Source organism: Arthrobacter sp. V1I9 (genome assembly GCF_030817075.1).
Classification (GTDB): domain Bacteria; phylum Actinomycetota; class Actinomycetes; order Actinomycetales; family Micrococcaceae; genus Arthrobacter.
The window spans coordinates 850719-1767959 of record NZ_JAUSYU010000001.1 but is presented as its reverse complement, the minus strand read 5'-3'; the positions used below and the strand labels follow the sequence as shown (position 1 = coordinate 1767959).

The following is a 917241-nucleotide window of genomic DNA, read 5'->3' as shown; positions in this document are numbered from 1 at the left end:
CCGGGCAGCAGGGCATGAAGGAAAGTTTCTCCTGACCCTGATCCAGCCGACCAACCAGCCTGCCCTTGCCGCGCTGGAGAACCGCGACATCCGGCGTCGGCTGTTTGAGGCGTCCGTGGCCCGCGGCAGCAGCGGCGGGAACCTGGACGTGCTCGAACTCGCCCGGTCCATGGCGGGCCTGCGCGCCGAAAAAGCTGCTTTGCTGGGCTTCGCCAACTACGCCGAACTCGTGGTGGACCTCCAGACCGCACCCGATTTCGAGTCGGTCCAGTCGATGCTGAACCGGATGGCGCCCGCCGCGGTCCGCAACGCGGACCTCGAGGCCGCGGCTCTAGCTGAGGCAGCCGGACACCCCTTGGAGGCCTGGGACTGGGCGTTCTACTCGGCCAAGGTCCGCCGCGAAAAGTACGACGTGGACGAGCAGGCCCTTCGGCCCTATTTCGAGTTGGACCGGGTCCTCACGGACGGAGTCTTCTTCGCTGCCACCTCGCTTTACGGCATCACCTTCCACGAGCGGGAGGACCTTTCCGGCTACCACCCGGATGTGCGTGTCTGGGAGGTCCGGAACGAGGACGGCACCGCCCTTGGCCTGTTCCTCGGCGACTACTACACCCGTGAGTCCAAGCGGGGCGGCGCCTGGATGAATTCCCTGGTGGAACAGTCGTCGCTGCTGGGGACCAAGCCCGTAGTCATCAACAACCTCAACATCTCCAAGCCGCCGGCAGGCGAACCTGCGCTCCTGACCCTGGATGAGCTGCGGACTACGTTCCACGAGTTCGGACATGCCCTGCATGGGCTGTTTTCCAACGTGACCTACCCGCGGTTTTCGGGCACGTCGGTCCCCCGGGACTTCGTAGAGTACCCGTCCCAGGTCAATGAGATGTGGATTATGTGGCCGGAGGTGCTGGCCAACTACGCGAAGCACCACGCCACCGGGGAGCCGCTCCCGCAGGACATCGTCGACAAACTGGATGCATCACGGCTCTGGGGCGAGGGGTTTGCCACCACGGAGTATTTGGGGGCGGCACTGCTGGACCTGGCTTGGCACGTCCTGGGGAGCACCGAGGTACCGGAGGACGCCGTTGCCTTCGAGGACAAGGCCCTGGCGGCTGCCGGCATTGCCCATGCCCTGATTCCGCCGCGCTACCGCACAGGATACTTCCAGCACGTCTTCGCCGGTGCCGGTTACGCGGCAGGCTACTACTCGTACATCTGGAGCGAGGTGCTGGACGCCGAAACAGTGGACTGGTTCACAGAGAACGGAGGCCTCAACCGGACCAACGGTGAACGCTTCCGCCGGGAGCTGCTGTCCCGGGGAAACAGCCGCGACCCCCTGGATTCCTTCAAGACCCTCCGAGGCCGCGAAGCAAAGCTTGAGCCGCTCCTGAAGCGCCGCGGCCTGGACTAACCCCACTCCCCACGACAACGGCGGCGAGTCACCAAAAAAGGTGACCCGCCGCCGTCGCAAGCAGGAGCGCGAACTACCAGCCGCGCTCGGCCAGGCGGTGCGGCTGCGGGATCTCGTCGACGTTGATGCCCACCATGGCTTCGCCGAGGCCGCGGGAGGCCTTGGCGATGACGTCGGGGTCATCAAAGAAGGTGGTCGCCTTCACGACGGCGGCCGCGCGCTGGGCGGGGTTGCCGGACTTGAAGATGCCGGAGCCGACGAACACGCCGTCAGCGCCGAGCTGCATCATCATGGCGGCGTCGGCCGGGGTGGCAATGCCGCCGGCGGTGAACAGCACCACGGGAAGCTTGCCGGCAGCGGCAACTTCCTTGACCAGTTCGTACGGCGCCTGCAGTTCCTTGGCCGCAACGTACAGCTCGTCCTCGGGCAGGGCGGCAAGCTTGGCAATCTCGGAGCGGATCTGGCGCATGTGCCCGGTGGCGTTGGAGACGTCGCCGGTGCCGGCCTCGCCCTTGGACCGGATCATCGCCGCGCCCTCGTTGATGCGGCGCAGCGCCTCACCGAGGTTTGTGGCGCCACAGACGAAGGGAACCTTGAAGTTCCACTTGTCGATGTGGTTGATGTAGTCGGCCGGGGTCAGGACCTCGGACTCGTCAATGTAGTCCACGCCCAGGGACTGCAGGACCTGGGCCTCAACGAAGTGGCCGATCCGGGCCTTGGCCATGACCGGCACGGACACGGCGTCGATGATCTTGTCGATCATGTCCGGATCGGACATGCGGGAGACGCCGCCCTGGGCGCGGATATCGGCCGGAACGCGTTCCAGCGCCATCACAGCAACGGCACCGGCGTCTTCGGCGATGCGGGCCTGTTCGACGTTGACGACGTCCATGATGACGCCGCCCTTGAGCATCTCAGCCATGCCCCGCTTTACGCGGTTGCTGCCCGTGACGCTGTTCGCGGACGAACCGGCCTCGCTGCTTACATCAGGTGTAGACACAAAAACCCCTATGGGTAGATAGATGACCTTCGCCGGGCGTGCAGGGCGGCACGGAGATGCCATCTGTACACACACCGGGTTGCCGGATCCATTGACCGGGCAGTCCTAATACTAGTCTCACCACACCCGGGCGGCTCAATTCGTCTTAATCAGCCGGGAAAGGTTCCGCAAGTGCCTGGCGCCGTACCGACACCACGCGCTGGACCACGGTGATGAAGCTGGCAAGGGCGAGCAGCACAAGCGTCACCAGCAACACCACCAGCGGCAGCCCGAGGCCGGTAAAGCCGGTGACCACCAGCACGGACACGAGGCGTTCTGCACGTTCTGCGATGCCGATGTTGGCCGTGAAACCCAGTGACTCCGCCTTGGCCCTGGCGTAGGAGACCACCATGCCAAGGACCAGGCAAACGGTGGCTGCCATGGCGATGGGAACATTCGCGCCGCCGGTGAAGAACCAGACGGCCAGACCGGCGAAGAGTGCACCGTCGGCGATCCGGTCCAGGGTGGAGTCGAGGAAGTTGCCCCAGCGGCTGCCCACCGCCTGCATCCTGGCCATGATGCCGTCCAGGACATCGGAGAAGATAAACGCGGTGATGAACAGCGTTCCCCACCAGAGCTGTCCCAGGGGGTAGAAAACGAGGGCGCCCACCACCACACCGGCGGTACCGATGATGGTCACCGCATCCGGTGAGACGCCGATCCGAAGGAGCCAGCGGGCGAGCGGGGTGAACAGTGCGGTGAAGAACCCGCGGGCGTGCCTATTCAGCATCCGTCTCCCCGGGCCAGGCGTCGGCGACCTGTTGGCGGACCTCGTCAAGGGTCTGCGTGATCGCCTTGGTCTGGGCGATGATGGGGAAGAAATTCCCGTCACCGCCCCAGCGCGGAACGATGTGCTGGTGCAGGTGCGCGGCGATGCCGGCGCCGCCCACTACACCCTGGTTCATGCCGAGGTTGAATCCGCCCGGGTTTGATACTTTCCGCAGGACCCGCATGGCCGTCTGGGTCAGCTCGGCAAACTCCACCGTCTCCTCGACGGTCAGGTCGGTGTAGTCGGGGATATGACGGTACGGGCAGACCAAAAGATGCCCCGGGTTGTACGGAAACAGGTTCAGCACCACGTAGCAGGTCTTCCCCCGGTAGACGATCAGCGCATCCTCGTCGGTCCGGCCTGGCCCGATGCAGAATGGGCAGTCGTTTTCGTTCTTGAACTGGTGCTGGCCGCCCTTGATGTAGGCCATGCGGTGCGGAGTCCACAGGCGCTGGAAGGCGTCCGGGACACCGGCGAGGTCAAAGTCGTCGGTAACGCCGGCATCCCCTGGATATCCTGTGCCTGTGTTCTCCTGCACGGTGCTGTTCCGTTCCGCTAGCTGGTCCGGTTACGGACGGCTTCCGTGATCCGCTTGACTGCCTCTGCCACGGGCACGCCGTTGTCCTGGCTTCCGTCACGGAAGCGGAACGATACGGCGTCTGCCTCGGCGTCATCGCCGCCTGCGATCAGCACAAACGGGATCTTGTCCTTGCTGGCGGTGCGGATCTTTTTGGGGAACCTGTCCGAGGAGGTGTCCACCTCAGCCCGGATGCCTGCTGCCTTAAGTTGGTCGACGACGTCGAACATGTACTCGTTGAACGTCTCCGCCACCGGGATGCCTACCACCTGGACGGGGGCGAGCCAGGCGGGGAAAGCGCCGGCGTAGTGCTCGGTGAGCACGCCCATGAACCGTTCGATCGAGCCGAACAGCGCACGGTGGATCATCACGGGACGCTGGCGGGTGCCGTCGGCAGCCTGGAATTCCAGTTCGAACCGCTCAGGCAGGTTGAAGTCCAGCTGGATGGTGGACATCTGCCAGGTGCGGCCCAGGGCGTCCTTTGCCTGCACGGAAATCTTGGGGCCGTAGAACGCGGCTCCGCCCGGATCCGGAACAAGCTCCAGCCCTGATTCCTGCGCCACTTCGGCGAGGGTCCTGGTGGCTTCGTCCCACGCGGCGTCGTCACCCACGTACTTTTCGGGATCCTTGGTGGAGAGCTCAAGATAGAAGTCGTTCAGCCCGTAGTCCTTGAGGAGGCCGAGGACGAAGTTCAACGTCTTGGTGAGTTCGTCCTTCATCTGCTCGCGGGTGCAGTAGATGTGGGCATCATCCTGTGTCATGCCGCGGACACGGGTGAGGCCGTGCACCACGCCGGACTTCTCGTATCGGTAGACCGAGCCGAATTCAAACAGGCGCAGGGGCAGCTCGCGATAGGAACGGCCGCGGGACCGGAAGATGAGGTTGTGCATGGGGCAGTTCATCGGCTTCAGGTAGTAATCCTGGGCCGGCTTGCGCACGGTGCCGTCCTCGTTGAGTTCCGCATCCACCTGCATGGGCGGGAACATGCCTTCCTTGTACCAGTCCAGGTGTCCGGAGACCTCGTACAGGTGGCCCTTGGTAATGTGCGGCGTGTAGACAAACTCGTAGCCCGCCTCGACGTGGCGCTGCCGCGAATAGTCCTCCATCTCCTTGCGGATGATGCCGCCCTTGGGGTGGAACACCGGCAGGCCGGAGCCGAGCTCGTCGGGGAAGGAGAACAGGTCCAGCTCAACGCCGAGCTTGCGGTGGTCACGCCGCTCCGCTTCAGCGAGACGTTCCTGGTAGGCCTTGAGTGCGTCCTTGGTGGGCCAGGCCGTACCGTAAATCCGCTGCAGCTGCTGGTTATTCTGGTTACCCAGCCAATAGGCGGAGGACGAACGGGTGAGGGCGAAGGCGTTCGAAATCAGCTTGGTGTTGGGCAGGTGCGGGCCGCGGCAGAGATCGCACCAGACGGTGGTTGCTTCCTTGCGCTCAACGTTGTCGTAAATGGTAATGTCACCGGCGCCCACTTCAACGTTGACGCCCTCACCGGCTTCGGCAGCCTCGTTTTTCCTGCCAAGGAGTTCGAGCTTGTAGGGCTCGTTCTTCATCGCTTCGCGGGCCTCGTCCTCGGAGACCACACGCCGGACGAACTTCTGGTTCTGGTTGACGATTTTGAGCATCATCTTTTCGAGGGTTTTGAGGTCCTCGGGGGTGAAGGGCTCGGCTACGTCAAAGTCGAAGTAGAAACCGTCGGTGATGTAAGGACCAATGCCCAGCTTGGCGTCGGGGCGCAGTTGCTGGACGGCCTGGGCCATCACGTGGGCGGTGGAGTGGCGGAGTACGTTCAGTCCGTCGGGGGAATCGATGGTGACGCCTTCGACGTTGGCGCCTTCCGGAAGTTCCTGGTCCAGGTCCTTCAGTTCGCCATTGACGCGGGCAACAACAACATCACGGCGCTCAAAGAAGAGTTCCGCACCGGTTGTCCCGGTAGCCACCTTGGTCTCTTCGCCATCAACGAGGAGGGTGATCTGCTGGGCATCTGACACGGGTGTCTCCTATTCAAAGTTAAGGCTTCATAGCTTGTGGCGTACGGGGACCACAGCCAGCCACCGTCAATGCTATCGGTTCAGCAAAGGGCCGACCAACGCGGCGCATGGCAGGCTCAACCGTTAAATCCCGTGATGGCCAGGCTCCTGCTGATTCCATCCAGTGGATGCGGGCCGTCAGGGGCACTGGTCTCCGAATCCGGGAAGGGCAGGGTTTCGGTGCGGCTGAGGTCCCAAGCCATGCTTGCGCTGAGGCTGATTCCCCGCGGGCCCGTCCTCCGGGTGGTGCCGCGGATCAACAGCAGCCGGGTTCCGAACAGGAGCAGGCCGGCATTCTCCTGGGCCTCATGGAAGAAGACCGAATCAATGCAGCCGGTGCCGTCGTCAATGCTGATGAACACCACCCTCCTGCCCCCGCGCATGGGGGGCGTCTGGGTGGCTACCCGCACTCCGGCCACCAGGACTTCCGTCCCGTTGCGCAGGCCCAGGAGCTTGTCCGCTGTGGTGACTCCCAGCCTGTCCAGCATGGGCCGGTGGCTGTCCATAAGGTGGCTGCTGACGTCCACAGCCATCAGGTCCAGCTCTGCCCGCACGTTTTCGATGAGGGTGGGTTCCGGGAGCCCCGGCTTGACGTTGCGCAGTTCCACATCGCCCAGGGGCAGGGAAAGCTGTCCTTCCAGGACCTCCACGCCCTTCCGCCCGCTGCCCGCACTTTGGAGCTGCTGCAGGTGCTGGACCAGGTCTGCCCGGTTGGCCACCCCACCGGCCTCACGGTGCAGGGAATCAAAAGCACCCAGCTGGGCCAAACGTTTGATGCTGGGCTTGCTTAACCGCGAGCGCGCGCGGAGGTCTGCAAGAGAGTCATACGGCTGGCCCGCCACGATTCTTTTCAGTTCCGTGGCGGACAGCCCGTAAATACCGTTCAGGCTGAGCCTGATTCCCAGCCTTCCCGCATCAGGCCCCTGCCGGACCCGTTCCACCCGGTACTCCCCCTTGCTGCGGTTGATATCAAGGGGAAGGATGGGGATGCCCAGCCTCCTGGCTTCCGCCACCAGCAGTCTTTTGGGGTACATGCCGGGATCGTGTTCCCAGAGGCCGGCCAGGAAGGCTTCGGGGTGATGAGTCTTCAGCCAGGCGGACTGGTAGGTGGGCACGGCGAAAGCGGCTCCGTGGGCTTTGCAGAAGCCGAAGCTGCCAAAGGCCTTCAGGGTCCCCCAGACGTTATCAACTACTTCCGGGGAATACCCTTTCTTCCGGGCTTCCCTGCGGAAGAACTCCTCAACACTCAGTTCCAGGACCTCGTTGCCCAGGGCACGGCGGAATTCATCGGCTTTGGCCAGGCCGCAGCCGGTCATCACGTTGAACGTTTTCAGGATCTGTTCATGGAAAACGGTCACCCCGTGGGTTTCCGCCAGGACGGGCTTCAGGTCCGGGTGGGGGTACACCTCGGGTGCGAAACCATGCCGGTGCTCCAGGAATGGCCGGACCATGTCCGATTTCATGGGCCCGGGCCGGAAAAGCGAAATATCGATGATGAGGTCGTTGAACTCCCGCGGCGCCATCTTGCCGATCAGTTCGCGCTGCCCGGGAGACTCAATCTGGAAGCAGCCCAGGGTGTGTGTGCTTCGGATGAGTTCAAAGGTGGCCTCATCATCCAGGGGTATGGCGTTGAGGTCGATGTGCCCGTTTTCTGCGATGTAATCCGGGCCGGACCCGTCCTGGCCGGGATCATGTTTCCCCGCAGCCACCACTTCCTCTTTGGACGAGTGGATGCGGATGACCTCCCGGACCGCAAACGCCATGGCGCTTTGCATCCTGACACCCAGGACGTCGAGCTTCAGCATGCCCATGGGATCCATATCGTGTTTATCGAACTGGCTCATGGGCAGCCCCAGGCCGCTGGGCTGGACCGGGGTGCGGTCCAGCAGGGTTGCGTCCCCCAGGATCACACCGCAGGGATGCATCGAGATATGGCGCGGCAACCGGTCAAGGCGTTCCGTCAGGTCCACCAGCAGGTCCAACTGCTGGTTGCCGTGGGTATCGCGCTGTTCCACCCGGCCCGCAAATTCCCTCAGTTCAGGCTTTTCCTGCAATGCCTCCCGGAATTTCCGGGCCGAAAACCGCCACAGCTGTTTCGCGATGTCCCCCACGTCGCCGTCATCCATGCCCAAAGCCATGCCGGCATCCCGGACTGCGCCTCTTGCCCGGTAGCCGTTCTGCATGCTCATCAGCGTGACCCGCTCGGCGCCGAAGCGCTCGAAGATCCGGCGGTAGACGTTATGCCTTTCGGCGCTTTCGACGTCGATGTCGATATCCGGCAGGGTGGCCCGGTCCCGGGAAAGGAAGCGCTCGAAGATCAGGTCATGCTGCAGTGGATTTACCTGGCTGACGTCGATCAGGTAGTTGACGAGGCTTGATGCACCAGATCCGCGGGCCGCCGCCCTTACCCCCATGTCCTGGATCATGCGTGAAACTTCGGCAACTGTAAGGAAGTAGGACGAAAAACCCAGGTTCTGGATGATTCCCAGTTCGTGCTCGAGCCGGTACCGCATTTCCTCTTCCCGGGTTCCCGAAATACCAGGGAACCGCCTCCCGATTCCCGCCTGGCAGCGCTGCACCAGTTCCAGATGCGGATCCTGGTTGATCCCGATGACTGAAGCTTCCGGCACCACAGGCTGTTTCCAGCCCATATCGGTGACGGGGTCCATCCTGCAGAGATCGGCGAGCGCCTCCGTTTGTGCCATCAGCTGTTTAAGGTCTGCTGTACCGTATCCGGCGGCGGAGATGATTTCCTTGCCCAGTTGCAGCATGTGGGCGGCGGATTTGAGCCAGCCCTGGCCATTGGGTTGGAGCATTGGCTCCTGGGCCAGCTCCGGCAGCGATTTGAGGGTCCGGGCTGAATCCAGGACGTCGGCGGTGGCGGCTCCGTCCTCCGCGCAGTACCTCACCGCGTTGCTGAAGATTGCCGGTATGTTGTGTTCTTCCGCGAGCTTGAGCATCCGGACGGCATGCGAGGTGCTCAGCGGGGCCCCCGGGGCGCTGAGCTGCGAAACGATCTCGGTGACCACTGTTCCGGCGGGCATGGCGTCGAGCCATTGCTTGAAGAGTGTCCGCGGGCGCAGGTACCGGCGGCCGCCCATGGCACGACCGACATCGGAGTCCGGCCCGATCAGGACCATCAGCACGGGTTTGAGGGTCCGGGGATCAAGGGTGCGGGAAGCAAGCTCCGCCCTGGTGACTGCCACCGGCACGGTTCCCCCGGATTTTCCCGAGGTGCGGGCATGGGCATCGGACACCAACCGGCACAGAGCACGGTACCCGGCCCCGTTGTTGTTGCCGCGGGCGAGCACCACCACACGGCCCGCCAGCTGGGTGCGGTGATCGCCGTCGTCGTCATAAACCGCCAGGTCCACCCCAACTATGGGATCAATACCCGCATCCATGCACGCCTTCAGGTGCTTGATGGTTCCGTACAGGCCGTCCCGGTCGGTGCAGGCGAGCGCGGTAGCGCCGTCGGCAGCGGCGGCCTGGGCCAGTTCCTCAGGCCAGGAAACGCCATAGTGGGCACTGAAGGCGGTGGAGACGTGGAGGTGCGTGAAGCTCATGCTGTCCGCGGGCGCAGGGCGTCATGGATCCGCAGGAGCCGCCAGCGGCCGCTCCGGACATGGCGGGTCAAGTCAAGGGTGAGTGGTTCTTCCTGGTCATTGAACGCGCCGGAACAAGCAGCCGATGGAAGCACCTGGACCCGCCAGATCTCATGGTCCACCAGTCCGGGACCGGTTCCCAGCGGTGCTCGGCTTTCCTCTGCCCACCACTGCCGGCGCTCGTACCATCGGACTGGCTCGGCGCAGACTGAATAGGGCCGCCCTGCCCATTGGAGGCTTATCGGCTGGCCTTCCGGGTTGCAGGCAACGTCCACGGATTCGCTGAACATCCCCATGGGCACCTCCCGGACAGAGCAAGAAATAAGGAAACATTCGAATATGTGTTCGAATACTTCAAGTCTAAGCCAGCGGCGGCACAAATCCTAGGCGGGGGTGGACGGACCGATCGGCAGGGAGCAGGATTGTGCCATGAGCACCCATGACGCACTCCTCAAGCAGGTCAGCATCAAAGCCCAGGACTCCACCCTCGTGGCCACTTTCGACATAGACGGCAACATCCCCGGTTCCGGTGCCTACGTGGTGGGGCTTGTGGCTGCCAGCCCGGACTACTCATCCCAGCGGCGCCTGGGCATTGAGTTCATGAACGGGGAGGCGATCGCCTTCTTCTCGTTCAACCATGAACAGAGCGCGGAGGAGAACTACGATCTTTCCGGGGTCACCCACTCGGGCAACACCATCACCGGCCATTTCCCGCTGGCAGCCATTAACGGGCTCGGCAAAGGGCACGTGATGACCGGCTTCAGCGAAGCGGACGGCCGGGATTTCCAGTCCGGCGTTCCGGTGGAGGAAAACCTGTAAACAGCTGGGCAGAAGAAGCTCAGCTGTTTTCTTTGTGGACCCGGAGCTCGAGTTCGATGAAACCTGAGATCATGGCCCGGTAGGTGGATTCAACGATGTCCGGGTCGATGTCTTTCTTAACAGCAGCCGAGCGGACGTGCTCGATTATCCGCTCCACACGGCCGGGGGCGCGGACCTCGGCATCGTCACCCTTGAGGGTTCCGGCGATCCTGATCAGCCGTTCACGGCGGGCAATGAGGGTGACAATCTGGTCATCCACCTCGTCAACGGCAACCCGGACGGCAGCGAGCTGTTCCTTGTCGGCCAGTGCGTCTCTATCGTTCCCTTGAATTGTTGCCATCCTCTGACAGTATCGAACCATGCAGCCCAGAGTCGACTTCATTTCACTAGGCGTCCGCAGCGTTCCGGCGTCCCGCTCCTTCTATGTGGAGGGCCTTGGCTGGCCGGTCCACCGCGAATTTCCTGGGGATGTGGTGTTCATCCAGGTGAACCACGGCCTGGTCCTGTCGCTGTGGGACGTCCGCCAGATGCAGGCCGATGCCGGCGTCAGCGAGCCCGGTCCGGTCCCCTGCATCACCCTCAGCCACAACCTCCCCAGTACCGGGGACGTTGACCGGGTCATGGAAGAGGCTGGCGCAGCGGGAGCAACCATAATCGCCGAGCCCATCACCCAGCCCTGGGGCGGCTACAGCGGGTACTTCGCAGACCCTGACGGCTTCCGCTGGGAGGTGGCCTACAACCCCACGTGGGGAGTGGACGACGCCGGATCTGTCAGCGTTTAGCCCCTCGGCCAGCTGGGCCGGCACTGCTTTGGCCGCGGCTTAAAAGAGGGCTTCGACCGGGCGGATCAGCTCGGGGCCGTTGTTGCGGACGTTGCCCACCTCTTTGCCCACTGATTCAACGTGCCAGTCCGACGCCACGTCCTTGACCCCGGACCGGACCAGGTCAACCAGCGCCGCAGCGTCGTCGGCGTGCGGGTCGAGCCACACCTGCATTGTGGCCTTGTCCATCGGCAGCGGCACCCGGTTATGCAGCGCGGTCAGCTTGCCGAAGACGGTTGATTCGCTGCCCGGCGGCGGAGTGTCAGTGGTCAGGATGGACGTGGAAAGCATCCAGCCGCCGGGCTCCCCTGCGGGCCAGGACGGATCCTTCCACCACTCATAGAGCCCGGCAAAAACCAGGCCGCGGCCCTCTCCCGGATGCACGTAGTAGGGCTGTTTCGCCTTCCGGGTCCCCTGCTTCCATTCGTAGTAGCCGTCCGCGGGCTTATCCGGTACTCCCAAGGCCCCGTCTTTCACGTCTTCAACAGTCAGACTTTGCCCTCGGAAAGTGTTGAAGTCGTGACTATCCGGTACCCGTCTTTGACGCTGCGGCCGTCTTTCGTGTCGCTGCGAGGCGGGCGAGCCGGCCGGGTGGACTATGGGCTTGGCAAAGGAGCCGCGCGATGAGGGTGCAAAGCATACGGTTGGAGGGCGAGGAGCCCACTTGGACTGTTCTGGGTGCTGATCTGCTGCCAGTCAGGGAGATCGAGTCGTACCTTGAGTTTTTGCGGCAGACGGACGCGTCCCCGAACACAGTGAAGGCCTATGCGCGAGGGTTGGTGTTGTGGTGGGAATTCCTCGAGCTTCGCGGCCGAAGCTGGGATGTGTTCGGTGTTGAGGATTTCACTGGGTTCCTCGGCTGGATGCGGTCGGGGCTCCCGCCGGGAGTTGCATTTCTGGCCGCCGCGCCGGCGCGGATCGCGGATGCAACGGCGGCCCAGAGGCTGCAGGCAGTTCGCTCGTTCTATGTATTTCATCAGTGGCGCGGCCTCGAGGGAATTCCGGCGCTGTTCCTGGGTCGGGAATCGAACTCGCCGTACTTGCCGTTTCTGACTCACATCAGACGCGGTTCTCGTGCGGCGTCGGTGTCGGTGAAGGTCCATCGGCGACGGCGGGCGGCACCAACCTTGACGCCCGCGCAGATCGAATCCATTAAGCACGCATGCGCGCACTGGGATCCCGGCACGAGGTCGTGGTCGGGATCGATCAGGGACCGATTGTTCTTCGCTTTGCTTGAGGAGACAGGCATGCGGCTGGGCGAGGCGCTCTCATTGCAGCACCGGGACTGGCATTCTGGCGGCGGCGAGAATCCATACATCGAGGTCGTCCCGCGCCCTCATCCCCACGGGGCGCGGGTGAAGGGCGGAAATTACCGCAAGCTCTACATTTCCGACGAGCTGGACCGCCTCTACGCCGAGTACGTCTGGCACCTCTGCGAGGCGGGCCTGGACCTGGTGGTGGAGGACATCGATGCGTCATACGTTTTCGTGAACGTCGCCGGCGGAGAGCGCTTCGCCCCGATCCGCCCAGAGACGATTTACAAGCTGATCACCCGGATAAACCGCGGACTTGGCGACCTCGTGCCAGCGCGTTGGTCCCCCCACTGGTTCCGTCACACGCATGCCACGGCCCTGCTTCTCTCTGGCCGACCGGTTCATGTTGTCAGTCGACGACTCGGTCACGCCGATGTCCAGACGACCCTGAACACCTACGCCTGGGTGACTGAGGACGAAGAGTTACGGGCACTGGCCGATTGGGCCGCCGTCACAAAACAATGGAGGGACGGGCATGCGGACATCTGACGCAGAAATGGTCGGGATCCTGAGTGCCAGCGGAGCGCCGGGCTTCAATGCAACACGGAACGAGGAACTGCTCAGCGCAGTCCCCGAGAGCCTTCGGCTGCTGCACTACACGCGGGACTCGATCCCGGCCGAGCATCTGAGCTCATTCGGTTTTTATCATGACAAGATCGGCAACATTCACCTCGACGGCCTGACCACGACCATGCAGAACGAGCTGATGTTCGCGATCTGGCGCATCGTCGAGCTCGGCGGCCGGGTGCCCTGCGCGCCGCTGGGATTACTCCTGAGGGAGCTCGCCGCGACATCGAAACGGCTGCAGCGGGCCGGCCAGCCCTTCGAGAGCGTCATGGACTACACGCCGGCCTCATGGCGCACCGAGCTGGCTACGACGTGGGTCCGGCGCACGAAGCAGCTGCCTAATCCGAACACCCTGCGCACGATCCTGTCGCCGCTGGATCGCATCAGCAAGCTGCTCTGGTTCGCCTACGACACGAGGCCATGGTGGCAACGAGAGATCTGGGACCTGACCATGGACCCGAGGATCCCCCGGCGCCCCCAAGAGATGCTCTCGCAGGTCGCGGTCCACTGGCACCGACTCCAACCCACATGGTTCCGGCAGGGCGCGATGTTCTACGTCAAGACGCAGCTCGAGGCGGGCCAGTTGACCTGGGCAAGCGTGCACAACCGCCACAACGCGCTCCTTCCCTTCGGAGAATTTGCTGCAGCCCGAAATCTGCCGGGTCCGCGACTCACGCCAAACCCCACCCGCCTGCGCCCACTAATGCTGGAGTTCCTGGGCGAAACCCGTCAGACGAAAACACGCCACGGGAAAAACACCGGCAAACCGCGCTCGATCGGGAGCGTCGCCCAAATTACCGCGGCAGTCCGGGGCCTCTACGCATTCATGAACGATTTCGGACCCGAGGCTGCGGCCGCGGTCGGTGATGAGCGGTGGACCGGTATTGGTCCTGAGTACCTGAGGTTCTGGCGGCCGGGAGACATCCCGCGCGTTCACAAGAACCGCTACGACGAACGGCACCTGTTTACCGACACAGTCATGTCGGCGCTGGCGTCACATGCCCACTTGCTCGGCGTCCCTCGCCCGCTCGGTGGATTAGGGGACGAGCAGGGGATGCGGATTCTGTTGCTGATGATGGCTACCGGGCGTCGGATCAACGAAATCTGCATGCTGGATCTGGATCCGATCATCCCGGTTGAAGGCCCCACACCTGACGGCGGGAACATCGCGAAGCTGCGCTACCAGCAGACGAAAATCGTGGATGCTCCGGACACGATCTTTGTCGACCAGGAAGTCACCGCCATCATTGCAGAGCAGCGCCGCTGGCTTACCGAACACTTCGAGGCCGGGGTGAGGCCGAAGTACTTGTTCGTGAAGGCTCAGGGCAATTTACGTGGACAGCACCCCTACAAAGACGGACGGTTCCGACAACAACTGCATCATCTCGTTGCCCTCGCCGGGTTGACTGAAGCCGACGGGACCCCGCTGGATCTGGGCAAGACGCACCGGTTCCGGCACACGAAAGCGACAGGCCTGATCAACGCAGGCGTGCCCCTGCACGTCGTTCAGCGCTACATGGGCCACCTAAGCCCTGAAATGACGATGCACTACGCGCAGACCCTGGACGCGACAGCGAAGGCCGAGTTCCTCCGCTACCGCAAGATCACGACGTCGGGCTCCGCATCAGCGATCGAGGGTGAGGACCTCTATGAGCTGATGGCGTTGGATTCACGCACCGACCGGGTACTGCCAAACGGCTGGTGCACGCTGCCGCCGGCCAAGAGCTGTGAAAAAGGCAACGCCTGCCTCACCTGCAACCTGTTCGTCACCGACGAGCGATTCCTTGGCGTCCACGAGGGCGAGGCCGTCGCTCTCGACCAACTCATCGACAACCGGCAGGCTGCGCACCAGCAACGCACAGGGCAACCAATGAGCGAAAACCACGTATGGCTCACCCTCCGGCGCCGCGAGCAGCTTGCACTCAGGACCATCGTTGAAACGCTTACTACACAAACGGATGATGCTCACGAGCCGATCCGCGGCGCAGGAGAGCAAACCCGCATCAGCGCAGACCGACGCGATCCGCAGGAGTCGCAATGAGCCGCGGCAACCCGGAACTACTCGCCCAGGCCGCGTCACGAAAACGCCAAGCAGCGCGGGACCGCGCTGACGCCGGCATACGCGCACTACTGAAAGCCGGCGCACCCATCACCTTTGAGGCGGTCGCGACGGCAGGCCACGTTTCCAAGGACTTTCTCTACCGCACGACTGATCTGCGTAACCGCATCCAAGACCTTCGCAGCCGCACTGCCGGCATGCGGGCGGCAGGGCCGCCCAGCGAGCCCGCCGCGGCAACCTCCACAAGCAACATCGTCCGCACACTCACCATCGCCCTCCGAGACGAACGGGCCCGGTATCGGGCCGAGATCTCCGAACTCAAGGCCGCTCTGGAAGCTGCCCATGGCGAACTGCTGCGGCTGCGGCGCCACCCTGGTTTGCACGATGCCGACTGACCAACGGATCCCACTTCCATCAACGCATGGGACGAAAGTTGCGGCCATGGGACAGGATCAGCGGCCGCAGCAGCGGGCATAATGGCCCTATGTGCGGCAGATACGTCATGAGCAGAGCTGTCGGTGATCTTCTCGCGGCTTTCGACGTCGAGGAATCCTACGTCGATGAACTCCAGCCTTCCTACAACGTGGCCCCAACAGACAGTGTCCCCCTGATTCTGGACCGGAGCACAGGAGACGGCGCACCAGTGACCAGAAAGTTAGTCACCGCCCGCTGGGGCCTTGTTCCTTCCTGGGCCAAGGACCCCAAAGGCGGTGCGAGACTCATCAACGCGAGAATGGAAACCATCACCGAGAAACCCTCCTTCAGGAAAGCCGCATCGGCGAGACGGGGCTTGCTCGCAGGCGACGGATACTTTGAGTGGGAAAAAACCCCTGAGGGCGGGAAGATCCCGACATACCTCTACGGGTCGGACAATCAGATTCTTGCCTTCGCCGCCCTCTTTGAGAACTGGCCCGATCCTTCCCTGCCCAACGACCACCCGGACAAATGGCTGCGGACTGCCACGGTCATCACCACTAATGCCTCCGATGCCCTCGGCCATATCCACGACCGCACGCCGCTGATCGTGCCTCCGGAGATGTATTCGGACTGGCTCGACCCGGACACGACCTCCGAGGCAGATGTCCGGGCCTTACTGGATTCCATGCCCGAACCGCACCTGGTCCCACGTGTTGTCAGCAACCGCGTCAACAACGTCCGAAATGACGGGCCAGAACTTATAGAACCGGCCGTCGTAGACAGCTGACAGTCCCTGCGGCACCTCGTTGCGACGGTCACCGTTCCATTTGGGAAACTCCACGCCTTAGGCTGTGGCTATCCGCATACTGCCGGGCCTGTCGGCGTGCGGAGCCTTCCTAGCCACGAAGCAGCGAAAGGTATCAGATGAACCCGGAAACCATCGTGCTACTTTTCCTAATACCTGTTATCGCAATCCCAGTTGTTGGCTATTTCATTCTTCGGGATTTTTTTAGAAAGAGGAAGTAGCCATATGGAATTAGGGGGGGCATGTACTTCGTACTCGGATGTGTAGTGACCCTTGTCGGCATACTCGGCGTGATCTTCCGGCGACCACTCGGGGGCTTGGCGGCGAGGATTTTCTCCGCAAGCGGCCTCGAGGTAGATGAGTCTCGCAAGCCAGCACTCGAGCGTGTCTATGGCCTCGGAGGTATTTTCATGGCGCTTGCCGGGATAGGGACCATCATATTTGCGCTAGTTTCAGGAGCTTAGAAGATCGTTTTTTAGATGGTTGTTTAAGTCCGCCCTGGACGAGCCGACTCACTTTCATCACAAGATGCATTAAAGAGGAGTACGCATGAAAAGTTTTGCCCCCAGTTATGGAGGAGTGGGACTTGATCCAGTACTCGTCGTGGTTTTTGCCGCCATCATGCTAGTAGTTCTTGGAATTACTGCGTTTGTGATCTTGCGACGACGCAAGAAGTGATGGATCGCAGCCAGTGTCCAGGCTAGCGCCGGCCTCGAAGACATTCAGAGCGGAACCTGGGTGCCAGCCAGGTGATGGGCTCTATCGTCCGCGGAGATCGGAGCGCTAAAGACGCGTCTTCCACAGTTCCAACCCCTGCAACCCCCGGGCAATCGACAGTCGACTACAGATAAGCAGGGACCGCGCAGCGGCGAGACTGGACAGCCTTCCGGAATGCCGGCTTTTCCAGTACTGACTCGCTCCGGGCGTTGATCATCCGCGAACCGATGCCCGGGTCCTTGGCCCAGGACGGGACCAAGCCCCAGCGCGCCACATGAAGCTGGCGCACCTGCCTGGGCTCCGGGCCCTCGTCAATCAAACGCTCCAGGACAATAGGCACATCGTCAGTCGGCGCAACGTTCCACGACGGCGGGATGCTCACCTCCTCCTCGAGCTCGGCGTCGAACTCCGCCAGCAGGTCCCCAACAGCACGTGCCATTACATAGCGTCCACACATTGCTCCAGCATGCCATCGGCGGCAGGAGCTGTCATCCAAGGACGCCAGGGGCGCGCTGTAGCTGGGAATATGCGGCTTCGCGCTACCGTTGACGGTAAGGAAACCCTGACCGACTCATAGGAGAAACTTATGGACTTCACTCCCGAAACCGGCACCATCACCATGTTTTCCACCACTTGGTGCGGCTACTGCAACCGGCTGAAGAAGCAGCTGGACTCGCAGGGCATCGGCTACACCGAGATCAACATCGAGGAAGTGGAAGGCACCGCCGAACTCGTGGAGCAGCTCAACGGCGGCAACCGCACGGTTCCCACCGTCCTCTTCCCGGACGGCACCGCGGCCACCAACCCGTCCGCTGCCGAGGTCAAGACCCGTCTCGCAGCCTAGCCGGCACACCGGACCAGAGGTTCGGAAACCCACGCGTCCGCCGTCGGAGGCGTGCAATACGGAGAACGGGACCAGCACTTCGGTGCTGGTCCCGTTCTGACAGCCGGGCAGTGGCCCCCTCTGCGGGTCAAGCCCCCAGGCTGCTGAAGGCAGCGGTGTTAAGCGTGGCATGGCCCGTATAGGTGGCAAGCAGCGCGTCCTCCACCGCGGCAACATCCACCCCGGGCACAAGATCGTTGACGGCTCCCGCAGTGGCCGGGTCCCACTCCAGTCCCAAGGCCGCGTAACTTTCTGTGAGGACCCTGCGGATGGGGGCGGAGTCCTCCACCACAATGACTGAGCTGAACAGCCAGCCGCCGGACACCACCCGCTGGGCTGTGCCCACCAGCTTCACCTGCGGACCGCCGGCGGGAGCCGAACCGTGCACGCTGTATTCCCCGGGGCAATACTCACCGGGTATTTCTCCCACGGCCGCCTGGACCCCTATGCTGCGCAGCGTTTCGGCAAACAGCTCCCCGAAGTACCCGAACCTGCTTTTGGATCCGGCGATGGCGTCAGCGTCCGGCTCGATGTGGTCCACCACGAGGGTTCCCTGGTGGTAAGCAGCCGCGCGCCCTCCCGCCCGCCGGATCAGCGGCTCAAAGCCGTTGTCGCGACAGGCTTGGGCCGCCGCGTCGAAGCCGGGCAGCCGCGTGTCCCGCTGGCCGAAGGCGACGGTGGGGGCAGGACGGTACAGCCGCAACGTGGGGCCGATGTCTCCCGCCCTTGCCTTGGCCAGGAGCTCAAGGCCAAATTCCAGGTCGCGAGCCGCGCCGAGCGACTCTTCCTGCCGCACCACCGTGAGCGTGTGGGATCCCGGTCCGGCGTGGTGCATGTTGCTAAGCTCCCCTATGGTCATCCTGCAATTCCTTGTTGTCGCCGCCGCGTTCGCAGTAATTGACGCCGTGTGGCTCAAGCTGATGAACCCGTTTTACCGGAGCCACATCGGCGATTTGCTGGCGGACAAGCCAAACCTATGGTACGCCGTCGCCTTCTACGTCATATACATCGCCGGGATTGTGTTCTTTGCCCTCCGTCCCGCGCTCGACGGCGGCAGCTGGCTTACGGCGCTGGGCTACGGTGCGGCGCTGGGCGCCTTTGCCTATGCCACCTATGACCTCACCAACGCGGCCACCCTGAAGGTGTGGCCGCTGCAGCTGATTGTGGTGGACATGCTGTGGGGCGCGGCGCTCACAGGGCTGTCCACCCTCGCGGGCTGGCTGGTCTTCCAGGGCCGGGGCTGAGCCGGTGCGGCGGAACTCAGGTCCTGCGCACGGTCAGGATCTGCTCTGCCCGGCCGAAGGGTCCCTGGAGGTCGTGCAGCACCGTTGAGGTAAGGCCGATGCCGTCCCGGCCGAAGGAGACGGCGTTGTCCAAGCCCAGCCACTCCCCCTCCGGGCGGCGGTACATGTGGATCTGCAGGTCCAGGTTGGGGAATGCATAGCTGTCCTTGCCCGGAGGGACCCGTGCGGCGATGCCATTGGCGGTGTCCACCAACCCCAGCAGCCGGGCGAGGTCGCCGCTGTCAGCGCGGTCCGTCAGGGGGTGGTCAGTGCGCAGCCACACCTTCCCGGCCCCGGGGCGGTGCCCTTCGGCTACACGCATCTCCAGGGAACGGATGTAGCCGCCCGGGCCATACTGACGCGCCGTCGTAGGGCTTGCATTCATCAGGTCCGGGAATGGTTATGTCTTCAACCGCGGCCACCTCGGAGGTATCGCTGGTGATCATCCGCCAGGCCGTGGCCCGGATGGCCGTACGGCCGCCGGCCACCAGCTCGGCCTGCAGCAGTTCGATGGTCCGCCCAGGCCGCAGCGTAGTGGTTTCGATATGGAATTCACCGCCGGGAATCAGTCCCAGGATCTCGTAGCTGAGGCGGGCCATCCGCATGCCGCTGCGCGGCTGGTGGCGCTCAAGGCTGTCGGCCATCAGCCCGGATGCCGGCGCCATGTGTTGCTCATGGACGTTCCAGGCGCCCTGGGCGTGGATGGTGGAACGGAAACGGCCATCGCCCAGGGATTGGTAATAGAAGTTTCCCTCGGCCAGTTCAGGCAGATCAGCGGTCAACGGCGGGCCTTCCAGGAGATTTCAGTGAATTGGCAATAACTCTATCGTTTTGCCCCGGGGCCGCCGGCCGGGGCTGCTTTCCGACGCGGCGAAATGTTGGAGCCTGGCGGCTGTCATCTGGGTAGACTCAGGAACTGGCCCTGTCAGCAACCCTCGGAAGAGGTGTTCCATTGCGCGTCATCAGTTACAACCTTCGCGAGCACAAAGCGAGCGGCGAACTCCTCGCTTTGGCACGGAATCACGATATTGATGCGCTTTGCCTCCAGGAGGTGGACTCCAGCGACCTCCCGGAGACCCTGGGCCCGCTTCACCTCGCGGACGCCACCAAGGCGAACCGGCTCGGGCTGGCCATCTATTACCGCACCAGCAGGTTCACGGCCTTGGATACGCAGTCCTTCGCACTGAAAAAGTCGATGCATGACAGGGTGCTGACGCCGGCGCACGAGCGGCTCATCGGTACCAGGGTGATGGACAACGAGACGCAGCACGAACTGGTGATCGGTTCCTTCCACGCCGCGCCCCTGACGGCCTCCAACTCCCTGCGGCGGAAGCAGATCCACGCGGCCCACGCCGAACTCCTGAGCATGGGCAAGGGCCTGATGACGCTGATGGTGGGCGACTTCAACTACCCGTTCTTCACCAAGAACCTGCACGTCCACATGAAGAATTCGGGATACGCACTGTCGCTGAGCAACCGGCGCACGTACACCCGCTACAAGGTCTTCAAGGGCCATTTCGACTTCGCCACGTCACTGGGGCTGGACATCACCAGCGTGGAGACCCTCCCGCGCGGCAATTCCGACCACCTGCCCATCCTGGTCACCGCCGAATACGGTCCGGACTACTGACCCGCGTCCGGACTACGCTCCGGCGGCCAGCCGCTCCCGCAAGGCCGGCCACGCCGCCGCGAAGCCTGGATGCAGTTCCTGGCGTTCCACGTCGGCCAGCGGAATCCACAACAGTTCGATGCTCTCCGGATCGCTGATCACGGGGTCAAACGGCTCCGTCGCCAGGACCACCACAGTGGTGTAGGACCAGTAACCCAGGTCCAGCACCGACGTGAAGAGCACGTCCACACTCTCCGCCGGAACGGCAGCCTCCTCATACGCCTCACGCAAAGCGCCCACGACGGCGTCCTCGCCTTCGTGGAGCGCCCCGCCAGGCAGTCCCCAGGTTCCGCCATTGTGGCTCCAGATGGCGCGGTGCTGCAGGAGCACACCCTTGGCGGGGTCATAGGCAAGCACCCCGGCCGCGCCGAACCTGCCCCAGTACCGGCCGCGTTCCCCTTCCACCCAGGCATCACCGGGATCGCGGGGACCCATGCGGACAGGCGGCGTGGAGGACTGTGTTGAAGCCGGTGAATGATCCATCGCTCCAGTCTGACAGGTGGAGCGGCGCATCACCCGGCGGCGCTAGTGCCCGTTGCCGCGTTCGACAGCGAAATCACCGCCGGGATACATGATGGTTTCGTGGCCATCGTCAAAGCGGACCAGGTAGGGCGGCGTTCCGCCCTGGCCCCGGACCTCGAGAATCACACCGTGCCGGTCCGTGGAACCAACCGTCCTGCCGTGAACAATGATGCGGTCTCCTTGTGCTGCCTCCATGGCTATCACCTCCAGCCCCAAGATTACGACTGTCCGCCATGCGGGAACAGACCCAGGGGAAAGGGCAACCGGCACCGGGCCCGCATGGCAGGATTTCCCCATGCCGCTGAATCTTCTCCTGCTCGCCGATACCCATGTGCCCAAGCGCGCCAAGGAACTCCCCGCACAGGTGTGGGCCGCCGTCGAAAGCGCCGATGTGGTGTTCCATGCCGGCGACTGGGTGACGGCAAACCTGCTGGACCAGCTTGAGCACCGCAGCCGCCGCCTCATAGGTGTCTACGGCAACAACGACGGCCCCGACCTGCGCGCCCGGCTGCCTGAAACGGCAACCGTGACGCTTGAGGACGTCCGCTTCGCCGTGGTGCACGAAACCGGCCAGGCGAAGGGCAGGGAAGCCCGGGCCGAGGCGCTTTATCCGGGCGCGGACGTGCTGGTCTTCGGGCACAGCCACATACCTTGGGACACCACCGCTCCGGGAGGTCTGCGGCTGCTAAATCCCGGCTCACCCACAGACCGGCGCCGGCAACCTGCCTGCACCTACATGACGGCGGTGGTGGATTCCGGCGCGGTCAGGGACGTCAGGCTCGTCACGGTCCAGCGGGACTAAACCGGACTGGACCCGCAACACAAACCCGGGTTGGCAGGGACCGGGCGAATTGCCTAGGCTGGAACGGTAAGCATGCTTAGTTTTTTCGTGTTCCACCCCTACGCAACAGGAGGACCACCATGACAGACCAGTACACCTTCCGCAATCCGGTCACCGCCTACGGGAAAATCTCGCCGCCCAAGCAGGACCAGCCCGAGCCGGGCCTGGATGCGGAGCTGGAGCCCAAGGCGGATCTCGGCGAGGACACCTACCGCGGAACCGGCCGGCTGGAGGGCAGGAAGGCCATCGTGACGGGCGCGGACTCCGGGATCGGCGCGGCCACGGCCATCGCCTTCGCCCGCGAGGGGGCCGACGTCGTCCTGTCCTACCTGCCCGAGGAGGAGGAGGATGCGGCCCGCATCGCCGGACTCATCGAGGCCGCCGGCCGCAAGGCCGTCAAGGTTCCCGGCGACCTTAAGGACCCGATTGTGTGCCGCGAGGTGGTTGACACCGCCGTGGCTGTTCTCGGTGGAGTGGACATCCTGGTCAACAATGCAGGCAAGCAGGTGGCCCAGGAGGAGCTGGCCGACATCACCGACGAGCAATTCGACCACACTCTGAAAACAAACGTCTACGCGATGTTTTGGCTGACGAAGGCTGCCCTCCCGCACATGCCGGCGGGGTCCACCATCATCAACACCACCTCCATCCAGGCGTACAACCCGTCCCCCACGCTGGTGGACTACGCCACCACCAAAGCCAGCATCAACAACTTCACCAAGGGACTGGCCCAGCAGCTCGCACCCAAGGGCATCCGTGTCAACGCCGTGGCACCGGGACCCATCTGGACGCCGCTGCAGGTCAGCAGCGGCCAGCCCAAGGAGGAACTGCCGGAGTTCGGCCAGTCCACTCCCCTAGGCCGCGCGGGCCAGCCAGCAGAGCTCGCCCCGGCGTATGTCTTCCTGGCATCACCGGAGTCAAGCTACGTCGTCGGCGAAACGCTGAACGTCAACGGCGGCAACCCCACGCCGTAGCCCAGGTCTTCCTGACACGCCCGACGGCGGTGCCTCTCGCGGGATGCGAGAGGCACCGCCGTCGGCCGTTAATTCCCAGCCCTTACCTGGCGTCCTGGTCCGCCAGCAGGTCATCGGTGGCGGCATCGGGCTGCCCATCGAAGAACTGGGCCAGGACGGTTTTGAAAACAGTTTCCCCGGGGGCCGCGCGCAGGAACAGCGTCATGGACGAGTGCAGCTTCCGCGCATCGATGCCGCCGAGGATGTCCTCCGCGGAGCGCCCGGCATGGTTCGTGATGGCCAGGGCGCAGTCGAACAACCGCGGACCCAGCACCGCGTGGTCCAGGTAGTCCCGGGCTTCAGCGAGGGATTTAAGGGCATACCGGCGTGACATGTCGCTGTGGCCCAGGCCGGCGATCTGGGGAAAAATAAACCACATCCAATGGCCGGACTTGCTGCCCATCTGCAGTTCTGCCAGCGCCTGGTCGTACGCTCCGCCGCTGTCCTGCGCGGCCACAAATCGTTCCAGGTCATAGGGTTCGTTCATGGGTGTCTCCTTGTGGTGGGGCTTCGGGGCTGGATTGCTGCTCGAGGAAGCCGGCGGCGCCGAGCAGCCGGGCATCCGGGTCGGTCCGCCAACGGGCAACGACAACATCTGCGCGTTGCCGGTCGCGCCCGCTTAGCCGTGCCAGGAACGGCGCCACGACGTCGGCCAGCAGGGGGTCTGTCAGCTCTGGGGTGCCGGCAGTCCGCAGGAAACCCTCGATGCGGGTCAGGTCCGAATGGCGCAGGAGTGACACTTTGGACTGCAGCAGGACAACGGCGGCCAGCCGGCGTTCGTACACTGCCCTGGCGCCGGGCCGGGGCAGCCCCCACAGGGCTGATGCCAGCTGCACCACGCCATCGTGGTCGAGGTCCTTGTACTTCCGCAGCGCGTCGCGGATGGTTCCCCTGACAGCGCCGACGGAGGAACCGTAGGAGGCCAGTAGACCGCCCAGCCGGCCCTCGACGTCGTCCGCCCGGTACCAGGCGCCCTCGTTCTGCAACGTGCGGTCAACGAATTCAGCGGCAGCCGCCACACGATCCATGCCGCTGCTCATGGGCGCCCTGCCGAGGCGTGCCGGATGCAGAACGGGGTCCACGGCCGTGCCTCCAGCCTGCCTTCGGCGATCGCGTCCCCGCAGACAGCGCAGGTCCCGTAGGTTCCCTCAGCGATTCTGGCCAAGGCTGCGTCCACCTGATCCAGCCCGGCACTGCTCTGCTTCAGCAGGGCGGAGGCCTGGGACAGCTCGAAGGCGATGGTGGAGCCTTCCGGATCGTGTTCGTCATCCACGTTCGAGTCCTGGCGCGCCGAGTTTGCGGAGGCGATGTCCGCGCGGAGCGCCGGAAGGAGGGCAATCTTCCGCTCCCGCTCCTCCTCGAGCAGGATCCGGAATCTTTCAAAGTCGGCCATGGCAAAAGCCTAGCGCGGGTGGTTCGGGTACCCGTTTCAGCCGCGCGTTGAAGGCTGGCGTGCCTTCATCGGTGATGCGATGGAGTTCCGCGCCGACTCAGGGATTGGCAAGGAACGGCGGGGCCTAAAGGTGCTGGCCAAACCAGGCGAGGGTGTCGTTCCACGCGGCCGTGGCCTGGGCTTCGTTGTAGCGGTCGCCGGTGTCGTTGTGGAAGGCGTGGTCCACGCCGGGGTAGACGGTGATCTGGTGGACAACGTCGGTTGCCGCGAGCGCATCCTTGAGCGCAGGCATGGCGGCGGTGATGCGTTTATCACGTTCAGCGTAGACTCCAAAAACTGCCGCTTTGATGCCCGGCACCTTGCCCAGGTCGGGGGCGGGGCCATAAAACGCCGCCGTGGCCTTCAGCCCGTCCAACTCCGTGGCCGCCTGCCAGGTGATGCCGCCGCCGAAGCAGTAGCCGGTCATGGCGATGCGCTGGCCGTCCACAAAGTCCTGGCCCCGGAGATACTCCACCGCTGCCTTGAAGTCGGCAATGTGACGCTGGGCGCCCGCCTGGATGAGGGCACCGGGAACAGCGTCACGGTCCAGGTTCGCAGTCCCGCCTTCTCGGCTCAGCAAATCAAGAGCCAGGGCAACGTACCCCTCTTTCGCAAAGCGCCGCGCCACGTCTTCGATATGGGCTGTCAGCCCTCGGTTCTCATGGCAGATCAGTACTGCAGGGCTGCGCCCCGCCCGCTCCGGCTTGGCCTGGTAGGCGCTGATAGGGGTTCCACCGGACGGAAACTGGATAGTCGCCGTCGTCATCCCTGATGCGCCCTCCGGAAGGGAAAGCGGGCTCTTGGCCGCAGGGACGGCACCTGCGGCCCCTGCGTCGGCCGTTCCGGTGGCCGACGATGTGGAAGGTTCCGGCGTGGGCATGGGGTCGGTGCTCGGCGGTACCTCGCTGGGAGTGCAGCCCACCAGCAACATCGCCGCCGCGGCTGTCGCCGTGCTGCCCGTAATGAAGGCAACCCGCCGGGTGAAGGTCCGCTGGCTCAGCGTACCGGCGCGGTAGTCGTCAAAAAACTCCTCAATCAAGTACTTTTCGTACTTTCCAAGCTGGGTCACGGTGCCTCCTCGGGGTGGGCATATCCTCCTCCGCGCGGCGCTTCCGGGCAAGCTTCCGGCCCCGCCTTCGAGTTCCTTTACTACTTTGTGACCAAAGCAACACAGCTTCCGTAGCAGGAAAGTATCTCGCGAGGTCAGCCGCGTGGTAAATCCAATTCAAGTCATTTGCGGAATGTGATAGAAGCACCTCGCATGTTACCCAAACGTGACAATGCACCCGAAGTCGGGTTAGGGTCTTCAGGTGTCCCTCCCAGACGGGACATTCCCCTCAGTATGCCGAGCCCTGCCACTGACCCGGGAACCCAACGCTTTCCAGCTGGCAGGGACGGGGGAACCACGTTTCCACCGGCCTCACGCGAGGCCTTGGGGTTAAGTCGAGAGCGACACCGTTCATTACGGAATTGCTCCCGGCCGGGTATCTCCAACCCGAACCCGACAGCTCACCCCGCAGGCATGGGAGAGGCGATCAACCGTGTCAAAAAATTCCACCACCGCCCGTCACCGCGCGACTCCGGCCCGCTCAATCGCACTCGAGGGTCTGGCTGTCTCAGCCAAGTCCCTTGGCCGCCCGGCGCTCGCCGTTGCAGCAGCATCCGGCATTGCCTTCGGTGTCGGCGCCCCGGCCCACGCAGGCGTAACCGGTCCGGACACCACCGAGACCACTAACACCCAGGCTTACGCAGCACCGGCTGCTGCAGTGGCTGCCCCCGCAGCAGCTGCAGGCAACGTGCACACCGTTGTTGCCGGCGATACCCTGGGCGCCATCTCGGCCGCCCACGGAGTAGCCCTGAACGATGTCCTGTCCGCCAATGGGCTGTCCATCTCCGCGATCATTTACCCCGGCGACCAGATCAAGGTCCCCGGCGCCGGTTCCGTTGCAGCCGCTCCGGCGGCTCCGGCAGCTGCGGCTCCGGCTCCGGCCGTGACTGCCGCCGCCCCCGCCAACACCGGAATGAACCTGTCCTACGCCTCCACGGCTCCTGCTCCGGCAGCACCCGCCCCGGCAGCTCCCGCGGCCACCGGCACCGGTACCGGCGCAGCCATCCTCGCGAACGCCTACGGCCAGGTGGGCGTCCAGCAGGACTGCACCGCCATGGTGGAGAAGGCTCTCCGTTCCGTGGGCAAGAGCGTTGGCGACCTGGCCCCGGGCCAGTTCTACCAGTACGGCACCACTGTGGGCACCCCGGCTCCCGGTGACCTGGTGATCACCGCCGGTCACGTTGGCGTCTTCGCCGGCAACGGCCAGGTTGTCAGCGGTGGCGTGGACGGCTTCAAGACCGAGGTCCACTCCATCAGCTGGCTCAGCGGCGCTTCCTTCGTCCGCGTAGCGTAGTAACACCACCCAAGCAGGGGCGGCAGACGGGATTGTTCCCGGCGGCCGCCCCTGTTTTGTTTCCGGCCGTCGTGAGCCGGTGCTCAGCTGCCGGGGGCGCTCAGGTCCCGCAGAAGGTCTGGTAGCTGCCGAAGTCCTCCGGCGCTCCCTCGGTGTAGCGTTCCAGCCCTGGCCGCTCAGTGAACGGGGCGCGGACCACTTCAAGGAGCCGGGTGAAGGGATCAAGGTCTCCGTCCGTTGCTGCGGCGAGCGCTTCCTCTACCAGATGGTTGCGTGGGATGTAGGCGGGATTGACCCTGTCCATCAGTTCCGCGTCCGGTTGCAGGGCACGCCACCGCGCAGCCCATGTGTCGAAGGCAGCCAGGTCAAGGACCATCCCGCGGGCTGGGCGGTCATTTCCCCTTGCCGCTTGGGAGAGGTTCCGGAAGAACGACGTGTAGTCGACCGGTCCGTCCTTCAACAGGGCCACCAGCCCATCCACCAGTTCCGAGGCTTCTTCAGCCTCCGCGCTCCCGGCAGGGGCTTCTGCCAATCCGAGTTTGGTTTTCATCCCGGCGAACCAGGCCTCGCTGTACTGGCGGCGGAACTTGCCGAGTGCTTCTACCGCGGGGGCCACGGCCTGTTCCTGGTCCTCGTTGAAGAGCGGCAGCATGGCTTCAGCCAGGCGGGCAAGGTTCCACTCGGCGATGACCGGCTGGTTGGCGTACGCGTAGCGTCCGCCCACGTCAATGGAGCTGTAGACCGCGGCAGGGTTGAACGCGTCCATAAAGGCGCAGGGCCCGTAATCGATGGTTTCCCCGGAGATGGTCATGTTGTCTGTGTTCATCACACCGTGGACGAATCCCACCAGCATCCAGTCCGCTACCAGTTTTGCCTGAGCGGCCACCACGCTTTCGAAGAGCGCCAGGTAGGGGTTCCCGGCGCGGGCGGCTTCCGGGTGGTGCCGGCTGATCGCGTGGTCCGCCAGGCGGCGCAGGAGGTCCATGTTTTCCGTGGCCCTTGCGTACTGGAAGCTGCCCACGCGCAGGTGGCTGCTGGCCACCCTTGTCAGTACCGCTCCCGGAAGCATGGTGTCCCTGCGCACCGGGCGGCCGGTGGCCACCACCGCAAGGGAACGCGTTGAGGGGATGCCGAGGGCGTGCATCGCCTCACTCACAAGGTACTCACGCAGCATGGGGCCGACGACGGCGCGCCCGTCCCCGGCGCGCGCGAAGGGCGTGCGGCCGGAACCTTTCAAGTGGACGTCCCGCAGCCGTCCATCCACGCCCGTCACCTCGCCGAGAAGGAGCGCGCGGCCGTCCCCGAGCAGGGGCGAGTAGCCGCCGAACTGGTGGCCCGCGTAGGCCTGGGCCACCGGCGTCGATCCCTCCGGAACGTGGTTCCCGAGCAGGAGCCGGACGCCCTCCGGTGACCGAAGGTATTCCGGATCGAGCCCCAGCTCCCCTGCCAGCCCTTCGTTAAGAACGAGCAGTTTCGGCTCGGGCGCTTCCTCTGCCTGCCAGGGAACAGCCAGCTCGGACAGCTCCCTGGCAAAACGCCCATCAAAGGTGACTGTTGATTCAGCAGCAGCTGTCATTTCTTGAGACTCTCCTCGTGGTTCGTTCTCCGGTTGATCAGCCACGTGACAAACCAGAGCACTACGCCGATGGCCATTAGCCCGCCGGCAATTTGGTACTGAATAACGTTACGGCCCACCCAGGGGCCGGCAAGGAAGGCACACAGCAGGGCGGCCACCACCGGCAACTGCCCCGGCGAGGTGAAGAACACCTTGCGGTTAGGGTCACGCTTGCGCCGCAGCAGCACACACGCGATGTTCACTACCGTGAAGACACACAGCAGCAGGAAGGCAGTGGTGCCGGAAAGGTTGGCCACGATGTTGCTTTCCGGATCGCTGGTTACGTACAGGATGAGTCCCAGTGCCAGGACGGTGGAGAAAACGATGCCGGCCCACGGTGTGCGGCGCACGGGCAGCACTTTCCCGAGGGCGCGCGGCAGGACATGTTGGCGCGCCATCCCGTAAATGAGGCGGCTGGCCATCAGCATGTTGATCAGCGCCGTGTTGGCTACGGCGAAGACGGCCAGGAACGGGAAGATTCTGTCAATCGGGAAATCGGGTGAGCCTTTGTGCACCACTTCCAGAAGAGCCGCGCCTTCGGCTTCCCGAATGTTTTCGAGCTCCGTGGGCGACAGCACGCTGACCACGGAGACGGCCACCAGCATGTACAGGAGCACGGCAATTCCCAGGCCGGTCAGCATGGTGCGCGGGAAAATCTTCTCCGGGTTCCTGGTTTCCTCCACCATGTTCACTGAGTCCTCGAAGCCCACCATGGCGAAGAACGCGATGGAGGTGGCGGCAGTTACCGCAAGGAACAGTCCCTTGTCCTGGGAGTCGTTGAAAACGAAGATTTCGCCGGGGTTTCCCGTGCCCTGTGACATCACAAAGAAGCCGACGCCGATCACAATGCACAGCGCAATCATTTCCACCAGGGTGAGGACAACATTGAACTTGACGCTCTCCCCCACGCCGCGCAGATTGATGATGGCCAGGAGCACCATAAATGCCATAGCGACGGCGGTGACGACGCCCTGCCCGGGAAGCCCCATCCATCCGTTGACTTCGAACCCCCCGAAGAGGTTTTGGGCCAGGACGTTGGCGGAGGTGGAGGCGCTGGTGATGCCTGAACAGACCACCGCGAAGGCCACCAGGAAGGTGACGAAGTGGATCCCGAACGCCTTGTGCGTATAAAGGGCGGCGCCGGCGGCCTGGGGATACTGTGTGACCAGTTCCAGGTAGGAGAAGGCGGTGAGCGTAGCCACCACGAAGGCCAGCAGGAACGGCAGCCACACGATGCCGCCGACTGTTCCGGCCATGGTCCCCGTGACCGCATAAACACCCGCGCCAAGGATGTCGCCCACGATAAAGAGCAGGAGGAGCTTGGGGCCAAGGACCCGTTTAAGTTCGGGTTCCGTTCCCTCTGGAGTAGCGTCGAAGACTTCTTCGGAAGTTTTGCTCATTGTCGACCTCCACAACACGTTGGGCGGGTGGGCCCGGGCTGCCTACCGGATAATTCACTCTCTACCTCATGGTTGGGTTTGGCAATAATCAGTCCCCGTGCCTCTCCCCGCTGGTCAGCACGCGGTTTTGGTGCGACCGCCGTCGTTTCGGAAAGGCAATGCGCTGCAGGTCGTGGGCCGCTATGACCTTTGCCCCCGCTGCACGTGCGCCGGCCTGCGCAGCCAACGGGGTGACGTCGTCGTACCTGGCCGAAAAGTGCGTCAGCACGAGCGTGTCCACATCACCGCCGCCAGCCAACTCCCCGGCCTGCCCGGCGGTAAGGTGCCGGTACTGGCTGGCGAGCCCGGCGTCGTCGTCGCTGAAGGTGGACTCGGCGACGAGGAGGTCGGCGCCGTCCGCCAGGTCCTCTGCCCCCGTACACGGGGCAGTGTCCATCACGAAGGCGAAGCGCTGTCCCCGCCGGGGAACGCTGACGTCGTGAACGTGGACGCCGGCCAGGGTGCCCTCGCGCTGCAGGCGTCCGACGTCGGCCCCGCTGATCCCCGCCGCTTCCAGGCGGTCCCGGAGCAGGCTGCGGCTGTCCGGTTCGACGAGCCGGTAGCCGTAGGTCTCGATGCGGTGCTTCAGTGGCCGGACTTCCAGCCCTTCTGCCACGGTTCCGCTGCTGCCGTGCGGATGAAGCTGCAGGTCTATCCCGGGCGAGCTGACGGACACCAGGGCACGGACCAGGTCCTCGCCGGACGCCGGGTAGTGCAGGTGGACGGGGTGGGCCACACCGTCCAGCGCCATGCGCGACAGCACGCCGGGCAGACCGAAGCAGTGGTCCCCGTGCACGTGGGTGAGGCAAATATGCGTGATCTGTGTTGCAGAAACGCCTGCGTGGATCATCTGGCGCTGCGTTCCCTCGCCGGGGTCAAAGAGGAGCCCCTGGCCGTCCCAGCGAAGCAGGTAGCCGTTGTGGTTGCGGGTCCGGGTGGGAACCTGCGAGGCGGTGCCGAGGATGACGAGTTCACGCATAGTTTTGGGGGACCAAAAAGCAGGCTCCGGAATTATCCGGGACCTGCTCTGTGGTTTGCTGTGATGGCTTAGCGCCGCTTGAGCATGCCCATAATTTTGCTGGCCATGCCGCTCGTACCGGGCCGGCCGCCTACGGCACCTGTGGTGGGCGTCCGCCCTGTGGCATTAAGTCCGGTGCCGCGGGCTGTTCCGCCAGTGCCGGACCTGCCTGCGAATCGTCCAGCGGCATTCCTGATCATGCTTCCCAAGTTCATGTGAAACTCCTTAAGTCTTGATCCTGCCAACCGATATTCATCAGCCTGCTTATTATTTTAGCGCAGTTTCGATTTCCGGCTAGGGCGGGGTAATCATCTTTTCGGGCCCGGTTACGGGCTTCAGCGCTCCAGGTCGTCGGGGTCGAACTCGCTGAGCGGCGAGCCGCCGAAGTTCTCCTGGTCGTCGCTGGCATCGGCTTCCCGGCCTGTGGGGTCTTCGCCGAAGTCGACGTCGGCAACCGCTTCGCCGAGAGTCGGGGTGCTCGCGGGCAATTCGTCACCGGCACCGTCGCGGGTCGCTTTCATGTCATCACGCAGTGTCTGGTCGCTAAGGAAATCCTCCTCCTCGCCGGAAACCTCTCCCTGAAGCAGCGGATCCTCCTGCCAGCGGTCCGGATTGTTCTCCGCGGCACCGGGGTAGCTGTCTGGCTCACCGCTGGTGACAGGATCCAGCTCAAGGGATGAAGCCGCGCCCGGGGTCTCGTCCAGGAGCACGTCATTCTCCTCGACAATTTCAAGATCGTCGTCAGGCAGGTTCTGTTCCGTCATGGTGATGCCTTTCTCGTCAGCGGCTTACGGGTAATAGTAAGCATACTGACGAACGGTGCCCTGTGTGAATCCGCTTTGAGGCCGCGACTTGGGGCGTTCCCGTCAATGCAGGAGCCACGATCCGTCCTGCGGCGGTTCGGCCTTCCGGCGGAGTTTGCGTATCAGGACAAGGAATGGCCAGGCAATCAACTGCAGCAGGCCGGCGGCCAACAGCAGGCCCACCACAAGAAACAGGACCGGCGAGTACAAAAGGAAAACACCAATTGCGGCTGCTATGTATCCCACGATCAGCGCCAATGCTGTTCCAGGATCCACTGAAACTCCTTTCAAATTTCGGGCGAATCTGCCGACGGGGATTGCCGGCAGACTGATGGCCGCGGCGGGACTTGGCAGAGTCACCGCGCGGAAGAGAGCGCCGTTGACGGCGGGAGTGCCTGAAGGAATTCGAGCGACCACGATGCAATCCTCCGGGAACGCTGGGGTAAATCCACACCCAGCCTGCGATGGCGGCCGCATACTTCTAAACGGTGATTTAAGCGTACTCTCCTGCCGGCAGGCGAGGAAGAAACAGTGCCAGGCCGGCCATCACCGTGACCTTTGGCGCCACCACTCGGGTCGGCTCAGCGCCAGCCTTGAAGGTGGCCATGCCGCACGAAACCAGGAAGTCCGGCAAGGACTCCTGCCATAGCTGCACGCCCCGCTGCGGGTGCTTGCCGCGGTTCATGCATCCGGGGGTCCTGGTCGGCGCTCACCTCTATCAGGGCGCGGAGGGGTGGCCTTGGGACCATTCCAAAGAAGAAGCCAAGGCAAGGTTCCAGGGCACTACCGCTGGGGCCAACCCGGTAGGAGACTTCAAATGCGGACACTTCAAACCGAAAGCCGCGATGTTTAGGGAGTGCGAAAGAGCCATGCTGAACACAAAGGCCATAGTCGCCGGCTATGACGGTTCGACGGAAGCTGCAGAAGCTGTGAGCTGGGCAGCCCGGCAGGCACGCCTTCGAGGCTTGGTGCTGCATGTGGTGCATTGTTCCATCTGGCCACTGCTGACCAGACACCTCGGTCCCGTTCCTGGCGTCTCAGACAGCGGACTGGAACGGTCAGCCGAGTCCGTCCTTGAGGATGGCCTTGTCCACGCCAACGCTGCCGCACCAGGGCTGGAGGTCGAGTGCACCTTGCTGCACGGCGTTCCAGCCCAGCAACTCGCAGGGCTCTCGGCCCGCCAGGAAATGGTTGTTGTGGGCAGCCGCGGGCTGGGCGGCTTCCTGGGCCTGCTCGTGGGTTCCGTCAGCCTGGAACTGGCGGCAACGGCGTCCTGCCCCGTCGCCGTCATCCGTTCTGACCTTCACCCCGGCGGGCCGGTTGTGGTGGCTGTCGATGAAGCAGGTTCACCGGCCGCGCTGGAGGATGCCTGCACCCTGGCGTCGGCATCCCAGGTGAGTCTCGCCGTCGTCCATGTACGGCACACGCCCCCCGGGTACCAGCGCTTCCGCGCCGGTATGGAGACGGAAGACGCCGCCGAGGAGGTCCTGCGCGTCGCCGTCCAGGCTGCACGCAACCTTGCCCCCGCCGTCGACATCGAGCAACTGCTTCTCGCAGACGCTTCTATCCCCCACGCCATCCTCAATGCTGCCCAGGGTGCCGGGATATTGGTTGTTGGCACCAAGGGCCAGGGGCTTGTCAGGGAAACTATCGGTTCAATCGCCCACGCCGTTCTTCACCACTCCCATGGTCCTGTGCTCGTCTCGCGGCGGCCGCACTGAACCCTGCTGCCGATCGGATGTTCCTGGCAGGGGTGACGAAGGCTTCATATCCCGCGCTCCTTCCCACCGGGAGACGTGCCGCAGCATATGCTGACCGGGTGACTCCTGCCCCGTCCCCCACCCCACTTGATGTAGTGGTCCACTCGGGGCCGGCCGACTGGTGGGTTATTCTCGCTGGCCTGGGTCCGTTGGCAGTCCTCGTCGCGGCTTTGCTGGCCTTTTACATCAACTGGCGCACGCTCAAGCAGCGCACCGCGGCTGACAAGACTGCCCTGGACCAGAAACGGGAAGCGGATGCCCAGGCGCTGCAGCAGAAGACTGAGGCGGACAGCCGTGCAGAGTGGTGGCGCCGGACCCAGTGGGCGCTGGACCGGGCGTTGAACGAGGATGAAGGTACGAAGGCGTTGGGGCTGGCGACCCTGGAAGTCCTGGCACGCAGCGACCTGGCACGTACGGAGGAACTTGAGTTGTTCGACATCGCCTGGAAAAACGTCTCGGGTGATGAGAGCGGAGATGAAAACGGGCAGGAAGACCGCCTGGACCAGGAGTTCGTGTTCGTGGACTCGGGTGGCAACATAGGCGAGAATGGAACGACGGATAAGGACAGGATCAAGGAGGTTGGACCATGAGCGCAGCGTCATCTGAACACCGCTTCGTCCATACTCCCCGGAACGGCACGCCCTCCAAACCCGTCCAACGGAAGACCACCCCGGCCGAGCACCGTGTCCAGGTGGCGGCCGCGAGGCTGCGCGTCACTCTTGATGAGCGCCTTGGACGCGAAACGCCGGCCAAGACCAAGGCGCTCGCCAAGGAACCCATCTAGGTCGCGCCGGTCAAGGCAATGGGGCCGCTACTCGGCGCGTGCTGGAACAGGTAAGTGGTGGCGGCAATAATTCTTGGGTGGAACCCCCACCGGCGGAACCGCTGGGACTACCGCGCCGTCGTCGAGCACGTGGCCGGGACCGGCAGGTTCCTGGCCCGCTGGAGCCTCGGCCACAACCGGAACCTCCTGACGGGAACCGAGGCCTGGCTCCTGCTGCAGGGCAGCAGCGACGCTGGCACCGGCCTGATCGGCCATGGAATGGTGATGTCCGAAGCGTTTGAGGCCGTACACCCCGAAGATCCTGACGCCACTGACTGGTACATCAGCGTCGCTTTTGACGCACTCCTCCCCCTTGGCGAGCAGATACGTCCTGACGTCCTCAGCGAGGCGGTCCCTGCAGTTGTGTGGCGCGACGCCATCTCCCGCTCAACCCTGCCCGTTCCACGTGCAGCGGACCCTGGCCTTCGCAGGTTGTGGCGGGACCACGGGCCGGCGGCGATGGGGCCTGTACAGCTGGTACCGGGAACTTACCCGCCGGACGCTGCGAGCACCATTGACGTGAATCGCTACGAGCAAAACCCGGACGCCCGCGGGGTGTGCCTGGCGTTCCACGGAACTGCGTGCGCTGCCTGCGGATTCTCCTTCGAGGCCGCGTACGGCGATATCGGCACGGGTTTCATCGACGTGCACCACGTAGTGCCGCCGGCAATGCTTGGGAATGGGTACCAGCTGGACCCTGTTACTGACCTCGTACCGCTGTGCCCCAACTGCCATGCGATGGTCCATCGCGGTGTGGGCACTGGCGCGCCGCGCACAGTCTCAGAACTCCGAACCATCATTTCCGCCGCCGGCCACATGCGGGGCGAGGTGGTGAGCGAACTGGCCCTCGAAGCCCAGGAGGATGCGCGGCGGATCCTCGAAGGACGGCAGGATTGAAAGGCTGCCAGCGCTAATTACTGCCCTGCCGGTGTGGTCCCGAACATCAGGGTCCGTCGCCGCACGTCGTAGTAGACCGTTGCCGAACGTTTCAAGAGGCCCTGAAGAACCTCTGCGTCCTCCGCGTCGAGCGTAAGCACTTCTTCCCAGGCCCCTTGGTCAAGGACCAACTGAAGGGTCCAGGTGCCTGGCTTTCCGGCGTCCCCGGCCACCCAGCTGAACTGGTAATGGTTTACTTGGCGGACTTGGATGCTGTCATCGGTTATGGGTTGTTTTGGTGTGGGGCTCATGGTCCCCTCCTGGATCTGTGGTGACTGGGCCTTTTGCATAAGCCAAGAACCAATGTAGACCCCGTGCCCATCTTGATCCAGACCCTGCCGGAGGGGTGGAAGGCAGGCCGCCCCCGGTTCCGCAGCCACCCGCATCAGAACTACGATTTTCAGAACATCGATCAGCACAGGTGGGCGAAGGCGCAGAGTGAGGACATGCGGTGACCGGAGTGACCAGGTACAGCGGACCGCACTGGCGTCGGGTGGTGGCCACTCTAGCCAACAGTGATGTCCGAAGGGCCTACGCACAGATTGTGCTCGGGGCAAAGCTCCCCGAGGTGCTTACCGGCATGCAGGATCAACGGCGAAACCGGGCGCTCGCTGCCCTGCTCGGGTCCGGGCTGGTTGAGCGGAATGCCGACGGCGAACTGGTTGCGCCTGAGTCGATCTTCCGGGACCTTCTGGCTCAGCAGCCCCGGCGGCAGGCGCAGACCGGGCCGGCCCGCTTCATGCGCCTGGGCAGGATCGAAAGGTATCCCGCCAACATGACTGAACGGCGGGAGCTCCTTGCCTGGATTATGAGCGAAGCGTTCCGTCCCGGCGAGGTCTTGACGGAAAAGCAGGTCAACGAACGGCTGCTCAGTTACACCGACGATGTGGTGCTGTTGCGCCGCTACCTGGTGGACTTCGGACTGTTGGAAAGGACTGCATCCGGGTCCTCATACTCCCGGCGTGAACGAATTTAGCGTCAGTCATTGTTTCACCGCAGGGGTCCGCATTCCACTGTAGGCTGCCCCCGCCCCGGCCAGGAAAATGAGGACGGCGAGGTAGACCGGGCCAAGGTGCCAGAGCGTGGCCAGACCCCAGGGGTAGTGTGCTGGGACGGCGACTGCAAGTCCGACCGCCGGGACGACAACGGCTGCGGCGAAGGCCCACCGTTCTCCCCGGCGCACCCCGAACCAGGACAGGCCCGCGATGGCCAGCCCTGTCGTAGCGATGAAGCCACTGAGCGCGATGTGCAGATGGCTGATGTAGTGATACAGCTGCGGGCTGAACGCCTCGACCTCCGCCCGCCCCTTGTCCACTTGTTCGGGACCGATGCCCAACTCCAGGAAGGCGCCCGTAAAGTTGAGCACCAGGAAGACGACGGCGTATGCCACGAAGGCCAGCCCGGCAAGCGTCATGAGAGCCGCTCCCGTCCGTAGATGAAATTGTTTCCCACGGGTAGTTCTAAAGGCAGGCATAGCCGGCGCCCCTCTCCTATTCGCGCAGGTACTCGATAAGAGTCCCCCGGTCGAGGGGCCTGTCAAGGGCAAGCAAGCGCCGGCCGGGGACACAGATCTCGACGAGTGGGACAAAGTCATCGGCATCAACCTCAACGGGCCGCAGGGACTGCGCATCAACTCCGTAGGCCCTGGCTACATACGGACGCCGCTCGTGGAGAGCAGCCGCAGCCCTGAGGTCCCTCAGGTCCTGGAGGGCAAGCACGCTCTCAACCGCCTGGGTACCTCTGCGGAAGTCTCCCACCTCGTCTGCTTCCTGCTGTCGGAGGACGCGTCCTTTATGACCGGAGGCTATTACCTGGTCGATGGAGGTTACACCGCCGTCTGACCGACTTCTTCGCCCTGCAGCCCGGCGAAACCGCAGCCCCTCTGGCGCCGGGACCCGTCATGACCCTGGGTCGGCGGGTATCCGGCGCATCCACCGCTTTTTTACTCTGGGCTTACGACGAGGCGCCCGAACTGGCGCGCTCAGTGGGCGCCGGCGACACTGCCAGTTGCCGCATACCCGGCCTCACTTCACGAGGATTGATGTGCATTACTTCGTCGGTACCTGGCATTCACCCTTGGGCCACCCAAAGGAATTTGCTGGAGCAAAAGCCCCGCAAGTTTCAATCAAAATGCTAACCTCAGCACTCACTTTGCACCCGTCGGGGTTATCCTCAAAGTGCTTATCCAGTTGCGGGGGCATCCGGGCGGGGGGCTAGGCGCACCCGCGGTGTGGTTGCCGCGGGCCAGTTCCAGAGTTTGCATTCACACCGGGGAAACCCGGCGGATTCAAAGGAAACGAGCATGGGCCGCCGACACGCAGCATCTGAGCCGAGCTATCCACGCTGGATCTGGATTGCTGCGGTGGCCATGGTGGCACTTCTCATTGTGGGCAGCGCATTCGTGCTGCGATCGCTAATCTTCCCCGCCGCCTCGGAGGAAGGTGAGACTTCAGCGGGAAATGGCACCACACCTCCAGCGGGTGGACCCTTGGCGCAGGACAGTCCCGCCGCCGTCGCCGGAGCCTCTCCCTGCATCTCCTTGAACATCCTTACTTCGCTGGAGAACGCCGAGATGGTCCGGGCTTTGGCGTCCAAGTACGCAGCGAAACCTCGCAGCGTGGCCGGCAAATGCGTGACGCCGGCGGTGACCGAGGAAAAATCGGGAGTCGCTGCCGGCAAGGTTGCTGCGCAGTTCCCGGGCATTCCGGCCGCCGACAAGCCCTCGATCTGGCTGCCGGACTCCTCCGCGTGGTTAGGAATCGCAGGGAAAGGTGCGGGCGCGATTGTCCCCCAGGAGGGAATCAGCCTCGCCAGGAGTGCGATCGTCGTGGCTATGCCGGAGACGATGACTAACGCCCTCGGCTGGGACAGCAAACCGCCGTCGTGGTCTGAGGTCTTCAAAATGACCGAGGAGCAGGACGTCTGGGAGCGGCTCGGCCATGGCGACTGGGGGAAATTTAGGTTCGGAAAGGCCAGTCCGCTGGTCGCTACGTCGGGCCTGATGGCCCTTGCTGCTTCCTACGGTGCCGCCGGGGGCAGCGTGGGCGGTTTGAACGACATGAACCTGGCCTTACCGTCACTGGTGGAGAAAGTGCGCGCCGTGGAACTGGGCACCAGCCATTACATGGCTACCCCCGAGCATTTTCTGTGGCACGCGAGGGAGGCTGACGACGCCGGGAAGGTCTCGGAATTCCTTTCCGCCGTGATCGTGGATGAAAAATCTGTCTGGGATTACAACCGAGGAGTAGTCAGTGAGGACGGAAAGGCGAAGCGTTCCGGTCCGGCGCCCCAGGAGCCCCTCAGTGCCATCTATCCCTCGGACGGCGTGTACGTGGCGGACAACCCGGCAGTAGTCCTTGACGGAGATTGGCTGGGGAGCCAGCAGCGTTTGGCGGCCCAGGATTTCCTCGCGTTCGCGGTGACGGAACAGGGCCAAGACGTTGTCAAGGCCTCCGGGTACCGAACCATCCAGGGCAAGCTGGATACCGGGGTGGCGGGGACCGGTCGGTACGCTGAGACGCTCCAGCCGCTGCCGCTGCCCAGGGCCGAGGTGCTTTCTACCGTGCAGGACAGCTTCCCTGAGGTCCGAAAGCGGGCCAGGGCCTTGTTCCTGCTGGATGTCTCAGAGTCGATGGTGCAGGAACCTGGAGTGACCAAGCTGCAACGGGCCAAGGATGCCTTTCTCAAGGCACTGAACCATTTCGTGGGTGAGGACGAGATAGGGCTGGCCGCTTTCTCCCAGGTGGGCGACGGCCCCTTGACGCCCGGCATCATAAGCCCGGTGGCCCCGTTCAAGACCAATAAAGAAGACCTCATGGCCAAGGTGAAGGAGCTCAAGGCCGTGGACGCTACGCCTCTTTTCGAAGCGGTGAGCCGCTTCGCGGGCGATCAAGCCAAGGAATACAAAGACAGCTTCATCAACACCATCGTGCTGTTGAGTGACGGTAAAAATGATACGACGCATCCGGGAGACCTAAGGGGTCTCTCCGAACAGTTGAGCCATCAGAACCACTCGGGCCCGGTGCTCGTCTTCACACTCGCGTACGGGCCCGACGCCGATGTCCCCACTTTGCTGGAGATCGCCAGGGCCAGCGGGGCGCACTACTACGACGCGACCGACCCGACCAGGCTTGAAGAGGTGCTCGGTGAACTGGTGACGAGTTTCTAGACCAGGCATTGCGGATGCCCAGTGGGTCAGTGCCGACGATTAGGGGCTCGCCTTATTTTCTTCGGGTCACCCCGGCTGTCGGCGAACCGGATAGTGCGAGCGCCCATCCCCCCGCGACTCCAATGGCAAGTAGTACGGTTACGAAGCCGATCGCCGGTGCGCTCGGCCACGTCAGGGCGTCTCCATACCTCAGCAGGGCAAGCCCCTGAAGAATGACGAACGCAACGGAGGTGAGGGCCACGGGGCGGACGGAGCGTCGGTCGCCGCTCAACTGGCCCTGCGCGGCCGCCCAGCCCAGACCGACCAGCCACGCTCCGATCGCCCTCCCTGTGAGCTCGGTCAGTGGCCATGGCCACCACGTTGACGCATCAATGGGTACCGCCAGGAGCGCCACGCCATATAACAGCAGTACCCCGGCGATTCCCGCCAGGAGCAGCCGGAGCGCAGGGGGTAGAATTGTCCGTCCCGCCGTTACGGACTTTGGGGCAGGAGGCCGCAACCGGATCTGCATCCAGCTGATGACGAGCATCGCCACGGGCACGATGGCATAGATTGCCAGCCACGCCCAGGTGGCTATTTGAGCGGTGGGGGCAGTGTCCGGCGACAGATGGAAGCGGTCGAGATGAAGCAGGGTAACTCCGAAGGTCAATGTTGTGAAGACGAACACGGGCCAGACTGCCAGCCTCGCTGATTCCCAGCTCGCCGAACGCGCGCCTGTCACTTCCAGGCCGGCACTCGACCAGTATGCCGCCCCGAGGAAGACCGCGGTCATGGGCGGGTTGACGGTCCACGCAAAGAATTCATCAGTCTGCAGCGGAAACACGAACAGCACGAGCCCGGCAAGAAACACGAGGAATGCAGCGACGTAGAGCAGCCACCGCATCGGCGGAATCAACGGTATGACCTCAGTTGGAGCGGACATCACCGGGCAGTTCCTCGGATGCGGCTGCCTTACCAAAGGCAGTGGGCGACGCAGGCAAGGGGTTCTCGGCCAGGTAGGTGTGCAGCATCGAGACGACGGTGGCGCCGTCCCCGACCGCGGTAGCCACTCTTTTGATCGATCCGGACCGCACATCGCCGATCGCGAAAACGCCGGGCATGCTGGTTTCCAGCGCCAATGGTGCCCTGCCGTGTTCAGCGGACCCGGCGTCACTGGCATGCCGGCCGGCGCCTGTGCGCAGAAACCCAGCTGGGTCACACTCCGTGGTGTCGGGCAGCCAGGAGGTCCGCGGCACCGAACCGATCAGCACGAACAAGCCGCCTGCTTCGATTTCCTCGCTTGGGGTTGCGTCGGAGGCTCCGGATGCGGCGACTTTAACGGCGGCAAGGAATCCGTCCTGGTCGCGGGCTCCCACGATCATGGTGCTATAACGGATCGCCACGTTCCGGGTGGCTTCAAGTTGGGAAATGAGGTACTCCGACATACTGGCAGACAGAGAGGGGCCGCGCACCAGCAAAGTCACCTTCTTCGCGTACTTCGCCAGGTGGAGAACCGCCTGTCCGGCCGAGTTGCCACCACCCACAACGCAGACGTGCTTTCCGGCCATCGACGGCGCCTCGGAGACTGTGGCTCCGTAGAAGACGCCCCTGCCGACCAGATTCTCCAGCTGAGGTATGCCGAGGCGACGGTAGTCCACGCCGGTGGCCACTACCACTGTGCGGCAGCGCACCACACTGCCATCGGAAATCGACACAGCGTACGAAGCAGCGTCCACGCGGAGCCCCTCCACCTTCCGCAGGAACAGGAAGTCCGTGCCCAAAGTCCAGGCTTGGTGAAATGAGCGATAGGCCAGGTGGGCGCCGCTCACACCGCGGGAGAAGCCCGGGTAGTTGCGGATCAACGAGCTGGTGCCGGCTTGGCCTCCCACAGCCTCTCCCTCCACCACCATGGTGGAGAGGCCCTCGGAGGAGGCATACACGGCGGCGGCGAGACCGGAAGGACCAGCTCCCACGACCACCACGTCGAAGATCTTGTCCCCCGGTGGAGGTCGTGTCACCCCCATCGCTTCGGCGATCTCGAGGTCGCTTGGGTTCTCAAGGACAATTGGTGGAGCGGTGAACTCCAGCACCATGACCGGCAGCACGGGGTCGCGCAGGTTCAAGCTGTCCAGCGTCCGTTCCGCCGTCTCGGACCCGACAGCGTGGAAGCCTACCGGGATGTGGTTTCGGCTCAAGGAGTCCCGCAGCGTATGGGTCCTTTCGTCGCCTACCTCCCCGATCAGCCGGACCGCCTCGAATCCCACCCCCTGGGCCAGGTGCCAGTCGTCGAGAGCGTCGGTAATTGCCCCGTGGAATTCTTCGTCGCGCACCCGTTCCGGGCGTATGATCAGCAATTCGGCGTACCCCTGCGCGATCGCCCGGAATACTGTGGGGGCGCTGGCGAAATCACCCCATGTCACCACAACACCACGCTTGGCGGCCGGGTGAAAGCCATAGGCACGCCGCAGGAAATCGAGTCCACCACGGTCAGCCGGTCCGTAGCACCCCAGTATGAGGGCGACCGGGCGGTTCCAGCGCCGGAGCCCCTCAAGCACAGCGCGCCCGTGGGTGTGGTCGGCGCAGACCACCACCTCGTAGTCGGCACCATAGCGCCGACGTAACTCATCTTCAAGAATGCGCCGGGAGGTCGTGTCCCTGGTGGCAATCAGCATGACCGGAACCGAGTGATCCATGGCCGCCGTCTTTCCGGTTCGATGGTTCGGTGGCGCTCACGATCTCGCGCTGGGACATCGGGGACAAGGTGTGTTCGTTGCCTGGGGACAGCTCACGAACCGCAAAGAACAGCTAATCTGGGGGCACCCCAAAGCGAAGGAGAGCACCATGGGCAAGGTGGTCATGTACAGCTCGGTGTCGGTGGACGGCTTCATCGCGGACGAGAACGATCAGCCCGGGCCCCTGTTCGATTGGTTGACGAGCGGTGATGTTCCGTTGGACGAAAGCGGCGAGTTGAAGGTGTCGCAGACGTCCTACGACTACACCCGGCCGTACTGGGACCAGATCGGGGCGACAATCGCCGGCCGCCACGTCTTCGACATGACGGACGGCTGGGACGGGAAGCCTCCGGGCGGGGTCGACCATGTGGTCGTCGTGACGCACCGGCCGAAGCCCGAAGGCTGGGACCCCGAGGCGCCGTTTCACTTCGTCGACGGCGTCGAGGCGGCCGTGACCAAGGCGCAGGAGCTCGCGGGTGACCGCATCGTCGAGGTCGCCGCCGGGGACGTCGGTGGCCAGGTACTTGCCGCGGGCCTGGTCAACGAGGTGCGCATGGACGTCGTACCCGTCGTGTTCGGGTCCGGCAAGCGCTACTTCGGGTCGGTCCAGGCGCAGCACCTGTTGGAGGATCCCGACGTGATGATTCAGGGCAGCCGGGTGCTTCACCTGCGCTATCAGGTGCGCCGCTGACCGGTCAGAGCGGGTCATTCCAACGGCACCGAGAGTCTGCCAGAATAGCTCCCGACGGTGGGCAAGCGGAATGACTTGAGCAAAACCCGAGCGATGGCAATGGAGGACTCCATGGAGGACCGTCTTATTCCGGGAATCAGCCTCGCCGCCACGCCCAGTGGAACAGGCTGCCTGGAGTGTCTCAGCGGTGATGGCCCGGGATGGTGGCTGCATCTTCGCCGCTGTGCCCAATGCGGCCACATAGGATGCTGCGATTCATCACCCTCACAGCATGCCAGTGCCCACTCGCGCACCGCCGGCCACCCCGTGATGAAGTCCTTTGAACCTAGGGAGGACTGGTTTTACGAGCAGACCACAAAAAAGTTCTTCCGCGGCCCGCGGCTTCCAGATCCCCAGTCCAGGCCACCGGAGCAGCCGTCACCGTCACCGGCCGACAAGGTGCCGGCAGACTGGCGGGAACACCTTCACCGGTAACCGCTGAGGCAGAACCAACCGCGCCACCGCTCGCTAGTGACCCGGGAGCACGCACTGGCTAAAATCAAGTTCAGCGCTCAATCGGCAGAGCGTGGCACCCGCCAGTCCGGTGGAGCCCCACGCGAGCAGAGAGGCCAGCCATGAAATTCAACCTTTCCGCTGATCATCAGCTCGACCCCTTTCCCCAGTACGAACGAATGCGGGAAACTGCCCCTGTCTATTTCGACGAACAATCCGGCAGTTGGCACGTCTTCCGGTACGACGAAGTTCAGCGGGCACTGTCCGAATATGCAACATTTTCATCGCACATGGGCGGGGACGATGCATCGGCCAGCGGCCAACTGTTTTCCTCGAGCCTGATCGCCACCGATCCTCCAAGGCACCGGCAGCTACGCTCCCTGGTCACCCAGGCGTTCACGCCCAAAGCCGTGGACGCGCTGGCTCCCCGCATAGCCGGGCTCACGGACGAGCTTCTGGAGGGGATCGCGGACCGCAACAGCGCAGACCTGATTAGGGAATTGGCGTACCCGTTGCCTGTCATAGTGATCTCCGAACTTATGGGAATCCCCGCGCAGGACCGTGAGCGTTTCAAGAGGTGGTCTGATGTCATTGTCAGCCAAACGCGGACCGGTACGGCCAGTGAGAATCACACTGCAGCGAACATGGAGATGGCGGAGTACTTCCTTGCCCTGATCGACGAACGCAGGGGTCGCCCGGGCCAGGACTTGATCAGCACCCTGCTGGCAGCGGAGATTGACGGCCAAAAACTGACGGTGCCCGAACTGCTCGGTTTTTGTGCTTTGTTGCTCGTCGCAGGCAACGAGACCACCACCAACCTGATCGGGAACGCCGTTTTGTGTCTGGCTGAATACCCCGGCACAATGGACCGCTTGGTCAGGGAGCCAGCCCTGATTCCCCAGGCGTTAGAAGAAGTGCTGCGCTTTCGGTCGCCGGTTCAGTCGATGTACCGGTTGACGGTCGCGGAGACCACCTTGGGGAACGAAGTGGTTCCTGCCGGCGCACCGATAGTGGCTTGGATCGGCTCCGCCAACCGCGACGAGCGGCAGTTCCAGCGGGCCGCCAAGTTCGATGTTGATCGAGCCCAGAACCGGCATCTGGCGTTCGGCCACGGTATTCACTTCTGCCTTGGTGCACCGCTGGCCCGGCTCGAAGCCAGGATCGTGCTGGAGGCCCTACTGTCCCGTTTGCCCGGGCTTTCCCTGGAACAGGGGGCGCACTTGGAAAGAATGGACAGCACCATCGTCTATGGGGTGAAGTCCCTCCCGGTGAGTTGGCAGCCGGCCTGACCGGCAAGACTTGCTGCGCCACGCCAGCCGGTAGCCACAGCTGGTCACGGCCCTGTTTATCGGGCGGGTGGTTAGGCTGGAGGGATGGCAACAGTTATTCTCGTGCGGCACGGCCGCACCACAGCAAATGCCGCTGGCCTGCTGGCGGGTCGGGGAGCCGGCGTCAGTTTGGACCAGATCGGGCGCGAGCAGGCGGCTTTGACCGGAGACCGACTCGCTGTGGTGCCCTTGGTTGGGGTGGTATCGAGCCCCCTCGAGCGTTGTCAGGAGACCGCCCAGCTCATCCTCGATCGCCAGGCTGGTAATCCTTCTGCACCGACTGATCCGGATCTCACCGAGTGCGATTACGGCCAGTGGCAGGGCCGCATGCTCAGTGATCTCTCAACCGAAGACCTGTGGGCAGCCGTGCAGTCGCAGCCGTCCGCCGTCATTTTTCCCGGAGGTGAATCCATGGCAGCGATGCAGACTCGGTCGGTAGCAGCAATCCGGCGCCACGATGCCGCTTTCGAAGCCGAGTACGGGCCAGGAGCCGTGTGGGTGGCGGTGAGTCACGGTGACATCATCAAATCAATCCTCGCCGACGCGCTCGGTATGCACCTCGACCTGTTCCAGCGGATCAACGTGGGGCCTGCCTCCGTATCGATCGTGCACTATCGTGCTGTTCGCCCGAGCGTCTACGCGATGAACACCGATGCGGGTGATCTCTCGTGGCTGTCGAACGGCCTTAACTCTGGCGATGCGCCGGTGGGTGGCGGCGCAGGGCAAACGGCGCAGTAGACCTTATGTGCCTAAAATACTGACATGCCCACACGAGTTCACGAGTTTGCCTGGCCTGACCGCGTTGTCATCGGAACCGTCGGCGTTCCGGGGGCGCGCACGTTCTACCTGCAGGTGCGTACAGGCAAGCAAATTGTGAGCATCGCCCTGGAGAAGCAGCAGTCGGCGCAGCTCGCCGAGAAGATTGACGAAATCCTTGATCAGCTCATCACCCTCGAAGGCAACCCCTTCAGCGTTCCCACGGGTACTCCCGTCGAACTCGTCGACAATGACCAGCTGGAGAGCGTCACGGAGCAGTTCCGTACCGGGGCCATGACCTTGGGTTGGGACCCGACGACGGCCCAGGTGGTCATAGAGGCCTACCCAATCACCGATGTTGATGCTGATGACAACGACGAATTGCTTGATGAGGACGGCGCTGAGCCGCCTGAAAAGTTGCTGGTGCGGATGCCGGTTGGCACCGCCCGCGCCTTCGCCAAGCGGACCCGGGAGGTGGTGGGTGCCGGGCGTCCCGCATGCCCGCTCTGCGGTTACCCCGTAGACGCCGACGGGCACGTCTGCACCGTGCCCGAGGTCTGATGGCGGCACCCGACCTGCTGACTGCCGAGCTGACGCTCACCGGGCGGATCACGACGGCGTCGAACGCCACCTTTCTGGGCAGCATCGGCGACACTACGGTCGTTTATAAACCGATAGCCGGGGAGAAACCCCTGTGGGACTTTCCCGACGGCTTCCTTGCCCACCGGGAGGTCGCCGCCTACCTGGTTTCTGAGGTCCTTGGCTGGAACGTGGTGCCACGCACCTGGCTTCGCGATGGTCCTTTAGGCAAAGGAATGGTGCAGCTGTGGCAGGAGACTGACCCCGCCCAGAACGCGGTGGATCTTGTTGCGGCGGACGACGTACCGGAGACCGGGTGGAAACACGTCCTCGAGGGTCAGGATGAGAAGGGGCGGATGGTCGCCCTCATACACGAGGACACGCCAGAGCTCAGACGTATGGCGGTGTTCGACGTCGTCGTCAATAACGCCGACCGCAAGGGCGATCACATCCTTGCCATGACGGACGGACACCGGCACGGCGTGGACCACGGGCTTACTTTTCACAGTAACCACAAGCTGCGCACGGTGCTGTGGGGGTGGCTGGGAGACGCTCTGACCGCCGAGGAAACTGACGGCATCGACCGTGTCAGCGAAGGTCTGCACGGAGAGCTGGGCCAAGACCTGGCAGGCCTGGTCAGCGCCAAAGAAATTGCCTCGCTCGCCGCCCGCTGCGCCCGATTGCGCTTGGCAGGGCGGTTTCCGGCTCCGAGCGGTGAGTTGTCAGCGGTGCCCTGGCCGCTGTTCTGAGGGAGTTACGACTACACGCTTCAAGGCATGTGCCGGTTTGATGGCCTGAACGATTAGTGCGTAGGACTCGGAGGGCGGGCAGGGACCGCAACCTCTTGGAAAGGTTCAATGTCCAAAATCAGGGGCATGTGGTCGCTGTACTGGAGCCAGTCCTCGGGCCGGCCGATCTCTAGGGACGCTCATCTGATACTCCCTGTTTCAAGCCTGCGGATTACGCCTAGGGCTGGCAGTCCCTGCTGTATGGCCCCTTATGCCCAGGCGCAGAACCGGACGCCACGCTGTGGTCCTCCTCAGAGTGGCATCAGCCTTGCCTTGTCTGGCTTCAGGTAGGGTGCCAGGAAACGAATCACTGGGGAATGATGAAACTGATCCAATGCGCGCTGCTCGCCGGACTCCTGGCAACGGTACTGTCTGGCTGCACGTACACAGATCCGGTCCAGGGACAAGAGACCGGGCCTATCGAAGATCCTTCGTCTTCCTCCACTACCCCGGCTGTGTCCGCCAGGATGCAGGGGTCATTCCAGCCCCTGGCCGCCGCTACCTCTGCACAGCCACCCTCGAGGTCAACGAGACCGGCGCAGTTCTGCAGCTCGAAGACATGGAGACCGAAACTGGCAAGGATCTGCGCGTCATGCTCAGTCCCGGAACTTTTGCCGCTGGCGCCGGAGGCGAGCTCGAACTGCCCTCGACGAGAATGATCGAGATTGGCCCGTTCCGAGCCGGCGCCATCCAGCGTTTCGTAATGGACGGGCCGATGTGGTCTGCCATGCAGGGACCGGTGCGGAGCGTGCTCATCTACGACTACTCCGCCAAGAACACACGCGGAGCCGCGGTCCTCAGCGACCAGAAGTGAAGGCTCAGGCTAGTGCCCCGGTGAAACCCGCTTCGGGGCGCCGTCCGTGGACGTTTGCCGCGGTCTGCGTCATGGCCCCGGCCTTGGCCGTGCTGGTGTTCAGCCTGGCGGATCCCATCATCCAACTGCTGCCTGGCATGTGGCCATCTATCTGCTGATCGGGGCTGCATCTTCGGACCCACAAGGAAGATCCCGTCAGTGCAGCAGTTCAATGGCATCTGGCCGGTCTTCAGCCTCGGACTGTTCCTCCTGCCGGTCATCCCGCTCATCCGGCTGGCCTACCCCGAGTACAGGGCCCTGCCGCTGCAGACCGGCGTAGAGTTGTTCCTGGCCGTAACCGCGGTTGTGGTGGCCTTCGTAACCCCTACCCCCGAGGGGGCGTGGGCGTCGCCATGGGTATACGCCGGCGGGGCCGCCACCGCCGGGCTGATGACCGCGTTCTGGGCCAGGGGCCTCCCCCGCCGCTCCCGGCGGACCCAGCTCACTGACGGTGCCGTCGTTTAGGTCCTGTCGAGCATCTTGTCGGCCTGCTCTCCGGTTGGCTCATTCAGCCAAGTTATTGCTTGGTCCCTGGAGGTGAAGTACTTGATCGGGAATCCTGCACGCACGAGGGACAAGCGAAGCATGGCGATCACTCGGTCGCGGGGAGAGTCGCCCAGCAGCGCCATGCGCGAAATATTGGCCGGGTCGGGAAAGAGTTTTCGAGCAGCCGCGGAGTGGGTCACGCCCTGTATTTCGACCAGCATCGGCAACCGGGCGCCCTGGCACAGCGTGGAGATGGCTGCCAGGGCGGCCCTGGCCACGTCAATGCCTATATAGGCCCCTCGCTTCCAGCGCAGGTAAAGAAGTCCCTCGGACACCTCCAGCGTGGCTTTGCCTTTGATGTCCACCTTGTTCACGCCGCTCCTTGTCTTCAAGCCTCTCTGACCAGTCTCGACCGTAACCGATAGACGTCATTCACAAGGGGAGGCCGTTTGGGAATGTCGCTGCCCGGCCAGATGGGTCTACGGCGTGGCGGCCAAAGAGTTTTCTTCACCGGATTCCTGCCGAGCCGGACGCGCCCACTTAGCCCGAACAGAGACAACCTGCCCTGCTTGGTAGAGTCATGCCGCGGCGCTAACGGGTGGCACTCCGCCAAATGCTAAGAACTGAAAGGTACACCCAGACGCTCTGCTCACTACCCATAACACCCAATCCACTGCTGGCCACGGGGCGCGCAGCAGTTTGGCCAGCAGTGGATTGGGGAGATAGCTAGATCTGAACGGTTGGCCCAATCGCCAACTAGGCCAGTTTTTCGCCAAACTACTTACGACGAAATCGCCAACTAGTCGTCAAACCACCAACTAGCCTCCGATCCCACAAGAAGTGTAGATTGCCAGGCCACTTGGTCCCGAGGACCATTCCCCTCCCCTGCGTTTAGGCGGGGCTATGGGCTCGGTCGAGTCTTCCCGTAGTCAAACTAGTTGGTTCTTTTTACACCAAGATTCTTCCCGAATAGTCCCTACTGGACCGCATGTGCCTCAGGCAGCGGCAGCCCGGGCAACAAAGCCACAATGCGGGCTGGTGTCCCGAACCTCTGCCTTGGTTGCTTGCTTACCGGATCTCAGAGCAAGCCAACCTTCTTTAGAGCAGGCAGTTCCTGTTCATCCATGACTGTGTGCCCGTTCTCAATGCTCTTGAGGCGAACCGTCCCGTTGGTCACTGCGTCCACGTGAAAAGTTGAGATGGTTCGGCACTGTGGACAATGCCGTACTACGACGAATGGCCGCATCAAGTGCCACTTGCCGTCGGGGTCGAGTATGTAAAGGCTGTCGGTTTCGATGTCATTTGACTGCACCTGATCCGTTTGGGATTTTACAACCCAATGGTCACCAATCATTTCCCGGTAGGACACCGTGGCCTCCCGGGCTAACGTGTCCCATGATGTTGCAGTCACGTGTCTCAACGGCATATCTGCCAGAAATCCCGCTGCCTGAGTCAGTGTCCGAAGGTCAGTTCATTGCCAACTTGGTCGCTTCGGCAAGATCTGCCGCCTCTACCCGCCGGTTGTGCGATTCATCATTTCTACGGGTGCTGAGCCGTACACGGGCCACCTCTACATCAGCCGTACGGAACATGCGGATGATGTCAGCGAGGCCGGCTTGGGTCGATGCTGCCGCAAAGTGCTTTGCAGTGGTTTCCTGAAGTACAGCCGCCCAATCCCCCATCCCGGGGCCGGATCCGCCCTCAAGTTTCCGGCGGATACCTTCTACCGCTTTCACTTCTTCCGGATGGCGAACGTAGGACCTTCCCTCATCGAAAAGCCTCGCCCAACACCGCCGAAGTACCAACCACGACGACACACAACTTTGATGAGCCGCTTCCCTGCAGGCCCTGCCAGATGACACTACGATTCGAGGTTGTGAACACCTTTACCCCCCTCACGAAGTTCGACGGTCCTGCCTCTCGTCCCGCTTGCCCTGATCGGCATCGGGGTCATCAGCGGCGCGGCCTTTGGACTCAAAGGCGGTCATAACATCAAGAGCGCCAACGAGGTGAGCGGAGGGCGGGGTATGGAGATTATGGGTCGGAACAGCGCTCGACCCCCAATCGGCTGACTGCCCGTGTGACACGCTGCTGGCTCGCGCCCAGGTGTTGCCTTGCGGGTCAATCACGCTTCCGCCGGTTGACTTCACTTACAGCACTTGATTACAGTTATTTCAGTTAGCTTCGTTTGTTTCAGTTGGAGGTCAATATGTCGGGGATCCTTCCCGCTGACATCCAAGCACTGCGTGACGCGCTGGACGCGTCGCCGGATGAGGTGACAGTGACGCTCAACCTGACGCGTCGGAGCGCAGAGAAGGTGCTGGAACTGCTCGAGGCCGAGCACTCGACCGGAGCCGTCGTGCTCCCCGCCAAGGACCTCTTCACCAGCACCGAGGCCGCGACCATGCTCAGCATGTCTCGACCCACCCTGATGAAACTCGTCGATGCGGGCACGGTGGAGCATGTCCGCGTCGGAAGCCATCGGCGTATTCCGATGCGTGCGATCGCGAAGTATCAGCGAGATCGCCAACTGGAGCACGAAGAGGCCGCTGCGGCACTTGAGGAGTTCCGCAGCAACATCTCGTTCGGCGATGCGCAATGAGCGCACGTTATGGCACGGATGACTGGTCCTGCGAAGATGAAACCGACGACTGGGTCGACGCAGATGAAGCCGATGACCGGGTCGGGGAATCGCGCGGAAGCTGCGTTCCCGACGAAGGGCATGTTGTGACCGGGGTTGTGGCGTACGTCCACCACGAGGAAATCGGCATCGATCTCGGCCTCGGTTTCGGGATGCATGGGCGCATCCCATTGGACGAGCTGCCCCCGAGATCGAGGGGAAGCCGCGCCAGGCCGTGTCCGTGGGTGACGAGATCGAGGCGCTCGTCGTCGACTCTCGGTACGGGATGGAGCCGATCCTCTCACAACCACCGGCACCCCTCATCAACGCACCCCTGGAAGGGGCGCTCGACACGGTCGACCGTCAGGGCTCCTACAGTCACACAAGTCTGATCCCAAAGCTCCGGACATTCAGAAATATGGAGAACGTATAGTGCTCAATGCGCTCGAGTACCAGCTCATCGACCCCGTCGAGTTCCTCCAGCCGAACCGACGGCTGTTCATCGACACCAACGTCTTCATGGACACAGACGCGCGCCGCGCTGGTGGGCTGAAGCGTCTCATCGAGCGCGGGCAGAGTGCGATCATCGCGAATGGAAACCCTGTCGTCGTACCGACCAAGGTCGTTGGCGAACTCACAAAGCAGAGCCGGATCCACCCCTCCGGGGAGACTATGGAGCGCGCCGAGGCGATCAAGAAGGCCGGTGCTGCGCTGACCTTCCTTGAAAGCGCGAGCAAAGCCGGGCTCGTGCGTAAGGACCTCGGTGATGACACCAACCCCTACGCTGACGACCTCTTTCTGAAGCTCTTCGAACGATTTGCCGGCACTTATGAGATGTGCCTGCTCACCCATGACATCACCATCAAGCTGCGGATTCGCCTCCTCGCGCACCGGCTCGCCAAGCGCCTTCTCGTCGGGGTCCTCACAAAAGATGGCGATCTCGAGGTCGAGTCCGACGAATCGCACTTCGAGCGCGGGTTCCGCAAGTACAAGCGCCACGCAACCTGCATCGCGGAGGGAAGCGGCAGCTTCAAGGACGAGTCCGAGGTCGCGGTGCTTAAGCCGCTTCTGGACGACTTTGGCAAGGCGTTCGGTTTAGAGGAGCCCGTTACCAACCTGGGCCCGAGGGCGGTGAAGTCGCCGTCATCGCCGGCACCGCGACGCTGGGCCGTTGCATCGACACCGACCAACTCGTTCTCTGCGCAGGCAAGGCTCAAGCCCAGCGACACGCCAATGGCCTTCTCTGCACTCCCGAAGCAGGGAGACCACGTCACGTGGGCATCCGCGGACCGGAGCGGCTCGCTCGTGCTGGGCGCGCTGCTTGGCGAAGGCGGCGAGGGGACCGTATACGAAGCCGATCTAAGCACAGTGGTCAAGATCTTCGATAAGGACCACCTCACGCGACACCGCAAAGAAAAGATCGAACTGCTTGTCAATCGAAACCTCCGCGCGAAGGGCCTCTGCATCCCCTCCGCGGTTGTCCGCAACGGTAACGGCGAGTTCGTTGGATACGTGATGCCGAAGGCCAGCGGGCGCGAGTTTCAACGTACGGTCTTCAACAAGCGAAAGTTCGAGCGCGAGTTTCCAAGCTGGAAGAAGGCCGACCTCGTTGACATCTGCATCTCGTTCCTGGAGAAGGTTCAGTACCTGCACTCCATGAACGTGATCCTCGGCGACATCAACCCCAAGAACCTCATGATTGATGAGAAGAAGAACGTCTTCATCATCGACGCAGATTCCTGGCAGTTGGAGGGCTACCCCTGCCCTGTCGGGACGCCGATGTTCACCTCACCCGCGATGCTCGGGAAGACCTATTCCGACGTTCTGCGGACGATGGAAGACGAGCTCTTCGCCGTCGCGACGATGCTGTTCATGATCATCATGACCGGACAGTTCCCATACATCCGAACGGGGACTGACGGCGACATGGTTCAACTGATCAAGGAGGGCAACTTCGCCTTCCAGTACGAGAACCGCAACAACAAGGACCAGCCGGACGGTGACTGGAAGTACATGTGGAGCCACATCCACAAGCCGGTGAAGGACCACTTCTGGCACACCTTCCATCGCGAAGGCAAGCACTACAAGAAGCGTCCAACTGCCGCAGAGTGGCTTGAAGCCTTCAAGGCGTACAAGAGCTATCTGGGCAACAAGCGTTTGAACTTCGACCCCATGTCGAACGATGTGTACCCGATCCGCAACAAGGCGTTCAAGCAGGACACCCCCATCCAGGACTGCCCCACCTGCGGACGTCAGAACGCAATCGCTGGCATCTGGATCGACGACACCCAGGAGCACTCTCTCCCACGGCAATGCAACAAGTGCCGTGATCAGCAGCCAGGCCGAGCCGCTGCCGCTCCAACGATCACTGTGCCATGCCGCGATTGCAGCCGGCCCTTCCCGAAAAGCCAGCTGAAGTACGGTCGGTGCCCTTCCTGCGCGCAGAAGCACGACGAACGGCGGGCTCGCGCCAACACCCTCGACCCTTCTCGTCTCTGTGTCCGGTGCCAGAAGCCCTTCATCACATACGGAAACGTTGAGTGGCACCAGCGGAACGGTCGATCGGTCCCCACAACTCACAGGGCTGGCTCCGGCGGGCGCTACCCCGCCGGCTGCGTTCCAACACTGCCACGCACGCCCCGGACCGGCCCCACTGCCTCCACTACCAAGCCAAGCGCACAAACCCAGGTGGGCTTCTGGGCACGCCTCCGCAAGTGGTTCACAGGCAACTAGCAACAACAGCTTCAACGAAAGGAAAGCACTATGGCGCGACTCAACATCGGGGCCGACGACCTCGTCGACAACCCGACCCCGCGCGTACCCGTCTCGCTCTGCCTCGATACCAGCAGCTCGATGAGCGGCCCGCCGATCCAGGAACTCGTCCGCGGCGTCAACCTCTTCTACGACGCGATCGACGAAGACGACGACGCTCATGACTCAGCCGAGATCAACATCGTCGAGTTCAACTCGTCCGCGGGCCTCGTCCATGACTTCGCGAGCATCGAGCGGCTGCGGCGGATCTCGGCCTTGACCGCGAGCGGCACCACCGCGATGGGGGCCGGTGTTAACCTCGCCCTGGACACGCTCGAGAACAGGAAAGCGGCCTACTCCGGCAGTGGCGTCCTCTACTACCAGCCGTGGCTGGTGCTCATGACCGACGGCGCGCCGACGGACAACATCGACTCCGCCGTCAGGCGAGTGGTCGACCTGGTCGAGGCCAAGAAACTCACGGTGTTTCCGATCGGCATCGGCGGCGGTGCCGACATGAAGACGCTCGCCCGGTTCAGCCCCAACCGTCCTCCCCTGCGCCTCGACGGCCTGAAGTTCAAGGAATTCTTCGAGTGGCTATCTCGGTCGGTCGCACGAGTCTCGCGGTCGACTCCCGGCGACACCGTCAAGCTCGACCTCGAAGGGCTCGCCGGCTGGGCGGAACTGTAGGTGTTCAAGGAATTCCATTACCAGGCCAGGGGGCACGGCCACCTGCGGGATGGCACGCCGGTCCAAGACCGGACGAATTACCTCTCTCGCGGCGGCGTCCAAGTCCTCTGCCTGGCCGACGGCGCAGGCTCTGCGACTCACTCTCAGTTCGGCGCCCAAGCGGTCGTCGATGAAGGATGCGTTGTACTCGTCGAACAGTTCGCGGAGTACGCGGCATCCAACGACGGCATCCAGGTGAAGGTGGATCTCCTTGGCCGACTTGCAGCCAAGGTGGCAGCCGTAGCGGAACGGCATAATGTATCGCCCGACGATCTCGCTTCGACGTTCCTTTGCGTGGCCGTATCCGGCGACAGGTTCCTCGGCGCCCATGTCGGCGACGGGGTCGTCGGGTACCTGAAGCATGGCGACCTGAGGGTCATCTCCGGCCCCGATAACGCCGAGTTCGCGAATCAGACGACGTTCGTCACCTCGGCACGTGCACTCGAATCCATGCGACTCTTCCGCGGATCGCTGGACGGCGTCAGCGGATTCATACTCATGAGTGATGGCTCAGGAGACAGCTTGTACGACCCGCGCACTGGCGAGCTAGCGGGCGCATGCTCCAAACTCATCGACGCCGTCGGCACGGCACCTGGTCGCCAGAGCAAGAACTCCGATTACAAGAAGCGACTGCGGCGGCTCGTGAATGTCACCATCCGGAATGCGACGAAGGACGACTGCTCAATCGGAATCCTCGGCCGGCAGGCCGCGCAGTGACGTCCAGCGCCGAAGAGGTTCTTTGAAGGGGTCGAAGGTGAGGCAACGGTGGACTTGGCCATCCTGCTCAGGTGTCGTCCTGGGCTGGCGCGTCTTCCTCGTGTCGCAGCTCTAGGGTGAGTTGATCGGCAGCGGCGAACTCGCGTACTCGGAGTTGAACTGTCCGCTTGCGTATGACGTCTTCCGACTTTGATGAGGCAAGCGTGCCGAATGGGTCTTGAACGGCTCTCACGAAGGGTGGGGCGTTTTCGAGATCGGCGCGAAGATTGCCGACGAGGTAGAGCCAGAAGTGACTTCTTAGTTCACCGCCGGCCGTTTTCCACTCGTTCCAACTCATGGCTTGTACTTGCGCGTCGACTCCGGACGACTTCAGTTCAATCATTCGATCGATTGAACCGCCTTGGATAGTTAGCATGTCGAAGCCGGGGTAGAGCTGGCTGATGCCTTGCTCAGCGAGCTGGTCAAACACTTCCTCGACTACGGTGGACTGTTCGATAGCGGTTGCGATCATCTCTGGCGAGCTGACGTCGACGATGAGCACGTCCGCATTCTCAGGGGGCGTTTCTCCTGGGAGTACGACGGTCTTCCGCCCGATGAATCGTCGCTCCTCAAATGCGAAGGTTATACGCATGCCAAGTCGGTCAAGTTCGTTCAGGTCGGTGCCGGCGGCTGCCCTGGGCGCGCCTGCAGCACCCCCCTGGGCGCCGTGGTCGTCACCTGCGGCTCCGGGTTACCCATTGGTTCCTGGGGTCTCGTGTTTGGGACCTGATCCTTGGATGCGGATGAGTTCTCCGTCTATCAGGAGGTCCTCGTAGCGGTGCAGCGGGATACGTGGAGCGGCACGGGTGGCTGCGGGAGGGGTTCGGTCTGCCTGCCCGGTGGCCGCTTCTGTTGACTCGCCGTCTGTCGTGCCGAGCTTGTTGCCTTCTGCGCGGTTTGCCAGCTGATCGACCTGATGAGCGTCACCTCCGAGATAGGCAAGGTCTTGCTGCACCTCCTCCAGCTTCTCCGCGGCGCCGGCCAGATCGAGTAGTTGCTGTCGCTGCGCGGGGTTCGCGTTGATGAATGACAAAAACGTCTCGACGGTGTTGACTTCCAAGGTCTCTGCAAGCGCCATAGCCAGGGTGTGAGCGTCCTCCGCTATCGGCGGCCATGCAGGGCCGGCCCACACGGCGAAACCTTGGAATCCTGATTTCTCGGAGCGCCGCACATGGTACGTCCGCTGGGGAATGTGACCGAGGTTCTGCCCTCGGAATGAACAGCTCAGATTCAGCGACTCCACGGGTTCCAGCTTCTCAGCGAATTCAGTCAAGGCCCGTTGGTCGGCCCTACTACGGTCGGCTCGATCGGCACTGAGGCGGGCGAGTAGCGGTGGGACCAGGTCTCGGAGTCCTTGGCGGAAAGTGCCGACGCCGGATTCTTCAAGGGCAGTCTCGCCCGGCATCACCGACCACTCCAACGCGCTCTCAAGGAGTGGGGTTCCGAAGAGCTCGCGGAGCGGACGAAGTGCTCCCGGCTCGGCCTCAAGAACGAACAACGGCACCTTGTCCTGCACACCGCTCCGTTCTCGGCTGCCAGACACCGACGCGTACACGACGTCTCGGGCGGCCAGGAACTCGTACCCGGCCGCAGTGCGCGCGGCAAGCGGGGTGTCAGCCAGTGGCGCCGCCCCGTTGTTTACAGCGCTGCCGACCAGGAGTTCGAACATCTGTCGGTAGATCGGCCGCAGTTCCGAGCGCAGCGCCTGGTCGGTGATGCCCGCCGGGTAGAGGTGCGAAATGCGTACGCAGAGATCGTGTGCATCCTCGACATTGAACGCGGCCGGAGTCAGCTCGCCGCGGACTTGCAGTTCGTCGAGGCAAGCGCGGAGTGTCGAGGCCGGCACCCCAGTCGGTTGTTTGAGGACAGGAAGGTAGTCGTCGGCGTCGCGCCCACTGCGGCCCAGACGACGAACGAGCTCCTCGGATCGACGCCAACTTTGGTTTGGACGCCGCGGGCCATGGCTCGTGGGGCAAATCGCGTGGTTACGAAGTCGGTAGAGCCATAGATCTGGGCCAGCATTGACGAGTTCTTCCGACGTTGCTCGCGGTGGAGCTGTGCGCGACGACGGCCATTTGCCGGCTCCGACGAATGCCAACTGGGCTTGGGTGTGGCGGGCGTAGGTGTTCCAGTTGCGAACGAGGTGGTCGAGCAGCTTCTCGGCCACATCGTTGTCCCTGCGGAGGGCGACCCTGGCGATCTCATCGAGCCGATCAAGATTGTGAACCTGGTAGAGATAGTGATCCGTCTGCTCCCACCGTGGATCGGACGAGAGTGCCCCGACGAGATCCGCTTGGTATTCGGACCAGACCTTGTCCAGGCCTGAGAATGCCCAACCACCAGGGAGACCGAGACCCTTCGTGTTTGTCCACCCGGTCCCGGTGTCGTCGACGTCGTGAAAGTGGATCAGTCTCAAACCGCGACTGACTCCGAGCCAAGCGAAAAAGTTGCGCCACCGATCATCGACGGTCGTCTCAAGTGCTTCGTCGGTGTCGTCATCGAGGTCGACTTCACCTTCGTCCGGATCGATTGCCGCTGGACTCGCGTCGTCTTCCTCGTTGACCCCGATGGTGGACGAGAACTCGGCGAACACGTCGGGCGATGCAAGGAATCGGACTTGCATGACCACGCCCGCAGCGGCCATCGCTTCAACGATCGGCTCCACAGAGTCATCGCCAACCCAGTCGCTTCCGAAGTACACCTGATGGGCCGGTGCCCAGGTCAGCTCCCCGGTGTCATCGGCACGACACGGAACATCAAGGCGGCTGACGTTGAAGAACGCCCGATCCGAACCGAGCCGCCCCATGGGAAGAGGCTGATCAGGTTTGGTCGTTTTTCCGGCCAACCGACATATCGTGGCGAGTGCTTCGATAGTGCGGTTTGACTCCCGCAACTCAGCATCGGCCCCTGCCGTGCGCGTGAGTCCTGGGAGGACGGCAGCGCGCATGACCTCCTCGAAGCGAAACTCTTTGACGTCAAAGAGTGCATCCCACGCCTTCATATGGCGCTCCAGGACCGGCCTCTGTTCGGTCCTGCCGAGCGTGCCCCAGCAGACCGCATGTGCGAGGAACTGTAACTTGCGAAGGGGAAGTTCCTCTGCGGAAGAGCGCGGCGGGTAAAACGCACTTTCACCTCCCAGAGCTATCCGCCTGACGGTGCCATCGTCGTTCTCGCCGACAGGGAAGACCGGTTCCAGCCGCGCGCTCTCCTCCAAGGCCTGGCGATCCGCCGCGTCCGATCGTTCCCAGAGGATCGCACAAAGATCAAGCACTGGGTCAACCTGATAACGAGCATCAAGGCTTGGTCTCAACGCTGTCCTCCCCGTGTCAAGATTGTGCGCAAGGGCACGTAGTGAGTCAATCGGGCTCAGCGCCACTGAGCCGTAAGCCGCACACACCCTGGCAAGCGCGCCTTCACAGAACTCCGGATCAGGGAATTGTCTGCCTTCAAGAACGCATTCCGGCTTGAGGAGGGCAGCGAAGGCGGGCCCTTCAGCGCCAAGAACGTGCGATGGAAAAACGGCCTCATTGAGGGCGAGTTCATTCGGTCCTGAGGGCAGGAAACGGACACCCGTCATTGCCCTGGCAATGGCGTCGGCCAGGAGTCCGCCTGCCGACCCGTAATCGCTTTCGCCTCGATCCAGAACGCGCAGGACGTAATGTGGGCCACCCTCGGTAAGGAGGTGAGGCATGAGCATCCGCACGAATGTCTCGGCTGCGCGACGTACGAGATACCCGTTGTAGTTCGACTCGGTGTCCGCGACTTGAATGTGCTGCCGTGAAAGGTCAGTCGTGAAGGCCCCGTTGACCAGCAGCGAGCAGGATGAAGGCTCCTGCGTAGGCAGGAAGACGTGAAACCTGCGGTCCTCCGGCCTGACCCGCGGGTCTGGGTCATCCCGGACCGCAACCGACACTTCGGTGACGTCCACGCCCTCCCATGCCGGCCCAGTCAAGCCATCGCGGTGGCCGCCGATTCGCACGTCACCGTCGTGAGCGATCCAGTAACTGTCACCCTTGCCTTCACGGTTGACCAAGTCGACCCTGAAAAGGCCCGACTCCGTCAGGCCGACACACCGCTCGACGCCAGAGGAAGTCACTCGGTGCCTCTCCAAGAGCCACTGACGGTCTGACTCCTTGGTGGAGGTCGCAACCTCAATGACCACTTCTTCAAGGTGCTTGAGGAAGAGCACACTGGTCATCGGCAGGTTCAATAATTGATGCGCGAGCGCTGCCTTTTGTTCGGAGCTAACCCGTTCGTGGAACGGGAATCGAAAAGCGCTGTGATAGCCGGCTGCACGCAGTTGGTCCCAGGTCTCGTGCCCCTCAGCGATCGCCCACGGGAAGCGCATCGCCGGCACCCCGCGGACCTTGCCGCGGTCAAACTCCTTCCAGAGCAGAGACACCTGCGCTTCCGCCTGCTCCCGCCCCAATCGGAAGCACACCGTCTCGGAATAGGCCTCAGGGCTGTCGGTGATTTCAAGGACCGATTTGAAGCCCAACCCCTTGTGACCAATGCTGGCACGCTTAGGGCCCCCGGACTGCGCCTTAGAACTGGCTCCCAAGCCGCACAATCCGCGAATATCGGCCTCTGTGAAGGGGCGCCCCGTATTGGCAACCCACAGCTCGCTGTCGGTGAGTCGAAACAAGACCCTGTCTTCTGTCCTCGCAACGCCCACCAGCGCGTCATCCGCATTCTGGAGGAGCTCATACACGAGACGCCCGCGATAGTCATGGGCGACCTGCGCCTCTTGGCTGACGTCCTCCAGGAGCCGGCCCTGTGACTCCCGGTACACAGCGAGGTTCTCACGGCAAATGCGCTCGAGGATGTCATCGGGCAGGGGCGTCGTCGCAGTCACGTACGTATTCCACCACAAGATTCCAAAAAAGAGTGGGTGGACTGGTCCCATTAATCGCACACGTATTGCGGACGTCCTCAGGTGCGACTGTGAGCGTAGATGCGTCTCGTGGTTTGGTTACTTTCGGGTGGTTGACGGAGCGCCCTGACATGCAGTTCATCTGTAAGCTTGCGGTGCACCGCAAGTCGCTTGCCGAGCTGTTATATAGGGAGCTTACCGGCTGGCGGGATTGTCACGGAGTGTGCTGTTTGAGGATCACCGGCGGCTCAATAAATGAACTCGTTCTGGCCGACCTCGCCGCGCCTCTGGGCTACTTTCATGGCCACTCGAACCGCCTTAACTCGGATGTAGTTGAACGTCCTCACGACTTCTCCCGGCGACACGTCTCTCCTCTCCAGGGACCATGCGACTAAGCCGTCGTACTCTTGGCGTCCCTCAATGTCCGCTGGTAGGGCACTGTCGGCCAGAGAAGCCATGTAGGCGTCGGCAAGGCCGTGGCAGTGCTCGCCTGTGTTGGGGTTCTGAATGAAGCCAGCTTCCATGGCCGCCGCCAGTTCCGCACTGTAAGACTCTGGGTTCATTTCTCAGGCGCCTTTTCCGGCGCATCAGCCATGTCTCGCTTCCGGGATTTAAACAACCCAGCAACTTTTCCGCTCGCTGCGCCAGTGGCTCCAGCCAGGGCACCGCCGAGGCCCTTGACCGCGGCGAGTGCCTGCGGCTCATCGGGGATCCCGTCGCCGTCGACGTCCACGGCACGGAACGGGCGGGACACCGCAGCAGCGGCACTCGCGACCCCCGATCCAACGGCGGAGGCACCCGTAGCGACTCCTTCTCCGACAGTGCTGGCCGTCCCGGTGATCCAGCTTCCTGTGGACTTCGCTGCCTCCTCCAGAGCTGCAAGTGCGCGGTTGGGCTCGGACTCCCGGTCGTCGGCTTCTGACGACTCGATCTGCAGGGCAAGGTGTGCCGGGAACTCCGCTGGAGCCTCAGGGAATGCTTTACGGGCGGATTCAACGACGTCTCGGCCAAATACAAAACGGCTCACACCTCCAGTGAGTGCACCCACTCCATATTCGATCGCCGTCTGCTGTTTTCCGTTCAGGGTTTCCCGCACTGTGTCCAGCTGACCCGTTTGGATGGTCCGGACGAGGCTTTGCGCGGCCCCGCTGGGCAGGGTATCTGCCAGGGTTGTCGCCCAGTGAGACCAGTCACCGCTGGCGGCCGCGAATTTGTGGCCCACACCCACTACACCTTCAGGGGAAGTTTCCGCCACGTCCTTGGCCATAGTGGCAATTTGTTCCTGACTCACCCGGTCGTTGGTCAGCCCGTAGACCAAGGCATGGGCCTGGTCCTGGTCCAGGGCCTTCCCGTGGATGTCGGCCAAGGCAAGCCCAAAAATTGCGGTGAGCTCGAACTGGAGCTGCTGATCACCGGCAGGGAGAAGCGCGGCCACACGGTGAGCACCCGTCTTCGCGACCCCCATGGCCATGTTCTTCGCGGCAACCTTGGCCGCCCTCCTTGGCCGTTACCTGCACAGTCTTCTTAGCCGCCTGTTTCCCAGCCGTCTTCAGACCGGTTGCCGCGACGCTGCCACCCGGAATAAACGAGATTCCCACCTCAGCCGCGATCGACCCGGCGGTAATCGCGGCCCCTGCAGCCGTGATCGACGTGCTGTAGTGACGTTCGAGTAACCTGATCACTTCCGCGGGTGTCGCCTCTGGACGCCGGCGACGAATCCGCATGACGTACTTGCGTGCGATCGAGTGACGCGCACTGACCGCCTTCGCGATGTCTGCGTTGGCTTCCTCATCATCCAACTGGGTCTCCAGCGTGACAGCTTCGCTTTCGGTCATTTACGTTGTCCCCCTCTAAACCACAGGCTCAACCGTGAGCCTTTCTATAAACGCAGCAATTCTGTTCGCGGCAGAGTACTTAAGCGCTCCTCTGCCGCACCGTCATCAGTGTCCCGCACGATGCGACCGCTCTCAGCGCGCCACGCGGCACCGCTCCAGCCACACCTGCTCCCACTGCAAGTCCGCCCGGTAGTTGATACCGCCCTCATATGGAGCGAAGCCTCTCGATGTGACGACGCTGTTCCTTGTCGTCTTGCTTGACGTGCACGCTGACGAGGACGCGGTCGCCATCCGGCTTGTAGTAAATGCGACCCATGTCCTCGCTACCAGCAACCCCGGTGGCAAGTTTCGAAACCTCGCGCCAGTCGCGCATGCCTTCCAAATCCTTGCCCACGACCTCCCCCATATCAATCTGCACCAGCGATCGCATCATAGACGCTGATGATTCGAGATTGGCCAATACTTCAACGCTGTCGAGGACAAAGGTCAGCCGCGAGAAGGCCACATCCAGAAATCCAGGAACACCACGACGAGGTGCTCGGGCCGTGGCGTTAGCTCTACGCCGCACTCGCTCCTGTTCGCCTAATTCTTGGAGTCGTTCTTGTAGGCCGACCACAGTTGCCTCGAGTGTCAAAATCCGTACGTCGCCTTGCTCAGCCTGATGACGGTAGCTTGCTAGGCTGCTACGAAGTTCGGAGTTTTCCGCGAATGCCAGTTCGAGAAGTTCTTCGGTCTCGGCCTGACGTTGCAAGAGTATTTTCGTTTCAAGAGCTTGCCGCGGATCACGGCTCAGCTGTCCAAGCTGATCTTGTAGTGCCTTTTGATGATCCAGGGCCCGGTCTAATTCGTCGGAGAGTTTTGACTCCCGACATGAGGCCGCAGTGAGCCGCTTACTTAGGAGCGAAGCTTCAGACTCAGAGGTGCTGAGACGCTCCCTGAGTTCGGCGGTCAGGTCGACCAATTGCTCGACCTGTGCTGCGAGATCCTCTAGCGGCGAGACTGTAGGTGCCGGAGCGGGCGCAGTTGTTGGCTCGGCTGAGGCAGGCGAAAAGAGGGCGGAGATCTGAGCCACGACCTCTTCGTGGCTGCCTTTGAACCTCAGCCGGGCAAACCAGTCGTAGAACTTCCCCTCATGTGTGGGACGATGGCTGACATCCCACCTCTGGACGGAAAGACCTGCGGCTTCGAGTGCGTCGACGACATCCGTTGCAAGTCGCTCAGGGGCGTTAAAGACAAGGTAATGACCAAAGCGGTTGGTCTCGACCTCCCACTCACCGTGGAAACCCGCGAAGTTCTGCTGCTCACCGACGTCGTTAAGCTGCGGCGCGTATGGGATAGAAGCTCCTGCGAAAAGGAACCTGCTGCAGTCCTCGACTTCCCAGGATGCTCCGGAAATGTCGACCACGTCGTTGGCAAACAACGGGTACACGGCGCCCTTGTAGACAATGCCGGCATATCCGTCGGGAGTTAACCGGACCGGTCGACGAACAAATTCGGCGACTACGGCCGCACCCTCTTGGACACATACAACGACTTGCTGAGAAGCCATTTCAGACTATCGAAGCGCATCTACAAGCGGGATCGCCCCACTTACGCTTACAGACGGCACAGGGCTTGTAGTAGAGGTGCTCGGTGAGTTGCTCATCAGTCGCTTGGTCCGGACCAGGGAGTCTCGAAAACGCATGAGGCCGATGCTGATAAAGCACGTCTCCAGGAACGAGCCTCGTATCCTGTTGATCGGCTACGTTGGCACGCGCGATAAGGCCGTCATTGGGTACGTAGGCCTCGGTGTCAGCAATATCGATTGGTCCCAGGTCATTGCTGCCGGGGAGTCCGATGCCAAACTCCAGATCGAAGTAGGACGCATGTGCTTCGTCGCCGCGCTGCTTGGACATAGCGCTAACTGACAAGATGAGGTTGTCGTCGACCTTTACGTCTAGTTCCAGCCGCTCGGTGAGAGGTGGTGCTGTCTTGTCCACAGCTATGGCTACCATGCCGAGCGATGTTCTCGGATCGCTGGCTTGGGGTTGATCAGCAAGCTCAGTTGGCGCCACTATGGAAAACTTTGCCCGACCGTCGGTGGGGTCGGTGCAGTACAAGTGGAAGCTGTCTTGACATACCTCGCCATTATTCGGCATGGCCGTTCCGGCCCTCAACAGTGGAAGGCGTGAACCACGTGCCATTTCCAGCTCAATGGGCTTTGCCAGCACCAGCCGCTGTGAGTCATGAGCAATGCGTGCCGCTCCCTGCGAAACAAGCGTTGCACTATTCTCAGGGACGAGCACCCGTTCAGGCCCGAACAGCTCGTGTAGTCGGCTCCGTATGCTTGGCATCGCGGCCATACCGCCGGCAACCAGGCAAAGTGAGACCTGAGCGGGTGCCATACCGACGCTGTCAAGGAGCGCTTCAATCTCCCTGATGCCTGATGTCACAAGAGGTCGTGTAATCGCTTCCAGCTCTTGCCGCGTCAGTGGGTACTCAAGCGTAGTTTCGGAGTCTGGGAAATAGCCGGGACGATAGAAAGTGACGCTCGGTCGCTCCGAGAGCGCAATCTTGTTCCGTTCGGCATCCTGCAACAGTCTCAGGCGTGCCTCCTTCGTGGGGTGATCCGATTTGGAGATCCCGTGCTTCGTAGAGAATCGCGCCACGACCTCGTCACGTATCACTTCATCGAATTTGTCACCTCCGACTGTGTCAGTTCCCCCGTTGCGGAGTTGCAGGATCCGCCCCGGCTCAATTCGGCAAAGTGTGAGGTCGAGGGTGCCGCCACCCCAGTCAACAACCAGTACGTTGCGTCGCATCAGGCCGCGGATTTCGCTGTCGGTGTCCGCTGCACCGCGGAGGTAGCCGTAGAGGGCTGCAAGTGGTTCGTGAACAAACTGAGCTATAGAGATTCCTGCATGGGCGAACGCTTCTCGAAGAGCCGCGCGTCTCGGTCCGTTCATGTTCACTGGAATTGTGACCACTGCACGGTCCAACTCGCCCAGCACTTGTCGCTGACGGCCTCGCCGTGATTCCGAACGGACATGGCGGATGACATCTGCAACAATCTCCACGGGGCTGCGGTCGACGCCCCCGACAGTCACTGATTCCTCGCCCAGGAGAAACTTTGGTGAGCGCACTGTGTTGCCATAGACGCCGAGACCGACTTCCTCAAGCGCGTGGCGCGCCTCTCGTCCAACGACGACTTCCTCGCCCTCGTATCGAACGACCGATGGGTGCGGCAGGCCTTCATCGTCCAAGACGTCAATCACACGGTCGCCAACGACCACAGACACGAGGCTGTTAGTCGTTCCGAAATCAAAACCTGCAATCATTGCACTCCCCCATCCAGTTCCTTCAGGCGCGTGACCTCACTACTAATTGCAGTGAGTGCCCTGTCAACGAACTCCTCGGCTACACCTGTGCTTCCATGGCGAAGGGCATGAAGCCCGTCCCCCAAAAGCTCAGACTGAGTAGAGAGCCGTCGAATGACCTGCGTTCTGAGAGCCTCATAGTCATCAACGTGGTGGCTCTTATCGACCACGCGGTTGCTTCGCTCTACCGAAAGCCGCAGCTCAAGTTCATTGGCTCTGGACGCCAGCTCCGCGGCATCTGCTCTTGCCTTCTCTAGATCTGCTGCCAGTCTCTTTCCCAACGCCTCGGCCGTTATGGCACGAAGCTCCTGCTCCCGTGCTTGTGAAATGGCCTTCTCCGTTTCCCTTTTCGAGTTACGGAGAACATGCTCGAAGTGCCGTGAGACCTGGCTCAGTGCTTCCGTGTTCCTTGCTGTCGCCAGAAGAGCAGCCGTCTTGTATGCACTTGGCAGGGCCGGAGCGTCCCAGACAGTGGCACTCATGTCCTCGATGAACTGCCGCGAAGTCCACCGATCGCGGAGGACGCGAAAAAGCTCCAGAGCGGATACCGCGTTGGAGCGAAGCCGCGCCCGGCCTGCGTCGCTGAATTCGGATTCCTCTTTCAGCCCCAAAGCGCTGAATGTTATGCGCTGGGCCGCACGATTGACCTCTTCAGCCGTTAGCATTTCCAGGGGCCGCTGTTCCGTCAAGCGCTCAATCCGTCCCTCGAAGAGTTTGTGGCTTGCGAAAGCCACGACAACCAGATCGAGAATCCGGCCACGCACAAGCGTTTCTGATCCCAGCTCAGCCAGTGATGACAATAAACTCGGCGGAACGGCAAATAACGTATCTCTCCCAGCTAATTGCCGAACAGTATCAATTTCTGCTTGCTCATCCTCTGGCCGTACCGACAGCTCGAATATATCCTTCCGGGACAAACTGAGCTTTCGTCCAGCTTCGCTATAGGCATATTCCATCAATGCGAGGATCGTTTTGGGCCGCTCCCGCTTGCTGCTGTTATCCGGGTTGGGCTTTTGCGGGCCCCTGGCCGCAGGCTCCCTGGGCAGGGGCGAGTCCGAGCCATCAGCCGAATGAACTCCAGCGGGTCCGTCGTCTGTTGTCACTTTTTCAGAACTCCTTGACGTTGAACTCGGGGTCGAAAATTTGTGTACCACTTCTCGCTCAGACGGCTGTGCCGAAGGCTTTCGGCGTGTCGCAGCGCTGCAGGGAGGTCTCCTAGAGCCAGCGCATGCTCAGCCGCCGCCAGATGGAGCTTAAGCGCGTCGTATGGTCGCTGTGAACCAATATTGGCAGCTAGCTCAGCCATGTCATCGGCTGCTGTGCCATCGAGTGGCAATGCAGACCACCTGAGCACTTGTTCGATTACCGAGTCGCTGAGCGCGACATCCAGGCTCGGGTGTGGCGACTGCGACAGCGCATCGGGCAACCAGCTTTCCCCTTTGAGGAGCGCCTGAAATCGTATGGACACTTCCGCAACGCGCTGGCTCTTGGTCTTCGTCATGGCGCGTTCGAACTGGTTGTAGTGGAAGGCAACGATGCCACATATAGCCTCTGCTGGAGGGCGATCGAAACTTCTCAAAATTCCGACGGCCTGATCGTATTTGCCCTCATAGCCGCTGCCCTCACCTGATCGCTCGGAACCCTCTGCTCCAGCAGCATCCTCGCGTGCCAGAACTCCGTAAAGGTAGTTTGCGAGACCGGATTGATACCGGGCTGCAGTGCGGTGTTGTTTGCAGCGCATGATGAAGTCGTCGATAGACCGGCGACTCAGCTCGCCCCCGTCGACCAAGCGCGCCAAGGCAGCATCAACCCCGTCAAGATCATCCATATCAGCCAGCGCGAACTCGAACTGGAAAGTCTCCACAACACCCAGATTCGAAAGTGTCACGTCCACAACACCGCTCCGCTGAGATGACAGAAATTCTGCAGCGTCTCCAACAAAAACTGTCTTGCCGTTGATACTCACAGCGTCAGCTGTGCGTATCACCCAATCATGCGCGGTGGTTTCGCTGGTGATGGTTAGGCGACTCCTGCCGCATTCCCGCCCGTTGAACACGAGAACAGGGCGTCGCACGGGGTGGCCCTCAAAAGTGTGTACGCGCAGATCACGGGCCGTTGAAAACTCCACCCCGCAGGTCGTGCACGGAAAGGTCACCTCTTTGGGCTCCGCAAATGGACTTGTACCTTCACCTGTGGGCTCATGAAATTCCATGTAGCCGGTGTGCCAAAAACCCACTATCTTCCGACCTGCCCAGTAAACAGTTGAGAAACAGTGGGCACAGGGCGGCGAAGGCCATGAACCCAATGCTTTTTCTCCGTATGGCGCCCGCGCAGATCCCCGGACCTACTCATGCTTTTCCTTTCGACGAACCCCCAACGCCGATCAGCCATAGCTGAGCAAGCCGTTTTCATTAGTTCGAGATCATATCCCTGCTGGGGGTGGCGCCGCATACGCAACGCTCCCATTACGCTTTAGGACTCAAATCTTTCCCCCTGTCCGAGTCGTGGTCATGCTGCACTATTCGTCTTCCCCAATTCCTGTTCTTCTCCCTGAGTGGTTGCTCACCTGCCACGTCACCCCTCCTGCGATCAAGGAACCTTCCAAATCGGACTCTTTGTGTGACTGTCCTGCCTCAAAGAGAGCCGACCAGTTGCGCATCAGAGGTTCCAAGAACTGGTCAATTACGGAATCTGGATCCGGGCAGCCTCCTGCAGCAGCGGATCAGAAATCATGACGGTGGCAGCGCCCGGCGCAATATCGAAGGCGATGTTGCCCCGCGCCTTGTCCCCGGGCAGAACCTCGCCCGAACCCAGCTGGTTATCTGCGAACAGGCTCATGTCTGCCTTACGGCCGTTGGCATCCTTCGCAGAGAAGTAGAGCGGGTTGGAGCTCGTCTTGCCGGATTCCGTTTCCCAGAGCACGTCCAGGAGCAGGTAGGTACCGTTCCTGGGTGGAGTAGAGAACGCGCCGGCGGTCACAGAGTCGGTGCGTACGGCGGACACGACAGTGATCCTGGCGACGTTGCCGTTGCGCATCTTCACGGTGAATGGAACGCCCACTGCAGGCGCCGCGGGAGCAGCAGGAGCGGACGGCGGCGGTGCCGCCGCGGGGGCGGCAGGAGCAGCGGCAGCCGGCGCAGTCGCTTCGACGGACGCAGTGGCGGAGGCGATCGGGCTGGAGTCCGCTGCCTGCTTGCTTCCGCCCGAGCAGGAGCCCATGAGAACGCCCACCAGCAGGACGCCTGCCGGAAGTACGAAGCGCTTCTTCTTGTAGAACGGCCGGGCTGCAGCTGCCTGGGCAGCCAGCGGGACAGGGACAAGGTTCTGGTTGGTCATGATGGTGCCTTTCAAGTGATGCGATTGGGTGATGGTGCGGAGTAGCAGTGGCTACTGTTTTTCCCATTTGCCGCAGCGGGTTGAGTTGAAGTCCAGCCCTGCTGAGAGGGTGACGACAGGCCGGCCGCCGCCGGGGATGTCGTTTTCGACGATGTCGCTGCCGTTGCTGCCGCTGCGGTAGATTCCCCAGTAGCAGGTGGATGCGACGGCAGCCGCTGCCCGGTAGGTGCCGGGTTCGATGTCGGAGCCCACGGTCCAGGTGCCGTCGCCGATGGTGTTGGCCGCCTTTGTCTTCTCGGCGCCGGTGACTGCCTCTTCGCGGACCTTCATGGCGGCTTCAGCAGTCTTGACGGCTGCGTCAGCCTTTCCGACCTCGGTCTCCCTTGCGGTGACCTTGGCTTCGCGGGCCGTAATGCCGTTCTGCAGGGTGTCGTACTTCGATTTCATCGACTCATAATTGGACTTGGCAGAGTCGCGATCGGACTCAACAGTTGCCTTCTCCCCCGCTAGCGCCCGATAGGCGTCGCTGGACTTAGGATCCGGCAGTGTGGTGCCGACGGCGGTCGCGCCTACCAGCAGGCCGACGACGGCGACGGCCGTGAAGACCCGGCGCGTCCGTCCGGGCTTGGCCTTCCCTCCGCCCGGCTGCGCCTCCGCCAGGACGTCTTTGCTGTGCGTTGCCGCCGGCTCGTTGGAATCGGTGTTCAACATGACTTGCTCCTCTGTTCTCGGATGGCTGCTGAGCGGCGGCGGGATACCAGTCCCCCAAATGCGCGGTTCCCCGCCGCCGTCGCAGCTCCGGAGGATTCCTTCGTAGCTGCAGAACGAAGCTACGACGGGCCAACCCAGCCGAGAGAAGAAACGCTGATAATCCCACTTATCAGCACATCCCTGGGAAGTGTGCCCCACGCAGTTAGGCTGAGGGTCGACGTCGTAAGGAGGCGGACATGAACGAAGCAGAAGCCCTGCGGATGACTCTCTCGGACGTTGCCGCCCTGGCGCAGGTCAAGCGCCCCGTTGTTTCGATGTGGCGCAAACGCAACGCCGGGACGGCCCACCCGTTTCCCGAGCCAGCCGCGCTCGACAACGGCCGGGAGCTCTTCGACGCCCACCGCATCGCCGCCTGGCTAAACGTGACCGGACGTGGCAACAATCCCGAGGCCGCCAACGACGTCGCAGCTTTCGCCAGGGTGCCGGTCAAAGCTTCCGGCGAAGCCCCGGGAAACACATTCAACGCCCTGACCGCCTTACTGACGCTCAAGGCCATGACCGGCAATGCCCTGGCGCAACTGACCCCGGACGAACTGCTGGACATGGCGGACGAGTGCGATCCAGACGACGCGTTCCTTTACTCGGAGCTGGAAGCCGCCGGGCCTTCGCTCGCTTCCACTGCGGCGTTTGCGGACCGGCTGGTCGACAGCGCCTACAACACGGGCGGGGCCTTCGAGCAGCTTCTGGCCGCGAGATTCCGGTCCGGGCTGCGGGAGCACTCGGATACGGCCCTCACCGAATCCGCCGTCGATCTGGTCGCCGCTGCTGCGGTCGAACTGTCGGCGACGCTGGGCGGAGACTCCGTGTTTGCCGATGCCACACGCGGCGGCAGCGACCTCCTGATGGGCGTCGTCCGCGCGGCCGGCGAGAGTGCGCCTGTCACGTTTCTAACACCAGACGACGACGGCGGGGCCGCCCGCCTCGTGCGCCGCCGCCTGCGCGTCCACGGCGTGGACGGCGGACAGATCCGCGTCGATCCCAGCGGCGAGTTCGCCGTCCATGGGCCTGTGGTGCACGTAGCGCAGTACCCGTCGCCCGGCGAACCCAGCATGGAAGAGGTCCAGATTCTCTCGGCGGTGGAACACCTTGTCCTGCAGATGGACGACCAACAGCGCGCCGTCATCATCGCGCCCGCCCGAGTCCTCTGCGACGCGCCACTGGGCACCTCGGCCAATGGCCTCCGTTCCGGGCTCCTGCGAACCGGCCGGGTGCGCGCCGTCGTGCGGCTGCCCCAGGGTCTGCTGCGTGCCAAGCCCCGCGAAACCCATGCTCTCTGGGTGCTGGGACCGTCCTTCGCCGAGGTGCCCATCGCCGAGCGCTGGACCATGGTGGCGGATCTGAGCACCCGGGCCCTCACAGAAGACGTCAAACAGGACCTGGTCAGCGATGTAGTCGCCTCAATGGGAAACCGCGCCACCGTCCGGGCCCACGCTTTCCGCTTCGCCCGGCTGGTCCAGACCCGGCTCCTGCTGGCCAGCCGGAAGTCCCTGGTAGCCGTGCCGTCCAACCATTCCGTTCCAAACGTCAGCGGCGCGGAGGCGGCCCTCCGGGTGGAGGAACTCGTGCGCCTACTGCGAGGCGGCAGTGCTGAACGATTCGCTGATGTGGCAGTACTGCCAAGCGTCCCGATCCTGAAGGGTCAGCCCGTCCCCATCGAGGAACTCATCGCCGGCGGCAACCTCACCTACATCAAAGGGAACCGGATCGAGGACGTGCATCTGACGGCTACAAACGGGACTCGCGTCCTCGGCCCCGACGAGCTACTCAACCTGCAGACCCCGCAGCGCCACCTTGACCTTTTGGACTTCGCCGCCAACAACCCGGCTGGCCGGCTCACCCAGCCCGGCGACGTCGTCTTTTGCACCAGCCCCCGGCCCGCCGCTCTTGTGGATCGAGAAGGCGGATCCGCCGTCGTATTTCCCGCACGAGTACTGCGGATCGACGCCGGCGATCCTGGCGGCCTGGTGCCCGACGTCGTAGCCGCGGACATCAACAAGCTCCCCGCCACAGACAAGTCCTGGCGCCAGTGGCACCTCCGCCGCGTACCGGACAACCAGCGTAAGAAACTGGCCGATTCGCTCGCCCGGCTGCAACACGACCAGCGGCAAGCCCGCGAACGCCTCGAACGGCTGGAGGAACTCGCTACCCTGATTACGGACGGCGTAGCGGGCGGAAGCCTCACCCTGACAGACCCCAGTACTAAGCTCGCCGAACCACAGACCGAAGGAACCCAGTAATGCCCCCTAAATTGAAGGTGGACCTTGCCCCGTCCACCATGAAGGAACTCAAGGACACCCTCTGGAAGGCCGCAGACAAACTGCGCGGCTCCATGGACGCCTCCCAGTACAAGGACGTGATCCTTGGCCTGGTGTTCCTGAAGTACGTCTCAGATGCATTCGAGGAACGCCGCGGGCAGATCCAGGCGGAGCTGGAAGCCGACGGGCTCAACGAAGAGCAGATCGCCCAGCTGATCGACGACGTCGACGAATACACCGGCCGTGGCGTGTTCTGGATCTCCGAGCGGGCGCGCTGGACCTACCTGGCCGAGAACGCCAAGGGCCTGCCCGCGATGGATGGTGAGCAGCCCAAGTCGATCGGCCAGCTAATCGACGAAGCCATGGACCTCATCATGGCCGACAACAAGTCGTTGGCCGCCACGCTCCCCCGCATCTACAACCGCGACAACGTCGACCAGCGCCGCCTCGGCGAACTCCTGGACCTGTTCAACTCCGCCCGCTTCACCGGACAGGGCGCCAGCAAGGCCCGCGACCTCCTCGGCGAGGTCTACGAATACTTCCTGGAAAAGTTCGCCAAGGCGGAAGGAAAGCGCGGCGGCGAGTTCTACACACCCGCCGGAGTGGTCCGCGTCCTCGTCGAAGTCCTCGAACCCCACCGCGGCCGCGTCTACGACCCCTGCTGCGGATCCGGCGGCATGTTCGTCCAGGCCGAAAAGTTCCTCGCGGCCCACAACATGGAGGGCTCGGACATCTCCGTCTACGGCCAGGAACTCAACGAGCGCACCTGGCGGATGGCCAAGATGAACCTTGCCATCCACGGCCTCAACGCCAACCTCGCTTCCCGCTGGGGCGACACCTTCGCCCGCGACCAGCACCCCGAGCTGACCGGGAACAACGGCGCGGACTTCATCATGGCCAACCCGCCGTTCAACATCAAGGACTGGGCTCGTTCCGAGTCCGACCCGCGCTGGAAGTACGGCGTCCCCCCTGCCGGCAACGCCAACTACGCCTGGATCCAGCACATCATCTCCAAACTGGCCCCGGGCGGCAGCGCCGGCGTGGTCATGGCCAACGGCTCAATGTCCTCCAATTCCGGTGGCGAAGGCGAAATCCGCGCCCAACTGGTCGAGGCTGACCTCGTCTCCTGCATGGTGGTCCTGCCAACCCAGCTCTTCCGCAGCACCGGCATCCCCGTATGCACTTGGTTCTTCACGAAGGACAAGACCGCAGGACCACGCGGTTCCGTGGACAGGACCGGCCAAGTACTCTTCATCGACGCCCGGAGCTTGGGCTATATGGTGGACCGGGCCGAGCGCGCCCTGTCCGACGAGGACATCGCCAAGATCGCCAACACGTACCACGCGTGGCGCGGCACCGCGTCGGCGGTTGAGGCAAGGCTGACATACGACGACGAGGCCGGCTTCTGCTATTCGGCGACCCTCGCGGAGATCAAGGCCGCCGACTATGTGCTCACGCCGGGCCGGTACGTGGGGGCGGCTGCGGTTGAGGATGACGGCGAGCCGATCGATGAGAAGATCACCCGGCTTTCAAAGGAGTTGCTTGAGCAGTTCGAAGAGTCTGAGCGGCTGGCAGCGGTTGTGCGCGAGCAGTTGAGAAGGGTTTTCTAATGGAACTGATCAGCCTCGCAAAGTTCGCAGAGATAAATCCCCAGGTGCAACTCACAAAAGGCCAAACTGCGTGGTTCGTGAGCATGGATGATGTGAGCCCAAGCAAAAGAGATGCCACCCCCTCGGAGACAAGAGCTTTCGGCGGCGGTGCAAGATTCATGTCCGGCGACACTCTTTTCGCGCGGATTACGCCGTGTCTCGAAAATGGAAAGATAGCGAGAGCTTTGCTTGCCCGCGATGGCGAAGTTGCGTCTGGTTCTACGGAGTTTGTGGTGCTCCGTGGACGGGAAGGGGTGTCTGATTCGTTGTTCGTGTATTACCTGATGCGACATCCAGACATACGGGAGATGGCAATTGGCCGTATGGAAGGCACGTCCGGCCGACAGCGCGTTCCGTCCGGTTTCTTCACTGATTGCCGCGTTCCCCTTTGGGGTATCGATGACCAACGGGCCATCGCCTCGGTCCTAGGTGCCCTCGACGACAAGATCGCCGCCAACACCCAAGTCATATCGAAGATCGATGACCTGTCGCACACAGTTTTTCGATCCATGGGAAGCATCGACAGCCGGATGATTCCGCTTTCAGGCACTGCTCAATTCGTGAACGGAAAAGCCTTCACCAAGGGGGCGAGCGGGCACGGTCGAGTGGTCATTCGCATCGCTGAACTGAACTCCGGAATCGGCGCTTCGACGGTCTACAACGACATTGACGTCGAAGCACAGCATGTTGCCCGCCCGGGTGACCTCTTGTTTGCCTGGTCCGGTTCATTGACGCTCCACAGATGGTTCCGGCCAGAGGCCATCGTCAATCAGCACATCTTCAAAGTGATCCCCAATGCTGGCTACCCATACTGGCTGGTGTACGAACTACTTCGACACAAATTGGACCAATTCAAAGCAATAGCTGCCGACAAGGCAACCACGATGGGCCACATTCAGCGGAAGCATCTGGACGAACCAGTGGCCGTTCCGGCCGAAGAAACCATTCGCCGACATGACGAATTGATGACGGCATTGTGGGAGAAAAGTCTGGCGGCCGAGGTCGAAAACCTCAAACTCGTCGAAACCCGCGATGTGCTCCTCCCTCAGCTGATGTCCGGCAACGTCCGCGTCAAAAACGCTGAGAAAGTCTTGGAGAACGCCGGCGTATAAATGCGCACGGCAGGTGTAATGGGCAGCGGGCAGCCGCACGAAGCCGGAGTAAGCAGAACAACAAGTCGATTTTGGGGGAATCATCGTGACAGCACCGACAGTAGCCTTTTCCGAAGCCGACTGGGAGGGCGCAGCAAAGGAGCGGCTCGGCGAGCTGGACTGGAAGCCGCTGGACGGCCAGGCCGTTGCGCCCGGCACCGGGGAACGCGAGTCCTGGTCGGAACTTCTGATCCGGCCACGCCTGCTTGCCGCCCTCCAGCGCCTCAACCCGGCGGTGCCCGCCCAGTATCTGCAGCAGGCTCTGGCGGAAATCTCATCGCCCAAGTCGAACGATGCGATGGCCGAGAACCACCGCATCCACAACTGCCTCGTCGACGGCTACCGGCTGACCTACATCGACTCGGACGGAAACGAAGCCAACCCGACCATCCGGCTTCTCAGCCAGTCACCCGACCAGAACGACTGGCTCGCCGTCAACCAGGTCACGCTCATCCAGGGTGACTACAAACGGCGCTTCGACGTGGTGCTCTACTGCAACGGCATGCCCGTCAGCATCATCGAACTCAAGAAGGCAGGCAGCGCGCACGCCGACCTCCCCGGCGCCCACGCACAGCTCCAGACCTACCTCCGTGAGTTCCCCATGGCGTTCCGCTTTTGCGTGTTCACCCTCGCCACCGACGGAATTCAGGCCAAGTACGGAACGCCGTTCACCCCCTTCAATCACTTCTCACCCTGGAACGTTGACGACGACGGCGCCCCCGTCCCCCAGGGTTATATGGTCGATGGCGACGCGGTCACCGCCCTTGACACCGCCCTGGACGGCCTCTACAACCAAGAACGCTTCCTGCAGCTCGTCCGGAACTTCACGGCCTTCGATCAGGGGTCGGGCGGTCTCGCCAAACGTATCGCCAAGCCGCACCAGTACTACGCCGTGACCAAGGCGGTGGCGAGCACCATCCAGGCGGTCGAAAGCAATGGCAAGGCCGGTGTTGTCTGGCACACCCAGGGTTCGGGGAAGTCCATGGAGATGGAACTGTACGCCAACATGGTGGCCCGCCAGCCGAAGCTGAAGAACCCCACCGTCGTGGTCATCACCGACCGGAACGAACTGGACGGCCAGCTGTTCGAAAGCTTCGGCCGCAGTCTGCTTCTCGCGGAGTCACCCAAGCAGATCAAGAAGCGCTCTGCGCTGCGCGACGAGTTGAGCAACCGGACAACGGGCGGCATCTACTTCACCACGCTGCAGAAGTTTGGCCGCAGCAAGTCCGAGAAGGAAGCCGGTGCCGACCACCCGCTGCTGTCCGACAGGCGCAACGTCATCGTAGTGGTGGATGAGGCGCACCGATCGCACTACGACGACCTGGACGGCTATGCCCGGCACCTCCGCGATGCGCTCCCCCACGCCACGCTGATCGCCTTCACAGGAACGCCGATCTCTTTTGATGACCGGAACACGCAAGAAGTCTTCGGCGATTACATCGACATCTACGACCTGTCCCGGGCAGTTGAGGATGGCGCAACCGTGCCCGTCTACTTCGAGCCGCGGCTGATCAAGGTGGGACTCTCCGAAGGCGTCACCGAGGAGGATCTCGACAAGTCAGCGGATGAACTAACGCTGGGGCTCGACGATACCGAACGCGCGCGCATTGAGGCGAGTGTCGCCGTCGTCAATGCTGTGTACGGTGCACCGCAACGGATCGCTGCGCTGGCGGAGGACCTAGTGGCGCACTGGGAGAACCGGGGCGAACGGATGCTCAAGTTCATTGAGGCCCCGGGCAAGGGGATGATCGTGGGCGGTACGAGGGAGATTTGCGCGAACCTGTACTCGGCCATTGTGGCACTGCGGCCCGAGTGGCATTCGGACGACCTGTCCAAGGGCAAGATCAAGGTGGTCTACTCCGGCGATGCTACTGATGTACCGCCGGTGTCTAATCATGTGCGTCGCGATTCGCTAAATGCCCAGGTGAAGGAGCGGCTCAAGGATGTCGATGACGAGCTGGAGTTGGTGATTGTCAAGGACATGATGCTCACCGGCTACGACTCTCCCCCGCTGCACACGCTGTATCTGGACCGGCCGCTCAAGGGAGCGCTGCTGATGCAGACGCTTGCCCGGGTCAACCGCACGTTCCGAGGAAAGGAGGACGGGCTGCTGGTGGCGTACGCGCCCCTGGCCGAGAACCTGTCCAAGGCGTTGACCGAGTACACCCAGTCTGACCAGGCGAATAAGCCGGTGGGCAAGAACATCGAGGAGGCTGTCGGACTGACGGTTTCGCTGGTGAAGACCTTGCGCTCTTTGCTGGCAGGTCATGACTGGAAATCCGCCCTGATGAAGGGAGGGCCGAAGGCCTTCCTGAACGCCGTGACCGGAGCTGTCAGTTACCTGAGGAACCCTGCCACACCCGGTAATCAGCCGGGCGACGGTGAGGAGCCTTTGGCCTCGAAGTACCGCAAGTTTTCTGGTCAGCTGTCCCGCGCGTGGGCGCTGTGCTCCGGCTCGGAGACCCTGGCCGAGCTGCGTCCCGAAATCCAGGTCTACGAGGAAATCCGGGTTTGGATGGCGAAGTACGACGCCGCCGACCGGCAGGCGAGCGGCGAACCAGTGCCAGAGGAAATCCAGCGGCTACTGGGACACCTCATTGCTTCCGCCACATCCTCTGGCGAAGTGCTGGACATTTACGATGCTGCCGGCATGCCCAAGCCGTCGCTGGATGACTTGACGCCGGAGTTCATTGCGAAGACGCAGAAGGCACGGAACCCGCAGCTGGCCATCGAGGCATTGCGGAAGCTTATTGCCGATGAATCTGCATCTTCCACACGGAACAACGTGATCCGGCAGCGAGCGTTCTCGGAACGGATCACCGAGTTGATGAAGAAGTACACCAACCAGCAGCTCACGTCCGCCGAGGTTATTGCCGAGCTGGTGGAGCTCGCAAGGGAAATTGCCGTCGAAGGCAACCGCGGTGCGCAGTTCACTCCCCCGCTCAACTCGGACGAGCTGGCCTTCTACGACGCCGTGGCTCAGAACGAATCAGCGGTGGAGGTCCAGGGTGAAGGCGTCCTGGCTGACATCGCCCGCGAGCTGGTTTCGGTGATGCGACGGGATGTGCGGACTGACTGGACCGTCCGCGACGACGTTCGGGCAAAGCTCCGGTCTTCGATCAAGCGACTTCTAGTGCGGTTTGGCTACCCGCCGGACAAACAGCCCGAGGCGATCAAGCTTGTCATGGAGCAGATGGAATCCATGGCGCCAAGGTTTGCCGAGGCGCGAATATGAATCGGCGCCGCCACAAAGCTTCGATTTTTCATTAGGAGATTGATTTGCAGTTATCACACGTCAAAATATCAAGATATCGAAGCATCTCCCGGGACGCGGCGTTCAAAATCGAAAACATGACGGTCTTGGTGGGGCCAAACAACCAGGGAAAATCAAATCTCCTGCATGGCATCAGCTTGGGGATGAAAGTCATCGATCAACTCGCCATTGGAGTGAATCCACCAAGGGCCAGCCCTCGGCGCAGTCCGATGCTCTTCCATCCGCGGAGAAGGGAGCTTGTAAATGACTTCGACTGGGAACGCGATTATCCTCTGAACCTCACAACGCGGAGCTACACGTCTATACGTTTTGAGTTTAGGCTTGATGCAAAGGAAGTGACGGACTTTCAACGAATCATCGGTTCCCGCGTCAACGGCACTCTGCCGGTAGAGATCAAGTTCTATCCTAACAAACCCCCTTCCTTGTCTATACCCAAGCCTGGCAAGGGAAGTAAGAGCTATGCTGCAAAATCACCTGAAATTGCAGACTTTATTAAGAAACGCATTAAGTTCATCTACGTCCCAGCCGTTCGTACGGTAGATCAAGCAATGCAAGTAATCAACCAACTCGCGTCGGAACGCATGAATTCGCTTGAGGAAGATCTTGAATATCAAGATCTTTTGCGGAAGATTGAAGACAAACGCAGCGAGCATTTCAGAGCACTTGAATCAAGCGTCTCCACCCGGTTGGGCAGCTATCTTTCAGGCTTTGAAGCGATAGAGATTGTGGGGGAACCTGTCAGCGATTTTGCCGCCGTACGCGACATTCTTATTGATGACGGAGCTCGAACGTCACTCCTGCAAAAAGGCGATGGCGTAAAGAGCATAGTTTCACTAGCGCTAATGCACGACGTAGCAGAACACACTAACAAGGACCGACAGGTTATCTTGGCCGTCGAGGAGCCCGAGGCGCACCTACATTCCGACGCAATCCATGAGATCCGAAAAGTACTTGCCCAAGTGGCGTCCAAACAACAGGTAATTCTCACTACTCATAGCCCTCTCCTTCTTAATCGCTCCCATGTGGCAAGTAACATCCTTGTCCAGGACAACCGGGCGCGCCCCACGAAAAGGCTAGAGGAGTTGCGTGATTGCCTAGGGGTGCGGCCCGGGGACAACTTGTCATCCGCGACAGTAAGCATCCTAGTGGAGGGACAGACGGATGAGAGGTTTCTGCGGAAGATCCTCTCAGAGAAGTCATCGCGCATTGAGGGAGCACTGATTGATGGCTCCATCAAGATCCGACCCTCCGGTGGGGGCAGCGGATTGACTGCTGCAGCCAAGCACTTGCTCATAGAGCCGACCACTATGTTTGCGCTGATCGACAACGACAATGACGGCAAAAACACGCTTAAAAAACTAGGCGATGACACATTGGTGCCCGTCGAGAACATATTCCTGGTGTCTCCCGGCGGCTTCTTCAATAAAGAGCTTGAAGATTTTTATTCCAAGGAAATACATCACAGGGTCATGAATCAGATGTTCGCCGCCGACGTCGCTTCATTTGAACCCTGGAACGATGAAAAAAAGTGGAGCAACCAGGTCAAACCCTTCCTGAGGACCATCGGAAAGCCCGACGACACTTACACCGTCGACACTGTCAAGATTCGTCTGGTAGAAGAAATTGAGCGGGTTGGTACGGAGGGACTCAATCCCCAGGCCAGTCCAATTCTTGACAGCTTGGTAGCCAGACTCGAAAAAGTCGTGATTTGAACGCCTATGCCGCGCCCTATCCCGCTCACTGTATTATGCTTTCGTTTTTCGCTCGCCGTTGGTTGATCGTTCCGACCTGCTAACAAGTAAAACCACGACGGCCCCCGCACGCAATGTGCGGGGGCCGTCAGGAATAGCGGCACTTGCTCCAGCTTGCCGCTTCGCTGAGTCTTGCAGACGGGGCTTTAGCAGCTGGTGGCGATGGTGAAGGCCTGACCTAGAAGTCCCAGTCCTCGTCTTCGGTGTTGACGGCCTTGCCGATCACGTACGAAGAGCCAGACCCGGAGAAGAAGTCGTGGTTCTCGTCCGCGTTCGGGGACAGCGCAGAAAGGATCGCCGGGTTCACGTCGGTGACGGAGGCCGGGAACATTGCTTCGTAGCCCAGGTTCATGAGCGCCTTGTTGGCGTTGTAGTGCAGGAACTTCTTGACGTCCTCGGCCAGGCCGACACCGTCGTAGAGGTCGTGCGTGTACTGGACTTCGTTTTCGTACAGCTCGAAGAGCAGTTCGAAGGTGTAGTCCTTGATCTCCTGCCGGCGCTCGGCAGAAACCGTTTCGAGGGCCCGCTGGAACTTGTAGCCGATGTAGTAGCCATGGACGGCTTCATCGCGAATGATCAGGCGGATCAGGTCAGCCGTGTTCGTCAGCTTGGCGCGGGAGGACCAGTACATGGGCAGGTAGAAGCCCGAGTAGAACAGGAAGCTCTCCAGCAGTGTGGAGGCCACCTTGCGCTTCAGGGGGTCGTCGCCCTGGTAGTAGTCCATCACGATCTGGGCCTTCTTCTGAAGGTTTTCATTCTCGGTGGACCAGCGGAACGCCTCGTCAATCTCCTTGGTGGAGGCCAGCGTGGAGAAGATGGAGGAATAGCTCTTGGCGTGCACGGACTCCATGAAGGCGATGTTCGTGTAGACGGCTTCCTCGTGCGGGGTGAGCGCGTCCGGAATCAGGGAGACTGCACCGACGGTGCCCTGGATGGTGTCCAGCAGGGTCAGGCCGGTGAACACACGCATGGTGAGTTGCTGCTCGTCATGGGTGAGCGTGTTCCAGGACTGGACGTCGTTGGACAGCGGCACCTTCTCCGGCAGCCAGAAGTTGTTGACGAGCCGGTTCCAGACCTCAACGTCCTTCTCGTCCTGGATGCGGTTCCAGTTGATCGCCTCAACATGGCTGAGAAGCTTTACTTTTTCGGTCATGACTCCGACTCACTTTCTGAAGAGAGACTTGGTTTGGCTGAGTCCTCGACGCAATACCTGCAGTCGGCTTTCTCGAGGCCTTTGTTGGTGTGATGTCTGGTGTGGGCGCTGCGCTGGCTGGAAGGCATTGGACGACCCTTCCGTACTGCTGACATTTTCGCACGCGTTTCCGCGCTGGCCTTCTTGCCGAAGTTGGGATTGCCGGCGCCCTTCTTTGCTTCCGAAAGGGCCTTGCGGGTCTCTTCGCTGACCGTGTGTCCGAATCCTGGATGCTCTGGACCGAACTTCCCATAGTTCGGGTTTTCAGCTCCCAGATACGTGCCCTTGCGTTCCCGGGACCACTTTTCGCGCTGCTCCACGGTGTGGTTCTTGCCGTAGAAGGAAGCCCCTGGCCCCGACGCTCGCTTGATCTTGCGACCCGTGGAACGGATACGAGCGGCTTCCCGCATGGCTTCTGTCCAGACAACACCCGTCGGGCCAAGGCCACCCTCGGAAAGGTTCAGGAGACGGTCGCCCTCCCGGCGCAGGTAGCTGATCCAGTCCATCTCGGCCTGCCCCAACTCGGGCAACCCTTCGATCCAGTCCAACTCGTCTGCAATGACTTCAGATTGGTCCTGTTTCCGAAGCCAGTCGTAGAAGGGAGTTTTGCGCCCTTCCGCGGCCACGCGAAGGTGCTGATGGAAACGACGACTAGCCGTCTTGGTGGTGATGCCGACATAGCGGTACTCGACCTCCCGCCGAAGCCGGATGCCGTAGACCAAGCCGCCCGTCGCCGTCGTCGTTTCCATCATTCATCCCCTAATGAATAGTAATCAACCGATTCGAGTTGTCATAGGGCACAAGAAACACAGCCCTCCACCTCCGTCCCTTCCAGCGCGAGCTGGCGGAGACGGATGTAGTAGATGGTCTTGATGCCCTTCTTCCAGGCATAAATCTGCGCCTTGTTGATGTCGCGCGTGGTGGCGGTGTCCTTGAAGAACAGCGTCAGGGACAGGCCTTGGTCCACGTGCTGGGTGGCGGCAGCGTAGGTGTCAATGACCTTCTCGTAACCGATCTCATACGCGTCCTGGTAGTACTCCAGGTTGTCGTTCGTCAGGTACGGAGCCGGGTAGTACACGCGGCCCAGCTTGCCTTCCTTGCGGATCTCGATCTTGGACGCCACCGGGTGGATCGAGGAGGTGGAGTTGTTGATGTAGGAGATCGAGCCGGTCGGCGGGACGGCCTGCAGGTTCTGGTTGTAGATGCCGTGCTCCATGACGGAAGCCTTCAGCGCCAGCCAATCAGCCTGCGTCGGAATGTGCACGTTCTTGAACAGCTCCGCCACCTTCTCGGTCTGCGGCACCCACTCCTGCTCCGTGTACTTGTTGAAGAACTCACCGGAGGCGTACTTGGACTTCTCGAAGCCGCCGAAGGTCTGGCCGGTTTCGATGGCCAGCAGGTTGGAGGCACGGACTGCGTGGTACACCACCGAATAGAAGTAGATGTTGGTGAAGTCCAGGCCCTCTTCGGAACCGTAGTGGACCCGCTCGCGGGCCAGGTAGCCGTGCAGGTTCATCTGGCCCAGCCCAATGGCGTGGCTCTGGTCGTTGCCCTTGGCGATGGACGGCACCGAGGTGATGTTGGACATGTCGGACACCGCCGAGAGCGAGCGGATGGCCGTCTCGATGGTCAGGCCGAAGTCCGGCGAGTCCATGGCCTTGGCGATGTTCAGCGAGCCCAGGTTGCAGGAGATGTCCTTGCCGGTGTCCGCATAGGACAGGTCATCGTTGTACGTGGTGGGCTGGGAAACCTGGAGGATTTCCGAGCACAGGTTGGACATGATGATCTTGCCGTCAATCGGGTTCTCCCGGTTCACGGTGTCCTCGAACATGATGTACGGGTAGCCGGATTCGAACTGGATCTCGGCGAGGGTCTGGAAGAACTCGCGGGCCTTGATCTTGGTCTTCTTGATCCGGGAGTCGTCCACCATCTCGTAGTACTTCTCGGTGACCGAGACGTCGGAGAATGGCATGCCGTAGACGCGTTCGACGTCGTACGGGGAGAACAGGTACATGTCCTCGTCACGCTTGGCCAGTTCGAAGGTGATGTCCGGGATGACGACGCCGAGCGAGAGGGTCTTGATGCGGATCTTCTCGTCGGCGTTCTCGCGCTTGGTGTCCAGGAAGCGGTAGATGTCCGGGTGGTGTGCGTGCAGGTACACGGCACCGGCGCCCTGGCGGGCACCGAGCTGGTTGGCGTAGGAGAAGCTGTCCTCGAGGAGCTTCATCACGGGGATAACGCCGGAGGACTGGTTCTCGATCTGCTTGATGGGCGCGCCCACCTCGCGGATGTTGGTCAGCGCGAACGCTACGCCGCCGCCGCGCTTGGACAGCTGCAGCGCCGAGTTGATGGAACGGCCTATCGACTCCATGTTGTCTTCGATGCGGAGCAGAAAGCAGGAGACCAGCTCGCCGCGCTGCTTCTTGCCGGCGTTCAGGAACGTGGGGGTGGCCGGCTGGAAGCGGCCCTCGATGATCTCGTCCACCATCTGCAGGGCAAGCTGCTCGTTGCCGCGGGCCAGGTGCAGGGCAACCATGCACACGCGGTCCTCGTAGCGCTCCAGGAAGCGCTTGCCGTCGAACGTCTTCAGCGTGTAGGACGTGTAGAACTTGAAGGCGCCCAGGAAGGTCTCGAAGCGGAACTTCTTTTTGTAGGCGCGGTTGAACAGGTCACGGATGAAGTTCATCGTGTACTGGTCCAGCGTCTCGCGCTCGTAGTAGTCGTTCTTGACCAGGTATTCGAGCTTCTCTTCCAGGTCGTGGAAGAACACGGTGTTGTTGTTCACGTGCTGCAGGAAGTACTGGTGCGCGGCCTCGCGGTCCGCCTCGAACTGGATTTCGCCGCTGGGGCCGTACAGGTTCAGCATGGCGTTCAGCTCGTGATAGCCCAGGCCCTTGTAGGCGGCGGGCATCTCAGGCTTCTGGGCCCTGGTTACTTCTGTGTCTGCGACAGTCGTGTCCAAAACGTGTCCAATCCATTGTTTACGCGGGTCACGTCTTCTGGCGTGCCCATTAATTCGAAGCGGTAGAGGTGCGGTACTCCGCACTTGGCGGCGATGATGTCCCCCGCCATGCAGTAGTTGTCCCCGAAGTTGGTGTTGCCGGCACCGATCACTCCGCGCAGGAGCTGCCTGTTCTGTGGAATGTTCAGGAACCGGATGACCTGCTTGGGGACAGAACCCTCTCCCCCGGTGCCGCCGTACGTGGGCACCACCAGCACGAACGGCCGGGTGGCGAGGAGGGGTGCATCCTTGGCGAGCAGCGGAATCCGGGCCACCTCGCGGCCGAGCTTGGAGACAAAGCGGGTGGTGTTCTCGGATGCCGAGGAAAAGTAGATGAGCCGGCTGCTGGTAACAACCGCTGGCGCCGGCGAGGAACCGTCCACGCGCTGAGCCGCGTGAAGTTCCTGCGGTGCCTGGGATTCCTGTGCTGTGTGGAATTCCTGGGCTGCTGGTGCTGCCGTGGGAGTCACCTCAGCTGGTTGATTATTGCCGGCAGGAAATGCAGTGACCCCTAGGCCACGGAGGAAACAGCGGAGAGCGCCAGTTCCTCGATCTTGTCCGGGCGGAAGCCTGACCAGTGGTCCTGGTCCGTGACCACAACGGGTGCCTGCATGTAGCCCAGTGCCTTCAGGCGCTCGAGTGCCTCGGCGTCCTGGGAGATGTCAACGCTCTGGTACGTGATGCCCTTTTTGTCGAGCGCCCGGTAGGTGGCGTTGCACTGAACACAAGCAGGCTTTGTGTAAACCGTTACGGTCATGGTCCTGTCCCCTTTGCTGAAAAATTGCTCGTCCGGGTTCCCGCCCAAGCTGTATGTAGATACTACATCTAGTGCAGACGCCTCTTTGGAACCCCAAGATGATGTATTACAAGTATGTCATTTAATGCACCTTTAATCCACAGGGAGGGGCCTTCAAAATGTCCGGAATCCCGCCGTTTTTACGGACGGAATCCACACCCTGTGGAGTACTTAGCCACATTTAACGCCCAGCGTGTCGTGGAAAAGACGGCGTGTCGGCCCTGGTGCCGGCAGGCTGAGTGGCACTGAAAAGGGGCTCCGAAGTGAGCTTCGAAACCCCTTGTGGTGACCAAGCCCACGGGTGCTGGACCCGGTTGGCGGGAAGGAACGATGCCCAGCTTGCGAGCATCATGAACGGGTTCGGTCAGCCGGTTGTCTCGCCCGGATGGGAGTCTTAAAATTCAGGCATAGCGCCAACTTCTACCCACTATCGTGGAGGGCGCACTGACTCGTCCTAGCCACAGGAGTGAGCACATGGCACCGCAGGACATGATGACGGTCAACGCTCGGCCCGGGCCTTTCGGTCTTGATCTCGGTCACGCGGCGGTGATCGTCGTCGACATGCAGAACGACTTTGGATCGCCGGGCGGCATGTTCGAACGGGCCGGCATCGATATCGCCCAGATCCGAGCGGTGGTCAGGCCAATAACCCGCGTCGTGGACGCAGCGCGCGAGGCGGGGGTCCCGATTGTTTACCTGAAGATGGGGTTCCGGCCCGATCTTTCCGACCTCGGCCCAGAGCATGCGACCAACCGCCAACGTCACCAGTTCATGGGCGTGGGTGAACCGGTTGTGGCACCGAACGGCTCCCCTAGTCGCGTGCTTATCCGCGACACGTGGAACACCGACATCGTTGATGAGTTGGCGCCAGCCCCGGGGGATCACATTATTTACAAGCACCGCTTCAGCGGCTTCTTCCAGACCGACCTGGAGGCACTCCTGCGGGGTCAAGCGGTCCGGGACCTCATCTTTACGGGCTGCACGACGAGCATCTGCGTCGAGTCGACGCTCCGGGATGCGATGTTCCGCGACTTCCGCTGCCTCTTGCTGGAAGACTGCACTGCCGAGCCTATCGGCGCGGCGGCCGGTCGCACCAACCACGAGGCATCGTTGCTCACCATCGAGACGCTCCTCGGCTGGGTGGCCACATCAACCGCGCTGCTCCACGGGCTTGCGGCCGCATCGGCCGACCTTCACCATGCCACTAGCGTCTAAGAGACGTTCCGCATTGCCTTTTTGAGGTCGTCAGGATGGCGTTGCCGTTATCCATCATGGAAAGCAGCCTGATATTTGCGCGGGATAGTGCACAACCCGCGCGCATATGTACACATATATACCATGTCTAGAGCTGGACCTCCCGGCGGTCCAGCACAATCTGCTGCACGTCCAGGTAGCCGGACTGGAACCCGGCGCGGGAATAGCACAGGTAGAACAGCCACATCCGCTGGAACACCGCGTCGAAGCCGAGTTCCCCCACCTCGCGGGACTGCTCCAGGAACCGTTCCTCCCACAGCCGCAGGGTGGCGGCGTAGTGGTCACCCATACCCATCCGTTCCCGGACCCGCAGCGACGTGTGCTGCTGCGTCACGCCCTCGATGGCACGGACGGACGGCAGGAACCCGCCCGGGAAGATGTACTTGTGGACCCACGTGTAGGCGTTCCGGGTGGCGAGCATTCGCCCGTGCGGCATGGTGATCGCCTGGATGGCCACCTTCCCGCCGGGCGCCAGCACGCGGTCAATGGTCTGGAAGTAGATGGGCCAGTACTCGTACCCAACGGCTTCGATCATCTCGACGGATACAACGGCGTCGTACTCCCCCTCCACAGCGCGGTAGTCCTGCAGAGCCACGGTCACCTGGTCCGTATAGCCGGCAGTTGCGATCCGCTGCTGTGCGAGCGCCTGCTGCTCACTGGAGAGGGTGACGCTGTAGACAGTGGCGCCGCGTGCCGCAGCCCGGAGTGCCAGCTCGCCCCAGCCGGTGCCGATTTCCAGGAGCCGGGTCCCGGCGCCGACGCCGGCCTTATCCAGTAACCGGTCGATCTTGGCCTGCTGCGCTTCGGCGAGGGCTTCCCAGCCAACAGCAGAAAGCGGTCCGGCTTTGAGCGGAAACAATGCGGACGAGTAGCTCATGCTGGAGTCAAGGAAGGTGGAAAACAGATCATTGGACAGGTCGTAGTGCCGCGAGATGTTGCTGCGGGTGTTCTGTTCAGCGTTCAGTTCCTGCCGCGGCGTGCGCGGCAGGTACCAGCCGCGCAACGCCTGCAGCGGCGCTGGAATCAATGTACCTACCGAGGCGGCAAAGACCTCCAGGACGCCCGCGAGATCGCTGGCCTCCCAGTCCCCGGCCATAAACGACTCGCCCAGCCCGATCAGTCCGTTGTCGCCGATCCGCGCTTCAAACGCCTCCGGCCGGACCATCATCATCACGGGGGCATCCGGGCCGCCGGCGCCCAGGACCGTACTGTCCGGGTACTCAACACGCAGGGGCAGCCGCTTTACTGCCCCCTTGAACAGCAGTCCCGCGGCCTTGCCAGCCACTGCCGCTTTAGCGCCCGACGGCGGCCGGGCAACTTCCGGCCAAACGTCCGGATCGATAATGGCGGGCGACGCCGGCGTGCCAGTTGCGCTCCAGGCTGCGGCGTAGTGCGCGGCGGCTTCTTGCAGCTCGCCTGCAGCTTTGTCTCTGGCCTTGTTCCTGACAGTCATCGCAGCTGCTTGGTTGTCGTCAATCATTGTCATTGAACTGCCTCCTGTGAGGGGTGGTGTGGCCTGGCGACGACGGGCAGCCGTCGGGCCCAAAGTTTGATGCCCTGTACCCGGATGAGTGCGGATACCAGGAGCGGTGCGGCCGGTACCGCCAGGGCCGCGGCCAGGATGTTTGGAAGCGTGGCCGGCCGGCGCGTGCCGTCCATGGCGGCCACGAACGGCCGGTGGCCTTCGCGGTCCAGCACGATGGAAACCCCGAGGCGCTCCCCCGGCGCGGGCACCTTCATGCGGTACTGCCCGTCCACTTCGTTGAAGGGTGAAACATAGAACGCCTTCGGGACTGCAGCCCGCCCGGCCGGATCCGTCCGGAGAAGGTAGCAGTGGCGCTCCCCGTAGGTGTTGTGCACTTCGGCCACCACGCACTCAAGCTCGCCGGCGGACCGGTAGCACCAGAAGAGGGTCAGCGGATTGAAAACGTAGCCCAATACCCTGGCGCTGGTCAGCATGTGGATGGGGCCGCCGTCGGGCTCTATCCCCTGGGCCCGCAGGTATCGTTCCACGTTGCTGCGGATGGTGGCGTCCGGATCGCCGAGGTGGTCGCCCGCGCGGAACACGGCCAGCGGCCGCAGCAGGAACGGAAGCCGCGGGAGCCTGTCGACGTCCACGAACCAGCTGTAGCTGCGGTACGTAAATGCGTTCTTCAACGGTGTGCGCCGCACGTGGGAAATTGACGTGCGGTAGATGGCCGCGCTCATGAAGGGTCCGTTGCGGAAAGAAGTTCCCGCTCCCCGCCGTTCGGGGACTCGAGCGGATCACCAGCTACGGCATGACGCCAGGAGCGGCCTAAAGATTCCGCCGCCCGAACGCCGGACAGTGCGCCGTCCTCATGGAAGCCCCAGCCCAGGTACGCTCCGGCGTAGGCGATGCGGCTGTCGCTGAGTCCTGCGATCGCCTGCTGCGCCTGCAGGGATTCAGGGGTGTACTGCGGGTGCTCATACACCATCCGCTCCAGCACGGCGTCGTCAGCAATCAGCTCCGACTCCCCCAGGCTCACCAGGTAAGGCCTGCCCCCAACGGAGTCCAGCCGCTGCAGCCGGCTGAGGTCGTAACTGACCAGCACCTTGTCCGGCCGGGCGTCACACGACGGCAGGCGGTAGTTCCACGACGCCTTCGCATTGCCGGCCGTAGGAAGGACCGCCGGATCCTGATGGAACACTGTGTGGTTTACCGAGTAAGGCATTCCGCCCAGCGCCTGCTTCTCAGCGGGCGTGGCATCTGCCAGTAACCCGAGTGCCTGGGCCGGGTGGGTGGCAATCACGACGGCGTCAAAGTCTTCCAGCCCGTGCTCAGTTGCGAGTTCCACGCCATCCGGCAGGCGGCGGATGGCAGTGACAGGGGTGCCGACCCGGATATCCGACAGGGTGGCTGCAAGTTTCTCCACGTAGCGGGCGGAACCGCCGGTGACGGTCCGCCACTGCGGGGAGCCCTTCACGCCCAGCATCCCGTGATGATCCAGGAAGGTGAAGAGGTAGCGTGCCGGATAGGCCAGCGCAGTGATGGGGTCGCAGGACCAGACGGCACTGACTACCGGGGTCATGAAATGCGAGATGAAGTACGGGCTGAAGTTTTCCCGTTCCAGGAACTTGCCGAGCGTCAGCTCAGGCGGGGCGGCGTCCGGGCTGGCCGCTGAAAAGGGTGCAGTGCTCAGGAGGGCCCGTGCCTTGCGGTAGAAGCGGGTGACCTCGAGCAGCATCAGCAGATAGCGGCCCCGCAGCAGGCTGGACGGGCGGGCAATAATTCCGCGGCCGCCTTCGCGCGCCCCTGCATACTCCAGCCCGCAGCCATCGCACCGGACGGACATGCTCATTTCCGAGTCCTGGGTCTCCACCCCCAGCTCGGTAAACAGCCGCAGCAGGGTGGGGTAGGTCCGCTCGTTGTGGACGATGAAGCCGGTATCGACGCCGATAGCCGTCCCGTCCGGTTGCGGAATGTGGTGCGTTTGGGCATGCCCGCCCAGCCGGGCGTCTGCCTCAAACAGGGTGACGTTATCCTGCCGGTTGAGGACGTAGGCTGCCGTTAGACCGGCCACGCCGCTGCCGACGACGGCAACCCGCCGTCTTTCGCCTCTGTTTACTGCTGGGTCAGGTGACAATTTATGCTCCTCTGCTGAACATTTGCCAAGGGTGGGTATACAGAGGGCAATTCGGGGCAGCAGTAGCAGCGGATGGGTCCCGGCCCGGCAGCCTCTTCGGTGCTGGACGGCTTCTTGAGCGCTGGGCGGCGGAGTACTGTGGGCAGGTGGTAAATCCGGTACACCTGAAGACCCTTCTGGAGGTCACGCGGCTGGGCTCATTCGCGGCCGCCGCGTCAACGCTGGGCTACACGGCCTCGGCAGTCTCGCAACAGATGTCTGCGCTGGAACGGGACACCGGCGTGGTCCTCTTCCAACGTTCCGCGCGCAGCGTGGTGCCTACGGAAGCCGCCGTCGTGATGACCCGGCACGCTGCCAAAGTGCTCACGGACATGGAGGCACTGATGGCCGCTGCCTCCAAAACCCAGGACACGGCCAACCAGGAACTTCGGCTGGGCATTTTTCCCAGCCTGGCAACCTATGTCCTGCCCCGGATCCTGAAAAACCCGGCATGGAAGAACCTGGGCATTGACCTGAAAGTATCCGTGGCGGAACCCGGCCAAACCATCCAGGGGCTGCGTACCGGCGGTGACCTGGACCTTGCCGTGGTTTTCCAGGTGGGTCAGACCGGGTTCGCGTGGCCGAACACCATCAACCGGCAGTGGATCGGGGACGACAACTTCCGGGTAGTCCTGCCGGCCGGCTGGGGTTTCCGGTCCGACGCGAAGGTGGCAGCGGACCATCTGTCCGAAATGCCGTGGATCATGCACCACCCCGGGACCAGCGATGCCATGGTTATCGAACGCCTCTTCGCGGGTTGCAACCTGCATCCCCGCGTGGTGGCCCACAGTGACGACTTCCACGCAAGCCTCGAGATGGCCGCGGCAGGGCTCGGCGCTGCGCTGGTTCCCGAACTGGCACTGCGGCACCGGCCCGAGGGCGTAGTGGTGCTCGACGTTCCCGAGATCCGGCTGGCCCGCAACGTATTCGCGCTGCTGATCAATGACAGGAAAACCGCCCGGGTTCAGCTGTTTGTTGACCTGCTGGCAGAAACTCTCGCCGGCATGCGCACCGCGGTGAATTAGGCCCGAACGCTGGAATGCACCGCAGTTCGGGTCTATGTTGAAAGTATGAACAAGGTAGCGAGCCAGCACTTTGGAGAGATCGAGCTCAACCACGGCAAGGATCACTCGATCGCCGCCAAGCATGAACTACGCGGCCATCCGCTGGAAATCGACCTGAACGTCACCGCCCATGACCACTTCGACGAGGCAGCCCTGCGCAAGGTGGACTACCGTTTGCGTTTCCTGCCCGAGCTTGTCGATGAGGTGCGGGACATGATCGCCGAGGAGCTGGAGCAGGAAGGAACCAGCCCCCAGGAGTACCTCCACTTCCACTGCAACGCCCTCAAGGACGAGCACCTGCAGAAGGTTTTCGGCGTAACGGAGCGCAGCCAGCTCACCAATGCGGTGTTCCTGAAGGCACTGAAGCTTGGCCATGTGGGGATCTACCCCGGCCAGCCTGAGCGCTACTTCGTCATGGACTTCACCCTGGGCGAGCATTTCACCGACGAAGTCCTGGTGGCGTCAGCCGACGAGGACGGCGTGGTGGACGACGAGATCGTCTGGTCCTGAACCGCTGATTAAATACTCGACGCCGGCCGGTCACCTCAGGTGACCGGCCGGCGTCGTAATTTATGCAGTTCTTACTCGGCGGTTGCCAGCAGGCTGGCGCGGACCGTTTTAGTGGCCTCCACCAGGTTCCGCAAGGACTCCTCGGTCTCGGTGTAGCCGCGGGTCTTCAGGCCGCAGTCCGGGTTCACCCAAAGCTGGCGGGTGGGCACGTGCTTGACGGCGGCGCTCAGGAGCTCGGTGACCTCCCCGGCGCCGGGAACGCGCGGCGAGTGGATGTCGTAAACGCCTGGGCCAACGCCGCGGCCGAAGCCGTGGGCCTCAAGGTCATGCACCACCTCCATGCGGGACCGCGCGGCCTCGATGGAGGTGACGTCTGCGTCCAGGCCGTCGATGGCGTCGATGATCACTCCGAACTCCGAGTAGCAGAGGTGGGTGTGGATCTGGGTGGCATCTGCCGCACCGGCGGTGGCCAGCCGGAATGAGTCCACGGACCACTTCAGGTAGTCGGCGTGCGCGGTCTTGCGGAGCGGCAGGAGTTCGCGCAGTGCGGGCTCGTCCACCTGGATGACCTTGATGCCGGCGGCTTCAAGGTCGGCGATTTCGTCGCGCAGCGCGAGGCCAACCTGGTTGGCGGTCTCGCCCAGCGGCTGGTCGTCGCGGACGAAGGACCACGCCAGGATGGTGACCGGACCGGTGAGCATACCCTTCATCGGCTTGCTGGTGAGGGACTGTGCGTACTTGGCCCACTCCACCGTGATGGGGGCGCTGCGGGCGACGTCGCCCCACAGGATGGACGGGCGGGTGCAGCGTGAGCCATAGGACTGGACCCAGCCATGGACTGTGACGTCGAAACCTTCGAGGTTCTCGGCGAAGTACTGCACCATGTCGTTGCGCTCGGGCTCGCCGTGCACCAGGACGTCGTAGCCGAGCTCTTCCTGCAGGTCCACAACGCGCTTGATCTCGTCCTTCATGAGCTTTTCGTACTGCTCGTTGGTGAGATCGCCCTTGTTGTTGCGGGCGCGGGCCGAACGGATCTCCGGGGTCTGCGGGAAGGAACCGATGGTGGTGGTGGGCAGCGGCGGAAGGTGCAGTGCTTCTTCCTGGGCGGCTTCGCGGACCGCGTATTCGGAGCGGCTGAAGTCAGCGGCAGTCAGGGCCCCGGTGCGGGCACGGACGTCTGAACGGCGTACACCTTCGGCGGTGGCGCGGGAGGCGATCACTGCGGTTGCTTCGTCGATGGCTGCTTTGGCCGAGGCCGGGTCGGCCAGGTAGGACGCGAGGGTCTTGACCTCAGCGGCCTTCTGGTCGGAGAAAGCCAGCCAGCTGCGGAGCTGGTCGGAGAGCTGCGTCTCCTCGGCGGCGTCGTGCGGGACGTGCTGGGTGGAGGTGGATGTGGAGACGGCGAGCCTGCCGGCTGCGGCCTTGAGTTCCTCCAGCTTTGCGGCGGACGCGGCGAGGTCGTTGCGCCAGATGTTGTGGCCGTCAACCACACCGGCAACCAGGGTCTTGTTGCCCAGGCCGGCGAGTGCCGCGGCGGAAGGAACTGCGCCCTTGAAGACGTCAATGTGCAGGGCGTCGATGTTGGTGGCTGCGAGCGTGCCGAGCTGGCCGTCCAGCGAGCCGTACGGAGTGGAAACCAGGATCTGCGGGCGGTTGGCTGCAGCGGTGAGGACCTCGTAGGCGCGGGCAACGGCTGCTTCGATTTCTGCGGAAGGGGTGTCCTGGTCCACCACCAGGCCGGGCTCGTCGAGCTGGACCCAGCTGGCGCCGGCGGCGGCAAGCTTCTCGAGCAGCTGGACGTAGACGGGCAGGATGTCCTCGAGGCGTGACAGCGGAGCGAAGCCTTCCGGGGCGCCGTCGGAAGCCTTGGACAGCAGCAGGTAGGTGACCGGGCCAACGATGTACGGGCGGGTCTCGATGCCGTTGGCCAGGGCGAAGGCGAACTCGTCAACCTTGGCCGTGGAGGCGAGGGTGAACTCGGTCTCCGGGCCGATCTCCGGCACCAGGTAGTGGTAGTTGGTATCGAACCACTTGGTCATTTCCAGCGGCTGCTGTTCCTTGGTGCCGCGGGCAAGCGTGAAGTAGCCGTCGACGTCGAGCTGTCCCTCTGCGTTGAGGAGCTTGCCGAAGCGGGCCGGGACTGCGCCGAGGTGCGCGGTGGTGTCCAGGACCTGGTCGTAGTAGGAGAAGGTGCCGGGCACGGCGGCGGCTTCGGCCAGGCCGAGTTCCTGCAGGCGCCTGGCGGTGGTCAGCTGGATGTCCTTGGCGGCGGCGTCCAGGGCGGCGGCGTCGATCTTGCCGGCCCAGTAGGCCTCGACGGCCTTCTTGAGCTCGCGGCGGCGGCCGATGCGGGGGTAGCCGAGGACTGAAGCTGACGGGAAGGGGGTGTTGTTTTTAGGCATGACAATTCCTAGGTGTGTGGGCCGTAGTGTCTACGGCGGTGAGGATGGAAGAGGTGTTCAGCTGGCGAGCTGGCGGCTGGCGGCCGTTGCCTGGCGGATGCCGGAACGGCTGCGCCGCGGAAGGGCCAGCTTGTCCAGCACCTCCAGCGCGCTTTGGTGCTCGTTGAAGGTGTAGATGTGGATGCCGGGGGCGCCGGCGTCCAGTGCTGCCCTGGCCAGGTCAACGGTGGCGCTGACGCCGATGTGGAGGCGTTCGAGGTCGGTGTCTGCCGCGGCGAGGCGCGCCATCAGTTCCGGAGCCGGTTCCACGCCTGCGAGTTGGCCCAGCCGGTTCAGGCGGCGGAGGCTGGTGAACGGCATAACGCCGGGGATGATGGGGATGGTGACCCCTGCACGGCGGGCCCTGGTGAGCAGGTCCGCGTACTGGTCGGTGTGGAAGAAGACCTGGGTGATGGCGAAATCGGCGCCGGAACGCTGCTTGGCCAGCAGCACCTCGACGTCGTGCTCCTCGCTGGGTGATTCCGGATGCCGGGTGGGATACGCCGCAACGCCCACCGCGATCTTTCCGGCGCACAGCAGTGCCGACCGGCGCTGCTCCACGCGGCGGATGAGTTCGATCAGGTCCTGGGCGTAGCGCAGCGAGCCTGCAGCAGGTTCACCGCCGTCCTGGGGAAGGTCACCGCGCAGAGCGAGGATGCCCCGCACGCCGGTATCCAGCAGCTCGCCGATGATCCCTGCCAGTTCCTGCGGGGTGTTGCCCACGCAGGTCAGGTGGGCCAACGGCCGGAGGGTGGTCTCCAGCAGGAGCCGGTTGATGAGTTCGACGGCGGTGTCCCGGTTGGAGCCGCTGGCACCATAGGTGACCGAGACGTAGTCCGGCTCGGTGCTTTCCAGTTCGCGGATGGTAGTCCACAGCGTTTCCGCGGCTTTCGGCGACCGTGGCGGGAACAGCTCGTAGGAGAGCGCCACCGGGGCGGCGTCGGAGAGGTTCGGATGTGTGTCAATAAGGCTGGGTGGCGACATTTGCGTCCTTGGCTTTGGGCCATTGAGGGCTGCCTGTCAGTTGTGACAGGACACCGGCAATGAATTTGAGTTTGGGGAACACGGAAGAACTCCACAAGGACGCAGCCGCGACTGTTACGCCTGGAATGAAGTTGTCCGTGAGCAAATGTCAGGCCCACATGGGGGCACCCACACCCTCCGCATCGGAGGATCGCTGACACGTTACCGCGGTAACTTGTATAGAACTCTAGGAGCGGCCGAAGAAGCATTCAAGTTCCCCGCCGAATTAAGACGCAGTCTTACGACTTGTTTCGTTGCTGCGCAGAACATTGTTCGCCCGGTTGAGTGGTCCTGCCCACTGTTTTGGCGTCAAAGCTCCGCGGGTGTACCCCTCCCCACCGGGCCTCCGCGGGTCTATCCTTTTTGACATGAGCGAGCTTCCAGCCAGTTACAAGGAGTTTCTCGCCGACAAAAGCGAGATGTTCATCAACACTGTTAAGCCTGTCCTTCAGCAATCAGCTGCGGACAAGCTGCACGGCGTCCGTGATGTTTACAACCCCGGCTCCACCGGCCACCAGGCCCACCTCGATGACAGCCTCCCCTACGGCGTGATCTTCGAGGACATCGACTGACAGGTCACGGGACCGGACGGGTTGCCTGCACGGTTGCGCCACTTCAGCCCCTCACCGCGCCCGAGAGGGCGAATGAGCTTCCGGCACCCCTGGCCACGATGACGTACAGGGCCAGGACCGGCAGTGAGTACAGGATGGAGAATGCGGCCAGCTGGCCGTAGGCAACTGCCCCGTGCTGTCCGAAGAAGCTGAAGATGGACACGGCAGCGGGCTGGTTGGCCTCGGACAGGAGCAGCACGAACGGGACAAAGAAGTTGCCCCAGGCCTGGATGAACACAAAGATGAACACCACGCCCAGGCCCTGGCGCATGAGCGGCAGGACGATGGTGCGCAGCGCGGTCATCCTTGACGCCCCGTCCACCCAGGCAGCCTCCTCGAGGGACAGCGGCACGCCGTCCATGAAGCTCTTGGTCATCCAGATGGCCATGGGCAGGGTGGTGGTGGCCATAAAGAAGATGGTGGCCGGCATCGAGTCCAGCAGGTTGAGCTGGACGAACAATCCGTACACCGGCACCATGATGGCCGTCACGGGTAGGCAGGTGCCGAAGAGGACGGCGTACATAAACGGGCTGTTGAACCGGGACCGGTAGCGGGACAGCGGGTAGGCCGCCAGCACTGCTGCAGCGAGGGTGACCGTGGCCGTGCCGGCGGAGAGCACCAGGCTGTTCCACAGTGGCTGGAACAGCAGCCCGGGCGACATGATGGCGGCAAAGTTTTCCAGGCTGGCCTGTGCCGGAACCCTCGTTTCGTGGCTTGCCTCGGCGTCCAAGGAGGCCAGGACCAGCCAGAACAGCGGCAGCACGAAGCAGGCGCCGAGCAGCAGCAGGGACACATCTGCGGGAGTGCTGCTGCGGGACCGCCCGCGGCTCCGGCCGCGGGTTTCGACGGAAGGCACAGCCCTGGACGCCTTTACGGGCGCGGTCATGGCTTCGCCTCCCGCAGCAGCCGGATGTAGACAGCACCAAAGACGCCTCCAATGAGGATCAGCACGGTAGCAACGGCAGTCCCGTAGCCGATGTCGCCAAACTTGAACGCCTCCTGGTAAGCCAGGATGGGCAGCGTGGTGCTGGCGTTGGCCGGGCCGCCGGCGGTCATCACCCAGATCAGGGTGAAGACAGCGAGGGTCTGCAGCGTAATCAGCATCAGGTTGGTGGCGATGCTCCCCCGGATCATGGGCAGCGTAATGAAGGCAAGCCGCTGCCAGCCCCCGGCACCGTCCATCTGGGCGGCTTCGGACACTTCCGTGGGAACATCGTTCAGCGCCGCACGGTATACCAGCATGGAGAAGGCAGTGCCGCGCCAGATGTTGGCCAGCACCACCGCTGCCATGGGCCAGGAATAGAGCCAGTCCGGCTGGTCCAGCCCCAGGCCGCCCAGCAGTTGGTTAAGCGTCCCGTCGCGGCTGAAGTAGGCATAGGCGGCAAAGGCAGCAACGATCTCGGGAAGCACCCAGGCTGCGACCACCGCTGTGCCAACCACGGCAGACACCGTCCGGCGCGCACGGCGCATGAGGACGGCAAGCGCCAGCCCCAGGAGGTTCTGCCCCACGACAGCAGAACCCAAAACAAACAGCACTGTCAGCCCCAGCGACAGGGGGAACACCTGATCCACCAGCAGCCGCTGGTAGTTCTCCAACCCGATCCATTGCGGGCTGCGCGCGTTGCGGCCTGTCAGGCCGGCGTTGGTGAAGGACGCGTGGAAAGCCCACAACACAGGACCCGCGAGGAAAACCACCAGGAGCAGGACGGAAGGCAGGACGGGCAGGTAGCGCAGCAGCCCGCGTCCCCCGGTTTGGGCCGGCACCGCTTACTTCCGGACGGTGTTGTCGCCACCTACGATATCCGTCACCGCTGCGTCGTAGTCCGCTGCTGCCTGTTCGGGCTCCCGGGCGCCGGTGATCACGGCCTCCGTTGCCTCCTGAACCGCGGCCGAAATTCGAGGATAATCGGACGTTGCCGGGCGGTAGCGGGTAACGGATACGAGTTCGGAGACGTCCTTCACGAACGGGTTTCCAGCCTGGTAGCCGGAATCGTCGGCGACATCGCTGCGGACGGCGATCTGCGAGCTGTCGAGCGTGAAGGCAAGGGAATTTTCCCGGTTCATCGCCGTGCTGAGGAAGCTGAACGCGAGGTCGGGCTCCTTTGTTCCGGCACCGATGGCCAGCGTCCAGCCGCCGGACATGCTCACGGCTCCCGGGGCGCGGCCGTCCTGCGTCGGGAACGGGGCAACACCCATCTCCTGCTCATAGCCGGGCCATTCATAGCTGCCGCCGTCCTGCCAGAACGACGGCGCGTAGGAGCCTTCCACGGTGGCGCCCAGCTTTCCCTTCGGGAACCATTCGCCGAACACCTTCTTCCAAACGTTCGCATCCAGTGCCTGGGCCGGCGTCACGGCGAGCCCCTCGTCGTAGAGCGTCTTGAGGAAGGCCAGGGAGTCCTTGAAGCCGGCGGATCCCACCACCCACTTTTTGGTTTCCTCGTCGTACAGCGTGGACCCGGTTCCGTACAGCAGTTCGTAGAAGCCCTGCATGACGGTTCCTTCACCGGTTCCCTTGCCCGCGTACATGTTGAACGGGACCACCGAGGGATCGTTCGCCTTGATCTTGCGTGCGGTGTCCAGGATGTCCTGCCAGCTGCGCGGCTGCCAGGGGACGCTGATCCCGGCGGCTTCGAGGACCTTCCGGTTGTACCAGATGGCCCGGGTGTCGGTGCCCAGCGGCACCGCGTAGGTCCCGCCGTCATCCGCCCGCCCTGCCGCCTTGGCGCCGTCGTCGAATTTGGACCAGTCCTCCCAGCCCTCGAGGTGGCTGTCCAGCTTGAGGAGGTAGCCGGCGTCGACGTCGGAGCGGACCTTGAAGGTGTCCTCGTAGAAGACGTCCGGCGCGGTGGAGGGCGATCTCAGCGCGAGGGCCAGCTTGGTGCCGTAGTCGTCGTCGTTGCCCTGGATGGGCTGCAGCTCCACCGCGACCCCCGGGTTTGCGGCCTCGAACTCCTGTTTGGCCGCCTGGAACATCGTCTCAAGGGCGGTGAAGGAATCGGTCTTCTGATAGACCACCTTCAACGTCTTCGATCCGTCCTCCGGAGCAGCCGGCGTGCAGGCCGTCAGGACGATCAGTGCGGAAGCGATCAGGGACATGGTCTTCAGGGCCGGCCGACGCATGGTGCTCCATTTCCATCAATGGCTGCGGTCCCCCGTTGTCAGCGGGCCCCAGCCGCGGCAATACGCAAATGCTAGATCGGTGCCCGGCGCCAGGCAAGGCCACCGTCTCAGCTCTCCAGCAGGAGCCTTTGGGCGCGGGGCGCGAGAGTGTGTTCCAGAACCAGGGAGGCTGCGCCGATAGCCCCCACATCCTCGCCCACGCCGGTCCCCACCACCTCGATGCGGTGGATCAGCCGGGTGTCGCTGTTGGCGTCGAGCAGCGCCGGGATCTTCTCGAGGTAGCGTTCGGCAAGGCGGCTCCAGAACGGTCCGCCGAACACCACCCGCTCAACGTCCAGCGTGTTGGTCACCACGGACGCTGCCCGCGCCACCAGCAGCGCAGACTTGTCGATGATGGCCAGCGCCTGTTCATTCCCCTCGTCGGCGAGGTCGCACAGCGCGGAGAAACTCTGCTGGATTTCAGCCCCGCTGTTGCCGGACCGGGAGCCGTCCAGGATCCCGGCGGCCTCGGCCTCGGCCACGAGCACCTGCGGGATGCAGGAAGACTTCACGCAGCCGCGGAGGCCGCAGTCGCAGGGCGGCCCGTCCGGATCCACCACGATATGCCCGATTTCGCCGGCGTTGCCCGAAGTGCCCCGGACCACCTCGTCGTTCAGCACGATTCCGCACCCGATGCCGGTGCCCATGTACATAAAGATGAAGCTGCCGGCTCCGCTGGGGCCGCCGGCCCAGGTTTCCGCCACCGCGGCGCTGGTGACGTCCTTGTCCATCAGGACCGAGTAGCCGGTGGCTTCTGAGAGCGCGTTGCGCAGTTCCACCCTGTCCCAGCCCGGAAGGAGCGGCGGGTCAACCACGGTGCCGTTGTCCACGTCGATGGGGCCGGGAGCCGCCACGCCAAGGCCTGCGATCCTGTCCGTGTCCACCCCGGAATCGGCCACGAGCTGGGCGATCTCGGCCGCGATAGTGGCAATGACGGCGGCGGGATCATTTCCGCCGGGCGTCTTGATCCGCGAGTGCTGTACCACCGCGCCCACCAGATCCAGGACCACGAAGGTGGTCACCGCGGGATCGAGGTGGACGCCGACGGCGAACATGCCACCGGGGTTGAGGCGGAGAATGGTGCGAGGTTTACCGGGGCCACTGCCCTCCTTGCCTGCCTCGACAATGAGGTTCTGGTCCAGGAGGCGGCGGGAGATGTTGGAGATGGTCTGCGGCGAAAGACCGACTATCTGGGCGAGCTCCACCCTGCTGAGCCCGCCGGCCGTCCTGCGGATGGCGTCGAGGATCACCGTGAGGTTGAAGTCCCCCATCCGGGGCAGGTTGGTGCCGCGTCGTGGTGAGGATTGGCGGATCTCAGTCACGGCGTCCCCTTCGTCTCCGGCACATAGTTACTGATGTCTGAATCGTACGTTACGCATGGGCGCAGACCCATAGAAACGGCCGACGGCGCGGCGCAGCGCCGCCCGGCCGTCCCCCGTTGGCCGTGCCTCCCGCCGGGCAGGGTCACCGCGGGCCGCGGCGGGTGCTGAGGGTCACAATGAATTTGGGGTTCTGGCCTTTCACAACGGTGGGGCCGACGTGCCGCTCAAGCGCCGGCAGATAGGCAAGGTGGCGGTTGTAGACGGTCCATAGGTCGCCGCCGGGCGCCAGGACCCGCCCGGCCGCTTCTATCAGCTTCAGGCCTGCTCCCGCATGGACGCCGGCGCCCACGTGGAAGGGCGGATTAAGGAGGATCAGGTCTGCGGTCCCGTCCGGCAGGGTGCCCATGGCGTCGTCCTGGAGAGTGCTGATCTGCTCAGACAGGCCGTTCGCTTGTGCAGTTGCGCGGGCGGATGCCACGGCGGCGGCTGACTGGTCCGTGGCGGTCACTGTTGAGCCTGGATACTGCCGCGCATACATAGCTGCAAGGATTCCGGTGCCGCAGCCCAGGTCGATGGCGTGCTGCACGGGCCGCATGGCCGGCAGGAATGTCAGCAGGAACCGGGTGCCGATGTCCAGCCTGGATCCGGCAAAGACGGCACCATGGGCTGCGACGTCCAGATCGATTTCGGCCAGGTGCTCAACGACGGGAAATGGTTCCGGGGCGCCGCTCCCCTGTGGGCCGGTGGCCACGATCACCCGTGACTTCTGGCGGGCGAGCTGCGGCGTGACGGATTTGAAGTGGCGCTCCAGAACCGCGTTCATGCCGAGGGACATGTGCTTGACCCGGCCGCCGGCCAGGAGCACCACGTCCGGGGAGGCGTACCGGGCCACTGCCGCCGCAATCTCGTCGAGCTCGGCCAAGGTCTTGGGCAGCTGCAGCAGTACCGTCCCCGCATCCTCCAGGAGTTCGAGTCCGAGGGGAAGCTGGACAAATGGCAGGCCACTTTCGGCTCTGCTTCCGAATGCCTCCGCGGCATTGAGGCGGAGCGCCTGCTCGCCCGTGATGAGGTCCTGGTGCACGCGCACGGTACCGGGGTTGAGGACTGCAAGGGAACCCAGGGTCAGCGCGCCGTAGCGGTCACCGATGACCGTCAGTCTGCTTCCGGCAGACACGTGGGCGGCCGCGGAATCAAGCAGCAGGCGGTCGGTGGCATCCCAGGCCTGCAGGTTGGGTGCTTCCACGTCCGGCCGCCGCCGAAGTCCCGCAAGAACGTCCTCGAGAGTCTGTGGTGCCACCTGGTCCCTGCCGCCCTGTCCTGTTTGCAACGTTTGTCCGACTCCCGCCGTCAGCCCCAATTTACCGTCCTCGCGGTGGGCCTGATCCCCGGCAGCTTCAGAATCGCCGCTACTGCGGCGCGGCCTGCCCGGTTGGCGCCGATGGTTGACGACGACGGTCCATAGCCCACCAGATGGACCCGCGGCTCGGCTGCCACCTGGGTTCCCTCCATCGCGATCCCTCCTCCCGGTCCCCGAAGGTGCAGCGGCGCGAGGTGCTCGAGTTCCGCCCGGAAGCCGGTGGCCCACAGGATGACGTCTGCTCCCAGGAGGCGCCCGTCAGCCAGCCGGACGCCGTCGGGCTCAATCGCCGTGAACATGGGCTGCCGGTTGAGGGCACCGCGTGCTGCCGCAGCACGGAGGGCAGGTGTCCAGATGAGCCCGGTCACGGACACCACGCTTTGCGGAGGCAGGCCCTGGCGCACCCGCTCCTCCACCATGGCCACGGCGTCGTGGCCGGCCCTGGCGTCAAAGTCGGCATCCCGCCACACCGGCTCCCGCCGGGTGAACCAGCTGGTGGAGGTGACCCGCGAAATTTCGTCCAGGAGCCCGACGGCGGAGATTCCGCCGCCAACCACGATGACATGCTTTCCCGCGAACTCCGCGGCAGAAACGTAGTCGGCCACATGGAGCTGGCGGCCCCGGAACGTCGACTGCCCGGGATAGATGGGCCAGAACGGCCGGGTCCAGGTGCCGGTGGCATTGATTACCGCCGCTGCGCTCCAGTCACCCACGGAGGTGCTGACCAGCAGCCTGCCGGCAGGGTCCGTGTCTTCGCGGCTGACCGACGCTACTTTGACGGGACGCTGGACGGACAGGCCCAGTTCCTCCTCATACGTACGGAAATAGCGCGTCAGGAACTCCGAGCTCGGTTCCCTGGGGTCTACGGCGGGCTGGGCGATGCCCGGGAGGTCGCTGATGCCGTTGACGGTTGCCATCCGGAGACTCTTCCACCGGTGCCGCCATGCACCGCCTGGACCTTCCTCGGCGTCGAGCACGGTGAAGTCCAGCCCCCGGCGCTGAAGGTGATAGGCGGCGGAAAGACCGGCCTGGCCCGCGCCAATGACCACTACGTCGGCGCGGGCAGAATTCACCCACCCATGATAGTCGTGCAGGGGCTGCCTACCTTAGTCTTGGCCCAAGGACACAGGGAGGACGCCATGACCACCAGCAAAGGGAACGCCGCACGACTCGCAAAGGCCATTGCCATCGTGCTGGGCACTGATGACATCCCACTCCGTCTGCGGGCATGGGACGGCTCAGAAGCCGGGCCGGAAGAAGCACCGCTGCTGGAGTTCCGTTCCCGGCGTGCCCTGCGGCGCATACTTTGGTCGCCAGGGCAGCTGGGCCTGAGCCGGGCGTACGTTTCCGGCGACATTAACGCGCCGGGGGATGTCTTTGCTGCCTTCACCGCCTTGAGCTCGGCCGGCAAGTTTGCAGAACCGGGGCCCTTCAAGCCGCTCACCGTAGCTGAGCTCTGGACGCTGGTCCGGACTGCCGTGAGGCTGGGAGCCATCGGCCCCAACCCTGCTCCTCCACCCGAAGAAGCGCAAATCGCCCGAAAGGGCAGGCTCCATTCCCGGCGACGGGATTCCGCCGCCATCTCGCACCATTACGACGTGGGCAACGACTTCTACGAAATGGTCCTGGGCCCGTCGCTGGTGTACTCCTGCGCCGTGTGGCCAGAAGAGGAGGACGGACTGGTTCCCGATGGCCACCGGCTTGCCCGCGGCCTGGAAGCCGCGCAGGAGGCAAAGCTGGACCTGGTGTGCCGCAAGCTGGGCCTCAAGCCCGGCATGCGTGTGCTGAACGTTGGCTGTGGCTGGGGAAGCTTCGCCCTGCACGCTGCCGGAAAGTACGGCGTCACGGTAGTTGGCGTCACTTTGTCGCAGGAGCAAGCCATCATGGCACGCAAACGCGCAGCCGACGCAGGACTTACCGAAAGTGTTGACATCCGGGTGCAGGACTACCGCGATATTCAGGATGGGTCCTTTGATGCCATCAGTTCCATCGGAATGTCGGAGCACGTGGGACGCGCGGAGATGCCCCGCTACACAGCGGCGTTGTTCAACCTGCTTCGCCCCGGCGGGCGACTGCTGAACCACGCCATTTCCTGGAATGCCGGCCCCACTGCGCCGGACCCTGATTCGTTCATTCCCCGGTACGTGTTTCCCGACGGCGAGATGATCAGCCTGGGCGAGATGTCCGCCGCCCTGGAATCCGCTGGCTTCGAGATCGTGGACGTGGAGGCTTTGCGCCGACACTACGCGCTCACTCTGCGGGCATGGGTGAGCCGGCTGGAGGAACATTGGGAGCAGGCGGCAAAGCTGACCAGCCCTGGACGGGCAAGGGTGTGGCGGCTGTATATGGCGTCCAGTGCCCTGGGCTTCGAGAACGGGCTGACAGGCGTCAACCAGGTTCTTGTCCAGCGGCCCGGCGGCGACCCGCCTCCGCTGCGCAGGACTCAGTGGCTATAGACCTGTCCCCGTAACTCTTGGGTAAGCAAAAAGGAACCGTCCCGAAGGATGGTTCCTTTTGCGTCCTCCTGCGGGGAGGATGACCGGTGGAGCTGAGGGGACTCGAACCCCTGACCCCCTGCATGCCATGCAGGTGCGCTACCAGCTGCGCCACAGCCCCGGACCTTGCTGCGGTGGGAGGATGTCCCGCCGAAGCAACCTGATCAGCTTAATGCACTTTCGTGCTGTGCGCCAATCGGCGCCTTCTGCCACGGCGGTGCGGTCACTATCGTCAAACCCGGTCGCCAGGCGCAGGGACAAAACAAAAATCCGCCGGAATCTGATGATTCCGGCGGATAGTCGGTGGAGCTGAGGGGACTCGAACCCCTGACCCCCTGCATGCCATGCAGGTGCGCTACCAGCTGCGCCACAGCCCCGAATTATTGCCGCTCGATGAGCTTTTCTTTCGGGTTTCCCCGAAGCAACTCAAATATCTTAGAACAGCAATTCCGAAAATTCCAAATCGGGCATATTCGGCTTGTTCCCGCGCAATTACTCCGTCTCGGTGGAGGCAGCAGCCTTCGCCGAGGCGTCGTCGCCCAGCTGGAGGTCCACGACGGGGCAGTCCTTCCACAAACGCTCCAATGCGTAGAAGACGCGGTCCTCTTCATGCTGGACGTGGATGACGATGTCCGAGTAGTCAAGCAGGACCCAACGGCCGCCGGAACGGCCCTCGCGCCGGATCGGGCGCAAATCCTGCTTCGCCAGTTCTTCTTCGATGCCGTCGACGATGGCGTTGACTTGCCGCTCGCTGGGGGCGGAGGCGATGAGGAAAACGTCTGCCAGGGCGAGGCGTTCGCTCACGTCCAGGGCCACAATGTCCTGGGCAATCTTGTCCGCAGCTGCCTTGGCGGCGGCGCGGGCTGTGTTGAGGGATGAATCTGACGCAGTCACGGGACTCCTTGTTGGGTTAAGAACGCTTTGTGGTGCCGGCAGTGCCGGTTAGCGGGACATTCCGCTGATGATCAGGAAAATGCCGGCGACAAGGGCCAGAATCCCGAAAGCCAGGACACAGAACTGGAGGATGCGGTTCCGCGTGGCACGGGCCAGCCCTGCCGTCGCAGCGTCCAGCGGATCCAGTCCGTGGGCCTGCCGGGCCGGGACCCGGGGCAGATCCTCGAATGCCTCCTCGGCGTGGTTCTCCGCCACCACAGCCGGTGCCAGGACAGCAGGCTTGGGACGTACGGCAGCCTTAGCCGCAGCCTCAGCCCGGGCGATCATTTGTGAACGGCCGGATCCGACGTCGGACGTGGCCGGCTGGCCACCGGCCGGGCGCCGCTTCCTGGTGCCGGACGACGGGACCTTTGTACCGGGACGGGTGCTGACCGGAACGTGGCTCGTTGCCGGCGGCTTCATGACCGGCCGGTCCACGCCCGGCACCTGGACGAATTCCAGAGGCGTGACCATTGCCAGGTTGCTGGCGGTGGAGGGTGCCGGCCGCTGCGCCGGAACGGGTGGTGGCTTCGGTCCCTGCTGCTGGGCTGCAGGTCCTGCGGCGGACGAAGGCTCGGTGGTTGGTGCAGGGACGCCGGTCTGCTCGGCCAGCTTCTGTTTGGCCATGGCCCGCCGGTTCATCACGGCCGCACGTTCCGCCAGGGCAATCTGCTCCGCCAGAATCTCCGGATCCACGGCTTCCGGATCAAGGGAAGCGATGTGCTGCATCTTCGCGATCTGGTTTTTGGCCTGTTCCGCGATCAGTGACCTTGCCGCCAACGCCTGTTCGACGGTCATTCCATCAGGCACGGCCGACGCCGGGGAAGGAGCCGCGCCGGGGGTAGGCACGTTGTTACGGGCAGGCACAGTACGCGGGGAAGGCGCTCCCTTTGCCTCCTGGGGATCCTGCTCCCCCGCCGCGCTCTTCCCGGGGGCCGGCAGGACGGGACCCCCTGCACGCGGGTCTGCGGCCCCGGCAGGAGCAACGATCGGGTTGGCCGCGGTCAGCGCCTGTTCCTTGAGCTGCTGCAGGCGAAGTTGGCGCCGTGTGGGGGGACCTCCGGCTGCCAGCTGGCCCTCTTTTTCTTCCAGTTCCTTGATGGTGCGCAGCGCCGCCCGGTCCCGTGCGCGGATCTGCGAGGAACGCTGGGTGTGTGTCGGTTCAGGAGCCGGCGCTGCAGTGCCCGGTGCAGGGCGGTCTGCGGCGGGCTTTTTCATGGCAGGCAAAAGCTGATCCGTGGCCGTGGGCACGGATGGCTGTTGCGCATCCCTGGCCTTCCGGAGTTCCCGGCGGCTGCGGATGGGGGGCTGTTCCTGACTCATAGAGAACTCATTCAGTGCTGGCTGGTTCGCTTGCTTCGGAGGTTGGAGCATTGGCAGCCGCCGGGGCGTCCAGGTACAGGCCGTACTTCGCGATGTACTGGACCACCCCGTCCGGCACGAGGTACCACACAGGGTTGTTCGCGGCCACCCGTGAACGGCAGTCCGTCGACGAGATGGCCATGGCGGGCACCTCAAGGAGGCTGACGTCCTTCCGGCCCATACCATCCAGTACGTGCCCCGGCCTGGTCACTCCTACGAAGTGGGCCAGTGACCACAACTCGTCGATGTCCTTCCACGACAGGATCTGCGCCAGTGCGTCGGCGCCGGTGATGAAGAAAAGATCCGCGTCCGGGCGCTGGGCCCGAAGGTCACGCAAGGTGTCGATGGTGTAGGTGGGCCCGGGACGGTCAACGTCCACCCTGCTGACCGTGAACCGCGGGTTGGAGGCCGTGGCGATGACAGTCATGAGGTAGCGGTGCTCGGGTTCGCTGACCTGTTTATGGGACTTCTGCCAGGGCTGGCCGGTGGGGACAAAAACCACTTCGTCCAGGTCGAACTCGGCCGCCACTTCGCTGGCTGCCACCAGGTGGCCATGGTGGATGGGGTCAAACGTCCCGCCCATGACGCCCAGGCGCAGCCTGCCGTTCGCTCCGTTGTGGTGAAGAACGCGGGAAATGTTAGTGGCCCTGCCCGTGATCGTGCTTGTTGGGGTGCTGGCGGTGCGGATCCGCGTGCTCCTCCGTGGCAGCGTGGCGCTTGCCAAGGTTCGAGTAGGACAGCGTGATGAACATCATCACCAGCAGGATGGCGAAGATGACCACTCCGAAGACCCACGGCTCAGCCCACAGCGGGGCGAGTTCGTGTTCTTCGCCTTCGGCGATGGTCGTGGCAATCTGCTGGAACAGCATTTTCTCCCCTTGGGTTCAAACGATTGTGGCAGCGGAAAGCTCCGCCGTTTCTGACTTCTGGTCTATGTTACCGCGTTGCTACCCGCGGACCTGGCCCTCGCCCTGCACGATCCACTTGGTGGTAGTGAGTTCAGTCAGGCCCATTGGACCCCGCGCGTGCAGCTTCTGGGTGGAGATTCCCACCTCCGCGCCCAGGCCAAGTTCCCCGCCGTCGGTGAACCTGGTGGAGGCGTTGACGATGACGGCGGCGGAATCCACTTCGGCAATGAACCGCTCGGCGTTGGAGAGGTCGTTGGTGAGGATCGCCTCGGTGTGCCCCGTTGACCAGGTGCGGATGTGCTTGACGGCCTCGTCCAGGCTGTCCACCATGGCAACAGCAAGGTCAAGGTCCATGTACTCGGTGCCCCAGTCCTCGTCGGTGGCCGGTTCCGACTGGATTGATGCGGGAAGGGCCGCGCGGACACGTTCGTCGGCGTGCAGCCGGACTCCGGCCTTGCTTAGGGCGGCGGCAACGGCGGGCAATACCGTTGAGGCGGAGTGGACCAGCAGGGTTTCCACGGTATTGCACACGCTGGGCCGCTGCGTCTTGGCATTGAGGAGGATCTCCACGGCCATGTCTTCATTGGCGGACTCGTCAATGAAGATATGCACGTTCCCCTCCCCCGTCTCAATGACCGGTACGGCGGAGTTGGTCACGACGGTCTGGATCAGCTCACGGCCGCCGCGGGGAATCAGTACGTCCACCCTGCCGCGGGCGCGCATCAGGACGTTGGCCCCGGCGCGGCCGTACTGGTCAACTGTCTGGACGGCGTCGGCGGGCAGGCCGACGGATTCGAGTGCCTCGCGCAACAGCCGCACCAAGACCTTGTTGGTGGCCTCCGCAGCACTTCCTCCACGCAGGATTACGGCGTTGCCGCTCTTGAGGGCCAGCCCGGCGATGTCCACGGTGACATTCGGGCGTGCCTCATAAATGGCAGCCACAACGCCCATGGGTACGTTGACCTGCCGTAGGCGCAAACCGTTGGGGAGGGTTTGTCCGCGGACCACATTGCCCACCGGATCGGGCAGGCCGGCGAGGTTCTCGAGTGCGGCCACGAGCCCTGCGATCCGGGCTTCAGTCAGTGTGAGCCGGTCCAGCATGGCGGCGGAGGTGCCGTTGGCTTTTCCTGCTGCCACGTCCTTCGCGTTTGCGGACAGGATGGCAGCGGTGCTCTCCTGCAGGGCGGCGCCTACGGCCCGGAGCGCGCGGTCCTTCCAGGCACGGTTCGCCATGGCCAGCCGGCGCGCGGCGTGGCGGGATCGGTCAGCGATGGCGTGGACTGCTGCTTCGACGTCCCCGGACGAAAGCTGAACCTCAGCCGAAACCGGAGACGCAGGGGACTCAACGGTCGGCGCGCCGGCAGGCGCAGCGGTATCTCCGGAGTTTTCGGCGGTCGTGTGGATCAGGGCCTCAGTCATGTTCCAAGTTTAGGCGAGCCCGGAGCTCAAACCAGCACGAGGTCATCCACATGAACAACTTCACGGTCATAGCCGCTCCCCAGCGCCTCGCCAAGGTCCCGGGTGGACCTGCCCAGCATCTGGGGCAGCTCGGCCGAAGAGTAGTTCACCAGTCCGCGGGCCACCACGGTGCCGTCGGCACTGGCGATCTCGACGGCGTCGCCCGCTTCAAAGTCACCGTGCACGGCGGAGATCCCGGCAGGCAGCAGCGAAGTGCGGTGGTGCCGCACAGCCTTCACGGCGCCGTCGTCCAGGACCAGGCGGCCCTGCACGGACGCCACGTGTGCCAGCCACAGCAGGCGGACGGGTTTGCGGGCTCCGTTGACGGTGAACCAGGTGCCCACGTCCTCACCGTTCAGCGCCGCAGCAGCGTTGGGCGTTGACGTGACCAGGGCGTGGATGCCCGAGCCGGCGGCCATGGTTGCTGCCTCCACCTTGGTCAGCATCCCGCCGGTTCCGACGCCGGCTTTGCCGGTCTTGCCGATGGACACGCCTTCCAGGTCTTGGGGGCCTTCAACGAGTGGGATCCTCTTTGCACCGAGCGACGGCGGTCCGTCGTACAGGGAGTCGACGTCGGACAGCAGCACCAGCGCGTCCGCCCGCACCAGGTGGGCCACCAGGGCGGCGAGGCGGTCGTTGTCGCCGAACCGGATTTCGTGGGTGGCTACGGTGTCGTTTTCATTCACCACCGGCACCACGCCAAGGTTGAGCAGCCGGTCCAGGGCGCGGAATGCATTGGTGTGCTGGCTCCGCCGCATCAGGTCATCGGCGGTGAGCAGGACCTGGCTCACGGTTACCCCGTGCGCGCCAAAGGCCTGGGTGTAGCGGGCCATCAGCAGGCCCTGCCCAACGCTCGCGGCAGCCTGCTGGGTGGCCAGGTCGCGCGGACGTTTAGCGAGGCCCAGTGGGGCGAGGCCGGCGGCGATGGCGCCGGAGGACACGAGGATGATCTCGGTTCCCGTATTCCGCTTGGCGGCCAGCGCGTCTGCCAGAGCCGTCAGTGACTCTTCCGAAATGCCGCCCTTGATGCTGGTCAGCGACGACGAACCCACTTTGACCACAACGCGGCCGGCGCTGGCGAGGACGCTCCTGTCCACGGACCGGGTAAGCGGTTCCGCAGCTGCAGGCCTAGAATTCATCGCCTGCGTCCAGCCCACTCTCCTTGAGGGGCTTGGCGACCCTGCGACTGCTGACGGACTCGGTCCAGATGCCGGCCTTGCGTTCTGCTTCCAGCTCCGCACGGGCGGCCGCCCTGGCGTCCTTGCGTTCCTGCTGCTCTTCGCGCTTCTGGCCGCGGGTGGGACGGTCACCGATATCGGCGAAGCGGATGTCCGTGCCGCGCGGCGAGGCAAGGAGTTCCGCGCCGGCCATCATGGTGGGCTCCCAGTCGAAGACGACACCGTCTTCCCCGCCGATGACCACGGTGTCGCCGGGCTTGGCGCCCTGCTTGAACAGCTCCGTCTCAACGCCCAGCTTGGCGAGGCGGTCAGCCAGGTAGCCGATGGCTTCCTCGTTGGTAAAGTCCGTCTGCTTGACCCAGCGCTCCGGCTTCTCGCCAAGGACGCGGAACAGCGGCTCGAGGCCCTTCTCCTCGCGGCGGATCTTGAAGCCGGATTCGTTGACCGCCCGGGGCCGCAGCACGGCCGGCTGGACCTTGGGCGGCGCGGCGGCCACAGCATCGCGGGCGGCCTTGACGATGCCAGCCATGGCGAAGCCGAGCTGACGCAGGCCCTCATGGCTGGTGGCGGACACCTCGAACACCTGGTAGCCGCGGGATTCAAGTTCCGGGCGCACGAACTCGGCCATATCCTTGCCGTCGGGCAGGTCCACCTTGTTCAACGCGACCAGGCGGGGGCGGTGGTTGAGCGGAACAACTTCGCCGTCCTGCCCCGCATAGCTCATGTCCACGGCGTACTTTTCCAGCTCCGCCTCGATGATGGCGAGGTCGGCGAGGGGGTCGCGGTCCGATTCGAGGGTGCCGCAGTCCAGGACGTGCACCAGCGCGGCGCAGCGCTCCACGTGGCGCAGGAAGTGGTGGCCCAGGCCCCTGCCCTCGCTGGCGCCTTCGATGAGGCCGGGAACGTCGGCAATGGTGAAACGGACGTCACCGGCCTGGACCACGCCAAGGTTGGGAACAAGGGTGGTGAAGGGGTAGTCGGCGATCTTGGGCCTGGCCGCGGACATGGCCGCGATGAGGCTGGACTTGCCAGCGGACGGGAAGCCCACCAGGGCGATGTCGGCGATCGACTTGAGCTCCAGCACGATGTCGCTGGATTCGCCTTCGATGCCGAGCAGTGCGAACCCGGGAGCCTTGCGTTTCTGCGACGACAGCGCGGCGTTGCCGAGGCCGCCGATGCCGCCTGCTGCGGCCACGTACTCGGCGCCTTCGCCGACGAGGTCCGCGAGGACTGTGCCGTCCTTGGATTTGACCACCGTGCCGTCCGGGACGGGGAGGATGAGCGTTTCACCGTTCTTGCCTCCGCGCCAGTCGCCCATGCCCGGGCCACCGTTGGTGGCGTGGCGGTGGGGAGCGTGGTGGTAGTCAAGGAGGGTGGTGGTCTGATGGTCCACGCGAAGGATCACGTCGCCGCCGTTGCCGCCGTTGCCGCCATCGGGACCGCCAAGCGGCTTGAACTTCTCGCGGTGGACGGAAACGCATCCGTGGCCGCCGGTACCGCCGGATACGTGCAGTACTACCCGGTCTACAAAGCTGGCCACGTGAATCTCCTCAGTGCTGTTTCCTGGACGCCGTGGGGCGCCAAGACGATTGTAATGCGGTTAAAAGAACAGTGGAGCGGACCATCTGGCCCGCTCCACCGCTTCAGAACTAGTTGTTACTCTGCAGCTGCAGCAGCAACGATGTTGACCACGCGACGACCGCGGCGGGTTCCGAATTCAACGGCTCCCGGGGTCAGTGCGAACAGGGTGTCGTCGCCGCCACGGCCAACGCCGGCGCCCGGGTGGAAGTGGGTGCCGCGCTGGCGGACGATGATCTCGCCTGCGGAAACAACCTGGCCGCCGAAGCGCTTTACGCCGAGGTACTGAGCGTTGGAATCACGACCGTTGCGAGTGGAGCTCGCGCCCTTTTTATGTGCCATTTGAAATGCCTGCCTCTAAATTCTGGGGATCTGCTGAAAAACCTGAACAGTAACGAAGGTTACTGGATACCAGTGATCTTGACCTTGGTCAGTTCCTGGCGGTGACCCTGGCGCTTCTTGTAGCCGGTCTTGTTCTTGAACTTCTGGATCACAATCTTCGGACCACGGAGGTCGTTCAGGATCTCAGCCGTAACAGTTACCTTGGCCAGGTCAGCAGCGGCGGTGGTGACCTTGTCACCATCAACCAGGAGCAGCGCGGGCAGCTGAATGGTGCTGCCAGCTCCACCGGCGACGCGGTTCAGGGTAACGAAGTCTCCAACGGAAACCTTCTCTTGCCGGCCGCCTGCGCGGACAATCGCGTACACCACTTGGGAACTCACTTCTCTCGACGTTTATTACAAAATTTGCGTGCGGAACCGGCCATGAAAGCCTGGTTTCTCGCTGTGCCTCAACGCCGTGGGGTCATAACCCAAGTGTTGGCGTAAGCACCGAAGATCCAGAATACGCTAATTTTGTCTCCGGCCGCAAATGAGGCTGGTCCCGGCCGATTGTCTGTGATAGTTACCACAGTTCAACTCCGGCGTCCGCACCATGCCCCACCATAGTACCGGCCAACCCGCTCGCGAGTGGTCAGGAGTGGAGGCGCGGCGCGTCGAAGAAGTCCACCTCCAGCCGGCAGGACTGCTTGAAGGCCGTGACCATGGCCAACCGGTCCGCGGCGGAGGCCTTGCGCCCCGCTTCATCCACTATTGCTACGGCCCTCCGGGTGGCAGCTGCGAAGTCTTCGTCGGCGTAGGTGCGCAGCCAGTTGGCATAAGGGTGCGCCGGAGGTTCGCCGGCGGCAACGAACTGGGCGTGCAGCGTTGCCCCCACCTCCGCGTAGAGCCAGAAGCAGGGCAGGACGGCCGCCGCCAGAACCGCGTAGCTGCCCGACGCCGATGCCGCGGTCAGGTGGTCCACGTAGGACTTGGTCACCGGGCCCAGCCGGGGCCGGACCTTCCGCGTGGCCAGCCACGAGCGGTGGAGCTCCGACTCGACCTCGAGGCACTGCCCTGCTGAGGCCGCCCAGAAGAGCTGTTCTGCCTCGGTGGGTGCAAGCGCACTCGCCCTGGCCAGTACGCGCGAATAGCCGTTGAGGTAGATGGCGTCCTGTGCAAGGTAATACGCAAACTTATGCTCCTCCAACCTGCCTGAAGCCAGGTTGCGGATGAAGTCCAAGGCATGGATGTCATCCAGGTACTGCTGCGCTTCGCCCCGGAGTTGTGCCGCGAAGCTCCCTTTGGAAGGCTGCGGCCGGAGGTGATGGAAGTGGTGCACGGGCCCGCTGCCCGTTCCCACCTCCAGCGCTTCGGATGCCTCAAGAGCGCCGGCGAGCCAGGGCTTGACCTCCCGGAGGGACGCTTCCCAGTTCCCCAGCCGCGCCTGGGCGGTTGCCATTGCGGACGAGAGCGAACAGCCGGTGCCGTGGCTGTTCCGGGTTTCCAGCCGCTCCCCCTGCACCACCACCACTTCATTGGAGAGCAGGCCGGTGGTGCTGACCAGCGCATCGGGGCACTCGTTGCCCTCCAGGTGGCCGCCCTTGACCAGCACTGTTGCGCCCGTGGCAGCGGCGAGGGCGCGGCCCTGTTCCACTGCCCCGGCCCAACTGTCCTGCAGATCCCCGCCAACGAGCATGGCGAGCTCCGCCAGGTTGGGGGTAATGAGGTGGGCAAGCGGCAGGAGCGCGCGCAGTGCCGCTTCCGCGGACTCCTGCAGGAGGCGGTCACCACTGGTGGCAACCATCACCGGGTCCAGGACCACGACGGCGGGACGCACCTTCCGGACCCACGCCCCCACCGCCTCGATCACCTCGGCGTTGCCCAGCATCCCGATTTTCACGGCATCTATGCCGATGTCGTCACTGATGGCATCCAGCTGCTCAACCAGGAACGCGGCAGGGGGCACGTGAACGGACCGGACACCGTGCGTGTTCTGGGCGGTGAGGGCAGTAATGGCAGCCATCCCGTAGCCTCCGAGCGCTGCGATGCTCTTCAGGTCGGCCTGGATGCCGGCGCCGCCGGAAGGATCGGAGCCGGCGATGGAGAGGACCCGTGGTATTTGCCGGCCTGGTGTTGTTGGTGCCGCAGTGAAGGTTGCCGGGGAGGCAGTGGGCATTACAAGAGTCGCAGACAAGAGACATCCCTTCGCCGGTGCTAACCGGACAGGTTCAACGGGTGTGGATCTCAGCCGGCTCTCTGCGCGGCACCCCGTGTCGTTTCCCCAGCCTAGCTTTTTTGCCAGGCGCAGTCCGAAGGTGACACATTGCGACCGGCACCTGCTCTTCGTTCCCTGCTTAGGCCGAGACTGCACTTCATCTACTGGAGTTAACGCAGGATGCCCGGCCGGCCACTGCTGTGGCTGACCGGGCATTCCGTACTGGTGGCTCCTAGAGCTCCGAGGCAGGCACCCCTACGCCCAGGATGATGGGCGCATCGGCCGGCTTTGCTGCCGGTTTTTCGGTGCCTGCGCTTCCTCCACTGGAGTCCGCGGTACCGGCCGGCGCCGGGGCCTTTGCCTCGTGCGTATGCCCTGTGCTGGCCGCCGCCACGCTTTCATGGTGCTGCACTGTGGTTTCGTTGGCAGCTCCCTGGGCACGGCTGGCACTGCGGTTGCGCCGCGGCCGGCGCTGCCGGGACTGCTCCAGAGTGTGGTCGGTGTAGTCCTTGGCGGGTGCTGCAGCAGCGGCTGAAGCAACCGGCACCTGTGCGGGCTGGACCGGTTCCCCGCGCTCCGCCGGCTTCTCCTCCGGTTCTGCCTGCTCGGGCTGCGCTTCCGCTCTCGCCGGCTGGCCGAGGTGGGCGAAGGCTTCAGCGAGCCGGTCCAGGGTCAGAGCCGGTTTCGGCTGCTGCTCTTCAGCGTGCTCAACGAAGGGCAACACCACCTTCTCACCGCCGAAGGTGAGCACGGCAGCCGGACGCGTATCGTCGTCGCGCCTTGCAGCGTCCACTGCAGGGGCTGGCTGCTCCGCAGCCGCCTGCCTGGCTGCCGCCACTTCGTCGTCGTGCAGGTGGGCTGCATGTGCTGCGGCGGCGATGTTGGCGAGGGCCAACCGGGTAGCCTCCGCCTTGGCGTGCCGCTCAGCGTCCGTGGGGTCGGGCTGGACCGTGTGGACGTGCACGGCAACTGCCGGGGCAATGTCCGGCTGCTGGCCGCCGCGGCCCCGCCGCCGTTTGCGGTCCGGACGTACGCCCGGCTGGCTGCTGTCGATGCGCGGGGCCTCGTTGCGGTGGCTTTCGCTGCGGGCTTCGGGACGGCTGTCTGACCGCTGGACGTGGTGCTCAGCCGCCACGATGTTGGCCCGCCGGTGCTCCACGGGGTCGTCGTGGGTGACAATGCCGCGGCCGGCGCACGTTTCGCACTGCTCGCCGAATACTTCCAGCAGCCCGGTGCCCATCCGCTTGCGCGTCATCTGCACCAGGCCGAGGGACGTCACTTCGGCAACCTGGTGTTTGGTGCGGTCGCGTCCCAGGCACTCCACCATGCGGCGGAGAACGAGGTCACGGTTGGATTCGAGGACCATGTCAATGAAGTCGATGACGATGATGCCGCCGATATCGCGCAGGCGGAGCTGGCGGACCACTTCTTCCGCAGCTTCAAGGTTGTTTTTGGTCACCGTCTCTTCGAGGTTGCCGCCGCTGCCGGTGAACTTGCCGGTGTTGACGTCCACCACGGTCATGGCTTCGGTGCGGTCGATCACCAGCGAACCGCCGGATGGCAGGAATACCTTCCGCTCCAGGGCCTTGTGGATCTGCTCGTCGATGCGCCAGGCAGCAAAGATGTCCTGGTCCTTTGTCCACTTCTCGAGGCGGCCCACCAGGTCCGGCGCCACATAGGTAACGTACGCCTCGATGGTGTCCCAGGCTTCCTCACCCGAGACGATCAGCTTGGAGAAGTCCTCGTTGAAGACGTCACGGACCACCTTGATGGTGAGGTCCGGTTCGCCGTAAAGCAGTTCCGGGGCGAGGATCTTCGTGGACTTCGACTGGCTCTCGATGCCTTCCCACTGGGCGCGCAGCCGGTTGATGTCGTGCGTCAGCTCTTCCTCGGAAGCGCCTTCGGCGGCGGTGCGGACGATGACGCCGGCCTGCTCGGGCAGGCGGTCCTTGAGGATGCGCTTGAGGCGGTTGCGTTCGACGTCGGGCAGCTTGCGGGAGATGCCGGTCATGGAGCCGCCGGGCACGAACACCAGGTAACGGCCGGGCAGGGAGATCTGGCTGGTCAGGCGGGCGCCCTTGTGTCCCACGGGGTCCTTGGTCACCTGGACCAGGACGGTATCGCCGGACTTGAGCGCGTTTTCGATGCGGCGCTGTTTACCCTCGACGTTCACGGCATCCCAGTTCACTTCGCCGGCGTACAGGACGGCGTTGCGGCCGCGTCCGATGTCCACGAAGGCGGCCTCCATGGACGGCAGCACGTTCTGGACCTTGCCCAGGTACACGTTGCCGATCAGCGAGTCCTGCTGGGTCTTTGACACGAAATGCTCGGCCAGGACGCCGTCTTCGAGGACGGCGATCTGGATTCTGTCGTCGCGCTGGCGCACGATCATCTGCCGGTCGACAGACTCGCGGCGGGCCAGGAACTCGGCCTCGGTGATGACGGTGCGGCGGCGGCCGGTGTCACGGGACTCGCGCCGGCGCTGCTTCTTCGCCTCCAGGCGGGTGGATCCCTTGACGCTGGTGACGCGGTTGCTGACGGCCGGTTCGCTCACGGCACGCGGGGCGCGGACGCGGGTGACGGTGTTGGGCGGATCGTCGTCTCCCCCGCCCGTCAGTTCGAGGTCCTGGTCGCCACGGCGGCGGCGGCGGCGACGGCGGGACGTTACACCGTCTTCGACCTGCCCGGCCGACTCTTCGTCGGCGTCGTCGGAAGCATCGCCGTCAGCATCTTCGCTGCCCTCGAGGCCGGCGCCGGCCTCACGCTCACCAATGCGGCTACGTCCGCGGCGGCCGCGGCCCCTGCGCTTGCGGCGGCCGTTGGCGTCCTCTGAATCGTCCTCATCGGCGTCGTCCTCCGGCGCCACTTCCACGGCTGCGGGAACCGGACGCACCACCGTGCTCAGGTCCGGCGCCTGGAACAGCACGGAGGTGGGGGAAGCGGGTTCCATGAACAGAGAGCCGAAGGGGCTGGAAGGCGCGGCCGGTGCCTGCTCCCCGGAAGCTGCTGCCTGCGGGGCTTCCGCCTTCGGCGCCGCCTCTGCAGCCGGGGCATCTGCTGTAGGAGCTTCTGCTGTGGGGGCTTCTGCTGTAGGAGCTTCTTCAGCAGCAGCCTCGACCGATGCCGGCTGGGTGGCTGCTGCGGGCACGGCAGCTGCCTCAACCGCTTCGGCCGCAACAGGAGCTGCCTGGAGATCTGCGGGTTCCGTTGCAGGCTCCGCTGCGGCGGCCGGTGCCGAGGTCTTCCGGGTGGCAACCCGACGGCGGCGGACCGGCTTCGTCTCGGCTGCCTCAACGGCGGGTTCTGCAGCGGGCTCGGCGGCCGGGAGATCGGGAGCGTCGGCACCTGCACTGGCATCAGCGCCGGCGCCGGCAGCGGCATCCAGGCCGGACACTGCTTCGGGCTCTGCATCTTCCGCGAAAGCCGGGAGGGGCACAGCGGTTTCAGCCTTCTTCCGGGCGCGGGTCCGCCGGACGGGAGCCTTGGCCTCCGGGGCGACGGCTTCCACTGCACCGGTTTCAGCAACACCGGTTACGGCAGCGCCGGCTGCGGAAGCCTCGACGTCGGCGGGGGTGCCTGCTGCGGTACCGGCTCCGGGAAGGCCTGCTTCGGGGATCAAGGCCTCAGCCTTGGGAGCGGCCTTACGGCGGGTCCTCGTGGCCTTCTTGGGGGCAGCGTCGGCCTCCGTGGCCGCTGCTTCGTCGTTAACGGCAGAAACTTGTTCATTATCCATATGTGGCAACACTCCTGCCCCTGACGTACCGCCACATCCGGCACCCATTGGGGCACATATTGTCAAAACCCGCAGGCGTTGACAGAAGTCAAGTGGATACCCCCAGGTTCGCACCGGCAGTGGGGTGCGGCAGCCCGTGGGGGCCGGCGGGATGTTCTGAAACCCGTTGTTCTACATGCCACAACCAGGTGCCGCTCAATGGAGTCGCGGGAGACTGCCTCGGTGAGACCGATGCCTGCCCTGCTCGTCATTGGCGGTCTTGGGAACAAGCCACCGGACCGGAGTCCGAATGTGGATCGGCTTCCAGCCATGTTCATTCTCTCATACCCGGGCTAAATCACGTCGGAGGCAGCGCGAAATCCATGGGTTCTTCCCCTCTTCTGGACGGTCCTTCCAGCCTCCGGCGTTACAATCAGGCAAGGAGCACCGGATGAAAAGGACGCCACACCAATGCCCAGCATCTCCCCCCTCAGCGGCACCCCGGCCCAGGAACGGAGCCTGAACCAGGACAGCGACCCGGCCGGCAGGACAGCAGGAACTCTCCCTGCGGTGACCCGGAACCGGCCCTTCGGCTGGCTGCTGGTGGTCACGGGGGTCATCGGCTGGCTCGCTTCGGGAACACTGGTCCTGGAGAAGCTCGCGGTGCTTCAGGACCCCAACCACACTACGGTGTGCGATGTGAACCCGTGGATCTCCTGCGGCCAGGTGATGCAGACCTGGCAGAGCTCGCTGTTTGGCTTCCCCAATATGTTTATCGGCATCGTGGCGTTCGGCGTCATCATCACGGTAGGCATGGCGCTGCTGGCGGGGGCAACCTTTGCGCGCTGGTTCTGGGCAGGGCTGCAGGCAGGCGTCACGCTGGGTTTCATCTTTGTGGTGTGGCTGTGGTCGCAGGCGCTCTACGACATCCACGTCCTCTGCCCGTTCTGCATGATCGTCTGGGCAGCCATGATTCCCCTCTTCGTCTGGGTGACCATCCGGAACATCACCGCCGGGGTGATTCCGGTGCCGGCGAACGCAGCCCGCATCCTGGGCGACTCCGGCTGGATCATCACAGCGCTGCTCTACGTGGCCGTCATCGCCAGCATCTTCTTTGCCTTCATCCAGGTTTTCGCCGGAACCTCGGGCTTCTAGGCTTCCACACACCCCGCGGGATGACAGATAAGGCCGATGTTCCCGAGGAACATCGGCCTTATCTGTCATCTGGGATCTGTCACCCGGACTGCTTAGTCCTGGAACCAGATCTTGATCTCGCGCTCGGCGGAGTCCGTGGAGTCGGATCCGTGCACCAGGTTCTGCTGCACCTTCAGGCCCCAATCGCGGCCGAAGTCGCCGCGGATGGTGCCGGGCGCTGCCGTGGTGGGGTCGGTGGTGCCGGCCAGGGAGCGGAAGCCTTCGATGACGCGGTGGCCTTCGAAGATTGCTGCCACCACGGGGCCGGAGAGCATGAAGTCGACCAGGGGCTCGTAGAAGGGCTTGCCCACGTGCTCCTCGTAGTGCTGCTCCAGCAGCTCCCTGGACGCGTCCACCTTCTTCAGCTCCGCCAGGGTATAGCCCTTCGCTTCGATCCGGGCCAGGATGGCGCCGGTGAGGTTGCGGGCGACGCCGTCGGGTTTGATCAGGACGAGGGTGCGCTCAGTAGTCACAACTGCTCCAATGCGTTGGTATGGGGTTTCGGGTCAAGTCTACGGGGACTTGTTTACGGGGACGGGGGCTGCTGGCCGGGGCCGGCGGCCTGGTCCGGATGGGCGGCCTCCCAGGCAGCCTGCTCGCGGGCACGCTCACCGGCTTCCCGGTCGAGGCGGATTCCGGTGCGGATCCCGTACCACCAGGCCAGTGCAAACAGGGCGCCCACCAGGAACATGGCGGGCTCGAAGATCCCGGTGAGGATGAGGACAAGCTGCAGGATCCACCCGAGCCCGATGCCCCAGGGTTTGGTGAGGAAGGCGCAGGCGACAATCATTACTACGCTCATGCCGATGCCGACGCCGAGGATCAGTGCCGGCGGGAAGTCACCACGGCGCAACCCGAACACCGCGAGGGTGGCGAAGAACATGACGAAGGCTTCCAGGAGCAACACAGTGGAAGCGAACATCACCTTGGTGGAGCGACGCTTCTTGGGCATCCCCGGCCGCCATTCGCGCTGGGCTTTGGTCAGCTTGGCCACTGCCTACGCCTCCGTCTTCCCGAGCAGGATCCGGGCTTCGGCCACCAGCGTGATCGAACCCGTCACCAGCACGCCGCCGGAAAGATCATCGTTTGCTTCGGCGCGCTCCACCGCCCACTCCAGGGCGTCGTCGAGCTTTTCCTCTATGTGGACGTTGTCCTCGCCGAAGCCGAGGTCGATGGCGAGCTCGGCAAGTTCGGCGGCGGGAACGGCACGCGGGGAATTGGACTGCGTGAAGCAGAATTCCTCGGCTACCTCCCCCAGGGATTCCTTGAGCTGGCGGAGGATCTCCTCGGCGTCCTTTTCCTTGAGGATTCCCACCACCGGGACAAGTTTGGTGAAGGTGAAGGCCTCCTGAAGGGCAGCCGCAGAGACTTTGATGCCGTCGGGGTTATGGGCGGCGTCCACCACGATGGTGGGTGCCGTGCGGACCACCTCAAGCCGGCCGGGGGACGTGACCTCAGCGAAGCCTTCCTGCAGCACGTCAAATCCGAGTTCCTTTTCGCCGCCAAAGAATGCCTCCAGGGCAGCTACCGCCACGGCTGCGTTCTGCGCCTGGTGGGCACCGTGAAGCGGCACCAACAGGTCCGGGTAGCGGCCCGCGATGCCCTGGATGGTGACCATCTGGCCGCCAACGGCCACGGTCCGGGACTCGACGCCGAACTCCACTCCCTCGAACTTGAAGGGCACGCCCACGTCCTTGGCCTTCTCCAGCAGGACCTGGGCCGCGTTCAGGGGCTGCGCGGCACTGATGAGGTAGCCGCCGGGCTTGATAATGCCGGCCTTTTCGTAGGCAATGTCTTCGGTGGTGTCACCCAGCAGGTCGGTGTGGTCGAGCGAAATGGGCGTGACCACGGAGACCTGCCCATCCCCCACGTTCGTGGCGTCCGTGATGCCGCCCAGGCCCACCTCGATGACCGCCACGTTAACCGGCTGGTCGGCGAAAATCGCAAAACCAAGGATGGTGAGGCATTCGAAGTACGTCAGCCGCGGTTGTCCGTCGGCCTCCAGCTCGGAGTCCACAATTTCCAGGTACGGCCGGATTTCGTCCCAAATCCGGACGAAGGTCTCATCCGGGACGGGATGCCCGTCAATGCTGATCCGTTCGGTGACTTTGGTCAGGTGCGGACTGGTGTACCGTCCGGTGCTCAGGCCGTGGGCCCGCAGGACCGATTCGATCATCCGGGCCGTGGAGGTCTTGCCGTTGGTCCCGGTGACGTGGATGATCGGGAACGCCTTGTTCGGCTCCCCCAGCACGTCCATCGCCCGGAACAGCGGGGCAAGCCGCGGCTCCATCTTGTTTTCCGGCGCCCGGCCCAGCAGCTCGGCATAGACGCTCTCTACGGAAAATTCGTCAGTCATGGATTACGCCTCTACTTTTTCGACGGCAACTGCCGGCTCTGCGATGTCCGCGGGTTCCGCCGTGAGGTTCACGGTGAGGGTTTCGCCCTTGACCAGGTCGGCGTTGGCAAGCAGGGCGTCGACGACGTTCTGCGGGGCAGTCACGGCGGTCCGGATCCGATCGCTGACATTCAGCCCGGCGTCCTTGCGCGCCTGCTGGATGGCGCGGACCATGTCGCGGGCCAGGCCTTCGGCCTCCAGCTCGGGTGTGACCTCGGTGTTGAGGACCACGAAGCCGCCCCCCGGAAGCACGGCGACGGAGGCGCTGCCGCCCTCGGACTCAGCCACCACTGTCTCAAGCGTGTACTCCTGGGGCTCCAGCTGGAGCCCTCCCGAAACAACGACGCCGTCGACACCATCGATTGTTTGGACTGACCAGTCACCGGACTTGGACCCCTTGATGGCCAGCTGCACGTTCTTGCCAAGGCGCGGGCCGGCAGCACGGGCGTTGACCACCAGTTTCTGCTGGATCCCGAACTCCTCCGGAGAGGCAGTGGCTGCGTCCAGCAGCCTGACTGAGCGGAGGTTGAGCTCGTCGGCCACGACGCCGGCGAATCCACCCAGCGCGTCGGCGCCGGGTGCCACTACGGTCAGTTCCTGCAGCGGCAGCCGGACGCGGAGATTGGCTGCCTTGCGGAGCGAGGAACCGGTGGAGCAGATCTGCTGGACCTTGTCCATGGCCTCAACCAGGCCCGGGTTGGCCGGGAACAGGCCGGCGTCCGGCCAGTCGGCCAGGTGCACCGAGCGGCCGCCGGTAAGGCCCCGCCAGATCTCCTCGGAGACCAGCGGCAGCAGGGACGCCGCCACGCGGGAGACAGTCTCCAGCGCGGTGAACAGGGCGTCGAAAGCGTCCTGGTCCTCGTCGAAGAACCGCTGGCGGCTCCGGCGGACGTACCAGTTGGTGAGCATGTCCAGGTAACTGCGCAGTTCGTCGCATGCGCCGGAGATGTCGTACGTGTCCAGCTGCACCGTCATGTTCCGGACCAGTTCGCCGGTGTTGGCCAACAGGTATTGGTCCAGCGTGTCGGCGTAGCCGTCATAACGGAGCTGAGCGTCATACCCTGCGCCGCCGGAAGCGGCGTTCGTGTACAACGTGAAGAAGCTGTAGACGTTCCACAGCGGCAGGATGACCTGGCGGACGCCGTCGCGGATTCCCTGCTCGGTGACCACCAGGTTGCCGCCCCGGAGGATGGGGCTGGACATCAGGAACCAGCGCATGGCGTCCGAGCCGTCGCGGTCCAGCACCTCGGAGACGTCCGGGTAGTTGCGCAGGCTCTTGGACATCTTCTGCCCGTCCGAGCCCAGCACGATGCCGTGGCTGATGACGTTGCGGAAGGCGGGCCGGTCGAACAGCGCCGTGGAGAGGATGTGCAGCATGTAGAACCAGCCGCGGGTCTGGCCGATGTACTCCACGATGAAGTCGGCGGGGTTGTGGGTATCGAACCAGGCTTCGTTCTGGAACGGGTAATGCACCTGGCCGTACGGCATGGAACCGGAGTCGAACCAGACGTCCAGCACGTCCTCCACGCGGCGCATCACCGACTGGCCCTCTTCCGGGGTGCGCGGATCATCCGGGTTGGGCCTGGTCAGTTCGTCGATGAACGGGCGGTGCAGGTCAACCTGGCCGTCCTTGTTCAGCGGCAGGCGGCCGAAGTCCGCCTCGATCTCGGCGAGGGAGCCGTAGACGTCCGTGCGCGGGTACTCGGGGTCGCTGGACTGCCACACGGGGATGGGGCTGCCCCAGTAGCGGTTGCGGCTGATGGACCAGTCGCGGGCATTGGCCAGCCACTTGCCGAACTGGCCGTCCTTGACGTTGCCGGGGATCCAGTTGATCTCCTGGTTCAGTTCGGACATCCGGTCCTTGAACTTGGTGACCTCCACGTACCAGGAGGACACAGCCCGGTAGATCAGCGGGTTGCGGCAGCGCCAGCAGTGCGGGTAGCTGTGCTCATAACTGGCCTGGCGGACCAGGCGGCCCTGGGCACGGAGTACCTGGGTGATGGGCTTGTTGGCTTCGAAGACCTGCAGGCCAACGATGTCGTGCAGGTCGCCGTGCTTGAAGAGCGGGAGGAACTTCGCGCCCTCGTCCACGGAGAGGATCACCGGGATGCCGGCCTCTTCGCAGACTTTCTGGTCATCCTCGCCGTAGGCGGGCGCCTGGTGGACGATGCCGGTTCCGTCGGTGGTGGTGACGTAATCGGCCACGAGGAACCGCCAGGCATTTTCCATGCCGTATTTTTCGTTGTCCGCGAAGTCATGCCACAGCGGCTGGTACGCGAGGCCTTCCAGCTCCGCGCCGGTGTGGGTTGACACGACGGCGGCCTGTGCCGAGTCGTAGTCGTTGTACCCCAGGTCCTTGGCGTAGCTGGCCAGCAGGTCCGCGGCGAGCAGGAAGCTGCCGTTCACGGGCGCGTCGGCGGAGGCGGCCTTGATGCCATTGGGCCCCGCCGGCAGCACGGCGTAGGTGATGGAGGGCCCGACGGCGAGCGCGGCGTTGGTGGGAAGGGTCCAGGGCGTGGTGGTCCAGGCGAGGGCCTGGACGCCGGCGAGCTGTCGCGAGAGTTCGGATTCGCCGGCGGTGATGGGGAAGGTCACCGTAACGGTCTGGTCCTGGCGGTTCTTGTAGACGTCGTCGTCCATGCGCAGCTCATGGTTGGACAGCGGCGTCTCGTCTTTCCAGCAGTACGGCAGCACACGGTAGCCGTTGTACGTCAGGCCCTTTTCGTGGAGCTGCTTGAACGCCCAGAGGACCGACTCCATGTACTCGACGTTGAGGGTCTTGTAGTCGTTGTCAAAGTCCACCCACCTGGCCTGGCGCGTCACGTAGTTCCGCCACTCGTCGGCGTATTTCATCACGGAGGCGCGGCAGGCGTCGTTGAACTTGTCGATGCCCATGGCTTCGATCTGGGTCTTGTCCGTCATGCCCAGCTGCTTCATGGCTTCCAGCTCGGCCGGCAGGCCGTGGGTGTCCCAGCCGAAGCGGCGCTCCACGCGCTTGCCGCGCTGGGTCTGGTAGCGGCCCACCAGGTCCTTGGCGTAGCCGGTCAGCAGGTGGCCGTAGTGCGGCAGGCCGTTGGCGAAGGGCGGGCCGTCATAGAAGACGAACTCGTTGCTGCCGGGTTCACCGCCGGGGGCGTCCGCGCTGCGCTGGTCAATGCTGGCCTGGAAGGTGCCATCCTGGTCCCAGTACTTGAGGATGCGCTCTTCGATTTCCGGGAACTTCACGGAAGCGGAGACACCTGCACCGCGAAGGGGCGTGCCACTGGTGGAGGCTGAGGCCTTGGGGTAATACGTCATTCTCGACATCCTGGGTTGAGCTTGGCGAACTGCCGGCTTGCGCCTGTCAGTTCCGTTCAGGATGCGAGGACGGTTGCCGTGTTGTCCGCCGGACCACACGCTCACCGCGGTACCACCTCACTTACCGGCGCTGCCAGTTCCCGGGGGAACAGGTGTGCTCCGGCCTCTCATTACTGCTGTGACGGGCTTACCCGTCCGGTTCTACTGACGCTCCCCGCCTGGCAGGCGGCTTGCGCGTTCTTCCGGAAGCTCACCGGTGATAGCCGGGTCGTAGCCGATTTCGAGTCTACTATTTCCACGGCCGGGCCACCAATAAGCGCCCGCAGTTGCACGGCGGTGGGCGGAACGGAAGGCAGTGGCGGCACGCCTGGTGCCGCCGTAGTCGCTACCCCTTGCGGATCAGCTTGTGGTTCGCGGCCTGCGCCACAGGCCGGATCACAATCTGGTCCAGGTTGACGTGGTGAGGTGCAGTCACGGCATAACGGACCACCTCCGCCACATCTTCCGCCGTGAGCGGCTTCTCCACCCCCTGGTACACCTTTTCCGCTGCCTGCCTGTCACCCAACCGGTTAAGCGCGAACTCCTCGGTATAAACGAGACCGGGCGCCACCTCAATGACCCGGAGATTGTTTTCCGCTTCCTCGAGCCGCAACGCCCCGGTCATGGCATGCTGGGCGAACTTGGCAGCGTTGTAGCCGCCTCCGCCCTCATAGGCGGTCAGGCCGGCCGTGGAGGTCAGGTTCAGCACTGTCCCTTCGCCGTGGGCGCGGAGCATCGGCAGGAATGCGCGGGTGAGCTTCATGGTGCCCAGGACGTTGACCCGGTACATCCACTCCCAGTCCTCCGTGCTTGCGGCGCCGATGGCGTCCGCTCCCCTGGCTCCGCCGGCGATGTTGACCAGGGTGTCTATGCCCCCGGCTTCGGTCACCCGGGCCAGCAGCCGGGACACGTCGTCGTCCTCGGAAATGTCAGCAGGAATAGCGACGGCGCCGGTCTCGGCTGCGAGGGCGGAAAGACGCTCCTCGCGGCGGGCCACGGCGAACACTGTCCACCCCTGGGCGGCAAGGGCACGGACCGTCGCCTCCCCGATTCCGCTGCTCGCGCCGGTCACCAAAGCTGCCTTGTTCTGCACGTCCGAAGTCATGGCACCACCCTAGCGGCAGCCGCGCGGGGCAGGCCCGGGGGCATGTCGTCCCATGACACCGGTGCCCGGGTGGCCGCCGGCGACGCTGCCGACCAGCGGACGGGCCCGTCCATGAAACAATTGGCAGATGGCTGAAGACACGCAGGGTACAGACACGCCCAATACCGCCCCCATCAACGTTCCGGACAAGCCGGCCCTCGAAGGCCTCGAAGCTGCCTTGACGCAGCGCTGGCTTGCCGAGGGGACCTACAAGTTCAACCGGGACACCACCCGGGAACAGGTCTACTCGATCGACACTCCCCCTCCCACCGCCTCCGGATCACTGCACGTGGGACACATGTTCTCCTACACGCAGACCGATGTGCTGGCGCGCTACCAGCGCATGACCGGCAAGAACGTGTTCTACCCCATGGGCTGGGACGACAACGGCCTGCCCACCGAACGCCGCGTGCAGAACTACTACGGCGTCCGCTGCGACCCCTCCATCCCCTACAACGCCGACTACCAGCCGCCGGCGCAGCCGGCGAAGAACCAGCGGGACTTCGACGTGGTCTCCCGCCGGAACTTCATCGAGCTGTGCGAGGAGCTTGCCGTCGAGGACGAGAAGGTCTTCGAGAACCTCTTCCAGACGCTTGGCCTGTCCGTGGACTGGGAGCTGACCTACCGCACCATCGACGACAACTCGCGGGCAGTCTCGCAGCGCGCGTTCCTGGCCAACCTCGCCGCGGGCGACGCCTATATGGCCGAAGCCCCCACCCTTTGGGACGTCACGTTCCGGACGGCGGTGGCCCAGGCCGAGCTGGAGGACCGCGAAGTGCCCGGCGCCTACTACCGCTACCCGTTCTTCACGGAGGACGGGGAGCGGATCTACATCGAAACCACCCGTCCCGAACTGCTGGCCGCCTGCGCCGCACTGGTGGCGAACCCCGACGACGAACGGTACCAGCCGCTGTTCGGCAAGAAGGTCACGTCCCCCGTCTTCGGCGTCGAGGTTGAGGTCAAGGCGCACCCGCTCGCCAAAGCCGATAAGGGCTCCGGCATCGCCATGGTGTGTACCTTCGGTGACCTGACTGACGTTACCTGGTGGCGCGAACTGCAGCTTCCTACCCGTGCCATCGTGGGCCGGGACGGCCGGATCATCAGCGAGGCCCCGGAGTGGATCACTACCGACATTGGCCGGGAGGCTTTCGCCGCGATCGCGGGTAAGACCGTCTTCAGCGCCAAGGAAGAGGTGGTGAAGCTCCTCACCGCCGCGGACCTGCTCGAGGGCGAGCCCAAGAAGATCATGCACCCCGTGAACTTCTACGAGAAGGGCGACAAGCCCCTTGAAGTTGTGACCTCACGCCAGTGGTACATCCGCAATGGCGGCCGGGACGAGGACCGCCGGGAGCGGCTCATCGCCCGCGGCCAGGAGATCGACTTCCACCCCGCCTTCATGCGCTCACGCTACGAGAACTGGATCTCCGGCCTGAACGGTGACTGGCTGGTGTCCCGCCAGCGCTTCTTCGGTGTGCCCATCCCCGTCTGGTACCCGCTGGATGCCGACGGCAACCCGGACTACGACTCCCCCATCGTGCCCTCCGACGACCAGTTGCCGGTGGACCCCGCTGCGGACGCCGCCCCGGGCTTCGACGAGGCCCAGCGTGATGTTCCCGGCGGCTTCACCGGCGACGCCGACATCCTGGACACCTGGGCCACGTCCTCCCTGACGCCCAAGATCGTGGGCGGCTGGAAGCGCGACGAGGACCTGTTCGACAAGGTGTTCCCGTTCGACGTCCGGCCGCAGGGCCACGACATCATCCGGACCTGGCTTTTCTCCTCGGTGGTCCGTGCGGACGCACTGGAGAACAGCGCGCCGTGGAAGCACGCCGCCATCTCCGGTTGGATCCTCGACCCGGACCGCAAAAAGATGTCCAAGTCCAAGGGCAACGTGGTGGTCCCCACCGACGTGCTGGAGGAATACGGCTCGGATGCTGTCCGCTACTGGGCCGCTTCGGCCAAGCTCGGCGCCGACACCGCGTACGAGATTGCGCAGATGAAGATCGGGCGGCGCCTGGCCATCAAGCTGCTGAACGCCTCGAAGTTTGTCCTGAACCTCGGCGCAACAGAGGCATCAGTGCTCTCCGGCGACCTTTCGGTGCTGAGCAACCCGCTGGACCGGGCCGTCCTCGCCCAGCTCGCGGAGGTGGTGGCCCAGTCCACCAAGGCGTTCGAGAACTACGATTACGCCCGCGCGCTGCAGATCACCGAAGGCTTCTTCTGGCAGTTCACGGACGACTACGTGGAACTTATCAAGGACCGGGCCTACGGCGCCGCGGGCGAGGCCGAGCAGGCCTCCGTGCTCGCAGCCCTGGCCACCACCCTGGACACCCTGCTCCGGCTGTTCGCGCCGTTCCTTCCCTTTGCCACCGAAGAGGTCTGGGGATGGTGGCGCAATGGTTCCGTCCACCGCGCCCAGTGGCCCGCACCGTTGGACGTCCCCGGCGGTGATACCACGATGCTCGCCACCGTCGGTGTTGCGCTCAGCGGTGTGCGCAAGGCGAAGTCCGAGGCAAAGGTCAAGCAGCGCACAGAGGTTCTCTCGGCAACCATCACCGCTTCGGAAGCACTCACCACGCAGCTGAAAGCGGGACTAGCCGACCTCAAGGCCGCCTCCAACGCCCGGGAAATCACCCTGCTGGTGGGCGACGGCGACCTGACCGTCAGTGAGGTGGCCCTGGCTGCCACCGAGGAGCCTGCCCAGGCCTGACCGGTTTACAGCCTGCCTGTTTCAGGGCAAAGGGGAAGCCCCATCAGCGTTTTGCCGTTGGTGGGGCTTCGACTTTTCGGCCATCCGGTGACGTCTCTGATGGTCTGGCAGAATCCTCAGATTTTCAGGTCTTCCTACCTCGTCACTGGTAGCCTGCTTCTAACTTTGCCGATGGCTGCGTTGAATGCATATCACTGAATCTTTGGTTTCTGCGTCCCTCTTCTTTCGAAGTGGGTAAAGACCATTCTTGTCCTGCCCCCAGGGATGCGCAAGAGCCCCGGCAGAACTACAAACAGGTAGTTCTGCCGGGGCTCTTCAGCGTGGTGCCCTGCCGGCGGGCAGGACCGCTCCTAGTCGAATTCGGGCCGCTCGGTGCGGCTGCGCTTGAGCTCGAAGAAGTGCGGGTAGGAGGCAAGCGCCGTGGTGGCGTCCCACAGTTTGCCGGCGTCTTCGCCGCGCGGGATGCGGGCAAGGACGGGCCCAAAGAACGCGGTTCCGTTGAAGGCCACCACAGGGGTTCCCACGTCCTGGCCTACCAGCGAGATGCCTTCCTCGTGGCTTGCGCGCAGTGCGGCGTCGAAGGCGTCGGTGGTGGCGGCTGCTGCCAGCTCGGCAGGAAGACCGCATTCCGCGAGTGCCTTGGTGATGACCACGGCGCGGTCCTTCTCGCCGCGCTCATGGATCAGCGAGCCCATGGCGTCATACAGCGCCTTGACTGCTTCCTGGCCGTGTTCCTGCTGCGCGGCGATGATCACACGGACCGGGCCCCACGCGTTGTCCATGGACTCGCGGTAGGCGGGCTCAAGGTCGCGGCCCTCATTCAGGACAGCGAGGCTCATCACGTGCCACACGGTTTCAATGTCGCGGACGCCCTCCACTTCGCCGATCCAGCGCGAAGTGATCCAGGCGAAGGGGCACAGCGGATCGAACCAGAAGTCCGCCTTGTTCCGTGCAGTTTCAGTATTGGCAGCAGCTTCAGTCATGGGACATCCTTCCGGGTGGCCGGCTGCGCAGACGGCAGCCAACGATGTGGTGGTACGGCGCGTGGGTCAGCAGATGGGCCCGGACGGGTCCCGGATCAGGCAGACTTCCGGCGCTTGGTGACGTGCGGGATCATGGTCGGCTCTGCGCCGTTCAGGACGACGTCCTCAGTGATAACCACACTGGCGACGTCTTCGCGGCTGGGGAGATCAAACATCACCGGGAGCAGCACTTCCTCCATGATGGCGCGCAAACCGCGGGCACCGGTGCCGCGTTCCAGTGCCTGCTCCGCGATTGCGTCCAGGGCGGTGTCGTCAAACACCAGCTCCACGCCGTCAATCTGGAACATCTTCTGGTACTGCTTCACCAGGGCGTTCTTGGGCGTGGAAAGAATCTGGATCAGGGCGTCGCGGTCCAGGTTGGACACAGTGGTGATCACGGGCAGCCGGCCGATGAATTCGGGAATAAGCCCGAACTTCAGCAGGTCCTCCGGCATCACTTCACCATAGGAGTCGATCTTCTTGCTGGCGTCGTTCAGGGGTGCGCCGAAGCCGATCCCCTTCCGGCCGGACCGCGAGCCGATGATTTCCTCGAGCCCGGCAAAGGCTCCGGCCACGATGAACAGAACGTTGGTGGTGTCGATCTGGATGAATTCCTGGTGCGGGTGCTTCCGGCCGCCCTGCGGAGGAACGGAGGCAACGGTGCCCTCCAGGATTTTCAGCAGCGCCTGCTGGACGCCCTCCCCGGAAACATCGCGGGTGATGGAGGGGTTTTCGCTCTTGCGGGAGATTTTGTCGATCTCGTCGATGTAGATGATGCCCTGCTCGGCCTTTTTGACGTCGTAGTCCGCGGCCTGGATGAGCTTCAGGAGGATGTTCTCGACGTCCTCACCCACATAGCCTGCCTCGGTCAGGGCGGTGGCGTCCGCTACCGCGAAAGGCACGTTCAGGCGGCGGGCGAGCGTCTGGGCCAGATAGGTCTTTCCGCAGCCGGTGGGTCCGATGAGGAGGATGTTGGACTTGGCGATCTCGACGTCGTCGTGGTGGCCGCCCTCGGCCAGGGACCCGGATTTCGGCGCGTGGCCGGCCTGGATCCGCTTGTAATGGTTGTAGACGGCGACGGCGAGGGAGCGTTTCGCCGGCTCCTGGCCGATGACGTATTCCTGCAGGAAGTCGAAGATTTCGCGCGGCTTGGGGAGCTCGAAGCTGCCAAGATCGGCAACCTCTGCAAGTTCCTCTTCGATGATTTCGTTGCAAAGCTCAATGCATTCATCACAGATGTAGACACCGGGCCCGGCAATGAGCTTGCGCACCTGCTTCTGGCTCTTTCCGCAGAAAGAGCACTTCAGCAGATCCGTGCTCTCGCCAATCCGAGCCATATGTGAACCCCTTAGTATCTTGCTGCCAGGCAGCCTTGCACCGTTGCTGGAATCTCCACCAGCCTGCTTGGACCGGTCGTGACAACATCCACTCTAGGTCACATTCGCTTCCGAGGGTGGAAGGAAAAGGCCGGTGGAGCCAAATGATTGGCGCCACCGGCGCTTTACTTTACCGCTACCTGGTGATGGCCTGCGGTTTGATCTTGCGTGAGTCCAGGACCTGGTCGATCAGGCCGTACACCTGGGCTTCTTCAGCGGTGAGGATCTTGTCGCGCTCAATGTCGTTGTTGACCTGCTCGGACGTCCGGCCGGAGTGGTGCGCCAGCGTGTCCTCGAGCCAGGAACGCATGCGCATGACCTCGGCGGCCTGGATCTCCAGGTCGGACGCCTGTCCGCCCTGGCCCCCGGACAGTGCCGGCTGGTGGATCAGGACACGCGCGTTGGGCAGGGCCAGGCGCTTGCCTGGGGTACCGGCCGCCAGCAGGACGGCAGCAGCACTGGCCGCCTGGCCCAGGCAGACAGTCTGGATCTCCGGGCGGATGTACTGCATGGTGTCGTAAATGGCCGTCATGGCCGTGAACGAACCGCCGGGCGAGTTGATGTAGAGGGTGATGTCCCGGTCCGGGTCCGTGGATTCCAGGACCAGCAGCTGCGCCATGATGTCGTCAGCGGAAGCGTCGTCAACCTGGACACCGAGGAAGATGATGCGGTCCTCGAAGAGCTTGGTGTACGGGTCCTGGCGCTTGAAGCCGTAAGGGGTGCGCTCCTCGAACTGGGGCAGGACGTAGCGGCTGGACGGAAGATTACCGGCGGACCACCCGAAGTTGTAGTTCATTTTTTGTTGCTCCTGATCTGAGTGTTCTTGTGCCGGTCTAGTTCTCGGAAGCTGATTCGCCCGAGGTGCCGTTCGAGTTCGACGTGCCGCCGCCGCCGGCAACAGAGCCCGCGTGCGCAGCGATCTTGTCGAAGAAACCGTACTCAAGCGCTTCAGTGGCAGTGAACCACTTGTCGCGGTCGTTGTCCTTGAGGATGGTGTCCACAGTCTGGCCGGTCTGCTCCGCCGTCAGTTCCGCCATGACCTTCTTCATGTGAAGGATAAGTTCGGCCTGGATCTTGATGTCCGAAGCCGTGCCGCCGATGCCGCCGGAGGGCTGGTGCATCAGGACGCGTGCGTTCGGCGTGGCGTACCGCTTGCCCTTCGTGCCGGAGGAAAGCAGGAACTGCCCCATGGACGCGGCAAGCCCGGTGGCAACGGTGACGACGTCGTTCGGGATGAACTGCATGGTGTCGTAGATCGCCATGCCTGCAGTGACGGAACCACCGGGAGAGTTGATGTAAAGGTAAATGTCCTTTTCCGGGTTCTCAGCAGAAAGGAGCAGGAGCTGCGAGCAGATGGCGTTGGCGTTCTCGTCACGCACCTCTGAGCCCAGCCAGATGATCCGCTCCTTGAGGAGGCGGTTGTAGATGTAGTTGTCCTGGGCTGCAGGATCGACAGTAGCCATCCGGGCGGCCTCTGCGTGCTGTGACATGTGTACTTACCTCTCACTGGTGACGGTGACATCACTGAAAATCTCTACTTGGACACTAACCGGTTTCACCGGCGTTTTGTTCGCGCACCGTGGACTGTTCGCTGACGGCGCACGATCGGTGCGCACCTTGCGGAACCGTGCCCTGGCTCAACGCAAACGGCCCCCGGATCCATGGATCCGGGGGCCGTTCAAATCGCCTGACGGCAAGGAACTGCGTTTACAGCAAGTACTAGGCCTTGGCCTCTGCCGTGTCTTCCTCAACAGCAACCTCGGGCGCTTCCGTTACTGCTTCTTCGGCGTCCACTGCGGCAGCTTCCTCTTCGCCGCCGGGGCTGACGAAGTCGGTGAGGTCAACAGTCTTGCCCTCGGTGTCGGTCACCGTGGCCTGGCCAAGGACAACAGCCAGTGCCTTGCGGCGGCGGACCTCGGAAACCATCATGGGGACCTGGCCGCTCTGATCAATGATCTGGGCGAACTGGTTGGGGTCCATGCCGTACTGGCTGGCGGTGGTGACGATGTAGTCGATCAGCTCGTTCTGGCTGACGTTGACTTCTTCCTTCTCCGCGATGGCGTCAAGGATGATTTCGTTCTGGAAGGCGCGGGCGGTGTTGGCCCGGACCTCTTCACGGTGCTCCTCGGTGTCGTGCTCGCCTTCACCGTGGCCGCTGCCCTCCTTGAAGTGGGCTTCAAGCTGCTCTTCGACCACTGAGTCCGGAACGGGAACCTCTACCAGCTCAACGAGCTTGTCCAGGACCTTGTCGCGGGCTTCGACGCCCTGCTCAACGATCTTGGAGTCGGCGGCCTGCTTGGCGAGGTCTTCGCGGAGCTCGGCAAGGGTGTCGAACTCGGAAGCGAGCTGGGCGAAGTCGTCGTTGGCCTCGGGGAGTTCGCGCTCCTTGACGGCCTTGACCACTACCTTGACCTGGGATGCTTCACCGGCGTGATCGCCGCCCACCAGGGTGGTGTTGAAGATGGCGTCTTCGTCGGCGCTGAGGCCGGTGACAGCTTCGTCGAGGCCCTCGAGCATGGTGCCGGCGCCTACCTGGTAGGACAGGCCTGCGGCGGAGTCGACCTCTTCGCCGTCGATGGTGGCGTTGATGTCGATGGTGAGGAAGTCGCCGTCGGCAGCGGGACGGTCCACGGACTTCAGCGTGCCGAAGCGGCCGCGCAGTTCGTCCAGGGCCTTGTCGACGTCTTCATCGGAGGACTGGGCTGCAGCAACCTCAACCTGGATGCCGGCGTAGTCCGGAAGTTCGATTTCGGGGCGGACGTCAACCTCGGCGTGGAACTTCAGCTCACCATCGGTGGAGGTGGGGTCCGGAACCTCGGTGATTTCCACCTCGGGACGGCTCAGGGGGCGGATGCCGGATTCCTGGACAGCGGACTGGTACCAGCCGTTGAGGCCTTCGTTGATGGCAGTCTCGAGGACGTAGCCGCGGCCGACGCGCTGGTCGATGAGCTTGGCCGGTACCTTGCCCTTACGGAAACCAGGGACCTGGATCTGCGAAGCAACGGTCTTGTAGGCCTCGTCGATGCTGGGCTTCAATTCCTCAAAGGGGACCTCAACATTGAGCTTGACCCGCGTGGGGGTGAGGTTCTCGACAGCGCTCTTCACGGTCTAAGTACTCCTGGGATTGTGGGATGGGTTTCTGCAAACGCAATGTTCCTGTCCGGTCCAAGTGGCCCGGGCCGCAGAGTCGGGGTGACAGGATTTGAACCTGCGACTTCCTGCTCCCAAAGCAGGCGCTCTAGCCAAGCTGAGCTACACCCCGTAAGTGCACAGGCAAGTCTACGGTGATACGCGCCGTCTTTGCACATTTGACACGTAGGCCATGAATTAGGTTTAGTTGTATCCGGCTTGAACAGCCAGCCCGAAGTTGCCAGCCTGCCGGTGCTTGACAGCGCTGCAGAAGGATCTTCTTTCGGGGACGTAGCTTAATGGTAAAGCCTCAGTCTTCCAAACTGATTACGCGGGTTCGATTCCCGTCGTCCCCTCTGCGGAACAACAAAAGGCCCCTCATTGAGGGGCCTTTTTGGTTTCCATCGTCTTTTGTCCCGCGCATACGGTGCCGTGTTGCTACGACTGCTGGCAGTACGGGCACCAGTAGAGCTTGCGCGCCACCAGTTCGGCCATCAGCACCTGCGTGCCGCAGACCCGGCAGGGCAGCCCGTTTCGTTTGTAGACAAAATGGGCGTTTTCCCTGGCCGGGAAGGTGCTGCTCTTGAGCGCGGCGTTCTCCGCCGCAGCCCTGGCCGTCCTGCCGTTCCCCGACCAGTACCTCGGCGTTGTGGTGATAATCCGGCCGTCCGCCACGCCGTCGTTCATAACGGAGACGACGTCGCGCCACACCTTGCGCGCCTCCGTCTCCGAAATATCGGTGCCCGGGAGCCACGGATCGAGCCGGCGCCGGAAAAGGACTTCCGCGCGATACACGTTTCCCACGCCGGCGATGACCTTCTGGTCCATGAGCAACGCGGCCACCGGCGTTTTGCGGGTTCGAAGGCCCGCGGCAAAGCGGCCGGCGTCCCCGCGGCGGTTGACCAGTGGATCGGGACCCAGCCGGGCCAGCACGGCGTCGGCTTCTGCACCGGTGATGGTTTCGCAAGTGGTTGCCCCGCGCAGGTCAGCCCAGCCATTGCTGCCGACGATCCGGACGCGCACAGCCCCCACCGGGGCAGGCGGACCGGTGTACCCGGCGGGCTCATCGCCGTCGCCGTCACCGAAGGTTTCCTGCTCCCCCACGCGGCGCGGGGCACCGATGCTGGAGGAGCCGGCAAACGTGCTGTCTCCGCCGAAGGTCCAGGCCCCGTAGAGGCCCAGGTGGACGTGCAGCACCAGCGAGTGGTCGAAGTGCAGGAACAGATGTTTTCCGTGGGCCTCTGCAACAACAAGGGTGTGCCCGTCCAGCAGCGCCGCTCCCCCGACGAACCGGCCCTGGGGGCTGGACACCGCGAGCCGCTGGCCGCTGAAAACGTCCCCGAACTGCCGGGCCAGGCGCCGGAGGGTATGGCCTTCCGGCACTACTCGATGACCTCGCCGGTAGTTTCATAGGCGGCGATTTTGCCGATCCGGCGGACGTGACGCTCATCGTTGCTGAAGGGTTCGGCCAGGAAGGCCTCGATCAGTTCCGTTGCTTCCTCCACGGTGTGCTGGCGGCCGCCGACGGCCACCACGTTGGCGTCGTTGTGCTCGCGGGCAAGGGTGGCGGTGGAGTGGTTCCATGCCAGGGCCGCCCGAACGCCCTTGACCTTGTTGGCCGCAATCTGCTCGCCGTTCCCTGAACCGCCCAGCACGATGCCGAGGGCGTGGACGCCGGCCTGCTGGTCAGCCACCACCGCGAGTGCGGCGTTAATGCAGAACGACGGGTAGTCATCCAGGGCGTCGTAAACCTTGGGACCGTGGTCCACCACGTCATAGCCCTTGGCCGTCAGATGGGAGACCAGGTGTGCGCTGAGTTCCATGCCTGCGTGGTCGGTGGCAATGTGGACCCGCGGGAAGGCAGGGGAAGAAGTCACAAGCAAAATCCGTTCGGTGTGGGCGCTGGCGGCCGGCACGGAGGGTGCAGGCCGGGGGCAACAACACCCATAAGAATACTAGGACTCAGGCGGGCCGGCCGCGGCTGGACCGCCCCCTTGTGCCCGTGCAGCCACCCTGGTGAGGACCTCGGCCAGCCGTGCAGCGGAATCCTGGCTTCCGCTGCTCACTGCCAGGCTTTGGCCGTCGGTCTTTTTCACGACGACGGCGGGGCCGCTGCTGACGAGCATGGCGGCAGTTCCGCTGTGGTGCCGGTAGCCCCACCCGCCATAGTCGGCAGCGCGGACCTCCGCAGCTCTTGCTGCCGAGATGGCGCCTGCCGGGACATCCATCACGGGGACGACGCCGGCCAGCAGGACTTTCAGGCCGCGCCGGTCCGCCTTGATCCTGGCACAGAGGAATGCCGCGCCGATGACGGCCAGGACCACCAGCAGCACTCCAAGCCAGGGCACGGCGATGGCGATCAGCGCGGACGGAAACAGCGAGGCTATGCCGATCATGACGAAAACCGAGCTGCGGGCATGGACCCAGAACCGTATGCTGTCCCGTGCCAGGTCGGGATCCAGTTCCCTGGCGATGGCAAGCTGGAGGGCCCTGTCGTCGTTGGGCGACCATTGCTGGTCCGCCTTGTACACAAAGCCCATAATCACGCCGAGGGACACGGCGGCTCCGCTTCCGAGCGCAAGCACGGTGAGGTCCACCCTGGACTCACGGGCGTCCGCCAGGCCGGACTGCCCAACGAGGCCGGCGGCGAGCGCGGTGGCGACGAAGAGGCACAGAAACAGTCCGGCACCCATCATGATCCGGCGCATGGGCACCGGCCTGCTGACCGGCAGGGCCTGGGAAAGGACCAGCCAGCCGGGGGCCACAATCATCAGGGCTCCCCCGGTGACGTAGGCGGCAAAGGGCGCGAAGGCGGCGCCGCCGTCGTCCGTCCACCGGATGGCGAGCGGCTCAGGAAGGTCAGGCCGAAGCAAAAAAGCGCAGACCACAAAAGCGGCCCCGACCACCACCGGAAAGCCCGCCACAAAACGCAGGGCCTTCGTGTCAACCGACTCCATGAACTTCCCCATGGTTTAACGCTACTCCCGCCGCCGGCCAGTGACTTTGCACCCCCCTCCCTACACACTGTGAGCTGCGCTACTTGTTCCGGTGTAAAGGAATGCAAGAATGATCAGTGCCGCCGCTGGGCATCGCCAGCCGGCCAACGCAATTATTCCGGAGGCCACACTTTGCCAGGTATGAATCTGACGCGCGCTGAAGCCCGCGAACGTGCCGCACTGATCACCGTCGAGTCCTACGATGTCAGCCTGGACCTGACCCGCGGCGGGAAGGTCTTCGGCAGCACCACCACGGTGAAGTTCAGCGCGAAGCCCGGATCCTCCACCTTTATTGATGCTGTCACTGCCGCCGTTCACAGCGTCACGCTCAACGGCCGCAGCCTTGATCCGGACACCGTGGCGGACGGCGTCAGGGTTCAGCTGCCGGAGCTCGCGGAGGACAACGAGCTCACCATCGTGGCGGACGCCCCCTACATGAATACCGGCGAAGGGCTGCACCGCTTCGTGGACCCGGTGGACAACGAGGTCTACCTCTATACGCAGTTCGAGGTTCCCGATTCACGCAGGATGTTCGCGGTGTTCGAGCAGCCGGACCTGAAGGCGGCCTTTACGTTCACCGTCACTGCGCCCTCGCACTGGGATGTCATCTCCAACTCCCCCACCCCGGTGCCCGTGGAAACCACGCCCGGAGACGACGGCGGTGCCCGCTCCGTTTGGTCCTTCTCCCCCACTCCGCGGCTGTCCTCCTACGTCACCGCCCTGATCGCCGGCCCCTACCAGTCCGTCCGCAGCGAAGTGAAGAGTTCCGAGGGCCGGGTCATTCCGCTCGGGGTCTTCGCCCGGAAGTCGCTGATGCAGTACCTGGACGCGGAGAACATCTTCGAGCTCACACGCCAGGGTTTTGAGTTCTTCGAGGCGCAGTTCGGCTGCCCCTACCCGTTCGAGAAATACGATCAGCTCTTTGTGCCCGAATTCAACGCCGGCGCCATGGAGAACGCCGGCGCCGTAACCATCCTCGAGGGTTACGTTTTCCGCAGCAAGGTCACCGGCGCGCAAATTGAACGCCGGGCCATCACTGTCCTCCACGAGCTCGCGCACATGTGGTTCGGGGACCTGGTGACCATGCGCTGGTGGAACGACCTGTGGCTCAACGAGTCCTTCGCCGAGTACATGTCCCACCTCGCCGCCGTGGAGGCAACGGACTTCACCAGCGCCTGGACCACCTTCGCGTCGGTGGAAAAGTCCTGGGCATACCGCCAGGACCAGCTGCCCACCACGCATCCGATTTTCGCGGAAATCAACGATCTCCAGGACGTGGAGGTGAACTTCGACGGCATCACCTACGCCAAGGGCGCCTCTGTCCTCCGCCAGCTGGTGGCGTGGGTGGGACCGGAGCAGTTCATGGCCGGGGTCCGGGAGTACTTCGCCAAGCATTCCTGGCAGAACACGGAACTGAGCGACCTCATGATGGAGCTGGAGAAGGCCAGCGGCCGCGACCTGGACGAATGGGGCCGGCAATGGCTGGAAACCGCCGGGGTCAACACCCTCAAGCCGGAACTGGAAGTGGGCAGCGACGGCCGGCTGGCTTCCTTCGCCATCGTGCAGTCCGCCGTCGAGGAGTGGCCTACCATCCGTCCGCACCGGCTGGCGGTGGGGTTCTACAACCTGAACGACGCCGGGAAGCTTGAGCGGGTGCACCGCGAGGAACTGGACGTCGACGGCGTCCGCACCGAGGTGCCGGCGCTGGCGGGGATGCCGCAGCCGGACCTGATCCTGGTGAACGACGACGACCTCGCCTACGCCAAGGTCCGGCTGGATGAGAAGTCGCTGGCCACCGCCACGGCCCACCTGAAGGATTTCAGCCAGAGCCTGCCGCGGACCCTGGTATGGAACTCCGCATGGGACGCCGCCCGCGATGGGGAGACGCCCGCCCGGCGGTATGTGGAACTGATCCTTGCCAACGTGGCTGCCGAGTCCGATTCCTCGGTGATCCTGGTCCAGCTCCGCCAGCTGGCCACCACCTTGGATTTCTACGTGGCCGAGGAGCACCGGGAAACGACGGCCGTGGCTGCAGCCGACCGGCTGTGGGAACTGGCCTCCGAGGTGCCGGGCGGCTCTGACGCCCAGCTGCAGTTCGTGAAGTCCTTCGCCTTGTTGGCGAGGAGCGAAGCCCAGTTGGACACAGTGGCGGGGCTTCTAAACGGTTCGCTGGTGCTGGACGGGCTGGCTGTTGACCAGGACCTGCGTTGGGAGCTGGTGACTTCGCTGGTGGTGGGCGGCCGGCTGGCGCAGGACGGCATCGATGCCGAGCTCGCCCGGGACCACACCTCCAGCGGACAGAACGCCGCTGCCCAGGCGAAGGCCGCCATTCCCACCCCCGAGGCGAAAGCGGCAGCCTGGGAATCGATGGTGGTGAAGGGCGAGCTCTCCAACGCCCTCCAGGGGTCGGCGGTCAAGGGTTTCATGCGCGTCCTGGACCGGTCCCTGCTGGAGCCGTACGCGGAGAAGTACTTCCAGGCTGTGCCTGCCATCGTGGAAACCCGAACGCACGCGCTTGCCCAGCAGATCGTCGTCGGGCTCTACCCGGCGTTGCTGACCACGCAGGCCACCGTTGACCGCACGGACGGTTTCCTGGCGGCACTCCCGCCGCAAAGCGCCGCCCTGCGGCGGATGATGCTGGAAAACCGCGACGGCGTTGCCCGGGCGTTGCGCGCACGTGCCGCTGACGCCACTCCCATCGAAGCAGGGACCGGGTTGTGACGCTCAGCGAGCACCGCTATGCGCTGACGGTTCAGTGGACCGGCAACCTGGGAGGAGGGACGTCGTCGTACCGCGGCTACTCGCGGGACCACGACATTCTCATTCCCGGGCTGCCGGTCCTCAAAGGCTCGGCCGATCCTACCTTCCATGGCGACCGCGGGCGCTACAACCCGGAGCAGCTGCTTTTGGCTGCCCTTGCGCAGTGCCACATGCTTTCCTTCCTGCACGTGGCGGTGAAGCACGGTGTGGTGGTAGCGGACTACCGCGACGAGGCCACCGGGCTGCTGAAGCTCAACCGGGACGGCAGCGGCCAGTTCGAACGTGTGACGCTGCGGCCCCAGGTGACGGTGGCGGACGAACAGCACGTGGCACTGGCTGCGCAGCTGCACCACGAAGCCAACCAGGTGTGCTTCATAGCCCGCAGCGTGAACTTCCCGGTGGAACACGTTCCGACGACCGTGGCTGCCTAGCGCTGTTGCTGCTGTCCCAGGTGCCGCGGCTGGTCAATTCGTTTCCTCTCCCAGCCTGGCGACCAGCCGCGCCTCCGTCTCCGGGGTCAACCCGGCTTTGCGGGGCCGATCCAGGCCGCGGCGGCGTTCGTCAGCCAGCGTGTCGGCCAGCGTTTCCTGCCACGGCCGGATCCGCAGGCCGGCCTTCACTGCGGCCTTTCTGCTCCTGGCCATAAACCCCTCATGCCCGGGCGGGAGCCACAGCGGCAGCGAATCCGGCCCCGCCCAGTAGCCGACGCCCTGGTCCGCAAGCCAGTCCTCGGCCGCGGGGACCACCTCGGCGTGATGATCTGCAGCCTCCCGGGACGCGCTGATGTACTCCCCGAACGGCACTTGGTCCCCCAGCGCATTCAGTGCCCCGGTAGTTCCCTGCTCTGCCGCCAGCAGGATCCACGCGGCCAGGTCCCGTACATCGATGACCTGGGTGGCGTGGCTGTCGATGGCGGGAACAATGGCGGGGCTGTTGTCCCTGGCAAAGCGGGCCGGCCAGTACCCGTAGCGGTCCGAGCCGTCCCCCGGCCCGCCGATCAGGCCGGCACGGCACAGGTGGGCCTTCATACCCGCGGTTTTGACGGTTACCTCCTCGATGGCGGCTTTGGATTCGCCGTAGTTTTCCGGCGTGGAAGGAGTACCCCATGCAAGCGCCGGGAGGAGGGCGGCGTCCTCGGTGGCTCCAGGAACCGATGCGTCGGAATAAACGGAGCAACTGGAGACGAAAGTCCAGTGGGCGGTGCGGTGTCCGAGGGCATCCAACGCCTCGCTTGCGGGCACCGGATCGCGGGCGACGTCGATGATCCCGTCCCACTCCCCCTCAACCCCGCCGTAGGCCTTCGGGCCCAGCGAGCGGTCGGCTTTCAGCCACGCGGCGCCCTCCGGCGGCTCAGCGGCGGAGCCACGGGCAAGGCAGGTGACCTCATGTCCGCCGGCGACGGCCTGATGGACGATTTCTGCGGACAGGAAGGCGGTTCCGCCAAGGACAAGAATGCGCATGCGACCACGCTACGGCGCTAGGGTTAAAGGAGAACAGAGCCTTCCGCGCCGGGCTTAACCAGCGCTCCGGCCCCCTATCCCGGCGCCGCCGGGGAACCCCCAGGAGTATTTTCCCCCTATGGTCAGCATGTTGTCGATCCTTCCTTCCGCCGCCACCGAGCCGGACGGCATCAGCATCACGGGCATCGTGATCAGCCTCGGCGTGGGCGTTACCATCTGGCTGGCTGCCACCTTTGTTATCTCCCGCATCACCGGCCGCGTGGCGGCCGGCAGCAACTTTTTCAAGCGGCCCACCTTCAAATGGGCGGCACCGGCCCTGCGCGCACTGGACCACGAACGGCGGGTCCAGCGCGCAGAGACCATCGGTTCGCTGCTGAACAGCATCGTCGGCGTATTGGTGGTGGTCATCACCAGCATGTACGTCCTGCAGAACCTGGACATCAACATCGCGCCGCTCCTCACCAGCGTGGGTATCTTGGGTGTGGCTATTGGTTTCGGTGCCCAGCAGCTGATCCGCGACTTCCTGGCCGGAATCTTTATTACCATTGAAGACCAGTACGGAATCGGCGATGTGATCGAAACCAGCGAGGTTGTTGGCGTGGTGGAGTCCATGGGCTTGCGCATCACGCGCGTACGGTCCGACGACGGCGCTATCTGGTACCTCCGCAACGGCGAGATCCTCCGCGTGGGCAACCGTTCGCAGGGCAACTACGTGCCGCTGCACGAGTCACCGGACGGAACCACAGACCAAGCCAGCGATCACGGCGCCGAAACCAAAAAGACTGACCAAAAGGCCGGAGACTAGCAATGACTATCCCCATCGACCCGCAGAAGCCCCGCCAGCTGATGCAGAACGATCCGTTCAGCCAGCCCGGCTACACCGACAACTTTTACGACGCGGTGGGCGGCCACGAGACCTTCGTCAAGCTGATCGACGTCTTCTACGACGGCGTGGCGACGGATCCGCTGCTGCGGCCGATGTACCCGGAAGAGGACCTGGAACCCGCTAAGCGCCGCTTCCTGATGTTCCTTGAGCAGTACTGGGGCGGACCCGCCACCTACGGGGAAGAGCGCGGCCATCCCCGGCTGCGCATGCGCCACATGCCCTTCACGGTGACGCCGGAGGCCAAGGACCGCTGGCTTTTCCACATGCGGACGGCTGTGGACGCGCTGGAACTCCCGCCCCTGTATGAGGGAACCCTCTGGGACTACATGGAGCGCGCAGCCCTCTCTATGGTGAACAGCCCGGCCGGTTAGCGGGTTGATGCCGTGGTGCGCGGCCGCCACAGCGGCCCGCCGTTAGAGAAGTCCGCTGCCCGTCCGCGCAAGGACGTGTCCGCGCGGACCACTGAGCCGGAACCAGCGGCCGGCACGGTACAGCTTCTGGTCGCCGGCCCCGAGGAAGCCCAGGGCCAGGGCTGCGAAGGCGGCGCCTGCCGGAAGGCCGGAGTCATCGAGTGCCCTGCCCCACACGGCAGCCCGGGCGTTGTTGACGATCAGCGCGCCGGGCTTGTCCGGCACAATTCCGGCCACCTCAGCGATGCCGGCATCTGCAGCCTCCCGCAGCGCTGCATCGCTTCGCGAACCCAGCAGCTCCCATCCGCTCCGGGGGGCGCCGACGCCGGTCCAGGACTCGGTGACGGTGGACGGCGGTACCGGCAGCTCGACGTCGTCTTCCCCCGCCCGTGCGAGCCGGTCCAGCACGGCGGCCAGCGGAACGGTGACGTCCGTCGCGGACGGCTCCGCGAGTGCCATGGTGCGCAGCCCCAGGATTGTGGGCGTTGATTCACCAAGCACCCGTGGCCGCAGCACGCAGACGTACGCAGCGAGAACGGAACCTGCAGCCTGAAGCCGGATGGCGCCGTCGTCAATTGTCTTGGCGCGCGTGGCGAAGGTTTTCAGGTCGGCGAGATCCTGCGGATCCGCGAAACGGAAGGACGAGGTGAGTAGATCAGACACACCAAGAACACTACCGGCTGCACCTTTGTTGAGCAGTGCCGGGGCGCCGTCTAAAGTCGAACCATGACTGAAGCCGACGCGGAAATCCTGGCGCTCCCCACCGAAGACCCCACCTCATCGCTCATCTCCCTTCTTGATCTTGGTGAGCTGGAGGGAGCCCGGACTGACGAGGACATCTTCCTGGGTCCGTCGCAGCAGCAGCCCCACCACCGCGTGTTCGGCGGCCAGGTGCTGGCGCAGTCATTGATTGCCTCCATCAGGACGGTGGACCCGGGCCGTTTTGTCCACTCAATGCACGGCTACTTCCTCCGCCCGGGTGACGCGAACAAGCCCATCACCTTCGGTGTGCAGCGCCTCCGCGACGGCCGGTCCTTTTCCGCCCGGCGCGTCCATGCCTACCAGGAAGGGGTGCCCATCCTGTCGATGATCGCCTCCTTCCAGGGCGAGGACGAAGGCGTGGAGCACGAGTCCGTGATGCCCAGCGGCATACCCCACCCCGAGTCGCTGCCCAGCACTGCGGACCTGCTGGGAAAGTTCGACCATCCGGTGGCGCGGCACTGGGCCTACGAGCGGCCCTTCGACATCCGGCACGTTGATCCACCGCTGTACGTATCGGCAAAGGGTGAACGGGAACCACGCAATGCCGTGTGGATGAAGACCTTCGGGCCCATGCCGGACAATCCCAACCTGCACCGCGCGGCCCTGGCGTACGCAAGCGACTACACCCTGCTGGAATCGATCCTGCGGCGCCACGGGCTGAGCTGGATCACTCCCGGGATGAATGTTGCCAGCCTGGACCACGCCATGTGGTGGCACCGCCCTGCCCGGGTGGACGAGTGGCTGCTGTACGCCCAGGAATCGCCGAGCGCCCAAGGCGCCCGGGGCCTTGCGACCGGCAAGATCTTCAACCAGGCAGGGCAGCACGTGGCCTCCGTGGCGCAGGAAGGCATGGTGCGGGTGCCCACCGACCTGAAGAACAAGGTGGTGGGTGCTTTCCAGTCGAAGGTGATGGGGCACCAGATCCGCAAGGCCGGGCGGGACTAACCTTCCGGGGGTCGCGTCCCCGTGACCTCGTCCAGGGGATGTATCCCGGGGGATGTGTTCCGGCCATGAACACCAACAGGCCGGCACCCATGGGGTACCGGCCTGTTGGTTGCCTGTCGCGGCTTACGCTGTTGCGTCCGTCGTGGCCGCGATGTTAGTCGCGGGTCAAGCGGCGGTGCGTAACGCGGTGCGGCTTGGCCGCATCCGGCCCCAGCCGCTCCACCTTGTTCTCCTCGTACGATTCGAAGTTGCCCTCGAACCAGTACCACTTGGACGGGTTTTCCTCGTCGCCTTCGTAAGCCAGGATGTGCGTGGCCACCCGGTCGAGGAACCAGCGGTCGTGCGAGACCACTACAGCGCAGCCGGGGAATTCCAGCAGCGCGTTCTCCAGGCTGCTGAGAGTTTCGACGTCGAGGTCGTTGGTGGGCTCATCGAGGAGCAGCAGGTTGCCGCCCTGCTTGAGGGTCAAGGCCAGGTTCAGGCGGTTGCGCTCACCACCGGAGAGCACACCGGCCTTTTTCTGCTGGTCCGGGCCCTTGAACCCGAAGGCCGCAACGTACGCCCGGGACGGCATCTCCACGTGGCCCACCTGGATGAAGTCCAGGCCATCCGAGACGACTTCCCACAGGGTCTTGTTGGGGTCGATGCCGCCGCGGCTCTGGTCCGCGTAGGAGATCTTGACGGAGTCGCCGATTTTCAGGTCGCCGCCGTCGAGCGGCTCCAGTCCAACGATGGTCTTGAACAGCGTGGTCTTGCCAACGCCGTTGGGGCCGATGACGCCCACGATGCCGTTGCGGGGCAGGCTGAAGGACAGTCCGTCGATCAGTGTCCGGTCTTCGAAGCCCTTCTGCAGGTTCTTGGCCTCCAGCACCAGGCCACCCAGGCGGGGTCCCGGCGGGATCTGGATCTCCTCGAAGTCAAGCTTGCGGGTGCGGTCTGCCTCTGCGGCCATCTCCTCATAGCGAGCGAGGCGGGCCTTGGACTTGGTTTGGCGGCCCTTGGCGTTGGAGCGGACCCACTCCAGTTCCTCGCTGAGGCGCTTGGCCTGCTTGGCGTCCTTCTTGCCCTGGATTTCCAGGCGCGCCCGCTTCTTCTCCAGGTAAGTGGAGTAGTTGCCCTCGTAGGGGTACAGGTGGCCGCGGTCCACTTCGGCGATCCACTCGGCGACGTGGTCCAGGAAGTAGCGGTCGTGGGTGACAGCCAGGACTGCGCCTGCGTAGCTGGAGAGGTGCTGTTCGAGCCACAGCACGCTCTCGGCGTCCAAGTGGTTGGTGGGCTCGTCCAGCAGCAGCAGGTCCGGCTTCTGCAGGAGCAGCTTGCACAGGGCAACGCGGCGGCGCTCACCACCGGAGAGGTTGGTCACGTCGGCGTCCGCCGGCGGGCAGCGGAGCGCGTCCATGGCCTGCTCCAACTGGGAATCCAGGTCCCAGGCGTCTGCAGCGTCAATGGCTTCCTGCAGGTGTCCCATTTCCTCGAGGAGGGTGTCGTAGTCAGCATCGGGGCTGGCCATTTCCTCGGAAATTTCGTTGAAGCGCTGGATCTTGCCGTAGATCTCGCCTACACCTTCCTGGACGTTGCCCAAGACGGTTTTGTCTTCATTCAGGGGTGGTTCCTGCAGGAGAATTCCTACGGTGTAGCCGGGGCTGAGCCGGGCCTCGCCGTTGGAGGGGGTATCCAGTCCGGCCATGATCTTCAGGATGGTGGACTTACCGGCACCGTTCGGGCCCACAACACCGATCTTGGCGCCGGGAAAGAAGGACATGCTTACGTCGTCAAGAATGAGTTTTTCGCCAACGGCCTTGCGGGCCTTGGTCATTGTGTAGATAAATTCCGCCATGGTTCCAAATCTAGTGGGTTGGCGGGCATAACTCACATTCGGTGCACCCGGGTCAGGAGCCTACAAAGCACTTGCCGCTGGCCAGTACCGGAAGGACCGTCACTGCTACGGCACCGTCGCGGACCTGGCCGATGACGCAGTCGCTGCCCTGGAGCACGGAGGCTTCGATGGCGTCGGCTTCCAGGCCGGTGGGGGTCCGGCTCTGGGAAACCTGCAATGCAGACGGTGCGATGCCCGCTCCGGTCAGGGCCTCTGCCACCTGCGCCGTGGCGGGCTTCGGGGATCCTGCCGCCAGTCGCCCCAAGGCGTTTGTTACGGTCTTCCTGACCGCTTCAGTGGCGGCAGCCGCCGGGCCAGCTGTCGATTGCCCTGGGGACGGATTCGCCAGCGGTCCTGCCGTAGCTGTTTCCGTTGTCACCGGCTTTGTCCCCGTGCCGATTGCGGTTGAGGCTGCAGTTGCCGGCCCGGTTGCCCCCGGTTGGACAACGGACGGCACCCCGCCCACGCATCCCGACAAAGCGGCTGCCAAGGCTCCGCCGGCGATTGCTGCCACCAGGCGGCGTGCAGCCCTGCCGGAAGCTGAAGGAGCGGCCGATGCTGCCCCGGCCGATTGGTTCTGCCGGTGGTCAGGGGTGGTCCGCATGGGTGTCATTCTGCCATGCGGACCGGCAGCGGCTTCACAACCTGGGCGGGCAGGGCGCAGCCGGGGGTGCCGCTGTCCTGCCCGCCCAGGAAACCAAGGGGGACGTTGATATTGGGGATACTAGACTCCGGATTCGGCGAGCTCCCCCGTTTCCAGGTCCAAAGCGACCAGGTCGCCGTTGCTGTCTTCGACGTAGGCTGCGGCTGGATCGCCATCGCCCGGCAGGTCTTCGTCGTTGTCCTCGGGCTCGTCGAAAGGTCCATTGGCACCGACACCAGGGTCTTCGGCGAAGCCGGGCTCCTGCTCCACGAGCGACAGAAGTGGTTTAGTGGAGGACCTGGTGAAGTTGGCAGTGCCCCATGTGAGGTCATGCCCCACGGCATCGGCATCGATGGTGTGTGAGTAGTAGACCCGGCCGTCCTTTTCCCAGCTGCGGATTTTCAGCTTGCCAACCACGATGACGGGCTGGCCTTTCCTGATGCTGCAGCCCATGCTTCCCGCCAGGTGCCGGTAGCCCTGGACCGAGAACCAGTTCGTATGGCCATCCACCCACTGGCCGTCCTTGTCACGTCGGCGGGAATTGGATCCGATGCGGAAGGAAGCGGTGGCCACTCCCCCTGTTGTGGTGGAACTCCTGATCTCGGTGGCAACGAAGCCGCGAATGGTTATGGTGTCGCTCATTTTTACGTCCTGTCTTCTAGTGATGCCCTAGCAGGCAAGACCAGCATCGCGCCCCCGGCAGGCCGCTGGGGAGGCGGCGCTTTCGCTATGTGCACAACCGGCACCTGGATGTGCCTGTGGAGGAAAAGCCGTTGCACGTTGGTGAAGGCCCCGGCACTTCAGGCAATGTAAACTTTTTGAGGCGCCGGAATTCAGGTCCGGAGCCATTGCCTCAGTAGCTCAGGGGATAGAGCAGCGGCCTTCTAATCCGCCGGTCGGGGGTTCGATTCCCTCCTGGGGCACTTGGAGAAGCGGCTTTGGTATGCGGGACGCAGGCCAAAGCCGCTTCCGGGCTTTCGGGCTAAGTTTCTAACGGACCTGATGAACTGCCGGGATGCACCTGATGTGACGGGACGCGCCGCCGGAGCTCCAGTGCGGATGACGCCCCAGCCGCCGGGGAGGAGAATCGCGACGGCGTACCAGGTCCACCCGACGCGCCACCAGATAAGACGCCGTCCCCAGGCGGCGCGGAAGCCTGCGCGGCCCTCGGTCAGGGCTATGGCGGTAACTGCCGCAGCAAGCGGGCCTATGGTCCTGCGAGTGCTGCCGGCGGACGCTAGGAATGCAGCCGGTGGGGTGCTTCCACGAGGGATCGGACCACGCTGCCGGCGGCCCCCAGCAGGGCGCCGTTTTCACCGGCGGCAGCAATGGTGATGTGCTCGGGCAGGAATTTTCCCGGCGCGTACCTGCTGAGGCTGTCCAGCAACGGCGGGCGCAACCACGGCTCCAGGACGGCGAAGTGTCCGCCGAGGACCACCGCCTTGATGTCCACCACCCGCGACGTGGACGCAACCGCCACGCCCAGGGACCGCCCGGCCCGCTGGACAGCCAGCAGCGAGGCAGGTTCCCCGTTTGTGAGCGCACTTGCTAAGGCGGACATGCTTTCCGATCTCGTTTGCCGCTTGCCTGCTACTCCCGCGGCAGAAAAGATGGCGTCCTGCCCGGCTATCGTCTCCAGGCAGCCGATTCCGCCGCAGGAGCAGGGGCTGCCGTCGGGGTCGACAACGATGTGGCCCACCTCCCCCGCATGGCCCTCGGGGCCGGTGAAGAGTTCCGACTTGATGACCAGTCCGCCACCGACGCCCACCTCGCCGGAAATGAAGAGGAAGTCTTTCCCGCCGGCGGGTCCGCGGGCCAGTTCCGCCAGGGCAGCCGCATTCGCTTCATTGAAGAGGGTGACACCCAACGGCAGGCCGGGGAGCAGACCGGTGACATCAAGCTTTACGTCCCGCCAGCCCAGGTTCGGGGCAGTGATGACAGTTGACCTGCCGTCATCCACGAGTCCGGGAACAGCGAGTCCTCCGCCCAGGATTTCCACGCCTTTCGCCGCGGCCGCCGTCCGCACCTCGGCGGCCAACGCGGAGAGGGCGGTCATCACCGGCGCACTTGCACTGTCCCGATTGTCCCGTTCAAGGATTTCCTGCACCACTACGGCCCCGGACAGATCAGTCACGCCGGCAGCAATGTAGTCGACGTTGATTTCCAAACCCATCACACCGCGCGCCGGATTCATTGCCAGGCCCACTCCCGGCCGGCCCCGCTCCCCCTGGGGGTTCAGGCCGAGTTCACGCAGAATGCCTGCGTCAAGGAGGTCCAGGACGATGCTCGATACCGACGCCTTGGTCAGCCCGGTGGCGGCGGCAATCTGCGCGCGGGTCAGGTGAAAACCAGCTGGAGACTGTGCCACCGTGCCCAGGACGAGGGCAAGGTTGCTCCTGCGCACATCCCCCATGCTGCCCGGCGTGCCGGCGTCGGACGGGGCAGGTGCGGCTGCCGTGTACGCCATGGCCGGTCTCCTTACAGTCGCTGCGGGACCTCTTCTTGATTTCCCTTGCTATTGACCCTAGCCTAATCAATCTTATATAGTTCAAGCAGTAAACTAAGTAGCCTGACCAAGGGCCAAACACTAGTGCAAGGACGCATCATGACTCTTTCCCCCACGCCTGCTGATAAGTTCACGTTCGGTCTTTGGACTGTTGGGTGGACCGGCGCTGACCCGTTCGGTGTTGCCACCCGTGCGGAGCTGGACCCGGTGGAGGCGGTGCACCGGCTGGCCGGGCTCGGCGCGTACGGCATCACGTTCCACGACAACGACCTGATTCCGTTTGACGCCACGGCCTCGGAGCGGGACCTGATCCTGAAGAACTTCAAGGCAGCCCTGGCCGAGACCGGCCTGAAGGTCCCGATGGTCACCACGAACCTGTTCAGCCACCCGGTATTCAAGGACGGCGGGTTTACCTCCAACGACCGGTCCATCCGCCGCTTCGCCTTGTCCAAGGTCCTGCGCAACATCGATTCGGCCGCCGAGTTCGGCGCCGAAACCTTTGTGATGTGGGGCGGACGCGAAGGCAGCGAATATGACGGCTCCAAGGACCTCGCCGCGGCCCTGGACCGGATGCGCGAGGGCGTGGACACCGCCGCCGCCTACATAAAGGACAAGGGCTACAACCTCCGCATCGCCCTCGAACCCAAGCCCAACGAACCCCGCGGCGACATCTTCCTCCCCACCGTCGGCCACGCCCTGGCGTTCATCGCCCAGCTCGAACACGGCGACATCGTGGGCCTGAACCCCGAAACCGGGCACGAGCAGATGGCCGGGCTGAACTTCACCCACGGCATCGCCCAGGCACTCTGGGCCGGGAAGCTCTTCCACATCGACCTCAACGGCCAGCGCGGCATCAAGTACGACCAGGACCTCGTCTTCGGCCACGGCGACCTCACCAGCGCCTTCTTCACCGTTGACCTGCTCGAAAACGGGTTCCCCAACGGCGGACCCCGCTACGAGGGCCCGCGCCACTTCGACTACAAGCCCTCCCGCACCGACGGCTACGACGGCGTCTGGGAATCAGCCAAAGCCAACATGGCCATGTACCTGCTGCTGAAGGAACGCGCCACCGCCTTCCGCGCCGACCCCCAGGTCCAGGAAGCCCTCGCCGCCTCCGGCGTCTTCGAACTCGGCGAAACCACCCTCGCCGCCGGCGAAACCGCCACCGACCTGCTGGCCGACACCACCGCCTTCGAAGCTTTCGACGCTAACAAGGCCGCCGAACGCTCCTTCGCGTTCATCCGCCTCAACCAGCTCGCCCTCGAACACCTCCTCAACGCCGGCTGACCATGGCGCTGGTAGCAGGCATCGACAGCTCTACCCAGTCCTGCAAAGTGGTGATCCGCGATGCGGACACCGGGGCACTGGTGCGCCACGGGCGGGCAAGCCACCCGGAGGGCAGCGAAGTCCACCCGGACCACTGGTGGACTGCCCTTCAGGAAGCAATACAACAGGCCGGCGGCCTGGATGACGTGGCAGCAGTATCCGTCGGGGGCCAGCAGCACGGCATGGTTTGCCTGGACGCTGACGGCCGGGTCATCAGGCCGGCTCTCCTGTGGAACGACACCCGCAGTTCCGGCGCCGCCCTGGAGCTGATCAGGACCGCGGGCGACGGCGATGCTGCTGCCGGTGCCCGCTATTGGGCCGGTGCCACGGGCACCGTCCCGGTGGCATCGCTGACCCTCACGAAGCTGCACTGGCTGGCAGCCAATGAGCCGGAGAACGCCGCGAAGGTGGCAGCCGTCTGCCTGCCGCACGACTGGCTGACGTGGCGGCTCCTGGGCAACGGCGAGGGCAGCGGCCTCGGAAGCCTCGAGGCCCTCACCACGGACCGTTCGGACGCGTCCGGAACGGGCTACTATTCGACGGCGGCCGGTACGTACCTGCCGGAGGTCCTGGCGGCATCGCTCGGGCACGTCCCGCTGTTGCCCGACGTACTGGGTCCGCTGGACGCCGCCGGGAAGACTCCCGCCGGTGCCCTGGTGGCCGCAGGCGCCGGGGACAACGCGGCAGCTGCGCTGGGGGTAGGTGCCGGCGTCGGTGATGTGGTGATGTCGCTGGGTACCTCCGGAACGGTCTTCGCTGTGTCCGGCACTCCTGCCGCCGATCCGTCCGGGCTGGTGGCGGGGTTCGCCGACGCCGCCGGGAATTACCTCCCGCTGGTATGCACCCTGAACGCGACCCGGGTTTTTGACGCCACCGCAGCACTGCTGGACGTCAGCCTGGCGGAGTTCAGCGAGCTGGCGCTGTCAGCCGAAAGCGGCGCCGGCGGTCTGACCCTGGTGCCGTACTTTGATGGCGAGCGCACGCCGAACCTGCCCGACGCCACGGGTTCCCTGCATGGCATCACCCGCGGGAACTACACGCCGGCTAACCTGGCGCGCGCCGCCGTCGAGGGCGTGGTGTGTTCCCTGGCGGATGGACTGGCAGCCCTTCAGGAGCAGGGAGTCGAGGCCAGGCGGATTATCCTGGTGGGCGGCGGAGCCCAGTCAAGGGCGGTACAAGAGGCAGCGGCCCAGCTGCTGGGAATAGAGGTGACCGTGCCTCATCCCGGCGAGTATGTGGCCGACGGCGCCGCCCGCCAGGCCGCCGCGGCACTCACCGGAACATTTCCGCAGTGGGCGCTCGACGCCGTCGGGATCCCCGCCGGGAAGGACGACGGCGGGGTGCTCGCCCGCTACCGCCGGTGTGCTTCGCTGTACGCCTAGGCGTACTTTAGACAGAAGGACCCGGACCGCTCCTGCGGTCCGGGTCCTGCCATGTGGGGCGCAGGCTCCTGGCAGCCATGTTGGGAAAGCGTGGCAGGAGCCCACGGTCTCGATCAGGTCAGGCGTACGGGAGGACGAGCTCCGCGTAGCGCTCCTTCACCGTGGCCAGGACGGTATTGCCGTCCGTGTCCCAGATCTCCTGATTGAAGATTTCGACCTCGATGTCGCCGGTGTACCCGGCGTCGCGCACCCAGGCGCCGATGGTGGCGAAGTCCACCACGCCATCGCCCATGTACCCGCGGGACAGCAGCGGATCAGCGGCGATGGGCATGTTGAAGTCGCACACCTGGTAGGAGGCGATGCGGTTTTCCCGGCCGGCACGTTCAATCTGCGCCTTCAGTTCGGGGTCCCACCAGACGTGGAAAGTATCGACGGCGACACCCACCGTGGATGCGTCGAACGGCGCTGCGAGGTCGAGGGCCTGCCCCAGGGTCGAAATCAGGGCTCGGTCTGCGGCGTACATCGGGTGCAGCGGCTCCAGGACCAGGCGGACGCCGTTTTCCGCGGCGAAGGGAACCAGGTCGGCGAGGCGGTCGGCGACGCGCCGGCGTGCGGCCACTACGTCCTTCTCCCCCGGCGCCAACCCGCCCACCACGAGGAACAATTCCGTCGTGCCAAGGGCCACAGCTTCCAGGATGGCGGCGCGGTTGTCAGCCAGCGCCGCAGCCTGCCCTTCGGCGTCGGCAGCGGTGAGGAACCCACCACGGCACAGGGAGGAGACCCGCAGGCCCGCATCCTTGATCAGGCGGGCTGCCTTGTCCAGGCCGGCTTCCTCCACCCTGTCACGCCAGGGCCCGATGGACGGAATACCGGCGTTGACGCAGCCCTCGACAACCTGGGCGAGGGTCCACTTCTTGGTGGTGGCGCTGTTGATCGCGAGGCGGGAGAAGTCGCTCATACCCCCACCCCGTTGATGCGCAGGTAGTCGGACATCCGAAAGGCGGCGAGTGCCGGGTCCCGGAGCAGTCCGGCCTGGTCTGCCAGTTCGAAGGTCTTGGCAAGGTGGCACACCGAGCGGCCGGAGTGCAGGCCGCCCACCATCTGGAAGCCCTGCTGCTTGCCGTTGAGCCAGGACATAAACGCGATCCCGGTCTTGTAGTAGAACGTGGGGGCGCTGAAGAGGTGCTTGCCCAGGTCCCGGGTGGAGTCCAGGATTTCCCGGGCCCTGGCCGCGTTGCCGGCATCGTAGTTCTGCAGGGCCACTGAAGCTGCCGGGTAGATGGCGGCGAAGATGCCCAGCAAAGCGTCGGAGTGGTGGCTGCCGTCGCCGTCGATCAGTTCGGGGTAATTGAAGTCGTCACCGGTGTAGAGGCGGACGCCTTCGGGCAGGGCAGCGCGGAGGGCAACCTCGTGGCTGGCGTCGAGCAGGGAGACCTTGACGCCGTCCACCTTGGCCGCGTTGTCCTTGATGAGCCCCAGGAACGTCTCGGTAGCCGTTGCGACGTCATCTGAACCCCAGTAGCCGGCGAGGGCGGGATCGAACATGGTGCCGAGCCAGTGCAGGATCACCGGCTGGTCCACTTCCTGCAGCAAGGTGGAGTACACCTTGAGGTAGTCCTCGGGGCCGCCGGCGACTTTGGCAAGCGCACGAGAGGCCATGATGATGACCTTGGGTCCGGCCTCGGTGATCACGGCAATCTGCTCGCGGTATGCCTCGAGGACGGCCTTGAGGCCGTCCTCACCGACGGGAAGGGAGTCGATGTCCAGCTGGTCAGTGCCCGCTCCGCAGGACACGAGGTCACGGACGGTCTTGCCGGCCGTGGCTGCGTTACCGGCGGAAACTACGGAGGCGGCTTCGACGCCGGTGCGCTTGATGAGCTGCTGCGTGGCGGCCCAGTCCAGGCCCATGCCGCGTTGCGCAGTATCCATGGCATCGGCCACGCCAAGGCCATAGGACCACAGCTCATGGCGGTAGGCCATGGTGGCTTCCCAGTCGAGCCTTGCAGGCGCACCGGGAGTGTTGTCTGCCAGGACCTCGGGGATGACGTGGGCTGCCGCGTAGGCGCGGCGGGCTGTCAGCGGGGCGGTGGGGCGGGCCCAGGAGGTAGCGCCCTGAAGCCGGTATTCCCTGGTGCCGCCGTCATGGGAGGGAAGGATAAGGGAGGTCATTAGAGCGTGATCTCCGGGATGTCGATGGTGCGGCGTTCGTCGTTGGACTGTAGGCCCAGCTCGGCAAGCTGGACGCCGCGGGCGGCGGACAGCAGGCCAAAGCGGTGCTCGCGGCCGGCAACGACGTCGCGGAGGAACTCTTCCCACTGCAGCTTGAAGCCGTTGTCCAGCTCAGCGTTGGCGGGCACTTCCTGCCACTGGTCGCGGAAGGACTCGGTGACGGGCAGGTCCGGGTTCCAGACCGGCTTGGGGGTGTGGGCCCGCTGCTGGGCAACGCACTTGTTCAGCCCGGCAACGGCGGAGCCGTGTGTGCCGTCGATCTGGAATTCCACCAGCTCGTCGCGGTAGACGCGGACGGCCCAGGAGGAGTTGATCTGCCCGATGACCTGCTCGCCGGCCGGGGTCTCGAGCTCGAAGATGCCGTAGGAGGCGTCGTCGGCCGTGGCCGCGTATTCCTTGCCTGCTTCGTCCCAGCGGGCGGGGATGTGGGTGGCGGTCTTGGCGTTGACGCTCTTGACCTTGCCGATGATGCCCTCAAGGACGTAGTTCCAGTGGCAGAACATGTCAGTGGTCATTCCACCGCCGTCTTCCTTGCGGTAGTTCCAGGACGGGCGCTGCGCAGCCTGGACGTCGCCTTCGAAAACCCAATAGCCGAATTCGCCGCGGATGGAGAGGATGCGGCCGAAGAAGCCTTCGTCCACCAGGCGGCGGAGCTTGACCAGGCCGGGCAGGTACAGCTTGTCGTGGACAACGCCCGCGGTCACGCCGGCTTCCTTTCCGATGCGGGCCAGCTCGATGGCTTCCTCGAGGGTCTCCGCCGTCGGCTTCTCCGTGAAGATGTGCTTGCCGGCGAGCATGGCCTTCTTGAGGGTGGCGGCGCGGAGGCTGGTCATGGAGGCGTCAAAGACAATGTCGACCGTGGGATCGTTGATTACGGCGTCAAGGTCGGTGCTCCACTCGGCCACCTTGTGCTTTTCGGCGAGTTCCCGGATCTTGGCTTCGTTGCGGCCCACCAGGATGGGCTCAACCTGGATGCGGGTGCCGTCCTCCAGGGTGAAGCCGCCGGCGTCCCGGATGGGAAGGATGGAGCGCAGCAGGTGCTGGCGGTAGCCCATCCGGCCGGTGATGCCATTCATGGCGATACGGATCGTTTTTGTTTCGAAGCCCATGTGTCCTCCACGGTGAGTGAGCAGTATTACTCAAGCTGTTTCGGGAAAGCGCATTCCCACTACGTCAATGATGCACCGGCCGCAGCAAGTTGGCAAGCGCTTTCCGAACGGAACCTATAACTGTCATAATGTGCTTACGCTTATTGACCCTACAAAGCTGACCAGGAGACGCTGTGGCTGCAAGTACCCTTACTGAGGTGGCGCGGCTTGCCGGCGTCTCGCCGGCTACAGCCTCCCGCGTCCTGAACGGCTCCGCCCGCAGGCCCGGCCAGGACATAGCGGACAGGGTCCGGCAGGCCGCCGACTCGCTGGGATACATCCCGAACGCCCAGGCCCAGGGCCTCGCAAAGTCCAGTTCGGGGCTGATCGGCCTGATCGTCCACGACATCGCGGACCCCTACTTCGCCGCTATCGCCCGCGGCGTACAGGAAGCCGCACGGGAGCAGCGCAGGATGGTCCTGCTGGCCACCACCGGCGGAGCTCCGGCAGAGGAAAAGGAAGCAGTCGCTGCATTCGCCGCCCGCCGGGCCGATTCAATCGTGATTGCCGGCTCACGCTCTGCCCAGCCGGAGAACCGGGAAGGCAACGCTGAGCTGGCCGCCGAACTGGACAGGTACTGCCGCAACGGCGGCCGGGTGGCGGTAGTGGGCCACCCCGTGGTGGGCGCGGAGGCGCCGGAGGGCTACTACGTGGTGGCCGTGCCGAACCAGGAACTGGCCGCAGCGCTGGCGGGCAGACTCGCTTCGCGCTGGGACGGTGACTTTGTGATCGTCGGCGGACCCGAGGGACTTTTCACTTCCGATGACCGGGTCCGCGGCTTCCAGGAGGGCCTCGCTGCCGCCGGGCGGGAACCTGCAGACATCCTTCGAACCACCTTCAACCGCGCCGGCGGCTACGCGGCCGGCCTTAAACTTGCCTGCCTGATCAAGGCACGCCAGGAGGAGGCGCCGGGAGGGCCCGGCGGCAGGAAGCTGTGCATCTTTGCCGTCAACGACGTGATGGCCATAGGTGCCGCCGCCGCACTGCGTTCAGAGGGGCTCCGCATTCCGCGCGATGCCATCATCGCCGGATTTGATGACATCGAAACGCTCCGTGACTTCCGCCCGGCGCTTTCCACGGTCCGCCTGCCGCTCGAAGAGATTGGGCGCGTCGCCACCCGCGCAACGGCTCCGGGAACTGCTTCCGCCGGGGAAGGACCGGACGGCGCAGAACCCAGCGTTTCAGGAATCAGCGGCGAAGATACGGAAAAGGCAGGGGTGGGCGGCGCGGGGCAGCATCCGATCACCGGCGAAGTTACGCTTCGGCGCAGCACCGAGACGGCTGCCTGATTGTGGCGCCCCGTCTGACCGCGGTCCCGTCCCGTACAGCCGGTCCCGGAGACCGGCCCGCGGTCCTGGTCCTCCCCGGAGGTGGTTACGCCCGGCAGGCCGACCATGAGGCGGAGCCTGTTGCCGAATGGCTCGCCGGCCTGGGCATTCACGCTTTTGTCCTGCGGTACCGGGTTGCGCCGGACCGGCACCCGGCGCCGCTCGAGGATGCAAAGCAGGCCATGCTCCACATCCGCAGCGGTGCGCACGGCCTTGCGGTTGACCACGGACGCGTGGGGGTACTGGGCTTCTCCGCAGGCGGACACCTTGCAGCGACGCTCTCCACCGCGGTGGCTACCGGCAGCCCTGACCTCGATGTCCCCCAGGCAGTCCCCGACCTCACCGTGCTGTGCTACCCGGTGGTGTCCTACACCTGGGAGGTGCACCAGGGCTCGGTGGACAACCTCCTGGGCGACGCGCCGCCGTCGGACAAATTGGCGGAACTGTCAGCGGAACAGCAGGCCACCGCCGAAACGCCGCCGGCATTCCTTTGGCACACCGCCGACGACGCCGCCGTACCGGTGAGCCACAGTCTGGGCTACGCAGGCGCACTGCTCAGGGCAGGCGTTTCCGCTGAGCTGCACGTCTTCCCCAACGGACGCTACGGGCTGGGCCTTGCCGACGGCGAGCCCGGGCCCGATCAGTGGAGCTCGCTGTGTGCAGCCTGGCTGGATCGTGCGGGCTGGACGCAACCCGCGCCGGGACCCTTCTGACCCTCACCATGGTTAACCGGGAAGCGCTGGAGGCGATTCGCGCCGGGCTGCGTGAACTGGCCGACCCGGCGCGTTCCGCCGGCGCCCAGGCCTACATGAAATCGGCCATGCCGTCCCTGGGCGCACGGGTGCCGGAGGTGCGGCAGTTGGCCGTGGCGGCGGTTGCCCGGTATCCGTTTGGGTCTGCTGGCCAACTGCGGGAAAGTGTGCTGGAACTGTGGCGCACCGCGGAGTTCCGCGAGGAGCGGTATGCGGCCATCGATCTCACCGGCGGCAAACTGGTAGCTTCAGACCTGAACATGCTCCCGGTTTATGAGGAGATCATCCGCCAGGGAGCCTGGTGGGACTTCGCTGACGGCGTTGCCGGGCGCATCTGCGCACTCCTCCAGGCACACCGAGCAGAAATGTCAGCAGTCATTCTGCGCTGGAGCAGTGACCCCGACTTTTGGGTCCGGCGGGCTTCGATCACCGCGCAGCTTAAGGCAAAAGCGGACACCGACACAGAGCTCCTGGGCCGCGTGATCGAGGCGAACCTTCCCGACTCAGAGTTCTTCATCAGGAAAGCGATCGGCTGGGCCCTGCGGGAGTACGCGAAGACAGCGCCGGACTGGGTGGCGGCTTTTGTTGCCGCACACGAGGACAGAATCAGCCCGCTGTCCCGCCGGGAGGCGCTGAAGAACCTGGCAAAATGACGGGCCGTTCCACCACCGGTTCAGGACTCTTCCGGAAAAGGCTCCTCGTGCGGGGATCCCAGAAAATCAGGTAGAGGCCGAACAGCAGGCCGGTAACGGCAGCGGCGACCCTTGCCAGCACCAGGGCCAGGCCAAGGTCAGCGGTCTGCAGGTACGGGAAAACCTCCAGCTGGTCGGAAATTGCGTAGATCATAAAGAACGGAACTACAAAGTAGAGTGCCTTGACCTGCCAGTCGTTCCGGATGCCGGTTACGGCAAACAACGGAATGAGCCACACCACATACCAGGACTGGATCATGGGTGCCAGCACCACAATCGCCGCGAATGCAAGCGTCAGTCGGCGGATCAGGCGGTCGTGCTCACCCCTGAAGATCAGCCAGGCGACGATGCCCACCGCCAGCAGCTTCCCGGCGTCGAACACCCAGCCGGCGAGGATCCAGCCGTCCAGCCCGAACGAGTTGGCCAGCGAGGCGACCACCAGTCCGATCAGCCCCACCGGCGCGTACCAGATGAAGATGCTGCCCGGGGCCGAGAGCCCGTTGATCCAGCCGAATCCGAAACCGTTAACCAGACTCATAAGAACCAGAAGCCCCAGGCTCAACGCTGCCGTCAGGGCCCAGTAGGAGAACTTGCGCAGCCAGCCTGCGTTCTTGCCGGCCCAGAGCAGCCCGATGAAGGGCAGGAAAACTATCGTGATGGGCTTGACGGCGATCGAGAGCGTGACCAGGACGATGCCCCGGACCACGCGGTGGGTCGCTGAGTAGTAGAGACCGGCAAGGGCCAGTCCAATCATGAGGGCATCGTTGTGGACGCTGGCGATGAAGTTGGTCAGGAAAAGGGGGTTGGCCGCCGTCAGCCACAAGGCGCGGTTTGGGTTGACCCCGTGCAGTTCGGCAAGTTTGGGTACATGAATCACGCAGAGGACCACCCCGGCAAGCGCCACCAGCCGGAACAGCATCACGCTGGCTTCAGGCTGGACGTTGGTGGCCCACACGATGAACTGTTCGATCCACAGGAACAACTGTCCGTACGGAACAGGGGCCTCGGTCCACATTTTGTCCGCGCCCAGCTGGAAGTAGTTGGATAACGCAGAAATGCCGTTCTCGTACGGGTTGAAGCCCTCCACCATCAGGCGGCCCTGGCCGATGTAGGCATAGACGTCGCGGCTGAACAGCGGCACGCTGAACATCATGGGCAGCCCCCAGGCGACCACAGCCATCAGCGTGGCCTTTCGGGCTTCTTCTCCCCAGATGCGGACACGCTGGCCCAGCCGGAGCCAGGCGCGGACCAGGAGCATCCCGCCGACGGCCAGCAGAACGATGGACAGGGCCACGCCCGCCGCTTCTGCCCGCATCCAGATGAACAGCGGCATCCGGCGGAGTTCCGAGACAGGGGCCAGCCAGCCCACTCCCAGGGAGCCAATCAGCATAAACATCGAGCCCGCGAATCCGGCCAGAAGCGGTGAGCGGGGATTGTCCACTTCAGCCCCCACCGCTGCAGCAGCGTCCGCGGACGCCAGTTCCCTGGCTGCAGGCACAGGCGCCGTCATCTCAGGATCGTCCAATCTCTTGGGTCTGCGCTCTTGGGTTTGCGCGGTTCTGCCCGGCGGGCTGCGTGGCCGGCCAGAGCGGTTACAACGACAGCAATTTGTCCCGCCGCGTACCCGAAATCCTAGCACCGGCAGGTAGCCGGGAGGTGTAACGGTAGGCTGGTCCGGTGCCTATATCTAACGAACGCATCGTCTGGATCGACTGTGAAATGACCGGTCTGGACATCAAGAATGACGCCTTGATCGAGGTGGCAGCCCTGGTGACGGACTCCGAACTGAACATCCTCGGAGACGGGGTGGACGTAGTGATAAAACCCGACGATGCCGCCCTGGCCCAAATGAACGACTTCGTCCGGGACATGCACACCAAGTCGGGGCTACTCAAGGAACTCCCTCACGGCATCACGATGGCCGAAGCAGAGGCAGCAGTCATGGAGTACATCGAGAAATGGGTGCCGGACCCCCGCAAGGCACCCCTGGGAGGCAACTCGGTGGGCACCGACCGTATGTTCCTTTCGCGCGACATGCCGTCCGTGGTGGAGCACCTGCATTACCGCGTGATTGACGTGAGCACCATCAAGGAGCTCTCCCGCCGCTGGTTCGCCAGGGCCTACTTCCAGTCGCCCGCCAAGAAGGGTGGCCACCGGGCCCTGGGAGACATCAAGGATTCCATCGATGAGCTCCGCTACTACCGCGAAGCCGTGTTTGTTCCGACGCCGGGCCCGGACAGCGCCACAGCCCAGCAAATCGCAAGGCGCATCGCCGCGGCCGGCGATGTGCAGCAGCCAAAAGAGTAATCTGCGCCACGTTTGCAGAAAATTTCGGTGAAATCAGCAAAAGTGGACGAAGCACCCCTCAAGAGCAGGTAAGCTATTTGAGTTGCCTTTCCAGAGAGCCGGTTCGCCGGTAATTTTGCAGGGCGCATGGTGGGCTTAGCTCAGTTGGCAGAGCGCCTGGTTGTGGTCCAGGAGGTCGCGGGTTCAACCCCCGTAGCTCACCCTCACAGGATGGTATTGACAGCCGTCCAGCAAGGAGGCCGCACCGGATTATCCGGTGCGGCCTCCTTTCTTTTGCACAAAGATAACGCCGAAGGACCGTGAGATGACTGTTCTGCCAATCACCATTTGGGGAGAGCCCGTCCTGCACCGCAGGGCAACCGAGGTGGAAGTGTTCGACGACGAATTGCGGACCCTTATCGCCGACATGTTCGAAACGAACGACGCAGCCAACGGCGTGGGCCTCGCGGCCCCGCAAGTGGGGGTTGGCAAGCGGATTTTTGTCTACAAGTACGCCAATGACGACGGCGCTCCCCCCACTGGCGTGCTGGTTAACCCGGTCCTCACCCTGTCGAAAATTTCCGGGGCTGTCCCCGACCCTGACGAGGAAGAGGAAGGCTGCCTGTCCTTCCCCAGCGGGCAGTACCCGCTGAAGCGCGCCGAATGGGCCCGGGTGGAGGGCTTTGACGGCTTCGGGCAGCCGGTGAAGTTCGAGGCGACGGGATGGTTCGCCCGCGTACTCCAGCATGAGTACGACCACCTTGACGGCAAGCTCTATGTCAACCGGCTGATGGACCGCTACGCGCGCAAGGCCATGAAGCAGGCTAAGAAAAACGGCTGGGGCGTTCCGGGGCTGACGTGGATGCCGGGTGTGGACCCGGATCCCTTCGGCCACTAAACCCGACGATGGCACGAGACTGGCTGCCTCATGCGGCAGCGACGCGAAGGTCAGTTGGCTGAGATGGTCCACTGGTCCGGGCAGGACCCAAGTACGCGTTTCATGGCGTCCTTCTCCGCCTCGGTGACCCATAGTCCATAGGCGGCCTTGACGGAGATTTGGCGGGCCACGTAGTGGCAGCGGATTGACTTGTTTTTGGGGAGCCAGGTAGCGGCATCGCCCGCGCCTTTCTGGCCATTGACCGGCCCATCCGCAGCAATGAGGTTCAGCGGATCGTTGGCAAGGCGCTGACGCTGGACCGCTGTGAGTGCCTGGGCACCTTTCTGCCACGCGTCCGCCAAGGGAACCACGTGGTCTATCTGGACCGCCCGGCTGCCCTCGGAGCCCCTGCGGAAGTCCATGAACTGTCCGAGGTAGGGCTCATGGAAGGAACCCGCAGCCACCCGGCACTTGGAGCCCTCGATAAAAACCACGCCGGTGAGGTCACGCCGCAGGATGTCGTTGCGGGTATCGCAGCCGTTGCGGTCGACGTCCTGCCAAGCCTGTCCGAAAGCCTCACGGTCGTAGTTATCCTTGGCAGCCCGTCCCTTCACGGCAATTCCGTCCAGCGCGGAGAGGGCAGTGCCTGAAGGCACCGGATGCACCGGCACAACGGGCTTCATCCACGCGGGATCGAAAACGGGAGCTTCCGTAGGCCCGGAGGCGGTGGGCTCTGCTACCGCAAACTGGCCGGCGGTAAAAAACCAAAACAGCGCACCCAGTGCGGAAACGGCAGCAACCGCCAGGATCCCCCACGCCTGCCGTGAACGACGGCGGGCGCGCCGGTACGCGGACCAGCTCACGGTCATGGTGTTCCTGGCCTTCCGGTAACGTCATGCACCAGAAGAGCCTAGGACAGCCGCCTGTCATTCCCGCCGATATCCACACTGTGGAGGGCGGGTCGAAGGTTGAACCGGGGAGCTATTGCTCCCGCATCACCCGCCGGAGGTCCTCCTCGGCGATGGCCAGGAGTCCCTCAAGCTGCCGCACCCGGTCTTGGGAGACGTCGCCCGTCTGGTAGCCCGCGCGGGCACCCTCAAGCAGCCGGACGGCTTCCTTGTGGTTGGCCTTTGCCACGTCCAAGGCGTGTTCCAGGGTGGTTTCGTGCTGGAGCGTCGAATCTTTATCCATGGCACAAGTGTGGTCCCGTTTCCCGGCTGATTCCAGCGAAATCAGCCGGGAAATCCGGAAGGGACCGGTGTTGGGGTCAGACCGAAATTGCGGCCAGGGCGGAAGCCGTTTCCTTGGCGGGGAAGGACGGCGGGTTCACGCCGGCCATTTCCTCCATAACGCGGACCACCTGGCAGCTGTAACCGAACTCGTTGTCGTACCAGACGTAAAGCACCAGGTTCTTCTCGTTGGAAATCGTTGCGAGGCCGTCAACGATTCCCGCACGGCGGGAGCCGACGAAGTCCGTGGAGACCACCTCGGGTGAGTCAATGTAGTCGATCTGCTTGCGCAGGTCCGAGTGCAGCGACATTTCCCGCAGGTACTCGTTGACCTCGTCCTTGGTGGTCCCGTTTTCCAGGCTCAGGTTCAGGATGGCCAGCGAAACGTCCGGGGTGGGGACGCGGATTGAGCTGCCGGTGAGCTTGCCCAGCAGTTCCGGCAGGGCCTTTGCCACGGCCTTGGCGGCACCGGTCTCGGTGATCACCATGTTGAGCGCTGCCGAACGGCCGCGACGGTCGCCCTTGTGGAAGTTGTCAATCAGGTTCTGGTCGTTCGTGAAGGAGTGGACCGTCTCGACGTGGCCGTGGACTACGCCGAACTTATCGTTGATGGCCTTCAGGACCGGGGTGATGGCGTTGGTGGTGCAGGAGGCCGCGGACACGATCTGGTCGGTGTCCTCAATGGTGCGGTGGTTGATGCCGTGGACGATGTTCTTCAGTTCGCCTTTGCCCGGCGCGGTCAGGAGCACCCGTGCCACGCCCTTGCTCTGCAGGTGCTGGGACAGGCCTTCCGCGTCGCGCCAGCGGCCGGTGTTGTCCACCACCAGGGCGTTGTTGATGCCATAGGCGGTGTAATCGATGGTGGCGGGGTTGTCCGAGTAGATGACCTGCACCTGGACACCGTTGGCGGTGATGGTGTTGGCAGCCTCATCGACGCGGATGGTGCCTTCGAACGAACCGTGCACGGAGTCACGGCGCAACAGGCTTGCGCGCTTGGACAGATCATTGTCCGAGCCCCGGCGCACCACGATGGCACGCAGCCGCAGGCCGTGGCCGCCGCCGGCCTTTTCAATCAGGAGGCGGGCCAGGAGCCGGCCGATGCGGCCAAAGCCGTACAGCACGACGTCGGTGCTGGTCCGGTCGTCGCCGCCGTGCTTGCCCACCACGTCTGCCAGTTCGGCGCGGAGGAATTCCTCCAGGGTGGCGTCGCCGCCCTCTTCCTTGAACTTCTGGTTCAGCCGGGCGATGTCGATCGCTGCCGCGCCGAGCTCCAGCCCCGCCAGGGTGTTCAGGAGCGGAGCGGTTTCCTCCAGCAGCAGTTCGTCCTTGCTCATCCTGCGCGCAAAACGGTGCGCCTTGAGGATGTTCATGGTGGACTTATTGATCAGGCTCCGGCCATGGATGCTGGTCACCACGTTGTTTTCGCGGTACAGCCGGCCGATCACCGGAATCATGGCCTCGGCAAGGGCCTCCCGGCCCATCCACGTATCAAGACAAGAATCTGACGTCTGGCTCACAGAAATACCTTCCTCGGTTCAGCCGCGTACGTCCTCGTACACGAATGTCGGCCACCTGATGATGTCCAGGGGCACCGGCACCTGCGGGATTTGGCCCCCAGGCGCCTGGATGTATGCAAAAGAAAACCGCCGGTTGCGAACGCAACTCCGGCGGAAGAACTCCTGCGTCCGCTATCCATTCTAAATTGGCAGACGGCCCCGGGGATGCCCGGGCTGCGTGAAATCACTCACACAGCAGATTCCCGCCGACCCGCCGGTATGGCCGTGTCAGTTGTGGATGGCGGAATAGAGGTTGAGGCTCGCGGAGAAAACCACCCACGAGAAGTAGGGCAGCACCAGCAGCCCGGCCCCTGTGTGAACCGGCCCGAACTCCAGGATGAGCAGCATCAAAACGGTTGCCAGGGTACAGATGACGGCGAAGGCAATCCACAGCGCAGCGGTGCCCAGAAGGGGGTACAGCGCAAAAAACGTAAACGGCCATGCCAGGTTGAGCAGCAGCTGCAAACCGTAGGTCCTTCGGGCCCGGCCAGCCAGCACGCCCTTGCGCCAGACCAGCCAAGCAGCCGCGCCGTTGCAGCCGTAAAGCGCGATCCACACACTCCGGAACATCCATCCTTCGGGCATCCACGGAGCTTGGGCGGACGTGGCAAACCAGCCGTTGGAATTGAGGATGATCGGGACGGAGGCAAGCATGCACACGGCATATGAAAGGGCAAGGAAACCAACAAGGGCAGCCACTTGCCTGCCCGGGGAAGGAATTCGCCTCGCGGCGTTTCCCGGGGCAGGTTGTCCATCAGTATCAGTGGGCACGGTCCAGCATCCCCAACCCAGCGTCCAAGGTCAAACCGGTTTAGTGGATGGGTTGACCGATACGCCGGGTTCTGTGCTCCCGCTCCGTTGCCAGTGCGGGAGTAGCGGCCATCCATCTACGAACGCCGTTGCCGGCGCCCTCCAGCGGCCTACCCGGACACTCGGGCGGGCAACCCTCAAACGTGTCCTGTCTGGCCTTGCTCCGGGTGGGGTTTACCTAGCCTTCCCGGTCACCCGGGAAGCTGGTGGTCTCTTACACCACCGTTTCACCCTTACCTGGTTCGTGCCGCTTTCAAAACGGCGCGATCCGGGCGGTCTGTTTTCTGTGGCACTGGCCTGCGGGTTACCCCGAGTGGGCGTTACCCACCACCCTGCCCTGCGGAGCCCGGACGTTCCTCGAGCCACTTGCGTGACGCGCGGCCGCCTGGTCAACCCATCCAGCTCCAGTCTACCGGCGCCCTGCGGCTTTCCCTCCGCCGGTAGGATCGGACGGTGCTGATTCTGCTTCCCCCTTCTGAAGGCAAGACGCCCGCGGTCCGTGGATCTGCCGTCGACTGGCCTTCCCTGAGTTTCCCGCAGCTGAACTCCTACCGGGCAAAGGTGCTGGACGCGCTGGGTACAGTGAGCGCCCACGAGGACGCCCTCGCGTTGCTGGGGGTCGGGGCATCGCTGAAGGACGACGTCGACCGGAACACCCGGCTCCATGCTGAACCTGCGGCTCCGGCGCACCGGATTTATTCAGGGGTGCTTTACGACGCTCTGGGCTACAAAACGCTTACCGCCGCACAGCGACGCAAGGCGGACGGGTCGGTACTCGTCATTTCCGCACTCTGGGGCGCCATCCGTTTCGGCGACAGCGTGCCGGCCTACCGGTTGTCCATGGGAACTGCACTGCCCGACGTCGGCCGCCTCGCCTCATTCTGGAAACCGCAGCTCTCCGAGGCGCTGGCGGAGTTCGTATCCGGGCAGCTGCTGGTGGACTGCCGGTCGAGCACCTATGCGGCAGCGTGGGCTCCCCCGGCTGAGCAAACCGTCAACGTCAATGTTTTTACGGAGGTCAACGGAGTCCGAAAGGTGGTCAGCCATTTCGCCAAGCACACCCGCGGTGAACTGGCGCGTCACCTCATGTCCCGGCGGGGCAAGGCTCCGGAGACGCCGTCGCAGCTCCTCAAGGCCAGCCGTGAAAAGTGGGAGGCCGAGCTAGTGGAGGGTTCAGCGCGGAAACCGCACGCGCTGAACATCATCCTGCCGGGCTAATTTCCCCGCCCCTCCCCCAACTGACTGGCAGTAAGTGTCGCTTTTGACCCTTCAAAACGGCACTGACTGCCAGCTACTTGGGTCAGGCCCACTCTTCGGAACGGACCAGGATGGCGCCGGAGTCAGGGCAGAAGACGATGTCGTCGGCGGGAGCTGCTTTGATCTCGGCGAGGTCACCGGGGCTCAGCTTCATTCCCGAGGCTTCGGACGTGCCGTGGAACAGTCGGGCCGCACCCACCCCGCGCTTGGCAAGGGTCTTTTCGTACACGGCCAGCATCCCGGCGTCGAGCGCGGCAGCGAACTCGGCGCGCTGGGTTCGGAGTCCACCGGCTTCGGCCTCAACTTCGGCCAGGGCTGCATCCAGCTCGGCGCGGATGCTGCCAAAGGATCCCTGGATGTCGTCCACGATTGCCTGCTGTTTTGCCTGCGTTGCCCGGAGCGAGTCGAGCCGCTCCAGAACCTCGAGCTCGACGTCCTCCAGGTCCGAGCGCCGCTTGTTCAGGGAAGCGATGTCCTTCTGCAATGCAACGAGGTCCTTGGACAGACCCGTCCCGCTGTTGAGCTTTGCCTCATCCCGTTCAATGCGCGATGCCACCTGCTCCACGTCCGCCTCGGCACGCTTCAGCTCGGCCTCGGCATCGTGCACCGCCACCTTCGCGGAGCCAAGCTCACCGTTCGCGACCGACAGGGCCGCTTCGAGGTCCTTGATCCGGGGATCGTTCTCCAGCGAGCGGCGGCGGTTGGCGAGGGACCTCAGCCGGGCGTCAAGCCCCTGCAGGTCAAGCAACTTCAACTGTTCCGCCGGTGCTGCCTTCGCCACTGTTACCTCCGCTTGATCCCTTCCGGCCGGGGCCGGGCACCTGGACGGCGCTTCCTCGACTCTAGCGCCTGGCCTGCTCCCCTGCCTCGCACGCCCGCCCGGGGCGCCCCGCACGCCAGGCTTAGCCCGGAGTCAGGATAAAATCCCAGGGGTCGCTGTTGGTGGTGCTGACCCGGATTTCGACGTCGTGGCCTTGGTCGGACAGGACGTTGCCCAGTGCTGCGGCAGCTGCCGGCAGCCACAGCCATTCGCTGGCGAAGTGCGATACGTCCACCAGGTAGGGCCGGCCGTTCAGGGACGCTTCCCGCGCCTCGGATGCCGGGTGGTGGCGCAGGTCGGCAGTGACGTAGACGTCCGCGTTGCTGGCCCGCACCTCGTTGAACAGCGTCTCCCCGGCGCCGCCGCAGACGGCAATCCTGCGCACCAGCCCGTCCTTGTCCCCGGAGACCCGCACTCCCCCCGCCACGGAGGGCAGGATGCCGAAGACCCGCGCTGCGAAATCCCCCAGGGTCATGGCATCTGCCAGGTCACCTACGCGCCCAATCCCCTCCTCAGGGAGCCCGTTGGCGGCCACCGTGAGCGGGGCGACGTCCTGCAGGCCCAAGGCGTCGGCGAGTACGTCGGATACACCCCCGACGGCGGAATCACCGTTGGTATGAACGGTCAAGAGGGCGGTGCCCGACTCAATCAGCCGATGGACGGCCCTGCCTTTGGGGGTGGTGGCCGCGACCGTGGTGACACCCTTCAGGAGCAGCGGATGATGGGTGATGAGGAGCTCCGCCCCCCACTCCACCGCCTCCTCGATGACCTCGAGGGTGGGGTCCACGGCAAACATCACACGGGTCACCGGAGCGGTGGGGTGCCCTGCCACCAGTCCGACCTCGTCCCAGTTCTCGGCCAGGGACTCAGGCCACAGTTCCTCCACAGCCAGGAGCAGCTCACCCAGGGTCGGAGCCTGGGGCCGGCCGTCCGCCGTCTCCTCCTCGGAGGGGGCATCGCCGTCGTGATTCTCCTGGCCGGTAACGTCAGTGTCCACAGGTTCCATAGTCTTAGTTTTACCCCATCCACGCCGCCCGGACCCCCGTTTGAAGCGGCGCCGCGAACCGGCGGGGAATCATCCCGCGCCGCGGACCATTGAAGAGGTCATGAAAACTTTTGTTTTAGGCGGAGGCTGCTTCTGGTGCCTTGACGCTGTCTACCAGAAAACCAAGGGCGTCACCGCAGTGGTGTCCGGCTACACCGGGGGCCACGATCCCCACCCGGACTACTACTCGGTCTGCAACGGCACCACCGGCCATGCCGAGGTGGTGGCGGTCACGTTCGACGAGGACGTGATCCCCGCGGAGGTCATCCTGGACATGTTCTTCGCCCTGCACGATCCCACAACGCTCAACCGGCAGGGGTACGACGTCGGCACGCAGTACCGCTCGTCCATGTTCTATGAGACGACCGAAGAGAAGATCCTGTTTGAGGAAGCCATCGACCGGAACCAGGCTCTGTGGGCGAATCCCATCGTTACCGAGGTCAGCCGGCTCCCCCGGTTCTACGTGGCGGAGGAATTCCACCAGAACTACTACGCCAAGCACCCCGAGCAGGGGTACTGCCAGGTGATAATCAACCCCAAGCTCGCCAAGGCCAGGAAATATTACTCTGCGTGGCTTAACGCTTAGCGGGCGTTACGCGGCCTCGTTAGGCTGACCTCAGTATTCACCCCTCAAAGATAGGCGTATGTACATGGCACGGATCTATGACGATGTAACCCAGTTGGTCGGCGGCACGCCGCTGGTGAAGCTCAACCGGCTCAGCGAGGGGCTGGATGCCACCGTCGCCGTCAAGCTTGAGTTCTACAACCCGGCCAACAGCGTCAAGGACCGCATCGGCGTGGCCATCGTGGACGCAGCGGAGAAGTCCGGCGCCCTGAAGCCCGGCGGAACCATCGTTGAAGGCACCTCCGGCAACACCGGCATCGCCCTGGCCATGGTGGGCGCTGCCCGCGGCTACAAGGTCATCCTGACCATGCCCGAGACCATGTCCACCGAGCGCCGGGTCATGCTGCGCGCTTTCGGCGCGGAGATCGTCCTCACGCCCGGCTCGGAGGGCATGCGCGGCGCCGTCGAAAAGGCCCAGGAAATTGTGGCCAACACCGAGAACTCCATCTGGGCCCAGCAGTTCGCCAACGAGGCCAACCCGGAGGTCCACCGCAACACCACGGCCGAGGAAATCTGGGCTGACACCGACGGCGCCGTAGACATCTTTGTCGCCGGCGTCGGCACCGGCGGTACCGTCACCGGCGTCGGACAGGTTTTGAAGGAACGTAAGCCCGGAGTCCAGATCGTGGCCGTGGAGCCCAAGGACTCCGCGATCCTCAACGGCGGCGCACCCGGCCCGCACAAGATCCAGGGCATCGGCGCGAACTTCGTCCCCGAAATCCTGGATACCAACGTCTACGACGAAGTCCTTGACGCCACCCTTGAAGACTCCGTCCGCGTTGCCCGCGAGCTCGGTGTCAAGGAAGGCATCCTGGGCGGCATCTCCTCCGGCGCCATCGTCTGGGGCGCCCTGGAGCTGGCAAAGCGCCCGGAGAACGCAGGCAAGCTGATCGTTGCCGTGGTCTGCGACTTCGGCGAGCGTTACATCTCGACGGTTCTCTATGACGATATCCGCGGCTGATTAAAACCGCCGTCCGCCCGTTTCCTGTAGAAAGAACTCTGTGGGCTTTATTGCAAGACTGAAGGAAGACCTCGACGCCGCCCGGTCCCACGACCCGGCGGCTCGAGGTTCTTTTGAGAACTTTTTCGCGTACTCCGGGCTGCATGCCATCTGGGTTCACCGCCTGACGCACCGCATGTGGCAAAACCCTGCCCTGCGGTTCCCTGCGCGGCTGCTTTCCCAGCTGGGCCGGTCCTGGACAGGCATCGAAATCCATCCGGGCGCCACCATCGGCCGCAGGTTTTTCATTGACCACGGCATGGGTGTGGTCATCGGTGAGACCGCCGAGATCGGGGAGGATGTGATGATCTATCACGGGGTCACGCTCGGCGGCCGCTCCCTTGCCAGAATCAAACGGCACCCCACCATCGGCGACCGCGTGACCATCGGCGCGGGTGCCAAAATCCTGGGGCCGATTACCATCGGCCGCGACAGTGCCGTGGGCGCCAACGCTGTGGTGGTTAAGGACGCCCCGCCGGAATCGATTGTTACCGGTGTTCCCGCCAAATGGCGCCACCGGGACGCACAGCGGGAAACCAAGCCCGCAGTGGACCCGGCTGAATACGACATCGAATACCGGATCTGACCCTCTAGGGGGTACAAACCGTACAAGCGGAAGGCCGGCAGTTCCAACTGGAACTGCCGGCCTTCCGCTTACCTGATGGTGGCTGCTAGTGGGTGTCCACTGCCTCGATCTCGGACTTGTCCTCTCCCCAGAGGGTGTGGAAGGTGCCCTCGGCGTCGACGCGGCCGTAGGTGTGGGCGCCGAAGAGGTCGCGCTGGCCCTGGATCAGGGCGGCAGCGACGCGCTTGCGGCGCAGACCATCGTAGTAGGCCAGCGAGGAGGAGAACACGGGCACCGGGATGCCCAGCTGGACAGCCGTAGCAACCACGCGGCGCCAGGCGGGAACGGCCTCCGCGATGGCCTTGGTGAAGGCCGGGGCGAACAGCAGGTTGGCGGGCTTCTCATCTGCGGCGTAGGCCTTGGTGATGTCCTTGAGCAGCTCGGCCCGGATGATGCAGCCGGCGCGCCACAGGGACGCGATCTCGTCCAGCTTCAGGTCCCAGCCGTATTCCTTGGCTGCGGACGTGAGCATGTCCAGGCCCTGGGCGTAGGAGACCAGCTTGGAGGCGTAGAGTGCCTGCCGGACGTCCTCAACGAAGGTCTCCGGGATTTCCACCGAAGCCTCGTTGCCGGCCAGGAGCTCCTGGCCGAGCTTGCGCTGGCCCGCCTGCGAGGAGAGAGCCCGTGCGAACACGGATTCTGCGATGCCGGAGACCGGGGAGCCCAGTTCCAGTGCGGAGATGACCGTCCAGCGGCCAGTGCCCTTCTGGCCGGCGGCGTCCACCACGACGTCCACGAACGGCTTGCCGGTCTTGGCGTCCACGTGGCCGAGGACCTCTGCGGAGATTTCGATCAGGAAGGAGGAGAGCTCGCCCTTGTTCCACTCGGAAAAGATGTTGGACTGCTCTGCCGGCTCGATGCCTGCACCGGAGCGCAGCAGGTCGAACGCCTCGCCGATAACCTGCATGTCGGCGTATTCAATGCCGTTGTGGACCATCTTGACGAAGTGGCCGGCGCCGTCAGTTCCCACCCAGGCGCAGCACGGTTCGCCGTCCACCTTTGCGGAGATCTTTTCCAGCAGCGGGCCGAGGGCCTCGTAGGACTCCTTGGAACCGCCGGGCATGATGGAGGGGCCGTTCAGGGCGCCCTCTTCCCCGCCGGAGACGCCGACGCCCACGAAGTGCAGGTCCTTCTTGGCCAGTGCGGCTTCGCGGCGGCGGGTGTCCTCGTAGTGGGAGTTGCCGGCGTCGATGATGATGTCGCCGGCTTCCAGCAGCGGTTCCAGTTGCTCAATGACAGAGTCAACTGGCTTGCCGGCCTTCACCATGATGAGGACGCGGCGGGGCTTTTCCAGGGAGTCCACCAGTTCCTGGAGGGTTTCGGTCCGGACAAAATCACCGTCCGTGCCGTGCTTTTCGAGCAGGGCGTCGGTCTTCTCCACGGACCTGTTGTGCAGTGCGACCGTGAAGCCGTTCCGCGCGAGGTTGCGGGCCAGGTTGGCACCCATGACCGCGAGGCCGGTGACACCGATGTGTGCAGACATCAAAACTCCAATTCATACTGTGCGTTGGATGTGCAGTGGCTCCCTTTGCGCGGAAGCACGGTTGCAGACCGAGGGTCTGAATAAAGCATATATATTCGGCGGGTCACGGGAAAGTAACGCCCACCTACTGGAACCTTTTGTGTCGCCGGCCGTCCAGGACGAAAGACCGGCGGAGCAAGGGCTCGCACTAGGCTTAGCTGCATGACCACCAGCCTGCACCACCGTGCCATCGAGAACCTGGGCACCCGCATTGTTGCAGGCAACCTCCCTGCCGGCCACGTGATGCTGGCGGAGCAGCTGGAGGATGAGCTGAAGGTGTCCCGGTCTGTCATCCGCGAGGCAGTCCGCGTGCTGCAGTCCCTCGGACTGGTGGAAACCACCAAGCGGGTGGGCATCAGGGTCCTGCCGCCCAGCCGCTGGAACCCCTTCGACCCGCAGGTCATCAGGTGGCGCCTGGCCAGCGACGCGCGTGGCGCCCAGCTGCGTTCTCTCGCGGAGCTGCGTGCCGCCGTCGAGCCCGCAGCTGCGGAACTCGCCGCCGAGAACGCCCCGGTGCCGCTGCGCCTGGAACTAGTGGATGTGGCCTACGCAATGCGCGACGCCGGACACAACGGCGAGGTGCCCCGCTTCCTTGAGCTGGACATCCAGTTCCATTCCCTGTTGCTCTCCGGTTCGGGCAACGAGATGTTCGCCAACCTGATGGGGCAGGTGGCCGAGACCCTTACTGGACGCACTGTCCACGGCCTGATGCCGGACCATCCGCACGAGGCCGCCCTGCAGTGGCACGTCGACGTTGCGGAGGCAATTGCCAGGGGTGACGCCCCCGCGGCGCGTCATGCCTCGGACCGGATCATGCGCCGGACCATGTCCCAGATGTCCGATACCTGGACGGAGCAGCCGCGCGTTTTTATTCCGGTGCGCCACTGAATTGAACGCCCCGCCAGGAGGTGCCGCCGGCCGGACCCTTTTCGATTGAGTCATCGGAGGCCTCCGCGCGCAGCAGCGACACGCGACGGGGACAACTTTCTTGTTTCCGGCAGTTCACGGTATATTCATTTCAGGCCCTCCACCGCGGCATCCCCCAATGGTCGCGGTGGAGGGTTTTCCAATGCCCGGATCCCCCTCGGACGCCCTGTCAAGCAGCGTCCGCGACTGCTTCGCGCAGGCGCCACCCGCCGCCCACACCGTCCCTTTCCAGCAGCATGGTGGTCAGCGCGGAGCCGCTATTGCCCCCGAGCCTCACTTGCACCTGCAGGACTTCGACGTCCACCCTGCTGTGGCCCTTCGGCATCCTCCGGTTGACTTCCCACCAGTTGACCCGCTCAAACCAGCGGACGGGCTCGGCCCCTACCGTCCATTCCCTGCCGTTGCTCACTACCGCCGACGGCATGCCATTGCTCCCCGTCCGCACCATCACGTGTTCCATGCCTGCAAACTACGGCAGGGCACCGACATTTCGGCCGGCGAAGACCGGGCAACGCAAAAACCCTGCCGCTTCCGCCTTCAGGCGGAAACAACAGGGTTTCCTTGTGGGTCCTACCGGGATCGAACCGATGACATCCACGGTGTAAACGTGGCGCTCTACCAGCTGAGCTAAAGACCCTAAACGGCTGAATCCGGCGCTTGAGCGTCGCAACCAACGAAAATAGACTCTACCGGACGCAGGCCGGGAAACGCGAATCGGCTCTGCCAGCGTGCCTGTGCAGCGTCCTGTCAGAGGGCTGGGAGCTCAGCGGCAAGCCAGCTCAGTGCTTCACTGACGCCCGCTTCGAGCTTTATCGTCGCTTTGTCATCGCCGCGCGTCTGCCCCCGGTTGATGATGATCACCGGCTTCCCGTCCCTGGCAGCGTGCCTGACGAAACGCAGCCCGCTCATCACCGTCAAAGAAGATCCCGCCACAACCAGCGCCCCGGCGTCGTCAACCATCCCGTACGCGCGTTCCACCCGCTCTTTGGGCACGTTCTCACCGAAATACACGAAGTCGGGCTTCAACGTTCCGCCGCACGCAGGGCAGACAGCCACCACAAAGCTGCTGATCAGCGCCTGGTCTTCAACCGTGGCATCTGCGTCCGGCGCCATTTCCACCAGGCCCGTTTCCGCTGCCCGGGGCAGGAACTCCGGGTTCAGCTCCTCCAGCACCCCCGCCAGCAGGCGCCTGGAATAAGTCCGGCGGCAGTCCAGGCACACCACCTGGTCATACCTGCCGTGCAGGTCAACAACGTTGACGCTCCCGGCATCCTCGTGCAGGCGGTCAACGTTCTGGGTGATCAAGCCGGTGAGATAGCCCCGCCGCTCAAGTTCCGCGGAAGCGTGATGGCCCTGGTTGGGATCTGCATGGCGGAGGTGGGACCAGCCGATGTGGTTCCGGGCCCAATAGCGCTGCCTGTTGGCGGCGTCCTTAGTGAACTCCTGGTACGTCATGGGAGTACGCGGAGGCGACCCGGGTCCGCGGTAGTCCGGGATACCCGAATCAGTACTCAGCCCAGCGCCCGTCAGCAGGGCGAAGCGGTTGCCGGCGAGGACGCCCCGAATCCGGAGCAGGATCTCAAGCTCGTCCGGGGAAGGCCGCGCCGCGGCCACCGGCGGCATGCTGGCGAAGCCTGTGAGGCCAACACCCGCCCGCCGCTGTTCCATGGGCGGTCAGACCTGCCCCAGGCCGGCCAAAGCCGCGCGGTATTCCTGGAGGTCCCGGGCCTGGCCGCGCGGGTTCACCACTGAATACCGGACAGTTCCGGCGGCATCGATGATGAATGTGCCACGCTTTGCCATGCCACTGTCCGCATCGAAGACGCCGTAGGCGGCAGCTACGGCACCGTGTGGCCAGAAGTCAGCCAGCAGGTCAAAGCCGTACCCTTCCTGGGCGCCGTACGCACGCAGGCTGAACTTGCTGTCAACAGACACAGCCAGGACCGTGGCATTGGCGTCCTCGAACATGGCCAGGTTGTCCCGAATCTCGCACAGCTCCCCGGTACAGATGCCGGAGAAAGCGAACGGATAGAAGACCAGGACCACATTCTGGCCGCGGAAGGATGACAGCCGGACCGGTTCGCCGAACTGGTTGGCGAGTTCAAAGTCAGGTGCCGGCCCGCCGACCGCGGGCACAGCTTGAGTGGCAGCGGCAAGCGCTGCCGTCACTTGTTTTTCCTGCTCACCAGACGGGCTGCGCTCCAGTCCTTGGAGACGCCTGCCGAGGTTGTTACGTGCAGGCCGGCCGTCGGTGCGGCCTCCTGGATGTCCGCCGGTGAGACGTACCCGGTCCTTCCGGACTTCGGAGTCAGGACCCAGACAACACCGGTTTCGCTGAGCGTGGTCAGCGAATCCATCAGGCTGTCCACCAGGTCGCCGTCGCCGTCGCGCCACCAGAGGATAACGGCGTCCGCCACCTCATGGTCGTCCTCATCCAGCAGCTCTGAACCCGTGAAGTCTTCAATGTCGTCACGCAAGTCGAAATCGACGTCGTCGTCGTAACCGAACTCCTGAATCAGATCCCCGTTCTTGAAACCCAATTTTTCCGCCACATTTACCGAAGTGGCGGCGTCGGCCTCGCTCACGTGTTCCTCCAATGCCTCGTACATGCAGTGCGCATAGTGATTTCCATTACTCCCAAGCCAACACCCTTTGTGCCTGCGCTTCAAGCTGACGCCCCCGGGATGGCGCATATTCTGCGTCACACCTGATGAGGCGAGCCCGCCGCGCAGCGGCTTTTCGTCACACAACCAGTATGACGGCGAAATACAGCAGAGCCGCCAAAGCCGCGGCTACGCATCGCGCTGACGTGAGAGTTAGAGTGGCAGGTGACAACTATGCCTGCGGGGCAACAACCCTGTAACTCCAATGCAGATGTAGGAATGCTAGGACCCTGCCCGGCACACATGACCGGGCTGTTGTAACCGATACGTCGCACACGGCGTATATACGCCGGGCGGTCACCCTGCCCGGCCTGAGTGCGCCATCAAATGCGCGCAAAGAGAGGTTGGACGTGGCTGCAGGAGAAGATACCTCCCATATCCTCAGCGGGTTGACTAACCAGCTGCCTGATCGTGATCCGGAAGAGACCGCCGAGTGGGTTGAGTCCCTGGATTCGTTGATCAGGGAACAGGGCACCGAGCGTGCCCAATACATCATGCGGAGCCTGCTGCAGCGTGCCGGTGCGCAGAGCGTCGGGGTGCCGATGGTGACCACCACCGATTACGTGAACACCATCCCGGTGGACCAGGAAGCTGCGTTCCCGGGCAACGAGGAGTTCGAGCGCCGGTACCGGGCGTACATGCGGTGGAACGCCGCGGTGATGGTGCACCGGTCCCAGCGGCCGAACATCGGCGTGGGCGGGCACATCTCCACCTATGCCGGGGCCGCGACGCTGTATGAGGTGGGTTTCAACCACTTCTTCCGCGGCAAGGACCACCCCGGGGGCGGGGACCAGGTCTTCTTCCAGGGCCACGCCTCCCCCGGCATGTACGCCCGGGCGTTCATGGAAGGCCGGCTCGGCGAGGAGGACCTGGACGGGTTCCGGCAGGAAAAGTCCCGGCAGGGCCACGCCCTGTCCTCCTACCCGCACCCGCGGCTGATGCCGGAGTTCTGGGAATTCCCCACCGTGTCCATGGGCATCGGGCCGATGAACGCGATCTACCAGGCCCAGTCCAACCGGTACCTGCACAACCGGGGCTTGAAGGACACCAGTGACCAGCAGGTCTGGGCGTTCCTGGGCGATGGGGAAATGGACGAGCCCGAATCCCGCGGCCTGCTCCAGCTCGCCGCGAACGAGAACCTGGACAACCTGAACTTCGTGATCAACTGCAACCTTCAGCGCCTGGACGGGCCGGTGCGCGGCAACGGCAAGATCATGCAGGAACTCGAGGCGTTCTTCCGTGGCGCGGGCTGGAACGTGATCAAGGTCGTCTGGGGCCGGGAATGGGATGACCTGCTCACCAGGGACACCGACGGGTCGCTGGTGAAGATCATGAACGAAACCCCCGACGGTGATTACCAGACCTACAAGGCCGAATCCGGCGGGTTCGTCCGCGAACACTTCTTCGGCAAAGACCCGGCGACGAAGGACCTCGTCGCGGACCTGACCGATGACCAGATCTGGAACCTCAAACGCGGCGGCCACGACTACCGCAAGGTCTACGCCGCGTACAAGGCAGCAACCGAATTCAAGGGCAAACCCACCGTTGTCCTCGCCAAAACCGTCAAGGGCTACGGACTCGGACCCCACTTCGAGGGCCGCAACGCGACCCACCAAATGAAGAAACTCACCCTCGACGACCTGAAGAAGTTCCGCGACCACCTGCGGATCCCCATCACGGACGAGCAGCTCGAAAAAGACCCGTACCAGCCCCCGTACTACCACCCCGGCACGGACGCCCCGGAAATCCAGTACATGATGGAACGCCGCGCCGCCCTGGGCGGTTCGGTCCCGGAACGCCGGTCCAAGCACGCCGAGATCACCTTGCCGGACGCCAAGTCCTACGAAGTGGCCAAGCGCGGCTCGGGCAAGCAGCAGGCCGCCACCACCATGGCCTTCGTGCGGTTGCTCAAGGACCTGATGCGGGACAAGGAGTTCGGCAAGCACATCGCCCCGATCATCCCGGATGAGGCGCGCACGTTCGGTATGGACGCGTTCTTCCCCACCGCGAAGATCTACAACCCCAAGGGCCAGAACTACCTCTCCGTGGACCGGGACCTCGTCCTGGCCTACAAGGAATCCCCCGCCGGCCAGCTGATCCACCCCGGCATCAACGAAGCCGGCGCCGTCGCAGCCTTCACCGCCGCCGGCACCGCCTACGCCACCCACGGCGTGCCCCTGGTCCCGGTCTACGTGTTCTACTCCATGTTCGGCTTCCAGCGCACCGGCGACGCCTTCTGGGCAGCAGCAGACCAGATGACCCGCGGCTTCATCATCGGCGCCACCGCAGGCCGGACCACCCTCACCGGCGAAGGCCTCCAGCACGCCGACGGCCACTCCCCGCTCCTGGCCTCGACCAACCCGGCAGTGGTCACCTACGACCCCGCCTACGGCTACGAAATGGGCCACATCATCCGCGACGGCCTCGAACGCATGTACGGGCCCGACTCGGAAGACCGGAACCTCATGTACTACCTCACGGTCTACAACGAGCCCATCACCCAGCCCGCCGAACCGGAGGAGCTGGACGTGGAGGGTGTCCTCAAGGGCATCTACCTGCTGGCCCCGGCAAAGATCGACGGTCCCCGGACCCAGATCCTGGCTTCCGGCGTGTCGGTGCCCTGGGCACTCGAGGCGCAGCAGCTCCTGGCCGACGACTGGGGCGTCTCCGCAGACGTCTGGTCCGTCACGTCCTGGAACGAACTGCGCCGCGACGGCATGGCTGCCGAGGAGGAAGCCTTCCTTAACCCCGGCCAGCCCGCGCGCGTCCCGTTCGTGACCCGGCAGCTCGAAGGGGCCACCGGCCCGGTTGTTGCCGTGTCGGACTACATGAAGGCCGTCCCGGACCAGATCCGCCAGTTCGTGCCGAACGAGTTCGCAACGCTCGGCGCCGACGGCTTTGGCTTCTCCGACACCCGTGCCGCAGCCCGCCGCTTCTTCAAGAACGACATCCACTCCATCGTGGTGCGTTCACTGGAGATGCTGGCCCGCCGCGGTGAGGTTGACGCGCAGGCACCGATGAAGGCGATCGACAAGTACCGGCTGCACAACGTCAATGCCGGTTCCACCGGCAACGCCGGAGGCGAGTCCTAGGACACGCACCTAACCTGCGGCGACCCCGCGAAGCGCGGACGACGGCGGCCCCCACCGAAAGGCGGGGGCCGCCGTCGTCCGTATTACGGCAGGGACCGGCTGTGACGCACAACCAACGGGATTGTAGCCTTTGCACAAATGGAGCTTGCCGGGCAGTGGCCGTATGCTCAAAGAATGCCAGCACCAGCCACCCCGTCCGCCAAGCGCAAACCGTCCACGCCGAAGGTCACGCCGGAGAAGTCCGAAACGCTCAAAAAGCTGCGGGCAAACGTGGGCCAGCTTTCCACCACCACCTTGCGGGAGTTGGAGAAATCCCTCCCCTGGTACGGCCGGCTCAGCTCGGATGAACGGTCCGCCCTAGGCATGGTGGCCCAGAACGGCATCGCCGCCTTTGTGACCTGGTACGAACGCCCAAGTTCCCCGTCCTGGATCCTTACCGACGTCTTCGGGACGGCCCCAACGGAACTGACCCGGTCCATCAGCCTCCAGAAAGCGCTGCAGCTGATCCGGATCGTGGTGGAGGTGGTGGAGGACCAGGTTCCGGTCATTGCTCCGGAAGCTGACCAGCCTTCCCTTCGTGAGGCCGTTCTACGCTATTCCCGTGAGGTAGCGTTCGCCGCGGCCGACGTTTATGCACGGGCGGCCGAATCCCGCGGCTCCTGGGACACCCGGCTGGAAGCGCTGATCGTGGATGCCATCCTTCGCGGCGAAAACACTGACGCCCTGCGCTCGAGGATCGCGGCCTTGGGCTGGAAGGCGCAGGAACGGTTCACCGTTATGGTGGGCAACTCCCCCTCCGAGCCGAGCGCCAGCTACGTCAGCGAGCTCCGGCGAATGGCAGGACGCTACGCGGAGGACGCCCTTGTGGGCATCCAGGGCGATCGCCTGATCCTGATCCTGGGCGGCGTTTCGGACCGGGAAACCGCCTACGTGAAGCTCAGTGACATGTTCGCGCCCGGCCCCGTGGTGTACGGGCCAGAAGCCGGATCCCTGCTGGAGGCCAGCGGCTCGGCCCAGTCCGCCTTCGCCGGCCTGACGGCAGCCCGGGCCTGGCCTTCCGCGCCCCGGCCGGTTGCCGCCGACGACCTGCTGCCGGAGCGGGTGATCTCAGGAGACGACGCCGCCCGCCGCTCGTTGGTCAAGAACATCTACCGCCCGCTCATGGCAGCGTCCAACGGGCTGGTGGAAACCCTTGGAACCTACCTGGAACTGGGCCATTCCCTTGAGGCAACAGCCCGCGAACTCTTTGTCCACGCCAACACCGTCAGGTACCGGCTGAAGCGTGTCTGCGACGTCACGGGCTGGGATCCGCTCCTCCCGAGGGAGGCGTTTGTCCTTCAGGCAGCGCTTGTGGTGGGCCGCCTTTCCGCCCCGCCCAAGGCTGCTGTTGAGCGTCACCCGGCACGGAACCAGCCCTAAGGCGTTGTAGACTTCCTACAACCTGACCCCGTGAGCTTGGTGCGGACAAACACCGCTGAATCACACAGTAATTTGGAAAGCTGGTTACGTGCTTGCAATAGTCTGCCCTGGACAGGGCTCACAAACCCCGGGTTTTCTGGCCCCCTGGCTGGAACTGCCCCCGGTGGCAGGCCAGCTGGCCTCCCTGAGCGACATCGCAGGCATCGACCTGATCGCCCATGGGACCACCTCGGACGAGGAAACCATCAAGGACACTGCCGTGGCGCAGCCCCTGATTGTTGCCGCCGGGCTGGTGGCCGCAGCTTCCCTCTTCGACGTCGAGCTCAGCTCCCTGCCGGTCATCCTGGCGGGCCATTCCGTCGGTGAAATAACCGCTTCGGCCCTTGCCGGCGTCCTGACGGAGCAGGAAGCCATGACCTTCGTCCGCGAGCGTGCCAACAGCATGGCATCCGCCGCGGCCGTCACCCCCACCGGCATGAGTGCCGTGGTGGGCGGGGACCCGGCAGAGGTGCTGGCAGCCATCGAAGCGGCCGGCGCCACCCCTGCGAACGTCAACGGCGCGGGCCAGACCGTGGCCGCGGGCACGTTCGACCAGCTGAAAGCCCTCGCCGAAAACCCGCCGGCGAAGGCGCGCGTCATCCCGCTGAAGGTGGCAGGCGCGTTCCACACCAGCCACATGTCACCTGCTGTCACCGCCCTCACGGCACTGGCGCCCGCGCTGAAGCCGCAGGCGCCGAAGGTACCCCTCCTGTCCAATTACGACGGCGGACCGGTCACCGATGGCGGGGCCGCCGTCGGCAGCCTGATCGCCCAGGTGTCACGCCCGGTCCGCTGGGACCTGTGCATGGAAAGCATGGTCGAGCGGGGTGTGACCGGCGTGATCGAGCTTGCTCCTGCCGGAACGCTCGCCGGGCTGGCCAAGCGCGGCATGCCCGGCGTCAAGACCGTTGCGGTCAAGACCCCCGATGATCTTTCCGCCGCCCTCGCGCTCTTCGCAGAACTGGAGGGCAACGCATGAGCGTTCCCACACTGAAACAGGCTCCCCTTCAGGAACACACCCGGATCCTCGGCCTCGGCGCCTACCGGCCGGACATCATCGTCACCAATGAGGATGTCTGCCAGTGGATCGATTCCTCCGATGAATGGATTCGGCAGCGGACCGGAATCGTGACGCGGCACCGTGCGGCCGCCGACGTCAGCGTCATCGATATGGCCGAGGGTGCTGCCCGTGAGGCCATGGAGAAGGCCGGAGTTGAAGCATCAGACCTCGGTGCCGTTATTGTTTCCACGGTCACCCACCCTTACGCCACGCCGTCTGCCGCCGCGAGCCTGGCAGACCGCCTCGGTGCCACCCCCGCACCTGCCTTTGACATCTCTGCAGCGTGCGCCGGCTACTGCTACGGCATTGCCCAGGGCGACGCACTCGTCCGTTCAGGCGCCGCGAAGTACGTCCTGGTGGTCGGCGCAGAGAAGCTGTCCGACGTTATCGACAACCGGGAACGCACTATCTCCTTCCTGCTCGGAGACGGAGCCGGCGCCGTCGTCATCGGCCCGTCCGAGACTCCCGGCATCGCACCCTCCGTGTGGGGATCCGACGGCAGCAAGTGGGACGCCATCGGGATGACCCGGTCCATGCTGGATGTCCGCGACCTGGGCATGGCTGCCCGGCAGTCAGACTCCACAGGTGACCTTGCCCTGCTCGAAGAAGCCCAGGAGCTCTACCCCACGCTGCGGCAGGACGGCCAGACCGTATTCCGGTGGGCAGTCTGGGAAATGGCAAAGGTGGCCCAGCAAGCACTGGAGGCCGCCGGCGTAGAAGCCGAGGACCTTGTGGCGTTTATCCCCCACCAGGCCAATATGCGCATCATCGACGAGATGGTGAAGAAGCTGAAGCTACCCGAGACGGTTACAGTGGCACGGGACATTGCCGACGCTGGAAACACCTCTGCGGCATCCATCCCCTTGGCCACACACCGGCTCCTGGCGGAGAAGCCGGAACTCAGTGGCGGGCTGGCCCTCCAGATCGGCTTCGGCGCCGGGCTGGTCTTCGGCGCGCAGGTAGTTGTCCTTCCCTAGGAACGCCCCCAACAGGCCGCAACCGCGTCCTGGACCATTTCCGGCAGCCCCTGCCGGCAATACAAGAAAAGGAGCCATCAATGGCTAGCAACGAAGAGATCCTGGCCGGCTTGGCTGAAATCGTCAACGAGGAAACCGGCCTGGCCCCGGAGGCCGTGGAGCTGGACAAGTCCTTCACCGAGGACCTGGACATCGACTCCATCTCCATGATGACCATCGTGGTCAACGCTGAAGAGAAGTTCGGCGTGCGCATCCCGGACGAAGAGGTCAAGAACCTCAAGACCGTCGGCGACGCCGTGAGCTTCATCGCCGGAGCACAGGCCTAGCCAAGGCTTTAGCCGTCTATCGGCTTGGCGGGCTGCCGGTTCGGATGACCGGACCGGCAGCCCGCCGCATTTTTCCGGCACCCTGCTCCCAGCGGAGCGGTGCCGACCATCAATACGCGGGACCCTCCGGTAAGCCGGAGCCGGAATCCCCACCGACGAAAGAGTGATCCCATGACACGCAAAGTAGTCATCACCGGTCTGGGTGCCACCACGCCCATCGGCGGCGATGTACCCACGATGTGGAACAACGCGCTCAAGGGGGTCTCCGGTGCCCGCACCCTGGAGGACGACTGGGTAGCGAAGTATGAACTTCCCGTCCACTTCGCCGCCCGCTGCAGCACGCCCGCCCTCGAGGTACTCAGCCGGGTTGAGGCCAAGCGGATGGACCCCTCGACCCAGTTCGGCGTTATCGCCGCCCGTGAGGCCTGGGCCGACTCCGGTATCACCGACTTCGACAAGGACCGGTTGGCTGTTGCGTTCGCCACCGGCATCGGCGGAGTCTGGACCCTGCTGGACGCCTGGGACACGCTGAAGGAAAAAGGCCCCCGCCGCGTCCTCCCCATGACCGTTCCCATGCTGATGCCCAACGGTGTTGCCGCCGCCGTCAGCCTGGACCTCGGCGCCCGCGCCGGAGCCCACACCCCGGTTTCCGCCTGCGCCTCCGGCACCGAAGCCCTGCACCTGGGCCTGGACCTGATCCGCTCAGGCAAGGCAGATGTGGTGATGTGCGGCGGCGCCGAAGCAGCCATCCACCCTATGCCGTTGGCCGCGTTCGCATCCATGCAGGCGCTGTCACGCCGCAATGACGACCCCCAGGCAGCCTCACGCCCCTATGACCTGGGCCGCGATGGCTTTGTGATGGGCGAGGGCGCAGGCGCCCTGGTCCTCGAAGCCGAAGAACACGCCCTGGCCCGTGGAGCCCGGATTTACGGTGAGCTCGCCGGCACCTCCGTTACGGCTGACGCATACCACATCACCGCTCCGGACCCTGCAGGCCTTGGCGCCACCCGCGCACTCAAGGCAGCCATGTTTGATGGCCGCATCCAGGCAGAGGACGTGGTGCATGTGAACGCCCACGCCACCTCGACTCCCGTCGGTGACAAGCCCGAGTACACCGCACTGCGCGCCGCACTCGGCAACCACATCGACAACGTTGCGGTCTCCGCCACCAAGTCGCAGATGGGCCACCTCCTCGGTGCATCCGGTGCCGTGGAGGCCGTGCTCACAGTGCTGGCCGTCTACGACCGGAAGGCCCCGGTCACGATCAACCTTGAGAACCAGGATCCGGAGATCCCGCTCGACGTCGTCACCTCCGCCCGCGACCTGCCCGCCGGCAACATCGTGGCCCTGAGCAACTCCTTCGGCTTCGGCGGACACAACGCCGTGGTGGCTGTGCGCAGCGTTTAGTTCCTCCCGGGGGTTGCCGCCCCTACGCAAACAGGAGGCCCCGCCGGTTGGCGGGGCCTCCTGTTGTGCTATGGGGATTGATTCCTGGTTTTACTGTCGGCCGATGTTTCCCCGTTGCCGAATTACGACCGCGGCGGGCGGGTATGGGCCCGTCAGCCCACCTGGTGCAGCCAGCGTACGGGAGCGCCCTCTGCAGCATGCCGGAAGGGCTCAAGCTCCTCATCCCAGGCCTCGCCAAGAGCCAGGGACAGCTCGTGGTACACGGCAGCGGGATCACCTGCGCCCGACTCATAGGCGTAACGGATCCGATCTTCAGAGACCATGATGTTGCCGTGGACGTCGGTGACGGCGTGGAAGATACCCAGTTCGGGCGTGTGCGACCAGCGGCCGCCGTCAACACCCTGGCTGGGTTCCTCGGTGACCTCATACCGGAGGTGGGCCCAGCCGCGGAGGGACGAGGCAAGCTGAGCGCCCGTTCCGGGCGCACCGGTCCAGGACAGCTCGGCCCGGAACATTCCGGGCGCAGCAGGCTGAGGGGTCCACTCAAGATCCGTCCGCTTATCCACGACGGAGCCAATGGCCCACTCAACGTGAGGGCACAAAGCAGTTGGGGCTGAGTGAACAAACAGCACACCTCGGGTCATTGCAACAGACATTCCATCCTCCATAGCTCTAGGTACGTCTTCCCCAACGACCTCTGCCTGGATGGAACTGCTGTGCCCTGCATACGGGGCTGCTCCCTGCCATATATTCAGTTGTTCAGATTGAGCAGTGTCCGGACTTGCTGGTCCGCACGAAGCAAAGGAGCTTCAAGCGGGACTTGAAAGTTGCCGGACGTGATTCTCATTGTGCCGTACACCGCGTAATTACGCCAGTGCGATTCGCGATTGGTACAAGCCCTGTGACGATCAGCCGTCAGGCCCTGGGATGCGCCTGCTGGTAGCTGTTTCGCAGCCGGTCCACAGAAACATGTGTGTAGATCTGGGTAGTGGCCAGGCTGCTGTGGCCCAGAATTTCCTGGACGGCACGCAGATCGGCGCCGCCATCCAGCAGGTGGGTGGCGGCCGAGTGCCGAAGGGCGTGCGGACCTGACGCCGAAGTATCACCCAGGGCCTCCAGGAGTTTGTTGACCAGCTCCCGGACCTGGCGCTGGTCCACCCGGCTGCCCCTGGACCCCAGAAAGAGGGCCGGGCCGCTGGCGTCCCGAACCAAGAGCGGCCGGCCGCGCCGCAGCCAGTCGTCCAGGGCCAGCGCCGCCGGCACGCCGTAGGGAACGGTGCGTTCCTTGTTTCCTTTGCCGACAACACGCAGGGTGCGGCGGTCCGGGTCCAGGTCGTCGATGTCCAGTCCTGCGAGCTCTCCAACGCGGACGCCTGTGGCATATAGCAGTTCGACGATGGCCCGGTTTCGGACCGGCAGCGGCTCACCGCCCGCGGCGGCTTCCTCCAGGGTGGTCAGCAGTCGCCTCAGCTGCTGCGACTGCAGGACTCCGGGCAGGGTGCGTTCCCGTTTCGGAGCCTTGAGCCGCAGCGACGGGTCGGAGTCGATGCGCTCTTCCCTGAGGGCCCACGCTGTGAATGCACGGGCGGTGGCCGCCCGGCGGGCAAGCGTGGAGCGGGCGACACCCGCCTGGCTCTGTGCTCCCAGCCACCGCCGAAGGGTTCCGAGCTCGAGGTCCTCCAACCGGGTGGCGCCTTCGGAAGCGGCGTGGGCCAGGAGGCTGCGCAGGTCCCCCAGGTACGCCCGCAGGGTGTGGGCGGACATGGCCCGCTCCCCCGACAGGTACTGGGAGAAGGCATCCGATGCCCGGCTCAGCTCCCGCGGCAATTCCTTGTTCTCCACCTTCCTACTGTCTCAGGTGTTGCCGGGGTTCAGGTGGCTGACACGGCACGCATTACGCACCGGTGCTTTCCTGCCTGCCATCGGTCATCAGGTTGCCTTGCCGCGTTTCCAGCCGCCTCTTTCGGACACGGCCAGCCCGAGCAGCCCGAGCCGCCCCAGGCCCGCGCGGACGGATTCCTGGCTCAGGCCGGCGACAGAGCACAGTTTCCCGACCGATGTGGTGGAGCGAAGGGGCAGTGCGTCCAGGAGGATCAGGTCTTCCAGCGTCAGCCCGTCCTGGACCTCCGTTCCTGCCTGGCGCTGATGTGGAAGCCCCGTTCCACTGGGCGCTGCAAGCTCCACAATTTCTGCTGCGTCTGTAACGCAGACAGCGCCGCCGTCCCGCAGAAGCCGGTGGCAGCCAGCCGAGTTTGCGCTGTGCACGGAACCGGGGACAGCCCCCACAGCCCGGCCAAGCGTTTCGGCGTGGTGGGCAGTGTTAAGCGCTCCGGACCGCCACCGTGCCTCGACCACGACAGTCACCGCAGACAGGGCCGCGATGAGCCTGTTCCGCTGGAGGAAGCGGTAGCGGGTAGGCGCCGACCCGGGCGGGACCTCCGCGATCACCGCGCCCTGGTTGCAGACGGCGCGGAGGAGGTCCTCATTGCCAGATGGGTAGAAGCGGTCCACTCCCCCGGCCATCACAGCTATGGTTGGCATTTCGCCCGACCCGCCCGCCAGCGCGGCACGGTGGGCATGGGCATCAATGCCATAGGCCCCGCCAGACACGACCGTGAGACCGCGCTGCGCCAGGGAATAGGCAATGTCGCCGGTCACCGAGGCGCCGTAGCTGGTGCTGTCGCGCGACCCGACCAGGGCGATGCATTTGTCCGCGCCGGGAAGGGGTTGTTCCTGCCCCCGCCACCAGAGACAGATCGGTTCCTGTATACCAAGGTCGGACAGCTGCCCTGGCCACAATTCGTCCGAGGGGATAAGCAACCTGCCGCCCAGCCGTGCCATGGTGGCCAGGTCCCGCTCCGGGGCCAGGTCCGGGATGCGGGGCTGCCACCGTTTTAATGCTGCCGCCATCCCGGCCCAACTAGTGGCGGAGCCGCTGTCCGCGAGCAGCGCGGTGATTTCCTGCTCCAGCTCAGGACCGGCCGCAGCCTGTCCGGTGGCTATCCGAAGGGCATCGACTGCGCCGCACACCTGCACGAGGGCCAGGCCTGCTGCGTCCTGGGGCTCCATGAGCCGGGCAAGCGCCGCACGGGAAAGTCTTTCGGTGTCCTCTGCCGTTCCCTTCATGCGGCCACCGCCGCTGCCTGCCGCAAACCCAGGGCCTGGCCAATGTCGTTTACGTCTGGTCTCTCCCGGTGACCCAGGTCCGCCAGGGTCCAGGCCAGACGCAGTACCCGGTCGTAGCCACGGGCAGTAAGGACACCACGCTCCAGTGAATGGTCCAGGATGCGGGTGGCGGCCGGCGGAAGCCGCAGCTCTCCGCGCAGCACACGCCCCGGCACCTGCGAGTTCGTTTCCAGGCCAAAGGGTGCCAACCGCTCAAGCTGCCGCCCGCGGGCATTCCGGACGCGGGCGGCAATTGAAGCGGTATCCTCTTCCGCACCTGCCTGGCCAAACTCGGCGAGTGACACCCTCTCCACCTGAAGCTGGATGTCCACCCGGTCCAGCAACGGCCCGGACATCCTCGCCAGATAGCGCCTGCGCATCACTGGCGTGCAGGTACAGTCCAGCCCTTTGCCGGACGCCTTGCCGCACGGGCAGGGGTTGGCTGCCAGGACAAGCTGGAACCGGGCCGGATAGGCAGCGGTCCCCGCGGAGCGGTGGATCACCAGCTCGCCGCTCTCCAGCGGTTGGCGCAGCGCATCCAGCACGCGGCGCTCATACTCCGGCGCCTCGTCAAAAGTATTGACGGCATACCCCGGAGGGCTCATAATCATGCGCGGAACTGAATATATGCATAGCCAACGAATTGCCATCTACGCCAGAATCAGCCGCGACCGGGTCGGTGCCGGTTTGGGCGTTGCTCGCCAGATTGAAGACTGCCTGAAGCTTGTTCAGCAACTTGGCGGAGAAGTGACGGCAACGTACGAAGACAATGACATTAGCGCCTATAGCGGCAAACACCGGCCGGGATATCAGGCCCTTCTAAAATCGATGCGCAACCGTGAAATAGATGCAGTCGTCGTGTGGCACGGTGATCGTCTCCATCGCTCAATGGGAGAACTAGAAGAGTACGGAGCAGTCTCTGAGAACATACCTACATATACCGTGCGCTCTGGCCCTATCGATTTCACCACTCCAACCGGAAGACTTATCGCACGCCAACTGGGTGCCGTAGCCAGTTACCACGTCGAGCACTCCATTGAGCAGCTGCAAGCCAAGAAGCTCCAGAGCGCCCGGGCTGGACTACCGTCGGGTGGCAATAGAGCATATGGCTGGAACCAGGACGGCATGACGCTCAATGAAGACGAAGCACCTGTGGTCAAGGAGATCGTTCAACGCTTCATAAACGGGGACTCGTGGCGGAGCATCGCAATGGACTTGAATGAGCGAGGTATCCCCACCGCCAAAGGCGATAAGTGGGCGGCGATCAACGTCAGCAATGTCGCCAAGTTGAAGCGGCATTACGGCATCCGTCAGCACAACGGTCAGGAATACAAGGCCGCTTGGACTCCCCTACTGAGCCATGAGATATGGGAAGACCTTCAGCTCGCCATCAAGAGGGGTCAGGCTGTATTCGGCAAACGAAGCTACGCACGAAAGCACCTGCTTACCGGCTTCATCTTCTGCGGTGTCTGTGGAAACAAGATGAGCATCATCAATGCCCAGAAACGAGACGGCAGCTACTCCCCGGCCTTCAACTGTCGGAAGAAAGACCACCGCGGACAGGAGGTTGGCTGCGGCAAGGTGAAGCGTAAGAAGGACCCAGTAGAGGATCTGGTCATCGACTGCATCATGTATCGGCTGGATACGCCCGAACTGAGCGAGCTGCTGGCAGGGGACGAATCAGCGACGCCTGCGTTGAAGCAGCTTATGCGTGACCACGAGCTTCAAACGCAACGCTTGCAGGAAATTCTGGCGCTCTATTCAACCGGCGACATGGACTTCAGCGAGTACAAGACTGCCAAAGCTAGCGCACAAGCACGTTTAGAGACGCTAGGACTCGAGCTAGAGCGACAGACAAGCAAGCGCGCCATCGCCAATATCCCGGCCGGCCAGACAGTGCGAGAAGCATGGGAGAAGTCAGACCTCATGTGGAAACGTCAGCTGGTCGACGCTCTCATCGAGAAGGTGCTCATTTACCCGAAGCAGCCGGGTGACGGGAAGGCCAAATATAAGCAGTGGATTTTCAATCCCGACCGCGTCGAGATCATTTGGAAAGCGTAGCTACCTGCCCCTGTAGCTCTTCAACCAGCTTCTCAAGACGTTCCACCCGTTGTTCGAGCGTCTCCTTCTTATCCAGCAGCTCATCGTGGTTGATGAAAAGTGAACCCGCTAGTATCTGCGCGCCGACTTCTTCGTGCCGGATCAGCGTTCGATAGCTAACGTTTTTTTGCTTACAGAACCGGTTGCGGCGCTCAGTCAAATTCAGACCATCTCCGCCTAGGCCCAGGGCGTTGCGCAATGTCTCCTTGTACTTGCTATCCGGCGGCAGCCTGACGAGACCACGGAAGATCAGCTTTATCAGTTGCTTCTGGTCGTCAACTTGAAAGAGCTCGATCATGCCAGCCGGTACGACGACATCTTCCGCTGACCCAAGAACGCCAGAGCCTTGGAAAAGGAGCCGCAGGGCTTCGGCCCACTCCTTCGTCTTTTGAATGTTCTCGTCACGGATACTGCGCTGCTCTTCTGAAATTTGCACTTCAACTCCTTAGGTGTCGGTAGTTGACACCTATCTTACATGCCAGATACTGTCATGTCACTGACACCCCCAATAAGTGTCACCCTCTCCGGAGGTTATCACTGGAGCTAGTGGAAGCGAGTAAGCCGTGAACATCAGTACAGCAGTAGCTCTCTCTTTATCCGGAGGACTTAGTGACGCGGAGGGCATGGCGATGCTCACCGGGGTCTTCGTTTTCCTTATCGTCATGTTCCTCCTCCTATTCGTGTTGACTTGGGCCATCGTGAGCCGCAACCGCAAGCAAGCGAAGCTCAACAGGGCGGTCTACGACTTCTATAGCCGGCAGTTCAAGGGTGCGAGCAACGACGTGAAGGCGTGGTGGAAGCGATGAACTTTTTCAATAGAGTGTCAGCCGTTACCGGCGATCAGGTGAACCAGGCGTTCAGTGATGCTATGGCTTACGTTGCCGGAGGGATCTGGACAATCATCAGCCCCTATGTGGCAGCAGGGATCATCCTTTGGCTACTGATTGTGGGAGCAAAGGCAATCTCAGGTCGCCGTCGTTAGCTAGTCGAAAAAGTCACGTTGTGTCAAAGTAAAAGTGGCATGACGTGGCTTTTTCTTTACCCAAATTCAATCCACCACTTGGGAGGGTTTGATGGGACTGATTAAGCCACAGTCCGAGTACGACAAAGAGCGCAAGATTTACATTGTGAGGTTTCCTGGTGAGCTACCAGTAGACGCAGTGCAAGCGATGTTCCGAGTCATTCACACCACGCTTCCTCTTGCTACGTTCGCCTTCATCACGGGACGCCCGAGTCTCGTCATTGAAGCGTGGGCACGCAATGGAAGCATTGAGTTCCGCTTGCTCGTTCCCTGGCAGTTTGCCGAACAGGTCACAAGCCAGATACGTCATCAGGTGCCCGGCAGCGTCATTGAAGATGACGTCTCACGGCCGCGCAAGGCCTGGACGCACGTTGAAGAGATCGCCCTGTCGGATAGCACGCGCACCTTGAACGTCAATGCCCCCGAGATCATCTCCAAGGACATACTGACCAACTTGGCGCACGCCCTTGGGGACGGGGAAGCTGCTCTTCTGCAATGGGTTATTGCGCCGGCTGCCCTTCAGCGAAAGCCATCAGCCGAGCACCCGGTTACTTCTACTAGGCATGGCATCTTGTCCGAGATGCTGGGCCAAACAGCAAGCCGCGAAGAAGTTGAGGATCGTCGTAAGAAACTCGACTACGAGTGCTATGAGGTGATTGCTCGTGTTGCAGCTCAAGCCAAGACTGACGCTAGAGCAAGGTTCCTTACTGACGGCATCTTCAAGGGTATGAAAACAGCTAACAGTCACAACGCATGGCTCGTAGCCAAGAAGCCCATAGGTGACCTCGACCTTCATCAGGACGCAGTGAACAACGCTTCGACGCCCTGGCGTTTGCCCTCCCTCCTCAACGTCCCGGAGTTGGCCGCGCTTGCCGGCTTCCCTCTTGGAACACCATCTATTCCAGGTCTCCCCCGTATGCAGGGCAGGCAGTTCTTCGCAACGGAAGAAATTGCACGAATCGGTCGAGTGCTTGGCACGAGCAACCACACCAGCCAGAAGGGCCGCCGAATCGCACAGGGTTACGGTGTCAGGGAGATCCTTCATGCTCATATCGGCGGCAAATCTGGAACTGGTAAATCGGTACTGCTCGCTAACTCTGCAGCTCAGGACATGGCTAAGGGCTACGGCGTAGTCATCATAGATGCGAGCAACAGCAACTCGTCAGAGACGCTGTTCAACCGGACACTCAACTACGTCCCATTTGAGCGGCTTGATGAAGTGGTCATATTGAACCCGAGCAATTCGGTTGATAACCCTGTCGGCTTCAATCCCCTCGATCAGGGCAACGCGCACATGCTTGTTGACCAAGTGTCCGCGCTGTTTCAACAGCTCTACCCCGACAGCAAAGGCGTCTGGACCCGAGAGCTCATTCACCACGGCCTCTACGCGCTGATTGAATACGGCAACGCCACGCTGATAGATCTTCTGCCTCTGATTCGGCCGCGGACGCCCGAAGAGATTACATGGGCTAGGTCAGTTGTGAACTCTGTGAAGGATCGGCAAATCAAGTTCTTTATGGAGGACTGGATGAACCTCAAAGAAGAAGAACGCCGCATGAGGTCGCAGCCTCTATATGACCGCCTCTGGCAACTGAATAGCCGTCCTGAGATTCACAACATACTTGGGCAGTCCCAGTCTGGCTTCAACATCAAGGATGTGCTGCTTGGCAACAAGATCCTCCTGGTGAACCTTGCCGGCCTGCCTGAAGACACAGCAGGCCTGCTCGGCACACTTCTTTTCCAAGCCCTTTGGACTGAAGATCAGAATCTCACCCCGGATAAGCACAACTTCGTCTACCTCGATGAGTTGCAGCAGATGACCAAGATCGACGTTGGTCTGGACGACATCCTGGCTCGCGGTCGAAAGCACAAGTTCACGCTGACCACGTCGACGCAGTTCATGGACGACAGCGACAAGATCGACAAGAACACGCGCTCGGCCATCCTCAACAACACCGGTACCAAGGTGCTGTTTGAAAGCACGGCTAAAGAGGCTCGTATGTGGCTCAACTCCATCGGTTCTTCTCACGTCACCGAGACTGACATCACCGCGCTCAAGAAGTACGACGCCATTGCCTGGATAGCCAACGAGCGAGGAACTGGTGATCCAGTAACCTTCACCGCCTTGGCGCCATTCCCGTCCACGGGCACCGCCGATAGGGCTGTTCATCTATCTGGCATCAAGCACGGTACGCCTATCGCCAAAGTCCACGAGGACATCGACGCTCGGCGTCGAGCTCGCGTTGATGAGACGAAGCGTCACCCTCATATGGGTAGGCGCAAGGTAGACCACGGCGAATAGAAGAAGCCCTGCCTCACGTTCGAGACAGGGCTTCTTCATGGTGAAACTAGTGAGCGTCTTGGTACGCCTTCAGGACATCACCACTGATACGGCCGCGAGGATTCACTTTGAGCCCCTCTTTTGCGGCCCATTCGCGGACGCGTGCCAGTTCTTCTTTGTTGCTCTTAGGAGCGGATGAACGCTCGCTACGCGGAAGGCGATTGGTTACCTTCGCAGCAGCGTCGATGTACTTAGCCAGGAAGTCTTGAAGTTCCTTGGCGTTGTTTTCACTCAAATCGATCTCGTACTGGTCGTCTCCCCAGCCAAACTTGTACGACTTTGCGTTTTCCGAACCGTCGAGGTCATCACGAACTATTGTGATCGTTTCTTTTGCCATGAATAGAAGACTACGCGCTAAAAAGACCTACAGCAACGCGGTAGGTCTTAGGTGGGTCTATAGTCATCTTTTGGCTTGGGAAAGCTCTGAGAGCTTCCTAGCAGGTAAATATGCTATGCCTTGCGGGACTTGATGTCTGCGAAACCTTCAAGGCCCATGTAGGTGAGTATCGGAGTGAGCACTGACCATACCTGCTCTTCAGTGAGTCCCCAGTTCCACATGTAGTTGCCGAACACTACAGTTGCGCCCACGATGGCGAGCAGAAACTTTCTACTAAGTAGTGATTTTGCGAACCGTTTGATTTCTTCCATATGCCTCCTTACTTGATGCCCAGTTCTGAAACCAAAACCGTAGCGGCATCCCTAATTGTTTGTAGTTTCTGTTCAGCCTCAGACGGCGCCGCGGCTGGCTTTACCGTTGTGAGCTGCTTTTTTAAGTCCTCGATCTGTTTGAGTAGACCTGGCTGCGCATTGTAAGCGAGACGCCACTTTTCTTTGAGCGCACGAAATTCAACGCCCTCGTTCCATTTATCCTGAGCACGACGAGCAACTGCGCCCGCTGTGGTCAATCCCATGCTAGCCATGTAATCTACTTCGGCGGCGTCGTTTTTACCTGTGTGGTTAGCCGTATAGTCGCCTCCAGCCACTTCTGAGTTCAGAATACGCATCAGATACTTAAGTTCTTCTGCTTCTCCCCTGCTGATCTTTGCCATATCACCTCCTTTTATGTGCTTTGTTGCATCGACTGCCTTGCCTCCCTTATACATTTCAAAATGGACATGAGGGCCAGTCGCTTGGCCGGTTGAACCAACCTCGCCGATGACTTCCCCTTGATTGACTCGCTTGCCGGCCGTTGCCGCCACGCTGCTCATGTGGCCCATGTAGTAGGAGTAGCCAGAGTCCCCGGTCATCTTGACGTAGTTGCCACCGAAGTAGCCGCCCTTTTTCCATCCACTGTTGACCGCAGTGATCACGCCGCCTTCAGGTGCCTTGATGTCAACACCTTCATCGGCGGCTAGGTCAGTACCCCAGTGCTCGTATTTATAGTCCTTGTTGATCCCATGGAATCCCTGGGTGATAACGAAGGAGTCGAGAGGCCACCGCATCACGCTGCCCCCACAGTCACATGGCCTCCGTGGGGCAGGGTCACTGACGCTGCAGCAGCATCTGCGTTCATGAGTCGCAGGCGCTCTTCTAGTACATTTACCTTTCCAGTGAGTGTGGCCACCTCCAGCTCCTTAGTGTGGAGCTGACGCGCATCTAAGCGCGCTTGATCCTGGGGCTTGTCGATCTTCTCGTTGAAGACCTTCCGCTCATCAGCCCATTGCTTTCGCTCCTCGCGTTGTTCAGCACGGAGCTGCGATACAGCCTCAGAGTGTCGCTTCTCTTGATCAGTGAGCGCACTATTCATCGTTTCGTAGAAGGTCTTCAAATGAGCATCGGCAATTGTGGCCGCTGAGCGCTTATTTTTACGACTATTGATTAGGAGGGCACCAGTCCATCCGATAAGGGCACTCCCTAGAGCAGTGATTATTGCTGGTAGGTGCTCAAGCCAAGCCATCAATCGTGCCCCAGTACGATCAACTCAGCTCCGGCTGCCAAGGTGTTGGACGTGTCGCTGGCGAGTTGAACGCTGGTTACCGTCAGCGCTGAACGGAAATCATAGTCACCAGTTCGCACATCTTGTGCAGACGAGACCTTTACGTTGGCGTGATTCCAGCTCGAACCACCAAAAGACTTCCCTTCAGCAAGAATGTCGAAGTTAACTACGTTGAACTGCGCGGCGACGCCTGAGATGCCCGAGGTGTTGGTCGTGAGGAAAGATGTCCCGCCCGATGCAGTTACCGCAATGGCTCTACCGTAATCCGAAGCCCCACTCCTGTTATTGACGCGGATATAGAAAACAGCAGACCCCGCACCAGCCTTCTCTGCCCTTGCAATGATGTGCAGGTACTTTTTCGGCGACGACAGAGTCACACTCATGCTGGTTCCTGCGGCACCCAATGTCGCACGACCCAGTTCTTCCCACCAGATGCCGGTGTTAGAGATATTTGCGGGCGTAAGGGCGCTCGGCGTCAGTGTGGCCAGAGAGCGCCTGTCAGTGATCTTGTTTGCGGCAATAGTGCTGACGAGAGCGTCCACTCGGACGGACCCGACGATGATGTATGGATTACTAGCACCGATCTTCGTCTGAATCGCTCCGACAGTTGGATCAACCGGACTAGCGTTCGGCGTTCCTTTGACGAACGTTGCCTTCACAACACCAGGACCGTCCAGATTAGCGGTGGTAGGAGCGCCTCCAGGAAGGCTAACGGCCATATCAACGTATACGACGATCAGATCTATTCGAGGGTTACTGGCATCTGCCGTATCGAGTGTGATGTCGAAGTCTGCGACCAAACTGAACTCACGAGCCGAGGCGGTCGCTCCTGATCCGTAAGGGATGAAGCCATTGCCTGGCTGCAATGTGACGGTTAGGCCAGTCTTTGGGACTAGCGTGAGCCCGTCGACGACGTTGCCGGTGAAGAGACGAGAAAGATGACGAGCGTACAACTCAGGTGAGACGAGTGAATTGCTGTAGTTGAGTAGTTTGAAATTGTCGTACATCTATGTGTGTTATTCCCCTATGAACCTCACTATATTAAATTAGCCGTGAATGTGCCAGAGGCTTGTGCGAAGAAATAGAACTTCAGCTTTGCTTCTGGAAAAGTTGAAATGTTGTAAATCCATTGTTGACGCCGGTTCACCACTGTGAGCCGCTGGAGACCGTAGTTATCGATATACGGCGGGGCGGCGCCTAAAGTGACCGAAACATAGAGCCGGTAGCAGAGGGCTCCACCAAATTGCATGTTGTCTGGAATGAATTCGATAAGGACAGCATTCTTCGCGAATGCACCTGGAACGATAAGGTCATATGCATCGGCCGAGTAAACACGAAAGTTGATCACGCTCGCACTACTACGTGTCTGTCGTGACTTGATCTCGCGGGTCAGCTGGTCAACCTCCTTCAAGAGTGCAACTGGCTTCTGCTCCGGTAGCTGATCCATGACCGACATCAGGCCGTCCCTGCCCCATCCGCCAAGAACTGAAGCTGCAGTCTTATCCAGGTGTTTGCCGGTACGTCACTGATGCGGATGCCCCATTTTGAGACCTTGGGTTCAAATACGGCACCGCGCAGGTCAAAGACGTAGTACGAAGGCGTACCAGGTTCGACGTAGTTGGGCTGTCCTACCCAGTTGGTGCCATCTGACGACGTCGAAAGCTCGACGATCATGTCGGCAAGAGGGGTGATGACATCGATGGAAGTTAGCGTCGCAATGAGGACTATCGGATCGGCTGTCGTCTTGAATACGTCGAATGTCTTCTCGACCCTGTAATAGCGCAGGTTGTTTCCCGACAGCACTTGATAGGAGCCCTTTTGCTCGTTGAGGAGCTGCTTCGCCTCTCGTAGCCGTGACTCCACGATGTTCTGGGGAAGGTTGTCGAAGTTAGTCACACCCATTAGATAGTCCTCGCGACAGTGAGAACGCCTAGACAAGTGCCCCGCGCACGAAGCTTGAGGTAGTAGGTGATGTTGCCGACGTAAGTGAAGTAGATCTTCCATTGGAGCTGGTAGGTACTAGTGAACGAAGCAACAACCGGAGCGTCGTAGTCAGTGGCCTGGACGTTGTCACCCGGCCATGCACCATAGACCCACGCCGTATAGAACGCATCGTAATCCACCATGTTCGCTTCAGCCGTGCCGTTGATCCTGAGATCACTCGCAGGAAAGGCGAAGGGAAGCTCCTGAGATCCGTCGCCCGTGAAGGTGACGATCAGTTCGCATTCACCGAAGCCACCAGCCATCGGATCAACATACGGAAGTGTTTCAGTGCGGTCCCAGGTAGTGGCGTTTTCCGAGGCATAGGCCAGGACTCCACTTGCGCCACTGGCTACTTGAGGAGCCTTGAACTCTTGACCGACGCGGCCAGCGGTTCGGATGCGCTTTTGAAAGACGCCGCCTATCAGTTGGCTTGAAGGGTTATCCAAAGTATTCCCCCGTCTTTTCGAAGTAGAGCGTCACCGCCTTTTGGAAGTGGTTTTCGTCAACGTGGGTCTCTTTGCGCTCGACTCGGTAATAGCCGGTCATGTCTTCTAGGAGCTTTCGGCCCGTCATCTTCACGGGAATGATGTCGCCGATTTCTAGGCGCACCGCCGGCATGTCAGCACCAGACAGGGTTACCTGCGGCATACGAAGTAGCTTCTTGACGCGATCTAAGCGGGCCTGAGCGTTTTCATCGAGTGTTGCCTGTACCGAGACCTCATTGAACTGCACAGGCAGCTCACGCAGCCCAAACTCGTTCTGAGCGGGTATATCTGACCTGGTAGTGGTCAGCTGATCCTTACCGAAGCCAGATCCGAGGCCAATGACTTGGTTGTAGAGGTTATTCGCTCCCCTATTGAGCGTCGCGCTGTCGAAAGTAGAGCGTCCGTTTTTGCGATCGAACTCCAGCCGGAAGTCCGTTCGCGGTGATCCGATCTGGGCATAGGTCATAGCTGTCTTGTCGTGAAGGATCTTGAAGTCGAACTTGCCGTCTACCAAGGTGGTGAGGCGCTGCATGTTGAGCTTGGTGCTTGAGGTGTACGTTTCAAACGACTTGTCCCGGAGTTTCCCGGTGACGTAGTAACCACTCGCGGGAATGATGATGCCGTAGTCCCCGTAAGTGGCCAGCTGGGCTTTGCGAATCAGGTCGTAGAAGATTTCGACGCTTTCTATACCCGTGTAGACCTGTGTTGGGCTCGGGTAGCGGTCTTTGAAGAAGTTCAGGTAGCCGGTTGCTTGAACGCTGATGGTGATCGCGTCTGTGGTGATGTTGATCGGCGCATAGTAGAGCTGCGTGCCGAACAGATACTCGCCGTTCTCCTTGATCTTGATCTCTGTCTGGCCCTCGCGGAAGTTGCTGACCGGATCGGCCCCGACCTTATCGATCATGTACGCCTCAAAGGCATCGAGATCCATGCTGAACTGTAGCGACTCTGCTTCGTTGCGCTCTTCTGTCCAGTAGAGATTCCTGACCAGATGCGTGATCTCACAGATGCGGAGGCCGCTCTTTGTCCACAGCTCCACGTCGTAGTGCGTTGACTTTGATGCATTGAATTGGGCTAGTTGCTCGGGAGTCATGACTAGATACCCATGATTCCTGGACGCCAGGACAGTTCTGCTGTTGATACGTCTGAGCCGGAACCGCTGTCGAAGACAATGACGTTGGCACCAGGGATAAGGCCCCACCACTGTGCATCCAACGGGACATACGAGAAGACACTGCCGCCGTTGAGCGTGACCGTGTGGCCTTGAGGGCTCATATCGATTTCGGTGACTGAATCCGCGGCAACCGCGTAGCCGGCCAAACTCCAGACCTGCCCCGTGGCCAGGTTGGTGAGCGTTGGATTAGTTGTCTTGCCCGTAATCGTGATGACCGGGTAGACGGTGATTGAACTGTCGTTTTGGATGGAAGCACTTGTCTGCCCAGCGGTGAAGTAGAAGCTCGAACCAAATTGAGGACTGGTAGTCGTGAACTGCATACCGCCAGAGATCGCCTTGTAGACGGTGGCACTCAGAGCGGTGCCGGCTGTGTCGTCATAGATAGTCGGATCATCTGCCTTCAACTCCAGCTTGAAGATGTGCTTGAAGTTCGATTGAGTCAGCGGCATCTTGAAGTCGCGGACTTGGGCGTTGAACACGTAGACATAGCCGTCGTCGTCTTCGATACGCACCACTATCGGTGTCGGATAGAGCGGAAGCGCGTTCTGGATCTCGCGGCGCTTCTGCTTAGCCTCAGCGATTGTTGCAGCGTAGATATGGCCGTTGAGTGTCAGGAACCTGGCGTCATAGAACTGAGCGCCCGTGTAGCTGCCGTGCTGTCCTGATCGTTGGCCATCACTCGTGCGGATGGCAGGAAGCTCAAGCCCCTCGATTGGCTCGCGTAGATAGGTGCGGTTGCTCTGGTCGTTTAGTAGGTAGTCATTTAGCCAAATCTTCATGATGCGAGCTCCAGGGCGAACCCGATTTCTTCAATAATTCTTCGCGGATTCTCCCCGCTGTAGTTGTTGATGATGACCTGCTCGATGACGGGTCCACCGCCACCAACAGCGGGCTGTTCTCTTGTCCGGTAGGCAGGGATTACTTGAGCGCCACGAGGCAAGATCACCTCTTCCGGACCGTGTTCCCCGACCCTGCTACGTCCCCCTGGTGCATAGGTCGTTCCCGTTGCATGCCCCCGGAGCTTCTTGATGACATCGGGATGGAGAGGACCAGTGCCGGCGCCCGCACCGTAGTCGTAGCTTCCGTACCTGCCCGTCACGTCGAAGCTGAACTTCTTACCATTCAGCCCGTTGACGACGTTGTTGATCCCTATCCAGTCGTTCTTTTGGTTTGCCACGGCTGATGAGGTCTTCTGGAAGTCCGCACGGAAGTCTGCTTCGGCCTTCTTCTTTGCCTCTAAGGCCTTGGCGCGTTCCTGGCGTTTAGCTTCGTTCTCGGCTTCCTTTTTCTCAAGTTCCTCGCTGGCTCGCTTGCTGTTGATCTTGGCCGTCTCAACGTTGAACTCGGCTTCCTTTAGATCGAGAGCAGAAGCGCTTCCACTACTGCGCAGTTGAGCAAGGCGCTCTTCCGCGCGCTCCACTGCAATGCGACTGCCCTCAGCTGCGAGGCGAGAGTCGGTCAGGGCTTGTTCGGCGCCCCGGAGATTGTCTGTCGCCACCTTCAAGTTGTAGTGGGCTCCAACAAGATCCTCTGTTGCCTTCTTGACGGTGCCTGAGCTCCCGACGATGGAGGCATAAGCGACGATAAGCCCGCCGATTGCTGAGGCCACTAGAACGTATGGATTGAGGCGCATGGCAGCATTCAGTGCGGTCGTGGCAACAGTCAGCGCTTTAGTTCCGAGTGCGACAGCTCCCACGGTGACGTTGTAGGCAACGAAAGCTACGGTCACACCAATCAGTACTGGCGCACCTCCACTGAAGGCTTGGAATAGCGAGCTGACAACGCGGATGCCACCTTCAATTGCTCCCATCGCTACACGGACAGCAGCAACGAGCGTGGTGCCGAGGAAGCGCGCGAAGTCACTCTTGAGGAATCCGATTACAGCAGGAACGAGATGATTGCCTATGGCATCGCCCAGGCTCATAACGCCCGGCTCGAGAAAGTCCCAGACTTGTCGGCCGACTCCAACTACTACGTCCTTCACTCGTTTGAAGGTCGGCTCAACATTGCCAGCCATGTATTTGGTAAGCGCCGTAAGCGATGGCAGTAGATCCATCCCGACATCGATGGCCACGGTTTCCAGTGAGCTCTTTAGACCGTCCAGTGCACCCTTGAATCCAGCGTTCTGAGCAGCGGCCATAGCCGTTGCTGCGCCCTGCTTATTGACTGCTTCTGAGAGCTTGTCGTAGCCGGCAACACCTTCTTTGATCATGACCAGGGCGGCACGAGATGAATCGGCACCGAAGATGTTCTCGATGTGCTGGGCCTTTTGCTCGTCAGTGAGGTTCTTGGTCCCCTTGGCGAGCTGATCGATCATGTCGCGTACGCCTACGAAATTGCCCTTGGCGTCATAAAAGTCCGCGTTCAAGTCAGCCATGGAGTTCCTGGCCCGATCAGTCGTCGGAATCAGGTTCATGAACATCGTCTTCAGCGATGTACCGGCGTCCGACCCTTTGATGCCGTTATTCGCCATGGCAGCAAGCAAGGTAGTGAGATCTTCTACAGGAACCTTGACTGAGGCCGCGCTGGCGCTAGACATCTGGAGTCCGTATGCCAAGTCTTGAACGTCGGCGCTTGAGGCATTGGCGGCTGCAGCGAGGAGGTCAGCAACCCTTGTGGCTTCCTTCCCGTTGAGGCTGAAGGCATTTAAGGCATTGGCTGCGATCTCAGCAGCAACGGCGGTGTCGAGTTGGCCAGCCTTTGCGAGTGATAGGACTCCCTTAGACGCTGAGAGTGTGTCGTTGACAGATAGCCCGGCTTTAGAGAGCTCCACCATTGCTGAAGCGGCGTCAGCTGCACTCACGCCAGGAAGCGACATGTCGTTTCCGAGAGCACGAGACGCAGCAGCGACGGCGTCCATCTCTTGGACGGTGGCGCTTGAGACCGAACGGAAGACGTTTAGCGACTGCTCGTAATCGGCAGCACTTGAGACGGCGAACGATCCGACAGCAAGACCAGCAGCTCCAACAGCAACCGCCGTCTTGGCGAGAACCGCGCCCATAGATCCGAGTGCGCTGCTGAATTTGTTGGCTTTGCCGCTACCGTGATCAAGTTCATCAGCCACGCCTCGAATAGGCTTTGAAGCCTTGTCCTCGGCAGTGATAACGATATTGATCTTATTGGCCACGCGGTATTGCTCAGTGACAGTTGTTTATATCTGTCTCTATATCTTCAATTTAACATGCAAAACGACTAGCTGCTATAGCTAGTCGTTCTATCCGCGCTGGGCTATTCATATCCCCAGTCATCATCCGGATTACTGCTTCCAGGTACTTGCTGGGCTTCACGCTCTGCGGTTGCCCGCCACTTGAGTTGCGCTAGGAAAACCGCTTCCCAAGGTTCTCTTTCGAAAGCTTCAACGCTAAGACCGAATCGTTCTCGGTACTCCAAGTCAAGGATTTCCTTCTGGATGTCTTCAGGTAGCGTTTGAAGCGATAGGCCGAGCTTGAAGTGATCCTCAAAGGCTTCCTCGTATCTAGCTAGCTCAGAATCGCTTTTAAACGGTCTGCACCTGTAGCGACAGAGACAACCTCGCGTTGCCAAGCCAGATTGAGGGCTTCGACAACGTCTGGCACATCAGCTCGCTCGACAGATACCTTGCTGGTCGTTCCGTCTTCGTTGGTGCTGATCACCAAGCCACCAGTAATAACTTCAAGACATGACTGCCTCATCAAATCCGCAGCGTCTTGCTCGGTCGAGTCGTCGGTTAGCTTGGCTTGCATTTCCTGGCGTACTGACTCGCTTACTCCTCGCACCATAAGGTAGCAATCATCCCAGCCCTCTGCGAAGCCTTTTAGGCTCAGTTTTCGATTCGCAACAATATTTAGTCCCATAAAATCCTTTCAAATAAATAGTGCCCTCATTTAAACATGGGGCACTATTTAGAGCAATGGATTTAGGCTGCGTAAGAGACAACGTCGTTGGTGACGGTCATCTCGATGTCTTTTCCAGCGTTGTTTTCGTCTGCCTCGAAGTAGAAGCTGATCTCCTGCGTCACGACATCGTCACGCCCGTCAGAGTCAGTTAGTTCCCGGAAGCGGACCTTAGTTCCGAGCCACTCAACCTTCGAGGTGCCGTTGGTCGCTACAACCTTGAGCGCATGGATCTTGTTGGTGAAGTAGCCATCCTCGTAATCGGTCTTGCGGTACTTGATCACCATTGAACCCTTGGCCTCAGCTGGTGCGCTGTCGAACTCTGGGTCATCGTTGACCTCACCAATCGAGTGATCGACCGTCGTGCCCTCTTCCATCTGAATGCTGATGCTCTTTGGCTTGATCTTGCCAGCAGTAAGGCCGGCTTCGTCGTCAGCAAGGAACACCTCAACCTGGCGACTGGTGAACTCTTTCTCGCCGATCTTGAAGGCAGGAGTCACACCGGTAGTGTCTTCATGCTTCCAGCCCTTGAGGACAGTACTAGCTTCGAGCCATGCACCTTTCTCGCTCACCTCAAGTGAGACTGTGAGGTTATCCATGTAGCAGGACTTGTAGAGACGAGTACTGACTGGTCGAACGTCCCAAACAGACAGTGTGCGGCGAGCAACAGTCTTGTCGCGGCTAAACACGTGTTTGAACTGAGCACCGGCTGCTGTCGTAGTGACTTTGCTGAACATTCCTGTACCGAGCCAGCCGATGCCGTCTTCCGTTACCTTGCCACCGAGAGGACCCTCAGAGTGCCAAAGATCAATGGCGCTGTCATTGATCTTGACGTCTGATCCCATTGCGCTCTCGTTCTCGAGGACGCCTGGAATCGGTTTGAGGCCCTTGTCGAGCCAGCGGAATGAATATTGCTTAGTTGCAACTGTTCCTGGCGCGCTCTCAGGACCGATTACGATCGCCTCGCGCCTCTTCTTGTATGAATTAAATGCTGTCATCACCTACCTCTGCTTCTTTCTGCTGCTTTGCTTTTGCGGCAGCTTCCAGCGCGTCATCGGCCTCAACAGTCACCCCCTCTATTGGAAGGAAATACTTTCTTTTGGGACTAACAACGGCTTCAGCTACTTCAATTGTTGACTTCTGTTCTTTCATTTGCTTTGCCATAACTTCAATGTATATCAATCGCGTTACTTGTTAAAGGCTAATCAGTGTCGAGCGAGTACTGAATAGAGAAGGTGACATGTCCTTCAGAAGTGAGGTCAGCATAATCGGCATCTGCGGCCGGACGTGGATTGATTCCGAATTCAATCCTGAGACTAGGGGCGACGCCATCAACGCCCTCATCTTGGCGGGCACCATCGACACCGTACTTCCGGATTGCGCCTACGACCGTTCGGTCATCGTACTGTCTCGTTTTCACGTCGCGCATCATCACTAAATCTCGGATCTTCTTATCTGTGAGATTAAGGGGATCGACCTTGTCGCCAGAGAAGTCATCGCGCTTGTTCAGAACTACTTTTACGGTGATCTCGTCCGTGACATCGTCCTCGTTCATTGCCGACTCGGTTACTTCAGAGGTTGTTTGCGTGACGATGAGACAGGGAAGGTTGAACGTAGGAATCGCTTCCGGATCACCGTCGTAGTAGATCTTGAACTTCTCACCAAAGGTGTCCTTCATGAGCTGCAGGATGCGGCTAGTAGTGCTCTCGGCCGACGCGGACATTAGAGCAGCCCCTTCTGATCCATCTGGGTAGTCAGATCAGAGACGATGTACTTCACGATTCGGGCTTCGCGGGCCTGGTCAACGCGCATCATCACGCGCTGCGGAACCCCGCGGCCATCCTGGTGGTAGTCGAAGTACTTGGCTTCATTCCAGAGCGACGTCGTGAGCTGCGTTGACTTGTGCTTGAAGCTCCTATTCATGAGGCCTGTGCGTATAAGCGGCGGACGTCCCGGCCAGCGGCGAGCTTTCCAGGCTGCATAGTTGTCGTTCAGTCTTAGCCACCTCCTACCGATGACACCACCGCGAGAAGCAAAGACTTCACCAGCGAAGAAGCGGGTGAGGTAGAGGCCGGTTGCTTCCATCGAGCGTGATAAGTCCATCTGCGAGCCCGTGAAAGAGCGGAACTTTTCAACCAGCTCCTTGTCGCCATGGATTCGGACACGGATCTCACTCATGGCTAAAAGGTCTGCCCTACGTAAAAGGATCGAGGCGCATCAGCATCTGGGTACCCCGTAACTGAGTTGGATGTCGAGAGCGATTGCCCGTTTTCGTCCGTAACCACCGCCGTTTTGTCACCGTATGCAGTGATTTTGGCCCTGGCGTCCTTGAGGCGAGTGCCATAGGCGCCGCTGCCATACGCATCCGCCAGCAGGAGTGCGGCCGCGAGCTCTAGTGTCAGGCTCTTGACGAGGGCCGGCACTGGATTGAACGGAACGGTATAGGCACCAGCTAATGCACTATTGATCTCGGTTTCGGCTGCCCGACGCCAATGGTCGATCGTCACGTCCTTTAAGTTGAAAGCATTCTCAAAGCCAGCCAGGTTACGAATCTCTGATACAGACACATAGTGGCCGAAGTCGTCACCGCGTACCGGTTCAGAGTCGGCCAGGTCAGTCTCATCGAGCGTTGTGGCGTTGTAGTACGTGAAGCGGTACCAAAAGTCGCTGTTGCCAGCTGAATCTGTGAAATAGGTGGACTGGTGATCAGCATTGATCGAGCGGGTGGCCAAGACCGTGAAGGCATCATCGGCGGGAACAGAACCGTTGCTGTTTGCAGCACGGTAGACATGGATCAAGTCTCCAAGTACAGCTGTGACGGGCTCATAGCGCGTGTGTGGCAGCTTGAGTGCTTGGGTTAGACCGATTGTCGTTGCATCAACGACGGAATCAATGACGGCCTTCTCAACGCCCTCACGCGATAATAGTCCGACGTAGATGGTTTGCCCAGGCGCATAACCCTCAGAGCTTTTGACTTCTAGGACTAGCGTTTCCGGCGCATAGTCAGCACTAAGCTCGGTTCGCTCTCTTAGATTTATTTCTCCGAATGATTCTATTTGAAGTGTTGTAGACATTGATTTTAGTTACCGCTTATTTGTTCTTAGTATCGTTGGATTAGCTTGATTGGTCAATAGCACCTCTTTATCAATAGCCACTAAAATGCCTGCTTGTGATTGATTGATAAGTAATGACCGTCTCGAATGACTCGTCATGGTTGTCGGCACTCCGAAGACAGAGGCATAGGCCAGCAACAGGATGTCAGTCGTCATTGCCTGCGAGGGCGACGCAACAGAGAGTTGATGCGCTTGGGCAATAGCGATAGCCGTCGTTGACTGCTGATGTATCGCGCTTTCGACGGTCAGCGAGCTGCTTCCGGAGAGCTCCACTGCGCTGGCTATCTGTCCGTGTTGGGCACTGGCAATAGTGAGGGCGGTATCGGCAACGGTCGTGACTGAACCGAGGACCATGCCCTGCATGCAGTTGGCGACAGTGAGGATGTGCTCCTGTTCCAGCATCTGCGAGGCAGCTTCATGAGAGAAATAGCTGTCAGCAACGCCAAGCTGTTGCGCCTGGCCTAGGTTGGCGGCATCAGCAATCTGGACATGAGCAGCTGAGGCAACTACCAAGCTTGAGGCGCTAGCCAGAGTGAGAACCGAAACCTGATGAGCGTGATTGCTACTCGCGACCTCCACGCTGTGCCGCTGAGTCAGCGTCGCCGTCAGTGCGCTGTGAAGGTGGGATGAGTTCTGTGGAGCCAGCGTGAACGCCTGAGTTAGATCGGCTGCAGCGCTCGAATGAAACTGCAAGGCGCTGGCCACGGTGAGGAGAGCGGCCTCCGTGAGAGTTGGACTGAAGGCATCTTGTGCGTGAGTGGAGCTATTGACCGCCAGGCTACTACTCTGCACCAGCGCAAGCGCGCCGGCTGACTGTGAGTGATTAGCATCAGAAGCGACGAGCGTCGTGCCACCCGCAGCAGGTGTATAGGTCACGTAGGCATCTATGGGACCAGCCAGAGCCGCCATTGCTCCTGCGGGGTTAGCCGGGCCATCAGAGTAGCTATCCGTATTAGATAGGGCTAGGCCCGCCGTGTTATCGCGATACGGGTGGGCGGCGATTGTGCCATCACCATTGTGAATCCATCCGATCCAGTACGTGCCCGCCGCTAATGGCTCGCCAGCAAAGTTTGCTGTGTAGGACTGCACGGTTGTCCCGGTGACTGTTCCTTCCACGCTGGTGGTCAGCAAGGCGCTAGGAGCACCGGCGACATCCGAATAGATGACGCCCTTCCAGTTCTTCGAACCCGCCGTTCCAGTGCGCCCACGAATCGTCATGGAGGTCAGAAGGGCTGCTTCAGAGAGAATGGCCTGCGACAGGATTTTACGATTGGCGTTATGAAGAGTATTTGATGCGCCGTTGGTCGTCTTACCGAACGTAGCCATCTAAGAATCCCCAGGCCAGGACGAAGAAGCCCACGTAAAGACCCAATCCGACGGCAACTTCAATATTGCGAAACGCCTTGGCTCTCATGGGCTTAGGTTGGATCACCAATCTCAACAGCCCAAGCTGGCACAGTTACGGTATTGCCACTGGTGAGTGCTTGGGATGTGCATGTAGTTACGTAGAGGAGGTTTGTTCCGTCGCACACAGCGATGTGCGTTGCTGTTCCTGAGCTATCTACGGGCACGTCAGCTTGCTGTCCGACAGTGACCTTTCGTCCACTGGTAGTACCGTTCGCCTTTGTGAAGTCGCCGCCGTCGATAACCACGTCAGCTAGCTTGTAGGTAGTGGTTGCTTCAGTCCGCGTCGTTGGCTGCGCACTACAAACGGTGAGAATAGTCCCCGTTGCAATAACGTCTAAAGCTGCGTCCATAATAGAGTCGTTCGCAAACTTAGGCATTGCCATCTCCAGAACCTATCGTGCTGTCCTGCACGTCTAGGGTTACATTATCGGTATTAGTCATAAAGTTTCTCCGCTTATTGGTAATCTATATTTTTCATTTAAACACCAACGCGCTCCATTTAAAAGGGAGGGCTGGAGGGCTGGTAGTGTGCACCGAGTGTGGGAGTTACTAACAGCTAAAGAGGGACCGTGGTGGGGTGAAGCCGCCATTGCCGGAGGCTTCCTCATCATCGGTGCCCTGATCAGCCTTATCACCGCGGCGATCGTCGAGGCCGTGAAGTCGCGGCGTGAACTGTCCCGTCGTTTTGATGCCGAGATCCGCGAAGCCGGTGCAGTCTTTCTTACTAACGCGGACGCCTACTGGGAAGCGGAGAAGGAGTACGCAAAGGTACTGGCCAGAAAGCCCGATTCCGTCGAGGCTGGCCGCCAAAATCTTGAGAAACTGTCAGAGTCTGGAGCCGTGCTTAATACTGCGCGCAACGCAGCATCCAAATCCCTTCAGCCACTCTCGTTTGTGGCCCCGGACCCCCTGATCCGTGCCGCCAGGAGGCACTACTTATGCATCCTCGCCACTAACATCGTCGAGGACTCCGAAGGTCACTCGAAAGAGTATTGGGCAACTCGACAACAGGTTGTGGACCAAGTCCGTCTGACCTTGAAGCTGCCCGCATCCAAGATAGGAAAGAAGCCTTGGCGTAAGAGGCTAGTGATCTGGTTGAAGTCTCATGGCCCAACACGCAAAGCACTCAAAGACATCACGAACGACACTGGCCTTTTGGTTGTTGGTAGCCTCTGCCTACTTCTCGCCGGCTACCTTCTGGGCCGTTGATCCAGCAGTGGGCTACACGGCCGAGCGTGAGAAGATCACTTCGTGCTCGCGACCCCGCCCCCTGTCATCATCAACATGCCCGATACTGGTGCGCCCTGGTGGGGCGTCCCACTCATGGCAGGCGTCTTCCTGCTCATCGGTGCCGTTATAGCGTTCCTCTCGACACGTGCCAGCGATAACCGAAAGGCAAAGCGGGACAAAGAAGAGCGCATCATGATCGACATGCGCACGGTGGGTCTGGAGTACCTTGAAGCCGCTACCCATCTGGCAGAGGTTGTGAAGGGCCAACAGACGGAGCACCGAGCCCTGGAGCCAAATGATTACCTGCAGGCGATCCATGACGCTCTGATTGACCTCCGAGAAAAGTGGCGAAAGTTTGAGTTGTTTGCTCGGGAAGACGCAATGAAGACTGGGCAAGGTCTCTTCAACTCTTGCCTGGTCTTGATGATTCCATTCGGGGAAGAGGAAGACATCGCCGCCAGCATCCGAGACTTCGAAAATGAGAAGCTGGCGTTTATTAATACACTGAGGGCAGCAAGCGGTGTGGGCATCATCAAGGTTCCAGAGATCGATCCTGCTACTGAGGAGGAGCTCCGAGAAGCCAAAGATTCTCTCCTGGATTTAATCGGTGATCGACTAGGCCGAACCTACGGTGATTCCGAACGGCCTTGATCAAACCATCGTGACGCGCTTGGCTATACTCACGGGATGGGGCACGGGAGGCCGAAATGTCAGTTGAACTAGGATTATTCGCCAAGCTGGGCAGTGGCATCATGAAGATCGTCAGCATCTTCCAATCCGAGAACCGTGCCGACCAGCGGTTGGATCGCGAAGACATACGAGAGCAGTGCTTGATAATTCAAGACAACGCCACCAAGTTCACTTCCCTTCGCTTCCACCACCACTTTGATGAGCTGGGCAACGACCTGGAGATGGGACGACTGTCAGGTCACGCGGACAACATCGAAAATGCACGGAAAGCGTTGCGTGGTAAAGCTAATCCAGACGTCGCAGACAAGGCATACAAGCTCTATGAAAGTTGCCTAAACGTACTTGTGGAACATGGGAAGCCAAACAGTGTGAGTCCTGGTGAGCTTCCATTCGAAGTCTTGCGGGGCATCCACGACTTGGAGGTAGCTTGGCACAAACAACTCAGAATCAAGATGGCGAAGCGTAGATAGCAAAAGAGCGCCCTCTCGGACGCTCTCGTTGTCTGTGTGACGTTCTAGCTTCTATTTGGTAGTAGCAGTCGTCTTTGTCTCAGAAGCCTTCTTAGCGGCCTCCTGTGCATCCTTCACGATTTTCGCTGCTTGAGCCTCTGCATCGGCGACGAGCTTTTCAGCTTTAGCCGTTGCTTCGGTTAGAGCAGTGTCAGTCAGTTCCTTAGCCTGAGCTTCAGCTGCCTTCACGATCTTGCCTGCCTCCGCAGTCGCTTCGTCCGTGATCGCCTTAGCCTGAGCTTCAGCTGCCTCGGTCTCTGCTTTGGCAGCTTTTTCTGCTGCTGCTTTGACTGCTGGATCTTCGAGTACTCCAATGCGGATCAATCGCTTGATAGTCGCCTTTGGAGCTTCGAGAGTATCCCCTGCCTTGTAAACGACGCCGTCCAGCTTGATCTCGCTCTTAGCTGTACCTTTTACTGTGTCTGCCATGGCTATACCTCCAGCACGGTTACGTTGAAAGTGTTGTTCGCAGTTGCAGCGGCAGCGAGGGTAACTGTGAGGGTTGTACCGCTCAATGCCACGTTGTCGACGAACTGATCCTGGTTACCTGCTGGCAGGATGCCCAGGATCTTGGCGCCGGCCTTCACTGTTGCCGTGCCGCTGTTTGCAGCGGCGTTTACAGTGACGGCGACGGTCCTGAGGTTGGTCGGAGCAATTGCTCCCTTCATGCGCTTGATGAGGCTGGTTCCACTAGCCATACGACTAAGCTCCCGTCGCGAACGCGTCCTTCAAGAGGTACCAAGCGTCGGCCATGATCATCTCGTAGTTGTAGTAGTCAGTGACCACGATTTCTGTGTGAGATGGGTTGTTGAACGATTCCTTCGTGACTTCGCGTGAGTCTTTAAGCTGGAACTTGTAACCGCCGTTGACGCTCTTGCGGCTTGGCTTGTCGGTTACAAAGCCGAACAGCACGTCGTCGCCCCAGATGTTCTGGATGTCGTCGTCGAGACCTTCTTCGCCGAAGTTAGCGCGAGCCTGACCGATGTAAATGTTCTTGATGCCGAACGGACCAAACAGTTGCTTGAGCTGTTCAAGGCTCACAGCACCGCCCTGGGCCCATTTGAGGCGATCCAAGATGTCTGGGTGGCTGATCAGTGAGAGGTAACCCTCGCGGCTCAAAGCCATGGTGTTGTACTTGATGAATTTGCTTGATGTCACTGCCGTACGGATGTCCTCAAATGGATTTGAGTTCTCGTAGTCAGACCAACGGCTTGTACCGGTAAGGGTGCGGTTGTTGGTGACGACGGCTGTGTCGGTTAGCTTGTCAGCAAGGGCTTTCTCGTCGATGAGGGCCATAACAGACAAGATGTTTTCAGTCTCGTCGGACTCAGGATTGAACGGATCGTCAGTGAGTTTGTAGTCCTCTTTGGTGACGTAACCCGATAGAGCGTGCTCTTCAAGCGGCTGAGCGTTCTTGTATGAACGAGTCTGCGAGATGCTTTTAGCCTTAGATAGGCCTGTACGCACAGAGTTAGCTGGAAGGTTGAGATTTTCCTTACCGAACTCTGGAATGAGGAACGTTGGTTTGGTGACTGGCACCACTGGGAATAGCTTCTCAGCGATGAAGTCTTCTTGATCGTTGAACCACGCGTTAGCGACATTGGTAAGCGCTTGATCCACGTAGGTTGATTGATTGGCCATATTCAGTTATGCCTTCCTTAGAACTTTTCGTTTAGTTTGATGTATTCGGCGATCGCGCCGGCTGAGCCTGCACGAACCAAGCGACCGATCACGCGGTGACCCGCGGTTGAAGTCACTACTGCCTCACCGCTGCCGTTGGTAGTGATGTAAGCGTCTTTGGCAGTGTTAGCTGCGATCTTCACCTTGAATGAGCCCGCGCCGTTGAGCAGAACAACATCTGCTGTGCGGCCGGCTACTGGAGCGTTGTCCAGGACACCGAGAATCGCGTCAGTAGCTGCTGTTGCAAGAACGACTTTGCCGTCTGCGTTTAGTTTGACGATGTGATACTGCTTGCCTGTCAGGTCTGCACCTGCGGTAGCGCTGTAGCGTTCACCTGGTTGGAATGCCATATTATTGCTCCTCCTTGAGCTGATCTTTTAGTGTTTCGTCGGCGTCGAGCACCTCCTTACGGGCGTCGGCATATGACTTTGATTTGCCCGCTGCGCGAGCATCAGCCAGTACTTTCTGGACTCGCTCATGCACAACCTGGGCAGCATCTGCCACGACATTTGCGCCGCCATCCCCGATTTCACCGCCAGTGACGAGCTTGTTCTCTGGAAGAGATTCGAGGAATGTCTCCAGGGTCTTGCGCTCGTCGCCGCGTGAGGCGAGAAGGATCTTGACTAGGTCAGCCTTCTGTCCGCTCTTGATCTGGCCGGCTGAGATACGAGCAGACGCAAAACCTTCGGCTTTCGTCTTCTCCAACTCCTGCTGTGCCTGGCGGCCAGCTGCTGCATCGGCACGTAATTGTTCGAGCTCTTCAGCTGTAATGCCTTTGAGCGCGCTTGCCTCTACCTTTGTTGGCTCCGGAACTTCGGGAGTTTCTGGCTCCTCCGGTGTTTCTGGCTCTTCGGGAGTTTCTGGTACTTCAGGCTCTTCCTCTGCCAGACCGAACGTCGTTAGCTCTTCAGCTGTGAGTTCGGCTTTGTGCTCTTCTAGGAATGACTTCTCATCATCCGTAAGATCAGCAACTTGCTTGGCGCGAATTTCTTCTAACGTCATGTGTTCTCCTTTACTTTTATCACTGTCGCCAGTGGCACTCGCCTTCACTTTCTTGTTGGGCAAACGCGATGCCGTGATTGGCTTCAGTTTCTTGAAAAGAGGAATGTTGGTGAGTGCAGCACCCGTGAGCACGTTGCTGACAAAGTTGTACTCTTGCTCAGGGTCTTCCCATGGGTAAGAGCGAGGGTTGAACTCAGGAGAGATGTATTTCCACTCACCGTCTTTGATTGCTTGTTCAGCAGCTGGAGTCCATTCAGGATCAGCGAGGAGCGCCGTGCCGTCTTCACTGGCGTAGAGCTTTGGCATCCATCCGGCTGCTTTGTCCCAGGAGTCATGACCGTAGTTCAGAGGGATCTTCGGATCTGCTTCTACTAGCCCAACGCCTTGGTCGGCGTTGAGGATGAACTGCTGGATGTCATCAGGAGTGATTTCGAACTCGCCGTGCCATGGAGTGTTCCAAGTACCCGTGCGAAGTAGCTCGATAGTCTTAGGCGCATTTCCTTGTGAATCAGCGCTAATTTTAACTAGGTTGTGAAATGCTTTTATTGCCATATGTCCTTAATGTCTTAAATGCCGCCTTATAAGTCAATAGGGAAAATGGCTAATAGTCGTAGATCAGTGAGCACCTACAGCGCGGGTGTCCAGCGGGCCTATCTAATTCCTTGCCGTTTCCCATCTGGAATAGATCATCAATGGGTATGGTCTTGCCGATGACTGGAGAGCAGATCTTGCATGCCCCGCTGAGGCCGTCCCAGGTCTTTGTCTTAGCGCCTGTCTGCTTGGCATAGTGCTTCAGGCCTGTTTGGTAGGCGTTGACGGGTTCTGTCTGTGCAATGAGTTCGGCGCGTATCGGGTTATCGATGACTTCCAGGATTCGAAGCCTGGCTTCGTGAACGTCCTCCCCTATGGCAATGCTCTTGGCTACCGCTTGGCGGATGAGGTCGCGGCTAGTATTCGTCACTTGAGAGACCAGCTGCGCGGTGTGCCAACGGGCGGCGTTCTGAATGGCTGTGTCGAGCGTGGCGTACCCGATGGCCGAGTAGCCGGCTGTGTATCCATAAAGGGCTTCACCAGCTACAGCACCCGTTGCTACTAGCTCAGTGATGATGTCGATGATGGCTGCCGTCAGGATAGTCTCTTCGATTTTCCAAACAGGATCATCGTTGTTGAGTACTGGCCCGTTGTCTGCCTTGATCGGCTCAGGTAAGCGGGACCAATCAACGTAGCCCTGTGCTCGGGTAGCGAGATCATGCAGATACTCCGCTGAGGCTGTTTCTAAGCGCGCTCCTAGTACGAGAAGCTGACGGAATGAGTCTGGGTCCGCCTTGTAGCTTTCCTGCCACTCCTCGGCCGCGTGAATGGCTACATGCAGATCTTCACGTGCTCTAAGCAGCTCGGTTCTTGTCGCCATACAGAAGCCTCGTTAATGATGCTGAGACTTTGCCGGCCATGGTCTTCAGCTTTCCAGGTTCGGTTGGGATTGGTGCTGCAGCGAGATCATCGTCATCGTCCTGATGGGGAGCTGATACATCGGCCGCTACTGCCGCTTTGGTTGCTGCTGCCTGAGTCTTCGTCCGCTGGGCCTTGTCCTCATCGCTAAGCTTCGGGAACTCGATTAGCTGACGTACGTGGTCTTCATCTGCCTCAGTAGGCGTGATGACTCCAGCCTTTACGAACTTCTCAACGGCGTCGGCTAGGGCTTTGACGTCCTTCTGGTTCACGTCGCCGTGCTTGATGGTCGGGTACTGATCAACGGTGAAGTTGAGATCCACCAGGGTCTTCACGACATAGCCAAGCGTGTCCGCTATGTAGTCGAGAACAGACTCGATGGATTGGTTGAGCAGGATGTGTTGGTCTTCACTGACAGAGCGTGCACCGCTGGCACCGCTTGAACCAAGCTCCAGGAACTGAGCCAGGACGTTCTTGGTGATCTGCCGATCGTGACGGTCGATACTTGGGCCGATGTCCTTGAGGCTATGGGATTGCATGTCCATGAAGTTGATGTCCCAGCCTTCTGGCTCCTCTATGAAGGACTGTTCGTTGGCACGGAGGTTTCGCACGGTGTTGCGTGCCGCTTCACGCTCTGGATCAGTAGCAGTCCGCGGGTACTTGATCTTTGGAACACCAAGAGAGTGCCGCTCGTGGCCCAGCGCGTCGATCTGATCGAACTTGTCCACGTAGAACCAGTGCTTGTAGGCGGTGCGGAGGATGCTGACACCCTCGTAGTTGTCGCCCTCTTGCTCATTGGTAAAGACGATTAGCTTGTCGAGCGGGATACCAACGCTCTTGCCATCCGACTTGCGGAACGTGATGCCTGGAGTATCTGGACCAGCCTGCCAAGACTCGAGCCCAGTCTGCTTACGGAAGCCCAGTTTGGTCAGCACCACGCGTTCGATGCCGTCGACGACTTCAACCTCGAACACCATCTCGAAGATGGCATAGCCCATCTCTAGGTAGGTGAGGATCTCCCCCAGGACTTTCTTCCACTTAAGTCGGCTGAATAGGTTCCAATGCACGAAGTCAGAGATCTCGACGTCCGAATCATCCTCGGTTGCAGGAGCAGCGAAGAACTTGGTTGCCTTGATCGGGTACTTGATCGCCTTGAGTGATGCCCCAACGCTCGCATCTGAGCGGCGCATCTGTTCCCAGACCTTCAATGCCTTACGGCCAACGAGATCGAAGTTGTATTCTTCACCAGTAATAACGCCAGAGAACTTGTGAGTTCCAGAGTCGCCCATTTCTGGGCCAAGTATTTGTTTCTTTTTCTTTGTAGAATTACTGGCCATCTACTTGCAATATAAACTAGAACTGAGTGTTTAACAATCCCGATGTAATGCCGCCACCAAAGGCATTTGTGGAACTATCCGGCGCTTCAAAAGGTCCAATAGCGTTGTTGTAAAAGCACATGATCAGAGCGTCGGCCTTGTCCGGTGACCGAAAGCCACGCTTCTTGTAGTCGTCCTTACTTTCAACAGCTCGACGCCCCTTAGAGTCCATCTTCCACTGGCGGCTGGATAGCTCCATGAGGAGATCGTCATCCATCTCGATGCTTATCGTTTCGATGATGCTTGCCAAGTAGAACCATGCCTCGCTGATGAGATTCGGATATTTGTCAGGATCAGAGGCCTTGGCTCCAAAGTTGATTGGCATAACCTTGTATCCGCGGCGGATCATCTCGTCGGTGACTCCCCCGCCAACACCTGTATCGTCCACTTTGATGAGCACGGTCTTGTCGTGGTCCACAAAGAGTTCGAGCTTGTCGCACACCTCCGTCGTCCTGAGTTTCGTGTAGGTCTTCATGCGGAGATCACGTAAGCCCTTACGCATCTTGAATATAGTGCGGTCGGTGCCCATGCGAGCAACGTCGACGCCGACTTCAACAGCTCCCTCATCGTCCACAGTGCGCTCCATCGCTCCCAGGATGGCCTGGCGACTCAGAATGGCGTTGTCACCTTGCGCAACTGGCTCCCCCAGCCAAACGTGAGCGTAGAGATCCAACGACGTGCGCTTGTCCGCTTCCATCTCCTCGCGAAGCTCAGCAGGGAAGAGACCGGCTCGCTCCAGGACGTCGTAGTTGACCTTTCTCACGTACGTACGGTCGCGCGCTGTCTTGCAGTAGCGGACGTAGACAGGGTCTAGCTCGTTCATGCGGTTGAAGGTGTAGATCAGCTGACTGCCTGGTTTACGAATAGTCGGCACCAACAGCTTCAGGCTCGACTCGCTAATGCTTTGGGCTTCTTCCACCCAGGCGATGTCGATGCCCTCCATAGACTTGATCTCTGTCGAGTTGTGGCGCAGACCTTTGAAGAGGAACTCAGTCCCGGTGATGGTGTTGCGAATCGACTTCTCGGTGATCTCGTAATCGGTAAAGCCGTACTCGTTGATGATGTCGGATAAGAGCTTGTGTACAGAGTCAGCGATGGTGTTCTGCAGCTCACGGGTACAAAGAATGCGTAGCTTTGACTGCCGGCCACGAAGAGCCAGGGCAAGACCGACGTGTCGAGACTTACCCGAGCCACGCCCACCGTAGAAGACGATGTTGCGCCAGGTCTCGTTGAAGAGCTCCTCGTATTCTTCGAGGAACTTAATCCGTACTTGGTTTGTCCCCACTACGGACGATCTCCACAAGCGCCTGCATCGGCTTACCGTCAGACGTGTGGTCTATCTCCTGACGCTCTTTCCAACCCCAGTTGTTCTTGAGGCTGAAGGCAGCTCCGGTGGCACTCTTGGTAAAGAGGGCATTCTCAGCCCACTCATGACAGCGCTCCTTGGCGGCCTCTACCGTGTCGATAAACTCGGGACGCTCAGCGTAGGACAACAGCGTGTCTCGTGTAATCCCGAGTGCCCTCGCCAGGCCAGAGACGGTGTAAGGCTTCTGTTCGGTCATCACCTTGCGCTGAGCAAAGATGGTTTCGCCACGTTCGTTGATGCCGGACTCCACTAAGCGAGACTCAAGGTGCGGATCGCAAGAATCAAAGTACGAGTCGACAGCTACTTGGAGCTCATCGACTGTTTTGAACTTAAGCGGTCTTCCGCCCTTGTTTTTTTCTTCTGGTGTGTCTGGTGTTTTCGGTTCTGCCATATGTGCCCTTATTTATGACACAAGACGTTCCAAATTAAAAGACGTCAAAGTAGCCTGCAGCGAGATACGCTCTTGTTCATGGCGATATGGAGAAGTAGAAAGCCTGGAGAGTTACTCCTCGACAGCGCGCGGCACGACCTGGAAGTTCAGAGTATGGAGCTGGACGCACAGCTGGAACAGACGCTGCGACAAGGTAGGGGCGTCTTCTTCATCATGATATTCGTGGGGCTGGCAGTCATACTGCTGAATCTCCCCACCTTCATTGGCTTGGGCCTGCCAACCATCTTGGATGATTACCGGCTGCTGTTCCTCGCAAGTTTCAGCAGCTTAGCTGGAATCGGTCTGATTGCTTTCGCCGTCTACTATCGCAAGTCCTACACCTCAGCAGCCTTCACTAACTACGAGATTGGGAAGAAGCGCATCGACGGCGAGATGCTGGGCCTCAGTGAGCTGCTGGCGTCTGCAAGAAACGATCACTCACACTTTGGCAGGTGGATGATCCAAAATCGTCGAAACCGCGATGGCGAAGGGGGCTTCCCGGATGACCCCGAAAGGTGATGTCGAAAAGAAAAAGCAGCCAAAGCAGCGGGCTTCGGAAGTAGATAAGCCTGCGGCTGGGACCATCGACAAGCCAAAGCCGGAACGCAATCACACGCTTCTCGCCCTTATCCTCACGGCAAGCGTAGGCATCACAGGATCTCTGGCCAATTTAGGCATGGCGTGGATAGGGCAGGAGACGACCACCGTGAACATTGTTTGTCACGAAGAGGTTAGGGAAGCCGTGAAACTCAGGCAGGAGACAGGCGTCACGCTACCTTACTCGGGCGAGGTTGAGGAAAAATGCCAGATCAACGATAAATTGAAGGTGCTGCCCTAGGCGCGTTAGAGACTATTTATCCCGAGTCCGAGCCGCTTCGATAGCGACAAACACCCTGTCTCGACTGCTCTTCCAAGCCTTCTCCACGTCTCGATCAGGAACGGGAATCCTGATGACAGGCGGCATACCGGCAGCAGGAATGGAAAGATCCTTCAGAGCGTCGTAGAACGCTCGTTGGCGCCCTCGGCCCTTGAGCCCAAAGTTGAACGTGTCCCTCAGGAAGGCCGTGTCAGCTCGTGGCGAGTACAGAGTGCAAAGCCGACGGTACTCTTCGATGTCGAAGCTGACTTGAACATCTTCAGGGTAGTGATCGAAGGTTGCGCTTCGATGAGAGGTGAAATGCTGAAGCTCGTCCACCTCGAACACAATTCCCGAGTCCTCATGAATGAGGTCAACTGGCAGCTTGGCCGGCCGCAATACCGCCTTCATTGCTTCGAGGTTGCCTTTCAAAGCCACAGCAATACTCGTGACTGGATCAAGCACCGAACTGGCGCTTACTCCCAGACCGTAAGGCCCGGCTGAATTCAGCCATGCAAACTTGCGCCCTGGCTTCAGGTACACACCGTCTTTGGCTGCCTCTACTGCTATACCGATCTCACACTCGCAAGACACCACGATCTCCTAAAGGTGTGCAGCTCGACTACACCTCAACCAGGAACTCCCAAAACCGCCGGACGAAGCGCTCGAAGCTAGTGTCCTCAGACATGTCGGAGTATTCGCCTGTCGCTCGACCAGCGATCTTAGGACTAGCAATGAGGGCTGTCGATGAGTAAAAGTTTTCCTCTTCCAACCGCCTGCAGAGGATCTCGTACCTGTCCAGGTAGCCAGCACCTACAAACTCCGCCATCGGGTCAAAGTGTGGAGCATTCATCTTGACAGGATCGCGAGATCCCTTTGGTCCGTAAGCATCCTCCACCAGAATGCACCAACCGAGATAGGGCATCTTGTGGGATGCACCGAAAACGCCCCTATTTACAGCAGTACGGATGTCGATCGAAGAGCCCATGGCTTCTTCGTTTCGGTTGTTGAAGTTGTTACCGAAGGACGGCCCAACGTGGCTCTTAAACTCAAGGACAGCCAGCAGCTCGCCCCGTCTAGTCAAGACAAGATCCCAGTCCTTAACAGGGCGAAGGTATCCGGGCAACGTGACGTACTTTTTCTGGGTGCCAGCAACGAGACCTTCGATCTTTGCCTCAGTAATCAGATCGGACATGATCTGCACAAAGCCGTCGAGGTTTTTCCCTGCCGTAGCACCAGCGCGTCCCCCTCGATCACCACCCTGGCCTTTGGCTTCAGCACGCCCTCTGGTTTCCCAATAAAGCTGAACCGCCTGTCGAGTGAGCTTGTCTATATCCCCAGTATTTAGATGCACCCACGCAGTCTGCTAGATGACGGCCTTTAAGTCACTTTCCGACACGTCATAAATCCGGGCCAATAAATCGACAGTGAGCTTCTCACCGGTTTCGCCAGCTTTGATCATGATTTCTTGATCGGCCGGCGAGATGGCGCTCCATTCGGGCATCCTGATGCGCTTGAGGTTCTGAGCTTGAAATCGTAGATAACCGCCGCCTATCTTGACCGAGTAAGCCTTCACGAAAAGGAGGGCGATTCCTGAGCGTAGAAGTGCCTGCAAAGCGCGCAGGTTCCACGCAGTTGAAGTGATGTAGTAAAGGTTGTGGTGCGGGTACAGCTTGCCCTCGTCATAGCCAATGGCGTCGCCGTTGCCCTTGATATCCGGAATAAGAAGCTTCGGTTCCCACGTCAAGGCCGGCGTGATGCGGTCGATGGTCTTGTACCACTTTGATGGGTTGCTCTTAGCGGTATGCCGCTTCATCAGCTGCTCGCGGTGCTCTTCGAGCAGCGCTGCCAGCTTGGGATGTTCGGCAAGATCAACGAGGGCTGCCTTGTCCCCGTCTGCCCAGGGATTGAGAACGCCCTTACCTGTCCAATTCACTTCGCCGTGACTAAGGTCTTTGTTGGTCGCGAGGGGCAGCAGCCGGCCTTCCTCAACATCAGTGGTCGCATAGTCGACGATGTATGCCTTGTCGGCTCCTGTCGCCACTCCAATGCCGACCCTGCAACCGACCTGTTCGATCGTCTTAAAGTGATTCTCCATGTGGTGAAGGACCTTGAGTTCATCACCGATGCCAAGCAGCCAGGGAGACTCACCCTTAGTCGCTCGATCGATCACCCGAACCGCGGCGTTCTCCAGTTGCTTCTTCTTGTCCTGCAGAGAAGCCTCTAGCTCCATCAGATATGCCCTACTGGCATCCTCAGCCTTAGCAACGACGGTAGGGCCTCGTTTGGCTCGCTCAATAACTGTGATCGACGTGTAGGCGCCCACGTTGATATCGAAGGCATCTACGCCATACATATCGACGTAGTACTGGAGGTGATAGTTCGCATCTACCAGGGCACGAAGAGCGCGACCGTAGTCATTACGAGTCCAGGCATCCGAGCAAATGAAGCTGAACTTGCCACCCTCAGCAAGCAGTCCGAGGGACTTTTCAATGAAGGGTACGTACAGATCTGCACGGCCAATCATCGTCTTGAAGGCCTGTCGATACTGGGCGAGCATCACCGGATCAACGAGTTCCTGGCGGACGTATGGCGGATTGCCGATGACGTAATCGAACCGATCCTCAAACTCTGACCACAGGAAGTCAGCCTGGACAATCCACGCCTCGGCTAGTTCATGCGCTTCACTCTGCACGAAGCCCTGGTCAATCAGTCGCTGCTCAAGCGATTCACGGAAACCTTTGAATGTCGCTTCGTCTAGCTCTACGGCACGGATCGATGACAGCAGATCGCGGTAGTCAGTCCCGCCATGCGCTCGCCATGCGATTAGGACGCGATCGACAGCTGAGGTCACAAAGCGGCCATCGCCGAATGAGGGCTCCAGGAGGCGTTGCTGGTGAAGCGGCTTATCCGTCGTGTAGCCGATCAGATCCAGCATGAAGTCGACGACTTGCTGCCGCGTTGGGACTGCACCTCGACTCTTCTCCTCGTGGCCATAGACCTGCTCGGTGAGGGTGCGTTCCGGCAGTCCTATCTCTGTATCGGGGAGCAAAGAAGTCATGAAGGAGTCACGCTTTCCGTCGAGTGAGCCAGGATGCACAAGAGAGTGCTCGCCCACGAAGGAAGTAGGGGGCAGGTGCCTAGTTTAGTCGCTCGCAAGCTAGGGCCACGGCGCGTCTTGTCTCGTATGTCCCGTGGGTGAACTCACGTTGTCATTGGTGCTCAGTAAGCTTGAAGGACTAACTATTGAGGGGGACACAGGGTGTCAGTTAAGTCAGACGATATCCAAGCCAAGATTTCAAACATCTTGGCTGAGCCGTGGGTCATCGAAGACGGGCGCGTCGTGCCGAAGACGGAAGACGTGAACCAGAAGAACGGCGGCAAGAGGCTGGAAGCCACTTATCTGTACGCAGATCTAGCCGACTCAACACTGCTCGCCAAGCGGTTCGTGCCAGAGTTCACGGCACGAGTGGTCCGAATGTACCTGCGCGGGGCAGTCGATGCGATCAGGCACAAGGGCGGTCACATCCGGAGTTTTGACGGCGACCGAGTCATGGGCATATTCATTGGCGATCGACGACGCAACAATGCCTTGGAAGCGGCTTTGCACATAAATTGGGCAGTTGATCAGGTGATCAATCCCCAGCTCACCGAGCGCCTCAAGACGTCAACTGCTTCTTGGCAAGTGAGCCACCGAGTCGGCATTGACGATGGGGAGACCCTGATAGTCCGAGGAGGAGCGCGGGACAATAGCGATCTTGTCTCTATAGGCAGGGCGCCAAACATCGCCGCAAAACTCAGCAGTATCCGGGGCGAAAGTGGCGCGATCACCGTAACCGATCGAGTTCACAGCTTCCTGTTAGACAAAAACAAAGTCCACGAAGGACGAGCCATGTGGGGCAGCTCGACATCAAGAACACTTGGCCCACATGCTGTGACCACCTATAGCTCCGCTTGGTGGCGGCGTCCGTGACCGTATCAGGCAAAAAACTGTTGGCTGCATCGTTGGGGAGCATCTATGTATCCGTCCGTTGAGAGCACTGTTAGCGAGATCTTGACGGCTACATGGGACATCACCAACGGCAGAGTCGTTCCGGAAACTGACGACATCGTCATGAAGAACGGTGGGCGACTGGTCGACGCGACGTACCTCTACGCCGATTTGGCCGGCTCCTCGAAGATGGCGCGCACCCTCGCTAAGGAAACCACGGCAAAGATAATCAGGGCATACATCAACACAGCTGCGAGGATTCTTCGAGAGTGCGATGGTGAAATCCGCAGCTTCGATGGTGATCGGGTCATGGCGATATTCATGGGCGAGGACAAGGAAACCAAGGCAGTCCGGGCAGCCCTCGCAATCAACTGGGCCGTCTATGAGGTCTTGCGTCCTAAGATCAAAGAAAACTGGAGCGATGGAGCAACGTTCTCGAACATCAGTCACGGCATCGGCATTGATACCGGTGAAGCCCTAATCGTGCGCGGCGGGGTCCGGGACAAGAATGACCTTATTTCCATTGGTGAAGCACCGAACCGCGCTGCAAAACTGAGTGAGCTGCGTGACGCCTACCAGCTGACGATTACTTCCGCCGTCTACGAAGCGATGGACAACGAAGTTGCGTTCACGGCTGACGGGAAGAAGCTATGGGTTCAGGCTTACAGCCGGAACGACAACGGCCACAATGAACGGGTATTTCGTTCTTCAGCTATTTGGGGTGTCTAAGTGTTCGGTCGCAAGAGTGATGAAGAGATTGCCCAAGAAGAACACGACAAGGCCATTGAGACAGCCTGGCGTATCCACGGCGCGCTAGGTGATTGGACTGGGAAGGTTGACGCAAAGGCTTCCTTTGCGTTCACGCTCGAATCAGCTGGAGTCGCAACTGCCGTGGCCCTAGCCGACGATGGACGGGTCTTCGATGGACTTGAAGGTCCAGTTCAGTCGATCCTCTACTTCGGCGGTCTTATCGGGCTGACCATTGCTGCTGCCTTCGCTGTGTGGGTAGTCATCCCAAGGCTGCGCTACTTCAAGGTCAAAAATGAATGGCCGAGTAATTTCATCTACTTCGGCCACCTGAAGTACTGGGACTTCGAGATGCTGCCGGGCGCCATAAAGAAGAAGGATCTCCTGCCCGTCCTGACTCATCAGATGGTGAAAATGAGCAAGATCTGTTGGCGGAAACACGTCGCCGTGGTGATCTCGATGTTCTTGGCCGCCTTAGGCGGTGCCGCCCTGTTCGTTTGCGCCTTCATGGTGCAGTTCGGGTGGACGCCCTGACTCCGCTCCCGGATTCGAACGTATGTTCTAATGGATGTCGTGATCAAGTCAGGCTCCCCCGAGGACATGGAACGCATGATTGCCCGCATGGACGCCGACAAGAGCAGGCCGATCGATGACCCGGCCCCGGTCAGGGACTTCCCCAGGCATGGAAAGCCCCTGGTCTACGTGAGCGGCATCTACGGTAAGGCTGTGGCGTACACGCACACGTACGGCCTGATCGAGTGGCTGGACTCTTCCGGCAAGTACCACATGGGATGGGCGCACTCCTCCAGCATCAAACGAGTGACGCCGGAGGAGTGGAAGGGCGGCAGTGGCCTGTAGCCAACTACCGCTTGAGGTCTCCCCAATGAACCAGGGCGATCGTTGTATCAAGGTCTTCCCCGGAGTTACCGGTCGCGGTCTTCTCGACATCGAGTTCAAGAGTTCTGGCAAAGATATGGTAATTGCCCGGTCGCTCCATAACCTCGATCTCTATCTCCCCCGCACCGTCGAGGAATCCCCTGAAGGTAGTGACCTTCGAGAGCTCAAAGCTTCCGCTTGCTTTTTCCAGCTTTGCGATCAATTCACCCAGATTTTCCAATTCCAGTTTCCTATTCTTCGGCTTTTATAACTACAGGCAAGACCTTACCGGATATAATCAAGAAATCAAGAGCTTCATCCCCAAAAGCGAAAAGCAATCTTCGATAGTGTTTTATTTTTTCTTTCATAGTCTATGGAAAAAAATAAAAAGAACCCCCAAGGTTGGAACGCATAGAAAGAGCAGCATCCTCGCAGTGATGCTGCTCTTGGGTTGATGGCTACCACCAGTCATCAGACTTGTAGATGGTGCCGTAGTTGTTCGTGCATAGTCCCCTGCACTGCCAGTACGCCTTAGCCGCTGCCCAAGTTGTGTAGCGGCCCTCCATGTAGCTGGTGAACCACGCATCTTGACAAGCGTGGTCGGTCAGCGAACAGGTCAGCTTGCTGCAAGGCAAGGCCTGTCCGAGCCCGCACGCACCCGACGTCGGATTGATCGCGGCAGGATCGTTAGAACTTTCCTTGAAGTAAATGAAGGCCTTAGCTTCTGCTTCAGTCTCTGCAAGTAGTGGTGCTGTGGCTTGTTCTGGAGCGCTCTGTGGCGCTTTAGCCGTCTGAACCGATACATGAGCCGTCTTTGATGGTTGAACGCGACTGACGGCTTCTATTGCTGTCGCGCTTGCTCTTTTGACGACACGAGCTGCATGTCCGCGTGGACTGACTGACGTACTTGGCTCTCCATGTTGATGTGGATGAAGTAGCCGGCGATTACTCCTACGATCAGCGTCAGCACTGTGTTGAGCAGCATCGCTAGTACGAAAGTTCCGAGCTCGAATGTCTTTGCTTCTTTGTGTTCTGTGTTTGGCTTCGTTGCCATGTTGGTGTTTCCTTTGCCCAAGTGGGCGCTATGTGTTTATGTTGGCTCGATGAGCCGCTACCGTTCAGGTAAGGGTGGGCATCACCTGAACGGAAGTGGATGATCGATGTCCTGCACAGCCACGCCAGCGCACCAGGGTAGTTTTAAATAAAAGAACCTTTCTAGAAGATTAGTTATTTTCCTGATACGCCTGCGAGGTTGTGCAGCCGAGTTTCCAATGTACTGCTCAATAGCCTTTACCCAAACACATCAGCGCTATTTCGCCCCTTAGCTTGTCGGGACTTGGAGCGGATTTCACGCTCTACTAAACTTGCTGTCCAGGTAAGGACCATCGAGACTTGTTCATGCCGCTTTGCTGTCCAGCCTTTATTCGCTGCACTTTTGGCATGTTTAGATATTAACCCAAATTGGTTGAATGTTCAATAGTTTTGGTGTAGTGGAATAAGCAACACTGAAGACGGTTGTGGTGCAGAGCGAGCTTCCATGAGTCGGTGGAGGCAGTCTTCCCACGAAATGTCGGTACCCGTCAGTAGGCTTGAAGGGTGACTTCAGATGATCCGCTGAGCGGGACCAACTCCATCGTCAACTCTGCCGCCTCGTTCGATCTCTCTAGCGTGTGGTCAACAATGGACGCATCGCCTCTCTTGGCGAAGCCCTTCATGTTTGACATGAGTGCCATCATGCCTGACTACACCAAGATGATGTCCCCAATGCTGGCAAGCATCTCGGAGACCGTGGCATCGGCGGTAAAAATGGCCTACCCCTCGGACCAGTTGGCCGGCATCCAAAAGATGATCATTGAGGCTTCCGGGGTGAACAACGTCGCGAAGATGTTCCTGGACTCACACGCGGAGATGGTGCGCGGGCTCTACCCTTCAGTCAACATCGCCGCTAGCTTTGCCCTGCAAGAACAGTTCCAGTTTCCTGTCACAGCACTCACCAAATCCCTGGCTGCAGCCATCGATACCTCCTACATCGACAGTGTCCTGGCAGACGCCATCAAGTTCCGCGCCGAAGTAGCTGAGCATGAGCTAGACGAGCTCACCGATGATTTCTTTGACAGTCACCCCGAACTGGCGGAATCCATTGAAGAGCTACCGGCCCTCTACAAGCTGTCTAAGGCCGACCGCACGGTTGTGATCTGGTTCATGCGCTTTGCAGTGATGATGGCCGTCACGTGCGTCGTCTTGAATATCAACACGGAGTATCCCGAGCTGGAAAAGATCATCGCCGCACTTGGTATCGGAGGAGGATGGGAAGCAGGTAAGAAGGCTGGCGAGTTCACCGGTAAGGCACTGGATAAGCTGCCTCAGGCCGAGGAGTCTTAGACCAAACCATCTATGGCTGACTGCGTCATAGCACCCAGAGCATCTGCGGCGCCGCCCGCCGTGCCAAGCGCTACGAGCTCCAGTGACTTGAAGAGAAGGTTCTTGATCCGTCCCTGCTTCGGCTCTGCGGCCGAGACTTCCTCTTCGAGGTCGGCGATAACCTGTTGGGCTTCCTCATGTTTCTCGTCGGGTACGCCAAGGATCGGCAACATCTGACGGAACGCAGTGGCAACCTTAGCTGCCTCGTTTAGCTGCTCAGTTGTCAGGGTGTTGCTCTGCACGGCTCCAGGACTGTTGAGAGCGAAGTTCATCGAGTGGGAGTCGCGAATATTGAAGTTGTTGTTCACGATCATTCCTTCGGGCTTCGGCGCTGAGCCGGCCGATTCTGTTAGTTCGACGATGTGTATGCCGCTGGCCGTGATCCTAGGAGACATGACCTTCCCGTTTATTGGAGTCCACGCCTGAATGTAGCCCTTGTCTTTCAACCACTTGGCTGTTCGAGTGATCTCATCGTCAGTGTAGGCAAGGCCTAGGTAACTGCCCTCAGGCTCGGCCTTGAAGGACGTGAAGTCTTTCGGCTCTTCCCCCGCGAGGTACTGATCGTAGAGCCAGTTGATAAGCGCGGGCTTCAGCGCGGAAGCCCGCTGGCGCGGATTACTCCGCACCCTCTTGTACTCCAAGGCGACATCGATACCCGCCTGCTCCAGCCTCACGTCAGGTATCTTCCCTGACGGCACCTCCGTATATATCCATCCATTAGCCAATAAGGCCTTTAGATCCCCGCGGAGTGCAGAGACATCGATCCCCCACTCATGCCCCTCGTTGTAGAGACCGGCAGTGGGAACGTCGAGCCGGCCCCACTCTTCGGACAACCGATAGATCTCGCCAAGGAGATGCAGCTGCCGGAGCTTCGAGGGAGACTTTGCTGCGGCTTCCAGATCGATCATGTAGTTGGAGATACCTAACGCTTAGGGCGGATGCTTACTTCGCTCTGAAGCCTACCTGTGGGGTACGACAGTAAGCCGCCCTATGAAGTCAGGCTGGAGCGTCCTTGTCGCTCGCCAAGAGAAGTGCAACTACGGCGAACAAGCCGATAAAAATGGCATCGACTACCTTGCCAGCAATGGCGAGATAAGCGGCGTACGACAACAGCGAGAAGACCAGTAGCCAGCACGCGAGGACGGATCGGCTCATCGGGACTCCCTCTCAAACGTAAGGAGGTGTTGGTGCTCAACGACATTGCCTATGATCCGCATGTCTTCGTCAGCGCCCTGAAGAGACAAGTGACCGTCTGACGTATAGCTAGAGCTCGGCGGATTGCGCCACCTAGCTTCGAAACCATGGCCCGCCCATTCAATGACGTAGATGTCGCGAGGTAGATCATCACCGTAAGGCGAGACGTATTCGAGTATGTCGCCGTCGAAGATATCCACCCCATCCATATCCTGGATCCCCGTGAAGAGCCGGCGCGCCAGGATTTCCAGATCATAGACGAACTCATCTGTTTCAACCTCGTCGAGGGTCACTACTTCATGAAGGATGGAGCCTGCTTCGTCGCGGTTTCTGTAGACGTAGTCGAACTTGATCGAGCCATTCATCGTGGTCGGCGTTCCGCTCATAAGGCCGCCACTAGTCAATTTGTGTTGCTGCTTCATATTGCAATTATTTACGCACAGAATGGCCAAACTTAAAAGACCGCATGTCAACGAGGTGTCATTTATTGGGGCTTTTTCGGAATTACCCGAAAGCGTAGACTTTTGCCATCACCTTCGTATTTCACGAGGGAGTACTTTAAATTCTGGTGGGAGATATGGAACCTAATGCCTCAGTACTTGATGAGACCCAACCGACAGTAGAGCCGAGCTTTCGTCCTCCAGCCAGCGAGCCAATCCCTGAATCCCAGCGGCCAGCTCGTCCCCCTCAGCCGAAGGCAAAAAGGCAAGTTCGGAAAATCTTCGCTACGGTCGGGATCTTCCTGGCTACTATCCTGGCTGCGAGTGAGCTCACTGCCGTTGCCCATATCTGGTTCACACCGGATCGCACTTCATACATGCGACTCGACGGCGAGCCGATCATCTACCAGTACGTCTCCCTAAACCACGTCAGCCGCTACATGGTCGCTGCAACCATTGCTCACGAAGACCAAGAGCTCGGTACACGAGCTGGTGGTTTCGATATAGAGGACTTCAAAGCAAGAGCAGAAGCGTACTTGGCCGGCGAGGAAGATCCGAGTGGTTCCACCATCCCGCAACAGCTCGTGAAAAACATCTTCCTCACGCCGGACGAGAATGCCGTCAGAAAAGGCGTTGAGGCTGTCCTAGCTACGCAGTTCGCCTACACGCTGTCAGATCAGAGAATTTTAGAGCTCTACCTAAACTACGCACAGTTCGGACCGAACCTTTATGGCGTATGTGCGGCCAGTTGGTACTACTTCAATACCCCGCCCTGGGCTATGACGCCAGAGCAAGCCGCCCTACTCATGGGCATAGTGCCCTTCCCAAGCCTGATACAACGAGGCCCAGAAGGCGGGGCTTATGTGGACAAAGCAACCTATCCAAAGACGTGGGACAACCTGAATGGCGCAGCTAACGTGTGGGTGCCAAAGCAGATAGAAGGCATGGGCGGATGGCAGGCTGCTGTAGCGACTATAGGAATTACTGACACGGCCGCGGATCATGCAGATAAGCGGAGCAACCAAGACGCTTGTTCAACGATGCCTCGGGCCGTAGCTGATCGGATAAAAGTAGATGGCGGAAGCTAAGTCAGATTGATGGTCCGGGAATCTCCGGACCATCAATTACCGTCGAGTTGCGAAGTGGGCCGCGACGTAAGCGTTGCCCTTTTCATTGATAGCAAAGCCCACGCCAAACTCATGCCAATTACCAAGCATGGCCCTTCGGTGACCGAGACTGTCTTCCCATATCTTGCACATCCTCTCGGCGGCGGACTCAACGTAGCACTCCATGAGGTTCTCGGCTACATACGGTGAAGAGTATCCCTCGTCGCGGGCGAGATCCCATGCCCAAGCTTGGTTACCTTCTGGCCCCTCATGCCCGTAGTAGCCATGGATCACCATGTGCTCAGTCTTCCGGGTGGCGGACCTGCACAGCTCGTCCTTGAGCGGGATGCGTTCGAGTCCCTGGGACTGACGAAAGTTGTTGATTGCACCAGGAAGATGCACGATCTGTTTCTTGATCGTGAGCACGTCTGCCGCTGCTTGCGCCTTGGTATAGATGAACGGTGGCGGGCCTGGCCACCGAATCTCCTTGGGCTTCACAGGCCTCGCTGCTGGCCTTTGCTTACCGATACCGAACATAGGCTAAGAATAGCAGTGGAAATAGAAAAGGGAGCTTAGTTGCTCCCTTGGTCTTTCAGTTCTTGGCGTTTGCCCCGTATGACATCAATAGATACGCCGCTATTCATATACCCGCTTGGATAATTGAGCATGGTTCGACAAGCTGCTTCTAGCTCATCCAGCAATCGCTCTTTGGCTGCTCGCTCAGACTCCGTAACAATCGGCTCAAGCATGTCGATTAATTCGATTGTACTTTTCCGCGATGTCATGAGCGAGAGTCTCTGGTACACCTCCGCACGAGCAAGCACGAAGTCCATATCGTCTTTACTCGTCATGTCGATGTTAAGCTCATGCTTCACTAGGACGTTAAGTAACTTCTCCCGTACCTTGTAATCACTCATCCCTGCTCTCCTTGTGACTTGAGTTCGGCTATGCGCTTATCTATAAACTCATCGACAAGATGTGTTCGGACAATAGCTCTAGGGCCAGAGGACACTGATAGCGCATCTTTGACCCTGAACAATACGGGTTTTAGCTCATCAATCCTCGCCAGATTGCACTGCTGGGTGATGAGGGCTTGAATACGTTCCTCAAAGACATCCAGCGCCTTGACTTGTCCCTCTTGGTTCATTGGGGTAGCCCCAACTGGCAACTGCATCCTGAAATATTTTTAGCTCTTTGCGTAGTTCGCTCTTCTCTATCTGGGCCATCACCCTCTCCCCCGTCCCCATCTCTGACAATATGCCTTCTGGTGAACGCGCTCTTCGTAGTAGCCAGCGAACATATCCCACTTGTGGCCTAGGAGTCGGCAGGAGAGACTCATGACTTTGCCTCAAGGGTGAAGCCTTTTGCGATAGCACGTTGACGCTGTTCGCCTCGTAGCTCGTTTTCGATGCGTATCGCAGCATTCTTCATGATTTTTTCGCTCATCGGGAATGACCGTCCGCGTAAATACTTCACATCTTCCCCAACTATCTCCGCCACCATTGCAGAGAGGGCGGCTTTCACCTTGTCCAAGTGGCCAGCCTTGAACTCTTGAGCGTGGCGGTTTAGCACCTCATCTATCGTGTCTGGTTGTGAGGTGTTAGCCCTCATGACCTAGCCCTCCGCTCTAACCTGACGAGCGTCGGAATCAAGACAACGAAGGCTCCGAGACATGCCCCCCTTATGAAACCCCAGGTGTCAGAGTCCATGGCGAATAACAGAAGTGACGCCAAGGCGATCTCCAGTAGAAACAGGAAGCAGAACTTTAACATAGCTAGAACTGCCCCACCGTCACATACTTGGCGTGAGCTGCTGCCCAATCACCGCCAAAGTTGACCTCGACGTACAGCTTCACTTGTGAGAGTTGCTCAGTAAGAGTTCCCTGGGTTCGACGTGCCAGGTGCCAAACAGGTTTGTCGCGTTGGAAGGTTCGCCAGCCTTGTGCGTCTAGAACCATGTCAGTGACGTAGCCGTAGTCAGCTTCAGCGATGCCGGCTGCTGCCATCTCGGCCGCGAACGTATATGGCTCTAATTGCTGGACGGGAGCTGGTGGAGGCGTCGGAGCTGGTTCAGTAACTATGGGTGCTGGCTCTACAACTACTGGTGGAGTGTCTTGAGGCTGCGGGCGATCTGAAGTTGATTCATGCGTCACGGCGCTCGGTTCGCGGGCCTGGATCTGGACCGCTTGGTTCTCTTCTGGCTTAGGTTGCTCCTGGTTCATGTAGATGATTACTCCTGCGCCAAGGACGGCGACTGTTACTGCTGATATGAGGAGAGGCTTACGCATGGTTGAACTCTCCTGCATCGTCTAACGCGATTGCTAGCTCTAGGAGCACGATAGCGAAGTTCTTACCAAGAATCGCCGCATCAGGATCGTCAAGACTGTCGCTCGTAAGTGAGAGCGTCTCCTGGTTTAGATTCACAATCGTGAAGTCGTAGTTGCGCAACTTCTCTCGTAGGTAGTCAGAGGTGTACAGAGGGACTGCACTGTCAGAACCATATTCTTCAAGTTCGTAAATGAAGTCGTCTTCATCGTTGTCCTCTTCGTAGAACGCTCGTCGTATGTATTCGCTCGGAAGCCCTACGTTGGCTTTGACCATCCAGTCGATTTCATACTTCCAGCTAGGGAAGCGTCTATACACTTCCTTACATAGCTCAAATAGTTCTGTATCAGGAGCGCTCATGAGCTCGCCCCTTCTTCACCAAGAACCTCTCGAATGTCTTCGAGTGTGATCCCTTCTTCAAACTGTTGTAGTGACTGTTTCTTCATGGCATTTATCCTGCTTAATTATCTGTTGGGATTATGCGCCATTTTGGTTGAATGTTCAATAGTTTTGATGGTGTGAAATAGACAACAGGCAGGACGTCCTGAGTTGGCTATGGGTGGTGTATCTCCTCGAATAGGATTGAAGCATGAAATCAAATAATGGGGGCGGACGTGCTGATACCGATGCAGCAGCTCAAGACCGAACGAATGAAGAGCTACTGAAACAGCTGGCTGACAAAACCTTCTGGGGGAACGTACTTGCCGGGGTTCTGGCGTCAATCGTATTTTTCCTGCTCACGCAAGCGTGGGAGGAGATGCAAGAGGTCTTCGTCCAAGTATCCGGAGGATTCACCTTCGTAACGGCGGGCATCCTAGTAGCCTTCCTAGCGTTGGTTGGAGTCAACATCTGGCAAACCTCTCGCCACACTCGGGACAAAAAAGCCATGGGCAACTTCGCGTTCATCATCTTGCAGCTCGTCTTTGCCGTTGTTGGCGTTTCCCTTGTCATCCTGATTCTTACCAAGTCGGTTCCCTCAGTAGCCGGGGGATAGCCACCCAACACCGTCAGCTGGAATAGCATTGCCTCATGAGTGAGACTTCCGAGGCGGAGAAGCAGTCCAAGCCCTGGCAGTGGCCTGGCGAGTGGATGCGCGATGAAAAGTTCTGGCGGGATGTCGGCAGCCGAACGATAGCCGGATTCATCGTTGTGATCCTGGGCTACTTCTCCGCCATCGGACTGGGGTACGTCCAACAGCCCAACTACCGACGACTTACCGTCGTCGCTATAGCTGTCGTCTTCGCGCTCATCATGATCGCGTATGGCATTAGAACTACGCTCAACCAAGACAAGAAGTTCATCTCGAACATAGTCAAGTTTGTGGGAGCTGGGGCAATATCTCTCGCGCTCGTAGGAGTAGCGGCATATATACCGTAGCGAAGACCATAGTCCCACCCTCCCCTACTACTTGAGGGGCGAGACCAGCTGTCATTGCCCTATAGCCCGTGGCTGGTCATCGTCTTGTGCTTCATCGAGTGCGACCAAGATAGCCAGGTTCTCTTCTACCTTTGAGGGATCAGCTTTGAGGGAGGGCGTCTTATCGTAGATAGCCATCTCACGAGTAGAGAGCGTTCGCGAGACAATAACAGGCTGCCCGTCTGGACCTGTGTACTTGAGGAATAGGAGAGCCCCAGCCTTTAGTGCAACGCTAGGTATGTCTGCTGTGGCGTTTATTAGCTCTACAGCACTGCTCACGTTCTTCTGATCGACGTCAGCCTGCTTGTCCTGAACATGGAGCCGTCCGTACTGCTCTGCCTCTAATGCGAACTCTTTAGCTTTAGCCAGGGACTCAGCCCTTACCTTCTGGCCTTTAGCGCCGTTCCAAGCAGCTAGAAATCGGGCAATGAAAGAACCACGCTCTACTTCGACGATGCGGGGCGTCTGGTAGCCAAGTTCACTGGCGATGCGCTGCGTTGCCTTGATAACCCTGAGAGCTGAAACAGCGTCGTCGGTGTCCAGGAAGAGGCTGATATCCATGTCAGGCATCGGAGTCTCGGGCTTGCGGGCGAAGCCTACCGCTTGCTGGATAGCGACGACTTCGGAATCACGTCGTATTTCCCATCGGCCAGTCTCCGCATTGAGAACAGCCCTGCCAAAACGCGAACGGAACCGACGTAAGTTCTTGTCGGTCTCATTGGCTGCGGGCTGGTCGTTTTCCTTCTCAGCCGTCCTGCGTTGCTTCAACAACGCCTCTGCTCGTCGTTGAGCAAAGGACTTGAGATGGCTGCCCTTCTTCTTGGCCTTGCCCACTGCCCCACTGATGCGCCGTTGAACCATGAGGCGATGCTAGCAGAGGGCACACTCCCCTACTCCCTACTACTTGAGGGATCGACCAGGACAAACCAATTACAAACTATTCTCTACTCCCTGCCAATGCTCACGTATCTTCATACGGCTTGCCAGTTGGGATCTGTTCCAACAAGGAGATCAATAGTTCAGCGCTCAGTAAGTCAGGTGAGTCAACATTTAGTCACGGTTCACCAAGCCTGTGAGGGCTGCACCAACAGTTTTGATTGAAAGCATGTGAGAGCGCTAGGAGTGTCTCTTACTCCGGCCTAGCTTTTTGGGCTCTAGGTTCAGCCATTACCGTACTTGGTCTCAGACTGTTTCTGGCGTAGCAGAGTTATTCAGCGCTCACAGCTACCTTCAAGCGTTATAGACGGAGAAGAGGGGGTTGTGCAGGTAACCTTTGATCCGACTAGTGCCCAAAGGTACGACACGGCTATACGCAACCTAATCCCTCATCACCGCCTATAACATAGACTGCGAACTATTTTATTGTAAAAGTATTTGCATAAGTAAACAACACTGCTAAAATAGAAGCAGATTAGGTTGCCAAGCAAGAGTCTCCATTATAGGGGGCTCTACTTTTTTCTTATACCCCCGGCTGACAATGATTAGGTTGCCAAACGGTTACTAGTCATTATGAAGATCATGTGATGCAAGTCAATCTTGACAAGTGATCTAGCGCACTTTTCCTGTGGAAAACCGCAGCGAAACAGTGGATAAGTACTATTCAAAAAGCGCCCCATGCTTCATAGTCATCCCCATGGATCTTCTAAAACTCACAAACAAGACCTACGTTGTTCCTGAACTAGGTGTCCCCTACTTCGAGCCAACCTTTGCAGAACGGCAAAAGCTCTTGAAAAAACACAAGTCTTTCTTCATCATAGGGAAGCCTGGTATCAAGCCACGTAGGAGCGCTTCGGCAGTAGACGCTCCTCCAACGCAAAAGCCCTAGACAACGTCCAGGGCTTTTTGTTTCTATAGGTTATCTACCCGACGTATTGCACTTCAGTCCATGTAGAGAACACCTCCCAGGCATCTCCGTAACTTGTCGGCTCTTCGCCGCCTTCGTGTACAGACACCGCGCGCACACTAAGGCCACGTTCTTCTAAAGCGTCAAAGATAGGCACTGGTGCGACCCATGGCGTATCAAAACTGAGGACTACCCTCGTATCGCTAGGAGCTACAGTGAGAACTGCGTGACTCGCGCCCCATTTCGTACCCCAGCGAGCGTTCTTCCACTCATACCAAGTGGCATACCCGTATTCTTGCTTATTCTTGAAGGCTACCTTGCCGATGTTGTAGACCTCGGGCTGCTTGTCTTCGAGAGTCGATGCGAATTCTTCCCGAGTTTTAGCATCTGGGTACCGGTCTCTGAACCATGGGAATGACGACGTATACCTGAAAGCTTCATCATCGTGCGCAGCCAATCCAAGGTCTGTACTACTGCCGCTCTCTATATTTAGGGCATCAGGCATGGGCACAATCCCTTTGAAATCAAACTCTGTATCGCCGACTTCGAAGCCGAGCTTCGTATCACTTATAAGGGTAGCTATGTTTTCTTTGCTGCCGGTTATCTCCACATGGTTAGTTGTCCAGTTTGGCATATTCAATTTTCTCCGTTATTAAGTTATAAGTAATTTTTCCTTGGTTAGCCCAAGGCCATCCCAAAGATGAAGCAGCCTACCCCGACTATCACTAACCGGCCTTCTGGCGTCTTAGGCCACGGCCTTGGGCGGTAGTAGGCCTCTGAACGTGGCCGAGAGCGTCCGTAAGAAGGATTTGTTTGTTCAGACGATAGCGAGTTCGATTCTTGAACTATCGCGCCACTGTGGCTGTCTACTGTGTGATAGCGGTAGGCCACTAGGCTTGTCTACGGGCCACATCAACGTAATACTCCAGAACGTCCCAGTTGATGCCTACTGATGCGTCATGGTGGTTCTTAGCGTCTTTCAGTATGTCCATTGCCTGATCATCACTCAGTTCGGGAGCAAGACCCTGAATGTCCTCGATCGACCAAATCGCAGCGATCTGAGTCGTAGGATCGTAATAACTCCCGATGATGTCCTTCGCCAGCACGGCCGCAGCCCCTTGTGCATCCGTCCACGGTTCATCGAGCGCCAATTGCGCTATCTCAAGAATTTTTTCTTCTAGTTGGTTTTGCGTCATATAGATACTCTCCTTTTATCTGTTGGTGACTGTCTATATTATGCGCTCCTTTAGTTGAATATTCAATAGTTTTCACCCCTGTTAAGTAGTAGTTTTTACTACTTAACATTGTCGGCAAATCCTTCTATATGCATCAGCTCAAACATGTGCTCATAAGCCCCTAGCTTACCGTGCATGTAGCCCTGAAGGTTCCGAAGCCCTATATCTGTCTCGGCAAGGAATAGCACGCTAGGAACGGTCTCAATCTCCCCAGGCTGCACACCATCGAATACAGCGACGTACTCGCGCAGCTTCTTTTCAATCTCTATGCGGCTTTCATTGTCGCGATCTACCTCTATCCAAAGAGATACGAGCTCACTTTTATCTGTCAGCTCCAGCTCTACAAAAAAGTCAGGGCGCACGGTGACGCCAGCGAGGCGCATGTGAGTATCAGGCTCACAGTAGTAGCCGCGTATCTTCACCTCTCCCCTGTCCTCACGCTCACACAGTTGAGCGAAGACATCGGCCACTCGTAATCGGTGCTCAGATATAGCGGTGAAACGAGGGCGGAACTTTCCACGCTTGCCAAGGTATTGCCAGCCAACCGCTCCGAGCTGGTAAACAGCCGGCCCTGAGCCCTTGTGATCTCCCTGCACCTGGCGACGCCCCATCCGGACGATGAACTTATCCCGCATTAGTTTCTTAGCTACGTTGTCCCATGAAGTTTTGCTCTTTATACCTGGGAAATGTAGCTGCCAAATATGACCAGTCGAAAGCTGGCCAAAGCGGTCAAGTGAGTGCAGAATATCGGCGTCGCGAGGACTTAGGCGCATGGTCGCAGTATAGAACAGGTTAGTCTCGCGCCAAAGCCCTGTGTTTCCGCTGGTGGGACAGCCATCTGGTATGTGTCCAGACCCGCACCACGCACATGTCCAAACACATAGCAGTATCAGCAGTGTTTTCCACAGCTAGCGTTGCTATTTCTACAACTCGAAGACTATTGAACATTTGGGGCTTTCGTTCATAATGAGCATTAGCAAACGGGCACTACCCACACCGCGCAGATTTACAACTCGGCGAATACAAACCTAATAGAAAGGAGTGGCATGGATAAACACATCTACCCACCACAAAAGAAGATCGGTAGCGAGCCGCTATCGGTAACCGTTCCAGTAGGAACCAAAGAGACGCTAAAGCTCTACAGGTTCTGGCTCCAAGAGAACGGCCTACCAGATGCCGCTAACGGCACCGTTCTTTTCGTCAACACAGTTCAGCATAACGACAAGTTTAGAGAGATCTTCTACGAGATCGAGAAAGGAAAAAGCCGTGGCAAACGATACCTCGACGGAATTAAGGCGACAAAAGCAAGTCAATCCGCACGCTAAGGCGCTTTCGGCTATCCGTGCACGTCGTGCGGCAGTGCAGAGCCGGCCATATGTTGCTAAACGGCGAGACTTCGCCCAGGAGCCCACATGGACCCCGGTGTAGAAGAACAGGGCATGCAGCCTTCGGTGATACCTCCAAAGATTGCTAAGGCACTTATTGCTATCCAGAAGGAGTTAGAACCGCTAGTCCGATCTGCGGAAAACGACGAGTACGGTAGCAGCTTTACACCTTTGGATGAAGTGGTGACAGCTGCCTACAAGCTCCTGGCCAAGCACAAGATTGGTGTCATTCAGCCGCTGACGACCCTCGATGGTCTGGCAGCGATTAGAACGATCCTCTTCTGCCAGGACGGCACAAGCTTCCAGGACGTGACGAAACTGGCCCTAGCAAAGATTGATCCTCAAAGTCACGCTTCAGCGATCACCTACACCCGTAGGTATGCCCTTATGGCTCATATAGGTCTCACATCTAAGAATGATGACGATGACGGCAATAGAGCCAGCGGAGTATTCCTGAAGCCGACAGACGAGCAGCTTGAGCAGATCAAGTCACTCTGCATGGCCATGAAATATCCGACTGATCGAATAGCGGCTGAGATCTGGAAGGTGAAAACTAGGGACCACGCGACGCTTACCATCATGAACCTCAACAAGATGATCTCTCATCGCGTCGCAGATATCGAAGCAGCAGACCGGGCACTGGAGATCGAACAAGGCCAACCAGGCGAACACATATCTGTTGTCACTGATGACGACATTAACCAAGATCCAGACAGTAAGAGCCTGGAGGGGCGCCTAGATGCACTGGGACTAGCCAACAAGGGATTCGTCAACAAGTTCATTTTCTCTGTCACAGGTAAGCCGTTCCTAAGGAACTGCGACGCCAAAGACAAAGCACTACTGAACACTGCGCTCAACAACGTTGATGCCGGCATCCGACAGCTACCAACTGAGTGGTATCCGAACAACAAGATCCCGGTAGGGCAGGGAAAGCCCTCATGATCCGCCCCCGATACCAGAGAGCACGCCATCGACATAGTCGTCGATCGCGTGAGCCGCCTGCACCCGCCCGCTATTCGCGCTCTTGCGAATCAGCTCCCAGTGGGCATTAGAGAAGCAGTGGTGGACTTTTGCTTCACTGCAGACCTCACACCAGAGGAGCGGAACCTAATCATCAAGCACAACGTCTGCATCCCCTATGAGCTCTTAGAGCTCGCTAAGTACAAGGAGGTGCATGGAACAAACATAATGGTGGAATTGCCACCAAGGAACACCAAGTAAATGGCACGCACAAGAATCACTCGTCAGGACTTCCTGGCGATCAAAGCCAGCTTCAAGAACGGGCTCTCAGCCAAAGAAGTTCAAGAGCTACACGGCCGCGGTGAATCAGTCGTTCGACGAATCAAGAACGCTCGATCATGGACCGCTTACCAGTCAGCAAACTGTGAGCGATACAACCATCGCAAAGCCGATGGGCTACTCGACACCAACCTCACTAAGGAACAAGCACAGGCGTATCTAGATATGCAGACGCAGCTTGAGACGGTGAAAGGCGAACGCGATACATACAAGGAGCGTGCAGCTCGCTTCGAGAAGCTCAACGCTACGCAGGCGGCAACCATTGCCAGCTATCAACGTGCTGATCTAGAACGAAGCATCAAACATGCCCGACGCAGCCTGAGAATCCTTGCCAAGTTCCGGAGGGCTAACTAGATGCCAGGCGCAAAGATCACCAAGATCAAGTTCTACTCGATCAACCGCGATGTAAAGGCTGCTGTGGCAGCTGACACGTACAACGCCGAAGAGATCGGTCGAAAGCACTATGTAAGCCGCGAAACTGTAAACGCAGTACGAAGGGCCGGCACCTGGCCTCAGTGGCTGCGGAATAAGGCAGAGGCTAACCGGAAAAGAGTTGAGAAGGCCAAGAAGTTGATCAATGTTCCAAGTGTCGCGACTGCTATCGAGCAGAATGGTGACGACGAAGAAGAAATGGTGACGATCGCCCGAGCACAGTTCAATCACTTCGTTGGTCTGGAAAGGCGCGTAAAGAAGCTCGAAGATTGGCGCAAGGACCATCAAACATGCCGTCCTGCGTCTCCTCAGATACTCGTGAAGGAGCCAGCGCCGAAGCGCCGCTTCTGGAGCCCACGCTAATGTCGGGAACGTCCGCAGGATCGAAGAAGGCAGTCGCAACGATCCTTGCTAAGAATCCCAACCACTTCCGCGACATCGGCCGCATAGGAGGCAGTCGGGGCACGGGCGGCGGATTTGGTGACGGCGAAGAAGGACGGGCTAGGGCCAGGTTAGCCGGGGCGAAGGGTGGGCGCATAAGTAAGCGTCGAAAGAAGTTCACTAATCAGGAGGGCAACCTCTGATGGCTGTTGACTACAGGGACACCCTGATCACCTACCTCAAGAGCGAGACTCTCGAGGACGCGGCTAAGAACCTAAACATCACAAAAGCGGCGCTGTTGGCACGCATGGGCGTGCTGCGTAAAGCAGGTGTCAAAGTCCCTCAAAAGGGCAAGAAGTCACTGACGGCACTCGACGTCGCCCAGCTCAACGCGATAATCAACAAGCACGCCAAGGAAGTATCAGCGGCCTAACGATCCCCAGGCACAGCACAGTGCCGGCACACGAAGACCCATGAGTCTATGTCGGGACCGAGCTTGTGAATCGCACATTTATATAGAGACCGCTTCAGGCAGTTTGAGCAGTAGTGCTCGTCGAGCCCCTGGCTCACCATGTAAGCGGCTACACCATCGCGGAGGAAGTCACCTCGTTCTATCGACGCCTTTGTAGGTCGACGACCTAGACGAGCGTTGATGATCTCCTGGATACGACGAACCGAACGTGAAGAACCAAGTTCTTCTTTTATCATCCAAGCTGCCTTGCGAGGCACCTGGCTAGCCAGCTCAATGATTCGTTCGTCTTCGTCGTACATTGTGTAGCTACTTAAGCAAAGTGCGCGCGTCGCGTAAAGACCGCACATCGTACAACCTAGCTTGTACGTCGCATTTTTCAGACCCGCTAACAGAGGTCAGAGAACGAAAAACTATGCCACAACATTTTTTGACGCAGCTCGCCACTCGACAGACGGATGTCTCCATGGCATACGAGGCTTATAAGAGCAATCAAAGTTCGATGTTGTCAACCGCGCAAGCTTTGCAAGGCAAAAGGACTTTTCCACAGCCGCCGTTCAAGCCCAGCACCAACCGATTCTGATTTGCGCAGAAGCGGACAAATAATCAGGTTCTTACAAACCGGTGCTGGGCTTGGGTTACGGCCCATCAATAACTAAATAGGAGAACGCATGAATGAGAGAGATCAAGTTTAGAGCTTGGGACAAGAGCAAGTCGGAGTGGCTTGGTGCTGATGCCTGGTTCGTCCGTTCACATGACTCCGTGCTCGTAGTTTGGCCGGAAGTAGCCAAGGGGATGCAAGTAAGCGTGCACATGGAGACTCTGGACAGCTCGCGGGTAGCGCTCATGGAATACACCGGCCGCAAGGACGAGAATGGCGTTGACGTCTATGACGGCGACATCATCACTCTTATCGACCTGGCTAGCGACTACACAGAGAAAGTCAGTCGTGAGAAGTTCGGTGCCTTCGTCGTGGAGTGGTCAGAGCATCTATCAGGTTGGTACCCAAAGTCTTTGAACGGCTACGAACCCGACGAAACTTGGTGGGACACCTGGGAAATCAAAGTAATTGGCAACATCTATGAGAACCCTGAGCTGCTAGAGGCAGCATCATGAACGTAGCTTCACCAGAACTATCGGAAGACTTGTATGCGCTCAGTAATTGGTGTCCAAGCGAGCGTTGCAATGGAATCCACTATGCGACGTCCCCACCGCCCTACTACCTTGGCTACTTACTGAGGAAGCTGCCATCGCTAAACGCGACTGGATACGTTCAATTAACAAAGACAAGGGACGCGTACCACGCCCTTTACACAATCAATGGCAAGGATCGCATATCAGAAGTCTTGGAGGTTACACCTGAAGACGCAGTGGCGAAGCTAGCCATCGAGCTATTCAAGCAGGGCATTCTCACGAGGGACGGTGATGAGTGAGCACTTCATATCAGTTCGCGATGAGTTCAGACTCGCTAGGAGCCGCGAAGCCGCTCTAAAGCGTGAACTAGGAGCCATGGACAGCTACATCGAGCTAGACGAGATACAGCTCGTCCACCGCTACGACGAGATCCACAGACTGGAACAACAGCCACTCTTAGACGAGCAGCGCCAGATGGTGGACTTCATCAGCCTCGCGCTACTGGACCGCATCGAACACAAAATAAGTCCCAGCTTCCGAGCTCAACTGGAGCAGGAGGCACAAGTAAGTAACCAAGAAATGGAGGCCTATGGGCGAACTGATCAATTTCAATACTAAGAAGCAAGAAGAAGGCCCATCCCTGTCTCTCGAGCTACGGCTCGAAGCTCGGAAGCTAGACGGCTACGCTGACCTGGGGCCGGTAGACCTCGTGGCTAAGACGGAGCACTACCTCGCACTGGAGCAAACCGACCTAACCGACATGCAGCGCAAGGATGTCCGAAGCATCCTGAACCACCTTCTAGGTGAGATGGAGATGCGCAGCGCCGAGTAGGTCAAACCAATGTCCTAGCGGCCGTTAGCATGTTCAACAGGAACCGAGAGTGCGGGGGACGTGTGGAAATCGGAAGCTGGGCCGACTGGGTATCAGGAGGGGCAACAGCTCTGGCTCTGTTCCTCGGGCTTGCGGGTCTCTTGAGGGAGCGGAAGAAAGATCGCGAACTAAGCGAAAAGATCGCGGAAGACGAGCACCAGCGGAAGAAGACGGAACTCGCCGCTCAGGCGTCAAAGGTTTCCAGCTGGTTCGACCAAAACAGCAGCAGTGTCATGGTCCGTAATGCCTCTGAGAGCGTCATCTATGACGTGTTCGTAGTCCTCGTCAATGGCCGCTTCCAGTCCGACGGAACTCCCCTTTTGGTAGACGAGGTAGGCGAGATGATTCGCCTCGTACCGCCTGGCCAAACTGCGTCGATACCCGTGCCGCTTCCAAACATGGCTTTGTCCCACTACTTGGTCTCCAGCGACCTGACGTTCCGGGACGCTCAAGGGCTCACGTGGTTTAGAAACAACTGGGGCAAGCTGGAGAAGAGAGACGAGGATGTCTTCCGCCATTACGACCTGGAGAAGCCCTACAAATATGCCGACCACTCCCTGCAGGTTTTCTAGATTGGGACTTGAAATTGGCTGGTGAGATAACTCAAGAAGCGATACTTCTGGCACTAGGCGGAGCCGGCCTTGGCGCAACGGGAGCCGTAGCAGCGCAAATAGTAGCTGCGGTCTTCACTGCTCGCCGCGAAAACAAGAAAGCCCTGGCTGAAGAAGCCCGCTGGAAGCTAGAGAACGACGCCAAGCGCCGCGACCGCAATCTCGACCACAAGATTGACCTCTTTGGCCGGTTCCTGTCTGTTGCCGAAAGCCTCTATCAGGACATGGCATGGGGAACCCAGATCACGGACGAGGAGTTTCACGCTTACCAGCCTCGAATGCAGGAACTCCGAGACAAGGCGGAAGAGATTGGTCTCATCGCCCCCGAGGTCTTCAGGCACACCCAAGCGACGCTTAGGAGCATCGGCAAGATGCTGGAGATCAAGACGCCTTTTCTCTGGTCGGCAAAGACCGGGAAACCATCCATCGAGCAGGCTGAGGAATGTGTAGCCGCATGGATACGTCTAACTCGTGGAGCCATCCGGTCATACATCAACTACGAGCCGGTTGATTGGGATGAGAAGGAACTCAAGGAGTTAGGGCTGCTCTAGGTAACGGATACGCCGCTGCCCCTACGAGAGTTCGGCCAGCAAAAGCCTCATTAATAGACGTAAGTATTGACTAAAAAGGTGCCCTCAATCAAAATGAGCGCCAGGAGGATGCTATTAGTAAACTAAGCGACCTACACCTGTACTTCGAGAAATTAGATTCAGAAGATCTCTTGCCAGTTCGGAAACGAATCATCAAGAAGAAAAAGAGCACATAACATACGGTGCTCGCCGTCCACACTTCACAGGTACTCTCCCAAGTTATCTCGTGGACATAGACCGCGCTGGTTCGGTTTTCCCAGCAGCACCGTGCTCCATCCAAGATCACAAGCCATTGCGCCCTTGGATGGGTAGACGAACCCATTCGCCTACTTCGCACCTTTCTCAAAACTCTGTCTACAAGGAATCTTCCTTGTTACAAGAAACGACAGCATCAGGGTGCGTCCACTCGCACAGTAGCCGCCCTGGTGCACCTTGTCTCACCTACAATCCGAGTAGTGTCCGATTGCCGGTGAGACTGGGTAGAGCACAACCCAATAAACCAATAAGGAGGTGATATGCCTGACAACGAACGCAATATACCCAGCGAAGCGGCGCAAAGACTAAGGGACAATTTGAAAGTCCGAGCGCGAGAACACGAAACAGATGCACCTGATGACTACCAGGTAGGCCTCGTGCTAAAGGCCTTGGCTGATCACACAGCAATAATGCAAGCCCTTCACTACCGCCCCGACCCCACAAGTCCGTGGGTCGAAGCTACCTCCATGGGCAGGTGGTTCCATGACACGGGTGATGTGTTGCTAGAGGCAGGTTCATGAGCGTCTCTTCTGAAAAGGGCGTCTCCCTAGAGAAGTCAGTAGCCAAGCTTCTACAGAAGAAGCTCGGAGCGCGAGTATCCAGAGACAAACGCAGCGGCGCCGGCTCTCATCACAAGACCGACATCAAAGATTACTTCCAAGACACTCCCCTAGACATCGAGTGCAAGAACCACAAGACGATCAAGATCAAAGAGTGGTTCCGACAGGCGCTATCCGGCGCAAGTTTCAGTCGCATTCCGACTGTCGTTTTCCAGGCTGACGATGAAGTCCTAGCCACCCTGCGTTTCAGCGACCTCGTGGACCTCATTGCCGAGACTCATCAGACGCGTGAAGAAGTGAAGCGGCTTTCTGCACCTATTACCGTTCCCAAGCCACTCAGTAACGAGATCGATCATCTAGTAGGGCGCACAACGGCTAGCGGGTCGTACAAGACCTGTCGCAACGGCCACATCATCAGCAACGGCCAGCTCAAGTGCCTGGCAAAGGGCTGTCAGTTCAGCGCCGGCTACAAGCCGAAGAAAGAGAAGAAGTAAGCCCTGATCGCGGGCTTGATCCTGTCCTCAACCGAGGCCAGGTAAAACCCACGATCTAAGGAAGTGGTAAGCGTGATTCACGCAATCCAGATCCCAGTAGACGAACAACGGCCCCTTTACAAAGTAGCAATCAACGGCCTGTCCTCCATGCAAGAAGCAGTTGGCGGTTACGTCCAGTTCATCGACCTGGGACCGCTGCACGCGTCGATGGTCATGAACGAGGAAGGTAAGCTCCAGAAGCTTCCGATCAACCGCCGGGCGACACTTATGTTCTGGCTGCTGTTCCCCAGCGTCCGGCACAACGACGTGATCGTTGGGGACGCCATCCTCGTCGGGCTCCCCGATAAGGATGGCAACACAACCGACGTTCCCCAAGAGGTTGTCGATCTCCTGTTTGGAGAGAAGCAACTGAAGGCGGAGTTCCAGACCTTCGACGACGACAACAAGTTCAACGGCAACCTGATGCGTTTTGACGACTACTTTGTGGCCGCCAACTATGCACTCGGCAAGGCCGAATCTTGGACAGCGGTTCAACGCTGCCGAGTCGTTCTGGCTGAGGACTAGAGCAATGACCGGGGAACGGCTTACAACGCCCCCTCACTGGCCTGATCTGCTCAAGACGGCACTGGAACTGCCTGGACAAGCTGGAAGCACGTACAACCGCTTCAGGCGCTTCTCGCTGGGTAACCAGGCTCTGCTCATGATGCAGGGGCTTACGGAGCCGGTGAACACCTACAAGGGCTGGCTCGCGCTGGACCGGCAGGTAAAGAAGGGCAGCAAGGCAAAGGTGATCTATGTGCCTATGTTCCGGAAGGAAACGACAGAGAAGGGCGAGGAAGAGAAGCGGCTATCCGGCTTCAAGCTGGTTCCGTCAATCTTCGGCGTCTCGGAAACTGAAGGCGAGGATTTACCCGAGTACCAGCCGCCTCATTGGAGCAAGGAGCTGGCGATGAGCAAGCTCTCTCTGATCCAAGTTCCCTACGAGTCGCTGGAAGGCAACTCACAGGGGTACTCGATTGCACGTACGTTCGCGATCAACCCGGTTGCGGTCTATCCGTTCAAGACAACACTTCACGAGTTCTCGCACATCGTGGCCGGGCATACCGTGCCTGACCAGATGGATGAGTACCGGACCCACCGCGGGCTCTTTGAGTTCGAAGCCGAGGGCTCCGCTTATCTGCTGATGAATGAGCTTGATTCAACCGATCAGTTCAACGCCTCAGAAAGCCGAAGCTACATCCAAACATGGTTGCAAGGTGAAGATCCACCTGAGTCATCCATCAAGCGGGTCTTTAGTACGGCGGACAAAATTCTCCGTGCTGGGCTAGACGAGCCGGAAGGAGATGAACCCGATGTCGAGAGGAATCTTGATACCAGCGGACAACTCCAGGCCGCTTGAGGTGCAGGAGTTTGCCGACTTGGAAGATGCGCTTGGCGGAACCGTTGAGCGCTTCCCTATCAGTCGGCCAGATGCCTCCCTCATCCAGTTGGAGAGCGCACCCTACCTTGATCTACCGACCAACCGGAGGGGAACTCTGATCCGATGGGTGCATGCCACCTTCACAAGAGGAAAGCATGTAACTGTTGGCGATGTTGTCCTTGCCGGCCGTCTGGATGACCAGGGAGCCTATGAGGACGTACCCGAATGGTTCGAGAAGGTACTGCTTGAAACCGAGCACTTCATGGTGCATGCGCAGTTCATTGAAGACATGCTATGGCGACAGCACGAGCGCGTCTTTGACGACTGGGAGCAGGCCTACACCTCGGTTCTGCTGCACGCCGAGAGGAATGCGTTCGTCAACCATGTGCGTGTCGTTCCTGCCTAGATCGTGGGATCAGCCTCACTCCCCTGCGGAGTGGGGCTTTTCTCTTTTGTGAGGGGATTCGACCCCGCTCTTCTCGAGGCACAAATGAAAAGACCCCGTCCAACTGCGATAAGAATCAAGCAGTTGGACGGGGTGTATGGGTGGTTAGTCGGCGGACGGTTTGAAACCATTCCTTCTTCCGCGGATGTTATCTGCGTTGGCCAGGACCTCGGCAGTAACGACTTTCTCGAAGTCAGCCTTGCTGACGATGATCTCTTCGCTGTTGCCATCCGGATGACGCAGCTCAAGCTCGACGACGTTCGTCACGCGCTTGAGGCCAACCAGTTCTTCAGCAGAAGCATCGAACAGCTTGCCAGCGCTACGGACGACGACAGTGATCACTTTGTCATCGGCCAAGATCTCGCCGCTGATATCAGAGGTACGAATCGACTTGTAGCCCATCTTGTTTCACCTCCTTCAAGGTGCAGGTACTAGCAATCACTGGATGCGATCACTACTGCCGCTTGATTATGAGGCAAGGCTATTTATTGTCAATAAGAGAATTGATATAATAGACCGTGAATGAAAGAGTTTGACCTAGTTAGCTTTCTGAAGAAATCCACTAAAGCCAGTGGTGTCAAACTTAGAGTCGACGTGAAAAAGGCGCCGGAACTCCGACGCCTTCTCAAGAAGCAATGATCACTCTTTTGCTTGGCCCTGGTTTGCGGCCTCAGCTTCTTCCATCCCTTCAAGGAACTTTTGCCGTTCCTTTTCATCCCGCGCGTCACCGTCGCGTGCAATGACGCTCAAGCCACGGGCGCCTTGGGTCCACTTCTTGTGGGTAACGGTCATCTCTCTTATGGAACTGGCCACATCATGGATTCCGTACTTGACCATCCGGCGTCGCAGCTTGTAGATGGACCAGTCAAGAATTGCTTCCGAGGTCAGCTTGTCTTTGTAAACATCTCTTGGACCCCAATACGTGACGGTTCCCTCGTGCCGTTCCGGAAGGTCGGAATCATATCTCTCGGTCGCTGAATCCCAGTGGGTGCGCCACTCCTGTCCAGGTGCCAACACCGGGATCACCTCTGGAAGCTCTACTACTTCTGCATCTTGTTGCGTCCTCGTGGGCAATGGATCGAGTTGTAGCTTCACGTCAAAAGCAGCGGTCTGTCCATAGTTTCGGATCACCAGGTCGATGAACTCAGGGCTGATGCTCTCTTCCATATATACGACGACGTAGGGCTGAGCCTTCTCCAGTTCAAGCTTCTTTGTCTGTATGCGAGCCTTTTTTGCCTCTCGCAGCTGCCAGGCCGCGACTAAGGCAGCCAAGATCGCGATTGCAAGGGTGGCAGCCGAAGAGACGGCTGAGATCCAGTCAGTGGCACTAGGGGCGTCGTCTTTTACTGCCTCAACAAGCTGCCGTGCAAGGTCAGCCCATTCATCCTCTGTCACTTGGCAGGCTCACCCACGTTAGAGCTCACTTCTTCTTCCCGAAAGACTTCTCTCCCTGAGACATGGCGCCAAATCACGTGATCCAGTCGCCGTGGTTGAGTGGGGTAAAGCTCAGCGACCTTCTTGATCAGTTCCGCCGCCTCCGAAGGAGTCAGCTTCCGACCCCTAAGGTCTACGTGTTCTTCGATGAATCGGATCACCATGCGGTCAGGCTTCACGGATTGGAAGCCGGCCAGGATGAGTAGGTAGTTGTAGGTAACCCCCGAGCGCTGGCTCGGCAGACGCAGCCAGGCCTTTTTTAGAGCTTCAAGGCTCTCGTCATTAGCGTACGCCGTATGAAGGTCTTCTCGCGTCCTGTAGCCGAGCTTGCAGTGCAACACTTCAGCGGCTTGGCGGATAACTTCCGCTTTCAGGGGAGCGTTCGCCTTGGAGTGAGCGGGCTTGCGGTTGTTGACTAGTTCTGCCCAGCCAGCGCTGCCTCCCGCCTCATTGAACGTGGCCAGCAGTTCCTCGGTGCCATCGCGGTCAGCGTCACCACCTTGAGCGCGCCGATATGCCCTGTACTCGTTGACCACGTTAATCACGGCCTGATAGTTCGAGCCGGTTGAGTAGATGGAGTCGATGATGCAAAGGGCCAAGCTGTGCGGGTAGCCGTCAGCGGTTATCCACCGAGATTCGTCACCGAAGATGTCGCGGCATACCCCTGTCAGCTGCTCCGCTTCCGCGGTGAAGTCAGTCGTCATTCCTGGACTCTAACAAGCTTTCATCGTCGAGCTGATCAGGACTCAGGTATGTGTACCAGCGCAACTCATCCACGGTGCTCGGGTTGACGGTAAAGCCGGTCTCCGGATCAAACGAACAGACCGGATCACTCCCCCGCCGGTCGATTGATGAGGCGCCGCCGTCAGCGGGACTAAGGTCATCGTGGCCCATCATTGCCTCTTTCCGCTGTCTCAAGCCAGAGTTCACTTATCACGACGCTGCTACTTCATCCACATCGCTCAAGGGAGTCTGGGAAAGTATTGATTTCTTCTCAAGCTCGGCCAGACCTTCTGTGTATTTGCTATACCCAGGTCCAAACGTAGCCACGAAGGCCGCAACCGAAAGAATGGGCAGCAGAGGCTTCGTGAGCTCCTTCAGGGACACCGCGAAGTTATCGAACCAACCAACTCCGAATACGTGGATGTAGTAGACGCATGCGATAAGGGCAAGCAGAGCAATGTACCCGCCAAGGAGAGATCGGGCCGTTTCGGTGGCTTTGGCAAATTTTTCGCTGTCAAGCTCTCGCACTCGGAAGGCCCACCATCCCAGAATGGAGGTCGCGGCGATGTGCGGGACAAAGAACGTGATGACAAGTGCTGCCCAACCACTTCCACTCGTCGCCGGAAATATGACCGACAGTGCGGTAGGAAGTGCCCATTCCCCACTCACGCGAAGTGCTACTGGCAGGGACACCACCAGAATGGCCAGATCTATAATCACTGGTGCGACGAGCGCCAGCAGCACCGTCCTTCGTGCAACTTGACGTTTCTTTGCGAGCTTCGGATCAGAGTCCTCAGCCTTTATCTCGCTCTTACTCTTTTCGAGTTCCCCGTCGACCTCCTGGAACGCCGCCAGAGAGGAACCAATAAGATCGCTGAGCCTGTCCGGAGAAAGATCTTTGGTGGTTTGCTCACCCTTTTCGTCGTGCCCAGCGTCTAAGTCGTGCCACGCAGCAAGTTGTTCCGCGATGGCTTTCCGTTGCAAGGTCAGAAGATCGACCCTGCGGAGCTTTTGGGCCTCCACCCGCTGTATCCTGAAGGCCCAAATCGCCGTTACCAGCGCAATGACAGGCCCCAAGGTGACAAGCAGGTTTGGAAGGAATTCAAAAAGGACACTAGAGCTATCCAACACTTCTCCCGGCCACTGTCGATTCTCGCTTCATGCTATGACTCTATGGGAGGGAAGCCATACACGGCGGGAACTACCTAACCGACGCGAAGACCGCTCACTGCCTAGCCAACGTTCCTTGTGTCCCGCCGTGGTATGCCCTAGATTTGACGCCTCGTCAAGGAACAGGACGCCCCGGTGGGCGCGGGAAGCGGCGCCCGGCCTCGGAAGGCCCGAGCCGCCGCCGATAATGGCTGCGGCTGTCGCCGAGTGGTGCGGGCTTTCGAAGGGCGGCCGCCGCAGCAGCTGGACCGAGGACGACGGCAGGCTGCACAGCGAGTGGATGGCAGTGACTTCCATGGCCTCGTGGTCCGCCAAGTCCGGCAACAGCCCGGGGAGGCGCTCCGCCAGCATTGTTTTGCCGGCGCCGGGAGGTCCCGTGAGGAGCAGGTGGTGCGCTCCGGCCGCTGCCACTTCCAGGGCCTGCCGGGCGTCACCCTGGCCGGAGACGTCCGCCATGTCCGGGTGCACGCCTGCTTCCTCCGGGACGTCGCAGGCATGTTCAGGGTCCTCCGGTTCGAAGTCCAGCGCGAGTTCCTGGGGGTCCGCCCCGGAATCAAGTGCCAGCCGGGCAAGGGTGCGGTATCCCCGGACGTTGGCACCAGGCACCAGGGCGGCCTCCGCCAGGTTCGCCTGCGCCACCACAATGTCCGGATACCCGGCCTGGACAGACGCCATAACGGCGGGAAGGATGCCGCGGACCGGGCGCAACCTGCCATCCAGTCCCAGCTCAGCGATGAAGACCGTATTGCCGGTGGGCTTGATGTCGTTCGCAGCGCGGAGCACGGCCATGGTAACCGCCAGATCGAAACCCGACCCGCGTTTGGGAAGGGAAGCAGGAATAAGGTTGGCAGTGATCTTCCGGCGGCTCAGCGGTATGCCGGAGTTCTTGGCGGCTGATCTGATGCGTTCCTTGGCCTCGTTCAAGGAAGCATCCGGCAATCCGAGGAGCACAAATGCCGGCAAGGTCTGGCCGATGTCAGCCTCGACTTCCACGATGTACCCGTTCAGGCCCACCAGGGCGATGGAGTAGGTTCTTCCCAAGGCCACTCACCCCACCCCCTTGAGGTGCTCCACCAGGGGTTCGCCGACGCCATCGTCCACTACTGCGATCACGTCCACCCGCCGCAGCGGCATCCGCAACTCCCGGTCACGGCACCACGCTGAGCCGAGCCGGTGCAGGCGGGCCAGTTTCTCCGGGCCAACAGCCTCGAAGGGGTGCCCGTAGTCGAGGGAACGGCGTGTCTTTACTTCGGCAATCACCAGGGCGTCGCCGTCAAGCGCCACGATGTCTATTTCGCCTTCGGTGCAGCGCCAGTTGCGCTCCACCACCAGCATGCCCAAGGACTCAAGATAGCCAACCGCGAGGTCCTCGCCGTGCCGGCCCAACAGGTCTTTTGATTTCATTTCTACCTCCGCAACCAGCCTGCGGCGGCGTGGTTGCGAAGGTAAGGGAGCTTATCCCGTATGTGTACTACGGCCCCTGTGCAGGAACAGTCAGCAGGACAGGGAGAGCCATCAGCGCAGGAAAAGCCGCGAGTTGAAGGGGGCTACTGGCCCAGGTCGACATCCTTGGGCAACGCCAGTTCCTCGTTGCGCGGGAGCTCTTCGACATTGACGTCCTTGAAGGTGAGGACACGGACGCTTTTGACGAACCGTGCGGAGCGGTACACGTCCCACACCCAGGCGTCCTGCAGGGTCAGGTCGAAGTAGACCTCGCCGTCGGCGCTGCGGGCCTGCAGGTCTACGTGGTTGGCAAGGTAGAAGCGCCGTTCGGTCTCGACAACGTAGCTGAACAGGCCGACGACGTCGCGGTATTCACGGTAGAGCTGCAGCTCCATGTCGGTCTCATAGTTTTCAAGGTCCTCAGCACTCATGATTCCATCTTGCACCATCTCCGGCGCCGCTGGCGTCCGCGCCCGGCCGGTGTCAGTCTTCGGTGCCGGCTTCGTCGCCGCTAACCGCACTGCCGGCCAGCAGTTCCCCGCCGAGCAGGCGCCAGCTGACGCGGTGGTAGGGCGTGGGCCCTGCCGCGCGGAGGACGTCCCGGTGCAGGACGGTGGCGTAGCCCTTGTTGATGTCCCACCCGAAGTCCGGGTACTCAGCGTGGATTTCGCGCATCATCCTGTCCCGCTCCACTTTGGCGATGACGCTGGCAGCGGCAACGCTCAGGCACTGCATGTCGGCTTTAATCTTGGTGTGCACTGGTGCGTCGCAACCGGCGTCAAGAACCGGCTCGTCAAACAATGACAGCTGGTCTGCGGGAGAAAGCCAGTTGTGGCTGCCGTCCAGAAGAACCAGGTCGGGGGTGACTCCTGCGGCGAGAATTTCCTGCCAGGCCCGGGTGCCTGCCAGGCGCAGGGCCGCGATGATCCCGATGGAATCAATTTCCTGCGCCGATGCGTGGCCTACGGCGGACGCCACGCTCCACCTGCGGACCAGTGGATCAAGCCGTTCCCGTTCGGCGGGGCTCAGGAGCTTGCTGTCCTTCACGCCGGCAAGCGGCCTCTGGCGCTCCAGGTCCACAACGGCGATGCCTACGCTCACGGGACCGGCAAGGGCGCCGCGTCCCACCTCGTCCACACCGGCCAGCAGCCGTGCACCCTGGGCTTTGAACGTGCGTTCGTGCCTCAAAGTGGGCGCCTTGGCAGGGCGTGCGGCCACCTTTGATGATCCAGCCCGTCCCTTAGCGGCGCCACCCGTTGCGGGATCCGTCGTCGCCGGCCTGGCCTTGGCGGTGCCGGCTTGAACTGCGGAGGACATGGTCAGGGGGCCGCCGGTACGTTTCGGAACACGTCCGGATAGTTGCCCAGGGCTGTGATGCGGTTCAGCGGCCAGGCGATGACCGCGGCTTTGCCTTCGAGGTCGTCGATATCTATGAAGCCGCCGTCGGAATCCATATGCGCCCTGGAGTCAGCTGAATGGTTCCTGTTATCGCCCATCACCCACACCTTGCCTTCGGGGACAGTCACATCGAAGTTGCGGACCTGCGGAACCTCAGCCGGGTTGATGTAGCTTTCGTCGATGGCGGTCCCGTTGACTGTAAGTTTACCGCCGGCATCACAGCAGACCACGTGGTCCCCTGGCAGACCGATGACCCTCTTGACCAGGTGCTGCTCGGAGTTGTCCGGCAGGAGGCCCACGAAGGTCAGGCCGTCCTGGACCCAGGTGAACGGTCCGTCGGCCCTTTCCTCCGCGGCCGGCAGCCAGCCCTTGGTGTCGCGGAAGACCACCACGTCACCACGGCTCAGCGAGAAGGGTTCAGGCACCAGGAGATTAACAAAGATCCGGTCATCAACGTCGAGCGTGTTGACCATGGACTCGGAGGGGATGAAGAACGCCCGGAACAGGAAGGTCTTGATGAGGAAGGAGAGCACCACCGCGATCACCACCACCGTGGCAATTTCCTTCAGCCAGGCAAGCACCTGGCTTCCGCCGTCCTTCTCGCTGGCCTTGGCGGCAGCACGGCTGCCGGCTTGTTTGGGAGCAGGTCCTTCCGGGCCCGTGGCGGCTGCCCCAGGTGCGGCTGCCTTGGGTGCGGCGTCGGCCCGGGAATCCGAAGCTCCGTCGGGACGCGGTTCGGGTGTCCGCGCATGGTTCTCGGGCATTTACTGTCCGTTCTCTGTTAAGGGGCCCGCCGCTGGCGGCCGAGGTACTTCAGCAAATCTATCAAGCGGCCAGATGATCTGGACGGGCCTGCCGATAACACGGTCCACGGGTACCATTCCCCCGCCGGGAGCACCGAGCAGGCTCCGGGAATCGGCCGACAGCGAGCGGTGGTCACCCAGCAGCCACAGCCGCCCGTCAGGCACTTCGGCACTGAACTTCCCGGTGCTGGGAGCATCTCCGGGAAAGATGTAGGGCTCATCCAGCGGCTGGCCGTTCACGGTGATCTTCCCGTCGGCATCACAGCAGACCACGGTGTCCCCTGGCAGGCCGATGATCCGTTTTACGTACGTGGTGTCGCTGCCGGTGAGGCCAAGCCATTGGGTGATCGCGGACGCGCCGTCCGCGAGCGGCCCCTTGCCGCTGTTAAGCGGCGCGAAGGTTCCCCGGCCGTCAAACACCACGATGTCGCCCCGCCGGACGGGTTCGGACCGAAAATCGGTGCGGGATACCAGGATGCGGTCCCCGCCCTCAAGGACCGGTTCCATGGACGCGGACGGAATGAAGTAGACGTCGAGCCACAGGGCGCGGACCAGCCCGCTGACGGCAATGGCCAGGACAAGGGCGAGGAACACAAAACGCCAGCCCGTTTTTCGGGGCTGGCGTTTTGTCTGGTCCATAAGTCCGTATCCTGGGCGCTGGTGCATGGCTCCGGCGCTGGCCGGATACGGCCGCGGCCCTGCCTTTGTAGGTCTGTTAAGGACTTACTTGGCGGTGCTGAAGTCGCGCTTTTCCTTGATCTTCGCAGCCTTACCGCGCAGTGCACGCATGTAGTAAAGCTTGGCGCGGCGCACGTCACCCTTGGTAACGAGCTCGATCTTGTCGATGATCGGGGAGTGTACCGGGAAGGTACGCTCCACGCCGACGCCGAAGGAGACCTTGCGGACCGTGAAGGTCTCGCGGATGCCGTCACCCTGGCGGCCCAGGACGAAGCCCTGGAATACCTGGACACGGGAGTTCTTGCCTTCGATGATGTTCACGTGAACCTTGAGGGTGTCACCCGCGCGGAACTCGGGAACATCGGTGCGCAGCGAAGCTGCATCTACGGAATCGAGAATATGCATGATTGCACTCCTGGTGAACGCCACAGGTCATTCACTTTGGGTCACGGCAGCCAAGCCCGGACGCTGGCAGCGCTACCGGAAATTACTGCCGAAAGGTAAGTGGTCCGTTCTCTTTCACTGATTGAAGAGGACGGTTGCCTTAGCTGTTGGTTGCGCTCCCCCTGTGGCAGGTGCGGACCCAGCAGACACAAGGACTAATTTTGCCACAGTCCGCCACGTACAGCCAATTTTGGTTCCTTCCGCGTCGCACCGGCGGCCGGGTCAGTCCGGCTGTTCCCCCGGCGCGTCCGGGCGGCGCAGCAGACGGCCGTCGACGACGTCGTACCCCAGGTCCTGCAGGGCGGTGCGGTCGGCACGCGGCAGCTTCCCGGCGTCGAACGTTTCGAGCAGGTCGGGGCGGCGCTCCGCCGTCCGTCGGTACTGTTCGCTGCGGCGCCACTGCGCAATTTTTCCGTGGTTGCCGCTGAGGAGCACGGCCGGCACTTCGCGTTCCCGCCAGACGGAAGGCTTAGTGTAGACGGGGTACTCCAGCAGCCCGTCGGAATGGGACTCCTCCACCAACGACTCGGGGTTGCCAACAACGCCCGGCAGGAGCCTGCCGATGGCCTCCACCATTGCCAGGACGGCCACTTCCCCGCCGTTCAGGACGTAGTCGCCCAAGCTGACGGGGCGGACGGTGAAGTGCTCGCGGGACCACTCGATGACGCGCTCGTCAATGCCCTCGTACCGCCCGCAGGCAAACGTCAGGTGTTCCTCCTCGGCCAGCTCGTAGGCAAGGGCCTGCGTAAACCGCTCCCCCGCCGGCGATGGAACGATCAGGACCGGCTTGCCCGCATTTTCCGGACGGTCCGTTGCGATCGAGGAGAGTGCCTGGGCCCACGGTTCAGGTTTCATCACCATGCCGGCGCCGCCGCCGTAGGGTGTGTCATCCACTGTGCGGTGCCTGTCCGTGGTGAAGGCGCGGAGGTCGTGGACACGAAGGTCCAGCAGCCCGTCCTGGCGTGCCTTGCCGATCAGCGACAGTTCCAGCGGCGCCAGGTACTCGGGAAAGATACTGACAACGTCGATCCGCATTTACGCTTTGCCTTCAGTTTCCGGCGCACCATCCTGGTCGGGCCCCGCTTCCTGGTCCGAGTTGACCTCGAACAGGCCGTCCGGCGGGGTGAGGAGGATGAACCCTTCCTCGATGTTGACCTCGGGGACGATCTGCTCAACGAAGGGAATAAGGATCTCTTCCCCATCCGGGGTGGTGACCATCAAAAGGTCCTGTACGGGCATGGTGTTCAGTGCGGTGACCTTGCCCACTGCGCGGGAACCGACGCGGGCCTCGAGTCCGACCAGTTCGTGTTCGTACCAGCCTTCGTCGTCGTCCTCGTCGAGCTCTTCGGTTTCGACGAAGAGTTTGGCTCCACGCAGGGTCTCCGCTTCATTGCGGGTCCCAATCTCGTCGAAGCCCAGCAGGAGGATGTCCTTGTTCCAGCGGGCGCTGCTCACGGTAAGCGGACCTGCGGACGCCGGTTCCACCACAAATTCGGTACCCGGCACAAACCGGTCCCCAGGCGCGTCCGTCAGGACCTGGACCGTAACTTCCCCGCGGATGCCGTGGGGTTTGCCGATTCGTGCCACCTGGAGCTGCATGTGTTCCTCTGTCTTGGATGTGGTTGGCGGTGTTCTGGTGAAAGCACTCCGGCCCCTCCACCGTTTGGTGGAGGGGCCGGAGCAAAAAACTGATGTTGCTGAGCGCTCAGCGGCGGCGGTCGGTGTCGACGACGTCGACCCTTACCGGTTCGCCGCCGGCCAGGGCTGCCACAACGGTGCGCAGTGCGCGTGCCGTGCGGCCCTGGCGGCCGATCACCCGTCCGAGGTCGTCCTGATGGACCCGCACCTCGAGGGTGTCCCCGCGGCGGTTGCTCTTGGAGCTGACCTTGACGTCATCCGGGGAATCGACGATCCCCCGGACCAGGTGTTCGAGCGCTTCTGCCAGCAATTTACTCAGCCTCGGTGGTCTCTGCTTCGGCCGGTGCCTCGGCTGCGTCAGACTTGGATGCCTTCTTGGTGATGGCTTCCGGGATGATCACAGAACCCTTTTCCGGGGCAACGAAGGCTTCCTTCGGAGCTTTGGTCTTCAGGGTGCCTTCCTGGCCCGGGAGGCCCTTGAACTTCTGCCAGTCACCGGTGATCTTCAGGATAGCGGCAACCTGCTCGGACGGCTGGGCGCCGACGGAGAGCCAGTACTGGGCACGCTCGGAGTCGACCTCGATGTATGAGGGCTCTTCGGTGGGGTGGTACTTGCCGATCTCCTCGATGGCGCGGCCGTCACGCTTGGTGCGTGAGTCTGCGACGACGATGCGGTAGTACGGTGCGCGCATTTTGCCAAAGCGCTTAAGGCGAATCTTTACGGCCACTTTTGTGGTCACTCCTGTTTCAGAAAGGGGGTGAACCCGGCGTTCTGCACCCGTGGGGCGGGCCGTACTTGCGGGCTCGAAGGACAGGATCCGGACGCGGAGAGAGGGGCCACGCAGATCGAGTACCTGTTTATTGTGCCAGATGAGCGTCCGGATTTCGACTTGGCACCCCGCCTGCCGTCACCGGGCAGGGAAGCCGACGGAGGTGTCAGGAGGACCAGACGTACAGGCCGGTGCGTTCTGCGTCGTCGATTCCGCCGGCCAGTTCCGCCAGCTGCTGCACATAGGTCCGTGCCTGGGCTGCTTCGAACGGCATGTCGTCCTGGGCTGCCCACTGCTCGGCTACGTCGTCGAGGACGTTGCCTTCCCCCTCGGTTTCATAGGAGAGCAGGTCCGCAAGGGCACGGACCATGGCGGGCGGGACAGCCAGCAGCGAATCGCTCGAAACGTCCACCATGGTCAGCTCATAGTCGGCCCCACCGGCGTGCACCGCTGTGCCGGCCAGGTCGCCGAGCTGCTCTACTTCGAAATCACTGATTCCCTGGATCCTGACAGCATCGCCGGCGGGCGCGCTTCCGCCCTGGTCCAGGATTCCGGCGCGCTTCAGCGCGCCTTCGTGGGTGGCCACAAAGATTTCGGTAAAGCCCATGGGAATTGCCCTCATTACGTCGACGGTGCGGCCTTCAGGAAAGCGGCGCCCGCCGCCCCGGCCGTTCGGCTTCAGCCTAGTACAAAGCCCGCGCCGGCCCAGGCGCGGCGGGCCCTGGGCAGGGGGCGCAAGCGTCAGCGGACGGCCACCCGGATCCTGTTGCGCCAGGGATCCTCGAACCGCAGTTCCGCGCCAGTGTGGTGGGCCGGCAGCCCTGCGACCTTCAGGCGGTCCGCGAGAGCCCCGACGTCGTCTCCGGACGGCACCTCGATGAGTACCTCGCCGAGGCCGAGTGTGTCCTTGCGGGGCCCGGCGCCACGGCTGTTCCAGACATTCATGGCCATGTGGTGGTGGTAGCCGCCGGCGGAGACAAACAATGCCTGCCCGTGCCAGCCCGCGGTCTTTTCAAACCCAAGGATTCCTACATAGAAGTCCCGTGCCGACTGGACGTCGCCCACCTGAAGATGGACGTGGCCCACTCCCGCCACGCTTCCACGCTGGCGCTCGAGGGATTCTTCGGTGAGGTGCTGTTCCAGGTAGCGCTGCGGCGGCAGGGCCAGGCTATCCATGACCACGTCCGTGCCGTTCCAGGACCAGTTGCTCCGCGGCCGGTCCCAGTACAGCTCGATGCCGTTACCCTCCGGGTCGTTGAAGTAGAAGGCCTCACTGACGAGGTGATCGGCGCTGCCCGTGAACGAGCGGGGCTCGAACTGTGCCGCGGTGGCGATGGTGGCTGCGAGGTCTGCCTGGTTGTCAAACAGCAGCGCCGTATGGAAGAGGCCGGCCTCTCCCCTGCCCGGGAGGTTCAGCCCGGGAGCGGGCGCAAGGTGGACCAGGGGCTTCTGCAGGCGGCCGAGGTAGATTCCGCCGTCCTGCTCGGCGACAACCTCAAGCCCAAGGGCCCGCTGGTAGTAATCGGTCATAACCTTCATGTCGCCGACCTTGAGCATCACGGCGCCCATGGTGAGGTCGGCGGGAAGAAGGTCCTGGCTTGCGGCTTCTGCAGTCATGTGGGAACTCCCGGTGCTGGGGCCCTTTGGGGTGGGGGCCTATGACTATTAAAATTACTTGAAGCTTCAATTTATTCCAAGTGCCGCAAAAGTTCCTCCCGATGCCGGCATCAACGAAGGACGCGGCCGCCCAGCACAACGTGTGCCAGCCCGCTGACCGTTTCCGGAACCTTCCGCGGATCCTCCCTGCACAGCACGACGTCGGCGCGGGCTCCCTCCTGCAGACCCTCGGCGCCCAGCCACTCCCGGGCGCCCCAGCAGGCGGCGTCGAGGGCAGCGGCCATGGGAAGCCCTGCGTGATGGAGGGCAAGGATTTCATCGGCGATCCTGCCGTGCCGTATGACGCTGCCGGCATCGGTACCGGCGTAGATCTGCACCCCCGCCGCGTACGCCTCCAGCACCCGCTCCGCCCGGCGCTCCCACAGCGCGCGCATGTGTGCGGCGTAGCGGGGAAACTTGGGCTCCGCCTGCGCGGCGATGTCCGGGAACGTGGCGATGTTGATGAGGGTGGGAACGATGGGTACGCCCTGCTCCACGAACCGCGGGAGGTGCCGCGGCAGGAGCCCGGTGGCGTGTTCGATGCAGTCGATACCCGCGTCCAGCATTTGGTCCAGGGTGTCTTCGGCAAAGCAATGCGCGGTGATCCGGGCGCCTTCGTCATGCACCGCCTGGACAGCGTCCCTAACGACGGCGGCGGGAAACGACGGCGCCAGGTCACCGGCGCCGCGGTCGATCCAGTCCCCCACAAGCTTGACCCAGCCGTCGCCGTCCCGGGCCTGCTTCCGGACGGCTTCCACCAGGCCGTCCGGTTCAACTTCCTCAGCGAAACCCCGTAAGTACCGGCCGGTCCTGGCTAGATGCCTGCCGGCCCGGATCAGCACCGGCGCGTCGCGGCTGTCCTGCAGGAAGCGGGTGTCAGCAGGGGAACCGGCGTCCCGGGCCAGCAGTGTGCCTGCGTTCAGGTCCGTCCGGGCCTGTTCCTCCGCCGTCGCAGGATCCACCGCGCCGCCGGGTCCCAGCCCGATGTGGCAGTGGGCATCAACGAAGCCCGGAAGCACCCAGCCGTCCAGGACCCGTCCGGGAACGTGCGGCGGCCGGGTGAAGGTCAACAGCCCGTCAACGGACCACAGTCCCCGCCGCACGGTGTCCGGCCCGGTGAGCACCGGGCCGCTGAATTCTATAATTTCCGCCATTTGGTCCCTCTTCCTCGCCAGTCAGGCTAGCACCGGCAATGTGACAAGCCGCTCCCGGACGGCTGTGGTAGCTTCGTTCCTGACCACACGGGTGCCCCTGCAGGGGCTGAGATCGGGCTAACGCAGCCTGCGACCGTTGAACCTGTCCGGGTAATGCCGGCGAAGGAAGTGAGTATTCCCTTGAGTACACCAAAAGCACAGCTGAGCCCTGCCCACATTCCGTCCGGTATGACGGCCGGCGGCCAGGACCAGCCACTTGTTACCCAGTCGCTGAAGTCCCATTCGCTGGCCTATATCCACGATGAAACCTCTGGTATCCGGGTGCCCGTCACTGAGATTTCCCTGGCGGACTCGCCAAACGGCGAGGCCAACGGCCCGTTTCGCACCTACCGGACGGCCGGCCCGGGAAGCGACCCCGTCCGTGGACTCAACCCCTTCCGCGCCGAGTGGATAGCAGCACGTGGAGACACGGAAACCTACGGCGGCAGGGGACGGAACCTGTTCGATGACGGCCGCTCGGCTGTCCGCCGCGGTGCCGCCAGCGTGGAGTGGAAGGGCACGCCGCCCGTGCCGAGCCGCGCCATCGAAGGCAGGACGGTGACGCAGATGCACTATGCACGGCAGGGCACCATCACGCCGGAAATGCGTTTCGTGGCGCTGCGGGAGAACTGCGATGTGGAACTGGTCCGCAGCGAACTGGCTGCCGGCCGCGCCATCATTCCCAACAACATCAACCACCCCGAGTCCGAACCCATGATCATCGGCAAGGCCTTCCTGGTGAAGATCAACGCCAACATCGGCAACTCGGCCGTCACCAGTTCCATCGCGGAAGAGGTGGACAAGCTGCAGTGGGCCACGCAGTGGGGCGCTGACACCGTCATGGACCTGTCCACCGGCGACGATATCCACACCACCAGGGAATGGATCATCCGCAACTCGCCGGTTCCGATCGGCACCGTCCCCATCTACCAGGCCCTTGAGAAGGTCAACGGCGAAGCGAACGCGCTGACCTGGGAAATATTCCGCGATACCGTCATAGAGCAGTGCGAACAAGGCGTGGACTACATGACCATCCACGCCGGAGTCCTGCTCCGGTACGTTCCCCTGACCGCCAACCGGGTGACCGGCATCGTGTCCCGCGGCGGGTCGATCATGGCAGGCTGGTGCCTGGCGCATCACCGCGAAAACTTCCTTTACACGCACTTCGACGAGCTTTGCCAAATCTTCGCCAGGTACGACGTCGCGTTTTCGTTGGGCGACGGCCTGCGACCCGGCGCGACGGCGGACGCCAACGATGCCGCGCAGTTCGCCGAACTGGACACCCTGGCCGAGCTGACGCAGCGCGCCTGGGAATACGACGTGCAGGTGATGGTGGAGGGCCCCGGCCACATACCGTTCCACCTGGTCCGGGAGAACGTCGAACGCCAGCAGGAGCTGTGCAAGGGGGCGCCCTTCTACACGTTGGGGCCGCTGGTTACCGACGTGGCGCCGGGGTACGACCACATCACGTCTGCCATCGGTGCCACGGAGATCGCCCGCTACGGCACCGCCATGTTGTGCTACGTCACCCCCAAGGAACATCTTGGCCTGCCCAACAAGGACGACGTCAAAACAGGGGTGATCACCTACAAGATTGCGGCGCACGCAGCAGACCTCGCCAAGGGCCACCCGGGTGCGCACGAACGCGATGACGCGCTGTCCAAGGCGCGGTTCGAGTTCCGCTGGCGGGACCAGTTCGCGTTGTCCCTCGATCCCGTGACGGCCGAGGCATTCCACGACGAGACCCTTCCTGCGGAACCCGCCAAAACCGCGCACTTCTGCTCCATGTGTGGTCCAAAGTTCTGCTCGATGAGGATCAGCCAGGATATCCGGGACGAATACGGTTCAGCGGAGTCCCAGGCGGCACTTGCAAAGCTGGCGTCCGGGATGCGGGACAAGAGCCAGGAATTCCTGGCCGCCGGCGGCAAGGTCTACCTGCCTGAGCCGCGCGTCTCCGCCGGACGCCCGGGCGTCTAAGAGGCCCGGGCTGACTGGACCCGGCTCACGTCGCTGATGAACGAGCGGATGATGCGGTCCCCTTCGCGGGAGTCCTGGGGCCGGTGTCCTCCCGCCGCCGTGCGGTGCAGGGCGCCGGTTTCCCGCAGGTACCCGGCAATTTCCTCGTAAAGCGGCTCCCATCCACCGGTCAGGACAAGGGTGGGAACGCCGGGAACAATGTGCAGCGGGGCTTCCCAGGAGGCGGCCTGGAGCCGGAGCCGCCTGGCGGAACGCTTCTCCTCCACCGTGGCCGGCTGTTGCAGGTCCGTGGCGTAGACCCTGCGGACAAACTCGCGCTGGAAATCCTGGTCACTCATTTGGTGCCGGACGTCGAACAGTGGCTGCATAAGACCGATGTGCGCCGCCGTGGCCGGCAGCTCGGCTGTCAGGGACAGGCAGGCCGGCTCCACCAGCGTCAAGGAAAAAACCAGGTCCGGACGTTCGACGGCTGCCATCATGGCTGAGATGGCTCCTTGGGCGTGCGCCACGATATGCCCTCCGGCAGCACCCCTGCCGTCGTCGGCAAGGGACCGCAACACAATGGCGGTGTCCTCCTTGAAGGAGGACTCTACGGGCTCCGCCACCGGATCGTAGCCGTGGCGGCGCAGGAACAGTGCGTCATAGGACAGTGCCATGCCGTGCTGGCGCGGCCAGGCCGCGGAGCCGAAGCTGCCGGCGCCGTGCACGAACACTACCCTCTGCTTGAACATGACCCAACCCTATTCCACGGCACCGACATCCCCGGGGACCGCCCCAACTGACTTGCAGTTCGTGCACCGAAAAGCGCGTTTCAAAGCGTTATGTGCCAGTCAGTTGGGACAGGGGTTACTGGCCGAGGAACTTGTCGAAACCCTTGGGCAGGTTCAGCTGCGAAGGATCGAAGTCGCCTGTTTGCTGGCCGAACGCAGCTCCGGTGGGCAGCGCCTTGGCTGCATTGGCACGGCGGGCCTCAGCATCCTTGCGCTCCTGGGCGGCCTTGGCGGGGTTGCCGGACTTGGCCTTTTTCTTGGGGGCGTTCTTGGCGTTCTTGCGCGCGCCGCCGCCGCCCGCTCCGGGCATCCCCGGCATACCAGGCATGCCCGGCATCCCGCCCTGGGCCATCTTCTTCATCATCTTCTGGGCCTGCGCGAAGCGCTCCAGGAGGCCGTTGACCTCGGAGACGTGCACGCCGGAACCGCGGGCGATGCGGGCCCGGCGGGAGCCGTTGATGATCTTGGGAGCCACACGCTCGTGCGGCGTCATGGACCGGACGATAGCCTCGACGCGGTCAATCTCGCGCTCGTCGAACTGCTCAAGCTGCTGGCGGATGTTCTGCGCGCCCGGCATCATCATGAGCATCTTCTTCATGGAGCCCATGTTGCGGATCTGCTGCATCTGCGCCAGGAAGTCGTCCAGGGTGAAGTCCTCCTGGTCGGCGAACTTCTTCGCCATCCGGGCGGCTTCATCCTTGTCCCAGGACTTCTCGGCCTGCTCAATGAGCGTGAGGACGTCACCCATGTCGAGGATGCGCGAGGCCATCCGGTCCGGGTGGAAGAGCTCGAAGTCGTCGAGGCCTTCACCGGTGGAAGCAAACATCACGGGCTTGCCGGTGACCGACGCAACCGAAAGCGCGGCACCGCCGCGGGCGTCGCCGTCGAGCTTGGACAGCACGATGCCAGTGAAGTTCACGCCCTCATCGAAGGCGTGCGCCGTGTTCACGGCGTCCTGGCCGATCATGGCGTCAAGGACGAACAGGACTTCGTTGGGCACGATGGCGCGGCGGATCTGGCGCGCCTGCTCCATCATGTCGGCGTCCACGCCAAGGCGTCCGGCGGTGTCGACAATAACGACGTCGTGCAGCTTTTGCCGGGCTTCCTCAACACCGGCGCGGGCCACCGCCACCGGATCACCGGCAGGGTGCTCAAGTTCGGATGACGTGGCTCCGGGGTGGGGCGCGAACACAGGCACCTTGGCCCGCTCACCAACCACCTGGAGTTGGGTGACGGCGTTGGGTCGCTGCAGGTCACAGGCCACCAGCATGGGACTGTGGCCCTGCGCTTTCAGCCACTTGGACAGCTTGCCGGCAAGGGTGGTCTTACCGGCACCCTGGAGGCCGGCAAGCATGATGATGGTGGGCCCGTTTTTGGCCAGGCGGATGCGGCGGGTCTCTCCGCCGAGGATCTCCACCAGTTCCTCATTGACGATCTTGACGATCTGCTGGCTGGGGTTCAGTGCACCGGAAACTTCGGCACCCAGGGCGCGCTCACGCACCCTGGCCGTGAATTCACGGACAACGGGGACGGCAACGTCCGCGTCCAGGAGGGCGCGGCGGATCTCGCGGACTGTGGCGTCAACATCCGCCTCAGTGAGGCGGCCCTTGCCGCGGAGATTCTTGAAGGTTGCTGTCAACCGGTCAGAGAGTGAATTGAACACGCGCCGTGCACTTCTTTCAGTGGATGATCAGGACTCGACTATCTAGGGTACCAAGTCGGGCCCGCAAGGTGGCATGCTGGCAAAATGACGAGCCAAACAACAGTAAAAACCCTGCTTATCCTCGGCGCTTCCGGCGACCTCACCGGCCGGCTGCTCCTGCCAGGGCTGGCGCGGCTTGTGGCCAAGGGCCGCGCGGCGGGGCTCCGGCTCGTCGGGGCAGGCTCCGATCCCTGGACCCCGGAACAGTGGCGGGAAAGGGTGGGTACGTCCTTTGCGGCATCCGCGGGGTCCGCTGGCCCGGACGGCGTTCGGGCACTGGAGGATTTGGAAAAGGAAACCGTCTACCACCAGCTGGACGTCACGGCGGACGGCGCGCTGGCATCACTGCTCGCCACCCTTGAGGGTCCCACCGCCGTCTACTTCGCACTGCCGCCCCGGATCAGCCAGCTCGCCTGCGAGGCCCTCCGGCCTGAGCAGGTTCCGCCCGGCACGCGGCTGGTCATGGAAAAGCCCTTCGGCTCCAGCGAGGAATCAGCCCGCTCGCTTAACCGGACCCTGGTGCGGCTGGTACCGGAGGACCATATCCACCGGGTTGACCACTTCCTGGGCAAGGCCACAGTGCTGAACATCCTGGGCCTGCGCTTTGCCAACAACTTCCTGGAGCCCGTCTGGAACCGCCAGCACGTGGAGAAAGTGGAGATCATTTTCGACGAGGACCTCGCCCTGGAGGGCCGCGCCCGCTACTACGACGGCGCCGGCGCACTCCGGGACATGATCCAGAGCCACCTGCTCCAGATTATGGCCCTGATGGCGATGGAGCCGCCGTCGACCATCAGCGAACGGGACCTGCGCGACGCCGTCTCCACGGTCCTGCGCGCCAGCAGCGTCGGTGCCCCCTACGCGGCTTCAACCAGGAGGGCGCGCTACACGTCCGGGACGGTGGCAGGGAAGGAAGTGCCTGACTACGCCAAGGAGGACGGCGTCGACGCGTCGCGGGGCACCGAAACCCTGGCGCAGATCCAGGTGGGGATCGATAACTGGCGCTGGAAGGGCGTTCCGTTCATCCTGCGCTCGGGCAAAGCCATGGGCGCCAAGCGCAAGGAGGCCGTGGTGACGTTCCGGCCGGTCCCCCACCTTCCCCAGGGTTTTACGGGCGTGGACGCGCCCAACCAGCTCCGGATCGGCTTTGGGCCGGACACCCTCCAGCTCGACGTCGACGTGAACGGCCCCGGTGAGATCCTCAGCCTCAGCCGGCTCACCCTTGAAGCGGAATTGAGCGCCTCGGAGCTCCTCCCCTATGGCGAAGTGCTGGAGGGCGTCCTGGCCGGAGACCCGCTGCTTTCGGTCCGTGGCGATACGGCAGAGGACTGCTGGCGGATCGTGGAACCGGTCCTGAAGGCATGGCAACAGGGCACGGTTCCGCTGGAGGAGTACGACGCCGGATCGTCAGGACCCGCGGAATGGTCCGGTACCGCGCGGGCTGAGTAGCGCGGGCAGCCACGCGGGCGGCCCAGCAGCGGTGGGTCGAAGTGGACAGGACGTCGCAGCCGACAGGCCAAACAGAAGAGCGGGCAGGAAACTTTTTGGTTTCCTGCCCGCTCTTCTGGGACTGAGTTTTCCGGGTAGCGTCCGCCTAGATGGCGGCGACTCCCCGTTCCCCGGTCCGGACCCGCACTGCCTCAAAGACATCCACGGTCCACACTTTGCCGTCCCCGGCCCGGCCGGTGTTCGAGCTGGCGATGATGACGTCCAGGATGTCATCGGCCTGCTCGTCGGTTGCCAGGACTTCCACCCGGATCTTCGGCAGGAGGTCCACGTTGTACTCGGCCCCGCGGTACACCTCGGTGTAGCCGCGCTGCCGGCCGTAGCCACTGGCCGCGCTGACCGTCAGGCCCTGTACGCCGTAGGACTCCAGCCCTTCCCGGATGGCTTCAAGCTTCTCCGGCCTAACGATTGCGGTGATCAGTTTCATGCCCCCACGCTTTCCTTGCCTGTTGCTGATGCGGTCTTCTGGCCTTCCGCCGTGGCTTCGGCGGCCTGAGCGGCCTCCGGCTGCGTTTTGCCCGTAATCATGTCGTGCAGCGGCTGGAAGCTTCCGCCGTGGCCGCCAACACCGAACTCGTAGGCGGTTTCGGCGTGCAGGCTGAGGTCCACACCCACCGTCTCCTGTTCCTGCGAGACCCGGAAGCCCATGGTCTTGTGGATGGCCAGGGCGATGATCGCGGTCAGGATTGCAGAGTAGGCAATGGCGATGCCGGCTGCCGCGAGCTGGGCCCACATCTGGGTCATGCCGCCGCCGTAGAAGAGGCCGCCGCCCACGCCGTCGGTGGGCAGTGCGATGAAGCCGAGGGCCACGGTGCCGATGATGCCGGAGACGAGGTGAACGCCGACGACGTCGAGGGAGTCATCGAATCCCCACCGGAACTTCAGGCCCACTGCCAGGGCGGACGCTACACCGGCTACCACGCCGAGGCCGAGGGCGCCGACGGGGCTGACGTTGGCGCAGGCCGGGGTGATGGCCACCAGGCCGGCAACCACACCGGATGCTGCACCCAGTGAAGTGGGGTGTCCGTCGCGGATACGTTCAGTGACAAGCCAGCCGAGCATTGCCGCGGCGGGTGCTGCGAGGGTGTTGACCCAGATGAGGCCGCCCTGTTCCGCGGTGGCGGCGGCGCCGCCGTTGAAGCCGAACCAGCCGAACCACAGCATGGCCGCGCCGAGCATCACGAACGGGATGTTGTGCGGGCGGTGGTTGGGATCCTTGCCGAAGCCCTTGCGGTTGCCGATGATGAGGACCAGCACCAGTGCGGCCACGCCTGCGTTGATGTGGACCACGGTGCCGCCGGCGAAGTCGATGGCCGGGCCAAGCGCCTGGCCAACAGCGCCTTCGGGACCGAAGAGGCCGCCGCCCCAGACCATGTAGGCCAGGGGGCAGTACACCAGGGTGACCCAGACGGGGACGAAGACGCTCCAGGCGCCGAACTTTGCCCTGTCCGCGATGGCACCGCTGATCAGTGCAACGGTGATGATGGCGAAGGTGGCAGCGTAGCCAACCTTGATCAGTCCGTCAGGAGTGTCGATGCCTTCGAGGCCGAAGGTGGCGAACGGATTGCCGACGATCTGCAGGAATCCTTCACCGGAGCTCATGGAGGCGCCCCAAAGGACCCAGACAACGCCCACCATGCCGATGGAGATGAAGCTCATCATCATCATGTTCAGTGCGGCCTTGGCGCGGGTCATGCCGCCGTAGAAAAATGCCAGACCCGGCGTCATGAGCAGCACGAGGGCTGCCGACACCATGATCCATACGTGACCTGGGGTAAGTTCCATGGTGCACGTCCTCTCTGGTCGAATAATGCGGAGTCCTCCGCCTGCCAACGCCTTTTTGCGTCCTGTAACGAGTTTGTCCGCGCCGTGTTTCACCCACTGAGGATTTGGATTTCCGGGCTGTTACAACAACCTCTAGGAAGTAAATGGTGCATATCGTGCTTGTTACGGTTGTGTTTCATCGTTTTCGCCGGACCCCGGCACTCCAGAATGCAAGGAATTGGGCACCATGACGGCAGCACCCCGCGGAAGCGGCGCCACTTCAAGGATCCTGGCCCGCTTCCGGCCGCAGCGGGACCGGCTTCCCCGCGACATCAAGGTGATGCTCGCCGCCGCGTTCCTCATTGCACTGGGATTCGGGCTTGTTGCGCCCGTATTGCCGCAGTTCGCCACGACCTTCGGAGTGGGCAATACGGAGGCGTCCGTTATTGTTGCCATCTTCGCGTTTATGCGGCTTGTGTTTGCCCCCGCGGGCGGAAGCATGATCGGCAAACTCGGAGAACGGCCCGTTTACGTGGCGGGGCTGCTGATCGTGGCCCTGTCCACGGCGGCCTGCGCGTTCGCCCGGGACTACTGGCAACTGCTGCTTTTCCGTGGGCTCGGCGGCGCCGGTTCGGTCATGTTCACCGTAGCCTCCATGGCGCTGGTGATTCGCTTGGCGCCGCCGGAGAGCCGCGGCAGGGTGTCCGGAGCCTACGCCTCGGCGTTCCTGATTGGAAATGTCTGCGGGCCGATTGTGGGCGGGCTGCTGGCAGGGTTCGGCCTCCGGATACCCTTCCTGGCGTATGCAGCAGCCCTGGTGGTGGCCGCCCTGGTGGTCCAGACCCAGCTGAGCCACGAGCGTCGCGGCTCCGCTGAGGCGCAGCAGCGCGACCCGGCGATGAAACTCGGAAAGGCCCTGGCGACGGGAGCGTACCGGGCTGCCCTGGTGTCGAGCTTCGCCAACGGGTGGGCCACCTTCGGGGTACGCATGGCCACGGTTCCCCTCTTTGCCGCGGCCGTCTTTGGTGCCGGACCGGAGGCGGCAGGGCTTGCGTTGGCGGTCTTCGCCGCAGGCAACGCTCTGGCGCTGACGTTCTCGGGCCGCCTGGCCGACAGCATGGGACGAAAGCCCATGATGATCTCGGGCCTGCTCGTTGCTGCTGCGTCCACGGCAGGGATCGGCTTCGCCGGCGAACTGGCCTGGTTCCTGGCAGCCTCGGCGCTGGCCGGGGTCGGCTCCGGATTATTCGGACCCGCCCAGCAGGCCGCCGTCGCCGATGTGATCGGCAACGGGCGCTCCGGCGGCAAGGTCCTGGCGGTCTACCAGATGACATCCGACGTCGGCGCCATCGCAGGGCCCGTGCTGGCCGGTGTGCTGGCTGACCGGCTGGGCTATGGCTGGGCGTTCGGAGTTACCGGCGGCATCATGCTGGTTGCCGCCTGCACCTGGTTCGGCACCCGCGAAACCCTTCGCGCCGCTAAGGGCCCGGGCACGGCGGACGGGCGCTAGTTCAGCAGGGCGTCCACAAACGCTTCAGCCTCGAACGGGGCCAGGTCGTCAGCACCCTCACCCAGTCCGATCAGCTTGACCGGAACGCCGAGGGTCTTTTGAATCGCGACGACGATGCCGCCCTTGGCCGTACCGTCCAGCTTCGTCAGGACGATACCCGTGATGTTGACCACCTCAGAGAACACCCGTGCCTGGCTCAGGCCGTTCTGGCCGGTGGTGGCATCCAGCACCAGGAGGACCTCGTCCACTTCGGCCAGCTTTTCCACCACTCGCTTGACCTTGCCCAGCTCGTCCATGAGCCCCACCTTGTTCTGGAGCCTGCCGGCGGTATCGATCATCACCACGTCGACTTCCTGGTCAATGCCCGCCTTTACAGCCTCGTAGGCCACTGAAGCCGGATCGGCGCCGTGGATGTCCGACTTCACCGTGGGAACGCCCACGCGCTGGCCCCAGGTCGCCAGCTGCTCGGCGGCCGCAGCCCGGAAGGTGTCCGCAGCGCCAAGGATGACGTCCTTGTCCTCCGCCACCAGCACGCGCGCGAGTTTGCCAACAGTAGTGGTTTTGCCGACGCCGTTTACGCCTACCACCATCATGACGGCGGGCCTGTCAGCGTGGCGCTGGACATTCAGCGAGCGGTCCATGGTGGGGTCGACGAGCTTGATGAGTTCCTCCCGGAGCAACAGTTTGACCTGCTCGGGAGTCCGGGTGCCCAGCACCTTCACGCGTTCGCGCAGCGCGTCCACGAGCTGCATGGTGGGTTCGGTTCCGAGGTCCGCCAGAAGGAGGGTTTCCTCAACTTCGTCCCAGACGTTCTCGTCGATCCTGTCACTGGAAAGCAGTGCCAGGAGTCCCTTGCCCATAACATTGTTGGAGCGGACCAGCCGTTCGCGAAGCCGGATAAGCCGGCCGGCCACGGGCATCGGCGTCTCCACCGAAATGACTTCCAGCCCCGCAGCATCATCCGGGACCGTCGCGGTGTCCAGGTCCGCCAGGTCCGCGCCATCGGGGTCACGAAGGCCGATGCCCGGGGCCGGCCTGTCCTCTACGGCTGTGCTGCCGCCCCGCGGCAGGACAGGATCGTTGGCGTCCCGGGTGCCGGGGTACTGGTTGATGTTCTTCCGCGTCTTGAGCAGGACCGGAATCAGCCCGCCAATAACCGCCAAGGCAGCAACAATGGACAAAATTATGGGGAGGATGTCATTCACTCCCCTAGCTTCTCATAACACGGCAGGCGTTACGGGCGGCGCTGGCGCAGCCCGCCCCTGCGCCCGGCTACACCTCGGCGCCCAGGCGTTGGCTGATCACGGTAGAGACGCCGTCGCCCCTCATGGTCACGCCATAGAGGGCGTCGGCTACTTCCATGGTCCGCTTCTGGTGGGTGATGACGATGAGCTGGCTGGACTCCCGGAGCTCCTCGAAGATAGAGATGAGCCGGCCCAGGTTCGTGTCATCGAGGGCAGCCTCCACTTCATCCATCACGTAGAACGGCGACGGGCGCGCCTTGAAAATGGCCACCAGCAGGGCCACGGCAGTCAGCGAGCGCTCACCGCCGGACAGGAGCGAAAGGCGTTTGATTTTCTTGCCGGCAGGGCGAGCCTCGACTTCGATGCCTGTGGTGAGCATGTCCGTCGGGTCGGTCAGCACCAGCCGTCCCTCACCGCCGGGAAACAGCCGGGCAAAGACCCTGACGAATTGTGCCTGCGTATCCTCGAACGCTTCGGTGAACACCCGCTGGACGCGGTCATCCACTTCCTTAATGATGTCCAGCAGGTCCTTCCGGCTTGCCTTGAGGTCCTCCAGCTGGGTGCTGAGGAACTGGTGGCGTTCCTCAAGCGCGGCGAATTCCTCCAGCGCCAGGGGGTTGACCCTGCCCAGGCTGGTGAGATCGCGTTCTGCCTTCCTGAGCCGCTTCTCCTGCTCCTCGCGAACATAGGGCTTCCCCGGGATGATCTCCGCGCCACTGGAGTCCACCGGGGCGCGCAGCGCCGCCCATTTGTCGCCGCTTTCTTCAGCAGGGACCGGAACAGGGACTGCCGGCCCGTATTCCGCCACCAGGGCATCGGGGGTAATGCCGAGTTCATCGATGGAGCGGCCCTCCATGGCTTCAATGCGGGCCAGTTGCTGCGTGCGGGCAAGCTCGTCGCGGTGGACGTTGTCCGTGAGTTCTGCGAGTTCCCGCGCCAGGACGTCAGTCGCGGTCCGGATGTGCAGCAGTTCCTTGTCGCGCTGTTCCCGGTTCTCTTCGGCGAGGTCGCGTTCGTGCCGTGCCATATCCACGGACACATCCATGTACCGCAGGGCCAGCTCAACAGCGGCCGCTACGGCGGCAGCCCTTTTCGCCTGCGCCCGGCGGCGGCGCGCGCGTTCCGCTGCTTCCTCGCGGGCGCGGCGCTCGGTGGCAGCGGCGCGTTCCAGCGACTCCACCCGGTTCCGGGTGGCGGCCAGCTGTTCTTCCGCGCTCCGCAGTGACAACCGGGCCTCCACCTCTGCGGCCCGGGCTGTCGAGGCAGCCTGGGCGAGGGCATCACGGTGTTCGGTGGAGGGCTCCTGCTCCAGCGGTGCCTCCTGGGCTGCGGCCAGCCGCGCAGCCATGGCGGCGAGCGCTTCCTGCTCCGCCACCACATGTGCTTCTGCCCTTGCGAGCGATGCTGCCAGCCTGTCGCTCTCCCCCACCGCGCTGCGGAGCACGGAGTTAAGGTGTCCCAGCCGTTCCGCCACCGCGGCGAGCCTGGCATCCGATTCATGCAGCCGGTCAAGGGCCGCGTCCGCCCGTTCCTGCGCCTCTGCCCGCCGGGCCTCTGCCCCGGCCAGGGCGAATCTGTTCCGCTCCAGCTCGGCGGTGACGGATGAAAGCTGGCCCTCGGCGTCGTCCACTGCAGCCTGGACCTCGAGGAGGGACGGCGCCTTCGCGGACCCGCCGGTGGCTGAAACCACGGTGAAAACGTCCCCGGCCCGGGTCACCGCGGTGGTGCCGGTGCGGGCGGCCACCAGCGCGGCGGCCGCCTCGACGTCAGGGACGACGGCGGTGGCGGCCAGCAGGCGCCGGACCGCCGTTGCTGCGCGTCCTGCGTCCTGCACCAGTTCCGCTGCCCAGCGCGCTCCGTCCGGCAGCGTTGCCGCCCCGCTGGACGGGGCACCGCCGGCTCCGGGCCCGGGGGCCGCACCTGCCAGTTCGAGCAGCAACGCCGCCCTCCCGGCGTCGTCATCCTTGAGAAGTTGAATCACGCCGGCTGCAGCCTCGTGGTCCCGTACGAGGACCGCTTCGGACGCTTCGCCCAGGGCGGCGGCGACGGCCGTTTCATAACCCTGTTCCACTGTCAGTTCGCCTGCGAGGGTTCCCAGTACCCCTGCCAGGCCGGCATCGAGGACGTGGCCTGCCCCGTCCTTCCTGTTGAGCCCGAGTTGAAGGGCGTCCCGGCGCGCTGCCAGTGCATCACGCTTCCGGATTCCTTCACTGACGGCGGCTGTAAGGCCGGAGATGTCCTGAAGCACTGCATCAAGTGCCGCGCTGGCAGCTTCATAGTCGGCGTCGAGGGATTCCTCCCCTTCTTCCACTCCTGCCACCTGGTTTTCGAGCGCGGTGAACTCGGACTGGGCGCGGGCCCGCCGTTCCGCCCCGGCAGCCTGGGATTCCCGGAGCCGGCCCAATTCAGCCTGCGCGGATTCGACGCGTGACCTCGCAGCAGCGACCTGTCCGGCCAGCCGCGCCAGTCCCTCACGCCGGTCAGCGGCTGCCCGCAGCACAGCCGTCAGCCGCTTGTCTTCGGCCAGGGCGGCGGCCTCTGCCTCTGCCTTCGTTGCGCTGGAGGACTCCAGGCCGCTGCGCTTATCCAGGATGTGGCGTTCGAGCTCGGCAAGTTCCCCGCGGACCCGCGCGGCCTGCCGCTCCAGCTGGTCGGGATCGCGGCCGGCTGCCGGAGGTTCCGTGGACCCAAGCAGGCGGCTGCGTTCCTGCGCCAGGGTTCCGAGGGAACGGAGCCGTTCACGCGCGGCTGTGAGCCGGTACCAGGTGTCCCTTGCCGCGTTCAGTTTCGGGGTTGCTTCCGCGGCCAACTGCTCCAGGGCAGCCTGCTGCCGGCGCCCGGTTTCCAGTTCCTGTTCGACGGCTATCCGCCGGGATTTCAGCGCGGCCTGGTCCGCGACGTCCTGCTCCAGTGCCTCCTGCAGTTGGACGAGGTCGTCTGCAAGAAGCCGTGCCCTGGCATCCCGGACGTCGAACTGCACGCGCTGTGCACGGCGGGCCACCTCGGCCTGTTTGCCCAGCGGGGTCAGCTGGCGCCTGATCTCCCCCGTGAGGTCGGTGAGGCGCTGCAGGTTGGCCTGCATGGCTTCGAGCTTGCGGACTGTCCGTTCCTTACGGCGCCGGTGCTTCAGGATTCCGGCGGCTTCCTCGATGAAGCCGCGGCGGTCCTCGGGGGTGGCGTGGAGGACCCTGTCCAGCTGCCCCTGGCCCACAATGACGTGCATCTCCCGGCCCAGTCCCGAGTCGGACAGCAGTTCCTGGATGTCCAGCAGCCGGCAGCCGGCACCGTTAATGGCGTATTCGGAACCGCCTGCACGGAAGAGTGTCCGGGAAATGGTGACTTCGCTGTATTCGATGGGCAGGGCACCGTCAGCGTTGTCTATGGTCAGCGAGACGTGTGCGCGCCCGAGTGGTGCCCTGCCGGACGTTCCGGCGAAGATGACGTCCTCCATCTTGCCGCCGCGCAGGGTTTTGGCGCCCTGTTCCCCCATGACCCAGGCCAGCGCGTCCACCACGTTGGACTTGCCGGAGCCGTTGGGGCCCACTACGGCGGTAACGCCGGGTTCGAAGTTGAAGGTGGTGGCGGACGCAAACGACTTGAACCCCCGGACGGTCAGGCTTTTGAGGTGCAAGGCTTTTGGATCTCCTGGATGGCTGGGACGGATGCTTCCCTGCACCAAATCTACTGCGTCGCGTGCCAAAGGCCCGGATTGAAGGCGGGGTTGCCCGGCCGGCAGGCCCTGCAAGGCCTGGGCCGCCGCGGATTGCCTACCAGCGCCCGTTCCGGGGACGGGGCTGGCACACAGGACAGGTATGCGAGGAACGGTTCATGAACTGTTCCCGGCGGATGGACGCGTGGATCCCCGCTGCGGCACACCGCCGGCACGGCTGGCCTTCCCTCCCGTAGGCGTTGAGGGACCGGTCGAAGTATCCTGAGGCACCGTTGACATTCACATACAGGGAATCGAAGCTGGTTCCGCCCGCGGCCAGCGCATCGAGCATAACCTCACGCGCGCTGCCCAATACCCTTTCCGCTTCGGCGCAGCGCAGGGTGTCAGTGGGCCGGGCGTAATGAAGGCGGGCGCGCCACAACGCCTCATCGGCGTAGATATTTCCGATGCCGGACACCAGGCCCTGGTCCAGCAGGGCACGCTTCAGTCCTGTTGTTGCGTTTGCGGAGGCGGCTATAGAAAAGGTCAAAGGAAAAGGCCGGATCCAGGGGGTCCCGTGCAATGTGCGCCGCCTCCTCAGCAATCAGCGGAAGGGGCGATTCGGCGAGGCCGCCCGGGCCGCCGTCGTCCGTTGGAACCATAGCGGTGACGAACAGGCCGCCAAAAACCCGCTGGTCCACGAACCGCAACTGCTCCGGCATGCCTTCGCGCGGGCTCAGCCGGATCCGTACCTTGAGGTGTTTCTCGTCCGGGACATTGCGGTCCTGCATCAGCAGCTGGCCGCTCATCCCCAGGTGCGCCATCAGCGCCACCTGCGGGCTACCGACCGGACCGGCTGCGGCAGGCGCGTCCGGGCCCCCGGGTGCATCAAGCAGTGGCATCCAGAGGAACTTGCCCCGCCGCACGACGTCGGCAACCGCTGCGCCTTCGAGGTTTCCGACGAAGTCTTCGGTTCCCAAGGCGTGACGGCGGATCGAACGCTGGTCGAGGACTTCCACACCTTCGATGGTCCTGCCGCGGACCCAGCTGACCAGGCCGCGGCGGACCACCTCAACCTCGGGAAGTTCAGGCACGTCGGCTACTTGGCAGCTACGGAACCGGCAGGCTTGCCCGCCGGCGAGGAACCGGCATCGCCGGTAAGGGTCCGCCAGGCGTCGGCAGCAGCTTCCTGCTCCGCTTCCTTTTTCGAGTGACCGGTGCCTTTGCCATAGGCCTTGCCGCCAATGTGGAGGGCAGCGGCAAAGACCCGTGCATGGTCAGGCCCGGAGCCCTCCACCGCGTAGTGGATGGTGCCGAGCTGCCGGCTGGCGGCGAGTTCCTGAATGCTGGTTTTCCAGTCGGTACCGGCACCCAAAGCGGCGGCATCCTTCAGCAGGGGCCCGATCAGGCGCATCACCAGCTGGCGGGCCGTCTCGATGTCGTTGGACACGTAAGTGGCACCGATGAGCGCCTCCATGGTGTCCGCCAGGATGGAGGCCTTGTTTTTGCCCTCCGTGAGCTTTTCGCCCTGCCCAAGGTAGATGTAGTCGCCAATGCCGAGGCTGCGTCCGATGCCCGCGAGGGCACGGGTGCTGACCACGGCGGAACGCCGCTTCGCAAGGTCGCCCTCGGGAAGGTCCGGGTTGTCCCGGTACAAAGCGTCCGTCACGGAGAACCCAAGGATGGAGTCGCCCAGGAATTCGAGCCGCTCATTCGTGGGGATGCCGCCGTTTTCGTAGGCGTAGGAACGGTGTGTGAGCGCAAGACGAAGCGTCCCGGCGTCAATAGAGACACCGAGACGCTTCAAAAGCTCTTCAGTTGAAGACATCATGTCAGCCGGAGGGGCCGATTAGACGTCCGCGACCTTGCGGCCCTTGTACTCAAGGAACAGCGCGGTGCCGGCCGAGTCGGTGACAACCTTTGCCTGGTGCGGCAGGCTGTAAGTAACCTGGCCGTTCTCCACGGTCTTCACCAGGTGGGGGGCGGTCGCCTTCCACTGCGAGCGGCGGGCGCGGGTATTCGAGCGAGACATTTTCCGCTTGGGAACAGCCACGGCTAACTCATTTCTCTCTAGACAAACACGTACAAATCAATTTTGCCGGTCAGGCTTAGCCATATCAGCTAGGGCAGCCCAGCGAGGATCCAAGACCTCGTGGTGGTGCCCCGGCTCGTCTTCCAGGCGAACTCCGCATTCGGAGCAAAGGCCCTGGCAGTCTTCCCGGCACACCGGCTGGAACGGCAGATTGGTGACAACCGCGTCCCGCAACACCGGTTCAAGATCGATTACATCGTGCTCGACTCGACGTTGCTCTTCATCATCTTCTTCGTCCGAAAGCTCGACGCCCTCATAGAAGAAAAGTTCCTGCACATTGACCTCAAGGTCATACGCAAGGGGATCCAGGCATCGCCCGCATTCACCGGTTACCCCGGCAAGTGCGGTTCCTGATACCAGAATTCCTTCGTGTACGGCCTCAAGCCTCAGATCCAGCTCGATATCCGAGCCTTCCTGAACACCAATGAGTGCCACACCGAGATCACTCGGTGCGGGTACATGTTCCGTCAGTGTCCGCATGCTTCCCGGACTGCGTCCGAGGTCCTTGACGTCGAACGCCAGGGGCGAACCAGCATCTCGTTTAATGAGAACTCCTGTTGAACATATGACCGACGTACCATCTTAGCCTGAAGAGCCACAGGGACTCAAACCAGGCAGCCGGCGGCGCCGAAGTACCGGACTAGCCTACCCTCTTGGCGGCTGTTCCTGCGCCGACTCGCCCGCGAGCATCCTCCGGTGCACGGACCTGGGAACGTATTCGGAGACATTGCCGCCCAGGCCCGCGACTTCCTTGATCAGGGTGGAGGACAGGTGAATGTAGTGGGCCTCAGCCGGCAGGAACACTGTTTCCACGCCGCTCAGCTGCCGGTTCATGGTGGCCATGGGAAGCTCGTAGTCGAAATCCGAAGACGACCGGAGGCCCTTGACTATTGCCGAGACGCCCCGCTGGCGGCAATACTCAGCGAGGAGTCCTTCCCCCACGGGTTCCACCACAATGCCCTTGAGCGAGGCCAGGGTTTCCCGCGCCATGTCCAGCCGCTCCTCCAAGGTGAACCTGTATTTCTTGGCCGGGTTGGTGGAGACCGCAACAATGACTTCGTCAAAGAGGCCCGCAGCCCTGGCAATAACCTCAAGATGACCATTGTGGATGGGGTCAAAGGATCCGGGGCAGACTGCTCTTCTCATGCTCCGAACCTACCCCACGAAATGGCCGGGATACCATGACTGGATGCATCCACGACGGGAAGTTTCCACCCCCACGGCTCCTGCCCCCTGGCAGCGGACCGCGCTTGGAGCCAACCTCCTGGGGCGCGACGGCGGGCTGGGAATCACGATCTTCGAAGAAATGACCACCCTGGCGGTCCAGACCGGCGCCATCAACCTGGGCCAGGGCTTTCCGGACGAGGATGGCCCGCTGGAAATACGCGAAGCGGCGCGCGCGGCCATCGCCTCCGGGGCGAACCAGTACGCGCCGGGCAAAGGCGTCCTGGAGCTGCGTGAAGCAGTGGCTGCACACCAGCAAAGGTTTTACGGGCTCTCCCCCGACCCGCAGACCGAGGTGATCGTCACTACCGGGGCCACCGAGGGCATCGCAGCCTCCCTGCTGGCGTTTACCGGACCCGGTGACGAGGTGCTGACCTTTGAACCGTTTTACGACTCCTACGGCGCAGTCATCGGCCTGTCCGGCGCCACACACGTGACGGCTCCCCTGCTGGCCCCGGACTTCATGCCGGACCTTGCCGCCCTGGAGTCGGCTTTCAACGAACGGACCCGGGTGGTGCTGCTGAACAACCCGCACAACCCCACCGGCGCCGTCTTTCCACGCACTGTGCTGCAGCGCGTCGTCGACCTGGCCCGGAAGCATGACTGCCTGATCGTCACCGACGAGGTGTACGAACACCTCACCTTCGGCGACCGCCACGTGCCCGTGGCATCCCTGCCGGGAGCCGGCGACCGGACCATCACCATTTCCTCGGCCGGAAAGACCTTCTCCCTGACCGGTTGGAAGATCGGCTGGCTCATCGGTCCGGAGGAACTCGTGTCCGCGGTGCGCACCGTCAAGCAGTTCCTCACCTACAGTTCGGGCACGCCGTTCCAGTCAGCGATTGCCGCAGGACTTGGGTTGCCCGATGCTTTCTACGACAATGTTGCCGCCACCCTGAAGCACAAACGGGACATCCTCAGCGAAGGCCTCCGCACCGCGGGCTTCGACGTTTTCACGCCGCAGGGAACCTACTTCATCAACGTGGACACTGCACCGCTGGGCATCCATGACTCGGTGGACCTGGCACGCCGGCTCCCTGCCATGGTTGGTGTTGCAGCCATACCGGTCCCTGTTTTCTGCCACCCGGAAGGGGCTGAAAGGACCCGCAGCCTCCTTCGGTTCGCGTTCTGTAAAAAGACCGAGGTACTGGAGGAAGCCGCCGCGCGGCTGGCTACCCTCAGCGGCCGGCTCTGATGCCGGCAGGCAGCGACGGGCGGGCGGAACGGTTCCTTCGCACCACCGGGCAGCACGCAACCATCGAACCGGACACCTTCACTGACGGCAGCTACGTACTCAGCATTGGCGGCGCGGAGCAGTCCCATGTGAACCTGGCACGGCCGGACGAGCTCTTTTACGAGTACCTGCGGCGGATCGGCCACCTGGTGGATCTGGCCGCCCCTGCAGGAACGCCCGTGGCGGCACTGCATCTGGGAGCAGGGGCTCTGACTCTTGCCCGCTATATCCAGGCGACCCGCCCGGGGTCGGTCCAGCACGCGGTGGAGCTGGAACGTGAACTGCTGGATTTCGTCCTGCGCCAGCTGCCCCTCCCGGAGGGGACGGACCTGCACACCATTATTGGGGATGCCCGCGGCGCCCTCGCTGAACTGGAACCTGGACTCCGGTTCGACGTCGTCATCCTGGACATCTTTTCCGGCCCGGAAGCGCCAGCACACCTTGCCTGCACCGAGTTTTACAACGAGGTGCGGGAACGGCTCACCCCGCGCGGGCTGCTGATCGTCAACGTGGGCGACGAGCCGGGACTCACCCTGGTCCGCAGCCAGGTGGCGGCGATGCGGCGGGCGATGGTGGACGTCGCCGCGTTTGCCGAAGCAGGAATGTTTGAAGGCCGCTACCCGGGCAACATTGTCCTCGCCGGCACCAAGAGACCCTGGCCTAAAGGCTGGTCCGCGGAATTAGTGTCACGCGGCCCGCATCCCGCTAAGGTCCTGGCCGGTGTGGACCTGGACGCGCTGGCGCCCTAGTCCTGATCGACGGCGTCTTTGTCGACCTCGTCCGGGTCGACCCTGTCTTTATCGACCTCATCCGGGTCGATGGCATCGGGCACAAACGGCTCTGCGAACCACAGCCGGGTCTCCCCGTATTTCTTCTCCGCAAACCGCGCCAGGCCACCGGGCCAGCCCGGTTCGGGTGAGCGGGACGACCGTTCCACCACCACCACAGCCGCCGGCGAAAGATGGGCGGAAAGTTTTTCGAGCATCGCCGACAACGCGGTCTCGTCCAGATGATAGGGCGGGTCCGCGAACACCAAATCCCAGGTTTCCGTGTCGGCGGCGCGCTCCAGGAAGGGCTCGACTTTTGAGCGGTGGACCGTCACGGTTTTGCGGCCCAGGACCCCATTGATGAGGTCGGCATTGCGCTGGCAGACGGCACTCGCCTTGGCATCGAACTCCACCAGGTCAACTGTCTGCGCGCCCCTGCTGCCGCTCTCCACACCCAGCGAGCCCGAGCCGGCATACAGGTCCAGCACCCGGGCCCCGCTGATGACGTCAAAGGCGTCCAGCCGCGAGAACAGCGCTTCCTTGACCCGGTCGGTGGTGGGCCTTGTCAGGGAACCCGGCACGGACTGCAGGGGCGTACCGCCCGCGGCTCCGGCAACGATCCGGCTCATCGGGCGCCCGCGCTTCGGCCACCGCACAACTTGGGTTCAACCGTGCTAACCGCGTTCAAGGAACGCCTCCTTTTCGGGATTGAGGTACTTGTCGATTGCTTCGGCCAGATCCGGGTGCCCGCCCAGCGAGGGGTCCTGCGCAACGATCTGCTGGGCATCGTCCCTGGCGCGGCTGATGATGGCTTCGTGTTCGAGCACGCGCAGCAGTTTCAAGGTGGAGCGCCCGCCGGACTGGGAGGCGCCCAGGATGTCGCCCTCGCGGCGCAGCTTGAGGTCCTCCTGGGAAAGTTCGAACCCGTCGGTGGTGGCCGCGACTGCGTCCAGTCTCCGCCGGCTGGGGTGCTCAGGTTCCAAGGCGGTGACCAGCAGGCAGGTCCCGGGCAGCCCGCCCCTGCCCACCCGGCCGCGCAGCTGGTGCAGCTGCGAGATGCCAAACCTGTCGGCGTCGAGGATGACCATAAGGGTGGCGTTGGGAACGTCGACGCCCACCTCAATCACGGTGGTGGAGACCAGCAGCTTGACGCTGTTTGCCGTAAAGCCCGCCATGGCCGCGGACTTCACCTCGGGCGGCTGGCGCCCATGCAGCGGTGCCAGTGGAACCCCCGCCAGGGCGGGTTCGTCCAGGAGTTGTTCGACGACGGCGGTCACTGACGCGAGTTCCCGTCCGCTTTCACCCTCGGCCCCCTCAGCCATATCGGCTTCCCCGGGGGTGAAGTCGCCGTCGTCGTCGGTCCCGATCTTTGGACAAACGACGTACACCTGGTGTCCGGCTTCGATTTCCTCGCGGGAACGGGCCCAGATGCGGCCGGCCCAGGCGGGATTTTCCGCAAGCCCCACCAGGTGCGTGCTGATGGGTGCCCGGCCCGCGGGAAGCTCGTCCAGAACCGACGTTTCGAGATCTCCGAACACCGTCATGGCAACGGTGCGCGGGATGGGCGTGGCGGTCATGACCAGCAGGTGGGGCGGTTTCCTGGCTTTGGCCCGGAGCGCATCCCGTTGCTCCACGCCGAAGCGGTGCTGCTCATCCACCACGATCAGGCCAAGATCGTAGAACGTGACGTTGCCGCTGAGCAGGGCATGGGTGCCGATGATGATCCCGGCCGTCCCGGAGGCTGCGTCGAGCAGAGCCTGCTTCCGTGCCGCAGTGGGCATTGAGCCTGTCAGCAGCGTGACCTGGACAGAGGCGTCGTCGAGCCCTCCCAGCAGGCCGTCCCTGGAGAGCGGCCCCAGTGCGCGGCGGATCGACTCGAAGTGCTGCGCCGCGAGGACCTCGGTGGGGGCCAGCAGCGCCGCCTGTCCCCCGGCGTCCACCACCTGCAGCATGGCCCGCAGCGCCACGACGGTCTTGCCGGACCCCACTTCGCCCTGCAGCAACCGGTTCATCGGGGAGTCGCGGGCCAGTTCCGCTTCGAAGGTCTTCCCGATGGCAGCCTGCCCGGCGGTGAGGGTGAAAGGAAGGTTTGCGTCAAAGGCGGCAAGCAGGCCGTCAGCGACAGGCCGGCGTGCAGTGGCTTCCTCCGCGGCCAGCTGCGCGCGGCGCCGGGCCAGCGCGGACTGCAGCACGAGCGCTTCGTGGTACCGCAGCCGGTCCCGTGCCCGCCGCCAGTCGTCAGGGGCTTCCGGAGCATGGATGAGCCGGTACGCCTGGGCGAGCGGCAGGAATCCCTCGCGTGCGGCGACGGAGTCCGGGACGGGATCGGGCAGGGCGTCAAGGTCCACGGTTTCAAGCAGTGTTGAAACGGCCTTCTGGATCTTCCAGCTGGGAAGCTTGGACGTCGCAGGGTAGACCGGAACGGGCATGGCCGCGAGCTTTTCCGGGTCCTGGCCGGCATCGCTGAACGGGTCTTCATCAAGGAGCTGGAAATCGGGGTTGGTGAGGCCCAGGGTTCCCTTGAAGCTGGTGACTTTTCCGGAGAACAGGGCCCGGCGTCCCGGCAGGAGTTCAGTTTTCGCTTTGTACCCGTTGAAGAAGCTGATTTTGAGGGTGCCCGGGACTTTGCCGCGGTAGTCTGTGCCGCCTACCAGTCGAAGCCCTTGCTGCCCGTCGTCGTCGGAAATCACGACGTCGGTGATGGTCCCGCGGCGTGCCTGCATGTTACGGGTGCTGCTGGACAGCACCCGGGCAATGAGGGTGACTTCCTCGTCGAGGGGGATGTCGCTGATGGGCGTCAGCTCGCCGCGGTTCATGTAGCGGCGCGGGAAGTAGTTCAACAGGCCGTCCACCGTGGTGATGCCCAGATGCTTTTCGATGACCGCCGCGGAACGTTTGCCAAGCCGCCGTTCCAGCGCAAGGTCCAGTTCAGCGCTCATGCCCACTGGAGTTCACTGCATCCGTGTGCGGTTCCTGCGGCAGGGCAAGTTCGCTGATACTGATCTGGACCGGCTCGCCGAGGGACCGGATGATGGCAACAGCCGGTTCAGGAGCAGGAACGTGGACGTGGACCCGCCAGCGGTAGTTCCCGTCGCTGTCGGGGCTGCTGCCCACCTGGCTCATAATGACCGACTCGCCGATCTCGTCAAGCTGCTGCCGGAGCGTTGCGGCGTTCAGCGGCGAGAGGTTGATGGTGCACATGACTTCGACGCCGTCGTCATCAGGCAAGGCTGTGTGGATATGGGGATCGGACACGTCATAACCGTGCAGCCCGTCAAGGAGCTCGCTTTGGAGTTCCTCGCCCAGGACAGCGGACCGGAGGCAGTCCAGGATCAGGAGCATTCCCACTCCGCCGGCATCCACCACGTGCGCGGACGTCAGTGCGTCCAACTGGTCCTCAGTACGGATGACGGCAGCAAGGGCAGCTTCGACGGCGGCATCAAGGGCAAGGCCCAGGGCGTGGTTGCTGTCATCGCCGTTCTGCCCCGCATCCACGGCCGCTGCGGCCCGCGCAGCAGCCTCCATGACTGAAAGCATCGTTCCGGGGACCGGATCGCTGAGCGCTGACCACGCCCGGATCTGGGCGCGGTTCAGGGCAGCTGCCAGCAGTGTGGAGGTCAGCCGGGTGTGACCTGTCAGGGGCTCAGCCGCGGCGCAGAGGAACACTGAGAACAGGGTGCCGGAGTTGCCCCTTGCCTCCTCCATGGCCGCCTGGCCGGCACTGGCCAGGACGGCGCCCACGTCCAGTTGTGCGGGCTGGTCCCCGGCCGCCGCAGCAGACTGGGCGGCGGCGCGGACGGTGAGGTAGAGGTTCGTGCCGGTGTCGCCATCAGCCACCGGGAAGATATTGATGGCATTGAGGCGGTCGCTGTGGTTTCCAAGGACGGTCTCAGCCTTGCCCAGCCACCTCTTCATCGCTTGCGCGTTGGCGGCAACCTTAGTGTGCAAAGTGATCCCATCCCCCGGTGTCCGCGGACCGGCCCGCTGTTGTGACGCTCGGGCTTTCGTTGCTTCCCAATGCTTGTATCGAGCCTATCGCAGTGAATCCGGCTGGTAGCTGAACGTGCGGTGGGAATGTGGCGAGCAATCCGTGGTCCTCTCCGCCGCCCAGCACCCACGACATCGGATCCGTTCCCAACAGCTCCGACGCGGGCCGCAGGACATCCGCCAGCGCCCGGAGCTGTGCCGCGTCCAGGTCCATGGTTACGCCGCTGGCGGTCGCCAGCCGTAACCCGTCCCGCAGCAGGCCGTCCGAAATGTCCAGCATGGCAGTGGCGCCGGCGCCCCGGGCAGCAGGGCCGGCAGCCAAAGGCGGCCGGGGCCTGCACTGCAGGTCAAGGAAGACGCGCTGTTCAGGGCGAAGGGCACCGATGGCTACCGTCGACTCAAGAAGGGCCAGGCCCGCGGCCGCATGTCCCACCGTTCCGGCAAGTGCCAGGACATCTCCTGATTGCGCGCCTGACCGGAGGACGGCGTGGTTGCCGTCGAGCGTACCCAGGACGGCAACCGTGACGGAGATTTCCCGCCCTTTGCCCAGGTCTCCTCCCGCCACCGAACACCGGGCGGCGCCGAGGTCCCTGATTCCCGCTGTCAGTCCGTCCGCCAGGTCTTCCACCCACTCAACAGGTGTCTCCGGAGTAAGGGTAAGGCTGACCACCATTGACGTGGCCGCGGCTCCCATCGCATTGATGTCGCTGAGATTCTGCGCCGCTGCTTTCCAGCCGACATCAAAACCGGTGGTCCGGTACCCGTTGGGCCATTCCAGCCGGAAATCCTGGTCCTGGACCTGCGTGTCAATGCTGATAACCGTTTTCCCGTCCGGGGCCGCCACCACGGCGGCATCATCGCCCGGACCAAGCAGGGTGGCCTGGGTATGGTTCCCCTTCAGGGAGAGGCGCGGGAATATCCGCCCCAGCAGTTCTGCCTCGGAGAGGGCGGCGACGGCGGGCGGCTGCTCTTGGACGGTCAAACGCTTTTCTGGCACGCCACTACGCTACAGCGGGCCCCTGACAATGGGTGCCTGCGGTGCCCGCGCCGCCGCCGGTCCCGTGTCCGGAACAACGGGGCTGCAACGATAGTCTTGGAGTATGCACCGCCCCCAGCTTTCCCTGCCCGCCCGCGCTGCCAGGATGGCGCTGACCGGGACCGTTGTTTCCCTCGCCTTGGCTGCCTGCTCCCCCGCCGTCGACGTCCCCGCGGCCCGGGATGCCGCTAATCCCGCTTGCGCCCCCATGATGGTTGCCCTGCCGGAAGCCATCGGTGACTCGGCGCTGCGCAAGACGAACAGCCAGGCCACCGCGGTCTGGGGTGATCCGTCCCTGGTGATCCTTCGCTGCGGAGTCAACGTGCCCGGCCCCACTACGGACCGCTGCGTGACCGTCAACGGGATCGACTGGGTAATCAAGGAAGGCAACCCCGTCTGGACGCTGACCACCTACGGCCGGGAGCCCGCCACCGAAATCCTGATGGATCCGGACAAGATCAGCTCTGCCACTGTCCTGGCCGATCTTGCCGTTGCCGCAGGTGAAATTCCGGCCACCAGGAACTGCGTGGGCCAGGAAGAGCTGCAGGACCTGCCCCAGAGCCGGTAGATTCCTGGCTCAAACACCCAGGAATCTAGCGGAGCCCGGTCTTGCGGTTCAGGGCCAGGTAGATGAGTTCGTCGATCAGCTCGGCGTAGTCCAGCCCTGAGGCGGCCCACATCTGCGGGTACATGCTTTTCGGCGTGAAGCCCGGCATGGTGTTGATCTCATTGATGATCAGCTGGCCGTCCGGCGTGTAGAAGAAATCCACCCGGCTTAGGCCCTCTGCCCCCACCGCATCAAAGGCGGCTGCGGAGAGCTCCCGCACCCTTGCAATCGCTTCCTCCGGGAGGTCCGCCGGGCAGCTGAGCGATGCGGCATCGTCCTCGACGTACTTTGCGTTGAAGTCGTAGAACTCGTGGGTGCCGCCGGCCACGGAGATCTCTCCCGGCATGGACGTCCTGGGGGCGTCGGTGCCCCGGCCTTCCAACACCGCGCATTCAATCTCCCGGCCGGTGATTCCCGCCTCAATCACCAGTTTGAGGTCGTGCCGCCGTGCTTCCTCGATGGCGGCGTCCAACTCCTCGAGTGAATCAACTTTCGAGATTCCCATGGACGATCCGGCCCGCGCAGGCTTCACAAAAACGGGGAAGCCAAGCCGGTCCACCTGCTTCCGCACGGATTCCGCATCCTTGCGCCATTGCCTGTCGGTCACCGGAATGTAAGGACCAACCTGAAGGCCCGCAGCCTCAAAAACCACTTTCATGAAGTGCTTGTCCATGCCCACTGCCGAGGCCAGTACGCCGGCTCCGACGTACCGGGTGTCGGAGAGTTCCAACAGCCCCTGGATGGTGCCGTCCTCGCCGAACGGTCCATGCAGCAGTGGGAACACCACGTCCACGGCACCGAGTTCCTGCGGGACCTCGTTCGGGGAGGCCACGATCAGCTGGTGTTCGCCGCCGATCTGGGCCAGCGTCACCGTTTGCTGCGACGGAACCACCTCGGGCAGCGAGGACGCTGCCAGGGACCACTGCGCAGTATCGGCGGCGGCCAGGACCCATTGCCCGGACTTGGCGATCCCGATCGGGATGACCTCGTACTTATCCTTGTTGATGGCGCCGAGGACGCCGGCCGCGGTCACGCAACTGACGGCATGCTCGCTGGAACGGCCGCCGAAGAGTACCGCCACCCGGGGCTTTGCCCCGCCGGCCGGCTCTGCTGCGGTGAGTTTGTCATGGGACATTGTCAGTAATCGCCTTCAGGTTTCAGTTCCCGGGCCAGCAGGACGGGCCCCAGTTGGTCAACGGACAGCTTGCCTGCCAGCACGGCCACGACGGCGGCCGTAATCGGCATGTCGACGCCCAGCTTTGCGGCCAGTTCGTGGACGGCCTGGCCGGACTTGATGCCTTCGGCGGTCTGGGTCATTTTCTGGCCCACTTCCTCCAGCGTGAGGCCCTGGCCCAGCAGCCGTCCGGCAGTGTGGTTCCGGGACAGGGGCGAGGAGCAGGTTGCCACCAGGTCGCCCAGGCCGGCCAGGCCGGCCATCGTTTTCGCGTCCCCGCCCAACGCAAGGGCAAGGCGCGACGTTTCAGCCAGTCCGCGGGTGATCACCGAGGCTTTGGTGTTGTCCCCCATCTGCCGGCCTTCGCAAATGCCCACCGCCAGGGCAATCACGTTCTTGACGATGCCGCCGATTTCCACCCCAACGATGTCTGAGGTGGTGTAGGGCCGGAAGTAGGGTGCAGTGCAGCTGCGGGCGATCCAGCCGGCAGCAGCCGAATCGGTGCAGGCCACGACGGAGGCCGTGGGTTCTTCACGGGCAATCTCCATGGCAAGGTTCGGCCCGGAGACGATGGCAATGCGCTCGGTGGGCAGGCCGAGTTCCTCGCTGATGACCTCGCTCATCCGCGCGTCGGTACTGAGTTCAAGGCCCTTCATTAGGGAAACCACCATGGCACCGGGTGCGACCAGGTCCTTCCACCCGCGCAACTGCGGCCGCAGGGACTGGGCCGGGACGGCCAGGACCACGAGATCGGCCCCTTCAAACACGTCGCGAACGTCCGTGGAGGCCGTGATGCTGTCCGGGAGGGCAATGTCCTTCAGGTACTGCGAGTTGCGGTGGAACGTGTTGATTTCCTCCACCACTTCACTCCGCCGGCCCCAGAGGCGGATGGCGCGCGGCTCTCCGGCCGCGGTGGCAGCATCGGCCAGGATCTTGGCGAACGTCGTCCCCCAGGAGCCCGCTCCGAGCACTGCAACGGACCGGGCCGAACCGGGGTGATTCCCCTCAGAGGTCACCGGCCGTCCGTTCCCCGGTTTTCTGCTGCCCGCGTTCTACGAAGCGGCCGTGCTTTGCCTGCTGCTGCTTTGCCGGATCCCAGCGCTCTGCCGGCGGCTGCTCATCCCGGAGTTCCGCCAGGAGCGTGGTGATGGCGTCCATGATGGCCTCAGTCGCCCCGGTCAGCGTGGCCTTGTCCAATGGCCGGCCGATGAAGGCACTGAGATCGACGGGTTCGCCCACCACCACCCTCGACTTCTTGCGGGGGAACAGGTGAAACCGCTTGCCGTAGCGCGGGAACACTTCGTGCGCACCCCAGTGGGCGATCGGGACCACGGGAATGCCGCCTTCAAGGGCCAGCCGTGCCGCGCCGGTGTGGCCCTTCATGGGCCACAGGTCCGGGTCGCGGGTGAGTGTGCCCTCAGGATAAATAATGATGGCGCCGCCTTCCGCAACAATCTCCTGGGCAACCTGCAGCGAACGGTTGGCACCCGCCGTCGAACGTTCCACCGGGACTTGCTTGGTTGCCCGCAGGACCCAGCCCAGAACGGGAACCTTGAAGAGTCCGGCCTTCGCCAGGAAGTGCGGCGCGCGCTTGTGGTTATAGAGGAGGTGGCCGATGATCAGTGGGTCAATCTCGGTGCAGTGGTTGGGCGCGGCGATGAAACCGCCGGCAGGCAGCTTCTCGGTGCCTTCCCACTTCTTGTCCATCATGAGGTTGAACAAGGGACGTACTATGGCGGCGACCACCGCGAGGGTGGCGCGGCTCTTGGCCGATTCCTTCACGTCGGTTCCGTTACTTCGCCGTGGTGATGTCGAAGTCGGCACCAAGTCCGGCGAGCTTTTCGGTGAAGCGCTCGTAGCCGCGGTTGATGATGTCGATTCCGGTCACGCGGGAGGGTTCCCGTGGCCGCCAGGGCTGCGATCAGGTGGCTGAAGCCGCCGCGGAGGTCCGGCACGTCGATGTCGGTTCCCTTGAGCTGGGTGGGCCCGGAGATGACGGCGGAGTGGAGGAAGTTGCGCTGGCCGAACCTGCAGGGCACGCTGCCCAGGCATTCACGGTGCACCTGGATGCTGGCACCCATCCGGATGAGGGCATCAGTGAAGCCAAACCGGTTTTCATAGACAGTCTCGTGGACGATCGAGACGCCTTCGGCCTGTGTCAGCGCCACCACCAGCGGCTGCTGCCAGTCGGTCATGAAGCCGGGGTGCACGTCTGTTTCCAAAACCAACGGGTTGAGCTTCCCGCCGCGGTGGTAGAAGCGGATGCCGTCCTCGCCGATGTCCATGCCGCCGCCCACCTTGCGGTAGGTGTTGAGGAAAGTCATCATGTCGCGCTGGGAGGCGCCTTCAACGAAGATGTCACCCTTTGTCACCAGGGCAGCGGAGGCCCACGACGCCCGACTCGTTGCGGTCCGAAAGCGCGCGGTGGTTGTAGCCGCCGAGGTCGCGGACGCCTTCGATGCGGATGGTGCGGTCGGTCTGGACGCTGATGATTGCGCCCATCTTCTGCAGCACGGCGATGAGGTCGATAATCTCCGGCTCCGTTGCAGCTCCGGACAGTTCCGTGATGCCCTCGGCGCGCGTGGCGCTCAACAGCACCTGCTCGGTGGCACCGACAGAAGGGTACGGCAGGGAGATCTTGGCACCGTGCAGGCCCTTGGGAGCGGAAATGTGGATGCCGCCGGGCCGCTTTTCCACCACGGCACCGAACTGGCGGAGCACATCAAGGTGGTAGTCGATGGGACGGTCGCCGATCTTGCAGCCGCCCAGGTCCGGAATGAACGCTTCGCCGATGGCGTGGATCAGCGGGCCGCAGAGCAGGATGGGAATCCGGGAGTCGCCGGCATGAGCGTCGATAGCGGTGCTGGGCGCAGTCTTGGCTGCTTTCGGGTCCAAAGTCAGGTCCCCGCTCACCGGATCCTTGACCACAGTAACGCCGTGCAGCTGCAGGAGGGAGGTGACGACCTCCACGTCCTTGAGCTCCGGCACATTCCGCAACACCGACGGTTCGTTGCCCAGCAACGCTGCCACCATTGCCTTAGGAACGAGGTTTTTCGCTCCCCTGACGGTGACGCGGCCCGTAAGCGGGACTCCGCCGCGGATTGTCAGAACACTACTCATATACCGGTTTCCTAACGATGACTAGCCCCCAAACCCTTGTAAAGGCTCCAACCAAGCATAGGAGGTCGCGTTACCGAACCGAAATACGCGGGCGACGACGGCACGGTGTGGCGCACCGCCGTCGCGCGTTCCGGAGGCAGGCAGGGCTGCCTAAGCCGGGTCAGGAAAGGCGGGCCGGCAGGGTTTTCGGCTTGAAGGCGGGACGCGTTGCTTCATAGGCAGTGATGTCCGCCTCGTGCTGGAGGGTCAGCCCAATGTCGTCCAGGCCCTCGAGCAGGCGCCACCGGGTGTAGTCGTCGATGTCGAAGGGTGCCACGATGTTGCCGCAGACCACTGTCTTGGACGCGAGGTCCACAGTGACCTCGGTCCCGGGGGCGTTCTCCAGTTCCTTCCAGATCAGTTCGATGTCATCCTGCGCAACTTCGGCGGCGAGCAGACCCTGCTTGCCGGAGTTGCCCCTGAAGATGTCGGCGAACCGGGAGGAGAGCACGGTCCTAAAGCCGTAATCCTTCAGCGCCCAGACGGCATGCTCGCGGGATGAGCCGGTGCCGAAATCCGGACCTGCCACCAGGACGGACCCGGAGCTGAATGGGGCCTGGTTCAGGATGAAGGCCGGGTCCTTGCGCCACGCCGAGAACAGGGCGTCCTCGAACCCCGTGCGGGTGATGCGCTTGAGGTAGACGGCCGGGATGATCTGGTCCGTGTCTACGTTGCTCTGGCGCAGCGGGACACCGATTCCGGTGTGGGTGGTGAACTTTTCCATGGCGTGTCCTAGGCTGCGTCGGTACGGATGGCGGCGGATTCAGGATCAGGATCAAGGTCCGACGGCGAACTGAGCGTGCCGCGGATGGCCGTCGCTGCGGCAACCACCGGGGACACCAGGTGGGTGCGGCCGCCCTTGCCCTGGCGCCCTTCGAAGTTGCGGTTGGAGGTGGACGCACAGCGCTCTCCCACGTCCAACTGGTCCGGGTTCATGCCCAGGCACATGGAGCAGCCGGCGAAGCGCCATTCCGCGCCGAAGTCCTTGAAGACCTTGTCCAGGCCCTCGGCCTCGGCTTCGAGCCGGACCCGCGCCGAACCGGGCACCACCAGCATCCGGATGTTCGGATCCTTCCGGCGGCCGCGGATGATGTCGGCAGCGGCGCGCAGGTCCTCCATGCGGGAGTTGGTGCAGGATCCGAGGAACACAGTGTCAACCCGGATGTCCTTCATGGGCGTGCCGGCCGCCAGTCCCATGTACTGCAGGGCGCGTTCGGCGGCGGCCTTGGCGTTTTCGTCGCCGAAGTCCTCCGGGGACGGCACGGATTCGGACAGCGAGACGCCCTGGCCGGGGTTGGTGCCCCAGGTGACGAACGGCTCCAGGGTGTCCGCGTCCAGGTCCACCTGTGCGTCGAAGGTGGCGTCGTCGTCAGTGCGCAGCGTGTTCCAGTATTCGACGGCGGCGTCCCAGTCAGCGCCTTCCGGCGCGTGTGGACGGCCCTTCATGTAGTTGTAGGTTGTGTCATCCGGGGCCACCATGCCGGCACGTGCGCCGGCTTCGATGGACATGTTGCAGATGGTCATCCGGGCATCCATTGACAGCGCGCGGATGGCCGACCCACGGTATTCCAGGACGTAGCCCTGGCCGCCGCCGGTGCCGATCTTGGCAATGACGGCAAGGATGATGTCCTTGGCCGTGACGCCGGGCCGCAGCGTGCCTTCGACGTTGATGGCCATCGTTTTGAACGGCTTCAGCGACAGCGTCTGGGTGGCCATAACGTGTTCCACCTCCGACGTCCCGATGCCCATGGCGAGTGCGCCGAAAGCTCCGTGGGTAGAGGTGTGCGAGTCACCGCAGACAACAGTCATGCCCGGCTGGGTGAGGCCCAGCTGCGGGCCCACCACGTGCACGATTCCCTGTTCGGCGTCGCCGAGGGAATGCAGCCGGACACCGAACTCGGCGCAGTTGTTGCGGAGGGTCTGGATCTGGGTGCGGCTGGTGAGATCGGCGATAGGCTTGTCGATGTCCAGCGTGGGGGTGTTGTGGTCCTCGGTGGCGATGGTCAGGTCCGGCCGGCGCAGCTTCCTGCCAGCAAGCCGGAGGCCCTCAAAAGCCTGCGGAGACGTGACCTCGTGGACAAGGTGGAGGTCGATGAAGAGAAGGTCGGGCTGGGCGTTGGCACCGTCGCCGTCGCCTTTGCGCACCACGTGCGCGTCCCAGACTTTCTCGGCCAATGTCTTTGCCATGGCCATCTCCCTTCACTGCTGTTTGGCTGATGAGTTCCACTGAACCAGTACGCGTTCGCACTGCGCCAGCCGAAAGATTTGCATCTCAGATAATGAGACGGCAATATCATTACATGGACAATTCTAGTGGAGTCGGCGTCATTGATAAAGCGGCCCATGTGCTTGATGCACTCGAGGCCGGCCCCACCACTTTGGCGCAGCTGGTGGCCGCAACCGGCCTTGCCCGGCCCACTGTCCACCGCCTTGCGCTGGCCCTCGTTCATCACCGCTTGGTAAGCCGCGACATCCAGGGCCGCTTCGTCCTGGGAAGCCGTCTGGTTGAACTGGCGTCGGCTGCAGGCGAGGACCGTTTGATCGCTTCCGCCGGCCCCGTGCTGATGCAGCTGCGCGATGCCACGGGCGAAAGTGCCCAGATCTTCCGCAGGCAGGGTGACTGGCGCGTCTGTGTTGCGTCCGCCGAACGCCCCATCGGGCTCCGCGACACGATCCCGGTCGGCACGCAGCTGTCCATGAAGGCAGGATCGGCTGCCCAGGTGCTGCTCGCGTGGGAGGACCACGACCGCCTGCTTGAAGGGCTGCAGTCGGCCCGCTTCACGCCTACGGTCCTGGCAGGCGTACGACGGCGGGGGTGGGGCCAGAGCCTCGGCGAACGTGAGCCGGGGGTCGCCTCAGTTTCCGCACCGGTGCGTGGACCTTCCGGGCGGGTCATAGCCGCTGTTTCGATTTCCGGGCCCATCGAGCGCCTCACCCGGCAGCCGGGCAGGCTCCACGCGGAAGTGGTCTGCAACGCGGGCCGGGTCCTCACCGAGGCCCTGCGGAAAAACAACGACTGACGTAAACCAGCGGCCGGACAGCCAGGGCCTGCACGGCGGGGGCTAGGATTTTCGCCATGGGCAGCTACGCAGTCTTTCTTCGCGGCATCAACGTGGGCGGCATCAACATCAAGATGGCCGATCTCCGGGAGGCGCTGCATGCTGCGGGCTTTTCCGCTGCCCGGACCCTCCTTGCCAGCGGAAACGTTGTGCTGGCCAGCAGCCTGGATGCTGCGGCGGTAAAACGGGCGTGCGAGAAGTGCCTCCGCGATGCGTTCGGTTACGACGCCTGGGTGGTGGTGCTGGAGGCAGCCCGGGTGTCCGAACTGGTGGCAGCCTGCCCCTACCCGGACGATGACAAAAGCACCCACACCTACATCACGGTTTCCTCGGACGAAGCGATGCTGGACGAACTCGAAGCTGCGGGAGCTGCGCTTGAGGGGGTGGAGCAGAAGAGGCTGGGACCCGAGGCACTGGCCTGGCTGGCGCCGGCGGGCGGAACACTGGACAGTCCTTTCAGCAGGATCTCCGCCAAACCCAGGTTCAAAGCCGCCACCACAACACGCAACCTGCGGACCCTGATCAAGGTTCGGGACGCCGCTGCGGATCTCGCTGCCGCCGCGGGTTAGCCGCTTCCGGCTTCCTGTTTCCGGCAGGGGCGGCGCCTACCCCGGCCCGGCCGTTTTCAGCGCGGCGTTAAACGCGGCAAGCCTGGTGATTTCGACCTCCACGGGTTCCACCACAAGTTCCTGGGCAACACCGGCCACCGCAGCATTAAGCCGTTTCCTCGCCCTCGCCGCCCTTGCATTTGCCGCGGCAGCGGCAATAAAACGGCCGGTAATGGCCAGGAAGATCCCCAGCACCACGCCGGCTGCGATCATCAGCGTTGGCACCGGCCAGCCCTCAACCCTTGGCACCTCCGGAACGGGCATCTGGAAATAGCCGAGGGCGGCCAGGACGCCGAGCCAGCCAAGGCCTCCCAGCACGGTGAGCAGGGCAAGCCATTGCACCACATTGAACAGACCCCACCACCAGGACCTGCGGTTCGCAGCAAGTTCCGTTCCGGCGATGGCCTGGTCAAGCGCGTCAGGAAGGCGTTCCCTGCCCTCCCGGGCCGCGCCCCGGATGGCGGCCCGCCAAGGGCCGGGAGCGCCCGCACTGGCATTATCGGCGAACTCCCGCACGGCCGCGTCCGTCCGGGCCCGCTCCGGCGCCCCCGCGGGCGGCAGTGAGGTTCGGTTCAGTTCAGACGGAGCAGCACTTCGCAGATTGAGCCGGCGCAACGGATCAGGCCGGAACCTGGAGAGCCACCTCGTCACTGGCCAGCCTGTGCGCTTCACGGACTCGAGCCGGTACGACTGGGCCACCGCCCGGACCACCGTGGGTACGTTGGCTGCCACGGCGAGCTCATCAGCAAGGCGTGCCTTTGCTGCCGGCCGGACAGCCGCGGCCTCTCCCCCGCCGGACACAGCGCCCAGTTCCGCGGAAGCCCGGGTGATGTCTGCAGCGAGCCGTTGCGACTGGGCTTTGCGCTTAACGGCTACGCTGCGGACAGCCTCCCGGACCTTGTCCACCCCTGACCCTGTCAGGGCGGAGGCCGCCAGCACCTGGACCTTGGCCAGTCCGTCCCTGGCAAGGATGGACCGCAACGAATCAAGGACGGGCTGCACGTCATGCTCCGGCAGCCGGTCCACCTGGTTGAGGACCACCAGCGTGACGGCACCGTGCGCGGCCAGGCGCGACAGGAAGTCATTATGCACGGCTGCGTCTGCGTACTTTTGGGGATCAAGAACCCAGACCAGGACGTCCACCAGGCCCACCATCCGCTGGACCACTGCCCGGTTGGATGCCCTGGTGGAATCGAAGTCCGGCAGGTCCAGCAGTATCAGGCCGGTTTCCTCGTCAGCGAACCCTTCCACGGCCGCTGCGTGGTGCCGGTTCCGGACCTCCAGCCAGTCAAGCAGGGGCTCACTGCCCTCGGCTCCCCACACCCCCGCCAAAGGTTCCGACGTTGTAGGGCGGCGGGCTGCCGCCGTCGCAATTTCAGCTCCGCTTACCGCGTTGAACAGGGAGGACTTGCCGCTGCCAGTGGCTCCAAAGAACCCCACCACGGTATGGTCAGCCGAAAGCGACCGCCGTGAACTGGCCCGCTCAAGGACGGTAAACACTTCCTGGAGGGACTCATCGGGAAGGACACCTTCGCCAAGCTCACGGGCATCATTGAGGGCGGAAAGCCGCCGGTCAAGCCGGGACGCATCGCGGGTATCGCTGTGGCGGCTCATGCGGTGTCCGCCAGCCGGACCAGTGCGTCCGCATGGGCGGTGAGCGTCTGCGGGCCGCTGTCATCGCGCTCCGGCAGCCGGGCCAGGAACTTTTGCTTCTCGTCCTGCAACAGGCGCTGGCAGCGGGCGTGAAGGTCCTCCCGCGCTTTTTCGGCCATCCGCCGGACCGCGTCCTCGCCGAAGACCGCTTCCAGCAGCCTCTGGCCCACGACGGCGGTTCCGCCCGCCACGCCGACCTCGAGTCCCGTCAGTCCTGCGGTCATCGAGAACACAACGATCATCAGGGCTGCACCCAGTCCGTTGATCCCAAAGGACAGCCAGCGTGCCTGTGTCCGCTTTCCCTGGCCTTCGGTGCGGATCAGCTCCATCAGCGCTTCCTGCCAGGCCCTGATTTCGGTGGCGGTCCGGTCCTCGAATCCGGGCGTAGTCCCGGAGAGGTCGTGCGTCCCCAGCAGTTGGCGCCCTGCGGGGTCAGTCCGCCAGCGTTGGTCGGTGTCCTCGGCGGCATTTGCAGCTTCATCGACGATGACGGCCTGCAGTCCGGTCTCGATGGCGGCCTCGACCCGCACGGCGGGGGCCGGCTCGCCGCGGAAGAAGGCGCCCAGCCGGTCGCGGAACCGGCCAACGTTCTGTTCCAGGAGCCGGAAAAACTCACCGGTGCCCACGAAGTCCTGCCAGCGTGCCAGCACCTCTCCCCGCAGCAGGGCGCCGTCCTTTGTAGCGTCGAGGATCCGGCCCGCAGCATCACGGTAGGCCGCTGCCGCAGCGGCTTCAAGGCTGTCCGCGGCGGCCTGCTGCTCCCTCACCGCCTGCGCCACGGCGGCAACACGGCCAGCCAACGCCCTGACCGTCCCGTTGAGTGTGCGCCGGGCGATCTCTGAACGGCCGGCGGCATCTGCGGCCAGCTCTTCGAGCCAGGTCCGCAGCGGGAGGACCGTTGCGGCCGGCAGCATGCCCAGCGGATCCAAAGGGGTCTCCGGGATGATAAACAGCTGTGCCGCGTCCAGGCCCTCACGGTCCAGCAGGCTGCGCAGGTCCTCGCTGACTTCCGTTTCAGCCCCTGGCGGTACCCGGTCCAGCACCACAGCCACCATGATGTCCCGTGAGGCTGCGTCCAGGAGCAGTTTCCAAGGGACGGCATCGGCGTAGCGGTTGGCAGTGGTGACGAAAATCCACAGATCGGCGGCTGCAAGGAGCTGTCCTGCCAGCTTGCGGTTGTCGTCCGAAATCGAGTCAACGTCGGGGGCGTCCAGGACGGCGATACCGGCGGGGACTGCGGGGTCGGCCACAAGGACGAGGGAAGACATTGCCCCCGCGTCCGGGATGGCACCGGCACGGCTGGCCGGTACCGGGCTGCTGGCGGCGTATCCCCGAATCCTGCTCAGGTTGGGCAGGACCCGCTGCCCTTCGAACCAGGCTGCCTCGGACGGGTGGTGCAGGAGGTTCGGCTGGCGGGTGGTGGGGCGGATAGCGCCCACCCGGGTGACGGGGTGGCCAACCAGGGCGTTGACTAGCGTGGACTTGCCCGCACCCGTGGAACCGCCGACGACGGCCAGGAGCGGGGCGTCAAGGCTGCGGTAGCGGGGAAGGATGTAGTCGTCGAGCTGGGCAACCGCACCGGCAGCGTCGCGCCGGGCCTGCTCCGCGTCCGGCAATGCCAGCGGCAGTGCAGCGCCGGCAAGATCTCCGCGCACCTCTTCCAGCAGCGTGACTGCCGCCAAAGCCGGCGGGGCAGTCTGCGCGTCGTGCGGGAGGTCTTGCTCGTTCGGGGAGGTCACAGCAACATCATGCCAGTTCATGCCCGCTGCCGGCGCCGTTCCGCAGGCTCCGGCAGCGGGCTCCGGCCTCCTTGGACCCGGTAATCCCCCGGTTAACGAAAAATGGCCCCGGGCGTTAGCCCGGGACCATTTCATTGGTGACCCCAGCGGGATTCGAACCCGCGTTACCGCCGTGAGAGGGCAGCGTACTAGGCCGCTATACGATGGGGCCCTGCACTTTTCCATACTTCAGACCGGCGCTTCCGCTGGTCAAGCTCAGTGATTGTTTCACACACCTCGCTGTGGTTTCAAATCGGCGGACCGGCTGGAACCTTCTGCTGCCAACCCCCCTAATGGGGCTTGAAACAGAGCTGGGATACCAGGACTCGAACCTAGAATGACGGTACCAGAAACCGTAGTGTTGCCAATTACACCATATCCCAATGATACTTTCGGGCCGGTTTTCAGGGCCTTTACCCTGCTCCGTGCGCCTCAGCACGAGAAATTACTTTACCCGAGACTTCCGGCTCGCACAAATCGGCGGCCCCCACCCCTCTGGGGGGAAGGACGCGGGCCGTCAGCTAAACGGCCCGCGCAGCTGCTTCCTACGCGATCAGCCCTTCGAGGGAAGATATCGAGTTGCCCTCGAACCCCTCCCCGCGGTCCCCCGCCCGGTTGAGCCAGACACCCAGGAGGCCGGCCGCCGTCGAGCCCTCGGCATCAAGGAGGCGGTTGTCTCCTACGTACATCGTGTCCGCCGGGTGGGTTCCCAAAAGCCGTACGCCTTCAAGGTAGATGGCGGGATCGGGTTTCGCCACGCCGAGGGTGTCCGTTCCGACCAGGCGCCGGATGCGCGCGAGTCCCGCGCCGTCCAGTTTGGCCCGCTGGTAGTCATGGACGTTGTTGCTGACGGCGCCGTAGGGGATGCCGGCCTTGTCCAGGAGGTCCAGCAGCGGCATCACGTCCGGAAAAGGCTTCACGTAGGCTGGCTGTTTTTCCATGTAGGCGCTGAGCCACTGGTGTGATTGCTCGCCGTCGGTAAGTTCAACCCCAAAGTGGCCCAAGGCCGCGCGGCCCCGCAGCAGGCGCTGTTCGTTGAACGTCAGTTCACCTGCCAGGTAGCGGTCGTAGTAGTGCGTGGTTTCGTGGGTGAAGATCCGCCCGAACCGCTCCCACCCGGCCTGGTCAAGGCCGGGCAGGAGGTGTTCGCTGACCTCCCGCAGGGCGGTGGTCATCGAGAATTCGAGGTCCACCAAGGTGTCATCGATGTCAAAGAGCACGCCACGGACAGAGCCGAAGGGCGTGTCCAGGACCGCGCCGCCTACCTGCATGGGAGTCGTCATCAGCCGCGGAATGAGCGGAGTCGGCGGAGGGAGGATCCCTTGCCCAGGATCACCATGGACTCGAACAGCGGCGGAGAGATCCGCCGGCCCGAAACGGCCGTGCGCACGGGTCCGAAAGCGAGGCGGGGTTTGATGCCAAGGTCCTCAACGAGGGCCTGTTTGAGCGCAGTCTGGATGTTGTCCGGCGTCCAGTCCTCGACACGTTCGAGCGCCGTAATGGCTGCCTCCAGTACTTCCGCCAGGTTTTCCGGCAGTCCCTTCCGGGCGTCGGCGGCAACGTCGATGGCGTCGTCAGCTTTGAAGAGGAACGCCAGCATTTCGGGCGCCTCGCCCAGCAGCGTGATGCGCTCCTGGACCAGTGGAGCGGCCTCGGTGAGGATCTCCTCTTCCCGGTCGGTCAGGATCTCCCCCACCAGGTCCGCTGCGCGCAGGTACGGAACCAGGCGTTCCCGGAATACCTCAGGCGGGAGCATCCGGACGTGCGTGCCGTTGATCGCTTCAGCCTTCTTGAGGTCGAAGCGTGCGGGGTTGCCCAGGACGTCATGGATGTCGAAGTGCTCCACCAGCTGTTCAACGGTGAAAATGTCTTCGTCGGCGCTCAGGGACCAGCCCAGGAGCGACAGGTAATTCAGCAGTCCTTCGGGGATGAAGCCGCGCTCCCGGTGCAGGAACAGGCTCGATTCCGGATCGCGCTTAGAGAGCTTCTTGTTGCCCTGGCCCATCACGTACGGCAGGTGGCCAAATTCCGGCATGTACTGTGCAACGCCGACGGCATACAGGGCGCGGTAGAGGGCAATCTGGCGCGGAGTGGAGCTGAGCAGGTCCTCACCGCGGAGGATATGGGTGATGCCCATCAGGGCGTCGTCCACCGGGTTCACCAGCGTGTACAGGGGGGCACCGTTCGCGCGGACCACTGCGAAGTCCGGGACCGACCCGGCACGGAAGGTGATCTCGCCGCGCACGAGGTCACTAAAGGTGATGTCCTCGTCGGGCATCCTCAGCCGCAGGACAGCGTCGCGGCCTTCTGCCTTGAACTGGGCGAGCTGCTCCTCCGTCAGGTGGCGGTCAAAGCCGTCATAGCCAAGCTTCGGATCACGTCCCGCGGCACGGTGGCGCGCTTCGATTTCCTCCGGCGTGGAGTACGACTCGTAGACAAAGCCACCCTCCCGGAGCCGGGCAATGACGTCCTGGTAGATTCCGCTCCGCTGCGACTGCCGGTACGGCTCATGCGGGCCGCCTACTTCCACGCCCTCGTCCCAGTCGATCCCCAGCCACTTCAGTGCGTCCAGCAGCTGGTGGTAGCTTTCCTCACTGTCCCGCGCCGAGTCCGTGTCCTCGATCCGGAACACCATGGTGCCCCTTGGTGTGGCGGGCGTAGGCCCAGTTGAACAGCGCCGTGCGGATCAGCCCGACGTGGGGAGTGCCCGTGGGCGAGGGGCAAAACCGGACCCGAACGGGCGTGTCCGCGGTAACGGGCGGGATGGAGGCAGCATTCGACGCAGAAGCAGTAGTCATAGTGGCTCCAACTTTACCGTCTGCGGCCGGCGTCCCGGCGGCGAAAGGTCAGCGGCGCACTATGGGGTTGGACAAGCGGCCGATGCCCTCGATTTCCACCTCGATGCGGTCACCCGGGTTCACCAGGCCAACGCCGGACGGCGTACCGGTCATGATGACGTCACCGGGCAGGAGGGTGAATGCCTGGGAGACAACGGACACAAGTTCCCGCACTCCCCTGATCATCTGGCTGGTGCTGCCGTCCTGCCGCAGCTCCCCGTTCAGCCGGGCCTGGATCTGCACGTCCTCCGGATCAAGCTCGGTCTCGATCCACGGGCCGAGGGGTGCCGAGGTGTCAAAGCCTTTGGCCCGGGTCCACTGCAGGTCGCTCTTCTGGACATCCCGCGCCGTGAGGTCGTTGCCGCAGGTGTAGCCGAAAATGACGTCGTCCACGCGTTCCTCGGGCACGTCCTTGCAGATGCGCCCGATCACCACGCACAGCTCAGCCTCGAAGGAGACTTCCTCGGAGAACTCCGGCAGCACCACGGGATCGTTGGGACCAACGACGGCGGTGTTGGGCTTCAGGAAGAGGAGCGGCTGGGCAGGAACCTCGTTGCCGAGTTCGTGCGCGTGCTCCACGAAGTTGCGGCCTACACCGATCACCTTGCTGCGGGGAATGATGGGGGCAAGCAGCCGGACGTCTTCCAGCTTGTGCCGCACGGAGGTGCGCTCCACCCCGTTGAAGAAGGGGTCCCCGTGGATGACAGTGATTTCCTCACTGCCCGTGTCACCTTCGACAACGCCGTAGAGGGGATCAGAATCGACGACAAACCTGGCAATACGCATGGCTCCTACCCTACCGTCTCGCCGGGGGCGCGCCCGTCCGGCTCACAGCCGGTCTGTTCCGCCCCGCAGGTAATGAAGCTGGGCGGCAACAGAAGTTTCAGCGGCGCGCCGGACGGAAGGGTCGACGTCGGCATAGACCGCGTCAGCGACGTCACCGGCCGTGGCATCCGGGCCCAGCCGGTCCAGCGCCGTGCGGATCTGCGCCAGCCGCCCGAGGCGATGCGTGCGGTAATCCCGGACGGCATCGGTCAGGGACGGCAGCACAGGACCGTGGGCGGGCAGGACGGCGGCCGGCCCCAGGGATTCCAGCCTGTCCAGGGAGCCAAGGTAGTCCCCAAGGGTCCCGTCCGGGTAGTCGAGCATCGTGGTGCCGCGGCCAAGGATGGTGTCCCCGGTCAGTACCGAACCCTGTGGACCGTCGCCGGGGAGGTGGAAGCACACCGAATCGGAGGTGTGGCCAGGCGTTGCCACCACCCTGGCCTCAAGACCCGCGGCGCCAAGTACCTCTCCGTCCTGCAGCGGGACGCCGCTTCCGTGGCAGTGGGCGGGATCGGCGGCACGGACAGGAGCACCGGTCAGGTGATACAGCCGGGCGGAACCGGCAGTGTGGTCCGCGTGCCGGTGCGTGATGAGGATGAGTTCAACAGGGCCGGCACCGGCAAGGGCCCGGAGGTGCTCCTCGTCCAGCGGTCCGGGGTCAACCACTACGGCGCCTGGGTGGCCGGCCGCCCGCAGCACATACGAGTTGGTCCCTTCCAGGCTCATGGGTCCCGGATTGGGGGCCAGGATGAACTGCGACAGGGCCGAGCTGCGCTGGAGGACGGGGCCGGAAGCTGAAGTCACTGTCCCATCTTTGCACCGGCAAATGCCGTTGCGGCTTTCCCTGCATCGGAATAGAACAGCCAGGGAACCGGGTTGAGCCCAATGACAACCCAATGATTCCCACCAGGAAGCCGGAACCAGACGCCATGAGCACAACCACGCTTGCAGATCTCCTCGCCGAAGCAGACGCCGCCGGCCACGACCATGCCGCGACGGAGAAAAACAGCGGACTCCAGCACATCCATAACCACGCGACGGGCAGCATCGTCTGGTTTCCCACGTGGAAGAAGTTCCGCGAGACCACCGACTGGAGCGATGTTGTGGACGGCCTGGCTGATGACTTCAGGTCAGGGGCAGCACCCGTGGAGGAATGGGCCAAAAATTCCTTGGCCGAAGATCTGGACATCCTGCTGAAGCGCGCCGCTGCCTCCAGCGACGCAAACTCCTTTGTCCAGGAGAACCTCACGCACCACCTGACCCGGACCTGGGCTGTGGGCGACGCCGTCGCAAGGGCAACAGGAAAGGATTTGCCAACCGGCAGCACTACGCCGGCCATATTTGCCGATTACCCCTACGACGTCTATGCCCAGGACGGCGGTGTCTTTGCCACAACGCTGTGGAACGACATCATTGATGCCCGCCGCAATCGTGCCCTGGCCGAAGAAGCTGAGCGGAAGGCATTGAAGCCGGTGTCCCGCAAGGCCCTCAAGAACGCCGCCCGGAAGGCCGCCCGGCGCTGATTGGCACCGGCCGGGGCTGACGGAATCCACGCACGACGGCGCCCGGCAGGAAAAACCTGCCGGGCGCCGTCGTAATTTTGCGGACCTGAAGCCGCCGCTAGGCGAGCCGGGTCAGCCAGCCATGCGTGTCGGGAACGGTGCCGGTCTGGATGCCGAGCAGCTTCTCGCGGATGGCCATGGTGGTCTCCCCCGCCTTGGCATCGTCGGAGCCGATGAACTCGGTGGCATCCTTAAGGACTCCGATCGGGGTGATGACGGCCGCCGTACCGCAGGCGAAGACCTCCGCGATCCCGCCGGAGGCAACGCCGTCACGCCACTCGTCCAGGGTGATCTTTCGCTCGCTGACTTCACGGCCCATGTCCTTGGCCACCTGGATGACGGACATCCGGGTGATGCCTTCGAGGATGGTACCGGTGAGCGCAGGCGTCACCAGCGAGCCGTCCTTCATCACAAAGAAGACGTTCATGCCGCCGAGTTCTTCAACCGCATTGTCGTTGAACTGGTCCAGGAAAAGGACCTGCTTGCAGCCGTTGGCTTCAGCCTCCTGCTGGGCAATCAGCGAAGCCGCGTAGTTGCCGCCGCATTTGGCATCGCCGGTTCCGCCGCGGCCGGCGCGGGCGTATTCCCGTGAGATCCAGATGGACACAGGCTTCAGTTCTCCGCCGAAGTAGTTGCCTGCCGGTGAGGCGATGACCCGGAAGGAAACCTCGCGGGCCGCGCGGACACCGAGGAATGCCTCGGTGGCAATCATGAACGGCCGGAGGTACAGCGCTTCGCCGTCGCCGGCCGGAACCCATTCCCTGTCGGCGGATACGAGTTCACGGATGGCTCCCAGGAAGTACTCCGGCGGCAGTTCGGGAAGGGCAAGCCGGCGGGCAGACTTGTTCAGGCGCGCGGCGTTGGCTTCGGGGCGGAAGGACCAAACGGATCCGTCGGCGTGGCGGTAGGCCTTGAGTCCTTCGAAGATCTCCTGGCCGTAGTGCAGCACCGCAGCCGACGGATCCAGGGCGATCGGCCCGTACGCTTCCACCCGGGCATTGTGCCAGCCGCCATTGCCGTCCGCGTCCACGCTGTAGTCGACGATGGCCGTGTGGTCGGTGAAGTGGTTGCCGAATCCCGGGTTGGCCAGGATTGCTGCACGCTCTTCAGCAGACTTCGGGTTGGCCGAGGGCTGCTGGCTGAATTCGACGCCATGGGCGGTCTGGGTCATGGTTCCTCCACGATCGGCCGCCTGCATTCAGCGTTGAACGGCGGGGCGGCATTTGGTGATTCGAGACAAGCTTACGCCCGATGCCGGAGGCCCTGGCGCGGGGTTAGAGGCCGGCGGCGATGGCGTCGCCTACGGCGCTGGTGGTGCGTGCACCGCCGTCGCGCTTCTCGACGTCGGCAACCACTGCCGCTTCGATCCTGCGGGCCGCGCGGGTGTAGCCGAGGTGGTCCAGCAGGAGCGCTGCCGACAGGATGGCGGCGGTGGGGTCGGCCTTGCCCTTGCCGGCGATGTCCGGAGCGGAGCCGTGGACGGGCTCGAACATGGACGGCGCGGTGCGGTCCATGTTGATGTTCCCGGAAGCTGCCAGTCCGATGCCGCCGGTGATGGCCGCGGCAAGGTCTGTGAGGATGTCGCCGAAGAGGTTGTCGGTGACGATCACATCGAAGCGTGAGGGGTCGGTGACCATAAAGATGGTCGCGGCGTCCACATGGAGGTAGTCGTGGGTGACCTCGGGGAACTCCTGCGCTACGGCCTCCACCGTGCGCTTCCAGAGGTGTCCCGCGTAGACCAGGACGTTGTGCTTGTGCACCAGGGTGACGTGCTTGCGCTCCCTGGCGCTGGCGCGGCGGAAGGCATCCCGGACAACGCGCTCAACACCGTGGGCGGTATTCAGCGAAACCTCTGTGGCCACCTCGTGGGGGGTTCCGGCACGAAGGGTGCCGCCGTTGCCGACGTAGGGACCCTCTGTGCCTTCACGGACCACGATGAAGTCAATGACGCCGGGGTTGGCCAGGGGGCTGCCCACGGTTCCGTAAAGCCGGGACGGCCGCAGGTTGACGTAGTGGTCCAGGCTGAAACGGAGCTTGAGCAGCATCTCGCGCTCAATGATGCCGGAAGGGATGCGGGTGTCGCCGGGGGCTGCACCGACAGCGCCGAACAGGATGGCGTCCCTGGTACGGAGATCTGCCAGGACATGGTCCGGCAGGGTTTCGCCCGTGGCCAGCCAGTGCTCCGCGCCGAGCTTGTAGTGCGTCTGCTTGAGCTCCACGCCCTCCGAGGCGACAGCTTTTTCCAGCACTTTGAGTGCTTCCGCAATGACCTCGGGGCCAATGCCGTCGCCGGGGATAACTGCAAGATTTATGGAGGATGCGCTCATGCTTTCAGGGTAGCCAAGTCATCCATATGCTGGTCAAGCCGTCTCAGTATTCGAACACTACTTCTGGCGGCAGGACGCGCAAAGCGCCGCGCACGTATCCGTGCACGGCGCATGCGCATGATCCAGTCAATTGCCCTTCATCGAGCTTTCAAAACATTCACCCGCGGTGCAGGCGCCGGAGGCTGCCACCGCCGGCCAGGGTCCGCCGTGCCGTTATCGCCGCGCCCGCCAGCAGCACTGCTGCCACGCCTCCAATCCAGGGGTCCGGTGCCGGCCCCGCTGATTCCGAAACTGCAGTCTGCACGTTAAAGCCCTCGTTCGGGGCAACAACAGCGCCTGCCCCGCCCCCGGCAGCCACCCCGCGTGGAGCGGCTGCGACGGGAACCACCGGCGTTACGGCAGGGGGAACCACAGCGGGAGGAACCACGGCTGGAGGAACCACTGCGGGCGGAACAACTGGAGGATTCACCGGCGGAACTACCGGCGGAACCTTCACCGGGACGCAGCCGTTGTTGTACGTGGCCTTGCCGTCATCAGTCCAGTTCTGGCCGTAGGGAACCACCTTCCCGTGGTTCGGCGGGATGATGTCCGCGCTGTGCTGGTGATGGTCACCGGCGTGTCCATTGAGGCCCCGCAGTGCGACGGTGATCACCACGTAGGGGTTTGATTCCGAACCGGTCGCGTGGCAAATGGTGATTTTCTTATCTTTGTCCTCATGGGGCTCTTTGTCCTCATGCGGCTCTTTGTCCTCATGAGGCGATCCACCCGGCTTGGCACAACCGGCATTCCACCAGTCCACCTTGTCCAGGTTCCGCCCGCCGGGCAGCGCCTTCCCGTCATTGGCCGGAATGATGTCCTCTTCGTGCTGGTGGCCGATATGGGCATTCAGCGCGTTGAGACTGATGGTGATTGGCACGTAAGGGTTCGTTTCCGAGCCCGTTGCATGGCAGATGGTGATCTTTTCGCCGCCGCCGCCGGACGATTCGTCCGTGGCAAACGCCGTTGCTGAAGCACCCGTGAGTGCGAGGCCCGTAACCCCCAGCACGGCAAGGATCCGTTTCATTTCCGTCTCCGTCCATAGTCTGCTTCAAACTGCGCAGACGCCAAGGAGAACACGACCGCCCCGCACTGACGGGTCAAAAAAGGCAAACAGACAGCATCGGGGCGACGGTTCTCCCAGATGCGAACTGTCAGTTTGCTAACAGGATCAGGCTAGGGATTTTGACATACGGATTCCCCAGTAGGACGTACTCACATCCGGAACACGGCACTACTTGGCCTCAGCAGGCTCCTCGTACTTGGGGAACACCGGCGAGGGAGCCGGCAGTTCGGTCCCCGCAGCAATCGGCGTTCCGATGGCGGAGAACTGGCGGGCCTCCCCCTCCGGCTGGCCGAGGGTGGCAAGGAGGGCCGCTGTTGCCGTCGGCATGACCGGCTGGGCGAGGATGGCCACGATCCGCAGGACTTCCAGGGTCACGTACAGCACGGTGTTCATGCGTTCGACGTCGGTCTTCCGCAGCACCCACGGCGCCTGCTCGGCGAAGTAGGCGTTGGTGTCACCCAGGACGCCCCAGACCGCTTCGAGGGCGCGGCTGAATTCCTGCTTCTCAAACGCTGCCCGCGCAGCTTCGAGGAGGCCGCCGGCCTGCGCCAGGATGGCGTTGTCTGCCACCGTGAACGCGCCGGGAGTTGGCACCTTGCCCCCGCAGTTCTTGGCCACCATGGACAGAGAGCGCTGTGCAAGGTTGCCGAAGTTGTTCGCGAGGTCGGCGTTCATGCGGCCGACGATGGCGTCGTGGTTGTAGCTGCCGTCCGCGCCGAAGGGCACTTCCCGGAGGAAGAAGAACCGCACCTGGTCCAGGCCGTACTGCTCCACGAAGTCGGCCGGGGCCACCACGTTGCCCAGCGACTTGGACATCTTGACGCCGTTGTTGTGCAGGAACCCGTGGATCATGACCCGCTTGGGCAGTTCCAGGCCGGCGCTCATCAGGAAGGCGGGCCAGTAGATAGCGTGGAACCGGGAGATGTCCTTGCCAATAACGTGGACATCGGCCGGCCAGAACGTCCGGAACTTTTCCGAGTCGATGTCGGGGTAGCCCACGCCGGTGAGGTAGTTGGTCAGGGCGTCCACCCAGACATACATCACATGCTTGTCATTGCCCGGGACCGGGACGCCCCAGTCGAAAGTGGTGCGGCTGATGGAGAGGTCCTCCAGGCCGCGCTTGACGAAGCTGATGACTTCGTTGAAACGGTACTGCGGAGCGCCGAACTCCGGCTGGGCCTCGTAGAGCGCCAGGAGCTTGTCCTGGTAGGCGGAAAGCCGGAAGAAGTAGCTCTCCTCCGCGGTCCAGGTCACCTCGGTGTCCGTTTCCTTGGAGTAGCGTACACCGTCGTCCTTGACCACGGTGTCGTCCTCGACGTAGAACGCCTCGTCCCGGACGGAGTACCAGCCCTCGTACTTGGACAGGTAGATGTCCCCGTTGGCTTCCATCTTTTTCCAGATGGCCTGGGACGCAGCGTAGTGGTCCTCGTCAGTGGTCCTGATGAAACGGTCGTACGAGATGCCCAGGGCCGAGTGTGCCGCCTTGAAGACCTCGACGTTCCGGTCCACCAGCTGCTTCGCCGTGATGCCTTCCTTTTCGGCGGTCTGGGCGATTTTCATCCCGTGCTCGTCCGTGCCGGTCAGGAACATCACGTCATACCCGTCAAGCCGCTTGAACCGCGCCATGGCGTCGGTGGCAATGTACTCGTAGGCGTGGCCGATGTGGGGCACGCCGTTGGGGTAGGTGATGGCCGTGGTGATGTAGAACGGCGTTTTGTGTGAAGCAGTCACGGGAGGACGATACCTTCGGTGCGGAGGGACAGGCTAGATCAGTTCGGTCAGCGAGTCGCTGAGCCGGACGAGTTCGTGGTCGTGCGAAGCCACCAGGACTGCGATGCCGTCCGACGTGGTGTCCTTCAGGATGCTGATGATGCGGTTCGCCGAGGCACGGTCCAGGCTCGCCGTCGGTTCATCCACCACCAGGACCCTGGTGCCCAGGATCAGGGCACGGGCGATGGCTACGCGCTGGCGTTCGCCGCCGGACAGCTGGGCCGGGCGGTGCCGCATGCGGCGGCCCAGGCCCACCAGGTCCAGCAGGTCCTTGGCCATGTCCCGGCGCTGGTCCACTTCCCCGTCCGGAACAGCCGGCAGGAGCACGTTCTCCAGTGCGCTCATTCCATCGATGAGGGCACCGCCCTGGTCCACGTAACCGATCAGGGCACGACGGCGGTCAGCGATTTCGTCGTCGCCCATGCTCTCCAGGGAATCACCTTCCCAAAAGACGCGCCCCGACGTCGGCAGGGTCAGCCCCGCGCCGACGGTCAGGATGCTGGTCTTGCCGGATCCGCTTCGGCCGGCGACGCAGTGCATCTCGCCCGCGTGCAGCGTGAGGTCGAAACCTTCCACCACGCTGACTGCCTCGGCGCCGCCCTTACCGCCGCCGTAGCGGATGGTGATGTCGCTCAGTTCCAGCGGGGTTTCGTGGTCAGCAGCCTTGACGATGGTGTTGGCGCGCGTCTGCAGGGGGACGTCGCCGGAGCCGCTCCTGCGGCTCCGCTGGACATTGGTCTGGTTTGTCATTGGACCACTTTCGTTGCAATCGGTATCCAGCAAAGTACAGCCACGAGGCCGGCCACGCCGGCCCACAGCGCGGCATAAGGGGCCAGCAGGAGCCCGATGCCCAGGGCGCCCAGCACGCCCAGCGGCAGTGCCACGCTTCCCACCAGCGCGTTCTCGAACAGCCGGACCTGGCGGAGCATGTCCGGGTTCCAGCCCATGGCTTCGAGGATGCCCAGGTACTGCCGCTTGGCGTTGAGCTCAAAGCGTCCGGTGACCAGGGTCAGGACCAGCCCCACGATCACGCCCGCGAGAGCCAGGAGGATGCTCGGCAGTGCCACGCTGGCAGCGGCGGGTCCGCTCAGGGCACTGGCGCCGGCCGCGCGGGGAATGTCGATCAGCAGCGCGATGAGTCCGCCCACCGCAGCGCCGAAGACGCCGACGGCAACGGCCAGGGCCAGGGTGTTGAACTTGTTGGTGCCCAGCTGGCGGCGGTTCGCGAAGGTCAGCGGTGAATCCACCGGAATGAGGCGCTCGTCATGCTGCGGTTCCTGGTCAATGACGTCGCGGTGGCGCAGTTGCTGTGCTGCGAAAAAGGCAGCACCGGCGTACAGGACCAGGACGGAAACGCAGACCAGGGCGGTGGTGAGGCTCCAGCTGACGAGGCTCAGAACGATGCCGGCCACGGTGAGCAATACAGCACCTACACCGAACTCTTCCAGCACCCAGCTGCGGATGCGGCGTTGGGTCCACCCCATCGCGCGCAGGGTCCCTGCTTCGCTCCGCCGTTTGCGGACGTAGCTCACGGTGGACGCGCCGGTGAGAAGGGCAGCTCCGCAAAGGGTCAGGAAGAGCAGCGTGATGTTCGTTCCGGAAAGCGAACCCGTCACGGCCTCGGCGGCGTTCTGCCTGACCCATGACTGCTGGACAGTACCAAGGTCGGATTCCTTGCCGGCGTCGTCCTTGGAGTAGCCGGGAACGAAGATGCTGGCATCCTCGCGGGCAGAGCCGGCCACGACAGTGGCTTCCAGTCCCATCCCGCGGATCTCGGTGGCCAGCTTTTCCACGTCCGGCTGGGCTTCCTTCCAGCTGCCGGATGCATCGGCCCGGACACGGACGGCGTCGATGACTGCTGCGTTTTCCTTGTAGCCGCGGGCAGCAGCCAGGCCGTAGTAATCGGTGATGGCACCGGCAGACTGGCTGGCAAGCCCCGTGGCGCTCAGGGACGGTTCGAGCGCTGTGGCCGGAACGTCCTTGCCCCCGGCGTCCTTGACCAGGGTGAAGGGGGCGGGGTCGTAGCCGCCCAATGGAAGCTTGTTCACGTCACCGGCGGCCTGTGCCACTGCGGAAGGATCAAACGTTCCGTAGACCATGGCAAGTGGTGCCGCCGCCTTCTGCTCCCCCGTCTCCAGGTTTTCACGGTAGGAGCGTTCGTCCACGGGCTCGCGCTGGGTCTGGTCGACCGGGGTCCCGTTGGCGCTCTTTTCCGGCAGCCGGTTGACGGTGACCCACTCGCCCGGTACGGCGGTCTTGCCGACAGCGCCGTTTGCCGCCGTCTCGCCGTCGGTGTATTTCGGGGCGGCCGCGAAGTCGGTGCTCCACTCCGCGGGGGTATACAGCCCCTGGTTGAAGTTGCCGGTGGCACCGAGAACCGACGAGTGGTCGGTGGAGCCAGGCCAGGAGAGAACGAAGGGGTCCTTCGAGACAAACGGGAGGTAATCCTGGTCCAATGACTGGGAGACAGTCCCGACGTCCTTGACCACCTTGCCGGCGTCGTCGATTTCCTCGATCTTGACGTTGTACTTCAGGTCCAGGGAGGTGCCTGAGCGCACGATGAGGGGAATGGCCTGGGAATCAGCCGTCAGCTGGCCGTTGCGCTTGGCCTGCTGGTACTGCGTCATCAGCGGTGCCCAGTATTTGAGCTTCACGCCCAGGAAGTCCGGGCCTTCTTCCAGCTCGTCCAGGCCAATGCCGTTCGTGAACAGGCCTTCGAAGTAGCGGCCGATGGCCCCGGCATCCCGAGCATCGGCAGGCGGCGCTTTTTCCAGCGGGGCCAGGAAGTCACCGGCAGAACCCAGGAGGGCGCGCTCGGCGGCGGGATCGACGGCGACCACGGATTCGGTGACCTCCGGCGCGAGGGGCAGCGACACGGACAGGTTAAAGAGGTTGTGTTCGGAACCGCCCGCCGGGGCGGCGAACTTGATGCCCGTTTCATCCTCAGGAGCGGCGATGCGGATGCTGCTCCCCCCGGCGGCCTGCTCCTCCACGAGCTTGGCCTTGCCCAGGGTGCCTTCGGCGGTGGACTTGAAGAGCGTCTGCTCTGCAACACCGTCAGAGCTCACGGCACTGGCGGTCAGGCGGTATTTTTTGGTCTCATCGCTGAGAACCGACTCGGCCTTGGGCCAGTCTGCCGGCGCCGTGGCACCCGCGGCCTGGTCCGCCGTCGCGGTGCCTGCAAGCCCGGCGTTGTAGCCGAGGTAGTCCATGGCGTCCAGCCGTGGCGCCTCAAGGTTCTGGGTTACCCGGGACACGAGGCTGATGGGCGCTGCCACCGAGGTTCCGGACAGTTTCCGGATGGCCTCGAGCTGTTCAAAGCTGATGCCGCCGGTGCCGTTGGCGATTTCCGGCTGCAGCAGCGCACCCGAGGGCGCCTTTGCCTGGACCAGGACATCGTAGAGTCCCCGCGAATTTTCATCCACCGTCCGGTTGAGCGCGGCCTGCGACTGGCTTTGGACGAGGACCGACAAGCACATGGCTGCGATCAAGATGGCCGCGGTCAACAGCAGCACTCTGCTTCTGATGAACCTCTGGACGGCGTTCATGGAACTCCCTGAAACCTGGATTGCGTGCGCACATTCGCGGCCGCGCGCGGCGGACGTGGACGATCACGGACGGATGTGCAAAAGGTATTGGCCGGCCTGCCGGCAGGGTCCTGAACCAGGACCCAGCCATTGTAAGCAGACCGGCCAATCATACGTGGCACCGCCGGGACGCGCCGAAGCGGGGGCGGCAGTACGGCGTTTCGGCGGACCGGAGGTTAGTCCTCCAGGTCCACTTCGCGGACCATCTCAGCGCCGATTCCGGCCTTGATGGCGTCCAGGACCTGCTGGGGCACGGAGCTGTCAATGGTCAGCAGCGCGAGCACCTGCCCGCCCTGGTCGTGGCGGGCTACCTGCATGCCGGCGATGTTGATGTTGTTCATGCCCAGGATGTGGCCGATGGTTCCGATCACGCCGGGACGGTCGGTGTAGGCAACCACCACTAGGTGCTCACTGATGGGGATTTCAACTTCGAAACCGTTGATGCCCACGAGCTTCTCGATCTGCTTGGGCCCGGTCAGGGTGCCGGCCACGGAAATCTGGCTGCCGTCGCTGAGGGCACCGCGGAGGGTCAGGACGTTGCGGTACGACTCTGTCTCCGGGGTGGTCATCAGGCGGACGTTGATGCCGCGTTGTTCGGCGATGACCGGGGCGTTGACGTAGGAGACCTGCTCGGTCACCACATCAGCGAAGACTCCCTTCAGTGCCGCCAGCTCCAGGACCTTGACGTCCAGGGACGAGATTTCGCCGGCCACCTCGACGTCAAGCTGGGTCAGCGAATCGTGGGTCAGCGCCGTGAAGATGCGGCCCAGCTTCTCGATCAGCGGAATGCCGGGGCGGACGTCGGGGGCAATGACGCCGCCGGCGACGTTGACGGCATCCGGCACGAGCTCACCGGCCAGGGCCAGTCGAACGGACCTGGCCACCGAAACGCCGGCCTTTTCCTGCGCTTCATCCGTGGAGGCGCCGAGGTGCGGGGTGACCACCACGTTGTCCAGCTTGAAAAACGGCAGGTCGGTGCTGGGCTCCTTGGCGAAGACGTCCACGCCCGCGCCGCCGATCTCGCCGTCCTGCAGGGCCGTGAACAGGGCTTCCTCGTCCACCAGGCCGCCGCGGGCCACGTTTACCACGTAGGCGGTCTTTTTCATCTTCTTGAAGGCATCCGCACCGAGCATGCCCAGGGTTTCCGGGGTTTTGGGCATGTGGATGGTGATGAAGTCGGACTGGGCCAGCAGCTCGTCCAGGGTCACCAGCTGCACACCGAGCTGGGCGGCACGGGCGGAGGTGATGTAGGGGTCGTACGCAAGGATCTTGGTGTCGAAGCCCTTCAGGCGGGCCGCGACGAGGGCACCGATCCGGCCCAGGCCGATGATGCCGATCTTCTTTTCGAACAGCTCGATGCCCGTGTACTTGGAGCGCTTCCACTCGCCGTCCTTGAGGGCTGCACTGGCCTGCGGGATGTGGCGGGCCAGGCTGAGGATGTGGCCCACGGTGAGCTCGGCCGCGGAGACGATGTTGGACGTGGGTGCGTTGACCACCATCACGCCGGCCTGGGTGGCGGCTTTAATGTCCACGTTGTCCAGGCCCACACCTGCACGGGCGATGACCTTGAGGTTTTTGGCTGCCGCGATCGCTTCAGCATCCACCTGGGTGGCTGAGCGGACCAGGATGGCGTCAACATCGCTGATGGCAGAGAGCAGCTGGGCACGGTCAGCGCCGTCGGTCTGGCGGATCTCGAAGTCCGGGCCGAGGGCCTCGACAGTTGCTGGGGAAAGTTCTTCGGCGAGCAGTACTACGGGTTTTGACACGGCTGATCCTCTGCGTTGCAGTCCTGGGGATGGAACAAGTCTAGGCCGACGGAAAGGCCGGGCTCACATTGTTAAGTGTGAACCCGGCCTCACTGCTGCCTTTTAGAGCGGCGCCTCGTCGGCGGCCTTAGCGGGCGGCAGAACCTTCAACGTAGTCCACGTCCTGCTGCTGCCAGGAGAACAGGGAACGCAGCTCGCGGCCAACAGCCTCGATGGGGTGCTGCTCAGCCTTGGCACGCAGTTCCTTGAACTCGGCGCCGCCGTTGTCCTGGTCTTCGATGAAGCGCTTGGCGAAGGCACCGGACTGGATGTCGGCGAGGACGGCCTTCATGTTTTCCTTCACCTCGGGGGTGATGACGCGCGGGCCGGAGACGTAGTCGCCGTATTCTGCGGTATCCGAAACGCTCCAGCGCTGCTTGGCGATGCCGCCTTCCCACATGAGGTCCACAATGAGCTTGAGCTCGTGGAGTACCTCGAAGTAGGCGATCTGCGGCTGGTAGCCGGCTTCGGTCAGGGTTTCGAAGCCGTACTGGACCAGCTGGGACACACCGCCGCAGAGCACTGACTGCTCACCGAACAGGTCGGTTTCGGTCTCTTCGGTGAAGGTGGTCTTGATGACGCCGGCGCGGGTGCCGCCGATTGCCTTGGCATAGGACTTGGCCAGGTCCCAGGCGGAGCCGGAAGCATCCTGCTCGACGGCGATGATGTCCGGGATGCCCCGGCCGGCTTCGAACTCGCGGCGCACGGTGTGGCCGGGTGCCTTCGGAGCGATCAGGATGACGTCAACGCCCTCCGGTGCCTGGATGTAGCCGAAGCGGATGTTGAAGCCGTGGGCGAAGGCCAGGGCCTTGCCGGGCTTCAGCTTGTCCTTGATGGAGTCGTTGTAGATCGAGCGCTGGTGCTGGTCCGGCGCAAGGATCATGATGACGTCAGCCCATTCGGCGGCGTCGGCGACGTTCTTGACGGTGAAGCCTGCGTCCTCGGCCTTGGCGGCGGACTTGGAGCCGTCCTTCAGCGCAATAACAACCTCGACGCCGGAATCGCGCAGGTTCAGCGCGTGGGCGTGGCCCTGGGAACCGTAGCCAACAATGGCAACCTTGCGGCCCTGGATGATCGACAGGTCGGCGTCGTCGTCGTAAAACATTTCAGTCACTTGCGTAACTCCTCTTGAGTGGATTTGCAGATAGGTGTTCGGTGGTGCGGTTACGGGCGTTGCGTAACGCAGGGGCGGGCCCCTTGGCGGGGTCCTATGCGGAACGCAGCGCCCTGTCACTCATGGAGCGGGATCCCCGTCCAACGGCCAGGGTGCCGGACTGCACGATTTCGCGGATACCGAAGGGCTCGAGCACGGAGAGCAGTGCGGTGAGCTTTTCGGGGTGGCCGGTGGCTTCAATGACGACGGAATCGGTGGAGACGTCTACCACTGAGGCGCGGAACAGGTCTGCAGCCTGGGTCACCTGCAGACGTGTTGCGGCATCCGCACGTACTTTGACCAGGATGTGGTCACGCTGTACGGAAGATTCGGGGGTCAGCTCAACGATCTTGATGACGTTAATCAGTTTGTTGAGCTGCTTGGTGACCTGCTCGATAAGGTCGCCGTCGGCGTCGACCACCACGGTCATCCGGGAAATGCCCGGGACTTCTGTGGGGCCGACGGCCAGTGAGTTGATGTTGAAGGCGCGGCGTGCAAAGAGGCTTGCGACGCGGGTCAGGACGCCCGGCTTGTCTTCAACCAGGACGGAAAGTGTGTGGCGGCTCATGGTCAGTCCTCTTCTTCCCATTCCGGGGTCATGTTGCGGGCAACCTGGATCTGGTCGTTGCTCACGCCGGCGGGCACCATCGGCCACACCATCGAGTTGGGGCTCACCACGAAGTCGATGACCACGGGGCGGTCATTGATCTCAAGTGCCTTCTGAATGGTGGCGTCGATGTCCTCGTCACGTTCGCAGCGGAACGACGCGCAGCCGTAGGCCTCCCCGAGCTTGACGAAGTCCGGGATGCGGACGGTGTCGTGGCCGGTGTTGAGGTCGGTGTTGGAGTAGCGGCCCTCATAGAAGAGGGTCTGCCACTGCCGTACCATTCCGAGCGAGGAGTTGTTGATGACGGCAACCTTGATGGGGATGTTGTTGATGGCGCAGGTGGCCAGTTCCTGGTTGGTCATCTGGAAGCAGCCGTCGCCGTCGATGGCCCAGACCACACGGTCCGGCTCGCCCACCTTGGCGCCCATGGCAGCCGGGACCGCATAGCCCATGGTGCCGGCACCGCCTGAGTTCAGCCAGGCGTGCGGGCGCTCGTACTTGATGAACTGTGCGGCCCACATCTGGTGCTGGCCGACGCCCGCAACGTAGATACCTTCGGGTCCGGTCAGCGCCCCGATGCGCTCAATGACCCTCTGCGGCGCAGTCAGCCCATCATCCGGCTCGGTCCAGCCCAACGGGTAGGTTTCCTTGAGGTTGTTCAGGAAAGCCCACCACGTTGTGAGGTCCGGAGCGCCCGACGCCTCGAACTGGGTGCGAACGGCTTCGGTGAGCTCCGGAATGATTTCCTTCACGGAGCCAACGATGGGGACATCGGCTGTGCGGTTCTTGGAGATCTCCGCGGGGTCGATGTCGGCGTGGATGACCTTCGCCATGGGCGCGAACGTCTTCAGCACGCCGGTAACGCGGTCGTCGAAGCGTGCGCCGAGGGTGATCAGGAGGTCGGACTGCTGCAGGGCAGTCACGGCGGAAACGGTACCGTGCATGCCGGGCATTCCCATATGCTGCGGGTGGGAGTCCGGGAAGGCACCCTTCGCCATCAGCGTGGTGACAACGGGAGCGCCGGTTGCTTCGGCCAGGGCCAGCAGCTCCGCGGAGGCGTGCGCCTTCACAACGCCGCCGCCCACGTACAGAACGGGCTTGCGGGCTGCGGCGATCAGCTTCGCGGCTTCGCGCACCTGCTTGTTGTGGCCGCGTGTAACCGGACGGTAGCCGGGCAGGTCAACCCGGGGCGGCCAGGAGAAGGTCATCTGGCCAACCTGGGCGTCCTTGGCTACGTCCACCAGGACAGGTCCCGGGCGGCCGGTGGAGGCGAGATGGAACGCCTCCGCCATGACGTGGGGAATGTCATTGGGGTCGGTCACCAGGAAGGAGTGCTTGGTGATGGGCATGGTGATGCCCACGATGTCAGCTTCCTGGAAAGCGTCGGTGCCGATCACACCGCTGGATACCTGGCCGGTGATGGCCACCAGCGGCACGGAGTCCATATGGGCATCCATAATGGCGGTAACGAGGTTGGTGGCGCCCGGGCCCGAGGTGGCGATACAAACTCCCACCCGCCCGGTGACCATGGCGTAGCCTTGCGCGGCGTGGCCGGCTCCCTGTTCGTGACGGACCAGGACGTGGTTCATGCTGGAGGCCATCAAGGGGTCATAGGTGGGCAGGATCGCGCCACCGGGCAAACCGAAAATATCGTCTACGCCGAGTTCTTCGAGCGAGCGGACAATAGCTTGCGAGCCGGTCATCACCGTTGGGGGTACAACGTTGTTCGGCCCAAGGACAGGAGAGACGGCAGCAAGGTCGGCGACGACGACGGCGTGGTCCGCCGTGCGGTCGGCGCGTTCCGGAGCCTTGGGGGCTCCAGCGGACTTCGTAGCCATCAGCGAGGGGCTGATCGGCGATCCTTTGCTCATCGGACTCTTCCTTGTGGATCATCTGTGGTTCATGGAAACTGCGGGAAATAAAAAAACCCCTCAGCCTGGCGGCTCTTCGAGGGGTTGCGCGTGACGGTTCGTTACCGGGGGGCTAATGTGCCACGCGCTGAATAAGGACGACGACGGTGCCGACAGTAACGAAAGTCATGCGTTCAGTTTTCCCTCTGGGCGAGATACGTGTCAACGAGGTGTTCCCCGATCTCACCATGTGGACATCGGTGTCCACGGTATGACCCTACCCCAGCCTTCCGGCGCAAGCGCCGTCAGCCCGGGGCCCCTCGGGTCAACCCTTTTGAGCCCTGCCGCCTCAGCGGGCAGGTCCGGGAGGAGGCCCGGGAGGAGGCCCGGGAGAACTCTTATCAGCCGCAGTAGGCACCCGTGCTGGCGCTGTGCACCAGCTTTGCGTACTTGGCCAAAACACCCTTGGTGTACCTGGCCGGGAGCGGTTCCCAGCCAATCTTGCGGGCTTCAAGTTCTGCTTCATCCACCAAGAGGTCGAAGCTGCGGGCTGCGATGTCCACCCGGATCCGGTCGCCGTCCTGGACGAAGGCGATGGGGCCGCCGTCGACCGCTTCCGGGGCAACGTGGCCGATGCACAGGCCGGTGGTGCCGCCGGAGAAGCGTCCGTCGGTGAGGAGCAGGACGTCCTTGCCGAGGCCTGCGCCCTTGATGGCGCCGGTGATGGCAAGCATCTCGCGCATGCCCGGGCCGCCCTTGGGGCCTTCGTAGCGGATCACCACAACGTCGCCGGCGTGAATCTGGCCGTTGTCCAGCGCGTCCAGGGCGCCTTGTTCGCGTTCGAAGACGCGAGCCGTGCCTTCAAAGACGTCGGCGTCGAAGCCGGCGCTCTTCACCACTGCGCCCTCAGGAGCCATGGAACCGTGCAGGATGGTGATGCCGCCGGTCTTGTGGATCGGGTTGTCCAGCGCGCGCAGGATTTTGCCGTCAACGTCCGGCGGGTTGATGGCGTCAAGGTTTTCGGCAACGGTCTTGCCGGTGACGGTGAGGCAGTCCCCATGCAGCAGGCCGGCGTCGAGCAGTGCCTTCATGATCACCGGCACACCGCCGATCTTGTCCACGTCGGTCATCACGTAACGGCCGAAGGGCTTGAGGTCGCCCAGGTGCGGGATCTTGTCGCCGATGCGGTTGAAGTCGTCAAGGGTCAGCTCAACCTCGGCCTCGCGGGCGATGGCCAGCAGGTGCAGGACGGCGTTGGTGGAGCCGCCGAAGGCCATGGTGACGGCGATGGCGTTCTCGAAGGCCTTTTTGGTCATGATGTCGCGGGCCGTGATGCCCAGCCGGAGCAGGTTGACCACTGCTTCGCCGGACTTGCGGGCGAATTCGTCACGACGGCGGTCTGCCGAAGGCGGGGCAGCGGAGCCGGGCAGGGACATGCCCAGGGCCTCGCCGATGCAGGCCATGGTATTGGCCGTGTACATGCCGCCGCAGGCGCCTTCTCCCGGGCAGATGGCCTTTTCGATGCGGGTCAGGTCTTCCATGCTCATCTTGCCGGCGGCGCACGCGCCGACTGCTTCGAAGGCGTCAATGAGCGTGACTTCCTTTTCGGAGCCGTCCTCAAGCTTCACCCAGCCGGGCATGATGGAGCCGGCGTAGAGGAAGACGCTGGACAGGTCCAGGCGGGCTGCCGCCATCAGCATGCCCGGGAGGGACTTGTCGCACCCGGCCAGCAGGACCGAACCGTCGATGCGCTCGGCCTGCATCACGGTTTCAACGGAGTCGGCAATGACTTCGCGCGAAACCAGCGAGAAGTGCATGCCTTCGTGGCCCATGGAGATGCCGTCCGAGACGGAGATGGTGCCGAACTGCATGGGGAAACCGCCTCCCGCGTGCACGCCTTCCTTGGCGCCCTGGGCCAGGCGGTTGAGGGAAAGGTTGCAGGGGGTGATTTCGTTCCATGAACTCGCGACGCCGACCTGGGGCTTGGCGAAGTCGTCGTCGCCCATGCCTACTGCGCGGAACATGCCGCGTGCGGGGGCGGCGTGGATGCCGTCAGTTACTACCCGGCTGCGGGGCTTGATGTCAGGCTTGTTGTCGGTCGCGTTCAGGGTGTCCTCACTCATAGGGGAAATTCTATGGCTCCCCGGCAGGGCTCAACGACAGGGCGGCGCCGGTTAAGCGGAATATCGGGGATATTTCGATCAGGTAGTGGACTGTCATCTCGAATAATGAGACCAGCAGGCCACCCCGGTCTGTACTGTGCTGTTAGTCACGCCTCATTTGCCTCACCTTCGAGGGGGAACCCGGCCCTGGTTTTTTCATCGGGGAATCCGCTCCCGGTTACCGCACCCCATTGGAAGTCCCGGCAGGTCAAAGAGCTAGACAGCGCTGTTGCGCCGACGTAGCGTCGGTGAAAGTGCACCTTGCCATCCGACTGAAGGACCTGCCATGGAATTTGTCTTCTTGATCATCCTGCTCGCTGTGCTGGCGGGCGTGGTGTGGTGGCGGCTGAACGCTAGAAAGTCCGCCGCCGCTTCCGGAGGCGCGGGACACACTGAAAGGCCCCACACCGACGGCGGCACACGCGCTGACGGTGCACTTTCGAGCGGCGGCGCAGCAGCGTCCGCCGAAGCTGCCGGCACCACTGGCATTCCCGGTGCCGCCGGATTCGGCGCCCCGGCCGAACCCGTGGCGCGCACGGCGGCAGAGGAGCCGGCTGAAACAACGTCGACGGCGGGACCCGCCCCGGCCACTCCCCAGGGCCACAGCGGGGCCGGCGCGACTGCTGTCGGCGCCCGTGCCGGTACGGACCGGGCAGAAGGTGCCGCCCAGGACGAAGGCAGTGTCCGGGATGAAGCTGAATGGGAAACCCAGTGGTCGGAGGCCTCGGGGCCTGCCCACGTCCACGAGGGAGCCGGCCGCCGGGAAGGTGCCGCGCCGGCGTCGCCCGCCCCTTCCCCCGAGCAAGCGCCGCCAACCGAACAAACACCGGTTCACCACCCGGAGTACACGGAACCCCACGCCCCCACCCTGCCGGGTGCAGAGACTGCGGCCGTTGAGGAGGCGGACGACGCCAGCGCCGGAGTTTCCTTCCCGGTTCCCGCTGCAAGCACGCCCCGCCCCCAGGAAGGCGGTCCGAATGCCGCCACTGCCGACATGCGCCTCCCCAGTGATGCCGCAGAAACAGAGACCCAGGACCGGGCGCATTCCTCGGCGTTGGTGGAAACGGGCGCGGACCACATCCAGGGCCCAGCCGGCGGCGGTGCCGCCGCGGTGCAGGAGCCATCGGTGCAGCAGCCAACAGGGCACCTCGCGGCGGAGGAACCTTATGGCGAGGGCTCGGCGTCGGCAGCGGCGGACGGCAGCGGGCCAGCGGACTACACCGTTAAGGGTGACGCCGGCGCCATGGTCTACTACGACGAGGGACACCCCGAATACGGGCAGGTCCGGGCTGAAGTGTGGTTTGAATCGGCCGCCCACGCCGAGGCTGCAGGATTCAGGGCGCCGAGGCGCAGGCGGATCTAGCAGTACTTCCCCCGGCCGATGTGGACGGTGTACCCAGCCGGCAGAGAAGCCAGCCTGCTTGTGGCCCATTTCACAAGCTGGTATGGGCGGATCCGGGACGCAGCGCGGGCGGTCTTGGCTGGTCACTAACAACCAAAACCCTGAGTTTGTGCTGGTTCTGCCCCCTTCCGGCCGAGCGGGGAGTGCCGGCGGGCGCCGATTTCACATGCACCGGAAGTTCGTGTAGAGTTTCATGTCGTTGCGGAGATCAACGGGGAAACAAAAAGCCCCAAACGATCGAAACAAAAGATGCACCTCTAGCTCAATTGGCAGAGCAATTGACTCTTAATCAATGGGTTCCGGGTTCAAGTCCCGGGGGGTGCACCACTGGGAAAAGAGCCCCTGGCTTGCGGAAACGCAAGCCAGGGGCTGTTTTGTTTTGTCCGCGAATTGTTCCGCCTAAGCCCCCGCATAAAAGAAAAGGCGTGACCTCAGCTTCAAAGAGAAGCTGGGATCACGCCTGTACGCGGTAGGCAGCGGCGGTAGAGGCCCCGACGCTATGGGGTCATGGATGGATTCTCCAGGAACTCTCCGGTTGCCTGCGATCCGAACTGGCTTGCCAGCTCCCGGACAACAGCTTTGAGTTCCTGGCGGAGGACATCGGGGTCGATGGTGGCGGCAGCAAGCACGGTGCGCTCCATTTCCACGGCAGCAGCAACAGCTTGCCGGCCCTGTTCCGTCAAAGACACCACGTGGCTTCTGCGGTCGGACGTGCTGCGGACCCTGACGATGTGGCCGTGGGACTCCAGCCGGCTGAGCGTTTTACCCATCGTCTGGGCCTGAACCCGCACGTACTGGGCAAGCTGTGCCTGCGTCATGGGGCCTTGTGCGTGGAGAACCTCGATGGCTATAACACCCGCATGGGTAAGGCCAATGGCCCCAAGTTTTTCATTCCATGAGTGTTCGACGAGGCGCGCAGCAGTGGACAAGAGGCGCCCTGTGGGCCATTGATCCATATCAGGCATAGCAGCAAGTATAGCCAAGTGTCGATTGGCACTGCTCCGGACTGCTTACTAGGGTGGTGTGTCCCGCCCGCAACAAGGAGAAAAACAATGGCTGACAGACTCGTAACCGGTGAAGAAGCGCCCCCATTCACACTCAGGGATTCAGCAGGCAAAGACACCAGCCTCGCACCGCGCCCGGGCCGCCACACGATTGTCTACTTCTACCCGGCAGCTGCAACACCGGGGTGCACCAAGGAGGCCTGCGATTTCCGGGACAACCTGGCGTCCCTGCAGTCGGCCGGATATGACGTCCTGGGGATCTCCCCCGACCCGGTGGAGAAACTTGCAAAATTTGCCGCCCAGGAAGCCCTCAGTTTCCCGTTGCTCTCGGACGAGGACCATGCCGTCGCGGAGGCTTACGGGGCCTGGGGTGAAAAGAAAAACTATGGCAAGACCTACCAGGGCCTGATCCGCTCCACCATTGTGGTTGATCCCGACGGCAAGGTGGCGATCGCCCAGTACAACGTCCGTGCCACTGGACACGTGGCGAAGCTGCGCCGGGACCTGAAGCTGGACGCCTGACGTGACCGGTGCTGACGCAGGTCCGGCCTGCGCGACGCTACAATAAAAACTGGCATCCGGCGTCGTGCGTTTACCAGCCCTGTTATTAGAGGTCTCGGACACGCTGCCATGCCAAGCGCGAGTGGTGAAATTGGCAGACACGCAGGATTTAGGTTCCTGTGCCTTCGGGCGTGGGGGTTCAAGTCCCCCCTTGCGCACACCAAGAGGTCCTCCGGCTCCGGCCGGGGGATCTCTTTTCTTTTTCCCGTGGGCGCACGCGCCGCCGGTGCCCAAAAAGCTGCAGGTTCGCGGCACGCACAAAACTCCTTGATGTTTGACCCATCCGTATTCGTACAACTCCCGAATACCCATTGAGACACCAGCCAAGGGCAGGTGCCCGCCAGCCAGACGCAAACAAGGCCCCGGACATCCGGTCCGCCGCCTGCGAAACGCTAAACACAAGGAGAACCGAAATGCAGACAATCAAGCGCACAACTTTCACGGTCGCAGGCGTCGCAGCTGCCGCTCTGCTGAGCCTCACGGCGTGTGGCGGCTCGGCCGGCACCTCAAGTTCCTCCGCCCCTGCCGCCGCACCTGCAGCTTCCAGCATGGCCCCTTCCCCGTCCGCCAGCGCCACTGCCGCCACCATGGATCCGGCCGCAAACCTCGTTGGCCCGGGCTGTGCTGGTTACGCCAAGCAGGTACCCACGGGTGCAGGCTCCGTTGAAGGCATGGCACTGGATCCGGTGGCCGTCGCTGCATCGAACAATCCCATCCTCACCACCCTGACTTCCGCCGTGTCCGGCAAGCTGAACCCGAAGGTGGACCTGGTGGACACCCTCAACGGCGGCGAGTTCACGGTCTTCGCACCGGTTGATGACGCCTTCGCAAAGATCGATGCCGCCACCCTCGAAACGCTGAAGACGGACGATGCCCTCCTCAGCAAGATCCTCACCTACCACGTGGTTCCCGGCCAGATCGCTCCTGACAAGATCGCCGGCAGCCACGCCACCGTCCAGGGCGGGTCCGTCACCGTCACCGGCAGCGGTGACGCCCTCAAGGTGGATGACGCCAAGGTGATCTGCGGCGGCGTCCAGACCAAGAACGCAACGGTTTACCTCATCGACTCGGTGCTGATGCCCAAGTAATTTCGTAAGCACGGGGCGGGCCCGGTCCCACAGGACCAGGCCCGCCCGCGTTCATGGCCGTTTCTGCGGGCGGCCCTGACGGGAACGGGAGTACGGGGTCAACTAGACTGGGTCCCGGCCCGCAGTCGGCGGCGCCGGCAAAATCCAGAGGTGATAAACGAGTGCCCAGCAGTCCATCGCGGCGGACGGTCATCACGACCGGAGCCGTCCTCCTGGCGATGAGCGTCACCTCCTGCACGGGTGTTCCTGCCCCTTCGCCGTCGTCCACCACGCCAACTCCGAGCGCCTCCGCCGAGCCCACGGCGACCTTCAACTTCGGCACCGCAGTGCAGCCGCTGGGCCTGGACCCGGCGCTGTCGAGCGACGTTGAGTCCCAGCGCATCACCCGGCAGATCCTGGAGGGGCTGGTGGGCGTGGACCAGACCACCGGTCAACCCACCCCGCTGCTGGCCACCGAGTGGAGCGAATCCAACGAGGGCCGTACCTACACGTTTAAGCTGCGCAGCGGCGTCACCTTCCAGGACGGAACGCCGTTCAACGCGGACGCAGTGTGCGCAAACTTCAACCGGTGGTTTGCCTTCTCCGCAGAACTGCGCCGGAAGGCCCCGGGCAGCTCGTTCAAGGGCGTGTTCAAGGCGCACTCGGACGAGGCGGCCCTGTCCATCTTCAAGAGCTGCACCGCGCCGACCGCCGACACCGTGCAGATCGACCTCACGCAGCGCTTCACAGCATTCCTACAGGCTCTGACCCTGCCTGCCTTCGCCATCGCCTCTCCCGCGGCACTGGCAGCAGGCAAGGCGGATGTGCTGGACCGGACCCGCGGTGGCCAGGCCTTGTCGGCGTACGGCGCCCACCCGGTGGGAACAGGTCCGTTCAGCCTGAAGTCCTGGGATGAAGGAAGCGTCACGCTGGTCAGCAATCCGTCCTACTGGGGGGACCGGGGGCAAATTGCCACCATCAACTTCGTGGCCTACAACCATCCCCAGGCGCGCCTCCAGGCACTGCTGGACGGCAAAATCGATGGCTACGACGCCGTGACGGTTGGGAACTTCGACCAACTCGTCAAGCGCGGCAAGCAGATCGTGCAGCGCGATCCGTTCTCGGTGATGTACTTAGGGATCAACCAGGAAATCCCGGTCCTGCAGAACCAAAAAGTCCGCCAGGCCATCGAGTTGGCGATTGACAAAGAAACGTTGATCCGCAAGTTCTTCATCGATAACACCGCTGCGGCCACGCAGTTTGTTCCGCCCAAGATCAGCGGGTTCAACAATGACGCCCCTGCCCTGGGCCATGATCCGGCAAAGGCCAAGGAGTACCTCAAGGAGGCCGGATACGCCGGCGAAGCGCTGAGGTTCTACTACCCGTTGAATGTCACCCGGCCGTACCTTCCCACACCTGAAAAGGTCTACGCCGAAATCAGCCGGCAGCTCACGGCGGCAGGGTTCAACATCCAGCCCGTGCCCGTTGACTGGTCCGATGGCTACCTCCAGAAGGTCCAGTCACCGGGCGACCATGCACTCCACCTGCTGGGCTGGAACGGCTCCTACTCCGACGCCGACAACTTTGTTGGACCCCTCTTCGGGGAAAAGAACGGCGAGTTCGGCTACCAGGATCCGCAGGTCTTTTCGAAGATCAGCCGCGCGCGCGGGCTGCCGGAGGGGGAGGAACGCGATGAGCAATATCACACCATTAATGCCCAAATCGCAGCATCCGTTCCCGCGGTGCCCATTGCCTTCCCGATCTCCGCGCTGGCCCTCTCGGACCGTGTGGTGAGTTATCCGGCGTCGCCTGTCTTAAATGAAGTTTTCACTAAAGTGCAACTGAAGCCTTGACGGGCCAGTCCAATTTCAGTAGTAGGGCTGCCCGGGGATATTCTGTGACAGCCAGAGCCGCTGCAATCGGAGACTGATCGTGACTTTCATTTCCAAGACCCCTCATGCCGACGTCGTCCTGATTGGCGGTGGCATCATGAGCGCCACGCTGGGGGCATTCATCAAGCAGCGTGGAGCCGAACTGGACCATTTCCATGTTCGAGCGGCTGGACGAGCCGGGGCTGGAAAGCTCGGGCCCATGGAACAACGCAGGAACCGGCCACGCCGCCCTCTGCGAACTCAACTACTCCCCCGCAGCCAAAGACGGCTCGGTGGACCCCACCAAGGCACTGCTCATTAACGAGCAGTTCCAGCTTTCCCGCCAATTCTGGTCCCACCTGGTGGACCAGTCCCTGATCGGCTCGCCCAAGGGCTTCATCAACACCGTGCCGCACATGAGCTTTGTGATCGGCGAGGCGAACACCAAGTTCCTCAAGACCCGCTACGAGGCGCTTAAGCCGCACGCCCTGTTCCGCAGCATGGAATACTCCGAGGACCACGGCCAGATCGGCAAGTGGGCTCCGCTGATCGTCAAGGGGCGTGACCCCAAGGAGCGGATCGCGGCCACCCGCGCTGCCGAGGGTACGGATGTGGACTTCGGGGCGCTGACCCGCGAGCTGACCACCTACCTCGGGAACAACGGCGTCGAAATCAACTACGGCCACGACGTCACGGGCATCTCCAGGGCGTCCGACGGCGGCTGGAACCTTTCGCTGAAGTACCCCAAGTCCGGGGAACACAGCAAAATCCACGCCAAGTTCGTCTTCGTGGGCGCCGGCGGCGGCGCGCTTCACCTGCTCCAGGCTTCCGGGATTCCGGAAAGCAAGGGCTACGGCGGGTTCCCCGTCTCCGGCCAGTTCTTCCGCTGCACCGACGAAACCCTGGCGGCGCAGCACAGTGCCAAGGTTTACGGACAGGCGTCCGTGGGAGCTCCCCCCATGTCCGTGCCGCACCTGGACACCCGGTACGTCAACGGCAAGCGTTCCCTGCTCTTCGGTCCCTACGCCGGATTCTCCACCAACTTCCTCAAGAGCGGCTCCTACCTGGACCTGCCGCTGTCCATCCGGCCCGGCAACATCATCCCCATGCTCGCCGTTGCCAAGGACAACATGGACCTCACGGCATACCTGGTGAAGGAAGTGGCGAAGAAGCACGCCGACAAGGTGGAAGCCCTGCGCGAGTACTACCCGGAGGCCAAAGCGGGCGACTGGGAACTGATCACCGCCGGCCAGCGTGTACAGATCATCAAGAAAGACCCGCAAAAGGGCGGCGTCCTTCAGTTCGGTACTGAAGTGATCGCCGGCCGTGACGGCTCCATCGGCGCACTCCTCGGTGCTTCCCCTGGCGCCTCCACCGCGGTGCCCATCATGATCGAACTGCTGCGGAAGGCTTTCCCGAAGAACTTCAAGGGCTGGCAGTCCAAGCTGAAGGAAATGATGCCCGGTTACGGCATCAAGCTCGATGACAACCCGGAACTTGCCGTGGAGCTCGAAAGGGCAACGGCCAGGTCCCTCCAGCTGGAGAGCGTTTCCGCCGGCCATTGACCCCTGCACGGGGTGAGTGGCCGGCTTCCGGCACACAACAGTTTCGCTAAAACCCCACAGGAGACCGATCAGATGTTCCGGCTGGCACAACTCTCACTTGCAAACCGGGCGCTGATCGCACTGATCACCGTATTCGCTTCCGTCTTCGGCGTGATCACCATGTCGTCGCTGAAGCAGGAGCTCATCCCGTCGATCGAGTTCCCCCAGATCACGGTGCTGACTGCAATGCCGGGCGCCTCCCCGGAGGTGGTGGACAAGCAGGTCAGCGGGCCGCTGGAGACTGCACTGAACGGCGTGGAGGGGCTGGAATCCACCTCCTCCACGTCGCGCAACGGCGTCTCGCAGATCACCATGGTCTTCACGTACGGGTCCAACCTGGACCGGGCCCGGAACCAGATTGACCGGGCCATCTCCAACGCCAAGCGTTCCCTGCCCGAGGACGTACAGCCGCAGGCCTTTGCCGGCAGCATCAACGACTTCCCCATCGTGTTCCTGGCGGTGTCCTCCGACAAATCGCTCAGCGAGCTGAACGCCGACCTCCAGCGGCTGAGCGTCCCACGGCTGCAGAAGATCGACGGCGTCCGGGGCGCGGACGTGACCGGCGGCGCCACCCAGCACATCGAAATCCTTCCCCGCCCCGAAGCCATGGCCTCCGCCGGAGCGACCATCGCCTCTATCCGCGACGCGCTGGGCAACAACGGCACCCTGGTTCCGGCGGGGACCCTTGAGGAGCAGGGCAAAACGCTGTCCCTGCAGATCGGCAGCCCGGTGGATTCGCTGGATGCCATCAAGGCGCTCCCCCTCGCCGGGGCAAAGGACGCCGCCACCGTCGGCACCGTGGCGGACGTGTCCCTCAAGGACGACGAACGCACCTCCATCACACGGACCAACGGCGAAGAAACGCTCGCCGTCTCCGTTACCAAAAAGCCCGAAGGCGACACTGTGGGCATCTCGCATGCCGTGCGGGACACACTGGACGAGCTTGAGGCCGAACTGGGATCGAACGCTAAGTTCACACCGGTGTTCGACCAGGCCCCCTTCATCGAAAAATCCATTAAGGACCTCACCACCGAGGGCCTGCTGGGGCTCGGCTTCGCCGTTGCGGTCATCCTGGTCTTCCTGATGTCTGCCCGCTCAACGCTGGTGACGGCCGTGTCGATCCCGCTCTCGCTCCTGATCACCTTCATCGGCCTGTCAGCCACCGGATACTCGCTGAACATCCTTACCCTCGGCGCCCTCACGATTGCCATCGGCCGGGTGGTTGACGACTCGATCGTGGTCATCGAAAACATCAAACGGCACCTCAGCTATGGGGAAGAAAAAGTCACCGCCATCCTGACAGCCATCAGGGAAGTGGCCGGCGCCATCACGGCGTCCACCCTCACCACCGTGGCGGTCTTCCTCCCCATCGCCTTCGTGGGCGAACTGGCCGGCGAGCTGTTCAGGCCCTTCGCCCTCACTGTCACCATGGCCCTGCTGGCCTCCCTGCTGGTCTCGCTCACCATTGTTCCCGTACTTGCGTACTGGTTCCTGCGCAATCCCGGTACCACGCCAGGCAGCGACGCCGCCCGCCAGAACGCAGCCGAGGCACGGGCCCAGGCCCTGGAAGCGGAACAGCGCAGCAGGCTGCAGCGCGGATACCTGCCCGTCCTCTCCAAAACCCAGAAACATCCGGTCATCACCTTGGTGGCTGCCGCGCTGGTCCTGGGCGCCACCGCCGCCATGACGCCGCTGCTGGCCACCAACCTGCTGGGCAATTCCGGCCAGAACAGCCTGACGGTCCGGCAGGTGCTCCCCGCCGGCACCAGCCTCGCGGACACGAGCGCCACGGCCATCCGCCTCGAGGAGGTCCTGCGCGGAATCGACGGCGTCCGTGACGTCCAGCTGACGTCCGGCAATGCCCAGGCCGGCTTTGCCGCGCTCACCTCCACCGGCTCGTCCAACTCCACGTTCACCGTGGTGACCGACGAAAAGGCGGACCAGGAACAGCTGCAGGAGACGGTGCGGAACGAACTGGCAAAGGTGCCCGATTCCGGGAAGGTTTCCGTGGGCACCCAGCAGGGCGGCTTCGGCACCTCGTCCACGGTGGACATCACCATCAAGGCCGCCACCACGGCCGACCTGCAGGCGGCAAGCGACACCATGGTGGAGGCCATGACCGGCGTTCCCGGCACCAGTGAAGTGGCCACTAACCTTGCGGCCAGCCAACCGGTGGTTCAGGTGAAGGTGGACAGGGCGAAAGCTGTGGCCGCCGGGCTCGACGAAGAACAGGTGGCCGGGGTCCTCGCTTCGACCATCAGCCCCATCCCCGCCGGAACCGTCCGGATCGACACCGACGATTTCCCGGTCCAGATCGGTCAGGGCACCAAATTCACCAGCATTGACGCCGTCCGCAGAATCCCCCTTCCCGCCGCCGGCAACCCGGTGACGCTGGGCAGCATCGCCTCGGTGGAACAGGTGGACGTGCCGGTATCCATTACCGCCAGCAACGGCCAGCGCACCGCACGTGTGTCCGTGACGCCGTCGGAATCCAACCTCGGCGCGGTCAACGCCGAGGTCCAAAAACGCCTTGAAGAGGTGCAGCTGCCCGGCCGGAGTCACCGCCGAACTCGGCGGTGCCACCACCCAGCAGCAGGAGTCATTCCAGCAGCTCGGCCTCGCGCTGCTGGCTGCCATCGCCATCGTTTACGTGATCATGGTGGCCACCTTCAAGTCCCTCATCCAGCCGCTGATCCTGCTGGTTTCGGTGCCGTTCGCGGCCACCGGCGCCGTGGTCCTGCTCCTGGTGACCGGTGTTCCGCTGGGACTGCCGTCGCTGATCGGCATGCTCATGCTGGTGGGAATCGTGGTTACCAACGCCATTGTGCTGATCGACCTCATCAACCAGTACCGGCAGCAGCGGGACGGGCGGCCGGGAATGAGCGTGGCAGATGCGATCACGCATGGCGCACGCCAGCGGCTCCGTCCCATCCTGATGACCGCCCTGGCCACCGTCTTTGCCCTGACCCCTATGGCGCTGGGCCTCACCGGCGGCGGCGGCTTCATCTCGCAGCCGCTGGCCGTGGTGGTAATCGGCGGGCTCATTTCGTCCACCGCCCTGACCCTGGTACTGGTGCCTGTGCTGTACCGCCTGGTGGAGGGCCGCCGCGAAAGGAAGGCGCTGCTCCGGGAACTGCAGGAACGCCCGGAGTTCGGCGCCGGCGCGGACGTGGACGACGAGTTCCGGGACTGGACCACCGGCATGGTTCCCAAAGTCAGCGGCCGCCGTGCCGCCCCCGGAAGCCCCGAGTAAACAAAGCGGAATATTTTCCCGCCGGCGGCGTTGTACCCGGCGATAGATGCAAATGCATCTAAATTGGCCTATACTGGAATCCAGGCCAGTAAGTCCAAGCAACGGAAAGGCACATCATGCAGATCGGTGTTTTCAGCGTCAGCGACATCACTCCGGACCCCACCACGGGCCGGATCCCCACCGAGAATGAGCGAATCAAGGCCTCGGTGGCCATCGCCAAAAAGGTCGAGGAAATCGGCATGGATGTCTATGCCCTGGGCGAGCACCACAACCGGCCCTTCTTCTCGTCCTCTCCCACCCACCACCCTCGCCTACATCGCCGCGCAGACCGAACGCATCACGCTGTCCACCGCCACCACCCTGATCACCACCAATGATCCGGTGAAGATTGCCGAAGACTTTGCGATGCTCCAGCACCTGGCCGACGGCCGGGTGGACCTGGTCCTCGGCCGCGGCAATACGGCTCCGGTCTACCCATGGTTTGGCAAGAACATCCAGGACGGCGTGGAGCTCGCGATCGAGAACTACAGCCTGCTGCGCAAGCTGTGGGACGAGGACACCGTGAACTGGTCCGGAAAATTCCGCACGCCGCTGCAGAACTTCACGTCCACGCCCCGTCCGCTCGACGGCGTCGCCCCCTTCGTGTGGCACGGTTCCATCCGCACCCCGCAGATCGCCGAAGTGGCCGCCTACTTCGGTGACGGCTTCTTCGCCAACAACATCTTCTGGCCGAAGGAGCACTACCAGCAGCTGATCAGCCTTTACCGTGAGCGCTACGAGCACTACGGCCACGGCAAGGCGGACCAGGCGATCGTGGGCCTGGGCGGCCAGTTCTTTATGCGGAAGAACTCCCAGGACGCCGTCAAGGAGTTCCGCCCCTACTTCGACAACGCTCCGGTATACGGGCACGGGCCGTCCCTTGAGGATTTCACCTCGCAGACGCCGCTGACCGTCGGCAGCCCGCAGGAAGTCATCGAGAAGACGCTGACGTTCCGGGAGTACTTCGGCGACTACCAGCGGCAGCTGTTCCTGATCGACCACGCGGGCCTGCCGCTGAAAACGGTGCTTGAGCAGCTGGACCTGTTCGGTGAAGAAGTCCTCCCCGTCCTGCGCAAGGAATACGCGGCCCGTAAGCCGGCCCACGTTCCTGAGCCGCCCACCCACGCCGGCCGGGTGGCTGCGCTGCTGGCAGCCCAGGACAACGAAAAGTCCGCTGCGGAGGCGTGATGGCAGGCAAGACGACCGAGTCACCGGTCCGACTGGCAGCGGAAACCTGGGAGTCGCTGTTCCGGGCCCAGAGTGGCTGTGATGCGCAAGCTGCAGTCCGGCCCGGCCTTCCGGAAGCTCGCGGTGAACGAGTATGACGTCCTGTTTACGCTCTCCCGCTGTCCCACCGGGTGGCTGCGGCTCAACGAGCTCAACGACAACGTCCTGCTGAGCCAGTCCAGCCTCAGCCGGCTGGTGGAGCGGCTGGAAAAACGCGGGCTCGTGGCCAGGATGCCCGCTCCGGAGGACGGCCGCGGCGTGCTCCTGCAGCTGACGGATACCGGCCGGGAACTGCAGAAGGAGATCGGGCGCGAGCATGTCCGCGACATCTCCACCCTGATCGGTCCGGCCCTGACTCCGGCCGAGCAGAAGGAGCTGCGAAGGCTCACCGAGAAGCTTCGAAGCTCGCTGGGGCCACGCCCGGTCCGCTAGGAAAAGCCTGCAGAGGCCGGCGCCGGAGCTTCCCGGCGCCGGCCGAGCCGCCTAGCCCAGTGCCAACAGCCGGGCAGGGTCCTCCACGGGCAGGGTGCCGTTCACAACGGCGGTGACCTGCAGCTGGTTGAGGATGAGGCTTCCGCCCACGGTGGAGAGGAAGGCCGTGTCAGCTGAGTCGCGGCCCGCCGTGATGCGCAGCATCGATTCCCGCGGGGCAAGGCCCGTGGGATCGATGACGTGCCAGGCTCCTTCCACGTAGGCCTCCGCTACGGCGTGGAAATCCATCGGGCTCAGCCCCGGGGCATAAACTGCGGCCAGCCGGGCCGGAATATCCTTGGACCTCAGCAGCGCGATGGCCAGGTGCGCAAAGTCCCGGCACACCCCACGGCGGCTGAGGAGGGTTTCCACCGCACCGTCGGTGCCCCGGGAGGAGCCGCTGAGGTAGCGCAGCTCCCCGTTCACCCAGTTCCGGACAGCGTGCAGCAAACCGCCACCCTGGACGCCCTCGAACTCCGCGTAGGCCGTGGGCAGGAGCCGGTCGGATTCTGCGTAGCGGCTGGGCCGGACGTAGCGGATCCGGTCGGCGAGCTCCGCTTCCTCGGGTTCCCCTTTCCCGCCCACCGTCGCGGAGTATTCCACCGTGACCTCTGCCGGCTCGGCGAACTCCATGTAGTGGAACCTGCCTCCGTGGTGGTCCGACACCTCGATCAGGGGTACCTGCACTCCCCCGGCTGTCACGGCCAGGGACTCCTCGAAGGAGGAGTAGCCGCTGTTCCGGGCTACAGCGATGGCCATGGCCACCTTGGTGTTGGCTACGGTCTTGAAGACCAGTCGTGCGGAAACACTGCGTTCCATGGCTCTCCGGGGGTGTCGGCGGTGGAAGAAAAGTCGCCACTCTGACCGGCGCAGGGTGGGGGCCGGGAACGGGACTAGTTGTTGATCTCCAGAGACATTAGCATCCGCTGGACGTTGGCGAATTCAGTGCCTTCCGTGGCATAGCGGGTTGCCTGGTCCAGGGTGTCGAACGCCTTCGCGGGAGCCACCTTTTCATCCCGGGCGAAGGCCTTCACGGCGACCACATCGCCAAAGGAATAATCGCCCTTCCCCGCCGGGCCACGGACGATGTTGCGCAGCTCGCACGCCCGCCCGTCGCCGCCGCCCACCACGTTGGTGAGGCCGTAGGAGCCAAAGTAGCGGTACCCCTGCACCACCCGGAAAACCACCCTCGGCGGTATCGTTCCTTCCCCGCCGGCGGCGGACAGTTCGACGGGAAGGCTGCTGATGACCGTATAGGGCCGCTTCGAGGCGCCAGCGCATGTGGCGGACGACGGCGGCAGTCCTGTCCGCAGCGCTGCGAGGAAAGTCCCATCCGGCTTTTTCACTTCGATTTTCAGCGCGCCGGGCAGGCTGCCTTCGTCCGGCGTGACGGACTGCGCGATCCAGTCCTCGGGAAGCTCGAAGCTGACGGTCCTGCCGGGATCCGAGAAAGTCTTCCACGCCGCCGCCGTGGCAACAGCCTCCGGCCCGGCGGTGGGCGTCGCGCCGCCGTCCGCCGTCGCCGTCGCTGATGCCATGGCGCCCGCTGATGCAGGAGCGGTGGTTCCCGCGGCTGACGGATCCGGCTGCGCTGTCCAGCCTGGCCCCCGGGGCTCTCCCGCGGAGCAGCCTGCAAGGAGGGTGCCTGCCACCAGCAGCACGCCGGACAGGACGGTCGGTGTCGCCTTGCCTCTCATGCAGCCAGCCTAGTGGGACGGCAGGGAGCCAGCGATGACCGGGAAGGCGTTTCCTCCCACCAAACGGCAGGCACCGGCGCGTGTCAACGCTGGGCGTGTTCTGCGGGTCCCGGGGACTAGGCTGGGGGCTATGGAAGAACATCGGGGCGCAGCCGAAGAAGACCGGACGGACATTTCCGCCGTCGACATCGCTGACTGGCGGTTGCGGACGTTTGCCCTGTATCACAACGTCCGCAAGCTTTCGCTCGAAAACCCGGCGGAAGCGCATTCCTACTGGCGCCATCAGCGCGACCTGATGTTCGTCACGCACCCGGCCTCGGCATTGACTGCGGCAGACAAGGCCCACTTTTCGGGGCTCAAAACGGCGGACTATGACCCCATCTACCGGTTCCATGTTCCGCTGACCCAGCAGGGCGCGGGCAGGCAAATCAGCGTAGAAACGGGTACCGACGGTGCCGTCCGCTTCGTCCGGCTGGGCACCTTTGACCTTCCGGAAGTAGGCCAGCTCGCGGTGTGGAAGCTGCAGGGGTACGGCGGCGGCATTTTTGTGCCGTTCCGGGACGCCACCGCCGGCCAGCCCGGCGGCAGCTACGGGGCTGGCCGATATCTGCTCGACACCATCAAGGGCGCGTTCCACGGCGTCCAAGGCACCGGTCCGGACGCCACGTTTGTCCTGGACTTCAACTTTGCCTACAACCCGTCGTGCGCCTACAACGAGGCCTGGGCCTGCCCGCTGCCGGGGCCGTCCAACCGGTTGGCCGTGGAGATCCCGGTGGGCGAGCTCTACTGACGGGACTGCTCAGCCCCGAGCGAGGCGCTGGGCGCCCAGGCCCCTGACCCGTCCGACGCCGTCAAGCACCGCCGCAGCAGCCGCTTCCAGGTCCGCTTGGGTCACCAATGCATCAAAACTGAACCGCACAGCAGTATGGGCCACTTCCGGGGAAATTCCCATTGAGGTGAGCACGGGCGACGGCACATCGGAACCCGCCGCGCAGGCTGAACCGCTGGAGCACACAACGCCCTGGCGTTCCAATTCAAGCAGAACCGATTCGCCGCTGGTTCCGGGGAAGCAGAAGGACGCCACGGAGGGCAGCCGCTCAACGGGATGCCCGGTGAGGATGGCCCCCGGAACACCGGCAAGTACAGCGTTGATAAAGGTGTCCCGCATGGCTGCGACCCGCCGTCGTTCCTCCAGCTGGCCGGCTTGGGCCAGGGTGAGCGCGGTGGCAAGGCCCACGGCTCCCGCCACGTTCTCTGTTCCTGATCTCCGGCCGCGTTCCTGCCCGCCACCATGAATCAGCGGCTCCACCCTGGTGCGGCCGCGGACGAACAACACTCCGCTGCCTTTGGGCGCCCCAAGTTTATGCCCCGAAATGCTCATCGCATCAACACCCAGAGCCCCGGTGTCCACCGGCAGCCAGCCGGCCGCCTGGACGGCATCGGTGTGGAACGGGATGCCCAGTCCCCGCGCCAGGCCGGCAAGTTCGGCGATGGGCTGCACCGTTCCCACCTCGTTGTTGGCGTACATGATGCTGGCCAGGGCGGTTTCCGGCCGAAGCACGGCCCGGAACGCATCCGGCCGTACGCGCCCCGTCCCGTCAACAGGAACCACATCAACCGCGAAACCGTGGAAGCGCTCCAGGTACCGGGCCGACTCCTCCACCGCGGGATGCTCGACGGCGCTGATCACCACCCGGTCCAGCTGCGGATCTGCTGCCTGCCGGGCCAGGGCGATTCCCTTGACGGCGAGGTTGTCCGCTTCCGTTCCGCCGGCAGTGAAGGTCACTTCTCCGGGCCGGCAACCCAGGACGGCTGCGACTGACCGCCGGGCGCCCGCGAGCGCATCAGCGGCAGCTTCGCCCAGGGTGTGGTGACTCGACGGGTTGCCGAACTCACCGGTGAGGTAAGGCCACATGGCATCGAGCACCTCACGGCGGACGGGGGTGGTGGCTGCTGCGTCAAGGAAGATCATGGGGAGTCACCTGACGGTCAGTTCAACGTCGAGCCCGAGGTCCAGGGCCGCCACCGTGTGGGTGAGAGCGCCCACGGAAATGACGTCGACTCCCGTGGCTGCGATTCCAGCCACCGTCCCGAGGTTCACATTTCCGCTGGCCTCCACCCGTGCCCGCCCGGCCACCAGAGCCACGCCGGCCCTCAACTCCTCGACCGTGAAGTTGTCCAGCATGATGGTGTCCACGCCAGCCGCAAGGACCGGCCCGATCTGGTCCAGGCGGTCCACCTCCACCTCGAAGTGGGTGGTGTGGCCCAGCTGTGCTTTGGCGGCGGCGAGAAGCCCGGTGAGCCGCGCGGGGTCGCCGCCCGTCATGACGGCGAGGTGGTTGTCCTTGGCCAGCACGGCGTCGGAGAGGCTGAACCGGTGGTTCGCGCCGCCGCCGCACCGCACGGCGAACCGCTCCAGAATCCGCAGCCCGGGCGTGGTCTTACGGGTATCGGTGATCCGGGCGGAGGTACCTTCGGCCAGCCGCACAAACCCTGCAGTCTTTGTGGCGATGGCGGACATCCGCTGCACCAGGTTGAGGGCAACGCGTTCTGCCAGCAGGACCGACCTGGCACGTCCGCTGACCCGTGCGAGATGCGTCCCGGCGTCGAACTTCTCCCCGTCCGCCAGCAGCAGCTCAACGTCGGTGTCAGGATCCACCAGCAGCATGGCATCCCGGAACACCGTGGCACCGCTGAGGACGCCCGGCACGCGTGCGTTAAGCACCGCGGTGGCCCGGGCTTCGGCCGGGATCAGCAACCCGGAGGTGATGTCACCTGCGGGGGCATCTTCAGCAAAGGCACGCTCGAGGATCTCCCGCACCGGCGCGGACGGCAGCGTCAGGTCCAGGCGCGGGACGCGGACGGTCGGTGGTTCACTCACTGGGTTCGCAGTCTTGGATAGTTCAGTCATGGACAAGGCTCGCTTTCGGGCGGGTTCGGAAAGTTTTTTCAAACTCGTCGGAGATGGCGGCAGCATCAGCAGGAGCGTCGCTCCGGTAGTGCGCACCCAGGGACTCGATGCGCTCCTGCGCTGCGGCCACCAGCAACCGCGCGGCAAGCAGCAGGTTGCGGTCCTCGTGCTCCCGGACGTCCCCACCGGTGGGAACACTCTCGGGACGGACGACGGCGGCCCACCGGTCAAGGGTTTCCCCCGCCTCGGAGAGCAGCACCCCATCACGAAGCACCCCGGCCTTGGCAGTCATCAGCCGCCGCAGACCATCCCGCGAGAACGGCTCCTCCCTACCCTCCTTACCACCGACGTTGGCCAGCAGACTCTCGGCGGGAACACCGGATTCAGGCTGCCCCGCGAAGAATCCATGAGGCAGTTCCGGAGGAACCGAGGGACCTGCGGGACTGCCTGCCAGGGAAGTCCTCAACAGCGCGGCGGCCGAAAACAAGTCCTTCGAGGAGGGAGTTGCTGGCCAAGCGGTTCGCTCCTTGGACGCCGGTGCAGGCGACTTCACCTGCTGCGTAGAGACCGGGCACCGTGGTTCGGCCGTGAAGATCGGTGGTGACGCCGCCCATCCAGTAATGCGCTGCCGGTGCGACCGGAACCAGTTCGCGCGTCCAGTCGATACCGGTGTCGAGCGTCCGCTGCGTGAGGGTGGGGAAACGCTTTGCCAGGAACCCTGGGCCCTTGATGGACTCAATCACTCGCGCATCGAGGTAGACGTGGCCGTTGGGGTCACCGAGCTTGGCAAGGTGCAGGGCAATGCTGCGGGACACGACGTCGCGCGGGGCGAGCTCCGCGTCCGGATGGTACGCCCGCATGAAGCGCTTCCCGTTGCCGTCGACGAGAATAGCTCCCTCACCACGGACGGCTTCAGAAATAAGCAACGGAGCCTGCGCAGTGCCTGGTGCCGTCGCCGGGCCTGATGGCGGGGCTACGACCAGGCAGGTGGGATGGAACTGGAAGAATTCCAGGTCAGTTGCCGCCGCTCCGGCGCGGACGGCGAGCGCAACGCCGTCGGCGGTGGCCACCGCGGGATTGGTGGTCTGGGCGAACAGCTGGCCCGCTCCTCCGGTTGCCAGCAGGACGGCGTCCCCCTGCACCATGGCCAAGTTGCCGTCCTGAAGGGACTCCACTCCGGTCACTCTGCCGTTTTGCTGGAGGAGGGATGTTGCGTGGGCAGAAGTCCGGACCGTCAGGATCCCATCGGCTTGCCGCTGAAGCACTGACTGGATCAGCGCCGCGGCGACCTTCGCTCCGGTAGCGTCGCCGCCGGCGTGGAGGATGCGGGGCGCTGAATGGGCTGCTTCCAGCCCTAAAGCCGGGCCGCCGTCGGCCGCTGCATCGAAGCGGACGCCGAAACGCCGCAGCCCTGCGATGTCCCGGCTCGCCTCGGTGCACATCAGCCGGACAGCGTCTTCATTGCAATGCCCCGCCCCGGCCCGGAGCGTATCCGCGATGTGGGCCGCCACGGTGTCACCGGGGGCAGGCCCGTCCAGCACCGCAGAAATCCCGCCCTGGGCGTACCAGGTGTTGCTTTCGCGAAGCCGGCCCTTGCTCAGGAGCACCACCTCAGCACCGGCATCCGCTGCCAGCAGGGCAGCATAGAGCCCCGCGATGCCACTGCCGACGACGATCAGCCGTGTCCGCGCCGCAGGGCTGTGGCGGGCGGGCGCCACACCGGGTCCTGGCGCTTGCCGGTCCTCAAGAGGGGCCGGGGTGGATGGCCTTGTCATGACGGCCTGGCCGCGAGCATACGCTCAAGGGCGGTCCGGGCGTGATCCTGCACCGAGTCCGCGACGGTGATCCGGTTGACGACGCGCCCGGCAACCAGTTCTTCGAGGACCCAGGCAAGGTAGCCGGGGTGGATGCGGTACATGGTGGAGCAGGGGCAGATGACGGGGTCCAGGCAGAAAATCGTGTGCTGGGGGTACTCTGCCGCGAGCCGGTTCACCATGTTGATTTCGGTGCCGATGGCGAAGGTGGTGGGCTCCGTGGCCGCGGCGATGGCCTTCTTGATGAAGTCGGTGGAACCGGCGGAATCGGCTGCGTCCACCACTTCCATGGGGCACTCGGGGTGGACAATCACCTGGACGCCGGGGAAGTCGGCCCGGGCCTTTTCAATCTGGGCTACGTTGAAGCGCTTGTGCACCGAGCAGAACCCGTGCCACAGGATGACCCTGGACTCGAGCAGGGCCTGTTCGTCGTTACCGCCCAGGTCCTTGCGCGGGTTCCACATGGGCATCTGCTCCAGGGGGATTCCCAGGGCTTTCGCGGTGTTACGGCCCAGGTGCTGGTCCGGGAAGAACAGCACCCGCTGGGCCCTCTGGAACGCCCACTCGAGGACGGTCTTGGCATTGGAGGAGGTGCAGACGATGCCGCCGCGCTCACCGCAGAATGCCTTCAGGGCTGCCGAGGAGTTCATGTAGGTGACGGGCATGACGGGAACCCGGCCGTCGGCGTCGGGCTCGGTGCCGTAGATCTCCTCAAGCTGTTCCCAGCATTCGGCCACGGAGTCCGCATCCGCCATGTCCGCCATGGAGCAGCCGGCGGCAAGGTTGGGCAGGATGACAGCCTGTTCCGGCGCGGAAAGGATGTCAGCGGTTTCGGCCATGAAGTGGACGCCACAGAACACGATGGCCTCCGCGTCCGGCCGGGTGAGGGCGGCGTTGGCCAGCTGGAAGGAATCACCCACGAAGTCGGCGTACTGGATCACCTCATCGCGCTGGTAGAAGTGCCCCAGGATGACGGCCCTGTCCCCCAGCACGGCCTTCGCTGCCAGGATCCTCTCACCCAGCTCCGCATCGCTGGCGAGCTTGTACTCCTCCGGCAGCTGCCCCTGGCGCGGGGTTGCCGGAGGTGCAACGTCGGCGCTGGAGGCGCCGGGGCCGTACGCGGGGATACCGGCGAGCGCCTCTGCGAGGTCGTAGTCCCACGGCCCCTTGGCCAGCGCGGGGCTGCACGTGCCGCCCTTTGCGGCCGCGCCTTTTGCGGCCTGTTCGCGTGTGATCAGCTGGATTGCTGTGTTGACGCTGCTCATGGTGTGCTCCTGTTGTCTGGGTCAAGGCCGGGCCGGCCGGTAAAGCGGTAGAGGCGGGGCGGGCGGTGTTTGCCGCCCTGGAGGTACTCGCCGGTTTCTTCGATGTCAGGGGTGGATTTGAGCTGCCGGCGGAAGTTGGCGGGGTCCAGTTGCCTGTCCAGTACGGCTTCGTAGACTTCCCGGACCTGGGCGAGAGTGAAGTACTCCCCCAGCAGGTGGTACGCCACGGAGCCGTAGGCCAGCTTGTTGCGCAGCCGCCAGAGCGCGTAGTCCACGATTGCGTTGTGGTCGAAGGCAAGTTCCCCCAGCCGGTCCGCCCGGAACCACCGGACGTTTTCCGACTCGTCCGCGAGCGCGGCTTCCGTGGGTTGAACCAGGGCCCAATAGACGATTGAGACCACCCGCTGGGTGGGTGAGCGGTGCAGCCCGCCAAAGGCATAAAGCTGCTCCAGGTAGCTGGGCGCAAGGCCCGTGGTTTCCACCAGGTTCCGCGACGCCGCATCCTGCAGGGATTCAGAGTGGCTGAGGGGGCCTCCCGGCAGTGCCCACAACCCTTTGTACGGCTCCCGGATCCGGCGGACCAGGGGCAGCCACAGCGTGGGCCGGCCCGAGCTTTCGCTGGGGCGCAGCGCGAAAATGACGGTGGAGATAGCGAGCGGGGGCGGCGCCGCTTGGCGCTCAGAGACGTTGGCAGAGCTCGAGTACACGTGCCACCGCCTTCCGGTTTGAAGGACACCTGCCGCGCCCCGCCAGTTATGGTCATCTTGACCAAAACTAATTCTACGGCCTAACGCCGTTCATTTAGCAAATGTTTCAGCTGGGCTCCGGCTCATCCAACGGCCCGGCTGTTGTGCGCCGACTACGCGCTGCAGGACGGGAGGCGGTAAATTCGATAGGTCCCACGAGGAGCCCAACCACACCCCAAGAAGGTTCAGCAGCAAAATGACGATGAAGTCCACCGCAGTGCACGCACAAGGCCATCTGGGCCACACCATGAAGCCGCGCCAGCTCACCATGATGGGCCTGGGCAGCGCCATTGGCGCCGGTCTGTTCCTGGGATCCGGGGCAGGCGTGCAGGCGGCCGGCCCCGCAGTGCTCATCTCCTACCTGGTGGCAGGCACGCTGATCATCCTGGTGATGTGGGCGCTGGGCGAGATGGCCGCCGCGAACCCGAACAGCGGCGCCTTCTCCGTGTATGCCGAGCGGGCCCTGGGAAAGACAGCCGGCGCCACCATCGGCTGGCTCTGGTGGCTGCAGCTGGTAGTGGTGATCGCCGCCGAGGCACTGGGAGCTGCCGGGCTGCTGTTTACGGTGTGGCCGGTGATTCCAGTGTGGGCGCTGGCACTGGTCTTTATGGTCGTCTTCACCGCCATCAACCTCACGGGCGTCCGGAACTTCGGTGAGTTCGAGTTCTGGTTCGCCATCCTCAAGGTTGCCGCGATCATCCTGTTCCTGGGAGTGGGCGCCGCCCTGCTGCTGGGGCTGCTGCCGGACGTGGCGTCCCCGGGCCTGGCCAACCTGACGGCAGATTTCGCCCCCGCCGGACTGGGCGGCATCGCCTCCGCCCTCTTTGTGGTGATCTTCGCTTTCGGCGGCACCGAGATCGTGTCCGTGGCGGCGGCAGAGACCGAAGATCCGGAGCACAGCGTGGGCAAGGCCATCAGAACCGTTGTCTGGCGCATCCTGGTTTTCTACATCGGCTCCGTTTTTGTGATCGCCACGGTTCTGCCGGCAACTTCGGAGAGCCTGGCGTCGCCGTTTGCCGGAGTTTTGGACACGGCCCGGATCCCCGGTGCCGCAACAGCCATCACCCTGGTGGCCGTCGTCGCGCTCCTTTCCGCGTTGAACGCCAACCTTTACGGGGCCTCCCGGATGGTCTATTCCCTCGCGGAGCGGGCCGAAGCACCGCGGTTCCTCACAGGGCTGAACCGCGCCAGCGTGCCCATGCTGGCCGTCGGGGTGTCAGTGGCGTTCGGTTTCGTCGCCACGGTCCTGGAACTGCTGTTCCCGGAGCGTATCCTTCCCGCCCTGTTCCAGCTGGTGGGTTCCACCTGCCTGGTGGTGTGGGGCAGCGCGCTGGTCTCGCAGCTGATCCTGCGGCGCCGGGCAGATCGGGAGGGCACGCCGCTGCCGCTGCGGATGAAGGGCTTCCCGGCCCTGACCATTGTGGGGCTCGTCCTGCTGGGCCTGATCTTCGCGGTGGGCTTCAGCGCCGAGAGCAGCCGCATCCAGCTCTTCAGCACCATCGGCCTGATCGCGGGGATTGCGGTGGCCTGCGCCGTGGCCGCCCGGTTCACCACCAGGACCCGGCAGGTAGAGTAGTCCCGATGTACGAGGTTCCGAAGCGCCCGGTCCGCCCGGGTGCCGTAGTTGATGAGGACTGACACCATGAGCGGCAGGCACACCGGCGAGCAGCACTTGCACACAGTAGAGGGATCAGATCCCCAGTTGTACGTGGGGGTGCATGATCCCGCCGTGGATGCCGGGCTCCGGCCCGTCCTCCTGCTGCACGGCTTCTCGTCCTCCAGCAAGCTCAACTGGGAAGACACCGGCTGGGTGGCGGCGCTGCTCGACGCCGGCCGGCGCGTCATCACGGTGGACCTGCCAGGACACGGCCGAAGCGGAGCACCTGAGGACCGGGATTCCTACTCCCCCAGCAGAATCCGGGCGGACCTGCTCCAGGTAGCGTTCGACGCCGGTGTGCGGCCCGTTCAGGACGGTGACCCCTCCAGCGGGCTGGACATAGTGGGTTACTCCCTTGGTTCCCGGCTCGCCTGGGAGTTCGGAGCCACGCAGCCGGAAATCGTGCACCGGTTGGTGCTGGGCGGGCCGAACGTCGCGGACCCGCTCGCGGCCTTCGACCTCGTCGCTGCCCAGGATTACCTCGCCGACGGGACCCCGATCGCTGACGAGTCCACTGCCAGGCTGCTGAAAATGGCGCTGCTGCTGCCCAGCAACAACATCTTTGCGCTCCTCTCCCTGGTCGAAGCGATTAAAGCCGAGCCCTACGACCCGGCCGAGGCCGTTCCCCATGTGCCGATGCTCCTGGTGGCCGGTGACAAGGACGAACGCGCGGCCAGCCTGCCGCAGCTGGCTGACCTGGCGGCTAAGGCCGGGGGGTCAGTTGAACAGGTGATGCTGTCGGGCCGGAACCACACCAACGCAATCACCAGCCGGGCCTTTAAACAGGCAGCCATCACTTTCCTCTCGGTCTAACAAATACCGGTCCCCCTGCCCGTTGTCTCCTGCCGCCCTTTTCCCGGCGGTAGGCTGAAGGAAGGGCTGGGTAGCCGGGAGGGAAACATGCTGACGCGCTTTGAAGACCGTACTGAGGCCGGTGAGCGGCTGGCCGCGGTACTCGCTCAGTTCCGTGCGCGGCCCGGCACGGTAGTCCTCGGCCTTGCCCGGGGCGGCATCCCGGTAGCGGCTTCGGCCGCCAAGGCCCTCTATCTCCCGCTGGGAGCTGTCCTGGTGCGAAAGCTCGGCATCCCGGGGCACCAGGAAACTGCGTACGGCGCCCTGGCATGGGCCCGCGGCCGAACGGTCCGCCTGCTCAACAAGCCGCTGATGGACCGGGTACTGGAGCACGGAGTGCGCCAGGAGCTGCTGGACGAGGTGGAGCACCGCGAACGCGCCGAACTGCTGCGCCGCGTCGATTTATATCCGGAAATAGACCACGACCTGTCCGGCAAGACTGTCCTGCTGGTCGACGACGGACTGGCCACCGGCGCCACCATGCGCGCCGCCGTCGAAGCCGTCCGCGAGGGTGGCGCGACAACGATAGTGGCCGCCGCCCCTGTCGGTTCCATCGAGGCGGAAGCCTCGGTGGAGCGGGTGTGCGACGCCGTTCTGTGCCTGCATCTGCCGGGAAAGTTCCGGGCCGTGGGCAGCTTCTACCGCCACTTTGAACAGCTTACGGACGATGACGCCATCAGTTTCCTGAAGCAGTAACAGCGTCCCCTGGTTTGATTGGTACCGCCTGCACGGCGACGGGCCCGGACCAGTGCGGTCCGGGCCCGTCGCCCTACTGCGGAGTTAACGAGGTCAGTGGTGGCTGACGCCCAGCGGACGGCCCTTGGTCTCCTTGGCCAGCAGCACACCGATGGCCGAGATGACGCAGAGGACCATGATGTAGATACCGATGGATCCGGCCCACTTGGTGGTCTGCAGCAGCGTTTCGGCGATGGTTGCCGCGAAGGCTCCGCCCAGGATGGCCCCGAACGCGTACCCGATGGAAATGCCGGAGTACCTGACATTGGCCGGGAACATCTCGGCGTACATGGCGGACATGGGCCCGTAGGACAGCCCGAGGCCGATGGTGAGGACAAACAGCGCCACACCGTAGAGCCAGATGTTCCTGGTGTCGATCAGGGCGAACATGGGAATCATCCAGGCGAAGATGATGGCGTAGCCGATGAGGAACGTCTTGACCCGGCCGATGCGGTCAGAGAGCCAGCCGCCCGCCAGGGTGAAGATCAGCCAGCCGAAGGACGCCAGGGTGGTAGCCAGCAGGACCTGGGGCGTGGGCATCTGCAGCGTCCTGGTGGCATAGGCGATGAAGAAGGCGATGAGCAGGTAGCCGGCAGCGTTGTTGCCGATGAAGATCAGGGTGGAGTACAGGACCGGCCTCTTGTGGTTGCGGACCAGCACTCCCAGCGGCGCCTTGCTTTCCTGCTTCCGCGCGGCCATCTCCTGGAAGACCGGGCTCTCAGCAACAGCACGCCGGATCAGGTAGCCCACCACGATGAGGACGATGGAGAGCAGGAACGGAACGCGCCAGCCCCAGGCCGCAAAGTCTTCCCTGGACATGCTGGTGTTTAGGAAGAAGAGGAGGCCGGTGGCAAGGATCATGCCGATCGGGACGCCGATCTGGGGGTAGGCGCCGAAGAGGCCGCGCTTATTCAGAGGTGCGTGTTCCACTGCCATCAGCGCTGCACCGCCCCACTCGCCTCCTGCCGAAAAGCCCTGGATGATGCGCAGGGTGATCAGGAGGATGGGCGCCCAGGCACCAATCTGTGCGTAGGTGGGCAGCATGCCAATGAGTGCGGTGGCTGCGCCCATCATCACCAGGGTGAAGACGAGCATTGCCTTGCGGCCCAGGCGGTCGCCGAGGTGGCCGGCCACCACTGCGCCCAGCGGGCGGAAGAGGAAGCTGATGCCGATCAGGGCAAACGAGAGGATTTGGGCGAGTCCGGGGTTGGACTCATTCAATGGCGCCAGGAACAGGGGTGACAGCAGCGTTGCGGTCAGCTGGGCAAAGATGAAGAAGTCGTACCATTCGATGGTGGTGCCGACCAGGGTGCCGGCGAGGACTTTGCGCTCCTCACGCCGGGTGCTGGGACCAGCGAGCGTATCCACCTTGGAAGGTGTGGTCATTGAAACTCCATTGTTTTATCGGCAGCTACGCCGCCGGGACGCCTTCAGGATTACCGACAGAACGGTCAGTTAGTTGAAAGAGTACTACGAAAGTGTGAGGCGGGACACGCCCCAACTGAATTTCGACTGCACCGTGTTTGGTTGCCCGCCACTGTGGCAGGTGGACTGGGACGCCCGTAAGTTCTATATTTGAACCGCCGTTTCTTAATGCGGACGCCGCGTCTCGGCGAATCCCTGCATACGAGCCGCGACACCGCTCCAAAGCGACCTAGGATGGACAGCATGAGCCCCACCGCCGCAGCCCCGGCCGGAGCAGCGCCGCCACAGGCTTCACCCTCCCAAACGCTTTCCCGCGGCATCCGCGCCCTTGAGATCCTGGCCGCGGCGCCCGGCCCCATAACCATCGCCGAGCTCGCCGATGCGATGGGGGTGCACCGTTCCGTGGCGTACCGCATCCTGCGCACCCTTGAGGACCACTCGCTCCTGGTCCGTGACGACGGGCGGCCGGGTCCAGCCCGGGCCCGGCCTCGCCGTGTTGGCCCGGAGCGTCTCGCGGAACCTCCAAAGTGCTGCCCTTCCCGAACTCACCCACCTGGCCAACACCCTGGACATGACGGCGTTCGTGGCTTTGTGGGACCACCACGACTGCATCACCCTGGTCACAGTGGAACCGCGGCACTCGGGCGCGACGGTGGCCCAGCATCCCGGCACCCGGCACCCCATCAATGCCGGTGCGCCCGGCATCGCCATCCAGTCTGCCCTCACTGAAGCTGAGTGGGACCGGCTGGAGACAGGCGTTCCCTACCGGCCCGAAGCGGCTGTTGCCAGGCGCGCCGGGTACTCCGCCAGCCATGACGAGGTCATAGCCGGGGTCTCCTCCCTGGCCGCACCCGTCCGTGTGCCGGGCGGCCGCCCTGCAGCACTCGCCGTCGTCTACATCCGGTCCGCCCACGACCCTTCAGTGGTGGGCGCGGCGCTCGCCGAAAGCGCTGCCAGGATTTGAACGGCAGCTGACCTGACTTTGCGCCGGTAGGCTGAGCCTCGTCAGCGGCGGACGCTGCGGCGTTGAAGCACGACGGCGGCCGCGGCTCCGAGGAGTGCCAGCGCGGAGGCCGCGCAGGCGGGAACAAGGAACGCCGCCGCGTAGCCATGGTCCTGTGCCAGCCGGCCGCCCAGGGACGAGCCGATCGCGGTGCCGGCCACAATGCCGCTGGCCAGTGCGGTCATCACCGTGCCCAGCCGCCCCTCCGGGGCCAGCACGCCTCCGACGGCGAAGACGGTTACCATCACCGGGCCCACGGGGACCCCAAGGATGAGCAGCACTGCCACCATCGCACCCAGTGACGACGGCACCAGCAGGAGCACGGCGAGTGCTGCCATCAGTACAGCGGACACCACCCAGCGCCAGGAAAGGCTGAAACGATGCGGCCAGTAGGCAACTGAGAGCGCCGCGGCAGCGGAGCTGAGCCCCATCACGGCATACAGCAGTCCGGCGAGTTCGGAGGTGGCGTAGCTGGCGGAGAATGAACTCAAAGCCGCCTGCGTTGAGCCGAAAAATGTGCCCATGCACACCATCGCAACTACTGGCAGGGCGACGGCGGCAGGCATCCTCACCCTGGAGCGGCGTTCTGCGGCCGGAACCGCGTGGCGTGCCGCCGGCACCGCGCGGTGGGTGCGATGCGCGGCAAAGGCGGGCACCAGCGTGATGGTCATGGCTGCCGCCAGCGCGAGCGGAAGCCAGGGCGCCAGGAGGCTGGCAAGGATTCCCACGAGCGCAGGCCCCAGCACAAAAGTCACTTCGTCCGCCGTGCTCTCGTACGAGAGCGCCGTGTCCAGGTCCCGCCTGTTATCCGGCGCCTTGCCCCGCGACGTCAGGGCCATCCACCGGACGCGGGCCAGCGGGCCTACCTGCGGACAGCTTGCCCCCGAGAGGAACGCGGCGGCCAACACGGCAGCGGGAAAACTTCCGGACGTTCCCATGGCAGAGGCTGCAAGGATCAACGCCACTACGGCTGCGGTATTAAGGACGGCCGCCCACAGCAGCATGGGACGTTGGCCCCGCCTGTCGGCCAGGGCTCCCAGGACCGGAGCGCCGAGGGCGGAGCCAATGCCCACCGCACCTGCCGCAGTGCCGCCCAGGGCATAAGAACCGCTGTTGGAAGTGACCAGGGTCAGGGTGCCTACCGTCAGCATGGCCAAGGGAAGCCGGGCAAAGAGACCCAGGGGAATGAAGCCGCGGCCGGCGAGATGGGGAAGCCTGGCGAAACGGCCGCCGGAAGCAGGCTGCATGGGAGCCTGTGTGGCAGGTTCCGGTGTGGCAGGTTCCGGTGTGGCAGGTTCCGGTGTGGCAGGTTCCTGTGTGGCGGGAAGGACGGCGTGCCCCGAAGCAGCAGGCTGGCCAGATGAAAAGGAAGTGGAGGATTTCAATTCCGGGCTCGTTCAGTCATGCGCATCGTCCCTCCTCCCGATGCGCGAAACCCGGTAACTGTCCAAGTATATCCGCGCTTACCCGCAACCTCAGACCGGGACGTCCAGGGCTTCGGCGATCCGCAGCGTGGATCCGTTCCTGGTCTTTAGTACCTGAAGCTGCGTTCCGATCCGTTGCTTCATTTCCCCCACATGGCTGACAAGCCCCACTACCCTGCCGCCGTCCCGCAGGCCCTCCAAGGCATCCATCACTTGTTCCAGGGATTGCTCGTCAAGGCTGCCGAACCCCTCATCCACAAAGAGCGTCTCGATTTCGACTCCGCCGGCCTCCTGCTGGACTACGTCTGCCAGCCCGAGCGCCAGGGAGAGCGACGCCATAAAGGATTCACCGCCGGACAAGGTGGACGTGTCCCGGCGATGCCCGGTCCATTGATCCACCACTTCCAGGCCCAGCCCGGACTTGGCACCGCGCGCCGCCTTCGCGTCAGTGTGTTGCAGGAGGTACCGGCCGTCGGTCATGGCAACCAGGCGTTCGGATGCGGCCAGAGCCACCTGCTCCAGCCGCGCCGCCAGCACGTAGCTGTTCAGGCTCATCCGGTAGGTGTTGTCTCCCCGGCCGGCCGCTGCGTCCGCCAGGCCGGCAAGCATGCGGGCCAGCTCCGCGGGCCCCCGCGCGGATCCGGCAAGCTCGTCATAGGCCGTACGGATGGAGGCCAGCGACTCGAGGCAGCGCTTGGCCATGCCTGCTGCCAGGTCCGCGTCACGGGCTTCCTTCAGGGCGGCCGCAGCCTCAGCCTGATGGACGGCGAGCTGCTGCTCATCAGGCACTTGACCGGCAGCCGCTTCCTCAAGGGCGAGCACGATGTCCGCTGATGCGAACAGTTCCGCCACCTTCGCCGCTTCATCGTGGGCGGACCGCATCTCGGATTCCAGGGCAGCAGCTTCACTGCCGGCCAGCAGGTGTTCGCGCGCCTCATCGGCGGTGGCGAACCCGGCTTCGGGCAACGCCTGCTCCAGCTGTTCCAAGGCCTCGGCAGCCTGCACCTTGGCAGAGCTCAGCTCAGCCTGGGCATCAACGGCTTTACCCAGCATCGCAGCCGCGTTTTCCAAGGCACGCAACCGGTGGGAAAGGCTGCGGTGGCCGGCCCTCAGTCCTGCCAAAGCCTGGTTGAGCGAGGACGACTGTTCGGCCACGTCCGCAAGGGAGGACACCACCTGGGCAAGCTCGGCCTCGGTGCCGGCACGTGAAGCTTGTGCAGCTGCAATGCCCGCCTCAAGCGTTTCAAGCCGCAACCGGGCTGCCGCGAGCTCCCCGACCGCCTGTTCGGCGTCGGCGGCCGCCCGGCGCGCCTCTTCTGCCGCGCTGGCGGCCTCCTCCTTGGCCATGTCCCCGCCTTGGCCGGCGAGGACGGCTACCAGCTGGTTTGACTCGGCCAGCTTGTGGCCGGCGGCTGAAAACCCGGCGTCAGCGGCTTCATACAGCTGGTGGGCCGCTTCCTCGTCCCGGGCAAGCCCCGGGCCGCCCCCATTCGCTACCGCCGGCAGGGGGTGGTCGGGGCTTCCGCACACCGGGCACTGTTCCCCGTCGACCAGCTGCGCCGCGAGCTCGGCGGCCGCGTTCGCCAGCCGTTGCTCCCTCACGTCAAGCCAGTGCCGTTTGGTCTCCAGCTGGTTCTCCCGGGCCGCGTCGTGTTCCAGTTTCACGGCATCACGGGCCGACACTGCCGCAGCATACCGCCGGACCACGTCCAGCAGCTCCTCGGCAGCCGTTGCTTCCTTTGCACGCAGGGCCGCCGCTCCGGCACGCACCTCCAGCGGACCCAGGCCGCCGATGAGGCGCGACCGTTCACTGAGGAGGCTCTCCACACGGCTGGCGAGCGCGGCACCGGCCCCGGTGAGGTCGTCCTGTTTGGCCAGCAGCTGCTGGTGCTTTGACCGGAGCCTCTTGAGACGGTCCTCATCAGGAAGCCTCGCTTCGACCACGGCCAGCAGGGACCGAATTCGGTTCAACTCGTCCGCTGCACCCGGAACTGCCGCAGGCCCGGCCAGGTCCAGCGCGTCATCTGCCGGGAAGGCCGAGGTCCAACTGGGCCAGTTCGGGGTCTTCACCGGCAGCGAGGCGAAGCAAGGTGAAAGCCGATTCCATCGCGGCAGCTGCGCGCCGGACTTTAACCGCTCCGGCATCGACACTCCGCAATTGTCCGGCGAGTACCTCTGCCTGGCGGTGCCGGCCAAGCTGGAGGGCAACCCCTTCCAGACGTGGCAGGGCTTCCTGCGCGGCGGCCTGCCTCGTGGCGGCTTCCTCCAGCCTGCGGTGCCGGTCCCGGCGTGCAGTCTCCGCTTCGACGCGGTTGGCACGTTCCCGGCTTGCCGCTTCCGCGGTTTTTGCCTCGTGGGCCAGCTCGCGCAGGCGCTCGGCGGCAGCATCCTTCAGCCAGTCGAGCCGTGCAGCAGGGTTCTCCCGGGACGGGCCATCGGCCTCACTAAGCTGCAGGGTTGCCGATTCCGACTCAGCCCGGGCCGCCAAAAGCTCCAGCTGGCCGGCAAGGACAGACACTTCTTCTTTCGCTGCCTGCGCCTGGCGGGACAGCTCCTGTTCAACTGCTTCGAACCGCTGGGTGCCAAAGAGTTTCTGCAAAAGCTCAAGCCGGTCGGTGGCCTTGGACCGCAGGAAGGCTGCAAAATCACCCTGCGGCAGCATCACCACCCGGGTAAATTGCTCACGGTCCATGCCCAGCAGGGCGAGTATTTCCGCGCCTGCCTCGTCATTGCGGGCCGACTTTTCAACCCACGCCCCGTCCACGCGTTCCCGCAGGAGAGTTTTCGCCTGCTGGGTGGTGAACCCGTTCCTTCCCCTGGCGCTGGGCTTTTCCCAGGCAGGCGAACGTGTGACCTCAAAGCGGCGGCCCTGGGCGGAGAACTCACAACTGACGGAGGGCTCCTGGCCCGGCTCGGCGTGGTCGCTGCGCAGGCGTTTGCCGTCCTGGCGTGCTCCTGGCACCGAGCCATACAGGGCGAAGCAGATGGCGTCCAGCACACTCGTTTTTCCTGCCCCGGTAGGGCCATTGAGCAGGAAAAGGCCGTGTGCGCTGAGCCGGTCGAAATCAATCTCCTCGGTGCCGGCAAAGGGACCGAATGCGGAGATGCGGAGGTGGTGAATTCTCATCGCGAGGCCTCCTGGAGGCGGACGTTTTCCAGCGCGCCCGCGAGCGCGGCCTTCTCTGCGTCGTCCGGGATGCGGCCGCGCACGTGCTCCAGGAAACCGCAGCATACGGCAAGGTCATCCGGTGCCTCGGCAAGCCTGCTGCTGTAAGTCGAAGCGGCGGTGGCAGGTCCGCCCTCGGGATCAAACCCGAGCACCAGGGTGTCAGGGAAGCGTGAACGAAGGCGGTCCATGGCCCGGGCAGGACGCTGGGCGTCAGTCAGTGTCACCTGGCAGTATGCGGTTTCAGCCCACGCGTGCTCGGGCGACTCAAGCAGTTCGTCCAGGGGACCCCGCAGCACGGCCAGGGTACGCGGGGCATCCCACAGGACTTCCTCGACACCGGTAACCCCATCGGCATCAATGTTTATCAGCCAGGCGCCCTTGTTGTGGGAGGCCTCGGAGAAGGAGTACGCAAGCGGGGAGCCCGAGTACCGGACTTGGGGCGAAAGGGACTGCCGCCCGTGCAGGTGGCCCAGGGCGGTGTAGCTGAAGCCGTCGAAGAGGTCCAGCGGGACGGCACCCACCCCGCCGATGCTGAGGTCCCGTTCACTGTCCGAGCTGATTCCCCCGCTGGCAAACGTATGGGCGAGAACCACCGAGTGGACTGTTGCCGACTCTGACCGGCGTTTGATGTCCTGCCGGATCAGGTCTGTTGCCGCGCGGGTGACCTCGAAGTGGCTGGCAGCCTGGACGCCCAATTGTTCGGCCACCAGCCGCGGTTCGAGCCAGGGTATTCCGTAGATGGCCACCACGGCTTCACCGGCAGCTGCCCCCTCTTCGGCAGCTGCGGCTGCAGGCAGCAGCAGGGGCTGGTCCAGGCCTTCAAGCCTGGTCCGCAGGTGCACTCCGCCGCGCTCCAGCAGACGCGAGGCGAACCCCAGCCTGATGGCGGAGTCATGGTTGCCGCTGGTGAGCACTACCCGGGCTCCTGCCGAAGTCAGCCTGACCAGGGCGTCGTCCAGCAGGTGGACCACATCCACGCCCGGGAGGGCGCGGTCGTAGACGTCCCCGGCGATCAGCACAATGTCCACGGAGTGCCGGGTGACGGCGTCCACCAGCTGGTCGACAAAGGCCCGCTGCGCATCCAGCATGCCGACGCCGTGGAAGGACCGGCCCAAGTGCCAGTCCGATGTGTGAAGTAACCTCATGTTCCTAAGCTATCGGCTGCCACTGACAGTTCCGGCAACCGCCGCAGTTGCCACCATCAGCCCTGCTTGCCGTCAAAAAACTGCTGCGCTTCCTGGCCACACTGCCCGTGTCCTTCCCGATGGCTGCGTCCTTCCAGGCGGTCAACCGCGGCAGAAGTCCAGGCCGGGCTGTTCCAGCTCCGGAGGGCTGCAGTGCGTGACGGGCCGGGACGGGCTTGCGCATGGTAGCGACCTTCAGATAGGCGTACGGGGTTTTGCCTTCGGGCAACCCGGGTATTATTCCAGCGCCGGCTGTGCGTTCGCTGGACAGCCGGCTTCCGGTGCGGTGCAGGCCGACGCCGGCCCCGTCAGGCAGCCATGGCGCACCACGGTAAATTTACTGCATGAGCATCGAGCCGGACACTTCCACGCCCTCCCTCAAGTCCCGCATCCATGGCTGTCTCCTGGGCGGTGCGCTGGGCGATTCCCTGGGCTATGCAGTGGAGTTTGACTCGATTGACCAGATCCGGAGCCGCTTTGGTGCCTACGGCTTGACGGGCTTCCAAGCCCTCGCGGGAAGCAGCCACTTCTCAGACGACACTCAAATGACGCTCTACACCGTGGACGGCCTGGTGGAGGCGCTGGAATGGGCCAACTCCGGGGTGGGTGCGGATGTTAACGCCTGCCTGTGGCTGGCCTACCTGCGCTGGCTCGCCACACAGGGGGAAGCAGCTCCGGCATCGGCCCCTGTGGCCCATCCCCGCTGGATCGACGAACAGTCCGTACTGCATCAGCGGCGGCACCCCGGCAAGGCCTGTATCTCCGGCCTGGCAACGGGTGAAATGGGCACCTCCATCCGGCCCGTCAACGCTGGGTCCAAGGGTTGTGGGACAGTCATGCGGTCCGCCCCGTTCGGACTCATCCCCCACATCACGCCCGATGCCGTCTACAAGTTGAGTTCCGACGCCGCCTCCCTGACGCACGGCCACCCGTCAGCGCGCCAGAGCGCCGGAACGTTCAGCCTCCACATCCACCGCCTCGTCGCCGGCGACGGGCTGCGGGAAGCTGCGGCAGCAGCAGTTGCCCACGCCACCGGGTTCGAGGGTGTGGCCCCCGAACTGCCTGACCGGCTGGAGGGCGCACTCCGGCTGGCAGGCAAGGGAATCGTGACGCCGGAGGAACTGGTCCAGGCACTCGGCGAGGGCTGGGTGGCTGAGGAAGCATTCGCCGTCGCACTTTACGCCGTCCTGGCCACCCTGCCGGACGACAGCGGGGAGGCAGCGGGCGCAGGCGCCGCAGACCCGGTGCAGCACTTCCGCACAGCAGTAGCCCTGGCCGTCAACCACAGCGGCGACAGCGATTCCACCGGTTCAATTGCCGGGAATATCCTTGGCGCCTTTTACGGCGAGGACTGCCTTCCCGCCGATTGGCTGGAGGCCCTGGAGGCGCCCGAAGTCATCCGCGGCATGGCCGACCAGCTGGTGAAGGTCACAACCGGCGAAGGCTGATGTTGTTGCAGGCCTCGCAGACTTCTTCCGGAATCAGGCCGCGCCGCTGCAGGAACCCGAAGATCACGCAGCCAAGGCAAAATCCGGCGAAGGCCTCAAGCGACGCCGCGGCGATCAGGATCCCCAGCACGGTCCAGGCGGCGGGCGCAGCGCCGGCGGCGAACAGGAGGAACGCCGCGGTGGAAACCACAGCTCCCATGCCCTGGGCAAAGCGTTTGGGCGGCCCGGGAACCAGCTTGACCCGGCCCAGCCGGGGCGTGATGACCTTGACAGACAGCAGTGCCAGCGGCGAGATCCGGGGGCCGAACAGCAGCCGCAGCCAGAACCCGACGGCGATGGCCAGCAGCCCCCATCCCGACCCGGCGGCAGCGGTCCCCAGTGCCAGCAGCACAACAAGGCCGGCCGTCACGCGCGCAGCATACTCGTTGACAGGGTTGGGGAAGGCAAACAGGGAGCGCATGAGCCTAGGCTAGGGGGCGGCCGACGCCGGGCGGAAGCTTTGTTGCGCCCTGTGAACCTGGACGGCCAGGCCTTAGGCGCTGACGGCTGCAGCGGCGAAGCTGCCCACCATCTGCAGGAACTCCCCCTCGGAGAGGACCTCGATGGCCTGGCCGCGCTCGTGGAGCTCCAGTACGCGCCGCGCTTTACCCGTGAGCCTGCCGGAGCGGAGGTCCGAAGCCACAAAGCCGTCCCCCACCACCAGGACTGTGGTGCGCCCGGTGACGCGGCTTTCAGGGCGGGCACCGAGCTCTGCCGAGCGCACCTTCGCTTCCGGCCGGCCCATGGAAAGCTGTCCGGTGAAAACGACCGTCTGGCCGTAAAGCGGATGGCCGGGGTGGGCATCGGGGTTGGGGTCCGGGTTCGCCCCCTCCTCAGGCCAGCCCGACTGGAACGGCCGGACGAGCGCCGCTCCGCTGCCGGCTGCAGCGGAGATCGCGGCCAGGCTCGGCTTCGACAACCCGTCACGGGCCGGGTCGAAGGCCTCCTGGCGCGGCATCACGAGCCCCAGGGAAAGGTAGAGCTCCGCGATGCTGTTGGCTCCGTTGCGCCCGGCGATATCAATGAGGATGCCGGCGCAGGCCCGCGCATCTTCGGCGGCGTCGTGGTGATTAACCAGGGGCACGCCGGCTTCCTCGGCGGCAAACGGCAGCGAGTTGGACACCAGGGAGTAGCACCGCCGGGACAGCATCACGGTGCAGACGTAGTCGTAGCCCGGGCCCGCGAGGCCGGAGACCTCAAGGCCGGACCGGATGACCCCCAGGTCAAAGGCAGCATTGTGGGCGGCGAGGATGTCATCGCCGATGAAGGCGCCGATCTCGGGGAAGAGCTCCCCAAAGCGCGGCATTCCCGCCACGTCCCGGGCTGTGATGCCGTGGATGCGGACGTTGTGGTAATCAAAATGATCGTAACTGGCGGGCGGGCGCATCAGCCACGACGCTTCCTCGACAATCCGTCCGCCCCGGACTTTCGTCAGTCCTACGGCACAGGGCGAGCCCCGGAATCCGTTCGCAGTCTCGAAGTCGATCGCCGTAAAGTCCAAACCCACGGGGCAACCTTACCTCCGGCGGCTGACCTTCCCGGGTCAGCCGTGCCGCCCTGTCAGGGATATCACCAGTCCGACTGTCGGGAGTTTCACGTACGCCAGGGGCGGGAGGTGCGTCAAGTACCCTTGAGGGGTGAACTTTCCTGTGATGAACGACTTCGCTGTGTCCATGCTGGGTGGTGCGGGACCGGTGCAGCCACAGCTGGCATCCTTCCTGCCCGACTGGCTGAACCCCCAGGTCTTCCTGGCCGATCCTGCCCTGGCACCCTGGGTGGTCCTGCTTGTATGCGGCATCGTCTTCGCGGAAACCGGGCTTCTGGTGGGCTTCTTCCTGCCGGGCGACTCCATGCTTTTCACCGCTGGCCTGCTCGTGGCCACTGACACCATCAAGTTCAATGTGTGGCTTTTTGCGCTGCTCATTATTGTCGCGGCCATTATCGGCAACCAGACCGGTTACCTGATTGGTTCAAAGGCCGGCCCGGCCATCTTTAACAAGCCCAATTCCCGCCTCTTCAAGCGCGAAAACGTTGAGAACGCCCACGCCTTCTTCGAAAAGCACGGCGGCAAAGCGCTGATCCTCGCGCGCTTCGTTCCGATCATCAGGACATTCGTTCCCGTCATCGTCGGCGTCGCCCAGATGAACAAAAAGAAGTTCTTCCTCTTCAACGTGATTGGCGCAGTCCTCTGGGGCGGCGGCGTGACGCTCCTGGGTTACCTGCTGGGCGACCGTATCCCCTGGGTCCGCGACAACCTGGACATCATCTTCATCGCCATCGTCCTGGTCTCGGTCCTGCCCATCGGCATCGAGGTCCTCCGCGGCCTGTCCGCAAAGCGCCAGGCGAAGGCCTACGGCACCGACCCGGTGGACGAGTTCATCGAGGAACATGCTCCCGAGAACGAGCACAAGACTCCCCGCCATATCCAGGGCACCCGCTCAGAGTAGGCTGCGGCGGCGCCATCCGATCGAACCTTTAAAAAGCTGTGCTCCCCGTTCCGGCGGGGAGCACAGCTGTTTAAGCAGGAATGCGCTAGCGGTTGTGCAGGGCCTCCACAACGGCCGGCAGGAGCGCCCGGAAGGCCTTGCCGCGGTGGCTGATCGCGTTCTTCTCATCGGCGGACAGCTCCGCGCAGCTGCGGTTCTCCCCGGCCGGCTGCAGCACGGGGTCGTAGCCGAAACCGCCGGCGCCGCGGGGTTCGCGCAGGAGGACGCCCTCCAGCTGCCCGTACTCCACCACCTCGCGCCCCGGGGCCGCGTCCGTACCGGGTACCGCCAGGGCCGCGGCGCAGACGAAGGCCGCGCCCCGGTGGGCGTCCGGCACGTCGGAGAGCTGGTTGAGCAGCAGCTGCAGGTTGGCTTCGTCGTCGCCGTGGCTGCCGGCCCACCGCGCCGAGAAGATCCCCGGCGCCCCGCCCATCACGTCCACGGCAAGGCCGGAATCGTCGGCAATGGCCACGAGGCCCGTCGCTTCAGCGACAGCCCGCGCCTTCAGCAGGGAATTCTCGGCGAACGTCACACCGGTTTCGACGACGTCGGGGGCACCTGCCGCCGCCGCGTCCACCACCTGCGTGTCGACGTCGAGCCCCGGCACCTGCCCGCGCAGCAGTTCCCGCAGCTCGCGGAGCTTGCCTTTGTTATGGGTGGCAAGCACCAGGCGCGGCGCGGCGGGGGCCGCGCTCACAGGCTGTCTGCCAGGGTTTCGCGCTGGATGGCAGCAAGCTGGGTGGTGCCCAGCAGGGCCAGATCTAGCAGCTGGTCGAGTTCGGCCCGGTCAAAGGGCGCACCTTCGGCCGTTCCCTGCACTTCCACGAACTTGCCGGAGCCGGTCACCACCACGTTCATGTCGGTCTCCGCCCGGACATCCTCAACGTAGGGCAGGTCCAGCATCGGAACGCCGTCGATGATGCCGACGGACACTGCTGCGATGGTGTCGATGAGGGGCTGGGCGTTCCTGGCGATCAGCTTGTTGTCGCGGGCGAACCGGATGGCATCCGCGAGCGCGACGTAGGCGCCGGTGATGGCTGCGGTCCGGGTTCCGCCATCCGCCTGCAGGACATCGCAGTCCAGCACGATGGTGTTCTCGCCCAGGGCCTTGGTGTCGATGATGGAGCGCAGGGAGCGGCCGATGAGCCGGGAGATTTCGTGGGTGCGGCCGCCGATTTTTCCCTTGACTGATTCACGGTCGGAACGGGTGTTCGTGGCCCGGGGCAGCATGGCGTACTCGGCCGTGACCCAGCCGCGGCCCTCGCCTTTGAGCCAGCGGGGAACTCCGGCAGTGAGGGACGCGGTGCACAGGACCCGGGTGTTGCCGAACTCGATCAGGGCCGAGCCTTCGGCCTGGTTGGACCATCCGCGGGTGATGCTGATGGGCCGGAGCTGGTCCGGGGCGCGGCCGTCGGCGCGCACGATGGGCACTGCAGTTGCTTCAGAAGTCATGCCTTTAGCTTATCCACTGCCGGCCGCAGCGAGGGTCCGGATGCCGCCGAACCGGCACCGCTCAGATGGTGTAGTGCACTCCGGCGACAGCCACGGCGACATCGCCGCCGAAGACCGGACGGGCTTCCGCCATGACGGTGGTCGGCGAGGTCCATACCGGAATGTGGGTCAGCAGGAGCCGGCGCGCCCCGGCAGCGGCTGCGGCTTCCCCTGCGCGTTTGCCGGTCAGGTGGACATCCTTGATGCCGTCGTCGCGGCCTTCCTCGAAGGCCGCCTCGCAAAGGAACAGGTCGGAGTCCTTGGCCGCCTCCTCCAGCCCGGCGCAGGAGTCTGTGTCACCGGAGTAGGTCAGGGTCCGGGAGACGTTGTTGCCTTCCTTGTCCGGCTCCACCACTTCCACCCGCAGGGCGTACGCCTCCTCCACGGGGTGGTTCACGGCGAAGGGTGTCACGGTGAAGGGGCCGACGGTCACGGCTTCGCGTTCTGCCCAGTTGGTGAAGTCGAACTCCTCGTGCATCCCCGGGTCCAGCTCCAGGCCGTACGCGGTGGCCATCCGGTCTGCCGTGGCGGCCGGTCCCCATACCGGAATCCGGCCGCGGCCCCAGCCGCCCGGCTTCCACCGGACAGCCACGTGCAGGCCGCACAGGTCCATGCAGTGGTCCGGATGCAGGTGGGTGAGGAAGATCGCGTCGATGTCCTCGAGGTCGGTGTACCGCTGGATAGCGCCAAGTGCGCCACTGCCCAGGTCCATCACCACTTTCCAGGTCCGCTCGCCGTCGTTCGCCGTCAGGAGGTAGCACGATGCCGGGGAGCCCGGGCCGGGGAAGGATCCCGTGCAGCCTACGATGGTGAGCTTCACTGGCCGGAACCCCCGGTCACTGAACTGCCCACGAAGTTGGAAATCCGCGGGCGGCTCCTGGCGTTTTGGGCCGCGGCGATCATTTCGGGGGTGATGCGGGCCAGGCTGCCGGTGGGGTACTGGGCGGCCACGTGGTCCACGTGCCGGACCGAGAGTACCTCGGGTCCAAGGAACCTGCGGGCGAGTGCCTCGAACTGGTGGGCATCGCCGGTCGCCACGAAGTGGTGTTCCGGAGGGGTGTCCCCGGTGCGCTGCAGGTTGTAGGTGGCCAAGGCCCGGTAGACGTCCTTGGCGGTTTCCTCGGCACTGGACACCAGGGTCACGTCCGCTCCCATGACGTAGGAAATCACGCCGGTGAGCAGCGGGTAGTGGGTGCAGCCCAGGACTACGGTGTCCACGCCGGCGGACTTGAGCGGGGCCAGGTACTCCTCCGCGACGGCCAGCAGGGCCGGCCCGGTGGTGATTCCGGCTTCCACGTAGCTCACGAACTCGGGGCAGGCCACTGACGTGATGTCCAGGTCCGGGGCGGCGGCGAAGGTGTCCTCGTAGGCGCGGGAACCCACCGTGGCGGAGGTGCCGATCACGCCTACCCGGCCGCTCCGTGTCGCGGCAACGGCGCGGCGCACGGCCGGCTGGATGACCTCGATGACCGGAATGCCGTACTTGGCCGTGTACCGCTCCCGTGCATCACGAAGCACAGCGGCCGACGCCGAGTTGCAGGCTATGGTGAGCAGCTTGACACCGGAGTCCACCAGTTCGTCCATCACGCCCAGGGCGTTGGCCCGGACTTCCGCGATGGGCAGGGGGCCGTACGGTCCGTGCGCCGTGTCCCCCACGTAGAGGATGGACTCGTTGGGGAGCTGGTCGATGATGGAGCGCGCCACCGTCAGTCCGCCTACGCCGGAGTCGAAGACACCGATGGGCCGTGATTCCACGGCTGCGGCCGGGAGGTCGCCGGCTTCAGACACCGTTGCGGCTTCAACGTGCGGGTCCATGCTCGAGGCTGTTGTCATGATTATTCGAGGATAGGTCTTCCCTGCAGGCTCAGGCAGCATCTTGTGGCCTGTGACTCATGTCTAATGTGTCACAGGCCAGGGACGGGAACTCCCGGCCGGTCAACGGCCGGTGTCCAGCGACTGCAGCATGGCCTGGACCAGCGACTCCTGCAGCCAGGTGGCGAAGTTGTAGACCAGGGCCAGGTAACTTTCAACGTCCTCGGCCTGGGACCAGTCCTGCATGAGGTGGACGTGCTCGGCGTCCTCCTCGTCCTGGATGTCCAGCCGCTCGGCCAGCACCAGCCGGACGTCGTTCAGGGCCATCGACCAGTGCCGTGCACCGTCAGCCGTCAGCACGATCTCGTCTTTGTCCAGGTCAAGTGCCGCCGCCCGGAGGGCACCGATCTTTGTTTCCCGCAGCGAGCGCTCCGTGAGTTGGCGGAACTCGAGGGAAGCGCCGTCGTCGTTCTTCATCACGTTGGGCAGGAGCCGCTTCACCGCCCGGTCCGTGGGCACGGCCACCTCCATGTCGAGGCCGATCAGGGCCGCCAGCGGGTCCTGGCCCTGACGCTCCTCCGGCTGGAGCATGGAGATGACGTCGTCGATGAGGCTGCGCAGCAGTTGCCGTTCGGCCGGTTCCAGATAGCCGGTGATGCCCTTTAGTCCATACTTGAACGCCTTAGCCACGTTTCCCCTTACCCTGGCCCGGCCCGCCGGACTTGCCTGCATTGCCGCCTGACCCGCCGCTGGCCTTCTCCACCGTGGCCCACAGCCCGAAGCCGTGCATCGCCACTGCATGGCGCTCCACCTGCTCCTTGCTGCCGGAGGCAACAATGGAGCGGCCCTTTTTATGGACCTCCATCATGAGCTTGTTCGCCTTGCTTTCCGGGTAGCCGAAGTAGCTTTGGAACACGTAGCTGACATAGCTCATCAAATTCACGGGGTCATTCCAGATCACCAGGTTCCAGGGGATGTCCGGCGCGGCAAGGAAGTCTGTTGACTCCGCTGTGCCGGTCCGGGTGCCCTCCTGCGTATCAGGGCCGAGCGCAACGCTTAAGGTCATCTGTCCATTCTATGGGGAGGATGGGCCCACGCCGGCGAGGGGCCCACGGCGAAGCGAAGCGAGACGTGGGAGCCGGTGGAGGGGCCCACGCCGGCGAGGGGCCCGCGGCGAAGCGAAGCGAGACGTGGGAGCCGGTGGATGGGCCCACGCCGGCGAGGGGCCCGCGGCGAAGCGAAGCGAGACGTGGGAGCCGGTGGATGGGCCCACGCCGGCGAGGGGCCCGCGGCGAAGCGAAGCGAGACGTGGGAGCCGGTGGGGACTAGAGTGACTTTCGTGAGCACCTCTGCCGGCTGGGACCATCCCCGCACGTCCTTTTACACTGACCACTACGAGCTGACCATGCTGCAGGCGTCGCTGCATTCGGGCGCTGCGCACCGCAGGTCCGTCTTCGAAGCCTTCGCCCGGCGGCTCCCGGACGGCCGGCGCTACGGCATTGTGGCAGGTACAGGCCGCCTCCTTGAAGGCATCTCGAATTTCCGCTTCGGGGAGGCCGAACTGGACTTCCTGGCCCGCACCAAGGTGGTCAACGAGGAGACGCTGGAGTACCTGGCGTCTTATCGGTTCTCCGGTGACATCTGGGGCTATCCGGAAGGGGAAGCGTACTTTCCCAACTCCCCCATCCTGATCGTCGAGGCTACTTTCGCCGAAGCGTGCATGCTGGAGACATACCTGCTGTCCGTGCTCAACCATGACAGCGCCATCGCCTCCGCCGCGTCCCGGATGATCAGTGCCGCCGGCGGCCGCCCCTGCATCGAGATGGGCTCCCGCCGCACCCATGAGGAAGCCGCTGCCGCCTCCGCCCGGGCAGCCATCATTGCCGGCTTTGACAGCACGTCCAACCTGGAGGCGGGCATCCGCTACGGGATCAAGACGGTGGGCACCGCCGCGCACTCCTTTACCCTCCTGCACGACACCGAGCGGGACGCCTTCGAGGCCCAGATCGCGTCCCTCGGCGATGGCACGTCCCTGCTGGTGGATACGTACGACGTCGAAGCGGCCGTTCGCACGGCTGTGGACCTGGCGGGTCCACGGCTTGGGGCGGTACGGCTGGATTCCGGCGACCTGGTGGCGCAGGCCCAGTGGGTCCGCCGGCTCCTGGACAGCCTGGGCAACGAAAACACCAAGATCGTGGTCACCTCGGACCTGGACGAGTTCGCCATTGCCGCCCTTCAGTCGGCCCCGGTGGATTCCTACGGCGTGGGCACTTCACTGGTCACCGGGTCCGGCGCCCCGACCGCCAGTATGGTCTACAAACTGGTGAGCCGGACGGACGACGACGGGAACTTCGTCTCTGTAGCCAAAGCGGCCAAGAACAAGGCGAGTGTGGGCGGGCGCAAGTACGCGCTGCGGAAACTAGACGAGCGCGGCATTGCTACTGCCGAGGTGGTGGGTGTGGGCCGGCGGCCCGAGGACGACGGCAATGACCGCCCGCTGCTGCAGCAGTTCATGAAAAACGGCGAACTGATTCCGGGCTGGACGGGCCACGAAGGCGTGCTCCGCGCGCGCCGGCGCCATGCTGAGTCAATGGCTGAACTTCCGGCCGTGGTGAACCGCCTCCAGCGCGGTGAAGCAGCCATCCCCACCATTTACGAGGAGAACTGATGTCCCGTGCCCTGATCATCGTTGATGTCCAGAACGATTTTTGCGAGGGCGGCTCGCTCGCCGTGGCCGGCGGCGCAGCGGTGGCCGGCGCAATCAGCGAATACGTGGATGCCCACCACAGCGAGTTCGACCACGTGGTGGCCACGCAGGACTGGCATATCAATCCCGGGGATCACTTTTCCGAAACCCCGGACTTCATCGACAGCTGGCCGCCGCACTGTGTGGCGGGAACCCGCGGTGCAGAGCTCCACCCGGACCTGGATACCGAGTACATCGATGCCTATTTCCAGAAGGGGCAATTCGCTGCGGCCTACTCCGGCTTCGAGGGACTGCAGGCGCCGGAGGACGCCGTCCCCACCGGGGAACGGCAACCAGGCGCGCTGCCCGGCGCCGGCGACGCTGACAGGTATGCTGCCGCTGATGACGCCATCGGCCTGGACGACTGGCTGCAGAGCAACGACGTCGAGGACGTGGTGGTGGTGGGGATCGCCACCGACTACTGCGTCAAGGCAACGTCCCTGGACGCAGTGCAGGCCGGCTACTCCGTGACGGTCATCCGCTCCCTGACGGCAGGGATTGCGGAGGACCTGGAGGAAGCAATCACCGAGATGGAGCTTGGCGGCGTCGACGTCGCCTGAGCGCTATTTGCGGCCGACGAACCAGTCCTGAAGCTTCCGCAGGCGGGACTGGAGCTGCTCCTCGTTGGCCTGGGCCACCGGAGGACCGCCGCAAACAGTCCGCAGCTTGGTGTGGACCACGCCGTGCGGCGTCCCGGTCCGGGCCGACCAGGCAGCCACGTTCTTGGCCAGTTCGTTCCGCAAGTCCATCAGCAGCCGGTGGTCCGGGACAGCCGGAGCCGCGGCTTCTGCCGCCACCGGGGCACGCCGGTTCTTCCGGTTGAGCTGCTCATGCTGGCGTTGGCGAAGCAAGGTGCCCACCTGTTCCGCGTCCAGCAGCCCGGGGATGCCCAGGAAGTCCATTTCGTCGTCGGAGCCTACTTCGCCGCCGGTGCCGAACTCGCCGCCATCGAACAAGACACGGTCAAAGGACGCCTGCGAGTCCAGGGCTTCGAACTTGCCCTTTGTGAGGCTGTCGGAGGCCTTGTCCTCGCGGTTGGCTTCCGCCATCAGCGAGTCCTCGGGGTTGAACAGGCCGTCCCCGTCCTCCTTCTCGGGGCGGTCCAGGGCGTGGTCCCGTTCGGCTTCCATGGAGTTGGCAAGAGCCATCAGCTGCGGCACGGACGGCAGGAAGACGGACGCCGTCTCCCCCCGCTTGCGGGCACGCACAAAGCGGCCCACAGCCTGGGCGAAAAACAACGGAGTGGAAGTTGACGTTGCGTACACGCCCACTGACAACCGGGGAACGTCAACGCCTTCGGACACCATCCGGACCGCAACCATCCACCGCTTCTCACTGGCAGTGAATTCCTCGATTTTGCTCGACGCTTTGGCGTCGTCCGAAAGAATGACTGTGGGCGACTCCCCGGTGATCCGCTTCAGCTGCCCCGCGTATGCCCTGGCGTCCTCGTGGTCGGTGGCGATGACCAGCCCGCCGGCGTCCGGAACCGTACGGCGCACCTCGCTGAGGCGTTTGTCCGCCCCTGCCAGGACAGCCGGAATCCATTCGCCGGCCGGGTTCAGGGCAGTGCGCCACGCGTGCGACGTGATGTCCTTGGTCACCGCGGCCTCACCGAGGGATGCCGCCATCTCCTCGCCGGCGCTGGTCCGCCAGCGCATCTGCCCCGAATACGCCATAAACATCACCGGCCGGACCACGTGGTCGCGCAGCGCGTTGCCGTAGCCATAGGTGTAGTCCGCCTTGGACCGGCGGATCCCGTCCCGGTCCTCCGCGTACTCCACAAACGGAATGGGAGAGGTGTCCGAGCGGAACGGGGTACCGGTCAGGGACAGCCGGCGCGCCGCAGGGTCAAATGCCTCGCGCAGGCCGTCGCCCCAGGACAGCGCCTCGCCGCCGTGGTGGATCTCGTCCAGGATCACCAGGGTGCGTGCGGCCTCGGTTTTGGCCCGGTGCAGCATGGGTTTGCTGGCGACCTGGGCGTACGTGACGGCGACTCCAATGAAGCCGCGGCCGTGCTGGCCGTCGGCGTTCTTGAAGTTGGGGTCGATGGCGATGCCCACCTTGGCAGCCGCATCCGCCCACTGCCGCTTGAGGTGGTCCGTGGGCGCGACGATGGTCACGCGGTTGACTGCGCCGGACTCGATGAGCGTGGACGCGACCCGAAGCGCGAAGGTAGTTTTACCGGCACCGGGTGTGGCCACGGCAAGGAAGTCCCGGGGACTTGTCCTCAGGTAGAGGTCCAGGGCTTCCTGCTGCCAGGCACGGAGTTTCGGGGCGGTTCCCCAGGCTGCACGTTCCGGATAAGCCGGAGGCAGGGTGGGGCCGCCAAAAAGCGTCTCCGTCACTACTTGTTGTTGCCTGAGTCCCCTCCGGGACCCTTGCCGCCGTCGTTGCCCGGGCGGAGGCCGTCATAGACCTCTTTGCACATCGGGCATACCGGGAACTTCTGCGGATCCCGGCCGGGCGTCCAGACTTTGCCGCACAAGGCGATGACGGGGTCACCGGTCAGCGCGGACTCCATGATCTTTTCCTTGCGCACATAGTGCGAAAAGCGCTCCCGGTCTCCGGGCTCCACCTCTTGGCGAAGTTCCTCGCGCTCAATGGTGGCCGTGGACGTTCCAGCCCCGGAAAGCTCGCGCATCGGGTCGTTTTCGAGAGGGTCCGTCATGCTAGTCATGCCAACCATCTTAGCCTTTCCGGCGGTGGGGCGTTCGACGGCGGCGCGTCCCCCTGCGGGAGGAAACAGCCGGCCGCTGCCTGCCGCCGTCGTACTTTTCCCTGCTGGTCCGGCCTGCCGGCCGTGCTGTCAGATGCCCTGCCAGGCGGGCTTGTTGTCATAGGTGTGGCGGTAAAAATCGGCCAGTTTGAGCGCCGAGGCGGCAGCCTCGTCCAGCAGGACGGTGGCATGGGGATGGAACTGCAGCACGGACGCGGGGCAGATGGCGGACACCGGCCCTTCGACAAACTCGCGGACGGCCTGCGCCTTTTGTGCGCCGGTTGCCACCAGGATCACATGCCGGGCATCCATGATGGTCCCCAGGCCCTGGGTCAGGACGTGGTGCGGGACCTCCGCCAGGCCGCTGAAAAACCGGGCGTTGTCCCGGCGTGTCTGCTCGATGAGGCTTTTGATCCTGGTGCGGGAGGCGAAGGAGGACCCTGGCTCGTTGAAGCCGATGTGGCCGTCCGTCCCCACGCCGAGGAGTTGCAGGTCGACGCCGCCCGCCGCGGCGATGGCCTCCTCGTAGGCGCGGCAGGCCTCCGGGATGTCCGTGGCCGTCCCGTCCGGGCCGTGGACATTTTCCGGGGCGATGTTGACGCGGTCGGTGAACTCCCGCCGGATGACCTCGCGGTACGACTCGGGGTGCCCGGCCGGCAGGCCCACGTACTCGTCCAGGGCAAAACCTGAGGCACGGCTGAAGTCCAGTCCGTCCCGCCCGTGCCGGGCAGCGAGTTCATCGTAGATCGGCAGCGGCGACGAGCCGGTGGCAAGTCCCAGGACCGCGTCCGGCTTGCGCCGGAGAAGCTCCTCGAAGGCATCAGCGGCAAGCTTCCCGATCTGCTTGCTGCCGCTGAGGATGACTACTTCCATGCTGTTCCCTCCGGGGCCGTGTCAGCTGTTCGCCCGGTTGGCGGTTGGCTGCTCCGTGTCCACTGCTCAACGGTTCACTGTGACCTGGGCCAGGAGCTCAGGACCGCGGGCGTCCAGCCATTTTCCGCCCAGCCTGACACCGATCACAAACAAGCCCACTCCCAGCACAAGTCCAACGGCGAGGTTCAGCCAGCCGAACAGGCTGTTGCCGGTGACCAGCTGGGCGACCAGGAGGGCGGCCTCCGGCAGCACCAGGACCATCAGGACTCCCAGCCCGGCGAACTGGACAGCAAGGGTCTGGCCCACGTTTCCCGGGGGTTTCTTGAAGGGGCTGTCGCCGGGCAGGGGAACCGCCACGGTGTACCGGGCCGAGACCACCGAGGACAATCCCAGTCCCGTAAAGAGGATCCCCAGGCTGAGCCCCAGCTGGCCGGGCAGCGGGTCCCAGTCGCCGGTGAAGGCGGAGTAGCTGGCGGCGAACACCAGGACCACCGGCAGCGCGAAGGCAAGGCACGCCAGGGCACGGCCCAGCCTGTCGTCCACGCCCCGGACACCGCTGGCCAGGTGCAGCGCGAAGGCAGTGCTGTCGTAGGAAACATCGGCGGAGATGGACCAGGCCAGGATAAACGCCGACAGCGGCGCCAGGAGCGCCAGGGTGCTGAAATCGCCGGTTTGGCTGCCCTGGAAAACCAGCACCACCGGCAGGAGCGGGATCACAATGAGGGAGCCGGAGTAGCGGGGGTCACGGATCCAGTACGTCAGGGCCCTTGCCATCACGGCGCCCGCAGGAACAGCGGGCAGGAGCCCGAGCAGCCCCAGCTTGCCGCCCTTGCGCTTGCCGCTGCCAGAGTAGGGCGGCGTGACCAGGGCACGTTCCAGCAGCAGCTTCCAGAACCAGGCGAGGCCCGTAAGGACCGCAAGGGAAATAAGCAGCTTCAAGGCCGCCGCGCCGGGCCGGCCGGCCTCGATGTCTCCCGCCAGGGCCCAAGGGGCGCCAAGCGGAGTCCACGACAACGTCCGGGCGAAGTCCGGAAGGAATCCAGTGGACGCGGTGATTCCGCGCCCTACTCCCCGCCACAATGGGGCCCAGGAGGACAAGGGGAACCATAAACGCGACGGCGCTCACGTCCTTGAAGCGGCGGGACGACGCGAGGCTGGCCGTTGCCGTGGTCACCACCTTGGACAGCACGATGCAGGTCAGGACGCCCACCGCCGCGCCTACCAGGGCTGCGAGCGCGGGCAGTACGCCGCGGGACCACGTCACCACCGTGGACAGTGCCACAAGGGCTGTTGCCAGGCCCGGAATGCCGATCAGTCCGCCCAGCGCGAGCCCGGCCAGCAACTGCTTCATCGGGACGGCGAACGTGGTGAAGCGGGCGGGATCCAGCGTCATGTCTGTTGCCGAAGCCACCACCGGAATGATGCCCCAGCCCAGGACGGCCGCCGAACCGCCAAGCACCACGGCGGTGTACACCAACTCGTGGTCCGCCTGGCGAAGCAGGACCAGCACCACCACCAGCGTGGCCACGATGCTCAGGGCATAAAGCCCTGCGAAGGCCATGCCCACCAGCTGCCAGGGGCTGCGGCGAAGTCCGTTGCGCAGCAGCGTGAGTTTGAGCCCTAAAAGGTGCGCAACCATTCCAGCCCTTCCGTACGGCTGCGGCCGCCCACCAGCTGGACGAACCGGTCTTCCAGGGAGACTCCCCCGCGCACCTCGTCCACCGTTCCGGTGGCCAGCAGCCTTCCGCCGGCCACCACTGCAACGTGGTCGCACATGCGCTGCACCAGGTCCATCACGTGGCTGGAGACGATCACCGTGCCGCCGGACGCCACATAGCTGTCAAGGATGGAGCGGATGTTGGAGGCAGACACAGGGTCAACGGCTTCGAAAGGCTCGTCCAGCACCAGCAGCCTGGGCGCGTGAATCAGGGCGGACGCCAGGGCGATCTTTTTGGTCATGCCCGCCGAGTAGTCAACCACCAGTGTGCCGGCGTCCTGCGCCAGGTCCAGGGCCGCCAGCAGCTCACCTACGCGGCTGGCCACCACGTCCTTGTCCATCCCGCGCAGCAGTCCGGCGTAGGTGATGAGCTGTTCGCCGGTCAACCGGTCAAACAGCCGTACCCCGTCCGGCAGGATGCCCATCAGCCGTTTTGCCTCCAGCGGGCGTGCCCAGACATCCACGCCGTGGACACCAGCAGTGCCGAAGTCTGGGCGCAGCAGCCCGGTGGCCATCGACAACGTGGTGGTTTTGCCGGCGCCGTTGGGGCCCACGATTCCGAAGAAGGAACCCGCGGGGACGTCCAGGCTGATGCCGTCCACCGCGATCTTTTGCCCGAAGCGTTTGGCGAGTCCCCGGATGGACAGTGCGGCGACGGGACCGGCCGGCCGTGCCGGGTCTGGTTGCTGAGCAGTCATGAAGCCAGACTAGTCCTCGGGGTGCGGCAGCGGGGTCCTCCTGGAGGAGTAGTAAAAAAGGCGTAGAACCACCCGCAGCGGGCCGCGCGTTGCTAGCGCACTTTGCGGATCCGGATGGGTCCTTTGGCGGTGGAGGGATCAACCACCGAACCGCCTTGGGTGATCTCCACCTCGCCGGCATCAACCAGCCGCCGGGCAGCTTTGCGGGCAGGCTCCATGAGGTCGCGCCAATTTTCGTCGCCCACGGCACGGGCAGCATCCGACGGGCAGATGGTGGACGTTGCAGCCCTGGCGGCCAGAAGTTCCAGGATGGCCGCTTCCAGTTGCAGGTCGACTCCGTGGCCTGCGGTTTGACCCTTGTCGTGCTGCGCGGTTGCCATCACAGCGGCATTCAGAAGGTGCGCCGCGGGACGGCGCGCTCGTACTGCGGTGCCCACTTAATGTCATGGCCCAGTTCGAAGGCCGCGCGCAGCCACCAGTGCGGGTCCCGAAGAGCAGCCCGGGCAATAAAGACGCCGTCGGCCTGTCCGGTCGCGATGGCATGTTCGGCCTGGCCGGCAGAGGTCAGGAGGCCGACGGTTCCGGTGGGCACTCCCGCTTCCCTGCGGATGGCCGCGGAGAACCCCGTCTGGTACCCGGGACCGGCCTTGATCTGTTGATGGGCCACCGCTCCGCCGCTGGAAACGTCAACGAGGTCCACGCCGTGCTCCGCCGCCTCCTGTGCCAGCCGTACGGAAGCCGCAAGGTCCACCCCGCCATCGGCCCAGTCACTGGCCGAGATCCTCAGCAGCAGGGGCATGGAGTCAGGAATCACAGCCCGCACCGCATCAACCACTGAAAGCATCAGACGGTTCCGCCCTGCTTCATCCCCGCCCCAGGTGTCGGTCCGCGTGTTGATCAGCGGGCTCTGGAACTGGTGCAGCAGGTAACCGTGCGCCGCGTGGATTTCCACAGTGTCGAAGCCGGCCTCAACGGCGCGGACGGCGGCGGCCGCGAAGTCGCTGATCACTCCCGTGATCTGTTCCCCGCTCATCACGGCGGGCTCGGCATAGCCGTCGAAGGGTGACGCTGAAGGCCCTGCTGTGGTCCACCCGCCGTCGGACTCCGGAACACTGCCGTGCTTCCCGGAAAAGGGCCAGTACGTGGAGGCCTTCCGGCCGGCATGGGCCAGCTGGACGCCAATTTTTGCGTCCGCCGCACCGTGACGGTGCACAAAGGATGTGATCCGCTGCCAGGCTTCGGCCTGGGCATCGTTGTAGAGGCCGGCGTCGCGGGGGCTGATCATGCCCTCGTGGTTGACGGCGGCAGCCTCCGTGAGGATCAGCGCCGCGCCGCCGGCGGCGAAGGAGCCCAGGTGCATCAGGTGCCAGTCGTGCGGAACTCCGGGCGCGGCGTCGGCATCGCAGCTGTACTGGCACATCGGCGATACCCAGCCGCGGTGCTGCAATTCAAGCGACCGAAGCTTCAGCGGCTCGAACAGGGCGGACATTAGAAAAGAACCCGTGCGAGTGCCTGGCGCGCCTTGGCCACGCGCTCATCGGCTGCGCCCACCACGTCGAACAGCTCAAGCAGGCGGACGCGGGCAGTCTCGCGCTCCGGTCCGAAGTTCCTGCCAATGAAGCTGACCAGGCGGTTCAGCGCGTCCTCCACGTGCCCGCCCGCCACATCCAGGTCAGCGACGGCAAGCTGTGCCTGCAGGTTGTCCGGCTCATTGGCTGCCTGGGCGCGGAGCGCTTCGCTGTCCTGGGCTGAGAGCGGCTGGAGGCGCTCCATCAGCTCCACCTGGGCCAGCCCGGCCTTCGCCTCGTGGTCGGCAGGCATCTCGTTCAGTGCCTGCCGGTAGGCGTCTGCAGCCGCGGCGTAGTCGCCGGCTTCGATGGCGTCGAAGGCGGCCTGGTGAAGCGGCGGCAGCGGGGCGGGCTCGCCTTCCTGCGCGGCGCCGCCGCCGAGGCTGCCGGTCACGCCATTTGCCGCAGCCACCTTCAGCAGTTCATCCAAAAGGCCGCGGACCTGCTGTTCGTCGGCACCGCCCTGGAAAAGCGGCACCGGCTGGCCCTTGAGCACTGCTACGGCGGTAGGCACGGCCTGCACTTGGAACGCCTGGGCAAGCTGAGGGAAAGCTTCGATGTCGGCGGCTCCGAGGACCAGCCTGCCGCCATAGCTGTCCACCACGCGTTCCAGGACATCCAGCATGGTTGCGGATTCGGGCGAGTAGGAGGCCCACAGGGCGAAAACCACCGGCACCTGCGCGGACAACTCCACCAGTTGCTGGAAGTTGCCCTCGGTCACGTTCACTACCAGCTCGGGAGTACCGGGAGCGGCCCCGGGTTGCGCTCCCCCGGGCGCTTCCGGACCCGACGGCGGCGCGGAGGGGGCCGGGGCGGCGGGGCGCTGCTTCAGCGAGGAAAGGTCGACGGCGCCGCGCAGGTTAAGCAGGTTGGCAGCGGCAGGAGGGACTGGGCGGGAAGCTGGCGAACTCATGCTTTCCACTCTAGCCACTCCGGCCGCTGCCGGGGGTAATGCAGGTACGGCGTCTACTTGAAGCTGGCCCCCACCAGGCCGCGGGTGGCAGCCACAAGCTTCATGGGATCGGTGGAGCCTGCCGGCGGAACGTACACGGCCATGGACTCGGCGAAGCTCAGGACCATGCCGGTGGTGGTTTCCTTGCCGCCGGCGAGCGCCGCGGCATCGTCACCGATGCTGAGCTTGTCACCGGCGGCCTTCGGCGTCCCCTCGAAGCCGAAGTTGATCCGGCCCAGTACCAGGGCGCCGCCGTCGGCGGTGCGGAACACAATGGTGCTCTCGGGAACAACCTTGTGGGTGAAGGAGAAATTGCCGTTCTCTCCCGCCTTGACCACCTCTGCCTGGTAGGACAGGGTGTCCGCGATGTACGGCGAGGACTTACCCTCCACCAGCTTGTCCTTGAAAGGGGAATCGGCGCTGGTGAGGCGGTCGGCCAGGCCGGACATGGCCTCTTCGCCGCTGTACAGCAGCCCGGTCTTGTCAGTCGCTGCCAGCGTCTCGGTGCCGTCACGGTTGATGGTGGGGAAGGTGGTGCCGGGCTGGAGCGGGTTGGTTTCCACGAGCTTGTAGTTCTCGCGCGGAGATGACTGTACGAGCGTCAGCAGCTGCGGAACCACGTTGCCGTCGCCCTGGGTCACGGCAAGGACGGACCGGGGCCAGTCACGGTTACTGGTGACCACCGTGGTGAGGAGCTTGGTGGAACGCACGGGCATCCGTGCTTCGTAGGATCCCACCCGGGATCGGATCTTGTAGTTCTGGGTCCGGACTTCAAGCTCAGTGCCGCCAACGCGGCCGGCAAGCTTTTTCGCATCCTTTGCTGCGTCGCCTGCGTCCGCTGCGCTGGAGACCTGCTCCAGGATGCGGCGGAACTGGGCGTCGAGCAGCACCGGCGAGCCTGACTGATCCTGCGGGGCCGCCGAAGAATCCGGGGAAGGCGCGGGTGAGGTGGCACTTGCGGCCACACCGGTTCCGGCCACAACAGCAGCGGCAACCACACCGGCGGCGGCCATGGTCACCCGCGAGGACGAACGTGCCTCTGTCCTGGCACGGGCACGCTGGGCAAAACCGCTGCCCTTGCCGTTGCCGTCACCTTCGCCGTTGCGCTTGCGCAGGGAGAGCAACGCCAGGGCGATCCCGCCGAGGATCAGGAGCGAGCCAAGCACCATCAGCGGAATGGCCCAGGGGGTGGAAGTATCGTTCGGGAACGTCATGGAAACGGAGGCAGGAGCAGGCTGGGTCCCGTCAGAGGCCAGCAGGAGGGTCCAGTCGCCGTCGGCCGGCGGTGTCCAGGAGTACTCCAGCTCACCGCTTGCGTTCTCGGTGGAAACCCAGAGGTCCGAGCCTGCGGGGTTGGGCGCGGTGGGTTCGCCGTCTGCGTGTTCCACCTGGAGCGACTTCCCGTCCTCGGAAACCCCCGTGACGGTGTTGTGCGCCGTCTTGCCCACCCAGGCGTCGACATCATCGGGACGCCCCGATGCCAGCAGGAAGTTGCCATCACCCTCGATATTGATCTTGACGGTGCCGCCATGAAGGGTGCGCAGGTTCTGGTCAATGACCGTCAGCGGCGCCGCCCCGGCATCAGCCGGCGCAGAGGCCGTGAAAGTCTCGGACGGGGCCCAGATGGTTCTCTGGCCGATGCCGGCCAGCAGTGTCAGGAGGCCGAGCAGCACGAGTGCGACTGCAGTCTTTAAACGCAAGGGAACACCTATCATCAGCGGGGGTTTACCCTCAATAGTAACGGTTTCGTTACCACGGCCCTTGTTTCCGGTGCCGGAAAGGCATCTTCCGTTGCCTGCGTGACGGGCACTTCACGGGTGTTGACAAGGCTGCTGATAGTGTTTGCGATGATCATCACACCCGCCCGCGCCAGCGGCGCCACGCACTGAACAGGCCCCACATCCCAGTGACTGACAAGACGGACGAGTCCTCCGCGGCACACGAGAAACCAACGGGTGCTGAGCCTTCGGCAGGCGCTCCCCAGGTCCCTCCGCCGGTCCGCCGGAGAGGGGCGGCCACCGCGGCCCTCGGACTGGTGGTGCACCGCCTTCGCCAACCGCTGCCCGGGGCCCAGCCGAGGCTCCGCTTCGAAATGCCGCCGGAATACTCCCACCAGGAGAAACAGGTTGGCGAAGAGTCAGGCGAGGTCGAACCCCAGTTCGGTGATCCAGGCCCGCGCATGTCGCCCCAGCACCCCCTGTACATGGGTTTTATGGGCACCGTGGGCGTGGGCCTGGCCCTGCTTGTCTACTGGATCGGATCCAACACCACGCAACTGCTGCTGTGGATTGTGGCCGCGCTGTTCATCGCACTCGGCCTGGAACCTGTGGTCAGCTGGCTGGAGAGCCGCAAGATCCCCCGCCCGGCCGGAATCCTGGTGTCCGTTACAGTGCTGGTAAGCGCCGTCGTCGGATTTTTTGCCACCCTGATCCCCACGATCGTGGAACAGGTGACGCAGGTTGTCCAGCAGGCACCGGTCTGGGTTCGGGACTTTATTGATTCAGACTTCTTCCGCAGCCTCGATGACCAGTTCGGCGTCCGGGAGCGGATTACCGAGGAACTGGACAAGTTCGTCAACGACCCCGCGGCAGTGGGCGGAATCTTCGGCGGCGTGGTGAGCTTCGGGTCAACCGTGGCCAACGGCCTGTTCGGCACCTTGATTGTGCTGGTGCTGAGCCTGTACTTCCTGGCCGCCCTGCCCGCAATGAAAAAGTGGGGGTACCGGCTTGCACCCCGTTCCCGCCGGGCCCGGGTTGAGGCTTTGTCCGAGGAGATCACCCGATCGGTGGGCAACTACGTGATCGGCCAGGCTTGCGTAGCCCTGCTTAATGCCACCTTTGCCTTCATCGTGATGTCCATCGTGGGGGTTCCCTTCGCCCTTTTGCTGGCGTTCGTGGTGGCCCTCCTTGCCTTTATCCCCCTGGTGGGCGGGCTGATTGCCGGTGTGCTGGTGGTCCTCATCGCGCTCACCGAAGACTGGCAGACCGCCATTGTCTACGCCATTTGCTACTTTGCCTACCTGCAGTTCGAGGCCTACTTCATCTCGCCGCGCATCATGCAGAAGGCAGTCGCGGTGCCGGGCGCGGTGGCCGTCATTTCCGTTATCGCCGGCGGCAGTTTGCTCGGCGTCCTCGGCGCCCTGATCGCCATTCCGACGGCGGCCGCCGTCCTGCTGCTGGTCCGCGAAATCTACATCGTGCGGCAGGACCAGCACTGACGTTTGGGGCGCGGCCGCCGGCCGCCCAGGTCAATACCCCTAAGCCGGGGCGTCGGCTGCCGGCCCGTCCCACACCTGCGGCAGGCTGGCGCCGGAACCTGCTTCGGTGACCTCATCCACGATCTCGTTCAGCACCCGCCCGGCGTACTTCTCCCCCACCCACAGATGCTTTGCGCCTTTGACCCCTACAACGCGGGCCTGGGGCACCAGGCTGAAGCGCCCGGCGGCGGCGTCCGGCTGCAGATAATCATCGTGCTCAGGCACCAGCACCTTGAGCGGTTTGCCGGACTGCGCCCACTCGAGCAGGTGCGCATCCTTGGCCCGGTGCAGCGGCGGGGACAGCAGAACCGCTCCCTCAATCAGCGAGGCGACCGGCTCCGTGGCCCCGTACATCAGGGCAAGTTCGGTGCCGAAGGACCAGCCCACAAGCCACCGGTTGGGCAGGCCGCGTTCGACGGCGAAGCGGACAGCTGCTTCCACGTCATGCCGCTCTCCCACACCTTCCTCGAAAGCACCTGTGCTGGTACCCCGCGGGGACTCGGTGCCGCGCGTGTTGAACCGCAGCACCGCGATGCCGGCCAGTGCAGGCAGCCGGTAGGAGGCCTTGCGGTAGACGTGGGAATCCATGAACCCGCCATGGGTAGGCAGCGGGTGCAGGGTAATCAGCGTGGCTTTGACCGGCCCGGACTCCGGCAGCGCCAGCTCCCCCACCAGGGTATGCCCGTCCTCCGTTTGCAGCTCCACGTTTTCGCGCCGCGCAGGCAGGACAGTGGAGGCACGGATGGGCGTGGGGCCGGTGGACTGGCTGAATTCGTACGACGCCGGATCAAAAGTCATGCCTGCCAGCTTAGCGACAGCTGCACCCCGCCCCTTACCGGTAGCGGTAACTACGGGTCATCCAGCAGTTGGTGTGCCAGTGGCGGCGCTCCGCCAGCCCGGCAGCAGCGCCGAAGAGGTGGTCATCCTTCCAGACCACCAGGTGGGCAACCCCCGGCAGCACTGCAGTGGAACACTCGGGGCAAATGTACGTCTTTTCAGCGTTCCTGGCCGTCATGGTGCGGACCATCCACTCGCCGTCGGGAGCGCTCTCCCGCCGCGCAATACCTGCCCGCGCACGTTCCAGGTCAAGCTCAGGAACCTCGCTGCTTCCCTTCCTTCCGGCCGCACGGGCCGACGCGGCTCCGGATTTTCCGGACACGGGACGGCGGGGTCGGTTGGAACGCGGCATGCATCCATTCTGCCCCAGCGCCGGCCAGGCCAGTCCCTGCCGGGCCGGCACCACTCCCCCTCAAGGCTTGCCCGGGGCGGAGGCCGGCGGCACCAGACGGTAGTCTGTACGGCGTGCGACTTGTCATAGCCCGATGCTCTGTTGATTACGTTGGCCGGCTCAAAGCCCATCTCCCCCTTGCCACCAGGCTGCTGCTGGTCAAGGCTGACGGCTCTGTCCTGGTCCACTCGGACGGTGGCTCCTACAAGCCCCTCAACTGGATGAGCCCGCCGGCAACGCTCCGGGTTTCTTCCCCCGAGGACGTTGACCTGGAACTGGGTGTCATCGAGCAGTGGACCGTACAGTCGGCCAAGACGGACGACCGGCTAATCATCAACATCCATGAGAAACTCAGTGACTCCTCCCACGACCTCGGAGTGGATCCCGGACTGATCAAGGACGGTGTGGAGGCGGACCTGCAGCGGCTGCTGGCGGAACAGATTGAAACGCTCGGTGAGGGCTATTCCCTGATCCGCCGCGAGTACTTCACGGCCATCGGCCCGGTGGACATTTTGGCCCGCGACTCGGGCGGCGGCACCGTGGCCATTGAGCTTAAGCGCCGCGGCGACATCGACGGAGTGGAGCAGCTCACCCGGTACCTTGAGTTACTGAACCGCGATCCGCTGCTTGCCCCGGTCCGGGGTATCTTCGCTGCGCAGCAAATCAAGCCGCAGGCCAAGGTGCTCGCGAACGACCGCGGGATCGATTGCGTCACCCTTGACTACGATGCCATGCGCGGCGTGGACGACAGCGAGTCCCGGCTTTTCTGACTGCCGCTTTTCAAAGCGCTCGCGACCCAGGCAGCGAGCCTTCCTTTTGGGCTCCATTCGGCCCTGACAAGGTCTTTCAACCGTCTTTTTACCCAAAATTTGTGCGTTTCTCCGCCCAAACCGTTGACCTCCGCGGAGCAGCGTGAAATTCTTATCTCAGTCTTTGTGTAGGTGTTTTTCATGCTCGCAAGACATGTTGCGAGTGCGAAGCTCCTGCAGCGCCGGTCCCTTTACCGGACGGCAATCCAGGATTCTTCTCACGGAGTGACCAAGGCCGGCACGAGGTGTGCCGATCTTAAACAAGTTCCACAATGAGGAGAAATAAATGGCACAGGGAACCGTCAAGTGGTTCAACGCTGAAAAGGGCTTCGGCTTCATTACCCCGGATGACTCCGATGGTGATGTCTTCGTGCACTACTCGGAGATCCAGACCGGTGGCTTCAAGACCCTGGACGAGAACCAGCGTGTTCAGTTCGAAATCGGTCAGGGCGCCAAGGGCCCCCAGGCTACCGGCGTGACGCTGGTCTAGTCCCCGCCGCCCGGCCGCGTCAATGCGGCCGGCAGCGAAACAATGATCCCCGGCAATTATGCCGGGGATCATTTTGTTGAATTGCGGGTTTCATCCCCACGGCAGCAATGGGCGTTCCCGGTTCGCCGGAGCGTACATTTGTTGGTGCTAATTGGAGGGGTTCACTTCACCAATTTGCGGACCAGGCGGGCACCCTGCGGAAGGGAAAGCCCTGGCAGGTAGGCGCGTGTTAAAGCGCGGCCAATAGCGGGCAGGTGCAGCGGGTCCTGATAATACAGGTATAGGGCGCGGTACTCCGGTTTGAACCGCGACTTGAATGCCGCCAGGGAACGGAATCCATATACCGGTTCCAAGGCGTGTCCCACCAGGTCGAGGATCCGGACAAGGTTATCCGCCCTGCCCTCCCCGCCGGAATTATCAGCGGCTCCGGGGACGTTTGCCAGCGGCGAACCCGAGAGGGATATGACCTCCACTGAACTGCGCAGCTCGAGCACAGCAGAAGCGATGAGAAATTCCATCACCCCCGGGAATCCTTCTGCTCCACGGCGCATGACGTCCAGAGTCCGGCTGACCAGGGTCCCGCCGGCGTAAACCGGCAGCCAGCTGGTCATTCCATGGACGGTGCCGTCTTCGTCAACGGCGAGGCAGCACAGGACCTCCGGGTCATCAAGCTCATCAATGCCGCCCAGGGTGAAGCCCATCTCAGGGACGGTCTTTCCAGCCGCCCATTCCTCGGAAACTTCGCTCAGGCGTGAGCGCAGCGCGGCGGGCAACGAGGCGTAGGAGCCCCACACAGCTCTGACCCCGAGCTTTGCCGCACGGTTCAGCGCAGTCCGGACGTTCTGCCATTCCTTGCCCCGAAACTCGAGTTCGCGGATTGCCAGCCGTGTCTCCTGCGCTACGGCAACCCGCGAAAACCCGCGCTCCTGGAGCATGGGCCAGAGCGTGTCGTCGCAGGAGTAAAGCGCAGGGATCAGGGCCTGCCGGCTGCAGTGGGCCATAAACCCCGCAGCAACGTCCTTTTGGCACTGCGCCGGACCGAAGGCTCCGCCAAGTGTGAGTGCCACGCTGCCGTGCCGCTGGAAGGCCACCGCGCCCTGGCCGTCGGGACTGAACCAGTACTCATTGGGTTCCCAGAGTGCCATCCAGGACAGCGGTCCACCGCCCTGGTGGAGCAGGTTCCGTGCCTCGATCCGGTCCTGCCGCCCGGAATCGTTCCCATGGTGCCCGCCCAGCAGCGCCCACCACACAGCCGCCAGCGCAATCACCCAAAACACCGGTCCGGAGTACGCAAAAAGGACAGCCTCCACGCTGTTCCGGTCAGCGAAAACGCGGTGGTAGTGCTCTGGGATGGGAACCGGGACGTACTGCCGGGCCAGCTCCGCGAACAGTCCCAGCAGGCCGCCGTCGCGCGCTAATCCGCCTGCCCAGAACCAGGCGCCCGCATAAGTGCTTGCAAGGAGAAGCCACGTTCCTCCCACCACCAGCGCCAGTGTCCGCCGGGCGGACGGGAGCGTCTGCACACGGAACTGCCGTCGGTTTAACCACAGGAGCACCGCCAGCAGCAGGGGTACGACAACCAGCGGAAGCACGTGGGCAAAGGCAGATCCCATGGGCGGGGCGGACGGTCCTTGCAGCCGGGACGGAACCAGGGCGAACAGCGCCAGGTAGACGGCCGCGAGCCCCGTCACGGCGAGCTGGATGGCGAGTGCGATATTCAGGGCAAGCCGCCGGCCGCGGCGCATGCCGTCCGCGCAAATCAACAGCAGAACCACCGGAATTACTGCAAGCGCAAGGCCGAAGGGGCCCGCAAAGCCTGCCCTGCCGGCCTCAAGGCAGGATGCTTCCACAGTGGCACCGCAGTTGAACACCAGCTGGCTGAGCGTAGGCATGGGGTTCAACACCACGTCGCGCAGCAGCGCCAGCGGACCCGTAGGTGCCCGCGCTATTCCCGTGAGGATCGGACCCACAGCGAAAACAGCCACGGTAAGCGCGAGCAGGTTTCGGGTCTCCCTGCCGGTGGACCTGTGCCGGTGCAGGTGGCCATGGTCGCCCTGGATCCACCACCCGGCCAGGAGTCCCAGGACGGCACCAAGCAGCCCGATGACGGTCTCTGCATGCCCCACGTAGAGCACCAGCAGAAGCGAGATGGACAGCACGCCTGTGCGCAACCGGCGCTGCCACAGGACCGGCAGCCTTCCGCTGGCCGCGAGTACCGCGGTCAGGACTGCCGGATAGGGTCCAAGCAGGACTTCATCGGCCATCCGGTCAAGCCATCCGTCGCCCACGTAGCCTGCCAGCTGGGTGAGCAGCAGGAACAGCGTAACGGCAGCGAACTGGCCTCCAAAAAAGAACGCGGCCGCTGCCGGTGTTCCCATCCTTCGTTCGGCAGGGCCCAGCAACAGCAGGATCATCAGGGACGCGGCAACGTAGGCCATCGGGTTGGTGGCGAAAAAGAGGCTGGTGAACAAGGACCACCAGTTGCCCGCGCGCAGCCCCGGTCCGCTCACTCCCGCCGCATCCAGCAACTGCTCCGCCGGCCCGGCGACGTAGCTGCCGGTGGCGGCCCCGCCGGCGAGGAACACCGCAAGCACGGCCACGGAGAACGGCATCGACTTCAGCGTGCCGATGATCCGCTTCAGGGCGGGGCGTCCCACCGTTGTCCACGCCAGGGACGCTGTGCGGACCTCCTTTCCGGAGCTCACTGCTGGAGTCCCCACCTGTCGGCCAGGAACTGGAGTGCATCGGCAATCCGCTTGGAGGACGTATCCCACGAGTGTCCGGTGTTTTCCACCTCGTGGGCACGCACGGTGAAGCCGGCCTCCCGGGCCGCCGCGGCCAGCGTGTGAAGGTACGCCAGGAATTCGTGGTCGTCCTGTCCCGCCGTCAGGTACACACCGCTGGACTCGAAGCGGCGTTCTTTCATGATGGCAAGGGGCGTCTGGCGCTCAAACGCGTCCGGCTCCCCTGGGAAGGCCGCATCGATGGTCTTCTGCCGCTCCTTGGCGATGGCCGGCTCCGCTTCCCCCGAGAAGGAGAGGACGGACGGGTACAGCCCGGGGTGACGGGTTCCCATCTGCAGGGCGCAGGTGCCGCCGAAGGAAAACCCGCCGATGGCCCAGTGGCTGTGGTTGACGTCCACCGAAAGGGTGGCACTGATCCATTCAGGCACATCACGGGAAAGGTATGTATCGGCCTTTGCGATGCGGCTGTCCATGCACATCGTGTTGGCGGACTGGGAACCGTTCGGGTCGGGCACCACCACCACTGGAGCGACGCCGCCGTGTGAGCGGGCAAAGGAGTCCATGTGGTCCTGCAGGGTGCCGCCAGTGACCCAGTCAGCGGGGCCGCCCGGCTGGCCGGCTACCAGGACCAGCACCGGAAGCGCGGGGCGGTTTTGCGAGAAATAGGCGGGTGGCAGGTAAATATAGGCGTCCCGCGTGTTCATTCCGGACAGGGTGCCGGGGATGGCAGACTTGCGGAGAACTCCCCCGTCCGGCAGCTCACCCTGTGGTGCCCATCCCAGGAGGGGAACGGCGTCGTCCTCCCCTGACTGGCGCATCAGGTCCGGCTCGAGGGTGGGGATCCGGGCCACCGCCGTGCCGAACAGGTCACTCACCGTGCGGTTGAGTCCGTAATAGGCATTGACCTGGACCGATGCAAGGGCCACCACCAGGAGTACTCCCGCCACGCCGGTGGCGCGTTGGCGCCAAGTGCTCCGGGGCAGCCGAAGCAGGAAGAGGATCACGGCGGCGACACCCGTCACCACCCACAGCAGCACCGGATCCGGAATGTTGTCCGGGAACACGGAGAAGACGTTGATGAGAGCCCAGTGGACGGTGGCCACCAGGGCGAAGGCGACGGCGGCAGCGGCGATGGTGCGGAAAATCCAGCGCCGCGCGCGAATGCGGGAAGGCGGCGAGAGGAGATACACGGCGCCGGCCAGGCCCAGCGCGAGCGACACCCAGTAAAGCGCGCCCTCGGTGAGCCGGAGGTTGAAGAACCAGTCCACCGCGGCTAGCGCCAGGTGCCCACGCCGATGACCGGCCCGGCCTCAAGCCAGGACGAGAGACCGGCATAGGCGTCGAATTTCATGGCAAGGCGAAGGTCGTGCCCTTCGTACCGCAATTCAACAATGACGACGTCGGGCTGAACCTTGACGGCCTCGGCTTCAGTGGGCTTGCGGCGGCCCAGCAGCTCGAGCGAGTGCCGCCTGAACTTGTGCTTGGGGCGGACGCTCAACGAGAGCAGACGAAACCACTCAAGGTCGTTGTCCTGATAACGACAAACCCCCATCTGCCAGCTGTTTCCAGCCATGCAAATGGAGGCGTCCACCGTGCCGAGGGCACGCCGCAGGTTGAAGCGGCGCACCCCCGAAAGGCACAGTGCAAAGATCAGCAATCCAAAAGCGATTGCCATGGCGATGAACGGAATAGTCGGTGCGTCCATCAAGGTGGTGCTAGCGGATCCCAGCGGTAGCCGAGCCGCCCAGGTGGGCGTTGTCAGCAACAATAACCACGCGGTTGTTGTCGACGGAGAAGAATCCACCGTCCACATCTACGGCAATACGGTCACCGGACACCGGCTGGATGGCCAGCTCACCCTCGGCCAGGATCGCCAGCAGGGGCGAGTGGCCGGGCAGGATTCCGATTTCACCATCGCTGGTGCGGGCCTTGACCATCTTGGCCGCTCCGGACCACACGAAGTGGTCCGCTGCGACAATCTCAACCTCAAGCTCAGCCATATTACTTGGTCTGTTCCTGGATCTTGGCCCACTGGCGCTCAACGTCATCGAGGCCCCCGACGTTGAAGAACGCCTGCTCCGCAATGTGGTCGAGCTCGCCGTCGCAGATGGCGGTGAAGCCTTCGACGGTGTCCTTGATGGAAACCGTGGAACCCTCGACGCCCGTGAACTGCTTGGCGGTGTAGGTGTTCTGCGAGAGGAACTGCTGGATGCGGCGTGCACGCGACACGACGATCTTGTCCTCTTCGGAGAGTTCGTCAACGCCGAGGATGGCGATGATGTCCTGGAGTTCCTTGTTCTTCTGCAGGATCTGCTTCACACGGACAGCCGTGTTGTAGTGGTCCTTGCCGATGTACTGGGGATCCAGGATGCGGGAGGTCGACGTCAGCGGGTCAACGGCCGGGTACAGACCACGGGAGGCGATTTCACGGGAAAGTTCCGTGGTGGCGTCGAGGTGTGCGAAGGTCGTGGCCGGAGCCGGGTCGGTGTAGTCATCTGCGGGAACGTAGATGGCCTGCATCGAGGTGATGGAGTGGCCCTTGGTGGAGGTGATGCGCTCCTGCAGGAGACCCATCTCGTCTGCCAGGTTGGGCTGGTAGCCCACAGCCGAAGGCATACGGCCGAGGAGGGTGGAAACCTCGGAACCTGCCTGGGTGAAGCGGAAGATGTTGTCGATGAAGAGCAGCACGTCCTGGTTCTGCACATCGCGGAAGTACTCCGCCATGGTCAGGGCCGACAGTGCCACGCGCAGGCGCGTTCCCGGCGGCTCATCCATCTGGCCGAATACAAGGGCGGTGTCCTTGAGGACGCCTGCCTCTTCCATTTCAACCCAGAGGTCGTTGCCCTCACGAGTACGCTCGCCAACACCGGCGAATACCGAGGTACCACCGAAGTTGCGGGCAACACGGGTGATCATTTCCTGGATCAGAACGGTCTTGCCCACGCCGGCGCCACCAAACAGGCCGATCTTTCCACCCTTGATGTACGGGGTGAGAAGGTCAATGACCTTGATGCCGGTTTCCAGCATCTCGGTGGAGCCTTCGAGCGAAGCGAAGCTCGGAGCCTTGCGGTGGATGGGCCAGCGTTCGCTGATCTGCAGTTCCGCCTCGGTAACGTCCAGGGGCTGGCCCAGGACGTTGAAGATGTGGCCCTTGACGCCGTCGCCGACGGGTACGGAAATCGGGGCGCCGCTGTCCACTACGGACGTACCGCGGACAAGTCCGTCGGTGGCCTGCAGCGAGATGGCGCGGACGAGGTTGTCACCCAGGTGCTGGGACGTCTCGAACGTGATGGTCTTGGTCTCACCGTTGAGTGTGATCTCGGTGGTGAGTGCGTTGTAGATGGACGGGATTGCGTCAGCCGGGAATTCGACGTCGACAACCGGGCCGATTACGCGCGCAATGCGGCCGGTGGCACCGGACGTTGCGGCTACGTGTTCGGTAGCAGTGGCAGTCATCTCTCTCACTTCACTCAGTAGATGGCGTGGATTTAAGTTTATCTGTGGTGGTGCAGGTCCAGCGGAACCGGGCCGTGCAGGCTAGGACGCGAGGGCGTCTGCGCCGGCAACGATCTCGGACAGCTCCTGCGTAATTTCAGCCTGGCGGGCCGTGTTGCGCAGACGCGTGTACTTCTTGATGAGGTCCGTGGCGTTGTCGCCCGCGGACTTCATGGCCCGCTGGCGTGCAGCAAGCTCGGAAGCCGCTGCCTGCAACATGGCCGCGAAGATGCGTGACTCGATGTAGCGCGGCAGCAGAGCGTCAAGAACACGCTCGGTTTCCGGCTCGAACTCGTACAGCGGCAACAGGTCCGATTCAGAAGCGGCCTGCTCCTCCACTACTTCCAGCGGAAGCAGGCGGATGACCGTGGGCTCCTGGGTGACCATGGACTTGAATCGGGTGTACACCACGTGGATCTCATCCACGCCGCCCTCTTCAAAGTCGGTTGCGAAGTCTGCCAGCAATGCTTCGCCGACTTCACGCGCGGTAGTGAACTCGGGTGCGTCGGTGCCACCGGTCCAGACCCGCGAGTACTCGCGGTTCCGGAACTCGAAGTAGGCCTGCGCCTTGCGTCCGACGAGGTACGTCTTAACTTCCTTGCCTTCAGCGTGGAGCAGCTCGTTGAGACCCTCCACCTGCTTCAGCACGCTTGCCGAGTAGGATCCAGCCAAGCCACGGTCCGAGGTGATTACCAGGACGGCGGCACGGCGGATCTGCTCCGGCTCAGTGGTCAGCGGGTGGTCGATTTCGCTTTGGCTGGCGACAGCAGAAACGGCGCGCGTGATCGCGTTCGCGTAAGGCAGTGAAGCTGCTACGCGCGCACGGGCCTTGCCGATGCGCGAGGTAGCGATCAGTTCCATCGCCTTGAAGATCTTGCGCATCGACGTGGTCGAGCTGATCTTCTGGCGGTAGACCCGAATCTGGGCTCCCATACTTATCCTTTCCTAACATTCCGTAGACCGGGTGTGCCGGACCCTTAGGGCCCGGCACACCCGGTCAGTGGAATTAGCGCTTCTGCTTGACGATTTTTTCCTGGTCGACATCGCCCTCGGAGATAGCGCTGTGCTCCTCGTGGCCGGCGCCTACCAAGTGGTTGTCACCCTCACCGAAGAAGCCCTTTTTGAAGGCCACAATGGCGGACTTCAACGCTGCCGCGGTGTCGTCGTCCAGCACGTTGGTCTGCGCCAGCGTGGTCAGGATCGAGGACTTGTGAGTGAGGTGCTCCAGGAACTCCGACTCAAAGCGGCTGATGTCCTCAACCGGCACGTCATCGAGGTAGCCGTTGGTGCCTGCCCAGATGGACACAACCTGGTTCTCCACCGGGAACGGCGAGTACTGGCCCTGCTTGAGCAGTTCCATCAGGCGTGCACCACGGGTGAGCTGCTGGCGTGAAGCGGCATCCAGGTCCGAGGCAAACATGGCAAATGCCTGCATGTCGCGGTACTGGGCGAGGTCCAGCTTCAACGTACCGGAAACCTTCTTCATGGACTTCACCTGTGCGGCACCGCCCACGCGGGACACCGACACACCAACGTCAACAGCAGGACGCTGGTTGGCGTTGAAGAGGTCCGACTGGAGGAAGATCTGGCCATCGGTGATGGAGATAACGTTGGTCGGGATGTAGGCAGAAACGTCGTTTGCCTTGGTCTCGATCAACGGCAGGCCGGTCATGGAACCCGCGCCCAGCTCGTCGGAGAGCTTTGCACAACGCTCCAGCAGGCGGGAGTGCAAGTAGAAGACGTCGCCCGGGTAGGCTTCGCGTCCCGGCGGACGGCGGAGCAGCAGCGAGACTGCACGGTAGGCCTCAGCCTGCTTGGACAGGTCATCAAACACGATCAGGACGTGCTTGCCGCCGTACATCCAGTGCTGGCCGATGGCCGAGCCGGCATACGGTGCGAGGTACTTGAAGCCTGCGGGGTCGGAAGCGGGAGACGCCACGATGGTGGTGTACTCCAGTGCGCCGTTGTCCTCGAGGGTCTGGCGGATGGCGGCAATGGTTGACGCCTTCTGGCCGATTGCCACGTAGATGCAGCGGACCTGCTTGGTCACATCGCCCGAAGCCCAGTTGGCCTTCTGGTTGATGATGGTGTCGATCGCAATGGCAGACTTGCCGGTCTGGCGGTCACCAATGATGAGCTGGCGCTGGCCGCGGCCGATCGGAATCATGGCGTCGATAGCCTTGAGTCCGGTCTGCATCGGCTCGTGCACCGACTTGCGCTGGGTCACACCGGGAGCCTGAAGCTCCAGTGCGCGGGTGGTCTCGGCCTTGATCTCGCCGAGGTCATCGATGGGCACGCCCAGCGGGTCGACAACGCGGCCGAGGAAGGCGTCGCCCACGGGCACGGACAGAACCTGTCCGGTGCGGTGGACTTCCTGGCCTTCTTCGATGCCGGTGAAGTCGCCGAGGATGATGACGCCGATTTCGCGGACGTCAAGGTTCTGGGCGAGGCCCAGGGTGCCGTCCTCGAAGCGCAGCAGCTCGTTCGCCATGACCGAGGGAAGGCCCTCAACACGGGCGATGCCGTCACTAGCGGTGGTTACGCGGCCGACCTCTACGCGCTCTGCGTTTCCGGGTTCGTAGGACGCCGCGAACTCGTTCAGCGCATTACGGACGTCGTCGGCGTTGATGGTCAATTCGGCCATCTGCAGTCCCTGCTCTCCTGTTTTGTGATCACCGTTGTCCACGATGACCGGGGTTTCTATCAGTTTTGTTGTGCTTGTCCGGCTAGCCGGCCAGCTGGCGTTGCAGCTCGCCCAGGCGGGTGATGACCGAAGCGTCGAGCACTTCGTCACCTACCTGGACGCGGATGCCGCCAATGAGTGCCGGGTCAACGTTGACGTTGACCTTCAGTTCCCGCCCGTACATTGCATTCAGGCCCGCCTGGAGGCGTGCAAGCTGCTCAGGTGTCAGGGGACGGGTCACGCTGACCGTTGCAATCCAGCGCTGCTGCCGCTTGGCCGCCAGTTCGGCGAACCGCTCCACAAGCCGGGTGGGCTTGATGCCGCGGGGCTGGGTTACTGCCTGCGTGATGAGGACCTTTGCTTCCTCGCTTACGCCGGGCACCAGCTTCTCGGCGAGTGCAGCCTTGGCTGCAGCGCTGGCTTGTGGTTCGGACAGAGCACGTTGTACCTCGTGGCTGGAGGCAACGGCCTGGTTGAAGGAGAACAGATCGTTCTCCAGCTCTTCCAGGCCAGAGATTCCGGAGGCAGAAACGGCCGACTTGTTTTCAGCAACGGAAATGACCACCGTTGCGGCAAGAGTCTCGAGTGCATCGCCGATATCCCGTGCGGCTGCCCAGCGTGAGCCGGCCAGCCCGCCCGCGATCTCTGCAGCATCAGCGGAGACTTTTCCGCCAACCAGCTGCCTGACCAGCGCCGACTTTTCGTCACCGTTGCGGGACGGGTCAGTCAGGGCGCGGCGCAAGCCAGCCGAGCTGTCCACCATTCCCAGAATTCCGAAGAGTTCCTTTGCCAGCTGCAGTGACGCCGTCGGAAGCTTGGCTTCCAACCCGGCCAGCCCTGTTGCCAGCGATTCGCTCGATACGCCTGCCATTACTTAGCTGCACCTGCGTTCTGGGTCTCCAGATCTGCAAGGAAGCGGTCCACTACCCGTGCTGCACGCTGGTCGTCGTTGAGCGATTCGCCAACGATGCGGCCGGCGAGGGTGGTGGCCAGGGTGCCGACCTCCGAACGCAGGGACACAACGGCCGCCTGGCGCTCGGATTCGATCTGGGCGTGGGCCTGGGCCGTGATGCGGGCAGACTCTGCAGCTGCCTTTTCCTTGAGCTCCGCGAGGATCTGGGCACCTTCGGCGCGTGCTTCCTCACGGATGCGGTTGGCTTCGGCGCGGGCGTCGGTCAGCTGCTGCTTGTACTCTTCGAGTGCAGCAGACGCCTCAGCCTGGGCCTTTTCAGCCTTTGCAATGCCGCCTTCGATAGCCTCGGCACGCTCGGCGAAGGTCTTCTCGAACATCGGGACAACGAACTTGACCACGATGAACATGAGAATGGCGAAGCCCACGAGGGTAACGCCCATTTCCCAGAGGTTGGGCATCAGGGGGTTAACTTCGCCCTCAGTGGCGGCTGAGATGATCAGCTGATTCATATTTCACCCGTCCTTTTCTACTCGGTTCTGTAAGTTCGCTTCGTTCTAAGGACTAGAGAACGAAGGCGAAGACCAGGCCGAGGATGGCGAGGGCTTCGGTCAGCGCAAGGCCGAGGAATGCGATCGGCTGCAGGACACGCTGTGCTTCCGGCTGGCGGGCGACGCCGTTGATGTAGGCAGCGAATACGAGACCAACACCGATACCACCGCCGATTGCGGACAGACCGTAACCTACGAGGTTGAGATTGCCTTCCATTTTTCTTCCTTTCAAGATGCCACCCATGTGGCAGGTTGTTTGGGTTGCTATCATCCCCGCGAGGGGAAGCTTAAGGGTGCCTTAGTGGCTGTCGGCGTGAAGCGCGCCTTCGATGTAGATCGCGGTCAGCAGCGTGAATACGTAGGCCTGCAGGACCATAATCAGGGCTTCAAGCATGTACATGGCGATGGCGCCGGCGAGAACCAGGACGGAGGTTCCCTTGAGCAGGATGTTCTCCTGCATGATGAGGTATTCGATGCCGGATCCGGCGATCATCACGATGAGGTGTCCTGCGAGCATGGTCGCGAACAGACGGAGGCTGTGCGTGACCGGCCGGACCAGGAAGTTGGAGATGATCTCGATCGGGATCACGATCGGAAGGATAAACCAGGGAACGCCGGAGGGCACGGTGGCCAGCTTGAAGTAACGGAGTCCGTTCTTCTTGACGCCGATGGCGATCCAGGTGAAGTAGACAATGCCAGCCAGTACATAGGCGCCGCCCACGTGCGAGAACGTGGGGAGCTGGAACAGCGGGATGGCGCCGTAGATGTTGTTCACCAGGATGAAGAAGAACAGGCTGAACAACAGCGGGACATACTTGATGAAGTCCCTGCCGCCGATGATGTCCTTGGCGATTCCGTTGCGGACGAAGCCGTAGGCGGCTTCGCCGGCGAACTGGAGCTTGCCTGGTACCAGCTGCTGCTTGCGTGCGGCGAGCACGAAGAAGACGGCGATAAAGACAACAGAGAGGAGGACCAGCAGCATCTGCTTGGAGAATCCTTCTGCGGCACCCCACGGCAGGATTGCCGGCAAATGCATTTCGTTAATACCAGGAGGAGTAAACTCTCCTGAATCTTGGGCCGGGAGCGCAAGCGCGATCAACGCGTTTCCTCTCTGCAGTGTCCATCATTGGGCGTTGGGCGGGGACCGGCAGCCTGACGGCCTGCTGTTCCCCCTGTGAAATTATTTGGCATTAGTGTTGCCGTCCTGGGACGGCCCGCTGGCAGCATGGCGCTCCCCAGCATTTTTGCGAGAACTGGTAAGGCCATGCATATGGGAAAGGTAAAAACCTCCGACGGCTCCAAGCAGAGCGCCTGCGAGCACGATCCAGCGCGTTCCCCACACGTAATCCAGTCCCCACCCTATCAAACTCCAGACGATGATTCCGCCAATGATGTAGCTGAATACGGCCATGCCGGCGTTGTATCCGCCGCTGGTTCCGTCGCTCGATACACCGGCGGCAGAGCCATTTGATCCGTCCGTGCTGTTGGTGCCTTCTCCGGGCTTCTTTGGATCACGCATCGCGGTTTTCCTTGGTTTCTGGATCGTTGTAGATCTGAAGGCGGGCTTTGCTGAAACCGTAAAGTTCTGCAGCCTGCCAGAGTACGACGGCAGTGACGGCACCTACGACGAACCAGCGGCCATGCAACCACTGGGGAGCGCCGATGACGAACAGGACTGCGGCGAAGCCGACCACCTTCACGAAGTAGGTGGCGACGAACATGCCAATTGCTCCGGAAGGATTGTTGCGCCCCATGAAGTGGCCCACCAGAAGGCTGATCCCGAAGAACAACATCACCAGCAGACCGCCCAACGTACTGGACAGGGCACCGCTTCCGCCGTTAAGGATTGCTGCCGGGACTGCGCACAGGGCGAGCCCGGCCGCCGCAGCCACGGAACTCCGCTTGAGGAGGTTCAGCCACAAAGACGGTGCGGGGCCGGAAGCGCCAACGTTTCCGCTGCCGGACTCAGGTCCGGACTCGGCGTTGGAGGTCATTCGATCCCAATCGTCGGCACCAACAGGCACGTGGCCATGAGGCAGGTTTGGAGGGCAGCTTTGGCTGCCCTCAAATTCTACACGAGATAGAACACCGCTAGCTCACGGGGAGGCGTGTGACCTTCGACGGGCGCCGGTACCGGCGGATGAGGTCCGGGCTGGCCAGGTACAAAGCGATCACCAGCACGCCGGCGGCCACGCACAGGGCGACGACGGGAAGCGGAGCAGTGGCGGCGACGAAGCCGAGGGCGATGACGGCTGCGGTGCAGAATGTGACCGTGGCAGCTGACTGCAGGTGCGAGAAGCCTACGTCCGTGAGCCGCTGATAGACGTGTTCCCGGTGGGACGCGTACCACCGCTCCCCTGCCTTGATCCGGCGGAGCAGGGTGTAGCCGGCGTCCGCGGCGTAAACGAGAATCGGGGAAAGAACGTATTCGACGTAGACCCCGCCGAGGAAGCCTGCTACCGCCAGGGCTGCTATCGACGCACCCAGTAAGTAGCTGCCGACGTCGCCCAGGAAGACTGAACCCCGCCCCAGGTTCCATGGGAGGAAACCGAGGAAGGACATTGCCAGAACGGTGCCGCCGGCGGTCAGCCAGGGCTGTTCGGACAGCAGGCCGGCCATTGCGTAGGCACCCCCGGCCGTAACCCCGTGGAGGCCCGAAATGCCATTGACTCCGTCCATGAAATTGGCGATGTTGACATAGGCTGCGATCGACACGGCAGCGAGCGGCAGCCACCAGAACGACTGTCCCGTGAGTACGATGAGTATCGCGGAACCGGCCGCCCCGATGCCGAGCTGGGCGGCGGCGCGCCCGCGGATGGACATGCCGCGCAGGTCCTCGACCCAGCCCACGGCGGCGCAGGCGGCAATGATGCAAAGCACGGTGGCGGATACTGAGCGGTCCACCGTGACGACCCCCAGCAGCAATGCTGCAGCGTAGCCGACAGCTGTGGCCAGGGCAACGGCCAAACCCATTCCCCGAATGGTCACTTTCACGTGCGATGAACGGGCAGAGGGAACATCAACCACGCCCAACCGGACCAGCCACGGCTTCACCGCAAAGGGAAGCAGCAGGCTGGCCAACAGCGTAATCCCGGCAACCAGGGCCAGTAGGATCACGACGCCACCCGGATCTCACCGGCGTCAGTGGCCTCATCATCGGGAATGTCGGCGATGCCGGCGCCTTGTTCCGCCTCGCAGCGGGCCAGCCAGACGTCGAGGTCAAGATCGTCCGGGTCCTGTTCCGTTGCCCTGGTGTGGGAAATTTTCGGATGCAGGGGGCGCTTATCCAGCTCACCGCTGCCGACCAGTACCTCGTGCAGCTTCTCCCCCGGCCGCAGCCCGGTGTAAATGATCTCCACGTTCTTTCCCGACATCGCAATCATCCGCTGTGCCACATCCAGGATCCGGACCGGTTCACCCATGTCCAGGATCAGCACATCGCCCCCGGTACCGATCGCACCCGCCTGGATCACCAACTGGCAGGCCTCGGGGATGGTCATAAAGAAGCGGGTGACGTCGGGGTCAGTGACGGTAACGGGACCGCCAACGCGGATCTGCTCAGTGAAAAGTGGCAGCATCGAACCGCGGCTGCCCATCACGTTGCCGAAGCGGACGGAGACGAACTTGCTGCCGGTCTGGCCGGCCATCCATGCCGTCAGTTTTTCGGCAACCCGTTTGGAGTGACCAAGGGCGGTGGTGGGGTTGGCCGCTTTGTCGGTGGAGATGTTGACGAAGTGTGAGACACCGGCGCGCTGGGCCGCGCGCAGGACGTTCAGGGTGCCGCAGACGTTGGTTTTCCAGGCTTCCACCGGATATTGCTGCAGCAGCGGCGCGTGTTTCAGTGCGGCAGCGTGGAACACCACTTCAGGGCGTCGGTCCTGGAAGATGTTCTGCAGGGCTTCGGCGTCGCGGATGTTGGCCAACACGGTATCCCGGCCTGCCAGGAGGCCGTGGCCGCTGATGGAGATCTGGGTCTGCTGCAGGCCCGTCTCGTCGTGGTCCAGCATGATCAGTTCCGCCGGGTCGAACTGGACAATCTGCCGGCAGAGCTCGGATCCGATGGAACCGCCGGCGCCGGTCACCAGCACCCGTTTGCCCTTGATGTACCCGGCAATTTCGTCAACCTTGATGTCTACGGGCCGCCGGCCGATCAGGTCCTCAACCGCTACGTCGCGGAAGTCGGAGAAACCCGCGGGCGCGCCGGTGCCCAGCATGTCCCGCAGCGGGGGAAGTACCAGAACACGCACGTTGAGGCCGGCAACAGCGTCCGAGATGCGGCGGACCACGGTGGCCTCCACGTTGGCGAAGGCCAGGACGAGGACTGTGGCGCGGGTGCGGCGGATAATCGCCGGCAGGTCATCCCCGCGGCCCTGGACCTGGACGCCGGAGAGGCGCAGGTGCTTCTTGGCCGGGTCATCGTCGATCAGGCCAACCGGAAAGTATGGGGAATCCTGGTCCTGCAGCATGCGGGTCACCAGGGAGTTGCCGAGGAATCCGGCGCCGTAAACCAGTGTGTTTTGTGCCCCGTCCCCGGGCCGGGCCCTGCCCTCTACGTAGAGCCGTTTGGCGTAACGTGCGGCGCACATAAAGAGACAGGCGAAGGGAAAGGCGATCAGGCCCACGCTGCGGCCGACTTTGATGGCCTCATAAAGCACCAGGAGGCTGGCAGTGATGGAGGCAGCCACAATGACGGTGACGAATACAAGTGCCCGTGCCTCCTGGAAGCTGCCGAATGGATACCGGCCCCGGTACAGCGCGAGGGAGTATCCGGCGAGCATCTGGGCCACCACAGCGATGGCAGCGATCACGAACGCTCCAGCGAACTGCTCCACCCGGATGCCCATCTCGTAGCGCAGCAGCAGCGCCAGGCCGATCGCCACGACCCACGACATCGAGTCGAGGAAGAGCTGGATCCAGATCCAGAGGGCGGGCTTCTCGTCCCGTACCGCGCCATGTGCGCGCGTTCCTGATTTTGTACTCAACGAAAGATGCAACCGACTTCCACTACCACGGCGGCCAGGCGCCTGTTTCAAAATACCCCGCCGCAAAACTGTCGGACCGCTTCGGGGCCTAGAACGATACTAATCGCTTCGGGTTCCGCTGCCCGGATGTGCCGGCAGCGAAGGCATGGGTTTCCAGCCCTTGTCGGCAAGGATGCTGCGTGATTCACGCCATCCCCGCCACAGCGCATCGGCCCCTTTAAGGGTGCGCTCAACGAGGACCAGCCGGACAAGTTCCTTCAGGAAGGTCAGTGCTGTGCCGGCTGCGAAACCCGCCCGGTTGAATTTGCCGTGGGCCCGCAGGTAATGCGCAACGTGCCCGCGGTTGCGCATCACATAGCGCCGGCTCAGGTCGGACGAATCATTAAGGTGGCGCAGCCCCAGGTCCACTTGCCGCTGCGCGCGGACCTTTTTAATGACGAAGGCGTTGACGTACACCACCGGTGTTTGCTGCGCGGCCAGCCAGCCGTAGATCAGATCGTCCCAGGTGATGAAGAAGCGCGGATCCGGCAGGCCAATGCTCCGGGCCACGGTGGCGTTGATGAGCATTCCCTCAAAGTTCCCCACGTTCGTGCGGAACACCTCCGAGTGCCGGAACACATCGCGCGAGACCGGGAGGAAGATGCCCAGCGACTCGACAAAATGGTGCTGCCAGAAGAACGGTTTCCCGTTGGCGTCGTACCGGCGGCCGATCAGGCAGGAGTATTCGGACGTGAACTTCCCCAGTGCCTCCACCGCGCCGGGAAGCACCTCGACGTCGTCGTCCATCAGCCACAGCCATTCGGCGCCGTTTTCCAGCGCCAGTTCCACGCCGCGGGAAAACCCGCCGGCTCCGCCGACGTTCCCGTCCAGGCGTTCGTACTGGATGGGCGGCCCGCCGGCAGCGAGGGCTTGGGCGACGACTTCCGGCGTGTCATCGGTGCTGGCATTGTCCACGACGAGGATCCGCGCCGGTGCGGTATCCAGCCGGGCGAAGGAATCGAGCAGGTTGCGCAGGAAGTCGGCGCGGTTGTAAGTGACGACGACGGCGAAAAGGTTCTCCACGGCAGCCTAGCTGTTCGTGGACATCAGTTCCGCGGGCGAACCGAAGCCCTTGCCGCGGAAGCCGGTTGAATAGGCCCGTAACCAGTGCACCAGGCCCTTGAGGTCCCGGGCCTTCAGGAAGTAGTACGGGAAGCCGACGATGTCCGCGCTGAACCACCGGAGGTTCCGGTACTTACGGGTCAGGTAGCCCCGGTTACGGAAGTAGCAGTAGCGCTTGAACTCACCCTCGGGGATAACGGGGGTAATGAACCCGCCGAAGACGGGTTTCATCTCGGTCCAGGTGGCGGGGTGCTGCACGGCGACAGTGGCGAGGGTGCCGTACTTCAGCCCGGCCTTCTTGACGCGCGACAGGAAATCGACTTCGTCGCCCCGGATGAAGAACTTCACATCCGGAATGCCGATCCTGTAAAAAACCTCGGTCCGGATGAGCGCCCCGTTGAAGAAGTGCACCATATCCGGAAGGTAGCCCATCGGCTCCAGCCGCGACCGGTCGTTGGTGAGCAGCCCGTTGATGCGGAAATTGAAGGACAGCCGGTTGGGGTCGGACGTTGCGGCTACCAGCGGGCTGATGATGTCGAGCTGGTGTTCTTCGGCGGTGCGGAGGAGTTCTGCCAGGCAGCTGGCGTCTTCGGGGTGGCCGTCATCGTCCATCATCCAGATCCACTCGGCGCCGCTGGCCATGGCCGCGAGGATGGCGTAGGCAAATCCGCCCGCCCCGCCGAGGTTGGCTTCGGAGCGCAGGTAGTTGATGTTCTGCGCTCTCCCGGCATTAACGACGTCGATGGCCGGGGCAGTGCCGGAGTCCACCAAAGCGATCGAATGGATCGGCGCAGTCTGCGCGGCCAGGCCCTTCAGGAGCAATGCAAGCTCCTCGTGGCGGTCAAAGGTCACGGCCGCGACGGCCACCTTGGGCTGCATGTCAGTTCCCCGGGTGGTTGTCGGTGGTGCTGACGGCACTGCTGCCGGCCGGGCTGTGGGCTTCAGCCGCCGGCTCCTCTGGTTCTTCCGCTGCCATCGGAATCTCACCCAGCCCCAGCACATCCGGCACGTGCTCACGGAGCTGATCAAGCGTCACGGCGCCGTTGCGGACCACCCGCAGACGGGGGCCGGTGGCGTCAACAATGGTGGAGGGCACTGCTGCCTCGCCTTCGAGCGGGCGGAAGCCGCCTTCGAGGTAAACCTCAACGGAGTCGGCCAGCTGCTCGCGCGCTGCTGCGGCTGTCTGGCCCGGAGCATGGCCGGTGCGGTTGGCGGAAGAAACTGCCAGCGGCCCGGTGAGGGTCAACAGTTCCTGGGCGATTTCGTCGTCGGGCATGCGCAGCGCCACCGTGCCCTTGGTCTCCCCAAGATCCCAGTCCAGGGACGGCTGTGCGTGCAGGATAAGGGTCAGGCCGCCCGGCCAGAAGGCTTCGGCGAGCTTGCGGGCGTCCGCCGACACGTCCGAGGCGAGTCCGTCAAGTGCGTTGATGCGCGGAATCAGGACGGGCGGCGGCATGGTGCGGCTGCGTCCCTTTGAGACCAGGAGCATGGTGACGGCCTGCGGCGAGAAGGCGTCGGCAGCAATCCCGTAAACCGTATCCGTGGGAAAAACCACGCACTTCTTCTCGCTGATGGCCCGCTGGGCGTGCTCAAGTCCTTGGGCGCGCTCGTCGTCGCTGGTGCAGTTATAGGTTGTGGTCACGCGCCTATTCTTTCATTCCTTGTGGTCCGGATCCGCGAGCAGGGCACTGGTGGCGCGCTCCTTGCCGTTGAGGTCCAGATGCGTCCTGATACTGGTCCAGTTCCCTGTCCTGGCCAACATGGCCGAGATCCAGCCCGCTTGGACTTCCGCGTGTTCCATCACGAAGTAGCCGCCGGGTACCAGCAACCGGGCAGCGGAGGCGGCCGCCGCCGTCGGAAGTTCCATGCCGTCCGCTCCCCCGCCGTACAGCGCTTCCGGGGGATCGTGCAGGGCAACTTCGGGTTCAGTGGGGGTGGCTTCGGCGGGGATGTAGGGCGGGTTGGAGATGACGACGTCGAAGGTTCCGTTGAGTTCCGGCAGCGCGTCCCGCAGGTCCCCGAGGACCAAATGAACGCCCAGGGGGGCCAGATTCTTCGCTGCCCAGGCATGTGCGAAGGGGCTGAATTCCACCGCGTGCACCTCCGCTCCGGGCACTTCGTGGGCGATGGAGCCTGCGATAGCGCCGGATCCGGTCCCAAGATCCACGATCCGCGGGTGCCGCATGCCCGCGACGTGGTCGATGACCAGCTGCACCACGGATTCGGTCTCCGGACGGGGTACGAAAACGCCTGGACCCACGGAGAGCTCGAGATACCGGAAATGCGCCAGACCGGTGATGTGCTGCAGCGGGATCCTGCTGGCACGCTCTGCCACCAATTCCCCATAGCCCTCAGGGGCAGGGGTATCCCCCAGCATCATGGCGCGCAGGCGGCCCAGCCCAACATTCAGCAGATGGTCGGCGAGCAGCTCGGCGTCCACCCGCGGACTGGGGACGCCGGCGTCGCGCAGGATGTCAGTTGCCTCACTGACGGCGTCCGCGAGCGACTGCCCAGGCCCAAATGTCATCCGCTGTATTCCCGGAACGTGTTAGTCGCCGATGGCGTCCAGGCGGGCCTGTTCGTCCATCTCGATTGCCGACTGGATGACCGGTTCCAGGTCACCGTTCATCACCTGGTCCAGGTTGTACGCCTTGTAGCCGGTGCGGTGGTCCGCAATCCGGTTTTCCGGATAGTTGTAGGTGCGGATGCGCTCCGAGCGGTCCATGGTGCGGATCTGCGACTTCCGCTGGGCCGAGTTTTCGGCGTCGATCTGCTCCTGCTGGTGCGCCAGGATACGTGCCCGCAGCACGCGCATGCCGGCTTCACGGTTCTGCAGCTGGGACTTTTCGTTCTGCATGGCCACCACGATGCCAGTGGGAAGGTGGGTAATGCGCACGGCGGAGTCGGTGGTATTCACGGACTGGCCGCCGGGACCGGAGGACCGGTAGACATCGATCTTGAGGTCGTTCTGGTTGATCTCGAGCTCTTCCGGCTCATCCACCTCAGGGAGTACCAGCACGCCCGCGGCAGAAGTGTGGATGCGACCCTGGGACTCCGTCACGGGAACGCGCTGCACCCGGTGCACGCCGCCTTCGAACTTGAGCCGCGCAAAAACGCCCTCGGCAGGATCGTTGGAGCTGCCCTTCACAGCAACCTGCACGTCCTTGTAGCCGCCGAGGTCTGATTCCGTGGCGGAGATAATTTCGGTCTTCCAGCCGCGGGACTCCGCATACCGGGTGTACATCCGCAGGAGGTCCGCAGCGAACAGGGCAGCCTCGTCGCCGCCTTCACCGCCCTTGACCTCGAGGATCACGTTGCGGGCGTCGTCAGGGTCGCGCGGAATGAGCAAGCGCCGAAGTTTGGCCGCGGCAACTTCCAGCGACTCCTCCAGCTCAGGCACCTCAGCAGCGAACTCGGGATCCTCGTCAGCCATCTCCTTGGCAGCAGCAAGGTCATCCTGGATGGCCTCCCACTTGTGATAGGCCTCAACAATCCCATTGAGCTGAGCCGAACGCCGCCCAAGCTTCCGGGCAAGCCGCTGATCAGCATAAACAGCAGGATCCCCCAGCTGCGCCTGGATAGCATCATGCTCATCAAGCAGGCCCTGTACGGACTCAAACATCTATAAACCTCTTTCGACTTGTACAAGTCTAGTAACAAACGGAACGTGCCGCGGCTGGCGGGCTTAACGACGAAGCCGCACAGATTTTTCCGCCCCGGGAGTGGCATCGGGCCTGCCGGAGCTGGGAGGCTAACGATCGAAGATCGGAAGCCTCCCAGCGGAGGGGCGGGGGCGGAAAAATCTGTGCGGCGTCAGCACCGGGGCAGCAGAATCAGCCGCTCACCGAAGCGTTACTTGTCGTTATCCGACTTCGCACCAAGCGTGGTCTTCTGAACCTGCATCAGGAACTCAACGTTGCTTTGGGTCTCCCGGATCTTGTTGGTCAGGAGTTCAAGGCTCTGCTGGGTTTCGAGTCCGGAGAGGACGCGGCGCAGCTTCCACATGATCTTGACTTCCTCGGGGGAAAGCAGGTTTTCCTCGCGGCGCGTGCCGGACGCGTTGACGTCCACGGCCGGGAAGATGCGCTTGTCAGCCAGCTGGCGGGACAGGCGGAGCTCCATGTTGCCGGTGCCCTTGAATTCCTCGAAGATGACTTCGTCCATCTTTGAACCGGTTTCCACCAGTGCCGTTGCCAGGATGGTGAGCGAGCCGCCGTTTTCGATGTTGCGGGCCGCTCCGAAGAAACGCTTGGGCGGGTACAGTGCGGCGGAATCCACACCACCGGACAGGATGCGGCCAGAGGCCGGTGCTGCCAGGTTGTAGGCACGGCCCAGGCGGGTCATGGAGTCCAGGAGGACCACCACGTCCATGCCCATTTCCACGAGGCGCTTGGCGCGTTCGATGGAGAGCTCAGCCACTGTGGTGTGGTCGTCGGCGGGACGGTCGAAGGTGGAGGCAATGACCTCGCCCTTGACCGTGCGCTGCATGTCCGTAACTTCTTCAGGACGTTCGTCAACGAGCACCATCATGAGGTGGACCTCAGGATTGTTGGTGGTGATGGCGTTGGCGATCGACTGCAGGATGAGCGTCTTGCCGGCCTTCGGCGGGGAGACGATCAGGCCGCGCTGGCCTTTGCCGATCGGGGCAACCAGGTCGATGACACGGGGGCCAATCTTCTTGGGGTCGGTCTCGAGGCGCAGGCGCTCGGAGGGGTACAGCGGAACCAGTTTGGCGAACTCGACGCGGTCCTTGAGTTCTTCCGAAGTCTTGCCGTTGACTGACGTCACGCGGACCAGGGCGTTGAACTTCTGGCGGGCAGACTGCTGGCTGCGGTCTTCGCCGTCACGCGGAGCGCGGATGGCGCCAACCACGGCGTCGCCCTTGCGCAGGTTGTACTTCTTGACCTGGGCGAGGGAGACGTAAACGTCGTTCGGGCCCGGGAGGTAGCCGGAGGTGCGGATGAACGCGTAGTTCTCCAGGACGTCAAGGATGCCGGCAACCGGCAGCAGGACGTCGTCGTCGGTGACCTCGACGTCGTCGACGTCCGGTCCCTGGGCGCGTCCACGGCGGCGGTCATTGCGGTCGCGGAAACGGTCGTTGCGGGAGTTGTCCCGGTCCTGGCCGCCGGAGCGGTCATTCCGGTCATTCCGGTCGTTGCGGTCACGGCGGTTGCGCCGGTTGCGGCGGCTGCCTCCGTCCGCGTCCTCGTCACGGTTATCATCGCGGCGGGCGCCTTCACGCTGGCCTGCTTCCCGGCTGCCCGCATTGTCGCGGCCGCCGTCGGCGGTCTCGCGTGCAGCGTTGTCGCGGCCACGGGTGCGTCCGCTTTCGCGGCGCTCCGTGCGCTGCCCGGCTTCACCGGCTTCAGCTTCGGCCCGCTCGGCGGCGGGTTCTGCGGTGCGGGGTTCTGCGCTGCCCTGCACTGCGGCGCGCTGCTGGGCGTCGGCCTGTTCTGCCGGTGCCTCCACAGTTTCGGCAGCCTGCGGCGCTGCTGCGGCTGCTTCGCCGCGGCGGCGGTTGCGGGTGCGGGGCTGGCGACGCTCGGCGGCACCTTCGGCGGCTTCGGGAGCCTCAGTGGAGGCCGGAGCTTCAACCGGAGCGGGTGCGCTGGTTTCGGCAGCAGCCGGTTCGGTGGCTGCGGGTGCTACCACTCCGTCACTGACGGCGCGGCGGCTGCGGCCACGGCCACGAGCCCGCGTTCCTTCAGCAGGCGCCTCGGTTGTTTCAGCAGCTGCCGCCGGGGCGGACACTGCCGGAACGATTGCCGGGGCCGACACGTTCTCGACGGCCCTTTCCGCTGCCTTCGCGGGAGCCTTGGTCATGGGGGTACCGGCGCGGTGGGCGGAAATGGCCGAAACCAGGTCTCCCTTGCGCATCCGGGAACCGCCGGAGATCCCGAGCTGGCTGGCGAGTGCCTGCAGCTGGGCGAGCTTGAGGCCGGCAAGGCCGCTGCTCTTGGCGGGTGCGGCCGGTGATTCGGCAGCAGAAGATAGTTCCACAGCTGGCGACAGCTCAGTGGTTTCGGTCACGAAGGATCCTTCCCCCTCGACGGCGTCCAGACTGGGAGCTGGACGCGATGATTTGATCTGGGCTGCAGTTCAGATCTGCAGCCGCATTGCTCGGCCTTGCCGGTTGGATATCGGCCAGCAGGGCCGGATACTAATTCACCTTGCACTCCGCCCATGGCGGAACGCAGGACTGACGCTTCAGGGGCAGTTTAAGTGCTGCAGATTCCTGCGACAGACCAAGCAGGCGGCACCGGAATACATTGCGCAGTAAGAGACCAAGCGGCAACTAAGTGCAATAGCAGATCAGATAGGCGTCAATTACCGCCGGTGCAACTCCACCTTAGCACCTTCAACGTCCACTGCCAGCTTCAGAACACGCCACCCGATGTCCGGCGTGTTCGCAGCGGTGAACTCCTCGATGAAGGCAACGACGGCGCCGGCTTCAGCCTGTCCGTCTGCAAGGACCAGCACGGTGGGCCCGGCACCCGAGACTACAGCCGCGTGCCCGGCCGCGCGAAGCGCCGAAATCAGCGCAGCGCTTGGACGCATGGCCTCCGCACGGTAACTCTGGTGGAGGTAGTCCTCGGTGCCGGCCAGCAGGAATTGGGGCTTGCTGGTCAGGGCATGGATCAACAGTGCGGCACGTCCGGAATTCATCGCCGCCGCGTGGTGCCCCACCGAGGCCGGGAGCAGCGCACGCGCCGCTTCCGTTGACAGCTCGAAATCGGGAACCGCCACGACGGGAACCACCTTTTCGGAGACCGTCGCGCTGGTGCTGCTGTACTGGTCACTGTCCTGCCACGACAGCGCCAGCCCACCGAAAATGGCAGGTGCCACGTTGTCCGGGTGCCCTTCCAGCTCGCTGGTGAGCTGAAGGATCCAGTCCTTACCGCGCCGGCTGGCCTCAGGCACCAGGGCGTTTGCCGCGGATACGGCTGCCACTACTGCCGATGCGGACGAGCCCAGGCCCCGACCGTGGGGATTGACGTTGTCAGCCGTGACCTTCAGCCCGCCGTGCCTGAACCCCAGCCGTTCGAAGGCCGCTTCCATGGCCCGGACCACCAGGTGGCTGGCGTCCCTGGGGAGGGTTTCTGCGCCTTCACCGCGGAGATCGAACAAAAGCTCCTCGGATTCGAGGCTCTCCACTGTCAGGGTGTCATGCAGTGCCAAGGCCAGGCCCAGGCTGTCGTAGCCCGGGCCGAGGTTGGCCGTGGTGCCCGGAACCCGGACCGTGACCCGCTGTCCGGGTTCAATAAGCTGCAGTCCGACGGCGGTCTGCGAGGTGGCATCCAAGGCTACTTTTCTTCCAGTCCCAGTTCGGCAGCAACGGTGACAACATCATTGGAAACCTTGACCGGCTGGACATCGCTGCCGTCCTCGGTGCGCAGGGCCCACTGGGGATCCTTCAAGCCGTGGCCCGTAACGGTGATCACGATGGTCTTGCCGGCAGGAACCTCGCCGGCGGCGTGCTTCTTGAGCAGGCCTGCCACGCCGGCCGCGGAACCCGGCTCAACAAAAACGCCTTCGCGGGAGGACAGCCAGCGGTGCGCATTGAGGATTTCCTCATCCGTGACGGCGTCGATAAATCCGCCTGATTCGTCACGTGCACCAATGGCACCGTCCCACGATGCAGGATTCCCAATCCGGATGGCCGTGGCGATGGTGTCCGGTTCGGTGATGGGGTGGCCGGCGACGAAGGGTGCTGCCCCTGCTGCCTGGAAGCCCCACATGGCAGGGGTTTTGGTGGAGACGGCGGGAAGCGTGCCGGCGGTTTCGGACTCGAACGGAGCGGAGTACTCCTTGTAGCCCTTCCAGTACGCGGTGATGTTTCCGGCGTTGCCTACCGGCAGGACGTGGATGTCCGGAGCGTCCCCCAAGGCGTCGACGATCTCGAAGGCACCGGTCTTCTGTCCCTGGATGCGGGCGGGGTTGACGGAGTTGACCAGGAAGACCGGGTAGGACTCCCCCAGCTTCCGGGCGATGTCCAGGCAGTTATCGAAGTTGCCGTCCACCTGGAGCAGGGTGGCGCCGTGGGCGATGGCCTGGCTTAGCTTGCCCATTGAAATCTTGCCCTCGGGCACCAGGACGGCGCACTTCAGGCCCGCGGCCGTTGCGTAGGCGGCGGCAGAGGCGGACGTGTTGCCGGTGGAGGCACAGACCACGGCCTTGGCACCGGATGCGACGGCGGCGGTCATGGCCATGGTCATGCCGCGGTCCTTGAAGGAGCCGGTGGGGTTCATGCCCTCCACCTTCAGGTACACCTCCGAGCCGGTGAGCTCGGATAGCTTCTGCGCGCGCACCAGCGGGGTGCCGCCCTCACCCAGGGTGATGACCCGGGTGGATTCCGTCACGGGCAGACGGTCAGCGTATTCGCGGATAACGCCGCGCCATTGGTGAGCCACTTAGACTCCTTCTACCCGCAGAACGGATGTAACTGAATTGATGACGTCCAGGCCCTTGACGGCTTCGACGGTGGCCGCAAGGGCAGCCTCTGATGCGCGGTGCGTAACGATCCGCAGTTCGGCGGACTCCACGTTCGACTCGGCGTCCCGGTGGATGGTCTGCCGCATGATTTCGATGGAGACGCCGTGTTCGGCGAACAGCTGGGCGATCTTTGCCAGGACGCCAGGCTGGTCCGCAACGTCGAGGCCGATGTAGTAGCTGGTGACGGCCGCGTCGATGGGCAGGGCCGGAACGTGGCCAGTGGTGGTCTCGGTACGCTGGGGTCCGCCCAGGACGAGGCGGCGGGCCGCGGACACAAGGTCGCCGAGGACGGCGGACGCCGTGGGGGTGCCGCCGGCGCCCTGGCCGTAGAACATCAGTTCACCGGCGTTTTCGGCCTCGATGAACACCGCGTTGAAGGCGCCGCGGACGGCAGCCAGCGGGTGCTCACGGGGCAGCAGCGTGGGGTGCACGCGCACCGAAACGCCACCGCCTTGTCCACTGTCGCCGTCGCCGATTCTTTCAGCGATGGCCAGCAGCTTGATGACGAAACCGGCATCCTTGGCCGCTGCGATGTCAGCGGCGCTGACCGAACTGATGCCTTCGCAGTGGACGTTTTCCAGAGCGAACCGGGTGTGGAAGGACAGCGTGGCGAGGATGGCTGCCTTGGCAGCTGCGTCGTGGCCCTCGACGTCGGCGGTGGGGTCCGCTTCGGCGTAACCGAGGCGCTGCGCTTCGGCGAGGGCGTCGGCGAACTGGGCGCCGGTGGAATCCATCTGGTCAAGGATGAAGTTGGTAGTGCCGTTGACGATGCCCAGCACGCGGGTGATCCGGTCCCCGGAAAGGCTGTCGCGAATGGGCCGCAGGATGGGAATGGCTCCGGCCACGGCAGCTTCATAGGACAGCTGCACGCCGGCCTTGTCCGCCTCCTCGTAGAGGGTGGGGCCGTCCTGGGCCAGCAGGGCCTTGTTGCCGGTGACTACACAGGCGCCGTTCTGCAGCGCGGACAGGATCAGCGAGCGGGCCGGCTCGATGCCGCCCATCAGTTCGATGACCAGGTCGGCGTCCTTGACCAGGGTCTCGGCGTCGGTGGTGAACAGTTCCTGCGGCAGCTCGACGTCCCGCTTGGAGTCGACGTTGCGCACGGCAATCCCGGACAGCTGCAGGCGCGCGCCGGTGCGGGCGGCAAGGGCGTCGGCGTCCTCAATGAGAATCCGCGCAACCTGGGCCCCAACGTTGCCACAGCCCAGCAGGGCCACTTTCAGGGTTCGCAATTCAGACATTCAGGCTCCCATGTCGCGGTTCAGCAAATCTTCTTCGGTTTCCCCGCGGACAATCAGCCGGGCAGATCCGTCGCGCACCGCGACAACGCCCGGCCGGGCCAGATAGTTGTAGTTGCTTGAGAGGGCCCAGCAGTAGGCGCCGGTTCCCGGTACAGCAAGCAGATCACCGGCTGCCACGTCCTCGGGCAGATATACATCTCTAACAACTATGTCGCCGCTCTCGCAATGTTTGCCCACCACGCGGGACAGCTGCGGCGCGGCGGCGGACGTACGGGAGGCCACAACTGCCGAATAATCCGCGTCGTAGAGCACCGGGCGTGCGTTGTCGCTCATACCGCCGTCCACCGACACATAACGGCGGGGATACGTAACGTTTTCGCCCGCATCTTCGGCCTGGCCGGAGCCGGGGGCATCGACGCGGACAGTCTTGAGCGTCCCCACCTCGTACAGGGTGAAGGTGGTGCTGCCCACGATGGCCCGCCCCGGTTCAATCGAGATCCGGGGTGACTCGATGCCCAATTCAGCGCAGGTTGAACGGACGACGGCGGCCATCGCCGCAGCAATCTCAGCTGCGGGGCGCGGGGTGTCCACCGGGGTGTAGGCGATCCCGTAGCCGCCGCCGAGATCAAGCTCCGGCATAACGATGGAGTACTTTTCCTGCATGGCCGCGAGGAAACGAAGCAGCTTCTCGGCTGCCAGGGCAAAACCGTCCGGCTCGAAAATCTGGGAACCAATGTGGCAGTGCAGGCCCAGGAGCTCGATGCCGGGGTGTGCCGAAGCCGCTGCTACCGCTTCCTCGGCAGCAGAAAGGCCCGCCTGGTCCGTGGTGTCAGGCGCCATGGAGAGACCGAACTTCTGGTCCTCGTGTGCCGTGGCGATGAATTCGTGCGTGTGGGCGTGGACGCCGGGGGTCAGCCGCAGCATGACCTTGGCCATGTCGCCGCGGGCTTGGGCTATGTCGCCCACCCGCACCAGCTCGGACAGGCTGTCCACCACAATCCGGCCGAGGCCCATGTCCAGGGCACGATTAATCTCACCGTCGGACTTGTTGTTCCCGTGCAACGCCACGCGCTCACCGGCAATGCCCGCGCGGGCGGCGACGGCCAGTTCCCCGCCCGAGGCTGTATCCAGGCGGAGGCCTTCCTCCTCCACCCACTTCACAACAGCAGTGCAGAGGAAGGACTTCCCCGCGTAGTAGACGTCCACGCCGCCGCAGATGTCAGCGAAGGCAGCATCGAAGGAATCCTTGAAAGCCCGTGCGCGGGAGCGGAAATCCGCCTCGTCCATAACGAAGAGCGGCGAGCCGAACTGCTCTTTCAGCTCCTGGACGGTGAGGCCTCCAACGGTGAGTGAGCCGGCGTCGTTCCGTTGGACGCTGCCCGCCCACATCGGTTCCTGGAGGGCGTTCAGGTCAGCGGGCACTGCGAGCCATTCGGGTGCCAGTGGAGAGGCGGTCTTCGCGGTTTCTACAGGCATTGCGATCACATCCGTTCCGGCGCGGAAACGCCAAGCAGGTCAAGGCCGTTGGCCAGCACTTGGCTGGTGGCGTCATTGAGCCACAGGCGGGTGCGGTTGACGTCGGTCACCGCTTCATCGCCCATGGGCGCGATGCGGCAGGCGTCGTACCAGCGGTGGTAGGCACCGGCGATGGTTTCGAGGTGCCGTGCCACGCGGTGCGGTTCGCGCAGTTCCGCAGCCTTTGCCACGATCGACGGGTAGCTGCCCAGGTACGAGAGCAGTTCGTTCTCCGTGGCATGGTCCAGGAGGGAGGCGTCGAAGCTGTCTTTGCCGTCCACACGGCGTTCCACACCGGCCTCGACGGCGTTGCGGGCTGCGCCGCGGGACCGGGCGTGGGCGTACTGCACGTAGAACACGGGGTTCTCGTTGCTGTGCTTCTTCAACAGCTCCGGGTCCAGGGTCAGCGGGGAGTCTGCCGGGAACCGCGCCAGGGAGTAGCGGACAGCATCCTTGCCGAGCCAGTCGATCAGGTCCTTCAGCTCGATGATGTTCCCCGCGCGCTTGGACAGCTTTGCGCCGTTCACGGAAACCAGCTGGCCGATCAGCACCTCGATGTTCACCTCGGGGTCATCTCCGGCGCAGGCGGCGATGGCCTTGAGCCGGTTGATGTAGCCGTGGTGGTCGGCGCCGAGCAGGTAGATCTTCTCGGTGAAACCGCGGTCCTTCTTGGAGAGGTAGTAGGCGGCGTCAGCAGCGAAGTACGTGGGCTCGCCGTTGGCGCGGATCATCACCCGGTCCTTGTCGTCGCCAAAGTCTGTGGTCCGCAGCCAGACAGCACCGCCGTCGTCGAACACGTGGCCCTGCTCGCGAAGGCGGGCAACGGCACTTTCGATGGCGCCGGCGTCGTGCAGTTCCTGCTCGGAGAAGAACACGTCGAACTCCACACCGAACTCGGCGAGGGTTGCCTTGATGTCCTTCATCTGTGCCTTGTAGGCGGCGGCGCGGATGACCGGAAGCGCGGCGACCTCGGTCAATTCGCGGATGTCGGGGTGTTCAGTGATGACCTCGTGGCCCAGGTCCGCGATGTACTGTCCCGGGTAACCGCCCTCGGGCACGGGCCGGCCGTGCAGGCGCGAGTACACCGAGTTGGCGAAGACGTTCATCTGTGAACCGGCGTCGTTAATGTAGTACTCAGCCGTGACGTGGGCGCCGGAAGCGCGCAGCACCCTGGCGATGGCATCGCCGAGGGCAGCCCAGCGGGTGTGTCCAATGTGCAGCGGCCCAGTGGGGTTGGCGGAAACAAATTCCATGTTGACGGTGTGGCCGGCGAGCGCGGTGTTGGTTCCGTACTGCCGGCCGGCTTCGACAATGACCTTGGCGAGGGCGCCGGCCGTGGCAGCGTCCACGGTGATGTTCAGGAACCCGGGGCCTGCGATGTCCACGGCGGAGACGCCGTCGATCGACTTGAGCCGCGCGCTCAGCACGGTGGCGAATTCGCGGGGGTTGGTGCCGGCCTGCTTGGCAAGCTGCAGGGCGATGTTGGTGGCCCAGTCACCGTGGTCCCGGTTCTTGGGTCGCTCCACGCGTACCTCGTCTGGCACTGCTGATGCTGAAAGGGCGATCTCGCCGGCGTCGACGGCGTCTTTCAGGCAGGCGGATATGGCGAGGGAGAGTTCTTCGGGAGTCACCCCTCTAGCCTACCGGGGGCCAGTGACAGCAAAAGAATTCGGACTGTTCCGGTGCCGTAGGCATTTCCACAGGAAATTCACAAGCCACCTACAAGTTGAACCAATACGCTGGGTTCATCGTTGACACGCACGTAAGCACCGTCCCAAACACTTATACGAAATGAGAGCCTTTATGAGACCGTCAGTCCGCAAAAGTGTTTTCGCCGGAATCGCCGGCCTTTCCCTCGCCGGAACGGTGGCGGGCTGCGCGCCGTCCGCCACCGAGAACACGCCGGCGGCCCCCGCCGGCAGCGCTGCAGCAACGCCCTCCGCAGGATCGTCGTCGCTGGCAGGCAGCGGCGCCACGTACAAGGACGGCACGTACAGCGCTGACGGAAACTATGTTTCGCCGAACGGCACCGAGACGGTTGGTGTCGAACTGACCCTGGCCGGAGGCACGGTCAAGGATGTCAACATCACCCAGCATCCCTCCAACCCGAACACCCGCAAGTTCCAGGGGGAGTTCGCCGGCGGTATCGCTTCGCAGATAGTGGGCAAAAACATAGACGAGCTCAACGTCTCCAAGGTCGCCGGCTCCTCCCTGACGAGCGGCGGGTTCAACCAGGCTGTAGAACAGATCAAGTCGGAGGCGCAGTAGACGGTGCCGGGCGCGGACTGGGAGGACTTTGCGTTTGAGGGAATCGGCACGCAGTGGGAGATTTCCACGCCTTGTCCGCTTGCTCAGTCCGTCCGGGCCCGCCTCCTTGACCGGGTGGAGAAGTTCGACGCCGACTGGTCCCGCTTCCGGGCCGATTCCCGCGTCAGTATCATGGCGCGGGAACCCGGGACGTTTGGTTTTCCGGAAGAGGCGGGCCGGCTGGGGCCGCTGTACAGGACGCTTTACGGGCTGACGGACGGAGCCATGACCCCGCTGATCGGCGCCTCCCTTGAGCGGCTGGGGTACGACGCCGGCTACTCCCTTAAGCCGTTAGGGTCGCCGCTGCCAGCACCTCCCTGGGACGAGGTCCTCAAGTGGGAGGGCACCACCATCACCACCACTTTGCCCGTGGTTCTTGACATCGGGGCGGCTGGCAAAGGCCTGCTGGTGGACCTGCTCGCCGACGAACTGGACGCTGAAGGACTTGATTCCTTTGTCATCGACGGCAGCGGGGACCTGCTGGCAAGGGGCCCCCGATCCACCCAGGTGGCTTTGGAGCACCCCTACAACCCCGGGCAGGCCATCGGCATCGTGCCGCTCACCGGGCGTGCGCTCTGTGCCTCGGCGTCCAACCGCCGGACGTGGGGCGATGGCCTGCACCACGTACTGGACGGAACAACGGGGCAACCGGTCAGGACCGCCGTCGCCACCTGGGCACTTGCAGACACGGCGATGCTGGCAGACGCCCTGGCCACTGCTCTCTTCTTTGTCCCGGGCGCACGCTTGGAGCAAGAGTTCAATTTCTCCTGGCTGACCGTATTTTCTGACGGGAGCGCAGTCCACTCCGCCGAGTTTGAAGGGACACTGTTCACATGAGCCCTGTGGAAACGCCGAAGGCCGGGCCGGTCCCCTCCGCGGCCGCCCGGCTGGATACCGTCCTTGGCCGGTTCACCATGTACCGGCTCATCCTGCTTGTCCTTGCAGCCCTTGCCGTGTACAGCCTCTTACTCGATGTTCTTGGCTGGCTGACCTTCGGCATCCCCGAAATGCTGGCGCACCTTGTGCTGTGCCTCGGGCTGACCTACGCCTCCAACAGGGCTTTGGCAGCCCTGTTTCGGGTTCGGCCCCACTCTGAATCCTCGCTCATCACAGGACTGCTGCTGTACTTCCTGTTCTGGCCGTCCTTCGCGCCGATGGATGTGGCTGGAGTGGCATTGGCCTGCGTCCTGGCTTCTGCATCAAAGTACGCACTCGCGTGGCGCGGCCGCCACATTTTCAACCCCGCCGCCGCGGGAGCATTCGTGGTTGGGCTCACGGGGCTCAACGTCGCCACCTGGTGGGCAGCTACTCCTGCGATGCTGTTGTTGCTGGTGCCGGGAGTCCTTTTGGTGCTTTACCGCACACGGAAATTCCTGATGGCCTCGATCTTCCTCGTGGTGGCCTGCGCCATCATCGGCGCGGAACTGCTTCAGGCCGGCATGTCCGTGGGGATGGCGCTGTGGCAGTCACTGGCCCAGCGGCCGCTGCTGTTCTTTGTGGGCTTTATGCTCACCGAGCCGCTGACACTGCCGCCGCGCAGGTGGCAGCAACTGGCCCTCGCGGCTGTGGTGGGCGTGGTTTTTGCCGTCCCCTACAACTTCGGCTTCCTGGCCAATTCCCCTGAGGCCGCGCTGCTGCTGGGCAACCTCCTCGCCTTTATGGCGGGCCAGCGCGGCGGTGTGCGGCTGAGGTTCAACGGGACCAGGCCGCTGACGCCCAGCACCACCGAGTTTTCCTTCAAGCCCTCCCGGCCCGTGCGGTTTGTCCCGGGGCAATACATGGAACTGGACCTCCCGCACGCGAAGTCGGATGGAAAAGGACGACGCCGGGTGTTCAGTTTGACCGGCTCGCCCAGTGAGCACGTGGTGAAGTTCGGCGTGCGGACTGCCGAGCCGCTGTCCGCCGCCAAAAAGGTCCTTCTTTCCCTGCAGCCGGGCGACGAGCTGACGGCCACTTCCGTTGGAGGTGACTTTGTCCTCCCCCGCGATCCCCGCAAGCCCGTCCTGATGATGGCTGCCGGCATCGGCATCACCCCCTTCCTTTCACATCTCTCCTCCGGTGGTTTACGGGACCGCGACGCCATGATTCTGCTGCTGGCCAGGAGCGCCGACGAGATCGCGTACGCGGATGAATTGAAGGCTGCAGGCGTCCGTGTGGTTGCCCGCATCGCCGATGGTTCCCAGCCGCCGCCGCACATCACTGCGTTCCCTGCAGATGGCGCCAGGGTGGACGGTGAAGCCCTCAAAGCACTCGTTCCCGACATTGCTGACCGCGAGGTTTATATCTCAGGCTCACCAGCGAGCGTCGCCTCGTTGCGTGGTGCGGCACGGCAGGCCGGTGCCAGGAAGGTGCACGTGGACTCGTTCTCGGGCTACTGAAACGCGCCGCTTTGGAGAGCCCGTGCCCGCCGGAGTTCCGAGTCCCGAGTGGCGATTTTCCCTTGCGGGCCACCTTCCTGCTAAGCTCTAGGACGTCCCGCCGGCAACGGCAGGAACCCCCGGATTGCCCTCGTAGCTCAGGGGATAGAGCGTCTGCCTCCGGAGCAGAAGGTCGTAGGTTCGAATCCTATCGAGGGCACCAGTCGAGAAGCACCCCGGTCCACGGACCGGGGTGCTTCTCTTTGTCCGGCCCGGCACGGCTCATGATCACGGCGCCCACCACACGGAACACCGCGTGTATCCACCGCTTTGTCGGTGCCCCCTCGTAGTCTGAATTTACCTAGTTGAGGGGGTACGCCATGCACGTTCCGTTCTGTTCCATCATTCCGCCATACCTGTTGAGGCGGCTGGCCAGGCAGGACGCCCCGGAGTTTTCCGCGGCCGCACGAGCGGCCAAAGAAGCCTTGGGCCACGTCCGCTCTGTCCAGGCAGCCCGCATGCAGGCCGCCCCCGACGTCCCGGCAGGAGTGCGCCAGGCTAAACCAGGACCATCAAACCGCTCGGTTTTCGACGCCGCCGGCTCGGAAACCCTCCCGGGCAAACTCGTCCGCAAGGAGGGAGAGCACGCCACGGGGGATCCTGCAACTGACGAAGCCTACGACGGGCTGGGCCACACGCATCGGCTGTACGCTGACGTCTTTGGAAGGAACTCGATCGACGGCCGGGGCCTGCCCCTGAACGCCACCGTGCACTTCGGCAAGCTCTACGACAACGCTTTCTGGGACGGGACCCAGATGGTCTTCGGCGATGGTGACGGGGAGGTCTTCGAACGGTTCACCAGGTCCCTCAGCGTCATCGGCCACGAGCTTGCACACGGGGTTACCCAGCACTCCGCAGGCCTGGTGTACCGGAACCAGGCCGGGGCCATCAACGAGTCGATGTCAGATGTTTTTGGTGCACTTGTGGAGCAGTACGTGAAGGACCAGTCGGTCACGGAGGCCAGTTGGCTCATCGGCGAGGGGCTTTTCACGCCCGAGGTGGAAGGGCGCGCCCTGCGGTCCATGAAAGCTCCCGGAACCGCGTACGACGACGACGTGCTGGGTAAGGATCCGCAGCCAGACTCCATGGACACTTACGTAAGGACGAGCGCGGACAACGGCGGTGTCCACATCAACTCAGGCATCCCCAACCGGGCGTTCTACCTCGTGGCGGAACAGCTGGGCGGAAACGCCTGGGACTCCCCCGGGCGCATCTGGTACGAGACGCTCACCGGCGGTGATTTGCCCACGGGCGCAACCTTCACCGTCTTTGCCCGCGCCACGGCTGCTACGGCTGGGGAGCTTTTCGGTTCTGATTCAAAAGAGCATGACGCCGTGCGAAACGCGTGGGAAACTGTGAAGGTCAAACTCTAACGGGATGCCTGGCTGCCGTACTTCGGGCCACCGGGCTCGACGTACCACCCAGGAACGAAGCCATGAAGATCAGTGTGGAGCGCACCGGCGGCATCGCGGCGATGACCCGGGTGTGGACTGTTAACGCTGTTTCCGAGACAGCCAGGAACCAGTGGCAGCCCATCGTCGAGGCATGCCCTTGGGACGCCGTGCCTCGAACACCGCGGGCCGCTACAGCGGAATACTCCGGAGCCCAACCGGACCGGTTCATCTACTCCATCCGGGCGGGCCAGCATCGCGCTGCCTTGCCCGAACGGGCAGTCACCGGACCCTGGCGGGTGCTGGTGGACAGCACCCGGGCGGCCGCTGAGGAATCACGGGCGGCACAGCGCCGGGAGGCATGAAGCCCCGGGGGCTAACCCACCTCCGCCAGCTGGCCGCGGAAGGCCCTGCGGTAGGACTGCGGGCTGGTGTCCAGGACTTTTCCGAAGTGGTGCCGCAGCAGGACCGGATGCCCAAATCCGGACTCCCGCGCAATCTCCTCAATGTTCATGTCCGTGGCCTCAAGGAGTTCCTGCGCCCGGAGCACCCGCTGGGAGTTGAGCCAGGCCGCCGGTGTTGCCCCCGTTTCTGACCGGAACTTCCGGGCGAACGTCCGGGCGGACATGTGCACCCGCGTGGCGAGCTCATTCACCGTATGCTCGCGATCCAGGTGCTCCACCATCCAGCGAAGGAGTTCCTCCATCGGAGCAGAGCCGCAGGTGGGCATGGGCCGGTCAATAAACTGTGCCTGGCCACCATCGCGGTGCGGCGGGACCACCATGTCGCGGGCAATCGCAGCGGCCACGTGCGCACCCAATTCCACCCGCACGAGGTGGAGGCAGGCATCGATACCGGCAGCCGTGCCGGCGGAGGTGATGATGTTTGCGTCCTGCACGTACAGGACGTTTTCGTCCACCCGGACACCCGGATATTCCGCAGCAAGGCGGCCTGAGTAGTGCCAGTGCGTGGTGCAGCGCCGCCCATTCAGCAGGCCCGCCCGGGCCAGGGCAAAGGCTCCCGAGCAAATGGACATGACCCATGCTCCCCTCGCATCAGCGGCGCGCAGTGCTTCGAGGACAGACTCGGGTAGATCGTCATCGTTGCCGTAGGGGGTCATGATGACGAGGTCTGCGTCGGCGGTGGCTTCCAGCCCGAGGCTCACATTCATGGACAACCCGGACTTGAGCTGGACGTCGCCTGGCGCCGGCGTGCAGACGCGGAAGTCAAAGGCCGGGACGCCGCTCCCCCGCCCGGACCTGTCGATCCCGAACACTTCACAGGCGGTGCCAAACTCGAACATCGAGAAGTTGGGGACCACGATGACGGCTACTGATTTCAGCATGCTTCCATTGTGGCAGGAATTTTAGCTTTTTGGGCATTTCTGCCACTTTTTCTTGGTTCCAAAGAGGAGAAGCATGAAGGCATGGAAATCCTCACAACCGTCCTCGTCATCCTGCTGCTCCTCGTATTTGCCGCCACTGTGTCGGCTCTCCTGCAAGACGGCAGGGGGCACACGCCTCCCGTTGAATCGCATGAAGCATGGTCCGCCCTGGACCTTCCCAGCACCAACTACACGCTCCGCATCTTCTAACCCAGGCCACAGAGGCCGGGCACAGCTGCAACCAGTCGAAACGGGAAGCCCGGGCTCCCGCAGTAGACTGTCAGCAGCCATGACACTTCACATCTCCTATCCTGCCGAGCTGCCGGTCTCCGAGCGCCGCGAAGACCTGATGGCCGCCATCGCAGCGAACCAGGTCACCATCATCGCCGGCGAGACCGGCTCCGGTAAGACCACCCAAATCCCCAAAATGTGCCTTGAACTTGGCCTGGGCGAAAACGGCCTAATCGGCCACACCCAGCCGCGCCGGCTCGCAGCCCGCACGGTCGCGGAGCGCATCGCCGAGGAACTGGGCGTGGACATCGGCCAGGAAGTCGGGTTCCAGGTCCGCTTCACCGGCGAGGTCAGCCGGAACACCAAGGTCAAGCTGATGACCGACGGCATCCTGCTCGCGGAAATCCAGCGCGACAAGCTGCTGCGCAAGTACAACGCCATCATCATCGACGAAGCCCATGAGCGCAGCCTCAACATCGACTTCATCCTCGGCTACCTCCGGCGGATCCTGCCGCAGCGGCCGGACCTGAAGGTGATCATCACGTCCGCCACCATCGATCCCGAGCGCTTCGCCAACCACTTCGGCACGCCGGAAAACCCAGCGCCCATCATCGAGGTCTCGGGGCGGACGTACCCCGTGGAAATCCGGTACCGCCCGCTGTCACAGCCCCCCGCCGGAACTGATGAAGAGAACGCTTCCGACGACGAACTCGAGGAAGACCGCGATCCCCTCGACGCCGTCTGTGACGCCGTGGACGAACTCGCTGCCGAAGCCCCCGGCGACATCCTCGTATTCTTTTCCGGCGAGCGCGAAATCCGGGACGCTGCCGAGGCGCTCCAGGCCCGCATCCAGTCCAACCGGAGACTGGCCGGAACCGAGATCCTCCCCCTGTTTGCCCGGCTCAGCCTGCAGGAACAGCACAAGGTGTTCCACCCCGGCAACAAACGCCGGATCGTCCTTGCCACCAACGTGGCCGAGACGTCGCTGACCGTGCCGGGCATCAAATACGTGATCGACACCGGCACTGCCCGCATCTCCCGGTACTCGCACCGCACCAAAGTCCAGCGGCTGCCCATCGAACGCGTTTCACAGGCATCGGCGAACCAGCGTTCCGGGCGGTGCGGGCGCGTATCGGACGGCATCGCCATCCGCCTCTACTCCGAGGAGGACTTCGAATCCCGGCCCCGCTTCACGGATCCCGAAATCCTGCGCACCAACCTGGCCGCTGTCATCCTGCAGATGACAGCCATGGGAGTGGCCCGGGGGCCGAAGGACGTCGAGAACTTCCCCTTCGTGGAGCCCCCGGAAGCGCGGGCCATCAACGACGGCGTCACGCTGCTTCGCGAACTCGGCGCCCTGGCTGCCGCCCGGCCCCAAAACGGCTCCGACGCGACGAAGGGCGGCGGCGGACTTACCGCCGTCGGGCACAAACTCGCCCAACTGCCGGTGGACCCCCGGCTGGGCCGGATGATCGTGGAAGCGGGAAAACGAGGCTGCGTCCGCGAAGTCATGATCCTCGCGGCGGCCCTCACCATCCAGGACCCGCGCGAGCGCCCTACGGACAAGCAGCAGCTCGCGGCGGAAAAGCACAACCGGTTCAAGGACGAAAACTCGGACTTCACCGGTTTCCTCAACCTTTGGAACTATATCCAGGAGAAGCAGCAGGAGTTGTCGTCCTCTGCCTTCCGGCGCCTGTGCCGGGCCGAATTCATCAACTACGTCCGCGTGCGCGAGTGGCAGGATCTGTTCGCCCAGCTGCGCCAGCTGGCCCGCCCACTGGGCATCAGCCTGGACAACAAACGCCTTGCCGATCCCGTTGGCAACCACGACGGCATCCACATCAGCCTCCTTTCCGGGCTCCTGAGTCACATCGGCATCCTGGACGAGCGCAAGCGTGAATACGCCGGTGCCCGCGGCAGCCGCTTCGCGATCTTCCCCGGCTCTGCACTGTTCAAGAAGTCCCCTACGTTCGTGATGGCGGCGGAGCTGGTGGAAACCAGCCGGCTCTGGGCCAGGGTTGCCGCCCGGTTCGATCCCGTCTGGGCGGAGCAGGTGGCCCCCGACCTGGTCAAGCGCAGTTACAGCGAACCGCACTGGTCCACCCGCCAGGGCGCAGTGATGGCCTACGAAAAGGTCACCCTCTACGGCGTACCCCTCATCGCCCAGCGCAGGATCAACTACGGCAGGGTGGATCCCGTCGTCGCCAGGGAACTCTTCATCAGGCATGCCCTGGTGGAGGGCGACTGGAAGACCCACCACAAGTTCTTCCACCGCAACCGTGCCCTCCTGCAGGAGGTCGAGGAACTCGAAGCAAGGATGCGGCGCCGGGACCTCCTGGTGGACGACGAAACGCTGTTTGAGTTCTACGATGCGCGGGTCGGGCCGGACGTTGTGTCCGAACGGCACTTTGACAAGTGGTGGAAGGACGCCCGGCAGGAAAACCCTGACCTCCTGGACTACGACAAGTCGCTCCTCCTCAGCGATGACGCCGACGACCTCGACGTCTCCGCCTACCCCAAGACCTGGCTGCACAAGGGTTTTGAACTCCCGCTGACCTATGAATTCCACCCTGTGGCCCCCGGCTCGCCGCCCAATCCGAGCGACGGCGTCACCGCCGAAGTGCCTGTCCTGTTCCTTAATCAGCTGGACGACAAGGCCTTCCGCTGGCTGATTCCGGGCCAGCGCGTGGAACTGGTAACGGCCCTGATCAAGTCCCTGCCTAAGCAGGTCCGCAAGAACTTCGTCCCTGCCCCGGACGTGGCCCGGCAGGCAGTTGCTGTCCTTGAGTCCGATTTCGACCCGGCCTTGGACGAGCTTGAACGGTCCCTCGAACTTGCGCTCCGCCGCGTCCGCGGGCACGTCATCCCGCCCGGTTCGTGGAACTGGGACGCGGTGCCCGCGCACCTGCGCGTGACCTTCAAGGTGGTGGACAGCAAAGGCAAGGTCCTGGATGAGGGCAAGGACCTCGCTGCCCTTCAGGAGAAGCTTGCGCCTGCCACCCGCCGGGCCATTGCCGAGTCGCTGGGTGCCACACCCGCCTCTACCGCTCCGCGCAGCAACGCCGGGCGGGCTGCAGGAAGGGCCGACGACGGCGGGACTCCCCGCCTGCAGGCACCCGCCCAGGTGCCGGCCGGGACCGGCCCCGCCGGGTTCCGGGAGCAGGACGGCCTCACCGAGTGGAGTTTCGGAACCCTCCCTCGCCAGGTCAGCAACACGGTCAAGGGCCACACCGTCACGGGTTATCCGGCCCTGCAGGACCAGGGCAAGTCTGTGGCCCTTCGGGTGTTCCAGACCGCGGACGAACAGCAGGACGCCATGCGCGGCGGCGTGATCAGGCTGCTGGCCCTGCGCGTTCCTGCTCCTGACCGCTACGTGCTGGAGCATCTGAGCAACACGGAGAAACTGACATTCAGCCAGAACCCGCATGGCTCTGTTTCAGCCCTCATTGCCGACTGTGCGCTGGCGGCCATCGACAAGCTCACTCCTGCCGAGCTCCCCTGGGACCGCAAGTCCTTTGACGGGCTCTACGAGCTGGTCCGGGCTGAGCTGATCGACACCGTGTTCAGCGTGACGGCCGTGGTGGAGCGCATCCTCGCCAGTACCCGGCGCATTGAAAAGCAGCTGAAGGGGACCACCAGCCTGGCCCTCATCAGCGCGCTCAACGACATCAAGAGCCAGCTCGACCAGTTGGTGTACCCCGGCTTTGTGGCACGCACCGGCTATGCCCAACTCAGCCAGCTCCCGAGGTACCTCTCAGCCATTGAGAAGCGGCTGGAACGCCTCCCGGGCAATGTCCAGCGGGACGCCCTCAGCATGGCGGTGGTGCAGCGCCTCGAGGATGACTACGACGACGCCGTATCGGCCCTGCTGCCCGGCCGTAGGGCCGGCGGCGAGCTTGCCCAGGTCCGGTGGATGATTGAAGAGCTCCGGGTGAGCCTCTTCGCCGTCGAACTTGGGACCGCCTATTCGGTGTCCGAGAAGCGGATCCGCGCTGTTCTCAACAAGGCGCTGGCCCCGGCTTAGGCCGGGACGAAGTCGCCGTACCCCGCAGCGCGCAGGCCCTGCCGGAGTTTCTCGGCGTTGGCGTCCAAAACTTCCGGATCGGGGTTCTGGTCCGCGGTGGCAAAGTTAAACTCGGCCATGCTCCTGGAGGGCCAGACGTGCACGTGCAGGTGGTTAATTTCATAGCCGGCCACAATCAGCCCGGCGCGCGCCGCGCCAAAGACGTCCACCTGGACGGCGCCGATCCGCTGGGCCACCTCCATGACCCTCGCCAGGGTCTCCGGAGAGGCGTCGGTCCAGCGGTCCACCTCCTCGGTGGGAACCACCAGGGTATGGCCGTCGGCCAGCGGACCCGTGGTGAGGAACGCGGATACGTCGTTCTCCCGCCAAACGAACCGGCCGGGAATCTCGCCGTTCAGGATCCTGGTGAAGAGCGTGCTCATGCGTCTGCCTCCTTGGCGGGTGCCTGCAAAGTGCTGGTGTCCAGCACGAACCGGTATTTCACATCGCCGGCGACCATCCGGTCGTAGGCTTCGTTAAGCTGATCAGCGCCGACCACTTCGATGTCCGCCACCACGCCGTGCTCCGCGCAGAAGTCCAGCATTTCCTGGGTTTCGGCAATGCCTCCGATCAACGAGCCGGCGTACGCGATCCGGCGCCTGATCAGCGCCCGGGGGTTCACGGGCGGCATCGCCTCGGACGGAAGTCCGAGCTGGAAAAGCGCCCCGTCCACGCGCAGTGTCCGGAACAGCGGGTTCAGGTCGTGCGGAGCTGCCACGGTGTCGATGATGAGGTCGACGGTGCGGTTGGCCGCGTCCATCGCTGTTTCGTCCGTGGACAGGACCACTTGGTCGGCCCCCAGTTCCAGGGCGGCCGGCACTTTGGACTCGGACGTGGTGAACACCACCACCTTCGCTCCCATCGCCTTGGCGAACTTGACGGCCATATGACCTAGTCCGCCCAGCCCCACCACACCCACAACGTCGCCTTCTTCGACGTCGAAGTGCCGCAGGGGCGAGAACGTCGTAACGCCGGCGCACAGCAGCGGAGCGACGGCGGCCGGGTCCAGGGAGTCCGGTATATGAAGGACGTAGCGGCGGTCCACCACCACAGAGGAGGAATAGCCGCCCTGTGTGATCGAGTTGCCGTTGCGCCGGTCGACGGCCCCGTACGTGCCGGTCATTCCGTTTTCGCAGTACTGTTCCAGGCCGTCCAGGCAGCTTTCGCACTCGCGGCAGGAGTCCACGATGCAGCCAACGCCCACCCGGTCCCCCGGCGCGAACCCGGTAACGGCTGATCCCACGGCACTGACAGTGCCAACGATCTCGTGGCCGGGCACCAGCGGCCAGGTTGTACCACCCCACTCGCCGCGAACCGCGTGGACATCCGAATGGCACAGCCCGCAAAACTCGATGGCAATTTCGACGTCGTCGGCCTGGGGAGTGCGGCGGGAGAGGGTCAGCGGGACCAAGCCGCTGTCCGGGGATGTGGCGCCGTACGCGGCAGCCAGCACGCCGCCGTCGGAAGCAGCGGATCCGGACGCAATCAACCCGGAGGCAACGGTCTCAGCGGTGACAGGTTCACGGGCAGCAGGTTCAGGGGTGACAGGTTTTGCGAGGGGCGGCGGCACGGGACGTCCAGGAGTCATAGTGCGACGCTACCCTTGAGCGCCGCCAAGTTTCCACCCAGCCGGGCCGCCGCCGTCGCCGCGGGGCTCCGGCCCCGTCACTACCGGCAGATGGGGGTTGCTGGACCACTCGGAGAAGGACCCGGGATAGAGGGCGGCACGGAAGCCGGCGAGTTCAAGGGCGGCCACCTGGTGGGCTGCCGTGACGCCGGACCCGCAGTAGACTCCCACCTCGACGTCGTCGGTGACGCCCAGCGACTCAAAGCGTCGGCGCAGCTCGGCGGGAGGCAGGAAGCAGCCGGCGCCGTCCACGTTTTCGGACGTCGGCCCGCTGACTGCACCCGGAATGTGGCCAGCTCGGGGATCAACAGGCTCAATCTCGCCGCGGTACCGCTCTCCGGCCCGCGCGTCCAAAAGAATCCTGTCGGCGGGGCGCCCGTCCGGACGGTCCTTCTCCGCAACGGGTCCGCCCTCCATCCAGGAGGTCACGTCGGCCGCCTCCAGGACCGGCATCTGCCCGTCTGCAAGCGTGACGTGGCCAGGAACAGGCGGGACCTCGCCCAGTTCCAACGGCAGCCCTGCTGCACGCCAAGCCGCCAGGCCGCCGTCGAGCAGGTAAACCTCGGGAAGGCCGGCGTTGCGCAGCATCCACCACGCCCGGGCTGCCGCCATGTTGGCGCTGTCATCGTAGGCCACCACAACATCACCGTTGCTGATGCCCCAGCGCCTCGCCGCCTCCTGGAACCTTCGGGGTGATGGCAACGGATGCCTTCCCCGCTCCGGGGCAGCAGGATCCGCAAGCTCGGTGGCAAGATTAACGAAGACGGCGCCCGGCAGGTGCCCCTTCAGGTAGTGGTCATGGCCGTGCGGGTCGCCCAGCGCCCACCGCACGTCCAGCAGCACTGTGCGCACACCGCCGGCACGGCGCCCCTCCAGTTCGGAAACATCCATCAGCGGATTCATTGTGCTCCTTCGCGTGGGCAGCCAACGCTCCCACTCTAACGGCAGCTCCGGCGGCCGCAGGTAGGCTGGTGCGGTGAAGATCGAGCGCACCGCCGGCCGGGACTGGGCGGACGAAGCCATCCGGAAAATCACGGCAGAAAACAACCGCTCCGCCGATACCCACCTCTACTCGGTACCCCTTCCCGAGCACTGGGGCGTACAGCTTTATCTCAAGGACGAGTCCACCCACCGCACCGGCAGCCTCAAGCACCGGCTGGCGCGCTCCCTGTTCCTCTTCGGCCTGGTCAACGGCTGGATCAGGGAGGACACCACCATCGTCGAGGCCTCCAGCGGCAGCACCGCGGTGTCCGAGGCCTATTTCGCGCAGCTCCTGGGACTGCCCTTCATAGCCGTTATGGCGCGCACCACCAGCCCCGAAAAGATTGCGCTGATCGAGCAGTTCGGCGGTTCGTGCCTCCTGGTGGACCACGCCTCCGAGGTCTATGCGACGGCGGAAGAGGTCGCCGCCACCAGCGGCGGGCACTACATGGACCAGTTCACCTACGCCGAGCGGGCAACGGACTGGCGCGGAAACAACAACATCGCGGAGTCCATCTTCGGCCAACTTGAGCTGGAGGAACATCCCGTGCCGGACTGGATTGTGGTGGGCGCAGGGACGGGCGGTACCAGCGCCACCATCGGCAGGTACCTCCGTTACAACAGCCACCCCACCCGGCTGGTGGTGGTCGATCCGGAAAACTCGGCCTTCTACCCGGGCTGGCGCGGCACGTCGTCCGACCCTGCTACCGGATCGCCGTCCCGGATCGAGGGCATTGGCCGGCCCCGGATGGAGCCCAGCTTTGTGCCGTCCGTGATCGACCATATGATCCAAGTGCCGGACGCTGCGTCGGTCGCCGCCATGCGCCACCTCCGCACGCTCGCCGGGCTCCATGCCGGTCCCTCCACCGGAACCAACCTTTGGGGCGTGTGGCAACTCATTGCGGGGATGATCGCCGAAGGCCGCCACGGCAGCATCGTCTCGCTGATGTGCGACGGCGGCGAGCGCTATGCAGGCAACTATTACTCCCCCGGGTGGCTGGCGTCCCATGGCTTGGATCCGCAGCCGTACGAAGCGGTCATCAGGCGGTTCTTCAATAGCGGCACCTGGGACGGTGGCGAGGCTTAGACTTCCACCGACTCGCCCGCGGCCAGGTGCTGATACTCCGTGCCGTACTTGGCTCCGAGGCGCTTGACATGGCCTTCCACGATTTTCAGGCCATTCCCGTTGAGCAGGCCGTCGTGGATTTGGAATGCCCGTGGTGCCCGGACGCCGATCACGAAGTCCACCACTTCAGCTGCCTTGCTCCACGGCGCGTGGATCGGCACCAAGAGCGTCTGCACGCTGATGCCGTCCGGAATGACGAACGAATCACCGGGGTGGTAGACATTGCCGTCCAGGAGGTAGCCGACGTTGGCCACCACGGGGATCTGAGGATGGATCAAGGCGTGCTGCCCGCCGAAGCTGCGAACCTCGAAGCCCGCCGTTTCGAAGGACGATCCGGGGTCTACGGTGTGGATCCGGTCCGCTGCTTCAGAGGCTTCCTTGCGCAGGTTATCCGCGACGCCCGCCGGGGCAAAAACCACGAGGTCCCGGTTGTCCTTCAAAGCAGCCACCACAGCGGGAACGTCGATGTGGTCGCCGTGTTCGTGGGTGACCAGGACCGATTCGGCACCGCCCAGTGCCTCCGCCGCTTCCGAAAACGTGCCCGGGTCCAACACCAGAACCCGGCGGTCTTTCTCGAGTCGGACGCAGGCGTGGGTGTATTTGGTCAGCTTCATAGCGCCAGCCTAGGGTTCGGTCCGAACCCGTGTCCACGAAGCTCCGGCTGGTAATCTTGATCTTTGCCACCATCCTGAGGGAAGCGAGTCCATCCATGCCGTTCGGCGCCAAGGCTGATTCCACCAAGCCCGCTTCGGCCGAAGCCTTGGGAGGCACCGCACGGGCCGCTTCCGTGCCGGCAGGCACCGCCGCGCCCGTTGCCGGCAAGGAACAGCGCGTGACCAAGCAGAGGCTGGCAGTCAGCGCCGCTTTGGATGAGTTGCACGATTTTGTGAGCACGCAGGAGCTCTACCGCATCCTGCAGAACCAGGGCGTATCGGTGTCCCTCGCCACCGCCTACCGGATCCTCCAGTCCCTTGCAGACGAGGGCCTGGTGGATGTGCTGCGCAACGGCGACGGCGAAGCGGTGTACCGCCGCTGTGCCGTCACCGGCCACCATCACCACCTCCTGTGCCGGAACTGCGGCAAAGCCGTCGAGGTGGAAGCGCCCGCCGTGGAAACGTGGGCAGCCCGCACGGCCAGCGAACACGGCTTCACGGAAGTGGCGCACACCGTGGAGATCTTCGGGCTGTGCCCTGACTGCACGGCGCGCAAGGCAGCCGGCGAGCTCTAAGCAGGTCCGGCTTAGGGCCCCCTGCCGCGCGAACCGGTCCACGCACGATCAGTGGGCCTGCAGCACCCGCCCGTTGATGCCCCGGGACGACCGGATGGATCCGATAACGCGGCACACCACATAGATCAGGAACGACAACGTGGTGACGTAAGGGCTGATGGGGATGCGGCCGCCAAGGGCCAGCAGGATTCCGCCGACGGTCGCCGTCACGGCGAAGACAACACTCAGCACCACCACTGCCACCGGGGAGGAAGTCACCCGGAGGGCTGCAGCAGCCGGTGTGATCAGCAGTGCGAGCACCAGGAGGGCTCCCACCACCTGGATGGAAAGAGCCACGCTGATGCCCAGCAGGACCATAAAAACGATGGCGAGCGTCCGGACGGGCACACCGCGTGCCTCGGCCAGTTCCGGATCCACACTGGCAAAATTCAGTGGCCGCCAGATGGCCGCCAGGACCACCATTACCACCACGGCGGTTCCGGCCAGCGCCTGAAGCTGGACGGTATCAACTGACACGATCTGCCCGGTCAGCAGGCCGAACTTGTTCGCCGCGCGTCCCTCGTACAAGGACAGGAACAGGATTCCGAGGCCCAGGCCGAAGGGCATAATCACGCCGATGATCGAGTTCTTGTCCCTCGCCCGCACCCCCATCAGGCCCAGGAGCAGTGCAGCTGCAACAGAGCCGATAAGCGAACCAAAAACAATATCGGCCCCAATGAGCAGGGCAAAGGCGGCACCGGCGAAGGACAGTTCCGATATTCCGTGGACCGCAAACGCCAGGTCGCGTTTCATCACAAACGTGCCCACCAGCCCGCCGAGCAGTCCCAGGACGGCCCCTGCCCAGATCGAGTTCTGGACAAGGACCAGCAACTCTCCGTAGTTTTCGAAGCTGAAGATCGCCTCGATGATGCTGTCCGCGTCCATCAGGCCACCTCTCCGGCGAGGGCATGGGCTTCCGCGTGATGATGCGTCGTGGCGTCCGGCAGGCCCACCACCACGATGCGGCCGTTGGCGTGGATGACCTCGACATGGCTGCCGTAGAGGTCTGAAAGGACTTCCGTGGTCATCACTTCCTGCGGCGTGCCGACCTTGAACCGGCCGCCCGCCAGGTAAAGAACCCGGTCCACGTAATCGATGACGGGGTTGATCTCGTGGGTAACAAACACCACAGCACTGTTCTGCTCGTGGCATTGCTTGTTGATCAGCGCGCTGACTGCCTGCTGGTGGTGCAGGTCAAGGGAGAGCAACGGTTCGTCGCACAGCAGGACCTTGGGGTCGCTGGCAAGGGCCTGCGCCACGCGGAGCCGCTGTTGTTCGCCGCCGGAGAGCTGTCCCACCGGAACCTTGGCATAGTCGGTTGCGCCCACCAGTTCGAGGAGATCGTCAATCCTGCGGTTCGCTTTGCCTGACGACATGCGGAGTCCCCAGCGGTGGCCGTCCACCCCCAAGCCCACGAGGTCGCGGGCGCGCATGGGCGTATCGCGCGCGAAGGATTTTTGCTGCGGGATGTAGCCGATCAGGCTGCTGCCGCGCTCAACCGGGTGCCCGCCGAGCGTGGCCTTTCCGCTGTGCAGGTCCTGCAGACCCAGCAGGACCTTCAGGAAGCTGGTTTTGCCGCTGCCGTTGGGCCCGAGCACGGCAAAGAACTCACCGGGTCTGATCTCCAGGTCCAGATCCTCCCAGAGCGTCCGCTTACCGAATGTGAGGGACGCCCCGGTGAGGCTGACCACGGGTTTCAACTATTTGTCTCCAGAACTTTGCTGACGTTGTTCACATTGTCCGTCATCCACTGCACGTAGGTCTTGCCCTCGGGCAGCGTTTCACTGAAATCGACCACCGGGACGCCCGCCTTTTCGGCAGCCTTCTTCAGCGCTTCAGTCTGCGGGCCCTCGGTCTGGCCGTTGTAGGCGAGGAACCGCACCGACTTGGAGGCCACCAGGTCGGTTGCAGCTTTGAGGACGGCCGGCGGAACGTCGGAGCCTTCCTCGACCGCAGCAGTGAAGTCCTTAGGCGTAGCGTTCTCCAGGCCCGCGTCTTCCAGCAGGTACACCGGTACCGGCTCCGTCACAGCAACGGGCGCGCCGGCCGCTCCGGCCTTCAGGCCTCCGAGTTTCCCGGTCAGTTCTTCCAGCTCGGCCTTAAAGGCAGCAGCGTTCGCATCGAAGGCAGCTGCCGAGGCAGGTTCCAGCTCACCGAGCTTTGCTGCCAGGTTATCGGCCAGCCGTCCCATGGCAGCCAGCCTGTACCAGACGTGCTCGTTGAGCTCCCCGTGGTCTTGTGCGTGGTCATCCTTTGCCACTGACTCCGAAGGTGTTGCCTCGCCCGAGGCTTCCTCCTCGGGGTGCGCCATGCCGGAAAGTTCGACGGCGTTCAGCACGTTGGCCGCGTCGATGCTGCCGTCCTCCGCCAGCGTGTGGAGGAAATCGTCGTACCCGCCGCCATTCTCGATGACCAGATCGGCCTTGGACACGGCGAGCCGGTCCTGGGCAGTGGCTTCGTAGGAGTGCGGATCCTGGCTGGTCTTGGTGATGATGGCAGAAACGCTGACTTTGTCCCCGCCGATTGTCTCTGCGATGTCACCGTAGACGTTGGTGGAGGCCACCACGTTGATCCTGTCGGCCGCCTCGGTTGAAGCTTCGGGCTGGGGGCTGCACCCGGCGAGCAGCAGGCCAAGCCCGGCAAGGGCTGCCAGGGATGTTCGGGCAGCGGAAAGACGGCGCACGGAGACCTCGGTTCAAACGGGAGCGGAAAAGAACCACTCCAGCTTATACCTAAATAGGAATGATTCCTATTTAGGTACAAGGAAGCACGTGCCCTGGGCCCCCGCAAGAGGCGGTTGGCCGGGAGCCCCGCACCCGCTTGCGGGGCTCCCGGAAGCTCAGCTGCCGTTGGCCTGGCCCAGCCTCCGGACGCCGGTGGCCTGCGTGGCGTCACGGATTTCACCCACGAGCTGCTCGATCACGTCTTCCAGGAAAAGGACGCCCTTTGTCTTGCCATCGGGGCCGATGACCCGTGCCAGGTGCGAACCGGTGCGCTGCATTACCGACATCGCTTTTTCGATCTCGTCATCCAAAGCCAGGTTCGCGAGTGACCTGATCCTGCTCTCGGCAATCGCGTGCCCATAGCCCGCCTCGGGGATGGACAGGACGTCCTTCACGTGGAGGTAGCCGTAGAGCATGTCATCGTCGTCGAGCATCGGGAAGCGTGAGAACCCGGTGCGGCTCACGGCCTTCTCAAACTCCACCGGCGTAGTAGCCGCCTTCAGCATGACCAGCTTCTCCAGCGGCACCATAATGTCCGCGGCACTGTACTCCGAGAATTCGAGCGCGCCGGTGATCAGTCCCGCGTCGTCATCCACCAGGCCGTGGCGGGTGGACTCCTGCACGATCGACTGCACCTCCTCAAGGGTGAAGGAGGAGTTCACCTCATCCTTGGGCTCGATGCGGAGCATCTTGAGGATGTGGTTCGCGGACCAGTTAAGGACGGAGATGACGGGGTGGACCAGCCGGGCAACGAACATCAGCGGCGGGGCGAGCAGGAGCGCGGCCTTGTCTGCGACGCTTACCGAGATGTTCTTCGGCACCATCTCGCCGAAGGTCACGTGCAGGAACGTCACCACCATCAGGGCGACGGCGAAGGCTGCCACGTCGGCAACTTCCATTGGCAGGCCCAAAGTCTCCAGCGGCACGGCCAGCAGGTGGTGGATGGCAGGTTCTGCCACCAGCAGGATCAGGAGGGAGCAGACCGTGATGCCAAGCTGCGCGCACGCCAGCATCAGCGAGACGTTCTCCATGGCACGGAGCGTGGTCTGCGCCCGCTTGTTACCGGCTTCAGCCAGCGGCTCGATCTGGCTGCGCCGGGCGGACATCACGGCGAACTCCGCGCCAACAAAGAACGCGTTGCCGAACAGGAGGACAACCAGCCACAGTATTCCGGCCCAGTCGCTCATCGTTCAGCCCCGTCGTCGTTGTTGCCGGACTCGGGCTCGGGTTCCGCAGGCCGGAAACAGATCCGGTCGATGCGCCTGCCATCCATCCTGGTGACACTCAGCGTTCCGCCGCCAACGGGGACGGTGTCGCCCACCATGGCGATCCGGCCAAGTTCACTCATGACATAGCCGCCCACGGTTTCGTAGGCTGCCTCATCGGGAACGGTCAGGCCGGAAATCTGCTCGGACAGTTCGTCCGGGCGGAGCAGTCCAGGGAAGTACCAGTCCCCGGATGCACTCTGCAGCAGGCCGGGACGGACCTTGTCATGCTCGTCGGACACCTCGCCCACGATCTCCTCGACCAGGTCCTCGAGGGTGGCGATGCCCGCTGTCCCGCCATATTCATCCAGGACAACCGCGAGCTGCAGGTTCCCCTCACGGAGTTCCGCCAGCAGGGCATCAAGGTGGATGGTCTCCGGGACCCGCAGCACCTCGGTCATGATGGCACCGGCTTCCAGGTTCTGCCGGCGCTCCCAGGGAACAGCCACCGCCTTCTTGACGTGGACCAGCCCCCGGATGTCATCGGCTGATTCGCCGATGATCGGGAAACGGGAGTACCCGGTGCGGCGTGCGGCAGCGAGGATGTCAGAAACGGGCTGGTCCGCTTCGATCGTCTCCACCCGGATTCGCGGCGTCATCACATCGGCCGCGGTTCGGGCCGAGAAGTTCAGCGTCCGCGCCACGAAGTTGGCCGTGCCGGCGTCGAGGGTTCCCATTTCCGCCGAGCGCCGCACCAGCGACGAGAGTTCGGCCGGTGTCCTGGCGCCCGAAATCTCTTCCTTCGCCTCGAGCCCGAAGACATTCAGCACCTTGTTGGAAAAGCCGTTGAGCACCACGATGGCGGGTTTGAACACGGCGGTGAACATCAGTTGCGGCCTGGCCAGTGCGCGGCCCACCGGGAAGGACAGGGCGATGGCCATGTTCTTTGGCACCAGCTCGCCCAGGAGCATCGACAGCAGGGTTGCGATTGCCATCGCCAGGACCAGCGAAATGGAGGCCACCGCCACGTCGGGAAGTCCGACGGCGGCCAACGGGGCTTCCAAAAGCCTGCCCACGGATGGCTCCATCACGTAACCGGTCAGCAGAGTGGTCAGCGTGATGCCCAACTGGCAGCTTGAGAGCTGCGTTGAAAGGGATTTCAGGCACTTCAGCAAGGGGACCGCACCGGCGTCGCCGTCGTCGATGGCCCTTTGGACGGTGGCCTGGTCAAGGGCAATAAGGGAAAACTCGACGGCGACAAAAAAGCCCGTGCCGGCGATCAGCAGCAAACCTGCTGCGAGGAGAAGCCATTCCATTCAGCATCCCGCCTGGGCAGCGGTGGCTGCGTGGACGGGCACTGGAGATGGGAAGCGACGCCAGGACTCTCGGTCCGGCGGAGGATGGTCGGCCGATGCCGACGCAGTTTCCTTGGCAGCTCCTGCCGGCTGTGCCAGCGAATGGTGATGGGCTCGTGTTCGGGGTTTGCCGGCTCTGCGGGTGGACTGCGCGGAGCTCTGTACGCTCCGCTGGCAGCCCCCAGGCCGGCACCTAGATTTACTGTCCATAAGAGTTTCAGTCTACAGGGATCCGGGCTCCCCACCGCGACTCCCGCAACAGCCCCAGGGCGGCCTTTCGTGCTCCGAAAACCCTGATTTCCTTCGTTCCCGGCCGCCACATTCCGGCCTTTCCGCGTCACTTCATGATTTGGGTCACCCTTATTGGCAGTTACCACACGATGCTTACTAGACTGGCATTGGTCTGGGTTCAGAGGACGCAGAGACCGGTTGAATCGTAGTGCTGAAGCACCGTGGGCCGGAGAGAAATCAAACTCATGGAAGAGGCGTATTTCAAGTGCCAGAGCAGCCTAGCCACCGTCTACCAGAGGAATTTGGCGGAAACGAGTGGCTCGTTGACGAACTGTACGAGCAGTACCAAAAGGACAAAAACGCCGTGGACGCCAAGTGGTGGCCGCTGTTTGAGTCCTTCGGCGCGGCCGGCAGTTCTTCTTCCAACGGAAACTCGGGGCATGCAGCTGCCCACCCTGCCACCCGGGAAATGCCTGTTGTGAATGCGGCTCCTGCGGCACCGGCAGCAACTCCCGCCCCGCCGTCGGCACCGCCCGCCTCTGCTGCACCTGCTGCCGCCCCGGCGCCCGCCCCGGTCAAGAAGGCTCCTGCCACTGTGGCGCGCGACGGTTCCAAGAAGACTGAATCCGGCACGGGCTCGCAGCCCATCCCGGCGCAACTGCCCAAGAACGTCAAGGCCCCCACGGCCCCGGAAGAGGACGTTGTCTCAATCCTCCGCGGACCGGCGAAGGCCATTGCCACCAACATGGTCACCAGCCTCGAGGTGCCCACCGCCACCAGCGTCCGGGCCATTCCGGCCAAGCTGCTGATCGACAACCGCGTTGTCATCAACTCCAACCTCGCCCGCGCCCGCGGCGGCAAAGTCTCCTTCACGCACCTGATCGGCTACGCGGTCATCCGCGCACTCTCCCAGTTCCCTTCCATGAACGTGTACTACGACGAAGTGGACGGCAAGCCCGTTGCCGTCCAGCCGGCGCACGTGAACTTCGGCATCGCCATTGACATGCCGAAGCCGGACGGAACCCGCCTCCTCATGGTGCCGAACATCAAGAAGGCCGAGACCCTCAACTTCTCCGAGTTCTGGCACACCTACGAGGACCTCATCAAGCGCGCCCGCAACGGCAAGCTGACCGCTGATGACCACCAGGGCACCACCGTCTCGCTGACCAACCCGGGCGGCATCGGTACCGTGCACTCCGTGCCGCGCCTTTCCAAGGGCCAGGCAGCCATCATTGGCGTCGGCGCGCTCGACTACCCTGCCGAGTTCCAGGGTGCCAGCGAGAAAATCATCGCCCAGAACGCCATCAGCAAGGTCCTCACCCTGACCTCCACCTACGATCACCGTGTGATCCAGGGTGCCGGCAGCGGCGAGTTCCTGAAGCTGGTCCACCAGCTGCTGCTGGGTGCGCAGAACTTCTACGACGAGATCTTTGAGTCCCTGCGCATCCCGTACGAGCCCGTACGGTGGAGCGCCGACAAGCAGGTGGACCCGGCCGACGAAATCAACAAGGTCGCGCGGATCCAGCAGCTGATCCACTCCTACCGTGTCCGCGGACACTTGATGGCGGATACCGATCCCCTCGAATACGTCCAGCGCAAGCACCCGGACCTCGACGTCCTCACCTACGGCCTGACGCTCTGGGACCTGGACCGCGAGTGGCCCACCGGCGGTTTCGGCGGCAAGCCGATGCTCAAGTTCCGCGACATCCTCGGCGTCCTGCGCGATGCCTACTGCCGCACCACCGGTATCGAGTACATGCACATCCAGGAGCCGGAGGAACGCAAGTGGTTCCAGGACCAGCTGGAGCACCCATACTCCAAGCCCAGCCGTGAAGAGCAGCTCCGCATCGTCTCCAAGCTGAACGCAGCCGAGGCCTTTGAGACCTTCCTGCAGACCAAGTTCGTGGGCCAGAAGCGCTTCTCCCTCGAAGGTGGAGAGTCCCTGATTCCGCTGCTGGACGCCATCATGTCCGACGCCGCCGACGACGGCCTGGACGAGGTAGCCATCGGCATGGCCCACCGCGGCCGCCTGAACGTGCTCACCAACATCGCCGGCAAGACCTACGCGCAGGTGTTCCGCGAATTCGAGGGCACGCAGGATCCGCGCTCGGTCCAGGGATCCGGCGACGTCAAGTACCACCTGGGCACGGAGGGAACCTTCACCTCCGACAACGGCAAGGAGACCAAGGTTTACCTGGCCGCCAACCCGTCCCACCTGGAAGCTGTCGACCCGGTCCTCGAGGGCATCGTCCGCGCCAAGCAGGACCGCCTGGACCAGGGCCAGTCGTTCCCTGTCCTGCCCATCGTCGTCCACGGCGACGCCGCTTTCGCCGGCCAGGGCGTGGTTGCCGAAACCCTCAACCTGTCCCAGCTCCGCGGCTACCGCACCGGCGGTACCATCCACATCGTGGTCAACAACCAGGTAGGCTTCACCACCGCCCCGTCATCGTCGCGGTCCTCCACGTACTCCACCGACGTTGCCAAGATGATCCAGGCGCCGGTGTTCCACGTGAACGGCGATGATCCCGAGGCTGTGGTCCGCATCGGCCAGCTCGCCTACGAGTTCCGCCAGCGGTTCCACAAGGACGTTGTGATCGACATGGTCTGCTACCGCCGCCGCGGGCACAACGAGGGCGATGACCCCTCGATGACGCAGCCGCTGATGTACAACCTGATCGAAGCCAAGCGTTCCGTCCGCAAGCTCTACACCGAGTCGCTCATCGGCCGCGGTGACATCACCGAGGAAGAAGCCGAGCAGCTGCTCCGCGACTACCAGGAGCGGCTGGAGCGGGTCTTCGCGGAGACCCATGCGGCGCAGACGTCCCCGATCCCGATCATCACCGCGGATTCGGCAGCTGTGTCCGACATTGAGCGGCCCATCGCCCAGCAGTCCGACTCCAGCACGAACTCCCCCGTGTCCACTGCCATCTCCGCGGACACGCTGGCCCGGATTGGCAAAGCCCACCTGGAGATTCCGGAGGGCTTCACCGTCCACGCGAAGCTCAAGCAGTTGCTGGAGAAGCGCGAACAGATGTCCCGCGAAGGCGGCATCGACTGGGGCTTCGGCGAGATCGCGGCCTTCGGTTCGCTCATCATGGAAGGCGTCCCGGTACGCCTGGCAGGCCAGGATTCACGCCGCGGCACGTTCGTGCAGCGCCACGCCGTCTTCCACGACCGCGCCAACGGCAAGGAATGGCTGCCGCTGGGCAACCTTGCCGATGACCAGGCCAAACTGTGGATCTACGATTCACTGCTGTCCGAATACGCAGCCATGGGCTTCGAATACGGCTACTCCGTGGAACGCCCCGATGCGCTCGTCCTCTGGGAAGCCCAGTTCGGCGACTTCGTCAACGGTGCCCAGACCATCATTGATGAGTTCATCTCCTCCGCCGAGCAGAAGTGGGGCCAGCGGTCCTCGCTGGTACTGATGCTTCCGCACGGCTACGAGGGCCAGGGCCCGGACCACTCCTCCGCACGGATCGAACGCTTCCTGCAGATGTGCGCCGAGGAAAACATGATCGTGGCCAACCCCACCACGGCGGCCTCGCACTTCCACCTGCTGCGCCGCCAGGCCTACAGCCGGCCGCGGAAGCCGTTGATCATCTTCACGCCCAAACAGCTGCTGCGCCTCAAGGGCGCCGCGTCGTCAGTGGAGGACTTCACCAACGGCACGTTCCGGCCTGTCATCAGCGACCATGAGCAGCTGGCCGCAGACGCCGTCGAACGCGTTCTGCTGGTCTCCGGCCGCCTCTACTACGATCTCCTGTCCACCCGGCAGAAGACCGATGACAAGACGACGGCGATCGTCCGGGTGGAGCAGCTTTACCCGCTGCCCGCCGCCGAGATCGCTGCCGAGCTGGCCAAGTACCCGAACGCCGAGGTTGTCTGGGCGCAGGATGAGCCCGCCAACCAGGGACCGTGGCCGTTCATTGGCCTGAACCTGCCGGATGCCCTTGACCGGCGCGTCCGCCTGGTGTCGCGTCCGGCCTCGGCCTCCACGGCCGCCGGCTCCATGAAGCGCCACGCCGCGGAACAGGATGCCCTCCTGAAGCAGGCATTCGCGCGGAAGTAATCAGTAAGGCTGCCCGGCCGGACGTCGAAATACCGACTCCGGCCGGGCAGTTCTGTTTAATGGGATGAACAGCACCGGCCCGATCCCCCTGAGTGGTTCGGGTGGCGGCAGGCAGTCAGCACCGAAGTTAAGAGGAACGTGTGGAAGACAGGAAGCTGCGTATTGCAGCTGTAGGCGATGAACTGCTGGCCGGACTCGGTGATCCCCGGGCACTCGGCTGGCTGGGCCGCGTTTTGGCCCGCACTCCCCAGGACGGCATGCTCCTGGAGAGCTACGCCCTCCCCTGCCCGCAGGAAGGAACGGAAGGCCTTGCTGCCCGCTGGATGGGCGAGGCCGGCCGGCGGTTCAGCGACCAGGCCGAGAACCGCCTGGTCATCGGCCTCTCCGGCCGGGACATCGAGTTCGGGCTTTCCACTGCCCGCAGCCGGCTCAATCTGGCCAACATCCTGGACTCGGCATCGCAGAACCGGCTTGGAGTTTTTGTGGTGGGCCCGCCGCCCACCCTGGACCCTGCACAGAACCGCCGCCTCGACGAGCTGAACACCGCCTTTGCTGACGTCACCACCCGCCGCAAGCATCTTTATGTGGATACTTTCTCACCCCTCCTGAACCACGAACAGTGGCGGCAGGACCTGGCAGCAAACGGCGGGACGCCCGGGCAGGCCGGATATGGACTCATGGCCTGGCTGGTACTGCACCGAGGGTGGTTCCAATGGCTGGGGATGGCCGTCCCCGAGTAGGAGCCGTTCGCGATATATCTTGACCTGAGCATGCCACGACGGTACGTTGGGTGCATCACGCGATATATCGTCTTGGAGGACCAATGGCTGATCAGAACTGGGATGTCACGAGCGCACAAACCATCGACGTCGACTCGGTGACGTCCCTGAAGCTTGGCATGGTGCGCGGCCGCTTCGACGTGGTGGCGCATCATGAGCCGGTCACCCGGATAGAGATTTCCGAGGTCCAGGGCGACCCCGTGGCCGTGTCGCTGGAAGACGGCCGGCTCGAGGTCCGTCATCAGCTGCACGGGCCGCAGGGCTGGTTCAAAAACCTCATGGGAACGGTCAACCACAACAGCGAAAACTACGCCGTCATCAGCATCGCTGTTCCGGCCACGGTTGAAGTCGAGGCAGGCACCGTCAGCGGTGACGGCCTTGTTTCAGGGATGGCCGGCCGCACGCGCCTGAACGCTGTTTCCGGCTCCGTGATGTCCGACGGCACCGATGGCGAACTGCACGTGAACACTGTCAGTGGCGAGGTAAGCGCCCGCAATCACAGCGGCGTCCTCACAGCCAAGACTGTTTCCGGCGAGGTCACGGCATCCGGCAATTTCAGCCACATCCGGGCCAACACGGTCAGCGGCGGCATGAGTTTCGACCTGCTGGGCTACACCCAGGATTTCGGAGCCAATTCGGTATCCGGCGACCTCACCATCCGGATCCCCCACGACGTCGGCGTGGACATCGTTGCCAAATCTGCCAGCGGGACAGTGGTCATCGACCACCAGAAATACCATGTGCCGGGCGGCAAGGTGGAGACCATCGCCGGTCCGGACGCGAAACTCATGCTGGTCAGGACCAATTCAGTGTCAGGCACCACGTCCATCATCCACAGCGCAGCGTCCGGGAACGCGGAAGAACAGCCCTGATGCCCGCCGTCTTCGCCCACGGCGCCCTGCGGCTCTACCTGCTGTCCCTGCTGGAGTCAGGCCCGAAGCATGGCTACGAACTCATCAAGGCGCTCAAGGAACGCTTTGGCGGCACCTACTCCCCCAGCGCCGGCACCATCTATCCCCGGCTCGGAAAACTCGAGGAGGAGGGGCTGGTGGCCACGGAATCCGCCGGGCGCCGGACCAACTACCGCATCACGCCTGCCGGGCTGGCAGAGCTGAACCTGCGCCGTGAAGAACTTGCCGCGGTGGAGAACGAAATCTCCGCCTCTGTCCGGCGGCTGGCAGACAACCTCCGTGAGGACATCCGCAGCAACATGCGCGGGCTGCGGGCAGACCTCGCGGCAACGGCGGAGGCGGCACGGGCCGCCGCCGGTTCTGTCGATTTCACCACCGCCGCCGGCAGGTCGGCGCCCGAGGGCAAACGTTCGCTGAAAGAGGCCGAGGCGATGCTCCAGGCGTTCCGCGACGACCTTCGCGCCGAGTTGCGCCTGCAGGCAGGCAAGCAGCCGCTGAGCCCTGTGGCCCTGGAAACCCTTCGGACGGTCCTGGAACAGGCCCGCATCGCGGTCCGCAACTCCCTCCTCGAAAAATAGCTTCCCCTCCCGAAGGCGCGGATTGAACCGCAGGTCACGCGGCGGTTCCCGGTTCGCGGGCCGCCACATCATGTGGGAGACTTGAGGGCAGCTCTTTTTGAGTACCAACAGTAAGGAGGCCAGCTATGAGCAAGCGTGCACGCAAGCGTCGTGACCGTAAGCGTGGCGGCGCGAACCACGGGAAGCGCCCCAACACCTAGGCAAATGCCAGGTACTACGGTTCACAGCAAAGGACCCCGGAAGCCACTCGGCTTCCGGGGTCCTTTGTGTTGAGGCAGGGAATCGCTGCCCTGGCCTGGCTGCTGGCCGGCTGACCTAGGCGTCCACCGGCCGGATCGAGTGGATCCGGTCCAATATGGCGTTCTTCAGATTATCGGGAGCAGCTTCGGTGCAGGAGCGCTTGACCATGTTGCGGATCACGCACTCAAGGTCGTACTGCTCCGTGCATTCCGGGCAGTCATCAAGGTGGGTCTTGATTTCCGTGATGTCCTCACGGGTTAAGGCGCCGTCCAGATACTCATAGATGCGTTGCATCCGGGTATCGTCGCAGTCGCCCAATCCCTGGCAGTCGCTCATTTCCTGTTCTCCTGTTGTGTGCTTTCCGCCGCGTCCTGTGGAGGTGCGGCCGTTTTGAATCCCCGCTCGGCGGCGTACTCCCCGAGCATGTCCCGCAACATTCTCCGGCCGCGGTGGAGCCGGGACATCACTGTGCCGATAGGCGTGTTCATGATGTCTGAAATTTCCTTGTACGCGAAGCCTTCGACGTCCGCGAAGTACACCGCAAGGCGGAATTCCTCGGGAATGTCCTGGAGCGCGCGCTTGACGTCCGAATCGGGCAGGTGATCCAGCGCCTCTGCCTCGGCGGAACGAAGCCCCCTGGAGGTGTGCGACTCGGCCCGCGCAAGCTGCCAGTCCTCGATGGTGTCCGAGTTGGACTGAAGCGGCTCGCGCTGCCGTTTGCGGTAAAGGTTGATATAGGTGTTCGTCAGAATGCGGTACAGCCAGGCCTTGAGGTTGGTTCCCGGCTTGTACTGGTGAAACGCGGAAAAGGCCTTGGTGTAGGCCTCCTGGACGAGGTCCTCGGCGTCGGCAGGGTTCCGGGCCATGCGCATGGCGGCAGAATACAGCTGATCGACATACTGCATGGCGTCACGCTCGAACCGGGCACGGCGCTCCTCCGTCGATTCCGTGGAAACATTAACCACCTCTTCGGTGGTTTCCGCTTCAGGCTGCTGTGGCTCTGCCGTTTGATCTGCAGGCCCGGGCCGTGCGTCAGCGCTGCTTTTGGCTTCGCTTTGGGAAGCCTCATACATGGCCGAAACGGCCGGATCCAAGGTGCTCATTGCCTTCAAGTCTACTGTCAGGCTCCGCGCCCGCGGCGAGCCATACTCGGGGGGTTCGGCCTCCAAGGAGTCCATTGCCACCGGGCCTGCTGCGTCAATTCCGTCCAACACCCGCCTCAAGGGCCAACTCCGCTCTGTTGTCCGGTGCTTTGTCTTTGGGCCCGGCTCTCGCGGACCCAGCATCCATAACCTCAGCCCTTGGGCAAATATTCCCCAAAAGTGCAAGACTAGGACGGACTTCGCCGCACCCGACGCGGTTCGTCCATCCAGGAGGAAATCCATGTCCTTTGTCCGCACACTCGCACGGCCCATGCTGGCTTCCAGTTTTGTTGTTGCCGGAATGGATAAGCTCAAGAACGCCGATGACACCGCCCAGCAACTGTCGCCGCTGCTGAGCAAGGCCACGGCGGCGCTGCCGTTCCGTACTGACGAGAAGACGCTGGCAAGGGTTATCGGCGGAACGCAGGTGGGCGCAGGCGTCCTCTTTGGGCTCGGGAAGTTTTCCAGGCTTTCAGCCACCGTGCTGACCGTCATTTCCCTTCTCAACACCTTCGTTGAATGGCGCAGTGCGGACATCAGCAGCAAGGAAGGGCGCGGGAATCGCCGCAACCAGCTCCTGAAGAACCTTTCACTAAGCGGCGGGGCGTTGCTCGCTTCCGTCGACACGGCTGGCAAGCCGGGACTGGCCTGGCGCGCCGAGCACCTGGCCGCAGACGCCCGGAAGGGTGCCGCGCACCTTGCCGCGGACGCCAGGAAGACCACCAACAAGAAGCTGTACAAAGCCGATAAGGCCGTACGCCGCGCCGTCGAACAGGCCACGGGGGCATAAGCAGGACATGACCGCAGCCGCCACCACCCAGGACCACTCCGGAACGTCCCTCCCCCACTGGCCGGCCCCCTTCGCGTCCCGGCCCGTCGATGCCACTGTTACGGTGCCCGGGTCAAAGTCGCTGACCAACCGGTACCTGGTGCTCGCAGCGCTGGCCGACGGCCCGTCGCGCCTGCGTGCGCCGCTGCATTCCAGGGATTCGGCACTCATGATCGATGCGCTCCGCCAGCTCGGCGCCACCATCACGGAGGTCCCGGGGGACGGTGCGTTCGGTCCGGACCTGGAGGTGGTTCCGCTTGTGGCAGACGCGGCAGCGTCCTCCACCAGGATCGACTGCGGCCTCGCCGGTACCGTGATGCGGTTCGTTCCGCCGCTGGCGGCGCTGCGCAACGGCGCCAGCATGTTCGACGGCGACCCGCACGCCCGCAACCGGCCCATGGGCACCATTATCGAAGCCCTCAAGGCGCTGGGAGTGGCTGTTTCCGCCGAAGACGGCAGCGCGCCGTCGTCGTTGCCGTTTGTTGTGGAAGGCACCGGGGAGGTTCCGGGCGGCCACCTGGTCATCGATGCCAGCGCCTCCTCGCAGTTTGTTTCGGCGCTGCTCCTCGTGGGAGCGAGGTTCACCGAAGGCCTTCACCTGGAGCACGTCGGGAAACCGGTGCCGAGCCTTGACCACATCAACATGACCGTGGCGGTCTTGCGGGGCGCCGGGGTTGTGGTTGACGATTCGGTTCCCAACCACTGGGCTGTTTCCCCGGGGCCAATCCGCGCATTCGACCAGCGGATCGAGCAGGACCTGTCCAACGCCGGACCGTTCCTTGCGGCTGCCCTGGCGTCCGGCGGAACGGTCCGGATTCCGGGCTGGCCGGAGCAGACGCAGCAGGTGGGAGACCTGTGGCGGACCATTCTTGCCGAGATGGGCGCTGAGGTCACTCTCCGTGATGGTGTCCTGACCGTTACGGGCGGACCCGAAATCAAGGGCGCCGACTTCGCGGACACCAGCGAGCTTGCCCCCACCGTCGCCGCGCTGTGTGCCCTGGCCAGCGGGCCCTCACGGCTCAGCGGCATCGCACACCTGCGCGGCCACGAGACTGACAGGCTGGCTGCACTGGTCACCGAGATCAACCGCCTCGGCGGGGATGCCGAGGAGACCAGCGACGGCCTGGTGATCCGGCCCGCCAAGCTGCACGCCGGCGTCGTCCGCAGTTACGCCGACCACCGCATGGCGACGGCAGGAGCCATCCTTGGCCTGGCCGTGGACGGGGTGCAGGTGGAGGACATTGCCACCACCGCGAAAACCATGCCGGACTTCCCCCGGCTGTGGGAAGACATGCTGGCCCAGGCCGGTCCCGCGGATGCCGGCGCGGAAGGTTCCACCGGTGGCGCGCAGCACTGATTCCTGGGACGAATCGGATGTCCGCATCCGGCCCAGCAAAAAGGGCTCCCGCCCGCGCACCAAGGACCGGCCAAGCCACGACGACGCTGTGACCGGACGCATCATCACCGTCGACCGCGGCAGGTACACGGCGGTGGTGGGTGAGGACTCCGGCAACGAACGCGTGGTCATTGCCGCGAGGGCACGCGAACTGCGCCGCAACCCTGTAGTGGCCGGAGATTTCGTCTCCCTGGTAGGCGATGTCTCAGGCGAACCGGACACCCTCGCCCGGCTGGTCAAGATCCAGGACCGCCGGACCCTGCTGCGCCGCAGCGCTGACGACACGGATCCGGTGGAGCGGGCTGTGGTTGCCAACGCAGACCAGCTGGTGATCGTGGTGGCCGCCGCCAACCCCGAACCACGCACGGGTTTCATCGACCGCGCCCTGGTGGCAGCGTACGACGCCGGGATCGAGCCGATCCTGCTGGTCACCAAGGCGGACGTCAAGGATCCGGCGGAGCTGCTGTCCAACTACACACACCTCGACTTCCCCGTGATCATCAGCCGGACAGCCGATTCCAGCGCTTCCGGCATCGACGCCCGCTCTGACGACGGCCTGTCCGCCCGCCTCGACAGCAATGCCGTGGCCGAGCTCCGGGGGTACCTGGATGAAAAAGTGACTGTCATGCTGGGGCATTCAGGCGTAGGCAAGTCGACGATGGTGAATGCGCTGACCGGGGCTGAACGGGCCACCGGCGGCGTCAATGCCGTGACAGGGCGCGGGCGCCACACGTCGTCGTCGGCGCTGGCGCTAAGGCTGGCGGACGCTCCTGTGGGCAGCTGGATTATCGATACCCCGGGTATCCGCTCCTTCGGCCTGGCTCACGTGGATCCTGACCGGATCCTGCGCTCCTTCCCGGACCTCTCCCCCGGCATCGATGACTGCGAACGCGGCTGCAAGCACACAGCCACCGCCGTGAACTGTGGGCTGGACGCGTGGGTGGGCGGTGGCCATGCGGGTGCCACCGGGGAAGCGCGGCTGGCCTCGCTGCGCCGCCTGTTGGGCACTGACCCGCGCCTGGATGCGCAGGAGACAAAGGAGCTGGGCAGCGTCAACTGACGGTGCCGATCTCCCAGCAGATCAGCGCGCAGGCGGTAGTTTGGAACCATGATCCAACCTGCTTCAAGCTACAACGATGACCTGCGCCTGGCCCACGTCCTGGCAGATTCCGTGGATGACCAGACCATGAGCCGCTTCAAGGCCCAGGACCTCCAGGTGGAGACCAAGCCTGACCTCACGCCGGTCACCGACGCGGACAAGGCCGCAGAAGAAGCCATCCGCGGCCAGTTGTCCCGTTCCCGTCCGCGTGATGCCGTACTCGGGGAAGAGTTCGGCAGCACCGGCCACGGGTCCCGCCGCTGGATCATCGACCCCATTGACGGCACCAAGAATTTCGTCCGCGGCGTCCCCGTCTGGGCCACCCTGATTGCCCTGGTGGATGAGGGCGAGCCCGTTGTTGGGGTGGTGAGCGCACCCGCCCTGGGCAAGCGCTGGTGGGCGGCCAAGGGCATGGGAGCCTACATGGGCCGGTCGCTGGCTGCAGCCACCCGGCTCCGTGTCTCCAACGTCGCCAGCCTGTCCGACGCTTCGCTGTCCTACTCCAGCCTGGGCGGCTGGAAGGAACGCGGCAACCTGGACAACTTCCTGGGCCTCACCGAGGACGTGTGGCGGACCCGGGCTTACGGCGATTTCTGGTCCTACTGCATGGTGGCGGAAGGCTCCGTGGACATTGCCTGCGAACCTGAACTCAACCTTTACGACATGGCGGCACTGGTGCCGATTGTGGTGGAAGCGGGCGGCCGCTTCACCTCACTGGAAGGCGAGGACGGGCCGTTCGGCGGCAACGCGCTGGCCACTAATTCCATCCTGCACTCCGAGGTGCTCCGCCGGTTGAACCCGGACCTGGACGACCTTCTCTAACACCTTCATCGAAGAATCGGCGACGGGCACCTCCCAAAGGAGGCGCCCGCCGTCGTTTATTCGGCCAAAGCAGCACTTATCGGCAGGTGCGTAACAAAGCGCTTAACATTCGAGCTGGCTTCAAACCTTCCTGCCCCATGTCCTACTCTCTTAAGCAGGTCACGAGTGCCAGCGCGAAACCCCGGTTTGCTGGCCGGCAACCCTCCAACCGCGGTGGGGTGCCCCGGGTGACGACCAGGCCGGTCCGGAACGGATGCGGCAAGCGCGGATTCCCGGTACAGGGAGTCCTTTCGAAGTGAGGTCTCTGTGACTACTGCCACCGTCTCCCCCAACGCCGCCGCCCAGCCTGAAACAGTCCAGCCTGACGGCGCTGCCCCCTTTGATGCCCGCCGCGCCGTCGCCGGCCGGCCGCTTGCGGCTGTCACCGGCGCTGAAATCCAGGCACCGCTGATCTCCGGCGGCCACGTCCGGTATGCGAACCTCGACTACGGCGCCTCCGCTCCCGCCCTCTCCCTGGTCTCGGCCTACCTCAACGAGATCCTGCCGTTCTACGCAAGCGTCCACCGCGGGGCCGGCTATGCGTCCCAGATCAGCACGTCCGTCTACGAGAATGCCCGGAACATCGTCCGGGAGTTCGTGGGCGGCCGCCCGGACGATTCCGTGATCTTCACCCGGAACACCACTGACTCCCTCAACCTGCTGGCAGGCTGCCTGCCAGCAACGGACGGACGGCCCGACGGGGACGTCCTGTACCTGGACATTGAACACCACGCGAACCTGCTGCCGTGGCAGGGCGTCCCCCACCGCAGCATCGTTGCCGCCGACACCATCCCCGGCACCATCGAGTCCGTGCGCGCCGAACTGGAACAGGGAGGCGTGAGCCTGCTGGCCGTCACCGGCGCCTCCAACGTCACCGGCGAGATCCTGCCCATCCGGGCCCTGGCCACGCTCGCTCACGAACACGGCGCACGCATTGTGGTGGACGCAGCCCAGCTGGCGCCGCACCGCCGTGTCAACATCGCCGCGGATGGCGTGGACTACCTCGCTTTCTCGGGCCACAAGCTGTACGCACCGTTCGGCGCCGGTGTGCTGGTGGGCCGCCCGGACTGGCTCGACGCCGGAACGCCCCATCTCGCCGGTGGCGGCGCCGTCAAGGAAGCAAGGCTCGACGGCGTCAGCTGGGCCACCGGCCCGGCCCGCCACGAGGGCGGATCCCCCAATGTCCTGGGCGCAGCCACCCTGGCACGCGCCACGCAGGTGATCGCCGGGCTGGACCTGGACCGGTGGCATGCCCATGAGTCGGGCATCCGTTCCTTCCTGGTGGAGGGCCTGCAGAAGATCGACGGGGTGACCGTCCACCAGATCTTCAAGGACACCAACCCGGATACGGACACCATCGGCGTGGTCAACTTCTCCGTGGAAGGCTATGACGCCGGACTGGTAGCCGCGTACCTGTCCGCCGAGCACGGCGTTGGCCTGCGGGACGGCCGTTTCTGCGCGCACCCGCTGCTGAAGCGGCTCGGGCTCCCATCCGGTTCCCTCCGTGCCAGCTTTGGAGTCGGTTCGCGCCTTGAGGACGCAGAACGGCTTCTTACGGGCATCGAGTCGCTGCGCCGCAACGGCCTGGGGTGGGACTATGTGGTGGACGCAGGACGCTGGGTTCCCGCCAATGACACCCGGACCTATCCGCACTGGGCACCCAACACGCCGGGAACTGCCGGGGCTGCCCCCTGCATCGACGACTGATTGCTGCCGACGCCGTCCTGCCTTGCTGACACTGCCTGCTTTCCTGCCTCTAGGGCGTGTGCGGTAGATTCGAAGGATACCCAAGGGCATCAGACAAAGGAGGCCACACGTGGTACGGGGTGGCCCCAAACTTGATCACGGACGGCGCCGGGAGCTCGGCCAGAGCTTCCAGGACGGCGGCCGGCACTACCAGCAGGTCCGTCCGGGCTATCCGGACGAAGCAGCTCAATGGCTGGTGCCCCCGGGCGCCCATGATGCGCTCGACGCCGGTGCCGGCACCGGTAAGTTCACCGAACTGCTGCTGGACAGGGGCATGTCGGTCACCGCTCTCGATCCCTCTGCGGACATGCTCGAACAGTTACGGGCGCACTATCCCGCTGCCACGGCGATCCAAGCTACCGCGGAGGCGACCGGCCTGCCCGCGGGGGCCTTCGACGTCGTCAGCGTGGCCCAGGCCTGGCACTGGTGCGACGCCCTCGCGGCGAGCACCGAACTTGCGCGCGTCCTCCGTCCGGCCGGGAAGCTGGGCCTGATCTGGAACCAGCTGGACACATCCGTTCCCTGGGTCCACCGGCTCTCCCGGATCATGCACGCCGGGGACGTGTACAAGCCCGGCTTCCGGCCGCACGTAGGACCCGAGTTCACGGGGCTCGAGGGCCACGTCACCCATTGGCAGGACCGCGTCACCACCACCGACCTGGTGGAGCTCACCAAATCGCGGAGTTATTATCTGCGAGCCGGTGAAACCATCCGGGCGAAGGTGCTGGCCAACCTGGACTGGTACCTCCACGACCACCTGGGCCACAGCCTGGATAAAGAGCTCGAACTGCCCTACCTGACGCTCACGTGGCGGGCCTTCAAAGCATGACGGAGAACGGGCAAAGGGTAGGCTTGGGGCTGTGAAGACCAGCGCGCCCTCCTCCTCCATTGAGGATTACGTCAAGGTCATCTACTCCTTCACGGAATGGCAGGACAAGCCCATCACGTCCTCCCAGCTGGCCCAGCGCCTGGGAGTCGCTAATTCCTCGGTGTCCGAGATGGTCCGCAAGCTGAAGGACCAGGGACTCGTTGACCATAAGCCCTACAGCGCCATCACGCTGACCGATGCCGGTGTCCGGCTGGCCCTTTCCATGGTGCGGCGGCACCGCCTGATCGAGACCTACCTTGTCCAGCAACTGGGCTACAGCTGGGACGAGGTCCATGATGAAGCCGAACTGCTGGAGCACGCCGTCTCGGACACGTTTATTGAGCGTGTGGCGGCCATACTCGGAAACCCGCAGCGTGATCCGCACGGCGATCCCATCCCCACCGCCGACGGGAAAGTGCTGATGCCCCGCGCGCACCTGATGGGCGAGCTGGACCAGGGGCACACCGGCAGGATCACCCGGATCAGCGACGAGAACCCGGACCTGCTCAGGTACCTTTCCGCGGAAGAGATTGACCTCGACGCCGAGGTGGAGGTGGTGGGCCGCAAACCGTTCGGCGGCGCGCTGGTGGTGCGGATCAGGAATTCGGGCAGGACCCGGGACTACGACCTCGCGGGTGAGATCACCTCTGCCCTGTGGGTGCACAGCGACCAGCCCCATCCGGGCTGTCTGCTTGGGGACAGCTGAATGAAACCAGCCGGCACGCCGGCGGGACGCGCCTGGCTTGCTGTTGCCGCCGGAGGCCTCCTCGGCACCGAATTGCGGTACGGTCTGGGGCTCGTGTTTCCTGATGTTCCGGGGTCGGTGCCGTGGGCCACGCTGTGGATCAACATTGGCGGCAGCTTCGTCCTGGCAGCGTTGACAACCATCTGGATGTCCCGGCCCCACACAGCATTCTGGCTGCGGGCAGGGCTCGGGCCGGGACTGCTGGGGTCCTTCACAACGTTCTCCGCCGTGGTGTTTTCGGCGGATCAGTTGGCCCGGGCCGGGGAGCATTTGGTGTCGGTGGCCTACCTGGTGCTGTCGTTGCTTCTTGGGTTGGCCGCCGCCGGATTGGGGTGGCGGTTCGGCAAGGTGGTGGCCGGGGTTATTGGTCCCGGCGCGGGTAGCACGCCGTGATGACTGCTGCTCTGGTGGGCCTGTTCGGCGTCGCCGGCGCTCTTCTTCGTTTCGCCGTGGACAGCTGGTTTGCCCATCACGCGTCCATCCGGACGGCGCGCCCGGTGGTCGGTTCCTCAGGCGGTTCCGGGGCCAAGGCGAGGCTGCATTGGCCCTGGGCCACGCTGCTGGTGAACGCCGCAGGGTGCTTCATTATCGGCGCCACCCACGCCATCACCGTACGGCTGGGGCTGGCCGCGGAATGGCACACCGCACTGGCCACCGGGCTGGCAGGCGGACTGACGACCTTCAGCTCGTGGACCACGGCGACAGTGCGGTTGCTGAGTGAGGCGCGGTTCGGCTCCGCGGTGTTGAATGTGGCCGCCAATCTGGTCCTCGGCTTTGGGGCTGCCGCTGCCGGGATTGCCCTGGCTGTCTGACCCGGTGGGGGCGATTTGGCGGGCTCCCGTATCGTGGATGGTGATGATTAACAGACGCGACGCGGCCATTGCCCTTGATGTACCGATGGAAATGGCCCAGCGCCACGGCCTTCCGAAGTGGATGACCGAGGCCGACCTCGGTGAGATCCTGGACAACCCGCCGCCCTGGCTGGTCCAGTCCCGCGCCAACCGCACCGGCAAGCGGCCCGTCTGGGTCCATCTCGAGTGCGCGGTCTGCGGCTACGAGGAAGCAGCGCGCCCCAAGAAGTGGTGGCCGGACTTTACCTACGTGGTGTGCGGCCACCACGATCCCGAGGACGTTCCGCGCGTGCGCGAGGGTTACGTCCGCAGTGAGTTCGACGGCGTCGGCACGCGTTTTGTAGGCATCGCGGACGTGCCTGTTTCGGACTGACCGCGCGCCCTTTCAGGCCATTACATTGGGGGCGGAAAAGGCGTATTTTACGAAGAGGGACAAAGCCTGTCCCTCGTTGTAAGGAGCGCGCCATGCCGGACAAAACACCCCATCAGAACCTGGCAAAGAAGCCGGTCAAGACCATCAAGGAAAAACGCGCCGAGAAGAAGTCGAAGAACGCTGAAGGTGCCCAAGACCCGGTGGCGCACTTGAAGAAACGCCGGTAGCTTCACTGCCCGTTTGTTTGCATCTCTTCCGGCACAGCAACCAGGTCCACTTCCCTGCCGTCCCGCAGCACCCTGATCTGCAGCGGCTGCCCGATCGCATCGGAGAACAGCAGCTTCTGCAGGCTCTCGGCGTTGCTGAGGGCGCGGCTTCCGGCGGTGAGGATGATATCGCCGGCCTGCAGGCCCGCCCGGCCTGCGGGTGATCCGGCCAGCACCTCCACCACCCTGAGCCCGTCCCGCTGGCCCGTCCTGATCACCGCGCTGGCGTTCAACCGAATCGGGGTGCTCACCACACCGAGGTAGGCCCGCCTGACCCGTCCGTCATTCAGCAGGGCTGAGATGATTCGCCTTGTTGTCGTGTTAATTGGAACGGCAAGGCCCAGCCCGGCGCCGGCCACTGCGGTGTTGATGCCCACAATCCTCCCGTGCGCGTCTGCCAGGGCGCCGCCGGAACTGCCTGGATTGAGGGCAGCGTCGGTCTGGATGACGTCTTCGATCACCCTCCGGTTGCCGCCAGCCCAGACCGGAATGGAACGGCCCAGCCCGCTCACGACTCCGGCCGTGACCGATCCTGCCAGCCCCAGCGGATTCCCGACTGCGATAACCAGCTGGCCCACACGCAACGTCTCGGCGTCGCCGAACCGGGCAGGAGCCACTCTCGGTGCTTTCCCGCGGACCACGGCGAGATCCGACAAGGGATCCACCCCCACGAGTTCCAGATCAGTCCGGCTGCCGTCGGCAAACGCGGCATGGCCCTTATTCGTGCCGGCCACCACGTGGGAGTTCGTGAGGAGATAACCGTCCTCGGTAAAGAGGACTGCGGAACCTGCTCCCACACGGAACCGGCTGTTCCGGCGGGTGCTGGTCATTTCGATGGCCGCGACGTGCGGCGTTACCGTCTCAGCCACCCGCATGACTGTCTGCGAATACGAGTCCAAGGCGTCGTCGTCGGGCACCGGTGCGGCTGGCTCACTCCCTTGGTTCATGGGGCATCTCCTGGTTGTAGCCAATCCCGGAGGCGAGGACGTCCGGGTCCTACCGGAGACAACGATCGAAGCCGTGCCGCTAGTCCCGGCTGTGCTACGCCATGGGTGAACGAGCCGCCAAGCCTTGCCGCCAGGGGCCTAAAGCGGCCAGGACTGCGGGGGCAAAGGAAAACACCCCGGTCCGAAGACCGGGGTGTTATCTGGTAGGCCACCACATCCGCGAGGGATGCGCCGACTCACCACAAATGTGGAGATGGGGGGAATTGAACCCCCGTCCGATGTCGTGTTGTCAGGGCTTCTCCGGGCGCAGTTTGCGTCGGATTTTCTCGGCCCCAGCCATGCTGCAAACAGCTGGCTGATCCGGGCCCAGTCATCTAGGAGTCCCGTTCACCCCGATGACGGAGGTGAACAGCAGTGGCTATCTAAATGACGCCAGGATCCGGGGCGATAGCAACCTCGGGCTGACGGACTGTCTTACTGGTTAAGCAGCAAGAGCGAAGTCAGTGCGCTTAGATTCGGCACTTATTGGTTTGCAGAAAGCGTTTACGAGATAATTCTGCATCCTCGGCCCGCTTCACCTGTCGCGACTAACATCGTCGAAACCGATCATCCCCATATTCTTTTACCAAACCAGCGGGCGAGCCTGCCGGACTACCCACTATAACGCATCCCCCGGAAAATTCATTCCAGCCTACCGGCGGCGGTTGCGCTCCCGCATTTCGCGCTGCGCTTCCCGGTTGTCCTGCTGCTCACGGAGTGTCTGGCGCTTGTCGTACTCGCGCTTGCCTCGGGCCACGCCGATTTCGACCTTGGCGCGGCCGTCAACGAAGTACAACTGCAAAGGCACAATGGTGTAGCCCGATTCACGCACCTTGTGCGAGATCTTAATCAGTTCCTCACGGTGCAGCAGCAGCTTGCGGCGGCGGCGGGCTGCGTGGTTGGTCCAACTGCCCTGGTTGTATTCCGGGATGTGGATAGCTTCCATCCACAGCTCGTCGTTGTAGAAGGTGCAGAATCCGTCCACCATGGAGGCGTGGCCCTCGCGCAGGGACTTTACTTCGGTCCCCATGAGCGCGATTCCAGCCTCGTAGGTGTCCAGCACGTGGTAGTCATGCCGGGCCTTGCGGTTGGTGGCCACCACTTTACGGCCACTTTCTTTAGGCAAGGGAAAGCTCCTCAGGTAAAAATAGGATGTCCTCCGGGCCAGCCGGCGCGGAGTCATACCAGTGTACGGCAGGGTTATGCGGCTTAGAGCAGCCCCATTGGATCCACGGCGTTGCCGTTCAGCCAGGTTTCGAAGTGGGCGTGGCAGCCGGTGGAGTTGCCCGTGTTGCCGGAGTAGGCGATCAGCTGCCCCTGCGAGACCCGCTGTCCGTTCGATACCACGATGCTGGCATTGTGGTAGTAGATGGTGTTCAGCGTGTTGCCCTCCATCAGGCCGTGGGAGATCTTTACCCTCCAGCCTCCGCCGTCGGCTGAGCTCCAGCCGGAGCTGAAGACCTCGCCCGCTGCGGCGGCGTAGACAGGCGTGCCGCAGGCTGCGCCAAAGTCCAGCCCCGTGTGCATGTAGCCGCCCTGTCCATAGAAGTCGATGGTGCCTGGCGGGGTGGCACGCCAGCCGAACCCGGACGTGATCGGGACGCTTCCGTCAAAGGGATGCCGTAGGCCGAAGGCAGACGGCGAACCGACTGAGGGCGCGGGCGGTGCGGGCGGCACGTAAGGTTGCACGGGCGGTGGCGGCTGGTTGCGTGCTGCTGCCGCAGCAGCAGCGGCGGCGGCTGCGGCCTCCGCCTGCCTGCGATGCTCGGCTGCGGCGGCTTCCGCCAGCCTCCGCTGCTCGGCTTCCCAGGCCTCCCGCAGCTTTCGGTCGCGTTCCTTGATTTCGGCGGCAACGGCGTTTTGGCTGGCCTGAACACCCGCCAACTGCGACTGGATCTTAGGCTTGGCTGCCTGCAGTTGAGCGTCAAGGCGGCTGGTATCGGCGATTAGCTTATCTACCTGTTCCTTCTTCTCCGCCGCTTCGTCACGGGCAATCTTCTCCCGCTCGAGGGCAGCGTCGGCTTTGGCTTTCAAGTCCTTGATCTCGGCTTCCACCGCTTGCAAACGGGCTTCGGAGTTCACATTAGTGGCGTTCTGCTGCTGCAGCTTGTCCATGGCCGCGTTCTGGCTGCGCATGGCCTGGTCTGCCAGGTCCATGGTCTCGGTCAAGCTTCCGCCGTTGTTGGAGCCAAAGAACAGGGACAGGTTTGAGGGTACGCCCCCGGATTTGTACGCCTGGGTGGCGATCTGACCGATCAGCTTCTTTGTGTCTGCAATCTTTTTCTTATCAGTTTCCATTTGCTGCGTAATTTTGGCCTTGTTCTGCTGGGCCATGTCCACGCGTGCGGAGAGCGATTCGACTTCCTTGACGGCCCCGGCCACTCGGCCCTGGGCTTCCAGGAGGGCCTGCTGGGCTCCAGGCAGCCGACCCTGGTAGATCACCAGGTCACTCGCAGCCTTGGCGATTCGGGAATCAACGAATTCCAAGGACTGCTGGACCCTGGTTGCCTCTGCCTCAAGTGCCTTCTGCTTGTCTTCAAGCTCGTCGGCGAAAGCCACCGGGGTGGACGAAGCCAGCCCTGCTGCGAGGACAACGGCCAGCACGGCGCTGATAACGCTGGTGCGCTGCGGTGCTTTGCGCCGACTGTTCAGTCGGTGCCGGGGCGAAGTTTGGTCCGTTACGTTCATGGCATTCCTTGTTCGGTTTGCATACCTAGACGCGAAGGTATCTGCGCAAAGTCAAGAGGGACGAAATACCGGCCAAGGATCCGCCAAGGATTATCAGCGCGGGTGCGAGGATCAATGTTTGGCCGGATGAGATGAAGGCCGTGTCCGGGTACTGCTGAGACATGAACTCGCCGAGGAAGAAGTGTGCAACGGCCCACAGCGTTCCGGAGGCCAAGGCAGCGCCGATGACGGCGGCGATGACGCCTTCCAGGATAAAGGGAAGCTGGATCACCGTTTTCGAGGCGCCCACCAGGCGCATGATTCCCGTTTCCCGGCGGCGGCTGAAGGCGGAGAGCCTGATGGTGGTTGTGATCAGCAGGATGGCGCACACGATCATGACACCGGCGATGCTGACCGCCACAAGGGAGGCCCCGTTCATTACCGAGAAGAGGCGCTCAAGCAGCTGGCGCTGGTCGATAACCGTCTCCACGCCGGGCTGGGAGGAGAAGGTTTCGCTGATGATCTGATACTTTTCCGGGTCCTTCATGTTAATCCGGAAGGATGCCGGCAGCTGGTCCGGCGTCACCGAGTCCACGATGGGCGAATTCGAGAACTGGTCTTTGAAGTGTGTGTACGCCTCTTCCTTGGACTCGAACTGGAAGTCGTTGATGTATTGCGCCACGGCAGGAGACTCCAGCAGCCCGTTGAGGCTTTCCTGCTGTTCGGCGGTGACGGGTCCGCCGGCGCAACCAGCCGCCGTCGACCCTTCACTGCACAGGAAGACGGCTACCTGGACTTTGTCGTACCAGTAACCCTTCATCTGGTTGATCTGCATCTGCAGCATTCCTGCTGCGCCAACGAAGGTGAGCGAGACGAAGGTGACCAGGATGACCGAGACCACCATGGAGACGTTGCGGCGGAGTCCGCTGCCGATCTCGCTGAGGATGAACGCGAGCCTCATCGCTGTCCCTCGCCTTCGTGCGGCTGTCCCGTTTCCGGGTTTTCCCTGCCGCTGGCGTCCTTGAGCCTGCGCGACTGGCCAACGACCGGGATCATCGACGTGTAAAGGGCTCTTGCCTCGTCGCGGATGATGACGCCGTTCTTGAGCTCGACCACTCGCTTGCGCATCTCGTTGACGATGTCGTCGTCGTGGGTTGCCATCACTACGGTGGTTCCGTTTTGGTTGATTTTGTCCAGGATGCCCATGATGCCCATCGACGTGGTGGGGTCCAGGTTTCCGGTGGGCTCGTCCGCGAGGAGGATGCCTGGCCTGTTGACGACGGCACGGGCGATGGCCACGCGCTGCTGCTCGCCGCCGGACAGTTCGTGCGGCATGCGGTGTTCTTTGCCCTCCAGACCCACAGTTTTGAGGACCTCGGGGACGGTGTCCCGGATGACGCTGCGGCTCTTGCCGATCACCTGCATGGCGAAGGCAACGTTGGCGAAGACGTTTTTCTGGGGCAGGAGCCGGAAGTCCTGGAAGACGACGCCGATGCCGCGGCGAAGCCGGGGCACGCGCCAGCTGGAGATCTTGGCAACGTTCTGGCCGGCGACGTAGACAGCCCCGGAGCTTGCCCGGTCCTCCTTGAGGACCAGCCGGAGGAAGGTGGACTTGCCGGAGCCGGACGCACCGACCAGGAAGGCGAATTCGCCGCGGTCAATCTCAAGGTTGACGGAGTCCAGCGCAGGCCGGGCTTTCTGGTCGTAGACCTTGGTGACATTTTCGAATCGAATCATGGCCCTAAGTACCCTGCAGGGCATGGCTGATTCTGATGCAGCCCAGTTCTGCAGCCGGTGCGCGGGTTTTCGTTTGGGGGAAGTAGGGCCCCGGCCCCTCGACTATACGCAGCAGTTCCGGTGTATCACGCGGGTTTCAGGGGGCGTGTCGCCGGATCCTGTATCTCCGGCTGCCCCTTATCGCCTTATTTCTCGGCGTTCCGGTTGTCCGTGCGCCACCTGATGCCGGCATCGATGAAGTCGTCGATTTCACCGTCGAAGACTGCCGAGGTGTTTCCGACTTCGTGCTCGGTCCGGAGGTCCTTGACCATTTGGTAGGGGTTGAGGACATAGGAGCGCATCTGGTCACCCCAGGACGCCTTCACATCGCCGGCAAACGCCTTCTTTTCGGCGTCTTCCTGTTCCTTTTTGAGGAGCAGGAGCCTGGACTGCAGCACACGCATTGCGGCGGCGCGGTTTTGCAGCTGCGACTTTTCGTTCTGCATTGAAACTACGGTCCCGGTGGGGATGTGGGTCAAACGGACTGCCGAGTCGGTGGTGTTGACCGACTGGCCGCCCGGGCCTGAAGAGCGGAACACGTCAACGCGGATCTCGTTGTCCGGGATCTCGATCGAGTCCGTCTGCTCGATCAGCGGGATGACTTCGACGGCGGCGAAGGAAGTCTGACGCCGGCCTTGGTTGTCGAAGGGGCTGATTCTTACGAGCCGGTGGGTTCCGGCCTCCACGCTGAGGGTGCCGAAGGCGTAGGGTGCCTTCACTTCGAATGTTGCGGACTTCAGACCGGCTTCTTCTGCGTAGGACGTGTCCATGACGGTGGTGGGGTACCCGTGCCGCTCGGCCCAACGGAGGTACATGCGCATCAGCATCTCGGCGAAGTCAGCAGCATCCACGCCACCGGCGCCGGCCCGGATTGAGACTACGGCCTCGCGCTCGTCATACTCACCCGAAAGCAGGGTGACCACTTCAAGGTCCTTCAGGGCTTTTTTGACGGACTCCAGTTCGGCGGCAGCCTCCCCCATGGAGTCGGCGTCGTCCTCGTCCTGCCCGAGCTCCACCAGGACCTCAAGGTCATCGATCCTTGAAACCAGGGTGTTGAGGCGCTCCAGCTCCGTCTGGCGGTGCGACAGCCGTGAAGTGATTTTCTGTGCCGCCGAGGGGTCGTCCCACAGGTCCGGTTCGCCAGCCCGCTCGCTGAGTTCGGCGATGTCTTCCTTCAGTGCCTCTACGTCAGAGACTCGCTCAATGGACTCGTAGGTGGCGCGAAGGGCGCGGATTTCAGCGGAAAAATCAATATTGGCCATGGTTGTTTAAGCCTACGCTATCCCGCAGAAGGCCCGGGCCTTGCGTCTTAGCTTCGGCTTGCGGGCCGCTCGGCGTGCGGGCGTGAAAGGACGTCAGCGGGTAAGACGGGAGCGTGCGGTCGAAGTCGCCTCGATCCGGATACCGTCGGGCACCAGGAAGTTCACCACTGGCGGGTGGACAGCAGCAGTCAGCACGACGACGGCGGTGGAACCGTCTGGACTGCCCGTTGCCCCTGCGACGGCGAGACCATCGAAGCGCTGTGACGCGGGAGTCCTGGAGACGAAGTCTGCTGCCACGTTCCTCACCCTTGCGGGGCTCAAGACCGCGGACGGGCTGCCGCCTTGTGTTTCCACCTCGCCAAGGGTGTAACTGCCGGCGGCAGCAAGTGAGGCACCATCGGCCAGGGAAAGCAGCCGCTTGTGTTCGAGGTAGACGGACGAAATGCCGATGACCACTGTTGTAACAAGCAGGGCCACAACGACGTAGCCCAGGACCATCACCATCATCTGGCCGTTGTCATCTTTTGGCATTGCCGTCACCGGAACCTGCCGACCAGTTGCGTGGACGACGCCTCCACCTCGCTGGCGCTGAGGCGGAAATCCCCGTCGAACGGCAGGAACGGAAGTGGCACGGTCAGGCTCACGGTGACGGTGATGGTGCTGCCGGCCGCCTGGCAGTCAGCCGGACTGCAGGATGTTGCCACCCGCGCCTGTCCGGGCTGGTGTCCGAAGTCTGCGAGCGCGATCGCTACCGCCTGTTCGGCTGCTGCCTGTGCTGTGGCGGCGTCGGGCTGCGCTATGTAAACCTTTGCTGCCTGGTCAGCCGCGCCGACGACTGCAAACGAGCCGCCCTGGATCTGACTCATGGTGATGATGAAGTACACGAGCGGAACCATCAACAGAAGGGCCAGGAAAGTGAATTCCACCACCGCACTCCCCCGTTCATGCTGATTTGCTGTCCGCGGGTTTTTGGTGCGCTCGGGTGCAGCAGTTCTTGGCTCGCGGCAGAGCGCTGCGAGCAGCCGGGCGCGGAAGGGAGCCCGCACCAGGTCACGGTTGCACTGCCGCATGCCCCTTCACCTCCAGCAGGTCCCGGGGGCCGATAAGACCAATCAAGGGCATGGGGGCACTTACGGTCACTTCCAAGGTCCGCAAACCCTGGTACGTCACCTCGCTGGTGCTCACTTGCTGTGCGAAGCCCGCATTTAAGGCGGACTGAATCAGACCACGGGTCCGTTCCTCCGCGTCTGCGGCACTCCGGTCAGCGAGAGTCCCATAACGGGCACCGGATGCTGCAGCATCAATCAACGTGTTCCTCACGTGCAGGACCAGTGTCAGCTGGATGATAGCGAGGAAGAACAGCGTGAGCAGGCTGCCTACCAGGACAAAATCGACCACAGCCGAGCCCTGCTCACGGAGTGTGGTCTCCTGTGGGACGGGTTGAGGGGGTCGCGTGCTGTTGACGGCATGGCCATCAGCGGGAGGTAGGCCGTTCCTGCGGCTGTCCAGAGCGCGGCTAGTGACCCCACCGCGGATGGACAAAGTCATCGTTTAGCTTCCGACCTTGTCCATCGCCTGGTTGAACATGGCTTCCAGCGCCGGACCGGCGAGCGCCAGCAACGCCGCCACGAGAACCGCGGACATGAGGGTGATCATGACCCAGCCGGGGACGTCTCCCCTCTCGGGATTGTCGGTCACCTTTCCGTTACAGGGATGGCCGTCAAACGAATCCCTGCCTGGGCTACGCTTCCGCCGCACGCTGTTGCCGCCTACTCCCGGAAGTAGCGTAGCCGCCAGTGACAGGAACAGTACCAAGCAGCGAATCCCCATTTTCTCCATCATTCCGTCCTCTTCCTGATTCAGCTTCCAACTTTGATTTGTTCTGGTGTTGTCGTCGTCTTCGAGCTTCAAAATCCCAAACTGATTGCGGCGATGCCCGGAAAGACGGCAAAGACCACGGTCAAAGGGAGCACGCCGAACACCAGCGGAACCATCATGGCAATCTCCTTTTTGCCGGCAGCCTCCATAAGGTCACGCTTGGCTGTGTCGCGTACGTCCTGGGCTTGGGCTCGGAGGACATCAGCCAAAGGCGTCCCCCGCTCCACCGCGACCACGATGCCGTCCACGAAACGTACGAGTGGTGTCAGATCTGTCCGCGCTGAAAACTCTTGTAGTGCCTGGATCAGCGGCTTACCCGCCCTCGTTTCAGCGAGGATCTTCGAAAACTCTTTGGTGAGCTCGCCCTTGGCGCTACGGCAGACCCGGTCCAGTGCGCCCGTAGCGCTCTCTCCTGCGCTGACCGCCAACGCCATCAGTTCTGCCAAACTGGGGAACTCCGCCATCATCCTCGATTCCCGGCGGCGGATCTGCGCGCCGAGCCAGTAGTCCCGGAACATGAACCCGCCGATGGCACTTCCCAAGACAGCAACGACAGCCAGGAGGGGGTTGAACCTTCCAGAAGCCGCACCTAGAACGATGAAGACGATCGAGATAGCGAACCCAGCAGCTGCCCACAGGAGTTGCTCAGCCCGAAAATCGACAGGGGACTTGCTGATACCTGCCTGCGCCAATCTTCGCGCCGTAGTTTTCGATGCGGGGTTCAGCCGGCCGAGAGCCGCCAGGCCATCCCGCACCATAGGTCGAAGGATCCGTTCGAGCGGCCCAAACGGCGTTACGTTGTGTTCCCCTGCGTGCAGAAGCCTTGACTCAAGATTTTGTGACTTCAGCTGCGGCTCGATGCGCTGCGACAACGTGACGGCGCGCATGAAAGGAGACCGGAAGATCACCAGCCACAGTCCCACTCCCAACAGCACTCCGACCACAACTCCCGGAGGAGAAACCTCCATCACCTGAGCACCCTCTCGTCTTGGGGAAGTGCACCAATCCGAAGCATCACGGAGTAGCAGAACAGGGAAACGACCAAGCCTCCAAGCAGAACGGCGGCACCCATCGGCGTGTTGTATGCCTGCACTGCCTCCGGTCTCGTCGCAAGGAGCATCATGACGATCCAGGGCGCGGCAACGGCGAGCCGTGCTGCGTTTATTGTCCAGGACTGCCGTGCTTCCAGCTCACTGCGAGTGCGGGCGCTTTCCCGCAGAAACTCAGCCAGGGTTCCGAGGAGCTTTCCGAGGTCTGAGCCTCCAACCTCCCTTGTCAGGCGCAGCGCCTCCACGATTCGGTCCGCAACAGGATCGGCCAGCCGGTGCTTGAGCTGGTTGAGCGAGGCCTCGAACTGGCCTCCGGCCCGATAGTCTGCACCGAAATCCCTGAAGACGTAGCGGAGTTCCTCGGGGCCTTTGTCACCGAGCTGGATGAGGGCCTCCGGCAGCGGCAGCCCTGCGCGGATGGCAGAACGGAGGTGGTCGACGACGTCGGGCCAGAGTGTGCGCAGCAACGCGCTCCTCTTCTTTGCCTTCCAGCGAAGGACTGTTACCGGAAGCCAGGCCCCAAACAACCCGAAGCAGAAGGAGATTGGCCACGAGTGGGTCACTGCAAAAAAGACAAGGCCTACGAAAAGTCCGAGCCCAAGGCAGGTGCCCACCAGTCCTGATGCCGACACCTTCTCTATTCCCGCCCCGGCAAGGAGGTCAGCGAGGCGGCTGGTCCTTTCCTTGGGAAACGCAGGTTTCGGTGACTCCCAGAAGGACCACCAGATCAGGAAGAACCCTGCACCCGCCGTTACTCCCAAAAGTGCCGATATCATCGCGGATCCAGCAGCGCGGCAACGTCATATCCCGCCCTGGCAAATTTCTCCTGCGCCGGCATGGAGTTGGGCCTTGGCTGCAGCATCCCGTCGATTGTGGCAAACACCGGTGATGATTCGATGATGCCGTTTTCAACCCGTCGGCCAAGGGCGAGGATTTCAGTCACTTCCCTGCGTCCGTCAGCTCGGCGGGTACAGTGCACCACCAGATCAATGCAGGACGCCACGGTGGGCACAACGAACGCGCTGGAGATATTCTCGCCAGCCAGCAAAGGAAGCGTGCAGATCTTGGTGACGGCGTCATGAGCAGAATTCGCGTGGACAGTGCACATCCCGGGAAGCCCGGAATTTAAGGCGATGAGCATGTCGAGGCTCTCGGCCTCCCGGACTTCGCCCACCACCAGCCGGTCCGGACGCATGCGGAGCGCTTCCTTGACCAGGCGTCGCAGTGGTATCGCACCCTCACCTTCAAGGTTGGGCTGACGGCATTGCAACCCGACAACGTCCCGAAGGGGAAACTGCAGCTCGAAAATTTCCTCGACGGTTATGACGCGTTCCCTGCTCCCGATGCTGGCTGCGAGGCAGTTCAGCATCGTGGTCTTGCCGGCCTGAGTCGCGCCTGAAACCAGGATGTTAAGCCCACTGGAAACTGCAGCGCCAAGGAAGCGGGCCGACTGCGGGGTGAGGGTGCCAAGCTCCACGAGATGTTCAAGCCGACTGGCTTTGACCACGAACTTCCTGATGTTGACTGCCCAGTGCCTTCGCGTCACGTCCGGGATGACCACATGCAACCTCGACCCGTCCGGCAGCGCTGCATCTACAAAGGGCGAGGACATATCCAAGCGGCGGCCGGAGCTCTTCAGCATCCGCTCGACCAGGTCCCGCACCTGTTGATCGGTCAGGCTGAGGGAGGTTAGCTCCGATTCGCCGTTCCTCGCGACGTAGATTTCATTGGGCGCATTGATCCAAACCTCTTCGATGGTCGGATCGTCCAAGAGCGGCTGAAGGACACCGAATCCGGCGACAGCATCAAAAAGAAACCTGCGTGCAGCATCCAGAGGGCCGATCGGAGGCAGCGGACCCATCAGCGCACGTTCGTCGTAGTCTGATACCGCCGCCTCCACTAAGCGGCGGACCTCACCGACCTGGTGAAGCGGATCAAGCCCGCGGCGGCGGATAAGCTCGCGGACTTCGTCCTCAACAATTCCCAACGCGTCCATACGTTCCCCAATACAACTGCCGCCCCCGGCGGAGGCAGTGCAACTGGATAAAGCCTAGGGAGAGTGAAGCTCGGCAACAAGTCTTGGGAAGCATGTGTGGATAACACACACCGGGCCCAAATCACACCAGCAACACCAGGACCACTAGTTCCCTAGGTAACACCAGTGTTATGGTGAGCGCGTTAATTGTCGAAATACCACATGTCAGGTGCCTTTCCCTGGGGGAAATCACCCAGCAGTAACCAAATGAGCGTTCGCCAGAGCGCCACATTGTCTCCGGAGCAAAAATGAAGCGGAACCTGTCTCAGTCCCGTCGCCCCCCGTTGAAGTCCTTGGCCATAGCGCTCTTGGCTGCCTCTCTGGTAGCCGGCCCGGGCCTGGCGGGGGTTGCTTCCGCCGTCGAACCCTCTCCGACGCCGATAGCTTCTTCGCCGGCAGTTGGTACCCCGCAGACTGCGGCGCCTGCTCCGGCGGCGGCCTCGCCGGAAGAAGCAGCAGTTCCAGCGGAGACGCGGACTGCCCAACCTTCGGAGGAGGCTACACAGTCCATGGCTGAAGCCATTGGGGTGGGCGGAGCGGAAATGGGACAGCGCTCCGCGCGCGTCACCGCCGCAGCTCCCTCCGATGCCGTCAATCGGCTAAGCACCGAGTCGCTGTCCACAGAAGGCACCTGGATGCCCACTTTCGGCGTTCAGGGATTGGACGTGAGCGGTCACCAGACGAGCGTGGACTGGCAGCAGCAGTGGAACATGGGGGCGCGCTTCGCCTATGTAAAAGCGTCTGAAGGAAACTACTACACCAACGAACGCTTCAGCTCGCAGTACCAGGGCTCCCGAAATGTAGGGATGCTTCGAGGTGCCTACCACTTCGCTATTCCCAACTGGTCCTCAGGGGCCGACCAGGCACGGTACTTTGTGCAGAACGGCGGGGGCTGGTCTGCGGACGGTAACACCTTGCCGCCGGTGCTGGACTTTGAATTCAACCCGTATGAGGGTCGCACCATCAACGGTTTCTACTTTGGCAACACCTGCTACAACATGTCGCCGGCACAGCTTCAGTCCTGGGTTCGGGATTTCGGGAACACCATGCGGTCCCTGACGGGGAGACTCCCGGTCATCTACACCAACACAAGCTGGTGGAACAGCTGCTTAGGCAACCCTGCCGGGTTTGGAGACTACCCCCTGTGGGTTGCCGCCTACCCGAAATACGCCACCAACGACGCAGGCCCGGTTCCGACGGCGAGCTGGAGCACGTACAGCATTTGGCAATACAGCAGCACCGGGCCGTTCGCCGGTGACTCGAATGTCTGGAACGGCACGCTCGCCCAGTTGCAGACGTTCGCCAAAGGCTCGCTGGGCTCCGGCGGAGCCATCGAACGTAAATGGGCTGCCACAGGTGGAGCCGCAGGCCCCCTCGGCGCTGCAGTCTCGACGACCGACATCTGCGGACTTTACGGTGGCGGCTGCTACCGCGCGTATGCCAAGGGCAACATCTACTGGACAGCCGCAACGGGCGCGCACCCGGTCACCGGATCCTATTGGACCGCATGGGACAATGCCGGATGGCAAAAGGGCATCGGCTACCCCACCAGCGACGCCACCTGCCCCACGACGACCTCCACGTGCCACCAGACGTTCCAGGGTGGAAATGCCTACAACACACCCGGCCTGGGGACGTTTGTAGTAAAGAATTCCTACATGTCGGCGTGGAAGGCGGCCGGTTGGCAGGACGGCATTGGGTACCCAAAGTCCATGGAGACCTGCGGCCTTTACGGCGGCGGCTGCTACCAGCAATTCACCAAAGGCAACATCTACTGGTCCGCGGCCACCGGAGCCCACGCAGTCACCGGAGCCTACTGGACCGCCTGGCAGAAAGCCGGCTTCCAAGCCGGCATCGGCTACCCCACCGGCCCCGTTACCTGCGGCCTCTATGACAACGGCTGCTACCAGCCCTTCACCCAAAGGCAACATCTACTGGACCGCGACCACCGGAGCCCACGCAGTCACCGGAGCCTACTGGACCGCCTGGCAGAAAGCCGGCTTCCAACCTGGCATCGGCTACCCCACCGGCCCCGTTACCTGCGGCCTCTATGACAACGGCTGCTACCAGCCCTTCACCAAAGGCAACATCTACTGGACCGCCGCCACCGGAGCCCACGCGGTCACCGGAGCCTACTGGACCAGTTGGGGTGAAGCAGGATGGCAGCGCGGCATCGGCTACCCTACCGGCCCCGTTACCTGCGGCCTCTACGGCAACGGCTGCTACCAGCCCTTCGCCAAAGGCAACATCTATTGGACCGCGACCACCGGAGCCCACGCGGTCACCGGAGCCTACTGGACCGGTTGGGGTGAAGCAGGATGGCAGCGCGGGATTGGATACCCGAAGGGCTCCGTCGTCTGCGGCCTCTACGGAAGCGGCTGCTACCAGCCCTTCAGCGAGGGAAATATTTACTGGACGGCTGCGACCGGCGCCCATGCCGTGAACGAACCGTACATGAGCCAGTGGCGTCTGGCCGGCTGGCAAAAGGGCAAGCTCGGTTACCCGCTCGAGGCCGCCGTCGCCTACGCCGGGTACAAGACAGTGCGTTTCCAGGGCGGGACCATGACCCGCAGCGCATCCGGCATCAAGGTGGCCTACTTCTAGGCGCCGCTATTACCGCACTGAAGCTAAGGCAACACAGAGAAGGGCCGGTCGGAACTCCGAGGATTTCTGAACTGGTCCCCGAAAGTTGGATTCGCTAATTCACCTTAGCGGCCAGTGATTGGCTCTTCGAAGAAGGCTCCGTCCCACTTGGGACGGAGCCTTTCTCGTTGCTGGGAAGTTCTATGGGCGCTATGTGACCGAACGGTACAAATGGACGTCGTTCGCCCTCCACCAGATGCACTGGTCATTGTGGGACTCGTCTTCCTACCTCAACTGCCCGGGGTGGGTTCCGCAAACCACTAACAACGCAACTGGGCCTTGGTTTAATGCACAATCGCCGTATACCCAAGGAAGTCTTCACGTTCTCCTTGGTAGTAGAGCTTGATGATCTGGAAATGATTCAGCGCTACAACGAGCAGTGGGAAAAGGGGACTCCGCTCACTGAGAGTCTTGGATAAGCGAGGTCCTTTAGCTCTGAAGGAGCAATGTTATCGATGGCTATGGCAGGTTTGAATGGCCCCGTTAGGACGGCGGCGGCGTGACTCAAGCTAGTTTTGGGTTGGCTAAGAGGACCTATGCCGCAAGCATCTGAGCACGATAGTGTATCGGGCTCAGACCCTTGAGCTTGATGGAAATTCTTTCGGTGTTGTACCAGCTAAGTCGTGCAGCGCCGATGCCTGCGTCCGTGTTGAGAATGAGACGCGGTGGAAGAGTTCTTCCTTCAGGTGTCCGAAAAAGTTCTCCGTGACGGCATTGTCGTAGCAGTTGGCTTTGCGTGACATCGATTGGACCGCGCCAGCGTTCGCCAAGATTGTGCGCCAGGGGTTGTCCTGATATTGGAATCCCTGGTCGGAATGCACGAGAGATTTCTGCCCGTCCTCCAGCGTGGCCAAAGGCGCCGCGCAGCGAGGCATTGGCCAGCTCCAAGTTGGGCGGGGCGCCAATGGCCTAGGACATGATCCGCCGGTCAAAAGATCCATGATCGGTGACTGGTAGAGCTGCCGGTCACCGACGCTGAGCTCCGTCACATTGGTAACCCACTTCTGGTTTGGGGCAGCTGCGTCGAACTGGCGTTTCAGCAAATTGGGCGCGACGATGCCCTTCTCGCTTTGGTAGGAGTTGCAGCGCGTCCTGCTTCGGACCTTGCAAACCAGCCGCAGGGAACGCATCGTGTTCAGCACGGTCTTCTTGGCGACTGTCCACCTTGCTTCAGCAGTTCAATATGGATCCGACGGTGCCCGTACCGGGCGTGGTTCTTCTTGAAGATCTCTGAAATAGCAGCCTTCACGGAGGCGCGCGGATCCGGGCCTAGGAGGCGGGACTGGTGGTAGAAGAACATGGACCGGGCCAACGCCACTACGTCCAGGAGAACTTCCAAACGGTGCTCAGCCTTGAGAGCGATCACAGCGCGAACCTTCAGCACTGTTCCCCGTCTCTCAAGGCCTTTACTTTTCCAGGAAGGCCAACTCCGCGCGCATCCGTCGTTCTCACGCCGCAACCGCTGCGGCTCCGGTTCCGGCTGCGCTGAAGCCTCTGGATTTTTTCTTGGCCGGCCTTTCGGTTCCGGACGAAGGCCGTCCTCGCCGTGGCCCCGTACTGGCCCGCCCAGATGATCAGGCGATACGACGACAACTCGAGGTCCCTCATCAAAGCCACCCTGTTCTCACCGGCGCGCTGCTCCTCAGACAACGAACTGCTCTTAGACATGAAACTGCTCCCCGTAAGTCAGAACTGAAATTCCGTCCAACTTTCGGGGACCAGTTCATTTCCGACCGGCCCTTCTCAACTTTTTGCCGTCAGGTGTGAGGCCAGGCCCGCCTTCCGCTGGCCGCCGGATCCTGCCGGGCCCTCTTGCGGCGCACTACGCCGGCTGCTACTGACCTGGCGAGCAGACCAACGCCCATGGCGACGCCTACCCAGAGGCTTGATCCGAGCCGATCTGCCTGCGTATAAACGGGATGTCCGACGACGCTGAGAATTCCGTAGAGGGAGAGTGCTACGCCCGCCCAGCCGGCGGGCGGCAGCAGTTTCTCCCGCATGGCCCGCACATATCCCAATACGCCTGCCACGAACACGAGCAGGTAGGCCGCGTTGGCGGGAAGGGCAATGATGAACCTCCAGAGAAAGTCCACCTCCAGCGCCATCAGGCGGTTGAACGGATCGTCCACTGGGGGGTGGCGGAAGTGGTCCGTAAAAGTGTCCTGCAGGCTCTCATTGAGGCCCGGGAAGCCAAACAGCGAATTGATGGCAAGAGAAGCCACGATCATCAAGGTTGCAACAATGATGGCGAGCCGGATCTGGCTGTAACGGCGGTAATCCTTGAAGATGAGCAGTCCGATACAGACGAGCAGGATGCTCACACACAGCAGCACCGCCGAGGAGTATTTGAAGAAAAACACCAACGCTAGGCCGAGTATCAGCAGGAGCGTGCCACGCCGACGGGCGCCGCGCAGGATGCGGGCCAACCCGATGGCCATGACCAGGGCCGACGCCAGCGTTGGGCCTTCGGCGAGAAGCGCAACGCCGTGCGGGATGCCGGTGGGCAGCAGATAAAAGCTGAGTTGGACCAGCAATGATGGCACAAGGTTGAGCCCGGCCAGCCGGGCCAGCCGGGCGGCGAGCATCCCGGCGATGGCGGTCGAAATGACGGCTACCAGCCACATCCCCTCGCGCTCACCGAAAAGCCGCATAAAGGGAATCGACAAGAGCGGGAATCCCACCCTCGGCGAGAAAATGGCCTGGTACTGGGGGTTTCGATCAACCCAACCGATAACAGGTCCGCGGCCTGCGACGGTCTTGGAGATGCAATTCTCAAGAGTGCCTTGGTAAGGCACGGAGGGGTGCTTACAGAATTCGGTGAAAGCGTGCAGCCATGCCTGGTCGGCGGGAACTCCTTGCAGTTGGTCAGCGATTCTTATGTACTGGACAGTGTCGCCCCATACGACTCCCGGCCCCATCATGGCTACGGCCATAAGGAAGAGCAGGGCGAGTCCGGCGTGTGCCGAGACTCTTTGCAGTCGGGGGTTCCACACGCCGGCGCGGTCGGTCACGATCATGGTCCTCATACAAGTAGCAGCCCGATATATTTCTTCAGGGTTATATCGGAAATCCCCTCAAGAATAGTACCTGCGTTGAACGCTTAACCTTTGATCGGGCGCAGGCACTATAAATTTTCGGTGGCCACCTCCTGCTGCGCGGCGTCGGTCAGCAGGAGGAAAACCATTGCACGAATGAATTGGGAGCTATTTATTCGTTCATCGGGCAGCGGATAAGCATGGCAAAGATTCAGGCCACCGATTCAAAACTTATGGGCCGTATATCCCACCGGACCGCTACGAAGCCATGGATTCCTGGAGCAGCGGATGGTTGAAGAGCAGGAGAGCGCCGCCTATTCGTGACCTGCCGTCGCCGGCAGCGATAAAGATCTTGCCTCAGCCATTGGTCGGCTCACTCTCTAAATTTGTCGCGCCCATCGAGCGACGACGCGAACGAATTCGCCATACGGCTGCAGCAACGATCAGGAGCACACCAACGATAACCACCGTAAAAACTCCGGTGGAAACGTCCCGCGGAAGAACCAGGAGCACTCCCACGTAGACCACCGCGGACGCACAACAAGCAGCGTAGGTCCGCAGTTCCCATCCCCCGGCCGCCCGCCGTCGGACGATCAGATAATAGGCGAGGCCCAGCACCAGGAAGGTCAGCGCAGAAGTAACGGCCATTCCCACAAGGTTTCCGGCGAAGGCCGGGACGAGCGCGGCCAACGCGCCCAGAACCAGCACCCCCGGCGTTACCACCGACAGCCACCATGTTGCATTTTCAGCAAACAACAACGTGGTGGCATTCAGGTAGAGAACGTATCCCATGGCTATGAGGGGCATTATCTGGGCCACCGGTATCAGGCTTTCCTTGCCCCCTGCCATGACGTGCGTGACGACGTTGGCCCCCGCTGAAGCAACGATGACTATGCCGAGGGCTGCGAAACTGGCAGTGCGCATCGTGGAGCGAAGCCGTTGAACGCGTTCTGCACCGCTGACTGCCAGCAAGGCCGGAACCCAGGCATTGTTGAGCGCGCCCAGGAGAGTGATAGTACCCAGAACAAAGATCTGCACTTTTCCATAGTCTCCGGAGACGCCGTCGGCAGCCGTGACCGCAAGCAGGAAGACTGCCCCCTGGGTGAGCAGCATCAGCGCGCCCGTGTGGGGCAGGACAGGCAGGCCGATGGCCAGGCTCTCCCCCACTGCTCCCCGGTGAGCCAGCGGCCAGGAGGGCTTTGTGATCACGACGGCGGCGATGGCACCGATGAGCACCAGCACTCCGTAACCGAGCATGAAGATGCTGGCCTCGGCGCCGAACAGGAGAATCGCGAGGAGACCGCCGCCGTAGGCAGCCATTGATGAGACCAGGCTGAGCATCACGAAGGCGACGGGACGGCCCTGCGCGCGCAGGATTGCCTGCCCGGCGAGGACGCTGGACTGCAGCCCCATGGCAAAAAGCGCAATGGTGAAACTCGGCGAACCGCCGTCGCCCCGGGTGAAGGCCCAGGCGATTCCTGCGGCCACGATCCCCAGGACGGCGCCGCCTATCGTCATGAACCCGCTCACGGCCCGGGCCCTGGCGGGACCGGCAGGCTCGAACCAGACCTTCGTGATGGCGAGCGGCAGTCCTGCCGCCGCCAGCACCACACCGACTTGGATGATCGACACTGACAGGAACAGCTCCTGCCACTCGGAATCGCTGTTCAGCAGGTGCAGCACAAACGGCTGGACCAGGAAGACGCCGAGTCCCTGCATCAGAGCGCCCACCAGGTAGAGCACCGAGTTGCGTCCGGTACCGGGCGCCAACGCGGCAGGTGTTCCGGGAACCGCGCTCTGATCCGTGCTAGCCACCGTTAAGCTGAAGCCATTCCAGGACGCGATCGATGACGCGTTTCTGGTCAACTGCTGTCAACTCCGTTGAGCAGGGCAGGGAAAGCCCCCGGTGGAACAGATCCTCCCCGACGCTGCCGCCGATCAGGGCCTCATCCTTCAACGGCGGCTGCATGTGAAGCGGGCGCCACAGTGACCGGGACTCAATATCCGCTGCAGCAAGAAAGTCCTGAAGCTCGTCGCGTGCTTCGGCGCCTCGGCCGGCGGGCACCTGGATCGAGTACAGCCAGTACGTGGACTCCTGTCCAGGCAAAGTCGGCGGCGTCTGGATTGCGGTCCCGGCAAAGGCCTCGTTGTAGCGCATGGCAATTTCCCGCTTGGTGGCGACGAAGCCGTCAAGGCGCTCCAGCTGGGCGACACCCAGTGCGGCCGCAATGTTGGTCAGGCGGTAGTTGAAGCCAATTTCGTCATGCAGGTAGCCTCGGTCCGGGGTCCGCGCCTGCGTGGAAAGGTGCTTCGCGCGCCTGGCCAGATCCTCATCGTCAGTGGTGAACATTCCACCGCCGCCGGTAGTCATGATCTTGTTTCCGTTGAAGGAGTAGGCACCCATGTGCCCCACCGTTCCGACGTGCCTGCCCTTGAGAGGGCCGCTGGTCCATGTGGCACCGAGTGCCTCGGCAGCGTCCTCGATAACAATGATCCCGAACTCACCGGCAAGCTCCATGACGGCTGCCGTGTCTGCCGGCTGGCCCAGGATATGGACGATCTCGATGGCCTTCGGCAGCTTCTCCCCCGCTGCACGCCTACGGACGAGCTCGGTCCGGAGCTTGTCTACATCCATGCACCAGGAATCTTCACGGGAATCCACGAGGAGCAGTTCCGCGAACTGGTAGGAAGCAGCGTTGGAACTGGCCATGAACGTGAAGTCGGAAACTGCGACCAGATCGCCCGGCTGCACGCCGGCCAACCGCATCGCGATGTGAAGCGCCGCAGTACCGGAGGAACAGGCAACGGCGTACTTGGCCCCGACGTACTCGGCAAAACGGGTCTCAAACTCGTTGACAAAGCGTCCAACAGACGACACGAAACCGCTGCTGATCGCTTCGTTCATCAGTTCAGCTTCGCGTGCGCCGATGTTGGGTATTGCTAAGGGAATTCGCGACACGTAATGCCTTTCTTGCGGAAATCTAGCGGGCGTACTTGGCTGCTGCCGTGGCGTCCACGCCACGGGCCTTGATCCACTCCGCGGTCTGGCGGAGTCCTTCTTCCAGGCTGACCTGGGGAGCCCAGCCCAGCTCCGCCAACGCCTGTGAAGGATCGGAGAGCAGGCGCATTACTTCGCTGGCTTCGGGCCGGACGCGCTCGTCCTGGGTGATGATTTCCGCCGTCGACCCGGTCACCTTGGCGGCCATCTCGACGAGCTCACCAATGGTGACGTCGTACCCGGTACCTAGCTGAATAACCTGCCCCGACAGGGGAATATCCGCGGTCGCGGCGCGGAAGAAACCGTCCGCTGTATCCGTGACAAAAGTGAAGTCGCGGCGAGGCGTGAGGGAGCCGAGGTGGATCGTTTCGGCTCCGCCAACCATCTGCTGGAGGACAGTAGGAATAACTGCACGTGCAGACTGGCGGGGGCCGTAGGTGTTGAACGGCCTCAGGACCACCACCGGCGTCTCGAAGGAACTCGCCCACGCTTCGCAAAGCTTGTCAGCCGCAATCTTTGTGGCGCTGTACGGCGACTGGCCGCGCAGCTCGTTCTCGATGGTGATCGGAACGGTCTTCGGGGTTCCGTAGACCTCCGACGTCGAAGTGTTGACCAGGCGGCCAACACCGTGACGGCGCACGCCCTCAAGCACGTTGAGGGTGCCGACGACGTTGGTCTCAACGTAGGACCGGGGTGCCTGGTACGAGTACGGGATCGCAATCAGCGCGGCAAGGTGCAGGACCACATCGGCGCCCTTTACCAGGTCTGACACAAACTCTGAGTCCCGAATGTCGCCCAGCTGCAGGTCCACGGCGTCGCGCTCGTCGGGGCTGAGGTCATCGAGCCAGCCGTACGATCCGTTGGAGTTGTACACGCACAGGGCCTTCACATTGGCGCCCTCTGCAATGAGGCGCTGCGTGACGTGGCTGCCGATAAAACCGTCGGCGCCGGTGACGACCACTGTCTTGCCTTTAATGTCCTGGTAGTTCATGGCTATCACTGGCCTTTCGCTGTTGCTAGGTCTTTGGGTGTTCCGACGTCAATCCAGTCGGATTCGATGGGCCAGGCGGCCACGTTTTTTGAAGTGTCGATGCAGGCTTTCACCAGGTCGGGCATCGAGAAGGGCTCCATGTAGGGAACCATCGCCAGCGCCTCGGGCGACACGGCATAGATCCCGGTGCTGATTTCGAACTCAACTGTAGGCTTCTCGACCACAGAGCTGATTGACCGGTCCGCACCAATTTCGAGCACCCCGAACGGCACCTGGTGAGTGTAGGGCCGGGCTGCGACTGTAACAGCGGCCTGCTTCGCGTCGTGGAAGGCCAGCAGATCGGCTGCGTTGTAGCGGACCATGAGATCCGCGTTGGTCACGATGACCGGTTCGGTAATGTTTTCCACCTGATGGTAGAGGAGTCCGAGGGCACCCGCGGTGTTCAGCGGGGTTGCCGGATCCTCATGCAGGTAGTCGATCCGGCAGCCGAGCCTGGAGCCGTCCCCCAGATGGGCTTCGATCTTGTCGGCGAGATACGCCACGGACACGTAGATATTCGTTATTCCTGACTCGACCAGGCCAAGGATGATCCATTCGATGATGGTCCGGTCCGCTACCGTCATGAGGGGCTTAGGCGTGTCCTTCGTCAGGGCGCCAAGTCTCGTGCCCTTGCCCCCGGCCATGATCACGGCGATGTTGTTCAGCGGCTTGCGGCCAACGATGTCGTTGAGGGTATGCAGGCCCACGAGCACTCCGTGATCATCGACCACCGGAACTTCGCTGATCCTGAGGCTGCGCATGAGGTCCAGAACTGACGGGCGGGTTGCCGCGGGGCCGACAACGTGCGGATCGGCGTTGGCGAAGTCAAGCACAGGCGATTCAAGATCGGCTCCGCGCAGAAGACCTCGGCGAATATCACCGTCGGTGACTACGCCCAGGAGGCGGCCGTCCTCCCCGGTCAGCAGGGCTATGGCCGAGGCGCCGCGGTCGATGGCTTGAAGGGCCTGGCGCACGGTGGCCCCGGGGCCGATGCAGACGTTTCCCAGCGTTCCGTCAATGGTCATACTTCAACTCTCCAGCGGTAAGTCAATAAAGGCCTTGGTCAGGCCTTCTGCAGGGCTTCCCAAAATTACACGTTTGATCGGCTCGGCGGAATGTGAATTCCCGTACGGATTGACCACACTGCTGCTCAACAGACGGAACTGCGCGCTCAGGGCCTTTTCAATAGTAGCGCGAATCTCGTTACGGTCATCCCGGCAGTGAAGGACATTGGCACCTGCCTCCCGGCCCCGCTGGCGTTCGCCGATGTTGACCACCGGCACATGGAAGGATGCCGCTTCCAGAATGCCCGACGACGAATTGCCCACCAGGGCGCGCACTGTGGCCATCACCCGCGGGTAGAGGGGGCCGAGGCTTTCCCGCACCACCACGCCCGGGATTTCGCTGGACTCAATGTCCTTCAGCACGGCGATGATGTGTTCCCGGCCGGCGTCGAAACCCGGGTATGTAAGGATTGTTGTTCCTGCCTGGCTGATCACCTCTTCGAAGACCTGGCGTGCCAGCTCCCCTGCGTTCTGTTCCATCTCCGCGGTCGCTGGGTGATATGTGGCCATTACGAGAGGCTGGACCAGGGGTACTCCGAATTCGGCCAGGAACTCCTCGTCCGTCAGCGGCGTCGGATTCGCGAAGCGGTCCAGTCCGGGCGCGCCCGTTTGGTGAATCCGCTCTGCGGCCTCACCGAGTTGGGCGACGCGGCGGACGGCCTGCGCCGTGCTGACACAGTGCTGGTCCGCAAGTTTGGTCACGGCATGCCGCACACGCTCATCCAGCGCGCCCTCGGTGACCTCACCGCCGTGCAGGTGGATCAGCCGGATGCCACTGATGACAACCGGAGGCAGCGCATAGAGAAGTTCCCATCTGTCCCCGAGGACGACAACGGCGTCCGGCACCACTTCGGGCAACAGGTCCGCGACGGCGGCGCTGAGCCGGGCACCGTATTGCGCCTGAAGAACCGGCGACGGTTCGGCAAGGTAGAGCGCCAGCTCGTGATGGGTGAAGGTCCCCTGCCGGAGTCCGGCTTCCAGCAACCTGTCCTGGGCCGTGCCTTGGGGGAAGCCGATCGCGGTCGCGATGTGGAGCTCTATGCTCGGGTCTGCCGCCAAAGCCACCAGGACAGGGCCCAAGGGAAACAGATCCGCCCTGGTGCCGGCAAACGCAAGAACCTTCATGCTAGGCGAGGTCTTCACTCGTCAGCGCTGTGCCCGACTTGACAGGGCGGACGGTTTTTGCGCCGACGACGAGTGCTGAGGGCGCAAGGCCACCCTCTGGACGGAGGATTGCAACATCGTCCTGTGTAATGACGGCGCCGGCGGCAATATCACGCGCTGCATGATAGGAGCGGCGCACCAACGAAGCATTCGCCTCTTCACTGGGCATCCGCCGTTTGTTTCCATCTCCCAGGGCCGCATGAGCGGCGCGGACTGAATCAACATACGCCGCGAATTCTTCCCGTTCCAGGGAGGCGGAGTGGTCCGGACCGTTCCGGGTCTTGTCGGTGGTGATGTGCTTCTCCAGCAGGGTGGAACCCAGTGCCGTAGCTGCGATTGCCGTGACGGAACCCGGGGTGTGATCCGACCACCCCACCTCCACTCCGAACTCCTCCCGCAGAGCAGGAATCGCCCGAAGGTTGGCTTCGTCCATGGGCGCAGGGTAGGCCGACACACAGTGCAGCAGGACTGTGGCGGGAGCTTTGGCTGTGGCCTCAAGGGCAGCTGCGATCTCCGGGCGGGTGCCCATGCCGGTGGACACGATCATGGGGATGCCAAACTCCGCGATGGCGGACAGATACGGGGTGTTGGTGAGTTCGCCGGAGCCGATCTTAAGACCAGGGACACCCAGGTTCGCCAGCATCAGCGCGCTGTCGAAGTCGAAGGGTGTGGAGAGGAAGGTAATCCCCCGTTCATCGCAGTGGTCGCGCAGCTCCGCCCAGGCCGATTCGGGCAGGGTCAGGCGCGTCAGCATATCCGACTGGGACTCCGCAAACCCCGCCAGCTTCTGGTACGGAGTGGTTCCTGCCGTGCTGGTGACCAGTGCTTCCGGTTTGAAGGTTTGGAACTTCACAGCGTTGGCACCGGTATCGGCCGCCATATCGATCAGCTCGTGGGCAACCGTGACATCGCCGTCGTGATTGACGCCGGCTTCGGCAATGATGAAGATTTCTTCCGCGCTGCCAATCTGGTGGCTGCCGAACTTCACGGATCCGATATGGGGGTCATACGTCAACTGACAGACCTTTCGTAGATTTGGAGGGCTTTGCGGGCACTCCGACATATGTTGTCATACCTGCCAGCGGGCGGTTAGCCACGGCGCCTGCTCCGAGCAGCGCACCGTCGCCCACAGAAACGCCGGGAAGTATTCGGGCCCCCGACCCAACGAACACCTGTTGACCGACGGAAGCTGCACCAAGAAGGACGGCGGCCGGTGCTATGTGGCTTCCTGCCCCGACCTCCGCTTCATGTTCCACGATGGCTCCTGTATTGACCACTGCAGCGTCATCTATCCGGGCCAACGGCCCAATGTGGGCGTGTTCGCAGACCTGGCTGAGCCGACCGAGAGCCGCTGTAGCGTCGACAGACGCTGTGGCCGCAATCAGGGGCTGGAGCAGCGCCGCAAATCGGGGCTCCCCCAGAATTGAGGAGGCCACACGGGCACGGACGGCGTTATCACCGATCCCAATGGCAATCGACAGTGACTGGTCAACAGCGAAAGCCAAGGCGGCGCCGTCGTCCGTGAAGTAGCGGACCCCGGCGCTGTGGCCACTAAGGAAGGGCGCATTCTCCCGCAGAGCGGCCAGCTCTTCCGGCAACGAATCGGCGAAGCTGACGTCGCTGACAGCAGCAACGGTATCTCCCCTGCCCCTGATCACGGCTGCCAGGCTGCGCCCGTGGCCTGAGGCCCCGATGATCAACCAACGTACACGTTCGAGATTCACAACGGACCTCCTTTCACTGCTAAAGACGCCTGCACCGCGCACCAAATGCCCTTGACATCATACTTTGGCGGGACGCGGCACTGCGGGAAGGCTGCGTGCAGCGCGAATCAAGGACTCCTCAACAGACAAATGTACTGTTGTACTAAATGCCTTGCGGCGAGTGCTGCCACCCCCACCATATGAGGTTGAAACTAACAATGAACGATAATTCGCCTGAACTGAAGATCCTTGCCGTCATCCCAGCACGTGGCGGTTCAAAGGGACTTCCCGGCAAGAACATCCGTCCGCTGATGGGAAAACCTCTCATCGCGCACACCATCCTGCTGGCCTCCACTCTGGGGCCGAACGTGCGGACCATTATTTCTACGGACGACGCTGCCATTGCCGCTGCGGCCCGTGAAGCCGGCGGAGATGTTCCATTCCTGAGGCCCGCCGAACTGGCCAATGATACGGCGCCCATGAGCGTGGTTCTCCGGCATGCACTTCAAACGATGGAAGAGATGGACGGAACAACGTACGACCTGGTTCTTCTGCTGGATCCGACCAGCCCAACGAGACTTGCCAGCGATATCGCGGACGCAGTGGAGCGCATTGCGAGCAGCCCGGAGTTGGACGGCGTCATTTCTGTGTCTGAGCCCTCGTTTAACCCGATTTGGGTAGGCGTCAAGCCCAAAACGGAGGGCGACCACGTTTTGGAGCGATACTTTGAAGAAGGCACGGGTGTTATTCGCCGGCAGGATGTCCCGCGCTTTCTTCGAATCAACGGCAGCTTCTACGTATGGAGGGCGGAATATATCCACCGACTGGAGACCAGCTGGTTCGACGAAGGAACGCACGGATACGTGGAAATCCCGGAGTCACGGTCTTTTAGCATTGATGACGAAGGCGAATTCCTCCTGCTGGAAGCCGCCGTTAAGGCCGGGTTGGCGCCGCTTCCCGGTTATTCGCCGACGTCCGAAGAGGACTGACCTCGGCAAAATGCATGCGACGGCAGCCCCGTTGATGGGGCCGCCGTCGTCTGGCACTGTCAGGCGTGGAGCGGCTCAACGGGGGCCAGCGCGGGTAATTGGGGCAAAGGAGACGGCAGGTGCTTCAGCGGGTGCCGCATCCAGTGCCAAGGGGACAGGCCCGCCTCTGTCGCATGAGCCCCCTCTGGCACCTTCTTGAGGCCCAGGACGGTTTGCACCTTAGTTAGAGGGCCGCTCGCCCAGTACTCAAGAAATGGGCCAGCCGTGCTCTTATCCCACCCCAGCAGGTGCTTGAGCTCTTCCGGCCTCCTCATATCACCAAGGCCCAACTCCGCTTCCGCGAGTTTGATGAGAACCGACTGCGGGGTGGTTTCATCGTAGAACTCGGGCCAAATGTCACGCATGATAAGACCGGGATCCGCTGCAGCATTGTGGCCGAGCTTAAAGTCGGGGCCGTAGATGGCCACTTCAGCTCCACTGACCGCGGCGTACATGATTGATGTGGAGAGACGGTTGGAGACGACTCTCCGGGCCTCAGACATCATGGTCAAAATTCGCCCGATGAACTTTGGGTCCCTGCGGTCCCCGGCACTGACGACCTCATGACCGGCGGCCTTCCATGCAGAAAGAATGACGTCATCATGCAGGTCATCAATATGCAAGCAGACCCGGGCGGGTCCATCTTGCTCCCGCACCATTTGCGCGTAGGCGTCATGGTCGCCGTCGACCTTTAACAGCGCGGTTCCGTGAAGTGGCAAGACCAAGGCCTTTTCCCCACGCGGCGGCAACGAGCCCGAGTCCTTTGCGGCCTGCAGCAAGTACAGATAGGGAGCACCCACGGCGGTCAGCATATTGGTGCCGTCTTCGAAGAAGTTTCCTGGGTCTGCTGGACTCCAGGCGCGCGACGTGCTGGTCCAGGAGAGCCGCCTTCGGGAAGGACCCCAATCGGCGAAGTCACCGAACTGAGCGGTAACCGGGCTGCTGACCGTCCAGCCGTGCTGGATCAGACCGGCAACATGGCGCAGCCGCTTAGCGCCGATGTAGCGGGCAAAAACGGCCGAGTGTCCGTAGTAGTGATTTTGAATGTCCATAAAGTGGTCAACGGCCCCTTGGGTCGAAACGTGGATCTGGAATGGCTGCCCTGACCATTAGGGCCGGACGGCGTGGGCCACCAACTTGCGCAGGCCCGGCCACATTCCCTTTGAGACCACCTTCGGAGTAAGCGATGCGGCGTTAAGGCGCGAAGTCAGGTGCCAGCGTGCCGCACGAGCGGCACCTTCCCAGCCCTTGGCGCTGAAGTCGCGTACGCACTCGTCGAAGAAGGCGCGCTCCTCGGCAAAGCGCCGGCCGTCCAAGGCGCGGACGGACGAGTCGGACTCACGGTGGCGGCGGTACTGGAAGCAGACGGTGTCCAGCACAGCCATCTTCCCCCCGCTGAGGATGATGTCGATAGCCAGGGCAAGGTCCTGGACGACGTCGTACTGGGGCCTGAAGTCATGCTTCTTAACCGCTTCGGCGCGCCAGGCGACGGACGGGAAGTACAACCAGTCGCCGACCATAAGGCTCTCAGCAATCGCTTCCCCTGAGACAATTGCCTCTGAGGACTGGCCCACCAACCGCTGCCGAAGGTACTGCTTGACCTTGTCGCCCAGGGGCGCATAGACGGCGCCGTTCTCGTCGATGACTTCCACGCCCGGCTGCACGATGCTGACGGAGGGATCCTGGAATGCCTTGCGTACGGTGCTGATGTAGTTCGGGAGCATAACGTCGTCCGCACCCATAATGACCACGACCTCGTGCTCAACCAGGCCCACGCACTTCTTGTAGTTGCCGTTGGCACCAAGGTTCTGTTCGTTACGGAAGTAGCGTACGCGATCGTCGCCTGCCACGAGGGCGGCGAAGTAGTCCGGCAAGCTGTCATCAGGATACCCGTCATCCACGATCGTGAAGCGGAAGTCCCTGTCGTCCTGTGCGAGTACCGAGTCGACCGCGGCTTTCATCATGGCCACGTCGCCGTAGTACGGGAACATTACGTCAATAGTCACTATCATCTTCTCTCGGTGGGCGGTGTTCCGGGTCCCGAGGGACCGTCGTCTGCTGTCGGCTGGGTAAGGCTGATCTGTTCCTGCAGTTGCTCGAATCCGCCGCGAAGGATAGCCACTTCTTCAGCGAGAATTCTGGTTTCGTCTTCCAGGATGGTCAGTTCACGGGAAACATGAAGACTGACGCCCACCAGCAGCAGGATCGAAAGGGAGAAGAGCAAATTGGCGGGGACTACCACGCCAACCATCGACGCTGCCCAGTTCAGCAGTCGAGGAAAGAGGCCCAAAATGATCGTGAGACCACCGATGACAAGCCACAGAACGGCGTACTTCTCACGAAGACGGCCATTGCGGAGCATAACAAGGACAACCGCCACCATAATGATGGCGAGAATCAAGGAACCTGCAACGTTCATTCCTTAGGCACTTCCCTCTCCGGCGATGTCGCCGGACAGCGGCGCATGTAATTCGGTTACCCGGGGTGTCCTGCGGCGCGCCAGCGCAAAACACAGAACAAGCCCGGACCTGGCTAAGTAGATTGAAGCCTTTACCGGACCCTGGCTGGGGGTGCCCGCCTGACGTGCTTTCATCTCCACAGGCACCTGCGTTACCGTGCAGCCGGACTTGATCGCCACCACAAGGGAGTCGATGGTGTCGCCCAGGTATTCAGCCGGAAAGTGCGAAATATATTGCCGAATCGCAGTCTCGTTCGCGGCGCGAAACCCGGACGTCACGTCGGTGAGGCTCGTCCCGGCAATGCCGGAAATGACCTTGGCGAGAAAAAACATAGCCCAACGGCGAGGACCCTTGGCACCATAATTGCCTTTGCCCGCGAACCTTGCACCGATTGAAATATCCGCATGTTCGAGGCCTGCCAGGACGCGATCGATATCGTGCGGATCGTGTTGCCCGTCAGCATCCACCTGTATAACGGCCCGGTACCTGTTGCGGAGAGCGTATTTGAACCCTGCCCGCATGGCCCCGCCGACGCCAAGGTTAAACGGCAAACGAAGCACCGTGGCCCCGGCTTCCTGGGCGATCCGGGGCGTGTCGTCCTTGGAGCCGTCGTCGACGACCAGAACGTCATGCTGAGGAACTGTAGATAACACGTGGCGGATGGTATTTCCGATCGCTTCTGCTTCGTTCCACGCTGGCATGACAATGAGCACGCCAGATCGCTGTGAGTTACCCATGATTTGCAAGTATAGCGGTGAGAGCGCGTCCCCTTGACGGCATGAAACGACGTGCGGACCTGACACCACGGCGTATCTCCCCCCATGCCCGCGAATTCCAAGCAAGTTGCCCATCCTTGTAAGGTTGGGTGTGACTTATGAGGAGCTTGATCGATGACTTGGTGGGAAACCCTCCCTACGTTCGCCGCAACATTACTGGTCTACTTCCTGCCGGGCCTGCTGATCCTTGCCGCAGCTGGAGTGCGGCGGCTCAATCTTGCCGCGCTGGCGGCACCGGTCTCAGCTTCGGTAGCCGGCTCTGTAGCTGTCGTACTGCCCTACCTGCGGCTCCCGTTTAACCCCGTCACGTATTTCGCCGTCGCGGGCTTGCTCGCCGTGCTGGTGCTGGCCGCCAGTCGCCTGCTCCGGCTGCGCCGGGAACGGGACGGGCTCACCACTCAATGGAGCCTCGAGTCGAACGTCCGCTTATCCGCCTCAGACACAGGTGTCTGGGTGTCGCGGCTTGCCGTCCCGGTAGCCGTCCTGTTTCCAGCACTGATCATCGGCGCGAGGTACATCGTTGGCTTCGGTTCCCCGGAGAGCTTCTCCGAGACCTTCGATAACATTTATCATCTCAATGCCGTCCGCCACATTGCAGAGACCCAAAATGGTTCGACGCTCATTCTGGGCAACCTCACCGAGGCATCCCGCGGGCTCTACCCGGCAGCAATGCATGACTCCATGGCTCTGGTACTTATGCTCGGCGCACCCTCGGTAATGGTCGCTGTGAACGTCGGGACAATCATCACCGGTGCGGTCGTCTGGCCTCTGGCGTGCATCTTTCTCATCAGCAGGGTGGTCGGTTACCGGCCGATGCCGCTGCTCGCGGCCGGCGTGCTGTCTGCCGGTTTCAGCGCCTTCCCCTACCTTATGGTCGCCTATGGCGTTCTGTATCCGAACCACGCGGCGCTCGCCCTTCTTCCGGCGGTGCTGGGTCTCGCCATTGAAGCCCTCGGCATGTCGCGTACCCCCGGACGATCGTGGCTGCCCCCCGGGCTGGCCCTGCTGGCCACTCTGCCTGGCCTTGCACTCTCCCACCCCAGCGCCTTCGTGGCGCTCCTCGGTTTTGCCTGTCCCGTGGTCGTGGCCGCCTGCGTACGGGCCGTCATCGCCGCCAGGAACGGTGCTTCAACCAAGTCCAGCGCCTGGAGATGGCTGGCGTTTACTGCCAGCTACGCTGTGGTGACTCTGGGTGTTTGGACCGTCGTCCGCCCTAGCCTCGCTACGGCGGGGTGGACTTCGTTCCAGACCAACGCGAAGGCCCTCGGCGAAATTCTGGGCAGTGCCCCGATGGGAACTACGACGGCTTGGCTCCTTCTGATCCTGACGATCATCGGTCTTTATGTCATTGCACGCCATTTCCGGCGGCTGTGGTGGGTGGCAGGCATGTACGCCGTTGGCGGTGTCCTTTTTATCGTGGTCTCGAGCTGGTCAAACGGCGCTTTCCGAGATTTCCTCACTGGGGTCTGGTATACCGACAGCTACCGCCTTGCGGCCCTTCTGCCGATGGTCACTCTGCCAATTGTTGTCTTGGGTGCAGAATGGATCGTTTGGCGCGTGCGCTGGCTTGCGGGTACGTTCGTGGGCCAGGCGGCCAGCAATACCGGTCCATTGCCGAAAGCCGCCTCCCGACTCATTACCAGGTTCCCGGGCAGCACGGGAGTGGCCGCGGGGTGCGCGGTTCTCCTGGCCCTCGGCCTCGGCGTCCAGGGTGGATCGCTAAGCGGAGTGCAGAACCGTCTTCAAACAGTGTTCACGACCAGTGATGTGTCTGGCCTTGTGAGCACCGATGAAGTCGCCCTGTTCAACGAGGTGGCCGGGCTGGTCCCAGCCACCGATGTCATCGTCGGCAACCCCCGGACGGGCGCGGCGCTGGTCTATGCGTTCAGCGGACGGCGAACCGTTGCGCCGCACATTTTCGGCATCAGGACAGAACAGGAACAGCTGCTTCTGGACCACTGGAGCGAGGCTGCGTACAACCCCCGCGTCTGCCCGGCCATTCATGACCTGAAAGCCTACTGGGCCCTTGACTTGGGCGATACCGAAATCACCCCCCGCGCCGAACCCCTCCTCGGCGTTCGAGACCTTGCCGATAATTCGGCCCCCGGCGTGGAACTGGTCAAGGCCGTCGGCAAGGCCAGACTGTTCCGGGTAACCGCTTGCGGCTGACCGTCAATGACGGCGGCCGTCCAGCGCGTGGGCTTGGCTCCTAACGGTCGCTGCAACACCCAGAAATTTGGGAGTTGCAACGACCGTGCCGCATTCTAAGCAATGTAACCGTGGGGCCTCGGAAGTATCGGAGATCAACTGTTCAGCAGAGAAAAGAGTTCTTCCGGGCTTATGATCGACTCGGAAGCGCGACAGTGAGTTCTTCTCAGCTCTGGAGCGGGTTGGAAGCGTCACTGTTGCTGCTGCCGAGCTCAGCCTGAATCTGAACACGGGGTTCCGTTGGGCACGGAAGGCGGGTATCGCGAGTCGGCCTGCCAGTCACCCCCGCGCGAAGAGTACCTGCAGTTGCGCGGACAGGGATTGAATCGGAGCGACGCGGTCAAGGCCCTAAACGTCCCGACATTGCCCCGGAATGGGACCTGGGGGCTGCCGAACCGCCGTCGTACTCCTTCCCTATCTGGTCGTTGACAGATAAGCCGCCTTGGCAATTTCAGGAACGATGTTTCTTCCGGCCCAGGCGATGCCAAGCGGGGAGCCCAGTTCCATCGACAAAGCCTCATTACCTGACACGAAATAGACCTGCCCCTTCCCGAAGGCTGGCAATGAAGGCACCGCCCCCTTCGCCTTAAAGGCAGCCATGTCGTCGGCTCCAATTGAAACAATCAAGACATCGGCGGAAAGTACCGATGCCCGCTCGTTTGGCAGCCAGTAGGAGGCCGGGGATTCCGAGGTATCCGCGGGTCGCCCCTGAGCCTTAACAAAGTCCAAGGCGGGCGCGTTGGCCAGCCCGAATTCCTTCAGGAGTTTCACGGGCAGGGAGGAATCGGAGAAGACGCGAATATCTGCACCGGGAACGGAAGACGCGCTGAGGTACAGAACAGTGGACCCCGGGAGTCCAGGGTAGTCCTGACCTGCGGACTTGATTGCATCCTGCGTTGTGTCGATCAGAGCCTTCGCCGCGTCTTCACGGCCCAGGACGCGGCCGATGAGCCTGACATTCGACCGCCAGTCACGTACTGCTTGGTTCTTCGCCGGAATTACTACAGGCGCAAATTCTGACAGCTCGATATATGTGTCTCGCGACAAGCTTGACCCGAGACCCAAGATTACGTCCGGCTTCAGCGTCTTAATTTCCTCAACCGGTATCCCGTGCCGGTCGTTGAAGAAGTATGGAACGGGCCCGTCGATTGCCCTCAAGGCCACAGTGAACCAGGGAGTCTGCGCGGTTTTGGACATGCCCCCAGGACCGAGTCCCAGGGCCGTGCAGATATCTGCTTCCGCGGCGCCCAGGACCACCACGTGTTGCGGCGGAGCGTCGAGGATGGTTGAGCCAAACTCGTGGTCGACAGTAACGGGGAAGGCATCGGCGCTGGCGGTCGCCACCACGGTCTTCGACTCCTGCGCGCAGGAAGCGAGCGCCAAGGGCAGTGCACCCATGAACGCAAGGAAACCGCGCCGTTTAAACACCTGTACTGCGCTGTCCTTCATGGCCATCTATTCAATCCTCAGCAACTCGTTGGATGTACTCATCCCGGAAACGGCAAACGGACAAGTCCGCGTATACAGTTGCAGCGAAATCATCCGGAAGCCTCGCGGAAGCGTGACTCAAGGACGGGCTGCAAAGATCTTATATAGCTCCTTGACACGTGATCGGCGTCAAAGTAGACGTGCAAGCCGCCGATGGCGGCATAACAACTACGTAAATCGCAGAACTGGTCGGACAAGTCCAGCACATGCGCGTTGGCAGAGCCAAGTTTTCTGACGCCTTCCGCCATAGGATCCGGCGGCAGCGCCACGGTGCGGTCATTAGCGCATGCCGGTGCGTTCCCGCGGTTGCGTGCCAGACATTCGGAGGTGGTCTTATTTAGCGTCAGCGGAGTGTCCCGCAACAGGAAGATGCGCGTGCCGTTCTCTGCCCAGGCACCGATCCTGGACCGGACTCCGGAGGCATATTGCTCAACCTGCGAGCCACCGCTCCCATCATCGACAGTCTCCTTGGACCCGAACGATGAAACAAACACCATGTCCGGTTTCTCAGTCAGAATGCGGTCGGAGACCAGCCGGCTCCACTCGAGGCAGCGCTGCTGAACCGCAGTGCTACGGGTGCGGACATCCATAAAGGCCACCCGCGTGGCGTCAATGACCGGGCAGCCGCCGAGAAGACTTTCATGTAGCCGCCAACCGTTTTTTCGGGCCAGCTCGATAATGCCCACCTTCCACTGCTCCGCATGTGAATCTCCCACGAGCCAGACGTCGGCAGCCCCCTGTTTCCCGTCGGAGAAGTCACACTCGTTCAGGTATTTCTTGTCCTGCACGGTAATCGGATTGGATGCCAGCTTGCACTCGGGTTCAGAGAACCAGGGCGCTTCCGCCGGGCCAACGTTGTTCACGAGTGGATCGCTGAAGGCATTCGGACAGGAGTTCTCCGGATTCATACTGCGCCCTCCATAGCACGGCCCATTCTGGAGGTCACTAATACGCTGGGCTTCGGCGCTTTGAGCTGCTCCCGCGCCCGCAAGGAGTGCACCACACAGCAAAGCCATAACCGACATCGCGGCCACCGTTGACAGCAGCGTTACTCGCGGTTTGGATTGTGCAAACAGTTTGCTGCGGCCCGGGTCCTCGACAAATTTCTTGGTTAGTCCCGACAGCAGAAGTGCGATTGCGAGCAGGCCGAACCGATCCGTTGTGGATAATTCACGGCTGAGCAGACTCGGGCCCAGCACGATGAGCGGCCAGTGCCACAGATACAAAGAGTATGAAATGTCACCCAAATACTGGACCGGGCGGGCGTTCAACGGAACGTTGGGTGACCACAAGGGCCCGCGGGGTCCTGAGACGATGACTAGAACCGTTCCGAAGACCGGAATTAGGGCTAAGTAGCCCGGAAACTCTGTCTGTTGAGTGAACGCAAGCGCGGCGACGAGAATCAAACCGTAGCCAAGCCACTGCAGGCAGCCCCTGATGTTCCAGTATGCAGCCACGGACTGGGGGACGCGCTCAAAGGCGGCCAATGCAATGAGCGCCCCGGCTGCAAACTCGTATGCACGCGTGGGTGTGACGAAGTACGCCTGGCTCTTGCTGGTCTCTGTGAAATAGATGCTAAACGCCAGCGACGCCGCGAACACAACGCCCATGCCCAAAAGCCGCACAACTCTGTTGCCAGCGGATTTCCGTCGGGCGAGCACAAACAAACCGAGCAACAACAGGGGCCAGATGAGGTAGAACTGTTCTTCCACCGACAAGGACCAGTAGTGCTGAACCGTCGACGCCTGCTCATTGTGAGCCGAATAGTCTACCGACTTGGCGGCGAGCACCCAGTTCTCAATGTAAAAAACTGACGCAAGCGTTTCCTGCGCCACGCTCGTCCAACGTGAGAAGGGAAGCATGATCCAGACTGCCGCCAAGGAAACTCCACCAACAAGCAGTGCTGCGGGCAGCAGCCGCTTCGCACGGCGGGCGTAGAACCTAGCAAGACGGAGTCTGCCGGTTTCGTCGAGTTGTGCAAGGAGATGCTTGGTGATCAAGTAACCCGAGATGACGAAGAAAACGTCGACGCCGACGTAGCCGCCCGGGAGCAGTTCCGGCCACAGATGGTTGATAACCACAAGGCCGACAGCGACAGCCCTCAACGCCTGAATATCCTTGCGCACGCCCGTGGACCCGGAGCGCCGCAGCTCAGATCGCACGAGAGTGGGCTGCTCCGTCACTCCTGCTCCTCATCCATCAAATCTCTTCGTAAAGCACCCGTTGATGAGGCGCCGACCTGCAGCGGCACACGTTCAAGGGTACCCCGATGCTTCCAGCCCTACCGTCCACAACGGCATGCATGTGACCGGACTCAGGCTGCTGACCGTCGCCTGAGCTGCGCCACCACGTCCCGGACGGGTCCGTCCATCAACACTTCACCGTGTTCCAACAGGACACCGCGCTCACATACTGTAGAAACGAGGTCCAGGTCATGGCTTACAACAAAAAGCGTCTTGCCTTTGTCCGACAGTTCCTTGATTTTCGCAATGCACTTGCGCTGGAAGGGTTCGTCGCCGACGGCGAGGATTTCGTCAATAAGGAAGACCTCGGGGTCCGTATGTACCGCGATGGAGAACGCCAACCGGAGGTACATGCCCGAGGAATAGAACTTTACTTCGGTGTCGATGAACTCACCGATCTCGGAGAACTCCACGATGGAGTCGAACATTTCATCGATGTGCTTCTCCGACATACCCAGGATGGCGCCGTTCAGATAAACGTTGTCCCGTCCGCTGAGGTCATGATGGAAGCCGGCCCCGACCTCGATCAGTCCTGCTACCCGGCCACGCGTCCGCACTGTTCCGCCGTCCGGCTGCAGCACGCCTGAGATCAGCTTCAACAAAGTCGATTTACCGGAACCGTTAAGTCCCATGAGAGCCACGGTCTCTCCCTGTTTCACTTCGAGCGAGACGTCCTTGAGTGCAAGGAACCTCTTGGAGAGATCGCCCTTGCGGCCCTTGACCAGCCACACGAGAGCTTCCTTGAGGGAGCGGGTGTGCCGCAGGACGAACTGCTTCCGGAGTCCGGTGCAGCTAATGGCTACGTGGCCATGCGAGGTCATGTCAAAGCTCCTGGGCGAAATGTACGGAAAGGCGGCGGAACATCAACTGACCAAGGAACAGGATGGCGAGAGAGATGAGCAGCGACATCGGGAGCCAGAAGCCGAGAAGGTCGGGGGGCATGGTGTCGCTGACCACCTGGTCCGCCTTCAGCGTCGGTTCCCAGAAAGTCCAGTGGAAGACCTCGACTGCGGTGGTGATCGGGTTCAGCTGGTAGACCCAGTACCAGGGCCCCATGACGCGCTCCACCATGGTCCAGACGTAAAGAACAGGCGAGGCCCAGGTGACAACCATAACGATCATGTCCACGATGTTCTCGGAGTCGCGGAAATAGACGTTGACGGCGCCAAACATCAGGCCCAGGCCGGTGGCCAGCACTGCCATCATGAAGAAGATCAGGACGGCAGCGGCCAGTTGCAGGACAGACGGCGTCCAGCCCACAACCAGGCACGCCGCCACCAGCACCAGCAGTTGCGGCAGGAAGTGAGCCGCCGAGACCCACACGGTCGCCGCCGGAAACAACTCCCGCGGGAGGTAGATTTTCCGGATGAGGTCCCGGTTATCCACGATGGAACGGGTGGCATTGGACAAAGACTCCGTGAAGAAGTTGACCAGGACAATGCCCGAAAAGAGATAAATGGCGTAGTTCGGTGTCCCTTGCTCAAGGTTCAGGAAGACGCCCAACGCGATGAAGTAGATGAGAAACTGCATCAGCGGTTTCACATAGGACCACATCAGCCCGAGCACGGATCCGCGGTAGCGGATTTTGATTTCCTTGCGTACCAGCAGCTTCAGAAGGAAGCGGTCACCGTAGATGTCGAGGAGACCCCGGCCTGTCCCGGGCTTAACCAGCTCGTCAATCTGGCTCCCCATTTAGCGGCCTTCCTGGGAGTCGGCGTCGAACGTCTTCTTCCAGGCCGCCATCGAAGTGATCTCCGGAACTGCACGGCGGTACTGCTCAGCCAGCTTGTCCCACTCGCGGTAGAGCCGAAGGTGCAAACGGGTGGCCTCGGCCAGCATCGACTTAAGCTTTTTGGGATCACGGCGGTACCAGGAGGCCCCGGTGCCCTCGGCGTTGGACACAATGACGCTGTCGTAGTGGGCCAGCCGGAACCATCGGTTGTCGCGGTGTGCCAGGAAGCCCTGCGGACGTTCGGAGCTCTCGGGCGCGGGGGTCTGCACCAGCTGCCGCGACACGGTCTTGATACCCCAGGGAACAAGGTCCTTTTTGCGCGGCATACCAATCGGAGCGCCCCCCATGGGGCCGCGGCCCAGCTTCGGCGCCGGGAAGTCGTCGACGTCGTCCTTCAACTGGGCGTCCGGGTATTCGGACTTCAGTGCATTGATCTCAGGAAGACGGGTGGCCAGGACCCCGTGGAGGTCATCGGGTCCCTTGAAAATATCCTTGAGTGCTTCAATCCGGCCGTGCTCGGTGAAGTACTGCATTGATACAAGGTGCTTGACGTCAGCCTGGACGGATTCCCTCAACACCCGCCCACCTTTCGGGTAGGGGCTGTGGATGAGGGTAGTGATCAGCCTGTTGCGTCCGTGGAAGTATGACTGCCATCCGACCATGTCGTCTTTGTCAGCCCAGGAGACGTGCCAGACCGCTGCGCCCGGCATCGATACTGTCGCGAAGCCGGCCTCCCGGGCACGCAGACCGTACTCGGCGTCGTCCCACTTGATGAACAGCGGAAGGGAGAGCCCGATTTCTTCGATCACCTTTGTTGGGATGAGGCACATCCACCAGCCGTTATAGTCGACATCCACCCGGCGGTGCAGCCAGGCAGTCTGGCGGAGGTTGGCGACGCTGAAGTCGTGGCGGAGCTCCATGTCGGCGTGTGGCTGGGCCGGCACAATCCGGTAAGGATCGACGACCTCACCGAAAGTATGCAGGACGCTGCGGCTGTACAGGTCAAACATGTGTCCGCCGACGATTGTGGGCCTGCGGCAACGGTCGGCGAACGTAAGAAGCCGGACAATGCTTTCGGGCTCCACAACAATGTCGTCGTCAAGCAGCAGCACGTAGTCGCTGCCGTTCTCAACGGCCTCGTACATGCCGCGGGCAAAGCCGCCGGAACCGCCCAGGTTTGCCTGGTTGATCACCCGCAGCTTGCCCCCGAGGGACGCTTTTACTTCAGCGAAACCCTCCTGGTCCTCCACCTTCTCCGTGCCTTGGTCCACGATCAGGATTTCCTTGACGTTGGTGAGGACGTCCGGGTTCTCCGCAAGGATCCGGGCGTTGGTGAGGCAGAACTCGGGCTTGTTCATCGTGGTGATTTCCAGGGTCACCTGCCCGTTTTCACGGGCGGCCTCCGCCGTCTCCCACTGTCCGCTTTCCAGCACCAGTCCGTCGGTGGTGGCAGCGAGGTCAAACCAGTACCAGCCGCCGTCACCAAATGGTTTGAGCGATAGCTCGAAAACCGAGGTGGTATCCGCTTCGACGTGGCGCCCATCGACGCGCTGCACGGATCCTCGGGCATTTGACTTGTAGACAGTGACCGTTCCCGCGCCGCTTGTCCTGACAACCAGCCGGATATCGCGCACGGAAGTCCACCGCCGCCAATAACTCGCGGGGAATGCATTGAAATAGGTGCCGAAGGAAATCTGCTCGCCGGCTCGAACCCGCATGGATGCCCGTGAGAGTAAGTCCTCGAAGTGCGCCTGGCTCAGGCCGGAGCTGAACATCTGCAGTTTGTCTTCGGGCAGCTTAGGCGAGCGCGCCAGTTCGTCATTCTCCCGCAGACGGATACCACTCGCCGGACCGGCATCCACGTAGAGCGGGATGGTGTCTGTCTGGTCGGCGGAAGGGAGGATCACTCGCTGAAGAACGCTCCATGAGGACGTCTCTTCAGTAGTAGTCATGCGTCCACGCCTCCGCTTTCCAGCTGTACGCCGCTCTCAAAGTGCGGCCGGATCCTGTTGTCGAACATGCTCAGCGCGGACCCGATGGCCATGTGCATGTCGAGGTATTTGTACGTTCCCAGCCGGCCGCCGAACAGGACGTCCTTCTCCGCCGCTGCCAGGTCACGGTACTTGAGCAACCGGTCGCGGTCTGCAGAGGTGTTAATTGGGTAGTACGGCTCGTCGTCCTTCTCGGCAAAGCGCGAGAACTCGCGCATGATGACCGTCTTTTCTGTCTGGTAATCACGCTCGGGGTGGAAGTGGCGGGGTTCGATGACACGGGTGTACGCCACGTCGTCGTCGTTGTAGTTCACTACCGACGTTCCCTGGAAGTCCCCGACCTCCAGGACCTCTTCCTCGAAGTCAATGGTGCGCCAGGACAGGTCGCCTTCAGCGTAGTCAAAGTACCGGTCGACCGGGCCCGTGTAGATCACCGGGATGTTGCCGACAACTTTGTTTTTGCTGTACTCGTGCGACTCGTCAAAAAAGTCGGTGTTCAGCCGGACCTCGATGTTCGGGTGCTCGGCCATCTTTTCAATCCACGCTGTGTAACCGTTTGTGGGCAGGCCCTCGTACTTGTCGTTGAAGTACCGGTTGTCGTAGTTGTAGCGAACAGGCAGCCGCGAGATGATGCCGGCCGGCAGGTCTTTCGGGTCCGTCTGCCACTGTTTGCCGGTGTAGTGCTTGATGAAAGCCTCATACAGGGGCCGGCCGATCAGCTGGATGCCCTTGTCATTGAGGTTCTGCGGATCAGTTCCGGCAAGCTCGCCGGCCTGCTCCTGGATGAGGTCCCTCGCCTGGCCAGGGGTCAGGTTGGCGCGGAAGAACTGGTTGATTGTGGCCAGGTTGATCGGCAGGGAGTAGACCTCGCCCTTGTGCACGCCGTAAACCTTGTGGACATAGTTCGTGAAGGTGGTAAACCGGTTGACGTACTCCCACACGCGCTCGTTGGATGTGTGGAACAGGTGGGCACCATAGCGGTGCACTTCGATACCCGTTTGCTCTTCTTTTTCGCTGTAGGCATTGCCGCCGATGTGGTGGCGGCGGTCGATGACGACAACCTTCAAGCCGAGCTCAGTAGCGGCCTGTTCTGCGATCGTCAGGCCAAAAAAGCCGGACCCTACTATGACGAGGTCAGCGGTCACAAAATCTCCTGGTTTGAATGCGGGCAGCGCAATGGTGCGCATTGTCTGCTGCTCTAGCCTACCCGAGGCACTGCAGGCGCCGTCGAATCCCGCGCCGCCGCAACCGGGCCCAGGATCAGGCTTGGGACTGGGACAGAACGGCGTCGATCTGCGCCCGACGTTGTCCACATACGGAAACTCTTTCAACCGAGGCGGCGCACCGCTGGCTAGCGTGGACTAAAAGGCCGTGAGGATTTGTACCGATGAAGTTCCATTGCACGCTGGTCCGCAGCACCGGTTCCGTGATGCAGGAAGCACCATGTGAGCTGACCATCAACGCACCCGAAGGGACTGGCGGCGAAGTTGTCCATGCCCAGCTGATTCAGAAGTTCGGGACCGGATCTATCACTATTCGCGGCCAAGACATCCGCTCGATGACCGTCGGTGAGGCCCCCTTGGTCAACGGCGCGGTTCTTGTGGACGGGACCTACGAGCGGAAGGTCCGACGACGGCCGCCGGCCGAGGACGCCCAGCTTGCCCTGGCCGTCCACACCGGCGTCGGAGCTGGCACCCTTGTGCCGCTGCGGCGGGGTTCCTACACCATCGGCAGGAGCGGCACCCGCATAGTAATCCCCGATCCCGAACTCTCCCGAGAGCACGCCCGCCTCGTGGTCACCGAGACGGACATACTGATCATTGACCTGGACAGCGCCAACGGCATCCACGTCGACGGCGAACGGGTCCGAAACGCCGTCGTCTCCACCGGCTCGAGCATCACCTGCGGCAACACAACCATGTCGCTGGTTTTTATTGACCTAACGGACAAAGCATTGGCCGACGCCGGGACCTCCACCCAGCAGCCCCTCACCGTCACTGGCCGGATGGATACAGGCAACAGGGCGGCACTCCTGCTGACCGCCACGCTTCCCTTGCTGATCGGGATAGGACTCGCCGTGCTCACCGGCATGTGGATGTTCCTTGCCTTTGCTGCCGCTTCCGCAGTGTCTGTCCTGGTGCCCCTCGCCTCAGGGCGCCGGCAGCGCCGCGACCTCGCACGAGCCGTTGCAGCCGCCGTGGCAGAAGACCGGGAAAGACGACTCCGGTCCGGCCCCTCCCTCGCCATCCTGGCGCTGGCCATAAATCAGCGGCAGGGCCCCACCTCTGTTTCCCCTGGCGGAGAAGGGGTTTGGCTGCGGGTCGGTGAGGCTCCGCAGCCAGCGAATGTGAGAGTCGAGCCAGCCGTATCATCGGTGGGCATTCCGGGCGTAGGCGCGGTTCCGGTGTTCCTGGACCCAGGAATTCCCAGGACAACCCTCCGCGGACCAGGTGCAGTGGCGGACGGCATCGTCCGTTCCCTGGTGATGCAGCTTGCGGGCTACCCCAAGGGCCACGGCACGCGAGTTGTCATTTATGGTGAAGCAGCCCGCCTACCCCTGGGCGCCCGCTATCTGCCCGGCGTCATTCTCACCGCTTCTGCATCTGATCTTCTGCGCATTCTTAGCGAAGGCTTCGGGCGGAGCTATCAACACGGCGTACTCCTGCTGCTGCCGGCTTCCGATACAGGGCACGACGACGGCGCTGTTTGCGTAACTGCGGCGGCCCTCGGTTGGCAGGTCCTTGAGTTTTTAGCGGCCGAGGTAAATGGCGGCCCCTGTGATGTAGAACTTGCCGAGCGAAAATCACTCCTGCGGCTTACGGCACGCGACGTTGCCTTTGTTCCAGATCTGGCACCAGAGGACGTCTTCCTCAGTTTCTGCAGGCAGCTGGCCGTGCATACCGAACGGCCAGATAACGAGGACCCTGCTGTCCCCGCTCAGTGCTCCCTCCAGGACGTGCTGCCGCTCGCTCCTCAGCATACTGAGGCCCGCTGGAATGCGAGCGCCCGGGACCACCGCCTGAACATTCCTCTAGGGCTGGGCCCCACGGGAACGCGCACCCTGGACCTTCAGGCCGACGGACCCCACCTACTCGTTGCCGGGACCACCGGCTCCGGCAAGTCCGAACTGCTCCGCAGCCTCACCCTGGCTTTGGCCCTCTGCCATCCACCCAAGCGGGTGAATTTCCTTTTTGTTGATTTCAAGGGCGGATCCGGACTCGGTCCCCTCACGGAACTCGTCCACTGCGTCGGACTCCTGACGGACCTGTCCGCCCACGAGCTCGAACGCACCCTTACCTCTCTGCGTGCAGAAATCCGGCTGCGCGAGGAAGCGCTGGCCTCCGCACGGGTGCCGGATCTCACGGCATACCGGCACACCCGCGCTTCACAGGATTTCCCACTCCCCCATCTGGTCATCGTCATTGATGAGTTCCGCATGCTCGTGGATGATGCCCCGGAGGCGCTCCGGGAACTCATGCGGATCGCAGCCATCGGTCGCTCACTCGGAATCCACCTGGTCATGGCCACTCAACGGCCGCAAGGAGCGCTGACCGCAGACATCCGCGCCAATGTCACCTCGAGCATTGCGCTTCGGGTGCAATCGGAGATGGAGTCCTCGGACATCATCAATTCGAAATGTGCCGCCGCCATCAGCGTGGATGCACCGGGTCGGGCCTTCCTGGCCCGCGGTACGGAGGTTCCCCTGGAATTCCAGACCGCATCCGTAGGACCAGCGCAGGGCGAGCCCGGCCCAGCTGGGGCAGTCAGGGTACAACTTGCCGTGGAATGTCTTGCCTCAACCGGCTCCGTCGGAGCTGATATGTGTCTTCCCTCCGGGCAAACGCCGGCCCAGGCTGCACGCCCACTGGTGGCGATGGTGCGGGACCTGTGGCTTGAACGGAAGGAACCGGCGCCGAGGCGGCCAGTCGCTCCTGCTCTCCCTTCCAACCTGACCAAGCCACAAGAGGCCGCATCGTCGTTCCCGGCAGGCGGCCCCAGGCCCTCAGCACGGTCAATCAAGCTCGGTCTTCTTGACCTGCCGGCCAAGCAAAAAGTGGTGCCACTCGAGTGGAATCCGGCCGAAGACGGTCACGTGGCCCTTATCGGCGCTCCCTCTTCCGGTGCCACGGAGGCTCTTGAGCTGGCTGTTATGCAGTTGCTTCTCCGCCCGTTCGAAGCACACGGTTACGTCCTGGATGCAGACGGTACTTTCCTGTATGCGGCTGCACACCCCGGCATCGGGGCGCATGCGGGCCTCCATGAGCTGCGGCGGGCCGTCCGCGTGCTCGAACGCCTAAAGAGGGAATTGACCCACCGGCTGGGAAAAGGCGGCAAGCAGCACGATGACGCACTCTTGGTCCTCGTCATTTCCGGGTGGGGCTCGTGGGTTTCGGCGTTCCGTGCCGGGCCCTTGGCCTGGGCCGAAGACCTCGTCCAGGACCTTGCCCGAGACGGCGCACGGGCAGGGATCATCGTATTGATTGCCGGCGATCGTGAACTCGTTAGCTCAAGGGCGTTCTCGTCGCTGCCCAACCAGCTCTACTTCCCCACCGGTTCCAACACTGACAGCCGGATTGCGTGGCCGCGCATGCCGGCAACGGCCGAACTCACGGGGCGCGCCGTGGTATTCGGCCCCGTCTCCCACGGAGTTCCGGCCGTTTGCCAGCTTTACAGCGTCACGTCCCACTCTTGGAACTCAGGATCAACGGCCTTGCTGGACGACGAAGCAGGCCTTGACAGTGCGGAGAACGTCGGCGGCCAACAAACCAAACGCCCGTTCAAGGTCGAACAACTCCCGGCAGTGGTGGCAGCCAAAGACATACGGCCGACGGCACAGCCGGGGGTCATGGCACAGCCACCGCCCGACCGCACCCAACCAGCACCAACCCCGCAAGGCAGCAGGCGGCAGGACATCGTTCTTGGCGTGGGCGGTGACGAACTTGGGCCCAAGTCCTGCACGCTGCAGGGGGCAGGGGTGCTTACCGTCCTGGGAGGAGCCGGATCAGGAAAGACCAACGTCCTTCGCGCGCTGCCGCTCATGAATCCGGACCCCGGTCCATGGCTTTATCCCCAAGATGGGACCGACCCGTGCGACTTCTGGAAGCGGGAACTTGCCACGGCAGCAGCAGGTGAATTGTCAAAGGGGAAGGTGGCGTTGGTTGACGACGCCGATCTCCTCCCTGCCGAAGCCATCCGGAATCTGTCGGACCTCAACGCGTTGGGCTACCCAATGGTCCTCACCGCGACCTACAGTTCCTTGCTCATACAACGCGTGCCGCTGGTCATGAGCTCCCGCTCGGCCGGCACCGGCCTCCTGCTCGCACCGCGCTCCCTGTCGGACGGTGATCTCTTTGGGGGTCCGATTCGAAGTAGAGGCCACCGCACCGCCCGGCAGGGCCGTGCTCGTCTCCCACGGGGTGGCACAAAGCATCCAGGTGGGCTGGGCTCCTCCCGGGGAGGGAGCATGACGCTCCATGGAAGGAAATCAGTGCTCAAAGAATGAGGAGCAGCGCTGCACACGCAACTGGTTCCCCGCATATGCGGTTAGAGGGCCGGCGTTGGACTCCCGGTCCGGGACGCGAAACTGATGACCTTGTTGTGGAACAACAGCACGATGGCGGTGACGGCCGGGACCAGCATCGCCATTCCAGCCAAAGGAAGACCGTTCGTCAGCGTGGGAAATCCGATGGTCAATACGAACAACTGCGCCACCAGCACAGCCGCCCTGGTCCACCGGTATCCCCGGTAAAGGAACAGCGCCACGGAATACAGCCAAGCGGAGAAAGCCAACAGCAGACCAAGGGTGAACACGGCGCCCCAAAAGGAAAGAACGGGGCTGCCCGCCGCCAACTGGTAGCCGTACCAGGCAGCAGCCGCCAACAGCGCTGTCGCCTCCGCCGCCACAATTAGCGCCACCACGAGGACAGCTGCCGGCCGTGCCGGACGCGCGGCCGCCTGCGGGTCCGGCACCGGCCGCCCGGGGTCTTGGCCCGGGCCTTCTGAGTCGCTTGGCGGGTCCGTGGGTTCTACAGGGGGTCTTGACACACTGGCACCCTACCGGACATAGTCGGACAGTGGTGAGGGCCAATACCGCCACTGTGATGCATCGCTCAGCGTTCCCGGGATTTCAAGCCTTATTACCCCTTGTTTACACAGCGTTAACATGACAGGCTTGACTCAGATGACCAACGGGGCCCTGCCGGGCCCCTTTCCTTTGTAGCTACTAGTGAATAATTTCACAAAGGGCTTTTCCCAGAATTGGAGCAACTGATCAGCATGGATTGGCGTAACCGCGCAGCGTGCCTCGAAAAGGACCCGGAACTGTTTTTCCCTGTAGGAAATACAGGTCCGGCCCTCCTGCAGATTGAGGAAGCGAAAAGCGTCTGCCGCCGGTGCCCGGTAGTGGACACATGCCTGCAGTGGGCCCTTGAGTCAGGTCAGGATGCCGGTGTTTGGGGCGGCATGAGCGAAGACGAGCGCCGCGCCCTGAAGCGCCGGGCAGCACGCGCCCGCCGGGCTTCCTGATTCCGCGGCACACCGGCGTAAGCTAACCAGCATTTTGTAAAAGGCCCTGGCCGCAACCGCAAGATTGCCGCCAGGGCCTTTTGCTGTCCGCCGCCTACTTGGCTTCGAGGCTAAGACGGATCTGAACGGCAGTACCGCCGCCCTCACGTGGCTGCCACTGGATGGTGCCGCCGAGCTCACTTGTCACCAGCGTGCGGACGATCTGCAAGCCGAGACCCTCGACATGGGGCGTTTCGGGCAGACCCACACCGTCATCGGCGATAGTGACTGTCAACTCCTCCTCGCCCTCATCCCCCTCCGAACGGTCAGCCAGAAGCCATACAGTTCCGGTACGGCCCTCAAGGCCATGCTCCACGGCATTGGTCACCAGCTCATTGATGACCAGCGCCAACGGAGTGGCGAAGTCGCTGGGCAGTTCACCGAACATCCCTGAACGCTCGGTCCTGACCTGCTGCGACGGCGAGGCAACTTCTGCTGAGAGGCGGAACTGCCGCCCGATCAGCTCATCGAAGTCGACGCTCTGCGTCAGGCCCTGGGACAGGGTTTCATGAACCAGCGCGATGGTGGCCACCCGGCGCATCGCCTGCTCCAGGCCCTGCTTCGCCTCGTCACTGACCATACGGCGGGACTGCATCCGCAACAGCGCGGCTACGGTCTGCAGATTGTTTTTGACCCGGTGGTGGATCTCGCGGATGGTCGCGTCCTTGGTCACCAGCTCCATCTCGCGCCGCCGCAGTTCGGACACGTCGCGGCAAAGTACCAGTGCGCCGAAGCGCTGCTGCTCATCACGCAGGGGAATCGCGCGCAGGGACAGGCTCACCCCCCGGGATTCGATTTCGCTGCGCCACGGCATCCGGCCGGTCACCACCAGGGGCAGCGTTTCGTCCACCATACGGCGGTCCTTGAGCAGGCTCGCGGTGACCTCGGCCAGCGAGCGCCCCTCCAGCGATTCCCCGTCACCGAGGCGCCGGAAAGCCGAGACACCGTTGGGGCTGGCGTACTGAACGATGCCCTCGGCGTCGAGCCTGATCAGTCCGTCACCCACACGCGGGGCGCCTCGGCGGGAACCCGTGGGGGACGCAAAGTCCGGCCACAACCCCAGGGTTCCCATCCGCAGAAGGTCGTACGCGCACTGCCGGTACGTGAGTTCCAGGCGGGACGGCATGCGCGAACTCGACAGGTCCATGTGCGTGGTGACTACGGCCAGGGTGCGGCCGTTCCGGACCATGGGAACGGCCTCCACCCGCAGCGCCATGTCACTGCTCCAGTTGGTTTCACTGGAACGCTCGATGGAGCGGCTGTTCCAGGCCTTGTCCACCAGGGGCTGGAGATCCGATCGGATGGGATCCCCCACGAAGTCGCCGTGGAACACAGTGTGCGTGGTGGAGGGCCGGACGTGCGCCAGCGCCACATACCCGTGGTCGGGATGGGGGAACCAGAGCGCCAGGTCCGCGAACGCCAGGTCCGCGACCATCTGCCAGTCCCCCACCAGGAGGTGCAGCCATTCGGCATCCCCCGGCCCGAAATCAGCATGTTCCCTGATGGGGTCCGTAAAGATTGCCACTGCACCTCCATTTGCGACGCCGGACTCGCTAGCGTCGAACGATTGACCTCAAGAGCCTCAATGCTACCGACAGTGAGGCCATGTCGTCCGCCTCGAGCGCATTGACCTCATCGAACATGCTCTTTGCCCTGCCCAACTGCTCCGCATTCCGGGCTTCCCATTCCTTCAGCCGGGCCTCCGGCGAGTCCGCAGACCTGGTGGCGTCCAGCACCGCCGTCGTCATGTCCGAGATGGTGGAGTACAGGTCATCACGCAACGCCGCCCTGGCCAGCGCCTGCCACCGGTCCTGCCGCGGCAGGCTGCTGATGCGCTCCAGCAGGGAATCTGCGTGGAAGCGGTTGAAGACCGTGTAGTAGACGGCTGCGATTTCCTCCACGGGGTCCTTCCGGACGCGGGCAATCTTGGCGATGTCGAGCAGGACAAAGCTTTCGAAGAGCTCGGCCCAACGCAGGGCTAGCCCTTCCGGCAGCTCCCAATCCCGCGCCTTTTCCAGCCAGCCGGCAACCCTGTCCCGGTCATTGCCGCGCAGGTACTCCAGCAGGCGGGCCCGCATGGGATCCAGGAGGGGTTTGAATTCGTCCACGACCTCGGCAATCGGCTGGGAAACACTGCCCTGCCCCAGAAGCCAGCGGACGGCCCGGTCCAGCAGCCGCCGGATGTCCAGGTGGACGGTGCTCCAGTGCTCGGTGGGGAACGAGGCCGGCAGGTTGTTCAACTCCTCCACCATCACGTCGAGCTCGTACACCTCCCTCAGCGCAACGAATGCCTTGGCTACAGCCACTTCCGAGGCCGACGTTTCTTCCATGGTCCGGAAGGCGAACGTAATACCGCCCATGTTGATCATGTCGTTGGCCACGATGGTGGCGATGATTTCGCGCCGCAGCGGGTGGGTGTCCAGCTCCGCGTCAAACCGTTCGCGCAGCTGCTCCGGGAAGTAGGCACGCAACGTCTTCCTGAACCAGGGATCGTCGGCCAGGTCGCTGTCCCGCAGGGCGGAGGTCAGCTCGATCTTGGCGTAGGCGGCCAGCACGGACAGCTCAGGCGAAGTCAGGCCCTGTCCCTGCTGCAGCCGCTCCCTTAACACTTCCGTGGTGGGAAGCGCCTCCAGCTCACGGTTCAGGTCAGCTTTCTTCTCCAGCCAGTCCATCAGCCGTTCGTAGCTCGGGCTCCACTCTCCCACCCGGGTCCGGTCATTCAGCAGCAGAATGTTCTGGTCAATGTTGTCTTCCAGCACCAGCCGGCCCACCTCATCGGTCATCGAGGCCAGGAAGCCCGGGCGCTCTTCGGCCGACAGCTTTCCGGCAGCAACCATCCGGTCCACAAAAATCTTGATGTTGACCTCATGGTCGGAGCAGTCAACGCCGGCAGAGTTGTCGATCGCGTCGGTGTTGAGGATGACCCCCTGCAGTGCGGCCTCGATGCGGCCACGCTGGGTCATGCCCAGGTTTCCCCCTTCACCCACCACCTTGACGCGCAGGTCCTTGCCGTCTACACGGATGGCGTCGTTGGCCTTGTCCCCCACGGAGGCGTTGGATTCGGTGCTCGCCTTGACGTAGGTGCCGATGCCGCCGTTATAGAGCAGGTCGGCGGGAGCCAGCAGGATTGCACGCAGGAGCTCCGGCGGGCTGAGCTCGGTCGTTTCGGCGGCAAGCCCCAGTGCCACCCGTACCTGGGCTGAAACAGGTATCGACTTTGCCTGGCGGGGGAACACTCCGCCACCTTCGCTGATGAGGGACTTGTTGTAGTCCTCCCACGATGACCTCGGCAGTTCAAACAACCGCTGCCGCTCCACAAAGGAGGCTTCTTCGTCCGGGTTGGGGTCCAGGAAGATGTGTCGGTGGTCAAAGGCTGCCAGGAGCCGGATGTGGCGCGAGAGGAGCATACCGTTGCCGAACACGTCGCCGGACATGTCCCCCACACCCACCACGGTGAACGGCTGGGTCTGCGTGTCCAGGTCAAGCTCGCTGAAGTGGCGCTTGACGGATTCCCACGCGCCCCGGGCGGTAATGCCCATGGCCTTGTGGTCATAGCCCACCGATCCCCCGGACGCGAACGCATCGCCCAGCCAGAATCCGTATTCCTTGGCCAGCCCGTTGGCGATATCGGAGAAAGTCGCAGTTCCCTTGTCGGCCGCCACCACGAGGTAGGAATCGTCGTCGTCGTGCCTTACAACGTCCGACGGCGGCACCAGCCTTTCGCCGTGGCTCTCGGTGACGAGATTGTCAGTGAGGTCGAGGAGTCCGCGGATGAAAGTTTTGTAGCTTTCGATGCCTTCGGCCATCCAGGCGGACCGGTCGACAGCGGGATCCGGAAGCTGCTTCGCAAAGAAGCCGCCCTTGGCGCCTGTAGGCACGATGACGGCGTTCTTTACAGTCTGTGCCTTGACCAGGCCCAGGACCTCGGTGCGGAAATCCTCGCGGCGGTCGGACCAACGCAGCCCGCCGCGGGCAACCTTGCCGAAGCGGAGGTGGACGCCCTCGACGCGGGGCGCGTAGACCCAGATTTCGAACATGGGGCGGGGGAAGGGCAGCCCCTCAATTTGCGCCGGGTCGAGCTTGAAGCTCAGGTGGGACTTGTACTGGTAGAAGTTGGTCCTGAGCGTGGATTCGATCAAGTTCACAAAAGTCCGCAGGACCCTGTCGGCGTCAAGCGTGGCCACTTTTTCGATGGCTGCGGCCAGTTCTTCACGGACGGAAGCCTGCGCCTTGAGCCGTTCTTCTTCATTCAGGGAAGGATCAAAGCGGGCGGCGAAAAGCGCACTCAGCCCCTTGGTCACTTCCGGATTCGCCAGCAGGGTGTCGGCCATAAAACCGAAGGAGTTGGCATTGCCCATCTGGCGCATGTAACGGGCATAGGCGCGCAGCACGGTTATCTGGCGCCACTGCAGTCCCTCGCGCAGGACCAGCCGGTCAAAGGCGTCCGATTCAGCGGCGCCGGTGACTGCAGCGGAAAAGGAGTCAGCCAGCAAATGACCCGTGGACACAGGATCAACTCCCGCCGGGTACTTCAGCCCCAGGTCGTAGAGGAAGAAATCCCTCCGGTCCGCCGTCTCAATTTCGAACGGCCGCTCGTCAAGCACTTCCAGGCCAAGGTTATGGAAGAAGGGCAGGATCTGGCTCAGGCTTTTCGGTTCCAGCATGTAGAGCTTGACGCGTGCGTCCTCCTCCAGCGTCGCGCCCGCTCCTTCGGGGAGGTAGACGTGCACGCCTGGCCGCTCCTGTTTGGCACCCACAGTGCGCTCCGCCGTCGCGCCGTATTTCTCGAAGCGGGCAATGTCTTCAAGGGCATCCTCAACCTCATAATCCACGCGGTAGGTGGCGGGGAAGGCCTCGGACCAGATGGCGGCCAGCTCCTTGGCCTCGGCGACGTCCCGTCCTTCACGCAGCACCTCGGCGATGCCCTCGCTCCACGAGCGGGCGGCGCGAACCAGCCGCTTTTCCAGTTCCTCGGTGTTGACGTTGCTGACGTCCGCACCCTTGGGCAGGCGGATGCGGAAGAACAGCCGGGCGAGCGCGGACTCGGTCATTCGTGCCTCGTAGTCGATGGACACGGCCTGAAAGGTCTCGCGGAGTTCCTGCTCAATGCGGAGCCGGACATTGGTGGTGTACCTGTCCCGGGGAAGGTAGACGACGGCGGACATAAACCTGCCGTAGATGTCCGGCCGCAGGAAGAGCCGGGTGCGCCTGCGCTCCTGCAGTTTCTGGATGCCAAGGGCTGTGGCGGCAAGGTCCGGAACCTCGATCTGGAAGAGCTCATCCCTGGGGTAGGTCTCGAGGATTCCCAGCAGGTCCTTCCCGGAGTGCGAGTCCGGCGGGAAGCCCGCGCTGGCCAGAACGGCATCAACCTTTTCCCTGACAATGGGTATGTTGCGGACGGAGCCGGTGTAGGCACTGGTGGCAAAGAGGCCAATGAAGCGGCGCTCGCCGTTGACGTTCCCTGCGGCGTCAAAACTCTTGACCCCGATGTAATCGAGGTATGCCGAACGGTGGACGGTGGAGCGGGAATTGGCCTTGGTGATAACGAGCGCGCGCTTTTCGCGTGCCTTTTTCCGGCCCGTGTCCGTGAGGTGCTGGATGTGCGGTGAATCCGCGGCTGCGCGCAGCAGTCCCAGGCCGCTGTCTTCACGCAGCTCCAGGACATCTTCGCCGTCCACGTTGACCAGGTCGTACTCACGGTAGCCAAGGAATGTGAAGTTCCCGTCGTCCAGCCAGTGCAGGAGGTCCTGCGCCTGGCGCAGCTCGGCGATCTGCGCCGGGTTCGCCACCTTGTTTAGGCTTTCCGCGATCTGCAGCGCCTTTTGGCGCATGTGCGGCCAGTCTTCAACCGCCGCCCGCACATCGCTCAGGACCCGCTGCAGGCCTTCGAGCAGCGCTGCTTTCGCTTCATCGGATACGCGGTTGATTTCGACTGCAATCCATGACTCCATGTGCGAGGCGTTTTCACCCTGCGCTATGAGGTGGGACAGATTCGGCATGGCAGCGGTATCGCCGCTGGAGATGCCCAAATGGGAAGGAACCTTGTTGACCTTCATCAGCGCCGCGGATTCCCTGTTGCGGGTAGCCACGAAGAGAGGGTGGACCACCAGTCTGATGGCCGCGTGCTGGCGGACGAGTTCAGCGTTGACGGAATCGACAAGGAACGGCATGTCGTCGGTGACGACGAAGACGACGCTGCTGTCCTCCTCGTCAACGATGGAGACGTTCGCCTGGCCTGGCTTCCGGACCGACGCGACGTTGCGGTGCGCTTCCGCGCGCGCGGTCAGCATGTCTGAGGGATAGCTCCGCGCATCCTCTTCGGCTAGGTGCTGATAGTAGTCCCCGATGAAGCCTTCATGGGCTTCAATGGAAAGGGGCTGATCCTCCACGCTGGATCCAGACGACATCGACACACGCCTCCATCACAAGATATTCGCTGCTTCCTTGCAGCTCTTACGGCGAGCCTAGTCTTTTAGCCTGCGGGCTGCTGTGGAAGAAAAGACAGAGGTTTTGGATTTTTGCTGGGCGGGTGCACAAACGAGTTGTGCGATGGCCCGGCGAAGGGGCGAGTCAGGTGCCGCCTCCAGCAGCAGCGAACCACCCAGCAGGGCAGCGTCCGCCGCGGCACTGTCTGCAGGCAGGAAGGCTTTCAACTCCGACGCCGGCCCGAACCTTTCCCACGCGTCCTGCAGCTGCCGCTCGGGTACCCGGCCCACCGAGGAGGCCCTGACCTTGTTCATGACCACAATGGGCGCGGCTTGTGGAACAGCGGTTTCAAGCTCGGCCAAACCCCGCACGAGCCTTGGCACACCGACAGGATCGGCGGCCCCGACAGCGTAGACAGTGTCGGCCAGTTCAAGGGACCGCAAAGTAGCCGCGTTCCGCCGGGGAGCCATGGTGTCAAAACTCAGCTCCTCATCAGCCTCGAGGCAGAATCCGGTATCCACCACAACTACCTCTGCAATTTGCTTCGCCCGTTCGAGGACAAGAGCCAGTGCAGATGCGCGGAGCTCCGTCCACCGGTCCGCGCGGGTGATTCCAGTAAGAACACGGAAAGAACCAAGTTTGGTGGCCACCGGCGTGGCCACCCTTTTCAGCGCCTCCGCGTCCAGGAGCCCCTGGTCAGCCAGCCTGCATGCCTGTGCCAAACCGGCGGACTCATCCATCAGGCCCAGCACAGCCGCTATGCTCGCACCGTAGCTGTCGGCGTCGACGAGGACGACAGACTTCCCCTCGGCAGCGAGCTCGCCCGCGATGTTGGCCGCAACCAGGGTCCGTCCAGGGGCGCCTGCGGGGCCCCAAACTGCGATGATCCGCCCTGGCCCCGGCTCCTCCGGGCTGCTTGGTGGTTCCACCGGAACCGGATGGAGGGCAGCGCCGGTGTCGGCGGCACGGCTCCGGTGCGCGACCCGGGGTCCGCCGCCTGCCAGTTGGGCGACTGCCTCGGCAATCCTCTCTGACAGCACGGCGGATTCCACTCCGGTGAGGGCGGAAGCGACTCCTATGCCCCGGAGCCTCGCGGCTTCCCCGGCCGAGTCGGTCAGGGCAATAATGGCGACACCAACCGCTCCGAGCCGGTCCACGAGCGAAGCGGTCAGGCCCTCGGAGCCTTCGGCGACAACGGCGGCCCTCGCCAGTCCGCTTTGGCAGGCTGCCAGCAACTCGGCCAGTTCCGCGCATCTCCGGACTACAGTGACCGGACCGTGCAGGCGTTCCAGCCCACCGACCAGATCCTCGCGGCTCTGCCCGACGGTGACGACGGGAATACTCATCTGCTGCCGCCTCCGGGGTTCCACACCACAGAAATTTTGGCTTCATTCGCCTGCGCCCCCAGCAGCGCAGGCATCTGGTTATCCTCCACCAGGACCATCAACACGGTGGTACGGGACGACCCAAGGGCTGTTGAACCCTCCGTCACCTCAGCGATTTCAGCTCCCGGAAGAAGAAGTTTAGGTTCGCTGAAGCCATTGCGCGCATCGGGCTGGGCGACCCAGACATCGACCCTGGCGCCGGCCACTGCCTGCGCCGGAAGCGTCTCCTCGATGGCCAAGGCGACGGGCTTACGGTCCAGTTCGTCCACTGCACCGAGGCTGGCCCGGGGAACCAGCTGGTCCTTGCCAATCCTTTGCACCGCCACCACGTTCTCCGGCAGGCCGGACTCGGCGGTGATGTACTGCGCCTCTGTCTCCCCCAGCCTGACCTTGGCCCGAACGACGTTCTCCGACGTCAGCTTCTCGCCCACCGCTATGCCGTCGCGGGCCGCGTAAACCTCCGTGGTCCGGTCCGCGCTTCCCACGAGGAATACAACGCCCGCAACGGATGCCAACACAAGGAGAACACCTACCAGCAGGCGGGGGTCCTTCCACGAAGGTCGTTTCAGCCTTGCCGCCGTGGCAGATGACTCAGGAACCATTACCGTTTCTCCCCCTATGCGCGCCGGGACTGCTCGCTGTGTCCGGACTCCTCATTGTTACGGCAGGGACGCCGGAACAAAAGTCATAAGTTCAAACGAGGCCAAATTGTGGATAACAGCAGCAAACTGCCGTCTCGGTGGCAATATGGATACATGCCCCGGTTTCTTACACTTGCAGACGTCGCCGAGCAGCTTCAGATCAACTCTCCGGCTGCTTATGCCTTGGTCCGCAGCGGCGAGCTCAAAGCTATCCAGGTTGGCGGCCGGGGACAGTGGCGGGTCGAGGAAAAAATGCTTGAGCAGTACATCGAGGAACGGTACGCCGAAGCCAGCCGGATGATCCAGGAATCCAAGTCCAAGTCCGTCTGACTTTCCCTTTCGGCGTAGCGCTCCGGCCTCCCTGGTCACTCCGGCGGTGCGCCGGCGCTTAGATCTCGCTGGTCCGTCGCGACCTGATTGCCGCCAACGCGGTAAAGGGAATTGTCGTCACCTGGCTAACCTGATGGCTGCGGCGCGCTTCGCCCGGGGTGAGGACAGCAAGCTCGAAGTAATCCCTGCCAACCCGGTCTATGACTCCTGCCAGTCGCAACGCACCCCCAGCATTCCCGATAAGGACTGACAACTCGGCCCGGTCCCGGGCCATGCCGCGCAGGGCGCTGGCGAGTCCAATTCCCCGGCGCACGGACGACGATTCCGCCACCGACAGCCGGCCGAGGCCCGTGTAGCGCACCGCTGCCGCGTAGGGAATGAGCAGTTGGTGCTGTTCTTCATCCAGCACCAGCGCGTCTCCACCGGCGTGGGTGAGCGCCCCTGAAAAAGATTCGCCGGATGACAAATAGACGGTCAACCGGCAGCCCAAAACCGCCCGCAGTCGGTCAGCCAGGTCCAGGCCAACCATCTCCGCCCGCGCCCGCTCATTGACTTCGGCGTCCAGAGCAAGCCGCTCCGCCTCCGCCAGTTGGCTCTCGAGGTCCCCAAACAGTGCATCCCAGCGCATTCGGCCAGCGTAGGGCCCAACCCAGACAGCGTCAACAACACAACTTTTTCTCTCCAACGTCTGGACAAAGAAAGAAAGAGCAAGGCAAACTGTCCCTACTGATGTCAAACCGCATCAAACTGCATCAAAAGGAAAAGTAGTGACTCAAGCAGCAGAACCTGGTCGAGGGACCGATGTCATAAGCGCGACGGCCATATTGCTCTTGGGTGTCCTGCTTTATGCGGCCGGTTCCGGGATTCTGGAGCAATGGCAGCAATCCTCCGCCGGGCACCAGGGACTTCAGGCGGAGCACCTCCTAGGGGCAGCCGCGGCAGCCGCCGGAGCTGGATTGGTGGGCTGGTGGTTCCTTGCATTGCTCTTCGCTGGCGCCACCACTCTCCTTGATCGAAACGGCAAGACCCGTGCGGCGGCCCTAACCCGGAAACTCTCGCCCGCCCTCATGCAGCGGGTGGTGCTTGCTGCACTTTCGGTTCAGCTCGTATCCGGTCCGGCCGCGAATGCGCACCCGGTGCTGTCCGGACCGGAATGGACCCCCACCCAGGACCACGCAGCATCGGCTCCCGCGAGTCCCGGGAGCCGCGTGAACCAGGTATTGGAGCCGGCGGTCGAGGCAACAGCAAAAGCCCGCGCGGCTTCAAGAGAGACCAATCCGGGTTGGCAGCCGGCTGCCCCGGTCGCAGGCCCTGGACTGCTGGCGCCTCCTGCAGTACGCGCGGCCGACGACACGGCAAGCGGCGCCGCTGCCGCTGCCGTGACCGTCCTGGCCGGAGACACATTGTGGGACGTTGCCGCACATGCTATGGGTCCAGGGGCCTCGGACGTGGAGATCGCGATGCAATGGCCACGGTGGTACGAGGCCAACCGGGCGCTTATCGGCCAAAATCCGGACGTGCTGCTGCCGGGACAAATACTTCAGCCGCCCTCCGCAACATAGTCACGGCGGGGCTTCAACCATTCGTGCCATAACTCAGGCCACTAACCAAGGGGAAAGCAATGACCGCAGCCACACCAATTCGAGCCCTCCAAGCGCCCGGGAGCGAGGGCAGCCCCACCCCCAGGCGCGTTCCACCGCAGTCTCCCGCCAGGACTTCCCCTCCAGCACAGACTGGTACGGCTCCGGCTCTACGTCCGGTCGATTCGTTATCGGAGGTACGGGCGGTCACCCGCGGCACCATCCAGGCAGCCATGGAAGTGCTTGCAGGAATCCGCCCTGTCCATCAGCTGGCACGTCGGCTTGACCCACAATGCCTGGCAGCGCTGCAGCACCGCGCGTGCCTGATCAGGCGCGAGATCACCCGTACCGGCAACCCGGCCCTGGCACGGCTGCACAGGAATTCCATTGTTCGATCGGTCCGCGTTTGCGAAGTAGCGGAGGGAGTTTACGAAGCCAGTGCCGTTGTGGTGGACGATGTCCGCGCCCGGGCTGTGGCCGTGCGGCTCGAGCGCGGCAAACAGGTGTGGCGGGTGACTGAGCTTGTTATTGGCTGACGGACTTGCAGCAACGAGCCCTGGCAGTAGCGGGCACCGGCAGATGCAGCGGGACGACAGCAGGGCCGGGGATCTTGCCCCGGCCCTGCCCTATCTTCGACTATCAGCTTTCACATAACCAACATGTCAGCGCTTTTTCTTCTTTGCCTGCCGCCTGGCAGCGTCCTGGCCCGCGGCTTTGGCAGGATTTCCTGAGCGGCCGGAGGACCGGGTTTCCACCCGGGTCTGCGTGCCGCCATCTTCGCGGGGAGCGGTGTACTGCAGCTGGGCAGGCTGCGCCGGCGCTTCCAGCCCGGCCGCCCGGACCTGCGGCTCCACGTGTTCGGTGTGTCCACCCTCATCGTCCGCCACAACGACGTCCTGGGCAGGGGTGACTTCCACTTCGAGGTTGAAGAGGAATCCTACGCTTTCCTCCCGGATGGCCTCCATCATGCCCTGGAACAGGATGAAGCCCTCACGCTGGTACTCAACGAGAGGATCACGCTGTGCCATCGCGCGCAGGCCGATCCCTTCCTTGAGGTAGTCCATCTCGTAAAGGTGCTCCTGCCATTTGCGGCCGATGACCGACAGGACAACGCGGCGCTCCAGCTCGCGCATGCTTTCGGAACCGATGGCTTCTTCCCGTGCCTGGTACACCAGGCGGGCGTCGGACAGCAGCTCCTCCTTGAGGAACTCAACTGTAAGCCTGGACTTTCCGCCGGCTTCCTCGATGATCTCGTCGGCCGTGACGCTGACCGGGTACAGGGTCTTAAGGTTGGTCCAGAGCTGGTTGAAGTCCCAGTCGTCGCCGTTGCCCTCCGCTGTCGCAGCATCGATGAGGGCGATGATCGTGTCCTCCACGAAGAACTGCACCTTTTCGTGCAGGTCATCGCCTTCGAGGATCCGCCGCCGGTCGCCATAGATGGCCTCGCGCTGGCGGTTCAGGACGTCGTCGTACTTCAGGACGTTCTTGCGCTGTTCGGCGTTGCGGCCCTCCACCTGGCCCTGCGCGGAAGCGATGGCGCGGGAGACGAGCTTGGATTCCAGCGCGACGTCGTCCGGCACCGAGCTGTTCATTAAGCGCTCTGCTGCACCGGAGTTAAAGAGCCGCATCAGGTCGTCAGTCAGCGAAAGGTAGAAACGGGATTCGCCGGGGTCACCCTGACGGCCGGAACGGCCGCGCAACTGGTTGTCGATGCGGCGCGACTCGTGCCGTTCAGTGCCCAGCACGTAGAGGCCGCCCAGGTTGAGGACCTCCTCGTGTTCGTCCTTGACCGACTGCTTGGCAGCTTCAAGGGCTGCCGGCCAGGCGGACTCGTACTCGTCGGAGTTCTCTTCCGGATCCAGCCCGCGATTGGCGAGCTCGGCCACGGCGGTGAACTCGGCATTGCCGCCGAGCATGATGTCGGTACCGCGCCCTGCCATGTTGGTTGCCACGGTGACGGCACCCTTCCGGCCTGCCTGCGCCACGATGGCTGCTTCCCGGGCGTGGTTCTTGGCGTTCAGGACTTCGTGGCGGATTCCTTCCTTGGAAAGGAGCCGGGACAGGTATTCGCTTTTTTCCACGCTCGTGGTGCCCACCAGGACCGGCTGGCCCTTTTCGTGCCGTTCGGCAATGTCCTTCACGACGGCGTCGAACTTCACGGTCTCGTTCTTGAAGACCAGGTCCGACTGGTCGAGCCGCTGCATGTCGCGGTTGGTGGGAATGGCAACCACACCGAGCTTGTAGGTGCTCATGAACTCGGCTGCCTCAGTTTCGGCAGTTCCGGTCATGCCCGAAAGTTTGCCGTACATACGGAAGTAGTTCTGCAGCGTCACGGTGGCCAGAGTCTGGTTCTCGGCCTTGATCTCCACGCCTTCTTTGGCCTCGATGGCCTGGTGCATGCCCTCGTTGTAGCGGCGGCCGGCGAGGATGCGGCCGGTGTGCTCGTCGACGATCAGGACTTCGCCGTCCAGGATGACATAGTCCTTGTCCCGCTTGAACAGTTCCTTGGCCTTGATGGCGTTGTTCAGGAACCCGATGAGCGGCGTGTTGGCCGATTCGTACAGGTTCTGGATACCGAGGTAGTCCTCAACCTTTTCGATGCCGCTTTCCAGGACACCAACGGTGCGCTTCTTTTCGTCGACTTCGTAGTCCTTCTCCGGCTGCAGACGCAGGACCACCTTGGCAAATTCGCTGTACCAGCGGTTGGTGTCGCCCTGCGCGGGACCGGAAATGATAAGCGGCGTACGGGCTTCATCGATGAGGATCGAGTCCACTTCGTCAACGATGGCGAAGTTGTGCCCGCGCTGGACCAGTTCGGACTTGTCCCAGGCCATGTTGTCGCGGAGGTAGTCGAAACCGAACTCGTTGTTGGTGCCGTAGGTGATGTCCGAGGCGTACTGATGACGGCGGACGGCCGGGTCCTGGTTGGCGAGGATGCAGCCACTGGTCAGGCCGAGGAAACGGTAGACGCGGCCCATGAGGTCCGACTGGTATTCGGCCAGGTAGTCATTGACGGTAATGACGTGGACGCCTTTGCCGGTGAGCGCATTCAGGTAGGCAGGAGCAGTTGCCACCAGGGTTTTGCCTTCACCGGTTTTCATTTCCGCGATGTTGCCCAGATGCAGTGCTGCCCCGCCCATCAACTGGACGTCGAAGTGGCGCATGCCCAAAGTTCGTGCGGACGCTTCCCGGACAGCGGCAAAGGCCTCGGGAAGCAGGTCATCAAGCTTTTCCCCCCCGTCCTGGTGGCGTTCGCGCAGCCGGTCCGTTTCTTCGCGGAGTTCGGCGTCCGTGAAGGTCTTGAACGAATCTTCCAGGGCGTTGATGGAGTCGGCGTAGTTCCGCAGTTGCCGGAGGGTTTTTTTATCACCGGTGCGGAGAAGTTTTTCGATGAGTGATGCCACGTGAAGATGCTCCCAGTCTTTGCCGCCGAATTCTGGCGTTTTTAGTCTACGGGAGAGACACCGCCCCGCGGCTCGTTTGTTCCCTGAGAGCGGATACGGGCCGAGTGCCGGCCACTGCCTTCCCGAGGTTCGCCGCCAGATCACCGCGGTCACCCACCTCCACGTCCGGCAGTCCCAGCCAATCTGCCATCAATCGAAGCTCCGCGGCGAGTTCGACGGCGGTGTCCGCCGGGGCGCCGGGCTCTGCGAAGGCGGACTTTGCCAACAGTTTCCCACCTGCGCGGTCAGCCTTTAGGTCCACCCGCGCCACAATCCGGTCCCTTAGGAGAAAAGGAAGGACGTAGTACCCGTAGCGCCTTTTGTGCTCCGGAGTATAGATCTCAATCCGGTAGTGGAAGCCGAAAAGTTCCTCCAGTCGGCGACGTTCAAAGACCAGGGAATCGAACGGGCTCAACAGGGCCCGGCCGGCCGCGCGCCGGGGAAGGGTTGCCTCGACGTGGCGGAACACCTCACGGTTCCAGCCGGCGACGGCCACGCGCTCCAGCCTGCCGCAAGCCACCAGACGTTCCACGGATGCAGCTGCAGCCTTGACCGGCGTGCGGAAGTAGTCAGCGAAGCAGCGCACCGTTCCGATGCCATGCGCCTGGGCAGCCGCATCGATAAGGCGGTGCAGGGCAGGGGCGGGATCCGGTTCACCGGGCTCAGCAAGGTGCACGGCCGGCAGAACCCTGGCGGTCAGCGTGTACTTGCGCTCAAACTGCTCGGTCCGGGAAGCTGCCGAAACGAGGCCCTCCTCAAACAAGTGCTCCAGGACCCGCTTGACGGCGCTCCAGTTCCAGCCCCACTTGCCCGACTGCTTTTCCTCGATGTGACCGATCCTCGCCGCTATTTCGGCAGCTGTCATGGGGCGTGAGGATGCGAGCGTTTCCAGGATCCTGGCCGAGATGGTGGCGCGCACACCCGGGTCCATGCCGGCGGCGCCCACCCAGGCCCTCTTCTGCCAGAGACGGAGGTCGGGAAAATGCTCAGGGCGGATATAGCTGGCTTCGTGCGCCCAGTACTCAACCATGCGCCGCGGATGGGTACCGGACATCCGCTGGAGGATGGTGCGGTCGTAGTTCCCCAACCGGGAGAAGAAGGGAAGGAAATGACTGCGGGCCAGAACGTTGACGGAATCAATCTGGACGAGCTGGAGCCGGGCAAAGGTGCGGCCCACCGTCCGTGATGTCACGGGGCCGGTGGGCCGTCCCTTGTCGAGTCCCTGTGCCGCCAGAGCGATCCGCCGGGCCTGGTCCAGGCTCAGCGTCGCTGGCACATCAGTCCTCTCTGTGGATGGAGTTCACCACCCTAAGCGTTTGCTGCTGCGTCATCCGAACGGTACGCAATAATTTTTTCTTCGACCACGGTGTCACCCGGTTCGCATTCATGGTCAAGGGTGATGACCCCATAGGTCCAGCCGCGGCGCCGGTAAACGACGGACGGCGTATTCGTAGCCTTATCCACGAACAGGTAGAAGTCGTGGCCGACAAGTTCCATGTTGTCCACGGCGTCGTCGAGGGAAAGTGAAGCCGCCGGGAAGACCTTTCGCCGGATCAGGACCGGGGAATCGCCGGCCGGGATGTCATTGTCCACATCGTAGGGGGACGTCTCTGCGGGGGCCTCCGCGGTTTCATTCCGGTGGCTCGCCTCGACATAGAGGGGTTCGTGGGTACTGGCAGGCTCCAGCGTGGCGGTTGCTTCCCGGACAGCTTTTGGCGTGTGCCTGCCGTGATGGACCTTCTTGCGGTCCTTGGCCCGGCGGAGCCGCTCAAGCAGCTTGTTGTACGCAAGGTCGAATGCAGCGAATTTGTCAGCGGCGCTTGCTTCGGCACGGATTACCGGTCCCCTGCCCAGTACTGTCACCTCGACTGTCAACTGATCGCCGGTCTGCCGCGAGCTGGTCTCCTTGGAAACTTTCGCATCAACCCGCTGGACTTTGTCTCCCAGCGACTCGATCTTCGAGATCTTCTCCCCGGCATATTCGCGGAACCGGTCTGAAACTGTCAGATTTCGTCCGCTGATCATAAACTCCATGGTGCCCTCCAAATGACTTCGGTGACACGACAGCAGCGCTTCCCTGGGCCGATCTGTTTGACAGTCAAGCCCCTCTCCGAGCCGCCATCGAAAGGTACATTCTGTTCTTGGTACCCACCACCGACGTTAGTTCATAGCCACATGTTATTCATCCTTTCTTGGTTTATTTTTTTCTAAGTCATGCTCCATTCCCCGGGGTTCAGCGGATGCGGCGCCGGTACCCGAAGAGTCGGGCGGGCGTGTCGCTGCCAGGACCACGGCACCGGTCACGACGGCTCCAGCGAGGTGCAGTGCGCGGGCTGCTTCCGAAAGTGTCGCGCCGGTGGTGAGGACGTCGTCGACGATGATGCAGCGTTGTCCGGCCACCTTGTTTCGTCCGCGCCTGCGGACCCGCATGGAGCCCCGCACGCGCTTGGCGCGGCCGCCACGGTCCAAGCCCTTTTGGCCTCCGGGCAGCTGCAGCCCGCCTGAGCCGGTCTTCTCCAGCACGTCCTCCACAGCGGGACCCGGCAGCTGACGTGTCACTTCACGCAAAAGCAGGTGGACCGGGCTGAATCCGCGCTTCAGGAAGGCCGCGTTGCTGCTCGGCACCGGAACCAGGCAGTTCGCCTCCGTCCCCGGTAGTGCCGAACGGAGACCGCCGGCGAGTGCCCGGCCCAGGCTGCTCCTGAGCTGATACTGGCCGTGCCGCTTGAAGGACAGAAGGGCCTGGGCGAGCTCCTCCCGGTAGACGCCGGCAGCCACCACGGGCAGCAGCATGGCCCCGCCGACGTCCATCAGGGCAGGTGCTCCGCTTTCGGCCCGGAAGGGGTCGCGCGTCAGGCGGCGGATGTGGCGGTCGCACTGGATGCAGAGGGCCCGGTCTTCGGCTCCGCAGCATACGCAGTCCACCGGAACAGCCAGCGCAAGGAGGTCTGCCGCGGCTCCGGCTGCCTGGTCCGCCAGGCGCAGGAGGACGCTCTGGTACTCGGAGCGGTGCGTGCCGGACCGTTCCGCCGCTGGTAGAAGGTCCGGGTCCAGCCGTATCCTTCTCTCCGATCCGGCTACATCGAATCTTTTCCTCATCCGGATAAGCTTCCGCCTGGAGTTCCTCAGAGGGCAGGCCGTTCCCCGCTATGTGGACAACTTTTGTCTGGGCAACGGACAGGTGCGCCAGGCGCACCGGTTTACGGCGTCAGCCGGGGAACGATAGGTCGATGGGACCCTTGATCTGCGGGGACCAGCCGTTGCCAAGCCGTTGGAAGACGCCCTCCGCAGACTGCGCGTAGATTTCCTCGGCGCCGTTGCCGGCGCTGAGTGACGCCAGGCCGGGCCACGGCGCCAGCTGTTGGGGCTGGCCTGAAGTGAGGGAGAGCAGCTCAGGCGTAACATTTGACGCCGCGGCCCCCTTCATCACGGCAACGGTCGTGTCGCTGACCCACACGCCCTGGTCGGGTTCGCTGTCGGTGACCAGGGTGACGGGCGGAGTTAGCTCCCGGGGTGTTCCGTCCCCGGCCCTGATAATGCCGGTGACCTGCACGCGGGTCTTCCCGTTTTGTTCAGAGATCACCAGCGCACGCACTCCTTCGCGTGAAATCCGGAATTCCTTGACTGTTTTCCCCGCCAGCCAGGCAGGCGCAAGGGTTACTGACGGTATGTTGGCTCCCTCGGGCACGTCGGTGGGCCGGAAGGCAACCACCTCAGTTCGCCCCTGAGCTCCCGGGCCCGCCGACCACACCCAGTCATCCAGGCTGAAGGAGGGCCGGGTCAGGGTACTCCGTGTGGTGAGTGCCCGTGCCGGCTGGCCTGGATTGATGCTGTAAAGGGTGGTGCGGCTGTTGTTAAGGAAGGCCGCGGTCTGCGATACCTGGGATTCTGCGGGGAACCGCGGTTTAAGCGACGACACCGGCTGCATATCCGGCAGCGGTGACACCCTGTTGTTCTCGTAGCGCACCAGCTCGTTGCCACTGACCGCAATCTGGCGCGGGGGCACGCTCTTGTCCAGCACCGGCGGCAGGACCGAACCATTGTCCTCCACCCGGACCAGGTCCTGGTTGGCGCGCAGCTCAACGTTGACCACGTCCGGCTGGCTGCGGAAAGTCAGCGTCAGCTGCATCTGCATCCGCAGGCGGTCTTCGGGAGAGGTTTCGGTAAGTTCCTTGGCCGTCAGGTCCACCTGTGCCGCCCCCGAGACGACCGGCACCGACTCACGGGCCAGCTTTATCCCCGAAGGAAAGGCACTCACCACAGCACCACGCAGGTACGGGGCAGGCCCGGCCAGCAGCGCACTGGTCATCGCCTTGACGGTCTTGTTCTTGATGAACCAGCGGACATCCGGTACCGCGTACGTGAAGCTCGGATCGTAGAAGTAGATGGGGTAAGCGCCGTAAATCACCTTAAACGTCTCTTCGGCAATGGCTGTGCCGTCCGGAAGGGCGGAGATGCGCCATTCCCCGTCCACCTGCGTGACCGTCACCGAGATCTTCTCGACGGTCCCTTCGGGTGACTGGGTGGCGATGCCGTCGGCATCAACCGTATAGGCGACGTCGAGCTCGTAGTTATAGACATTCTCGACCTCTGCCGCCACCACGCGCGCTTCGCGGTAAACAAGGGCGCGCTGGTCTGGCTTCCAGGATACGGACGACGCCTGGGTCAGGTACTGGCGGGCGACAGCGTAGTCGTCCTCATAACCGCTGCCGGCCCTGTAGAAGTAGTCGATGATGGTTTCCGGCGAAGCGCCGGCCTGCGGTGCCGCCGGCAGGAACACGGGTGCGCTCAGGTTGCCTGCGCTTCCCTCGCTGCTTTTGCCCACCGGCCCGGACGTGGGTATGCGGGCACAACCTGCCAGCAGGACCATCAGCAGGACCAGCAGTAAAGTCAGGGGTCTTGCCCTACGCGGGGCATGGCCCGTCATGTAGTCTCCTTCGACGTCGACGCCGGAGCCAGCGGCGCTCCGCCGGCTTCCAGCACCAGCATGTTCCGGTTGTCCATTTCGCCGGGGATGGTGATGTCCCCCGGTTCGAGCTGGACCGGCGACTTATCGATCTCCTCGCCCTGGCGGAGGGGCAGGGTCAGCCGGAAGTTCGCGCCGCTGCCCTTCTTCCCCCACGCCTGCAGCCAGCCGTTGTGGAGCTTGGTGTCCTCCATCGCGATGGACAAGCCAAGGCCGCTGCCTCCGGTGGTGCGGGCGCGGGCAGGGTCTGCGCGCCAGAACCTGTCAAAGACGCGGGCGGCTTCCGCCGGTGCCATGCCGATGCCATAGTCCCGGACGGCTATCCCGACGGCGGTCTGGCTCGCTGCCACGGTAACCCTCACCGGTTTCCCTTCGCCGTGTTCGACAGCATTGAGGATGAGGTTCCGCAGGATCCGGTCGATCCTGCGGGCATCCATTTCCGCGATGACTGCGCCGGCGGGGGCACTGAGAATGATTTCGGAACCGTATTCAGCTGCGACAGGCGCAGCGCCTTCAATGACGTGGGCCACCACCTGCAGGATGTCCTCGGGCTCGGCGTCAAGCATGGCCACGCCGGCGTCGAAGCGGGAAATCTCCAGCAGGTCCGAGAGCAGGGACTGGAACCGCTCCACTTGGTTGTACAGGAGTTCCGCGGAGCGTTTGTTGATGGGATCGAAATCTTCCCGGGCGTCGTAGAGCACTTCCGCGGCCATCCGGACGGTGGTCAGAGGGGTCCGCAGTTCATGGGACACATCGGACACAAAGCGCTGCTGCATCTGGGACAGCGTGGCCAGCTGCGTGATCTGCTCCTGGAGGCTGGCAGCCATGTGGTTGAAGGATGCGCCCAGGCGGGCCACCTCGTCTTCACCGCGGACCACCATCCGCTCCTGCAACTGTCCGGCCGCCAGCTTTTCCGACACCATCGCGGCGTGGCTGACGGGACTGACGACGTTGCGGGTGACGTACCAGGCGATGGCACCGATCATCAGGACCAGCACGGCGCCGCCGGCCCACAGCACCCTCTGGATCTCGTCGAGGGTTTGCTGCGCGGTGTTGAGATCGTAAATCAGGTACAGCTCATACACGGTGCCGTTGAAGGTCACCTTGTTGCCCACCGCAATGCCCGGACGGTCCTCAGTTCCAACCGGGATAACGGTGGATGCCCAGTATTGGTCCTTCCCGGACTCCTGCACGGATTTGCGCAGTTCCGGCGGGATGACGCTGACCGTCAGCTGGTCCGAAGCCCGCGACTCCACCCACCGGTTGCGCGGCTTGGTCTGTTCGGGCATGGCTTCGAAGACATACCTCCGCTGGATCACCGAACCGCGGCCCTCGACGGCGTTGAGCGTGTCGTACACCAAGGTGATGACGCTGGACTGATCGGTGACCTGGGCGCCGTCGAACGTGTCCTGGACCTGCTTGACGTTGTACCGGGTCTCCGACTCGGCCTGGGTCAGCCGCTCCTGGAAGAGGTTGTTGGCGATCTGGTTGGACAGGTACGCGCCCACTACTGCAAACGAAGTGACGGCCAGGAGCAGCGTGGTGAGAACGGTGCGGAACTGCAGCGAGCGGCGCCACCGCTGGTGCAAGGCCTGCCCTATGTAGCGCAGCGCCGGAAGGAACCGCCGGAACCCTGTTCGGACCAGGCGGGCCACGCGGAGGGTGACTATCAGGGCGCGGCGTTGCCAGATCCGGGCGCGGAAGGACAGCCTCTGGAGGCGGGCTGTTACGGCGTCGGTGTGCTCCGGGGACTTGCCGGGCTCAGGCCGGTCAGGCCCGCCGTGGGGTTCCGGAGAACTTCCCGCAGCGGGCGCGTTGGCAGTTCCCCTCTGAGGAACCGCGGGGTCAGGCCCCTGCTTTGTAGCCGACACCACGCACCGTTAATACAACTTCCGGCGCTTCCGGATCCTGCTCGATTTTGGACCGGAGGCGCTGGACATGGACATTGACCAGCCGAGTGTCGGCGGCGTGCCGGTAACCCCAGACCTGCTCGAGCAGCAGTTCACGGGTGAATACCTGCCATGGTTTGCGGGCAAGGGCCACCAGGAGGTCGAACTCCAGGGGCGTGAGGGAGATCCGCTCGCTGCCCCGGCTCACGGTGTGCCCGGCGACGTCGATGGTGATGTCGGCGATGCGCAGGGTTTCCGGTGCTTTCTGATCGCCGGGCCGAAGCCGCGCGCGGACGCGGGCCACGAGTTCGGCCGGTTTGAACGGCTTGGGCACGTAGTCGTCGGCACCGGATTCCAGGCCGCGGACGACGTCGGACGTGTCCGCCTTGGCAGTGAGCATCACGATGGGCACGTCCGACTCCCCGCGGATCTGCCGGCAGACCTCGATGCCGTCCACGCCGGGAAGCATAAGGTCCAACAGCACAAGGTCCGGCCGGGATGAGCGGAAAACGTCAAGCGCCTTGGCGCCGTCGGCGCAGAAGACCGGCTCGAAGCCGTCATTGCGAAGAACAATCCCGATCATTTCGGCCAGCGCTTCGTCATCGTCTACCACCAGAATGCGTGCCTTCATAGTTATATATTCCCTTATCAGGCAGGCTTTGTCCTGTTCAGGGCGTTGCGGCATGGCGTAACGCTAGGTGGCCTGCTTGCCGAACTATAGGCTGGGACCATGCCGGGCATCCCCCGGTGCCCACCGTGCGCTGCGGCCCGGGCGCCGGCAGCCGAGGCACTGGACAGGGGGAAGGAACACGGGTGTCACAACAGGATCCTGGCGCGCAACAGCCTGAGGGCGGGGACCGGCCGGCAGAGGACGGCGGCGACCGCAGCAAGAACCCGGGCATCGGCGGCGGCCCGGACGCCCAAGGCCGTGCGCACGACGACGGCGGGCCGGGCTTTGGCCCGGACTTTCAGCCCGCGCCCCCCAACGGCCAGCCCGGGTGGGGTGCGCCGCCCGCATGGGGCGTGGGGCCTGGAGCGGGCAACCAGCCAGGGTGGGGCGTGCCGCCGGCATCCCAGCCAGGGCCGCAGCAGTGGGGCGGACCTCAGCCCCCTTACCAGGGCTCACCCTACGGCCAGCCCTCATACGGCCAGCCGCCTTACAACCAGCCCCGCTACGTGGCCCCGCCCAAACCGGGGATCGTTCCGCTGCGCCCCCTGACGTTCGGTGAGATCCTGGACGGTTCCTTCCAGACAATCCGGCGGAACGCAAGAGCCATGCTGGGTGCCGCCGTCCTCGCCCAATCGCTTGCAGCAATCCTCGCAGCAGTCATCACTGCCGTGACCGCCACTTCGGTGGGCTCCTTTGAAGCATGGGTGGAAACCGCCAGTCCAGCCGACCTTGCCTCGCTCGGCATGGGGTTCCTGGCTGCCATCCTGGTGGTGGTTGTCCTGGCGCTCTTTATCTCGGCCGTGCTCCAGGGCGCGATGGTGGTGCCGGTGGCACGGTCCATCCTTAATCGCCCCACAGGGTTCAGGCAGATGTGGCGCCTGGCCCGTTCGCGTGCCTGGGCGCTGGCCCGCCTCGCAGCGCTGATAATGGCGGCGGGCTTACTCGCGTTCCTGGTGCTGGCCGGGATCGCCGTGGCGCTGATCGCCGGCATGGAGGGCAGCGGAGCCCTCCTGCTCATTCCCCTGGTGCCGGCTTTTATCGCCCTGTTCGTGTGGATCTATACCAAGCTGATCGTGGCCCCTGCCGCCGTCGTCATCGAGGAACTGGGCGCACTTGACGGCCTGCGCCGTTCCTGGTCACTAACCCGGGCCAACTGGTGGCGGATTTTCGGGATCACCCTGGTAGTGAGCATCATGGTGGGCGTCATCGGGCAGGTGGTCATGATCCCGGTGAGCCTGCTGCCCACCTTCCTTGGCGGAACCATCTCCCCGCACGGCGGCACCGAACAGGAGATCGGCCTTGCGGTTGCGGTAGGGGTTGCCACTGCCGTCCTGGGCGCCCTGGTCGGCGCCGTAGGCTACGCCTTCCAAACCTCTGTGATGGCGTTGATCTACATGGATCTTCGGATGCGGAAGGACGGACTGGACATCGCCCTGCTCCGGCTGCTGGAAACGGGCGCAGACCCTGAAGGCATTCCGGGACGTGGGATGACTGCCGCCGGGCCTGGTCCATATTCCGGGAACGGCCCCGGCGGAGCATGGCCGAATGGCCGCTGAACCTCCGGTGCTCCCGGGGGCCGGGGAAGCCCGGCGCTGGGCAGCCGAGGAACTGGCTAAATCCGAATACCGGGATGCCGAGCCAGGCTGGCTTGAATCGCTGTGGCGTAGTTTCCTGGACTGGCTGCTGTCCCTGGACGGGCCATCCGGCGAAGCGGGCCCGGTACCGAGCCCTGTCATCGGCATCGTCATCGCCGTGGTCATCGCCATCGCCGTGATCCTGGCCCGGCCCCGCCTGAACCCGAAGGCCCGGCAGAACAAGGAAGTCTTCGAACCGGACACTGAACTGACAGCTTCTGACTACCGGCAGCGCGCGGAAGCTTCGGCTGCGGCAGGCAAGTGGGCGGACGCCGTCGTCAACCGTTTCCGCGCGCTGGTCCGGTCTGCGGAAGACCGTACCGTCCTGGATCCACAGCCGGGCAGGACCGCGGACGAAGTGGTCCTCGCCCTGTCCATCCCGTTCCCGGCCGAGGCGGCGCGCCTCGACCAGGCCGCCAGGACCTTCGACGCCGTCCGCTACGGAAACTGGATGGCAGGGAGCTTTGACTACCAGGCCATAGCGGCCCTCGACCAGGACCTGGAGGCAAGCAGGCCTGCCAAAAGCTCCGGGCCACAGGATGACTCCCTCGGGCAGGATCCGGTGGTGCTGCCATGACCGGAACGGCTTCCGAAATCACCGACAAGGAAAGCCACAGCCCGGAAACCAAGGTTCCCGGCAGGAATCCGCTCCGGTGGCTCCACCGGCACCGGGCGCTCGCGGCCATGGCCGTTGTGGTGGCCGCGGCGCTGGGACTGGTTGTCTGGGGACAGCTGGCTCCCAAGGGAGACGGTGTTTCCCTGTCCGTCCACAATCCCGGACCCAACGGGGCACAGGCAGTCAGCCAAATTCTGGGCCGTCACGGGGTGAGCGTCCGCGACTCCAACACGTACAAAGACGCCACGACGGCCTTGGCAAACAGTGACTCCCCCACCCTTCTGCTGCACGACCCGAACGGGTTCCTGGACGACTCCCGGCTGAGGGAGTTGTCCAGTGCGGCGGGCCGGGTGGTGGTTGTATCGCCCCGGCTGCAGACCCTTGCCGCACTGGACAGCGGGATCAGCCAGGCAGGTGTAGTGCCAGAGGCATCGCCGGTGCTGGAGCCCGGCTGTTCGCTTCCGGATGCGCAAGCAGCCGGCGCCGTCTCCGGCGAGTCAGGCTTCGTGTACGACGGCGGGACGTCCTGCTACCGGCCGACGGCGTCCACCGCCGGGCTGCTTGCCGTCGGCGGGGACGGGCACGTTTCGGTCCTGGGCAGCACCGCCATCCTCAGCAACGCACGGCTCGACGAACTGGGCAACGCCGCCCTCGCGATCAGGATGCTGGGCAACTCGCCGGACCTGGTCTGGTACCTGCCGTCCGTGGCAGACCTGGATACTTCCGGCTCCTCGCAAACGCTCGATGAACTTGCACCGGACTGGGCTCGTTTCCTTGGCCTGTGGCTCGCTCTGGTGGCCCTGGCCGCGATCCTGTGGCGGGGCCGGCGCCACGGGCCGCTGGTTTTCGAACCACTGCCCGTGGTGGTGAAGGCCGTGGAGACGGCCGAGGGAAGGGCACGGCTTTACCACGACTCGCACGCCATCGACCAGGCACGGGACAACTTACGGGCCGGAACACTGGTGAGGCTTGCAAGGAAGCTGCGGCTGGGGCCGGCGGCCACCGCGGACGGCACGGCCGAAGCTGCGGCCCGATTCCTGGACCGGCCGCCCCACGACATCAAACAACTCCTCAACGAACGTCCACGCAATGAGGCACGGCTTGTGGCCTGGTCGCAGGAACTGGACACCCTAGAGAAAGAGGTCAACAGCCGATGAGCGAACAAGGCAGCGGCCCCCGGGTCCTTGACAACACCCATGATTCGGCCCGGCAGGCGCTGCTGGACGTGCGCCATGAGGTGGCAAAGGCTGTGGTGGGGCAGGATGCCACCGTCACCGGCTTGCTGATTGCCCTGCTCTCCCAAGGGCATGTGCTGCTGGAAGGCGTACCGGGTGTGGCCAAGACCCTGTTGGTGCGGGCGTTGTCCGCAGCCCTGAGCCTTGACACCAAACGCGTGCAGTTCACCCCGGACCTGATGCCGGGTGACGTCACCGGGTCCCTCGTGTATGACTCACACAGTTCCGAATTCTCGTTCCGGGAAGGGCCGGTCTTCACCAACCTGATGCTGGCAGACGAAATCAACCGGACCCCGCCCAAGACCCAGGCGTCGCTGCTCGAAGCAATGGAGGAGCGGCAGGTCTCCGTGGACGGGGTTTCCCGCCCGCTGCCCTCACCATTCCTCGTTGCCGCCACCCAGAACCCGGTGGAGTACGAAGGCACCTATCCCCTCCCCGAAGCCCAGTTGGACCGGTTCCTGCTCAAGCTCACCATGCCGCTGCCGGAGCGCCGCGATGAGATCGAGGTCATCAGGCGGCACGCCGCCGGCTTCGATCCCCGTGACCTTGCAGCCGCCGGCGTCCGGGCAGTGGCAGGTGCCGCCGACCTGGAGCGGGCACGGCAGGCGGTGGCGACCGTTGCTGTGGAGTCCGAGATCATTGGCTACATAGTGGACCTGGTGCGGGCCACCCGCTCGGCGCCGTCGTTCCAGTTAGGCGTCTCACCCCGCGGTGCGACGGCGCTGCTGAACACGTCCCGGTCCTGGGCATGGTTGTCGGGACGGGGTTTCGTCACCCCGGACGACGTCAAGGCGCTGGCCTTGCCCTGCCTTCGGCACCGGGTGGCACTGCAGCCTGAAGCCCAGATGGACGGGGTCCGCGTGGACGACGTTCTGGCCAGCATCCTCGCGTCCGTACCCGTACCGCGCTGATGGCCATTTCCGGGCGGTTTGTGCTTTTGGTGCTACTGGGCCTCTTCCCGGTCCTGCTGCTGCCCGGGTGGGGAACCGTCCTTGTGGTGGCCGGCTGTCTGTTGGCCCTGGCAGCCGTGGACCTGGTCCTGGCCGGCTCGCTCCGCCAGGTCCAGGTTGTGCGCCGGGAACCCGGGAACGTGACGCTTCATGGGACGGCCGAGTCCGTGCTTGCTGTCCGCAATGGCGGACGGCGCCGGTTGCGCGGGACGTTGAGGGACGCCTGGCAGCCTTCCGCCGGGGCACAAAAAGCCCTTCAGGACATCAACGTGCCGACCGGCGAAGGCCGGCGGACCACCGTGCGGCTGAAGCCCGTCCGCCGCGGCGACCTCAAGGCCCCGCACGTCACCGTCCGTTCCTTCGGCCCGATGCTGCTGGCCGCCCGCCAGCGGACTATCGACTGCCCCGGGTTACTGCGGGTCCTGCCCCCTTTTCATTCCCGGCGGCACCTGCCGTCAAAACTGCGCAAGCTGCGCGAACTCGACGGCAAGGCCGCCGTCCAGATCAGGGGCGCCGGCACTGAATTCGATTCCCTGCGGGATTACGTCCGGGGTGACGACGTCCGGTCCATCGACTGGCGGGCAACGGCACGCCGGTCCGCGGTAGTGGTGCGTACCTGGCGGCCGGAACGCGACCGGCGGGTCGTAATGGTTCTGGATACATCCAGGACGTCGGCCGCAAGGATCGACGACGAGCCCCGCCTGGACACCGGCATGGAAGCAGCCCTCCTGCTGGGAGTCCTCGCGGAAAGGGGCGGCGACCGTGTGGACTTTCTGGCCTTTGACCGCCGGACCCGGGCCAGGGCCGGATCTGCCGGCCAGGGTAACCTCCTCGGCCGGCTGGTCCAGGCGATGGCCCCGCTGGAGGCGGAACTCATCGAACTGGACTGGTCAGCGATCCCGGGGCAGGTCCGCGCCGTATCCGTGCACCGGTCGCTGGTGGTGCTGTTGACCTCTTTGGAGGGCGGTGCGCCGGAGGAAGGCCTTATCCCCACCGCGGTGCAGCTGGCCCGTCAGCACGTCGTGGTGGTCGCAGCAGTCCGTGACCCCCAGCTCGGGCTGATACTGCGGGAGCGCGACAGCGCTGCGGGTGTGTTCCGCGCCGCCGCCGCCGAACGCGCCCTTCTGCAGCGCGCGGCGGTGACTGCCGAGCTCCGGCACCACGGCGTGGAAGTGGTAGACGCCGAGCCGCAGGAACTGCCGCCCCAACTGGCTGACATGTACATCAGGCTCAAGGCTGCAGGTAGATTGTGAAGTCACAATCTACCTGCAGGTGCCCCCAGGAGGTCTCCATGAATGTACCGATCTATCAGCAGGCCCTGGGATCGGACTTCCACCGGCTGCAGCCCGAACTGCAGGAGTACTTTGCCTTGGCGCCGGGCAGCGGAAAGTATGGCGTGGGCGAGGGAACGTTCGACGTCGTGGGTTGCCGGCAGGACTGGCTGCGTCCCCTGTTGCGGCTGACCGGAGGGGAGGAAGCGTTCTTTCCCGAGTACGGCGAGAACATTCCGTTCCGTATCGAAAACCATGCCCACCAGGATCCCTTCGGCCGCTCCAGCTTGACGGCCCGGCGTGAAATCCGCTTCCCGGAGCGGACCCGGATCTTTCAGGACACCACCAGCGTGACCCGCGGGAACGGGGCACCCCAGCTGGTGGACTACGTAGGCCGGTACCGGCGGCTCGTGACAGATCTGAACCTGACAGTGACACCGGAGGGACGGCTCCGCGGCGTTTCAGAAGCTTCCCGGCTTTTCCTTGGCCCCCTCCGCATTCCGCTTCCCGCCGCCCTGGATGCCAAAGCCTACGCGGAACAGTGGTGGGACCCGGCCGACGGCAGCAACGGCCGGCACCACATCCAGGTCAAGGTGATCCAGCCCCAGATCGGCCTCGTGCTGGTCTACGCCGGCAGCTTCGACTACAGGCTGCGCCCCTACACGGGCGGAAGCGCCGCACAGAGCTTCCTGCCGCGGTACGCGCAGCCGGACCGCTGGGAAAACCGGGTCTGAGCCGCTGCCTGCGGTGGCGGTTCGTGCTCGGCGCTAGCCCTGCGCGAGCTGGTTCAGCCCATCGGCGAGCTGGGTAATGCGTCCAAGGACGGCCGTAGCCTGGGCCGGACTACTGCCGGCGAGCCCGGCAGAGGGTGTGACGCGCAGGGTGCTGAGGGCCGTTGCCGGCAGGCCCAGCTGCCGCCAGGGGCGCCACAGCGCCTCAACGCAGTCAGCCACTCTGGGCAGGGAGTTTCCTGCCACGTCCAGTGCGCCAAGCCACAGACGCTTTTCCGATTCCACGGCTCCTGCCAACTGCTCCCATTGCCGGGCGGTCAGTGCCTTCAGCGGAACGGCAATGCCATCGGCTCCGGCCGCGAGGATCTGCTCGAAGGGCGCCTCAATTTCAGGAACAGCTATAACGATTTCAGCGGCGCCCGCGGCCCGCAAAGCGTCCAGTACCACCCGCCAGGACTCCCGCGCTTCGGAGGCCGCCACGGAACGCAGGGTGCGGTAGCCGCTGGAGGTGGGAATGGTGCCGGCCAGGACAGCCGCGATATCAGGCTCGTCCACCTGTACCACCAGCCGGACGCCGGGAACAGCTGCGGACACCCGCGAAAGATAAGGCCCGACGCCGGCAGCAAGTGAGGCAGCCAGATCCCGCCGCGCGCCGTAGTCAAGCAGGGCGCGCTCGCCGTTGTGCAGGTGGAGGCCGGCCGCAAGGGTCAGCGGCCCCACCAGCTGGACCTTCACCTCGGCAGCCGGCTTCTCCTCCGCACCGGCTACGTCGGCGAGGATGTTGATGTCAGTGGCAAGGGCCGAGGCAGCGCGGCGGAAGTCCTTGCCGGGACGGTCCACGAGCCGCCAACCGTAGGGCTGGACGTCCACAGCCAACTCTTCGAGCAGGCAAGCGGTACGCCCCACGGCATCTGAACCGACGCCCCGGTCCGGCAGCTCGGCGAGGAATGGCAGGTGGGGGCTGCCCAGCTCGCCCCGGATGATCTTGGCCGCCTCCACCGGATCCTCGCCCGGCCAGGGCCCAAGCCCGGTGGCCGTTACCTCCCGCGGAAGCGCTTCCTTCCCGCTCGTGGCTTCGGAACCGGCTTCATGCCGTTCTCCAGTCCTCACGCGAGTGCTGATGCCTGCGGGTGCTGTCCCGAGGCGGCCTCGTGGTCCTGGGCGATCGCCTCGTGATGCCGGATGACCTCGCCGATGATGAAATTGAGGAACTTCTCCGCGAACGCCGGATCCAGGTGGGCGTCTTCGGCCAGCCTGCGGAGCCGGGCGATCTGGGCCGCCTCACGCCCCGGGTCACCGGCCGGCAGCCGGTGGGCTGCCTTGAGGAACCCCACTTTCTGGGTGGCCTTGAAGCGCTCGGCCAGGAGATAGACCAAGGTGGCATCGATGTTGTCGATGCTGGAGCGGATGGACAGCAGTTCAGCCATCACCGAGTTATCCACCTGGCCGGCCAACGAACTGGCGGAGGGGTCGAAGTCATCGGAGTCAGGAGTGTGAAGGTTGTGCTGCGTCATGGTTCAAGTCTATGGGAGGGCAACTGAATCGACCGGGTGTTAAGCGCCGGTGCCGGCATTGCTCACCGGCGCTCAACAGGGGTTTGGACCTCTACCGGTCAGATGCCGAGCAGTGCCCTGTGTTCTTCACGCCGCCTGGCCTGTTCCTGCGGATCCGGTACGGGCAGGGACGCGATGAGCCGCCGCGTGTAGTCATACTGGGGGTTGCCCATCACCTGGCTGCCGATCCCCTGCTCCACCAGCCTGCCCTTGTACAGCACGCCCACCCAGGAGGACAGGGTGTCCACCACGGCGAGGTCATGGCTGATGAAGAGGCAGGCAAAGCCGAACTCCTGCTGGATGTCCTTGAACAGCTCCAGGACTTTCGCCTGTACCGAAACGTCCAGGGCCGACGTCGGCTCGTCAGCTATCAGCAGCCGCGGATTCAGGCTGAGGGCCCGCGCCAGGGACGCGCGCTGGCGCTGGCCGCCGGACAGCTCGTGCGGGTACCGTCCGGCGTACGACGCCGGCAGCTGGACTGATTCGAGCAGCTCGCCTACGCGTTTCCGCGCCTGCGCCGGGCTTGGCTTGGTGTGGATAACCATGGGTTCGGCGATGCAGTCCCCGATGGTCAGTTGCGGGTTGAAGGAGGCGGCCGGGTCCTGGAACACGAAGCCAATGTCCTTCCGGAGCGGCTTGAAGGTGCGTTCCCGGAGGTTCAGCATCTCGTAGCCCAGCACGCGGAGGCTGCCGCCGGTGGTCCTGTTGAGGCCGGCGATGGCGCGCCCGATGGTGGTCTTTCCGGAGCCGGACTCCCCCACCAGTCCGAACACTTCTCCCCTGGACAGGGTGAAGCTGACCCCGTCCACGGCCTTGAACGCAGGCGTTCCCAGCCTCCCGGGGTACTGGATGGTCAGGTTGCTGGCTTCCACCAGGACTTCCTCATCCTGGTGCGCCCGGCTGGTCAGCCCTTTCGAGGCGGAGTTGTGTCCAAGGTGGGGCACCGCAGCCAGCAGCTTTCGGGTGTAGTCCTGCCGCGGTTCTGCAAACAGGGTGCGGGCAGGCGCTTCCTCGACGACGTCTCCCTGATACATCACCACCACGCGGTCTGCGAGGTCTGCCACCACCCCCATATTGTGCGTGATGAGCACGATGGAGGTCCCGTACTTGTCCCGCAGGTCCCGGAGCAGGTCCAGGATTTCGGCCTGGACTGTGACGTCCAGCGCGGTGGTGGGTTCGTCGGCGACGATCAGGCCGGGATTCAGTGCAAGCGCCGCGGCGATGACCACCCGCTGCTTTTGCCCGCCCGAGAACTGGTGCGGGTAGTAGTTGACGCGGTTTTCCGGATCGGGGATGCCGACCTTGCGGAGGGCCTCGATGGCCCGGGCCTTGGCTTCCTTCGCTGAAACCCGTTTTCCTCCGGCGCCCGGGTGAGCGCGGATGCCTTCGGCAATCTGCCAGCCCACGGTGAAGACCGGGTTGAGCGCCGTGGACGGTTCCTGGAAAACCATGGCCACGTCCCGGCCACGGATTTGGCGGAGGCGGGCGGCACTGACGCTGATGACATCAGCCCCGTTGATCACCACTGCCCCCAAGCTGCTGGCCGTTTCGGGCAGCAGGCCGAGGATTGTCTTGGCGGTGACCGTTTTTCCGGAGCCGGACTCCCCGACGATCGCGAGCACTTCCCCCTTCCTGACCTCCAGGCTGACGTCCTTGACTGCATGGACAGGACCGCCGTCGGTGGCGAAAGTGACCTGGAGGTGATCGATGTCAAGGACTGGGCGGCCGCCGTCGGACTGGCCTTCGCCGGAATGCCGTCCGGACAAGGGATTAATGTTGACGGTCATGATGCCCTCACTGCTGTCTCGATGGCGGATGTGTCCACCGGCGCCGGGGAGTTGCCGCTTGTGCTCTTGCGCCCGCGCAGGCGCGGATCGTTGAGGTCGTTGATGCTCTCGCCCACCAGGGTCAGGCCCACCACGGTCAGGACGATGGCGAGGCCCGGGAACATGCCGGTCCACCAGATCCCGGAGGTCGTGTCGGCGAGCGCCTTGTTGAGGTCGAAGCCCCATTCGGCGGCCGAGCTGGGTTCGATGCCAAAACCCAGGAATCCCAGTCCGGCAAGGGTCAGGATGGCCTCGGAGGCGTTGAGCGTGAAGATCAGCGGCAGGGTGCGGGTGGCGTTGCGGTAGATGTGGCGGCTCATGATGCGGACGTTGGAGGCACCCACCACTTTGGCGGACTCTACGAACGGCTCAGCCTTCAACCTGACGGTCTCGGCCCTGATGACCCGGAAATACTGCGGAATGAAGACCAGCGTGATGGCTGTGCCGGCGGCGAAAATGCCGCCGATGAGGCTGGACTGGCCGCCGCTGATGACGATGGCCATCACGATGGCCACCAGCAGCGACGGAAAGGCGTACACGGCGTCGGCGATCACCACCAGGATCCGGTCCAGCCACCCGCCCAGGTAGCCGCTGACCAATCCAAGGATGACGCCCACGACGATGGACATGGCCACGGCGACCACGATCACCAGGATTGCGGTCTGCGCTCCCCAGATCACCCGCGAAAGGACGTCGTAGCCGCCTACCGTCGTTCCGAGGAGGTGCTTGCCGCCCGGGGCCTGTTGCGTCGGGAAGTTGCCGTCGGCGTCGGAAAGCTGGGAGAAGCCGTAGGGCGCGAGCAGCGGGGCAAAGATCGCCGTCAACACAAAAGCGCCGGTGAGGATCAGGCCCGCCACCAGCATGCCGCGCTGGAGCCCGACACTCTTGTTGTAATGCGAGATGACGGGAAGGCGCCGGTACCAGGGGGCCCGGGGACTTTCCATCGGGACGGGAACTGCTGGGATGCTCATGGTCAGTACCTCACGCGGGGATCGATCAGCGCGGCGATGATGTCCACGATGAAGTTGGTCATGGCCACGATGATGGCGAGCAGCACCACGATGCCCTGGACGGCGACGAAGTCACGTGCCGTGAGGTAGTTGGCCAGCTGGAATCCCAGGCCCTTCCACTCGAAGGTCTTCTCCCGTGAGCACCGCGCCGCCGAGCATCACGGCGATCTGCAGCCCCATCACGGTGATGATGGGAATCAGGGCCGGCTTGTAGGCGTGCTTGGTGACCAGGCGGTATTCGCTGACTCCCCTGGACCGGCCGGCCTCCACGTAATCCCTGCCCAGGGTTCCAATCACGTTGGTCCGGACAAGGCGCAGGAAGATTCCTGCTGTCAGGAGCCCAAGCGCCACCGCGGGAAGCACGGCGTGGGCAAGGACGTCGCTGAGCGCGGCCATGTTTCCGCTTCGAAGCGCGTCCAGCCAGTAGATCCCGGTAGGGGCCTCGAGGGATGTCAGGGCAAGTTCGCTGGATGTTTTGGCCCTGCCCGCCACCGGGAGCCAGCCCAACCAGACAGCGAAGGTGAGCTTGAGCAGCATGCCCGCAAAAAACACGGGGGTGGCATAGCAAAGAATGGCGAAGACCCGCAGGACGGCGTCGGGCGCCTTGTCCCGGCGGTGCGCCGCGACCATGCCCAGGGGGATGCCTACCAGGAGGGCGACGAGCAGTGCGTTGATGGTCAGCTCGAGTGTCGCTGACCCATAGGTGGTGAGCATTTCGACGACGGCCCGGTTGTCCGTGAGCGTGCGGCCGAAGTTGCCCGTGGCCAGTTGGCCGAGGTATTCGAAGTACTGGACCAGGAGGGGCCGGTCGTAGCCTGCGGCCTGAATCCGCTCCTGAAGCTGGTCCGCGGGGAGCCGTCCGCCCATGGCTGCAGTGATGGGGTCACCGGTGATCCTCATCAGGAAGAAGACCATGGTCACGAGGATGAAGATCGTGGGGAAGATCAGCAGGAAACGGATCAGGATGTACTGTCCCAGCCCCCCGCCGGAGGATTTCTTTGTGGCCGGCAGAAGGCCGTCCGCGTCGCTTGGCGGCGCGTCTATGAGTGTTGTCATGTCTACCTAAGGTTGTCGTTTCCGGCGCTGCGGCCCAGCAGGAGGGCGGCGCCGTGACCAGCACACCGGGGCGGGACGCCCAACAGGCGTCCCGCCCCAGTGTGCGGTCATAACCGGGTGGCGCTTGGACCTACTTGGACATCACGCCAAGACGGGTCTTGAACGACGCGTCCAGGGTCTTTTCGACTCCCTGGACATCCGTTCCCGCCACCATCACCTGGGCACCCTGCAGCAGCGGCAGCGTGGAGAGGTCCTTGGCGATCGCTTCCTGGGCCTGGCCCAGCAGATCGCTCCGCTCCGCCTTGTCCGTGGTCACCAGCTGCTTCTTGACGATGTCCGTCACGGCCGTGTTCTCGTAGTGGTTGCCGAGGAAGTTGCCGGGAATGAAGAACGGGGTCAGGTAGTTGTCCGCGTCCGAGTAGTCAGGGAACCAGCCAAGCTGGTAGGCCGGGTAGGCGTCCGCCCGACGCTCCTTGGTGTAGGTGGTCCACTCCGTTGACTTGAGGTCCACGGTGAAGAGACCTGACTTCTCAAGCTGTTCCTTCACGAGGGCATACTCGTCTGCGGCGGAGGTACCGTACCGGTCCGTGTACTGCAGCTTGAGGTCGACCACCGAGGTGATGCCGGCGTCCGCGAGGACCTTCTTGGCCTTGTCCAGGCTGGGCTTGCCGCTGCCGTCCCCGTAAAGGCTCTTCAGCGGCTCCGTGGCTCCTTCGAATTCCTTGGGGACGTAGGAGTAGACGGGAGTGTAGGTGTTCTTGAAGACCTGGGAAGCGATGACGTCGCGGTCTACGAGGTGGGCGACGGCCTGCCGGACGGCCAGGGACTTGGCGGCATCAGCCTCGGGTGTCTTCGCGCCGAAGGGCATGGTGTCGAAGTTGAACACGATGTAGCGGAGCTCACCGCCCGGACCCTTGTGGACCTTGACCTTGGAATCCTTCTCCAGGTCCGAGACGTCCGTGGCAGTGAGGATGCGGCCGGCGACGTCGATGTTGCCCTGCTGGACATCAAGCTTCAGGTTGTTCGGGTCCGCGTAATGCTTGAGCGTGGCGCCGTCGTTGGCTGCCGCGCCCAGGAGCCCCTGGTAGTCCGGGTTGGGCTTAAAGCTGACCAGTTCGTTCTTCTTGTAGCTTTCAATCGTGTACTGGCCTGCGAACGGCTTTGCGGCGATGATGGCGTCGTCGTCCATGATCTTGTCCGCCGGGAAGACCTCCTCGTCCACAATCGGGCCCGGGTTGGAGGCGAGGACGCCGGGGAACACCTGGTCGTTTCCGGCGGCGAGGGTGAACACGACGGTGTTGGCGTCCGTCGCCTCGATCTTCTCCATGTTCGAGAGGAGCGAAGCGGGGCCGTTGGGATCGTCGATAGCCTTCACGCGCTTGAAGGAGAAGACGACGTCGGAGGAGTCGAGGGTGTTGCCGTTGGCGAACTTCAGGTTTGGCTTGAGTTTCACCGTGTACTCGGTGGGGCTGGTGAAGGAGGCCGACTCAGCGATATCGGGGCTGGCATCGGCGGTACCGGGCTTGTAGTTAAGCAGGAAGGGGTAGATCTGGTTCATCACCATAAACGAACCGCCATCATACGAGCCGGCGGGATCAAGCGTGACAACTTTGTCCGTGGTTCCGTAGGTGATGGCACCGCCGCCGGCTTCGCCGGTCGAGGTTCCGCCGCCGCCTGAGGGGCCCGTGCAGGCAGTCAGTGCCAGTGCGGAAATACCTGCCAGCGCGATAGCGCCGTGCAGTGCCTTGTTGCTCTTCGTCATCTGTGAACTTTCTGTTCGATGAATACGCGCCCCGCCGACCCCTGTAGGGTGCCTCTGCTGAGGCGGGAGCGCGCTGTGCTGATGCGTAGATTCAATCAGAGAGTCAAACCACGGACGGGCCCATTCAGTGAGTTGAGACACAAAATTTACCTGAATGATGCGGGGCTCTCATTTACTGGCGCATTACCGGCGCACAACGAAGAACGCCGCCCCGGCGGAACCGGAGCGGCGTTGGGTTTTTCGGGTTTAGAGCTCGGCGCGCTGGAGTGAGCGGGCGGCGTCGATGGTTGCCTGGCCGAGTACCCTGCTGCCTTGATAGAGGACAACGGTCTGCCCTGGGGCAACGCCACGCAAGGGTGTGGTCAGCCTGACCACCAACTGACCGGCGGCAGGGCCCGCGCCCTCTTCGGCGGGTTCCATGTGCGCTGTCGCGGGGACTGGGTCCCCGTGCGCGCGGACCTGGGCGTAGCAGTCGAACTCCGTGCCCGTCTCCACCTCGGCGATGGGCAGTCCCGCCCAGGACACCTTGATGCCCCGAATTTCGTCGATGGCCAGCAGGGCTTCCGGACCCACCACCACCTTGTTCTCCTTGGGCCGGATCTCAAGGACGAACCGTGGCTTGCCGTCGGCTGCGGGGGTCCCCAGCTTGAGGCCGCGGCGCTGGCCCACGGTGAAGGCGTTGGCACCGGGGTGCTCCCCTACCTTGGCGCCTGTTTCGTCCACGATGTCGCCGGTGGACATGTCGATCTTTTCAGCCAGCCAGCCGGCGGTATCGCCGTCGGGGATAAAGCAGATGTCGTGGCTGTCGGGCTTATTGGCCACCGACAGGCCGCGGCGCTCGGCCTCTGCACGCACTTCAGCCTTGGAAGGAGTTTCAGCCAGCGGAAACATGGAGTGCTTGAGCTGCTCGTGGGTCAGGACACCCAGGACGTAGCTCTGGTCCTTGGCCCAGTCCGCGGCGCGGTGCAGTTCGCGGTTGCCGTCGGCGTCCTCGATCACCTTCGCGTAGTGGCCGGTGCAGACGGCGTCGAAGCCCAGGGCTATCGCCTTTTCCAGCAGCGCGGCGAACTTGATCCGCTCGTTGCAGCGCATGCAGGGGTTGGGCGTGCGGCCCGCAGCGTATTCATCGATGAAGTCCTGGACGACGTCCTCTTTGAAGCGTTCGGAGAAGTCCCACACGTAGTAGGGAATGCCCAGGACGTCGCAGGCGCGCCACGCGTCCCGCGAGTCCTCAATGGTGCAGCAGCCCCGGCTTCCGGTGCGCAGCGTTCCGGGCATGCGGGAGAGCGCCAGGTGGACCCCGACGACGTCGTGTCCCGCCTCGACGGCGCGGGCGGCGGCGACGGCGGAGTCAACTCCGCCGCTCATGGCTGCTAGAACTCGCATACTGGCTTTCTGTTGGGGGTGTTTCCGGCCTGGCCGGTGCTACGGGCCGGTTCTGACTGCAGCAAAGGAGGTAGGCAGGCTTCCGGAAACGATCTTCGCCTATCTATTCTACGGCCTGCGGCAGAGGCACTGTCAGCGGGTACCCAATCCCTGGCGGGCCACGGTACCGGCGGTCTGGATGGAGGACTCGTGGCCGGCCATTCCGGCCTGCCGTGCCCGCGAGTAGGCATCGGGAAGAGCGGCCAGCAGCGCATCGACATCCTCGGCTTTGGAGGAGTGCCCCAGGGTGAAGCGTTGGGCCCCGCGCGCCGTTTCCTCATCCAGTCCCATGGCGAGCAGCACGTGCGAGGGGCGCGGCACACCCGCGGTGCAGGCTGACCCGGTGGACGATTCCACACCTGCCAGGTCCAGGAGGAAAAGCAGGGAGTCCCCCTCGCAGCCGGGGAAGGTGAAGTGCGCATTGCCCGGGAGGCGCCGATCCCCGGCTGCGCCGCGCAGGACCGCTTCCGGCACCCGGTCCCGGACGCCGTCGATGAGGCGGTCACGAAGGGCTGCAATGCGTGCGGATTCCGGGCCGAGGTTTGCAGTTGCAGTCTCGGCGGCCGCCGCGAAGGCGGCGATCGAGGCGGTGTCCAGCGTGCCGGAGCGGACGTCGCGCTCCTGGCCGCCGCCGTGCTGGACCGGGGTGAGTTTCACGGCCCGTCCCAGCAGCAGCGCGCCGACTCCTACCGGTCCCCCGATCTTGTGCCCGGAGACAGACATGGCGTCCAGGCCGGACGCCTTAAAATCAACGGGCAGCGACCCGAAGGCCTGGACCGCGTCGGAGTGGACGGGAACACCGGCGGCGTGTGCCAGTTCCACTATGCGCGCGATGGGCTGGATGGTACCCACCTCGTTGTTGGCCCACATCACGGTCACCAGGGCGATGGTGTCCGGGTCGCGGGATAGCTCAGCTTCCAGGAAGGCCAGATCCACCGTCCCGTCGGCGTCCACCGGAAGCCAGGTGACCTCCGCGCCTTCGTGCCGTTCCAGCCACTCCACGGTGTCCATCACTGCGTGGTGTTCGACGGCGGAGCACAGGACGCGCCGTCGCGCCGGGTTCTCGCCCGCCCGGGACCAGTACAGGCCCTTGACTGCAAGATTGTCCGCCTCGGTGCCGCCCGAGGTGAAAATCACCTCGGAAGGATGGGCGCCTGCCGCTGCGGCGAGGGCTTCCCGCGCATCCTCCACGGCGCGGCGGGCCCTGCGGCCGGAGCCATGGAGGGAGGACGGGTTTCCGGTACGGGCAAGTTCACGCGTCAGCGCAGCCAGTGCTTCGGGAGAAAGAGGCGTGGTGGCTGCATGGTCGAGGTAAACGGGCACCCTGTAATTCTAGCCGCCTTGCCCTCCTGGCTCCCGGCCCCGGGTCTGCACCGCTCCGGCCGGAGGCATGATCCGGGCGCAGCAGTGGCCGGGCTGGTCTGCGGGCGCGACGCGGTCTGCTGAAGCGTCGAAGCGGGTTGCGGCGCCCCGGAGGAATGCACCGTTCATGGTGCAGACGACGCCCGGATGCTTGTTCGAAAGGCGGTGGAAAGGGCAGTTCGGCAGGAGGAAACCGCCGTCGCCATCCGGCTCCGGGCGGTAGCCCGCCTGGACCAGGAAGTCCTCCAGGGTTTTCGCGGCCTCAGCCTGGGAGCGCCCTTTCCGGAATGACTCCGCAGGCAAGGCTTCGGCGACGGGCTCACCTTCTGTTGTGGACCTTTCGATCGCCGAGGCCATCAGTTCGCCGGCGAGGTCGTAGTTCCGGTCCGGCACGGAGGCACCGATCTCGCCTGCAACGGGGCGGTACATCTTGGCGGGACGGCCTGAGCCCGGCCCCGATTTCCCCGGCGGCTTGTGGAACTCAACGGCCAGCAGGCCGTCCTGCACCAGCCGGTCCAGATGGAAGGAGACAGTGCTTCTGGGAATTCCGGTGGCACCGGCAACGTCATCCCGGCCTACGGCTCCGGGCGAGGCCGCCACAAGCTCGAAGAGTTGCAAGCGCTTTTCATCGCCAAGGGAAGCGAGTGCCGCCATCCGGTTCGCCCAGGAAAGTCTGCTCATCTGCCCACCGATCCAAAGTCAAGATGCGTTGATTATAGACCCCGTCAACCTGCTGCTGCTCGGAGCTTTCTTCGACGTGGCACTGCTTGACTTTGGAGTGCGGGCCGGTGCCCACGCCTCAACCGGCCCTCCCGCCGGAACACCAAACCCTAGGGCAAGTCCTGCCTCCAGAACGGCCCTCGGGGCTGTCATTTTCACGCCTCTAAACGCCGCCGGCACCAACAACCGGGCCCGGGAAACCTGAAAGCCGGCGCGATCGTTGTCAGGGCAAAGGCCGATATGCTGGGCCCACAGGGCTGCCCCCGGGGACTGGCCATACCAACAGAAGGATGAGTGCTTGACCGAGAGCAGCTCCCACTACCAGGTGCTTCGCGTGGCAGTCACCGCCACCGAGAAGGAAATAAAGGTGGCCTACCGGCGCGCCGCCCGCACGGCCCACCCGGACCACGGCGGGGACGCCGCAGCTTTCCGCCGGGTGACCAGCGCCTATGAAACCCTCATCGATCCACAACGCAGGAAAGCCTACGACCGCTCCTACGCTGCAGGCACCGCCGGGGAGAAAGCGGATTCGGAACCGCACTTTGATGCGCCGGCCGCAGGCAGCAGGGCTTCGGCCACCGTGCACAGGACCGGCGGCAGCCGCAACACTGCCGGGGACCCTCCCGTCTACATTCCGCCCTACAGTCCTGCGGCCCGCGACGTGGTCCCCCTGATCCCCCTGGCAGAAGCCAGCCAGCAGGTCCACGGCATGCCGCGGAAGCGCGGGATCTTCGGGGCCGAAGCGCGGATACAGCGCGAGATGCGCACAGTCCAGCTCTTGACCCGCCAGGTGCTGCCCGCGATTCCGGCCGCGCGGCTCATCAATGGCCTGCAGTCACCGGCGGACAACAGCCACATCGACCACGCCGTGCTCTCCGGCTACCGGCTGGCGCTGATCGGCTCCATGCTTTTGCCCAAGGGCGCGTATGCCTGGGACGGCAGGACCCTCAACCACGGCGGACGCTCCGTGGCCCCGCCGCAGCTGGCACACGTAGTAAGGGCGATGCAGGACATTTTTCCGGAATTGAACATCACCGGCTGGACCGTGGTGCACAGCCCCGGCGGGAATCTTCACGAGCCCGTGATTGACCAGCACCGCCGCTCGGCCGGTGCGTTGGAAAGCGTCAGGATCGTCAACGCAGCCGGAATGGTCCGGGGACTGAAGGAGTTCCTCGCGTCCGGCCCGGCTCCCAACACCGTCAACGTCCCGGTCCTGGCCAGGTTGCTGCGCGGCATGCACTGACCGCGTTGACTAGGATGGAATGGTGTTCCGCATCCTCTTCCACGCCCCCGAAATCCCCGGCAATACCGGAAACGCCATCCGCCTGGCAGCCATCACCGGCGCCGAGCTGCACCTGGTGGAGCCCTTGGGCTTCGACTTCTCGGATGCGAAACTCCGCCGGGCGGGCCTCGATTACCACGACCTCGCGGTGGTCACCGTGCACGGAAGCATGGACGAGGCCTGGCAGCATCTCCAGCCGGAACGCGTGTATGCGTTCACCTCTGACGGAAGTGCCAGCTACACGGACATTGCCTACCAGCCCGGTGACGTGCTGATGTTCGGCCGGGAATCGGTGGGCCTGCCGCCGGAACTGAAGACGGACCCGCACGTCACGTCCACCGTACGGCTGCCCATGTTGCCCGCACTGCGCTCGCTTAACCTGGCCAACGCCGCCTCCATCGCCGTCTACGAAGCTTGGCGCCAGCAGGGTTTCGCCGGCGCGCGGATCTGACACCCCACAGACTTCGATTTCGGGGCGGCACATTTTGCTGCGGCCACGGAACCAAGCGGGTAAAACTTTTGGGCCCGGCCCATCCACCCCGGCTGCCGTGCCGAATCACTCCTGAGAACAATCCACAGCGACCAAGGAGCGGCAGGTGACACTTCTCGGGGCAGATCCCAGGACAGCCCACCGCTTCCCCGGCGGGACTGCTGAGGTTTCATCCCCTGGAGACTTATGCTTGGTAGTGATGGAAACTCCCAACGCGCCTCATTCCGAGGCCCCGGCCACCGTGACGGACACGCCGGCCGACGTCAGCCACCGCCTCGCCGCGCTGCTTGAACAGATAGCCCAGGGCGACCGGGCTGCCTTCGCGGAGTTTTACCAGCTGACCTCCCGACGCGTCTACGGCATGGCGCGCAGGGTCCTCATCGACGCCGAACTCAGTGAGGACACAACGCAGGAAGTATTCCTGCAGGTCTGGCAAAACGCGGCGAAGTTCGACAGGGCCGCCGGCAGCCCGCTCTCCTGGCTCATGACCATCTCGCACCGGCGTGCGGTTGACAAGGTACGGTCGGCACAGTCGGCCACCGACCGTGAAGCCCGTTACGGTGCCAGCACCCAGGACATTGACCACGACAGTGTTTCGGACGAAGTGGGCAGCAGGCTCGAAGCGGAGGCCGTGGTCCGGTGCCTTGGCACGCTGACCGAGACGCAACAGGAATCCGTCCGCCTGGCATACTACGGCGGACTGACCTACCGCGAAGTCGCAGAACGCCTGAACGCGGCAGTTCCCACCATAAAGTCCCGCATCCGCGACGGACTGATCCGCTTGAAGACCTGTCTGGGGGTGAGTTGAAATGACCGATATGAATAGTGGACGCAGCGGCCGTCCGGGTGCCTTCGGCGACACCGTCTCCGCTGACCTCGCTTCGGGCCGTGCCGTTGACTTGGCCGAGCTGTACGCACTGGATGCAGTGACGGAACAGGAACGCAGTGCCATAGATCAGTACATTTCAGCGGCACCGGCAGCGGAACGGGACTCCTTCCACGAACGTGTCCGCCAATCGAGGGAAACGCTCACGCGCACCTTCAAGGCGGAGGAGGAACCACCGGCTGACCTTTTCGACCGGATCGTCGCCCAGTTGCCGGCCCAGGACGCGCGCCGGGATCCGGGCGCGCCCGCTCCTTCCGCCGGCGCATTCACCTCTTCCGCCGCAGGTTCCAGTGACGAGCTCGCCAAAGCGCGGCAGCGCCGGGAAGAACGGCGACGTCCAACCGGCGCCCGGCGCTGGCTCGCCGGGATCGCAGCGGCCGCAGCGATAGCCCTGGGCGGGGTCGGCGTCGGTTCCTACTTCGCGGACCAGAACGACCCCCTGAACCAGGTGGTCCGGGCAGGAGACCTCCGGGAAGCCTCGGTAGACGTGGCCGGCGGCGGCACTGCCACCGTCCAGATTTCCTCGTCCGAGGACGCCGTGGTGGTCAGGATGAAAGACGTTCCTGCCCCGCCCGAGGGCAAGGTTTATCAGATGTGGCTCATTCCCAAGGACGGTTCAGCACCCGTCTCGCAGGGGCTGATGGACGCGGAGGCGCTGTCAAAACCCGCAGTAGTGGAGGGCATCTCCTCCGCGGCAGCACTTGGGATCACGGTGGAGCCCGTCGGCGGCTCCGAGTCCCCCACGATGCCAACCGTCGCTGCCGCCCCGTTGAACGCGTAGCGCTGGCCAACAGAGCAGCATAAAGGGGCCCTGCGGCATTCCGGGTGGAAGGCCGCAGGGCGCCTTCATGAGTTCGAGAGGCAGTTGCCTAGAAACCGGCGATGGTACCGGGCCCGTTGACTGCCACTACATGGAACGCTTCGGCGCTGCGCCCGGCCGGGAGCCCGGCCCGCGCAGCATTGGCGTGCATGCCCTGGCGCACTGTCGCTTCCATAGCCTCGACATCCGGGTGCTGGCTGACGTGGACGTGGATGGCTTCGAGCTTCGCGTCCACGTGCCCGGTGACATCTACGAAGTGGTTTTCCCGTTCGTCCGGCCCGGCGTACAGCCAAAGCCACGGTAGCTTGTACGCTTCCAGCCCGGCCTCGGCCAGTTCGGGGTAGGCGAACGGATTCTCCAAGGCAGGGTAAACAGCGCGGGTCACAGCCTCCCCCACCGCAAGATGGTCCGGGTGGCTTTTTTGGATTCGGCGCCAGTTCCGTTCTGGATGCATGGCCAGCACGACGTCGGGACGCAGTTCGCGGATGAGCCGCACCACTTCCCTCATCACCTCGTGCGAGGGTTCGAGGTAGCCGTCGCGCTGGTGGAGGTAATGGATGTCCGAAACCCCCACCAAAGCGGCGGCTTTGCGCTGTTCAGCGTCCCGCATGGCAATGATGTCCGCCCGGTGGGCCGGATCAAAGCCGCCGGCGTCGCCGTCGGTCATGATGCAGTAGCTGACCTGGACACCCGCCGCCGTCCAGGCCGCGATGGTGCCGGCAGCACCGAAGTCGATGTCGTCCGGGTGGGCAGCAAAACAGAGCACCCGCCCAATCCGGTCCGTGGCCGGGTTGAACGGGCTTTCTGCCTGCGCAGCGAAGACAGCCAATAATCAGCCTTTTCGCTTCTTGATCTCTGCCGTAGCCTGCGGGAGGACGTCGAAGAGGTCTCCGACGATGCCAAAGTCCGCGATCTCGAACACCGGTGATTCGGCGTCCTTGTTCACTGCGACGATCACCTTTGCCGTCTGCATGCCGGCTTTCTGCTGGATGGCACCGGAGATGCCGGCGGAGATGTACAACTGCGGCGAAACGGTCTTGCCGGTCTGCCCCACCTGGGCGTCGTGGCTGATCCAGCCGGCGTCGGTTGCCGCACGTGAGGCTCCCACAGCGGCTCCCAGTGCGTCTGCGAGTTCTTCCACGGGTCCGAAGTCGCCGTCGAGGCCGCGTCCGCCGGCCACCACGATGCGGGCGTCGGTCAGGTCCGGGCGGCCGCTGGCCACCTTCTGCTCGCGCGCGGTGATCCGGGCGGCGGCATCGGTGCTTCCAACGGGAACGTCAACCGTGACGACCTCCGGGGCGCTGGGTGCCGCGGCCGGCTCCGGAGTCACGTTGTTGGCCTTGAGGGTCAGCACGGACACGGGCGTGGTGGCTTTGCAGGCAGTGTTGTAGGAACCGGCAAGGACGGACTTGTGGGCCGTTCCGTCAGCATCCACGCCAACCACGTCGGTAATAACGCCGGCGTTGAGGCGGATTCCCAGGCGGGCGGCAACTTCCTTGCCCTCCGGGGAATTGTCCAGCAGCACGATGGTGGCTCCGGTGCTTTGCGCTGCGGCGGCAAGGTAGGCGGCCTTGGGTGCGACCAGGTAGTCGTTCAAGTCCCGCACGGAGGGGCGGAGAACGGCGCTGACGCCGTACTCGCCGAAGGCAGCTGTTACGTCATCGTGCAGTTCCCCGTTGAGGGCAACGACGCTTTCCCCGAGGGACCGTGCCAGGGTCAGCAGCTCGAGGCTGCTCTTCTTGAGCGCGGTGCCGGGGTTGTCAATAAATACAAGTACTTTTGCCATGTCGGTGTTCCCTCTTAGAGCAGCTTCTGGGCGGCCAGGAAGTCAACCAGCTTGATGCCGGCGTCGCCTTCGTCGGTGATGATGGTTCCGGCAGTCCGGGGCGGCCGTTCCTCCGCGTTGGTCACCGCGGTCCAAGAGCCGGCGTGGCCCACCTGGGCTGGATCCACGCCGATGTCGGCGAGGGATAGGGTGGTGATGGTCTTGCGCTTGGCGGCGATGATGCCCTTGAAGTTGGGGTACCGCGGCTCGTTGATCTGGTCCGTGACGGAGACCAGCGCCGGGAGGGCGGCCTCTACGGTCTCTGAGCTTGTGTCCGCGTCGCGGCGCGCCACGAGCCGTCCGCCGTCCACGTCCAGGGACGAAGCAAACGTTACCTGGGGAAGGCCAAGGCGTTCGGCGAGCTGCGCGGGCACCAGGGAGGTCTCGCCGTCGGTGGAGGCCATGCCGGTGATGATCAGGTCCACCGGTGCATCCTGGTTCAGGTACCGTACTGCTGCCGAAAGCGCCAGCGAGGTGGCCGCAGCATCAGATCCTGCCAAGGCCGCATCGGTCAGGTGCACGCCCTCAGTGGCGCCCATCTGAAGGGACTTCTTGACGGAGTTGACCGCACCGGCCGGACCCATGCTCAGGGCGATGACCTGGTTGCCGGCCTTGCTGCCGCCGCGCGCCTCGGCCAGCTGCAGTGCGGCCTCGAGGGCATACTCGTCCAGCTCCGACAGGATGCTTTCGTCACGGTCAGTCGTGTAGCCCTCCCCGTTGAGGTGACGGTCGAACTGGGCGTCCGGTACATGCTTGACCAGGACGATGATCTTCAATGTCTTTTCCACTGTATCGACAGAAGCCTTCCATGCTTGTGGACAGCCAGCCGGGTAGGGTCATGGCCGCGGAATGCCCGGCATACGGGTAGCTCCTAGCTAACCATATAGGCGCGCCCGTGCGCCGGTTTCCGTTAACGCCTGTGTCAGCCGCCGGCGTTGTTGGCTTGCCGTAAGTCTTATGCAGATGACGACGGCGGTGTCCCCGCCAAAGTGGGGACGCCGCCGTCGGACTTTTCCTAAGCCCCTGTGCCCGGGGTAAGGCCAGCTGTCAGCTGGCGGCCGCGCCGAGGGTGACGTCCAAGGTCTGTTCGGCACCGTTGCGCAGGACAGTGATCTTGACCCCGGATCCGGCAGGCTGTTCCCGGACTGCGGCGGTCAACTGCTCCGGTTCACCAATGGCGAGGTCATTGAACTTGGTGATCACATCGCCCACCTTGATCCCGGCTTTCGCTGCAGCCGAATTTGGCTCAAGCGTGGCAACCTCCGCGCCTACCGAGAACTCGGAATCGCCACTCGAAGCAGACTTCTTTTTGACGCTGACGCCCAGCTGTCCATGCGACGCCTTTCCGGTGTCGATGATCTCCTGCGCAACCCGCTTGGCATGGTTGATGGGGATGCTGAAGCCCACACCGATGTTGCCGCTCGAGGAGGACAGTGAGTTCGACCCGGCCGAGGCGATGGCCACGTTGACCCCAATGACCTCACCGCTGCTGTTCACCAGCGCACCGCCGGAGTTGCCGGGGTTGATGGCAGCATCGGTCTGGATCACGTTAATGGAGATATCATTCTGGGCCGTAGTCTGCTGGCTCTGGCCGCCGCCGGGAGGCGCAAACTGGAACCCGCCCTCGTCGTCGCCTTCGGCGCTGTCTCCCTCCTCGGGGGCCGCGGCCGAGGCGACGCTGATGGTCCTGTTCAGCGTTGAAACAATTCCGTCAGTCACCGTTCCCGTCAGGCCCAGCGGCGAGCCGATGGCTATGGCGGTGTCGCCCACGTTGAGCTTTCCCGAGTCGCCAAGGGTGGCAGGAGTGAGGCCTGAGGGGTTGTCAACCTTGATCACAGCAAGGTCTGACAACGGGTCGGTGCCAATCAGTTTGGCGGTGAGCACCCTGCCATCGCTGGTCCGGACTTCGAGCGCTGCATTGGCGGACTGGCCATCGAGCGTAACGACGTGGGTGTTGGTAAGGATGTGGCCCTGGTCGTTCAGGATGATGCCCGAACCTGTGCCGCCGGCTCCGCCGCTGGAAGCGCTGATGGTCACCACGCTGGGTGTTGCCTTCACTGCAGCCGCCGTTATGGCGTTCACATCTTCCTGGTTATTGACGATGACGGTTCCGGGCTGGCTGTTGCTGCTGGTGGCGGCTGTGGAGCCGGAGCTGTCAAAGAACTCACCGGCACCAACAGTCGCTACTCCGCCGCCCACGAGTCCGGCCGCGAGGATGCTGGCTACCAGGGTGCCGACGCCGAACGAAGCCTTCCTGCGAGGGGCGTCCTTCGGGTTTGGAGCCAGGGGTGCATAACCGCCGGGGGCTGTGTGCTGGGCGTTGTGCTGGCCCTGGCCGTAGTAGCCATAGTGGGGCTGGGGCCCGTGGGGTTCGTGGTGTGCGGGCTGGCTGCCCTGCGCGGACTGGCCGGAATTGTTCTGGTCGGACACGGACTGCCCGTAGAAGGGCTGGTGCTGGGGGTACGGTTGGCGCTGGGGGTAAGCGGGGCGCGTTCCGGGGAGTTGCTGGGTGGGGTTTTCCACCGGGTGCGGCTGATCCAGCCGTTCAGTGGGGCTCTGGCTTGCACCGGGCTCCTGGTTGGCGGCGCTCGCCGAGGCGCTTGAGGCTGCCCTGTCATGCGCATCCCGAACCTCTCCGGCACTGTTGCCGGCATTGGCGGAGGGCTGCTGCCAGGCATCCTGCCGGCCCGGGCCGCGGCTCTCGGGAGAGTCGCCGGGGGTTTGGTTCTCAGTCATGGGGCTTCCTTTCATCCTCGTCTGAATTAACTATGGACTCCCTCGCTGTAACAAGCTCGGATGTTTGCTGAGAGCTTGCTGGATACTTTTCCGGTCCCCGCTTCGGCATTCCGGAGCCTTTTCGCTGGTGGCATATTCGGCTCGATGGACTGCTTGTGGGGTGCACCATAGAATCAAGATGATTGCCACAGCGACCTGCGGCTACACACATGCGTGGGGGCGCTGCTGCATTCTGAGACGACCGGTTCGTCCCGAATCGGTGTCAGGCGTGCTGAAGGGTTGCACATGCGGTCAAAGTTCAAACGTATTCTCGCCGTGATCGGCCTGACCGGCCTGCTGGCGGTGCCCGCCGGCGCGGCCTGGGCAGAACCGCCGGTCACTATTCCGTCCGGGACGAACATCGTTGACAAAGCCAAGGTCTTCGGCGGTCGTACGGGCGAGGTCCAGGAAGCAGTTCAGAAGCTTTTGAAGGACCACAAGTACAACCTTTACGTCGTCACTGTGGATACCTTCGAAGACCCCGCTGATCCTAAGGCTTGGTCCCAAGCCGTGGCCTCAACCAAGGGCATGGGCAGGGCAGACGTCATTCTCGCGATGTCCGACGACGGCAAGTACTACTTCTCCCCTAACTCGGCAAGCCCCATCTCTTCCAAGACCAGCAACATCAGCCAGAACGCTATCGTTGCGAATCTGGCTGGCGGCAAGCGCGATTTCGCCCAGGCAGCCATCGACACCGCGGCGGCAGTCGGCGATGCGGCCGGCGGCGGCAGTGGCAACGTCCCCTCGGGTGACGGTGCCGGCGCAGCCGTTCTGGTAGGAACCGGTGTTGTGGCTGCCGGTGGTGCGGGTGCATACCTGTACTTCCGCAACCGGCGGAAGAAGGCTGCAGCGGTGCAGTCATCCAGCGCAAGCTATGGACCCCAGGGCGGTCAGGTTGACCCGTTGGCATCCCTGAGCGTGGAAGAGCTGCGCCGCAAGAGTGGCTCCCTCCTCATTGAGGCGGACGACGCCATCAAGTCCAGCGAGCAGGAACTGATGTTCGCCCAGGCGCAGTACGGCGATTCCGCCGTAGGCAATTTCACCAAGGCACTGGACGAAGCCAAGGGCCACATGACGGAATCGTTCAAGCTGCAGCAGCAGCTTGACGACCACATTCCGGACACCGAAGAGCAGCAGCGTTCCTGGTTGGGCGAGATCATCCGCCGCTCGGAAGCGGCGCTGGCGTCGCTCCAGGAGCAGAAGGCGGACTTCGATTCCCTCCGCGAACTGGAAAAGAACGCCCCGCGGGCGCTCGCAGCCGTTAACGCAGGAGCCCGCGAAGCAGACGCGAAGATCGCCAGCGCCGAGCAGTCACTCACCGCGCTTCGGGGCAAGTATGCCGAGAGCGCGCTGGCACAGGTCTCGGACAACATTCTGCAGGCGAAGGAGCGGCTAGCTTTCGTTCAGAACGCTTCCGCCACGGCGGAACAGAAACTGGGTGAAAATGAAGGAAGCCTCGCAGCCGTAGCTGTCCGCGCGGCGGAAGAGAGCCTGCACCAGACGAACGTACTTCTGGATGCGATCTCAAAGCGCTCATCAAGCCTGGACGAGGCCCGCAACGGCCTGGAGGCGGCAGTGGTGGACACTTCGCAGGACCTTGCCCAGGCAAGGGCGATGATCCAGTCCGGCGCGCACTCGGAGCTTGCCGGCCCTGTTGCCGCCGTCGAAGCTGCACTGGCCCAGGTTAAGGCGGAAATCAAGGGCGGAAAAATCGACCCGATCGCCACCCTCCAGCGCGTAGAGACCGCCCACCAGTCGCTCGACCAGGCGCTCAGTGGAGTGAGGGACCAGCAGGAACAGGCCCGGCGGGCCCAGGCATCACTTCAGCAGACCATCATGTCTGCCCAGGCCCAGATCAGCGCCACTTCCGACTACATCACCGCCCGGCGCGGCGGCGTAGGAACAGAGGCCCGCACACGGCTGGCGGAGTCGCAGCGGAACCTGGACTACGCCCTGTCCATCGCCCGTACCGATCCCGTAACCGCCCTGACATACGCCCAGCAGGCCCACGCCCTGGCTGCCCAGGCAGCCCAGCTGGCTCAGGCGGACGTGGACCACTTTGATGGCTACGCCAATCAGGGTTACGGCCGCGGCGGTATGTTCGGCGGAGGCGGTGGCGGCGGACTTGGCGGCGCTATTCTCGGCGGCATCCTGATCAACTCCATCCTCAACGGAGGCGGTGGCGGCGGCTGGGGCGGCGGCCACGGCGACGGGGGCGGCTGGGGCGGCGGCGATTTCGGCGGCGGCGACTTTGGCGGCGGGGACTTCGGCGGAGGGGACTCCGGAAGCTTCTAACAGCCTTGCGCCCGTCATCACCCGAGTAGGTTTCACCGTCTGACGGATAGATGCACCCAACTGTTCACGGATTTCAGTGCTCAACAAAGAGCAGGACGAAAGGTAACACCATGGTTAAACAGTCCATTTTCGGCCGTATCGCACAGCTGGCAAAGGCGAACATCAACACTCTGCTGGACAATGCTGAGGATCCACAGAAGATGCTGGACCAGATGGTACGGGACTACACCAACAACATCGCTGAGGCGGAGTCGGCCGTGGCCCAGACCATCGGCAACCTCCGCATGCTTGAGGACGACTACAACGAGGACGTCAAGAACTCCCGCGACTGGGGCAACAAGGCCCTTGCCGCGTCGCGCAAGGCTGATGAATACCGCGCCAGCGGCAATGCGGCTGATGCCCAGAAGTTCGACAACCTGGCCAAGGTGGCCCTCCAGCGGCAGATATCGGCTGAAAATGAGGCCAAGGGCGCGGAGCCGAGCATCGCTTCCCAGCGCGAAGTGGTGGACAAGCTGAAGACCGGCCTTGACCAGATGAAGGGCAAGCTTAACCAGCTGACCAGCAAGCGCAACGAACTGGTTGCCCGTTCGAAGACTGCAGCGGCGCAGTCGCAGGTGCATGATGCCATCAAGAGCATTGACTTTATGGACCCCACCAGCGAAGTAGGCCGTTTCGAAGAGAAGATCCGCCGCGAGGAGGCCAAGGTCCGCGGGCAGCAGGAACTCACGGAGTCCAGCCTGGATGCGCAGTTCAACCAGCTTGAGGACCTCGGAGAACAGGTGGAGATCGAAGCACGTCTTGCCGCGTTGAAATCCGGCGGCACGGCAAAGCCGGCTATCGGCGCGGGTGCCGGCGGCTCAGCAGCCTCCGAGTCCACGGTGAATGAAGCTGATTTCGACAAGCTCTGACGGTTGACGGGGGCATCCCTTAATAGCAAGTAAGGCCGGGGCCACCCCGGCCTTACTTGTGCCCTGGTGTGTAGCGTGGGGGCATGGCTTTTTCCGATGAAACTTCCATCGTCTGGTTGCGTGACGATCTGCGCCTGGATGACAACCCTGCACTGACCGACGCGGCAGCGCTGGGCCTGCCCGTAACAGTCGTGTTCATACTGGACGAGGAGTCAGTTGGGATCCGGCCGCTGGGTGGAGCCAGCCGCTGGTGGCTGCACCATTCCCTGTCCGCGCTGGCCAACGCTTTGGAGGACAGAGGCTCGCGCCTCCTCCTTCGCCGCGGACCTGCGGCAGCTGTTCTCGCGGAGCTGGCCACCGAGACAACTGCTGCCCACCTCTTCTGGAACCGGCGGTACGGACTGCCGGAGCGCACCGTGGATGCCGCCGTGAAGACGTGGGCGGACGGCAACGGCGTCAACGCTTCCAGCTACCAGGCAAACCTCCTGTTCGAGCCCTGGACCGTTCGCACCGGCGCCGGCGGACCTTACAAAGTGTTCACACCCTTCTGGCGGGCCTGCCTCGCCAAGGACGGCATCCGCGAGCCGCATGAAGCGCCGGATCAGCTTCCTTCCCCTGCCACAAGCAAAGGAGGGGCACTTCCTGGGGGCGAGGACCTGGACAGTTGGAACCTCCTGCCGCACTCCCCCGACTGGAGCGGTGGCCTTGCCAAGACCTGGGAACCAGGAGAGGACGGAGCCCGGCGTCGCCTGGAAGACTTCCTGGCCGGACCGGCGGAAGACTACGGGACGGGCCGTAACGTGCCTGCGGTCGAAGGAACCAGCCGCCTGTCCCCGCACCTGCGTTTCGGCGAGATCAGTCCGTTCAGGGTTTGGCGGGAAATCCGCCGGCGGTTCCCGCGCCAGGTACCGGCCGACGTCGGGATCTTCCGCTCCGAGCTCGGTTGGCGGGAGTTTTGCTGGCACCTCCTGTACACCAACCCGGAACTGGCCACCCGCAACTACCGCCCGGAGTTTGACCGCTTTGAGTGGCAGTCGCTCAGCACCGGCGAGCTGAAAGCGTGGCAACGGGGCCGCACTGGCTACCCCCTTGTTGACGCCGGAATGCGGCAGTTGTGGCAGACAGGCTGGATGCACAACCGCGTGCGGATGGCGGCGGCTTCCTTCCTGGTGAAGAATCTCCTGGCAGACTGGCGTGTGGGCGAGCAGTGGTTCTGGGACACCCTCGTTGATGCGGACGCGGCCAGCAACCCCGCCAACTGGCAGTGGGTGGCCGGCTCCGGAGCTGATGCTTCCCCTTACTTCCGCATCTTCAACCCGGTGACGCAAAGCAAGAAATTCGACTCAGCCGGCCGCTACCTGCGCCAGTTCATCCCGGAACTTGCCGGCCTCGACGGGAAAGCCATCCACGAGCCCTGGAAAGCCGGCGAGGTGCCCGGGTACCCGGAGCCGCTGGTTGGGCTGGCTGAGTCCCGCGTGAGGGCCTTGGAGACCTACGGCAAACTCAAGGACTAACAGCCACGGGTGGTGCCGTCATCGGCAGCTGGGGCTACCGGCTGACCTTGCCCATCAGGGACGCAACGGAACGCAGGAAGATGGGGCGGGCAAGGAACCAGGCCGCAGCCATCACCGCTACCGAGCCGAGGAAAACCCAGAACCCGAACCAGCCGTCGTCGTCCCTTACGCCGTACATGTGGTTGAGGTTGCGCAGGGCCCCAGTGGCGAGCACCAGGAAAACGTGCACCACAATGAAGGCAACAAAGTAGATCATCACCGGGAAGTGGATGGCCCTGGCCCATTCGATGGGGTAGGCCTTGTTGAGGCCGGCTGCCTTCTTCGGCCACGCCGAAGACATGCGCAGGCCCGTAATGAAGGCCAGGGGCGCCGCGACGAAGACCGTGACGAAGTAGGCGAGCAGCTGAAGGGCGTTGTAGTTCACCCAGCCGTTCTCGGTGGGCCAGTTCAGGGAGGCGTACTGAAGGGCGGCCGAGAGCGCATTGGGGAACACGTCCCAGCTGGTGGGAACTATCCGCATCCATTGTCCCGTGGCGAACAGCAGCACCGCGAACACCAGGCCGTTGAGGATCCACAGGGCGTCCAGTGTGAGGTGGAACCAGAGCTCAAGGGTGATCTTGGTGGGCGGGTTCTTCGTTTTGATTAATCCCTTGTTGTTGCGGGTCCAGTGGCCGCTGGGGCGCGTGGTGGTCCGGACCTGCCACCCGGTGCGGATGATCAACAGCAGGAAGAAAGCGTTCAGGAAGTGCTGCCACGCAAGCCAGGCGGGGAAACCCGCCGGGGCTGCCGCCGGCAGTTCGGAATGGCCCGGGTAGTCGGCTACGAAGGAAGCGACGGCGGGCAGGCCCATCAGCCACTTGGCGATCAACACCACGAGGACCAGCACCGCGAGGACCGCGGGGACACCCCAGTAGAGCCGGGACCGCTTGCCCGCGGCAGTGCCGGGCTTTTTCGTGGGTGTGGACATCGAGCAACATTCCTCTCGAGAATGACTGGCGAAGTGCTCACAATCTGTGAGGCTCTGCGAAAGAGAATACTAGGAACTACCGGCATTCAAGGAAAAAGAAGACCCCGCCCGGCTTGTCTGCCGGTCGGGGCCTTCTCATAGTTGCGGGGACAGGATTTGAACCTGTGACCTCTGGGTTATGAGCCCAGCGAGCTACCGAACTGCTCCACCCCGCGTCGCTGAAACAACATTACCCTACTTCGGCGGAAGGTTTTTACACGGCCCAATTCAGCCCCAATTCATGGCCCTCGCCAGGGGCCCTTCCTGCCGCCCAGCCCGTCGGCTGGAGGGCCGCCAACCACTAATCCCCCGACCACTACGCCTCAGGGTGGACGCTTAAACCAAAAAGTCCCGGACACTGTTTCCAGTGTCCGGGACTTCTGCCAGTTGCGGGGACAGGATTTGAACCTGTGACCTCTGGGTTATGAGCCCAGCGAGCTACCGAACTGCTCCACCCCGCGTCGCAAGAACTACTTTACCGGCCGGTGAACAGCAGGCCAAATCGCGAGGGCGTGATCTCCGTCTCGCCGGCCCGGCACCCGCTCCGGATGGAGCGGACGCCGGGGCCGCCGTCGTGATCTGGTGCCGGTGGTCAGCTGCCGGGCGAGGGCGAAGGCGTGGCCTGGGGCGTCGCTGTGGACGCCGGCGCCGGCGATGCCTCGGGAGCGGCAGCCGGGATCTTGCCCTCCGCCTCTACTGCCTTCTGTAGGGCAGCCGCAAGGCGCTTCTGCGCCTCGCCATAGGCAGCGAAGTCACCGGCGGCCAACGCAGCCTGGCCGGCCTGGATAGCGGTGTTGGCCTCGTCCAGTGCCGCTTTCAGATCTGCCTTGGCATCCGCTCCCCCTGGGCTGGCAGGGGCCGCAGGATCCGCCGGAGTCTGGCCGTTGTTGTCCGAGTCGCCTGCGGCTGCCCCCGAGTCGCCGCCGAAGAGCTGCTTCAGCGCTTCGTCGAGGGTCGGGGCGAAGCCTACCTTGTCGCCGAAGGCCACCAGGACCCGCTGCAGCGTGGGGTAGGACGTCTCACCGGTGGACTTGAGGTAGACCGGCTGGACGTAAAGGATGCCGCCGCCCACGGGAAGCGTGAGCAGGTTGCCGTTCAGCACGTCAGATGCGCCCTGGCGGAGCAGGTTGAGGGCCTGCGAAACAGTGGGATCCGAGTTGAACTTGTTTTGCGCCTGGCCGGGACCGGGGACCTGGATCTCCGGCGGGATCTGCAGCAGCCGCAGCTTGCCGTAGCTCTCGGCCTTCACACCCGCCTGGTTGCCTGCGTCGGAGTCCGCAGCGAGGAAGCCGTAGAGGACGTTGCGTGCGTTCCCGTTGACAATTTGGGGAATGAACGAGGACGTCAGCTGGAAAGCCGGCTTTTCCTGGTCCGGCATCTGCAGCGACATGTAGAACGGCGGCTGTTTGACGTCGGTGTTCGAATCCACTGTGGGATCCGCCGGAACGCTCCACGCATCATTGGTTTTGTAGAAGCTGGACGGATCCGTCACGTGGTACTCCCCCAGCAGCTGGCGCTGGACCTTGAACAGGTCCTCCGGGTACCGGACGTGGCTCATAACATCGCCGGACATCTCCGAGAACGGCTTCAGCGACGTGGGGAACACCTTCTGCCAGGACTTCAGCAGCGGATCCTGGTCATCCCAGGCATACAGGGTGACCGAACCGTCGTAGGCGTCAACCGTAGCCTTCACCGAGTTGCGGATGTAGTTGACCGTGCTGTTGGGCAGCGCGACCGCACGGCCGGACGTAGTCTGTGAGTCCGCAGTCGCGTCCGAAAGCTGCTCCTGCTGCGAGTACGGGTAGTACTGGCTGGTGGTGTATCCGTCCACGATCCACTTGACGCGGCCGTCCACCACCGCCGGGTAGGCATTGCCGTCAACCGTCAGGTACGGGGCAACCTTCTCAACGCGGTCACGGGGATTGCGTTCGTACAGAATCTGCGACTCCGGGTTGACACCGTCCGAGAGCAGCAAATCCGAGGACTGGAACTTGATGGAATAGAGCACCCTGTTGAAGAAAGAACCAACGTTGGGCCCGCCGTTGCCTTCGAAGGTGTACTGGGTCTCACCCTCCCCTTCGCGTCCGGAAGGCCTGTCCTGCTCGCGTGCAGGGGCACCGTCCGGCGCGCCCACAATTGAGTAGTCCGGCGAGGATTCGCCGAAGTAGATCCGGGGCTCGTAGCTTGAGTCATCGCCCAGCACGCCCGTCGAGGGAATGCCTGACTGCAGGAACTCGGGCTTGCCGTCCACCGTGAACTTGTTTCCCTTTGCTGCCACCACACCATAGCCGTGTGTGTACACAACGTGCTGGTTGAGCCAGCCCTGCTGGTTTGTAGCCACGTTGGCGGGGTTCAGCTCGCGGACGGCGATAACCGTGTCCTGAATCTTGCCGTCCACCTCGTAGCGGTCCACGTTGAGGGCTTCGGGGAACTGGTAGTAGGGACGGTACTGCTCCAGCTGCGAGAACGCGTCAGAGATCAGGTTCGGGTCCAGCAGCCGGATGTTCGCCGTCGTCTGAGCGTCCGGTGCCAGCGCGCCCGTGGTGGCTGTGTTGGTGGCGTCGTACCGGTCTACCTGGATTTTGTCCAAACCGTAAGCCGCACGCGTGTTGTCGATGTTGCGCTGGATGAATTCCCTTTCCAGCGTTTCCTCCGAGGGCCTTACCTGGAACTGCTGGATAACCCAGGGGTAGACGCCGCCCGCCAGGATAGACGTGATGACCAGCATCGCAGTGCCGATCAGGGGCAGCCGCCAGCGGCCAATAACCGCGGCCACGATGAACAGGATGGCAACCAGCGCTGCAGCCACGGCCAGGATGGACTTTGTCGGGATGACGGCGTTGACGTCCGTGTAAAGGGCCCCGGCCCAGCGTCCGTTGTTGCTCTGCACTGCCGAAAAACGGTCCAGCCAGAAATTGATGCCCAGGAGCACCAGGAAGGCCGCACCGGCGACGGCGATGTGGATTTGCGCGGCGCGGCTGGTGAAGACACCGCGCTCCATCAGCCGGATACTGCCGTAGAGGTAGTGCGTGAGGATGCCTGCGATGCCGGCGATGACCACCACGCTGATCAGGAAGCCGGTGACGAAGCCCAGGAACGGCAGCGTCATGAGGTAGAAGCTGATGTCCATGCCGAATTGCGGGTCCTGCTTGCCGAACTGTTCCTGGTTGAAGAACAGGAGGACCTTCTGCCACTGGCTGGCCGCTGCACTTCCGGCGAAGAGGCCGAACAGGACGGGCAGGCCCACCATAACAACCCGGCGGACAGGTTCGAGCTGCGCCTGGTAGCGGTTCAGGTTGTCGCGGATTTCCGAGTCAGGGGCGTAGACCGGCCGCGACTGGTAGGCGATGCGGATGGCGAAGAAGACGGCCAGGAACATGATGGCGAACCCGGCAGCGAAGATCGCGATCCGGGCCAGGTTCTCAGTAATGAACACTTCGATGAAGCCAAGCTGCCGGTACCAGAGGACATCGGTCCAGACGTTGGCAAAGAAGATGAAGCCCACAACCACCAGGGCAACAACGATCAGGGTGGGCGTCAGCGGCCCCCGTCTTGAGGGGGGTTTACCTGTGGACATGGTGCTGGCGGGACGGGACAAACTCGGTACCTCATAGCTGGTCGTCAGATTATTCGAAGCGTGCGTGCGAGCGACGTACTAACCGTCAAACCCTGGTTTCGTCCGTCTTAATTGCCACGAGTGGCGGTAAAGCTTAGTTCCTGCCCAGTCTAGTTGGTTGTGCATGCCGGAAGGCCGGATGTGTCCCCGCCGGAACCGGCAAGCTCGACGGCGCGCCGGGCGTCCGCGAGGTTCTCCACCTTGACCACTTGCAGGCCGTCCGGGATATGGCCCACCACTTCCCCGCAGTTGGCTGCAGGAGCGAGGAACAGGGTGGCTCCCCCGGACCTTGCGCCCTGCATCTTCTGCCCGATGCCGCCAATGGGCCCAACCACACCGTCAGGGGTAATGGTCCCGGTACCGGCGACGTGTTTTCCTCCCGTAAGGTCCCCGGGAGTGACGGTGTCGATGATCCCGAGGGAGAACATCAGTCCCGCGCTGGGCCCGCCTACTTTTTCGAGCGAGATCTCCACGTCGAAGGGGAAAGTAAACAGGTACTTGAGCATCACACCCAGAATGAAACGGCCCGCACCGTTGTCCTTCGGGCTGATCTCGCGCGTGACCTGCCGGCCATCACGTTCCACCACCACGGTGGCGGGCGCCCCCTTACCTGCCGCCAGCTCCTCCTGGATAACAGCGAGGGAAGTGATCTCCTTGCCGTTGATGGTCTTGAGGATGTCTCCCGGCTCGATTTTTCCGGCGGCGGCAGAACCCTCGGAAAGGTTTGCAGCCTGAAGCTGCTGCCCGAAGGGAATGTCCAGCTCGTTCAAGGCTGAGGCCACAGCGTTCTCCTGCGAGGTGGTCATGGCCACCGAGCTCTGTTCCTCGGCCTCTTCCTTGGTGGTGCCGGTGGGGTAGATGAGCTCCTGCGGGTATACAGCTTTTGAGGGGTCCAGCCAGGCCGAGAAAACGCCCATGATGCTCACCGGGCTGCTGGGGCCGCCGCTCACGTACACGGTGGTCAGGTCAAGGTTTCCCGCTGCCGGATAGGTTTCCCGGCCGCTGACACTGATGACCGGGCTTCCTTGGCTCTGGCCTAGCGTGTTGTATGTAGGGCCGGGTGTTTCGACGACGTACGGGACCGGCAAAGTGCCCACAGCGATTCCGAGCCCCAATGCAGTTACTCCGGCCACCATCATGGCCGAAACTTTGCTGTCCCGGCGGGCCGGACCGCCCGGGAACTGCGCAGGTCCAGCCGCCGGCCAGGTTTCCGGTGCACCTGCCGGCGTGCCGGCTTCAGGGTTGCCTGATTCCCCGTGCGGGGTACCGGAAGGGAACTCGGCAGCGTGGTCCTCGGAGGGGTGGCCGCCACGGGTTGTAGTCACTGAACCAACACTACCGGTGCCCCGCAGGCGGAGTTCTTTGCCTACAGCGAACGGTACCGCGGTGCGGCAGACAGCCGACCACCACCGCGGTACCGTGAAGGTTGATCAACAGTCACACCGACGATCGGCGGGATCATGACCTCCAATCCACTTAATCCGTCCAACGGCGACGACACCCCCAAGGACCCGTTGACAGAAATGCTGCAAAACCTGATGGGCGGCAAGGGGATGGAAAACTTTGACCCCGCCGAACTGGCCAAGGCTGCCGGCCTTCCCAACGACCCCAACCTGCTGGCCCAGATGTTCTCCCAGGTCCAGGCCATGATGAGCGCACCGTCCGAGGGACCCGTGAACTGGCAGCTGGCCCACGAGAACGCCCGGCGGGTCGCAGCCGGCAGCGCGGACCCCTCCGTCACCTCGCAGCAGTCCCGCGAAGTGGACGAAGCCCTGCGGCTCGCCGAAATGTGGCTGGACCCCGTCACCGATCTTCCCGCAACCGGCCTGATCGGCCGGGCGTGGTCCCGTGCGGAGTGGGTGGAAGCCACCCTTGGCACCTGGAAGAGGCTGACCGAGCCGGTGGCCAACAGCATCGCCAATGCGCTCTCATCCGCCATGACGGAGCAGATGCCTGAAGAAATGAAGTCCATGATGGGCGGAGCCTCGTCAATGCTCCAGAACATGGGCGGCGCCATCTTCGGCATGCAGCTCGGGCAGGCCATCGGCGCCCTTTCCACGGGCGTGGTGAGCTCCACCGACATCGGCGTGCCCCTCGCCGACCTTGAGATGGCCCTGCTCCCCATCAACGTAGCCGCCTTTGGCGAAGGGCTTTCCCTGCCCGAGAACGACATCCGGCTCTTCCTCGCTGTCCGGGAAGCTGCCCACGCCCGGCTCTTTGTCCAGGTTCCCTGGCTGCGGGGCCACCTGCTGGGCGCCATCGAGGCTTACGCGCGGGGCATCCATATCGACACTTCCCGTATTGAGGAACTGGCCCGGGATCTCGATCCCAGCAATCCCGAGGGCATCCAGGAAGCCCTTTCGCAGGGCGTGTTTATGCCCCAGCGGACCCCGGCCCAGGATCAGGCCCTGGAGAAACTGGAAACAGCACTCGCACTGGTGGAGGGCTGGGTGGACGAACTCACTGCAGCCGCCACCGAGAAGCTGCTGCCGTCTGCCGGCGCCCTTCGGGAAACTGTCCGCCGCCGCCGTGCCACCGGCGGCCCGGCCGAGCACGCGTTCGCTTCGCTGGTCGGGTTGGAATTGCGCCCCCGCCGGCTGCGGGATGCGGCCACCCTGTGGGCCACGCTGAAGGAAGAACGCGGTATTGAAGGCCGCGACGCGATCTGGCACCACCCGGACCTGCTGCCCACAGCCGAGGACCTTGACGATCCCCGCGGTTTCAGCGGACGCCGGAAACTGGCGGAAGCCAGCGACACTGAGGTGGATGACGCCCTGCAGAAGTTGCTGAGCGGCGGGTTCGACGACGCTCCGTCCAACGGACGAGAAGAAACCGACGGCGGGCAGGACGGCAAGGCAGCTGACGGCCCCGAAGCGGGTGGGCCTGACGCTGAGTCCCCGGACGCTGACGGACAGGATGGCGGGCCCAAGAGCTAGGCGAGCCTAGTCGGCGTCGTCCGCCCAGCGCTCCTGCCCTGGCTGGACGGCGCGGGTTCCGTCACCCGAATCGCTGCCCGGCAGGCCGCGGGCCATGGCAAAGGACACACCCTCCAGGAAAGCCTTCGCCCGCGCAGTCTCCGGGTAAGCCTCCAGCAGCTGCCAGAAGGCGGCGTTGTGCCCGGCCACCAGGAGATGTGCGAGCTCATGGAGCAGCACATAGTCGATGACCCACTGGGGCATCGGGCGCAGTTTGTCCGAGAGACGGATGGTGCCGTCCGCCGGGGTGGCCGAACCCCACCTTGAGTTCTGGTTGCTGACCCAGCGTACCGACGCCGGTGTGGCCTTTCCGCCGAGGTACCTTTCGGAGAGCAGGCCCGCGTGCGCGGCGAGGGCGGCGTCCGAGGTTGGGCGCTTCCTGCCGGAAGCCGAGCGCCGCTCCCCTTGGCGGTGCAGCTTGGCCAGCATCCGCTGGACCCATTCTTTTTCCTGTGCTGCGGTGAACCGTGCCGGGATGGCCACCACAGCGGTGCCGTTTTCCCAGAAGGCCGCAACGGTCCGGGTCCGGCGGGCGGAGCGCCGGACCTCAACGGGAGCGCCGCCCTCGGTAGTGATCACAGGGACGTGCTTTCCACCAGGACCCGCAGGACGTCTTCCCCGTAGCGTTCCAGCTTGGACGGTCCAACTCCGGCCAGCGCCGCAAGTTCTTCCAAGGATCCTGGCCTTGCTTCGGCAATGGCTGTGAGCGTTGCGTCGGTGAACACCACAAAGGCGGGGACATCGGCAGCGAGCGCCACTTCGCGCCGCCAGGTCCTCAGGGCGTCAAAGGTCTGTTCCTCGTAGCTCGGCGGGCAGGCGTTGCACCGACCCACCTTGCGCTCGGCGCCGGTGGCCAGCATGCTGCCGCAGACCCTGCACATCGCCGGGGCGGCAGCCTTGCGGCGGGGAGCCGGCCCCTTCCCTCTGATGTTTGAGGCGGCGACGGAATCCGGGCGGAGGCCGTCCAGAAACCTGGAGGGCTTGCGGTTGGCGCGGCCACCCGGAGTCCTGGCGGTGGACCAGGACAGGGAGAGGTGTTCCCGTGCGCGGGTGATTCCCACGTAGAGGAGCCGGCGTTCCTCGTCCACGGATTCAGGCGAGTCGGCGAAGGAGATGGGCATGAGTCCTTCGCTGAGCCCCACCAGGAACACGGCGTCCCATTCCAAACCCTTTGCCGCGTGCAGCGAGGCAAGGGTTACGCCCTGCACGGTGGGTGCGTGTTGGGCCAGCGAACGCTCCTGCAGTTCGTTGACAAATTCTGCAAGCCCAAACTCCGGGCCCCGGGTCTTGACGAGTTCGTCGGCGAGTGCGACCAGCGCCGCGAGGGATTCCCAGCGTTCACGCAGCGCGCCGCCGTTGTGGGGCGCTGCGTCCGTGTAGCCGAGGGAAGCCACGATATCCCGGACCAGCTGGCCCAGCGGCTCCGGTGACTCCGCGGAGACTGCCCGGGTGGCTGCCCGCAGCTGGAGGATGGCGTCGCGGACTTCCTTGCGGGCGAAGAACCGCTCGCCGCCGCGCAACTGGTACCCGATGCCGGCGGCAGCAAGCGCCTGTTCGTAAGCCTCGGACTGGCCGTTGGTACGGAACAGCACAGCCACCTCGCTGGCCGGGGTGCCGGCGTCGAGCAGTGCCTTGATTTTTTGCGCCACCGTGGCGGCTTCCGCTTCGTCGTCGGAGCACTCGGTGAACTGGGGGGCGGGCCCGGCGGGCCGCTGTGCCACGAGCTGCAGCGGCGCAGCCCACGCGGCATCGGCGACCGCTCCCCCGCTGCGCCTGCCGGCGAGCAGATCGTTGGCGAGCCTGACCACCTGTGGCGTTGAGCGGTAGTCCCTGATGAGCTTGACCACGTTGGCCTGTGGATAACGGGCCTTGAATTCCAGGAGGTGCTTCGGCGAGGCCCCGGTGAACGAATAGATGGTCTGGCTGGCATCGCCGACGACGCACAGCTCGTCCCTTCCTCCCAGCCACAGTTCAAGGAGCCTTTGCTGCAGCGGGGAAACGTCCTGGTACTCGTCCACTACAAAGTGCCGGTACTGCTCGCGGACGGTGGCGGCGACCTTTTCGTCCTCCTGCAGGATGCCCACCGTGATCAGCAGGACGTCCTCAAAGTCGATGACGTTGCGGTCTGTCTTGACGTCTTCGTAGGACTGGAAAACCCGTGCCACGGCGGTGAGGTCGAAGCCGCCCGGAGCGCCCCGGCCCTGCGCGTTTTCGAGGTAATTGGCGGGGGTCAGCATGGATACTTTTGCCCACTCGATTTCCGAGGCAAGGTCGCGGATAGAGGCCCTGTCCGTGCTCAGCCGAAGCCGCCGGGCTGCCTCCGCGAGCATTTGGGCCTTGTGGTCCAGCAGGTTGGGGAGCGTCCCGCCCACGGCCTGCGGCCAGAAGAACTGCAACTGGCGCAGTGCCGCGGCGTGGAAGGTGCGGGCCTGAACATTGCCTGCGCCAAGGTCCCGCAGCCGGCTGCGCATCTCCGCCGCCGCCCGCGCAGTGAAGGTCACGGCCAGCAGCCGCTGGGGTGTGTATACGCCCGAGTGCACGCCATAAGCGATGCGGTGGGTGATGGCCCGGGTCTTGCCGGTGCCGGCTCCGGCCAGCACACAGAGCGGGCCGTTGAGCGTGCTCGCCACCTCGCGCTGCTCCGCGTCCAGCCCGCGGAGGATGCGGTCCTCCAGCGAAGCTGCACCGTCAAAATTTTCTGTAGTCACTTTTGCTGCTTTTTCGTCTCGACTACCGCGTGCTGGAGTCTGATGGATAAGTAAGGCTTCAGGCGCCTGCCAGGTCCTGAATACGTCCGCCGAACCAGTGCTCTATCAGGGAGCGGGCAATCGACAGCCGGCTGGAGATGGTGATCTCACCGGCGAGCACGGCGTCCTGGAGCTCCTCACGGCTGAACCAGCGCGCCCTGGTGACCTCCACGCCGTCGGGCGTTGCCTCGGCGTCTTCAGTGACGGCGGTAAATCCAAGCATAAGGGAGGCGGGGAACGGCCAGGACTGCGAGCCAAGGTACTGGCACGCGGTGACCCGCACTCCCACCTCCTCATGAATCTCCCGGACCACTGCCTGTTCCAGGGACTCCCCCGGTTCCACGAACCCCGCCAGGGTTGAATAGTTCCTGGCATCACGGGCGCCACCGCCGCCGAGGAGCAGGCGGCCGTCCGGACCTACTACGGTGACGATGATGGCCGGATCGGTTCGCGGATAGTGTTCAGAGTCATCAACCGGGCAGCGCCGGACCCATCCCCCGGCTTCCACGTCCGTAAGCGAACCACAGCGCGGACAGTGCGTGTGGGTGGCATGCCAGTTGGCGATGGCGCTGGCTTCAACAAAAAGTGCGGTATGCGTTGGGCTCAGCCCGGCCGCAACATCCCGGAATCCGGCCCACGTTGCATCCGAGGGGATTCCGGCAGTTCCCGGCTCCAGCGCTTCCGGCAGGACGAAAAGCAGTAGTTGGGTGCCCGGGGGTAGGTCAGAATCGGGCAGGGCCGAACCAAGGTAAACCGTCAGTTGTGGCGCGGAACCCGCGGCGGCAAGCTCATCACGGAGTGCCCGGGCGCCGGACATCAACAGCCCCCCGCCCTGGACCAGGCCCTGCCGGCCCGAGAGGACAACCGCCAGGGTGTTCGCACTGGCAAGGAGTTCCTCCACCATGCCCGGTTGTGCCCGGGCGACGGAACCGCGGTCAACCAGCGCAGGAGGCACCGGGAGAACCGTGTCCATCAGGTGGTTTGCCGGCAGCCGGGCCGCCTTGCCCAGGTGGACCGGTGTAACAGACTCCGCATGGCTCATGTGTCCACCGTACTGACTGGGACCGACAATTGATATTTGGTGGCATGTCCCAATCGTTAGGCCCGCCCGCCCACCCGGTTTTGGACTATATCTGAAGACTCGCCGTCCTTGGACCGGTGTCTTGGACGGGACGCAATCTACCGTGGAACGGTGAGAAGAAAACCGATTGAACTGGCAGCCGTTGCAACCGCGGCAGTCCCCGGACTGACCCCGACGGCCGTTAGCTCTGCCCCGGACGACCCCGCGGACTTCGACTCGGCCCTGCTGCTCGACTCGGAGGGTAAGCGGTGGCGGGTCCGCTCACCGCGGCATGCCGAGGCAAGCGCCCGGCTTGAAACGGAATTTCTCGTGCTGCGGGCTTTCGCTCCCGCCATTCGCGCCGAACTGCCCTTCCTTATGCCCACAGTTGCCGGCAGCGTGCGGCTGGGGACCTTGAGTACGTTTGTCTACTCGCATCTGGCCGGCAGCACGCGCAGTGTCGAGGAACTGACGGCCGGGCCCGATGCCCTTGCCCGTGAAATTGGCGTGGCCCTTGCCACCATCCATGACCTGCCCCGTTCGCTGGTCAGCAATGCCGACCTGCCCAGCTACACCCCCAATGAGTTCCGGCAGCGCCGGCTGAATGAACTCGACCAGGCGGCCACCACCGGGAAAATTCCCCCGGCCCTGCTGCTCCGCTGGGAGCACGCCATGGAAGACGTCTCCCTGTGGCGTTTCAACCCCAGCGTGGTGCACGGCGACCTCCATGAGGACAACCTCCTGGTGGAAGGCCAGCGGGTCACTGCAGTGACCGGCTGGACTGACCTGAGGATCGGCGATCCAGCCGACGATTTCGCCTGGCTTGTTGCCTCCAACGAGCAGGACTTCGTGGACGCGGTCCTGGGCGCCTACACCGCCAGCCGCCGGGACACCCCGGATAACCATCTTCTGCGCCGGGCAGCACTGTCCGCCGAGTTCGCCCTTGCCCAGTACCTGGTGAAGGGGATCGCCGCGGAAGACCCCGGCATGATCTCCGAGGCAGAGGAGATGCTAAGCACCCTTGCCCGGGATATCGAAGAGCACGGCGGGCAGCCCATCAGCGTGGAGCCCCAGCCGGCGCCGGGCGCTCCGGCTACAGGCAGTGTGCCCACCGTGGGAAGTGCCCCGGCCGTGGGCAATGTGCCGGCCATGAGGGCGGCCGACGCCGAGCCTTCAGGTTTGGTGCCCTCCGTTACGGTGGTGCCGGTCCCGGCCCCGGTTCAGCCGGCGGTCCACGTCACTCCCATCTCCGCGGATTCCGCGGCTGACGCCGCCACAGACAACCCCGCCGGCAGCATCGGGACGAAAAACAGCGGGCAGTCCAAGGCGGATGACAGGAAAGACCTGGACGACACCTCCACGGCAGCTATTTCCATCGTGGACGTCACTAAGAACTAAGCGCAGCCGCCACGATTTCCTCCAGCTCTGCGGCTGTTCCGAGGTCGTGGGGACGCACCACCTCGTTGTCCGCCACGTAGAAGAAGGCCGCCCGTACTTCGTCGAGGGGTACCCCGTTCAGCCGCGCCCAAGCCAGGCGGTACACCGCAAGCTGCACGGACTTAGTCCTCAGCTGCGCAGCGGACGGCCGCCGTCCTGTCTTCCAGTCCACCAGGTCCCACCGCCCGTCGGCGTCCCGGAAGACGGCGTCGATGCGCCCACGCACCACGACGTCGCCCACACGGGTCTCGACCGGCGCCTCCACAAAAGCCGGCGACCGGTTGGCCCAAGGCGACGCCTTGAAGGTTGCCACCATGGCGTCGAGGTCGTAGGCAGCATCGATGTGGTCGTCTGAGCCGGGAGCTTCGCCGAGGTCGAGCATTCCGGCGGCACCGAAGTACTCCTCCACCCAGGCATGGAAGGCAGTTCCCTTCCGGGCTGACATCCCGGGTTCGCGGGGCACGGGCCTGCGAAGCCTGCCAAGCACCGCGGCGGGATCCTCCCGCAGTTCCACCAGGGTGGATGCGGAGATATGCCCGGGAAGGTGCACTTCCCGGCCGGCGGTCCTTTTGGCGCGCCGTTCCAGCAGCAGAGCCGCTTCCCGCGCCCATCCCCGTGCCACACCGGCCAGCTCCCTGCCGGGATCAGGCTGCCCTGCGGGCAATTCCTGGTGCGGTACCGGAAGTGCTTCCCCGTTCCGGGCCCCCAGGGCGCCAAGAACCTTGGCGGCGGCTGTCTCCATGGCCTGCCGTCTTCCGCCTGACAGGCGCAGGCGGTTACCGGAACGTGGATCCACAGGCCCCTCAAGGGGGTCGTACGGCCAGCTGGCGACTTCGGCTTCCAGGGTGAGCGGGCTCTTCTCCGGGAGGGCGGCTTCCTCCAGCGACCCCGGATGAACAGTCGCAGCAGCCCGCGGCGCGGCCCCCGTCACCTTGGTGAGTTCCTCGAGCTCGGTAAGGAACGGGGACATCTCCGCACGCCCCGCCCGGGAGCCGACCCACGCAGGGCTGGACACCCACAGGACGTGCTTGGCCCTGGTGTAGGCCACGTACGCCAGGCGGCGTTCCTCTGACTCCCCGTGGGCCTGGACGGCTGACTTAAAGTCCTTTTCCGCGTCCAGCCAGCCTTTCTGGTCAGGCTGGTCAAGGTCCCACTGCGGAAGATCGGCACGGTCGCCGCGGAGCGGCCAGGGCAACGCCGCCGAACCGCTGCTCCAGCGGGAGTCCCTGTCACTGGGGAAGGCCCCGGCATTAAGCCCGGGGACAAAGACCGCGTCCCATTCGAGGCCCTTCGATGCATGGACGGTCAGGAGTTGTACGGCTTCCCGGTTGACGTCGCTGGCCGGCGCTTCCAACCCGTTTTCCTCCACGGCTGCAGCCTCCAGCCAGGACAGGAACGCGAGGATGTCCACGCGCTGGGATGTCCGCAGGAACCCCGCAGCGGCGTCCTGGAATGCGTCGAGGTTACGGCGGGCCTGGTGGATGCTGATGCCGGGCCGCGCGGCCACTTCGATGTCGAGCAGCATGGCCCGCTCGACTTCACCCAGCAGTGTGGTGAGGTCGTCGCCGAGGTAGGTCCGGAGTTGCCGCAGCTCAGACGACAACCGGGCAAGCCTGGTGCGGGCGCCGTCGCTGAGCGACCGGCCATTGGCGGACGTCCACCCCTCCCTGGGCAGCCAATCCAGGGCTTCCACCAAGCTGGCGGCGTCGGTCAGGTCGCTTTCGAGGACGGTTTCACCGGCTTCGTCCGGCTGCTCGTCAAGGGACCGCTCAGCGGCTTGCCCCCGCCGGCGCGCCAGCTGGCTGGACCAGTCCCGCAGCGCCATCAGGTCAGCGGGACCGATACGCCAGCGGGCGCCCGCCAGCAGGCGCATCAGCGAATCCGAGCGTCCGGGGTCGGCCAGCACGCGCAGCGTGGCCACGAGGTCCACAATCTCCGGGGTGTCCAGTAGCCCGCCGAGACCGACAATTTCATACGGGATTCCCCGGGCTTCAAACTGGCGCCGGATGGTTTCCATTTGCGCGCGGCGTCGGCAAAGGACAGCAAGGGCGGGCGGTACGGGGGTCCCGTCTGATTTCAGCTCGAAGTCCGTCACACGGTACCTAAGAACGTCTTCAGCCAGCGCACACGCCTCATCAACATCGGTGCCGAAGCGCCCCAGCACCACTGTTCCCTCGACTGCATGCGGGCTGGGTTGCAACGGGGGCACGTCCGCTGCTGCAGAGCCTCCCCCGCCCGCCGGTCCCCGTTGCGCAGCCGCCTTGCCCAAAGACTCAGACATAACGTTGGCTGCCGAGAGAATGGACCGCCCGTTCCGCCAGGCCGTCGTCAGGTAGGACGTGGGGGCAGGAGCCCACTGACCGGCCTCCGCTGAACCGCTGTGTACCGGGAATTCGCGGACAAAGTGGAAAAGCTGCCCGGCCGAGGCCCCACGAAAACCGTAGATCGACTGATTGGGGTCGCCCACTGCGGTTACCGCGTGGCCGCCACCGAAGAGCCGGGAGAACAACACCAATTGGGCATATGAAGTGTCCTGGAATTCGTCGAGCAGCACCACCTTGTACCGCTGCCGTTCCATGTGTGCAGCCAAGGGGACATCCTGCGCCACCTTGGCGGCGAGGGCCACCAGGTCTCCGAAGTCAAGGGCGCCCCGTGACCGCTTCGCTGCCGCGTACCGGCCAACCATGTCGGCCACGCTCGCCCGGGTGCGGAGCATGCCGGCGAGCTCGGCCGCCGCCTGGGGCGGGTTCTTCTTTTTGCCGTCCTGGTACGGCAGGGACTCAAATTCGGACAGCCTGGCCATCAGCCAGGCCTCAACGTCCTCGGGCTCCTGAAGGTGCTCCGCACATTCGCCGGCCAGTTGGATGACCGCTTTCACCAGAGTCGACTTGGCAGAACGGAAGTGGGCGTACTCGCCGTCGTAGGCCTCCACTACTTCGCTGGCCAGCTGCCAGGCCTGGGCGCCGCCGAGGAGGACCACGTCCCGCTCCACGCCCAGCCGGAGCCCGTAATCCGAGACGATGCCGCTGGCAAAGGAGTGGTAGGTGGACACCTTGGGCTCGAGGGAATCGCTGCTGGCCGCCTGTTCCGGGAACAGCCGGTGCCCGGTTTCCTGGCCGGCCAGCCGTTGCAGGGCAGCCAGCTTGGCCCGGATCCGGGACGCCAGCTCACCTGGCGGCCTTGCGGGTGAACGTCACCCCGAGGACTTCCTCAGGCCTGACCCAGCCGTTGGCCACCAGCCAAACGACGCGGTCGGCCATGGTGGCGGTTTTGCCCGAACCTGCGCCCGCGATGACCAGCCGCGGCGTCAGCGGCGAACTGATGATGGCCGACTGTTCCGGCGTGGGGACGTTCTTCTCCCCCAGCAGCACGGAGAGCTCTTCCGGGGTGAACCGCGGTTCGGGCACAGTGGTCCTGGCAACGGCTGAATTCAGGTTCATTCCGTGACCTGCCTTCCCCGCACACACAGCGGACACACTTCGGGGAGCCGGCAGCCGTGGCCGCCGTGGCTTCCCTTGGAGGGGTCGTGCCGTGCCAAAAATTCGCTGCCACCCATCACCACAGCGGCCTCCTTCACCATGTCCATAGCCCAGTTGTCCTGCGGATCAAGGGCTTCCTGCTGCTGGATGCCGGGATTTTTTGCGCCCGTACCAAGCTGGGCGAGTACTGCGCCGCCTGGCACCGCAGGGGTGCTCCCTTCAGGGCTACCGCTGAAGGCACCTGCAAGGACCGCGGCCTGGTAGGACCCAAGCTGCGGATGCGTGGAAAGTTCCGTTTTAGCCGGCTGGCGTTTTCCCGTTTTAAGATCCACGATGACAAGCCTGCCCTCACTGTCAATTTCCAGGCGGTCCACCTGCCCACGGAGGACGGCGGCACGCGGCGCACCTTCGTCCACCACCACGTCCGGGAGCGCCACCTCGAAGTCCTGCTCGACCCCCAGCAGGCTCCGGCCCTCGCTCCTCATGACCAGCACGTACTGGGCAAGCTTGCGCACCATGGCCTCCGCACGCTGGAAATCAAGCCTTCCCTCCCAGTTGTCCTTCATTCCGAGCGCAGGCCAGCGGCGAACCAGTTCGGCCACGTATTCTGCTCCCGACGCATCCGGAAGCTCCTGCGCGATGGCGTGGACCAGCGTGCCCAGGCTCCTGGCGAAGTCCGTGGCCGCTTCGCCGCCTGCTGCCTGCACAAACCAGTCGAGCGGCGACTTCTGCACTGTCTCCACTTTCGACGGCGACACAGACACTGTTCCACCGGGGGGAACCACGGCATCGGACGAGGTCAGCTGTGGCAGCCCCCACCAGCTCCCGGGGTGCGCGCCAGCCACGGGGGGCTCGGCAGCGGCGAGCTGCGCGAGGACCCGCACCGCTTCCTCCGCCTCAGCCTCGTGGCGCCCATCCAGCTGGGCATATTGCCGGAGTTCGGCAACCAGCGCGCGCAAGGTCATGGGCCGTTCCACCGGGGTGAATGCCCGGCGGTCCTGGTCCGGGTTGAGGGGGGCGACGTAATCAAGGAAGGAGGACGGCTGATCGTCCTCGGAGGAGACGGCAGTGCAGATCAGGAGCTCGCTGGCCCGCGACACCGCCGTGGAGAAGCTCCGCAGTTCGTCGTAACGGATGTCCCGCAACCGGCTCAGCGGATCCCGCTGCAGTGCGTACCCTGCTCCATGCTCCACTGCGTCGGCGTACAGGGTGCTGCCCAGCAATTCGCCGCGGAGCCGGGTGTTGGGCCACACGCCTTCCTGGAGTCCGGCCACCAGGACAACCGGCCACTCCCGCCCTGCTGCGCTGGCGGGAGTCATGAGTTCCACGGCGTCGTCCAACTGCGCCCGGGCGGCAAGGGTGTCCATGGGAAGTTCCTGGTTCAGCAGGTACTCCAGAAACTGCTCCGGACCGGCGCCGGGCATCTGGTCAACGTACCGTTCAGCCGTGTGGAACAGCGCCATCATGGCATCAAGGTCCCGGTCGGCACGGGCACCGTGCGGCCCGCCGGACAGCGCTGTTTCCGTCCAGGCTGTGGACAGGCGGGTCGAATTCCAGAGAGCCCACAGCACGGACTCAGCGTTGGCACCCGGTTCAAAGGCAGCTTTCCGGCCCGCCTGGATCATGTTCGCTGTGCGGCGCGCAGCCCTGCCTTCCATGCCGAGGGAGGACAGGGCTGCCGGTTCCAGCAAAGCTTCAACGAGCAGGTCGTCGCTGGTGCGTCCTCCACCGCCCAGAAGCTCCTCGCGCCTCAGCGACTGCCGCAGACGGCGCAGCTCGATGGACGTGGCACCGCCGATACGGGACGTCAAGAGGGATACAGCCATTTCGGGAGTCAGCGAGGCGGGGTCCAACGCGACGGCGAACGCATCAAGCAGGGGCCGAACCGCCACTTCGTCCCGGACGGCCGATTCGGCCACAGGCACCCGAACCGGGATCCCCTGGCCGGACAGATAACGCTGCAACTCGCTTACCTGGGCTCCGTTGCGCACAATGACCGCGATTCCGGACAGGTCCCGGCCGTGGTTGATGTGCTGGTCCAGGATGCGCTGTGCCACATACCGCAGTTCATGGACTGCTGACGGCACCAGGTGGGCTTCCACCGTTCCCTGCTCCCTGTCCCCCGCCGGCTGCTCGAGCTGCCTGGCAAGCTGCCCGCCGGCCCGCTGGGAAATACGGGCCGCGACACCCAGCCACGCATCCGCCAGCACCTGCGTATGCCGGTGTGCGAAGCGGAGCGGCCGCTCCAATGCGGGAGCATCGGGCGACAGCAGCTGCGGCAGTTCGGCCACCAGGTCAGGGCGGGCCCCGCGGAACCCCTGGACCACGGTGTCCGGGGAGAACGACACATAGCAATCCTTCCTGCGGGCTATGTCAGCCAGAAGCTCGAAGACGGCCGGGTTTGCCTCCTGCACGTCATCAACGATGATCACCTGCAGGCGCTCGCGCTCGGCAGCCAGGAATTCAGGGACGTCCTGGAAGATCTGGCGTGCGGCGGTGATGATCCCGGCCGGGTCAAATGCCTCAGGCATCCGCAGGTCCAGAACGTCACGGTACTCCGAGTACAAACCCGCGGCGGCAATCCAGTCGGGCCGGTTGCACTGCCGGCCCAGGTAAGCGAGGTCCGTGGCGGTCAGGCCGGACTCGATAACGCGGTCGAACAGCTGCCGTACTTCCTGGCGGAAGCCGCGTGTCTCCAGGGCTCCCGCGAGGTCGTCAGGCCATGGCAACTCCAGCCCTGGCAGGCGGTGGCCTTCGAGGAGTTCCTTGATGATGAGGTCCTGCTCCGGACCTGAAAGGAGGCGCGGCGGCCTCGAGAGCGGCAGTACTCCCTCGGCCTTTGCCCGGCGGAGGACATCAAAGGCGTAGGATGCCCAGGTCCGGGCCGGCGTGGTGCTGAGGCTCCTGTCCAGCCGGGCCGTGAACCGGTCCCGAAGGGAGTCGGCGGTCAGCCTCGTGGGGGCCAGTATGAGCATCCGTTCGGGGTCCACCCCGTCCCGAAGGACCCGGTTAACCGCGGCTTCAACCAGAACAGTGGTTTTTCCCGTCCCCGGCGCCCCCGGCACCAGCACGGGCCCGGATCCCTGCGCGACGTCGACAGCGGCCTGCTGATCGATGGTCAGGGACGGGGCTTCGGCATGGATCTGCCGCGGCGGCAGCAGTTTGAGGCCGGGAAAGCCGGGCTGGCCGGGGTGCCCGGTCCCGCCGTCGTTTAATGCTGCAGCTGCTTCTGCGAATCCGGCCTCAAGGCCTTCTGCTGATTCGTGCCGGTACTCGTCGCGGGGACCTGTAAAGGGAACTGTTACTGTCACGCCGACATTCCATCATCAGCCACTGACAATGTCCGGAGCCGGCGCTGCAGCTCGCCGGCAATGGCCTCGATCTGGTCGAAGGCGTCATCGGTCGGCGCCCAGCGTGAGGTTGAAAGGTCTACCCGCCAGGACCCTTCTCCCGTGCACAGATAGGCCTCGTAGGCGCCCGTCAGCACGGTTCCCTCCCGGAGGTAGTGACGGAGGGCTTCGGCTTCGTGGCCCTCTGGTGCCTGGCCGCTGGCTTTGAGGATGCGCCACCAGGGAACGGCGCTGCCGTAGTGGCTCATGACCGAGCCCACCTGCCTGGGCCCGCCCGTTCCCAGGAGTTCGGCGACGTCGCCGTACGAGACCGCGGACCCTGCCGGCACCAGCCTCACGAGGGCCAGTACCGCCTCTACATACTCAATCCGCATTGATCCAATGTAGCCGCAGTGGCGCTCCCGGGAATTGTCGGTGGCCCCCGTTAGCGTTGACGTATGAGTACCTGGAACACCCTTCCCCGCGCAGCCTTCGACCTCGAGACCACCGGCCGCAACTCGCGTGCAGCCCGCATTGTCACGGCGTCAGTGACTGTTGTGGACCACAAGGGCGAGGTCATCACAGAGCATGAGTGGCTGGCCGATCCAGGGGTTGAAATACCCACCGAAGCCAGCGATGTGCATGGCATCACCACTGAGCAGGCCAGACGCGAAGGCAGGCCGGCCCGCGAGGTGACGCAGGAGCTCGCGGCAGTGCTGCAGGGGCTTTTCGACGACGGAACTCCCGTCATCGCGTTCAACGCCAGCTATGACTTCACCGTGCTCGCAGCCGAGTCGGCCCGCTACGGGGTCCCGCAACTTACGCGGTTTCCTGTCCTGGACCCTTACATCATGAACAAGCAGGTGGACCGCTACCGCAAAGGCAAGCGCACCCTCACGGCCTTGTGCGAAGAGTATGGTGTGGTCCTGGACAACGCCCATACGTCGGCCGCTGATGCCCTCGCCACCCTGCGGGTCCTGGATGCCATGGCCGGGAAATTCCCGAAACTGAGCATGCCGGCCAGCCAGTTGCACCAGCTTCAGGTGGATTGGGCAGTGAGCCAGGCTGCAGATTTCCAGGGCTACCTCCGCAAGACCAAGCCGGCTGCTGTTATCGAAGGCGACTGGCCGGTGCTCCCGCCCCAGGACGCAACCACCGGCGGTTTCTAGCCCAAGGGCCGGGCTGCCGATCCGAGATATATTTCACAGTCACATGAGTTCATAAGACTGCTTGTTTCCGCGCTCCGCGATTCGCCGCCGGAACCAGCAAGGTCCTGACCCTACGCTCAAAGCAGCAAAGAGCCGAATTATGTTCGCGGAGAGGCCCTCATCAAGCGCGCTTCTTCGTGGCAGCCGCATGGCAGGGCCTAGTGAGACAATTAAGTTTTGCGGTCACCCCTGCCCTGGCCTTGCTTGACCAGCACCGGGCAGGTGCCAGGCGCCACCAGCGCAGCCTAGCGGCCCGGCTGACTTAAGACTCAATGAAAGTGACAACCTGATGAAAATCAAAGCGATGAAGTGGCTGACTACCGCGCCCGTGGCACTAGCCCTCGCGGTTTCCCTTGCAGCATGCGGCGGCGGCTCGGGATCTTCCGAGCCCAGCGGAACGCCCTCGGACGCCCTCGCCGGCAGTGACCAGCAGACGCTGGACAAATACACCACCGCCGACGTCACCCCGCTGGACAAGATCGACAAGTCCAAGCTGGGCCTTATCACCGAGGGGACCCTCCGCGTCGGCACGCTGTCTGACGCTCCGCCGAACATCTTCATTGACCCGTCGGGCAAGTTCACCGGATACGACAACGAACTCCTGCGCGCCATGGGCGAAAAGCTTGGGCTCAAGGTGGAGTTCGCCTCCACGAAGTTCCAGGCGCTCCTCAGCCAGGTCAAGAACAAGCAGTTCGACGTCGGATCCTCCTCGATTTCCACCACGGACGCCCGCCGTGAAACTGTTGCATTCACCAACGGTTACGACTTCGGTTACATGGCCCTGGTGACCAAAGAAGACGCCAAGGCCCAGACGTTCGACGATCTGACCAGCGGCCTGCGCGTCGGCGTCGTCAGCGGCAGCGTGCAGGAAGACTACGTCAAGAACACACTGAACCTTGAGCCGGTTGCCTTCCCTGACTACAACACTGTCTTTGCAAGCCTGAAGAGTGGCCAGGTGGATGCCTGGGTGTCGCCGTCGCAGCAGGCAACCGGCCAGGTCAAGCCTGGTGACGGCACGAAGATCGCCGAGAAGAAGCTCAACACGCAGAACTTTACTGCCTACGCGGTTGCCAAGGACAACCCGGCACTCCTCGAAGCGCTGAACTCTGCCCTGGACGCCATAGTTGCCGATGGCACCTGGACCAAGCAGACCGCCAAGTGGTACACGGACCGCAAAACCGCTGCTGAGCAGACCCCCGAGGGCTGGAAGCCGGGCAGCAAGGCCGTCAAAGTCCCTGCGAACTAGAAACCGGCAACCCAGAGAAGATAGCGACGCCATATGGATTACCTGACACGACTCGGAGAAACCTTCCTTGACTGGAAGCAGATTGCCGAGGTTCTGCCAAGCATGTTCACGGTGGGCCTGCCCAATACGTTGCTGCTGGCGATCACATCAGGCCTGATCGGGGCATTCTTCGGCCTGGTCCTGGCTCTCATGGGGATCTCCCGGAACCCAGTGGCACGGTGGGCCGCCCGGGCGTACACGGACGTTTTCCGCGGGCTGCCCGCTGTCCTCACCATCCTGGTCATCGGCCTTGGATTCGGGCCGATATATCGGGAAATCACGGGTAGCAACAGCCCTTACCCGATGGGCATTGCGGCTCTGTCCCTCATGGCCGCCGCCTACGCGGGCGAAATCTTCCGCTCCGGCATCCAGAGCGTTGAGAAGGGCCAGTTGGAGGCGTCGAGGGCCCTGGGCTTCGGCTACGGCCCGTCGATGCGGCTCGTGGTGGTGCCCCAAGGCATCCGCCGGGTGCTTCCGGCCCTGATGAACCAGTTCATTGCCTTGATCAAGGACTCTTCGCTGGTCTTCACCTTGGGCTTGCTGGCCACGGAACGCGAGCTGTTCCAGATCGGCCAGGACGCTGCAGCACGCAGCGGCAATTTGTCACCGTACGTTGCCGCCGCCATCTTCTATTTGGCCATGACCATCCCGCTCACACATCTGGTGAACTACATCGACCACCGGCTGCGAACCGGAAAGCCGGAGAAGAAGGAACCGGATGAGCTGGCAGCACCTATCGGTAAGGGGGCACACGCATGACGGAATTCGCTTCCGGAACCCTCACCGGCAAGAACCTGCACCTCTCATTCGGCCACAACCATGTTCTCCGCGGCATTGACCTGCACGTGGAGAAGGGCACCACTGCCTCGGTGATCGGCCCTTCCGGCTCCGGTAAGTCCACTCTCCTGCGGGTGATGAACCGGCTGATCGAGCCCGACCAGGGCGACATCCTGCTGGATGGCCGCTCGGTCCTGAAGGACAACCCGGATGAACTCCGGCAGCGGATCGGCATGGTGTTCCAGCAGTTCAACCTGTTTCCGCACAAGACAGTGGCGGACAACGTGTCCCTGGCGCTGCGGAAGCTCCGGAAGCTGCCGCAGGAACAGGCCCGCGCCGAGGCCCTGGAGCAGTTGGACCTGGTGGGCCTGAAGCACAAGGCAGACGCGCGTCCGGCCAACCTCTCCGGAGGCCAGCAGCAGCGCGTGGCGATCGCCCGGGCCCTCGCCATGAAGCCGGAAGTGATGTTCTTTGACGAGGCTACGTCCGCGCTCGACCCTGAGCTCGTCAAGGGCGTCCTGGCGCTCATGACGGACCTCGCTAAGGGCGGCATGACCATGGTGGTGGTGACCCACGAGATGGGCTTCTCCCGCAATGTCTCAGACACGGTGACGTTTATGGACGCGGGTGTGGTGGTGGAGTCGGGACCGCCGCAGCAGATCTTCAGCGAGCCCCGCACGGACCGCTTGAAGAACTTCCTCTCGGACGTCCTGTAGCTCCTGCCGCAGGACAAAAAGAATCCCCGGTTGCATCGTGCAACCGGGGATTCTTTGTATCCAGCGGTGATACGCCCGACGGCGGACTGGCCTGGGTTTCTAGCCTTGCGCGGCTGCCGCCGCCTTTGCTGCGGCCGGAAGTGCGTCGAAGATCCGGTTCATGGCAGCGTCGTCGTGCGCGGCGGACAGGAACCAGGCTTCGAAGACCGACGGCGGCAGGTAGACGCCGGACTCAAGCATCGAGTGGAAGAACGGCGCATAGCGGAAACTTTCCTGCGCCTGGGCGTCGGCGTAGTTGTGCACGCCGCGGGCCGAAGTCCCGAAGGCCACAGAGAACAGGTTGCCGGCGAACTGGATGGAGTGGTCCACACCGGCGGCATCCAGGGCACTGGACAGTGCCGAGGAGAGTTCCAGCGACCGGACGTCGATGTAGGAGTAGACGTCGCGGGTGGCGTGGGTCAGCGTGGCCACACCGGCAGCCATGGCCACCGGGTTCCCGGAGAGCGTCCCGGCCTGGTACACGGGGCCGATCGGCGCGAGGTGGTCCATGATGTCGGCGCGTCCGCCGAGGGCCGCCGTCGGCATTCCTCCACCGATGACCTTGCCGAAGGTGAGCAGGTCCGGGGTCCACGGCTCGGCGGCGTCAGGCGCGCCGCCGGTGAGGCCCCAGTAGCCGGAGTAGCCGGTGCGGAACCCTGTGAGGACCTCGTCCACAATGAGCAGCGCACCGTGTTCGCGGGTGATGCGGGACAGGCCCAGGTTGAAGCCTTCGCCGGGTGTGACCACACCCATGTTGGCCGGCGCAGCCTCGGTGATGACGGCGGCGATGTTGGGTCCGTGGGCCGCGAAGGCTTCCTTGACGGCGGTGAGGTCGTTGTAGGGCAGCACCAGGGTTTCGGCAGCCGTGGCTTCGGTGACGCCGGCGGAACCGGGCAGCGCGAGGGTGGCCACGCCGGAGCCCGCAGCGGCCAGCAGCCCGTCGAGGTGGCCGTGGTAGCAGCCGGCGAACTTGATAATGAGGTTCCGGCCGGTGAAGCCGCGGGCCAGCCGCACGGCGGTCATGGTGGCTTCGGTGCCGGTGGACACCATTCGGACCCGCTCAGCGGCAGGGACGCGTTCCTGGACTATCGCCGCCAGGTTCGCTTCGTCGGGAGTGGACGCCCCGAAGGACAGGCCGCGGTCCACGGCTGCATGGACCGCCTCCAGTACGGCGGGGTGTGCGTGGCCCAGCAGCGCCGGTCCCCAGGAGCAGACCAGGTCCACATATTCGTTGCCGTCGGCGTCCGTCAGGTATGGGCCTTTGGCGGAAACCATAAAGCGCGGAGTTCCGCCGACGGACCCGAAGGCCCGGACGGGAGAATTGACTCCGCCCGGCATCAGCTGGCGGGCGCGGTCGAAGAGTGCCTCGTTGCGAGGATTGCTGGAAGTCATGGTTCCTATTCTCTCAGCTACCCGGCAAGCAGTTCGGCCACCCTGGGCGCCACCGCCGTCCCCAGCAGCTCGATGGAGCGCATCATGGCGGAGTGCGGCAACGGGCCGTTGCTGTACTTGAGGTCGAAGCGGTCCACACCCAGGTTTTGCTTCAGCAGGACAATCTTCCGGGCCACGGTTTCAGGCGACCCGACGTAGAGGGCACCCTCGGGCGCGCACAGGGCGTCGAACTCTCCCCTGCCGGCAGGTCCCCAGCCGCGCTCGGCCCCGAGCTTGTTCCGCAGTTTCAGCCAGTGCGGGAAGAGCTCTTCCCGGGCCTGCTCGTCCGTTTCCGCCACGTGGCCGGGCGAATGCGTGGCAACCTGCTGCATCGGGTGACCGTACTTGGACATGGCTTCCCGGTACAGGTCCACCAGTGGGCGGAAGGCCCGCGGCTGCCCGCCGATGATCGCGAAGATGATCGGATAGCCGTACTGCGCGCACCTCAGCACCGATTCGGGTGTTCCGCCGACGCCGATCCAAGTGGGCAGCAGGTGTCGTTCCAGGGGCGGGTACACGCTCAGGCCGGAAAGGGCGGGCCTGGTGCGGCCTTCCCAGTGCACAGGCTTCTGCGCCCGCACCTTGTCGAACAGCTCGAGCTTCTCTTCGAACAGCACCTCATAGTCCGCGAGGTCCAGCCCGAACAAGGGGAAGGATTCAACGAATGAGCCGCGCCCCAGCATCACTTCGGCGCGGCCGTTGGAGAGGGCATCCACCGTGGAGAACCGCTGAAAAACCCTGATGGGGTCATCCGAGCTCAGCACCGTGACCGCGGAGCCGAGGCGGATCCGGGTGGTGCGGGCGGCAGCGGCGGCGAGGAAAACTTCGGGCGCGGAGACCGCGTAGTCCTTGCGGTGGTGCTCCCCCACCCCAAAGGCGTGAAGTCCGACGGCGTCCGCCAGCTCTGCCTGCTCCAGCAGCTGGCGCAGTACTTGCGCATGCGACTGCGGGCTGCCGTCGCGGTGCTCCCCGAGGTCGCCGAAGGTATTCACCCCGATCAGGATCCGGCCCGCGCCCACCGGCTCCGCGGGCCCCAGGACAGTGGCCCCCGGGACAGTGGCATCCCGGACAGTGGCATCCGGGGCGGCTGGTTCCTGTCCGGATCCGGCTGCAGCACCGGTTTGTTCTTTACTCATCAGGACTCCCTCAGCCAGCCGGCCAGCTCAGCCGCCCAGTACGTCAGCACCATGTGGGCGCCGGCGCGGCGGATGCCCAGCACGGATTCGGTGATGGCGGCCCGCCGGTCGATCCAGCCGTTCGCGGCGGCCGCCTCGATCATGGCGTACTCCCCGGAGATCTGGTACGCGGAAACAGGGACCGGACTCATGGCTGCCACGTCGGCAACGATGTCCAGGTAGCTCATGGCCGGCTTCACCATCACCACATCCGCCCCCTCGGCGAGGTCGAGTTCCACCTCATGCAGGGCTTCGGTGCGGTTCCCCGCGTCCATCTGGTACGTTCGCCGGTCGCCTTTAAGCTGGGAGTCCACAGCTTCCCGGAACGGGCCGTAGAAGGCTGACGCGTATTTGGCCGCGTAGGCAATGACGGAGGTATTGGTGTGGCCTGCCTGGTCCAGGGCGGCGCGGATGGCTCCGACCTGGCCGTCCATCATGCCGGAGGCACCCAGCATGTGGGCACCGGCGTCTGCCTGCGCTACGGCCATCCGCGCATAGATTTCCACTGTGCGGTCGTTGTCAACATAGCCCTCTGCGTCCAGCACGCCGCAGTGCCCGTGGTCGGTGAACTCGTCAAGGCAAACGTCGCTCATGATGACGAGGTCGTCGCCGACCTCCGCACGGACGTCCCTGATCGCCTTGTTCAGGACTCCTTCAGGGTCGAGGGAGGCGGTGCCCTCCGCGTCCCGGGTCTCGGGGATGCCAAACAGCATGATGCCGCCGAGGCCCAGTTCAACCGCTTCCGCCGCGGCCCGTTTGAGCGTGTCCGTGGTGTGCTGGACAACTCCGGGCATCGACGTGATGGGGTTCGGCTCGCTGAGGCCTTCCCGGATGAAGGCCGGAAGGATCAGCTCGGCCGGCGCCAGCCGGGTTTCAGCGGTCAGCCGGCGCATGGCCGGGCTGGTGCGCAGGCGGCGGGGGCGTTGGCTTGGAAAAGTCATGCTGTGTCCTTCACGATGTTCGTAAATCGGGTGAGTTTAACTGGCGGTTGGCCCGCGTTACGGCGGCTCGCCGGCCGCTCCTCCTGAGCCGAGTGCCGTTTCGACGGCGGCCACCAGTCCGAGCGGCGTGGGTTCAACAGCGGTTGCTGCAACGGTGAGGCCCAGTGCGGCGGCCTGTTCCGCCGTCGACCGTCCAATCACCACCAGGCGGCAGCCGTGGAGTGGCGAAAGGGACGAAATCCGCCTGACGGCGCTGGGCGAGGCAGCCACCACTGCATGGATTCGTCCGGCCGCGATGTCCGCGGCGGCTGCTTCCGGCGCCAGGAGGGAGTACGACGGCGCCCGCAGCCCCGGTCGGTCGTCCTCCAGGGGAATGGCGAGCCTGCGCTCCGCGGCCGCCGGATAGTCGACAGTGCGGTAGGCGGTCACTGCCGAAACGGTGCTGCCTGCCGCCGCCAGTCCGGCAGCGAGGCGCGCGGGTGCAATGTCCGCCTGGGGAAGCAACACCTTGCCGGCGCCGGCGGGCCACACCTTGAGCAGCCCTGCGGCCGACTGTTCGTCCCGGGGCATCAGCGCCACTGGCAGGCCGGCGTCTTCGAGGAGCCTCCGGCAGGCCGGTCCTATCGCGGCGATCCGGGTGCCTGCGGGAATCCATTGCAGCAGCGTCAGGCCGCGTTCACGTGCCTTGGCGTTGAGCACGTGGACAGTGGTGGCGCTGCTGATCACCAGCCAGTCAAACGCGCCGGCACCGAGCGCATCGCAGGCCACATCCAGAGAGTGCTGGTCCGCGGCGCGTTCGAAGTCGATCAGGGGCAGCAGGAGCGCCACCGCGCCGGCCTCCTCGAGGGCCGCCACGAGGGGCAGCGAGCGTTCCGGGCTGCGGGTGATCAATACCCGGGTCCCAGTGAGCGGCTTCCCGCTCCCGGAGCGGGCGACGGCGTCGGCTGTGCTGTCCGCCATGGTCAGCCCTCCCCGCACGGGGAACGCCGGACGCGGCGGGAAGGCAGTCCCATGGCCGGCTCAGGAAGCCTGCAGGTCTGCGATATCGGCGGCACCTGCGGCGAGGAGGACCTCGGCGAGTTCGATGCCCAGCAGGGTGGCCCCTACCTCCGTCAGCCCGTCGGTTGCCCGCTTGTCCCGGACCGATGCGGTGCCGTCCACGGCACAGACCACGGCCTCCAGGTGGAGCATGCTGCCCTTGCGGAAGGCGTACGCGCCCACCGGTGCTGCGCAGCCGGCTTCGAGCCGGGCCAGCAGGGCACGTTCAGCGGTGACCGCAAGCCGGGTATCCGGATCGTCCAGTGCGACGAGTGCCTGCGCCAGCACTTCCCGGGATCCCTCGCTGGAACCGGGCCGGGGTGGAGCGTCGGCTGTGCGGCATTCAATAGCGAGCGACCCCTGGCCGGCGGCGGGAAGCATAACGTCCGTCTCGAGGAACTCACTGACGGCATCCAGCCTGCCAATGCGCTCAAGGCCCGCTGCAGCGAGAACCACGGCATCGAGGTCGCAGGATTTCCCCGCAACCATCTGATCGGTGGCGTTGCCCGGAAGGCCGGGCACCCGGCCCAGGCGGGTGTCCACGTTGCCACGGATATCCACGATCTCAAGATCGGGCCTGGCGGCGCGGAGTTGGGCTGCACGGCGTGGCGAGCCGGTTCCTACGGTGGCACCGGAAGGAAGGTCGGCAAGCTTGAGCCCGTCACGGGCGCAGAGGACATCGCGGACGTCCACCCGCTTCGGTGTAGCCGCGAGGCTGAGCCCGACTGCGGCGCCGGTTGGCAGGTCCTTGAGCGAGTGGACCGCCACATCGCATTCGTTGCGCAGCAGCGCGTCGCGCAGGGCGGCGACGAAAACGCCCGTGCCGCCCATCTGGGACAACGAACCGGTGAGGACGTCGCCGTCGGTCCGGATGTGAACGAGCTCTACAGGGAAGCCTCCTACCGCGGCGAGCTGGTCAGCGGTTTGCTGCGTCTGGGTCAGCGCCAGCTTGCTGGCGCGGGTTCCGATGCGGACTGTCACTGCTGCAGCGCTCCCCCGGCCGCTCCGGACTGCCCTGCAACAGCTTCGCCGGGGTAGGCATCGTGGCTGGTGCCCACCGTGGTGTCCGCTCCGGCGATGGTGGGCTTTTCCCCACGGAAATTCGCGCAGCACCCCGGACGGCAGACGTCATACCAAGGCCCAAGGGCGGTTACGGCCGGGCGGTCGCTGATGTTGTTGGCAACGGTGCGTTCGGAAATCAGGTCCACCATGCCGTTGACGAACTTCCGGTGCGTGCCGGGCGTCGGGACGCGGGTGGCGGCGAGACCGAGGTTGGCGCAGGTTTCCAGGGCTTCCGTGTCCAGGTCCCACACGACTTCCATGTGGTCGCTGACGAAGCCGAGGGGCACAATAACGATGCCCTTGACGCCCTGGCCTGCGAGCTCCTCGATGGCGTCATTGATGTCCGGCTCGAGCCAGGGCACGTGCGGGGCACCGGAACGGGACTGGTAGACGAGGGACCAGGGGGCGGTGAGGCCTGATTCCTCTTCCACACGCCGAATGACTGCGGATGCGGTGGCGAGGTGCTGGGCAACGTACGCCGAGCCCTCTTCGAATTCGCGGGGTTCATCCTCGGACCGGCCTGCCGCATCCGCGTCCCGGGTGGGGATGGAGTGGGTGGCGAACAGGATCTGGACGGGCGCGTCAGGCGTGCCTGCGGCTGCGAGCTGTTCCCGGACCTTTGCCAGGCCTGCGGCAGTGCCTTCGATGAAGGGCTCCACGAAGCCGGGGTGGTCGAAGTACTGGCGCACCTTGTCCACCTCGAGCCGGCCATCCAGGCCGGTTTCCGTCAGTGCCATGCCGATGTCCTCGCGGTACTGGCGGCAGCTGGAGTAGCAGGAGTAGGCACTGGTGGTGATCATGAGCAGGCGGCGGTGCCCGGCGTCGTACGCGTCCTGGAGGGTTTCCGGGATGTAAGGGGCCCAGTTCCGGTTGCCCCACAGCACGGGAAGATCGATGCCCCTGGCCGCGAGCTCGGCCTCAAGGGCTGCCTTCAGCTCGCGGTTCTGCTGGTTGATGGGGCTGATGCCGCCGTTGGCGCGGTAGTGGTGTGAAACTTCCTCGAGCCGTTCGTCCGGGATGCCGCGGCCGCGCGTGACGTTGCGGAGGAACGGAATGACATCCTCCTGGCCCTCAGGCCCGCCGAAGGAGGCGAGGAGGACGGCGTCGTAGTTCTTCGGAGCCATCCGGCCGGCCTCGGTGACGGGGTTCACCGCGGTAACTTCGGCCGGATCCCGGCCTTCGAGGGGGCTCATGCCAGCACCTCTGCAACTTCTGCCGGGGAAATGCGGCGTCCGGTGTAGAAGGGGATTTCCTCGCGGACGTGGTTGCGTGCTTCCGTGGCGCGCAGGTGGCGCATGAGGTCCACCAGGTCCACGAGCTCCGGCGCCTCAAGGCCAAGGATCCACTCCCAGTCGCCCAGGGCGAAGGAAGAGACCGTGTTGGAGATCACCTGCGGGAAGTCGCGGCCCAGGAGGCCGTGGTCACGCAGCATCTTGCCGCGCTCGGCGTCCGGCAGGATGTACCACTCGTAGGAGCGGACGAACGGGTAAACGCATAGCCACTCGGCCGGTGCGACGCCCCGGGAGTACGCGGGGGTGTGGTTCTTGGCGAACTCGGCCTCGCGGTGCACGCCCATGGCGGACCAGACGATCTCCGTTCCGGCGAAGAGGCTGCTGCGGCGGATATCGCGGATGGCCTGCTGCAGCGCTTCCGGCTTGGGACCGTGGAGCCACACCATGACGTCAGCATCCGCCCTCATCGCGGAAACGTCGTAGCTGCCGCGGTGCGTCACGCCGGCCTGGGCGAGCCGGTCCAGCAGGGCCTCGAAATCAGCGGCAGCATTGGCATTGCGGATCAGCGCCTCAGAACGCTTGAAAACCGTCCAAAGGGTGAAAAACTGCTCGGCTGATTCTTCGGTTTTAGTGACAGATTCGGCAGAAGTGTGGCTCATGGTTACAAGTTTGCCCCTTCGTCCCCGTCAAGTCGAAACCAGCGAGTTCTACAAAGCGTAGAAGTGCTCAAAGTCACAGCAGCGTCAGCTTCCCCGCGCTCCCGGAAGCCCGGCAGCCGGACTAGGGATTCCGCAGGCGGAGAAAGACCAGTCCGGCGCCACCGGCAACCCCTACCAGCCCGGAACCAAGCCACACCAGGGCACTTTTCGGTTCCGGCTGCGCTTTGAGCGTCGCGCTGCTGCGGACAGAGTTCCCAGGTATGGCTGTGGTGTACGGCGTCCACCCTGCCCGGGTCTGCCGCACGGAGTAAATCGGCACGTATGCTGTCTGTCCACCAACTGGAGCCGTCCCGGGCACGCTGGGTACACCTGCCGTGGCATCGGCTGCGGACTGGTCCTTCCCCGTCACGGGAAGGTCCCCGTCCGCGGTTGATCCAGGCGACGCAGGCATTGCCGGCGTCCCGCGTGACCCTGCGGACGTTTCCGGGGAAGCAGGGGTGCCGGGGGCCTTGGCCCGCGGCGCCTCCGGGACGGCATCGGGGGCTGAAGGCGCAACGCCAGGCGCAGTCTCCGAGGATGCAGGAGCGGAGTCCGCAGGGGCCGAAATCGCTGGGCGGCTAACTGCCGGAGCGCTGGATACGGGGGCGTTGGATGCTGGACCGCTGGATACGGGAGCGCTGGGTGCAGGGGCGTTCCCGGTCGGAACCGGGGATGCCGTGGCAGTCGGCGCAGGCGTTGGGGTCGGCTTCTGTGTGGCCCTTACAGCCGGCCGGAGGGCTGAGGGAACCGCGGACGCGGAAGGCGCAGCAGTCGGGCTAGGGCTGGCGGCCCGGGCAGGCTGGGAATCCTTACCCTTGCCTGAAGGGGCCTTGTTTTCGTTCTTCCCGTCACGGTTAAGGCCGGGCGCGTCCTCGCGTGCTGCAGTAGCCTGGCCCCTTAGCTGGGCCACCACCGGGAGGGATTGAGTGTCCACAGCAGGGACCGCCGGGTCACCGGGGTCGGGCGCTCCCTCGGTGGCTTGGGACGCCGGGACGCCTGTAGCTAGAACCAGTACCGCTCCGATTGCCGCGGCTGCTGCGCCGCGTCGGATTCCCCCATTGGTACCGGTCCGGGACATGGAAAGCTCGGACCTGTTGTGAACCATAGTCATCGACACTAATCAGTTGGCCAGCTGATGTTAAAACCAGCAAAAGCGGGAACGGTGGCCTGAAACAGCAACGTTTTGCGCTGCTGTCCGGCTGACCAGCGACGATGCTCAGCCGGCAAGATTCCGGATTTGCGTCACCGTGTCGGACACCACTGCGGCAAGCCCGTTCCCGGCCACCCAGCCACCCACCACGGCGAGATCGCCATCCGCGTTGCATGCTTCCCGGATTGCCGTCACCTTGGCACGGTGCCCGACGGCGGCAAAAGGCAGGGAGCCGCGCCACCGGACAACGTCCCACTCCACAACGTCCTGCCGGCTGATGCCAACGTCCAGCAGGGCCGATGCATCGCGAAGTGACGCTGCCAGGAGCTCATCATCAGTAACGGGCCCACCGGGCTGGTTGCCGGTGCCGTCGACGCGGCCGTAGGAGAGCCGGATGACATGCCGTCCGGAACCCGCGGCGGCTGCCAACCAATCCCACTTGCCGGTGGCGTGGGTCAGGGCCTTTGCCTGGATGCCGGCAGTTTGCGGTGCAACGAGGATGCCGGTGCCGCGGGGACGGCGGTCCAGTTCGGGCTTGTCCAGGACCAGGGTGACGAGTTGCACGTCCGGCCCGGAGCCCGGTTGCTTCCCCGCAATGGCCGGGACTGCTTTTTCCAGCAGCCCGACGGCGGCCGGGCCGTCCACTGCCACCGCCAGCAGCCCGGCGTCGTACGCCTTATCCCCGGCGGTGACGCGCCAGCCTTCGGAAGTCCGGGAGACGGACGTTGCCCGCATGCCGGGCAGGAGCGTCACGCCCCGGCCGCGGAGGTCGCCCACCATGGCGCTGACCAGGGTGTGCATGCCGCCTTCCAGGCCTGCGACAGCGGAGCCTGCCTTGGCCGGACCGCTGCTGTTGCGCCGTTGGGAGGCCACGGCGGCGGCCAGGGAACCATGCTGCCGGAGTCCGGCGCGGAGCCCGGGGGCCACCATGTCAACGTCGAGAAGTCCCGGATCAGCGGAATGGACGCCGCCCACCACAGGCTCTACCAGCCGCTCCAAAACCCGCCGACCCATCCGTGCCCTCACGAGCGCGGACACACTGACAACGTCCGCGGCCGTGCCGATGGACGCCGGCAGGACCCTGTCGAGGGAAGCGCGGAGCGAACCCAGCAGGCCCAGGGACCGGCGGACCTCAGGATCCCAGGGGTTGGCCGGAATCCCCAGAACCCCGGTCTTGGGAAGTTCGCGCGGACCGTCCGGGAGCTGAACCCAGGCGCCGCCGGGCCGCGGCGCGACAATCCTGTCCGAAAGGCCCAGTTCCCTGGCGAGGCCCGCGACGGCGTCGGACCGGGTGGCAAACGATTCGGCACCGCTGTCCAGTGTGAGGCCGGCTACAACGTGGCTGCCCACGCAGCCGCCCCACTCCACGCCGGCTTCCAGGACTGTGACCCGGTGCCCGGCAGCGGCCAGCTCCCGCGCCGAGAGGAGACCGGAGATCCCGCCGCCCAGCACCAGCGCGGATTGGGCTCCAGCCGGGTGACTCGCCACGGTTATTCCGGCGAGATGGAGTGGATGAGCTCTACGACCCGGGTAAGGACGGCAGGGTCGGTCTCGGGGGGAACGCCGTGGCCGAGATTAAGGACGTGGCCGGGCGCGGCTGCTCCGGCTTCAATAACAGAGCGGACGTGGGCTTCGAGGATGTCCCAGGGGGCCGACAGGAGGGCAGGGTCGATGTTGCCCTGCAGCGGGACCGATCCGCCCAGCCTGCGGTTGGCCTCGTCCAGCGGCAGGCGATAGTCAACGCCCACCACGTCCACGCCCACGTCCCGCATGGCGACAAGAAGCTCGGAGGTGCCGGTACCGAAATGGATGAGCGGCGCGCCCAGGTGCCGCACATGGTCGAGGGCCCGGGTGGAGGCCGGAGCCACGAATTTTGTGTAGTCGGCCAAGCCCAGGGAGCCTGCCCACGAGTCAAACAGCTGCCCCGCAGAGGCGCCGGCCTCCAGCTGGGCCTGCAGGAACATGCCGGACGCGTCGGCAGCCCAGTTGGCGAGCGCACGCCAGGTCTCCGGGTCTGCGTGCATCATGGTGCGGGGCCCGAGGTGGTCGCGGGACGGTTTGCCCTCCACCATGTAGGCAGCCAGGGTAAAGGGAGCTCCGGCGAAGCCAATCAGCGGGGTGCTCCCGAGTTCGGCCACCGTGAGGCGGACCGCTTCGCGGATGGGTTCAAGCGCCTCCCAGGTCAGCTGCGGCAGGGCGGCCACGTCGGCGGCTGTCCGCACGGGCTTGTCCAGGACCGGACCTACCCCGGGCACGATGTCGACGCCGACGCCTGCCAGCTTCAACGGGATGACGATGTCGGAAAAGAAGATGCCGGCGTCCACGTCGTGGCGGCGGACCGGCTGGAGGGTGATCTCCGAAGCAAGCTCCGGCCGCAGGCAGGAGTCCAGCATGGCGATGCCTTCGCGGACCTTGAGGTACTCAGGAAGTGAGCGCCCGGCCTGCCGCATGAACCAGACGGGGCGGCGGGAAGGCTTCCCGCCCCGGTAGGCCGTGATCAGCGGCGAGTCTGCGGTGCGGCCATCCACCAGTGGATGGTCTGCAGCAAGGGCGCCGGCAGCGGACGTGGCAGGGCTGGAAGTCATGCCTTCGATTGTGCCCAAAAACAGCAGTAAAAGATAACGACAGGCTGTCACGCGAGGGGCAGCTGCCAGCGCCCCTGCCCGCGCCGTGGCAGGAATCACAGCCCCGGCCGCCCGCTTCCGCGCCGGACAGTTGTTCTACCGAGGAACGAAAAAGCTATGATTGACCTGCTGTGGTTCTTTTCTCATTGGTGGCTACACACGCCGACATCGATCTTGAGACCGTTGCTCAGTTGAGCAACGGTGCTTCCGGGATCGCCACATCCGCTCTCTCCGGATCGCCGGCAGTGACGGGTGCGGTGGTCCTTGCCACCTGCAACCGGTACGAAATCTACGGCGAAGCCCCCCACCCGGACGACGTCGAAGCCGCCCGCGCCGCCCTCGTCGCCCAGATCAGTGACGTGAGCGGACTGAGCGAACCGCTCGTCTCCCGCTCCTTCAGCACCCGCACCGGCCCCGAAGTAAGCCAGCACCTCTTCGCCGTCAGCGCCGGGCTGGACTCCGCAGTGGTTGGAGAGCGTGAAATTGCCGGCCAGGTACGCCGGGCACTCATTACCGCACAGCACGAAGGAACCGCCAGCTCCGGGCTCGTGCGGCTGTTCCAGGCTGCGTCCAAGACCGCCAAGGACGTCGGTGCCCAGACAGCCCTCGGATCAAGGGGGCTTTCCATCGTTTCCGTAGCCCTGGATCTGGCAACCGACCTTTCCGAGAACCCTGACTGGTCTGCCAAGAAGGTGGTGGTCTTCGGCACCGGAGCCTACGCCGGTGCCACGATGGCCCTGCTGCGTGAGCGTGGCTGCACCGATATCTCCGTCTTCTCCTCTTCCGGCCGCGCCGAAGGCTTTGTGGCCACCCGCGGCGGCACCGCCCTCGACGCCGAGTCGCTGCGCCCCGCAGTCGCCGCCGCTGACGTAATGATCGGCTGCAGCGGTTCTGACACCCGGGTGGAAGCCGACGAACTCGCCCTGGTGCGGGCAAATTCGCCGCAGCCGCTGATTGCCATCGACCTCGCCCTGACCCATGATTTCGACCCCGGCGTGGGCGAGCTGGACGGCGTTGAGCTGCTGACCCTGGAATCCGTGCGCCTGGCCGCACCGCAGGAACAGGCTGAATCACTGACGCAGGCAAGCGGCATCGTCAGCGGCGCCGCCAAAGCCTTTGAGCAGGAACGGGAGGCCCGTTCCGTGGATACCGCGATCGTTGCACTGCGGCGGCACACCATGAACGTCCTGGACGCGGAGATGGAAAAGGTCCGTGCCCGGCACGGCTGCACCGCCGCGGCCGAGGAAGTGGAGTTTGCACTCCGGCGCATGGTCAAGCAACTGCTGCACGTCCCCACGGTGCGCGCCCGCGAACTGGCCGCCAACGGCCAGCAGGACGAGTACGTCGCCGCCCTGGAGGCCCTCTACGGCATCACCGTTGAGCAGCCGGCAGCCCGAGCCGTTCCGCAGGCCGAATGCCCGGTGGACCACAGCGGCCTCGAAAGCGCCTGACCACCTGGGGCAACGCCCGCTCACCTACGGCGCCTTTCCAATCAACGCCCGCTCACTTACAGCCCGTTTTCAGGCGACGCGCGCTCACTTACAGCCCGTTTTCAGGCAACGCGCGCTCACTTTCTTCAAGCAAGTGAGCGCGCGTCCTGCAAAGGGGTGCCATAAGTGAGCGGGCGTCGTCGCGCGGGGTTCAGTAGACGGGCTTGTGGGGCTCCACCTCGCGCACCCAGGCGAGGATGCCGCCGTCGAGATGGCTGACCCGCTGATAACCGGCCTTCTGCGCCGCGGCCAGCACGTTTGCGGATCTGGTCCCGGCCTTGCAGAGGAACACGATGTCCCGGTCCTGCGGGAGCTCCTGCCACGCCTCGCCCGCAAGGATTCGTCCCTGCGGAATGAGCACGGCGCCGTCGATCCGAACGATGTCGTATTCGCCGGACTCCCGCACATCCACCAGTTCAAAGTCCTTCAGGCCGGCATTGCGCGATGCGAGCATGGTCGCCAACTGGGTGGCGGTGACGGTGTGTTCCGTGTCCGCCTGCGCCGCTGGCGTGATGCCGCAGAACGCTTCATAATCCGTCAGCTCCGTGATGGGTTCAGCTGCCGGATCCTTCGAGACACGGATTTCGCGCCAGCTGCCGCCGAGGGCGTCGAACAGGGCCACCCGCCCCAGCAGGGAACGTCCGACGCCGGTGATCAGCTTCACTGCCTCGGTGACCATCAGCGATCCCACGGCAGCGCAGAGCATGCCAAAGACGCCGCCCTCACCGCACGAAGGGACGGAGCCCGCGGGCGGCGCCTCAGGGTAGAGGTCGCGGTAGGTGGGCCCGTGCTTTTCCCAGAAGACGCTCACCTGCCCGTCGAAACGGAAGATGGAGCCCCAGACGTACGGCTTGCCCAGGATGGCGGCGGCGTCGTTGACCAGGTAGCGGGTGGCGAAGTTGTCCGCCCCGTCCAGGATCAGGTCGTAGCCGGCGAACAGCTCCAGGGCGTTGGAGGCATCCAGGCGGACGTTGTGCAGCCGGACGTCCACCAGCGGGTTTAGGGCGGCGATGGCGTCCCGCGCCGATTCGATCTTGGGCCGCCCGACGTCGGCCACGCCGTGGATGACCTGGCGCTGCAGGTTGGTGAGGTCAACGGCGTCGTCGTCGATGATTCCGAGCGTTCCCACCCCTGCAGCCGCAAGGTAGAGCAGCGCCGGTGATCCGAGCCCGCCGGCGCCGATCACCAGTACTTTTGCGTTCTTGAGCCGCCGCTGCCCCAGCGCCCCGATCTCGGGAATGATGAGGTGCCGCGAATAGCGTTCCACCTCGTCAGGAGTGAGCTCACCTGCCGGTTCAACCAGCGGATCCAGTGAAACAGTCGAAACATTTGCGGTGAATGTCGAAGCCATACTTCAATGTATGCCCCGGGATACCGCCGGGTCATATTACCCCGAAGTAGAGTGGGGGTAACTGCAAGGGAAAGAAGGACAACTGTGGTCCATGAAGCACGGGCTGACGGCCCGTCCGCAGCCGAACCGCAAACCGCTCCGCGCCCCGGCCGGGCAACGGTCCGCCCGGCTTCCCCGGGACGAGCGACGCGCGCAACTCCTTTCCGCGGCACAGGAAGTCTTCGTGGCCAACGGCTATCACGGCGCAGCCATGGACGAAATCGCCGAGACGGCGCACGTCAGCAAACCGGTCCTGTACCAGCACTTCCCCTCGAAGCGGGAACTGTACCTTGCCCTGCTCGAAAGCCATCTGGCATCCCTCACTGACCTGATGCTGGGAGCCCTGAACTCCACCACGGACAATGATGAACGTGTGCAGGCCGTAATGCGGGCTTATTTCCAGTTCATCGCCAACGATGACCAGGCCCACCGGCTCGTATTCGAATCCGACCTCATCAACGATCCCGATGTAAGCGCACGGCTGGAGACCTTTAACCGGACGTTTGCCGATGCCATTGCACGCGTTATAGCCGAGGACACCAAGCTTCCCCACCTGGAGGCAGAGCTGCTGGGCCGCGGGCTTGCCGGGATGGCGCAGGTCAGTGCCCGGTACTGGCTCGAAACCGACGGGAACCTGGACCTCAATGTGGCCAGTGACCTCATCTACCGTTTAGCTTGGCGCGGAATCTCTCGCTTCCCCAAAGAGTCCTAGACTACAAATAAGACATAACCCGAGAAACGTGAACCGGCTGGGAGGCCCCCTGTGGAAATTAAGATCGGCGTGCAGAACGTTGGCCGCGAAATTGTCCTGGAGTCAAATGATGATGCAGACTCAGTGGCCAAGGTCGTGCAGGAAGCCATCAGCAACGGCGGCGAACTGCGCCTGAAGGATGACAAAGGACGCCTGATCATTGTTCCCGGCAAGGCACTGGCGTATGTGGAAATCGGCGCCGAAGAGGTCCGTCGCGTAGGTTTCGGCCAGTTCTAGCCTCAGGCACCGCTGAAGGGCGGTTATTCCAAGGAGAGCCATGCTTTCGCTGACCATCGTGGTGCTGGTAACGGCGGCCGCAGGTTTTATCGTCTGGGCCAACGACAAGCGGCACACAAAATACGGAGTCGTCCTTCCCGCGGCCGTTAGCGTGGTTGTCGGAGCCGTCAGCTGGATCATCCTGATGGCTGCGGGCTTTGGCTACCGGCCGGGGATGACGTGGCTGCCGTGGGTCCTGCCCATGGTTCTGGGAGCGGCCGCGGCGGTTGCCGTGGTCCTCTACTTGGGCCGCACAAGGGCCAGGCATGACCTGCAACGGCTGACTGAGGCCCTGAAGCTCTAACCGAAGCGCAAGTACTGAATCGCAAGCCAAGCAACGACTGTGACCACTGCCCTTGGGCGGTGGTCACCGTCAGTTAAGAGCTGGCGGGGTGCCGCTCCGGCTCAGCAACTGCCTGCAGCGCGGCTGCAGCTTCACGCACTGCTTCGGCCGCGCCCACGTCGCGGGCTGTGACCTCTCCCCCGGCGTCGTGGGAGGTGTAGCGGAGGAACACCCGGTTGTACCGCCAGTCCAGGTCAGGGTGGTGGTTTTGTTCCTCGGCAAGGCGCCCGACGGCGGCAATCAGCTCAAGTGCGGCAGCCGCCGTCGGCAGCTTGTACACGGTCACCAGTCCACCCTCGCGGTACCGCCAGTCCGGCAGGACAGCCAAGGCGTCCTCGAGCCGCTCGGGAGAAAGAACGTCCTTGCCGGCCATAGCTGCTCCTCGCCTGATGGTAGGCGTCCGCGGCACCGGGAGCGGGCTACAGGAACTCGGCCCGGCCCTCCATGGCCGACGACGCCAGTGCATGTTCGCGACGCGGGATCCTTCCGGCCGCTTTCGCCAGCCTACCGGCGATCACCGCGTGTTTGAAGGCCTCCCCCATCAGCGCAGGATTTTGGGCGCGGGTCACAGCGGTGGCCAGCAGCACGGCGTCGCACCCCAGCTCCATGGCCAGGGCCGCGTCCGAGGCAGTACCGATGCCGGCGTCCAGAACCACCGGCACCGCGGCGCGGGACACGATCAGCTCGATGTTGTGCGGGTTCAGGATGCCCAGTCCGGTGCCGATCGGCGCCCCGAGCGGCATCACCGCGGTGGCCCCGAGGTTCTCAAGCCGCAGCGCGAGGACGGGATCGTCGTTGGTGTAAGCAAAGACCTTGAAGCCCCTGTTGACCAGTTGTTCCGTAGCGTCCAGCAGCTCGACGGCGTCCGGCAGCAAAGTCTGTTCATCGGCGATGACTTCCAGCTTCACCCAGTCGGTTTCCAGTGCCTCACGGGCCAGTTCGGCGGTCAGCACGGCGTCCCGCGCCGTAAAGCAGCCTGCCGTGTTGGGCAGCACGCGGATGCCGTGGTCCACGAGCAGCTGGAAGAGTGAGCCCGTCTCCGCGGCCGAATACCGCCGCATGGCCACCGTGGTCAGTCCCGTGCCCGAGGCCAGCAGGGCTGCTCCCAGTCCGTCCAGGCTTGGCGCGCCGCCGGTGCCCATGATGAGCCGGGAGGTCAGTGCGACGCCGTCAATCACCAACGGGTCGTCGTGGCCCGCAAGGCTTGTGGTGGTGATGGTTTCGGTCATGGTGTCAGCCTCCCTGCACTGCCGTGACGAGCTCAACGTCGTCGCCGTCCGCGAGCGCAGTGGCAAACCACTGGCTGCGGGGCACGACCTGCGAATTGTGGGCCACGGCCACGCCAAGTTTCCGGCCGTCGGTAGCCTGGCCGCTGGCAGCGAGGGGGCGCCCGGTGACCTCGCTGACGAGCACGGTGATGGAGGCACCCTCGGGCACAACGTGCAGGGTTCCGTTCAAGGTGATGTTCATGCTGTTTCCTTTATGGGCGGTGTGTTGCGAAGGCGGGCAGGAGTGCGGGCACCTGGCTTGGCGGAGAAGCGGCCCGGGTTGAAGGCAGCCCAGCGGGGGTCTTCATACCCGTCCAGGAGCTCCAGGCAGACGGCAGCAGCGGCCGGCGCCAGCAGGACTCCGTGGCGGAAGAACCCGGTGGCGATGATGAGGCCGGCAATGTGCCCGGAGTCACGGGCCTCTCCGCCGGGGACGGGAACCCGCCCCAGCAGCGGTGCGTTGTCCGGAGTTCCGGGGCGTGCCCGGGCCGTGGATTCCAGCAGCTCGAGTTCGGCGACGGCGGGAACCAGCACCTGCGCGTCGCGAAGGAGCTGGTACACGCCCCCCGCGGAGACGGCATCGGCGGCCGACGGCGTATCCTCACGCTGGGTTGCCCCGATCACCACCGTGCCGTCCCGGCGGGGCACGATGTAGACCGGAACGCCGTGCACCAGCCCGCGGACGGTGGACGTCACCAGCGGCTGCAAATGGCCGGGAACTGCGAGGCGCAGGATGTCCCCGTGGACTGGCCGGAGCGGCAGGTGCAAGTCTTTGGGTAGTGCTTCCAGGGCTGCCGCATGCAGCCCGTTCGCCACGACCGTTTCGGCGGCCAGCACCGTTCCGCCGCCTGCGAGGCGTACGCCGGCAACGGCTCCGTCGTGCCACAACAGACCGGCAGCGCGGGCCAGGACCGCGTGATCGTCGACGGCGCCCGCTGCTGAAGTGCCGGGCCCCGCGGCTCCGTTCCTGTTCCCGACCCCGTCCCCCGCACCGTCGCCGGTCAAGGCAGCCTGCAGGCAGGCCACCAGCAGCCGCGGATCCACCTGGTGGTCTGCGGGGGTGTCCAGCGCGCAGGCAATCCCGGGACTGAGAAGTGGCTCGCGCTGCCGGGCAGTCCGGATGGTCAGCGGTTCAACGGAAAGGCCGTTTGCCTGCTGGACTGCGCGCAGGTCCATCAGCGCACGGCGGTCGGCGGCGTCGGCACCCACGGCGAGGGTCGGCGTCGTGATGTATCCCGGATCTGCCCCGGATGCCGCGGCGAGTCGGGCGGCGAAAGCCGGCCAGCGGGCCGAGGCGTCCAGCATGAGTTCCAGGAGGTCCTCCTCCTGGTAGTGCAGTTCGCTGACCGGAGCGAGCATTCCGGCGGCAGCCCAGCTGGCCCCGGAGCCCGGTGCGTCGTCAATGACCACCACTGCGCGGCCGGAGCGCTTCGCCTCCCAGGCGATGCTGTGGCCGATGACTCCGCCGCCGATGACTGCCACATCGGCCTGGATAATGCCGTCCGTGCGCCCGGGCGTGCTGTCTACAGGGCAGTTGGATGGTACGCGCATGTGTCTCCTTCCCTACGCCGGCATTAACCGGATCAGGTCAAGCGGTCGGCTCTGACGCCCTCTCAGCCCGGCGCTTTGTGACAGCTGCCGCGGGCTCCCGCAGTACGAGGCAAGTGTAGAGGAACTAGTCTTTTCCCCATGAATGTGACCCATACCCCCGCCGCCGGCACCGATGTCCTCAGCAATGCCAAGGTCAGCAACGGCCTCCACGCCGCCCGCCTCTACCTCTGCACGGATTCCCGCACGGACCGCGGCGACTTTGACCAGTTCGTCGATGCAGCATTTGCCGGCGGGGTGGACATCATCCAGCTTCGGGACAAGTCCATTGAGGCAGCGGAGGAGCTGGAGCTCCTGGCAGTCCTCAAGGAGGCGGCAGAACGACACGGCCGGCTGTGGGCGGTCAACGACAGGGCGGACATCGCTATTCTGTCCGGCTCGCCGGTATTCCACATCGGCCAAAAAGACCTGCCGCTGGGCGCCGCGCGAACCTTGCTCAACGGCAACGCGGCCATCGGCCTGTCCAGCCACAGCCCGGCGCAGGTGGACGCCGCCCTCGCTGCGGCCGCAGCCCCCGCGGGGCTGGACTACTTCTGCGTCGGCCCGGTCTGGGCAACCCCCACCAAGCCCGGGCGGGCCGCCGTCGGGCTCGAGCTGGTGCGGTATGCCGCCGAAGCTGCGCGTTCAGGGCAGGATGGGCAGCCCGACGGCGGTGTTCCCTGGTTTGCGATCGGCGGCATCGACCAAAGCAACGTGGAGCAGGTGGTGGAAGCGGGCGCCCGCCGGATTGTGGTGGTCCGCGCCATTACGGAGGCCAGCGATCCGGCAGCCGCCGCAGCGTCGCTGCTCGCCGCCCTAAATGTCCCCAACTCCTGACACCCGCTGCCTGCCACCTACCACCTCCGAAGGCGCGGTACCGCGGTAGGGCAAGCAACGGCACTCCGGGCCCGGTGCCTGCACTATGGCGTGAATTCGGGCTAGGCTGATTTTCGTGTCATACCATCGGCTGGGTCCCAACGTCCACGAGCACACCAACGCGCTCGAGGAAGCTCTGGGCGCCCTGCGGACCGAGCTCGAGCTGCCGGGCTCCTACCCTGAGGACGCGGTGGCTGACGCGAAAGCGGCAGTTGAGTCCCTGCAGCTCCCTGACGAGGACCTCACCGGCGTCGACTTCATCACCATCGATCCGGCGTCGTCCACGGACCTGGACCAGGCGCTGTTTATTGAAGCCGACGGCGATGGCTACCACGTGCTGTACGCGATTGCGGATGTCCCCGCCTTTGTGAACCCCGGCGGGCCCCTGGACGCAGAAACGCGACGCCGGGGCCAGACCTTCTACGCCCCCGACGGGCGGATCCCGCTGCATCCGGAAGTGATCAGCGAACAGGCCGGCAGCCTCCTCCCCGGCCAGGACTGTTCTGCCTTCGTCTGGGACTTCCGCCTGGACAGCGCCGCCGAGGTGAACTCGGTGACCGTGAAACGGGCCAGGATGCGCAGCCGCGCGAAGCTCAGCTATAAAGGGGTGCAGGCCGAACTCGATGCCGGCTCCGCCTCGCCGGTACTGCAGCTCCTCAAAGAGGTGGGGCTCAAGCGCGTGGAGCTGGAACGGGCCCGGGGCGGCGCGAGCCTGAACATGCCGGAACAGGAGATTGTCCAGCTTCCCGACGGCGGCTACCGGATTGCCGCCGCTCCCCAGCTTCCGGTGGAGGACTGGAACGCCCAGATATCCCTCATGACAGGGATGGCGGCGGCTCAGCTCATGCTGGCTGGGAAGGTGGGCATCCTGCGCACCATGCCGGCCCCGGATGAGCGCTCCCTGAACCACTTTCGGCTGCAGACCGAGGTTCTTGGCAAGCCCTGGGATGGCGAAGTCAGTTACGGCGAATACCTGCGCAGCCTGGACCCCACCGAACCCCGCCAGCTGGCCATTATGCACTCAGCCGGCATGCTGTTCCGGGGCGCCGCCTACACCGCCTTTGACGGCTCCCTGCCGGAGGACGCTGACCAGTCGGCCATCGGTGCCGCCTACGCCCACACCACCGCGCCGCTGCGCCGCCTGGTGGACCGCTTTGTGCTGGTGATCTGCGAGGCTTTGAGCAACGGCGGTCATGTGCCGGGGTGGGCGCGGGATGCCCTTCCAACCTTGCCCGAGATTATGGCCGGATCCGACCAGCTCGCGTCACGGATGGAGCGCATGGCTTTGGATACCGTGGAGGCGGCCCTGCTGGTCAACCATATTGGGCAGGAATTCGAGGCGATCGTGATCTCCGGGTCCAAACCGCAAAAAGAGAACGGTAAAAACGGGAACGGCAACGGCAGGAACGGGAACGGGAAGAACGGCAACGGCAACGGCGGTTCGGGCATTATCCAGATCGCGGACCCCGCCGTGACCGCCCGTTGCGCCGGGGAACTGGAGTCCGGAACCAAGGTCCGGGTGCGCCTGGTCTCCTCGGATATCGCAACGAGGGAAGTCCACTTCGAGCTCGTGGAGTAGCGGCGCAACAAGCTGTGCCATGTGCCCACCGGGCCGCAAAGCCGGGAATTGGGCTGTCTGCCGCTAGACTGAAGAAGTAGAAATGGATGCCCGGTCGTTGATTTCCTTGATTTGAAACCAACAAGCCCGCCCCTACGCGATCTTGAGATACACCCGCTGGTCACCAGTGCCAGCATTTAGATAGCCCGCGATCGGCTTCCACTGGAATTGCGTGTGCGCCCGAGCGTGCTCCGGAACAGCCTTGCGGCCGGCCCGTTGAGCAGGCAGCGCCATTGCCCAAATGAATAAGGAAACTCCACCGTGAGTGAATTGCATACCCACCAGCTCCTGACCGACGAGTCCGGCACCGAAGTCCTCGAGCCCGAAGAAACCATCATCTCGGACGAGAAGCCGCACGAAATCGAGGAGAAATCCTTCGCGGACTACAACGTCCGGGCCGACATCGTGGAATCCCTGGCCGACGCCGGGATCACGCACCCCTTCCCCATCCAGGCCATGACTTTGCCGGTTGCCCTGTCCGGCCACGACATCATTGGCCAGGCCAAGACCGGCACCGGCAAGACCCTTGGCTTCGGCATCCCCGCCCTCCAGCGGGTAGTAGGCCAGGACGACCCCGGCTACGAGAAGCTGGCCGTCCCCGGCGCCCCGCAGGCCCTGGTCATCGTGCCCACCCGCGAACTCGCCGTCCAGGTGGCCAATGACCTGCAGACGGCATCCCGCAAACGGAACGCCCGCATCGCCACCATTTACGGCGGCCGTGCCTACGAGCCCCAGGTGGAGGCACTGACGAAGGGCGTGGAGGTCGTGGTGGGAACACCCGGCCGCCTCATCGACCTCTACAAGCAGAAGCACCTGAGCCTCAAGAACGTCAAAATGGTCATCCTGGACGAGGCCGACGAAATGCTCGACCTCGGCTTCCTGCCCGACGTCGAAACCCTCATCGCCGGCACACCCGCCGTCCGCCAGACCCTGCTGTTCTCTGCCACCATGCCCGGCCCGGTCATCGCCATGGCCCGCCGCTACATGACGCAGCCCACGCACATCCGCGCCGCAGATCCTGACGACGAGGGCCTCACCAAGCGCGACATCCGCCAACTCATCTACCGTGCGCACAGCATGGACAAGATTGAAGTTGTGGCCCGCATCCTCCAGGCGCGCGGCCGCGGCCGCACCATCATCTTCACCAAAACCAAGCGCACCGCCGCCAAGGTGGCGGAGGAGCTCGTGGACCGCGGCTTCGCCGCCGCCGCCATCCACGGTGACCTTGGCCAGGGCGCCCGCGAACAGGCCCTCCGCGCATTCCGCAACAACAAGGTGGACGTCCTGGTGGCCACCGACGTCGCCGCACGCGGCATCGACGTGGATGACGTCACCCACGTGATCAACTACCAGTGCGTGGAGGACGAGAAGATCTACCTGCACCGCGTGGGCCGTACCGGCCGCGCCGGCAATAAGGGCACCGCGGTCACCTTCGTGGACTGGGACGACATGCCCCGCTGGGGCCTGATCAACAAGGCCCTGGGCCTGAGCGTTCCGGAGCCTGTGGAAACCTACTCCTCCTCGCCGCACCTTTTCGAGGAGCTGGACATCCCCGTAGGCACCAAGGGCCGCCTGCCCCGTGACAAGCGCACCCTTGCCGGCGTTGACGCCGAGGTCCTCGAAGACCTCGGTGAAACCGGCAAGAAGAACAGCCGCGGCGGCCGTGACAGCGCTCCCTCCCGGGAGCGCGACGGCCGGGAGCGCACCAGCCGCGGCCGAGACAGCAGGGGCGGAAACCGCGACGGCGGCCGCACCGGCGGTGACTCCGCCGGCCGCGCCGGCGAGCGCCGTCGTCGTACTTCCGAAACAGCTGCAGCCCCCGCTGCTGCCGGCGACGCACCCGCCGCAACCTCCACCGCAACCGAGGGCGAGCAGCCTTCGCGTGCCCGCCGCTCCCGCACGCGTACCCGCCGCCGCAACGGCGAGGTAGTAGCCGGCAGCGACACAGCAGTACAGCCGGGCAGCACCGAGGCCTAATACCCTTTATGACTGACACCGTCTGGGCGCCGGACGGCAGCAGCCTGGTGGTTCACGCAGACAATGCGGAGTTCCTCCCGTCGCTGCCGGACGGCGCCTTCACACTGATATACGTGGATCCGCCGTTCAACACCGGCCGGCCCCAGCAGCGCCAGCAAACCACCATGGTGGCCAACGCCGGCGGCACCGGCGACCGTGTGGGTTTCAAGGGACGCTCCTACGACACCATCAAGGGCGCGCTGCACCGCTACGACGACGCCTTCAGCGACTACTGGTCCTTCCTGGAACCACGGCTCGTGGAGGCCTGGCGCCTGCTGGCCGAGGACGGCACGCTGTACCTGCACCTCGACTACCGCGAGGTCCACTATGCCAAGGTGATGCTGGACGCCATCTTCGGGCGGGAATGCTTCCTGAACGAGATCATCTGGGCCTACGACTACGGTGCCCGCGCGAAGAACCGCTGGCCCACGAAGCACGACAACATCCTCGTGTACGTGAAGAACCCGGCGAAGTACCACTTCAACAGCGCCGAGGTGGACAGGGAGCCCTACATGGCGCCGGGGCTTGTCACCCCCGCCAAGCGCGAACTGGGAAAGCTGCCCACCGACGTCTGGTGGCACACCATCGTCTCCCCCACCGGCAAGGAAAAAACCGGCTACCCCACCCAGAAGCCGGAAGGCCTGGTCCGTCGGGTGGTGGCAGCGTCAAGCCGGCCCGGCGACTGGTGCCTCGACTTCTTCGCCGGTTCCGGCACGCTGGGTGCTGTCTCGGCGAAGCTGGGCCGGAAGTTCGTGTGCGTGGACCAGAACCAGCCGGCTATCGACATCATGGCCAAGCGCCTGGGTGCGCACGCCGAGTTCACCTCTTTCCCGCCCAGCTAGCTCGCAGTAGACGTCGTTGCGGCTCAAGACGACATCTAATGCCAGTCAGTGGGGAAGGCGGCCTTAGGGGCGGACGACGACGGTCCCGGTCGCCATGTCCTCGATCCGGGCCAGGACCTCTGGGTCCGTCAGGTTCTCCCCGAGCAGGTTGGGCTTGCCGGTCCCGTGGTAGTCGGACGATCCGGTGATCAGCAGGTCATGCCTGGCGGCCAGCCGGCGGAGGAACCCGCGGCCTTCCTCCGTGTTGTCACGGTGGTCGATCTCCAACCCGGCCAGCCCGGCGTCGATCATCTCCTGGTAAACCCGCTCCCCCACAATGCGGCCCCGGGACGAAGCCACCGGATGGGCAAATACGGGGACGCCTCCTGCGGCGCGGACCAGTTCGACGGCGGTGGCCGGGTCCGGCGCGTAGTGCTGGATGAAGTAGCGGGACCGGGAGGTGAGGATGGATGCAAATGCCTCGGACCGGTCCTCCACCACGCCCGCGGCCACGAGCGCGTCGGCAATATGCGGCCGGCCAAGGGTGGCACCCGGCGCCACATGATGGATGACGTCGTCCCAGGTGAGCGGATAGTCCTCCGCGAGCAGGGTGACCATCCGCTCGGCGCGGGTCTGCCGGGCATCCTTGGCCTTGGTGATCTCCTCGAGCAGCCCGGCATGCCCGGGGTCATGCAGGTAGCTCAACAGGTGGACACTGATTCCCTGCTCCGTCCGGCACGAAACCTCCATGCCGGGCACCAGCGCAACGCCGTGCTCCACCGCAGCAGCCGAGGCTTCCACCCATCCCGTGGTGGAATCGTGGTCGGTCAGCGCCACCACGTCCAGCCCGGCACGGGCTGCCGACGCCATCACGTCGGCGGGCTTTTCCGTGCCGTCGGAGACATTGGAGTGGGCATGCAGGTCAATCCTCACCTCCCCAGCCTAGTAGACCGCGGCTCCCCCGTTCATGCAGGTATTCGCACAAGGCTTCATGCTGGTGAGACGATGGTGCCGTGAACGATGCCGATAACACCCAAAATTCTGCTTCCCAGCCCTTGGAAGAGCGGGTCAACAACCGCTCCCAGCGGCCCAGTTCCGACGCCTTTAAAGCCTTTATGGCCAGCAACTGGGCGCCCTCCAGCCAGGAACTCCCGGCGCGCGACGCCGTTGCCAGCCACGCCGCAACCCGGCGCAAGGCCATCTCGGACCAGTTCAAAGGCGAACGCCTGGTCATCCCGGCCGGACCGCTGAAGGTCCGTTCCAACGACTGCGACTACCGCTTCCGCCCGCACTCGGGCTTCGCGCACCTCACCGGGCTTGGCCTTGACCACGAACCGGACGCTGTCCTGGTCCTGGAGCCCGTTGAAGAAGGAAAGGGCGACGACGGCGGCAACCACCGCGCCACGCTGTACTTCCGGCCGCTCGCCGGCCGGGATACCGAGCAGTTTTACGCCGACTCACGCTCCGGTGAGTTCTGGATCGGCGCCCGCCCTACTCTTGCCGAGTTCGAGGCCCGCCTGGGCCTGGCTACCGCACACATCGACCAGCTCGAAACAGCCATCACCAAGAACGTGGGTGCCCCTGAAATCGGCGGCATCTCCATCCGCCTGGTCCGCAAGGTGGACGAAAACATCGACGCCCTCGTGGACACCGCCCGCTACAACACCGCGAAGGACCCCGACAACCTGGACCTCGCCGTCCTCGACGCCCTGGACGAAAAGCTCAGCGAAGCCCTCTCCGAACTGCGGCTGCTCAAGGACGAGTGGGAGATCGAGCAGATGAAGCTCGCAGTCGCCGCCACCGTCGAAGGGTTCGAAGAAGTTGTCAAGGCCCTGCCCCGGGCACTGACCCATGTCCGCGGCGAACGCGTCGTGGAGGGTGCCTTCTTTGCCCGCGCCCGCGAGGTGGGCAACGAGCTGGGCTACGACACCATCGCGGCATCGGGCAACAACGCCACCGTCCTGCACTGGACCCGCAACACCGGGAAGATCAACGCGGGCGAGCTCCTGTTGCTGGACGCGGGCGTGGAAGCGGACTCGCTGTACACCGCCGATATCACGCGGACCCTGCCGGCAACCGGTATCTTCTCCGACGTCCAGCGCAAGGTGTATGAGGCTGTCCTGGACGCCGCAGACGCAGGCTTTGCCGCAGCCCAGCCCGGCACGCGGTTCCGCGACATCCACACCGCCGCGACTACCGTCCTCGCCGAGCGCCTCGAGGAGTGGGGCCTCCTGCCGGTCAGCGTCGAAGAAGCGATCAGCCCGGAGGGCCAGCAGCACCGCCGCTGGATGCCGCACGGAACCAGCCACCACCTGGGGCTCGACGTCCATGACTGCGCCCAGGCCAAGCGCGAGCTGTACCTGGACGGCATCCTCACCGAAGGCATGGTGTTCACCATCGAACCCGGCCTGTACTTCAAGGAGGAGGACCTGGCCATCCCCGCTGAATACCGAGGCATCGGGGTGCGCATCGAGGATGACATTCTGATGACGGCTGAGGGTCCGGTGAACCTCAGTGCCGCCCTGCCGCGCAAGGCGGATGACGTGGAGAACTGGATGGCCGGCATCTACCGCGAAGCCGACGACGCACACTAGGCACACGCAAAAGCGGGACCCTCGGAAATTCCGGTGGTCCCGCTAACGCTGCTTCCCTGACCTTTTTTACTGCCGGAAATCGTCCGGCCGCTGATCGTCCACGGGCCGCTGGTCTGCCGGCTGCCCGCTGTCAGCCTGTCCCGCCGAGTGCCGCGCCGGAGCGTGCGGCGCCGGAGCCTGCTGGCCTTCTGCTGCCTCACTGCCTTCGGCATCAGGCTGCGGGGAAAGCCGGACCCCGTACTGGGGCCGGCCATCCGGGAGGTCCGGGTACCGCACGGCCCGCGCCGGTGACTGAATGGGCTGCTGCTGGGCGCCGGCGTCGGGCTGCTGCCCTGCGGGTGCCCCGTAGGCGGGGTTCTCCTGAACTGAAGAGCCTGAAGAATGGTTGTTTGAAGACTGGCCGTACGGGTCGTTCCAGCCGGACGGGCGGGCAGGGCCCTGGCCCGGCTGCTGGTAGGGCTGGTTCTGGTAGTCGCGCTGGTTGTAGGGACCGTTGCCCGCCGCTGCGTCTGAGCGGGTCATCGGCAGCTGCTGCAGGAGCCGGCGCGCCTCGTGCGCAGCCTCCGGCGAGACGACGACATCGTAGCTGGTGGCCACCACCTGGCTGGTGGAGGTGAAGTCACGCTTCCCGCGCTGCATGGCATAGGTGACGATGCCGAAGAGGATAAAGAACGCCGCACCCATCAGCACGGACGTCAGGATAGAGAAATACCCCGGTGACGGCGCGAAGAAGGAGAGCAGCACACCCACAAAGAGACCGAACCACATGCCGCTCAGCGCACCGGAGAGGGCCACGCGCGGGTAGCTCAGGCGCCCAGTGACCCGCTCCACCATCTTCAGTTCGTTGCCCACGATGGACACCATGTGGACCGGAAACTGCTGGTCCGCGAGGTAGTCCACGGCCTTCTGCGCGTCCAGGTAGGAAGTGTAGGAGCCGACGGTGTCGCCGGTGGGAACCGCGCGGGCTTCGTCCACGCCGTTGGGCCCGCCAGCCTTGGGAGCACCAAAAATGTTTGCCATAGTCCCATTCTTGCCCATGACCATGTGTGCTGCCTGTAAATTCAGCTAAAAGAGAGCAGACTCGGTAGCCTGTAGGAGTGAGTACAACACCTACCCGCGTCTTCGTGGCGCGCCTGCTGGGCCTGGACGTCTTTGACCCGCTGGGCGACCGGCTGGGCAGGCTGCGCGATGTTGTTGTGCTCTCCCGCGGCGCCCAGGGTGCCCCGCACGTGGTGGGCATCGTGGTGGAAGTTCCGGGGAAAAAGCGGGTCTTTGTGCCGATGACCCGGATCACCTCGATCGACCAGACCCAGGTCATCTGCACGGGACTGGTCAACCTGCGCCGCTTCGAGCAGCGCGGCGCAGAAACCCTGGTGGTGGCCGAGATGTTCGACCGCCGCGTCACGCTCCGGGACGGCAGCGGCGATGCCACCATCGAAGACATCGCCATGGACCAGCACCGCTCCCGCGACTGGTTCGTCAGCAAGCTGTTTGTCCGGCGGGGCCATTCCCTCTCGCCGCTGAGCCGGCTGCGCCGTAACGAAACCCTCATCATCGACTGGGCAGACGCCCTGCAGGGCCCCCGGACCGAGCCGCAGGCCGCCACCCAGTTCGTGGCCAACCACGAAGACCTCAAGCCCGCGGATTTTGCCGAGGCGCTCCAGGAGATGAGTGACAAGCGCCGCTTCGAGGTGGCCAGCGAGCTGCAGGATGAGCGCCTGGCCGACGTCCTCCAGGAGCTGCCCGAGGATGACCAGGTGGAGATCCTCTCAGCCCTTGACGTCCAGCGAGCCGCCGACGTGCTCGAGGAAATGGACCCCGACGACGCCGCCGACCTCCTCGGCGAGCTCCCCTCCGCCCAGGCGGAGGAACTGCTTCAGCTGATGGAGCCTGAGGGTGCAGAGGACGTCCGGCGCCTGCTGGAATACGACGAGGACACCGCCGGCGGCCTGATGACCCCGGTACCCGTCATCCTGCCGCCCGAGGCCACGGTGGCCGAGGCGCTGGCCCACGTTCGCCGTGAAGAACTCTCCCCGGCGCTTGCCTCGTCCATTTTTATTACCAGGCCCCCGCTGGAAACCCCTACGGGGCGCTTCCTCGGCGTCGTCCACATCCAGCAGCTGCTCCGCTACCCGCCGTTCGAACCGCTGGGCAACCTGGTGGACAAGAACCTCGAGCCGCTGTCCGACCAGGCCCACATCAGTGAAGTGGCACGGACCCTGGCTACCTATAACCTGAACTCCCTTCCGGTGGTCAACGACGCCGGCCGGCTTGTGGGGGCGGTGACTGTTGATGACGTTCTGGATCATCTGTTGCCGGACGACTGGCGCGCCCACGATGGCGAAGCCCCAATAAGAAGGCTCGGTGGCCGCATTGGCTGACAGCAGCGCTCCCAAAAACCCCAACCAGCGGCTGCCCGCCAAGGCAGCAGCGAAGGGCAGCCTGGACACGCCGCTCAGCGGACGCCAGCGGATCCTGCCCAAGTTTTCCCCGGATCCTGACGCCTTCGGCCACGCCACGGAAGGCTTTGCCCGCTTCATGGGTACGCCGCAGTTCCTCGTCTACATGACGGTCTTCGTCGTCATCTGGCTGGCCTGGAACACTTGGGCGCCGCTTGCCTGGCAGTTCGATTCCCGCGACCTCGGGTTCACCCTGCTTACCCTGATGCTGTCCCTGCAGGCTTCCTACGCGGCACCGTTGCTGCTGCTGGCCCAGAACCGCCAGGACGACCGCGACCGCGTCTCGCTTCAGCAGGACCGCCAGCGCGCCGAACGCAATTTGTCAGACACGGAGTACCTGACCCGGGAACTGGCGTCGCTGCGGATCGCGCTGCGCGAAGTGGCAACCCGCGACTACGTCCGTGCGGAGCTCCGCTCGCTCCTCGAGGACATGCTGGAAGCACAAGAGGAGCTCCGGACCCACGATCCTTCCGGCCAGGGGCAACACGAATCGCCCCGGGACAAGGTGAAGGAAAAACTCAAGGAACAGCGTGACCGGCAGCGGAACCCACGTACCCAGCAGATTCCCCGGGTCAAGCCCGGGCACTCCACCCAAGACCGCTAAGGAGCCCACCCATCAATAACACCTCGCTGGCCGGGGCGGTCAATGCCGCCCTGGCCACGGTCATAGATCCCGAACTCCGCCGTCCCATCACCGAATTGGGCATGGTGGAGTCCGTTGACGCCTCCGACGACGGCAAGGTCCGGTTGGTTGTCCTGCTCACCATCTCCGGCTGCCCGCTGCGGGACACCATCACTGCGGACGCAACAAAGGCGCTGCTGGCAGTACCGGGAGTGGCCGCCGTCGACGTCGAACTGAAGGTGATGACGCAGGAGCAGCGGGATGCCCTCAAGGAGCTGCTGCGCGGTGCCGGCGGCCAGCGCGGTATCCCCTTTAACGAGCCCAACTCCCTCACCAAGGTCTACGCGGTGGCCAGTGGCAAGGGCGGCGTGGGAAAGTCCTCCGTGACCGTCAACCTCGCCTGCGCCCTGGCCGCACAGGGGCTGCGCGTCGGCATTGTGGACGCCGACGTCTACGGTTTCTCCGTGCCGGCCCTGATGGGCATCAGCCAGACGCCCACCCGCGTGGACGACATGATCCTTCCCCCGGTCGCGTACGGCGTGAAGGTGATCTCCATCGGGATGTTCGTCAGCGGCAACCAGCCCGTGGCCTGGCGCGGGCCCATGCTGCACCGGGCCCTTGAACAGTTCCTGACGGATGTCTATTTCGGGGACCTGGACGCATTGTTCCTGGACCTGCCGCCCGGCACCGGCGATATTGCCATCTCCGTGGCGCAACTGCTGCCCAAGGCCGAGATCCTGGTGGTCACCACGCCGCAGGCTGCAGCGGCCGACGTGGCCGAGAGGGCCGGCGCCATCGCCACCCAGACGGGGCAGTCAGTGGCCGGCGTTATCGAGAACATGTCCTACCTGGAAATGCCCGACGGCGGCAGGATGGAACTGTTTGGAAGCGGCGGCGGGGCGGTCCTCGCCGAACGGCTATCAGCCACCGTGGGCGCCGACGTGCCGCTGCTGGGGCAGATCCCGCTGGACATCCAGCTGAGGGAGGGCGGCGACGCGGGGGTACCGATTGTCCTCGGCAAGGCAGAAACACCGGCAGCGGAAGCGCTCTCGAACATTGCCGGGAGGCTGGCCGCCAAGCCACGGGGCCTGGCAGGCATGAAGCTGGGGCTGCAGCCCCGCTGAGGATTCCCCCTCGCCAAGGGCTTGCTGAAACTCCCTGGCTAGGTGGCTTCTGTGTCGAAAGGGGCGGCTTCGCCCGCGGGAAGGGACTGAAGCACCCGCTCGGGCCGCTTTGGAGCGGCGGTGCCAGCCCCCGCTACGGCAGCAGCCCCCGCGACGGCCGCAACAGCAGCAGGCGCACCCGCACTGACGGGTTTGGTGTCATCGTCCAGGAGGGCTTCTTTGATGATGCGCCGGGGATCGTACTGGCGGGGGTCGTACTTCTTCCAGTCGACATCATCGATGTCGATCCCCACTTCTTCCTTGATCTGTTCGCGCGCGCCGGAGGCCATCCGGCGGACTTCCTTGACCAGGTTGGCCAGTTTCTGCGTGTATTCGGGCAGCCGCTGGGGGCCGATCACGAGGACGCCAATGATCAGCAGAAGAAAGAACTCCGGGCCGTTGATTCCAAACACTTTAGGAAGATTACCCTCTCCGGGCTGCCAGTGACGATTCCCGTCCGCAAGCGGCGAGAACTGTTCGGTTTACTGGGTAAAAAGGGCCACGATCTTGTTCACGCCACGCTGCAGGCGCGCCGCCACCGCCTCAGGGTCCCGCGCCCGGTGCTCCTCCAGTACTTCGGCCGTAATACCCTCCCCCGCCCGTTCGCTGAGCCGCCGCAGGATGGGCACGGCGTCATCAGCCTGTTCGGCGGGGAGGTCGGAAACGTAGGTAAAGGTGCGGCCCTGCGTCCTGTAGGTGGCGGACCAGGGCGAGGACGTTAGGATTTGCAACGGCGGGCCTGCCTGTCCCGCATCCGCATCATCTGGTGTGCCGGCGGCCGGGTTGTGCCGTTCAGTGACGGTTGCATAGTGCGTCCCGTCGGAGAGCTTCAGTTCAATGGCGGGGCGGCCCTCGAGCACCATGGCTCTTGCCGACTCAAGGTGGAATCCCATCGCCTCTAGCTCGGGGCATACCCAGCCCTCCGAGCGCAGGCCAGACAACCGTTCGGCACTTAGGGTCCGGCCGTCGGCCGGGGTTTGTGCAGAGATCTGGGAGAGGGTGGCCGCTGTTGCGGCATCTGCCGGGAGCGGTTCACCGGCCACGGCGAAAGCACCTGCAGCGAGCACACCGGCCGCTGCAACAGTGCCCCCGGCGGTCAGGGCGAGCACCCGGACTGCGGCCCGGGGTGCCGGGCGATGCGGGACCGTTTCTGAAGGCTGGGCTGCGAGGTCCTGGGTCCTGGCCAGAAGCCGTGCGGTCAGGTCGTCGCTTGCCGGCGGAATGGGCGCGTCCCGCAGCCGCTCCAAATACTGGCGTTCCCGGCGCACGGCAGAAGCACATTCGGGGCAGGACTGGATATGGCTTGCGGTGCGCTGATGCGTGCGGCCAAGCGGGAACTGGGGCCTCATGCGCCGTTCAGAGGATGCCGGCAATGCGCGGCAGTGACAGTTTGGGCCTCGGCTGCTTCGGCCGCGGGTCACGGTGGGCAAGCTTCTCGCGGAGCATCGTGCGGCCACGGTGGATGCGGGAACGCACAGTGCCGAGCTTGACGCCGAGGGCAACAGCCACCTCGTCGTAGGACAAACCTTCAAGGTCGCAAAGAACCACAGCGGCCCGGAAGTCCGGCGGGAGTTCCTCGAGCGCGGCCTGAACGTCGAGGTCCAGGTTGTTCAGCTCGAAGCTCTGCTCAGGCCCGGGTTCCCGCCCGGGGATCCTCGATTCGGCGTCCTCCGCGAGGGCGTCAAACCGGATACGGGTTTTCCGCCGCGCCTGGTCAAGGAAGAGGTTAGTGGTGATGCGGTGCAGCCAGCCGTCCAGGGTTCCGGGCTTGAAATTTTCCAGCGAGCGGAAGACGCGGACGAACACCTCCTGGGTGAGGTCTTCGGCGTCGTACTTGTTGCCGGTCAGGCGGTAGGCCAGACGGTATACCTTGGCGGAGTGGTTGGTCACCACTTCTTCCCAAGTGGGGCGGACCCACTCGGCCTCGGGATTATTTGCTGCAGGGACAGGTGCCACAACTGATGATGACATCGTCCACTCCCCTCGTGGAATGCTAACGCCCGGATACTGTTGACATAGCTGATTCGGCGCCGATCACCCTTTGGATGAGCGGATAATAATCATTTCAAACTTGGCTGGGAATTTCCTGACTACAGGGAAACTTCAGCCGTGGGCGCAACAGCCTGCCTTCCCGGCTGTTGCGCCTCGACACAGTAGGCTGTAGAGGACACTCCCCCTGACGCCCAGAAAGCGAACATCCATGAGCGCCGACAAGTCCACCAGCTGGTCCTATGCCGAAGATCTGCCCGCTGAGGATGAGGTCATGCTGCGGGCGCGGGAGCGGTCTTTCGAACTGGGCGTTACCGCCATCGGGCCGGGCGTCGGCGCTGTACTGACCGTGCTGGCAGCGTCATCCAAGGCGCAGACCGCCGTCGAGATCGGGACCGGCGCCGGCGTTTCGGGCGTCTGCCTGCTTCGCGGCCTCGGTCCGCACGCTGTCCTCACCACCATTGACGTGGACGTCGAACATCTCAAAGCCGCCCGGGAAGCCTTCTCGGAGGCAGGCAGCCCGGCCAACCGGACGCGGACCATCTCCGGCCGCGCCGGCGATGTCCTGCCGCGCCTCACGGACAGGGCGTACGACCTGGTGTTCATCGACGCTGACAAGCCGGGACTTCCCGGTTACGTGGAGCAGGCCATCCGGCTCCTGAAGCCTGCCGGGCTGCTGATCATCAACGATGCCCTGGACAAGGACAAGGTAGCGAACCCTGCCGGCCGTGAGGCCACCACTGTGGTCCTGCGCCAGGTGGGGAAGAGCATCCGCGACGACGACAGGCTGGCTTCGGCCATGCTTCCCACCGGCGACGGCCTGCTGGTAGCAGTCAAAAAATAAGACAGGATCCGCCGCCCGGAGGCTTGCGGACCCTGTCCTGCACAATTATTCGGTGACGCCGACCAGGCATTCCCTGAGGTTGGCCGCCTCGGCAGCATTCAGTTCGACCACCAGGCGCCCGCCGCCTTCGAGCGGGACGCGCATGATCAGGCTGCGGCCCTCCTTGGTGACTTCCATTGGGCCGTCGCCGGTGCGTGGTTTCATAGCCGCCATGAGGAATTCCCCTCCATTTAGTCCCAGGACTGATCAGCCCGGGTGGGCTGTGTCCGCATGTAGATCAAGCTGCCACAGCGGAGTGGATAGACACCGCCGGTGCTGCACGTACTCTTAATGCTTTTTGTCCTTGCTTACTTACCATTATCGCGGAATTACCCGTCCGTAGCTAATCGTTGGACATTTGGCGGCGGGTCCAATTAGCAGTCTGACCTGCACGGAAGCCGGAATTCCTACGGCGGATAATCTCCGCCGCCGGGCAGCTGCGCCCAAGCCCACAGCCACACGATCCACACAATCTGCAACAGCACGAACATCACCACCACGGTTCCGCGGAAAGCCCTGGACCGTGAGAGGAGCGCGGCGCCCAGCGCCAGCGGGAAGAGCGGCAGCAGCATACGGAACGTACTGGTTTGCGGGTGGAGGAACATCACCAGGTAACCCATGTAGCAGGCGCACCACAGGCGGAGTTCGACGCCGAGCCGGACCACCGGCGGCAGGTACAGCATCGCACCGAAGAGCGCCACAAAAATGAAAGGCGCCAGCACTCCGAGCACCGGGCCGAAGAGGTCGACGCCGGTGTCGAACCAGGGCTTGAACGGCACCAGGTCGTGGCCCCGCCACACCGTTTCCGTCTTGGTGTAGGCCTGGATATCCCCCGTGGCTGCCCACGCGGCGGCGGGCCACGCCAGGGCCGAGAGGCCCGCGGCTGCCGTGAGGATGGTGAGGGCCGCCAGGTCCGCGACGGAATGCGGATCTGTTTCCCGGCCGCGGAAGCGCTGCACCAGCCGATGGATCAGAAGGAGCCCCAGCATGGCCGCGAACGGTACGCCTACCGGACGCGAGAGGCACAGCGCCACCACCACCGGGATGGCCCACAAATACTGGCGCCGCACTACCAACAGCAACGAGGCCGCAAGCAGCAGCAGAGACAAAGGCTCCGCATACGGCACCTGGAGCACAGCGGACACGGGGAACGTAGCGAAAAACGCTACCGCCCACAGTGCGGGCCCATGTGCAGCCTTGTGCCGGAAGAGCACATAGACCACCAGCGCGGCAGCCAGGCCGGACAGCATGGCGATAATGGTCAGCGAGGCGGCAGGGGCCAACCCCGTCAGCCTGCTGAGCCCGGCTGCCAGCGACGGGTACAAGGGATAGAAAGCCCACGTGTTTTCCTGGACGTTGCCCGCACCATCAACGGGAAGGGTGGTGGGATAGCCATCGGCGATTACCCTGCCGTACCAGCGCGCGTCCCAGATATTGATGAAGTTCCAGTAGTCGGGCTTGGCCGGGAACCAGGGGTTGGGTCCCTGGTGAAGGGCGGCGGCCATAAAAATTCCGGCGCTGATGAGCCGTGCCGTAACGTAGATGGCCGAGACCTGAAGCCACCAGGGCCAGGCCCGGACCGTTTCGCGGGAGCGGAGCGCGAGCGCCTGGACCGACGCTGAAACTCCTGTTCCCCGACGGGTGGCGGTGCTCAAGCCCGGGCCTCCCCTGGCCCGGACCCTGCGCCGGCATTCCCTTCGGCCTCAGCCACCGGCGGTTCCGTCTGCGTCCCTGTCCCGGTGGACGGCCCCGCCGCTTCGACGGCCTGCAGCCGGGCCTTCAGGGTTTCCACTTCTTGCCGGCTGGCCGCAAGCTGGTCCCTCAGCTCATCGAGCACCTGGTCCACCTGGTCCATCCGGTAGCCCCGCAGTCCCAGGGCAAACCGCACACGGTCCACGTCCTGGGGCGCAGCATTGGCCGGCAAAAGGACCGGCGGGAGGTTGGCCGGGGGCTGTTCAAGACCGGCGTCCAGCAGGGCAGGCAGCGCCCGGCCGCCAGGCTTGCCGGAACGGCCCCCGGTGCTGGCCCAGAGGACGGCGCCGATCAGCACCACGGCGAGGAAGACCAGGAAAAAAGTCACTACCCCATCGTGCCAGACCCGGCCGCGTTCGCTACTCCGGGCGCTGTTCGCCGTTCAGTGAGGGGGTGACGGCCTCGTGGAGCACGCGGTCCACGGCTTCCGCAGGATCATCCACCACCTGGATGAGGTCCAGGTCCTTTTCGGAGACCATGCCTTCAGCCACCAAGGTTCCCCTGATCCAATCGATCATCGGGCCCCAGAAGTCGACGCCCAGCAGCACGATGGGGAAGGATGTCACCTTCCGGGTCTGCACCAGGACCATGGCCTCGAAGAGTTCGTCGAGAGTGCCAAGGCCGCCCGGCAGGACGATGAAGCCCTGCGCGTACTTGACGAACATGGTCTTGCGGGCGAAGAAGTAACGGAAGTTGATACCCAGGTCCACCCACTGGTTCAGGCCCTGCTCAAACGGGAGTTCGATGCCGAGTCCCACTGACACCCCGTTGCCCTCAACAGTGCCGCGGTTGGCCGCCTCCATGGACCCCGGGCCGCCCCCGGTGATGACTGCAACGCCGGCCTCCGCGAGCTTCCGCCCCACTTCGACGCCCATCTCGTAGTACGGGCTTCCGGGTTTGGTCCGGGCTGAACCGAAAACGCTGACGGCCGGGCCGAGGTCGGCCAGCGCCCCGAAGCCCTCCACGAACTCGCTTTGGATCCTGAGCACACGCCACGGATCGGTGTGCACGAACTGCCCGGGCCCCTTGGTATCAAGCAGATGCTGGTCGGACATCTCCACCGACGCCTGCTTGCGGCGAAGCTCGAGGGGCCCTTTACGGCGCGGCTGGGTGTTTTTGGCCGGATCTGCACTGATGCTCATTCCCCAAGGCTAACCTGCCAGCGGGAGGTATCTCTTGAATCACGATCCGCAGGAACTTGGGGTGATTCGCATCATAAGCTGCCGTTCTTCGCTAGATTCTTCCTATGACTACTCATGTGCCCGGCGATACCCTCGTCTCCCTGAACGCCGTAAATAAGCATTACGGCCAGCTGCACGTTTTGAAGGACATCAATCTGCAGGTCCGCAAGGGCGAGGTTGTTGTGGTCATCGGGCCGTCAGGCTCCGGTAAGTCCACCCTGTGCCGCGCTATTAATCGTCTCGAAACCATTGAAGGCGGCACTATCAGCATCGATGGAAAAGTCCTTCCCGAGGAAGGCAAGGAACTCGCGCAGCTCCGGGCCGACGTCGGAATGGTCTTCCAGTCGTTCAATCTTTTCGCACACAAAACCATCCTCGAAAACGTCACCCTTGGCCCCATCAAGGTCAAGGGCGTTGCGAAGGGAACTGCGGACAAGGACGCCATGGCGCTGCTTGAACGGGTGGGCGTCGGCCACCAGGCTCCGAAGCTCCCCGCCCAGCTGTCCGGCGGCCAGCAGCAGCGCGTTGCGATCGCCCGGGCCCTGGCCATGAAGCCCAAGGTCATGCTGTTCGACGAGCCCACCTCGGCGCTGGACCCCGAAATGATCAATGAGGTCCTGGACGTGATGATCCAGCTGGCCAAGGAGGGCATGACCATGATCGTGGTCACCCACGAGATGGGCTTCGCCCGCAAAGCCGCAGACCGCGTGGTCTTTATGGCGGACGGCCAGATTGTCGAGGACGCCACCCCGGAGGAGTTCTTCACCAATCCCAAGAGCGACCGCGCCAAGGATTTCCTCTCCAAGCTCCTCACCCACTGATCCACCTACGAACAAACACTCTCAGTTCGCATCCAGGCCGTGACCCACGGCCATCAATGAAAGGAATGTCATGAAGGCATTTATGACCCGGCGGAAGTCATTCTTTGTGGCGGCTACCGCTGCCCTCGCCCTCTCCCTGAGCGCCTGCGGCGGTGGCGGCGCCGGCACCACCAGCGACCCCACCGTGGCCGAAAAGCCCACCTTCGCGGCCGGCACCACCATGGAAAAGCTCGCCTCGGCCGGCACCATCAAGATCGGCACCAAGTACGACCAGCCACTCTTTGGCCAGGTGGGCCTGGACGGCAAGCCCGTCGGCTTCGACGTCGAAATAGGCAAGCTGATCGCCGCCAAGCTGGGCATCGCCGCTGACAAGATCGAATGGTCCGAGACTGTTTCGGCCAACCGCGAACCGTTCATCGAACAGGGCAAGGTTGACCTGGTGATCGCCACGTATACCATCAACGACAAGCGCAAGCAGGTTGTCAGCTTCGCCGGCCCGTACTACGAAGCCGGCCAGGCCCTGATGGTGAACAAGGACAACGACGCCATCAAGACCCCCGAGGATGTCAAGGGCAAGAAGGTCTGCTCGGTCACCGGTTCGACGCCGGCGGCCACCATCGTGGACAAGTACGGCGCTGAACTTGTTCCTGCTGCCACCTACTCCGCCTGCCTTGAGCCGCTGCGCAACAAGCAGGTTGAAGCGATCACCACCGATAACGTGATCCTCGCCGGCTTCGTGGACAAGGAACCGGACGCCTTCAAGCTCGCCTCGGACGAAACCTTCACCAAGGAGCCCTATGGCATCGGCTTGAAGAAGGACGATACCGAGTTCCGCAACTGGATCAACGACCAGCTGGAAGCATTCCAGGAGGACGGGTCTTACAAGAAGGCTTGGGAAGATACCGCAGGTTCAGTCATCAAGACTGCCCCTGAACTGCCCGCGCTCGACCGTTACTAGGTAATTCAGTGGTTGCCGGGGCTGCACTGCGGCCCCGGCAACCACTGTTTCCACCCGTCCACGCCCAGAGCCAAAGGATCCAATGGACGTCATTCTTGAAAACCTCCCCCTGTACTGGAACGGTTTTCTCTCCGCACACTTTTCCTTTCCGCAGTTTCCGGCGTCATCGCGCTGGTGCTCGGGACCCTGCTCGCGGCAGCCAGGGTTTCCCCGGTAGCTGCGCTCCGCGGCTTCAGCACCGTTTATGTGGAGGTTCTCCGCAACACTCCGCTGACCATCGCCTTCTTCTTCGCAGCGATTGTCCTTCCCCGGCTGGGAGTGAAATTCGAGCAGTTCGAGATCGCTGCAATCATCGCCCTCAGTACCTACACCGCAGCGTTCATCGCCGAAGCTGTCCGCTCAGGTGTCAACAGCGTCCCGGTGGGCCAGGCCGAAGCGGCCCGCAGTATCGGCATGAATTTCGGCCAGGTCCTGAACCTCATCATCCTGCCGCAGGCCCTGCGGACGGTGGTCCCGCCGCTGATCAACATCCTGATCGCCCTGGTAAAGAATTCCTCTGTGGCCGGCGCCTTCTTCGTGCTCGAACTGTTCGGCTACGGCCGGCAGCTGGCCAACGCCAATGGTGATGCAGTGATCCCGGTCCTGCTGGGTGTTGCGTTCTTCTATCTGCTCCTCACCGTTCCGCTGGGCATCCTGGCCAGCACGGTGGAACGAAAGGTGGCGATTGCCCGATGAGCTCAGTCCTTTACGATGTTCCCGGCCCCAAAGCCAGGCGTATTTCCCTGATTGGATCGATCGTAGGTTCCCTGCTGATTTTGGGCCTGCTGGCCTGGATCATCCTGACCTTCGCCGAGCAGGGCATCTTCGAAGGCCGCCGCTGGCAAATCTTCACCCGGGCCGACGTCTGGATGCTTCTGGGCAACGGCCTCGGTGCGACGCTGAGCGCCGCGGCCCTGGCGGCAGTCATCGCCTTCCCGCTGGGACTCCTGCTTTGTTTGCTGCGTATTTCCGATGCGGCCTTTATCCGGATTCCTGTCCGGGTGGTGCTGGAATTCCTGCGCGGCATGCCCGTGGTCCTGATGATGCTGTTCGTCCTGTTGGGCTTCGGCACTTCGCCATTTATTGCCGTCGTCACGGGCCTGGTGCTCTACAACTCGGCAGTGTTCGCAGAGATCATCCGTGCCGGTATCCAGTCGCTCCCCAAGGGGCAGCGGGAAGCCGGGCTGGCCATTGGCCTGACCAGCTTCAAATCCCGCATGCTGATCGAACTGCCGCAGGCAATCCGGCGGATGATGCCTTCGCTGGTGGCACAGATGGTGGTGCTCCTGAAGGACACCTCGCTGGGCTACATCGTGGCGTACGGCGAGCTCCTGCGCGCAGTCCAGGTGATGGCGGACTTCCTCGGCACGCAGTTCCTGTTCCCCATCTTCTTTGTGGCCGCCGCGATCTACATCGCCATCAACATCTGCGTCTCGCGGATCGCAGTGTGGATCGAGCGCCGCGGGTCCAAGAAGGCGGCCGGCGGAACGGCCAAAGCCGAACCCGCCGCAATTGAGGCCGGAGCCCCCTAGGGTTTCCAGCTGCAGTGATGGCCCGGATCCCTCGGATCCGGGCCATCACTTCTTAACGACTACCCCGCCAGCCAGTCCTGCAAAGCCTGCAGGCACTTACGGACGGCATCGGCGTGGACGTGTTCGTTGTCCTTGTGCGCCAGCAAGGGATCTCCCGGCCCGAAGTTCACCGCCGGGATCCCCAGTTCACTGAAACGGGCGACGTCGGTCCAGCCGTATTTGGGTTTTGGCTCCGCTCCGACAGCGGCAACGAAGGAAGCAGCTGCAGGGTGCTGGAGCCCTGGGCGGGCACCGGCGGCGGCATCGGTGCGGACAACGTCGAAACCTTCCAGGAGGTTCCGCACCACGGCTTCGGCCTGGTCGGGCGTCTTGTCCGGCGCGAAGCGGTAATTAATTTCAACCACACACCGGTCCGGAATCACATTGCCTGCAGTGCCGCCGTTGATTTTTACCGCGTTCAGGCTTTCGCGGTATTCCAGTCCATCCACGTTGACGGTTGCCGGTTCATAGGCCGCCAGCCTGGCCAGGATTGGTGCCGCCGCATGAATGGCGTTGCTGCCCATCCACGCGCGGGCGGAGTGGGCTGCCTCCCCTACTGTTGTTGCCTCGAACCGGCTCGTGCCGTTGCATCCGCCCTCCACCGTGCCGTCGGTGGGTTCCAGCAATATGGCGAAGTCGCCGTCAAGCAGGTGGCCGTGGTTGCGCACCAGCCGGCCCAGGCCGCTCTTGACGGCCTCTACTTCCTCGTGGTCGTAGAAAACAAAGGTGACGTCCCGCTTGGGGGTGGCCCCGCCGTCGAACATTGTGGCCGCCAGGGCGAGCTGCACGGCGACGCCGCCCTTCATGTCGGTGGCGCCACGGCCGTACAGGATGCCCTCCCCGGGGACGCCGGACTCCCAGCTGGACGGGACAGTACCCTTGGACCCTTCGGTCAACGGCAGCGGCACGGTGTCCAGGTGGCCTGCGAGGATGACCCGTTCCGGGTTGCCCAGCTCGGTGCGGGCAATGACGGAGTCACCGTCCCGGACGATGTGCAGTTCCGGGAGGGTCCGCAGGGCGTCTTCGACGGCGTCCGCCAGCTCCGTCTCATTCCCGGACACACTGTTGATGTCCATGATCGCGGCTGTAAGGAGCGCAACGTCCTGGCGGAGGTCTAGCTGAAGGGCGGGAGATTCCGGGGCGGTTTCGGCAGTCACGAAGCCAGTCTAGTTCGGAGCAGGTCCCCGGCCCTCGATAGACTGGGGCCATGACTGAGACTGCTTCCTCCGCTGTGCCCGAAATCCAGAACGCCTCCACCGAAGAACGCTCCGCCTACGGCTTCGGCGTTGCCACCATTGCATCTGCCACAGGCAAAGAAACAGTAGAGGCCACCGTCCTGGATGTCTGGTTCCCCGCCCCTGCCCTCGGTATTGCCGCAGAACACCTGCGCGCAGTGGAGAACGCGGACGAGGCCCTCACCAGCATCGCCGAAGCCGGAACCGATCAGGACCGCGGCACCGAGCAGAAGGTGGTCTTTGTCCAGATCAACCTCGACGAAGCCCCGGCCGACACCGCTGACGCCTACCTGCGACTGCACCTGCTCTCGCACCGCCTGGTCCGGCCGAACAGCATCAACCTGGACGGCATCTTCGGCAAGCTGCCGAACGTTGTGTGGACCAACTTCGGGCCCGCCGCGGTGGAGGGCTTCGAACTGACGCGCGCCCGGCTGCGCCGCCGCGGTGCCGTCACCGTGTACGGCATCGACAAGTTCCCGCGGATGGTGGACTACGTTGTTCCCACCGGCGTCAGGATTGCCGACGCCGACCGCGTACGCCTGGGTGCCCACCTCGCCGAAGGCACCACCGTGATGCACGAAGGCTTCGTCAACTTCAACGCCGGAACGTTGGGCACCTCCATGGTTGAAGGCCGGATTTCCGCCGGCGTGGTGACCGGTGACGGCAGCGACGTTGGCGGCGGAGCGTCCATCATGGGCACGTTGTCCGGCGGCGGCAAAGAGAAGATCACCATCGGCGAGCGGGTCCTGCTCGGAGCGAACTCCGGCGTGGGCATCAGCATCGGCGACGATTCAGTGGTGGAAGCCGGCCTCTACGTCACGGCAGGAACCCGCGTGCGGGTACCTGGTCCCAAGGACGAGGTTGGCGAAGACACCACCAAGATCGTGAAGGCCGCGGAACTCTCCGGAGTCCCCAACCTGCTGTTCCGCCGCAACTCCACCAACGGTGCTGTGGAGGTCCTCCCCCGTGCGGGCCAGACCGTGGAACTGAACGACGCCCTGCACGCCAACTGATTTACATGGCACGAAGCCGCGGCCTGCACCGCCTCCTGGTGATGCTGCTCGCCCTCGCACTAGTGGCCTGCGGCGTCTATGCGGCGGTATTTCTTGTGCAGCGTTCCGAGACCCTCGTTTCGGAACGCTGCATCGCCGTCGTAGGTGGAGGAACGGCAGAGCTGGCACCGGACCAGGCCGAATACGCTTCCCTGATTACCGCCGTCGCCGTCCAGCGGGGACTCCCGCCGCGGGCCGCGAGCATCGCACTGGCCACTGCAATGCAGGAGTCCAAGCTCCGGAACATCGCCCACGGAGACCAGGCAGGGCCTGATTCGCGCGGGCTGTTCCAGCAGCGTCCCTCGCAGGGCTGGGGAACCGAGGCGCAGGTGATGGACCCGTACTATGCGGCCAACGCCTTTTACGACGCTCTGGTCCAAATCCCGGGTTACGAGTCGATGGATATCACGGAAGCGGCGCAGACGGTCCAGCGGTCCGCTTTCCCCACCGCCTACGCCCAGCACGAGCAGATGGGGCGCTCGTTTGCCTCCGGACTGTCAGGCCAGACGCCCGAAGCCGTCGAATGCACGCTCCGTTCGGCGGCTGCTGCCGGCGACCCCGTCGCCGTTTCAGCCGAACTGGCCCAGGCTTACGGTCCGCTGGACACGGCAGTGGAAGGCCAGACACTGGTGGTGGAAGCCAGCGGCAACCAGGCCTGGTCGGTAGCCCAGTGGGCCGTCGCAAACGCCAAGGGCTACGAAGTGACACACGTGCAGGTGGCGGGACGCAGCTGGGACCGGGGAGAGCGGAACGGCTGGCACGAATCATCAGCCGTTGACGGCCAGGTCCGGATCACGGTTTCACCTGCCACCGCCTAAGGCTGAGCTCCCTGCCTGCTGTTTTAGGCCAGGATTTCCACAACGGGCTGGACATAGCTGCGGAACAGTTCAGGCTGGCCCATCAGCTGGTGGCTCATGATGATTTTGTCCGGCTCCAGGTACCAGGCCCGCTGCTCATTCAACGGCAACTCGATAATGGTCAGCTTGAAGTCACGGGCGTCCCGCCCCACCTCCAGCAGCCTGTCATCCACCATGTCTTCCAGCAGCTGGTCCGCACCGATGGCAGCGCGCTCCGCTTCCAGCTCGGCGTACTCGCTCCTGCGCTCCCGGGCCCACGTGAGGGCAGAACCGAAGTGCGCCTGAAGTACGCGCTGCAGGGCGGGCGAATTGCCAAAAGCCTCAAATTCGGGCGGCGACAGTTCCGGCGAGGTCTGCGGATGAGCCTTAAGCAACTGCGCCCACCAGGCCTCCCATTCGGTCTTGAGCACGCCCAGGCCACCAACGTCCGCGGTGAGGTGGGAGTGGTCCGCCTGGCGGATCTTTGGAGCGGCGTGTGACAGGGCCGGATGGCCGGCGCCATCCAGCCCGGCTGCATCGCGGACATACAGGGCGATCATCATTGGCCCGGACGTGTCGGTGGTGATCTGCCACCCGGAACCGCCTGTTTGGTGCATCCGTAATCCTTCCCTGGCGTGCTGTTACCGGGCCTGTTGATCCGGTTCCACGCCCCCGGTTATCAGTCTATTCCCCCACGTTCCCGACGTTAACGGCAGTTATGGTTCCAGCCCGTCAAGGTGCCGTCCCAGAACATCCAGGCACATGCGGGCCGTCATCCAGCCCGGCTGGAGCAGGGCATGCATGCACAGCCCGTCGAGGGTCGCCAGGAGCCTTTCGGCCTCCACCACCAGCGTCTCTTCGGGCTCATTCGCGGGTATCAGGGTGGTGATCAGCCGTCCCATCAGGGCGGCGACCTCCCGGTGGCTGCGGTCCGCCTCCGCTGCCAGGAAGGGCCTGATTCTCGCGGCGTTGCGGAAAGCCATCCAGACGCAGGCCTCCACAGCCCGTTGTTCGTCCAGCGGCAGCAGTTCGCTCAACAGGGTTAAAACGGCTTCGCGGTGTTCAACGGTTCCGGACGGCTGGTTTTGAACGGCGGGCAGGGCTTGGTCCATCCTCGTCACGATACTGTCGATGGCCCTGGCGAAGGAGTAGGTGAGGAGTTCCTCGCTTCCCGCGAAGTAGTGGCGCACTGACCCGACGGCAAGTCCCGCCTCGTCTGCCACTTCCCGCAGTGACGCCCTTTCGAGCCCGTCGACGGCGATGATCCGCCAGACCGCTTCGACCACATCCTGGCGCCGGGCTTCGGCATTGACGATTTTAGGCACTCCCCTTTTTAGCACAGCTGTGCTCAATAGGACCCCTCAACCCGCGATGGCATTTGGGTTCCTTGTCATGCTGCCCGTCATCCGGGACACACCGGCGGAACGGAGCCCGGTTGGGATAGCGTTGGAGGCATGAAAATTCTGGTCACAGGGGGCACCGGCTACATCGGTTCCCACACTGTTCTGTCCCTGCAGGAAGCTGGCCATGACGTGGTGGTCATCGACAACCTCGTCAACTCCAGCGAAGAGTCGCTCCGCCGGGTTACGGAACTCACGGGCAAGACCGCCGGGTTCCACGACGTTGACCTGGTGGACGAAGCCGCCGTGGAGAAAGTTTTCGCCGGTAACACCATCGACGCCGTCATCCACTTCGCCGGGCTGAAGGCTGTGGGCGAGTCGGTGCAGGAGCCGCTCAAGTACTACTACAACAACTTGGTGGGGACCCTGAACCTCATCCGGGTCATGGACCGGCACAGCGTCCGCTCCATCGTCTTCAGCTCCTCAGCAACCGTCTACGGCGAGCACAACCCCATCCCCTACGTGGAAAAGATGGAGATCGGGGCCAACAACCCCTACGGGCGAACCAAGGAACAGATCGAGGACATCCTCTCGGACCTGGGTTCAGCCGACAACCGCTGGCATATAGCCCTGCTGCGCTACTTCAACCCGGTCGGTGCGCACCCCTCCGGCCGGATTGGCGAGGACCCCCAGGGCATCCCGAACAATCTGGTGCCCTTCATTGCCCAGGTGGCCGTGGGCCGCCGTGAAAAGCTGATGGTGTTCGGGGGCGACTACGACACCCCGGACGGCACATGCCTGCGCGACTACATCCACGTGGTGGACCTCGCCGAAGGCCATGTTGCCGCCCTGAATCATGTGGCGGACCGCGCCGGCGTCTTCCGCTGGAACCTCGGCTCCGGCAAGGGCTCCTCGGTGCTGGAGGTCCTCCGCTCTTTCGAAAAGGCAGTGGGCAAGCCCATCCCCTACGAGATCACTGGCCGCCGCGCCGGTGACCTGCCCGCCTTCTGGGCCGACGCCACCTCAGCCCTGGCCGACCTCAGCTGGTCCACCACCAAAACAGTGGATGAGATGTGCGAGGACCACTGGCGCTGGCAGAAAAACAACCCCCAAGGCTACGCCTCCTAGCATCGATTAACGACGTCGGCCGCCCACCTCTCAGAGGTGGACGGCCGACGTCGTACTAGTTAGGGCCCCCCGCCGATCGTGCGGGGTTTGTGAGCCGCTGGGGATCTAGCGGGCCGGGTAGTCCCGCTCAGGCTCACCGATGTAGAGCTGCCGCGGGCGGCCGATCTTAGTGTTCGGGTCGCTGATCATTTCGCGCCACTGGGCGATCCAGCCGGGGAGGCGGCCGATAGCGAAGAGCACCGTGAACATCTTCTCCGGGAAGCCCATGGCCTTGTAGATGAGGCCGGTGTAGAAGTCGACGTTCGGGTAGAGCTTGCGCTGGATGAAGTAGTCATCGTTCAGCGCCTTCTCTTCCAGGCGCAGGGCGATGTCCAACAGTTCGTCGTTGCCGCCGAGCTTGGTGAGGATCTCATGCGCGGTGGCCTTAACGATCTTGGCGCGCGGATCGTAGTTCTTGTAGACGCGGTGCCCGAAGCCCATGAGGCGGACCCCGTCTTCCTTGTTCTTGACCTTCTCCATGTAGTCCTCGGGCTTGGTGCCGTCAGCCTGGATCTGGCGGAGCATCTTCAGCACTGCCTCGTTGGCACCGCCGTGGGCAGGCCCGAACAGGGCGTTAATGCCTGCCGAAACAGACGCGAACAGGTTGGCGTTGGAGGAGCCCACCAGGCGCACGGTGGAGGTGGAGCAGTTCTGCTCGTGGTCCGCGTGCAGGATCAGCAGGAGGTCCAAGGCCTTCGCCACCACCGGGTCAACTTCGTACTGCTCAGCCGGAAGCCCGAAGCTGAGGCGCAGGAAGTTCTCCACGAGGTTGTGGGAGTTGTCCGGGTACAGCATCGGCTGGCCAATGGACTTCTTGTGGGCGTAGGCCGCGATCACCGGGAGCTTGGCCATGAGACGGATGGTGGAAACTTCCACCTGCTCGGCGTTGAACGGGTCCAACGAGTCCTGGTAGAACGTGGACAGCGCCGAAACGGCCGAGGACAGGACGGGCATGGGGTGCGCGTCGCGCGGAAACCCGCCGAAGAAGCCCTTGAGCTCCTCATGCAGCAGGGTGTGCCGGCGGATCTTCTGGTCGAATTCGTCCAGTTCCGTGGGCGAGGGCAGGTTGCCGTAAATCAGCAGGTAGGACACTTCAAGGAAGCTGGAGTGCTGCGCCAGCTGTTCAATGGGGTATCCGCGGTAGCGCAGGATGCCCGCATCGCCATCGATGTAGGTGATGGCCGAAGTTGTGGCTGCTGTGTTCATGAAGCCGGGGTCAAAGGTGACTGCGCCCGTCTGCTTCAGCAGTTTGGAAACGTCGTAGCCTTCGTTTCCTTCAACAACCTGGATGCGCGGCAGCTCGAGCTCGCCTCCTGCGTGGTGCAGGGTCGCAGCATTGTTGGTCTCAGTCATGGAGTCCCCTTCATGAGGCGTCTGGGCCTCTGTCGAAAGCTTGATCCAACATCAGGTGAGCCGCGCACGAAGCCTGAGAACACAGGTTCCAACACCCGGGCTGCCTTCTTGTAGAAAGCCACCATTGATAGTCAGTTAAAAGCTACCGCTCCTTGGCGGGTGCCACTAATCCGCGACAGTCCAAAAAGCCCTAAAACGAGGTGGATGTGGCGCGAGTCACAGCATTGTTACGATGCGGCACCCAGGCGGGCTGCAGCGGCGTCGATCCGCTCGTCGGTTCCGGTGAGGGCCACCCGGACATAGCCATTGCCTGCCTCACCGTAGAAAACGCCGGGACCTACCACGATGCCGCGCTCGGCCAGCCGCGCCACGGTGTCCCAGGTGCTCTCCCCCGCTGTGGACCAGAGGTACAGTCCGGCGTCGGATTCCTTGATCTCCAGACCAAAGTCAAGCAGCGCCGGGACCAGCCGTTCGCGGCGTCCGCGGTAAAGGTCCTTCTGGGCCTCTACATGCGCGTCGTCGCCCAAGGCAACCCGCATAGCCTCCTGCACCGGATAGGGCACGATCATGCCCGCGTGCTTGCGGCTGTTCACGAGGTTGGGCATCAGGTCCGGATCCCCGGCTACAAATGCGGCCCGGTATCCTGCCACGTTGGACTGCTTGCTCAACGAGTACACAGCGAGCAGGCCCCGATGCGATCCACCCGCCACCCGCGGGTCCAGGATGCTTGGCACTGCCTGGCCGCCCCGCTGGACGTCCCAGTCGCCCCAGCCAAGTTCCGCATAGCATTCGTCGGAGGCAACCACGGCGCCCAGCTCCCGCGCCTGCGCCACGAGCGGCTTCAGGGATTCAATCCCCCGGACGCTGCCCGTGGGATTTCCGGGGGAATTGACCCAGATCAGCCGGACACACGAGCGGGTGGCGTCGTCGAGCTCGTCAAGGTTGTCCGTGGCGACGGAGGTGACGCCGGCGAGGGTGGCGCCGATATCGTACGTGGGGTAGGCAACCTTGGGGCGGACGACGACGTCGCCTGGCTTCAGCCCCAGCAGCAGCGGCAGCCACGCCACCAGTTCCTTGGAGCCCACGGTGGGCATGATGTTCCGCGGGTCGAGTCCAGCCACTCCCCGGCGGCGTTCAAACCATCCGGCGATGGCTTCCCGGAGCGCGGGTGTGCCGTGGACTGTGGGGTATCCGGGCGCATTGGCGGCGGCCTTCAAGGCTTCCTGGATCAGCGCGGGCGTGGGGTCCACAGGAGTGCCGATGGACAGGTTGACCGCTCCCCCCGGGTGCTTCGACGCCTTCGCGAGATACGGCGCCATGGCCTCCCACGGGTAGTCGGGCAGGTCAAGGCCGAACGTATTCACTGCTGCGGTCACCATTCCTGCCTGTGTTAGTGGTCTTGGTTTTGCGGCGGCAGTGCGGCGATCATCGGGTGGTCCTTGCCGGTGTTGCCGATCTTTGCGGCTCCGCCCGGGGACCCGAGGTCGTCAAAGAACTCCACGTTGGCCTTGTAGTAGTCGGCCCACTCATCCGGGGTGTCATCCTCGTAGTAGATGGCCTCAACAGGGCATACGGGCTCACAGGCCCCACAGTCCACGCACTCGTCCGGATGGATGTACAGCGAACGCTCACCCTCGTAGATGCAGTCGACGGGGCACTCCTCAATACATGCCTTGTCCTTGACATCTACACACGGCTGCGCGATTACGTACGTCACGTCCCTTGCCTCTCCACGTTGGTTCCGGCATCCCGCCGGCACTTGCATCCGGCAACATGGCCGGACCCTGACATCTGAGCCTATTATCTCCCGGCCCATTCCCGCGAACCTAGCCGGACTGCCTAGTATGAACTGGTGAGTCAGCCTTCCACCCCCACGGGGTTTCTTTCCGCGGCCGCGCCCGGCACCCGGGTGGTGGTCCGCTACCGCATCGAGGGCGGATTCACAGATGCCCTGGGTGATCTGGTGGAGTGCAACGCCGGTGCCTGCACCGTACGCACCCGGCAGGCCGACGTCGTCATCCAGCTTTCGGACGTAGTGGCCGCAAAAGGGGTTCCACCGGCACCGAAGCGCCGCCGGCCCGCACTCTAGCGGGCACTCACTGCGCAGGGACTGCCTTCCTGGGCCGAATTGAGCGCGCAGGCCGGTACTCCCTATGCCGCACCACTGGTTTAAAAGAAAAAGCCGGGACGACGGCGGAAAATCCGCCTGCCGTCCCGGCAAGTTCAATGGCCCCGAGGCTGGTGTTGCTAAACCTTGGCGCGTGCGCGGTTGGCCTTGGAGCGCTCGTTGGTGTCCAGGATCACCTTGCGGATGCGGATGGCTTCCGGGGTCACCTCGACGCATTCGTCCTCGCGGGCGAATTCGAGGGACTCTTCGAGGGTGAGGTCGCGCGGGGGCGTCAGGTTCTCAAAGGTGTCGGAGGAGGCTGCACGCATGTTGGTGAGCTTCTTTTCCTTGGTGATGTTGACGTCCATGTCGTCGGCGCGGGAGTTCTCTCCGACAATCATGCCCTCGTAGACCTCGGAGGTGGGCTTCACGAAGAAGGAACCGCGCTCCTGCAGGTTGATCATGGCGAACGGCGTCACAACACCGGCGCGGTCGGCGATCATCGAACCGTTGGTGCGGTATTCGATGGGGCCGGCCCAGGGCTCGTAGCCCTCGGAGATGGAAGCTGCGATGCCGGCGCCACGGGTGTCCGTGAGGAACTTGGTGCGGAAGCCGATCAGGCCACGGGCGGGAACGATGAATTCCATCCGGCACCAGCCGGTGCCGTGGTTGGCCATGTTGGTCATGCGGCCCTTGCGGGCTGCCATGAGCTGGGTGACGGCACCGAGGTACTCTTCCGGCACGTCGATGGTCATATGTTCCATGGGCTCGTGGATCTTGCCGTCGATGGTTTTGGTAACAACCTGCGGCTTGCCCACGGTCAGCTCGAAGCCTTCGCGGCGCATCTGCTCGACGAGGATGGCCAGGGCCAGCTCGCCACGGCCCTGGACTTCCCAGGCGTCGGGACGCTCGGTGGGGAGAACCTTGATGGAGACGTTACCGATCAGTTCCTTGTCCAGGCGGTCCTTCACCTGGCGGGCGGTGACCTTGGCGCCCTTGACCTTGCCGGCGAGCGGAGAGGTGTTGATACCGATGGTCATGGAGATCGCGGGATCGTCAACGGTGATCAGCGGCAGCGGCTGCGGGTTTTCGGCGTCGGTCAGGGTCTCACCGATGGTGATTTCTTCAATACCGGCGACGGCGACGATCTCGCCGGGACCGGCGGATTCGGCCGGGACGCGGTCCAGTGCCTTCGTGGCCAGCAGTTCGGTGATCTTGACGTTCTTCAGCTCACCGTTGGCGCGTGCCCAGGCAACGGTCTGGCCCTTGCGCAGGGTGCCGTTGTAGATGCGCAGCAGTGCCAGGCGGCCCAGGAACGGGGAGGCGTCCAGGTTGGTGACGTGCGCCTGAAGGACACCTTCCGGGTTGTAGGTGGGAGCCGGGATGTGCTCAATGATGGTCTTGAACAGCGGCTCGAGGTCCTCGTTCTCCGGGGCGGTGCCGTCGGTGGGCTGCTCCAGGGAGGCGCGGCCAACCTTGGCGGCAGCGTAGACAACGGGAACTTCGAGGATTTTGTCGAGGTCCAGGTCCGGAACTTCGTCTGCCAGGTCAGAGGCAAGGCCCAGGAGGAGGTCCATGGACTCGTGGACGACTTCCTCGATGCGGGCATCAGGACGGTCGGTCTTGTTGACCAGCAGGATAACGGGCAGGTGGGCGGCCAGGGCCTTGCGGAGCACGAAGCGGGTCTGCGGCAGCGGGCCTTCGGAAGCATCAACGAGGAGGACAACGCCGTCGACCATGGACAGGCCGCGCTCCACCTCGCCACCGAAGTCGGCGTGGCCGGGGGTGTCGATGACGTTGATGGTGATGGTCTCGCCGTTCGAGGACGGACCGTTGTAGGCCACCGTGGTGTTCTTGGCCAGGATGGTGATGCCCTTTTCGCGCTCGAGGTCACCGGAGTCCATCACGCGGTCTTCGAGGTGGTTGTGCTCGGCAAAGGAGTTGGTCTGCTTGAGCATGGCGTCGACCAGGGTGGTCTTGCCGTGGTCAACGTGGGCCACGATCGCGACGTTGCGGAGGTCACTGCGTGATGCAGTGGCTACCGCGGTGTTGGTGGTGGTTTCAGACATGCGTAATGGCTCGATTCAGTGGTGAAAGTCAGCTGTTGTATCGCGACATTTCCAACTGGAACGCACGACGATCAGGCCCTTAGCACAGGGCGCCTTCCTCAATTCTAGCCGCAGAGCCGTTTATTGGCCTAAATTTCTCGAGGCCCGCCAGGTTGGGCGGGCGCTCAACGGCCACATCCCGGACAGAATTGGTGAGAAAAATCACTGGTCATTCCTACTGCCGTGCCACATGATTGCTCTTACATTCAACGCACGCCCGAAAGACACCAGATGCAAAAAGCCTTGGCCCGGAACCGCTTTGCCGCATCCGGAGCGGCCACCGTTATCGCGTTGTTAGGTGCTATCGCCTTGTCGGGCTGCGAGGCACCGGTCCGGGCCTCCGCCGCCCCACTGTTGCAGGCTCCTGCCGCGGGCCAGCCGGAAACTGTGGCCGTGGATACAGGCGTTACGGCTGCCGGTGCCCGTGTCCTTAACCCGGCGAACGGGCGGATTGAGGCCGTTGTCCCCGATATCAGCAGTACGGTTCTTCTGATCGGGGATTCGCAGTCGGAACCGCTGGACGGCTGGCCCCGGCAGGGTCTCGCCGCTGCAGGATACAAGGTCTACTTCGGCGGGCGCGGTGGCACTGGATTCGTCGCCGCCAACGGCAAGACAGGCAACTACATCGACGCCCTGTTGCGTGGTGAGTGGCTGCTCCCCGCGGGCACGCCGGCCCTGATTGTCCTTCAGGGCGGCGGCAACGACGCTGCCCGCGGAGCATCCAACAGCCAGATCGCCAACAACGCCGGGCGTCTGATCGCGGAACTACAGGCCCGATACCCGGGAACCCGGCTCGCAATGATCGGCACTTTGGCCCGGGGAAGGGACAACGGGGGCGGCCGGCGCAGTGAAGTTGATGCCCTGCTGGGATCAGTGGCCGCGCAGCATGGCCTGCCCTTCGTATCCGTGGGTGACTGGCTCACGAGGTATGGCCTGGTGAGAGACCTCGCCGACGCAGTACACATGAATTCCAGTGGCAGGGTGGCCCTCGGCACCCTCCTGGAGCGAAGCCTGCGCGAGCTGGGCCTGGAGCGGAAACCGGCAGGTGTTCAGGGGGAAAGCAGCTGGAGCCGGAGCCTGCGGGCTCCGGCTCCAGCCGGTGAATAAGAAGGGCCGCTAAGCCACTTCGGGCGGAAGCATCAGCTTCGCGCCGGGGATGGCGTTCAGCAGTGCCTTCGTGTACTCCTGCTGCGGCGCTTCGAAGACGTTGTCAGTGGATCCGGTCTCCACCAGACGGCCCTTTTCCATCACACATACGTGGTCCGCGATCTGCCGCACCACCGCAAGGTCGTGCGTGATGAAGAGGTAGGTCAACCCCAGGTTGGACTGAAGGTCGGCCAGCAGGTTCAGCACCTGGGCCTGAACCAGGACGTCCAGTGCGGATACTGCTTCGTCGCAGATGATGACTTCAGGATCCAGGGCCAAGGCACGGGCGATGGCGACACGCTGCCGCTGCCCGCCCGAGAGCTCGTTTGGGTACCGCTGCATGGTGGATTGGGGCAGCGCCACCTGGTCCAGCAGTTCGCGGACCTTCTTTTCCCGGCTGGCCCTGTTTCCGATCTTGTGGACCCGCAATGGTTCCTCAATGGTCCGGAAGATGTTGTACATCGGGTCAAGGGAGCCGTAGGGATCCTGGAAGATGGGCTGCACCCGGCGCCGGAACTTGAAGAGTTCCGAGGGCTTAAGGACCGAAGTGTCGACGCCGTCGAAAAGGATCCTGCCGTCGGTGGGCTTCTCAAGCTGGAGCACCATCTTGGCCACCGTAGACTTGCCGGAGCCCGACTCCCCCACGATCGCCGTCGTGGTTCCCCGAAGCACATTGAAGCTCACGCCGTCGACCGCCGCAAAGTCCGACGATCTCCCCAGGCCCTGCCGAAGTTTATACACCTTCCGCAGGTCCTGGATCTGCAGCACGTTGTCGGCAGTGAGGGCCTCTGCAGCCGGGGCCAGAAGATCCGCTGCCTCCACGCCCTGTTCCTTGGCAACCTGGATCCTTCGGCTGGCCAGGGAAGGTGCAGACTCGACGAGCCGCTTGGTGTAGGGGTGCTGCGGGTTTTGCAGCAGCTCCAGGGACGGCCCTGACTCCACCACCTGCCCGCGGTACATCACCACTACTTTGTCCGCGCGTTCAGCTGCGAGGCCAAGATCGTGCGTGATCAGCAGGACAGCCGTTCCCAGCTCGGAGGTCATGCCCTCAAGGTGGTCCAGGATCTGCCGCTGCACCGTGACGTCCAGGGCCGACGTAGGTTCGTCGGCGATCAGCAGCCTCGGCTGGCAGGACAGGCCGATGGCGATCAGTGCCCGCTGCCGCATTCCGCCGGAAAAACTCGTGCGGGTACTGCTTGGCGCGACGGTGGGAGTCCGGCAACCCGGCCTGCGACAGGACCTTGGCGATGTCCTCGGGGCCACTCGGACGGCCGTTGGCCCGAAGCGTTTCCTTGACCTGGTAACCGATCTTCCATACCGGGTTGAGGTTGGACATGGGGTCCTGGGGCACCATGCCGATGGTGTTGCCGCGCAGTTCGATCATCCGCTTTTCGGGTGCGTGCGAGATGTCTTCGCCGTCCAGCAGGATCTGCCCGTTGGAAACCCTGCCGTTGCCGGGCAGGAGGCCGATGGCAGCCAGAGCGGTGGTTGACTTTCCCGACCCCGATTCGCCCACGATGGCAACGGTCTCACCCGGCATGATGGTCAGGTGCGCGTTCCGGACAGCATTAACTTCACCGTTGCTGGTCTCGAACGCGATGGCCAGGTCCCGGATTTCCAGCAAGGGACGGTTCGCGGGTGTTCCGGCTTCAGTAATAGTGACATCGGACGTGGTCACGTGTGCCTCCTTCATCGCTGGCGGCTCTTCGGGTCAAGAGCGTCGCGCAGGGCATCGCCCAGCATGATAAAGCTCAGGACGGTGATGGACAGGGCGGCAGCCGGGTAGAGCAGCACGGCGGGGTTGGTACGGATGGATGCCTGCGCCGCAGAAATGTCGTTGCCCCAGGACATGATGCTGCCCGGGAGCCCAATGCCGAGGAAGGACAACGTGGCCTCCAGCACGATGAACACACCAAGCTCCATCGTGGCCAGCACGATGATGGGAGCAAGGGCGTTGGGCAGCACGTGCCGGATGAGGCTCTGGATCCTGGACACGCCAAGCGAACGGGCGGCCGTGATGAAGTCGGCATTCCGGACTTCGATCACAGCGCCGCGGGTCAACCGCGCCATCGTTGGCCAGGCCAGCAACACGATGATCATGATGACGGTCCACACACTCTTGTTTTCCCGGAAGAACGGGAGCTGGGTCACCACCAATGCACCAAGCACCAGCGGGAGTGCGAAGAAGATATCGCCGAGGCGGGCGATAACGGCATCAACCCAGCCGCCATAGAAGCCGGCAAGCGCACCGAGCGTCACGCCGATGAGGAGCACACCGATGACGGCGAAGACGCCCACCATAACGGAAGCCTGCGTGCCGTAAATGACGCGCGCGTACACGTCGCAGCCCTGGAAGGTAAAACCGAATGGGTGGCCGGCCGACGGTGCGCCGTCCGAGTTCGCCAACTGGCAGTTGTCGTTCGGTGCCGTCTGGGTGAACAGGCCGGGGAAGAACGCCACGATCAGGATGATCAGGATCATCACCGCCGAGACAATGAACAGCGGACGACGGCGGAGCTTCCGCCAGGCGTCGGCCCACAGGCTCAGCGGGGCCTGGTCAGTCTTTACCGCGTCCGTCGCCAGCAGAGGGGTCTCCTCGATGGGGGCAACGTAATGAGTGGTGTCTTGGTTACTTTTCATAGCGAATCCTCGGATCAAGCCAGGCGTACAGCAAATCAACCAGGAGGTTGGCGACAACAAAGACCAGCACCAGCACGCTCACGATTGCGACGACGGTGGGTCCCTCGCTGCGGAGAATCGCCTGGTAGAGCTTCTGCCCCACGCCGGGAACGTTGAAGATTCCCTCAGTCACGATGGCGCCGCCCATCAACCCGCCGAGGCTTGCGCCCAGGTAGGTCACCACGGGGATCATCGAGTTGCGGAGGATATGTGCCATCACCACGCGCGGCCGGGAGAGCCCCTTCGCCGTCGCGGTACGGACGTAATCCGCCGTCGAATTTTCAATCACAGACGCACGCGTAAGGCGAAGCACGTAGGCGAAGGACACCAACGCCAGCGCGAAGGCCGGAAGCAGCAGGGTGTCCCAGCCGACGTCCGTGCCGACCGTGGGTTTGGCCCAGCCAAGGTAAACACCGAAGACGAGCTGCAGGACGAAGCCAAGCACAAAGATGGGAATGGCGATGACGACGAGGGAGGCGAGCAGCACCGACGAGTCGAAGATTTTGCCCTTACGCAGGCCCGCGATGAGGCCGAAGCCGATGCCGAACACTGCCTGGATGACCAGCGCTTCGACGGCGAGCATCACCGTGACGGGGAAGACACGGCCGAGGGTTGCCGCGATGGGCTGGCCGGTGAAGTCCACGCCCAGGTTGAACGTAAAGAGGTTTTTGAGGAACAGGCCGTACTGGACCCAGAACGGCTGGTCGAGGTTGTACTGCTGGCGAAGGGCTGCGATGACGGCCTCGCTGGGCGGGCGCTCACCGAAAAGTGCCCTGACGGGATCGCCGGGGAGGGCAAACACCATGAAGTAGACCAGCAGGGTGGTGCCAAGGAATACGGGGATGACTTGGAGCAACCGGCGGAGAATGAACTGGATCACAGCACACCCTCCGGGGATTTTGGAGATGTTGGGAAATTCATGTGGGACAGCTTCCTGCCGGTATCAAGGCTATGGGGGCCCGGCTGTTGCCGGACCCCCACTAGCTATTTGAGTTGGACGGTCTCAGAACTACTTTGCGGTGATGTTGTAGTACTGAATGACACCGTTCCAGCCGCTGTCCACGTTGGTAACGTTCTGGCTCCACACGACCTGGCGTGCGGAGTACCACAGCGGGAGGTTGGGCAGGTCCTGGAACAGGATCTCCTGGGCCTCGGTGAACTTGGCGTTGGCGTCGTCAGTGGACTTGGCGCCCAGTCCTTCGTTGAGGAGCTTGTCGAACTCGGGGTTCGTGTAGCCCTCGTAGTTGGCGCTGGCACCGGTCTTCAGGAGCGGGCCAAGGAAGTTGTAGAGCGAGGGGTAGTCGGCCTGCCAGCCTGCCCGGGTGAAGCCGGGGAGGGTCTTCGCTTCGCGGAGGTCGAGGATCTCAGCGAACTTGGCGAACGGCTGTCCCTCTGCCTGAATCCCCAGGTTGTTCTTCAGGTTGTTGGCAACAGCGTCGATCCATTCCTTGTTGCCGCCATCGGTGTTGTAGGCGAGCTGCAGGGTCTTGCCCGCGGGCCAGGGGCTGATGGCGTTGGCCTTTTCCCAGGCTTCCTTTGCCTTGGCGGCATCGAACTTCAGAACCTCGGATCCCGCAACGTTCTCGTTGTAGCCATCCACTGCCGGGGAGGTGAAGTCCTTGGCCGGGATGCGGGTGCCGCTGAAGATCACCTTGGTGATTTCGTCACGGTTGATTGCCATGGAGATGGCCTGACGGCGCAGCTTGCCCGCCTCGCCCTGGAACTCGGGCAGGTAGCCCGGGATGTTCAGGGTGGAGTTGCCGGCGTACGGCTTGTTCAGGTGGTTCTCGGGGAAGTCCGTGGTGTAGGTCTTCAAGGCGTTCGTCGGAAGGACGTCCGTAACGTCCAGGTTGTTGGCCTGGATGTCAGTGTAGGCGGGAGCCGGATCGGTGTAGAACTTGAAGGTCACACCGCCGTTCTTGGCTACGCGGGGGCCGGCGTAGTCCTCGTTCTTGACGAGTTCAATCTGGCTGTCGTGCTGCCAGGCGCCTTCCTTGGCCATCTTGTAGGGGCCATTGCCAACCGGGTTTTCGCCGTACGCCTTCGGATCGGCGATCGCCTGGGACGGGAGCGGCATAAAGGCGCTGTAGCCAAGGCGCAGCGGCCAGTCGGCCTCCGGCTGGGTCAGCTTAACCTCAATGGTCGTGTCGTCCTTAAGGACCAGGCCGGAGAGGGTCTTGGCGGTGGGAGCGGGAACGTCGCTCTCGCCTTGCTTCTTGGTGGCGCTGACGGCGTCGTAGCCTTCAATCGACTCAAAAAAGCTGCTGTTGGACTGCGCGTTTGTGCTCAGTGCAGCAAAGTTCCAGGCGTCAACGAAGCTCTTGGCAGTGACTTCCTCACCGTTGGTGAACTTGGTGCCGCTCTTGACCTTGATCGTGTAGTTCTGGCCGTCGGGTGATTCGATCGACTCAGCAAGGGCATTGACTGACTTCCCACTGGGGTCGTAGCTGGTCAGGCCTTCGAAGAGAAGTTCGACGACGCGGCCGCCATAGACTTCGTTGGTGTTTGCCGGCAGCAACGGGTTCTGTGGTTCGTTGCTGTAAGCGGTGATGACCTTATTGGGGTCGCCAGCAGGCTGGCTGGCACCGTCATTGCTGCCGCCTCCAGCGCCGCAGCCGGTCAGGGCGAGCGCGGCGATTGCCACGATGCCCAGTGCTTTGGAAGTGCGCGCAAAACGCATTCCGCCTCCTATGAGTTGTGGGAGAAAACGAGGGGAATCTTTGCTTCCCCGCAGGCGAGACGCAGTTATCAACTGTGACGCAACCTACATATACGAGTAGCCTAACCGCACGAAGTCCAGATACTGGTACTCCGTTGCCAAACCGTGACCGGCGCGGTTTCCGTGCCTTAGCCGGTGAACGGAAGTTGTGCAAGTCACATGCTACTCGCCGGTAGGCTGAACAGCGAATCGAAAATGTGAACCGGGCCACGCAACCTGCGGCAGGTGTTCAGGGGCCCTTAGGCCAGCCGCCAGTCCCAGACGTTCCACCAGACGCCCAGGGGTCCGGGGCTGGGTTTGACCCCGGTAATCCGGGCGCTGAAAGCAGTGGTGCCTACGGTTTGGTACAGCGGCAGACCGTAAGCGTTCTCCCACACCTGCTTATCAATTTCCGCCAGGAGTTCGTCCTGTTTGGCGAGGTCAGTGGTCCGGGCGAGTTCTTGCATGACCCTGTCAGCGTCGCCGTCGGAGAATCCGTTGAAATTGCTGCCTGCGCCCGTGCGGAAGATCTGCGGAACGCGGCTGACTCCCACTCCGTTGCCGATCCAGCCAAGCAATGCCGCGTCGTGCGCGCCGCCACCCAGGGCCTTGGCCCAGTCGGCGTTGCTTTGGCCGGCGTCGACCACCTGGAAGCCTGCCAGCGCTGCCGAGTTTTTGATCAGGGCAAAAGCTTCAGCCCGGTTAGGGTTATCGCGGTTGTAGAGGATGCGGACGGTGGGGGTTTCTCCATCCAACAGCGCCCTTGCGCCGTCAATGTCCACGTCCGCATAACCTGCGGAGCCGTTGTTTTTGGCAGTATCTTCGTACTTTGGCTGCCCGGGCAGAAAGACGTGCGAGTCGAGGGGCTTTGCATCGGGCAGCAGGTCCCCGACCACGGCATCAACAATGGCTTGGCGCGGCACCGTCTTCAGGAAGGCCTCGCGGACTTCCTCCCGTCCGAAGGGCCCGGAGAAGTTCAGGTCCAGGTGGTCATACCCGGACTGGTTGTACCGCTCAACGGTGTTGCCCTGCCCGGCCAGGCCGGTGAACAGATCATCGGTACCTGCTGAGGGCTGGGGCGAGATGATGTCTGCCCGCCCGTTCCGGAGGGCATCCACGGCCGCTGGCAGCGCGCCGGTGAAGCGGATGTTGATCTCATCGAGCCACGGCTCCTGGCCCCAAACGTAATCCCGGTTGCGGACCAGCCGCATGGAAACTCCGGGGACGATGTCCCGGACGATAAACGGGCCGCTGGAAAGGTAGACGGCGGGATCATCAGGAAGTTCCTTGGTATCAAATCCGGAGTTCCAAAAGTCGCTGACCTGCTTCAGCGCAGTGTTGACCACCGGCTCTTCGACGTCCCCGCGTGGTGAGTCCTTGATGAGGTCGATGAGGTCTTCCTCATCGTTAAGGCCGCCTTTCGCGGCCACCACGTGCGCCGGCAGGCCGACGTCGAACGCCACTTCCCAGTCGGCGTACGGCAGGGTGTACTCCAGGGTAATGGAACGTCCGTCCGCTCCCACCTCGGGAAGCACGGTTCCTGCCAGCCCGCTGGTGTCGGCGGCGGTGGAGAAATACTTGGTGCCGGTCCCGGCCATCGGATCGGCGTCGTCGAAGTAGCCTGAGCCGGCAGCCCAGCTCAGCAGGAGGTCGCCGGCGTCGATAGCTTCGCCGTCGGACCAGGTGACGCCCTCGTTGACGGTGTACCTCACCTTCAGGGGTTCGTCCGAAACCTTTTCAAAACGCCCGAACTTTTCGTTGCGGACGACTGTGGACGAGGCATCAAGGTAGTAGAACCCCGAGTGCGTGATGTGCCCCACCTTCGAGTTGATGTCCGTGTTGCCGTCAGTGCTGTAGGGATTAAAGGAGGAGAACGCGTTGACCTCGGCAACGGTGGCGCTGCCACCGCGCTTGGCCTCCCCTACCACTACGGGCGTGGTGCCTCCGCTGCTTGAGCAGCCCGAAAGCACCAGGGCAGCTGCTACCGCCGCGGTAAGGACCTGCATCAGACGCCTGACCGGCATGCCGCCTCCTTGTTTTGCTTCTGCGGGAGGGGCTCCTGGAATTGCCAGGATGACGCCCTGTACTCAGGATAAGGCGTCCGGCGGCGCGATCGTCGACGCCGTTCGCAGCAGCCGTGTTGTCTCCTGCCCGCCGCCGAGCAGCGCTTCAGCATGACGGCGGTGCTCCCGCCGCTTGTCCGGGTCCATCTTGTCAAGCAGTGAGACCACCATCCCCGACCGCGGATTCCTTTCGAAGACCTCCCGGTGGTCGTCAATGAAGGTCCAGTACAGCCCATCCCAGTCCGGCACCCATTCCCCTGCCGGCAGGTCCGACATCTTGCGCAGGTAGTTGCTGCCGGAAACGTAGGGTTTCGTGGTGATCGCCTCCCCGGCAGCAAACTGGCTCATGGCATACACGTTGGGCACCATCACCCAGTCGTACGCGTCGATGAAGAGTTCCATGAACCACTCGTAGACGTCGTCGGGATGGATCCGCAGCAAAGACATCGCGTTGCCCAGGACCATCAAACGCTCAATGTGATGGGCATAGCCGGTGGCAAGGACGCGGGAGATCACCATGTCCACAGGCGCAAGCCCTGTGCTGGCATCCCACCACCCGTCCCCCAGTTCGTTCCTGTGATTCAACCGGTTGGTGGTGCGCAGCTGCCGGCCGCGGGTCCGGTACGTGGCGCGCATGTACTCCCGCCAGCCAATCAGCTGCCGCACAAAACCCTCGAGGGAGGCGAGCGGAGTGCCCGGCCCCGCACCGTCGAGCACCTCCTGCAGGACCTCCCTGGGGTCCAGCAGTCCGATGTTCAGGGCCGGTGTGAGCAGGCCATGGGAAATGAAGGGATGCGCGGCGGAGATAGCATCCTCATAGGGGCCGAAGTCGTTGAGGCGTTCGCGGACGAATTCCTGCAAATGCTTGCGTGCTTCGTCGGCGATCGTCGGCCAGGCAAACAGGTGGGGGTCACCTGGAGCATCCGGGAACTCCTCCGCCACCCAGGCGATAGCCTGGGCGACGTCGTCGGACGCCCCGTCTCCGGCACCGGCAGGTTGATCGGTGAACCCTTCGGTGAGCCCTTCAAGGTCAAAGGTCCCCTCCTGCCGAAGGACGGGATGGTGCGCGAAACGGGCGACAGTGCGGGGCCTGTATCCGCGGGGGAGCTTCTTCCGATTATCGGCGTCGAAGGACCATTGCCCACCTGCTGGTTCCCCGCCGTCGACAAGAATGTCGAGCCGGCGGCGCTGCCACACATAGAAGTCGTGCATCCGGGAAGCATTATGGGCAAACCAGCCATCGATCTGTCCGCGGCTGGTAAGGAAGTTCGGCGTCTCCAGCACGTCCTCTTCGCGCATTAGGTAACCGCCGTCGGCCAGGCCGGCAAACAGGTCCTGCTCAAGCCAGTCATCCACTACGTCGAACCAGGTCACCCGCGCCGGGCGGCGGTGGCGCACAAGTTCTGCGAGCCGGTCTCGGGAACTGCGGTCGGCCCCGCTGCGAAGGACAACAACTTCGTGGCCGTTCCCGCGCAGGCGGCGCGCAAACCGGCTCATTGACGCACGGTGCAGGACCAGTTTGTGGGAGTGGAACGAATACTGGCGAAAGAGCAGATCATGCTCGATAAGCACAAACACAGTGCCGTCTGCCGCATCAATATGCTGACGGAACAACTGATGCGGCAGAACCAGACGCAAATGCGGGCCGGGAGTCATTCCCTAACCATAGGGGTGCGTCTCAGAACCGGATGTCGAGGATGACGGCTTCACTGGACGTGGCGCCTGAATGGGTCAGGCCACCACCACCGATGCCGCGACCGGCGGTCAGCCCTGCGGCGGGCCGCGTCGAGATAGTCCTTGAGCGCCGAATCAAAGACCGGCTGAGGCAAATTCAGCGTCGCACGGCTCAGCTGGCAATCTGCCAGCACATCGCTGATCGCCCCCGGGACCATCCGCATTCCCTGAATACCCTTCACGGACCGCCTGAGCCGTCCGCCCTGCTCCGTGAGCCGCATCCCCCAGGATGAGTCGATCACAGCAAGGCCGGAACCGACCAGAATCGCTATTGCCGTCTCCACCCGTTCCCTTGAAGGGACTTCGGCCTGCAGCATGTCCCACCCTGGCAGCAGCGTACTCAGCGTCGAGGAGCGCTTCTCATCGCGCAGCAGGGTCATGAGCGTCGCAGCGTCAGACATGTCCATGCGGTTCATGCCGTTCACCCTAGCGTTCATTGAGCAGCCCCGCCTCGGGAGCGATCTCCACCTCAGAAGAACTACGTTGCCCAACACTCTGGCCGAGGATTCCCCGGAGGTACCGGATTTGACCTATACGTTGAAGCGGAACTCCACAACGTCGCCGTCGGCCATGATATATTCCTTGCCTTCGATCCTGACCTTGCCCCGGGACTTGGCCTCTGCCATGGACCCCGCTTCGATGAGGTCGTGGAAAGAGACTACTTCCGCCTTGATGAAGCCTCGCTGGAAGTCGGTGTGGATTACACCGGCGGCCTGGGGAGCCGTATCGCCGCGGTGGATGGTCCAGGCCCGCGCTTCCTTGGGGCCTGCGGTGAGGTAGGTCTGCAGGCCCAGGGTGTGGAAGCCGACCCGGGCCAGCTGGTCCAGCCCGGATTCGTCCTGGCCGTTCATTTCCAGCATCTCCCGGGCCTCTTCCTCGTCCAGTTCCACGAGGTCGGCCTCAAGCTTGGCGTCGAGGAAAATGCAGTCGGCCGGGGCCACGAGGGCACGCAGTTCTTCCTGCTTTTCCGGGCTGCCGAGGATTCCTTCGTCAGCATTGAAGACATAGATGAAAGGCTTGGCCGTCAGGAGGCTGAGCTCCTTGAGGTGATCCATCTCCAGCTTGTCGCTCTTGATGGAGGAGAAGATGGTGTCGCCGCGCTCAAGGACCTTCTGTGCGGCGAGGATGGCGTTCAGCTCCGCAGCCTCGCGCTTCTTGATCTTCACTTCTTTTTCAATGCGCGGAATGGCTTTTTCGATGGTTTGCAGGTCCGCGAGGATCAGCTCGGTGTTGATGGTCTCCATGTCGGAGCGGGGATCCACCTTGCCGTCGACGTGGATTACGTCGGGATCATCGAAGACGCGCACCACCTGCGCGATGGCTTCTGCCTCGCGGATGTTGGCCAGGAACTGGTTCCCGAGGCCTTCGCCCTCGCTGGCGCCCTTGACGATGCCGGCGATGTCCACGAAGGAGACCGCGGCCGGCAGCAGGCGCTGGGAGTTGAAGAGTTCGCCAAGCTGCTTGAGCCGGGGATCCGGCAGGCTGACAACGCCCACGTTGGGCTCGATGGTGGCGAACGGATAGTTCGCTGCCAGGACCTGGTTGCGGGTCAGTGCGTTGAAGAGGGTTGATTTGCCGACGTTGGGCAGTCCGACGATGCCAATAGTAAGAGCCACGAGCATTGATTCTACCCGCAGCAGGCATGGAGGCGGTTCGGTGGCTGGCTCGCCGAAATGTCGCTTCGGGAAAATGTCACAGCCCCATGCGACAGTGAGCACATGGATGCATTCGCGCTGATACTGGCTTTGTTCATGCTGTTACTGGGGGCCCTTGCGGGCGCCGCAGCCACTTACTTTGCGCTGCGGAGGAACAGCCGCGCGGTCGAAGAGGACTTCGATGCCGTCTCGTCGCGGCTTTCGGAGGTGAGCGCCCAGTTCGCCGCGGCCGACGCCGAACGCCGTCTTTTGGCTGCACAGAACCGGGAGCTGGGCGAATCGCGGTCCCAGGACGGCAGCGTGCTCCGAGCACTGGCGCCCGTGGCCGAGAAATTGACCGCAGTGCAGCAGCAGGTGGCCCTCCTGGAGCGCGACCGGCTGGAACAGTACGGCCAGCTCGCCCAGCAGCTGCAGGAGGCCCGGCTCTCTGATGAACAGCTGATCCGGTCCACGCACGCCCTGGAGTCCGCGCTGCGGTCCAACAGCGCGCGCGGGCAGTGGGGCGAGGTTCAGTTGCGGCGCGTGGTGGAGGCGTCTGGAATGCTGCGGCATGTCGACTTTATCGAGCAGGTCCACAGCTCCGGCAGCGAGTCGTCAGTCCGGCCGGACCTGGTGGTCCAACTGCCCGGCGAGAAGCAGTTGGTGGTGGATGCAAAGGTCCCCCTGTCGGCCTACCTCGAAGCCCAGGAGCTCGGTGCGTCCATGGACTCGCGCGCAGTACAGGCCGGGCCGGCCTTGAATACAGACCGCCGCTCCCAGCAGGCGCTTTTGGCTGCCCACGCGAAGGCCCTGCGCGCCCACGTGGACTCACTCAGCAACAAGAGGTACTGGGATATCCCCGGCAACTCCCCTGAGCTGGTGATCTGCTTCATCCCGGCTGAATCGATCCTGGCCGCGGCACTCATGGCGGACGCCGAACTCCTGGACCATGCGCTGTCCCGGAATGTGGTTTTGGCCTCGCCAAGCACGCTGCTGGCCGTGCTGAAATCTGTTGCCTTCACCTGGCGGCAGGACGTCCTTACCGACAGCGCCCGCGAACTCTTCGACCTCGCCAGGCAGCTGTACGACCGGATGGGGACCCTGGGCGAAAACGTCACCAAGCTGGGCTCAGCCCTGAAGACGTCCGTGGACCGTTACAACTCAATGGTGGGGACGCTGGAAGCGCGTGTCCTTCCCACTGCCCGGAAGTTGAACACGCTGGAGGAATCCGGCCTGGTCACTCCTCCGGTTGTGGAGGTTACGCCGCGCGCGCTGGCCGCCCCCGAACTCCAGAGCGAGGACGAGGCCGCGTGAGGGCGGACGCCGGGTAGGGATTCCCGGCCCAGAACTCCGGGACAACTGCTTTTGGATACGAGAAGGGTCTGGCAGCCGCAGCTGCCAGACCCTTCCCACTTCTAACCGTTAGCTGCGCGGGCGTCGTCCACCCAGGGCACGGCTGACATCGCCGGCCTGCTTCAGGGTGGCCCGGAGCTCCTTGGGCAGCGAGAAGAGGAGGTCTTCTTCGGCGGTGACCACTTCCTCAACCGAGCCGTAGCCGTAGTCCGCCAGCAGGCGGAGGACGTCCTGCACCAGCACTTCGGGTACGGATGCCCCGGACGTCACGCCAACGGTTGCGACGCCTTCGAACCAGGCCTCGTCCACTTCATTGGCGAAGTCCACCCGATACGAGGCCTTCGCCCCGTATTCAAGTGCAACCTCCACCAGCCTTACGGAGTTGGAGGAGTTGGCCGACCCCACCACGATGACCAGGTCGGCCTGGGGTGAGATCTTCTTGATGGCCACCTGGCGGTTGGTGGTGGCGTAGCAGATGTCGTCGCTGGGCGGGTCCTGCAGGGTGGGGAACCGATCCTTCAACAGACGGACCGTTTCCATGGTTTCGTCAACGCTGAGGGTGGTCTGTGATAGCCAGATGACCTTTTCCGGATCCCGCACCGTCACCTGGTCCACTTCGTGCGGGCCATTGATGATCTGGATGTGTTCCGGAGCTTCACCTGCGGTGCCTTCGACTTCCTCGTGGCCGTCGTGGCCGATCAGCAGGATGTCGAAATCGTCCTTCGCGAACCGTACGGCTTCCTTGTGGACCTTGGTCACCAGCGGGCACGTGGCGTCGATGGTGCGCAGGCCACGATCCTCAGCGGACTGGACCACGGCCGGCGATACACCGTGGGCAGAAAAAATCACCAGTGCGCCCTCGGGCACTTCGTCGGTTTCGTCAACGAAGATGGCGCCCTGCTCCTCCAGTGAGCTGACCACGTGGACGTTGTGCACAATCTGCTTGCGCACATACACCGGCGGGCCGTAGTGCTCCAGGGCCTTCTCGACGGCGATGACGGCACGGTCAACGCCGGCGCAGTACCCACGGGGAGCAGCAAGCAGCACCTTCTTGGTTCCGGATACGGGGGCTGCAGCAGCTACTTCCTCAGGAGAGCGGCGCCTACGCGGGATAGTGGGCATCGAAAGGGAAACAGCTGAGGGGGTCATTACTCGATTCTACCGGTTTGCCCGCGTCCGCTTTCGCGCTATGAGGCCTGCCACAATCCCCACCAGCAGTAATACCCCACCGGTGATTGCCGCTGCCAGGGTCCACGTCTGGAAGTCGGCGGAAGACGCCGCTACGAACTCGTTCCGGAACATGTTCGCCACCTCGTTGCCGCTGTCAGCTGCCAGCACGGCAGCAGAACCCAACTGCGCGCCGTACGCCCAGAGAGCCGCCAGCAGCAACGCGCCAGCTCCTGCACCCACGAGTACCGTCCAGCGGCGGCGGGCGGCTACGAAGGCAAGCAGCAGCGCCACCGCCGATCCCCCGGCCAACAGGTAGCCGGCCGGGGCATAGGTACTGAGTCGCTCGGTCCATTCCTTCTGCTCGGGCTGACCCACGCTGATAAGCGTCTCCTCCGGCGGATCCAGGGGAATTCGGGTGGTGCGTGATATTTCCTCGGCGCCCAGCGCCACCAAGGGCGCGACGTCGAGGGTCAGGGAGGAGGCGGGTGCTTCAGCGCCGGCACCTGTACCTGCGAAACTCAGGCGGTGGCTTTTCCGCAGCGTTTCTTCCCACGCAGCGGAGTAGCCGGGAAGACCGGTCAGGGACTCTGCGGCACCTTCCAGCACGGGCCGGACCAGGTCCGAGAGGAAGCCCGGGACGGCGCTGGTGTCGATTGTCCCGATCGCCGCCGCTGCCAGTCCCTGCTGGAACTCCGAGTTCCTGCCCAGCGGCGCCGCCAGTTCCACGAAACCCTGCTCCTGGACGATGTTGCGATCCAGCCAGATGGCCGGCACTGCCACAGCAGCAAGCAGTACGGCCAGCAAGGTGGCAGCAGCGGAAACAAAAGTGCGCACAGCAGGTCCTTCAGGTCGATGGCGGTCCACCCATCCTAGGCGGGCAATCCGGCCCGCCACTGTCAGCCCCGCGTGCTACAGCTTATGGATAAGGTTGAATGACCGCTGCACAACAGACCGCCGCACAACAGACCGCCGCACAACAGACAAAGGACCCCATGCCCGCAGCTCCAGCTCCGCAAGGGAGCCCGTATGTCTGAACAGACCTCCCTTCCGGTTTCCGGGCAGAAGATGGCAGCGCCCCCCACCCTCCCGGCGACGGCGGCGGAAACCACCCCGGACAATCCCTGGCCGCTGCAGCTCCTCTCGCAGAAGCTGAAAGCCCACATCGACCGCACCCCGTCGGCGTGGGTTGAAGGCCAGGTCATCGAACTGAACCGGCGCGGCACCAACGCCTACCTCACCTTGCGGGACGTTGACGCCGAAGTTTCGCTGCCTGCTTCGGTGTGGACCAAAGTGCTGGAGCGCCAGAATTTGCCGCTGGAGCGCGGTTCCCGGGTAGTGGCCCTGCTGAAGCCGGAGTTCTGGATCAAGACGGGCAGGTTGAACATGCTGGTCCGGGACATCAGGCCTGTGGGCCTGGGCGATCTTCTCGCCCGGATCGAGCGCCTGCGCCAGGCACTCGCCGCCGAGGGGCTTTTTTCGGACTCCCGCAAGAAGCCGCTGCCCCTCCTGCCGCACCGCATCGGCCTCATCACCGGCCGCGACTCGGACGCCAAAAAGGACATCCTGCGGAACGCCGCCCTGCGCTGGCCCGCCGTGGAGTTTGAAATCCGCGAAGTGGCTGTCCAGGGCAACACTGCCGTGTCCCAGGTGGTCCGTGCCCTTCGGGAGCTGGACTCCCGGCCAGAGGTTGACGTTATTGTTATCGCCCGCGGCGGCGGCGCCCTGGAAGACCTGCTGCCCTTCAACAGCGAAGAACTCATCCGCGCCGTGGCGGCCGCCGCCACCCCGGTGGTGAGTGCCATTGGCCATGAGGCGGACAGGCCGCTGCTGGACGACGTCGCCGATCTTCGCGCCTCCACCCCCACGGACGCCGCCAAGCGGATTGTGCCCGAAGTATCCGAAGAACTGGCAGGGGTGCGCCAGGCCCGGGAGCAGCTGCGCCGGTGCATGGAACGCCTTGTGGACAGGGAAACGGACCGCCTGGCGTCCCTCCGCTCAAGGCCGGTACTGGCTGCGCCCGAGGCCCTGGTGACCATCCGCTCGGACGAGATTGAGCGGCTGCTCCGTAGGTCTTCCGCGGCGGTGAGCTCCACCGTGGTGCGCGCAGCCGACCAGCTGGAGCACCTGAGAGCCCAGGTGCGTGCGCTGTCACCGCAGAAAACGCTCGACCGGGGCTACGCGGTCGTCGAGCTCTCAGATGCCCTGGCCGCAAGCCGCGGCAGCTCAGGGCATGCGGTAGTGCGCCGCCCGGCCGAGGCGCCGGCGGGAACGCCGCTCTCGGTCCGGGTTGCAGAAGGCCGCTTCGGCGCAACCTCCACGGGCGCACTTGAACAGCACAAATCGGAAACCGGAGAATCCAATGACTGAGCAAAAGCCAGGAAACGACGTCGCAGCGCTGAGCTATGAGGAAGCGCGCGAACAGCTCGTCGCCGTGGTGGGCAGGCTGGAAGCGGGAGGCGTCAGCCTTGAGGAATCCCTGGCCCTGTGGGAACGCGGCGAAGCCTTGGCGGCGCGCTGCGAGGAGTGGCTGGAAGGGGCACGGAAGCGGCTGGCCGCTGCCCGCGACCAGCCGATGTAGACACCATGCTCAGGATCGGATGATCAGCTCCCGCTCCGTGGCGACGTCGAACTCGGCCTTGGGCCACTCAAGGTTCAGCCCGGCCAGTGCCCCCAGGAGCAGCTGCTGCACTGCGATCCGGGCGTACCACTTCTTGTTGGCCGGAACCACGTGCCAGGGCGCGTCCGGAGTGCTCGTTTCATCGATGGCCGCCTGGTACGCATCCATATAGTCCTCCCAGAACGCCCGCTCATCGAGGTCGCCCCGGCTGTACTTCCAGTGCTTGGCCGGGTCGTCCAGCCGGGCCAGCAGCCGCGCCTTCTGCTCTTCCCCGCTGATGTGGAGCATCACCTTGACGACTTTGGTCCCCGAGTCTGCCAGACGTCCCTCAAACTCATTGATTGCCACATAGCGGCGTTTGATCTCATCGGGGCTGGCCCAGCCGTGGACGCGGTGGATCAGCACGTCCTCGTAATGGGAGCGGTCGAATACGCCCATCATTCCCGCTGCTGGCACTTCCTTCTCGATCCGCCACAGGAAGTCGTAGGACTTCTCCTCATCCGTCGGAGCCTTGAAAGCCTTGAACTGGATGCCTTGGGGATCGGTGGCGGCCATGACGTGGTTTACGATTCCGCCCTTGCCTGCCGTGTCCATCGCCTGCAGGATCAGGAGGATCCGCTTCCGTCCGCCGAAGCGTGACTCCGCAAAAAGCTTCTCCTGCAACTCGCCCAGCTCGTCGTCCAGGTCCGCCAGGAGGGCCTTTCCGTCTGCCTTGCTGCCCCTGTAGCCGGGCGTGGAGTCTGGATCAACGTTTGCCAGCGAGAACCCCTCCCCCGCCCGAAGGGTCTCGGAGGGGTGCTGGTCGAATTGGACGACGCCGGCCATGGGGAATCCTTTCCGCGAAGGTTCACGGGACCGAATCGCCCGTGTCCACAGGCTAGTTCCCCTGATACCTGCTTAGGAAGTCCCCCATCCGCCCGACTGCCTCTTCGATGTCCTTGACGTTGGGCAGGGTGACCATGCGGAAGTGGTCCGGGCGTACCCAGTTGAAGGCGCGGCCGTGGGAAACCAGGATCTTCTGCTCCCGAAGGAGGTCCAGGACAAACTTCTCGTCGTCCCGGATGTGGTAGACCTCGGGGTCCAGCCGGGGGAAGAGGTAAAGGGCGCCGCGTGCCTGCTGGGTACTGACGCCGGGGATGGCGTTCAACATGTCGTAGGCCTTATTGCGCTGCTCCAGCAGCCGCCCGCCAGGCAGGATCAGGTCGTTAATGCTCTGGTAGCCGCCAAGCGCCGTCTGGATGGCGTGCTGGGCGGGCACATTTGCGCAGAGGCGCATATTCGCCAGGAGGCTGATGCCCTCAAGGTAATCCGCCGCGTCCTTCTTGGGACCGGATATGGCCATCCAGCCGGCGCGGTACCCGCACACGCGGTAGGCCTTGGACAGCCCGCTGAAGGTCAGGCACAGGACGTGGTCGCCGGTGAGCTTGGCAAGATTTACATGGACGGCGTCCTCGTACAGGATCTTCTCGTAGATCTCGTCAGCGAAGATCACCAGCCCGTGCTTTTCGGCGAGGGCCACAATCCTCTTCAGCGTCTTTTCCGGGTAGACGGCGCCGGTGGGGTTGTTCGGGTTGATGACCACGATGCCCTTGGTCCGCGGCGTGATCTTGGCTTCCATGTCCTCAAGGTCGGGCTGCCAGCCGGATTCCTCGTCGCAAAGGTAGTGCACCGGCTTTCCGCTGGCGAGCGCCACGGATGCGGTCCACAGCGGGTAATCGGGCGTGGGGATCAGGACCTCGTCACCGTCGTCGAGCAGGGCCATCAAGGACATGGTGATGAGCTCGCTGACGCCGTTGCCCAGGTAGATATCGTCCACGTGGATGTTCTGGATGCCGCGGGTCTGGTAGTACTGCGAGACGGCGGTCCGGGCGGAGAAGATGCCCCGGGAATCGCTGTAGCCCTGGGCGTGCGGCAGGTGGCGGATCATGTCCACCAGGATGGCGTCCGGCGCTTCGAAGCCAAAAGGGGCCGGATTGCCGATGTTCAGCTTGAGGATCCGGTGGCCCTCCGCCTCCATCTGCTGGGCGGCCTGAAGAATCGGTCCACGGATGTCGTAAAGGACGTTGTTGAGCTTCGTGGACTGCTTGAATTCTGCCATCCATCAAATATGCCACAGTAAGGATGGGCTTCCGTTGAGACGTCAGCCACACCCTGCCCGCGCCGTGCCGGCGACTCACCACCCACGGAATTACGACGGCGGCTGCCGGACAGGGAGGTCAGAGACCCCGCGAAGTCCGGCAGCCGCCGTCGTACTGGTATCAGGACGAAATCCTACTTGACGATGCCCTTGTCCTTGAGCCAGGCATCAGCCGCTTCCTTGGCGCCCTGTTTTTGGCTGCCGCTGACTGCACGGTTGAGGTTGACCAGGTCCTCGGTGGTGAGGATCCTCGAAACCGAGTTGAGCGCTTCCTTTGCCTTGTCCGTCATCTTCGCCTCGTTGTAGAGCGGGATGACCTGCTGGGCGATGAAGTTGTTCTTCGGGTCCTCGAGGACCACCAGGTCGTTGTCGGTGATGGACGGGGTGGTGGTGTAGATGTCCGCCACCTGCACCTGGTCTTCAAGCAGTGCCTTGAGCGTCACCGGGCCGCCGCCGTCGCTGAAGGGCTCCAGCTTCTTGGGCTCGCAGTTGTAGTTGCTCTTCAGGCCGGGCAGCCCGTAGGCGCGCTCAGCGAAGGTGGCCGGGGCTCCCACCACAATCTCGCTGCAGACCTTGGCCAGGTCCTCGATGGACTTTAGCTGGTACTTCTCCGCTGTTGCCTTGGTGACCACCATGGCGTCCTTGTTCTCGGCCTTGGCAGCCTCCAGCACGGCGAGGCCGTCGGGCAGCTTGTCCGGCAGGGCCTTGGCGATCTCGTCCGCCGAGACCTCCTTGGCTTCCTTGTCAACATGCAGCAGGAGGTTGCCGGTGTAGTCCGGAATCACGTCCACCGACCCGTCCTGGACGGCCTTGAAGTAAACCTCGCGGGAGCCGATATTCGGCTTGGTGGTGGCCGTGACGCCAGCTGCATTCAGCGCCCCTGCGTAAAGCTCGGCGATGATCTGGCTCTCGGGGAAGTCCGCGGAACCTATCACCAGGGAGGTAGCTCCCCCGGACGCCGTGCCGCTGGTTGCCGGGGCGTCGCTGAGCGGATCGGACGATCCACCGCAGGCGGACAGCGCCAGGGCCAGGCCGATTCCAGCGGCCACCCCGCCGAATGCCCGCCTGCCAAAGCCTTGTGGTCGGCTTTCTTTCATGACTTACCTCCTTGTGCCACAGTCTCCGCGACAACGGGGTCTGTGAGATCGACCGCAGCCTGCTGACTGCGGTGGGACTGCTTCGAGGCCCCTGTTGTCAGGAACAGCCTCTGGAATAGGGCAAGGACAAGATCGATGCTGATGGCCAGTGCGGCGATCAGCAACGATCCTCCAAGCATCTGCGGGAAGTCGCTGAGGACGAGTCCGTCGAACAGGTACCGGCCCAGGCCGCCCAGGTTGATGTAGGCCACCACGGAGACGGTGGCGATCACCTGCAGCACACCTGTCCGGAAACCGCCGAACATCACCGTCAGGGCGTTGGGCAGTTCGGCCCGGAACAGGACCTGGAGTTCGGTCATCCCCATGGCGCGGGCGGCGTCCACCACGTTGCGGTCCACGCTGGAAATGCCGGCATAGGTTCCGGCCAGGAGGGGCGGCACGGTGAGGATCACCAGCGCCCAGACGGGAGGCATCAGTCCAATTCCGGCCAGCAGGACAAACAGCGTGAGCAGGCCCAGTGTGGGAAGGGCCCGCAAAGCACCGGCGAGCGCCACGATGGCCACCCTGCCCCTGCCGGTGTGGCCGACGTAGAGGCCGACCGGGACGGCAATGGCGGTGGCGATCAGCATCACGAGCCCCGTGTATTGCAGGTGCTCGCCCAGCCTGGCGGGGATGCCGGCGGTCCCGGTCCAGTGCAGCGGGTCGGCCAGCCAGGCGAAGGTGTCGGAGAAGACGTTGCTCATGCGTTTCCACCTCCAGTTTTCGGTGCGGAGAGGCGGCGGGCCGCGGCGACGGGCTCTGCTGCAGTGCCGCCGGCCGGCTGTGGCGCGCGTCCTTGCCCGGCCCGCTCCCACGGAGTGAGCAGCCGCTCGAGCAGGACCAGGATGGCGTCCATCAGCAGCGCGAGGACCAGGATGGCAACGATGCCCACCATGATTTCTGTTACGAAGCCCCGCTGCAGCCCCGAGGTAAAGAGCATGCCCAGGTTTCCCACGCCCAGCAGGGCAGCCACACTGACCAGCGAGATGTTGCTGACCGAAACCACCCGGAGGCCGGCGAAGAGTACGGGAAGGGACAACGGGAGATCCACCCGCAGGAACCGGGCGAACGGCTTGTGCCCCATGGCGACGGCGGCCTGGCTGACGTCTTTGTCCACCGAGTCGAAGGCGTCCAGGGCAGCCCGGACCAGCAGTGCCACCGCGTAGATGGTCAGGGCCACCACCACGTTGAGTGGGTCAAGGATCCTGGTCCCCAGGACGGTGGGCAGGATGATGAACAGTGCCAGCGAAGGAATCGTGTAGAGCAGCGACGACGCCGTGAGCACCACCGAGCGGAGCAGCGGGTGCTGCCGCGCCAGCTGCGCCAACGGAATGGAGATCGCCAGTCCCAGGACCATGGGCACCAGTGCCAGCACCATATGCTGGCCGGCCCGTTCCAGGACCATGCCGCTGTTCGCGAGGAACCACTCCATCAGAGCGCAGCCTGCCTGACCTGGCGCGCCTCTTCGATGAGGGCCAGGACTTCACCGCCCCTGACGACGCCGAGTACCCGGCCCTCGGTGTCAACGGCCACGCCGAGGCCGGACGGTGAGGACAGGGCCGCGTCAAGGGCGCGGCGCAAGCTTTCACCCGGGCGGAAGAGTGATCCGCCGGGAATGAGACCGCCGCCGTTTCCGGGGCCGGTCCAGCCCAACGGACGCCCGTTGGCATCCACCACGAGCTGCCAGCCGGCGGCCGTGGAATGGGAGTCGAAACTGCCGTGGGGACCGCGCACCACCGTCGGAACCTGGTGCACGGTCACGCCGTCGGACGGTGTGAATCCCAGGTGGCGGAACCCGCGGTCCCGCCCAACAAAGGCAGCCACGAAGTCGTTGGCCGGCGCCCGCAGGATCTCCTCCGGCGTGGCGTACTGCGCGAGCTTCCCGCCGGTGGCAAAGACGGCCACCTTATCGCCCAGGGTTGTGGCCTCGTCGATGTCGTGGGTGACGAAAACGATGGTTTTGGCCAGGTCCTTCTGGAGCCGCAGGAGTTCCTGCTGAAGTTCGTCGCGGACTACGGGATCCACGGCGCTGAAGGGTTCATCCATAAGGAGGACAGGTGGATCGGCGGCGAGTGCCCGGGCCACGCCCACGCGCTGCTGCTGGCCGCCGGAGAGCTGTGATGGGTAGCGCTTCCCCAAGGCGGGGGCCAGGCCGACGACGTCGAGCAGTTCCTCGGCGCGTTTCCTTGCGTCGGACCTGGCCACACCGTTCAGCCTAGGCACGGTAGCGATGTTGTCCAGCACCGAGCGGTGAGGCAGGAGTCCGGAAGACTGCATGACGTAACCCATGGAACGCCGCAGCTCCGGGGCGGGGACCGAGGTGACATCCTTGCCCGCCACCGTAATGACACCCGAAGTGGGCTCGACCATGCGGTTGATCATGCGCAGCGAGGTGGTCTTTCCGCAGCCGGAGGGCCCGACAAAGACGGTGATGGAGCCTGGGCTGATGGACATGGTGAGCTGGTCCACGGCCGGCTGTCCGCCCTGGTACTGCTTGGTGACGCTCTGAAACTCGATCATGGCCTGGTCCATGGTGCGGACTTACCTGTTCTGTTGGACGGCTTCGGAAAGCAACGCGAAATTGTCACAGCACGCTGATAGTTACGGTAACCCAAACCGGACGTTGCAACACCTGCAGCGCACCCCAATTCGGGCAAAGGAATCCCTACTGTAACTATTCGGGGCCGGTCCTCTGCCGGATGGGGGGTGTTCTGGCGAACAGCGGGCACGTGGCCGGGCAGGACATACCGCAGGCTGGTCACCCGGCCTAAAGTGGGGAGGTGACCAACTTGGAAGTTTCCCCCCAGCAGGAAGTCTGCCCGCCGGCGAGCCCGGAAGGGAGCTCCGGCCCCTGCCTGCAGCTGTGGCCCGAACGTGAAGTACCGCTGGGCGGGGTGCGCGCCATGAATGTCCAGCGGACGCTGCCCCAGCGCGGGCTTCCGACCATCGGCGCCTGGTGCTTTTTAGACAGTTTTGGCCCGGACCGGACAGCCATGTCCGTGCTTCCGCACCCGCACATCGGGCTCCAGACGGTGACCTGGCCGCTGGCCGGGACTATCCGGCACCGGGACAGCGTGGGCAGTGACGTGGTGGTGAGGCCGGGCGAGCTGAACATCATGACGGCCGGGCACGGCGTTTCCCATTCCGAGTTTACCGTGCTGCCGCCGGAGGGCGGGCTGCCACTGCAGCGCGGCCTCCAGCTGTGGGTAGCGCTTCCGGACGGGCAACGGCACCGGCAGCCGGCTTTTGAACAGCACCGCGACCTTCCTCAAGTTGCCGGCGACGGCTTCACCGCCACCCTCATGGTGGGCGAATTGGGCGGTGTTGCCTCACCGGCCACCATGTATTCACCCATTGTGGGAGCGGTCGTTTCCGTTGAGGGAAGTGCAGTGCTCCCCCTCAACGAGCACTTCGAACACGGCATCCTGGTGCTCGACGGTGGGCTGACGCTGGACGGGCAGGACGTTCCGCCGGGACCGCTGGGCTACCTCGGCACCGGCCGCCGGGAACTCCGGGTCGAGGCGATGCCTGGCACCCGTTTCCTCCTGATCGGCGGCGAGCCGTTCCAAGAGGAGCTCCTGATGTGGTGGAACTTTGTAGGACGCACCCACGATGAAGTCGAGCAGGCCCGTGATGCCTGGGAAGCACAGGCATCACTGCAGGACAGGGACATGGCAACGGCCCGCTACGGTCTGGTCCCGGGGCACGGTCCTGACGCCGGCGCCGAGGCGGGCCGCATCCCTGCTCCGCCGCTGCCCGCAGTGCGGCTCACGCCGCGGAAGCGGGCTGTGTAGCGGCTTAGGCCTGTTCTGCCAGCAGCTGCAGCACGCCGAACACCGGGTCCCGATCCAGGATTCGGACATCCGTCACGCCGGCTTTCGCCAGGTGCCGCCGGAATGCCTCCTGAAGGGGCACGACGTTCATGCCCAAGCCGCTGCCCAGGATGACGGGACCCGGGGATGCCCAGCTGCTGCAGTACCTGCAGCGCCAGCGCGGCTAGGTCCCGGCCTGCATGCTCCAGGAGTTCCTGGCTTGCCAGATGCCCTGCCGCTGCGGCTTCCACCACGTGCCGGGCCTGCTGCGCCCAGAAGCGGCGGCCGGTATCCGGGGAGTGGAACAGCGCAATCAGTTTGTTGGGGTGGTCCACACCGCAGGACTGCAGCAGGGCGGCAGTCAGCTGATCCACCGGAAGGCCCTGGTTCATCCGCCGCAGGCTGTGGCGCACTGCTTCGCGGCCCAGCCAATAACCGCTGCCTTCATCCCCGAGAAGGTAGCCCCAACCGCCCGCCCTGGCCTCGCCGCCGTCGGCATTCCTGCCCCACGCCGCTGATCCCGTGCCGGCGATCACCGCCACGCCTGTGCTGGCATTGCCGGCAGCGAGCAGCAGCCGCGAATCATGGACCACGGTGATCCGGGCGCCGGGAACGTGCGGTTCGATCAGCGCAGCAAGGGCCGCCGCGTCCTCATCCGTATCGATGCCGCCCGACCCTGCGTACACGTGGGACACATCGCCCCCGCCAATCCGGGCGAAAAGGCTGGCCAGGTTGCGGGCTGCCTCATCGCGGGTGACGTTCTGCACGTTCGAACTGCCTGCGGACTCATCCGCTACCGGGGTCCCGTTTTCGAAGCGGACTCCGCGGGTCTTGGTCCCGCCGATATCCAGGCCGATGATCACGCCGCGTGGCAGGTCGGGGGGCGGCGTCAGCGGATGAGCGGGCCGGGCGGAGGGGTTTTCGGTGTTCGTCACGTCACAAGAGTACTGGCCACAGGGTTACCGGACGTCCGTGCCGGGCCAGCCGGCGCCAGCCAGCCGGGACCGCCGCTGCACCAGCCCCGCCAGGAGATCCGGCCCCTCCGCGAGGACCATTTCCCGAAACAACCGGACAGCTGCCGGTTCAATCTCGGCCCTGCGCTGCCGCCAGCTCAGGCCAACATCACGGAAGGCCAGGGCCGAGTCAAGGGGCACTTCCACCCAGCCGAGGTTGCCCGTTTCCGTGCTGACGTTCCGGCCGGGAGCGTCGTCACCCGGCGGCAGGATGCTCACCCCGAGCCCGGCCGAGACAAGGCCCCGGGCAGTGTGCGAATCCTGGCTTTCGAAGGCGATGCGGGGACGGTACCCGGCCTCACGGAACAAGGCATCGGTCAGCGAGCGCAGGCCGTAACCGGGACCGAGCGCCACAAACGGGTCGGAGCGGATATCAGCGACCGAGGCCATTGGACTGCCCGCGAGCGGGTGGGTGTGGTGGACCACCAGGCGCAAGGGTTCCCGGTAGAGCGCGGCGGAGAGCAGGTTGCGGCCTGCCGCGGCAACGGGTGCAGTCAGGGCAAGGTCGGCATCTCCGGCCACCAGCTCGGCCAGGCAGGAGTCCCGAGCTCCCTGGCTCAGCGTAAAAACTGCGCCCGGGTGATGGCTGCGGAAGGCGCTGATGAGGAGCGGGAGCGTGGACTCGCCAAAGGTGTGCTGGAACGAGACGGAGATCCTGCCGCGGACCACATCGGACTCGTTGCGGACCACGTCCAGCCCGGCCTGGAACTCGGTCAGTGCCCTTTCGATATACGGCAACAGGGACCGGGCAGCGGGGGTGAGGCGCACTCCCCTGCCGTCCCTCACCAGGAGTTCGGTGCCGACGACGACGCTGGCCCGTGCCAGTGCCCTGCTCACCGTGGACTGGGGTACTCCGAGGAGTTCGGCGGTTTCGGTGACATGCTCGGTCCGGCCCAGTTCGGCCAGCAGCGGCAGGAGTGGAAGAAGCTGCACCAGCTGTTTGTGGTCGGGCTCCATGCTCCTCCTGGTCCGCCGGTGGCGGGCGATCGTTCCCAATTTGATATGAGTCTGGCACAAAAGATGCATTGGAGGCGTTCCTGTGGCGGCACTACGCTTGCCAGATGCCCCACAGCCTTCCGCATCCAGGCCACCCCACCTCCCCGGCGGGCTGGGAGGGGCACGCGAAAGGCTCGACGGCGTATGGCCGGATCATCGCCGGCCTGGCCTTTGCCGGGGTGGCCACCTTTGCCCAGTTGTATTCCACCCAGGCCGTCCTTCCGATCCTTGCCACAGACCTGCAGATTACGGCCGCAGAGGCGGCGCTCACCATCTCCCTGGCCACCGTGGGGCTGGCGGTCACAGTGATCCCCTGGTCCTTCCTCGCGGACCGGATTGGCAGGGTCAAGGCCATGACGTGGGGAATCTCGGTGGCCACCGTACTGGGCCTGCTGGTTCCCCTGTCCACCAGCTTCGCCATGCTCCTCAGCCTGCGGCTCCTCGAAGGGATGGCCCTCGGCGGGATCCCGGCCATCGCGATCGCGTACCTCAACGAGGAGGTCACCAAGGCCCACGCAGCGGTGGCAGCCGGAAGCTACGTAGCAGGCACCACGCTGGGCGGCCTGGCCGGCCGGCTGGTGGCCGGGCCCGCCGGGGAGCTGTGGGGCTGGCGTGCCGCCGCCCTGGCCGTGTCCATTCTGGCCACCCTCGCCGCGGTCGCTTTCCTGCTGCTGGTGCCGCGGGCCCGGGGATTTACCGCCGTAAAGGCCTCCGGCCTTCGCGGAGCTGCGCGCACCCTGGGCGGCCACTTGCGCAACATCCGGCTGCTGGCCCTCTACATCCAGGCTTTCCTGATGATGGGCGGCTTCGTGGCTGTCTACAACTACCTGGGGTTCCGGCTCTCGGGAGCGCCCTTCAGCCTGCCAACCACGGTCATCAGCCTCATTTTCCTGGCCTACCTGTCCGGGACTTTCACCTCCCGCTGGGCTGCGGGGCTCACCATGCGCTTTGGACGCCGCAACGTGCTGCTCACCGGTCTTGCCCTGTCGACGGCGGGCCTCGCCCTTACCCTGGCGCCCTCGCTGGTGCTGATCCTCGCAGGGCTCGTGGTTTTCACCGGCGGCTTCTTTGCGGCGCACAGCATCGGCGCGGGCTGGACCGGTGCCATCGCCAGCACCGGACGGGCGCAGGCGGCCTCGCTGTACAACCTTGCCTACTATCTGGGGTCAAGTTTGATCGGCTGGGCCGGGGGCCTGCTTTTCCAGGCTTATGGCTGGAATGCCCTGGCCGCCGCCGTCATGGTCCTCGCCTGCCTCACCGCGGTGACTGTCGCCGTCGTCCATCCTGCTGTTTCTCCTGCCGCCCCTCCCAGGGAAGCCGGCGGCGCGGCCTGAACGGGACCGCCTGCGTCTAGGATGAACGCAGGAACTTTTGGAGGAGCCGCCGTGAGCACGAATGCCAGGAACGTCAGGCCGGGAGTGCATCTGGAGCCCCTTGATGCCATCGACGAACGCCTTCTTGCCGCGCTGGTGGAGGATGCAAGGATCTCCAACAAGCAGCTTGCCGAACTGGTGGGCATCGCTCCCTCCACAGCGCTGATGCGGACCCGTGCCCTGACGGAGCGGGGCATCGTGCAGGGTTTCGAGGCGAAGCTCAACCTGTCATCCATCGGCAGGTCCGTGCAGGCCTTGGTCGCAGTCCGGCTGCGCGCGCACGACCGGGACCAGATCGACCGCTTTACCGCACGCGTCCCGCACCTGCCGGCAGTGCTGTCCACTTTCCATACCTCGGGCTCCGTGGATTACCTGCTGCACATCGCCGTTGCCACTACCGAGGATTTGCGGGACTGGGTGCTGGACAACCTGGCTACCGATCCGGTGGTGGGCCATACGGAAACCACGCTGGTGTTCGAACACATCCAGGGCAACCACGGGCCGCTCCCGGAGTAGCCGCAACTGCTGGCTTAAGCCCGGGTGCGCACTGCGCGGCGGAGCGTGACCGCAGCCATAACAAGCGCGGCCGAGCCACAGAGCAGCACGAATCCGGCCACGGAAGCCACCAGGCCGAACACGCCCGCGGCCCAGCCGAGCCCCAGGACCGGGACCGCGCTGCCGAGGTAGGTGATGACGTACATTGCGCTGATGGTTTGCGCCTGGCGGGCGGGCTCCACCCGGGCGGCCACGTCATTGAACACAGTGCGGAAAGCGAGGCCCTGTCCCACGCCGGCGGCAAGACTGGCTGCCACCAGCAACACAGGACTGTTCCATGCCCCTGCACCGCCGAGCAGGAGAACCGAAGCGCCGAGGACCGCCAGCCCGCCCGGGACAACGTAACGGCCGCGCAGGGTCACCAGCTGGGTCAGCGCAGACGCCCCAAGGGTGAGGCCAGCCAGCACACCGATCACCGGCCGGCTCTCCACACCCAGGATCTGGGCGAAGTAGCCGGGAGCCAGCGAGAGGCAGAAACCAAAGACCGCGAAGCTGAGGAAGCCGACGCCGGAGGCTAGCCAGAACGCGCCCCTCGCCTCCCGCGTCACGGAAGGCCGGCGCGGTGCCAGCAGGTGCAGCGGCCTGGGGCCTGCCGGCGGCCGGATGGCAGGGCGGGCACGCAGGAGGTACAGCGGGACCAGCAGCGCTGCGAGGACTGCAGCATGAATGTAGTACGGCGCCGATGTGGCCCCGGGAAGCAGGGACAGGAACCCGCCGATGACCGGACCTGAGGCCACTCCCCCGGCAGAAGCCAGCAGCGTGAAGCGCGAGGCCCACTCCGGGCGTGAGGGCAGCAGTTCCCGCAGGGCGGCGGCACTGGCGCCGGTGGCAAGGGCAACGGCAATTCCCTGCAGCGCCCGGCCCGCGCACAGCCCGGCAAGGTTCTGCGCCTCGGCAAAGAGCCAGCCGCCCGCCAAACCGGCAACAACGGCCAGGATCAGGGCAGCCCTGCGCCCGATGTGGTCTGACCAGTGCCCTGCCACCATCAGCGTGGCCACTAGAGCCAGCACGTAGCTGGTAAACGCCGCAGTGACGTCCAGCGACGACAGTCCGAGTTCCGCCTGCAGGAGCGGGTACAGGGGCGTGGCGAGGTTGGCGCCCACCAGGAGCGTAAAAATGACGGCACCGGCCAGCACCAAACGTGCAGTCACGGACGCATCCCAGCCGGTCGTGGTGGCTGGAGCCGGACGCATGCGGAGTTCGCTGAAGACCGTCATTGTGCCGCCTTTGCTGCTGCCGCGGCAGGTGGTCCTTGTGGGAGCCCGCCGCGGGTGGACATGTGATAGCTCTAGGATGCAGCATTTCTGCCCGTTCGAGCGGAATGTGGTGCCACAATTGAGCAGGATCATCAAATACTCAATGCTGCAGTGACGGAGAGTGACCATTTGAACAATCTGGACCCCACCGACCTGAAGATCCTCCTGGAGCTCATCCGGGACCCGAGGATCCAGATCGGTGAGCTCAGCGATGCACTCGGGGTTGCCCGGAACACGGCGCAGTCACGGGTGCGGCGCCTGCTCCGGGCCGGGGTCCTGCGGTCCGGCGGCCGCGAGGTGGACCTCGATGCCGTGGGATTTGACGTGGTGGCATTCGTGACTATCGAGGTTTCGCACCGTGAGCTGGACGGGGTGGTGGGTGCGCTACGGCTGATCCCGCAGGTCCTTGAAGTGCATGAGATCTCCGGGCGGGGCGACGTCTGGTGCCGGGTGGTGGCTACCGATACCCACAACCTCCAGGCGGCCCTGCGGCAGGTCCTGAGGATCAAGGGCGTGATCCGCACCGAAACGGTCCTGGCGCTGCACACGCACATCCCCTACAGGACCGAGCCCCTGATCAGCGGCCTGGCCAAAGCTGCCGGGGCCAGCCAACACGCCTTGGCCAAAGCACCACCGACCGCCGGGGCTGGGACGGACAGCTAGGATTTTCAGAATGGATTGGCTCTCGTACGTTACACAGATCAACTGGCTCGCCGTGCTGCTTGCCTTCATCGCCTCCATGGCCATCGGCTTTGTCTGGTACATGCCGGCCGTCCTGGGGAACAGGTGGATGGCGGCCATCGGCAAGACCGAGGACGATCTCAAGAACATGAGCGGCGGAGCCGGAGTCTGGGTCCCCATGGTGGTGGCGGCGGCCCTGACGGCGATCCTGCTGGCTGTCCTGATCAGCAAGCTCGGGCTGGACAATGCCCTGGCAGGGGGCTGGTTTGCCCTCCTTGTGGGGCTGGTCTTCCGCGCCGGCGGCCACGTGATACACAACGGCTTCGCGGGCCGGCCTGCCGCTGTCACCCTGATCGATTCCGGCCACGACCTGCTGGCCATGACCGTTTCGGGCGCCATCATCGGGGCGATGTCCTGATGCCGCGCACCACCTTGGCGAAGGACAGCAGGCCATGACCATCATTGATAACGCCGTTTACGTTGACGGCGTGCGCCACACCGAGCCCGAAAACCTGGAACAGACGTTCGAGACCCTGGCGCACCACGGCGGGATGGCCTGGATCGGCCTCTACCGCCCCACTGCCGAGGAAATGGCGGCGGTGGCCACGGAGTTCGGACTGCACGCCCTGGCCGTGGAAGACGCCATCTCCGCGCACCAGCGTCCCAAGCTTGAGCGCTACGAAGACAACCTGTTCACCGTCCTTCGGCCTGCCCGGTACCTGGACGCCACGGAGACCGTGGAGTTCGGCGAACTCCATATCTTCACCGGCAAAAACTTCGTGGTTACTGTGCGGCATGCCGAGACGGCCGGCGTGGCACGGGTGCGGCAGCGGCTCGAAAGCAGGCCGGACCTTTTGCGGCACGGGCCCGAGGCCGTCCTTTACGCCCTGCTGGACCGGGTGGTGGATGACTACGGGCCGGTGGTGGCCGGGCTTGAAAACGACATCGATGAGATCGAAGACCAGCTCTTCAGCGGCGATACCACCGTGTCCCGCCGCATCTACGAACTCGCCCGCGAGGTGATCCAGTTCCAGCGGGCCATCCACCCCCTGCCGGACATGCTGCACCAGCTCGAGCGTGGTTTTGAAAAGTACGATGTCGAAAGCAACCTCCGTCACAACCTTCGTGATGTGGAAGACCACGTGGAGCGGGTGATCTCCAGGGCGGACTCCTTCCGCGACCTGCTGCAGAACGCACTGACACTGGACGGTACCCTCACCGCCAACCGGCAGAACGAGGCCAGCGCCGAACAGAACGAACAGGTGAAAAAGATTTCCTCCTGGGCTGCGATTTTCTTCGCGCCATCCTTCGTGGCCGGCGTCTACGGCATGAACTTCGACCAGATGCCGGAGCTCCACTGGGACCTGGGCTACCCGATGGCTATCGGCCTGATGGCCGCGACAGCTGGCCTTATGTACGCCATCTTCAAGAAGAAGGGCTGGCTGTAGGAAAAAGGCAGCCGGCCACGAGGGCGGCACCTACTTGGCCGGGAGAAATTTGTGGAGCTAAGGGGATTCGAACCCCTGACCTCTTCGATGCGAACGAAGCGCTCTACCAACTGAGCTATAACCCCGGGAACCAGCCGCTTTCCTTCAGGTGCGGCACCGGTGAACCTAGGCTACAAATTTTCCTGACCCAATGCCAAACCGGCGCCGCAAAGGCGGGTCGAGCAACTGGGGCCGGGACCGAAAACTCATGCCCGGCGGCGCTGCAATACGTCGTCGAGATTGCTCAGCGCGCTCTGGGCCTTGCTGAGCTGCTGGGCATCCGGAGCCGCTGTGGCGGGAACAGCGGTGGCGCCCTGCTTGAGGGACGGCTTGCCGGTTGCCTTCGGGGCCTCAGGCAGCTCGAGCGGCTCAGGCGCGGGCCGCTCCGCCTTGGCCGCCTCGACATAAACCGGCTTGGGCACCTCCACAGGATCCCAGGTGCTGCTCGGTGCAGCCTGGACTGCACTGGTGTCACCGGCGGCGACGGCGACGGCAAGTGCCGCCTCGCGCAGTTCCACTGCTGTCAAGGGCTTGATCTTCGGCTTGTCGGCCTCGGCGTCAAAGAGCGGGCTCTCCGCGCGCACGGGCGCGGCTTCGGGCTTGGGCGGGACGGGGGCAGCTGCGGGCTGCGGAGCAGGTGCGCTCATCGCCGAGCGGAAAGCAGCGTTCACTTTGGCCTTGCGGTCCCGGACAGCCAGCCAGCGAAGAAGGGCCACCGACCCCACTGTCAAGGCCGCGCAGGCGAGGGGAAGGGCTGGGGCGCCCAGCCCAAATGCCAGCAGTACCGCAGAGACGAACGCGGTCAGCAGGAAGACAAGTCCCACCAGGGCAAGAGCCGTCCGGCCATATCGGATCCGGAACTGGCCCGTCGGCGCAGCGGGGGCGGTGGCCGTAGCGGATCCGGCGCTCTTCCTGGTGTCCATGGCTTTCTCCTGCTGGGCGGCGACCTTCAGAACCAGCCCTGCTCGCGGGTCCGGTATTTCATCGGCGGGGACGTCTGCCAGGAAGTCGCCGGCGGCTTGGAACTGGTGCCGGCGGTTCCGGAGGACGTAGGGGGCAACCCATACAATCCAGAGCACAACGGCAACCACAAGGATCACTGAGCTGCTAAGGGGGAAGTCCACACTCAAAACCGTATGAGCATCACGTCGGCTGCAGCCGCATTAGCACCGGTGTGTCGTGGCGCGGCTGACAAATCAATGGATTTATGACGGCCGGGAGGCAAGCCAGCGGTGCAACAGCCCCTCTGGAACTTCATCGGATGTCAAGGCAAAGGACCGGTGGTCTGCCCATTCGCCGTTGATGTGCAGGTAGCGCGGCCGGTATCCCTCATCCCGGAAACCTAGCTTCTCCACCACCCGCAGGCTTGGCCCGTTCTCGGGCCGGATGTTGATTTCCATCCTGTGCAGCCCCAGGGTCCGGAAGCAGTGGTCGGTCACCAGTGCCACAGCGGTGGGCGCTATCCCCCGCCCCGCCCGCGACTGGTCCACCCAGTACCCGAGAGTCGCCATCATGGCCGATCCCCACACGATCGACGAAACAGTCAACTGGCCCACGATCGCAGGGTTCCTGCTGGCAGGAAAACGTTCCGTAATCACAAACGGAAGGGCCGTTGCCTGTGCCGCTTGCGCGTTCAGGGAACGGACCATTTGCCGGTAATCAGGGAGGCCTCCGGCCGGGTCCGGGTTGGAAGCTTCCCATGGCGCCAGCCATTGGCTGTTGCGGGCCCGCACTTCTGTCCACTCTTTTTTGTCCCGGTACCTGATGGGCCTCAGGACCAGGTCTCCGCACTCCAAAGTCACGGGCCAGATGGGGCCGGGGCGCACAGTGCTACTTGGACAGGCCGGCGGTGAAGCCCGGAAGCCACTCCCGCAGGCCGGGACCCAGGTCATCGCTGTCAATGGCGAGCTGCACGCAGGCTTTGAGGTAGCTCAGTTTGTCACCCGTGTCGTAGCGGCGTCCCCGGAAAACGACGCCGTACACGCCCTGCCCCTCGCCCTCTCCGGCCGCGAGTTCCTGCAGGGCGTCGGTGAGCTGGATTTCGCCGCCCCGCCCGGGTCCGGTGCGCTCGAGGACATCGAAGACGGCGGGGTGCAGTACGTACCGGCCAATGACCGCAAGGTTGGAAGGGGCTTCCTCGGCGGAGGGCTTTTCCACCAGGCGGTTGACACGCACGTAGCCCTCGCCGTCGATCTCCGCGATGTCGGCACAGCCGTAGGCGCTGATCTGGGACGGCTCAACCTCGATGAGTGCGACGACGGACCCTCCCGTGTGCGCCTGCACCTCGATCATGGTGCTGAGCAGTTCGTCGCGGGCGTCAATGAGGTCATCGCCCAGGAGGACGGCGAAGGCTTCATTGCCCACATGCTGCCTGGCACGGAGGACAGCATGGCCAAGGCCGTTCGGGTCGCCCTGGCGGACATAGTGAATGTCGCCCAGGTTGCTTGCAGCCTGGATGGACTCCAGTTTCGCCGTATCGCCCTTGTCCTCAAGGGTGGACTCCAGGGTTGGTACGCGGTCGAAGTGGTCCTCGAGGGCCCGCTTGTTCCTTCCGGTGATCATCAGGATGTCGTTGAGGCCTACATTCACGGCTTCCTCGACCACATACTGGATGGCAGGCTTGTCCACGACCGGAAGCATTTCCTTTGGCATGGCCTTGGTGGCAGGCAGGAACCTGGTGCCGAGTCCGGCAGCGGGTATTACGGCTTTGCGAACTCTGGGGTTACTGGTACTCACCCGACTAATCTAACGTCAGCGTCAAGCATTCAGTAATTATTGACCGGCCGCCGGCCGCCCTGCGGCCACAGCCCGCGCCGCCACAACCCGATGGAGGAAGACACCATGCTCGAGGACGCCAAGGAAATCAAGGCCAGGATCCGTACCGCCCACCGCCGGCGGCGGGCCGCCCTCACCCAGCAGCAGCTGGAGGCGGCCGGGTCAGGAATCGCCCGCCACGGCGCTGACTGGGCGGCATCCATGACCGGCGGCGCTCCTGCCACGTTCTGCGTCTACTTCGGGGTCGGCGTCGAACCGCCCACCCTTCCGCTGATCAACGCACTCCACAACAACGGCCACCGGGCCCTGCTCCCGGTGTGCGAACCCGGGCGGGAACTGGCGTGGGTCTTCTGGAACCCCGATGCCGGCTTTGAGCAGAGCCGGTACGCGCCGATCCTGGAGCCCAAGGGCGACCGGCACGGACCCGATGTGGCCGGAACCGCCGCCGCCCTCTTCATCCCGGCCACCGCCGTCGACCTGGCAGGCAACAGGGTAGGGCAGGGCGGCGGGTACTACGACAAGTTCCTGGGCCATCTCGCCACGGCGGGGAAGAATATTCCGCTGGCCGCCATCATCTATGACGAAGAGCTGCTGTCCGCCGGTGAGATCCCCGAGGAGGAGTTCGACCGCCCCGTCCCTGCCGTCCTCGCGCCTTCCGGAATTCGGCTGCTCGACGGCCACCACTGAAGCTCGCAGTCCGGCGTTGCGGGGATGATAGAATTAGCACTCAGGCCCTGCGACTGCTAAACGGTAACTCCGTCCGCGCAGCACGGGACCTCTCGTTTGCCCAAGAGGAGGAGCACTAGTGCCAACGTACGCGTACGCCTGCAAGGATTGCGGCCATGCCTTCGACATCGTCCAGTCGTTTTCGGACAGCACTTTGACCTCGTGCCCCGAGTGCCAGGGGACACTGCGCAAGAAGTTCAACAGCGTTGGTGTCGTCTTCAAGGGATCCGGCTTCTACCGCACCGATTCCCGGGACTCCAAGGGAAGCACCGTCTCGCCGGCCCCCGCGGCAACGCCCGCTCCCGCCGCGGCGCCTGCCGCGTCCGCTCCGGCGGCTGCAGCCAGCTAAGCAGGCGTGTCCGACGCCGGCCCGTCCGGCTTGTCCACATAGCGCACCGCGCATCTGTCGCGGGTGTTCGCAGCCGCCATAGCGTAGGCGCATGCCTGCAAACCTTCTCCGCCCGGGCCGGGCCGGCTCCCGCTACCCCCGCACCCCTCGCCGTCCCGGCAGTTCCGGCCGCAGATCCGCAACGGCCCGGTTCAGCGGATGGTTGAGCCGCAACCGGCGGCTCGCCGTGGCGCTGCTCCTGTGCGCGGCTGCGTCCATCACCGTGCATCAGCTCACTCCCGCACCCGTCCACACCGTCACCGCTCTGGCGGCTGCGAGGGATCTACCGGCCGGCTCAACGATGAAGGCGACGGACCTGGCCCATGTGCAGGTGCCGCCGACCATGATGGCCGCCGGTTTCCTGGATGAAGAGAGCAAGTTGGCCGGTAAACAGTTGGCGGCTCCGCTGCGCAAGGGACAGCTGCTGACGGACGCCCAACTGCTCGGTCCCGGGCTCCTGGCAGGCACCCCGCCTGGCTCGGCCGCTGTGCCCCTTCGAATGGCTGATCCGTCCTCGATCCAGCTCGTCTCGCCCGGGCAGCTTGTGAACGTGGTGCTGACCGCGGGCAACGGCTTCGACCAGCAGGCACCGTCCGAAGTCCTGGCAACAGCCGTGCCGGTACTGTGGACCTCCGGGAAGGGCGGCGGAAGCGGCCAGTGGCTGGGCACGGCCGAGACGGACGGGCTTATAGTGGTTGCGGCCAGTTCCGAGCAGGCTGCGCGGCTGGCCGGTGCTTCCACCCAGGGCAAACTGTTCTTCGTCCTCGTTGGCCCTTAGCCCACCCTGACTTCAGGGTGAGCCCAGGCCCGTCAGCCCCAGTGCGGCGGCTTCTGTTCCTTCAGCCAGGCGTCATGGTCATCGTCGGCATCGCCCCAGCGCCTCGGGTCATCTTCCGAGGCCTTCGTGGGCAGAATGCCTTCAGTCCCGGCCTGCCCCTGGCCCTTGCCCTGCTCCTGGTCCTGGCCCTGCTCGTCTTCGGAGGCCGGATCCACGGGGACGGACTGCCCGTCCGCAGAGCCTTTTTCGTTCTCTTCAGGGGCCACGGGGACCGCCTCCTTGCTGTCCAAGTCTTTGTCCTGCGGCCGGCGCCGGGCCTGCTCCCCGGCGTCGATACCATTGAGCGCCTGGTCAACGTCGTCGTCAAGGAACCCTGTTGAAGTTGCTGGCCGGCCGGGAAGCACCACCCGCTCAAGGCCCAGGTAACCTGCAATCCGGTCAGCGCAGGCTGAAGGATCCGTAAACACCTCTATGGTCCACAGCGGCATGTACCGCCACCCGAGCCGCTCCAGCAGCTGCGGCCGCAGCCGGCTCCGTTCGCGGACGCTCATGGTGCGGTACTGCTCGGTGCCGTCGGACTCGATGGCTACCGGCCATGGGAGGTCGGTCTCGTCCCGGCCCATGGTGTTCAGCGGATCCGCGGCTGCCACAACGTCGATCGCGCCGTCATACTGGTGCCAGACCCGGGCGCCCCGTGCCCGGAGCCGGTCCCCCAGGTCCGCTACCAGTGGATCGGCACCGAGTGCCTGTTCGCTGGCAGCGGCCCGGGAAGCGGGAGTCCCCAGGTCCGTGTTTCCCGCAATCTCACGGTCCAGCAGTGCGTACAGGTCCACCGCCCCGTGCGTCAGCCGGGTGTGGTCCAGGTCTTCTGGCCGGAAGCAGGTCAGCACGTGAATGGACCTGCGGGCCCGGGTCATGGCCAGGGCGAATTTCTCCCGTCCCCCTTCAGCGGAGAGCGGACCGAAGTTATGCAGGGCGCGGCCGTGCGGGGTGCGTCCAAAGCCCGGAGAGAATATGACGTGGTCGCGCACCAGGCCCTGGGCTCGTTCCAGGTCTACGACCCGGAATGACTCGGGTCCGGCGCCAAAGAATCCTGCAAGGCCCGGGTGGTTGGGCAGCTGGAGCCGGATCGACTCGCCAATCCGGGCAGCATGCCGGAGGCTTGCTGTGACCACGGCAAGGGACGTGCGGGGGCGGGTGCGGGCGTGTTCGAAGACCAGCTGCACCACCCGGTTGACCTCAGCCACCACCGACTCCACGCCTTCGTGGTCCGCGCTCGGAAGGCCGGTGCCGTCCGGCAGGTACTCCACCACCAGGGACCGGTCCAGGCCGGTAGCGGACTGGCCCTCCGGAAGGCGGCGCAGGGCGCCGTCGTAAAAGCTCTTGCTGAGCTGGAGCACCAGGTCCTCGTCGACCGCGCGGTAGACGAAGTTCAGCCGCCATACGGGGAGCACTGCCGAGAGCGCCTTGAAGGCACTCTCTACCCGTTGGTGTGGCGGTTCGCCTGCTGCCAGCCGCTCCACGCCCACAGTAAACGTCCGGGGGCTGGCGATCATGGCGTCGCCGAAGGCAATAACCTGGCGGGCGCGGGCAATCGACGGCAGCACGGCCTGGAGCGAGGTCGCTTCGGAGTCGAGGATGACCACGGCATCGAAGCGCTGTTCCGCGGGCAGCAGCCCGGTCATCAGGTAGGGGCTGACGGACCAGACCGGAACGAGGGTGCCGATCAGGTCGGGAGCCTGTGCCGTCAGCGCGGGCAGGGAAACCCTGCCGTCTTTGAGGAGGCTTCGCATGAGGTCTGCCTGCCGGGGGTGGGCTGCGATGCCAGCCCGCCAGCGCTCGGCCAAATCCCAGCGGAGCCGTGCTGCACCGCTGGCGATGTGCGCGTTGTCCGCCAGACGGAATTCGGCCTCGAGCTGCCGCAGGGCGTCACCGTCGGACATGGCGAGATAGTCGTCCCCGCTGATCATCGCTTCCAGCGCCGACTGCCACCATGCAAGTTCAAGTTCGGCAGCGACTGAACCTGCCGGAACCTCGCGTTCGGCCAGGTCGGCCAGGAGCTCCCCCAGCCCATGCTCGCGCATGTTCTCCACCAGCAGGGTGCGCTCCGGCAGCGTTTTGAGGGTGTCGGCGTCGGCCACCAGCCGCTCAAGCCGCTCCATCAGCTCTTCATAACGGATTGTGGACAGCTCGCCGCCCGCCTCCGTGTGCCGGAGTGCCTCTCCCAGCTGGGTGAGTTCCCGTTCCAGGGCGCGGTACATCACGTTGATTTCCGCCAGCCCGGACGGCACTGCAGGGTGGCGCTGAGTGGTGGCATAGCCCGCCCACAACGCACGCTGTTCCTGGACCAGGACCAGGGAGCTGTGGAGATCGGCAATGTGCACACCGGGCCGGACGTATTCCTTGGCCACCCTGCGCAGCCGCGAACGCTGCATTGCGGTCAACTCGATGCCGCGCTCACGGCGCCAGGCCGACGGCGCGGTGGCCGAGATGAGGTCAGTGACTGGCCTGTCGAAGATGTCCGGGGTGAACTTGTCCAGGCTTCCGCGGACGGCGACGAGGAGCTCGAGCTGCTCGCCCCATTCGGCGAAGGAAGCGCCGAGCCGGATTTCCGCGTGCTCCGCCACGGCGTCCATGCGTTCGCGCAAGGCCGGGAGGCCCTTCTCCACGGACCGGACCAGGTCCTGGGCCTCCTCGGTCTCCTTGCGCGTGAGGAGACGTGCGCCGTGCCAGGGGCTCGTGGTGGACGCCTTGCTGAAGCTGCCCAGCTCGGCGGCGCGCCGGAGCCTGCCGGCAAGCTCGTCCCGGTCCCGGATGCTGTCCAGGACACTGCGCTTCAGCCGCACGGTGGTGGCCGGTGCGGGGTGGATCGACGTCAGCTCGGCGAGCGACTGCATGGCTTGGTAGGGCGAGCAGCCCCAGCGCTGGCGGACGTTGTGCAGGGACGCCACATGGTCCATGAGCGCGTGACGGTGCTCGGTCAGGGTGCCGTGCAGGTTTCCGAGCTGGGGTTCCAGGGACTTTTCGTTCCGGACGATCGCGCGGACCAACTGGCCCTTCAGCTGCTGCGGAGTCACGTTCCCGGACAGCTGGAACAGGATGGACTCAAGGCCCAGGCCTTCGAGCTGGCCCGAAATTCCGTTGAGGCTGGCACGGCGGTCGCCTACAACCAGGACCGTCTTTCCAGCGTCCACGAGGGCACCGATGGTGTTGATGGCCGTTTGGGTCTGGCCGGAGCCCGGCGGGCTGCTGACCACAAGGGAATCACCCGCACGCGCTGCGTCGATCACGTACTGCTGGTCAACGTCTGCATCCAGCAGGAGCATCTCGTCGCGGGGGTGCCTGCTGTCCAGTGAAGGGAAACGGGACGGATCCGGCTCGTCGAAGTCCACAACTTCGCCGCCTGCCGCAGTGGCCAGGGCGGACACAAGGGGGTTTGAGTCGTTGATCCAAGGATCGTCCAGGTTCCCGGAAAGGTCAGCGAACGTGGAAACCAGCAGATTGTGCTGTGCCTCGGCGCCGTGGATGGGCCGAATCAGTGTTGCCAGCTTGTCCAGGACGGGCTGGGGATCGAAGCGGGCGGTGCTGTAGGCGAGGCGGGTGACGGCATTGACGTCGAAGACAATCCCGTGGGTGTTCTTCAGGTGCCGCACCAGGGCCGGATTGATGTGCGCCTGCTCAGTCAATTGCAGTTCGTAGTCGTCCTCCCCCGGACGGACAGTGAGCGAAATCGCCGTGAGCATCACCGGAGCGGAAATGCGCTGCGGCTTGCCCCCCACCGCGGAAGTCCACACCACCGTGCCCGCGGAGAAGTAGCCGGCGTCGATACCGCGGTCATTGGCAAGCTCGAAAATCTTGGACCGGATGTTGCGGGAAGCCCTGGCCGCCACGACGTACTGCTGACGGTCCCGGATCAGAGTCGAAAGCCGGGTCTTGCGCCCGGCCATGAGCTGGGCGAGGCCGGACGGGTGGGCGTGCGTCAGGTCGATGGAGCCTTCGGGGGTCTTGGTGAAGCGCAGCATCGTATCCGCCCCGGTGACGGGTTTGAGCCCGGACAGCCATTTACGGAGCTCCTCGGAGCCTTCCGGGTGGCCTTGACCAACTGACACTTCTGCCTTCTTTTCTGCGTTTGCACGTGACGCCTTGGACCATACCGGCATGCATTCGAGCGTAGCCGCTTCCACGCCCGGACTGAGAGACCGCAACACTGGAGCAGGCGAAATTACGGAGGTTTTCGCTGAAGAAACAGCAGTGGCCGGCCTCCTTCACCGGAGGCCGGCCACTCATGATGCTATTCCCACTCGATGGTTCCCGGCGGCTTGCTGGTGACATCGAGCACTACGCGGTTGACACCCTCCACCTCGTTGGTGATGCGGTTCGAGATCCTGGCGAGGAGCTCGTACGGCAGGCGTGACCAGTCCGCGGTCATGGCGTCTTCCGAGGAGACGGGACGGAGCACGATGGGGTGGCCGTACGTGCGGCCGTCGCCCATGACGCCCACGCTGCGGACGTCGGCGAGCAGGACCACCGGCATCTGCCAGACCTCGTTGTCCAGGCCGGCTGCTGTCAGCTCTGCACGGGCAATGGCGTCGGCTTTGCGCAGCAGGTCCAGCCGTTCTCTTGGTGACCTCACCGACGATGCGGATCCCTAGCCCCGGTCCGGGGAAGGGCTGGCGGCCCACGATTTCCTGCGGGAGTCCCAGCTGGGCACCGACGGCACGGACCTCGTCCTTGAACAGGGCACGCAGCGGCTCCACGAGTTCGAACTGCAGGTCCTCGGGCAGGCCACCCACATTGTGGTGGCTCTTGATGTTCGCAGCACCTTCGCCGCCGCCGGATTCGACGACGTCCGGGTACAGCGTGCCCTGGACCAGGAACTTGATCTTCTCGCCATGGGCGGCTGCCTCGGCGATGATGGCAAGTTCTGCCTCTTCGAAGGCACGAATGAATTCGCGGCCTATGATCTTGCGCTTGGTTTCCGGATCGCTGACGCCGGCAAGGGCGGACAGGAAGCGTTCCTGCTCGTTGGCGACGTAGAGCTTCACGCCGGTGGCTGCGACGAAGTCGCGTTCCACCTGTTCCGCTTCGCCTTCACGCAGCAGTCCGTGGTCCACAAAAACACAGGTGAGCTGGTCGCCGACCGCACGCTGGACGAGGGCGGCCGCAACGGCGGAGTCAACCCCGCCGGACAGGCCGCAGATAACCCGGGCGTCGCCGATCTGCTTGCGGATGCGCTCCACCTGCTCCTCGAGGATGTTGCCGGTGGTCCAGTTCGGCTCCAGCCGGGCGCCCTTGAAGAGGAAGTTTTCCAGCACCTGCTGGCCGTAAGCGGAGTGCTTGACCTCGGGGTGCCACTGGACTCCGAACAGGCCCTTTTCCTCGTTGGCGAAGGCAGCTACTTCAGCACCCGCCGTCGTCGCGAGGACTTCAAAGCCGTCCGGCGCCTCGTGGACGGAGTCACCGTGGCTCATCCAGGTGTTCTGGTGCTGGGGCATGCCCTCCAGGACCGACCGGCCCTCGCCGAGAATGGTGGTTTCCGTGGAGCCGTACTCCCGCAGCCCGGTCTTGTCCACCTTGCCGCCCAGGGCATTGGCCATCGCCTGGAAGCCGTAGCAGATACCAAAAACGGGAACGCCGGCTTCGAAAAGGTCGGGACCGACGCTGGGGGCACCGTCAGCGTAGACGCTGGAGGGGCCGCCGGAAAGGATGATGGCGGCGGGGTTCTTGGCCAGGAGTTGCTCGGTTGTGTAGGTATGCGGAACCACTTCCGAATACACATTCGCTTCCCGGACGCGGCGGGCAATCAGCTGCGCGTACTGGGCACCGTAGTCAACAACCAGCACCGGCTTCTGGGAAGTCTGGGATGCAGTGGGAGTAGTCACCGTACTAGCCTACTGGCCGCCGTTGCACCGGCGCACCTTGAGAAGCTGCCCTGTGACGGAGCGAACTCCCCCGTTTACGGCGGCTGCCTAGTACCTCTGCGGCGCCTGGGGGTTGGCCGCGAGCTCTGCCTCTACCTCAGCATGGAACTTCTTCTCCACGATGAAGGACAGGAACGGAATGACACCGCCCAGCGCCAGCAGGATCATCTTCAGGAACGGCCAGCGCATGAGGGACCAGAGCCGGAAGTTAGACATCAGGTAAACCACGTACATCCAGCCGTGCACAATGAGGACCGTGACGGACAGGTTGACTCCACCAAGCACCCCCGGCGGTTCCGCATCCGCGAAACCAAAGCCGAACGGCTGGCCAGTCACGGCGTTGGTGCCGCCGGCAAAGAGGTACTGCCCGAATCCGTACCGCGCGATCAGTTCGGCGCACAGCAGCAGCAGCATGGCGCCTGTGAGGTAGGCCAGCACCTTGTAGAACTTCAGGGCCGAGCGGATCTGCGCCTCGGTGCCGCCGAAGCGGCGCTTTTTGCCGGACGCCTTGCCTGCAGTGTTGTCGCCTGCGGCTGTGTTGGTGTTTCCAGCCGGGTTGGCGGGTTTCGGATCAATCATGGCTGTACCTTTTGCTGGTTCTGTGCAGGTTGCTGGTTCTGTTCGTGGAGCAGCGGGTTGTCGTCGTCATCGTCGAGGCTCTCCTCAAGATCCCGGTGGTGGTCGTCCTTGACCAGCCGCCACCAGATAAAGAGGGCAAAGCCGGCGAAGACAACCCACTCAAGGGAGTAAAAGAGGTTTAGCCAGTTGATCTGCTGGGCAGGCGGCTGCGGGCCGATCTGCAGGGGAATAAGGTCCCCCGGCACTGCCGCCGGGCTGAGGTCCGCACCACCGGCAATTTCCGCGGTGGCTGCAACAAAGCCGGGATAGCTGCTGACTTCCCAGTAATTGATCAGCTCGGCCACCGAAACCGCCGTGGCCTCACCGGGGGCGGCTGCCGTCCCTGCCACTGGAGCTTCGGACGGAAGCAGCCGTCCGGTCAGTTCAACAGTGCCCGACGGCGGCGCTAGAGCGTCTGCGGGGTCTGCCACCCATCCACGGGCAACCGGGATCCACGTCTGGGGCGACGCGGCAACGCCGCTGAGGGTGGGGGCGCCGGTGACGGCGAAGGCGGAGACCACCCAGTAACCCGTCTTGCCGCCATGCAGGCGGCCAGGGACCAGGACCTGCTTGGCCGGGTCATAGGTTCCCTGCGCGCTGACCATCTGGTCGGCGTCGGTACCGTGGAAGAAATCCCCTGGCTCCAGCGTTTCGGTCAGAGGCTGCACCTGCTCGGTGGCCGGGTTGACCGGCACTTCCGGCTGGGTGGAGCGCCCGAATTGCCACTGACTGAGCAGCACGAACACCCCGGAAATAGCGATCGCGAAGATGAAACCTGCGATCCATCGGGGTTTGAGGGCTGTTTTCCACACGCCTTAACCGTACTTCGTTCCCTTGTAGAACAACTAAACGCCCGGGGTGGGACAGTCCAGTTCGGCCGCAGGATCCGGCCGCGGCATCCTGCGGGAAGGAGCCCCGTGGCCTGGGCGTCAGTGGTCGAAAAACACCAGGCTGGAATTGATGAGCTCTGCGATCACTTCGGCATCGTAGGCGCGGCGCAGCGATTCGCGGAATGACTCTTTGGACAATGAGCGGGCCAGGGTGGCCAGGACCTCGAGGTGGTCCGAGAAGGAACTGGCAGGGGTGGCGATCAGCAGGATCACCGTGGCCGGACCGTCCGCGGCACCGAAGTCCAGCGCGTGGCCGTACTTGGCAATGCCGACAGCTATGGAGGTGCGGGACACGAACTCGCTGCGGGCATGGGGCAGCCCGATCCCGCCCGGGAGCCCGGTGGCCAGCTGGTGCTCACGCGCATTGACGTGCTTGAGGAATCCGGGCAGATCCGATACCCGTCCGGCGGCGAAAAGGCGCTCCGCGAGCTGGGTGGCGGCGTCCGCCTTGTCCGATGCCTCAAGCTCCAGGATCACCATTTCGGGTGTGGTGAGGCCGGCATCGTACCGGTCAAGTGGTTCCGCCAAGGCGTATCCCTTCAGTCAGCGAGTGCTGGTGCTGCGGCCCCTCAGCGCAAGGGCACGATGTCTTCCACACCCAGGCGGGCGGCGTCTGCGGATTCGTCGTCCGGCTGTTGCTGGCTAAGGCGCTCCGCCTCCACCCGTGCAATATAGTGCCTGACCTCATTCTCACGTTGGGCGTCGCTCCAGCCAAGGACGTCACCCATCAGTTTAGCGACTACGGGCACGGCAGACACACCACGGTCCCAGGCCTCGATGGATATCCTGGTCCGCCGGGTCAGGACGTCGTTGACATGGCGGGCACCCTCGTGGCTTGCCGCGTACACGGCTTCGGCCTGCAGGTAGTCATCGGCACCGGGGATCGGCTCGGCCAGGGCAGGGTTCTCCGCGATGATGGCCAGTACCTCGGGCGTCAGGGACCCGTACCGGTTGAGCAGGTGCTCAATCCGGGCCACATGGACGCCCGATTCCTCCGCCGTGCGGTTTCGTCGGTTCCAGGCCGCCTTGTAGCCGCTGGCTCCCAGCAGCGGGATGGTTTCCGTGCAGCTGGGCGGTACCCGCTCGTCCATGGTGCGGGTTGCCTCGTCCACGGCGTCCTTGGCCATGACCCGGTACGTGGTCCACTTTCCACCGGCCACCACCACCAGGCCGGGCACGGGGTGTGCCACCACGTGTTCGCGCGACAGCTTGGCGGTGGAGTCGTTTTCTCCGGCCAGCAGCGGGCGCAGGCCGGCGTAGACGCCTTCCACGTCTTCCCGGGTGAGGGGGCGCTTCAGGACCTTGTTGACGTGTTCCAGGATGTAGTCGATGTCCTTGCTGGACGCGGCGGGATGGGCCTTGTCCAGGTGCCAGTCGGTGTCCGTGGTGCCGATAATCCAGTGCCGGCCCCAGGGAATGACAAACAGCACCGACTTTTCGGTGCGCAGGATCAGTCCCACGGTGGACTGGAACCGGTCCCGCGGAACCACCAGGTGGATTCCCTTCGAGGCGCGGACCTTCAGCTGGCCGCGGTCGGTGACCATGGCCTGGGTTTCGTCCGTCCAGACTCCGGTGGCGTTGATGACCTGCTTGGCACGGACGTTAAACCGCGTCCCGTCCTCGTGGTTGACCACTTTGGCCCCCACGACGCGTTCGCCTTCGCGCAGGAAGTCCACCACGGCCATCTGGTTTACTGCGTGGGCGCCGTAGTAGGCAGCTGTCCGGATGAGGTTGGCGCAGTATTTCGCGTCGTCCACCTGGCCGTCGTAGTACCGGATGGAGCCCACAAAGGCATCGTTCTTCAGGCTGGGCGCCGCCCGCAGCGTGCCCCGCCTGCTGAGGTGTTTATGGAACGGCACACCCCTGCTGTGGCCGCTGGAGACGGACATGGCGTCGTACAGTGCAATGCCGGCGCCCACGTAGGGGCGCTCGAAGAAGGGTTTTGTCAGCGGATACAGGAACGGCACCGGCCGGGCCAAATGCGGCGCCAATTCGGAGAGCAGCAGCCCGCGCTCCTGCAACGCCTCCTTAACCAGGCCAAAGTCGAGCATCTCCAGGTAGCGCAGACCGCCGTGGATGAGTTTTGAGGACCTGGAGGACGTACCGGCTGCCCAGTCGCTCGCCTCGACGATCCCCACGTCCAGCCCCCGGGTGACGGCGTCAAGGGCCGCGCCGGTACCCACGATCCCGCCGCCGACAATCAGGATGTCCAGTTCCTGGCCCGGCTCCGCGGTTGCACGCAGCCGTTGGATGGCTGCTTCCCTGGCTGCGGGGCCCAAGGCCCCACCGTTAGCAGGAACACTCTTCATCGAACGCCTCCAGTGCCACTAGTCCCGGTAGTGAGACCACCCTACTTCGTTGCGGCACGCTTGGGCAGGGCGGCAGGGAGCAATGGGCCCATCCGCCGCGCGTCAGTTCCCTGCGTAGGGGGAAACCACGACGTCGACCCGCTGGAATTCCTTCAGGTCCGAATAGCCGGTGGTCGCCATGGAACGGCGGAGCGCGCCGATGAGGTTGGAGGTTCCGTTGGTGTGGTGGCCCGGTCCGAAAAGGACTTCCTCGAGCGGACCAACGGTGCCGACGTTGGCGCGGTCACCGCGGGGCAGTTCAAGGTGGTGGGCTTCCTGGCCCCAGTGCCAGCCCTTGCCGGGTGCCTCCTCGGCCCGGGCGAGGGCGCTGCCCAACATCACGGCGTCGGCGCCCATGGCAATGGCCTTGACGATGTCGCCCGAGCTGCCCATGCCGCCGTCGGCAATGACATGGACGTAGCGGCCGCCGGACTCGTCCATGTAGTCACGACGGGCGGCAGCAACGTCGGAAATCGCCGACGCCATCGGCGAGTGGATGCCCAGGGCACGGCGGGTGGTGGTGGTGGCACCGCCGCCGAAGCCCACCAGCACACCGGCTGCACCGGTGCGCATCAGGTGCAGCGCGGGCGTGTAGCCTGCCGCGCCGCCCACGATTACGGGCACGTCCAGTTCGTAGATGAACTGCTTGAGGTTCAGCGGCTCGTGGTCCTTGGAGACGTGCTCCGCTGACACGGTGGTGCCGCGGATCACAAAGATGTCGACGCCGGCGGCCACCACGGTCTTGTAGTGCTCCTGCGTGCGCTGCGGGGTCAGCGACCCGGCCACCGTCACGCCGGCGGCGCGCATCTCGGCGAGGCGGGAGGTGATCAGTTCGGGCTGGATGGGGGCCTTGTACAGCTCCTGCATCCGACCCGTCACGGCCGGGCTGTTGGTCTCGTCTTCCAGGGCGCCGATTTCGTCAAGGACAGGCTGCGGGTCCTCGTATCGGGTCCAGAGGCCCTCGAGGTCAAGGACGCCGAGGCCGCCGAGCTTGCCGAGCGCAATGGCCGTCGCCGGAGACATGGCAGAATCCATAGGCGCGGCGATGACGGGCATGCTGAACTGGTAGGCGTCGATCTGCCAGGAGACGGAAACGTCCTTGGGGTCGCGGGTACGACGGTTGGGGACAATCGCAATGTCATCCAGGGAGTAGGCACGACGCCCACGCTTGCCACGGCCGATCTCGATCTCGTAAGTCACTGCTCTAGGTTATCCCAGCAGCAGTACTGTCCTTGGCTACAGTGGCTGGATGGGTTCACGTTGGATTTTTGACGGGCACATCGCCGGGATCGGCACCGCGTCCGGGCTGCGCGCCGTAGTGGGCCTGTGGCAGCACTCCCCCTTCGGCGCCTTCGCCGACGTCATGGTCCAGCAGCCCTCCGGGCACAGGCTGCTGTTGGCACCCACCGGGGAGGTGGCCGATTTCATCTCCAGCACCTACAGCTTCGACGAGGTCCGGGTGGTGGAGGTCGGCACCACTTTGGCCCGTGGTCTACTGACGGTCGACGCCGGCTCCCTGGCTGTCCGCGCCCGGCTTGGCGGGAGGACCATCCTGGGCAGTGCGCTGCGGGCAGTGCCCCGGCCCCTCGCGGTCCATCCTCGCTGGCTCCAGGCGATCAGCCCGGTTGCCGCCGTTCTCAGTGGCGGGTCGCGTACCTCGGGAACAGCCGGGAGCGGCCGGCACGAGTATTACGGGGTGAGTGACCTCCACAGCATCAGCTCCGCCGTCGTCAGCTGGGACGGGGTGGACGCCGGAAAACTGGCCCAGATTCTGCCGGCAGTGGAGTTCGGCTTCAGCAGCGTTCCGCCGCAGCCGAGCCTTGCCCGGGTCCGCACCACGGTGGTGGACCTTACACCTCTTCGGTCTCCTCGGAGGTGAGCTGGGATTCGAACATCCTGAAGTAACGGCCCCGCAACGCCACGAGTTCATTGTGCGTGCCCTGTTCCACAATCTGGCCGTCTTCGAGCATGTACACGATGTCCGCCTTTTCGATGGTGGCGAGCCGGTGGCTGATGGCGATGATGGTGCTGCTGCGGTCCGCGAAGAGGCGGGTAAAGATGCGGTGTTCGGCGAGGGCATCGATGGCGGACGTGGGCTCGTCCATCACCATGAACGAGGCGTCCCGGTAGAAGTTGCGGGCCATTGCCAGCCGTTGCCATTGGCCGCCGGAGAGCCCGCTGCCCTTGCGGCCCCGGGGATCCTCCATCCAGTTGCTGACGTGGTTGTCCAGTCCGTTGGGCAGCTTGTTGATGAAGTCCAGGGCCTCGGCGTCCGCGGCGGCCCTGCGGATGCGGTCATCGTTCCGGGGCGAGTCGACGTCGCCGAAGTAGATGTTCTCCGCAGCGGTGGCGAACTCGTACTTCAGGAACTCCTGGCTCAGTACTGCGAGATGCCGGTGCCAGGAGGTCACGTCGACGGCGGCGAGGTCCACGCCGTCGAGCATCACCTGCCCGGAGTCCGGGCTGTAGAGGCCGGCCAGAATCCGGATCAGGGTGGACTTTCCGGCGCCGTTCTCGCCCACGATCGCGATGTGCTGGCCTTCCCGGATGGTCATGCTGATTCCGCGGATCACCTCGATATCGCTGCCCGTGTAGGTGAAGCGGATGTCCTTCATTTCCACGGTCTTCGGGGTCTCCAGCAACGGAGGCGCGTGCTCGGCGTGGACCGGCAGCGCCATAAACAGTTCGTAGTCCTTGAGGTTGGCCAGGTCCTCGTCGATGGAGCTGAGGGAAGACACCAGGCTGTTGGCCGTGGACAGTGCCCGGCTGACGATCTGCTGCACGTAGAGGAACTGGCCCACAGGCTGGGCGCGGGCGATAATCTGGCCTACCACCCAGATCAGCGAGACCACCTCGGCGCCGTACTGCAGGGCGTCGGCGGCGAGCTGCTTGGGGATGTAGCGGCGCTGGAAATCAAGGCGGCGGCGCTCGTCCGCGTCGCGGAGCCTGGACCGGAAGTCCATCAGGAAGCCCACAATGCCGTAGAGACGCATCTCGGCAATGTGCTGTGGCCGGAGCAGGTTTTGTTCGATCATCCGGCGCTGCCGCCGGGAATCCACCTGCGTGTTCCAGTGGGCGATCTGTTCCCGGGACAGCTTGAACTGGAGGTACACGCTGGGCACGATGGCCACCAGCACGATCACGGCTATCCACCAGCTGACCAGCAGCAGGGCACCGATTGCGAGGATGACCGAGACGAGCTGGGTGAAGATCGCGGCGATCCGGTCCAGCACCCGTGCGTAGGAGTCGGAGAACCTTTTGGCGCGGTCGTACAGGTCCACGGTTTCTTTGTCGTCGTAGCGCCAGAACTCGAGGGCAAGGAACCGCTCGTACATCTGGTCGCCAACGATGGCTCCCACCTTGAAGCTCATGAGCTGCTGGATGTACCGGTCCACGCTGTTGAACGCGCCCCAGAAAAGCCCCAGGGCAGCGGTGATGATGACGTAGACGATCGCCAGCTGCCCGGCTCCGGCATCTCCCGAGTAGGCCGCGGCCAGCGCCGTGGTGGTGAGCGCCGCGAAGTAGGTGGTGACCAGCGGAAGCACCGCCGAGATCAGCGAACCGAGCACTTTCATGACTACCGCGCCCGGGGAGGCCCGGAAGCTGACGCGCAGGACCTGGGCTACGGCCCGGGCATACGGACGAAGGGCCAGCCGGCGTTGCGGCTGGCCCTTCGTCCGATCAGGAACGGTTGTCAGCGTGATCCGTAGTTCGGGGCCTCGACGGTCATCTGGATATCGTGCGGGTGCGATTCCTTCAGCCCGGCCGGGGTGATCCGTACGAACTTGCCGCGGGCCTTCAGCTCAGGAACGGTGGGGGCACCGGTGTAGAACATGGTCTGGCGCAGGCCGCCCACCAGCTGGTACGCCACGGAAGCCAATGGCCCGCGGTAGGCCACACGGCCTTCGATGCCCTCGGGGATGAGCTTGTCATCGCCGGAGACGTCCGCCTGGAAGTAGCGGTCCTTGGAGTAGGACGTGTTCTTGCCCCGGGACTGCATGGCGCCCAGGGAGCCCATGCCGCGGTAGGACTTGAACTGCTTGCCGTTGACGAAGATCAGCTCGCCCGGTGACTCGTCGCAGCCGGCCAGGAGGGAGCCCAGCATCACGGTGTCGGCGCCGGCAACCAGCGCCTTGCCGATGTCGCCTGAGTACTGCAGGCCGCCGTCGGCGATCAGCGGAACGCCGGCGGGGATGGCTGCCTTGGCGGATTCGTAGATGGCGGTGATCTGCGGGACGCCCACCCCGGCCACCACGCGGGTGGTGCAGATGGAACCCGGCCCCACGCCCACCTTGATGCCGTCCGCGCCGGCGTCGATCAGGGCCTGGGCGCCTTCACGGGTGGCAGCCTGGCCGCCGATGACGTCAACGTGCGCCGCCACGGGATCAGACTTGAGGCGGCGGATCATATCCAGCACGCCTTGCGAGTGGCCGTTCGCGGTATCCACGAACAGGGCGTCGACGCCGGCATCCACCAGTGCCATGGCGCGCTCCCAGCCGTCCCCGAAGAAGCCGATGGCAGCGCCCACGCGGAGGCGGCCTTCGTCGTCCTTGGTGGCCAGCGGGTACTGCTCGGCCTTGGTGAAGTCCTTGGTGGTGATCAGGCCCTTCAGCCGGCCCTGCTCGTCCACCAGCGGCAGCTTTTCGATCTTGTTCGTCGCCAGCTTGTGCGAGGCCTCCTCGCGGCTGATGCCAACATGGCCGGTCACGAGGGGCATCTTGGTCATAACGTCGCTGACAAGCCGCAGCGGGAAGTCGGCCTCGGGCACAAAGCGGGTGTCGCGGTTGGTGACGATGCCCAGCAGGCGGTTGTCCTCGTCCACCACCGGCAGGCCGGACACGCGGTACTGGGCGCAGAGGTCATCCAGTTCGCGCAGGGTTGCCTCGGGCCGGATGGTCAGCGGGTTGGTGATCATCCCGGATTCGCTGCGCTTGACGCGGTCCACCTGGTCCGCCTGGTCGGCGATGGACAGGTTGCGGTGAACCACGCCCAGGCCGCCCTGGCGGGCCATGGCGATCGCCATCCGGGACTCGGTCACCGTGTCCATGGCCGCGGACAGCAGGGGCGTCTGCACGGTGATGCGCTTTGAGATCCGGGAGGACGTATCGGCTTCCGAAGGGATGACCTCGGTGTGGCCAGGCAGGAGCAGGACGTCGTCGTAGGTCAGGCCGATGAAGCCAAAGGGGTTGTGTTCGGGCTCGGTCATGAGTGCGCCTCTTACCTTGGTTGCTGTGCGGGTAGGGGTTGCAGCCGATGACCAGCCCGTCATTACGGGACTGGCCTGTGCAGAAGGGACCGCCACGTTGTCGGCGCTCCGGGGTCAGAAAGTGTTGAGTAAATATTAGAACCTCGGGGCCAATCCCCCTATTCCATGCAGGCAATGTGAGCAACCGCACGCTCCCCACCCGCACCCTCACCTCGCAAGTCCGCTCCGGCTCCCAGCCCTCGCAAGCTCAGGCAGGACCCTCGCCGGAGCGGCTCCACGGCCGGGGAACCCTGCGGGCGTGCGCCCGGGCAGCTGCGCCGTCAGTTCCAGCCCGTAGCGGCGAGGAGGCGCCGCTCGAACATGGGGATCATGCTTTCCACATAGGTGCGCGTGAGGTGGTTGTCGTCCTTGTAGACGTACACATTCCCCACCACACCGGGGCAGACTCCGCGCGCACAGATGAAGTCACTCAGATCCATCAGGTGCAGCCCCTGAACCTTGCCCGCATAGCTGTCCAGCGGCGAGGGGTTTACCAGCGACTTTTCAAGGGACACGCTGCACTCCGGCGCGTCCGGGCCGTTCCGCTGGATGCACTCGGGCATGTTGAACGTGAAGCGGGGGTTGTCCCGGATGCCAATGATCTCGATCCCGGCGTCCGCAAACGGCCGGACACCCTCAAGGTAGCCCGGGACTTCGGTCTCGAAAGGGGCTTCCTCATGGGTCAGTGACGCCACCGTGAACACTGCGTCGGGCTGATGTTCCAGGACGTAGGCAGCGCTGGCCTGGTTGTAGGCGTTGCACTCCGCGGTCCTTTCCGCCGCCTCGGCCCCAAAGCGGCACGCCGGCATCAAGAGGGTCACCAGTTCCCAGCCTCGTTCAGCCGCAATGGGAGCCAGCGCACCCAGGTACTGCTGCGAGTGCGAGTCGCCCAGGACCACAATGCGTTTGGTGGTTTCCCCTTCAGGGACCTCCTGCCGGCATCCCTCAAGGATGGGGTTGCTGGTGGCGTTGGCACCGGTGCAGGGGGCATGGATACCGGCCCAGTCGTGGTCCAGCGCGGCCGGCCCCGGAATGATTTTGGCGTCAGGAACCGGCACGGGGGCGTTCTTCGGGGTGAGCGCCGCCGCCCCTGGCGTGAGCTCCCGGGGCTGAGCCGCCGTCGCGCTTTCCTCTGCAGTGAGGGTGGTCTGCCAGACGGCGACGGGACCGGCGAGGACGGTGCCGCAGGCAACGATAACGACGGCAGTGCGCCAGGCCCGGCGTTTGGGCCAGTGCCAGTCGCGGAGCGGCTTTTCCACGAAACGCGTGGTGAGGACGGCGAGCACCACCGCTGCGCCGACGATTCCCAGTCCCTGGGACAGGTTTGGTGCCTCCACGCCGGTGGCTGCGAGCGCGAGCACCAGGACGGGCCAGTGCCACAGGTACAGCGCATAGGAATTGTCGCCGAGCGCCACCAGCGGCTTGCTGCTCAGGAACCGGTCAACGCCGCAGCGGCTGCCGGTTTGTCCCGCGACGATGATTGCCGCCGCCGCGAGGGTGGGCCACAGCGCGACGTACCCGGGAAAGGACCTGTCCACGGTCAGCAGCAGGCCGCAGGAAACCATGGCGGCCAGTCCTGCCCAGCCCAGTACTACCCGCAGCGCCCTGGCAGGTTTGAGGTAAGGCAGCGCCAGGGCCAGGAGGGACCCCAGCGCGAACTCCCAGAGCCGGGCCCTGGTGTCGAAGTAGGCGTACGCCTGGTTGGTTGCGGTCTGCTCCACGGAGTAGGCGAGGGAGAAGGCGAAGACCGCACCGAAGACCAGCGCCAGCACTCCCCTGTAGTTCACTCTGCTGAGTGCGGGGACGCGGCGGAGCAGCGCCAACAGTGCAGCGCTGCCGGCGAAGATCACTGGCCACAGGATGAACACCTGGCCCTGGATGGAGAGCGACCAGAAATGCTGGAGCGGGCTGGCTCCGGCATGGTCCTGGGCGTAGTAGTCAACGGCCGTCTCCGCGAGCAGCCAGTTCTGGCTGTAGAGCAACGACGCCCACGCCTGGTCCAGCACCTCCGGCCAGCGGCTCTGCGGCAGGATCAGCCGCGTCCCGGCAAGGACGCCAAGAATGACCACGACGGCGGCCGGCAGCAGCCGCTTGAACAGATGCAGCCAGTGCGCCAGGAGCCCGAAGGGACGCCCTGTTTCTGCTTTCCGGACAAAGGAAAGCGTGAGCAGGAACGCCGAAATCAGCAGGAAGATGTCCACGCCGCCGGACACCCGGCCCAGCCACACATGGTAGGCGACCACCATCAGCACGGCGAGGGCGCGGAGCCCCTGCACCTCGGGCCGGAAGGTCGGTTTCCGGGCCTTGGCATCGGCTCCGGGGAGCATTCCGGCTGCAGCCTCTGTTCTCGCTATCGACACAAAAAACCTCATGGTCGCATGGGCAAAATATCAATTCTACCCATTTGGGGTATTTTCCCTGCAAGGTACCGCGAGTCGCGGCCTGCACCGACGCCGGTGTTACGCCCGGCGGAGACCGGCTCGGGCTACTGACGCAGCAGGGCACGCAGCGTCTGGATGGTGTCGGCTTCCGCAGCCGTTTTGTCGTCGCGGTAGCGCTTCACGCGTGCGAACCGCAGCGCGATCCCGCCCGGATAGCGCGAAGACTGCTGCACGCCGTCGATGGCGATTTCCACCACCGTGACGGGCTCCACCCAGACGGTACCCGCCGTCCGCCGCACCTCGAGCTCCTGGAACCTCTCGGTCTGCCAGCGCAGCAGGGTGTCGGTGAGGCCCTTGAAGGTCTTGCCCACCATCACGTAGCCGCCGGGTTCGCCGAACTCTCCGGTGGGGTCCAGTGCTCCGAGGTGCAGGTTGGACAGCAGCCCGGTACGCCGGCCTGACCCCCACTCGCAGGCGAGTACCACCAGGTCATAGGTGAGTACCGGCTTCACCTTGATCCAATTCGAACCACGCCGGCCCGCCGCGTAGGTCGACCCCACCGCCTTCACCACCACGCCCTCGTGGCCCGCGGCGAGCGCATCCCCTGACACCCGCTCGGCAACGGCGGGATCCGCGGTGATCTCCCCCGGCATGCGGTACCCGGGGGCGATGCGCTCAAGCATGCCGATGCGGGTGGCCAGCGGCTCGTCGAGCAGGTCGCGCCCGTCGATGTGGAGCACATCGAAGAACCAGGGATGCAGCAACGTATCGCGCGCGGCGTCCGCCCCAAACCGCGACATGGTCTCCTGGAACGGCCTTGGGCCCCCGTCCTCGTCGAGGGCGAGGGTCTCGCCGTCGAGGATCACCTCACTCACCGGCAGTCCGCGCACCACCTCCACCACTTCGGGCAGGCGGTGGGTCACCTCGGCCAGGGTGCGGGTGTAGATGCGCACGTCGTCGCCGGCGCGATGCACCTGGATGCGTGCGCCGTCGAGCTTGTATTCCACCGATGCTTCCCCGGTGGTCTCCAGGGCCGCGCCGGCGCTGGCCGCGGTTGAGGCGAGCATGGGTTGCACAGGACGGCCGACGACGAGGCGGACGGCGTCGAGCTCGGCTGCGGTGCCGGTGATCGCCAGCATGGCGGTCCCGCCGAGATCGCCGGAAAGCATCGCTGCGCGGCGTACGGCGTCGACGGGGCGCTCAGCGGCGCGGGCTACGGCATCCGTCAGCACCCCTTCAAGCGCACCGGTGCGCAGTTCGCCGAGCAGCACGCCGGCGATGAAGGCTTGCTCGCGCTCCGTGGCGGCCGCCGTCAGCGATCTGAGGGTCGCGGCGCGTTCGGCTGCCGACCCAGCACCTGAGGGGACGAGCAGCCGGTCCAGCGCAGCGTCGAGGGCGGCCACGGTGAGGCTCGGCCCAGCGGCAGGTTCCCCCATGGCCGCTGACATGCCGCGCCAGCCCACTCCTACCCGGCCCTGACGCGGCCTGGCGGTGAGCAGGCCGACCGCCGTCGCGATCTCCCCGGGCTCCAGCCGGCGCAGCAGGTCTGCGAGCGCGTCAACCTTCGCGAGCCGGGAGCGGGTGGACGCAACGGCATCCGCGGTTTTCACGAGCTCGTCGAGCAGCATGGCACCAGTCTGCCACGCACGCCGCCGAGGCTGGACAGCGCCTGAGTGCAGTTCCACAATGGGCGCATGGGTATCATCGTCGCGAACCTGTTCCTTACCCTCGACGGCGTCTATCAGGCACCCGGCGGCCGCGAGGAGGACACCGCGGGCGGCTTCGCCTTTGGTGGCTGGCAGGCGCCGGTGTCCGACGACGAGGCTGAGGCGGCCATCGAGGCAGAGATTAGCCGCATCGACGCCCTGCTTCTGGGCCGGAAGACCTACGACATCTTCGCTGCCTACTGGCCGCACCAGTCCGGCGACATCGGCACAGCCCTCAACCGGGTGCCGAAGTTCGTCGTCTCCGGCAGCCTTTCGGATCCAAGCTGGGCCGGCACAACGGTCCTGCCGGATGCCACGGCCGCGGGCCGGCTCCGCGAGGAGTACGGCCAGGTGCACATGTTCGGCAGCGGGGTCCTCATCCGTTCACTGCTGGCGGCAGACGTGATCGACCGCCTCCACCTTTGGCTTTATCCGGTTACCCTCGGTCAGGGCAAGCGCCTGTTCGACGCCGGAACTATCCCGGCCTCATTCCGCCTCGCGGAGCCGGCGCGCAGCTTTCCGAAGGGGGCGGTGTCGCTGGTGTACGAGCGTGCCGGCGATGTTGAGACGCAGGAGATGGCCGGCACTTAGGCACCAAAAAACCGGCCCAGCGGATGCTGGACCGGTTTTTTGTTGAGCTACACCCTAGTGGCTGTGGCCTGCGTGCTCGTCTTCCTCGGCAGGCTTCTCCACAACGAGGGTCTCGGTGGTGAGAACCAGTGCAGCGATGGAGGCTGCGTTGCGGAGGGCTGCGCGGGTGACCTTGACGGGGTCGATGACACCGGCGGCGATCAGGTCTTCGTACTCGCCCGACTTGGCGTTGAAGCCGTTGTTGGTTTCGAGTTCGGCAACCTTGGCGGTGATAACGTAGCCATCAAAGCCGGCGTTCTGGGCGATCCAGCGCAGCGGCTGGACCAGCGCGCGGCGGACGATGCCCACAGCAGCGGCGGCGTCGCCTTCGAGCGCCTTGACGGCGGGGTCCTCGTCGAGGGCCTTCAGTGCGTGGATCAGCGCGGAACCGCCGCCGGCCACGATGCCTTCTTCGAGGGCAGCGCGGGTGGAGGACACTGCATCTTCGATGCGGTGCTTCTTTTCCTTCAGCTCAACCTCGGTGGCGGCGCCGACCTTGATCACGCCGATGCCGCCGGCCAGCTTGGCCAGGCGTTCCTGCAGCTTTTCCTTGTCCCAGTCGGAGTCGGTGCGGGTCAGCTCGGCACGGAGCTGGGCAACGCGTGCTGCCACGTCCTCGGCCGAACCTGCGCCGTCAACGATGGTGGTGTTGTCCTTTGTGACCGTGATGCGGCGGGCGGTGCCCAGCACCTCAAGGCCAACCGTGTCCAGGCTCAGGCCCAGTTCCGGAGACACAACCTGTGCGCCGGTGAGGGTGGCGATGTCCTGCAGCATGGCCTTGCGGCGGTCGCCGAAGCCCGGGGCCTTGACGGCGACGACGTTCAGGGTGCCGCGGATGCGGTTGACGATCAGCGTGGACAGGGCCTCGCCGTCGATGTCCTCAGCGATGATGAACAGCGGCTTGGAGCTCTGCAGCGCCTTTTCCAGCAGCGGCAGGAATTCCTGCACCGCGGAGATCTTGCCCTGGTTGATCAGGATGAGGGCATCCTCGAGGACTGCTTCCTGGCGTTCCGCGTCGGTGACGAAGTACGGGGACAGGTAGCCCTTGTCGAACTGCATGCCCTCGGTGAGGACCAGTTCGGTCTGGGTGGTGGAGGACTCCTCGATGGTGATCACACCATCCTTGCCCACCTTGCCGAATGCCTCGGCGAGGAGCTCGCCGATCTCGTCGCTCTGGGCGGAGATTGCTGCAACGTTGGCCACCTGGGTGCCTTCAACGGGGCGGGCGTTCTCCAGCAGGCGTGCGGCAACGGCTTCAACGGAAACCTCAATGCCGCGCTTGATCTGGCCGGGAGCGGCGCCTGCCGCTACGTTGCGCAGGCCTTCCTTGACCAGGGCCTGGGCCAGGACGGTCGCGGTGGTGGTGCCGTCACCGGCAACGTCGTTGGTCTTGGTGGCAACTTCCTTGGCCAACTGCGCGCCAAGGTTCTCGTACGGATCGTCCAGCTCAACTTCGCGGGCGATGGTGACGCCGTCGTTCGTTATGGTGGGCGCGCCCCACTTCTTGTCCAGGACGACGTTGCGGCCGCGCGGGCCGAGCGTCACCTTGACGGTGTTGGCGAGCTTATCGATGCCGGCTTCAAGAGACCGGCGTGCAGCGTCATTAAACGCAAGCTGCTTTGCCATGGTTTTGTCCTTTCAAGACAGAACCCCGCGCAGCTGACCAGCAGAATGCAAGACCAGCGGCACGGGGATCCGGGGAGTTACTTTACGACGATCGCCAGGACGTCGCGGGCGGACAGCACGAGGTACTCGGTGCCGCCGGTCTTGACTTCGGTTCCGCCGTACTTGGAGTAGATAACGACGTCGCCCACGGCTACGTCGACAGGAACGCGGTTGCCGTCTTCGAAGCGGCCGGGGCCTACTGCAACAACTTCGCCTTCCTGGGGCTTCTCCTGCGCGGAGTCCGGGATAACCAGGCCGGAAGCCGTGGTCTGCTCGGCTTCGAGCGGGCGGACAACAATACGATCCTCAAGAGGCTTAATAGAGACCGACACTCGGACCTCTCCTTTTCGTCAGCAAATTCGTGGACTGGAAAGCTTTCCGCCCTGGCTGGCAAACCGTCGTCGCGGTGCCGGCAGCAGCCTGGCTGGCAGCTCTTCATGTGTTAGCACCCTCCTAGGGAGAGTGCTAATGAAGACTCTATGTAAGGGTTAGCACTCGGTCAAGGCGAGTGCCAGCGTTTCGTCATCAGAGCACTTGCAGCGATGTACATTTGACCGGTGCGAGCTGCTGTTTACCTCATCCTTGCCAACCTGTTCTGGGCCGGAAATTTTGTGGTGGGCCAGGCGGCCATGCAGACCATGGAGCCGCTCCAGCTGACGTTCTGGCGCTGGGTCCTCGCTGCCGTGCCGCTGCTGGTGCTGGCCCACTTCGTCGAGCGGCCGGACTGGCGGGCGGTCCTGCGACGCTGGCCGGTCCTGTTGCTCCTGAGTGCCCTGGGCATGAGCGGGTATACCCTGCTGCTCTACAGCGCCCTGCAGGACACCTCGGCCCTGAACGCCTCCCTGGTGACGGCCGCAAACCCGGCACTGATTATGGTGCTGGCCGTGGTCCTGCTCCGGGACAGGCCGCGCCCGCTGAGCTGGGTGGGGATCAGCCTGGGCCTCCTTGGCGTCCTGCTGGTGCTTACCGGCGGCCAGCTGCAGCGCCTGTTGACATTCTCGATCAACAAGGGCGAACTGCTGATCCTGGGAGCCATCACCGTCTGGGGCCTCTACACCATCCTCGCCCGCCGGCTAAGCATTCCCGCCATCACCTCCACGGCGGTCCAGGTGGCCATGGCGGCTGTGGCCCTCAGCCCGCTCGCGCTCGTCTCGGGCGCCGGCCTGCCGGAAACCCCAGCGGAGGGCTGGTCCCTGGCGTTCATCGCCCTGTTCCCCTCGCTGGGTTCCTACCTGCTCTGGAACCTGGCCCTCAAACGCACCACCGCAGCCAACGCCGGCAACTACCTGAACCTCATTGCCGTGTTCACCGCCATCATCACCGTGATCCTGGGCCAGCCCATCACTGTCCCGCAGGTCCTTGGCGGGGTCTTGGTCATTTCCGGGGTGCTGCTGACCAGTGCAGGGGGCAGGACCCCTCAGCGTCCAAGCTCGTCGAAATCGACGTCGTCTTCACCGTCGCCGCCGACGGCCGCCGATTTCCGCGCCCGGTAAAGAACCACGCCTGCGGCAGCTGCCGTCAGCAGGGCGAAAACCAGCACGGCTATGCTGCCGGCCCGGGCGCCGTCGTACAGTCCGCGGATGTCCCGTGCTTCCTGGGTGTCGCCGGCGATGTCGTTGCCGCCCACCGAGTAGACGGTGGCGTTGAACGTGTCGAGGAAAAAGATGACCACCAAAAGCCCGATGCACACCACCGCCACCAGGGATCCGGCGATCAGTGCCGGCCGGGCGAATCTGGCGGGGCCCCTGTCCTTGGTTGGTTCTTCGGACTGCCGGGGGCCTGCGCTCTCTTCCATGGTTTCAACACTATCCGCATCCCGGCGGACGCTCCTCCACTAGGCTGGAACGCATGCCTCAAGCTCCCCAGGACCAGATCGCGCCGTTGCTCACCCCCGAGGGCTGGGAGCTTTTGGCGTCTCTGGGCCCCTACCAGGAGGACAAGTCCTTCGAGCTCAATTCAGCCCTGCGCAAGGCCGGCCACTCCCCCGCCCTGGTCTCCGCCGTACTGACCCAGTCCCGGCTCCGCACCAAGGCCGAGGGGAAGTTCGGGGAATTTGCCCGCAGCATGCTGTTCACCCAGGCAGGCCTGGAGCAGGCAACCAGGCTCAACGTGGCCGCGCGTCACGCCCAGCGGTTCGCAGAGGCCGGAATCAGCCACGTCGCTGACCTGGGGTGCGGCCTTGCCGCTGACTCGTTAGCGCTGGCGTCGATGGACATCAACGTGACGGCAGTGGAAATGGACGAGACCACTGCCGCCTGCGCCACTGTGAACCTCATCCCCTTTTCCAATGCGACGGTGGTCCATGCAGATGCCACCGCTGTTCCGCTGGACGGAATCGACGGCGTCTGGCTGGATCCTGCGCGGCGGGTCACCTCCACGTCCGGCACCAAGCGCATCTGGGACCCGGAGGCCTTTTCGCCGCCGCTGTCCTTTGTCCAGTCCCTTGCTGCGTCCGGCCGGGCGGTCGGTGTGAAGATGGGGCCGGGGATGCCCCATGACTCCGTTCCGGCCGGCTGCGAGGCCCAGTGGGTTTCCGTGGCCGGGGATGTCACCGAAGTGGCGCTGTGGTTCAACGCCGTGCAGCGCCCGGGCGTCCGCCGGGCTGCGCTGGTCCTGGGTCCAGAGGGTGCGGCTGAGCTCACCAGCGGGGAGGATTTCGGGGCCGGTCCCGCCGCCCCCGTGGGTCGGGTGGAGGGTTACCTGTACGAGCCCGACGGCGCCGTCATCCGCGCGGGACTCGTGGCCGATGTCGCACTGCAGTTGGGCGGGCATCTGGTGGATGAACACATCGCCTATATCTGCGCGCCGCAGCTGGTGGACACTCCCTTCGCGCGGGCCTACAAAGTCCTGAAAGTTGTGCCCTACAACGTCAAAGCGCTCAAGGCGTGGGTAAAGGCTGAAGGCATCGGGGTGCTGGACATCAAGAAGCGCGGTACCGCCGTCACCCCTGAGGAACTCCGCAAACAGCTCCTCCCGGGAGGGAAAAACACAGGAGGAAAAAACGCAGGAGGAAAGAACGCAGGAAAAAAGGGTGGCAACAAAACGGCCACCCTGGTCCTGACCCGCATCGGTGAGGACCGGGTGGCCATCGTGGTGGAACCCGTCTAAGAATCCGCTACTGGGCGCGCGTGAACTCCTCGGCGGCGCGCACCTGCTCGGCGCTGGGCCGCACACCGGTGTAGAGCACAAACTGCTCCAGCGCCTGGATGGTGGCCACCTCCGCTCCGGTGATGACCGGCTTTCCGGCAGCCCGGGCGGCAGCGATAAGCGGGGTTTCAGCAGGCAGGGCAACCACGTCGAACACCACCTGCGCGGCGTCGATGGTGTCCTGCGGGAAGGCCAGGGTGTCCGCTCCGGGTCCGCCGGCCATACCGAGGGGCGTGACGTTGATGACCAGGTCTGCCGTTCCGCCGTCGAGCGCCGGACGCCACTGGAACCCGTACTGTTCCGCGAGCGCCCGCCCGGTGGTTTCGTTCCGTGCGAGGACCGTGACGTTGGTGAACCCGGCATCCCGGAGTGCGGCCACGGTGGCCTTGGCCATGCCTCCTGCCCCCTGGACCAACACCGAGTAGCTGGTAGGCACGGCGTTGGAGGCCAGCAGCTGTTCAATCGCCGTGTAGTCGGTGTTGTAGGCCTTCAGGTGCCCGTCCGTGTTCACGATGGTGTTGACAGAGTCGATGGCCTTGGCCGACGGGTCCATCTCGTCAACGAGGGCGATGACGTCCTCCTTGTACGGCATGGAGACGGCGCACCCGCGGATCCCCAGGCCCCGCACGCCGGCGATGGCCTGTTCCAGGTTGGTGGGGGCGAACGCCTTGTAGATCCAGTTCAGCTCCAGCTGCTCGTACAGGTGGTTGTGGAAGCGGGTCCCGTTGTTGCTGGGCCGGGCCGAGAGCGAGATGCAGAGGGTCATGTCTTTATTCAGAATGGGCACCTCACCATTTAACCCGGTCCCACCCAACTAGCTCGCAGGTGTTGTCGTTTGGACCGCCCAAAACGACAACTACTGCCAGTCAGTTGGGATCAGGGGCAGCCGGTTCCTGTGGGGTAGCTTCCGACGGCGGCCGGCAGCTTTCCCGGTGCTGGCGCCTTCCCAACCAGGACAGCGGCGAGGGCATCGAAGGCACCCTGGGTGCGGCCGTACAGGGCCACCTTGACCGGCGCGGTGGAGTGCTGCAGCGGCCAGGGCGCATCAAGGGCGACGGCGATGTCTCCCCCCGCAGGCCGTCCGTTGTACGGGATGAGGCTGACCAGGGGTCCGGAGCCGAGGGTCAGGCCGTGGCGCGCCGCGGCGTCCGCGAACCGGGCCCTGTCCGCCGGGCTGCCGCCCGCCACCCGGACCCCGCCGGGCGCCAGGGCTCCGCTGCAGTGGCCGGAAAGGACAGTGACGGCGGCTGCGGACACCTTAGCGGAAAGAGGGGCGCCGCTGCCGGCCGCAGCCCCAGTTGGTTTGCCGGTTCCCGCGGCTGCCCGGCCGTGCCAGGTCATCATGGTTGCCACGCGCTGGGCAGCTTCATCCAGCCTTGCCTCGGGCAGGCTGCCGGTGGCCACGGCGTGGACAATCGCAGCGTGGGCCTGCCCGACGTCCGCGGGCATCAGCAGGAGGTCAGCTCCCGCCGTGAGGGCCATGACCGCCGCGGACCCGGCAGGGTACTTCTTGTGCACTGCCCCCATGTTGAGGGCGTCGGTCACGGCCACACCCTTGAAGCCGAGTCCCCGCAGCGCCGCGTAAGTAGGCGCCGAGAGCGACGCCGGCACTCCGGGTTCCAGCGCTGGCACGGCGATATGGCCGGTCATCACCATCGGCGCACCGGCGGCGATGGCGGCCCGGAAGGGCTTCCAGTCGCGGGCTTTGAGTTCCGCGACCGTTGCCGGCTGTGTGGGAAGGTTCAGGTGCGAATCCGTGGTCACCGAGCCGTGGCCGGGGAAATGCTTGACGGCGGGAAGAACACCTGAGGCCAGCATGCCCTGCGAGTACGCCACCCCGAGCGCCGCAGCCGCGTCCGGGTTCGCCGACATGGAACGGGCACCGATAGTGGGATCCGCCGGCCCGATGGTCACGTCAGTGTCCGGGGCAAAGTCCGTGTTGAAACCCAAAGGCACCAACTCGCTTGCCAGCCCCTTCCCGGCCTCGCGCGCCAAGGGCCCGCTGCCTGCGGCGCCGAAGCTCATGGGCGCGGGCCACTCCGTCAGCGGCCCGCCGAGCCGTGCCACCAAGCCGCCCTCCTGGTCAACGCCGATCATCCCCGGCCACGGCCTGCCGTCCGCGGTGGCCGCCTGCCCAAGCCTTTGGTTGATGGCGCCCATGGCCGCGAGGTCCACCTTCCCCTGTGGGTCCAGCGGCACGTTGTCACCCATGATGATGGACCCGGCAAGGTGCAGGCGTTCGACGGCGGCGGCATGGGCGGCAGGGTTCGTGCCGGTGAAGAACGGAAGCAGGACCTGTCCCGCCTTCTGTTCCGGCGACATCTTCGCCACGGCCGCGGCGGCGGCGTCCTGGTCCCGCTGCTGCGGGCCCCACCCCAGCGGGCGCAGGGCAGGATTCGCCGACGGCGCAGGTAAGCGCGAAGGTGAGGGGGAAGCCGTGCGGGGTGCCGGCGTCGTACGCGGTGTCGCGGAAGGTGCGGCGGGGGTGGAAGCTGCCTGCGACGGGACCGGGGCCGGGGCGGCGGTGCAGGATGCGAGCGCCACCGCAGCTGAGGCTGCAGCCAGGACGGGGAAGGTTTTGTGAAGACTGTCACGCAGGTGTTGGAACGAGGCCATCAATACGATGCTACCCCTGCACTAGACTTGAAACACCCGTTCGCCTGCCGGCAGAAGCCCTTCAGTGACGGCGTGAGCCAGCGGCAAACAGGACAGTTAGGAAACGCGTGAAGATTGAGTTCGCTTCATCGAGGCAATCAACACTTGGTGTCGAATGGGAACTCGCGCTGGTGGACGGCAGGACGGGCGAGCTCGCCTCCGTGGCCAATGAGGTGCTCCGCGGCGTGGCCTCCCGCCACCCGGAGCTCAACGAGGATGACGAGCACCCGCACATCAAGCAGGAACTGCTGCTGAATACGGTGGAACTGGTCACCGGCATCTGCGAGACCGCCGCCGATGCCAAGGAGGACCTCAGCAGGTCGCTCGCGGCCGTCCGGGAAATCACCGATCCCATGGGTGTGGAAGTGTTCTGCGCCGGAAGCCACCCGTTCAGCCCGCCGCAGCTGCAACCGGTGACGGACAAGGCCCGGTACGCAAAACTGATCGACCGCACCCAGTGGTGGGGCCGCCAGATGGTCATCTACGGCGTCCACGTGCACGTTGGGCTGGACCGGCGCGAGAAGGCGCTCCCCGTGGTGGACGGGCTGGTCAACTACTTCCCGCACTTCCAGGCGCTCTCGGCGTCGAGCCCCTTCTGGGGCGGCGAGGACACCGGCTATGCGTCCCAGCGGGCGCTGATGTTCCAGCAGCTGCCTACGGCCGGGCTGCCCTTCCAGTTCAGCTCCTGGGACGACTACGAGTCCTATGTGCAGGACATGTTCACCACCGGAGTGATCGACACTCTTTCGGAAATCCGCTGGGACATCCGGCCCGTGCCGAACCTGGGCACCATCGAGATGCGCATCTGCGACGGATTGGCCACGCTGGAAGAGGTGGGCGCCATCGCCGCCCTCACCCAGTGCCTGGTGGACGAGTTTTCCACCACCTTGGACAACGGCGGAACCATCCCCACCATGCCACCGTGGCACGTCCAGGAGAACAAGTGGCGGGCAGCCCGCTACGGCATGGACGCCATCATCATTCTGGATGCTGCCGGCAAGGAACAGCTGGTCACCGACCATCTGCTCGAAACGTTGAACCGGCTCGAGCCCGTAGCAGCCAAGCTGGGCTGCCCCGATGAGCTGGCCGACGTCGAAAAGATTATCCGCCGCGGTGCCGGCTACCAGCGCCAGCGCCGGGTTGCCGAGGAGCATGGCGGCGACCTCCAGGCCGTCGTCCTGGACTTGGTGAAGCAGATGCGGAACGGCCCCACCGCCTGAGCTTTCATACTCGGTTGCCCTATCAGTTGTGGTCCCTAAACCGGTGGCTTGGGGACCACAACTGATAGGGCAAGGCGGGTCAGGCGGGGAGGGACACCGCTGTGACCGGCATGGACGAGTCCGGGGCGAAGCTGATTCCGCTGGGCCCCACCCCTGCCATCACCAGCTGCGCTCCGAGTGCGGCGACCATGGCGCCGTTGTCGGTGCAAAGGTCCAGCGGGGGTACGTGCAGCCTGATCCCGGCAGAGGCGCAGCGCTGGCCCGTCAGCTCACGCAGGCGTGAGTTTGCCGCCACGCCGCCGCCGAGCAGCACATCCTTGATGCCGTTTTCCCGGCAGGCCAGCACAGCTTTGGAGGAGATGATGTCCACCACGGCTTCCTGGAAGGCGGCCGCGATGTCCGGGACCGGGACCTCCTCGCCGCGGGCCTCGAACTGCTCAACGCACCTGGCGACAGCGGTTTTCAGGCCGCTGAAGGACCAGTCGTAGCGGTGCGGGCCGGGTTCCTCGGCAGTGCCCATGTATTTGGGCTGGCTGAGGCCGCGGGGGAAACGGATCGCCTTGGGGTTGCCGGTGCGGGCCACCTTGTCGATGGCGGGTCCGCCGGGATAGCCAAGCCCTAGGATGCGGGCCACCTTGTCGTAGGCTTCGCCGGCGGCGTCGTCAATGGTGGAGCCTAGGAGGACCACGTCGTCGGTGATGCTGTTGATTTTAAGGATCTCGGTGTGGCCGCCGGAGACCAGCAGGGCGCCGAGGTTCTCGGGCAGCCGGGGGGCGGCGGCTTGCTGTCCATCCAGCAGGCCCACACCCACGTGCGCCACGAGGTGGTTGATGGCGTACAGCGGCTTGCCGGTGGCCACGGCCAGGGCCTTCGCGGCACAGACCCCCACCATGAGGGCCCCGGCCAGGCCGGGGCCGGACGTAACGGCGATGGCATCTACGTCAGCAAGGGCCACGCCGGCGTCGGACAGCGCCTGTTCGAGGGTGGGGACGAAGGCGTCAAGGTGCGCCCGCGAGGCAATTTCGGGGATGACCCCGCCAAACCGGACATGCTCGTCCATGGACGAGGACACGGTGTTGGTCAGGAGGGTGGTCCCCCGGACAATGCCCACCCCGGTCTCGTCGCAGGAGGATTCGATGCCGAGCACCAGGGGCTGCGAGCGGTTCATGGCTGGCCTGCTTCCGTTGATGTGCCGTCTCCCGTTCCTTCACCGGTGCTGCCGGCGAGCTGGAGCCGCATAATGAGGGCGTCCACACCGTCGCGGTAGTAGCGGGGGCGGACGTGGATCTGCTCGAAACCGAAGCGCCGGTAAAGCTGCTGGGCGCGGGGGTTATCTGCGCGGACCTCCAGCAGGAGGTCTGCAGCGTACCGGCGGCGTGCCTCCCCAATAAGCCGGGTCAGCAGCGTGGTGCCGATCCCGCGCCCTTCATATTCAGGCACGACGGCGATGGTCTGGACATCCGCGATGGGTTCAATGCACATCAGCCCGGCGTAGCCCACGATGCCTTCGCTGCCCTCGGCCACCAGGTACCAACGGGTCTCCGGTTGGGCCAGCTCGTCATAAAACATCTGCAGGGGCCAGGCATCCACCGGGAATAGCCGCTGCTCCAGAACGCTGACAGCAATGACGTCGTCGGGGGTCATCTCCCGCACGGAGACGCCATGGTTGCTGGGATCCGGGGCGGTGCTCACAGGGCCCTCTTCCTCGGTCCGGGGACCTGGGCGTCGGATTCGCGGAGGTACAAAGGGGTGGAATCAAGGAGAGCGTCGCCTGCGGCGAGCCTGGCCAGCGCGAACTGTCCCAGGTACAGGGCATCCGGCTGCTCCTGCGCGAAGTCCGGGTTTACCTTCAGGGTGTCTGCATAGAGGCCGGCGCCGGCGCCGTAGGCGGGAAGGTCCGGCAGGTCGTTCGCAAACCCTACGTGGGGGCCGTCCTCCAAGACGGGAAGCTGGCCGTCGGCAAGGCTGTAGCGGGCCCAATAGACCTCTTTGCGGCGAGCGTCGGTCACCACCAGGAATTCGGGTGCTGCGGCGGTGGATTCCGCCACTTCCAGCGCCACTGCGTCCAGGCTCATCAGCCCGTGCAGTGGCTTGCCCCAGACGAAGGCCAGGGTGCGCGCCGTGGCGATGCCCGACCGCAGGCCGGTGAACGGGCCGGGACCCACGCCCACCACCAGGGCATCAACATCGCTTCCGCTGACGCCGGCATCAAAAAGCATCTGCTCGATGCCCGGCGCGAGCACCTCAGCGTGGCTGCGGGTGTCCTCGGTGGAGAAGCTGCCCACCACGCCTTCCAGGGCGTCGCCGGACACCAGCGCCGCGCTGGCCACGGCCGAGGTGTCGATGGCGAGGATGAGCATCAGGCTTTCCCTTCAAAGGCTGCCACAGGTTCGGGAACGAATGGCCAGCGCGGACCATAACCGCGCATCACGATGGTCCGGGGCTCGTCAGTGTCCTCAGTCTCGAAGTCCAGGGTGCCGCCGTCGGACCTGCGGAAACCGTTGCCCGCCCCGGCAGCTGGGCCAGCAGCGCCGAGGCCCGTGCCGTTGAGTCCCGTTCCGCCCAGCCCGATTGCCCGGTGCAGGTCGATCTCCAGCCGGCTCTCGCTCAGGTGCTCCACCCGGTCGTGGCCCCATTCAACAACCGTCACGGACGAATCGAGCGTGTTCTCAAGGTCGATGTCGTCAATCTCCGCGGCTGAGCCAAGGCGGTAGGCATCCACGTGGACCAGGTCCGGGCCGCCCGGACGCGGCCCGTCCGGCAGGTTGGGGTGGATGCGGACCAGCACGAACGTGGGGGAAATGATGCCGGCGCGGACGCCCAGCCCCTCCCCCAAACCCTGGGTGAAGGTGGTTTTCCCGGCACCCAGCTCGCCGGAGAGCACCAGCAGGTCCCCGGCTTCCAGGACCGCCGCCAGGCGCACAGCGAGCGCGTGGGTCTGGTCCGCCGTCGTCGCCGTGAAGGTCTTTTCCCAGTTGGGACGTGCCTCACCGTTCTCCGGGGCAGCACGGGGCTCGGGCGCGTTCATGCCGCCCCCTCCGAAGCCTGCAGGACGGCGGGGGCCTGTTCGTTGATGAAGCGGCGGGGAACCCGCGGGCTGATCCGGGTGACGATCTCGTAGTTGATGGTTCCGGCCGCGCGCGCCCAGTCATCAGCGGTGGGGCCGCCGTCGGCACCGTCCCCGAACAGCTCGGCTTCGGCGCCCAGCAGGCCTGCACTGGCAGGGCCGGTGTTCCCGAGGTCGATGACCATCTGGTCCATGGCGATGCGTCCCACCACGGGGTACGTTGTGCCGGCCACGCGGACGGGCCCGCCGGTGGCGATGCGGGGCACCCCGTCGGCGTAGCCCACCGGGATCAGGCCGAGCGTGCTGGGGCCACTGGTGCGGTAGCGGAGTCCATAGGAAACGCCTTGCCCGTCCGGGACCTCCTTGCACTGCGACACCAGGGTCCGGAGCGTCATGGCAGGGCGGAGCCCCAGCTCGGCGGACGTCTGCCCTTCGAAGGGCGACAACCCGTAGATCCCCAGGCCCACGCGGACCAGGTCAAAGTGGGTGTCCGGGCGGGACAGCGTTGCCGGTGTATTGGCCAGGTGCCGGACCTCTGGGTCAACGCCGGCATCCTCGGCCACAGCAAGTGCTTCCCTGAACGCCGCGAGCTGCTCGTCGGTCTCCGGCCGCTCCGGTTCGTCGGCGACGGCGAGGTGGGAGAAGATCCCAACCACGCGCAGCAGCCCTTGGTCCTGGTATTCCATGGCCTCGCCTACCAGGTGGTCCCAGGTATCAAGCGTTGCACCGTTGCGGCCCAGGCCGGTGTCCACTTTCAGATGGATGCGGGCCGGACGCTCCTGCTCCCGGGCAGCCGCGACAATACGGTCAAGTTCCCAGCCCGAGCACCCGATGTCGACGCCGGCTGCCACCGCTGCGCCGAAGTTGCTTTCCGTGGTGTGCAGCCAGGCGAGCAGCGGCGCGTCGATTCCGGCAGCACGCAGCGCCAGGGCTTCGGAGATGTGGGCGACCCCCAGCCAGGAGGCACCGGCTTCCATGGCAGCGCGGGCCACCGGGACGGCGCCGTGTCCGTAGGCATCCGCCTTCACCACCGCCAACACTTTTGCCGGGGAAGCTGCCGCCGCCAACCGGCGGACGTTGTGCCGGATCGCGTCAAGGTCGATCACGGCGGACCGTTCGTTGCGGGGGTCCTGTGCCGGGGCGGCGTCGAAATCACCGGTTGTTGCGGGGTAAGTCACCCTAGTGATTCTAGTGCTGGCGCTTCGGGCCGAATAATCAGGCGTCCGAGAGGTGCGCGATGGTTGCCGATGCCCTGCGCTGGGCTGCGAGCGGCACGTCATGGACAATGTCGGCCAGGAAGGAGAACCGCCGGAGCCACTGGCTGGTCTGCCGTTCGGGCCGGGCATTGGCCCGCTGCCACCAGTCAGCGATGTCGCCCCAGCCCGGCGCGGCCAGCGATCCTCCCACCTCCTGTACCGCCAGCGAGGCACAAAGGTTCGCGAAACGCAGCCTGTTCCCCAGCGGCCAGCCGGCCAGGCTTCCAACGATGAACGCGGCGTCGAAACAGTCACCGGCGCCGGTGGGGTCGAAGGCTTTAACGGGCAAGGAAGGCACCCACTCCTCTTCCCCGGTTTCGGAATCAACTGCCATGGCCCCCTGCGGCCCGAGCGTCACCACGGCAACCGGCACCCGGTCCGCCAGCGCGTACAGAGCGGTCCACGGATCGTCCTTGCCGGTAAACGCCATGGCCTCGCGCTGGTTGGGCAGGAACGCGTGGAAATACTGCAGGTTCTCCAGCCGGACCGGTGCCCATACGCCGCTGGGATCCCACCCGACGTCCCCGAACAGCTTTACCCCCGCCTGGTGTGCATCCTTGGCCCACGGCTCAACGTCCAGTCCTACTTCCGCGATGCCGGCGAGCGCGGGAGGCGGGTCCCCGATAAGCTCCGACGCCGTCACCGGCGCTGCATGGCCGTGGGTCACCAGCGACCGGTCCTTGTCGACGCACAGCGAAACCGTAACCGGCGAGTGCCACCCGGGGACCTTCCGTGACAGGCTGAGGTCCACGTGCTCCTGGCTGGACAGGATTCTCCAGTTGAAGTCCCCGTAGCCGTCGTCGCCGAAGGCCGCGGCCAGGCCGGTGCGGAGTCCCAGGCGTGCCGCAGCGATAGCCTGGTTGGCAACCCCGCCGGGGCAGCTGCCCATGCCGTCGCTCCAGATTTCCGTGCCAGGTTCGGGTCCGTGGGGCAGGCCGGTAAAGATGATGTCCTGGAACACCGTTCCTGCCAGCAGCACATCAAATCCGGGGTCCGAGGGCGAGCGGACGGCGGCCAGGGGGTCAAACGGGCGTGCTGGAATCGCGTCCATGTGCCGCACACTACGCCTTGCTACCGACATCCGGTAGGGGCGGCCGTAGGTGCCGCGGACACCCGCGCCTAGACTGCTGATTATGCGGCTTCTGATTGTCGGCGGTGGTGGTTTCCGGGTTCCGCTGATCTACCGGGCGCTGGTCGCCCGCCCCTATAAAGGCCTGGTCACCGAACTGGTGCTGTACGACGTCGATCTCTCCCGCCTTGTCGCTGTGACAGCGGTCCTGCGCAGCATGCACGTGCCAGGTCCCCGGCTGCCGGTCCATCCCACCACCGACCTCCCGGAAGCGTTGGCGGGAACGCAGATGGTGTTTGCCGCCATCCGTCCCGGCGGCACCGCCGGACGGATCCTGGACGAGAGGGTCGCTCAGGACCTGGGCCTCCTGGGGCAGGAAACCACCGGTGCCGGCGGTATTTCCTACGCCCTCCGGACCATTCCCCACATGATGGCCCTGGCGCGGTCAATGAAGGAACACTGCCCGGATGCGTGGCTGATCAACTTCACCAACCCCGCCGGCATGGTCACCGAGGCACTCCTGCCGGTACTTGGCACGCGCGCCATCGGGATCTGCGACTCCGCGGGCGGCCTGGTGCACCGCGCCGCCCGGGCCGCCGGCGTTACCCTGCCGGAAGGAACGCTCGACGGCGTGGGCTACTACGGGCTGAACCATTTGGGCTGGCTGTACCGGCTGGAGTCCGGCGGACGGGACGTCCTTCCAGCGCTGCTTTCGGATCCGCAGGCCCTTCAATCCTTCGAGGAGGGCCGGCTGTTTCCGCAGCCGTTCCTTGCCCGCCTCGGCGCGCTTCCCAATGAGTACCTGTATTACTACTACCAGCAGGACGCCGCGCGGGAGGCGATGCGTGCCATGCCCGCCACCCGCGGAGAATCCATCCACAGCCAGCAACAGGAGCTGTACCCGCGTCTGGCTGCAGCGGGCAATGAGGCCTTTGAGTTGTGGGAAGCCGCGCGCCGGTCACGGGAAGAGGGCTATCTGGCGGAGGCCCGCGGGAAGGACGAACACCGCGATGAGTCCGACCTCGCCGGCGGCGGCTATGAGCGGGTGGCGCTGGCAGCCATGCGTGCCCTGTCCGGGTCCGGGGACGCGCAGCTGATCCTGAACACCCGCAACACCCTGCCTTCCGCTGGCGCGCCCGCCGCTCCCACCCCAACCACCACTCCGTTGGCCACCCCCACAGCCGCCATTCCGGGCCTGCCGGCGGACGCCGTCGTCGAACTTCCCTGCACCGTGACGCCCGACGGCGCGCTGCCGCTGGCCCAGCAGCCTCCCCCGCCGGAGCAACTCGGGCTGCTGCGGCAGGTGAAGGACGTGGAGCGGCTGACCGTGCGGGCAGCGGTGGAGGGTGACCGGGAGCCGGCAGTGCAGGCCTTTGCCCGGCACCCGCTCGTGGGGTCCGAAGAGCTGGGCGCGGCATTGCTTGCGGGCTACGAGGAGGCGTTTCCGGCTTTGGGGAAGATGTGGCGCGGCGGGACGCGTTGACACAGGAGTAGTGTTTTATCGAATGCCCAGCACTGACCCGGCGCGTCATCCCGCGCCGGTGGCCGGAAGGAGGTCCCGTGGCACCGGTCCGCAGGGTGGCTTTACTGTCCCTCCACACCTCCCCCATGGAGCAGCCGGGTTCCGGCGATGCCGGCGGCATGAACGTGTACATCCGTGAACTGGCCTCCGCACTGGCCGAGGCAGGTGTGGAAGTGGAGATCTTTACGCGTTCCACCTCAGCCAGCCAGCCCGCCGTCGAGCACCCCGATCCAGGGGTGTGTGTCCACAACGTCCTCGCCGGGCCCACAAAGAAAATTCCGAAGGAAGAGCTTCCCGGACTTCTCCACCATATGGTGGACGAGATCGAGCAGATCCGGCAGCGGCAGCCGCACGGGCGGTACGACGTCATCCATTCGCACTACTGGGTGTCCGGCATTGCCGGCCTGGAGCTGTCCGAACTGTGGGGCGTGCCGCTGGTCCACACCATGCACACCATGGCCAAGGTCAAGAACCTGCTGCTCGAGTCCGGTGAGCAGCCCGAGCCACGCCGCCGCGAGCTGGGTGAGCACCGGATTGTGGACGGTGCCGCGCGGCTGATTGCCAACACCAGCGCGGAGGCGGCCGAGTTGGTGTCGCATTACGGCGCCTCGTACGACCGGATAGACATCGCCCCGCCCGGGGTCGACCTCAGCACCTTCACGCCTGCGTTCCGCGCCAAATCGCGGACGGAGCGGGGCATCAGCCCGGAGACTTTCCACCTGGTTTTCGCGGGCCGGATCCAGCGGCTGAAAGGGCCACAGATCCTGGTGAAGGCGGCGGCCCTGTTACGGCGCCGGCGGCCGGACATTAACCTGCGGCTCACCATCCTCGGCTCGTTAAGCGGGAACAAGGAGTTCAACCTCCGGCGGCTGGTTGCCGAGGCGGGGATGGACGACGTCGTCACGCAGCTTCCGCCCGTGAATTCACCGGAGCTGGCTGCATGGTTCCGGGCGGCTGACGTGGTGGTGATGCCGTCCTACAGCGAGTCCTTTGGGCTGGTAGCGCTTGAAGCGCAGGCCTGCGGCACCCCGGTGGTGGCCACGCGGGTCGGCGGCCTATCGCGGGCAATTTTTGACGGCAGGACGGGGCTGTTGGTGGACGGCCACCACGCCTCGGACTGGGCAGATGCTCTGGAGGCCCTGTATGACGACCCCGTCACCCGTGAAGACATGGGGCGGGCAGCCGCCATCCGCGCCCAGAACTCGGGGTGGCAGCGCACCGCCGCCATCACGCTCGAGACTTACCACGCCGCCGTCGACAAGCAGGTAAGCCATCCCCTGACCACCGTTCCTGCCTCGTAACGCTTTAACTGCCCCTCCGCTTACGTCGCCCTACCGCTCCAGACGCCCTACCGCTCCAGCAAAGGACAAAGATGCCTGCTACCCCGAGTGACCTTGAGATCGCCCGCGCGGCACGGATCCGGCCCATCGAGGGGATTGCAACCGCCGCAGGCATCAACGTAGAGGCGGTGGAACTATACGGGCGGTACAAGGCGAAAATTGATCCTGCGGCGCTTTCGGCGCCGCCGCCGCACGGGAAGGTGGTGCTGGTCTCGGCCATGTCCCCCACCCCGGCCGGCGAAGGGAAATCAACTACCACGGTAGGGCTGGCCGACTCGCTTTCCCGGGCGGGGCATCGGGTGATGATCGCGCTGCGGGAACCGTCGCTGGGCCCGGTCCTGGGCATGAAGGGCGGAGCCACGGGCGGCGGGTACTCGCAGGTGCTGCCGATGGACGAGATCAACCTGCACTTCACCGGTGACTTCCACGCCGTGACGTCTGCAAACAATGCCCTGATGGCGCTGGTGGACAACCACATGTACCAGGGCAACGAACTCAATATTGATCCCCGGCGGATGACCTTTAAACGGGTGCTGGACATGAACGACCGCGCCCTGCGGGAGGTGGTCATCGGGCTCGGCGGGCCGACGCAGGGGGTCCCCCGCCAGGACGGGTTTGACATCACCGTGGCGTCCGAGATCATGGCCGTTTTCTGCCTGGCCACCGATCTCGCGGACCTCCGCGAGCGGCTGGGCCGGATCACGTTCGGCTACACCTTTGACCGTTCCCCGGTCACGGTGGCGGATCTGGGGGTGCAGGGCGCCCTGACCCTGCTCCTGAAGGAGGCCATCAAACCGAACCTGGTGCAGACCATCGCCGGAACCCCGGCCCTGGTGCATGGTGGTCCGTTCGCCAATATCGCCCACGGCTGCAACTCCCTTATCGCCACCCAGACGGCCCGGCGGCTCGCGGACATCGTTGTTACGGAAGCCGGTTTCGGCGCTGATTTGGGTGCCGAGAAGTTTATGGACATCAAGGCGCGGTTTGGCGGCCTGGCCCCTTCAGCCGTGGTGGTGGTGGCCACCGTGCGGGCGCTCAAGATGCAGGGCGGGGTGGCAAAAGACCGGCTCACGGTGCCGGACCTGGCGGCCCTTGAAGCCGGGGTGGCGAACCTGCGGCGGCATGTGCGCAACGTGGAGAAGTTCGGTGTGACGCCGGTGGTGGCCATCAACAGGTTCTCTTCGGATACCCAGGAGGAACTCGACTGGCTGCTGGCCTGGTGTGCAGCTGAAGGCGTCCTGGCCGCCGTCGCGGATGTCTGGGCAGGCGGCGGCGGTGGCGACGGCGGCGACGAACTGGCAGCCCTCGTGGCCCGTGTGGTGGACGGGCCGAACAGCTTCCGTCATTTGTACCCGCTGGAACTGCCGGTGGAGGACAAGATCCGGACCATAGCCCAGGAGATCTACGGTGCGGACGGCGTCGACTTCTCGGTGCCGGCACTGAAGCGGCTGGCCGACATCGAGCGGAACGGCTGGTCCGGGCTGCCGGTGTGCATGGCCAAAACCCAGTACTCGTTCACGGACGACGCCTCCCGCCTCGGCGCACCCAAGGGCTTCACCATCCACGTGCGCGACCTCCTGCCCAAGACCGGAGCGGGGTTTATCGTGGCCTTGACCGGAGCCGTAATGACCATGCCCGGCCTGCCCGCCGCCCCGGCCGCGATGCGCATGGACGTGGACGACGCCGGCAACCCGGTGGGCCTCACCTAACCCACCCCTCTCCCAGACCCGCGCTCACCTACGACCGCCCCACCCCCAACCCGCGCTCACCTACGACCGCCCCATCCCCAACCCGCGCTCACCTGATTCTCCTGCTCATCGACGCTTCCGTTGAAGGGATGCGTTCCTGTGGATAACTCTGACGCCAAGTCGGTTGCATGGATGAGAATGCAGTATGCAAAGCCTCCATCCCTTACCGATGCAACTGGCCAGCAAACCCTTCACTGTCGAAAAGGCTCGGAGCGCTGGCCTGACCCGCAGCCGTCTGAGGCGCAACGATGTGGCTCATGTTGGTCGGGGACTATACCGCCCCTCCACGTGGGATTTTGACCTTGAAGATGCCGCCCGCGCCCTGTCGGAGGCCACGCCGGGAGCTTGGATTTCCCACATCACTGCAGCACGGCTGCGGAATTCATGGCTGCCCGCCTGGCTCTCCGACTCTGTGGAACTCCATCTCAGCAAGCCCAAGGCTCTTCCCGGGGCCCGCAGGAAGGGCATTCACGGGCACAGGGTTCTGGTTGGCCCGGGCGAGGTGGAGTTTGTGGACGGGATTTGGCTCAGCACCCGCGCGCGTACGTGGCTCGACATGGCGAGAATGCTGCCGCTGCACGATCTGGTGGCTATGGGCGACGAATTGATCAGGCTGCCACGGCCCGGACTGGAGGGCCGGGAACAGCCGTATGCGTGCCTGGACAGTTTGCGCGCAATGGTCGCCCGGCACCCAAACTTTCAAGGAGTAGTGCGGGCCAGGCAAGCACTGGACCTGATGCGCGTGGGTGCGGACTCCCCTCCAGAAACCTTCCTCCGCCTGGCAATGCTGGATGCCAACCTTCCGGAGCCGGAGCTTCAACTGAGCCTCCGGCCTGATGACCCCCGATCGCCGTCTGCGGATCTCGCCTTCAGACGGCGGAGAGTTGCCATCCAGTACGACGGCGCACATCACCTTCAGGAGCCACAGCGGCTAAGCGATCGGCGCAGGGACAAAGCGTTCGAGGCGGCTGGATGGTCCGTGATCATCCTCGACAAGGCTGACTTGGACGACCGTTTCACTACAGCCGTCAAAGGAATCAAACGAGTGCTGAAGAAGTCAGCAGTGGACCCTGCTGCTGCATCCGGTTTCGCAACGGCCTAAGTCGCCTGAGAAGTGCTGCCGGCAGGATGCGGTCAAGGACACGAGGATACGGACGAGGTCATTCCGACCGTTAAACGCCGAACGCTTCCCCGACAAAACGGAGAAGCGTTCGGCGTAAACCCGGCCACAAGCGAGCACGCATCCCCCAGGAACCCGGCCACAAAAGAGCTTGCGTCCCCAGGAACCCGGCCACAAAAGAGCTTGCATCCCGAGGAACCCGGCCACAAGTGAGCGCGCGTCGGGAGGGGTTAGCGGTCGAGGTCTCCGCGGATGAAGGCTTCCACCTTTTCGCGGGCGAGGTCGTCGTTGAACTGCTCCGGCGGGGACTTCATGAAGTAGCTCGATGCTGAGAGCAGCGGGCCGCCGATGCCGCGGTCCAGGCCGATCTTAGCGGCGCGGATGGCGTCAATGATCACGCCGGCGGAGTTCGGTGAGTCCCAGACTTCCAGCTTGTATTCGAGCGACACGGGGGCGTCGCCGAAGTTGCGGCCTTCGAGGCGGACGAATGCCCACTTGCGGTCGTCAAGCCACTGGACGTAGTCGGACGGGCCGATGTGGACGTCCTTGGCGGCCAGCTCGGCTTCCACGTTGGACGTCACAGCCTGCGTCTTGGAAATCTTCTTGGACTCCAGGCGGTCGCGCTCCAGCATGTTCTTGAAGTCCATGTTGCCGCCAACGTTCAGCTGGTACGTGCGGTCCAGGGTGACGCCGCGGTCTTCGAAGAGCTTGGCCATAACGCGGTGCGTGATGGTGGCACCGATCTGGCTCTTGATGTCATCGCCAACGATCGGCACGCCCGCGGCGGTGAACTTGTCGGCCCACTCCTTGGTTCCGGCGATGAACACAGGCAGGGCGTTGACGAAGCCCACGCCGGCGTCAATAGCGCACTGGGCGTAGAACTCGGCAGCGGCTTGAGACCCGACCGGCAGGTAGCAGACCATCACGTCAACGGCAGCGTCCTTGAGTGCCTGGACAACGTCCACCGGCTCTTCGGTGGACTGCTCGATGGTTTCGAGGTAGTACTTGCCCAGACCGTCGAGGGTGTGGCCGCGCTGGACGGTGACGCCGGTGGGCGGCACGTCAGCGATTTTGATGGTGTTGTTTTCGCTCGCCAGGATCGCATCGGCAAGGTCAACGCCGACCTTTTTGCCGTCAACGTCGAACGCAGCGACGAACTGAACGTCACCCACGTGGTACTGGCCAAACTCGACGTGCATCAGGCCCGGGATTGTGGCCTTGGGGTCAGCGTCCTTGTAGTACTGGACGCCCTGGACCAGCGAAGCGGCACAGTTTCCTACGCCGACGATTGCAACACGAATCGGATGTGAAGACACGGAACTCCTTTGAGACAAAACGTCAGCCGGCCGGGTTCCGCTGTGAGGAAAGTACGACGGCGGCCGGCAGGCTCGGCGCCGCGCGGCGCCTTTTCATAGTACCCAACACAGTGGGACGGAGGCTTGTTCCCCCGTCCCACCTTGTGGAATGCCAACGGGGAGATCAGACCGGCTGTTTCCAGAGGTTGATGTCCGATTCCACCGCGAACTCGTCGATGGCGTCCAACTCGTCGGCAGTGAATGCAAGGTTGTCGACGGCGGCCAGGGAGTCCTCCAACTGGCGGACGCTGGACGCACCAATCAGTGCCGAGGTCACAGGAGAGCCCTTCGGCTGGTCCCGCAGGATCCACGCGATGGCCATCTGCGCCAACGACTGCCCGCGGCTCTCGGCAATACCGTGCAGTCCGCGGATCCGGTCCAGCTTCTCGTCGGTGATGGCATCCTCGGACAGGAACCGGGCCTTGGCGGCACGGGAGTCAGCCGGGATGCCGTTGAGGTAGCGGTCGGTGAGCATGCCCTGGGCCAGCGGTGAGAACGCGATGGAGCCGGCCCCGACCTGGTCCAGTGCCTCGTACAGGTTGGGGCTGCCGTTCTCGGTCCAGCGGTTGAGCATGGAGTAGCTGGGCTGGTGGATCAGCAGCGGCGTTCCAAGTTCCTTCAGGATGCGGGCGGCCTCGATGGTCTGCTCTGGGGTGTAGGAGGAGATGCCCGCGTACAGCGCCTTGCCCGATCGCACTGCATAATCCAGGGCACCCATGGTCTCTTCAAGCGGCGTCTCGGGGTCCGGCCGGTGGCTGTAGAAAATGTCCACGTAGTCCAGGCCCATCCGCTGCAGCGACTGGTCCAGGCTGGAGATCAGGTACTTGCGGGAGCCCCACTCCCCGTAGGGGCCGGGCCACATGTAGTAGCCGGCCTTGGTGGAGATGACCAGTTCGTCACGGTACGGCTTGAAGTCGTCCTTGAGGTGCCGGCCGAAGTTGGTCTCGGCGGAACCGTCCGGAGGACCATAGTTGTTGGCGAGGTCGAAGTGGTTGACGCCCAGGTCGAAGGCGCGGCGCAGAATGGCGCGCTGTTCGTCAAAACGCTTATCGTCGCCGAAGTTGTGCCAGAGGCCGAGTGAGATGGCCGGGAGTTTCAGACCGCTGCGGCCGACGCGGCGGTAGGGCATGGAGTCGTAGCGGTCTTCCGCCGCGGAATAAGTCATACGTTCCATCCTGCCAGTTGTGACCCGCACAACAGCCCAAGGCGCAAAAGTTACGCCGCGGGCTGACATCAGCCCGCGGCGGCGGCCGCGTTCGCCATGAAGAAGCGTCAGCCGCACCGTTGCATATCAGCGCAAGGAAGCTCGCAGCAACGGCGCGATATCTTGAGCAGCGGCGGCGGTCAGGTGGCCGCCGTCCACGTAGACCGGACTCGTCCCGATGAACGGCGGGCACCTCTCCTCCTCTGTGCAGTACCAGTCCTGAACCGGGACGTACTTCACTGCTTTGCGGCCCAAAGAAGCGATGGTGGACCGCTCTGCCCCCGAGAAGTTTTTGTACGCAGCCGGAACAGGGGACACGCAGTCTGCAGGTTTACTGACGGGCGTGGCACATTCCTGGAGGTCGCGTCCCGTGGGAGGTCCCGCCACCACCGCAACCTGATTGGCCGAGGCTGCAAACTTCTGTGCAGAGGACGACAGCGCCGCTTTCCATTGCGTTATGGCCTCAGTCCCTGATGCCCCGGAAGCGAGGCGGTTGAGATGGCCATGCCAGTCGCTGATCACCACCAGGTCAGGCGCATGTTTCGCAACCTGCTTTTCGACGAAGTTCTGAAAGTCTGAGCATTTGTTGTACTCAGAACCGTCTTTGAGCCTTACGTCGACCTGGACTGCGGGACAGGAGCTGCGGGCGAGCACTACTACCTTGTAGCCCTCCGGGATGAGGGCGGAGACCACTCCCGGCGCCAGCGCCGCGGCGTAGGAGTCACCCAGCAGGAAGGCGGTCTTCGGAGCGGCCCTGTCTCCATTGAGGCACTTGCCGAGAACGTCGGATTCGGCCGGGGCCGGGGCCTCCGGCGCGACATGGCAGGAAACGGTGCTGTGGCCCTTGTCCCTAAGCTCCCCAATGTCCGGGTTCAGTTTCGGCCATGCGTCGGCTGTCAGTGCTTGTTTAACGGCGTCGGCCCTCGCTGCCGCGTTCGTTCCACTGGCCGCCTCGGCCGGTTGCGGGGCCTCTTCATGGCCTGAGGTCAGGACGCCTGCCAGCGCATATACCACTAGGCCAATAGCCAGGATGCCGGTCAAAAAGAGCCGCCTGGTTCGCTTTCGCACCGTGCGTTGGCGCTTTCGCTTTCCGGGCAACGCTGCAACCGGGTTCTCCAGCCAGGTGCTTTTTCGGACTGGCTCCTCAATGAAGTGGAAGGACAATACTGAGAGCGCAAGCATGGCAATGACAGCGACGGGAACGTAGAGCGCAGAGCTCTCCTTAATGAGCGAACCCAGGAAGATTATGACGGGGAAATGCCAGAGGTAAAGCGAGTAAGAGATGTCGCCCACGTAGCCGGTCACCCCATTTGTCAGCGGCCATATGAACCGCTGCTCTCCACCGGTGCCCGCAGCGATCACGAGCGCCGTCGCCAATACAGGGGCGGCCGCCCATGGTGCCGGGAATGGCATGTCTGTGGCAACCGAAAAAATCGACCAAAAGATGCCAGCAATACCGGCCCAGGCCAGGACGGGCCGAAGCATCGCCGGAATGTGCTTGAATACGGGAACTAACACGGCTAGCAGGGCACCGATTCCCAGTTCCCAGGTACGAGTGAAGGTTGAGAAGTAAGCGACGGTCGGCCTCGCAGTGGTCTCGAACAAAGCCCAGCCGAACGACAGCGCCGCAATGACAAGCATCGCCAGTCCAACAACCCTGTGAGCCTTGGAAGTGTCCCACTTCGTTGAGCGACCTCCCACCGAGAAGATGAAAAGCATGAGCCAGGGCCATACGAAGTAGAACTGTTCCTCAACTGCGAGCGACCAAAAATGTCGCAGTGGGGAAACTGGCCCTGACGCCTGGAAATAGTCTGTGCCAGCTGCAGAAAAGTGCCAATTGGCCGAGAACAGCAAACTCCACAGCGCATCCTCAACGGTCGCTTGTGCGCGGCTGGCGTTTAGCAGGAAAAAGCCCACCAAGGCTGTGACAGCCAGAACCACAACTGAGGCCGGGAGAATTCGCCGGGCGCGCCGCCTGTAGAAGCCGGAAAACGAAATGGTCCCCGTTCGGTCGTGCTCCCGAAGTAGCAGCCCGGTGATGAGGAACCCAGAAATAACAAAAAATACATCAACGCCGACAAATCCTCCGGACGGCCAATGCACCAGATGGTCAAAGATGACAGCCAATACGGCTATCGCACGGAGTCCCTGAATGTCAGGACGCTTGCTCTTCGTGGTCTGCCGAAGGTCCCCGACCCCGGCCTTTTTGTTGGTCAGCGTCGAATGCGCCATGCTTCTCCCGTTTGAGACATAGAGCCTCTAATTCTACAAGTACCCGCGGCGGACTTTGATTTGGGAGTCAGAAGGCAGCGCAAATGGTGCGCAGGGCGGGCCGTAGTTGTTGGCGAGGTCGAAATGGATAACGCCCAGATCAAAGGCTCGGCGCAGGATGGCCCGCTGTTCGTCAAAGCGATTGCGTCGCCGAAGTTGTGCCGCAGAGAAGTTACGCCGCGGGCTGACATCATCAGCCCGCGGCGCCACCTTGCTCTAGGAAGGATCAGGACTTCAGAATCGCGGCGCTCCAGGGAGCCAGTGCCAGGGCGTCGCCTTCAAGGGCGGTACCCTCATCCGTTGCCAGCAGAACCGACCCGGACACGTCGTCCAGACGGACCTTGGCGTCCGAGAAGTTGAGCAGTACCTCAACACTGCCGCGCCGGAAACGCAGCCAGCCCTCGTCGTCGTCGAACTTCACGGCCGTCTCGCCGAAGCCAAGCCCGGCGAGCTCGGAGTGCTCCCGGCGAAGAGCGGTCAGGGAGCGGTAGAGCTCCAGCAGCCGGGCGTGGTCACCGCCGGCGGCTTCGTCCCAGTTCAGCTTGGACCGGTGGAAGGTTTCCGGGTCCTGGGGATCGGGCACGACGGCGGGATCCCACCCCATGCGCTCGAACTCCTTGATCCGGCCCTCTGCTGTGGCCTTGCCCAACTCCGGCTCAGGGTGCGAGGTGAAGAACTGCCAGGGCGTGCTCGCGGCGAACTCCTCGCCCATAAACAACATGGGCGTAAAAGGCGATGTCAGGGTGAGCACGGCCGCCAGAGCCAGCTGCCCGTAGGACAACGACTGCGAGAGCCGGTCCCCTGTGGCGCGGTTGCCGATCTGGTCGTGGTTCTGGTTGCAAACCACCAGCGCTGCCGGGTGGACCAAGGCAGGATTAATCGGCCGGCCGTGGTGGCGCCCGCGGAAGCTGGAGTAGCTGCCGTCGTGCAGGAAGCCGTCCTTCAGGACCTTTGCCAGGACCTCCAGGGACTGGAAATCCTCGTAATACCCGGTGGTTTCGCCGCTGACGCTTACGTGCACGGTGTGGTGGAAGTCGTCACTCCACTGTCCGGCAAGCCCGTAGCCGTTGGCATCCCGCGGGTAGATCAGGCGCGGGTTGTTCAGGTCAGACTCGGCGATCAGCGTCTTCGGGAGCCCGGTTTCCGCCGAGACGGCATCCCCCAGGGCACCAAACTCCTCCAAAATGTGCACAGCCCGCTCATCGCGCAGTGCGTGCACGGCATCGAGCCGGAGCCCGTCCACATGGTAGTCCCGGAGCCACAACGCAAGGTTGTCCAGGATGTACTCGCGAACCACATCCGAGCCGGGCCCGTCCAGGTTGACGGAATCGCCCCAGGTGTTGGCGTCCCCCTGCTTCAGGTACGGGCCGAATTTGGGCAGGTAGTTGCCGCTCGGGCCGAGGTGGTTGTACACCACGTCCTGGATGACGCCCAGGCCGGCGGCGTGGGCCGCGTCCACAAAGCGCTGGTAGGCGGCAGGCCCGCCGTAGCCTTCGTGGACGGCGTACCACTGCACGCCGTCGTAGCCCCAGTTGTGGGTGCCGTTGAAGCCGTTGACCGGCAGCAGCTCCACGAAGTCGACGCCCAGGTCCACCAGGTAGTCCAGCTTCCCGGCAGCGGCGTCCAGCGTTCCCTCGGGAGTAAAGGTCCCCACATGGAGTTCGTAAAGGACCGAACCCCGCAGTTCCTTGCCCTTCCAGGCGCCGTCCTGCCAGGAGTAGGCGGCGGGGTCAAAGGTCCGGGAGAGCTTATGGACGCCGTCGGGCAGCCGGCGCGACCGAGGATCGGGAACGGGCTGGCCGTCCCCATCCAGCAGGTAACCGTAGTCCACATCACCGTCAGCCGGAGCGTCCGGGGCGGTCCACCACCCCTCCGAGCCGGGCGCCGTCTCCTTCTTCAGCATCGGGTACTGCCGGCCATCCGCCTGCAGGATCACCGAATGTGCGTCCGGGGCCCAGACGTCGAAACGCTCGGGCCCACTGTGTACGAGGGTCATGCCTTTTCTCCATCCACCGGTACGAGCAAAGCCACGGGGTAGGTACCCAGCACCTCGCCCACCGAAACGGCGCCCGGCCCGTAGCCGGCACCGGTGAGCTCGTCCCGCACAGCGACGGGGAGTTCGACGGCGGTGTCCCGCCATCCGCCGTCGGCCGCCAGTCCTGCAGGAAGCCGGGTGGCCAGCGTCAGGGCTCCGGTGGCCCCGTCAGCACCGCGGTGGAAGGCGAGCAGGTGATCAGCGGCAGCGCCTGTTGCTGTCACCGGGCTGTAGCCCTGGAACAGTTCGGGCCGGTCGCGGCGGAGCCGGAGCGCACGGGAGGTGACCAGGAGCTTGCTGGTCTCGGTCCCCGCTTCCGGCAGGGTACCGGCGTCGAGCTTTGCCAGCTCTTCCTGGCGGACCGCGAAGTCCACCGGCCGCCGGTTGTCCGGATCGGTCAGGGACCGTTCCCAGAATTCGCTGCCCTGGTACACATCGGGGACACCGGGCATGGTCAGCTGGACCAGCTTGGCGGACACGGAGTTAGTGGCGGCGTAGGAGTCGATCCCTGCCACGAAGTCCTCCACCACCTGGGTGACCCGGCTATCGTCGAACGCAGCATCAACCGCGGCCTTGACAGAGGACTCAAATTCCTCGTCAGGGTCCGTCCACTTGGTGGAGTTGCCGGCCTCCCGGGCAGCTTTCTGCGCGTAGCCCTGAAGCCGCTCCCGGCTTGCAGGCCAGGCACCGATGATGGCCTGCCACAGCAGGTTCTCGTACGGGCCGTCCGGAATCGGGGCCAGCTCGCGGAGGCTGTTAAGTGTGGCAGTCCACTCCTGAGGCAGTTCCGCGATCACCGAGATCCGGGCCCGGGCATCCTCGCTGCGCTTGGTGTCGTGCGTGGACATGGTGGTCATGGAAAGCGGAAGTTCCTGCTGCCGCCGGGTCATCCGGTGGTGGAACTCTCCTGGCGAGACAGAGAATTCCGTCGGTTCGGCTCCGACCTCTGTCAGCGTGCCGAGGCGGGTGTAGCGGTAGAACGCCGTGTCCTCCACACCCTTGGCCATCACCATGCCCGAGGTCTGCTGGAACCGGACCGCGATCGGGTTGGCCGGGTCGAGGAGCAGCGGCAGCAGCGTGCCGACGGCGACCTCCAGTTCGGGCCGGTGGGCCGCCGCGGACTCACAGGCTTCCTTGAGGATCTCGGCACCCGTGGGCAGGTATGACCGGTACACCGGGAAGGCAGCGATGATTTCTGCGATGGCATCGGCAGCCTGTTCCGCGGAAAGCCCGTAGGACGCGGGGACCAGGCGGGCCAGCCGCAGCACCTCGGAGCGGAGGATGCCGTCGGCGATCATCCGCTTGGTGCCCCGGATCATTTCGGCGTAGTCCGCGGGGGCTGCTGATTCCCGCAGCTTCGCGTCGAGGTCATCGAGCGGCTGCTGGCCTGCCGGATCAACGAAGACCCTGTCAATATCAGCCAGGGCGTCGTACCCGGTGGTGCCCTCGGTGGCGAAGTCCTGGGGCAGGACCTCGCCCGGTTCGAGGATCTTTTCCACCAGGATGTAGGCCCCGCCGGTGAGCTCCTTCAGCCACCGCAGGTAGCCGGCAGGATCCGCCAGTCCATCAGGGTGGTCCACGCGGAGCCCGTCCACGAGCCCTTCGTTGAACCAGCGGCCCACTTCGGCATGGGCTTCCTCGAAGACGCGGGGCGTCTCTACCCGGATGCCGGCCAGCGTGGTGACCGCGAAGAAGCGCCGGTAGTTCAGCTCGGCATCGGCGCGGCGCCAGTCGATCAGCTCGTAGTGCTGGCGGCTGTGGACCTCCTGCGGGGAGTCGCCGTCGGAATAAGTGCCCTCGGCCAGCGGAAAGCGGTGGTCGTAGTAGCGGAGTTCGCCGTCCTTGACCTCCAGCTTGTCCAGGTCCTCAGCGGAGCCCAGCATGGGGAGGCGGATCTTCCCGCCGGCCAGGTCCCACTCAACGTCGAAGGCGTCGGCGTACGGCGAACCCTGGCCTTCCTTCAGCAGGGACCACCACCAGGGGTTCTGCGCCGGCGTGGCCACGCCCACGTGGTTGGGCACGATGTCCACCAGGACACCCATGCCGTGCTCGCGGGCAGCCTTGGAGAGAGCCAGCAGGCCTTCCGGACCACCCCGCTCCGGGTCCACGGCGGAGGGGTCGGTCACGTCATAGCCGTGGTCCGATCCCTGCTCCGCCGTCAGGATGGGCGAAAGGTAAACCCAGTCCACCCCAAGCGATTTCAGATACGGGACCTTGTCTGCAGCATCGAACAGGGTGAAGCTGCGGCGGATCTGCAGCCGGTAAGTGGAAGCCGGAACCCTCACTTCTCGCCCGCCTTCCGCGCCCCCACCTTGGTGGTCTTCCCGGGTTCAGCGATAACAGGGGTGCTGATGGATTCCGCTTCGCTGGTGGTGGCCTGCGTCAGCGCCGCGAGGGATGCAGCAACGGAGTGGTCCGGCTCCACTTCCTCGACGGTGTGGGCCCGCAGGACCACCAGGGACTTGGCTTCCACGGGCAGCGGCTCTCCGGCGGCAACGGGCTCGGTGTCCGCGTTCTGCCCGGCGGTGTCGATCATAACGTCCCAGGCAGGGGCGTATTCGTCGGACGGGAGCGTGAACTTAACGGTGTCATCGTGCGCGTTGAAGTACAGCAGGAAGCTGACGTCGGTGATCCGGCGGCCGCGGCTGTCCTTGCCCTGAATGCCGTCGCCGTTAAGGAAGACGCCCACGGACCGGCCGAACCCGCTGTCCCAGGCCTCGGGCTTCATGGTTTCGCCGTCCGGGTCCAGCCATACGATGTCCGGCAGCCGCTCGCCCTCGCCCCGCAGGACCGGCCTGCCGTCGAAGAAACGGCTGCGCCGGAACGTGGGGTGCTTGGCGCGGAGGGCGTTGACCGCCGCGGTGAACTCGACCAACGGCTGGTCAATGGTCTCCCAGTTGATCCAGGTCAGCTCGGAGTCCTGGCAGTAGCCGTTGTTGTTGCCCTGCTGGGTGCGTCCCATTTCGTCGCCGTGCAGGAGCATGGGCACGCCCTGTGACAGCAGCAGCGAGGCGATGAAGTTGCGCTGCTGGCGGGCCCGCAGGCCGAGGACCTCGGGATCATCCGTGGGGCCCTCGGCGCCACAGTTCCAGGACCGGTTGTGGGACTCGCCGTCGTTGTTCCCCTCGCCGTTGGCCTCGTTGTGCTTCTCGTTGTAGGACACCAGGTCCGCCAGGGTGAAGCCGTCGTGGGCAGTGACGAAGTTGATGGACGCCACGGGACGTCGGCCGGAGTGCTCGTACAGGTCTGCCGAACCGGTGATGCGGGAGGCGAATTCGCCCAAGGTTGCGGGCTCACCGCGCCAGAAGTCACGGACGGTATCGCGGTACTTGCCGTTCCATTCCGTCCACTGCGGCGGGAAGTTGCCCACCTGGTAGCCGCCGGGGCCCACGTCCCAGGGCTCGGCGATGAGCTTGACCTGGGAGACCACCGGGTCCTGCTGGATGAGTTCGAAGAAGGTGGACAGCTTGTCCACGTCGTAGAACTCGCGGGCCAGGGTGGATGCCAGGTCGAAGCGGAAGCCGTCCACATGCATTTCGGTGACCCAGTAGCGCAGCGAGTCCATGAGCAACTGCAGGGAGTGCGGCTGGCGGACGTTCAGGGTGTTGCCGGTGCCGGTGTAGTCCATGTAGTGCTTTTCGTCGCCCTCCATCAACCGGTAGTAGGCGGCGTTGTCGATGCCCTTGAAGGACAGCGTGGGGCCAAGGTGGTTGCCTTCGGCGGTGTGGTTGTAGACGACGTCGAGGATGACCTCAATGCCTGCCTTGTGGAGCGAGCGGACCATGGCTTTGAAGTCCTGGACCTGCTGGCCGGTATCGCCGGTGGAGCTGTAGGTGTTCTGCGGCGCGAAGAAGCCGATGGTGTTGTAGCCCCAGTAGTTGTTCAGGCCCTTGTCCTGCAGGGTGCCGTCGTTGACGAACTGGTGCACGGGCATCAGTTCGATGGCGGTGACACCGAGCTTCTGCAGGTGGGAGATGACGGCGGGGTGCGCCACGCCGGCGTACGTCCCGCGCTGTTCCTCGGGAATCTCCGGGTGCAGCTGGGTGAGGCCCTTGACGTGGGCTTCGTAGATGACCGACTGGTGATACGGAATCCGCAGGTTCTGGTCGCCGTCCCAGTCGAAGAACGGGTTGATGACCACGCCCATCATCATGTGGCTGGCGGAGTCCTCGTTATTGATGGTGTCCGGCTCTTCGCCCAGGTTGTAGGTGAACAGCGACGGATCCCAGTCCACCTGGCCGTGGACGGCCTTGGCGTAGGGGTCCAGCAACAGCTTGTTGGGGTTGAAACGGTTGCCGGAAGCAGGGTCGTAGGGGCCGTGGACCCGGTAGCCGTACTTCTGGCCGGGCTGGATCTGCGGGATGTAGCAGTGCCAGACGTACCCGTCCACCTCGTCCAGCGCGATGCGGGTTTCCTTGCCGTCGTCGTCAAAAAGGCAGAGTTCCACTTTTTCAGCACGTTCGCTGAACAGGGCAAAGTTGGTGCCGGTCCCGTTGTAGGTGGCGCCAAGGGGATAAGCCGATCCAGGCCAGACTTCCATAATGCTCCTCGTTGAAATTTCGGCAGCAGAAGGACAGGGCCCACTGCTGCCGGTGCGAACTAATGCCTACCGTAACGGCTGGGTACGACTATTACGCTTCCGGGACCCAGAGTTACTAAGCGTGCTTACTTTACCCCAAATTTGGGGTAAGGAGTCGGCGATTCCGCCAGCAGCGATCGGCCCGCCGGAGCTGGCGTCCGACGCCGCCCTCCCGGCCCGGCCATGCAGCGCGGCTCCCAGCGCAGCCACGGCAGCCCAATGCCCCTCCTCTTTTGCCCCCTGCATTCGTAAGCGTCCGACGTCGGGACCCGCCTGGGCGAGCAGCGCACCGATGATGCCCGCGAGCACGTCTCCGCTGCCTGCGGTGGCGAGCCAGGGGGTGCCGTCGGCCTGGCTGTACACATCCCCGGACGGTGCTGCGACCAGCGTGGTGGCGCCCTTAAGCAGGACCGTCGCGCCGGTGAGGGTGGCGGCCTGGCGCGCGGCCTCGAGGGTTCCTGCCTCTACTCCGGCGCGGTCCTGGTCAGCGCCCAGCCGCTTCAACAGTGCGGCGAGCTCGCCGGCGTGCGGTGTCAGCACCACGTGCGGGGCGAGCACATCAGGGAGGGCGGGCAGGGCACCGGCGTCGGCCACCACGGGGAGGCCGGAGTCGACGGCGTCCCGGGCGCGCTGCAGCTGTTCGTGGTCTGCTGGTCCCATGCCTGAACCCACCAGCCACGCCTGGACCTGGTTATCCGCTACCGTGCCGGTACTGCAGACAACTTCAGGGCAGGATTGACGGACCAGGTCGGCGACCTCGGGCGGCCCGAGGTACCGGACCATCCCCACCCCAGCTGCCAGGGCTCCCCGGCATGCCAGGACGGCCGCGCCGGGATAGTCAGCCGATCCCGCCACCACTCCCAGGACTCCCCGCGAGTACTTGTGGGAACGCCGGGCAGGGTGGGGAAGAAGGTTCGCGAGGTCTTCATCTTCGAGCCGGCGAACGGCCGGTCGGCCGAAATTCTCCTCGATGCCGATGGGCACCACTTCCACCCTGCCGGCATGATCGGCACCGGGGTCAGCCAGCAGGCCGGCTTTGGCCGCGCCGAACGTCACTGTGACATCCGCGGACAGCACCGGTCCGGACACGTCGCCGGTATCGGCGTCGACGCCGCTGGGCAGGTCGCAGGCCACAACAAGACCGGCAGTGTGTCCCCGGCCATCCGCGATGGCATTGACCAGGCCGGCGGCACTCCCCCGCAGCCCGCCTTTCGCACCTGTCCCCAGCACAGCATCGATGACGACGTCGGCGCGCACCGCTTCTGCGGCCAGATCGCTGAGTGCCGCGTCGGTAAGCTGCCGGACCCTGCCGCCGGCGCGCCTAAAAGCAGCCAGGGCTTTGGGATGGGCTGAGTCAGCGGTAAGCACCGCCGTCGTACGCATCCCCCGGGCGGCGAGGGCAGCACCGGCGTAAAGACCGTCCCCGCCGTTGTTGCCTTTGCCGGTGAGCACCACAACATTGGAGCCGTAGAGCCGGCGGCTGAGGGACCTGAGCTCGAGCACCACGGCGTGGGCCAGCCCGTGGGCCGCGCGCTGCATCAGGACGTCGCCCAGGCTGGCGGCCAGGAGGGGTTCCTCGGCTTCCCGAACCTGGGTTCCGGTGTAGGCGCTGATCACGTTGTCAGTTGCAGCGGGCCGGTTCAGCCTTCGGCCAGGACCGTGGCCGTGGCGATGCCGCCGTCGTGGCTGATGGAGAGGTGCCAGCGCTTGACGCCCTTGGACTCGGCGACGGCCAGCACGGTGCCCTTGACCTGGACGGTGGGGCCGTTGTGGTCCAGGCCGATCCAGCAGTCCTGCCAGTTCATGCCGGCCGGCGCACCGAGGACCTTCGCCACAGCTTCCTTCGCAGCGAACCTTGCGGCCAGCGAGCGGGTGTTCAGCTCCCGCTCGGCGGGGACGAACAGCCGGTCCTTCAGGCCGGGGGTGCGCTCAAGCTGGCGGCCGAACCGCTCGATGTCTACAACGTCTACGCCTATGCCAACAATCATGCGGCTTATTCTACGGTGACGTTCCTGCGCTCCCGGTGCGCCGTCCCGGCACCAGGTACAAAGAACGCCCCAGGCCAGAGCCCGGGGCGTTCGGTGCAAAACAACCGGCGCGTCGCCGATCCGCAGTTACTCGACGGTGACGCTCTTGGCGAGGTTGCGGGGCTGGTCCACGTCGTAGCCCTTGGCTGCGGCGAGTTCCGCGGCGAAGATCTGCAGCGGGACGGTGGTCAGCAGCGGCATCAGCAGCGTGGGGGTTTCGGGGACGTAGAAGACGTACTCGGCGTAAGCCTTCACGGCCTCGTCGCCTTCCTCGGCAATGACCAGGGTGCGGGCGCCACGGGCGCGGACTTCCTGGATGTTGGAGACCACCTTGGCGTGCAGGGAATCGCGGCCGCGCGGGGACGGGACCACCACGAACACCGGCTTGCCCTCATCGATCAGGGCGATCGGGCCGTGCTTGAGCTCACCGGCGGCGAAGCCCTCGGCGTGGATGTACGCAATTTCCTTCAGCTTCAGCGCACCTTCCAAAGCGACCGGGTAGCCCACGTGGCGGCCCAGGAACAGGACGGACTGCTCATCTGCCATGCTGCGGGCCAGTTCACGCAGGGGTCCCGCATTGTCGAGGATGGTCTGGATCTTGTCCGGGATCTTGCCCAGGTCCGCGAGGACATCCTTGATCTGCCCGGAGAAGATGTTCCCACGCAGCTGCGCCAGGTACAGGCCCAGCAGGTACGCGGCGGTAATCTGGGCCAGGAACGCCTTGGTGGAAGCCACCGCGATCTCCGGGCCGGCGTGGGTGTACAGCACAGCGTCGGATTCGCGCGGGATGGTGGAGCCGTTGGTGTTGCAGATCGAGATGGTCTTGGCGCCCTGTTCCCGGGCGTAGCGGACGGCCATCAAGGTGTCCATGGTTTCGCCGGACTGGCTGATGGAGACCACCAGGGTGTTTTCATCCAGGATGGGGTCGCGGTAGCGGAACTCGTGCGCGAGCTCCACCTCAGTGGGGATCCGGCACCAGTTCTCGATCGCGTACTTCGCCACCGTGCCGGCGTACGCGGCGGTGCCGCAGGCCAGGACGATGATCTTGTTGACCTGCTTCAGCAGCTCCGGGTCGATCCGGACCTCGTCAAGGGTGAGATTTCCGTTGAGGTCAGAGCGGCCCAGCAGGGTCTGCCGGACGGCGTCCGGCTGATCGTGGATTTCCTTCTCCATGAAGGAGCTGAAGCCGTCCTTCTTGGCCGAGGCCGGGTCCCAGTCAACGTGGTATTCCTTGCCCGCGGCCGGGTTGCCGAAGAAGTCGGTGATGTCCACGGCGTCCGCGGTGATGGTGACGATCTGGTCCTGGCCCAGCTCAACCGCACGGCGGGTGTAGTCAATGAACCCGGACACGTCCGAGCCCAGGAAGTTCTCGCCCTCGCCCAGGCCCACCACCAGCGGTGAGTTGCGGCGGGCGGCCACGACGACGTCGGGCTGGTCCGCGTGCACGGCGAGGAGGGTGAAGGCACCCTCAAGCCGCTGGCAGGCGAGCTCCATCGCGCGGGTGAGGCCGCCGTCGGACACGTCCCCGCCGAGCTTGTTGCGGAAGATGTCCGCCAGCAGCGCCGCGGCCACCTCGGTGTCCGTCTCGGACAGGAACTCCCACACCCTTTTCCAGCAGCTCAAGCTTGAGCTCGGCGAAGTTTTCAATAATACCGTTGTGGATCACGGCGAGCCGGCCGCCATCGGCCAGGTGCGGGTGCGCGTTACGGTCCGTCGGCCCGCCATGGGTGGCCCAGCGGGTGTGGCCGATCCCGGTCACCGTCTCCGGCAGCGGACGTTCCTCCAGCTCGGTGATCAGGTTGCTCAGCTTCCCCGACTTCTTCCGGGACTCAATCAAACCCTGGGACACCACCGCGACCCCTGCGGAGTCGTAGCCCCGGTACTCCAGCCGGCGCAGTCCCTCAAGAACTACGTCCAGCGCACTGTGACTTCCGCCGTGATTAGAACGGCCCACGTATCCTACGATTCCACACATAGGCTCAAGACTATCGGCAGGGGTGCCTGAGATCTAAACCGGGAAGCGTCCCGGGAGCCACTTCTGTTGCGCACTCCCCCTTATAAACGTGCGCCCGCATTTCGCTCTCAGCCGGGCTGGGGGCAGAATCTCTATGGTGACTGTGCAACGCAATGACGCGAACGGCGAAGGCGTCTCCCCGTTCGTTGAGCTGGACCGGCAAACCTGGTCCCGGCTTGCAGACGAGATGGAACAGCCCCTTAACCAGGAGGACATCGTCCGCCTCCGGGGACTTGGCGACCCGCTCGATATCAGGGAAGTACGGGACGTTTACCTTCCGCTGTCCCGGCTGCTGCACCTGTATGTCGAGGCAGCGGGCCAGCTGCACGCCGCCACCACCACCTTCCTGGGTGAGCAGACCCAGCGCACCCCGTTTGTGATCGGCGTGGCGGGATCAGTCGCTGTCGGGAAGTCCACCATCGCCCGCGTGCTCCGCGAAATGCTGCGCCGCTGGCCGGGCACCCCGAATGTGGAACTCATCACCACTGACGGTTTCCTGTACCCGCTGGCCGAACTGAAGCGGCGGCAGCTGCTGGAGCGCAAGGGCTTCCCGGAGTCCTACGACCGCCGCGCGCTCCTGCGTTTTGTGAGCGAAATCAAGAGCGGCGCCGAGGAAGTGCGGGCGCCTTGGTATTCCCACGTCACCTACGACATCGTTCCGGGCAAGGAAGTGGTGGTCCGCCGTCCCGACGTGCTGATTGTGGAAGGGCTCAACGTCCTGGCCCCGGCACGGCCCCGGCATGACGGCCGGCAGGGGCTGGCGCTGAGCGATTTCTTCGACTTCTCCATCTATGTGGACGCCAAAACCTCCTACATAGAGGAATGGTACGTGGACAGGTTCCGCAAGCTCCGTACCACCGCGTTCGCGCAGCCGGAATCGTACTTCCACCGGTACGCGGCACTTTCGGACGATGAGGCAGAGAGCACCGCCCGCGATATCTGGAAGCGCATCAATGAGCCCAATCTGGAGGAGAACGTCCTCCCGACCCGCGGCCGGGCACAGCTGGTACTCACCAAAGAGGCGGACCACTCGATCCGCCGGATGCTACTCCGGAAGGTCTAGCACAGGTGTGCTACGACTGCGCTAATCCCTCCGGACGGGCTGAAACGGCGACGAGCCGCCGCAGTTTCGCCCGCTTCCTCGCGGCGGGGGCAGGACTGACTGTGTTGGCGGCCTGCACACCGGGGGCACCCGGGGCGGCGCCGTCGTCGGGCTTCGCTTCTGCCTCTGCCTCACCGTCGCTTTCTCCCTCACCGACCACGACGGCGGAGGCCACGACTGCGGCCCCCGCACGTCCCGAGCCGTCCCCCACGCCGTCGCCCTCCTCTGCGCTGCCGCGGCAGTTCTCCCTCACCGACCCTTCCAGCCCGTGGGTCGTCGTGAACAAACACCGGCCGCTGGTCCCGGCCGACTACGTGCCGGCAAACCTCGTTCCGACTGCCGTTGCCACAACGGTTTCCGGCGAGGCAGCAATGCTGAACAGTCCGACGGCGGCCGCGGCTGAAGCGATGTTCGCGGCTGCCGCGCGGGACGGCGTAGCCATGGTCCTCGCGAGCGGGTACCGCTCCTATGGCACGCAGGTTGTCACGTACAACGGGTATGTCGCCTCCCGTGGCCAGGCCGACGCGGACACGGCCAGCGCCCGGCCCGGCTACTCCGAACACCAGACCGGCTGGGCCTTCGATATCGCGGACGGCGGGGGCGTGTGCAGCTTCCAGCCATGCTTCGCAGACCAGCCCGCAGCCGTGTGGGCGAAAGCGAACGGGCACAAGTTCGGGTTTGTGGTGCGGTACCCGTGGATGCTCCACCCGATCACCGGGTACTACTACGAGCCGTGGCACCTGCGGTACATCGGGGTGGAGACGGCCACGGACATGGTCACCCGGGGCATCAACACGCTGGAGGAGTACTTTGGCGTGGAGGCAGCGCCCGGGTATCCATAGGGCGATGGGCTAGCGTTATTTCCATGCTTACTGGATTCAAGAATTTCATTATGAAGGGCAACGTTGTTGACCTTGCCGTCGCCGTCGTTATAGGAACTGCCTTCGGCGCGGTGGTTACGGCGCTGGTGAATAAGGTGCTGATGCCGTTCGTTGCCGGGCTGGTGGGTGCCCCAAACTTCGACAGTTTCGCCAGGGTGGACCTCAACGGGAACTTTATCGAGTTCGGTGTCCTGCTGACCGCCATCGTCAACTTCCTGCTAATTTCCGCGGCCATCTACTTCGTGGTGGTGATGCCGATGAACCTGATGATCGAACGCCGGAACCGCCGGCTGGGGATCAACCAGGACGTGAAAGAGGTGTCCGCGGAGGACCCGCAGATCGCGCTTCTGACCGAGATCCGGGACGCCCTCAAGAGCCGGGCCTCGTAACTCCCCGCACCAACGCCAGCGGCCCGCCTCCCAAAGGAGGCGGGCCGCTTTGCGCTATTACGGGGGTTACTCGGAGACGAGTTCCAAAGCCAGCTCGGCCCGGACTACCTGGGCCAGGTGCTCGGCGATGGACTGTGCGGTCTCTTCGTCGGCAGCCTCCACCATTACGCGAACAACAGGTTCGGTCCCGGAGGGGCGGAGCAGGACGCGGCCGGTATCGCCCAAGGCGGCTTCGGCCGCTGCCACAGCTTGGGCCAGCACTTCGCTGCCGCCAACCCTGGTGCGGTCCACGCCCTTGACGTTGATGAGTACCTGCGGAAGCTTGGCCATTACCGTAGCCAGTTCCTTGAGCGGCTTTCCGGTCAGGGCAATCTGGGCTGCGAGCTGCAGTCCGGTGAGGACACCGTCACCGGTGGTGGCGTGGTCGGCGAATATGACGTGCCCCGACTGTTCGCCGCCGAGGTTGAAGCCGCCGTCGCGCATTTCCTCGAGGACGTACCGGTCCCCCACTGCGGTTTCGCGGATACTGATGCCGGCGTCGCGGAGCGCGATCTTGAGGCCCAGGTTGCTCATTACGGTAGCTACGAGGACGTCGTCCCTGAGCTGGCCCGAGGCTTTCAGCGCGACTGCGAGGATGGCCATGATCTGGTCGCCGTCCACCTCGTTGCCCTCGTGGTCCACGGCGAGGCAGCGGTCGGCGTCGCCGTCATGGGCAATGCCCAGGTCTGCGCTGTACTTCACCACGGCTTCTTTGAGGGGACCCAGATGGGTGGAGCCGACACCGTCGTTGATGTTGTGGCCGTCCGGGTCCGCGCCGATGACCACGACGTTCGCGCCGGCGTCCTTGAACACCTGGGGCGAGCAGCCGCTGGCGGCGCCGTGGGCGCAGTCCAGGACAACCGTGAGGCCGTCCAGCCTGTGCGGCAGCGTCTGGAGGAGGTGGACGATGTAGCGGTCTTCCGCATCGGAGAAGCGCTGGATGCGTCCGACGTCGGCTCCGACCGGGCGCACTGCTTCCTTCGACATCTGCGCCTCGATGGCGTCCTCGACCTCGTCGGGGAGCTTCTGGCCGCCGCGGGCGAAGAACTTGATGCCGTTGTCCGGCGCCGGGTTATGTGAGGCGGAGATCATCACGCCGAAGTCCGCGTCCAGATCGGCTACCAGGTAGGCGGCGGCGGGGGTGGGGAGGACGCCGGCGTCGTACACGTCAACGCCGGAGCTGGACAGCCCGGCTTCCACCGCTGCGGCGATGAATTCGCCGCTGGCCCGCGGGTCCCGCGCCACTACGGCGCGCGGCCTGGAGCCGTTGGTATTGCGGTCGTGGCCGAGCACGACGGCGGCCGCCTGGGCCAGCTGCATGGCCAGCTCCGCAGTCAACAGACCGTTCGCCAGCCCCCGGACACCATCAGTTCCAAATAATCTAGACACCGGTCAAGTCTAGAGGATGGGTTGGGTTGAGCTTGAAACCGTTGGTGAGGCGCCGCCTAATGGCTGTTGACCTGCTTTGGCACAGCGACCGGGAGCTGAAATTTCCTCCCTGCTCCTATAGCAGGAGCAGGGAGGGCAGAAACGGCAGAAGCCCGCCCCGCCAATGGCGGGACGGGCTTCTGGACAAGCGGGGATTAGCGCTTGGAGTACTGCTGAGCCTTACGGGCCTTCTTGAGACCGGCCTTCTTACGCTCGATGACGCGGGCGTCACGTGAGAGGTAACCGGCCTTCTTCAGCGTGGCCCGGTTGTTCTCGACGTCGATCTCGTTCAATGAACGGGCGATGCCGAGGCGCAGGGCGCCGGCCTGGCCGGAGATGCCGCCACCGTGGATACGGGCGATAACGTCGTAGGCACCTTCGAGATCAAGGATCTTGAAGGGCTCGTTGACGTCCTGCTGGTGCAGCTTGTTCGGGAAGTAGTTGTCCAGCGCGCGGCCGTTGATGGTCCACTTGCCGGAGCCTGGAACAACACGGACGCGTGCAACGGCTTCCTTGCGGCGGCCAACTGCTGCGCCGGCAACGGTCAGTGCCGGGCGCTCCTTCTTCGGCGCAGCGGCGTCAGCAGCTGAGCTTTCAGAGGTGTAGCTGGTCAGGGTTTCCTCAGCCTCAACGGCTTCGGTGGTCTCTTCGTTCTGAGCCACGATTCTCCTTGTATAGATAAGTTGTTTGGTGGCCAGGACTACTGGGCGACCTGGGTAATTTCGAAAGTCTTGGGCTGCTGGGCGGCGTGCGGGTGCTCAGCACCGCGGTACACCTTCAGCTTGCCCAGCTGCTGTGCAGCGAGGGAGTTCTTCGGGAGCATGCCCTTGATGGCCTTCTCAACGGCGCGGACCGGGTTGGATTCCAGCAGTTCCGCGTAGTTGACGGAGGTCAGGCCGCCCGGGTAGCCGGAGTGGCGGTAAGCGCGCTTCTGCTCCAGCTTGGCACCGGTGAGGGCGACCTTTTCAGCGTTGATGATGATGACGAAGTCGCCCATGTCCATGTGGGACGCAAAGGTTGCCTTGTGCTTGCCGCGCAGCAGGATTGCGGTCTGGCTCGCGAGACGACCAAGGACAACGTCTGTGGCGTCAATGACGTGCCACTGGCGGTTGATATCGCCGGGCTTCGGGGTGTACGTACGCACGGTGTTTGCCTCGTTCTTATTCTGGCGTTCTTGTTTAGGAGCCACTCAGGGGTGGGCACCTACTATCTGCGCGCTACCGGAACAGAGGTGAGGGCTCTATGTAACCAGTCATCCTGTGGTTCCGAATGTGCACGTTGAGTAGTTATCCTGCAACCGGATTCTCAAGCGGGCACGCACCATCGGAATAGGACACGCACAACGACTACCAAGATTAGCGCGTCAGGGGGTTCGGGGTCAAAATGGGGTAGCCGGGCGGCGCCTCAGCTCCCGCCGGCCTGACGGACGCAGGGGGTCCACGTGTTTGCAATGGGTGATGACGGCTCCGCCGGTTGGCTCCTTGTCATCGGAGCCGCGCTCCTGGGGCTGGTCCTCTCCCGCCTCGCGGAGGCCCTCATCGCCAAGTACCTTCCCAGGCTGGGCGGACTTCCCCCTCTTTCCACCAGAATCACGACGGCGGCGCTCAGCGGCGTGGCGTCCGCGGCCTTTGCGCTGCGGTTTGGAATGGGAATTTCCCTGCCTGCCTTCCTATTCCTAGCGGTTCTCGGCGTTCAACTCGCCCGGATTGACGTTGCACGACATCTGTTGCCTAACCCTCTTATATTGATGCTGCTCGCGGGCGGCTTTCCCTTGTTTTTGATGCCCGGAGTGATTAATCAGCAGGCTGATGATTTGCTGCGCGCACTGCTTGGCGCCGTCATATTGTTTACCGGCTACCTTATTTTGGGACTAATTTCCCCTGGGGCCATCGGAATGGGTGACGTGAAGCTAGCAGCGCCCGTCGGCCTCTATCTCGGGTACTTAGGTTGGAGCCAGCTGCTCTACGGCGCGCTCCTGGGCTTCATCTTGAATGGCCTGGTTACAGTGCTGATTCTCTGCCGAAAAGGCCGGGATAAAGCGTCAGAAGTAGCCCATGGACCCTCGATGCTCGGCGCCCTTGCGGCAGTCGCGCTCTTCGTCGCTTAGCCACGTGGGCGTCCTTACCCCGTCCACCTCCTAGCCGACTGCGCCCTCAATCCAAGTAGTGAATCCCAGTACTCACTCGCACTCCGAGTACTGCCCACGCTTTTCGAGTACGTACTCTTGGCGCCATTTGAAAAATTCGAGTACCACTACGCATTGTTGCCCCTATCCCCTAAATGGCAATGTCTCCTTAGCGAAGTCCAGCCGCTGAGAAATTATGGGGGCAGTTGGAAGTTCGTTGAAATTAAACGGCCCATTTCACCGAATTAAGGAACTAAAATGACCTCTCTCATGGTCTCAATGATGGCTTTTGTTGCCGGCGTCAAGGATCGCTTCTCATCTGAGAAGGGCGCAACGGCCGTTGAATACGGTCTGCTGGTTGCACTGATAGCCGCTGTAATTGTGGGGATTGTCGTCACGCTCGGAACCGAAATCCGGACGGCTTTTACGACGATATCCAACCAACTCCCGTAGCCGGTGCATCAAGGATGGGGAGATTGGGCCGACCCAATCTCCCCATCCTCTCTGAGCAGCGACCTGGTCAGCCGATGCAGCGTGCTCACCCACTTCCTAAACCTTAAGCATTTGCCACGGGAAAAGAATTTGGTACTACCATGACGAACAGCCGTGCTGCCCGAATCACCCGCAAACCTTACGGCCACGAGGCTGGCGCGGCTGCTGTTGAATTCGCGCTTATTTTGCCACTATTCCTTTGCCTCGTACTTGGGATCGCTGAAATTGGACGCGCCTTCAACATTCAAGTCTCTCTGACCGAAGCCGCACGCGAAGCAGCTCGATATGCCGCCATACACAGCGCCGAAGAGGGCTACTCGGCTGCTGGCGCACAGGCTGCCGGTGTGGCAGCAGCGCCCTCCGTAGCGCTGACCGCTGCAAACGTCGGTGTCAGTTACTCGTCTGGCGCTACCTGTACCACCGCTGGCAATGCCGTGGTCACTGTCACCTATTCCACCCCCTGGATAACAGGCTTTCCCAATCTCATACCGGGTATGCCCGCCAACCTCTCAATTCAAGGCAAAGGGGTTATGCGATGCGGCGGCTGAGATCAGTAACGGGCGAACGGGGTGCCATCGCTCCCCTGGCGGCGTTGACCATGGTGGCCCTACTGGGTTTCACCGCCTTTGCCGTGGACGTAGCCGCAATGTATTCAGAGCACGCCCAACTGCAGAACGGGGCCGATGCAGCAGCCCTCTCGATCGCCCAGGATTGCTTGGAGACGCCGCCGGCAGCCGGCTGTGCTGCCCCAGCCACCGAGGCTGCCGCGATGGCTAATCAGAATGCCCTGGACGCCAACACCAACATTGTCAGTGCGACCGTGAACGCCGGTGTCGTCAACGTCACCACGCAGTCCAAGGACACTTCCGGTAACAACCACTTCTCGTTGTCCTTCGCGCGGGCCTTGGGAATCCAGACTGCCGATATCCGTGCAACGGCTCAGGCTAAATTCGGCGGTTTCGCGGCAGGCAATGTCGTCCCACTGACTTTTTCAAAATGCGAATCGGACCCCTTTTTCACTGAGGACCTCCAATTCTTCCCGGCGCATGGAAGCTCTCTCGCCTCGCACCCGCTATACGAATGCACTACCCCGTCATCCTCGGGACTGGAAATTCCCGGCGGTTTCGGCTGGCTGGACGACCCTTCCCACGACTGCAGCGTCAAGGTGGACATTGCGGACCCATGGGTCGGCACAGACACCGGTAACGACTACAACAGCGACTGCGCAACCATGATGAACCGGTGGGGTGCCATCCTGGCGGACTCGTCAAAGACCGTAGAGATTCTGGTCCCGATTTTCGACAACCGGCGCGGCACCGGCTCAAACGCCGAATTCCATCTCGAAGCCTTCGCGCATATCTCCCTTCGCGGTTGGCATCTGAAGGGTGGCAGCGGCCTGCCCGAAACGTTTATGACCTCCGAGGCCACGGCCCTTTCGAATTCCTTGAACCTTAAGAACAGCGATCTTGGAGTCTTCGGCCGCTTTATCAAGAAGATCTCCCTGGCCGAGGCTATGACTCTTGGAGGACCGACAACATACGGGGCCACGGGCGCCCAACTAATCAATTGACGCCTTTATGCACCACCTGGGACTGGAGCAGCCAGCTCAGCCGAGAATGAACCAAAGGAGATAGACAAGTGAAGAACCGCCTTCTGGGAGGCATCATAGCGCTTGTGCTCGCGGTAGTTGGCACAATGCTCCTAGTCTCATATGTCCAGGGCTCCGAAGCCAGGGCCCAAGCGAATTTACAGCCAGTACAAGTATTAGTAGTCGAAAAACAGATTCCACGCGGTGCCACCGTGGATCAGATACAGGATTCGGTGCGGCTGGCGTCGTTACCCGGCGCATCCGTACCCAATGGAGCTCTTAAAAGCCTTGATGGCCTGAACGATAAGGTGGCCGCCGCTGACCTGGTACCCGGTGAGGCCCTCCTGGGCGTCCGTTTGGTCGATCCCATTAGCCTTGCCGCACCCGGTTCGGTCCCGGTGCCCGAGGGAATGCAGGAAGTTTCCGTTCAACTTGAGGCCCAGCGCGTCGTTGGAGGCCGCATTGCCGCCGGTGACACCGTGGGCATCGTGGCGTTGGTCTCAGCTGGCACCGGTACAGGTGCAGGCGAGGAGATGGGTCAGCAACTCTTCCACAAGGTCCTTGTCACCAGCGTCCAGCGCTCCACAGCAAAGGCCTCGTCCTCCGGAGACGAGGCAGAGCAGGCAAATACCCAACTGCCAGAGGGCCAACTGCTGGTTACATTCGCCCGGAATGACGTGGACGCAGCAAAAATCGCCTTCGCTGCAGAATTCGGAAAGCTGTGGCTCACTAAGGAACCCAGCTCCGCCACAGAAAGCAGTCCAACCGTTGTGAAAAAGACGGAGCTTTTCAAATGAGCAGGTTCATAGCGGTCACCGCGGACAGAGCTTTCTCCCAGCGCGCCCAAGAAGCCGTCAAGGGACTTCACGGCAATATTCAGGTTCTGCCGGCCGACTATCTTCCCCCAAGTCCCGAAGATATCCTCCGGGCGGTAAGTGCCGAACCCGCAGAAGTTGTTCTTTTGGGTCCGGGTTTGCCGGCAGAAGATGCAATCCGGATGGGCAGTCTTTTCGACCTGCAATTTCCGGAGATCAGCGTTGTCCTGGTCACGGAGGTTGACGAGGGAATTGCGTTACCGGCCATGCGTGCCGGGATCCGTGATCTGTTGCCGCCGGATGCATCAAGCGATGACATCAGAAAGATGCTGGAGCGAGCCAGCTTAACCGCCGCCAGCCGGCGCCGGGGACTCGGGGCCACCCTTTCCGAACCCAAGACCGGTGGCCGGATCATCGCCGTAATGTCACCCAAAGGCGGTGTGGGCAAGACCACTGTTACCACCAACCTGGCAGTGGCGCTGGGCAAGATCGCCCCCATGAGCGTCGTGGTACTGGACCTCGACTTACAGTTTGGGGACGTAGCCAGTGGCTTACTGATGGAGCCGGAGCGGACACTGGCTGACGCGGTGACCGGAGCGGCCGTCCAGGACACCCTGGTCCTGAAGTCTTACTTGACGCTGCACAACAGCGGCATTTACGCGCTTTGCGCTCCGGCCAATCCTGCCCAGGCTGATCACATCACCGGCGAGCAAGTGGCGCATCTGATCCGGCAGTTAGCCGACGAATTCCAGTATGTTGTGGTCGACACAGCGCCCGGGCTGGGGGATCACTTGTTGGCCACCCTTGATCAAGCGACCGATGCAGTCTGGGTTTGCGGCATGGACGTACCGAGTATCAGGGGGCTGCGGACTGGCTTCCAGATTCTTACGGAGCTGGATCTTATGCCGGACAAACGTCACGTTGTATTGAATTTCGCTGATCGGAAGAGCGGGCTGTCAGTGCAGGACGTGGAGGCTACCATCAGCCGGCCGGTCGATATCGTCCTGCCGCGTTCGAGGGCTGTCCCATTCTCCACCAACAAAGGGGTTCCTCTCCTGCAGGAGGGCAGCCGCGACGGCGTGGCCCGCGGACTCGGACAACTGGCTGAAAGGTTCAAACCGGGCTGGGAAGAACGACCCCACAAGAAGCTTCACAGAAGGGCGCTGGTCTCATGAGTCTTACACGAAGGTTAGATGCCGCACGCGGTCTGGGTGCCCCCGGGGAGACGGGCGCACAAGCGCCGGCCATCCCTTGGGCTTCGGCGAGTCTGGAGCCGTCAGGATATCCAACGGCCTCGCAGGAAGCCCATAACCACAGCAATGAGTCGAACGAAGCGTTGGCTTCCGTGAAGGACCGGGCCGGTGTGGCACTTTACGAGCGGATGGGCAGCCGAATCACAGACAGCTCCTTGGAGGATTCAGAACTCCAGCAGTACGTAAAAGATGAGCTCCGGAAAATCATCGAGGAAGAAGAGATCCCGCTCACGCTCTCTGAGCGCGGACGCCTGGTGCAGGAGATTATCGATGACGTCCTTGGGCTGGGTCCCCTTGAGAAGCTCCTCAGCGACAGCGACATCACCGAAATCATGGTGAATGGGCCCGAAAGGATCTATGTCGAACGTAAGGGAAAACTAACACTCACCGGGTCCCGCTTTACCGGTGAAGAGCACCTTCGGCGTGTGATCGAGCGGATTGTTACCAAAGTTGGTCGCCGGATTGACGAGTCATCGCCGCTGGTGGACGCACGCCTCAGCGATGGATCGCGCGTCAACGCGATCATTCCGCCCCTGGCCGTGAGCGGTTCATCATTAACCATCCGCAAGTTCGGCCAGGTACCGCTCACAGTCAACAACCTCATCTCCCTCGGATCTATGTCCCCGGAAATGGCCGAACTCCTGCAGGCATGCGTGCGAGCACGGCTCAACATTATTGTTTCCGGAGGCACCGGTACCGGGAAGACCACCATGCTTAATGTGCTCTCGTCGTTCCTGCCGTCCGATGAACGAATCGTGACCATTGAGGACGCAGTTGAACTTCAACTTCAGCAAGACCACGTGATCCGGCTAGAAAGCAGGCCACGGAATATCGAAGGCAAGGGCGAGATTACCATTCGGGATCTGGTACGGAACTCGTTGCGGATGCGCCCGGACCGTATAGTCATCGGCGAAGTTCGTGGCGGTGAGTCCCTGGACATGCTGCAGGCCATGAACACGGGCCACGACGGCTCCATTTCTACAGTCCACGCCAACTCGCCAAGGGATGCCATTTCACGTTTGGAAACGCTGGTCCTGATGGCAGGCATGGACCTCCCGTTGCGGGCCATCCGCGAGCAAATTGCCTCGGCCATAAACGTCATCGTCCATATCTCCCGGCTTCGCGACGGGACCCGCCGCGTCACGCACGTCACCGAAGTGCAGGGAATGGAGGGCGACGTCGTTACCCTCCAGGATGCCTTCACTTTTGACTACAGCGCGGGGGTTGACGCCGACGGCAGGTTCCTTGGTCGGGCGAAACCAACAGGGGTCCGCCCCCGGTTCGTCGACCATTTCGCTGAACTCGGCATCCCCATCTCGCCAGCGGTATTCGGCGCTGCGCCCACCGGAGGTGGATTCCGGTGACGGTCACCCATCCCCTGTTCCTGGCGGCCGGACTTGCCCTCTGTTTCGGTGCGGTCGCGGTGCTCCTGCTCATAACCTTTGGAAGCAGCACGGGACAGATCGCGTTATCCCGGCGCCGGCCAGGGGTGGTGGCGGGTCCGTCCCTCCTCACGCGCGCCACGGATTCCGCCACCGCCTACCTGGAACGAAACGTCAGCCGGAATGCTGCGTTCGGCAGCAGGGCTTCCCTGGAACAGGCCGGCCTCAAGATGCGCCAGGCCGACTTCATCCTTCTGGTGGCCTGCATCGCTGTTACAGCCGGAGTCATAGGCTTCATTTTGTATGGCTTCCTGGCCGCGCTCCTATTGTCTGCAGCCACTCCGTTGGTGGCAAGGCTGACCCTCAACGTCCTTTCAGGTCGCCGGCGGACCCGGTTCGACGTCCAACTCGGCGACACCTTACAGATGCTGGCCGGGGGCCTCCGTGCGGGGCACAGCCTGATGCGCTGCGTGGATGCGGTCGCCCAGGAAGCCGATGCGCCTACTTCCGAGGAATTCGCGCGGCTCGTGAACGAGTCCCGGCTGGGTCGTGACCTGCAGGAGTCCATGCAGGATGCTGCGGTCCGCATGCGGAGCGAGGACTTCAGTTGGATCGGGCAGGCCATCGAGATTCACCGGGAGGTTGGCGGAGACCTTGCCGAGGTCCTGGACCAGGTTGGTGAGACCATCCGGGAGCGAAGCCAGATCAAGGGTCAAGTCAAGGCGCTCAGCGCAGAAGGCCGCCTTTCTGCCTATGTCCTGATCGCCTTGCCCGTGGGCATGTTCCTGTACATGTCGGTAGCAGGTAGCGCCTACATTTCCACTCTCTATACCTCTGTCATCGGATGGGTCTTACTCGGAGTGGCGCTGGTCCTTTTGGCAGTCGGATCCTTCTGGCTTAGCCGTGTCGTCAAGATCAAGTTCTAGGAGGCGACCATGACACCCATGGCGTGGCTTTTTATTGGTCTGATCGTTCTTCCCATTGGCTTTATGGCCTGGGTGCTCGTTGCCGTAGACCGGCGTGGGTTTGCGGCGGTCCAGTCGAACCTTAGCCGGGGTCGTTTCGGCGGTGCTGGCCTTGACGGTTCGCAGACACCGCGGACGGACGCAACCGGTCCATCCGACCTTGGCTTGCGCCTCACCCCCAGCCGCTACGCGGCCTGGCTCGACGGGCTGCTTGCCCGCGCAGGCCGGCCGGCGCAGCTGCCCCTCGACAGGCTGTTGATCGCCAAACCTGCCCTCGCGCTTATCGCCTGCATCCTGGGCATCCTGATGATCAGCAAGAACCTGACAGCACCTGCAGTAACGTTCGTGGCGCTTGCAGCTGCTTTGGCCTACTTCATCCCAGACATCCTGATCCACGGGCGCGGCGCGGAACGGCAGAAAGCCATGGAACTGGAACTGCCCAACACGCTGGACCAGATGCTCATCTCCGTGGAAGCCGGCCTCGGATTCGAATCAGCGATGGCCCGGGCCGCACAAAACGGGAAGGGACCGCTGGCCTTCGAACTGACACGTACTCTCCAGGACATGCAAGTTGGCAGGAGCCGCCGGGACGCGTACCTGGCTTTGGCCTCGCGGACGGACGTACCGGACCTCCGGACATTCGTTCGGGCAGTGGTCCAGGCCGATGTCTACGGCGTCGCCATCGCCGGCGTTCTCCGGATCCAGGCAAAGCAGATGCGTGTGAAGCGTCGGCAGCGGGCTGAGGAGAAAGCCATGAAACTGCCCATCAAGGTGCTGTTCCCGCTGATGTTCTGCATCCTGCCCGTGCTCTTTATCGTGATCATCGGCCCGGCTGTCATCAATGTGATGGCTAGTTTCGCAGGGAACCTTTAGGTCCTGCTGATCTCCACGCATCTAAGGCGCCCCAAGAACCGGACCCCCTCGGCACCCAGAACCGAGGGGGTCCTCTATGTCTCAAGGCATGTTCAAAACCAGCGTTAGCGCAGCCGGAAGCAAGCAAAAGCGCAGGAAAAGCACGGGACTGAAAGCGTTTGCGCAGGATGTCCCAAGATACCGATTTCGGCCCCTTTTTGGTTGCTAACTTCATATCAGTGCTGGTGCAGGGCCAGCCATCCGACTCGCTCAGGAGTACACAATGCTTTCTCTCTACACTAACCTCATGATCCGTCTACGCAACGACGAAAAGGGCGCTACCGCCGTTGAATACGGCATTATGGTCGCTCTAATTGCCGTCGCCATCATTATTGCCGTCAGTACCCTCGGTGGCACGCTTTCCGGCCTCTTCGAAAACGTCGAAGGCAAGATCCCCGGGGCCCCGGCCGCTCCCGCAGCAGGCACCGGCACCGGGGGCTAAGAAGTAGCCCGTTCGGTTCCGGACCCCATATCGGAACCGCACCGCCTCGCGCAGCAGGGCCCAGAATACGAGTCACTCAAGAGGAGGTGCAGCAGGTGTCACACGATTCGGAGCGCGGAGCAGCCGCCGTCGAATTCGCGATCCTGCTGCCCCTCCTCTTGATGCTGGTGCTGGGAACCATCGAGTTCGGACGGGCCTACAACGCCCAGATCACCCTCACCAATGCAGCCCGAGACGGCGTACGCTACATGGCCATCGTGAAGGATCCGGCCGAAGCCAAGAAGAAAGCCCAGGCTGCGGCCGCGTCGGTCAGTACCATCCCCACCTCGGACATCAAGCTGAGTACCGAAGTGTGCTCGGAGGGTGCCCAAGTGACGCTCACCATCAAGTACAACCTGTCCACCATTACAGGCATTGCAGGACCGTTCCCCATGACGGGCAAAGGAGTCATGCTGTGCGGCGGCTGACCCAGAACGGAGCAACAAACGAACGCGGCGCCATCTCGGTCATCGTTGCCATCCTCCTGGTGACCCTGCTCGGCTTCGTGGCGATCGCCGTTGACGTCGGAGTCATCTACTCGGAACGCGCACAACTGCAAAGCGGGGCGGACGCCTCCGCCATCGCAATGGCGCAGAAATGTGCCAAGAACCTCAACGATCCAGCCTGTTCAACGACGTCCGAGCTAGCCGCCAGCCTCGCCAACCAGAACGCCTTGGACGGCATGAGCACGGTATACGGCATACAGCTCGACAAGACCGCTCGGACCGTCTCAGTCACCACCAGCGCGAAGGAAACCAGGGGCGTGGACAACTCTGTCTCCCTCTTCTTCGCCAACGCCCTCGGCATCCCCACCAAAGAAGTCGGCGCCAAATCATCCGCGGTGTGGGGAAGCCCTTCCAAAGGTCCGGTTATCCTTCCGCTGGCAATTGCCCACTGCAAACTGAACATCCCGGCCGGCGGAACGCAGGGTACGGAACAACTGCTGGAGCAGTCCGTCAATGGATGCGGCGGTATCCCAGGCGGGTTCGGCTGGATACAGACGACTTCCACAAAATGCGCCATAACGGCAACAGCTGGCGCGTCCAACAGTTCCGGCATCTGGTTCTCCAGCGACACCGGCGCAAGTGTGCCTTCCGCGTGCACCGCCGCCGACTTTACGCAGATGAACAACCAGACAGTCCTCCTGCCCTTGTACGACATAGCGACAGGAACCGGTTCCTCGGGCAAGTACTACATCAAGGGCTTCGCCGCGTTCCATGTCACGGGCTACCACTTCGCCAGCATCAGCTGGACTGCGGGATCGAAAGTGGATAACAAGGCCATTCGTGGCTACTTCGTAAAGTACGTTTCGCTGGCCCAAGGTTTCGAACTCGGCAACACCACAGACTATGGGGCGTCCATCGCCCGCCTCACCCTCTGACCACAACATCAAGAAACCACGGAGTTGAAAGTGAAGTCTCGCCTGCTCGCCGGAACGGCCGCGGTTGCCCTGGCGCTCGTGGGAGCCATCCTCATCTTCGTCTACGCGAACGGCGCGGACCAGCGGGCACTGGCATCAACGGAACCCGTGGAAGTCCTTGTGGTCAAGACCGCAATCCCCGCCGGCACTCCGGTCAATGACATGACTGCCTCACTCGTAGTCGAGAAGGTACCGGCCGCCGGAGTGTCCGATTCCGCCCTCAGCACCTTGGACAACAAAGCCGGCACAGTCGCCGCCGTTGACCTGGTCCCCGGCGAACAGCTCCTGGCCGAGCGGCTTGTCGCCCCCGCAGACGTCAAAGCTGAAGGCGCCGTCGAGGTGCCCGCAGGCATGCAGGAAGTCTCCTTCCAGCTGGAGCCCCAGCGCGTAGTGGGCGGCCGGATCAACGTGGGTGACCATGTGGGCATCTCTCTGAACTTTGAGAACGGCACCGACAAGGCCGCCGCCGGTGATGCCACCACCCAGCTCACCCTCCGCAAGGTCCTGGTTACTGCCGTCCAGCGCGCACCCCAGACAGCGAGCGCCGAGACACCCGCCCAGGGCGAAGCGGACCCGGCAGACACCACCCTCCCCGAAGGCTCCCTCATGCTGACCGTAGCGGTCACCGACGTGGATGCCAGCAGGATTATCTTCACCTCAATCAATGGCACCCTCTGGCTCACCAAGGAACCCCTGAACGCCAAGGACAACGGACCCAGGATCGAACGAAAGGACGTGGTGTACAAGTGAGCCGCTTCGTCCTCCTCTCCCCCAACGGCGAGTTCGACCAGAAGCTGCGCGCCGCCGTCGCGAACGGCCTCCGCGGCTCCGTCCAGACCATCGCCTCGGACATCCTCCCTGCCGGCCCGCAGGAGCTGTTCTCCCTCCTCAACCAGGAGCAGCCGGAAGTTCTGGTCATCGGACCCGACGTCCCTTACGAAGAGGCACTGCGGTTCGCCAAGGTCTTCGACGTCCAGCTTCCCGGGCTCAGCCTGGTGCTGGTCAGCGACGTGGACCAGTCCTTCCTCCTGCACGCCATGCGCGCCGGCATCCGGGACATCCTCAGCCCACAGGCGGACGCGGCTGAAATCCGGGTGCTCCTGGAGCGCGCCTGCCAGTCCTTCGCCACCCGGCACCGCGGCCCAGAAACACAGGCTGAAAACGGCGGCAAGGGCCTGGTGATCGGTGTCTTCTCCCCCAAGGGCGGAGTCGGCAAAACAACCCTCGCCACCAATATCGCCATCGGCCTGGGCCAGATCGCTCCCATGAGCGTTGTCATCGTGGACCTGGACCTGCAGTTCGGCGACGTCGCCTCGGGCCTGTACCTCAACCCCGAGCACACCGTCACGGACGCCGTCTCGCCAGCAGCAGCCCAGGACTCCCTAGTTCTCAAGGCCTTCCTCACCGTGCACCCGGCCGGCATCTACGCCCTCTGCGCGCCGCCCAACCCGGTGGACGCGGACCACATCACGCCCGAACAGATCACCAGGCTGCTCGAGCAACTGGCCCAGGAATTCCAGTACGTGGTCCTCGACACTGCCCCCGGCATGCCCGAAATCGGCCTCGCCGCCATGGAACAGTGCACAGACGTCGTCTGGGTCAGCGCGATGGACATCCCCAGCCTGCGCGGCCTGCGCTCCGGCCTCGAGGTGCTCCGGCAGCTGGAAATCATGCCCGAATCCCGCCATGTTGTCCTGAACATGGCCGACGCCAAGTCCGGGCTCGACGTCCGCGACGTCGAATCCACCATCGGCGCGCCCGTGGACGTCAGCATCCCCCGGTCCCGCGCCGTGGCGCTCTCCACCAACCGCGGCATCCCCGTCCTCCAGGAATCCAAAAAGGACCCCGCCGTTAAGAGCCTCCGCCAACTCGTCGAGCGGTTCAACCCGGCCTGGCGTGCCCAGGCCCAGCGCAAACTTCACCGAAGGGTGGTCATCTGATGAAGCTCTCCGAGCGGATCAGCGCGGTCCAGGACCGCAACCAGGCGCCCGGCAGCAACGTCGCCGTGGTCGAAGCGCCGCGCCCCGCTGCTCCTGCCGCGCCCTCGGCCATCCCGACGGCGGAGGGGCACCTTTCCGCGCGCCCCGCCGTCGTGCCTGCGCCCGAGACCGGCGCGCAGTTGGTGCCCACCGCGCCCAAGGTGGACGTCTTCGCAGCCATGAAGCACCGGGCAGCCACCGCCCTTTTCGAGCGGATGGGCTCCCGCTTCAACGACGCCGCCGTCACCGAGCAGGAACTCCGGGCCACCGCCAAGGAAGAGCTGACCCGGATCATCGACGCCGAACAGGTCCCGCTCAGCGCCGACGAACGCACCCGGCTGGTCCGGGACGTTGCCGACGACGTCCTGGGCTACGGCCCCCTCCAGCGCCTGCTGGACGACCCGGCCGTTACCGAAATCATGGTCAACCGGATGGACCAGATCTACGTGGAGCGGAAGGGCAAACTGACCCTCAGCGAGTCCCGTTTCAGTTCCGAAGAACACCTGCGCAAGGTCATTGAGCGGATCGTCTCCAAGGTGGGGCGCCGCATCGACGAGTCCTCCCCCCTGGTGGACGCCCGGCTTGAGGACGGTTCCCGTGTGAACGCCGTCATCCCGCCGCTTGCCGTGGGCGGTTCCTCACTCACCATCCGTAAGTTCAGCAAAACTCCGTTAACGGTCCAGAACCTGATCGATTTCGGAACCCTGACGCCGGAGATGGCCGAGCTGCTCAACGCCTGCGTCAAAGCCAAGCTCAACATCATCGTCTCCGGCGGTACAGGCACCGGCAAGACCACGCTGCTCAACGTGCTGTCCTCCTTCCTCCCGTCCGACGAACGGATCGTCACCATTGAGGATGCCGTGGAACTGCAAATCCAGCAGCAGCACGTGGTCCGGCTCGAAAGCCGGCCTCCCAACACCGAGGGCAAGGGTGAAGTCACCATCCGCGAACTGCTCCGGAACTCGCTGCGTATGCGCCCTGACCGGATTGTGGTGGGTGAGGTCCGCGGCGGGGAATCGCTGGACATGCTCCAGGCCATGAATACCGGCCACGACGGTTCCCTTTCCACCGTTCACTCCAACTCCCCCCGCGACGCCGTGGCCCGACTCGAGACCTTGGTGCTGATGGCCGGCATGGACCTGCCGCTGCGGGCCATCCGTGAACAGATTGCCTCCGCCGTCAACCTCATCGTCCAGATATCCCGCCTGCGCGACGGCTCCCGCCGCATCACCCACGTCACCGAAGTCCAGGGCATGGAAGGAGACATCGTGACCCTCCAGGACGCATTCGTCTTCGACTACTCCGCCGGCGTCGACGCCCAGGGACGCTTCATGGGCAAGCCTGTTGCCACCGGCATCAGGCCACGGTTCATCGACCGGTTCGAGGACCTGGGCATCCATGTCTCGCCCGCAGTCTTTTCCGGTCCCCAGGCCCCCGCAACCCAAACCACCCCCGGAAGATAGGCACGGCAATGATTCTTGCTGTTGGAGCAGTCGTCCTGCTTGTGGCCGTCAGCCTGCTGGGCGTGGCGGTGCTTTTGCCGAGCGCGCCAGAGGTGCCGCTGGACCGCCGTCGCCCCTTTGAGCCCGAGCCGCCGTCGTCAATCGCCCGCCTGGCGCTCTCCGCCGTGCGGTCCTTCGAACGTCTCCTGCACGGACGCCACGTCTCCCTGTTCTCCCGGCCGGAACTCGAAAACGCCGGGCTCCGCCTAAGCCAGGCCGAGTTCTTCCTCCTGGTGGGCATCGGGGCCGGCATCGGAATGCTCGTGGGTGTTGTCACGGTAGGACCGCTGATGGGAATCCTGCTGGCCATCCTCGCGCCGTTCGTGGGGAAACTGGTCCTGGGATTCCTGGCCGGAAAACGCCGCGCCACCTTCGACAGCCAGCTCGGCGATACCCTCCAACTGCTCTCCGGCGGCCTCCGTGCCGGCCACAGCATCCTGCGCGCCATCGATGCTGCAGCAAGCGAATCGCAGAAGCCGACGTCGGAGGAGATGCGCCGGGTGATCACCGAGACCAGCCTGGGCCGTGACCTACTGGCCGCCCTCAACGACACCGCCGAGCGGATGAAAAACGAGGACTTTGTCTGGATCTCACAGGCCATTCAGATCAACCGCGAAGTGGGCGGCAACCTGGCCGACGTCCTGGACCAGGTGAACGAGACCATCCGCGAGCGCGCCGAAATCAAGGGACACATCAAAGCCCTGGCGGCGGAGGGCAAGTTCTCTGCCTACATCCTCATCGCCATGCCCTTCGGCATCGTGGCCATGCTGCTGGCCGTCAGCCCCACCTACATGAACTCGATGTTCACCCACCCCCTGGGCTGGATCATGATCGGCGCCTCGTTTGTCCTCATGACCATCGGTGCGCTGTGGATGCGCAAGATCATCGACCTGAAGTTCTGAGGAAGCCATGAACCTGATAGTTCTCCTCTCCATCCTGCTGGTTTGTATCCCCGTCGCCGGGCTGGCCTGGTCCGTCCTCACCGTGGACAAGCAGGGCCGCCTCGCCGTCAATGATCTCCTGTCCCGCGGGGCCGCCCCACTCACAGTCGTTGAAGCCGCAAAGCCCGGCCTGCTCGAGGGTATCGGCCGGCGCCTCACACCGCCGTCGTACGTCTCGTTCCTGGACCGCCTGCTCGCCCTCGCGGGCCGGCCCGCCACGATGCCGCTGGGCAAAGTCCTGGGCTCCAAGCTGGGGTTGGGCCTGGCGGGCGCCACCGCCGGCATCTACCTAACCTCCATCGGAAGCACTCCCCTGATGAAGCTCGCGGGCCTGTTTCTGCTCGTCCTCGGGTATTTCATCCCCGACCTCCTGCTCTACAGCAAAGGGCAGGAACGCCAGAAAGTGATGCAGCTGGAACTGGCCAACACGCTGGACCAGATGCTGATCTCCGTGGAGGCCGGCCTGGGCTTCGAAGGGGCCATGGCCCGCGCCGGCGATAACGGCAAAGGACCGCTGGCGGAAGAGCTTGTCCGCACTCTGCAGGACATGCAGGTAGGCCGCAGCCGCCGGGAGTCCTACGTTGCGCTGGCCGAAAGGACCAACATTCCGGAGCTGCGCAGTTTTGTCCAGGCCGTGGTCCAGGCGGATACGTACGGCATCGCCATCAGCCGGGTGCTCCGCGTCCAGGCGAAAGTGATGCGTGTAAAGCGCCGCCAACGCGCCGAGGAAAAGGCCATGAAACTGCCAGTGATGATTCTGTTTCCGCTGTTGTTCTTCATTTTTCCGGTCCTCTTCATCGCAATTCTCGGGCCGGCCGTCATCAACGCGGTGGTGACATTCAGCGGGCAATAAGCCCCGCAGCGAGGCTGCAAAAATGCCTCAAGTTTTACACAGGATCACCCGAAATAGGCCAGCCAACTAATTCCAGGAAGTAGCCTTGAAGAATGCACAGTCCAGATCCCGGCTCCAGCGACAGGAGCGCAGCTGCGTTTCCACCGCAGCCCGGGATCACAACGGTTACCGCCTCGGATATTTCACAGGAAGCGGCCGGGCTCTTGCCGCTCGTTGACGCGGCAGTGCTGGAGGAGCTGGAGGACGAGCTTGCCGGCTCCGGACTCGCCCAGCGGTTCGCCCGCGATTACGCAGCCATGTGGGACCTTCGCTGCTCCCGGCTTGCCGCTGCGGTGGACAGCCAGGACAGCGACTCAGCCCTGGACGCGGCCATCAGCCTGAAGATCAGCTCGGCCATGGTGGGCGGCTTGCGCCTGGCCAAGCTGGCTGAGCTGCTGGAAGTGCTCATCCGCCGGGGAGACTTTGGCCAGGGGCAGGTCCTCATGAAGCGGGTTGCCCACGACGGCGGCCAGACGGTTTCAGAGCTCCAGTCCACGTACATCCTCAAAAACGGCTAGCTCTTCGGCCTTCGGCGCCCGGTCAAGGTGCCTACCCGCGGCGCCTATCCAGCGTCCGGCCTGCCGGGCGCGAGCCGGTATCCAACACCGCGCACGGTCTGCAGCCAGCGGGGCGAGACCGAATCTTCCTTCAGCTTCCGCCGCAGGTTGCCGATGTGGACCTCGACGGCGCGTTCGTCGGCCTCACTAATGTAGGTATCCTCGTCGTAGTACTCACCGCGGACGGCCCGGACCAGATCGGCCCGGGTGCAGACAGCCCCGCCGCCGCGCAGGAGGACGTGCAGCAGATCGAATTCGCTTCTGGTGAGTCCCAGCGGCTCCCCTTTGACTTCCACCGTGCGGGTCCGGTGGTTCAGCGCCAGGCCGTTGTGGTGCAGGACGGCGGAGTCCGCAGGCGGGGCGGCCGCAACTGCCGCAGCAGGCGCCGCTCCCCAGGCGGGCGTCTCCGGCTTCTGCCCGCTGATCTCGTGCCGGGGCCTGCGCATCATGGCTGCAACGCGGGCCCTGAGCTCGCGGGGCCGGAAGGGCTTGGCAATGTAGTCATCGGCGCCGGCGTTGAGGGCGGACAGCAGATCCGGTTCCTCAGTCCTGCCCGTCAACATCACCACATAGGCGTTGCTGAAGTTGCGGATCCGCCGCAGCACCTCGAAACCGTCGATGTCCGGCAGCCCGATGTCCAGCGTCACCACGTTGGCCTGCTTGTCGCGGACCACTTCAACTCCGGCCCGCCCGTCAACCGCTGTATGCACCTCGAAGCCCGCCTGGCTCAACACTCCCTCGAGGAGGTTGCGCACATCGGCGTCGTCTTCGATTACTACAGCCACACCAAGATCGTCCATTGATATCCCTGCGCCAGGCAGTTATGACCCCCCATCAGCCCAGCGCCAATGCCATAACCGCTCCAACCCTTTATACGCTACAGATAAGCCAAGCTGATGACATCTCTTTCAACCATGCATTTGAAAAGTCAATTATTATGACAAGGCATGTAGATTACGAGCCGGAGAGGACGCGTGCCAGGTTGCCCTACAGGAACACGTACGCAGACGCGGCCCGATTCGAATCGACGTCCCCGCTCGGCCGGAGCATGATCCATGGCTGAGCGCCTTTTCCCTCGCGCGCCCACCCGCTTTTTCCAGCGGCTCGGGCCGCGTTCCCAGGTTGCCCTGTGCCAGCTGCCCCTGACCTTAATCGTGGCAGCCCTTGCCGTGGCGACTCCGTTCGCCTGGCCAACGCTGTTGAACAGTCCCCTCTTTCTGGCCGGGATCCTGCTGTCCGGCGCCCTTTTCCTCGGCTGCCTCGTAGTTCCGTGGGAGCGGCTGATGCACCGCCCCTACCTGCTGATCCCCATCCTGGACTTCGTCGCGATCGGGCTGCTGCGAAACGGGGCAGCTCCCCTTCTCCCGGGCCTGGCAGTGCTGGCGGTGTTCCCGGTCATCTGGCTCTCGGCTTCCGGCATGCTCACCCGGAGCAGCCTGGTCCTGAGCTTCTTTGGCCCCATGCTGATCATGGTTCCCTCCTTGGTGGGACGCTTCCCCAACCTGACGGCCTCGGACGTCACCACCACTTTCCTCTTTCCCCTCATGATGCTCTCCGTGTCCCTGGCGATCCGGTTTGCCAGCGTGCACGTCCGGCTGCAGCAGCGCGAGCTGGCGGAGAAGGACAAGGAGCTCCGGAAGCTGCTCCGCGAGAGCAGGGAGCGTGAAAAGCTGCTCATGACGGTCCTCGACGCCACCGACGTCGGAATTGCCGCCGTCGACCGTTCCGGCCACCTCCTGGTGTCCAACAACCGGCAACGGAACTTCCGCCAGGCGACCCATGCCGACGACGCCGTCCCCGGCCAGGGCCATCAGCTGATCTTTGGGCAGGACAGGCGGACCCTCCTCCCGCCGGACAAACGCCCGATCAGCCGCGCCATCGCTGGCGAGTCCTTCGCGGACTACCTCGTATGGGCTGGAGAGGGAGCGGAGCAGCGGGCCGTGACGACGGCGGCCCGGCCGCTGGTCAGCGAGGACGGCCAACTGACTGGTGCCGTAGTGGTTTACAGTGACGTCACCGGCTGGGTGGAGGCTCTGGCGGCCAACCAGGAGCTTGTCTCCAACGTGACGCACGAGTTCAAGACGCCCCTGAACTCCATCATCGGCAACGTGGACCTGGTGCTCGACGACGTTGCCGCCTTGCCGCCGCAGGTGGCACAGCGCCTGCTGGTGGTTGAGCGCAACGCCGAGCGGCTGCTGGCGCTTGTGGCGGACCTGTCAGCTTCGGCGTCCACCGCTCTCAACGTCCATCCCAAGCGCACGGACCTCGCCAGCCTGGTGGAGACCAGCATCGGTTCCGCGCAGGCACAGGCGGAGCACGCGAACATCCTCCTCACCGCCGACGTTCCCTCGCCCCTGTGGGCCTACGCGGACCCGCTGCGGATCGGGCAGGCCCTGGACAACCTTGTGTCCAACGCCATCAAGTACTCTCCCGACGGCGGGAGCATCAGCATCAGCGCCCACAGCACCAAGGAGTGGGTGCAGCTCAGCGTCAGCGACACCGGGATGGGAATCAGTGGCGAGGACACCACCAGGGTCTTTAACCGCTTTTACCGCACAGAGTCCGCCAAGGGCGCGTCCATCGCTGGGGCCGGTTTGGGCCTGTCCATCACCAAGATGATCGTGGAGCGTCACGGCGGGAAAATCACGTGCGCCAGCGGTCAGGGGCAAGGGAGCACATTCACCCTGACCCTGCCGGCCGAGGGTCCGCCGCCGTCGTTCTAGTGCCACGGAGCAACCGATTGGTTCAGTGCTCCCGCCGGGCCCGGGTGAGCTCCGCGCGGGCAAGGAGCTCGTCGTCGGACGGGTAAGCCACTTCCTCGAGGACCAGCGGGTGCGGCGCCGCCAGCACGGACTTGGCGTCGCGCTTCTTCGCCAGCAGCCGCTCGTGCAGCCAGCCCGGCTCCTCCACTCCCTCCCCCACGTACAGCGCGGAGCCGATCAGGGCGCGCACCATGTTGTGGCAGAACGCGTCGGCCTGGACGGTGGCCGCAATGACGCCGTCTTCCGCCCGGACGAACTCGAAGCGCTGCAGCTCGCGGACGGTGGTGGCTCCCTCCCGGGGCTTGCAGAAGGACAGGAAGTTCTGCAGCCCCAGGAGCTTGGCGGCGCCTTCGTTCAGCAAGGAAACATTTAGCGGGTTCTTGTGCCACAGCGTGGAGTACCGGCCCAGCGGGTCCCACAGGGCGGGGCCGTCGGCGATGCGGTAGCTGTAGCGCCGCCACAGGGCGGAGAACCGGGCGTCGAAGCCGGGGGGCGCCAGTGAGATCCGGTGGACCTCTATTGCCCCGGTGAGGTCGCCGAGCACCCGGCTCAGTGCGCCGCGCATCCTGCGGAGCATGGCGACGGCGGGATCGAGCTCGTGCCCCCGCGGAAGTCCCAGCCACTCGGCTTCGGTGAGGTCCAGGTGGACCACCTGGCCGCGGGCATGCACGCCGGCGTCGGTGCGGCCGGCCACCGTCACCCGGACGGGACGCCGGACCAGCATATGCAGCGCCTCCTCGAGGACGCCCTGGACTGTGAGGCGCCCGGGTTGCAGTGCCCACCCGCTGAAGGGCCCGCCGTCGTAGGACACATCAAGCCGGATACGCAAAAACCCGCCGCCCCCCATAACGGGGGCAGCGGGTTTTTGGTGGTTCATAGACCCAAGTCTATGCGAAGGAAATCAGCGAATTACTTCGCGTCCTTCTCTTCAGCAGCCGGAGCTTCGGGAGCTTCCTCAGCGGCCGGAGCCTCTTCGGTTGCAGCTTCTTCAGTTGCAGCTTCCTCAGCAACGGGAGCCTCAGCAGCTTCGGTCTCGGCAACCTCAGCCTCAGGAGCTTCCTCGGCAGCCGGAGCAGCCTTGTCTGCATCGCGCTTGGCAGCAGCAGTAGCCTCGGCTACAACGGCCTGCTTGGCGGAAACGGGCTCAAGGACGAGCTCGATGACAGCCATGGGAGCGTTGTCGCCCTTGCGGTTGCCGATCTTGGTGATGCGGGTGTAGCCGCCGTCGCGGTTCTCCACAGCCTGGGCGATGTCGGTGAACAGCTCGTGGACGACGCCCTTGTTGCTGATCAGGCCGAGCACGCGGCGGCGGGAAGCGAGGTCGCCACGCTTGGCGAAGGTCACCAGGCGCTCTGCGTACGGCTTCAGGCGCTTGGCCTTGGTCACCGTGGTGGTGATCCGCTTGTGCTCGAACAGTGCTGCTGCCAGGTTCGCGAGCATGAGGCGCTCGTGAGCCGGGCCGCCTCCGAGGCGCGGACCCTTAGTGGGGGTAGGCATAATTGTTTCTCCTCAAATGGAAGCCGTGGGCTGTGCACACCATGGTGCCCGGCCCGCGGCCAAGGTCTGGTTTAGAGTTCGTCGTCGCCGAAGGCGGCGTCGTCCTCTTCGATTGCTGCGGCGCGTGCTGCGAGGTCAAAACCGGGAGGCGAGTCCTTGAGGGACAGGCCCAGTTCAACCAGCTTTGCCTTGACCTCGTCAATGGACTTGGCACCGAAGTTGCGGATGTCCATCAGGTCAGCCTCGGAGCGGGCAACGAGTTCACCCACGGTGTGGATGCCCTCACGCTTGAGGCAGTTGTAGGAACGGACGGTAAGGTCCAGATCCTCGATCGGCAGGGCCATGTCGGCTGCCAGGGCAGCGTCGGTGGGCGACGGGCCGATCTCGATACCTTCAGCTGCGGTGTTCAGCTCACGTGCCAGACCGAAGAGCTCCACCAGGGTGGTGCCTGCGGAAGCGACAGCATCGCGCGGGGCGATGGCCTGCTTGGTCTCGACGTCGACAATCAGCTTGTCGAAGTCGGTGCGCTGCTCAACACGGGTTGCTTCCACGCGGAAAGTAACCTTCAGTACCGGGGAGTAGATGGAGTCGACCGGGATTCGGCCGATCTCAGCATCGCCGGACTTGTTCTGAGCTGCCGAAACGTAGCCGCGGCCGCGCTCGATGGTCAGTTCGAGTTCGAACTTGCCCTTCGAGTTCAGCGTGGCGATGTGCAGATCCGGGTTGTGGAATTCGACGCCGGCCGGCGGAGCGATGTCCGCGGCGGTGACGACTCCGGGGCCCTGCTTGCGCAGGTAAGCGACAACCGGCTCATCGTGCTCGGAGGAGACCGACAGGCTCTTGATGTTCAGGATGATCTCAGTGACATCTTCCTTGACACCCGGAACCGTGGTGAACTCGTGCAGCACGCCATCGATCCGGATGCTGGTTACAGCAGCACCGGGGATGGAGGAGAGCAGGGTACGGCGGAGGGAGTTTCCGAGGGTGTAACCGAAGCCCGGTTCCAGCGGTTCAATGATGAAACGCGAACGGTTTTCGGAGACTACCTCTTCGGAGAGGGTGGGGCGCTGTGCAATGAGCACTTAGGTTTCCTTTCGGCGAGCATCCGCTATATGACGCAACACAGGTGGTGGAAATTCGGTCTGAAGACTTAACGCGCTGGGCTTGCCCGGACCATCAACGGCCCGGGCAAGCTCATGCGGCGGAAAAGCCTTAGACGCGGCGGCGCTTCGGCGGGCGGCAGCCGTTGTGCGCAGCGGGGGTGACGTCCTGGATGGAGCCAACCTCGAGGCCTGCGGCCTGCAGCGAACGGATCGCGGTTTCGCGTCCTGAACCCGGTCCCTTGACGAAGACGTCAACCTTGCGCATGCCGTGCTCCTGGGCACGCTTGGCAGCAGCTTCGGCAGCCATCTGGGCTGCGAACGGGGTGGACTTGCGTGAGCCCTTGAAGCCGACCTCACCTGAGGAAGCCCAAGAGATAACAGCGCCGTTCGGATCCGTGATGGAAACGATGGTGTTGTTAAACGTGCTCTTGATGTGCGCCTGGCCCAGCGCGATATTCTTTTTGTCCTTCTTACGCGGCTTGCGAACCGCGCCACGAGTCTTCGGGGGCATTATTTCTCCTACAGAAAGTTATTGGGGAAAGTACCGTTAATCCCGGACGGGATTTTAACGGGCCTTCTTCTTGCCGGCGACGGTGCGCTTCGGGCCCTTGCGGGTACGGGCGTTGGTCTTCGTACGCTGTCCGCGTACGGGCAGGCCCTTGCGGTGGCGCAGGCCTTCGTAGCTGCCGATTTCAACCTTGCGGCGGATATCTGCTGCTACTTCGCGGCGAAGGTCACCCTCAACCTTGTAGTTGCCTTCAATGTAGTCACGCAGCTCAACCAGCTGAGCATCAGTCAGGTCCTTGACGCGAACGTCAGCGCTGATGCCCGTGGCAGCCAGGGTTTCGTGTGCACGGGTCTTGCCCACGCCGTAGATGTAAGTAAGCGCAATTTCCAGCCGCTTTTCGCGGGGAATGTCTACGCCAGCGAGACGAGCCATAGTGGCAGTGCTCCTTGAATAAACCGGAGGTCGTAAGCAGTACACCCGCACGTTCTGTGCGGCCCCGGCCTCCGACCGGGGGTTAGCTGTCCGGGCTCATACGTCCCAATTCAGCTTGTGCTGCCTTTTATTTACTTGCGTGGGTTAGCAACCCAGGATTTCCTTCAAAGAAGGAAATTAGCCCTGGCGCTGCTTGTGGCGCGGGTTCTCGCAGATCACCATGACCCGGCCATTACGGCGGATCACTTTGCACTTTTCGCAGATCTGCTTGACGCTCGGCTTGACCTTCATGGCATTCCTTTGCGTGTAACAGTTGGTCAACTGGAGCGGCTCAGCTCGCACTGACGCCGCCCAGCAATTTACTTGTAGCGGTAGACGATGCGACCACGGGTGAGGTCGTACGGGCTCAGCTCCACCACTACGCGGTCCTCCGGGAGGATCCTGATGTAGTGCTGACGCATCTTCCCAGAGATGTGTGCCAGTACGATGTGCTTGTTGGTGAGCTCAACGCGAAACATCGCGTTAGGCAGCGCCTCGGTCACAACGCCTTCGATCTCAATGACCCCGTCCTTCTTGGCCATACCCTCCGCTAACTGTTGTTGCCGCAGTCCCGCCGGATTGCACCGGGCATGACCACGAACGTTTTTGTTGGATCGATTGTCAGCTCCAGGCCCCAAAAGGGCGTGGCAGTCCAGACAACCAACAAGCAACACTACTCTGTATCGCCGTAAAAGTTAAATCGGCCATAGTAACGTACTAGGCGCCGTACGCACCATATTCCCCGGCTGGAGTGCTCACGGCTTGAGCACTGGCCACTCCATCCATGATGGCCAGACGTACGACGTCGGCTGCCGCACTCTGCAGCGTAATGAGGCTCATCTGCCGGGCAGCTTCGTCCGTGCGGTCCAGGTGAACTGAACCCGTCGCGAGGCAAAAGACGGTGTCCCCATCGGCCAGAGTGTGGCTGGGAGCTAGAGCCCGGGCAATTCCAGCGTGGGCAGCAGAGGCTGTCCGCCTGCACTCGGCCACGTCCAGGATCGCATTGGTGCCGACGACGACAAGCGTGGTGTTGAGCGGCGCCCCGTTGCTGGCTTCCGCCCTAACAGCCGAAGCCCTGTGGGTCGTTGTGTCGAACGGCAGTCCCAGCGCGTTCACCACGGCCAGTGCCCCGACTACGACCCCGTTGTCCAGGGTGACGGAAGCAGTACCTACTCCCCCTTTATAGACCCTGGCGATTAGCGCTCCGGTGCCGGCTCCAACGTTGCCGCGTTCGACGTCGTGCCCCTCCTGTTGCGCAGCCGCGGAGGCAATCGCCGCGTAGCCCATGTCCGCCGTCGGACGCGCCGAGAAGTCACCGCCGCGGCCGAGGTCGAAGATTGCAGCTGCCGGGACGATAGGTACTACTCCCCCTGGAACGGCGAAGCCCCGTTCATTTTCCTCGCACCAGCGCTGGGCACCGGAGGCAGCTGCCAGGCCGTAGGCGCTACCGCCGGTGAGCACCACGGCGTCCACCGCGCTGACCAGGGTGGTGGGGTCGAGCGCATCGGTTTCGTGGGTGGCCGGGCCGCCGCCCTGGACGTCCACTGAACCAACGGTGCCCGGCGGCGGCAGGACCACCGTCACTCCGGTGAGCCAGCCGTCGTCGGACTTCTGCGTGTGCCCCACCCGGATCCCCGGCACGTCAGTAATGGCTCCCATAGGCTCCATTCTGCCCTTCCCCTTCTTGGCGACGCGGAAAATCTCTATCGACGCAGAAAATCCCTGGCGACACCCATTTTCGGGTGTCGCCAGGGATTTTGCGCGCCGCAGGGGAAATCGCGCGTCGCTACGGGATGGGGACGGGGGTGACGCCGAGGGGCACGAGGTGCTCCGCGCCGCCGTCGGGCGCTGAAAGCACCCAGATGCCCTTGTCGTGGACCGCAACGGAGTGCTCCCACTGGCAGGAGCGCTGGCCGTCCGTGGTGACTACGGTCCAGTCGTCTTCCAGCACGGCGGTGTCGATGCTGCCCCGGACCAGCATGGGCTCGATCGCCAGGCACAGGCCCGGCCTGATCTTGGGGCCGCGGTGGCTGGTGCGGTAGTTCAGCACGTCCGGCGGCATGTGCATTTCCGAGCCGATGCCGTGGCCCACGTAGTCCTCGAGGATGCCCAGCGGCTTGCCCGGCACGGAGGATACGTAGTCGTCGATGGCCGCGCCGATGTCGCCCACGTGCTTGCCGGCGGCCAGTGCCGCAATACCCCGCCACATAGCCGCCCGGGTAACGTCCGAGAGGCGCTGGTCCTCGGGGTCAGCGGTGCCCACGATGACGGTCCTGGCAGAATCGGAGTGCCAGCCGTTGACGATCGCGCCGCCGTCGATCGAGATGATGTCACCGTCGCGGAGCACCCGGCTGCCGGGGATGCCGTGCACCACTTCCTCGTTCACCGAGGTGCAGATGGTGGCCGGGAAGCCGTGGTAGCCGAGGAAGTTGGACTTTGCGCCGGCTTCGTTGAGGACGGCAGCGAAGACGTCGTCCAGATGCTTGGTGGTGACTCCGGGGACGGCTGCTGCAACGGCGGCGTCCAGGGCGCGGCTAAGAACCAGGCCTGCTTCATGCATGGTGCGCATCTGGGTGTTGGTCTTGTATTCGATGCGGGGCTGGCCAAAGGCCATGGTGTTTCCTTTCAAATGGCTGAGGCTCCTCCCGTTTACCGGGAGGAGCCTCGGAAAAGCTTTGCCTAAATCAGGCTGCCTGGGCGGCCTTGATGGCCTGCATCACGCGGTCTGTGACCTGGTCGATGGGGCCGATGCCGTCCACCTGGGTGAGGATGCCGCGTTCGGCGTACTTGGCCACCACAGCTTCGGTTTGCTCATGGTAGAGGTCCAAGCGGTGTCGGATGACGGCTTCGTTGTCGTCGCTCCGGCCCGTCTCCTTGGCCCGGCCCAGCAGGCGGGAAACCAGTTCCTCATCATCGGCAGTCAGCTGAAGGACGACGTCGAGCTTCTCTTCGCCCTGGGCGAGGATGTCGTCGAGGTAGTCCACTTGGGCTGTGGTGCGGGGGTAGCCGTCCAGCAGGAAGCCGCTTTCGACGTCGGACTCGCCGAGCCGGTCGCGCACCATCTTGTTCGTGACGCTGTCCGGAACAAAGTCCCCGGCGTCCATGTACTTCTTGGCTTCAATGCCAAGGGGCGTCTCGCCCTTTACGTTTGCACGGAAGATATCGCCGGTGGAGATCGCCACAACGCCGAGGCGCTCCGAGATCCGCTCCGCCTGCGTTCCTTTTCCGGAACCGGGAGGTCCAATAATCAGCATTCTCGTCATCGCAAAAGCCCTTCGTAGTGACGTTGTTGTAGCTGCGCATCAATTTGCTTGACGGTTTCCAGGCCAACGCCCACCATGATCAGGATCGAGGTGCCACCGAACGGGAAGTTCTGGTTTGCGTTGATCAGTACCAGTGCCACCAGCGGAATCAGCGCCACGAAGCCCAGGTAGAGGGCGCCGGGCAGCGTGATCCGGGAAAGCACGTACTGCAGGTAGTCGGCGGTCGGTTTGCCCGCACGAATACCTGGGATGAAGCCGCCGTACTTCTTCATGTTGTCCGAGACCTCTTCAGGGTTGAAGGTGATCGCAACGTAGAAGTATGTGAAGAACACGATCATGGCGAAGTAAAGCACCATGTAGATCGGCTGGTCGCCGCGGACCAGGTTGTTGTTGATCCATTCAACCCACGGCTGGATCTGTTCCCCCTGCCGCGGCTGGTTGAACTGCGAGATCAGGCCCGGCAGGTAGAGCATGGAGGAAGCGAAGATCACCGGGATAACGCCGGCCATGTTGACCTTGATGGGGATGTACGTGCTGGTACCACCCACGGTGCGGCGGCCAATCATCCGCTTGGCGTACTGCACCGGCACGCGGCGCTGCGACTGCTCAACGAAGACGACGAGGGCCACGGTCAGCAGGCCAACGGCGAGGACCATAAAGAACGTTCCGGGACCCTGCGAGCTCCAGATGGCGCCAAGGGAGGTGGGGAACGTGGCCGCGATGGAGGTGAAGATGAGCAAGGACATACCGTTGCCCACACCCTTCTCGGTGACGAGCTCGCCCATCCACATGATCAGGCCGGTGCCGGCCGTCAGGGTGATGATGATCAGGATGGTGGTGATGACGCTGCTGTCCGGGATGATCGGCAGGTTGCAGCCGGGCAGGAGCTGCCCGGATCGCGCCAGGGATACCAGCGTGGTGGCGTTCAGCAGGCCCAGGGCGATGGTGAGGTACCGCGTGTACTGGGTCAGTTTCGACTGACCGGACGCGCCCTCTTCGTAAAGCTGCTGGAACCGGGGAATGACCACCCGGAGCAGCTGGACGATGATGCTTGCCGTGATGTACGGCATGATGCCCAGCGCGAAGATGGACACCTGGAGCAACGCGCCGCCGCTGAACAGGTTAACGAGCTGGTACAGGCCACCTGCGGTCTGACCGTTCTGCAAGCATTGCTGGACATTCTGGTAGTCCACACCAGGCGAGGGGATGAAGGCACCCAAGCGGAAGATGGTGATGATTCCCAGCGTGAACAACAACTTGCGTCGCAGATCAGGCGTGCGAAAGGCCCGGCCAAATGCGCTAAGCAAGCGTCCTCCTGGTGGTAAATAAGAATGGTGTGATGCGGATCTATGGATCCCAACACCCGAGTCTAACGGTTGGATGCGCCATGCGAACAATCCTCGGAAGCGCGAAGGCGATGAGCGGCGGGAAAGAAACGCCCGGCGGATGTGAAAAACTCCCGGTCTCCAGGGCCTAAGCCCCGGAAACCGGGAGTCAACAACGGGCTTGGCGCCCACCGGCTCTAGAGAGCGGTGGTGCTTCCGCCTGCTGCAGCAATCTTTTCAGCGGCGCTGGCCGAGAATGCGTGGGCGGTGACGTCAACCTTGACGGTGATGTCGCCGGTGCCCAGCACCTTGACGGGCTGGTTCTTGCGAACGGCGCCCTTTTCGACCAGGTTCTCCACGGTGACTGTGCCACCTTCCGGGAACAGCTCGTTGAGCTTGTCCAGGTTTACAACCTGGAACTCCACCCGGAACGGGTTCTTGAAGCCGCGCAGCTTCGGCAGGCGCATGTGCAGCGGCAACTGGCCGCCGGCAAAGCCAGCCTTGACCTGGTAGCGGGCTGCAGTACCCTTCGTGCCACGACCGGCGGTCTTACCCTTGGAACCCTCACCACGACCAACGCGGGTCTTGGCGGTCTTGGCACCCGGGGCGGGACGCAGGTGGTGAACCTTCAGGGCGTTCTGCTTCTCAGCAGCGGCGCTCTGAGCCTTGTCAGCAGTGTTCTCTGCCATTTACTTCGCCTCCTCTACCTTTACCAGGTGCGGAACCGTGTTGAGCATTCCCACGGTGACGGCATCGGCGGTGCGGACAACGGTGTGTCCAATCCGCTTCAGGCCGAGGGACCGCAGGGTGTCGCGCTGGTTCTGCTTGCCGCCAATGGCGGACTTGATCTGAGTGATCTCCAACTGGGTGTCGGAGGGAATCAGGTTTTTAGCCATAACTAGACACCTGCCTTCGAATTCAGGAGAGCCTTCACCAGTGCCGGCGGAGCAATCTCGTCGAGGGGCAGGCCGCGGCGTGCTGCCACTGCTGCCGGCTCTTCGAGGCGCTTCAGGGCATCAACGGTCGCGTGAACGATGTTGATGGCGTTGGAGGAACCGAGCGACTTGGAGAGGATGTCGTGGATGCCCACGCACTCCAGTACTGCACGGACCGGGCCGCCAGCGATAACACCGGTACCGGCGGAAGCCGGACGCAGCATAACGACGCCTGCAGCAGCCTCACCCTGAACGCGGTGCGGGATGGTGTTGCCAACGCGGGGAACGCGGAAGAAGGACTTCTTGGCCTCTTCTACGCCCTTCGCGATTGCGGCAGGAACTTCCTTAGCCTTGCCGTAGCCAACGCCGACCATGCCGTTACCGTCACCGACGACGACCAGTGCGGTGAAGCTGAAGCGACGACCACCCTTGACCACCTTGGAGACGCGGTTGATGGTGACGACGCGCTCTACGAACTGGCTCTTCTCGGCTTCACGGCCGCCGTCGCGGCCACCACGGCCACCACGGTCGCCGCGGCCCTGGCCACGGTCGCCACGCTCGCCGCGACGAGCGCCGCCACGGCGGTCGTCGGCAGCTGCGGGAGCAGTGGTCTCAGTGGCAGCTACGGCTTCAGTAGCCTTCTGATCTGCAGACACAGTGTCCTTTTCCTTGTTTGCTTCCGTCACAGTGACAGCCCACCTTCACGTGCACCGTCAGCGACGGCGGCGATCCGGCCGTGGTACTTGTTACCACCGCGGTCGAAGACAACAGCTTCGATACCGGCAGCCTTGGCACGCTCTGCGACGAGTTCGCCAACGCGCTTGGCCTTGGCAGTCTTGTCGCCGTCGAATGCACGAAGGTCGGCTTCCAGAGTGGAGGCGCTCGCTACGGTCAGGCCCTTGGTGTCATCGACAACCTGGACGAATACGTGGCGTGCGGAACGGTTGACGACCAGACGAGGACGTACAGCCGTACCGGAGATGCGCTTACGGATACGAAGCTGGCGGCGGCTGCGCGAAGCAGACTTGCTCTTGTTCGTACGCTTCTTGTTAATTGAGATGGCCATGGTTACTTACCAGCCTTTCCGACCTTGCGGCGGATGACTTCGCCGGCGTAACGAATGCCCTTGCCCTTATAGGGGTCCGGCTTCCGCAGCTTGCGAATGTTGGCAGCAACCTCGCCGACCTGCTGCTTGTTGATACCTGAAACAGAGAGCTTGGTCGGGGTCTCAACTGCAAAGGTGATGCCGTCCGGTGCGGAGACATTGACCGGGTGGCTGTAACCCAGAGCGAACTCAAGGTCAGATCCCTTGGCCTGAACGCGGTAACCGGTACCAACGATTTCAAGCTTCTTCTCGTAGCCCTTGGTGACGCCCTCGATCATGTTGGAGATCAGGGTGCGGGTCAGGCCGTGGAGTGAACGGGAGGCGCGCTCGTCGTTCGGGCGGGCGACAGTCAGGGTGTCTGCTTCCAGGGAAACCTCGATCGGGCTGGCCACAGTGTGGTTCAGCTCGCCTTTGGAACCCTTGACGCTGACGACAGAGCCGTCAACCTTGACCTCAACGCCGGCAGGAACGGTGATGGGGAGACGTCCAATACGTGACATTATTCTCTTCCTTTCCCGTTACCAGACGTAAGCGAGGACTTCGCCGCCCACGCCCTTCTTGCCGGCCTGCTTGTCAGTCAGGAGGCCGGAAGAGGTGGACAGGATTGCGACACCCAGGCCACCGAGCACGTGCGGCAGGTTGGTGGACTTTGCGTAAACACGCAGGCCCGGCTTGGAAATACGACGAACACCAGCGATTGAACGCTCGCGGTTCGGTCCGAACTTGAGCTCGATGGTCAGCTTCTTGCCAACCTCAGCGTCTTCTTCCTTCCAGCCGGCGATGAAGCCTTCGGCCTTGAGGATGTCAGCAACGCGTGCCTTGAGCTTGCTGTACGGCATGGACACGGAATCGTGGTATGCCGAGTTTGCATTGCGCAGACGCGTAAGCATGTCTGCGACAGGATCTGTCATTGTCATGGTGGGCTCTTGCCCTTCCTCATAACGGTTTCCGCGGTACTTGCTTCCTGAACAGAGCCAGGAGCCGTGCCGCCGGACCTTTTACGTAGTTAGATTAGTCTTCGGCCTTGAACGGGAAACCAAGCGCCTTAAGCAGCGCGCGGCCTTCGTCATCGGTCTTGGCAGTGGTGACAACCGTGATGTCCATACCGCGGACGCGGTCGATCTTGTCCTGGTCGATCTCGTGGAACATAACCTGCTCGGTCAGACCGAAGGTGTAGTTGCCGTTACCGTCGAACTGCTTGCCGGAGAGACCACGGAAGTCCCTGATACGGGGCAGTGCGAGGCTGACCAGACGGTCCAGGAATTCCCACATGCGGTCGCCACGCAGGGTAGCGTGTGCACCGATGGGCATGCCTTCGCGCAGCTTGAACTGTGCGATGGACTTGCGGGCCTTGGTTACCTGCGGCTTCTGGCCGGTGATCTGGGTGAGGTCGCGGACAGCGCCGTCGATCAGCTTGGAGTCCTTGGCGGCATCTCCAACACCCATGTTCACAACGACCTTCACGAGGCGCGGAACCTGGTTGACGTTTTCGTACTTGAATTCCTCAATGAGCGTGCTCTTGATGGATTCGGCGTACTTGGTCTTCAGACGAGGAACGATCTTCGTTGCCGGAGTCTCGAGAGTCTCAGTCATTAGATGTCCTTCCCTGAGCTCTTGGCCACGCGGACGCGCACTTCGCGCTGAACGCCATTGCGCTCAACGGTCTCGGTGCGGAAGCCAACGCGGGTGGGCTTCTTGGTGGACGGGTCAACCAGAGCCACGTTGGAGATGTGGATCGAAGCTTCAACAACCTCGATGCCACCGGTCTTGGTGCCGCGCTGCGACTGACCGACCTTGGTGTGCTTGGTTACGCGGTTGATGCCTTCGACCAGCACGCGGTTGGTCTCGGGGAACACGCGCAGGACCTTGCCCTGCTTGCCGCGGTCGCCGCCGCGCTCAGCCTTGGCGCCAGTGATGACCTGAACGAGGTCACCCTTCTTGATCTTAGCCATGGACTAGAGCACCTCCGGAGCCAGAGAAACGATCTTCATGAACTTCTTGTCACGCAGTTCACGACCAACCGGTCCGAAGATACGGGTACCGCGGGGGTCACCGTCAGCCTTCAGGATCACAGCTGCGTTCTCGTCAAACTTGATGTAGGAACCATCCGCACGGCGGCGTTCCTTCTTGGTACGGACGATGACTGCCTTGACAACATCGCCCTTCTTTACGTTGCCGCCGGGGATTGCATCCTTGACGGTTGCGACAATGACGTCGCCAATGCCTGCGTAGCGACGGCCAGATCCACCGAGAACGCGAATGGTAAGGATTTCCTTAGCACCCGTGTTGTCGGCGACCTTGAGTCGCGACTCCTGCTGAATCACTATCTACTCCTTGCGTCGCGCCGGTTCTCAGACCGAAAATCTTCCTACGGAATGAGCCTTGCGGAACGGTTGATCGGGGTGTCTCTTGACCTGCCTGGATTTTGCCAGACCAGGCCTAAACTCCCGTGCCAGAAGCAGTTGCTCCCATCCGGTCCAGGAGATCCTGGGCGCAAGGGGGCACTATGCTGTGGCACGCTTGTTTACGAGGTTTGATGTCGGCGCACGAAAGGCGCCATACAAACTCAAAATCTTAGCACGTTTTCCGCTCATCCCCATATCACCGCCGGCGCTCCCCCGCAAGACGGACGACGGCGTTACGCACGGCGGCCTCTCGGCCCACCCTGCCTGCCACTCCCCCAGAAGGGCGCCTGCCGCCGTCGGACGCCCTATCAGCTCCTGTGAGGTCTCCAGCAACGCTCTCTCACTTGATGCACCGTTTCGGCCGACGCTCTCTCACTTGATGCACCGTTTCGGCCGACGCTCTCTCACTTGTAGCGCCGTTTCGGCCGACGCCCTCTCACTTGATGCGCCGTTTCGGCCGACGCCCTCTCACTTTCTCAAGGAAAGTGAGAGAGCGTCCGCCAGAAACCTGCGTTAAGTGAGAGAGCGTCGAAGGAAGACGGACGACGGCATTACGCACGGCAGCCTCTCGGGCCCACTCTGCCTGCCAATCCCCCAGAAGGGCGCCCGTCGCCGTCGTGCGCTCACCAGGGCATGATCGGGGTGACGGCCCGCCGTTAACGCGGAAACCCCCGCTCCCAAAGGGAGCAGGGGTTTCCGGATACCGAAGCAGCAGGTGCTACTTGGCCTTCTCGAGGATTTCCACTAGCCGCCAGTTCTTGGTGGCGGACAGCGGACGGGTCTCGGCGATGACAACGAGGTCGCCGATGCCGGCGGTGTTCTCTTCGTCGTGTGCCTTGACCTTGGAGGTACGGCGGATGACCTTGCCGTACAGGGCGTGCTTCACGCGGTCTTCAACCTGAACAACGATGGTCTTTTCCATCTTGTCAGAGACCACGTAGCCGCGACGCGTTTTGCGGTAACCGCGCTGCTCAGCCGTTGCTGCGGTAGCAGTTTCGGTCACGTTCTCGTCCTTTTCACTCACTTGGCATCCTCCTCGGTCTCAACCGTTTCAGCCTTTTCGGCCTTCTTGGTTGCTGCCTTCTTGGACTTCTTTTCTTCCTTGGCTTCCACAACCGGTGCGGCAACCTCGGCACGAATGCCCAGCTCGCGCTCACGGAGAACGGTGTAGATGCGGGCGATGTCCTTCTTTACCGCGCGCAGCCGACCGTGGTTCTCCAGCTGTCCGGTGGCGGACTGGAAACGCAGGTTGAACAGCTCTTCCTTGGCCTTGCGGAGTTCTTCAACGAGACGCTCGTTGTCGAAACCGTCCAGCTGTGCGGGAGCCAGATCCTTGGATCCTACTGCCATTTCTATTCACCACCTTCGCGACGCAGAATGCGTGCCTTCAACGGGAGCTTGTGGATTGCCAGGCGCAGGGCCTCGCGTGCTACCGATTCTTCGACGCCGGAGATCTCGAAGAGAACCCGACCCGGCTTGACGTTTGCGACCCACCATTCCGGTGAACCCTTACCGGAACCCATGCGGGTTTCGGCAGGCTTCTTGGTGAGGGGACGGTCCGGGTAAATGTTGATCCAGACCTTACCGCCACGCTTGATGTGGCGGGTCATCGCGATACGTGCAGACTCGATCTGACGGTTGGTGACGTATGCCGGGCTCAGGGCCTGGATGCCGTACTCACCGAAGGAGACCTTGGTGCCGCCCGTAGCAGCGCCGGAACGACCCGGGTGGTGCTGCTTACGGTGCTTGACTCGACGTGGGATAAGCATTTAGGCCTGTCCTCCTTCTACTGCTGCAGCAGGTGCAGCCTCAACTGCCGGTGCTTCAGCAGCAGGAGCTGCGTCAGCGGCCGGGCGGTCGTTGCGACGGCGGCGGTCACCACGGTCAGCGCCACCCGGACGGCCCGGACGGTCGCTGGGACCGCGGCCGCGGGACGGGGCGGAAGCGGCCTGCTGGGCCAGTTCCTTGGCGGTGACGTCACCCTTGTAGATCCAGACCTTCACGCCGATGCGGCCGAAGGTGGTCTTGGCTTCGTAGAAGCCGTAGTCGATGTTCGCGCGGAGGGTGTGCAGGGGCACACGGCCTTCGCGGTAGAACTCCGAGCGGGACATTTCAGCGCCACCCAGTCGACCGGAGCAGGCGATACGGATGCCCTTGGCACCTGCACGCTGTGCGGACTGCATGGCCTTCTTCATCGCGCGGCGGAAAGCCACACGTGAAGTCAGCTGCTCAGCAACGCCCTGGGCAACAAGCTGTGCTTCCATCTCGGGGTTCTTGACCTCGAGGATGTTCAGCTGAACCTGCTTGCCGGTGAGCTTTTCGAGCTCGCCGCGGATGCGGTCTGCTTCTGCTCCACGGCGGCCGATGACGATGCCCGGGCGGGCCGTGTGGATGTCCACGCGGACACGGTCACGGGTGCGCTCGATCTCAACCTTGGCGATACCGGCGCGCTCCATGCCCGTGGACATGAGCTGGCGGATGCGGATGTCTTCGCGAACGAAGTCCTTGTACCGCTGGCCGGCCTTGGTGCTGTCAGCGAACCAGTGCGATACGTGATCGGTGGTGATGCCGAGTCGGAACCCGTGCGGGTTTACTTTCTGTCCCACTTAGCGAGCCTCCTCTTTCTCCGGGGTAGCGACTACCACGGTGATGTGGCTGGTGCGCTTCTTGATCTGAAATGCACGACCCTGGGCACGCGGCTGGAACCGCTTCATGGTCGGGCCTTCATCAACAAACGCTTCGCTGATGATGAGGTCGCCTTCGTCAAACGCAACGCCGTCACGGTCCGCGAGGACCCGGGCGTTGGAGATTGCCGACTGAACTACCTTGAATACCGGCTCCGAAGCTGCCTGCGGGGCAAACTTCAGAATTGCCAGAGCCTCATTCGCTTGCAAACCACGAACAAGGTTGACGACGCGCCGGGCCTTCATAGGCGTTACGCGGATGTGGCGCGCAATTGCCTTGGCTTCCATTGCTTTCCTTCTCTCGTCTTTGACGTAAGTGCAGGCGCCTAGCGGCGCTTGCCCTTACGGTCGTCCTTGACATGGCCGCGGAATGTCCGCGTGGGAGCGAATTCGCCGAGCTTGTGCCCGACCATCGACTCAGTGACAAACACCGGAATGTGCTTGCGTCCGTCGTGTACGGCGATCGTGTGCCCGAGCATGTCGGGGATGATCATCGAACGGCGGGACCAGGTCTTGATGACGTTCTTGGTGCCCTTTTCGTTTTCCCTGGCTACCTTCACAAAGAGGTGCTGGTCAACGAAAGGACCTTTTTTCAGGCTGCGTGGCATGTGTCCAGGCTCCTATCGCTTGTTCTTGCCAGTACGACGGCGACGCACAATAAGCTTGTCGCTCTCTTTGTTCGGGCGGCGCGTGCGGCCTTCCCGCTTACCGTTCGGGTTGACGGGGTTACGTCCACCGGACGTCTTGCCCTCGCCACCACCGTGCGGGTGGTCAACCGGGTTCATGGCGACACCACGGACGGTCGGGCGGACGCCCTTCCAGCGCATACGGCCGGCCTTGCCCCAGTTGATGTTCGACTGCTCGGCGTTGCCCACCTCGCCGACGGTTGCGCGGCAGCGCACGTCAACGTTGCGGATTTCACCGGAAGGCAGACGCAGCTGGGCGAAACGGCCTTCCTTGGCAACGAGCTGGATGGATGCACCGGCGGAGCGGCCCATCTTGGCGCCGCCACCCGGACGCAGTTCAACTGCGTGGATAACGGTACCCACGGGGATGTTGCGCAGGGGCAGGTTGTTGCCAGGCTTGATGTCAGCGTTGGCACCTGCCTCTACGAAGTCACCCTGGGACAGCTTGTTCGGAGCGATGATGTAACGCTTGGTGCCATCAACGTAGTGCAGGAGGGCGATGCGAGCCGTACGGTTCGGATCGTACTCAATTTCAGCAACGCGGGCGTCAACGCCGTCCTTGTCGTGGCGACGGAAGTCGATCAGACGGTACTGGCGCTTGTGTCCGCCACCCTTGTGACGGGTGGTGATCTTACCGGTGTTGTTACGGCCGCCCTTTTTGGGCAGCGGACGTACCAACGACTTTTCCGGCGTCGACCGCGTGATTTCGATGAAGTCCGCTACGCTCGAGCCACGACGGCCCGGGGTAGTCGGCTTGTATTTACGGATTCCCATAATTTATTTCCTCGTTAAAGTGGTCTCCGCTACGCGAGCGGACCGCCGAAGATGTCGATAGTGCCTTCTTTGAGGGTGACAATCGCACGCTTGGTGTTCTTGCGGGTACCCCATCCGAATTTGGTGCGCTTGCGCTTACCGGCACGGTTGATGGTGTTGATCGATTCGACCTTGACGGAGAAAATTTTCTCCACGGCCAGCTTGATCTCGGTCTTGTTCGACCGGGGGTCCACCAGGAAGGTGTACTTGCCCTCGTCGATCAGGCCGTAGCTCTTTTCCGACACGACGGGCGCAAGCACGACGTCGCGGGGATCCTTGATGGTGGCTGCACTCACTTGGCATCCTCCTCGTTCTTTGCCACTGCCTTGCCGGCAACGAATGCTTCGTAGGCAGCCTTGGTGAAGACAACGTCATCAGACACGAGAACGTCGTAGGTGTTCAGCTGGTCTGCGTACAGAACGTGAACACCGGCGAGGTTGCGCACGGACAGTGCTGCAACATCGTTGGCGCGCTCGATGACAACCAGCAGGTTCTTGCGGTCGGAAACGCCGCGCAGCGTTGCAAGTGCAGTCTTGGCGGAAGGCTTGGCGCCCTCAACCAGTTCGGCAACAACGTGGATGCGTCCGTTACGCGCCCGGTCAGACAGAGCGCCGCGCAGTGCAGCAGCAATCATCTTCTTGGGGGTGCGCTGGCTGTAGTCACGCGGTGTGGGACCGTGGACAACGCCACCGCCGGTCATGTGAGGAGCACGGATGGAACCCTGACGGGCGCGGCCGGTACCCTTCTGCTTGAACGGCTTGCGTCCTGCACCGGAAACTTCAGCGCGGGTCTTGGTCTTGTGGGTACCCTGGCGAGCAGCAGCGAGCTGGGCAACGACAACCTGGTGCAGCAGCGGCACGTTGGTCTGAACGTCGAAGATCTCTGCGGGCAGGTCAACCTGGACAGTGTTAGCCATTGGACTAGGCTCCCTTCACGGCGGTGCGTACGAGTACGACCTGGCCGCGGGCGCCGGGAACGGCACCCTTGATAAGGAGCAGCGACTTCTCGACGTCAACCGCGTGGACCGTGAGGTTCAGCGTGGTGTGACGAACGGCGCCCATGCGGCCGGCCATTTTCATGCCCTTGAAGACGCGGCTCGGGGTGGATGCGCCACCGATTGAACCGGGCTTACGGTGGTTCTTGTGGGCACCGTGGGAAGCTCCAACGCCGTGGAAGCCGTGACGCTTCATAACACCGGCGAAGCCCTTACCCTTGGTGGTGCCGATGACGTCGATCTTCTGGCCGGCTTCGAAGACCTCTACAGAGAGCTCCTGGCCCAGCTCGTACTCAGCAGCATCTGCGGTACGGAGTTCGACGACGTGGCGGCGAGGCGTGACGCCTGCCTTTTCAAAGTGACCAGCCAGCGGCTTGGTGACCTTGCGGGGATCGATCTGGCCGTAGCCGATCTGAACGGCTACGTAGCCATCAGCTTCTGCGTTGCGCAGCTGGGTGATGACGTTCGAATCTGCCTGGACCACAGTGACGGGGATGAGCTTGTTGTTCTCGTCCCAGACCTGGGTCATGCCGAGCTTCGTGCCCAGCAGGCCCTTTACGTTACGGGTTGCGGTCATAGTCTCTCAGCACCTCCCTACAGCTTGATTTCGATGTTCACGTCGGCCGGCAGGTCGAGACGCATAAGCGAGTCAACAGCCTTCGGCGTGGGATCGATGATGTCGATAAGACGCTTGTGCGTGCGCATTTCAAAGTGCTCGCGGCTGTCCTTGTACTTGTGCGGAGAGCGGATTACGCAGTAAACGTTCTTCTCCGTCGGCAGCGGCACGGGGCCAACTACAGTTGCGCCTGCGCGCGTGACCGTCTCAACGATCTTCCGTGCTGAAACGTCAATGACCTCGTGGTCGTATGACTTCAGCCGGATGCGGATTTTTTGTCCCGCCATGTCGCCTGACTCTCTTTCAGTCTGTGCTTCCCCTGATTAGGGCTGCCCTGTTCACTTACGTGTTGTGCGGCTGCCGAAGCATTTGAAGTCGTAACTACCACCCGCCGCACAAGCTGAATCCGGATGAATCCGGGTTCCTCAACCTGCCGGCGCAACCGACCCCCGCGGTCGGGCGTGTCGCGCTTTCCGCGCGTACTCGTCCGCAATTCCATGGGGAGTGGGTTATGTTTGGGCTCCTACTTGGACCCTGGCACCCGGCATTATCCGGATCGGGACGCGAAAGAGCGCTTGAACAACTCAACTAGTATGCCGGAATTTAGCGCCAGAAGCGAATTGGCCCTTTCCACCGGCGCCGTGGCCGGGTCATTGCCAACGGGTACGCCCGAATGGATGATAGGGGCATGACGCTGGAGAGCACCGAATCCGTGACAGAACTGGCAAGCCGCATGCCGCCGTCGTTCACCCTGGGTGTGGCGGCCGCAGCCTTCCAGATCGAGGGAGCCCTTACCCAGGGAGGACGGGGCCCTTCCGGCTGGGACGCCTTCGCCGAGAAGCCCGGCAGCATCATGGACGGGCACTCCCCCGCTGTGGCCTGCGACCACTATAACCGCCTGCCGGAGGACATCGCCCTTCTCCAGGAGCTCGGCGTGGACTCCTACCGCTTCTCCCTGTCCTGGCCGAGGATCCAGCCCGACGGCCGGGGAAACCTGAACGCGGAGGGGCTGGACTTCTATGACCGGCTGATCGACCAGCTGCTCGCTGCCGGCATCTCCCCCATGGCCACCCTCTACCACTGGGATACCCCGCTGCCGCTTGAACAGGGCGGGGGCTGGATGAACCGTGAGACAGCTGAGCGGTTCGGCGACTACGCCGCTGCCGCCGGCGAACGCTATGGCGACCGGGTAGCGCAGTGGGTCACGCTGAACGAACCGCTGTCGGTGACCCTGAACGGTTACGCCCTTGGGGTCCATGCTCCAGGCCACACGCTGATGTTCGACGCCCTGCCGGCCATCCACCACCAACTCCTGGCCCACGGCCTCGGCGCCCAGGCCCTGCGGGCTGCCGGGGTCAAAGGAGATGTTGGTGTCACCAACCTCCACTCACCAGTCCGGCCTGCCAGCCGGAAGGTCGGGGACAGGCTGGTGGCGAAGCTGTACGACCTGCTCATGAACAGGATCTACGCCGATCCGGTCCTGCTGGGCCGCTACCCCAGCCTGCCGCTGTATGCCCGGCCGTGGCTGCGCTCAATAGGCAGGATCTCCGACGCCGACATGCGGACCATCCATCAGCCGCTCGATTTCTACGGGCTCAACTACTACTTCCCGGTGAAGGTTGCCATCGGCCGCGGCGTGACGCCCATTCCGGCCAATACACACAAGGCTGTAGCCAGGCTCCCCTTCCACGAGGTGGGCTACCCGGAGTACGACAGCACCGGATTCGGCTGGCCCGTGGCTCCTGACCATTTGGGTGTCCAGCTGAAGGAACTGCAGGACCGGTACGGTGACGCGCTCCCGCCGGTCTACATCACCGAAGGCGGAGCCAGTTTCCCAGAGCCTGACCAGGTCTCCGGTCCTGTCCAGGACGAGGAGCGGATGAACTACATCGCTTCGCACCTGCGTGCGGCGCTGGAGGCCACCTCCCCCGGCGGGGCGGCCTCGGGCGTGGACCTGCGCGGCTATTACGTGTGGACCCTGATGGACAATTTCGAGTGGGCGGCAGGCTACTCGCAGCGCTTCGGCCTGGTGCATGTGGACTTTGAAACGCTGGAGCGTACGCCCAAACAGTCCTTCTACTGGTACCAGTCGCTCAGCAAGGCACGGAAGGCCCTGGCAGGCTAGCCATCGCCCCGCGCCACTACTGGTTTTTGTTTGCCCGGTTAATCCGCTTGGCGCGGTCAATCTCGTTGCGGAAGTGCTTCTTGGCCCAGAACACACCGGCCACCACAACAACCGCGATGATCAAAAAAATAAGCCATCCCATGATGAACTCCTTTCGGTCCAGCAACAGTATCAGGGAGGGGTTAACCAAAAAGAACAGCCCCGCTGCAGTAGCAGCGGGGCTGTTCTTCAGTTCAACCGGAATTACTTGTTGATCTTGGTAACGCGTCCTGAACCAACGGTGCGGCCGCCTTCGCGGATTGCGAAGCCGAGGCCCTCTTCCATGGCGATGGGCTGGATGAGCGCAACGGTCATCTCAGTGTTGTCGCCAGGCATAACCATTTCCGTGCCCTCGGGCAGGGTGATAACGCCGGTTACGTCCGTGGTACGGAAGTAGAACTGCGGGCGGTAGTTGGAGTAGAACGGGTTGTGACGTCCGCCTTCGTCCTTGGAGAGGATGTAGACGTTAGCCTCGAAGTCGGTGTGCGGGGTGATGGAACCCGGCTTGACGACAACCTGGCCACGCTCTACGTCATCGCGCTTCAAACCGCGGAGCAGGAGGCCACAGTTCTCGCCGGCCCATGCTTCGTCGAGCTGCTTGTGGAACATCTCGATACCGGTAACCGTGGTCTTCTGGACCGGGCGGATGCCGACGATCTCGACCTCCGAGTTGATGGCGAGGGTTCCACGCTCGGCGCGGCCCGTAACAACGGTGCCACGGCCGGTGATGGTGAAGACGTCCTCGATAGGCATGAGGAACGGCTTGTCACGGTCACGTACGGGGTCCGGAACGGACTCGTCAACAGCAGCCATCAGGTCCTCAACGGACTTGACCCACTCCGGGTCGCCTTCCAGTGCCTTCAGGCCGGAAACGCGGACAACCGGTGCTTCGTCGCCATCGAAGCCCTGCGAGCTGAGCAGCTCACGAACTTCCATTTCAACGAGGTCCAGCAGTTCCTCATCGTCAACCATGTCGGACTTGTTCAGCGCGACCAGCAGGTAGGGAACGCCAACCTGGCGGGCGAGCAGAACGTGCTCGCGGGTCTGAGCCATCGGGCCGTCAGTGGCGGCAACCACGAGGATTGCACCGTCCATCTGAGCAGCGCCGGTGATCATGTTCTTGATGTAGTCAGCGTGACCGGGAGCGTCTACGTGTGCGTAGTGGCGCTTTTCGGTCTGGTACTCAACGTGCGAGATGTTGATGGTAATGCCGCGCTGACGCTCTTCGGGAGCAGAGTCAATCGACGCGAAGTCACGCTTCTCGTTGAGGGTCGGGTACTTGTCGTACAGCACCTTGGAAATGGCGGCCGTCAACGTCGTCTTACCGTGGTCAACGTGACCAATGGTGCCGATGTTAACGTGCGGCTTAGTCCGCTCGAACTTTGCCTTTGCCACAGGTTCCTCCTAGAACGTTTTCAAATGACATACCCTTCAGCCGCGCTTGTCGCGGCGGAAACTCAGGTAAGTCTACTTGGGGGGCTTTGGATTGGTGAAATTGCAGATTCAGGAACTAATACTAGTCCCTCGAGCCTGTTCGTGCAGATGGCCGGAATCCGGCTTGTCCGGATGAATCCGGCCGTACCCGGCCACCTGCACCAGGCGGGCCTCCGTGGACCGGAAGCACACCCGAGTTTGTTCGCTGCGAGCGTCAGAAGACTATTCGCCGCGGGTTTTCTGGATGATCTCGTCGGCAACTGCCTTCGGGACCTCGGCGTAGCTGTTGAACGTCATGGAGTACACAGCGCGGCCCTGGGTCTTCGAACGCAGGTCACCGATGTAGCCGAACATGCCGGACAGCGGAACGTGCGCACGGATGACCTTGACGCCCTGTGCATCTTCCATGGACTGCATCTGGCCACGGCGGGAGTTGAGGTCACCGATAACTTCACCCATGTATTCCTCAGGGGTGCGGACCTCTACATCCATCAGCGGTTCGAGCAGAACCGGGTTCGCCTTGCGTGCAGCTTCCTTGAAAGCCATACGGCCGGCGATCTTGAACGCCATTTCTGACGAGTCAACATCGTGGTACGCGCCGTCAATCAGCGTGGCCTTGATGCCCACGACCGGGTAACCGGCCAGGACGCCGTCGTTCAGCGCATCCTGGATGCCAGCGTCGACAGACGGGATGTACTCGCGGGGAACGCGGCCACCAGTGACCTTGTTCTCGAACTCGTACAGTTCGCCTTCGGACGTGTCCATCGGCTCGATGGCGATCTGGATCTTTGCGAACTGACCCGAACCACCGGTCTGCTTCTTGTGCGTGTAGTCGTGGCGTTCGACGGCGCGCTTGATGGTTTCGCGGTAAGCAACCTGGGGCTTGCCCACGTTTGCCTCGACCTTGAATTCGCGGCGCATGCGGTCCACCAGGATGTCCAGGTGGAGCTCGCCCATGCCGGCGATGATGGTCTGGCCGGTGTCTTCGTTGAGGGACACCTGGAAGGTGGGGTCCTCAGCGGAGAGCTTCTGGATGGCTGTGGAGAGCTTCTCCTGGTCACCCTTGGTGTTCGGCTCGATGGCAACCGAGATCACGGGCTCCGGGAAGCTCATGGACTCGAGAACGATCTGGTTGCTGGAATCGCACAGGGTGTCACCCGTGGTGGTGTCCTTCAGACCGATCGCTGCGTAGATGTGGCCGGCGGTTGCGCCCTCAACAGGCATTTCCTTGTTGGCGTGCATCTGGAACAGCTTGCCGATGCGCTCCTTCTTGCCCTTGGTGGAGTTAACCACCTGCGCGCCTGCTTCCACGTGACCGGAGTACACGCGGATGAAGGTGAGCTGGCCGAAGAACGGGTGCGCAGCAATCTTGAAGGCCAGTGCGGAGAACGGCTCTTCGGAGGAAGGCTTGCGGGTCAGTTCCTTCTCTTCGTCGCGAGGATCGTGGCCGACCATCGGGGGGACGTCGAGCGGGTTCGGCAGGTAGTCCACAACTGCATCGAGCATGGGCTGAACGCCGCGGTTCTTGAAGGCGGAACCGCAGAAGATCGGGTAGAGCTCGGAGTTGATCGTCATCTTGCGGATGCCGACCTTGAGCTCGTCGATCGAGATTTCTTCACCCTCGAGGTACTTCTCCATGAGTTCCTCGGAGGACTCTGCAACCGTCTCAACGAGGTTTGCGCGGTACTCTTCGGCCTTTTCCTGGAGGTCAGCCGGGATCTCGCGGATCTCGTACTTCGCACCCATGGTGACGTCACCCTTGGCATCGCCGGGCCACACCAGTGCGCGCATGTAGAGCAGGTCCACGACGCCGATGAAGTCGTTCTCGGCACCGATGGGCAGCTGCATAACGAGCGGCTTGGCGCCCAGGCGGCTGATGATGGTGTCTACGGTGAAGTAGAAGTCGGCACCGAGCTTGTCCATCTTGTTGACGAAGCAGATACGCGGAACGTTGTACTTGTCAGCCTGGCGCCAAACGGTCTCTGACTGCGGCTCAACGCCTTCCTTGCCATCGAAGACGGCGACGGCGCCGTCGAGGACGCGCAGGGAGCGCTCAACCTCAACGGTGAAGTCAACGTGGCCGGGGGTGTCGATGATGTTGATCTGGTTGTTTTCCCAGAAGCAGGTCACGGCGGCAGACGTGATGGTGATGCCGCGTTCCTTTTCCTGTTCCATCCAGTCAGTGGTCGAAGCGCCGTCGTGCGTTTCGCCGATCTTGTGGTTCACACCCGTGTAGAACAGGATGCGCTCGGTGGTGGTGGTCTTGCCGGCATCAATGTGGGCCATGATGCCGATGTTGCGGACCTTACTAAGGTCGGTAAGCACGTCCTGTGCCACGGTGTCTCCCTTTCGGATGGACTACACGTTCGCCGCCAGCCTGGAAGGGCCGGCGGCGTACGGGAAGTATTACCAGCGGTAGTGTGCGAAGGCCTTGTTGGACTCGGCCATCTTGTGGGTGTCTTCGCGACGCTTCACAGCGGCACCGAGACCGTTGGAGGCATCCAGGATTTCGTTCTGGAGGCGCTCGGTCATCGTCTTTTCGCGGCGGGCCTTGGAGTAGCCAACCAGCCAGCGCAGGGCGAGTGCGGTGGAGCGGCCCGGCTTGACCTCAACCGGAACCTGGTAGGTGGCGCCGCCGACGCGGCGTGAGCGGACCTCGAGGGAAGGCTTGACGTTGTCCATGGCCTTCTTGAGGGCTGCTACGGGGTCGCCGCCGGACTTGGCGCGTGCGCCTTCGAGGGCACCGTAGACGATGCGCTCTGCAGTGGACTTCTTACCGTCAACGAGCACCTTGTTGATGAGCTGGGTAACCAGCGGGGAGCCGTAAACGGGATCTAGTACGAGCGGCCGCTTGGGGGCCGGACCCTTGCGAGGCATATTACTTCTTCTCCATCTTTGCGCCGTAGCGGCTGCGTGCCTGCTTACGGTTCTTGACACCCTGGGTATCGAGGGCGCCACGGACGATCTTGTAGCGGACACCCGGGAGGTCCTTCACACGACCGCCGCGAACGAGCACAATGGAGTGCTCCTGCAGGTTGTGTCCCACACCGGGGATGTAGGCGGTTACTTCCACGCCGCCGTTGAGGCGCACACGTGCCACCTTACGCAGAGCCGAGTTCGGCTTCTTCGGGGTGGTGGTGTAAACGCGGGTGCAAACACCGCGGCGCATGGGGCTGCCCTTAAGCGCGGGGGCCTTGGTCTTGGAGACCTTAGGCGTGCGGCCCTTGCGGACCAGCTGGTTAATCGTAGGCACTCTCGTGTTCTCCGTTGGTTTGATCTCTACCGGAACATTCAGGCGTCAGCCGTCACTGCATCGGTTTTGGCGTTGTCCCTGCAGCCCTGGCGTCTCGAACAGTGCCTAGGCGTGCAAAAAAGTGGCATTCGTTGCGCACTTAGCCCGCAACCCGGAAACAAGCTCACACCCAGCATCATGAGAACAAAACCAAAATGATGCTGCGGCGGCCTTCATCCACTGCCACATAGAACAATTACAAAAAGTCTAACACGGCTTGATCCCAAGCCTTAATCGGGTGTATACGAAAGGCCCCGTCCCCCTGCAGAAGTAAAGCAGAGGAAACGGGGCCTTCCTACGGGCTCTTACCGGAAGTCGTTGCCCAGGTCGTAGTCATCCAGCGGGATGGCGTGGAACTCAGGAGCTCCGTCGCCGCCCAGGGTGTCGTACGAGAAGTCACTGAATGCGCTGGGGCCGGTGAACAGGTTGGCCTTTGCTTCTTCAGTGGGCTCGACGGTGACCTCGGTGTAGCGCGGGAGGCCCGTGCCGGCCGGGATCAGCTTACCGATGATGACGTTCTCCTTGAGGCCGAGCAGCGGATCGCTCTTGCCTTCCATGGCCGCCTGCGTCAGGACGCGGGTGGTCTCCTGGAAGGAAGCTGCGGACAGCCAGGACTCGGTGGCCAGCGACGCCTTGGTGATGCCCATGAGCTCAGGACGTCCGGAAGCCGGAGCCTTGCCCTCGGACACAACACGGCGGTTGGCGTCCTCGAAGCGGCTGCGCTCGGCGAGCTCGCCGGGCAGCAGGTCCGATTCGCCGGACTCGATGACCGTGACGCGGCGCAGCATCTGGCGAACGATAACCTCGACATGCTTGTCGTGGATACCGATGCCCTGGCTGCGGTACACGCCCTGGACCTCGTCCACCAGGAACTTCTGTGCCGCACGGGGACCCATGATGCGCAGGACCTGCTTGGGATCCACCGGTCCGTTGATCAGCTTCTGGCCGACGGTGACGTGGTCGCCATCCTCGATCAGCAGGCGTGAACGGCGCAGGACCGGGTAGGCGATCTCTTCAGTTCCGTCATCGGGAGTGATGACCAGGCGCATCTGGCGCTCGGACTCTTCGATGGTGATGCGGCCGGCTGCTTCTGCAATCGGTGCAACACCCTTGGGAGTACGGGCTTCGAAGAGCTCCTGGATACGGGGCAGACCCTGGGTGATGTCGTCGCCACCGCTGGCGGAAACTGCACCACCGGTGTGGAACGTACGCATGGTCAGCTGGGTACCGGGCTCACCGATGGACTGTGCAGCGATGATGCCCACGGCTTCACCAATGTCCACGGTCTTGCCGGTGGCCAGCGAACGGCCGTAGCACAGGGCGCAGGTGCCGACGCTGGACTCACAGGTGAGTACGGAGCGGACCTTGACCTCGGTGATGCCCGCCGCGAACAGCTCGGCAATGACCACGTCACCGCAGTCGGTGCCGGCGGCTGCGAGGACGTTGCCCTCGGAGTCCACGACGTCGACAGCCAGCGTACGTGCGTAGGCGCTGTTTTCGACGTTCTCGTCCAGTACCAGCTCACCGTTGGAATCGGCGACGGCGATGGGCGTGACCAGGCCACGCTCAGTGCCGCAGTCCTCTTCGCGGACGATGACGTCCTGGGACACGTCCACCAGACGACGGGTCAGGTAACCCGAGTTGGCGGTACGCAGCGCGGTGTCAGCCAGACCCTTACGGGCGCCGTGGGTGGCGATGAAGTATTCCAGAACCGACAGGCCCTCACGGTAGGAGGACTTGATGGGACGGGGAATAATCTCACCCTTCGGGTTCGCCACCAGGCCACGGATACCCGCGATCTGGCGAACCTGCATCCAGTTACCACGTGCACCGGAGGACACCATGCGGTTGATGGTGTTCATCGGCGACAGGCTGTCACGCATAGCCTGGGCGATCTCGTTGGTTGCCTTGTTCCAGATCTCGATCAGTTCCTGGCGACGCTCGTCGTCGTCGATCAGGCCCTTGTCGTACTGGCCCTGGATCTTGGCGGCCCGCTCCTCGTAGCCGGCGAGGATCTGCGGCTTTGCGGCCGGAACCTCGATGTCCGAGATGGCGACGGTGACGCCTGAACGGGTGGCCCAGTAGAAACCGGCATCCTTCAGGTTGTCCAGCGTTGCCGCGGTGACAACCTTGGGGTAGCGCTCGGCGAGGTCGTTGACGATGCGGGACAGCTCGCCCTTGTCTGCCACAGCCTCAACCCAGGGGTAGTCCTCGGGCAGGGTCTCGTTGAAGAGCACCTGGCCCAGGGAGGTCTGGACGAGTGCGGGCTGACCCTGCTCCCAGCCTTCCGGAGCTTCCCAGCCTGCGTAGGGCACGAAGCCTTCGAGGCGGATCTTGACCTGCGAGTTCAGGTGCAGCTCGCGGGCGTCGAACGCCATGATGGCTTCCGAAACCGACGCGAAGACGCGGCCTTCGCCAGCTGAACCGGCACGCTTGGTGGTCAGGTGGTAGAGGCCGATGATCATATCCTGCGAGGGCAGGGTGACCGGGCGTCCGTCGGAGGGCTTCAGGATGTTGTTCGAGGACAGCATCAGGATGCGGGCTTCAGCCTGGGCTTCGGGGCTCAGCGGCAGGTGCACTGCCATCTGGTCGCCGTCGAAGTCGGCGTTGAAGGCGCCACAAACCAGCGGGTGGAGCTGGATTGCCTTGCCTTCAACAAGCTGCGGCTCGAAGGCCTGGATGCCGAGGCGGTGCAGGGTAGGTGCGCGGTTGAGCAGCACCGGGTGTTCGGTGATGATCTCTTCCAGCACGTCCCAAACCTGCGGACGGTAACGCTCAACCATGCGCTTGGCCGACTTGATGTTCTGGGCGTGGTTAAGGTCAACCAGGCGCTTCATCACGAACGGCTTGAAGAGCTCCAGGGCCATCTGCTTGGGCAGGCCGCACTGGTGCAGCTTCAGCTGCGGGCCGACGACGATGACCGAACGGCCGGAGTAGTCGACGCGCTTGCCGAGGAGGTTCTGGCGGAAACGGCCCTGCTTGCCCTTGAGCATGTCGCTCAGGGACTTCAGCGGACGGTTGCCCGGTCCGGTGACCGGACGGCCGCGGCGGCCGTTGTCGAAGAGGCTGTCAACAGCTTCCTGAAGCATGCGCTTCTCGTTGTTGACGATGATCTCCGGAGCACCCAGGTCAAGCAGTCGCTTGAGGCGGTTGTTGCGGTTGATCACACGGCGGTACAGGTCGTTCAGGTCGGAGGTCGCGAAGCGGCCGCCGTCCAGCTGGACCATGGGGCGCAGTTCCGGCGGGATCACCGGGACGGCGTCGAGGACCATGCCAAGCGGGCTGTTGTTGGTGGTCAGGAACGCGTTGACCACCTTCAGGCGCTTGAGGGCACGGGTCTTGCGCTGGCCCTTACCGTTGGCGATGATGTCGCGCAGCAGGTCCGACTCGGCCTGCATGTCGAAGCTTTCAAGACGCTTCTTGATGGCTTCGGCACCCATGGAGCCTTCGAAGTACATGCCGTAGCGGTCGCGAAGCTCGCGGTACAGGCCTTCGTCACCCTCGAGGTCTGCGACCTTGAGGTTCTTGAAGCGGTCCCAGACCTGCTCGAGGCGCTCGATATCGGCGTCGGCACGCTTGCGCACGTTGGCCATCTGGCGGTCGGCGGAGTCGCGGGCCTTCTTCTTGTCGGCAGCCTTCGCGCCTTCACCCTCAAGGCGGGCAATTTCGCCTTCGAGGTCGCGGGCGATCGCCGCGATGTCGGAGTCGCGGTTGTCGATGAGCTGCTTCTTCTCGATGTCGTGCTCAACCTGCAGGTTGGGCAGTTCCTCGTGGCGGGCAGCTTCGTCAACGCTGGTGATCATGTAGGCAGCGAAGTAGATGACCTTTTCGAGGTCCTTCGGTGCCAGGTCAAGGAGGTAGCCCAGACGGGAGGGAACACCCTTGAAGTACCAGATGTGCGTGACGGGAGCGGCCAGCTCAATGTGGCCCATGCGTTCGCGGCGGACCTTTGCGCGGGTGACTTCAACGCCACAACGCTCGCAGATGATGCCCTTGAAGCGCACGCGCTTGTACTTGCCGCAGTAGCACTCCCAGTCCCGGGACGGGCCGAAGATCTTCTCGCAGAAGAGTCCGTCCTTCTCGGGCTTGAGGGTGCGGTAGTTGATGGTTTCCGGCTTCTTAACCTCGCCGTAAGACCAGCCGCGGATGTCTTCCGCGGTTGCGAGGCCGATTTGCATGAGGCCGAAGGAGGATTCGCTGGACATATGGTCCCTGTTCTCTCTTGTTCTCTAAATTCTGAAGTCTTGGGTTACGGGAAGAGGGAGGTGACTTGCTACGGCGGGTGCGAACCCGCCGTCCCAAGTCCCCTGCTAAACCTCTTCTACCGAACTAGGCTCTGCACGAGACAGATCGATGCCCAGTTCTTCCGCAGCGGTGAAGACTGCGTCATCAGAGTCACGCATTTCAATTGTGGTTCCGTCCGTGGAGAGGACTTCCACGTTCAGGCACAGCGACTGCATTTCCTTGATCAAGACCTTGAAGGACTCGGGAACACCCGGCTCGGGGATGTTCTCGCCCTTGACGATGGCTTCGTAGACCTTCACACGACCATGGATGTCATCAGACTTGATCGTGAGGAGTTCCTGGAGCGTGTAGGCGGCGCCGTAAGCTTCGAGCGCCCACACTTCCATTTCACCGAAGCGCTGGCCACCGAACTGTGCCTTACCACCCAGCGGCTGCTGCGTGATCATGGAGTACGGGCCGGTGGAGCGCGCGTGGATCTTGTCGTCCACCAGGTGGTGGAGCTTCAGGATGTACATGTAGCCGACCGAGATCGGATCCGGGAACGGCTCGCCGGAGCGGCCGTCGAACAGACGGGTCTTGCCGGAGGAGTCGATCAGGCGCTGGCCGTCACGGGTCACGTTGGTGGAGTCCAGCAGGCCCGTGATTTCCTCTTCGCGGGCACCGTCGAACACCGGCGTTGCAACAGTGGTCTGGCCACTCTCGCGCGGCAGGTTCGGCAGCTGCTTGACCCACTCGGGCTCGCCTTCAATCTTCCAGCCGGTCTTGGCAACCCAGCCGAGGTGCGTTTCGAGCACCTGGCCCACGTTCATACGGCCCGGGACACCCAGCGGGTTCAGGACGATATCAACGGGGGTGCCGTCGGCAAGGAAGGGCATGTCCTCGATCGGAAGGATCTTGGAGATAACACCCTTGTTGCCGTGGCGGCCGGCGAGCTTGTCGCCGTCGGTGATCTTGCGCTTGGCAGCCACGTAGACGCGGACCAGCTGGTTCACGCCCGGGGGCAGCTCGTCGTCGTTGTCGCGGTCGAAGACGCGCACGCCGATGACGGTACCGGACTCGCCGTGGGGCACCTTGAGGGAGGTGTCGCGGACTTCGCGGGACTTCTCACCGAAGATGGCGCGCAGTAGGCGCTCTTCCGGGGTCAGCTCGGTTTCACCCTTCGGGGTGACCTTTCCGACCAGGATGTCCCCTGCTTCAACCTCGGCACCGATGTGGATGATGCCGCGCTCGTCCAGGCCCCCAAGGACTTCCTCGGACACGTTGGGGATGTCACGGGTGATTTCCTCGGCACCAAGCTTGGTGTCGCGGGCATCAATCTCGTGCTCCTCGATGTGGATGGAGGAAAGAACGTCCTCGGCAACAATGCGCTGCGAGAGGATAATGGCGTCCTCGAAGTTGTGGCCTTCCCATGACATGAATGCCACGAGCAGGTTCTTACCAAGGGCGAGCTCGCCCTGGTCCGTTGCCGGGCCGTCGGCGATGATGCCGCCAACTTCCAGGCGCTGGCCTTCGTTTACCAGGACGCGGTTGTTGTAGCAGTTGCCCTGGTTGGAACGCGCGAACTTGTTGATGCGGTAGTTGGTTTCCGTGCCGTCATCGTTGAGCATGATGACCAGCTCAGCTGAGACCTCGGTAACCACACCGGCCTTCTTCGCGATGGTGACATCGCCGGCGTCGACGGCTGCGGCGCGCTCCATGCCGGTGCCCACGAACGGAGCCTCGGAACGGACCAGCGGCACGGCCTGGCGCTGCATGTTGGCACCCATGAGTGCGCGGTTTGCATCGTCATGCTCGAGGAACGGGATCAGGGCGGTAGCCACGGACACCATCTGGCGCGGGGAAACGTCCATGAACTCGACGTCCTCGGCGGGAACCAGGACAGGCTCGCCTCCACCACCACGGGCACGGACCAGGACGGTGTCCTCGGCGAACTTCTTGTTCTCGTCCAGCGGCGCGTTGGCCTGGGCGATCAGCACCTCAGCCTCGTCGTCGGCTGTCAGGTACTGGACGTCGTCGGAAACGACGCCGTTCTTGACCAGGCGGTACGGCGTCTCGATGAAGCCGAACGGGTTGATGCGTCCGTACGAAGCCAGCGACCCGATCAGACCGATGTTCGGGCCTTCAGGGGTTTCGATGGGGCACATGCGTCCGTAGTGAGACGGGTGCACGTCACGGACTTCCATGCCGGCGCGGTCACGGGACAGGCCGCCGGGGCCAAGGGCCGACAGGCGGCGCTTATGGGTCAGGCCCGAGAGCGGGTTGTTCTGGTCCATGAACTGCGACAGCTGGGAAGTTCCGAAGAACTCCTTGATCGCTGCGACCACGGGGCGGATGTTGATCAGGGTCTGCGGCGTGATGGCCTCAACGTCCTGAGTGGTCATACGCTCGCGGACAACGCGCTCCATACGGGACAGGCCGGTGCGGACCTGGTTCTCGATGAGCTCGCCGACGGCGCGGATGCGGCGGTTGCCGAAGTGGTCGATGTCGTCGATTTCGACGCGCAGGTCCACTTCCTGGCCATCGCGGATGCCCTTGGTGGTCTTCTCGCCGGCGTGCAGCGCGACGAGGAACTTGATCATGGCAACGATGTCTTCAACGTGCAGGACCGAAGCTTCCTTGTCGCCAAGGGAGCGGTCGATGCCAAGCTTGCGGTTGATCTTGTAGCGGCCAACCTTGGCCAGATCGTAGCGCTTGGAGTTGAAGTACAGGTTGTCCAGCAGGGACTGGGCAGCCTCAACGGTGGGCGGCTCGCCCGGGCGCAGCTTCCGGTAGATGTCCAGCAATGCGTCTTCGCGGGTTTCGGTGGCGTCCTTCTCCAGGGTTGCCCGCATGGAGTCGTACTGGCCGAACTCTTCGAGGATCTGGCCTTCGGTCCAGCCAAGGGCCTTCAGCAGGACGGTGACGGACTGCTTGCGCTTGCGGTCGAGGCGAACGCCGACCTGGTCACGCTTGTCGATTTCGAGCTCGAACCAGGCGCCGCGGGACGGGATGATCTTCGCAGTGAAGATGTCCTTGTCGCTGGTCTTGTCGGCGGCACGCTCGAAGTAGGCGCCCGGGGAACGGACCAGCTGGGAGACGACGACACGCTCGGTGCCGTTGACCACGAAGGTGCCCTTCTCGGTCATCAGCGGGAAGTCGCCCATGAACACGGTCTGCTGCTTGATTTCGCCCGTGTTGTTGTTCATGAACTCGGCTTTGACGTACAGCGGCGCCGAGTACGTTGCGTCCCGGTCCTTGCACTCGGCCATGGTGTACTTCGGGTCAGCGAACTCCGGATCGGAGAAGCTCAGGGACATGGTGCCCTGGAAGTCCTCAATCGGGGAGATCTCTTCGAAGATGTCCGAGAGACCGGACGTGGTGGCGACGCTAAGATCGTTTTCTTCTACGGCCTTCGCTACGCGTGCCTGCCAGCGTTCGTTTCCGACCAGCCAGTCAAAGCTGTCCGTCTGGAGGGCAAGCAGATTCGGAACGTCAAGGGGTTCGTGAATCTTTGCGAATGAGAGCCGGCGAGTGGCACCATCAGTGCTGTCGGCGGTGTTAGCGGTTTCGTTATTAGAGGTGCTCGAGGCGACCAAGAGGGATCCTTCCACAGACCTTCAGGCGTTTTCAGATCTCCCCCGCTGTGCACCCTGCGGAATGCTCCGCAGTGCTACCATCCGGTTCCGCTATATGACCCGGGGCCGGTGCTGACTATGCTGTGACGTTGTTGACGGCACGTTGATTGCCAGCTGCCAGGCGAAAGCCCACCGCTATATGAAGGCTGAAGGTAAACAGGGAAGACGCAAATATCTACGATACGGCAAAATAACCTACATGTCTACCCCACATCCGTCGCGATTGCAAGCACCGGTTTTGCGGACTGGCTCGCGGCGACTTCCAAGGCGGCTTCCCCGCAGTCCCGCGAAGCCGGACCCTGCCGGAATGCACATAGCAGCGGGGGCGTTTGAATAGTTAGGTGACGAGCGTCACGATAGCCTTGGTGGCCTACAACGGAACAGATCGGAAGAGATACACATGGGCAACTCCGCAGACAACACTGACGTTGTCATACTTGCAGCAGTCCGTACACCGCAGGGCCGGATCAACGGACAGCTGGCGAGCTTTACTGCCGTCGATCTCGGCGCGCACGCCATCAAGGCAGCGCTGGAGGCCAGCGGTGTGGACGCAGGCCAGGTGAACGCCGTCATCATGGGACAGGTGCTCCAGGCAGGCGCCGGGCAGAACCCCGCACGGCAAAGCTCCATCAGCGCCGGAATCGGCTGGAATGTTCCGGCCGTGACCGTGAACAAGGTCTGCCTCTCGGGGCTGACTGCGGTCATCGACGCCGCCCGCATGATCCGCGGCGGGGAGGCGTCCGTGGTGGTGGCGGGCGGTCAGGAGTCCATGACCCGGGCACCGCATCTGCTGCCCGGGTCGCGGCAGGGGTGGACCTACGGCGCCATCCAGGCTTTGGACGTTGCTGCGCACGATGGACTCACCGATGCCTTTGACGGCCAGTCAATGGGTCTGTCCACCGAGACCCGTAACCTTGCGCTGGGCATCGACAGGACGTCCCAGGACAACGTCGCCGCCCAGTCGCACCAGCGCGCGGCGCTGGCGGCCAAGAACGGCACGTTCGACGACGAGATCGTGCCCCTCAGCGTGAAGCAGCGCAAGGGCGATCCGCTGGTTGTCTCCACGGACGAGGGGGTCCGCCCCAACGCCTCCGTCGAGTCCTTGGCCGGGCTGCGGGCTGCCTTCGTCACGGACGGCACCATTACCGCCGGCAACTCCTCTCCCCTGTCCGACGGCGCCGCCGCCCTGGTCCTGGCTTCCCGAGCCTTTGCCGAGGAACACGGGCTGGAATACCTGGCAGTCGTCGGCAAGCCGGGCCAAGTTGCCGGGCCGGACAACTCGCTGCATTCCCAGCCCTCCAACGCCATAATGAACGCCCTTGGCCATGCGGGATGGACCACCGCGGACCTGGACTTCATCGAGATCAATGAAGCGTTCGGATCCGTGGCAGTGCAGTCGCTGCAGGACCTGGACTACCCCCTGGAGAAGTGCAACATCCATGGCGGTGCCATCGCACTGGGCCATCCCATCGGCGCATCCGGCGCCCGCCTGGCAGCGCACGCCGCACACGAACTCAAGCGGCGCGGAACGGGCAAGGCAGCAGTGTCCCTGTGCGGCGGCGGCGGACAGGGCGAAGCGCTCCTGCTGTACCGCGACTGATGGGAGACGAAACCGGAGCCGGCACTCTGCCTCAAGGCGGCTCCGGCAGGGACAGGTTCCTTGCCGACGCCGCAGCCCGGGGACTGCAGGTGGACGTAGTGGAAAGACCGGCTGCGAAAAGCCTGGAAGAGGCGGCCGGCATCCTGGGCATCACGCCCGCGGACATCGTGAAGTCGCTGGTGGTCAAGCACAAGGACGGCTCGTTCCTCTTTGCGCTGGTCCCCGGTGACCGCCAGATTTCCTGGCCCAAGCTGCGGAACCTTGTGGGCGTCAACAAGCTTTCGCTGCCGACCGCGGACGTGGCGCTGGGCGCAACCGGCTATGAACGCGGCACCATCACCCCGCTTGGCAGCACCAACGAGTGGCCGGTGTACGCCGATGCCACCATCACGGGCCGGCGGATTTCAATGGGCGCAGGGGCGCATGGCTACAGCGCCTTCGTGGACGCCGATGCCCTCACGGGCGCGCTGCGCGCCGTCGTTGCGGATATCAGCGACCCCGCCTGATCCGTCCCGCCCCAACTAAGTAGCGCTGGAACGCAGAAAGCCCCGCCCACAATCGTGGACGGGGCTTTCGAAGGAAAAGGCGCTGTTACTTGAGGGTAACGGTGGCGCCTGCAGCCTCGAGCTGCTCCTTGGCCTTCTCGGCAGCTTCCTTGGTGGCGCCTTCGAGAACAGCCTTGGGTGCGCTGTCAACCAGGTCCTTGGCTTCCTTGAGGCCGAGGGAGGTGATGGCGCGAACTTCCTTGATCACTGCGATCTTCTTTTCGCCGGCAGATTCGAGGACGACATCGAAGTCGGTCTTCTCTTCAACCTCTTCTGCAGCAGCGCCGGCGGGGCCAGCAACAGCTACAGCAGCAGCGGTAACTTCGAAGGTCTCTTCGAAGAGCTTGACGAACTCGGAGAGCTCGATGATGGTCAGTTCCTTGAAAGCTTCAATGAGCTCTTCGTTGCTGAGCTTCGCCATGGTAGGCGTCCTTCCTGTTGTGGTGTTCAGCGGCAGGGAGCCACGCGTCACACCGGAGTCTGGTGGGGTGAAGAGAACTAGTTCTCTTCGGCTGCGGGAGCGTCAGCTGCGGGAGCTTCGGCTACTGCTTCGGCTGAAGCATCAGCAGATTCTTCAGCGGCAGGCGCCTCGGCAGCTGCCGGTGCACCGTTCTCTTCTTCAAGCTTGAGGCGCAGTGCGTCAATGATGCGTGCAGCTGCGGCGGCGGGTGCCTTGAGGACACCTGCAACCTTGGCGAGCTGCAGCTCACGGGACTCGAGTGCTGCCAGTGCGGCAACCTCGCTGGCGTTCAGTGCCTTGCCCTCGAAGTAACCGGTCTTGATAACCAGCTGCTTGTTGGTCTTGGCGAAATCCGTCAGGCTCTTGGCAGCGGCAACTGCGTCACCCTTGATGAACGCGATTGCAGTGGGGCCGGCAAGCTGGCCGTCGAATGCTTCGACGCCGGCTTCCTTGGCTGCAATGGCGGTCAGGGTGTTCTTGACGACCGAGAACTTGGTGTCCTGGCCGAGAGAAACACGCAGCTGCTTGATCTGTGCAACTGTGAGCCCACGGTATTCGGTCAGGACAGCGGCGTTCGATTCCTTGAAATCGTTAGTGATCTCAGCTACTGCTGAAACCTTTGCAGGCGTTGCCATAACCCTCCTTCCGGGGATAGTGCCGGTATGCGACGGTCCCCGCTCAAGGTGAGCTAAAACTAAAAACGCCCCGCGCAGATGCACGGGGCTTGGCTCAACACGGAGATTTCCGTGGAACTTGGCTTCGTTCACCTGCGCCGGCCGCCCTACGTTCAGGGTCCTTCGTCCAGAAAGCCACTGCTTCCCCCGCGCACAACTGCAGAGTTGAGCCATGTTCGAGAGAGTGGATTTCCAACAACCGACGGTCTTTGGTCCTTCAAGTCTACGGGAGAGCCACCACTGGCGCCAAATCGGGGCTCAGCTGGTGCTGGTGTGCAGGTGCGGGAGCTCCTTTTGCCAGATTCCCGTCACCCCTGCCGTCTGGAAACCCAGCTGCTGGTTGACGGTGAGGAGGTACCGGTTCTCTGGGGCGTTCCAGGTGTAGATGATCCGCGCGTCCGGGAACTGCTCGGTGAGCCGCTCCATGTTGGCCACCTTGATCAGCAGGCCCAGCTTGTTCCCGCGGTGCTCCTGCAGGACCAGCGTGTCGTCCTGGAAGACAACGTCCGCGCGGTGCGCCAGCACCGTGATGGTGGTCAGGCCTACCAGCGCTCCCGAGGCGAGGTGCTCGACGGCGGTGACCACCGTCCGCCTGCCCTGCGCAATGGCGACTTCCTCGGCTTCCCGGAGGATGTCGCCGTCGAGCACCATGTCCTGCTCAACGGGCGGATCCAAGGAGGGGTCGACGTCGGCCCCCGCCTGGTTCTCAAGGGCGGCCACAGCTTCCAGCCAAGCGTCAGGACAGCGATCCGTCCAGTGGTGCAGGCGGTACCGTCCGCTGTTGGCGGCGTCGGCCTCGGCCTGCAGGTCTGCAACCAGCTTCGTGTCCAAGGGCAGCGCGCAGGAGCTGAACTGCTCGATGTGCTGGAGCGTGTAGCCGGTCTTCTGTGCGAACTCGACTTCACGGCTCTCCAACGGCACGAAGCCCTGCCCCGTGCCGGGAACCAGTTGAGCGCGTTCAAACTCATGGAGGGACGCCCCGGGGTGGTTCGTGTCCACCAGGATCATGGTGCGGCCTTCCCCGCGGGCAAACTGCTCGGCGGCCTGGAGAAGGCGGCGGCCCACGCCCTGGCGCTGGAACTCCGGCAGGATGTCGAGGGTGAACTCCGCCAGGTCCAGGTTGTCCGTGAGGGGAAGGGCGATGTCGACCGTCCCCACAATCTCCCCGTCCACTTTGGCGACAAGAATGAGCTGCCGTTCGTACGGGTCCTGGAACTCAAGCAGCTTCTCCAAGGGGCCGTAAGCGAGGTCGTCACTCCCCCACGTCTGCATTCGGACCTTCCGGCCCACCTCGACGGCGGCAAGGAAGTCCGCTGCGTCCGGCGCGTCCAGTGAGTCGGGAATCCAAAGCTGCTCGATCTTTACGTCAAAAGCCATAGGCGCATCATCCCAGCCGTTTCTGCCACTCGCCTTCATAACCTGCGGGTTTGAATCCAAGCGCGATATTTATGGCCAGCATATGTTGGTTTTCGTTGGCATTCCATGTCAGCACCGACTTCGCTGACGGCCACCTCGTTTGGGCGCGCCGCAGGTTTGCCACTTTGGCCAGCACGCCCAGGCGCCGGCCGCGGTGTTCCGAAATGACCAACGTGTCCTGCTGGAGGATGGAGTTCGGCACGCCGGCACGCCAGTTCAGGACGGTATAGGCCACCAGTTGCCCCGAGGCCCTGTGCCGGGCGGCCGTGACAGCTGACTGGACCCCGCTCCGGATCAGCGTGTTCTCCTCTTCCCGGACCCTGGCGGCGTCCCAGTCCTCGCCTTCCCAATCCATCCCGGCGATGGGAACGTCCGTGGTCATCGTGGACTTGAGGCGGGCATAGGCATGCACCAGGTCCTCCGGGCACGTGTCGTCCCAGCCGGTGATGGTGTACTCAGCTGCCCGGGCCGGGGCGTCGGCCTCCAGCCGGTCCAGCAGTTCCGGTGCAACGGGCAGGTCGAGGCGGCTGGACCGTTCCACCTGTTCCAGCTCATAGCCCGCGGCAACGGCAAATGCCACGGCCGGTTCATCAAGCGGCAGTCCGCCGGCTCCGGATTTCGCCGGCAGCAGGGCAGCTCCGTCCGCAGCCTGCAACGGCACTTCGTGGTAGGCGTCAAGGGACGTCCTGCCGCGTTCGCGGGCGGCTGCTTCGGCGTGCTCCAGAAGGGCACGGCCCAGGCCCTGGCGACGGTATGCAGGGACGACCAGAACCTGGATTCCAGCGGTGTGCGTGTTCTCACGCAAGGGGAACGTCACCGAGCACATGCCCACGGTTACCGCCCCGAGCTTCGCCAGGTACAGGCGTCGTTCCTCATACTCATTGCCCCGCCAATACTCCACAGCCTCTTGCAGCGTGTCGCAGCGGTCCAGGTTGCCCCAGACGGCGAGCTCGTGCTCCACCCGCAGGGCGTGGCACTCCTGGAATTGGGCGGTAACCGGACCGGCACCAGCGGGCGTTTCGTTGCCCCGCGGCTGGACGTCCACGGCAGTTATCGCCAGCTCAACGGTTTTTCCAAAGTCGGGTTCCACATCCGGTTCGGCCATTTCTACAGCTTAGGCAGGAACCTGCCCCTCCGGGCGTGGTTCCTGGGCTTAAACACCAAACCGCCCGGCGCGGGCGCCGGGCGGTTTGGTTGTGCAGCGGAAGGATCCACTGCGAAGCTTCAGACGAGGACTTAGGCCTCGGTCAGAACCTTGGTGACGTTGGGGTCAACGGAAATGCCGGGACCGAACGTGGTGGCAACGGTGGCCTTCTGGATGTAGCGGCCCTTGGAAGCGGACGGCTTCAGGCGAAGCACCTCTTCCAGTGCTGCTGCGTAGTTCTCAGCCAGCTTGATGGCGTCGAAGGACACCTTGCCGATGATGAAGTGCAGGTTGGAGTGCTTGTCGACGCGGAAGTCGATCTTTCCACCCTTGATGTCGTTGACGGCCTTGGTGACGTCGGGAGTCACGGTGCCCGTCTTCGGGTTCGGCATCAGGTTACGCGGACCCAGGACCTTACCGAGGCGGCCAACCTTGCCCATGAGGTCAGGGGTGGCGACGGCGGCGTCGAAGTCGGTCCAGCCTGCTGCGATCTTTTCGATCAGGTCATCGGAACCAACGAAGTCGGCGCCGGCAGCGATTGCTGCCTCAGCCTTGTCACCGGTGGCGAAGACCAGGACGCGGGCAGTCTTACCGGTGCCGTGGGGCAGGTTGACGGTGCCGCGGACCATCTGGTCGGCCTTGCGGGGGTCCACGCCGAGGCGGAATGCAACCTCAACAGTGGCGTCGAACTTGGACGGGTTGGTGTCCTTGGCGAGGGTCACTGCCTCGAACGGCGCGTAAAACTTTTCCGCGTCGATCTTGGCGGCTGCTGCCTCATATGCTTTGCTGCGCTTTGCCATGCTGCTTATTTCTCCTTGTGCAGTTGTGGTCTGCGGACCGCGCTGGGCCCTGCCACAGTTGGTGAGCGGGCTCGTTATCCGTGCCCGGTTCCCAACATTTCAATTTCGATGGTGCCGGTTTCCCGGCGGTGCCGCCCGTCGTCGTGATCGGTTTCCCGAGCCGACATCCGGCAGCGAGGGGATTAACCCTCGACGGTGATACCCATGGAGCGGGCGGTGCCGGCGATGATCTTCGCTGCGCCTTCGAGGCTGGTGGCGTTGAGGTCTTCCATCTTGGTGGAAGCAATCTCGTTGACCTGGGCCTGGGTCAGCTTGGCAACCTTGACGGTGTGCGGGGTCGCTGAACCCTTGGCGACGCCTGCAGCCTTCTTGATGAGCTCTGCAGCCGGCGGGGTCTTGGTGATGAACGTGAAGGAACGGTCTTCATAGACCGTGATTTCCACGGGGATGACGTTTCCGCGCTGGGCTTCCGTCGCAGCGTTGTACGCCTTGCAGAATTCCATGATGTTGACACCGTGCTGGCCAAGCGCAGGACCGATCGGCGGAGCCGGGTTAGCGGCACCTGCCTGGATCTGCAGCTTGATGAGGCCGGTGACCTTCTTCTTGGGAGCCAATGTAGGGTCCTTCTCTCAATAACGTCCTGGGGCACAGGAGCGTGCCTCAGGTTTTTGGCCGCCATGGCGAGGCGGCCGGCCGTTCCGGTGCTGCTAAAGCGGGCAGCCCCGGGACGAATTCTTGGGATGTCAGATCTTGGTGACCTGGTTGAACGCCAGGGTGACGGGCGTTTCGCGCTCGAAGATGGAGACCAGCACCACGAGGGTCTGGGATTCGACCTTGATCTCGGAGATCGTGGCGGGAAGGGTCTCGAACGGGCCTTCCTTGACAATGACGGACTCGCCAACTTCGAAGTCGACATCCACGGGAGCCTGGTGCTGCTTGTTGACCGGCTTGCCCTTCTCGGCCTGCTCTTCCTCGAAGACGGGGGCGAGCATGGAGAAGACCTCGTCCAGGCGCAGGGGCACGGGGTTGTGGGCGTTGCCCACGAAGCCGGTGACACCGGGGGTGTGGCGGACGGCGCCCCACGAGGCGTCGGTCAGGTCCATGCGGACCAGGACGTAGCCGGGGATGCGGACGCGGTTGATGACCTTGCGCTGAGCGTTCTTGATCTCAACGACTTCTTCCATGGGCACCTGGATCTCGAAGATGTAATCTTCCATGTCCAGGGTCTGGATGCGGGTTTCAAGGTTAGCCTTCACTCGGTTTTCATAACCGGCGTAGGAGTGGATGACGTACCAGTCACCTTCCTGGCGGCGCAGCTTGGCCTTGAACTCCTCGGCGGGGTCAACCTCGGCCTTGGCGGCGGCAGCGGCGAGGGCGTCGGCGGACTCTTCCTCGGAGCCGGCGTCGTCCACCTCAGCGTCCTCGTCAGACTCAACGTCTTCATCAGACTCGGCGTCACTGGCTTCGGGCGCGGAGGAATCGACCTCAGACTCGTCACCGGCTTCTGCCGTGATGTCCGCGGACTCTTCCAGCTCAGTCTCGGTTACCTCGAGCTCCTGCTCAGACACTTGGTCTCCTGCTTCCTCATTGCCTAACATGCCTATTTAAATGGCTCAATTCCGCACACCGGTGTTTCCGTCCGGTTTCCCGGATGGAGCACTCGGCCTGCGGACGGTTCAGCCCTAGTTGTCCGTGGGGACGCTGCCGCCGAAGATCCAGCTGACGGCGGTTCCAAAACCGAGGTCCAGCAGGCTGACGATGATCATCATGATGCCGACGAACACCAGCACCACGAGCGTGTAGTTGATCAGTTCCTTGCGGGTTGGTGCAACAACCTTCTTCAGTTCGCCGATGATCTGGCGGATGAAGAGTGCAATGCGGGCGAAGAAGTTTGCCTTGGCGTCCTTCTTAGCTGGGCGGCCCTTGGAGCTGCTGGCAGCTGTTTCGGTCACCTGGTCCTCGCTCATCTTTGCAATGTTGGATTACCCGGCCCTGATCAGAACCATGGTTGCTGCGCTTGCCCCGGATTTTCGCCCGGGGCAGCTTGCGCAGGGCAGACAGGACTCGAACCTGCAACCTGCGGTTTTGGAGACCGCTGCGCTACCAATTGCGCCACTACCCTATGGAGTGAATTCCACGCTTCGACAATGAACCACCAGTTTCCACTGGGGCGCACGTCATCATCCGTGTTTTCAACACCGGTGAACCAGTCTACGCAACAACTTCGCGTTCGTCGAACCAGCCCGTTTCCGGCCCTCCCCGCTGACCAGTGATGACCTTGACTGGCAGGCAGTCACAATCAAAACGGGCAACCCGGAGGGTCCGGTGAACAGCATAGAGTAGATCACGTCGAATCCCACATTCCAGCCTCCGGGCTGCAAGCGAAGAACGGACCTGCCATGTCTGCCGCCCGCGTTTCCCAGCGCATTTCCGCTATTGCCGAATCCGCAACCCTTGCCGTTGATGCCAAGGCGAAGGCGCTGAAGGCAGCAGGCCGGCCGGTTATTGGTTTCGGTGCAGGTGAACCCGACTTTCCCACCCCGGACTACATCGTCCAGGCAGCCATCGAAGCGGCCAGCCAGCCGAAGTACCACCGCTACTCCCCCGCCGGCGGGCTGCCCGAGCTGAAGAAGGCCATTGCGGAGAAGACCCTGCGGGACTCGGGCTACGCCGTCGACGCTTCCCAGGTCCTGGTGACCAACGGCGGCAAGCAGGCGGTCTACAACACCTTCGCCACCTTGGTTGATCCGGGCGACGAAGTTATAGTTCCCACCCCGTTCTGGACCACCTATCCTGAGGCCATCCGCCTCGCCGGCGGCGTGCCGGTGGAGGTGTTTGCCGGCCCGGAGCAGGACTACCTGGTGACTGTGGAGCAGCTCGAGGCAGCCGTTACTGACAGGACGAAGATCCTGCTGTTCGTCTCGCCGTCGAACCCCACCGGATCCGTCTACTCACCCGAGAAGGTGGCGGAAATCGGCAAGTGGGCCGCTGCCAAGGGCCTGTGGGTCGTCACCGATGAAATCTACGAGCACCTGACCTACGACGGCGTTCCCTTCACCTCGATCGCTACCGCAGCCCCCGAATTGGGCGACAAGGTTGTCATCCTCAACGGGGTGGCCAAGACCTATGCCATGACCGGCTGGCGCGTGGGCTGGATGATCGGCCCGGCCGACGTCATCAAGGCCGCCACGAACTTGCAGTCCCACGCCACGTCCAACGTCTCCAACATCCCCCAGATGGCCGCCCTCGCCGCCGTGTCCGGGCCGCTGACTGCCGTGGACGAGATGAAAGTCGCGTTCAACCGGCGCCGCAAGGCCATCGTCGCCGGCCTCAACGCCATTGAAGGTGTGGAATGCCCGACGCCGAAGGGCGCCTTCTACGTCTATGCGGACGTTCGCGCGCTGCTGGGCAAGGAATTCCCGACGGCGTCCGGCACCGCCACGCCGCAGACCTCCGCCGAACTCGCAGCCCTGATCCTGGACGAGGTTGAGGTGGCAGTGGTTCCGGGCGAGGCTTTCGGGCCCTCAGGCTACCTGCGCCTTTCGTACGCGCTTGGCGACGAGGACCTGGCCACCGGCGTCCAGCGGCTGCAGGACTTCCTCGGGAAGGCCCAGTAAGCACGCTCTCTCACTTCCTGCAGGAAAAACCCGAACGCTCTATCACTTTCTTCAGGGAGAGTGAGAGAGCGTTCCGGGTTAATCCGCATCAAGTGATAGAGCGTTGGGGAAAAACGCGCGTTAAGTGAGAGAGCGTTGGGTTAGAGGAGGCGGCGCTCGGCGGCCCACTTGGTCAGTTCGTGCCGGCTGGAGAGCTGCAGCTTGCGGAGCACGGCGGACACGTGGGTTTCCACCGTCTTGATGCTGATGAAGAGCTCCTTTGCCACTTCCTTGTAGCTGTAGCCGCGGGCGATCAGGCGCATGACCTCCAGCTCCCGGGCGGAAAGTTTGTCCAGTTCGTCGTCCGCAATGTCCGCGGGGGCTGTGCCAAAGGCGTCCAGGACAAAACCGGCAAGCCGCGGCGAGAAGACGGCGTCCCCGCCGGCAACCCGGTACACGGCATCGGTGATTTCCGCCCCCGAGATGGTTTTGGTGACGTAACCGCGCGCTCCAGCGCGGATCACCGCCACAACGTCCTCGGCCGCGTCGGAAACGCTGAGGGCGAGGAATTTGGTGGTGGACAACAGGGCAGCGGAACCGGCAATGACTTCGCGGCCCCCGCCGCCGAGGCCGCCGGGCAGGTGGACGTCCAGCAGCACCACGTCCGGGCGCTCCTGCCCAATGACGGCAATGGCCTGCTCCACCGTCGCTGCCTCCCCCACCACGCGGATGCTGGGGTCGAGGTCGGCCTTCAGGCCTGAGCGGAAGATGGCGTGGTCGTCCACAATGACCACCCTTGCTGACCTGGCGGTCCGGACGGGTCCTGTACCGGGTCCCTGCGTTGTATTCATGGTTTGCCTTCCGTGCTGTCCTGCGGGGCGGCAGGGAAGCCCAGCCGCACCTCCGTGCCTTCACTGGTGCTGGCGATGGTGGCCGTGCCGCCGTGGCGGTTCATCCGGCCGATGATGGACTCCCGGACGCCGAGCCTGTCCTCCGGCACGTCCTGCAGATCGAAGCCGGGGCCCCGGTCCTTGATGAAGACCTCGGCGCGGCCGTCGGATGCCTCCAGGTAGACCGAGACGGTCCCGCCGCCGTGGCGGGAAGCGTTCAGCATGGCCTCGCGGCTGGCCTGGATCAACGCCTCATGCCCCTCGCTAACGGCGGTGTCTCCCACACTGACCACCTCGACCGCGTTGCCTAACAGGTCTTCCACTTCGGCAGCTGCGGCCTTGATCCGGTCCGACAGCTGCCCGGCGTCCTTGCCCGGGTCCTCGAACAGCCAGCCCCGCAACTCCCGCTCCTGCGCGCGGGCCAGCCGGACGACGTCGTGCTCATTGGCGGCGCGGCGCTGGATAAGTGCCAGCGTCTGGAGCACGGAGTCGTGCAGGTGGGCTGCAATCTCGGCCCGCTCGGTTTCCCGGATCCTGCCGGCCCGCTCCGCTTCCAGGTCCCGCCAGAATTTCAGCGCCCATGGAAGCAGGACCAGCACCACCCCGCCGAGGACAGCCACGGAAGCCAGCAGCGCCAGCCAGGTCTGTTCCCACGAACCCGATCCGGACACCATCACGAGAACGCCCGCCACCACCAGCGCCAGGCCTGCCGCTAGCCTGGCCCAACCCCCGGCCTGGTCCGCTTTGGTCTTGTCCACCAGCCCGGCCCGCCGGGTCTCATCCAGCTGCATCCAGGCAATTGAGGCGCCGCCGAGAACTGCAGCCGCCGGTATCAGGGTGCCCAGCGGAACGTCCACGCCCAGGAGCTGGGCGACGAGGATGCCCGCCACCAGGAGCAGCCCGACGCCCAGCAGGATCTCCTTGCCGTACCGCATCTCACGGAACCTGAACAAGGGCGGCCGGCCAGCCTCCGAGGCATGTCCGGGAGCCGGCCCGCCCGATAGGTAACCACGGGCACCGGGAGGGTCGGCGGACGCGCCACGGCCGCCGTCGGCCATTCCGGGCGGCACCGCTCCAGGGCTACGCAAGGACGGTCCAATTCCGGCCGGTGCCATTCCCCGGGGAACGGAGGCGGGCACGGGCTCGCGGCTCACAGTTGGGGCAATGGGCGACGCCGGGCGGCGCGCCTGCCGGCGGGCGCTTTCGTCCGCGGTTGGCACCATGATCCACAGCCAGGCATAGAAAACGACGCCGGCCCCGCCGGCCAGCGAGGCCAGGACCATCGCAACCCGCACGTTCTTAACCGGCCAACCAAGATGGATGGCTAGGCCGGAGCACACACCCGCGAGGAAGCGGTCGCTGCGGCGGACCAGCGGGGGGCGGACGGGGACGGTTGTCATGGATCAATCCAAGCACGGATCAGGGTAGCCCGGACCGTATTCCGGCCGGAACCGGGGGCCGGTCAGGGACCGTTCAGGGTGTCCCCCAATAGAGCCAAACCGCCGTGGGCGGAAGGATCGAGGTATGAACTCGCAAACCCCCACCCCTGATGACGGCCAGCCAACGGAGCCCCTCCCCAAGCGGGAAAACGAACACCTCACGGAGCCCCTGCTGCCGCCTGCTTCCCCATCGGCGTCGGACCAGAACCCGGAGCCGGAATCCACACAGGACTCCACCCAGGACTACGCGGCGCAGGACAGCTCCGGCGGGCCCACCGCCGGGCCGTCGGCCGGACCCTACTCAAGCCAAGGCACCTCAAGCCAGAGCACCGGCAGCTACGCCTACACGGAAATGCCCAGTCAACAGACTGACTTCTTCGGATGGATCCGCAGCCACGGAATCACGCGAGGCCAGGACCGCTGGATCGGCGGTGTCTCCAGCGGGATCGCCCAGCGCCTGGGCATTGACCCGCTGATCGTCCGCGGCGTCTTCATCGTCCTCACCCTCTTCGCGGGCATCGGTGTGCTTGCCTACGGCCTGGCGTGGGCGTTCCTGCCCGAGCCCGACGGAAGGATCCATGTCCAGGAGGCGGGGGCCGGCAGGTGGACCGGCGGCATGACCGGTTCCCTGATTGCGGTCATCCTTGGCTTCAGCGGGCTGGGCGGCGGATTCTGGGGCTGGGGCGACCGCGGCTTCGGTGCCTTCCTCTGGACCGTCTTCTGGGTTGGCGGCGCCATCTACCTGATCTACTACCTCGCGCAGCGGAACAAGGCAGCGGTTGGAACACCGGCCAGCGCGGCAGGGCCAGGCATGGCCTCCTACCCCGGCAGCACGGCCTACCCTGGCACCAACGCCTACTCGGCAGCGGCTACCGCTGGAACCACTCCCCCCTACTCGGACGTTGCGGGCACAGGTCCTTTCACCGGCAGCCCCTACGGAGGCGCCGGGTCCGGCGGCGGATGGAACAACGGCGGTGCCGGCGGCACCCGCCAGCCGCAGGGTCCCCCGCCTGCACCCAAGGTTCGCCCGGCGGGCCCCGGCACCCCCGCCGTCGCGATCGCTGCCGGCAGCGCCCTGCTGGTGGGCGCGGGACTGAAAGCGCTGGATGTCACGAACATCATTGACCTCGGCGACTCCACCAACGCCATCGCCTGGGCCAGCGCAGCAGCCGTCCTGGGCCTCGGGATCCTCATCCTGGGCCTGCGCGGCAGGACCGCCGGCATCCTGTCGTTCTTCGCGGTGGCTGCCCTGATCATCGGCGGAATCTTCAACGTGGTGGGCAACAACGGCGACCGGGTCCGCTTCCAGCAGGTTGACTGGACGCCCACGAGCATCGGGCAGGCCAGCGACGGACTGAACATCACGGCAGGCCGCGGCACCGTTGACCTCACCGAACTCGCCCTTGCCACCCCGCTACAGTCCGACGTCGTGGTCCCGCTGGACTTTACGGCGAGCAACGTCACGGTGGTAATTCCCGACACCGTGCCCGTGGACATCCGGGCCGACATGACCCTCGGCAACCTGACCGAAGGCGGAAGCCAGCGCGGCGGAACCACCACGCGGGAAAGCAGCTACAACACCGACAAGCCCGGCAGCCACCTGGTGATCCAGATCGACGGCACCGTCAGCAACGTCACCATCAAGGAAGGTAACTGACATGAGCAGCCAAACTCCGGACCCGTACGTTCCGGGAAGTACGACGGCGGCACGCACTGATTCTGCCCCTCCCTCGGGGGCCCGGGTGGGAACCGTGGTGTGGGGCCTGATTGTCCTGGCCCTCGCCGCCCTGATCATCATCGCGCAGCTGGGAATCGTCACCCTCAACGGGACCTACGTCCTGATCGGTCTGATGATCGGCGCCGGCGCGGCCCTGGTGGTCGGCGGCCTCCTCTCCGCCCGGAAACGTGACAACAGCCCGACAACAGGGAAGTCTTGAACCATGGACAAGTTTTTCAGCATCGTCAGGGGCCTTGGCCTGAAACGCGGACCGGAGCGCTGGCTCGGAGGGGTGCTGGGAGGTATCGCAGCGAAGCTGAACGTGGATGTGGCCTTTGTCCGCATCGCTTTCCTCCTCTTCTGCCTGCTGCCCGGCCCGGCCGTCATTTTCTACCTCCTGGCCTGGGTGGTCCTGCCGGACCAGCGGAACGTCATCCCGCTCCAGACGTTCCTTGACCGTCGGTCCATCGACCGCCCCTGAGACTTTCAGCAGAAGGCCCCCGCTCCCTGTTGGAGCGGGGGCTTTCTTGCGTTGCGGCCCGGTCCCCCGGCGGGACCTTATGTAACCAGTTTGTGTCGTACCGCACACCCCGCACTAGACTCTATGTGAGCTCAGCGTGGCGCTCTGCCTGTATACCTTCTCCCAGGATTTGAGCCAGAGACATGAAAATTGGAATTCTCACCAGCGGTGGCGACTGCCCCGGATTGAACGCCGTGATCCGCGGAGCCGTCCTCAAAGGCATTGCCATCCACGGTCACGAATTCGTGGGTTTCCTTGACGGCTGGCGCGGCGTGGTCGAGGGCGACATCATCGACATCCCCCGCACCATGGTCCGCGGTATCGCCAAGCAGGGCGGCACCATTCTGGGCACCTCCCGCACCAACCCCTTCGAAAACGGCGGCGGCCCCGAGGTCATCAAAGCCCACATGGACCGGCTGGGCATTGACGCAATCATCGCGATCGGCGGTGAGGGAACCCTGGCCGCGGCCAAGCGCCTCACGGACGCCGGCCTGAAGATCGTGGGTGTTCCCAAGACCGTGGACAACGACCTCGACGCCACCGACTACACCTTCGGTTTTGACACCGCTGTGCAGATCGCCACCGAAGCCATCGACCGGCTCCGGACCACCGGTGAGTCCCACCACCGCTGCATGATCGCAGAAGTGATGGGCCGGCACGTCGGCTGGATCGCCCTGCACGCGGGCATGGCCGCTGGCGCCCACGCCATCCTCATTCCTGAGCAGAGGGTCAGCATCGAGCAGATCACCGAATGGGTGAAGGAAGCCCACGCCCGTGGCCGCGCGCCGCTGGTAGTGGTGGCCGAAGGGTTCGTCCCGGAGCACATGGAAACCCCGCACTCCGAACGCGGCCTTGATACGTTCGGCCGGCCCCGCCTGGGTGGCATCGCAGACCAGCTCGCCCCGGAACTCGAAGCCCGCACCGGCATCGAAACCCGTGCCACCATCCTCGGCCACATCCAGCGCGGCGGTGTACCGTCGGCCTTCGACCGCGTCCTCGCCACCCGGTTGGGCATGGCAGCCATCGACTCGGTGGTGGAAGGCTACTGGGGCACCATGGTTGCCTTGAAGGGCACGGACATCGAGCACGTGGGCTTCAAGGAAGCCCTGGGCCAGCTGAAGACCGTTCCGCAGAACCGGTACGACGAGGCCGCCGTCCTGTTCGGCTGAGGTGTTTCGCACAGCCAAGGTGTCCTGTTCGGCTGGGCTCCCTGCCCGCCCTAGGCTGGGAGCATGACACTTGACCCCGGTTCTGCCGCCATCATCCAGCTTGCCTGGGCCCGGCGCCTGGGACTCGACGACGACGCCTTCGGAACTGCCCTGGCCTCCGGCGAACGGATCGTCCGGGCGGACGAATCGGCGCGGACCGTGGAGTTCGTGCGGCTCTTTGGAAGTTCGGCACTCGTGGGTCCGCAGTGGGTCATTGACGCCGCTGCGGGCATTCCGGATGAGGAGATGGCCCAGCACGTCACGCTCCTGACGCTGACCCGGTCCCACGGCGGCCATGGCCTGGGTGCTGCCGCGTTGTTCTTCGCCGACGATCTGCCCCTGAAGCAGCCATCGGAAGAGATGACCATTTCGCACGGCAACCCGGAGGCCATCGAATTGGAGGGCCGCTGCCCGCCGGATGACGTCAATGAGGTTGGCCTCTCTGACCTCGAAAACCGCTACACCATCGTGCATGAGGTTGACGGCCGCCGCGTACCCCTGGCCTGCGGGGCCTACTCAGAGTGGGTGGGCCTGCTGGCGCACCTGGGTGTCCTGGTGGATCCGGAGTGGCGGCGCCGGGGCCTGGGTTCACTCGCTGCGTCCATCGCGGCCCACGAGGCGCTGTCCGCAGGGCTCACACTGCAGTGGCGGACAGATGTCAGCAACACCGGATCCCTGGCACTGGCCCGGAAGCTCGGCCTGTCAGCCGGGGGAATCCAGACCAGCGTCCACCTTGGCTGAAGGGACGGCCCCGCTGCCGCCCCAGCCCTGAACCGGCTGGGGCTTCGCAAAGAAAAGTGCCACGGCGGCCCCGACCAGTACTACCCCGGCGGGCAGCAGGATGGACTGCCCCATCGCCGTCGAGAAGCCGCTGTGGAGGGCCCCCGGCAAACTGCCGGACAAAGCCATTCCCTCGCCGGCAGCCCCGCCGGGTCCGCCCGTGGGAAGTTCGGCTGCGAGCCGGGACTGGATCAGCACGGCGATTGCGGCGCTGCCCAGCACTGCACCGAACTGCCGGGTGGTGTTGTAGACACCCGAGCCTGCGCCGGCCTGCCGCGGCGGAAGGTTCCGCGTGGCCGTGGTGCTCAAGGGCGCCCAGATGCCCGCGTTGGCAAAGCCCAGGACGGCGCTCGGCAGCAGGAACATCAGGATGGGGGTGTCCGGCTGCATCAGGACCGAGTTCCACACCAGCGCCACTGCCATCAGAGTCAGCCCGCCTGCGGCGAGGTACTTCGGGTTTACCCGGTCCACGATCTTCCCCACCACCGGTGCCAGGCCGCCCGAGATCAGCGCCATAGGCACCATCAGGAGGGCGGACTGCGTTGGGGTCAGGCCCCGGACCATCTGGTAGTAGAAGATCAGCGGCAGGCCGAAGGAGGTCACGGTGAAGCCCACCATGGTGATACCGATGTTGGCGAGGGAAAAGTTCCGGTCCCGGAACAGCCCCAGCGGCAGGAGCGGCTCACCCTTGTTGAAGCGCTGCCACACCACAAACCCGGTCAGCACGGCAAAGCCGGCGATGATCAGTCCCCACACACTGACCGGTCCAACGATGGTGCCCCAGTTGTAGGTTTCGCCTTCCTGGATGCCGAACACCAGGAGGAAGAGTCCGACGGCGCTGAGCACCACGCCCGGGATGTCGAACCGGTGCTGGTGGGTGGTGAGGGTGGGAACGTTCCGCCAGGCGAGGACGAACCCGACGATGCCGATGGGAACGTTGATGAAGAAGATCCACTCCCAGCCAAACCCGTCCACCAGCACACCGCCGAGGATGGGGCCTACCAGCGTGGCGACGCCGGCGGTGGCTCCCCAGATGGCCATGGCGGCACCGCGCCGGTCCGGCGGGAAGATCCGGGTGATGACGGCCATGGTCTGGGGTGTCATGATGGCTGCGCCGAAGCCCTGGATAACCCGCGCGGCAATCAGGGTTTGGACGTCACCGGACAGGCCGCACCACAGCGAAGCCAGGGTGAAAACCACCAGCCCGGCGAGATACAGCTTTTTCGGCCCGAAACGGTCGCCCAGCCTGCCCGTGATCAGCAGCGGGACGGCGTAGGCGAGGAGGTAGGCGCTGGTGACCCAGATGACCGCGTTGATATCCGCGCCAAGCCCCTCCATGATCCGGGGATTCGCTACGGAGACGATGGTGGTGTCGATCAGGATCATAAAGAACCCGATCACCAGGGACCAAAGGGCCGGCCACGGCCTTGCTACGTTTTCCACGGGTCATCCTTCGTCAGGTGGTGATCTGCCGGGCGGGACCCGGTGGTGCTAGCCCAGGAGATCCAGGATCTCCTGGCGCGCGAACATCTGGGCCGCCGCGCGGGCAGATGGTGAACCGGCGTCAGGATCGGCTCCGGCGTCGAGCAGGACCCGGGCAACCTCCGTGTAGCCCTTGAAAGCCGCTCCGGCGAGCGGAGTCTGGCCGCGGTCGTTGGCGGTGTCCGCTACAGCGCCGTGTCCCAGGATGAGCTGAACGGTCTCCGCGTGGCCGTGATAGGCGGCCAGCATCAGGAGGGAATCACCGGCGGAGTTGGTCAGGGTGGCGGGAGCGCCGGCGTCGAGATAGGCACGCAGCAGCGCTGTGTCCCCTTCCCTGGCCGCCTGGAACAGAGTGTGTGCCAAAGCCAGCGCATCGTCGTCGTGCCCTCCCGGGGCCGCAGGAGCTGCGTTCGACTGCCCTGAACCATGTCCTGCCGTATCTGTCATTATCGGGGCCCCCTAAGGAATCCGGTCTGGCGCCCCACTACCTGGCCGGCGTCGGGGGCAACGATGAGTTCCTGGGCGGCAGGATAAGGCTCCTCGCCGTCCAACACCGTCAGTATTTCATCCGCGCCCACGGAACGCTTTATGACTGCCAGGGCAACCGGCCCCATCTCGTAGTGCTGCGCCACTGAGGTGACCGTCCCGACCTTCCGCTCTCCCACCAGCACAGGGCTTCCGGCCTGCGGCAGCGTGTGCTGGGATCCATCCAGCTGGAGGAACACGAGCCGGCGCGGCGGGTGCCCGAGGTTGTGCACACGCGCGATGGTTTCCTGGCCTTTGTAGCAGCCCTTGGCCAGGTGGACTGCGGTGCGGAGCAGGTCCAGCTCGTGCGGGATGGTTTTGTCGTCCGTCTCAGCACCGATGCGGGGCCGCCAGGCGGCGAGCCGCAGCGCTTCGGCTGCGAGGACGCCGGCCAGCTGTCGCCCCTCAACGGTCTGTTCCAGTTCCGCGGCCGGGATCAGGTACTCAAACCAGGGGCGCTCCAGCCCGGGATGGCTTGCCGGGGGGACGGTGGCGTAGGAGTAGCCACCCGGGGCCACGTTGGGCCACGGATCCTGCCACACCAGCAGTGCGGACCATTCGGGAACTGCCCGGGTGCTGCCCACTGCCGCCCAATCGGCGGAAACGTCAGCAATTTCCACCCGCAGCATGAACTTCATCCTGTTCAGGAACTCAGCCAGGGGTGCTGCTTCGGCGGCCTCCACGAGCAGCCAGGTGGTCACGCCGTCGTCAATCACCCTGGCGTCGAAATCGATCCTCCCCTGGACACTCAAGAGGAGCAGTTCGCTGGACTCCCCCGGCTGAAGGTTGGTGACCTGCTGCGAGGACAGCGTGTTGAGCCAGGTCAGCCGGTCCGGCCCGGTGACCGTGACAACGCCGCGGTGGGAGAGGTCGACGACGGCGGCACCGGAAGCGAGTGCGCGCTGCTCGCGCAGCGGCTCACCGTAGTGGGAGGCGACGCCGGCGTCCGCACCGGTTGCCTCAACGGCTCCAGGGCGCGACAACAGAGGGCTGGGAGTAGTCATACTGGGGGCAACGTCCTAAGGTCAGTGTGTATTCCGGTTTCGACAGCTCAACCACCGCAGGGGCTAGCGGTACTCCGGGTTTTCGAAATCGAAACGCGTTCCTGCCGCCCACTCCTGCGGAAGGTTGCCGTGGGCCGGGTAACCGCCGGCGTCCTTGAGGATCCGGGCAAGGTGCAGGAGGTTCCAGGTCATGAAGGTGGTGTTTCGGTTGGTGAAGTCGCTTTCGGGCCCGCCGGAGCCCTCGTCCAGATAGCTGGGGCCCGGGCCCACCGGACCGATCCAGCCTGCGTCCGCCTGGGGCGGGATGCTGAAGCCGATGTGCTGGAGGCTGTAAAGGACGTTCATGGAGCAGTGTTTGATGCCGTCCTCGTTGCCGGTGATCAGGCAGCCGCCCACTTTGGGGTAGAAGACCCACTGGCCTTTGCTGTTGAGTTCGCCGGAGTGGGCATACAGCCGCTCTATCAGCTTCTTGGTCTGCGAGGAGTTGTCTCCCAGCCAGATGGGCCCGGCCACCACCAGGACGTCCGCGTCCTCCACTGCCGGGTAGAGCTCAGGCCATGCGTCAGTGGGCCAGCCGTACTCGGTCATGTCCGGGTAGACGCCGCTGGCGATATCGTGGTCCACGGTGCGGATCACCCTGGTGCTGACACCCTGCTTTTCCATGATGAGCCGGCTGATGTTGATCAGCCCGTCCGTGTTGGACGTCTGGGGCGATCTTTTCAGGGTTCCGTTGAAGAAAACAGCTTTCAGATCGCTGTAGTCCCGGCGGTTCCCGGAGGCAGGTACGCTCTGCGGATCTTCCATGTGCCACCACCCGCTTTCATTTCCTCCGGACCGCGGACGGTCAAGAGACTTTTTTGAGGAAGGCGGAGGCGTGGGCTTCCAGTCCCTTGCCCTCCTTGCCGCCTACGGCGACGTCCCATCGCCACAGCAGGTTCCCATCCACCAGGCCGAAGATGCGCGTGGCGGCGCTGTAGTCCTTGGAGTGGCTCCCACGCATCACCATATCCGTGGTCAGCTGGATCTGGGGCCCCTTGATCTGCCCGTAGTACAGCTCGGAGATCCCGCCCGGATGCGAGATGGACACGGAGATGTCGAAGCCGCCCTCGCTGTTGCGGAGGGCTTCCACCTCATCGGCACTCTTCAGCGCAGGAACGATGTCCGCCGGGATCAGGCCGGGGCCGCCGTCGGCATCGAGCTGCTTGCGCTCCAGTGCCCAAAAGCCGGTCTCGACGGTCAGGGGCCGCAGGCGCGTGCCGTCGTCGTCCGTCAACCAGCTCTCCGCACGGTACTGGAGGTAAGCCAGCCCGTTGTGGGTGAAGGACACGTGCTGCAGGAAGTGTTCCGAGTCCTCGTCCCCGGAGCCCAAACGGCCGCGGCCCTCCCACTCACCAATGAGCCAGGAAAGCGGGACAAGTTCTGGGGTCAGGTCTGTGGGAATCTCAATCGGCACAGCAAATACCTCGGGAAACTGCTAGCTCCGGAAAGGGTCTACTTCTGGCCTTTGAACAGGCGGTACACCACAAAGCCGGCAAACCACGCCATGGACAGGCTGGCGATGCCGAGCAGGACAAGGAAGAAGATTTCAAAAGCAAGTACGGACATGATGCCATCCTAACCCGTCAGTAGATGAGTAGTTTGTCTATGAAGTAAGCCAGGGAACCCACCGCGGAGACGGGCGCCAGCCCCATGCTAAGGGCAGCAGGAACATTAAGCGGTGCACCGCGGAGCGTTACGAGCCGGCGGAAACTGACCAGGACCGCGCCCACCATAACACCAAAGATGGCCGCCGGCAGGACGGCGATGTCGGAGAGGACCAGCCCTGCGAGCGGACCGGCAAGTCCGGCGAGGATGATGCCCAGGGGCGCGATGATGCTGTCCGGCCACCGGATCAGGCAGGCCATCAGGGCGACTGCCGCGCTGATGGCTGCCACCAGCAGCATCTCCCTTACCCCGTTGAACCGGGCGCCGGCGATCCAGCCCGCCCCGAGGCAGGCCAGCAGCACTCCCACCGAGCAGCCAAGCGTCGACTCCAGCCGCTGGGCCTGCCCCGTTCCGCGGATCAGCTGCACCACAAAGACAGCCATGATTCCCAGGGCGATGAAGGGCGGTGTCCAGTCCAGGTAGCCCGGAGCGGGCGCGTACGCGGCGGCGAGCGCCGAGCCGGCTCCGGCGAGGGCAATCACCGCCGCGAGTGTCTTTTTGGCGGGAATCCGGAGGAAATGGGGCCAGCCGATGCCCACCGCGGCCGCGCTGGCCACGGCAACAGCGACGAGGGCCTCGCGGGAGGTGTATACCCCGGCGATGATCGCAGCCAGTCCGGCGATGCCCACCACGCCGATGGTCCACGAGCCCAGGGAGCGGACCGGCGCCTGCAGGTCCGCAGTCATACGGATCCCGGCCGGGGCTTAGTCTGTGCACTCACTGCGCTGCATCCCATCCTGCGTTGACCTTGGAAGGCGGTCCGCCCTCAGTGGCAGGGCATCAGGCCCTGCCACAATCCTGCCTTATGTGAACGGCTTATGTCGCAAAACGTCCCTCGATCAGGACCGGACCAGTGCCAGCTTAGGGGCCGCCGGGTATACTCGGAGCTCAGCTAAGTTCCCTGCTGAAGTGGCCGGACTCCTGCCGTCGGCGGAGTCCCAAACCGGGGCAGGGAGCCAGTACCGGCCGGTGAGAATCCGGTTCAGTCGCCCAACGATGCGCGGACGGCCCTTGGAGGAACAATGTCGCACATCCTGTTATTGACGAACAGCACCGGTTCTTCGGTGGACATCCTGCCTGCCTTGGAATTGCTGAACCACCGGGTCCACATCCTCCCTGCCGAGCCCACCGCCCTGCTGGAGACGGACCCCTGCGACATCGTGCTGCTGGACGCCCGCAAGGACTTGGTGGGGGCCCGTTCCCTCACCCAGCTCCTCAAGGCCACCGGCCTGAGCGCCCCGCTGGTGCTGATCCTCACCGAAGGCGGCATGGCCGCTGTCTCCTCCGCCTGGGCCGTGGACGACATCGTGCTCGAATCTGCCGGCCCCGCCGAGGTGGAGGCCCGTATCCGGCTGTCCGTCGCCCGGGCCGTCCCCGAGCAGGAGGACACGCCGTCCGAAATCCGCGCCGCAGGCGTCGTCATCGATGAGGCGAGCTACACCGCCCGTGTGAACGGGGCACCCCTGAACCTGACGTTCAAGGAATTCGAGCTCCTGAAGTACCTGGCACAGCACCCCGGCCGTGTGTTCACCCGCCAGCAGTTGCTCACCGAAGTGTGGGGCTACGACTACTACGGGGGCACCCGTACCGTGGACGTCCACGTCCGGCGGCTGCGCGCCAAACTCGGCGCCGACCACGAAAACCTCATCAGCACTGTCCGCAACGTTGGCTACCGGCTCACCCTGGTGCGGCAGCAGGAAGACGAGCTGACGGAAGCCTGAGCCGGGCTGACCGCGGTCCGGTATCCGATGATCCCGTATAGCCTTGCCTCATGACTCCAGCGCACCCTGAGAAGTGGCCCGTCCAAGTTGTTCAAGGCGGTGTTGACCGGCAGCTCCTGAATGACTGCGGCAATCTGCTGGCTGCAGCGGAAGAGTCTGACGGCAACCCCTCCATATCGGAGCAGACCCTCATCAGCATGCGCGCCGGCGATTCCGCGGAACACCAGGTGCTCACCCTTGCCCTGTATGCCCCGGACGAGGACTCTGATCCCTCCTCCGGCCAGGACCTTGCAGGGTTCGCGGCGGTGGTCGAAGAAGCGGACGGCAGCGGCGTGGTCGAAATCGCCGTGCATCCCAGCTACCGCAACCAGGGTGTCGCCGACCGCCTCGTGGGCGCCCTCCAGGACAAGCGGGGGCTCCAGGGACTGAAAGCATGGTCGCACGGCAACCATGAGGCAGCCGCGGATCTTGCCGCCCGCTACGGCTATGTTCCCGTGCGCGAGCTGTGGAAAATGCGGATGACGACGGCGGCGGACCTTCCCGACGTCGTCCTTCCGGACGGAGTTCACATCCGGGCGTTTGTGCCCGGCCAGGATGAGGACGGCTGGCTGGCTGCCAACCGTGCAGCGTTTTCCCACCACCCCGAGCAGGGCAGCCTCACCCGCGCGGACCTCGACGCCCGTATGGCTGAGGAATGGTTTGACCCCGCAGGCTTCCTCCTTGCTGTCAACGGGAACGGCCGGCTGCTCGGCTACCACTGGACCAAGGTGCACCCCAGTCACGGCTCCCACCCCGCGATCGGTGAAATCTATGTGGTGGGCGTGACCCCGGAAGCCCAGGGGTCGGGCCTGGGCAAAGCCCTCACGGTGGCAGGCATTAAGTACCTGCAGGGCCTGGGGCTGCACGCAGTCATGCTGTACGTCGACGCCGACAACGCACCCGCGGTCGCCCTGTACCGGCGGCTGGGCTTCACGCGCTGGGACATGGATGTGATGTACGGCCCGGCGGCGGGTTAGTCCAAACCCCTGACGCAAGGGCCCCGCGGCGCGAAATCCACGGCCCCTGGCTAGTGATTGCTTGTAAGGTTGAAACAGAACCGCGCAGGCCGGATACGGCCGCATCAAAGCGCCAGGTAAAGGAGATGCCATGAACCCGGAACCTTCCGGAGCAGCCACGTCCCAAGAGACTCCAGTCCCCGTGCGCGCCCGATTTGGCTCCTCGGAGGTTCCGGCGTCGCGGGCCACACAGGACCGGATTGACATCCCGGACTTCGCGCCCAACCTGGAACCCGAGGGCGACATCCGGCCGGACCGCTTTCTTGACCGGGAACTGAGCTGGCTCAGCTTCAACTCCAGGGTCCTGGAACTTGCCGAAGACGCTTCCCTGCACCTGCTGGAACGGGTCAGCTTCCTCTCCATTTTCGCGTCCAACCTGGACGAGTTCTTTATGGTCCGCGTGGCCGGCCTGAAGCGGCGCATTGCTACCGGACTGGCTGTTCCCTCCCCTGCAGGCCTGAGCCCGGTGGAAGTGCTGGAAAAAATCGGTGAGGAAGCCCACCGGCTCCAGCAGCGCCACGCACAGGTCTTCGCGGAACAGATTCGCCCGGCCCTGGCTTACGAGCACATCCACCTGATGCACTGGGACGAACTGGATGATGCTGCCAAGCAGCAGCTCAGCCAGATGTTCGCCGAAAAGGTGTTTCCCATCCTGACGCCCCTGGCGGTGGACCCGGCACATCCATTCCCCTACATTTCGGGCCTGTCCCTGAACCTGGCCGTAGTGGTGCGGAACCCCGTCAGCGACAAGGAACTGTTCGCGCGTGTCAAGGTGCCGGACCAGCTGCCGCGGCTCATCTCCATCGACGGCCCGCGTGCCGGCGCGGTGGCAGGCCGCGTGGCCCGCTTCATTGCGCTTGAGGAAGTCATCGCCGTCCACCTGGACAAATTGTTTGCCGGGATGGAGGTCCTCGAGCACCACACCTTCCGGGTCACCAGGAACGAGGACGTGGAGGTTGAAGAGGACGACGCCGAGAACCTGCTGCAGGCGCTCGAAAAGGAACTGCTGCGCCGCCGCTTCGGCCCGCCCGTCCGGCTCGAGGTGACCAACGACATCAACCCGAACATCCGCGCGCTACTGATCCGCGAACTGGGCGTTGAGGAATCCGAGGTCTACTCGGTCCCGGCCCCGCTGGACCTCCGGGGCCTTTCAGTCATTGCCGGCATCGACCGCGCCGACCTCCATTACCCCAAGCACGTTCCCCATACCTCCCGGTACCTGAACGAGTCCGAGACCTCCAAGGCCCGCCAACGTCTTCGCCGCGATGCGCCGCCGCGACATCCTGCTCCACCACCCGTACGACTCGTTTTCGACTTCGGTGCAGGCCTTCCTGGAGCAGGCGGCGGCGGACCCCAAGGTCCAGGCCATCAAACAGACCCTGTACCGCACCTCGGGCGACTCCCCCATTGTGGACGCCCTCATTGATGCCGCCGAGGCAGGCAAACAGGTCCTGGCCCTGGTGGAGATCAAGGCCAGGTTTGATGAGCAGGCGAACATCTCCTGGGCCCGCAAGCTTGAACAGGCCGGCGTGCACGTGGTGTACGGCATCGTGGGCCTGAAGACGCACTGCAAGCTCTCGCTGGTGGTGCGCCAGGAAGTGGACGGGCTGCGGCGGTACTGTCACATCGGCACGGGCAACTACCACCCCCGCACCGCCCGGTACTACGAGGATCTGGGCCTGCTTACGGCCAACGACCAGGTGGGCGAGGACCTCTCTAAGCTTTTCAACCAGCTCTCCGGCTACGCTCCCAAGTCAACCTTCAAGAGGCTTCTGGTCGCTCCGCGTTCGGTGCGTTCCGGGCTGATCGACCGGATCGAAACCGAGATCCGGAACGCCCGGGCCGGGCTGCCGGCCCGGGTCCAGATCAAGGTCAACTCCATGGTGGACGAAGCCATCATCGACTCGCTCTACCGTGCGTCCCAGGCCGGGGTGAAGGTGGATGTTATCGTCCGCGGTATCTGCTCGCTGCGCCCGGCGGTGCCCGGGCTCAGCGACAACATCACCGTCCGTTCGGTCCTGGGCCGGTTCCTGGAGCACTCCCGCGTGTTCGCATTCGCGAACGGCGGGAATCCGGTGGTGTATATCGGCTCGGCGGACATGATGCACCGCAACCTGGACCGCCGGGTTGAGGCCCTGGTCCAGCTGAGCGCTCCCGATGACATCAACTACGTCCTGGACCTGTTGCGCCGCTACATGGCCCCGGAAACTGCAAGCTGGCACCTGGACAACGAAGGGAACTGGTCGCGTCACCATCTGGCCGACGACGGCAGGCGGCTGGAGGACGTCCAGTCCTTCCTGCTGGCCTCACGGCCGCGGCAACGTAGCCTGAGCCGACGGTAAGGGCTGCGGTTTTGTCGAGCGACGCACTCGTAGCAGACCAGACAGACCACCCAGGCGAACCGGTAGCCGTCACGGCTGCAGGGGCGCTGCCGTGGCGCGTCAACAAGGACGCACTTGAAGTACTGCTGATCCATCGGCCCCGTTATGACGACTGGTCCTGGCCAAAAGGCAAGATTGACGACGGCGAGACCATCCCTGAATGCGCCGTCCGCGAGGTGCGGGAGGAGATTGGGCTCACCGCCGCACTGGGCAGGCCGCTGCCCCCCATCCACTATCACGTGGCAAGCGGCTTGAAAGTCGTTCATTACTGGGCCGTCAAGGTCAACGGCGCCGGGCTGGTTCCGGACGGCAAGGAGGTGGACAGCGTGATGTGGTGTGCCCCGGATAAGGCGGCCCGGCTGCTGTCCAACCCCTCCGACGTGGAACCCCTTGAATACCTGCGGGACGCCCACGAGCGTGGGGAACTGGACACCTGGCCCCTGCTGGTGGTCCGGCACGCAAAAGCCAAGCCCCGTTCGTCCTGGAGCAAGGCTGAAGGCGAGCGGCCGCTCGCTGCCACCGGAACGCGCCAGGCACAGGCTGTGGGCCGGCTGCTCCAGGCATGGAAGCCGCCCCGGGTTGTCACCAGCCCGTGGCTCCGGTGTGTTGCCACGGTCGCGCCCTATGCAAAGGCGACCGGTGCAAAGGTCAAACTGGTGGAGGCCCTTACCGAACACCGGCACGAGCGGAGCCCCAAGAAAACAGCGGCCGTCATCGAGGCCCTTCTCGAGAGGCAGCGGCCGGTGGCCGTCTGCACCCACCGGCCGGCGCTGCCCACCGTATTCGGGCAGCTGGCCAAACACATGCCCGCGCATCTGGGCGCCCTCCTGCCCGCCGAGGAACCGTTTCTGTCCCCCGGCGAACTGGTGGTGTGCCATGTGGCTCCCGGCGGGAAAAACAGGATTGTGGCCGTGGAGCAGTTCAAGCCGTTCGACGACTGACTCCTGCAGTGACAGCGTCGGCAACCACCCCGATAGACTTGGGGGGTGAGCATTCCAACTCCTTATGAAGACCTCCTGCGCGATGTCCTGGCCTCCGGCACGCACAAGTCGGACCGCACCGGGACCGGAACCACCAGCGTTTTCGGGCGTCAAATGCGCTTTGACCTGGCCAAGAGTTTCCCGCTGATCACCACCAAGCGGGTCCATTTCAAGTCCGTAGCAGTTGAGCTCCTGTGGTTCCTGCGCGGCGAAACGAACGTGAAATGGATGCAGGACCAGGGCGTCACCATCTGGAACGAGTGGGCTGACGCCGATGGTGACCTGGGGCCCGTCTACGGCGTCCAATGGCGCAGCTGGCCCACCCCGGACGGAGGCCACATCGACCAGATCGCCGAGCTGGTTGAGAACCTGAAGTCCAACCCGGACTCCCGCCGGCACATCGTCTCCGCCTGGAACGTCTCGGAACTGCACGACATGGCCCTGCCGCCGTGCCACGCGTTCTTCCAGTTCTACGTGGCGGACGGCAAACTCTCCTGCCAGCTGTACCAGCGCTCCGCGGACATGTTCCTGGGTGTGCCGTTCAACATCGCCTCCTACGCACTGCTCACCTGCATGGTGGCCCAGCAGGTGGGACTTGAGCCCGGCGAGTTTGTCTGGACCGGCGGTGACGTCCACATCTACGAAAACCACATGGACCAGGTCCTCAAACAGCTGGAACGCGAACCGTACGAGTACCCGCAGCTGAAGATCACCCGCAAGCCGGCTTCGATCTTCGACTACACGCTGGAGGACTTCGAAGTGGTCGGCTACCAGCACCACCCCACGATCAAGGCTCCGATCGCCGTATGAGCACGGAGAACTTCACCGATCCGCAGTCCTTTACCGAGGAACTGGCCGCCTCCGTGACCGGTGTGGGGCTCGTTTGGGCGCAAACCTCGGACGGCGTTATTGGCAAGGACGGGGACATGCCCTGGCACCTGCCGGAGGACCTGAAGCACTTCAACCGGCTCACCATAGGCCACCCCGTGGTGATGGGGCGCAAGACCTGGCTGTCATTTCCGGAGAAGTACCGCCCCCTGCCCGGCCGGACCAACATTGTGGTTACCCGGCAGAAAAGCTGGGCCGATACACCCGAGGCGGAGGGCGCCGTCGTGGTTCCCTCCCTGGATGACGCGCTGCTTGAGTCCCAGTTCGTCGACGGCGGCGGAACCGTCTGGATCCTGGGCGGCGGCGAGATTTTCCGCCAGTCCACCGAGCTCGCCAACGTTGCGGTGGTCACCACCATCGACGTCGATGCCGACGGCGATACGTTCGCCCCCGAGCTTGGCACGAGTTGGGAGGCTGCCGCCTCCGTCCCGCCGGACGGCTGGCTGACGGCCGCCAACGGAACACGCTACAGATTTACTAAATGGTTAAGGACTGAGGGCTAGGACATGTTGAAGAAACCGGAAACCCTCTTTGTGCTGGGCTACATGCTGCTCCCCCTGCTGGCTCTGCTGTCCGCCATCGTGGGGTTCACCATGATCCTGGGCGGCAACAAGATCGCCGGCGCCATCGTGCTGGTGGTGGTGACGCAGGCGTTCGCCTTCGGCGCGTTCTTCGCGCTGCGCGCCCGGAAGGCCGCGGTCTTGGAGCAGTCCGACCGGAGCTAGCCATTGGGGAATCCGCGACCCCACACCAAACAGTTCGACGGGTAACGGGACAGCTTCCTGGTGGTCTTCGACTGGGAATCAGTGAGTGACGTAACCGACTGCGCTGTGCCGGTACCGGCGACTAAACTGGACCAATGACTACAGCAGCTACCCCTTCCGTCGGCCTGGTCGGATGGCGCGGCATGGTCGGTTCCGTCCTCATGCAGCGTATGCAGGACGAGGGCGACTTCGCCAACATCAACCCGGTGTTCTTTTCCACTTCCAACGCGGGAGGTGCCTCGCCGTCGATTGCTGGAACAGCAGAAGGCAGCGCAGGCAAGCTCGAAAACGCGTTCGACGTCGACACGCTGGCTAAGCTGCCCATTATCGTCACCGCCCAGGGCGGCGACTACACCAAGCAGGTGCACGGCGAGCTGCGCAGCCGCGGCTGGGACGGTCTCTGGATCGATGCCGCCTCCACCCTGCGCATGAACGACGACTCGATCATCGTCCTGGACCCCATCAACCGGGACGTCATTGACAAGGGCCTGGTCAACGGGACCAAGGACTTCATCGGCGGCAACTGCACCGTGTCCTGCATGCTCATGGGCCTCGGCGGGCTCTTCAAGAACAACCTGGTGGAATGGGGCACCTCCATGACCTACCAGGCTGCTTCCGGCGGCGGCGCCCGGCACATGCGTGAACTCCTCAGCCAGTTCGGCACGCTCAACGCCGAGGTCAGCACGGAACTGGGCGACCCGGCGTCGGCCATCCTGGACATCGACCGCAAGGTCCTGGCCCACCAGCGCACTGACATCGACGCCACCCAGTTCGGCGTTCCCCTGGCCGGCTCCCTGATCCCCTGGATCGACGCGGACCTCGGCAACGGGCAGTCCAAGGAAGAATGGAAGGCTGGGGTTGAGACCAACAAGATCCTCGGCACCTCCGAGCAGGACCGGGTCATCATGGACGGGCTCTGCGTCCGCATCGGTGCCATGCGCTCGCACTCCCAGGCCCTCACCCTCAAGCTCCGCGAGGACCTGTCCGTCGCCGAGATCGAGAAGCTGCTGGACGAGGACAACCAGTGGGCCAAGGTTATCCCGAACACCAAGGAAGCCTCGATGGCGGAGCTGACCCCGGTGGCGGCGTCTGGCACCCTGGACATCCCCGTGGGCCGCATCCGCAAGATGGAGATGGGCCCGCAGTACATCAGTGCCTTCACCGTCGGCGACCAGCTCCTCTGGGGTGCCGCCGAGCCGCTCCGCCGCATGCTCAACATCGCCACCGGGAACCTGTAACCCGCACTCCTTCACAAAAGCGGCCCTGCCCCGCATGAACGGTCCTGCCCAGGACCGCTCAAGCGGGGCAGGGCCGCCTTTGTTGTCAGTCGGACATCTTTCGGGAACGCGCCGCCATGGCAGTAATTCGCTGCTTGAGCTCCACAGGCCGGTCAAGGTGCTTCCATTGGAGCCGAAGGACCAGCCACCCCTCTTCGACTAGCGCGTTCTCCCGCCGGCGTTCGGCGAGAAGGACCTCCTCCACGGGCCGGTAGTCGGTGTACTTACCGGTGCCATCAAATTCGATGATGATCTTTGCTTCCCGGTCAGCAAAATCGGCCCGGAAAAGCCCGCCGGAAGTAGAAATTTCAACCTGGGGTGTGTACGTCCGCAGCCCGAACGAGTGGAGCAGCAGCCGGACCCGGGTCTCGCCCGCTGATTCGGATCGTCCATCCAGCGCGTCCAACAGAAGTTGCACACGCCTGCTCCCCCGTTTCTCCTGCCCTTCGTCCAGTAGTGCCTTCATCTTCATGAGGCTGGCTCCTTTCCGCAACGCGTGGTCACCGATCACGGCAGCGTGTTGGAGCGGCAGGATCCGGGCACAGTCCAGGACTGTCCGCTGCAGGCTGGTTGCCAGGAACTCCCTTCCGTCGCTGGTCCTGATCATGGTGATGTCCCTATCGCTGAGAGTTGCCCGATGCGTCCTGACGTCTTTCGCTGCGCTGGCCCGGGAATTGGCATAGTTCGTGGTGACGTGGACGAGAGGTTGGGCGTCCCAGACCTGGCATTCATGCAGCCTTGCCGCGCTCAGGTGGCTGTAGCGCGCAGCACCGCCGGTGGATACGTGGTGGGCATGAACGAGCAGCCCGTCTCAAACCCACGGCTTTAGCCCGTGCCAATACGAGCTCCGGACGTAGGCGCCCCGCATCAAACGAACAATCAGCCCGCTGCGCACTGCCGCAGTCAGGACCCGGTCTTCCAGCCCGGCTGCAGCTAGCTGTTGAGTCGACGCTACGGAAAAGCCGGGCCAACGCCCGTCCACCAGCGCACGGAGACTGTCAGGTTTCATGGTCAATCATTCCCCTGCCCGCCGGTCGCGCTGGAAGCCTCACTCGGTTGGATGTGGACAACCGGCCGCGCTGTATTCAGCACCAGCGGCCTTGGGCCGCACAAGCGGTGTTGCCCAGGACCGCTTGTGCGGGGCAGGGCCGCTTGAGCGGTAGGGGGAGGCGATTCGCCCGCGTGCCGTCAGTGATCCAGGAACTTCAGGTAGCGTTCAGCGGAGCGGGCTAAGGCAGCCTGGGCCGCAACCCCGGGCGGTCGGTTTTCGTCGAAGAGCTCGGGCACGACGGCGGCACGCGGACCTTTGCCGGTGACCGCCCAGGTGCCTATCACCTCTCCCCCGGCCACCACAGTCTTCTTAAAGACGCCGTTGCCGCCGGGGACGATCTTGTTGGCGTGCTCCGGTGCCAGGACCAGGCTCCGGTCCGTGTAGCCAAGCACAAACTCGTCAAAGCCGGGCAACAGGAGGACGGACCGCTGGCCGGGCACACCGCCGTCGAGCAGGGACGCTGTCGCCGGGGACAGCCAGTAGCTGGTGCCTTCGAATTCCAACTCCACCAGCTCTTCCTTAACGTCTTCCAGCGCCGCCCGAACCTCTCTCAGGGGAATCTGCGTCCACCACGCGAAGTCCCGTACAGTGGCCGGGCCGTGGCTCCGGAAGTAGCGCAAGAGAAACTCCGCGATCGCCTCCTGCCGTTCGAGCTTCCGCGACACCGGGATCCAGCTCGCGAAGTCCACGAGCAGCTGCTGGTTTCCGGCCAGCGGCCCCTGCACGAGCCACCCATGCCGGCACAGCGTCCCCAGGATATGAATGCCCCGCTGGCCGGTGGTGGGCTGCCCTGCGGCCTCGAAGACGGTGAAAAGCTCCGCCCGCCTGGCAGCCCCGCCGCCGGCAACCCGCTCCAGCGCAACGTCGCGGGTCTTCTCTATGTCCGCCCACGTGATGCCCAGTTCGTGGTGCCGGGCGGCGATGCTCTTGGTCAGCCGCGCTGCGGTGAGGTCCAGCATCCAGTGCAGGTCCTCCGGCGCTACAAGGTGCAAGGTGCCCCGCATCGGCCACGACCGCACAACAGCACCCGAGTCGAGGGCTGACCGCACGTCCTGCAAACCCGCTCCCGGTACCCTCACGCCTACAGCCCACAGTGCAGCCTGCAGATCCTGGGCCTGCATCGCCGTCATCCACCGGACCGTCCCGGCCACGGAGGCGGCAGCATCCGGTACCACCGGCGGCGCGGCCTGCATCGGCACCAGCCGTTGGGACGCCAGCCGCAGCCTGCCCATGCTTTGGCGGTCAAGTCGGGTTCCCACCCTCGAAGCCATGGGCCCATCCTAGGCTCCGTACTGGCCCGCCGGCATGGCCGCTAGGGTAGAAGCATGACTTTGGGGAGTTTGTGGCAGTTGCTTGATTTAAGAACGAAGCGGTGGATGGCTGGCGGGACAGTGTCCGTCCTGGCCGGAACGGGCCTGGGGCTGGCCTCCTTGTCCGCCGTCCTGGGAAGCGGGCGTTCTGACCCCCTGCTGCTCCTTCCACCCCTCGCCTTAAGCCTGGGCGGCGGCTACGCGGTACTCTTTCCCGGCATCAGCGTGAACCGGAACGGCCTGCACATCTTCCGTGACTGGCGCCGGCACCCTCCGTTCGGGAAGGCCCTCTGGATCCTGTCCCTCGGCATTGCCGCCGGGGGCCTTGTGACCTGTGTCGTGGCCGGCTTGGCCAACCCGCTGGCCCCCGGCCTGCTCGTCTGGCTGTTTATGGGGCTCTACCTTGCCAGCGCCGGCTGGGCCTCCGCCATGATGGGGGTGGGCTACGCCGTCACGGGGGCACTGAACGCAGAACCTGATGAGGCGCGGGCTACAGTTCCAAGCCGATAAGCAGCGGCTCCGGGTGCAGTTTGATTCCGAAGCGCTGTTCGACGCCGGAACGCACCTCGCGCGCCACGGCCACGACGTCCGCGGCGCTGGCCGAGCCGCGGTTGGTGATGGCGAGCGTGTGCTTCGTGGACAGGGATGCGCGGCCCCCGCTGACGCTGCCCGGCTCCAGGCCGAAGCCCTTGCTGAAGCCTGACTGGTCGATCAGCCAGGCTGCGGAGAGCTTCACCAGCCCGTCCTGGCCTGCCGGGTAACGCGGCGCCCCCTCGGGAAGCGCCGCAGCGACCTCGGCCGGGACGATGGGGTTGGTGAAAAACGAACCCGTGGAGTACGTGTCCCGGTCCTCGGGGTCCCACACCATGCCCTTCGAAGCCCGCAGGCGCAGCACCTCGCGGCGCACGTCGGTGGCGTAGGCGCGTTTGCCCTGCTCCACGCCCAGCGACCGTGCCAGCTCCGCGTAGCGGATGGGTGCGCTCATGCGGCCCAGCGGCAGTTGGAACTCCACGGTCAGCACCACGTAGCGGGGTGAGCCGTTGACGGTGGTCTGCTTGAGGATGGAGTCCCGGTAGCCGAACTTCAGCTCCGAGTTTGTGAACGTCTTGACGGCGTTCCGCTCGCGGTCCCAGGTTCGGACAGCGGCGATGGTCTGGGAAACATCAGAGCCGTAGGCCCCCACATTCTGCACCGGAGTTGCGCCCGTTGAGCCCGGGATGCCGGCGAGGGCCTCGATCCCGGACCACGCGTGCAGGACGGCATGCTGCACCAGCTTGTCCCAGTTGTGCCCGGCCTGCACCACCACGGCCACGCCGCCGCAGGAGTCCTCCGCGTTGACGGTGAACCCTTCCGAGGCGATTTTGACGACGGTGCCGGGGAACCCGTCGTCGGAAATCAGGAGGTTGGAGCCGCCGCTGATGATCAGCAGCGGCTCACCGGCTGCGTCCGCCGAACGGACGGCGTCGATGATCTCCGCCTCGGTCCGGGCCTCGATGAAGGCGCCGGCCGGGCCTCCGACGGCGGCCGTGGTCAGCTGGGAAAGCAGAGTGGAAGTCACCCAACAACCCTATCGGGAAAGTCGGGCCGGGCCTTTCGGCTCAGCTGAGCCGGACCACTGCCTGGGCCTTCATCAGGACTTTCTGACCGGCGGAAACTACGGTGAGGTCGACGCGGGCGGTGCCGGCCTCGGCGTCGAGCTTTCCGATGGTGCCGGTAACCTCGATGGTGGCGCCGGGCTCAGCGGTTCCCGTGGTGTCGGTGACCAGGACCGGCTTGGTAAAGCGGGTCTGGAAGTCGACAACGGCGGCTGGGTCCCCTGCCCAGTCAGTGACCAGCTGAACGGCGGAGCCCATGGTGAACATGCCGTGCGCGATGACGCCGGGCAGTTCCACGCCGGTGGCGAAGGCCTCGTTCCAGTGGATGGGGTTGAAATCGCCGGAAGCGCCGGCGTACTTGACCAGGTCTGTGCGGGTGACCTCGACGGTGCGGCTGCCGATTTCCTGGCCGGCGATGAGTTCGTTGAAGGTGGGGCTCATGGTTACTGTCCCTCTCCGCGGACCAGGATGGATGACGTGGTGGTGGTGACCGGCTCCCGGGAATCATCCGAGCCCAGGACGAAGATTTCGGCACGCGTGGTGATCATCGCTCCGCCGCCCATGGCACGGACGCCGTCCACGTGGAGCTCCGCAACCAGGCGGTCGCCGGCCAGGATGGGCCGGTGGTGGATGAAGCGCTGATCGGCATGGACCACGCGGGAGAAGTCGATGCCTGCCTCGGGATCCTCGATGAGCTGGGCGTCTGCGCGCTGGGCGATGATGATGGCGAACGTTGGCGGGGCAACCAGATCGGTGTGGCCAAGTGCCTTGGCAGCGTCTACATCAAAGTGCGCAGGGTGGGTGGCTTTGACGGAGCGGGCGAATTCGCGGATCTTCTCGCGACCAACGTCATAAACCTCTGCAGCAGGGTAGCTTCGGCCCTGCAGGTCCGGATTGATAGTCATGGGCTCAAGCCTATCGCCAGGCTTGGGAGCGGCCCGAAAGGTTACCGGCGCAGGTTCTTCCGAATGGTTTGGCCACGGACTACGATCCCGGCGATGTGCAGGACCAGGCCCAGCCCAATCAGCGGAAGGGATGCGTTGGCGAGGCCGGGGTTGCCGCTGGTGTTGCCCACCAGGTTCAGGATGATGCCGACGGCGATCAGTCCCATCGCGCTGAGGACCAGGACTTTATAGCGGGTGGGCGCGGTGGCCCAGAATTCGTTCAGCACCCTGCCATTCTACTGGGGTGCGGCCGGGGCCTGCCCCGGTGTTGGCTCGAAGTCAGAACAACGCGTCCTGGACCGGCACCTCGGAGCTGTAGTGGCCCAGTTCGATGGTGCGGCCCTGGAGCTGGCCGAGGTCCACCACGAATTCCAGGTCGGCGTCACCGAGGGCGGCCGGCACAAAGCTGATGACGTGGCGGGCGGTGGTTGCAAGTGCCGCGTTATGGGCACTGAGCCTGGAAGCGGGAGCCGGGGCGGCAAGGGCGGCGGCCTTGGCCGCGGACCGCACCTGCTGCAGAAGCCCGCCGTCACGCGTTACCAGATCCTCAAGGATCCGCACCACACGCCCGTCCGCCGCGCGGGCCACGTAGCTCGCCGCCACGGCACAATGTTCGGCGAGCCGCTGCCACTTTCGAAGATCAGACGCAGTACCTACCTTGCTTGCCCCGTTGGCGAAGGTGGCGACGTAGAGCCAGTACGGCCTGCATCAGGTAGCTGCGCAGGCCGGGCGGGACGCCTCCGCCCCTGTGGAAGTCGTGCATCAGCCGGAAGTCGTCCACCCCACAGCACCGCTCGCATTGGTTCCCGCGGGCCACCGGTGATTGCCCGGCACACAGGACGTGGTCCCGGTGGGCGGGTCCGTGTACGCGGTGGTGGCCAAGGCAGGTTTCCCCTCGGCGGCGAGCCGGAAACCCAGGCGGGTGCCGCCGTCGAGCGCCATCTCCCGGAAAGTGCCGTCCGGAGCCTGCAGCCGCAGCTGCGCAGGAGGCCGGCGGGGCAGGCCAAAAGACCCCGTGGACCAGATAACGGGTATCGGTTACGGGGTCTCCTGAAGTGAAACGTGCGGGTGCTACAGCGCGGGCTGCACCCCAAAGGCTACCGCGAGCTTCATGATCTTCTCGGCGCGGCCCAGGCGGGGCAGGTCCGAGCCGTCGCGGATGACGCGGCCGTTGGCTTCGAAGTCGGCCATGAAGTCAGTGGCCCAGGCGACGTCCGACGGTGTGGGGCTGATGACCTCGTTGATGACGGGGGTCTGGTCGATGGCAAGGCAAAGCTTGCCGGTCATGCCCATCATCACGGTGACGCCGGTCTGCTCCCGCAGGATGGGGTGGTTGGTGCCCACGGTGGGGCCGTCGATGGGGCCGGGGAGGTTTCCGACGCGGCTGGCTACCACCAGTTTGGCACGCGGGTAGGCCATCGCCTCGGCCGTGGCGGCCATGCCGGTGTCCCGGCGGAAGTCGCCGGACCCGAAGGCCAGGCGGAAAGCGCCCTGGGCCTTGGCGATGTTGTTGGCTTCCTCGATGCCGACGGCGGATTCCACCAGCGGGATGACGGGGGTGTTGCCGTCCATGCGGTGGAAGCTCTCGGTGACCTGGTCGGCGGATTCGGTCTTGGCGAGCATCACGCCGAGGAGGCCGGGAGTGCCGCGGAGGCCGGCGAGGTCGGCGGCCCAGAAGGGGCTGGTGGCATCGTTGATCCGGACCCAGGCCTTGCCGCCGGCGGTCAGCCAGTCAACCACGTTGTTCCGTGCCTGGTCCTTCTGGGAAGGGTCCACGGCATCTTCAATATCCAGGATGATCGAGTCGGCGCGGGACACAGCCGACTGGTCAAAAAGCTCCGTCTTCATGGCATTAACAAGGAGCCATGAGCGGGCTATTTCTGCTGGGATATTGCGTTCCGGCCTTACGGTCTCGGTGGCGATGGTAGACGTCATGTATCTACCGTATCCGCCCCGCAACCGGCATTGCGCAGAAATCGGCCCCCTTGTGAGGTTCAATACGAACTAAACCGGATATGACAGGGCTCGCGGTGAAAGTAGCTAGCAGCAAGTGCCGTCATAGAGCTTTAGAACGACACTTGCTGCCATCCGGCTGGGAACGTCAGGGGATGTTGCTGCCCCGCGCCGTGACCCAGAGCCTGTACCACTCGGCCCGGCTCATGGCCTCGGCCACGCGGGCAGCGTCAGCGCAGGCACGGATCCTGCCGGGGTTGACCGTTCCGATCACCGGGGCGATACCCGCCGGGTGCTTCATCAGCCAACCGAGCAGGACAGCTTCGCCTGAGCTGCCATACTCCCCCGCCAGCTCCGCCACCAGCTCTGCGGTTGCCGCTTCGGCCGACGTCGGGCTGTCCTGTTCGGCGCCTGTGTACAGGCCGCGGGCCAGCGAGCCGTAGGCCTGCAGGGTGATCGAGTTGCGGACGCAGTACTCCAGCGTGCCGTGCGGGAAACTGTAGTCCAGGTGCTCGGCATGGTTTACCAGCACCTGGCTTTCCAGCCAGGCCCGCTTCAGCAGGCTCATTTCCAGCTGGTTCGCCACCACCCGGGTTTCCAGCCGGTCCTGCAGCGCTCCAATCTGCGCCCCGGACATGTTGGACACACCCAGCTGCCGGATCTTTCCTTCGGCCATCAGCTGCCCGACGGCGGCGGCAACCTCTGCGGGGTCCGCCAAGGGGTCCGGGCGGTGCAGCAGGAGGATGTCCACGTAGTCCGTCCGCAGCCGCTTCAGGCTTTCGTTGACGCGCTCCAGGATTGCCTCACGGCTGAGGTCGTAGTGCGTCTGCAGGCCGCGTTCGTTCAGCCTGATGCCACACTTGGTCTGCAGCCGGATGCGGTCCCGAAGCCCGGGCGTGGCAGCCAGCACCTCGCCGAAGACGGCCTCGGATTTGCCGCTGCGGTAAATGTCCGCGTGGTCAAAGAGGGTGATCCCCGCGTCCAGCGCGGCCTCGACGGCGGCAGCGGCCTCGTCCACATGCTCACCTGCGTGCGGCTCGTCGGACCAGCTGCCGCCCAGGCCCATGCAGCCATAAACCAGTTCCTGCATCAGCTCAGCTCCTGCATCAGGCGGCGCACACCGGGAGCCATGGTGCTGACATCAGCGCAGCCATGCGGTGGTGGCGGCGGGCAGCTTGCCGTCCTCGAGGGGGGCGCTGCTGGCCAGGACCACGCCTGCCGGAAGGTCGACGGCGGTGTCCCCGAAGTTGGTCACTGACTGCCAGCCGTTGGGCCGGCGGAAGTGCAGGACGTCCGGGGTGCCGGTCTCCACCCATTCCAATTCCTCGCCGGTCTGCAGTTCGCGGCGGAGCTTCAGGGCGGCGCGGTACAGCTCCAGGGTGGAGCCTTGGGTACCGTCCTGTGCCTCCACTGCGTACTTGCTGAACCAGTCCGGCTGGGGCAGGTGCGCGCCGCCGTCACCGAAGCCGAAGGAGGTTCCTTCCACCTTCCAGGGCAACGGCACGCGGCAGCCGTCGCGGCCAACTTCCACCCCCTTGTTACGGAAGAAGGACGGGTCCTGCCGCTCCGACTCGGGGATGTCGGCCACTTCCTGGAGGCCCAGTTCCTCGCCCTGGTACAAGTACGCGGAGCCCGGGACGGCAAGCATCAGCAGTGTGGCGGCGCGGGCACGGCGTTCACCGAGCTCCACATCCAGCTCCTCGGCGGGTCCGCCGGCAAGGAGCCAGTCCTTGCCGTCCTGGCCCTTGGTGCGCTCCTTGCCCTTGGACACCTGGGGCAGGCCGTAACGGGTAGCGTGGCGGACCACGTCGTGGTTGGAAAAGACCCAGGTGGAGGAGGCGCCGGTGGCCGCAGCCTCGGCGAGGTTCCGGGTGATGATTTCGCGGTACTCAGCACCGTCGAAGTCGGCCTGCAGCAGGTCGAAGTTGAAGGCCTGGCCGAGGCCCTGCGGGCTGGCGTAGCGGGCACGCCGCGTGGCGTGGACCCAGGCTTCGGCGACGGCGGTGCGCGGCGGGTTGTACTCGTTGAACACCTCGCGCCATTCGGCGTAGATCTCGTGGACCTCGTCGCGGTCCCAGAAGGGGTGGGTGCCGTCGTCGAATCCGTCCACCCCGGTGTTGGCCGCGCTCAATTCCAGCTTCGAGAGCAGGGGTTCAGTGAGGTCCTTGGTAAGGGCGTGGGCGACGTCCACCCGGAACCCGTCGACGCCCCGGTCAGACCAGAACCGCAGGGTCTTGAGGAAGTCCTCGCGGATCTCCCGGTTGGACCAGTTCAAGTCCGGCTGTTCCTTGGCGAAGATGTGCATGTACCACTGCCCCGGGGTGCCGTCCGGTTCCGTGATGCGCTCCCAGGCAGGGCCGCCGAAAACGGAGTCCCAGTCCGACGGCGGGAACTCGCCGTTGGGGCCCTTGCCGTCACGGAAGATGTAGCGGTCCCGGGCCGGTGATCCCTTGGGTGAAGCGAGCGCTTCCTTGAACCACTCGTGCCGGTCCGAGGAGTGGTTGGGCACGATGTCCGCGATGAGCTTGATGCCGGCCTTATGCAGCGCGTTGGCCATCTCGTCGAAGTCCGCCAGCGTTCCCAGCTTGGGGTCCACGTCGCGGTAGTCGTCCACGTCGTAGCCGCCGTCCGCGAGCGCCGAGGGGTAGAACGGGCTCAGCCACACGGCGTCGATCCCCAGCGACTTCAGGTACGGCACCTTGGAGGTGATGCCTTTCAAGTCGCCAATGCCATCGCCGTTGGAGTCCGCGAAGCTCCGCGGGTAGATCTGGTACACAGAGGCCTGGCGCCACCAGTTGGGATCGGCCAGGCGGTCGGAATCGGAAAGGGTTGCCAGTGTGGCGGTGGTGGACAAGGGGTGATCCTTTGCTTCTTGTCGACTATATTTATTTTGAATCTAAATTTAGTTGCCCGATCATTATCTGGCCCGACGTGCGGAAAGGTCAACAGCATGGCTGACACGGCCCCGGCAACCCCCCAACTGCTGCGCAGGGTCAGTGCCGGCTCTGTGCTGGAGTTCATGCGCTCCTCCGGCGACGTGACCGTGACGGAGGTCATGAAAGCAACGGGGCTGACGCGTGCTACAGGCATTGCGGTGTGTGAAGACCTCAAAGAACGGGGCTGGATTCGGGAGCTGGAAAACCAGCGGGCTTTTGGCGGGTACCAAAAGGGGCGACCCGCCAGGCGTTTCGAGCTGAACGAGCGGGCCGGCTACGTACTGGGCATGGACGTCGGGGTGTCCAAGGCAACAGTGGTGGTGTCAGATCTCCGCGGAAATTCTGTTGGCAGGTCAAGCCTGCCGTTCCCGGAAGCGGAAATTTCGGCGGAGGAACGCGTCTCGGTCATCGACCGCGCGGCCCTTATGGCCCTTGACAGCGCGGGCGCCCCGCCCGATTCTGTCCTGGCCGCAGCCGCCGGCATCGCCGCCCCCGTGGACCGGAACGGGGACGTGCTGGTGACCCAGCACTTCTGGGGACTGTTCGACGTCGGCCTGAAGTCGGCGCTGCGGGAGCGGCACGGCTGGACAGTGCTGCTCGAAAACGATGCCAACCTTGCAGCCCTTGGGGACCACTGGCGGGGCGCTGCGGCGGGAGTCGAGGACGTCGTCGTGATTCTTGCCAGCGAACGCCTGGGGGCAGGGATGCTCGACGGCGGGCGGCTGCTTCACGGCAGCCGCGGCGGCGCCGGCGAGCTCGCCTTCCTAGAGCAGGTCCAGGGCGTGGGCGACACGTTCGGCATTGCGAGCCTCGCCCGGGCCTGGGCCGCAGAAGCCCTCGCCGGCAAGGCCAGGACGTCCCTTCGCGCCCACCTGCAGCATGGCGGAGCGGAAGCCGAGCACGTCTTTGCGGCCGCCGCTGGCGGGGATGACGTGGCCCTGAAGATCCTCGACCGCCTGGCCGACAGGATGGCCCGGGTCATCGGCGCGGTGGCCACGATGCTCAACCCTGAGCTCGTGGTTATAGGCGGCGCCGTGGCCAACTCGGCCGGTGTGCTGCTGGAACCGATCGCCGGGAAGCTGAAGCAGTTCACCGCCACGCCGCCGCGGGTGGCGGTATCGCCGCTGGGCGACTCGATCGTCACCGTCGGTGCCGTGCGAGCCGCCCTGGACTATGTGGAGAAGAACTCCTTGGACCTGGAGCTAACCGGCGCAGTCAGCTAAGTGACTCCAGCGCGGCGGCAACCGGCAGCGAACCGTCGCAGAATTCAATCATCCGGCCAGCCGTCTCCGGCAGGTCCAGCACCGCGGCCGCCACGATGGCCGTGTTGCTGCGCGACGTTCCCCGGTCCCCCTCTCCCGGCTCAGGGTCCACCTTGATCGAGCCGGTGCCGGGTTTGTCCGTCAGGGTGCCGGGCCCCAGGATGGTCCAGGCGAGGTTGGTGCCGCGAAGATAATCATCAGCGGCGGCTTTGGCTTCGGCGTAGGCGAAGAAGTCGTTGTTCTCCGGCACGCCGTGGTCCTTGCGGGCTCCCAGGTAGGACACCATCACGTAGCGGTTCACTCCCGCCTGCGCTGCGGCGTCCATCGACCGGATGGCCGCGTCCCGGTCCACGGCGTACGTGCGGGCCGGGTTCCCGCCGCCGGCGCCCGCGGACCAGACCACGGCGTCGTGGCCCTGCAGCGCCTCGGCGATTGCCGCCGTCGTCGAATTCTCGATATCGAGGACCGACGGCGTTGCGCCCGTCTCCGCGACCTCGGACGTATGGTCCCGGTTGCGGAAAAACGAGGTGACGCTGTGGCCCTCTTCCGTTAGAAGGGCGGACAGGTGGAGGGCCACTTTGCCGTGGCCGCCGATGATTGCGATTCGGGTCATGGCCCCATTCTGCTCCCCCGCCCCGCGGATGCCACACCCCACGGCGCGCCGGGCTGTACGGGCTCAGAAGACGGTGCGGTAGCGAAGGTACACCACGCCGTTGCGGAACCTGCGCTCCTCCTGCAGTTCGAGGCGCAGGTTCAGGCCGTCCGGAAGGAACCGCAGTCCTCCTCCCACTGCTACCGGGTTAAGGAAGATTTGGCACTCGTCCACGAGGCCCGCCCGGAGCGCCGCGGCGGCCAGGGTGGCGCCGCCGATGCTGATGCTGCCGCCCGTGCTGGCCTTCAGTTGGCTCACGGCCGCGGGGTCGAAGGCCCGTTCCACGCGGGTGCGCGGGGTGGCGGGATGGGTTAGCGAAGCTGAGTAGACAACTTTGTCTGCCCCTTGCCAGATGCGGGCGAAGTCCTGGATCACCGGCGGATCATCGGGGCCGCCCATCGATTCCCAGACCGACATCACCTCGTACATGCGCCGCCCCAAAAGGTACGTTCCGGCGTCGCGCTCGAGATCGTTGACGAAGGCATGGACTTCTTCATCGGGAGCGCTCCAGTCAAAGTTGCCGCTGCTGTCCGCCACGTATCCGTCCAGGGAGGTGATGCCGGAGTAGATAAGCTGCGCCATGGGCCCATTCTGCCCGGGCCGGGGGTCTTTGGTAAGGGTTGCGGCTCCCGGGGCCCAGTTCCGGTCTATGGGCCGTTCGGTGCCGCCCTGTCCCGGACGACGAACTGTTGGGCCATGGTCCAGGCGTTGGTGACGGTCCAGTACACCAGGACGCCGATGGGGAAGAGGACCCCGCCCAAAGCGAACACTACCGGGAGGATGTACAGCAGCATCTTCTGCTGGCGCATGAACGGACTTTCCTCGGCCCCGGGCGGCACGTTCCTCGCCATCACTAGTTTTTGGGTAATGAACTGAGCTGCTGTCATGGCAAGGATCATCAGGAGGGTCAGCACTACGACGGCCACCTGATCACCGGCGCCGCCGTGCAGCACGGATGATGTCAGCGGGGCGCGGAAGATGCTGGATTGGTCGAACTGCAGCACCTGGTCATGACTCATCGCACCGATCCCCTCGCCTTGTCTTGCCCCGGTGCTGATGCCGGAAAGGACCTGGAACAGGGCGAAAAAGAACGGCACCTGGATCAGCATGGGCAGGCAGGCCGAGAAGGGGTTGGTTCCGTGCTTTTTGTACAACGCCATCTGCTCCTGCGCCATTGACTGGCGGGAAAGCGGGTCTGTTTTGCCGTGGTACTTTTCCTGCAGTGCCTTGAGGTCAGGCTGCAGGAGCCGCATCCGGCGTTGGGCGTCGAGCTGTTTCAGGAATACGGGAATCAGGGCGGCACGGATCACCAGCACCAGCCCGATGATGGACAGCGTCCACGTCCAGCCGCCCGCAGGCGGCATCCCGACGGCGCTCAACCCATCATGGAAGCCGATCATAATGACGGATACAAGCCACCTGAACGGAACCATGATCGCGTCAAAGTCCATGTGTTTCCCCATCCGTCAGATGCGGCAAAGCTACGGGGAAACAGTGGACTTGTCACGCTTTCGTGCCGTTAGGGCGGTGCACGGAGAAGGCTGTTTCCGCAGGGGCCGGGTCTCCTGGCCGGGCGATGGTCACCCGGCGGGGCGTCTTCCCGCCGCAGGGGAGGGCAGCCTGGGAGTTGGCGTTCTGCGGATTGAGTCGGCCGGTATCGAGGCCGTCCAAGTTGGCGAAGAGCATATCGACTCGAGTCTTGGCTTAGATACAAGAAAACCCCCGGACCCTTAGGGGTTCCGGGGGCTTAGCCTGTAGCGGTGGGGAGGCTCGATCTCCCGACCTCACGATTATGAGTCGTGCGCTCTAACCAACTGAGCTACACCGCCACGAATGAGAAAAACCTGTGTCAAGCCGGTCAAAACCGCCTTGACACAGGCCCTCATTCAGAGCCCCCCACCGGAATCGATCCGGTGACCTCGTTCTTACCAAGAACGCGCTCTACCACTGAGCTAGGGGGGCAACGAGTAAATACTCTACCGGAAGATTCCACCACCAACAAATCGGCGTCCGGGCAGGTCAGGAGACATAGAAACGGTGGCCCTGCAGCCCGCCGATGGGATAAAAACGCCGGGAAATCAAGGAAACCGGGCCCCTCAGCGGAGGCATGCGAACCATGGCGGGGCTCCCCTTTTGAGGGGCGCTCTGGTGAGTGTGTCCATCCCCACACTCACCACGAGTGTCTTATCCACCTCCGGAGTCCCCGGCCGCACGGTATCCCGTTGTTGTGGAAACCTTCCGGCGCTTAAAACGCCGATGGGCCGGCTCGAAAGCCGGCCCATCGGGGGTACGTGTCAGACTGGCTGACGGTTACCACTTGCCCTTGCGGTTGAAGTCGCGCTGGCCGCCCTCGTTGCCGTGGCGGGGCTTGCGGGAGCCGTCGCCGTGGCCGCCGAAGCGGGAGTCGCTGGCCTGGCCGCGGCTGGAACCGCTGTCAGCACTGAAGGAACGCTCGCTGTACGAACGGCCGCCACGGTCCGCAGAGGAACGCTCGCCGTCGTTCTTACGGAATTCCTTCTTGAAGCCGCCGTTGCCCTTGAAGTTGCCACCCCGGTCACCGCCACGGTCGCCGCCGCGGTTCCCCTGGTAGGCGCCACGCTCGCCGGAGGGCTTGCGGCCGTTGTCCAGCTCCAGGTGGATCAGCTCGCCGCCGATCCGGGTGCGGGACAGGGCACGCAGCTGCTCGGGGCTCAGGTCCGCCGGAAGCTCCACGAGGGAGTGGTCCGAGCGGATGTCGATGCCGCCGATCTGGGCCCGAGGAGATGCCGCCCTCGTTGGCAATGGCGCCCACGATGGAGCCGGGCATAACGCGCTGGCGGCGTCCCACGGCGATCCGGTAGGTGGCATTGCCCTCGGTGAGGGTGCGGGTCGGTCCACGTGAGCCGAAGCCGTCCTTGGACCGCTCGCGCTTCTGGAACTCGGGAGCTGCCGGCAGTTCCTTGACGAGCAGCGGCTGGCCGCCCTGGGCCATCACGGCAAGGGCTGCAGCGATTTCCGCGGCCGGAACGTTGTGCTCTTCCTCGTAGGAGGCGATGAGGTCGCGGAACGCCGAAACGTCCTCGGAGGCGAGGGTCTCCGTGATCTTTTCGGCGAACTTGCCCAGGCGCAGGGTGTTCACGGTCTCGGCAGTCGGCAGGTGCATCTGCTCCACCGGCTGGCGGGTTGCCTTCTCGATGGAACGCAGCAGGTACTTCTCCCGCGGCGTCATGAACAGGATGGCGTCGCCGGAACGGCCTGCACGGCCGGTGCGGCCGATGCGGTGGACGTAGGACTCGGTGTCGTGCGGGATGTCGTAGTTGATCACGTGGCTGATCCGCTCAACGTCAAGGCCACGGGCCGCGACGTCGGTAGCAACGAGGATGTCGATGCGGCCTTCCTTCAGCGCGTCGACAGTGCGCTCACGCTGCTGCTGCGGAATGTCGCCGTTGATCGCGGCGGCCTGGAAACCGCGGGCCTTCAGCTTGTCAGCCAGGTCCTCCGTGGCCATCTTGGTGCGCACGAAGGCGATAACGCCGTCGAACTCTTCCACCTCGAGGATGCGGGTCATGGCGTCAAGCTTGTGCGGGCCCATGACCTGCAGGTACCGCTGGCGGGTGTTGGCGCCGGTGGTGGTCTTGGACTTGACGGAGATCTCGGCCGGGTTATTCAGGTACTGCTTGGACATGCGGCGGATCTGGCTCGGCATGGTGGCTGAGAACAGTGCCACCTGGCGGTCCGAAGGCGTCTGCTGGAAGATCTGCTCCACGTCCTCGGCGAAGCCCATGCGCAGCATTTCGTCGGCCTCGTCCAGCACCAGGTACTGGAGTTCGGACAGGTCCAGGGAACCCTTGGAGATGTGGTCGATCACGCGGCCCGGGGTACCCACAACAACCTGGGCGCCGCGGCGAAGGCCGGCGAGCTGCGGGCCGTAAGCGGAGCCGCCGTACACGGGGAGGACGGTGAAGTCGTCGATGTGCTTGGCGTAGGAGGTGAAGGCCTCCGCAACCTGGAGCGCGAGCTCGCGGGTGGGAGCCAGCACCAGGGCCTGCGTCTTGCGGGACGGGCCGTTGAGGTCGTGGAGCTCGGCCAGGCGGGACAGTGCCGGTACTGCGAATGCTGCAGTCTTACCGGTGCCGGTCTGGGCGAGGCCCACAACGTCGCGGCCTTCAAGCAGCAGCGGGATGGTTGCTGCCTGGATGGGGGAAGGCTTTTCGTAGCCGACGTCCTGCAGGGCGGCGAGGACGCGGCCGTCGATGCCGAGGTCGGCGAACTTGATGCCCTCTTCGTCTTCCTCAGGGCTGGCCGCCGGAGCTTCCTCGGCCTTCACTGCGGGTACGGGGGCGGCTGCTGCAGCAGCTTCGTCTGCGGGGGCGGGCTCTGCTGCGGGGACAGCGGCCTCGGTGAATTCGACGGCGGCGGTTTCGGGGGTTGCCGCTTCGAAGGTGGCATCGTTTTGATTTTCGGGCATAGGAGAATATTCCTCATCCATAGGGGGCCAGGCGGCACTACCCGAGGTGAGCGGAGCCGCAGTACGTGTGCCGTGGGTGCCGGGCATACATTGACCGGCCGGTCACTTAGAAGTCCGGCGCTTTCGCAATCCCGTGGCAGGACTTCCCGCTGCATCTCTTGGCTGCTATCCCAGCAGTCTGTACAGCGTTTTCTTTAGCCGGCTCTCCCTATGAAAATGCCCGCTTCGCATTTGCGGGCCCCAACACTTGCCAGTCCTGCCTCAAAAATTGGGCAGGAATAAGGGATTTCCGGAGTGGGGGATATTTCAAGTGTAGGGCACGCACCTGCCCCAGGGGTAATTAAGGGCACGACGGCGGCGGTGAGCTTGCGCACACGGCTCCCCTGCCAGCACCTACTTAAGCAGTTACCGGCCCAGCTGCCGCTCCAGCTGTGCGAACTTCTGCCTGAACTCAGGCTGCTGCAGGCGGATCCCGCCGTCGGCCTCGGCGCCGAGCAATGCTTCCATGGACTCCCGGTCCGGCTCGCTGAACCACTTGCCCACAGTGACCCCGTGCCTGGGGACATACAGCCGGTGGATGAGGTCCCCAGGCCGGATGGCGCCAACACGGATCACCCGAAGGTACGCACCTACCCGGCCCTCGGCGGTGAACCTCTTAACGAACCGGGGCTCCCCCATCCTTCGCTGGAAGGTGGCACATGGGGTGCGCGGCGACGTCACCTCAACCTCCACGTCGAGCCCGATCTTCCAGCGCTCCCCAATAACGGCTTTGGTGGCGTCGAGCCCGCCGACGCGAAGGTTCTCCCCGAAGATTCCCGGCGGAAGCTCGCGCTCCAGCTCGCCTGCCCAAAAGTCGGCATCCACCTGCGAGTAGGCGTAGAGGGCCTGGTCCGGCCCGCCGTGGTGCACCCGGTTCGCCTGGATATCGCCCTGAAGGCCCAGCTTGTGCACCTTTACCGGTCCCTCCACCGCACGCTTGTCGATGGCGGTTACCCCCACGCTGGAGGCATCCGGCACGAGCTGGTGGACACGGCAGACGGCGAGCACAGAGGCGGTTTCCATGGCACCAGTGTAGGGGCGCAGAAGTGCGCTGCATCCACTAACTGACTGGCATTTTCCGTTGTCAACGCGCACTTTCGCGACGTTAAATGCGAGCCACTTAGGCCAGCTACGGCCTGCAGGGACTACGCTGATTCGAGGATTGCAATTGGGGGTGCAGCGCTGTGCCCAATTCACGTGGACAACTGAGGGGGACGCCATGGACCCGAATAAGGATCCGGAGCACGATCCAGCCAAGGGCGATGGCCAGCAGGCCCGCGCGCCGCGCGGGTCCGGTGCTGCACCGGACGAAACCCCCGGCCGGGACGCGCCCAAACCTCCCCCGTGGCAGGTTCCCAAGCCGGAGCTGCGCCCGGACCTCCTCAAGGAACCTGTCACCCCGGTGGACCCGTTCGCCCGCGACCGCGAACGGCAGCTCAATGAGGCCGCTGCCCATAAGAAGCGCTCCCAGCGGCGGACCGTCGTCGTGGGTTTGGGCGTAACAGCACTTCTCGCCGGCACCATCACAGCAATCGTGGCCAGCAACCAGGACGACCCCGAGTATGCGCAGGTATGTTTCAATGACGAAACCGGCGAGCGCGTGGAGGACGCCAGCTGTGACAGCTCCGCCGGCAGGGGCGGCGGCATTTACGCCTGGTACTTTTTCTCCCGCGGCTCGTTCGTCCCCGCCATCGGACAGAACCGCTCCACCGCACCCAACTACAGCAGGACCGTGCCCAGCGGAGCCAAAGCTTCCACGGGATACAGCAGACAGGGCGGCACTGTCAGCCGCGGCGGCTTCGGCACCAGCGCGAAAAGCGGTTCCGGCGGCGGCGGCAAAGTTTCGGGAGGATAGGCGTGAAGCGGAAGGTGAGCGAGCCCAGGCCCGGGTGGAAGCAGAAGATTGAAGAACAGGGCCTGGTGTTCTCCACCACCACGATGGATGACGGGCGGAAGATCGAGTACTGGAACGAGGCCGCGTACTACGAATTCACCATGGACGAGGTTGAGACCCTTGAGGTAACGGCGGAGGACATGCACAAGATGTGCCTGGAAGCCGCCCGGTTCCTGGCCACCGGGGCTATGGGGCACATCGGCATCGGCCCGCAGGCGCTGGAACTGGCCGCCGAGTCGCTCCAGGCCTCCGACGTGGACGTTTACGGCCGGTTTGACTTCATCTATGACGGTCAGGGCGGGCCGGCCAAGATGCTCGAGTACAACGCGGACACTCCCACCGGCCTGATTGAGGCAGCCGTGGCCCAATGGTTCTGGCTGCAGGACGTCTTCCCGGAGAAGGACCAGTGGAACGGCATCCACGAAGCGCTGATCCGGCAGTGGAAGAAGGTGCAGTACCGCACGGGAATGAGCACCCTGCACGTTGCGCACTCGGAAGTTGAGGAGTCCGGCGAGGACTGGATGACTGCCGCCTACATGCGGGATGTAGCCAGCCAGGCTGGGTGGACCACCATCGGCATCAATATGTCCGATATCGGCTGGGACCCTAATTTGAACCGCTTTGTGGACATGGACAACTTCATGATCAGCACCATGTTCAAGCTGTATCCGTGGGAGCTGATGATGAAGGAGCCGTTTGGGCACCGGCTGCTGGAGCGCGCCCACAACCCCCGCTGGGTGGAACCGGCCTGGAAGATGCTGCTCTCCAACAAGGCACTCCTCGCGGCACTGTGGCACCTGTACCCGGAGCACCCCAACCTGCTGCCGGCCTACCTCAACGAGCCGGGCCCGCTGAAGGAATGGGTGGCCAAGCCCCTGCACGGCCGCGAGGGCGACAACATCAGGATCCATGCCAAGGGCATCAACCTCGAGCAGCCCGGAGGGTACGGACGCGAAGGCTGGTGCTACCAGCAGTACCAACCGCTGCCCGATTTCGATGGCAACCACCCGGTCCTTGGCCTGTGGGTGGTGGACGGCGAATCCGTAGGCTGCGGAATCCGCGAATCGGACGGCCCCATCACCGATTACTTCTGCAGGTTCGTGCCCAACATCATTGACGCTGCTGCCCCGCTCTCGGCCGCGGCCCATTCAAGCAAAGCAGGTATCGCACTATGAGCCCGGTAACACTATGAGCACGGAAACCACGACGGCGGGGGGACCGGGCGGCGCGCCCGGCACCTCCGTTCCGCCCAAGGGCCTCCGCGCCGGCGTCCTGGACCTCGGCGACTCGGTCATGCTGGGTTTGGCATCAACGGCGCCGGTGTATTCGCTCGCGGCGACCCTGGGCCTCATTGTTGCGGTGAACGGGGACTACACTCCCCTGGTCCTGTTGCTGGGCTTCATCCCGGTCCTGTTCATCGCCTATGCCTTCCGCGAGCTCAACAGTGCCATCCCGGACTGCGGCACTACCTTCACCTGGTCCCGGCGGGCCTTCGGGCCATGGGCAGGATGGCTGGGCGGCTGGGGTGTTGCGCTTGCCGGCATCGTGGTGCTGGCCAATCTCGCGCAGGTGGCGGGCCAGTATCTCTGGCTCCTGGTGGGTGACGGCTCGCTGGCTGAGAACAAGGTGCTGGTCACCGCCACGGGTGTGCTGTTCATCGCCGTGATGACACTGGTGAATTACCGGGGAATCCGGCTGGGCGAACACGTCCAGCGGGTCCTGACCTACGTGCAGTACATTTCGCTCGGTATTTTCGCACTTGCCATTGTGGTGGGGATTGTCCGCGGTTCAGCCAGTGGCGACACAACAATCCAGTCCTTCGATTTTGAGTGGTTCAACCCTGTTGGTGCCTTCGCGGACCCCGGCGCCGTGGTGCACGGAGTGCTGCTGGCGCTCTTTATCTACTGGGGCTGGGACACCTGCCTGGCGGTCAACGAGGAAACCGAGAACCCTTCCACCACCCCGGGCCGGGGGGCCGTGATCTCCGCGTTCGTCCTGGTGGCCATCTATGTATCCGTTGCACTTCTGGTGATGATGTACGCCACCGTCGGCACTGACGGGATAGGCCTGGGCAATGAGGCCAACCAGGACGATGTATTCCTGGCCATGAAGGACGTGGTGCTGGGACCGTGGGGCTGGCTGATCGTCGTCGCGGTCCTGGCTTCGGTGTTGTCCTCCACCCAGACCACCATCCTGCCCACCGCCCGCGGAACCCTGTCCATGGGGGTCCATGGCGCGCTGCCCGCGAAGTTCGGCGAGGTGCACACGAAGAACCAGACGCCCGGATTCTCCACCCAGGTCATGGGTGCCGCGGCCATTGCCTATTACGTGGCCATGAGCTTCCTGAGCGAAAACCTGCTCTCGGACTCGATCAGCGCCATCAGCCTGTTCATCGCGTTCTATTACGCCCTCACCGGGTACGCCTGCTTCTGGTTCTTCCGGAAGACGCTGGGCGGGTCCGCACGCAGTCTGTGGTTCCGGGGCATCCTGCCGCTGGTAGGCGCGCTGCTGCTGACCGCTGCCTTCTTCATCTCGGCCGTGCAGATGTGGGACCCGGCGTACGGCGATACCCAGATTTTCGGCGTCGGCGGGGCATTCATCAGCGGCGTGGTGCTGCTGGCCCTGGGCGTGGTGCTCGCGGTGGTCTGCCGGTTCCTTCCCGCAACCCGCGGCTACTTCACCGGCGGACACCCAGCCGCCGCCGGGCAACCCCCCGTCCCCTCCCCCAAGTAGCCCGCAGATAGCGTCGCGAAACCACGTTTTCACTACGTTAACTACGAGCCAGGTGGGTGGATGGGCCGGAGGGTGGCCAGGGCGACAGCCCAGCTCAGGCCGAGAAGCCGCCATCGGACTTGATGAGCTGGCCGGAGACCCAGCGGCCGGCGGGTGAGAGCAGGAATGCCACCGTACCGGCGACGTCGGCAGGGGTGCCCATGCGGCCGGTGGGCTGGCGGGCCAGGACAGCTTCCCTGATCCCGTCATCCATCCAGCCCGTGTCCACCGGCCCCGGGTTCAGAACGTTCGCCGAGATTCCCAGCGGCCCCAGCTCGCGGGCGGCGGCAATCACGATCCTGTCCAGCGCCCCCTTTGAGGCGCCGTAGGGCAGGTTGAACGCTGTGTGGTCACTGGTCAGCGCAACGATCGCGCCGCCGTCGTCCGACGCCTGCCGCGCGAATGCGGCGATCAGTTGCCAGCTGGCCCGCGTGTTGACGGCGAAGTGGCGCTCGAAGGACTCCAGGCTGGTGTCCAGGATGCCGGAGTCCACCGATTCGGCGTGGCTGAGCACCATGCCCTGCAGCGGACCGGCCAGCCGCACCGCTTCAGCCAGCAACCGCTCCGGCGTTTCAGGGTCCTCCAAATTCGCGGGCAGGGAGTGCACGCGCGCGCCGATGGCTTCCAGCTCGGCGGTCAAACGGACGACGTCGTCCGGCTCGCTCCCCCACGGCATCCGGGCATCGTAGTCCTGCCAGTAAGCCAGGACCAGGTCCCAGCCTTCCGCTGCCAACTGGCGGGCGATGCCGGCGCCTATGCTGGCAAGCCTGCCGACGCCCGTGACCAGGGCGGCTTTGCGCGCACTTGCGGGTAATGGAGATTCCATCCGCCCAGCCTACTGGCGGAACGCGCTACGAAGCTGGCACCGGCTCCGCTTCCCGGGAGGCCGAATGCTTGCGGATGGTGGCGCTGATGACCGCTGCGATGGTGCACATGGCTGCCGCGCCGAACCAGGCATAGGTGTACTGGCCGGTGGCGTCCCTGATGGCACCGGCGCCCAGTGCTGCCGCGGCCGCTCCGAGCTGGTGGGCCGCAAACACCCAGCCGAACACCACGCTGCCGTCTGCGCCGAAGGTTTCCCGGCAGATGGCCGCCGTCGGGGGTACCGTGGCCACCCAGTCGAGGCCGTAAATCACCACAAAAAGGATCATGCTGGGCTGGACTTCGGCGCTCAGGAGCAGGGGAAGCACCAGCAGGCCGATCCCGCGGAACTGATAATAGACGGCGAGCAGGATCCGCGGGTTGAACCGGTCGGTCAGCCAGCCGGAGGCGATGGTGCCCACGATGTCGAAGATGCCGACGACGGCGAGCAGGCCGGCTGCGGTGGTTTCGGGCATGCCGTGGTCGTGCGCGGAGGGTATGAAGTGGGTGCCGATCAGGCCGTTGGTGGTGGCTCCGCAGATCGCGAACCCTGCCGCCAACGCCCAGAAGGTGCGGATACGGCTTGCCCTCTTCAGGACCTGCAGTGCACGCACCGCGGCATTGGTGCGGGGTCCGCTGTCCGGCGCGGCCGCCTGGACGGTGGCTCCGGCGGCGGGCGGCTCGGCCCCGTAAGGCAGCACGCCGGCCTCGGCCGGAGAGTTCTTGAGGAACTTCAGCACCAGCGGAACAACTGCCAGAGCCCCCACGGCAATCAGCAGGGACGCCTGCCGCCACCCCGGATCCTGTGCCAGCATGGCGATGAACGGCAGGAAGACCAGCTGCCCGGCCGCGCTGCCAGCCGTCAGGATGCCGATCACCAGGCCCCGGCTCTTCACGAACCAGGTGTTGGCAATGGTGGCGGCGAAAACCAGTGCCATGGATCCGGTGCCGATCCCGATCAACAGACCCCAGGTCAGCAGGATCTGCCAGGACTGGTTCACCAGTACGGTGAGGGCGCTGCCCAGACCGATCAGCACCAGCGCCGTTGCCGTGACCTTCCGGATGCCGAACCGCTCCATCAGCGCAGCCGCGAAGGGTGCCGTCAGCCCGAAGAGAACCAGGTTGATGCTGACGGCCCCGGACAAAACGGTGGTGGACCAGCCGAACTCCTGCTGCAGCGGCACCATCAGGACCCCCGGCGCCGCACGGAAACCGGCGGCGCCCACCAATGCAAGGAAGGCAACAGCCGCAACCACCCAGGCGGGGTGCAGGCGCCTGGGCCGCCGGGGTGCGGGGGCGGGCACGACGGCGGCAGCCGGGCTTTGGGAGGGACGGCCGGCTTCCGGGAGGGTTCCCTCGACGGTCTGATCCGCGCTCATGCTGCTGCTCCCGTGGAAGGCGTGGCGGTGGCAAGCGCCACGGGCGCCTTGGTCCTTGTTTGGCTGTGCCAGCTCGTGTTGGCGGCGGTCAGCCGTTCACCGCACCCGGTGCAGGTATCCGCCGAGCTGGTTCGCTGCCCGCAGCCGGAGTGGATAACGTACATGTGCGCCTGCTCCGAGGGAGCCGGCAGGTGTTTCTCCGCCCAGATGGTGACCGCATTCAGCACCGGGAGGGCGTCCTCACCCTTGGGTGTGAGGACGTACTCGCTCCGGGTGCGGCCGCCGTCGTCGTAGGCCCGTTTGGTCAGCAGCCCGGACTCCACCAGGCCGGCCAGGCGCTTGGTGAGCACGGAGTCGGCCACTTCCAGCCGGGCCTTCATGGCGTCGAAGCGGCCGTTCCCGAAGAACACCTCCCGGAGCACCAGGATGGACCAGGGATCGCCAAGGATATCCAGGCCGCGGGCCATGCTGCAGTTGCGCCGGGACCAGTCCGATCGGAGTGCCATACCGGCACCCTAGCTGACTCTCTTGAAGAAAGCCAGCATCCCGGACGACCTCAGGGGATGGAGGAGAATGCCTGGTCCAGGTCGGCCACCAGGTCCTCCACGTCCTCGATGCCGCAGGACAGGCGGAGCAGGTTCACCGGAACAGCCAGTTCCGTACCCTTGACGGACGCATGGGTCATCTCGGACGGGTAGTTCATCAGCGATTCGATGCCGCCCAGGGACTCCGCCAGGGTGAACACGGAGGTGGATTCGGCCACCTTCCGGGCGGCCGCTTCGCCACCCTTGAACTGTACCGAAACCATGCCCCCGAAGCTCCGCATCTGTTTCCTGGCCAACTCGTGGCCGGGGTGGGACGGCAGCCCCGGGTAGAGGACGGCTTCAACCTCGGGTCGTTCCAGCAGCCATTCCGCTACGGCCTGGCCGTTAAGGCTGTGCCGGTCCATCCGCACACCCAGCGTCTTCAGGCCGCGGGTGGTGAGGAAGGCATCCATCGGACCCGAGACGGCACCCACAGCGAACTGTACAAAGCCGATCTTTTCGGCCAGTTCGGCATCCTTGACCACAACGGCCCCGCCCACCACGTCCGAGTGCCCGCCGATGTACTTGGTGGTGGAGTGCACCACGATGTCGGCACCGAGTGCCAGCGGCGTCTGCAGGTAGGGCGAAGCGAAGGTGTTGTCCACCACCAGGAGGGCGCCGGCGTCGTGCGCCACCGCGGCAAGGGCCTCGATGTCCGTGATCTTCATCAGCGGGTTGGAGGGCGTTTCCACCCAGACGAAGCGGGTTTTGTTGGCGGCGACGGCTTTGGTGACGGCGTCGAGGTCGGCCATGTCCACGGGCGTGTTGCCTATCCCCCAGCCGCCGAGCACCCGGCTGATCAGGCGGTAGGTGCCGCCATAGGCGTCGTTGCCCAGCACAATGTGGTCACCGGGCCGGGTCAGGGCGCGGATGAGGGAGTCCTCGGCCGCGAGTCCTGAGCTGAAGCTGTAGGCGTGGCTGCCGCCTTCCAGCGCAGCGAGCTGTTCCTGCAGCGCGTCACGGGTGGGGTTGCCGCCGCGGCCGTATTCATAGCCGTCGCGGAGCCCGCCGATGCCGTCCTGCGCGTAGGTGGAGCTGAAGTGCAGCGGCGGCACAACGGCACCGGTGCGGGGTTCAAAAGCCTGGCCGGCGTGTACGGCGCGGGTGTTGAACCCCTGGTTGTTCGATACGGACATGATGCTCCTTCAGGGCGGTGTTGCTGTCAGTTGCTGAGGTAGGCCAGGAGGTCGTGCCGGGTGAGGATGCCCACTGGCGCGCCCACGAACGTAACCATCACGGTGTCCACGTCCGAGAGCAGCTCCCGGGCCGCCGAGATGGTTTCGAGCGAACCGATGACAGGCAGCTTGGGGCCCATGTGCTCGGAAATCTTGTCTGTCAGCTTGGCTTCGCCGCGGAACAGCTTGGCCGTAAGGGTGCGCTCATCCACCGCGCCGAGCACTTCGCCCATCACCACCGGCGGCTCCTGGGACAGGACCGGGATGTGGCTGACGCCGAACTCGTTCATGATGTTGATGACATCGCGGACGGACTCGTTGGGGTGGATGTGCACCAGGTCCGGCAGTTCGCCGTTCTTCGAACTGATCACCTCGCCCACCGAGGTCTCTTCACCGCCCGAGAGGAAGCCGTAGGACCGCATCCACTGATCGTTGAAAATTTTGGCCAGGTAGCCACGGCCTGAGTCAGGAAGAATGACGACGACGACGGCGGACTCCGGCAGGTCCCGCGCCACCTGCAGCGCGGCCACCACAGCCATGCCTGAGGATCCGCCCACCAGCAGGCCCTCCTCGCGGGCGAGGCGGCGGGTCATGGCGAACGAAATCGGCGTCAGTGACGGCGATGACCTGGTCCGGGACGGACTTGTCGTAGTTCGCCGGCCACATGTCCTCCCCCACGCCTTCAACAAAGTAGGGGCGTCCGGTGCCGCCCGAGTAGACCGAACCTTCAGGGTCCGCGCCGATGATCCGGACCACCCCGCCGTCGGACGCCGGCCTGCCCGCCGAAGCTTCCTTGAGGAAGCGGCCGGTGCCGGTGATGGTGCCGCCGGTGCCCGCGCCGATGACGCAGTGGGTGACCATGCCGTCGGTGTCCCGCCAGATCTCCGGGCCGGTGGTCAGGTAGTGGCTGCCGGGTGCTGCGGGGTTGGAGAACTGGTCCGGCTTGTACGAACCCGGCGTCTCACGGACCAGCCGGTCCGAGACGCCGTAGTAGCTTTGCGGGCTGTCCGGCGGGACGGCAGTGGGCGTCACCACCACTTCGGCACCGTAGGCTTCCAGGACGGCCCGCTTGTCCTCGCCCACCTTGTCCGGCACCACAAAGATGCACTTGTAGCCCTTTTGCTGGGCCACCAGTGCCAGCCCGACACCTGTGTTGCCGGACGTGGGCTCAATGATGGTGCCGCCGGGCTGCAGTTTGCCGTCCCGCTCCGCGTCCTCAACCATCTTGGCCGCGATGCGGTCCTTGATGGATCCGCCGGGGTTCAGGTACTCCAGCTTGACCAGGACTGTGGCTTTGATGCCCTCCGTCACGTGGTTGAGCTTGATGAGCGGGGTATTGCCGATGAGGTCCAGGACGGACTGGGCGTACTTCATGTGTACAAAGCTACCGCTTTCGCCAGCGCAATCCCCTACCCGGCGGCCTGCGCCTGCTGGTCAGCGGGAAGGTTTTCCCAAAGGCCCATCACGTTGCCTTCGGTGTCCTTGAAATATGCGAAGGAGCCCATCCCCGGGATGGTTTCCTTCGGCCTCACCACGGCACCGCCCAAAGACTCCACCGTCTTCAGCGTGGCCTCGATGTCCTCCACGTCCACGGTGAGGACGGGGTTGGACAGGTCCGCCTCCCGGGCCATCATGCCGCCGTTGATGGCACCCGCTTCTGTGGGTTGTCCCGTGGACTCGTCCATGGGCGTGGTGACCACCATGTTGTAGTCCATGCCCGGCACGGGATCGATGCGCCAGCCGAGGGCCTCCTTGTAGAAGCTCCTGGCCCGCTCCTGATCGTCCGCGGGGATTTCGAAATGCACTACTCCACCCATCGTTTCCTCCTGGTCTTTCGAGCCTTCGGGCACGGCCTTTCCGCACCCCAGGCAGGATTCTAGTCCCCGGATGCCCGTGGGATAAGGCCCGGTGGAACCGCCGCCGTTCCAGCCCTGCGGGGTGCTTTGTCACCCCGCCGTGGGACGATGGTTGCATGACGATCGCAGAGGCACCCGCGCGGCTGGCAGCCGCCGCGGATGCCTCGCTCCGGTGGTATCCGGGCGGCCCTTATGACCTGGCTCGGACCCTTGGCCCGCTCCTGCGCGGCAACAGCGATCCGTCCTTCAGTGTCCAGGGCAGCGCCATCTGGCATGCCTTCACCACCGGGGAGGGACCGGCCACCGTGCGCTTGACTCCGGCCGGCAGTTCTGAGCTGGAGCCCCGCGTGGACGTGCAGGCGTGGGGCCCCGGTTCCGCCGCGGCCATCGGATCGGTCCCGCGGCTCCTGGGGGCGGAGGATGACTGGCAGGGCTTTGACGAGCCTGCGTTCCATGCCACGCTCCCCCGCATGGTGCAGGACGCCCGACGGCGGAGCCTGGCCCTGCGGCTTCCGTCCAGCGGGCGCATCCTCGACCAACTCGTGCCAATCATCCTGGAACAAAAAGTGACAGTGATCGAGGCACGCCGGGCCTACCGGTACCTTCTGCACCGCTACGGCTCCCATGCACCCCAGGCCGGATCCCTGGCTCCTGCCGGGCTGCTGCTGGCACCCACGGCGGCCCGGTGGCTGCAGGTTCCCAGCTGGGAGTGGCACAGGGCGGGAGTGGGGCCGCAGCGCTCCGCGACGGTCATGCGCGCACTGCGCTCCGCCGTCGCGCTTGAACGGCTGGCAGCGCTGCCGGCCCTTGAGGCGGCGGCGAAAATGCAGACCATCCCGGGCATCGGCATCTGGACGGCGGCGGAGGTGGTGCAGCGCACCCACGGCTGCCCGGACTCCATCTCGGTGGGCGACTACCACCTCGCCGCGTACGTAGGCGCTGCGCTGACGGGACAGCGGACGGACGATGCCGGCATGCTCCGCCTGCTCGCTCCGTGGCAAGGGCACCGCCAGCGCGTGGTCCGGATGATCCAGAGCAGCGGCTTCCGCAAACCCACCTTCGGCCCGCGGATGACCATCCAGGACCACCGCCGGCACTGACGCGCCGAGGCGGGGTCACTTTTGACCAAAGAACCCGTTTATCCTGCCGGAAGTGCCCCGCGTTGCCGTAGTCAGAGCCCCAGCCTGGCCACGGCTTCCTCCCGCATCTCCACCTTGCGGATCTTCCCGGAGACGGTCATGGGGAAGGTGGCACGGACGTCCACATAGCGGGGGATCTTGTAATGGGCCAGCTCGCCGCGGCAGAACTCGGCAACGGCGTCTGCGTCCAGCGGTTCCGCACCGGGTGAGAGGATGATGCAGGCCATCAACTCCTCCCCGTAACGGGAATCGGGGACCCCGATGACCTGCACGTCCTGGATGGACGGGTGGGTGTAGAGGAACTCCTCGATCTCCCGCGGATAAATGTTCTCGCCGCCCCGGATCACCATGTCCTTCAGGCGGCCTTCGATGACCACGTAGCCTTCCTCGTCCATCCGGGCCAGGTCGCCGGTGTGCATCCAGCCGTCCGGGTCAATGGCCTCCGCGGTCTTGTCCGGCTGGTTCCAGTACCCTTCCATCACCGCATAACCGCGCGTGCATAGTTCCCCAATCTGCCCGCGGTCCAGCACCTCGCCCGAGGCCGGATCCACAATTTTGCTTTCCAGGTGCGGCATGGTGCGTCCCACGGTTTCCGTGCGGTGCTGCAGGCTGTCGCCGTTCCGGGTCATGGTGGACACCGGAGACGTCTCGGTCATGCCGTAGCAGATGGCCACGTCCCGCATGTTCATGTCCGAAATAACGCGTCTCATCACCTCGATGGGACAGAGCGACCCAGCCATCACGCCTGTGCGCAAGGTGGACAGGTCATAGGAGGCAAAGTCCGGCAGCGCGAGCTCGGCGATGAACATGGTGGGCACGCCGTACAGGGACGTGCCGCCAAAGTCCTGCACCGCTTCCAGCGCAGCAGCCGGGTTGAAGCCGCGGCTTGGGATGATCGTCGCTGCCCCGTGGCTCAAGGCGTTGAGGTTGCCGATCACCATGCCGAAGCAGTGGTAGAACGGCACCGGAATCACCACCCGGTCGTGCTCTGTGTAGTGGAGCAGTTCCCCTATCGAGTAGCCGTTGTTGAGGACGTTGTGGTGGGTCAGCGTGGCGCCTTTGGGAAAGCCTGTGGTCCCGGAGGTGTACTGCAGGTTGACGGGATCGTGCGGGCTGAGTTCAGCCATGCGGGTTCGCAGCCCTGAATGCCCGACGTCGTCCGCCCGCCTCAGCAGCTCGGCGTACGTCAGCTCCGCGTCGCTAAGCGGGACGCCGGCGTCGAGCCCCTCCCCGCCGGGGCCTTCTCGGCCCGGCTCCTCCCCGCCGGGGCTTTCCCCGCCCGGCGCTGGCAGGAACACTAGCTCGCGCAGGTCCGGGCACTCCGCGAGCACCCGCCGGGCCATGCCCACGTAATCGCTGTTCCGGTCCGAAGGGGCCGTGACCAGCATCCGCATGCTGTTTTGGTTCACCACGAACTCGAGTTCGTGGCTGCGGTAGGCGGGATTGACGTTGACGAGGACGGCGCCGGCCTTCGCCGTGGCGTACTGCAGCAGCGTCCACTCGGCGCAGTTCGGGCTCCAGATCCCCACACGGTCACCCTTGGCGATGCCCAGGGCGAGCAGCGCACGGGCCAGCCGGTCGACGTCGTCATTCATCTTGGTGTAGCTCCACCGCCGCGCGTCGGTACCCGGCACCGGGGCCGCCTCGATCAGCGCATCGTGGAACGGGAACCTGGCCACCACCCGCTCAAAGTTCGCGCCGATGGTTTCCTCGAGAAGCGGAACGTCAGTGTCCCCGGCTGTGTAAGCACGCATGATGGCACGCTACCAAGCAGCTACCGGCAAAAGAAGCACAAGGGGGCGCAACAGTCCACGCGGCGGCAGTCAACAGCAACGGGGGTGCGGGCAACGGCCGGTATTGTGAAATCCATGAGTTCACCCATTGACCTGCAGGCAACGTTCATCCCCAACGACGGCGAGTTTTACCGTGTGAAGCTGGCCCTCGAAATCGCCATCGATGAGGTGGTGAACGAGCCCGGCTGCATCCGTTATGAGCTCACCGAAGCCACGGAGGAGAAACTGGTCCTCACCGAGCAGTGGGCGTCGGAGGAGGACCTGGCCAAGCACTCCAAGGGCATCGCGGTGCAGGACCTGAACGAATCCCTGAGCGCGCTGCTGGCCGAGCCCGTCAAGCTGGAACGGCTCTGACGCCCGGCCCGTAATACCGGTTACAAAGAAGCAGCGCCCTCCATGCGGAGGGCGCTGCTTCGAAGTTTAAGGAATGGTTACGCGTCGGGAATCTGCGTGCCGTCCTGCGGGCCCGCTGCGGCAGCGCCTTCTTCCCGCTGGCGCGCCACGTGGGCGTGGACCTCGTCCATGTCCAGTGCCTTGACAGCGTCAACCACCTGTTCGAGCTGCTGCGAGTTCAGGGCGCCCGGCTGTGAGAACACCAGCACCTTTTCGCGGAACGCCATCAGGGTGGGAATGGAGGAGATGCCCGCCTCGGCGGCGAGCTGCTGCTCAGCTTCCGTGTCCACCTTGGTGAAGAGGACGTCAGGATGCTTCTCCGAAACGGTGGAGTATGTGGGTCCGAACTGCTTGCAGGGGCCACACCATTCTGCCCAAAAATCCACCAGGACAATGTCGTTGCCCTCGATGGTCGATGCAAACTGTTCACCAGTGATATCAACGGTAGCCATGTGTCCACGGTACGCGTGGAGACGCGGGATGTCGCGGGCCGGAGGCGTTTGTTCGCTCCACGCGTCATCGGGAATAACCTGCCCGCCCACAGATACAGCGGGATCAACGGTGCTCTTTCCGGGAGTCCTCACCATTGCTGCTGCCCGGGCACGCGGCCGCTAGCCCCAGACGTGCGGCGCTGGCTTCCGGCTGCCGGGAAGGGCGCTGGATGCGCGCCACTCGTGGACCCAGTCAGGAAGCACCAGGTCCGCGGGTGGCTGGCCGAACTCCCGCAGGATATCCTCCTGGCTGACCGGCCGGCCTCGGTGGACCAGGCGGGTGGCGATGTGCGCGCGGGCGTAGATCTCGCCGTCGGCCACCATGCGCTGCTCGAAGTAGATGGCCTTGGCGTCCAGGCCAATGATGCGGGTTTCGACGGTGTACTGCTGCCACAGCTGGAGGGACTTCCGGAAAGCGATGGTTTCCGCGGCGACCACCGGACCCCAGCCACGGCGGCGCATCCGCTTCCACACCCCGCTCCGGGCCATCAGGTCGAACCGGCCCAGGTCCAGCAGGGAAAGGTACATTCCGTTATTGACGTGCATGGCGATGTCGATGTCCGTGGGCAGCACCCGCAGCGGCAGCGACGAACTGTCCCAGACTGTCAGCGGCGGGCGGCGGGAAGAGGTGAACAGCAGCAGGAGGGTTCGCAGAAGCAGGTGCATCGGACCATGTTACCTGTCGGTAACATGGAGCGGGATCAGTGCGCCGAACCTGGCCGGCCCGTCCACGTAGGATTTGCTGCATGACCCAACAACGCTACCGGGACCTGGCGGACTGGCCGCTCACGATGACTGCGCTCATCTTCCTGGCAGCGTATGCGTGGCAGGTGATCGGCCGCCTTGAAGGCAGCGGGGCGTTTTGGCTGGAAGCAGTCATGTGGGCCACCTGGGGCATTTTTGCCGTGGACTACATAGCTAATTTGTGGCTGGCGGTGACAAGAGCAGCTGGTTCTTCCGAAACCTGCATGAACTGCTGATTGTGGCCCTGCCGTTCTTTCGGCCGTTGCGCCTGCTACGGCTGGTGACACTGTTGTCCGTACTGCACCGGACGCTCGGGGACACGCTCCGGGGCCGCGTGGTCACGTACGTGGCGGGGTCTGCCACAATGCTGGTGTTTGTGGGTGCCCTCGCCGTCCTTGACGTTGAACAGTCAGTCCCGGACGCCAAAATCATCACCTTCGGCGACGCGCTGTGGTGGGCCATGACCACCATCACCACCGTCGGCTACGGGGACATGTATCCCGTGACGCCCATTGGGCGGATGGTGGCGGCCGCCCTCATGATGAGCGGAATTGCCGTCCTGGGCGTGGTTACAGCCTCCATCGCTTCCTGGCTGGTCCAGCGTGTGGAGGACACCGCTGAAGCGGCGGCCGATGCCGAGGAGCCGGTCCGTGCCGAGTTGGTGGAACTGGTGGCGGAGATGGTTTCGCTTCGCAACGAAATCGCCGAGCTCAGGGACCAGCACAGCCGCTAGTCCATGTCTTCCGCGCTAAGTAGCGGGTAGCTTGCCGGTGCGTAGCTGGGCCGGAACCCTCAAGTACCGGGCCAAAAATATTCGGGTAATCCCTACTGGTGCCGGCGCCGTGCCGATTTCCTAGACTCGGGATTCCTAGGACCCAACATGTGCTGGCCTGTTCACCGGATGGCTTCCGGGCGGCAGTGCCTTTCGCGGAGCTTCCGTATCTTCTGGGTATGCGGACGCCTCCATCATGTGCCGATGGCGGCCCGGTCTGAATCGGGGCCGCCGGCGCATCACACCGCGTCCGTCCCGCTTTCGCTTGTTGCGCCTGCAGCTGCCCGGCTGGGACCGAACCCCGATGGGCTACCCATGAACTTTGAAGCCACAGATCCACCAATCCACAGTGTCGCCACCAATGTCCCCCAGTCAGGCCTGACAGCCGGCCTGCCCACTATCAGCAACAAGTTATGGGCCGGCATGGCCACCGTCGCCGTGGTGGCGGCCGTGGGAGTCGGGGCGCTGGCTGGACCGGCCACCTCCCTGTTGCAGGGTACGACGGCGGCTGCTCCCGTTGCTGAGGCGGCCCCCGAAGCAGGGGCCGGCGTTGGCGCCGCGGGCCAGGATGCCTCCGGCGGTGATTCCGGCACCCCATCCGGTGCTGGCCAGCAGCGGGCGCCCGCAGCTGCACCTGCGGCCGCGCCGCCTGCTGCGGAAAAACCGGCGAAGGCACCACCCGCCGTCGAGCCCGCACCCGCCCCTAAGCCACCTTCCGCAGCACCGGCTGCGGACTCCAATCGCTACACCGTGGTGCCCGGGGACACAGTAGGTGCCATTGCGGGCAGGTTTGGGGTGGACATGAACGCGATGCTCTCAGCCAATGGGCTAAGTGCCTTCAGCGTGATCGTTCCGGGACAGACGCTGCTGCTGACCGGTCCAGCCGTAGCCGGAGCCGAGGCTGCACCTGTCCCCGCGAGCGCTCCTGCGCCGGCACCGGCGGCACCGGCGCCCGCTCCGGCCCCTGCTCCCGCTCCTGCTCCCGCCGCGGTTCCGGCCGCTCCCGCAATCCGAACCATTTACGTAGCCGGTGCCGGCGGGCAGTCCATGGTGGACGCCTGCATCGGACCCATCCACTACACGCCCAACGACGGCTACTCGCTTTTCATCACCGAACACGACTTCTGCGGTGGCTGGGCACGCTTCTCCGGAATCGGAGTGGGTGAGAGAGTCAGCATCCCGGGTTATGGAACCTACACGGCAACGGCCAGGGGCCAGGTACCCAACCCGGGAACCACCAACGACGTCATCGCAGCCTTCGGCGGTTTCCCGCGGGCAATCCTGCAGACCTGCATCCCCGGCACCAACCAGATGCTCCTGATCGCGCTGAACTGAGGATGCTGAACCGGGCCGGGCTGAACCGGGCCGGGCTGAACCGGGCCGGGTTGGACCAAGCCAGTTGGACCGGCTGGCTGGCTGCAACTGGTTCCTAAGCTTGTCCGCGGCTCCTAACCTTTAAGGCGGGGAGCCGCGGACAAGGCCATGCACGCACACGAAGTAACGCCACGGAGCGGACTCCGTGGCGTTGGTTTGCGGGGAATCCGCTAGGAAAGCTTTGCCTAGGCGTTCATCCGTTTGCGTTCCGAGATGTGCTCCACGAGCTCACCTACACGTTGTTCGGAGTAGTTGCGGGCAATGTCTCCCTGGCTGATGATGCCTACCAGCTTGTAATCGGCGATGACGGGAAGCCGCCGGACCTGGTGGCTCTCCATCATCTCGATGGCGGCGTCCACGTTCGCATCGGCGTCAATCCAGAATGGCTTGCCCGAGGCGAGGTCACGGGCCATCATTTCGCGCGGATCACGTCCGGCGGCTACGCACTTGAGCACGATGTCGCGGTCGGTGATCATGCCCCTCAACTTGCCGTCGTCACCACAGATCGGCAACGATCCGCAGTCCAGATCCAGCATCATCCGGGCGGCATCGGCAAGGGACTGGTTTTCCTTAATACACTGTGCGTCCGTAGTCATGAATTCACGTACGGCACTCATTGGTCCTCCTTTATCGATTCTTTGATCGACGCAGGGCATCGGGGCACGTGCGCCGATGGTGCCAGCCTACGCCCGGCCGGGGCCGGTGTCGACGACGGTTTGCCTGCCCTTCGGGGCGTTTCAAAGGGGCCTGGAAACACGAAAAAGCCTCCGGAACCATGTGGTTCCGGAGGCTTTCACTTGGGTGGCAGATGAGGGATTCGAACCCCCGTAGGCGTTGCCAGCTGATTTACAGTCAGCCCCCTTTGGCCGCTCGGGTAATCTGCCGAACTTCAAAAGAAGATCACCCCCGGCTGCAGTCCGTGGAACGTCCGTTTCCGGGCCGTTCCGCTTCCAGTAACCGCGGGCAAGACAACTTTACAGAACTTCCGCCGAAGAATCGAATCGGCGCATTCAGGCGCGGAATGGCGCGGATTTCAGGCTGACGCACCTTCACTACGAAGCGCTTCCGGACGGGTCAGGCTTCGCCCAGGATCCGCCCGGCCAGGCGGGCTTCGAACCTCAATGCCTGCTCCTCGGTGATCTGGTTCAGCTGGACGGCGCGGAGCAGGTCCTCGCTGACGCCCTCCATCCGGGAGGCGGCATCCGCCACCGGACTGAAGATGATGGAGGCTGCCACCGCCGCTGCCGCGACTGATGTTGCTGCTGTTGCCACTGCACCGGCTGCTGCCGAGGTGGTTTGCGAGACATATCGGACGGCCCTGCGGTGCATGGTGTTCCTTTCGTGCAGCTTCCAACTCCTTCAACTCTGCCCGGACCTCCTTCGTTCCCCCGGAGCGTCCGCTGAGAGGGAACTGTGAATACCGCTCCCCCTCACCAGGAGCATCCGTATTAGGCTTGAATCCAGCCACCCAAGCCCGGTCCGAGGACAGGGCTCCCACCAGCACAAGGAGAGTCATGGCAGGCGAGTCAACGTTCGACGTCGTAAGCAAAGTGGACAAGCAGGAAGTGGCAAACGCCCTCAACCAGGCACAGAAGGAACTTGCCCAGCGCTACGACTTCAAGGGTGTCGGCGCAGAGGTGGATTTCAGCGGCGAGAAAATCCTGATGAAGGCCAACTCCGAGGAGCGCGTCCTGGCGGTACTGGACGTGCTGCAGTCAAAACTGATCCGCCGCGGCATCTCGCTGAAGTCGCTGGACACCGGTGAGCCCTACGCCTCCGGCAAGGAGTTCCGCCTCGAGGCCTCCATCAAGGAAGGCATCGCCCAGGACCTGGCGAAGAAGATCAACAAGCTGATCCGCGACGAAGCGCCCAAGTCCGTGAAGTCCCAAATCCAGGGCGATGAACTGCGCGTGACCTCCAAATCCCGCGACGACCTGCAGGCCACCATGGCGCTGCTGAAGGACTTTGACGAGGCCGACCTGCAGTTCGTGAACTTCCGCAGCTAGCAGCCCCGCCGGCGTTTCCGGCGCGCAAAAGTTCTGCCGCTACGCACGGAGGCCGGCGCACCCCGAATACGGGCCGCGCCGGCCTCTTTGCACATCGCGGGGCCTAGCTCACGCTGGAAACCTGGGAACCGCCTTCTAGGGAGCAGGGTTCCGTGCGTCGTACTGGCGGAAACCGGGCTGCAATCTGGCCGCCACCCATGCCCCGGCAATGCACAGCACCCCGCCAAGGATCAGGACCGAGCCCTCGGTCAGGATCCTGGTTCCGGCACCGGCCAGCAGGTCGCCAACCCTGGGACCGCCGGCGACCACCACGATGAACACGCCCTGGAGCCGGCCGCGAAGGTGGTCAGGCGTGGCTGCCTGCAGGATGGTGTTCCGGAAAACGCTGCTGATTGAATCGGCGATGCCGGCGAGCGCGCAGCAGAGGGCGGCGGGGAGCAGCCAGAGCGTGACCGCCCCATCAGGTGATCGCCCGGCCAGCAGCACCACCAGCCCGAAACCGGCGATCGATGCTCCCCATCCCATCACCGAGAAGACCACTGCACTCCCCTGCCACCGGACAGCGCCGAGAGGACCGGAGAACAGGCCGGCCAGGAACGCACCGACTGCGGTGGCCGCCAGCAGGACACCAACTGTTGCTTCGCCACCGCCGATCATGACAGCACCGATGGCCGGCATCAGCGCCCGCGGCTGGGCCAGGATCATGGCAATCAGGTCGATCACAAAGGTCATCCGCAGGTTCGGCCGGGTGCCCAGGAACCGGAAGCCCTCGATGACCGAACGGATGCCTGCCCCGCTCCGTTTTCCGGACGGCGGCAAGGGCGGCAGCCGGTAGACGGCCCACAGCACGACCGCGAAGCTGGCGAAGTCGAGGGTGTAGGTCCAGCCGAAACCCACCCAAGCCACCAGCACGCCGGCAAGCAAGGGTCCGGCGGTCATGGCAAGGCCGAAGGACATCATGCTGAGCGCGTTGGCAGCGGGCAGGAGTTCCTTGCGGATCAGCATGGGCAGGATGGCACTTCGGGCGGGCTGGTTTATGGCCTGCGCTCCGCTCTGCAGCGCCACCAGGAAGTACAGGACCCAGATGTTGCCCCATTGCATCCAGGACTGCAGGGCGATCAGGCCGGTGGCCAGCCACAGCACCGTCGAGGCAAGCAGCGCTACGCGCCGCCGGTCGTGGGCGTCGGCGATGGAGCCGCCCAGCAGCCCGCCGATCACCAGCGGCACCAGCGCGAAGACAGCCAGCAGGCCAACATAGAAGCTGTCCTGGGTCAGCCCGTAAATCTCCAGGCTTACTGCAACAAGGGTTAGTTGGCTTCCGACGGCGGATAAGGCCGAGCCCAGCCACAGCCGGCGGAAGTCGGGGCTCTCCTTGAGCGGCGTTATGTCAGCGAGCAATTTCCCCACCCTGCAACCCTAGTGGGGCGGATGTGATTGCTGGTTCCGGAGAGGTTAGCCGGACCTTATTGTGAGATATTCATAATAGGTGCTTCAATGGTGTCATGACAGAGCACTTTGACGGCCACGAGGCGTGGGCTGCCGCCCTGCGCGCCCATGGCCGCAGGGTGACAAAGCAGCGGCTGGCGGTCCTGGCCGCCGTCGAACGCCACCCCCATTCGCCTGCCGAAAGCATCCTTTCTGCAGCCCGCGCCGAGCTTCCGGAACTGACGGCTCAGTCCGTTTACGTGGTACTGGGGGACCTGACGGACCTGCACATGCTTCGCAGGTTCGAACCCCCGCACTCCCCCGCGCTTTACGAAACCCGTGTAGGCGACAACCACCACCACGCCATCTGCATCAGCTGCGGCCGGGTGGAAGACGTTGATTGCGCAGTGGGCCACGCCCCCTGCCTCACGCCGCACTGGGACGAGAACGCAAAGCCGATGACCATCCAGATCGCCGATGTTATGTACCAGGGCATCTGCCAGGACTGCCAGCAGTCCCAACAACTTCCTTCCAATCCTTCGTCACAAGAAATAGAGAAATAGGAGAACAATGACTGCCATTTCAACAACCCAGTCAGGTGCCCCCGTAACGTCCGACGCGCACTCGAAGTCCACCGGTGCCGACGGCGCGATCATCCTGACTGACCACTACCTGGTGGAAAAGCTCGCCCAGTTCAACCGCGAGCGGGTGCCGGAGCGCGTAGTGCACGCCAAGGGCGGCGGTGCATTCGGTACGTTCAAGACCACCGAGGACGTGTCCAAGTACACGAAGGCAGCATTCCTCCAGCCCGGCGTCGAAACCGAAATGCTGATCCGCTTCTCCTCCGTGGCCGGCGAGAACGGCTCCCCGGACACCTGGCGCGATCCCCGCGGGTTCGCCGTCAAGTTCTACACCTCCGAGGGCAACTACGACCTCGTGGGCAACAACACCCCGGTGTTCTTCATCCGCGACGGCATCAAGTTCCCGGACTTCATTCACTCGCAGAAGCGCCTGCCGGGCACCCACCTGCGCGACGCCGACATGCAGTGGGACTTCTGGACCCTGTCCCCCGAGTCCGCACACCAGGTCACCTGGCTCATGGGCGACCGCGGCCTGCCCGCCTCCTGGCGTGAGATGCAGGGCTACGGCTCACACACCTACCAGTGGATCAACGCCGAGGGCGAGCGTTTCTGGGTCAAGTACCACTTCAAGTCCAACCAGGGCGTGAACTCCATGAGCAGCGAGCAGGCCGAGCAGCTGGCCGGCTCCGATGCTGACTTCTACATCCGCGACCTGTCCGAGAACATCGAAGCCGGAAACTTCCCGTCCTGGGACCTGCACGTGCAGGTCATGCCGTACGAGGACGCCAAGACCTACCGCTTCAACCCGTTCGACCTCACCAAGGTGTGGCCGCACGGCGATTACCCGCTGATCAAGGTGGGCACCATGGAGCTGAACCGGAACCCGGAGAACTACTTCGCGCAGATCGAACAGGCCACCTTCGCGCCGTCGAACTTCGTGCCGGGCATCGCCGCCTCCCCTGACAAGATGCTGCAGGCCCGCATCTTCTCCTACGCTGACGCGCACCGCTACCGCGTGGGCACCAACCACGCCCAGATCCCGGTGAACCAGCCGAAGAACCAGGTCAACAACTACAGCCAGGACGGCCAGGGGCGCTTCCTGTACAACGCACCCTCGGTCCCCGTGTACGCCCCGAACTCCGTGGGCGGACCGGCCGCTGTTGAGCCGCAGAACCCGGCCGGCGGCTGGGAGAACGACGGCGAGCTGACCCTCGCCGCGCACTCCCTCCACACCGAGGACAGCGACTTCATCCAGGCCGGCACCCTGTACCGCGAGGTTTACGACGACGGCGCCAAAGCCCGCCTGCTCGAGACCATCACCGGCGCAGTGGGCGGCGTCAAGAGCCCCGGCATCAAGGAACGTGCCATCCAGTACTGGACCAACGTTGACGCCGAACTTGGCGCCAAGCTGCGCGCCAACCTTGGCGCGGTCGCTGTTGGCGCCGCAGGCTTTGGGTCGGCTCCGTCCTCGGACGCAGAGGCGGCTAACAAGATCGGCTGATCCAGCTGCTTCTTGAGCTTTTGAAGACCACCCCGTCACGGTTCCCGTGGCGGGGTGGTTTTTGCTTTTCCACAGAGGCGGCACTTTCCACATAAGCGCCCGGCCCATGGCCCCCGCCGGCAGCCGTCCCTAGGATCGACGCATGACAACTTTCCACGGCATACCCGCGGGCGCCTTCGAGTTCTACAAAGAGCTGCAGGATAACAACAACCGTGACTGGTGGCTGGAGCATAAGGACAGGTACCAGGAGCTGGTCCGGGGACCGATCACTCTTTTGCTTGCGGAACTGGAGCCACGGTTTGGTCCGGGCCGCATTTTCCGGCCCAACAGGGACATCCGGTTCTCCCAGGACAAATCGCCCTACAAGACGGCCCAGGGTGCTTTTGCATCCACCCAGGAAGGTATGGGCTATTACCTGCAGGTCAGCGCGGACGGGCTGCTGGTGGGCGGCGGCTACCACTCCTACACGCCTGCCCAGCTGGTGAGGTACCGCAACTCCGTTGATGCGTCCGGGACAGGAGAGTCACTCCGGCACGTCATCGACGCCGTCAGTGCTGCCGGTTTTGTGGTGGAAGGGGAACAGCTCAGAACTGTCCCGCGCGGGTACCCCCGGGACCATCCCCGGGGCGAGCTGCTGAAGCACAAGTCCCTCGCGGCCAGCACCGACCTTGGGCAACCCGCCTGGCTGGACACTCCCGCAGCAGTGCAGGAAATCGGGGCGTTGTGGGATGAGCTGCGGCCGTTGGTGGACTGGGTGGGCCGGCACGCCGCGCCTTGATCCTCAGCCGGTCGGTGCCAGCTCCATGTTGTAGGAGCGGATACGGACCACCCGCCCGTCCTCGAAGTCGTAGATGTCGCAGGACGCCACCCGGCTGATGCTGCCATCGGCCGAGAAATAGCTGGCAACACTGTCCACCACAACGCTTGCCGAAGCGACAATAACCCTCAACCGGTCAAAGGTGGTGTGCACGTCTTTGAGGTCCCGCGCCAGCGACGTGCAGACATCCACCACCGCCAGCTTGCCGGCAAGGGCTTCGCCGCCCACCAGCTCCCAGACAATGTCGTCGTCCAGCCGAGGTACTGCATCCTCAAACCGGTGGCTCGAGAAGGCCCTGGCCACCGCCTCCATCGTCGTCTCCGTCATGTCCGCTCCTTCCACGCGCTTTCGGCCCGCCCGCCTTCGGTCCACTCATTGAACTCCAAAGCCCGGCGGCCCGCACGTGCCATTCAGGCCACCTTGGGGCGGGGCAAAGCAAAACCGCCCGCTGATCAGGGATCAGCGGACGGTTTGTGTTGCCGGTGTTCAGTTCGGGCGGTGTCAGGCGCGGGTCAGTTCGTCCTCGTCGTCCTTGCCGGCTACAAGGGAGGCGCCATTGACGGCGGTGTTGGCCTCGCTGAACCGCTCGTTCAGCCGGGAGTGGCGCTGGCCGTAGGCGAAGTAGATGGCAAGGCCAATCGCCAGCCAAATGGCAAAGAAGATCCAGGTTTCAACGGCCAGGTTGGTCATCAGGTAAAGGCACAGCACGGCGGAAACAATCGGCAGGACCTTGCCGAACGGGACGCGGAAGGCAGGCTTCAGGTCCGGGCGCTTCTTGCGCAGCACGAGGATGCCAAGGCTCACCACCACAAACGCGGACAGCGTGCCGATGTTGATCATTTCCTCAAGAAGGTCCACGTTGGTCAGGCCGGCTACCAGCGCAACAGCGGCACCGCAGATGATCTGGAGCCGCACCGGGGTGGACCGCTTCTCGCTGGTCTTGGACAATGCACGCGGCAGGAGGCCGTCGCGGCTCATGGCAAGGACCACACGAGACAGGCCCATGAGGAGGACCATGATCACGGTGGTCAGGCCTACCAGCGAACCGAAGGCAATGACCTTGGCCGCGGACGTGTCACCCACTGCTTCGAAGGCGGTGGTAAGCGTGGGGCTTTCCGCCTCGGCCAGCTGGGTGTAGGACACCATGCCGGTCAGGGCCAGGGAAACCAGGATGTACAGCAGCGTCACCAGTGCAAGACCACCGAAGATACCGCGCGGCAGGGTCTTCTGCGGGTTCTTGACTTCCTCCGCAGAGGTGGCCACCACGTCGAAGCCGATGAAGGCGAAGAACACGAGTGCGGCGCCGGCAAAGATGCCGAGGGTGCCGTACTGGGCCGGGGCCGCTCCGGTGAGGAAGCCGAAGAACGACTGCTTCAGGACATCGGCCGTGCCGGTGCCGCCAGTGGGCTCGGCTGCCGGGATGAACGGGCTGTAGTTCTCGAACTTCACGTAGGTGAAGCCCACGACGATCACAAAGAGGACCACGCCGATCTTGATCAGGGTGAAGATGTTGCCCACGCGGGCGGACAGCTTGGTGCCCAGCACCAGCAGCACCGTAAACACGGCAACGATCAGGAACGCGCCCCAGTAGAGGTCCACGCCACCGACGGAGAGCGCAGCTGGGATGTCCGCGCCCATCAGGGCGAAGACCTTGCTGAGGTAGATGCCCCAGTACTTGGCGATGACCGCGGCGGCAGTGAAGAGCTCGAGGATCAGGTTCCAGCCGATGATCCAGGCAAGGAGTTCGCCCATCGTGGCGTAGGTGAAGACGTAGGCGGAGCCTGCCACGGGGATGGCGGTGGCAAACTCGGCGTAGCACATGATGGCAAGGGCGCAGGTGATGGCGGCGATCGCGAAGGACAGCGTGACGGCAGGGCCGGAAAAGTTGGCTGCTGCCTTGGCGCCCACCGAGAAGATGCCGGCGCCCACTGCAACGGCGACGCCCATGATCATGAGGTCCCAGGTGCTGAGGGAGCGCTTGAGCTTGCGTCCGGGTTCATCGGCGTCAGCCATGGACTGCTCGATAGATTTGGTCCGGAGAAGGTTCATAGGGGGATCACAATCCTGATTTCTGATGGAAACAGACCTATCAACGATAGGTCCATCCACTGGACGGTCCCAATTGTTCCGAATGGTGAGACGGCCTTCTGGCCGAACCTTGTTCTGCAAAAGCGCTTGAGGCCCCCCACCTGGAGGGCCTCAAGCGCTTACAGTTCGAATAATCAGGCAGGCCAGTCCATCAGAGTGGACCGGATCAGGAACCTCTTGCCTTCGGGCGCTTCCACCGAAAAGCCGCTGCCCCGGCCAGGCACCACGTCAACGGTCAGGTGCGTGTGGCTCCAGTAGTTGAACTGCTCCCGGGACATCCAGAACTCCAGCGGCCGGGGTTCCAGGCCATCAGAGACATCGAACAGGCCCAGCAGGACATCGGCGTCACCGGTGAGGAACTCGCCCTTCGGGTAACACATGGGCGAGGACCCGTCGCAGCACCCGCCGGACTGGTGGAACATCAGCGGCCCGTGCTGAAGCCAGAGCTTCCGCAGCAGTTCCGCGGCCGCCGGCGTGAGCGCCACCCGGGAGAAGTCCTCCCCGGGCAGCGTCACCGCGGCGTCGATTACGCTTCCGGGAACCATGGTCTAGAAGAAGCCCAGCTTGTTTTCGTTGTAGCTGACCAGCAGGTTCTTGGTCTGCTGGTAGTGGTCCAGCATCATCGCGTGGTTCTCGCGTCCGATGCCTGAGGACTTGTACCCGCCGAACGCGGCTCCGGCCGGGTAGGCGTGGTAGTTGTTGACCCATACGCGCCCGGCCTGGATCTCGCGGCCGGCGCGGTAGGCAACGTTGCCGTTGCGGGACCAGACACCCGCACCCAGCCCGTAAAGGGTGTCGTTAGCCAGGCCCATGGCGTCGCTGTAATCGCTGAACTTCGTCACCGCGACCACCGGGCCGAAAATCTCCTCCTGGAAGATCCGCATCTTGTTGTGGCCTTCGAAGACCGTCGGCTGGACGTAGTAGCCACCGGCCAGGTCGCCCGGGAGCTCGGCGCGGCCGCCCCCGGTGAGGACCTTGGCGCCCTCCTGCTTGCCGATATCGATGTAGGAGAGGATCTTTTCCAGTTGGTCATTCGAGGCCTGGGCACCCACCTGCGTTTCGGTGTCCAGCGGGTTGCCCTGGACCATCTTTTCCACCCGGGCTATGGCGTCGGCCATAAACGAGTCGTAGATGTCCTCCTGCACCAGCGCACGCGAGGGGCAGGTGCACACTTCGCCCTGGTTGAAGGCGAACAGTGCGAAGCCCTCCTGCGCCTTGTCGTAGAACGCGTCGTTGTCCTGGGCGACGTCGTTGAAGAAGATGTTCGGGCTCTTGCCGCCCAGCTCCAGGGTGACAGGAATGAGGTTCTGGCTGGCGTACTGGCTGATGAGGCGGCCGGTAGTCGTTTCGCCGGTGAATGCGATCTTGCGGATCCGGGGGCTGGAGGCCAGGGGCTTGCCCGCTTCCACGCCGAACCCGTTGACCACGTTGATGACGCCTGCCGGCAACAGGTCGCCGATGAGTTCCATCAGGACCAGGATGGACGACGGCGTCTGCTCGGCCGGCTTGAGCACCACGGCGTTGCCGGCGGCGAGTGCCGGGGCCAGTTTCCACACGGCCATCAGGATCGGGAAGTTCCAGGGGATGATCTGGCCTACAACGCCGAGCGGTTCGTGGAAGTGGTAGGCGGTGGTGTCGTCGTCGAGCTGGGACAGCCTGCCCTCCTGGGCACGGACGGCCGAGGCAAAGTAGCGGAAGTGGTCGGCCGCGAGCGGAAGGTCAGCGTTCAGGGTCTCGCGGATGGGCTTGCCGTTGTCCCAGGACTCGGCCACCGCCAGCATTTCCAGGTTCTGGTCGATCCGGTCGGCAATCTTGTTCAAAATTGCGGCGCGCTCGGCCACGGACGTTTTGCCCCACGACGGTGCAACCTTGTGCGCTGCATCCAGCGCCAACTCAATATCCTCGGCCGTGCCGCGGGCCACTTCACAGAAGGCTTTGCCCGTCACCGGCGTGATGTTCTCGAAGTACTGGCCCTTCACCGGGGCCACCCATTCCCCGCCGATCCAGTTCTCGTAGCGGTCCTTGAACGTGACCTTCGAGCCCTCGGTTCCGGGCTGTGCGTAAACAGTCATTGCTAGCTCCTTTGCTGTGCAGATCAGGCTTTCGCCAATGGAGCCAGCGTAGGAGCGGGAAGGTTGCAGCAAGGTTGCACCTTAGGCGCGCAGTTCGACTTCCAGCCGTTCCAGGTCCGCGACGACGGCGGCGCGCCTGGGCGAGCGGGCCGGAAGGAGGCGGAGCGCGGCACGGCGGACGCCGACGTCGTTCTTTGCCTCCGGAAGCTCCGCGTACCTGAGCAGCGACTCGGCGCTGCCGTCTGTCATGACTGCTTCCCGCAGCAGCGAGGACACCTTGTTCCGCAGCTCGATGACGCCCGGCGCCTCGGACCGGGGAAGCACGGCGCCACGGTAGATTTCCAGGGCGATCCGGTGGGCACCGCGCTGCAGGCAGCTCAGCACCTGGGCACTGTCCGGCACCAGGTCCAGGGGAAGGCGGTACGGGCGGGAATTCGGTACGGCGTCCGGGGCGAGTTGCTGAAGGACTTTGCGCAGGCGCACCATCTCCGCCCTCAGCGTGATGGTGGAGCCGTCCCCGGGATAAAGCAGGAGGCTGAGCTCCTCGGCGCTGAGCCCGTCGGGGTGGGTGCTCAGCAGCGCCAGGATTTCACTGTGCCGGGCAGACAGCGCTACAGTCCTGCCGCGCAGGCTCAGCAGTGCCTGGTCGCGGCCCAGCAGTTGCATGCTGTTCCGGTAGAGGCTGCCGTCCCTGGTGGTTTCGTCCGGTGAGCGGGAGGCGGTACTCTGCGAACGCCGTCGTGCCGGCCTGGTGGCGAGCTGGGCGGCATGCTGCAGGCGCTCGACGCGCAGTTGCGCCTGGGCCGCGGCCACAGTTGCCTCCACGAGGGACAGCGTGTGGGGCGCCACGGCGGTGGCCTTGCCGGTGATGTCCACGACTCCCAGCACCGCCCCCGAGTCCGGGTCGTGGAAGGGGACGGCAGTACAGCTCCAGGCGTGAACGGCCCGCTGGTAGTGCTCCGCCCCGGCGATCTGGATGCCGCGGCCCAGGGCGAGGGCAGTACCCGGCGCACTGGTGCCAACGGTGGCCTCGGACCAGTCGGCACCGGGCACGAACATCATGCCCTCGGCCCTCCTCTGCAGCGCGGGGTCACCCTCCACCCAGAGCAGCCGGCCCACCTCATCCCCTACTGCCACCAGCAGGCCGCTGTCGTGGCTGGGCTGGACCAGGAGCTTGTTGATGACCGGCATGATGGTGGCCAGCGGGTGCTGCCGGCGGTAGTCCTCCAGCTCGTCCCGGTCAATGGCCAGCGGTGCGGCAGGGTTGTCCGGGTTCGCTTTAAAGCTGGCGGACCGTTGCCAGGACTCCCTGATGAGTTTCCGCAGCGCGCCGGGGGTATCGGAAAAGCCGCCGCCGTCGAGCTGTTCATGGGCCGCCAGGGCAGCGCGCTGCAACGGCAAGCCGCCGTCGTCCTGAGTCAGGTTCCCCATCGAACTCCCCGTCGTACTTCCAGCGGGCACTGGTTCACCCCGCCGGGGCATATGTTGCAACAGTCTATCCGGCCAGTACAAGGCCGGTCCCCCGGCGTCTGCCGGCGGCAAAGGGCCCGTTGGGCCAGGTCATAGGGCTTTCTGCAATCGCTTTCGCGCTTGGAAGAGTTCCGCTCTACCACTGACACTCATATGCTGTGGTGCATGAAGGTATTGGTCACCGGCGGGGCCGGTTACATCGGATCGCACACTACGCTTTGCCTCCTCGAGGAAGGGCACGACGTGGTGGTTTTGGACAATCTGGTGAACTCGAACCTTGAGTCACTCCGCCGGGTGCAACAGCTGATTGGCAGGAGCCTGGAATTCCGGGAGCTGGACCTGATGAACGCAGAGGCTGTTAATAATCTTTTAGCCGAGGGCAGGTTCGAGGCAGTCATCCACTTCGCCGGACTAAAAGCGGTGGGGGAATCTGTCGAACAGCCGCTGCGCTACTACCAGAACAATATTGTCGGCACGCTGAACCTGCTGCATGGCATGGAAGCCCACGGGGTCCGCCGGCTGGTCTTCAGCTCCTCTGCCACCGTTTATGGGGCTTCGGAAGATGTGCCGCTGACCGAAAAAGCTCCGCTCGATGCCACGAACCCGTACGGGCGGACCAAGGAACACATCGAAGACATTCTCACTGATCTTGGTGCCGCCAACACCGACTGGAGCATCGCCCTCCTCCGGTACTTCAACCCGGTTGGCGCGCACGAAAGCGGACTGATAGGTGAAGACCCCGTGGGGGTTCCCAATAACCTACTGCCCTTTGTCGCCCAGGTTGCTGTGGGGCGCCGGGAAAAGGTCATGGTCTTCGGCAACGACTATGCAACGGCTGACGGCACTGGCGTCCGCGACTATATTCATGTGATGGACCTGGCGGCCGGTCACCTGGCGGCGCTTGGGTATCTGGCGGACCGGAAAGGGGTGTTCCGGTGGAACCTTGGCACCGGCAGGGGCTCCTCCGTTCTGGAGGTTATTGAGGCCTTTGGTGCTGCGGTGGGCCGTCCCATCCCCTACGAAATTACGGGACGGCGCCCGGGAGACTCCGCGGTCAGCTACGCTGATCCGTCTGCTGCCCTCGCCGACTTGAGCTGGGCCGCCCACCGGGATCTCAGCCAGATGTGCCAAGACCACTGGCGTTGGCAGCAGACAAACCCCCTGGGTTACTCCTCAGACGGCTAGTTGCTGCGCGTTCCGCGGGAGATACGGATCATCTCCTCGCGCGGCACCACCTTGATGCGTTCGCGCACCACGTGGTCCGTGCCTTCCGGCCCGGTCCACGCTGCACCCAGGCCTGCTTCGTGGGCGTCGAGCTTGTTCCAGCCTTCCCAAGTGGTGTATTCGATTCCGCGCTCTTCCAGCAGGTTGATGATGGCCTGCGGGTCAGGGTTCCGGGCGGGCGGCAGGGTGAGCCGGTCCTCGAGCAGGAAGCCAATGGTTTCCAAGGCGTCGCCCTTGGTGTGGCCGATCAGGCCCACGGGTCCGCGCTTGATCCAGCCGGTGGCGTAGATCCCCGGCACGGGCTTGCCTTCGGCGTCCAGCACGCGGCCGCCCTCATTGGGGATGACGCCGCGCTTGGCGTCGTACTCCAGCTCGTCCAGGGCCGAACCGTGATAACCGATTGCGCGGTAGACCGCCTGCACGGGATAGTCGATGAACTCACCCGTTCCCTTGGCGTTGCCCGTGCCGTCAAGCTGCATGCGCTCAAACTTGATCCCGCCCACCTTGCCCAACCCGCCGTCGTCGTAAATCTCAACCGGGCTGTGCAGGAAGTGCAGGTGCAGGCGGCGGGAGGAGGGGTTTTCGGACTCGGTGTGCTCCTCCACCAGCCAGTTGGTCAGCGTGTTCACCATGGTCTTGATCTGGTTGTTGCTGCGGATCGCCTCATCGGAGGCTTCATCAAACTCGAAGTCCTCCGGGTAAAGCACAATGTCCACGTCATTCATGTGGCTGAGCTCCCGCAGCTCCAAGGGCGTGAACTTCACCTGGGCCGGGCCGCGGCGGCCGAAGACGTGCACGTCCGTGACCGGCGAGGCCTTCAGGCCCTGATAAACGTTGTCCGGGATCTCGGTGGTCAGCAGTTCTTCCGGGTGCTTCACCAGCATCCGGGCCACGTCCAGGGCCACGTTGCCATTACCGATGACGGCAATTTCTTTGGCCTCCAGCGGCCACTCACGGGGAACATCGGGGTGGCCGTCGTACCAGGAAACGAAGTCAGCCCCGCCGAAGGAGCCCTGCAGGTCGATTCCGGGGATGTTCAGGTCTGCGTCCTTGATGGCACCGGTGGAGAAGATGACGGCGTCGTAGAAGGCGCGGAAATCGTGCAGGGTGAGGTCCCGGCCGTACGTCACATTGCCCAGGAACCGGATGTCGCCGCGGTCCAGGACCTTGTGGAGGGCATTGACGATCCCCTTGATCCGGGGGTGGTCCGGCGCCACGCCGTAGCGGATCAGCCCATACGGCGCAGGGTAGGCCTCGAAGAGGTCGATGCTGACCTCGAAGTCGCCGTCCGCCACGCCCCTGGACTTGGTGAGGATGTCCGCAGCGTAGACGCCGGCCGGTCCCGCGCCCACAATCGCTACGCGGAGGGGACGTGCGGGGGTGGTTTCGCCGTGGTTGGACACCTGGGACCCTTCTGACCGATGACATTGCGCGGCAGGAGCAGCGCACAATCACTTATTCTAATTGGCCGTTTCCGCGGCGCACTGCTGCCCGAAACCAATGCATTAACCGCTTTTTTCCAGCGGGACAACGTTGCCTTCGCGGTAGAGCAGCGCCCGCAGCTCCGATTCAGCCGAGTCGGGCCGCTTGGGGTCGATGGTTTCGCCCTCGTGGTAGTGGTCCAGGACGCGCGGGTCCACGTAGCTCTTGCGGGCGATCGACGGCGTGTTGCCCAGCACCTCGGACGCTTCCATCATTGCCCGGCTGATGGCCCTCTTGCGTTTGGCCGCCGTCCGCTGGGCACCGGTCCGGGCCAGGCTGGCGGCAGCTGCCACAGTGCCCCGCAGTGTGCGGAAGTCCTTGGCGGTGAAGTCCGAGCCGGTCCGCTCCTTGACGTAGGCATTAATGTCGGCGCTGGTGACGGGGCGCCAGTGCCGACCCTCCTTGTAGGCCATGAGCCTGGCGTTGGGGCCGCGGCGCTTGAGCAGGCGCAGGAGGGCGGCGAGGTCGGCGTCGCGGATTTCCGATTCCCAGTCCTTGCCGCTCTTGGCCGGAAACCTCAGGAGGATCCTGTCCTTGCGCACCTGGACGTGGGCGCAAAGCAGGGTGGCGAGCCCATGGCTGCCGTTTTCGTTGGTGTACCGCTCGGACCCCACGCGCAGGGAGCCGCTGTCCAGCATCCTGAACGCCCCGGCGAGGACGCGGTCCCGGGAGAAGCCTTCGCCGCGCAGGTCCATGGTGACCCTCCGGCGGGCGGCGGGCAGCGATTCAGCCAGCTGCAGGGCCCGGTCGAACTTCACCCGGTCCTTACGTTCCCGCCATTCGGGATGGTAAATGTACTGCCGCCGACCCACTGCATCCACCCCGGTGGCCTGGATATGGCCGTTTTCAAACGGAGCGATCCACACGTCGGTCCAGGCGGGCGGGATGCCAATGCTCTCCAGCCGCTCCCGGACATCGCCCGGCGGCAGCGTTGAACCATCGAGGTCCCGGTAGCTGAAGCCCTTGCCTGCGGCGACCCGGCGGTAACCGCGCCCCGACGCGTTGCTGCGGCGGAGCCTCATCAGGTGGCCTCTGGCCAATCGGCAAATATCATAAAAGCAAGCCTACTGACTATTTGCCGGAATACCTGCCCTGGGAATGATGTTATGGATGTCGTGCCTTCTCCCGATGGATCCCCTTCCCCTGCCCGCGTCCCTGCCCAGGCATCTCCTTCGGCGTCGCCCTCGCTGCCAGAAACGGCAACGCAGGCAGCGGCGGCAGGCACCAAGGGCGCGCCGCCCAAGGCGGTGGACAAGGAGACGACGGCGGGAGTCCTCTTTGGCATCGGGGCCTACGGACTTTGGGGGCTGCTCCCCCTGTACTTCTTCGTCCTGATGCCGGCGGGCGCCGTCGAAATTGTGGCAAACCGCGTGGTGTGGTCGCTGCTGTTCTGCGCGCTCCTCATCACCGTTACCCGCTCCTGGTCCACCCTGGGCCGCGCCCTCCGTGACCGCACTGTCTTTGGTTCACTAGCCCTGGCCGCCTTCCTGATCGCTGTCAACTGGCTGACGTACACCTACGGGGTGACCACCGGCCAGGCCGTGGAGGCGTCCCTCGGCTATTTCATTAATCCCCTGGTCTCCGTCTTACTGGGCGTCTTTGTGCTGAAGGAGAAGCTCCGCCCGCTCCAGTGGGCGGCAGTGGCCATCGGGTTCGTTGCGGTGGGCGTCCTCACGTACTCCTACGGCAAGCTGCCGTGGATCGCCCTGACCCTTGCCTTCAGCTTTGGCCTCTACGGCTTCGTTAAGAAGCGCGTCGGCCCCAAGGTGGATGCCGCCACGAGCCTCAGCGTGGAGACCATGGTGCTGGCCCCGTTTGCTGCGGTCACCATGATTTACCTTGCCGCAGCCGGAACCGCCACGCTGACCACGCAGGGCCCGGGCCACTTCTGGCTGCTGCTGGCCTCCGGTGTGATCACTGCCGTTCCCCTACTGTTCTTCGGCGCTTCGGCCCGACGGCTCCCCATGACCACCATCGGGCTGCTCCAGTATTTCGCACCCCTGCTGCAGTTCATCATCGCCCTCGTGGTTTTCCGCGAAGCGATGACCCTGGACCGCTGGATCGGGTTTGGCGTGGTCTGGGTGGCGTTGCTGGTCCTCACGGTGGATATGCTGCGGACCGCCCGCAAGAACCTGGTAGCCAAACGGACGACGCGCTCGCAGGCGGGATAGTCCCTGGCGGGATAGTTTCCGGCGGCCGGCCCGGGCTACCCGTCGACGGAGTCCTGCTTCGCTGACCAGTAGGTGGGAAGGCTGTCGTAAGGATTCGGTTCCTCGTCGTCGGTCACGAAAATTTTGCCCGCCCCCTGCTGCCGGGCTCGGTCCAACACGTCACCGAGGCGGCCCTCCGGGGCACCGCTGATAATGTGCCACACCTCGGTACGTGACTGCGTCTGAAGCCACTCCGGGGGTTGCTCGCTCGAGAAGTAACCGGCAAACGGATCCTCGAAGGTCACGATCGCATCGGCGAATTCGAAGTAGCCGCGGTCAGGGATTATCCCCGGGTTGAGAACTGCGATCCCACCGGTTCGATGGATCCCGGCGGTATAGCCTGCGTAGGTGCCGATCTCCCCTGGTGCCGAGGCCGCCTCGTCCAGGAAGATGTCATCGACGCCGTACCAATCCCGCCAGCGGTCGATATCCCGCGTCACTTCGTCGGGGTTTCGGCCGCCCCACCCCGTCATGACGTAGCCCAGCACCCGGACACCTGCATCGCGCAGAGCCCCGATGAGCCGGACATGCTCATCGGAAACCGCTGCCCCGGGCCCGTTACTGGGGTTGACGATGACGTCGCGGAGCTGTGGCGCGGCGTCGATCACCGACTCCCAGTAGGGCGCGTCGGTCGGATCTACGTAGGCGGGGACGGCGATGTGCAGAGCACCGGGCTTGGCCGGCGGTAACGGAGCAGGCGGAGCCGGATCGCCCAGCCCGCAACCGGCCAGGAGCCAGAGCAGTGCTGACACCAGCGCGGCAGCAGCCGGACGCTTGCGACCGGCTGCTGCCGGTGTCACTGTCCGTCCGCCAATCCTGCGGGCGGCCTGATCAGGACGTTGTCTGAGCAGCTGTAAATGGGGTCCGTGAGGTGGAAGGCGTCAATGTTGTAGCCCTGCAGCGCGGCCATCACCTGTGGCGTCAGGGCGTCAGCGTGCTGGAGGTCATAGCTCGTGGCTGTTTCGTAAAGGGTAATCCCCAGCTTCGCCTTGTACGCCGCCATCTTCGCCAGCTTCGGCTTGTACGTGGCCGGCGACAGGAACTGACCATCCGACAGAACGTCGTTTTCGCCCAGGTAGCCATCTCCCGGACCCATTGTGAGTGAGCGGGCCAGGACGTCGTCAGGGTTCCATGCGTTCGCCAACACGCTTAACCCCAGCGAGTGTGTGTACCTCACCACGGCGTCGAACCGTGCTCGGGTTACCCCGTAGTCGGCACCGGCGCAATCGAGGAGCACTCCACGGGCGCCGAGCCTCCGCCACGCGTCGAGACGCTCGCGCAGCTCCCCCAAGGAGTGGTTTGGCTCCCCGTCCGCAGCGCCGACTGTCACATACCCATACGGGACTCCCCCACGGGCAGCGACTCCTGCCATGATGGGAGCCGCCAAGGGATCGCCGTCCGGCGTCGCAGTGTCGTCACCGAACACCACCATTCTGTAGCCGTCGAATGCACTGATGGCGCGGGCCACTTTGCTGTGGGCGCCGTTGATGTAACTCGGCCACCCGTAGTAGATGGCAAAAGGCCACATCCTCGAGGCGTTGACCCGGTTAGGAGCGGCGCTCCTGCCGGATGTCGGAACTGTTCGCCCTGCCTCCGCTGACCCAACCGGCCCGATCAGGGTCCGCAGGAACGAGGTAATACCTGGGCCGCGCCTCCCGGGCATCACTTGGTTACCACCTTGAGTTCGTCGCCGCCTGCGTAGTCGAAGGACCCCAGCCTGACGAGTTCACGACCCGGCTCTGATATCTCCAAGGTGCCACTGCCTTTGGCCGCGTAGGGTGGCAGTTCCAAGGTTGCAGTTCCTCCAGCCCTCACCGACGTCTCACCCAGCACGGTACCTTGGCTGTCCACCAACCTCACGTCGGCGGTCTCGGGCAGACCGGTCAGCTCCAAGTCGTCATCCTCGGTGACCCAAAAGTTCTGGAACGAGGAGAAGTACGGCGTCTTCACCGCCTGCACCTCGAGGTACGGCTGGTACGGTGCCTGGATGTCCATCTCGAGCTGGTCGGAGTGGAACACCTGTTCCTCGCCGAACCAGACTGTCAGCGTTCGCCGGCCGTCCGTGCGGAGGGTGATATCCCGGGTGTCCGGCTCGTCCACCGACGGCTCCGTGCTGTAGTAGTTGATGTACTCGGCGTTCCGCACGTGCCCGTACATGTACCCCACCCTCCAAGAGGTCATTCCCTCTGTGCTGTCGGCCGACAGAACGATGAAGTTGATCAGGCCGGTGATCTTGGTGGAGGCAGTCTGCACTGCGAAGACGGCTTGGCCGACTTCCTTGGCGGACTGGATCTGTCCGGGCTGTTTCGACATGCGCACATGGAAAACGCTGGACTCCGGATATGCATCGTGGGTAACCGCAAAAAAGCCGTTATGGGCTTCGGCATGGGGCATGGGCTCCACGCCCACCTGGAGGCCGTCGTCGGTGGCGCGCACGAACGCCAGCGCAGGATCGGTGTCACCATTGAACTCGTAGGTGTCCTGCACCTCCCGCGCCGCAATGGCCCGGTCGAAGGGGTTGTCCATGAGGATGCCTTCCGCAGTTCGGTGGAGCTGCCACTGACCCGATGAGGCCAGGACCGTTCCATCTTCGTTCAACACGCTGCTGGCGGTTGCGGCGCCGGCAGCGGTCAGCCCGAGGGCGGCCACGATAGCGACAATGGTCTTGGAAATTTTCATCAGAACGCCCTGAAGTAGCTGAGGTCGAATCGCCGGAACATGCGGTAGGTGGCAAACGTCGTCGCAATGGCGAACACTGTTGAACCGGTCACCAACCCGGTAACGGGGCCCATAATGTCGTCCCATAGATACGAAAGTACGAGTCCTAAGGCGAGGGACACCGCCGCTGCGGCCCATACGACGGCCGCAGGCAGTCGCGCCCTGCCCAGGCTGAACAACTGCCCGGTGTTGAAGGCTCCAATCCCCAACAACAAGTAGCCCACCAGGGAAGCGGTGTACACATCCTTGGCCAACTGGAGGTGTACGGTCAGCAGGCTCACCGTGGCGAGCCAGTCTGTGGCAGCCAACAGCAGTGCACCGCTGAGCGCCCCGACGAGCACGGTCATCACCAGGTGCCGGCGGTAGAAAGCGAGCATCACCCGGTTAATTCCCTCGCTGCCGGAGATCCTGTGCCGTCTCATCTCGCGCCGAACAGTGGCCGGCAGCAGGTAACCTGCGGCAATCGCGTAGGTGAGTGTCGGAACAAGGACGAGCAGGCCCGTCCCGACACCGACCTGGTAAAGCCCGTTGTAGTTGAACGTCCCCATCCATAAGCCTCCTGCGACGAGCTGATCAATCACGAGGAGCACAAAGAATCCTGTTCCGTAGGCCCAGAAAGGCCGAACTGACCGCGCCACCGGTCCAAGCCGCGGTGAAAGGACCTGCCGGTCATCCGCTCCCGTGTCGTCGTCCGCCTCCACGGGCGGTGCGGCAAGCCGCCGCAGGACACGAACGTCAAACAGCACGGCCACAATCACCGCCGTCCACAAGGCAGCGAACTGGACCCATTGGGCGGTAAAAAGGTTGATGTAGTTTCCATGGATGATCATCAACCCGCCGACTATGGAAACGAGCCCGCCGGCGCCGGCTGCAATAACCACTTCCCGCAGCGCCCGGGCGAGATAGAGTGGCGAAAAGGCCAGAAGCAAGACACCTATGGAGAGTCCGAAGAACAGGAATGACCGGTTCGCCGCAGGTGTATACGCTTGCAGCCCATACTCCAGAATCAGATAACCGCCCCCGATTACCACGAGTAATGCCGCCAGGCCCGCTCCCAGCGTCCAACGCAAGGCCCAGCGCAGCAGGGTTTCGCTGTGTTGCAAGGAATAGAACAGCCCTCTCCGTGCGAACGCCTGCATAAACCCACCGGTAACGATCAGGGCCGCGAACAAAGCCAGGCTGACGGTAGTAGAAAACATTTGCGGGGTGATTGTGGACCAGAAGGACACCCGCGCGATAAGCAGCGCAACGACGGCGATGATCCACGGCGCTGAATAGAGCAGCGATCGGGCGAGTAGCCCCAGGCTCATCCGGTCGGGTCCAGGCGAAGGTTCGGGTGCGTGGTCGACAGTGCCGACCGGCGGCTCATCCACAGGCCCGCCGTAGAGCGGCAAGAGTGACGTTACCTTCTCGGCGAGCTCGAAAACATCCCGGCACCCCAGCTCACGCGCGCGCTGGTCGCTGTAGCCCAGGGTCGCGAGGATCACTGCCACTTCAAAGGCATCCTGCGCTTGGCGGGTCCGCCCCGCAACAGAACGCGCCTCGGCGTGCAGGTCCGGGCCCAGTTCGTCGAAACCCATGGTGAAGTCATTCAGGGAGCGGCCCTCAGGCAACGTAGTCATGGGCAACCTCCAAGTAGAGGGAACGGTACGCCTCAAGGAAGCGCTCCTGTGAGAACAACTCGACAGCACGCTCCCGGAACTCCGCACCGATCGCGGCGCGTTGCGCGGGTGTCTGCCGGAAAAGGGCGACGAGTGCATCCGCCAATGCCTGCGGATTCTGCGGCTCAACGAGCAACTCGGGGCGGTTCAATGCCTCGGGTACGCCGCCAACTGCAGTCGCAACGACCGGTCGGCCGGTACACATCGCCTCGACCACGGTGTAGGGAAAGCCCTCGGACACCGAGCAGAGCACCACAACATCCGACTCCTGGTAGGCCAGGACCGGGTCGTTTGTAGCCCCTTCGAACACGACGTTATCCTCAAGCTGCAGGGTTGCCACGGCCAGCCGGCAACGCTGGGCATACCGGCGGTCATCCTCAGGGCCGTAGATCCGCAGGAGCACGTCAGGGATCTCGCGGCGGACCAGGTGGAGGGCGTTGATGAGCCCCAGGATGTCCTTGAGCGGCTCGATGCGACCGACGTAGGCAATCGTCGGCCTGTCCAGCTCGACCTCCCGCGGAACGAACTCGTCAGGATTGACCCCGTTATGAACCACCTGCAGGCTGGCGGGATCAGCGCCCAACTCATACTCCCAGTTGGTGTTGTACGCACAGACCGGCAGGACGACGTCGGCATGCGTGTAGGCGCAACGGGCAATGGCCCGGTAGAGATTGCCCAGCAGCACCTTTCGTAGGAGTGGCGTGTCGTTTCGGACCAGATGAAGCACACGTTCCCGTACGTAGACCCCGTGCTCGGTCAGGAGCAGTGGGACGCCACGGTTCAGCTTGGCGGCGAGTGCAGGCAGCGCGCAGAGCGCAGCCCCGGACGTATGCGCTACGTCCACGTCAGGCAGGGGAACTGCCAGCGGCGTCAGGTAGCGATATAGGGAACGGGCGAAGTCGATGGCGTCGGCCATGGAGATGTCGGTGAGGAGCGGATGCTCGCTGAGCCGGGCGCGCACCAATTGCCAGCATCGAGGGTCACGCAATCCCTCATGCAGATCGTTGGTTTCGCAGTACCTGGCTATGTCAGCGATGGCTGCACCGAGGGCCCTGGGTTCCCTGGTCTCCAGGAGGTGTCCGATCAACTCCTCGTATGCCGGCAGGAGCAGCTCGACCAGTGCCTTTTCCCGTGACTTTCCCCGCAGTGAGTTCCGTCGTCGGGTCTTGGGATCCGGCTGGACATACTCGTCCACCTTCTCCGTTCCCCATAACGGGATTGGCACGATGCTGGTGTTCTCCGGGACGTTGAAAGCGCGGGTCACATCGGGGCCGCCGATGACCGCAGCCACCACAAACTCATGCTCGGGCAGCCCATTCACCAGTTCATGTGCCCACGTTGACACTCCGCCTTGATAGTAGGGGTAGGTTCCCTCGGTGGTCAGTAGGATCTTCATGATGGCGTCATAGCGCCTTCGTCAAGAGCACGGGTGTGGCCGGACACCATGCGGGCCTGCTCGATGCACCAGGCCGCCCTGTCCAACTGCTGCAGCTGGAGGAAGCACTTGGCCGCCGAGATCCATGCCTGATGCGTGGCGTCCTGTGCGAGCACGCTGCGCTCCGCTGCACTCGTGTAGGCCGCTGCGGCACGCTCGAGCAGCTGGTCGCACTGCTCTGCCATCCCCTGCAAACGGGCCTCCTCTGAGGCCGTCCGGAACGCAATTGCGGCGCGGCCGTGGCTGCCCTGCATGGAGCGTGCCTCCGCTTCCTCGACGAAGCAGGCGATGGCCCTCTCATGGTTTCCGGCCCGGGCCGCCACACGCCCTTCGTCCCACAGATCTGCGTCCGGGGCGACTGCCGGGGACGCTTGCTCAGGAATTGATTCCGGCCGTGCGGCATGGAGGTCGGTGTTGCCGAAAAAGCGCCGGCCGCGATGGTGCTTTTTGTCCTCAAGAGTCGAACGCGTGGCGGCAGCGTGGACGGTCCGGTCCTCGGTTCCCGTGGATAGCTGAGTCATGGCAATTCCCCTGTCTTTAGCAACATGCTGTCCGTGGCTTGGCGCCGGCCCTTCCCCTCCACGCAAGCAGCGGCCCCGGCGTCCAGTGGTATCGCCACTGGGGGATAGTCAGGTTCGAAGCGTTTCATCGGCTCTCCTCAACTAGGGGCTTTCGGCTGCCGCTGCGTGGCTCGCCGATACGTCCAAGTTACGAGGAGTGGTTGACGCTCAACACGAGTACCCGGTACTTCAATGAGAGCCTTAGGGATACTTACGAGCACTCTCTCGTTTAGCGGGGTGGTTGGGTACTTCCCGCGTATAAAAGGGGGGGGAATTAGGTAGTTGACAGGTTGACGTTAGGGGCAGGGTAGGTGTTCCCGGAGGGGTTGCTGCACAAAAGAAGGCGGCACCCCGGTACTGGGGGTGCCGCCTCTGTCTCGTTTACTTGGCTGGAACTTCGCCAGCGTTTATGCGTTGGCCTTGATGGCCGCGGCCAGGACATCCAGTCCGTCGTTCAGCAGTTCGTCGGTGATGACGAGTGGCGGCAGGAGCCGGATGACGTTGCCGTAGGTGCCGCAGGTGAGGATGATGACGCCTTCCTTGAGGCAGGCGGCGGCAACAGCTTTGGTGAGTTCCGGGTTCGGTTCCTTGGAGCCGGCCTGGACCAGTTCGATCGCCAGCATGGCACCGCGGCCGCGGACGTCGCCGATCACGGCAGAGTCGGACCCGGCCAGCTCGGTCTGCAGTTCACGCAGCCGGGTGGTGGCCACCGCTTCAATGTGCCGGGCACGGCCGGCGAGGTCGTATTCCTCCATGGAGCCGATGGAGGCCAGCGCGGCAGCACACGCCACCGGGTTGCCGCCATAGGTGCCGCCCAGGCCGCCCGGGTGGACGGCGTCGAGCAGGTCTGCCCGGCCGGTGATGGCGGACAGCGGCATGCCGCCGGCGATTCCCTTGGCAAGGGTCATGATGTCCGGGATGACGCCCTCGTGGTTGACGGCGAACCATTCACCGGTGCGGCAGAAACCGGACTGGACCTCGTCGGCGATAAAGACGATGCCCTTCTCCTTGGCCCATTCGGCCAGCGCCGGGAGGAAGCCCTCGGCCGGGACGATGAAGCCGCCCTCGCCCTGGATGGGCTCGATGATGATCGCGGCAACCTGGTCTCCGCCGATCTGCTTCTCGATCATGGTGATGGCGCGTTTGGCGGCCTCGGCGCCGGTGATCTCCGGGTTTTCCTCGCGGTACGGGTAGCTCATGGGCATGCGGTAGACCTCGGGCGCGAACGGGCCGAAGTTGGTCTTGTACGGCATGGCCTTGGCGGTCAGCGCCATGGTGAGGTTGGTGCGGCCGTGGTAGGCGTGGTCGAAAGCCACGACGGCGTCGCGGCCGGTGGCCAGGCGGGCCACCTTGATGGCGTTCTCCACTGCCTCGGCGCCGGAGTTGAAGAGGACGGTGCGCTTTTCGTGGTCGCCCGGGGTGAGGCGGTTCAGCTGCTCGGCCACTGCGACGTAGCCTTCGTACGGGGTGACCATAAAGCAGGTGTGCGTGAAGTGCTCCACGGCTTCCTTCACGGCCCCTACGACGGCGGGATCCGAGGCCCCGACGCTGGTCACGGCGATGCCGGAGCCCAGGTCAATGAAGGAGTTGCCGTCGACGTCCTGGATGATGCCGCCGTCGGCGTCGGCAACATAGACCGGGACGCCGGACGCGACGCCCGCGGCGACCACGGCCTTGCGCCGCTCGGCCAGGGCCAGCGACTTGGGGCCCGGGAAGTCGGCTTGGATGCGCCGCTTTTGCTCGAGGCGGAAGGTGATGTCTGATGCGGTGGTGGTCATGGTGTTTCCTTTTTACTGAATGGCGTCGGTGGGGATTAGGAGTCGAGCGCGGACATCACGTGCTTGATGCGTGTGTAGTCCTCGACGCCGTACATGGAGAGGTCTTTGCCGTAGCCGGATTGTTTGAAGCCGCCGTGGGGCATTTCGGCGGTGAGCAGGATGTGGGTGTTGATCCAGACGGCGCCGAAGTCCAGGTCCCGGCTCAGGCGCATGGCAGTGCCGTGGTTGGTGGTCCACACGCTGGAGGCCAGTGCGTAGTCCACGTCGTTGGCCAGTTCTACCGCTTCTTCCTCGGTGCTGAACTTCTGCACGGTGATGACCGGACCGAAGGTTTCCTGCTGGACGATGTTGTCCGACTGCTTTGCGCCGGTGATGATGGTGGGCTCGAAGAAGAAGCCCTTCTCCCCTGCCCGGTGTCCGCCGGTTTCGATGCGGCAGTGCGCGGGGAGGTTTTCCACCACCGACGTGACCTGGTTGAAGTGGTTGACGTTGTTCAGCGGGCCGAAGTAGTTGTCTTCGTCGTTTTGGGAGCCGGTACGCAGGGTTCTCGTGTGCTCCACCATGGCGGCTACCACGTCGTCGTGCACGGAGTCCTCCACCAGCACCCGGGTGATCGCGGTGCAGTCCTGTCCGGCGTTGAAGAAGGCGAACTCGGCGATCGCCGCGGCGCTCTTCTTGATGTCGGCGTCCTTGAAGACGATGGCCGGTGCCTTCCCGCCAAGCTCCAGGTGGGCACGTTTGAGTCCCTTGGCAGCACCGGAGGCGACGGCGATGCCGGCACGGACCGAGCCCGTGATAGACACCAATCCCGGGACCTTGTGGTCCACCATCATGGCGCCGGTCTTGCCGGTGCCCAGCACCACGTTGAGCACCCCTGCGGGCAGGATGTCCCCGGCAAGGCGGGCCAGGACCAGGGTGGATTCGGGGGTAGTGTCCGAGGGCTTCAGCACCACGGTGTTGCCGGCTGCGAGCGCGGGGCCGATTTTCCAGATGGCCATCAGGAACGGGTAGTTTCCAGGGAGCAACCTGGGCCACGACGCCGATGGGTTCGCGGCGCACGTAGGAGGTGTGTCCTTCGAAGTACTCTCCGGCGGACTTGCCTTCGAGGATGCGCGCGGCTCCGGCGAAGAAGCGCAGCTGGTCAGCGCCGGCAGCGATTTCCTCGGAGGCAATCAGGGACCGCACCTGGCCGGTGTTGCGGTGCTGCGCCTCCACCAGTTCATCGCTGTTGGCCTCAATGGCGTCCGCGAGCTTGAGCAGCATCAGCTGCCGTTGTCCCGGGGTGACGTGCTTCCAGGTCTTGAAGGCCTCCTTGGCCGCAGCCATGGCAGCGTCAACGTCTTCCTGGGCGGAGATGGGCGAGTGGGCCACAACGTCACCGTTGGTGGGGTTGACGATGTCCAGCGTGCCGGCGCCGGCAGGCGTAACGAACGTCCCGTTGATGAAGTTCTGCAAGGTTTGGACCACGGTGTGCAACCTCTTTCCTGGGGGCCATCGGCGCAAGGCGGATGGATCTGACTGCCTTGAGCCTATGCCAGCACCCCTGCGCCGTGAATAGCCACCTGCACACCCTTTCTGCTGCTTGTTAGTGCGGTTGACTAGCGCCCGCTTATCCTTGGTTCATGGCCATTTCCCTCGCTGCCCTTCTGGGTGTCAAGTCCCTGAACCTGTCCAAGGCAGGGGTAGCCGAGACCACCTGGCACCAGGACATCAACTGGGTGGCAGTGACCGAACTCGAGGACCCGCAGCGGTTCATCAATGGCGGTGAACTGATCCTTACCACCGGCCTGCGGCTGAAGTCGGCGCCCGAGCAGCGGCGGTTCGTGCGGCAGGTGCAGCGGGCCGGCGCCGTGGGCATCGGCTTTGGTGTGGGGCTTTCGCATGACGCGGTGCCGCCGGCACTGCTCGCGGAGGCGAACCGGTGGGGCCTGCCCGTTGTGGAGGTCCCGTACGCGACGCCGTTCATCGCCATCGGCAAGCTGGTGGCTGACGCCCAGTCGGCGGACCACTACGCCAAGCTCGAGCGCCTGATCGCCGGGCACCAGGTCCTGGCGCGAGCACTGCTGACGGGCGGGGGCCTGGCCGAGCTCCTCAAGCATCTGGGCGGCATGCTGCGGGCGGACATTGCCCTCACCCAGTTCACTGCCCAGCTGTACAACAGCAGCACGGACACCCCGCAGGCGGACACCTGGGCCTCCTACCCCATCCCCACTGGCCGGCGCGACGCCTGCACGCTGTGGGTCCGCAAGCCCTTCGAGGACTCGGGCATTATCGGCTACGCCCAGAACCTGATCAGCGTTGAACTGAACAACATGGTCAAGCAGCGCCAGTCCGAGCGTGCCCTGTGCGGGCAGGTGCTGGAGGACGTGATCCACGGGGCGCTGGAAATTAGCGAGGCCCAGCGCCGCCTCGCCGGCGTCGGCGTGAACAGCACCCGCAAGAACGTGGTGCTGCTGGCCGTCTCCGCGGCCCATCACAAAGCGCTGGTGAGCACGTCGGTGCCGCGGGAGCTGGAGAACACCGTTGCCGCCGTCGTGGGCAAGGACCTGATGCTGGTGATGAACGACGACGGCGGTGCGGCGCCGGCACTCGCGCGGAAGCTGAGCGACCATCTGGCTGAGGCGGGCATCCACGCGACCATCGGCATCGGCGGCGCGTACACCAAGCCCAACGGCCTGCGCTGGAGCTACTTCGAGGCGCGCGACGCGGCAAGCCACGGACTCCCCGTCAACGAGCCGGAGCGGCTGAGCCTGACGTCACTGCTGCTGGCCAGTGAGGACGTGCCGCTGGCTGACATGGCCCACGAGTCCCTGAATCCGCTCCGCACTTTCGACGCCGCCCACGGCGCCGAACTGATGACCACGCTGGAAAGCTACCTCAACAACAACGGGTCCGTGGCCGCCGTCGCCGAGGAACTCACCCTGCACCGGAACACGGTCCGCTACCGGTTGGCGCAGATCACCGAACTGACCGGTTACGACCCCGCCGTCACCACCGACCGCGTGCAGCTCTGGCTCGCGCTGGCGGTGGCCCGGCTGTCCGCGCGCCAGGGAAAGTAGCGTGTCCCTGCGAGGCTAGGGGGCGGGTGGTGGGCCCACGCCCGCAGGGTTCCCTGGCCGAGCTTGCGAGGCTAGGTGTACTGAGTCAGGACGTTGGTTACATCGTGAATAGGTGAAGACCTCTTAGGTTGGTGGTTACCACACGCAGCCAACGACTAAGAGGTCCTCATGGTCCACCGTAATGCCCGATTGACTCCGACCGGTAGACGAATCCTCGTCGAACGCGTTCTGACTGGCCGTCCAGTTGCCCATGTAGCGAAGGAAATGGGCATCTCAAGGACCTGCGCGCACCGCTGGATCAGCAGATACCGGACCCACGGCTGGACCGGCTTGCAGGACCGCAGCTCCCGCCCAAAGTCATGCCCTCATGCCACCGCAGCGGAGGTCGTTGCAGATGTCCTGGCCCAGCGCGTGGAGCACCGGGAAGGGCCAACGGACCTGGCCTTGCGCTGCGGGACCAGCGCCCGGACTGTCTCCCGGATTCTGGCCAGGGCGGGCATGCCCAGGTTGTGGGACCTGGACCCCGTGACCGGGGCACGGATCCGGGGATCACAGGCGACCGACCGCCGCTACGAACGCGACGCGCCGGGCGACATGATCCACGTCGATGTCAAGAAACTTGGGCGCATCCCCGCAGGAGGTGGCTGGCGGGCAGACCCTTTCCAGAGCCCGGCAAACCACCGAAAATCGCATCAGAGGATGGGCTTTGACTACGTCCACGTCGCCGTGGACGACTACACCCGCTTTGCCTACGCCGAGGTCCTGCCCGACGAGAAAGGCCCGACCTGCGCAGGTTTCCTCGCCCGGGCGGCAGCGGCGATGGCAGCCAACGGAGCGCCTGTCCGGCGTGTCCTGACCGACAACGCCTTCGCATACCGGCTCTCCCGCGACTTCCAGAACGCACTCGCTGCACTGGGGGCCAGACACATCCTGATCAAACCCCGGCACCCCTGGCAAAACGGCAAAGCAGAACGCTTCAACCGGACCCTCCAGGAAGGCTGGGCCTACCGGCAACCCTTTACATCCAACCAAGCCCGCACCGACGCCCTGCAGCCCTGGCTAAACTTCTACAACAACCACCGGCCACACAGCAGCCTCGGAGGCAAACCACCCATCAGCAGGTGCAACCAACCTACTGACTGAGTACAGCTAGGGGGCGGGTGGTGGGCCCACGCCCGCAGGGTTCCCTGGCCGAGCTTGCGAGGCTAGGGGGCGGGTGGGGACTAGATGACGCGGGGCTTCAGCAGGTCGCGGGACTTCTTGCGGGCCTTGCGGTACTTGGCCTCGGCCGCTTCCATCAGGTCCGTCTGGCGTCTACGAAGTGCTGCCAGTACCTCAGCCGTGGCCTCCTGCAGCCCTTGGCTCGCTTCGAGGGTCTGGAGCAGGTTCCGCGCAATCACGGCGTCGTGGTAATCGCCGAGGATCCTTTGCTGCCGGTGGGCGGCCTTGGCCACCTTCCTGGCGCGCCCGCCATGCACCAGCCCCGCCGACTCGGCCACATGGCGCAGCCGCTTGGCGTCCTTGCGCACTTGGTGAAGGGCGTTTTCGTGGGCGGTCCCGCGCCGGGCATGCGCTGCAGCCTTGTGCGAGCGCCGCAGCCGGCGGGCGGACTTCTCCACCACCTTTGCGGCCATGGCACGTCCTGGGGCCACGGCCCGCGACAGTACCGGCGGCTGGCTGCAAAAGCCTTCAAGATCGTCCAGCAGCCGGAAATAGCGCTCCGATTGCAGCGCCTCCTGAAGCCGCCGGTAGCCGGCGTCGAACGCAGCCCCGGCCTTACGCTCCACCTGCTCCCTCGCCGCGTCGGTGCCCTCGCCCGGCGGGAGCTCATCAAGGTGCGCCCGCAGATGGCCCAGCAGGACCTCAGCGTCCCTGGGTTCGCCCAGCAACAGGCCCAACCAGTGAAGTTCGTCCCGCAGGCGCCGCACCGGCACGGCCCGGTAGAGCTTCCGGTAGGCGGCCAGCACAGAGCGGATGCGCCGGACTGCGGACCTCATGTCGTGGACCCCCTCGGGTTCCTCCAGCCTGACCGCAGCATCCTCGGCGAGGAGTTGCCGCAGCTGCTCCGCCACGTACACGGTGACGACGGCGGCCGCCGGGGCCTTCTTTCCGGCCATCAGCGCCGCGGGACTTTCCTCCTCAAGTCCTCCCCTCCCCTTTGAAACTCCGCCGAGTGCCCGCGCGAGTTTCGATGCGTGCCCGGCGGGACGGGCTCCGGCAGCTGCGAGGAGCTCCTCAGCGGGGCCGAAAAGCTCCGGCCCGCCGTCCACGAGTTCCAGTTCCCACTCCCGCCAGCGCTGCGGCTGTTCACCTGCCGGACCATGCAGGCGGGTCGCCTCCACCTGGTCGTCGGCCAGATCCGCCAGATGCCCGCCGTCCTCCCCGTAGAGCGCGTGGGTGGTCCGCCGTGTTTCGAGCCGGACAACCGGCGTCACTTCCGTCCCGCGCAGGTGCGCCTGCACGCGGGCAAGCAGGACGTCGGGTACGACGTCGGCCTGGCCAAGCGGTGCGTGCAGCTCCCGGCGCTGCTGGGGTTCCGTTCCGGATCCGGCAGGGGCTTCCGGGGGCAGCTTCAGGTGCCAGCCGGCGTCGATCCCACCAGTGCGGCGACGCAGGGTGATGCGGCGGGATGCGAGCGTGTGCCGGTCGGTGTCGAAGTACACAGCTTCAAGCTCAGCAGTATGGGGAGTCCCAACACGGGCAACGCCTGGCAGTCCTTCCAGTGCCGGCACTGTGGCGTCGTCGCCGACTTCGTACTTCTTCTCTATCTCGATTCCCTGGGAAGCCTTCACAGCCGTCCTTCCGCGTAGGTCCTGCGTGCGGGCCGGCACGGTGGCGGCAGGGCCCTCGCTGGAAGTCTATTCCCGGGCGCGATGTGCCGGGAGAGCTTGGCCACAAAACTGGAGACATCAAACGTCTAACCTTTAGCCTAGGAGGATGCCCGCCACTCCCCCTGCCCCTGCACCGCTCACAGCCCCCGCGCCCGCACCTGCATCGGCACCCGCGCCCTCGCCCGGGCCTGCCGCGTCCGCGATGACTGCCGGGACAGCACCTACCAGGCCCCGATCCGCCGTCGTATTCGGGGTAATTGCGCTGGTGCTGATTGGGCTCAACCTGCGCGCAGGCATCACCGGGGCATCGGCGCTGCTGCACGACCTGCAGATGGTGCTGGGTTACGGGCCGCTGGTGGCTGCGTTTATCCCGTCGATCCCCACCCTGTGCTTTGCCCTGGCGGGAGCGGGCACGTCATGGCTTACGGGCAGGCTGGGGGTGGAGAAGGCGATCCTCCTGTCCCTGGCCATGCTGGCCGGCGGCCTCCTGCTGCGCGGGATCCCCGCCACCGGGATGCTGGTCGCCGGCAGCGTAGTGGGAATGTCCGGGCTCGCCGTCTGCAACGTGGCAATGCCGTCCTTCATCCGCGAGCACTTCGCCCACCGGACCTCCCTCATGACCGCCGTCTACACGGTGACCATGACCACCGGGGCTACGGTCGCCTCCGTCGCCGTCGTCCCGCTGGCTCAGGCCCTCGGATCCCCGTCCGCCGCCGTCGGCGCCATTGGCATTACTGCCGTGGCGGCGTTCCTGGGTTTCCTGCCCGTGGCTCTGCACGCCCACCGGAACAGCACGCGTTCGACGGCGGGGCACGTGTCCCCCTGGCCCTTGCTGAGCACCCGGAAAGGGCTGCTGCTGACGGCTATTTTCACGCTCCAGTCCCTGCTGGCTTACGCACTGCTGAGCTGGTTCCCGTACATGCTCACCACTATGGGGCTAGATGCCTCGGAGAGTGGGCTGATGTTCGGACTGATGCAGCTGGTATCCGTTCCCTCGGGCATGCTGCTCATCGCCATCGGTTCCCGCCCCAAGATGCTGCGCCCCGCGTTTTACCTGGTCAGCATCACCATGGCGGCAGGCGTGGCCCTGCTCCTGGTCCTGCCCGTGGGCCTGGCCATCGTTCCCGCGATCCTGCTGGGCTTCGGCCTGGGCATCTTCCCGCTGGTTATGGTGATGATCAGCCGCAGCGGTTCAAGCACGGCCGAAACCACAGCGCTGTCCACGCTGGCCCAGTCCATCGGCTACCTGCTCGCCACCACCGGCCCGTTCGGGATGGGGCTCCTGCACAGCGCCACCGGCGGCTGGACCCTGCCCCTCGCTTTGCTGCTGGCCCTGGCGCTGGTTCAGGTTGTGGTGGCCCACTTGATCACAGGCAGCGCGATGACCCGCAGCGTTGCCGGCACTTCGCCCGGCAACCTGGCTGGCGCCTCTGCCGGCCGCGCCGCCGGCAAGCGGAAGTAGGACGCCATGGCTCTGAGCCCTTCCCACCGCCCGCCGCTGGCCGATGAAGTCACTACGAAGCTTCGGACCATGATTCAGTCCGGCGAGTGGCCCCTCCACCAGCGCATCCCGTCAGAAACCGGGTTGATAAATGATTTGGGCGTCTCACGCGGCACCCTCCGTGAGGCCATCAAAGCACTCGCGCACAGCGGCATGCTGGAAGTCCGCCGCGGCGATGGCACCTACGTGCGGGCCACCAGCGAAATCTCGGGCGCTGCCCGGCGCATGTACCAGGACCACACGGAGGCCCACATCCTGGAAGTCAGGCTGGGCCTGGACACGCAGGCGGCCCGGCTCGCCGCACGGAATGCAACGGCCGACGACGTCGCAGCCCTGCGCGCACTCCTCACCGGCCGGAACGAGGCCTGGAACGCGGAAGACTACGAGGCGTGGGCGCGGGCCGACTGGGGCTTCCATGAGCGCGTGGCACAGGCATCCGGCAATCCCCTGCTGCACGAGCTCTACGTCAGCTTCGGCGCCGTGGTGCACGAGGATCTTCAAAAGCAACTCCGCCGGCCCGGGTTCGAGGGACTCCAACACGAGGGGCATGACCTCCTGCTCGCGGCTATTGAGCATCGGGACGAGGACGCCGCCGTGGCAACCGTCAACGCAAACCTGAACTCCTGCGCGGAGTGGCTGGCCGCATAATCCGCTCCTCGGGGTTTCGCCCTTCCTTAATCGGTCAGTAGGCTTACTATCTGAGAAGGGTAGTATCCCTGCCGCGCACACGCGCGCCCAGGGCACCAGCCGATAATGAGGAGTCCCCATGGCGCGAGCAACACGCCTGCCCGACCACGGGCCGGGCAGCGACATTCCGCAGCCGGTCCCCGCGGCCGGGTCAGGCCTGCACCAGCAGGCACCCGCACCCGCAGCCACTTCAAGAAAGCAGGAACCCAAGCCCCCCAGCGCGCTATGGGCCGATGGGCTGGGCAGGGTGGGCGTCCGCTCGGCGCAGGTCCTGCTGATCCTGACAGTCGCCGTCGTATCCGTTTACGCGCTGATGCAGATCAAGCTCCTGGTAATTCCGATCCTGATTGCACTCATCCTGGCAGCCGCCATCGGCCCGTTCGTGAACATGCTCCGGCGCCGCGGGATGAAAGGCGGCCTGGCCACCGGCATCGCGTTTATCGGGTTGCTGCTGGTACTGGGCGCCGTTTCCACTGTGATTTACTACTCGGTCCGCAATCAGTGGGGCGAACTTGCACAACAGGCTGCTTCAGGACTGGATGAGCTGGAGCGGTTCCTGCTCACCGGCCCCATCCCCCTCGAGCAGGCGCAGCTGGACCAGGCCCGTGAGGGAATCACCCAGTTCGCGACGAGCAGCCAGGTCCGTTCGGGTGCCCTCACGGGACTCTCCGTGGTTACTGAGTTCCTTGCCGGGGCAAGCCTTGTGGTGATCATCCTGTTCTTCTTCCTGAAGGACGGCGCCAAAATCTGGAACTTTTTCCTCCGCCCCTTCAAGGGGGAACGTGAGGCAAAGCTGCGGCGGGTCGGCAGCCGCACCCTTGAGGTCCTGGGCGGCTACGTCCGGGGCACCGCCATCGTGGCACTGGTGGACACCGTCGCCATCGGGGCTGCGCTGCTGATCATGCAGGTTCCGCTGGCCATCCCCTTGGCCATCATCGTTTTCATCGGAGCCTTCGTCCCGCTGGTGGGTGCAACTGTTGCGGGCATCCTCGCCGCACTGGTGGCCCTGGTGGCCAACGGTCCCGTGGTGGCGCTGATTGTGGTGGCGGTGGTTATCGCCGTCAACCAGCTTGAGGGCGACCTCCTGCAGCCGATCGTCATGGGCAAGTCGCTGCAACTCCATGCCCTGGTGATCCTGATGGCGCTGACCGCCGGAACCATCCTGGCCGGCATCGTGGGTGCGGTGCTGTCCGTCCCGCTGGCCGCCGTCGCCTGGGCCATCATCCAGGTATGGACAGCAGAGGATCCGAACATGGAAGACATGAACCCGGACCTGCCACCGCCCAACAGCCAGCCCATCTAGGGCTGCCGGCCCAACTAAAGCTGCCGGCCAACTGTGTCGACGCACAAAAAGGATGGCGCACCCGGTATCCCGGATGCGCCATCCTTTTTGCGTGTCGTCAGGTCATTTTGACCGCTGCACGGTTATTTCTGCAGGCCCGCGAACACGTTCTTGGGGCGCTGCATCTCGCCGTGCTTGGCGCCAAGGATCACTACGAGTCCGGCGAAGGCGGGGATGACCCACTGCAGCATCTTGAGCTGCTGCTGGGCAGCCTTGAGCTCGTCGGAAGCATCGGGCCGCGGCTCGGTGGCGCCCTGGGCACCCTCAGCTGCGAGCTTCTCGACCTTCTTGCCAAGGATCCCGGAGTACAGGGTTACGGCTGCACCCGCCACCGTCACCGCCGTCTTGATCGCGGTGTCCCGGGCGACGCCGTCCTGCTGCGCGATGCGGTCCTTGTTCTCCCAGGCGATGGCGAGGTCCGCCACCAGGTGCGAGGCAAACGCCGCCGTCTGGAACGGTGCCCACTTCATCCAGCCGGCGCTGGAAAGGCGGGTGCGCTCGGAGGGGTCCTTGGCTTCCGCCGTTGCGCCGTTCAGGCCGATGGCACCCATCAGGGATCCACCGAACCACGCTGCTGCCGTCAGATCGTGGACTGACCGGGCAATGAGATTTCCTGCCATGATGTGCATTCCTAACGTTGAACTGGTTGAGATGCCGCGCCTGCGGACTTCACTTACTGTGTCCCATCGAGGTCATGGTCCGCCTATGGTAAGCACACTTACTAATGTTACGAAAGCCCGTCTTGCTCCGGCAGACCGCGTACTATCGTCGTCATGGGAATTACTGGGAGTTTGTTTGGCTGGGCCTTCGGAGACCCCGCCCGGGAAGATGACAACAGCTACCTGGACGGGCTTCAGCGCGAGGCGCTCGGGAATGCGCGGGACACGGCGAAAGCCAAGGGTGTGGCCGTTGTGGCGGGCTCTGAGGTCTTCACGGTGTTGAGCGCGGACGATTCCCTGGTGGAACTGGGCAATGCACCCGGAAAGCTCGTGGTCCGCTGCACCGTCCACGTCGAGGGACCCGGCGCGGAGAAGATTCGTGCCGAAGGGCCCATGAACGGCTGACCTGTGTCGGACAGCGAATCCACCATCAGCCAGGCCGCGGACGCCGTCGAGGAGGCCTCCAACCACCCCGCCCTCGACGTCCTCGCCCGCACAGGCTTCGCCGTCATGGCCCTGCTGCATGTCATCATCGGCGCCATCGCCGTCGCAGTGGCTTTCGGCCAGCCCGGCGAGGCGGAACCCACCGGGGCGATTGAGCAACTGGCCGCAAACGCGTGGGGCCCAGCGGTGATGTGGGCCTGTGTGCTGGCGTGCTTTGGCCTGGGATTGTGGCAGGCGAGCGAGGCCACCCTGAGGGCGCGGCGCCTGCCCCGCAAGGAACGAATCTCCAAACTTATTTCGTCGGGCTTCCTGGCCATCGCCTACACCAGCGTCGGCTTCAGCTTCGCCGGTTTCGCCGTGGGGCTGCGGGGGGATTCCAGTGAGAGTACGAGTGATTTCAGCGCCTCGCTGATGGCCACGCCGTTGGGGCTGTGGGCACTGGTGGCGCTGGGCCTGACCATCATTGGAATCGGGATCTACTTCGTATTCAAGGGCGTCCGGCGCGGATTCAAGGACGAACTCTTTCACTTCGACGGCACCCGGCGCGGCAGGCTCATCGACACCCTCGGCGTCACCGGTCACATCTCCAAAGGTGCCGCCCTCGGCCTTACCGGCCTGCTGTTTGTCATCGCCGCCGCAAAGCACAGCCCCGCGGAGTCCACTGGGCTGGACGGCGGACTCAAAGCCCTCCGGGACCATCCCTTCGGCCCGTATCTGCTGGTGGTCATCGGGGCAGGATTCATTGCCTACGGAATTTTCGCCCTGATCCGGTCGAGGTTCGGACGCATGTAGTTCCGCCTTTTTGTGGGTAGGAAGGAAGCATGACGCATTTTGTGAGGGAGCAAGCAGCGCACGGCGGCGCGGCCCGGGACGTGGTCCCCGGCGTCACGGAGACGGCGGGCCGGGCTTTTGCTGCCCTGTTCCGGCTCCTTAAGGTGGCCCGCCCCGACCGGCCGATCCACCCCAAGGGCATCGGCCTGGCCGGTCAATTGACCAGGACCGGGAATCTTGGCGAGCCGAGCGGCCTGGACTGGCTCGACTCCTCAGGCATCGATACCGTTGCAGCGCGGTTTTCGCGTTCGGCCGGGTTGCCGGAGGGGCTTCCGGACGTCCTGGGGCTCGCGCTCCGGGTAACACCGTCCAGCGGCGGCGCCCTGGCCAAGGCCGACGACGGCGGTCCGGGCACCAATGCCGGAGACGGCGGCGCAGCGGACGTGCTGTTTGCTTCCACCGGCTGGCAGCTTCCCGGGAGGTTTCTGCTCCAGCCCAAGCTCGACGCGGCATCAGCACCCTTCACCACGCTGATGCCCTACCGCGGCCGGACGGGTCCCGTGCTCCTGGGGCTTCGGACCATAAGCCTGCAGGCGGGGTCCGTCACGGCCGGCGAGTGGGTACTGGGGCTGTATTGGGCCAAGCCCACCGGGCAGTGGCGGCAGTGCGGGGAACTGCGGCTGCGGGCCGCCCCGGTACCGGCTGACCCTCCCCTCCGTTTCAATCCCCTCGAGAACCAACCGCCGGGTGCACAGACCTACGACTGGACACGCCGCCTGCGGGAGCGCTCCTACCGGACGGCACAGCGACCGGCACCACCCGCCGTCGCGCATTATGCCGCCCACCCCGCTCCGGCGGGGAGCCACACCAGCCCAGCCACCTCAGAAAGGAACACCATGTCCACCGTGTCCCAGCTGTTCAACACCCCTGCCGCTGACGTCTGGCGGGTGATTGCCGATGGCTGGCTGTACTCCGGCTGGGTAGTGGGCGCCTCCCGGATCCGCGCCGTTGACGACACCTGGCCGCAGGTCGGATCCCGCCTTCATCACTCCGTAGGCGCCTGGCCGCTGGTGATCAACGACAGCACCAGGGTGACCGCCGTCGAACCGGGAAAGTCCCTGGAACTGGTGGCTCGCGGCTGGCCGATGGGCGAAGCCAAGGTGGCCATCACACTTCAGGACCAGGGCGGGCAATGCCTTGTCACCATTTCCGAGGACGCCATCCGCGGTCCGGGCAGGAAGGTGCCCAAGATCATGCGGGACCCGATGATCACGGTGCGGAACCGCGAGACCCTCCAGCGCCTGGAGCTGATGGCGGTGGGCGGGGCCGGGAAGTAGCGCATCCGGGCTAAGTGACCGGTACTTAAAGCAGTGGGGCCCATGTGCCGCCCAAAACCCAAACCGGGCTGGACGGCACGTGGCCCCACTCTGAAGCTAAACGGCTAGACCTGCGCAGTGACGCCGTCGCGGGAGATGGCAACCATGTCCTCGCGCGGCACTACCTTGATGCGCTCACGCTTGACCTCGACGCCGTGTGAACCGCCGGCCTCCGTGGCGGCTGCACCGAGGGCGAGCTCGTGGGCGTCCAGCGCCAGCCAGCCTTCCCAGCTAGTGAACTTCACGCCACGGGCGTCGAGGAGGTCGACGACGGCCTCCGCCTCGGGCGCGGCGGCGACCGGCAGGTTTTCGCGGTCCTCCAGCAGGTAGGTGACCGTCTCGAGGGCGTCACCCTTGGTGTGGCCGATCAGGCCGACCGGTCCGCGCTTGATCCAGCCAGTTGCGTAGATGCCCGGCACGTGCTGGCCTGCGGCGTCCAGGACCCGGCCGCCGTCGTTCGTTACCACGCCCTTCTTGTGGTCGAACTCAACGTCCGGCAGGGCTGAACCGAAGTAGCCGATGGCGCGGTAGACGGCCTGCACCGGGTAGTCCACGAACTCGCCGGTGCCGCGGGCGTTGCCCGTGCCGTCCAGCTCGGTGCGCTCGAACTTGATGCCGGCAACCTTGCCCGGCGTCTCGGCGTCGTCGTAAATCTCCACCGGGCTGTGCAGGAAGTGCAGGTGCAGGCGGCGGGAGGCCTTCAGCTCGGAAAGGTCCTCGGGCTGCTCGGCGATCCAGTTGGTGAGCGTGCCCACCATGGTCTTGGTCTGGTTGTTCGTCTGGATCTGGCGGTCGGATTCTTCGTCGAACTCGAAGTCCTCCGGGTACAGGATGATGTCCACGTCCTTGGAGTGGGACAGCTCGCGCAGCTCCAGCGGGGTGAACTTGACCTGGGCCGGGCCGCGGCGGCCGAAGACGTGCACGTCCGTGACCGGTGAGGCCTTCAGGCCTGCGTAGACGTTGTCCGGGATTTCGGAGACCAGCAGGTCATCAGCGTGCTTGGACAGGACACGGGCCACGTCCAGGGCCACGTTGCCGTTGCCGATCACAGCGATTTCCTTGGCCTCCAGCGGCCACTCGCGGGGAACATCGGGATGGCCGTCGTACCAGGAGACGAAGTCCGCGCCGCCGTAGGAGCCGTCCAGCTCGATGCCGGGGATGTTCAGGTCCGCGTCCTTGATGGCGCCGGTGGCGAAGATGACGGCGTCGTAGTGGGTGCGGAGGTCCTCGATGGTGAGGTCCGTGCCGTAGTCCACGTTGCCGAAGAAGCGGATGTCGCCGCGGTCCAGCACCTTGTGCAGGGCGTTGACGATGCCCTTGATGCGGGGGTGGTCCGGGGCCACGCCGTAGCGGATCAGGCCGTAGGGTGCCGGGTAGCGGTCAAAGAGGTCGATGCTGACAGTCAGCTCGCCGCTCTTGACGGCTTCGCTCTTGGTGAGGATGTCCGCGGCGTAGACGCCTGCCGGGCCGGAGCCCACAACGGCGACGCGCAGCGGACGTTCGGCAGAACCTACGGTGGTGCTTGATGACACGGCTGTGTTCCTTTTCTTCGGTCCGTCCCAACTGGCTGGCAGTAAATGTACTTTTTGACGGCTCATAACGACATCTACTGCGAGCTGGTTGGGTGGGTGCTAGGTGGTGAGGACGCGGGGCTTGTCCGGGGTGGTGCTGGTGCTTCGGGTCTTGCGGGGGCTGTTGGGGGTGATGGTGCTGTAGTCAGCGGTTTTGAAGTGCGACGGCGCGAAGGGGCTGACGCGCACCACGTCACCGATGACAATCACTGCGGGATTTGCGACGCCGGCGGCTTCCGCCTGGTCCGCGATGGAACCGAGGGTACCGATGGTGACGCGCTGGTTCGGCAAATAGCCGTTTTCCACAATACCAACCGGGGTGTCGCCAGCGAGACCGGCTTTGCCCAGAGCGGACGCCGATTCGCGCAGCTGGCCCACGCCCATCAGCAGGACAACGGTGTGGTCCGGGCGGGCCGGAACTTCGGACAGTTCCTCGTGCCCTGTCACCACGCTGAAGCCCTTGGCCAGGCCGCGGTGTGTGACGGGAATGCCGGCGGCGGCGGGAACGGAGATCGCGGACGTGACGCCGGAAACCACTTCAACCTCGACGCCGTGCTGCCGGCAGTATTCGGCTTCCTCGCCGCCGCGGCCCAGGACGTAGGGGTCGCCGCCCTTGAGCCGAACCACGCGGTGGCCCTTGAGGGCTTCCTCGACGAGGATGCGGTTGATCTCTGCCTGCGGGACGGGGTGGTGGCCCGGGGTCTTGCCGACCTCGATGACGTGCACGTCCGGGGCCAGCTCGTTCAGGAGTTCGCGCGGCCCGAGGCGGTCTGCGACCACGACGTCGGCCTGGCCCAGGAGGCGGCGGCCGCGAACGGTGATGAGGCCGGTGTCGCCGGGCCCGCCGCCCACCAGGGCCACGCTTCCCCCGGAGGCCCGGCGGCGGCGCAGCGGCAGGTCGCCGGTTTCGAGCGCTGTGGCGACTGCGTCCCTGACGGCCATGGCGCGGCGCGGGTCTCCCCCGGCGTTCACGGCAATTTTGACGTCGTCCACCTCGGCGACGGCTGGGGTCCAGGCGGCGGAGGCTTCATGGTCGGAAGCGTTGACGCACCAGATCCGCTGGGCCTCGGCATCGTCGGAGACCTGGGCGTCAACCTTTGGGTCTCCCGTGGCGGTCTGAACGAACCAGACGCCGTCCACGTCGGAGGAAGAGTAGGTGCGGGGCTCCCAGATGAGGAGGCCGGCGTCGGCCAGTTCCTGAAGCGCGTCAGAGGCAACCGGGGCTACGACGGTGACCCGGGCACCGGCGTCAAGCAGGCCCTTGGCGCGGCGGGCAGCCACGGGGCCGCCGCCCACCACCAGCACGGGGCGGCCGAGCAGCCGCAGCGCTGTGGGGTAAATATCCTGAATTGCCATGAATCAACGGTAGGGCCGCGTCACAATGGCCCACAAAGGCCGAGCAACACCAGTTCACGTAAGGTAACGCTGCGTCACACAAGGCTTGGCCGTCGCGGGCCTCCGCCGCGGTTCACAGCGACGACGGCCCGGGGCGCTGGTGGCTGAGTCTGCAGCGAGCCGCGTCAAGGCGCCCCGGTGTGTCCGCTGATGCTGGCGAGGAAGTGGCCGCGGTCCCGGATGAGCCGGTGTAGGTACCGGTGCAGGACCAACCGTTCAGCCACTCGGCCCAGGAGGCCGAACGGGGCGGCGAACTCCACCCGATCGGTCATGATGCTGCCGGTGCCAGTGCCCTCGAACTCGTGGACGTGGCGGAAGGACTTGAACGGTCCCCGGATCTGTTCGTCCGTGAAGCTGCATGGGAATGTGAATTCTGTGATGCCGCTGGTCATGGTGATGGGGATTCCGAAATGCCGCGCCCGCCACGTCACTTCCTGCCCCTCGCCGATCAGCCCGGAGGTCACGCCTCCGACTGCACGCTCCCCGCTGCGCTCCTGCGAGTCCACGTGCAGGTCGATGCTGCGGGCCAGATCGAAGAGTTTCTCCGGCGGCAATGCGGATTCGGTACGGCACACGAAGCTGACGGTCATTGGGCCAGTCTGTCAGAGGCCTCCACTTCTTGGACGACCAAAAGGCGTCACTTTCGCTGCCGGCACCGGAGTCCGACCGCGCCGTTACGGGGCCGAGGGCAGGTGGACGTGCCAAAAGTGACGCAAACGGGTCGGTAAGTACAGCAGAGCCCGACGGTGGGACTCGCCGTCGGGCTCTTGGTGTTGGTTCTATAAGGGGCTGGCCGCCGCTGGCTACCGGGTGCTGCCGGCGAGCAGGCCGCGGCTGCGCAGGAGGCGCTTCTCGATCGGCGCGAACACCAGCAGTTCAATCAGGATGCCGACGGCGAGGATGAGCAGGATCGCCGCCATCACCACGGACATGTCCGACAGTTGCCGGCCCTGGTCCAGCAGGGAGCCCAGGCCGAAGCCGATAGTGCCACCGACGGCGATGATTTCCGCGGCCATGAGGGAGCGCCAGGAGAAGGCCCAGCCCTGCTTGAGGCCGCCCAGGTACCCGGGCAGCGCGGCGGGGAGTATGATCTGCAGCGCCATCTGGAGCCGGGACGCGCCCAGGACGGTGCCCACCCGGCGGTACTGCGGCGGAATTTGGTCAACGCCCGAGATGAGCCCGTTGATGATGGACGGAATGGCGCCCATAAAGATCACGAAGTACACCGTGGCGTCGGTAAGGCCAAACCAAATGATGGCGGCCGGTACCCAGGCCACCGAGGGCAGCACCTGCAGGCCGGAAATCAGGGGCCCGAAAGCGCGGCGGAGCGGAGCCACCTGGGCCAGCAGGAGGCCTACCGGAGTTGCGATGGCCACGCTGATAATGAAGCCGACCAGCCCCCGCTCCATGGAGGTCCACACGGCTTCCTGCAGTTTGCCCTCGTTCCAAAGGACTCCCATCTGGTTGAGCACATCGATGGGACCGGGTACCTGGTCACGGCGCTTCAACCCAAGCGAGACATAGAACTGCCAGATCAGGACCAGGGTGACCAGGGCCGCGATCGGCAGGAGCACCCGGCTCCAGTCGACCCGGTGTTTGCGGTCGGAGTCGGACTGCAGGGAGTCAAGTCCGGATTCGAGTTCCCGCAGGTCCTCACGCCCCGTGGAAGACCGGGTCAGGGCAGCATGGATGTGCCGGGTTTCGACGGGCTCAACCACCGGATCCGATTCGGCGAGGGGTGTGGGGTTACTTGGCATGGCGGCGAATCTCCTCACGCAGCCGGGCGGTGATGACCCCGGTCAGCTGGCCGGCGAGCCCGGCGTCGGTTCGGTGTTCCTCGGTGACGGCCCATTCCTGGACAACGCGGCCGGGGCGGGAGGACAGCAGCAGCACACGCTGGCCCAGCCGCACGGCCTCGCGGACGTTGTGGGTCACGAAGACGATGGTGCGCCCGGTTTCCTTCCAGATGCGCTCAAGCTCGTCGTGCAGCAGGTCACGCGTGATGGCATCCAGGGCGGCGAACGGCTCGTCCATCAGGAGCAGCTGCCGGTCCTGCGCCAGCGACCTAGCCAGGGATACGCGCTGGCGCATGCCGCCGGACAGTTCGTGCGGGCGCTTGTCCCCCGCCGTACCCAGGTGCACCAGTTCGAGGAGCTCCTGCGCCTTGGCCTTGCGCTCGGCTTTGCCCACGCCGCGGAGCTTCAGTGCCAGCTCGATGTTCTCCCGGGCCGTGAGCCAAGGGAACAGGGCGGCGTCCTGGAACATAAAGGCGGCACCGTCGCTGGGCACTTCGAGCGCGCCCGACGACGGGGCCTCCAGTCCCGCCATGATGTTCAGCAGGGTGGACTTGCCGCAGCCGGAGGCACCGAGGAGGGGGGCAACGAACTCACCCTTGCCGATGTCGGCGTTGACGTCGTCCAGTACCGGGGCGCCGTCGCCAAAGCGCTTGCCCAGGTGTTCCAGTACGACTGGCATGGTGCCGTCCTTAGGTAGGTGGTGAAAGAAAAGGGAGTCAGTCCTGGCCGAGGCCGGCGGCTGAAACAGGTTTGGCGCCGCCGCCGGTGGCGATGACGTCGTTGAGCGGACGAAGATCAAAGAGTCCGTTGATGTCGGCCTGCTTGGTGGTGCCGGCCTCCACTCCGTCCTGCAGCAGCCGCGGGTAGCTTCCGGCCAGCGGGTCAAGGGTGAAGGTGATGTTGGCCAGGGACCGTGCGAGCACGTCGTCGGCCAGGGCTGCGCCGGCTGATTCCCGCAGGGCCGAGTTGATGACGGAGGCCTTCTGTGCGGCAGGCGCTTCGTTCAGCCACGCGACCGACTTCACATGGCCGGCCAGGAGCGCCTTCACGGTGTCCGGGTGGTCGGCCGCGAATTTTTGGTTCACAATCAGGACGGTGGTGGGGAACTCGCCCGGTTTACCGGTGCTGCTGCCGTCCCACAGGTCCTTTTCATCCACCAGCACTTTCGCTCCGGCCTGGAGCACCAGCCTGGACGCCCACGGCTCAGGCAGCCACGCGCCGTCGAGCTTTCCGTCCTGGAACAGCTTCAGCGTCTGCGCGTTTTCGGTGGGATTGATGGCAACGTCGCCGCTGCCGTCAACGTTGGTTTTGTACCCCTGGTCCGAAAGCCAGGCGCGAAGGGCAACGTCCTGGGTGCCGCCAAGCTGCGGGGAGGCGAGAATCCTGCCCTTGAGGTCTGCGGCAGAGTTGATTTCGGGCTTGACCACCAGCTGGGCGCCGCCGGCAGCAGCGCCAGCCACGATCCTGACGGATTCGCCCTGGCTCTTCACGAAGGAGTTGATGGCCGGGTTGGGGCCGATGTAGGCGGCATCGATAGCGCCTGCATTCAAGGCCTCGATGGCCGCTGGCCCGGCGTTGAACGTTTCGGTGCTGAGGGCGGTACTGCCCAGGGCCTCGGCTAGGAAGCCTTCCTTGATGCCCACCAGCGCGGCCGCGTGCGTGACGTTGCCGAAGTAACCGAGCTTCAGTTCCGCAGCGGGCGTGGGTCCAACAGCCAGCGCCTCGGTGTTACGCGAAACAGTCGATGCCACCACCGCGCCCACCACGATCAGCAGGACCAGGCCAACAGCCAGGGCAGCCTCGATGGCACGCTTGCGCTTGGGAACCGCGCTTTCGCCTGCCACGATGCGGGTCATCCCGGGCTTGGAACTAGTCATTGTTTCACCATAGGGAGTGGCCCAAAGCCGTTCAATGAAGCGGAAACGGGGGGTCACGCGAGTTCATTTATCGTCATATTCCGGCGACGGTGGGCCAGCCACTTGGAACTGCCGATTCCCCGTCCTAAGAGAATCGAGTACTCACTACTCGTGCCTCCGCAACGGCCGCCCCGTAGCGTCCATAGAAAGTCCTGCTGGGAGGCTCATCGGTTTACGACCTTCAGGGGTGCGTCATGGGTATCGGGTTTTGCAGGCGACGGTTGCATGGTTGGCGGAGTCCCGGCACGGGTGCTGCCCATGGGGGGCCACCGTGAGCGAGGGCGATGGCTTCGCACCCCTCCTGGATCCTGCCGTGCTGGTGAGGTTGCGCGAGGAGTTGGACGACGATGAAGGAGTCTGGAAGGTCTTCGTGCAGAACTTCATCGCGCACCTGCCCCAGCGGACCGAGCGGCTGCGGCAAACACTGACCACCGGGGACCTTAAGGGAGCCATGGAAGCAGTGCTCAGCCTCAAAACCTCAAGCCAGATGGTCGGGGCGGAGCGGCTGGCGGGGATGGCGCTAAACCTTGAGCAGGCCATCCGCAACGACACCCGCGACACCGACCCGGCCGTTGCACTGCCCCAGCTGGCGGCGGTCCATCTTCGGCGGCTCACACAGTGCAGCCGGCAGACTACCTATCTCCTGCGGGCAGCCCTTAAGCAGAAGCCCGACCCGAGCTGACGATCCCGTGCCACCTTGTGTGTCCCTCAAGCGCCCGGGCTTTTGACCGGATGTTTTCCCCCCGTTAAGGTCGCTCCACCTGCCGGTTGACCTTGCCTCCCTAGGTTTTGGTTGTGACCAACAACCAGGTGTTTCCTGTTCTGCAGTTGCCCACTGACTCTCCGAACCACTACGCCCGGCCCCGCCCGTGTAATGCCGGCTTTGCGGTCGTCGGCCATCGGGGAGCCATGGCCCTGGCACCCGAGAACAGCGCGGTGTCGTTTCTCCTGGCCGAGGCCGCAGGTGTTGACGAAATTGAACTTGACGTGCGCGTCACTGCCGACGGCGTCCCTATCGTCCTTCACGATCCAACCCTTGAGCGGCTGGCAGCGGGAGGGTTGAATGCGGGCATGCCTGTCGCCGAGCTGACACTTGCCCAGGTGCACGAGGTTCCGCTGGCGTCGGGACAGCCGGTTCTGACCTTCGCCGAAGTCCTCGAGCTCACGAACGTCACGCTCCAGGTGGAGATCAAGGACCCGTCCACGGTGCCGGCCCTGGCCGAACTGCTCGCGCAGAATCCGGCCCACATCGGCCGCATCAAGTTTTCGAGTTTCCTCCCGGAAGCACTGTTCCTCCTCGCACTGCACCTGCCGGCCGTTCCCCGCGGATTCATTGTCCGCGCCTTTGCAGCTACTCGCCGGCAGCAGGAAGAACTTGAGGATGTCCTTATTGTCACGGGCGCGGGCACGCTTTACACGGGGTTTGAGCATCTCACTCCGGTGCACGTGGAACAGCTGCAGGCAGCCGGCATCGAGGTCCACGTCTGGCCCCTGAAGAGCCGCGAAGACCTGGACCGGGCACTGGAGTTGAATGCCGACGGCGGCACGGCCGACGACCCCGGCCAGGCCAAGGCGTTGCTCAAGGATGCACGCACGCGCGCCGCAGCCCAGGCGGCCGGCGCGTCCTGAAGCGCCAGCCCCTCAGTTGCCCTTGACGTTGATCAGCTGCCGAAGCTTGTGCCGGACCGTGACGAGGTCGGCGGCGTCCTGCATCACTTGGTCAATCGATTTGTAGGCTGCCGGGATTTCGTCGATGAATGCCTCCGAGGCCCGGAACTCGATGCCCCGCATGGCCTTCTTAAGCTCCTCCAGCGAGAACGTTCTGCGGGCGGCGTTGCGGGAGTACTCCCTGCCTGCACCGTGCGGCGAGGAGTTCAGGGATTCGCGGTTGCCCCGTCCTTCCACCACGTACGACGCCGTTCCCATGGAACCGGGGATCAGTCCGGGATCGCCCGGCGCGGCTTTGATGGCGCCCTTCCGCGACACCCACAAGGATTTGCCGTAATGCGTCTCCTGCTGGGTGAAGTTGTGGTGACAGTTGATGCGCTCCCGTTCGTGCACCGGACCGCCCACCCAATGGCCGAACTGTGTGCTGACGCGGTCCATCATTTCCTCGCGGTTCAGCAGCGCGAAGTGCTGGGCCCAGCGCAGCTCAGCGATGTACCGGTCGAACTGCGGCGTCCCCTCGTCCAGGTAGGCGAGGTCCGGGTGCGGCAGGCGGATCTGGTGCTTCCGGGACACGTGCTGGGCGACGCCGATGTGGTGCTGGGCGATCTTGTTGCCCACGCCGCGTGAGCCGGAGTGCAGGAACAGCCAGACGTCGTCGTTTTCGTCCGCGCAGACCTCGATGAAGTGGTTGCCCGAGCCCAGGGACCCCAGCTGCAGCTCCCACTTTGCCACGTACTGGGCCGGGTTGAAACCGGCCTTCGCCGCGAGTTGCTTCAGCTCCGCGATCCGGGGCTCCGCCGTGGGCAACACTTTTTTATTGTTGTGCCCGGCGGACAGCGGAACCACACGCTCGATGTCCTCGCGGAGCCGCCGCCGGTCCTTCGGCAGGTCCGTCAGCGAGTACTGGGTCCGCACGGCAATCATGCCGCAGCCGATGTCCACGCCCACGGCCGCGGGAATGATTGCGCGCAATGTGGGAATGACCGAGCCCACGGTGGCGCCCTTGCCCAGGTGCGCGTCAGGCATCAGCGCCAGGTGCGGATAGATGAACGGCAGCTCGGCAGTCATCACGGCCTGTTCCCGCGTTAGGGGGTCCAGGATCGAAGCCCAGTTGAGCAGCTTGCTGTTGATGGTCTCCATGCCTGGCCTCCCACTTCGCCGGTGCGCACTAACGTAAATCTCTCACTTAAACAGCCGATTCGACGATTCCCTGCAGGATCGACGTTGGGAAACGTCGAACCCGCGGGGAACCGTCGAATCGGGAAGAACTAGATTCAGGCGGTACTAGATCGAGTAGCGCTCGTCCTCGTGGTCGCCCGGGTGGTCCTTCACCAGGCCGGCGGCCAGCGTGTTGCCGTCCAGGGGGTCGATCACCAGGAAGGCACCGGTGCGGCGGTGGTGCAGGTAGTTTTCCAGCGGCAGCGGCGCGGCGAGCCGGAGCTGCGCGTGGCCGATGTCGTTCAATTCCAGGGTGGACGCCGGCTCCAGCTTGAAGGTGGCCAAGTCAAGTTTGCCGCCAACGTTGCGGACCAGGGCCTGCACCGTGCGGGTGCCGTGCTTCACCAGCACCTTGGCGCCCTCGCGGAGCGGCTTCGGGGACAGCCAGCACAGTGACGCGTACAGGTCTGCCGACGCTTCGCGGACGGTGCCGGCCGCGGCGATGGTGTCACCGCGGGCGACGTCGAATTCCTCAGCCAGGCGAAGGGCCACGGACTGCGGGGCGGCAGCTTCCTCCAGCGAGGCGCCGGCGAAGTCGATGCCCACCACGGTGGTGGTGCGGGGGTCCTGGCCGGGGGTCAGGACGGAGACCTTGTCCCCCACCTTGACCGAGCCCTCAGTGATCTGGCCGGCGTACGCGCGGTAGTCACGGTAGGCCTCCACATCCAGGCCGGCGGCCACGGCGTCCGGAGCCAGGGCGCCCTGGGGCCGGATGACCAGCTGCACCGGGAAGCGGAAGCTCTCCAGGTGGCTTTCCAGCTCGTCGGCGGCCGGAAGGGTTTCGAGGACCTCGAGCAGTGCAGGGCCGGTGTACCAGGGCGTCCGCTCGGAGCGGTCCACCACGTTGTCGCCGTCGAGCGCGGACACGGGCACCACCAGCAGGTCGGTAATGCCGTCCGAACCCAGCCCGAGCTCGCGCCCAACCTGCTGCACGTCCGCTTCAATCTCGCGGAACACGGACTCGCTGAAATCCACCAAATCAATCTTGTTCACGGCCACAATCACGTGCGCCACGCGCAGCAGCTGCAGCACGGACAGGTGCCGGCGGGTCTGCTCCAGCACACCCTTGCGGGCGTCAATGAGTACGACGACGGCATCCGCCGTGGACGCGCCGGTCACCGTGTTCTTGGTGTACTGCACGTGCCCGGGGCAGTCGGCCAGGATGAAGCTGCGGCGGTCGGTGGCGAAGTAGCGGTAGGCGACGTCGATGGTGATGCCCTGTTCGCGCTCGGCACGCAGGCCGTCGGTCAGCAGGGCCAGGTCGATGCCGCCCGCCGCTCCGCCGAAGCCACGGTCCGCGGAGGTGCGTGCAACGGCGTCGAGCGTGTCGGCCAGGATGGCCTTGGAATCGTGAAGGAGGCGGCCCACCAGAGTGGACTTGCCGTCGTCGACCGATCCTGCGGTGGCGAACCGGAAGAGCGTTGTGGGCAGGGCTGTTTCCAGGTCCGCCGGGAGAAGCGCTTCGGTGCTCATTAGAAATACCCGTCCTTCTTGCGGTCTTCCATGGCGGCCTCGGAGATGCGGTCATCTGCACGGGTGGCGCCACGTTCGGTCAGGGTGGAGGCAGCGACTTCAACAACAACGTCAGCCACGGTGTACGCGTCGGACTCGACGGCCCCTGTGCAGGACATGTCGCCCACGGTGCGGTAGCGGACGGTCTTGGTGATGACTTCCTCGGAAGGCAGCGGCTGGGATACCTCACCGACTGCGCGCCACATGCCGTCGCGGGCAAAGACCTCGCGCTCGTGGGCGTAGTACAGGCCGGGGAGCTCGATGTTCTCGCGCTCGATGTAGCGCCAGATGTCCAGCTCGGTCCAGTTGCTGATGGGGAACGCGCGGACATGCTGGCCCACGGTGTGGCGGCCGTTGTACAGGTTCCACAGCTCGGGGCGCTGGTTGCGCGGGTCCCACTGGCCGAACTCATCGCGCAGGCTCAGGATGCGCTCCTTGGCGCGGGCCTTGTCCTCGTCCCGGCGGCCGCCGCCGAAGACGGCGTCGAACTTGTTCTGCTGGATGGCGTCCAGCAGCGGGACGGTCTGCAGCGGGTTGCGGGTGCCGTCGGCACGCTCGGCCAGCTCGCCGCGGTCGATGAATTCCTGCACGGAGCCGACGACGAGCTTCAGTCCCAGCCGCTCGACGGTGCGGTCGCGGAAGTCGATGACCTCGGGGAAGTTGTGGCCGGTGTCCACATGCAGCACAGGGAACGGGACCTTGCCTGGCCAGAACGCCTTGGTGGCCAGGTGCAGCATCACCACGGAGTCCTTGCCGCCCGAGAACAGCAGCGCGGGCTTCTCGAACTCGGCGACTACCTCACGGATGATGTGGATGGCCTCGGACTCGAGGGTGTCCAAGCTGCTCAGTCGGGTGGAGACGGCGGAGTCAGTCACCTGGGTAGTCTCCTCGGTTAGGAAAGTGCTCATACGTGTAGTCCGCATTCTGTCTTGTCGGAGCCCGCCCAGCGGCCGGCGCGGGGGTCATCGCCCGGCGCCACCTTCCGGGTGCAGGGCTGGCAGCCAATGGAGGGGTAACCCTGGGAAAGCAGCGGGTTGACGGGCAGGAGGTTGTCGTCCGAGTACTGGACCAGCTGGTCGAAGGTCCACGCGGCCATCGGGTTTACCTTGACCAGGCCGTTGGCCTCGTCCCAGGTGACCAGCGGCGTGTTGGTGCGGGTGGGGGCTTCGTCGCGGCGGACGCCGGTGAACCAAAGCTCGTAGCCGGACAGGGTGCGGCGCAGCGGGGCCACCTTGCGGAGCGCGCAGCACTGGGCAGCGTCGCGGGCGAAGAGGTCCTTGCCCAGGAGCCGGTCCTGCTGCTCCACGGTGTTTTCGGGAAGCACGTCCACCACGTTGACCCGGAGGTTTGCCGCCACCTCGTCGCGCGTGGCGTAGGTTTCCGGGAAGTGGTAGCCGGTTTCAAGGAACAGGACGTCGACGCCGGGCAGCTGGTCCGCCACCAGGGCGGGCAGGACGGCGTCGGCCATGGAGCAGGCGACGGCGACCGCGGGCAGATCGAAGTTCCGCTCCACCCAAGCGATCACGTCGCGGGCCGGGGCGTCCCAGCCGAGCTCGGCAGCGCCGGCCTCGGCCAGGGCCTTCAGCTCGTCCTTGCTGCGGAGGGCGGGAGCAGCGGAGGCCACAGTCTCCTCAACCGTTGCCGAAGCCTCAGCCGGTGCAACAACCGGATCAACACCAAGTGCGTGCTTACTCACTGGAGTGCCTCCTCGTCTGCTGCGTGGGCCCACTCGGCGAAGGTCTGGCCTTCGGCGCGCTGGGCTACGAAGGTGCGGACTACGCGCTCCACGTAGTCGGGCAGGTCATCAACGTAGACCTTGAGGCCGCGGACGGTGCGTCCCAGGCCTGCTTCCTCGCGTTCGTTGGAAGCCAGGCCGCCGCCCAAGTGGACCTGGAAACCCGGGGAGGGGTCGCCGTCGGGCGTGGGAAGCATCATCCCCTTGAGGCCGATGTCCGCGGTCTGGATGCGGGCGCAGGAGTTGGGGCAGCCGTTGATGTGCAGGGACAGCGCGTGCGGCAGTTCACCGGAGGCGGCGAGGTCGCCCAGCCGGCGTTCCAGCTCAGCAACGGCGGTCGCAGCGGTGTGCTTGGTCTCCACGATGGCGAGCTTGCAGTATTCGATGCCGGTGCAGGCGATGGTGCCTCGGCGGAACACGGACGGTCGGGCGGACAGGCCCAGCGCGTCCAGCTCGGCCACCAGGGGCTCCACGTGCTCCTTTTCGACGTCCAGGACCACAAGCTTCTGGTGCGGGGTGGTGCGCAGGCGGTAGGAGCCGCGGGCCTCGAGGGTGTCCGCGAGCTTGACCAGCCCGGCGCCGGACAGCCGGCCGGCCAGCGGGGTGGCGCCGATGAAGAACTTGCCGTCCTTCTGCTCGTGCACGCCGATGTGGTCACCGGGGGACGTGGGCTTGGGCGCGGCCGGACCGTCGGCCAGCTTGTAGCCCAGGTATTCGTCCTCGAGGATCTGGCGGAACTTCTCGGGCCCCCAGTCTGCCATCAGGAACTTCAGGCGGGCCTTGGTGCGCATGCGGCGGTAGCCGTAGTCGCGGAAGATGCTGGTGACGCCGAGCCACACGTCCGCAGCTTCCTCGGGGCGGACGAACGCACCCAGTCGCTTGCCGAGCATCGGGTTGGTGGACAACGCGCCGCCGGCCCAGAGGTCGTAGCCGATGCCGAGTTCCGGGTGTCGGACACCCACCAGGGCGAAGTCGTTGATCTCGTGGACCACGTCCTGGCTGGGGTGGCCGGTGATGGCCGTCTTGTACTTGCGCGGCAGGTTGGACAGCAGCGGGTTGCCGATGAACCGCTCCCCCAGCTCTTCAATGAGCGGGGTGGGATCGATGATCTCGTCCTTGGCGATGCCGGCTACCGGTGAACCCAGGATGACGCGCGGAACGTCGCCGCAGGCCTCGGTGGTGGAGAGGCCAACACCTTCCAAGCGGGTCCAGATCTCGGGGATGTCCTCCACTCGGATCCAGTGCAGCTGGATGTTCTGGCGGTCCGTGAGGTCGGCCGAGTCCCGTGCAAAGTCAACGGAGATCTGGCCGATGACGCGCAGCTGCTCGGTGGTGAGAGCGCCGCCGTCGATCCTCACACGGAGCATAAAGTACTTGTCCTCGAGCTCGTGCGGCTCAAGGGTTGCGGTCTTGCCTCCGTCGATCCCGGGCTTGCGCTGGGTGTAGAGGCCCCACCAGCGGAACCGGCCGTGCAGGTCCTGGCCGGGGATGGCGTCGAAGCCCTCTTTGGAGTAGATGGTTTCGATACGCTCGCGCACGTTAAGGCCGTCGTCTTCCTGTTTCCAGGTTTCGTTGGCGTTCAGGGGCGTTTTGCCGTCCACTTTCCACTGACCGTGCGGCTTCGCGGCGGGTCGGGACGGGCGGGCCGGGCGCTTCGGGGCGGCGGTGTCCTCGGACGCTCCGGCTAGAGCTGTATCAGTCATGCATCGACTGTAGGTCCCGCCCGAATAGCGTCACAAAGGCCCGGAAACGTTGAGTCACCTAGGGAAATATTTCGTCACGAAACGCCGGACGGCCTTGAAGAAGCCACCCTCCTGTGCATCCGATCTGGCTTCCGTAGGGGCTGCGGCGGGCTCGTTGGATGGCGCTTCGGTTGGTGTTTCGGTTGCGGTTTCGGCGGCCTTCGCGACGGCGGCGTCGTACCTTTCCAGCGCGATCTCGGCCAACACCGGGGACGGCAGCAGCGGTTCCGTTACAACGTCGGCACCCGCCTTGGCGAGCTGGTCATGGAAGTAGCCCGGCGCCAGGAGGTAGGAGGCAATCACCACGCGCCCGCCGACGTCGTCAGCTCCGGCGGACTCCCCCGCCCCGGCACCTCCTTCAAGTTCCTCGCGAAGCATCGTGACGGCGTCGGGCACGGAAGGCTTGGCGGAGGCACCATAGGCGGCCACCATCCGGTTGGTCCGCAACTCCTGGAGCTGGCCCAGCAGTTCCTCCACGCTCACCGCTGCCCTGGGGTTCGACGAGCCCGCGGCGGCCAGGACAATCACGTCGCGGTCCGTCACCCCGGCCTCGCGCAGCCGCTGGTCCAGCAGCGCGGCAAGACGCGGATCCGGACCCAGCGGCGCGGCAGCCGCACTCCCAGGACGGCTCTTAACTGCCTTCGCAATGTCCACCTTCACGTGGTATCCCACGCTTAGCAGCAACGGCACCACCACTGCGGACTCCCCCTCCGGCAGGCCCGCCACCACGTCCACCAAGTCCGGCTGCTGGACGTCCACGTACGCTTCGCGGATGTCGAGGCCCGGGCGGAGCGCGGCGATGGCATCCCGCAGCGCGTTCACCTCCGCAGCACCCTGTGTGCTGGACGTCCCATGGGCGCAGGCGATCATGATGGGGCTGTTCATAGGGGCTAGCGTAACGTTGGAGCCGCCCTGTCCGCCCTCTTTGAACTGCCGGGACGCTCCATGACATTCCCTTTTGACATCGCCCTGGTATGGCTGGACCTGGCCGGTGTCTTCTTCTTTGCTGTCTCGGGATCCTTGCTGGCGGCCCGGAAGCAGTTCGACATTGTGGGCTCGCTACTATTGGCCTCCCTGGTGTCACTCGGCGGCGGCGTCATCCGGGACATCATTCTCAACAGCGTCCCTGCCGCCTTCACCAATCCGGCCTATCTCGTGCCGCCGCTGCTGGCCACGTTCCTGGTGTACTTCCTGTTTTCCAGCGTGGAACGCTTCACGTCGCTGCTGGTCCTGTTCGACGCCGGCGGACTGGCCCTGTTCTGCATCACCGGAACCCTGAAAGCGCTGTCCTTCGGCGTCAACCCGGTGGCGGCGGTGCTGCTGGGCGTTACCACGGCGGTGGGCGGCGGGCTGCTGCGCGACATCACTGCCAACGAAGTGCCGCAGCTGTTCAACTCCCGGGACTTATACGCTGTTCCGGCCTTCAGCGGCGCGGCACTGACCACGGTGCTGTGGGTAACGGGAGCCTTTAATGCGTTGACCGCCTGCGTGGTGGCTGCCCTCGTTTTTGTGTTCCGGGTAGTGGCCTGGCGGCGCTCCTGGCATATCCCGCTGGCCGTCAACGGGTGGCACCGCACCAGCTCTGCGGGCGGCGAATCACGGAGCGGCTTTTAGCTAGGATATGAAGCATGACTGACATGTTCCTCGAGAAATTCCGTGCGCTGGTTCCGAAGTATCTCGAGGACGAATGGCAGGAAGAGGACGGGCTGCCCGCCGAGGAGCTGGACAAGGCCCTGGCCGACCACCAATTCGAGATCCCCTTGGTCCTCCGCGAGTTCTACTTGGCCATCGGCGGCTGCGAGGACTTGATGGAGGCCTACCACTACTTCTGGGATCCCGACGAGCTCGAAGTCGACGACGAAGGCTTCCTGATGTTCCTCGAGGATGAGGAAGAGGAGTACACCTGGGGCTTCCGCGTCGGCGACCTCGGCGTCCCGGATCCCATCGTGTACCGCCGCAACAACACCCGCGGCCAGTGGAAGTCCGAAGAGGGCACGTTCTCGGAGTTCGTGTTCGACATGTTCGAGTGGGCGTTCGAGGACGACGAAGACTAGGGTGTCCTGGCTTGGCAGGGTGCTGGGCTACGTCCGACGACCGGAATGCGTAACTTATGGTGCCGGAGTGGGCCACGGACGCGGGATTTGCATGGAACTGATTTTCTGCAGTGGCTAAAAGCTGCGCATTCTGGTCTGGCGCGTGGCCGTCCCGACCGGAAAAACGCCCCTGCGCCTGAGCTCGAGGACTGCCAGGACCTCCGCAACCATCGCATCCGGCGAATGGACCACGTCTTCGTAGTAATAGCGGAGCACTAGATATCCACCCACGATGCTCTTGTTGTTCCGCCGCTGGTCCTTCTTGACCGCCCGTGGTTCGAAGTGGGTGGCACCGTCGGTTTCCACCACAAGGCATTCCTCTATCAGGAAGTCCACCTCGCCCACACCGGGAATCACGACGTGCCTGCGCACCCGCAGGCCGGCCCGGACGAAGTAGGTGTTGGCCAGAACCTCAAGTAATGAGTCTGCCCTGGGAATCACGAGGTCCAGTACCGAGCGCACTTTGCCGTTCCGGCGGCCTTGGCATTTTTCAAACAGGAACTCCAGCGAAATACTTCCGTTGCCCACCGCCGACTGCACCATGACTAGCGCTTCCAGTTCGGGCAGGCAGTGCAGGGCATGGAGCAGCACGTCTGCGAGCCCAACTACAGGCAGCCAAGCATGCCGTGGATGCGTGGGGCGGCCGTGGTCCTTCACGCCAGGGGTGCTGGTGGGGTGACTGCGGCAGAGGTGCACGAATGTGGCGGTGTTGAGTGTCCAGAGCTCATAAACGGGAGCGGCCGAGAGACAGGTCAGCCTGCCGCCGGCAGCCAAGGCTGAGGTCAGGACGCCTGGGCCCGGCACCGCGTAAACGCCGCGTCGCACCTTGACCACCACTCCCAGTGCGACAGCCTGATTAACCGCTGCCCGCGTATAGCCGGACTTCTTCAACTGCGATGCCCGAGCCGCCCCGCCCTGCCGGTTCAGGTAATCGATGATGTCCATCAGCCCAGCGTGTCGTTGCTCAAGACCCCCTCGCGAGAGAGGACTGGTGCTATGTGGACAACACACAACCCGAGTCATGGGCGACGCTTAAAACCCGAATGCGTGACTTTTAGCGGCTGGCTCCGACTTACATCCCGCCATTCTGCGGGCAACACTGGTGCAGTGGCTCATAAGAGACGCAATTAGGGCGTACAACGGCAAGAAAGTCTTTGACAAGGCCGTAACAACGGACTTGCATCTTGTGACAAAGCTGTCATAAACTATTCACGGATCCGCTAAACGCCTCCGGCGGGTCTGATGCGAACGGAGAGATAGCCTCGGCTCACAGCACGGATGACTCGTCATTCAGCGCTGCGGACCGGGGCTGTCCCGTTTAACGGCAGGCGCCACCAGCCCACCCAAGCAGAAAGCCCGGCGCCACCACGGAGCCGGGCTTCCACAGAGAAAGCTAGCTGGCGCGGTCCACCACGGCCATCGCGAAATTGGACAGCGATTCCTTGACCACCCCTTCGGGCAGCGGGGCCAGCGCGGCAATGGCCTCATTTGCCCACTGGCGCGCCACCACCCAGGATTCGGCGGTAACCGGGTGCCCGCGAAGACCGGCAACAGCCTCGGCCAGTGCTTCGTCGGAGGTCAGGTCGCCATCGATGAGCTGGAGAAGTTCGACGGCGGACCGGTCACCATCGGCAGCGGCCCTGCGCAGGAGCAGCACCGGCAGCGTGGGAACACCTTCGCGCAGGTCCGTTCCCGGGGACTTGCCGGACTTGACCTTGATGCCGGTGACATCAATGACGTCGTCGGCAAGCTGGAAGGCCACACCCACCTTCTCGCCGTACTCCACCAAAACGGACTCGAAGGCGGGGTCAGCGCCGGCAAAGATGGCGCCGAGCTGGCCGGATGCCGCAACCAGGGAACCCGTCTTGTCTGCAATCACCGAAAGGTAGTGCTCCACGGGATCCTCGTCCGGGCGTGGCCCGACCGTTTCGTGCAGCTGGCCCAGGCACAACCGCTCGAAGGTGCGCGCCTGGATCCCCAGCGCGCGCGAGCCGAGCTCGGACACCAGGATCGAGGCCCGGGCAAAAATCAGGTCGCCGGTGAGGACCGCAACAGAGTTGCCCCACACCTCGTGGGCCGTGGGGGCACCGCGGCGGAACGGAGCGGAGTCCATCACGTCGTCGTGGTACAGGGTGGCGAGGTGCGTCAGTTCCACCACGACGGCGGCCTGCACCACGGCGGGAAGCGATGCGTCGCCGAGGTGGGCGCAAAGGAGCGTCAGCAAAGGCCGGATGCGCTTGCCGCCGGCTTCCACCAGGTGGCGCGACGTTGCGTCAGCCAGCGGATCGGAGTTGGCAATGGCTTCGCGGAGTTTCTTCTCCACGCGGGCCAGGTTGGTGGTGATGGCCGGCCCCAGCTCGGCATCCCCGGCGATGGCGGCGAAGCCAGCGGGCAGCTGCAAACCCGTCGCGATGGCGGTGGTGTTGAGGCTGGGTTCGGACTCCGGCAGGCCGTGCCCGGCGTGCGTCCAGCTGTGGTCTGCGGGGTTGTTCACTGGTTAACCCTAACTTTTTGTTGCGGATACCGCTGATTCGAAGCCGACGGAGCGTGCGATGTGTTTGTTGTGGCCGGAACCAGGGATTCCAGGACCCGGATCACCCGGTCCTCGAAGCCCTTCGCCGCGGGGTCCGTGAGGTTGGCCAGGAGCCGGACCACGAACCGCATCAGCACCGGGATGGGCATGCCGGTCCGGAGCGCGAGCTTCATGACCGCCGGCTTGCCGATCAGTGCGGCGAACGCCCGCCCCAGCGTGAAGTGCGAGCCCCACTGGTCCCGCACATAGCCCGCGTACCGCGAGAGGTGCGTGTCGGCGTCGTACGTTCCGCCGGAAGAGGCCGCGCGCGAGGAGGCGTCGATGATGAACTCGGCGGCGAAACGCGCGGACTCCATGGCGTAGGAGATGCCCTCGCCGTTGAACGGGGACACCATGCCGCCGGCGTCCCCGAGGAGGAGCAGTCCGGGTGAGTAATGCGGCGTTCGGTTGAAGCCCATCGGCAGCGCGGCGCCGCGGATTTCGCCCACCTGGTTCTCGGGCGTGAAGCCCCAGTCGGCGGGCATCCCGGCGGTCCACTCGCGGAGGACCTGCTTGTAGTCGAGCTTCCCGAATTCCTTGGACGAGTTCAGGATGCCCAAGCCCACGTTGGACGTGCCGTCACCGACGCCGAACACCCAGCCGTAGCCCGGCAGCAGCTTGCCGTCGCGGCCGGGGAGCTCGAGCCAGCCCTCCATCCAGTCATCGTCCGTGCGCGGCGAGGTGAAGTACGTGCGAACAGCCACGCCAAGCGGGCGGTCGTCACGTTTCTGGATGCCGAGGGATACGGCCGTGCGCGTGGAGTTTCCGTCAGCGGCGAGTACGACGTCGGCACTGAAGTCGTGCGTCTCCCCCGTCTTGCGTCCGGACTCGTCAAGGACGGCGGCGCGGACGCCGGTGACCCGGCCGTCGTCGTTCCGGAGGGCTTCGGTGACGCTGTGCCGCTCAAGGATTGTGGCGCCGGCGGCCCGGGCGTGGAGGGCCAGTTCCTCGTCAAAACCCAGCCGGGTGCGGATGAGTCCGTACTGCGGAAAATCGGACACTTCGGGCCAGGGCAGCTCGATGGTGCGTCCGCCCGCGATTAGGCGCAGGCCCTTGTTGCGGCGCCACCCGTCACCTTCAGGGTGTGGCAGGCCGAGTTTCTGGATTTCGCGGACAGCGCGCGGGGTGAGGCCGTCGCCGCAAACCTTCTCGCGCGGGAAGCTCGTCTTCTCCAAGACGGTGACGTCGATGCCGGCCTTGGCAAGGTAGTACGCGGCGGTGGAGCCGGCCGGCCCCGCGCCGACAATCAATACCCTCACAGGTCAGCGGGTGTTGCGGCGCAGCTTGGCCACGGGGCCCTTGTGCGCGGCGATGGCGGCAGCTGCGCCGTCTGGTGTTGAGTCGGGGGCCTTGAACGCACGGTGCACGGCCACGATTCCGCCGGACAGGTTGCGGTAGGTGACCTTCTCCCAACCGGTTTCCTCCAGCCATGCTGCGAGGTGGTCCTGGTCCGGCCAGGCGCGGATGGATTCGGCGAGGTACACGTAGGCGTCCGGGTTGGAGGCCACCTTCCTGGCTACGGGCGGGAGGGCGCGCATGAGGTATTCGGTATACATGGTGCGCCAAAGCGGAACCACGGGCTGGGAAAACTCGGCGATGACCAGGCGACCGCCGGGCTTGGTGACGCGGAGCATCTCCTGCAGGGCCTTCTTGGGCTCGTTGACGTTGCGCAGGCCGAAGGAGATGGTGGTGGCGTCGAACGTGTTATCGGCGAACGGCAGGTTAGTGGCGTCTCCGGCGATGAAGTCGATGTCCGGGCGGCGGCGCTTGCCGACCTTGAGCATTCCGAGGGAGAAGTCGCAGGCCACCACGTCTATGCCTGCATCGGCATATGGCTCACTGGAGGTACCTGTTCCGGCGGCCAGGTCCAGGACCCGCTGGCCCTTGACGGCTTCCATTGCCTCCACCACTACCTTGCGCCAGCGGCGGGTCTGCCCCAGGGACAGGACATCGTTGACGACGTCGTATTTGGGGGCGACGTCGTCAAACATCGTGGCTACTTCGTCCGGACGCTTATCCAAGGATGCTCGGTTCACCATGACATTGTCTCAAATGTTCAGGAGGGTCCGGACCAAGGCCCGCGCCAATGCTCCGGCCCGGCCCGCGGTGGGTATCGGGGTACAAGTGGTTCGAGGCGCCGCACGCCACTGCGGTTTAGCGTGAGGGGTAGTGTTGATCCATCATGACCAGCACGTTCCGCACCTTGACAGTCCCCCTTGACGGCCAAAAATTCCCCGGGGGGCTGCCGTCGTTTCTGGTCCGGGACGATGTGCTCTGCTGGACCCGCCGTGAGGCAGGGCTGGTGGGCTTTGGCGAGATCACCCGCTTCACCGCCACCGGTCCCGAGCGCTTCCTCGAAGCCGATATCTGGTGGCGCCACCTGGTCCTCGAAGCCGACATCACGGACTCCGTGGAACTCCCGGGGACAGGTCCAGTGGCCTTCGGATCCTTCGCTTTCTCCAAGACTTCAGCCCACGAATCCCGGTTGATCGTGCCCGAGGTTGTTGTGGGCGTCCGTGACGGCCAGGCCTGGCTCACCCAGTTGACGTTCGACGACGGCCCCCTCACCGAGCAGGGCGCCCTCGCCGCACTGGACCGTTTGCTGGGCAGCAGCTCCCCCTCCGGCGAAAGCACGATGGCGGCAGCGGACTCTGCCGGGGACGGTACCTCCGGCGCGGTTCGCCCGCGGTCAGGCGGCGCCGTCGTACGTCCCCTTCCCCTTGCTGCCGGCGCAACCCTGCACACGGGATCGCTGAGCGAGGAGGACTGGATGGCTGCCGTGGAAGCAGGTGTGGCCGAAATCCGGACCGGTGCGCTGGAGAAGCTGGTACTGGCGCGCGACGTCGTTGCCACCGTTCCGTCCGGCGTGAACGCCGCGCAGGTGCTGCGGGAGCTCGCCGGCCGATACCGCGAATGCTGGACGTACGGGGTGGACGGGCTGGTCGGCGCAACGCCTGAGATGCTGATCCAAGTGGAGGGACGTACCGCCCAGGCGCGCGTGCTGGCCGGCACCCTGGACCGCCGCGATGCGCACGGCGAGGACGGCCTCCCTATGGATTACGCCACCCGGGTGCTCGCAGGATCAGAGAAGCAACGGCATGAGCACGAAATCGCGATCCAGTCGCTCACGTCCCAGCTGGCGCCGTTCTCCGAAGCGATGAACGCGCACGATGAACCCTTCATCCTGGAGCTGCCAAACGTCTGGCACCTGGCCTCGGACGTGAAGGCAGAACTCACTGAGGTGGAAGGTCACGTCCCCACATGCCTCGCCCTGATCAACGCGCTGCACCCCACTGCCGCCGTTTGCGGGACCCCCACCCAGGTGGCCGGCGCGCTCATCCGCAAGCTGGAGCACCTGGACCGCGGGCCGTACGCCGGTCCGGTGGGATGGCTGGATGCCGCCGGAAACGGCGAGTGGGGCATTGCCCTGCGCGGAGCGGTCATCGAGTCCCGCGACACCGTGCGACTGTATGCCGGCTGCGGAATAGTGGACGGCTCCCAGGCCGAAGCTGAGCTCGCGGAGACCTGGGCGAAGTTCCGGCCCATGCTGGAGTCGCTCGGAATCAGCAACTAGCCAGAGAGTCCGGGATACGGGACACCGCTGCTTCACCTAGGCTTGAAACAACGGTAAATTGGTTATCCAATAGTGAATCTAAGTTTCCTGTGATGCATATCTCCTAATCGGCGCTACACTATGAACCGATTTAGTACCGCACACTCCTGCAACAAAAGGTAAGAAACATGCAGCTCAAGTCCCTGGCCACGGCCAAGATCACCGCCAAGGCAGCAGCACTGTTCGCCGTCGGCGCCCTCACCCTCACGGCCTGCGGCGGCGGAAGCTCCACACCGGCAGCCTCCGAAGGCGGCATCCAGCTCATCAACGCCGGCAAGCTGACGGTGTGCTCGGACATCCCCTACGAGCCGTTCGAATTCGAGAAGGACGGCCAGACGGTCGGCTTCGACGTGGACATCGCCAAGGAACTCGCCAAGGACTTCGGCGCCGAACTGAGCATCGTGGACAGCTCGTTCGAGGCAATCGAGACCGGCACCGCGCTGACCCAGTGCGATCTCGGTATCTCCTCCATCTCCATCACGGACACCCGCAAGTCCGTAATGGACTTCTCCACCCCTTACTTGGATGACGACCTGGCCCTCGTAGCCAGCGAAGAGTCCGGCATCACGGGCCTCGATGGAGCCAAGGGCAAGAAGGTGGGCGTCCAGCAGGCCACCACCGGCGCCGAGTACGCACAGGAGAAGGGCCTGGACGCCCAGCAGTTCGAGGACACGGGCCTCCTCGTGCAGGCGCTCGAGGCCGGCACCATCGACGCCGCCCTGGGGAACCAGTCCGTCCTCGGCTACGCCATCAAGGACCAGCCCAAGTTCAAGAGTGTTGAGGAGTTCGCCACGGGCGAGCAGCTGGGCATCTCCATCAAGAAGGGCAACACCGCCATGGCGGAGAAGGTCAACGGCACGCTCAAGCGCCTCACCGACGACGGCTCCCTCGAGAAGTTCAAGACCACCTGGTTCGGCGAAACCGCCAAGTAGCCAAGACCGCCAAGTAGTCGCCGTGCAGGCCTGAGGCTCCCCCGCCCTGGTTCGGTCACGGCCCTGAGAACTACGCAGCCGGGGGCCCCGGACGAGCTGTACCGCAGTCCGTCCGGGGCCTCTGCCACGCACAACGAATGTGAGCAACCCATGGCAATGACCGCACGTCAGCGAGCCAGAGTAAGCCTGTATGTCCAGGCCGGAATCTTTGTTGTGGCCGTCGCCGCGCTGATCCTGGCCACCGACTGGGAGACCATCGGCAACAGCGTCTTCAACTTCGCCAAGATCGGCCCCATGTTCCCGGGCATCTTTATGACCGGACTGGTGAACACCCTGATCTACACCTTCCTCGGCTTCATCGTGGGCCTCTCCGGCGGCCTGCTGCTGGCCTTGATGAAGCTGTCCAGCTTCCCGCTGTACCGCTGGATCGCCACCGGGTACATCGAATTCTTCCGCGGCATCCCCGCCCTGCTGGTCTTCATCGCTTTCGGCTACGGCGTTCCGCTGGCGTTCGGCGTCTCGTGGAACATCACCGTGATCGTAATGATCTCGCTCGGCATGGTGGCTTCGGCCTACATTGCCGAAACGCTCCGCGCAGGCCTGCAGGCAGTACCCAAGGGCCAGCTCGAGGCCGCCCGTTCCCTGGGCATGCCCCAGTGGCGCGCCATGGTCACCATCGTCATCCCGCAGGCATTCAAGATCGTCCTGCCGCCGCTGACCAACGAGGTCATCCTGCTCACCAAGGACTCCTCGCTGATCTACGTCCTGGGCCTCACCGCATCCCAGTATGAGCTCACCAAGTTCGGCCGCGACGGCATCTCCAGCCTCGGCGCAGGCCTCACCCCGCTCCTCGTGGCCGGCGCCTTCTACCTGGTGATCACCATCCCCCTGAGCCTCCTGGCCCGGAAGTTCGAAAGCCGCAGCGCGCGGACCAAGCGATAGGCAGGGAAGACAAATGAACGACGTCGTAAACAACTCCCGCGGTGGCACGGCAACTGTCCACGCCGCCGGCGTGGAGATCAAGGACCTGCGCAAGTCTTACGGATCCAACGAGGTCCTGAAGGGCATCAGCCTGGCCGTGGCGCCGGGCGAGGTGGTGTGCCTGATTGGGCCCTCCGGGTCCGGCAAGTCCACCCTGCTGCGGTGCGTCAACCTGCTGGAGCAGCCCAACCAGGGCAGCGTCCACGTAGGCGGTTTCGAGGCCACCGATCCCGATGTGGACATCGACAAGATGCGCCGCAAGGTGGGCATGGTGTTCCAGCAGTTCAACCTGTTCCCGCACCTGGACGCCAAGCGCAACTGCTCCATCGCTCAGACGAAGGTCCTCAAGCGCTCCCAGGCTGAGGCGGACAAGGTGTCCCTGCACAACCTGGAGCGTGTGGGGCTGGGACACCTCGCGGACCGTTTCCCGGACCAGCTTTCCGGCGGCCAGCAGCAGCGTGTGGCCATTGCCCGCGCGCTGAGCATGGACCCGGAGCTGATGCTCTTCGATGAGCCCACCTCGGCGCTGGACCCGGAGACCGTGGGTGATGTCCTCTCGGTTATGCGGAACCTCGCCAAGGAGGGCATGACCATGCTGGTGGTGACCCACGAGATGGGCTTCGCCCGCGAAGTGGCCGACCGCGTGGTGTTTATGGACGGCGGCGTTGTGGTGGAGGAAGGCGTGGCCGAACAGGTCATTTCCGCCCCCACGCAGCCTCGCACCAAGGAGTTCCTGCGCCGCGTGCTCGATCCGACGCACATCGAGATCGAGGAGTAGGCGCGTTTATCGACGCGGTTATCCGCTGACGACAGCCACCTGCCCCGGCGCTACGGACGTATCCGTAGCGCCGGGGCATTTGCGTGTCACGGGGGCTTTTGCGCGTGGGCCTCGCAGGGAGCGTACGACGGCGGGGCCAGCCATCCGCTTCCGGCCTTCGTTCCGGCCGGGTCCTTTACTTCAACGAGTGTTGCATTCGACAATGGGTCCCTTACAGCCTCCACTGGCTCAGCAGCGCGCTGCCAATCCGCATAGCAGGCCTACCTGGCCGCTCTACCCAGGAGCGCTGGCATGACAGATCCGATAACCACATCCCAGGCCGCATCGGCGATGTCTGATCGCGCGGCACGGCTGGCCTCGATTCCCTCCTTCCAGCGGGTCGACGCCTTCTTCACGGCGGCCAGGCTGCGCCGGCAGGGCCACACGGGCATCTGTGATTTCACCTTCGGCAACCCCCACCAGATGCCTGCAGACCGCTACGTCAACACGCTGCGGGACGCGCTTACTCCGCAGCATGACCAGTGGTTCGCGTACCAGACCAACGGTGACGCAGCCCGGGAGGCTGCCGCGGAGTCGCTTCAGCAACTGCTGGACGTCCCGTTCCGTCCGCAGGATATCTACCTCACCACCGGTGGCTTCGCCGCCATCGCGCTGGCGCTGAAGACCGTGGCCGATCCGGGCGACGAAGTCATCTACAGCCTTCCGCCGTGGTTCCTGTATGAGCCGCTGATCCTTGAAGCCGGGCTCGTCCCGGTTAAGGTCAACACCGCCACGTTCGACCTGGATATCGACTCGATCGCGGCTGCCATCACGGAACGCACCAGGGTGGTGATCGTCAATTCGCCCAACAATCCCACCGGGCGGATCTATCCTCCGGAACTGCTGGGCAGGCTGGCGGAACTGCTGGAGGCGGCCTCGGCGCGGACCGGCCGGCGCATCTACCTGGTCTCGGACGAGGCCTACAACCGGATTGTGTTCGACGGCCTCCGCTTCCACAGCCCGGTGGAGTTTTATGCGCACACGCTGCTGGCTTACTCCTACGGCAAGACGCACCTCTCGCCGGGCCAGCGGGTGGGGTACCTGGCGCTGCCGCCCACCATGCCGGACCGGGATGGGATGCGCCCCGCCATCACCGGCCTGCAAGTTGCCATGGGCTGGATTTACCCGAACGCCTTGCTCCAGCACGCGCTGCCCGAACTGGAGAAGTTCTCCATCGACGTAAACCAGTTGCAGCGGCGGCGTGACCGGCTCATGGACGCGTTGGGCGGCATGGGCTACCGGGTGCCGCGGCCCGACGGCACCTTCTACTTATATGTGCCGTCCCCCACCCCGGACGACGAGGCGTTCACCGAGTCACTCGTCCGCCGGGGTGTGTTTGTTTTCCCGGGAACGCTGTTCGAGACGCCGGGCTTCTTCCGGATCTCCCTGACCGCCAACGAGGACATGATCGAACGCAGCCTGCCGGCATTTGAAGCGGCGATAAAGGAAGTCAGGAGCGAGCGATGAACCAACGGACCTACCCGCAGGGTGTCCCGTCCTGGGTGGACACAGAGCAGCCCGACGTCGAGGCAGCCATTGACTTCTACGGCGGACTCTTTGGCTGGACCTTCGAGGACGTCATGCCACCGGGAGCGCCGGGCCGCTACCTGATAGCGAAGCTCGACGGCCTGGACGTTGCCGGCTTGGGCAGCGGCGGGGAACGAACGGCGTGGAATACGTACATAGCCGTCGACGACGCCGACGACGCTGTGAGCAAGCTGGTCACCGCCGGCGCGAAAGTAGTATCCACCCCGGAAGATGCGGGAGAGGGCGGCCGCAGCGCCGCGCTGGCAGACCGGAAGGTGCCGGGTTCCGCCTCTGGCAGGCGAAGCGGCGGCTGGGGGCGCAGGTGGTCAACCAGCCGGGTGCCTGGAATTTCAGCGACCTCCACACGCCGGACCCCGGCGAGAGTATTGCGTTTTACGCGAAGGCATTCGGCTGGCAGGTTGACGACGTCGGGTTCGGGTTGATGGTCCGCCGGCCCGGCTACGGCGACCATCTCGAGGCCACGACCGATCCGGATATCAGGGCACGGCAATCAGGGATCTCCGCGCCACCCGGCTTCGAAGACGCCATCGCCTGGATTGCCACCACTGCAGCAGGCGAAGCGCCGCACTGGCACGTTACCTTCGCCGTTGCAGACCGCGACCAGACCGTGGCCGACGCCGAGCGGCTCGGCGCCGAGATCCTGGGGCAGGACGACACCGCGTGGACCCGCGAAGCACTGATCCGGGACCCGCAGGGAGCGGTCTTCAGCGCAAGCCAATTCACGCCTCCCACCGGCTGAGTGGCTAGCCCGCCAGCACTCCCCCGACCGCTGCGGCAACTGCGTCTTTAATCCGCCCGTGCAGGGCGCGCAGGCCGTGCCGGTCCGTGCGGACTTCCACGATGCTGCGGCCCTCGATCGGCTGGCTGAGCGCTTCGGCGAGTGCCGCCGTCGTACTTACTGAGCAGTGCCCGACGCCGTACCCTGCGGCGAGTGCCGCGAGGTCCACTGTGTGCGGGGTGCCGAAGAGGCGTTCGACGGCGTCACCGTACGTCCCGGCCTCACGCACCGCACCGTGTTCGAGGAGGTCGAAGATGGCTCCGCCGGCGTCGTTGAGTACAACGATCCGCAAGTCCGGCTGCTCCTCCCCGCTTCCAAGGAGCAGGCCGCCGGCGTCGTGCAGGAAGGTCACGTCGCCCAGCAGGACTGTGGTTTCCTGCCGGCCGCCGAGCGCTATGCCCGTGGCGGTGGAGATGGTGCCGTCAATCCCGGCGAGGCCGCGGTTGGCGTAAACGGTGGCGGCAGGTTCAGGGGCTGGCAGGCCAGCCAGATCGACGTCGCGGATTCCGTTGGAAGAGCCCAGCAGCAGCTGGCCCCGGGCGTGCTTCCACACCAGCGACCCGACGTCCGGTCCGGTGGCGGGCGCTTCCTCAGCCAGGATCCGGTCAAGCGCGTGCTGGGCGGCCGATCCTGCGAGCAGCCATGTGTCCAGCCAGGACGACGGGCCGCGGCCGGCGAAATCAGCGAGGTCCGCGAGGCTTTCCAGCGGCAGTTCCGTGCGCCGGCCGGGTTCGTACCAGGCCACCGGAAGCGGCTGGTACAGGGCGGACTGGACGTCCGGGCGGGCCAGCAGTGCCGCGACCGGCCGGGACAACGTGGGGCGGCCGAACAGGACAACCCGCTCGATCGGCGTTGCTGACCCGGGCCCAAAGTGTTCCAGCAGCAGCCGGTACGGCCCCACGGCGTTGGGCCCGAAGCGGGCGTTGGAGGAGGGCTCTGCCAGCAGCGGCAGGCCATGGGCGCGGGCGAACGCCTCGGCGACCGGGCCGGCGTCGTGGCCTGCGAGGACAACAGTGCGCCGCTCGGGCAGGTCGGTGGACGCCGGCGGCAGATTCATGACGAGCGGCTCGGTGGCCCCCCGGTAGCGAGGCCGATCAGCCGACGTCGGCAGCTTCTCTCCGGTCCCGGGAACCAGCGGATCCCGGAAGGCCAGGTTGAGCTGGACCGGGCCGGGGGCAAGGTCGGGGAACGCCCCGGTGGCCGCGGACAGGCCGGTCCTGATGGCGCGTTCGGGGTCGGTACCGGCGGGGATGTCGACGGCGAAGCGAACCTGCTCACCAAAAATGTCAGGCTGGATGGTGGTCTGGTTGGCGCCGGTCCCGCGCAGTTCCTCCGGCCGGTCGGCGGACAATACGATCAGCGGCACGGCCGCATGGTTGGCCTCCATCACGGCCGGCAGCAGGTTGCCGACGGCGGTCCCGGACGTGGTGAGCACAGCCGCGGGCGAGCCGGTGGCCAGTGCCAGGCCCAGGGCGGTAAACCCGGCGGAACGCTCATCGATCCGGACCAGCAACTCAATTCGACCTTGCGCCGACGCTTCCGCCAACGCATAAGCCATGGGGGCGGACCGGGAACCGGGCGAGACCACCGCGTGCTGCACACCGCCGTCGACCAGTATCTGCACAACGATTCGGGCCGCAGCGAGGGACGTCAGGGAATTCTCAGAAGGCACTGGTCCAGTCTGCCACCCCGACGCCCGCTCACTCGTGGCCGCCCCAAAAGAAACGCCCGCTCACCCTCCGCGGTCTTGCTGAAGAGAGGGTGAGCGGGCGTCACAGGAAAAGCGGCCTTAAAAGAGCGGGCGTCAGAGGAAAAGCGGCCGTAAGTGAGCGCGCGCCGTGGTGTGCCGGCAGGGTTTAGCCGCGGAACACCTGGATCACTGACGGGCGGGGTGCGCGTGCCTGGCCGCGGGCCGGCGTCGTTCCGGCCGGGACGTAGTCCGGGAAGAAGGAGACCTGCTTTTCGAACGTCCCGTCCTCGCCCGGGTGCTGCACGGAAACAAACACGGTGCGCTCCTCGTCGTGGATGATGGGTCCGCAGGTTTCGCCGTCGCGCGGGACGGCGAGGAACTGCTCCACCTTGCCCCGCTCTGCGCCTTCCAGGGTGACCTTGAAGAGGCCGTCCGCCTTGCCGATGCCGGAGGGGGCGCCGTCGGTGGAGATCCAGAGGTTGCCCACGGAGTCGAACGCAAGGTTGTCCGGGCAGGAGATCGGCGAGACCTTGTCCACCGGGAAGCCGGAGAAGTAGGTGACATCACCCTGAGCGGGATCGCCGCATACCATCAGCAGGTTCCACGTGAAGGTGGTTGAAGTCTGGTCGCCGGTTTCGGTGATTTCCACAACGTGGCCGTCGCGGTTCTCGTTGCGCGGGTTGACCTCGGTGGCCTTTTCGTTGGAACCGGTGCCGCGGTTGGAGTTGTTGGTGCAGGCCACGTAGACCTTGCCGGTGTGCAGGCTGGGCTCCACGTCCTCGCAGCGGTCCATCTTGGTGGGGCCAACCTTGTCCGCTGCGACGCGCGTGTACACCAGGACCTGCTCCACGGACATGCCGGGAACTGCGGACTTGCCGTCCACCACCAGCGGCAGCCATTCGCCGATGCCGTCAAAAGCGCCGTCTGAAGGCACGTTTCCGGTGCCGGTGATCTCAGCAGCAGGCGAATTGCCGGTGAACCTGGCGACGTACAGGCTGCCGGCCGACAGCAGCGTCATGTTGTGCTTGCGGTCGGCAGCCGTTGTACCTGGACGGTACTTGTCCTTCGACACGAACTTGTACAGGTAGTCGAAGCGCTCGTCATCGCCGGAGTAGGCCACAACGTGCCCGGACTCGGCAATGATCACGTTGGCGCCCTCGTGCTTGAAGCGGCCCAGCATCGAGTGCTTCTTCGGGGTGGAGGAGGGGTCGAACGGGTCAACTTCCACGATCCAGCCGAAGCGGTTGGCCTCATTCTCGTAGCCCGGGTTGCGGGTGTTCCAGCGGTCCTCGTCCAGCTCCCACTTGCGGGCGGTGGCCTTGTTGGTCAAACCGTAGCGCTTGTCCTCCGGGGAGGTGCCCGGGGAGACGAAGTAGCCGTTGAAGTTCTCCTCGCCGGAGAGGATGGTGCCCCAGGGGGTGGTGCCGCCGGCGCAGTTGCCCAGCGTGCCCCTGATGAAGCGGCCGGCCTGGTCGTCCTTCGTCTTGACCAGCGATGAGCCAGCGGCCGGACCGGTCAGTTCGTAGACGGTGTTGTTCAGGTAACGGCGGTTCAGGGGCGCGCCCTTGACGTAGGTCCACGGCTTGTTCTTGTTCTGGCGCTCCAGCTCCACCACGGTAAGGCCGTGCGCGGCCGCCCCCACGGCACGCATCTGCTCGGCGGGCATGGTGGCCGGGAACATGATGTTCTCGTTGGTGTACTCATGGTTGGCAAAGAGCACCGCGCGGCGGCCCTTGCTGCCCGGGACTTCCAGGATGTCCGTGTAGTCGTTGTTGTAGCCGAACTGCTTTTCCTGAGCGGCGGCCGTCTGGTTGTCCAGGTCGAACTCCGGCGCGTCATTGAAGATGGGGTCGCCCCAGCGGATCACCGGCTTCCAGGTGAAGCCTTCCGGAACCGTGACGGCGTCGACGGAGGCGTCGATCGGCGGGATGGCGGTGAACTGGAGCTTCGACTTGCCGAAGCCCTCCTTGGCGGCCTTTGAAAGGCCGGCAGCGCTTGCGGATTCAGGGGACGTGGCGGCACTGCCGAGCACGACGGCGAGCGCACCGGCGGCGCCGAAGCCCAGGGCGGCGCGGCGGGACATGGTGGCGGAGGCAATGTCGCGGAAGTAGCTGTTGGAGCTGGTGTTGCAAACGTCGCCGGAGCAGGCGTTGTCGCACTTGAGCGCACAGGTGACGGCGCTGCGCTTGCCCTTGGTGTGGCCGAGCATCGGCAGCAGGGTGAACTTGCGGGCAGTCGTTTCAGACATGGGGGCCTTCCAAAAAAATCGATGCGGTCCGCCCACCCTGTCAGCCGGTTTCTACGCGCAGTAGTCAGCAAGGTGAAGTTCCGGTTAACCCCGCGTGACCTGCAGTAATGCGTGGACGCGGCGGAGCCGGGCCAGCCACCAGTCCCGGCGCGCAGGTGTTGCCGAGTACTGCTCAAGCAGCCCGGCGTCGGCGGCAACATCGCGGAGGCGGATGGCGCCGTCGTCGGCCACCAGCGGATCGGTGGTGATGTCCGATTCGAACAGGGACACCGTCCCCAGCCCGCAAGCGTAGGGCAGATCCGGAAGCGCCGCCGCCAGGGCCAGGCCCGCACGGATGCCCACCGAGGTGTCCAGCGCTGAGCTGACGACGGCGGGCAGTCCGGCCCGGGCCACAATGTCCAGCGCGCGCCGCACTCCCCCGAGCGGCGCCACCTTCACCACGATCAGGTCTGCGGCACCGGCACGTGCCACGCGCAGGGGGTCGGATTCCTTGCGGACACTTTCGTCGGCCGCGATCAGCACCGGCGTACCGGCAGCCTGCAAAACGCGCCGCACCTCGGCCAGCCCGTCAATGGTGGGAACCGGCTGTTCGGCGTACTCAAGCCCGAGGTCCGCCAAGCGGGACAAAGCCTCGACGGCGGCGGGCACGTCCCAACCCCCGTTGGCGTCCACCCTGATGGCTGCGCCCGGCAGGGCAGAGCGGACGGCGGCGACCCGGGCGGCGTCGTCGTCGAGCGTCTGGCCCTGCTCGGCCACCTTGACCTTCACGGCGTCCACCCGGCCGAAGCGCGCAAGAACTTCAGGCACCCGCCCGGCAGCAACGGCAGGGACGGTGGCGTTGACCGGAATGACCGAACGCAGCGGGTCCGGAAAACCCTGCCACGCGCCCTCAACGGCAGAAGCCAGCCAGCGGGAAGCCTCGGCGTCGCCGTATTCCGGGAACGGGCAGAACTCTCCCCAGCCGGCCGGGCCCTGCAGGAGCAGGGACTCCCGCTCCATGATTCCGCGGAACTTCACGCGCATGGGCAGGCTGACCACGTGCGCGCCGGCCAGCAGTTCCTCAAGGTCGGGCACAGGCGGCGTAGGCATGGACCCACTGTACAAGTGGTGACAAACAGACCCTTCCAATGCATATCGGCATGGGTATATCATCGCCGCATGGCACGGGCAGCAACAACAGCGGATACCTTCAACGCAGTGGCTGAGCCCCGCCGCCGGCAAATACTGGACGCCCTGGCCGGCGGCGAGCGCCCCGTCAATGAGCTCGTTGACCTGCTGGGCATGGCGCAGCCGCACGTGTCCCGGCACTTGCGGGTGCTGCGGGAAGTGGGCGCCGTCACTGTCCGGGACGAAGGCCGGCAGCGCGTCTACCGGCTGAACCCGCAGGCCCTCAAACCTATCCACGACTGGGTCTCTGGCTACCGGCACCTCTGGGAAGAGCGCCTCGATCTTCTGGAGGGCGTTGCGGAAGACCTCAAAGAGCAGGAAAAGTAGGCAAAGGAGCAGGGCAATGGCACAGACAAGCACCATCAACGTCACCTTCCCCAGCGATAAGGAAATCCTGATCACCCGCACCATCAACGCGCCCCGGCACCTTGTGTACCGGGCCTGGACTACGCCGGACCTTGTCCGGAAATGGTGGCCCGGCAGGCGCGGTGAGATGACCGTGGCGGACATGGACTTCCGGGTGGGCGGGGCATGGCGGTATGTGATGGTGGCCCATGGTGAATTCGAGGTGGCCTTCCACGGGACGTACCGGGAGATTGTGCCAAACGAGCGGATCGTCCACACCGAGATCATGGAGACGCCGGACGCCGGCCCGGACAGCGAGGACGGGGCTGTGGTCACCAGCGTCACGTTTGAAGAGGCCGACGGCGGCGCCACCCTGGTCAGCATCCGCACCGACGCCGGCAGCAAGGAAGTCCGGGACATGATTGCGCAGTCCGGCATGGAGGGCGGCGTGCGGGAGCAGTTCGAGATCATCGAGGAGTTGGTCGCGGGCCTGCGGTAGGTGCCCCGCCCCGGGGAAGCGCCGGCGGGGCGCCTCGCTGCCAGTCAACATGCGGCAGGATCCCAGCTTTCTGTGACAACCTTGAAGCGATGACTTTTCAACGGCAAGCACAGACCAGGACCCCGGCACGCCCCGCTCCGGGGTCAGGGTTCCTGTTCGTGCTTGCCACGCTGGCCTGCATCGCCGGGCTGATCGCCACCTACTACTACTTCGTCCAGACCACCACGGGGCAGTTCATCGACGAGTCAGCGCTGGTGGAAGCCGTGGACATCCACGGGCCGGCGGGCAAGGCCACCACCAGGTTCCTGGACCTGCTGCCCACCATTTCACTGGTGATGGCCGCCGTCGTGGTGCTGTTTGTGACGGTGATCCGGAAGCGATGGACGGAGGCCGGCATTGCGGTGGCTGCCTGCATCGGCGCGAACATCGCCACACAGGTCCTGAAGGATGTGCTGCCGGCCCGGCCGGACAAGGGCGTGGTGACGCTGGAGCTGAACTCGCTGCCGTCCGGACACACCACCCTGGCGGCGTCGGCAGCGGCTGCGGTCTTCCTGATGGCATCGCCGCGCTGGCGCCCGATGGCCGGTTTTGTGGGCGGGACGTTCGCCATTGCTTCCGGGGTGTCCACGCTGATCAACCAGTGGCACCGGCCGGCCGACGTGGTGGCAGCATTCCTGCTGGTGGGCGCGTTTATGATTCCCGCGGGCTGGCTGATCGTCCGGCGCGGGGCGTGGAATGCGTGGGACGGCTTCGGCGCGCACGTGGGCTCTGCCCGGATCTGGCTGACGCTTCCAGTGGTGATCGGGCTGGCCTCGGCTGCGGTGGCGATGTATTCGCTGGCCCGGATCGCGCCGAGCCCCTGGCAGGAAGTCAGCACCACGAACTACTTTTGGGCGGGCATCTCGCTGATCGTGATCGCCGGGTATCTGGCCACCGTCGCCACCACGGCCATGTTTGCGTACGCCGCACGACGGCGCAACTCACCAGGGCGGTGACGTCACCTCCCGCCTTAGCCCACCCCGTGGCGCTGGAGCCACATCTCCAGCAGCGCCAGCTGCCATAGCGCGTTGCTGTTGACCGCGGTCTTCTGCATGTTGGGATCGGCCAGCAATCCGTCCAAGTACGCGGGCTGGAAAAGCCCGCGTTGCTTGGCCTCGGGTGCGTGGAGGGTCTCATGCACGATGGAGATGAAGGGTTCCTCCAGGTGCTGGAGGGCGGGCACCGGAAAGTATCCCTTGGGCCGGTCCACCACCGCGGCCGGGAGCAACTGCCGGCCCAGGTCCTTCAGGATGCCCTTGCCGCCCTGCGACGCCTTGAGCTCCGGCGGGCAGGACGCGGCAAGTTCCACCAGCTCATGATCCAGGAACGGGACGCGGGCTTCGATGCCCCAGGCCATTGTCATGTTGTCCAGCCGCTTTACGGGATCGTCCACCATCAGCAGGTGGGTGTCCAGGCGGAGCACCGCGTCCAGGGCGGTATCAGCCCCCGGGGCTTCAAGGTAAGCAGCCAGGACCTGGCTGCTTACGTCAGAGCTGCAGTACCACTCGGGTTCGACGATGTCCAAGAGCTCGGCATGACTGTGGTCGACAAAATTTGAGGTGAACACGCCCTGGGCCTCCGAGCGGCCCACCCGGGCAAGCGGCTGGTGGTACGCGTATCCACCGAAGACCTCATCTGCGCCCTGGCCGCACTGCACCACCTTCAGATGCTGCGCAACAGTCTTCGAAAGCAGGTGGAACGCTGTCACGTCATGGCTGGCCATAGGTTCGGACATCGCTCCAACGGCGCCATCAATGGAGGGCGCGAACTCGGAAGTGCTGATGTGCAGGCGCTCATGCCGTGTCCCGAACTCCCTGGCCACGACGTCGGAATACACAAACTCGTTCCCCGAGTCCCCGCCGGCACCGTCGAACCCGATGCTGAAGGTGGACAGTCCGTGCTGGCCCTCCTCCGCCAGCAGGGCAACCAGCAGGCTCGAATCCAGTCCGCCGGAGAGGAGGACACCCACCGGCACATCGGCAACCATCCGGCGCCGCACTGCTGTTTGAAGCGACTGGTGGACCGCGTCCTGCCAATCCATGGCGGACCAGCCCGCGTGCACCGCACGCCGGGTGTAGCTGGGCTTCCAGTATTCGCGGTCGTGCCAGGTCCCGTCGGCCCGAATGGTCCGGATGGTGGCGGCCGGCAGCTTTCGGATGCCGCGGAGGATAGTCCGCGGCGCTGGCACGATCGAGTGCCAGCTCAGGTAGTGGTGCAGCGCAACCTCGTCGATGGAGGTATCCATCCCGCCCGAGGCCACCAGCGCCGGCAGGCTGGATGCGAAGCGCACCCTTCCCGGCACCTGCGAAACATAAAACGGTTTGATGCCCAGCCGGTCTCGGACCAACAGGACTTCCTGCCGCTGCCGATCGTAAAGCGCCACCGCAAACATTCCCACCAGGTGGTGGACAAAGTCATCGCCCCACTTCCGGTAGGCCTTCAGGATTACCTCCGTGTCGCTGGTGGAGCGGAAGGTGAACTCGGGCTCAAGTTCCCGGCGCAGTTCCTTGTAGTTGTAGATGCAGCCGTTGAACGTGACGGCCAGGCCGCCGTCGTCCAGCATTGGCTGGGCACCCGCCTCTGAAAGGTCAATGATGCTGAGGCGCTGATGCCCCAGTGCCACCCAGCCCGACTCCCAGGTCCCCCGCCCGTCCGGGCCCCTCGATGCCATTGCCCCCATCATCTTGAGAACCGATTCCTGGGAGGCTTTTCTCCCGTTGAAGGCAACTTCGCCGGCTATTCCGCACATGTTGGGGTCCTCGTTCCCTGCACCGATCTACAAACTCTGGTCGCCTGCCAGCAGCGGCGAATCCGTGAGCTTTCGAAGCGCCGTGGTGGGCAGGCTGCTGACCTCGACGGCGTCGGAAATAACGTCACACATGCTGCCCGCCTTGGCGAAGGCTTCCCGCTGCCTGGCAGCGCCGTTGCCGCGGGTCAAGGCCTGGAACAGCAACGACTCCACGATGTCGAACTCGCCTTGGCTTTTCAGCGCGGGCTGCACGTGGTCCAGCAGTGCCATGGCCACGTCGAAGGCCCGCCTCGGCCGGCCGGTGAGCGGATCCAGCAGGTCGGCGTCGAGTCCGTAGCGGCCCGCCTGCCAGGAAGCAAGCCGGAGCTGCACGGCTGAGGCCGGCACGGGTGGCACGCCGTCGCGCCACTGCCGGGCTGCCGTCTCCACCAGGCCGCGCACCAGGGCGGCCAGCAGGACGGCGTCGTCAGCGAACAGGCACACATCCCCTACCCGGACCTCAACGGTGGGGTGGCGGTGGCTGAGCCTGGCGTCAAAGTAGAGTTGCCCCTTGTCCAGAAGGACTCCGGAGCTCAGGATCTCCTGGACCTCAGAGTGATAGGCCTCGGCGGAGCCGAAAACTTCCGACGGTCCCGCCGTGGGCCACCGGTTCCAGGCCTGGGAGCGGTAGCTGGCGTAGCCCGAGTCCATGGCGTTCCAGAACGGCGAATTGGCAGTGAGAGCCAACAGTACGGGAAGCCAGATCCGGATCCGGTCCAGGACGGCGACGCCTTCCTCGTCCGACTCGACCTCCACATGCACGTGGCAGCCGCAGGTAAGCTGCTCGATCGCGGTCAGTCCGAACCTCTGGATCATCCGCTGGTACCGCAGCCCGGGGGTGGCGGTGGACTGCACCGGCAGGGGCGACGTGGCAAGGGCGACGGCACGCGCCCCTGCTGAACGCGCGGCGGAATCGGCGCTCGCCCGGCGCGCTGTGATGTCCTGGGCCAGCTCGTCGAGAGTGGTCCTCGGTAGCGTGCAGGTTTCGATCTGCTCTTGTTTCATCTCACTGCTGAGACCGTCGTCATCGTTCAGGCGATCCAGCAATTCGCCCAGCGGCACGGCATGCCCGTCAACGCAGTCAACAATGAGGAACTCCTCCTCAACTCCTACCCGGCGCATTACCGCAGCCCCTGGGATCGGGCACTTCCCTTACGGGGAAGGCGTCCTGGGACAGGAGGAAGTTGCTTGCAGTTAGAGGCCATGATTGCTCCTTGGTTCAAACCTTGAAGCGTTTGGCTTAACCTCATCGTCCAAACATACTAAGCATGCTTAGTTGTTGTCCGCAAGGCATTGACACAGAAAACCACCGCGAAACAAAGCGCTTTTCGCGCTGTTTCGGGGTGGTCCCTGGGATCTGTTGCAGCCTCTTGCGGGGCAGGGTGGCTGCCCTACCGGAGCTGCGGCCCGGCAAGGCTGGCGTTGAGCTCCGCAGAGACCGACGACGGCGAGGCCGGCAGGAGCCGGGACAGGAACTTTCGGCGGGCTGCTTCGACGAACCCGCGGAAGAGGCCGAAGTCCTCGGGCAGCTCCTCCGGGTGCCACTGGATGCCCATGGTGAAGGTGCTTGCGGGGTATTCGATGGCTTCCACCACCTGGTCCTCGCTCCACGCGGCAGCCACAAGCCCGTGCCCGAGCTTGTCCACGGCCTGGTGGTGGGAAACCGGCACGGGCCCGGGGTTGGCGCCGATCAACTGTTCAAGCCGGGAACCCGGCTTGATTTCCACGGGGATCCTATTGAAGTTGTAGCCGCCGGGCTGGTACTGGCCGTTGCCGATCACGTCAGGCAGGTGCTGGTGCAGGCTGCCGCCGAGCGTGACGTTCAGCAGCTGCTCGCCCCGGCAGATGCATAGCAGCGGGACGTCCTGGCGGATGGCTTCCTTGATCAGGGCCTGCTCCCAGGCGTCACGCTTCGGGCGGGGCTCGTCAGTTGCGGGGTGGGCTTCCTGGCCGTAGAGGGCCGGGTCGACATCCCAGCCGCCGGGAACAATCAGGCCGTCGAGCCGGTTCACGAGCTGTTCGATCATGCCCTCCAGCACCGGCTGCGGCGGCAGGAGGATGGGCATGCCGCCCGCGGCGATGATGGGCTTCAGGTACGTCTCGGGCAGGAAGGCCGCACTGACCGTGCCGCAACCATCGGTGCGCGCCTCTTCAAGGTACGTGGTGAGTCCGATGACTGGTTTCATCGCGGCGTCGGTGGTGTGCACTAGGGTCCCTCCAGGAAAATCTGACTGCCTCAATTTTAGGGCCGCAGGAGGCCCGGAATGTTTCGTCAGTGTCAATTCCAGGTGTCGAGACGATCACACTTCCTGGCTCATTCCTTGTCCCCGGGGACCACCCGGAAACGACGGTTCCGGAGGGATGGGACGCGGGTCCGCACAGCCGCGATCCGTTCAGGTTCGAGTTCGGCAAACACCACTCGCGGCGCTTCGCCGGCATTGGCGATGACCACCCCGAACGGATCCACCACAATCGAGTAGGCCGTAGCGAGCGGACCGCACTGGTTGGCAGTCACCACGTACGAGGTGTTCTCGATGGCGCGGGCACGCACGAGGGTCATGAAGTGGTCTTCTTTCCCGGGACCCACGATCCACATGGACGGCAGCAGCAGGACGTTGGCTCCGGCGTCCACCAGGTAGCGCGCGCTCTCAGGGAACCTCAGGTCGTAGCAGGTGAGCATGCCCAGGCGAAGCTGGCCATAGGAGAGCAGATCCGGCTGGCCGATGGTGCCCTTGCTGGTTCCGTCGCTTTCGCGGTAGCCGAAGGCGTCGTAGAGGTGGATTTTGCGGTACGTACCCTCCACTGCGCCCCTGGCGTCGATGGCCACCAGTGTGTTGTAGGGAAGGCCGTTGGGGTTGGCCTCCGCGGTGCCCACCACCACCGGAAGGCGGAGCGCCTTTGCAAGTGCCGCGATACCGCCGATGAAGGGACCGTCCAAGGGCTCGGCCACTTCCGCGAGGACGCCCGCAGGTTCGGCGCTGGCATAGAGGCTGGATTCCGGAAGCACCAGCAGATCCGCGTTACCAAGGGCGGCAGCTTCCATCAGCCGCCCGATGTGCAGCAGGTTCCGCTGGGGTTCCCTGCCGGCGCTGAACTGCCCGGAGGCGACTCTCACTTCAGCCCTCCTGCCACGGCGAAACGGCCCCTCACCACAGGTTCGCACACCCTGGTCTGCGCGAACAGACCCGGGTGCCCCTCCCCGCAACCCGCTCCCCCAAGTGACCTCACTTTGCGCCTTTGACCTGCGCAAACATCGAAAAACTCTTGACAGAACCTTGAGTGATTACGTCGGCGTAATTTGAGCGAGCTCTACCAAGCTATTCCTATCGGAGCCGCACAGGCTCACAAGGTCTCAGCGGAACACGGCACAACGTATTAGGGGCACAACATGGCTAAGGTTGCAGGACGCAAAAAGCGCATCATCGGCACCACCGCTGCACTGGTGGCCATCGGCGGCGGCGCCGCCTTCGCCTACTGGTCAGCGACGGGGACTCATGACACTACTGCTTCGGCGGGAGAATCGGCCAACTTCGTTGTCACCAGCAAGATTGCCGGTGACCCCCTCTCCCCCAATGGTCCCGTGCAGGTTGCTACCTTCACTGTGAACAACCCGGGCAGTGGCGTCCAAGAGCTCAAGAGCATCAAGGTAAGCGTGGCAGACTCCAAAGGCACCCCGTGGGTCTCAGGCGACGGCTGTTCCTACGAAGATTTTGCCGTGGGAACTCCCTCCTTTGACCGCACGCAGATCGAGCCCGGCAAAAGTGTGACCGGCACCGTGAGTCTTCAAATGATCAACCGTCCCACGGTCAACCAGGATGGGTGCCAAAACGCTTCAGTCCCTCTGCATTTTGAGGCCAGCTGAAGAGGGCACGGGATCGCTTTCCTGAAGCAGTCGATCAGCTTCATAGCCCAATGGTGATGAAGTCCGCCTAGCCGCTATCAAGCCCGACTTTCCCGGAAAGGTTCCCGTGCCCACAGTCGCCAGCTCCCCCGAAGCCTCCCCCCGGCTGCGGCGGGAGCTGGTTTGTGTTAACCGGATGGCACGTGCCGGAATGCTGGCGCTCGTGGTCCTGTTCATCGCCACTTTCGCAGGTGCTTCACCGGCCTCCGCCTACTGGCGGGCCTCCGGGTCCGGAAGTACGACGGCGACAGTCGCCACGCTGCTTCCGCCCACCAAGGTTTCGGCGCCGGCAAGCAGCAACTCGAATGTTGCCGTCAGCTGGGTAGGCTCTGCCGGCAATGTGGTTCCCACCGGCTACTACATCACCCGGATCACCGGTTCCACAGTGGTGGCCGCCTGCGGCTCCAGCCCTGCCTCCCCAGTGGCAGAAACGACCTGCACGGACACCTCCGTTCCCGAAGGCACACACCGGTACCGGGTAACCGCCGTCCACCGCTCGTGGACAGCAACAAGCCCGGTGAGCGGAAGTGTGGCGGTAACCAGCCGCCGTGACCTATCGTTCGACTCGCAGCCGTCCGCAACCGCAACAGCCGGCGCGGCGATCGCTTCCTTCAAGGTGCAATTGCGGACCGCCTTCGGTCTGGAGGTGTGGGACGAAGGCGTCCCCATCACCGTGAGCCTCGGTGCCAACCCGGCGGACGGAACCCTTTCCGGAACCGCAACTGCCTATACGAACTGGTCCGGCACCGCAACGTTCAGCGGCCTCTCGATCAACAAGGCAGGCGCCGGCTACACCCTCATCGCTTCCAGCCCTGGCTATGCGGGAATGGCCAGCAGCAGCTTCACGGTTGTCGCCGCCACGCCCACGAAACTGGCAGTAACGGCAGGGGCAGCCCTCACGGGTCCTGCCTCCAGCGCGGCGGTCCTCGGACCCGTGACTGTGCAACGCCAGGATGCCTACGGCAATGCAGTAGCCGCCGGAATTTCTCCGGTCTTCCTCGCCACCAGCTCAGCCGGCACCACCATCTTTGCTGCCACGGCGAACGGTGCAAAGATCGCCGCGGTGACCATCCCCGCCGGTTCCTCGTCGGCGTCGTTCTTCTACGGAGACACCAAAGCGGGTACTGCAACCATTACTGCTGCGTCACCCGGCCTCACGGCTGCCGTACCCGTCACCGCAACCATCACCGCCGCAGCAGCGGGAAAACTGAAGTTCGATGCCATCGCTGCCGTCGTCATTAAGAACACCCCCATAACGCCCCCGGTGACGGTCCGTGTCCTGGACGCTTTCGGCAACCTGACCGACAGTCCCGGCCAGGTCACGCTGCAATCCAACTGCACCCTCAAGGGCACGCTCATCCGCGCGTTGTCCGCCGGGGCAGCCTCCTTCCCGGACCTTGAAATTGCAGGAAAAGCCACCGGCTGCACCCTGACTGCAAGCAGCGGCACACTGACCGGGGAGCCCAGCAACTCCTTCAGTGCAGACTGAGTGAAACATTGGCGGGGCGGCATTTGAGAACGTAGTTCTCCAGGCGAATCTCGTTGCGCGATAATGGCAGGCAAATAACGCCCGGCAGTCCGGAGGTGTGCAACTCCTTGACGAGGACGGGCCGGGATGGGCTGCGAACACCTCGAGCTGCAAGCGCTGCTGCGGAAGAAGGAAGCTATGAGGGACGCAGGAAAGCAAGGTCCAGTCCCGTCCGGCGAGAGCGGGCCGGCGGAGCTGCAACACCCGCGATTCGCCCGCGCCTACCCGCGGGCCGTGGAGGTGATGAACCGCCGCGGCGGGACAGAACACCGGCGGACCATCCTTGCCGGCCTTAGCGGAACCGTCATCGAAATCGGCGCCGGTAACGGCTCCGTCTTCGCTCTCTATCCGGACACGGTGACCCAGGTAATTGCCATCGAACCGGACGATGGCCTCCGGGACCTTGCGGTGGCCAATGCCGCCTCCGCACCGGTTCCCGTCACGGTTCTGGCCGCTGCCGCCGAACAGATCCCGGCGAAGGATGCCAGCGCGGACGCCGTAGTGGCCAGCCTTGTCCTCTGCAGCGTGCCTGACCCGGCCGCGGCGCTCGCTGAAATCCGCCGGGTCCTGCGCCCCGGAGGGACACTGGCCTTTTATGAGCATGTCCGCTCCAACAACCGCCTGGCCGCCGCCGCCGAGGATTTGCTGACCCCTGCCTGGCAGCGGATTGCAGGCGGCTGCCACCTCAACCGGAACACGCTCGAGGCCATCACCGACGCCGGGTTCACCGAGGTGGCCAGCCGGCGTTTCGGCTTCTCCGCGGGCCCGCTGGTCCCTCCAGTTGCTCACATCATGGGCACGGCAACGAGCCCCGCCCCCGGTTGACCTGCAGCCCTGCGCCAACCGCACAGTCATTCACTTCCACCAAGCGAGCGCCTTCAGCCCTCAGAAGGTCCCACCCGCCGCAACTTGTCCGGCGGGTGCAGGTCGATGATCGGGAGGTGCCCGTCGGTGCGGATGGCGTCGCCGCCGCCGTTGCGGTGGTGGTAGCCGCTGTAGTAATTGAGGATGACGTGCACGGACTCAACTGCGTTGGCCGAGCGAAGCGTCTCGATGATGAAGTCGCGTTCCTCGTCAGTGCGGTCGGCGATCTTGTGCGTGATCTGGAAGGTGAACAGGGACAGCCCCACGCTTCGGTCATACGTGCCGGCCCCCACCCAGTCCACGGCCAGTCCGCCGGGCAGCATCCAGCCGGCCGGGCACCTCCAGAACCGCACGTGATGCCGCTTGCGCGGGTTGCCATCGATCTCCCGCTGGAACGCAAGGTCCTGCTTGTTGCCGAAAACGTAAAGCGAACTCACGGGGGCCTGCGGGTAGCTTTGTCCCAGGACAGTTGAGGTGAGCGTACGCCAGGCCGTGGCCGGGGTGATGGGGTCGGCTTCCACCCATCCCGCCGTCCGCATCGCCTGCCGCAACTCCTCCTTGGGTCCCACCACGGCGAGGTTCACGGGATCGCCCAGTACGCCGTCGCCCGTCCTGGTCCGTCCGATGAAGTAGTCCGGGATGTACAGGCTGCTAAGGATCTTGTGGATGCGCGGCAGCAGCGCGTAAGCCAGGATCAGCCACACCGGCAGGAACACCCACGCCTGCTCCGGCCCACGCGAAAGCCGGGCGAGCAGGAAGGCATAAACGGCCCAGCCGACAGCAATGGTCACCACCAGGTACAACAGCCGCTGCAGGACCGCCAGGACCGTAGCCCACCTGCTTTGACGGCGCTCACTGGAGCTGCTGGAACGCGAGTGGTCCGGCTCGTCCGGAACGGCCCGCTTCCCGTCAGTGGACGTCACAGTGCTTCTCCTTTCGGTCGCCAATCCATGACCAGCCTAAAAGGTGCGGGCCTAAACCCTGCAGCCCGGCGTCGCCCGCCAGAGCGGCATGGCTCAAACCCGGCAACCGGCTCAGGCAGGAAGGCTCAGCTGCTCCACGATGATCCGCGCAGTTTCGGAGTCCCCAAGGATCCGGAAGTGCCCGGCCGTGGGCAGTTCGATGTTCGTAGCCCCCGGCAGGACGCTGCCCTCAGGAATGTGCGGATCGAACGGGCCGTAGATGGACGTGATCCGGCGGTTGATCGTTTCCTCGCGGGCCAACTGAAGGGTGAGGGCATTGCGGGGCGAGAAGATCCGCAGGCTGGGCAGCAGCATGTACTTGGCGTAGCGCGAGCCGGAGAATGGAGTGCAGACGGCGATCATCCGGTCGATCCGGCGCTCCGGATCCAGGTTCAGCATGGCGTACTTCCCGATGAGCCCGCCCTTGCTGTGCGCCACGATAACCGCATCCCGCAGGCCCGCCTCCTCCAGGTGCTGGGCCACGAGGCGGCCGGCTGCAGGGACGCCCAGGCTGTTCCGCTGCAGCACCGTCACCACGTGGACCGGGTGGCCGGCGTCGTGGATGCACTGGATGAGGGGCAGCATGAACTGCCAGTTTTCGTATACACCGGGGATGATCACCACGGGTGCGCGGTGGCCCTGGTGGAACGAGCCGGGCTGCACACGCGAGAGTATGCCGCGGACCTGCCATACGCCGGCATAAAGATAGTCCTGCAGCCACCACACGCCTTTTTGCAGCGCACTGATTCGAGTGGGCATGCCCGTTTGAGTCATCTGTTGAGGATAGCCGTAGTCAGTAGTTTCGCCGGTGCCTGAGCCGGGGAATTACGACGGCGAAGACGGCCGCCGCCGCGAACCCCAGTACTCCTGTGGCTGAGATTCCCGCGCCCAGGGAGGCCAGGGCCGTCACGCCGGAAAGGAGGACTGGCCCGCCGGTGGATCCGGCGTCGGCCATAAAGCGCCACAGCCCCAGGAACTGGCCGCGCCCCCGGTCCGGCGAGAAGTCTGCGCCCAAGGTCATCACCAGTCCGGAACTGATGCCGTTGCCGAACCCGATCAGCAGCGACGCCAGGAGCAGCCCCACGAAGGATCCCGTCAGCGGAATCAGCAGCAGCGCCGTTCCCATGATCAGCGTGGACGGGACGGCCACAAACTGCCGGCCCTTCCGGTCCATAAGCTTGCCGGCCGGATAAAAGACCAGCATGTCGATGGCCCCGGACAGCCCGTAAATCAGGGACGCCGAGGTGGCGTCCATGCCCAGGTGGTCCGCCCACAGCGGGATGACCACCTGCCGCGAGGAGCGCAGGGCGCTGAGCAGCAGGATCCCCACGCCCACGCTCAGGAACACGCCGGCGTGGGAAACCGCCACGCTGCGGAGAGTCGGCTCCGGGCCGGACCTTCCGCCGTCGTGCGTTTCCGCCTGCTCGAGGTCCGGGATGGTGAGGGACAGCAGCGCGGCGGCAGCCATCGCCACCACGCCCACCCAGTACGCACCGCCGATCCCGGAGAACTGCATGACGGCCGCACCCAGGAAGGGCCCGATGAACACGCCGATCCGGTTCACGCCGCCCAGGGTGGACAGCGCCCGCGCCCGGAACGCCACGGGAACAGCTTCGGTGAGGTACTTCTGCCGCGCCAGCCCGAACACTGCTCCAGCCATGCCGACGACGGCCATCGCCACCGCGAGCAACCAGAGCCCGTTGGGCACCAGGGAGGTCAGCGCCGCTGCGGCAAGCGCCAGGCCGGCAGCGACGGCGGCGCCAACAATCGCCCAGCGTTCACCGAATTTCAGGGTGACCAGGGACGCGGGCAAGTTGAAGAACCACGAGCCCAGCCCGATCAGGGTGACGATCAGGGCGGCCACTGCAACGGAAGCACCAAGATCACGGGCGGTCAGCGCCACCACCGGAAGAATCGCTCCCTGGCCAATCCCGAAAAGCAGCGTCGGGCCAAAAGCGGCCACCGCGATGCTGCGAAGGCTAAAGGGCTGGGCATCATCCGGGGAAGTCATCAGATTTATCCTAGGTTGGCCGGCGTGGCGGGAGAGAAAAGCACAGAATTGGGGGTCACAAAACCCTTGTAGAGGACTAGCGTTTGCCTTATGGGGTGCTGATTCGCGCCCACGGCCAAAGGGGAGGTTCATTTCATGGGTGAAGTGTGGATCCGTACGCTCGGCAACGGGCTGGTCCGGGCAGACAAAGTCACCGAGATTACATCAACCCGGGGATCCCTCCACGAGGACCAGGGGTATCTTCTGAAGGTCATCGTGGACGGCAAGAGCCATGCACTGATCGACGACAGCGACCTTCAGGGAACACTGGCCGAGCGGCTCGAATATGCGCGGCATGTTGAGGATGCCCTGCTGCTCGCCATCGATGAGGCGCGGGACAGCGATGCGTCCGTGGTCATCTCCTTCGAGCCCGAGCGCGAGCGCTGGTCGTCAGCCCCGGTGACAGTGTTAACCGGCAGGCTTCCCGAAGCGGTGGGCTGAGCAGGGTCCGGACGTGAGGGCCGGGGCGGGAAGGCACGGAGCCTTCCAAGCCCGGGCCTTGGTCCGGCGTGCAGCCGTCCCCGACACAAATTCAGCATCCTAGCCGGTGTAATAATTACGTAGATGTTGCGTGAGTCACATTTGCCCCTTACTCTGGATGAGGCTTAAGAAATAGGCCATAGCAAGAAGCTGCAGCGTCGCAGCCAATGCCGGGGAAGGCTTTACAACTTGAACTCGAAGCTGAACATCGTTGTCCGTGTAGATCTCGACCACGCCAAGGCTCTGGTGATTGCAAAGGGGCATATCACCATCCACAGCGTGAACGCACTGTATGTAGTAGTTAAGCGCGCCAATTCCTTACGGGAAGGCCTGGACCTGAAGCTGGACATCACCCACGCACGGGTTGATGAAGAAGCCCTGGAAATGCTTCATAACGCTTCCGAAACCCATCATTTGCCGGCCAGGATCGACCCGCAGCAGGCACCTTGCACCATCAGCGTCCTGGCACCGCGCCGGGAGCACGCACCCGCAAGGCGTGCACTGATCGCCGCCTAAAGCTTCGCAGGAAAGGCACCCGCAGCGCCCAACAATCGGGCCCAGGTGTGCCGGCCACAGACTTATTTCTTCCAGATTTTCCGCAGACTTTGAGTGCAGCTGTATCCGAATAGACGGGTAGCTGCACTCTTAGTTTGAGGAAAGCCCCTCAAGCACGGGCCGGTTCGCCGCCCGCGCTTGCGTCCAGCCATTCCTTGAGGAGCGGCGCGGGCAGCGGCCGGGCGAAGTGGAACCCCTGGGCGAGGTCACAGCCCATGGCCGTGAGCGCCTGGACCTGGGCGAGGGTTTCCACGCCTTCGGCGACGGCCCGGATGCCCACCGCGTGCGCCAGGTCAATGCAGCTGCCCACAATGGCGGAATCTCCGGAGTCCGAGCCCAGCCCGTTGATGAAGGACCGGTCAATTTTCAGTTCATCGATGGGGAACTTCTTCAGGTAGGTCAGGCTGGAATACCCCGTCCCGAAGTCGTCCACAGCGAGTCCGACGCCCAGGTCCTTGAGGGCCGTCAGTGATTTGAGGGCGGCAGCAGGATCGGCCATGAGGGCGGTTTCGGTTATTTCCAGCAGCAGGAGCGCCGGGTCGATGCTCCTCAGCCGGAGGGCAGCTTCCACCATCAGCACCAGCTCGGGGTCATTGAGCTGGCGGGCGGATAAGTTGACAGCAAATTCAAGGCTCGCGCCGCCGGGACCCTCCCCTCGCCAGTTGTCGGCCTGCCTCAGTGTTTCGCCCAGGACCCACGCGCCGAGGGGCCGCACGAGCCCGGATTCCTCGGCCATGGTGATGAACTCCGACGGCGGCAGCAGGCCTCGGGTGGGGTGCTGCCACCTGACCAGCGCCTCCACCCCGCTGGTGCGCCCCGTGCGCAGGTCAATCCGGGGCTGGTAGTGCACGCGGAGGGCACCCTCCCTGATTCCGCGCCGGAGCTCGCCCAAGGCGCGGAGCCGGTCCACAGTGGGATCCGATTCCGCAGGCTCATGCAGTTCCCAGCGGCTGCGTCCCAGTTCCTTGGCCCTGTACATGGCGATGTCCGCGCGGCGGATGAGGTCTTCAAGGGTTTCCCCTGCAGCCTCCGCCACAGCCACCCCGATGCTCGCGGACGTGACTATCTCCAGGCCTTCGATCTGCATCGGTGTCCTCAGGACCTCCAGAAGCCCGGCCGCGAGTCCGGTGGCTTCCGTCGGGCCTGCAAAGGTATCCGCCACCACGAACTCGTCGCCGGAAAGCCGGGCCACGGTACTTGTTCCTGCCGCCGCCGAGGCCAGGCGCTGCGCCACGGCGACCAGCAGCTCATCCCCCGCCGCGTGCCCCAGGCTGTCATTGACAGCCTTGAAATGGTCGAGATCGATAAAGAGGACGGCCAGCCTGCCCGCTCCGGCAATGCCGCCGGCGAGGTGCTGGTCCAGCTCCGACTTCAGGCCCGCCCTGTTGGGCAAGCCCGTGAGGGCATCGTGCAGGGCGAGGTGCTGCAGTTCCTTTTCGGCCTCGGCACGCCGGCTCTCGGATTCCTCGGCTGCCCGGAGGGCTGCCACCAGTTCCTTTTCATAGATCCGGCGTTCATGGGCGCTGAAAATGATCACCCGGACGACGGCGGGCTTCGCATCGGAGGCCGGGGACCGTGACGCCGAGAGCAGCGCTGCCCGGCGTTCGCCCTCGGCTCCGATGATTTCGACCGCGATTTCGGACACGGCGCCGTTGATGCCCAGCTGCGGGATGCAGTGGGTGGAGTACAGAATCTGGTCACCGACGGGCATCAGGGACTGCAGTCTGGACCCGAGCAGGTGCGAGCGGCTGTATCCGGTCCAGCTCGCAAAGGTGTCGTTGACCGCGGTGATGCGGCCGCCGTCGTCCGTCACCAGGTAGCCGCATGGTGCCTGGTTGAACAACGCCTCGAAGTGGGCCGGACCCTGGCCCGGCTTCGCTGTCACGGGCTGGACGCCAGATACTGCAGAATCGCTTCGGCCGTGGCCGCCGGTGCGCTGACGTGCGGGCAGTGGCCCGTGGCCTGCAGCTGCACCAGGGAGCTGCGTTCCAGATGCTGGTGCACGTAGGTGCCCACCTCCGGCGGTGCGAGCAGGTCGTCGGAACACTGCAGGATCAGGCTGTCGGTGGGCACTTTCCCAAGTACCTGCCGGGTGTCCGATAGAAAGGTGACCCGGGCAAAGTGCCGCGCGATGGACGGATTGGTCCGGCAGAAGCTGCTGCGGAGTTCCTCCGAGAGTTCCGGGGCCTCCGGGTTGCCCATGGCCATCGGCGCCAGCGCTTCGGCCCACGCAAAGTAGTTGCTGTCCAGGGATGCCAGCAGCCCCTCGATGTCCTCCTGGGAGAAGCCGCCCACGTAGCCGTCCGCGGAGTCGTTCGTGTAGCGCGGAGACGGGGCAACCAGGACGAGCCGGGAGAACCGCTCGGGTTCCTGGATCGCTGCGATCAGCGCAATCATCGCACTGACGCTGTGCGCCACAAGGATGACGTCGTTCAACTGCAGGCTCTCGCAGATCTCCAGCAGGTCTGCCGCGTAGCCGTTCAGCGACCCGTACTTCTCCCGGTCGTAGGCATCCATGTCAGAATTGCCTGCTCCGACGTGGTCAAAGAGCACCAGCCGGTAATCGTCCGCGAAGTACGGCAGCAGCCTCCGCCACATGTCCTGGTCGCAGCCGTAGCCGTGGGCGAACATCATCACCGGCCCGTCGGCCCGCCCGGATACAGTGACGTTGTTCCGGCGGATGACCGTGGAAACCGCTGCCGTTGCTGCTTCGACCATTTTTCACCGACCCCTGCGTAGGGTGACCTTGTCTTGCCTCAGATACTAGTGGCGGAAGGATCCGGAATCCTAGGATTCCCGCAGACGGGACCCACGCCGGGCTCTCGGCGCTCAACGAACTTCTGGGCCACGGCCGAAACGGGTGACCACACGCCGAGGGCCCGGCGGCGGAACCGTGTGTGGGTTTCGCTGCCGGGCCATCGGCCACAAGGACATGTGTGCTGATGACATGTTTGCGTTGTTTCGTGTGTTGGTTTTGTGTTGTGCGGGGTCCTCCTTCCGTTCAGCCTGCTGGCTGCTGCCGCTTCAGGCGCAGGGTGCAGGCACGGTCAGCAATCGTTTGGTGTCCTAGGAGACCTTGCGCTTGCGGAGCATCAGGAGGGTTCCTGCTGCCAGGAGCAGCAGGGCCAGCGGGACCAGGGAGGCGTCCGCGCCGGTGTTGGCCAGGGCGTTGGCGCCCTGGGTGGTGCCTGCCCGGGTGGTGCCTGCCTGGGTGGTGCCTGCCTGGGCAGGTGTGTTGCCGGCGGTGGTGTCCAGGGCGATGGCGCCGCTCACTGCGGTGGAACCGGCCGGTGCTGCGGAGAAGCCACCGGTGGCTGCGGTGCCGGCGTCAGAACCGTTGTTCGTGCCCGTGGTGCCGGTGTCAGTACCGTTGCCGTTGCCGTTGCCGTTATCGGTGCCATTATCGGTGCCATTGTCGGTGCCGTTATCGGTGCCGGTGCCGGGGGTATTGGTGTCGGTGCCGTTATCGGTGCCGGTGCCGGGGGTATTGGTGTCGGGGTCTTCGGTGCCGGTGCCGCCTGTGGTGCCGTCACCCGGGGTTTCGGCGCCGGGTGTGCCGGTGCCGGGTGTGCCGGTGCCGGGGTTCTCCGTGCCATTGCCGTCACTGCCCAGTCCGAGTCCCAGTCCCAGGTCGAGGTCGGTGACCAGTCCGCCGGTGTTACCGCCGGTGCTTCCGGTGCCGACACCGACCACTGCATCTACTACGGCGCTGAGTCCGCCGGTGGTTAGCCCATCCGTGGCGCCGATGACGCCGCCGAGATTGACGTCCACGAGAGCATTCAACCCGTCGGCGGTCACTCCGTCGGTGCCGTTGACGCCGCCGAGGTTGACGTCGACGAGGGCGTTCAAACCGTCGGCGGTCAGTCCGTCGGTGGCACCGTTGGTGCCGCCGAGGTTGACGTCCACCAGGGCGTTCACTCCACCGGTGGTCAGTCCGTCAGTGGCGCTGTTGGTGCCGCCGAGATTGACGTCCACGAGAGCATTCAACCCGTCGGCGGTCACTCCGTCGGTGCCGTTGACGCCGCCGAGGTTGACGTCGACGAGGGCGTTCAAACCGTCGGCGGTCAGTCCGTCGGTGGCACCGTTGGTGCCGCCGAGGTTGACGTCCACCAGGGCGTTCACTCCACCGGTGGTCAGTCCGTCAGTGGCGCTGTTGGTGCCGCCTAGGTTGACGTCCACCAGGGCGTTGGTTCCACCGGTGGTGAGCCCGTCGGTGGCGCTGTTGGTGCCGCCGAGGGTGACGTCCACCAGGGCGTCCACTCCACCGGTGGTGAGCCCGTCGGTGGCGCTGTTGGTGCCGCCGAGGGTGACGTCCACGAGAGCATTCAACCCTTCCGTGGTGACACCATCGGTGGTGCCGTTGGTGCCGCCCAGGTTGGCGTCCACCAGGGCGTCGGTTCCACCGGTGGTGAGCCCATCGGTGGCGCCGCTGACGCCGCCGAGGTTGACGTCCACGAGAGCGTTCAAACCGTCGGCGGTTACTCCGTCGGTGGCGCCGCTGACGCCACCGAGATTGACGTCCACCAGGGCGTCCACTCCACCGGTGGGGACTCCGTCGGTGGCGCCGTTGACGCCACCAAGGTTGACGTCCACAAGGGCGTCCACTCCACCGGTGGCGCCGTTGACGCCGCCGAGGTCAACCACGACGTCCGCGGCGGCAGTCAGGTCGGCCGGGGCCGGGGCAGGTGCGCCGGTGACGGCATTGCCGAGACCGAGATCCACGACGGCGGCCGCGGCGAGGTCAGGGCCGGCGGCCTGGCCGGCGCCGAGGTCAACCACGACGTCTGCAGCGGCAGTGAGGTCGGTCGCGGCCGGTGCAGGTGCGGCGGTGACGGCATTGCCGAGACCGAGATCCACGACAGCGGCCGCGGCGAGGTCCGGGCTGGCGGCCTGGCCGGTCCCGGTGACGGCTCCGAGGTCCACGGCGGCGTTGACTACGGCGGCGACGGCCGTTGACTCCGACGGCGCTGGGCCACCCAGCAGGCCCAACGACGCCGTGTCAGCGGACGCCGCCGCCGAGACGAGGGCGGAACCGGAAAGGTCCGGACCGCTGATGGTGTCCGCGGCGTTGGCCGCGGCGCAGCCGAAGGCTAGAAGCCCGCCGGCAAAGAGGGTGCCAAGCATCCCCCTGCGTAGGTTCGAACTCATGATGATGTCTCCTGAAAATAGTTGAGGTAAGGGCTGCTCGTTCAGCAACCCGCAATGCCGCGTTCTGCCACACACGGGGCAGACGGGTCTCAACTAATCAGGAGAGGAACCGGGGTCCAGGGACACCGGTGCAGGGACGTGCTCAGAGGATTCCCCGGCACGGACGGCACCGGGAACAGGAAGATCAACAGAGAAAACGCTCAGCCACGCCGCAGACCCGGAAGAACCGGACGCCGACGTGCCGCTACCGGCACCGGAACCCGGGACAGCAGGTGCCCGGGCAGGGACAGGCGAAGGGTCAGCCGTCCCAGACTCCCCGGCCCCGGCACCGGACTCGGCCAGGGCAGCCCACAGCGGGGACGGAGTACCCGCCAGGGCCACCGCGCCGACAGCGGAACCGGCAAAAACCGTGCCCTGCACAGCGCTGGCGGCGGGCACGTCCGCAGCCGCGGGGCCCTCCAGAGTTGCGTCCCGGTCCTCGGCAACAGCCTGGCCCCCTTCGGGGACGACGGTGCCTGCGGAAGGATCGGTGCCGCCGCCGGGAAGATCAGCGGCGTCGGAAAGATCGGCATCCACCGGAACGGCCGGCAGCTCAGGAACGGCGGGCAGTTCGGGAACGGCAACGGGCAGCGGAGCGGCGCCTGTGACCAGGTCAGCGACGGGCTCCAGAACAGGTTCAAGAACCGGAACGGCACCGGCAACAGGCGGAACAACAACGTCCATCACCGATGCGGTAGCACCGTCAACAACTCCGGCGACGGGAGCCGAAACAACCGTCACGGCACCGGCGGGAACCACCCGGTTCACCACCGGGACCACTGCGACGATGCTGTCCGCGAGCCCCGAAACCTGGCCCACAGGCCCAAGCAAACCCGGCGAGGGCGCCGCAGCAGCAGGCGCGGCCGCAGGGGCAGCCGGTGCAGGGCCGGCAAGTTTGTCCGTTACCGAAGAAACCGTACTGGTAACCCCGCCCAACAGCGATGTCGTATCAGAAAGCACGTCCGCTGAGGCCGCCGGAGACGAAAACGTCAGCCAGGTCAGGGTCGCCGCGCCGGCAAGGAACACAGGGCGCAGGGCACGCCACGCAGAACGAGCCTTAGCCATGCGTACCACCCCCAGTACCGTTGCATTCGACGGATGCCCAAAGCCTAAAACCAAATGTTGCATAAAGTCCAGAACCCACTAAAACAAATCGACTAAATCAAAAACTTATCCTCCAGCCGCCATCACGAACATAGCGATTGCAGTCACACTTCGAATGCCGCACTGAAATTAGTTACCCCAAATGCGCCGTTTAATCCTCCACGAACTCCAGCAGGTCGCCAGGCTGGCAGTTCAGGACCCCGCACATCGCTTCCAAGTACTGAAGTGGACTGCCTTCGCGCGGCCGTTCTTTAGCACCGCAGCTGCCTGCCGCAGCAGGGCACGCAGCACCACCACCAGTCCGAGGGCGGCGCCGGCCACCAGCATCAGGATCAGCAGGATCGGCACACCGGCGTCATCGGCGTTAAGCACCACCACGGCGGAGAACATCGCGAACATGGTCCAGGTAGCGGCGATGGACCACACGATCGCGTCCACCCACACCAAAGCTCCCCTGGTGAAGGGATCTTGTCCTGCTTCACCATGCTGAGCAGCTTCCGGTGCTCACGATGACCACCTGGACGCAGGCCACCTCCAGGACAAACAGGATTGCACCGGACGGCGCAACAGGGGGTCTGACAGTCCCTGTTAGCCGGGCCCATTGTGCTGTTACCTAGTCCGTAGGACCGAAGCTCGTCAATCCCGGCAAGGTCTTCGACCGCACCATCATCCTTGACGAGGTTCCGGATGGTTACCGCGCCATGGATTCCCGCGAATCCCTCAAAGTCCTGATCCGCCCTTAATGCAGTAAACCGCTCAACCAAAAGGAGTACTTATGGCCACCTGGCTTATCACAGGATGCTCGACCGGACTCGGCCGGGCCCTTGCCCAAGCGGTGCTCACCCACGGTCACAACGCCGTCGTCACTGCCCGGAACGTCTCCACAGTGCAGGACATCGCCGATGCTTTCCCTGGCACGGCGCTGGCCCTCCCTCTGGATGTCACCGACCGAGCCCAGATCAGCTCTGTTGTGAAGCAGGCGCAGGAACGCTTCGGAGGCATCGATGTGCTGGTCAACAACGCCGGCTACGGCTACCGCGCAGCAGTGGAAGAAGCGGACGACGCCGACATCCGGCAATTGTTCGATACAAACGTTTTCGGCGCGGTGGACCTGATCAAGGCCGTCCTGCCGGACATGCGGGCGAACAGGTCCGGGTCCATCCTGAACATCTCCTCCATCGGAGCGCGCCTCAAACCGGCCGGCTCCGGTTACTACGCGGCCACCAAAGCCGCGCTGGAAGGCATTTCGGGATCACTCCGCAAGGAACTGCATCCGCTGGGCATCAATGTCACCGTCATCGAACCCGGCGCATTCCGCACCGACTTCGCCGGCCGCTCACTCACCCAGTCGGCGACGGCGATCGAGGACTACGCCGAAACGGCCGGCAAGCGGCGCAAAGAGAACGACACAGTCCACGGTACCCAACCGGGCGATCCGGCCAAGGCGGCCGAAGCCATCCTGGCGATCGTGGACAGCCCGAACCCGCCGTCGCTGGCGGTGCTGGGGCAGGACGCCTGGGACGCCTTTGCCGCCGTCGCCGATGCCGAGCTCACTGAACTGGAGGAGTGGAAGGATCTCAGCGTTAGCACGGAAATCGAGGACTAAGGGCGGGATCAAAGGGCGGGGGCGCCGGGTATTAGGGCACGCAACAGTTCCGTAATTCATGTGATGCTGGTCACTAAAAGCGCTTTCCTGCTTCTGCCTTAGGGTTGCCTACCCTACAGTTCCTCGGGTGGGTATCTTTCCCCAAAGCCCACGGGGACCCCGGTCCGCCCTCACTCTTCCCCAGAAAGCAGTGCCTCAATGAAGATTCGCAACAGCGCTCTGGCCGGCATCGCCCTCGCCGCCAGCGCAGCACTCAGCCTGTCGGCCTGCGCCGGCAGCGGCACGCCCGCGTCCACGAGCTCAGCGTCCGCTGCCGCATCAGCCGGAGCAGTCTCGGGCGAAATCACTGTGTACAACGCCCAGCACGAAAGCCTGACCAAGGAATGGATCGATGCCTTCACGGCAGAGACCGGCGTCAAGGTGACCATGCGGCAGGGTTCGGACACTGAACTGTCCAACCAGATCATCCAGGAAGGCCCGGCGTCCCCGGCCGACGTCTTCCTCACCGAAAACTCCCCCGCCATGACGCAGGTTGAGAACGCCGATCTCTTCGCTGACGTGGACAAAGCCACCACCGAGCAGGTCCCCGAAGAATTCCGGCCCTCCACCGGCAAGTGGACCGGCATCGCCGCCCGCTCCACGGTGTTGGTCTACGACAAGAACAAGCTGACCGAGGACCAGCTGCCCAAGTCCATGCTGGACCTGGCCAAGCCGGAGTGGAAGGGCAAGTGGGCAGCTTCACCGTCCGGCGCCGACTTCCAGGCCATCGTCTCCGCCCTCCTTGAGCTCAAGGGCGAGGCTGCCACGGAAGAGTGGCTGGCCGGCATGAAGGAGAACTTTAAGGCCTACAAGGGCAACAGCACCGCCATGAAGGCAGTCAACGCCGGTGAAGTGGATGCCGCACTGATCTACCACTACTACTACTACGGCGACCAGGCCAAGACCGGCGAGAACTCCAAGAACGTCACCCCGTACTACTTCAAGAACCAGGACCCGGGCGCGTTTGTGTCCGTTTCCGGCGGCGGCGTGCTGAAGACCTCCAAGAATGCGGCCGCGGCGCAGGCGTTCCTGAAGTTCATCACCGGCAAGAAGGGCCAGGAAGTCCTCAAGGACGGCACCTCCTTCGAGTACGCCATCGCCTCGGATGTTCCGGCCAACGAGAAGCTTGTCCCCATCGCGGACCTGCAGGCGCCCACCGTTGACCCTGCCAAGCTGAACTCCCAGAAGGTCACCGACCTGATGACCAAGGCAGGACTCCTGTAATTTCGTGATTCCTGATCTATCGGCTCCCCCTCAAGGGAGCACGACGACGGCGGGCCGGGGCAGCAGCCCCCGCCCGCCTTTCGGCGTTTCAGCGGTGTCCATCCTGGCGGTGCTGATCGCCCTCTTTTCCCTCGTCCCCCTGGGGTACGTGGTTTACATGACGGCGGCAACCGGGTGGGACACCGCCGTCGAACTCATCTTCCGGCCGAGGGTCCTCGAACTGCTCCTCAACACCCTCCTGCTGATGGCCTTCACCGTCCCGCTCTGCCTTCTCCTGGGCGTGGCCGGCGCGTGGCTGGTTGAACGCACCGGGCTGCGCGGTGCCCGGATCTGGGCGGTTCTGCTGGCAGCACCGCTGGCCATACCCGCGTTCGTGAACAGCTACGGCTGGGTTTCGGCCGTCCCGTCCCTGGGCGGGTTGGGTTCCGGCGTCCTGATCGCCACGCTTTCCTATTTCCC

General features: G+C 64.0%; 850 protein-coding genes, 19 tRNA genes, 2 other RNA genes, 30 pseudogenes and 5 riboswitches (2 of these 906 running past the window's edge). Of the genes and pseudogenes, 315 read left to right on the top strand and 586 right to left on the bottom strand.

The genetic code is table 11. The features are described 5' to 3' along the window. Positions 1 to 1408: the 3' portion of a M3 family metallopeptidase gene (locus QFZ70_RS08465; RefSeq protein WP_307094927.1), read on the top strand. 605 nt of this gene lie to the left of the window's left edge; only the last 1408 of its 2013 coding nucleotides appear in the window; its start codon lies beyond the left edge, outside the window; it ends in the stop codon at positions 1406 to 1408. A 73-nt stretch (positions 1409 to 1481) separates the two neighbouring features. On the opposite strand, the gene pdxS is transcribed toward QFZ70_RS08465, so the two are convergent. From pdxS to QFZ70_RS08435, 6 genes are all read right to left on the bottom strand, one after another. Further along, positions 1482 to 2408, bottom strand: a complete 927-nt coding sequence (pdxS, locus tag QFZ70_RS08460; RefSeq protein WP_307094926.1) for a pyridoxal 5'-phosphate synthase lyase subunit PdxS — start codon at positions 2406 to 2408, stop codon at positions 1482 to 1484. 145 nt (positions 2409 to 2553) lie between these two features. Continuing rightward, on the bottom strand, positions 2554 to 3177 hold the full coding sequence (pgsA, locus tag QFZ70_RS08455; RefSeq protein WP_307094925.1) for a phosphatidylinositol phosphate synthase: 624 nt from the start codon (positions 3175 to 3177) through the stop codon (positions 2554 to 2556). Further along, on the bottom strand, positions 3167 to 3754 hold the full coding sequence (locus QFZ70_RS08450; RefSeq protein WP_307094924.1) for an HIT domain-containing protein: 588 nt from the start codon (positions 3752 to 3754) through the stop codon (positions 3167 to 3169). Before QFZ70_RS08450 ends, pgsA begins: the two co-directional genes overlap by 11 nt. A 17-nt stretch (positions 3755 to 3771) precedes the next feature. Next, the gene (gene thrS / locus QFZ70_RS08445; RefSeq protein ID WP_307094923.1) at positions 3772 to 5781 is read right to left on the bottom strand and encodes a threonine--tRNA ligase; all 2010 of its coding nucleotides are present in this window, start codon (positions 5779 to 5781) and stop codon (positions 3772 to 3774) included. 116 nt (positions 5782 to 5897) lie between these two features. Next, positions 5898 to 9386, bottom strand: a complete 3489-nt coding sequence (locus QFZ70_RS08440; protein WP_307094922.1) for a DNA polymerase III subunit alpha — start codon at positions 9384 to 9386, stop codon at positions 5898 to 5900. Next, positions 9383 to 9721 carry a DUF6504 family protein gene (locus QFZ70_RS08435; RefSeq protein ID WP_307094921.1) on the bottom strand — a complete coding sequence of 113 codons (339 nt, stop codon included), beginning with the start codon at positions 9719 to 9721 and terminating at the stop codon, positions 9383 to 9385. Before QFZ70_RS08435 ends, QFZ70_RS08440 begins: the two co-directional genes overlap by 4 nt. Before the next feature lie 133 nt (positions 9722 to 9854). Between QFZ70_RS08435 and QFZ70_RS08430 the strand changes: the two genes are divergently transcribed. Beyond that, entirely contained in the window at positions 9855 to 10244 is a 390-nt protein-coding gene (locus QFZ70_RS08430) for a hypothetical protein (RefSeq protein WP_307094920.1), read from the top strand. A gap of 19 nt (positions 10245 to 10263) precedes the next feature. On the opposite strand, the gene QFZ70_RS08425 is transcribed toward QFZ70_RS08430, so the two are convergent. Continuing rightward, a complete protein-coding gene (locus tag QFZ70_RS08425; protein ID WP_307094919.1) occupies positions 10264 to 10584 on the bottom strand; it encodes a chorismate mutase in 321 nt (106 codons plus the stop codon). Between the two features lie 19 nt (positions 10585 to 10603). On the opposite strand from QFZ70_RS08425, the gene QFZ70_RS08420 reads away from it, so the two are divergent. After that, complete coding sequence (locus QFZ70_RS08420; RefSeq protein WP_307094918.1) at positions 10604 to 11026, top strand: VOC family protein; 423 nt, start codon at positions 10604 to 10606, stop codon at positions 11024 to 11026. Between the two features lie 39 nt (positions 11027 to 11065). Here the strand turns inward: QFZ70_RS08420 and QFZ70_RS08415 are convergent. Next, positions 11066 to 11509, bottom strand: a pseudogene (locus tag QFZ70_RS08415) (SOS response-associated peptidase); the annotation flags it as partial. Between the two features lie 179 nt (positions 11510 to 11688). Between QFZ70_RS08415 and QFZ70_RS08410 the strand changes: the two are divergent. Genes QFZ70_RS08410 through QFZ70_RS08395 form a run of 4 tightly spaced genes read left to right on the top strand, consistent with a single transcriptional unit; the run spans position 11689 to position 16208 of the window. Beyond that, on the top strand, positions 11689 to 12867 hold the full coding sequence (locus tag QFZ70_RS08410; protein WP_307094917.1) for a tyrosine-type recombinase/integrase: 1179 nt from the start codon (positions 11689 to 11691) through the stop codon (positions 12865 to 12867). Further along, complete coding sequence (locus QFZ70_RS08405) at positions 12854 to 14986, top strand: tyrosine-type recombinase/integrase (RefSeq protein WP_307094916.1); 2133 nt, start codon at positions 12854 to 12856, stop codon at positions 14984 to 14986. The genes QFZ70_RS08410 and QFZ70_RS08405 overlap by 14 nt, the downstream gene beginning before the upstream one ends. Beyond that, a complete protein-coding gene (locus QFZ70_RS08400; protein ID WP_307094915.1) occupies positions 14983 to 15399 on the top strand; it encodes a DUF6262 family protein in 417 nt (138 codons plus the stop codon). Before QFZ70_RS08405 ends, QFZ70_RS08400 begins: the two co-directional genes overlap by 4 nt. Positions 15400 to 15425: 26 nt before the next feature. Continuing rightward, positions 15426 to 16208, top strand: a complete 783-nt coding sequence (locus tag QFZ70_RS08395) for an SOS response-associated peptidase (RefSeq protein WP_307094914.1) — start codon at positions 15426 to 15428, stop codon at positions 16206 to 16208. A gap of 868 nt (positions 16209 to 17076) precedes the next feature. Here QFZ70_RS08395 and QFZ70_RS08390 read toward each other — a convergent pair. Next, positions 17077 to 17382, bottom strand: a pseudogene (locus tag QFZ70_RS08390) (SOS response-associated peptidase family protein); the annotation flags it as partial. Positions 17383 to 17529: 147 nt separating this feature from the next. On the opposite strand from QFZ70_RS08390, the gene QFZ70_RS08385 reads away from it, so the two are divergent. After that, positions 17530 to 17787, top strand: coding sequence for a mycoredoxin (locus QFZ70_RS08385; RefSeq protein ID WP_307094913.1), 258 nt, complete (start codon positions 17530 to 17532; stop codon positions 17785 to 17787). A 127-nt stretch (positions 17788 to 17914) separates the two neighbouring features. Here the strand turns inward: QFZ70_RS08385 and QFZ70_RS08380 are convergent, their stop codons facing one another. Beyond that, entirely contained in the window at positions 17915 to 18661 is a 747-nt protein-coding gene (locus QFZ70_RS08380) for a lipoate--protein ligase family protein (protein ID WP_307097835.1), read from the bottom strand. A gap of 16 nt (positions 18662 to 18677) precedes the next feature. Here QFZ70_RS08380 and QFZ70_RS08375 point away from each other — a divergent pair, with 16 nt between their 5' ends. After that, positions 18678 to 19070, top strand: coding sequence for a DUF2177 family protein (locus QFZ70_RS08375; RefSeq protein WP_307094912.1), 393 nt, complete (start codon positions 18678 to 18680; stop codon positions 19068 to 19070). A 16-nt stretch (positions 19071 to 19086) separates the two neighbouring features. On the opposite strand, the pseudogene QFZ70_RS08370 reads toward QFZ70_RS08375, so the two are convergent. Continuing rightward, positions 19087 to 19891, bottom strand: a pseudogene (locus QFZ70_RS08370) (thioesterase family protein). Between the two features lie 170 nt (positions 19892 to 20061). Here QFZ70_RS08370 and QFZ70_RS08365 point away from each other — a divergent pair. Then, positions 20062 to 20739, top strand: a complete 678-nt coding sequence (locus QFZ70_RS08365; RefSeq protein ID WP_307094911.1) for an endonuclease/exonuclease/phosphatase family protein — start codon at positions 20062 to 20064, stop codon at positions 20737 to 20739. 12 nt (positions 20740 to 20751) lie between these two features. Here the strand turns inward: QFZ70_RS08365 and QFZ70_RS08360 are convergent, their stop codons facing one another. After that, positions 20752 to 21261, bottom strand: coding sequence for an NUDIX domain-containing protein (locus tag QFZ70_RS08360; protein WP_307094910.1), 510 nt, complete (start codon positions 21259 to 21261; stop codon positions 20752 to 20754). A gap of 42 nt (positions 21262 to 21303) precedes the next feature. Further along, the gene (locus QFZ70_RS08355) at positions 21304 to 21495 is read right to left on the bottom strand and encodes a DUF1918 domain-containing protein (protein WP_050054882.1); all 192 of its coding nucleotides are present in this window, start codon (positions 21493 to 21495) and stop codon (positions 21304 to 21306) included. 100 nt (positions 21496 to 21595) lie between these two features. Between QFZ70_RS08355 and QFZ70_RS08350 the strand changes: the two genes are divergently transcribed. Together QFZ70_RS08350 and QFZ70_RS08345 are read left to right on the top strand one after the other, a co-directional pair. Then, entirely contained in the window at positions 21596 to 22102 is a 507-nt protein-coding gene (locus tag QFZ70_RS08350; protein ID WP_307094909.1) for a metallophosphoesterase, read from the top strand. Positions 22103 to 22221: 119 nt separating this feature from the next. Beyond that, the gene (locus QFZ70_RS08345) at positions 22222 to 23115 is read left to right on the top strand and encodes a glucose 1-dehydrogenase (protein WP_307094908.1); all 894 of its coding nucleotides are present in this window, start codon (positions 22222 to 22224) and stop codon (positions 23113 to 23115) included. An 82-nt stretch (positions 23116 to 23197) separates the two neighbouring features. Here the strand turns inward: QFZ70_RS08345 and QFZ70_RS08340 are convergent, their stop codons facing one another. From QFZ70_RS08340 to QFZ70_RS08325, 4 genes are all read right to left on the bottom strand, one after another. Continuing rightward, entirely contained in the window at positions 23198 to 23641 is a 444-nt protein-coding gene (locus QFZ70_RS08340; RefSeq protein WP_307094907.1) for a DUF1810 domain-containing protein, read from the bottom strand. After that, the gene (locus QFZ70_RS08335; protein WP_307097834.1) at positions 23625 to 24194 is read right to left on the bottom strand and encodes a DNA alkylation repair protein; all 570 of its coding nucleotides are present in this window, start codon (positions 24192 to 24194) and stop codon (positions 23625 to 23627) included. Before QFZ70_RS08335 ends, QFZ70_RS08340 begins: the two co-directional genes overlap by 17 nt. Further along, positions 24191 to 24547, bottom strand: coding sequence for a TraR/DksA C4-type zinc finger protein (locus tag QFZ70_RS08330; RefSeq protein WP_307094906.1), 357 nt, complete (start codon positions 24545 to 24547; stop codon positions 24191 to 24193). Before QFZ70_RS08330 ends, QFZ70_RS08335 begins: the two co-directional genes overlap by 4 nt. Before the next feature lie 124 nt (positions 24548 to 24671). Continuing rightward, positions 24672 to 25655 carry a dienelactone hydrolase family protein gene (locus QFZ70_RS08325; protein ID WP_307094905.1) on the bottom strand — a complete coding sequence of 328 codons (984 nt, stop codon included), beginning with the start codon at positions 25653 to 25655 and terminating at the stop codon, positions 24672 to 24674. A 264-nt stretch (positions 25656 to 25919) separates the two neighbouring features. Next, positions 25920 to 26124, top strand: a riboswitch (cyclic di-AMP (ydaO/yuaA leader). A gap of 3 nt (positions 26125 to 26127) precedes the next feature. Between QFZ70_RS08325 and QFZ70_RS08320 the strand changes: the two genes are divergently transcribed. Beyond that, positions 26128 to 26988, top strand: a complete 861-nt coding sequence (locus tag QFZ70_RS08320; RefSeq protein WP_307094904.1) for a LysM peptidoglycan-binding domain-containing protein — start codon at positions 26128 to 26130, stop codon at positions 26986 to 26988. A 100-nt stretch (positions 26989 to 27088) separates the two neighbouring features. On the opposite strand, the gene QFZ70_RS08315 is transcribed toward QFZ70_RS08320, so the two are convergent. The 7 genes from QFZ70_RS08315 to QFZ70_RS08285 all read right to left on the bottom strand — a co-directional run bounded on the left by QFZ70_RS08315 (position 27089) and on the right by QFZ70_RS08285 (position 32548). After that, positions 27089 to 28564 carry a YdiU family protein gene (locus tag QFZ70_RS08315; protein ID WP_307094903.1) on the bottom strand — a complete coding sequence of 492 codons (1476 nt, stop codon included), beginning with the start codon at positions 28562 to 28564 and terminating at the stop codon, positions 27089 to 27091. Continuing rightward, on the bottom strand, positions 28561 to 30003 hold the full coding sequence (locus QFZ70_RS08310; RefSeq protein ID WP_307094902.1) for an APC family permease: 1443 nt from the start codon (positions 30001 to 30003) through the stop codon (positions 28561 to 28563). The genes QFZ70_RS08315 and QFZ70_RS08310 overlap by 4 nt, the downstream gene beginning before the upstream one ends. 88 nt (positions 30004 to 30091) lie before the next feature. Beyond that, positions 30092 to 31021, bottom strand: coding sequence for a ribonuclease Z (locus tag QFZ70_RS08305; RefSeq protein ID WP_307094901.1), 930 nt, complete (start codon positions 31019 to 31021; stop codon positions 30092 to 30094). Positions 31022 to 31089: 68 nt separating this feature from the next. Next, positions 31090 to 31275 carry a hypothetical protein gene (locus tag QFZ70_RS08300; protein ID WP_307094900.1) on the bottom strand — a complete coding sequence of 62 codons (186 nt, stop codon included), beginning with the start codon at positions 31273 to 31275 and terminating at the stop codon, positions 31090 to 31092. A gap of 120 nt (positions 31276 to 31395) precedes the next feature. Next, the gene (locus QFZ70_RS08295) at positions 31396 to 31824 is read right to left on the bottom strand and encodes a hypothetical protein (RefSeq protein ID WP_307094899.1); all 429 of its coding nucleotides are present in this window, start codon (positions 31822 to 31824) and stop codon (positions 31396 to 31398) included. A 102-nt stretch (positions 31825 to 31926) separates the two neighbouring features. Further along, on the bottom strand, positions 31927 to 32139 hold the full coding sequence (locus tag QFZ70_RS08290) for a hypothetical protein (protein ID WP_307094898.1): 213 nt from the start codon (positions 32137 to 32139) through the stop codon (positions 31927 to 31929). A 217-nt stretch (positions 32140 to 32356) separates the two neighbouring features. Further along, positions 32357 to 32548 carry a hypothetical protein gene (locus QFZ70_RS08285; RefSeq protein WP_307094897.1) on the bottom strand — a complete coding sequence of 64 codons (192 nt, stop codon included), beginning with the start codon at positions 32546 to 32548 and terminating at the stop codon, positions 32357 to 32359. A 184-nt stretch (positions 32549 to 32732) separates the two neighbouring features. Between QFZ70_RS08285 and QFZ70_RS08280 the strand changes: the two genes are divergently transcribed. The 4 genes from QFZ70_RS08280 to QFZ70_RS08265 all read left to right on the top strand — a co-directional run bounded on the left by QFZ70_RS08280 (position 32733) and on the right by QFZ70_RS08265 (position 35343). After that, positions 32733 to 33584 (top strand): universal stress protein, encoded by an 852-nt coding sequence (locus QFZ70_RS08280; protein ID WP_307094896.1) that lies wholly within the window; start codon positions 32733 to 32735, stop codon positions 33582 to 33584. A 98-nt stretch (positions 33585 to 33682) separates the two neighbouring features. Continuing rightward, positions 33683 to 34213 carry a hypothetical protein gene (locus QFZ70_RS08275; protein WP_307094895.1) on the top strand — a complete coding sequence of 177 codons (531 nt, stop codon included), beginning with the start codon at positions 33683 to 33685 and terminating at the stop codon, positions 34211 to 34213. Further along, positions 34210 to 34407 carry a hypothetical protein gene (locus QFZ70_RS08270; RefSeq protein WP_307094894.1) on the top strand — a complete coding sequence of 66 codons (198 nt, stop codon included), beginning with the start codon at positions 34210 to 34212 and terminating at the stop codon, positions 34405 to 34407. Before QFZ70_RS08275 ends, QFZ70_RS08270 begins: the two co-directional genes overlap by 4 nt. A 54-nt stretch (positions 34408 to 34461) precedes the next feature. Then, positions 34462 to 35343 carry an HNH endonuclease gene (locus QFZ70_RS08265; protein WP_307094893.1) on the top strand — a complete coding sequence of 294 codons (882 nt, stop codon included), beginning with the start codon at positions 34462 to 34464 and terminating at the stop codon, positions 35341 to 35343. 17 nt (positions 35344 to 35360) lie between these two features. On the opposite strand, the gene QFZ70_RS08260 is transcribed toward QFZ70_RS08265, so the two are convergent. Further along, positions 35361 to 35633 carry a hypothetical protein gene (locus tag QFZ70_RS08260; protein ID WP_079596269.1) on the bottom strand — a complete coding sequence of 91 codons (273 nt, stop codon included), beginning with the start codon at positions 35631 to 35633 and terminating at the stop codon, positions 35361 to 35363. Between the two features lie 200 nt (positions 35634 to 35833). On the opposite strand from QFZ70_RS08260, the gene QFZ70_RS08255 reads away from it, so the two are divergent. Continuing rightward, positions 35834 to 36358 carry a DUF2087 domain-containing protein gene (locus QFZ70_RS08255; protein WP_307094892.1) on the top strand — a complete coding sequence of 175 codons (525 nt, stop codon included), beginning with the start codon at positions 35834 to 35836 and terminating at the stop codon, positions 36356 to 36358. A gap of 6 nt (positions 36359 to 36364) precedes the next feature. On the opposite strand, the gene QFZ70_RS08250 is transcribed toward QFZ70_RS08255, so the two are convergent. After that, complete coding sequence (locus tag QFZ70_RS08250) at positions 36365 to 36796, bottom strand: hypothetical protein (protein WP_307094891.1); 432 nt, start codon at positions 36794 to 36796, stop codon at positions 36365 to 36367. A 58-nt stretch (positions 36797 to 36854) separates the two neighbouring features. On the opposite strand from QFZ70_RS08250, the gene QFZ70_RS08245 reads away from it, so the two are divergent. Next, a complete protein-coding gene (locus QFZ70_RS08245; RefSeq protein ID WP_307097833.1) occupies positions 36855 to 37223 on the top strand; it encodes an SDR family NAD(P)-dependent oxidoreductase in 369 nt (122 codons plus the stop codon). 461 nt (positions 37224 to 37684) lie between these two features. Continuing rightward, positions 37685 to 39550, top strand: a complete 1866-nt coding sequence (locus QFZ70_RS08240) for a substrate-binding domain-containing protein (protein ID WP_307094890.1) — start codon at positions 37685 to 37687, stop codon at positions 39548 to 39550. 52 nt (positions 39551 to 39602) lie between these two features. On the opposite strand, the gene QFZ70_RS08235 is transcribed toward QFZ70_RS08240, so the two are convergent. Beyond that, complete coding sequence (locus QFZ70_RS08235; RefSeq protein WP_307094889.1) at positions 39603 to 40472, bottom strand: hypothetical protein; 870 nt, start codon at positions 40470 to 40472, stop codon at positions 39603 to 39605. Next, the gene (locus QFZ70_RS08230) at positions 40456 to 42222 is read right to left on the bottom strand and encodes an FAD-dependent oxidoreductase (RefSeq protein ID WP_307094888.1); all 1767 of its coding nucleotides are present in this window, start codon (positions 42220 to 42222) and stop codon (positions 40456 to 40458) included. Before QFZ70_RS08230 ends, QFZ70_RS08235 begins: the two co-directional genes overlap by 17 nt. 148 nt (positions 42223 to 42370) lie before the next feature. Between QFZ70_RS08230 and QFZ70_RS08225 the strand changes: the two genes are divergently transcribed. From QFZ70_RS08225 to QFZ70_RS08195, 7 genes are all read left to right on the top strand, one after another. After that, positions 42371 to 42952: a dihydrofolate reductase family protein gene (locus QFZ70_RS08225; RefSeq protein WP_307094887.1), complete on the top strand. Its 582-nt coding sequence runs from the start codon at positions 42371 to 42373 to the stop codon at positions 42950 to 42952. Between the two features lie 93 nt (positions 42953 to 43045). Continuing rightward, positions 43046 to 43426: a UBP-type zinc finger domain-containing protein gene (locus QFZ70_RS08220; RefSeq protein ID WP_373461674.1), complete on the top strand. Its 381-nt coding sequence runs from the start codon at positions 43046 to 43048 to the stop codon at positions 43424 to 43426. 140 nt (positions 43427 to 43566) lie between these two features. Continuing rightward, positions 43567 to 44733 (top strand): cytochrome P450, encoded by a 1167-nt coding sequence (locus tag QFZ70_RS08215; RefSeq protein ID WP_307094886.1) that lies wholly within the window; start codon positions 43567 to 43569, stop codon positions 44731 to 44733. Between the two features lie 84 nt (positions 44734 to 44817). Next, positions 44818 to 45510 (top strand): histidine phosphatase family protein, encoded by a 693-nt coding sequence (locus QFZ70_RS08210; RefSeq protein WP_307094885.1) that lies wholly within the window; start codon positions 44818 to 44820, stop codon positions 45508 to 45510. Between the two features lie 24 nt (positions 45511 to 45534). After that, entirely contained in the window at positions 45535 to 46089 is a 555-nt protein-coding gene (locus QFZ70_RS08205; RefSeq protein WP_307094884.1) for a DUF3090 domain-containing protein, read from the top strand. Then, complete coding sequence (locus QFZ70_RS08200) at positions 46089 to 46856, top strand: SCO1664 family protein (protein ID WP_307094883.1); 768 nt, start codon at positions 46089 to 46091, stop codon at positions 46854 to 46856. The genes QFZ70_RS08205 and QFZ70_RS08200 overlap by 1 nt, the downstream gene beginning before the upstream one ends. A gap of 373 nt (positions 46857 to 47229) precedes the next feature. Next, positions 47230 to 47709 carry a hypothetical protein gene (locus tag QFZ70_RS08195; RefSeq protein WP_307094882.1) on the top strand — a complete coding sequence of 160 codons (480 nt, stop codon included), beginning with the start codon at positions 47230 to 47232 and terminating at the stop codon, positions 47707 to 47709. 4 nt (positions 47710 to 47713) lie between these two features. Here QFZ70_RS08195 and QFZ70_RS08190 read toward each other — a convergent pair whose 3' ends face one another. After that, a complete protein-coding gene (locus tag QFZ70_RS08190; protein ID WP_307094881.1) occupies positions 47714 to 47848 on the bottom strand; it encodes a hypothetical protein in 135 nt (44 codons plus the stop codon). Between the two features lie 59 nt (positions 47849 to 47907). On the opposite strand from QFZ70_RS08190, the gene QFZ70_RS08185 reads away from it, so the two are divergent. Then, a complete protein-coding gene (locus tag QFZ70_RS08185) occupies positions 47908 to 48213 on the top strand; it encodes a hypothetical protein (RefSeq protein WP_307094880.1) in 306 nt (101 codons plus the stop codon). Here QFZ70_RS08185 and QFZ70_RS08180 read toward each other — a convergent pair. Continuing rightward, positions 48210 to 48608, bottom strand: a complete 399-nt coding sequence (locus QFZ70_RS08180) for an STAS/SEC14 domain-containing protein (protein WP_307094879.1) — start codon at positions 48606 to 48608, stop codon at positions 48210 to 48212. The two genes, QFZ70_RS08185 and QFZ70_RS08180, sit on opposite strands and share 4 nt — an antisense overlap. 1092 nt (positions 48609 to 49700) lie before the next feature. Further along, positions 49701 to 49970 carry a hypothetical protein gene (locus tag QFZ70_RS08175; RefSeq protein ID WP_307094878.1) on the bottom strand — a complete coding sequence of 90 codons (270 nt, stop codon included), beginning with the start codon at positions 49968 to 49970 and terminating at the stop codon, positions 49701 to 49703. Positions 49971 to 50443: 473 nt separating this feature from the next. Between QFZ70_RS08175 and QFZ70_RS08170 the strand changes: the two genes are divergently transcribed. The 5 genes from QFZ70_RS08170 (at position 50444) to QFZ70_RS08150 (ending at position 55048) form a co-directional block, all read left to right on the top strand. Beyond that, positions 50444 to 50836 carry a helix-turn-helix domain-containing protein gene (locus tag QFZ70_RS08170; RefSeq protein ID WP_307094877.1) on the top strand — a complete coding sequence of 131 codons (393 nt, stop codon included), beginning with the start codon at positions 50444 to 50446 and terminating at the stop codon, positions 50834 to 50836. A gap of 259 nt (positions 50837 to 51095) precedes the next feature. Next, entirely contained in the window at positions 51096 to 51287 is a 192-nt protein-coding gene (locus QFZ70_RS08165) for a hypothetical protein (RefSeq protein ID WP_307094876.1), read from the top strand. Continuing rightward, positions 51287 to 53587 carry a hypothetical protein gene (locus QFZ70_RS08160; protein WP_307094875.1) on the top strand — a complete coding sequence of 767 codons (2301 nt, stop codon included), beginning with the start codon at positions 51287 to 51289 and terminating at the stop codon, positions 53585 to 53587. The genes QFZ70_RS08165 and QFZ70_RS08160 overlap by 1 nt, the downstream gene beginning before the upstream one ends. Before the next feature lie 30 nt (positions 53588 to 53617). Further along, entirely contained in the window at positions 53618 to 54292 is a 675-nt protein-coding gene (locus QFZ70_RS08155; protein ID WP_307094874.1) for a VWA domain-containing protein, read from the top strand. Further along, a complete protein-coding gene (locus QFZ70_RS08150) occupies positions 54293 to 55048 on the top strand; it encodes a PP2C family serine/threonine-protein phosphatase (protein ID WP_307094873.1) in 756 nt (251 codons plus the stop codon). It begins immediately after the preceding gene. 67 nt (positions 55049 to 55115) lie between these two features. Here QFZ70_RS08150 and QFZ70_RS08145 read toward each other — a convergent pair whose 3' ends face one another. The 11 genes from QFZ70_RS08145 to QFZ70_RS08095 all read right to left on the bottom strand — a co-directional run bounded on the left by QFZ70_RS08145 (position 55116) and on the right by QFZ70_RS08095 (position 69198). After that, on the bottom strand, positions 55116 to 55589 hold the full coding sequence (locus tag QFZ70_RS08145; protein ID WP_307094872.1) for a protein NO VEIN domain-containing protein: 474 nt from the start codon (positions 55587 to 55589) through the stop codon (positions 55116 to 55118). 189 nt (positions 55590 to 55778) lie between these two features. Continuing rightward, the gene (locus QFZ70_RS08140; RefSeq protein ID WP_307094871.1) at positions 55779 to 59942 is read right to left on the bottom strand and encodes a sacsin N-terminal ATP-binding-like domain-containing protein; all 4164 of its coding nucleotides are present in this window, start codon (positions 59940 to 59942) and stop codon (positions 55779 to 55781) included. Positions 59943 to 60208: 266 nt separating this feature from the next. Next, positions 60209 to 60523, bottom strand: coding sequence for a hypothetical protein (locus tag QFZ70_RS08135; protein ID WP_307094870.1), 315 nt, complete (start codon positions 60521 to 60523; stop codon positions 60209 to 60211). Beyond that, entirely contained in the window at positions 60520 to 61425 is a 906-nt protein-coding gene (locus QFZ70_RS08130) for a hypothetical protein (protein ID WP_307094869.1), read from the bottom strand. Before QFZ70_RS08130 ends, QFZ70_RS08135 begins: the two co-directional genes overlap by 4 nt. Further along, entirely contained in the window at positions 61370 to 61795 is a 426-nt protein-coding gene (locus tag QFZ70_RS08125) for a hypothetical protein (RefSeq protein WP_307094868.1), read from the bottom strand. Before QFZ70_RS08125 ends, QFZ70_RS08130 begins: the two co-directional genes overlap by 56 nt. Positions 61796 to 62000: 205 nt before the next feature. Then, a complete protein-coding gene (locus QFZ70_RS08120) occupies positions 62001 to 63344 on the bottom strand; it encodes a hypothetical protein (RefSeq protein ID WP_307094867.1) in 1344 nt (447 codons plus the stop codon). 1 nt (position 63345) lies between these two features. Beyond that, a complete protein-coding gene (locus QFZ70_RS08115; RefSeq protein ID WP_307094866.1) occupies positions 63346 to 65112 on the bottom strand; it encodes an Hsp70 family protein in 1767 nt (588 codons plus the stop codon). Next, positions 65109 to 66254 carry a hypothetical protein gene (locus QFZ70_RS08110; RefSeq protein ID WP_307094865.1) on the bottom strand — a complete coding sequence of 382 codons (1146 nt, stop codon included), beginning with the start codon at positions 66252 to 66254 and terminating at the stop codon, positions 65109 to 65111. The genes QFZ70_RS08115 and QFZ70_RS08110 overlap by 4 nt, the downstream gene beginning before the upstream one ends. Beyond that, positions 66251 to 67117 (bottom strand): hypothetical protein, encoded by an 867-nt coding sequence (locus QFZ70_RS08105; protein ID WP_307094864.1) that lies wholly within the window; start codon positions 67115 to 67117, stop codon positions 66251 to 66253. Before QFZ70_RS08105 ends, QFZ70_RS08110 begins: the two co-directional genes overlap by 4 nt. Positions 67118 to 67833: 716 nt before the next feature. Beyond that, complete coding sequence (locus QFZ70_RS08100; RefSeq protein ID WP_307094863.1) at positions 67834 to 68487, bottom strand: DUF4352 domain-containing protein; 654 nt, start codon at positions 68485 to 68487, stop codon at positions 67834 to 67836. Between the two features lie 51 nt (positions 68488 to 68538). Then, a complete protein-coding gene (locus QFZ70_RS08095) occupies positions 68539 to 69198 on the bottom strand; it encodes a PspA/IM30 family protein (protein ID WP_307094862.1) in 660 nt (219 codons plus the stop codon). 236 nt (positions 69199 to 69434) lie between these two features. Between QFZ70_RS08095 and QFZ70_RS08090 the strand changes: the two genes are divergently transcribed. The 5 genes from QFZ70_RS08090 (at position 69435) to QFZ70_RS08070 (ending at position 79299) form a co-directional block, all read left to right on the top strand. Further along, positions 69435 to 71495: a hypothetical protein gene (locus QFZ70_RS08090; RefSeq protein ID WP_307094861.1), complete on the top strand. Its 2061-nt coding sequence runs from the start codon at positions 69435 to 69437 to the stop codon at positions 71493 to 71495. Then, positions 71495 to 73123 (top strand): class I SAM-dependent DNA methyltransferase, encoded by a 1629-nt coding sequence (locus QFZ70_RS08085; RefSeq protein WP_307094860.1) that lies wholly within the window; start codon positions 71495 to 71497, stop codon positions 73121 to 73123. Before QFZ70_RS08090 ends, QFZ70_RS08085 begins: the two co-directional genes overlap by 1 nt. After that, entirely contained in the window at positions 73123 to 74274 is a 1152-nt protein-coding gene (locus QFZ70_RS08080; RefSeq protein ID WP_307094859.1) for a hypothetical protein, read from the top strand. Before QFZ70_RS08085 ends, QFZ70_RS08080 begins: the two co-directional genes overlap by 1 nt. A gap of 85 nt (positions 74275 to 74359) precedes the next feature. Continuing rightward, the gene (locus QFZ70_RS08075; protein WP_307094858.1) at positions 74360 to 77548 is read left to right on the top strand and encodes a type I restriction endonuclease subunit R; all 3189 of its coding nucleotides are present in this window, start codon (positions 74360 to 74362) and stop codon (positions 77546 to 77548) included. Between the two features lie 116 nt (positions 77549 to 77664). Then, positions 77665 to 79299, top strand: a complete 1635-nt coding sequence (locus QFZ70_RS08070; protein WP_307094857.1) for an ATP-binding protein — start codon at positions 77665 to 77667, stop codon at positions 79297 to 79299. A gap of 217 nt (positions 79300 to 79516) precedes the next feature. Here QFZ70_RS08070 and nrdF read toward each other — a convergent pair whose 3' ends face one another. From nrdF to nrdH, 5 genes are all read right to left on the bottom strand, one after another. After that, entirely contained in the window at positions 79517 to 80491 is a 975-nt protein-coding gene (gene nrdF, locus QFZ70_RS08065; protein ID WP_307094856.1) for a class 1b ribonucleoside-diphosphate reductase subunit beta, read from the bottom strand. Beyond that, the gene (locus QFZ70_RS08060) at positions 80488 to 81282 is read right to left on the bottom strand and encodes an NUMOD3 domain-containing DNA-binding protein (RefSeq protein ID WP_307094855.1); all 795 of its coding nucleotides are present in this window, start codon (positions 81280 to 81282) and stop codon (positions 80488 to 80490) included. The genes nrdF and QFZ70_RS08060 overlap by 4 nt, the downstream gene beginning before the upstream one ends. Positions 81283 to 81320: 38 nt before the next feature. Beyond that, entirely contained in the window at positions 81321 to 83441 is a 2121-nt protein-coding gene (gene nrdE / locus QFZ70_RS08055; RefSeq protein ID WP_307097831.1) for a class 1b ribonucleoside-diphosphate reductase subunit alpha, read from the bottom strand. 20 nt (positions 83442 to 83461) lie between these two features. Next, on the bottom strand, positions 83462 to 83914 hold the full coding sequence (gene nrdI, locus QFZ70_RS08050) for a class Ib ribonucleoside-diphosphate reductase assembly flavoprotein NrdI (protein WP_307097830.1): 453 nt from the start codon (positions 83912 to 83914) through the stop codon (positions 83462 to 83464). A 128-nt stretch (positions 83915 to 84042) separates the two neighbouring features. Next, the gene (gene nrdH / locus QFZ70_RS08045; RefSeq protein ID WP_013601222.1) at positions 84043 to 84288 is read right to left on the bottom strand and encodes a glutaredoxin-like protein NrdH; all 246 of its coding nucleotides are present in this window, start codon (positions 84286 to 84288) and stop codon (positions 84043 to 84045) included. A 513-nt stretch (positions 84289 to 84801) separates the two neighbouring features. Between nrdH and QFZ70_RS08040 the strand changes: the two genes are divergently transcribed. After that, complete coding sequence (locus QFZ70_RS08040) at positions 84802 to 85542, top strand: cysteine hydrolase family protein (RefSeq protein ID WP_307094854.1); 741 nt, start codon at positions 84802 to 84804, stop codon at positions 85540 to 85542. A 127-nt stretch (positions 85543 to 85669) separates the two neighbouring features. On the opposite strand, the gene QFZ70_RS08035 is transcribed toward QFZ70_RS08040, so the two are convergent. Genes QFZ70_RS08035 through QFZ70_RS08025 form a run of 3 tightly spaced genes read right to left on the bottom strand, consistent with a single transcriptional unit; the run spans position 85670 to position 89186 of the window. Beyond that, positions 85670 to 87067 carry a class I SAM-dependent methyltransferase gene (locus QFZ70_RS08035; protein ID WP_307094853.1) on the bottom strand — a complete coding sequence of 466 codons (1398 nt, stop codon included), beginning with the start codon at positions 87065 to 87067 and terminating at the stop codon, positions 85670 to 85672. After that, positions 87064 to 87789: a DUF1365 domain-containing protein gene (locus QFZ70_RS08030; protein ID WP_307094852.1), complete on the bottom strand. Its 726-nt coding sequence runs from the start codon at positions 87787 to 87789 to the stop codon at positions 87064 to 87066. Before QFZ70_RS08030 ends, QFZ70_RS08035 begins: the two co-directional genes overlap by 4 nt. Further along, the gene (locus tag QFZ70_RS08025) at positions 87786 to 89186 is read right to left on the bottom strand and encodes an NAD(P)/FAD-dependent oxidoreductase (protein ID WP_307094851.1); all 1401 of its coding nucleotides are present in this window, start codon (positions 89184 to 89186) and stop codon (positions 87786 to 87788) included. The genes QFZ70_RS08030 and QFZ70_RS08025 overlap by 4 nt, the downstream gene beginning before the upstream one ends. A gap of 146 nt (positions 89187 to 89332) precedes the next feature. Between QFZ70_RS08025 and QFZ70_RS08020 the strand changes: the two genes are divergently transcribed. Next, a complete protein-coding gene (locus tag QFZ70_RS08020; protein ID WP_307094850.1) occupies positions 89333 to 90250 on the top strand; it encodes a LysR family transcriptional regulator in 918 nt (305 codons plus the stop codon). A gap of 45 nt (positions 90251 to 90295) precedes the next feature. Continuing rightward, on the top strand, positions 90296 to 90799 hold the full coding sequence (locus QFZ70_RS08015) for a DUF2004 domain-containing protein (RefSeq protein WP_307094849.1): 504 nt from the start codon (positions 90296 to 90298) through the stop codon (positions 90797 to 90799). Positions 90800 to 90870: 71 nt separating this feature from the next. Here QFZ70_RS08015 and metE read toward each other — a convergent pair whose 3' ends face one another. Continuing rightward, the gene (metE, locus tag QFZ70_RS08010; RefSeq protein WP_307094848.1) at positions 90871 to 93201 is read right to left on the bottom strand and encodes a 5-methyltetrahydropteroyltriglutamate--homocysteine S-methyltransferase; all 2331 of its coding nucleotides are present in this window, start codon (positions 93199 to 93201) and stop codon (positions 90871 to 90873) included. Positions 93202 to 93258: 57 nt separating this feature from the next. Further along, entirely contained in the window at positions 93259 to 94224 is a 966-nt protein-coding gene (locus tag QFZ70_RS08005; RefSeq protein WP_307094847.1) for a methylenetetrahydrofolate reductase, read from the bottom strand. A 407-nt stretch (positions 94225 to 94631) separates the two neighbouring features. On the opposite strand from QFZ70_RS08005, the gene QFZ70_RS08000 reads away from it, so the two are divergent. Next, on the top strand, positions 94632 to 94835 hold the full coding sequence (locus QFZ70_RS08000) for a hypothetical protein (protein ID WP_307094846.1): 204 nt from the start codon (positions 94632 to 94634) through the stop codon (positions 94833 to 94835). A 43-nt stretch (positions 94836 to 94878) separates the two neighbouring features. Here QFZ70_RS08000 and QFZ70_RS07995 read toward each other — a convergent pair whose 3' ends face one another. The 6 genes from QFZ70_RS07995 to QFZ70_RS07970 all read right to left on the bottom strand — a co-directional run bounded on the left by QFZ70_RS07995 (position 94879) and on the right by QFZ70_RS07970 (position 101785). Next, positions 94879 to 95760, bottom strand: a complete 882-nt coding sequence (locus QFZ70_RS07995; RefSeq protein WP_307094845.1) for a carbohydrate ABC transporter permease — start codon at positions 95758 to 95760, stop codon at positions 94879 to 94881. Next, positions 95757 to 96638 carry a carbohydrate ABC transporter permease gene (locus tag QFZ70_RS07990; RefSeq protein WP_307094844.1) on the bottom strand — a complete coding sequence of 294 codons (882 nt, stop codon included), beginning with the start codon at positions 96636 to 96638 and terminating at the stop codon, positions 95757 to 95759. Before QFZ70_RS07990 ends, QFZ70_RS07995 begins: the two co-directional genes overlap by 4 nt. A gap of 3 nt (positions 96639 to 96641) precedes the next feature. Next, entirely contained in the window at positions 96642 to 97994 is a 1353-nt protein-coding gene (locus tag QFZ70_RS07985; protein WP_307094843.1) for an extracellular solute-binding protein, read from the bottom strand. 107 nt (positions 97995 to 98101) lie between these two features. Next, positions 98102 to 99304 (bottom strand): ROK family transcriptional regulator, encoded by a 1203-nt coding sequence (locus QFZ70_RS07980; RefSeq protein WP_307097829.1) that lies wholly within the window; start codon positions 99302 to 99304, stop codon positions 98102 to 98104. A 193-nt stretch (positions 99305 to 99497) separates the two neighbouring features. Further along, the gene (locus QFZ70_RS07975) at positions 99498 to 100652 is read right to left on the bottom strand and encodes a class I SAM-dependent methyltransferase (protein WP_307094842.1); all 1155 of its coding nucleotides are present in this window, start codon (positions 100650 to 100652) and stop codon (positions 99498 to 99500) included. Between the two features lie 50 nt (positions 100653 to 100702). Continuing rightward, positions 100703 to 101785 carry an FAD-dependent oxidoreductase gene (locus QFZ70_RS07970; RefSeq protein ID WP_307094841.1) on the bottom strand — a complete coding sequence of 361 codons (1083 nt, stop codon included), beginning with the start codon at positions 101783 to 101785 and terminating at the stop codon, positions 100703 to 100705. A gap of 66 nt (positions 101786 to 101851) precedes the next feature. Between QFZ70_RS07970 and QFZ70_RS07965 the strand changes: the two genes are divergently transcribed. Beyond that, positions 101852 to 103168, top strand: coding sequence for a class I SAM-dependent methyltransferase (locus QFZ70_RS07965; protein WP_307094840.1), 1317 nt, complete (start codon positions 101852 to 101854; stop codon positions 103166 to 103168). 87 nt (positions 103169 to 103255) lie between these two features. On the opposite strand, the gene QFZ70_RS07960 is transcribed toward QFZ70_RS07965, so the two are convergent. From QFZ70_RS07960 to QFZ70_RS07900, 13 genes are all read right to left on the bottom strand, one after another. Further along, positions 103256 to 103328: transfer RNA gene (locus QFZ70_RS07960), tRNA-Ala, on the bottom strand. Positions 103329 to 103511: 183 nt separating this feature from the next. After that, a tRNA-Ala gene (locus QFZ70_RS07955) sits at positions 103512 to 103584 on the bottom strand. A gap of 115 nt (positions 103585 to 103699) precedes the next feature. Further along, the gene (gene rsfS / locus QFZ70_RS07950) at positions 103700 to 104101 is read right to left on the bottom strand and encodes a ribosome silencing factor (protein ID WP_307094839.1); all 402 of its coding nucleotides are present in this window, start codon (positions 104099 to 104101) and stop codon (positions 103700 to 103702) included. A gap of 48 nt (positions 104102 to 104149) precedes the next feature. Beyond that, a complete protein-coding gene (locus QFZ70_RS07945) occupies positions 104150 to 105463 on the bottom strand; it encodes a hypothetical protein (RefSeq protein ID WP_307094838.1) in 1314 nt (437 codons plus the stop codon). A gap of 7 nt (positions 105464 to 105470) precedes the next feature. After that, positions 105471 to 106139, bottom strand: coding sequence for a nicotinate-nucleotide adenylyltransferase (gene nadD, locus QFZ70_RS07940; protein ID WP_373461673.1), 669 nt, complete (start codon positions 106137 to 106139; stop codon positions 105471 to 105473). Position 106140: 1 nt separating this feature from the next. Next, entirely contained in the window at positions 106141 to 106371 is a 231-nt protein-coding gene (locus QFZ70_RS07935; protein ID WP_163164071.1) for a hypothetical protein, read from the bottom strand. A 78-nt stretch (positions 106372 to 106449) separates the two neighbouring features. Then, positions 106450 to 107829 carry a glutamate-5-semialdehyde dehydrogenase gene (locus QFZ70_RS07930; protein WP_307094837.1) on the bottom strand — a complete coding sequence of 460 codons (1380 nt, stop codon included), beginning with the start codon at positions 107827 to 107829 and terminating at the stop codon, positions 106450 to 106452. Between the two features lie 26 nt (positions 107830 to 107855). After that, positions 107856 to 109007 carry a glutamate 5-kinase gene (gene proB / locus QFZ70_RS07925; RefSeq protein ID WP_307094836.1) on the bottom strand — a complete coding sequence of 384 codons (1152 nt, stop codon included), beginning with the start codon at positions 109005 to 109007 and terminating at the stop codon, positions 107856 to 107858. Then, positions 108997 to 110586 carry a GTPase ObgE gene (obgE, locus tag QFZ70_RS07920; protein ID WP_307094835.1) on the bottom strand — a complete coding sequence of 530 codons (1590 nt, stop codon included), beginning with the start codon at positions 110584 to 110586 and terminating at the stop codon, positions 108997 to 108999. The genes proB and obgE overlap by 11 nt, the downstream gene beginning before the upstream one ends. Positions 110587 to 110702: 116 nt before the next feature. Then, positions 110703 to 110966 carry a 50S ribosomal protein L27 gene (gene rpmA, locus QFZ70_RS07915; protein WP_009372867.1) on the bottom strand — a complete coding sequence of 88 codons (264 nt, stop codon included), beginning with the start codon at positions 110964 to 110966 and terminating at the stop codon, positions 110703 to 110705. Positions 110967 to 111025: 59 nt separating this feature from the next. Further along, positions 111026 to 111334 (bottom strand): 50S ribosomal protein L21, encoded by a 309-nt coding sequence (rplU, locus tag QFZ70_RS07910; protein ID WP_306639081.1) that lies wholly within the window; start codon positions 111332 to 111334, stop codon positions 111026 to 111028. A gap of 262 nt (positions 111335 to 111596) precedes the next feature. Next, positions 111597 to 113120, bottom strand: coding sequence for a bifunctional hydroxymethylpyrimidine kinase/phosphomethylpyrimidine kinase (gene thiD / locus QFZ70_RS07905; protein ID WP_307094834.1), 1524 nt, complete (start codon positions 113118 to 113120; stop codon positions 111597 to 111599). A gap of 7 nt (positions 113121 to 113127) precedes the next feature. Further along, positions 113128 to 113225: riboswitch (TPP riboswitch) on the bottom strand. Between the two features lie 166 nt (positions 113226 to 113391). After that, on the bottom strand, positions 113392 to 116892 hold the full coding sequence (locus QFZ70_RS07900) for an Rne/Rng family ribonuclease (protein WP_307094833.1): 3501 nt from the start codon (positions 116890 to 116892) through the stop codon (positions 113392 to 113394). A 450-nt stretch (positions 116893 to 117342) separates the two neighbouring features. Here QFZ70_RS07900 and QFZ70_RS07895 point away from each other — a divergent pair, with 450 nt between their 5' ends. After that, on the top strand, positions 117343 to 118026 hold the full coding sequence (locus tag QFZ70_RS07895; protein WP_307094832.1) for a vitamin K epoxide reductase family protein: 684 nt from the start codon (positions 117343 to 117345) through the stop codon (positions 118024 to 118026). A gap of 92 nt (positions 118027 to 118118) precedes the next feature. Here QFZ70_RS07895 and ndk read toward each other — a convergent pair whose 3' ends face one another. The 5 genes from ndk to QFZ70_RS07870 form a co-directional block, all read right to left on the bottom strand. Next, complete coding sequence (ndk, locus tag QFZ70_RS07890; protein ID WP_307094831.1) at positions 118119 to 118538, bottom strand: nucleoside-diphosphate kinase; 420 nt, start codon at positions 118536 to 118538, stop codon at positions 118119 to 118121. A 53-nt stretch (positions 118539 to 118591) separates the two neighbouring features. Continuing rightward, positions 118592 to 119059 (bottom strand): DUF4233 domain-containing protein, encoded by a 468-nt coding sequence (locus QFZ70_RS07885; RefSeq protein ID WP_307094830.1) that lies wholly within the window; start codon positions 119057 to 119059, stop codon positions 118592 to 118594. Positions 119060 to 119062: 3 nt separating this feature from the next. Next, positions 119063 to 120421 (bottom strand): folylpolyglutamate synthase/dihydrofolate synthase family protein, encoded by a 1359-nt coding sequence (locus QFZ70_RS07880; protein ID WP_307094829.1) that lies wholly within the window; start codon positions 120419 to 120421, stop codon positions 119063 to 119065. Positions 120422 to 120424: 3 nt separating this feature from the next. Further along, positions 120425 to 123757 (bottom strand): isoleucine--tRNA ligase, encoded by a 3333-nt coding sequence (gene ileS, locus QFZ70_RS07875; RefSeq protein ID WP_307094828.1) that lies wholly within the window; start codon positions 123755 to 123757, stop codon positions 120425 to 120427. Between the two features lie 385 nt (positions 123758 to 124142). Then, positions 124143 to 124901 carry an SDR family oxidoreductase gene (locus QFZ70_RS07870; RefSeq protein ID WP_307094827.1) on the bottom strand — a complete coding sequence of 253 codons (759 nt, stop codon included), beginning with the start codon at positions 124899 to 124901 and terminating at the stop codon, positions 124143 to 124145. Positions 124902 to 125028: 127 nt separating this feature from the next. Between QFZ70_RS07870 and valS the strand changes: the two genes are divergently transcribed. After that, positions 125029 to 127650 carry a valine--tRNA ligase gene (gene valS / locus QFZ70_RS07865; RefSeq protein WP_307094826.1) on the top strand — a complete coding sequence of 874 codons (2622 nt, stop codon included), beginning with the start codon at positions 125029 to 125031 and terminating at the stop codon, positions 127648 to 127650. A gap of 350 nt (positions 127651 to 128000) precedes the next feature. On the opposite strand, the gene QFZ70_RS07860 is transcribed toward valS, so the two are convergent. The 6 genes from QFZ70_RS07860 to QFZ70_RS07835 form a co-directional block, all read right to left on the bottom strand. Beyond that, complete coding sequence (locus QFZ70_RS07860) at positions 128001 to 128633, bottom strand: DsbA family protein (RefSeq protein ID WP_307094825.1); 633 nt, start codon at positions 128631 to 128633, stop codon at positions 128001 to 128003. A 95-nt stretch (positions 128634 to 128728) separates the two neighbouring features. Further along, complete coding sequence (clpX, locus tag QFZ70_RS07855) at positions 128729 to 130009, bottom strand: ATP-dependent Clp protease ATP-binding subunit ClpX (protein ID WP_307094824.1); 1281 nt, start codon at positions 130007 to 130009, stop codon at positions 128729 to 128731. 175 nt (positions 130010 to 130184) lie between these two features. Then, positions 130185 to 130844 (bottom strand): ATP-dependent Clp protease proteolytic subunit, encoded by a 660-nt coding sequence (locus QFZ70_RS07850; RefSeq protein WP_013601337.1) that lies wholly within the window; start codon positions 130842 to 130844, stop codon positions 130185 to 130187. A gap of 37 nt (positions 130845 to 130881) precedes the next feature. Then, positions 130882 to 131511 carry an ATP-dependent Clp protease proteolytic subunit gene (locus tag QFZ70_RS07845; RefSeq protein WP_307097827.1) on the bottom strand — a complete coding sequence of 210 codons (630 nt, stop codon included), beginning with the start codon at positions 131509 to 131511 and terminating at the stop codon, positions 130882 to 130884. A 256-nt stretch (positions 131512 to 131767) separates the two neighbouring features. Further along, positions 131768 to 133153, bottom strand: coding sequence for a trigger factor (tig, locus tag QFZ70_RS07840; protein ID WP_307094823.1), 1386 nt, complete (start codon positions 133151 to 133153; stop codon positions 131768 to 131770). Positions 133154 to 133235: 82 nt separating this feature from the next. Then, positions 133236 to 133310: transfer RNA gene (locus QFZ70_RS07835), tRNA-Pro, on the bottom strand. 152 nt (positions 133311 to 133462) lie between these two features. On the opposite strand from QFZ70_RS07835, the gene QFZ70_RS07830 reads away from it, so the two are divergent. Next, positions 133463 to 133533 (top strand) — tRNA-Gly (locus QFZ70_RS07830). Positions 133534 to 133615: 82 nt separating this feature from the next. Here the strand turns inward: QFZ70_RS07830 and QFZ70_RS07825 are convergent. From QFZ70_RS07825 to QFZ70_RS07815, 3 genes are all read right to left on the bottom strand, one after another. After that, entirely contained in the window at positions 133616 to 134560 is a 945-nt protein-coding gene (locus QFZ70_RS07825) for an Fpg/Nei family DNA glycosylase (RefSeq protein WP_307094822.1), read from the bottom strand. Beyond that, positions 134560 to 135054, bottom strand: a complete 495-nt coding sequence (locus tag QFZ70_RS07820; RefSeq protein WP_104045250.1) for a ribose-5-phosphate isomerase — start codon at positions 135052 to 135054, stop codon at positions 134560 to 134562. Before QFZ70_RS07820 ends, QFZ70_RS07825 begins: the two co-directional genes overlap by 1 nt. Positions 135055 to 135132: 78 nt before the next feature. Then, a complete protein-coding gene (locus QFZ70_RS07815) occupies positions 135133 to 136146 on the bottom strand; it encodes a hypothetical protein (protein ID WP_307094821.1) in 1014 nt (337 codons plus the stop codon). Positions 136147 to 136314: 168 nt separating this feature from the next. Here QFZ70_RS07815 and pepN point away from each other — a divergent pair, with 168 nt between their 5' ends. Together pepN and QFZ70_RS07805 are read left to right on the top strand one after the other, a co-directional pair. Then, the gene (gene pepN / locus QFZ70_RS07810; protein ID WP_307094820.1) at positions 136315 to 138894 is read left to right on the top strand and encodes an aminopeptidase N; all 2580 of its coding nucleotides are present in this window, start codon (positions 136315 to 136317) and stop codon (positions 138892 to 138894) included. After that, positions 138891 to 139364 (top strand): OsmC family protein, encoded by a 474-nt coding sequence (locus QFZ70_RS07805; RefSeq protein ID WP_307094819.1) that lies wholly within the window; start codon positions 138891 to 138893, stop codon positions 139362 to 139364. Before pepN ends, QFZ70_RS07805 begins: the two co-directional genes overlap by 4 nt. Positions 139365 to 139397: 33 nt before the next feature. Here the strand turns inward: QFZ70_RS07805 and QFZ70_RS07800 are convergent, their stop codons facing one another. Beyond that, positions 139398 to 140393, bottom strand: coding sequence for an epimerase (locus QFZ70_RS07800; protein WP_307094818.1), 996 nt, complete (start codon positions 140391 to 140393; stop codon positions 139398 to 139400). Between the two features lie 118 nt (positions 140394 to 140511). On the opposite strand from QFZ70_RS07800, the gene QFZ70_RS07795 reads away from it, so the two are divergent. Then, a complete protein-coding gene (locus QFZ70_RS07795; protein ID WP_307094817.1) occupies positions 140512 to 141198 on the top strand; it encodes a mechanosensitive ion channel family protein in 687 nt (228 codons plus the stop codon). Between the two features lie 2 nt (positions 141199 to 141200). After that, positions 141201 to 141650: a globin gene (locus QFZ70_RS07790; RefSeq protein ID WP_307094816.1), complete on the top strand. Its 450-nt coding sequence runs from the start codon at positions 141201 to 141203 to the stop codon at positions 141648 to 141650. A gap of 42 nt (positions 141651 to 141692) precedes the next feature. Here QFZ70_RS07790 and QFZ70_RS07785 read toward each other — a convergent pair whose 3' ends face one another. Continuing rightward, positions 141693 to 142352, bottom strand: coding sequence for a hypothetical protein (locus QFZ70_RS07785; protein WP_307094815.1), 660 nt, complete (start codon positions 142350 to 142352; stop codon positions 141693 to 141695). A gap of 63 nt (positions 142353 to 142415) precedes the next feature. On the opposite strand from QFZ70_RS07785, the gene QFZ70_RS07780 reads away from it, so the two are divergent. Beyond that, positions 142416 to 143396: an acyl-CoA thioesterase II gene (locus QFZ70_RS07780; RefSeq protein WP_307094814.1), complete on the top strand. Its 981-nt coding sequence runs from the start codon at positions 142416 to 142418 to the stop codon at positions 143394 to 143396. Positions 143397 to 143550: 154 nt separating this feature from the next. Here the strand turns inward: QFZ70_RS07780 and ettA are convergent, their stop codons facing one another. The 3 genes from ettA to QFZ70_RS07765 form a co-directional block, all read right to left on the bottom strand. After that, positions 143551 to 145233, bottom strand: a complete 1683-nt coding sequence (gene ettA, locus QFZ70_RS07775; protein WP_307094813.1) for an energy-dependent translational throttle protein EttA — start codon at positions 145231 to 145233, stop codon at positions 143551 to 143553. Positions 145234 to 145285: 52 nt separating this feature from the next. After that, positions 145286 to 145876 (bottom strand): hypothetical protein, encoded by a 591-nt coding sequence (locus QFZ70_RS07770; protein WP_307094812.1) that lies wholly within the window; start codon positions 145874 to 145876, stop codon positions 145286 to 145288. A 120-nt stretch (positions 145877 to 145996) separates the two neighbouring features. Further along, the gene (locus QFZ70_RS07765) at positions 145997 to 146557 is read right to left on the bottom strand and encodes a single-stranded DNA-binding protein (RefSeq protein WP_307094811.1); all 561 of its coding nucleotides are present in this window, start codon (positions 146555 to 146557) and stop codon (positions 145997 to 145999) included. Positions 146558 to 146765: 208 nt separating this feature from the next. Between QFZ70_RS07765 and QFZ70_RS07760 the strand changes: the two genes are divergently transcribed. After that, positions 146766 to 146838, top strand: a tRNA-Arg gene (locus QFZ70_RS07760). Positions 146839 to 147152: 314 nt separating this feature from the next. Here the strand turns inward: QFZ70_RS07760 and QFZ70_RS07755 are convergent. Continuing rightward, complete coding sequence (locus tag QFZ70_RS07755) at positions 147153 to 148382, bottom strand: ROK family protein (protein ID WP_307094810.1); 1230 nt, start codon at positions 148380 to 148382, stop codon at positions 147153 to 147155. 138 nt (positions 148383 to 148520) lie between these two features. On the opposite strand from QFZ70_RS07755, the gene xylA reads away from it, so the two are divergent. Together xylA and xylB are read left to right on the top strand one after the other, a co-directional pair. Next, the gene (gene xylA / locus QFZ70_RS07750; RefSeq protein ID WP_307094809.1) at positions 148521 to 149708 is read left to right on the top strand and encodes a xylose isomerase; all 1188 of its coding nucleotides are present in this window, start codon (positions 148521 to 148523) and stop codon (positions 149706 to 149708) included. A 2-nt stretch (positions 149709 to 149710) separates the two neighbouring features. Next, positions 149711 to 151129, top strand: a complete 1419-nt coding sequence (gene xylB / locus QFZ70_RS07745) for a xylulokinase (RefSeq protein ID WP_307094808.1) — start codon at positions 149711 to 149713, stop codon at positions 151127 to 151129. Positions 151130 to 151247: 118 nt separating this feature from the next. Here xylB and QFZ70_RS07740 read toward each other — a convergent pair whose 3' ends face one another. Genes QFZ70_RS07740 through QFZ70_RS07730 form a run of 3 tightly spaced genes read right to left on the bottom strand, consistent with a single transcriptional unit; the run spans position 151248 to position 154467 of the window. Beyond that, positions 151248 to 152087 (bottom strand): sugar phosphate isomerase/epimerase, encoded by an 840-nt coding sequence (locus QFZ70_RS07740; protein WP_307094807.1) that lies wholly within the window; start codon positions 152085 to 152087, stop codon positions 151248 to 151250. Further along, a complete protein-coding gene (locus tag QFZ70_RS07735; RefSeq protein ID WP_307094806.1) occupies positions 152084 to 153298 on the bottom strand; it encodes a dihydrodipicolinate synthase family protein in 1215 nt (404 codons plus the stop codon). The genes QFZ70_RS07740 and QFZ70_RS07735 overlap by 4 nt, the downstream gene beginning before the upstream one ends. After that, positions 153298 to 154467 carry a Gfo/Idh/MocA family protein gene (locus QFZ70_RS07730; RefSeq protein ID WP_307094805.1) on the bottom strand — a complete coding sequence of 390 codons (1170 nt, stop codon included), beginning with the start codon at positions 154465 to 154467 and terminating at the stop codon, positions 153298 to 153300. The genes QFZ70_RS07735 and QFZ70_RS07730 overlap by 1 nt, the downstream gene beginning before the upstream one ends. Before the next feature lie 173 nt (positions 154468 to 154640). Between QFZ70_RS07730 and QFZ70_RS07725 the strand changes: the two genes are divergently transcribed. The 3 genes from QFZ70_RS07725 to QFZ70_RS07715 are packed head-to-tail and all read left to right on the top strand — an operon-like array spanning position 154641 to position 157239. Continuing rightward, a complete protein-coding gene (locus QFZ70_RS07725) occupies positions 154641 to 155795 on the top strand; it encodes a LacI family DNA-binding transcriptional regulator (RefSeq protein WP_307094804.1) in 1155 nt (384 codons plus the stop codon). Positions 155796 to 155797: 2 nt separating this feature from the next. After that, the gene (locus QFZ70_RS07720; protein WP_307094803.1) at positions 155798 to 156547 is read left to right on the top strand and encodes an alpha/beta hydrolase; all 750 of its coding nucleotides are present in this window, start codon (positions 155798 to 155800) and stop codon (positions 156545 to 156547) included. A gap of 8 nt (positions 156548 to 156555) precedes the next feature. Continuing rightward, positions 156556 to 157239, top strand: coding sequence for a DNA alkylation repair protein (locus QFZ70_RS07715; RefSeq protein ID WP_307094802.1), 684 nt, complete (start codon positions 156556 to 156558; stop codon positions 157237 to 157239). Here QFZ70_RS07715 and mptB read toward each other — a convergent pair. Then, entirely contained in the window at positions 157193 to 158788 is a 1596-nt protein-coding gene (mptB, locus tag QFZ70_RS07710; protein ID WP_307094801.1) for a polyprenol phosphomannose-dependent alpha 1,6 mannosyltransferase MptB, read from the bottom strand. The genes QFZ70_RS07715 and mptB overlap by 47 nt on opposite strands. Positions 158789 to 158955: 167 nt before the next feature. On the opposite strand from mptB, the gene orn reads away from it, so the two are divergent. The 3 genes from orn to def all read left to right on the top strand — a co-directional run bounded on the left by orn (position 158956) and on the right by def (position 160462). Next, complete coding sequence (gene orn, locus QFZ70_RS07705; protein ID WP_307094800.1) at positions 158956 to 159585, top strand: oligoribonuclease; 630 nt, start codon at positions 158956 to 158958, stop codon at positions 159583 to 159585. Positions 159586 to 159714: 129 nt separating this feature from the next. Then, positions 159715 to 159787: transfer RNA gene (locus tag QFZ70_RS07700), tRNA-His, on the top strand. Between the two features lie 102 nt (positions 159788 to 159889). Beyond that, positions 159890 to 160462 (top strand): peptide deformylase, encoded by a 573-nt coding sequence (gene def / locus QFZ70_RS07695; protein ID WP_104045232.1) that lies wholly within the window; start codon positions 159890 to 159892, stop codon positions 160460 to 160462. A 50-nt stretch (positions 160463 to 160512) separates the two neighbouring features. Here def and QFZ70_RS07690 read toward each other — a convergent pair whose 3' ends face one another. From QFZ70_RS07690 to rnpB, 5 genes are all read right to left on the bottom strand, one after another. Next, positions 160513 to 161310 (bottom strand): HNH endonuclease family protein, encoded by a 798-nt coding sequence (locus QFZ70_RS07690; protein ID WP_307094799.1) that lies wholly within the window; start codon positions 161308 to 161310, stop codon positions 160513 to 160515. Between the two features lie 112 nt (positions 161311 to 161422). Beyond that, positions 161423 to 161632, bottom strand: a complete 210-nt coding sequence (locus QFZ70_RS07685) for a hypothetical protein (protein WP_307094798.1) — start codon at positions 161630 to 161632, stop codon at positions 161423 to 161425. A 76-nt stretch (positions 161633 to 161708) separates the two neighbouring features. After that, positions 161709 to 163187, bottom strand: coding sequence for a glyceraldehyde-3-phosphate dehydrogenase (locus QFZ70_RS07680; RefSeq protein ID WP_307094797.1), 1479 nt, complete (start codon positions 163185 to 163187; stop codon positions 161709 to 161711). A gap of 267 nt (positions 163188 to 163454) precedes the next feature. Continuing rightward, positions 163455 to 163925, bottom strand: a complete 471-nt coding sequence (locus tag QFZ70_RS07675) for a TspO/MBR family protein (RefSeq protein ID WP_307094796.1) — start codon at positions 163923 to 163925, stop codon at positions 163455 to 163457. 116 nt (positions 163926 to 164041) lie between these two features. Further along, positions 164042 to 164433: RNase P RNA component class A (gene rnpB, locus QFZ70_RS07670), an RNA gene on the bottom strand. A 56-nt stretch (positions 164434 to 164489) separates the two neighbouring features. Here rnpB and QFZ70_RS07665 point away from each other — a divergent pair. Beyond that, entirely contained in the window at positions 164490 to 165254 is a 765-nt protein-coding gene (locus QFZ70_RS07665) for a YaaA family protein (protein WP_307094795.1), read from the top strand. An 82-nt stretch (positions 165255 to 165336) separates the two neighbouring features. Here QFZ70_RS07665 and QFZ70_RS07660 read toward each other — a convergent pair whose 3' ends face one another. Then, the gene (locus QFZ70_RS07660) at positions 165337 to 166074 is read right to left on the bottom strand and encodes a zinc ribbon domain-containing protein (protein WP_307094794.1); all 738 of its coding nucleotides are present in this window, start codon (positions 166072 to 166074) and stop codon (positions 165337 to 165339) included. 121 nt (positions 166075 to 166195) lie between these two features. After that, complete coding sequence (locus QFZ70_RS07655) at positions 166196 to 167119, bottom strand: Nif3-like dinuclear metal center hexameric protein (RefSeq protein WP_307094793.1); 924 nt, start codon at positions 167117 to 167119, stop codon at positions 166196 to 166198. A gap of 100 nt (positions 167120 to 167219) precedes the next feature. Here QFZ70_RS07655 and msrA point away from each other — a divergent pair, with 100 nt between their 5' ends. The 3 genes from msrA (at position 167220) to epsC (ending at position 169369) form a co-directional block, all read left to right on the top strand. Further along, positions 167220 to 167744 (top strand): peptide-methionine (S)-S-oxide reductase MsrA, encoded by a 525-nt coding sequence (gene msrA / locus QFZ70_RS07650; RefSeq protein ID WP_307094792.1) that lies wholly within the window; start codon positions 167220 to 167222, stop codon positions 167742 to 167744. A 64-nt stretch (positions 167745 to 167808) separates the two neighbouring features. Next, a complete protein-coding gene (gene cysK / locus QFZ70_RS07645; protein WP_307094791.1) occupies positions 167809 to 168744 on the top strand; it encodes a cysteine synthase A in 936 nt (311 codons plus the stop codon). Positions 168745 to 168784: 40 nt separating this feature from the next. Then, positions 168785 to 169369: a serine O-acetyltransferase EpsC gene (gene epsC / locus QFZ70_RS07640; protein ID WP_307094790.1), complete on the top strand. Its 585-nt coding sequence runs from the start codon at positions 168785 to 168787 to the stop codon at positions 169367 to 169369. 85 nt (positions 169370 to 169454) lie between these two features. Here epsC and gndA read toward each other — a convergent pair whose 3' ends face one another. Then, the gene (gene gndA, locus QFZ70_RS07635; RefSeq protein ID WP_307094789.1) at positions 169455 to 170891 is read right to left on the bottom strand and encodes an NADP-dependent phosphogluconate dehydrogenase; all 1437 of its coding nucleotides are present in this window, start codon (positions 170889 to 170891) and stop codon (positions 169455 to 169457) included. 201 nt (positions 170892 to 171092) lie between these two features. On the opposite strand from gndA, the gene QFZ70_RS07630 reads away from it, so the two are divergent. After that, entirely contained in the window at positions 171093 to 171818 is a 726-nt protein-coding gene (locus tag QFZ70_RS07630; RefSeq protein ID WP_307094788.1) for a FadR/GntR family transcriptional regulator, read from the top strand. Between the two features lie 208 nt (positions 171819 to 172026). On the opposite strand, the gene QFZ70_RS07625 is transcribed toward QFZ70_RS07630, so the two are convergent. The 5 genes from QFZ70_RS07625 to QFZ70_RS07605 form a co-directional block, all read right to left on the bottom strand. After that, a complete protein-coding gene (locus QFZ70_RS07625) occupies positions 172027 to 172317 on the bottom strand; it encodes a hypothetical protein (protein ID WP_307094787.1) in 291 nt (96 codons plus the stop codon). A 104-nt stretch (positions 172318 to 172421) separates the two neighbouring features. Next, positions 172422 to 172494, bottom strand: a tRNA-Val gene (locus QFZ70_RS07620). A 110-nt stretch (positions 172495 to 172604) separates the two neighbouring features. Beyond that, complete coding sequence (locus QFZ70_RS07615; protein ID WP_307094786.1) at positions 172605 to 173525, bottom strand: NAD-dependent protein deacetylase; 921 nt, start codon at positions 173523 to 173525, stop codon at positions 172605 to 172607. A gap of 6 nt (positions 173526 to 173531) precedes the next feature. Then, positions 173532 to 174026, bottom strand: a complete 495-nt coding sequence (locus QFZ70_RS07610; protein WP_307094785.1) for a peroxiredoxin — start codon at positions 174024 to 174026, stop codon at positions 173532 to 173534. Then, positions 174023 to 174442, bottom strand: coding sequence for a DUF3052 domain-containing protein (locus QFZ70_RS07605; protein ID WP_104045256.1), 420 nt, complete (start codon positions 174440 to 174442; stop codon positions 174023 to 174025). Before QFZ70_RS07605 ends, QFZ70_RS07610 begins: the two co-directional genes overlap by 4 nt. A gap of 428 nt (positions 174443 to 174870) precedes the next feature. Between QFZ70_RS07605 and aceE the strand changes: the two genes are divergently transcribed. The 6 genes from aceE to QFZ70_RS07575 all read left to right on the top strand — a co-directional run bounded on the left by aceE (position 174871) and on the right by QFZ70_RS07575 (position 182840). After that, positions 174871 to 177612 carry a pyruvate dehydrogenase (acetyl-transferring), homodimeric type gene (aceE, locus tag QFZ70_RS07600; protein WP_307094784.1) on the top strand — a complete coding sequence of 914 codons (2742 nt, stop codon included), beginning with the start codon at positions 174871 to 174873 and terminating at the stop codon, positions 177610 to 177612. A gap of 174 nt (positions 177613 to 177786) precedes the next feature. Then, positions 177787 to 179031: a CdaR family transcriptional regulator gene (locus tag QFZ70_RS07595; protein ID WP_307094783.1), complete on the top strand. Its 1245-nt coding sequence runs from the start codon at positions 177787 to 177789 to the stop codon at positions 179029 to 179031. 88 nt (positions 179032 to 179119) lie between these two features. Next, a complete protein-coding gene (locus QFZ70_RS07590; RefSeq protein WP_307094782.1) occupies positions 179120 to 180049 on the top strand; it encodes an ACP S-malonyltransferase in 930 nt (309 codons plus the stop codon). Next, entirely contained in the window at positions 180046 to 181107 is a 1062-nt protein-coding gene (locus tag QFZ70_RS07585; RefSeq protein WP_307094781.1) for a beta-ketoacyl-ACP synthase III, read from the top strand. The genes QFZ70_RS07590 and QFZ70_RS07585 overlap by 4 nt, the downstream gene beginning before the upstream one ends. An 80-nt stretch (positions 181108 to 181187) precedes the next feature. Continuing rightward, positions 181188 to 181433: an acyl carrier protein gene (locus QFZ70_RS07580; RefSeq protein ID WP_009359314.1), complete on the top strand. Its 246-nt coding sequence runs from the start codon at positions 181188 to 181190 to the stop codon at positions 181431 to 181433. 171 nt (positions 181434 to 181604) lie between these two features. Beyond that, positions 181605 to 182840: a beta-ketoacyl synthase gene (locus tag QFZ70_RS07575; RefSeq protein ID WP_307094780.1), complete on the top strand. Its 1236-nt coding sequence runs from the start codon at positions 181605 to 181607 to the stop codon at positions 182838 to 182840. Positions 182841 to 182992: 152 nt separating this feature from the next. Here the strand turns inward: QFZ70_RS07575 and QFZ70_RS07570 are convergent, their stop codons facing one another. The 4 genes and pseudogenes from QFZ70_RS07570 to QFZ70_RS07555 all read right to left on the bottom strand — a co-directional run. Next, positions 182993 to 183496 (bottom strand): DUF3145 domain-containing protein, encoded by a 504-nt coding sequence (locus QFZ70_RS07570; protein WP_104042113.1) that lies wholly within the window; start codon positions 183494 to 183496, stop codon positions 182993 to 182995. 259 nt (positions 183497 to 183755) lie between these two features. Further along, complete coding sequence (locus tag QFZ70_RS07565; protein WP_307094779.1) at positions 183756 to 184682, bottom strand: tyrosine recombinase XerC; 927 nt, start codon at positions 184680 to 184682, stop codon at positions 183756 to 183758. A gap of 87 nt (positions 184683 to 184769) precedes the next feature. Continuing rightward, positions 184770 to 185966 carry a DNA-processing protein DprA gene (gene dprA / locus QFZ70_RS07560; protein ID WP_307094778.1) on the bottom strand — a complete coding sequence of 399 codons (1197 nt, stop codon included), beginning with the start codon at positions 185964 to 185966 and terminating at the stop codon, positions 184770 to 184772. After that, a pseudogene (locus QFZ70_RS07555) lies at positions 185963 to 186577 on the bottom strand (ATP-binding protein); the annotation flags it as partial. The pseudogene QFZ70_RS07555 and the gene dprA, both read right to left, overlap by 4 nt. Positions 186578 to 186614: 37 nt before the next feature. On the opposite strand from QFZ70_RS07555, the gene QFZ70_RS07550 reads away from it, so the two are divergent. Next, a complete protein-coding gene (locus QFZ70_RS07550; protein ID WP_307094777.1) occupies positions 186615 to 188066 on the top strand; it encodes a recombinase family protein in 1452 nt (483 codons plus the stop codon). On the opposite strand, the gene QFZ70_RS07545 is transcribed toward QFZ70_RS07550, so the two are convergent. Continuing rightward, complete coding sequence (locus tag QFZ70_RS07545) at positions 188050 to 188541, bottom strand: hypothetical protein (protein ID WP_307094776.1); 492 nt, start codon at positions 188539 to 188541, stop codon at positions 188050 to 188052. The two genes, QFZ70_RS07550 and QFZ70_RS07545, sit on opposite strands and share 17 nt — an antisense overlap. A 127-nt stretch (positions 188542 to 188668) precedes the next feature. Here QFZ70_RS07545 and QFZ70_RS07540 point away from each other — a divergent pair, with 127 nt between their 5' ends. Then, positions 188669 to 188911, top strand: coding sequence for a hypothetical protein (locus tag QFZ70_RS07540; protein ID WP_307094775.1), 243 nt, complete (start codon positions 188669 to 188671; stop codon positions 188909 to 188911). Between the two features lie 267 nt (positions 188912 to 189178). Beyond that, a complete protein-coding gene (locus tag QFZ70_RS07535; RefSeq protein WP_307094774.1) occupies positions 189179 to 191428 on the top strand; it encodes a type IV secretory system conjugative DNA transfer family protein in 2250 nt (749 codons plus the stop codon). A gap of 46 nt (positions 191429 to 191474) precedes the next feature. On the opposite strand, the gene QFZ70_RS07530 is transcribed toward QFZ70_RS07535, so the two are convergent. The 18 genes from QFZ70_RS07530 to QFZ70_RS07445 form a co-directional block, all read right to left on the bottom strand. Further along, entirely contained in the window at positions 191475 to 191804 is a 330-nt protein-coding gene (locus QFZ70_RS07530; RefSeq protein ID WP_307094773.1) for an Lsr2 family protein, read from the bottom strand. A 113-nt stretch (positions 191805 to 191917) separates the two neighbouring features. Further along, complete coding sequence (locus QFZ70_RS07525; RefSeq protein WP_307094772.1) at positions 191918 to 192115, bottom strand: hypothetical protein; 198 nt, start codon at positions 192113 to 192115, stop codon at positions 191918 to 191920. Positions 192116 to 192123: 8 nt separating this feature from the next. Beyond that, positions 192124 to 192909, bottom strand: a complete 786-nt coding sequence (locus QFZ70_RS07520) for a M23 family metallopeptidase (RefSeq protein WP_307097826.1) — start codon at positions 192907 to 192909, stop codon at positions 192124 to 192126. After that, positions 192909 to 193364 (bottom strand): hypothetical protein, encoded by a 456-nt coding sequence (locus QFZ70_RS07515; protein ID WP_307094771.1) that lies wholly within the window; start codon positions 193362 to 193364, stop codon positions 192909 to 192911. Before QFZ70_RS07515 ends, QFZ70_RS07520 begins: the two co-directional genes overlap by 1 nt. Beyond that, positions 193364 to 194410, bottom strand: coding sequence for a hypothetical protein (locus QFZ70_RS07510; RefSeq protein ID WP_307094770.1), 1047 nt, complete (start codon positions 194408 to 194410; stop codon positions 193364 to 193366). The genes QFZ70_RS07515 and QFZ70_RS07510 overlap by 1 nt, the downstream gene beginning before the upstream one ends. Positions 194411 to 194439: 29 nt before the next feature. Then, positions 194440 to 194859 carry a hypothetical protein gene (locus QFZ70_RS07505; RefSeq protein ID WP_307094769.1) on the bottom strand — a complete coding sequence of 140 codons (420 nt, stop codon included), beginning with the start codon at positions 194857 to 194859 and terminating at the stop codon, positions 194440 to 194442. After that, positions 194859 to 195299 carry a hypothetical protein gene (locus tag QFZ70_RS07500; RefSeq protein WP_307094768.1) on the bottom strand — a complete coding sequence of 147 codons (441 nt, stop codon included), beginning with the start codon at positions 195297 to 195299 and terminating at the stop codon, positions 194859 to 194861. The genes QFZ70_RS07505 and QFZ70_RS07500 overlap by 1 nt, the downstream gene beginning before the upstream one ends. Before the next feature lie 5 nt (positions 195300 to 195304). Continuing rightward, positions 195305 to 195832, bottom strand: a complete 528-nt coding sequence (locus tag QFZ70_RS07495; protein WP_307094767.1) for a hypothetical protein — start codon at positions 195830 to 195832, stop codon at positions 195305 to 195307. Then, the gene (locus QFZ70_RS07490; protein WP_307094766.1) at positions 195825 to 196964 is read right to left on the bottom strand and encodes a hypothetical protein; all 1140 of its coding nucleotides are present in this window, start codon (positions 196962 to 196964) and stop codon (positions 195825 to 195827) included. Before QFZ70_RS07490 ends, QFZ70_RS07495 begins: the two co-directional genes overlap by 8 nt. A 2-nt stretch (positions 196965 to 196966) precedes the next feature. After that, the gene (locus QFZ70_RS07485) at positions 196967 to 197824 is read right to left on the bottom strand and encodes a phage tail domain-containing protein (protein ID WP_307094765.1); all 858 of its coding nucleotides are present in this window, start codon (positions 197822 to 197824) and stop codon (positions 196967 to 196969) included. Continuing rightward, a complete protein-coding gene (locus tag QFZ70_RS07480) occupies positions 197821 to 200172 on the bottom strand; it encodes a phage tail tape measure protein (RefSeq protein ID WP_307094764.1) in 2352 nt (783 codons plus the stop codon). The genes QFZ70_RS07485 and QFZ70_RS07480 overlap by 4 nt, the downstream gene beginning before the upstream one ends. A 352-nt stretch (positions 200173 to 200524) precedes the next feature. Further along, positions 200525 to 200878 (bottom strand): hypothetical protein, encoded by a 354-nt coding sequence (locus QFZ70_RS07475; RefSeq protein ID WP_307094763.1) that lies wholly within the window; start codon positions 200876 to 200878, stop codon positions 200525 to 200527. A 62-nt stretch (positions 200879 to 200940) separates the two neighbouring features. Beyond that, the gene (locus tag QFZ70_RS07470) at positions 200941 to 201915 is read right to left on the bottom strand and encodes a phage tail tube protein (protein WP_373461672.1); all 975 of its coding nucleotides are present in this window, start codon (positions 201913 to 201915) and stop codon (positions 200941 to 200943) included. Beyond that, the gene (locus tag QFZ70_RS07465; RefSeq protein ID WP_307094761.1) at positions 201902 to 202081 is read right to left on the bottom strand and encodes a hypothetical protein; all 180 of its coding nucleotides are present in this window, start codon (positions 202079 to 202081) and stop codon (positions 201902 to 201904) included. The genes QFZ70_RS07470 and QFZ70_RS07465 overlap by 14 nt, the downstream gene beginning before the upstream one ends. Before the next feature lie 37 nt (positions 202082 to 202118). Then, complete coding sequence (locus QFZ70_RS07460) at positions 202119 to 202595, bottom strand: hypothetical protein (protein WP_307094760.1); 477 nt, start codon at positions 202593 to 202595, stop codon at positions 202119 to 202121. A gap of 44 nt (positions 202596 to 202639) precedes the next feature. Further along, entirely contained in the window at positions 202640 to 203095 is a 456-nt protein-coding gene (locus tag QFZ70_RS07455; protein WP_307094759.1) for a hypothetical protein, read from the bottom strand. Positions 203096 to 203097: 2 nt separating this feature from the next. Then, positions 203098 to 203991 (bottom strand): phage protein Gp36 family protein, encoded by an 894-nt coding sequence (locus QFZ70_RS07450; RefSeq protein WP_307094758.1) that lies wholly within the window; start codon positions 203989 to 203991, stop codon positions 203098 to 203100. A gap of 9 nt (positions 203992 to 204000) precedes the next feature. Continuing rightward, a complete protein-coding gene (locus tag QFZ70_RS07445) occupies positions 204001 to 205356 on the bottom strand; it encodes a hypothetical protein (RefSeq protein ID WP_307094757.1) in 1356 nt (451 codons plus the stop codon). 618 nt (positions 205357 to 205974) lie between these two features. Here QFZ70_RS07445 and QFZ70_RS07440 point away from each other — a divergent pair. From QFZ70_RS07440 to QFZ70_RS07430, 3 genes are read left to right on the top strand one after another with little or no spacing between them, the layout of a single operon-like run. Beyond that, the gene (locus tag QFZ70_RS07440; RefSeq protein ID WP_307094756.1) at positions 205975 to 206646 is read left to right on the top strand and encodes a hypothetical protein; all 672 of its coding nucleotides are present in this window, start codon (positions 205975 to 205977) and stop codon (positions 206644 to 206646) included. A 42-nt stretch (positions 206647 to 206688) separates the two neighbouring features. Then, the gene (locus tag QFZ70_RS07435) at positions 206689 to 207318 is read left to right on the top strand and encodes a hypothetical protein (protein ID WP_307094755.1); all 630 of its coding nucleotides are present in this window, start codon (positions 206689 to 206691) and stop codon (positions 207316 to 207318) included. A 56-nt stretch (positions 207319 to 207374) separates the two neighbouring features. Next, positions 207375 to 207827, top strand: a complete 453-nt coding sequence (locus QFZ70_RS07430; protein WP_307094754.1) for a hypothetical protein — start codon at positions 207375 to 207377, stop codon at positions 207825 to 207827. 51 nt (positions 207828 to 207878) lie between these two features. Here the strand turns inward: QFZ70_RS07430 and QFZ70_RS07425 are convergent, their stop codons facing one another. From QFZ70_RS07425 to QFZ70_RS07385, 9 genes are read right to left on the bottom strand one after another with little or no spacing between them, the layout of a single operon-like run. Continuing rightward, positions 207879 to 208295, bottom strand: coding sequence for a hypothetical protein (locus tag QFZ70_RS07425; RefSeq protein WP_307094753.1), 417 nt, complete (start codon positions 208293 to 208295; stop codon positions 207879 to 207881). A gap of 2 nt (positions 208296 to 208297) precedes the next feature. Next, positions 208298 to 208564, bottom strand: coding sequence for a hypothetical protein (locus tag QFZ70_RS07420; RefSeq protein ID WP_307094752.1), 267 nt, complete (start codon positions 208562 to 208564; stop codon positions 208298 to 208300). Between the two features lie 4 nt (positions 208565 to 208568). Beyond that, positions 208569 to 209507, bottom strand: coding sequence for a hypothetical protein (locus tag QFZ70_RS07415; RefSeq protein ID WP_307094751.1), 939 nt, complete (start codon positions 209505 to 209507; stop codon positions 208569 to 208571). A gap of 17 nt (positions 209508 to 209524) precedes the next feature. Next, positions 209525 to 209896 (bottom strand): hypothetical protein, encoded by a 372-nt coding sequence (locus tag QFZ70_RS07410; RefSeq protein WP_307094750.1) that lies wholly within the window; start codon positions 209894 to 209896, stop codon positions 209525 to 209527. A 1-nt stretch (position 209897) separates the two neighbouring features. Next, positions 209898 to 211100 carry a phage protease gene (locus QFZ70_RS07405; RefSeq protein WP_307094749.1) on the bottom strand — a complete coding sequence of 401 codons (1203 nt, stop codon included), beginning with the start codon at positions 211098 to 211100 and terminating at the stop codon, positions 209898 to 209900. Between the two features lie 49 nt (positions 211101 to 211149). Continuing rightward, positions 211150 to 211959: a phage minor head protein gene (locus tag QFZ70_RS07400; protein ID WP_307094748.1), complete on the bottom strand. Its 810-nt coding sequence runs from the start codon at positions 211957 to 211959 to the stop codon at positions 211150 to 211152. Continuing rightward, positions 211934 to 213334, bottom strand: coding sequence for a DUF935 family protein (locus QFZ70_RS07395; RefSeq protein WP_307094747.1), 1401 nt, complete (start codon positions 213332 to 213334; stop codon positions 211934 to 211936). Before QFZ70_RS07395 ends, QFZ70_RS07400 begins: the two co-directional genes overlap by 26 nt. 16 nt (positions 213335 to 213350) lie before the next feature. Continuing rightward, positions 213351 to 214658, bottom strand: a complete 1308-nt coding sequence (locus QFZ70_RS07390; protein ID WP_307094746.1) for a PBSX family phage terminase large subunit — start codon at positions 214656 to 214658, stop codon at positions 213351 to 213353. Next, a complete protein-coding gene (locus QFZ70_RS07385) occupies positions 214633 to 215130 on the bottom strand; it encodes a terminase small subunit (protein WP_307094745.1) in 498 nt (165 codons plus the stop codon). Before QFZ70_RS07385 ends, QFZ70_RS07390 begins: the two co-directional genes overlap by 26 nt. 153 nt (positions 215131 to 215283) lie before the next feature. Here QFZ70_RS07385 and QFZ70_RS07380 point away from each other — a divergent pair, with 153 nt between their 5' ends. Beyond that, a complete protein-coding gene (locus QFZ70_RS07380) occupies positions 215284 to 215688 on the top strand; it encodes a hypothetical protein (protein WP_307094744.1) in 405 nt (134 codons plus the stop codon). Then, entirely contained in the window at positions 215672 to 216007 is a 336-nt protein-coding gene (locus QFZ70_RS07375) for a hypothetical protein (protein WP_307094743.1), read from the top strand. The genes QFZ70_RS07380 and QFZ70_RS07375 overlap by 17 nt, the downstream gene beginning before the upstream one ends. A gap of 12 nt (positions 216008 to 216019) precedes the next feature. Here QFZ70_RS07375 and QFZ70_RS07370 read toward each other — a convergent pair whose 3' ends face one another. From QFZ70_RS07370 to QFZ70_RS07360, 3 genes are read right to left on the bottom strand one after another with little or no spacing between them, the layout of a single operon-like run. Next, positions 216020 to 216622 (bottom strand): hypothetical protein, encoded by a 603-nt coding sequence (locus tag QFZ70_RS07370; RefSeq protein WP_307094742.1) that lies wholly within the window; start codon positions 216620 to 216622, stop codon positions 216020 to 216022. A gap of 25 nt (positions 216623 to 216647) precedes the next feature. Next, positions 216648 to 217379, bottom strand: a complete 732-nt coding sequence (locus tag QFZ70_RS07365; protein ID WP_307094741.1) for a PaeR7I family type II restriction endonuclease — start codon at positions 217377 to 217379, stop codon at positions 216648 to 216650. A gap of 12 nt (positions 217380 to 217391) precedes the next feature. Further along, positions 217392 to 219086, bottom strand: a complete 1695-nt coding sequence (locus QFZ70_RS07360; protein WP_307094740.1) for an Eco57I restriction-modification methylase domain-containing protein — start codon at positions 219084 to 219086, stop codon at positions 217392 to 217394. A gap of 201 nt (positions 219087 to 219287) precedes the next feature. Between QFZ70_RS07360 and QFZ70_RS07355 the strand changes: the two genes are divergently transcribed. Genes QFZ70_RS07355 through QFZ70_RS07340 form a run of 4 tightly spaced genes read left to right on the top strand, consistent with a single transcriptional unit; the run spans position 219288 to position 221621 of the window. Continuing rightward, entirely contained in the window at positions 219288 to 219998 is a 711-nt protein-coding gene (locus tag QFZ70_RS07355) for an adenylate/guanylate cyclase domain-containing protein (protein ID WP_307094739.1), read from the top strand. Positions 219999 to 220043: 45 nt separating this feature from the next. Further along, positions 220044 to 220745, top strand: a complete 702-nt coding sequence (locus QFZ70_RS07350; RefSeq protein WP_307094738.1) for an adenylate/guanylate cyclase domain-containing protein — start codon at positions 220044 to 220046, stop codon at positions 220743 to 220745. Continuing rightward, on the top strand, positions 220746 to 221297 hold the full coding sequence (locus QFZ70_RS07345) for a Pycsar system effector family protein (RefSeq protein WP_307094737.1): 552 nt from the start codon (positions 220746 to 220748) through the stop codon (positions 221295 to 221297). 30 nt (positions 221298 to 221327) lie between these two features. After that, complete coding sequence (locus QFZ70_RS07340) at positions 221328 to 221621, top strand: hypothetical protein (protein WP_307094736.1); 294 nt, start codon at positions 221328 to 221330, stop codon at positions 221619 to 221621. Between the two features lie 4 nt (positions 221622 to 221625). On the opposite strand, the gene QFZ70_RS07335 is transcribed toward QFZ70_RS07340, so the two are convergent. Both QFZ70_RS07335 and QFZ70_RS07330 read right to left on the bottom strand, forming a co-directional pair. Further along, complete coding sequence (locus QFZ70_RS07335; protein ID WP_307094735.1) at positions 221626 to 221880, bottom strand: hypothetical protein; 255 nt, start codon at positions 221878 to 221880, stop codon at positions 221626 to 221628. A gap of 600 nt (positions 221881 to 222480) precedes the next feature. Next, positions 222481 to 222693 (bottom strand): hypothetical protein, encoded by a 213-nt coding sequence (locus QFZ70_RS07330; RefSeq protein ID WP_307094734.1) that lies wholly within the window; start codon positions 222691 to 222693, stop codon positions 222481 to 222483. Positions 222694 to 223235: 542 nt separating this feature from the next. On the opposite strand from QFZ70_RS07330, the gene QFZ70_RS07325 reads away from it, so the two are divergent. Next, entirely contained in the window at positions 223236 to 224021 is a 786-nt protein-coding gene (locus QFZ70_RS07325; protein WP_307094733.1) for a hypothetical protein, read from the top strand. Here the strand turns inward: QFZ70_RS07325 and QFZ70_RS07320 are convergent. From QFZ70_RS07320 to QFZ70_RS07310, 3 genes are all read right to left on the bottom strand, one after another. After that, positions 224018 to 224968 (bottom strand): hypothetical protein, encoded by a 951-nt coding sequence (locus QFZ70_RS07320; RefSeq protein ID WP_307094732.1) that lies wholly within the window; start codon positions 224966 to 224968, stop codon positions 224018 to 224020. The genes QFZ70_RS07325 and QFZ70_RS07320 overlap by 4 nt on opposite strands. 88 nt (positions 224969 to 225056) lie before the next feature. Continuing rightward, positions 225057 to 225215 (bottom strand): hypothetical protein, encoded by a 159-nt coding sequence (locus QFZ70_RS07315; RefSeq protein WP_307094731.1) that lies wholly within the window; start codon positions 225213 to 225215, stop codon positions 225057 to 225059. Then, complete coding sequence (locus tag QFZ70_RS07310) at positions 225212 to 225676, bottom strand: YopX family protein (protein ID WP_307094730.1); 465 nt, start codon at positions 225674 to 225676, stop codon at positions 225212 to 225214. The genes QFZ70_RS07315 and QFZ70_RS07310 overlap by 4 nt, the downstream gene beginning before the upstream one ends. A 395-nt stretch (positions 225677 to 226071) precedes the next feature. Between QFZ70_RS07310 and QFZ70_RS07305 the strand changes: the two genes are divergently transcribed. Then, complete coding sequence (locus tag QFZ70_RS07305; protein ID WP_307094729.1) at positions 226072 to 226782, top strand: biosynthetic peptidoglycan transglycosylase; 711 nt, start codon at positions 226072 to 226074, stop codon at positions 226780 to 226782. Positions 226783 to 226818: 36 nt separating this feature from the next. Here the strand turns inward: QFZ70_RS07305 and QFZ70_RS07300 are convergent, their stop codons facing one another. The 7 genes from QFZ70_RS07300 to QFZ70_RS07275 all read right to left on the bottom strand — a co-directional run bounded on the left by QFZ70_RS07300 (position 226819) and on the right by QFZ70_RS07275 (position 229484). Continuing rightward, positions 226819 to 227298, bottom strand: coding sequence for a CAP domain-containing protein (locus QFZ70_RS07300; protein WP_307094728.1), 480 nt, complete (start codon positions 227296 to 227298; stop codon positions 226819 to 226821). 74 nt (positions 227299 to 227372) lie between these two features. Further along, the gene (locus QFZ70_RS07295) at positions 227373 to 227717 is read right to left on the bottom strand and encodes a hypothetical protein (protein WP_307094727.1); all 345 of its coding nucleotides are present in this window, start codon (positions 227715 to 227717) and stop codon (positions 227373 to 227375) included. Continuing rightward, positions 227714 to 227974, bottom strand: coding sequence for a hypothetical protein (locus tag QFZ70_RS07290; protein WP_307094726.1), 261 nt, complete (start codon positions 227972 to 227974; stop codon positions 227714 to 227716). Before QFZ70_RS07290 ends, QFZ70_RS07295 begins: the two co-directional genes overlap by 4 nt. Positions 227975 to 228025: 51 nt before the next feature. After that, entirely contained in the window at positions 228026 to 228139 is a 114-nt protein-coding gene (locus QFZ70_RS18985; protein WP_373461553.1) for a DUF1660 family phage protein, read from the bottom strand. Further along, on the bottom strand, positions 228136 to 228411 hold the full coding sequence (locus tag QFZ70_RS07285; RefSeq protein ID WP_307094725.1) for a hypothetical protein: 276 nt from the start codon (positions 228409 to 228411) through the stop codon (positions 228136 to 228138). Before QFZ70_RS07285 ends, QFZ70_RS18985 begins: the two co-directional genes overlap by 4 nt. A 163-nt stretch (positions 228412 to 228574) precedes the next feature. Continuing rightward, complete coding sequence (locus QFZ70_RS07280; RefSeq protein ID WP_307094724.1) at positions 228575 to 229087, bottom strand: hypothetical protein; 513 nt, start codon at positions 229085 to 229087, stop codon at positions 228575 to 228577. After that, the gene (locus QFZ70_RS07275) at positions 229080 to 229484 is read right to left on the bottom strand and encodes a hypothetical protein (protein ID WP_307094723.1); all 405 of its coding nucleotides are present in this window, start codon (positions 229482 to 229484) and stop codon (positions 229080 to 229082) included. Before QFZ70_RS07275 ends, QFZ70_RS07280 begins: the two co-directional genes overlap by 8 nt. Before the next feature lie 229 nt (positions 229485 to 229713). Between QFZ70_RS07275 and QFZ70_RS07270 the strand changes: the two genes are divergently transcribed. Together QFZ70_RS07270 and QFZ70_RS07265 are read left to right on the top strand one after the other, a co-directional pair. Further along, positions 229714 to 230118, top strand: a complete 405-nt coding sequence (locus QFZ70_RS07270; protein ID WP_307094722.1) for a hypothetical protein — start codon at positions 229714 to 229716, stop codon at positions 230116 to 230118. A gap of 35 nt (positions 230119 to 230153) precedes the next feature. Further along, positions 230154 to 230501, top strand: coding sequence for a hypothetical protein (locus QFZ70_RS07265; protein ID WP_307094721.1), 348 nt, complete (start codon positions 230154 to 230156; stop codon positions 230499 to 230501). Between the two features lie 51 nt (positions 230502 to 230552). On the opposite strand, the gene QFZ70_RS07260 is transcribed toward QFZ70_RS07265, so the two are convergent. The 4 genes from QFZ70_RS07260 to QFZ70_RS07245 form a co-directional block, all read right to left on the bottom strand. Further along, the gene (locus tag QFZ70_RS07260) at positions 230553 to 231401 is read right to left on the bottom strand and encodes a hypothetical protein (RefSeq protein WP_307094720.1); all 849 of its coding nucleotides are present in this window, start codon (positions 231399 to 231401) and stop codon (positions 230553 to 230555) included. Positions 231402 to 232399: 998 nt separating this feature from the next. Next, on the bottom strand, positions 232400 to 233017 hold the full coding sequence (locus QFZ70_RS07255; protein WP_307094719.1) for a hypothetical protein: 618 nt from the start codon (positions 233015 to 233017) through the stop codon (positions 232400 to 232402). 256 nt (positions 233018 to 233273) lie between these two features. Further along, positions 233274 to 233579, bottom strand: a complete 306-nt coding sequence (locus QFZ70_RS07250) for a hypothetical protein (protein ID WP_307094718.1) — start codon at positions 233577 to 233579, stop codon at positions 233274 to 233276. 98 nt (positions 233580 to 233677) lie between these two features. Next, on the bottom strand, positions 233678 to 234391 hold the full coding sequence (locus tag QFZ70_RS07245; RefSeq protein ID WP_307094717.1) for a replication-relaxation family protein: 714 nt from the start codon (positions 234389 to 234391) through the stop codon (positions 233678 to 233680). Between the two features lie 273 nt (positions 234392 to 234664). On the opposite strand from QFZ70_RS07245, the gene QFZ70_RS07240 reads away from it, so the two are divergent. From QFZ70_RS07240 to QFZ70_RS07170, 15 genes are all read left to right on the top strand, one after another. After that, positions 234665 to 234943, top strand: coding sequence for a hypothetical protein (locus QFZ70_RS07240; protein ID WP_307094716.1), 279 nt, complete (start codon positions 234665 to 234667; stop codon positions 234941 to 234943). Positions 234944 to 235030: 87 nt separating this feature from the next. Next, positions 235031 to 235945, top strand: a complete 915-nt coding sequence (locus QFZ70_RS07235) for an ERF family protein (protein ID WP_307094715.1) — start codon at positions 235031 to 235033, stop codon at positions 235943 to 235945. A 279-nt stretch (positions 235946 to 236224) separates the two neighbouring features. Continuing rightward, complete coding sequence (locus tag QFZ70_RS07230; protein WP_307094714.1) at positions 236225 to 236656, top strand: hypothetical protein; 432 nt, start codon at positions 236225 to 236227, stop codon at positions 236654 to 236656. Continuing rightward, entirely contained in the window at positions 236657 to 237097 is a 441-nt protein-coding gene (locus tag QFZ70_RS07225; RefSeq protein WP_307094713.1) for a hypothetical protein, read from the top strand. A gap of 220 nt (positions 237098 to 237317) precedes the next feature. Then, positions 237318 to 237548: a hypothetical protein gene (locus QFZ70_RS07220; protein ID WP_307094712.1), complete on the top strand. Its 231-nt coding sequence runs from the start codon at positions 237318 to 237320 to the stop codon at positions 237546 to 237548. Between the two features lie 711 nt (positions 237549 to 238259). Continuing rightward, complete coding sequence (locus QFZ70_RS07215) at positions 238260 to 238700, top strand: YopX family protein (protein WP_307094711.1); 441 nt, start codon at positions 238260 to 238262, stop codon at positions 238698 to 238700. Further along, positions 238697 to 239017, top strand: coding sequence for a hypothetical protein (locus tag QFZ70_RS07210; RefSeq protein ID WP_307094710.1), 321 nt, complete (start codon positions 238697 to 238699; stop codon positions 239015 to 239017). The genes QFZ70_RS07215 and QFZ70_RS07210 overlap by 4 nt, the downstream gene beginning before the upstream one ends. Positions 239018 to 239093: 76 nt before the next feature. Further along, positions 239094 to 239336, top strand: coding sequence for a hypothetical protein (locus tag QFZ70_RS07205; protein WP_307094709.1), 243 nt, complete (start codon positions 239094 to 239096; stop codon positions 239334 to 239336). Next, positions 239308 to 239550 (top strand): hypothetical protein, encoded by a 243-nt coding sequence (locus QFZ70_RS07200; RefSeq protein WP_307094708.1) that lies wholly within the window; start codon positions 239308 to 239310, stop codon positions 239548 to 239550. Before QFZ70_RS07205 ends, QFZ70_RS07200 begins: the two co-directional genes overlap by 29 nt. A 62-nt stretch (positions 239551 to 239612) precedes the next feature. Then, complete coding sequence (locus tag QFZ70_RS07195; RefSeq protein WP_307094707.1) at positions 239613 to 240161, top strand: hypothetical protein; 549 nt, start codon at positions 239613 to 239615, stop codon at positions 240159 to 240161. 14 nt (positions 240162 to 240175) lie between these two features. Continuing rightward, positions 240176 to 240751 (top strand): hypothetical protein, encoded by a 576-nt coding sequence (locus tag QFZ70_RS07190; RefSeq protein ID WP_307094706.1) that lies wholly within the window; start codon positions 240176 to 240178, stop codon positions 240749 to 240751. A gap of 811 nt (positions 240752 to 241562) precedes the next feature. Further along, entirely contained in the window at positions 241563 to 242099 is a 537-nt protein-coding gene (locus QFZ70_RS07185; RefSeq protein WP_307094705.1) for a hypothetical protein, read from the top strand. A gap of 72 nt (positions 242100 to 242171) precedes the next feature. Beyond that, positions 242172 to 242663, top strand: coding sequence for a DUF3846 domain-containing protein (locus tag QFZ70_RS07180; protein ID WP_307094704.1), 492 nt, complete (start codon positions 242172 to 242174; stop codon positions 242661 to 242663). Positions 242664 to 242667: 4 nt separating this feature from the next. Beyond that, the gene (locus QFZ70_RS07175; protein WP_307094703.1) at positions 242668 to 243498 is read left to right on the top strand and encodes an ArdC family protein; all 831 of its coding nucleotides are present in this window, start codon (positions 242668 to 242670) and stop codon (positions 243496 to 243498) included. A 1-nt stretch (position 243499) separates the two neighbouring features. Beyond that, the gene (locus QFZ70_RS07170) at positions 243500 to 243925 is read left to right on the top strand and encodes a hypothetical protein (RefSeq protein WP_307094702.1); all 426 of its coding nucleotides are present in this window, start codon (positions 243500 to 243502) and stop codon (positions 243923 to 243925) included. 144 nt (positions 243926 to 244069) lie between these two features. On the opposite strand, the gene QFZ70_RS07165 is transcribed toward QFZ70_RS07170, so the two are convergent. The 18 genes and pseudogenes from QFZ70_RS07165 to QFZ70_RS07080 form a co-directional block, all read right to left on the bottom strand. Beyond that, positions 244070 to 244366: a hypothetical protein gene (locus QFZ70_RS07165; protein WP_307094701.1), complete on the bottom strand. Its 297-nt coding sequence runs from the start codon at positions 244364 to 244366 to the stop codon at positions 244070 to 244072. A gap of 237 nt (positions 244367 to 244603) precedes the next feature. After that, positions 244604 to 245359 (bottom strand): hypothetical protein, encoded by a 756-nt coding sequence (locus tag QFZ70_RS07160; RefSeq protein ID WP_307094700.1) that lies wholly within the window; start codon positions 245357 to 245359, stop codon positions 244604 to 244606. After that, positions 245356 to 246102 carry a hypothetical protein gene (locus QFZ70_RS07155; RefSeq protein WP_307094699.1) on the bottom strand — a complete coding sequence of 249 codons (747 nt, stop codon included), beginning with the start codon at positions 246100 to 246102 and terminating at the stop codon, positions 245356 to 245358. Before QFZ70_RS07155 ends, QFZ70_RS07160 begins: the two co-directional genes overlap by 4 nt. 229 nt (positions 246103 to 246331) lie before the next feature. Beyond that, complete coding sequence (locus QFZ70_RS07150; RefSeq protein WP_307094698.1) at positions 246332 to 247144, bottom strand: hypothetical protein; 813 nt, start codon at positions 247142 to 247144, stop codon at positions 246332 to 246334. 255 nt (positions 247145 to 247399) lie between these two features. Next, positions 247400 to 248338: pseudogene (locus tag QFZ70_RS07145) on the bottom strand (YifB family Mg chelatase-like AAA ATPase); the annotation flags it as partial. Continuing rightward, positions 248339 to 248695, bottom strand: coding sequence for a YraN family protein (locus tag QFZ70_RS07140; RefSeq protein WP_104042119.1), 357 nt, complete (start codon positions 248693 to 248695; stop codon positions 248339 to 248341). Between the two features lie 143 nt (positions 248696 to 248838). Next, entirely contained in the window at positions 248839 to 249165 is a 327-nt protein-coding gene (locus tag QFZ70_RS07135) for a DUF2469 domain-containing protein (protein WP_013601392.1), read from the bottom strand. A 52-nt stretch (positions 249166 to 249217) separates the two neighbouring features. Continuing rightward, a complete protein-coding gene (locus QFZ70_RS07130) occupies positions 249218 to 250051 on the bottom strand; it encodes a ribonuclease HII (protein WP_307094696.1) in 834 nt (277 codons plus the stop codon). A 2-nt stretch (positions 250052 to 250053) separates the two neighbouring features. Beyond that, on the bottom strand, positions 250054 to 250896 hold the full coding sequence (gene lepB / locus QFZ70_RS07125; protein ID WP_307094695.1) for a signal peptidase I: 843 nt from the start codon (positions 250894 to 250896) through the stop codon (positions 250054 to 250056). Beyond that, positions 250897 to 251574 carry a signal peptidase I gene (lepB, locus tag QFZ70_RS07120; RefSeq protein WP_307094694.1) on the bottom strand — a complete coding sequence of 226 codons (678 nt, stop codon included), beginning with the start codon at positions 251572 to 251574 and terminating at the stop codon, positions 250897 to 250899. It abuts the gene before it with no gap. An 84-nt stretch (positions 251575 to 251658) separates the two neighbouring features. Further along, complete coding sequence (rplS, locus tag QFZ70_RS07115; protein ID WP_056632605.1) at positions 251659 to 252018, bottom strand: 50S ribosomal protein L19; 360 nt, start codon at positions 252016 to 252018, stop codon at positions 251659 to 251661. 261 nt (positions 252019 to 252279) lie between these two features. Continuing rightward, positions 252280 to 253092, bottom strand: a complete 813-nt coding sequence (trmD, locus tag QFZ70_RS07110) for a tRNA (guanosine(37)-N1)-methyltransferase TrmD (RefSeq protein ID WP_307094693.1) — start codon at positions 253090 to 253092, stop codon at positions 252280 to 252282. Next, a complete protein-coding gene (gene rimM, locus QFZ70_RS07105) occupies positions 253093 to 253656 on the bottom strand; it encodes a ribosome maturation factor RimM (protein ID WP_307094692.1) in 564 nt (187 codons plus the stop codon). A gap of 106 nt (positions 253657 to 253762) precedes the next feature. After that, complete coding sequence (locus tag QFZ70_RS07100) at positions 253763 to 254005, bottom strand: RNA-binding protein (RefSeq protein ID WP_013601399.1); 243 nt, start codon at positions 254003 to 254005, stop codon at positions 253763 to 253765. A gap of 1 nt (position 254006) precedes the next feature. Further along, the gene (rpsP, locus tag QFZ70_RS07095; protein WP_104042129.1) at positions 254007 to 254423 is read right to left on the bottom strand and encodes a 30S ribosomal protein S16; all 417 of its coding nucleotides are present in this window, start codon (positions 254421 to 254423) and stop codon (positions 254007 to 254009) included. 208 nt (positions 254424 to 254631) lie between these two features. Then, entirely contained in the window at positions 254632 to 255072 is a 441-nt protein-coding gene (locus QFZ70_RS07090) for a hypothetical protein (RefSeq protein ID WP_307097825.1), read from the bottom strand. A 134-nt stretch (positions 255073 to 255206) separates the two neighbouring features. Beyond that, on the bottom strand, positions 255207 to 256082 hold the full coding sequence (locus tag QFZ70_RS07085) for a VOC family protein (RefSeq protein ID WP_307094691.1): 876 nt from the start codon (positions 256080 to 256082) through the stop codon (positions 255207 to 255209). A 110-nt stretch (positions 256083 to 256192) separates the two neighbouring features. Then, positions 256193 to 257275 (bottom strand): amidohydrolase family protein, encoded by a 1083-nt coding sequence (locus tag QFZ70_RS07080; protein ID WP_307094690.1) that lies wholly within the window; start codon positions 257273 to 257275, stop codon positions 256193 to 256195. Positions 257276 to 257352: 77 nt separating this feature from the next. Beyond that, positions 257353 to 257460, top strand: a riboswitch (TPP riboswitch). Here QFZ70_RS07080 and thiC point away from each other — a divergent pair. Next, positions 257456 to 259291 carry a phosphomethylpyrimidine synthase ThiC gene (thiC, locus tag QFZ70_RS07075; RefSeq protein ID WP_373461552.1) on the top strand — a complete coding sequence of 612 codons (1836 nt, stop codon included), beginning with the start codon at positions 257456 to 257458 and terminating at the stop codon, positions 259289 to 259291. Its footprint overlaps the riboswitch before it by 5 nt. Here thiC and QFZ70_RS07070 read toward each other — a convergent pair. Both QFZ70_RS07070 and ffh read right to left on the bottom strand, forming a co-directional pair. After that, on the bottom strand, positions 259288 to 260022 hold the full coding sequence (locus tag QFZ70_RS07070; RefSeq protein ID WP_307094689.1) for an alpha/beta fold hydrolase: 735 nt from the start codon (positions 260020 to 260022) through the stop codon (positions 259288 to 259290). The genes thiC and QFZ70_RS07070 overlap by 4 nt on opposite strands. 115 nt (positions 260023 to 260137) lie before the next feature. Beyond that, entirely contained in the window at positions 260138 to 261724 is a 1587-nt protein-coding gene (ffh, locus tag QFZ70_RS07065; protein WP_104042137.1) for a signal recognition particle protein, read from the bottom strand. 84 nt (positions 261725 to 261808) lie between these two features. Between ffh and QFZ70_RS07060 the strand changes: the two genes are divergently transcribed. Beyond that, positions 261809 to 263212, top strand: a complete 1404-nt coding sequence (locus QFZ70_RS07060) for a glucose-6-phosphate dehydrogenase (RefSeq protein ID WP_307094688.1) — start codon at positions 261809 to 261811, stop codon at positions 263210 to 263212. A gap of 145 nt (positions 263213 to 263357) precedes the next feature. Here QFZ70_RS07060 and QFZ70_RS07055 read toward each other — a convergent pair whose 3' ends face one another. Together QFZ70_RS07055 and QFZ70_RS07050 are read right to left on the bottom strand one after the other, a co-directional pair. Continuing rightward, on the bottom strand, positions 263358 to 263696 hold the full coding sequence (locus QFZ70_RS07055) for a P-II family nitrogen regulator (RefSeq protein ID WP_056349123.1): 339 nt from the start codon (positions 263694 to 263696) through the stop codon (positions 263358 to 263360). Then, entirely contained in the window at positions 263693 to 265054 is a 1362-nt protein-coding gene (locus QFZ70_RS07050) for an ammonium transporter (RefSeq protein ID WP_307094687.1), read from the bottom strand. Before QFZ70_RS07050 ends, QFZ70_RS07055 begins: the two co-directional genes overlap by 4 nt. A 226-nt stretch (positions 265055 to 265280) precedes the next feature. Here QFZ70_RS07050 and QFZ70_RS07045 point away from each other — a divergent pair, with 226 nt between their 5' ends. Then, positions 265281 to 266543, top strand: coding sequence for an MFS transporter (locus QFZ70_RS07045; protein WP_307094686.1), 1263 nt, complete (start codon positions 265281 to 265283; stop codon positions 266541 to 266543). On the opposite strand, the gene ftsY is transcribed toward QFZ70_RS07045, so the two are convergent. From ftsY to coaD, 7 genes and pseudogenes are all read right to left on the bottom strand, one after another. Next, complete coding sequence (gene ftsY / locus QFZ70_RS07040) at positions 266540 to 267748, bottom strand: signal recognition particle-docking protein FtsY (protein ID WP_307094685.1); 1209 nt, start codon at positions 267746 to 267748, stop codon at positions 266540 to 266542. The two genes, QFZ70_RS07045 and ftsY, sit on opposite strands and share 4 nt — an antisense overlap. A 67-nt stretch (positions 267749 to 267815) precedes the next feature. After that, complete coding sequence (gene smc / locus QFZ70_RS07035; RefSeq protein ID WP_307094684.1) at positions 267816 to 271418, bottom strand: chromosome segregation protein SMC; 3603 nt, start codon at positions 271416 to 271418, stop codon at positions 267816 to 267818. A gap of 136 nt (positions 271419 to 271554) precedes the next feature. Beyond that, positions 271555 to 272530: pseudogene (gene mutM / locus QFZ70_RS07030) on the bottom strand (bifunctional DNA-formamidopyrimidine glycosylase/DNA-(apurinic or apyrimidinic site) lyase). A gap of 5 nt (positions 272531 to 272535) precedes the next feature. Further along, on the bottom strand, positions 272536 to 273264 hold the full coding sequence (rnc, locus tag QFZ70_RS07025; RefSeq protein WP_307097823.1) for a ribonuclease III: 729 nt from the start codon (positions 273262 to 273264) through the stop codon (positions 272536 to 272538). A 21-nt stretch (positions 273265 to 273285) separates the two neighbouring features. Further along, positions 273286 to 273489, bottom strand: a complete 204-nt coding sequence (gene rpmF / locus QFZ70_RS07020) for a 50S ribosomal protein L32 (protein WP_009356569.1) — start codon at positions 273487 to 273489, stop codon at positions 273286 to 273288. A 36-nt stretch (positions 273490 to 273525) separates the two neighbouring features. Beyond that, a complete protein-coding gene (locus tag QFZ70_RS07015; protein ID WP_307097822.1) occupies positions 273526 to 274050 on the bottom strand; it encodes a DUF177 domain-containing protein in 525 nt (174 codons plus the stop codon). 123 nt (positions 274051 to 274173) lie between these two features. Further along, on the bottom strand, positions 274174 to 274674 hold the full coding sequence (gene coaD / locus QFZ70_RS07010) for a pantetheine-phosphate adenylyltransferase (protein ID WP_307094683.1): 501 nt from the start codon (positions 274672 to 274674) through the stop codon (positions 274174 to 274176). 43 nt (positions 274675 to 274717) lie between these two features. Here coaD and QFZ70_RS07005 point away from each other — a divergent pair, with 43 nt between their 5' ends. Both QFZ70_RS07005 and QFZ70_RS07000 read left to right on the top strand, forming a co-directional pair. Beyond that, positions 274718 to 275947 carry an aminotransferase class I/II-fold pyridoxal phosphate-dependent enzyme gene (locus QFZ70_RS07005; protein WP_307094682.1) on the top strand — a complete coding sequence of 410 codons (1230 nt, stop codon included), beginning with the start codon at positions 274718 to 274720 and terminating at the stop codon, positions 275945 to 275947. Beyond that, positions 275947 to 276735 (top strand): spermidine synthase, encoded by a 789-nt coding sequence (locus QFZ70_RS07000; protein ID WP_307094681.1) that lies wholly within the window; start codon positions 275947 to 275949, stop codon positions 276733 to 276735. The genes QFZ70_RS07005 and QFZ70_RS07000 overlap by 1 nt, the downstream gene beginning before the upstream one ends. Here the strand turns inward: QFZ70_RS07000 and rsmD are convergent. From rsmD to thiL, 4 genes are read right to left on the bottom strand one after another with little or no spacing between them, the layout of a single operon-like run. Then, a complete protein-coding gene (gene rsmD, locus QFZ70_RS06995) occupies positions 276732 to 277382 on the bottom strand; it encodes a 16S rRNA (guanine(966)-N(2))-methyltransferase RsmD (protein WP_307094680.1) in 651 nt (216 codons plus the stop codon). The two genes, QFZ70_RS07000 and rsmD, sit on opposite strands and share 4 nt — an antisense overlap. A gap of 45 nt (positions 277383 to 277427) precedes the next feature. Continuing rightward, positions 277428 to 279692 carry an ATP-dependent DNA helicase RecG gene (locus QFZ70_RS06990; protein ID WP_307094679.1) on the bottom strand — a complete coding sequence of 755 codons (2265 nt, stop codon included), beginning with the start codon at positions 279690 to 279692 and terminating at the stop codon, positions 277428 to 277430. Then, the gene (locus QFZ70_RS06985; RefSeq protein WP_307094678.1) at positions 279682 to 280668 is read right to left on the bottom strand and encodes a DAK2 domain-containing protein; all 987 of its coding nucleotides are present in this window, start codon (positions 280666 to 280668) and stop codon (positions 279682 to 279684) included. The genes QFZ70_RS06990 and QFZ70_RS06985 overlap by 11 nt, the downstream gene beginning before the upstream one ends. Before the next feature lie 22 nt (positions 280669 to 280690). Continuing rightward, positions 280691 to 281737, bottom strand: coding sequence for a thiamine-phosphate kinase (gene thiL / locus QFZ70_RS06980; protein ID WP_307094677.1), 1047 nt, complete (start codon positions 281735 to 281737; stop codon positions 280691 to 280693). Between the two features lie 103 nt (positions 281738 to 281840). Here thiL and QFZ70_RS06975 point away from each other — a divergent pair, with 103 nt between their 5' ends. After that, complete coding sequence (locus tag QFZ70_RS06975) at positions 281841 to 282344, top strand: DUF3515 family protein (protein WP_307094676.1); 504 nt, start codon at positions 281841 to 281843, stop codon at positions 282342 to 282344. Positions 282345 to 282369: 25 nt separating this feature from the next. Here the strand turns inward: QFZ70_RS06975 and QFZ70_RS06970 are convergent, their stop codons facing one another. The 6 genes and pseudogenes from QFZ70_RS06970 to leuC form a co-directional block, all read right to left on the bottom strand. Next, positions 282370 to 283518: a D-alanine--D-alanine ligase family protein gene (locus tag QFZ70_RS06970; RefSeq protein ID WP_307094675.1), complete on the bottom strand. Its 1149-nt coding sequence runs from the start codon at positions 283516 to 283518 to the stop codon at positions 282370 to 282372. 2 nt (positions 283519 to 283520) lie between these two features. After that, positions 283521 to 284573, bottom strand: a complete 1053-nt coding sequence (locus QFZ70_RS06965; RefSeq protein WP_307094674.1) for an NAD(P)H-dependent glycerol-3-phosphate dehydrogenase — start codon at positions 284571 to 284573, stop codon at positions 283521 to 283523. Further along, positions 284563 to 285339 carry a 1-acyl-sn-glycerol-3-phosphate acyltransferase gene (locus QFZ70_RS06960; RefSeq protein WP_307094673.1) on the bottom strand — a complete coding sequence of 259 codons (777 nt, stop codon included), beginning with the start codon at positions 285337 to 285339 and terminating at the stop codon, positions 284563 to 284565. Before QFZ70_RS06960 ends, QFZ70_RS06965 begins: the two co-directional genes overlap by 11 nt. A gap of 10 nt (positions 285340 to 285349) precedes the next feature. Next, positions 285350 to 286677 (bottom strand): annotated as a pseudogene (murA, locus tag QFZ70_RS06955) (UDP-N-acetylglucosamine 1-carboxyvinyltransferase). Positions 286678 to 286837: 160 nt separating this feature from the next. Next, entirely contained in the window at positions 286838 to 287440 is a 603-nt protein-coding gene (leuD, locus tag QFZ70_RS06950; RefSeq protein WP_307094672.1) for a 3-isopropylmalate dehydratase small subunit, read from the bottom strand. A gap of 8 nt (positions 287441 to 287448) precedes the next feature. Continuing rightward, positions 287449 to 288903 carry a 3-isopropylmalate dehydratase large subunit gene (leuC, locus tag QFZ70_RS06945; RefSeq protein WP_307094671.1) on the bottom strand — a complete coding sequence of 485 codons (1455 nt, stop codon included), beginning with the start codon at positions 288901 to 288903 and terminating at the stop codon, positions 287449 to 287451. Positions 288904 to 289016: 113 nt separating this feature from the next. Between leuC and QFZ70_RS06940 the strand changes: the two genes are divergently transcribed. Beyond that, positions 289017 to 289736 carry an IclR family transcriptional regulator gene (locus QFZ70_RS06940; RefSeq protein ID WP_104042168.1) on the top strand — a complete coding sequence of 240 codons (720 nt, stop codon included), beginning with the start codon at positions 289017 to 289019 and terminating at the stop codon, positions 289734 to 289736. A 56-nt stretch (positions 289737 to 289792) separates the two neighbouring features. Continuing rightward, positions 289793 to 290344: a DUF1697 domain-containing protein gene (locus QFZ70_RS06935; protein WP_307094670.1), complete on the top strand. Its 552-nt coding sequence runs from the start codon at positions 289793 to 289795 to the stop codon at positions 290342 to 290344. Between the two features lie 36 nt (positions 290345 to 290380). Here the strand turns inward: QFZ70_RS06935 and QFZ70_RS06930 are convergent, their stop codons facing one another. From QFZ70_RS06930 to QFZ70_RS06895, 8 genes and pseudogenes are all read right to left on the bottom strand, one after another. After that, positions 290381 to 291997 (bottom strand): GTPase, encoded by a 1617-nt coding sequence (locus QFZ70_RS06930; RefSeq protein WP_307094669.1) that lies wholly within the window; start codon positions 291995 to 291997, stop codon positions 290381 to 290383. Continuing rightward, the gene (locus QFZ70_RS06925; protein WP_307094668.1) at positions 291994 to 293775 is read right to left on the bottom strand and encodes a dynamin family protein; all 1782 of its coding nucleotides are present in this window, start codon (positions 293773 to 293775) and stop codon (positions 291994 to 291996) included. The genes QFZ70_RS06930 and QFZ70_RS06925 overlap by 4 nt, the downstream gene beginning before the upstream one ends. 135 nt (positions 293776 to 293910) lie before the next feature. Then, a tRNA-Glu gene (locus QFZ70_RS06920) sits at positions 293911 to 293986 on the bottom strand. A gap of 139 nt (positions 293987 to 294125) precedes the next feature. Continuing rightward, positions 294126 to 294197, bottom strand: a tRNA-Gln gene (locus QFZ70_RS06915). A 162-nt stretch (positions 294198 to 294359) separates the two neighbouring features. Then, entirely contained in the window at positions 294360 to 295097 is a 738-nt protein-coding gene (locus QFZ70_RS06910) for an HAD family hydrolase (RefSeq protein ID WP_307094667.1), read from the bottom strand. Continuing rightward, positions 295097 to 296612, bottom strand: a pseudogene (gene gltX, locus QFZ70_RS06905) (glutamate--tRNA ligase). The gene QFZ70_RS06910 and the pseudogene gltX overlap by 1 nt, the downstream one beginning before the upstream one ends. A 48-nt stretch (positions 296613 to 296660) precedes the next feature. Further along, the gene (locus QFZ70_RS06900) at positions 296661 to 297437 is read right to left on the bottom strand and encodes a fumarylacetoacetate hydrolase family protein (RefSeq protein ID WP_307094666.1); all 777 of its coding nucleotides are present in this window, start codon (positions 297435 to 297437) and stop codon (positions 296661 to 296663) included. A gap of 42 nt (positions 297438 to 297479) precedes the next feature. Further along, the gene (locus QFZ70_RS06895; RefSeq protein WP_307094665.1) at positions 297480 to 298280 is read right to left on the bottom strand and encodes an MBL fold metallo-hydrolase; all 801 of its coding nucleotides are present in this window, start codon (positions 298278 to 298280) and stop codon (positions 297480 to 297482) included. 125 nt (positions 298281 to 298405) lie between these two features. Here QFZ70_RS06895 and QFZ70_RS06890 point away from each other — a divergent pair, with 125 nt between their 5' ends. Next, positions 298406 to 298999, top strand: a complete 594-nt coding sequence (locus tag QFZ70_RS06890; protein ID WP_307094664.1) for a hypothetical protein — start codon at positions 298406 to 298408, stop codon at positions 298997 to 298999. Between the two features lie 97 nt (positions 299000 to 299096). Here QFZ70_RS06890 and QFZ70_RS06885 read toward each other — a convergent pair whose 3' ends face one another. The 11 genes from QFZ70_RS06885 to ilvD form a co-directional block, all read right to left on the bottom strand. Further along, complete coding sequence (locus QFZ70_RS06885; RefSeq protein ID WP_307094663.1) at positions 299097 to 300209, bottom strand: branched-chain amino acid aminotransferase; 1113 nt, start codon at positions 300207 to 300209, stop codon at positions 299097 to 299099. Positions 300210 to 300312: 103 nt separating this feature from the next. Beyond that, positions 300313 to 301365: a 3-isopropylmalate dehydrogenase gene (locus QFZ70_RS06880; protein WP_307094662.1), complete on the bottom strand. Its 1053-nt coding sequence runs from the start codon at positions 301363 to 301365 to the stop codon at positions 300313 to 300315. 157 nt (positions 301366 to 301522) lie between these two features. After that, positions 301523 to 302428, bottom strand: a complete 906-nt coding sequence (locus QFZ70_RS06875) for a hypothetical protein (RefSeq protein ID WP_307094661.1) — start codon at positions 302426 to 302428, stop codon at positions 301523 to 301525. A 207-nt stretch (positions 302429 to 302635) separates the two neighbouring features. After that, positions 302636 to 304198 (bottom strand): methionine--tRNA ligase, encoded by a 1563-nt coding sequence (gene metG, locus QFZ70_RS06870; protein ID WP_307094660.1) that lies wholly within the window; start codon positions 304196 to 304198, stop codon positions 302636 to 302638. A 33-nt stretch (positions 304199 to 304231) separates the two neighbouring features. Then, positions 304232 to 304987 carry an ABC transporter ATP-binding protein gene (locus QFZ70_RS06865; RefSeq protein ID WP_104042192.1) on the bottom strand — a complete coding sequence of 252 codons (756 nt, stop codon included), beginning with the start codon at positions 304985 to 304987 and terminating at the stop codon, positions 304232 to 304234. Continuing rightward, positions 304984 to 307785 (bottom strand): ABC transporter permease, encoded by a 2802-nt coding sequence (locus QFZ70_RS06860; protein WP_307094659.1) that lies wholly within the window; start codon positions 307783 to 307785, stop codon positions 304984 to 304986. The genes QFZ70_RS06865 and QFZ70_RS06860 overlap by 4 nt, the downstream gene beginning before the upstream one ends. 215 nt (positions 307786 to 308000) lie before the next feature. Beyond that, a complete protein-coding gene (serA, locus tag QFZ70_RS06855) occupies positions 308001 to 309590 on the bottom strand; it encodes a phosphoglycerate dehydrogenase (protein ID WP_307094658.1) in 1590 nt (529 codons plus the stop codon). Positions 309591 to 309717: 127 nt separating this feature from the next. Beyond that, entirely contained in the window at positions 309718 to 310743 is a 1026-nt protein-coding gene (gene ilvC / locus QFZ70_RS06850; protein ID WP_307094657.1) for a ketol-acid reductoisomerase, read from the bottom strand. Between the two features lie 94 nt (positions 310744 to 310837). Next, entirely contained in the window at positions 310838 to 311350 is a 513-nt protein-coding gene (gene ilvN, locus QFZ70_RS06845) for an acetolactate synthase small subunit (RefSeq protein ID WP_079597732.1), read from the bottom strand. 2 nt (positions 311351 to 311352) lie between these two features. Then, a complete protein-coding gene (locus QFZ70_RS06840) occupies positions 311353 to 313260 on the bottom strand; it encodes an acetolactate synthase large subunit (protein WP_307094656.1) in 1908 nt (635 codons plus the stop codon). Positions 313261 to 313640: 380 nt separating this feature from the next. Then, complete coding sequence (ilvD, locus tag QFZ70_RS06835; RefSeq protein WP_307094655.1) at positions 313641 to 315362, bottom strand: dihydroxy-acid dehydratase; 1722 nt, start codon at positions 315360 to 315362, stop codon at positions 313641 to 313643. A 325-nt stretch (positions 315363 to 315687) separates the two neighbouring features. On the opposite strand from ilvD, the gene QFZ70_RS06830 reads away from it, so the two are divergent. Both QFZ70_RS06830 and QFZ70_RS06825 read left to right on the top strand, forming a co-directional pair. Further along, the gene (locus tag QFZ70_RS06830; RefSeq protein WP_307094654.1) at positions 315688 to 316764 is read left to right on the top strand and encodes a hypothetical protein; all 1077 of its coding nucleotides are present in this window, start codon (positions 315688 to 315690) and stop codon (positions 316762 to 316764) included. 290 nt (positions 316765 to 317054) lie between these two features. Further along, positions 317055 to 317130 (top strand) — tRNA-Lys (locus QFZ70_RS06825). 170 nt (positions 317131 to 317300) lie between these two features. On the opposite strand, the gene QFZ70_RS06820 is transcribed toward QFZ70_RS06825, so the two are convergent. Next, complete coding sequence (locus QFZ70_RS06820; protein WP_307097821.1) at positions 317301 to 317759, bottom strand: MarR family winged helix-turn-helix transcriptional regulator; 459 nt, start codon at positions 317757 to 317759, stop codon at positions 317301 to 317303. A gap of 96 nt (positions 317760 to 317855) precedes the next feature. On the opposite strand from QFZ70_RS06820, the gene bcp reads away from it, so the two are divergent. The 8 genes and pseudogenes from bcp to QFZ70_RS06780 all read left to right on the top strand — a co-directional run bounded on the left by bcp (position 317856) and on the right by QFZ70_RS06780 (position 327861). After that, positions 317856 to 318329, top strand: a complete 474-nt coding sequence (gene bcp, locus QFZ70_RS06815; protein ID WP_307094653.1) for a thioredoxin-dependent thiol peroxidase — start codon at positions 317856 to 317858, stop codon at positions 318327 to 318329. 115 nt (positions 318330 to 318444) lie between these two features. Further along, positions 318445 to 318526 (top strand) — tRNA-Leu (locus tag QFZ70_RS06810). 255 nt (positions 318527 to 318781) lie between these two features. Continuing rightward, positions 318782 to 319456 (top strand): fasciclin domain-containing protein, encoded by a 675-nt coding sequence (locus tag QFZ70_RS06805; protein WP_307094652.1) that lies wholly within the window; start codon positions 318782 to 318784, stop codon positions 319454 to 319456. Positions 319457 to 319617: 161 nt separating this feature from the next. Next, a complete protein-coding gene (locus QFZ70_RS06800) occupies positions 319618 to 321288 on the top strand; it encodes an ABC transporter substrate-binding protein (protein WP_373461551.1) in 1671 nt (556 codons plus the stop codon). A 79-nt stretch (positions 321289 to 321367) separates the two neighbouring features. Next, a pseudogene (locus tag QFZ70_RS06795) lies at positions 321368 to 322871 on the top strand (malate:quinone oxidoreductase). 72 nt (positions 322872 to 322943) lie between these two features. Beyond that, positions 322944 to 326163: pseudogene (locus QFZ70_RS06790) on the top strand (efflux RND transporter permease subunit). Between the two features lie 116 nt (positions 326164 to 326279). Further along, positions 326280 to 327390: pseudogene (locus QFZ70_RS06785) on the top strand (LLM class flavin-dependent oxidoreductase). Further along, a pseudogene (locus QFZ70_RS06780) lies at positions 327390 to 327861 on the top strand (MarR family winged helix-turn-helix transcriptional regulator). The pseudogenes QFZ70_RS06785 and QFZ70_RS06780 overlap by 1 nt, the downstream one beginning before the upstream one ends. Before the next feature lie 51 nt (positions 327862 to 327912). On the opposite strand, the gene QFZ70_RS06775 reads toward QFZ70_RS06780, so the two are convergent. After that, entirely contained in the window at positions 327913 to 328719 is an 807-nt protein-coding gene (locus QFZ70_RS06775) for a transglutaminase family protein (RefSeq protein ID WP_307094651.1), read from the bottom strand. 74 nt (positions 328720 to 328793) lie between these two features. Then, positions 328794 to 329597, bottom strand: a complete 804-nt coding sequence (locus QFZ70_RS06770) for a hypothetical protein (RefSeq protein WP_307094650.1) — start codon at positions 329595 to 329597, stop codon at positions 328794 to 328796. 130 nt (positions 329598 to 329727) lie between these two features. Between QFZ70_RS06770 and QFZ70_RS06765 the strand changes: the two genes are divergently transcribed. Beyond that, positions 329728 to 330387 (top strand): DUF1684 domain-containing protein, encoded by a 660-nt coding sequence (locus QFZ70_RS06765; protein ID WP_307094649.1) that lies wholly within the window; start codon positions 329728 to 329730, stop codon positions 330385 to 330387. A gap of 9 nt (positions 330388 to 330396) precedes the next feature. On the opposite strand, the gene QFZ70_RS06760 is transcribed toward QFZ70_RS06765, so the two are convergent. The 5 genes and pseudogenes from QFZ70_RS06760 to QFZ70_RS06740 form a co-directional block, all read right to left on the bottom strand. Continuing rightward, the gene (locus tag QFZ70_RS06760) at positions 330397 to 331569 is read right to left on the bottom strand and encodes a cysteine desulfurase family protein (RefSeq protein ID WP_307094648.1); all 1173 of its coding nucleotides are present in this window, start codon (positions 331567 to 331569) and stop codon (positions 330397 to 330399) included. A 6-nt stretch (positions 331570 to 331575) separates the two neighbouring features. After that, positions 331576 to 332478, bottom strand: a complete 903-nt coding sequence (gene nadC, locus QFZ70_RS06755) for a carboxylating nicotinate-nucleotide diphosphorylase (RefSeq protein ID WP_373461550.1) — start codon at positions 332476 to 332478, stop codon at positions 331576 to 331578. A 22-nt stretch (positions 332479 to 332500) separates the two neighbouring features. Next, a pseudogene (gene nadB / locus QFZ70_RS06750) lies at positions 332501 to 334283 on the bottom strand (L-aspartate oxidase). After that, complete coding sequence (gene nadA / locus QFZ70_RS06745; protein WP_307094646.1) at positions 334280 to 335587, bottom strand: quinolinate synthase NadA; 1308 nt, start codon at positions 335585 to 335587, stop codon at positions 334280 to 334282. Before nadA ends, nadB begins: the two are co-directional and overlap by 4 nt. Further along, positions 335584 to 336294 (bottom strand): NUDIX domain-containing protein, encoded by a 711-nt coding sequence (locus QFZ70_RS06740; protein ID WP_307094645.1) that lies wholly within the window; start codon positions 336292 to 336294, stop codon positions 335584 to 335586. The genes nadA and QFZ70_RS06740 overlap by 4 nt, the downstream gene beginning before the upstream one ends. A gap of 235 nt (positions 336295 to 336529) precedes the next feature. Here QFZ70_RS06740 and QFZ70_RS06735 point away from each other — a divergent pair, with 235 nt between their 5' ends. From QFZ70_RS06735 to QFZ70_RS06725, 3 genes are all read left to right on the top strand, one after another. Further along, on the top strand, positions 336530 to 337909 hold the full coding sequence (locus QFZ70_RS06735) for an amino acid permease (RefSeq protein WP_307094644.1): 1380 nt from the start codon (positions 336530 to 336532) through the stop codon (positions 337907 to 337909). Positions 337910 to 337975: 66 nt separating this feature from the next. Then, the gene (locus QFZ70_RS06730) at positions 337976 to 338803 is read left to right on the top strand and encodes an alpha/beta fold hydrolase (RefSeq protein ID WP_307094643.1); all 828 of its coding nucleotides are present in this window, start codon (positions 337976 to 337978) and stop codon (positions 338801 to 338803) included. 87 nt (positions 338804 to 338890) lie between these two features. After that, complete coding sequence (locus QFZ70_RS06725; RefSeq protein WP_307094642.1) at positions 338891 to 339538, top strand: phosphoribosyltransferase; 648 nt, start codon at positions 338891 to 338893, stop codon at positions 339536 to 339538. 93 nt (positions 339539 to 339631) lie between these two features. Here QFZ70_RS06725 and QFZ70_RS06720 read toward each other — a convergent pair whose 3' ends face one another. Then, entirely contained in the window at positions 339632 to 340963 is a 1332-nt protein-coding gene (locus QFZ70_RS06720; protein ID WP_307094641.1) for an MFS transporter, read from the bottom strand. Between the two features lie 282 nt (positions 340964 to 341245). Here QFZ70_RS06720 and QFZ70_RS06715 point away from each other — a divergent pair. Next, positions 341246 to 341966: pseudogene (locus QFZ70_RS06715) on the top strand (IclR family transcriptional regulator). A 41-nt stretch (positions 341967 to 342007) separates the two neighbouring features. Here QFZ70_RS06715 and QFZ70_RS06710 read toward each other — a convergent pair. The 4 genes from QFZ70_RS06710 to QFZ70_RS06700 form a co-directional block, all read right to left on the bottom strand. Then, a complete protein-coding gene (locus tag QFZ70_RS06710) occupies positions 342008 to 343252 on the bottom strand; it encodes an MFS transporter (protein ID WP_307094640.1) in 1245 nt (414 codons plus the stop codon). Positions 343253 to 343480: 228 nt separating this feature from the next. Then, positions 343481 to 345499, bottom strand: coding sequence for an SbcC/MukB-like Walker B domain-containing protein (locus tag QFZ70_RS06705; RefSeq protein WP_373461549.1), 2019 nt, complete (start codon positions 345497 to 345499; stop codon positions 343481 to 343483). After that, positions 345450 to 346556, bottom strand: coding sequence for an AAA family ATPase (locus QFZ70_RS18980; RefSeq protein ID WP_373461548.1), 1107 nt, complete (start codon positions 346554 to 346556; stop codon positions 345450 to 345452). The genes QFZ70_RS06705 and QFZ70_RS18980 overlap by 50 nt, the downstream gene beginning before the upstream one ends. Then, positions 346553 to 347743 carry an exonuclease SbcCD subunit D gene (locus tag QFZ70_RS06700; protein ID WP_307094639.1) on the bottom strand — a complete coding sequence of 397 codons (1191 nt, stop codon included), beginning with the start codon at positions 347741 to 347743 and terminating at the stop codon, positions 346553 to 346555. The genes QFZ70_RS18980 and QFZ70_RS06700 overlap by 4 nt, the downstream gene beginning before the upstream one ends. Before the next feature lie 383 nt (positions 347744 to 348126). On the opposite strand from QFZ70_RS06700, the gene QFZ70_RS06695 reads away from it, so the two are divergent. Further along, the gene (locus QFZ70_RS06695; protein WP_307094638.1) at positions 348127 to 349230 is read left to right on the top strand and encodes an ADP-ribosylglycohydrolase family protein; all 1104 of its coding nucleotides are present in this window, start codon (positions 348127 to 348129) and stop codon (positions 349228 to 349230) included. Here the strand turns inward: QFZ70_RS06695 and QFZ70_RS06690 are convergent. Both QFZ70_RS06690 and QFZ70_RS06685 read right to left on the bottom strand, forming a co-directional pair. After that, the gene (locus tag QFZ70_RS06690; protein WP_307094637.1) at positions 349211 to 349690 is read right to left on the bottom strand and encodes a DUF4395 domain-containing protein; all 480 of its coding nucleotides are present in this window, start codon (positions 349688 to 349690) and stop codon (positions 349211 to 349213) included. The two genes, QFZ70_RS06695 and QFZ70_RS06690, sit on opposite strands and share 20 nt — an antisense overlap. 72 nt (positions 349691 to 349762) lie before the next feature. Further along, positions 349763 to 350776: an exonuclease domain-containing protein gene (locus QFZ70_RS06685; RefSeq protein WP_307094636.1), complete on the bottom strand. Its 1014-nt coding sequence runs from the start codon at positions 350774 to 350776 to the stop codon at positions 349763 to 349765. Positions 350777 to 350921: 145 nt separating this feature from the next. Here QFZ70_RS06685 and QFZ70_RS06680 point away from each other — a divergent pair, with 145 nt between their 5' ends. Further along, on the top strand, positions 350922 to 351716 hold the full coding sequence (locus QFZ70_RS06680; RefSeq protein WP_307097819.1) for a DedA family protein: 795 nt from the start codon (positions 350922 to 350924) through the stop codon (positions 351714 to 351716). Between the two features lie 85 nt (positions 351717 to 351801). Here the strand turns inward: QFZ70_RS06680 and rdgB are convergent, their stop codons facing one another. The 6 genes from rdgB to clpS form a co-directional block, all read right to left on the bottom strand. After that, positions 351802 to 352452, bottom strand: coding sequence for an RdgB/HAM1 family non-canonical purine NTP pyrophosphatase (gene rdgB / locus QFZ70_RS06675; RefSeq protein WP_307094635.1), 651 nt, complete (start codon positions 352450 to 352452; stop codon positions 351802 to 351804). After that, positions 352449 to 353207, bottom strand: coding sequence for a ribonuclease PH (gene rph / locus QFZ70_RS06670; protein ID WP_104042241.1), 759 nt, complete (start codon positions 353205 to 353207; stop codon positions 352449 to 352451). The genes rdgB and rph overlap by 4 nt, the downstream gene beginning before the upstream one ends. Positions 353208 to 353268: 61 nt before the next feature. Continuing rightward, positions 353269 to 354066 carry an MBL fold metallo-hydrolase gene (locus QFZ70_RS06665; RefSeq protein WP_104042242.1) on the bottom strand — a complete coding sequence of 266 codons (798 nt, stop codon included), beginning with the start codon at positions 354064 to 354066 and terminating at the stop codon, positions 353269 to 353271. After that, entirely contained in the window at positions 354063 to 355079 is a 1017-nt protein-coding gene (gene murI / locus QFZ70_RS06660) for a glutamate racemase (RefSeq protein WP_373461547.1), read from the bottom strand. Before murI ends, QFZ70_RS06665 begins: the two co-directional genes overlap by 4 nt. 102 nt (positions 355080 to 355181) lie before the next feature. Continuing rightward, complete coding sequence (locus QFZ70_RS06655; protein ID WP_307094634.1) at positions 355182 to 355748, bottom strand: DUF2017 domain-containing protein; 567 nt, start codon at positions 355746 to 355748, stop codon at positions 355182 to 355184. Continuing rightward, complete coding sequence (clpS, locus tag QFZ70_RS06650; RefSeq protein ID WP_104042245.1) at positions 355741 to 356124, bottom strand: ATP-dependent Clp protease adapter ClpS; 384 nt, start codon at positions 356122 to 356124, stop codon at positions 355741 to 355743. Before clpS ends, QFZ70_RS06655 begins: the two co-directional genes overlap by 8 nt. A gap of 273 nt (positions 356125 to 356397) precedes the next feature. On the opposite strand from clpS, the gene QFZ70_RS06645 reads away from it, so the two are divergent. Both QFZ70_RS06645 and QFZ70_RS06640 read left to right on the top strand, forming a co-directional pair. Further along, positions 356398 to 357726, top strand: a complete 1329-nt coding sequence (locus tag QFZ70_RS06645; protein WP_307094633.1) for a nicotinate phosphoribosyltransferase — start codon at positions 356398 to 356400, stop codon at positions 357724 to 357726. After that, positions 357726 to 358364: an isochorismatase family protein gene (locus QFZ70_RS06640; RefSeq protein WP_307094632.1), complete on the top strand. Its 639-nt coding sequence runs from the start codon at positions 357726 to 357728 to the stop codon at positions 358362 to 358364. Before QFZ70_RS06645 ends, QFZ70_RS06640 begins: the two co-directional genes overlap by 1 nt. A 3-nt stretch (positions 358365 to 358367) precedes the next feature. Here the strand turns inward: QFZ70_RS06640 and QFZ70_RS06635 are convergent, their stop codons facing one another. The 9 genes and pseudogenes from QFZ70_RS06635 to QFZ70_RS06595 all read right to left on the bottom strand — a co-directional run bounded on the left by QFZ70_RS06635 (position 358368) and on the right by QFZ70_RS06595 (position 368043). Further along, on the bottom strand, positions 358368 to 360149 hold the full coding sequence (locus tag QFZ70_RS06635) for a DEAD/DEAH box helicase (protein WP_307094631.1): 1782 nt from the start codon (positions 360147 to 360149) through the stop codon (positions 358368 to 358370). Continuing rightward, positions 360149 to 360490, bottom strand: a complete 342-nt coding sequence (locus tag QFZ70_RS06630; RefSeq protein ID WP_104042248.1) for a DUF3039 domain-containing protein — start codon at positions 360488 to 360490, stop codon at positions 360149 to 360151. Before QFZ70_RS06630 ends, QFZ70_RS06635 begins: the two co-directional genes overlap by 1 nt. A gap of 120 nt (positions 360491 to 360610) precedes the next feature. Then, a complete protein-coding gene (nagB, locus tag QFZ70_RS06625) occupies positions 360611 to 361393 on the bottom strand; it encodes a glucosamine-6-phosphate deaminase (RefSeq protein WP_307094630.1) in 783 nt (260 codons plus the stop codon). A gap of 66 nt (positions 361394 to 361459) precedes the next feature. Continuing rightward, positions 361460 to 363032: pseudogene (locus QFZ70_RS06620) on the bottom strand (transporter). After that, a complete protein-coding gene (locus tag QFZ70_RS06615) occupies positions 363014 to 363808 on the bottom strand; it encodes an ABC transporter ATP-binding protein (protein WP_307094629.1) in 795 nt (264 codons plus the stop codon). Before QFZ70_RS06615 ends, QFZ70_RS06620 begins: the two are co-directional and overlap by 19 nt. A gap of 92 nt (positions 363809 to 363900) precedes the next feature. Further along, positions 363901 to 364188 (bottom strand): DUF3253 domain-containing protein, encoded by a 288-nt coding sequence (locus tag QFZ70_RS06610; protein ID WP_307097817.1) that lies wholly within the window; start codon positions 364186 to 364188, stop codon positions 363901 to 363903. A gap of 11 nt (positions 364189 to 364199) precedes the next feature. Further along, positions 364200 to 365297, bottom strand: a complete 1098-nt coding sequence (locus tag QFZ70_RS06605) for an NADH:flavin oxidoreductase/NADH oxidase (RefSeq protein WP_307094628.1) — start codon at positions 365295 to 365297, stop codon at positions 364200 to 364202. Then, positions 365297 to 366289: a tetratricopeptide repeat protein gene (locus tag QFZ70_RS06600; protein WP_307094627.1), complete on the bottom strand. Its 993-nt coding sequence runs from the start codon at positions 366287 to 366289 to the stop codon at positions 365297 to 365299. Before QFZ70_RS06600 ends, QFZ70_RS06605 begins: the two co-directional genes overlap by 1 nt. Before the next feature lie 53 nt (positions 366290 to 366342). Beyond that, positions 366343 to 368043 carry a hypothetical protein gene (locus QFZ70_RS06595; protein ID WP_307094626.1) on the bottom strand — a complete coding sequence of 567 codons (1701 nt, stop codon included), beginning with the start codon at positions 368041 to 368043 and terminating at the stop codon, positions 366343 to 366345. 191 nt (positions 368044 to 368234) lie between these two features. Here QFZ70_RS06595 and QFZ70_RS06590 point away from each other — a divergent pair, with 191 nt between their 5' ends. Next, complete coding sequence (locus QFZ70_RS06590) at positions 368235 to 369545, top strand: AI-2E family transporter (RefSeq protein WP_373461546.1); 1311 nt, start codon at positions 368235 to 368237, stop codon at positions 369543 to 369545. A gap of 39 nt (positions 369546 to 369584) precedes the next feature. Here the strand turns inward: QFZ70_RS06590 and QFZ70_RS06585 are convergent, their stop codons facing one another. Together QFZ70_RS06585 and QFZ70_RS06580 are read right to left on the bottom strand one after the other, a co-directional pair. Next, positions 369585 to 370382 carry an alpha/beta hydrolase gene (locus QFZ70_RS06585; RefSeq protein WP_307094625.1) on the bottom strand — a complete coding sequence of 266 codons (798 nt, stop codon included), beginning with the start codon at positions 370380 to 370382 and terminating at the stop codon, positions 369585 to 369587. Between the two features lie 34 nt (positions 370383 to 370416). Then, on the bottom strand, positions 370417 to 370773 hold the full coding sequence (locus QFZ70_RS06580; protein WP_307094624.1) for an ATP/GTP-binding protein: 357 nt from the start codon (positions 370771 to 370773) through the stop codon (positions 370417 to 370419). Between the two features lie 113 nt (positions 370774 to 370886). Between QFZ70_RS06580 and nucS the strand changes: the two genes are divergently transcribed. Both nucS and QFZ70_RS06570 read left to right on the top strand, forming a co-directional pair. After that, positions 370887 to 371582, top strand: a complete 696-nt coding sequence (gene nucS, locus QFZ70_RS06575; protein WP_307094623.1) for an endonuclease NucS — start codon at positions 370887 to 370889, stop codon at positions 371580 to 371582. Between the two features lie 325 nt (positions 371583 to 371907). After that, complete coding sequence (locus QFZ70_RS06570; RefSeq protein ID WP_011692441.1) at positions 371908 to 372111, top strand: cold-shock protein; 204 nt, start codon at positions 371908 to 371910, stop codon at positions 372109 to 372111. 161 nt (positions 372112 to 372272) lie between these two features. Here the strand turns inward: QFZ70_RS06570 and QFZ70_RS06565 are convergent, their stop codons facing one another. The 26 genes from QFZ70_RS06565 to argS all read right to left on the bottom strand — a co-directional run bounded on the left by QFZ70_RS06565 (position 372273) and on the right by argS (position 401457). Then, positions 372273 to 374816 (bottom strand): bifunctional lysylphosphatidylglycerol flippase/synthetase MprF, encoded by a 2544-nt coding sequence (locus QFZ70_RS06565; RefSeq protein WP_307094622.1) that lies wholly within the window; start codon positions 374814 to 374816, stop codon positions 372273 to 372275. Then, positions 374813 to 376123 carry an alpha/beta hydrolase family protein gene (locus QFZ70_RS06560; RefSeq protein ID WP_307094621.1) on the bottom strand — a complete coding sequence of 437 codons (1311 nt, stop codon included), beginning with the start codon at positions 376121 to 376123 and terminating at the stop codon, positions 374813 to 374815. Before QFZ70_RS06560 ends, QFZ70_RS06565 begins: the two co-directional genes overlap by 4 nt. 5 nt (positions 376124 to 376128) lie before the next feature. Then, complete coding sequence (locus QFZ70_RS06555; RefSeq protein WP_307094620.1) at positions 376129 to 376560, bottom strand: DUF2550 domain-containing protein; 432 nt, start codon at positions 376558 to 376560, stop codon at positions 376129 to 376131. A gap of 10 nt (positions 376561 to 376570) precedes the next feature. Next, complete coding sequence (locus QFZ70_RS06550; RefSeq protein ID WP_013601509.1) at positions 376571 to 376855, bottom strand: F0F1 ATP synthase subunit epsilon; 285 nt, start codon at positions 376853 to 376855, stop codon at positions 376571 to 376573. A gap of 1 nt (position 376856) precedes the next feature. After that, positions 376857 to 378311 (bottom strand): F0F1 ATP synthase subunit beta, encoded by a 1455-nt coding sequence (gene atpD / locus QFZ70_RS06545; RefSeq protein WP_307094619.1) that lies wholly within the window; start codon positions 378309 to 378311, stop codon positions 376857 to 376859. Between the two features lie 81 nt (positions 378312 to 378392). After that, positions 378393 to 379283 carry a F0F1 ATP synthase subunit gamma gene (locus QFZ70_RS06540; RefSeq protein WP_307094618.1) on the bottom strand — a complete coding sequence of 297 codons (891 nt, stop codon included), beginning with the start codon at positions 379281 to 379283 and terminating at the stop codon, positions 378393 to 378395. A 73-nt stretch (positions 379284 to 379356) separates the two neighbouring features. Continuing rightward, entirely contained in the window at positions 379357 to 380994 is a 1638-nt protein-coding gene (gene atpA, locus QFZ70_RS06535; protein ID WP_307094617.1) for a F0F1 ATP synthase subunit alpha, read from the bottom strand. Between the two features lie 82 nt (positions 380995 to 381076). Beyond that, positions 381077 to 381904 (bottom strand): F0F1 ATP synthase subunit delta, encoded by an 828-nt coding sequence (locus tag QFZ70_RS06530; protein ID WP_307094616.1) that lies wholly within the window; start codon positions 381902 to 381904, stop codon positions 381077 to 381079. Next, positions 381904 to 382455, bottom strand: a complete 552-nt coding sequence (locus QFZ70_RS06525) for a F0F1 ATP synthase subunit B (protein ID WP_307094615.1) — start codon at positions 382453 to 382455, stop codon at positions 381904 to 381906. Before QFZ70_RS06525 ends, QFZ70_RS06530 begins: the two co-directional genes overlap by 1 nt. Before the next feature lie 52 nt (positions 382456 to 382507). Then, positions 382508 to 382711: an ATP synthase F0 subunit C gene (atpE, locus tag QFZ70_RS06520; RefSeq protein ID WP_009356484.1), complete on the bottom strand. Its 204-nt coding sequence runs from the start codon at positions 382709 to 382711 to the stop codon at positions 382508 to 382510. A gap of 81 nt (positions 382712 to 382792) precedes the next feature. After that, complete coding sequence (atpB, locus tag QFZ70_RS06515; RefSeq protein ID WP_307094614.1) at positions 382793 to 383593, bottom strand: F0F1 ATP synthase subunit A; 801 nt, start codon at positions 383591 to 383593, stop codon at positions 382793 to 382795. 81 nt (positions 383594 to 383674) lie between these two features. Beyond that, positions 383675 to 384013, bottom strand: coding sequence for a hypothetical protein (locus QFZ70_RS06510; protein WP_307094613.1), 339 nt, complete (start codon positions 384011 to 384013; stop codon positions 383675 to 383677). Further along, complete coding sequence (locus tag QFZ70_RS06505) at positions 384006 to 384488, bottom strand: hypothetical protein (protein ID WP_307094612.1); 483 nt, start codon at positions 384486 to 384488, stop codon at positions 384006 to 384008. Before QFZ70_RS06505 ends, QFZ70_RS06510 begins: the two co-directional genes overlap by 8 nt. Before the next feature lie 97 nt (positions 384489 to 384585). Further along, positions 384586 to 385611, bottom strand: coding sequence for a glycosyltransferase family 4 protein (locus tag QFZ70_RS06500; RefSeq protein WP_307094611.1), 1026 nt, complete (start codon positions 385609 to 385611; stop codon positions 384586 to 384588). Beyond that, positions 385608 to 387476, bottom strand: coding sequence for a nucleoside-diphosphate sugar epimerase/dehydratase (locus QFZ70_RS06495; protein ID WP_307094610.1), 1869 nt, complete (start codon positions 387474 to 387476; stop codon positions 385608 to 385610). The genes QFZ70_RS06500 and QFZ70_RS06495 overlap by 4 nt, the downstream gene beginning before the upstream one ends. Before the next feature lie 99 nt (positions 387477 to 387575). Further along, positions 387576 to 388538, bottom strand: coding sequence for a glycosyltransferase (locus QFZ70_RS06490; RefSeq protein WP_307094609.1), 963 nt, complete (start codon positions 388536 to 388538; stop codon positions 387576 to 387578). Positions 388539 to 388544: 6 nt separating this feature from the next. Next, complete coding sequence (locus QFZ70_RS06485; protein WP_307094608.1) at positions 388545 to 389456, bottom strand: glycosyltransferase; 912 nt, start codon at positions 389454 to 389456, stop codon at positions 388545 to 388547. Between the two features lies 1 nt (position 389457). After that, positions 389458 to 390219 carry an L-threonylcarbamoyladenylate synthase gene (locus QFZ70_RS06480; RefSeq protein WP_307094607.1) on the bottom strand — a complete coding sequence of 254 codons (762 nt, stop codon included), beginning with the start codon at positions 390217 to 390219 and terminating at the stop codon, positions 389458 to 389460. Positions 390220 to 390231: 12 nt separating this feature from the next. Continuing rightward, the gene (gene prmC / locus QFZ70_RS06475; protein ID WP_307094606.1) at positions 390232 to 391104 is read right to left on the bottom strand and encodes a peptide chain release factor N(5)-glutamine methyltransferase; all 873 of its coding nucleotides are present in this window, start codon (positions 391102 to 391104) and stop codon (positions 390232 to 390234) included. A gap of 21 nt (positions 391105 to 391125) precedes the next feature. Continuing rightward, positions 391126 to 392199 carry a peptide chain release factor 1 gene (gene prfA / locus QFZ70_RS06470; protein WP_307094605.1) on the bottom strand — a complete coding sequence of 358 codons (1074 nt, stop codon included), beginning with the start codon at positions 392197 to 392199 and terminating at the stop codon, positions 391126 to 391128. A 230-nt stretch (positions 392200 to 392429) separates the two neighbouring features. After that, a complete protein-coding gene (gene rho / locus QFZ70_RS06465) occupies positions 392430 to 394607 on the bottom strand; it encodes a transcription termination factor Rho (RefSeq protein WP_307094604.1) in 2178 nt (725 codons plus the stop codon). A 297-nt stretch (positions 394608 to 394904) separates the two neighbouring features. Further along, the gene (gene thrB / locus QFZ70_RS06460; RefSeq protein ID WP_307094603.1) at positions 394905 to 395879 is read right to left on the bottom strand and encodes a homoserine kinase; all 975 of its coding nucleotides are present in this window, start codon (positions 395877 to 395879) and stop codon (positions 394905 to 394907) included. A gap of 2 nt (positions 395880 to 395881) precedes the next feature. Further along, entirely contained in the window at positions 395882 to 396988 is a 1107-nt protein-coding gene (thrC, locus tag QFZ70_RS06455) for a threonine synthase (RefSeq protein WP_307094602.1), read from the bottom strand. After that, positions 396989 to 398311: a homoserine dehydrogenase gene (locus tag QFZ70_RS06450; RefSeq protein ID WP_307094601.1), complete on the bottom strand. Its 1323-nt coding sequence runs from the start codon at positions 398309 to 398311 to the stop codon at positions 396989 to 396991. Continuing rightward, positions 398312 to 399787, bottom strand: a complete 1476-nt coding sequence (gene lysA / locus QFZ70_RS06445; protein WP_307094600.1) for a diaminopimelate decarboxylase — start codon at positions 399785 to 399787, stop codon at positions 398312 to 398314. Between the two features lie 5 nt (positions 399788 to 399792). Next, positions 399793 to 401457 carry an arginine--tRNA ligase gene (gene argS, locus QFZ70_RS06440; protein ID WP_307094599.1) on the bottom strand — a complete coding sequence of 555 codons (1665 nt, stop codon included), beginning with the start codon at positions 401455 to 401457 and terminating at the stop codon, positions 399793 to 399795. 172 nt (positions 401458 to 401629) lie between these two features. Between argS and QFZ70_RS06435 the strand changes: the two genes are divergently transcribed. From QFZ70_RS06435 to QFZ70_RS06410, 6 genes are all read left to right on the top strand, one after another. Then, positions 401630 to 402094 (top strand): FMN-binding protein, encoded by a 465-nt coding sequence (locus QFZ70_RS06435; protein ID WP_307094598.1) that lies wholly within the window; start codon positions 401630 to 401632, stop codon positions 402092 to 402094. Between the two features lie 3 nt (positions 402095 to 402097). Further along, positions 402098 to 402970 (top strand): FAD:protein FMN transferase, encoded by an 873-nt coding sequence (locus tag QFZ70_RS06430; RefSeq protein ID WP_307094597.1) that lies wholly within the window; start codon positions 402098 to 402100, stop codon positions 402968 to 402970. Next, entirely contained in the window at positions 402967 to 404511 is a 1545-nt protein-coding gene (locus QFZ70_RS06425) for a ferredoxin--NADP reductase (RefSeq protein ID WP_307094596.1), read from the top strand. The genes QFZ70_RS06430 and QFZ70_RS06425 overlap by 4 nt, the downstream gene beginning before the upstream one ends. Positions 404512 to 404637: 126 nt before the next feature. Continuing rightward, positions 404638 to 404713 (top strand) — tRNA-Arg (locus QFZ70_RS06420). A gap of 157 nt (positions 404714 to 404870) precedes the next feature. After that, positions 404871 to 405923, top strand: a complete 1053-nt coding sequence (locus QFZ70_RS06415; RefSeq protein WP_307094595.1) for a M4 family metallopeptidase — start codon at positions 404871 to 404873, stop codon at positions 405921 to 405923. A 62-nt stretch (positions 405924 to 405985) separates the two neighbouring features. Further along, positions 405986 to 406306, top strand: a complete 321-nt coding sequence (locus QFZ70_RS06410; RefSeq protein WP_307094594.1) for a protealysin inhibitor emfourin — start codon at positions 405986 to 405988, stop codon at positions 406304 to 406306. An 11-nt stretch (positions 406307 to 406317) separates the two neighbouring features. On the opposite strand, the gene QFZ70_RS06405 is transcribed toward QFZ70_RS06410, so the two are convergent. After that, positions 406318 to 407286, bottom strand: coding sequence for a GlxA family transcriptional regulator (locus tag QFZ70_RS06405; protein WP_307094593.1), 969 nt, complete (start codon positions 407284 to 407286; stop codon positions 406318 to 406320). A gap of 81 nt (positions 407287 to 407367) precedes the next feature. Between QFZ70_RS06405 and QFZ70_RS06400 the strand changes: the two genes are divergently transcribed. Next, the gene (locus tag QFZ70_RS06400; RefSeq protein WP_307094592.1) at positions 407368 to 407535 is read left to right on the top strand and encodes a hypothetical protein; all 168 of its coding nucleotides are present in this window, start codon (positions 407368 to 407370) and stop codon (positions 407533 to 407535) included. Between the two features lie 79 nt (positions 407536 to 407614). Continuing rightward, positions 407615 to 411580 carry an ATP-dependent RNA helicase HrpA gene (gene hrpA, locus QFZ70_RS06395; protein ID WP_307094591.1) on the top strand — a complete coding sequence of 1322 codons (3966 nt, stop codon included), beginning with the start codon at positions 407615 to 407617 and terminating at the stop codon, positions 411578 to 411580. Here hrpA and QFZ70_RS06390 read toward each other — a convergent pair. From QFZ70_RS06390 to QFZ70_RS06380, 3 genes are read right to left on the bottom strand one after another with little or no spacing between them, the layout of a single operon-like run. After that, on the bottom strand, positions 411577 to 412002 hold the full coding sequence (locus QFZ70_RS06390; protein WP_307094590.1) for an HIT family protein: 426 nt from the start codon (positions 412000 to 412002) through the stop codon (positions 411577 to 411579). The genes hrpA and QFZ70_RS06390 overlap by 4 nt on opposite strands. Beyond that, positions 411999 to 413207 carry an NAD(P)-dependent alcohol dehydrogenase gene (locus QFZ70_RS06385; RefSeq protein WP_307094589.1) on the bottom strand — a complete coding sequence of 403 codons (1209 nt, stop codon included), beginning with the start codon at positions 413205 to 413207 and terminating at the stop codon, positions 411999 to 412001. The genes QFZ70_RS06390 and QFZ70_RS06385 overlap by 4 nt, the downstream gene beginning before the upstream one ends. A gap of 9 nt (positions 413208 to 413216) precedes the next feature. Further along, positions 413217 to 414149 carry a sulfurtransferase gene (locus tag QFZ70_RS06380; protein ID WP_307094588.1) on the bottom strand — a complete coding sequence of 311 codons (933 nt, stop codon included), beginning with the start codon at positions 414147 to 414149 and terminating at the stop codon, positions 413217 to 413219. 73 nt (positions 414150 to 414222) lie between these two features. Here QFZ70_RS06380 and QFZ70_RS06375 point away from each other — a divergent pair, with 73 nt between their 5' ends. After that, positions 414223 to 415314 carry a PLP-dependent cysteine synthase family protein gene (locus QFZ70_RS06375; RefSeq protein ID WP_307094587.1) on the top strand — a complete coding sequence of 364 codons (1092 nt, stop codon included), beginning with the start codon at positions 414223 to 414225 and terminating at the stop codon, positions 415312 to 415314. On the opposite strand, the gene QFZ70_RS06370 is transcribed toward QFZ70_RS06375, so the two are convergent. Further along, a complete protein-coding gene (locus QFZ70_RS06370; protein WP_307094586.1) occupies positions 415311 to 415967 on the bottom strand; it encodes an MBL fold metallo-hydrolase in 657 nt (218 codons plus the stop codon). The two genes, QFZ70_RS06375 and QFZ70_RS06370, sit on opposite strands and share 4 nt — an antisense overlap. 95 nt (positions 415968 to 416062) lie before the next feature. On the opposite strand from QFZ70_RS06370, the gene QFZ70_RS06365 reads away from it, so the two are divergent. Then, on the top strand, positions 416063 to 416581 hold the full coding sequence (locus QFZ70_RS06365) for a Fur family transcriptional regulator (RefSeq protein WP_307097815.1): 519 nt from the start codon (positions 416063 to 416065) through the stop codon (positions 416579 to 416581). A gap of 48 nt (positions 416582 to 416629) precedes the next feature. On the opposite strand, the gene QFZ70_RS06360 is transcribed toward QFZ70_RS06365, so the two are convergent. From QFZ70_RS06360 to QFZ70_RS06340, 5 genes are all read right to left on the bottom strand, one after another. Next, the gene (locus QFZ70_RS06360; RefSeq protein ID WP_307094585.1) at positions 416630 to 417505 is read right to left on the bottom strand and encodes a metal ABC transporter permease; all 876 of its coding nucleotides are present in this window, start codon (positions 417503 to 417505) and stop codon (positions 416630 to 416632) included. Beyond that, positions 417505 to 418320: a metal ABC transporter ATP-binding protein gene (locus tag QFZ70_RS06355; protein ID WP_307094584.1), complete on the bottom strand. Its 816-nt coding sequence runs from the start codon at positions 418318 to 418320 to the stop codon at positions 417505 to 417507. The genes QFZ70_RS06360 and QFZ70_RS06355 overlap by 1 nt, the downstream gene beginning before the upstream one ends. Further along, on the bottom strand, positions 418317 to 419303 hold the full coding sequence (locus QFZ70_RS06350; protein ID WP_307094583.1) for a metal ABC transporter solute-binding protein, Zn/Mn family: 987 nt from the start codon (positions 419301 to 419303) through the stop codon (positions 418317 to 418319). Before QFZ70_RS06350 ends, QFZ70_RS06355 begins: the two co-directional genes overlap by 4 nt. A 156-nt stretch (positions 419304 to 419459) precedes the next feature. Next, entirely contained in the window at positions 419460 to 420530 is a 1071-nt protein-coding gene (locus QFZ70_RS06345; protein ID WP_307094582.1) for a hemolysin family protein, read from the bottom strand. After that, positions 420527 to 421864: a hemolysin family protein gene (locus QFZ70_RS06340; protein WP_307094581.1), complete on the bottom strand. Its 1338-nt coding sequence runs from the start codon at positions 421862 to 421864 to the stop codon at positions 420527 to 420529. Before QFZ70_RS06340 ends, QFZ70_RS06345 begins: the two co-directional genes overlap by 4 nt. A gap of 535 nt (positions 421865 to 422399) precedes the next feature. Between QFZ70_RS06340 and QFZ70_RS06335 the strand changes: the two genes are divergently transcribed. The 5 genes from QFZ70_RS06335 to QFZ70_RS18975 all read left to right on the top strand — a co-directional run bounded on the left by QFZ70_RS06335 (position 422400) and on the right by QFZ70_RS18975 (position 428674). Next, positions 422400 to 426206: a multifunctional oxoglutarate decarboxylase/oxoglutarate dehydrogenase thiamine pyrophosphate-binding subunit/dihydrolipoyllysine-residue succinyltransferase subunit gene (locus QFZ70_RS06335; protein ID WP_307094580.1), complete on the top strand. Its 3807-nt coding sequence runs from the start codon at positions 422400 to 422402 to the stop codon at positions 426204 to 426206. 140 nt (positions 426207 to 426346) lie between these two features. Beyond that, positions 426347 to 426946, top strand: a complete 600-nt coding sequence (locus QFZ70_RS06330) for a GDSL-type esterase/lipase family protein (protein WP_307094579.1) — start codon at positions 426347 to 426349, stop codon at positions 426944 to 426946. Positions 426947 to 427029: 83 nt separating this feature from the next. Then, entirely contained in the window at positions 427030 to 427857 is an 828-nt protein-coding gene (locus QFZ70_RS06325; RefSeq protein ID WP_307094578.1) for a DUF4097 family beta strand repeat-containing protein, read from the top strand. Then, the gene (locus QFZ70_RS06320; protein WP_307094577.1) at positions 427857 to 428474 is read left to right on the top strand and encodes a PadR family transcriptional regulator; all 618 of its coding nucleotides are present in this window, start codon (positions 427857 to 427859) and stop codon (positions 428472 to 428474) included. The genes QFZ70_RS06325 and QFZ70_RS06320 overlap by 1 nt, the downstream gene beginning before the upstream one ends. Before the next feature lie 125 nt (positions 428475 to 428599). Then, complete coding sequence (locus QFZ70_RS18975; protein ID WP_369299106.1) at positions 428600 to 428674, top strand: 50S ribosomal protein bL37; 75 nt, start codon at positions 428600 to 428602, stop codon at positions 428672 to 428674. A 115-nt stretch (positions 428675 to 428789) separates the two neighbouring features. Here QFZ70_RS18975 and rsrA read toward each other — a convergent pair whose 3' ends face one another. After that, positions 428790 to 429050: a mycothiol system anti-sigma-R factor gene (rsrA, locus tag QFZ70_RS06315; protein WP_307094576.1), complete on the bottom strand. Its 261-nt coding sequence runs from the start codon at positions 429048 to 429050 to the stop codon at positions 428790 to 428792. Further along, a complete protein-coding gene (locus tag QFZ70_RS06310; protein ID WP_373461544.1) occupies positions 429047 to 429817 on the bottom strand; it encodes a sigma-70 family RNA polymerase sigma factor in 771 nt (256 codons plus the stop codon). Before QFZ70_RS06310 ends, rsrA begins: the two co-directional genes overlap by 4 nt. Positions 429818 to 430097: 280 nt before the next feature. Here QFZ70_RS06310 and QFZ70_RS06305 point away from each other — a divergent pair, with 280 nt between their 5' ends. From QFZ70_RS06305 to QFZ70_RS06255, 11 genes are all read left to right on the top strand, one after another. Next, positions 430098 to 430646 carry a DoxX family protein gene (locus tag QFZ70_RS06305; protein ID WP_307094575.1) on the top strand — a complete coding sequence of 183 codons (549 nt, stop codon included), beginning with the start codon at positions 430098 to 430100 and terminating at the stop codon, positions 430644 to 430646. A 7-nt stretch (positions 430647 to 430653) separates the two neighbouring features. After that, a complete protein-coding gene (aroA, locus tag QFZ70_RS06300) occupies positions 430654 to 432042 on the top strand; it encodes a 3-phosphoshikimate 1-carboxyvinyltransferase (protein ID WP_307094574.1) in 1389 nt (462 codons plus the stop codon). Beyond that, the gene (locus QFZ70_RS06295) at positions 432026 to 433141 is read left to right on the top strand and encodes a ribosome small subunit-dependent GTPase A (protein WP_307094573.1); all 1116 of its coding nucleotides are present in this window, start codon (positions 432026 to 432028) and stop codon (positions 433139 to 433141) included. The genes aroA and QFZ70_RS06295 overlap by 17 nt, the downstream gene beginning before the upstream one ends. A 48-nt stretch (positions 433142 to 433189) precedes the next feature. Beyond that, positions 433190 to 434002, top strand: a complete 813-nt coding sequence (gene hisN / locus QFZ70_RS06290; protein WP_307094572.1) for a histidinol-phosphatase — start codon at positions 433190 to 433192, stop codon at positions 434000 to 434002. A 157-nt stretch (positions 434003 to 434159) separates the two neighbouring features. After that, positions 434160 to 434273: riboswitch (SAM riboswitch) on the top strand. A 35-nt stretch (positions 434274 to 434308) separates the two neighbouring features. Beyond that, a complete protein-coding gene (locus QFZ70_RS06285) occupies positions 434309 to 435748 on the top strand; it encodes an aminotransferase class V-fold PLP-dependent enzyme (protein WP_307094571.1) in 1440 nt (479 codons plus the stop codon). Positions 435749 to 435857: 109 nt separating this feature from the next. Further along, positions 435858 to 436616 carry a class I SAM-dependent methyltransferase gene (locus QFZ70_RS06280; protein ID WP_307094570.1) on the top strand — a complete coding sequence of 253 codons (759 nt, stop codon included), beginning with the start codon at positions 435858 to 435860 and terminating at the stop codon, positions 436614 to 436616. Between the two features lie 31 nt (positions 436617 to 436647). Beyond that, positions 436648 to 437361, top strand: a complete 714-nt coding sequence (locus QFZ70_RS06275) for a metal-dependent transcriptional regulator (protein ID WP_307094569.1) — start codon at positions 436648 to 436650, stop codon at positions 437359 to 437361. After that, positions 437362 to 437793 carry a CrcB family protein gene (locus QFZ70_RS06270; RefSeq protein WP_307094568.1) on the top strand — a complete coding sequence of 144 codons (432 nt, stop codon included), beginning with the start codon at positions 437362 to 437364 and terminating at the stop codon, positions 437791 to 437793. Then, the gene (locus tag QFZ70_RS06265) at positions 437793 to 438212 is read left to right on the top strand and encodes a CrcB family protein (protein WP_307094567.1); all 420 of its coding nucleotides are present in this window, start codon (positions 437793 to 437795) and stop codon (positions 438210 to 438212) included. Before QFZ70_RS06270 ends, QFZ70_RS06265 begins: the two co-directional genes overlap by 1 nt. A 43-nt stretch (positions 438213 to 438255) precedes the next feature. After that, a complete protein-coding gene (locus QFZ70_RS06260) occupies positions 438256 to 438624 on the top strand; it encodes a hypothetical protein (protein ID WP_307094566.1) in 369 nt (122 codons plus the stop codon). A 92-nt stretch (positions 438625 to 438716) separates the two neighbouring features. Continuing rightward, the gene (locus QFZ70_RS06255; protein ID WP_307094565.1) at positions 438717 to 438851 is read left to right on the top strand and encodes a hypothetical protein; all 135 of its coding nucleotides are present in this window, start codon (positions 438717 to 438719) and stop codon (positions 438849 to 438851) included. Between the two features lie 2 nt (positions 438852 to 438853). On the opposite strand, the gene QFZ70_RS06250 is transcribed toward QFZ70_RS06255, so the two are convergent. The 15 genes from QFZ70_RS06250 to QFZ70_RS06180 form a co-directional block, all read right to left on the bottom strand. Further along, entirely contained in the window at positions 438854 to 439837 is a 984-nt protein-coding gene (locus QFZ70_RS06250; RefSeq protein ID WP_307094564.1) for a S1C family serine protease, read from the bottom strand. A 245-nt stretch (positions 439838 to 440082) separates the two neighbouring features. Continuing rightward, positions 440083 to 440451, bottom strand: a transfer-messenger RNA (tmRNA) gene (gene ssrA / locus QFZ70_RS06245). Positions 440452 to 440528: 77 nt separating this feature from the next. Further along, positions 440529 to 441002 carry an SsrA-binding protein SmpB gene (gene smpB / locus QFZ70_RS06240; RefSeq protein ID WP_050054575.1) on the bottom strand — a complete coding sequence of 158 codons (474 nt, stop codon included), beginning with the start codon at positions 441000 to 441002 and terminating at the stop codon, positions 440529 to 440531. Between the two features lie 83 nt (positions 441003 to 441085). After that, positions 441086 to 442564, bottom strand: coding sequence for a M23 family metallopeptidase (locus QFZ70_RS06235; protein ID WP_307094563.1), 1479 nt, complete (start codon positions 442562 to 442564; stop codon positions 441086 to 441088). A 25-nt stretch (positions 442565 to 442589) separates the two neighbouring features. After that, complete coding sequence (gene ftsX, locus QFZ70_RS06230) at positions 442590 to 443504, bottom strand: permease-like cell division protein FtsX (protein WP_307094562.1); 915 nt, start codon at positions 443502 to 443504, stop codon at positions 442590 to 442592. Further along, positions 443501 to 444280, bottom strand: coding sequence for a cell division ATP-binding protein FtsE (ftsE, locus tag QFZ70_RS06225; protein ID WP_307094561.1), 780 nt, complete (start codon positions 444278 to 444280; stop codon positions 443501 to 443503). The genes ftsX and ftsE overlap by 4 nt, the downstream gene beginning before the upstream one ends. A gap of 185 nt (positions 444281 to 444465) precedes the next feature. Then, positions 444466 to 445581, bottom strand: a complete 1116-nt coding sequence (gene prfB, locus QFZ70_RS06220; RefSeq protein WP_307094560.1) for a peptide chain release factor 2 — start codon at positions 445579 to 445581, stop codon at positions 444466 to 444468. Positions 445582 to 445674: 93 nt separating this feature from the next. Continuing rightward, positions 445675 to 446112 carry a pilus assembly protein TadG-related protein gene (locus QFZ70_RS06215; protein WP_307094559.1) on the bottom strand — a complete coding sequence of 146 codons (438 nt, stop codon included), beginning with the start codon at positions 446110 to 446112 and terminating at the stop codon, positions 445675 to 445677. Between the two features lie 5 nt (positions 446113 to 446117). Beyond that, the gene (locus QFZ70_RS06210; RefSeq protein WP_307094558.1) at positions 446118 to 446651 is read right to left on the bottom strand and encodes a hypothetical protein; all 534 of its coding nucleotides are present in this window, start codon (positions 446649 to 446651) and stop codon (positions 446118 to 446120) included. Then, positions 446632 to 446979: a TadE family protein gene (locus tag QFZ70_RS06205; protein WP_307094557.1), complete on the bottom strand. Its 348-nt coding sequence runs from the start codon at positions 446977 to 446979 to the stop codon at positions 446632 to 446634. The genes QFZ70_RS06210 and QFZ70_RS06205 overlap by 20 nt, the downstream gene beginning before the upstream one ends. Positions 446980 to 447132: 153 nt before the next feature. Then, on the bottom strand, positions 447133 to 447420 hold the full coding sequence (locus QFZ70_RS06200) for a hypothetical protein (RefSeq protein ID WP_307097813.1): 288 nt from the start codon (positions 447418 to 447420) through the stop codon (positions 447133 to 447135). A gap of 68 nt (positions 447421 to 447488) precedes the next feature. Beyond that, positions 447489 to 448427: a type II secretion system F family protein gene (locus QFZ70_RS06195; RefSeq protein ID WP_307094556.1), complete on the bottom strand. Its 939-nt coding sequence runs from the start codon at positions 448425 to 448427 to the stop codon at positions 447489 to 447491. After that, entirely contained in the window at positions 448427 to 449284 is an 858-nt protein-coding gene (locus QFZ70_RS06190) for a type II secretion system F family protein (RefSeq protein ID WP_307094555.1), read from the bottom strand. The genes QFZ70_RS06195 and QFZ70_RS06190 overlap by 1 nt, the downstream gene beginning before the upstream one ends. Then, complete coding sequence (locus QFZ70_RS06185; RefSeq protein ID WP_307094554.1) at positions 449281 to 450504, bottom strand: CpaF family protein; 1224 nt, start codon at positions 450502 to 450504, stop codon at positions 449281 to 449283. Before QFZ70_RS06185 ends, QFZ70_RS06190 begins: the two co-directional genes overlap by 4 nt. Positions 450505 to 450808: 304 nt before the next feature. Beyond that, the gene (locus QFZ70_RS06180) at positions 450809 to 451054 is read right to left on the bottom strand and encodes a hypothetical protein (RefSeq protein WP_307094553.1); all 246 of its coding nucleotides are present in this window, start codon (positions 451052 to 451054) and stop codon (positions 450809 to 450811) included. 124 nt (positions 451055 to 451178) lie between these two features. Here QFZ70_RS06180 and QFZ70_RS06175 point away from each other — a divergent pair, with 124 nt between their 5' ends. From QFZ70_RS06175 to QFZ70_RS18965, 3 genes and pseudogenes are all read left to right on the top strand, one after another. Then, positions 451179 to 452597, top strand: coding sequence for a GH25 family lysozyme (locus QFZ70_RS06175; RefSeq protein ID WP_373461671.1), 1419 nt, complete (start codon positions 451179 to 451181; stop codon positions 452595 to 452597). Beyond that, positions 452503 to 452814, top strand: a pseudogene (locus tag QFZ70_RS18970) (LGFP repeat-containing protein); the annotation flags it as partial. The gene QFZ70_RS06175 and the pseudogene QFZ70_RS18970, both read left to right, overlap by 95 nt. Continuing rightward, positions 452791 to 453147, top strand: coding sequence for an LGFP repeat-containing protein (locus QFZ70_RS18965; protein ID WP_373461670.1), 357 nt, complete (start codon positions 452791 to 452793; stop codon positions 453145 to 453147). The pseudogene QFZ70_RS18970 and the gene QFZ70_RS18965, both read left to right, overlap by 24 nt. Positions 453148 to 453720: 573 nt before the next feature. On the opposite strand, the gene QFZ70_RS18960 is transcribed toward QFZ70_RS18965, so the two are convergent. The 11 genes from QFZ70_RS18960 to QFZ70_RS06120 all read right to left on the bottom strand — a co-directional run bounded on the left by QFZ70_RS18960 (position 453721) and on the right by QFZ70_RS06120 (position 464201). After that, on the bottom strand, positions 453721 to 453777 hold the full coding sequence (locus tag QFZ70_RS18960; protein WP_373461669.1) for a hypothetical protein: 57 nt from the start codon (positions 453775 to 453777) through the stop codon (positions 453721 to 453723). Then, complete coding sequence (locus QFZ70_RS06165; protein ID WP_307094551.1) at positions 453759 to 454328, bottom strand: IS3 family transposase; 570 nt, start codon at positions 454326 to 454328, stop codon at positions 453759 to 453761. Before QFZ70_RS06165 ends, QFZ70_RS18960 begins: the two co-directional genes overlap by 19 nt. Beyond that, a complete protein-coding gene (locus tag QFZ70_RS06160; protein ID WP_307094550.1) occupies positions 454322 to 454552 on the bottom strand; it encodes an IS3 family transposase in 231 nt (76 codons plus the stop codon). The genes QFZ70_RS06165 and QFZ70_RS06160 overlap by 7 nt, the downstream gene beginning before the upstream one ends. Before the next feature lie 391 nt (positions 454553 to 454943). Then, positions 454944 to 456197: a hypothetical protein gene (locus tag QFZ70_RS06155; protein WP_307094549.1), complete on the bottom strand. Its 1254-nt coding sequence runs from the start codon at positions 456195 to 456197 to the stop codon at positions 454944 to 454946. Positions 456198 to 456578: 381 nt separating this feature from the next. Beyond that, positions 456579 to 458036 (bottom strand): lipopolysaccharide biosynthesis protein, encoded by a 1458-nt coding sequence (locus QFZ70_RS06150; protein WP_307094548.1) that lies wholly within the window; start codon positions 458034 to 458036, stop codon positions 456579 to 456581. Beyond that, the gene (locus QFZ70_RS06145; RefSeq protein WP_373461543.1) at positions 458029 to 459243 is read right to left on the bottom strand and encodes an aminotransferase class I/II-fold pyridoxal phosphate-dependent enzyme; all 1215 of its coding nucleotides are present in this window, start codon (positions 459241 to 459243) and stop codon (positions 458029 to 458031) included. The genes QFZ70_RS06150 and QFZ70_RS06145 overlap by 8 nt, the downstream gene beginning before the upstream one ends. Then, positions 459203 to 460210 (bottom strand): SDR family NAD(P)-dependent oxidoreductase, encoded by a 1008-nt coding sequence (locus QFZ70_RS06140; protein ID WP_307094546.1) that lies wholly within the window; start codon positions 460208 to 460210, stop codon positions 459203 to 459205. The genes QFZ70_RS06145 and QFZ70_RS06140 overlap by 41 nt, the downstream gene beginning before the upstream one ends. 5 nt (positions 460211 to 460215) lie before the next feature. Next, on the bottom strand, positions 460216 to 461274 hold the full coding sequence (locus QFZ70_RS06135; protein ID WP_307094545.1) for a sugar phosphate nucleotidyltransferase: 1059 nt from the start codon (positions 461272 to 461274) through the stop codon (positions 460216 to 460218). Between the two features lie 3 nt (positions 461275 to 461277). After that, positions 461278 to 462438, bottom strand: coding sequence for a UDP-N-acetylglucosamine 2-epimerase (gene neuC / locus QFZ70_RS06130; protein WP_307094544.1), 1161 nt, complete (start codon positions 462436 to 462438; stop codon positions 461278 to 461280). A 1-nt stretch (position 462439) separates the two neighbouring features. Continuing rightward, positions 462440 to 463492 carry an N-acetylneuraminate synthase family protein gene (locus QFZ70_RS06125; protein WP_307094543.1) on the bottom strand — a complete coding sequence of 351 codons (1053 nt, stop codon included), beginning with the start codon at positions 463490 to 463492 and terminating at the stop codon, positions 462440 to 462442. Next, positions 463482 to 464201, bottom strand: a complete 720-nt coding sequence (locus tag QFZ70_RS06120; protein ID WP_307094542.1) for a transferase — start codon at positions 464199 to 464201, stop codon at positions 463482 to 463484. Before QFZ70_RS06120 ends, QFZ70_RS06125 begins: the two co-directional genes overlap by 11 nt. 197 nt (positions 464202 to 464398) lie before the next feature. Here QFZ70_RS06120 and QFZ70_RS06115 point away from each other — a divergent pair, with 197 nt between their 5' ends. After that, entirely contained in the window at positions 464399 to 465169 is a 771-nt protein-coding gene (locus tag QFZ70_RS06115) for a cytidylyltransferase domain-containing protein (RefSeq protein ID WP_307094541.1), read from the top strand. 59 nt (positions 465170 to 465228) lie between these two features. Here the strand turns inward: QFZ70_RS06115 and QFZ70_RS06110 are convergent, their stop codons facing one another. The 4 genes from QFZ70_RS06110 to QFZ70_RS06095 are packed head-to-tail and all read right to left on the bottom strand — an operon-like array spanning position 465229 to position 468404. Beyond that, positions 465229 to 466260 carry a hypothetical protein gene (locus QFZ70_RS06110; protein WP_307094540.1) on the bottom strand — a complete coding sequence of 344 codons (1032 nt, stop codon included), beginning with the start codon at positions 466258 to 466260 and terminating at the stop codon, positions 465229 to 465231. Positions 466261 to 466317: 57 nt separating this feature from the next. Beyond that, positions 466318 to 467220, bottom strand: a complete 903-nt coding sequence (locus QFZ70_RS06105; protein WP_307094539.1) for a glycosyltransferase family 2 protein — start codon at positions 467218 to 467220, stop codon at positions 466318 to 466320. After that, complete coding sequence (locus QFZ70_RS06100) at positions 467217 to 467627, bottom strand: DUF2304 domain-containing protein (protein WP_307094538.1); 411 nt, start codon at positions 467625 to 467627, stop codon at positions 467217 to 467219. Before QFZ70_RS06100 ends, QFZ70_RS06105 begins: the two co-directional genes overlap by 4 nt. A gap of 3 nt (positions 467628 to 467630) precedes the next feature. After that, entirely contained in the window at positions 467631 to 468404 is a 774-nt protein-coding gene (locus tag QFZ70_RS06095) for a glycosyltransferase family 2 protein (RefSeq protein ID WP_307094537.1), read from the bottom strand. A 153-nt stretch (positions 468405 to 468557) separates the two neighbouring features. Between QFZ70_RS06095 and QFZ70_RS06090 the strand changes: the two genes are divergently transcribed. After that, positions 468558 to 470612 (top strand): DUF6541 family protein, encoded by a 2055-nt coding sequence (locus tag QFZ70_RS06090; protein ID WP_307094536.1) that lies wholly within the window; start codon positions 468558 to 468560, stop codon positions 470610 to 470612. Positions 470613 to 471065: 453 nt separating this feature from the next. Here the strand turns inward: QFZ70_RS06090 and QFZ70_RS06085 are convergent, their stop codons facing one another. The 6 genes from QFZ70_RS06085 to glf all read right to left on the bottom strand — a co-directional run bounded on the left by QFZ70_RS06085 (position 471066) and on the right by glf (position 479250). Next, positions 471066 to 472106, bottom strand: coding sequence for an ABC transporter substrate-binding protein (locus QFZ70_RS06085; RefSeq protein ID WP_307094535.1), 1041 nt, complete (start codon positions 472104 to 472106; stop codon positions 471066 to 471068). Between the two features lie 83 nt (positions 472107 to 472189). Beyond that, the gene (locus QFZ70_RS06080) at positions 472190 to 474322 is read right to left on the bottom strand and encodes an acyltransferase family protein (protein ID WP_307094534.1); all 2133 of its coding nucleotides are present in this window, start codon (positions 474320 to 474322) and stop codon (positions 472190 to 472192) included. Positions 474323 to 474453: 131 nt separating this feature from the next. Further along, the gene (locus QFZ70_RS06075) at positions 474454 to 475203 is read right to left on the bottom strand and encodes an ABC transporter ATP-binding protein (RefSeq protein ID WP_307094533.1); all 750 of its coding nucleotides are present in this window, start codon (positions 475201 to 475203) and stop codon (positions 474454 to 474456) included. Between the two features lies 1 nt (position 475204). Next, on the bottom strand, positions 475205 to 476074 hold the full coding sequence (locus tag QFZ70_RS06070; protein ID WP_307094532.1) for an ABC transporter permease: 870 nt from the start codon (positions 476072 to 476074) through the stop codon (positions 475205 to 475207). Then, on the bottom strand, positions 476075 to 478066 hold the full coding sequence (locus QFZ70_RS06065; protein ID WP_307094531.1) for a glycosyltransferase: 1992 nt from the start codon (positions 478064 to 478066) through the stop codon (positions 476075 to 476077). It abuts the gene before it with no gap. Continuing rightward, positions 478063 to 479250 (bottom strand): UDP-galactopyranose mutase, encoded by a 1188-nt coding sequence (glf, locus tag QFZ70_RS06060; protein ID WP_307094530.1) that lies wholly within the window; start codon positions 479248 to 479250, stop codon positions 478063 to 478065. Before glf ends, QFZ70_RS06065 begins: the two co-directional genes overlap by 4 nt. A 242-nt stretch (positions 479251 to 479492) precedes the next feature. On the opposite strand from glf, the gene QFZ70_RS06055 reads away from it, so the two are divergent. Then, positions 479493 to 483608: an FtsK/SpoIIIE domain-containing protein gene (locus QFZ70_RS06055; protein ID WP_307094529.1), complete on the top strand. Its 4116-nt coding sequence runs from the start codon at positions 479493 to 479495 to the stop codon at positions 483606 to 483608. 41 nt (positions 483609 to 483649) lie between these two features. On the opposite strand, the gene QFZ70_RS06050 is transcribed toward QFZ70_RS06055, so the two are convergent. Continuing rightward, positions 483650 to 484150 (bottom strand): hypothetical protein, encoded by a 501-nt coding sequence (locus QFZ70_RS06050; protein ID WP_373461541.1) that lies wholly within the window; start codon positions 484148 to 484150, stop codon positions 483650 to 483652. Between the two features lie 231 nt (positions 484151 to 484381). On the opposite strand from QFZ70_RS06050, the gene QFZ70_RS06045 reads away from it, so the two are divergent. Next, positions 484382 to 484630, top strand: a complete 249-nt coding sequence (locus QFZ70_RS06045) for a WhiB family transcriptional regulator (protein ID WP_015937605.1) — start codon at positions 484382 to 484384, stop codon at positions 484628 to 484630. A 94-nt stretch (positions 484631 to 484724) separates the two neighbouring features. Here QFZ70_RS06045 and QFZ70_RS06040 read toward each other — a convergent pair whose 3' ends face one another. Genes QFZ70_RS06040 through QFZ70_RS06025 form a run of 4 tightly spaced genes read right to left on the bottom strand, consistent with a single transcriptional unit; the run spans position 484725 to position 493082 of the window. Next, complete coding sequence (locus QFZ70_RS06040) at positions 484725 to 486194, bottom strand: sensor histidine kinase (RefSeq protein ID WP_307094528.1); 1470 nt, start codon at positions 486192 to 486194, stop codon at positions 484725 to 484727. A 28-nt stretch (positions 486195 to 486222) separates the two neighbouring features. Beyond that, positions 486223 to 491076 carry an NAD-glutamate dehydrogenase gene (locus QFZ70_RS06035; RefSeq protein WP_307094527.1) on the bottom strand — a complete coding sequence of 1618 codons (4854 nt, stop codon included), beginning with the start codon at positions 491074 to 491076 and terminating at the stop codon, positions 486223 to 486225. A gap of 57 nt (positions 491077 to 491133) precedes the next feature. Further along, the gene (locus QFZ70_RS06030; RefSeq protein ID WP_307094526.1) at positions 491134 to 492441 is read right to left on the bottom strand and encodes a P-loop NTPase; all 1308 of its coding nucleotides are present in this window, start codon (positions 492439 to 492441) and stop codon (positions 491134 to 491136) included. Then, positions 492438 to 493082 (bottom strand): hypothetical protein, encoded by a 645-nt coding sequence (locus tag QFZ70_RS06025; RefSeq protein WP_307094525.1) that lies wholly within the window; start codon positions 493080 to 493082, stop codon positions 492438 to 492440. The genes QFZ70_RS06030 and QFZ70_RS06025 overlap by 4 nt, the downstream gene beginning before the upstream one ends. A 153-nt stretch (positions 493083 to 493235) precedes the next feature. On the opposite strand from QFZ70_RS06025, the gene QFZ70_RS06020 reads away from it, so the two are divergent. Beyond that, positions 493236 to 493451, top strand: coding sequence for a helix-turn-helix domain-containing protein (locus QFZ70_RS06020; RefSeq protein ID WP_045729765.1), 216 nt, complete (start codon positions 493236 to 493238; stop codon positions 493449 to 493451). Positions 493452 to 493509: 58 nt separating this feature from the next. Here the strand turns inward: QFZ70_RS06020 and QFZ70_RS06015 are convergent, their stop codons facing one another. Then, positions 493510 to 494079 carry a hypothetical protein gene (locus QFZ70_RS06015; protein ID WP_307094524.1) on the bottom strand — a complete coding sequence of 190 codons (570 nt, stop codon included), beginning with the start codon at positions 494077 to 494079 and terminating at the stop codon, positions 493510 to 493512. A gap of 139 nt (positions 494080 to 494218) precedes the next feature. On the opposite strand from QFZ70_RS06015, the gene QFZ70_RS06010 reads away from it, so the two are divergent. Continuing rightward, on the top strand, positions 494219 to 495013 hold the full coding sequence (locus tag QFZ70_RS06010; RefSeq protein ID WP_307094523.1) for a LysM peptidoglycan-binding domain-containing protein: 795 nt from the start codon (positions 494219 to 494221) through the stop codon (positions 495011 to 495013). A gap of 59 nt (positions 495014 to 495072) precedes the next feature. Beyond that, entirely contained in the window at positions 495073 to 495567 is a 495-nt protein-coding gene (locus QFZ70_RS06005) for an Rv3235 family protein (protein WP_307094522.1), read from the top strand. A gap of 126 nt (positions 495568 to 495693) precedes the next feature. On the opposite strand, the gene secA is transcribed toward QFZ70_RS06005, so the two are convergent. The 7 genes from secA to mtrA all read right to left on the bottom strand — a co-directional run bounded on the left by secA (position 495694) and on the right by mtrA (position 505960). After that, a complete protein-coding gene (gene secA, locus QFZ70_RS06000; protein ID WP_307094521.1) occupies positions 495694 to 498435 on the bottom strand; it encodes a preprotein translocase subunit SecA in 2742 nt (913 codons plus the stop codon). Positions 498436 to 498481: 46 nt separating this feature from the next. Next, on the bottom strand, positions 498482 to 499750 hold the full coding sequence (locus tag QFZ70_RS05995) for a winged helix-turn-helix domain-containing protein (RefSeq protein ID WP_307094520.1): 1269 nt from the start codon (positions 499748 to 499750) through the stop codon (positions 498482 to 498484). A 32-nt stretch (positions 499751 to 499782) separates the two neighbouring features. Next, positions 499783 to 500508 (bottom strand): ribosome hibernation-promoting factor, HPF/YfiA family, encoded by a 726-nt coding sequence (hpf, locus tag QFZ70_RS05990; RefSeq protein ID WP_104042347.1) that lies wholly within the window; start codon positions 500506 to 500508, stop codon positions 499783 to 499785. A gap of 144 nt (positions 500509 to 500652) precedes the next feature. Continuing rightward, positions 500653 to 501573 (bottom strand): ComF family protein, encoded by a 921-nt coding sequence (locus QFZ70_RS05985; protein ID WP_307094519.1) that lies wholly within the window; start codon positions 501571 to 501573, stop codon positions 500653 to 500655. A 109-nt stretch (positions 501574 to 501682) separates the two neighbouring features. Next, a complete protein-coding gene (locus tag QFZ70_RS05980; RefSeq protein WP_307094518.1) occupies positions 501683 to 503401 on the bottom strand; it encodes an LpqB family beta-propeller domain-containing protein in 1719 nt (572 codons plus the stop codon). Next, complete coding sequence (gene mtrB, locus QFZ70_RS05975) at positions 503398 to 505149, bottom strand: MtrAB system histidine kinase MtrB (RefSeq protein ID WP_307097810.1); 1752 nt, start codon at positions 505147 to 505149, stop codon at positions 503398 to 503400. The genes QFZ70_RS05980 and mtrB overlap by 4 nt, the downstream gene beginning before the upstream one ends. 136 nt (positions 505150 to 505285) lie before the next feature. After that, positions 505286 to 505960, bottom strand: a complete 675-nt coding sequence (gene mtrA / locus QFZ70_RS05970; RefSeq protein ID WP_307094517.1) for an MtrAB system response regulator MtrA — start codon at positions 505958 to 505960, stop codon at positions 505286 to 505288. Positions 505961 to 506142: 182 nt separating this feature from the next. Between mtrA and QFZ70_RS05965 the strand changes: the two genes are divergently transcribed. The 6 genes from QFZ70_RS05965 to QFZ70_RS05940 are packed head-to-tail and all read left to right on the top strand — an operon-like array spanning position 506143 to position 512439. After that, positions 506143 to 507555, top strand: a complete 1413-nt coding sequence (locus tag QFZ70_RS05965; protein ID WP_307094516.1) for a hypothetical protein — start codon at positions 506143 to 506145, stop codon at positions 507553 to 507555. Next, positions 507545 to 508210, top strand: a complete 666-nt coding sequence (locus QFZ70_RS05960) for a DUF4129 domain-containing protein (RefSeq protein WP_307094515.1) — start codon at positions 507545 to 507547, stop codon at positions 508208 to 508210. Before QFZ70_RS05965 ends, QFZ70_RS05960 begins: the two co-directional genes overlap by 11 nt. Then, positions 508207 to 509406, top strand: coding sequence for a DUF4350 domain-containing protein (locus QFZ70_RS05955; protein WP_307094514.1), 1200 nt, complete (start codon positions 508207 to 508209; stop codon positions 509404 to 509406). Before QFZ70_RS05960 ends, QFZ70_RS05955 begins: the two co-directional genes overlap by 4 nt. Further along, on the top strand, positions 509403 to 510395 hold the full coding sequence (locus QFZ70_RS05950; RefSeq protein WP_307094513.1) for a MoxR family ATPase: 993 nt from the start codon (positions 509403 to 509405) through the stop codon (positions 510393 to 510395). The genes QFZ70_RS05955 and QFZ70_RS05950 overlap by 4 nt, the downstream gene beginning before the upstream one ends. Continuing rightward, positions 510395 to 511687, top strand: coding sequence for a DUF58 domain-containing protein (locus QFZ70_RS05945; protein WP_307094512.1), 1293 nt, complete (start codon positions 510395 to 510397; stop codon positions 511685 to 511687). The genes QFZ70_RS05950 and QFZ70_RS05945 overlap by 1 nt, the downstream gene beginning before the upstream one ends. 38 nt (positions 511688 to 511725) lie before the next feature. Further along, positions 511726 to 512439 carry a DUF4166 domain-containing protein gene (locus tag QFZ70_RS05940; RefSeq protein WP_307094511.1) on the top strand — a complete coding sequence of 238 codons (714 nt, stop codon included), beginning with the start codon at positions 511726 to 511728 and terminating at the stop codon, positions 512437 to 512439. A gap of 33 nt (positions 512440 to 512472) precedes the next feature. Here the strand turns inward: QFZ70_RS05940 and QFZ70_RS05935 are convergent, their stop codons facing one another. The 9 genes and pseudogenes from QFZ70_RS05935 to QFZ70_RS05895 form a co-directional block, all read right to left on the bottom strand. Next, the gene (locus QFZ70_RS05935; RefSeq protein ID WP_307094510.1) at positions 512473 to 513546 is read right to left on the bottom strand and encodes a hypothetical protein; all 1074 of its coding nucleotides are present in this window, start codon (positions 513544 to 513546) and stop codon (positions 512473 to 512475) included. Then, complete coding sequence (locus QFZ70_RS05930) at positions 513543 to 513950, bottom strand: chorismate mutase (RefSeq protein WP_307094509.1); 408 nt, start codon at positions 513948 to 513950, stop codon at positions 513543 to 513545. The genes QFZ70_RS05935 and QFZ70_RS05930 overlap by 4 nt, the downstream gene beginning before the upstream one ends. A 98-nt stretch (positions 513951 to 514048) precedes the next feature. Beyond that, positions 514049 to 515776 carry an ABC transporter ATP-binding protein gene (locus tag QFZ70_RS05925; RefSeq protein WP_307094508.1) on the bottom strand — a complete coding sequence of 576 codons (1728 nt, stop codon included), beginning with the start codon at positions 515774 to 515776 and terminating at the stop codon, positions 514049 to 514051. After that, positions 515773 to 516786 carry an ABC transporter permease gene (locus QFZ70_RS05920; protein WP_307094507.1) on the bottom strand — a complete coding sequence of 338 codons (1014 nt, stop codon included), beginning with the start codon at positions 516784 to 516786 and terminating at the stop codon, positions 515773 to 515775. Before QFZ70_RS05920 ends, QFZ70_RS05925 begins: the two co-directional genes overlap by 4 nt. 2 nt (positions 516787 to 516788) lie before the next feature. After that, positions 516789 to 517881, bottom strand: a pseudogene (locus tag QFZ70_RS05915) (ABC transporter permease). 130 nt (positions 517882 to 518011) lie between these two features. Then, positions 518012 to 519643 (bottom strand): ABC transporter substrate-binding protein, encoded by a 1632-nt coding sequence (locus QFZ70_RS05910; protein ID WP_307094506.1) that lies wholly within the window; start codon positions 519641 to 519643, stop codon positions 518012 to 518014. 246 nt (positions 519644 to 519889) lie between these two features. Further along, positions 519890 to 521029, bottom strand: coding sequence for a tRNA 2-thiouridine(34) synthase MnmA (mnmA, locus tag QFZ70_RS05905; RefSeq protein ID WP_307094505.1), 1140 nt, complete (start codon positions 521027 to 521029; stop codon positions 519890 to 519892). A gap of 132 nt (positions 521030 to 521161) precedes the next feature. Continuing rightward, positions 521162 to 522391: a cysteine desulfurase family protein gene (locus QFZ70_RS05900; protein ID WP_307094504.1), complete on the bottom strand. Its 1230-nt coding sequence runs from the start codon at positions 522389 to 522391 to the stop codon at positions 521162 to 521164. Between the two features lie 9 nt (positions 522392 to 522400). Beyond that, positions 522401 to 523111 (bottom strand): metalloregulator ArsR/SmtB family transcription factor, encoded by a 711-nt coding sequence (locus QFZ70_RS05895; RefSeq protein ID WP_307094503.1) that lies wholly within the window; start codon positions 523109 to 523111, stop codon positions 522401 to 522403. 337 nt (positions 523112 to 523448) lie between these two features. Here QFZ70_RS05895 and QFZ70_RS05890 point away from each other — a divergent pair, with 337 nt between their 5' ends. The 4 genes from QFZ70_RS05890 to QFZ70_RS05875 all read left to right on the top strand — a co-directional run bounded on the left by QFZ70_RS05890 (position 523449) and on the right by QFZ70_RS05875 (position 526589). After that, entirely contained in the window at positions 523449 to 524393 is a 945-nt protein-coding gene (locus QFZ70_RS05890; RefSeq protein WP_307094502.1) for a J domain-containing protein, read from the top strand. Positions 524394 to 524415: 22 nt separating this feature from the next. Beyond that, a complete protein-coding gene (locus tag QFZ70_RS05885; protein ID WP_307097809.1) occupies positions 524416 to 524883 on the top strand; it encodes a tRNA (cytidine(34)-2'-O)-methyltransferase in 468 nt (155 codons plus the stop codon). 238 nt (positions 524884 to 525121) lie between these two features. After that, positions 525122 to 525730, top strand: a complete 609-nt coding sequence (gene sigK, locus QFZ70_RS05880) for an ECF RNA polymerase sigma factor SigK (protein ID WP_104042365.1) — start codon at positions 525122 to 525124, stop codon at positions 525728 to 525730. A 1-nt stretch (position 525731) separates the two neighbouring features. Beyond that, positions 525732 to 526589, top strand: coding sequence for an anti-sigma factor (locus tag QFZ70_RS05875; protein ID WP_307094501.1), 858 nt, complete (start codon positions 525732 to 525734; stop codon positions 526587 to 526589). A gap of 88 nt (positions 526590 to 526677) precedes the next feature. Here QFZ70_RS05875 and QFZ70_RS05870 read toward each other — a convergent pair whose 3' ends face one another. The 4 genes from QFZ70_RS05870 to QFZ70_RS05855 form a co-directional block, all read right to left on the bottom strand. Next, on the bottom strand, positions 526678 to 527457 hold the full coding sequence (locus QFZ70_RS05870; RefSeq protein ID WP_307094500.1) for a PIG-L deacetylase family protein: 780 nt from the start codon (positions 527455 to 527457) through the stop codon (positions 526678 to 526680). A gap of 3 nt (positions 527458 to 527460) precedes the next feature. After that, positions 527461 to 528414, bottom strand: coding sequence for an electron transfer flavoprotein subunit alpha/FixB family protein (locus QFZ70_RS05865; RefSeq protein WP_307094499.1), 954 nt, complete (start codon positions 528412 to 528414; stop codon positions 527461 to 527463). 14 nt (positions 528415 to 528428) lie between these two features. After that, positions 528429 to 529229 (bottom strand): electron transfer flavoprotein subunit beta/FixA family protein, encoded by an 801-nt coding sequence (locus QFZ70_RS05860; protein WP_307097808.1) that lies wholly within the window; start codon positions 529227 to 529229, stop codon positions 528429 to 528431. Positions 529230 to 529500: 271 nt separating this feature from the next. Continuing rightward, the gene (locus QFZ70_RS05855; protein ID WP_307094498.1) at positions 529501 to 531189 is read right to left on the bottom strand and encodes a trypsin-like peptidase domain-containing protein; all 1689 of its coding nucleotides are present in this window, start codon (positions 531187 to 531189) and stop codon (positions 529501 to 529503) included. A 285-nt stretch (positions 531190 to 531474) separates the two neighbouring features. Here QFZ70_RS05855 and QFZ70_RS05850 point away from each other — a divergent pair, with 285 nt between their 5' ends. From QFZ70_RS05850 to QFZ70_RS05840, 3 genes are all read left to right on the top strand, one after another. Further along, the gene (locus QFZ70_RS05850; RefSeq protein ID WP_307094497.1) at positions 531475 to 533523 is read left to right on the top strand and encodes a TPM domain-containing protein; all 2049 of its coding nucleotides are present in this window, start codon (positions 531475 to 531477) and stop codon (positions 533521 to 533523) included. A gap of 110 nt (positions 533524 to 533633) precedes the next feature. Continuing rightward, positions 533634 to 534431, top strand: coding sequence for a PspA/IM30 family protein (locus QFZ70_RS05845; RefSeq protein ID WP_307094496.1), 798 nt, complete (start codon positions 533634 to 533636; stop codon positions 534429 to 534431). An 83-nt stretch (positions 534432 to 534514) separates the two neighbouring features. After that, positions 534515 to 535945: a deoxyribodipyrimidine photo-lyase gene (locus QFZ70_RS05840; protein ID WP_307094495.1), complete on the top strand. Its 1431-nt coding sequence runs from the start codon at positions 534515 to 534517 to the stop codon at positions 535943 to 535945. A gap of 34 nt (positions 535946 to 535979) precedes the next feature. Here QFZ70_RS05840 and QFZ70_RS05835 read toward each other — a convergent pair whose 3' ends face one another. From QFZ70_RS05835 to QFZ70_RS05815, 5 genes are all read right to left on the bottom strand, one after another. Then, entirely contained in the window at positions 535980 to 536912 is a 933-nt protein-coding gene (locus tag QFZ70_RS05835) for a cytochrome b/b6 domain-containing protein (RefSeq protein WP_307094494.1), read from the bottom strand. A gap of 141 nt (positions 536913 to 537053) precedes the next feature. Then, positions 537054 to 537127 (bottom strand) — tRNA-Met (locus QFZ70_RS05830). A 211-nt stretch (positions 537128 to 537338) separates the two neighbouring features. Next, positions 537339 to 537412, bottom strand: a tRNA-Met gene (locus tag QFZ70_RS05825). A 131-nt stretch (positions 537413 to 537543) separates the two neighbouring features. After that, complete coding sequence (locus QFZ70_RS05820; RefSeq protein WP_307097807.1) at positions 537544 to 540528, bottom strand: UPF0182 family protein; 2985 nt, start codon at positions 540526 to 540528, stop codon at positions 537544 to 537546. Positions 540529 to 540677: 149 nt separating this feature from the next. Continuing rightward, on the bottom strand, positions 540678 to 541706 hold the full coding sequence (locus tag QFZ70_RS05815; RefSeq protein ID WP_307097806.1) for a PDZ domain-containing protein: 1029 nt from the start codon (positions 541704 to 541706) through the stop codon (positions 540678 to 540680). Positions 541707 to 542027: 321 nt separating this feature from the next. Between QFZ70_RS05815 and QFZ70_RS05810 the strand changes: the two genes are divergently transcribed. Beyond that, on the top strand, positions 542028 to 543503 hold the full coding sequence (locus tag QFZ70_RS05810; protein WP_307094493.1) for a zinc-dependent metalloprotease: 1476 nt from the start codon (positions 542028 to 542030) through the stop codon (positions 543501 to 543503). A 6-nt stretch (positions 543504 to 543509) separates the two neighbouring features. Here the strand turns inward: QFZ70_RS05810 and QFZ70_RS05805 are convergent, their stop codons facing one another. Genes QFZ70_RS05805 through nudC form a run of 3 tightly spaced genes read right to left on the bottom strand, consistent with a single transcriptional unit; the run spans position 543510 to position 547331 of the window. Continuing rightward, complete coding sequence (locus QFZ70_RS05805; protein WP_307094492.1) at positions 543510 to 544121, bottom strand: M48 family metallopeptidase; 612 nt, start codon at positions 544119 to 544121, stop codon at positions 543510 to 543512. Beyond that, positions 544118 to 546250 (bottom strand): ATP-dependent DNA helicase UvrD2, encoded by a 2133-nt coding sequence (locus tag QFZ70_RS05800; protein WP_307094491.1) that lies wholly within the window; start codon positions 546248 to 546250, stop codon positions 544118 to 544120. The genes QFZ70_RS05805 and QFZ70_RS05800 overlap by 4 nt, the downstream gene beginning before the upstream one ends. 58 nt (positions 546251 to 546308) lie before the next feature. After that, the gene (nudC, locus tag QFZ70_RS05795; protein ID WP_307094490.1) at positions 546309 to 547331 is read right to left on the bottom strand and encodes an NAD(+) diphosphatase; all 1023 of its coding nucleotides are present in this window, start codon (positions 547329 to 547331) and stop codon (positions 546309 to 546311) included. A gap of 150 nt (positions 547332 to 547481) precedes the next feature. On the opposite strand from nudC, the gene QFZ70_RS05790 reads away from it, so the two are divergent. Continuing rightward, positions 547482 to 548747: a macrolide 2'-phosphotransferase gene (locus QFZ70_RS05790; protein ID WP_307094489.1), complete on the top strand. Its 1266-nt coding sequence runs from the start codon at positions 547482 to 547484 to the stop codon at positions 548745 to 548747. Here the strand turns inward: QFZ70_RS05790 and QFZ70_RS05785 are convergent. From QFZ70_RS05785 to QFZ70_RS05775, 3 genes and pseudogenes are all read right to left on the bottom strand, one after another. Next, positions 548737 to 552226, bottom strand: a pseudogene (locus QFZ70_RS05785) (ATP-dependent helicase). The gene QFZ70_RS05790 and the pseudogene QFZ70_RS05785 sit on opposite strands and share 11 nt — an antisense overlap. Next, the gene (locus QFZ70_RS05780) at positions 552223 to 555426 is read right to left on the bottom strand and encodes an ATP-dependent DNA helicase (protein ID WP_307097805.1); all 3204 of its coding nucleotides are present in this window, start codon (positions 555424 to 555426) and stop codon (positions 552223 to 552225) included. The pseudogene QFZ70_RS05785 and the gene QFZ70_RS05780 overlap by 4 nt, the downstream one beginning before the upstream one ends. A 146-nt stretch (positions 555427 to 555572) precedes the next feature. Next, the gene (locus QFZ70_RS05775; RefSeq protein ID WP_307094488.1) at positions 555573 to 555989 is read right to left on the bottom strand and encodes an MGMT family protein; all 417 of its coding nucleotides are present in this window, start codon (positions 555987 to 555989) and stop codon (positions 555573 to 555575) included. A gap of 63 nt (positions 555990 to 556052) precedes the next feature. Between QFZ70_RS05775 and QFZ70_RS05770 the strand changes: the two genes are divergently transcribed. The 4 genes from QFZ70_RS05770 to QFZ70_RS05755 all read left to right on the top strand — a co-directional run bounded on the left by QFZ70_RS05770 (position 556053) and on the right by QFZ70_RS05755 (position 559580). Then, the gene (locus QFZ70_RS05770) at positions 556053 to 556763 is read left to right on the top strand and encodes a 3'-5' exonuclease (protein ID WP_307094487.1); all 711 of its coding nucleotides are present in this window, start codon (positions 556053 to 556055) and stop codon (positions 556761 to 556763) included. Positions 556764 to 557091: 328 nt separating this feature from the next. Continuing rightward, a complete protein-coding gene (locus tag QFZ70_RS05765) occupies positions 557092 to 558048 on the top strand; it encodes an ABC transporter substrate-binding protein (RefSeq protein WP_307094486.1) in 957 nt (318 codons plus the stop codon). Between the two features lie 33 nt (positions 558049 to 558081). Then, positions 558082 to 558846, top strand: coding sequence for an amino acid ABC transporter permease (locus QFZ70_RS05760; protein WP_307094485.1), 765 nt, complete (start codon positions 558082 to 558084; stop codon positions 558844 to 558846). Continuing rightward, positions 558843 to 559580 (top strand): amino acid ABC transporter ATP-binding protein, encoded by a 738-nt coding sequence (locus QFZ70_RS05755; RefSeq protein ID WP_307094484.1) that lies wholly within the window; start codon positions 558843 to 558845, stop codon positions 559578 to 559580. Before QFZ70_RS05760 ends, QFZ70_RS05755 begins: the two co-directional genes overlap by 4 nt. Before the next feature lie 99 nt (positions 559581 to 559679). Here QFZ70_RS05755 and hemL read toward each other — a convergent pair whose 3' ends face one another. From hemL to hemE, 10 genes are all read right to left on the bottom strand, one after another. Further along, positions 559680 to 561011 carry a glutamate-1-semialdehyde 2,1-aminomutase gene (gene hemL / locus QFZ70_RS05750; RefSeq protein WP_307094483.1) on the bottom strand — a complete coding sequence of 444 codons (1332 nt, stop codon included), beginning with the start codon at positions 561009 to 561011 and terminating at the stop codon, positions 559680 to 559682. A gap of 17 nt (positions 561012 to 561028) precedes the next feature. Next, the gene (locus QFZ70_RS05745) at positions 561029 to 562186 is read right to left on the bottom strand and encodes an LLM class flavin-dependent oxidoreductase (RefSeq protein ID WP_307094482.1); all 1158 of its coding nucleotides are present in this window, start codon (positions 562184 to 562186) and stop codon (positions 561029 to 561031) included. Continuing rightward, a complete protein-coding gene (hemB, locus tag QFZ70_RS05740) occupies positions 562186 to 563166 on the bottom strand; it encodes a porphobilinogen synthase (protein ID WP_307094481.1) in 981 nt (326 codons plus the stop codon). The genes QFZ70_RS05745 and hemB overlap by 1 nt, the downstream gene beginning before the upstream one ends. A 57-nt stretch (positions 563167 to 563223) precedes the next feature. Next, on the bottom strand, positions 563224 to 564126 hold the full coding sequence (locus tag QFZ70_RS05735; RefSeq protein ID WP_307094480.1) for a uroporphyrinogen-III synthase: 903 nt from the start codon (positions 564124 to 564126) through the stop codon (positions 563224 to 563226). A 60-nt stretch (positions 564127 to 564186) separates the two neighbouring features. Next, positions 564187 to 565185, bottom strand: a complete 999-nt coding sequence (gene hemC / locus QFZ70_RS05730; RefSeq protein ID WP_307094479.1) for a hydroxymethylbilane synthase — start codon at positions 565183 to 565185, stop codon at positions 564187 to 564189. Next, positions 565182 to 566459, bottom strand: a complete 1278-nt coding sequence (locus QFZ70_RS05725; protein WP_307094478.1) for a ferrochelatase — start codon at positions 566457 to 566459, stop codon at positions 565182 to 565184. Before QFZ70_RS05725 ends, hemC begins: the two co-directional genes overlap by 4 nt. After that, entirely contained in the window at positions 566456 to 567157 is a 702-nt protein-coding gene (hemQ, locus tag QFZ70_RS05720; protein WP_307094477.1) for a hydrogen peroxide-dependent heme synthase, read from the bottom strand. The genes QFZ70_RS05725 and hemQ overlap by 4 nt, the downstream gene beginning before the upstream one ends. A 121-nt stretch (positions 567158 to 567278) precedes the next feature. Continuing rightward, a complete protein-coding gene (locus QFZ70_RS05715; RefSeq protein WP_307094476.1) occupies positions 567279 to 567476 on the bottom strand; it encodes a hypothetical protein in 198 nt (65 codons plus the stop codon). A 936-nt stretch (positions 567477 to 568412) separates the two neighbouring features. Next, positions 568413 to 569834: a protoporphyrinogen oxidase gene (gene hemG / locus QFZ70_RS05710; RefSeq protein WP_307094475.1), complete on the bottom strand. Its 1422-nt coding sequence runs from the start codon at positions 569832 to 569834 to the stop codon at positions 568413 to 568415. 2 nt (positions 569835 to 569836) lie between these two features. After that, the gene (gene hemE / locus QFZ70_RS05705; RefSeq protein WP_307094474.1) at positions 569837 to 570931 is read right to left on the bottom strand and encodes a uroporphyrinogen decarboxylase; all 1095 of its coding nucleotides are present in this window, start codon (positions 570929 to 570931) and stop codon (positions 569837 to 569839) included. Positions 570932 to 571101: 170 nt separating this feature from the next. On the opposite strand from hemE, the gene QFZ70_RS05700 reads away from it, so the two are divergent. Next, entirely contained in the window at positions 571102 to 572421 is a 1320-nt protein-coding gene (locus QFZ70_RS05700) for a glutamyl-tRNA reductase (protein ID WP_307094473.1), read from the top strand. Between the two features lie 190 nt (positions 572422 to 572611). On the opposite strand, the gene moeB is transcribed toward QFZ70_RS05700, so the two are convergent. Next, complete coding sequence (gene moeB / locus QFZ70_RS05695) at positions 572612 to 573811, bottom strand: molybdopterin-synthase adenylyltransferase MoeB (protein ID WP_307094472.1); 1200 nt, start codon at positions 573809 to 573811, stop codon at positions 572612 to 572614. A 91-nt stretch (positions 573812 to 573902) separates the two neighbouring features. Between moeB and QFZ70_RS05690 the strand changes: the two genes are divergently transcribed. The 3 genes from QFZ70_RS05690 to QFZ70_RS05680 are packed head-to-tail and all read left to right on the top strand — an operon-like array spanning position 573903 to position 575181. Beyond that, positions 573903 to 574562 (top strand): TetR/AcrR family transcriptional regulator, encoded by a 660-nt coding sequence (locus QFZ70_RS05690; RefSeq protein ID WP_307094471.1) that lies wholly within the window; start codon positions 573903 to 573905, stop codon positions 574560 to 574562. A gap of 51 nt (positions 574563 to 574613) precedes the next feature. Then, entirely contained in the window at positions 574614 to 574838 is a 225-nt protein-coding gene (locus tag QFZ70_RS05685) for a DUF3107 domain-containing protein (RefSeq protein WP_104042400.1), read from the top strand. Positions 574839 to 574878: 40 nt separating this feature from the next. Further along, positions 574879 to 575181, top strand: a complete 303-nt coding sequence (locus tag QFZ70_RS05680; RefSeq protein ID WP_307094470.1) for a hypothetical protein — start codon at positions 574879 to 574881, stop codon at positions 575179 to 575181. A 73-nt stretch (positions 575182 to 575254) separates the two neighbouring features. Here the strand turns inward: QFZ70_RS05680 and QFZ70_RS05675 are convergent, their stop codons facing one another. The 4 genes from QFZ70_RS05675 to QFZ70_RS05660 all read right to left on the bottom strand — a co-directional run bounded on the left by QFZ70_RS05675 (position 575255) and on the right by QFZ70_RS05660 (position 578039). Beyond that, positions 575255 to 575593 (bottom strand): 4a-hydroxytetrahydrobiopterin dehydratase, encoded by a 339-nt coding sequence (locus tag QFZ70_RS05675; RefSeq protein WP_307094469.1) that lies wholly within the window; start codon positions 575591 to 575593, stop codon positions 575255 to 575257. A gap of 46 nt (positions 575594 to 575639) precedes the next feature. Continuing rightward, the gene (locus QFZ70_RS05670) at positions 575640 to 576449 is read right to left on the bottom strand and encodes a thiazole synthase (RefSeq protein ID WP_307094468.1); all 810 of its coding nucleotides are present in this window, start codon (positions 576447 to 576449) and stop codon (positions 575640 to 575642) included. 4 nt (positions 576450 to 576453) lie between these two features. Then, the gene (thiS, locus tag QFZ70_RS05665) at positions 576454 to 576690 is read right to left on the bottom strand and encodes a sulfur carrier protein ThiS (RefSeq protein WP_307094467.1); all 237 of its coding nucleotides are present in this window, start codon (positions 576688 to 576690) and stop codon (positions 576454 to 576456) included. Continuing rightward, positions 576687 to 578039, bottom strand: coding sequence for an FAD-dependent oxidoreductase (locus QFZ70_RS05660; protein ID WP_307094466.1), 1353 nt, complete (start codon positions 578037 to 578039; stop codon positions 576687 to 576689). Before QFZ70_RS05660 ends, thiS begins: the two co-directional genes overlap by 4 nt. Further along, positions 578032 to 578150: riboswitch (TPP riboswitch) on the bottom strand. It overlaps the preceding gene by 8 nt. A gap of 27 nt (positions 578151 to 578177) precedes the next feature. On the opposite strand from QFZ70_RS05660, the gene thiE reads away from it, so the two are divergent. From thiE to QFZ70_RS05640, 4 genes are all read left to right on the top strand, one after another. After that, positions 578178 to 578912 (top strand): thiamine phosphate synthase, encoded by a 735-nt coding sequence (thiE, locus tag QFZ70_RS05655; RefSeq protein ID WP_307094465.1) that lies wholly within the window; start codon positions 578178 to 578180, stop codon positions 578910 to 578912. Positions 578913 to 579027: 115 nt separating this feature from the next. Beyond that, entirely contained in the window at positions 579028 to 580530 is a 1503-nt protein-coding gene (locus QFZ70_RS05650; protein WP_307094464.1) for an RNB domain-containing ribonuclease, read from the top strand. A gap of 300 nt (positions 580531 to 580830) precedes the next feature. After that, entirely contained in the window at positions 580831 to 582546 is a 1716-nt protein-coding gene (locus QFZ70_RS05645; protein ID WP_307094463.1) for a DEAD/DEAH box helicase, read from the top strand. 8 nt (positions 582547 to 582554) lie between these two features. Beyond that, complete coding sequence (locus QFZ70_RS05640; RefSeq protein WP_307094462.1) at positions 582555 to 583427, top strand: site-specific DNA-methyltransferase; 873 nt, start codon at positions 582555 to 582557, stop codon at positions 583425 to 583427. Between the two features lie 63 nt (positions 583428 to 583490). On the opposite strand, the gene QFZ70_RS05635 is transcribed toward QFZ70_RS05640, so the two are convergent. Further along, the gene (locus QFZ70_RS05635) at positions 583491 to 584339 is read right to left on the bottom strand and encodes a PHP domain-containing protein (protein WP_307094461.1); all 849 of its coding nucleotides are present in this window, start codon (positions 584337 to 584339) and stop codon (positions 583491 to 583493) included. Positions 584340 to 584419: 80 nt separating this feature from the next. Here QFZ70_RS05635 and QFZ70_RS05630 point away from each other — a divergent pair, with 80 nt between their 5' ends. Continuing rightward, a complete protein-coding gene (locus QFZ70_RS05630) occupies positions 584420 to 586000 on the top strand; it encodes an aminopeptidase P family protein (protein WP_307094460.1) in 1581 nt (526 codons plus the stop codon). Positions 586001 to 586066: 66 nt separating this feature from the next. Here QFZ70_RS05630 and QFZ70_RS05625 read toward each other — a convergent pair whose 3' ends face one another. Then, positions 586067 to 587020, bottom strand: coding sequence for a general stress protein (locus tag QFZ70_RS05625; protein WP_307094459.1), 954 nt, complete (start codon positions 587018 to 587020; stop codon positions 586067 to 586069). A gap of 77 nt (positions 587021 to 587097) precedes the next feature. Between QFZ70_RS05625 and QFZ70_RS05620 the strand changes: the two genes are divergently transcribed. From QFZ70_RS05620 to QFZ70_RS05610, 3 genes are read left to right on the top strand one after another with little or no spacing between them, the layout of a single operon-like run. Beyond that, positions 587098 to 588381, top strand: a complete 1284-nt coding sequence (locus QFZ70_RS05620) for a magnesium transporter MgtE N-terminal domain-containing protein (RefSeq protein WP_307094458.1) — start codon at positions 587098 to 587100, stop codon at positions 588379 to 588381. Then, positions 588365 to 589063, top strand: a complete 699-nt coding sequence (locus QFZ70_RS05615) for a DUF1003 domain-containing protein (RefSeq protein ID WP_307094457.1) — start codon at positions 588365 to 588367, stop codon at positions 589061 to 589063. The genes QFZ70_RS05620 and QFZ70_RS05615 overlap by 17 nt, the downstream gene beginning before the upstream one ends. Before the next feature lie 11 nt (positions 589064 to 589074). After that, on the top strand, positions 589075 to 590205 hold the full coding sequence (locus tag QFZ70_RS05610; protein ID WP_307097804.1) for an Mrp/NBP35 family ATP-binding protein: 1131 nt from the start codon (positions 589075 to 589077) through the stop codon (positions 590203 to 590205). 38 nt (positions 590206 to 590243) lie between these two features. Here QFZ70_RS05610 and QFZ70_RS05605 read toward each other — a convergent pair whose 3' ends face one another. The 3 genes from QFZ70_RS05605 to sigE form a co-directional block, all read right to left on the bottom strand. Beyond that, positions 590244 to 590657 (bottom strand): Sec-independent protein translocase TatB, encoded by a 414-nt coding sequence (locus QFZ70_RS05605; protein WP_307094456.1) that lies wholly within the window; start codon positions 590655 to 590657, stop codon positions 590244 to 590246. A 69-nt stretch (positions 590658 to 590726) separates the two neighbouring features. Then, positions 590727 to 591593, bottom strand: a complete 867-nt coding sequence (locus QFZ70_RS05600; RefSeq protein ID WP_307094455.1) for an anti-sigma factor — start codon at positions 591591 to 591593, stop codon at positions 590727 to 590729. 7 nt (positions 591594 to 591600) lie between these two features. Then, positions 591601 to 592215, bottom strand: a complete 615-nt coding sequence (sigE, locus tag QFZ70_RS05595; RefSeq protein WP_307094454.1) for an RNA polymerase sigma factor SigE — start codon at positions 592213 to 592215, stop codon at positions 591601 to 591603. Positions 592216 to 592444: 229 nt separating this feature from the next. On the opposite strand from sigE, the gene QFZ70_RS05590 reads away from it, so the two are divergent. After that, on the top strand, positions 592445 to 593077 hold the full coding sequence (locus tag QFZ70_RS05590; protein WP_307094453.1) for an O-methyltransferase: 633 nt from the start codon (positions 592445 to 592447) through the stop codon (positions 593075 to 593077). Positions 593078 to 593122: 45 nt separating this feature from the next. Here QFZ70_RS05590 and QFZ70_RS05585 read toward each other — a convergent pair whose 3' ends face one another. The 4 genes from QFZ70_RS05585 to QFZ70_RS05570 all read right to left on the bottom strand — a co-directional run bounded on the left by QFZ70_RS05585 (position 593123) and on the right by QFZ70_RS05570 (position 596010). Further along, entirely contained in the window at positions 593123 to 593290 is a 168-nt protein-coding gene (locus QFZ70_RS05585; protein ID WP_083435355.1) for a DUF3117 domain-containing protein, read from the bottom strand. A gap of 233 nt (positions 593291 to 593523) precedes the next feature. After that, a complete protein-coding gene (locus QFZ70_RS05580; protein ID WP_307094452.1) occupies positions 593524 to 594771 on the bottom strand; it encodes a hypothetical protein in 1248 nt (415 codons plus the stop codon). Further along, the gene (locus QFZ70_RS05575) at positions 594768 to 595196 is read right to left on the bottom strand and encodes a DivIVA domain-containing protein (protein ID WP_307094451.1); all 429 of its coding nucleotides are present in this window, start codon (positions 595194 to 595196) and stop codon (positions 594768 to 594770) included. The genes QFZ70_RS05580 and QFZ70_RS05575 overlap by 4 nt, the downstream gene beginning before the upstream one ends. A 31-nt stretch (positions 595197 to 595227) precedes the next feature. Next, positions 595228 to 596010, bottom strand: a complete 783-nt coding sequence (locus tag QFZ70_RS05570; RefSeq protein WP_307094450.1) for a TIGR00730 family Rossman fold protein — start codon at positions 596008 to 596010, stop codon at positions 595228 to 595230. A gap of 104 nt (positions 596011 to 596114) precedes the next feature. Here QFZ70_RS05570 and QFZ70_RS05565 point away from each other — a divergent pair, with 104 nt between their 5' ends. The 4 genes and pseudogenes from QFZ70_RS05565 to QFZ70_RS05550 all read left to right on the top strand — a co-directional run bounded on the left by QFZ70_RS05565 (position 596115) and on the right by QFZ70_RS05550 (position 599399). Then, complete coding sequence (locus tag QFZ70_RS05565; RefSeq protein ID WP_307094449.1) at positions 596115 to 596870, top strand: amino acid ABC transporter ATP-binding protein; 756 nt, start codon at positions 596115 to 596117, stop codon at positions 596868 to 596870. A gap of 70 nt (positions 596871 to 596940) precedes the next feature. Further along, complete coding sequence (locus QFZ70_RS05560) at positions 596941 to 597828, top strand: glutamate ABC transporter substrate-binding protein (protein ID WP_307094448.1); 888 nt, start codon at positions 596941 to 596943, stop codon at positions 597826 to 597828. Between the two features lie 82 nt (positions 597829 to 597910). Beyond that, positions 597911 to 598563: pseudogene (locus QFZ70_RS05555) on the top strand (amino acid ABC transporter permease). Then, the gene (locus tag QFZ70_RS05550) at positions 598560 to 599399 is read left to right on the top strand and encodes an amino acid ABC transporter permease (RefSeq protein WP_307094447.1); all 840 of its coding nucleotides are present in this window, start codon (positions 598560 to 598562) and stop codon (positions 599397 to 599399) included. Before QFZ70_RS05555 ends, QFZ70_RS05550 begins: the two are co-directional and overlap by 4 nt. Positions 599400 to 599458: 59 nt before the next feature. On the opposite strand, the gene dapE is transcribed toward QFZ70_RS05550, so the two are convergent. Then, on the bottom strand, positions 599459 to 600595 hold the full coding sequence (gene dapE, locus QFZ70_RS05545; protein WP_307094446.1) for a succinyl-diaminopimelate desuccinylase: 1137 nt from the start codon (positions 600593 to 600595) through the stop codon (positions 599459 to 599461). A 50-nt stretch (positions 600596 to 600645) separates the two neighbouring features. Between dapE and dapD the strand changes: the two genes are divergently transcribed. Both dapD and QFZ70_RS05535 read left to right on the top strand, forming a co-directional pair. Next, positions 600646 to 601686, top strand: a complete 1041-nt coding sequence (gene dapD / locus QFZ70_RS05540; RefSeq protein ID WP_307094445.1) for a 2,3,4,5-tetrahydropyridine-2,6-dicarboxylate N-succinyltransferase — start codon at positions 600646 to 600648, stop codon at positions 601684 to 601686. A 5-nt stretch (positions 601687 to 601691) separates the two neighbouring features. Then, positions 601692 to 602543 carry a hypothetical protein gene (locus QFZ70_RS05535; RefSeq protein ID WP_307094444.1) on the top strand — a complete coding sequence of 284 codons (852 nt, stop codon included), beginning with the start codon at positions 601692 to 601694 and terminating at the stop codon, positions 602541 to 602543. 23 nt (positions 602544 to 602566) lie between these two features. On the opposite strand, the gene QFZ70_RS05530 is transcribed toward QFZ70_RS05535, so the two are convergent. Beyond that, positions 602567 to 603178, bottom strand: coding sequence for a hypothetical protein (locus tag QFZ70_RS05530; protein ID WP_307094443.1), 612 nt, complete (start codon positions 603176 to 603178; stop codon positions 602567 to 602569). Between the two features lie 99 nt (positions 603179 to 603277). Beyond that, positions 603278 to 603886, bottom strand: a complete 609-nt coding sequence (locus tag QFZ70_RS05525; RefSeq protein WP_307094442.1) for a TetR/AcrR family transcriptional regulator — start codon at positions 603884 to 603886, stop codon at positions 603278 to 603280. A 129-nt stretch (positions 603887 to 604015) separates the two neighbouring features. Here QFZ70_RS05525 and galE (QFZ70_RS05520) point away from each other — a divergent pair, with 129 nt between their 5' ends. Next, the gene (gene galE / locus QFZ70_RS05520; RefSeq protein ID WP_307094441.1) at positions 604016 to 605029 is read left to right on the top strand and encodes a UDP-glucose 4-epimerase GalE; all 1014 of its coding nucleotides are present in this window, start codon (positions 604016 to 604018) and stop codon (positions 605027 to 605029) included. 105 nt (positions 605030 to 605134) lie between these two features. Here the strand turns inward: galE (QFZ70_RS05520) and QFZ70_RS05515 are convergent, their stop codons facing one another. The 3 genes from QFZ70_RS05515 to fdxA all read right to left on the bottom strand — a co-directional run bounded on the left by QFZ70_RS05515 (position 605135) and on the right by fdxA (position 608138). After that, on the bottom strand, positions 605135 to 606421 hold the full coding sequence (locus tag QFZ70_RS05515) for a citrate synthase (RefSeq protein WP_104042432.1): 1287 nt from the start codon (positions 606419 to 606421) through the stop codon (positions 605135 to 605137). A gap of 227 nt (positions 606422 to 606648) precedes the next feature. Further along, complete coding sequence (gene dapC, locus QFZ70_RS05510; RefSeq protein ID WP_307097803.1) at positions 606649 to 607797, bottom strand: succinyldiaminopimelate transaminase; 1149 nt, start codon at positions 607795 to 607797, stop codon at positions 606649 to 606651. Positions 607798 to 607811: 14 nt separating this feature from the next. Beyond that, entirely contained in the window at positions 607812 to 608138 is a 327-nt protein-coding gene (gene fdxA, locus QFZ70_RS05505; protein ID WP_009356972.1) for a ferredoxin, read from the bottom strand. A 135-nt stretch (positions 608139 to 608273) separates the two neighbouring features. Here fdxA and QFZ70_RS05500 point away from each other — a divergent pair, with 135 nt between their 5' ends. Continuing rightward, the gene (locus QFZ70_RS05500; protein ID WP_307094440.1) at positions 608274 to 608510 is read left to right on the top strand and encodes a hypothetical protein; all 237 of its coding nucleotides are present in this window, start codon (positions 608274 to 608276) and stop codon (positions 608508 to 608510) included. 158 nt (positions 608511 to 608668) lie between these two features. Here QFZ70_RS05500 and typA read toward each other — a convergent pair whose 3' ends face one another. Then, entirely contained in the window at positions 608669 to 610597 is a 1929-nt protein-coding gene (typA, locus tag QFZ70_RS05495; RefSeq protein ID WP_307094439.1) for a translational GTPase TypA, read from the bottom strand. A 270-nt stretch (positions 610598 to 610867) separates the two neighbouring features. Here typA and QFZ70_RS05490 point away from each other — a divergent pair, with 270 nt between their 5' ends. Then, positions 610868 to 611743, top strand: a complete 876-nt coding sequence (locus tag QFZ70_RS05490) for an SGNH/GDSL hydrolase family protein (RefSeq protein WP_307094438.1) — start codon at positions 610868 to 610870, stop codon at positions 611741 to 611743. A gap of 9 nt (positions 611744 to 611752) precedes the next feature. On the opposite strand, the pseudogene QFZ70_RS05485 reads toward QFZ70_RS05490, so the two are convergent. The 8 genes and pseudogenes from QFZ70_RS05485 to ychF all read right to left on the bottom strand — a co-directional run bounded on the left by QFZ70_RS05485 (position 611753) and on the right by ychF (position 622572). After that, positions 611753 to 613475, bottom strand: a pseudogene (locus QFZ70_RS05485) (dipeptide ABC transporter ATP-binding protein). Continuing rightward, positions 613472 to 614422, bottom strand: coding sequence for an ABC transporter permease (locus tag QFZ70_RS05480; RefSeq protein ID WP_307094437.1), 951 nt, complete (start codon positions 614420 to 614422; stop codon positions 613472 to 613474). The pseudogene QFZ70_RS05485 and the gene QFZ70_RS05480 overlap by 4 nt, the downstream one beginning before the upstream one ends. Next, positions 614412 to 615341, bottom strand: coding sequence for an ABC transporter permease (locus QFZ70_RS05475; protein WP_307094436.1), 930 nt, complete (start codon positions 615339 to 615341; stop codon positions 614412 to 614414). Before QFZ70_RS05475 ends, QFZ70_RS05480 begins: the two co-directional genes overlap by 11 nt. A gap of 129 nt (positions 615342 to 615470) precedes the next feature. Then, a complete protein-coding gene (locus QFZ70_RS05470; protein ID WP_307094435.1) occupies positions 615471 to 617141 on the bottom strand; it encodes an ABC transporter substrate-binding protein in 1671 nt (556 codons plus the stop codon). A 278-nt stretch (positions 617142 to 617419) separates the two neighbouring features. Further along, positions 617420 to 619183: an ABC transporter family substrate-binding protein gene (locus QFZ70_RS05465; RefSeq protein WP_307094434.1), complete on the bottom strand. Its 1764-nt coding sequence runs from the start codon at positions 619181 to 619183 to the stop codon at positions 617420 to 617422. A gap of 63 nt (positions 619184 to 619246) precedes the next feature. Then, positions 619247 to 620878: a cryptochrome/photolyase family protein gene (locus QFZ70_RS05460; RefSeq protein ID WP_307094433.1), complete on the bottom strand. Its 1632-nt coding sequence runs from the start codon at positions 620876 to 620878 to the stop codon at positions 619247 to 619249. Between the two features lie 50 nt (positions 620879 to 620928). Next, positions 620929 to 621372 carry a hypothetical protein gene (locus QFZ70_RS05455; protein ID WP_307094432.1) on the bottom strand — a complete coding sequence of 148 codons (444 nt, stop codon included), beginning with the start codon at positions 621370 to 621372 and terminating at the stop codon, positions 620929 to 620931. A 114-nt stretch (positions 621373 to 621486) separates the two neighbouring features. After that, positions 621487 to 622572, bottom strand: coding sequence for a redox-regulated ATPase YchF (gene ychF / locus QFZ70_RS05450; RefSeq protein WP_307094431.1), 1086 nt, complete (start codon positions 622570 to 622572; stop codon positions 621487 to 621489). Positions 622573 to 622674: 102 nt separating this feature from the next. On the opposite strand from ychF, the gene QFZ70_RS05445 reads away from it, so the two are divergent. Further along, positions 622675 to 623904, top strand: coding sequence for a DNA recombination protein RmuC (locus tag QFZ70_RS05445; RefSeq protein WP_307094430.1), 1230 nt, complete (start codon positions 622675 to 622677; stop codon positions 623902 to 623904). A gap of 108 nt (positions 623905 to 624012) precedes the next feature. On the opposite strand, the gene QFZ70_RS05440 is transcribed toward QFZ70_RS05445, so the two are convergent. Together QFZ70_RS05440 and QFZ70_RS05435 are read right to left on the bottom strand one after the other, a co-directional pair. Next, entirely contained in the window at positions 624013 to 625092 is a 1080-nt protein-coding gene (locus QFZ70_RS05440; protein ID WP_307094429.1) for a 4-hydroxy-3-methylbut-2-enyl diphosphate reductase, read from the bottom strand. Positions 625093 to 625101: 9 nt separating this feature from the next. Next, complete coding sequence (locus QFZ70_RS05435; protein WP_307094428.1) at positions 625102 to 625947, bottom strand: hypothetical protein; 846 nt, start codon at positions 625945 to 625947, stop codon at positions 625102 to 625104. A gap of 192 nt (positions 625948 to 626139) precedes the next feature. Here QFZ70_RS05435 and xseA point away from each other — a divergent pair, with 192 nt between their 5' ends. Further along, on the top strand, positions 626140 to 627480 hold the full coding sequence (gene xseA / locus QFZ70_RS05430) for an exodeoxyribonuclease VII large subunit (protein ID WP_307094427.1): 1341 nt from the start codon (positions 626140 to 626142) through the stop codon (positions 627478 to 627480). After that, on the top strand, positions 627473 to 627691 hold the full coding sequence (locus QFZ70_RS05425; RefSeq protein WP_307094426.1) for an exodeoxyribonuclease VII small subunit: 219 nt from the start codon (positions 627473 to 627475) through the stop codon (positions 627689 to 627691). The genes xseA and QFZ70_RS05425 overlap by 8 nt, the downstream gene beginning before the upstream one ends. 9 nt (positions 627692 to 627700) lie before the next feature. Here QFZ70_RS05425 and QFZ70_RS05420 read toward each other — a convergent pair whose 3' ends face one another. The 6 genes from QFZ70_RS05420 to QFZ70_RS05395 all read right to left on the bottom strand — a co-directional run bounded on the left by QFZ70_RS05420 (position 627701) and on the right by QFZ70_RS05395 (position 633535). Next, positions 627701 to 628555 carry a PPK2 family polyphosphate kinase gene (locus QFZ70_RS05420; protein WP_307094425.1) on the bottom strand — a complete coding sequence of 285 codons (855 nt, stop codon included), beginning with the start codon at positions 628553 to 628555 and terminating at the stop codon, positions 627701 to 627703. A 52-nt stretch (positions 628556 to 628607) separates the two neighbouring features. Beyond that, positions 628608 to 629828 (bottom strand): pyridoxal phosphate-dependent aminotransferase, encoded by a 1221-nt coding sequence (locus QFZ70_RS05415; protein ID WP_307094424.1) that lies wholly within the window; start codon positions 629826 to 629828, stop codon positions 628608 to 628610. Positions 629829 to 630001: 173 nt separating this feature from the next. Further along, complete coding sequence (locus QFZ70_RS05410; RefSeq protein ID WP_307094423.1) at positions 630002 to 630964, bottom strand: ABC transporter substrate-binding protein; 963 nt, start codon at positions 630962 to 630964, stop codon at positions 630002 to 630004. Then, positions 630961 to 631707, bottom strand: a complete 747-nt coding sequence (locus QFZ70_RS05405; RefSeq protein WP_307094422.1) for an ABC transporter permease — start codon at positions 631705 to 631707, stop codon at positions 630961 to 630963. The genes QFZ70_RS05410 and QFZ70_RS05405 overlap by 4 nt, the downstream gene beginning before the upstream one ends. Further along, positions 631704 to 632435: an ABC transporter permease gene (locus tag QFZ70_RS05400; RefSeq protein ID WP_307094421.1), complete on the bottom strand. Its 732-nt coding sequence runs from the start codon at positions 632433 to 632435 to the stop codon at positions 631704 to 631706. Before QFZ70_RS05400 ends, QFZ70_RS05405 begins: the two co-directional genes overlap by 4 nt. Beyond that, positions 632435 to 633535, bottom strand: a complete 1101-nt coding sequence (locus tag QFZ70_RS05395; protein WP_307094420.1) for an ABC transporter ATP-binding protein — start codon at positions 633533 to 633535, stop codon at positions 632435 to 632437. Before QFZ70_RS05395 ends, QFZ70_RS05400 begins: the two co-directional genes overlap by 1 nt. Positions 633536 to 633783: 248 nt before the next feature. On the opposite strand from QFZ70_RS05395, the gene QFZ70_RS05390 reads away from it, so the two are divergent. Further along, complete coding sequence (locus QFZ70_RS05390) at positions 633784 to 634797, top strand: pirin family protein (protein ID WP_307094419.1); 1014 nt, start codon at positions 633784 to 633786, stop codon at positions 634795 to 634797. 4 nt (positions 634798 to 634801) lie between these two features. Here the strand turns inward: QFZ70_RS05390 and QFZ70_RS05385 are convergent. Both QFZ70_RS05385 and QFZ70_RS05380 read right to left on the bottom strand, forming a co-directional pair. Continuing rightward, positions 634802 to 635750: pseudogene (locus tag QFZ70_RS05385) on the bottom strand (N-acetylglucosamine kinase). Positions 635751 to 635774: 24 nt separating this feature from the next. After that, the gene (locus QFZ70_RS05380) at positions 635775 to 636785 is read right to left on the bottom strand and encodes a LysR family transcriptional regulator (RefSeq protein ID WP_307094418.1); all 1011 of its coding nucleotides are present in this window, start codon (positions 636783 to 636785) and stop codon (positions 635775 to 635777) included. 104 nt (positions 636786 to 636889) lie between these two features. Between QFZ70_RS05380 and QFZ70_RS05375 the strand changes: the two genes are divergently transcribed. Together QFZ70_RS05375 and QFZ70_RS05370 are read left to right on the top strand one after the other, a co-directional pair. After that, on the top strand, positions 636890 to 638158 hold the full coding sequence (locus tag QFZ70_RS05375; protein ID WP_307094417.1) for an MFS transporter: 1269 nt from the start codon (positions 636890 to 636892) through the stop codon (positions 638156 to 638158). 51 nt (positions 638159 to 638209) lie between these two features. Further along, positions 638210 to 638713 carry an Lrp/AsnC family transcriptional regulator gene (locus QFZ70_RS05370; protein WP_307094416.1) on the top strand — a complete coding sequence of 168 codons (504 nt, stop codon included), beginning with the start codon at positions 638210 to 638212 and terminating at the stop codon, positions 638711 to 638713. Positions 638714 to 638727: 14 nt separating this feature from the next. On the opposite strand, the gene QFZ70_RS05365 is transcribed toward QFZ70_RS05370, so the two are convergent. Further along, positions 638728 to 639969 carry an MFS transporter gene (locus QFZ70_RS05365; RefSeq protein WP_307094415.1) on the bottom strand — a complete coding sequence of 414 codons (1242 nt, stop codon included), beginning with the start codon at positions 639967 to 639969 and terminating at the stop codon, positions 638728 to 638730. A 168-nt stretch (positions 639970 to 640137) separates the two neighbouring features. Between QFZ70_RS05365 and QFZ70_RS05360 the strand changes: the two genes are divergently transcribed. From QFZ70_RS05360 to corA, 3 genes are read left to right on the top strand one after another with little or no spacing between them, the layout of a single operon-like run. Further along, positions 640138 to 640671: an Lrp/AsnC family transcriptional regulator gene (locus tag QFZ70_RS05360; RefSeq protein WP_307094414.1), complete on the top strand. Its 534-nt coding sequence runs from the start codon at positions 640138 to 640140 to the stop codon at positions 640669 to 640671. Positions 640672 to 640681: 10 nt separating this feature from the next. After that, the gene (locus QFZ70_RS05355; RefSeq protein ID WP_307094413.1) at positions 640682 to 641107 is read left to right on the top strand and encodes a DUF1761 domain-containing protein; all 426 of its coding nucleotides are present in this window, start codon (positions 640682 to 640684) and stop codon (positions 641105 to 641107) included. Between the two features lie 34 nt (positions 641108 to 641141). After that, complete coding sequence (gene corA, locus QFZ70_RS05350) at positions 641142 to 642137, top strand: magnesium/cobalt transporter CorA (protein WP_307094412.1); 996 nt, start codon at positions 641142 to 641144, stop codon at positions 642135 to 642137. Between the two features lie 52 nt (positions 642138 to 642189). Here corA and QFZ70_RS05345 read toward each other — a convergent pair. From QFZ70_RS05345 to galU, 4 genes are all read right to left on the bottom strand, one after another. Further along, a tRNA-Ala gene (locus tag QFZ70_RS05345) sits at positions 642190 to 642262 on the bottom strand. A gap of 120 nt (positions 642263 to 642382) precedes the next feature. Continuing rightward, on the bottom strand, positions 642383 to 643300 hold the full coding sequence (locus QFZ70_RS05340; RefSeq protein WP_373461538.1) for a hypothetical protein: 918 nt from the start codon (positions 643298 to 643300) through the stop codon (positions 642383 to 642385). 81 nt (positions 643301 to 643381) lie between these two features. Continuing rightward, positions 643382 to 644002 carry a GNAT family N-acetyltransferase gene (locus QFZ70_RS05335; protein WP_307094411.1) on the bottom strand — a complete coding sequence of 207 codons (621 nt, stop codon included), beginning with the start codon at positions 644000 to 644002 and terminating at the stop codon, positions 643382 to 643384. Positions 644003 to 644006: 4 nt separating this feature from the next. Beyond that, the gene (gene galU / locus QFZ70_RS05330) at positions 644007 to 644912 is read right to left on the bottom strand and encodes a UTP--glucose-1-phosphate uridylyltransferase GalU (RefSeq protein WP_307094410.1); all 906 of its coding nucleotides are present in this window, start codon (positions 644910 to 644912) and stop codon (positions 644007 to 644009) included. A gap of 105 nt (positions 644913 to 645017) precedes the next feature. Here galU and QFZ70_RS05325 point away from each other — a divergent pair, with 105 nt between their 5' ends. From QFZ70_RS05325 to QFZ70_RS05315, 3 genes are all read left to right on the top strand, one after another. Next, positions 645018 to 645638 carry a 5-formyltetrahydrofolate cyclo-ligase gene (locus QFZ70_RS05325; RefSeq protein WP_307097801.1) on the top strand — a complete coding sequence of 207 codons (621 nt, stop codon included), beginning with the start codon at positions 645018 to 645020 and terminating at the stop codon, positions 645636 to 645638. 118 nt (positions 645639 to 645756) lie between these two features. After that, positions 645757 to 646026, top strand: coding sequence for an FmdB family zinc ribbon protein (locus QFZ70_RS05320; RefSeq protein WP_307094409.1), 270 nt, complete (start codon positions 645757 to 645759; stop codon positions 646024 to 646026). A gap of 91 nt (positions 646027 to 646117) precedes the next feature. After that, positions 646118 to 646843 (top strand): Flp pilus assembly protein CpaB, encoded by a 726-nt coding sequence (locus QFZ70_RS05315; RefSeq protein WP_307094408.1) that lies wholly within the window; start codon positions 646118 to 646120, stop codon positions 646841 to 646843. Positions 646844 to 646875: 32 nt separating this feature from the next. Here the strand turns inward: QFZ70_RS05315 and QFZ70_RS05310 are convergent, their stop codons facing one another. From QFZ70_RS05310 to QFZ70_RS05280, 7 genes and pseudogenes are all read right to left on the bottom strand, one after another. Then, on the bottom strand, positions 646876 to 651003 hold the full coding sequence (locus QFZ70_RS05310; RefSeq protein WP_307094407.1) for an AAA family ATPase: 4128 nt from the start codon (positions 651001 to 651003) through the stop codon (positions 646876 to 646878). Between the two features lie 131 nt (positions 651004 to 651134). Further along, a pseudogene (guaA, locus tag QFZ70_RS05305) lies at positions 651135 to 652725 on the bottom strand (glutamine-hydrolyzing GMP synthase). 87 nt (positions 652726 to 652812) lie between these two features. Further along, positions 652813 to 653343 carry a DUF3817 domain-containing protein gene (locus QFZ70_RS05300; protein ID WP_307094406.1) on the bottom strand — a complete coding sequence of 177 codons (531 nt, stop codon included), beginning with the start codon at positions 653341 to 653343 and terminating at the stop codon, positions 652813 to 652815. Then, positions 653340 to 654194 carry an SURF1 family protein gene (locus tag QFZ70_RS05295; RefSeq protein WP_307094405.1) on the bottom strand — a complete coding sequence of 285 codons (855 nt, stop codon included), beginning with the start codon at positions 654192 to 654194 and terminating at the stop codon, positions 653340 to 653342. Before QFZ70_RS05295 ends, QFZ70_RS05300 begins: the two co-directional genes overlap by 4 nt. 117 nt (positions 654195 to 654311) lie before the next feature. Then, positions 654312 to 654800: a PTS sugar transporter subunit IIA gene (locus QFZ70_RS05290; protein WP_307094404.1), complete on the bottom strand. Its 489-nt coding sequence runs from the start codon at positions 654798 to 654800 to the stop codon at positions 654312 to 654314. 41 nt (positions 654801 to 654841) lie between these two features. After that, positions 654842 to 656581, bottom strand: coding sequence for a glycerol-3-phosphate dehydrogenase/oxidase (locus QFZ70_RS05285; protein WP_307094403.1), 1740 nt, complete (start codon positions 656579 to 656581; stop codon positions 654842 to 654844). Between the two features lie 102 nt (positions 656582 to 656683). Then, positions 656684 to 657820 (bottom strand): GuaB3 family IMP dehydrogenase-related protein, encoded by a 1137-nt coding sequence (locus tag QFZ70_RS05280; RefSeq protein ID WP_307094402.1) that lies wholly within the window; start codon positions 657818 to 657820, stop codon positions 656684 to 656686. Positions 657821 to 657869: 49 nt separating this feature from the next. Between QFZ70_RS05280 and QFZ70_RS05275 the strand changes: the two genes are divergently transcribed. Next, positions 657870 to 658499 (top strand): hypothetical protein, encoded by a 630-nt coding sequence (locus QFZ70_RS05275; RefSeq protein WP_307094401.1) that lies wholly within the window; start codon positions 657870 to 657872, stop codon positions 658497 to 658499. Here QFZ70_RS05275 and QFZ70_RS05270 read toward each other — a convergent pair. From QFZ70_RS05270 to QFZ70_RS05255, 4 genes are all read right to left on the bottom strand, one after another. Further along, positions 658471 to 660195 carry an ABC transporter ATP-binding protein gene (locus QFZ70_RS05270; protein ID WP_307094400.1) on the bottom strand — a complete coding sequence of 575 codons (1725 nt, stop codon included), beginning with the start codon at positions 660193 to 660195 and terminating at the stop codon, positions 658471 to 658473. The genes QFZ70_RS05275 and QFZ70_RS05270 overlap by 29 nt on opposite strands. Before the next feature lie 119 nt (positions 660196 to 660314). Next, complete coding sequence (guaB, locus tag QFZ70_RS05265; protein ID WP_307094399.1) at positions 660315 to 661826, bottom strand: IMP dehydrogenase; 1512 nt, start codon at positions 661824 to 661826, stop codon at positions 660315 to 660317. A 320-nt stretch (positions 661827 to 662146) separates the two neighbouring features. Then, positions 662147 to 664192: an acyltransferase family protein gene (locus QFZ70_RS05260; RefSeq protein WP_307097800.1), complete on the bottom strand. Its 2046-nt coding sequence runs from the start codon at positions 664190 to 664192 to the stop codon at positions 662147 to 662149. A gap of 158 nt (positions 664193 to 664350) precedes the next feature. Beyond that, positions 664351 to 665874, bottom strand: a complete 1524-nt coding sequence (locus QFZ70_RS05255) for an ATP-dependent DNA ligase (protein ID WP_307094398.1) — start codon at positions 665872 to 665874, stop codon at positions 664351 to 664353. A gap of 66 nt (positions 665875 to 665940) precedes the next feature. On the opposite strand from QFZ70_RS05255, the gene QFZ70_RS05250 reads away from it, so the two are divergent. Continuing rightward, positions 665941 to 666543: a dihydrofolate reductase family protein gene (locus tag QFZ70_RS05250; protein WP_307094397.1), complete on the top strand. Its 603-nt coding sequence runs from the start codon at positions 665941 to 665943 to the stop codon at positions 666541 to 666543. Between the two features lie 54 nt (positions 666544 to 666597). Here the strand turns inward: QFZ70_RS05250 and groL are convergent, their stop codons facing one another. Both groL and groES read right to left on the bottom strand, forming a co-directional pair. Next, positions 666598 to 668208, bottom strand: coding sequence for a chaperonin GroEL (gene groL / locus QFZ70_RS05245; protein ID WP_104042481.1), 1611 nt, complete (start codon positions 668206 to 668208; stop codon positions 666598 to 666600). Positions 668209 to 668285: 77 nt separating this feature from the next. After that, positions 668286 to 668579: a co-chaperone GroES gene (gene groES / locus QFZ70_RS05240; protein WP_003805290.1), complete on the bottom strand. Its 294-nt coding sequence runs from the start codon at positions 668577 to 668579 to the stop codon at positions 668286 to 668288. A gap of 225 nt (positions 668580 to 668804) precedes the next feature. Here groES and QFZ70_RS05235 point away from each other — a divergent pair, with 225 nt between their 5' ends. Continuing rightward, the gene (locus QFZ70_RS05235; protein WP_307094396.1) at positions 668805 to 669740 is read left to right on the top strand and encodes a DMT family transporter; all 936 of its coding nucleotides are present in this window, start codon (positions 668805 to 668807) and stop codon (positions 669738 to 669740) included. Here QFZ70_RS05235 and QFZ70_RS05230 read toward each other — a convergent pair. Continuing rightward, positions 669665 to 670042: a hypothetical protein gene (locus QFZ70_RS05230; protein WP_307094395.1), complete on the bottom strand. Its 378-nt coding sequence runs from the start codon at positions 670040 to 670042 to the stop codon at positions 669665 to 669667. The genes QFZ70_RS05235 and QFZ70_RS05230 overlap by 76 nt on opposite strands. Before the next feature lie 53 nt (positions 670043 to 670095). On the opposite strand from QFZ70_RS05230, the gene QFZ70_RS05225 reads away from it, so the two are divergent. Continuing rightward, positions 670096 to 671355, top strand: coding sequence for a class I SAM-dependent methyltransferase (locus QFZ70_RS05225; RefSeq protein WP_307094394.1), 1260 nt, complete (start codon positions 670096 to 670098; stop codon positions 671353 to 671355). 7 nt (positions 671356 to 671362) lie between these two features. On the opposite strand, the gene QFZ70_RS05220 is transcribed toward QFZ70_RS05225, so the two are convergent. Beyond that, positions 671363 to 672181: a shikimate 5-dehydrogenase gene (locus QFZ70_RS05220; RefSeq protein ID WP_307094393.1), complete on the bottom strand. Its 819-nt coding sequence runs from the start codon at positions 672179 to 672181 to the stop codon at positions 671363 to 671365. Between the two features lie 89 nt (positions 672182 to 672270). After that, on the bottom strand, positions 672271 to 673716 hold the full coding sequence (locus QFZ70_RS05215) for a glycoside hydrolase family 3 N-terminal domain-containing protein (protein ID WP_373461667.1): 1446 nt from the start codon (positions 673714 to 673716) through the stop codon (positions 672271 to 672273). A 401-nt stretch (positions 673717 to 674117) separates the two neighbouring features. Between QFZ70_RS05215 and QFZ70_RS05210 the strand changes: the two genes are divergently transcribed. Beyond that, positions 674118 to 675269, top strand: a complete 1152-nt coding sequence (locus QFZ70_RS05210) for a glutamate--cysteine ligase (protein ID WP_307094391.1) — start codon at positions 674118 to 674120, stop codon at positions 675267 to 675269. 79 nt (positions 675270 to 675348) lie between these two features. Here QFZ70_RS05210 and tsaD read toward each other — a convergent pair whose 3' ends face one another. From tsaD to QFZ70_RS05180, 6 genes are read right to left on the bottom strand one after another with little or no spacing between them, the layout of a single operon-like run. Further along, positions 675349 to 676437, bottom strand: coding sequence for a tRNA (adenosine(37)-N6)-threonylcarbamoyltransferase complex transferase subunit TsaD (gene tsaD, locus QFZ70_RS05205; protein ID WP_307094390.1), 1089 nt, complete (start codon positions 676435 to 676437; stop codon positions 675349 to 675351). Beyond that, a complete protein-coding gene (rimI, locus tag QFZ70_RS05200; protein WP_307097799.1) occupies positions 676434 to 676913 on the bottom strand; it encodes a ribosomal protein S18-alanine N-acetyltransferase in 480 nt (159 codons plus the stop codon). The genes tsaD and rimI overlap by 4 nt, the downstream gene beginning before the upstream one ends. A gap of 44 nt (positions 676914 to 676957) precedes the next feature. Further along, positions 676958 to 677629: a tRNA (adenosine(37)-N6)-threonylcarbamoyltransferase complex dimerization subunit type 1 TsaB gene (gene tsaB, locus QFZ70_RS05195; RefSeq protein ID WP_307094389.1), complete on the bottom strand. Its 672-nt coding sequence runs from the start codon at positions 677627 to 677629 to the stop codon at positions 676958 to 676960. After that, positions 677629 to 678297 carry a tRNA (adenosine(37)-N6)-threonylcarbamoyltransferase complex ATPase subunit type 1 TsaE gene (tsaE, locus tag QFZ70_RS05190; protein ID WP_307094388.1) on the bottom strand — a complete coding sequence of 223 codons (669 nt, stop codon included), beginning with the start codon at positions 678295 to 678297 and terminating at the stop codon, positions 677629 to 677631. Before tsaE ends, tsaB begins: the two co-directional genes overlap by 1 nt. Next, the gene (gene alr, locus QFZ70_RS05185) at positions 678294 to 679514 is read right to left on the bottom strand and encodes an alanine racemase (protein WP_307094387.1); all 1221 of its coding nucleotides are present in this window, start codon (positions 679512 to 679514) and stop codon (positions 678294 to 678296) included. The genes tsaE and alr overlap by 4 nt, the downstream gene beginning before the upstream one ends. A gap of 37 nt (positions 679515 to 679551) precedes the next feature. Continuing rightward, positions 679552 to 680643, bottom strand: a complete 1092-nt coding sequence (locus QFZ70_RS05180; RefSeq protein WP_307094386.1) for a carbohydrate kinase family protein — start codon at positions 680641 to 680643, stop codon at positions 679552 to 679554. Between the two features lie 82 nt (positions 680644 to 680725). Here QFZ70_RS05180 and QFZ70_RS05175 point away from each other — a divergent pair, with 82 nt between their 5' ends. The 4 genes from QFZ70_RS05175 (at position 680726) to QFZ70_RS05160 (ending at position 686373) form a co-directional block, all read left to right on the top strand. After that, entirely contained in the window at positions 680726 to 682144 is a 1419-nt protein-coding gene (locus QFZ70_RS05175) for a 6-phospho-beta-glucosidase (RefSeq protein ID WP_307094385.1), read from the top strand. A 77-nt stretch (positions 682145 to 682221) separates the two neighbouring features. Beyond that, positions 682222 to 683484, top strand: coding sequence for a D-inositol-3-phosphate glycosyltransferase (mshA, locus tag QFZ70_RS05170; RefSeq protein ID WP_307094384.1), 1263 nt, complete (start codon positions 682222 to 682224; stop codon positions 683482 to 683484). Between the two features lie 71 nt (positions 683485 to 683555). Further along, positions 683556 to 685232 (top strand): formate--tetrahydrofolate ligase, encoded by a 1677-nt coding sequence (locus tag QFZ70_RS05165; RefSeq protein WP_307094383.1) that lies wholly within the window; start codon positions 683556 to 683558, stop codon positions 685230 to 685232. Between the two features lie 184 nt (positions 685233 to 685416). Further along, positions 685417 to 686373: a hypothetical protein gene (locus QFZ70_RS05160; protein ID WP_373461536.1), complete on the top strand. Its 957-nt coding sequence runs from the start codon at positions 685417 to 685419 to the stop codon at positions 686371 to 686373. 248 nt (positions 686374 to 686621) lie between these two features. On the opposite strand, the gene QFZ70_RS05155 is transcribed toward QFZ70_RS05160, so the two are convergent. From QFZ70_RS05155 to glmS, 10 genes and pseudogenes are all read right to left on the bottom strand, one after another. Then, the gene (locus QFZ70_RS05155; protein ID WP_307094381.1) at positions 686622 to 687707 is read right to left on the bottom strand and encodes an inositol-3-phosphate synthase; all 1086 of its coding nucleotides are present in this window, start codon (positions 687705 to 687707) and stop codon (positions 686622 to 686624) included. Positions 687708 to 687870: 163 nt separating this feature from the next. Then, positions 687871 to 688911, bottom strand: coding sequence for an L-glyceraldehyde 3-phosphate reductase (gene mgrA / locus QFZ70_RS05150; RefSeq protein ID WP_307094380.1), 1041 nt, complete (start codon positions 688909 to 688911; stop codon positions 687871 to 687873). A 126-nt stretch (positions 688912 to 689037) separates the two neighbouring features. After that, positions 689038 to 691182: an acyltransferase family protein gene (locus QFZ70_RS05145; protein ID WP_307094379.1), complete on the bottom strand. Its 2145-nt coding sequence runs from the start codon at positions 691180 to 691182 to the stop codon at positions 689038 to 689040. Between the two features lie 93 nt (positions 691183 to 691275). After that, positions 691276 to 691448, bottom strand: a pseudogene (locus tag QFZ70_RS18955) (aldo/keto reductase); the annotation flags it as partial. Further along, entirely contained in the window at positions 691448 to 693217 is a 1770-nt protein-coding gene (treZ, locus tag QFZ70_RS05140; RefSeq protein ID WP_307094378.1) for a malto-oligosyltrehalose trehalohydrolase, read from the bottom strand. The gene treZ and the pseudogene QFZ70_RS18955, both read right to left, overlap by 1 nt. Next, a complete protein-coding gene (gene treY, locus QFZ70_RS05135; protein WP_307094377.1) occupies positions 693214 to 695541 on the bottom strand; it encodes a malto-oligosyltrehalose synthase in 2328 nt (775 codons plus the stop codon). The genes treZ and treY overlap by 4 nt, the downstream gene beginning before the upstream one ends. Further along, positions 695538 to 697796: a glycogen debranching protein GlgX gene (gene glgX, locus QFZ70_RS05130; RefSeq protein ID WP_307094376.1), complete on the bottom strand. Its 2259-nt coding sequence runs from the start codon at positions 697794 to 697796 to the stop codon at positions 695538 to 695540. The genes treY and glgX overlap by 4 nt, the downstream gene beginning before the upstream one ends. 66 nt (positions 697797 to 697862) lie before the next feature. Beyond that, the gene (locus tag QFZ70_RS05125; RefSeq protein ID WP_307094375.1) at positions 697863 to 699452 is read right to left on the bottom strand and encodes an NAD(P)H-hydrate dehydratase; all 1590 of its coding nucleotides are present in this window, start codon (positions 699450 to 699452) and stop codon (positions 697863 to 697865) included. A 23-nt stretch (positions 699453 to 699475) separates the two neighbouring features. Further along, positions 699476 to 699823, bottom strand: a complete 348-nt coding sequence (locus QFZ70_RS05120) for a holo-ACP synthase (RefSeq protein WP_307094374.1) — start codon at positions 699821 to 699823, stop codon at positions 699476 to 699478. Between the two features lie 126 nt (positions 699824 to 699949). Next, positions 699950 to 701837, bottom strand: a pseudogene (gene glmS / locus QFZ70_RS05115) (glutamine--fructose-6-phosphate transaminase (isomerizing)). Positions 701838 to 701970: 133 nt separating this feature from the next. Here glmS and coaA point away from each other — a divergent pair. Genes coaA through mscL form a run of 3 tightly spaced genes read left to right on the top strand, consistent with a single transcriptional unit; the run spans position 701971 to position 704248 of the window. Then, a complete protein-coding gene (gene coaA, locus QFZ70_RS05110; protein WP_307094373.1) occupies positions 701971 to 702939 on the top strand; it encodes a type I pantothenate kinase in 969 nt (322 codons plus the stop codon). Positions 702940 to 702944: 5 nt separating this feature from the next. Beyond that, positions 702945 to 703820 carry a D-alanyl-D-alanine carboxypeptidase family protein gene (locus tag QFZ70_RS05105; RefSeq protein WP_307094372.1) on the top strand — a complete coding sequence of 292 codons (876 nt, stop codon included), beginning with the start codon at positions 702945 to 702947 and terminating at the stop codon, positions 703818 to 703820. A 23-nt stretch (positions 703821 to 703843) separates the two neighbouring features. Further along, positions 703844 to 704248 (top strand): large conductance mechanosensitive channel protein MscL, encoded by a 405-nt coding sequence (gene mscL / locus QFZ70_RS05100; protein WP_307094371.1) that lies wholly within the window; start codon positions 703844 to 703846, stop codon positions 704246 to 704248. 66 nt (positions 704249 to 704314) lie between these two features. Here mscL and glmM read toward each other — a convergent pair whose 3' ends face one another. The 3 genes from glmM to rplM all read right to left on the bottom strand — a co-directional run bounded on the left by glmM (position 704315) and on the right by rplM (position 706859). Next, complete coding sequence (glmM, locus tag QFZ70_RS05095) at positions 704315 to 705676, bottom strand: phosphoglucosamine mutase (protein WP_307094370.1); 1362 nt, start codon at positions 705674 to 705676, stop codon at positions 704315 to 704317. A 194-nt stretch (positions 705677 to 705870) separates the two neighbouring features. Continuing rightward, positions 705871 to 706377 carry a 30S ribosomal protein S9 gene (rpsI, locus tag QFZ70_RS05090; RefSeq protein WP_050684362.1) on the bottom strand — a complete coding sequence of 169 codons (507 nt, stop codon included), beginning with the start codon at positions 706375 to 706377 and terminating at the stop codon, positions 705871 to 705873. Positions 706378 to 706415: 38 nt separating this feature from the next. Then, entirely contained in the window at positions 706416 to 706859 is a 444-nt protein-coding gene (rplM, locus tag QFZ70_RS05085) for a 50S ribosomal protein L13 (RefSeq protein WP_015937805.1), read from the bottom strand. Between the two features lie 306 nt (positions 706860 to 707165). On the opposite strand from rplM, the gene QFZ70_RS05080 reads away from it, so the two are divergent. The 18 genes from QFZ70_RS05080 to QFZ70_RS04995 all read left to right on the top strand — a co-directional run bounded on the left by QFZ70_RS05080 (position 707166) and on the right by QFZ70_RS04995 (position 722980). Further along, the gene (locus tag QFZ70_RS05080) at positions 707166 to 707822 is read left to right on the top strand and encodes a prepilin peptidase (protein WP_307097798.1); all 657 of its coding nucleotides are present in this window, start codon (positions 707166 to 707168) and stop codon (positions 707820 to 707822) included. 276 nt (positions 707823 to 708098) lie between these two features. Continuing rightward, positions 708099 to 708293, top strand: a complete 195-nt coding sequence (locus QFZ70_RS05075) for a Flp family type IVb pilin (RefSeq protein WP_307094369.1) — start codon at positions 708099 to 708101, stop codon at positions 708291 to 708293. 140 nt (positions 708294 to 708433) lie between these two features. Continuing rightward, the gene (locus QFZ70_RS05070) at positions 708434 to 708880 is read left to right on the top strand and encodes a TadE/TadG family type IV pilus assembly protein (protein WP_307094368.1); all 447 of its coding nucleotides are present in this window, start codon (positions 708434 to 708436) and stop codon (positions 708878 to 708880) included. Continuing rightward, a complete protein-coding gene (locus QFZ70_RS05065) occupies positions 708868 to 709902 on the top strand; it encodes a pilus assembly protein TadG-related protein (RefSeq protein ID WP_307094367.1) in 1035 nt (344 codons plus the stop codon). Before QFZ70_RS05070 ends, QFZ70_RS05065 begins: the two co-directional genes overlap by 13 nt. A gap of 230 nt (positions 709903 to 710132) precedes the next feature. Continuing rightward, on the top strand, positions 710133 to 710717 hold the full coding sequence (locus tag QFZ70_RS05060; protein WP_307094366.1) for a Flp pilus assembly protein CpaB: 585 nt from the start codon (positions 710133 to 710135) through the stop codon (positions 710715 to 710717). Then, positions 710714 to 711910: an AAA family ATPase gene (locus QFZ70_RS05055; protein WP_307094365.1), complete on the top strand. Its 1197-nt coding sequence runs from the start codon at positions 710714 to 710716 to the stop codon at positions 711908 to 711910. Before QFZ70_RS05060 ends, QFZ70_RS05055 begins: the two co-directional genes overlap by 4 nt. Next, entirely contained in the window at positions 711907 to 713352 is a 1446-nt protein-coding gene (locus tag QFZ70_RS05050; RefSeq protein WP_307094364.1) for a CpaF family protein, read from the top strand. The genes QFZ70_RS05055 and QFZ70_RS05050 overlap by 4 nt, the downstream gene beginning before the upstream one ends. Then, positions 713349 to 714296: a type II secretion system F family protein gene (locus QFZ70_RS05045; RefSeq protein WP_307094363.1), complete on the top strand. Its 948-nt coding sequence runs from the start codon at positions 713349 to 713351 to the stop codon at positions 714294 to 714296. The genes QFZ70_RS05050 and QFZ70_RS05045 overlap by 4 nt, the downstream gene beginning before the upstream one ends. Before the next feature lie 9 nt (positions 714297 to 714305). Continuing rightward, positions 714306 to 715208 (top strand): type II secretion system F family protein, encoded by a 903-nt coding sequence (locus tag QFZ70_RS05040; protein ID WP_307094362.1) that lies wholly within the window; start codon positions 714306 to 714308, stop codon positions 715206 to 715208. 286 nt (positions 715209 to 715494) lie between these two features. Continuing rightward, on the top strand, positions 715495 to 715689 hold the full coding sequence (locus QFZ70_RS05035) for a Flp family type IVb pilin (RefSeq protein WP_307094361.1): 195 nt from the start codon (positions 715495 to 715497) through the stop codon (positions 715687 to 715689). A 95-nt stretch (positions 715690 to 715784) separates the two neighbouring features. Next, positions 715785 to 716156 (top strand): TadE family protein, encoded by a 372-nt coding sequence (locus tag QFZ70_RS05030; RefSeq protein ID WP_307094360.1) that lies wholly within the window; start codon positions 715785 to 715787, stop codon positions 716154 to 716156. Continuing rightward, positions 716144 to 717109: a pilus assembly protein TadG-related protein gene (locus tag QFZ70_RS05025; RefSeq protein WP_307094359.1), complete on the top strand. Its 966-nt coding sequence runs from the start codon at positions 716144 to 716146 to the stop codon at positions 717107 to 717109. The genes QFZ70_RS05030 and QFZ70_RS05025 overlap by 13 nt, the downstream gene beginning before the upstream one ends. A 30-nt stretch (positions 717110 to 717139) precedes the next feature. Continuing rightward, positions 717140 to 717898: a Flp pilus assembly protein CpaB gene (locus QFZ70_RS05020; RefSeq protein ID WP_307094358.1), complete on the top strand. Its 759-nt coding sequence runs from the start codon at positions 717140 to 717142 to the stop codon at positions 717896 to 717898. Next, complete coding sequence (locus QFZ70_RS05015) at positions 717895 to 719088, top strand: AAA family ATPase (protein WP_307094357.1); 1194 nt, start codon at positions 717895 to 717897, stop codon at positions 719086 to 719088. The genes QFZ70_RS05020 and QFZ70_RS05015 overlap by 4 nt, the downstream gene beginning before the upstream one ends. Then, on the top strand, positions 719088 to 720590 hold the full coding sequence (locus tag QFZ70_RS05010; RefSeq protein ID WP_307094356.1) for a CpaF family protein: 1503 nt from the start codon (positions 719088 to 719090) through the stop codon (positions 720588 to 720590). Before QFZ70_RS05015 ends, QFZ70_RS05010 begins: the two co-directional genes overlap by 1 nt. A gap of 8 nt (positions 720591 to 720598) precedes the next feature. Then, positions 720599 to 721531 carry a type II secretion system F family protein gene (locus QFZ70_RS05005; protein WP_307094355.1) on the top strand — a complete coding sequence of 311 codons (933 nt, stop codon included), beginning with the start codon at positions 720599 to 720601 and terminating at the stop codon, positions 721529 to 721531. Positions 721532 to 721538: 7 nt separating this feature from the next. Continuing rightward, positions 721539 to 722423 (top strand): type II secretion system F family protein, encoded by an 885-nt coding sequence (locus QFZ70_RS05000; protein ID WP_307094354.1) that lies wholly within the window; start codon positions 721539 to 721541, stop codon positions 722421 to 722423. A 92-nt stretch (positions 722424 to 722515) separates the two neighbouring features. Continuing rightward, the gene (locus tag QFZ70_RS04995; RefSeq protein ID WP_307094353.1) at positions 722516 to 722980 is read left to right on the top strand and encodes an Hpt domain-containing protein; all 465 of its coding nucleotides are present in this window, start codon (positions 722516 to 722518) and stop codon (positions 722978 to 722980) included. A gap of 44 nt (positions 722981 to 723024) precedes the next feature. On the opposite strand, the gene QFZ70_RS04990 is transcribed toward QFZ70_RS04995, so the two are convergent. After that, positions 723025 to 723819, bottom strand: coding sequence for a response regulator transcription factor (locus tag QFZ70_RS04990; RefSeq protein ID WP_307094352.1), 795 nt, complete (start codon positions 723817 to 723819; stop codon positions 723025 to 723027). Between the two features lie 255 nt (positions 723820 to 724074). On the opposite strand from QFZ70_RS04990, the gene QFZ70_RS04985 reads away from it, so the two are divergent. Next, the gene (locus tag QFZ70_RS04985) at positions 724075 to 725742 is read left to right on the top strand and encodes an ATP-binding protein (protein ID WP_307094351.1); all 1668 of its coding nucleotides are present in this window, start codon (positions 724075 to 724077) and stop codon (positions 725740 to 725742) included. A 22-nt stretch (positions 725743 to 725764) separates the two neighbouring features. Here QFZ70_RS04985 and QFZ70_RS04980 read toward each other — a convergent pair whose 3' ends face one another. The 31 genes from QFZ70_RS04980 to rpsJ form a co-directional block, all read right to left on the bottom strand. Further along, a complete protein-coding gene (locus tag QFZ70_RS04980) occupies positions 725765 to 726658 on the bottom strand; it encodes a tRNA pseudouridine(38-40) synthase TruA (protein WP_307094350.1) in 894 nt (297 codons plus the stop codon). A 32-nt stretch (positions 726659 to 726690) separates the two neighbouring features. Further along, positions 726691 to 727278 (bottom strand): 50S ribosomal protein L17, encoded by a 588-nt coding sequence (gene rplQ, locus QFZ70_RS04975; protein ID WP_307094349.1) that lies wholly within the window; start codon positions 727276 to 727278, stop codon positions 726691 to 726693. Positions 727279 to 727349: 71 nt separating this feature from the next. Further along, positions 727350 to 728360, bottom strand: a complete 1011-nt coding sequence (locus QFZ70_RS04970) for a DNA-directed RNA polymerase subunit alpha (protein ID WP_013601812.1) — start codon at positions 728358 to 728360, stop codon at positions 727350 to 727352. Between the two features lie 130 nt (positions 728361 to 728490). Then, positions 728491 to 728892, bottom strand: a complete 402-nt coding sequence (gene rpsK / locus QFZ70_RS04965) for a 30S ribosomal protein S11 (RefSeq protein ID WP_018769149.1) — start codon at positions 728890 to 728892, stop codon at positions 728491 to 728493. A gap of 54 nt (positions 728893 to 728946) precedes the next feature. Then, a complete protein-coding gene (rpsM, locus tag QFZ70_RS04960; RefSeq protein WP_003803743.1) occupies positions 728947 to 729321 on the bottom strand; it encodes a 30S ribosomal protein S13 in 375 nt (124 codons plus the stop codon). Between the two features lie 177 nt (positions 729322 to 729498). Next, a complete protein-coding gene (gene rpmJ, locus QFZ70_RS04955) occupies positions 729499 to 729612 on the bottom strand; it encodes a 50S ribosomal protein L36 (protein ID WP_009358722.1) in 114 nt (37 codons plus the stop codon). Between the two features lie 68 nt (positions 729613 to 729680). Then, positions 729681 to 729902 (bottom strand): translation initiation factor IF-1, encoded by a 222-nt coding sequence (gene infA, locus QFZ70_RS04950; RefSeq protein ID WP_009358723.1) that lies wholly within the window; start codon positions 729900 to 729902, stop codon positions 729681 to 729683. A gap of 175 nt (positions 729903 to 730077) precedes the next feature. Further along, positions 730078 to 731019 carry a P1 family peptidase gene (locus QFZ70_RS04945; RefSeq protein ID WP_307094348.1) on the bottom strand — a complete coding sequence of 314 codons (942 nt, stop codon included), beginning with the start codon at positions 731017 to 731019 and terminating at the stop codon, positions 730078 to 730080. 127 nt (positions 731020 to 731146) lie between these two features. Beyond that, positions 731147 to 731974: a type I methionyl aminopeptidase gene (map, locus tag QFZ70_RS04940; RefSeq protein WP_307094347.1), complete on the bottom strand. Its 828-nt coding sequence runs from the start codon at positions 731972 to 731974 to the stop codon at positions 731147 to 731149. A 70-nt stretch (positions 731975 to 732044) separates the two neighbouring features. Continuing rightward, positions 732045 to 732614, bottom strand: a complete 570-nt coding sequence (locus tag QFZ70_RS04935; protein WP_307097797.1) for an adenylate kinase — start codon at positions 732612 to 732614, stop codon at positions 732045 to 732047. Between the two features lie 5 nt (positions 732615 to 732619). After that, on the bottom strand, positions 732620 to 733930 hold the full coding sequence (secY, locus tag QFZ70_RS04930) for a preprotein translocase subunit SecY (RefSeq protein WP_307094346.1): 1311 nt from the start codon (positions 733928 to 733930) through the stop codon (positions 732620 to 732622). 215 nt (positions 733931 to 734145) lie between these two features. Continuing rightward, positions 734146 to 734637 carry a 50S ribosomal protein L15 gene (gene rplO, locus QFZ70_RS04925; RefSeq protein ID WP_307094345.1) on the bottom strand — a complete coding sequence of 164 codons (492 nt, stop codon included), beginning with the start codon at positions 734635 to 734637 and terminating at the stop codon, positions 734146 to 734148. Then, positions 734638 to 734844 carry a 50S ribosomal protein L30 gene (gene rpmD, locus QFZ70_RS04920; protein WP_028269574.1) on the bottom strand — a complete coding sequence of 69 codons (207 nt, stop codon included), beginning with the start codon at positions 734842 to 734844 and terminating at the stop codon, positions 734638 to 734640. Between the two features lie 2 nt (positions 734845 to 734846). Next, positions 734847 to 735569, bottom strand: a complete 723-nt coding sequence (gene rpsE, locus QFZ70_RS04915) for a 30S ribosomal protein S5 (RefSeq protein WP_307094344.1) — start codon at positions 735567 to 735569, stop codon at positions 734847 to 734849. Then, complete coding sequence (gene rplR, locus QFZ70_RS04910) at positions 735566 to 735949, bottom strand: 50S ribosomal protein L18 (protein ID WP_079596676.1); 384 nt, start codon at positions 735947 to 735949, stop codon at positions 735566 to 735568. Before rplR ends, rpsE begins: the two co-directional genes overlap by 4 nt. A 2-nt stretch (positions 735950 to 735951) precedes the next feature. Further along, positions 735952 to 736488 carry a 50S ribosomal protein L6 gene (gene rplF / locus QFZ70_RS04905; protein WP_104042533.1) on the bottom strand — a complete coding sequence of 179 codons (537 nt, stop codon included), beginning with the start codon at positions 736486 to 736488 and terminating at the stop codon, positions 735952 to 735954. Positions 736489 to 736506: 18 nt separating this feature from the next. Next, positions 736507 to 736905, bottom strand: coding sequence for a 30S ribosomal protein S8 (gene rpsH / locus QFZ70_RS04900; protein ID WP_050054318.1), 399 nt, complete (start codon positions 736903 to 736905; stop codon positions 736507 to 736509). Between the two features lie 94 nt (positions 736906 to 736999). Further along, positions 737000 to 737581, bottom strand: a complete 582-nt coding sequence (gene rplE, locus QFZ70_RS04895) for a 50S ribosomal protein L5 (RefSeq protein ID WP_307094343.1) — start codon at positions 737579 to 737581, stop codon at positions 737000 to 737002. Next, a complete protein-coding gene (gene rplX, locus QFZ70_RS04890; protein WP_104042536.1) occupies positions 737581 to 737940 on the bottom strand; it encodes a 50S ribosomal protein L24 in 360 nt (119 codons plus the stop codon). The genes rplE and rplX overlap by 1 nt, the downstream gene beginning before the upstream one ends. 3 nt (positions 737941 to 737943) lie before the next feature. Beyond that, the gene (rplN, locus tag QFZ70_RS04885; protein ID WP_024366126.1) at positions 737944 to 738312 is read right to left on the bottom strand and encodes a 50S ribosomal protein L14; all 369 of its coding nucleotides are present in this window, start codon (positions 738310 to 738312) and stop codon (positions 737944 to 737946) included. A 799-nt stretch (positions 738313 to 739111) separates the two neighbouring features. Further along, positions 739112 to 739417: a 30S ribosomal protein S17 gene (gene rpsQ / locus QFZ70_RS04880; protein WP_104042537.1), complete on the bottom strand. Its 306-nt coding sequence runs from the start codon at positions 739415 to 739417 to the stop codon at positions 739112 to 739114. Next, a complete protein-coding gene (gene rpmC, locus QFZ70_RS04875; protein ID WP_018760452.1) occupies positions 739414 to 739743 on the bottom strand; it encodes a 50S ribosomal protein L29 in 330 nt (109 codons plus the stop codon). The genes rpsQ and rpmC overlap by 4 nt, the downstream gene beginning before the upstream one ends. 2 nt (positions 739744 to 739745) lie before the next feature. After that, positions 739746 to 740162 (bottom strand): 50S ribosomal protein L16, encoded by a 417-nt coding sequence (gene rplP, locus QFZ70_RS04870; RefSeq protein WP_013601829.1) that lies wholly within the window; start codon positions 740160 to 740162, stop codon positions 739746 to 739748. Then, positions 740163 to 740999: a 30S ribosomal protein S3 gene (rpsC, locus tag QFZ70_RS04865; protein WP_307094342.1), complete on the bottom strand. Its 837-nt coding sequence runs from the start codon at positions 740997 to 740999 to the stop codon at positions 740163 to 740165. Then, entirely contained in the window at positions 741000 to 741365 is a 366-nt protein-coding gene (rplV, locus tag QFZ70_RS04860; RefSeq protein ID WP_009358304.1) for a 50S ribosomal protein L22, read from the bottom strand. It abuts the gene before it with no gap. Positions 741366 to 741403: 38 nt separating this feature from the next. Next, on the bottom strand, positions 741404 to 741685 hold the full coding sequence (gene rpsS / locus QFZ70_RS04855) for a 30S ribosomal protein S19 (protein WP_003803803.1): 282 nt from the start codon (positions 741683 to 741685) through the stop codon (positions 741404 to 741406). 12 nt (positions 741686 to 741697) lie between these two features. Beyond that, entirely contained in the window at positions 741698 to 742537 is an 840-nt protein-coding gene (rplB, locus tag QFZ70_RS04850) for a 50S ribosomal protein L2 (RefSeq protein ID WP_043454598.1), read from the bottom strand. Positions 742538 to 742566: 29 nt separating this feature from the next. Next, entirely contained in the window at positions 742567 to 742872 is a 306-nt protein-coding gene (gene rplW, locus QFZ70_RS04845; RefSeq protein ID WP_011692807.1) for a 50S ribosomal protein L23, read from the bottom strand. Beyond that, a complete protein-coding gene (gene rplD, locus QFZ70_RS04840) occupies positions 742869 to 743492 on the bottom strand; it encodes a 50S ribosomal protein L4 (RefSeq protein ID WP_307094341.1) in 624 nt (207 codons plus the stop codon). The genes rplW and rplD overlap by 4 nt, the downstream gene beginning before the upstream one ends. 4 nt (positions 743493 to 743496) lie before the next feature. Then, a complete protein-coding gene (gene rplC / locus QFZ70_RS04835) occupies positions 743497 to 744147 on the bottom strand; it encodes a 50S ribosomal protein L3 (protein ID WP_013601833.1) in 651 nt (216 codons plus the stop codon). A gap of 17 nt (positions 744148 to 744164) precedes the next feature. Then, positions 744165 to 744473 (bottom strand): 30S ribosomal protein S10, encoded by a 309-nt coding sequence (gene rpsJ / locus QFZ70_RS04830; protein WP_003803825.1) that lies wholly within the window; start codon positions 744471 to 744473, stop codon positions 744165 to 744167. Positions 744474 to 744874: 401 nt separating this feature from the next. On the opposite strand from rpsJ, the gene QFZ70_RS04825 reads away from it, so the two are divergent. After that, positions 744875 to 746311, top strand: coding sequence for a GH1 family beta-glucosidase (locus tag QFZ70_RS04825; protein WP_307094340.1), 1437 nt, complete (start codon positions 744875 to 744877; stop codon positions 746309 to 746311). Between the two features lie 16 nt (positions 746312 to 746327). Here the strand turns inward: QFZ70_RS04825 and QFZ70_RS04820 are convergent, their stop codons facing one another. The 7 genes from QFZ70_RS04820 to rpoB form a co-directional block, all read right to left on the bottom strand. Next, positions 746328 to 746453 (bottom strand): hypothetical protein, encoded by a 126-nt coding sequence (locus QFZ70_RS04820; RefSeq protein ID WP_258061655.1) that lies wholly within the window; start codon positions 746451 to 746453, stop codon positions 746328 to 746330. Between the two features lie 101 nt (positions 746454 to 746554). Beyond that, positions 746555 to 747745, bottom strand: a complete 1191-nt coding sequence (tuf, locus tag QFZ70_RS04815; protein WP_163161890.1) for an elongation factor Tu — start codon at positions 747743 to 747745, stop codon at positions 746555 to 746557. 261 nt (positions 747746 to 748006) lie between these two features. Further along, on the bottom strand, positions 748007 to 750121 hold the full coding sequence (gene fusA / locus QFZ70_RS04810; protein ID WP_307094339.1) for an elongation factor G: 2115 nt from the start codon (positions 750119 to 750121) through the stop codon (positions 748007 to 748009). A 69-nt stretch (positions 750122 to 750190) separates the two neighbouring features. Then, a complete protein-coding gene (rpsG, locus tag QFZ70_RS04805) occupies positions 750191 to 750661 on the bottom strand; it encodes a 30S ribosomal protein S7 (protein ID WP_026531948.1) in 471 nt (156 codons plus the stop codon). Between the two features lies 1 nt (position 750662). Then, positions 750663 to 751037: a 30S ribosomal protein S12 gene (gene rpsL, locus QFZ70_RS04800; protein ID WP_009358312.1), complete on the bottom strand. Its 375-nt coding sequence runs from the start codon at positions 751035 to 751037 to the stop codon at positions 750663 to 750665. 344 nt (positions 751038 to 751381) lie between these two features. Continuing rightward, complete coding sequence (locus QFZ70_RS04795; protein WP_307094338.1) at positions 751382 to 755281, bottom strand: DNA-directed RNA polymerase subunit beta'; 3900 nt, start codon at positions 755279 to 755281, stop codon at positions 751382 to 751384. 105 nt (positions 755282 to 755386) lie between these two features. After that, positions 755387 to 758896, bottom strand: coding sequence for a DNA-directed RNA polymerase subunit beta (gene rpoB, locus QFZ70_RS04790; RefSeq protein WP_307094337.1), 3510 nt, complete (start codon positions 758894 to 758896; stop codon positions 755387 to 755389). 439 nt (positions 758897 to 759335) lie between these two features. Here rpoB and QFZ70_RS04785 point away from each other — a divergent pair, with 439 nt between their 5' ends. Continuing rightward, complete coding sequence (locus tag QFZ70_RS04785) at positions 759336 to 760535, top strand: acetyl-CoA C-acetyltransferase (RefSeq protein ID WP_307094336.1); 1200 nt, start codon at positions 759336 to 759338, stop codon at positions 760533 to 760535. After that, positions 760535 to 761041, top strand: a complete 507-nt coding sequence (locus QFZ70_RS04780) for an aminoacyl-tRNA deacylase (RefSeq protein ID WP_307094335.1) — start codon at positions 760535 to 760537, stop codon at positions 761039 to 761041. The genes QFZ70_RS04785 and QFZ70_RS04780 overlap by 1 nt, the downstream gene beginning before the upstream one ends. Before the next feature lie 85 nt (positions 761042 to 761126). Here the strand turns inward: QFZ70_RS04780 and rplL are convergent, their stop codons facing one another. The 9 genes from rplL to QFZ70_RS04735 all read right to left on the bottom strand — a co-directional run bounded on the left by rplL (position 761127) and on the right by QFZ70_RS04735 (position 767696). Next, positions 761127 to 761501, bottom strand: a complete 375-nt coding sequence (gene rplL / locus QFZ70_RS04775) for a 50S ribosomal protein L7/L12 (protein ID WP_307094334.1) — start codon at positions 761499 to 761501, stop codon at positions 761127 to 761129. Positions 761502 to 761578: 77 nt separating this feature from the next. Then, positions 761579 to 762175: a 50S ribosomal protein L10 gene (gene rplJ, locus QFZ70_RS04770; protein WP_307094333.1), complete on the bottom strand. Its 597-nt coding sequence runs from the start codon at positions 762173 to 762175 to the stop codon at positions 761579 to 761581. Between the two features lie 297 nt (positions 762176 to 762472). After that, positions 762473 to 763591 (bottom strand): GNAT family N-acetyltransferase, encoded by a 1119-nt coding sequence (locus QFZ70_RS04765; protein ID WP_307094332.1) that lies wholly within the window; start codon positions 763589 to 763591, stop codon positions 762473 to 762475. 7 nt (positions 763592 to 763598) lie between these two features. Next, positions 763599 to 764735, bottom strand: a complete 1137-nt coding sequence (locus QFZ70_RS04760) for a GNAT family N-acetyltransferase (protein WP_307094331.1) — start codon at positions 764733 to 764735, stop codon at positions 763599 to 763601. A gap of 131 nt (positions 764736 to 764866) precedes the next feature. After that, positions 764867 to 765574: a 50S ribosomal protein L1 gene (gene rplA / locus QFZ70_RS04755; RefSeq protein WP_163161877.1), complete on the bottom strand. Its 708-nt coding sequence runs from the start codon at positions 765572 to 765574 to the stop codon at positions 764867 to 764869. A 182-nt stretch (positions 765575 to 765756) separates the two neighbouring features. Further along, positions 765757 to 766188: a 50S ribosomal protein L11 gene (gene rplK / locus QFZ70_RS04750; protein ID WP_003803853.1), complete on the bottom strand. Its 432-nt coding sequence runs from the start codon at positions 766186 to 766188 to the stop codon at positions 765757 to 765759. 129 nt (positions 766189 to 766317) lie between these two features. After that, positions 766318 to 767142 (bottom strand): transcription termination/antitermination protein NusG, encoded by an 825-nt coding sequence (gene nusG, locus QFZ70_RS04745; RefSeq protein ID WP_307094330.1) that lies wholly within the window; start codon positions 767140 to 767142, stop codon positions 766318 to 766320. 114 nt (positions 767143 to 767256) lie between these two features. Continuing rightward, on the bottom strand, positions 767257 to 767541 hold the full coding sequence (secE, locus tag QFZ70_RS04740) for a preprotein translocase subunit SecE (RefSeq protein ID WP_307094329.1): 285 nt from the start codon (positions 767539 to 767541) through the stop codon (positions 767257 to 767259). Between the two features lie 82 nt (positions 767542 to 767623). Next, positions 767624 to 767696, bottom strand: a tRNA-Trp gene (locus QFZ70_RS04735). A gap of 277 nt (positions 767697 to 767973) precedes the next feature. On the opposite strand from QFZ70_RS04735, the gene QFZ70_RS04730 reads away from it, so the two are divergent. Beyond that, positions 767974 to 769191, top strand: a complete 1218-nt coding sequence (locus tag QFZ70_RS04730) for a pyridoxal phosphate-dependent aminotransferase (protein ID WP_307094328.1) — start codon at positions 767974 to 767976, stop codon at positions 769189 to 769191. A gap of 140 nt (positions 769192 to 769331) precedes the next feature. On the opposite strand, the gene QFZ70_RS04725 is transcribed toward QFZ70_RS04730, so the two are convergent. Together QFZ70_RS04725 and QFZ70_RS04720 are read right to left on the bottom strand one after the other, a co-directional pair. Then, the gene (locus tag QFZ70_RS04725; protein ID WP_307094327.1) at positions 769332 to 770021 is read right to left on the bottom strand and encodes a response regulator transcription factor; all 690 of its coding nucleotides are present in this window, start codon (positions 770019 to 770021) and stop codon (positions 769332 to 769334) included. Next, entirely contained in the window at positions 770018 to 771460 is a 1443-nt protein-coding gene (locus QFZ70_RS04720; protein WP_307094326.1) for an ATP-binding protein, read from the bottom strand. The genes QFZ70_RS04725 and QFZ70_RS04720 overlap by 4 nt, the downstream gene beginning before the upstream one ends. 124 nt (positions 771461 to 771584) lie before the next feature. On the opposite strand from QFZ70_RS04720, the gene QFZ70_RS04715 reads away from it, so the two are divergent. The 5 genes from QFZ70_RS04715 (at position 771585) to QFZ70_RS04695 (ending at position 775685) form a co-directional block, all read left to right on the top strand. Continuing rightward, entirely contained in the window at positions 771585 to 773156 is a 1572-nt protein-coding gene (locus QFZ70_RS04715; protein WP_307094325.1) for a PspC domain-containing protein, read from the top strand. A gap of 1 nt (position 773157) precedes the next feature. Next, the gene (locus QFZ70_RS04710; protein ID WP_307094324.1) at positions 773158 to 773436 is read left to right on the top strand and encodes a hypothetical protein; all 279 of its coding nucleotides are present in this window, start codon (positions 773158 to 773160) and stop codon (positions 773434 to 773436) included. Positions 773437 to 773439: 3 nt separating this feature from the next. Continuing rightward, complete coding sequence (locus tag QFZ70_RS04705; RefSeq protein WP_104042559.1) at positions 773440 to 773697, top strand: PspC domain-containing protein; 258 nt, start codon at positions 773440 to 773442, stop codon at positions 773695 to 773697. Positions 773698 to 773879: 182 nt separating this feature from the next. Continuing rightward, the gene (locus tag QFZ70_RS04700) at positions 773880 to 774905 is read left to right on the top strand and encodes an ATP-dependent 6-phosphofructokinase (protein ID WP_307094323.1); all 1026 of its coding nucleotides are present in this window, start codon (positions 773880 to 773882) and stop codon (positions 774903 to 774905) included. A gap of 63 nt (positions 774906 to 774968) precedes the next feature. Continuing rightward, positions 774969 to 775685, top strand: a complete 717-nt coding sequence (locus QFZ70_RS04695; protein ID WP_307094322.1) for a GNAT family N-acetyltransferase — start codon at positions 774969 to 774971, stop codon at positions 775683 to 775685. On the opposite strand, the gene QFZ70_RS04690 is transcribed toward QFZ70_RS04695, so the two are convergent. The 6 genes from QFZ70_RS04690 to QFZ70_RS04665 all read right to left on the bottom strand — a co-directional run bounded on the left by QFZ70_RS04690 (position 775647) and on the right by QFZ70_RS04665 (position 781125). Further along, on the bottom strand, positions 775647 to 777167 hold the full coding sequence (locus QFZ70_RS04690) for a DHA2 family efflux MFS transporter permease subunit (protein ID WP_307094321.1): 1521 nt from the start codon (positions 777165 to 777167) through the stop codon (positions 775647 to 775649). The genes QFZ70_RS04695 and QFZ70_RS04690 overlap by 39 nt on opposite strands. Positions 777168 to 777215: 48 nt before the next feature. After that, complete coding sequence (locus QFZ70_RS04685; RefSeq protein WP_307094320.1) at positions 777216 to 777653, bottom strand: ankyrin repeat domain-containing protein; 438 nt, start codon at positions 777651 to 777653, stop codon at positions 777216 to 777218. Next, positions 777653 to 778735 carry a folate-binding protein YgfZ gene (locus QFZ70_RS04680; RefSeq protein ID WP_307094319.1) on the bottom strand — a complete coding sequence of 361 codons (1083 nt, stop codon included), beginning with the start codon at positions 778733 to 778735 and terminating at the stop codon, positions 777653 to 777655. Before QFZ70_RS04680 ends, QFZ70_RS04685 begins: the two co-directional genes overlap by 1 nt. A gap of 63 nt (positions 778736 to 778798) precedes the next feature. Next, positions 778799 to 779539 (bottom strand): flavodoxin family protein, encoded by a 741-nt coding sequence (locus QFZ70_RS04675; protein ID WP_307094318.1) that lies wholly within the window; start codon positions 779537 to 779539, stop codon positions 778799 to 778801. Positions 779540 to 779579: 40 nt separating this feature from the next. Beyond that, entirely contained in the window at positions 779580 to 780188 is a 609-nt protein-coding gene (locus QFZ70_RS04670; RefSeq protein ID WP_307094317.1) for an FABP family protein, read from the bottom strand. A 169-nt stretch (positions 780189 to 780357) separates the two neighbouring features. Then, positions 780358 to 781125: a permease gene (locus tag QFZ70_RS04665; RefSeq protein ID WP_307094316.1), complete on the bottom strand. Its 768-nt coding sequence runs from the start codon at positions 781123 to 781125 to the stop codon at positions 780358 to 780360. Between the two features lie 336 nt (positions 781126 to 781461). Here QFZ70_RS04665 and QFZ70_RS04660 point away from each other — a divergent pair, with 336 nt between their 5' ends. The 8 genes and pseudogenes from QFZ70_RS04660 to asd all read left to right on the top strand — a co-directional run bounded on the left by QFZ70_RS04660 (position 781462) and on the right by asd (position 789466). Continuing rightward, positions 781462 to 782160, top strand: coding sequence for a response regulator transcription factor (locus tag QFZ70_RS04660; RefSeq protein ID WP_163161846.1), 699 nt, complete (start codon positions 781462 to 781464; stop codon positions 782158 to 782160). Between the two features lie 50 nt (positions 782161 to 782210). Then, positions 782211 to 783176, top strand: coding sequence for a mycothiol synthase (mshD, locus tag QFZ70_RS04655; RefSeq protein WP_307094315.1), 966 nt, complete (start codon positions 782211 to 782213; stop codon positions 783174 to 783176). A 130-nt stretch (positions 783177 to 783306) separates the two neighbouring features. Next, positions 783307 to 785557: pseudogene (locus tag QFZ70_RS04650) on the top strand (RNA degradosome polyphosphate kinase). A gap of 11 nt (positions 785558 to 785568) precedes the next feature. Continuing rightward, on the top strand, positions 785569 to 786537 hold the full coding sequence (locus QFZ70_RS04645; RefSeq protein ID WP_307094314.1) for an NUDIX hydrolase: 969 nt from the start codon (positions 785569 to 785571) through the stop codon (positions 786535 to 786537). 45 nt (positions 786538 to 786582) lie between these two features. Further along, complete coding sequence (locus QFZ70_RS04640) at positions 786583 to 787386, top strand: thymidylate synthase (protein ID WP_307094313.1); 804 nt, start codon at positions 786583 to 786585, stop codon at positions 787384 to 787386. Further along, entirely contained in the window at positions 787383 to 787967 is a 585-nt protein-coding gene (locus QFZ70_RS04635) for a dihydrofolate reductase (RefSeq protein ID WP_307094312.1), read from the top strand. The genes QFZ70_RS04640 and QFZ70_RS04635 overlap by 4 nt, the downstream gene beginning before the upstream one ends. 3 nt (positions 787968 to 787970) lie before the next feature. Continuing rightward, complete coding sequence (locus QFZ70_RS04630; protein ID WP_307094311.1) at positions 787971 to 788189, top strand: NF038396 family protein; 219 nt, start codon at positions 787971 to 787973, stop codon at positions 788187 to 788189. Positions 788190 to 788323: 134 nt separating this feature from the next. Further along, positions 788324 to 789466, top strand: coding sequence for an aspartate-semialdehyde dehydrogenase (gene asd / locus QFZ70_RS04625; protein ID WP_307094310.1), 1143 nt, complete (start codon positions 788324 to 788326; stop codon positions 789464 to 789466). Positions 789467 to 789551: 85 nt separating this feature from the next. Here the strand turns inward: asd and QFZ70_RS04620 are convergent, their stop codons facing one another. The 3 genes from QFZ70_RS04620 to QFZ70_RS04615 form a co-directional block, all read right to left on the bottom strand. After that, on the bottom strand, positions 789552 to 790112 hold the full coding sequence (locus QFZ70_RS04620; protein WP_307094309.1) for a hypothetical protein: 561 nt from the start codon (positions 790110 to 790112) through the stop codon (positions 789552 to 789554). A gap of 204 nt (positions 790113 to 790316) precedes the next feature. Beyond that, entirely contained in the window at positions 790317 to 790514 is a 198-nt protein-coding gene (locus QFZ70_RS18950) for a type IV toxin-antitoxin system AbiEi family antitoxin domain-containing protein (protein ID WP_373461533.1), read from the bottom strand. 179 nt (positions 790515 to 790693) lie between these two features. Then, positions 790694 to 791827 (bottom strand): winged helix DNA-binding domain-containing protein, encoded by a 1134-nt coding sequence (locus tag QFZ70_RS04615; RefSeq protein ID WP_307094308.1) that lies wholly within the window; start codon positions 791825 to 791827, stop codon positions 790694 to 790696. A gap of 105 nt (positions 791828 to 791932) precedes the next feature. Between QFZ70_RS04615 and QFZ70_RS04610 the strand changes: the two genes are divergently transcribed. After that, a complete protein-coding gene (locus QFZ70_RS04610; protein WP_307094307.1) occupies positions 791933 to 792376 on the top strand; it encodes a hypothetical protein in 444 nt (147 codons plus the stop codon). Here QFZ70_RS04610 and QFZ70_RS04605 read toward each other — a convergent pair. The 8 genes from QFZ70_RS04605 to QFZ70_RS04570 form a co-directional block, all read right to left on the bottom strand. After that, positions 792357 to 793424 carry a UDP-N-acetylmuramate dehydrogenase gene (locus tag QFZ70_RS04605; protein ID WP_307094306.1) on the bottom strand — a complete coding sequence of 356 codons (1068 nt, stop codon included), beginning with the start codon at positions 793422 to 793424 and terminating at the stop codon, positions 792357 to 792359. The two genes, QFZ70_RS04610 and QFZ70_RS04605, sit on opposite strands and share 20 nt — an antisense overlap. A 40-nt stretch (positions 793425 to 793464) precedes the next feature. After that, on the bottom strand, positions 793465 to 793902 hold the full coding sequence (locus QFZ70_RS04600) for a MaoC family dehydratase (protein ID WP_307094305.1): 438 nt from the start codon (positions 793900 to 793902) through the stop codon (positions 793465 to 793467). A gap of 2 nt (positions 793903 to 793904) precedes the next feature. Then, the gene (locus QFZ70_RS04595; RefSeq protein ID WP_307094304.1) at positions 793905 to 794366 is read right to left on the bottom strand and encodes a MaoC family dehydratase N-terminal domain-containing protein; all 462 of its coding nucleotides are present in this window, start codon (positions 794364 to 794366) and stop codon (positions 793905 to 793907) included. 41 nt (positions 794367 to 794407) lie between these two features. Then, entirely contained in the window at positions 794408 to 794632 is a 225-nt protein-coding gene (locus QFZ70_RS04590; protein WP_307094303.1) for a DUF3188 domain-containing protein, read from the bottom strand. 52 nt (positions 794633 to 794684) lie between these two features. Next, positions 794685 to 795008, bottom strand: a complete 324-nt coding sequence (locus QFZ70_RS18945) for a hypothetical protein (RefSeq protein ID WP_373461532.1) — start codon at positions 795006 to 795008, stop codon at positions 794685 to 794687. Positions 795009 to 795476: 468 nt separating this feature from the next. After that, positions 795477 to 796340 (bottom strand): CoA ester lyase, encoded by an 864-nt coding sequence (locus QFZ70_RS04580; RefSeq protein ID WP_307094302.1) that lies wholly within the window; start codon positions 796338 to 796340, stop codon positions 795477 to 795479. Between the two features lie 166 nt (positions 796341 to 796506). Then, complete coding sequence (locus tag QFZ70_RS04575; RefSeq protein WP_307094301.1) at positions 796507 to 797448, bottom strand: aldo/keto reductase family oxidoreductase; 942 nt, start codon at positions 797446 to 797448, stop codon at positions 796507 to 796509. A 51-nt stretch (positions 797449 to 797499) separates the two neighbouring features. Then, a complete protein-coding gene (locus tag QFZ70_RS04570; protein ID WP_307094300.1) occupies positions 797500 to 799212 on the bottom strand; it encodes an alpha-amylase family glycosyl hydrolase in 1713 nt (570 codons plus the stop codon). 96 nt (positions 799213 to 799308) lie between these two features. Between QFZ70_RS04570 and QFZ70_RS04565 the strand changes: the two genes are divergently transcribed. Continuing rightward, positions 799309 to 800517, top strand: a complete 1209-nt coding sequence (locus tag QFZ70_RS04565) for an ROK family protein (RefSeq protein WP_307094299.1) — start codon at positions 799309 to 799311, stop codon at positions 800515 to 800517. Here the strand turns inward: QFZ70_RS04565 and QFZ70_RS04560 are convergent. The 8 genes and pseudogenes from QFZ70_RS04560 to QFZ70_RS04525 form a co-directional block, all read right to left on the bottom strand. Then, positions 800510 to 801169, bottom strand: coding sequence for an SDR family oxidoreductase (locus QFZ70_RS04560; protein ID WP_307094298.1), 660 nt, complete (start codon positions 801167 to 801169; stop codon positions 800510 to 800512). The two genes, QFZ70_RS04565 and QFZ70_RS04560, sit on opposite strands and share 8 nt — an antisense overlap. 63 nt (positions 801170 to 801232) lie before the next feature. Then, on the bottom strand, positions 801233 to 801790 hold the full coding sequence (locus QFZ70_RS04555; RefSeq protein ID WP_307094297.1) for a dihydrofolate reductase family protein: 558 nt from the start codon (positions 801788 to 801790) through the stop codon (positions 801233 to 801235). A 68-nt stretch (positions 801791 to 801858) separates the two neighbouring features. Next, positions 801859 to 802659: pseudogene (gene yidC, locus QFZ70_RS04550) on the bottom strand (membrane protein insertase YidC); the annotation flags it as partial. Positions 802660 to 802711: 52 nt separating this feature from the next. Further along, entirely contained in the window at positions 802712 to 802894 is a 183-nt protein-coding gene (locus QFZ70_RS04545) for a hypothetical protein (protein WP_307094295.1), read from the bottom strand. A gap of 69 nt (positions 802895 to 802963) precedes the next feature. After that, positions 802964 to 803037 (bottom strand) — tRNA-Met (locus QFZ70_RS04540). Positions 803038 to 803098: 61 nt separating this feature from the next. Then, positions 803099 to 803170 (bottom strand) — tRNA-Thr (locus tag QFZ70_RS04535). 348 nt (positions 803171 to 803518) lie between these two features. Next, positions 803519 to 805655, bottom strand: a pseudogene (locus tag QFZ70_RS04530) (DEAD/DEAH box helicase). A 405-nt stretch (positions 805656 to 806060) separates the two neighbouring features. After that, positions 806061 to 806717: an MOSC domain-containing protein gene (locus tag QFZ70_RS04525; protein WP_307094294.1), complete on the bottom strand. Its 657-nt coding sequence runs from the start codon at positions 806715 to 806717 to the stop codon at positions 806061 to 806063. A gap of 196 nt (positions 806718 to 806913) precedes the next feature. Between QFZ70_RS04525 and QFZ70_RS04520 the strand changes: the two genes are divergently transcribed. From QFZ70_RS04520 to QFZ70_RS04510, 3 genes are read left to right on the top strand one after another with little or no spacing between them, the layout of a single operon-like run. Further along, the gene (locus QFZ70_RS04520) at positions 806914 to 807549 is read left to right on the top strand and encodes a Tat pathway signal protein (RefSeq protein WP_307094293.1); all 636 of its coding nucleotides are present in this window, start codon (positions 806914 to 806916) and stop codon (positions 807547 to 807549) included. A gap of 2 nt (positions 807550 to 807551) precedes the next feature. Beyond that, complete coding sequence (locus QFZ70_RS04515; protein WP_307094292.1) at positions 807552 to 808763, top strand: glutathionylspermidine synthase family protein; 1212 nt, start codon at positions 807552 to 807554, stop codon at positions 808761 to 808763. Between the two features lie 13 nt (positions 808764 to 808776). Further along, positions 808777 to 810321, top strand: a complete 1545-nt coding sequence (locus QFZ70_RS04510) for an APC family permease (protein ID WP_307094291.1) — start codon at positions 808777 to 808779, stop codon at positions 810319 to 810321. Positions 810322 to 810415: 94 nt separating this feature from the next. Here QFZ70_RS04510 and QFZ70_RS04505 read toward each other — a convergent pair whose 3' ends face one another. The 6 genes and pseudogenes from QFZ70_RS04505 to QFZ70_RS04480 form a co-directional block, all read right to left on the bottom strand. After that, positions 810416 to 811186, bottom strand: a complete 771-nt coding sequence (locus QFZ70_RS04505; protein WP_307094290.1) for an SDR family oxidoreductase — start codon at positions 811184 to 811186, stop codon at positions 810416 to 810418. A 25-nt stretch (positions 811187 to 811211) separates the two neighbouring features. Then, entirely contained in the window at positions 811212 to 812600 is a 1389-nt protein-coding gene (locus QFZ70_RS04500; protein WP_307094289.1) for an MFS transporter, read from the bottom strand. After that, complete coding sequence (locus QFZ70_RS04495; protein WP_307094288.1) at positions 812597 to 813106, bottom strand: helix-turn-helix domain-containing protein; 510 nt, start codon at positions 813104 to 813106, stop codon at positions 812597 to 812599. The genes QFZ70_RS04500 and QFZ70_RS04495 overlap by 4 nt, the downstream gene beginning before the upstream one ends. Before the next feature lie 50 nt (positions 813107 to 813156). Beyond that, positions 813157 to 814320, bottom strand: coding sequence for a cystathionine gamma-synthase (locus tag QFZ70_RS04490; protein ID WP_307094287.1), 1164 nt, complete (start codon positions 814318 to 814320; stop codon positions 813157 to 813159). A 26-nt stretch (positions 814321 to 814346) separates the two neighbouring features. Further along, positions 814347 to 815733 (bottom strand): annotated as a pseudogene (locus tag QFZ70_RS04485) (cystathionine beta-synthase). 35 nt (positions 815734 to 815768) lie between these two features. Continuing rightward, on the bottom strand, positions 815769 to 816176 hold the full coding sequence (locus QFZ70_RS04480; protein ID WP_307094286.1) for a VOC family protein: 408 nt from the start codon (positions 816174 to 816176) through the stop codon (positions 815769 to 815771). Between the two features lie 155 nt (positions 816177 to 816331). Between QFZ70_RS04480 and QFZ70_RS04475 the strand changes: the two genes are divergently transcribed. After that, positions 816332 to 817315: a DNA-3-methyladenine glycosylase gene (locus tag QFZ70_RS04475; RefSeq protein WP_307094285.1), complete on the top strand. Its 984-nt coding sequence runs from the start codon at positions 816332 to 816334 to the stop codon at positions 817313 to 817315. Between the two features lie 71 nt (positions 817316 to 817386). Here the strand turns inward: QFZ70_RS04475 and QFZ70_RS04470 are convergent, their stop codons facing one another. Then, positions 817387 to 819108: an AMP-binding protein gene (locus tag QFZ70_RS04470; RefSeq protein WP_307094284.1), complete on the bottom strand. Its 1722-nt coding sequence runs from the start codon at positions 819106 to 819108 to the stop codon at positions 817387 to 817389. Between the two features lie 114 nt (positions 819109 to 819222). Between QFZ70_RS04470 and QFZ70_RS04465 the strand changes: the two genes are divergently transcribed. Continuing rightward, the gene (locus QFZ70_RS04465) at positions 819223 to 819501 is read left to right on the top strand and encodes a putative quinol monooxygenase (protein ID WP_104042608.1); all 279 of its coding nucleotides are present in this window, start codon (positions 819223 to 819225) and stop codon (positions 819499 to 819501) included. Positions 819502 to 819578: 77 nt separating this feature from the next. Here the strand turns inward: QFZ70_RS04465 and QFZ70_RS04460 are convergent, their stop codons facing one another. Together QFZ70_RS04460 and QFZ70_RS04455 are read right to left on the bottom strand one after the other, a co-directional pair. Then, the gene (locus QFZ70_RS04460; RefSeq protein WP_307094283.1) at positions 819579 to 819992 is read right to left on the bottom strand and encodes a co-chaperone YbbN; all 414 of its coding nucleotides are present in this window, start codon (positions 819990 to 819992) and stop codon (positions 819579 to 819581) included. Between the two features lie 159 nt (positions 819993 to 820151). Continuing rightward, a complete protein-coding gene (locus tag QFZ70_RS04455; protein ID WP_307094282.1) occupies positions 820152 to 820697 on the bottom strand; it encodes a thioesterase family protein in 546 nt (181 codons plus the stop codon). Between the two features lie 80 nt (positions 820698 to 820777). Here QFZ70_RS04455 and QFZ70_RS04450 point away from each other — a divergent pair. Beyond that, positions 820778 to 821508 (top strand): annotated as a pseudogene (locus QFZ70_RS04450) (potassium channel family protein). A gap of 354 nt (positions 821509 to 821862) precedes the next feature. Continuing rightward, positions 821863 to 822882, top strand: a complete 1020-nt coding sequence (locus tag QFZ70_RS04445) for a LysM domain-containing protein (protein WP_307094281.1) — start codon at positions 821863 to 821865, stop codon at positions 822880 to 822882. 224 nt (positions 822883 to 823106) lie between these two features. On the opposite strand, the gene QFZ70_RS04440 is transcribed toward QFZ70_RS04445, so the two are convergent. The 3 genes from QFZ70_RS04440 to QFZ70_RS04430 form a co-directional block, all read right to left on the bottom strand. Further along, on the bottom strand, positions 823107 to 823538 hold the full coding sequence (locus QFZ70_RS04440; protein ID WP_307094280.1) for a CBS domain-containing protein: 432 nt from the start codon (positions 823536 to 823538) through the stop codon (positions 823107 to 823109). A gap of 185 nt (positions 823539 to 823723) precedes the next feature. Further along, positions 823724 to 823805, bottom strand: a tRNA-Tyr gene (locus QFZ70_RS04435). 190 nt (positions 823806 to 823995) lie between these two features. Beyond that, positions 823996 to 824250, bottom strand: coding sequence for a hypothetical protein (locus QFZ70_RS04430; RefSeq protein WP_307094279.1), 255 nt, complete (start codon positions 824248 to 824250; stop codon positions 823996 to 823998). Positions 824251 to 824435: 185 nt separating this feature from the next. Between QFZ70_RS04430 and QFZ70_RS04425 the strand changes: the two genes are divergently transcribed. Then, complete coding sequence (locus tag QFZ70_RS04425) at positions 824436 to 824927, top strand: YajQ family cyclic di-GMP-binding protein (protein ID WP_050054209.1); 492 nt, start codon at positions 824436 to 824438, stop codon at positions 824925 to 824927. A gap of 135 nt (positions 824928 to 825062) precedes the next feature. On the opposite strand, the gene QFZ70_RS04420 is transcribed toward QFZ70_RS04425, so the two are convergent. Continuing rightward, on the bottom strand, positions 825063 to 826334 hold the full coding sequence (locus QFZ70_RS04420) for an MFS transporter (RefSeq protein WP_307094278.1): 1272 nt from the start codon (positions 826332 to 826334) through the stop codon (positions 825063 to 825065). A 95-nt stretch (positions 826335 to 826429) separates the two neighbouring features. Here QFZ70_RS04420 and QFZ70_RS04415 point away from each other — a divergent pair, with 95 nt between their 5' ends. The 3 genes from QFZ70_RS04415 (at position 826430) to QFZ70_RS04405 (ending at position 829212) form a co-directional block, all read left to right on the top strand. Next, positions 826430 to 826915: a Fur family transcriptional regulator gene (locus QFZ70_RS04415; RefSeq protein WP_307094277.1), complete on the top strand. Its 486-nt coding sequence runs from the start codon at positions 826430 to 826432 to the stop codon at positions 826913 to 826915. A gap of 7 nt (positions 826916 to 826922) precedes the next feature. Next, a complete protein-coding gene (locus QFZ70_RS04410) occupies positions 826923 to 828434 on the top strand; it encodes a catalase (protein WP_307094276.1) in 1512 nt (503 codons plus the stop codon). Between the two features lie 142 nt (positions 828435 to 828576). Then, positions 828577 to 829212 (top strand): DUF2461 domain-containing protein, encoded by a 636-nt coding sequence (locus tag QFZ70_RS04405; RefSeq protein WP_307094275.1) that lies wholly within the window; start codon positions 828577 to 828579, stop codon positions 829210 to 829212. 3 nt (positions 829213 to 829215) lie between these two features. Here QFZ70_RS04405 and QFZ70_RS04400 read toward each other — a convergent pair whose 3' ends face one another. From QFZ70_RS04400 to QFZ70_RS04380, 5 genes are all read right to left on the bottom strand, one after another. Next, positions 829216 to 829578 (bottom strand): nuclear transport factor 2 family protein, encoded by a 363-nt coding sequence (locus QFZ70_RS04400; protein ID WP_307094274.1) that lies wholly within the window; start codon positions 829576 to 829578, stop codon positions 829216 to 829218. A gap of 174 nt (positions 829579 to 829752) precedes the next feature. Next, entirely contained in the window at positions 829753 to 831300 is a 1548-nt protein-coding gene (locus QFZ70_RS04395) for an amino acid permease (RefSeq protein WP_307094273.1), read from the bottom strand. A 173-nt stretch (positions 831301 to 831473) separates the two neighbouring features. Next, positions 831474 to 831884 (bottom strand): DUF779 domain-containing protein, encoded by a 411-nt coding sequence (locus QFZ70_RS04390; RefSeq protein ID WP_307094272.1) that lies wholly within the window; start codon positions 831882 to 831884, stop codon positions 831474 to 831476. Between the two features lie 3 nt (positions 831885 to 831887). After that, positions 831888 to 833411 (bottom strand): aldehyde dehydrogenase family protein, encoded by a 1524-nt coding sequence (locus tag QFZ70_RS04385; RefSeq protein WP_307094271.1) that lies wholly within the window; start codon positions 833409 to 833411, stop codon positions 831888 to 831890. 81 nt (positions 833412 to 833492) lie between these two features. Continuing rightward, on the bottom strand, positions 833493 to 834842 hold the full coding sequence (locus QFZ70_RS04380; RefSeq protein ID WP_307094270.1) for a GAF domain-containing protein: 1350 nt from the start codon (positions 834840 to 834842) through the stop codon (positions 833493 to 833495). Between the two features lie 204 nt (positions 834843 to 835046). On the opposite strand from QFZ70_RS04380, the gene galE (QFZ70_RS04375) reads away from it, so the two are divergent. Further along, a complete protein-coding gene (galE, locus tag QFZ70_RS04375; protein WP_307094269.1) occupies positions 835047 to 836066 on the top strand; it encodes a UDP-glucose 4-epimerase GalE in 1020 nt (339 codons plus the stop codon). Here the strand turns inward: galE (QFZ70_RS04375) and QFZ70_RS04370 are convergent. Beyond that, a complete protein-coding gene (locus tag QFZ70_RS04370; RefSeq protein ID WP_307094268.1) occupies positions 836063 to 837508 on the bottom strand; it encodes an FAD-dependent oxidoreductase in 1446 nt (481 codons plus the stop codon). The two genes, galE (QFZ70_RS04375) and QFZ70_RS04370, sit on opposite strands and share 4 nt — an antisense overlap. A gap of 102 nt (positions 837509 to 837610) precedes the next feature. Next, positions 837611 to 838609: a DNA topoisomerase IB gene (locus tag QFZ70_RS04365; protein ID WP_307094267.1), complete on the bottom strand. Its 999-nt coding sequence runs from the start codon at positions 838607 to 838609 to the stop codon at positions 837611 to 837613. A gap of 84 nt (positions 838610 to 838693) precedes the next feature. Between QFZ70_RS04365 and rarD the strand changes: the two genes are divergently transcribed. Then, positions 838694 to 839758, top strand: coding sequence for an EamA family transporter RarD (rarD, locus tag QFZ70_RS04360; protein WP_307094266.1), 1065 nt, complete (start codon positions 838694 to 838696; stop codon positions 839756 to 839758). Between the two features lie 35 nt (positions 839759 to 839793). On the opposite strand, the gene QFZ70_RS04355 is transcribed toward rarD, so the two are convergent. The 8 genes and pseudogenes from QFZ70_RS04355 to QFZ70_RS04320 all read right to left on the bottom strand — a co-directional run bounded on the left by QFZ70_RS04355 (position 839794) and on the right by QFZ70_RS04320 (position 849416). Further along, the gene (locus QFZ70_RS04355; protein ID WP_307094265.1) at positions 839794 to 840597 is read right to left on the bottom strand and encodes a spherulation-specific family 4 protein; all 804 of its coding nucleotides are present in this window, start codon (positions 840595 to 840597) and stop codon (positions 839794 to 839796) included. Then, positions 840594 to 841325, bottom strand: a complete 732-nt coding sequence (locus QFZ70_RS04350) for a hypothetical protein (protein WP_307094264.1) — start codon at positions 841323 to 841325, stop codon at positions 840594 to 840596. The genes QFZ70_RS04355 and QFZ70_RS04350 overlap by 4 nt, the downstream gene beginning before the upstream one ends. Positions 841326 to 841459: 134 nt before the next feature. Beyond that, positions 841460 to 842476, bottom strand: coding sequence for a hypothetical protein (locus QFZ70_RS04345; RefSeq protein ID WP_307094263.1), 1017 nt, complete (start codon positions 842474 to 842476; stop codon positions 841460 to 841462). Continuing rightward, positions 842476 to 844137 carry a hypothetical protein gene (locus tag QFZ70_RS04340; RefSeq protein ID WP_307094262.1) on the bottom strand — a complete coding sequence of 554 codons (1662 nt, stop codon included), beginning with the start codon at positions 844135 to 844137 and terminating at the stop codon, positions 842476 to 842478. The genes QFZ70_RS04345 and QFZ70_RS04340 overlap by 1 nt, the downstream gene beginning before the upstream one ends. Further along, entirely contained in the window at positions 844121 to 845572 is a 1452-nt protein-coding gene (pelF, locus tag QFZ70_RS04335) for a GT4 family glycosyltransferase PelF (protein WP_307094261.1), read from the bottom strand. The genes QFZ70_RS04340 and pelF overlap by 17 nt, the downstream gene beginning before the upstream one ends. Then, complete coding sequence (locus QFZ70_RS04330; protein ID WP_307094260.1) at positions 845569 to 846132, bottom strand: hypothetical protein; 564 nt, start codon at positions 846130 to 846132, stop codon at positions 845569 to 845571. The genes pelF and QFZ70_RS04330 overlap by 4 nt, the downstream gene beginning before the upstream one ends. 446 nt (positions 846133 to 846578) lie before the next feature. After that, a complete protein-coding gene (gene gabT, locus QFZ70_RS04325) occupies positions 846579 to 847949 on the bottom strand; it encodes a 4-aminobutyrate--2-oxoglutarate transaminase (RefSeq protein ID WP_307094259.1) in 1371 nt (456 codons plus the stop codon). A 35-nt stretch (positions 847950 to 847984) separates the two neighbouring features. After that, positions 847985 to 849416: pseudogene (locus tag QFZ70_RS04320) on the bottom strand (gamma-aminobutyraldehyde dehydrogenase). Between the two features lie 155 nt (positions 849417 to 849571). On the opposite strand from QFZ70_RS04320, the gene QFZ70_RS04315 reads away from it, so the two are divergent. Both QFZ70_RS04315 and QFZ70_RS04310 read left to right on the top strand, forming a co-directional pair. Continuing rightward, positions 849572 to 851008, top strand: a complete 1437-nt coding sequence (locus QFZ70_RS04315) for a PucR family transcriptional regulator (RefSeq protein WP_307094258.1) — start codon at positions 849572 to 849574, stop codon at positions 851006 to 851008. A 168-nt stretch (positions 851009 to 851176) separates the two neighbouring features. Next, positions 851177 to 852151: an IS481 family transposase gene (locus QFZ70_RS04310; protein WP_307094257.1), complete on the top strand. Its 975-nt coding sequence runs from the start codon at positions 851177 to 851179 to the stop codon at positions 852149 to 852151. A gap of 80 nt (positions 852152 to 852231) precedes the next feature. Here the strand turns inward: QFZ70_RS04310 and QFZ70_RS04305 are convergent, their stop codons facing one another. After that, entirely contained in the window at positions 852232 to 853800 is a 1569-nt protein-coding gene (locus QFZ70_RS04305; protein WP_307094256.1) for a CYTH and CHAD domain-containing protein, read from the bottom strand. A gap of 145 nt (positions 853801 to 853945) precedes the next feature. Between QFZ70_RS04305 and QFZ70_RS04300 the strand changes: the two genes are divergently transcribed. The 3 genes from QFZ70_RS04300 to QFZ70_RS04290 all read left to right on the top strand — a co-directional run bounded on the left by QFZ70_RS04300 (position 853946) and on the right by QFZ70_RS04290 (position 857330). Beyond that, positions 853946 to 855301, top strand: a complete 1356-nt coding sequence (locus QFZ70_RS04300; protein WP_373461530.1) for an MFS transporter — start codon at positions 853946 to 853948, stop codon at positions 855299 to 855301. A gap of 6 nt (positions 855302 to 855307) precedes the next feature. After that, complete coding sequence (locus tag QFZ70_RS04295; protein WP_307094255.1) at positions 855308 to 855988, top strand: FadR/GntR family transcriptional regulator; 681 nt, start codon at positions 855308 to 855310, stop codon at positions 855986 to 855988. A gap of 118 nt (positions 855989 to 856106) precedes the next feature. Then, positions 856107 to 857330: an AI-2E family transporter gene (locus tag QFZ70_RS04290; RefSeq protein WP_307094254.1), complete on the top strand. Its 1224-nt coding sequence runs from the start codon at positions 856107 to 856109 to the stop codon at positions 857328 to 857330. Positions 857331 to 857452: 122 nt separating this feature from the next. On the opposite strand, the gene QFZ70_RS04285 is transcribed toward QFZ70_RS04290, so the two are convergent. Continuing rightward, entirely contained in the window at positions 857453 to 857989 is a 537-nt protein-coding gene (locus QFZ70_RS04285) for a hypothetical protein (RefSeq protein WP_307094253.1), read from the bottom strand. A 153-nt stretch (positions 857990 to 858142) separates the two neighbouring features. Here QFZ70_RS04285 and QFZ70_RS04280 point away from each other — a divergent pair, with 153 nt between their 5' ends. The 3 genes from QFZ70_RS04280 to QFZ70_RS04270 are packed head-to-tail and all read left to right on the top strand — an operon-like array spanning position 858143 to position 860580. Next, positions 858143 to 858433 carry a hypothetical protein gene (locus QFZ70_RS04280; RefSeq protein WP_307094252.1) on the top strand — a complete coding sequence of 97 codons (291 nt, stop codon included), beginning with the start codon at positions 858143 to 858145 and terminating at the stop codon, positions 858431 to 858433. A gap of 3 nt (positions 858434 to 858436) precedes the next feature. Continuing rightward, positions 858437 to 859264: a DUF1206 domain-containing protein gene (locus tag QFZ70_RS04275; protein WP_307094251.1), complete on the top strand. Its 828-nt coding sequence runs from the start codon at positions 858437 to 858439 to the stop codon at positions 859262 to 859264. A gap of 29 nt (positions 859265 to 859293) precedes the next feature. After that, positions 859294 to 860580, top strand: coding sequence for an SRPBCC family protein (locus tag QFZ70_RS04270; RefSeq protein WP_307094250.1), 1287 nt, complete (start codon positions 859294 to 859296; stop codon positions 860578 to 860580). A gap of 104 nt (positions 860581 to 860684) precedes the next feature. Here QFZ70_RS04270 and QFZ70_RS04265 read toward each other — a convergent pair whose 3' ends face one another. The 6 genes from QFZ70_RS04265 to QFZ70_RS04240 all read right to left on the bottom strand — a co-directional run bounded on the left by QFZ70_RS04265 (position 860685) and on the right by QFZ70_RS04240 (position 867237). Next, positions 860685 to 862151 carry an FAD-dependent oxidoreductase gene (locus QFZ70_RS04265; protein WP_307094249.1) on the bottom strand — a complete coding sequence of 489 codons (1467 nt, stop codon included), beginning with the start codon at positions 862149 to 862151 and terminating at the stop codon, positions 860685 to 860687. Between the two features lie 99 nt (positions 862152 to 862250). Next, the gene (gene cobA / locus QFZ70_RS04260) at positions 862251 to 863546 is read right to left on the bottom strand and encodes a uroporphyrinogen-III C-methyltransferase (RefSeq protein WP_307094248.1); all 1296 of its coding nucleotides are present in this window, start codon (positions 863544 to 863546) and stop codon (positions 862251 to 862253) included. 164 nt (positions 863547 to 863710) lie between these two features. Next, positions 863711 to 864175 (bottom strand): SRPBCC family protein, encoded by a 465-nt coding sequence (locus tag QFZ70_RS04255; RefSeq protein ID WP_307094247.1) that lies wholly within the window; start codon positions 864173 to 864175, stop codon positions 863711 to 863713. A gap of 213 nt (positions 864176 to 864388) precedes the next feature. Next, positions 864389 to 865342, bottom strand: a complete 954-nt coding sequence (locus tag QFZ70_RS04250) for an ABC transporter permease (RefSeq protein ID WP_307094246.1) — start codon at positions 865340 to 865342, stop codon at positions 864389 to 864391. Further along, positions 865332 to 866060: an ABC transporter ATP-binding protein gene (locus QFZ70_RS04245; RefSeq protein WP_307094245.1), complete on the bottom strand. Its 729-nt coding sequence runs from the start codon at positions 866058 to 866060 to the stop codon at positions 865332 to 865334. Before QFZ70_RS04245 ends, QFZ70_RS04250 begins: the two co-directional genes overlap by 11 nt. 37 nt (positions 866061 to 866097) lie before the next feature. Next, entirely contained in the window at positions 866098 to 867237 is a 1140-nt protein-coding gene (locus QFZ70_RS04240) for an ABC transporter substrate-binding protein (RefSeq protein ID WP_307097795.1), read from the bottom strand. Positions 867238 to 867568: 331 nt separating this feature from the next. Here QFZ70_RS04240 and QFZ70_RS04235 point away from each other — a divergent pair, with 331 nt between their 5' ends. After that, on the top strand, positions 867569 to 867979 hold the full coding sequence (locus QFZ70_RS04235; RefSeq protein ID WP_307094244.1) for an Hpt domain-containing protein: 411 nt from the start codon (positions 867569 to 867571) through the stop codon (positions 867977 to 867979). 113 nt (positions 867980 to 868092) lie between these two features. Continuing rightward, positions 868093 to 868926, top strand: a complete 834-nt coding sequence (locus QFZ70_RS04230) for a glycerophosphodiester phosphodiesterase (protein WP_307094243.1) — start codon at positions 868093 to 868095, stop codon at positions 868924 to 868926. Positions 868927 to 868938: 12 nt separating this feature from the next. Here QFZ70_RS04230 and QFZ70_RS04225 read toward each other — a convergent pair whose 3' ends face one another. From QFZ70_RS04225 to QFZ70_RS04200, 6 genes are all read right to left on the bottom strand, one after another. Then, positions 868939 to 870105: an RtcB family protein gene (locus QFZ70_RS04225; RefSeq protein ID WP_307094242.1), complete on the bottom strand. Its 1167-nt coding sequence runs from the start codon at positions 870103 to 870105 to the stop codon at positions 868939 to 868941. A 144-nt stretch (positions 870106 to 870249) separates the two neighbouring features. Continuing rightward, a complete protein-coding gene (locus QFZ70_RS04220; RefSeq protein WP_307094241.1) occupies positions 870250 to 871656 on the bottom strand; it encodes a sulfate adenylyltransferase subunit 1 in 1407 nt (468 codons plus the stop codon). Next, a complete protein-coding gene (gene cysD, locus QFZ70_RS04215; protein WP_307094240.1) occupies positions 871656 to 872603 on the bottom strand; it encodes a sulfate adenylyltransferase subunit CysD in 948 nt (315 codons plus the stop codon). Before cysD ends, QFZ70_RS04220 begins: the two co-directional genes overlap by 1 nt. Then, positions 872600 to 873391: a phosphoadenylyl-sulfate reductase gene (locus tag QFZ70_RS04210; protein WP_373461529.1), complete on the bottom strand. Its 792-nt coding sequence runs from the start codon at positions 873389 to 873391 to the stop codon at positions 872600 to 872602. Before QFZ70_RS04210 ends, cysD begins: the two co-directional genes overlap by 4 nt. Then, complete coding sequence (locus QFZ70_RS04205) at positions 873388 to 875133, bottom strand: nitrite/sulfite reductase (protein ID WP_307094239.1); 1746 nt, start codon at positions 875131 to 875133, stop codon at positions 873388 to 873390. Before QFZ70_RS04205 ends, QFZ70_RS04210 begins: the two co-directional genes overlap by 4 nt. Positions 875134 to 875187: 54 nt before the next feature. Beyond that, positions 875188 to 876057 (bottom strand): sirohydrochlorin chelatase, encoded by an 870-nt coding sequence (locus tag QFZ70_RS04200; protein ID WP_307094238.1) that lies wholly within the window; start codon positions 876055 to 876057, stop codon positions 875188 to 875190. Between the two features lie 60 nt (positions 876058 to 876117). Between QFZ70_RS04200 and QFZ70_RS04195 the strand changes: the two genes are divergently transcribed. After that, positions 876118 to 876786, top strand: coding sequence for a trimeric intracellular cation channel family protein (locus QFZ70_RS04195; RefSeq protein WP_307094237.1), 669 nt, complete (start codon positions 876118 to 876120; stop codon positions 876784 to 876786). 14 nt (positions 876787 to 876800) lie between these two features. Further along, positions 876801 to 877226: a hypothetical protein gene (locus QFZ70_RS04190; protein ID WP_307094236.1), complete on the top strand. Its 426-nt coding sequence runs from the start codon at positions 876801 to 876803 to the stop codon at positions 877224 to 877226. A 114-nt stretch (positions 877227 to 877340) separates the two neighbouring features. On the opposite strand, the gene QFZ70_RS04185 is transcribed toward QFZ70_RS04190, so the two are convergent. The 4 genes from QFZ70_RS04185 to QFZ70_RS04170 all read right to left on the bottom strand — a co-directional run bounded on the left by QFZ70_RS04185 (position 877341) and on the right by QFZ70_RS04170 (position 881873). Continuing rightward, the gene (locus tag QFZ70_RS04185) at positions 877341 to 878210 is read right to left on the bottom strand and encodes an endonuclease domain-containing protein (protein WP_307094235.1); all 870 of its coding nucleotides are present in this window, start codon (positions 878208 to 878210) and stop codon (positions 877341 to 877343) included. A gap of 448 nt (positions 878211 to 878658) precedes the next feature. Beyond that, positions 878659 to 879759, bottom strand: a complete 1101-nt coding sequence (locus QFZ70_RS04180; protein ID WP_307094234.1) for a polyprenyl synthetase family protein — start codon at positions 879757 to 879759, stop codon at positions 878659 to 878661. After that, positions 879756 to 881096: a geranylgeranyl reductase family protein gene (locus QFZ70_RS04175; RefSeq protein ID WP_307094233.1), complete on the bottom strand. Its 1341-nt coding sequence runs from the start codon at positions 881094 to 881096 to the stop codon at positions 879756 to 879758. The genes QFZ70_RS04180 and QFZ70_RS04175 overlap by 4 nt, the downstream gene beginning before the upstream one ends. A 3-nt stretch (positions 881097 to 881099) precedes the next feature. Continuing rightward, positions 881100 to 881873: a demethylmenaquinone methyltransferase gene (locus QFZ70_RS04170; RefSeq protein ID WP_307097793.1), complete on the bottom strand. Its 774-nt coding sequence runs from the start codon at positions 881871 to 881873 to the stop codon at positions 881100 to 881102. Positions 881874 to 882019: 146 nt separating this feature from the next. Here QFZ70_RS04170 and QFZ70_RS04165 point away from each other — a divergent pair, with 146 nt between their 5' ends. The 7 genes from QFZ70_RS04165 (at position 882020) to QFZ70_RS04135 (ending at position 888467) form a co-directional block, all read left to right on the top strand. Beyond that, positions 882020 to 883411 (top strand): isochorismate synthase MenF, encoded by a 1392-nt coding sequence (locus QFZ70_RS04165; RefSeq protein ID WP_307094232.1) that lies wholly within the window; start codon positions 882020 to 882022, stop codon positions 883409 to 883411. A 167-nt stretch (positions 883412 to 883578) separates the two neighbouring features. After that, complete coding sequence (locus QFZ70_RS04160; RefSeq protein WP_307094231.1) at positions 883579 to 884382, top strand: ABC transporter substrate-binding protein; 804 nt, start codon at positions 883579 to 883581, stop codon at positions 884380 to 884382. 150 nt (positions 884383 to 884532) lie between these two features. Then, positions 884533 to 885324 carry an amino acid ABC transporter permease gene (locus tag QFZ70_RS04155; protein WP_307094230.1) on the top strand — a complete coding sequence of 264 codons (792 nt, stop codon included), beginning with the start codon at positions 884533 to 884535 and terminating at the stop codon, positions 885322 to 885324. Between the two features lie 13 nt (positions 885325 to 885337). Next, positions 885338 to 886141 (top strand): amino acid ABC transporter ATP-binding protein, encoded by an 804-nt coding sequence (locus tag QFZ70_RS04150; protein ID WP_307094229.1) that lies wholly within the window; start codon positions 885338 to 885340, stop codon positions 886139 to 886141. Between the two features lie 291 nt (positions 886142 to 886432). Next, entirely contained in the window at positions 886433 to 887647 is a 1215-nt protein-coding gene (locus QFZ70_RS04145; protein WP_307094228.1) for an aminotransferase class I/II-fold pyridoxal phosphate-dependent enzyme, read from the top strand. Next, complete coding sequence (locus QFZ70_RS04140) at positions 887644 to 888150, top strand: VOC family protein (RefSeq protein WP_307094227.1); 507 nt, start codon at positions 887644 to 887646, stop codon at positions 888148 to 888150. The genes QFZ70_RS04145 and QFZ70_RS04140 overlap by 4 nt, the downstream gene beginning before the upstream one ends. Continuing rightward, positions 888093 to 888467, top strand: a complete 375-nt coding sequence (locus QFZ70_RS04135) for a VOC family protein (protein ID WP_307097792.1) — start codon at positions 888093 to 888095, stop codon at positions 888465 to 888467. The genes QFZ70_RS04140 and QFZ70_RS04135 overlap by 58 nt, the downstream gene beginning before the upstream one ends. 4 nt (positions 888468 to 888471) lie before the next feature. Here the strand turns inward: QFZ70_RS04135 and menD are convergent, their stop codons facing one another. The 3 genes from menD to QFZ70_RS04120 all read right to left on the bottom strand — a co-directional run bounded on the left by menD (position 888472) and on the right by QFZ70_RS04120 (position 893533). Continuing rightward, a complete protein-coding gene (menD, locus tag QFZ70_RS04130; RefSeq protein ID WP_307094226.1) occupies positions 888472 to 890178 on the bottom strand; it encodes a 2-succinyl-5-enolpyruvyl-6-hydroxy-3-cyclohexene-1-carboxylic-acid synthase in 1707 nt (568 codons plus the stop codon). 184 nt (positions 890179 to 890362) lie between these two features. Continuing rightward, entirely contained in the window at positions 890363 to 892444 is a 2082-nt protein-coding gene (locus QFZ70_RS04125; protein ID WP_307094225.1) for a PhoX family phosphatase, read from the bottom strand. An 84-nt stretch (positions 892445 to 892528) separates the two neighbouring features. Continuing rightward, complete coding sequence (locus QFZ70_RS04120; protein WP_307094224.1) at positions 892529 to 893533, bottom strand: o-succinylbenzoate synthase; 1005 nt, start codon at positions 893531 to 893533, stop codon at positions 892529 to 892531. A 69-nt stretch (positions 893534 to 893602) separates the two neighbouring features. Here QFZ70_RS04120 and QFZ70_RS04115 point away from each other — a divergent pair, with 69 nt between their 5' ends. The 3 genes from QFZ70_RS04115 to QFZ70_RS04105 all read left to right on the top strand — a co-directional run bounded on the left by QFZ70_RS04115 (position 893603) and on the right by QFZ70_RS04105 (position 895450). Then, positions 893603 to 893938, top strand: coding sequence for a helix-turn-helix transcriptional regulator (locus QFZ70_RS04115; protein ID WP_307094223.1), 336 nt, complete (start codon positions 893603 to 893605; stop codon positions 893936 to 893938). 16 nt (positions 893939 to 893954) lie between these two features. Next, entirely contained in the window at positions 893955 to 894455 is a 501-nt protein-coding gene (locus tag QFZ70_RS04110; RefSeq protein WP_307094222.1) for an SRPBCC family protein, read from the top strand. Positions 894456 to 894544: 89 nt separating this feature from the next. Further along, on the top strand, positions 894545 to 895450 hold the full coding sequence (locus tag QFZ70_RS04105; protein ID WP_307094221.1) for a phosphatase PAP2 family protein: 906 nt from the start codon (positions 894545 to 894547) through the stop codon (positions 895448 to 895450). 14 nt (positions 895451 to 895464) lie between these two features. On the opposite strand, the gene QFZ70_RS04100 is transcribed toward QFZ70_RS04105, so the two are convergent. The 4 genes from QFZ70_RS04100 to QFZ70_RS04085 all read right to left on the bottom strand — a co-directional run bounded on the left by QFZ70_RS04100 (position 895465) and on the right by QFZ70_RS04085 (position 900397). Continuing rightward, positions 895465 to 897243 (bottom strand): N-acetylglutaminylglutamine amidotransferase, encoded by a 1779-nt coding sequence (locus QFZ70_RS04100; RefSeq protein ID WP_307094220.1) that lies wholly within the window; start codon positions 897241 to 897243, stop codon positions 895465 to 895467. Between the two features lie 27 nt (positions 897244 to 897270). Then, positions 897271 to 898404, bottom strand: a complete 1134-nt coding sequence (locus QFZ70_RS04095) for a glutamate--cysteine ligase (RefSeq protein ID WP_307094219.1) — start codon at positions 898402 to 898404, stop codon at positions 897271 to 897273. A 269-nt stretch (positions 898405 to 898673) separates the two neighbouring features. Beyond that, positions 898674 to 899489 (bottom strand): gamma-glutamyl-gamma-aminobutyrate hydrolase family protein, encoded by an 816-nt coding sequence (locus QFZ70_RS04090; protein WP_307094218.1) that lies wholly within the window; start codon positions 899487 to 899489, stop codon positions 898674 to 898676. Between the two features lie 107 nt (positions 899490 to 899596). Next, positions 899597 to 900397, bottom strand: a complete 801-nt coding sequence (locus QFZ70_RS04085) for a carbon-nitrogen hydrolase family protein (RefSeq protein WP_307094217.1) — start codon at positions 900395 to 900397, stop codon at positions 899597 to 899599. A gap of 273 nt (positions 900398 to 900670) precedes the next feature. Here QFZ70_RS04085 and QFZ70_RS04080 point away from each other — a divergent pair, with 273 nt between their 5' ends. The 3 genes from QFZ70_RS04080 (at position 900671) to QFZ70_RS04070 (ending at position 903536) form a co-directional block, all read left to right on the top strand. Then, the gene (locus tag QFZ70_RS04080; RefSeq protein WP_307094216.1) at positions 900671 to 901144 is read left to right on the top strand and encodes a hypothetical protein; all 474 of its coding nucleotides are present in this window, start codon (positions 900671 to 900673) and stop codon (positions 901142 to 901144) included. A gap of 106 nt (positions 901145 to 901250) precedes the next feature. Continuing rightward, positions 901251 to 902672, top strand: coding sequence for a hypothetical protein (locus QFZ70_RS04075; protein ID WP_307094215.1), 1422 nt, complete (start codon positions 901251 to 901253; stop codon positions 902670 to 902672). Between the two features lie 177 nt (positions 902673 to 902849). After that, on the top strand, positions 902850 to 903536 hold the full coding sequence (locus QFZ70_RS04070; protein ID WP_307094214.1) for a class I SAM-dependent methyltransferase: 687 nt from the start codon (positions 902850 to 902852) through the stop codon (positions 903534 to 903536). A 53-nt stretch (positions 903537 to 903589) separates the two neighbouring features. Here the strand turns inward: QFZ70_RS04070 and QFZ70_RS04065 are convergent, their stop codons facing one another. From QFZ70_RS04065 to QFZ70_RS04055, 3 genes are all read right to left on the bottom strand, one after another. Next, positions 903590 to 904498 carry an LssY C-terminal domain-containing protein gene (locus tag QFZ70_RS04065; protein WP_307094213.1) on the bottom strand — a complete coding sequence of 303 codons (909 nt, stop codon included), beginning with the start codon at positions 904496 to 904498 and terminating at the stop codon, positions 903590 to 903592. A 111-nt stretch (positions 904499 to 904609) separates the two neighbouring features. After that, positions 904610 to 905311 (bottom strand): triacylglycerol lipase, encoded by a 702-nt coding sequence (locus QFZ70_RS04060; RefSeq protein ID WP_307094212.1) that lies wholly within the window; start codon positions 905309 to 905311, stop codon positions 904610 to 904612. 19 nt (positions 905312 to 905330) lie between these two features. After that, the gene (locus QFZ70_RS04055) at positions 905331 to 906548 is read right to left on the bottom strand and encodes an MFS transporter (protein WP_307094211.1); all 1218 of its coding nucleotides are present in this window, start codon (positions 906546 to 906548) and stop codon (positions 905331 to 905333) included. Positions 906549 to 906683: 135 nt separating this feature from the next. Between QFZ70_RS04055 and QFZ70_RS04050 the strand changes: the two genes are divergently transcribed. After that, complete coding sequence (locus tag QFZ70_RS04050) at positions 906684 to 907028, top strand: hypothetical protein (protein ID WP_104042677.1); 345 nt, start codon at positions 906684 to 906686, stop codon at positions 907026 to 907028. Between the two features lie 228 nt (positions 907029 to 907256). Beyond that, positions 907257 to 907583: a hypothetical protein gene (locus QFZ70_RS04045; protein WP_307094210.1), complete on the top strand. Its 327-nt coding sequence runs from the start codon at positions 907257 to 907259 to the stop codon at positions 907581 to 907583. A gap of 148 nt (positions 907584 to 907731) precedes the next feature. Here the strand turns inward: QFZ70_RS04045 and QFZ70_RS04040 are convergent, their stop codons facing one another. The 6 genes from QFZ70_RS04040 to QFZ70_RS18935 form a co-directional block, all read right to left on the bottom strand. Next, entirely contained in the window at positions 907732 to 909507 is a 1776-nt protein-coding gene (locus QFZ70_RS04040; protein WP_307094209.1) for an EAL domain-containing protein, read from the bottom strand. After that, positions 909504 to 910340, bottom strand: coding sequence for an alpha/beta fold hydrolase (locus tag QFZ70_RS04035; protein WP_307094208.1), 837 nt, complete (start codon positions 910338 to 910340; stop codon positions 909504 to 909506). The genes QFZ70_RS04040 and QFZ70_RS04035 overlap by 4 nt, the downstream gene beginning before the upstream one ends. A gap of 348 nt (positions 910341 to 910688) precedes the next feature. After that, positions 910689 to 912770 (bottom strand): hypothetical protein, encoded by a 2082-nt coding sequence (locus QFZ70_RS04030; RefSeq protein WP_307094207.1) that lies wholly within the window; start codon positions 912768 to 912770, stop codon positions 910689 to 910691. 93 nt (positions 912771 to 912863) lie between these two features. Next, positions 912864 to 913874 (bottom strand): hypothetical protein, encoded by a 1011-nt coding sequence (locus QFZ70_RS04025; protein WP_307094206.1) that lies wholly within the window; start codon positions 913872 to 913874, stop codon positions 912864 to 912866. 190 nt (positions 913875 to 914064) lie between these two features. Then, positions 914065 to 914121, bottom strand: coding sequence for a helix-turn-helix domain-containing protein (locus QFZ70_RS18940; RefSeq protein ID WP_373461665.1), 57 nt, complete (start codon positions 914119 to 914121; stop codon positions 914065 to 914067). Continuing rightward, on the bottom strand, positions 914106 to 914351 hold the full coding sequence (locus QFZ70_RS18935; RefSeq protein ID WP_373461527.1) for a hypothetical protein: 246 nt from the start codon (positions 914349 to 914351) through the stop codon (positions 914106 to 914108). Before QFZ70_RS18935 ends, QFZ70_RS18940 begins: the two co-directional genes overlap by 16 nt. Before the next feature lie 337 nt (positions 914352 to 914688). Between QFZ70_RS18935 and QFZ70_RS04005 the strand changes: the two genes are divergently transcribed. The 3 genes from QFZ70_RS04005 to QFZ70_RS03995 form a co-directional block, all read left to right on the top strand. Further along, on the top strand, positions 914689 to 915519 hold the full coding sequence (locus QFZ70_RS04005; RefSeq protein WP_307094205.1) for an oxidoreductase: 831 nt from the start codon (positions 914689 to 914691) through the stop codon (positions 915517 to 915519). A 198-nt stretch (positions 915520 to 915717) separates the two neighbouring features. Further along, positions 915718 to 916782: an iron ABC transporter substrate-binding protein gene (locus tag QFZ70_RS04000; RefSeq protein WP_307094204.1), complete on the top strand. Its 1065-nt coding sequence runs from the start codon at positions 915718 to 915720 to the stop codon at positions 916780 to 916782. 4 nt (positions 916783 to 916786) lie between these two features. Continuing rightward, positions 916787 to 917241 carry the beginning of an iron ABC transporter permease gene (locus tag QFZ70_RS03995; RefSeq protein WP_307094203.1) on the top strand. Its footprint extends 1135 nt past the window's final position, so 455 of the gene's 1590 nt are visible here — the first part of the coding sequence; the start codon lies at positions 916787 to 916789; the stop codon falls past the right edge of the window.

Coding starts and splice junctions, on each gene's coding strand:
- pgsA (WP_307094925.1), bottom strand. CDS start 3,177: ATGCTGAATAGGCACGCCCGCGGGTTCTTCACCGCACTGTTCACCCCG.
- QFZ70_RS08440 (WP_307094922.1), bottom strand. CDS start 9,386: ATGAGCTTCACGCACCTCCACGTCTCCACCGCCTTCAGTGCCCACTAT.
- QFZ70_RS08435 (WP_307094921.1), bottom strand. CDS start 9,721: ATGGGGATGTTCAGCGAATCCGTGGACGTTGCCTGCAACCCGGAAGGC.
- QFZ70_RS08430 (WP_307094920.1), top strand. CDS start 9,855: ATGAGCACCCATGACGCACTCCTCAAGCAGGTCAGCATCAAAGCCCAG.
- QFZ70_RS08425 (WP_307094919.1), bottom strand. CDS start 10,584: ATGGCAACAATTCAAGGGAACGATAGAGACGCACTGGCCGACAAGGAA.
- QFZ70_RS08420 (WP_307094918.1), top strand. CDS start 10,604: ATGCAGCCCAGAGTCGACTTCATTTCACTAGGCGTCCGCAGCGTTCCG.
- QFZ70_RS08410 (WP_307094917.1), top strand. CDS start 11,689: ATGAGGGTGCAAAGCATACGGTTGGAGGGCGAGGAGCCCACTTGGACT.
- QFZ70_RS08405 (WP_307094916.1), top strand. CDS start 12,854: ATGCGGACATCTGACGCAGAAATGGTCGGGATCCTGAGTGCCAGCGGA.
- QFZ70_RS08400 (WP_307094915.1), top strand. CDS start 14,983: ATGAGCCGCGGCAACCCGGAACTACTCGCCCAGGCCGCGTCACGAAAA.
- QFZ70_RS08395 (WP_307094914.1), top strand. CDS start 15,426: ATGGGACGAAAGTTGCGGCCATGGGACAGGATCAGCGGCCGCAGCAGC.
- QFZ70_RS08385 (WP_307094913.1), top strand. CDS start 17,530: ATGGACTTCACTCCCGAAACCGGCACCATCACCATGTTTTCCACCACT.
- QFZ70_RS08380 (WP_307097835.1), bottom strand. CDS start 18,661: ATGCACCACGCCGGACCGGGATCCCACACGCTCACGGTGGTGCGGCAG.
- QFZ70_RS08375 (WP_307094912.1), top strand. CDS start 18,678: ATGGTCATCCTGCAATTCCTTGTTGTCGCCGCCGCGTTCGCAGTAATT.
- QFZ70_RS08360 (WP_307094910.1), bottom strand. CDS start 21,261: ATGGATCATTCACCGGCTTCAACACAGTCCTCCACGCCGCCTGTCCGC.
- QFZ70_RS08355 (WP_050054882.1), bottom strand. CDS start 21,495: ATGGAGGCAGCACAAGGAGACCGCATCATTGTTCACGGCAGGACGGTT.
- QFZ70_RS08350 (WP_307094909.1), top strand. CDS start 21,596: ATGCCGCTGAATCTTCTCCTGCTCGCCGATACCCATGTGCCCAAGCGC.
- QFZ70_RS08345 (WP_307094908.1), top strand. CDS start 22,222: ATGACAGACCAGTACACCTTCCGCAATCCGGTCACCGCCTACGGGAAA.
- QFZ70_RS08340 (WP_307094907.1), bottom strand. CDS start 23,641: ATGAACGAACCCTATGACCTGGAACGATTTGTGGCCGCGCAGGACAGC.
- QFZ70_RS08335 (WP_307097834.1), bottom strand. CDS start 24,194: ATGAGCAGCGGCATGGATCGTGTGGCGGCTGCCGCTGAATTCGTTGAC.
- QFZ70_RS08330 (WP_307094906.1), bottom strand. CDS start 24,547: ATGGCCGACTTTGAAAGATTCCGGATCCTGCTCGAGGAGGAGCGGGAG.
- QFZ70_RS08315 (WP_307094903.1), bottom strand. CDS start 28,564: ATGACAGCTGCTGCTGAATCAACAGTCACCTTTGATGGGCGTTTTGCC.
- QFZ70_RS08310 (WP_307094902.1), bottom strand. CDS start 30,003: ATGAGCAAAACTTCCGAAGAAGTCTTCGACGCTACTCCAGAGGGAACG.
- QFZ70_RS08305 (WP_307094901.1), bottom strand. CDS start 31,021: ATGCGTGAACTCGTCATCCTCGGCACCGCCTCGCAGGTTCCCACCCGG.
- QFZ70_RS08300 (WP_307094900.1), bottom strand. CDS start 31,275: ATGAACTTGGGAAGCATGATCAGGAATGCCGCTGGACGATTCGCAGGC.
- QFZ70_RS08295 (WP_307094899.1), bottom strand. CDS start 31,824: ATGACGGAACAGAACCTGCCTGACGACGATCTTGAAATTGTCGAGGAG.
- QFZ70_RS08285 (WP_307094897.1), bottom strand. CDS start 32,548: ATGAACCGCGGCAAGCACCCGCAGCGGGGCGTGCAGCTATGGCAGGAG.
- QFZ70_RS08280 (WP_307094896.1), top strand. CDS start 32,733: ATGCTGAACACAAAGGCCATAGTCGCCGGCTATGACGGTTCGACGGAA.
- QFZ70_RS08270 (WP_307094894.1), top strand. CDS start 34,210: ATGAGCGCAGCGTCATCTGAACACCGCTTCGTCCATACTCCCCGGAAC.
- QFZ70_RS08260 (WP_079596269.1), bottom strand. CDS start 35,633: ATGAGCCCCACACCAAAACAACCCATAACCGATGACAGCATCCAAGTC.
- QFZ70_RS08250 (WP_307094891.1), bottom strand. CDS start 36,796: ATGACGCTTGCCGGGCTGGCCTTCGTGGCATACGCCGTCGTCTTCCTG.
- QFZ70_RS08240 (WP_307094890.1), top strand. CDS start 37,685: ATGGGCCGCCGACACGCAGCATCTGAGCCGAGCTATCCACGCTGGATC.
- QFZ70_RS08235 (WP_307094889.1), bottom strand. CDS start 40,472: ATGTCCGCTCCAACTGAGGTCATACCGTTGATTCCGCCGATGCGGTGG.
- QFZ70_RS08230 (WP_307094888.1), bottom strand. CDS start 42,222: ATGGATCACTCGGTTCCGGTCATGCTGATTGCCACCAGGGACACGACC.
- QFZ70_RS08225 (WP_307094887.1), top strand. CDS start 42,371: ATGGGCAAGGTGGTCATGTACAGCTCGGTGTCGGTGGACGGCTTCATC.
- QFZ70_RS08220 (WP_373461674.1), top strand. CDS start 43,046: ATGGCAATGGAGGACTCCATGGAGGACCGTCTTATTCCGGGAATCAGC.
- QFZ70_RS08215 (WP_307094886.1), top strand. CDS start 43,567: ATGAAATTCAACCTTTCCGCTGATCATCAGCTCGACCCCTTTCCCCAG.
- QFZ70_RS08210 (WP_307094885.1), top strand. CDS start 44,818: ATGGCAACAGTTATTCTCGTGCGGCACGGCCGCACCACAGCAAATGCC.
- QFZ70_RS08205 (WP_307094884.1), top strand. CDS start 45,535: ATGCCCACACGAGTTCACGAGTTTGCCTGGCCTGACCGCGTTGTCATC.
- QFZ70_RS08200 (WP_307094883.1), top strand. CDS start 46,089: ATGGCGGCACCCGACCTGCTGACTGCCGAGCTGACGCTCACCGGGCGG.
- QFZ70_RS08195 (WP_307094882.1), top strand. CDS start 47,230: ATGCGCGCTGCTCGCCGGACTCCTGGCAACGGTACTGTCTGGCTGCAC.
- QFZ70_RS08190 (WP_307094881.1), bottom strand. CDS start 47,848: ATGCCAGGCAGCAGTTGGATGATGGGATCCGCCAGGCTGAACACCAGC.
- QFZ70_RS08170 (WP_307094877.1), top strand. CDS start 50,444: ATGTCGGGGATCCTTCCCGCTGACATCCAAGCACTGCGTGACGCGCTG.
- QFZ70_RS08155 (WP_307094874.1), top strand. CDS start 53,618: ATGGCGCGACTCAACATCGGGGCCGACGACCTCGTCGACAACCCGACC.
- QFZ70_RS08135 (WP_307094870.1), bottom strand. CDS start 60,523: ATGAACCCAGAGTCTTACAGTGCGGAACTGGCGGCGGCCATGGAAGCT.
- QFZ70_RS08130 (WP_307094869.1), bottom strand. CDS start 61,425: ATGGGGGTCGCGAAGACGGGTGCTCACCGTGTGGCCGCGCTTCTCCCT.
- QFZ70_RS08125 (WP_307094868.1), bottom strand. CDS start 61,795: ATGACCGAAAGCGAAGCTGTCACGCTGGAGACCCAGTTGGATGATGAG.
- QFZ70_RS08120 (WP_307094867.1), bottom strand. CDS start 63,344: ATGGCTTCTCAGCAAGTCGTTGTATGTGTCCAAGAGGGTGCGGCCGTA.
- QFZ70_RS08115 (WP_307094866.1), bottom strand. CDS start 65,112: ATGATTGCAGGTTTTGATTTCGGAACGACTAACAGCCTCGTGTCTGTG.
- QFZ70_RS08100 (WP_307094863.1), bottom strand. CDS start 68,487: ATGACCAACCAGAACCTTGTCCCTGTCCCGCTGGCTGCCCAGGCAGCT.
- QFZ70_RS08095 (WP_307094862.1), bottom strand. CDS start 69,198: ATGTTGAACACCGATTCCAACGAGCCGGCGGCAACGCACAGCAAAGAC.
- QFZ70_RS08090 (WP_307094861.1), top strand. CDS start 69,435: ATGAACGAAGCAGAAGCCCTGCGGATGACTCTCTCGGACGTTGCCGCC.
- QFZ70_RS08085 (WP_307094860.1), top strand. CDS start 71,495: ATGCCCCCTAAATTGAAGGTGGACCTTGCCCCGTCCACCATGAAGGAA.
- QFZ70_RS08080 (WP_307094859.1), top strand. CDS start 73,123: ATGGAACTGATCAGCCTCGCAAAGTTCGCAGAGATAAATCCCCAGGTG.
- QFZ70_RS08070 (WP_307094857.1), top strand. CDS start 77,665: ATGACGGTCTTGGTGGGGCCAAACAACCAGGGAAAATCAAATCTCCTG.
- nrdF (WP_307094856.1), bottom strand. CDS start 80,491: ATGACCGAAAAAGTAAAGCTTCTCAGCCATGTTGAGGCGATCAACTGG.
- QFZ70_RS08060 (WP_307094855.1), bottom strand. CDS start 81,282: ATGATGGAAACGACGACGGCGACGGGCGGCTTGGTCTACGGCATCCGG.
- nrdE (WP_307097831.1), bottom strand. CDS start 83,441: ATGCCCGCCGCCTACAAGGGCCTGGGCTATCACGAGCTGAACGCCATG.
- nrdH (WP_013601222.1), bottom strand. CDS start 84,288: ATGACCGTAACGGTTTACACAAAGCCTGCTTGTGTTCAGTGCAACGCC.
- QFZ70_RS08040 (WP_307094854.1), top strand. CDS start 84,802: ATGGCACCGCAGGACATGATGACGGTCAACGCTCGGCCCGGGCCTTTC.
- QFZ70_RS08035 (WP_307094853.1), bottom strand. CDS start 87,067: ATGACAATGATTGACGACAACCAAGCAGCTGCGATGACTGTCAGGAAC.
- QFZ70_RS08030 (WP_307094852.1), bottom strand. CDS start 87,789: ATGAGCGCGGCCATCTACCGCACGTCAATTTCCCACGTGCGGCGCACA.
- QFZ70_RS08015 (WP_307094849.1), top strand. CDS start 90,296: ATGAACAAGGTAGCGAGCCAGCACTTTGGAGAGATCGAGCTCAACCAC.
- metE (WP_307094848.1), bottom strand. CDS start 93,201: ATGCCTAAAAACAACACCCCCTTCCCGTCAGCTTCAGTCCTCGGCTAC.
- QFZ70_RS08005 (WP_307094847.1), bottom strand. CDS start 94,224: ATGTCGCCACCCAGCCTTATTGACACACATCCGAACCTCTCCGACGCC.
- QFZ70_RS08000 (WP_307094846.1), top strand. CDS start 94,632: ATGAGCGAGCTTCCAGCCAGTTACAAGGAGTTTCTCGCCGACAAAAGC.
- QFZ70_RS07995 (WP_307094845.1), bottom strand. CDS start 95,760: ATGACCGCGCCCGTAAAGGCGTCCAGGGCTGTGCCTTCCGTCGAAACC.
- QFZ70_RS07985 (WP_307094843.1), bottom strand. CDS start 97,994: ATGCGTCGGCCGGCCCTGAAGACCATGTCCCTGATCGCTTCCGCACTG.
- QFZ70_RS07980 (WP_307097829.1), bottom strand. CDS start 99,304: ATGGGGGACTTCAACCTCACGGTGATCCTCGACGCCATCCGCAGGACG.
- QFZ70_RS07965 (WP_307094840.1), top strand. CDS start 101,852: ATGACCACCAGCAAAGGGAACGCCGCACGACTCGCAAAGGCCATTGCC.
- QFZ70_RS07945 (WP_307094838.1), bottom strand. CDS start 105,463: ATGAGTCAGGAACAGCCCCCCATCCGCAGCCGCCGGGAACTCCGGAAG.
- QFZ70_RS07935 (WP_163164071.1), bottom strand. CDS start 106,371: ATGCTGTTCCAGCAGATTGCCACGACCATCGCCGAAGGCGAAGAACAC.
- QFZ70_RS07930 (WP_307094837.1), bottom strand. CDS start 107,829: ATGACTGAGGCCCTGATCCACACGACCGCCGAAAACTCCGGAGATACC.
- proB (WP_307094836.1), bottom strand. CDS start 109,007: ATGAATTCTAGGCCTGCAGCTGCGGAACCGCTTACCCGGTCCGTGGAC.
- rpmA (WP_009372867.1), bottom strand. CDS start 110,966: ATGGCACATAAAAAGGGCGCGAGCTCCACTCGCAACGGTCGTGATTCC.
- thiD (WP_307094834.1), bottom strand. CDS start 113,120: ATGCCCACTGCCTCCCCGGCAACCTTCACTGCGGCACCAACAACACCA.
- QFZ70_RS07900 (WP_307094833.1), bottom strand. CDS start 116,892: ATGGATAATGAACAAGTTTCTGCCGTTAACGACGAAGCAGCGGCCACG.
- QFZ70_RS07895 (WP_307094832.1), top strand. CDS start 117,343: ATGCCCAGCATCTCCCCCCTCAGCGGCACCCCGGCCCAGGAACGGAGC.
- QFZ70_RS07880 (WP_307094829.1), bottom strand. CDS start 120,421: ATGACTGACGAATTTTCCGTAGAGAGCGTCTATGCCGAGCTGCTGGGC.
- ileS (WP_307094828.1), bottom strand. CDS start 123,757: ATGACGTATTACCCCAAGGCCTCAGCCTCCACCAGTGGCACGCCCCTT.
- QFZ70_RS07870 (WP_307094827.1), bottom strand. CDS start 124,901: ATGACTTCGGACGTGCAGAACAAGGCAGCTTTGGTGACCGGCGCGAGC.
- valS (WP_307094826.1), top strand. CDS start 125,029: ATGGCTGAAGACACGCAGGGTACAGACACGCCCAATACCGCCCCCATC.
- QFZ70_RS07860 (WP_307094825.1), bottom strand. CDS start 128,633: ATGACTGAAGCTGCTGCCAATACTGAAACTGCACGGAACAAGGCGGAC.
- clpX (WP_307094824.1), bottom strand. CDS start 130,009: ATGGCTCGGATTGGCGAGAGCACGGATCTGCTGAAGTGCTCTTTCTGC.
- QFZ70_RS07850 (WP_013601337.1), bottom strand. CDS start 130,844: ATGAACTACAACTTCGGGTGGTCCGCCGGTAATCTTCCGTCCAGCCGC.
- QFZ70_RS07845 (WP_307097827.1), bottom strand. CDS start 131,511: ATGGCTACTGTCGATCCTGCAGCCCAGGACAACTACATCTACAACCGC.
- QFZ70_RS07815 (WP_307094821.1), bottom strand. CDS start 136,146: ATGGGGAAGTTCATGGAGTCGGTTGACACGAAGGCCCTGCGTTTTGTG.
- pepN (WP_307094820.1), top strand. CDS start 136,315: ATGAATCTGACGCGCGCTGAAGCCCGCGAACGTGCCGCACTGATCACC.
- QFZ70_RS07800 (WP_307094818.1), bottom strand. CDS start 140,393: ATGCGCATTCTTGTCCTTGGCGGAACCGCCTTCCTGTCCGCAGAAATC.
- QFZ70_RS07795 (WP_307094817.1), top strand. CDS start 140,512: ATGGTCAGCATGTTGTCGATCCTTCCTTCCGCCGCCACCGAGCCGGAC.
- QFZ70_RS07790 (WP_307094816.1), top strand. CDS start 141,201: ATGACTATCCCCATCGACCCGCAGAAGCCCCGCCAGCTGATGCAGAAC.
- QFZ70_RS07780 (WP_307094814.1), top strand. CDS start 142,416: ATGACTGAAGCCGACGCGGAAATCCTGGCGCTCCCCACCGAAGACCCC.
- ettA (WP_307094813.1), bottom strand. CDS start 145,233: ATGGCGGAATTTATCTACACAATGACCAAGGCCCGCAAGGCCGTTGGC.
- QFZ70_RS07770 (WP_307094812.1), bottom strand. CDS start 145,876: ATGCGGACCACCCCTGACCACCGGCAGAACCAATCGGCCGGGGCAGCA.
- QFZ70_RS07765 (WP_307094811.1), bottom strand. CDS start 146,557: ATGAGCGACACCATAACCATTCGCGGCTTCGTTGCCACCGAGATCAGG.
- QFZ70_RS07755 (WP_307094810.1), bottom strand. CDS start 148,382: ATGGCGTACACGGCAGCCGCACCTGCCCCGTCCGACGCCGGCACGCCG.
- xylA (WP_307094809.1), top strand. CDS start 148,521: ATGACTCTTTCCCCCACGCCTGCTGATAAGTTCACGTTCGGTCTTTGG.
- xylB (WP_307094808.1), top strand. CDS start 149,711: ATGGCGCTGGTAGCAGGCATCGACAGCTCTACCCAGTCCTGCAAAGTG.
- QFZ70_RS07740 (WP_307094807.1), bottom strand. CDS start 152,087: ATGAGCGACTTCTCCCGCCTCGCGATCAACAGCGCCACCACCAAGAAG.
- QFZ70_RS07735 (WP_307094806.1), bottom strand. CDS start 153,298: ATGACCTCCCTTATCCTTCCCTCCCATGACGGCGGCACCAGGGAATAC.
- QFZ70_RS07730 (WP_307094805.1), bottom strand. CDS start 154,467: ATGGGCTTCGAAACAAAAACGATCCGTATCGCCATGAATGGCATCACC.
- QFZ70_RS07715 (WP_307094802.1), top strand. CDS start 156,556: ATGGTTAACCGGGAAGCGCTGGAGGCGATTCGCGCCGGGCTGCGTGAA.
- mptB (WP_307094801.1), bottom strand. CDS start 158,788: ATGACGGCGCCTGTGCCTGCAGCCAGGGAACTGGCGTCCGCGGACGCT.
- def (WP_104045232.1), top strand. CDS start 159,890: ATGACTGTTCTGCCAATCACCATTTGGGGAGAGCCCGTCCTGCACCGC.
- QFZ70_RS07690 (WP_307094799.1), bottom strand. CDS start 161,310: ATGACCGTGAGCTGGTCCGCGTACCGGCGCGCCCGCCGTCGTTCACGG.
- QFZ70_RS07685 (WP_307094798.1), bottom strand. CDS start 161,632: ATGGATAAAGATTCGACGCTCCAGCACGAAACCACCCTGGAACACGCC.
- QFZ70_RS07655 (WP_307094793.1), bottom strand. CDS start 167,119: ATGGAACCTGTGGACACTGACGTTACCGGCCAGGAGAATCACGACGGC.
- msrA (WP_307094792.1), top strand. CDS start 167,220: ATGAAAACTTTTGTTTTAGGCGGAGGCTGCTTCTGGTGCCTTGACGCT.
- cysK (WP_307094791.1), top strand. CDS start 167,809: ATGGCACGGATCTATGACGATGTAACCCAGTTGGTCGGCGGCACGCCG.
- gndA (WP_307094789.1), bottom strand. CDS start 170,891: ATGTCTGCACACATCGGTGTCACCGGCCTCGCGGTCATGGGTGCCAAC.
- QFZ70_RS07630 (WP_307094788.1), top strand. CDS start 171,093: ATGACCACCAGCCTGCACCACCGTGCCATCGAGAACCTGGGCACCCGC.
- QFZ70_RS07625 (WP_307094787.1), bottom strand. CDS start 172,317: ATGGAACACGTGATGGTGCGGACGGGGAGCAATGGCATGCCGTCGGCG.
- QFZ70_RS07615 (WP_307094786.1), bottom strand. CDS start 173,525: ATGGAACAGCGGCGGGCGGGTGTTGGCCTCACAGGCTTCGCCAGCATG.
- QFZ70_RS07595 (WP_307094783.1), top strand. CDS start 177,787: ATGCCAGCACCAGCCACCCCGTCCGCCAAGCGCAAACCGTCCACGCCG.
- QFZ70_RS07585 (WP_307094781.1), top strand. CDS start 180,046: ATGAGCGTTCCCACACTGAAACAGGCTCCCCTTCAGGAACACACCCGG.
- QFZ70_RS07580 (WP_009359314.1), top strand. CDS start 181,188: ATGGCTAGCAACGAAGAGATCCTGGCCGGCTTGGCTGAAATCGTCAAC.
- QFZ70_RS07575 (WP_307094780.1), top strand. CDS start 181,605: ATGACACGCAAAGTAGTCATCACCGGTCTGGGTGCCACCACGCCCATC.
- QFZ70_RS07570 (WP_104042113.1), bottom strand. CDS start 183,496: ATGTCTGTTGCAATGACCCGAGGTGTGCTGTTTGTTCACTCAGCCCCA.
- dprA (WP_307094778.1), bottom strand. CDS start 185,966: ATGAAGGGAACGGCAGAGGACACCGAAAGACTTTCCCGTGCGGCGCTT.
- QFZ70_RS07550 (WP_307094777.1), top strand. CDS start 186,615: ATGCGCGGAACTGAATATATGCATAGCCAACGAATTGCCATCTACGCC.
- QFZ70_RS07535 (WP_307094774.1), top strand. CDS start 189,179: ATGGGACTGATTAAGCCACAGTCCGAGTACGACAAAGAGCGCAAGATT.
- QFZ70_RS07530 (WP_307094773.1), bottom strand. CDS start 191,804: ATGGCAAAAGAAACGATCACAATAGTTCGTGATGACCTCGACGGTTCG.
- QFZ70_RS07525 (WP_307094772.1), bottom strand. CDS start 192,115: ATGGAAGAAATCAAACGGTTCGCAAAATCACTACTTAGTAGAAAGTTT.
- QFZ70_RS07520 (WP_307097826.1), bottom strand. CDS start 192,909: ATGCGGTGGCCTCTCGACTCCTTCGTTATCACCCAGGGATTCCATGGG.
- QFZ70_RS07515 (WP_307094771.1), bottom strand. CDS start 193,364: ATGGCTTGGCTTGAGCACCTACCAGCAATAATCACTGCTCTAGGGAGT.
- QFZ70_RS07510 (WP_307094770.1), bottom strand. CDS start 194,410: ATGTACGACAATTTCAAACTACTCAACTACAGCAATTCACTCGTCTCA.
- QFZ70_RS07505 (WP_307094769.1), bottom strand. CDS start 194,859: ATGTCGGTCATGGATCAGCTACCGGAGCAGAAGCCAGTTGCACTCTTG.
- QFZ70_RS07490 (WP_307094766.1), bottom strand. CDS start 196,964: ATGACTCCCGAGCAACTAGCCCAATTCAATGCATCAAAGTCAACGCAC.
- QFZ70_RS07485 (WP_307094765.1), bottom strand. CDS start 197,824: ATGAAGATTTGGCTAAATGACTACCTACTAAACGACCAGAGCAACCGC.
- QFZ70_RS07475 (WP_307094763.1), bottom strand. CDS start 200,878: ATGGGACTAAATATTGTTGCGAATCGAAAACTGAGCCTAAAAGGCTTC.
- QFZ70_RS07470 (WP_373461672.1), bottom strand. CDS start 201,915: ATGACAGCATTTAATTCATACAAGAAGAGGCGCGAGGCGATCGTAATC.
- QFZ70_RS07465 (WP_307094761.1), bottom strand. CDS start 202,081: ATGGCAAAGCAAATGAAAGAACAGAAGTCAACAATTGAAGTAGCTGAA.
- QFZ70_RS07460 (WP_307094760.1), bottom strand. CDS start 202,595: ATGAAGGACACCTTTGGTGAGAAGTTCAAGATCTACTACGACGGTGAT.
- QFZ70_RS07455 (WP_307094759.1), bottom strand. CDS start 203,095: ATGAGTGAGATCCGTGTCCGAATCCATGGCGACAAGGAGCTGGTTGAA.
- QFZ70_RS07450 (WP_307094758.1), bottom strand. CDS start 203,991: ATGTCTACAACACTTCAAATAGAATCATTCGGAGAAATAAATCTAAGA.
- QFZ70_RS07445 (WP_307094757.1), bottom strand. CDS start 205,356: ATGGCTACGTTCGGTAAGACGACCAACGGCGCATCAAATACTCTTCAT.
- QFZ70_RS07430 (WP_307094754.1), top strand. CDS start 207,375: ATGTCAGTTGAACTAGGATTATTCGCCAAGCTGGGCAGTGGCATCATG.
- QFZ70_RS07425 (WP_307094753.1), bottom strand. CDS start 208,295: ATGGCAGACACAGTAAAAGGTACAGCTAAGAGCGAGATCAAGCTGGAC.
- QFZ70_RS07420 (WP_307094752.1), bottom strand. CDS start 208,564: ATGGCTAGTGGAACCAGCCTCATCAAGCGCATGAAGGGAGCAATTGCT.
- QFZ70_RS07415 (WP_307094751.1), bottom strand. CDS start 209,507: ATGGCCAATCAATCAACCTACGTGGATCAAGCGCTTACCAATGTCGCT.
- QFZ70_RS07410 (WP_307094750.1), bottom strand. CDS start 209,896: ATGGCATTCCAACCAGGTGAACGCTACAGCGCTACCGCAGGTGCAGAC.
- QFZ70_RS07405 (WP_307094749.1), bottom strand. CDS start 211,100: ATGGCAATAAAAGCATTTCACAACCTAGTTAAAATTAGCGCTGATTCA.
- QFZ70_RS07400 (WP_307094748.1), bottom strand. CDS start 211,959: ATGGCGACAAGAACCGAGCTGCTTAGAGCACGTGAAGATCTGCATGTA.
- QFZ70_RS07395 (WP_307094747.1), bottom strand. CDS start 213,334: ATGGCCAGTAATTCTACAAAGAAAAAGAAACAAATACTTGGCCCAGAA.
- QFZ70_RS07385 (WP_307094745.1), bottom strand. CDS start 215,130: ATGGCAGAACCGAAAACACCAGACACACCAGAAGAAAAAAACAAGGGC.
- QFZ70_RS07380 (WP_307094744.1), top strand. CDS start 215,284: ATGGAGCTGGACGCACAGCTGGAACAGACGCTGCGACAAGGTAGGGGC.
- QFZ70_RS07375 (WP_307094743.1), top strand. CDS start 215,672: ATGACCCCGAAAGGTGATGTCGAAAAGAAAAAGCAGCCAAAGCAGCGG.
- QFZ70_RS07360 (WP_307094740.1), bottom strand. CDS start 219,086: ATGACTTCTTTGCTCCCCGATACAGAGATAGGACTGCCGGAACGCACC.
- QFZ70_RS07350 (WP_307094738.1), top strand. CDS start 220,044: ATGTATCCGTCCGTTGAGAGCACTGTTAGCGAGATCTTGACGGCTACA.
- QFZ70_RS07340 (WP_307094736.1), top strand. CDS start 221,328: ATGGATGTCGTGATCAAGTCAGGCTCCCCCGAGGACATGGAACGCATG.
- QFZ70_RS07330 (WP_307094734.1), bottom strand. CDS start 222,693: ATGGCAACGAAGCCAAACACAGAACACAAAGAAGCAAAGACATTCGAG.
- QFZ70_RS07320 (WP_307094732.1), bottom strand. CDS start 224,968: ATGATCGATCTGGAAGCCGCAGCAAAGTCTCCCTCGAAGCTCCGGCAG.
- QFZ70_RS07315 (WP_307094731.1), bottom strand. CDS start 225,215: ATGAGCCGATCCGTCCTCGCGTGCTGGCTACTGGTCTTCTCGCTGTTG.
- QFZ70_RS07310 (WP_307094730.1), bottom strand. CDS start 225,676: ATGAAGCAGCAACACAAATTGACTAGTGGCGGCCTTATGAGCGGAACG.
- QFZ70_RS07305 (WP_307094729.1), top strand. CDS start 226,072: ATGCGACTCGACGGCGAGCCGATCATCTACCAGTACGTCTCCCTAAAC.
- QFZ70_RS07295 (WP_307094727.1), bottom strand. CDS start 227,717: ATGAGTGATTACAAGGTACGGGAGAAGTTACTTAACGTCCTAGTGAAG.
- QFZ70_RS07290 (WP_307094726.1), bottom strand. CDS start 227,974: ATGCAGTTGCCAGTTGGGGCTACCCCAATGAACCAAGAGGGACAAGTC.
- QFZ70_RS18985 (WP_373461553.1), bottom strand. CDS start 228,139: ATGAGTCTCTCCTGCCGACTCCTAGGCCACAAGTGGGATATGTTCGCT.
- QFZ70_RS07285 (WP_307094725.1), bottom strand. CDS start 228,411: ATGAGGGCTAACACCTCACAACCAGACACGATAGATGAGGTGCTAAAC.
- QFZ70_RS07280 (WP_307094724.1), bottom strand. CDS start 229,087: ATGCGTAAGCCTCTCCTCATATCAGCAGTAACAGTCGCCGTCCTTGGC.
- QFZ70_RS07275 (WP_307094723.1), bottom strand. CDS start 229,484: ATGAGCGCTCCTGATACAGAACTATTTGAGCTATGTAAGGAAGTGTAT.
- QFZ70_RS07270 (WP_307094722.1), top strand. CDS start 229,714: ATGAAATCAAATAATGGGGGCGGACGTGCTGATACCGATGCAGCAGCT.
- QFZ70_RS07265 (WP_307094721.1), top strand. CDS start 230,154: ATGAGTGAGACTTCCGAGGCGGAGAAGCAGTCCAAGCCCTGGCAGTGG.
- QFZ70_RS07260 (WP_307094720.1), bottom strand. CDS start 231,401: ATGGTTCAACGGCGCATCAGTGGGGCAGTGGGCAAGGCCAAGAAGAAG.
- QFZ70_RS07255 (WP_307094719.1), bottom strand. CDS start 233,017: ATGCCAAACTGGACAACTAACCATGTGGAGATAACCGGCAGCAAAGAA.
- QFZ70_RS07250 (WP_307094718.1), bottom strand. CDS start 233,579: ATGACGCAAAACCAACTAGAAGAAAAAATTCTTGAGATAGCGCAATTG.
- QFZ70_RS07245 (WP_307094717.1), bottom strand. CDS start 234,391: ATGCGCCTAAGTCCTCGCGACGCCGATATTCTGCACTCACTTGACCGC.
- QFZ70_RS07240 (WP_307094716.1), top strand. CDS start 234,665: ATGGATAAACACATCTACCCACCACAAAAGAAGATCGGTAGCGAGCCG.
- QFZ70_RS07235 (WP_307094715.1), top strand. CDS start 235,031: ATGGACCCCGGTGTAGAAGAACAGGGCATGCAGCCTTCGGTGATACCT.
- QFZ70_RS07230 (WP_307094714.1), top strand. CDS start 236,225: ATGGCACGCACAAGAATCACTCGTCAGGACTTCCTGGCGATCAAAGCC.
- QFZ70_RS07225 (WP_307094713.1), top strand. CDS start 236,657: ATGCCAGGCGCAAAGATCACCAAGATCAAGTTCTACTCGATCAACCGC.
- QFZ70_RS07220 (WP_307094712.1), top strand. CDS start 237,318: ATGGCTGTTGACTACAGGGACACCCTGATCACCTACCTCAAGAGCGAG.
- QFZ70_RS07215 (WP_307094711.1), top strand. CDS start 238,260: ATGAGAGAGATCAAGTTTAGAGCTTGGGACAAGAGCAAGTCGGAGTGG.
- QFZ70_RS07210 (WP_307094710.1), top strand. CDS start 238,697: ATGAACGTAGCTTCACCAGAACTATCGGAAGACTTGTATGCGCTCAGT.
- QFZ70_RS07205 (WP_307094709.1), top strand. CDS start 239,094: ATGGACAGCTACATCGAGCTAGACGAGATACAGCTCGTCCACCGCTAC.
- QFZ70_RS07200 (WP_307094708.1), top strand. CDS start 239,308: ATGGGCGAACTGATCAATTTCAATACTAAGAAGCAAGAAGAAGGCCCA.
- QFZ70_RS07185 (WP_307094705.1), top strand. CDS start 241,563: ATGAGCGTCTCTTCTGAAAAGGGCGTCTCCCTAGAGAAGTCAGTAGCC.
- QFZ70_RS07175 (WP_307094703.1), top strand. CDS start 242,668: ATGACCGGGGAACGGCTTACAACGCCCCCTCACTGGCCTGATCTGCTC.
- QFZ70_RS07165 (WP_307094701.1), bottom strand. CDS start 244,366: ATGGGCTACAAGTCGATTCGTACCTCTGATATCAGCGGCGAGATCTTG.
- QFZ70_RS07155 (WP_307094699.1), bottom strand. CDS start 246,102: ATGACGACTGACTTCACCGCGGAAGCGGAGCAGCTGACAGGGGTATGC.
- QFZ70_RS07140 (WP_104042119.1), bottom strand. CDS start 248,695: ATGAAATCAAAAGACCTGTTGGGCCGGCACGGCGAGGACCTCGCGGTT.
- QFZ70_RS07135 (WP_013601392.1), bottom strand. CDS start 249,165: ATGAGTGCTGAGGACCTTGAAAACTATGAGACCGACATGGAGCTGCAG.
- QFZ70_RS07130 (WP_307094696.1), bottom strand. CDS start 250,051: ATGTCCTCCGCAGTTCAAGCCGGCACCGCCAAGGCCAGGCCGGCGACG.
- lepB (WP_307094695.1), bottom strand. CDS start 250,896: ATGCCCGAGAACCATGCGCGGACACCCGAACCGCGTCCCGACGGAGCT.
- lepB (WP_307094694.1), bottom strand. CDS start 251,574: ATGGACCAGACAAAACGCCAGCCCCGAAAAACGGGCTGGCGTTTTGTG.
- rplS (WP_056632605.1), bottom strand. CDS start 252,018: ATGCATATTCTCGATTCCGTAGATGCAGCTTCGCTGCGCACCGATGTT.
- trmD (WP_307094693.1), bottom strand. CDS start 253,092: ATGCGGATCGACGTTGTCAGTATCTTTCCCGAGTACCTGGCGCCGCTG.
- rimM (WP_307094692.1), bottom strand. CDS start 253,656: ATGCAGCTCCAGGTGGCACGAATCGGCAAACCCCACGGCATCCGCGGG.
- QFZ70_RS07090 (WP_307097825.1), bottom strand. CDS start 255,072: ATGGGCTTTACCGAAATCTTTGTGGCCACCCACGAAGGCGCGCTGAAG.
- QFZ70_RS07085 (WP_307094691.1), bottom strand. CDS start 256,082: ATGACTGCAGAAGCCGCAAGCCAGGACCTTCTTCCCGCCGACCTCACC.
- QFZ70_RS07080 (WP_307094690.1), bottom strand. CDS start 257,275: ATGGCGGAAATTATAGAATTCAGCGGCCCGGTGCTCACCGGGCCGGAC.
- QFZ70_RS07070 (WP_307094689.1), bottom strand. CDS start 260,022: ATGTTCAAGCAGAGGGTAGTGTTCGTGCACGGCGCCGGCAGCTTCGGC.
- QFZ70_RS07060 (WP_307094688.1), top strand. CDS start 261,809: ATGACGAGCCAAACAACAGTAAAAACCCTGCTTATCCTCGGCGCTTCC.
- QFZ70_RS07055 (WP_056349123.1), bottom strand. CDS start 263,696: ATGAAACTGATCACCGCAATCGTTAGGCCGGAGAAGCTTGAAGCCATC.
- QFZ70_RS07050 (WP_307094687.1), bottom strand. CDS start 265,054: ATGGAACTTACCCCAGGTCACGTATGGATCATGGTGTCGGCAGCCCTC.
- QFZ70_RS07045 (WP_307094686.1), top strand. CDS start 265,281: ATGACGGCAGCACCCCGCGGAAGCGGCGCCACTTCAAGGATCCTGGCC.
- rnc (WP_307097823.1), bottom strand. CDS start 273,264: ATGTCTTCAACTGAAGAGCTTTTGAAGCGTCTCGGTGTCTCTATTGAC.
- coaD (WP_307094683.1), bottom strand. CDS start 274,674: ATGAGAAGAGCAGTCTGCCCCGGATCCTTTGACCCCATCCACAATGGT.
- QFZ70_RS07005 (WP_307094682.1), top strand. CDS start 274,718: ATGCATCCACGACGGGAAGTTTCCACCCCCACGGCTCCTGCCCCCTGG.
- QFZ70_RS07000 (WP_307094681.1), top strand. CDS start 275,947: ATGCCGGCAGGCAGCGACGGGCGGGCGGAACGGTTCCTTCGCACCACC.
- rsmD (WP_307094680.1), bottom strand. CDS start 277,382: ATGAGCCGGATCGTTGCCGGAGCCGCGGGCGGTACGCCCCTGCAGTCC.
- QFZ70_RS06990 (WP_307094679.1), bottom strand. CDS start 279,692: ATGAGCGCTGAACTGGACCTTGCGCTGGAACGGCGGCTTGGCAAACGT.
- QFZ70_RS06985 (WP_307094678.1), bottom strand. CDS start 280,668: ATGAAGAGGTGGCTGGGCAAGGCTGAGACCGTCCTTGGAAACCACAGC.
- QFZ70_RS06975 (WP_307094676.1), top strand. CDS start 281,841: ATGCACCGCCCCCAGCTTTCCCTGCCCGCCCGCGCTGCCAGGATGGCG.
- QFZ70_RS06970 (WP_307094675.1), bottom strand. CDS start 283,518: ATGTCCCATGACAAACTCACCGCAGCAGAGCCGGCCGGCGGGGCAAAG.
- leuD (WP_307094672.1), bottom strand. CDS start 287,440: ATGGAAAAGTTCACCACCCACACCGGAATCGGTGTCCCGCTGCGCCAG.
- leuC (WP_307094671.1), bottom strand. CDS start 288,903: ATGGCAAAGACATTGGCCGAGAAAGTCTGGGACGCGCACGTGGTGCGC.
- QFZ70_RS06940 (WP_104042168.1), top strand. CDS start 289,017: ATGGACAATTCTAGTGGAGTCGGCGTCATTGATAAAGCGGCCCATGTG.
- QFZ70_RS06935 (WP_307094670.1), top strand. CDS start 289,793: ATGGGCAGCTACGCAGTCTTTCTTCGCGGCATCAACGTGGGCGGCATC.
- QFZ70_RS06930 (WP_307094669.1), bottom strand. CDS start 291,997: ATGAGCCGCCACAGCGATACCCGCGATGCGTCCCGGCTTGACCGGCGG.
- QFZ70_RS06910 (WP_307094667.1), bottom strand. CDS start 295,097: ATGACGACTCCCATGCAGGTAGGCGGCGCGGTCCTGGACACGCCCTTC.
- QFZ70_RS06900 (WP_307094666.1), bottom strand. CDS start 297,437: ATGCGTATTGCCAGGTTTGTCGTCGATTCTGATCCCCTCTACGGCGTT.
- QFZ70_RS06890 (WP_307094664.1), top strand. CDS start 298,406: ATGAGCACAACCACGCTTGCAGATCTCCTCGCCGAAGCAGACGCCGCC.
- QFZ70_RS06885 (WP_307094663.1), bottom strand. CDS start 300,209: ATGACCCAGACCGCCCATGGCGTCGAATTCAGCCAGCAGCCCTCGGCC.
- QFZ70_RS06880 (WP_307094662.1), bottom strand. CDS start 301,365: ATGAGCGCATCCTCCATAAATCTTGCAGTTATCCCCGGCGACGGCATT.
- QFZ70_RS06875 (WP_307094661.1), bottom strand. CDS start 302,428: ATGAAACGGATCCTTGCCGTGCTGGGGGTTACGGGCCTCGCACTCACG.
- QFZ70_RS06865 (WP_104042192.1), bottom strand. CDS start 304,987: ATGACAAACCAGACCAATGTCCAGCGGAGCCGCAGGAGCGGCTCCGGC.
- QFZ70_RS06860 (WP_307094659.1), bottom strand. CDS start 307,785: ATGAACGCCGTCCAGAGGTTCATCAGAAGCAGAGTGCTGCTGTTGACC.
- ilvN (WP_079597732.1), bottom strand. CDS start 311,350: ATGAGCCGCCACACACTTTCCGTCCTGGTTGAAGACAAGCCGGGCGTC.
- QFZ70_RS06840 (WP_307094656.1), bottom strand. CDS start 313,260: ATGAGCAAAGGATCGCCGATCAGCCCCTCGCTGATGGCTACGAAGTCC.
- ilvD (WP_307094655.1), bottom strand. CDS start 315,362: ATGAGTGAGGACACCCTGAACGCGACCGACAACAAGCCTGACATCAAG.
- QFZ70_RS06830 (WP_307094654.1), top strand. CDS start 315,688: ATGGAATTTGTCTTCTTGATCATCCTGCTCGCTGTGCTGGCGGGCGTG.
- QFZ70_RS06820 (WP_307097821.1), bottom strand. CDS start 317,759: ATGGATCAATGGCCCACAGGGCGCCTCTTGTCCACTGCTGCGCGCCTC.
- bcp (WP_307094653.1), top strand. CDS start 317,856: ATGGCTGACAGACTCGTAACCGGTGAAGAAGCGCCCCCATTCACACTC.
- QFZ70_RS06805 (WP_307094652.1), top strand. CDS start 318,782: ATGCAGACAATCAAGCGCACAACTTTCACGGTCGCAGGCGTCGCAGCT.
- QFZ70_RS06775 (WP_307094651.1), bottom strand. CDS start 328,719: ATGGAACGCAGTGTTTCCGCACGACTGGTCTTCAAGACCGTAGCCAAC.
- QFZ70_RS06770 (WP_307094650.1), bottom strand. CDS start 329,597: ATGAGAGGCAAGGCGACACCGACCGTCCTGTCCGGCGTGCTGCTGGTG.
- QFZ70_RS06765 (WP_307094649.1), top strand. CDS start 329,728: ATGGAAGAACATCGGGGCGCAGCCGAAGAAGACCGGACGGACATTTCC.
- QFZ70_RS06760 (WP_307094648.1), bottom strand. CDS start 331,569: ATGATCTTCCTTGACGCAGCAGCCACCACCCCCGTCCGCCGTGAGGTG.
- nadA (WP_307094646.1), bottom strand. CDS start 335,587: ATGAGCAGCGTCAACACAGCAATCCAGCTGATCACACGCGAACAGGCC.
- QFZ70_RS06735 (WP_307094644.1), top strand. CDS start 336,530: ATGACGATGAAGTCCACCGCAGTGCACGCACAAGGCCATCTGGGCCAC.
- QFZ70_RS06730 (WP_307094643.1), top strand. CDS start 337,976: ATGAGCGGCAGGCACACCGGCGAGCAGCACTTGCACACAGTAGAGGGA.
- QFZ70_RS06725 (WP_307094642.1), top strand. CDS start 338,891: ATGCTGACGCGCTTTGAAGACCGTACTGAGGCCGGTGAGCGGCTGGCC.
- QFZ70_RS06720 (WP_307094641.1), bottom strand. CDS start 340,963: ATGACCACACCTTCCAAGGTGGATACGCTCGCTGGTCCCAGCACCCGG.
- QFZ70_RS06710 (WP_307094640.1), bottom strand. CDS start 343,252: ATGCAGCCTGCTTCCGGCGGCCGTTTCGCCAGGCTTCCCCATCTCGCC.
- QFZ70_RS18980 (WP_373461548.1), bottom strand. CDS start 346,556: ATGAGAATTCACCACCTCCGCATCTCCGCATTCGGTCCCTTTGCCGGC.
- QFZ70_RS06700 (WP_307094639.1), bottom strand. CDS start 347,743: ATGAGGTTACTTCACACATCGGACTGGCACTTGGGCCGGTCCTTCCAC.
- QFZ70_RS06695 (WP_307094638.1), top strand. CDS start 348,127: ATGAGCATCGAGCCGGACACTTCCACGCCCTCCCTCAAGTCCCGCATC.
- QFZ70_RS06690 (WP_307094637.1), bottom strand. CDS start 349,690: ATGCGCTCCCTGTTTGCCTTCCCCAACCCTGTCAACGAGTATGCTGCG.
- QFZ70_RS06680 (WP_307097819.1), top strand. CDS start 350,922: ATGAACGACTTCGCTGTGTCCATGCTGGGTGGTGCGGGACCGGTGCAG.
- rph (WP_104042241.1), bottom strand. CDS start 353,207: ATGACTTCTGAAGCAACTGCAGTGCCCATCGTGCGCGCCGACGGCCGC.
- murI (WP_373461547.1), bottom strand. CDS start 355,079: ATGACAACAGCCTCGAGCATGGACCCGCACGTTGAAGCCGCAACGGTG.
- clpS (WP_104042245.1), bottom strand. CDS start 356,124: ATGACCTTAAGCGTTGCGCTCGGCCCTGATACGCAGGAGGGCACCCGG.
- QFZ70_RS06640 (WP_307094632.1), top strand. CDS start 357,726: ATGTCCCGTGCCCTGATCATCGTTGATGTCCAGAACGATTTTTGCGAG.
- QFZ70_RS06630 (WP_104042248.1), bottom strand. CDS start 360,490: ATGGTTGGCATGACTAGCATGACGGACCCTCTCGAAAACGACCCGATG.
- nagB (WP_307094630.1), bottom strand. CDS start 361,393: ATGGAAGTAGTCATCCTCAGCGGCAGCAAGCAGATCGGGAAGCTTGCC.
- QFZ70_RS06615 (WP_307094629.1), bottom strand. CDS start 363,808: ATGACTGCTCAGCAACCAGACCCGGCACGGCCGGCCGGTCCCGTCGCC.
- QFZ70_RS06610 (WP_307097817.1), bottom strand. CDS start 364,188: ATGGCAACCGCGCAGCACGACAAGGGTCAAACCGCAGGCCACGGAGTC.
- QFZ70_RS06605 (WP_307094628.1), bottom strand. CDS start 365,297: ATGTCCGCCCTGTTCGAGCCGCTGAAGCTTCGGTCGCTTGAATTGCAG.
- QFZ70_RS06600 (WP_307094627.1), bottom strand. CDS start 366,289: ATGAGTTCGCCAGCTTCCCGCCCAGTCCCTCCTGCCGCTGCCAACCTG.
- QFZ70_RS06595 (WP_307094626.1), bottom strand. CDS start 368,043: ATGATAGGTGTTCCCTTGCGTTTAAAGACTGCAGTCGCACTCGTGCTG.
- QFZ70_RS06585 (WP_307094625.1), bottom strand. CDS start 370,382: ATGACTTTTGATCCGGCGTCGTACGAATTCAGCCAGTCCACCGGCCCC.
- QFZ70_RS06580 (WP_307094624.1), bottom strand. CDS start 370,773: ATGCCGCGTTCCAACCGACCCCGCCGTCCCGTGTCCGGAAAATCCGGA.
- QFZ70_RS06570 (WP_011692441.1), top strand. CDS start 371,908: ATGGCACAGGGAACCGTCAAGTGGTTCAACGCTGAAAAGGGCTTCGGC.
- QFZ70_RS06555 (WP_307094620.1), bottom strand. CDS start 376,560: ATGGACGCACCGACTATTCCGTTCATCGCCATGGCAATCGCTTTTGGA.
- QFZ70_RS06550 (WP_013601509.1), bottom strand. CDS start 376,855: ATGGCTGAGCTTGAGGTTGAGATTGTCGCAGCGGACCACTTCGTGTGG.
- atpD (WP_307094619.1), bottom strand. CDS start 378,311: ATGACTGCCACTGCTACCGAACACGTAGCCGCAACGTCCGGTGCCACC.
- QFZ70_RS06540 (WP_307094618.1), bottom strand. CDS start 379,283: ATGGGAGCCCAGATTCGGGTCTACCGCCAGAAGATCAGCTCGACCACG.
- atpA (WP_307094617.1), bottom strand. CDS start 380,994: ATGGCCGAATTGACCATCAACGCCGACGACGTCCGTAATGCGCTGAAC.
- QFZ70_RS06530 (WP_307094616.1), bottom strand. CDS start 381,904: ATGGCAGGCGTATCGAGCGAATCGCTGGCAACAGGGCTGGCCGGGTTG.
- QFZ70_RS06525 (WP_307094615.1), bottom strand. CDS start 382,455: ATGAATCAGCTGATCATCTCAGCCGCCACTGAGGGCGAAGTTAACCCC.
- atpE (WP_009356484.1), bottom strand. CDS start 382,711: ATGGAAGGCAATCTCAACCTCGTAGGTTACGGTCTGTCCGCAATCGGC.
- QFZ70_RS06510 (WP_307094613.1), bottom strand. CDS start 384,013: ATGCGTGATCCAAAGAAGCCCGGAGAAGGCACCAACAGCACGGACGGA.
- QFZ70_RS06505 (WP_307094612.1), bottom strand. CDS start 384,488: ATGACCTCCAACGCCGAGTCCGGACCTGAGTCCGGCAGCGGAAACGTT.
- QFZ70_RS06485 (WP_307094608.1), bottom strand. CDS start 389,456: ATGCAGCCCAAGGTGGCCGTCGCGGCCGTGACCTTTGACCGCCACGAG.
- prmC (WP_307094606.1), bottom strand. CDS start 391,104: ATGACATTTGGGCCTGGGCAGTCGCTCGCGGACGCCGTCAGTGAGGCA.
- prfA (WP_307094605.1), bottom strand. CDS start 392,199: ATGTTTGAGTCCGTACAGGGCCTGCTTGATGAGCATGATGCTATCCAG.
- QFZ70_RS06450 (WP_307094601.1), bottom strand. CDS start 398,311: ATGTCTGAATTGCGAACCCTGAAAGTGGCCCTGCTGGGCTGTGGCAAC.
- lysA (WP_307094600.1), bottom strand. CDS start 399,787: ATGCCTGTAGAAACCGCGAAGACCGCCTCTCCACTGGCACCCGAATGG.
- QFZ70_RS06435 (WP_307094598.1), top strand. CDS start 401,630: ATGAGACCGTCAGTCCGCAAAAGTGTTTTCGCCGGAATCGCCGGCCTT.
- QFZ70_RS06425 (WP_307094596.1), top strand. CDS start 402,967: ATGAGCCCTGTGGAAACGCCGAAGGCCGGGCCGGTCCCCTCCGCGGCC.
- QFZ70_RS06415 (WP_307094595.1), top strand. CDS start 404,871: ATGCACGTTCCGTTCTGTTCCATCATTCCGCCATACCTGTTGAGGCGG.
- QFZ70_RS06410 (WP_307094594.1), top strand. CDS start 405,986: ATGAAGATCAGTGTGGAGCGCACCGGCGGCATCGCGGCGATGACCCGG.
- QFZ70_RS06405 (WP_307094593.1), bottom strand. CDS start 407,286: ATGCTGAAATCAGTAGCCGTCATCGTGGTCCCCAACTTCTCGATGTTC.
- QFZ70_RS06400 (WP_307094592.1), top strand. CDS start 407,368: ATGGAAATCCTCACAACCGTCCTCGTCATCCTGCTGCTCCTCGTATTT.
- hrpA (WP_307094591.1), top strand. CDS start 407,615: ATGACACTTCACATCTCCTATCCTGCCGAGCTGCCGGTCTCCGAGCGC.
- QFZ70_RS06390 (WP_307094590.1), bottom strand. CDS start 412,002: ATGAGCACGCTCTTCACCAGGATCCTGAACGGCGAGATTCCCGGCCGG.
- QFZ70_RS06385 (WP_307094589.1), bottom strand. CDS start 413,207: ATGACTCCTGGACGTCCCGTGCCGCCGCCCCTCGCAAAACCTGTCACC.
- QFZ70_RS06380 (WP_307094588.1), bottom strand. CDS start 414,149: ATGAATCCGCTGATGGATGTTTCCGAACTGGAGGGGCGCCGTGCCGGC.
- QFZ70_RS06370 (WP_307094586.1), bottom strand. CDS start 415,967: ATGAAGCTGACCAAATACACCCACGCCTGCGTCCGACTCGAGAAAGAC.
- QFZ70_RS06365 (WP_307097815.1), top strand. CDS start 416,063: ATGCCGTTCGGCGCCAAGGCTGATTCCACCAAGCCCGCTTCGGCCGAA.
- QFZ70_RS06360 (WP_307094585.1), bottom strand. CDS start 417,505: ATGGACGCGGACAGCATCATCGAGGCGATCTTCAGCTTCGAAAACTAC.
- QFZ70_RS06345 (WP_307094582.1), bottom strand. CDS start 420,530: ATGAGCGACTGGGCCGGAATACTGTGGCTGGTTGTCCTCCTGTTCGGC.
- QFZ70_RS06340 (WP_307094581.1), bottom strand. CDS start 421,864: ATGGAATGGCTTCTCCTCGCAGCAGGTTTGCTGCTGATCGCCGGCACG.
- QFZ70_RS06325 (WP_307094578.1), top strand. CDS start 427,030: ATGGCTGATCAGAACTGGGATGTCACGAGCGCACAAACCATCGACGTC.
- QFZ70_RS06320 (WP_307094577.1), top strand. CDS start 427,857: ATGCCCGCCGTCTTCGCCCACGGCGCCCTGCGGCTCTACCTGCTGTCC.
- rsrA (WP_307094576.1), bottom strand. CDS start 429,050: ATGAGCGACTGCCAGGGATTGGGCGACTGCGACGATACCCGGATGCAA.
- QFZ70_RS06310 (WP_373461544.1), bottom strand. CDS start 429,817: ATGAGCACCTTGGATCCGGCCGTTTCGGCCATGTATGAGGCTTCCCAA.
- QFZ70_RS06305 (WP_307094575.1), top strand. CDS start 430,098: ATGTCCTTTGTCCGCACACTCGCACGGCCCATGCTGGCTTCCAGTTTT.
- aroA (WP_307094574.1), top strand. CDS start 430,654: ATGACCGCAGCCGCCACCACCCAGGACCACTCCGGAACGTCCCTCCCC.
- hisN (WP_307094572.1), top strand. CDS start 433,190: ATGATCCAACCTGCTTCAAGCTACAACGATGACCTGCGCCTGGCCCAC.
- QFZ70_RS06270 (WP_307094568.1), top strand. CDS start 437,362: ATGAAACCAGCCGGCACGCCGGCGGGACGCGCCTGGCTTGCTGTTGCC.
- QFZ70_RS06265 (WP_307094567.1), top strand. CDS start 437,793: ATGACTGCTGCTCTGGTGGGCCTGTTCGGCGTCGCCGGCGCTCTTCTT.
- QFZ70_RS06260 (WP_307094566.1), top strand. CDS start 438,256: ATGATTAACAGACGCGACGCGGCCATTGCCCTTGATGTACCGATGGAA.
- QFZ70_RS06255 (WP_307094565.1), top strand. CDS start 438,717: ATGCCGGACAAAACACCCCATCAGAACCTGGCAAAGAAGCCGGTCAAG.
- QFZ70_RS06250 (WP_307094564.1), bottom strand. CDS start 439,837: ATGAACCAAGGGAGTGAGCCAGCCGCACCGGTGCCCGACGACGACGCC.
- QFZ70_RS06235 (WP_307094563.1), bottom strand. CDS start 442,564: ATGAACGTAACGGACCAAACTTCGCCCCGGCACCGACTGAACAGTCGG.
- ftsX (WP_307094562.1), bottom strand. CDS start 443,504: ATGAGGCTCGCGTTCATCCTCAGCGAGATCGGCAGCGGACTCCGCCGC.
- ftsE (WP_307094561.1), bottom strand. CDS start 444,280: ATGATTCGATTCGAAAATGTCACCAAGGTCTACGACCAGAAAGCCCGG.
- prfB (WP_307094560.1), bottom strand. CDS start 445,581: ATGGCCAATATTGATTTTTCCGCTGAAATCCGCGCCCTTCGCGCCACC.
- QFZ70_RS06215 (WP_307094559.1), bottom strand. CDS start 446,112: ATGCCAAAAGATGACAACGGCCAGATGATGGTGATGGTCCTGGGCTAC.
- QFZ70_RS06210 (WP_307094558.1), bottom strand. CDS start 446,651: ATGCGGCAGTGCAACCGTGACCTGGTGCGGGCTCCCTTCCGCGCCCGG.
- QFZ70_RS06200 (WP_307097813.1), bottom strand. CDS start 447,420: ATGGAGAAAATGGGGATTCGCTGCTTGGTACTGTTCCTGTCACTGGCG.
- QFZ70_RS06195 (WP_307094556.1), bottom strand. CDS start 448,427: ATGGAGGTTTCTCCTCCGGGAGTTGTGGTCGGAGTGCTGTTGGGAGTG.
- QFZ70_RS06190 (WP_307094555.1), bottom strand. CDS start 449,284: ATGATATCGGCACTTTTGGGAGTAACGGCGGGTGCAGGGTTCTTCCTG.
- QFZ70_RS06185 (WP_307094554.1), bottom strand. CDS start 450,504: ATGGACGCGTTGGGAATTGTTGAGGACGAAGTCCGCGAGCTTATCCGC.
- QFZ70_RS06180 (WP_307094553.1), bottom strand. CDS start 451,054: ATGGACTGTGTAGCCTCCTCCGAAGGTTGGGCAGTCCGCGTCTCCGCT.
- QFZ70_RS06175 (WP_373461671.1), top strand. CDS start 451,179: ATGCCCACTTTCGGCGTTCAGGGATTGGACGTGAGCGGTCACCAGACG.
- QFZ70_RS06140 (WP_307094546.1), bottom strand. CDS start 460,210: ATGAACTACCAGGACATTAAAGGCAAGACAGTGGTCGTCACCGGCGCC.
- QFZ70_RS06135 (WP_307094545.1), bottom strand. CDS start 461,274: ATGACCATTGACGGAACGCTGGGAAACGTCTGCATCGGCCCCGGGGCC.
- neuC (WP_307094544.1), bottom strand. CDS start 462,438: ATGAAGGTTCTTGCGTTTGCCGGCACCAGGGCGGATCTGTTTCCCTTG.
- QFZ70_RS06115 (WP_307094541.1), top strand. CDS start 464,399: ATGAACGATAATTCGCCTGAACTGAAGATCCTTGCCGTCATCCCAGCA.
- QFZ70_RS06110 (WP_307094540.1), bottom strand. CDS start 466,260: ATGGACATTCAAAATCACTACTACGGACACTCGGCCGTTTTTGCCCGC.
- QFZ70_RS06105 (WP_307094539.1), bottom strand. CDS start 467,220: ATGATAGTGACTATTGACGTAATGTTCCCGTACTACGGCGACGTGGCC.
- QFZ70_RS06100 (WP_307094538.1), bottom strand. CDS start 467,627: ATGAACGTTGCAGGTTCCTTGATTCTCGCCATCATTATGGTGGCGGTT.
- QFZ70_RS06095 (WP_307094537.1), bottom strand. CDS start 468,404: ATGGGTAACTCACAGCGATCTGGCGTGCTCATTGTCATGCCAGCGTGG.
- QFZ70_RS06090 (WP_307094536.1), top strand. CDS start 468,558: ATGACTTGGTGGGAAACCCTCCCTACGTTCGCCGCAACATTACTGGTC.
- QFZ70_RS06085 (WP_307094535.1), bottom strand. CDS start 472,106: ATGGCCATGAAGGACAGCGCAGTACAGGTGTTTAAACGGCGCGGTTTC.
- QFZ70_RS06075 (WP_307094533.1), bottom strand. CDS start 475,203: ATGACCTCGCATGGCCACGTAGCCATTAGCTGCACCGGACTCCGGAAG.
- QFZ70_RS06070 (WP_307094532.1), bottom strand. CDS start 476,074: ATGGGGAGCCAGATTGACGAGCTGGTTAAGCCCGGGACAGGCCGGGGT.
- QFZ70_RS06065 (WP_307094531.1), bottom strand. CDS start 478,066: ATGACTACTACTGAAGAGACGTCCTCATGGAGCGTTCTTCAGCGAGTG.
- QFZ70_RS06055 (WP_307094529.1), top strand. CDS start 479,493: ATGAAGTTCCATTGCACGCTGGTCCGCAGCACCGGTTCCGTGATGCAG.
- QFZ70_RS06045 (WP_015937605.1), top strand. CDS start 484,382: ATGGATTGGCGTAACCGCGCAGCGTGCCTCGAAAAGGACCCGGAACTG.
- QFZ70_RS06035 (WP_307094527.1), bottom strand. CDS start 491,076: ATGTCGTCTGGATCCAGCGTGGAGGATCAGCCCCTTTCCATTGAAGCC.
- QFZ70_RS06030 (WP_307094526.1), bottom strand. CDS start 492,441: ATGAGTATTCCCGTCGTCACCGTCGGGCAGAGCCGCGAGGATCTGGTC.
- QFZ70_RS06025 (WP_307094525.1), bottom strand. CDS start 493,082: ATGGTTCCTGAGTCATCTGCCACGGCGGCAAGGCTGAAACGACCTTCG.
- QFZ70_RS06020 (WP_045729765.1), top strand. CDS start 493,236: ATGCCCCGGTTTCTTACACTTGCAGACGTCGCCGAGCAGCTTCAGATC.
- QFZ70_RS06015 (WP_307094524.1), bottom strand. CDS start 494,079: ATGCGCTGGGATGCACTGTTTGGGGACCTCGAGAGCCAACTGGCGGAG.
- QFZ70_RS06005 (WP_307094522.1), top strand. CDS start 495,073: ATGACCGCAGCCACACCAATTCGAGCCCTCCAAGCGCCCGGGAGCGAG.
- hpf (WP_104042347.1), bottom strand. CDS start 500,508: ATGGAGTTTATGATCAGCGGACGAAATCTGACAGTTTCAGACCGGTTC.
- QFZ70_RS05985 (WP_307094519.1), bottom strand. CDS start 501,573: ATGAGGAAAAGATTCGATGTAGCCGGATCGGAGAGAAGGATACGGCTG.
- QFZ70_RS05980 (WP_307094518.1), bottom strand. CDS start 503,401: ATGACGGGCCATGCCCCGCGTAGGGCAAGACCCCTGACTTTACTGCTG.
- mtrA (WP_307094517.1), bottom strand. CDS start 505,960: ATGAAGGCACGCATTCTGGTGGTAGACGATGACGAAGCGCTGGCCGAA.
- QFZ70_RS05960 (WP_307094515.1), top strand. CDS start 507,545: ATGGCCGCTGAACCTCCGGTGCTCCCGGGGGCCGGGGAAGCCCGGCGC.
- QFZ70_RS05955 (WP_307094514.1), top strand. CDS start 508,207: ATGACCGGAACGGCTTCCGAAATCACCGACAAGGAAAGCCACAGCCCG.
- QFZ70_RS05950 (WP_307094513.1), top strand. CDS start 509,403: ATGAGCGAACAAGGCAGCGGCCCCCGGGTCCTTGACAACACCCATGAT.
- QFZ70_RS05945 (WP_307094512.1), top strand. CDS start 510,395: ATGGCCATTTCCGGGCGGTTTGTGCTTTTGGTGCTACTGGGCCTCTTC.
- QFZ70_RS05940 (WP_307094511.1), top strand. CDS start 511,726: ATGAATGTACCGATCTATCAGCAGGCCCTGGGATCGGACTTCCACCGG.
- QFZ70_RS05930 (WP_307094509.1), bottom strand. CDS start 513,950: ATGACGCAGCACAACCTTCACACTCCTGACTCCGATGACTTCGACCCC.
- QFZ70_RS05925 (WP_307094508.1), bottom strand. CDS start 515,776: ATGACCGTCAACATTAATCCCTTGTCCGGACGGCATTCCGGCGAAGGC.
- QFZ70_RS05920 (WP_307094507.1), bottom strand. CDS start 516,786: ATGAGCATCCCAGCAGTTCCCGTCCCGATGGAAAGTCCCCGGGCCCCC.
- QFZ70_RS05910 (WP_307094506.1), bottom strand. CDS start 519,643: ATGACGAAGAGCAACAAGGCACTGCACGGCGCTATCGCGCTGGCAGGT.
- mnmA (WP_307094505.1), bottom strand. CDS start 521,029: ATGCGAGTTCTAGCAGCCATGAGCGGCGGAGTTGACTCCGCCGTCGCC.
- QFZ70_RS05895 (WP_307094503.1), bottom strand. CDS start 523,111: ATGAGCAGACTTTCCTGGGCGAACCGGATGGCGGCACTCGCTTCCCTT.
- sigK (WP_104042365.1), top strand. CDS start 525,122: ATGGAAACTCCCAACGCGCCTCATTCCGAGGCCCCGGCCACCGTGACG.
- QFZ70_RS05875 (WP_307094501.1), top strand. CDS start 525,732: ATGACCGATATGAATAGTGGACGCAGCGGCCGTCCGGGTGCCTTCGGC.
- QFZ70_RS05865 (WP_307094499.1), bottom strand. CDS start 528,414: ATGGCAAAAGTACTTGTATTTATTGACAACCCCGGCACCGCGCTCAAG.
- QFZ70_RS05855 (WP_307094498.1), bottom strand. CDS start 531,189: ATGACTGAGAACCAAACCCCCGGCGACTCTCCCGAGAGCCGCGGCCCG.
- QFZ70_RS05850 (WP_307094497.1), top strand. CDS start 531,475: ATGCGGTCAAAGTTCAAACGTATTCTCGCCGTGATCGGCCTGACCGGC.
- QFZ70_RS05845 (WP_307094496.1), top strand. CDS start 533,634: ATGGTTAAACAGTCCATTTTCGGCCGTATCGCACAGCTGGCAAAGGCG.
- QFZ70_RS05840 (WP_307094495.1), top strand. CDS start 534,515: ATGGCTTTTTCCGATGAAACTTCCATCGTCTGGTTGCGTGACGATCTG.
- QFZ70_RS05835 (WP_307094494.1), bottom strand. CDS start 536,912: ATGTCCACACCCACGAAAAAGCCCGGCACTGCCGCGGGCAAGCGGTCC.
- QFZ70_RS05820 (WP_307097807.1), bottom strand. CDS start 540,528: ATGTCCACAGGTAAACCCCCCTCAAGACGGGGGCCGCTGACGCCCACC.
- QFZ70_RS05815 (WP_307097806.1), bottom strand. CDS start 541,706: ATGATGGTGGCCGGAGTAACTGCATTGGGGCTCGGAATCGCTGTGGGC.
- QFZ70_RS05810 (WP_307094493.1), top strand. CDS start 542,028: ATGACCTCCAATCCACTTAATCCGTCCAACGGCGACGACACCCCCAAG.
- nudC (WP_307094490.1), bottom strand. CDS start 547,331: ATGAGCCATGCGGAGTCTGTTACACCGGTCCACCTGGGCAAGGCGGCC.
- QFZ70_RS05775 (WP_307094488.1), bottom strand. CDS start 555,989: ATGCGGATTGAGTATGTAGAGGCGGTACTGGCCCTCGTGAGGCTGGTG.
- QFZ70_RS05770 (WP_307094487.1), top strand. CDS start 556,053: ATGAGTACCTGGAACACCCTTCCCCGCGCAGCCTTCGACCTCGAGACC.
- QFZ70_RS05765 (WP_307094486.1), top strand. CDS start 557,092: ATGAAAATCAAAGCGATGAAGTGGCTGACTACCGCGCCCGTGGCACTA.
- QFZ70_RS05760 (WP_307094485.1), top strand. CDS start 558,082: ATGGATTACCTGACACGACTCGGAGAAACCTTCCTTGACTGGAAGCAG.
- QFZ70_RS05755 (WP_307094484.1), top strand. CDS start 558,843: ATGACGGAATTCGCTTCCGGAACCCTCACCGGCAAGAACCTGCACCTC.
- hemL (WP_307094483.1), bottom strand. CDS start 561,011: ATGACTTCCAGCAATCCTCGCAACGAGGCACTCTTCGACCGCGCCCGC.
- QFZ70_RS05745 (WP_307094482.1), bottom strand. CDS start 562,186: ATGAGTAAAGAACAAACCGGTGCTGCAGCCGGATCCGGACAGGAACCA.
- hemB (WP_307094481.1), bottom strand. CDS start 563,166: ATGACTTTTCCAAGCCAACGCCCCCGCCGCCTGCGCACCAGCCCGGCC.
- QFZ70_RS05735 (WP_307094480.1), bottom strand. CDS start 564,126: ATGGCGGACAGCACAGCCGACGCCGTCGCCCGCTCCGGGAGCGGGAAG.
- QFZ70_RS05725 (WP_307094478.1), bottom strand. CDS start 566,459: ATGAGCCCCCTCGAAGGCCGGGATCCGGCCGAAGTTACCGCGGTGAAC.
- hemQ (WP_307094477.1), bottom strand. CDS start 567,157: ATGAGCCACACTTCTGCCGAATCTGTCACTAAAACCGAAGAATCAGCC.
- hemE (WP_307094474.1), bottom strand. CDS start 570,931: ATGACTTCCAGCCCTGCCACGTCCGCTGCCGGCGCCCTTGCTGCAGAC.
- moeB (WP_307094472.1), bottom strand. CDS start 573,811: ATGGCTTCGACATTCACCGCAAATGTTTCGACTGTTTCACTGGATCCG.
- QFZ70_RS05690 (WP_307094471.1), top strand. CDS start 573,903: ATGAAGCACGGGCTGACGGCCCGTCCGCAGCCGAACCGCAAACCGCTC.
- QFZ70_RS05680 (WP_307094470.1), top strand. CDS start 574,879: ATGCTTTCGCTGACCATCGTGGTGCTGGTAACGGCGGCCGCAGGTTTT.
- QFZ70_RS05675 (WP_307094469.1), bottom strand. CDS start 575,593: ATGGCCGGCAAGGACGTTCTTTCTCCCGAGCGGCTCGAGGACGCCTTG.
- QFZ70_RS05670 (WP_307094468.1), bottom strand. CDS start 576,449: ATGACCGAAACCATCACCACCACAAGCCTTGCGGGCCACGACGACCCG.
- thiS (WP_307094467.1), bottom strand. CDS start 576,690: ATGAACATCACCTTGAACGGAACCCTGCACGTTGTGCCCGAGGGTGCC.
- QFZ70_RS05660 (WP_307094466.1), bottom strand. CDS start 578,039: ATGCGCGTACCATCCAACTGCCCTGTAGACAGCACGCCCGGGCGCACG.
- thiE (WP_307094465.1), top strand. CDS start 578,178: ATGAATGTGACCCATACCCCCGCCGCCGGCACCGATGTCCTCAGCAAT.
- QFZ70_RS05640 (WP_307094462.1), top strand. CDS start 582,555: ATGACTGACACCGTCTGGGCGCCGGACGGCAGCAGCCTGGTGGTTCAC.
- QFZ70_RS05625 (WP_307094459.1), bottom strand. CDS start 587,020: ATGGCAAACATTTTTGGTGCTCCCAAGGCTGGCGGGCCCAACGGCGTG.
- QFZ70_RS05600 (WP_307094455.1), bottom strand. CDS start 591,593: ATGAGGCCCCAGTTCCCGCTTGGCCGCACGCATCAGCGCACCGCAAGC.
- sigE (WP_307094454.1), bottom strand. CDS start 592,215: ATGTCATCATCAGTTGTGGCACCTGTCCCTGCAGCAAATAATCCCGAG.
- QFZ70_RS05590 (WP_307094453.1), top strand. CDS start 592,445: ATGAGCGCCGACAAGTCCACCAGCTGGTCCTATGCCGAAGATCTGCCC.
- QFZ70_RS05585 (WP_083435355.1), bottom strand. CDS start 593,290: ATGGCGGCTATGAAACCACGCACCGGCGACGGCCCAATGGAAGTCACC.
- QFZ70_RS05570 (WP_307094450.1), bottom strand. CDS start 596,010: ATGAGCATCAGTGCAGATCCGGCCAAAAACACCCAGCCGCGCCGTAAA.
- QFZ70_RS05565 (WP_307094449.1), top strand. CDS start 596,115: ATGACTACTCATGTGCCCGGCGATACCCTCGTCTCCCTGAACGCCGTA.
- QFZ70_RS05560 (WP_307094448.1), top strand. CDS start 596,941: ATGAAGGCATTTATGACCCGGCGGAAGTCATTCTTTGTGGCGGCTACC.
- QFZ70_RS05550 (WP_307094447.1), top strand. CDS start 598,560: ATGAGCTCAGTCCTTTACGATGTTCCCGGCCCCAAAGCCAGGCGTATT.
- dapD (WP_307094445.1), top strand. CDS start 600,646: ATGACTGAGACTGCTTCCTCCGCTGTGCCCGAAATCCAGAACGCCTCC.
- QFZ70_RS05535 (WP_307094444.1), top strand. CDS start 601,692: ATGGCACGAAGCCGCGGCCTGCACCGCCTCCTGGTGATGCTGCTCGCC.
- QFZ70_RS05530 (WP_307094443.1), bottom strand. CDS start 603,178: ATGCACCAAACAGGCGGTTCCGGGTGGCAGATCACCACCGACACGTCC.
- galE (WP_307094441.1), top strand. CDS start 604,016: ATGAAAATTCTGGTCACAGGGGGCACCGGCTACATCGGTTCCCACACT.
- QFZ70_RS05515 (WP_104042432.1), bottom strand. CDS start 606,421: ATGACTGAGACCAACAATGCTGCGACCCTGCACCACGCAGGAGGCGAG.
- typA (WP_307094439.1), bottom strand. CDS start 610,597: ATGTCTGAAACCACCACCAACACCGCGGTAGCCACTGCATCACGCAGT.
- QFZ70_RS05490 (WP_307094438.1), top strand. CDS start 610,868: ATGCAAAAAGCCTTGGCCCGGAACCGCTTTGCCGCATCCGGAGCGGCC.
- QFZ70_RS05480 (WP_307094437.1), bottom strand. CDS start 614,422: ATGAAAAGTAACCAAGACACCACTCATTACGTTGCCCCCATCGAGGAG.
- QFZ70_RS05470 (WP_307094435.1), bottom strand. CDS start 617,141: ATGCGTTTTGCGCGCACTTCCAAAGCACTGGGCATCGTGGCAATCGCC.
- QFZ70_RS05465 (WP_307094434.1), bottom strand. CDS start 619,183: ATGCCGGTCAGGCGTCTGATGCAGGTCCTTACCGCGGCGGTAGCAGCT.
- QFZ70_RS05460 (WP_307094433.1), bottom strand. CDS start 620,878: ATGACTCCCGGCCCGCATTTGCGTCTGGTTCTGCCGCATCAGTTGTTC.
- QFZ70_RS05455 (WP_307094432.1), bottom strand. CDS start 621,372: ATGAACCGCATGGACATGTCTGACGCTGCGACGCTCATGACCCTGCTG.
- QFZ70_RS05445 (WP_307094430.1), top strand. CDS start 622,675: ATGGATGCATTCGCGCTGATACTGGCTTTGTTCATGCTGTTACTGGGG.
- QFZ70_RS05440 (WP_307094429.1), bottom strand. CDS start 625,092: ATGACCCCCTCAGCTGTTTCCCTTTCGATGCCCACTATCCCGCGTAGG.
- xseA (WP_307094427.1), top strand. CDS start 626,140: ATGTCTGAACAGACCTCCCTTCCGGTTTCCGGGCAGAAGATGGCAGCG.
- QFZ70_RS05425 (WP_307094426.1), top strand. CDS start 627,473: ATGACTGAGCAAAAGCCAGGAAACGACGTCGCAGCGCTGAGCTATGAG.
- QFZ70_RS05420 (WP_307094425.1), bottom strand. CDS start 628,555: ATGGCCGGCGTCGTCCAATTCGACCAGCACCCCTCCGAGACCCTTCGG.
- QFZ70_RS05415 (WP_307094424.1), bottom strand. CDS start 629,828: ATGGCAGAATTCAAGCAGTCCACGAAGCTCAACAACGTCCTTTACGAC.
- QFZ70_RS05410 (WP_307094423.1), bottom strand. CDS start 630,964: ATGAAAGAAAGCCGACCACAAGGCTTTGGCAGGCGGGCATTCGGCGGG.
- QFZ70_RS05405 (WP_307094422.1), bottom strand. CDS start 631,707: ATGAGCAACGTCTTCTCCGACACCTTCGCCTGGCTGGCCGACCCGCTG.
- QFZ70_RS05400 (WP_307094421.1), bottom strand. CDS start 632,435: ATGGAGTGGTTCCTCGCGAACAGCGGCATGGTCCTGGAACGGGCCGGC.
- QFZ70_RS05395 (WP_307094420.1), bottom strand. CDS start 633,535: ATGGACCAGGCCATGATCGAGTTTCAGAGCGTCACCAAGCAGTACCAG.
- QFZ70_RS05380 (WP_307094418.1), bottom strand. CDS start 636,785: ATGGAGCCCGACCACAAACAGCTGGTGCAGCTTCTTCCACTCCTGCCG.
- QFZ70_RS05375 (WP_307094417.1), top strand. CDS start 636,890: ATGCCCCACAGCCTTCCGCATCCAGGCCACCCCACCTCCCCGGCGGGC.
- QFZ70_RS05365 (WP_307094415.1), bottom strand. CDS start 639,969: ATGACGGTCTTCAGCGAACTCCGCATGCGTCCGGCTCCAGCCACCACG.
- QFZ70_RS05355 (WP_307094413.1), top strand. CDS start 640,682: ATGGATTGGCTCTCGTACGTTACACAGATCAACTGGCTCGCCGTGCTG.
- corA (WP_307094412.1), top strand. CDS start 641,142: ATGACCATCATTGATAACGCCGTTTACGTTGACGGCGTGCGCCACACC.
- QFZ70_RS05325 (WP_307097801.1), top strand. CDS start 645,018: ATGCTCGAGGACGCCAAGGAAATCAAGGCCAGGATCCGTACCGCCCAC.
- QFZ70_RS05315 (WP_307094408.1), top strand. CDS start 646,118: ATGCCTGCAAACCTTCTCCGCCCGGGCCGGGCCGGCTCCCGCTACCCC.
- QFZ70_RS05310 (WP_307094407.1), bottom strand. CDS start 651,003: ATGCCGGTATGGTCCAAGGCGTCACGTGCAAACGCAGAAAAGAAGGCA.
- QFZ70_RS05300 (WP_307094406.1), bottom strand. CDS start 653,343: ATGATTGATCCGAAACCCGCCAACCCGGCTGGAAACACCAACACAGCC.
- QFZ70_RS05285 (WP_307094403.1), bottom strand. CDS start 656,581: ATGAAGAGTGTTCCTGCTAACGGTGGGGCCTTGGGCCCCGCAGCCAGG.
- QFZ70_RS05275 (WP_307094401.1), top strand. CDS start 657,870: ATGGGTTCACGTTGGATTTTTGACGGGCACATCGCCGGGATCGGCACC.
- QFZ70_RS05270 (WP_307094400.1), bottom strand. CDS start 660,195: ATGAAAGTGCTCGGTTCGCTGATCTCGGCGGTGCTTCCGCTGGTCACC.
- guaB (WP_307094399.1), bottom strand. CDS start 661,826: ATGACCGAGCCCGAACACAACCCCTTTGGCTTCATCGGCCTGACCTAC.
- QFZ70_RS05260 (WP_307097800.1), bottom strand. CDS start 664,192: ATGCTCCCCGGAGCCGATGCCAAGGCCCGGAAACCGACCTTCCGGCCC.
- QFZ70_RS05255 (WP_307094398.1), bottom strand. CDS start 665,874: ATGCTGCTCGACGAGCTCGTGAAAACCGCGGATGCCGTTGCGTCCACC.
- QFZ70_RS05250 (WP_307094397.1), top strand. CDS start 665,941: ATGGGTATCATCGTCGCGAACCTGTTCCTTACCCTCGACGGCGTCTAT.
- groL (WP_104042481.1), bottom strand. CDS start 668,208: ATGGCAAAGCAGCTTGCGTTTAATGACGCTGCACGCCGGTCTCTTGAA.
- QFZ70_RS05230 (WP_307094395.1), bottom strand. CDS start 670,042: ATGGAAGAGAGCGCAGGCCCCCGGCAGTCCGAAGAACCAACCAAGGAC.
- QFZ70_RS05225 (WP_307094394.1), top strand. CDS start 670,096: ATGCCTCAAGCTCCCCAGGACCAGATCGCGCCGTTGCTCACCCCCGAG.
- QFZ70_RS05215 (WP_373461667.1), bottom strand. CDS start 673,716: ATGTCGCCGGAACAGAAGGCGGGACAGGTCCTGCTTCCGTTCTTCACC.
- tsaD (WP_307094390.1), bottom strand. CDS start 676,437: ATGAACCGCTCGCAGCCCCTGGTGCTCGGCATCGAATCCTCCTGCGAC.
- rimI (WP_307097799.1), bottom strand. CDS start 676,913: ATGACCCCCGACGACGTCATTGCTGTCAGCGTTCTGGAGCAGCGGCTA.
- tsaB (WP_307094389.1), bottom strand. CDS start 677,629: ATGCTCATCCTCGCCATCGACACCTCGGCCGTGGCCAGCGCGGCGCTG.
- tsaE (WP_307094388.1), bottom strand. CDS start 678,297: ATGAACGCGCCCGAGCCCCGTGCTGCCCCGGAGAACGGTGAGGCACGT.
- QFZ70_RS05180 (WP_307094386.1), bottom strand. CDS start 680,643: ATGGACGCGATTCCAGCACGCCCGTTTGACCCCCTGGCCGCCGTCCGC.
- QFZ70_RS05175 (WP_307094385.1), top strand. CDS start 680,726: ATGCGGCTTCTGATTGTCGGCGGTGGTGGTTTCCGGGTTCCGCTGATC.
- QFZ70_RS05165 (WP_307094383.1), top strand. CDS start 683,556: ATGCCTGCTACCCCGAGTGACCTTGAGATCGCCCGCGCGGCACGGATC.
- QFZ70_RS05160 (WP_373461536.1), top strand. CDS start 685,417: ATGCAAAGCCTCCATCCCTTACCGATGCAACTGGCCAGCAAACCCTTC.
- mgrA (WP_307094380.1), bottom strand. CDS start 688,911: ATGACTTATTCCGCGGCGGAAGACCGCTACGACTCCATGCCCTACCGC.
- QFZ70_RS05145 (WP_307094379.1), bottom strand. CDS start 691,182: ATGGCGCATTCGACGCTGACCAACAAAAAGGCCGGGGTCGGGGACCTT.
- treZ (WP_307094378.1), bottom strand. CDS start 693,217: ATGACCCTCGTACACAGTGGGCCCGAGCGTTTCGACGTCTGGGCCCCG.
- glgX (WP_307094376.1), bottom strand. CDS start 697,796: ATGGAAGTCTGGCCTGGATCGGCTTATCCCCTTGGCGCCACCTACAAC.
- QFZ70_RS05120 (WP_307094374.1), bottom strand. CDS start 699,823: ATGATTGTTGGCATAGGCGTAGACGTTGTAGACATCGAGCGGTTCGGC.
- coaA (WP_307094373.1), top strand. CDS start 701,971: ATGGTGACTGTGCAACGCAATGACGCGAACGGCGAAGGCGTCTCCCCG.
- mscL (WP_307094371.1), top strand. CDS start 703,844: ATGCTTACTGGATTCAAGAATTTCATTATGAAGGGCAACGTTGTTGAC.
- QFZ70_RS05080 (WP_307097798.1), top strand. CDS start 707,166: ATGGGTGATGACGGCTCCGCCGGTTGGCTCCTTGTCATCGGAGCCGCG.
- QFZ70_RS05075 (WP_307094369.1), top strand. CDS start 708,099: ATGACCTCTCTCATGGTCTCAATGATGGCTTTTGTTGCCGGCGTCAAG.
- QFZ70_RS05070 (WP_307094368.1), top strand. CDS start 708,434: ATGACGAACAGCCGTGCTGCCCGAATCACCCGCAAACCTTACGGCCAC.
- QFZ70_RS05065 (WP_307094367.1), top strand. CDS start 708,868: ATGCGGCGGCTGAGATCAGTAACGGGCGAACGGGGTGCCATCGCTCCC.
- QFZ70_RS05055 (WP_307094365.1), top strand. CDS start 710,714: ATGAGCAGGTTCATAGCGGTCACCGCGGACAGAGCTTTCTCCCAGCGC.
- QFZ70_RS05050 (WP_307094364.1), top strand. CDS start 711,907: ATGAGTCTTACACGAAGGTTAGATGCCGCACGCGGTCTGGGTGCCCCC.
- QFZ70_RS05040 (WP_307094362.1), top strand. CDS start 714,306: ATGACACCCATGGCGTGGCTTTTTATTGGTCTGATCGTTCTTCCCATT.
- QFZ70_RS05035 (WP_307094361.1), top strand. CDS start 715,495: ATGATCCGTCTACGCAACGACGAAAAGGGCGCTACCGCCGTTGAATAC.
- QFZ70_RS05010 (WP_307094356.1), top strand. CDS start 719,088: ATGAAGCTCTCCGAGCGGATCAGCGCGGTCCAGGACCGCAACCAGGCG.
- QFZ70_RS05005 (WP_307094355.1), top strand. CDS start 720,599: ATGATTCTTGCTGTTGGAGCAGTCGTCCTGCTTGTGGCCGTCAGCCTG.
- QFZ70_RS05000 (WP_307094354.1), top strand. CDS start 721,539: ATGAACCTGATAGTTCTCCTCTCCATCCTGCTGGTTTGTATCCCCGTC.
- QFZ70_RS04995 (WP_307094353.1), top strand. CDS start 722,516: ATGCACAGTCCAGATCCCGGCTCCAGCGACAGGAGCGCAGCTGCGTTT.
- QFZ70_RS04990 (WP_307094352.1), bottom strand. CDS start 723,819: ATGGACGATCTTGGTGTGGCTGTAGTAATCGAAGACGACGCCGATGTG.
- QFZ70_RS04985 (WP_307094351.1), top strand. CDS start 724,075: ATGGCTGAGCGCCTTTTCCCTCGCGCGCCCACCCGCTTTTTCCAGCGG.
- QFZ70_RS04980 (WP_307094350.1), bottom strand. CDS start 726,658: ATGAACCACCAAAAACCCGCTGCCCCCGTTATGGGGGGCGGCGGGTTT.
- rplQ (WP_307094349.1), bottom strand. CDS start 727,278: ATGCCTACCCCCACTAAGGGTCCGCGCCTCGGAGGCGGCCCGGCTCAC.
- rpsK (WP_018769149.1), bottom strand. CDS start 728,892: ATGCCCCCGAAGACTCGTGGCGCGGTTCGCAAGCCGCGTAAGAAGGAC.
- rpsM (WP_003803743.1), bottom strand. CDS start 729,321: ATGGCTCGTCTCGCTGGCGTAGACATTCCCCGCGAAAAGCGGCTGGAA.
- rpmJ (WP_009358722.1), bottom strand. CDS start 729,612: ATGAAGGTCAAGCCGAGCGTCAAGCAGATCTGCGAAAAGTGCAAAGTG.
- infA (WP_009358723.1), bottom strand. CDS start 729,902: ATGGCCAAGAAGGACGGGGTCATTGAGATCGAAGGCGTTGTGACCGAG.
- QFZ70_RS04945 (WP_307094348.1), bottom strand. CDS start 731,019: ATGGGAGCCATTACTGACGTGCCGGGGATCCGGGTGGGGCACACGCAG.
- map (WP_307094347.1), bottom strand. CDS start 731,974: ATGGCCTTTGGCCAGCCCCGCATCGAATACAAGACCAACACCCAGATG.
- QFZ70_RS04935 (WP_307097797.1), bottom strand. CDS start 732,614: ATGCTGATTATTGGACCTCCCGGTTCCGGAAAAGGAACGCAGGCGGAG.
- rplO (WP_307094345.1), bottom strand. CDS start 734,637: ATGGCAGAGAACACTGCTGACAAGGCTCAGAGCGCCGCTGCTGAGAAG.
- rpmD (WP_028269574.1), bottom strand. CDS start 734,844: ATGGCTAAAAACCTGATTCCCTCCGACACCCAGTTGGAGATCACTCAG.
- rplR (WP_079596676.1), bottom strand. CDS start 735,949: ATGGCCATCTCAATTAACAAGAAGCGTACGAACAAGAGCAAGTCTGCT.
- rplF (WP_104042533.1), bottom strand. CDS start 736,488: ATGTCACGTATTGGACGTCTCCCCATCACCGTTCCTGCCGGCGTTGAG.
- rpsH (WP_050054318.1), bottom strand. CDS start 736,905: ATGACAATGACAGATCCTGTCGCAGACATGCTTACGCGTCTGCGCAAT.
- rplE (WP_307094343.1), bottom strand. CDS start 737,581: ATGACTGAGACTCTCGAGACTCCGGCAACGAAGATCGTTCCTCGTCTG.
- rplX (WP_104042536.1), bottom strand. CDS start 737,940: ATGGCTAAGATCAAGAAGGGTGACCTCGTTCAGGTCATCACTGGCGCC.
- rpmC (WP_018760452.1), bottom strand. CDS start 739,743: ATGGCAGTAGGATCCAAGGATCTGGCTCCCGCACAGCTGGACGGTTTC.
- rplP (WP_013601829.1), bottom strand. CDS start 740,162: ATGCTTATCCCACGTCGAGTCAAGCACCGTAAGCAGCACCACCCGGGT.
- rplV (WP_009358304.1), bottom strand. CDS start 741,365: ATGGAAGCCAAGGCAATTGCGCGCCACATCCGCGTAACGCCTATGAAG.
- rpsS (WP_003803803.1), bottom strand. CDS start 741,685: ATGCCACGCAGCCTGAAAAAAGGTCCTTTCGTTGACCAGCACCTCTTT.
- rplB (WP_043454598.1), bottom strand. CDS start 742,537: ATGGGAATCCGTAAATACAAGCCGACTACCCCGGGCCGTCGTGGCTCG.
- rplD (WP_307094341.1), bottom strand. CDS start 743,492: ATGGCTAACACTGTCCAGGTTGACCTGCCCGCAGAGATCTTCGACGTT.
- rplC (WP_013601833.1), bottom strand. CDS start 744,147: ATGACCGCAACCCGTAACGTAAAGGGCCTGCTGGGCACGAAGCTCGGC.
- rpsJ (WP_003803825.1), bottom strand. CDS start 744,473: ATGGCGGGACAAAAAATCCGCATCCGGCTGAAGTCATACGACCACGAG.
- QFZ70_RS04825 (WP_307094340.1), top strand. CDS start 744,875: ATGACGCTGGAGAGCACCGAATCCGTGACAGAACTGGCAAGCCGCATG.
- QFZ70_RS04820 (WP_258061655.1), bottom strand. CDS start 746,453: ATGGGATGGCTTATTTTTTTGATCATCGCGGTTGTTGTGGTGGCCGGT.
- rpsG (WP_026531948.1), bottom strand. CDS start 750,661: ATGCCTCGCAAGGGTCCGGCCCCCAAGCGGCCGCTCGTACTAGATCCC.
- QFZ70_RS04795 (WP_307094338.1), bottom strand. CDS start 755,281: ATGTCCAGCGAATCCTCCTTCGGCCTCATGCAAATCGGCCTCGCAACC.
- QFZ70_RS04785 (WP_307094336.1), top strand. CDS start 759,336: ATGGGCAACTCCGCAGACAACACTGACGTTGTCATACTTGCAGCAGTC.
- QFZ70_RS04780 (WP_307094335.1), top strand. CDS start 760,535: ATGGGAGACGAAACCGGAGCCGGCACTCTGCCTCAAGGCGGCTCCGGC.
- rplL (WP_307094334.1), bottom strand. CDS start 761,501: ATGGCGAAGCTCAGCAACGAAGAGCTCATTGAAGCTTTCAAGGAACTG.
- rplJ (WP_307094333.1), bottom strand. CDS start 762,175: ATGGCAACGCCTGCAAAGGTTTCAGCAGTAGCTGAGATCACTAACGAT.
- QFZ70_RS04765 (WP_307094332.1), bottom strand. CDS start 763,591: ATGGCTTTTGACGTAAAGATCGAGCAGCTTTGGATTCCCGACTCACTG.
- QFZ70_RS04760 (WP_307094331.1), bottom strand. CDS start 764,735: ATGGCCGAACCGGATGTGGAACCCGACTTTGGAAAAACCGTTGAGCTG.
- rplA (WP_163161877.1), bottom strand. CDS start 765,574: ATGGCAAAGCGCAGCAAAGCATATGAGGCAGCAGCCGCCAAGATCGAC.
- secE (WP_307094329.1), bottom strand. CDS start 767,541: ATGAGCGAGGACCAGGTGACCGAAACAGCTGCCAGCAGCTCCAAGGGC.
- QFZ70_RS04730 (WP_307094328.1), top strand. CDS start 767,974: ATGTCTGCCGCCCGCGTTTCCCAGCGCATTTCCGCTATTGCCGAATCC.
- QFZ70_RS04725 (WP_307094327.1), bottom strand. CDS start 770,021: ATGAATACAACGCAGGGACCCGGTACAGGACCCGTCCGGACCGCCAGG.
- QFZ70_RS04720 (WP_307094326.1), bottom strand. CDS start 771,460: ATGACAACCGTCCCCGTCCGCCCCCCGCTGGTCCGCCGCAGCGACCGC.
- QFZ70_RS04715 (WP_307094325.1), top strand. CDS start 771,585: ATGAACTCGCAAACCCCCACCCCTGATGACGGCCAGCCAACGGAGCCC.
- QFZ70_RS04710 (WP_307094324.1), top strand. CDS start 773,158: ATGAGCAGCCAAACTCCGGACCCGTACGTTCCGGGAAGTACGACGGCG.
- QFZ70_RS04705 (WP_104042559.1), top strand. CDS start 773,440: ATGGACAAGTTTTTCAGCATCGTCAGGGGCCTTGGCCTGAAACGCGGA.
- QFZ70_RS04700 (WP_307094323.1), top strand. CDS start 773,880: ATGAAAATTGGAATTCTCACCAGCGGTGGCGACTGCCCCGGATTGAAC.
- QFZ70_RS04695 (WP_307094322.1), top strand. CDS start 774,969: ATGACACTTGACCCCGGTTCTGCCGCCATCATCCAGCTTGCCTGGGCC.
- QFZ70_RS04685 (WP_307094320.1), bottom strand. CDS start 777,653: ATGACAGATACGGCAGGACATGGTTCAGGGCAGTCGAACGCAGCTCCT.
- QFZ70_RS04680 (WP_307094319.1), bottom strand. CDS start 778,735: ATGACTACTCCCAGCCCTCTGTTGTCGCGCCCTGGAGCCGTTGAGGCA.
- QFZ70_RS04675 (WP_307094318.1), bottom strand. CDS start 779,539: ATGGAAGATCCGCAGAGCGTACCTGCCTCCGGGAACCGCCGGGACTAC.
- QFZ70_RS04665 (WP_307094316.1), bottom strand. CDS start 781,125: ATGACTGCGGACCTGCAGGCGCCGGTCCGCTCCCTGGGCTCGTGGACC.
- QFZ70_RS04660 (WP_163161846.1), top strand. CDS start 781,462: ATGTCGCACATCCTGTTATTGACGAACAGCACCGGTTCTTCGGTGGAC.
- mshD (WP_307094315.1), top strand. CDS start 782,211: ATGACTCCAGCGCACCCTGAGAAGTGGCCCGTCCAAGTTGTTCAAGGC.
- QFZ70_RS04635 (WP_307094312.1), top strand. CDS start 787,383: ATGAGCACGGAGAACTTCACCGATCCGCAGTCCTTTACCGAGGAACTG.
- QFZ70_RS04630 (WP_307094311.1), top strand. CDS start 787,971: ATGTTGAAGAAACCGGAAACCCTCTTTGTGCTGGGCTACATGCTGCTC.
- asd (WP_307094310.1), top strand. CDS start 788,324: ATGACTACAGCAGCTACCCCTTCCGTCGGCCTGGTCGGATGGCGCGGC.
- QFZ70_RS04620 (WP_307094309.1), bottom strand. CDS start 790,112: ATGATCAGGACCAGCGACGGAAGGGAGTTCCTGGCAACCAGCCTGCAG.
- QFZ70_RS18950 (WP_373461533.1), bottom strand. CDS start 790,514: ATGAAACCTGACAGTCTCCGTGCGCTGGTGGACGGGCGTTGGCCCGGC.
- QFZ70_RS04615 (WP_307094308.1), bottom strand. CDS start 791,827: ATGGCTTCGAGGGTGGGAACCCGACTTGACCGCCAAAGCATGGGCAGG.
- QFZ70_RS04610 (WP_307094307.1), top strand. CDS start 791,933: ATGGCTGGCGGGACAGTGTCCGTCCTGGCCGGAACGGGCCTGGGGCTG.
- QFZ70_RS04600 (WP_307094305.1), bottom strand. CDS start 793,902: ATGAGCCCCACCTTCAACGAACTCATCGCCGGCCAGGAAATCGGCAGC.
- QFZ70_RS04595 (WP_307094304.1), bottom strand. CDS start 794,366: ATGACTATCAATCCGGACCTGCAGGGCCGAAGCTACCCTGCTGCAGAG.
- QFZ70_RS04580 (WP_307094302.1), bottom strand. CDS start 796,340: ATGACGTCTACCATCGCCACCGAGACCGTAAGGCCGGAACGCAATATC.
- QFZ70_RS04575 (WP_307094301.1), bottom strand. CDS start 797,448: ATGCAGGAACTGGTTTATGGCTGCATGGGCCTGGGCGGCAGCTGGTCC.
- QFZ70_RS04565 (WP_307094299.1), top strand. CDS start 799,309: ATGGCTGACACGGCCCCGGCAACCCCCCAACTGCTGCGCAGGGTCAGT.
- QFZ70_RS04560 (WP_307094298.1), bottom strand. CDS start 801,169: ATGACCCGAATCGCAATCATCGGCGGCCACGGCAAAGTGGCCCTCCAC.
- QFZ70_RS04555 (WP_307094297.1), bottom strand. CDS start 801,790: ATGGCGCAGCTTATCTACTCCGGCATCACCTCCCTGGACGGATACGTG.
- QFZ70_RS04545 (WP_307094295.1), bottom strand. CDS start 802,894: ATGCTCTTCGCCAACTTGGACGGCCTCGATACCGGCCGACTCAATCCG.
- QFZ70_RS04525 (WP_307094294.1), bottom strand. CDS start 806,717: ATGGAAACCGCCTCTGTGCTCGCCGTCTGCCGTGTCCACCAGCTCGTG.
- QFZ70_RS04520 (WP_307094293.1), top strand. CDS start 806,914: ATGGACCCGAATAAGGATCCGGAGCACGATCCAGCCAAGGGCGATGGC.
- QFZ70_RS04510 (WP_307094291.1), top strand. CDS start 808,777: ATGAGCACGGAAACCACGACGGCGGGGGGACCGGGCGGCGCGCCCGGC.
- QFZ70_RS04505 (WP_307094290.1), bottom strand. CDS start 811,186: ATGGAATCTCCATTACCCGCAAGTGCGCGCAAAGCCGCCCTGGTCACG.
- QFZ70_RS04500 (WP_307094289.1), bottom strand. CDS start 812,600: ATGAGCGCGGATCAGACCGTCGAGGGAACCCTCCCGGAAGCCGGCCGT.
- QFZ70_RS04495 (WP_307094288.1), bottom strand. CDS start 813,106: ATGGCACTCCGATCGGACTGGTCCCGGCGCAACTGCAGCATGGCCCGC.
- QFZ70_RS04490 (WP_307094287.1), bottom strand. CDS start 814,320: ATGTCCGTATCGAACAACCAGGGGTTCAACACCCGCGCCGTACACGCC.
- QFZ70_RS04480 (WP_307094286.1), bottom strand. CDS start 816,176: ATGGGTGGAGTAGTGCATTTCGAAATCCCCGCGGACGATCAGGAGCGG.
- QFZ70_RS04475 (WP_307094285.1), top strand. CDS start 816,332: ATGACGATCGCAGAGGCACCCGCGCGGCTGGCAGCCGCCGCGGATGCC.
- QFZ70_RS04470 (WP_307094284.1), bottom strand. CDS start 819,108: ATGCGTGCTTACACAGCCGGGGACACTGACGTTCCGCTTCTCGAGGAA.
- QFZ70_RS04465 (WP_104042608.1), top strand. CDS start 819,223: ATGAGTTCACCCATTGACCTGCAGGCAACGTTCATCCCCAACGACGGC.
- QFZ70_RS04460 (WP_307094283.1), bottom strand. CDS start 819,992: ATGGCTACCGTTGATATCACTGGTGAACAGTTTGCATCGACCATCGAG.
- QFZ70_RS04455 (WP_307094282.1), bottom strand. CDS start 820,697: ATGCACCTGCTTCTGCGAACCCTCCTGCTGCTGTTCACCTCTTCCCGC.
- QFZ70_RS04445 (WP_307094281.1), top strand. CDS start 821,863: ATGAACTTTGAAGCCACAGATCCACCAATCCACAGTGTCGCCACCAAT.
- QFZ70_RS04440 (WP_307094280.1), bottom strand. CDS start 823,538: ATGAGTGCCGTACGTGAATTCATGACTACGGACGCACAGTGTATTAAG.
- QFZ70_RS04430 (WP_307094279.1), bottom strand. CDS start 824,250: ATGCACCGCAGGGCCGTCCGATATGTCTCGCAAACCACCTCGGCAGCA.
- QFZ70_RS04425 (WP_050054209.1), top strand. CDS start 824,436: ATGGCAGGCGAGTCAACGTTCGACGTCGTAAGCAAAGTGGACAAGCAG.
- QFZ70_RS04415 (WP_307094277.1), top strand. CDS start 826,430: ATGACAGAGCACTTTGACGGCCACGAGGCGTGGGCTGCCGCCCTGCGC.
- QFZ70_RS04410 (WP_307094276.1), top strand. CDS start 826,923: ATGACTGCCATTTCAACAACCCAGTCAGGTGCCCCCGTAACGTCCGAC.
- QFZ70_RS04405 (WP_307094275.1), top strand. CDS start 828,577: ATGACAACTTTCCACGGCATACCCGCGGGCGCCTTCGAGTTCTACAAA.
- QFZ70_RS04400 (WP_307094274.1), bottom strand. CDS start 829,578: ATGACGGAGACGACGATGGAGGCGGTGGCCAGGGCCTTCTCGAGCCAC.
- QFZ70_RS04395 (WP_307094273.1), bottom strand. CDS start 831,300: ATGAACCTTCTCCGGACCAAATCTATCGAGCAGTCCATGGCTGACGCC.
- QFZ70_RS04390 (WP_307094272.1), bottom strand. CDS start 831,884: ATGGTTCCCGGAAGCGTAATCGACGCCGCGGTGACGCTGCCCGGGGAG.
- QFZ70_RS04385 (WP_307094271.1), bottom strand. CDS start 833,411: ATGACTGTTTACGCACAGCCCGGAACCGAGGGCTCGAAGGTCACGTTC.
- QFZ70_RS04380 (WP_307094270.1), bottom strand. CDS start 834,842: ATGGGGAACCTGACTCAGGACGACGGCGGCTTGCCGTTGCAGCGCGCT.
- galE (WP_307094269.1), top strand. CDS start 835,047: ATGAAGGTATTGGTCACCGGCGGGGCCGGTTACATCGGATCGCACACT.
- QFZ70_RS04365 (WP_307094267.1), bottom strand. CDS start 838,609: ATGAGGCTCCGCCGCAGCAACGCGTCGGGGCGCGGTTACCGCCGGGTC.
- rarD (WP_307094266.1), top strand. CDS start 838,694: ATGGATGTCGTGCCTTCTCCCGATGGATCCCCTTCCCCTGCCCGCGTC.
- QFZ70_RS04350 (WP_307094264.1), bottom strand. CDS start 841,325: ATGTGGCCTTTTGCCATCTACTACGGGTGGCCGAGTTACATCAACGGC.
- QFZ70_RS04345 (WP_307094263.1), bottom strand. CDS start 842,476: ATGAAAATTTCCAAGACCATTGTCGCTATCGTGGCCGCCCTCGGGCTG.
- QFZ70_RS04340 (WP_307094262.1), bottom strand. CDS start 844,137: ATGACTACGTTGCCTGAGGGCCGCTCCCTGAATGACTTCACCATGGGT.
- pelF (WP_307094261.1), bottom strand. CDS start 845,572: ATGAAGATCCTACTGACCACCGAGGGAACCTACCCCTACTATCAAGGC.
- QFZ70_RS04330 (WP_307094260.1), bottom strand. CDS start 846,132: ATGACTCAGCTATCCACGGGAACCGAGGACCGGACCGTCCACGCTGCC.
- gabT (WP_307094259.1), bottom strand. CDS start 847,949: ATGACCACCACCGCATCAGACATCACCTTCCGCCTCGAGCAAAAGCGG.
- QFZ70_RS04315 (WP_307094258.1), top strand. CDS start 849,572: ATGGCCATTTCCCTCGCTGCCCTTCTGGGTGTCAAGTCCCTGAACCTG.
- QFZ70_RS04310 (WP_307094257.1), top strand. CDS start 851,177: ATGGTCCACCGTAATGCCCGATTGACTCCGACCGGTAGACGAATCCTC.
- QFZ70_RS04300 (WP_373461530.1), top strand. CDS start 853,946: ATGCCCGCCACTCCCCCTGCCCCTGCACCGCTCACAGCCCCCGCGCCC.
- QFZ70_RS04295 (WP_307094255.1), top strand. CDS start 855,308: ATGGCTCTGAGCCCTTCCCACCGCCCGCCGCTGGCCGATGAAGTCACT.
- QFZ70_RS04290 (WP_307094254.1), top strand. CDS start 856,107: ATGGCGCGAGCAACACGCCTGCCCGACCACGGGCCGGGCAGCGACATT.
- QFZ70_RS04285 (WP_307094253.1), bottom strand. CDS start 857,989: ATGGCAGGAAATCTCATTGCCCGGTCAGTCCACGATCTGACGGCAGCA.
- QFZ70_RS04280 (WP_307094252.1), top strand. CDS start 858,143: ATGGGAATTACTGGGAGTTTGTTTGGCTGGGCCTTCGGAGACCCCGCC.
- QFZ70_RS04270 (WP_307094250.1), top strand. CDS start 859,294: ATGACGCATTTTGTGAGGGAGCAAGCAGCGCACGGCGGCGCGGCCCGG.
- cobA (WP_307094248.1), bottom strand. CDS start 863,546: ATGGCAATTCAGGATATTTACCCCACAGCGCTGCGGCTGCTCGGCCGC.
- QFZ70_RS04255 (WP_307094247.1), bottom strand. CDS start 864,175: ATGACCGTCAGCTTCGTGTGCCGTACCGAATCCGCATTGCCGCCGGAG.
- QFZ70_RS04250 (WP_307094246.1), bottom strand. CDS start 865,342: ATGCCAAGTAACCCCACACCCCTCGCCGAATCGGATCCGGTGGTTGAG.
- QFZ70_RS04245 (WP_307094245.1), bottom strand. CDS start 866,060: ATGCCAGTCGTACTGGAACACCTGGGCAAGCGCTTTGGCGACGGCGCC.
- QFZ70_RS04240 (WP_307097795.1), bottom strand. CDS start 867,237: ATGACCCGCATCGTGGCAGGCGAAAGCGCGGTTCCCAAGCGCAAGCGT.
- QFZ70_RS04225 (WP_307094242.1), bottom strand. CDS start 870,105: ATGGAGACCATCAACAGCAAGCTGCTCAACTGGGCTTCGATCCTGGAC.
- QFZ70_RS04220 (WP_307094241.1), bottom strand. CDS start 871,656: ATGAGCACCGAAGCGCTTCTCCCGGCGGACCTGGAAACAGCCCTGCCC.
- cysD (WP_307094240.1), bottom strand. CDS start 872,603: ATGAGCACTTTCCTAACCGAGGAGACTACCCAGGTGACTGACTCCGCC.
- QFZ70_RS04205 (WP_307094239.1), bottom strand. CDS start 875,133: ATGACTGATACAGCTCTAGCCGGAGCGTCCGAGGACACCGCCGCCCCG.
- QFZ70_RS04200 (WP_307094238.1), bottom strand. CDS start 876,057: ATGAACAGCCCCATCATGATCGCCTGCGCCCATGGGACGTCCAGCACA.
- QFZ70_RS04195 (WP_307094237.1), top strand. CDS start 876,118: ATGACATTCCCTTTTGACATCGCCCTGGTATGGCTGGACCTGGCCGGT.
- QFZ70_RS04190 (WP_307094236.1), top strand. CDS start 876,801: ATGACTGACATGTTCCTCGAGAAATTCCGTGCGCTGGTTCCGAAGTAT.
- QFZ70_RS04185 (WP_307094235.1), bottom strand. CDS start 878,210: ATGGACATCATCGATTACCTGAACCGGCAGGGCGGGGCGGCTCGGGCA.
- QFZ70_RS04165 (WP_307094232.1), top strand. CDS start 882,020: ATGACCAGCACGTTCCGCACCTTGACAGTCCCCCTTGACGGCCAAAAA.
- QFZ70_RS04160 (WP_307094231.1), top strand. CDS start 883,579: ATGCAGCTCAAGTCCCTGGCCACGGCCAAGATCACCGCCAAGGCAGCA.
- QFZ70_RS04155 (WP_307094230.1), top strand. CDS start 884,533: ATGGCAATGACCGCACGTCAGCGAGCCAGAGTAAGCCTGTATGTCCAG.
- QFZ70_RS04150 (WP_307094229.1), top strand. CDS start 885,338: ATGAACGACGTCGTAAACAACTCCCGCGGTGGCACGGCAACTGTCCAC.
- QFZ70_RS04145 (WP_307094228.1), top strand. CDS start 886,433: ATGACAGATCCGATAACCACATCCCAGGCCGCATCGGCGATGTCTGAT.
- QFZ70_RS04140 (WP_307094227.1), top strand. CDS start 887,644: ATGAACCAACGGACCTACCCGCAGGGTGTCCCGTCCTGGGTGGACACA.
- QFZ70_RS04125 (WP_307094225.1), bottom strand. CDS start 892,444: ATGTCTGAAACGACTGCCCGCAAGTTCACCCTGCTGCCGATGCTCGGC.
- QFZ70_RS04120 (WP_307094224.1), bottom strand. CDS start 893,533: ATGCCTACGCCGCCTGTGCCCGACCTTGAGGAACTGCTGGCCGGCGCG.
- QFZ70_RS04115 (WP_307094223.1), top strand. CDS start 893,603: ATGGCACGGGCAGCAACAACAGCGGATACCTTCAACGCAGTGGCTGAG.
- QFZ70_RS04110 (WP_307094222.1), top strand. CDS start 893,955: ATGGCACAGACAAGCACCATCAACGTCACCTTCCCCAGCGATAAGGAA.
- QFZ70_RS04105 (WP_307094221.1), top strand. CDS start 894,545: ATGACTTTTCAACGGCAAGCACAGACCAGGACCCCGGCACGCCCCGCT.
- QFZ70_RS04100 (WP_307094220.1), bottom strand. CDS start 897,243: ATGTGCGGAATAGCCGGCGAAGTTGCCTTCAACGGGAGAAAAGCCTCC.
- QFZ70_RS04095 (WP_307094219.1), bottom strand. CDS start 898,404: ATGCGCCGGGTAGGAGTTGAGGAGGAGTTCCTCATTGTTGACTGCGTT.
- QFZ70_RS04080 (WP_307094216.1), top strand. CDS start 900,671: ATGGCTAAGGTTGCAGGACGCAAAAAGCGCATCATCGGCACCACCGCT.
- QFZ70_RS04070 (WP_307094214.1), top strand. CDS start 902,850: ATGAGGGACGCAGGAAAGCAAGGTCCAGTCCCGTCCGGCGAGAGCGGG.
- QFZ70_RS04060 (WP_307094212.1), bottom strand. CDS start 905,311: ATGACTCAAACGGGCATGCCCACTCGAATCAGTGCGCTGCAAAAAGGC.
- QFZ70_RS04055 (WP_307094211.1), bottom strand. CDS start 906,548: ATGACTTCCCCGGATGATGCCCAGCCCTTTAGCCTTCGCAGCATCGCG.
- QFZ70_RS04050 (WP_104042677.1), top strand. CDS start 906,684: ATGGGTGAAGTGTGGATCCGTACGCTCGGCAACGGGCTGGTCCGGGCA.
- QFZ70_RS04035 (WP_307094208.1), bottom strand. CDS start 910,340: ATGGTCGAAGCAGCAACGGCAGCGGTTTCCACGGTCATCCGCCGGAAC.
- QFZ70_RS04030 (WP_307094207.1), bottom strand. CDS start 912,770: ATGAGTTCGAACCTACGCAGGGGGATGCTTGGCACCCTCTTTGCCGGC.
- QFZ70_RS04025 (WP_307094206.1), bottom strand. CDS start 913,874: ATGGCTAAGGCTCGTTCTGCGTGGCGTGCCCTGCGCCCTGTGTTCCTT.
- QFZ70_RS04005 (WP_307094205.1), top strand. CDS start 914,689: ATGGCCACCTGGCTTATCACAGGATGCTCGACCGGACTCGGCCGGGCC.
- QFZ70_RS04000 (WP_307094204.1), top strand. CDS start 915,718: ATGAAGATTCGCAACAGCGCTCTGGCCGGCATCGCCCTCGCCGCCAGC.